This window comes from Kribbella sp. NPDC058693, assembly GCF_042715335.1.
In the GTDB taxonomy this organism is placed as follows: domain Bacteria; phylum Actinomycetota; class Actinomycetes; order Propionibacteriales; family Kribbellaceae; genus Kribbella; species Kribbella jiaozuonensis.
Genome location: NZ_JBHXSQ010000002.1, coordinates 401734 through 1307100, shown reverse-complemented (window position 1 = coordinate 1307100; position 905367 = coordinate 401734). Strand labels below are relative to the sequence as shown.

Sequence of the window (905367 nt, the reverse complement as noted above, 5' to 3'; positions counted from 1 at the left end):
CCGCGCTGGTTGCCACGGAACGGATCTCGAAGCCAGGGACGATCATCGTGGTCGAGCGCGGCAAGACGTTGCTCGGTGCGTTCTCCAAGAAGGCGCACAAGTACGCGCGCAAGCGGCTCACCGAACACGGCGCCGACCCGCGACTGGGGACGGGAGTCGCCGCGGTGCACGCGGACCGGGTCGAGCTCGACGACGGGTCGACGATCAGTACCCGGACGGTCATCTGGGGCGGCGGTGAGTCGGCCGCGTCCGTGGTGGGCAGCACGACCGGGCTGACCATCGGACGCGGCGGGCGGATCGACGTACAGCCGGATCTCGGCGTGGGCGGGCATCCGCACGTCTATGCGATCGGCGATGTCGCGAACATCCCGGGCAGGCACGGCACGATCCTGCCGCAGCTGGGATCGGTGGCGCAGCAGTCCGGCGTGTGGGCCGCCGACAACATCCTGCGTGAGCTGCACGGGGACAAAGGCAAACCGTTCCACTACAAGGACAAAGGCATCATGGCGATGATCGGTCGGAACGCGGCCGTCGCCGAGGTCGGACGGCACCGGCACCAGGTGGAGGGCCCGGTCGCGTTCGCGGCCTGGCTCGGCGTGCACGCGATGCTGCTGAGCGGTGCGCACAGCAAGACCGACGCCTTCGTGTCCTGGGCCTGGGACTACTTCGACCGCGACCACGCCGCGACCGTCGAATGGTCGGGCACACGGCGGCGGATCGCCTGGGGTGACGAGTCCGCCGACATCCCGCACATCATCGTGGATGAACTTGCTCAGTCTCCGATCCAGGGCATCCGCCAGCCGCCCAACCCGGCCGGCACCCGATCGGCGGCGGCCGGGCCCCAGGTCCCCGGTTCGTAGGTGTGGATCGGCGTCGGTGCGTCGAGCAACGGCTGCATCACCCGCCAGGTCTCCTCGACTGCATCCTGCCGCGTGAAGCGCGTGCTCTGGCCGGTCATCGCCGCGTGCAGCAGAACCTCGTACGGCGTGGGACCCTCGCCACCCTCTTCGCCGAACTCCATGTCGAGCTCGATCGGCATGATCCGGGCCGCGTCGGCACGATGCGCGTCCACCTGGATCCTGACTCCGGTGGACGGGTCGAGCCTGATCACCAACTGGTTCGGCTCGGCGATGTGGCCACTGGGACCGAAGCCCAGCCGTGGTGGCCGTTTGAACACCAGGCGCAGTTCGGTCTGCGTCACCGGCAGTCGTTTGCCGGTCCGGATGAAGAACGGCACACCGGCCCACCGCCAGTTCTCGATGTCGAGGCGGAGTGCGGCGTACGTCTCGGTGGTCGAGTTCTTCGCGACTCCGTCAATGCCGAGGTAGCCGTCGTACTGGCCACGGATGTAGTGCGCGGGGTCGGCTTCCTCCACGGCACGGAACAGCGTGGTGGTCGCATCCTTGAGGGTGGTGGGATCGCCGCGCGACGGTGGCTCCATCGCGGCAGCCGCGACGACCTGCATCAAATGGTTGACGACCACGTCGCGCAGCGCGCCGACCGGATCGTAGAAATGGCCGCGGTCCTCGACGCCGAAGTCCTCGGCCATCGTGATCTGGACACACTCGAGGTAGTTGCGGCTCCACAGCGGTTCGAGGACGGCGTTCGCGAACCGCAGGTACAAGATCTCCTCCAGCCCCATCTTCCCCAGGTAGTGGTCGATCCGGTAAAGCTGCGACTCGTCGATGTACTGGTGCAGCTGTTCGGCCAGGTCCCGGGCGGAACGCCGATCGTGGCCGAACGGCTTCTCGACGACGACCCGGGCACGGGTGGTCAGCCCGGCATCGGCCAGGCCCTGAACCACCCGACCGAACAGGAACGGCGGGATCTCGAGGTAGAACACCGGCGTCTCAGCGCCCCTGATCGCGTCGCCGACGCGTTCGTAGACGGAAGCCTCGGCGAGGTCGCCGCTGACATACGACAGCCGGGCCGCGAGGTTGTCGAAGACGGCCTTGTCGATGGTGATCCCCGTTCCCTCGATCGACGTCCTGGCCCGCTCGATCAGCTGGTCGAGGGTCCAGTCGTCCGCCGCCACTCCGACGATCGGGCAGCTGAGCAGACCGCGCGCCTCCAGCCGGTAGAGCGACCGGAACGTCATCACCTTGGCCAGGTCGCCTGTGATGCCGAAGATGACCAGTACGTCCGCGGTCCGCGGGTCCGTTGCCGCCGATGCCATACCTGTCCTCCCTCCGCGTCAGGCCGTCGGTCTTCGCCTGACGATCAGGTTTTGCCGACGGTGGTCGACGCGTCGCGCGGTACGACGGATCAAGGATCGGGTCAACGCCGTCAGTCGCGGCGATCCTCGCGGCGGTCTCGCCGGTCCTCGCGGCGGTCACCGCGATCGTCTCGCCGGTCCTCACGGCGGTCGCGGCGGCGGTGGATGCCATGTGCGACGACCACGGCACCTCCCACGGCTGCTATGGTCCTGCGCCTGCGTCGGGCTCCGAGCGGCATGGCTGATCCTCCTAGCTCTTCTTGGTCTCGTCGGCCTCTGCGGCGTCGGCCTCGATCGCGGCGAGTACGGCCTGGACCGGGATGCGTCCGCTTGCGGCCAGCTGGCCGCCGGCGTGGCGTACCGCCGTACCGAACGGCGCGGCCCAAAGGTTCTCCCAGACGAGTACGGCGGCCGAGCTGCCGGGCTCGATGGTCTCGGCGAGGTCCTCGACGTCCTGCTCACTGAGGAGCATTGCGATCCCGGTCTCGAACGCCCGCAGCTGCCCGATCTCGCTGTCTTCCAGATCGGTCGACTCGAACGCCTCGAAGCTGCCGTCCGCGTCCTTCATGAGGAACAGCAGGTCGAGGATCCGGATCAGGCCCCGGTCGACGTACTCGGCGAGGATCGGCGCGATCTCTCCGGTCAGCTTCGTACCCGGGAATTCGACGACGACCCAGTCGACCGGCCCCAGCTCATCGATAGTGGCACTCATGCTCTACCTCCAGCGGTCAGAGTTGTTCGATGGCTCCGATCCGGGAGCGCCCGGACCTGGGTACTGCACCGACGATCCGGCAGAACCCGGGGCACCGCATCACCCCTGCGGGACGATTGGCGTCGCGAACCGTGCGGCGGTGTGGGGGCACGACGGCAACCGAGAAACCGAATGTCCTGCTGATCGACTGGGGGTCAACGCCTCGGTAGCATCCGGACATGACGGACGACCAGGTCCACGCCGCTTTGGCCGAGCTCACCCGGATGGCGCAGGAGTCGGCTGAGGCGTACTTTGCTGGTGATCTCGACGCGTACGAAGGCGTGCTGCATCACGCGGATGACTTCACGTTGATGCCGCCGTTCGGTGGGCCGACCAGGTCGGGCTTCGTGTTGGACGACGAAGCGCGTCAGGCGACCAGGGCCACCTTCCGTGGTGGCGAGGTGGAGGTTGAGGTCGACGCATCGTACGTGACTGACGAGATGGCCGTGCTGGCGGTGGTGGAGCGACAGCGCGGCTTGGTGGGAGAACTGCCGGAGCAGGACTGGTCCCTGCGCGTCACGTTGGCGTTCCGACGCGACGGCGGACGATGGCGGCTCGTTCACCGGCATGCGGACGCGCTGGTCCACACCGTGGGCTGGAGCACGCTCTCGCAGCTCGCCCGCGGCGAACTGACGGACTGAAAGCCGGCCTGTCGAAGCGGCAGGGTTTGTTGCGCGGTGAGGTTATTGGCCGGACAGGGTGGCTACGGTTGGGGCGAGGGTTGCGGCGGAGTTGGCGCCGATGACGAAGTAGGTGAAGCCGATTTCTTCTCGGCGGCGGTGGATTTCTTCGGTGGCTGCGGAGGGGTCGCTTGGGAGGATGACGAGTGAGTCGGCGGCGCGGAGTGCTGCGGTGTCGAGGTTGGGGGCTGCCATGAACGGGGCGACGACGTCACCGACGGCGGCGACGTGTTGGGCTAGTTCGATGTCTTGGTGAGCGGCGAAGTCGCGTACCCGGTTGGTGGTTTCGGCCCGGTCGTCGTCGGTTTGGAGTACGAACGTGACTGCGTCGGCGACTTCGAGGGCCAGCGCCTGCGACTTCGGTCCGCTCACCGCCATGACGACCGGTGTGTGCAGATCGGGGCCGTCGTACTTGCGTAGGGCGGCCACGGTGTCGCGCATTCTGGTACGGCGCTCGGCTGGGGAGACGGCGGGCAGGCCCAGCTCGACTTCGATGCCGGGGCGGCCGGCGCCGATGCCCATTTCGAAGCGGCCGTCGGTGAGGACCGAGAGCGAATGAGCTTCCCATGCTGTGCTCCATGGTTCGCGCAGGGCGGCGGCGTACACCCACGAGCCGATCCGTAGGTCGGCGAGCGCGGCCGCGGTTGCCAGCGTGGGGCCGAGCGCTGGCTGCCAGGTGGGGACGTCGGGCATCAGCAAGGTCGAGTACCCGCTGTCGGCGATCCGTCGCACGCTGTCCCGCCACGTCGCCAGGTCAGACGTGATCGGCGCAACGACGCCGAATCGGAACGGTTTGGGTCCTCGCTTGGCCTGGTCGGGCATCGTGGTTCTCCTTCAGTCTGGGTCTTGTTCTGTCCCGTTGCCCTATCCACGAACCGGGCAGTCAGGATTCGACATCGCTGCACCAGAACCTTCGCGTCCGGGGCCGGCTGGGGTGGAGTATGTCGGCTTCGTGCACCTGCCAGATTTTCGGCGTCGTTCCGTGGTGGGGAAGGGCGGGCGGTCGTAGTGTCGAGATGACGTCGTCGCGCGTCGGGAGGGGAAGAACGATGGTTGATTCGGTCGCGCCGCACGGGCTTCACCATGTGACTGCTATCGCGGAGGATCCGCAGCGTAACGTCGACTTCTACACCACGGTGCTGGGGCTGCGCCTGGTCAAGCGGACCGTCAACTTCGACGCTCCGGATACCTATCACTTGTACTACGGAGATGCCTCGGGCCGGCCGTCGACGCTGTTGACGTTCTTTCCGTGGCCCGGAGCGCCGAACGGCAAGCAGGGCACCGGTCTCACGACGGCCACCGCGTTCAGCGTCCCGCCGGAGTCCCTTGGCTGGTGGCAGCAGCGGCTGGACGACCTCGGGGTCGACGCGGACGCGCCGGTCGCCGGCTCCGACCAGGAGGTCCTGCGGCTGCGCGATCCCGACGGACTGGTGATCGAACTGGTCGCGTCCGACGGTGACAGCCGATCCGGTTGGGACGGCGTCGCCGCCATACCGTTCGACAACGCGATCCGGGGCCTCTTCTCGGTGACGATGACCGAGCAGCAGCTCGACCCGACGGCGGAGATGCTCGCGGGCATGCTGGGGATGCGGCACGGCCAGGACACCAGCGACGGGTCGCGGTTCGTGATGTCCGGGGGAGCGGAGGGTACGGCGGTGGACGTCCGACCGAGCCAGGCCGCTCGCGGTGTCCAGGCCGCCGGAACCGTCCACCACATCGCGTTCCGGGCACCTGACGGCGAGACCCAGGCGAAATGGCGGATGGAGCTGATCGAGGCCGGCGTACAGGTCACCGAGATCCTCGACCGGCAGTACTTCACGTCGATCTACTTCCGTGAACCGGGCGGAGTCCTGCTCGAGATCGCGACCGACCAGCCGGGCTTCACAGTGGACGAGCCGCTGCTGGAACTCGGCCAGCACCTGAAGCTTCGCCCTGGCTCGAGCCGGACCGCGAGCAGATCCAGGCCTCGTTGCCCCAGCTGCGTGTACCACCGCAGCCGCACGAAGCCGGCTGATGAGCGAGGACCCGCTCCGGCGGCCGCACGTCTGGCTTCCGGGCTCGTCCGAGCCGCCGCTGCTGTTGCTGCATGGCACGGGTGGCGACGAGCACGATCTCCTCGTACTGCGGGAGCACCTGGCACCTGACGCGCCAGTACTGTCGCCACGGGGGACTGTGTCCGAGCAGGGGATGGCACGGTTCTTCCGCAGGCTCCGGGAGGGCGTGTTCGACGAGGACGACCTTCGGCTGCGCGCCGACGAACTCGCCGCGTTCCTGACCGCCGCCGAGCAGAAGTACGACGTGGCCGCTGGTTCGTGGATGGCGGTTGGCTTCTCGAACGGCGCCAATATGGCCTCCGCGCTGCTCCTACGCCACCCCGAGTCGCTCGCCGGCGCCGTACTGCTGGCGGCAATGGTGCCCTTCGCGGCGGATGAGCCGGAGGACCACGCGCTCGCCGGCAAGCGAGTGCTGATCGTCAACGGTGACAGAGACCCGATGGCGACGCCGCAACAGACCAGCAGGCTGGCCGAGCAACTCCGGCGCCGAGACGCCGATGTCGGACTGCTGCCGTTCGCCGGCGGCCACACCATCGACGCCGGCGTACTGCCCGACGTCAAGGCGTTCATCGAGGCGGGTCGCGCGAACTGAGAACCGCCCACACGCCTCGGACGGTCCACGGGTGATCGGCGGATACTCTCGGTCCGGTCGGCAGATGGAGGTCGGGGTATGGAGTTGCGCCAGCTGCGCCATTTCATCGCGCTTGCGGAGGAGCGCAGTGTGACCGGCGCGGCCCGTCGGGAGTTGATCGTGCAGTCGGGACTGTCGAACTCCCTGCAGTCGTTGGAGCGCGAGCTGGGCACGGAGCTCTACCTCCGCGGTACGCGGCCGGTGCGGCTCACCGCCACCGGAGAGGCCCTGGTGGCGCCCGCGCGCGAGGCGTTGCGTGCCGCAGAGACCGCTCGTCGCGCGGTGCAGCAGACCCGGGACGTGCTCGTCGGTCGGCTCCGCCTCGGGATCGCCCTCTCCGCGCAGTACCTCGTTCCGTTCGCCGGCTATCTCGGCGCGTTCCTGCGCGACCACCCCGGCGTCGACGTGCGGATGCGCGGAACCGCCGCACTGGACATGCTGGACATGGTGGAGAACGGCGAACTCGACTGCGCGATCGGACCGGCTCTGGAGCAACGCGGCCGGCTGCGCCTGACCTCGCTGGCCAGCGAGCCGCTGGCGTTGACCTGCCGCAGCGATCACGAGCTCGCAGCCCGAGACAGCGTGACGGTCGCCGACCTCGCCGGCGAGCGGTTCGTCGACGTACCGCCGGGCTGGACCGCGCGGCTGCTCTGCGATGCCCTGTTCGCCGGAGCCGGACTTACCCGGCGGATCGTCGCGGAGGTCGGTGACTGGGAGGTGCTGCTGGAGATGATTGCCGCCGGCGCCGGTATCGGGTTCACGCCGGTGGGCCTGCAGTACAAGGTTCTGACCGATCCCGACAGTCCGCTGCGTCACGTTCGAGTGGAAGGCGCGCAGCTGGATCGCCACCTCTACCTGATCCTGCCGCCGCGCGCCGAGACGAGTCCTGCGGCCGCCGCGTTCGCAGCCGGCATGTTGGCCCTGCACGGCGCCGATTGAGGGGTTCCGGCCTCGGGATCTCCGGGAGAGATGGAAGGCATCTCATCCAGGCCCACGAAGTCCGGCATCGGCCTTCGTGGGCAGGATGTTCTCACGAGTGGAAGCACCATTCGCTCGCGAGAGGTTGGAAATGAGTACAGCTACACGTTCGTCCCGCGTCGCAGTCGCTAGCACCGGCAGGCATCTGGCCGGTTTCTGGTTCGTGGGCGCCGCGTTCCTGACGTTGATGGCCTTCGGCACCGTTCCCACGCCACTGTGGCCGATCTACCAGGTCCGGGATCACTTCGGCCCGACGACGGTGACGATCGCCTTCGCCGTGCTGGTCATCGGCACCGGCGCCAGTTTCCGGCTGCTGGGCCACTTGTCCGATCGGCTGGGCCGCCGCCGGGTGATCGTCCCTGGACTCCTGGTCGCGATCCTTGCCGACGCGGTGCTGGCCTTCTGGCCCGACCTGCCCGGGCTGATTGTCGGACGGGTGTTGACCGGTGTGGCGATCGGCCTGATGGCATCGACCGCCACCGCCTATCTCAGCGATCTGTACCACCAGGCGCGGCCCGGGCGGGACGGATCACCCGTTCCCGCACTGGTCGCGACCGCCGTCAATCTGGGTGGTCTCGCACTCGGCCCGCTGGCAGCGGGAATCCTGGCCCAATGGGCACCGTCGCCCTTGCGTACGCCGTACATCATCTTCGGAGCGCTGATGGCCGGGCTGCTCGTACTCGTGCTGGCCAGCCCCGAGACCATCGACACCGAGGCCGCGGATCAGGACCGGCCGGTGCGGTTCGCTCTGCGTCCAGGACAGCGCGCGGCCTTCGGGGCGGCAGCAGCCGTCGGGTTCTTCGCATTCGCGGTGATGGGGCTGTTCTCCTCGCTCGGCGCGATCATCGTGCGCGGCGAGCTCGGCATCACGTCGTACTTCGTTGCCGGCCTGGCGCCGTTCGCCGCCTTCGCCGCATCAGCCGTCGCGCAGCTCGCCCTCGGCAAGCTCGCCCACTCGACCGTCCTCCTGATCGGCGGCCTGCTGTTCCCGATCGGCCTGGCGCTGACCGCCGTGTCGCTCTACCAGCCGACGCTCTGGCTGGCGCTCACGTCCGCGGCTCTGGCCGGCGCCGGCGCGGGGCTGCTCATCAAGAGCGGCGTGACCGAGGCCGCGATCGCCGCCGTACCGGCTTCACGCGCCGGCGTCCTCGCGATGTTCTTCATCATCGCGTACGTCGGCATGGGCCTGCCCTCGATCGCGTTCAGCCTGGTCATCCAGCACGTCGCCCTCAGACCGTCGATGATCGGATTCGCCACCGTACTGTCGGTCGGGGCCTTCATCTCCATCGTCATCGCCCGACGATCGACCGCCGCCTCCACCCACCTGAGTCCGCAACCCGCGAGGTAACGGCGTCAGACGCTGCGGAGGGACGTGGTGGTTCGGCCGGTCCGTTGGCGTAGGAGCGTGCGGAGGGTGTTGGGCTGTTCGTAGCCGACCCTGCGGGCGATCGTCTCCAGGGACTGGTCGGTGGTGCGTAGGAGATGGATGGCGCGTTCGATTCTCAGGTCCTGGATGAAGCGGACAGGGGAGGTGCCCATCGTCCGCTGGACGGTTCGCTGGAGGGTGCGCTCGCTGACTCCCAGGCGCCGCGCGGCTTCGGGGATGCTGATCGCCTCGCCGAGGTGGTCGCGGGCCCAGCGTTCGAACGCGGCCACGACGGGATCGAACTGAGCCAGCGCGCTGGGCATGATGTACGGCGCCTGCGACGGGCGCTCGTCGACGACGAGATACTGAGCGACGAGGTCGGCGACGGCGGGGCTGCCGGCGCGGACGAGGGCGAGCGCCAGGTCGAGATGGCCGAACGCGGCCCCAGCGGTGGTGACCTGGTCCTCGTGCACCACCATGCTGTTCTGATCGAGATGGATCTGCGGGTAGCGAGCGCGGAAGGCCGGCGCCAGCCACCAGGTGGTCGTCGCCCGCAGTCCGTCCAGGACGCCGGCCTCGGCGAGCAGGAAGGTACCGGCGCAGGCGGAGGCGATCGCGGCGCCGCGTCCATGGGTCTTGGCGATCAGCTCCCGTGCGGGCAACGATTTCTCGCCACTGACGAGTTCGACCAGGGCATCAGGCTGCCGCTCGTTGATGGCCGGTACGACGAGGAGATCCGCCGGATCGGCCCGGGTGACGGGCTCGCAATCCACGCTCAGCCCGGCCGACGTACGCACCTGGGACTCGAACCCGATGGTCGTGACGTTCCAGCGGGGAGCCTCGGCCAGTTGTTCCGCCATGGCGTTCGCGGTGTCCAGTACGTCGAGGATCGCCGTCAGACCGGAGTCGAACACGTCCTCGTTGACCAGAACCGCAATCTCCACGTCGGAAACCCTATCAATCGTGTCGTTTCCACCCCTGACGTGACGACGGACCACCGACGTACGTTGTGGCGAGCGCTGGAATGTCCCGGCGCTTTCCCGGAGGTCTGATGCGTCGCCAGCGTGAGGGCAGCGCTGCACTGTACGGCAGGCGCAGCGAGTGCGTGATCCTCGAAGATCTGGTCGCCGGCGCACGGGCGGGCCGGAGTCAGGTGCTGGTGCTGCGCGGCGCGGCCGGGATCGGCAAGACCTCGTTGCTGGACTACCTGGAGACGTACGCCACCGGGTTCCGGGTCGCACGGTCGGCCGGCGTCGAGGCCGAGATGGAGCTTCCGTACGCCGGACTCCATCAGCTCTGCGGTCCGTTCGCGAATCGACTCGACCGCCTACCCGATCCGCAACGCATCGCCCTCGGGACAGCCTTCGGCGTGACTGTCGGGGCGGCGCCGGACCGCTTCCTGGTCGGACTCGCGGCCCTGGATCTCCTGGCCGACCGGGCCGAGCAGCAACCGCTGCTCTGCCTCGTCGACGACGCGCAATGGCTCGATCACGTCTCCGCCCAGACGATCGCATTCGTCGCCCGTCGGCTCCTGGCCGAGCGCATCGTGCTGGTCATCGCGATCCGGGAGCCGAGCGACGGGCTCGACTTCGCCGGCCTCCCTGAGCTCACCGTCAACGGTCTTGCCGAGACGGACGCCGGACGGTTGCTGGACTCGGTGATCAAGGGGCCGATCGACCCGCGTGTCCGGGACCGGATCATCGCCGAGACCAGGGGGAACCCGCTCGCGTTGCTCGAGTTGCCACGCGCGTGGACAGCGGCGGAGCTCGCCGACGGGTTCGAGGAATCGGACCTGGTCCCGCCGTCGAGCCGCATCGACCAGATCTTTCTTCGTCGCATCGCTACGCTCCCGGACGACACCCGGCAGTTGCTCGTGACCGCGGCAGCTGAACCGCTCGGCGACGCAGAACTCCTGTGGCGGGCGGCGGGTGTGCTGGGGCTGAGCGCCAACGCGGGCCAGGCGGCCGAGACCGCGGGATTGATCAAGTTCGGTTCCCGGGTCGGCTTCCGGCATCCGTTGGTGCGTGCGGCGGCGTACCGGTCCGCGGCCCCCGAACAGCGTCAGGAGATCCACCGTGCGTTGGCCGAGGCCACCGACGCCGAGGTTGATCCCGACCGGCGGGCCTGGCACCGGGCGCAGGCAGCGCCGGCGCCGGACGAAGAGATCGCGGCCGAGCTGGAGCGCTCGGCCACCCGAGCGCAATCCCGCGGCGGCCTGCTTGCTGCCGCTGCTCTGCTGGAACGGGCGGCGCGCCTCACGCCGGACCCGGCCCGGCGTGCCCGACGCCAACTCGCGGCCGCCTGGCGCAAGCGCGATGGCGGCGCCCTCGACGCGGCTCTCACACTGCTGGCCGAGGTCGCCTCGGGCCCGGCCGATGCGTTCCGGGCCGCGGAGGTCACGCACCTGCGCGGGCAGATCGCGTTCGACCAGAGACGCTCGACCGAAGCCGCCCGACTGCTACTCGATGCCGCCCCGCACCTCGAGCCGCTCGACTGCCAGCTGGCCCGCGAGACGTACCTGGACGCGCTGGCCGCCGCGATCTGGGCGAGTGGGACAGACGAGCCCGATACGACGTACGTTGTTGCGACAGCCGCGCGTTGCTCGCCCACGGCCGACGAGGTGCCACGAGTCATCGACCGAGTCCTCGACGCTTTGGCCCGCAGATTCACCGACGGCCACGACGCGGCGGTGGCTCCGCTCGCTCGAGCTCTCGCGGCCGTGCAGGGCATCGACGGCATCGGCGGCATCGATGGTGGCGCCAAGGACGTCGGCCGGCTGCTGTGGTTGGGCGGCAACCGGGTCACGGCCATCCTGGCCACCGAACTGTGGGATTTCGGGGCCGGACGTGCGGTGGCCGAGCTCCAGGTCCAGCGAGCCCGGGGCGCCGGTGCGCTGGTCCAGTTGCAGTTCGCCCTGAACGTGCTCGCGGCGAACGAGTTGCTCGCCGGGCAGTTGACCCATGCCGCCGAGTTGGTCGAGGAGGACCGGATGATCGCCGGCATCACCGGCAACCGTCCGGTCGGCTACGCGGCGACGCTTCTGGCTGCGCTGCGCGGCCCCGACGACGCGGCGCCGCGGTTGATCACGACGGTCCGGGACGAAGCAGCGGCACTGGGTCAGGGCCGGATCGTCACCTTCTCCGACTACGCCAGTTCCGTGCTGAACAACGGGCTCGGGCGTCACGACCTCGCGGCGCCGGCTGCGCGCAGCGTCTTCGACCGCGATGTCGTGGGCGGGTATCAGATCATGGCGGTCTCCGAGTTGGCCGAGGCGGCCTCACGCACGGGCGACTCGAAGCTGATCGCGGTGGCACTCGAGCGGATGTCCGAGCGCGCCCGGGTCACACCGACCGATTGGGCGTTGGGGATCGAAGCCCGGCTGCGTGCGCTGCAAGGTGGCGAGCAGGCGGATGCGTCGTACCGGCTGTCGATCGAGCACCTGGATCGCGCGGGGCTTCGGCTGGAGCTGGCCCGCGGTCACCTCTTGTACGGCGAGTGGCTGCGACGCGAGGGTCTGCGGATCAAGGCCAAGGAGCACCTGCTCGCAGCGCACGGCATGCTGTCAGAGATGGGGGCCGCGGTGTTCGCCGAACGAGCCCGGGGAGAGCTCGTACCGCTCGGCGTCAAGGCGCCCAGGCGAAGTGTCGAGATCACCGAGGAGCTCACCACCCAGGAGTTCCACATCGCGCGGCTCGCCCGCGACGGCCTGTCGAACGCGGAGATCGGTACCCGGCTCTTCCTCAGTCCGCGCACCGTCGAATGGCATCTCGGCAAGGTCTTCAGCAAGCTCGGCGTCAATTCGCGCCGGGAACTGCGTACCGCCGTACCTGATTTCGCGCCTGAGTAGCGGTCCCCGTAGGTGACCCGGGCCGGACCGGGGTTCGCCCCGGGTGCGGGACAGCCTCCCGGCCCGGGACGGTGGGTGGAGAGGACACCCGAGACCGTGAGCGAAGGAGAACCGTGCCATGGACCGCAACGAGCAGAGCGGCGGATTCACCCCCGATCGACGTCAGTTCCTGGGCGTCGCCGGCGCCGCGACCCTGGCGGCCGTCGGCGCGTCACAGCTCGGAACCACGCCGAAGGCGGCGGCCACATCGCTCACCGGTACGTCGTTCGGCACGGTGCGGCAGATCGATGCCGGCGTACTGAACGTCGGATACGTCGAGGCCGGCCCGGCCGACGGTACGCCGGTGATCCTGATGCACGGATTCCCGTACGACATCCACAGCTACGTCGAGGTGGCGCCGTTACTCGCCGCGGCCGGCTATCGGGTAATCGTGCCGTACTTCCGCGGCTACGGGACGACGACGTTCCGGTCGCGAACCACGCGTCGGGATGTCGATCAGGCGGTGTTCGCGCTGGACGTCCTCGCGCTGATGGACGTGCTCAAGATCGAGAAGCCCATCCTGGCCGGCTACGACTGGGGTTCGCGAACCGGCGACATCATTGCCGCTCTCTGGCCGCACCGCTGTCGCGCCCTGGTCTCCACCAGCGGCTACCTGATCACGAACCTGGCGGCGAACAAGCTGCCGCTGCCGGCGAAGTCCGAGTGGGCCTGGTGGTACCAGTACTACTTCTCCACCGAGCGCGGTGAACTCGGCCTGACCCAGTACCGCCACGACCTCGGTGAGTTGATCTGGAAGTTCAACTCGCCGACCTGGAACTTCTCCGACGCGACGTACGACCGGACCGCGGCCGCCTTCGAGAACCCCGACTACGTCTCGATCGTGATCGGCAACTACCGCTGGCGGCTCGGTCTGGCGCCGGCCGAACCCCGGTACGCCGGGATCGAGAAGCGGCTCCAGAAGGGTCCCGTCATCGGCGTACCCACGATCACCATCGACGGGGCCGACGATCCGTTCACCGCGGCCGGTGACGGCTCCGCCTATCGGGCCAAGTTCACCGGCCCCTATGAACACCAGACCCTGCAAGTCGGTCACAACGTCCCCCAGGAAGCGCCGCAGGCATTCGCCGACGCGGTCATCCGGGTCGACGGCCTCAAGCAGCGCTAGCCGCTCGCGGCCCCATCCAAGTACCGGACAGGAGATTTCATGCCACGCATCACCGTCGGAACCGAGAACAGCGCTCCGATCGAGATTCACTACGAGGACCACGGGTCCGGGCAACCGGTGGTGTTGATCCACGGGTATCCGCTCAGCGGCGCGTCGTGGGAGAAGCAGGAGCGCGTGTTGCTGCAGGCCGGATACCGGGTCGTCACCTACGACCGGCGCGGGTTCGGGAAGTCCGGCCAGCCCACGATCGGCTACGACTACGACACGTTCGCCGCCGACCTCAATGCCCTGCTCGAGTACCTCGACCTGACCGAGGTCGCCCTGGTCGGCTTCTCGATGGGCACCGGCGAGGTGACCCGCTACCTCGGTACCTACGGCTCGGGACGGGTCACCAAGGCGGTGCTGATGGGAGCGATCCCGCCCTTCCTGCTGAAGACCGGCGACAACCCCGAAGGCGTCGACGGGGCGGTGTTCGACGAGATCAAGGCGGCCATCGTGAAGGACCGGCCGGCGTACCTCAAGGACTTCCTCGACAACTTCTACAACGTCGACGTGCTCGGCGGTACCCGGATCAGCGAGCAGGCGTGGCAGGACAGCTTCACGGTCGCCATCGGCGCCTCGGCGTACGCCGCGCATGCCTGCGTGGACACGTGGCTCACCGACTTCCGCGACGACCTGCCGAAGATCGACGTACCGACGCTGCTGATCCACGGCGACGCCGACCGCATCCTTCCGTACGCCGCCACCGCCGCGCGACTGCCCGGTCTGATCAAGGACCTCCAGTTCGTCACCGTCGAAGGCGGCCCGCACAACATCGCCTGGACCTTCCCCGAAGAGGTCAACCAAGCCCTCCTCACCTTCCTCAGCGCCACAGGAGAGGAGAAGTAATGCCGCTGCTCACCGCGTCGAAGATCCCTGCGGGGTTCGTCGAGAAGACCAGGCAGGTCAATGGAATCGCGGTCAACTATGCCGTCGGCGGCACCGGCCCCACGGTTGTTCTGATCCATGGATATCCGCAGACCTGGTACTCCTGGCGGAAGATCATGCCGGCGCTCGCTGAGCACTACACCGTGATCGCGCCCGACCTGCGCGGATCCGGCGGCTCGGACGCTCCCGAGAGCGGATACGACAAGGCCGCCCTTGCCGACGACGTACACGAGTTGCTGGTCGGGCTCGGGCTCGACGAACAGGTCAACGTCGTCGGACACGACATCGGGACGATGGTCGCCTACGCGTACGCAGCCGCACATCGCAGCTCGACACGACGCCTCGTACTGCTGGAGGCACCTCAGGTCGACGAGACGGCGTACGAGCTACCCGCGTGGACCAAGGCCGGGCCGGGCTTGTGGAACTTCGGCTTCTTCACCTTGGACAACGGTCTGCAGGAGAAGATCGTTGCCGGACGCGAAGACATCTGGGTCGACGGTTTCATCGGGTGGATGGAACAGGTCGAAGGCGGAGTGGACGATCAGGCTCTCGCCGAGTACGCGCAGTCGCTGCGGCGGCCTGGTTACCTGCGTGCGTCGTACGAGTACTTCAAGACGTTCCCTCAGGACGTCCTGGACACGATCCGGAACCGCAGTACGACGCTGACGATGCCAGTGCTGGCGGTAGGCGCCGGAGGCGCGCTCGGCGAACTTGTCCCGGAGCAGGCCCGGAAGTACGCCGACGATCTGACCGGCGCTGTGGTCCCGTGCGGCCACTGGATCGCGGAGGAGGCTCCCGAGCTTCTGCTCGGCCACCTGCTCCCGTTCCTCAACAAGTAGGAAAGGAATGTCAGTGAACATCAGTAGAAGGGGCGTGCTCGGCGGACTCGCTGCGGCCCCGGTCCTTTACGGCTTCGGCTCGGCCACCACCGCTGTCGCCACGACACCGCGGCCCGGTGCCGGCGCCGATCTGGAGCGGGGAGCAGAGAGGCGGTTCAACGCCCCGCTGCTCACCCCGGGAACCCGGCTGGTGCTACCGCCAGGCGTCAAGGCTGTGCCGATCTGGGATTACTACCGCCGTCCACGTCTCGCCTCGGCGGTGTCTGTCTGGCCGCGGATGACGGCAACCGACGGCACCACGGTCGACGCGTCGGTCGTGCCCGAGCGCGGCGCTCCCACCCGGATCGCGATGCTGAGCGGGTTCACGGAGGGCTGGTACGAGCTCGTCCATACGAGCGGACGGGCAGACCGCGTGACGTGGGACGCCGGCAAGCTTCCGTTCCTCTGGTTCTACGGCGAGTTCGGTGCCACCACGGTCGCGCCGTACCACGACGTGTTCTACACGGTCGCGTTGCAGCCGTTCTCCCGCATCCCATACCCACGCAACAGCTTGGCCGGCTAGGAGCCTCATGTCTCACCACTTCGATTACCCGACAGACGAAACACTCGACATCACCGACGCCTTCTGCTTCGCCGGCGCCGGCGACCTCATCGACGATGTCCTGGCCCCGCGCACGGTCTTCGGGATCAACACCTCGCCGCTCGAGGGCGAGCCCTGGAACCCGGACGGCTACTACGAGCTGAAGATCGACACCAATCACGACTACGTCGAGGACATCACGTTCCGGGCGACGTTCCCGATCGGCGCCGACGGCTCGCAGTACGTGCAGGTGGAGCAGCTCACCGGTCGCGCGGCGACCGACCGCACTGCCAGGGGCACGATCATCACGCCCCGCCACGCTCCCGTCGGGGAGGTCGTCGAGTGCCGCGGCGGTATCAAACTCTTCGCCGGAACACGCCTCGATCCGTTCTACAACTTCATCCCGTTCCCGGTCGCGACGGCGGAAGCGCTTGCCGCCGGCACCTTTCCGGACTTCGACGCGCTGCGGCCGGCCACCGACTCGTTCGCGAACTCGACCGTCAGGTCCTTCGTGCTCGAGGTGCCGGTCAAACTCACGGGCCGCCGTCCGGTGAACTTCTGGGGGACTACGGCGTACTTCGACGAGGGGCACCGGACCTGGGTCCAGCTCCAGCGCGCGGCCGCGCCCAACATGACGACGTTCTTCGACTTCGCCGGTGGCTCGGCAAAGGTTGCCAACTACAACAGCACAGCCCCGACGATCGACCTCGTGGGCCGGCCCCGGCACCCTGCGACCGACCCCGCCAAGGGAATCTGGGGTCAGGTGCGGGACAACATCGCAGCGGTCGTCGAGGCCGGTGGAACGTACGGCGATCCGCCGCACAAGTTCCCCACCGCGCTCGCCTACGGTGCCTGGGCGGCAGACAAGCTGCTCCCGAACGTGATCACGTTCACTCCTGGCACCGTCGCGCTCTGGGACCCCTGGTTCGACAGCGAGAACGGCAAGGGCATCGTCGAGGACATTGCGTCCAACGTCATCAAGATGATCGTGAACCAGGATTTCTCCTCGGGACTCAAACCCGCGCCGATCCTCGACTACTTCCCCTACCTCGCCACGCCGCCGGCCGGCTGATCTTGACGTCCACGCGATTCGGCCTCGACCGGCGCGACCGGCGCTCGCTCGGCGCGATGACCGTCTTCATCGTGCTTCTGCACGTGATCGGGTTCGGCGTTCTGTTCGGGTTCGTAATGCCGCAGCACTACCACCTCGGCGGCGACCGACCGGTGTTCACCATCGGCGTCGGACTGCTCGCGTACACGTTCGGACTCCGGCACGCCTTCGACGCCGACCACATCGCGGCAGTGGACAACACGACCCGCAAACTGCTTGCCGACAACGCCGACCGGCGGGCGTCCGGCGTACCGGAGGAGGAGATTCGCAAACCGCTCTCGGTCGGGTTCTGGTTCTCGCTCGGCCATTCGACCATCGTCTTCGCGCTGGCTCTCGTGCTGTCGCTCGGCGTGAAGGCGTTGGCCGGGCCGGTCGAGAACGGCAACTCGATGCTGCATTCGGTCACCGGAATCATCGGTGCGTCCGTCTCCGGCGTCTTTCTCTGGGTGCTCGGAATCCTCAACCTCGGTGTGCTCGTGGGCATCGTCAAGGTGTTCCGGCAGATGCGTACCGGCGTCTATAACGAGCAGCAGCTCGAGGAGCAACTGAACAAGCGCGGCTTCATGAATCGCGTCCTCGGCAGTCTGACGACATCTGTCCGCAAGGCCCGGCACATCTACCCGATCGGCGTCCTGTTCGGTCTCGGCTTCGACACCGCGACCGAAGTCGGTCTTCTCGTCCTTGCCGGGGGCGTCGCCGCGTTCCACCTGCCGTTCTACTCGATCCTCGTCCTGCCCGTCCTCTTCGCCGCAGGCATGTGTCTGATGGACAGCACCGATGGCGTGTTCATGAACGCCGCCTACAGCTGGGCCTTCGCAAAGCCGGTCCGGAAGGTGTTCTACAACATCACCATCACCGGAATCTCCGTCGCGGTCGCCCTGGCAATCGGCACGATCGAACTGATCGGCGTCGTCGCCGACCGGGCCCACCTCACCAGTGGGCCGTTGGCCGCGATCGCCCGCATCCCACTCGACTACGCCGGCTACGGCGTCGCCGGACTGTTCCTCGCGGCCTGGGTGGTAGCACTCGCGGTCTGGAAGTACGGCCACATCGAAGAGAAGTGGGCAACTGCCCTCAGGGACGGCTGAGGAGTCTGGTGAGGCCGTATTCGAAGCGGGTATCGAAGGAGTCGTCGAGGAGTAGGGCGGGGCCGACCTTGGCGAGGGCCGGGTAGGCGCCCGAGGACAGTAGGTCGTCCGCGTTCCCGTGCAGGTTGTCGGACGGCGTCTGCTCCTCCTGCGTCAGGCCGATCGTGAAGTAGACGATTGCCCAGCACAGCCGGGCCGCGTCGGCCTCGGTGTACCCGGCTTCGAGCAGGCTGCCGACGATGACTTCGGCGACCCGCAGCGTCTTGCCGGTGCCGGTGAACGTGCCGGCGACGAGCCGGCCGCCGTCGCGGTGCGCGAGCATTGCGGCCCGGTAGCGGCGTGCGACGACCGCAACGCGTTCGACCGGATCGGTCCCGAGGTCGTCGACCGCGACCTCTCCGACGATCGTGTCCGCCATCGTCTCGATCAGCGCGAACTTCGTCTTCACCTGCCAGCTCACCGAGTTGAGGTGCGCGTCGAGCCGGCGCGCGACTCCGCGGAGCGAGAGCCGCTCGAGGCCCTCCTCCTCCAGCACCGCGAACGCGGCCTCGATCACGTCGCCCTGGGTCAGCCGCATGACGCCATCGTACAAATCCGGGTCATGCGCCGAACGCCTCCTGCGACACGCCGTCCCACGCTTCCCACTCGGCGATCCGTCGCGCGTACTCCGCCTTGATCACCGGCAGCGGCCCGGGCCCGAAGAAGATCCGCAGCGGCGGCTCCTCCGCGTCGACGACCTGCAGGATCGCGGCCCGGGTCGCGGCCGGGTCGCCGCGCTTCCCGGCCGGTCGTGCCATCGCCGACCGGAAGGCGTCGTACTGCGGAAGGCGCTCGGCGTGGACGGCGGACGGCCCGGCCCAGTCGGTCGCGTATCCGGCCGGCTCGACCAGCGTGACCGAGATCCCGAAGCCCTTGACCTCCGCGGCCAGGCTGTCGGTGAACCCCTCCAGCCCGAACTTCGACGCGTGGTACAGCCCGAGCCCCGGCAGCGCGAACACACCGGCGATCGACGACACCTGAATCACATGACCGTTGCCCTGGGCCCGCATCTGCGGCAGGACCGCCTGGGTCACCCACAACGGCCCGAGCAGATTGACGTCGAGCTGCGCCCGCGCCTGCTCCTCGTCCACCTCTTCGACCATCCCGAACAACCCGTACCCGGCGTTGTTCACCACGACATCGATGCGCCCGAACCGATCGACCACCGCCCGTACGGCGTCCGCGACGGCGGCGCGGTCCGTGACGTCCAGCTTCAACGGCAGTACGGCGTCGCCGTACTTGTTCACTAGTTCGTCGAACACGCCTGTCGACCGGCTCGACACCGCGACGCGGTCACCGCGCTCCAGCGCCGCCTCGGCCCACTCGCGCCCGAACCCCTTGGACGCACCTGTGATGAACCAGATCTTCATCGCAAACACTCCCTCTCTTGTGCACTGACCAAGAAACTCTAACTTGGTCACTGCACAAGAATCAAGGAGGAGTTCAGGTCAGCGATGGTGGTTGAGGAAAGTGGTGAGTTCTGTGAGGTACTGCGGGCGGTTGTCGCGGTGGACTGAGTGGCCCGCGTTGGGGATGTGTACCGACCGGAAGTCGCCGGCCGCTGCTTCGGCGCAGCGCTTTGCGTAGGCGTCGGAGATCAGTGAGCCGCGTTCGGTGTCGCCGTGGATTAGGAGGACTGGGCAAGTGATCGCAGTCAGCAGGTCGGTCAGAGGGTTGGCCTTCAAGAAGGGGTGGTCGAACAGGTGCGGGTCGACCTGCGCCTTCGAGGTGGCCCACGGCTCGAGTTCGTCTTCCGGCCAGTCGGGGTTGTCGGCTCGGCCTCGTGCGATCCGTGAGGGGAGGTCGAGCGCACGGAGGTCCGCGAGCCAGGGCGGCATGGCCACCGGTTCGTCCGGTTCGGCGGCAGGTCCCCCTCCGGGCGGCGGGTCCTCGAGTACAACGGCACGGACCAGGTCCGGTCTCGCGGCGGCCAGATAGGCGGCGGTCATCGCGCCCATCGAGTGGCCGACGACGATCATCCCGCCCTCGCGGGGCTGGTCCGACAGGACGAGCGCGGCGTCGTCGCCGAGTTGGGGGTAGTTGACGGGGCCGGGTGGGAGGGCGGAGTTGCCGTGGCCGCGGGCGTCTATGGCTAGGGCTTGGATGTCGGGAAGGTTGGCGAGGAGGGGTTCCCAGCATCGGGCGGAGTCGGAGAAGCCGTGGAGGAAGGTGACGTCGGCGGGCGACTCGTTGGTGCGGTACCAGGCCAGATGGGCTGCTTTACCTCGCACGGTGAACATGGTTGGGGACATTAGCGCAGTGCGACGATGAGGTCATGAGTTTTGCCAGCCAGGGCAGTGTGACCACGCCTGTGCTCGAGATCGGGTACGAGGCGGCGGGGGAGCCGGGCGGTGACCCGGTGATTCTGCTGCACGGTTTTCCGTACGACGTGCGCGCGTACGACGAAGTCGCAGCTGAGCTCGCGGCGAGCGGGCGGTATGTGCTCGCGCCCTACCTGCGTGGCTACGGCCCGACGAGGTTTCGCGACGCGGGGACGCTGCGGTCCGGGCAGCAGGCGGCGATCGGTCAGGACCTGCTGGACTTCATGGACGCGCTCGGGATCGAGCGGGCCGTGGTTGCGGGGTACGACTGGGGTGGGCGAGCTGCGTGTATTGCCGCAGCGCTATGGCCGGAGCGGATCGCGGGGTTGGTTACCTGCGGGGGATACGCGATCCAGGACATCGCGAGGTCCGGTGAGCCCGCGGCGGCCGAGGACGAGGCGAAGTACTGGTATCAGTACTACTTCCACTCCGAACGTGGCCGGCGTGGCCTGACTCTGAACCGGGATGAGCTGTGCGCGCTGCTGTGGCGCGACTGGTCGCCGAAATGGGCCGACTCCGCGGCTGCTTATCCGGCCACGGCGCCTAGCCTGCACAACCCGGACTTCGTGGACGTGGTGATTCACTCCTACCGGCATCGTTACGGCCTGGTCGAAGGGGATCCGCGCTACGACGCGGTGGAGGAGGCGCTGGCCGCGCTGCCGAAGATTGCCGTGCCGACGGTGATTCTGGTGAGTGAGGCTGATGGTGTGACCGGGCCGGCCGGGCTCGACGACGGGCCGCATTTCAGCGGGCCTTGCAAGACTCGTTCGCTGCCGGATATCGGGCACAACGTGCCGCAGGAGGCGCCGGTTGCTTTCGCCGAGGCGGTTACAGCCCTCGGATGAGGCGGTCGCCCAGGTCGGAGCGGCGGTAGAGGACCGAGCGGCCGTGCCGGGCGGAGATCAGCAGACCGGCGGCGCGGAGGGCTCGTAAGTGCTGGTTGACGGCGGTTGGGGTGACGTTCAGGCGTACGGCGAGTTCGGTCGTCGAGGTTGGTGTTTCGAGCAGGGTCAGCAGGCCGGCCCGGACGCGGCCGACCAGGTCCGCGAGGGCGGTTGGTGGCGTAGCTGACGAGGTTTGCCAGAGGGTGCCCAGGCCACGGGCCGGGTAGATGAGGTGGGGTGGCTCGTCGGGGGAGATGGGGGTGGCGCCTCGGCGGCTGAAGAGAGATGGAGTGAGGGTGAGGCCGCGGCCGGCGGTTGAGGTTCGGTAGGAGAGGTCGCTGCGGAGGCGGATGCGCAGGACGGTGCCGTCGAGGCGGACGTGGGGGTCGACGTCGGCGAACATCGCGGCGAGACCGGCGTTTGCCATGACTCGACCGCGATAGACGATGTCGGCCTCGAGGACCGTTCGCATACGGGTCCAGTACGGCTCGAAGCAGGCGTCCCAATAGTCCTGCAGCACGGCCAATATGCGTCGGAGCACGGTGGCTGGGCGACCTCGAAGCGCCGTCGGCAACCCCAAAGGATGGACGGCGGCGAGGTCCGTCCGTACGACGGCGGCCGGCGTGCTGGTCAGTGCCGAGAGCTCGTCCTCGATACGACCGAGCGGACTGTAAGGGCGGGGAGTGAGGAAGTCCGGCGTCCACAACGCTTCGTTGGTCAGGGCGCGGAGCAGATCGAGGTCGAGGCCGGAACGCGCCGGCTCGATGGCGCGGAGCCAAGGGAGTTGCAGCGGGAACCGGCCAGGGTCGCGCAGGGTCCGTAGGGACAGGACCAGCTCGTGCAGCGGTGAGATCGCGAACCGCACCTCGCCGAGATCGTTGCCGGCGAGTTCGTACTCGATCATGAAGCAAAACACTACATCGTTGGTCCCCGGCAGCGTCCGGATGCGACAACTGTCGGGTGCTTCTCCGTGATCCCGTCGAACGCGCCCTCGCCTCCGCCGTGGCCGCCCTGTCGCTGTCCCGCGGCATGTTCTTCGCCGTCAGCGCGCTCTACTTCACCCGCGGGGTCGGCCTGTCGGCGGCGACCGTCGGGATCGGTCTCACCATTGCGGGAGCGGTCGGCGTGTTGGCCTCGTACGTCGGTGGTCGGCTGAGCGACCGGTACGGCGCAGACCGCCTGCAGCAATGGACGCTGGCCGCGAACGGAGCCTCCCTGCTCGCGTATGCCCTCGCCGACAACGTCGTCAGCTTCATCCTGATCGCGGCGTGCGTCTCGGCCACGCGGGGCCTGCAGAGCACAGCCCAGGTGACCTTGCTGGCCCGGTGGTACGTCGGCCCCGAGCGCGTCACAGTCCGCGCCAGGCTGCGCGTGGTGATGAACGTGTTCATCGGCGGCGGCAGTCTGCTCGCGGGACTCGCGCTGATGGTGGATACGACGTCGGCGTACCGGCTGACGGTGGTGCTCGTCGGGGCAGTCACGATGCTCGGCACAGCCCCGCTGATCGGTCTGCGCAAGCGGGTGGAGGGTCTGGCCGAGCGGATGGAAGCCGCCAACACGGCTGCGACCTCCGCCGATGGACGCTCCCCGCTGCGCGATCGGACGTACGTCGCGTCGACGGTCCTCAACGCCATCCTCGCGATCCAGTTCGGGCTGACCTCGGTCGCGATACCGCTCTGGGTCGCGGACCACACGGATGCCCCGACGGTCCTCGTGTCAGCGCTCCTGCTCGTCAACACCGCATACGTTGCTCTGTTTCAGGTCCGCGCGTCCCGCGGTGCTCAGACATTGCGCACCGCCGGGCAGTCGGTGCGGCGAGCGGGCCTCTTCCTGCTGATCGCGTGTCTGCTCTTCGCGACAGCGGGGTACCTCGGTGCCGTAGCGGCAACAGTCGTGCTGCTCCTAGCCGCGCTCGCAGCCTCCGCGGCCGAGACGCAGGGCGAGGCCGGCGGCTGGACGATGGCCTTCGAACTCGCAGACCCCGCCCGCGCCGGCGCCTACCAAGGCCTCAGCCAGACCGGCTACGCAGTCGCCCAGATGTTCAGCCCGGCCGTCGTCACCACCAGCGCGATCGACCACGGTACGCCGGGCTGGATCGCCCTCGGTCTGGTCTTCGCCACCACCGGCGCAGCCACCGCGCTGGTGGCGAACCGTGCGGCCGAGCGGTCATTCGAGCGTGTGTAGGACCGGGATGGTCTGCGGCAGGTCTGTCAGTTCGAGCGCGGCCCGGAGCGGGGAGTCCGGCGGGACGACGACGCGGAGCTCCTGTCGGCTCTGGGTGAGGCGTTCAGCGAGGCGGAAGAGCATCGCGATCCCTGAGCTGTCGAGATAGGCCGTCTCGGTCAGGTCGACGACGATGACGCCCGCGTCGACTGAGGCGACCTGGCTGATGGCATCCCGCACAACGACGGCGTTGGTGAGGTCCACTTCGCCAGAGACCCGCACAACCTGGACGCTATTGCTCATCCAGGCGTCCACTTCGGCGTACGCCGTCATGTCTCGCCCACGACGTTGCGGCGCATGAGGACCGTCGTACCTTCTGGATCGCTGTCGATGTCGACCGAGTCCGACAGCCCGTGGATCAGCGTGAGCCCCAAGCCGCCGCCACGGTCGGCCGGACGCCGCCACCGGCCGTGGTCGCGCACTGTCAGCTCGACGGAGCCGTCCACAAGGCGTGCCTCGATGTGCATGTCACCCGGCGAGGCGCCGTACGCGTGACGTACGACGTTGCTGCACGCCTCTCCGCAGGCGATCGCGATCTCGCCGGCGTCCCGCGCAGTGACACCTGACTCGCGGAGCCAGCGCCGTAACGCGTGCCGGACCTGGTAGAGCATGCGCGCGTCGGCAGGGACGTCGAGCGAGAGCGGCATACCGGCGAGCGCCAACGGCCGGAGCGCCACCAGGGCGATGTCGTCGGCAACCTTGCCGGGTTCCGGCAGGCTCGAGAGGAGATGGTCGCAGAGCGCATCGAGATCGGGCCATTCGGCGTCACCCGCTTCGGCGAGCAGTCGATCGAGGCCGTCCTGGATCGACAGCGTGCGCTTCTCGACCAGCCCGTCGGTGTACATCAGCAAAGTCGCTCCGGGCTGCAACCGCTGCGTCGCTTCGGCATAGTCCCAGTGCGCGAGTACGCCGAGCGGTGGAGCCAGCCCGCCGTCGAGGTACTGCGTGCTCTCATCGTCGATCAAGAGGGCCGGCGGATGTCCGGCGTTCGTGAACCGCACGGTGCCGGTGTCCGGGTCGTACAGGACGTAAAGCAGGGTCACCATCTCGGCCATCGGCAGCTCGCGGGCCAATCCGTGCAACCTGGTCATCACCGCTACCGGTGACGGATCGTGGATGGCGTAGGCCCGCACCGCCATCCTCAGCTGTGTCATGGCTGCCGCGGCCTGGAGTCCGTGGCCGGCAACATCACCGATGACGAGACCTATCAGGCCGTCGCGCAGCTCGATCACGTCGTACCAGTCACCGCCGACATGGAGGTCCGCGGTCGCCGGGACGTATCGGGCGGCCACGACGAGGCCGGGGATGTCGGGCATCCGGTCCGGGAGCAGGCTGCGTTGGAGCGTTTCCGCGATCTGGTGCTCGCGCCGGGTCCTGGCCTCCTCCCGGGTCAACTGCTGCTGGGTCTCCTGCCGCTGGTCGATCTCGCGACGCAGACGGTCGTTGGCTGCCTTCAGCTCCGCGGTACGGTCCCTGACGCGTACTTCGAGGTCGGCAGCCGCGGCCATCAGCGCGCGGGTGAACCCGATCCGCTCGGTCACGAGCGCGGCGAGGAAGAACGAGGTCAGCGCGACGGTGGCGTTGAAGGCCTGAAGGGTCAGCATCTGCGCCAGCAGCGACTTACCCGCGAACGGGCCGAGTCCGCGGGTCGCCGACCAGGTGGCGATCAGGGACGCGATCAGCGCGGCGGGCGCGGCGCCGCGCAACTGCAGACGCCATGAGGCCCAGCCCAACAACGGCAGCACCAGGAACAACAAGGCGACATCGGTGTGCGTCGTCCAGAACACGAGGACGATGGTCAGCGCGAGGATGACCCCGGCTTCGACCCATCGCGCGGCCGGCCACGGCTCGAGCTCGCGGAACAGCGGGATGCAGAGAAGGAACGGGGCGACGGCGAGAACGCCCATTGCGTCACCGGTCCACCACACCGCCCATGCGCCGGCCAGTCCACCGGTGCCCTTCGAGGTCGTGAGCGTGACGGCGCCGATGGTCGCGCTGATCGTCATGCTTGCCAGTGCACCCAGGAAGACGATTGCCAGCGCATCACGCAAGCGGTCCAGTTGGCGGTGGAACCCGATGCGCTCGAGCACGATCGCCGCGACCAGTGGTGCAAGCGTGTTGCCCATTGCGGTCAGCAGCGCGGGCACCGGACCGGTGCTGATCGGCAGATTCACGGCCAGAGCCGCAAGTGCGACGCCCGGCCAGATCCTCCTCCCCAGAATCAGGAAGGCTGCCAGTGCGATGCCGCTGGGCGGCCAGAGCGGCGTCACGTTCCGCTCGACCAGCGACAGGCTCAGGCCCAGACGCGCGCCGAGGTAGTAGGCCGCGCCGACCAGCGCAGCCGCTGCGGCGGTTCGGCCGAGGTCCGCCGGTACGCGCAGCCTGATCGCCCTCGAGGCCCAAGAAGCTCCCGTGCGCCCGCCCATGGCTCATGGGACGCTGCAGAACCGGAGTACGTCAAGCACTGTGCGGGGTCAGGTGCCGGGTCCGGAGGTCGTCCATCAGGGCCTCGATGTAGGCCGGCCCCTCGTCGCGCAGGAGTTGCTGGCGGGCGTAGAGGTCGTTCGTCGCGGGGCGCCAGGTGAGGGACCAGGTCCCCAGCGCGACGAGGATCGGGAGAGTCTGGATGCCCGCCTCGGTGAGGCTGTACTGGGCGCGTTGGCCGCGGGCAGCGGTGCCTCGGGTGAGGAGGCCCGCTTCGACCAGGCGGACGAGGCGGTCGGCGAGGATATTCGAGGCGATGCCTTCGGGGGAGGCGGTGAGCAGGGCGCGGAAGTAGCGGCGGTCGCTGAAGATGACGTCGCGCAGTACGAGCAGCGACCAGCGATCTCCCAGCACCTCGACCGCGGCGTTGATCGGACAGTCCGACCGTGGTTCCACGACTCCTCCTTGACAGCTCTCGGTGTCGCCATAATAGTGATTGCAGATTGCAAGCACTAGTCGGGAAGAGGGGGAAGATGGGTCAGTTCGTGTACGCGATGAACGTGTCCCTCGACCTGCGGATCGAGCAGGTCCCGGGCGACAACGGCGCGGGCGAGTGGCTGCGCATCGACGAGGAGCTGCACCGCGACGCCAACGCGCGGACGCGGGACCTCGCGATGATCGTCCACGGCCGCGTCATGTACGAGGTGATGGAGGAGTACTGGCCGCGGGCGCCCGGCGACGCGTCCCTGCCCGACTTCATGCGTGAGTACGGCGAGATCTGGCTCGCGAAGCCCAAGGTGCTGGTCTCGCGGACCCGCCGGAGCGCCGACTACAACACCCGCATCATCGGCGGAGACGATGCGATCGAGCAGCTCGCCGTACTCCGTGCCGAGACCGAAGGCACGATCGCGGTCGGCGGCGCCGCGCTCGCCACCCAGCTGCTGCGCGCAGGCCTGCTGGACGAGCTGCAGCTGACCACGCATCCCTCGATCCTCGGCTTCGGCCGGCCGTTGTTCGACGACTACGACCTGCCGATCGACCTCGAACTGCTCGACCAGCAGACGTTCAAGTCGGGCGTGACGCTGCACCGCTACGAGATCCGGAAGGAGGCCGACTGATGTTGAGGCAGGTTGCGGACGGCGTGCTGGTCCATCAGAGCGAGCTGCTGCAGAACAACACGGTCGTGGTGCGGGGCGATTCCGGCGTACTGCTCGTCGATCCCGGGTTGACCCGTGCCGAGATGGCCTGTCTCGCGAAGGATCTCGACGGGGAGCCTGTCGTGGCAGGCTTTGCGACGCACCCTGACTGGGATCATGTGCTCTGGTACGCCGACCTCGGATCGGCGCCGCGTTATGGCACGGAGCGGTGCGCGGCTGAGCTTCGAGAGCTGCGGTCGACTGCCGGCTGGGAGACGAGCATCGTCGAGTGGATGCCGCCCGAGATCGTCGACGACGTACCGCTGGACCTGCTCGGCCTCGTCACTGCTCTGCCCGCGGGAGCCACTCGTCTGGATTGGGACGGTCCGCAGGTCCGCGTCATCGAGCACCGGGCACATGCTGCGGGTCATGCGGCGCTGCTGATCGAGGAGCGCGGCGTTCTCGTCGCGGGCGACATGCTGTCGGACCTGTTCATTCCGATGCTCGACATCGGCGGCGAGGCAGATCCGATCGAGGAGTACTTCACAGCGCTGCAGCTGTTCGACGACGTGGCGGACGGTGTCGAGGTCGTCGTACCGGGCCATGGTTCTGCCGGTGGAGCGGACGAGCTGCGCACACGGATCGACCAGGATCGGGCTTATGTGGAGGCCTTGCGGGACGGCCGTGAGGTCGTCGACCCGCGGATCGGCCCGTCGGCCAAGACCGGCTGGGAATGGGTGAGCGACGTACACGCAGGCCAACTCCAACGCCTCGCCCAAAGAAGCTAGCTGGACGTACTGTCGGGAGAAGCGCGTCTCGGGGAGGGGATGAGCGATGGCCGAATCGGTTCCGGGGCGAAGCGCACACCCGCCGATCGCGGACTACGCCTTCCTGTCGGACTGTGAGTCGAACTGCCTGATCGCGCCGAGCGGTGCGGTCGAGTGGATGTGCCTGCCGCGACATGACTCGCCGAGTGTGTTCGGGGCGATTCTCGATCGCGCGGCGGGGAGCTTCCGGCTCGGTCCGTACGGCGTCCAGGTGCCGGCCGCCCGTCGGTACCTGCCGGGCAGCCTGATGCTCGAGACGACGTGGAAGACACCGACCGGCTGGCTGCTCGTCCGTGATTCGCTGGTCATGGGCCCGTGGCACAACATCTCCGAGCGCTCGTCGACGCACCGCCGTACTCCGACCGACTACGACGCCGAGCACTGTTTGCTGCGGACCGTGAAATGCGTGAGTGGCACGGTGGACGTCTCGATGGTCTGCGAGCCGATGTTCGAGTACGGCCGCTGGGCAGCGAGCTGGCAGTACGAGGGGCCTGCCTACGGCGAGGCGGTCGCGACCCGCGCGGACCTGGACGGCGACGTCACCCTGAAGCTCACCACCGATCTTCGCCTCGGTCTGGAAGGTCCGACGGCCCAGGCCCGGACGCGCATGTCGCACGGCGATACGGCGTTCGTGGCGCTCTCGTGGTCGCGCCTACCGGCGCCACGGAGTTGGGCGGAAGCGCTCGAAGCGACGGGCCGTACGGCGGAGTACTGGCGGCAATGGATCAATGTCGGCGTCTTCCCGGATCACCGGTGGAGTCACCACCTGGCGCGCAGCGCTCTCACGTTGAAAGGACTCACCTATGCTCCCACCGGAGCACTGCTCGCCGCGGCGACGACGTCCCTTCCCGAGACGCCGAGGGGTGAGCGGAACTGGGACTACCGCTATTCGTGGATCCGCGACTCCACGTTCGCGCTCTGGGGTCTCTACACGATCGGGCTCGATCGCGAGGCGAACGACTTCTTCTCGTTCCTGACCGAGCTGTGCGGCGGCGATCAGGACATCCAGATCATGTACGGGATCGGCGGCGAGCGTGAACTGCCCGAGCGGACGCTGGATCACCTGAGCGGCTACGAAGGCGCGAGACCGATCCGCGTCGGCAACGCGGCGTACCTCCAGGGTCAGCATGACGTGTGGGGAGCGATCCTCGATTCGCTGTACCTGCACGCCACCTCGCGCGACCAGGTGACCGAAAGCCTGTGGCCGTTCCTCAAGCGGCAGGTCGAGGCGGCGGCGAAGCATTGGCGCGAGCCCGACCAGGGGATGTGGGAATCGCGCGGTGAACCGCAGCACTTCACCTCGTCCAAGCTGATGTGCTGGGTGGCGATGAGTCGCGGCGCGAGGCTGGCCCGGCTGCACGACGAGCCCGGATTCGCCGAGGACTGGGAAGCGGTCGCCGACGAGATCCGCAACGACATCTGTGCCAACGGCGTCGACGACCGGGGAGTGTTCGTCCAGCGGTACGGCGCGACCACGCTCGACGCCTCGCTGTTGCTGCTGCCACTGCTCCGGTTCCTACCCGCTGACGATCCGCGGGTTCGTGCCACCGTGCGAGCGATCGCCGACGAACTGACGGAGGACGGTCTGGTACTGCGCTACCGCGTCTCGGAGACCGATGACGGTATGCACGGCCGTGAGGGGACGTTCGCGATCTGCTCGTTCTGGCTGGTGTCCGCGCTCGTCGAGATCGGGGAAATCGCCGAGGCCACCGCACTCTGCGAGAAGCTCCTGTCGTACGCGAGCCCACTCGGTCTGTACGCCGAGGAGATCGACCCGGTCAGCGGACGCCACCTCGGCAACTTCCCGCAAGCCTTCACCCACCTCGCGCTGATCAACGCGATCACGCACATCATTCGCGCGGAGGAAGCCGACGGCAGCAGAGCCTTTGGCGCAATGAGCGACCCGGGGTTCGGCTCGGTGGATCACTGAGGCGAGCCGTTGGCCCGTGGCATGACGGTTGCTGTGTGAGCCGAGACGCGGCTCCGGAACCGGACTGCCGGGTGGATGGAGAGTTTGATGAGCGACGCGTTCGACGGGCGGAAGCTGGTCGTTGTCGGGGGAAGCAGTGGGATGGGGCGGCAGACGGCCGCCGACGTCGTGGCCGGTGGCGGCAGCGCGGTGATCATCGGCCGCGACGAGAGCAAGGTCGACCGGACGGTGATGGAGCTGGCCGCGAATGGTCGGGCCTGGGGGATCACGGCCGATCTGGCCGACCGTGAGCAGGTCGCCGACGTACAGAAACAACTGGCGGCCGAGCACGCCGACGCGACGTTGCTGGTCAACGCGGCCGGGATCTTCAGCCCGAACCCGTTCCTCCAGCACGACGGCGCCTTCTACGACTCGTACCAGGAGATCAATCGCGCGATCTTCTTCCTGACCCAGACCGTCGTACGCGGCATGGTCGACGCCGGCCAGGGCGGCGCGATCGTGAACGTCGGCAGCATGTGGGCGCATCAAGCGCTCGCGGCCACTCCGGCGAGCGCGTACTCGATGGCCAAGGCCGGTCTGCATGCGTTGACCCACAACCTGGCGATCGAGCTGGCCGAGCACGGGATCCGGGTCAACGCGGTTGCCCCGGCGGTGGTCGCGACGCCGATCTTCGAAGCCTTCATCCCGCCGGAGAAGGTGGCCGAGACCCTCGAGAGCTTCGCCGGCCTGCACCCGCTCGGCCGGGTCGGGACGGCCGAGGATCTGGCGTCGGCGATCACGTTCCTGCTGTCCGGTGAGGCGAGCTGGATCACCGGCGCGATCCTGAACGTGGACGGCGGCGTCATGGCAGGTCGCAACTGATGCCTGCGCCGGCGTGGGACCGGGTGACGGCTGCCGAGGTGGAGCGCGCGCTCGCGGAGTACGACCGGCTCGGGGCCAAGGCCTTCTTCGCCGAGCACGGCTTCGCGCCGACGACGACGTACGAACTCGTCTGGGAGGAACGCACGTACCCGCCGAAGGCGGTGCTGGGGACGGCCTACGAGTTCGCGACCGGGCAGCGACTGGCCTCGGCCGATTTCGAGGGCGGCAGGTCGGGCGCCGTCAAGGTGCTCGGCGCACTGGGATTCACCGTCCGCCCGATCAGCAAAGGACAATGAACATGCCTCGAGCCGGCAACGGTGATTCGGTCGCTCGCGAGGACATCGCGGCGGCCGTCACCGCGGGTCGCCTGGAGTATGCCGACGGGGCGACGCAGGTCTTCGAACGTAACGGGGCCACCACCTACACCGAGAACGGCCAGGCAACGCGGGGCGAGTGGTACGTCGACGATCGCGGCCGGTTCTGCTCGTTCTGGCCGCCGTCGTACCGGGCGTGCTACCTCCTGCACTGGCTGGTCGCGGACGACCTGATCGTGGGGCTGACATTCGTGGACCCGAGCGGGCGATCACGGTTCGAAGGGCGCTACCGCTAGCCGCCGGCCACGTCGGGTGCCAGTTTGCGGAGCAGGGCGCGTCGGGACGAGATGCCGAACTTCTCGAAGACCTTGTGCAGGTGGTACTCGACGGTGCGCGGACTGAGGAACAGACGTTCGCCGATCTCCGGATTCGTCAGGCCCTGCCCGGCCAGCGCGGCGATGCTCGTCTCCTGCGGGGTGAGCTGGGCCCGGTGATCCACGATGCGACGCCGGGCCCGGTCGCCGGTGGCGAGGTACTCGCGGTGCGCCCGCTCGGTGAAGGCAGTGGCACCGGCGGCGGCGAGCCGATCGCGTGCGGCCTTGAGCTGGACCCTTGCGTCGACGCGTCGGCCCTCGCGCCGCAGCCATTCGCCGTACACGAGTTGGGTTCGGGCCAGGTGGACGACGACACGGGTCCGGGTCAGGTGATCGATGGCTTGCTGGTACAGGCGCTCTGCCTCGGGACCGTCGGTCAACAAGGCGCGGGAACGTGCTTCGAAACCGAGCGCCCAGTCGGTGCCGACCGCACGCGCTCGTTCGGCCAACGTCTCCAGCGCGGATTCCGCGGCCCTGGACTGCCCGCTCCGCGCGGCGGCCTCAATGAGCTCGGTCAGGCCCCAGCCGTACAGGACGAGCTCGTCCTCCGCCACCACGTCGCGCGCGGCCGCGAGCGCTACGTCGTACCGTCCCAAGCCGTTGGCCAGCACCGCGGCCGAGAGAGCGGCCGTGGTGAACACGATGCCTTCGCCTCGCTCCATCGCATCCTGGCGAGCAGCCTCGATCTGTGGGAGCGCGACCTCTTCGGCGCCACGCCATCCGGCCAGTAGGAGTGCGCCGCACGGGAAGCCGGGACCACGGCTCGACGTGGTCAGTGCGTCGATGCGATCGACCAGGTGCTGCGCGGTGTCGAAGTTGCCGAAGTGGATCTCAGCCAGGCAGCGGTTGGTCAGCGCGTACGGCAGTTTCATCAGCGAGCCGGTCTCCCGCGCGAGGTCCACCGTGCGCGAGGTCAGCTCGTCCCACAGGTCGTCGTCCCACAGATCCGCGGCGATCCGGGCGCCGATCCCGAGCCACCGCTTACTCGCGTGCTGGCTCGCAACGGCGCGTACCGCCGGTCTCAGCAGGTGATGGCTCGCCGCGAACCCGGTGGCGAGGCGGGCGGTGAGACCGACGAGAAGATCCCGGGTCGTTCCGTCGCACGTCCAGTCGGTGGGGGTCCTGCGAGCGAAGGCCGCTGTACCCGGCCCGAGCCGTCCCGCGTAGGTCGACGCGACCAGTGCCTCCAGAAATCCTTCACAGGCCAGCGGCTCGTTCGCCCGGCGCAGTTCCTCTGCGGCCCGCAGCATCTGCTCGACGGCCGGGCCGTTGCGCTTGTCGACGAACGCCAACCGGGCATGCTGCTGATCGAGACTGCGGCGGACCCGTCCGTCGAGCCGACCGAGTTCGGCGGCGGCAAGCAGCTGGACGGCGGCCGGAGCCGAGCCGATGTCGAACTTCGCCGCCGCAGCGGCCAGCAGTCGCGCCGAGCGTACGTCGGCATCGCCGGTCAGCAGGGCGGATCGCTCAAGGAACGCGGCCTCGCCGGCTCGGCCGCACCTCCGACGAGCGTCCGCCGCGCAGCGCTCGAGCTCTGTCGCCAGCTGGTCGTCCGGGCCTATCGTCGCCATGGCGAGGTGCCATGCGCGGCGATCGCGGGCGACGATCGCGTCCGTCGCGGTCGCCAGAGCACCGTGGACCTCGTCGCGCTCCGAGCTCGTGGCGAGGCAATACACCGCGGACCGGAGCGCAGGGTCCACGAACAGGACTCTCGTATCGCGCCGAAGCCAGCCCTGATCCTGAAGAATCCTGGGCACCTGACGGACGAGACCGAGGACGTCCGCAGCCCTCCACTGGAGTGCTGGGTCGCCGGTCAGGTCGGCTGCCGCCAGGATCAGCGCCAGGCGCTCGGCACGCGCGAGGTTCGCCATCCGCTCGTCGAGACCCCCGGTGTCCGCGCCGGCGCAGAAGACGCCGTAGCCGCCGGCGAAGTCCGGCGACATCACCCCGTCCACCGCCGCGATGATGTCGCGTGGGTTGCCGCGAGCTTCGGCGACGATCCGGCTGAGCACCGCCTCGTCGACACCGCCGTACGACGCCGTACACAGCAGGGCACGTCCGTCGGCATCGCTCAGCCCGGTCAGTCGCACGGTCGGGAACTGTGCGAAGTCGTCGTCCTCGGCAGGGGTCGCGAGGACGACCGCGATCGGGTGGGCGTCGATCCGTCGTAATGCGAAGGCGAGTGCCCGCGAGGTCGCGGCGTCGAGCCAGTGCGCGTCGTCGATCAGGACCAGCGCCGGACGCTCCTTCGCGACCGCGATCAGCAGTGCGAGTGTGGCAAGTCCGATGAGGTACGGGTCGGACCGTCCTTCGGCGACTCCGAAGGCGGCCTCGACGGCGGCACGCTGGGGGGAGTCGAGCGAGGTGAGGTCGGCGTGCAGCGTCGTACAGAGCTGTTGGAGACCGGCGAACGGCATGGCTCCCTCGGACTCCACACCACGGGTCCGGACGAGTTCCATTCCCCGAGCGCCGGCTGCGAGGTCGAGCACTGCGCTGCGGCCGATTCCTGGCTCACCACGCACGACCACGATCCGGCCCTGTCCGGACCGGGCGCTGCGGAATTCGTCCTCCAGGCGCCGCTGGACATCCGATCGTCCGATGAGTGATGGGCTCACCGTCGCAGCATGTCCTGAGCGGTCGGCACGCGGACCCGTGGTGGCCACGGGTTCCGCCACGGGACGCTAGCCGGACTGGCTGGTCCCGACCTGCACCTGGCTGGTCTGTGCCTTCAGCGAGGGCAACTCGTGCCTACAATTTCGGCGATCGCGGAGTACTGAGCGGGGTACTGAGTGGATGGCGGCGCGTTCTGGTGTTGCAGGGTCGGCGCGACGAGAGTGAGCTGCTCGGTCGTCTCATCGAGGCGATCCGGGCAGGTCAGGGCCGCAGCCTGGTGCTGACGGGCGAGCCGGGGGTGGGTAAGACCGCGCTGCTCGACCGCCTCGCCGCACGGGCGACGGACTGCCAGGTCGTGCGGATGACCGCGATCCAGTCCGAGATGGAGCTCGCGTTCGCGGGTCTGCATCAGTTGTGCAGCCCGATGCTGGGTCACCTCGACGCGCTCGCGGAGCCCCAGCGCAAGGCTCTCAGCACGATCTTCGGGCTGCGGTTCGGGGATCCGCCGGACCGGTTCCTGGTCGGACTGGCGACGCTCAACCTGCTGGCGGAGGTGGCGCGTGATCAGCCGCTGGTGTGCGTGATCGACGACGCGCACTGGCTCGACCACGCCTCGTTGCAGGCGCTGACCTTCGCCGCTCGACGCATGGTCGCCGAGCCGATCGCGGTCGTGTTCGCAGTACGGAAGGGACAGCTGACCGGCGACTTCGACGGCATCGCGACACTGCAGGTCGACGGGCTCGGGGACCACGATGCCCGCGTCCTGCTGAAGTCCGTGCTGCCGGGGCCGGTGGACGAGCGCGTCGTCGACCGGATCGTCGCCGAGGCCGGCGGCATCCCGCTCGCCCTGCTCGAGTTGCCGTCGGGACTGACGTCGGCACAGCTGGCATCGGGGTTCGGGCCGCAAGGCGGCGGGACGGCGCCGGCCACGATCGAGGACTCGTACGCCCGAAGCTTCGCCGAGCTGCCGGCGGACGCCCGGCGGCTGCTGGTGCTCGCGGCGGCGGAGCCGATCGGTGACCCGGTCCTGCTGTGGCGCGCGGCCTCAACTCTGGGGATCGACGTCATGGTGGCGAGGAGCGCTGAGGCTTCCGGCCTGGTGCAGTTCGGAACCAGGATTCAGTTCCGGCATCCGCTGGTGCGGTCCGCGATCTACCGGTCCGCGCCGGCCGAAGACCTCCGCGTCGTCCATGCCGCGCTGGCGGCGGCGACCGATCCGGCCGTCGATCCGGACCGCCGGGCCTGGCACCGATCCCAGGCCGTCTCGGGACCCGATGAGAAGGTCGCGATTGAGCTCGAGCGATCGGCCGAGCGTGCGCAGGCCCGCGGCGGTCTCGCTGCTGCGGCTGCGTTCCTGGACCGGGCTGTCGAGCTTTCCGCCGACGCCGATCAGCGCACCCAGCGTGCGATCGCTGCCGCTCGTGCCCACCACCAGGCGGGGGAGCCGGACCAGGCCATGCGATTGCTGTCGGCAGCCGAGACGGGACCGCTCGACGATGCCGAGGGCGCGCAACTGGACCTGCTCAGGGCTCAGATCGCGTTCACGCTACACCGGGACGGCGAAGCTCCCCGGCTGCTGCTGCGAGCGGCGCAGCGGTTGACGGCGACCGACGTCCGGCTGGCGCGGGAGACCTACTTGGACGCGATCCTGGCCGCGATGTTCGCCGGAGACTTCGCCGGCCGCGACTGCCTGCGAGACGCGGCCGAGGCGGCGAAGGGCGCGCCCGCGCCCGACGTTCCCGGGCTGCCGAACGACGTACTGCTCGATGCCTTGGCGATCCGTTTCACCGACGGATATGTGCCGGCTGTGCCGTTGCTGCGGCAGGCGCTGGCGGCGTACGGGGACACCGAGCTCACTCCGGAGTCGTTGCGCTGGTTCTGGCTGGCTCGCATCACGGCCGGGCATCTGTGGGACGAACAGACGATCGACAACGGCCGGCATCTGGAACTCGCTCGGGCACTCGGCGCAGTGGAGACATTGCCGCTGGCGTTGAGTGTCCGCATCGGCGGGTTGGTACTCAGCGGCGAGCTCGGCGACGCCGCGGATCTGGTCGACGAGCTGAAGATCGTACTGGCTGCGACCGGGCTGCCGGCGGCGCCGTACGGCGATCTGCTCCTGGCGGCCTGGCAAGGAGACGAGCAGCGCGCCCGGGAGCTGATCAAGCACGCCGAGGCGGAGGCGCGGTACCGCGGTGAGGGCTTCCTGCTGATCATCGCCGGGATGGCATCGGCCGTGCTCAACAACGGCCTCGGTCAGTACGCCGAGGCGTACGACGCGGCCGCCCGGGCCGCTGAGCAACCTCCGCTGATGGCCGTCGAACCCTGGGCGGTCCTGGCCGAACTCGTCGAGGCAGCGACCCGGATCGACGAGGACCAGGCTGCGGAGGCGGCGCTGGCCCGGCTGGCCGAGACGACCCAGGCCACCGGGTCGGCGTGGGGACTCGGCGTCGAAGCCCGGTGCCGGGCGCTGGTGTCGAAGGACGACACAGCGGACGAGCTGTATCGCGTTGCCATCGAGCGACTGGCCGCGACCAGGATCCGCGGTGAACTCGCGCGGGCCCATCTGTTGTACGGGGAGTGGTTGCGTCGGCAGGGCCGTCGCGGCGAGGCGCGCGATCAGCTGCGGACCGCCCACGATTTGTTCGTCGCGATGGGAATGCGTGCGTTCCTCAGCCGGGCCTCGGCCGAGCTGCGCGCGACGGGCGAGCTGGTGCGTACGGCGTACCCGGAGCCTCCGAGCGTTCTGACCCGCCAGGAGACGCAGATCGCGCGGCTGGTCGCGGAGGGTCTGTCCAACGCCGACATCGCGGCCCGCCTGTTCCTCAGCCCGCGGACGGTCGAATGGCATTTGAGCAAGGTGTTCGCCAAACTGCAGCTGACGTCGCGCCGTCAGTTGCGGACCGTGCAGCTGCCGACGCCTGACTGACCGGTCCGGGGGTGTGGCCCGTGGTCGGACCGGGGGTTCCTACTGAACCGGAGTACGCCGGACCGGCAGCAGACTGCAGCCATGGCAAGCAACGTGCGTGAATTCGATGTGATCGTGATTGGTTCGGGACCGATCGGGCAGACGCTCGCGGACAAGGTCCGCGCCGGCGGTCTGACCGTGGCGGTGGTGGAGCGCGAACTCGTCGGTGGCGAATGCTCCTACTGGGCCTGCATCCCGAGCAAGGCGATGCTCCGGCCGGTCGTCGCGGTCACCGAAGCGCAGCACGTCGACGGAGCTCGCGAAGCGGTGACCGGGCCGATCGACGCGGAGGCAGTTTTCGGCCGCCGGGACCGCTACGTGACGAGCCTCGACGACACCGGCCAGGCCAACTGGGTGAAGAGCATCGGGGCGACGCTGGTCCGGGGTCACGGCCGGCTCGAAGGACCACGTCGCGTCGCCGTGACCACCCCGGGCGACGAGGTGGTGGTGCTGACCGCGCGGCAGGCGGTGGCGATCTGCACCGGAAGTGTCGCCGCGATGCCGGACGTGCCGGGCATCGCCGAGGCTCGCCCGTGGACGAACCGTCGGGGGACCGACAGCAGTAAGGTGCCCGCCCGCTTGGCTGTTGTCGGCGGCGGCCCGGTCGGGGTCGAGCTGGCGACTGCGTGGAACGGACTTGGGTCGGCCGTGACTCTGTTCGACCGGGAGCAGCGACTGTTGCCGCGAATGGAGCCGTTCGCCGGTGAACTGGTCGCTGAAGGGCTGACAGAAGCGGGCGTGACGGTGCGGGCGGAGGTCACCCTGGAATCCCTGCGGCGTCCGGTCGCCGATGGTCCGGTGACGGTGACACTCGACGACGGCAGCAAGCACGAGGTCGACGAGGTGCTGTTCGCGATCGGCCGTACGCCGTTGACCGCCGACATCGGGCTGGAGACCGTGGACCTGGCGGCCGGGTCGTGGCTGGATGTGGACGACACCTGCCGGGTGCGGGGCGCCGACGGCTGGTTGTTCGCGCTCGGCGATGTCAATCACCGGGCGTTGCTGACGCACCAGGGCAAGTACCAGGCTCGCATCGCCGCACAGGTGATCCTTGACCAGGCAGCGGGTCGGTCCGTGGACGAGGCCACGGCGTGGGGAGTCCACGTGGCGAGCGCGGATCGATCAGCTGTCCCGCAGGTCGTCTTCACGTCGCCGGAGGCCGCGGCCGTCGGTAGGACTGCCGAGGAAGCAGAGGCCGAGGGGTTCCGGTTCAAGGTCGTCGATATCGACCTGGGCGTGACGGTGGCGGGCGCGAATCTCTATGCGGACGGCTATCGCGGCCGGGCCCGGATGGTCGTGGACGAGGACACCCGGTGCCTGCTCGGGGTGACGTTCGTCGGTCCGGGTGTCACCGAGCTCCTGCACTCGGCGACGATCGCGATCGTCGGTCAGGTCCCGATCGAGCGGCTGTGGCACGCCGTACCGTCGTTCCCGACGATCAGCGAGACCTGGCTCCGCCTGCTCGAGGCGTACCAGAACTGACGATCCGCCCTGGGGGTACGCATGGCGAGAGCAGCGATACCAGGGCGACTGACCTGGCAGCACGCCACCGTGGTGGAGACGACGTTCGAGACGCCGCAGGTGAAGAACATCGCGTTGACCGTGCCGGGGTGGACCGGACACCGGGCCGGCCAGCATGTCGACGTACGGCTGACCGGACCGGACGGATACCAGGCGGAGCGGTGCTACTCGATCGCGTCGTCTCCCGAAGACGGCTATGTGGTACTCAGCATCGAGCGACTCGACGACGGCGAGGTCTCGCCATTCCTGGTCGACGAGCTCCGGGTAGACGATCAGATCGAACTCCGCGGACCGGTCGGCGGGTACTTCGTCTGGGACGAGCCGCTCGGCGGACCGCTCTTCCTCGTGGCCGACGGCTCCGGGCTGGCTCCGCTCCGGGCGATGATGCGGCATCATCGCGCGACCCGCAGCGAGGTTCCGGTCCGGGCGTTGTGCTCGGCCGACTCGCTGGAGGCGCTGCTCTATCGCGACGAGCTGATGGAGCTTGCGGCATGCGACCCGTTCGACATCTCGATCACGCTGACCCGGGAACAACCGAGCGCCTGGCGTGGCTATCACCGCGGGATCGACAGCGACCTGCTGGCCGAGGTCGCGTGGCCGCCGGAGGATCGCTCGTTGGCGTACATCTGCGGACCGACCGCGTTCGTCGAGACCGCCGCGGCCGCGCTCGTCGCCCTGGGCCACGATCCGGCCCGGATCAGGACCGAACGCTTCGGCGGACCCCGGCAGGTACTGCTTCGGGAGACTTAGTCCGCCCGGGGTGAGGTGTGCCGACTAGTCCGGAGGGAGGGTACGGGTAGTCCGGGAGGAGGGGCCATGAAGGACTATCCGTTGATCGCGAACCACGGCCTGATCGGTGATCTGCAGACGGCGGCGCTCGTCAGTACGGACGGGTCGGTCGACTGGTTCTGTACGCCGCGGTTCGACTCGCCGAGTGTCTTCGGAGCGCTGCTGGACCACGAGCGAGGCGGTCACTTCCGGATCCGCCCGGCGGGCGGCACGGTCGACACCAAGCAGCTCTACTTCCCGGGTACGGCGATCCTCATCACCAGGTTCATGACCGAGGCGGGCGTCGGTGAGGTCATCGACTTCATGCCGACGACGAGCAGCACGACCGCGACCGACAATCATCGGATCGTGCGGCTGCTTCGCTGCGTCCGCGGCCGGGCGACGTTCGAGCTCGACATCGCGCCGCGGTTCGACTACGGCCGCAAGGCTCATCAGTGGCACATGACCGAACACGGCGGTGTCTGTACCAGCGACGGCTCGACGTTGACCTTCCACGTCGTACGGGAGCCGAACGACGTCCACCTGGTGCAGCCGCGAGTGGACGACGCCGGCGACGTACAGGTCTCGTTCACCCTCGAAGCCGGACAGTTGCGCGGTCTGATGCTCGAGACCGCGGCCGACGGACCGCCGCGCGAGGTTCGCGTCGCCGAGGCGCAGCAAATGCTCGACGAGACGGCCAAGTTCTGGCGGACCTGGCTGACTCAGTCGACGTACACAGGTCGCTGGCGCGAGATGCTCGAACGCTCCGCGATCACGCTGAAGCTGATGACCTACGCGCCGAGCGGCGGCCTGGTGGCGGCGCCTACGGCTGCGTTGCCGGAGCAGATCGGCGGCGAGCGGAACTGGGACTACCGCTACACCTGGATCCGCGACGCGTCGTTCTCCATCCATGCGCTGCTTCGGCTGGGATTCACCGAGGAGGCGACCGCGTTCGCAGGCTGGATGCGGGATCGCCTGCAGGAGAAGGCGGGCGGTGCCAGCGGTCCGCTGAACATCATGTACCGCGTGGACGGCTCCTCCGACCTCACCGAAGAGCAACTGGACCACTGGGAGGGCTACCGCGGCTCCCGGCCGGTGCACATCGGCAACGGTGCCGCCGGTCAACTCCAGCTCGACATCTACGGCGAAGCGCTCGACAGCCTGTACCTCGGCGACCAGCGCGGCCTCACCGTCGGCCACCCGGGCTGGGTCGCGGTCAGGGACCTGCTCGACTGGCTCATCGACAACTGGGACCAGCCGGAGGAAGGTATCTGGGAGACGAGGGGCGGCCGGAAGGACTTCACCTACGGCCGGGTGATGTGCTGGACCGCGTTCGACCGGGCGATCCGGCTCGCGACCAAGCGATCGCGGCCGGCACCGCTGGACCGCTGGGTCCAGGCTCGCGACGCGATCTACGACCAGGTGATGGCGCGCGGATGGGACCCGGAACGCGGTGCCTTCGTGCAGCAGTACGGCAGCAAGGTGCTCGACTCGTCCTTGTTGCGAATGCCGACCGTCGACTTCGTCGCGCCCGAAGATCCGCTCTGGCTCTCGACGCTACGGGCGATGGACTCGGAGCTCGTCACCGACAGCCTGGTCTACCGCTACAACCCCGAGGCGTCACCGGACGGCCTCCGCGGGTCCGAGGGCACCTTCTCGCTGTGCACGTTCATGTACGTCGACGCGCTCGCCAAGGCCGGCCGGATCGAAGAGGCCAGGCTCACCTTCGAGAAGATGCTCACCTACGCCAACCACCTGGGCCTGTACTCCGAGGAGATCGCCCTGAGCGGCGAGCAGATCGGCAACTTCCCGCAGGCCTTCACCCATCTCGCGCTGATCGACGCGGCGATGACCCTGGACGGCCAGCTCGACCGGCGGGGTTCATCCCTGCGGGGTGAGGCGCAGTTGCGCTGACGCGGGCCAGCATGCAGGCACGATCCGCCGCGGATTCCGGCGGCGGCCGGTGTGGGAGGAGATGTCACGATGGCTGCGAAGGCTCACGGGTCGACGATGGCCGGCTTCGTCGTGTTCGCTGGCACGATGCTGATGGTGATCGCCTTGATCAACATCTTCGAGGGACTGCTCGCCATCTTCTCCGACGAGGAGTTGGTGCTGACGCGGAACAACCTGATCGTCGTGGACGTGACCGGCTGGGGCTGGACGCTGGTGATCTCCGGGCTGATCCTGTTCGCCGTCGGCGCCGGCCTGCTGCTGATGCAGACCTGGGCCAGGATCGTGGGCATCGTGGTGGTCGGCCTCCACCTCGTCTCGCAGATCGCGTGGCTCGGTGCGTACCCGGTCTGGTCGCTGTTGATGATCGCGCTCGACGTCGCCGTACTGTTCGCGCTCACGGTCAAGTGGTCCGACGTACGCGGACGGATCGGCGGGGATCGAGGCACCACGGCCGACCGCGAGCGGGCCCGGGTGGCAGCAGCCGAGCAACGCATGCCACCCCTGGTGTGAAGTGCTGAACCGCACTTCAGACGAAGGCCCGCAGCCTGCGAGGTCCTACTCGCGCATCAGCATCAGCGCGGCTTCGCGTTCCAGGTCCAGATAGGGCTCGCCGCTGACGTCGACGGCGACGCGGTTGATCGTGCCGCCGGTGAAGTGGTGTGGTGACTCGCCCGGGTAGTCGTCGGTGATCGGTTCACCGTTCTGCCGGCCGATGTACAGGCTCGAACCGGCGATGGCGAAGGCTCCGAGCTGGGTCTTGATCTGGCCCTCGCCGACTTTCTCCTTGCCGTGGTAGAGCGAGAGCGTCCCGGTCGCACAGTCGGGATGCATGCCTTCCTTCTCGAACGACGCCGACAGGATCAGGTTCTCGCCCGTCGGGACGTCCTTCGAACCGACGACCTGCTGCTCCACCGCGCCGACGAAGCTGTTCACGTAGTGCAGCCGGTTGTCTTTCACGTACAGCGCGTGGCCGCCGAACCTGGCGCCCATCGCGAACAGCACGCCTTCGGCTCCCGGTGCCGGGATGTCGACGGCAGCGCCGATGGTGAAGGAGCGGTTGCGGGTGTTGACCGCCTGCCATTCCGGGACCGGGGCGGTGTCCGGGTAGTACGTGTACCGGTCCGTCGAAGCGCTCAGTTGAGGTCGTGGGGTGCCGAGGATCTCCAGCGGCGATCGATCGTCGAGCGGGAACGCGTCGTTCGCGCCGGCCTCCGCGAACCAGATGTTCACCAGCTCGCGAAGCTTGTCCGGCTGCTCGGCCGCGAGGTTGTGGACCTCGGAGCGGTCGACGTCGACGTGGTACAGCTCCCACTCGTCGGCGTTGAAATGCGCCCAGCCCGACACGGTCGGATGGGTGGTGACCGCCTTCCAGCCCTCGTGGTAGATCGACCGGGATCCGAGCATCGAATAGAACTGCGTACGGCGACCGGAGTCGGCGGACGCGTCGTCGACGCTGCCGCGCATGCTGATCCCGTCGAACGCGCTCTGCGTGTGGCCCTTGATCGTCTCGGGCGCCTCGACGCCGAGTACGTCGAGGATCGTCGGGACGATGTCGATCGCGTGGTGGTACTGGTGCCGGAGCTCGCCCCGAGCGCGAGCCCCTTTCGGCCACGAGATGATGCACGGGTCCGCCGTACCGCCGTTGAACTCGTAGCGCTTCCACATCTTGAACGGCGTGTTGAACGCCATCGCCCAGCCGTTGGGGTAGTGGTTGTACGTCCTCGTGCCGCCCAGCTCGTCGAGCTTGGCGAGGTTCTCCGCGAGGTCGTCCTCGATCCCGTTGGCGAACTTCATCTCGTTGACCGAGCCGTTCGGACCGCCTTCGCCGCTGGCGCCGTTGTCCGAGACGACCACGACCATGGTGTTGTCGAGCTGATCGGTTCGCTCCAGGTACGCGAGCAGCCGGCCGATGTTGTGGTCGGCGTGCGCGAGGAAGCCGGCGTACACCTCGGCCATCCGGGCGAACAGCCGCCGCTCGTCGGCGTTCAGCGTGTCCCACGGACGGGTCGAGTCCAGCGTCGGGAACGGCAGGTGGTCCGGGCCGGTGCGTGTCTCGGACGTGCCGATCGGGTTCACAGGGGGCAGCTCGGTGTCCTCCGGGACGAGCCCGAGCTTCTTCTGCCGCGCGAGCGTCTCCTCGCGCATCGCTTCGTACCCCTGGTCGAAGCGGCCGGCGAACTTGTCGATCCACTCCTTCGGCGCCTGGTGCGGCGCGTGGCAGGCGCCGGGCGCGTAGTACAGCAGGAACGGCTTGTCCGGAGCGATCGCCTTGGCGTCCTTGATGAACTCGATCGCCTTGTCGGTGATGTCGTCGGTCAGGTGGTAGCCGTCCGCGGGGGAGCGCGGCTGGTCGACCGGGTGGTTGTCGTAGACGAGGTCGGGGTACCACTGGTTCGTCTCGGCGCCGAGGAATCCGTACCAGCGCTGGAATCCTCTGCCCGTCGGCCAGTTGCGGCGGGTCGACGCGAGGTTCATCTCGTCGGTGGGGCACAGGTGCCACTTGCCGACCATGTACGTGTTCCAGCCGCGCTCGCCGAGGATCTCGGACAGCATCCCGTTCTCCGGCGGGATCGTGCCGCTCGCGTTCGGAAAGCCGATCGCGGCCTCGGTGATGCAGGCCATGCTGTTGCGGGTGTGGTTGCGGCCGGTCAGCAGCGCCGAGCGGGTCGGCGAGCACAACGCGGTCGTGTGCCACTGGGTGAAACGCACGCCGCGTCCGGCGATCGCGTCGATGGTGGGCGTCTCGATCGGGCCGCCGTAGCAGCTCATCGCCGAGAACCCGACGTCGTCGAGGACGATGTAGACGACGTTCGGCGCACCCTCGGGTGCCTTCGCGGGCTCGAACGGCGTCCAGTCCGGTTCGGAGTCGCGGATGTCGACGTTGATCTTCCCCCGGAACGGCACAGGCATGGTCTTCCCCTCCTCGTTGGTTCCTGTCAGCCTGGTCCGGCCCCGAACTCGAGTCGCCATCCGCGCGGGATGAACCGCGCAGATCATCCCGGCTGTGGGATGCCTCGCGGCCGGCGGCGATCCAGGATTGGCCGCATGAGGCGGGAGCAGCAGCCGGCGTCCGACTACGCGGGCGCGATCTACGGATCGCTGTTGGCGGCGTCGGTCGTCGCGGGCACCGGCCCCGGGCAAGAACCTCCACACCCCGCCCAGCTGACCATTCTGCTGCTCGCGACCGGAGTGGTGTTCTGGCTGTCCCATGTCTATGCCCATCTGGTCGGAGAGCGCTCGGCACGTGCGCTGGTTTCGGCGCACGCGTTCCGCGCCGCGGCCCGGCGGGACTGGCCGATCGTTCAGGCCGCCGTACCTCCCGCAGCGGCGGTCGCCATCGGTGCGGCCGTCGGGATGTCGGACTCGGGCGCGGCCTGGCTGGCGCTCGCCGTCGCCGTCGGGTCCCAGGTCGGATGGGCGTCGTACGTCGCCGCCGTCGGGGGAGCGACGAGGGGACGCCTGGTGATCGTCGCCGCCGTCAACCTCGTCCTCGGCCTGCTGATCGTGCTGCTCAAGGCGGCGTTGACGCACTGAGCCCCGTACGTCGTCCGCCAGGGGTGACGCGCCGCCGGTTCGAGCGGTCCTACTGTCGACGAACAGTCGACGACCGTCGAGGATCCAGCAGGAGGGGGACGCAGATGTCCCACAACCGCGGTGTCGAGCCCCAGGCCGAATCGGGCTGGGCGATGAGCGGAGTCGCCTTCGCCGCGACGATGCTGCTGATGATCGGCGCCTTCCAGGTGATCGCCGGTTTCGCCGCGATCCTGAACGACGACTACTTCGTGCTCGTCAGGGGCTATGCGTTCGATCTGGACATCACCACGTGGGGCTGGATCCACCTGGTCCTCGGCATCGCGCTCATCGTGGCCGGCATCGGCCTGTTCTCGAGAGCGGTGTGGGCGGGTGTGACGGCCCTCTTCCTCGCCGTCCTGAGCGCGATCGACAACTTCTTTTTCATCCCGTACCAGCCGTTCTGGGCGATCCTGCTGATCGCTCTCGACGTCTGGGTCATCTGGGCACTGACCCGGCCGCGCGCACTTCGTAGCTAGTGCCGGAACACGACACTCGACCGAGGGGTGTCAGGATGGCCGACCACACTGCCGGGCCCTGGTTCCGGCGGTTGGAGGAGACGTTCGTGGGCCGGTGTGCCGCCTCGTTCGTGGAACTGCGCGGCATCGACCGGGCGATGGTCATCGCCTCGCAGGCACTGACGGCGCTCGTGCCGCTGGTTCTCGTGGTCTCCACGCTCGCTCCGGCGGACCGTCGTGACGTCGTCGCCCAGGGATTCATCCGGCGGTTCGAGCTGAAGGGCAACGCCGCCGAGGCAGTCAGAGAGGTCTTCGCGCGGCCCGTCGGCGCGTCGAGTGTCGGGGTGCTGAGCCTGGTGATCCTGGTCTTCTCCGGGGTGTCACTGGCCCGCCGGCTGCAGCGGCTGTATCAGGACGCCTGGCGGCTCGGGCCTGTCGCCGGCGTACGCGGTGCGCTGACGACGTTTGCCGGTCTGGCCGCCGTGGTCCTGCAGATCGCATTGCTCGCCTTGGCCCGGTCTGCGCTGAGCGCGCTCCCGATGGACTGGCTGTTCAGCGTGATCGCCTCGATCCTGACCGGTGTCCTGCTCTGGGTCTGCGTGCCGTGGCTGTTGCTCGACGGCCGGTTGCCGTGGCGACGCCTGGTGCCGTCAGGAGTACTGGCGAGCGTCGGCGGCGCCGCGTACACCGCCGTGTCCACCATCTACATGCCCCGGATGATGGAGACCAACAGCGAGCGGTACGGCCTCTTCGGCGTCACGCTCGCCCTGGTCGGCTGGTTGCTGGCCGTCTCACTTCTCCTGGTCGTGGCGACCGTGGTCGGTGCCGAGTTCGATCGCAGCGACGGCTGGTTCGCCCGCCGGGTCCGTTCGTGGCTCGGAACGGATCCTGAGCCCCGGACAGGAGTTTTCCTCCACCAAGGATGAGGTGGTCGCAGGCTGCCGGACGGAGCATGGTCGCGTGGTTACTTCAGAGCAGTCCGATATCCCGTCGGACGCGCCGCCGCCGGATCCGGAAGCGATCCCGCTGTTCGATGCGGCCGTCGGCGCTTCCGTGCTGGCAGCGCTCGCCGCGCAGACGGTCGGGCGCCGGGTCGGCGGCGTTCTCAGTCCGGTCAGCCGGCGGGTCGGGGGAGTTCTCAGCCCGGTCGCCGTGGTGATCTTGCGGCCCCCGATGCTGGCGGAGCGGTACCAGGCAGCCACCTGGCTGGCAGGCCTCGCCCGGCACGGTGGCCGAGGACGTGCGGAGCTGGAGCGTCAGCTGTCCGTGGTGCTGGACCGGATGGTTCCCGCGGTGGCGGCAGAGGTGGTGAAGCGGCTCGATGTGGCCGGGATGGCCGAGGGGGTCATCGCCGAGGTCGATCTCGCCGAGATCATCCGGCAGTCCACCGGATCGGTTGCCTCCGACACCGTCCGCGGCGTACGCATGCAGGGCATCTCCGGCGATGAGGCCGTCGGCCGCGTCGTCGGCCGGTTGCGGGTCCGGCTGGGCCGGAAGGAGCCTGAGACGACTCCCGCGCAGCCGTGACAACGGACGAGCCCGTGTCGATCGTCCCGCGGGAGGCACAGCCGTACCAGGGGCGACGGGCGGGACTCATCACCCGGTCCGTTGCCGGAGTCATCGATGCGGTCGTGGTAGTGGTCGTTGTGCTGGCCGGCTATGTCGGCGTCAACGGGCTGATGTTCCTGCTCGATCCCCGCGGCTTCCAGTTCAGTGAGGCGTCGCCGGTGCCGGGTGTGGCGACCGCGTCGCTGGTCGCCATCGTCTACCTCTGCGTGGCGTGGTCGATGACAGGACGAACGTACGGCTGTCATGTCATGGGTCTGCGGGTGGTCGGCCGTCGTGGTGAACGGGTGCGGCCGCTCGTCGCGCTGCTGCGGGCGGTGTTCTACGTCGTGTTCCCGCTCGGACTGTTGTTGTGTGCCGGCGGCCGTCGGCACGCTTCGGTGCAGGACCTCGTGCTGCGTACGTCGGTGATCTACGACTGGTGACTAGGGCTCCGGGCGTGAGGGCAGCAGCCCGAGCTCCCAGGCACGCCGTACGGCCTCGTTCCGGCGGGATGCACTCAGCTTGCGCAGGATGCTCCGTACGTGGCTCCTGACGGTGTTGACGGAGACGTACATGGTGCTGGCGATCTCCTCGGTGGTGAGCAGCTCGGCGAGGTACTCCAGTACCTCGTGTTCCTTGCTGGTCAACGACGCGGTGACCAGCAGGTCCGGCGCCGGGACGCCCCACCGACCTGCGGCGCGGGTCCGACCGTCCGGTCCTGGTGCGCTGAGCCACGGGTGCTGCCGCATCACATCGCCGGCCGGCTGGAGCAGCTTGCGGAGTGCCGGGGGTGCCTCGGAGAACGGACGTCGTAGCCGCTCGGGGGCAGCCAGCCGGAGCGCACGCTCCAGGCAGCGCCCGCTGCGGCCGGTGTCGCCGGCGCTGATCGACTCCGCGGCCTGGACGAGCCAGTTGTCCACCTGGGTCTCGAGCGGGACGATGCGATCCGTGACCGGAGTCAGGCGGGTGACCGGGCGCTCGCCGGCTTCGGCAGCAGCTCGGTGCAGGACCAGCAGCGATCCGGCCTGGTCGCGACCCTCGGACTCCTCGATCACCGTCGCGGCCTGTTCCGGCCGGTGTTGTGCCAGCAGCAGCTTCGCTTCGTCGACGACGAGGGCCTGCCCGAGCCAGTCGTCCTGTGCGCCGTAGCTGTTGCTCGCGGCCCGGAGTTCTGCGGCGGCGAGGTCGATGTCGCCATCGGCACGCAACAGCCTGGCCCGAACCAGAGCGAGCGCGGCAACGACAACCCGTGAGTCGTGGGTGGGTGCTGCCTCCGCGGCACGCTGCACGAGGTCCTCGGCGCCGGGTCGGTCGCCCTGGTCGGTGTGTACCCAGGCCTGGGCGACGATCGCGGACTGGGGCAGGTACGGCGCCTCCCGGCCGGCCGCCGCGGTGGCCTCGGCAGCCACCTCAACAGCTCGGCGTAGATGCCCCCAGATTGCTTCCACGAGCGCGGCCATCCCGAGGAACTCGGCGAGAGCCTCATGGTCACCGGCATCCGCGGCGATGGCTGCGCCTTCGGTGAGCGTCGCCAGGGCCGCTGCGAAGTCCCCGCGCTGGAGTAGCACGCGTCCTTTGCAACCGGCGACCAGCAGTCTCGGACCCGGGTGCTCGGCGGCTGATTCCGGCGATCCCGCTCTCAGTTCCGCCTCCGCGCTGAGGACCGCGCTCAACGATGCCTCGACATCTTCGCCGAGGCTCGTGCAGATCGCTTGCAGTACGCCGACAGCAGACCCGACCGCGTGCCGTCCACCGGGAAGCTGCCGGACCAGCTGATCGCGGACCGCGCCGAGTTCCGCCGTACAGCGGCCGACATCGAACGCGACCAACGCACGGGCAGCTCTGACGACTGCGGCCTCGGGGCTGTCCACGTCGTCGGGGAGGCCGGCGAACAACGCCGACAGCTGCCTCCGCCGGCACCCGACGAGTAGTTCGGCGAAAGAGAGATCGCCCAGCAGATACTGGGCTGCCTGCGACCAGTCACCGGCCGCGATGGCATGGTGGATCGCTTCCAGCGGCAGGCCGTTCTGCGCGAACCACGCGGCCGCCGTACGGTGCAGGGCCGGGGCGACTGTGGGCCGCTCGAACAACAGTTGGGCGCGAAGGAATTCGCGGAACAGCGGCTGGTAGCCGTAGCCGTCCGCGGTACCTGGAACGGGCTGGATGAACGAGTTTCCCTGGGAAAGGAACTGCAGCGATCGAAGGTCGCAGACGCGCCCGGTCAGCGCCTCGGCCAGTGCGGGCCGGACCTCGTCGACGATGCAGGTCCGGAGCAGGAACTCACGCAGTTGTGCCGGCTGTGCGTCGAGAACCTCGGTCATCAGGTACGCCGCGACGTTGCCGGAGTCTCCGCGGAAGTCCCGGATGACCTGCTCGGGGTCGGTCTTGTCGGCCAGGTTCATGGCCGCGAACATCAACCCGGCGGGCCACCCGCCGGTGCGGTCCCGGAGTTCGGCGACCTGCGCCTCCGACAGTTCGAGGCTGTGCCGGCGCATCAGTGCCGCGGCCTCGTCCGTCGTGAAAGCCAGCTCGGCCGCGCGGATCTCGACCACGGACCCGGCCAACCGGTAGAGGTGCAGGGGGAGCGGCGGGTCGGACCGCGTCACCAGGACGATGTGGACGCGGCCGGCGTTGTCGCGGAGGAGGCGATGCAGGCTCTGTCCGAACTCGGGGGTGATCGTGACGTCACCGCAGTCGACCACGAGAACCAGTACTTCGTGGTCGCGGCCGTACACGCTGTCGGGCAGGGATCGCAGCACGGCCGATGGTTGCTGGCCGTCCGCATCCAGAGTGACGTGCCTGACCGCGGCCGAACCCGGGTAGAGCGCTGCCCACGAATCCAGCAGCATCGTCTTGCCGAAGCCTGCCGGCGCGCTGACCAAGGTCAGCGGCCGCTGGACCCCTCGGCTCACCCGCTCGACAAGACGCGGCCGACGGACCGTACCGGGCGGAACACCCGAGGTCCTTGCGATCGATCTGAGCGGGCCCTCGAATGGTGCGTCCGGTGAAATGCTGCGTTCGTTCCTCACCCCTGCGCTCGGCATGTCCCCTCCTCGCGACGTGCGACATCACGCAACGCTGGTGGGGCGGTGCGCGGCGAGTCGCACCATTCGACGGAATCACGGAATTTCCTTTAAAACCAGCGTTTTCCGTCCGATTGCCGAACTTTCCGAAACGGTGCGGTGTTGATTCGCGACCGCGCCGGACAGTTCACCCCGCAGGGATGAAGCCGCGGCGTCCGGCCTTTGCAAGCGTCGAATGCAGACGTTGGGGAACGAGGTGGGTTCGATGGGCGACGCGACGTACGAGATCCGCGTGGCGGGCGCCGTACCCGACCAGGATCTCCTTGATATGGGGGCGGTGCCGCTGGCGGTCGACCAGGTGAACACGGTCGTCTACAGCATCCCCGACCAGTCCGCGCTGTACGGACTGCTGGCCAGATTACGGGCCCTAGGCATCGAAGTGGTCGAGGTACGCCGGATCCTCGACTCGGTAGCGGAATCGGCATCGGCAGCGGAATCGGCAGAATGGATCGACGACGATCCGGGCAGGGGAGACGATGAACGCAGGTGAGCACCGGTACCCGTCGTACCAGGTCGTCGTTCAGGGGGAGTTGAGGTCGGCCGTGCTCGCCTTCTGCGCGGGTCCCGCGGCCAGGTGCACAACCTCCGGGACCTTCCGGCTGCGGGTCCACGACGACCGCGGCATCGCCGACCTCGTCGCCATGCTCGGCGCCGCCGGCCTGACGATCCTCAGTATTCGTCAGCTCACTGCCAGGGACGACATCGTCTCCTTGACCCTGGCCGTCTAGGCGGGTGCGCTGGGCGGGTCGCCGCCGGCCGTGACCGGCGGACGCCCGATGAACTCGATCAGGGCGACGACGAACAGGACCACTACGGCGGTGACGACCACGACGGTGACGGTCGGCCGGGACCACAGCGTCAGCACGAGCGCGCCGCCGACCACGCTGGCGATCAGCAGCAGACGCTTGTGGGCGAAGGTCCATCCGCCGACCCGCCCGGTGTTCAGCCCGGCGGCCTCGGCGCGGCCGCGCAGCGACCCGATGCCGCCGGCGAGCTTCGCACGCGCTTGTACTGCGGCGTTGGACGGACCGGTGAAATAGGCAGCGAGCGCAACGATGAGCGCGAGGACGCCGACCGCGCGCAGGCCGTACCGCAGGAACCGGACGATCGTGTCGAAGACGACGCCGCCGGCATCCCTCGACAGCACTTCGGACGGCAGGGCGTTCAGGTAGAAGACGCGCGCGAGGGTCAGCGCGACGCCCAGGACCAGCATCGCGCCGGCGAACCCGAGCGAGCCCTTCAGGAGCGCACGGCGACGGTCCCGGGCGACGAACACGCCGCTGACGAGCAGGACCAGGGCGATGACCGGCAGCCAGGTTCCGAGCGTGTTGAGCAGCCGGTAGAGACCTTGGGCCTTGGTCACCCCGTCGGACTGCACGAGCACGATCGACTTGTTCACCACCGGGATCTTGTCGGCGAGACCGAAACCGCCGGCCACCATTCGCTGTTTGACCTCCGCGATGATCGGCGCCAGGTTGAGCGTGACGGTGTCGTTCTGCGCGCTGAGCGCGCCACCCTGGTTGCCTTCGAGCAGGTTGACCAACGATGCGTGCGCGGTCTCGTTCGCCTGCCTCCAGACAGTTGCGAACTGCGGGCTGGCGACCAGTTTGTCGACCTGGCTGCGGACGAAGTTCTCGATTCCGTTGACCAGCGGTCCGCTGAGGGCATGGAGGTTGGCGGCGACCCGCGGCGGCACGCCCTGCTGCGCGACGGCATCCAGGGTCTCGGTCGCGATCGACTGGAAGTCGACCGCGTCGAGGATCGCGTTGCTGACCGCGTCGGAGATGGTCCGCTGAACCGCTGGATCGTCGGCCAGCGGCGCGACCGTCTCGAGGTACCGGTCGGTGTCGGAGACCTGTCTGCTCGCCCAGACGGCGGTGACAGACAACGGCGCGAGCAGGCAGGCGAACGTGATCAGGAGCGCAGACACCACAGCGCGCCAACTGAACCGTCGGCGCGCCAGCTCGCCGGTCACCTGTTGCCGGCGAGCGGCCAGTTCCGTCTCGAGCTCACTCACCCGCTCGCGCAGGCGCCGTATCTCGTCGGGCTCGGTCATCGCGGGTTCCTCCCCGTCGCGGTTACCGCTCAGACCGCCAGCGCCTTGGCCTTCAGAGTGTCGAACTCGGACTGCGAGATGGTGCCCTTCTCGAGCAGCGCGCTCGCCTGGGCGATCTGGTCGGTCGGAGTAGCCGACGACCCCGCGACCTGTTTGATGTAGTCGTCCTGCTGCCGCTGGACGGCGGCCCGGCCGGCCAGGTTCCGCTCGGCCATCCCCCTGCCGCGGACGATGACGTACACGAGCGCGGTGAGCACGGGGAAGAACACCAGCGCGATGAGCCAGACGGCCTTGGCCAGCCCCGAGGTTTCCGGGTCACGGAACAGGTCGGCCACGATCGAGAACAGCATCATCAGGTACGCGGTGAACGCGAACGCGATGATGATGAACCACACAACGTCCCAGAAACTCATTGCAGCGTCCTTTCTTCGAGCGCCAACCGCCTGTGACCAACGCTGGCCTCCGGCTAGCGCAGCGTCATCACCTCTACCGGATGATCTTCGGGAGGTCCGCGGGCGGGTTTAGAGTGAGTTCCTCGCTTGGATCTTGGGGCTGCCGATGGAAAGACCAGGTAGGCGGCGTTCCTTCAGTCGACCGCATCGCTCGGTGGAGATGCGGGACCGGCAGGCGGAGCGCCAGATGATGGCGGAGTTCCTGGGGTCGGTCCGTGCTGGCGACGGACGGGCGGTTGTCGTGCGTGGCGAGCCGGGGGTCGGCAAGTCGGCGCTCCTCGACTATCTGGTGGAGAGCGCGTCCGGGTGCCGATTGGCGCGCGCCGCGGGCGTCGAGTCCGAGATGGAGCTGGCGTACGCCGGTCTGCACCAGCTGCTGGCCTCGATGGTGCACCGCCTGGACGGGCTGCCCGGACCGCAGCGGGACGCGTTACAGACCGCGTTCGGGCTCAGCGACGGCCCGGCGCCGGACCGGTTCCTGGTCGGGCTGGCGACGCTGAGCCTGCTGGCCGAGGTCGCCGAGGACCATCCGCTGGTCTGCGTGGTGGACGACGAGCAGTGGCTGGATCGTGCCTCGTCCCAGGTGCTCGGGTTCGTCGCCCGACGACTCGTCGCCGAGCCGGTCGGCGTGGTGTTCGCGACCCGGGCTGCGACCGACGACCTGGCCGGGCTGCCGGAGGTCGTGATGGAAGGGCTGGAGGATGCCGATGCCCGCGACCTTCTCCAGGCCTCGCTCTCCGGGCCGCTCGATGCGCAGGTGGCCAATCGCCTGATCGCCGATGCTGCCGGCAACCCGCTGGCCCTGCTCGAGCTGCCGCGCGGGCTGACACCGGCGGAGCTGGCAGGCGGGTTCGCGCTGCCGAACGCGATGCCGCTGCCCAGCCGGATCGAGGCGAGCTTCCGGAGACGATTGGACGATCTGCCCGAGGAGACGCGGCGGCTGCTGCTCGTCGCCGCGGCTGAACCGATCGGGGACCCGGTCCTGGTCTGGCGGGCCGCCGAGCGTCTAGGGCTTCCCGCTGACGCCGCGGCGCCGGCGGCTGAAGCCGGTCTGCTCGAGGTCGGTGCGCACGTCTGGTTCAGGCACCCGCTGGTGCGATCGGCGGCGTACCGCTCGACCTCCGTCCAGAGTCGTCAGGAAGCGCATCGTGCGCTGGCCGACGTGACCGATCCGGTCGCCGATCCCGATCGTCGGGCCTGGCACCTTGCGCACGCGGCGAGCGGCCCGGACGAGAGCGTTGCTGCCGAGCTGGAGCGATCGGCGGACCGGGCGCGGGCTCGTGGAGGTATGGCGGCAGCCGCCGCGTTCCTCGATCGTGCGGTCAGGCTGACGAGCGATCCGACCCAGCGTGCGCAGCGGGCGCTGGCCGCGGCACAAGCGAACTTCCAGGCGGGCGCGTTCGACGCCGCACTGGGTCTGCTGACCGTTGCCGAGGCCGGCCGGCTCAACAACTTCGAGCGAGCCCGGGTCGAGTTGCTCCGCGGTCACATCGCGTTCGCCGCGGGCCGGTTCAGCGACGCCCCGGGCCTGTTGCTGGCGGCGGCCGAACAACTGGAGAACTACGATTTGCAGCTCGCACGCGAGACGTATCTCCACGCCTGGGCGGCCGCGGTCGGAGCCGGGCACCTGGCCGCGGACGGCATTCTGCTGTCCATCTGTCACGCCGTGCGGACCCTGCCGGCCGACTCCGATGCCGGCGATCCACAACCGCTCGTCGTTCTGCTCGAGGGTCTCGCGACGCTGATTGCCGAGGGCCGGGCGGCGTCCACGCCTGCACTGCTGCTGGCCGCGCGGATGTTCGCCAGCGGGGATCGGTCGGTCGAGGAGATGCTGCGGTGGGGCTGGCTGGCCGCGGCGGTGAGCATCGCGGTCTGGGACGACGACGGCCGGCTCGCGATCGCCGAGCAGACGGTCCGGACGGTCCGCGAGTCCGGCGCACTCGCGCAGCTTCCGGTCATCCTGACCGTCCTCGGGACGGCCGCGCTACTGAGCGGCGACTTCTCCCGCGCGGCCGCAGCGATTGCCGAGGGCGACACCATCGCGGCGGCCACCGGGAGCATGGTCGTGCCCCATGTCGCCCTGCGGTTGCTGGCTCTGCAGGGCAAGGAGGCCGAGGCGTCGGCGATGATCGCGGCCACGATCGAGCAGGCCGGCGAGCAGTCCATCACCGCCGCCAACGCGTACTGGGCTGCCGCGCTGCTGCACAACGGTTGCGGGCGGTACGCCGAAGCGGCGGCCGCTGCGCAGCAGGCGTCGTCCAACACGTTCGAACCGTGGATCTCGACCTGGGCGTTGCCGGACCTGGTCGAGGCAGCGGTCCGCGCCGGAGACATCGCCCTCGCGCAGGACGCATTCGAACGGCTCACCGAGACCACCCAGCCGAGCGGGACCGATTGGGCGCTCGGCATCGAGGCACGATCCCGGGCATTGCTGAGCGACGGCGCCGTGGCCGACAAGCTCTACCAGGAGTCAATCGAGCGTTTGAGCCGCACTGAGCTGCGACCCGAGCTCGCCCGAAGCCAGTTGGTGTACGGCGAATGGCTCCGCCGCGCGGGTCGACGTACCGATGCCCGCGACCAGCTCCGCTCCGCGCACGAGCTGTTCGAAGCGATCGGTATGGACGCGTTCGCCGAACGGGCCCGGCGGGAGCTGGCGGCGACCGGTGAACGTCTCGGCCGGCGCGATGAGACCACCTCCGGCGAGCTGACCGCGCAGGAAGCCCTGATCGCCCAGCTCGCCCGGGACGGGCTGTCCAATCCGGAGATCGGCGCGCGACTGTTCCTCAGCGCGCGGACCGTCAAGTACCACCTGGCCAAGGTGTTCACCAAGCTCGGCATCACCTCCCGCGCGCAGCTCGACCAGGTCCTGCCTGGCCCAGGCCAGTAGCGGTCCGCCCGGACGACTGTCCACTGGCCGATGCGAGCCGGTGGGCCACCCGGGCAGTGTGTTCATGGGTCCCAGGGAGGGGTGCCATGAACCATTCACATCCTTGGCGGACCGCGTTGTCCCGGTTCAGTCCGTTCGCGAGTGGCTCGAGCACAGTCGATCCGGACGAGCAGGACAGCGGCCCGCTGGCGGCGCTCGGGCTGGCCACGAGCTGGCTCAACTCGCCACCGCTGACGGCGGCTGCACTGCACGGTCGCGTCGTACTGGTCGATTTCTGGACCTACACCTGTGTCAACTGGCTCCGGACGCTGCCGTACCGCGAGGCGTGGGCGGAGAAGTACGGGCGGTACGGCCTGGCGCTCGTCGGCGTCCACACACCCGAGTTCGACTTCGAGCACGAGCTCGGGAACGTGCAGCGCGCCGTCGACGACCTCGCGATCGACCATCCGGTTGCGATCGACAACGACTACGCCATCTGGACGTCGTTCGACAACCACTACTGGCCGGCCCTGTACTTCGTCGATGCGCTCGGCAGCGTCCGGCACCACCATTTCGGTGAGGGTGAGTACGAGCAGTCGGAGGCGATGATCCAGGCGCTGCTGACCGAGGCCGGGGCGACCGGCTTCGACCGGGAGCCCGTGCGGGTCGACGCGATCGGGGTCGAGGCGGCGGCCGGATGGGCCGACCTGTGGTCGCCCGAGAACTACCTCGGCTACGAGCGAACCGAGAACTTCGCCTCACCCAACGGCGCCGTGCTCGGAACCGGGCACGACTATGTGGCGCCCGCGGAGCTGGCCCTCAACCACTGGGCCCTGGCGGGGGACTGGAACATCGACCGGGGTGCAGTCCTGCTCAACCGCGCGAACGGGACGATCAGCTACCGCTTCCACGCGCGCGATGTGAACCTCGTGCTCGCCCCGGGCGGCGGCCTCGTCCCCTTCCAGGTACGGATCGACGGCCGGCCGCCGGCCGGAGACCACGGTGCCGATGTAGATGCTGACGGCAACGGTCTGCTCGACCGGCCGCGGCTCTACCAGCTCGTCCGACAGACCGGCCGGATCACCGACCGGACCTTCGAGATCGTCTTTCAGCAGGCCGGCGTACTGGCCTACGCCTTCACGTTCGGCTGACCGGAGCGAGAGGACCAACGACATGACAACCGTGCAGGACGCCGACCGATGAGCGGCTTCGACTACGACGTACTGATCGTCGGTTCGGGGTTCGGTGGCAGCGTCTCGGCGCTGCGGGCCGCGGAGAAGGGCTACCGGGTGGCGGTCATGGAGGCCGGCAAGCGCTGGAACGACGCGGACATCCCGAAGAGCCAGTGGCATCTGCCGGGGTTCCTCTGGTTCCCGGCGGCGGAGCTTTATGGCATTCAGAGGGTCGAGTATCTGGACGACGTCCTGGTCCTGTGTGGCGCGGGTGTGGGTGGCGGGTCGCAGGTGTATGCGAACACGCTGTACGTGCCGCCGAAGCAGTTCTTCGAGGCGCGGGAGTGGGCGAGCATCACCGACTGGGCGGACGAGTTGGCGCCGTACTACGACCAGGCGACGCGGATGCTCGGCGCGGTGCGGTATCCGTATCTGCCGACCGATGTTGACCGGGTGATGCTGCAGGTGGCGACCGAGATGGGTCGGGGTGAGACGTTCAACAAGGCGCCGGTCGGCGTGTACTTCGGGAGTCCTGGCGTCGAGGCCGACGATCCGTATTTCGGTGGCGTCGGCCCCCGGCGTACCGGGTGTATCTCCTGCGGGAAGTGCAACATCGGGTGTGGTCACAATGCGAAGAACAAGCTGACGACCAACTACTTGTATCTGGCCGAGAAGGCCGGTGTGCATGTGTATGACTTGCATGAGGTGTACGACCTGCGGCCGCTCGACGGCGGCGGGTTCGAAGTACGCACGCGGCATCCTGGGTGGGCCCAGCGGGCGGCTCGGGTTCCGCATCGGACCTATACCGCCGAGCAGGTGATTGTTTCGGCGCATGCTTATGGGTCGGCGAAGTTGTTGCTGCACATGCAGCACGAGGGCCGGTTGCGGGGTGTGTCGACCGAGCTCGGCCGGCGGGCGCGGACGAACTCCGAGCAGTTGCTGGCGATCACCCGGACTCACAAGGAGTGGGAGGAGGATCCGGACAAGATCTGGCTGACGCCGGGGTCGGTGTCGATCACGTCGGGGGTCTGGCCGGATCCCGAGACCAGCATCGAGCCGGTGTACTGGGGTGTCGGCAACGATCTGTTCGCGTTCCTGGTGACCTACCACCAGCACGGCGCGCAGAAGCATCCGACGGCGGCCTGGTTGCAGCAGTTGCTGAAGCATCCGGGAGCAGTACTGAGCTTCGACGACGCCCGGAACTGGGCCGAGCGGACCGTTATCATGCTCTGCTCGCAGACGACCGACACCTCGATCGAGCTGTACTGGGGCGACGGCGTCCTGCGCAGTCGTCATACCGGTACGCCGCCGTCCGTCCACATTCCAATCGTCGAACAGTTCGTCGACCGGATGGCGACGCGGATGAACGGGCACGAAGGCGCGTTGCCGTTCGAGGTCATCAACCGGACGGCGTCGGCGCACTTCACCGGCGGTATCCCGATCGCTGACAGCGCTGCCAGCGGCGCGGTCGACCCGTACCAGCGGGTCTTCGGTCAGCCGGGGTTGCACGTGATCGACGGCAGCGTGATGCCGGCCAACACTGGCGTGAACCCGTCGCTGTCGATCACCGCGCTCGCCGAACGCGCGCTGTCGCTGTGGCCGAACAAGGGCGACGCCGATCCCCGGCCGCCATTGGGATCCGGTTACGAGCGGGTGGCTCCGGTCATGCCGCATCGTCCGATGGTTCCGGCCGGCGCTCCGGGGGAGTTGCGGCTGGACGCGAAGAAGTCCGACGTCATCCCCGACTACCCCTACTAGGAAGGACGCTCCGATGACCGAGCTCTCGATCCTCGGCGTCGTGCGGATGGACACGATTGCCGACGGCATGGTCGTCCCGCACTATGTTGCCGACCGCAAGCTTCGCATCGCGCTCGCGCGGGTAGACGGCAAGCTCTACGCGTTCGACGACCTCTGCACCTGCAGTGACGAGCGGTGCCCGCTCTCCAGCGGTCTGCTCGTTGGTCGCACCATCATGTGCCAGTGCCACGGCTCGCGGTTCGCCCTCGGCACCGGCGCCGTACTGCAAGGGTCGGCGGCGCCGCTGCGTGTCTACGAGGTGCGCGAGGCCGACGGAACTCTCCAAGTTCGTCTTCCTGAAGGAGGCCAATGATGGTCACGCCGCTGGGTGCTGTTGTGCGCGGACTGATCGCAGGCACGGTCGGAACGGTGGCGATGGACACGCTGCTGTACGCCGAATACCGCCGCGGAGGCGGCAAGAGCGGCGTCCGTCGGTGGGAGTTCTCCGAAGACATCAAGACCTGGGACGACGCCCCGGCCCCGGCGCAGGTAGGCAGGCGGTTGTTCGAGGGCATGTTCCGTCACGAGCTCCCCAACAGCCGGGCCGCCCTGGTCAACAACCTCACCCACTGGGCGTTCGGGATCCTGAACGGCGCGGCGTACGGCGTGGTGGTCGGCTCGGTGCCGAAGGCCCGCATCTGGTACGGCGTCCCGTTCGCCGCGACCGTCTGGGGCTCGGGGTACGTCGTACTGCCGGCAGCGGGTCTGTACAGCCCGATCTGGGACTACAGCATCAAGGTCCTGGCGAAGGACCTCACGGCTCATCTCGTGTACGGGCTGACGACTGCGACGGCGTACAAGGTTTTGGGGAGTCGTGATGACTGAGCACCTGTCGAGCCACCATCGCGCCGTACTGCGGAAGATCTTCCAGCATCCGGTGAGCCACAACATCGAGTGGCACGACGTGCTGTCGCTGCTCGAGGCCATCGGAACGGTCGAGCGCCGTCACGACGACAAGGTCGAGGTCACGGTCGGGTCGGAGACCGGGTTCTTCGACATACCCGCGCACAAGGACACCGAACTCGAGGCGGTCGTCGGCATCCGTCGGCTGCTCGAGGCAGCCGGCTACTCCGAAGCCGGCGCGCCGGATTGATCAGGAGGTCGAGCTCATGTCACCGACATGGCAAGCAGTGCTGGAGGGGCTGGTTGTCCTCCTCGCCATCTTCCTCGGGGTCCGGACCGGCGGGATCGGTCTCGGGCTGTGGGGCGCGACCGGTACGGCGGTCCTGATCTTCGTGTTCGGCGCCGACCCCGGCTCGCCGCCGATCGACGCGTTCTTCATCATCATCGCGGTGATCACGGCCTCGGCGGTGATGCAGGCCGCCGGCGGGATCGACTGGTTGGTGTCGATCGCGTCGCGGATCATCCGCCGCAATCCGCGCAGGATCACGCTGGTCGCTCCGCTGGTGGCGTTCGCGTTCACGCTGGGCGCCGGTACGTCGAACATCTTCTTCGCGCTGATCCCGGTGATCTACGAGACGTCGTACCGCAACGGGGTCCGGCCGGAGCGGCCGTTGGCGGCCTCGACGGTCACCTCGGCGCTCGGGATCACCGCAAGTCCGGTGTCGGCGGCGATGGCGGCGTATCTGACTCTGCTTCCCGACGACTTCACGCTGGCGGACATCCTCACGATCACGATTCCGGCTTCGATCGTGGCGTGCGTCGTGACGTCCCTTGTGCAGAACCGGATCGGTAAGAACCTGGACGACGACCAGGAGTACCAGGCCCGGCTCCGGGCCGGCCAGGTCCCGTCCCCGGCCGAGGTGGGCGCCGACCAGCATGCGGCGCTCCCGAAGACGGCGGCCCGCAGCGCCTATGTCTTCCTGGCGGCGGTCGTGGTGATCGTGGTCCTGGGCCTGTTCGATGAACTCCGGCCGACCGTGACCGTGGACAAGGTGTCCGGACCGCTCAGCATGACCATCGTGATCGAGGTGGTGATGTTCACGGCCGCACTCGTGAACCTGCTGTGGAACCGGGTGCCGCCGGGCGACGTGGTCAAGGAACCGCTGATGGAGTCCGGCCTGGTCGCGGCGATCGCGCTGTTCGGTATCGCGTGGATGGCGGATACGTACCTGGTGAACAACCAGGAGACCGTGGTCAACCCGCTCGCCGACATCGTCAAGGACCACTCGTGGTTCCTTGCGGTGGCGATCTTCCTGGTGGCGGGCCTGACGACCAGTCAGTCGGCCACAACCCGGACGATCATCCCGATCGCGCTGGCTTCGTTGTCGCCGGCAACGATCACGGCGATGTGGCCTTCGCTGGTCGGCGTCTGGCTGTTCCCCGCGAACGGATCCCAGATCGCCGCGGTGAACATCGACAAGACCGGTACGACGCGATTGTCGAAGGTACCGATCTGGCACTCGTTCACGATCCCGATGCTGGTGTCCTGGGTCTCGGTCGTGCTCGTCGGACTATTGATCGCAAGCCTTGCGTTCTAAGGAGAAACAGCTATGAACCGCGACGATGTGCGGAGCAAGGTCGCCGGGATGATGCCGGAACTGCTCGCCGACCTGGAGGGATTCACCAAGCTGGCGTCGATCGCGTTCCCCGGCTACCCGCCGGAACCGGTCCATGAGATGGCGGCGAAGACGGTCGAGGTCATGCGTGCGGCGGGCTTCCGCAATGCGGCGCTGCAGGAGGTGCCTGACGGGTATCCGCCGGTGTACGCGACGGTCGACGGTCCGGAGGGTTCGCCGACGGTGATGCTGTACGCGCATTACGACGTACAGCCTGCACCTCCCGAACAGAAGTGGTCGTCGGATCCGTGGACACCGACGCGGAAGGACGACGGTCGGCTGTACGGACGAGGGATCTCGGACGACAAGAGTGGGTTGGTGATCCACGCCGGCACGCTGAAGGCTTTTGACGGTACGCCGCCTTGTCACGTGAAGCTGATCGTGGAGGGAATGGAGGAGACGAACTCGAATCTGGAGGCGTTCGTCGCGGCGCACCCGGATCTGTTCCAGTGTGACGTCTTCGTTGTTGCCGACATGGGGAATCTGAAGGTGGGGGAGCCGACGCTGACGACGACGCTTCGTGGCGACGTGGCCTGCGTGGTGACGGTGCAGACGCTCGAGCATTCCCTTCATTCGGGGGTGTTCGGTGGGCCGGTGCCGGACGCAATGATGGCGCTGGCCCAGCTGTTGGCGACGTTGCATGATGCCGACGGCAACGTTGCGGTCGAGGGTGTGTCCGGGTTCGACTGGGACGGGCTCGACTTCTCGGAGGCGGATCTCCGGGCGGGGGCCGACCTCGTGGACGGCGTGGGCATGATCGGGACCGGCACGATCGGGTCCCGCTTGTGGTCGAGGCCGTCGATCAATGTGATCGGGCTCGACATGACATCGGTCGATGGCTCGTCCAACGTGCTGATTCCCGAAGTACGGGCGAAGTTGTCGATGCGGATCGTCCCCGGCTCGTCCCCTAAGTCGGAGCTCGACGCGCTGGTGCGGCACCTGGAGTCGCATGCGCCGTGGGGTGCCAAGGTCACGGTGGAACGCACCAAGGAGGCAGCGCCGTTCCGCGCCGCGACCGACGGACCCGGGTACGCCGCCGCCCGTCAAGCGCTGGCGGATGCCTACGGTTCGCCGGCGGGGGAGGCGGGATCCGGCGGCTCGATCCCGCTGCTCCAGACCCTCCAACAGGCCGCTCCGAACGCGGAGTTCATCCTCTGGGGCGCAGAAGACACAGCCCAGGCCCGCATCCACGCCTCCGACGAGAGCGTCGACCCGTCCGAGATCGAAGCGATGACACTCGCCCAGGTCTTCCTTCTCCAGGATTTGGCGGAAATGAAGCAAGGAGGTCAATCATGAACACAACGAAAGAGAGTCTGATCGGGGCAGTCTCCAAGACGCTCGTCTGGCGCGGGCTGCTGGCGATCGCGATCGGCGTCGTCTCGGTCGTCTGGCCGAACATCACCGTCGGCGCATTCGTGATCCTGTTCGCCGTGTACGCCTTCATCGCGGCGGGGATGGACGCCGTACGGGCGTTCACCAGCGGCCGGGCCGGGGCCGTCATCGGGAATCTTCTGCTCTCGCTGCTGTCCCTGGCGGCGGGCGTCGTCGCGCTGGTCTGGCCAGGGCCTACGGCAACGGTCCTGACGCTGATCGTCGGCTGGTGGGCGTTGTTCACCGGTCTGGTGGAGATCGCGATGGTGTTCACCAGCGGGCGCCGGGCCGGGGAGCGCGCGTGGCTGATCCTGAGCGGCCTGATCTCGATCGCGTTCGCGGTCGCGTTGTTCATCCGGCCTGATCTCGGTGCGCTGTCGCTGGCGACCGTCTTCGGCCTGTACAGCATCTTCTTCGGCATCAGCTCGCTCGTCGTGGCCCGCGAGGGGCACGAACTGCGGCACTCGACCGGGCGCCCCGCCGAAGCCGTTTCCTGAACATTTGAGAGAGGACCAGAATCATGAACTACACCGAGAAACTGGAAGAACTGGAGCAGCGCGTCGACGGTGCCGTCAAGGAGGTCCGGCAGGCCGCGACCGAGGACCACGAGCAGCTCGAGGCGCGTATCGACAAGCACCAGCAGAACGTGCAGTCGGCCGTCGACAAAGGACAGCAGCGGATGGGCCAGGCCGCCGACCAGCTCGACAGCAAGTGGACGCAGGTCAAGACCGATGCGTCCGCCAAGGTCGCCGACCTGAAGGCCAAAATGGCCCAACGCCGCCGCGAACACGACGCCGAAGCAGCCACCACCGACGCCGACTGGGCCGAATCCGACGCCGCAGCCGCCATCGACCTGGCCTCCTGGGCCACCGACAACGCCCGCCTGGCAATCCTCGACGCCCTGGACGCCCGAGCCTACGCCAACGACCTAACCGCCCGAGCCCACCAGTCCAACTAACAATCCCCGCACGCCCCCACTCGCTAGGCTGCCTGCCGTGACTGCGGGGTTCGACGGGTGGCCTACGGGTGCGTTCGAGGTGTTGTTGCGGCTGGAAGGGGAGCCTTCGGTTGACGTACGGCGGGGGTGCCGGCGGGAGCGGGAGGAGCTGGTTCGGCGGCCGATGGTTGGGTTGTTGAACGCCGTGGCGGATGCTGATTCGGCGTACGAGGACTTTGCGGTCTGGGGGTACGGCGACGTACTGCTGGATGCGTGGCAGCGGCAGCGAGCGATTGTGCGGCTGGGGCGGAGTGTCGAGTTGGGGGTTCGGCTCGATCTTGACGGGCTCGAGGTGGGGCTGGCTTGGTGGTACGCGCCGTCGGAGCAGATCGAGCGGTACCGGGGTGCGGTGGCGGATGACGGGTCGGGGCGGCGGGTGGTTGCCATCATCCGGCAGCTTGAGCGGGAGGGGTTTGTGGTTTCGGGGGAGCTGTTGAAGCGGCCGCTGCGGGGTTATCCGGTTGATCATCCGCGGGCGGAGTTGTTGCGGCGCAAGTCGGTTGTCGCGAGTCGGGGGCTCGGGTGTGAGGAGTGGATTCATACCTCGGCGGCTGCGGATCGGGTGCTCGCGGCCTTTCATCAGCTGCGTCCGATGGCGCGGTGGTTGGTGAAGAACGTCTTGTAGAGGCCGTCGTCTGGGACGACGGCCTCTGCGGTCGGACGGGTGTTGCGGCGGCTCAAGAGACCGCGTGGGCGAAGCGTTGGATGTTCTTCTCGACGCTGCGGCCTTCGCTGCGTACGACGAGTGCCGTGATGCCGTAGAAGATGCTGTAGAGGCCGAAGACGATGGCCAGCGAGACGGCGCCGAGGTCGGGGCGGATGAACAGCGCGACCGCGAAGACGACCGAGACCAGACCGCCCAGGATGAACCAGGCGCGTTGGCCGGCGCGCTGACCGCTCCTGAACGCCATCGCGATTTCGACCAGGCCGGTGAACAGCGCCCACCACCCGATGATCAGCGTCAGTACGAGGGCCGTCGGGCCTGGGTAGATCAGCGCGACCACACCGGCTGCCAGTGAGATCACCGACAGCAGCAGGTGGCCGACGACCGACCAGCCACCGTCACTGCTGAATGCGCGGGCTGCGTCAGCCACGGCGGCGACGAAGGCGTAGACGGCGAAGAGGATGACGAAGGCGCCGACCGTGATGTTCGGCCAGATGACGGCAACCGCTCCAACAGCAATCGCCAGCAAACCACGCCACAACAGACCGTTGGAGATCCTGGTCGTCACCTTCGAGTCGGTGCTTGTGGTGGTACTCATGATGCACTCCTTACTCTCGATTCTGGATGCGGTATCACTCGATCCCGCTACCTCGAGACTGGCAGCCCCCATCCCCCCATCGAGCCAGTGAAAATCCCTGGCCCCGTGCCTAGCGACGCCGCCGCAGACCCTGGGGGTAGGGTGCTCGGATGCCTGTTGTTCGTGCTCGTCGGCCCCGGCCGGCTGATATGGCGGTGCCCGTTGGGGCTCGGTCTGTGTTCACCGATGGGGCTTGTTCCGGGAACCCGGGGCCGGGCGGGTGGGCCTGGGCGTTGTCGACGACGGAGTACGCCGCTGGGCACGAGGCTGTCTCGACGAATCAGCGGATGGAGATTCGGGCGGCGCTCGAGGCCGTGCGGACGAATGACGGGCCGCTGCTGGTGGTGTCCGACTCGACGTACGTCGTGAACTGTTTCCGGGACCGGTGGTACGTGGGCTGGCTCGAGCGCGGGTGGCTCACCTCGGCGAAGAAGCCGGTCGCCAACCAGGATCTCTGGGAACCGCTGGTCGCCTTGGTGATGGAGCGCGGGGATGTCGCCTTCCGTTGGGTGAAAGGGCATTCCGGCCACGAGATGAACGACTTCGTGGACCGGTTGGCCGTCGCTGCCAGTCAGACCGCCGGGTAGACCTCGGCTTCGTAGAGGGAATACCCGTACTGCGTCGCTCGATGGACGCCCTGGAGACGGACATAGCGCGCGGTCGTGTCCAGCCAGAGTGTGTCGGTGCCGCCGTCGCCATCGGTCACCGTCGTGGCTGTGGTCCACGTGGTGGCGTCGTCGGAGACCTGGATCTCGTAGCCGGAGCCGTACGCCGCTTCCCAGCGCAGCACCAGCTTGCCGAGACGAGTGGGGGAGCCGAGGTCGAGCTGGAGCCAGGACGCGTCGTCGTACGCCGAGGCCCAGCGCGTGGCGGGATCGCCGTCCGCGGCCAGGTCCGCGGTGAAGCTCGTCCCAGACTCGATGCTTGAGGCAACAACCGGGCGGTGGAGGGCGACGTTGATCGACGAGGTAGGCGGTCGGACCGCGACGTGCAGGACGGTCGCGGCGGTGTCGAAGGACACGGGGATGTCGACGTCGGCCAACGGTGCACTAGCCGGTGGCGTCAGGCGGACGCTGACGGTCTGCGCGAGCCCACGCTTGAGCCTGATCGGCATGGCCGGCGCGCTCCAACCCGGCGGCACCGCGAGGCGCAGCGTGCCGGCGACATCGCGGCCGGCTTCGAGGGTGACGGCGAGGCTCGTGGAGACGCCGCGTACCACATCGACGCGATCAGCGCTGGTGCTCAGGGCAACCATTGGAGTGTCGGTCCAACGCGGCACGATCTCCGCGACGGCCGGACTGCCACCCGTCCACACCAACCGCACAGCATCCACCACGAGATCACCGACGCGAACTTCGGCATACGAGGACGACACGGACCCGACCCGCTTCCACATCCCGCCGACACTGACCTCGATGTCGGCTGAGCCCACCGACGACTGCAGGACCGTCAGCCGGGACAGCGAGCGCGGCGCCGAGAACGTGGCGACCAACGCATCACCGGCAGTCGGCGCGGTCGCAGGCACATAAGCCGTGTCCACCGAGCCGTCCACCGCCCGCTGGTACGACGACCCCGCCGCAGGTACCGGCGTACCACTCGCAGTCAGCGTCGTCACATTCCCACCGACCGTCTGGACCGAGAACTCCCGCACGACCAGCCAGAAGTCGCTCGCCGTCAACGACCGGTACCGGACGTAGCGCGCAACGGTCCCAGCCGGAGCGGTGAGCCGTACTTCGGCCGTAGTCGCGCGAGTGAGCTCGGTCCACTGCGTCCCGTCGACGGAGTACTCCAACGCACCCGAGTGGATGTAGTCGTCGGGGCTACCCGCCTTGCCCATCAGCAAGGCGATATCCCCGACCTGCACCGACGACCCGAGATCGACCCGCACCTCCGAACCCGGCCCCGGCGCACCGTTGCTCCAGAAGAACGTGCTCTCATCACCGTCGACCATCCGACCCGGCACGTTGTCCTGATACGTGCCCAGATTGGTCGTCGCCGTCTTACCAGGTGTCACACCCAACCAGCGGTCGTGCACCCGCCCGACCTCCGCGATGAACTCGTCGACAACCCGCTCACCGATCCGCGGATAGGTCCCGTCATGCGGCGCCCGGCTGTCCCGGATGGCCTTCGCCTCCGTGACGAGCGCACTCATCTGCTGCCGCGCGGTCCAGGCAGCCGCACCGTTCCCCGCCTCGAGCGCGGACAGCAGATCGAGTCCGCGGCTCATCGCCAGGCCCCAGAGTTCCGTTGCCTTGAGCCACGATTCCGCCTCAGCAGTGAAGGCCGGATCGGCCACCCCCGCCCGGATCGTCCCCGGCGCCGCGACGACCGCCGACACACGCGGCCTCAGCGAAGCAAGAGCCTGCGTACGCTCCCCACCACGCCACCGCTGCCAGAACGAGTCGACAGCCGCCCCGAAGACCGGCGCACTCTCCGGATGCAGGGTCCCGTCATACGTGTTGAGGTCGGCGAACACCCGCAACGCGTCCGCCGTACGTCGATCGCCGCCTGTCCGCTCCGCGATCGCCCGCAGCCAGACCGGCGTCGCGTCGTACCGCGCGGGGTTCCACCCGAACTCGGCGAACGAGTACAGCGTGAGCTTGCTCACCGCCGCCTGGTTCATCGGGTTCGAGATGACGCCTACGACGCTGGCGGCGATCCCCGGCTCGCGACCCGTGTACGGCGCCAGCAGCAGCCGCCCGGCCGCGTAGTCGTTGACCGGGTAGTTGTCCCAGATCAGGATGTCGTGGCCGAACACAGCCTTCGCCTGAGCCGCCTGCGCCGCGGTGATCGTCTGCGGCACCACCCCGACCCCGGTCCAGTGCACGACCACGGCTGGGTCGAGCTGCTCCCGCAGTACCTTCTTGTACGGCGTTTCGCTGACGTTGTAGTACTCCGTCGGCACCATCTGCAGCGGCGCGACGTCGGGCTTGGACTCGACCCACTCGCGCTGCACCCGGTTGAGCAGGTCGCTCTGCGCCCGGCCGGCCGCCTCGCCGCCGGTGCCGTACTTCGCGCGGTCCGCGTCGCAGTGCCAGGTGTTGTAGTCGATGTCGTCGAGCGCCACGTTGAACGAGCGCGCGCCGAGGTCGTACAAAGCCTCGAACTTCGCGATCAATGCCTGGAAGTCGGTCTCGGAGGTGTAGCAGATCGACAGACCGGGCGAGAGCGCGAAGGTGAAGTCGACCTTGTTCTGCCGCGCACGGGTCACCAGCTCACCGAGTTGCGCGAGCTTGTCCGCCGGATACGGATCACGCCATTGCTCGCGGTGGTACGGGTCGTCCTTCGGTGCGTACTCGTAGGTGTTCATCCGGTGTGCGCCGAGGTAGTCGAGGTGGTCCAGCCGCTCGGTCTGCGACCACGGCGTGCCGTAGAAGCCTTCGATCGAACCGCGGTACCGCATGGTCGGCCAGTCCCGGATCGCCACCCCGGGCATCGACTTCCGCTGCAGCAGCTGCGCGAGCGACTGCGCGGCGTAGAACGTGCCGTCGGCGTCGACCCCGTCGAGCACGATCTGACCGTGGTGCTTCCGATCGCGTCCAGCGGCCAGGACGTACCCCTCGGCGGGCAGCCCGGTGCTGTCCTGCACCTTGAGCGCCGACAGCACCGACGACGAACGGCCGAGCCAGATCGTCGTCGGTGTGCCGGGATCGCTGCCGTCCGTGGTGCGGACCGTCTTCACCCCCGCGCTGGCCAGCGCCTGCCGTACGACGCGTTCCGCGTCCGCGTCAGATCGCGACGTACGAACCAACCCGACCACCGGCGTGATCGGGAACCCGTCGCCACGTGGGACAAGCTGCTGCGGCGTGGGACTGACGCTCGGGGGAGCGGGCGATGCAGCGGTTGCGCTAGGCGCGGCCGCTACGAGCGGAGAGGTGAGGGCAAGCACGGCGGACAGGAGAAGGCGCATCGAGTCTCCTCAGGCGGGGCGGTTCCAGCTAGTTAGCCATTGCGCAGAACTGCTCGTCAAGGCGTGGAGCCGGGCATTTCCAGGCAGAACCGTCAGATGAACGCCGGGGGAGCGCCGTACAGGGAGCGGTGGGTGGCTTCGGGGTCGTTGAAGAAGTTGGGGAGTTGGGTCTCGGCGTTGTAGTAGCGGTGGAAGACCGGCGTGAGGGAGCCGGACATCGGCGGGACGATCCAGGTCCAGTCGGCCGGGCAGCGGCGGCCGGCTTTCTCTTCCCGTTCCAGGTGGATGAGGAACCTGCGCGATTCGGTGTGGTGGTCGGTGATCGTGACGCCGCTCTGGTTGTACGAGTGCAGTACGGCGCGGTTGATCTCCACCAACGCACGGTCCCGCCAGAGACTCGTCTCGTCGGTCGTGTCCAGGCCCATCCGTTCCGCGACCTCGGGGACCAACGCGTAGCGGTCGTTGTCGCCGAAGTTGCGGGCGCCGATCTCGGTGCCCATGTACCAGCCGTTGAAGGGCGCGGCGGGGTACGAGACGCCGCCGATGTCAAGGCGGTTGTTACTGATCACGGGTACGGCGTGCCAGCGCATCCCGAGGTCGGCGAACCATGCCAGCTCGGGGTGAGCCATGGGGACTTCATGTACGGCGTCGACCGGCAACTCGAACATCCGCGGTCCCTCGTCGACGGTCTCGACGACGAGCGGGAGTACGTCGAAGGCGCCGGTGCGATCGGGCTGCCGCCAGCCGCGCCGGATGAGTTCGCTGGTGAAGGCTCGGTAGCGAGGATCGCCGAGTACGCGTCCGTCCGGCTGCTCGTACCCGGCGTACCTGATGAGTTGTTCGTTCCAGATCCTGGGGGCCGGACGGGACGGCGCCTCGGGAGCGAACACGCTGATCATCGGGCGGATCTTGCCGCCGTTGTGGGCCGCGCGCAGATGGTCGAAGCAGTGCCCGGCGACGCCGCGGGCGTCGGAGACCGTCCGCAGGTCGCGGACCTGCAGGCTGCGCCAGTACAGCCGGCCGATGCAGCGGGCGTTGTTGCGCCAGGCGACCCGGGCGCCGAAGGCCAGCTCCTCGGGGGTGTGCCAGTAGGTCCCGGTGAGGTCGATCTCGCGCATGACCGCGGCGAGCCGCGGCCCCATCCAGCCGGTCTTGGGGTGCTCGGCGTGGAAGAGCTCGAGGAAGTCCCGGGCTGCGGCCCGGACCAGTTCGGTGTCAGTGACCTCCAGATTTCGCCCGGTATCGGGCCGGCCGATCGCGTGCGCGGCCCTCGCCCGGATCCGCCCGGGACCCGGTGATGCCCGCCGGCCGGTACGCGGAGCTTTCCCCCACGATCTCTCGGCGCTCATGGCGTGCCTGGACGGCGGGTCTGCCAGTCGCCCGAGTTGTCGAAGAAAGGATCGTGCTGGACCACCGGCTCGCCGGGGACAGACTTGTTCCCCAGTTGGTCGACCTCGGTCGCGAACGAGTCCACGATCGACTGCATGTGCGCCTGGGCGGTCTTGGCGTACGAACGGACCTGCTCGCCGGCCGTGTCCATGGCCTCCGCGACGATCCGGCGTTCGTGTGCGCGCGCCTGCCCGATCCTCTCCCGGGCGTCCCTGCTGACGTCCTGGACCATCTCCTCGACCACGAGCTGGGCCTGGCTGAACATCTGGACGACCTGCTCGTTCACGCGGTCGCCGGCCTGCTCGTACTGGTCCAGCTCGGCCTGGACGCGCTGCAGCTCGGCCTGCCCGCGCTGGAGCTCGATCTGGAGACGTTCGTTCTTGGCGCGGGTCTCGCCGAGTTCGCGTTCGGTTTTCTGGACCTGGTCAGCCAGCTGAGCGAGGTATCCGTAGACCATGTCGGCGTCGAGACCCCGCATCCGGCGCCGGAACCTCTCCTCCCGGATCAAGCGGGGTGTCTGATAACGCGGCGAGCCTTGGCGGTGGCTGTTGTGCGTCACGTGCTGTCTCCTGACCTGTCGGCGCTGGTGCCGCGGTGTGCTCGCCCGCGGCCGCGTAATAGAAGTGCTCGTACTTGATGTCCTCGGGCCGCATGCCCGCGCCGGCCAACTGCTCCAGCGTGTGCGCGACCATCTGCGGGCCGCCGCACACCATCGCCGTCCGTCCGTACAGGATCTGGCGGGCCGCGACCGTGCCGACCTTTCCGCGGGTGCCCGGATAGGACGCGTCGTCCGACACGACCTCCGTGTAGTCGAACCAGGCCCGGTCCTGGGCCAGCGCCCGCAGCCGCGGGCGGTCGTACAGGTGCCAGGGCAGGCGTACGCCGTGCAGCAGATGCACCAGCGGTCCGTTGCCCGAGCGCTTCCACTCGTTGTCGACCTGCTCGAGTACGGCGAGGAGCGGCGCGAGACCGGTGCCGCCCGCGACCATCAGCAGCTCGCGCTCGTCACCGTCCCGCCGGGTCAGCCGCTCACCGATCGGCGCTCCGAGCTTCACCGTGTCGCCGGCCTTGAGCGACCGGACCACGGCGGGGCTCACCTGGCCGCCGTCGATCTGCTGCACGTGCAGATCGATCGAGCCGTCCGCGCGCGGCGCGTTGGCCGGGCTGAAGTACCGCCACTGCCGGGGCCGCTGCGGGATCTCCATCGACACCGACTGGCCGGGGCGGAACCGGAACCCCTGCCGCGGCTGGACCTTCAGCAGGGTGAGGTCCATGGTCCGCCGTTCGACCGAGAGCACGTCCGCGTCCCACCAGTCCGGAGTGGACTCCTCCGATGTCTCGGCAGCCTCGACCATGATCCGCGCGACCACCTGGTACGCCGCTGTCCAGTGCGCGGCCAGGTCCTCGTCCCACACGGGCCCGAGGAAATGCTTCAGCGTCGCGCAGAGCGAGGCGCCGACCGCGTTGTAGTGCTCCGCGACGACGGCGTACTTGCGATGGTCACGGCCGAGGTGCTGCAGGAAGTTCGCATCGTTCTCGAGCTGGTCGGCATGACTGACGATCCGGCCGAGTGCGCTGACGAACTTGTCCCGCTGGTTCGACATCGAGAGCGGGAACATCGACCGTACCTCGGGGTGAGATACGAAGATGTGCGAGTAGAAGTACAGGGCTACCTGATCCCCGTACGCCGACACCTGGTCCCAGCTGCGTTGTAGGGCGTATGCATCCATGGGGCTGGTCTTATCCGGCTCGGAACGGCAGCTCCACGGACGAAACAGACATGTCCTCCCGGTCGTCGGCATAACGCGCCGACGGGTACTGCGTTGACAAGAGTGTCCTCCTACTGTGCGTCCCCGAGCCTGTCCACTTCCGTGATCTTCCCGATCTACCCCCGGGTTCGCGGCTTGAAACGGCGTGTCGGACTGGATCGTCTCGAAAATCTGGACCTGAGGTAGAGGGTCAATCGCTTGATCTACAAGGCGATCCGCCGGTCCTGCAAGTTGCTTAGGGCAACTAACTGTGGAAGACCGGCTCAGTTAATCGATTGACGGTCCCGGGCGCGCCCTGATCTGCTGGGAGTTCGTGCGCCGGACCGGCCGGTGCGGACCGGAAGGAGGAGAGCCGATGTCTGTTCTGTCCTGCAGCTTTGCTCTGAAAGGTTCAATGGTTTGGCTTTCGCACGTTCGTTCAGTTGTGAACACTGCGGCGTAGAGGTCTCCCTCGACGCCCCTGGCACCACCCATCGAAATCACTGCCCGAGTTGCCTGTGGTCGCGTCATCTCGACCGCAACGTGCCGGGCGACCGCAAGGCGGACTGCTCCGGCGGCATGGAGCCGATCGCGGTCACGGTCCGCGGCGAGGGCCGCTGGGTCCTCATCCACAGATGCACCAACTGCGGCCGCCTCCGCCTCAACAAGACCGCCGGTGACGACAACGTCCTGCTCCTGATGCGGCTGGCGGCCCTGCCGCTGACCATGCCGTTCATCCCGTTCGCGGCCGAGCCCGAAACCGAGCCCAACGGCAACGGCACCACCCGCAAGCCGAGGGCCCGGAAGGCGAAGGCGTAACCTCGGGCCGGGTCGTCGCGCAGGAAGGCGGCCCGGAGGGGATGAGAGTGCGGATCGGGTCACATGTCGCCGTCGCCGGCGGGCTGGTCAAGGTCGGGCTGGCAGAGGCGACGGAGGTCGGCGCCGAGATCATCCAACTGTTCGCGGGGAATCCGCGCAGTTGGGTGCCGGCGGCCGTCGATCCGGCGGCGGACGAGGCATTTCGTACGGCGTGCGCCGAGCGGGACCTGCCCGTCGTCGTCCACGCGCCGCACCTGATCAACCTCTGCTCGCCCTCGGACGCGGTGCTGACCCGCTCGACGGCCGCGCTCGAGCTCACCATGCAGCGTGCCACGTCGCTCGGCGCGACCACGGTCGTCGTCCACGCGGGGTCGTTGGTCGCGAAGGGTCGGCGCGCCGAAGTACTCCGCGGCCTGCACGATCTCGTCGTACCGATCGCCCACCGCTGGCCCGACGTACGACTGCTGATCGAGCCGACGGCCGGAGCCGGGGAGGCCGCGGCGTCGACCATCGAGAGCAGCATCGAGTACCTGGACGCTCTCAACGACCCGGAGATCGGCCTGTGCCTGGACACGTGTCACCTGCATGCGGCCGGCGAGGACCTGAGCGCCATCGTGCAGGTAGCTGACCGTGTTGGGCTGGTTCACGTGAACGACAGCCGCGATCCCGCCGGCTCACATCGTGATCGCCACGAGTCACTCGGGCGCGGCATGATCGGGCTGGCCGCGCTGGAAGACGTGCTCGCGTCTCTTCACGGCATTCCGATGCTGGTGGAGACGCCGACGCATGCCCGAGACGTCGGGTTGTTGAAGGGCTTGCGGGATCGGCTTGGTGTTGTCGTACCGTGAAGCATGCCGTGGTTCCCGGAGTTCTCCACTGCGATCGAGTTGGCACGTCGTGATGCCCGGGCGCGGGAGCAGGCGGATCCGGTCGCGCAGTACCTGAAGGCGCTGTACGACGGTGCGCCCGGGGCGCTGGAGAAGACCTGGCCGGGGGATGTGGTCGTGCATGATCCGCGGGCCGGCGAGATCCGCGGGCATCGTGACTTGCGGTCGTTCATCCACAGCAACCGGGAGTGGATGGCCGCGCACCACGCCCAGCTGAAGGTGGTCGGCTCGATCACGGTCGGCGGGCGCGCGGCGGTGGAGCTCCTGGTCCACGTCCTGCACGAGGGCGACGAGGTGGCCTGGCCGGTCGCGGTCGTCGCCGAGTCGCTGGACGAGCGGTCCGTCGAGTTCCGCACGTACTGCAGCCAGTGGCCGGTCGACGGCCTGCGCCACCTCCGCCCGCCGATCCTCGAGGCCGGTGCCGTCGAGACGCCGTACGCCGTCGCGCGCCATCTCGACGCGCTCGCGGGCGGCGATGCCGAGTCGGTCGTGAAGGGCTTCGATCCGGACGGCTACGTGCAGGAACCGATCGGCCCCGACAACATCCACCGCGGGGCTACCGGGCTCCGGGACTTCTACGCCAGGTTGCTCAGCGCCGGCGGGATCGACGTACAGCCGTGTGCGGGCACGGATGACGGCATCGGTTTCGCGCTGGAGTACAACCTGATCGGCCGGGGGAGCGAGCATCCTCAGGCCGGACTCGCGATCTTCGACCGCGGCACCGACGGCCACCTCGCGGCAGTCCGCCTGTACGACGACATCACTCGCTAGGGCGCTTGTTCCATCCGTGGAAGGCGCTGTGGTCGCCGTTCTCCCACGCTTCACGCAGGCCCGGCTTGCTGAGATCCCAGTCCGGACGTACTTCGGCGCTCGCCGCCCGCAGGTCCTGCCAGAGCTCGGAGATCGTCGGCCGCCCCCAGAACCAGTAGCCGTTGTAGATGCTGTGCACGACCAGGCCGGGCTTGAGCACCAGCGTGTACGGGATCATCGGGTCGTTGTCGGGATCGGTGTACTCCTGGATGTCGAGGTCCCGTTGCACGATCCGCCCCGGATCGGACAGGAACGGCCACTGCGCTCCGACCGACGCCCGGAACTCCTGCAGCGTGTGGTGCTCGTCGGTCGCGATCGTCACGATCTGGGTGTAGCTGACCGCGATCTTCGGGTAGAACGCCGCAAGCTCGAGATGCTGCTGATGCTCCTTGGGGCAGTAGTGCCCCCGCGCGAGCGTGAGGATCATCGGATCCTCACCCTGAAGATCACTCAGCTTCCGCGGTACATCTTCGTGGTCGGGAAGCTCGTAGTCGGGGAACACGGCGCCGGGCACGATGTCAGCTCGCATGATCGTCACTGTAGAGGTAGTACGACGGTGGCGTGCAGGCCGCCGCCGAGGCGGGGCATCAGGGTCAGGGTGCCGTTGTGGGCCTCGGTGATGCTCTTGACGATGGCCAGGCCGAGGCCAACGCCCGGCTGATGGGTGCGGGCGCCGCGCTGGAACGGCTCGGTCAGGATGGAGACCAGCTTCCGGCTGAGGAACTCGCCGGTGTTCTCGACGGTCAGTACGACGGTGTTGAAGCGCGTCGCGGTGGTGACGGAGATCGTGCCGTGCTCCGGGAGGTTGTGGACGATCGCGTTGTGGATGAGGTTCGTCGCGAGTTGGAGCAGGAGCGTGTGGGAGCCGGTGGTCGGCGTGAGCTCGCCGGTGGTCTCGATGGTGATGCCGCGCTTCTCCGCGAACGGGAGCAGAGTCTCCATCGCCTCTTCCACGATCAGCGAGAGGTCGACCCGCTCCCCGGTGAAGGAACGCTGATCGGCACGGCTCAGCAGGAGCAGCGCCTCGGTGAGGTTGATCGCCCGGGTGTTGATCGCGCGAAGGCGTTCGTCGAGGTCGCCGCTGTCCCGGTCCGGGTCGTTGATCGCGACGTCGAGGAGCGTTTGCGTGATCGCGAGCGGAGTACGCAGTTCGTGGGAGGCGTTGGCGGCGAATCGCTTCTGCTCGGCGACATGAGCTTCGAGTTGCGCGAGCATCCGGTCGAAGCCGTCGGCGAGTTCGCGGAACTCGTCGGTCGGACCTTTGAGCTCGATCCGGTGGGACAGCGAACCGTTCTCAGCCAGGCGGGCGGCGTTGGTGATACTGGTCAGCGGCGCGAGCATCCGGCCGGACAGGATCCATCCACCCAGCAGCCCGAACACCAGCAGCAAGAAGAACACCCCGGCCGCCCGCGGAGCGAACACGTCCAGCAGACGCGACCGGACCGGGAAGACGCTGCTGTCGCCGGTGCCGTTGGGGACGACCAGGACCGCGCGCTCCGGGACGTACCTCAGCAGGAACAGCCACACGGCCGCGAGCAGCAACGTGCCCGCGAGCATGAGGAACGCTGCGTAGCTGAGGGTGAGCTTGAGCCGGACGCTCATCCACCCGACGCTACCCGGCGGGGCATATCGTTCGCATATCCAAAACCGCATACGTTCCGACAACACCACGCTGTCTTCACTGGAAGGCCGGTACAGACGGAGGTAGCGCGATCATCAGAGGGTGGCACGGCTGGCTCGGCACGTTCACGGGCGTGGCCGTCATGACGGTGGTCGCACTGCCGGTCGCCGCGCTGGCGGTGTGCATTCTGGCCCGCCGCCGTTCCTGGCGTACGGCGCTGGCCGAGGTCGGCATCGTCTACGGGACCGTGCCGTGGGTGTGGATGACTCTCCTGCCGGGCAGCGGTGCCGGCGTCGCCCCGGCCCGGGTCAGTCTCGTGCCGCTGCACGATCTGCTGACGATGTCGGCCGACCAGATCGTCGGCAATCTGCTCATCTTCGCCGCGCTCGGGTTCTTCGTCCCGCTGCGGTTCGCGAGGCTGGCTTCCGTACCGCGGGTCCTCGCGCTGGCAGCGGGCTGCTCGATCCTGATCGAGGTCTCGCAGTACGTCTTCCAGTTGGACCGGGTGTCCTCCGTGGACGACGTACTGCTCAACACCGCCGGCGCCGGGTTGGCCGCCCTCGCGTCACGCCGTTGGAAGCTGCACCGTCCGGCCGGAGGCGATCGACTCCTCGATGGCGCAGATGAGCTCGGTGACGAGTACGCCGTGGTCGATGCCCGGCCCGAGGTCGCCGCCGTCGACGAGCCCGGCCGCGAAGTCCTGGACCATCCAGACCGCCGGCCCGACCTGTGACCGCCCGATCCTTCCCGCGACGGGCCACGTCGACCGGTACTTGTCACTGACAACGGTCAGCCCCTGATGCGACAGGTCCGCGGTCACCGACCCCTCGGTCCCGACCACCTGGAACCGGAAGTCGACGATCCCGTCACCGGCATCCGGCAGCGTCCACGCCGACGACAGCGTCGCGGTCGATCCGTCCTCGAAGCTGACCAGCGCATGTACGACGTCCCACGTGTCGATGCCGCGCTTGGCGAGTACGCCGCGGGATCCGACCGCGCTGACCGACACGGCCCGTCGACCGGTGAGGAAGAGGATGAGGTCGACGGTGTGCGGCATGAGGAACCACGCCGGTGACGACTTCGCGGCCCACGACAGCATCGTGGTCGGCACGAAGTACGAGTTGCTCAGGGTGGCCGAGGCCGTGATCGGATCGCCGACGGAGTCCATCGCCGCCTTGGCCTGCACCACGTGCGGATTCCATCGGTTCTCGAATCCGACCAGGCATCGGACCCCCGCGCGATGAACCGCCTCCGCGATCGCGTGCGCGTCGTCGAGGTTCGTGGCGACCGGCTTCTCGATCAGCAGGTGCTTGCCCGCTGTGGCCACGTCGACAGCGACCTCGCGATGGGCGAAGTCCGGGGTGGCCACGATGACGGCGTCCGGGTCGAGCTTCTCGAGCAACTCGACGTGTGACGAGACGACGGGCAGGCCGGTGGCCGCGCGTGCTTGCGAGGCCACCGTCTCCGACGGCTCGGCCAGACCGACGACAGTGACGTCCGGCTGGGTATGGAGTGCCTCGGCGAACAGCCTCCCGCGGAGACCGGCGCCGACGATGCCTATGGTGACCATCAGAACAGTGTGAAGCCGCCGTCGACCTTGACGATAGAGCCGGTCATGAAACTGGACGCCTCGCTCGCCAGGAAGATTGCCACCGGCCCCAACTCCGGCGGCAGCCCGTACCGCTTCATGGCCGCCGGGTCCACGCACCACTCCTTGAACTCCGGCTGGTCGACCGGCGACATCTCGGTCAGGAAGTACCCCGGCGCCATCGCGTTCACCCGGATCCCGTGCGGCGCCCACTCGGCCGCCAGCGCCTTGGTCAGCTGATGTACAGCGGCCTTCGACGACAGGTACGACGCCTGCCAGCGCGGCTGGTTCACGATCTCCGCCGACATCGAACCGACGTTCACGATCGTCCCGCCGCCGCGGCCGGCCATCCGCTTGGCGACCGCACGACTGCAGTACCAGAGGCCGTCGACGTTGACCGAGAACACCTCGTGCCACGCGGCATCAGGCGTCTCGAAAGCGCGACCGGCGACCCCGATGCCGGCGTTGTTCAGCAACACGTCGATCTCGCCGAACTCGCTGCTCACCTGCCCGACCGCGCGTTCGACATCCTCGACATCGGACACCTCGAGCTGCACGCCGTACGCGCGGATGCCGAGCGCGGTGAGCTCAGCGGCGGCAGCTTCGGCAGCAGCGAGGGTCCGCGCGGTGACCGCGACCGCGGCACCGGCGTCGCCGAGCGCCTCGGCCATCGCGCGTCCGAGGCCCCGGCTGCCACCGGTGACGAGAGCAACCTTGCCCTCGAGGGAGAACTTCTGCATCGCGTTCATGGTGACCCTTCTGTGGTGCCTCAAGTGGATGGCCAGAGCGGAGCCAGGCCGGAGGAGAGGAGGGCAAAGCCGAGGTTCGCGGCTTTCACTGCGGTGGGAAGAACTTTCGGGGCGGGAGTGCCGGACGCGCAGCGGTCGAAGTTCGACATCGCCAGGGTCCAGTGGACCGAGGTGATCTGGGCGGCGGCCAGGCGGGCGGTGAGTTCGGGAGTGCCGGCGGTCTCGTGCAGAGCTGAGGCGAGTTCCCTTTCGGAGGTCTCGTTGAACTGGAGCATCCGCGCCATCAGCGCCGGCGTACTGCGGAGAAGGCGGTAGAGGTCGACGACCTGCGGAAGGTCGGTGAGGCCGGTGAACGGGTCGTGAGCGCGGAGTCGCTCGATGAAGTGGGTGTGGAGTGCGACCAGCGGTGACTGGTCGGCGGGGCGAGCGCGGACGACACGGGCCGGCTCGTCTTCATGGTCGGCGAAGCGGTGGACGACGAGATCTTCCTTGGTCGGGAAGTACGCGAAGAGCGTACGCCGGGACACCTCCGCGGCCTCCGCGACCTGGGTGATCGACACCTGGTCGAACCCGTGCTCGATGAACAGCTCGATGGCCGCCGTCGAGATCGCCTCCCGGGTCAGCAGCTTCTTCCGTTCCCGCAACGCCATGGCGGGATCGTAGCACTGAGTGCTAATCTGCACTTAGTCTACTTTTGCACTGAGGGGAGTTTCCATGGACGTACTGATCGCGGGCGCCGGACCGACCGGGCTGATGCTGGCGTACGAGCTGGCGCTGGCCGGTGTCGACGTGACCGTCCTCGAACGGCTCGAGACGCGGATCGAACAGACGAAGGGCGGCGCGTTGCAGGCTCGCACCACCGAGGTGCTCGACCTGCGCGGGCTCCTCGGCCCGATCCAGGCGCGCGAGCTGCCGCGTGAGGCGGTCGGCGGCCACTTCGCCGGGCTTCCGGTGCCGCTCGACGCGTCGCCGTGGAACACCCGGCATCCGTATCCGATCTCGGTGCCGCAGTGGATCGTCGAGGAAGAGCTTGAGTACGCCTCTGTCGCGCGTGGAGCTGTGGTACGTCGCGGTGTCGAGGTCAGCGCCGTCTCACAGGACTCCGAGGGCGTGACTGTGACGGCCGGTTCTGACGTGTTGCGAGCGCGCTATCTGGTCGCGTGCGACGGCGCGCACAGTACGGTCCGCAAGCTGCTCGACGTACCTTTCCCCGGTCGGGCGGGGACGTTCCGCGCGGTGCTGACCGACGTACGGCTGTCGTCGGTGTCGGACGAGGTGCCGACGACGCTTGGTCACTTCAGCACGATGACGAAGCAGGCCGGCGAGTATTGGGGGATGCTCGTGCCGGTCGGCGACGGCAAGTATCGCTTCACGTTCGGCCGGGCGGGAGTCACCACGGCGGACGAGACCGAGGCTGCGCTCACGGCCTTGTACGGCGAGGAGACGCGGCTCGCGGAGGTGCTGAACTCGTCGGAGTTCGGTGACGCGACCCGGCAGCTCGAGTCGTATCGGTACGGGCGGATCCTCTTCGCTGGGGATGCCGCGCACATCCACCCGCCGTTCGGTGGGCAGGGGCTGAATCTCGGTATACAGGACGCGTTCAACCTGGGCTGGAAGCTCGCGGCCGCGGTGCGCGGTACGGCGGACCTCCTCGACACGTATCAGACCGAGCGGCATCCGATGGCGGCGCGCGTACTGCGTCATACCGCAGCGCAGCGGGTCTTCGCCCTCCCGAGGCCGAGCGAAGACGTCATCGAACTGCGGGAGATCTTCACCGACCTGATGCGCTTGCCCGACGCCAACCGCTACCTCGCCGGCATGATGTCGGGGCTCGACGCGCCAGACCGGATCCCCGACTTCGAACTGGTCACCGGTGACGGGCCGGTCTGGTTGTCGACGCTTCTGCACTCCGGCCGCGGTCTGCTGCTCGACTTCGGTGACCGGACCTGGCCGGATGGCTGGGCCGATCGCGTCGACGTACTGCGGGTGAAGCCGGACGGCGAGCATGAAGCGCTGCTGATCCGCCCGGACGGTCTGCTGTGCTGGTCAGGCGGCGCGGATGTCGCCGATGCGTTGACGCAGTGGTTCGGTGTCAGAGCGGGGTGAGCAGGCAGAACTCGTTGCCTTCGGGGTCGGCCAGGACCGCCCAGGCGACGTCGCCCTGGCCGATGTCGAGGTGCGTCGCACCCAGGGTCTCCAGTCGGGCAACCTCCGCGGCGTGGTCGTCACCCGGATACGGGCGGAGATCAAGGTGGAGGCGGTCCAGCCCGACCTTCGGGTCGGTCGAGCGGAGGAACTCGAGGTACGGGCCGACGCCCTTCGCCGAGCGCAGTGACACGAAGTCATCGGTCTCTTCGTGCACAGTCCAGTCCATAGCCTCGCCCCAGAACCGGGCCATGGCGCGCGGGTCCACGCAGTCGACGGCGACTGCGGCGATCGGGCCGGTGTCGCTGTAGATCGCGCGTGGCTCGAGTACGCAGAACTCGTTGCCCTCCGGGTCGGCGAGGACCGTGAACGGGACGTCGCCCTGGCCGACGTCGGCGGGGGTGGCGCCGAGGGTCTGGAGGCGCTCGACCAGCTCGGCCTGATGCGCCGCGGACGTCGTGGCGAGGTCGATGTGTACCCGGTTCTTCACCGTCTTCGGTTGCGCTCCCGGGATGAGGTCGACGACGACGGCGCTGGGGTCGGGGTACGTGACACCCTCAGGCTCGAGGTTCGTCTCCTCGGGTTTGTCGCCGGTGACGTTCCAACCGAGAGCATCCGCCCAGAAGCGCCCGAGCGCAGAGTTGTCCCGAGCCTTGATCACCACCTGCACAAGCCGCGTCGCCATGGCCCAGATCCTAAGGGGTCGGTGATGCGATCGGGGAGACCGACGGCGGCGCGAGCGGCGACATCGAGGGCGCGGGCGAGTGGTACTTGAGGATGCCGATCAACGCCAGACTGGCAACCAGGATCACGGCGAGCACCGTCGGCCGTACGTCGTTCACCGGGTCTTGGTCGCCAAGGCCAGCGACACCATCCGGTCGATCACCTCGGTGCGTGACAGGCCGGTGGCGTCCATCATCCGCGGATACCGGCTGTACGACGTCATCCCGGGCAGCGTGTTCACCTCGTTGAGTACGACGGTGCCGTCCGGCTTGAGGAACATGTCCACGCGGGACAGGCCACGGCATCCCAGCGCGCGGTAGATGGCCTTCGCGGTCTCCTGAACGAGTGCGCGCGACTCGGCCGGGATGTCCGCGGGCACGATGACCGTCGAGTTGTCGGACCCGGCTTCCGGCGTACTCTCCTGATGGATCTTGAAGAAGCCGTGTGACAGGGCAATCTGATCGACCTCGCCGGCGAACAGGTCGGGATCGTTGCCGAGGATCGCGCAGCCGATCTCGCTGCCGACGACCGCCTCCTCGATCAGCACCTTCGAGTCGAACTCCCGCGCGGCTTCGACCGCGGCCTGCAGCTCTTCTTTGCCGGCGACCTTGCTGACACCGAACGACGAGCCCGAGCGCGCCGGCTTCACGAAGATCGGGTAGGTGAACTGGTCGGGATCGATGGTCTGAGTCAGCGTGAACGTCCAGAAGTCCGGTGTCGCGATCCCGGCGCTCGCGGCGACCGTGTAGGCGAGGGACTTGTCCATGCAGACGACCGAGCTCTGGATGTCGCAGCCGACGTACGGAAGGCCGGAGAGTTCGAGCAGCCCCTGGATCGCGCCGTCCTCGCCTTGTTTACCGTGCAGGACCGGGAAGAGTACGTCCAGGCTGATCGTTTCGTACTTCCCGTCGTCCAGGACGAGCAGTCCGGGTGCGGTGCTGTCGGGCGAGAGCATTGCCGGGCGACAAGGGCCGCTCTCCCAATCTGTGGCGGGGCTGTCGCAGAGTTTCCAGGCGCCGTCCTCGGTGATCCGGACGTAGAACGGTTCGTACTTCGCTGTGTCGATGTTCTCCGCGACCTGTTGCGCGGATTTGACCGAGATGGGGTGCTCCTCGGAACGACCTCCGAAGATGATGCCGATCTTCATATCCACTGCTGCTTCCTGTTCTCGAATTTCCGGCAGTTGATGATCGAGTTCTCGACCGTGTCGCTGAGCGCGTGATCGGTGTAGTACGCGGTGTGCGGGCTGACGATCACGTTCGGCAGTTCCTGGAGCCGCAGCAGTTGTTTGCTTTCGATGAGTTCGTTGCTGCAATCGGCGTAGAAGATTCCTTCTTCACTCTCGATGACATCGAGCGCGGCGCCGCCGAGGCGTCCGTCCTCCAACGCTGTGAGCAGTGCCTCGGTGTCGAGGAGTGGGCCGCGGCCGGTGTTGACGACGAACGCGCCGGGCTTCAACTGCTCGATCCGTCGGCGGTCGAGGAGATGGCGGGTATCTGCGGTGAGCGGCGTGTGGAGTGTGACGAGGTCGCTCAGCCGGAGCAGTTCATCGAGCGGGACGTAGTCGGCCGAGGTCGCCGGACGGTTGTCATAGGCAACTGTGCGGCAGCCGAAGCCGCGCAGGCGGTCGATCACGGCCGCGCCGATGCGGCCCGTACCGACGACGCCGACGGTGAGATCGCGCAGTTCCTTCCCGCGTACGTCGTCCAGCCGGTAGTCGTGGATGTCGGTACGGCGGATCATGGATTTCGCGTTGCGTAGCGCCATCAACATCAGCATCAGCGTGTAGTCGGCGACGCTGTCGGGGGAGTAGGCAACGTTCTCGACGGTGATGCCGAGGCTGTCCGCGTAGTCCACGTCGAGGTGGTTGTAGCCGATGCTCCTGGTGGAGATGTACGCGACGCCGGCCCTCGCCAGGGCGAGGAGCGTTTGGTTGGTGATGCGGGTCTTGTGGCCGACGCTGATACATCTTTTGCCGAGGGCAAATTCAATGGTGGCCTCGGACACAGGCGCCTCGGTGATGGTCGGCACGACGCCGAGGCGCGGAGCCAGCTCCCGGAACAGAACGGCCTCGTCCGGGCCGCACCCGTAGATCGCCAGTGCGACGTCGGGAGGGGTCGCGGACGACAACCAGGACGCCAGCGATTTGTAGGTCATGGCTCCAGTGAAGGAAGAGCGGTGTTGCCGCCGCGTATGAGATTTTCGATACGCGGACGAAACACTGCGCTTCCTTTACTGGGGGAATGATTGCGCTCAGTCTCGATGAGATCGCTGTGGTCGTCGGCGGAACGGTGGCCGGCGACGGCGCGGTGAAGGTGACGGCGCCCGCCGTACTCGATGGTCGGGAGGCTGAGCCCGGGGGCCTGTTCGTGGCCTTCGCGGGCGAGCATGCCGACGGTCACAACTACGCCGGCCAGGCTGGGCGGGCCGGTGCGGTGGCGGCGCTCGGCTCACGGCCTACGGCACTTCCGACGGTCGTCGTGGAGGACGCGCAGGTGGCTCTGCAGCTCCTTGCCGCCCACGTCGGCGCGCACCTGCGCGGCGGCCTGACCGTCGTCGGCCTGACCGGCTCTCAGGGCAAGACCAGCACAAAGGACCTGCTGACTGGTGCGCTGTCCAAGGTTGGGCCTACGGTCGCGACGATTGGGTCGCTCAACAACGAGCTCGGGGTACCGCTGACGATTCTGCGTGCCGATGCGAGTACTCGGTTCCTCGTCATCGAGATGGGCGCTCGGCGGATGGGTGACATCGCTCATCTCGCCGGGCTCATCCCGCCGGACGTTTCGGTGGTGCTCAATGTGGGTCAGGCGCATCTTGGTGAGTTCGGATCGCGCGGGGCGATCGCGACGGCCAAGGGTGAGCTGGTGCAGGGGTTGGCTGCGGGTGGTACCGCCGTACTCAACGCCGACGATCCGCGGGTTGTCGCGATGCGTGCGCTCACGGACGGTCGAGTGCTGACCTTTGGTCGGGCGGAGCATGCTGACGTGCGGGTGCTCGACCTGACGCTCGATCGCCTCGGCCGCCCGTCGTTCACGCTACGGACGGTCGACTTCACGGCTTCCGTCGTACTGCCGCTCGTGGGTGCACACCAGGCATTCAACGCGGCAGCCGCTGCTGCGGCGGCCTTGGCGATCGGAGTACCCCTCGAGCTGACGGCGGCTGCGCTGACCACCGCGTCGATCTCGAAGTGGCGCATGGAGTTGTCCGAGCTCCCCGGTGGCATCACCCTCCTGAACGACTCCTTCAATGCCAACCCCGACTCAACCCGTGCCGCCCTCGACGCGCTCGCGATAATCGACGGCCGCCGCATCGCTGTATTAGGCGAGATGCTCGAACTAGGCGAGGAAAGCGAGTCCGAACACCACGCCGTTGGCGAGTACGCCGCCACCCGCGCGGACGTGGTCGTCGCGGTCGGCGAAGGCGCACGCGCAATCGCCCACGGTGCAGGCGCTCAGGCGGAGGCCTTGCCTGACAACACCACTGCAATCGACTGGCTCCGCCGCACACTGGCCCCTGGCGATGTGGTCCTGGTCAAAGCCTCCCGCGAATCCCACCTCGACGAGATCGCAGCCGCATTGTCACCCGAGTAGGGAGCGGAGGAAGCGGGTGGAGGTACTGGTCTGGTCGGCGTAGCCCTGCTGTTGATAGAAGGCGTGCGCGTCCTGCCGGTGATTCGCGCTGTTCAGGTCGATGCGCACGCAGCCGTGCGCGGTGGCGAAGGATTCTGCGGCCGACATGAGCCGGCTGGCGATCCCGCGCCGACGGGCGCGATCGGAGACGACGAGAGCGACGATGCGCGCCCACGAGCCGTCGCGTTCGAAGAACGGGGCGACGTGGACGGCGACGACGCCTAGTACCTCGCCGTCCGACTCCGCGACGTACGCCGCCAGCGTGGGATCGTCGGCCCAGGTCTGGATCCGGGCGGCGGTCGTTGCCTCGTCAGCTTGCGGGTAGCCCAGCTGACTCAATAGCTCGTTGACGGCACATGCATCGGCGCGGGTGGCAGGTCGGATGTTCATCGGCGCCGCCGCTTCATGTACAGGTCGAAGGCGCGATACACCATCGGCCGCAGCGGCAGGTCCCACTCGCCGACGTACCGGACCGCCTGCCCACCGGTGCCGACCTTGAACTGGATCAAGCCGACGTGCGGGTCCTCCACATCAAGCGTCGGCGTGATGCCGCGCAGGTCGTACACGTCGCACCCGGCCGCCAGCGAATCCCGGATCATCGCCCACTGGCACGCGTTCGACCCGCGGACCTCTCGCTTCGACGTGGACGAGGCGCCGTACAGGTACCACGCATGAGCACCCACTCTGACCAGGATCGTCGCGGCGACGAGCGTGCCCTGGTGGTGCGCGAGATACAACCGCGCTGAGCTCATCGCCGCGAAGAGGTTCTCGAAGTACTGCAGCGGCCGCGGGGTGAACCGATCGCGCTCAGCGGTGTGCACGTAGAGGTCATGGAACGCCTTCACATCCGACCCGACCGAGACCTCGACACCCTCCTTCAGGGCCTTCTTGATGTTCCGCCGCCACTGCTGATTCATCCCACGCAGTACGTCATCCTCGGTCAGCCCGGCCAGTGGAACCTCATAGATGTACTGCGGTTGCCCGTGGCCGAACCCGTCCGCCGGACTCTGCGGCAGCCACCCGGCCCCCTCGAGCCACCGCGTCACCCGATCCCCACCCCGCCCGACGAGCCGCTCAACCCCCGAATCCGCAATCCCCGCCTTGACCTCAGCGCCGCTCCACACGTCCGTACGCACCGGCGGCCCGAGCCGGATCGCGAACGCACCCTGCGCCTTCAGGTACTCCGCCAGCGGATCGATCCACTCCTCGAGCGACCCGGTCCAGTCGATCACCGGCCCCTGCGGCAGGTACGCCAGCGTGTACCGCTCCAGCCGCGGCACCGGCCGATGCAGCACGAGCCCCGCCCCGACGAGCCGCCGCCCGTCGTACCAACCGAGCGACTCGCTGCGCCACTCCGTCTTCACGGCGCCCCACTCCGGGATCTGCAAGAAGCTGACCGACCACTGTGCCTCCACAAACGCCAGATGTTCCACAACGCTTATCGGAGAGACGGTCAGCGTCACCGCTGCATCCTCGGATCGTGCGTCGGATCGGCGTACATCGGCCCGCACCCGTCCGGCCGGAGTTCGTAGTGCCACGGCTCGTTGCGATAGATCTGGCACAGCCCGTACGCCGCGCCGTGCTCGGCCAGCCATGCCTTCGCGTCGGAGTGCCCGATGTCGACCGCCGCACCGCGCACGTGCTGCGACGTCTCAGGCGTAGCGACCCACCGAGCCGCCTCCTCCTCCGAGCCGTACTTCACGACCGCGTCCCGCAGCAGCTCACTCTGGTACGCCGGAGAACGCCAGCCGCTGTTCACGTAGAACGTGACCCCGTCCTCCAATGCATCGGAAGCCGCCTTGCGCAGGGCCGTGAGCAGTGCCGGATCGAGGTTGGCGACGGCCGGGTAGTCGTCGTCGAACACCGTCACCCCGGCCGGGACGGCGCCGTCATCCTTGCTGGGCGCACCAATTGCTGCTCGAGTCATGCCGAACAGTCAAGGCAGCCGGGTGTTGTCGGTACGTATGGGGAATTCGATATACGGACGATACGGAGGACCTCGTAGCATCGGGAGTATGCGTGTGTTGCTGGTCGAGGACGAGCCGGAGATGGCGAGCGCGATCCGCGACGGCCTGCGCCTGGAGGCGATCGCGGCCGATATCGCCGGCGACGGCGACACCGCGCTCGAACTGCTCGGCATCAACGCCTACGACATCGCGGTCCTGGACCGCGACATTCCCGGCCCGTCGGGTGACGAGATCGCCAAGCGGATCGTTGCCTCCGGCAGCGGTATGCCGATCCTCATGCTGACCGCGGCCGACCGGCTCGACGACAAGGCGTCCGGGTTCGAGCTCGGCGCCGACGACTATCTCACCAAACCCTTCGCGCTCCAGGAGCTGGTACTGCGGCTGCGCGCGCTGGACCGTCGCCGCGGCCACAACCGGCCGCCGGTGCGAGAGATCGCGGGTCTGCGGGTGGACCCGTTCCGCCGCGAGGTGTACCGCGACGGCCGGTACGTGGCGCTGACCCGCAAGCAGTTCGCCGTACTCGAAGTTCTGGTCGGCGCGGAAGGTGGTGTGGTCAGCGCCGAGGAACTCCTGGAGCGGGCCTGGGACGAGAACGCTGACCCGTTCACCAACGCGGTACGCATCACTGTCTCCGCGTTGCGCAAACGCCTCGGCGAACCCTGGATCATCGCCACCGTGGCGGGTGTCGGCTACCGCATCGACGCCCCGGAGGAAGGCGACCGTGGGTAGGGAGCCGGGGATGAGCGTTCGCCTGAAACTCACCCTCAGCTATGCGGCGGTCATCATGCTCGCGGGAGGCGGGCTACTCGCGGTCGTCTGGGTGTTTCTGCTGCGCTATGTCCCCACCCGACTCGCTCCTCGCGCGCCGATGAGCGGGCCGGACCGCGCCGCCCTGCTGGACGCCTTCGCCCCGAAGGCCACCCTCATGCTGGCGCTGTTGCTGATCACCAGCCTCGTCGGCGGCTGGATCCTGGCCGGCAGCATGCTCGCGCCGCTGACCCGCATCACGAACGCCGCCCGCCTGGCGACGAGCGGATCGCTGTCGCACCGGATCCAGCTCGAAGGCCGCCAGGACGAGTTCCGCGAGCTCGCCGACGCGTTCGACACGATGCTCGAGCGGCTGGAAGCACACGACGCCGAGCAACAGCGGTTCGCCGCCAACGCCTCTCACGAACTGCGTACGCCGCTCGCGATCACGCAGACCCTGCTCGACGTGGCCCGCAAGGATCCGAACCGCGACCCCGCCGAGCTCGTCGACCGCCTCGACTTCGTCAACAGCCGGGCCATCGACCTCACCGAGGCCCTGCTCACGCTCAGCCGCGCCAACCAGCGGACCTTCACCCGCGGCGACGTCGACCTGTCGCTCGTCGCGGAAGAGGCGGTCGAGACTCTTCTTCCCCTCGCGGAAAAACGCGGTCTGACGGTCGAAATCTCCGGTGATGTGGCCCCGACCGTCGGCTCGCGCACCCTCCTGCTGCAGCTGACCACGAACCTCGTGCACAACGCGATCGTCCACAACCTCCCCGCCGACGGCGCCGTGTGGATCACCACCACCGTCCACCCCAAGACCGTGGTGCTCACGGTCGAGAACACCGGTGAGACCCTCCCCGCACCCGTGGTTTCTACGCTGACCGAGCCGTTCCAGCGCGGCGGCGGACGCGTCCGCACCGATCACGCCGGCGTTGGGCTCGGCCTCGCGATCGTCAACAGCATCACGCAGGCCCACGACGGAATTCTCATCCTCGCCGCCCGCCCGTCCGGCGGCCTCCGCGTCACGGTCCAGCTGCCCGCCGTACGCCGTCCTGCGTCCAGCTGATCCACTCCTGACTTGCCGCTCCGCCGGGGGACAGTGTTACCTTGTATCCGGAATGGTTTTCATTATCACTTGGTGATGAGAGACGGGTGCGCTGTGAGGCTGCGTAGTTCTATCGGGTTCCTGGCCGGTGCCGCGGCGGTGGCGCTGCTGGCCGCGTGCAGTTCGTCGGCGGCCGACGAGACTGCCACGTCGACGTCGACGACAGGGATCCAGGTCGTGGCGTCGACCAATGTGTACGGCGACATCGTGAAGCAGATCGCGGGGGACAAGGCCGAGGTGACGTCGATCATCTCCGACCCTGACCAGGACCCGCATTCGTACGAGGCGAACACGCAGACCCAGCTGTCGTTGTCGAAGGCAAAGGTCGTGATCGAGAACGGCGGCGGCTACGACGATTTCATGGACACGATGCTGAAATCGGCGGGCAACACGTCGGCGAAGGTGCTGAACGTGGTCGACATCTCCGGTCATCCGGCGCCCGCCGGCGGCGAGCTCAACGAGCACGTCTGGTACGACTTCCCGACCGTCGAGAAGCTCGCCGCCCAGCTGGCGACGACGCTGTCCGAGGTCGATTCCGCCAACAGTTCGACGTACGCCGCGAACGCTGCCGCCTTCACCGGCAAGGTGAAGGCGCTGGAGGCGACCGAGGCATCGATCAGGGCGGCCCACAACGGCGCCGGTGCGGCCATCACCGAACCGGTGCCGGTGTATCTGCTGACGGCCTGCGGGCTGGTCAACAAGACGCCGGGCGAGTTCAGCGAGGCGATCGAGGAGGGGACGGACGTTCCCGCGGCGGTGCTGCAGCAGACGCTGACGCTGTTCAGCGCCAAGCAGGTCAAGTTGCTGGCGTACAACGAGCAGACGTCGGGCCCGGAGACCGAGAAGGTGCTCGCGGCGGCCAAGGCGAACGGCGTCGCTGTCGTACCCGTGACTGAGACGCTGCCAGCCGGCAAGGACTATCTGGGCTGGATGACCGCCAACCTGGACGCGATCCGCTCGGCCCTGGCCTGATGAACGTCCTGCAATTCGACAAGGCGTCGTTCGGATACGGACGGCGGCGGTTGTGGGGCGGCCTGACGATGAGCCTGGAGGCAGGGGAGTTCCTGGCGATCCTCGGTGCCAACGGATCGGGGAAGACCAGCCTGCTGAAGGCCGTCCTCGGGCTGCACCCGCTGATGTCGGGGACTGTCCAGGTCGCCGGCGCGCCACCGCATCGCGGGAGCACGGAGATCGGGTACGTGCCGCAGCATCGGCGCATCGATACGCTCACGCCGCTCCGGGCCCGGGATGTGGTCGGTCAAGGCCTGGACGGCCACCGCTGGGGGATCGGCCGCCCCGACCCGAAGCGACGGAGGCGGATCGACGAGATGCTCGAGTCGGTCGGCGCGGGCGCCTTCGCGGATCGTCCGATCGGGCAGCTGTCCGGGGGAGAGCAGCAACGGGTCCGGATCGCGCAGGCACTGGTGTCCGACCCGAAGCTCCTGCTCTGCGACGAGCCGTTGCTGTCGCTGGATCTCAACAGCCAGCGCACGATCTCCGGTCTGGTCGATCGGCGACGCCGTACGCATGACACCGCGATCGTCTTCGTCACCCATGACATCAACCCCGTGCTGCCGTATGTGGACCGCGTGCTCTACCTGGCCAACGGACGCTTCCGGACCGGGACGGTCGACGAGGTGATGACGTCGACAACCCTGAGCGACCTGTACCGGTCGCCGGTCGAGGTGGTCCGCTCCGGTGGACGGGTCCTGGTCGCGGGGGTGCCCGAGGATACGCATCACACCTCGGTGCTGCGGGCCGGGTGAGGTCGATGCACACGGCAACCGTATGGCACGACGTCTTCAACTTCACCAATTACGGCGAGCTGCTGGCCCTGGTCCACAACTCGATCCTCGCCGGCGTGGCGCTCGGTATTGTCGGCGGTCTGATCGGCGTGTTCGTGATGATGCGCGACCTGCCGTTCGCCGTCCACGGCATCAGCGAGCTCTCGTTCGCAGGCGCGTCGGGTGCGTTGCTGCTGGGCGTGAACGTGGTCGCCGGCTCGCTGACCGGTTCGATCATCGCCGCGATGCTGATCGGCGTACTCGGGAGCCGGGCTCGTGATCGCAATTCGATCATCGGGGTGCTGATGCCGTTCGGGCTCGGGCTCGGCGTGCTGTTCCTTGCCTTGTACAAGGGTCGTGCGGCGAACAAGTTCGGTTTGCTGACCGGCCAGATCGTGGCTGTGGACACCCCGCAGTTGTCGTGGCTGATCGTCACCGGCGTCGTAGTACTGCTCGGGCTCCTGATCGTCTGGCGGCCGTTGATGTTCGCCAGCTCGGACCCGGAGCAGGCCGCCGCGCGGGGCGTGCCGGTTCGGGTCCTGTCGTTGGTGTTCATGCTGCTGCTCGGCCTGGCCGTCGCCATCTCGGTCCAGATCGTGGGCGCGCTGCTCGTGCTGAGCATCGTGGTCACGCCCGCAGCCGCCGCACTCCGAGTCGCTGCCTCCCCGTGGCTCGTCCCGGTGCTGAGCGTGGCCTTCGCGACCGTCTCCCTCGTCGGCGGCATCCTCCTCGCCCTGGGCGGCAGCCTGCCGATCAGTCCCTACGTGACCACGATCTCGTTCTTCATCTACCTGGTCTGCCGGATCAGCTCCGGCCGGCGAGTGGCGGTGGGCACGTAGGGGTTCGACGGCTGAACGATCCGGAACCGCATCCGGCAGACGACAGCGTTGGTACGTCGACGGAGCGCGTGCGCGAGGATCGCGCCCCGCTGATTCTGCAGGAGCCGCTGCCACAGGTGATCGGGCTCGACCTCGGGGATCAGCACGAAGACGGTGTCGAGCTCGCAGCGGTTCACATACTGCACGACCGGAGCGGTGAGCGTACGGCGTTGGTCGTACAGCGCGATCAGCGGAACACCGGGCTGCCAACGCTGCCAGTCGTCGAGGAGCCGGACGAACGCCTTGGTGTCCTCGGCATCAGCGGTGTTCACCGCGTGCACGGCGACGACGTCATGACCGAGTCCACGCGCGACCGACAAAGCCTCGGCGGTCAGCCTGCTCACGCCATGCACGGGTACGACGACGCGCGATCGCCGGGACGTCAACCGATCGGGGACCTGGCCGAGCCCGAGCCGCTGACCGATCCGCTGGTAGTTGCGGTTCACCGACTCCATCACGAGGACCAGCACGGGCAGCGCGATCGCGATCAGCCACGCGCCGTCGGTGAACTTCGACGCGGTCACCACGATCGCCGCAACGCCGGTCAGGAGCGCGCCGAACCCGTTCAGCGCGAGCTTGCCTTGCCAGTGCGGCGGACGGCGGTGCCACCAGTGCCGCACCATGCCGGCCTGGGACAGCGTGAAGCCGACGAAGACGCCGATCGCGAAGAGCGGTACGAGCGTGTTCATGTCACCGCGGGCCGCGATCAGCAGGACCGCTGACACCCCGGCGAGGAACAGGATGCCGTACCGGTAGACTTGGCGTTGCCCGCGCAGTTGGAACACGTGCGGCAGGTAGTTGTCCTTGGCAAGCAGTTGGCTGAGGACGGGCAGCCCGCCGAAGGACGTGTTCGCGGCCAGCGCCAGCAGCACCACAGTTGCGAACTGCACGACGTAGTACCCGAATCCGTGGCCGAGAGCGCCGTCGGTGAGTTGTGACAGCACGGTCACGCCGTCGACCGGCCGGATGTCGAACTTCTCGATCAGGATCGCGAGGCCGATCAGCATCACGCCGAGCAGCCCGCCGAGGGCCAGCTCCGCGCGCTGCGCCCGTACGACGCCAGGTTTCCGGAACGACGGTACGGCGTTCGCGATCGCCTCGACCCCGGTCAGGGCAGCGCAGCCGTTGGCGAACGCCTTCAGGATCAGCAGGATGCCGATCGCGTGAACCTGACCGGCCTGCTCCGCGTTCCCGGTGGCAACGGCCACCGGTCCTTCGCGGAACAGACCGGCCAGGATCACGGTCAGAATCGACAGTACGAAGATCGCGGTCGGGACGATGAACAGCCGCGCACTCGTCGCGACACCACGCAGATTCACCGCGGTGACGAGGAACAGTACGGCGAGTGCGAGCTCGACGCGATACCCGTACAACCCGGGCACGGCCGACGTCAGCGCTGCGACGCCGGCCGCGACCGAGACGGCCACATTCAGGATGTAGTCGATCACCAATGACGCCGCGGCGACGAGACTCGCTCGCCGGCCGAGGTGCGCCTTGGCAACGCCGTACGAACCGCCGCCGTCCGGGAAGGCGGCGATCACCTGCCGGTACGACAACACCAGTACGAGCAGCAGTACGGCGATCGCGATCGTGATCGGGAGCGTCAGCCCCAGCGCCGCCGACCCGCCCAGGGCGAGCACCAGCACGATCGCCTCCGGACCATAGGCAACGGAGGCCATCGCGTCCAGCGACAATGCCGCCAGACCTCCCACGACGCCGAGCCGATGCCTATCGTCCGAAGATGTGGTCACCGCACTACCTTCCGGTGCAGCAACCAGTCAGTCAGCTTTTCTCACAGAAGCCAAACGCAACTCTCATACGGATCACACAGAGGTGAGCTGCTCCTCCCGCTCGGGCTGCTCCGGCTCGCGCTGCGCGTCGGCGTGGCCCGGCCACCAGGCGCGGTGGCCGATGAGGGCCGTGAGCGCCGGGGTGAAGAACATCGCCATCACGAACGCCGCGATCGCGATTCCCGCCGAGATCGCGAACCCCATCTGCGAGAGGACGGCGTTACCCGCCAGCATCATCGAAGCGAATGTGCCGGCCAGGATCAGACCGGCAGCGGCAATGGTCGGGCCGGTGTGGTGCAGGGCCAGCGCCGCGGCCCGCTTCGGGTCGTGCCCCTCCCGTGCCTCTTCGCGCAATCGGGCCACCATCAGGATGTTGTAGTCGGTGCCGAGAGCAACCACGAACAGGTACATGATCACCGGCAGCGTGAAGATCAGCCCCGAGTTGTGCTGCAGATGCTGGAACACCAGCACCGATGCACCGAGCGTGGCCCCGAAGCCCAGGAACACCGAGGCCATCAGGTACCACGGCGCGACCAAGCTACGCAGCAGCAGGGCGAGCACGATCATGATCAGGATCGCCGCGACCGGGAACACGATCCGGTAGTCGTGGTTCATCGCGTCCTGGAAGTCGACGAACACCGAGGTCAGACCACCGACCACCGCGGTCGTCCCGGCCGGTGCGGCGGAGTGCGCTGCGTCGCGCAGCGGGCCTCGGACCGTCGCGATGGCCTGGTCGGATTCGGGCGCGGACTTCAGCGTGACCTTGAAGTCGGCGACCGTACTGTCCGGAGACAGCGCGGGCTGCGAGACATCGCCGACACCGTCGACCTTGGTCAACGCGGTGCGGTAGGTGTCGAGCTGGTCCTTGCTCAGCGGGTTCGAGGACTGCAGCAGGACGTCGGACGGCTGGGTGACACCCGCAGGCAGGCTCTTGAGCAGTTCCTTGCTGTAGACCGTCGACTCGGAGGTGTCGGACGTCGAGCCCGAGGTCAGATCGAACGTCGGGTTGAAGCTGATCGCGAATGCGCTCAGCACGATCAACAGTCCGCCGGCAGCGACCGCGAAGACCGCCGGACGCCGTCCGAGTCCTCGACCCAGGGCCGCGAACTTCGCGCCCTTCGGCTCGACCTTCCACGCCTTCGACGGCCAGAACACCTTGGTCCCGAGCAGCGAAACGATCGCCGGTACGAGCGTCAGTCCGGCCAGCAGCGCCACCGCGACCGAGATCGCGAGCGCGGGCCCCATCGCGCGGAACATGCCCAGCGTCGACAACGTCAGCGCCATGAAGGCGATGATCACGGCTCCGGCCGCGGAGGCGATCGCCTCGCCGACCCTGGTGACGGCGCTGACCATCGCGGTCTTGGCGTCCTCGCCGGCCCGCAGCCGCTCCCGGTACCGGAACATCAGGAACAGGATGTAGTCAGTGCCGACGCCGAAGAGCACCACCAGCAGGATCGACGTGATCGAGCTGTCGATCTTCAGATCGAACGCCTTGCTGACGATCGCGATCAGACCGTTGACCACCGTCGACACCGCGCCGATCACCACGATCGGCAGCAGCGCGATCACCGGACTGCGGAAGATCAGCAGCAGGAGCAACAGAATCAGACCGACCGTGGCGATTCCGATGATCGCCAGGCCCTTGCTCGAGGACTCCTGCGCGTCGAGCGCCTGCGCGGCCGAACCGGTGACGCCGGCCTTCAGCGACGTACCGTGCAGCTTGTCCTGCAGCGCCGTACGGAGTGCCTTCACGGCGTCGTTCTGTCTGGTGTCGCTCGGGTTGGTGATCTTGGTCAGCTCCACCGGGGCGATCTGGATCAGCCGGTTGCCCGTCGGCGGGACCGCCTGGATCCCGGTGACGTCCTTGAGCTTGGCCTGGTCGAGCTGCCCGGCGATCGTCCCGACCGTCGCGGCGTCGGCGGCGCTGATCGGAGCGCCGTCGGTGCGTTCGAACACCACGATGGCCGCGGGCGCGGTGGCGTTGGGGAAGGCCTTCTCCTGCAGTTGTGCTGCCTGGATCGACTCGTAGTGCGACGGCAGGAATGCGGATTGGTCCGTGGTCGCGGTCAGTTTCGGGGCCGTCGCGGCCACCGCGGCGATGATCAGCACCCAGGCGCCGATCGTCCACCACGGCCGCCGTACGACCAGCGACCCCAGTCGTGCGAACATGACAGGTCCTTTCAGAAAGTTTTCGTTGCCTAGACAGTCGCCGACCGGGCTGACACCGGGCTGACACGGCACCGTCACCAGCACCGTCACCAGCACCGTCACCAGCACCGTCACCAGCACCGTCACCAGCGCGTCAGCTAGCTGATCTTGCGGCGGTACAGCGCGTTCGCACCGGCGTACGCGAGGACGAGGAGGCCGACGCACCAGGCGAGCGCGACCCAGATGTCGTTGCCGATCGGCTGCTGGGCGAACAGGTCGCGGATCGTGTTGACGATCGACGTCACCGGCTGGTTCTCCGCGAAGACGCGGACCACCGTCGGCATGGTCTCGGTCGGCACGAACGCCGAGCTGAGGAACGGCAGGAAGATCAGCGGGTACGAGAACGCGCTCGCGCCGTCCACGGACTTCGCGCTCAGGCCGGCGATCACGGCGAGCCAGGTGACCGCGAGCGTGAACAGGATCAGCATCCCGGCGACCGCGAGCCAGGCGCCGAGACCCGCGCCGGTGCGGAAGCCCATGATGAATGCGACACCGACGACGATCACCAATGAGATCAGGTTGGCGACGAGCGACGTCAGCACGTGGCCCCACAGCACGCCGGAGCGCGCGATCGGCAGGGACTGGAAGCGCTCGAAGATCCCGCTCTTCAGATCCATGAACAGCCGGAACGACGTGTACGCGACGCCGGACGCGATCGTGATCAGCAGGATGCCGGGCAGCAGATAGTTCACGTACTTGACCGAGCCGGTGTCGATCGCGCCGCCGAACACGTAGACGAACAGCAGCATCATCGCGATCGGCATGATCGCGGTCGTGATGATCGTGTCCGGGCTGCGGAGGATGTGGCGCAGCGAGCGCCCGGTGAGGGTGGCGGTGTCGCCGAGAAGATGTGTGGCCATGATCGATCCCCTACTTGTCCGTGACGAGCGTCAGGAAGACGTCCTCGAGCGTGGGCTGCTTCTCGACGTACTCGACCTTGGCGGGCGGGAGCAGCCGCCGGAGCTCCTCGAGCGTGCCGTTGACGATGATCCGGCCTTCGTGCAGGATCGCGATCCGGTCGGCGAGCTTCTCGGCCTCGTCCAGGTACTGCGTGGTGAGCAGCACCGTCGTTCCGTGCTCGGCGAGTTCCTTGACGCTGTTCCAGACCTCGATCCGCGCCTGCGGGTCGAGGCCGGTCGTCGGCTCGTCGAGGAAGACGACCGGCGGACTCCCGATCAGGCTCATCGCGATGTCGAGCCGGCGCCGCATCCCTCCGGAGTACGTCGCCACCCGGCGGCCGCCCGCGTCCGTCAACGAGAACCGGGCGAGCAGGTCGTCCGCGACCTTGCCCGGGTCGTCGATGTGCCGCAACTTGGCGATCAGGACCAGGTTCTCGCGGCCGGTGAGGATCTCGTCGACGGCCGCGAACTGGCCGGTCAGGCTGATCGATTCGCGGACCTTCGCGGAGTCCTTGAAGACGTCGAAACCCTGCACGCTCGCCGTCCCGGCGTCGGCCTTCAGCAGCGTCGACAGGATGCGTATGACGGTGGTCTTGCCCGCACCGTTCGAGCCGAGCAGGGCGAAGATGCTGCCCCGCTCGACCTCGAAGTCCACGCCCCGCAGTACCTGCAGGTCCTTGTACGACTTCTGCAGACCCTGCACCTGTATGACTGTCATCCCTTGTCCCCTTCGCGGAGCTGTTCGAGGCGTTCTGCGAGGAAGCTCCAGGTCCCCCAGAATTCGGCCAGGTCCTCCCGGCCTCGAGCGTTGAGCGAGTACACCTTGCGCGGCGGTCCCTTCTCGGACGGGACCTTCTGCACGTCGACCAGGCCCCGCTTCTCGATCCGGACCAGCAGCGCGTAGACGGTGCCTTCGGCGATATCGGTGAAGCCCTGCTCCCGCAGCCACGCGGTGATCTCGTAGCCGTACGCGGACCGCCCGGACAGGATCGCGAGCACGATCCCCTCGAGCGTGCCCTTGAGCAGCTCGGTCAGGTGTTTGGTCACGAGACACCTCCCTAGCTATTCAGTGTCACTGAGTACCAGTAGATAGTAACACTGACTACCGGCCTGCCAAGCGACACTGTGGGGATCGAAAGGGGGCAGGGTGCCGATTCCCGGAGTTGAGACGCTGCGGCAGTACCAGCGGAGCTGGCTGCGGCCGGACCTCGTCGCGGGCCTGACGGTCGCGGCGTACTTCGTCCCGCAGGTGATGGCGTACGCCGAACTCGCCGGCCTGCCCGCCGTCGTCGGGCTGTGGGTCGCGCTCGGCCCGCTCGTGCTGTACTTCCTGCTCGGTACGTCGCGGTTGATGTCGCTCGGGCCGGAGTCGACGACCGCGCTGCTGACCGCGACCGCGATCGGTCCGTTGGCCGCCGGTGATCCGGCCCGCTACGCGACGCTGGCCGCAGTACTGGCGTTGCTGGTCGGTGTGATCTGCGTGGTCGGGTGGGCGGCGCGGCTGGGATTTCTGGCCGACCTGCTGTCGAAGCCGGTGCTGATCGGCTATTTGACCGGGATCGCGGTGATCATGATGACCGGGCAGTTAGGTCGGCTGACGGGTGCTCCGGTCGAGGGCGACTCACCGCCGGCCGAGGTGCTGTCCGCGATCCGGCTGATCGGTCAGTGGAAGATCGCACCGGTGCTGTTGTCGGTCGTCGCGCTAGTGCTGCTGTTCGCGCTGGCTCGGTGGACGCCGCGTCTTCCGGGGCCGCTGGTCGTGGTGGCGCTCGCGGCGTTCGTGACCTGGGCGGCGGACCTGGGCGACAGGGGAGTGGAGCTCGTCGGGGCTGTGCCGAGCGGCCTGCCGACACCGCACTTGCCGTCGATGTCCCTTCACGATGTCGGTCTACTCGCGTTGCCTGCGGTGGGGGTGGCGTTGGTCGGGTACACGGACACGGTTCTGACCGGCCGTGCCTTCGCGGGTCGCGGCGGTGGGCAGACCGAGCCGGGCCGGGAGCTGCTGGTGCTCGGGCTGGCCAACCTGTCCGCGGGTCTGGTGCGTGGCTTCCCGATCAGCAGCAGCGGCAGCCGGACCGCCCTGGCGGCGGCGTCCGGCGCGAAGAGCCAGGTGTACTCGCTGGTCGCCGCGGTGGCGATCGTCGCCACGCTGCTGTTCGCCGGCCCGCTCCTCGCCACCTTCCCGATCCCGGCGCTCGGCGCACTGGTCGTGTACGCCGCCATCCGGCTGATCGAACTCGGCGAGTTCCGCCGCATCGCCGCCTTCCGGCGCAGTGAGTTTTTGTTGGCCTTGGCAACAACAGTCGGCGTGATCGCCCTCGACGTCCTGTACGGCGTACTCCTGGCCGTTGCGTTGTCGGTCCTCGACGTACTGCGACGCGTCGCCCGGCCGCACGACGGCATCCTCGGATACGTACCGGGTATCGCCGGCATGCACGACATCGACGACTACCCGGACGCGCGGCCGGTCCCAGGGCTCGTTGTCTACCGGTACGACTCGCCGCTGTTCTTCGCGAACGCCGAGGACTTCCACCGTCGCGCGCTGGCCGCCGTCGACGACGCACCGACGCCGGCGCGCTGGCTCCTGCTCAACACCGAGGCGAACATCCAGATCGACGTCACCGCGATCGACGCGTTGGACGCGCTGCGCGAGGAGCTGGCGTCACGCGGCATCGTGCTGGCGCTGGCGAGAGTCAAGCAGGAGCTCCGGGACGACCTCGAGTCCGCCGGGTTCCTCGATCGTTTAGGACCTGGCCGTGTGTTCTACACCCTCCCGACCGCTGTCGAAGCCTTCCGTGCAGAACAACCCGGCTAGCCTGGTCCGTGGACGCCCGACCTGGGAGGCAGAGATGGCTGTCATGACGAAAGCTGAGGCCCTGGCGATCATTCGTCGCGCGTACGGTCCGGACGTTGCCGAATCCGTCGCGGACCGGTTGCCGGAGCAGATCGACCCTGATGACGATGCGGATGCGGAGCTGTTGGCGTCACTCGGGCTGACCCGCGACGGGCTGGCGAACGCGCTCGGCGGCGAACTCTAGAGCAGGTCGCCGCAGAACGCCTCGATGGCGCGGTTGACGACGACCGGGCGTTCCCACGGCATGAAATGACCGGCGCCCTTCACCCAGAACGGGCCGACGCCGGCCGGGAAGGCAAGCGCGCAGCGTTCCTCGGCGTGCTCGCCGACGGTGACCTGGTCCGCACCGATCAGCACCAGCGCGCGCTGCTGCACGGGACGGTCGATCAGCTCCGGGGCCGACAGCGGGCGGGTGCCCATCAGTACCTCGTAGTCGGCGAACGACGCGCGCAGGCGGGTGGCGTCGCCGTACGGCTCGGTCAGGAACGCCAGGTCGTCCTCGTCGAAGGCGTCGGGCGGACACCAGAGGCGGTGCCCGAAGAACTCGCCGATGTAGCGACGCCGTCGTTCCGGCGTATCGAGCTCGGCGACCAGCTCGTCCGCGTGCTGCCCCTGGCGGCGCTGGTAGTCGTAGACGGCAGGCTTGGGTCGACCGGGCGGGAGGCCGGCAGCCGCGAACGCCTCAGGCAGATCGGGCATCGAGTCGTCCAGGATCACCAGCCGGTCCACCCGCTCGGGATGCCGGTTGGCGAGGTCGATGGAGATCATCGCGCCCAGGTCGTGCCCGGCGACGACCGCTCGCTCCCAGCCGAGTACGTCGAACAGCCCGGTCAGGTCGGTGTTGAACGCGTTGAAGTCGTAGAAGCCGTCCGGCGCGAAATCGGAATCACCGTACCCGCGCAGATCGGGCGCGACGACATCGAACCCCGCTTCGGCCAGCGGGATCAGGTTGTGCGACCAGATCCGGCTCGTGCACGGGAACCCGTGGACCAGCAGCAGCGGCACGCCGCCCTCACCACGTCGCCGGACGGCGAGCCGGTGCCCCGGACGTACCTCGATCCGCTCGGGCGCGACGACTTCGGCAGGAAGAACCATGCGTTCGGTCTACACGATCACCCGGTCAGACGGACCTTGACCGCCGTTGGCTGCGGGCAGAGGCTGGCTGGTGGGTGGGTATCTGACTGGTGTGTCTTCGAGAGGGAGTGGCCTGATGGCGAAGGTACTGATTCTTACCGGTGACGCCGCGGAGGACCTGGAGGTGTTCTACCCCTATCAGCGGTTGCTGGAGGAGGGGTACGACGTCGACATCGCCGCGCCCGAGGTGAAGAAACTGCAGTTCGTGGTGCACGACTTCGTGGACGGTTTCGACACGTACACCGAGAAGCTCGGCCACACCTGGCAGGCGGATGTCGCATTCGCGAACGTGGATCCCGCTGACTACGTCGCGGTCGTGATCCCGGGCGGCCGCGCCCCGGAGTACATCCGGAACGACGCCGACGTGCAGCGGATCGTGAAGCACTTCTACGGCGAGTCGAAGCCTGTCGCGCAGCTGTGCCACGGACCGCTGATCCCGGCCGCCGCCGGTGTGCTGAACGGCCGGAAGACATCGGCGTACCCGGCGCTCGCACCGGACATCACCGCCGGGGGAGCCGAGTGGGTCGACGGTGACGCGGTCGTCGACGGCAACGTGGTCTCGGGTCGCGCGTGGCCGGACCACCCGACCTGGATGCGCGCGTTCATGGCGATCCTGAAGGAGCACGCGCCGGCGTAGCGCGGTTGCAGCCTTTCTGCAGCGTTCGGAGAGGCAGGCTGGACGGAGCCACCGGGAGGAGTGAGCATGCCGGTTGCACCGTTGAAGGAACTCGTCGACGAGGCCTTGGCCAAGGGGTACGCCGTTCCCGCGATCAACATCGTCGACGAGTTGAGCCTGCGAGCCGTCGTCGACGCGGCCGTGGAGCTGCACTCGCCGTTGATCGTGCAGACGTCGGTGAAGACCGTGAAATCGGTCGGGCGCGACGTACTGAAGGCGATGTTCGACGCGACCGTCGGGCCTGAGCCCGTGCCGGTCGCGTTGCACCTTGATCATTGTCCGGACCGCGAGGTGATCAGCTCCTGCCTCGCGGCCGGCTGGAACTCGGTCCTGTTCGACGCCTCCGCGCTCCCGGTCGAGGAGAACCAGCGGCAGACCGTCGAGGTGGTCGCCGAGGCCCGCAAGTACGGCGCGCATGTGGAAGGCGAGATCGAAGGCATCACGGGGGTCGAGGACGGAGTTGGGTCCGACACCGAGTCGGAACGTCAATCCTTGGCGGTTGCCACTCGCTTCGTGGAGACGACCGGGGTCGACGTGTTCGCCCCCGCGATCGGCAACGCGCACGGCATCTACCGGTCGACACCGGAGCTGGATTCGCAGCGGATCACCGACCTGGTGGCCGCGACCGGGATCCCGATGGCGCTGCACGGCGGATCCGGGCTGACGCCGGAGCAGTTCCGGGACCTGATCGGCCGCGGCTGCGCGAAGGTGAACATCTCGACGGCGCTCAAGGTCGCGTACATGCAGTCGTCGCTCGAGCATCTCGAGGAGGCGCGGGCGAAGGACAAGTGGGACCCGCCAACGTTGTTCCGGAACATCCACGCCGCGGTGAAGGCGATGGCCGTCGAGTACATCGAGATCTTCGGAAGCGGCGGTCACGCATGACCGCACTCATCTTCGACTGTGACGGTGTGCTCGGCGACACCGAACGCGACGGTCACCTGCCGGCGTTCAACGCGACGTTCGAGCATTTCGGTCTGCCGGTGCGCTGGTCGGTCGAGGACTACGGTCAGCTGCTGAAGATCGGTGGCGGCAAGGAACGTCTGGCCACGTTGCTCGACGATCCCGACGTGGTGAAAGCGGCCGGTTCGCCGTCGACGGACGAGGAACGTGCGCAGGTCATCGCGGCCTGGCATCAGTACAAGACCAAGACCTTCACGGACCTCATCGCCGCCGGAGTCGTTCCGCCGCGTCCCGGCGTACGGCGGATCATCACCGAGGCGCTGCGCGCGGGCTGGACGGTTGCCGTCGCGTCGACCTCGGCCGAGCCGTCGGTACGTGCCGTGCTGACCGGAGCGGTCGGGGCGGAGGTCGCGGCGCGGGTGCCGGTGTTCGCCGGGGACGTCGTACCGCGGAAGAAGCCGGACCCGGCGGTGTATGAGCTGGCCGTCCACCAGCTCGCCCTGGTGCCGGATCACACGCTCGTCATCGAGGACTCGAGCAACGGTCTGCTCGCGGCAAGCGGTGCCGGGCTGTCCACGGTCGTGACCGTGTCGGGCTACACCCGCGACGAGGACTTCACCGGAGCGGCACTGGTCGTCTCCAGCCTGGGCGATCCCGGCGGCGAGCAGCTCGAAGTACTGGCGGACCCCTGGAACATCGGCCCCGTCGGCGCGCTCACGCTGACCGAGCTCGCCGAACTGGCCGGTCGCAAAGGAGGGCATACATGAGTGACAGCTGGAGCGATGTCGACCTGGTGATGACCACGATCATCGAAACCTGCCTCGCCAACGAGAAGTACTTCGGTGACCTCGACTCGGTCGTCGGCGACGGCGACTTCGGGTACTCGCTGGCTCGCGGTTTCGAGAAACTCCAGGCCCAGTACGGCGAGCTGGACCGCACCGACATCGGAACGTTCTTCAAGAAGGTCGGGATGCTGGTGACGTCCCGGATCGGCGGCACGTCCGGACCGATCTGGGGCACGGGATTCCTGCGTGCCGGGATGACGGCCGGCGCGACCACGACCCTCGACGGTGCCGCCGTCGTCGCGATGCTGCGGGCGGCGATCGCCGGGATCATGGCCCGCGGCGGCGCGTCGCTCGGCGAGAAGACTCTGCTCGATGCGCTGGTCCCGATGACGGATGCCATCGAGGAGGCGCTCGCGGCCGGGGTGAGCAGCGACGAGGTCGTGGATCGGGCCGCCGTAGCGGCCCGGACGGCCGCCGACGCGACGGTCGACCTGGTCGCCAAGCGCGGCCGGGCCGCCTACACCGGTGAACGCAGCCGGGGCTCGGTCGACGCCGGGGCCACCGCCGTCGCCGTACTGATGGAGCAGATCGCACAGAACTGGAAGGGGAGGGAGTCCGGATGAAGAAGTTCGTCAACGATCCCAAGAACTACGTGCCGGAGATGCTGCAGGGCATCGCACTGGCGAATCCCGAGACCTTGAAGTACGTCCCGGAGTACAACCTGATCATGCGCACGGACGCGCCGCGGGACGACAAGGTCTCGATCATCCAGGGCTCCGGCTCCGGGCACGAGCCGGCGCACGTGATGACAGTGGGCAAGGGCATGCTCGACGCGGCCTGTCCCGGTGATGTGTTCGCCGCGCCGCCGATGGACTACGTGTACGAGACCACCAAGCTGCTCGCGTCGCAGAAGGGTGTGTTGCTCCTGGTGAACAACTACACCGGCGACCGGATGGCGTTCGACATGTCGCAGGAGCTCAGTGCCGCGGACGGGCTGAACGTGAAGACGCTGATCATCGACGACGACGTCGCGGTGAAGGACTCGACGTACACGGTCGGCCGGCGTGGTGTCGCGGGCAACTTCTTCGTCATGAAGGCGGTCGGTGCGGCCTCCGAGCAGGGCGCGGACCTGGACGAACTGGTCCGGATCGGCGAGAAGGTCAACTCGGTCACCCGCACGATGGGGATGGCGCTGACCGCGTGTACGCCGCCGGCCAAGGGCTCCCCGCTGTTCGACCTCGGGCCGGACGAGATGGAGATGGGTGTCGGTATCCACGGCGAGCCGGGCCGCAGCCGCGAGCCGCTCGCCTCGGCGAAGGACATCATCGACCAGATGCTCGAAGCGGTCCGCTCCGACCTTCCGTACGAGTCCGGTGACAACGTCGCGCTGATGATCAACGGGCTCGGCGGTACGCCGATCAGCGAGCTGTACCTGCTCTATGGCCGCGCGCACAAGGTGCTCACCGACCAGGGCATCAACGTACGGCGCAACTACGTCGGCGAGTACTGCACCTCGCTCGACATGGCCGGGGCGTCGGTCACGCTGGTCAAGCTCGACGACGAGATCGACGGCCTGTTGTCAGCGCCCGCGGAGATCGCGATTCGCGTGTTCTGAGAGCCCGTAGTCCGCGCGCAACCGGCGTACTTCGGACTGGGTCGACGGCCACAGCGGGGAGGTCGGCGAGAGCAGGGTCAGCTGGTGCTCCCAGGCGCTGAGGTCGTTCACACCGGCGTACGAGCGGGTCCACGCGACGACGAGATCGACGTCGTGGGTCCGCAGTACGTCGGCGCGCATGCGGTTCTCGAGCCGGTTCCGTACGGCGACGACTGCCGGTGCGTCGGACTGCGGGAGGAGCGGACCGGCGTAGCGACGGAGTGCCGCTGAGAGCAGGTGGGAGTCGAGGTCGTCGGCGGTCTCGAGCCAGTCGGCGGCGATGTCGCGTCGGAACCTGTAGGGCCGGGAGTCGAGGACGTCCGCGCCGAGGAGGGCGCGGAGGCGGGTCATCTCGCCGCGGAGCGAGGAGCGGTGGTCGGCTTCGCCGTACAGGGCGTCGGAGAGTTCTTCGGCGGTAAGTCCCTCGGGGTGCTCGGCCAGCAGTACGACGATGTCGCTGTGGCGGCGACTCAGGCGTAGGTCGCGGTCGTCGACGCGGATCTCGGCGTCCGGGCGGCCGAGCGCTGAGATGCGGACGCGGTGGCCGGTGTCACCTGTGAGTTTGCGGAGGATGGTGAGGCGGCCGAGCTCCGCCTCGGCCATCCGGGCGGCGGCCCGGACGAGGGCTAGTGATTGGGGTGAGCTGGCGTCGGCGCCGCCGGTGATGTCGACGACGCCGAGGACGCGCTGCGTGTCCGGGTCGTAGATCGGGGCCGCGGCGCAGGACCAGGGCTGGACGAGGACGGTGAAGTGTTCGGCGGATCGGATCTGGACGGGCGCGGTGACCTCGAGCGACGTACCGAGAGCGTTGGTTCCGACCTGTTGCTCCGCCCACCAGGCACCTTCGCTGAAGTGGATGCCGTCGGCGGCACGCAGTACGTCGGGTCGGCCGCAGACCCAGAGCAGGCGTCCGCCGCTGTCGCCGACCGCCATCACGCAGTCGCTGTCGACGGCTGCTCGGCCCAGGACGTCGTACAGCATCGGGAAGACTGCCGAGAGCGGGTGCTCGGCTCGGTAGGTGGCCAGTTCGTTGGCTTGGAAGGCAAACGGTGCGGCCGTGTCAGCGCGGAGGCCGGCGGCGACCGAGCGGTCCCAAGAGGCCGCGACGAGCCCGCGTACGGGCTGTTTCTCCCCATCTTCGACGAACTCTTCGTGTCGTCGGTGCAGCCATCGATCGATGGATTCCACCTTTCCTAGACAACTGCCCAGGGCGGCGAAAGTCCAGACCCGCAGCGACCGCGGTCCGACACGCGGTGTAACCGCGTGGGCCGGGGTTGGTTCCTAAACTGGGAACGCGTGGGTGACGGGTCGCCGGGGAGGTCGCGGATGGCGGGACTGCCGGGTGGCCGTTATGACCGCGCGGCCGCGGCTCGGGTGCTGGGAGCCGCGGGTTCTGCGGCGTTCTCACAGGTGAGTCTTGGTGGGGCTCGGCGGCTTTCGTGCGAGGTTGAGCTGCTTGACCGTCGGCTGACTGCGCCGCAGTCGGAGTATGTGGAGCGTCGGATGCGGCCGTGTCCGCCAGCGCTGGTGGCGACCGCTGCCTCGAAGGTGAGTTGGCGGGACAGTGGTGGGGTCGCGAATGTTGCTCATTGTGGTCCGCTCGGGGCTGTCGTGCCGGTGGTGGCGCGGGAGGCGACGCTGGTCATGTGGCGGGCGCTCGCTGCTCGGGATGGTGTGCCGCTGAGCGACGACGAGCGCGCGGTGATGGACGCGACGACGACGGACAAGGATCCGGTCGAGATCCTGCGGGTGGGGATCGATACGACGTCGCGGGCGTTGGTGCAGCACGCTTACCTTGCGGATCAGACGCCGTACCGGAGTGCGGGGGAGTTTGCGCGGGGGTTGCGGGACTCGGGGATCTTCTCGGTGGTGGCGAACACGTGGTTCTGGGGGCTGCAGTCGTCGACGTTCCGGCGCGGGTTGATCCCGGTGCGGCTGGTGACGGTCGGCGGCGGGACCGTGCGGTACGCGGCGGAGACGGTCGACGTACTGCGGGAGATGAAGCAGACCGCGATCGCGGACGCGCACGAGACGTTGCGCCGGGCAACGGTCGAGGAGGGGCTGACGGTCGAGGAGGCGTTGCGGAAGTACGACGTACTGCTGGGGGAGATCTCGCGGCAGTACGCGTTGTTGCCGGCGGGGGAGCAGCCGCGGTGCCTGGCCAACATGTCCGTGGACGGGGTCCGGTTGCTGCCGGGGGTGGTGGACACGTTCGTGGAGACGTTCGTTCAGTTGCTCGAGTTGGTGGAGATTGAGGAGACCGGTGTGAACGAGGTTTTCGAGGTTCCGGATATGACGTGCTCGCACTGTACGAACACGATCACCGGGGTGCTGGAGGCGCTCGGGGTTCGGGTCGCGGGGATCGACCTGGACACGAAGGAGGTCGTCGCGGCGTTCCCGTCGGAGGAGGTTCGCGCGCAGAGCTTCGAGGCGATCCGGGGGCGCGGGTACACCGTCGTACCGCGGTGAGGTCCTAGTCGGCGTCGGGTTCGGTGCCGAAGTCGCGGAGGCGGAGGCTGTTGTAGGTGACGAACAACGACGAGAGGCTCATCGCCGCGGCGGCGATCACCGGGTTGAGCAGTCCCGCGGCGGCGATCGGCACGGCGGCGACGTTGTAGCCGAACGCCCAGATCAGGTTGCGATGAATGGTCTGCCGGGTACGGCGCGCCAGGGCGATCGCATCCGGGATCACGCGAAGGTCCTCCCGCACGAGGATGATGTCCGCCGACTTGAGCGCGATATCAGTCCCACTGACAACCGCCAGCCCAAGATCGGCCGTCGCCAGCGCCGCAGCATCATTAATCCCATCCCCAACCATCGCCACCCGCCGCCCCTCACCCCGCAGCTGCTCGATCATCGCCGCCTTGTCGGCAGGCAGCACCCCCGCCCGAACATCCTCAATCCCCAACTCACCCGCCACCGCCCGAGCAACCACTTCACTGTCCCCGGTGAGAAGAACAGTCCAAAGCCCCTGCCCACGGAGCGCCTCAACCGCGGCCCCCGCCGTCGGCCGCAACCGATCCGCCACCCTGAACGACCCCGCCGCCCGCCCATCAATCCCCACATAAACAACCGACCCCGCCGCACCCGCGACGCTTGGGGTGGGTTCGGCTGGGGTGGTGATGCCCTCTGCTGCTAGGAAGGTCGTGTTTCCTACGACTACGCGGTGGCCGGCTACTACGCCGACTGCGCCTTGGCCGGGGTGGACTTCGAAGTTGGTTACTGGGTCGGGTTTGATGCCGTCGGCTTCGGCTCGGCGTTCTACGGCTCGGGCTATGGGGTGTTCGGAGTTTTGTTCGACCGAGACGACGTAGCGGAGGAGGTCGGGGTCGATGTCCTCGACCACGAGTTCGCCGGTGGTGAGGGTTCCGGTTTTGTCCAGGACGATGGTGTCGATGACGCCGCTGGCCTCGAGGGCGTCCTGGCCTTTGATGAGGATGCCGAGGGTGGCGCCGCGGCCGATGCCGACCATCAGGGCGGTTGGGGTTGCGAGCCCGAGGGCGCACGGGCAGGCGATGACAAGCACCGCGATCCCCGTCCCGATCGCCTGCTGGAACGGCGCTCCGGACACCATCCACCCGACCGTCACAGCGATCGCGAGAGCGATGACCGCCGGAACGAACCACACGATGATCCGGTCGACCGTGTGCTGAATACGAGCCTTCCGCTCCTGCGCCTGCTCAGCCACGGCCGCCATCTGCGCGAGCTGCGTATGCGCACCGACCGCCGTCGCAGTCACCACCAACCGGCCATCCGTGCTGATCGTCCCGCCGATCACCGAATCACCGACCCGAACGCTCCGCGGCAACGGCTCACCGGTAACAACGCTCGTATCAACAGCTGCCGCCCCCTCCAGCACAGTCCCATCCACCGGCACGATCTCACCGGCCTTGACGATGACGACCTCGCCCTTGACGACCTCCCCAGTCGGTACGTCGACCTCCGCGCCCTCCCGCAACACCCGAGCCGTCGGCGTAGCCAACCGACTCAGCGCACCGAACACATCTGCAGCCCGCCGCCGCGACCGCGTCTCGAAGTACCGTCCCGCGAGCTGGAACACAGTCATCCCCGCCGCGACATCGAGATACAGCGCCCCGGTATTCGATGCCCCACGCAACAACACCGATACCGCCGCCCACCCGAACGACACCGCAATCCCCAGCGACACCAGCGTGTCCATACTCACCGCACGATGCCGCAGGTTCCGGATCGTCGCCCGATGGAACGGGTACGCCGCCCACGTCACAACCGGCAGCGCAACGAGCAGCGAGACGATCTCCCACCCAGGGAACCGAATCGACGGCACGGCGGCCAGCACGATCGTCGCGTCCATCAGCGGAATCGCCAGCAGGATCGCCACGATCAACCGACGCCGCAGCGCCGTCACACGCTTGATCGTCAGCTGCTCCGCAAGCTCGTCCGCGGACTCGGGATCGCGCACGGTCGCGTCGTACCCGGCCTTGTCGACCGCACTGGCCGCACGATCGGCGAGATCCGGCCCGACCCCGGTGACGATCGCGCGCTCAGTCGCGTAGTTCACGCTCGCCGTGACCCCGTCGAGCTTGTTCAGCGCCCGCTCGACCCGGTTGGCGCAGGCCGCACACGTCATCCCGCCGACCAGCAGTTCGACGGAGTTCGTCTCGGTCGAGGTGAGCGTCACCGGCTCTCCTTCGTACGGTCGGCAAGGCGTTCGAGCATCGCATTGTAGGCGTCGTACGAATCGTCGAGTCCGCTGTCGAGATGGCGATCGATGCGCTTGGCAAGCTTTCCGTCCTGGACGGCCCACTGCAGCGCCAGTACGACGACAACGATCAGCAGCGGGATCTCGCCACCGGCCCACGCGATGCCGCCGGCGGTGTGCTGCGTTGCGGCGAGGTCGACCTTCCACGGCAGCTCGAGGTGCTGGTAGAACGAGTCGCCGATGATCGCGCCGTCGGACATCAGGATGACTCCGAAGAACGCATGGAACGGCATCGCCGCGAACAGGAACCCGAGCTTCGCCAGCGACGGGAGCTTCCGCGGTGTCTGGTCGACTCCGATCACGAGACCGAAGTACAGACAGCCCACCAGCAGGAAGTGGGCGTTCATCAGTTGGTGCGCCCAATGGAACTTCATCAGGGTGCCGAAGGCGTTGGTGAAGTACAGGCCGTAGTACGAGCCGATGTAGATGCCGAAGACAAGCAACGGATGATAGAGCGCCTTGAGCGGCCGGGAGTGCAGTACGGCGACGATCCACTCGTGCGGCCCGGGCTGTGCGTCCTTGGCCGCGGTGGGCAGGGCCTTGAGCGCGAGTGTGAGCGGTCCGCCGAGGACGAGTGGGATGGGGATCAGCATGCTCAGTGCCATGTGCATCGCCATGTGGACGGCGAAGCTCGGGCCGGAGTACTTCCCGAGGCCGGAGCTGGTCACCACGACGATCAGAACCCAGCCGACGGTCCAGGCGATCGTGCGACCGAGCGGCCACGGTTCGCGGCGGCGACGAAGCCTGATGACGCCGGCGAGATAGGTGGTGATGGCTGCGACGGCGGCGGTCACGAACAGGAGGTTGGGACGCCACTGGCCCACCAGCGTCGCGAACGCGGGCGGCTTGTTGAGGTCGAAGCCGAAGAAGATCTGGCTGATCGACGTCGGCACGAAGAACTGCGGCGGTGGAATCCGGGTCATCGCGATGCCGCAGGCAACGAAGGCGGCCGTACCGGTGGTGAGGAGGACCGCGCCGAGAGGCAGTTTGCTGCGGGCAACGGAGTACAGGCCGACGGCAACCAGTCCCAGCGCCGCCAACCGGATGAGCGTGAGCCGGCCGGTGGCCGAGTCGATCGGGGAGGAGCCGGCCATCTTGAACCAGAGCAGGACGACCTCGGTCCCGATGAGGACCGCGGCCCCGACGATCGCGATGCCCCGCCAGTGAGTGCGGTCCAGGACACGGTTTCGGCGGCCGGTCGCGAGCCTCAGGGTTTGGACGACGGCCAGGCCGAGGAGGAGTTGCGCGGCGACGGTCTGGTAGACGGCCGAGTCGCCGGCGAAGTCGTGGCGCGGACCGACCAGGACCTGGCCGACGACGACCGGGGCGAGTGAGCCGGCGAGGGCGGCCCAGAGTGCGATCAGGTACGCGACCCAGCGCACGGTCATCAGGCTCGTCACGAGCACCACGATCGCGGCCAGGCAGGTGATCATCCAGGCGCGCCCGAAATCACCGGAGAACATCGCGAACCAGAGCGCGTTCGGGCTGGCGATCTTGCCGAGCGACAAGCCGTTCGAGTCGGCCGAGTCGAACGCGATCAGCAGGCCGGAGCTGATCACCCAGACGGCGGCAGCCCGCCGTACGACAATCGGCTCGAACCACTCGGCGATCTCCAACTGCCGCCGCGAACCCGACTCCCGTACTGGCCGCGCCTTACCCGCGACGACCGCCGACGCGAGCGCACCGACGGTCACGAGCGAGGAGAGGTCGGCCACCGCGCGGACGAAGGTGGTGATGAGCCCGGTCGCCTGGCCGGGGTAGTCCCGCGCGATCGGCAGGTAGCTCGCCGAGCCCATGCGTGCGGTGGTGACCAGCGCTGCTGCGATCACGAGTACGCCCAGCAGGACGACGTGCCAGATCAGCCACCGCCGGTGGCGCGTCGTACCCACGTCACTCCTGATCGATTGGTTGCCACGACCCCCAACTGGTGAATACGAGCGAGTTGTGGGAACAGTTCCCAGGAGTGGAACTTCTTTGCGACGACTGGAGTTAGAGGGGCGTGGTGACTGGAGCCTGGACGATTGTCCTGACCGCGGTCTTCGCTGCGACAGGTCTGTACGGCGTTTGGCGGCTGAGCACGCGGCGCTGGCAGGGGATCGAGACCGTCGTCGACGTCAGCCATGCCCTGATGAGCCCGGCCATGCTGGTGATGCTGTGGTGGCCGATGGCCGCGACCGGCCAGTGGGCGCAGATGGCGGTCTTCAGCGGGCTGGCGGTCGTGTTCTTCTACCAGCTGTCCGGCTTGGACTCCATCGCCGAGCGGGCCGGCGCGATGGCTCACGCCGGCATGAATCTCGGCATGGTCTGGATGCTCGCGGCGATGCCTCGCCTCATGTCCGGCGACGCGTGGACGACGATGCTGAGCTGGTCAGCCGTTGGACTCCTGGTGATCACTGCCGGCTGGTGGCTCATCCACGCCGCCCGGACTCCCGGCCACCGAGCCCTCTGCGGCTGCCACGGCCTCTCCTGCGCCGGCATGGCGACCATGCTCGCCCTGATGACCCCGGCGCTCTGAGGTCCCTCACTCGTTGGCCAGCTCGCGGAGGGCTTGGAGCAGGGCTTCCGAGAAGGTGGGGAACGGCTGGATGACGTCGAGCAGGACGGGGATGGGGATCCGGGCGCGGATGGCGAGGGTTGCTTGCTGGAGCCATTCGCCGGCCTCGGGGCCGACCGCGTAGGCGCCGGTGATGACGGTTCCGTCGGAGACGAGGGTGAGGAAGCCGGGCTGGGTGTCGTACGAGCGCAGGTACGTCGCCGTGCGCGGTACGCCGGACAGCTGGATCGTCGCGGTGTACGGTCCGTCGGCGTCACCCACCGACGCGGCCTGCGGGTAGCTGTACACGACGCGCGGCACCGCCCGGTAGTCCGCAGTACGGGGCTTGCCGAGAATGTTGCTCGCGGCAACCCGGCCCTGGTACTCGCCGACGTGGGTCAGCTGCCACAGGCCCGTGACGTCGCCGATCGCCCACAGGTTCGGACCGGCCGACAGCTTGTCGTCGACCGCGATGCCGCGGGGATTCGCGATGATGCCGACGGTCTCCAGCCCGATGTTGTCGACCCGCGGCCGGCGGCCGGTCGCCACCAGGACGCGGTCGCCCACGACCTGGGTCCCGTCGCCGAGTTCGATCACGTACGTCGACCCGTCGAGGCGAACCCGCTCCGCGGACGTGCCCGTCCGTACGTCGACCTTGTCGGCCGTCAGCGCTACCGCGATCGCCTCACCGACCGCTCGCGGTTCACGAGGCATGAGGTGGTCGTCGCGCTCGATCAGCGTCACACTCGAGCCCATCCGCGCCAGCGCCTGACTCATCTCGACACCGGTCGCGCCGCCGCCGAGAACGAGCAGCCGGTCCGGTACGTCGACCAGCCCGGTCACGTCCCGGTTCGTCCAAATGCCGGGCAGCTCACGCAGTCCCGGAACGGGCGGAATCACCGGATCCGCGCCGCAGGCGATCACGATGTTCTCGGCGGTATGCGTCCGGTCGTCCACCGCGACGGTGTGCGGACCCGCGAGGCGGCCGTGACCCCGCAGCACCTCGAGGCCGACGCTCTTCGCCCACGACACCGCGCCGGCGTCGTCGTAGTTCGACACCATGAAGTCGCGCCAGCCCAGTGCCGCGCGGGTGTCGAGCGCACCGGTCACCGCCTCCCGCGCGCCGGGCGCGTCGAGAGCCTCGGCCAGCGCCTCGCCGGGTCGCAGCAGGGTCTTGGACGGGATGCAGGCCCAGTAGGAGCACTCGCCACCGAGCAGTTCGCGCTCGACGACGGCGACCTTCGCACCGCCCTTGGTCAGCGCCGCCGCACAGTGTTCACCCGGAGCACCGGCTCCGAGGACGATCACGTCGTACTCACTCATCAGCTTTCGGGCTCCCTTCGAACCGGCGGATCCAGAGTCGCGCTGCCCATGCGTCGCCCGGGCCAGGGAGTGTCCCTGGTCTCGCGCGACCAGGGACCACCACGGTGGCGCGACCCGGTCCGCCGGCCGGATCGTGGAGCAGACACGCCTGGGAGGTCGAATGAGTGAGCCTGCAGTGACCGGCGCGGGGCTGGTCGCGTTGCGGGGGAGGGCCGGCGCTCTGCTGGTCACCGCCACGGTGCTGGCGTCGATGGTCGGGTTCATCGACGCGTACATGATCAACGTCGCGATCCCGGCGATCGGCCGCGACCTGGAGATCGGTGTGAGCGAGCTCCAGTGGGTGCTGACCGGGTACCTCGTCACCGTCGCGTCGATGCTCCTGCTCGCCGGTGCGCTGGCCGACCACTTCGGCTGGCGTCGCATCCTCGTCGCCGGTCTGATCGTCATGCTGGTCGCATCGCTGTGCTGCGCCGCGGCCCCGAACGGCGGCGCGCTGATCGCGGCGCGGGTCGTCCAAGGAGCCGGCGGCGCACTCGTCGTACCGAGCAGTCTTGCTTTGCTCAACGGGACCCTGCAGTCGGCGGATCGGGCCAAGGGGATCGGTGTCTGGGCCGGCATCTCGACCCTCGGTACAACGCTCGGCCCGTACGGCGGCGGGTGGTTGATCGACCACGGCTCGTGGCGCTACGTGTTCCTCCTGAACGTCCCGCTGATCGCAGCCGCGTTGTGGGTCCTGCACGGCGTACCGGAGGTCGCGCGTGAGCGGCGTCCCCTGTCGGTCGACCTCGTGGGCGCGATTCTCGCCGTACTCGGGCTGGGCGGCGTGATCTACGCGCTGACCGCCGGATCCGCGTCCGGCTGGGCCAGCGCACCGGTCCTGGTGTCGGGTCTCGTCGGCGTGGTCTGCCTGGCCGCGCTGATCCCGGTCGAGCAGCGTCAGCCGGCGCCGATGCTGCGTACGGCGCTGTTCCGGATCCGCCAGTTCGTCGCGATCAACGCCGCGACCATCCTGTTCTATGGAGCGTTGTCGGCAGCCAGCTATCTGGTCGTGCTGCAGTGCCAGCTGCGGCTGGGATACAGCGCCACCGAGGCCGGCGCGGCGCTGATTCCGGAGTCGGCTGTGTTCCTGCTGGTCTCGCCGTTCGTCGGCGGTCTGGTTGTGCGGGTCGGCACACGCTGGCCGATGGCGATCGGCATCCTGATCGTGGCCGCTGGGTTCGCCTGGTTGTCCGCGGCGGAGCCCGGCCAGAGCTACGTGCAGGCGATCCTGCCTGGCGCGCTGTTGTGGGGTCTCGGCATCGGGTTGACGGTCGCGCCGCTGACGGCTGGCGTACTGGCTGCTGTCGACGATGCGGATCTCGGTGAGGCGTCGGCGATCAACGACGCCGCGTCGCGGGTCGGGGGCGTGGTGCTGATCGCGCTCGTGCCGTTGTTGCTGGGGGTCGGCGGTTCGAATGAGCTCGCCGGGCCATTGGCGAACAGGTATCAGACGGCGATGCTCGTGATGGCAGCTCTGAGTGTTGTCGCCGCGGTGATCACGCTGGTGTTCGTCGCATCGGGTCGCCCGGCGGCCACTCGGCTTCCGGCGACACCTCGCGTGCACGGTTGCGCCGTACCGGTATCGAGCTGAAGGAGGAGAGCAGATGACTGAGTCAACAACGAGTCTCGCCGGGCAGGTCGTGGTCGTGCTGGGCGGGAGTGCCGGGATCGGGCTGGAGACCGCGCGACTGGCACGCGCGGACGGCGCGCGGGTCGTCATCACCGGGCGGGATCGCGAGCGGCTCGAGAAGGCGGCGGTCGAGGTCGGCGCCGAGAGCGCGTTGACGGTGAACCTGGACGATTCTGCGGACGTCGAGCGCATGTTCGGTGAACTACCCGTGGAGCTCGACCACATCTTGGTGGGCGGGAGCGGTCCGTTCTACGCGCCGCTGGCAGACCTCGATCTGGAGCAGGCGGAACAGTTCATCAACCAGCATCTGGTCGGCTCGCTGCGGATCGCGCGGCTGTGCATCGGCCGAGTTCGTGCGGGCGGTTCGCTGACGTTCATCAGCGGTACGGGCGCACGGCGGCCGGGAGTCGGGCTGATGGTCGCCGCGATCGCGACGGCGGCTCAGTCGGCGATCGTCGCGAACGCGGCCGTCGAACTCGCCCCGATCCGGGTGAACACGGTCGCTGCCGGCTTCGTCGATACGCCGCTGTCCGCACGGCTGCTCGGGGATCAGCTCGAGGAGCGCCGCGCCGAGCTGCGTGCCACGTTGCCGATCGGGCGGGTCGTCGGGCCGGAGGACGTGGCGGCGCTGGTCGTCCACCTGATGACGAACACGGCGCTGACCGGGGCGACGTACGACGTGGATGGAGGGCAGCAGTTGGTGCGCTAGCCGGCCTCGGGGAGTGCGTCCCGGAGTTGGCGGCGGGAGCTGATCGAGAGCTTGTCGAAGATCTTCCGGAGGTGCCACTCGACGGTGCGCGGGCTGAGGAACAGGCGCGTGCCGACCTCGGGGTTGGAGAGGCCGTCGCGGACGAGGAGGGCGATCTGGCGTTCCTGCGGGGTGAGCTCGTCGCCGGCGGTCGTTGCGGTCGCGCGGCGGCGGACCGTTTCGCCGGTCGCCTGGAGTTCGCGGCGTGCCCGGTCGGCGAACGCGGTCATGCCGATCTCGGAGAACATTTCGTAGGCAGTGCGCAGCTCGGTCCGGGCGTCGCCGCGGCGGGTTTGGCGGCGCAGCCATTCGCCGTACAGGAGATGGGAGCGGGCCAGGTCGGGGCGGAGTCGGGTGCCGTTGAGCTGCTCGATCGCTTCGAGGAACGCCTTCTCCGCGGCGGCACCTTTGTGCACGAGGCCGCGGGCGCGTGCCTCGAGGCCGAGGCCCCAGGGTTCGTCGGTGCCGCGTGTCTTCTCTTGGAGGCGGGCGAGTGCTTCGGCTGCTACGTCGAGGTGGCCGCTGTGCGCGGCGGCTTCGATCTGCTCGCTCAGGGCCCAGGAGGAGACGAACAGTTCTGGTGTGTCCTCGGCGGCGAGAGTTGCCCAGGGCAACGCTTCGTCGTGGTGGCCGAGGCCGTTCAGTACGACGGACTTCGCCCAGCGCGCGTACTGCGCCGCCGTACCCTGACCCTCTGCCGTCGTCTTCGCGATGGTGTCGTCGATCAACGGGAACGCGTCGTCGGGGCGTCCTTGGAGCGCGGTCAGCACGAGCGCGCCGTACGGGCCGATGTGGGTGCCGGTCGCCTCTCGTACGGCGTCCGCCTCCGCGCGGAGCGAGGTTGCCTCGGCGAAGTCGCCCGCCATCGCGAACACCTGTCCAAGCACGTTGACTCCAACCGCGAGCACGGCGAGCGCCCCGGCACGTCTCGCCGTCTCCACTTGGCGGATCGAGGCGGCCAGACAAGCCTCAAAGTCCCACGCAGTCGCGGCCGCCGCGGTAGCCAGCCACCCCCAGCGCAGGATCTCCTCCGCCGAGACCTCGCCATCTCCAAAAGCCGTCGCAGCCTGCTTGAGCAACGGCACACCCCGCTCCCGCCCCTCCGCAAACAACAACGCAAACCCATCCAACATCACATCAGAACTTCGGACAGCTGTGTCGGGACGTGGTGCTGCTATCGCGGCTTGGGAGACCTCGCGGAGACCGGTGCCTGCTGCTAGCTGGCCGGCGAAGAGGGCGGCGCTCCAGGCGTCCAGGTAGGTGTCTCGGGCCAGGCGGGGGTCCAGGGGCTCGAGAGTTTGGGCGGCGCGGAGGAGGAGGCCGGGGGCGTCTCGGCCGCGTTGTTGGGCGAAGGCTGCTTCGGCTCGGAGCAGGTCGATGCGGGCGCGGCCGAGGTCGTCGAGTTGGCCCGCCTCGGCCGTCGCCAGCAGCTCCCACGCGGTTCGGAACGCACCCGCCTGCACGCTCGCCTGCGCCCCCGCGAGCGCGCGCTCAGTACGGCGTACCGGATCCCGCGTCAGCGCAACCGCCCGCTGCAGGAACGCCGCAGCCGCCGCGAACCCACCCCGCGCCTGCGCCCGATCCGCCGACCGCTCCAGCTCCACAGCAACAGCCTCATCCGGCCCGGTAGCGGCCGCCGCCAGATGCCAAGCCCGCCGATCAGGATCGATCGCCGAATCCGTCGCCCCAGCCAACGCCAGATGTACGGCGCGACGCTCCGTCGCAGACGCCGACCCGTACAGAGCCGACCGCACCAGCGGATGCCGGAACGTCACCCGCTCACCCAGGCTCAGCAGCCCGTCGATCTCCGCGAACGCGGCATCGATCCCGAGCTGATCGGCCGCCCGCCGTACCAGCACCGGATCACCCACCGGCTCGGCCGCAGCGACCAGCAGCAGCTGACGCGTCGGCGGCGGCAACGCATCCGCCTCCCGCAGGAAACTCTGCTCGATCCGCCCCGGCAACCCCTGCCCGCCCAGCAACCCGAACCCAGCCGCCAACTGCGTTGCCGTCAGCCCCCGCGGCAACTGCAGCAACGCCAGCGGATTCCCACCGGTCTCGGCCACAATCCGATCCCGGATCGGAGCGTCCAGCAGGAACTCGACCGCCGACCCCAGCAACGCCCGCGCCTCGTCATCCGGCAGCCCGTCGACCTCCAGCTCCGCGAGACCGTTCAGCTCCACGCCGACCTCGCGCGCCCCGAACAGCAGACCAACCGCCTCGTTCCCGATCCGGCGAGCGACGAACCCGAGCGTCTGCGCGGTCGCTGTGTCCAACCACTGCGCGTCATCGACGACCACCAGCACCGGCTGCTCAGCGGCGAGATCCGAGATGAGGCTGAGTACGGCGAGCCCGACCATGAACCGATCCGGCGCAGGCCCGGGAGCAAGTCCGAACACCGTCGCGAGCGCCCGCCGCTGCGGCTCGGGAATCCGCTTCATCCGGTCGAGCAGCGGCATACACAGCTGATGCAGAGCCGCGAAGACCAGCTCCATCTCCGACTGGACCCCGACCGCGCGCAGCAGCTGCAGATCATGCGCGGACTCGGTGGCGTAGTTCAGCAGCGCAGTCTTCCCGACGCCGGCCTCCCCGCGTACGACGAGCACCTGGCTGCCGCCGTTGCGGACATCGCCGAGTAGCTGGTCGAGTACGGCGCGTTCGGACCGGCGCCCGAGCAGCGCCGTGGAGTGTGTTCGTCCCGCCTCTGCTCCGCCTCCGTGCTCCACCGTCCTCCCGCCCCCTCCAGCGGTGAGACCACGGCGAACTTCCGGAACGCCGCAGTTGCCGAACCGATCCAGATTAAGACGATCCAGCCCCGCTGACCATCACACAGGCGTGCGGATGAGATCGCTCTCGTGCTGTTCCTGGACAAGTTGCCGGGCGAGCGAGCCGGGTCCCTCGAGTTGGAGCGTGTGCGGCATGTCGGGGAGGCGGAAGCCGAGGGTGGTGACGGTGTCGAGGCAGCGGGCCGGGCCGAGGATCGCCCAGCCGGAGCGGGTCTCGGGGGAGAGGTCGAGATCCTCGGCGAGGAGGAGGTCGTCGTCGAGCCACGCGCGGGTCGCCGTACGGAGCGTGCCGCCGACCTCGCCGTACCGTCCGAGGACCAGGGACTCGCGCAGTTGGGCGGTGCAGCCGCGCGCCAGGTGTGCCGTGGTCGTCCGGGTGACGTCGGCGCCGGCGGAGACGACGAACGGGTCGGCGTACCAGTGGAGGCTGGCGCCGTCGGTCAGGCGGATGTCGACGTCCCAGCGGGCGGCGCCGCCGCGCATCGCGTACGCGACCGTACCGGCGGTCTCGACGATCTCGACCCGCACAGGTCCTTCGGCAACGACCTCGATGCGTACTTCGTCACCGGCGAGCAGGAGCGCACCCGCGGCGACAAGCGCGACGCGCACGACGCCGGGCGAGCTGGGCAGCCGGCGGGGCGACAGGTGGTCGGTCGTCAGTAGGCAGCGGTCGCGGACCGGGTCGGCGGTGACGTCAATGCGTGTGGACATGGGTGATCACGGCGCCGTCGTCGCCGATGTGGGAGTGCGGAGCCATCGGACCGGGGTCGACGGGCGTGTGGTCGCCGGTGCGTACGACGGTCGTCATGCTCCGGACCCACTCTTTGAGGCGACCGATCGAGGCGGGATCTTTCCGGGAGAGCGCCAGTACCGGCTTCCCATCGCGGGCGGCCTCGGCGTCCTCCACCATCCGGTCGACGTCCACTTCGACGTACGGCGCGAGGTCGGTCTTGTTGACGACGAGCAGATCCGCCCGCGCGATCCCCGGTCCGCCCTTGCGCGCGACGTCCCCGCCGCCGGCGACGTCGAGGACGAAGATCTGCGAGTCGACGAGGGCGGGGGAGAAGGTGGCGGTCAGGTTGTCGCCGCCGGACTCGACGAGTACGACGTCCAGCGGGGCGAAGTCACGCTCGAGGTCCTCGACGGCGATCAGGTTCGGGGTGACGTCGTCGCGGATCGCGGTGTGCGGGCAGGCGCCGGTCTCGACGGCGCGGATCCTGGCTGGATCGAGTACGCCGGCCGACCGCAGCAGGCGGGCGTCCTCGTCGGTGTAGATGTCGTTGGTGATCACACCGAGGCGGAGTTCGTCGGCGAGTTCGCGGCAGATGGTCGCGATCAGTGAGCTCTTGCCGGTGCCGACCGGGCCGGCGACACCCAGCCGGAAGGAGCGGGTCTCAGGCGTGTCAGGCATGGAACAACCTCATTCTCTCGGTCGCGTGGTTCTGCGCGTGGATGTCGATGAGCGGAGCGGCGTTGGCGGGGATCTTGTCGACGTCGGTGAGCGGCGCAACGTCGGCGACGAGCTCCTCGATGTCGTCGTGCAGGGCGGCCAGCCAGGTGGCGGCGTCGGCCGGGTCCACCGGGAGCAGCTTCAACGAGGCGGAGACGACCGTTTGCACGTCGTCGTACGCAACAACCCGCGCAAGCTGCTCCGCGGTCAGTCCGGTTACCGCTGCCACCACACCGAGCACGATCGGCCGGGGGATCTCACAGTCCCGCGGCAGGTGCTGAAGCACGTCGGGCCAGACCCGCCCGGCCAGCCGCAGATACGCGCGCCCCTGCCGCCGCGAGACAGCCCGCAACACCTGACTACTGCTGCGAGCCGCCCAACTCCGCTCAACCAGCCGCAGCCCCGGTCTCAGCCGGCCCGCCTCGGCGGGCGGCGAGCCCACCCCGGACGACTCCGCTCGACTCGGCGCGCCGGTGGGCGACGGGGCGGCGAGGACGGCGTGCCGGGTGACGACTGCGACGGCGACTTCTACTCGGGTGACGGTGCGTAGGCGGTCTCGGGCGTAGGTGGCTACCTCGTGGAGTTGTTTGCCCTCGGCACCTAATCCGGCGCGGACGGCGGGCTCGAGGCCGGCCGACTGGGTGTGGCCGCCGGTCGGCAGGCGCCCGTCGGCGAGCATCAGCGCGACCAATTCCGCCGTACCCATCAGAACATCGCGTACAACTGGGCGAGCGGAAGCACCTCCGCCGGCGACGGCTCGACCAGGTCCCCGTCGACCTCGATCGCGAACGTTTCAGGGTCGATGTCGATGCTCGGCAGCGCACTGTTGTTCTTCATGTCCGCCTTGCCGATCTCACGCGTCGGCCGTACGCCGAGGAGCCGCCGCCGCAACCGCAGCCGGTCGGCCAGCCCGTCCTCCAGCGCCGCGGGGGAGACGAACGTGAACGAGAGGTCCGCCCCGATCGCATCCCCGAACGCCGGCCGCATCAGCACCGGCTGCGGCGTCGGGATCGACGCGTTCGGGTCGCCGAGTGCGGCCCAGGCGATCGCGCCGCCCTTGATCACCAGGCTCGGGCGGACACCGAAGTACCGCGGATCCCACAGCGTCAGGTCCGCCAGCTTGCCGGGCTCCACCGAGCCGACCTCGTGATCGATGCCGTGGGCAACCGCCGGGTTGATCGTGTACTTCGCGACGTAGCGCCGTACCCGCTCGTTGTCGGCCGGCAGGCTGCCGGTCACCGCGCCTCGGCGGTTCTTCATCACGTGCGCGACCTGCCAGGTCCGGGTGATGACCTCGCCGATCCGGCCCATCGCCTGCGCGTCGGACGAGGTGATCGAGAGTGCGCCGAGGTCGTGCAGGATGTCCTCGGCCGCGATCGTGGTGGCCCGGATCCGCGACTCCGCGAACGCGAGATCCTCCGGCACGTCCGGGCTCAGGTGATGGCAGACCATCAGCATGTCGAGGTGCTCGGCGACGGTGTTCACGGTGTGCGGCAGGGTCGGGTTCGTCGAGCCGGGGATCACGTGTGGGTACGCCGCGATCGAGAGGATGTCCGGGGCATGGCCACCGCCCGCACCTTCGACGTGGAACGCGTGGATCGACCGGCCGGCGATCGCGCCGAGCGTCGACTCGACGTACCCGGCCTCGTTCAGGCTGTCCGCGTGCAGCGCGACCTGGAGACCCCACTCGTCCGCGGCACGCAACGCGGCGTCGATCGCGGCGGGAGTCGACCCCCAGTCCTCGTGCACCTTGTAGCCGGCCGCACCCGCGAGCGCTTGCTCCGCGAGCGCTTCGGCGCTGACGGTGTTTCCCTTGCCGAGCAGGAGAATGTTGAGCGGTACGGCGTCCAGCGCGCGATGCATCTGCTCGAGGTGCCAGGCGCCGGGGGTGACCGTGGTCGCCTTGGAGCCCTCGCTCGGCCCTGTCCCGCCGCCGACGATCGTGGTGATCCCGGTCGCCAGGGCCTCGTGCAGTTGCGACGGGGACAGCAGGTGGACGTGTGAATCGATCGCACCGGCGGTGAGGATGCGACCCTCGCCGGCGATCACGTCGGTGGATGGGCCGATGCGGAGATCGGGGTGGACGCCGTCCGCGATATCCGGGTTCCCAGCCCGACCGAGCGCGACGATCCGCCCGTCCCGAATCCCGACGTCGGCCCGCACGATGCCCCACCAGTCCACCACCAGCACGTTGCTGATGACGGTGTCCGGTGCACTCTCGGCGCGCGTCGCCGTACCTTGCGCCATCGACTCACGGATGGATTTGCCGCCCCCGAACACGACCTCCTCACCCCCGACGGTGAGGTCCTCCTCCACCTCAACCCACAAGTCCGTATCAGCCAACCGCACCTGATCTCCAACGGTGGGTCCGTAGAGCGCGGCATACGCGGCCCGCGAAATCTCAACCACGATCCACCTCGGAGGACTGGCCGGCGTCGGCCGGCGGCCTTGGCTTCAGCTGGATCCCGGGGACCCGCCGATTTCCTCTCAACGCGACCAGGTCCACCTCGCGGGAGGCCCCGGGCTCGAACCTCTGCGAGGTCCCCGACGGGATGTCCAACCGGAAACCCTCCGCCGCCTTGCGGTCGAACGCCAGTGCCGAGTTCGCATCCGGCAGATGCAGATGCGACCCGATCTGGATCGGCCGGTCCCCGGTGTTCACGACCACCAGCCGCAACCGCTCGTCGTCCGACCGATCGGCGTTGAGGCGGATCGTGCCCGGTGCGACGCGAATTGCACCGGGGGCGACCGGGCGGGCAGCGTCCGCCCCCTGTCCTTCCGTGCTAAGTCTATCGGCGTCAGCCATGGAATCTGCCTTCAGATGATCGGGTTGTGGATAGTCACGAGCTTGCGGCCGTCCGGGAACGTCGCCTCGACCTGCACGTCGTGCAGCAACTCGGCGACGCCAGGCATCACCTGATCCCGAGTCAGCACCGTGCGACCGCTCTCCATCAGGTCGGCGACCCGGGCCCCCTCGCGCGCCCGTTCGATCACCCAGGTGCTGAGGAGTGCGACGGCTTCGGGGTGGTTGAGCAGCACCCCCCGCGCCAGCCGGTCGCGGGCGACCATGCCGGCGACGGAGAGCAGCAGCTTCTCAACGTCTGCGGGAGTGAAGTTCACGATGGCAACGGTAGAACGTGGTCGCTGACCTTGTCTGTGCTCAGGCACAGCGAGCAGACGGCCGCGTCGTGGGTCGCGCACGCGGTCATGTCGGGCCGTTCGTAGTCCTGCCGACAGACATGGCAGGTGAGTACGGCGCCCGACGGATTACCGTGCTCGTCGTACATCGGAAGATCCAGCCCGTCATCCGGCCTGCGCAAGTAGTACTTGCCCTGGGTGATGATGGCGAGGATGGGCGGCAGCACCAGCGCGAGACCGATCGCGACCAGCGGTGAGTACGGCTTGATCGCGCCGCCCAGTCCGCCGAAGAAGACCAGGATCGAGACGCCCGCGGCCGCGGCCATCGAGACGAAGCCGACCGGGTTGACGGCGTACAACATGCCGCGGCGGAATTCCGGTGCCTTGGGCGACAACTTCAGCAGGTACTTGTTGAAGACGATGTCGGAGGCAACGACCACGATCCACGCCATCCCGCAGTTCGCGTAGAAGCCGAGGATGGTGTTGAGGAAGTCGAACATGTTCGCCTCCATCAGCACCAGCGCGATCACCAGGTTGAACCCGAGGAACACCAGCCGGCCGGGGTAGTGCCGCGTCAGCCGCGTGTACGAGTTCGTCCAGGCGAGGGAGCCGGAGTACGCGTTGGTCACGTTGATCTTCACCTGGCTGATGACGACGAGTACGACGGCCAGCGTCATCGCCAGCCACCCGGGCAGGAACCCGCGGTAGATCTCCAGGAACTGGTGCACCGGCTGGTTCGCGATCGAGGTGCCGCTGTCGACCTGAGCGATGATGTACACCGCCAGGAACAGACCGATCACCTGCTTGATGGCACCGAAGATCACCCAGCCCGGTCCGGCCAGCAGTACCGCGGTCCACCAGCGGCGGGAGTTCTCCGGTGTCTTCGGCGGCATGAACCGCAGGTAGTCGATCTGCTCGGCGATCTGCGCGATCAACGACAGGCATACACCGGCGGCCAGCAGCATCGAGCCGAAGTCGGCGTCCGGACCGTAGTCGAAGAACGTCGACACCGACGACGGATGCGAGATGAGCAGGTAGCAGAACGGCAGCACCATCAGGATCAGCCACAGCGGCGTCGTCCACACCTGCAGCGTCGACAACACCTTCATCCCGTAGATCACCAGCGGGAAGATCACCAGTGTGGACACGGCGTACCCGAGCCAGAGCGGCACCTGCAGCCCGAGCTGCAGACCCTGCGCCATGATCGAGCCTTCGAGCGCGAAGAAGATGAACGTGAACGACGCGAAGATCACGTTGGTCACGACCGAGCCGTAGTACCCGAAGCCGCTGCCGCGGGTGATCAGGTCGAGGTCGATGTTGTACCGCGCGGCGTAGTACGCCAGCGGCAGCCCGGTCGCGAAGATGACCACCGCGAAGATCGCGATACCCCACAGCGCGTTGGTCGTTCCGTACGAGATGCCGATGTTCGCGCCGATCGCGAAGTCGGCCAGGTACGCGATGCCGCCGAGGGCCGAGACGGCGACCACGCCGGTGGACCACTTGCGGTAGCTGCGCGGCGCGAAGCGGAGGGTGTAGTCCTCCAAGGTCTCGCGCGTCGCGGTGTTCTGACTCGGGGGAGCGGTAGTGCGGTGATCGAGCGAGGGTTCAACAGTCATGGCGGAACTCCTGCGGCACCTTCGGGCGAGCGGTGCTCCGGCGTACCGGCGACGCTGCCGGCGGGGATGCACCCGAATGGAAGGAACCTAGGAACGCCGTGTTACCTGCGTGTTGCCGAACCGCTACGTTCGTGTATTTCCATCTGGAAGTAATCCGCGACGTCCGCCTCGAGTGTGTGCTGGGCGGTGCCGAGGCGGTCGGCGACGGTCGCGCCGACGGGGGAGAGGGCGGTGACGATCCGCCGCTTGTCGTCCGCGTGGACGCGGCGCAGCACGAGTCCGCGCTCGACCAGCTTGTCCACGTGCCGGGTCAGGCTGGCAGCCGGCAGTACGGCGGACTCCGCGAGCAGCGACATCGGCTGACCGGGCTCGTCGTGCAGCGCGGCCATGATCCGCCACTGCTCGATGGTCAGCCCGAACTCGTCGAGCAACGGCTGCAGACCGAGCTCGATCTCCCGCTCGACCCGCTTCAGCAGCAGGAGCAGGCTCGACGCCATCCGCACCCCTCCTCCGATCCGGCGCTGTTCAGGTGCTGGGAAATATAGCTGTTCGCTCGAAGTTGCGCCTCCGATTCGTCCACACTGGGTGGCGACCAGGAGGTGATCGTGCGGCGTTCCGACGTACTGCCGATCGCTTTCGTGGTGCCGCTGCAGGGGCCGACCGGGATCTACGGGCCGTCGTGTCTCGCCTGCGGTCAGCTGGCCGTCGAGCAGCTCAACGCGCGCAACGGCATCGCCGGACGACCGGTCGAGCTCGTGCAGGTCGACGCGGGGCGTCCACCCGAGGTGGTCGCCGAGGAGGTCGGGCGGCTGGTCGACGCCGGACGGGTCGAGGCGGTGGCGGGGTGGCACATCTCCGCGGTTCGCGTGGCGCTGACGCGGCGGATCGGCGGGCGGGTCGTGTACGCGTTCGCCGCGATGCACGAAGGCGGCGACGACACGCCCGGGGTGTTCATGCTCGGCGAGCGTCCGGTGAACCAGTTGCTTCCGGCCGCGCGCTGGCTCCGTGAACATCATGGCGCCCGCCGCTGGGTTGTCGTCGGCAACGACTACGTGTACCCGCGGGTGACGGGATCCGTTGCGGAGGAGGCGCTGGACATCGTCGAGTCGGCCTATGTTGCCCTCGGCACCTCCGACTTCAGCGAGGTGATCAACGGGCTCAAGGCAACCAAAGCCGACGGCGTGATCATGCTGCTGATGGGCCAGGACGCGGTGCACTTCAACCGCCAGTTCGCCCGCGCCGGACTCAGCGAAGACCTCCTCCGCCTCAGTACGGCGATCGAGGAGAACACCCTGCTCGGCGCCGGGCCGGGCGCGAACCACGGCGTCTACGCGGCCGCCGCGTACTTCGACGGCCTGTCGACCGTGGAGAGCAACGAGTTCGCCCAGCAGTACTACGCCCGCTTCGGCCCCTTCGCCCCGGCCCTGAACGCGGTCGGCGAATCGTGCTACGAGGCGATCCGCTTCCTGGCGCGCCTGGGCGAGATCACCGGATCCATCGCCACCACGGCCGCGCTCCCGACCGGCCACTTCTACGACAGCCCCCGCGGTCTGCTCCGCCTCGACGGCAACCTCGTCGACCAGGACGTCTACCTGGCGGCGGCCGACGGCCTCGAATTCCGTATCGAAGAACAGATCGCCCGCACGAACTGACTGTATTTCTGACGCCTGGAGGGACCTCTCTACATCGTGACGAGATCAGCGGTAGTGGTGGGCGGCGGGATTGTCGGCCTCGCGGTGGCGCGTGCCCTGCAGAAGCAGGACCCGGGTACGCCGGTCGTCGTGCTCGAGAAGGAGTCGTCGGTCGCCGCGCATCAGACCGGCAACAACTCAGGCGTCGTGCACTCCGGCCTGTACTACCGGCCCGGCTCGCTCAAGGCGCGGTTCGCCGTGGCCGGCGGGGCAGCGCTGAAGGAGTACTGCGAGGAGAAGGGCATCCCGCTCGATGTACCCGGCAAGCTGGTCGTGGCGACGACCGAGGCGGAGCTGCCGCAGCTCGATCGACTGTTCGGCATCGGCCAGGAGAACGGCGTACCGGTTCGTCGGCTGACCCTCGAAGAGGTCGCCGAGCGTGAACCGCACCTGCGCGTGAAGGGCGCTCTGGCCGTGGACTCGACCGGCCGCGTGGACTTCAAACTGGTCGCCGCAGCCCTGGCAGAGGACGTCAAGGCTGCCGGCGGCGAGATCCGTACCGGGGTCTCCGTGACCTCGGTCGAGAACGCAGGCTCTACGGTCCGGGTGCACACGACCGATGAGGTGATCGAGGCCGACCGCGTCGCCGTCTGCGCCGGTCTGCACAGCGACCGCCTCGCCCGCGCGTCCGGGCTGGAGCCCGGCGTGCGCATTCTCCCGTTCCGCGGCGAGTTCAGCGAGATCGTTCCCGAGCGCGACTTCCTGGTGAAGGGCCTGGTCTACCCGGTGCCCGACCCCGACCTGCCGTTCCTCGGCGTACACCTGACCCGCGGCATCGACGGCGGCGTCCACGTCGGCCCGAACGCCGTACCCGCACTGTCCCGCGAGGGCTACAAGTGGTCGAAGATCGCCCCGAAGGACGTATGGGAGGCCGCGACCTACCGCGGAACCTGGCGCCTGGCCCGCCGGTACGCGCGGACCGGTGCGAAGGAGATCGTCCGCTCGCTCACCGGCCGCGCCCTGGTCCGTGAGGCCCGCCGCATGCTCCCGGAGCTCGAGGTCAAGGACGTACGCCGCTCCGGCGCCGGCGTCCGCGCCCAGGCCGTCACCCGCGACGGCAAACTCGTCGACGACTTCCTGTTCCTCCGCGACGGCCGCGCCCTGCACGTCCTCAACGCCCCCTCACCCGCCGCGACCGCCTGCCTCGTCATCGGCAACCGCATCGCCGAGGAGCTCTCCGCCGACCGACCCTGAACGTCACAGCGAGGCAACGACGGGGCAATGTCCGTCGGTCACGCTGTGACCATGGATTCGTTGCGTACGACGCTCACCGGCGGTACAGCCTGTGACGTATGTGGGCGGCTGCCCCATCCCCGGCGGCTGCGATTGACCCTGGCGAAGCTCGTGGCGGTGGCACCCGTCGAGCTTGCGCTGCATGCGGCGGTGCTGGCCGCTCATCCGCCGTACCTCGTATCGGTAGCGGTGCTGGCGACTGTGACGACCGCGCTGGTGATCTGGGTGATCGAGCCGTCCGCGATGCGGCTGCTGCGGTCGTGGTTGCATGCACCGAAGGTCCGGCCGCGGCAGGGGATCGGCACGTTGTGGCGGATCCGGGTCACGCTCGACGATCGCGCGGGCTCGCTGGAAAACATCACCCGCCGCCTCGCCGACCTGGACGCCAACATCCTCGGCCTACACGTCCACCCGATCGACGACGGCGTACGGGACGAACTGGTCGTCTCGACACCGGACGACATCACCGCGCCCGACCTGGAGGCGGCGATCGAGGCAGGCGGCGGTCGCCATACCCACGTCTGGCCGACAACCGCGCTGGCTCTCGTCGACGGCCAAACGAAAGCACTGAGCCTCTCAGCCCGGGTCGTCGCCGATCCGGCGGAGCTCCCGCACGCGATCGCCGAGCTGCTCGGCGCACAGCTCGTGACCGACCGCGCAACGTTGGCGGGAGAGCTCCGAGGGGACGTCCTGAAGGTGCCGTCGCCGTGGACCGGTCTGTTCGCATTCACCAGGCCGGGCGAACCCTTCACACCGGCGGAGTCAGCCCGGGCGCATCGGCTGGCCGAACTGGCGGAAGCAGCCCAGACCATCGCGACGCCCTGCTGAGTCTCAGCGCACAACCAAGGTTGCCGTCAGCTGGTGGGTCAGTGTCCCGCTGGTGGCGGTGATCTTGAGGGTGGAGGTCCCGCGGGCTGTCCCGGAGGTGGTCCGGATCTTCAGCACCGCGTTGCCAGAGGTGGTCACCGGGTTACCCGTCCACGTCGGTGTGGCGTTCGACGGCTGTCCGGACACCTTGAGCGTCACAGATCCCGTGAACCCGCCCGCAGGCGAGACGTTCACTGTGTACGTCGCAGTCTGCCCACGAGTCACCGTGCTCGAGGCCGGGCTGACTGCGATTCCGAAGTCCGGCCGGTTGACGACCAGCGTCAGGGTGACCTGATGGCTGAGCGACCCGCTGGAACCCGAGACCGTGAAGGTATAGGTCCCGGCGGGAGCTGATGCTGACGTCACGACATTGACCTGCGCGCTGCCGCTGCCGTGCAGGACGACAGGACTGACAGCGACCGTGCCGACGGCGGACGACAGACCGGCGGCGGCCAGCGACACATCGCCGACGAAGCCGTTCGCCGGGCTGACCGCGATCGTGTACGCCGTCGACGCGCCTGCCGCAACAGTGCGGGTGAGCGGCGTCGAGGAGAGACCGAAGTCCGGCGGCGGCACGACAGTCAGCGTCGCGGTCGCGCTATGGCTGATCGCGCCGCTCGAACCCGTCACGACAAGCGCGGTCGAACCCGCGGTCGCAGGAGCGACCACGGTCAGCGTCGACGACCCCGCACCAGCCACCACCTGCGGATCGAAGCTCCCCGGCAGTCCACTGACCGACAGCGCGACATTGCCACTGAAGCCACCACTTGCGCCGACCGTCACGTTGTACGTCGCCGTCCCGCCCGGGAGCACATTGGCCGTGGCCGGCGACACGACCACCCCGAAGTCCGGCGTACTGCGGAGCCAGTTGTACGACGCCAGCACGTCGAGGCGACCGTAGCCGTAGTCGTTGTCGGCTCCGGGCGGTCCGAGATCCATCGCACCGACCTGCAGCGCGGACTGCTGCCGGTCGGCGGACAGACCCGGCGAGGCTTGCAGCAGCAAGGCGAGCGCACCGGCGACGTGCGGAGCGGCCAGCGAGGTCCCCGAGACGTCGAGGTAGCCGCCGTACAGATCCGTCGTTCGGATGTCTGTGCCTGGGGCAACCAGTTGCGGGTACGCCGACTGCGTGCAGGCCGACGGGCCGCGGCTGGAGTACGGATCGATCAGGCCGGAGCCGTCGACCGAACCGACCGCCATCGCCTCCGCGTTGTTCGCCGGACTGGCCGAGCTACCGGCCACCGGACCGTAGTTGCCAGCGGCAAAGACCGGCAGGATGCCGGCCGCGCGGAGGTTGCGTAGGTCGGGCTGGAACTCCAGGCTGCAAGTTCCGGCGCTCATCGTCCATGAGTTGTTCACCACGTTCGGCGCGTCCGCCGTCGCGGGGTTCCCGTCCGGATCGAGCAGCCACTGGTAGCCGAGATGGATCGCGGTCGACGACGCCTGTCCGCGATCGTTGAACATCTTGACGGCGATCCACCGCGCGTCCGGCGCGACGCCGATCGACGAGCCGCCGCCGTCACCGCCGACCATCACCCCCATCGTCTGCGTCCCGTGACCGGCCAGATCGACCGGTGCCGACGGGTGCTGACCGTTCGGGTCGTACCAACTGTTGGTCCCACCACGCCACCGGGAAGCCAACTCAGGGTGGCTGATATCCACCCCGGTGTCCATCGATGCGACGACCATGTCCTGGCCGCGATACCCGAGATCCCACATCGCCGGTGCGTTCACCTGGGCAACGTTCGGCTCGACAGCGCTCGCAACGTCCGTGGCCGGAGCCTGGATCGTCGTACTCGGCCGCACCTCGCGCACCTCGGGCCGCCGCGCCAGTTCCGCGGCGACACTCGAGCGGACCCGGGCGCCGATCGCGTTGGTGATCCACAGCGGCACCACAGAGGTCACGAGGCCCTGCTTCCGCCGTACGGCGAGCAGCTCGCGGGCACCGCGTTGTGTGGCATCGGCGTGGTCCCGCAACGCCTTCTCGAGCCGACCGGGTGTCGCGGCCGCAGGCGTCACCTGCGACTTCAGCACCACGATGACGTCGACGAAGGGATCGGCCGGGGGCGCGGCGACTGCCGATCCGGGCACCACGAGTGCAACAACCACGCCGAACGCTAAGGACCTCATCGTCGACCTCCCGGACCGCGAATCAACCACCACGCACCCACCCCGACACCCAGCTCCAACAGCAACAGCGCCGCCCCATCGACGTACGGCGCGAGCCTCCGCCCCGGCGCGACCGAAACAGCAGGCGAAGAGACATTCCAGTCAAGCGGTACGGCGTACTCGCGCCCGCCGCGATGCAGTACGGCGACCATCCGCACCGCGCCCGCCGACGCGGCCCGGTACGTCGCGAAGTACCGGGTGTCGGTCAGACGCTGCAGCGGGACGGTCTGGTCGCCGATCCGCAGGTCCACGCCGCCGAGTGGCGCAGGCGCAGGTCGCCGGCTGCTGTCGGCGATCACCGTCAACCAGTTCACCCCGGGCTGATTCGGTGTCGCCGACACAGTGACCACCAGGTCCACGACGAACCCGCTGCGTGCCAGGGCCGGAGGGACGTCGGCCTTGGCACCCGCCGGAGGAGACTGTCCGACAAGCGCAGCAACCGCGACCAGCAACAGTGCACCGACCGTCGCCTCGGCCGCGATGGTGTGACGAGGTACGGACCGCCGACGCAACCGCCACGCGTTGAGCAGACCCAGGAGGCCGATCACGCCAAGCAAGGCGGTCTTGAGCAGCAGCAGGCGTCCATAAGTGGAGGCAATGAGCCAGCGCGGGGTGGCGACCTGGAGACCCGCGCTGTAGAGCCCGGACACGAGGACAAGTAGCACGCTGCCGGCAGCCACGACCGAGAACGGCCGTCGCAGACTACGTGCCAGTTCGGTCCGCGGGCCGTGCCAGAACACCAACAACAGCGCCGGCACCGCACCGAGCCACAGCAGACCGGCGAACGCATGGACCGCATCGGCCAGGAGCGCGGCGAAGTGTCCCGATGACAGCGCGGCAGCATGACTTCCGGTTGCCTCCAGCCACATCAATCCGCCGATCGGCACCAGCAGTACGACAGACGCCACGCGCTCGGTCAGCACAAGCCCCACCAGCGCGCACAAGACCACCAGACACACCAGTCGAAGGCCGGTGTGATGTATGCCGATGGCAACGACCGCGGAGCACGCCGCGGCGATCAGCAATCGCTGCCGTGCAGCCAAGGCGATCGGGTCGGACGGCACGCGTAGAACGAAGACGACGAGCGCGAGGGGACCGACAATGCCCGCCAGTGCGAGCAACCAGACCCACCGCACCAGCACGCCACCCGAAGTACTCGGTCGATGGACAGACAAGGCCCCGGAGTGCCCGACCGAGAAGGTGACCGTCCCGCTCGTCGTGTGGCTGTCCCGAGCGGCGACTGCTTCCCACAACAATCCGTACGTCCCGTCAGCCAGCCGCGGAAGCTGTACTGCGATCACCCGCGGATCGCCCGACCCGGCCACCACGCCGGCCCCCAGAACCATGACACCGTGCTCGTCGACCAGTCGCGCCGTACTGCGCGAGGCGGTGATGTCACCGCTGAACCACAGCCGGGCGAGGCCGGGGGACTCCGCGAGGACTGCGCCGTCGGTCGGGTCCGCCCGGACCAGCTCGGTGTGGGCAACCGCGACCGACGGCAGCGCGCACAGCAGGAGCACGCCGGCCAGCAGGAGCAGACAGCGGTGCCGCACGGGCTCCCCCCTCCCGTCGACGCCGGGACACCGCGCCGACAGCTCGACGATAGGAACCGCCGCGGCGTACTGCTCGCTTCATGACACGACCGTCATCAGATGACCCGACCGTCATCTGCCACACCACGGCGGATGACCGCCGGATGACGCGGGGATGACAGAGCCGTCATGCACCGCGCCGGGACGCGTGGGTCGCCGGATGATCACTCACAGATGTCCAGGCACCAGGCGGCGGCCTGTTCAGGTCGTGCCGCCGGGGAGGGTGGGACCGATGTCTGCTGCAACGAGTTCGTTCCGGCTCGTCCGCCGTACCCGAGCGGCGGTTGCCCGGGTCGCCGTACTCGGACTGATCGCGGCGAGTCTCGCCGGGGTGGCGATGACCAGATCCGCGCCAGAGGCGCAGGCGGCCGCGGCCTGTCCGGCGGCGGGCTGCTCGGTCACCGTCGACGCGCGTGACTTCCCGACCGGGAACCCGCTGGCCGACTTCACCTACATCGTCAACCAGGACAACACCAAACTGCCGAACGATCCGAAGGCGCTCAGCACCGAGAGCAACAGCCCGATCGTCCGCGAAGGTGACCAGACCCGGAAGACCGTGACCCTGCCGGCCGGGCGGTACCTGATCTCGGTCCGCTCGCTCGATCACAAGATGTGGGGCAAGTACATCAACCTGCCCGCCGACGCCGCCGCGGACGGTTCGCTGACCGCGCGCGTCGACCTGACCGTGCAGAGCGCCGAGCATCCGCTGCCACTCGGGAAGATCCGCGTGTTCGTGTTCGAGGACAACGCCTGGGCGAACGGTGCGCCCGACACCGAGGAGGCCGGCTTGTCCGGTTTCCAGGTCGGGCTCGAGGAACAGACGCACAGTGCCGTGACGGTCGACTACAACAACCACCCGCTGTGCGGCGGTCTGTGTCTGACCAACGGGGACGGCTTCAACCAGATCGACAACCTCGGCCCGGCGACGTACCTCATCGACGTCCACCCGCCGGACCGGCCCTGCAACAGTGACCCCAACAGCCGCTGGTACCAGACAACCACGATCGACGGCGGACTGCAGTTGCTGGCGCCGACCGAAGAAGGTGCCGACGGCACCGGCGCGCCCGGCGAGCAGTTGTGGGAGCCGCCAACGGCCCGGACCGCGTACTGGTTCGGATTCGTCTGCGCCCCGCAGCCGTTCGCAGCCGCCGGAACCGGTGAGGTCACCGGTACGGCGCGCAACTGGCAGGGCTGGCCGCCGTTCGACCAGTTGACACTGGGCGAGCCGGTCGAGAACCCGTTCGTCGCATTGAGCGACAGCAGCACCGACCGGACCGTCTACATCGGCCAGGGCGATGCCAGCGGCAACTTCGACATCCAGAACGTCCCGGCGGGCAGCTACAACCTGTCGATCTGGGACGAGCAACTCAGCTACATCATGCGGATCCTGCCGGTCGATGTCGCCGCGGGCGGCACGGTCACGGTCGAGGACCCCGATCCGGTCCGCCCTGACGAGCACGGTGTGGGGGTGTCGCGCTGGTTCGGCTGGCTGGATGGTCACGTCTACAAGGACCTGAACGGCAATCAGCTCCGCGATCCCGGTGAGCCCGGTATCGGGAACACCGACATGGACCAGCGCTGGCGCGACGGCTCGATCAAGGAAGCGACCACCACCGACCCGACCGGGTACTACCAGTACCCGACGGCGGAAGGCGGGCCGCTCGGTCGCTGGATCGTCAACGAGCAGGGCTTCGCGCGCTTCGGCGTCAGCGGTGCGTCGCAGCACGACGAGTACGACCCGGGCGTCGTGACGCCGATCCCGACCGATCAGGGCGGCGCGCTGCTCACCAACCAGTTGCTGACCGAAGGCCACCGGGCCACGGTCGACTGGGGCAAGACCGACTACCCGGCCGGTACGCCGGGACAGATCGTCGGCATCACGTACTTCTCGACCACCCGCAACGAGTTCGACGCGCGCATGCAGGCGCACGAGGACTACGAGCCGGCCATCCCGGACGTGACGGTGTACCTGGAGACTCTCGGTCCCGACGGGCAGCCGAACACGGCCGACGACGTGATCGTGAACAAGTATGTGACCGATCACTGGGTCCAGCCCAGTGGAACCCCGCCCGCGGACCCGGCGAGGTACGCTCCGGGCTGTGCCGTCCGCGACGCGACCGGCGCGGACATCAGCTCGCAGCTCAACCCGGGCATCGGGCCGAACTGTCTCGAGGTCCCGATCACCGGTCAGCAGACCAAGGACGGCGCCTTCGACGGTGGCTACGCGTTCGCCGACTACTGCCCGAGCGGGTACGACCTGACAACCGACAACGGCACCTGCAGCGGTAACACGCAGCCGGTCGCACTCACCGCCGGCACCTACATCACTCACGTCGTGATGCCGACCGACAGCACCGACAGCCGCCTGTGCAACCCGGCAGATGCTTCCCAGCGGGTCAGCCACCCGAAGGGGACCACGATCCCGGGTGACGGCACCGGCTGTCTCTACCGCCCGGTTCGCGAGGAGGACGTGAACGTTGATCTAGGCAACAAGTTCACTCCGGCCATCCCGCCGCCGCCGTGCACCGGTGACGACCACCTGATCGACAAGTCGTCGCTGACTCCGCGCAGCAACTACTTCAACGTCGTCGGCGCCCATGCGCCGCTGTGCGACAAGCGGCTGGTGGTTCTGCAGAACAGCCAGAACGCCAACGCGGACTTCAACCTGATGACGAACTTCCGTACCGACCCGAACGGCGAGGACCCGGCCGACACGCGCACCGGTGACGTCGCCGAGCCGGGCCGCCTCGTCGGCCAGGTGTTCAACGACATCTACTTCGAGCGCGACCCGAACTCGCCCTGGTACGGCGAACCGCGCCCGATCGGCAATGTCCCGGTCGGCATCTACGCCCGCGTCGACACCGCCGGCCCCGGCGGCAACGTGAACCTGCCGTACGACGCGAACAACTGGCGCCTGCTGACGACCGTGACGACCAGCCCGGACGGCTCGTTCGAGGCCCTGGTCCCGTCGACCGAGACCCTGAACTGTCCCATCCCGCAGGGACCGTGCCCCGGCATGTACCTGGTGAAGGTCGACGACCCCGGCTCCAAGACGGCGCCGAACCCGACCTACAACCCGAATTTGCTGACGGCAACGACTCCGGCCGAAGCGTGGCCGGGCCTGACCACTCAGCTCGACCTGCCGCTGGACCCGATCTCGGGGACCGGCTGCGAGGATCCCGCCGTACCGGCGCGGCCCGAACTGCTGCAGGTCGACACCCCGGTTCGGACCGCCGGCCAGGTGATGACGATCCAGGCCGACTTCATCGGCGCACAGGGAACCGCCACCGGCGCGGCCGGCGTACGGGCAACCCTGACCGACGACCGCACCGGAACGAGCGTCACGCTCACCCGGGCCAACGGCGGGATCGTGAGCTGGACGCCCGGCACGTCCGGGACCACCGGCGTACCCGACCGGGTGCAGATCCGGATCCCCGCCTTCGGTACGACGTTCCGTCCCGGACCGAAGCAGCTGACGCTGATCACGTCCGACGCCAACGGGGGAGTGCCGACCGTGAACGGCATCACCGTCCAGGTCACCGGATCGTCCGGCGGCATCAACTACAACCCGAACGTCGTGAACGTCGCCGCTCCGACGCTCACCGGGCACCAGTTGCAGGCCGCGATCGACGCCGCTCCCGCACGCAGCCTGCTGGTGCTGAAGCCCGGCACGTACAACGAGAACGTGGTGGTCTGGAAGCCGCTGAAGATCCAGGGTGTCGGCCCGGGCGGCATCATCGGCGCCCATGAGGCCCAGGCCCGTGACCCGGAGGACCCGCGCTTCCACGTCCTCGGTTCGGTCATCGACGGCCGCTACTTCCAGCAGAACGCAACCGCGTACGACGCCACGATCGCCGCCCACGGCCCGTACGTCGACTCCGCCCATCCGGTACTGCGTGGCGCCGACGTCACCGTGGTCGCGCAGACGGCGGCGGCGTACGACCTGACCGGTACGACGACCGCGGTCAACCAGACGCAGTTCAACCGCTCCCGGGTCGACGGTGTCGCACTGATGACCGGCGGATCCGGTGAGGGCGCGGGCGGCATCCAGCTCCAGGCCTCGATCAACAACGAGCAAGTCACCAACAACGTGCTCGAGAACAACGCCGGCGTCGTCGCGGGCGGGATCGGCATCGGTCAGCCCTACGACCACGCCAGCCACAACTACACCGTGAAGGTCGCGAACAACCGGCTGCTCGGCAACGGCGGCCTCACGCAGGCGGGCGGGCTCGGGATCTTCTACGGCTCGAACGACTACGAGGTGACCGGCAACATCGCCTGCTCGAACTTCAGCGTCAACTACGGCGCCGGCATCTCCCACATCGGGCTCAGCCCGGGCGGGAACATCCACGACAACCAGATCTACTACAACGACTCGGTCGACTCCGGCGCGGGCGTCGCGATCGAGTCCGAGCTGCCGGTCGGTGGCGGGACGCTCGGTGACGGCACCGGTGCGGTCTCGCTGGACAAGAACCTGATCCAGAGCAACTACTCCGGTGACGACGGCGGCGGCCTGTTCGTGCTCGACGCACTGAACGCGGTGGTGAACATCCGCGACAACCAGATCGTCGACAACGGCTCGGCCGACATCGGCGGCGCGATGATGCTCGACGACTCGTCCAATGTGCGGATCGTCAACAACACCGTGGCCAACAACGTGTCCACCGCGTCGTCGGAGAACTCGGCGATCGGCGTACCGCACTCGGCCGGACTCGCTGCCGAGGGCAACGATCCGCTGTGGCAGAGCGATCCGCGCTACGTCGCCCAGTACCCGAACGCGGCGACCCGGCCGGACTTCGCCCGTCCGGTGGCGCAGTTCAACGACATCTTCTGGAACAACACGGCGTTCACGCTGGACAGCTTCGGCCCGGGTGCGGCGCTGGTGAACCAGGGCGTGATCGACTTCGAGGTGCACGGTACGACGAACAACGCCGACACGTTCATCCCGCGGTACTCCGATCTGAGCAACGGGCAGATCCTCGGTCCGAACGGCGTCCAGCACGCGGTACCGGCGGGCCAGGGCAACATCATCGGCTCCAATCCAGCGTTCGTCACGCCGTTCACGCTGGAGCTGACGGTGTCCGGGTCGCGGCTCGATCCGCAGACCGCGGCCGTGACGATCACCGGCGCCGATCCGCCGGTGGGGCTGACCGGGAACTATCACCTGCAGACGACGAGTCCGGTCGTGGACCGCGGGGTCCGCTGCTCGAACACGCCGGCGCCGATCCCGAACCTGGCCGCATGCTCTGCGGCCGCGGTCCCGGCCCCGACCGGAAGCCCGGCGGTGAACGGCGGTCTCGGCGACTACGACAGCCAGTTCCGTCCGCAGCTGCGCACGCTCCGGGTCCTCACGCCGTGGGACCTGGGTGCGGACGAGCTGCCCGGCATCCCGGTTCCGTTGCCATGAACATCTACCAGTCCAGTCAGGGGGACGCGATGAGCTCGCAGCCGGCCGGCGTCGGACGCCGGGACTTCCTCAAGGCCACCGGCCTGGGTGCCCTCGGCACCCTGGCACTCGGCGGTCTCGGCGCGGGCCTGGTCCGCGGGACCGGCGCCGCCGCGGCGGCCACGACCACGCTCGCCCTGGCCGCGACCGACGGATACATCACCGTGCCGGGGCGGGAGGACGACCCGTTGTACATCTTCGGGTTCATCCCGGTCAGCACGGCTGCGACGGTCGACCAGCTGGTTACGCAGTACAAGGGCCATGCCCGGACGAGCGCGCCGACGCTGGACGTGAAGCAGGGCGACGACGTGCGGATCACGCTGACCAACCTCGGTCTCGTCCAGCGTCCCGACCTGACCGACTCGCACACCGTCCACTGGCACGGTTTCGACATCCCGTCGCCGCTGAACGACGGCGTACCCGAAGTGTCGGTGGCCGTGCCGATCGGGAAGCAGCTGACGTACTTCTACCGCCCGCACCGTGAGGGCACGTACATGTACCACTGCCACTTCGAGGACGTGGAGCACGTCCAGATGGGGATGACCGGGATCGTCTTCGTCCGCCCCACCCAGGACGGTACGACGATCGCCGGCTTCTCGAGGTTCGCCTACAACGACGGTGACGGCACGACCGGCTACCACCGGCATTTCGCGATCCTGCTGAACGAGTACTGGCGCGAGTTCCACGACGGCGACCGGGACATCCAGGAGTCGATCGCGACCGACTACGACCCGGAATGGTTCGTGCTGAACGGGCGCTGCTACCCGCAGACCACGCTGCCGAACGACGACCCGTCGCTGGCGGCCCCGCTGCGGATCGCCACGCCGAACCCGAACTACGACGACGCACCCGACTACAGCCTGCCGAACTCGGCGCTGGTCCAGGTGAACCCTGGTGAGCGCGTTCTACTGCGGCTGGCGAACCTCGGCTATCAGCAGCACGCGATGCAGCTGCCCGGGATCCCGATGCACGTGATCGGGCAGGATGCGTCGCTGTTGCGCACCACGTCGTACTGGACGAACACGCTGTACATCGGTCCGGGCGAGGCCCGGGACGTGCTGTTCGACTCACCGGCGTACTCGGCGCTCAGGCCGTCTGGGAGCGACGGCCAGGGCAGCTACAACGTCTACTACTTCAAGAACCGGGACTGGCGGCGGTTGTCCAGCCTCGGCGCACCCGGCCCGAGCGGAATGATGACCGAGGTACGGGTGTACCAGAACCCGCTGCCCGCGCAGTCCGTCGTGAGCCAGACCTATGTCTGAGCAGGAGGCGACGATGACAAGCAACAGCTCGCGGATCCGCCGGTCGCTGGCCGGACTGGTGCTGGCCGCCGGTCTCCTCGTTCCGGTCGCCTCGCCCAGCGCCGACGCGCGGTCCGAGGCCGTCCCACCGATCGGCATGATCTGTACGGCGGGTACGTCGGCCGGCTCGACCCGGACGTTCGACCTGGTGGCGTCCGCGGGCACGATCGACACGCCGGACGGCAACAGCGTCTTCATGTGGAGCTACTCGCCGGCCGGCGGGCATTTCCAGAGTCCCGGCCCGGTGCTGTGTGCGAACCAGGGCGAGTCCGTGGTCGTGCACCTGCAGAACAACTTGCCTGAGGCAACATCTATCGTCTTCCCCGGTCAGGACGCGACGGTCGCGGCGACCGGTGGCGCACCCGGCCTGCTGACCACCGAGGCCGCCGCCGGGGGCAGCGTCACCTACTCGTTCACGGCCGGTCAGCCCGGCACCTACCTGTACGAGAGCGGGACGGACATCGCCAAGCAGATCGAGATGGGCCTCGCCGGTGCCCTGGTGGTCCGGCCGACGCTCGGCGCAGACTTCGCGTACGCCGACGCGAATACCCGGTTCGCGCCTGCCCGGGAGTACCTGCTGCTGCTCAGCGACATCGACTCCGACCTCCACCACGCCGTCGAGACCGGTGCGCCGTACGACCTGAACGCGCTGCGGAACCGGTACTTCTCCATCAACGGACGGGAGTTCCCGGACACGATCCAGGACAACGGCTCGGCCCTGCTGCCGAACCAGCCGTACGGCGGCCTGGTCCGCCTGCAGCCGAACTCGCCGACCGACAACCGGCCGGCGCTGATCCGGATGATCAACGTCGGCGCGGTGAACCACCCGTTCCACCCGCACGGCAACCACACCACGGAGATCGCGCAGGACGGCCGGTTGATCGCGTCCACCGAGCACTTCGGCGAGACGATCGGCTCCGGGCAGACCGAGGACTTCCTGCTTCGCTGGGACGACACGGACAACTGGAACCCCACCACGAACCCGCTGCCGGTGGCGCAGCCGAACTACCGCAACCTGTTCTTCAAGGACGGCAACACCTGGTACAGCGGGTCGCCGTACCTGGGTTACAAGGGCACGCTGCCGGTCGGCACGACCTCACAGAACGCCTGCGGCGAGTGGTACTTCCCGCTGCACAGCCACGCGCTGAACGAGTTCACCAACTACGACCAAGGCTTCGGCGGCATGGGCACGCTGCTCCGCGTCGACCCGGCAGGCGGTTGCTTCGGCTCCGCCACCTCGACCTCGATCCTCGGCGGCACGCTGAAGTCCGGCTCGGTCACCGCGCTCGGCCAGGCCGACGGCACGTACTACCAGGTCAACCCGAAGACCACCACGCGCCCGACCGCGACCACCGCCGCACAGACGTCAATCACAGTCGCCTCGGCCGCCGGATTCCCCATCACCGGCTCGTACTTCGTTCGCATCGACAACGAGGTCCTGCAGGTGACCGGCGGCCAGGGCACTACCACCTGGACGGTCTCCCGCGGCCAACTCGGGACAGCGGCCGCCAGCCACGTTAGTGGTTCGGTCGTCACGGGACTGGCGACGGACTGGTACGGCTCGTTCGGCGGCGTTCCTGCCGGCAGCTCGAACCTCAAGGTCGTCTACCAGGGCCGCAACTGCACCGGCACGACCGGGACCACCTGTGCGGCACTGACCACGAACCTGCCGCAGCAGACCGTCAAGATCTGCAACTGGACCGTGCCCGCCGGCTGCAGTACGGCGACATCTGCCGGCTGGACCACCTTGCCGGCCCCACCGACCCAGCCGCAGAACGTCGGCTCCACCGACATCAGCTCCAGCTGGACATTGCCCGGTCCGGCGAGCGCGTACGTCGGCACCGGCTCGTACGCCGGACAGGTCCGGATACTCGTCCACACCCAACGGTGGACAGCCTCCGCGCCGGCGGCGTTCTCGACCTGGGGCGACCTGATGAAGATCGTGTACGACGCGCCATGACCGAGTCGATCGAGTCGCAGAGGAGACCTGTGATGCGTACATCCGTTCACCGCGGGACGCGGGTCCTGCTGGTGCTCGCGCTGGCAGTGTTCGGCCTGACCTGCGTGGTCAGCTCCGCCACCGCGGCCACGGTATCGATCGAGCTGTGCGCCGTACCGGGGACCGCGCCGCTGCCGGGCGGTGGCCTGGTGCCGATCTGGGGGTTCGGCAAGCCGACGACGCCCGGCGATTGCGCCACGGCGAGCGTGGGTCTGCCTGGTCCACAGCTCGAGGCGGTGCAGGGGGACCTGGTCACGATCACCGTACGGAACGCCTTGCCTGCCGCGCATGTGGTGTCGTTCGAGATTCCCGGAGTGGCATTCGATCCCGGGCCGACCGACGCCGCACCGGGTGCGGCCGTATCCCGGTCGTTCACGGCACAGGCAGGCACCTACCTGTACCAGAGTGGCGGCGACGCCGGGCGCCAGGAAGCGATGGGACTGTCCGGCGCCCTGCTGGTGCGCTCACTCACCCCAAACCAGGCGTACGCGTCCGCGACCACGGCGTACGACATTGAATCAGTGCTGGTGCTGACAGCGGTGGACCCGGCGTTCAACGCCGCGCCGGAGACATACGACGTGCACAGCTACAAGGCGACGTACTGGCTGATCAATGGGAAATCGTACCCGGACGTGCCGGCGATCACTACGGCCGCGGGGCAACGGGTGCTGCTGCGGTACCTCAATGCCGGCTACGACAACACCTCGCTGACGTTGCTCGGCACGCACCAACAGGTCGTCGCTCGTGATGCCCGGCTGCTGACCAACCCGTTCAGCGCGAGCACGGAGACGATTCCGGCGGGTGCGACCGAGGACACGATCGTCGTCGTACCCGCGGGTGCACCGCCGAGCACACACGGGTTCCCGCTGTTCAACCGCCAACTCCACCTGACCAGCGGACCGCAGACCGGCACCTCGCCGATCGGCAACGGCATGCTGGTCTTCATCCAGCCATGAAGCTCAGGATTCTGGGCATCCTCACCGGGATGGCTCTGGTCGCTGCCGCATTGACGGCTTGGATCCTGATTCGTCAGGACCCGACCGCGGCTGCTCCGGCACCGGTCGCGCAGATCGCCTGGGGTCGAACGACGGTCGACGCCGACGGCCTCGCCGGGCGCAGCGGCGTACGCATCACCCAAGTCGCAGTCACCGGGGGAGGAGGTCTGCTCGACCTGCGGTTCCAGGTGCTCGATCCCAACCGGGCGAACAGCCTGCACGACGCCTCGACGCCGCCGGCCGTCATCGATGAGACTAGTGGACTCGTCGTTCGCGACCTGCTGATGAGCCATGCGCACACGGGCAAGTTCACCACCGGCGAGACGTACTACCTGGTCTTCGAGAATCCGGGCAACTGGATCCGGCGCGGGTCGAAGGTCACTGTGCTCCTGGGACAGGCACAGGTCGAGCACGTCGTCGTCCGCTGACGATCAGCTGCTCCGGGGAATCGTCAGCACGAACCGAGCGCCGCCCTCATCGCTGTGGGCCGCGACCAGCGTGCCGCCATGCGCCTCGGCAACGGCACGCGCCATCGACAGCCCGAGACCGCTGCCCATCGGTCCGTGCTCTGGCCGCCGGTGCCAGAACCGGTCGAACACGAACGGCAGGTCGTCGGGCTCGATCCCCGGCCCCGAGTCGTCGACGATGATCGCGATCCGGCCGGGCGACGCCGTACAGCCGATCCTTATCGTGTCGCCAGACGAGGTGAAGTGCACCGCGTTCTCGACCAGGGCGTCGAGCGCGAGCTCCATCCAGTCGTGGTCGATCCGCGCGCGGCCGGCCGGCCCGCAACCGATAAGCCAGACCCGATCGGTGTTCGCGGTCCAGTTGCGGCCGATCTCGGCGACCAGCGCGGCAACGTCGGTCGGCCGCCGGTCCAGCGCCTCACCCGCATCCAGCCGGGCCAGCGCGAGCAACCGGTCGGACAACGCGGACATCCGATCGAGCTGCCGCAACGCAACCTCGACGTGCGGGTGTACGGCGTGCAGCGCCGTCGCGTCACCTGCCAACTCGAGATGGCCACGTGCGATCGTGATCGGTGTGCGGATCGCATGTGAGGTGTCCCGGAAGAACCCGCGCTCACGCTCCAGGCTGGCGCGGCGCTCATCGGCCATCCGTTCGACCTGCTGCTGCGCGGCGGCCCGGCGGCGGGCGTGCCACATCATCGCGACGAACAGCGCGGGCATCAACGGCACCTCGGCGAGCTCGGCGTTGTCGATGACGCCGTCGACGACGCGGCCGAGCAGGACCGCACCGGTCGCACCGGTGACGGCCAGGGCCACGAGCAGCGTCGGCAGCAGCGGCCAGACCCGGAAGCCGTAGACGATGGTGAGGCTGAGGAACAGGAAGTGGTACGGAATCGTCTCCTCGCCGGGCAGTCGAATCATCAGCCCGAGCATCGCCAGCATGAACGCCGCGAGCAGGCTGTCGATGACCAGGCCCCGGTTCAGGCCCAGGCGGCGGACAGCCGGCTCGGTCCGGACGCCGGTCGCGCTCTCACGCGGTTTGTAGCTGATAACCGACATTGCGCACCGTCCGGATGACGTCGTTGCGGAGCTTGGACCGGAGTCGGCCGATACACACGTCGACGAGGTTGGTGCTCGGATCGAAGTCGTAACCCCACACCTCGGACAGGAGCTCCTGGCGGGAACAGACGGTGTCGGGGTTGCGCATCAGGTGCTGCAGCAACAGGAACTCGCGCTGCGGCAGCTCCGCGGTCCGTTCACCCACCTGGAGCCGGCGCGTCCGGGTGTCGAGGACGATCTCGCCGACCCGCAGTACCTCGGGCAGCCAGGCCGCGCCGGCCGGCGCGGGCGCCAGCAGCCGCGAGCGCACCCGGGCCAGCAGCTCCCGGACCACGAACGGCTTCGCCAGGAAGTCGACCGCGCCCTGCTCGAGGCAGGCGACCCGCACCTGCCGGTCCTCGGTCGCGGACAGCACCAGGATCCGGGTGGACCGGTCGTGCGTCAGCAGTGCGGTCAGCACCGCCTGGCCGTCCAGACCCGGCATCAACAGATCCAGGATCACCAGATCGGGCTTGGTGGTCAGGGCGAGCCGGAGTCCCTCGGTCCCGTCCGTGGCCGTGATCACGTGGAAGCCTTCGGCCTCCAGCGCGCTGCGGACGAAGCCGAGCAGGTCGGGTTCGTCGTCGACAACGAGAATCCTGGTCATCGAACCCCCTTCAGGCCTTGACGGCCTACCCCCGGGGCACGGGTGTCCGGCTGCTGCACCCCACAGCCTCCGGACCGGGACCCCACCGGCGCGCACCCCAACGACATTGTCGGACGACCGGGTGTCCGGCGGAAGAGGTGAGCGCTCTCCGCGGAACCCTCCCAGAGCGCTGATCAGATGACAGTCCTGTCATGTTCGCGGCATGCACGCCGAATGGCTCTGCCTAGCCGCGGACGACTTCCAGTGCCTCGCGGGCGATCTGCCATTCCTCGTTGGTGGGGATGACGAGGACGGCGACCGGGCTGTCGTCGGTGGAGGCGAAGGTTTCGGAGCCGGCGTTGCGGTCGGGGTCGAGGTGGATGCCGAGGGAGTCCAGGCCGTGGAGGGCGGCGGCGCGTACTTCGGCGGAGTGCTGGCCGACGCCAGCGGTGAAGACGATCGCGTCGACGGTTCCGAGGACGGCGTAGTACGCGCCGATGTACTTCTTGATCCGCTGGCAGTAGATGTCGAACGCCAGCTGCGCCCGCTCGTCGCCGGCCGCGCGCCGTCGCGAAACCTCGCGGAAGTCGTTGGCGCCGGTGATGCCCTTCAGGCCCGACTCCGAGTTCAACGTGCGGTCGGTCTCCTCGGCGGATCGTCCCGCGACCCGGGCGAGGAGCCCGTGGATGGCCGGATCGAGGTCGCCCGAGCGGGTTCCCATCACGAGACCTTCCAGTGGCGTGAGGCCCATCGACGTGTCGACCGACTCCCCGCCGCGGATCGCTGCGGCCGAGCAGCCGTTGCCCAGGTGCAGCACGATCATGTTCACCTCGCTCGGCGAGCGACCGAGCAGCCGGGCGGCCTCGGCCGAGACGAACGAGTGCGACGTACCGTGAAACCCGTACCGGCGGACGCCGTACTTCTCCTGCCATTCGTAAGGCACCGCGTAGGTGTAGGCGTACGGCGGCAGCGTCTGGTGGAACGCGGTGTCGAACACGGCGACATGCGGCAGATCCGGCAGCAGCCGCCGCGCCACCTCGATGCCCTCCAGGTTGGCCGGGTTGTGCAGCGGAGCGAGCGGCACCAGCTCCGTCACGGCCGCGATCAGCTCATCGTCAACCAGCGCCGGCGCCGCGAACCGATCGCCGCCGTGCACGACCCGATGCCCGACGGCGACGATGTCCACGTCGGCAAGCGCGGGCCCTTGCGTCTCAAATGCGTGTACGGCGGCCTCGAGCGCGGCCTCGTGGTTGGCGATCGGTTGATCGTCGTTCCAGTCGCCCTTCGGCCCGTGGTGCACGTGATGGCTCGTGTCCTCGCCGATCTGTTCGACGAGTCCGGTCGCCGCGGCCTCACCCGACGCGGCGTCGACGAGGCTGTACTTGAGCGAGGACGATCCCGCGTTGATGACCAACACATGCTCCGTCATCGCGCGCCGCCCTGCTGAGCCTGGATCGCGGTGATCGCGACCGTGTTGATGATGTCCCGCACCGTTGCCCCTCGCGACAGGTCGTTGACCGGTTTGCGCAGGCCCTGCAGGACCGGGCCGACCGCGACCGCGTTGGCCGAGCGCTGCACCGCTTTGTACGTGTTGTTGCCGGTGTTGAGGTCCGGGAAGATGAAGACCGTCGCGCGGCCGGCGACGGGGGAGTCCGGCAGCTTGGTCCGGGCCACGGCGCTGTCGATCGCGGCGTCGTACTGGATCGGTCCCTCGACCGGCAGTTGCGGCATCCGTTCGCGGACGAGGTTGGTTGCCTTTGACACCTTTTCGACGTCGGTCCCGGTGCCGGAGCTGCCGGTGGAATACGACAGCATGGCGACCCGCGCGTCGACCCCGAACGCGACGGCGGTCTCGGCGGACGAGATCGCGATGTCCGCGAGCTGCTCGGCGTTCGGATCCGGGTTCACCGCGCAGTCGCCGTACACGAGGACGCGGTCCTGCAGACACATGAAGAAGACCGACGAGACGACGGACATGTCCGGCACGGTCTTGACCACCTCGAGTGCCGGCCGGATCGTGTGTGCGGTGGTGTGGACGGCGCCCGACACCATCCCGTCCGCGAGGCCGAGCTGGACCATCATCGTGCCGAAGTACGAGACGTCCCGGACCAGTTCGCGGGCACGGTCGAGGTCGACGCCGCGATGCTGCCGCAGCCGGTGGTACTCCGCCGCGAACCGCTCGGTCAGGTCGCTGTGCTCCGGATGTACGACGGTCGCCGCGGACACGTCCACGCCGAGGGACGCGGCCTTCGCGCTGATCGTGGTCGGATCGCCGAGCAGGGTGAGGTCCGCGACCCCGCGTCGGAGGAGTACGTCGGCGGCTCGGAGGATCCGCTCCTCCTCGCCCTCCGGCAGCACGATGTGCCGACGGTCGGACACAGCCCGGTCGACCAGTTGGTGCTCGAACATCAGCGGCGTCACCGCACTGCTCCGTGCGAGGGCGAGCTGGTCGAGCAGCGCCGGCCCGTCGACGTACTGATCGAAGAGAGCCAGTGCTGTTTCGATCTTGCGCGGCGCGTCCTTGGTGAGGCGGCCGCGGACCGCGGTGAGCTTGGTCGAGACAGCCTGCGTACCGAGGTCGGTCTCGATGATCGGCAGGGTGACGCCGAGTCCCTCGATCAGTCGTTGCACCTGCGGCGGCAGCTCGAACCCGCCGTTGAGCACGATCGTCGAGATCTGCGGGAAGTTGCGGGACGCGTGCGCATTCAGTACGCCGAGAACCACCTCCGGCCGGTCGCCCGCCGTCACGACCGCGGCTCCTTCGAACAGCCGGTCCAGCACGTTCGGCATGGTCATGCCGGCGATCATCAGGCCGGTGACCTCGCGGTTCAGCAGTTGCGGGTCACCGCTCACCAGCCGGCCGTCGATCGGGGCCAGCAGGTCCGCGACCAACGGCTGGTTGAGCAGTGGCTCCTCCGGGATTGCGAACGCCGGAGCGCCGATGCCATCCAGCGCGGCGACGAGCGGTGCGCCGTCGCTGACCCGGTTGACGATCACGGCGAACAGCGAGCCGTGGTTGGCGGCGAGTTCGGCGGCGGCCAGGTCGGCGATCGCCCGTACGTCGTGCGGCGTACGGGCAAAGCCGTTCAGTACCAGCAGGACCGGCGCGCCGAGGTTGGCGGCGATCTTGGCGTTGAACGAGAACTCGGTCGGCGTGCCGACGTCCGTGTAGTCGCTGCCGACGACAACGACCGCATCGGCGTGCTCGGCGACCGCGTGGTACCGCTGCACGATCGTGTCCAGCGCGGCGTCCGGGTCGTTGTGCACCTCGTCGTACCTCACGCCGACGCCTTCCTCGTACGAGTGAGTGACCGCATCCTGCGAGATCAGCAGATCGAGCACGTAGTCCCGACCGCCGTGGGTCGCGGTGTCCGCACGAACGATCGGCCGGAACACCGCCACCCGCCCGACCCGCCGCGACAACTGATGAAGAACCCCGAGAGCGACTGTCGACTTCCCAGTAGTCCCCTCAACCGAGGCGACGTACACGCTGCTACCCATGGGGTGAACCCTACTAACGCGTCAATGCGTGCAGGTGCTCGATCATTGTGTCGACGGCGATCCGCAGCGGCGCGGGATCACGGCGTACCTGGCTGAGGAGCAGACCACCCTGTACGGCGGCGAGCATCGCGACGGCGAGGTCGGCCGGGTCCGCGGCTGCGGCCAGTTCCCCGCGCTCCTGCATCTGGACCAGGCCGTCGCGGATCAGCCCCTCCCACTGCTCGAAGGCGCCGGCGAGTTGAACCCGCGCGACCGGGTCGCTCTCGGACAGATCGCTGGCCAGCGAGCCGAGCGGGCAGCCGCCGGCGCACTGCATCTCGGTCAGGATGCCGACCATCAGATCCCGCCATTTCGTCAACGAGTCGATGGTGTCGAGGCTGCCCAGACCGGTGTGCTGGATCTCGAGCACCTGGGCGGTCTGCTGATCGATGACCGCCGACACCAGCGCGTCCTTGCCCGGGAAGTAGTGGTAAAGCTGCGACGGGCTCACGCCGGCGGCCGCCTGGATGTCCTCGATCGTGGTGCGGGCGACTCCCTGCTCGATCATCAACCGTGCCGCCGCCGCGACGATCCGGTCCCGGGTCGCCTGGCCCTTCCTGGTCAGTCGCTGAGTGGTCACGCCTCCACCGTAGCGATTTTGGAGTTGATACTCCAATTTCTTCGGCGAACTATTGGAGCAATCACTCCAACAAGTGGATGGGAAATCGATATGACGCAGGACTTCGCCGGCCGGACCGCTCTGGTGACCGGCGGCAACAGCGGGATCGGGCGGGCCGTGGCCGAGCAGCTCGCGCGGCGTGGCGCGCACGTCGTGATCAGCGGCCGGGACGCTGCGCGCGGGAACAAGGCGGTCGAGGAGATCCGGGCCGACGGCGGTACAGCGGACTTCGTGCAGGCCGAGCTGGGTGATCTGGAGGAGGTGCGCGCGCTGGCCAAGCAGGCGATCGAGCTCGGTGGCGGGCAGGTCGACGTACTCGTCAACAACGCGGGGATCTTCCCGTTCGGGCCGACGGCCGAGGTGGCCGGCAGTGACTTCGACGCGGTGTTCGCCGTGAACGTGCGGGCGCCGTTCTACCTCGTCGCCGAGCTGGCTCCGCTGATGGCGGCCCGCGGATCAGGCGCGATCGTCAACGTGACGACGATGGTCGCGTACTTCGGCATGAGTGGCATGGCGGCGTACGGGTCGAGCAAGGCAGCGGTCGAGCTGCTGACCAGGTCCTGGGCGGCCGAGTTCGGGCCGGCCGGGGTGCGGGTGAACGCGGTCAGCCCGGGGCCGACGCGGACCGAGGGTACGGCGGTGATGGGCGAAGGACTGGACGGCCTGGCCGGGACGACACCGCTGCAACGGGTCGGCCGCCCGGAAGAAGTTGCCGCCGGCATCGTCTTCCTTGCCTCCGACGAGGCCTCCCTGATCCACGGCGCCACCCTCCCGATCGACGGCGGCCGCCTGGCCGTCTGACACGCGTCACGATCGTCCCCTCGGGAGTTACGCCGTACGGGTAAGAGCCCTTGACCGCCCGCGACCGCCGGACCTGGCTTCTTTCGAGTTAACCAGCGGCCGGCGGGGTGAAGATGCCGAACTGGTTGCCGGACGGGTCGCGGAGGTAGGCGAAGGGTGGGGTGCCGGGGCCGGGGTCCACGTTCTTGTTGATCACCGTGCCGCCCAGTTTCTCGGCCTCGGCACAGGTCGCCTCGAGGTCGTTGACGAGGATGTAGAAGACAGCGTGGTTGGGCAGCTCGCCGTTCGTGCCGAAGATGCCGCCCATCGGCTGCTGCCCGCCGGAGGCGGTGATGTTGCGGTAGTCCAGGCCGCCCGAGGTGAGGCTGCCGGACGACTCGAACGTCCAGTCGAACAGGCTGCCGTAGAACTTCTGTGCACCCTCCGGATCGTCGCTCGCGACCTCGAACCAGGCCAGCGTGCCGGCGGCGGGAATCGTCATGGGATCTCTCCTTCATCGAATGAATCGGTAGAACCCACGGTTTCAGCGGTTGGCGACAGCCCTATGTCGGTGTTGGAAAAAGTTCCTCGGGACGCAGTGCGGCAGCCGGCAGCTTGGTCTCGAAGCCGTCGACGTGTACGTCGCCGGTCGCGGCCGGCCGGTGCGGCGCCGTCGGGGTGCGCTCGGCCTTCGTGATGCGGTCCATCCGGAAGACCCGCTCCTCCTGACGCAGCTGGCACCAGGCCGTCAGGTACGAGCCGTTCGGCCCGACGACGACGTGTTGCGGCTCGACCTCCCGGACGGTTTCGACGCCGTCGCCATTGGTGTAGAAGATCCGCAGTACATGGTTGTCGCGTACGCCGCGCCAGATCTGCTCGGCGACTTCGCCGTCCGGATCGGCCGTCGGCCGGACCAGCAACCGGACCTTCGCGGCCGCCGTCCGCGCCTCGTCGAGGGCCTGCTTCGGCATCGCGGCGACGATCTTCTGCAATGCGGTACGGGAGTCGCGGGAGAACAGCACGTGCTCGCTGCCGCTCAATGCGACCGCGACCGCCATCGCCTCGCGCGCGGTGAAGTTCAGCGGCGGCAGACTCATCGACCGGTCCACGCTGTAGCCGCCCGTGCGGCCCTGTTTCGTTGCCAGTGGCACCCCGGCCTGACCGAGCGCACTCAGATCGCGCTCGATCGTCCTGACACTGACCTCGAAACGGGCCGCCAACTGTCGCGCCGTACGTCCCCTCGGCCCTGCTGCCCGTAGTTCCTCGGCGAGGGCGTACAGCCGATCGATCCGGTTCATACGGGCAGGCTAGGTGTCTCCATGGACAGTTTCTGCGACTACTGCGGAAGCTCGGTCCCGGTGCGCTCGGCGACCATGTAGGCGGCGTACCAGGCCGGCCAGTTCGCGTCCGCCTCGCCGGTGCGCGCCTCGTGCTCACCGTGGGCCGCGGCCGCGCGCTTCAGCGCCTCCTCGAGGTCCTCGACCGACTTGTACGTCGAGTCGGTGACCCGCCCGGGCAGCCGCGTCGTGACCTCCTGCAGCAGCCAGGTGTTGCCGTCGGGGTCGCTGAACGTCGCGAACGAGCTGTAGCTGGACCGGTCGTCCGCCGTACCGTCCACGCGCCCGCTGGTGTCGCCGGCCTCGAACTGTGCGCCCGGCGCGGTCGGGTGGAAGACCTCGGTCACCTTCGCGCCGTGCGCGAGCAGCTCGGACCGGGCCGCCTCGACATCGGTGACGACCAGGTACAGCCCCTGCGCGCTGCCAGGCGTGGCCGACGTGATGTTCGTGCCGAACTGGACCGAGGCAAGGGAACCCGGCGGCGTGAACTGTACGACGCGGAACCCGTTGTCGAACGCGAAGTCCGCATCCAGCCGCCAGCCGAGCCCGTTGTAGAACTCCTTCGCCCGGTCGGCGTCTGCCACCGGAATGACGACCGCTTCGAACTTCAGGTCGGTGCTCATAACTTCCTCCAGGGATCAATTCGTTCTGTCGATGACCAATCTGCCGCCTGGAAGCGGCAATGACACCAGTGGGAGTCCCTGGTCCTCCCACTGGGCGCGATGAAAACGCTTTAAGGTCGTCGGGTGGATCATCAGTTCGTTCTGATTGCCGGTGTTGGGCTTGCGATCATGATTGCGGCGTCGGTGTTTGCGCGGCGGACGGGTGTCGCGGCGCCGCTGTTGCTGGTCGCGTTGGGGATCGGGGCGAGCTACCTGCCGGGTACGCCGGTGATCCACATCGAGCCGGAGATCATCCTCGCGGGCGTGCTGCCGCCGCTGCTGTACGCGTCGGCGGTCCAGTTGCCGGTTCTCGACGTACGGCGGAACTTCGGGCTGATCTCGTGGTTGTCGGTCGTGATGGTGATCGTGTCGGCGCTGGTGATCGGGGCGCTCGTGCACGCGCTGTTCCCGAGCATCTCGTTCGCGCTGGCGACCGCGCTCGGCGCCGTGGTGAGCCCGACCGACGCAGTCGCGGCAACCGCGATCGGCCACCGGGTCGGGCTGCCGCCACGGCTGATGACCGTGCTGGAGGGGGAGAGCCTCGTCAACGACGCGTCGGCGCTCGTCGTGCTGCGTACGGCGGTCGCCGCGCTCGCCGTCACCACCCACTTCAGCCTCGGCGACACCGTCCTCGACTTCGCCTGGGCCGTCGTCGGCGCGATCCTGATCGGGCTGGTCGTCGGCGTACTCACGGCGCGGCTCCGGCACCGCCTCGACGATCCGGTGCTGAACACCACGATCTCGTTCGCCGTACCGTTCCTCGCCTACTTCCCGGCCGAGGAGCTGCACGCGTCCGGCGTACTCGCGGTCGTCATCGCAGGCCTGCTCACCGGCGCACTCGGCAGCCGGAAGTTCAGCGCCCGCGACCGGCAGACCCAGGCCACCACCTGGACGACGATCAGCTTCATCCTGGAGAGCGGCGTCTTCCTCGCGATGGGCTACGAGCTGCCGCAGCTCGTCGACGACGCCCGCGCCGAGACGACCGCCGGCGAGATCGCGGGGCTCGTCCTGCTGGTGGTCGGCCTGCTGGTCGTACTGCGGTTCATCGGGCTCGCCTGGCCGGCGCTGATCGGGCGGATCGGCTCGAGTGAGCGCAGTGACCAGCTCCGGGCCAGGCTGAGCCAGATGGAGGAACATCTCGACTCGATGGAGCCGTCGGGGGAGCGCGAGGAGACCCGTCTCGCCTGGGCTCGGAAGCGGCTCGCGCGCAGTCAGGCGGACGTGGACTTCGAGGAGCGGGAGCCGATCACCGGCCGCGGTCTCGTGGTGCTGGCCTGGGCCGGGATGCGTGGTGTCGTCACGGTTGCGGCCGCCCAGACCATCCCGGCCGGTACGCCGCACCGCGCGACCGTCGTACTCGCCGCGTTCGTCGTCGCGCTGATCACGCTCGTGCTGTTCGGACTCTCGCTGCCCGCGGTGATCGCGCGGATGCGGTTCAGTTCGGAGAGCGCCGAGGACAAGCGCGACTCGGTCCAGGCGCTGATGCGCCAGATCGGCGAGGCGGCGATCGACGCCGTCGGCCCGCTCGATCAGCAGACCGTCGACGGCGAGGCACTCGATCCGGTCGTGGCCAGCACGCTGAAGGACCGGATCGTGCCCCGCCTGGTCTCCGGCAGCCGGCAACTCCTGGAAACCAAGCCGGACCACCGCGACCAGATGACGATCATCCAGAACCGCTACCTGGACGCGATGCGCGAAGCTCTCGGGACCGAGCGCAGCATCGGCGTCTACAGCTCCGACACCTACCGCGAGGTCGAAGGCTTCCTCGACGCCGTCGAACAGCGCTTCAGCTCGGCCTAGCGCTCAGCGGAGGTCGAGGCGCATCAGGATGCGGGGGTGGCCTGCCAAGGTCGAGGTGGTGTCGGCGGACTTGGTGAAGCCGGCCTGTTCGAAGTTCTTGCGGAGGCCGGCGTACGCCATCGTCAGGTCGACCTTGGTGTCGCCGCTGTCGAGGGGATAGGCCTCGACGACCGGGGCGTCGTTCGTACGGGCGAAGTCGACGGCGCCGGCGATCAGTGCGTGGGAGATGCCCTGACCGCGATGCCCGGGGCGAACCCGGATGCACCACAGGGACCACACCGGGAGATCGTCGACGTGCGGGATCTTCCGGTTGCGGGCGAAGCTCGTCGCTGCGCGCGGGGCGATCGCGGCCCAGCCGACGGGCGTGTCCCCGTCGTACGCGAGGACTCCGGGCGCGGGCTTCTCCTTGCAGAGCGTCTCGACGTACTCGCTGCGCTCCGGGCCGCGGAGGCTGTTGTTCAGCTTGGACGGGATGCGGTAGCTCAGGCAGAAGCAGACCGTGGAGGTGGGTTTCTTGGGCCCGATGACAGAGCGGACGTCCTCGAAGACAGTGGCCGGACGTACGTCGATCACTCGGCCTCCAGCAGCTGGTTGTGGATCATGAACGCAGTACGGAGTTCCTTGTAGCCGACGCGATCGAACAGGACGGTCATCGTCGTACCGTCGTAGTGCTCGACCAGTCCGCCGCCGAACGTCCGGTGCTTGACCCGGCTGCCGATCGGGAACGGCTCCTCCTCCGGTGGCGCCGCCGTACGGCCGGCCAGATCGTTGTCGCAGTTGCCGCACGGCCCCTCGTAGTGCTCGCCGAAGTAGCTCAGCAACCACTCGCGCCGGCACCCGCCGTACTCCGCGTACGTCGACATCATCTCGACCCGCGACCGAGCGACCTCACGCCGATCGTGCTCGACGGCCGACGCAGCAGCGACGGCCTTGTCGACGTCGACCCGCCGAGCCAGGTGGAACTGGTGGCCGATGGCAACGACCCGCGCGTCGGTCAGCCGGCCGAGGGCGCGCTCGACGCGCGCCGCGCTCAGGTTGGTCGCAGCGGTCAGGTCGGCGATGGTGGCCGGCCGGTGCTCGGCGATGGCGCTCGCGACGGCGAGGAGATCCTCGTCGGTGACACCGCCGGAGGCGAAGAAGCGGTTCAGGCCGAGGTCGGCGTGCCGGAAGAACAGCTCGATATCGGCCGGTTCGCCGTCGCGACCTGCGCGGCCGATCTCCTGGTAGTACGCGTCGATCGAGCCCGGCACCTCGGCATGACTGACCCAGCGGATGTCGGGCTTGTCGATCCCCATCCCGAACGCGATCGTCGCCACGACCACCCGGCAGTCGCCGGCCAGGAACGTGTCCTGGACCTCGCGGCGCTGCTTGGCCGACAGCCCGGCGTGGTAGGCCTGCGCGGATACGCCGGCGGTGTTGAGGTCCGACGCCAGATCCTCGGCGTGCCGGTGCGTGGCGACGTACACGATGCCCGGGCCGCGGGACGATCGGACGTGGCTGAGCAGCCGGCGGTTCTTGGTGTCGTCGTCGGCGAAGGGAAACACAGCGAGGTTGAGATTCGGCCGGTCGAAACCGCCGACGACAACAGCGGGGTCGTCCATCTCGAGCCGGTGCACGATCTGCTTGCGCACCGGCGGAGCAGCCGTCGCGGTCAGCGCGAGCACCGGCGGCCGGCCCATCGCCTGGATCGCCGTGGCCAGCCGGAGGTAATCGGGCCGGAAGTCCTCGCCCCACTCACTGACCAGATGTGCCTCGTCCACCGCAAGCAACCGCGGCCTGGACTTCGCCAACAGCTCGAGTACGTCGGCATGCGTCAACTGCTCGGGCGACATCAGCACGAACCCCGGCCGCCCGTCCATCAGCAGCTCACGAGCCGCCCGCCCGCCGGCCCGATCGGACGCATTCAGCTCGGCAACCTCCACACCGGCAGGATGCTTCGCCAACGCCCGCAGCTGATCCCGCTGCAATGCCACCAGCGGACTGACCACCACGGTCACCCCACCGAGAGCGAGGCCCGCGAGCTGATAGATCGCCGTCTTCCCGGTCCCGGTTGCGAGCACGGCCAACGTGTCCCGCCCGTCCAGCACCGCCCGGACGGCATCCTCCTGCCCCGGCCGCAGCGACTCGTACCCCAGCCACTCGCGAGCGAGCGCGACGATGTCCCTCACGGACACATCATGCCTCGCCCCGCTGGACCGCCCGCCAGCGCCAGAGGTACAGCCCCGCCAGCGTCCGCTGCGGCCGCCACACCTCGCCCAGCTTCTCGACGTCGGCCGGCTTCGGGATCTCGGGCAGCCCGTACGCCGTTTCGACGGTCCGCCGGATCTCGAGATCCCCGACCGCGAGCACGTCCGGCCGGAGCAGGTGGAAGATCAGGAAGATCTCCGCCGTCCACCGTCCGATCCCTTTGATCGCGGTCAGCTGGGCGACCACCTCGTCGTCCGGCAGATCCGGCAGCCGCTCCAGCTCGAGTTCACCCGAGATCACGTGCTCGGCCAGCGACCGAAGCGAAGCGGTCTTCGCGTGCGACAACCCCACCGCGGTCCGCAGCGCGTCAGGTTCGTCCGCGAGCAGCTCCTCCGGCGCCGGCGCGTGTCCGCCGTACCGCTCGACGATCCGTCCGTAGATGGCCCGAGCGGAGATGTTCGAGATGTTCTGCCCGACGATGGCCCGCACCAGCACGCCGTAATGCTCGGAGGGCAGATCGGGCACACCGGTATCCCGGCTCTCCGACAACGGCACGCCAACAGCCTGAACCACGTCGTCGATCACACCGGCGAGCACCGAATCAGCCCGCCGCAGGTAGTCCTCAGGCGTCCCCATGACGGAACCGTAGTACAGCGGTCAGTTGTTGACGTCGTATACGAGTTTCTGGATGCCGTTGGGGTAGGAGGCGCTGTCCTTGAGGGTCAGGGCCAGTTTGTCGCGGTCGGTGTCGCTGAACAGGCGCTTGCCGGCGCCGAGGAGGACCGGGAAGACGAGGAGGTTGTAGCGGTCTATGAGGCCGGCGTCGGAGAGGTTGCGGTTGAGGGTGGCGCTGCCGTGGACGATGATCGGGCCGCCCTCGGTCTCCTTCAGCGCGGCGACGTCGTCGAGTGACCGCAGGATCGTGGTCTCGCCCCAGTTCGTCACCAGGTCGCTGTCCTGCAGCGTGGACGACACGACGTACTTCGGCATCGCGTTGTAGCCGGCGAATTCCTCGACCATCCCCGGCCAGACCGGCGAGAACGCCTGGTAGCTGACCCGGCCGACCATCAGCGCGGTCGCCTCGGTCTGCTCGGTGCCCTTGAGCTCGTAGGCCGCTTCGTCGAACGGGATGCCCTTGAAGGTCCAGCCCGAGTTCCGGTAGCCCGGCTCGCCGCCCGGACCCTCGATGACACCATCGAGAGAGACGAACGCGGTGGTGATGAGGGTACGCATCTGATGCTCCTTGATCGGTTGGTTATGCCTCTGCGTCGAGCCGGGCAGCCGCGATGCGACACCTCATTATGTGACCCCCGTCACAATCCAGGCGGAGGACTCGAAGTGCACACCCGAGCCGGTCTGATGTGCGGCGAGCATCTCGCGAAGGGCGGTCTGGGCCCTCTCAGCGGCGGCCGCGTCGAGCTCCGCGAGGAGCGCTTGAGGCTCGCGAAGCCTGAGGACGTTGTCGTACGCCGTCTCCACGTCGGGACCGTAGTAGAGCAACTCATGCACAGCCGTGAACGTCGGATCAGCGAACCCTGCAGACGTCAGGATGTCCCGCGTCACGTCCTCCGAGCCGAGCGCGAACGCCGACTCGTCGCGGTACGCCCCGCCGATCACCTCCGGAATCACCCGCGCCCACTCGTTCTCCGCCCGCGGCTGCCAGACCAGCACCACCAGCCGACCGCCCGGCCGGAGCGCCCGCCGCAGGTTGGTGAACGCGCCGACCAGATCCTCGAAGAACATCACCCCGAACCGGCTGATGCACAGGTCGAACGACGGCTCGAAGGCGTACGTCGCGGCGTCGGCCAGCAGGTAGTCCACGTTCGGAAGCGGCTGCCGTCGGGCGTGCTCAAGCATCCGCTCGGAAACGTCGACACCGAGCACGTGCGCAGCATCAGCCGCCGCATCGCGCGTCGTCTGGCCGCCGCCACACCCGACGTCGAGCACCCGATCCCCGTCGCGGACGCCGCACGCCGCGCGGAACCGCGGGCGATAGAACCGCATCTCCGCGTCGTAGTCGAACATTGCCCAAGGCTAAGGGCGGACGTTCACCTGGCCTGCCTAGTCTGCCCGGCATGTCGATCAGAACCGTCGATGACCTGATGAACCTGCTCGCGGACTGCGAGGACGCGTGGGACATGCCCGACCGCAGCGGTGATCCGGTCGACATCCTCGACCACGACCGCCAGTGCGCCGAGTTGTTGCGCCGCGACTTCCCCGACGACGAGGAGCTCCAGGTCGCCGGGCTCGTGCACGACATCGGGCACCTGCTCCGGCCGGGTGACGATGCGGGTCATGGCCGGCACGGCGCGGACGCCGTACGAGATCTGCTGGGGGAGCGGGTCGCTCGGCTCGTCGAGCTCCATGTGGTCGCCAAGCGGTATCTGGTGGCGACGGACGCTGTGCATGCGGGGCAGCTGTCGGCATCGAGTCGCCGCACCCTCATCGCCCAGGGCGGAGCGATGTCGGAAGACGAGGTCCAGGTGTTCCGCGGCGATCCCGAGTTCGCCGCGGCAGTCGCGTTGCGACGGGCGGACGATGCCGGGAAGGTCGTCGGACTCGACGTCGGGCCGCTCGAGTCGTGGCGGCCGGTCGTCGAGCGGGTCGCGCGCGGTTAGGCGGCGGGCAGGAACACCACGCGGTTGCCGTCCGGGTCCTGGGTGTCGGCGCCGGGCTCCGCGGCGGTGAGGCCGAGGTGGTCGATCGAGGACGCGGCCTGCGGTACGAGCTTGACGGCGTCCGCGCCGATCCGGAACGTGTCGTCGGCGACGCGTTCCATGCCCAGATGCGTGCCGTAGAACTCGATCGCCGCGTCGAGATCCGGCGCGGCCAAGGCGACGTACGACAGACCGTGCACCGGCCCGGCCGTGATCGGCGGGACGCGGAACTCCTCCGAGCGCTGCAACAGCTCGACCCGCACGCCGTTCGGATCGGACAGGAACGCCAGCCGGCCCTGACCGCTGCCGGCGACCCGCGGCGACGAGATCTCGCCGTACCCGAGCGCCATCAGCCGGGCGTAGTCGCCGTCGAGGTCGTCGGTCATGAAGCCGACATGATTCAGCCCGTACGTCGCCTGCGGGTCTGACGCCTCGTGGTGGAGCAGCTCGACCAGACCCGTGGCGACCTGGAGATGCACGCGATGAACACGCGAACTGGTCATGAACAACCGATCGACCACCTCCGCACCGAGGCCGTCGTAGAACGACAGGCTCGCATCGAGATCCCGCACCCGGCCGCCGACGTGGTTCAGCTCGTAGATCACCCGAACACCCTAGCAAGCGCTTTCCGCTGATGCGTGGGCACGGGCGTGTGGTGAAGTGCCAGGACGGCATGCACTATGGGCCGATGGAATCGATGCTGTTCGAGAGCCGGGACCTCGCCAGGACGGAGGAGTTCCTCAACCGCGCCTACACGAAGATGCAGATCGGTGGCCGCGCGACGGACGTCCGGACCCGGATCTCCCGGGCGGCCGCGGACTCGATCAGCATCGACCGGATCGAGATCGGCTTCGAGATGAGCTACGACGCCGATCCGCTCGGGAAGATCTGTCTGTGCGAGGTGACCTCGGGCAGTATCACCGACCACGCCACGGACGGCTGGGAGGACGAGTTCCGGCCGGGTGACCTAGTCTCGTTCGCGCCCGCGGACCGCCCGTTCGCCGGGACGATCCGCCGGTCGACGTACACGATCACGATGTTCGATCCGGTGCTGCTGGCCCAGGTCACCGGAGCCGGCCGGAAGGACGACGCGACGGTCCGGCTGCTCTCGCACCGGCCGCATTCGCGCGCTGCGGCGTATCAGCTGTCCAAGACGATCGCGTACGTCGACCACGTGCTGCCGAACCCCGCCGTACGGACTTCGCCGCTGGTGCTCGCGTCCCTCTCGCAGTTGCTCGCCTCGAGCGTTCTCGCCGCGTTCCCGAACAGCGCGACGACCGACGGTGACGGTCCCGACGCCCGTCCGCCCACGGTCCGGCGGGCGATGGCATTCATGGAGTCGAATCTCGACCAGCCCATCACGATCGCCGACATCGCAGCCGCGGCCGGGGTGACCGTCCGGGCGGTGCAGACGGCCTTCCAGCGCCACCTCGGTACGACGCCGCTCGCCCAGCTGCGCCTCCTCCGGCTGGCCGAGGTGCATTCGGAGCTGCAGGCCGCCGACCCGACCAGACACACCGTCGCCGAGATCGCCGCGCGGTGGGGATTCCATCATCACGGCCGGATGGCAGCGGCGTACCTCGAGCTGTACGGCGAGCTGCCGAGCACCACGCTGGCGCGCTAGGGGAGCTTGCGGGTGTTGATGAGCTGTTCGGCGACGTCCCGCAGCTTGGTGTTCGTGTCCTGCGAGTAGCGCTTCAGTACGGCGAACGCCCGGTCGGCGTCGATGTCGAAGCGTTCCATCAGGATCCCCATCGCCTGACCGACGAGCTTCCGCGCATCGATCGCCTGCGCCATCGAGGCCTCGTGGCGGGCCGACGCGAGCGCCACCGACGCGTGCCGGGCCAGAATGTGCGCGACCGCCTCGTCATCAGCCGCGAACGCGTCCGGATCCGGGCTGTACAGGCCCATCACACCGACGCTGGGACTCCGTACGTGGCCGGTGGCCAGCGGTACGTCGAGAACGCTGCGGACCCCGAGCGTTGCGACCTTCGCCGCCCACTCCGGCCAGCGCTGATCGGTGGTCGTGTCGCGGATCAGTACCGGTTGACGCTCCCGCATCGCTGTCACCAGAGGTCCGCTCTGATTGCCGATCTGGAGCTCGTAGACCTCGGCGACGACCGGGTCGGTCACCGCCGCGATCTCCGGGCGTGAACCGCGTACGGACAGGGCGATGCCGGCGTACGTGCAGTTGAGAGCCTGCAGGGCGAACTGGACGACCGCGTCGACGGTCTCCTCGACCCCCGGAGCGTCGTGCAACTCGACGGCGAGACGGGCGAACGCCGTGGCAGCACTGTCTTTGCTCGGATCGAGCATCGTCATTCTGGTGACTCCCTGGTGCAACGGGCACGGGGTTCCGGGTGGTCCCCCTCCGGACCACCCGGCAGCCGTGCTCACATGATGCGGCGCGAAGGCGGGATTCGGCGCGTCTCCCAGCGCAGTTGTTGCAAAAGTTGCGTTGCGCGGACGGACCGGTTTCGTCGTACGGATAAGTTGGTCAGGTGCAGGTGGCGAAGCGCTGGTCATGGGTGGCGGTCGGGGTCCTCCTGGTCGGGGTGTGGGCCGCCTGCTCGGACAAGGACGCCAAGCCCACGTCGGCGCCGAAGACCCAACCGACAGTCACCAAGCCGAAGCCCGCGCCCACCCCGACGAGCACCAAGCCGTGGTACGACGACTACGACCCGGCCCGGTTCGCTCCCGAGGTACGCCGCTACGCCAAGCAAGCGGGGATCAACCCACAGTTGCTGATGGCAATCTTGTACAACGAGGACTACAAGCCGCACGACCCGAAGTTCGAACGGGAGTGGGCCGAGGTCGACTCCGATCCGGCGTTCGGGATCGCGAACATGCACCGGCCGGCGTTCGACGAGACCAAACGCGGCCGCGACTTCGCCAGGCGGAAGTGGGAGGAGCTGCCGGACAACCCCGCGCTCGCGATCGAGGCCGCCGCCTGGCACCTGCACGACCTCGCGAAACGACTGCCCAGCAAGCGCGCGGACCTGTACACCAAGGACGAATTGCTTGCCCTCGGCTACAACGCCGGCGGCGGCAACATGCGGATCTTCGCCCGCGGCCGCAAGGCCGGCTCGCAGGCGCAGTCGTACCTGGACCGCCTGCACAGCAACTGGGCCAAGTCCGCCGAAGCCCTCAAGAGCTAACGGGAGACATTGTGGAATTCGCATCGCCAGCACTGGCTGTCGCCGACTGGCGCCGGCGCGTGTTCGCGCTCTACCAATCCGTCCGCGCCGAATCCGATCCGGCGGCGGGGCACTCGCTGTGGAAGGCCGGGCGCGACGACCTGCTCAGGCATCATCCCGCCTCGCCGGTGCCGGTCGACGAACGGGCGGCGTACGGCGGTGCTCGGATCGGGGAGTACCGGCCGGAGTTGCGCTTCGACGCGGTGATCGACACCGACGTGAAACCGGATCGGTGGGAGTTCGAGTCGGCCACCGACGGCGTGATCCCGTTCTCGCTGATCGGCGTACTGCACCTGCCGGCCGTCGGGGACCTCGACGTGTGGTGGCTGGAGTCGTACGGCGGTGGCATCTTCGTCCCGCTGAAGGACGCGCTGGCCGGCAGATCGACGTACGGCGGCGGCCGCTACCTGATCGACACCGTCAAGGGTGCGGACCTCGGCAGCGACCTGCCGGCGGGCAGGCTCGTCGTCGATCTGAACTTCGCCTACAACCCGTCGTGCGCCTACAGCCCGGAATGGACCTGCCCGCTCGCACCGGCAACCAACAAGGTGGATGTCGAGTTGCCGGTGGGCGAGCTGTCAGGCTAGATCAGGCAGCAGCTTCCAAGGCCTGCGTGAGGAGGGCGGCCAGGGCCTCGAGCTGGAAGTCGGCCGAGGCGCCAACCTCCTCGTCGGAGCCGTCCAGGGCCTTGGCCGCGAGGCCGGCCTTGGCGTCGATGAGGTCGGCGATGCGGGTGTCGATCGTCTGCGCGGCGATGATCCGCCACGCGGTGACCGGCTCGTCCTGACCGATCCGGTGCACGCGGTCGATCGCCTGCGTCTGCTCGGCGTTCGTCCACGAGAGCTCGGCGAGCACGACGTTCGAGGCGACCTGCAGGTTCAGGCCGACACCTGCGGTCAGCAGCGAGCAGACCGCGATCGAGACGTCGGGATCGTTGACGAAGGCATCGATGTTCTTCTGCCGGGTCCGCGCCGTCTGGTCGCCGCGGATCGACGAGAACTGGATGCCGCGCTCGGCGAACAGCTCCTCGGCGGCGTCCATCACCTCGATGTGCCGGGCGAAGAACACCACCTTGCCGACGTTCTGCGCCAGCTGGGCCGCGTAGTCCGCAGCCAGGCCGGCCTTGGCCTGACCGATCCGGCGGAACAGGCTGAACACGTTCTCGCCGGTCTTCTTCGTCGCCATCTCGGCCCGCTCCCAGCCGGCCACCTGGCGGACCAGGTCGTGGTCGATACCGTCCACGACGATGCCGGAGCGGCGGGTCTCGAGCGCGGTGTTGTACCGCGCGACGAGGCGGTCGGCGAGCTCGCGCTCGGCGGCCCGGATCGAGCGGCCGACGGCGCCGTCCAGCTCGACCGGCAGGTCGGCGATCCGGCGGGCCGGGATGTCCGCGGCCACGTCGACCTTGCGGCGCCGGACGATGCCCATGTCGATGACGCTCGCCCGCGCGGCGGCGGAGAAGCCCGGGTCGGCCGGGGTCAGGTCGGTGTCGTCGAGCTTCTCCATCAGCTCGGCGCGGGGCGCCTTCTCGTCGACCCAGCCGAGGTACTCCCAGATCGCGGTGAAGTCCTCGATCGAGTTGATCAGCGGCGTCCCGGTCAGCGCCATCAGCAGCGGACGGACCGTGCGGTTGCGGATCCGGTTCGACAGGTCGAGCACGTTGCGTGACCGCTGGGACTTCTTGTTCTTGATGAAGTGCGCCTCGTCGACCACCATGCCGCGGAAACCGAGGTCGCCGAGCCAGCCGACGTGCCGGTCGAGGACCTCGTAGTTGACCACGACGATGTCGGCGAAGCCGTCGATCGTGTCGCCGTCACCGTGGATGACGGTCGGCGTACGGCGGGGGGTCCACAGGTTGGCCTCGCGCGCCCAGTTCGTCTTGACGACGTTCGGTACGACGGCGAGCAGCGGATAGGCCTCCGCCGCCTGGGCGGCGAGCAGGGCCTGGGCGGTCTTGCCGAGGCCGGGCTCGTCGGCGAGGAGGAAGGTCCGGTGCCCGGCGGCCGCGGCCGCGATCACGCCGGCCTGGTGCGGCATCAGCTCGAGACCGCGCAGGCGCAGCGAGTCGATCCCGCCGGCCAGCTGAAGGGAGGTCGGGTCGGGCAGCTTCATGCTCGCGGAGGCGCCGGCGTGCTCGAACGACCTCAGCAGCGGCCCGATCAGCTCCCAGCCGGCCAGGCGGCTGGCATGGACCGGGCGGGGCGGGGCGCTGGAGAAGTCCGGAGCGAGGAACGGGTTGGCGAGCTGCCGGGACACGACGGCCTGCGGCACCACGCGCCGGGTCTGGGTGTCCGGGGGAGCGACCGGCTGGACCGGCTCGGGCTCCTCGGGCAGCTCCATACCGGCGTCCTCGAGCATCTGCCGCTTGAGGGCGGCCGCGGCTTCGGAGATGACCGCGTCCTCGGCGAGCAGGCCGAGCAGGGTCGGGTCCAGCGCGGCGGTCTTCGCCAGGATCGTGGCGATGCCGTCGAGCCGCCGGAGCTGCTCGGTGCGGTACGCCTCGGTGGCCGACTCCGCGCCGTTCACCCGGGCCCGCTCCTCGCGGACCAGCAGCGCGACGACCTGGAACTTCGTCCGGGTCGACGGTTTGCTCGCGCCGCGGGTGACGGCACCCTCGACCTCGCGCACGGCCTGTGCGAGGACCTGGATCAGACCGTCTGACTCACCGTCGCGGACACGACGCCGTCGACGGGGAGCGGAACGGGTAGCGCCGGGCTGGCGCTGACCTCGTCGGGCCAACTGTTCCTCCTGTGTCATGCCACGACGGAGCCGTGGCGGAACGCCAGACCGCACAAGGACCGAACCGCCGACGAGACGCCACGCTGTGACATGCAGTGGGCCGTCCAGAGGGTCCCCCAGGAACACGGCTCAGAATTCACCGCTCCTGATTGCGCGATCGAGAACCCATCCTACCCTCTGTCAGCACCAACGACCGCTACCGGGACCCACCCCGGTCTCGTTACTCAGCGGAATGGTTCTTGCGGAGGCGGAGTTCGGGGAGGATCTCGGTGCGGTAGAGGTTCATCATGTCGACGGTGTGCGGCCCCATGTTGGCGACGTACACCTCGTCGAATCCCGCCTTCAGGTACGGCGTGAACGCGTCGACGTGGACGTCGGCCTCCGGGCCGCAGGCGACGGACTGCGCCGTGGCCTCCTTGGTCACCAGCTGGCTGGCCTGCTCGAAGTGCCGGGGTGAGGGCAGCACCTGGGCGAGCTCGCCGGGGAGGCCGGAGTTCGCCCAGATCCGGTGGGCCTGCTCGACGCCCTCGGCCTCGGTCGGCGCGTAGCTGACCTTGAAGCCGGCCTGGGCGGGCTTGTCGCTGCCGCCGTGGTCGCGGAACCGCTGGAGCAGCTCCCGGTCCGGCGAGGTGGTCAGATACCCATCCGCGATCCGCGCCGCGACGTCGGTCGCCTCGGGGCCGAACCCGGACATGTAGATCGGCAATGGCTCCTGCGGCCGGGTGTAGATCCGGGCCGTGTCGACGGTGTAGTGCTTGCCGTGGTGGCTGACGAAGTCGTCCTCGGTCCACAGTCGGCGCATGATCTCGACCGCTTCCTCGAGCATCTCCAGCCGTACGTCGACGGTCGGCCAGACCGAGCCGAGAACGTGCTCGTTCAGCGCCTCGCCGGTTCCGACGCCGAGCCGGAACCGGCCGTTCAGCAGTACGGCGCTGGTCGCGGCCGCCTGCGCGATCACGGCCGGATGGATCCGCACGGTCGGGCAGGTCACCGCCGTGGTCACCGGCAGCTCGCACACCTGGGAGATCGCGCCGATCGTGGACCAGACGAACGCGCTCTGGCCCTGCTCGTCGTTCCACGGATGGAAGTGGTCACTGATCCACAACCCGTCGAACCCGGCCTCCTCGGCCATCTGCGCGTGCTCGATCAGTTCGGCGGGCGTGTACTCCTCGCTGGAGAGGATGTATCCGATCTTCACGCAGACCTCCTAGCGCCGGCCGCGGGTCAAGAAGACGGTCGCGGCCGCGGCGGCGCCGGTGGCGAGTCCGGTGACCAGGCCGCGGTGGCGTGAGGCCCAGACCTGGTAGCTGCGGGCGGTGGAGCGGTCGTCGAAGGCGCCGTGGGAGCCGTAGTCACGGTTCTCGTCGGCCGGCTCCCAGAGGTTGGCCGCCTTCTCGGCGGGTTCGTCGGCCTGCTGGGATTTGTATCCGGTCCGGGCGAGGTAGCGGTCCAGCAGACCGGCGGCGAACTTGTTCGCGACGATGGTGGCGACGGTCGGCATACCGACCCAGTACTCGCGGCGGTGCGGGTGATCGGCGGCGTACACGACGGCGTCCGCGGCGACCTCCGGCTGGAAGATCGGCGGCACCGGTTGCGGATGCTTCGGGAGCCGGGACAGCACCCACGAGAACTGCGGGGTGTTGACCGCGGGCATCTGCACCATCGTGGCGTGCACGTTGGACTTGTCGTGGAGCAGTTCGCAGCGCAGCGAGTCGTGGAACCCCTGGATCGCGTGCTTCGCCCCGCAGTACGCCGATTGCAGCGGGATGCCGCGATAGGCCAGCGCCGACCCGACCTGGACGATCGTCCCGTGATCGCGTGGCTTCATCCGGTCGAGCGCGGCGCGGGTGCCGTACACGTACCCGAGGTACGTCACGTCCGTCGTCCGCCGGAACTCGCTCGGCTCGATCTCCAGGAACGGGGCGAACACCGAGCTGAAGGCGACGTTCACCCACACGTCGATCGGCCCGAGCTCCTTCTCGGCCGTCCCCGCCGCGGCCTCGACCTGCTCGTAGTCGGCGACGTCGACCTCGATCGGCAGCGCCGTACCGCCCGCTTCCTCGACGTCGCGGACGGCGGCCGCAAGACCGGACTCCCCCCGCGCGAGCAACGCCACCCGCGCCCCACGTCGCGCGAACGCCACCGCAGTCGCCCGCCCGATCCCACCACTGGCTCCGGTTACCACTACGACCTGTGCCACCTGTTCCTCCTTCGGCTCACCTTCCCGGTGACCGCTGCGGCGCGGCCGAAACCCGTTCAGCGTCGCCAGAAGCCCAGACGGATCGTGGCGTGGTTGAAGGTGGCGGGCATCGGTCCGGTGAGTTTCGCGCGGGTCGTCGGGTCGACGTCGAGGTCGTAGCGGTCCGCGACGTGGCTGACCGCGGTGCTGGTGGCCAGCAGTACGACGTTGCGGCCCGGGCACTCAGCGCGTCCAGTTCGTCGCGAACGACCTCGAGCATGCGGTGACCGTGCTGGTGTACCGGCTGATGACTGCCGAGCGCATGCTCGTTCAGCTCACGCCGGGGACCGTCGCCGTAGCTGCGGCGGAACTTGCGGACCAGCGAGGCTGTCGGCAGCTCAGCTGGCATGTGCTTCCGGTGTCCGCGCGCGGGACACCCAAACGCGCGTGAATGCGGGCAGCGGGGTCGGGTACCGGGCGGAAGGGTGAAGGGAGCAACGACATGCCTGCAGGATCGAGCCCGAAGCGGGAGCGGCAGTACGAGCACATCAAGTCCGGGCTGAAGAAGCGCGGCCGCAGCGAGGACGTCGCCGAGGAGATCGCGGCGCGGACGGTGAACAAGGAACGCGCGCGGTCGGGTGAGGCGAAGGAGAAGAGCCGCACGTCGACGCACGACATCTCGTCGGGCCGGCGCGGCGGGCTCCGTTCGCACACTGGCTCCAAGGGCCGCACCAAGGAGCAGCTCTACAATGAGGCGAAGCAGAAGAACGTCAAGGGTCGCTCGAAGATGACGAAGGCCGAGCTCGCGAAGGCGGTCGGCCGCTAGCTGGGGGAGCCAGCCGTGCAGCAGACCGACACCAGACCACTGACCGACGACGAGCTGCAGGGCATCGACGCCTACTGGCGGGCAGCGAACTACCTGTCCGTCGGGCAGATCTATCTCCTCGCCAATCCACTTCTCCGTGAGCCGCTGCGGCCGGAGCACATCAAGCCCCGGCTGCTCGGCCACTGGGGTACGACGCCCGGCCTCAACCTGATCTACGCGCACTTCAACCGCGTGATCAGACAACGCGACCGCGAGGTCCTGTTCGTCACCGGCCCCGGCCACGGCGGCCCGGCGCTCGTTGCGAACACCTGGCTCGAGGGCAGCTGGACGGCGGCGTACCCGAACACCACGCAGGACGAGGTCGGCATGGGCCGGCTGTTCAAGCAGTTCTCGTTCCCCGGCGGTGTACCGAGTCACGTGGCCGCCGACGTGCCAGGGTCGATCAACGAGGGCGGCGAGCTCGGCTACTCGCTCAGTCACGCGTACGGCGCCGCCGCGGACAACCCCGGGCTCGTCGTGGCGTGTGTCGTCGGCGACGGCGAGGCGGAGACTGGTCCGCTCGCGGCGTCCTGGCACTCGAACAAGTTCCTCGATCCGGTGCGGGACGGCGCCGTACTGCCGATCCTGCATCTGAACGGGTACAAGATCGCGAACCCGGGTGCTGGCGCGGATCGGCGACGAGGAGCTGTCCGCGCTACTGCAGGGGTACGGGTACGAGCCGTATCTCGTCGAGGGATCGGAGCCGGCCGAGGTACACCAGGCGCTGGCGGCCACGCTCGACCGCTGCATGGACCGGATCGACGAGATCCAGGTCGAGGCACGATCCGCGCCGGAGCCGCTGCCGCGACCGGCGTGGCCGATGATCGTGCTGCGTACGCCGAAGGGCTGGACGGGTCCGCAGGTTGTCGACGGTGAGCCGGTCGAGAACACGTGGCGCGCGCACCAGGTCCCGCTGTCCGGCGTACGGACGAACGAGGATCACCTGCGCCAGCTGGAATCGTGGATGCGCAGCTACCGGCCCGAGGAGCTGTTCGACGACTACGGCCGTCCGATCGCGGCGCTGGTCGAGCTCGCGCCGGGTCCGGACCTGCGGATGGGGTCGAACCCGCATGCCAACGGTGGCGCGCTGAGCCGTGATCTCGAGCTCCCGGCGGTCGACGAGTACGCCGTACCGGTGAAGATTCCCGGGGCCGAGGACGGGGAGCCGACCCGGGTCTTCGGCGAGTTCCTGCGCGATGCCTTCCGGCTGAACGCGGACAATCTGCGACTGTTCGGCCCGGACGAGACCGAGTCCAACCGGCTGACCGCGGTCTACGAGACGACCGGCAAGCAGTGGCAGGCCGACCTGCTCGACACCGACAACCACCTCGCCCGCGACGGCCGGGTGCTGGAGATCCTCAGCGAGCACACCTGCCAGGGCTGGCTCGAGGGGTACCTGCTGACCGGGCGGCACGGACTGTTCTCGTCGTACGAGGCGTTCGTCCACATCGTCGACTCGATGGTCAACCAGCACGCGAAATGGCTCAAGACGATCAACCGGCTGGAATGGCGTCGGCCGATCCCGTCGCTGAACTACCTGCTGACCTCGCACGTCTGGCGCCAGGACCACAACGGCTTCTCGCACCAGGACCCGGGCTTCATCGACCACGTGGTGAACAAGAAGGCCGAGGTCGTCCGCGTCTACCTGCCGCCGGACACCAACACGCTGCTGTCCACGATGGACCACTGCCTGCGGACCCGGAACTACATCAACGTCGTTGTCGCAGGCAAGCAACCGCAACCCAACTGGCTGGACTGGGAGGCGGCCGCGCTGCACTGCGCGCGGGGTGTCGGCGTCTGGGAGTTCGCCAGCAACGACGAGGGCGAGCCGGATGTGGTGATGGCGTGCGCCGGCGACGTACCGACGATGGAGACGCTGGCCGCGGTCGACCTGCTCCGCGAACACCTTCCCGACCTGCGGATCCGGGTCATCAACATCGTCGACCTGATGCGGCTGCAGTCCGAGGGCGAGCATCCGCACGGGCTGCCGGACGCCGAGTTCGACGCGCTGTTCACCACGGACAAGCCGGTGATCTTCGCGTACCACGGCTATCCGTGGCTGATCCATCGCCTCACCTACCGCCGGCACGGGCACGACAACCTGCACGTCCGCGGCTACCTCGAGGAGGGTACGACGACCACGCCGTTCGACATGGTCGTCCGCAACAACCTCGACCGGTACCACCTGGCGATGGACGTGATCGATCGCGTCCCGTCGCTCGGCAGCCGGGCGGTGTCGACGCGGCAGTACTTCGCCGACCAGCGCGCCCGTCACCACGCATACGTCACGACGTACGGCGAGGACCTGCCGGAGGTCCGGGACTGGCGATGGACGCCGCGCTAGTCGAGTAGCGCGACGGCGGCGCGGAGGTCGTCGACGAACAGACCGAGATCGCGAGTGAAGTCCTGCGAGCGGACCACGGCAGAGGGATGGACGGTCGCGATCGCGGTGCCGCCGTCGGGCAGCTCCACCTTCTCGCCGCGGTGCTGCGTCACCTTGAAACTCGGGCCGAGCAGTGAGCGTGCGGCGACGGCTCCCATGATCACGACCAGCGCGGGTTTCACGATCTCGAGTTCACGCGCCAGCCATGGGTGGCAGGCGGTGATCTGCCCGGCGGACGGCGTCTTGTGGATCCGCCGCTTGCCCTCGCGTTCGAACCGGAAGTGCTTGACCGCGTTGGTCAGGTAGATGTCCGACCGCTTGATGCCCGCCTCGTCCAGCGCCCGGTCGAGCAGCCGCCCGGCGGGACCGACGAAGACATGGCCTTCCTTGTCCTCGTGATCGCCGGGCGTCTCGCCGACGAACATCATCCGCGACCGAACCGGCCCTTCACCCGCGACGGCCTGCTCGGCGTCCTTCCACAGCTCACACCCGCGGCAGTCTCCGAGGGTCGCACGCACCTTGCGCATCCCACCGTCGTGCGGCACCCATTTCTCGGCCCCGGGTTCCTTGCTCATGGCGCCCCGGTACCCCTCGCGGCGCTAATTCATGATGCCGGCGGGATGAGCGCCTGCCGGATGATCACGAGGGCGAACAGGATCAGCGTGAGGCCGTGGACGACCGTGCACCACAGGCAGATCGCGTTGATCTGGAACAGCTCCGCCCAGATCAGGTAGCAGATGAACACGACGCCGATGAGTACGGCGGCCAGTCGCAGCCGGCCCGGCCACGGTGACGACGTACGCCACAGCGGAGGCACCGACAGCGCCGTCATGCCGACGAAGAAGCCGAGTCCGAGCAGTGCGACCGGGATCCCGAAGACCTTCGAGTACTGACTGCTGGTGACCTTCGCGCAGTTCACCACACCGGTGTCCGGGCAGGCGAGCGTCGTACCCGCCGTGAAGTGCTCATAGGTCAGGTACCCGGCCACTGCGAGGCCTGCGATCGACACCACCAAAGTGGCCCATGGGATCCAGCCCAGTGACGTCTGGGAGGACCGCTGTGCTGTGTCGCTCACGCTCAGCTGTTCCCGCCGCCGAGCTTCGACGCTGCCGCGGTGACGGCGGAGCTGGTGCACACGTTGGCCGGCTGGTTGTTGGTGATCTTGCAGATCGCGGCCGTGTAGACGTTGGCCGAGGCGATCACCGCCTTGGCGATGTCGTTCGACGGGTCCTTGAGCGCATCCGCGACCTGCGCCTGGGTCTTTCCGGCCAGCAACTGCGGGCTGTACGTCGCACCGGACGACACGAACTTGCCGCCGATGTCGATGAACGGGATCGACCCTTCACTCGAGACGTACGGCGGCTTGTTGTACGTCTCGAACGTCTTCTCGTCGTCCGCGGCCGGGGTGTCGAGCGGCTTGTACCCGTTGCCCTGCTGCTCGTTCGTCGTCGTCTCGACGCCGGTGAAGGCGAGGTACTGGCTCGTGAACGTCGCGCCGTGGAACGACAGCGTCGGCGTGTTCGGGAACTCGTCCGCGGACGCGGAGTGCGTCGTACCGAGGTTGCTGAAGGTCCCGAACCGGGACAGGGCGACCGTCACGGGCCAGCGCTCGGCGGCGCAGAACGGGCAGAACTCGGCGCCGATGTAGAGCACCTTCGGCTTGCCGTTCGCGGTCAGCGCCGGCGCGTCGATCGCGGACGGCGCCGCCTTCACACCCTCGGTGCCGACCGTCGAGAACGTCGACTCCGGGATCGAGGAGAGCGCGGTGATCAGAGCCGCGTCGGCAGCGCCGGTCGGACCGGTCGCCGTCTTCTTGCCGCCGCCCACCAGCCGGATCGCCACCAGCCCGCCGACGATCACGATGACCAGGACGACCGCACCGACCGCGAGCAGAAGGCGCCGCCGTCGCTCCGCCGCCTGCTGCGCGGCGAGCTGCGCTGCGATCCGCTCCCGGGCCGCAGCCTTCTGTTCGACACGCCTTGCCATGACTCTCCTCTGATCGTGCACGGGCTCCGGAAAGACAACTATCCATCGACCCCGGAAGTTCCTGTCCTTCTGTCACCGCGAGATTACAGATCGCTGAAATCCCGGCTGTCGGTGGTGCCGTTTAAGGTTCCCGCCATGGATTGGCAGCGATGGCATCAACGGTACGACGACCCCAAATCCGAGCTGTCCCGCCGGCTGGCGGCAGTGCAGGAGCATGTCCGCGCTGCGCTCGATCGGGCACCGGCCGGTCCGGTGCCGGTGGTGAGCCTGTGCGCCGGCCAAGGGAGGGATCTGCTCGAGGTGCTCGCGGATCATCCGCGTCGGGCGGACGTGCAGGCGAGACTCGTCGAGCTCGATCCGGTGCTGTCCGCATCCGCCCGCGAGCGCGCCGCGGAATTCGGTCAGGTGGAGGTCGTCACCGGCGACGCGTCCCTGACCGATCAGTATGTCGGCCTGGTCCCGGCGGAGCTCGTCCTGTTGTGCGGGATCTTCGGCAACATCTCCGAGGAGGACATCCGGCGGACCGTCGACGCGAGTCCGCAGTTGTGCCGTACCGGCGGGACGGTGATCTGGACCCGTCATCGGGAAGACCCGGACCTGGCGCCGTCGATCTGTGACTGGTTCGAGGCCCGCGGGTTCGAACGCATCTGGCTGTCGGACCGCGACGCCGGCTTCGGTGTCGGCGTGCACCGCTTCGCCGGCGTACCCGAGCCGTTGATCACCGGAGAGAGTCTGTTCAGCTTCGTCTGACGCCTCTTGCGTGCGGTTTAGACAGAGACTATGTTACATAGACGATGTCATATCGCGCGGGAGGTGTCGGATGAACGAGACCGCTCAACGGTTGCTCGGGTCGGCGGACCGGTTGTCCCGGGATCCGGAGACCGAGATCGACTGGGACGCGCCGATCGGTGACGGGTACGGGATGTCGCCGGAGTGGAGCACGCTCTACGGCACGCCGTACTGGGACGAGCTCACCGAGGCACAGCAGCGGGAGCTGACCCGGCACGAGTCCGCGTCGGTCGCGACCACCGGGATCTGGTTCGAGCTGATCCTGCAGCAGTTGGTACTGCGGGACGTGTACGACAAGCCGGCCCGGAGCGCCGAGTTCCAGTGGGCGCTGACGGAGATCGCCGACGAGTGCCGGCACTCGATCATGTTCGCCCGGGCGACCGAGCGGATGGTCGAGCCGACGTACCGGCCGCGATTGCTCGCACGCGAGCTCGGGCGGATGTTCAAGACGGTCGCCACGGGCGAGTCGGCGTACGCCGCGATCCTCGTGGCTGAAGAGGTCCTGGACGTGATGCAACGCGACTGGATGCGGGACCGGCGGGTCGAGCCGTTGGTGCGCACGGTCAACCACATCCATGTGGTCGAGGAGTCGCGGCACATGGTGTTCGCCCGCGAGGAGACCCGGGAGCGGCTGGCCGGCGCCGGTCGTGGACGGCGTTGGGTGAGTGCGCTGGTGATCGCGATCGCGGCGGACATGATCGTGTCGAGCATGGTCGGTCCGGCGGTCTATGCGAACGTCGGTCTGGACGTGGATCGGGCCGTCCGTGAGGCGCGGCGGAACGAGCATCACCGGTCGTTGCTGCGGACAAGCTGTGCGAACTTGATGGACTTCCTCGGGTCGCTCGGGCTGCTGACGCCGGCCGCGTCCCGGGTGTATCGGCGGACCGGGCTGCTGTGAGCTACGCGATCTCGGGGGAGTGCTGCTCGGACGCGAGTTGTGTCGCGGTGTGTCCGATGAACAGCATTCATCCGTCGCCGGGTGAGCCGGGGTTCGGGACCGGGGCAAGTCTGTTCATCGATCCGCGGACGTGTATCGACTGCGGGGCGTGTGCCGACATCTGTCCGGTCGACGCTGCTCAACCGGCCGATCAGGCTGCGGCTGAGGATGTCGAGCGGAACGCGGCGTACTTCGCCGAGCAGGAGCCGCTGGACGCGATGGACCTCGACAGTTGGGGCGAGCCGTCGTACCAGGTCTGGGGCGGTGGACCGCGACGAGTGCTGGTCGTCGGAGCGGGGCCGGCCGGGATGTACGCGACGCGGGAGTTGTTGCTGCGGACAACGGCCGAGGTGACGCTGGTCGATCGGCTGGAGCAGGTCGGCGGCTTGGTGCGGTACGGCGTTGCGCCGGATCACCCGAGCACGAAGCAGATCATCAGCAGCTTCGAACGGATTGTCCGGCATGAGCGAGTGCGCTGGCTGCCGGGGACCGATGCAGCTGAGCTGCCGGATCAGTTCGACGCGGTGATTCATGCTGTCGGCGCTCGCCGGAGTCGGCGGTTGGGGATCGACGGCGAGGACGCTGCCTGCACTGCCGAGGATTTTGTTGCCTGGTGCAACGGTCGGCCGGATGCGCAGTTGCTGGTCGAGCTGGTCGGGCCGCGGGCGGTCATCGTGGGCAACGGGAACGTCGCGCTGGATGTGGCGCGGATTCTGCTGAGTGATGCGGACCGGCTGGACGTGCCCGCGGACGTCAGGCGGACGCTTGCGGCGAGTGGGGTGAAGGAGGTTGTGTTGCTCGGGCGGCGTGGGCCGGAGGAGGCGGCGTACACGGAGTCGGCGTTGCGGGAGTTGATTGCCGCGGCGGGTGATCGGGTCGAGCTGCGGTATCACGCGCGGCCGACGTCGTGGACGTCCGAGGGGCTGAGGCTGGACGACGGTACGACGATTGCTGCGGGCAACCTGTTTACCGCGATCGGGTTCGAGGGGACGCCGGTCGACGGGCTGCCGTTCGACCCGGAGCGGGGGATCGTGCCGAACGTCCGCGGCGCCGTCGTCGGCCGGCCCGGGCACTACGTGGCGGGCTGGATCAAACGCGGCGCTCGCGGCGGCATCGGCGTGAACAAGGCCTGTGCGCAGGAGACCGTGATGACGCTGGTCAGTTCGTCCAGGGCCCTAGTTTCTCCGGGTTCCTGATCGCCCAGATGTTCGTGATGTGATCGTCGTCCACGTCGAAGGCGATCACGGTCTCGATCACACCCTCGAACTGGATCACCAGACCCGGCTGGCCGTTGACCGTGCGCTCGATGAGCTCACGTCCGAGCATGAACACCGGCAGGTTGGCGAAGTACTCCGCGACGTCGGTGCCACCGTGCACCGGTTCGAGTGCGGCCGTCACGATGCCACCGCCATCGGCGACCGCGGTGACATCGGGATCGAGCAGGCTGACGAGCTTCGCGATGTCGGTCGCCTCCCAGGCCTGCTTGAACTCGCGGATGAGCTCGGCCCGATGTGCCGACGGCGCGGCCGGGAGCTGTGCGTCGCGGATCCGCCGTCGCGCAGAGGAAGCGAGCTGCCGGCAGGCCGCCGGAGTACGCCCGACGATCTCGGCCACCTCGGGGAACGGGTACCGGAAGACGTCGTGCAGGATGAACGCGACCCGCTCGGCCGGCGTCATCGCGTCGAGTACGACGAGGAACGCCATGTTGACGGACTCGTCCAGCGTCACCCGGTCCGCCGGATCGGCGGTACCGCCGGGCTGACCGGTGTGCCACTCGGTGCTCTCCGGGAGCGGCTCCGGGATCCACTCACCGACGTACCGCTCGCGCCTGGACCGGGCGGAGCGCAGCAGATCGAGGCAGATCCGGCTGGCGACCTTGGTCAGCCACGCGGCCGGGTTGTCGATCGCCTGCTGCTCGGCCGGCGTCATCGCGTACCAGCGGGCGTACGTCTCCTGGACCACGTCCTCCGCGTCCGCCAGCGACCCGAGCAGCCGGTAGGCGAGGTTGATCAGCTGCCGCCGCTCGCTCATGATCGCGCTCAGGCCGGGCTCGCTCATGTCGGTCCTCTCCTCGTTCATACCCCGTACGACGGAACAGCCCGGCGAACTGTGAGGTCTGACAGTCCGCGCCGCTGTCTCGTCGTACCGATCATGACCACAGACAATGCAGTAGCCGAAGTGGATATCCGTGAGCGTATCGAGAGCCTGCTGAACGCTGTCCGGACCGGGGACCTGGAGACGCTGAGGACGATCTTCGCTCCGAACATCGTCTCGTTCGACATCGAGGCGCCGCTGCGGCACCTCGGCGCGGAGAAGAAGATGGCGAACTGGGACCAGGTCTTCACCGTTTTCCAGCTGCCGCTCGAGTACGAGACCCGGGACCTGACCGTGCTCGTCGACGGCAGCCTCGCGGTCGTCTACAGTCTCAACCACATGAACGCGAGCATGGGCAACGGCGGCAAGATCGACTACTGGCTGCGCTGGACCTCGGCGTGGCAGAAGCTCGACGGAGAGTGGAAGATCGTGCACGACCAGGTATCGGTGCCGATCTACTTCCCGGAGGGTCGTCCGGCGATGGACCTCATGCCCTGAGCCAGGCCGGCCACGGCCGGAGCTCACCGGCGGCATCGGCCAGTGCGGTGAGTGCACGCTGGGCCGTCGGATGCGGGTCAAGGAGGAAACGAAGGCCGTCGGGCAGCTCGCCACAGGCCTCGGCGAGCGTCCGGCCGAGGCTGTAGAGGTCCATCTCGGCGGACACCGGCTCGCACGCCTCCTGCGCGGGGGACGCGTACCCCTCAGTCCCGACCGGATGACCGGCCGGCTGCTCGCTCCCGATCCGACGGCTGCTGCCGAAGTCGATCAGCACCGGCCGACTATCCCGCAGTACGACGTTTTCCGGCTTCACATCCAGATGGGCCAGGTCGCGAGAGTGCAGAGCCATCAGGGCGGGGAGCAGTTGGGCTCCGAGATTCGCTGTCTCGGGGACGGTGAGGAGCCCGTTGTCCTCGAGCTCGTCGGCCAGCGTCGGGCCGTCGACGTACTCGACGAGGATGTGGGGGATCGGGTCGTCGGTGCCGTCGGCGAGTAGGCGTGGGAGGGCCGGGTGCAGGTTGCCGGCGAGCGCGGTCGTCTCGCGGCGGAGGGACTTGACCGCGCGGGGGTGATGGATCTGGTGTGGGCGTGCGGCCTTGAGTACGGCGGGCGCCCAGAGCCGGACCGACCAGACCAGCCAGGTCTCGCACCGGTGGCCGACGCCGAGGCGCTCGATGGCGAAGGTCCCGCCGGGCAGCTCGCAGCCTTCGGCCCAGTCCCAGACGGCCAGCCCGTCCACATCGTCAGTCGCGGTATCGACAAGCATGGTCGGTCTCCTATAAAAGAGGTGAAGCCTGCCGCCGGGATGCGCCCCGGCGGCAGGCTGGTGGGTCAGCCGCGCGAGCGGCTGCGGGAACGGCTGCGGCTGCGCGAACGGGACCGGCTACGGGACCGTCCGTGGTGCATGACGGGCTTGATACGCATGGGGTTCACCTCCTTCCGGCGAGGTCGTGGTCGAGAGTGACGACCCGGTCGGCGATCGCCGCCAGGTCGCGATCGTGGGTGACCATCAGCACCGTGCGGCGCGAGGGTCCGGTGGTCATGGCCCGGATGGCCTGGATCACGGTGGCGGCCGAGACCGGGTCGAGCGAGGCGGTCGGCTCGTCGAGCAGCACCATCGGCGCGGGCGAGACCGCGGCCCGGGCGAGCGCGACCCGGCGGCGCTGACCGCCGGAGAGCCGTACACCGCCTTCGCCGAGCGGAGTGTCGTAGCCGAACGGCAGCCGGCCGGCGAACTCGTCCACCAGGGCGGTCCGGCCGGCCGCGAAGACGCCGGCCCGGGTCGCGTTCTGGTTGCCAAAGGCAATGTTCTCGGCGACCGTTGCGTCCAGCAACCACGGGTCCTGCGGGACGAACGCGAACCGGTCGCGCAGGCTGCGCTGGTCGCAGTCGCGGAGATCCACGCCGTCGATCAGGATCCGCCCGGCGTCGACGTCGTACAGGCGGAGGAGCAGGTGGAGTGTGGTGCTCTTGCCGATTCCGCTCGGACCGAGCAGGCACACGGTCTCGCCGGCCGTGATGTCGAGGTCGAAGTGGTCGAGGACAGGTCGTCCGGGTTCGTAGCCGAACGACACCTGCTCGAAGCAGACGCCGGAGCGCAGCCGCGGGGCCGGGCGGGAGTCGTACCGATCCTCGACAGCCTCGTCGCAGTCGAGGACCTCGCGGACCCGGACCGCGCTGGCGCCTGCCTTGGCGAGTACGACGGACAGCCGGGTCAGGCCGCGGACGGGGGAGTAGAGGTCGCGGAGGTACGCCAGTACGACGAGGAGCTCGCCGACGGACAGGGCACCGGTCAGGACGTGGCGACCGCCGACGACCAGGACGAGGGCGGTACCGATCGCGAGGACGATGTCGGCCATCGGGGTCCAGCGGGCGTCGACGTCGATGGCGCGGAGTTCGACGTCGAGGACGGCGCGGTTCCGGGTGCCGAAGATCGCGGCGGCGCGGTCGATCCGGCCGAACGCCTGCACGGCCCGGACGTTGCGGAGCAGGTCGGTCGTTGCTCCGGCCAACCGTCCGGACTCGGTGCGGGCGGCGTGCTGCGCGGCACGGATCCTCCGGCGTTGGCGGATTGCGAGTACGGCGAGGACCGGGGCGACGGCGAGTCCGATCAGCGCGAGTTCGGGGTCGAAGGCAACGAGCAGGGCGAGTACGCCGGCCAGCATCACCGCATCGGGGAGGAAGGAGGTCGTCACCGCGACGACCGCATCGAGCAGGCGGCCGACGTCGGTGGTGAGGCGGGAGACAAGCTCGCCACTCCGCATCCGGTCGTGCCAGCGGAGCGAGCGCGTCATCGTGCGCTGGAACATGTCCGCTCGAAGCGAGGCTCCGATGCGCTCCGCCGCACCTTCGACCGTCCGCAGGCTGGCCATGTCGAGCAGCCCGACGACGGCCGACAGCAAGACGCTGGCGACAGCGGCCAGCACAAGCACCGCAACCGGGCTCGCCCAGCTGCTCGAGCCCACACCGGAGCCCGATGCGGTGGTCCGGAGGGCGTGGTCCACGGCCAGGGCGAGAGGCCACGGGCGGAGGAGAACCGCGCCGACCCGCAGGACGACCAGGCCGGACGCGGCGGCGAGAGCGGGTAGCTCTGGTCGTGCGGCGGGCCCGGCGACTGCGAGCGACAGCGGAAGTTTCATGCCGACAACGCTCGTCGTCGGCTGGTCGGCTTCGGTAGTGCACCTTGGTACTAGGACCGTTGTCGGGCTGCCGTCCGGCGGTTGGCGCACCATACGATCCCAGGCATGGGCAGACTCCGACGCGCGGACCGCGGACCAATCTCAACGGTTGGCCTTCTGGTGCGCTTCACAGCAGCCGGGTTGATCGTGCTGCTCTCGCTGGCTGCGCTGATCGCGTTCGTCGCGCGGCAGGCCGGCATCGAGCAGGCGACCGAATCCGCACGCCAGGTCACCTACGTGACCGCCCGCGGCGTGGTCGAGCCGCGCCTGGACGCAGCCGTCATCGCCGGCCAGCCCGCGGCACTCACAGCATTCGACCAAGCGATGCGCAAATACGTCCTGCAAGGCTCGCTCGTCCGCGTGAAGCTGTGGAACGCCGACGGCCGCATCGTGTACTCCGACGAGCCGCGCCTGATCGGTCAGCAATTCCCGCTCGGACCCGAGGAGCAGGAAGCACTCCAGCGCCAAGGCAGCAGCGCCTCCGAGGTCAGCGATCTGAGCCGCCCCGAGAACAAATTCGAGATCCCATACAAGAAGCTGCTCGAGGTGTACGTCGGCGTCCGCGGCACCAACGGCGAACCGATGCTGTTCGAGGCGTACTTCGAGTACCAGGCCGTCACCGAAGCGGGTCAGGCCGCTTGGCGCCGATTCGCGCCTCCGTCCCTCGGGGCGTTGCTCGTGCTGGAGCTGGTGCAGATCCCGTTCGCCTGGTCGCTGGCTCGACGGGTGCAACGGCAGCAGCGGGACCGCGAGCGGTTGCTGCAGCACGCGGTGGACGCGTCGGACGCGGAGCGCCGGCGGATCGCGGGGGAGTTGCACGACGGGGTCGTACAGGAGTTGACCGGGTTGAACTACGCGCTGGACGCGATGCGGCTCGGGCATCCGACGGAAGGCCAGCGGGCGGAGTTGATCGCGGACAGCGCGAGCCGGCTGCGGGGGAGTATCGGGTCGCTGCGGTCGTTGCTGGTCGACATCTACCCGCCGAACCTTGCCGAGGAGGGCCTGACGTCGGCATTGGCCGAGTTGGCGGCCGGGCTGGAGCGCGCGGGGATCGAAGTACGGCTGGAGACCGACGGTGCGGAGGAGTTGCCGCCGGCGGTTGCGGCGTTGTTGTTCCGTACGGCGCAAGAGGTCGTGCGGAACGTTGCCGCGCACAGTGGAGCCAGCGAAGTACTCATCAAGGCCGGGCGCAGTGACGGGCATGGCGTGCTGATCGTGGACGATGACGGGCGTGGATTCGACGAGTCGCGGCTCGGGGAGCGCAGCAGCAACGGGCACCTCGGGCTACGCTCGATCGGCGACCTGCTCGCGGAGTCGGGTGGCACGCTGACGGTCCGGGCCGCGCCCGGCCAGGGGACACGGGTGGAAGCCGAGGTGCCGATGTGATCCGGGTGTTGATTGCGGACGATCATGCGATCGTCCGCACGGGCCTGTCCCAGTTGCTGGGTACTGCGGATGACATCGAGCTCGTCGGCGCCGCGGGGGATGGTGCTGAGGCGGCGACGATGGCGGCGGAGTTGCGGCCGGACGTCGTACTGATGGATCTGTCGATGCCGGGCACCGACGGGATCTCGGCGACGGCGCGGATCGTGGCGGCGTCGCCGGAGGTGCATGTGCTGGTGCTGACGTCGTTCAGCGATCAGGCGCGCATCCTGGACGCGCTGCAGGCCGGCGCCGAGGGGTATCTGCTGAAGCACAGCGAGCCTGAGGTGATCCTGGCGGGGATCCGGGAGATCGTGTCGGGTGGTTCGCCGCTGGATCCGAAGGCGGCGCGGGTGCTGCTGACGAACCGGCGGTCGCCGGGTCCCGAGACCAAGCTGACCGACCGCGAGCAGGAGGTGCTCGACATGGTCGGCGCCGGCCTTCCGAACAAGACGATCGCGCGACGCCTCGGGATCAGCGAGCGGACGGTCAAGGCGCACCTCACCAACGTCTACCAGCGCCTGGGCGTCACCGACCGCACCCAGGCGGCCCTCTGGGCCCAGCGCCAGCAGCGCGACAACTAGGTACTAGTACCAACGTCCGATACCCCCGGGCCCGCCTGCGGCGACACGATAGATCCATGGACGACCAGGCGCGCGACGCGCAGACCACGGGTGGGGCTAGCGCCGATCACGTGGGCGACGTACGCCGGCGGCCTGTTGTGCTGCACACGGGACGCGCTGACGACGCGGCGCCGCGGCGGTCTGCTCGGTATCTCGCGTGGGCGGGAAGCGGGGTGCTCGGGCTCGTGGCCGCTGCGGGGCTGGTGGCCGGCGGTACGGCGGTGTGGTCGGCCTTCGACCCGGGGACGCCGGGGCGGTCGCCGGCTCCGTTGTGGTTTCCGCCGCCGGAGACGATCACGCCGCAGAGCGAGCGGATCACGCCGACGCCGACCGTGGACGACCACGGGGGCGACCGCACTCGTACGCCGACGTCGAGCAGCACGACCGAGCCCGGGGACGACAAGGGCGGGACTCGCAAGACCACCGGGAACACCACAACCGGGAACACCACAACCGGGAACACCACAACCGGGAAGACCACGACCGGGAAGACCACCTCGGGGAAGTCGACCACCGTGAAGCCGTCCTCCGGGAAGCAAGGCTCGGGTGGCTCCGGGAAGTCGGGTTCAGACGACGGGCCCAATCACAACTGACCGGGCTCGACCGAGGATGTGCGGTCGCGCCGGATTCGGCTGATCGGCCGGGAAGTCGAACCGGTCGAGCTCCTCGATCACGAACCCCGCCGCCTCGATCGCAGCCGCGGTATCGCGATGCACATGACACCCACCCGCGAACAGCGACCAAACAGTCGCATCCGCGATCTTCTGCACAGTCTCCAACCGCCCGCCATCCGCGGCGACATGCTCGTAGAACCTGAGCTCCCCACCCGGCCGCAGCACCCGCGCCGCCTCAGCGAGCGCCAGCTGCTGATCCGGCACCGAACACAGCACGAGCGACACCACAACCACATCAGCTGACGCATCAGCAGCCGGCAACCGATCCGCCGTACCCTCGACAACCTCAACCGGCACAGAGGCTGTCGCAGCGGACCGAGAAGCCTGAGCGCGCAGATAAGGCTCCGGCTCAACCGCGAGAACGCTCACGACCCCGGCCGGATAATGCGCGAAGTTGCCACCATCGCCCGCGCCGATCTCGATCACCCGGCCGGCCGCCCCGGCGAGCAGCCGCCGTCGGTGCTCGGCCGCGCCTTCGCGGTCCATCGCAGGGCGGACTCGCGCGTACATCCGGGCAAAGATCGGCCGCTTCATGGGCACACGATGTCAGAGTGTCGGATTGAGCATGACCCGGATCGTCATCAGGCTGAAGCTATCTACTGGAGGTGTACGGGTGAAGTACGTGCTGATGTTCATCGAGACCGAGGACTACCTCAAGGAGCTCGACGCGATGACGCCGGGCGAGCGCGAGCAGGCGTACCAGCGGGTGTACCAGTGGTTCGACGACCACCGCGACAAGATCAGCGACCGTGGAAACAAGCTGCAGGGGGCGGAGACCGCGACCACTGTCCGGCTGGACGGCGGGGTGGCGATGACCACAGACGGGCCGTTCATCGAGGGCAAGGAGGTCGTGTCCGGGTTCACCGAGATCGACGTCGCGGACCTGGACGAGGCGCTGCGGATGGTCAAGACGTGGCCGGCCTGTCCGGTCGTCGAGATCCGTCCGGTCGCCGAAATGTGAACGCAGATGTGAGTACCGAGGACGAGCTGGCTCGCGTGGTGCGTGACCACGCGGGCCAGCTGGCCGGTTCGCTGGTGTCGCTGCTCGGGGACTTCTCGGCGGCCGAGGACCTGGTGCAGGACGCGGTCGAGATCGCGCTCCGCCGCTGGCCAATCGAGGGGATCCCGGATCGGCCGGACGCCTGGCTGTTCACGGTCGCCAAGCGGCGTGGTCTCGACGTACTGCGTCGTCAGCAGAACTACCGCGCCAAGCTGGCCGAGCTCCAGCACCAGGACGAGCAACCAGTTGCGTCGGATGATCGACTGCGGCTGATCTTCACCTGCTGCCACCCGGCCCTCGCGCGCGAGGCGCAGGTTGCTCTCACGCTGCGGGTCGTGTGCGGCCTGACGACCGCACAGATCGCGGCGGCGTTGCTGGCCAAGGAGACCGCCGTCGCGCAACGCATCACGCGGGCGAAGCGCAAGATCACCGACGCCGGTATCCCGTACCGGATCCCGCGCGACGACGAGCTGCCCGAGCGCCTCACCGAAGTACTGACCGTCATCTACCTGCTCTTCAACGAGGGCTACCTCTCCAGTACGGCGGAACGCGCGCACTCCCGCGACCTGGTCGACGACGCCGAATGGCTGACCGCACTACTCCACGGGCTGCTGCCCAACGAGCCCGAGGCCGCCGGTCTGCTCGCTCTGATCCGCCTGCACCGAGCCCGTACGGCGGCCCGCTTCACGCCGGCCGGCGAACTCGTCCTGCTCGAGGACCAGGACCGCACGCTCTGGGATCAGGCTGCGATCGCCGAGGCCACGGCACTCCTCACAAGGACGGCCCACCGTCACCACGCCCCCGGCCCGTACCAGTTGCAGGCCGCCATCGCCGCCTGCCACAGCGAGGCGCCGACCTGGGCCGAGACCGACTGGCGGCAGATCCTCGTCCTGTACGACATGCTGCTCACTCTGCAGCCGAGTCCCGTGACCTGCCTGCACCGCTCGGTCGCGCTGTCGTTCGTCGAGGGGCCAGCGGTTGCTCTGGCGGAAGTCGACCGGCTCGCACTCGACACGTATCCGTTGTTCCACGCAACCCGCGCGCAGTTCCTCCGCGACCTCGGCCGCGACGCCGAAGCACACGTAGCCGACGAGCGTGCCGCGGAGCTGACCGCCAATCCGGCGCAACTCGACCTGTTGCGCGAGCGGCTGGCCCGCTGAACCAGCATCCTTGCTCCATGGGAGCTCAGGGGCGGGGCGAACGGTTGTGGTTTCTCGACTGGTTGCGGGTGCTGGCGGTTCTCGGGGTGTTCGTGTTTCACACCCTGCGGCCGTTCGACGACGGCGACTGGCATGTGAAGAACGCGGAGACCAGCGAGGGGATCTCGATCGCGATCGCCTTCCTCGGTCTGTGGGGGCTGGCGTTCTTCTTCATGATCTCCGGATCGGCTGCCTGGCTGGCGTTACGGTGGCGGACCGGGGTGCAGTTCCTGAAGGAGCGGTCGATCCGCTTGCTCATCCCGTTCGTGGTCGCGTACGTGCTGCTCTCACCGCTGCAGTACTTCATCGAGGAGCGCCACAAGGGCCGATCGACGCAGTCGTTCTGGACATTCTTCAGGGATCTCGGCGGCGATGCGCCGCTGTGGCTGCGCGACACCTACCACCTCTGGTTCCTCGTCTATCTCATCCAGTTCGCCGTCCTCGGGCTGCCGTTGTTCGTCCTGCTGCGCGGCCGGACGGACTGGATCGCGCGTCGATGTCAGCGGCGCGGTTCGATCCTGCTCCTCGCCGTACCGCTGGTGCCGGTGCATCTGCTGCTGCTCGCCGCGCCGGGGCCGGAGCACGGGTGGGGCGAGTTCGTGTTCTTCTTCGACTTCTTCGTCGTCGGGTATCTGGTGATGTCGGACGAGCGGCTGATGGCAGCAGTACGACGCGACGCCGTACCCGGGCTGGTTCTCGGCCTGGGCGCCTTCCTGATCGGCGTCTTCACCGGCATCATCGACTTCCTCGACGGCTGGTGGCCGGACCCCGGGTACTCCTGGCAGTACCTCTGGTACTCGCCACTGATCACGTTCGCCGTCTGGGGCTGGCTGGTCGCCGTCCTCGGCTTTGGCATGCGCGCGGCCGCCTTCCAGCGCGCGGTCCCGACCCCGCTCGCCCGGGCCGCGATGCCGTACTTCATCGTCCATCAGCCGGTCATCCTCGCGATCGCGTTCTTCGTGGTGCAGTGGGACGCCGCGATCTGGACGAAGTACGCCGTACTCCTGCCGTCCGCCTTCGTCGTCTCCGCCGCACTGGCCCTGCTCGTCTCGTCCCTGCCCGGAGTCCCGGTCCTGTTCGGCGTCAAGCGTGTCGAATCCACGGCCGCGCCGATCGTCAACAGGTCGGAAGCATCCGACTGACTAGGAGACTGGGGCAATGGGAACGATCGTCACGAAGATCGAGGTCGAGCGGAAGCCGGACGAGGTGTTCGCCTACGTCACCGATCCGAACCACTTCACCGAGTGGCAGGCCAACGTCACCGGCGGGCACCTCGAAGGCGGGGAGCCGGTCGTCGGCGCGAAATGTCTGACGCGTCGAAAGATCGGCGGCCGGCAGCGGGACGTGACGTCGCGGCTGACCGAGTTCGACCCGCCGCGGGCGTGGGCGGTGCACGGCGACGAGGGACCGATCCGTTCCACGGTCAGGGTGTCGGTCGAGCCGATCGCCGGCCGCGACGCGAGCACGGTGACGATCGACCTCGACTTCCAGGGGCACGGCATCGGCAAGCTGATCGTGCCGTTGATGGTGGTTCCGCAGTCGCGCAAGGAGATGGTGCAGAACATGGCCCGGTTGAAGACCAACCTGGAGCGCTAGACGCTGCGCAGTACCGACACGACGATGCCGAGGATCGAGGCGTTGTCGCCGTCGATGACCTCGTACGCCGGGTTGCGCGGCTCGAGGTACACGTGGCCGTTGCGGCGGCGGTAGACCTTGACCGTCGCCTCCTCGTCGATCATCGCGGCGACGATCTGGCCGGAGTGCGCCTCGGTCTGCTGGCGGACCACGACGATATCGCCGTCGCAGATCGCGGCGTCGATCATCGACTCGCCACGGACGCGCAGCCCGAACACGGTGCCGCGTCCGGTCAGCCCGCGGGGGAGTTGCATGACGTCGTCGACGTGCTCGATCGCGGAGATCGGCGTACCGGCCGCGATGTCGCCGACCACCGGCACCGGGACGTTGTCGTCACTCGTGGCCTGCGTGCCCGACTCCTGCAGGAACATCCGGACGTCGATCGGCCGCGACACCGACGGACTCCGGCGGAGGAAGCCCTTCTCCTCGAGGCTGGCCAGGTGCTTCGACACCGAGGACGACGAGCGCAGCCCGACCGCGTCGCCGAGCTGCCGGCTGCTCGGCGGGTACCCGTGCCGCGTCACCCAGTCGCCGATCACCACCAGGATCCGTTGCTGCCGCTCCGGAAGAGCCGCGGTGTCGAGGTCGCCGAAGAGGTCGAGATCAGTCACCGCAGAACCCTATAGCTCCCCGACCTAAAACCTGGTGAGCCCCGCGCGCTGTTCATGGCAGGGTGCGGGCATGGTTGGTCCTTCGGCTGAAGTCCTCGATGCGTTCGCGCTCACCGAGCCCGCGGTCCTGCTGCCGGGTGGGCAGGGGGAGACGTGGCGCTCCGGATCCGTTGTGCTGAAGCGCGCAGTGTCGGAGAGCGTGTGGCGGGCCGAGGTGCTGGCCAAGCTGCCGGAGTCCTCGCTGTTTCGCGTACCTCGGCCGGTGCAGAGTCGGACTGGCGAATGGGTCGCGTTCGGGTGGGAAGGCACCGAGCTGCTGGCCGGGGCGACGGATGTCCGGCGGCAAGATGAGGTGTTGCGGGCGGCCGAGGCTTTCCATGCGGCTGTCGCCGACCTGCCGCGGCCAGATTTGCTCGACGGGCGGAGCGATCCCTGGTCCGACGGCGATCGGGTCGCGTGGGGCGAGCAGTCGTACGACGGGAGTCCGGCGTACGTCGAGTTGGTCCGGCCGCTGGTCGATGCCTGGCGACCGGTCGAGCTGGTGGACCAGGTGGTGCACGGGGATCTGCCGGGGAACGTGATGTTCGCCGACGGGCTCCCGCCGGCGATCATCGACTGGCCGGTGTACTGGCGACCGCCGTCGTGGGCATCGGCGGTCGCCGTCGCGGACGCGTTGTGCTGGTACGGCGCTGAGCCGGGCCTCGCGGCGCGGTGGTCGCATCTCCCGGAATGGGGTCAGATGCTGATCCGCGCGCTGATCTACCGGATGGCGACCGACGACCTGGCCGGCGGCGCCGCGACCTGGACCGAGGCCCGCCGCTCGGGTTACGCGCCGGTGATCGAGCTCGCGCTCTCGTACGCCGGCTGATCCGCAGCCGACCGCCCGGCGCGCCCAGCCGCGCGGACCGCGAGCGGAATGGTGCCGAAGGCAAGTACTCCGAGTCCGGCGCCGATCCACCCGACCGACGAATACCCGGCGCCAGCGTCCAGCGCGAGCCCGCCGAGCCACGGACTGACCGTGATCCCGACGTTGAACGCGGAGATGTTGAACGCCGCGGCCAATGTCGGCGCGGAGCCGGCGACGCTGAACACCCGCGAGTTCACCGCCGGGTTGGTCGCGAACCCGAACGTGCCGACCGCGATGATCGCCGGTACGGCGAGCCACGGCGTACCCGTCGCGAGCGCGAGCACCACCGCCGCGACGATCACCCCGGTCAGGCTGAGGACCAGCGTGCTGAACGGTCGCCGGTCCGCGGTCCGTCCGCTGACCGTGATGCCGATCAGCGCGCCGACGCCGTACAGCGCCAGGATCGCGGGGACCCAGCCGTCCGACAGTCCAGTGGTCTCGGTGAGCAGGGGAGCGAGGTAGCTGAAGATCACCAGGATCGCGCCGGTCGACAATGCCGTCGTGCCGTACGCGAGCCACAGCTGCGGATTCGCCATGCTGCGTACCTCGTTCCGCAGCTCAGGAGTACGCTCCGCCCGGCCGCGCGGGATCGTCGCGACGATGCCGATGATGGAGAGCGCGGACAGTACGGCGACCGCCCAGAACGCGGATCGCCAGCCGAGGTGCTGGCCGAGCAGCGTTCCCGCGGGCAGGCCGACGATCGTGGCGACGGTGAGTCCGCCGGCCAGGATGCTCATCGCCTTGGCCCGCGCCTCCGGGCCGGCGAGTTCGATCGCGGTCACCGATGCGACCGCCCAGAACCCGGCGTACACGAACGCGCCGGCGACTCGGGTCGCGAGCAGCACGCCGTACGACGAGGTCAGCGCGCCGGCGACGTGGGTGAGCGCGAAGATCGCCAGGAACGCGAGCATCGCCGCGCGGCGGGACCAGCGCAGGGTGGTGACGGCCAGGATCGGCGCGCCGACGAGCATGCCGACGGCGAACGCCGAGATCAGCAGGCCGGCGGCCGGGATCGACACGCCCAGGTCGGTCGAGATCTCGGGAAGCAGGCCGGCCAGCATCAGCTCGGACGTGCCCTGGGCGAAGATCGCCAGGCCGAGCAGATAGACAGCGCGAGGCATGAGGTCCTCTCGTAGTGGATCGTTCAGTGCAAGAAGTGGGCAGAAATGATGCTCAGAAGCTGCGCAGGGTCGCTTCGACGACCGCCTGCTGCTCGGCGCGGTCGGCGCCACGCCGAGCGGCGACCCGCAGGCCGCCGAGAACGGTGAAGACGTACGTCGCGAGCCCGGTCGGGTCCTGCTCCGGGTCGAGCTCACCGCTCGCTTGCGCCGCACGGATCGCATCCGCCAGCGCAGTCAGCTTGGCCTCGTGGTCCCGGTCCAGCAGGCCGACGATCTCGGCGTCCTTCGGGCCGAGCTCCACGATCGTGTTGATGACGAAGCAACCCGCCGGGTCGTCGGGCTCCGGCTCGACGGCGGTCCACAGGATCCGCCGGACCCGTTCCCGGATCGGTACGGCGGCGTCCTCGATCACCTCGAGCTGGGCCGCGGTGAACTGGTCGACGTACCTCCGGAGCGCGCGGTCGAACAGATCGCGCTTGCTGCTGAACGTGTTGTAGATGCTGCTCCGGCCGAGGCCGGTCGCCTCGCACAGGTCCTGGGTCGAGGTCGCTTCGTAGCCGGCCGTCCAGAACACCCGCATCGCGGCGTCGACGGCGCGATCCTCGTCGAATGTCCTCGGTCTTGGCATGTCAGCCACCATAGCACGTTATGGACCGATCGATCCAAAATGGGGCGGCCAACGGGTGAACCACCTGCGCCGATAGCATCCGGGCATCGAGGCGAGTGCCGGATGCTCTTCGACAAGAGCGCAGGTGCTCGCTTTCACTTGGGGGCTCTGATCGTCGATCATCTGGGGAGCACTGTGAGGTTGTTCAGACCTGGGGGGCTGGCACTCGCCCTCGCCCTGGTGGCGGGTCTCACCGCTACCACTTCAGCTGTCGCGGACGGGACCAAGACCGTCTCGTACCGCGGCTACCAAGTAACTGTCCCGGCCAACTGGCCGGTGGTCGACCTGACCGCCGACCCGACCGCCTGCGTCCGGCTCGACCAGCCGGCCGTGTATCTCGGCCGCAGTACGTCGCAGGCCAACTGCCCGGCGCATCTCGTCGGCCGCAGCTCCGGCCTGATCCTGGAGCCGCTGACCACGAACACGCCGTCCAGCGACGGTCTGCTCCGGCGTGCGGTCGGTGACGCCGGTGTGCTCGCGACGGCGTACTACGCGCCTGGCGCGGAGAGCGCGGCGAGCGACGTACTCGCCACCGGTCGAGTAGTGACGAAAACACCGTCCGCCCGGGTCGCGACGCCCGCCGCGGTCACCCCATCGGTAGTTGCTACCGGCAACTTCGCGGGGGATGGCTTCGACGCCTGCACCGCGCCGCCGCAGTCCACGATGGACGCGTGGCGACCGAAGTACCAGGGGATCGGCATCTACATCAGCGGCGGTCTCCGTGCGTGTGCGCAGCCGAACCTGACTGCGGACTGGGTGGCAACGAACGCAAGTAAGGGCTGGCAGTTCCTGCTGATCGACGTCGGCTACCAGGCGCCGTGTACGAACTACAAGAGCCGGATGTCGTCGGTCGCCTCAACCGCTCTGATCCAGGGCCGCAACGCTGCGATCAACGCGGTGGCAGCAGCTCAGGCGCTCGGGTTCGCCCAGCGCAGCGCGATCTACACCGACCTCGAGCCGTACGAGTCGACCGCAGCATGCAAGGCGGCGGTGCTGTCGTACATCAGCGGTTGGACTCAGGAGCTGAACTCGCGTGGTTACGTCGGGGGCGCATACGTCAATGCCGCCCACGGAGGCGCCGACCTCGTGAGCGGCTACACCAGCACGGCGTACACGCGGCCGGACAACATCTGGATGGCGCAGTGGAACAAGGCGCCGGGCACGATGTCGATTCCTGCTGCCTACTGGAGCAATCACCAGCGCGTCCATCAGTACGACAGTCTGAGCGAGACCAACGGTGGCGTCACGATGTCGATCGACAAGAACTACCTGAACCTGACCGCACCGCCGCCGCCTGTCACCAGCTTCACCGTCAGCGGTGGTGTTGCTGCTGCCACTCTGCGCTGGACGAAGCCGGCGGGTGTGACGCTTGGTCAGATCATGGTTCGTAGTGCGGTCGGCTCGACCCCGCCGCCGCTGCCGACCTCCGGTACTGCGGTTTACAACGGCGCAGCGAGCCTGTTCACTCAGACCGGGCTGTCGAACTCGGCCAGCTACGCCTACCGCGTCTGGGTGAAGGACAGCAAGGGCAAGATCAGTCCGGGTGTCGACGTGAAGCTCGTCGGGTCGAAGGCCACGATCGGCGCCACTGCGGCCTCGATCATGTACACGCAGGCGGTGACGCTGTCGACGGCGGTGAGTCGGCTGGACGGCGTGAAGCTGGCCGGCGTACCGGCGGTGCTGTACTCGAAGGCGAGGAACGCCAGCAAGTGGACGACAGTCGGTACATTCACCACCGACTCCAACGGCATCGCCTCGACGTCGCAGAAGCCGGCCGTGTCGACGTACTACATGTGGGGCTACAACGGCGGCGGCGCAGTGCTCGGTACGCGGAGTACTGCTCCGCTGGTCCAGGTGCACCCGGCGCTGTCGGCGTACCTCACTCCGGGTGCGATCAAGCTCGGCGCGTCGACGCTGCTGTACGGGTACCTGAACCCGCCGCACGCCGGCACGACGGCGTACCTGCAGAAGCGGTCCGGTACGACATGGGCGGCGGTGACGACCGGGAAGCTGACCTCGAACGGGAAGTACGCGTTCAGCATCAAGCCGACCGCACGCGGCACCTACACGTACCGCGTGGTGTGGCTGGCCGACGCTGACCATCAGGGCACACAGACCGCGTCGAAGGTGCTGACCGTCAGCTGAAGGGGAGGTCGGCCGCCGCACTCCGCGCGAGCTCGATCGCGTGTGCCGCAAGCGGTGAGTGCGTGCGGCCGGCCCGCCACAGCAAGAAGATCTCCCGCGCCGGGAGCTCCGGCGTGAGCTCGTGCAGCGTCAGGCCCGGGTCGTCACGCAGTACGGCGAGACGCGGCGCGAGCGCTGCACCGAGGCCGGCGCGGACCATCGCGAGCAACGCCTCGTTGCCCTCGGTGCGGAACACGAACTGCGGGCGGATGTCGCGAGCACGCAGGAAGGCCTCGACCACCGCTTGATGGCAGATCGCCGGATGGGCGACCAACGGAAGACCGTCGAGCTTCTCGAGCGGGACCGGGCCGGCCGGGAAGTCTCCAGGGCGCGCGACCAGGACGTACGGGTCGTCCAGCAGCTTGAGGTCCTCGATCGTGTCGTCGGTCCGGCCGTCGAAGAACATCAGATCGAGCCCGGTGAGATCGGGATCGTCGGTCTCCTCCTCGAACAGCCGGATATCGCAGCCCGGATGCGCATCGCGCAGACCGCGAATGACCTGCGGCAGCAGCGTGTTCGACACGGTCTGGAACGTGCCGATATCGATCCGGCTGTCGCCGGCGCGAAAGCGTTCTATCCCGTCGCTCAGCTCGTCGGCGCGGCGCAACAGGTCGCGGGCGTGTTGCAGCAGAACGGCGCCGAGCGGCGTGATCCGCACCGGCTTCGGCCCGCCGGGGCGATCGAACAGCGGACCGCGGGCGGCCTTCTCGAGGACTGCGATCTGCTGGCTGACGCTCGACTGGGTGTAACCGAGCCTGCTCGCGGCGCGGCCGAACGATCCCTCGTCGGCCACGGCAGCCAGCGTCGCCAGATGACGCAACTCGTACATGGCGGCACTCTATCGCCAATGGCGATCGCCTTGATAAGAATCAATCGCTTTTCACGATCACTTGCTGCCTTCTACGGTCGTCCGTATGGAGAACTTCTACTCGGTCAACGGCATCGAAATCTGCGCGGAGACGTACGGCGATCCGGCCGACCCCGCCCTCCTGCTGATCCACGGCGCCACCGCCTCCATGCTGTGGTGGGACAGCCGGTTGTGCACCGAACTCGCAGCCCGCGGGCGGTTCGTGATCCGCTACGACCAGCGTGACACCGGGCGGTCGACCTCGTTCCCGGTCGGGGAGCCGGGTTATGCGATGAGCACGCTGGCCGCTGACGCCGTCGGCCTCCTTGATGCCTTGGGCATCGAGCGCGCGGATGTGGTTGCGCAGTCGATGTCCGGCGGTATTGCGCTGATCCTGGGCGTCGACTACGCGCCCCGAGTCGCTTCACTGACGTTCGTCTCGGCGAGTACCGGCGACGAGGGCCTGCCGCCACCGTCGATCACCTATGCGGATGCACCGGATCTCGGCGACCCGGTTGCCGTCGAGGAGTACGTCGTACGGTCGATCGAAGCCGAGGCAGCGGGACATTTCGATGAGGCTGCCGCCCGTGATTTGGTGCGTCGGGACATGGCTCGGGCTCGGAACTACGAGGCTTCGCTGACGAACCATTTCGCGATGACCTTCGACGGCCCGCGCAACGGCGGCTTCGGCGATCTGACCATGCCGGTGCTCGTCATGCACGGGGATGCCGATCCGTTGCTGCCGTTGCCGCACGGTGAGGCGGTGCGTGACGCGGTGCCGGGCGCTCGGCTCGTGGTGCTCGAGGGAATGGGGCACGGGCTGTCGGCGCCGTACTGGAAGACCTTCGTGGACGAGGTGGCGTCATGAAGTTCGCGATCTGGCTGCCGTTGTTCGACGAGTTGTCCGATCCGCGGGAGGTCGCTGGGCTGGCAGCGGCGGCCGAGGAGGCTGGGTGGGACGGATTCTTCCTGTGGGACCAGCTGTGGTGGCGGGAGCCGGTCCGGCTGGTGTCGGATCCGTGGATCGCGATGAGCGCGATGGCGATGACCACCGAACGGCTGCGGATCGGGCCGATGGTCTCACCGATCGCGCGCCGGCGGCCGACCAAATTGTTGCGCGAGACGACGACCTTGGACCGGCTCTCGGGTGGCCGGCTGACGCTCGGGGTCGGGTTGGGCAGCGACCGGTTCGCGCAGGAGTACTCGAAGACCGGCGAGGAGGTGAATGACCGGGTTCGGGCTGAGCGGATGGACGAGACGCTCGACATCCTCACGGCGGGTTGGACGGGGGAGCCGCTGGCGTATCGGGGCAAGCACCATTTGGTCGACGACGTGCAGTTCCTGCCGCGTCCGGTCGCCGGCGGGGTGCCGGTGTGGATCGCCGGCTTCCCGGGCAACGCCAAGCCGATCCGGCGAGCAGCGCGGTACGACGGCTTCTTCCCGGTCAACCTCACGTCGCCGGACCAGCTCGCCGAGCCGGCCGCCGTACTCCGGGATTTGCGCGGCAATCTGGACAATTACGACATCGCGGTAGCGCTGGAACCCGACGTCGATCCGCGCCCGTACGCCGACGCCGGCGCGACCTGGTGCCTGATGGACGTCGACCCCACGACGCTGCGCCTCGCCGACGTACGCACGGTGATCGCGGCCGGTCCGCCGCGGTAAGGGGTGTTCCTCCCGGGGCCATAGGTGTCTAATCGAACCGTGGCCAGCGTCAGCGGACAGGCTGGGATCACCGAGCGCACCGGAGCGACTGCTGTCGGACTACGACGGCGGCCCCTGGGCCAGGTGATCGGCAAACTCCTGTCGACGACCGATCACAAGGTGATCGGCCAGTTGTACCTGATCACGTCGTTCATCTTCTTCCTGATCGGCGGCGTGATGGCGCTGATCATGCGCGCCGAGCTCGCCGAGCCGGGCCTGCAGATCGTGAACGAGGAGACGTACAACCAGCTCTTCACGATGCACGGCACGATCATGCTGCTGCTGTTCGCGACGCCGCTGTTCGTCGGGTTCGCCAACGTGATCATGCCGGTGCAGATCGGTGCGCCGGACGTGGCGTTCCCGCGACTGAACATGTTCAGCTACTGGCTGTTCCTGTTCGGCGGGCTGATCACGGTCGGGGCGTTTGTCACCCCGGGCGGTGCGGCCGACTTCGGCTGGACGGCGTACTCGCCGTTGTCGAACGAGGTCCGCTCGCCGGGTATCGGCGGCGACCTGTGGATCATGGGCCTGTGGATGGCCGGTCTCGGCACGATCCTCGGTGGCGTCAACTTCGTCACCACGATCATCACGATGCGGGCGCCGGGGATGACGATGTTCCGGATGCCGATCTTCTGCTGGAACATCCTGGTCACGTCGATCCTGGTGCTGATCGCGTTCCCGATTCTCGCGGCGGCGCTGCTGGTGCTGGAGGCGGACAGATCGCTCGGGGCGCACGTCTTCGATGCGTCGAACGGTGGCGCGATCCTCTGGCAGCACCTGTTCTGGTTCTTCGGGCATCCCGAGGTCTACATCATCGCCTTGCCGTTCTTCGGCATCATCACCGAGATCCTGCCGGTGTTCAGCCGCAAGCCGGTCTTCGGGTACATCGGCCTGGTCGCGGCGACGATGGGCATCGGCGCGCTGTCGATCGCGGTGTGGGCGCACCACATGTTCGTGACCGGCGCGGTGAACCTGCCGTTCTTCTCGTTCATGACGTTCCTGATCGCGGTGCCGACCGGCGTGAAGTTCTTCAACTGGATCGGGACGATGTGGGGCGGATCGGTGTCGTTCGACACCCCGATGCTGTGGGCCGTCGGCTTCCTGACGACGTTCCTCTTCGGTGGTCTGACCGGGGTCATCCTGGCTTCGCCGGCGTTGGACTACCAGCTATCCGACACGTACTTCGTCGTGGCGCACTTCCACTACGTGGTCTTCGGGACCGTCGTGTTCGCGATGTTCGCCGGGTTCTACTACTGGTGGCCGAAGATGACCGGGCGGATGCTCGACGAGCGCTGGGGGAAGCTGCACTTCTGGCTGCTGTTCATCGGCTTCCACACGACGTTCCTGGTGCAGCACTGGCTGGGTGTCGAGGGCATGCCTCGTCGGTACGCCGATTACAAGTCATTCGAGGGCTTCACGACATTGCACCAGGTGTCGAGTGTCGGTGCGTTCATCCTCGGCATCTCGACGCTGCCGTTCTTCTGGAACGTGTACAAGTCGCGCCGGCACCCGCTCGTCGAGGTTGACGATCCGTGGGGCTGGGGACGGTCGCTGGAGTGGGCGACGAGCTGTCCGCCGCCGCGGCACAACTTCGACCAGCTGCCACGGATCCGTTCGGACTCGCCGGCCTTCGACATGCACCACCCGGACATCGCGCTCTCGGAGTACGACACGAACCGGACCGACTCCGACGGTCTGCTCGACGCGGGCGAGGACCAGGGCCGGATCGGACACCTCAAGTCGACCGACCCCGACGACTAGTGCATGCGCTCGAGCAAGCGGGTCAACTGCTCGTCGGTCTGTTGTGGTGACGGGCTGCTGGATGCGAGTAGGTCGAGGGCTTGCGTGTACGCCTCGACGTCGTCGCGCTTGTCGAGGTACAGCGCGCTGGTCAGATGCTCGAGGTAAACGATGTCGGGCAGATCGCGCTGCGGGAACCGGAGCAGCGAGAACGCCCCACCGGTCGCGGCATGACCGCTGCTGGCGAGCGGGATGATCTGAAGCGTCACGTTGGGCCGGGTGATCGCTTCGCGGAGCGAGTCCAGCTGGTTGCGCAGGACCTCGGCGCCGCCGATCGGGCGATGCAGCACCGACTCCTCGATCACCGCCCAGAGCTTGAGCGGCGGCTCGCGGTCCAGCACCCGTTGCCGGCGGGTGCGCAGCGCCACGATCCTCTCGATCTCGGCCTCGGTCGGCACCCCGGAGGGCGTCAGCCGGGCAACGGCGCGTGCGTACTCCGCGGTCTGCAGCAGGCCCGGGATGAATTGGATCTCGTAGGTGCGGATCAGGTCGGCGGCCGCCTCGAGCCCGAGATACGCGTCGAACCAGTCGGGCGTGACATCGCCGTACCGATGCCACCAGCCTGGGTCGTTGGCCTCGCGGGCGAGCTCCAGCAGACGGTCCCGCTCGCGCGCCTCGTTCACGCCGTACAGCGTGAGGAGGTCGGCGACGTCGCGCTCCTTGAACCCGACCCGGCCGAGCTCGAGCCGGCTGATCTTCGACTCCGACGACCGGATCGCCCAGCCGGCGTCCGTCCGGGAGACACCGGCGCGCTCACGCAGCTCCCGCAGATGACCGCCCAGCATCATCCGCAGAGCCGTCGGCCCCACTACGCCTCGCCCCGCCATACACCCAAGCCTACATCATTTTCGAACAGGTGTTCCCATGCAATCTCAACCCACCCGGGAGCGCTGTACGGCGTCGGCGTGTGGCGTCAGCTCGCCGGTGAGGTGATCGCAGTACGGCGTCCTGGCGGGCAGGTGTGGGATGCGGGAGCGCGCGTGGGTGGGCGTCGGCTAGTCGCGTAGGTATTCGGCTCGCCAGCGGAGGATTGTCGGGTCGCTCGGGCTGGGCGCCTGGTCCAGTTGGATCAGGTGGAGATCTGGGGCGGTGAAGGACTGGATGGCCGCGCGAGTGAGGGGCCAAGGCGGACCCTGGACCTCCTCGTCCGGTTGGGTGTCCGGGCGGGCGGCGGCTATGACCAGAAGGGTGCCGCCCGGGGCTACCAGTTCGGTGACCTGCTTGATGGCGGCCGGTTGTAGGCGGATCGGGAGTGCCTGGACGGTATAGATCTCGAGGACCAGGTCGAACGCGCGGTGCCAGTCCGCGGGCGGGGACAGGAGGTCGGCGACGATGTAGTGGGCCTTGGAGTCCGGGTGGTTGCGATGGGCTGTCTCGATCGCCGTGGGGGAGATGTCGAACGCCGTCGTGTCGTACCCGCGGTCCGCGATCAGCTCGGCGTCCCAACCCGTCCCCGCACCGACCACCACCGCAGTCTTCCCAGCACCATCGGGCTGCGACTCGTCGACCCAGTCGATCAGCTGCTGGTGGGCCGTCCCGCGGTCCCACGGCACCACAGCGGATCCTTCCGCGGCCGCCGCGTACAGGTGCTCGAACCAGCCCGTCGCGTCGTCGCGGTCGAGTGACTCGCGGGCGATCCGCCGAGAGGCGACGTCAGGATCCTCACTCATCACTTGCACCTTCTTCGGTGAGGCCGACATGGATCGCACGCACGGTCTGCACGGTATCAACGTCCGCAGGCCGCTTGTCCTCCCGATAACGAATCACCCGCGCGAACCGCAACGCCATCCCCGCCGGATACCGCGGTGACGTCTGCACCCCGTCGAACGCGATCTCCACCACTACCTCCGGGCGGAGGTAGACGGCCCAGTCGTCCCGCCGTACGGCGAGTTCCTGGAAGCGCTCGGTCTGCCACCGGAGCAGCTCGTCGGTCAGCCCCTTGAACGTCTTCCCGAGCATCACGAACTCGCCGGTCTCCTCGTCGCGCGCACCCAGATGCAGGTTCGACAACCAGCCCGTCCGCCGCCCATGACCCCACTCCGCCGCGAGCACGAGCAGATCGAGCGTATGCGTCTGCTTGACCTTCACCCACCCGGACCCGCGCCGCCCCGCCTCATAAGGCACGGTCAACGACTTCACCATCACACCCTCGTGCCCGCGCCGCACCGCATCCGCGAAGAACGCCTGCCCCGCCTCAGCATCATCGGTCACAAGCCGCGGCACCCGCCGCTCCTCCGGCACCAGCTTCGACAGCCACTCCTGCCGCGCGGCTCCGTCGAGCCCGAGCAGGTCCTGGCCGTCCTGGTGCAGGATGTCGAAGAAGTACGGCGTGAGCGGCACGGACTCCGGCCCAGTCGCCGCACGCGTCGCCGTCCGCGACCCGGTCACCTGGAACGGCTCCGGCCGCCCGTCCGGCCGTAGCGCGATCAGCTCACCATCCAGCACGACCTGCTCGGCGTCCAGCTCGAGTACTGCGCGAACCACCTCCGGCACGCGCGCCGTGATGTCGTCCAGTGTCCGCGTATAAACGACGACGTCCGACGCCTTCCGATGCACCTGGATCCGGATCCCGTCCAGCTTCCACTCGAGCGCCGCCGGCGTACCTGTCTTCGTCAACGCCTCCGCCACCGTCGTGGCCGACTGCGCCAACATCGGCTGCACCCCACGCCCGACCTCGAGCCCGAACTGCGCCAGCCCCGCCTCGCCCTCGGTCAGTACGGCGACAGCGACCGGAGCAGCCGCTCCGCGCAGCATCGCCGCGGCGCGGATCTTGTCCAGCGGAATCCCGGTCGCCCGCGCGACCGCATCCGCCATCACGCCGTCGAGGGCACCCTGCCGCAGCTCGCCGCCCACGAGTTGGCGCAGGAACCACTGCTCATCCGCCGTAGCCCGCGCGAACAGCCGGTCGACGGCCTCCCGCCGCCGGGCCTGCACGCCGGCGCCTGACATCTCAGCCAGCTCCGCGAACGCCTGGTCGACCTCCTCGACCGTGACCGACGGGTCGGCGGCCGGCTCGGGTGCATCTGCCAGCGTCCGCCAGCCGACCCCGGTCCGCCGCTGTCGCAGCTCGCCGGACAGGTACGTCACGACGATCTCGATCTCAGCAGGTTCTGTGGCCTTGGACAACAATCCGGCGATGAACTCCGCCTTCTTCAGCCGCGACCTGGTCCCGGCCAGCGCGGCCGACGTCGTGACCACCTCGGAGAGCAACATGAATCCAGTCTGGCCTATGGCACCGACAGGTTGGCTTTCACAACTTTCGAAGCGACCCCGGCATCGAGGAGATTGAGTGAAACTCAGTGCCTAAGGGGGAACGACTATGCGAAAGATGATTGCGGCAGCGGCAGGCCTGCTCCTGGCCGCGCCCGTCCTCACAACTGCCACCACGGCGGTGGCGGCGCCTACGGCCACCGCTTGCTCTATCCAGGCCGGCTCGGTGACCGCGGGCAAGGACCTCGTGGACAAGTACGTCAACGCGACCTCGCCGATCTCGGTCAAGCCGGTCGACACGATGGCGAAGCAGCCGTTCTCAGGAGCCGTCGCCCTGAGCAGCGAGTGGGTCTGGGACGACGACTTCGACGACAACACCTCGCTGACCGGCAACATCGTCACCGGCGGTGCGCTGTACGACGTCGGCCTGCTGACCCAGAAGGGCACCGACGGGAAGGTCGTCGACACCCAGTCGACCCGGATCGGCGGCGGCTGGAACGACTTCCGCACGTTGACCAAATCCTGGTCGGCGGACGGCGGCAGCAACGCGAGGACGTACGCCTTGCGCAACGACGGCGTGCTCTACCGATGGTTCGTCAGCGAGGTCAACGGCAAGCCCGTCTGGCGCTCCGCGGGTTCGTACGCCGGGTTCGCGTCGGTGAAGGCGGTCGCGCTGATCAGCCGGACGTCGACGTACGACACTCTGCTGGCGACGACGCGTGGTGGTGCGCTCTACACGATCCGCATCCCGCTGACCTCGCCGATGAAGCCCGTCGTCAAGGCGCTGCGGACCAGCACCTGGCAGGGCTTCGAGTCGCTGCTGACAACCCGCTGCGGTCAGTACGGCACGCTGCTGCTCGGCATCGACAAGGACACCGGTTCGGCGTACCTGTATGCCGTTGGCCACGCCAACGGAACTGCGACCATCATCAACAGCCTCGGCAAGGTGCCGGGGACGTTCGACGACCCGGTGAACTACAGCTGGGCGAGCTTCGTCGACCCGCCGCTGAACGGCGAGTGACCCTCAGGGCGCCGGCGGCAGGTCGTCGAGGAAGTCCGACGTCGGCGTGAAGAAGAGGCCACCCGTGACCGCGGTCGAGAAATCGAGCAGCCGGTCATGGGTGCCCTCGGGTACGCCGATGAACATCCGGCGGAGCATCAACTCCGTCACCGCCGGGGTCTTCGCGTAGCCGATGAAGTAGGTGCCGAACTCCTGCGCGCCGATCGTGCCGAACGGCATGTTGTCGCGCAGGATCTGCAACTGGTTGCCGTCCTCGTCCTCGATCACGTTCAGCACGATGTGCGCGTTGGCCGGCTTCTTCGCGTCGGGGAACTCGATGTCGTCGAGCTTGGTCCGGCCGACCGCGGCCTCCTGCTGCTCGACCGTCAACGCGTTCCACGCCTTCAGGTTGTGCAGGTACTTCTGCACGATGACATAGCTCCCGCCCCGGAAGTCCGGGTCCTCGTCACCGATGAGTACGGCGGCCTGTGCGTCGGAGCCGGTCGGGTTCTCGGTCCCGTCGACGAAGCCGAGCAGGTCGCGCATCTCGAAGTACTTGAAGCCGTGTACTTCGTCGACGACTGTGGCGGCGCCGTCGAGCAGGGTCATGATCTGGCCGGCCAGCTCGAAGCACTGGTCCTGGTGGGCGGCCCGGATGTGGAAGAGCAGGTCGCCGGGCGTGGCCGGAGCGTGGTGGGTCGCGCCCTTGAGCTCGACGAACGGGTGCAGCTCAGCGGGCCGCGGACCGCTGAAGAGGCGGTCCCAGACGTCCGATCCGATGCTGGTGACACAGGACAGGTTGCCGTTGGGCACGCGGAAGCCGACCGAGCGCACGAGACCGCTCAGCCGCTCCAGGAGGTCGCGGGTCCGGTCCTCGCCGCCTTCGTCGACCTGAACGACAAGGAAGATGGCCGAGCCGCTGAGCGGCATCAGCACGGACTGCGGCAGCGCATCCGTCGACCTGGATGTTTCCGGATCAGTAACCACCGTGTTTTTCCCTCCGTCTGCTTGGCCCGATCTTCTAGAGTCCAGTCATGGACCCGCAACAGCCCGGACCGCCACCTCAACAGCAACCGCAACCGGGCCCATACTCCCAGCCGGGGCAGTACCCACCGCCCCCGCCCCACGCCGCCCCGTACCCGGAGCAGTGGGGCGCGCCGCCGCCCCACCCTCAGCAGTGGGGTGCGCCGGCGCCGTACCCGGTCCAATATGCCTATCGCGAGCCCCGAATCATCCCCGCCCCGCCGGGTACGCCGTTCCACCGGCTCGCTCGTACTCCGAAGCACGCGTGGTGGCGCCCGATCGTCGGGACGCTGCTGCTCGGCGCCTTCGTCCTGTTCCTGACGACCGGCGTCGTCGTCGCCTGGACGATCGTGCACCGTGTCGTCGCCGGTCCGTTCCCGACGCCGAGCGGATCGGACATCTTCCCGAGCGACACCGAGAATCTCGCGGTCACGCTGGTGATGCTCGGCATCCTGACCCCGTGCGTCGGCCTGGCCGCGTGGGTCGTGCAACGCCGGCCGTTCTGGAGCGTCGCCTCGGTCCTGAACAAGATCCGCTGGCGCTGGTTGCTGCTGTGCTGCGTGCCGGCCCTCGGGTACCTCGCGCTGTCGTACGCGATGGGGCTGCTGGTCGACGCGATCTTCCCGCCCGATGATGCGATCGGGAACGACGGCGGGTCGTGGATCGGTTTCGGGGCGTTCGTCGTACCGGCGCTGGTGATCCTGTTCCTGGTGCCGTTCCAGTCGGCGGCCGAGGAGTTCATGTTCCGCGGCTGGCTGATCCAGGCTGTCGGCGCGTACGGCCCGGACAACCCGAACGGCAAGGCGCGCTGGCTGCGGACAGTCTTCCGGTCGCCGTGGCCCGGCATCGTGATCGGCGGTGCGGCGTTCGTGTCGGCGCACGGGTACACCGGGTGGGCGATGGCCGACGTGTTCCTGTTCGCGATCACGGTCGGTTGGTTGACGGTTCGGACCGGGGGACTGGAGGCGGGGATCGCGCTGCACGCGCTGAACAACCTGCTCGCGTTTATGTTGCCTGCAGCAACTGGTCAGCTGTCCGGCTGGGACGAGCAGGGCGGCGCACCGTGGACGTTGCTGGTCTCGGACATCCCGTGCCTCGCGTTCTACGCGTTCGCGATCACCTGGCTCGCTCGCCGGCAGCAGGTCGCTCGGGTGAGCTGAAAACCACGCGAGAACTGTCGGTCGGCTCTGGCAGGCTTTGCCGGGTGACGAACGCGAAGATCGAGGCCGTCCTGTTCGACTGGGGCGGCACACTGGCAACCTGGCACGACATCGACCTGCACGAGACCTGGCGAGCCGTCGCCACGGTGCTCGACGAGGCGCAAGCCGACGAGCTGGCGGCCCGGCTGGTGGCGGCCGAAGGGTCGATCTGGCGGCGCTCGCGGGACGAGCATCTGAGCAGCACGCTCGAAGAGGTGTGCAAGCTGGCCGACGTGGTGATGAGCCCGGCCGCCCAGGCGGAGTACGACCGGCAGTGGGACCCGCACACGGAGCTAGATCCGGATGCGATCGACACCCTGCGGGAGCTGAGGGCGCGTGGGCTGAAGATCGGCGTACTGTCCAACACGATCTGGCCACGCCTGCGGCACGAGGAGATCTTCGCCCGCGACGGCGTGCACGAGCTGCTCGACGGCGCGGTGTACACGAGCGAGATCCCGTACACGAAGCCGCACCCGGAGACGTTCCTGGCGGCGATGCGCGCGGTCGGGGTGTCGGAGCCGTCACACTGCCTGTTCGTCGGCGACCGGCTGTTCGACGACGTCTGGGGCGCGCAGAATGTCGGCATGCGGGCCGCTCACCTGCCACACAGCGCGATCCCGACCGAGCAGATCGGCCACACCGAAGGTACGCCGGACGCCACCATCCAGCGCCTCTCGGAGCTCCCCGCGCTGATCGATAGCTGGAACTGACGCCAGACATACCGAAGGACCCCCGAGCCGGATCGCGGCTCGGGGGTCCTGAGGGGTTTCGGAGTGGGTGTTACGCGGCCAGCGTCGGGTCTGCCATCAGGCGCAGGCGCCCCAGCGCCTCACGCTCGATCTGGCGGACTCGCTCCGCCGAGATGCCGTGCACTGCGCCGATGTCGGCCAGCTTGGCCTGGCGGCCGTCGTGCAGGCCGTACCGACGCCGGATCACGTCCGCCGACCGCGGGTCGAGCTGGTCGACCAGGCTGAACAGACCCGAACGGTCGGACGCGTCCGCGACCAGCTGGTCCGGACCCGGCGCGGTCTCGGCCGCGATCAGGTCACCCAGCGAGGTCTCGCCCTCGTCGTCGACCGGGCTGTTCAGGCTGATGTGGTCCCGGCCGATGCGGATCAGTTCAGTGACCCGCTCCTCGTCCAGTCCCAGCTCCGCCGCGATCTCGTCGATCTCCGGCTCGCGCCCGAGCTTGCGCTCCAGCGTGCGCCGCGCCGACCCGATCTGGTTCAGCTGCTCCACCACGTGCACCGGCAGCCGGACCACACGGGCCTGCTGCGCGATACCGCGGGTGATGGCCTGCCGCACCCACCAGGTCGCGTACGTCGAGAACTTGAAACCCTTCCGGTAGTCGAACTTCTCCACCGCGCGGATCAGTCCCGTGTTGCCCTCCTGGACCAGGTCCAGCAGCGGCATCTGGGACCGCCCGTAACGGCGGGCGATCGACACCACGAGCCGGAGGTTCGCGGTCACGAACCGTTGCTGCGCGCGCCGGCCTGCTTCGGCCAGCCACTCCAGCTCCTCCTCCGTGGCATATTTGGGCGCTCCGCCCTTCTTACGTCCAACCCGCCCCTCGGCCAGCAGTTGCTCCGCAAGGAGTCCTGCTTCGACCGTCTCAGCGAGCTCGACCTCTTCCTCAGCCGTCAGCAAAGGCGTACGCGCGATCTCTTCGAGATAGAGACCTACACTGTCCTTGCCGTCGATACCGTCGTCCGTCGACCGGACACGAGCCATGCGAGCCACCGAAACTCCCTTCGTCGTTACATGGAGAGCAACGCTCGAGTAGGGTTCAAGATTCCGGTACCAGTGTGTAAACACCCTGAAGGTTCCCTGAGAGTTCCCGGCAGTGATTCCGCCGTGGAAACCGGTGTCCCGCAGCCCCGCTGCGATATTCAGCCCGACACCCCGCGCCTAACCTGAGAATCCGTGCAGAAAACCGCCTCCGGATGTGTTGCACAACACACGTCCGGAGGCGGAAATTCCCTCTTTTCGGGTCGGTTCTCAGCTGAGGCCGAGCGTGTCCAGCTCCCAGGCCAGCGAGAACGCGACCTCACGCCAGGCGTCGTACCGCCCGCTGCGGCCGCCGTGACCGGCATCCATTTCGGTCTTCAGCAGTACGTCGGTGTCGCCGGTCGCGGTGGCGCGGAGTTTCGCCACCCACTTCGCCGGCTCGACGAAGAACACCCGGGTGTCGTTCAGGCTGGTGATCGCCAGGATGCGCGGATAGTGCTGCGCGGTGACGTTTTCGTACGGCGAGTAGGACTTCATGTACTCGTAGACGGCTTTGTCCTCGAGCGGATTACCCCATTCCTCCCACTCGATCACGGTCAGCGGCAGCGACGGGTCGAGGATCGTGGTCAGCGCGTCCACGAACGGGACCTCCGCGACGACTCCGCCGAATGCTTCCGGGGCCAGGTTCGCGATCGCGCCCATCAGCAGACCGCCGGCGCTGCCGCCCTGCGCGACGATCCGCGCCGGCCTTGTCCAGCCGGCCTGGACCAGGTGTTCCGCGGCCGCGATGAAGTCGGTGAACGTGTTCCGCTTGGTGAGCATCTTGCCGTCGTCGTACCAGTGCCGGCCGAGCTCGCCGCCGCCGCGCACGTGCGCGATCGCGAACACCACGCCGCGGTCGAGCAGCGACAGCCGCGGGATCGAGAACCACGGATCCATCGACGACTCGTACGACCCGTAGCCGTACAGCACGACCGGCGCGTTCCCGTCCTTCGCGACGTCCTTGCGCGCGACCATCGAGATCGGCACCTTCGTCCCGTCCGGCGCGGTCGCCCACTCGCGGTACTGCGTGTACGCGGTCAGGTCCACGCCGCCGAGCACGGGCTGCTGCTTCAGCGGTCGCCGCTCGCCGGTCGCGACATCCACGTCGTACGTCGAACCCGGCGTCACCAGCGACGTGTACCCGAAGCGGTACCGGGTGTCGTGCCACTCGTCGTTGCGCCCGGGGGACACCGTGTAGATCGGCTCGTCGAACTCCAGTACTTCGGGATCGCCGAAGCCGCCGTCCGACCGGCGCATGATCGCGAGCTCGGTCAGCGCGTCGCGGCGCCGGTAGAGGATCACGTGCTCGGCGAACGCGTCGGTGCCGAGCAGACGGCTGGTCTCGTCGCCCTCGATCAGCGTCGTCCAGTCGCCGGGGGAGTCGAGCGGCGCGGAGGCCAGCGAGAAGTTGGCGGCGTCCGCGTTGTGCGTGATCAGGAGCTGGTCGCCGGCGTGCTCGACGTCGTACTCGACACCCTCGCGGCGCGGCCGTACGACGACCGCTTCGCCCGTCGGGTCGCTTGCGTCGAGCAGCCAGACCTCGCTGGTGAGCTTGCTGCCGAGCGCGATCATGATCGCCTGCTCGTTGCGGGTCAGGTCGACGCCGACCCAGAACCGCTCGTCGGGCTCCTCCATGACCAGTACGTCGTCCGTGGCGCCGAGGGTGTGCCGCCAGACCTGGTAGGGGCGCCAGGCGTCGTCGACCTTCGTGTAGAAGATCGTCGAGCCGTCCGCGGACCAGGCCGAGCCGTAGTGCACCTCGGGCAGCTCGTCGGGCAGTAGCTCGCCGGTGCTCAGGTCCTTGATCCGCAGGGTGAACCGCTCGTCACCCTTGAGGTCGACGGAGTACGCGAGCAGGCGGCCGTCGGGGGAGACGTCGACGGTGCCGAGCGAGAAGAACTCGGAGTCGCCGGCCACCTCGTTCCCGTCCAGCATCACCTCTTCGCCGGCGATCTCGCCGTCGGTCGCGGGCGGCTCGTCGCCGTCCACCTTGACCCGGCAGTGCAGGGAGTACTGCTGGCCCTCGATCGTGCGCGAGTAGTACCAGTACCCGCCGCGCCGCGCCGGAACGCTCAGGTCGGTCTGCAGCGTCCGGTCCGAGATCTCCTTGAAGATTGCCTCACGCAACGATTCCAGATGCGCCGTCCGCGCCTCGGTGTACGCGTTCTCGGCACGCAGGTACCCCAGCACCTCGTCATCGGTCTTGTCCCGCAACCACTCGTACTCGTCGACGAACACATCGCCGTGATGCACCCGCTCGACCGGCTTGCGGGCAGCAACCGGCGGCGTAACAGAAGAAGTCTCGGACATGCCGCGAGACTACCCGCGCACGGAGATGCTTACTGCATCCAATACAGCCCTGACCGCACCCCGCGACTCCTCGGTGTGATCGAGTACGTCGAACCCGTGCCGGCCGTTCGGCGCCTCGATCACCTCGAGCCTCACCCCGGCCGCCCGCGCAGCGTCGATGAACGGCGGCTGGGTCGGCGCTACGTCGGCCAACTCACGCCCCACCACAGTCATCACCACCGGCAGTCCCCGCGCACCCTTGACTGCCTCGACCGGATGCACACCGCGCACCGTCACCAGCCCGGAGTCGCCCAGCACCGGGTAGGTGAACGCGACGCATCGGAGCCACTCCGGCGGACTCTGCAGGAACGAAGCCGCCAACGGTCCGCTGCCGGAGAAGAACCACAGCGCGACGCGCTCGCCGTTCACCCGCGGGTGCGCCCGGATGGCCTCGATCGCGCCCGCCAACGCGGCGTTGGAGCGGTCGTCGTCCGGACGCCCGTCGGGGCTGTGGTCGACCGCGGCAGCGACGCAGCCGCGGTAGGCGAGTTGGCTGGCGTAGCCCTGATAGATGTTCCACTTGCTGGGAAGCGGTCGGCCTTCAGCGGAGTACGGCACGCCGTGGATCAGCAGAACCGCGGGCGCCGGCTCGGTCGCACTCGGGAGGTAGAGCTCTTGGCCCTCGTGGCTTTCACGGGCGACCGCCGGGGTCGGCAGGACGAAGGCGGGATCTTCGGGCATGGCTCCCACCGTAGGTGCGGCAAGGGCTACACGTCGTACGTCGCGACGACGGGTGCGTGGTCGCTCCAGCGTTCGGCGTACGTCGGGGCGCGGTGGATGACGCAGCTGTTGGCCGCCGAGGCCAGCTCGGGGGAGGTGATCTGGTAGTCGATGCGCCAGCCGGCGTCGTTGTCGAAGGCCTTGCCGCGCCAGGACCACCATGAGTACGGGCCGGGTCCTTCGCCGCCGAAGCGGCGGCCGAGGTCGACCCAGCCGGCCTCGAACAGGCGGTCCATCCAGGCGCGTTCCTCGGGCAGGAAGCCGCTCTTCTTGCGGTTGGCCTTCCAGGCCTTCAGGTCTTCCTCGCGGTGGGCGATGTTCAGGTCGCCGCACATCAGCACGTGCCGGCCGTCGGCGCGCAGTTCAGTCAGCCGGGCGGTGATCGCGTCGAGGAACGCGTACTTCTCCTCCTGCCGCGGCGGCGTCTCGAACTCGCCGGTGAACACGTACGTGCTCACCGCGGTCAGCGTCGTACCGTCATCCAGTACGACGTCCGCCTCGACCCACCGCCCGCATCCGGCGAACCGCTCCGGACCGATCTCGCCGCGCTCGTCCTTGATCGGCCGCCGACTCGCGACCGCGACACCGGCGCGTCCCTTGTGCCCGTCGATCGCGGGTTCGGCATGCGCGATGTTCCAGTCGCCGCCGAGCAGCTCCCGCAGTACGTCGTCCGTCGCCCGCACTTCCTGCATCAGCAACAAGTCCGGATCCGTGTCGTCCAGCCACGGCTGCATCCCGCGCCGGAAGGCGGCCCTGATCCCGTTCACATTCACCGTGGCAACCGTCAGCACGCGGGAACCTTACCCTCTGTGGTGCCCCGGCTTGACGACCATGAGCACCAGCACGACCAGCCAGAGCAGCGCGAAGATCCCGGACGTCATCGACAGCAGCTTCGCCTTCGACAGCACGGCACTGCGCTCCTCGGCCGTCCCGCCCGCGGCCGCCAGCACCTTCGACTGCGCGGGCGCGACGAGGAAGGCGAGCACCAGCGCCGCGATGAGTGTCAGCACGATCGAGATGATCAGCCAGGCCTCGCCCATGACGTCCATGCTGCCCGCGAGCGCGAACCCGAAGACCGGCACAGCGAGACTGGCCCAGGCGTAGACGTTGGTGATCCGGTGCAGCACCTGCAGTCCGCCCACCTCCGGGGTCTCGGCCGTCAGCATGCGCTTGGCGGTCGACGGGAACATGCTGGTCGCGACGGTGACCGGGCCGACGCAGAGGATCGCGGCGAGGATGTGGACCGTCAGGAAGAACTTGTTCATCACGCTCACTCGGAAGTCGTCGTGAGGATCGCGTCCAGGGACTGCTCGCAGAGGTGTTCAAGCGCGTCCGGCGAAACGGTCGGGGAGTCGATCCACACCAGGAGGGTCTGTTCGACGTAACCCTGCCAGCCGTGGCAGGCGAGTTCGACGACGGGGGTGACCTCGATGCCGCGCTCCGCGACCGCGCTGATGACCCACTGGCTGAACACGCGGCGGAGATCGGAGTGCAGCGCGCGGATCTCCGGATCGCCGGCGGCCGACATCAGCAGCGTGGCGCGATAGAGCTGCGGTGCTTCGAGTACGGCGCGGACGAACGCGCGGATGCCTGATCGAAGCTGCTCGTCCGGCGGCAGTGACGGGTCCGGGGCCGTCCGCAGCATGACTTCCGCGGCGGCTTCCTCGATCACGGCGTACTGGAACTTCTTCTTCGAGCCGAAGTAGTGGAACAGGAGAGCGGGGGAGACGCCGGCCTCCGCGGCGACCAGCTCGACCGTCAGCTCGCGATGCGGATCGGCGAGCAGCACCCGCCGCGCCGCCGCGAGGATCTGCGCCCGCCGCTCATCTGGGCGCAGTCGCGAGGTCTGGGTCATACCCGCAGTCTATTGAGTAATCGGTCAACAAGCACTTACTGTTGAGTATCTGCTCAACAAGCTGGAGGTTCAGATGCGTCCGTTGGCCGGTCAAGTCGTCCTCATCACCGGCGCCTCGCGGGGGATCGGCGCCGCGGTGGCCCGGAAGTTGGCGAGCGAGGGTGCGAAACTCGCGCTGGTCGGCCTGGAACCGGACGAACTGAAGAAGGTCGCGGAGGACTGCGGCCCGGACGCCGGCTGGTGGGAGGCCGACGTCACCGACACCGACTCGCTGCGTACCGCGGTCGAGGGTGTCGTCGAGCGCTACGGCCGCATCGACGTCGTGATGGCGAACGCCGGTATCGCCGCGCCGGGCTTCAGCCGGAGCATGGACCCGAAGGCGTGGGAGCGGGTCGTCGACGTCGATCTGTACGGCGTCTGGCGCACGGTCCACCTCACGCTGCCGTACCTGCTCGAGAGCAAGGGCTACCTGCTGCTGGTCTCGTCCCTCGCCGCGATCGTGCACATCCCCGGACTCGCGTCGTACAACGTCTCGAAGGCCGGCGTCGAGGCGCTGGGGGACACGCTGCGGCCGGAGCTCAGGCATCTCGGCGTACGGGTCGGTGTCGCGCACATGACCTTCGTCGACACCGACATGGTGCGGGGAGCGGACGCGCATCCGGTGTTCGGCCGAGTGCGGACCGGGATGCCGCTCGCGAGTAAGACGTATCCCCTGGAGTTCGCGGTCGGCAAGTTCGTCGACGGCATCAAGAAGCGGTCGCGGACCGTCCACGTACCGGGCTGGATCGGCGCGCTGAAGGTTGTCCGCTGGGCGATCCCGCACTTCATCGAGCTCGGCTCGCGATTCAGCGTGCCGAGGGCGGACGCGGCCGCATTGGCTGACATCCAGGCGCGCGGGGCCGAGGCTTCGTCCAGGCCGACCGGCGCCGGCGGCCTGGCCGACTCGGAGAAGGCTGCGCACAAATGAGCCGCGAGTACGACGTCGTCCTGCTCGGCGCGAGCGGATTCACCGGCGCGCTCACTGCGGAGTACCTGGAGAAGAACGCACCGGACGGGCTCCGCTGGGCCGTTGCCGGACGCAACAAAGCGAAGCTGGAACGGTTCGGCAAGGACATCCTGCACGCGGACGTGACGGACGCCGAGTCGATGCGCGCGCTGGCCGAGTCGACGAGAGTGGTCGCGACGACAGTCGGGCCTTACATCCAGTACGGCGAACCGCTCGTGGCCGCCTGCGCCGAGGCGGGCACGGACTACCTCGACCTCACCGGCGAGCCCGAGTTCACCGACCGCATGTACGTCCTCTACCACCAGCGCGCGAAGCAGACCGGCGCCCGGATCATCCACGCCTGCGGCTTCGACTCGATCCCGTACGACCTCGGCGTGCAGTACACCGTCGAGCAACTGCCCGAGGGCGTGCCGATCCAGGTGGACGGTCTGCTGCGGGCCGGCGGTCGACCGTCCGGCGGGACGTTCCACACCGCGATCACCGCGTTCTCCCGTCCGAAGCAGAACCTCGAGGCACACCGGGCCCGTAGGCAGGCTGAGCCGCGGCCGGAAGGGCGACAGGCGCGGGCGGTGTCCGGGCGGATCCACCGCCAGCAGGGGTTCTGGGCGGTGCCGCTGCCGACCATCGATCCGCAGATCGTCGCGTACTCCGCGCGGCTGCTGGACCGCTACGGCCCCGACTTCCGCTACTCGCATTACGCTGCGATGGACCGTCTCCCGAAGGTTGCCGCGGGCATCGGTGGGGTCGGCTTGCTGATCGCCGGCGCGCAGATCCCGCCGGTGCGGAAGGCGATGCTGAACCGGCTGCAGCCCGGCGACGGGCCGAGCCCGGAGCGGCGGGCGCGGTCCTGGTTCAACGTGCGGTTCGTCGGCCGTGGCGGTGGCAAGCAGGTGATCACCGAGGTGGCCGGCCGCGATCCCGGGTACGACGAGACCGCGAAGATGCTCGGCGAGAGCGCGCTGTGTCTCGCACTCGACGACCTGCCGGAGACAGCCGGCCAGACCACGACGGCCGCTGCCATGGGACCCGCTCTGCGCGAGCGACTGGTGAAAGCGGGGATGACCTTTGCCACCCTCGAAGTCGACCACTACTAGCCGCGACGGCACCCGCATCGCCCTCTACGACTACGGCAACCCGGATGCGCCGACGCTGATCTGCGTCCACGGCTACCCGGACAACGCCTCGCTGTGGGAGCCGGTCGCCGAACGCCTCACCACCGACTTCCACGTCGTCACGTACGACGTCCGCGGCGCTGGCACCTCCGATCGCCCGACCGCCACGTCCGCCTACGCGCTTGACCGTCTGCAGGAGGACTTCGAAGCAGTCCTCCTGCACACCGCACCCAACCACCCTGTGCACGTCCTGGCCCACGACTGGGGCTCGATCCAAGCCTGGCATTTCATCACCGACCCCGAACTCCAGGCACAGATCGCGTCCTTCACGTCCATCTCAGGGCCGTCCCTGGATCACGCCGGCTACTTCCTCCGCCGCCGCAACCGCGCCGCGCTCCGCCAACTCCTGCACTCCTGGTACATCTTCTACTTCCACCTCCCATGGCTGCCGGAGCTCGCCTGGCGCAAGGGCTGGGCGCATCGGGCCTTCAACCGGCTCGAGCAGCAGGACGCCGAGGAGAACCGCTCGATCGGCGACTACGTGCACGGCATGAAGCTGTACCGCGCCAACGTCCTGCCACGGCTGATCCGCCCGGCGCAGCGGAGGACCGACGTACCTGTGCTGGCCGTGTCTCCCGACGCCGACCCGTTCGTCACGACCCCGCTGCAGACCGAGATCGCGCGGTGGGCGCCCAATCTGACGGTCAAGGTGGTCAGGGGCGGCCACTGGATGCCCCGGAACGATCCCGGACTTGTTGCCGAGTTGGTGCGGCAACACAGCCGTGAGGTGGCAGGCTTGGAAGCATGAAGACGCTTCTCAACCTGATCTGGCTGGTGCTGGCCGGATTCTGGCTGGCTGTCGGGTACGCGGTCGCCGGCATCATCTGCTGCGTGCTGATCGTGACGATCCCGTTCGGCATCGCGTCGTTCCGGATCGCCGGCTACACCCTGTGGCCGTTCGGCCGGACCGTGGTCGACAAGCCGAGCGCCGGCGCGGGCGCGCTGTTCGGCAACATCATCTGGATCATCTTCGCCGGCTGGTGGCTCGCGCTCGGCCACCTGACCACCGGGATCGCGCTCTGCCTGACGGTCATCGGCATCCCGCTCGGCATCGCGAACTTCAAGCTGATCCCGGTCTCGCTCCTGCCGCTGGGCAAGGAGATCGTGCCGAGCAACCAGCCCTTCGCCACCCGGTGAGGTCGCTGACTGTCCTCGGTTCCTGCGGCGCGTGGCCGGAAGCCGGGCGGGCGTGCGCCGGGTTCCTCGTCGAGTACGACGGGTTCCGGGTCGTGCTCGACCTCGGGTACGCCGCGTTGCCACGCCTGCTCGAGCATTGTCCTCACGGTGAGGTGGATGCGGTGGTGGTGACTCACCAGCACCCGGATCACTGCGTGGATGTGAGCGGTCTGGCTCGGGTGAGGTACTACGAGGCTCCAGACGCTCCGCCGATTCCGCTGCACTGCACGCCGGGGACTCTGGACGTACTGCGGGCGCTCGAGCCCGACCCCGACCCGGCCGAGGTCTTCGCGGTGCGCGATCTCGCGTCGACGAAGCAGATCGGGCCGTTCGAGGTGCTGACCGTGGAACTGCCGCACTACACGACGAATTTCGGAGTCCGGCTGAGCACGCCAGAAATGTCGGTCGCGTACACCGGTGACAGCGGCCCTTCAGCTGAGCTGACAAAGCTCGCCGAGGGGACAGACGTCTTCATCTCGGACGCGACCTACCAAGGTCAGTCGAACGACAGCTATCTGATGACAGCCGCCGAGGCCGCGAGGGGTGCACGCGGAGCCCGGCGGCTCGTGCTGACGCACTTCTGGCCGGGCTCCGACCGGTCGATCTCGGTGCGCGAGGCTCAGGCCGAGTTCGACGGTGAGGTCATGGCCGCCGAGGAAGGTCTTGTCCTCGGCCTTTGACGCCGGCTACTTCTTCGCGGCCTCGACGATCTTGCGGACGTTCGCGATGTCGCCGCAGCCGGAGTCGATCAGCCGGGCTCGCTCTTCGGCGAACGTGTCGCCGAGGTCGCGGCGTACCTTCTCGGAGACGTCGGTGCGGGCCGGGTTCAGCACGTCGCGCTCTTCTTCGTCGAGGTGATGGGTGAGAGCCTCGGACAGCTCGTGCAGCTTGGAACTGAACTCCTCGCTGCCGGTGTCGTCGACCTCCATCAGGTCGAGTAACGCCTCGTTGCCCTCGTCGTGCTCGTGCTCGGAGTGCTCGACCTCTTCGGCGTCGATCGCGTCCTTGCGCCGCAGCGTGGGGTAGACCTTCGACTCCTCCGCCTCGGCATGGGCGATCAGGACCGTGGCCAGATCGGCGAGCACTGCCTCGCGGTCGCTCGTGACGTCGCGCAGTTCGCGCAGCGCCTCTTCGAACCAGCGGTGATCGGCGAGGATGATCTCGACCACGTCGCCACCCGCCGCCGGAAGAATCTTCGGCATCCCGTTGTCTCCTTCGCTCGGATGCCTCCTGGTACCCGGATAACCTCCCGATATGCCGACAGCGCTCATCCGCCGCCCCAGCCCGCGTCTGGCCGAAGGCCTCGTCACCCACATCGAGCGCACCCCGGTCGACCTCGATCTGGCCGCAACGCAGTGGCAGACGTACGTCGTCGCCCTGCACCGCACCGGCTGGGAAACGGTCGAGGTGCCGTCGATCGACGAGTGCCCGGACAGCGTCTTCGTCGAGGACACGATGGTGGTGTACGGCGACCTCGCGGTGATCGCCCGCGCCGGCGCGAACGAGCGACGCCCCGAGGCCGCGGCCGCCGAGGAGACCGTTGCGAAACAGGGCTACCGGATCGCCCACATCACCGATCCCGGCACGCTCGACGGCGGCGACGTACTCAAGATCGGCTCGACGATCTATGTCGGACAAGGTGGACGGACGAATGCCGAGGGGATCGAGCAGCTGCGCGACGCGTTCGCCCCACTCGGCGCCGACGTACGCGCGGTGCCGGTGCGGAAGGTGCTGCATCTGAAGTCGGCTGTCACAGCACTGCCCGACGGGACGGTGATCGGGTACGAGTCGCTCGTCGACGATCCGTCGGCGTTCGACAGCTTCCGGCCTGTGCCCGAGGAGGCCGGCGCGCACGTCGTACTGGTGGGGGAGGACCGGCTGCTGATGGCTGCGTCGGCGCCCGAGTCTGCGGAGTTGTTCGCGGAGCTGGGCTACACGCCGGTCGTCGTGGACATCAGCGAGTTCGAGAAGCTCGAAGGATGCGTCACATGCTTGTCGGTGCGCCTTCGCCGGTGAGCACCCTCCGCGCCGCCGCGGCGAGTTGCACCTCGCGCTTCTTCCCGCGCCCTTCGGCGATCTCGCACGCCTCCGCCAGCGCCGCGCGATAGACCGCCGTGTCCGGATGCCCGGGCGTCGCGTCGCGCACCACCTGCGTCAGCGCTTCGAGCGCCTCCGAGATGTCGCCGCACGCAAGCAACGCCCGCCCCAACGCGGCCTGGTCGCGAACCACCTGCGGATCCCGGGCCAGCAGGCAGTCCTCGTCTGCGGCGACGATGTCCGCGAGCAGTTGAGCCTCCGACCGCGGCCCGCCGACCATCAGCCGCGCACCGGTCGTCGCCTCGGTCGCTGCCCGGGTCAGCTCGTGATGCGGCCCGAACACCTCCGTCAGCTGCGGCGTCAGCAGCTCGAACCACGCGATCGCGCGCCCGTAGTTCCTGGTGGCCAGCAACCCTTGCGCCACGCGCAGCCGGACCCGCAACGTCGCCGGGTCGTCGGCCGCCAGCACCTTCTCCCGCTCGGTCAGAGCCGATTGGTAGAACGGCAGCGCCCGGCCCGGCTCGTGGTCGTCCCAGTACGTCTCGGCCTGCTTGTACCCCGGGTCCGCGTCGAGCTCCGGATGACGGGCGATCGCCGACACCGGCTCCCGCCGTACGACGGTTTGCACCGGCAGCGTGACCACCTTCCGGCCGACGTACGTGCGCCCGCCGGTCGGGATGATCCGGAACTGGCCCACCTTCGACACCGGCAGCCACAGCACGGTGTTGTAGAGCGTCCGCACCGACGACCCGCAGTTCTCGCACACGTCGCGGTGGCCGTAGAACCGGCTCCCCATCGGCCCTGCTGTCTCGGCGGCCCAGGCCTCCGAGGACGCCGTACACGGTGCACAGAACGGGTAGCCCCCCCGCCGTTCCTCATTCATTCGACACATTCTGGTCGGTTTCGGGTTCGTCGTCTGCATCCGCACCGATGATCCGCACTTTTGTCAGCGCCGGATCGTCGATCGCGAAGGTTCGGACCGGACCCGGTGGCGTGTCGGCTGTCTCGAAGCGGACCGTGACGCGGCCGCGGCCCGATCCCCAGACCCAGCCCTGGCCGTAATCGGGGTGTGCGACGTCCTGGCCGGGGTGGAAGCCCAGTTGATCGCGCGGCCGGGCGGGCAACTCGACGATCTCGACCGGGGTCTCGGCGTGCTCGTCCTCGGTGAACAGGTCGTCCTGGATCCAGTCGGCCAGTGACGACACGCCTACGCCGAGCAACCGGATGCCACCGCCGACCTCGCTCTCCTCGAGCAGCCGCCGCGCGACCCGCGCGATCACCCGGGAGTCGTCGGTCGGCCCGGCCAGCGTCGACGAGCGGGTGTGGGTGGTGAAGTCGTGCATCCGCGTCTTCACGGTGACAGTGCGGCCGGACAGCTGCGCCTTCTGCAGCCGCTCCGCGACGCGGAGGGACATCCGGTCGGCGATCGCGACCAGCAGCGACCGGTCGATGATGTCGGTCTCGAAGGTGTCCTCGACGCTGACCGACTTGGTCTCGCGGTCGCTCACCACCGGCCGGTCGTCGGCCGCGACGGCGAGCCGGTGCAGGCTGCTGCCGTGGGCTGATCCGACCTGCCGGATCAGCTCGTCCTCGTCGAGCTGCTGCAGATCCGCGACCGTCCGCACGCCGGCCATGCTGAGCCGCTGCGCTGTCGCCGGACCGACGCCGGGGATCACGGTCACCTGCATCGGCGCCAGGAACTCCGCCTCGGTCCCGGCCGGCACGACGACCACGCCGTCGGGCTTGTCGAGGTCGCTGGCGATCTTCGCGATCAACTTCGACGTACCGGCGCCGACGGACGCGGTCAGGCCGCCGCTCACCTTCCGGATCGCTTCCTTCAGGTCCTGCGCGATCGCCTCGACGTCGTCGACGGTCAGCCCGCTGAGGCCGCTCGCCGTCAGATCGATGAACGCCTCGTCCAGCGACAACGGCTCGACCAGCGGCGACAGCGCCCGCATCTCCGCCATCACCGCGCGACTGCTCTGCCGGTACACCTCGAACCGCGGACCCAGGTACGCCGCGTGCGGGCAGCGCGATCGCGCTTCCGCGGTCGACATCGCCGACCGCACGCCGTACTTGCGGGCCTCGTACGACGCGGTGGACACGACTCCGCGGACGCCGACGCCGCCGACGACCACGGGCTTGCCCCGCAGTGACGGCTTGTCCCGCTGCTCGACGGCCGCGAAGAACGCGTCCAGATCGACATGCAGCACCGACGGATCCCCACGCACCTTCCCAGTGTCCCTGGTGTGACCGACAATTCCGATCATGACGTTTCCCGAGCAATGGGACGACGGCACCGATCCGTCCACTCCCGCCCACCAGATCCATTGGTACGACGACCGCACGGCGATCATCCGGCAAGCACTCCATACGAACTTCGAAGGCCCGTTCCTCTACCTGCTGCTCGGCGACGAACGAGCCCTCCTGCTCGATACCGGCACCGGTCACGCCCCGCTCCGTCCGTTGATCGACGAGCTGGCGGGGGATCGAGAGCTGGTCGTCGCGCACACCCACAGCCACGGTGACCACGTGGGCGGCGACGGCGAGTTCGATCAGGTCGTGGGCAAGACGGCCGACGACGTCGCGCAGTACTTCGGGTTCGCCGACTGGCCGAACGGCGTGGTGCAGTTCGACCTCGGCGGACGGGTGCTCGACATCGTCCCGATCCCGGGGCACCACGCCTCGCACATCGCGACGTACGACCGGAACACGCGGCTGCTGTTCAGCGGCGACTCGCTCTACCCGGGCCGGCTGTACGTCTTCGACTGGCCGGCGTTCCGGGCCAGCGTCGCGCGACTCGCGGAGTTTGTTGCTGACGGCAATCCGGTCGAGTGGATCCTGGGCGCGCACATCGAGCTGACGGACCAGCCGGGCAAGGACTTCGAGATGGGGTCCGACCAGCACCCCGGCGAGCACGAGCTGCAACTGCGTCCCGACGTACTGACGGAGCTGGCCGAGGTACTGGCCGAGGCGGGGGAGGAGCCGGTCCGGATCGAGCGGAAGGACTTCATCGTCTATCCGGTGTGATTCGGCGCGCCGTAGATGGGCACCTTCGGGCACACTGAGGCCATGCTGTAACCGGGGAGCCACCAGGGGAGGCGCTGATGGGTGAGGAAGTCGACCGGGTCGAGTTCACCCGGGCGGACCGGACCGCGTTCCGGGGTCAGGTCCATCGCAATCTGGACGCCTTCGCGCGAATGCTGCGCGAAGCCCGGTTCGCGCCCGACCGGCCGATGACCGGGATCGAGATCGAGCTGAACCTGGTCGACGAGAAGTGCGACCCGGCGTTCAAGAACACCGAGGTGCTGAGCGCGATCGAGGACGACGCGTTCCAGACCGAGCTCGGCCAGTTCAACATCGAGATCAACGTGCCGCCGGGGCAGATCGACGGACTCGGCCTGGACACGATGGAAGCGAGCATCCGGGACAGCCTGAACGCCGCCGAGGACAAGGCTGCCCGGACCGGCTCGTCGATGGTCGTGATCGGCATCCTGCCGACCCTGCTGACCGAGCACATCCGCCGTGACGCGCTCAGCACCAACCCGCGGTACGCGTTGCTCAACGACCAGATCTTCGCGGCCCGCGGCGAGGACGTGCACATCTCGATCGACGGCGTCGAGCGCCTGCAGGTCACCGCCGACAGCATCGTCCCGGAGGCGGCGTGTACGTCGACGCAGTTCCACCTCCAGGTGACGCCGGAGGCGTTCCCGCGGTACTGGAACGCCGCGCAGGCGATCTCCGGCGTACAGCTCGCCGTCGGTGCGAACTCGCCGTTCCTGTTCGGCAAGGAGCTGATGCGCGAGACGCGGATCGCGTTGTTCGAGCAGGCCGCCGACACGCGCACGCACGAACTGAAGACCCAGGGCGTCCGGCCGCGGGTCTGGTTCGGCGAACGATGGATCACCTCGATCTTCGACCTGTTCGAGGAGAACTCGCGCTACTACCCGGCCCTGCTGCCGGTCACCTCCGACGAGGATCCGATCGAAGTCCTCGACCGCGGCGACACTCCGGCGCTTTCGGAGTTGCGGCTGCACAACGGGACGATCTATCGCTGGAACCGCCCGGTGTACGACGTTGTCCGGGAGAAGCCGCATCTGCGCGTCGAGAATCGTGTCCTGCCGGCCGGCCCCACCGTCGTCGACACGATCGCCAACGGCGCGTTCTACTTCGGTCTGGTCCGCGCGCTCGCCGACGACGAACGGCCGATCTGGTCGCAGATGTCGTTCAGCGCGGCCGAGGAGAACTTCCACAACGCCGCCCGCAACGGGATCGAGGCCGAGGTCTTCTGGCCGGGCGTCGGTACGGCGCGTGCGACCGAGCTCGTGCTCAGACGCCTTCTGCCGTTGGCGGTTCGCGGTCTGGACGCCTGGGGGGTCGACGTGGCGGTGCGGGATCGATTACTCGGCATCATCGAGCAGCGCTGCCTCACCGGCCGCAACGGAGCGTCATGGCAGGCCGATGAGTTCCACCGCCTGTATACAAAGGGGTCGCACGGTCGCAAGGACGCGTTGCGCGGGATGCTCCGCCGGTACCGCGATCACATGCACGAGAACACCCCGGTGCACGAATGGCCGGTCGACTGAACCGGTTAGCCCCTGCGATCCACGCAGGACAACGTAGGACAAGGACGGACGGAACCTTGGTCCTTCTGGCGGAACCCTTCCGATCTTGCCCAGGGCAACGGGCTGGGCAGGTTCTTGGACGAGTTCGATAACGACCCGGACTACAGGGGTGGCGCGTTGGGTGACAGCCCTGCAAAGGTGTGGCCACCGGAAGGTTAGGCGGGCCCGCCGCGGGTAGTACTCGGGCACCGGCAGCCCTCCGTCACCGCCGCGACACAACAGGTGCAAATGCAGCGGATGCCGACCGCGGTCGGGAGCAGTATCGTTCGAGACGGGTCGACACACACCCGGAGGTGAGGCAGGGCGATGACGACCATCGTCGTGGGTTATGTGCCGAAGGCGGAAGGCCGTGCGGCTCTTCGGCGAGCAGCGGAGGAAGCGACGCTGCGCGACGCGAAGTTGGTAGTGGTGAACTCGCACCGGGGCGGACGCAGCTTCGACAGCGACGAGGCTGCGGCGAGTGATGCCGCTTTGACGGAAGTACGGGAGCAGCTCGACTCGACCGGCGTGCCCTACGAGGTGCGGCAACTGGTGCGTGGCCTGGACCCGGCGGAGGACCTGGTGGCCGTCGCCGAGCAGGTGCATGCGGAGTTCATCGTGATCGGGCTCCGGCGCCGCTCACCGGTCGGCAAGCTCATCCTCGGCAGCAACGCGCAGCGGGTGCTGCTCGATGCTCCGTGTCCGGTGCTCGCCGTCAAGGCCGAGGCTGAGTTGACCGAGGGAGGGGAGGACTGAGGTGACTTCGACACGCAGCAGGAAATTGTGCCTCGCACAGCAGCCCGACGCCGACGAGATGTTGAGCAGAGATCCGTTCGCCTTACTGGTCGGCATGTTGCTGGACCAGCAGATCCCGATGGAGCGCGCGTTCGCGGGCCCGGTCGCGATCTCGAAGCGGATGATGGGACCGTTCGATCCCGCCACGGTCGCGCACTACGACCCCGACGCCTTCGTCGAGGTGGTGGCCGGTCCGCCGGCCGTGCACCGGTTCCCGACCGCGATGGCGGCCCGGATCCAGACCCTGGCCAAACACCTGGACGAGCAGTACGGCGGTAACGCCTCGGCCCTCTGGTCCGATGTCAAGTCAGGGGACGACCTGCTGGCCAGGCTGTCGGCCCTGCCGGGCTTCGGCGCGCAGAAGGCGAAGATCTTCGTCGCGTTGCTCGGGAAGCAACTCAAGGTCCGCCCGCGCGGGTGGCGCGAGGCGTCCGAGCCGTACGGCGAGGACGGCGCGTTCAAGTCCATCGCGGATGTGATCGACGTTGCATCGCTGGTGCGGGTGCGACAGTTCAAGCAGGAGCAGCAGGTGGTCCGCCAGCGGGTGGTGGCGCGGCCGCTGCGGCAGACACGCAACGGGTGAACACAGACGTATAACGGTTCAGCAGAAGGACGACCGACGACGTACCCTTCGAGTACCGAGCAGATCAGGCCCTTGCCGGCGCGGGAACGCCCGCCCGGCAGGGGCCTGAGTGCACCGTTCCGGGGGGTCGTGCGACGCGTGGCCTTGGTTCGCGGATTACAATGGACTGTTGCCGCCGCCTGACCAGCGAGCAGCCGCACAACGTAGTACTCACAGACTCAGCAACACCCGTAGCTTCAACAGTCGTACCGCCGTACAAACCCTGCGTCAGACGAGAGGTAATTCGTGTCGTCCAGCTCGTCCGAGAATCTTCCCGCCGAGCCGGCCCGGGCCGTGGCCGCCACCGCCCGCAGCACGGCTCCGAGGACCAGCGCCCGAGTGACCGATCCCGCTGCCAAGAAGGCGGCCGTGAAGAAGGCGGCGGTGAAGCCCGCCGGCACCAAGGAGGACGGTATCCCCGCGAAGAAGGCCGCTGCCAAGAAGGCTCCGGCGAAGAAGGCAGTGTCCGAGGCGGGTCTGGCGATCGACCCGAAGACCGGCAAGCCGCGCGCGCTCGATGAGGTGGACGAGTCCGACTTCCAGCCCGAAGCGGTGAAGGGGCTGGAGAAGGAGCTCACCGAGGACCAGGGCTTCATCGTCTCCGAGGCCGACGAGACCGACGAGCCCGAGCAGCAGGTGATGGTCGCCGGTGCCACCGCGGACCCGGTCAAGGACTACCTGAAGCAGATCGGCAAGGTCCCGCTGCTGAACGCCGAGCAGGAGGTCGAGCTCGCGAAGCGGATCGAGGCCGGCCTGTTCGCCGAGGAGCAGACCGCCGACGAGGCCGCCAAGCTCAAGGAGAAGGTCCGCGACGAGTACGAGTGGATCTCCGAGGACGGCCGCCGGGCCAAGAACCACCTGCTCGAGGCCAACCTCCGCCTGGTGGTGTCGTTGGCCAAGCGCTACACCGGCCGCGGCATGCTGTTCCTGGACCTGATCCAGGAGGGCAACCTCGGTCTGATCCGCGCGGTGGAGAAGTTCGACTACACCAAGGGCTACAAGTTCTCGACGTACGCCACCTGGTGGATCCGGCAGGCGATCACCCGCGCGATGGCCGACCAGGCCCGGACGATCCGTATCCCGGTGCACATGGTCGAGGTCATCAACAAGCTGGCCCGCGTCCAGCGGCAGATGCTGCAGGACCTCGGCCGGGAGCCCACTCCGGAGGAGCTCGCCAAGGAGCTCGACATGACCCCGGAGAAGGTCATCGAGGTGCAGAAGTACGGCCGCGAGCCGATCTCCCTGCACACTCCGCTGGGTGAGGACGGCGACTCCGAGTTCGGCGACCTGATCGAGGACTCCGAGGCGATCGTGCCGGCCGAGGCGGTCTCGTTCACGCTGCTCCAGGAGCAGCTGCACGCCGTCCTCGACACGCTGTCCGAGCGCGAGGCCGGTGTGGTCTCGATGCGGTTCGGCCTCACCGACGGCCAGCCGAAGACGCTCGACGAGATCGGCAAGGTGTACGGCGTGACCCGTGAGCGGATCCGCCAGATCGAGTCGAAGACCATGTCGAAGCTGCGGCACCCGTCGCGTTCGCAGGTCCTCCGGGACTACCTGGACTGATGTCATGACGCAGTGGATCGCCGGCGTGCTCGCGCTGGTGATCCCTGTGCTCAGCACGCCCTCGCTGGCCGCCGCCGTGTTCACGGCGGCGGCCGTCGTGTTGCTGGCAGTCGTCGTCGCCTCTGCGCGACGCCCGCCTGCCTCGCCGATCCCGGCGCGCGTCAGCGCCACCCGGGCCAACGCCCGGCGTACCGCTTACCTCGCCCTCCGGGATCCCGACCTCGCCGGCCGGCCCCGACCACGAGCACCAGGGCAGTAGCGCTCCAGCTCGCTACCTGTTCCTACCCACTCGTGGAGTCTTGCTGTGCCTTCCTTCCTGGAGGCACCGGTCGCCGGTGCCTATCACTTGCTCACGTCCCTCGTCTCGACCCTCCAGCCGCTCACCGGCGCGTACGCCGCGGTGATCGCGATCGTGTTGTGCACCCTCGTCGTACGTCTGTGTCTTGTCCCGTTGAGCGTGCGCGCCCAGCGCGGGCTCAAGGCGCGGGCGGCGATCATGCCGCAGTTGAAGCAGTTGACCGAACGCCATCGCGGCAACCCCGAACGCCTGCAACGTGAAGTGGCGAAACTGCAGTCGGAGTCCGGTACGACGCTGTTCGCCGGGTTCCTGCCGACGCTCGCGCAGTTGCCGTTCTTCTGGCTGATGTACACGCTGTTCTCCCGCTCAGTGGTGGCGGGGGAGTCGAACCAGTTGATCAGCGGGAGCCTGCTCGGTGCTCCACTCGGCGTGCACTGGCCGATCTTCGCCGGTACGCCGGCGTTCGTCGTGATTGCTGTTCTGCTCGCGGTGGTCGCGTGGTTCTCGGCGCGCTACCAGCTGCGCCAACTGGACGCGTCGGCGACGACGTTGTCGCGGCGGCTTGCGCAACTGCTGCCGTACGGCACGATCCTGACCGTCGCCTTCGTGCCGCTCGCGGCCGGTCTCTACCTGCTGACGACGACCGCATGGGCGGTGGTCGAACGGATGATTCTGAACCGCTGACTTTCGTTGCCACCCTTCGGCCAATTCTGCTACCGTCTTTATTAAAGCCGGTTGCATAACAGGTTTGGGGCCGATGGACACTGTGCGAGGCGCGAACCAGGTCGCCTGTCTGCGTTTCCTGGCCGACGCCGACGATGCGCAGACGGTCGGCGTCATCAGCGCCGGGACGGGGCTGTCCCGCCCCACGGTGCACGCCGTACTCGACGATCTCCTCGAGGCCGGACTGGTCGAGCCGACCGAACCGTCGACCGCGGGACCAGGCCGCCCGGCGCGTGCCTTCCGGTTCGCCCGGGAGGCCGGTCTGGTGGCCGGCGTCGACCTCGGCCCGCGGGGGGTCCGTGCGATCATCTGCGACCTGTCCGGTCGTCGCGTCGCGTATACCGAGCTCAAACAGGAGCCGACGCCGGACCTGATCCAGCATGCTGTCCGGTTTGCGGCCGACGAGAGTGGCGTGGACGTCGGGCGCATTCGCGCGGTCGGCGTCGCGCTGCCCGGTGTGATCGAGCCCAATGGCTATCTGCGCGCCAGCCTCGCGCTGCCCGAGCTCGTCGGCCTGCAGATCGCGGACGTCGTCGGGCAGGACCTCGGCAAACCCGTTGCCGTAGACAACGACATCAAGCTCGCGGCGCTCGCCGAACAGCGCGTCGGCGCCGGCCGCGGGTACTCCGATGTCGTCTACCTGCAGATCGGTCAACGGCTGTCCGTCTCGATCGTTCTGAACGGGGTGATCCGGCAAGGACGGCACCGCCTCGCCGGTGAACTCGGCGCGCAGCGCGGCATGCGCTGGACCCGGAACGCCCAACGGGGACAGCTGATCTGGGCATCGCACCCGACCGGCGAGGAAGTGCTGACGGCTGCCGCTGAGGGCGATGCCGGCGCGCAGGCGGAGATCGAGGACTTCTGCGCGCAGATCGCGGCGCGCATCGCGACCGTGCTGCTGACCGTGGACCCCGAGGTTGTCGTCGTACGGGGCGGGCTCGCGCGGGACAGCGGCGTACTGCTTCGACCGCTGGTGGCGGCGGTCGAGAACGAACTGGTTTTCCCCGAGCGTCCGCCGTTCGTCGCCTCTGCGCTGGGGCGCGAGGCGGTGGTGCTCGGGGCGGTCGGCAACGCGTTCGACCGGTTCGGCTCGGACATCTACGGCGTCAAGGACTACCCGAGTCCTTGGCATCGCATTCCCCTGATCACTGAGAGGACCACCAAGTGAAGCTCGGAGTCAGCTCGTACTGCTTCCGCTCGCTCATGACGAGCGGCGAGATGGACCTGATCGGCGTCCTGGACTGGGTGGCGGCCTCGCCGGCCGGCCACATCGAGGTCGCTGCGATGGACGGCGAGTACTACCTGGAGAACCCGGATGTCGTGAACGACACGGCCAAGCACGCCGAGGAGGTCGGCGTACCGATCGTGAACTACCTCGTGAGCGGCGACCTGCGGACCGCGGACGAGAAGGAGATCGACCGGCTCCGTCGGCAGCTCGACGTCGCGCACCGGCTCGGTGCCCGGATCTTCCGGCACGACGTCGCGCCGTGGTCGTGGCGCGAGCAGGACCCGGGGGAGTTCGAGACAACGTTCGCCAAGGTCGTGGAGGGATGCCGGGCGGTCGCTGACCACGCCGCCGAGCTGGGCATCACGTCGACGATCGAGAACCACGGCTTCTTCATGAACGGAAGCGACCGGCTGGCGCGGCTCGTGCACGCCGTCGATCGCCCGAACTTCCGCGTCACGCTCGACCTCGGCAACGGTCTCTGCGTCGGCGAGGTCCCCGGCAAGACCGCGGCCGGCCTGATCGACCTCGCTGCGTCCATCGGCGTGAAGGACTTCCACATCCGCCGGTCGGCGGGCGACGGCTGGCTGAAGACGCTGGCCGGCGACTACCTGCTCGGCACGATCTCGGGACACGGTGACGTGGACCTGGCCGGTCTGCTCGCGCTCGTCAACACCAAGCCCGACGTACCGGTGAGCCTCGAGTTCGAGGGCCTGGAGCGGACGCCGGACGCCATCGAACGCTCCCTCAACAACATCCTCAGCCTGGCAGGAGCCGCCTGACATGACGACCCGTATCGCAGTGATCGGGGTTGGCGCGATCGCGACCCAGCACCTGATCTCGTACCAGAAGAACTCGCAGGCCGAGCTCGTGGCCGTGTGCGACATCGACCAGGCGCGGGCCAAGGCGCGCGCCGACGAGTTCGGCGTACCGCGGGCAACGGATGTCGTCGACGAGATCCTCAACGATCCCGGTGTCGACGCGGTCAGCATCTGCGTTCCGAACCTCCTGCACGCCAAGATCGCCGAGGCCGCGCTGCGGGCCGGCAAGCACGTGCTGGTCGAGAAGCCGATGTCGGTGACGGTCGCCGAAGCCGAGGCGCTGGTGAAGGCGACCGAGGAGACCGGCAAGGCCCTGCAGATCGGCTACGTACGGCGCTTTGCCCCGAACGCGCTGGTCACGAAGCGGTTCCTGGACGAGGGCGAGTTCGGCAACATCTACGCGGCGCGGGCGACGATCATCCGTGCGGCCGGGAACCCGGGTGGCTGGTTCGGTGACGTCAACGTCTCCGGCGGCGGTCCGCTGATCGACCTCGGCGTACACATCATCGACCTGTGCTGGTACTTGATGGGTATGCCGACCCCGGTCTCGGTGTCGGGCGCGACGTTCTCGCCGCTCGGGGCCCGCGACAACATCCAGCACCTGACCCGGTACCGCGCCGCGTCCGAGACCAAGGTGAACAACGTCGAGGACTACGCGACCGCGCAGATCCGGTTCGAGGGCGGGGCGGTCCTCGACGTGGACACGTCGTACTCGCTGCACGCCCGGAACTCGACGAGCGTGAAGATCCACGGCGACAAGGGCGGCGCCGAGATCGAGCCCGAGCTGCTGATGATCACCGAGCGGCACGACACCCTGCTGCACGTCCAGCCGCAGATCGACTCGCTGGGCTTCGACTTCCAGGTCGGATTCGCGAACCAGATCGACCACTTCCTGCAGATCTGCCGCGGCGAGATCCCGGCCGACGCGACCGCCGAACAGGGCCTGGAGATGGCCCGCATGCTGAGCGGAATCTACGAGTCCGCCCGGATCGGCGCCGAGGTGACGATCACCCGCTGAGCAGGCGCCGCGGCTGAGCCTGGTCAGGGGCGGTCAGGTTCAGCCGCGGTCAGCCTTCCGGTGCGGTTCGAGCGAGGAGCGCCGTCGTGATCGTTTCGGCGTTCTTCTCGAGCCAGGTCTGGCGGTGCCGGATCCTGTCGCCGACTCCTTCGCTCCACATCCGTTGCCAGCCGCCGCCGAGGGTCTCGGCGCGGTACTTCATCGTGTGCCAGGAGCGCTCGTCGCGACGGATCGCGAGGTCGATCAACCGGCTGCGGTCCGGATCCTCGAGGCCGTAGGCGTCGGCGAGGAGGCGGCAGCGCCGCGGTTGGTCGAGACCTCGGAACTGCGGATCGAGATCGGCGTCGTCGCCGAACGGCGCCCACCACAGCATCAGGTTCACGACCTCACCGGCCCGGCTCACCGGCCGGAGCATGTCGAAGTCGATCAAGGCGTACGCACGTCCGTTGCGGAAGACAACGTTCTCGGGGGTGACGTCCTGATGGCCGATCAGCTCCGGCGGGTCGTCGAGCTCGGGCAGGCCGGGTGGTTCGATCGGCGCCGGCAGGTTCTGCGGGATGCCGAATCCTTTGACGGCGTCGTGGTACGCGCGCAGCAGCCGCGCGAGCGACAGCGCCCGCTCCTCGTCGGCGATCCACGGCGGGCGCGGGCGACCGGCGACCTCGCCGTCTATGTACGTGAGTACTTCGCGGCGGGCGGAGTCGACGCCGAGGTACCGCGGTGCTCCGTCGAAGCCGACCTTCTCGAGGTGCAGCAGGACGTCGCGGACCAGTTCGTCCCGCTCGCCCGGCGGCCGCCGTACCGTGTCGCCGACGCGGACCAGGCCCTCGGTCACGTCGCCACCGACCAGCGGGATCTCTTCGCCGTCCTCGATCACTGCGATCCTCCAAGGTTGCCGATCTGGCAAAGATGTTTGCTTGCCGGGTTGGGGTCAACGCAGCATCTTCACATGACGACCGAGGAACTGTCCGAGGATTATTGGAATTCGTTCTACGCCGAGCGCGACCAGGTGTGGAGCGGCAAGCCGAACGTGGTCCTGGTGGACGAGGTAGCCGATCTGACACCGGGTCGAGCGCTCGACCTCGGCTGCGGCGAAGGTGCGGATGCGATCTGGCTCGCGCAGCAGGGCTGGACGGTGACCGGGGTTGACATCTCGTCGGTCGCGCTCGGACGCGCGGCACAGCATGCTCAAGATGCGGGGGTGTCGGATCGGATCGACTGGGAGCAGCACGAGCTCGGGCAGTCGTTCCCGTCGGGCTCGTTCGATCTGGTGTCGGTGCAGTTCCTGCATTCGAAGACCGAGCTGCCGCGGGACGCGATCCTGCGCAGTGCGGCGGGCGTGGTCGCGGCCGGCGGCGTACTGCTGATCGAGGGGCACATGGGGTTCCCGCCGGGGGAGCACAACCCGCACCCCGACATCCATTTCCCGACTCCGGACGAGGTGATCTCGGGCCTCGACCTGGTTGAGGGCGAGTGGGACACTCTGGTCAGCCGGGTGCACGACCGGGCGCAGGTGATGCGTGACGGTGAGCTCATCAATCGGCGCGACTGCACGGTCAAACTCCGCCGCCGGTGAGCTGTTCACCTGGCGGTCACCAAGGGAGCTGACGCTGGGAGCATGAACACCCCTGACCTGGTCCAAGAGCTTGGCTTCCGCGTCCTCGACGAGGAGGACGACGACCCGGTGCTGCTGCGTGCCGACGGTACGCCGGTGGACACCTGGCGCGAGGGTTATCCGTACGGCGAACGGCTGCCGCGGGAGATCTACGACCGGGACAAGCGACTGCTCCAGATCGAGCTGCTGAAGCTGCAGTACTGGGTGAAGCGCTCGAAGCAGCGGCTGGTGATCGTGTTCGAGGGCCGCGACGCGGCCGGCAAGGGCGGGACGATCAAGCGGTTCATGGAGCACCTGAACCCGCGCGGTGCGAGCATCGTCGCACTCGAGAAGCCGACCGACCGCGAGCAGACCCAGTGGTACTTCCAGCGGTACGTCGCGCACCTGCCGGCCGCCGGCGAGATGACGATGTTCGACCGGTCCTGGTACAACCGCGCGTGCGTCGAGCACGTGATGGGGTACTGCAACCAGGAGCAGTACGAGGAGTTCATGCGCCAGGCACCGGAGTTCGAGCGGATGCTGGTCCGGTCGGGGATCTTGCTCGTCAAGCTGTGGTTCTCGGTCTCGCAGGCGGAACAGCAGACCCGCTTCACAATCCGCCAGATCGACCCAGTCCGCCAGTGGAAACTGTCCCCGACCGACCTCGCATCGCTGGACAAGTGGGCGGCGTACACCGAGGCGAAGGAGGCGATGTTCCACTACACCGACACCGAACACGCCCCCTGGACCGTCGTGAAGAGCAACGACAAGAAACGCGCCCGCCTCGAGGCGATGCGGCACGTCCTCAGCCTCTACGACTACACCGACAAAGACGTAGAACTAGTGGGCCGCCCCGACCCCAAGATCCTCGGCCCTGCCGCCCAGGTCCTAGAGCACGGCGAGACCGCCAACCGAACCTTCCCGAAGCTGTAGCTCAGCTGGCGGGGTTGCCGAACCAGCGGGTGAGGTGGGTGTTCAGGTCCTGCTGGTTGTCGCCGAGCCAGGCGATGTGGCCGTCGGGGCGTAGGAGGATGCCGGGGGCAACTATCGGTGCTGCGGGATCGGCTAGGTAGTCGACTCGGTCTGACCAGCCGCCGACGGTGAGGTGTTCGGTGCGGTCGAGGAGCATGCCGCGGCCGTGGTGCAGTAGGCCGTAGAGGTCGCCTTGCTTGGTTTCGAGGTCGCGTTGGCGGCGGCCGAGCAGGTCGGGGCCTTCGCCGAAGTCGTAGCGGATGTCGATCGCGGTGATCTTCTCGATCAGGTAGCGGTTCACCTCGTCGAAGTTCATCAGCTCGGTGAGTAGTCGGCGTACGGCCTGTGCGCCGGGCTCGGAGGAGAGTAGTTCCATCTGGGCGCGGGTGTTGTCGAGCACGTCCTCGGCTACCGGGTGACGTTCGGACTCGTAGGTGTCCAGGAGTGTTTCCGGAGCCCAGCCGCGGACCTGTGCGGCCAGTTTCCAGCCGAGGTTGAATGCGTCCTGAATACCCAGATTCAGGCCCTGTCCACCCGTCGGCGGATGGATATGCGCCGCATCACCCGCCAGCAGCACGCGCCCCACCCGATAACGCTCTGCCAGCCGAGTGGCGTCTCCGAAGCGGGACAACCACCGCGCGGAGTGCGCGCCGAAGTCGGTGCCCGCGATGGCGTTCAGCTGTTGCTTGAAGTCGTCGAGACTGGGCGCCTCGGCGCTGACTCCCGCGACGGGGATGACGACGCGATAGATCCCGTCGGCGAACGGCGTAATGCTGAAGGTCTTGTAGGTCTCGCGAACCTCGGTCACCTTGGCGGCGAGCTCCTCCTGAGGCACGTCCAGCTTGAGCTCGCCCATCAGCGTCTCGTTCCGCGAGGGCTCGCCGGGGAAGCCGACTCCGAGCAGCTTGCGGACGGTACTGCGGGACCCGTCGCACCCGACGAGATACCGCGACCGCAGCCGCTGCCCGTCGTCCAGCTGGACCGTCACGCCGTCGTCGCCCTGCTCGAAACCGACTACCGCAGAACCCCGCCGTACTTCCGCGCCCAGGTGGATCGCGTGGTCCTCAAGCAGCTGCACGACGACCGGCTGCGGGATGCCCAGCAGATACGCGTGGGCGGAATCCAGACCCGCCGGCGCGGGCTTGTTGATGGCGGCGAAGAAACCACCGGCCGGACGTTTCCTGCCGCGCTCGAGCATGCGATCGAGCAGGCCGCGCATCGCCATCAATTCGAGGCTGCGAATGTGCAGACCGACGATTCGGACGAAGGACGTGGGCTCGGTTTCCTTGTCCAGAACCAGTACGCGAACGTCGTGCAGCCGCAGCTCAGCGGCCAGCATCGCGCCGGTCGGTCCGCATCCGGCGATGATGACGTCGAAGGTGTCCACAGGTGTTGCCTTTCAGGAGTGCCTGGTGGCGCTCCCGGCGACACCTACACCAATCGCCCAACCGTGACGGCAAGGGGGAGCACCCACATCGATACAGCATTCATGGGTCCCACCTCCTCAGGCCGAGTCACAGTCATCAGAAAGCTACATCACCCCGTCCACCACGGTCGAACGGCTCACCATCGGCCGATGGACAAGCTCAATGCGCTGACCGTGCCGCCACCGATGCAGCGATCCGCTAGCTGCACCGCGCTGGTCGCTCGGCTCGGCGCCGCGACGGCTGAGGGCTCGGTCAGCCGCTCGGGTCGGTTATCTACGGGCCATCAATCCGGAGCATCTGCCCAGGATTCAACTCGGGAGTCGCTGCGGGCGCGGACTGGAGCGTCGGCCCGGGAATCGGCTCGGGAGTCGGTGCGGGCGCGGACCGGGGCATCTGTCCAGGATTCGGCTCGGGAGTCGGTGCGGGTGCGGACCGGGGCATCGGCCCGGGAGTCGGCTTGGGAGTCGGTGCGGGTGCGGACCGGGGCATCGGCCCGGGAGTCGGCTTGGGAGTCGGTGCGGGTGCGGACCGGGCCATCGGCCCGGGAGTCGGCTTGGGAGTCGGTGCGGGTGCGGACCGGAGCTTCGGCCCAGGAATCGGCTCCGGGATCGGCCCAGGGATCAGCCGCGGGATTGGTCTGCGGATCGGCCCAGGGATCGGCGTCTGGAGCGGGTCGGGGATCGGCCCAGGGATCGGTGGGTGGAGTGGGTGGGGGATCGGGCCAGGGGTTGGGGTGGGGTGGGTGGTTCTGGGGGGCTGTGGGTGGTGTGGGGGTGGTGGGCTGGGGGTTGCCCCAGATGGCGAAGGTGGTTGTTTCGTGGAGGGATGAGGTCAGGTCTGGTGGTGTTTTCGCGTCGAGCGGTGTGGCGTGGTTGGGGCGGTCTGCCCAGGTGGGGCGGGAGACGGAGACCTTGCCGTGGGTGATGGTGATGGTCCAGTCGCCGGCGTGGAGGTCGATGTGGTGGCGGCGGCAGAGGAGCGCGAGGTTGGAGATCTTGGTCTCGCCGCCGTCGATCCAGGACACGAGGTGGTGCGCGTCGCACATGATCGGCGGGGCACCACAGACAACACAGCCCTTGTCGCGCGCGTTGAGGGCGCGGCGCATTGCGCGGGTGACGAGGCGTTCGGAGCGGCCGACGTCCAGTGGTTCGGAGTTCGATCCGAGGACGAGCGGGAGGATCCTCGCGTCGCAGGCGAGGCGCCGGATCGTCGCAGCGGACAGGCCGTCGCCGTACACGGTGTCGCCGATCGCGTGCGCCGCAGCAGACTTCAGATCCTCGAGATCGATGGTGACGGTGATGTTCGCCTTCGCTCCGAACCCTGGAACCGGACCGCCCGGCCCATCGGTCGGTCGCGCGGCGCAGTGGGTCGCGTCGCCTCCGGTCTGGCGAGATGGAATCGTCCCCGGCTGCGTCGCATCGGTGGGCACCGCTCCCATTGCCGGTGCATTGGTCGGTCGCGCGGCGCGGTCGGTGACGTTACCTCCGCTCTGGCGAGCTGGAGGCGTGCGCGGCTGCGTCGCATCGGTGGCCACCGCCCCCGGTGTCGGTGCATTGGTCGGTCGCGCGGGGCAGTGGGTGGTGTCGCCTTCGGTCTGGTGAGCTGGTGGCGTGGCCGGCTGCGTCGGATCGGGCGTTGGGGTGGAAGGGCTGGGCGTGGTGGTGTCCATTGTGGTGGCTGCGATGGTCAAGGCGGTGGTGAGGGCGTCGGCCTGGCGCTTGTCGCGGGGGCGGGGGTCGAGGTCGCCGTCGGTTGTTTTGTGTGGGCGGGCGCCGGCGTGGATCAGGCTACGGAGGAGTTCGGCGTTCTCGTTTGCGAGGTAGCCGCGGAACGTCACGCCGTTGGGCGCGGTGGAGAGGGTGAGGGCCTCACGCGCGTACGCCTTGTGTTCGTCGGGCTCGGGCCCGTCGGTGTCGAGGAGATCGCGGACGCGTTGCCCGGCCTTGCGGAGCTCGACCGGAGACAGGTGGCGAGCCAGGCCGACGAGCTCGCGTTCGGCGACGTCGATGTCCTCGATCGGCACGGTGTCCGGCACCCGCTCGAGCGCGGACACGATCGCGTCGGCCTGTGCCGGACGCAGGTACTCCGTCGCCTCATCTTGATCGACGTCAGGCAGTCCTGCGGACACGGCTTGGTACTTCGGGAGCGCCTTCGCCAGCCGGACATCGCGGCGAGCCTCGGAACGATCCAGTCGGTAGCGAAACGCCAGCAGTTGAACGGTGTCGTGCGCACCGATCTCTTCGGCGTACCCGACCGTGTCCAGACCGGCAATCACCTCGAGGCGCTGCGTTTGCAGGCGAGCGAGCAGCACGTCCAGCTGGTCGAGAGTGGACAGCATCTCGCTGCCACTCATCGACCAGACCGGTCGCTCACCCAACAACTCCATGCAGCAAACTCTAGACACGACCACCGACAGTTCTCAAACCCATAACCCCTTTAATCCAAGGGATTTCAGCTATCCACAGCCGCCGATCCTGTGGATGTTGCCTTCAGCAACATAGTGCCCAGGACGTCGGCGACGCCCGATCGGATCGCGTCCGCGAGGAGTACGCCGCCGAAGAGTCCGGTCAGCGTGGTGAACAGTCGGACGGGATACACGGCGGTGAGCCAGGTGGGCGGGTGCGGACGACGTTCGTCACCAGCAGCAGCACGCCGATCCGGGACCTCCGGCCAAGCAGTCGCCGCGAGCGGTGCGAGCAACATGTCGGCGGCAGCCGACCACGTCCGGCGATAGCCGGAGGAGCCCGGCGATAGCCGGGAGGGGATGTGCGGCGATGAGCCGGGGGTGGGTGGGGTGCGCGTGGAGCGGTCGTGCCGGGGAGCGTAGGGACGAGAGACGGCTGCGTAGCGTGCGGGGACGACTCGTGCGCGGGAGCTACTTCGTGTTGAGGGGTAGGTAGATGGTGAAGGTGGCGCCGTGGGGGACTGTGTTGGTGGTGGTTACTCGGCCGTTGTGGGCGGCTACCAGGGCGGCGACTATGGACAGACCCAGGCCGGAGCCGCCGGTGGTGCGGGTTCGGGCGGTGTCGGCTCGGTAGAAGCGTTCGAAGACTCGGGCTTTTTGTTCGTCGGAGAGGCCGGGGCCGGTGTCGGTGACCTCCAGGACGGCTTCGTTGCCGCGGGTGCCTACCGACACCGTGATCGGTGCGTCGACGGGGGTGTAGTTGAGGGCGTTGCTGACCAGGTTGCCCAGGACCTGGCGGAGACGGGCTTCGTCGCCTTCGACTACGGGAGCTTCCGAGTCGGGCAGGATCGTGAGTGACAAACGCCGGTCGGGCTGAATGGCCTGGGCGTTGTGGAGTGCGTCCGCGGCGATGGGAAGCAGGTCGACGGACTCCATCCGAAGCGGCCGCTGCTGATCCAGGCGCGCGAGCAACAGCAGGTCGTCGACGAGCAGGCCCATCCGCTTCGCCTCGTCCTCGATCCGGCGCATGGTGTCCGAGTCCGTCGTGTCGCCACGCTGCCGCGACAACTCCGCAAATCCGCGGATCGACGTCAACGGCGTACGCAACTCATGCGACGCGTCCGCCACGAACCGCCGCATCCGGTCCTCCGACTGCCGCGCAGCCTCCTCCGAACGTCGGGCCGTGTCCTCGGACCGCCGTGCCGCGAACTCCGACGCCGTCCGCTGCGCAAATGCAGTCTCGATCTGACCGAGCATCTGGTTCAGCGCCAAAGACAACCGCCCGACCTCGGTCCGCGGATCCCGTTGCGGTACGCGCCGACTCAGATCCCCGCCCGCGATCGCCACCGCGGTGTGCTCGACATCCTCCAGCCCGCGCAGACTTCGCCGTACGACGTAAGTCCCGACGCCGGCCAGCAACACCAGCAGGATGACCCCCGCAGCGACCTGGATCCCGACGAGCCGCTGGATCGTGTGGTCCATCTCCTTGAGGCTCTGCGCCACCATGACCGACCCCTGACCGTCATCGGTCGGCACAGCCAACACTCGCCACTTGGCGCCACCCGAAGCGGCGTCCACGTCGAACGACTTCCCGTTCAGCGCCCGGACCTGGTTCAGGTTGAGCGTCGGCAGCTTCGGCAACGGCTCCGTCTCGGCCAGCCGCGCCCCGACCGGGCCGTTGTCGCTGGCACCCTCCGAGTCGTTGAACTGCACCACGAACTGACTCGGCAGCTGCCGCCGCGCCGGCCCGCCACCAGGCGGCAGCGGGCGCCGATCGGGCTGGACATGTGACAGCGGCATGGCGGTCTGCTGCAGCTGCTCGTCGACGCGGTCGATCAGGTATCCGCGCATGATCGTCGTCGCCAGTACGCCGGACGCGCCCAGCGCGACGACCACCAGCGCCAGCAGAACGACGACGATGGTGACGCGCAACGGGTACCGGTCGGCGAACCGCCGGTGGGTCTGTTGCATCAGTTGGGGCCTCGCGGGGTGCGCAGGACGTAGCCGACCCCGCGGACGGTGTGGAGCAGCTTCTGGTCGCCGGTGTCGACCTTGCGGCGCAGATACGACATGTACGACTCGACCACGCCCGCGTCACCGGCGAAGTCATAGTTCCACACCGCGGACAGGATCTGTCCCTTCGACATCACCCGCTCGGCGTTCTCCAGCAGGCACCGCAGCAGCTTGAACTCGGTCAGCGACAGCTGGACCGCCTGGCCGCTCTTGAACACCTCGTAACTGTCCTCGTTCAGCTCCAGGTCCGCATACCGCAGTACGGCGGCCTCGGTCGTCGTCTGCTCGCGGTGACCGGACCGACGCAGCAGCGCACGTACCCGCGCGACCAGCTCGTCCAGGCTGAACGGCTTGGTCACGTAGTCGTCGCCGCCGGTCTGGAGGCCGAGCACCTTGTCCTCGACGGCATCACGCGCGGTGAGGAACAGCACCGGCACATGCCGGTCCTCACCACGGAGCCGGCGGACCACCTCGAACCCGTCCAGGCCGGGCATCATCACGTCGAGCACGACCAGGTCGGGCTCCACGTCCCGCGCCTTGCGCAGCGCCTCGGCGCCGTGGGTCGCCGTGGTCACGTCGTACCCGGCGAAACGCAGACTTGCGGACAGGAGCTCAACGATGTTCGGCTCGTCGTCGACCACCAGCAGATGCGGACTCATGCTCACAGTGTGCAGCCGGTTCCCATGTGAACCCTGGAAGATTCCTGGCAATCACCTGTGAGTCGTCCGCACCCACTCACCGCGGGCCGTGCTTGAAACCCCATTTCTGGCCGGCCGCGTCGCGCGCCGTACCGTCGTTGATGGTGGTCGCGGTCGCGGTGTTGTCCGCCACCACGGCACTCACACTGACCGTGCTGCCGGTCTTGATCGACGAGATGCCGTCCCGGGCCGAGTTCACCAGGGTCTCGGCGGCGACCTTGTACGTCCGGCTGTAGCCGTCCTCGCTCTTGACCGTGATCGAGTCCTTGCTGACCGCGGTCACCGATCCACGCTGCGTCGCGACGGTCTGATAGCCACCGCCGTCATTCGGTACGACGAACTCGCCGTGCAACGCGCCGCCGAAGCCGAACTCACCACGCGCGCCGAAGCCCTTCCCGGGCCGATCCGGCTTCTGCTGCTGACCGGGCGTGGACGGTGACGCCGAGGGCGACGGCGTCGGATCCGCGTTGGTCGCCGCCCAGGCAACCCCGCCGGCGGTAGTCGTTGCGGCAACCGCGGCCACGGTGCCGATGAGCCGCCATCGCTTCTGCGAAAGCTTCATCCTGCTGCGCCTTCCGTACTGCGTGCCGGGCCGTCACCTGGCACTGGGTCTTTCCACCCTGCATCACGGAGCTGTGACGAGCCTCCGGTGCGCCTAAGAATCAGCTGGCAGTTCAGACGACGAACAGAACAGCGACCAGCCAGAGCGCGGCAGCCAGCGACGTACCGATGAGCTCGATCAGCATCGACACACCGGTTTCCTTCAGTGCGTGCTTGGTGGAGGTCCACGCGGCGGCGTGCGTGCGCAGCCGCTGCAGCTCGGAGATGTAGACGCCGACCGGGAAGCCGATGAACATCCCGACCACCGGGATCACGAAGAACCCGACGATGCCGAGCAGAACCCCGACGATCATCGAGCGGCGCGGTACGCCGGCCTCGCGGAGCCGCCGCTCCGGTACGACGTACTTGACCACCTGACTGGCACCGATCAGGACCACGGTGATCGCGAACACGATCCACCCGGTCGCACTGTGCTCGAAGATCGCCCAGACCAGGATCGCCGCCAGGCTCAGGATCGCCCCGGGCAGGATCGGCACGACGATGCCCACGATCCCGACGAAGATCGCGATCCCGACCAGAACGGTCACACCAGTCTCCACACCCACACTCTGCCGCAAACCGGGGCCTTTAGGGTGGAGACATGTCCCCGCTCCACGAACTTGTCACCGCTCTCGCCGCTCCCTGGGTGGTTCTCTCACCTCGATCCGGTCAGCTCACCGGCACCGGCGCCGAGGGGGTGTACGCGCGGGACCGGCGAATCCTGTCCCGACTGAGCGTCACAGTCGACGGCCGGGAACCGATCCCGGTGCACGTCGACGAACGGGACGCGGCCACCCATCAGTACGTCGCGATGGTCGAGGGACTCGGCGACACCCGGCACGACCCGACCGTGATGCTGTACCGCACCCGCACGGTCGACAGCGACGGCATGACCGAGCAGATCACGCTGGTGAACCGTTCCCGCTCCACGATCGAGGGCCGGCTGGATGTTGCCCTGGGCACCGATCTGGCCGGCACCGCCGCGGTCCGCAGCGGCGCGGCCGCGAGCCTGCCGCAACTCGCGGCGCTCCCGGACGGTCCCGGCCGCACACGCTGGGAGAGCGACGACACCAGCGTCGTCGTCACCGCCGATGCCGGCATGACGGCGACGCCACGGCTGGAGCCGGGGGAGGAGTTCACCCTCACTCTGCGCGTCACAGCGGACTTCCCGAAGTCGACCACCGGTTTCTCGATCGAGCCGCCCGCCGAGCGCACGCCGTACGACGTCACTGTCCGCTGCGACGACAAGCGCGTGGACCGCTGGATCGACCGCTCGCTCGAAGACATCAGCGCGCTCCAGCTGGCCGCCGCCGACGACCGGTACCTCGGCGCCGGCCCGCCCTGGTACCTCACGCTCTTCGGCCGCGACTCGTTGATCTCGTCCGGCATGCTGATCCCGGTCGATCCGGCCCTTGCCGCCGGCACCCTCCGCGCGCTGGCTGCCTGGCAGGGTACGAAGGTCGACGCCGAGTCGGCCGAGCAGCCCGGCAAGATCCCGCACGAACTGCGTGCCGAGGTCGCCGACCACGGCGGCGGCCTGGTCCTCCCCGCGGCGTACTACGGCACCCACGACGCGACCCAGCTGTGGATCACGACCCTGCATAAGGCCTGGCGCTGGGGCATGCCGGCCGACGAGGTCCGCGACCTGCTGCCGAACCTGCAGCGCGCTCTCATCTGGATGAAGGAGTACGCCGATCCGGACGGCGACGGCTTCCTCGAGTACGTCGACGAGTCCGGCCACGGCCTGGCCAACCAGGGCTGGAAGGACTCCGCGGACGCAGTCCAATGGCCCGACGGCACGCTCGCCACTGCACCGATCGCGCTGTGCGAAGTCCAGGGCTACGCGTACGCCGCCGCGGTGAAGGGCGCGGAACTGCTTGAGGCCCACGGCGAGTCCGGTGACGAGTGGCGCGAATGGGCCGTGGCGCTGCAGGAACGGTTCCGCAAGACGTTCTGGGTCGACGGCTACCCGGCGATCGCACTCGACGGCGCGAAGAACCCGGTCGCCGGCCGGGCGTCGAACATGGGCCACCTGCTCGGCACCGGCCTGCTCGATGCCGACGAGGAGCAGGTCGTCGCCGACGTCCTGGCCGGTGCCGACCTGAACAGCGGCTTCGGCCTGCGAACGTTGTCGACGGCAATGACCCGCTTCAACCCGCTCGGCTACCACACCGGCAGCGTGTGGCCGCACGACACCGCGATGACGGTCCAGGGCCTGTTCGCGACTGGCCAGTCCGACGTGGCTTCGTCGTACGTCGAGGGCCTGATCCGCGCGGCGGAAGCATTCGGTTACCGACTCCCCGAGTTGTACGGCGGGCGCGGTACCGGCGATGAGAACACGCCGACGCCGTACCCGCTCTCGTGCCGTCCGCAGGCGTGGGCAGCCGCGTCCGCCGTCGCCGTGGTCGTCGCTGCCCTCGGCATCGAGCCGGATGTCCCAGGCGGCACCCTGGTGATCAACCCGGCGGAGTCGATGCCCTGGAACGCCCTTGAAATAAGGGGTTTGCAGGTCGGCGGCGAGACGTTGTCCGTGCGCCTCGACGGCGACGAGCTGACCGTGCTCGAAGCGCCTCAGAGTGCGGTGATCAGGGCGAACGCCGACAGCCCGAGGTAGATCGCCGCGACGACCAGGTTCCGCGCGCGTCCCGTCGTTCGGACCGAGCGGAAGCGTCGGCCGATCGCATCGGCGCCGACGGCGTACGAGAGGTCGAGGACGAGGCCGATGAGCATCGCGCCGACGCCGAGCAGCAGCATCTCGGTACGGAGCTGGTCGGGCCCGGCTCCGCGGGTGGTGAACTGCGGGAGGAACGCAAGGAAGAACAGCGCCGCCTTCGGGTTGAGCAGATTCACCACGACGCCGTCGCGGAACACCCTCCCCAGCGGTGCCGGTGCAATGCCGTTGAGCTCGGCGCTCGATGCCCTGAGCGTCTTGATGCCGAGGTAGGCGAGATAGAGCGCGCCGGTGACCGTGATCGCGGTGAACAACGCGGGCGAGGCCTTCACCAGCGCGGCGAGACCGAGCGCTGTGACGACGATGTACACGAGCGTCCCGGTCTCGATCGCGAGCGCGGAGACCACGCCGGCGCGGCGTCCCTGGGTGAGGCTGCGGAGCGAGATGTACAGGTTGTTCGGCCCCGGCATCCCGACCAGCACCACCGTCGCGCCGGCGAACCCCAGCACCTGACCGATTCCCATGCGGACTAGCCTGGCGGCGCGAGAAGCAGTCCACCCGAGCCAATTGGGGGAGAAGTGGACCGTTCTGGAGACCCCTTGGCCCTGGCTCACCTGATCGGCCATCGGCTGACAGGTCGCTCCGGAGGCCTGTACCGCCGGCTCGCCGACGAGATCGCTGCTCTGATCGGCTCGAGCGAGCTCCCGGTCGGCGCACGCCTCCCGGCAGAACGCCGGTTGGCCGAGTCGCTCGCGATCAGCCGCTCGACGGTCGTCGCGGCGTACGACGAACTCCGCGCCCGCGGCCTGGTCGAGAGCCGGCGCGGCAGCGGTTCGACGGTGGCACGCGCGGCCGGGCGTGGCCGTTCACGAGCGGACAAGCACATGCCCACCGGGTACGGCGAGTCGCTGTTCCACCGGATCACGGTCGGCCCCGGCGAGGTCATCTCGCTGACGTACGCCGTCGATCCCGGCCTGCCCGAACTCTCGTCGGAGCTCATCGACCTCGCGTCCACCGAGCTACCCGCACTGCTCGGGGACGTCGGCTACCACCCACGCGGTCTCCCGGTACTGCGGGACCGCATCGCCGACCACTTCACCGACGGTGGACTGCCGACCTCGCCGGACGAGATCGTCGTGACGACCGGAGCGCATCAGGCGATCGCGTTGGTGACGCAGATGTACCTGCGCAGCGGCGCCGCGGTCGCGATCGAGCAGCCCAGTTGGCCGGGCTGCTTCGACCTGTTCGGGGCGGCCGGCGGGCGAGTGGTCGGCGTACCACTGGATGATGCCGGGATCCGGCCTGATCTGCTGGAGGCGGCGTTCGCGGAGCATCAGCCCGCGATGTTGTTCGTGATGCCGACGTTCCACAATCCGACCGGCCGGTTGATGTCGGCGAACCGGCGACGGCAGGTCGCCCAGCTCGCCGCGAAGTACGGCGTCGTCGTTGTCGAGGACAACGCGTACTCGGCGTGGGATCCGTCCGGGCCGGCGATCCCGCCGCCGCTGGCTGCGTACGCGCCGGACGATGCGGAGGTGCTGACGATCGGGTCGGTGTCGAAGGCGGTGTGGGGCGGTCTGCGGATCGGCTGGATCCGCGCGTCGCGACCGTTGGCGGAGCGGCTGGCCCGGCACAAGGCGTTGGCCGATCTCGGCAGTCCGTTGATCGATCAGGCATTGACCGCGAGATTGCTGCCACGGCTGGCGGACCTCACCGCGACGCGGGCGCGGTTGGCGACGGCGCGGAAGAAGTTGATGGGGGAGTTGCTGACCGAACGTCTGCCCGAATGGGAATGGTCTACACCGGTCGGCGGGTCCGCGCTGTGGATCCGGCTGCCGGATACGGACGCGCGAGTCTTCGCCCAGGTCGCGTTGCGGCACGGTGTCGAGGTGGTGGCGGGCCTGGCGATGGATCCGTCCGGCTCGCACGACGACTACCTACGGGTGCCGTTCGCCTACTCCGAACAAGTGCTTGATGATGCGGTGACCCGGCTCGCGCGGGCCTGGCAGGAACTGCGGCGGCACGGCCCGGGTCCCGGAGTACCTGTCGTGTAAACGGAAGGATGGCGGTCACCCGTCGGGGTGAACCGCCATCGAAGCCTGTATGACTTTGGCGCCGCCGTTGGCGCGTTTGGAACAGCCTTGGGGGTTACCGCTCTTCTTCCGCGGCGACCGTCTGGGTGGCTTCGAGCCGACCGGTCTCGTCGTGGATCGTGATCGCGATGTCGCGCAGCTTCTCCGAGTGCTCGCGGCCGTGGTGGGCGCAGAAAAGTAGCTCCCCACCGCTGGTCAGGGTGACTCGGACGTAGGCCTGCGCACCGCAGCGGTCACAACGATCCGCGGCCGACAGGGCCGAACTCGGGGCGAGTGCTGTAGTCATTGAGGCCTCATCTCATCTAGTTCCGTACTCACCAGATAGCAACATCCTGACACGCGGATCGCTTCCCGGTGGGGACAACGTGTCCGTATGTGAGACGAACCACCTGTCCTCGTATGACGCTTGTTGACGGGGAATCGTTTCGTGAACGGCGGATTTTGTGGTGAGCCACGGAGGCTGGGTGCTTCTTCTCTCACTGTGCGCCATGATGTCGTCACCGTGTGCTGAGAATCGGAGTGTCGTACGCCACTTCGAATCGAGTCCGGATCGATACCTGTCGCATCACCCATCTCCTGTGCCCAGCTGCATGCTCGCACGGGCCCCGCCTGCCGCGTTTTGGGGGTGCGGCCGCATAGGCTGTCTGTGTCAGTGTGTGAACCAGTGAAGGAGCCCTGTGGCCGCCCCGACGCCTCGTAGTACCGAGATCGACCCGGCGTACAACGCCCGCCATCTGCTCGTCCTCGAGGGTCTCGAGGCCGTCCGGAAGCGGCCCGGTATGTACATCGGCTCGACCGACAGCCGCGGTCTGATGCACTGCCTGTGGGAGATCATCGACAACGCCGTCGACGAGGCCCTGGCCGGCTTCGGCGACCAGATCGACGTCGTGCTGCACAAGGACGGCTCGGTCGAGGTGAAGGACCGCGCCCGCGGCATCCCGGTCGACATCGAGCCGAAGACCAAGCTCAGCGGTGTCGAGGTGGTCTTCACCAAGCTGCACGCCGGCGGCAAGTTCGGCGGCGGTTCGTACAACGCGTCCGGTGGTCTGCACGGTGTCGGCGCCTCGGTGGTGAACGCGCTGTCCGCGCGGCTGGACGTCGAGGTGGACCGCGGCGGCACGATCTGGACGACGTCGTTCCGGCGTGGCGTCGCAGGCGAGTTCGAGGGCGAGGGTGCGAATGCCTCGTTCACCCCGGCGAAGGGGCTGCGGAAGGCCGGCCGGGCGAAGAAGGGTGTCACCGGCACCCGGATCCGGTACTGGGCGGACCGGCAGATCTTCACCAAGGACGCGGCGTTCAACTACGACGAGCTGGTGACCCGGGCGCGGCAGACGTCGTTCCTGGTGCCGGGGCTGCTGCTGGTGATCCGCGACGAGCGTGGCGACGAGGTCACCGAGGAGCACTTCAAGCACGACGGCGGGATCAGCGAGTTCACCGAGTTCCTCGCGACCGACCAGAAGGTGACCGACGTCGTCCGCCTGACCGGGACCGGCCACTTCACCGAGACCGTCCCGATGCTCGACGACGCCGGCCACATGACGCCGTCCGACGTCGAGCGCGATCTCGAGGTGGACATCGCGGTCCGCTGGGGCGACGGGTACGAGACCGAGCTGCGGTCGTTCGTGAACATCGTGGCCACGCCGAAGGGCGGTACCCACGTCAACGGTTTCGAGCGCGCACTCTCGAAGAGTTTCACGAATGCACTTGATGGCACCCGGCTGCTGAAGAGCGGCGAGGAGATCATCAAGGACGACGTGCTCGAAGGTATGACCGCGGTCGTGACGGTGCGGCTGGCCGAGCCGCAGTTCGACGGCCAGACCAAGGAAGTTCTCGGTACGCCGGCGGCGTCGCGGATCGTCGCCAAGGTCGTGCAGTCGGAGCTCGAGGCGTTCCTGACGTCGACGAAGCGTGAGCACAAGGCACAGGCGCGCGCCGTACTGGAGAAGGTCGTTGCCGCGTCACGGACGCGGGTGGCGGCTCGTCAGCACCGGGAGTTGCAGCGGCGCAAGACCGCGCTGGAGTCGTCGGCGCTGCCGGCCAAGCTGGCCGACTGCCGCAGCAACGACGTCGACCGGTCCGAGCTGTTCATCGTCGAGGGTGATTCGGCCCTCGGTACGGCGAAGCTCGCGCGCAGCTCGGAGTTCCAGGCCCTGCTGCCGATCCGCGGCAAGATCCTGAACGTGCAGAAGGCGTCCGTCGGCGACATGCTGAAGAACGTCGAGTGCGCGTCGATCATCCAGGTCGTCGGCGCCGGCTCGGGCCGCACGTTCGACCTGGAGCAGGCGCGGTACGGGAAGATCATCTTCATGGCGGACGCCGACTCCGACGGCGCCCACATCCGCTGCCTGCTCGCGACGCTGTTCTTCCGGTACATGCGACCGCTGGTCGAGGCGGGGCGGGTCTACACGGCCGTGCCGCCGCTGCACCGGTTCGAGCTGACGAACCCGAAGAAGGGCCAGGAGAAGTACCTGTACACCTACAGCGACGCCGAGTACCAGCGGAAGACGGCCGAGCTGATGAAGAAGGGCGTCCGCTGGAAGGAGCCCCCGCAGCGCTACAAGGGTCTCGGTGAGATGGACGCCGACCAGTTGGCGGAGACCACTATGGACCCGCGGCACCGCACCCTCCGCCGGATCACGGTCGACCACGCGGAGGAGGCGGCCAAGGTCTTCGACCTGCTGATGGGCAACGACGTCGCGCCCCGCAAGGAGTTCCTGGTCCAGGGCGCCTACGAGCTGGACGAGAACCGCATCGACGTCTGAGGCTTGGCAGTCTCACGTAGGGTTTTCGGCGTGATTGGACTGGCGAGCGGAGCGCCTCAGGACTCGGAGCTGCTGCGCGCCGCGAATGCGGGCGACGCGGGTGCTCTCGGGCTGCTGCTTGCCAGACATCGCGCGGGGATGCAGGCGGTCGCTGTTTCGGTCCTCGGCCACAGCCACGACGCGGAGGACGCCGTACAAGAGGCGGCGATGATCGCGTTGCGGCGGGTCGGCGATGTCCGGGATCCGGATGCTGTCGGTCCGTGGCTGAAGATGGTGGTGCGGAACGTTTGTCGCGCCCGCTTGCGGAAGATGTCGGCGGTCCCGGTGGCTGAGCCTGCGACGGTCGCGCCTGTGGATGTCGTGCCTGATCCCGCTGAGGTGCTCGACCGGCATGCGCTGCGTGACTGGGTCTGGACCGCGCTCGAGGACCTGACTCCGGGGCTGCGGTTGGTGACGTTGCTGCGGTACTTCACCGACGTGTCGTCGTACGACGAGATCGCGGCGCTCTGCAACCGGCCGGTCGGGACCGTACGCAGCCGGCTCCATCAAGCGCGGGCCAAGCTGACCGACGCGCTGCTGGCCGCGGCGGACGGGGTGTATGACGACGTCGCCGCCATGAACGCGCTGCACCGCGGGCTGGCCGACGAGTTCATGGAGTCCGGCCGACGCGGGCAGCTCGCGTCCACCATCGCCGACCGCTGGTCATCGGAGGCGCAGGTGCTGTGGCCGACCGGCAAGCGTACGGACAGCGCGTACCTGCCGGGTGCGTTCGACCGGGACGTCTCGGCCGGCGTGCGCCAGGAGGTGGTGAACGTCGTGGCCAGCCGCGAGGTCGTGATCTGGGAGGCGGCACTGATCAGCCCGCCGGAGGACCCGTCGCACTGTCCGCCGAGCGTCGTGTGGGTGCAGCACCTCGATCAGGACCGGGTCAGCAAGGTGCGTCTGTACCACCCGCGTGAACGCTGAGAAGAAGTTCGCGTCGCGATCGAACTTTCCCCGAACCTCACCGCATCCTGCGGGTATGAACGGAAAACACACTGTCGTCGTCGACGGCATCCGGCAGGTCTATGAAGCGGCAGGCACCGGACCGGTGTGCCTCGTGCACTCGGGCGGCCCCGGCGTACATCCGGGCTACCTCCGGATCCCGGAGCTGGAGAGCTCGCTGACGATGGTCTACCTGCACCCGGTCGGTTCCGGCGAGAGCGATCTGCTTCCGGACGGGGACTACTCGCTGTCCCGCTACGCGGACTTCGCGGCGGCCGTGCTCGATGATCTCGGCGCGGAGACCGGCTACTTCCTGGGGCACTCGCACGGCGGGTTCGTCGGGCTCCAGTTCGGCATCGATCACGCGGACCGGCTCCGCGGACTGATCCTGTACGACACCGCGGCCGTGTACGGGCCGGAACTGTTCGAGGTGGCGACCCAGGAGATGGCGGCGTTCGTGAAGCGCTGGCCGGATCGTCCGGAGGCCGGCGAGGCGGGGCGGTTGTGGGACGCGGCCACCGTGACGCAGACGCTCGAGATCACCGACGACGAGTCGCACCGGCAGTACCTGTCCGGGATCCTGCCCGCGTACTTCGCCGACTACCGGGCCACGATCGCGCGGGTCGGCGAGTTGACGCTGCAGACGAGGCACGACCCGAACCGGCTGCCGGTCGAATGGGACGTCCGCGACCAGCTCGGCACGATCGACGTGCCTGCGGTGGTGATCGTCGGCAGCTACGACTTCATCTGCGCGCCGCGATTCGCGTACGAGATCGACGCCGGGATGCCCGACGTACGGCTCTGCGAACTGCACGACAGCGGGCATTTCGGGCACCTCGAGCAGACGGACGAGTTCGCCGCCGCGGTGCTGGACTTCGTGAAGGAGACAGCATGACGGTTCCGATCGGTCTCGCCGAGCAGACCGAGATCGCGGCGTACGTCGACTTCGTGGCCGGTGCGCCGGAGCCGTTGCGGGAGAAGCTGGGGATCAGCTCGCGGCGCGTCGGCGACCTACAGGCGCTGGTACTCCGCGAGGACCCGAGCGGCTTCTTCAACCGGGCCGGCGGATTCGAGTCGGTGAGCGTGGAGACGCTGACCGAGGTGTGCGACTTCTTCCGCGCGGGAGGGCTGTCCGCGGGTGCGTTCGCGATCGCGCCGTCGCTGCTGCCTGCGGATTGGGCGACGACTGCTGCGCAGCTGAACCTCACCGAGAGCACCCGCTTCGCGAAGCTCGCCTGCACGCTCGACACCGTTCCTGCCGCTGTCGACTCCGATCTGCGGATCGCGCGGGTCGAGCCCGAGCAGGCGGAGCAGTTCGCGACAGTGATGATGAACACCTTCGGGTTCACCACGCCGGCGATGATCGACCTGACTGCGTCCTGTGTGGGGCGCGAGAACTGGCAGCAGTACGCCGCCTGGGACAACGACGAACTCGTTGCCGTCGGCAGCATCTTCGTCAACGGCGCCTGCGCCGACATGTTCGGCGGCGCAACCACCCCGGCCGCCCGGGGTCGAGGTGCCCAGTCGGCGCTCCTCGCAGCCCGCCTACGCGGTGCCCGCGAGGCCGGGTGTCGTTGGGTCGTCGCCGAAACGGGCGCAGAAGGTCCGGGCGAACACAACACCTCCCTCCACAACATGCTCCGAGCTGGCTTCACCCACCTGTACGACCGGGTCACTTGGAGGTGGACCGCTGTGTGAGGGTTGAGTCATGACGCCACGGCTGGTCTGTTTCGACCTCGACAACACGTTGATCGATCGGGACGGAGCGTTCCTGGCGTGGGCACGCTGGTGGGTCGACCGCGCCGGCCTCGATCCGGCCGCGGTCGACTGGCTCGTTGCCCATGACAACGGCGGCTTCACACCTCGGGCCGAACTGTTCGCCGCCTTCGAGGACAAGTTCGGGCCGGCGATCTCGGTCGACGACTACGACCGCGAGCATCCGTCGTTCACCTGGGTCGAGCCGACCGTGCTCGACGGCCTGCGGTCGTTGCGTACGGCGGGGTGGCGCCTGGCCGTGGTCACGAACGGTGGCGTCGTGCAGCAGAGCCGGAAGCTCGCGCACACCGGGATCGACCGGGCGGTGGACTACTGCTGCATCTCGGAGGCCGTCGGCGTGCGGAAGCCGGATGCCCGGATCTTCGCGATCGCGGCGGAGGGGGCCGGGGCGGGGCTCGAGGGCGGGTGGATGGTTGGCGATCATCCGGCGTACGACATCGCCGGGGGGATCAACGCCGGCCTGAAGACGATCCGCATCGGCAACCACCATGCGGTGGATTCGCCGACTGCGGATCATCACTTCGATTCTGTGCTCGAGGCCTTCGCGGTGTTGGCTAGTTGAGGGCGTCGGCAAGCGCTTTGCGGCCGCCGACCACCGGGATGTCGATCGAGCTGTGGGAGAGGTCGAGGGTCAGCTGGGTGCCGGGGGTGGGGCGGATGGTGAAGTCGCGGTCGCTCGACAGGACCATCAGGGCCAGGCGGTTGCCGGCCGGGACGACGGTGTCCTTGGGCTGTAGGTCGACGTTCAGGTTGTACATCTTGCCGGCCTTGACTGGTGCATCGTTCCAGTCGGACAACCGGTTGGCCGGGTCGATCCAGCCGCGCGTGAGGATTGTGCCGTTGCCGGTCGGTGGGTAGCTGACCAGGGCCGCGGTCACGTTCGCCTTTGATGCGCTGAAGGCGAGCTGCAGCGAGGCTGACGGCGTACCGCTGATGCGGATCGGCTTGGTGAGCGGCGGCGTTTGGTAGATCAGCCGGACTCCCGATGATGGCGCGTTCGCCGACGTGATGGCAGGGATTGATGCGTCGTCGGTGAGGGTCTCGGTGGCGGACTTGGTCGGCTTGAACGTCAGCTCGCCACGAGTCGGGGCTCCGGGCGTGAGGTGGAGTCCTGCCTGACCAGCAGCCGGGTCCGGCCACTCGGCGTACGGCGTCGGGTTGGCGTTGCTGCATTGCAGGCTGACGGTCGCGCCATCGGCCACCCTCTGACCGGCCGCGGTGGCGACGGGGGAAGCGAGGACCAGGTGAGTTGAGTCGGGGATCTTCGTGATCAGCCGGTTCGTGTTGCTGATCGTGCCGTCGGCGTTGGTCTGCGGCACGGTCAGCGAGAACCCGATCCGGAACGGTCGCGTATCCGCCACCCCGAGCGTCGCCGTGTTCGACTGCTCTCCGGCCAGCGTGGTCTGACGCGGCGGACACGAGGCGGCCTCGCGAACGACCCACGATCGCGGCAACCGCTCCACCCCGTTCTGCACGCCGTACAGGTACCGGGTGAACCAGTAGTTGACGAGTACGTCGGGTGGCGCGCCGCCGTGGCCGCCCTGGTGGAAGTAGAACATGTGCGGCACGTGCTGCTTCTTCAGCGCGGCGTAGAACTGGGCCGCGTTCTTCGTCATCACGTTGAAGTCGTTATTGCCATGGGCAAGCAAGGTCGCGGCGCGGACGTTGCGCACGTCCTTCATGTAGTCGCGCTCCTGCCAGAAGCTGTTGCGGTTCCCGGTGGCGCGGTCGATGTGCTGCTCGATGTCGTCGATCACCGGCTGGCAGATCGTCCGCGCACCGGTCTCGTTGAGCCGCGAGTACACCACGTCGGCCAACACATCCAGGTCCTCGCCCTGGAAGGCGTTATTGTTGCCGGACGGGTTCGACGACGAGTGCGGCGCCCGGACCATGCCGTTCGCGCGGTAGTAGTCGTACCAGTCCGAGATCGCCGAGATCGGCACGATCGCCTTCAGACCGGCCACCCCGGTCGTCGCGACAGCCTCCGGCAGAGTGCCGTTGTACGACGTACCGATCATGCCAACGTTCCCGGTCGTCCAGCCGGCCACGGCTCGGGTCGAGCCGTCCTTGGTCGTGTACGCACGGGCTCGACCGTTCAGCCAGTCGATCACCGCCTTCGCGGCCAACGTCTCGTTTCTGCCGCCCGACGTCGGGCAGCCGTCCGAGTGTCCGGTGCCCGGCGACTCCGCGTGTACGACGGCGAACCCGCGCGGCACCCAGGTCGACTCGTAGACGGTGCTGATCACCGGGCTGGTGTCGAACGCCGCCCAGAACGGCGCCCTCGGCCGCGTCGCCGGCGGCGCTCCCAGCTCGTGGTCGACACCCCAGTTGCTGTACTCGTCCGCCGTACCCGCGTAGTAGGGGCTGTCCTCGAAGACGACCGGCACCTTCAGCCCCTGGGTCAGGACCTCTGACGGCGCGGTGAAGTCGGCGTGGATCCGATCCGGCTTGCCGTCGTGATCGCTGTCGAACGGTGCCTGGACCCACACCTCACCGCTGTACCAGTCGGCGGGATTGGTCGAGAAGACCGCCTGGGCGAGACCGTCGACGAACGTCGGTACTGCGGAGGTCGCCTGCTGCGACGCCTGTGCGGGAGCGGCAACTGCAGCGGCGACGAGTGCGGTCGCGGCCGCAGCGCTCACCAGAAGTCGAATCCTCATGCGTGGGCCCCTCCCGGCATTCGACGGGCGGATCGAACCTCTGAATCATCCGGCGCTGCTGGCCGGACCGCAACCGCTGGCTGCGCGGCGTACTACGACGACCGTGCCGTCCGGCTCGGGCACCTGCGCCTGGCCGTCCACGAACACCTCGAAGCCGTCGGGGCTGATCAGGATGTCGATCGTGTGGCGCGAATAGCTGAGACCACGGAGCGTGAGGTTGCCTGCGGCAACAGGTTGTGGACGGATGTGGAGCGAGCCGTCCGGGTTGGGGTGGATGCCGGCCAGGCCGGTGAGGATGGCCTCGGCTCCGGTGAGGCCGGCGATGATGTTGATCCGGCGGCCGGAGGCAGGCGCACCGGGCTTGTCGGAGTAGTGGTCCTGCGGGAAGTACGGATAGTGCTCGCCCATCCAAAACAGCCGGCGCAGCACATCCCAGGCGAGCTCGGGATGGCCTTGCTGCCACAGCGTGAGCGCGAGTTGGGGTGCCTCACCGGTGTACGCACCGGCACCCGACCAGTCGATGTCGGCGGTCTCGTAGTGCAGGTCGTCCTCGGCGCTGACGCTGCTGACGCCGTACTCGCCGAGGAACGATCCGAGGTGACCGAGGAGCTTCGCCGCGACCGGCGGCGGGCAGGCGCCGGTGCGCAGTACGTCGAACGCCTGGATCGAGTAGGCCAGCTCGGTGTGGCCGTCGGGGTAGCGGCTGCGGAACCAGCCGGCGTCGTCCCAGAGCTGATCGACGATCTCGGCCCGGATCTGTTCTGCGGACTTCCGCAGCTCGGTCGCGGGTAGGGCGGCGCCTGTCAGGTCGGACAGTTCGGCGAGGGCATCGAGCGCCCAGGCCCGCTCGGCGTTGGGGCTGGCAACGACGTGCTCCCAGCCGGCGCTCCGCATCTCCAGGAGGTTGCTCTGGTCGCCGTAGTCCCGCAGTACGCCGGTCCGGTCGTCTGGCTGGAATCGCTTGTCGAGAGCTGTGAGTACGTCGTACAGCCGGGCGATCAGGGCTGGATCCAGCTGACGTTCGGCTGCGGCCGCTTGGGTGAGGGCGACGAGGGCTGAACCGCTGTAGGCGTAGGCAACGCCGAGGCCGGTGCCGTCGGGGGCGATGGCGTACCGGTCGGTGAGATCCGCGTCGAGGAACGACTGGATGACGTCGAGAACGCTGTCGCCGAGCATGAGGCTCAGGACGTGCGGCGCGTAGCCGCCGGTGTCCCACGCATAGGAGCAGAGGGCGCCGCCGTCGAGGCCGGATGTCGCGATGAACGGCTGCGTGACGAAGTCAGGGTGATCCCACCAGCAGACGAGCCCGCTGGCGAGCGAACGGCGGTAGTACTGCTCGAGCCCTGGAATGTCGGACGTGAGCGTCGGGAGCCGGCCGAGCGCCTGGGCGATGCGGGACTCCCACGCGCGACAGGCGTCGTCTGCTGTCGATGCCGTGCCGACGTGAACGCCGATGGTGAAAGCCACCTCGCCCTCAGCTTCAAGAGTTGCCGTGAGACCGCTGTGCGTCAGAGTGACCTGCTCGCCTCGACCGGCGGCAGGTGGGACCCAGCCCCACTCGGAGAGCGGGACCTGGTGGGCTTCGGTCGCGGCCAGTTCCGGGCAGACGGTGATCTGGTGGGTGTTACTCGAGCGATTCCGGATCTGCAGCGTGAGGGCGTAGCCAGGGGAGCCGTGGTACGGCGTGAGAGTGGACTCGACGGCCAGCGAGGTCAGGCTGTCGGCGTATTGGTGGTAGGTGCCGCGGCGGACGATCCGGTCCGGCCGCCAGGTGCCGCCGGCCGGGAGAAGTCCGCGATTGCCGGCGCCCGGGCGGGCCAGGTCGACGACCCGCTGCCCGTCGACCTCCAGCGAGATCGTCAGACGGCTGTCGGGTGCAGCCAGCGGGGGAGCGAACCAGCCGCCGACCCCGCACACGGTCCCGGCCAGTTGGCTGACGGTCCCGGTACCGCTGCCGACCCAGATCTCTGCTGGGGGTACGGCGCGGCGCAGGTCGAAGGCGAAGTCGTCGAGGGCGTACGGCGGCATGGGCGGCCTTCCTGGAATTGGTCCGACCGGACCGAGGCGTGTCGGACCGGTCCCGGCAGGTGATCCCGGCCTGCGTAGGACCGGTCCAACAGGTCCGACGATCGTGGCACGAAGACGACGCCGGGCGCAATGCTTCGTACTGAAACCGATTGCAGGCTGGGTGTTGACGACGTACCGGCGCACTGTTACGTTCCGGTGCAACCACCCGTTGGACCAGTCCAACGGACCGAAACCCGAAGGATGGCCGGATGGCGAAGCTGACGATCCGCGACATCGCCGCGCTGTCCGGGCTGTCGAAGTCCACCGTCTCGCTGGTGCTCAACAACAGCCCGAAGGTGGACCCGGCGACCAGGCGGCACGTCCTCGCGGTGATGCGCCGGCACCGGTACGTGCCGAGTTTCGCCGCGACCGCGCTGGCCAAGGGGAGCACCCGGCTGATCGGCATGGTCGTGCCCGGCCTGTCCTGGCACATGGTTGCCTCGATCAACATCGGGGTGGCCGCGGTGACCGAGCGGAGCGGGTTCGACATCATCCTCTACACGGCGACCAACGACCGCGACTACGGTTCGCTGATCGACCGGATCCTGACCTCGAGCATGGCGTCCGGCCTGCTCGTGGTCAGTCATGAACAGCCGCTCGACCCGCTGGTGCAGCTGCACGAGGAAGGCCTGCCGGTCGTCCTCGTGAACACCATCGACGCCGACGTCGCACTGCCGTCGGTCACCGCCGACAACTACGACGGCGCGTTGACGGCGATGGATCATCTGCTGCAGCTCGGGCACGAGCGGATCGCCTGTGTACAAGGGCGGATGACGTACCGCTGCTGCCAGGACCGCTACCGCGGCTACCTGGACGCGCTCCGGACGGCCGGCATCCAGCCGGATCCGGAGCTGACCAAGCCCGGCGACTTCCTGCCCGAGCAGATCCGCGCCCGGTCGCACGAGCTGTTCGCGCGGCCGGCCGACGAGCGTCCGACCGCAGTGTTCGCGCACTCCGACGTGACGGCGTACGCCGTGATGACCGCGGCCGCCGAAGCCGGGCTGCGGGTGCCGGAGGACGTGTCGGTGATCGGCTTCGACGACATCGAATCGGCGGCGCAGATCCGGCCGCCGTTGACCACCATCCAGCAACCGTTCATCGACATGGGCAAGCGCGCGGCGGAGATGCTGCTGTCCGCGATCGGCCCCGGCGACTCCGACGACGTGGAGCCGGGGGAGGAGGCGGCGGAGCTCGAACCGCCGGCCGCCGACCTGCCTCGTCTCGTGATGCCCACCAGTTTGATCGTCCGGGCGAGTTGCGGGCCGGTGCCCGTGACCCGATCCCCGCGCGGACGCTCGCAGACCACCCCGCACACCACAAAGGCCTGATCCCCGGATCGAGGTCCCGCCCGACCACTGACACCACCTACGGCAGCAGCCCAGGCGCCGCACGCTCGACGCCGCCGGGCGACGCTGGCGTGCGCCCTCTGGAAGGAATCCGGAGTGTTCAGAAAACTGGCCACCGGTGCGAGTCTCGCGCTCATCGCCGCGGTAGCGATCCAATCCCCAGCCCATGCCGACGCGACGCCGTACGAAGTCCTGCCGGCCGATGCCGTCGCCAACTTCACCGAGTTCAAGAGCCTCCCGACCGACGCGACCCAGCAGGTCGCGATCACCGGCAACCCCAACTTCAGCAAGGCGCTCGAGATCACCGTCCCGAACGGACCGCAGAGCCCCGGTCTCGACGGCGAGTACGAGATCACCCTCGGCGTACCCGCGGCCGCGACCGTCACCGAAGGCGACGCGCTGGTGGCGACCATTTGGGCTCGCGCCATCACACCGACCAGCGGCAACGCTCACCTGGTCTTCGAGACGGACGGCTCGCCGTTCAAGAAGTCGCTGAACGCCGCTCTGCAGTACGGCACCGAGTGGAAGAAGTTCGAGTTCCCGTTCCGCGCCGCGACGACGTACACCGCTGGGACCACGACCGCTGCGCACCTGAATCTCTGGCTCGGGTACGGCGCACAGAAGTTCCAGATCGCCGGCGCCTCCGTGCAGGACCTCGGTCCGGGCAACCCGGCCGGCTACCCGCAGGCGACGTACGACGGCCGCGACCCGAACGCAGCCTGGCGTACGGCGGCCAACGCCCGCATCGACCAGTACCGCAAGGGGAATCTGGCCGTGTCGGTCGTCGACACCGCCGGCAATCCCGTCAGCGGCGCGACGGTTTCCGCCGTACAGCAGACGAGTGCGTTCAAGTTCGGCGCTGCGTCGGACGGCGCGCGGCTGGTCGGGGATCCGTCCGGCGGGATCAGCGGGACCGACCTGGCGCAGTACCAGTCGAAGTACTCGACGCTGTTCAACCAAGGGGCCCTAGGCAACAACCTGAAGTGGAACCACTGGGAGAACCCGACCGAGCGGGAGACGATCACGCTGCCCGCTCTGCAATGGATGCGGGAGCACGGGCTGCGGATCCGCGGCCACAACCTGATCTGGCCCTCGTGGGGTCTGATGCAGCCCGACGTCGTGAACCTGCAGAACGACCCGGCCGCGTTGCGCGCCCGGATCAACACCCACATCACCGACGAGGCGTCGACGCTGGCCGGTCTCATCGACGAGTGGGACGTGGTCAACGAGCCGTACTCCGAACACAACGTCCAGGACATCCTCGGTCAGGACGAGATCGCGAACTGGTTCCGGCTCGCGCACGCCGCCGATCCGGACGCCAAGCTCGCCCTGAACGACTACGGCCTGGTGGAGAACAACGGCTGGGAGACGCGGCACCGCGATCACGTGTACGACCTCGTGCAGTCGTTGAAGTCGTCGGGTGCGCCGATCGACACGGTCGGGTTCGAGAGCCACTTCAACGGGATGCAGCTCACCTCGCCGGACGACCTGATCACGATCGTCGACCAGTTCGCCGGGCTCGGCGTGAAGGTCGCAGTCACCGAGTTCGACGTCGACACCGACGACCAGCAACTGCAGGCCGACTACACCCGCGACTTCATGACCGCGATGTTCTCGAACCCGAACGTCAACCAGATCAGCAACTTCGGCATCTGGTCGACGAACATCTACAACCCGCGCGTCGCGCTCTACAACGACGACTGGTCACCCAAGCCGAACGCCTTGGTCTGGCAGGACCTGATCCAGCATCAGTGGCACACCAGCGTCTCGGGTCAGTCGAGCGCCGCCGGGACGTTCGGTACACGCGGTTTCCTCGGCGACTACCTGGTGACGGTCACCGTGAACGGCATCTCGAAGCAGGTGAAGGTCGCGATGCCGACCACGGCCGGCGCCTCGGTCAAGGTCATCACCGACGGCATCGCCACGACGGTCCGCACCGACCAGCCGAACCCGATCGGCGACGGCGGCTTCGAGAGCGGCATCCGCGGCTGGACAACACTCGGCACCGGCCCGGCAACCGCTGCGAACGCCCACAGCGGCCACACAGCGCTCTCACTGAGCCCCGGCTCCGGCGTCACGCAGAACATCACCGGCCTCACCCCAGGCACGAGCTACCTCCTGTCCGGCTGGGGACGTCTCAACGGCGGCGGCACCCAGTGCTACGTCGGAGTGCGCGGTGGTGCCACCGCCGGTACCCCGACCTTCCAATACGAGCTCTCGTACGCCGACGAACGCGCGTACACGCAGAAGCTGGCTGCCTTCACCCCACAGACCGGGACGAAGTGGGTCCAAGTCTTCGCGTGGTCGAACCCCAGCGCGAGCTCGCCCGAATGCACTCTTGACGACCTCGCCATTACGCCGACCAACGGCACGCCGCCACCAGCACAGGGCGCGCCGACAGTCGCGCCGTCTCTGCCCACGCCGTCTGTGCTGGCGAACGGCTCGGTCGAGAACCAGTCGAACACCACTGGGTGGTACTGCCTCGGCACCTGCACGCTGAAGAACGCGTCAGCCACTCCGCACAACGGAGCCGGCGACCTGTCGGCGGTTGGGCGAGAGGCTGCGTGGGCCGGCCCAGCGCAGGGTGTGTCGGTGGTGAACGGCGGGCTCTACGACTCGTCGGCCTGGGTGCGGCTGGCGTCCGGATCGGACACGGCGATGGTCAGTCTGAAGCTGACCACGTCAACCGGCTCGACGACAGTCAGGCTCGGCTCGGCGCCGGTCACCTCGACCGGGTGGACGCAGATCTCAGCGCTGAACACTCCGGTCTCCTGGACCGGGACGCTGACGAAGGCCGAGTGGTGGATCAGCACCACGACGGGCGCCGGCGACCTGCTGGTGGACGACGCCTCGTTCGCTCCGATGGCGAAGACGGCTGCGCGGGGGACCGGCCCGGCGGAGACCGCGTTCAACCCGGTGCAGCCGACCGCGGCGTGCGTCGTACACAACGCTGACTCGTACACGGCCTACTTCGGCTACTCGAATGCCAACAACTACTACATCCCGGTCCCGGTCGGCAGCGACAACGCGTTCAGCCCGGGACCGTCCGATCGCGGCCAGACCGTCTCGTTCCTGCCCTTCCAGCGCCCGCGTCGCGTCGCGGTGACCTGGGACGGTAGTCCGCTCACCTGGCGGCTCGGCTCCCTGTCCCAGACCGCGTCGTGGGCCTCGCCGGCCTGCTAGGTCACTCTTACTGGAGGAATTCCTATGTCATCACCCATCTCACGGCGGTCGCTGCTGCGTGGTGCGGCCGCGCTGGCCGGCGCGGGCGCACTCGCCGGCTGCTCCTCGGGCAACGACGCCTCGGGATCGAAGGCCAAGACCACCATCACCTACTGGGACTGGTACGCCAGCCAGGCCGGCTGGGTCGACAACGAGATCAAGCTGTTCCAGCAGGCCCATCCGCAGATCGCGGTCAAGAAGACCACGCAGGTCAGTGACAAGTACGCCGACCTCGTGTCGCTGGCGTACCGGAGCAACAACCCGCCGGACATCCTGATGGTGCCGAAGAGTCCGCAGCTCAGCCAGCAGGTGTCACAGGACTGGCTGATGCCGGTCGACAAGTGGGCAACGACGTCGTGGCAGTCCCGCTTCCCATCCGACAGTTTCGTCGAGGGAGTGGACGTCTTCGGCGGCAAGGTCTACACCGCGCCGTTCGCTGCCCCGGCGCCGTCGCTGCAGCTCTACATCCACCACGGTGTCTTCAAGGACGCCGGTCTGACCAACGACGACGGCAGTGTGAAGCTGCCGAAGACCTGGGACGACGTGACGCACGCAGCCGACGCCATCGCGTCGAAGAGCGGTGGAAAGGTCGCGCCGTTCGGCTTCGGCAACTCGACGAACACGACCCTGGCCTGGTGGCTGGATCTGTTCGTCCGCGGCGCCGGCTCGCCGGGTGGTGCCGCGGTCGGCGGCATCGACGGGATGGACTACCGGGTCGGGCACTGGACGTTCGGCAGCGATCGCAACTTCCTCGACGTGATCAACCTGCTGATGGAGTGGAAGAACAAGAACTGGTTCTACCCGAACTCGATGAGCATCTCCGACGAGCAGGCGCGGGCGTTCTTCGAGCGCGGCCGGTTCGGGATGACGGTCGGGGGAGTGTGGAACCAGCCGGAGTGGACGCAGCACAAGTTCACCGACTACAGCCTCGTCACGTTGCCGAGTCCGAGCGAGGCTCCGAAGGCCTTGTTCTACGGGCCTCCTGGCGGACGGTTCGTGGCGGTCTCGTCGAAGACGCCGCATGCCGACGAGGCGTGGGCCTGGTTCGACTGGCTGTACAGCGCGGACGCGGGGAAGCGGTGGGTCGAGCAGGGCCAGGGGTTGTCGGTGTACGCGAAGAACAACGACCCGAAGAGCGTCACCTTCGCACCGTTCGCGCAGTACGTCGGTATGTCGGGCGCGGCCGTGGTCGGTCCGCAGCCGGCGATCCGCAACCCGAAGGTGTCGGCGGTCCAGCTGTCTGCAGTGAAGCCGGACATCAACGACGTACTCGCCGGGATCTACACAGGTCAGCTCAAGGATCCGCAGGGTGCGCTGACCGAGCTCGAGGGCAAGATGAACCAGGCACTCGGTGACGCGATCAAGAAGGCGCCCGGAGTCGCCGCGAAGGACTTCGCGTTCCCGGACTGGGATCTCACCAAGGCCTACACGACGAAGCCGGGCGCCTGATGGTGATGACCGCCGTACGGCAGGACGTGACCGCTACCGGGCCGCCACCAGCGGCGGCCCGGCGGCGGGCGCGCCGTCGTACCTATCTCTGGTCGTATGTGTATCTGGCGCCGATGATGGTGCTGCTGCTCGCGTTCGTGGTGTATCCGATCATCGCGTCGCTCGGCTACACGTTCTACAAGTGGGACGGGATCGGTGACCCGTCGGAGTTCGTCGGCCTGGCCAACTTCCGGCAGATCGTCCACGACAGCATCTTCTGGCGATCCCTCGGTCACACCTTCGTGTACGCCGCCTTCGTCGTACCGATCCAGCTTGTGCTGGCGTTGGCGCTCGCGCTGGTGCTGAACAACAAGCGGCTGCGATTCGCGTCGTTCTACCGGACGCTGTTCTTCCTGCCGGTGGTCACGTCGGCGGCGGTGATCGGTGTCGTGATCCAGCTGCTGGTGTCGAACTTCGGTGACTCGATCAACACCCTGCTGCTGAACCTGCATCTGATCCACCAGCACATCGACTGGCTGGGGGATCCGCACTTCGCGATGGCGATCATCATCCTGGTCGGGATCTGGCACACGTTCGGCTACAACCTGGTGTACTTCCTGGCCGGGCTGCAGACGATTCCGGACGAGCTCTACGAGGCCGCACGGCTCGACGGCGCCGGCCGGATCGCGACGTTCCGCTACATCACGATCCCGATGCTGCGCGCGGTCGGCGTGGTGATCGTGATCCTGGCGGTGATCGGGACCTTCCAGATCTTCGACCTGGTGCAGGTGCTGACCAGCGGTGGCCCGTTCTTCGCCACCGAGGTCGTGAACACGTACATCTACCACCTGGCCTTCGGCGGCAGTAACGCCAACGCGGTCCAGCCGGACATCGGCCTGGCCTCGGCGGCGTCGTTCATCTACGGTCTGCTGCTGATCGGCTTCTCCGTGGTCCAAGTCGTCGTACTGCGTTCACTCGCTCGTCGGAGAGGCGTCTCATCATGACCCGGCGGCGCATGGTGACCGTGATGACGCATGTGGCGTTGCTGGTCAGCGGACTGGCCTGGCTCTATCCGCTGTTCTGGGCGCTCGGGTCTTCACTGAAGAGCGATGACGACTTCTTCACCGACGGGCTGAACCCGATGCCCTCGCACTTCCTCTGGGCGAACTACCTGAACGCCTGGCAGGAGGCATCGTTCGGCCGGTACTTCATGAACACAATTCTGATCACCGTAGGCACGGTGGTGATCACTTTAGTAGTCACGTCCTGCGCGGGATATGTACTTGCCCGTACACGATTCCCGGGCCGCGGGTTCTGCCTCGGGCTGGTGTCGGCGACCCTGTTCCTGCCGCACGGGTACACGATCATCCCGGTCTTCGACCTGATGCAGCGGGTGCATCTGCTGAACAGCCTGTGGTCGGTGATCATCGTGCAGGCGTCCGGGGGAGTGGTGTTCGGGACGTTCCTGTTCATGGGGTATTTCATGGCCATCGACAAGGAGCTCGAGGACGCCGCGATGGTGGACGGCGCGAACTTCCACCAGACGTTCGCGCGGATCATGCTGCCGCTGTCCGGGCCGATGCTCGCCACGGTCGGTCTGTTCACCGCGATCACGGCGTGGAACAGCTTCTTCATCCCGCTGGTGTTCACGCTCGGCCGCCCCGAGCTGCGCACACTCGCGATCGGCATGTACGCGTTCATCGGCGAGAACTCGACCGAGTGGACGCTGCTCTGCGCCGGCACGGTCATCACACTCGCCCCGATCATCCTGCTCTTCGTGCTCCTGCAGCGCTTCTTCGTCAACGGCCTGGCCGGCGCGGTCAAGCAATAGGAGGTAGTCCATGCCAGTGCGGACGGCAATCGTCGGAACCGGTAACCGCGCACAACTCTTCACCGAAGGCCTGGCCAAGCGGGACGGGTACGACGTCGTCGCATTGTGCGACCCGAACTCGGTCCGAATGGCCTTCCACAACCGGATGCTGCTCGCGGCCGGTCGTCGTACTGCGCATCAATGGCCGCCCGGGCGGTTCGAGGAGATGTTGCGGGTCGAGCGGATCGAGCTGCTGATCGTGACGAGCGTCGACGCGACGCACAACCTCTACATCGAGGCGGCGCTGCGGGCCGGCGTACGCGTGATCAGCGAGAAACCGATGACGACCGATGCCGCGAAGGCGAGGAGCATCCTGGCTGCGGTCGAGGAGACCGGCGGGTCGTTGTCGGTCGCCTACAACTACCGCTTCAACCCCGTGCATCGGCGAGTCCGTTCGTTGCTGGCGGAGGGGGCGATCGGGGACATCCACTCCGTCCACTTCGAGTGGTTGCTCGACGTGTCCCATGGCGCGGACTACTTCCGCCGCTGGCATCGCGACAAGGCGAACTCCGGCGGCTTGATGGTCCACAAAGCCAGCCACCACTTCGATCTCGTCAACTGGTGGCTGGGTGCGGAGCCGCGGATCGTCTATGCACAAGGACAATTGGCGTTCTACGGCCCCGGCCGGCGGCACGGCTACGCGCGCCCGTATACCCGCGTGCACGGTTCCCCGGAGGCGCTCGACGACCCGTTCGCCCTGCACCTCGCCGACAACGCGACGCTGAGCGAGCTCTATCTGGAGGCTGAAGCCGAAGACGGCTACTACCGCGACCGCAACGTCTTCGCCCCCGGCGTGACGATCGAGGACGACATGGCCCTACTCGTCTCCTACAACACCGGCGCGACGATGACGTACCACCTGACCGCGTACTCACCCTCCGAGGGCTACCGCGTGATGTTCAACGGATCGCGTGGCCGACTGGAGCTCAATGTCGAAGAGTCGACATTTACCGCCCCAAATCTGCGGGTCGAATCAGCGAAGGGCTGGGTCCACGGCGACCTCGCCGCACCAACCGCGGGACGTACGTCGATCACACTCCGGCCGCTCTGGGAGCCACCCATCGACCAGACCGTCGACCACGACCACGCCGGCCACGGCGGCGCCGACGCCCGCGTCCTGGCGGCCCTCCTCGACGACGAACCAACCGAGGGAGCCGACCTAGCCGACGCCCGCCAAGCCGCCCTGGCCCTGGTCACCGGACTAGCAGCCAACCGCTCCTTCGAAACAGGGCTGCCCGTCCAGACCGCCGACATACTGGCGATCTGATGGACAGAATAGTGATCAGGCCGAGCGTGGTGATGATCAGTTTTCTGTACTAGCCGAGCGCTGCGCGGAGGATGGCGTGGGCGCCGGTGACGATGGACTCGCGGTTGGCTTCGTACGTGGGGTCGGTGATCGCGGTCTTGTTGGTCGGGTCGAAGGAGAGGACCGGGACGTGGAGGTGGCCGGCCGGCATCGACGGGTCGAGGAGGTCGCGTTGGAGGGTGTTGCGATAGGCGACCTCGTTGGAGAGGTAGCCGCCGCCGGTGCCCTCCGATGCGATCGCGCCGGGCGTAGGGCCGTCGGGTCGGCGTACCGGCTCGGTCTGGCCGGCCGGGATCTCCAGGACTGATGTGTTGACGCGGGTCCGGAACGGTGTGACGTCGGCGTACGACATGCGGGCCAGCGGAAGGCTCGAGGTGATGAACTCGGGGCCGGGCGGCATGCTGGGGGAGACGACCGGGGCGTTGATCGTGCCGCCGCCCCAGATGTTGTTGTTGTCGCCGATCGAGCTGACCGAGCGACGTCGGCCGTTGAAGACCTCGAGGTCGAAGATGCCGACGCGGCCCTGACTCGCGGTCATCACGAGATCGGCGTGCTGCGGACCCGGGCGGTAATGCGGTGCGAGAGCGTGCTCGACCATGCTCTCGTCGAAGTCGGTGTACCGGACGGGGAAGACAACGGTCTGGATCTCGTACGTCTTGCCGTTCACCGTCCAGCGCTGACCGTCGAGCGTGAGCGCGTTCGCGCCGGACGGGTTGCCGATACGGATATCCGCGTCCAGCGTGAACGGGTCGAATCCCGTGACGAGGATCTTCCGCACACCGGGTGTGAAGCGGGTGCTGGTGATGCCGCGGGAGGCGTACTCGAACGACTTGATCAGCGCGGCGCGTTCCGTCGTACCGAGGCCGAAGCGTGGTTGCCATTGGCGCAGGGCGAACGCCATCGAGATCCGAGCCCAGTACAGGCCGCGGTCGTCGGTAGCGGGGAGGGCGTCGACTCCGCGTACGGGGTGCTGAGCCCGGTGCGTCGCCGTACGCCAGAGGGTCTCGCCCTGGGTGCGGACGAGTGCTGCTGCGGCCTGGCGGTTGGGGACCCGGCACAGGAGGCCGGCGAACAGTTGGACCTGCCGGTCGAAGCCGGACCGCCGCAGGATCTCCGCCGGGACGGACGGCCCATCGGCCACGCCTCTGTCCAGACGCTGTTCCTCGACCGTGCCGACGATCGAGTGATCGAGGCAGCCGGTCGCCTGGTCGCCGCGGAGTGTCGGCGCGGCGTCGGGTATGGCGTGGGCGATCGGAGCACCGGACAGGACAGCTGTCAGCGCCAGAGCGCCGACGAACAGGGATCGGTGGAATGAGCTGGGGCGGAGTCTCATACGGGATGTCTATCAGATCTTCCGCCGTGGGCCGAGAGATTCGAAGATCCTGAGAGTACTGCAGACTGTATGCAATCTGCTACGGTCGATCCGACGGCACCGCCCCGGCCGTCCGTGTGTGAGGAGGACGTCGTTGAGCAAGCCGCCCGCTGTTCCGATGCCCTCACGCCGCCGCGTTCTCACCAGCGCGCTGGCTGCGGCCGCACAAGGCGCCGTCGCCACGGCAACCCTGGCCGGCTGCACACACGACCGGGTCGAGTCCGCCGGCAGCACGCGGGTTCCGAGTGCCTCGCCGCCGGCCACCTCACCTGTGGTTGCTAACGGCAACCAGGCGCTGGAGCGGCTGATGGTCGGTAACGCGCGGTTCGTGGCAGCTCAGGACCAGGACCTGGACGAGGGGATCGCGCGACGGGTGGCGGTGAGCAAAGGCCAGCATCCCTTCGCCACGGTCCTCGGCTGCGTCGACTCCCGCGTGCCGATCGAGCTGGTCTTCGACCAGGGCCTCGGCGATCTGGTCGTCGTACGAAGTGCCGGCGGCGCGCTCGACCAGTCGGTGACCGGCAGCATCGAATTCGGCATCGCCGAGCTCCACACCCCACTCCTGTTGGTCCTCGGCCACCAACGCTGCGGTGCGCTGGACGCCACCATCAAGGCCCTGGACGCCGGCCAACGGACCTCCCACACGAACAGCCTCGACTATCTCGTCGACGCCCTCGCCCCAGCCGTCCGCCAGGTCACCGGCAAACCCGGCGACCGCCTCACCAACGCCGTACAAGCCAACGTCGCCCTCGTCCTCACCAAGCTCCGCCAGTCACCCGTCATCGGCCCACTGGAGAAGTCAGGCAAGCTCAAGCTCGCCGGCGCGTACTACGAACTCGACACCGGCAAGGTCATCCTTCACTGAGCGAGAGTTGTCAGGACGTCGATGAGGTCAGGGCGAGACATCGGGCCTACATGGGGTGCAGGGATGTCGTGGACGTCGGTGGGGTTGTCGGGTGTGAGGCGGTCGGCCTCGGCGATGAAGCGGTCCTGGAGAGCGAGTGGGATCAGGCGGTCCTCGGTGAAGCGGACGTACGTGCGGGGGATCCGTCCCCAAGTGTCCGCCTGCCCGCGGGCGTCGGAGACCGGGATAGCGACCGGCTCGTCGGGCTGGAAATGGTTCAGCAGGTTGTGCATCGCCTCGTCGGTGAAATCGGCGGCGAGGCACTCCTTGATGCCGGCGATCAGGTCCGGATCGGCGGTCCGCCAGTTCACCCGCGCAACGCCTAGTACGGCGGGGTCGCCGGCAACTGCCTTGGTGACCTGATCGACCAGGCTCTCGCTGTTCTCGGGCGTGGCGAAGTAGTCCGCCATGCTCGGCAGCTCGACACAGCAGTACGCCGACACGTAGACGACGCGCTCGAGCAGCTCCGGTACGGCGTTGCCGACGCGGCTCAGCGTCACCCCGCCCTGGCTCGCGCCGACGAGGATCACGGGGCCGAGTTCACGCGCCCGGCGTACGACGCTGATCGTGTGGTCGACATAGTCGTCAATGGTGAGGCTTGCGAGTGGCGACGGCTCGGTGGCGAGGCCGCGGAGGTCCTGAGGTGCCTGGTAGGAGTGCGGGAAGAACCCGTTGGTGCCGTGGCCGGGCAGGTCGACGGTGACGCAGCGGTGGCCGCGCAGTATCAGTTCGTTGACGAGGTCGGTCCACGCTGCGGCAGACGAGTGCGTGCCGTGGACGAAAACGAAGATCGGACGGCTCATTGGTGGTCTCCTGTCGTTGGTGTGCTGGGTCGCCACATCGGCCACAGCGGTGGGCCGCCGGCGAGTTGGACTGGTGCGCCGCGGTCCTGGAAGCCGTGGCGCAGGTACAGGGCGCGACTGCGGGGCGAGCTGGCCTCCAAGTACGTCCCGAGGCCGAGCGAGTCCCCGTACTGCAGTCGGTGCCGGAGCATCGCCGACCCGAGTCCGGTACTGCGGTGGGCCGCTGCGACTCCCATGCAGGGCAGATACAGGTACGGCTGGTCGTGCGGATGCCGCTGAGCGAGCGCCTCACCTAGCTCCTGCAACCGAGGCGTCGGAGCGGGCTGGTCGCCGTACGGCGGTTGCCCGCTGGCGAGCCGGAGCCAGATGGCTGCGCCGGCGTCGGGCGCGATGAGATCGGCCTCGGCGGCCGGATGGGTGAGAAGCGGGCGGTAGTAGAGCGTCGCCTGGAGTTCGGCCCGCGATGCCGGGTCGGGGAAGAGCCAGGCAACGATCGGGTCGTCGGTGAATGCCTCCGTGAGGACCGCTATCAGAGCCTCGTGGTCGGCAGAGGTGGCGCGGTGGATCATGCGTACACCGTACTCAGAGGATGCTGATAACCTTTATAAATAAGGGCGCGAGTGTTAGGAGTGAACTAGTACACTGAGGTCATGTATCAACAGGTGGTGGCGGAGTTGCGCACGCTGATCCTGACCGGCGAGCTGGCGCCGGGGGAGCGGGTGCCGTCGGTCCGGGAGATCGCGCGTCGCTGGGGGATCGCGATCGCGACAGCGACGAAGGTGATGGCCGCGCTCCGCGACGCCGGCCTGGTCGAGACCAAGGTCGGCTCCGGCACGGTAGTTGCTCCACAACCTCGCCGGGCCAGGGATGGCGAGCAGCGCAGCGGCGGGCGCCCGGTGTTGACTCGAGGGCAGGTCATGCGGGCGGCAGTGCTGGTGGCGGACGGCGAGGGCATCGAGGCCGTCTCCATGCGACGCGTGGCAGTGGAGTTGGGCGTCGGGACGATGTCCCTGTATCGCCACGTGGCCAACAAGGACGAGTTGGTCACGGAGATGGTCGATGCCGTCTTCGGGGAGTACGAGCTTCCGGATCCGGGACCGGACGGCTGGCGGGCCAAGCTGGAACTGATCGCCCGCCGGCAATGGGAGCTCTGCCGCCGTCACCTCTGGCTACCGGCCGCCGTGTCCTTCACCCGCCCACTGCTCGTCCCGAACCTCACGGCCCAAACCGAATGGACCCTGCGAGCCCTCGACGGCCTAGGCCTCCCGACAGAGATCTGCATCCGTGAAGCGCTCACCCTCCACGGCCTCGTCATCACCGCTGCCCGCGCGATGGCGGACGAGGTCGAAGCCGAGCAGGAGACCGGCGTGACCCTGGACCGCTGGTGGATCGACAAACGGCGACGCGCAGAGGAGCTCCTCAGCAGCGGCCGATTCCCGCTGCTCGCAGCCGTTCCGGAGAACGCCGTCTCCGACCTCAACGAGCTGTTCGAGTACAGCCTCGCCCGTCACCTCGACGGGTTCGAGGTGCTGCTCAGTCGATCTGCGTGAGCCGGCCGTTGTCGACGTCGTACATGAAGCCGCCGACGAGGATGTCGTCGCCGATCAGCGGGTGTTCGCGGACCGCGGCCACATCGCGGCGCAGGGCCTCGAGCTGGTCGGGGATCACGGAGATCGGCAGGTACCCGGCCGGCTTGCCCGCGGCTTGTTCGACCTTCGCGCGTAGGTCGTCCTCGGACATCGCGGCCATCGCGCAGCGGGTGTGCGGGATGATCATGATCCGGCGTACGCCGAGCAGTTGTACGCCGAGCACCAGCCCGGTCAGCGTGATCTCGGTGACCCGCCCGCCGGCGGAGCGCAGTACCTTCGCGTCGCCCGGCTTGAGGCCGAGCATCTCCAGCGGCGGGATCCGGGAGTCCATGCAGGTGACCAGGCCGATCCCGGCGTGCGCGATCCCGTCGAATCCGCCGTAGTGGAAATCGGCCGCGTACTCCGCGTTCGCGGCGAGCAGATCGTCGAAGCCGCCGCTCATCGGACCGCACCTGACACTGGAGTTCCGGTTTGCAGGATCGACATCGCGAACGGTTCCTTTCCACACGAGTCCGGACGGGGAGGGTCAGCGAGCGCGCTGGTGACCGGGACGATCCACGACCGTCCGTCGAGGTGCTGGACGGTGACAGTGTCCGGTCCCTCGGCCACGACGTGCAACGCATCCAGGGAGAGCTCGCCGGTGAGCTCTCGTACGGCGACCTCGGCCGCCTGACCGCGCTTGCTCCAGGTGGACCGGCCGCGCAGCCCGGTCAGGATGGTCTCGCCACGATCGGCCGCGGCCAGCGCCTCGACCGCTGTCTCGACGGTGAGATGCCCGTGCATCGTGCCGGCCGGCAGGTACGTCGCGGTCGGCGCGAAGCGGTGTCCGCCGAGATGGTTGGCTTCCCACACGCGCCCCGGTGCCCGTTCGGCAAGCCCTGACACCAGCGGCCGACCGAGAATCGCACAACACCCGTCGCGCTTGCCGTTCGTACACACCAGCACGACGGGCTCGTCGACCGGCAGCAGCCCGGGCAGTGAGGCGATCACCGCAGCGCGATCACCACGCGCGACCGCATCGAGATCGAGGTCGCCCAGCTCGGACGGGTCGGCGACCCGCCCGCCGAGCAGCCAGCTCTGGCCCGGCGTGGTCGAGGCGACGAACACCTGGTGCGACCGCTCGACCGCGTCCGCGTGCCGCCCTGTCGACCGGATCAGCCCGAACCGGACATCAGCCTTCTTGCACTCGTCGTCGAACGCTCCGCCGAACGACGCGTCGAGATGACTCTGCGTCGGCGCCTTCGCGCCCCACGGCCCGGGCTGCTCGACGACGACCCAGCCCCTGGCCACGACCGCGGTGCCGGCCAGCGGCTCACGCAGTACCCGGCAGTACGTCGAACACAGGCCAGGCGGGCCGGTGGTTTCGGGCGCAGGGGTCACACCCTCACGGTACGCGAGGTGAGACAGCTGTCCCTCATGATGATCATCATGTGTGCGTTAGACCACGTCGACCGAGCAGGAGTACGGCGAGGACGGCGGCCAGGAACGCGCACACGGCAGCACCGGCGAAGATGGCGTGAACTTGTGAAACGGCCGCGTCGCGCAGCGCGTCGACGAACGGCCGGCAGTTGCCGGGGGAGGACGGGCACAGCTCGTTCGGCGATTTGATGCCGTTGGCAATGGCGTAGTACCGGCGGAGCCCGATCGCGGTCAGCGCGGAGACGCCGACGAGCATGCCGACCATCCGCGCGACCACCACCAGCGCGCTGACCAGGCCGTGGGAGTCGGCAGGTGTTGCGCCGAGCATGGCCGTGTTCAGCGGCGAGAGCGCAAGGCCGAAGCCGAAACCGCACAGCAGCAGTACGACGGTCGCCGGCCAGTGATCGAGCGCCGTACGACTCCAGAACGCCATCACCAAGAACATCGCGCCGGACAACCCCAGCCCGGCCCCTGCGATCAGTCCGAGCCCGTAGCGTCGCGTCAGCCACCCACCGGCAACCGCACCGACCGGCAGCGCGATCAGGAACCGTACGAGCACCAGTGCGGCCGCCAGCTGCCCACCGCCTTGGGTCGTGCGCGCAAAGACCGGTATGTCGACCAGCGCCGCGATCAGTGCACACCCGATGAGGAAGCTGACTACCAACGAGCCCCAGGCAGGACGGGCGCCCAGCAGACCACGAGGCACGATGGCCGCCGCCGTACGACGCTGCCAGAGCGCGAACGCAACTGAGAAGACAGCAGCCGCGACAAGCAGCCACGGACCGGCCGGCGACATCAACTGACGTTCGGGGTCCGCCGTTGCGAAGGCCAGCACGACACCCGCGAGCGCGAGCGCGAGCAGCAGTGCGCCAAGCAGATCGACCTGCGACAGCACGCTGCCGAGGCGGCCGCGCGCCTGCCACAACACCAACCCGAGCCAGATGACTGCCAGCACGAGAGTCGCGACACCAATGGGCGTCAGCAGCCGGGAGGTTCCGGTGAAGGGTACGAAGGGCAGGCCGAGCGTGACACCGGACGCGAGCCGGTCGGGCGCCGTGAGCGTAAGCCCGAGCGCGACACAGGCTAGTAAGCCGACGACCGCGGACAGCGGTGGCCGGCGAACACCGCGCAGCAGCAGCGCGAGGACCACCGCGACTGTCAGGTTGAGCCAGAAGATGTAGCGCCAGTCGGCGATGGCGAGTACGGCGGCGCCCAGCAGCGGACCGAGCACTGACCCGAGCTCCTGCACCGCGCCGACCACGCCGAGCGGCAGCCCACGCCGGTCGGCCGGCCAGAGATCAGCAACCAGCGCGAGCGTCGCCGGGACGAGCCCGCCACCGCCGACCCCTTGAAGAAACCGACCGGTTACCACCAGCGGCAGGTCATACGCCCCGGCGGTGATCAGCGAACCGACCGCAAAGAGCAACAAGGCGCCGACCAACACCGGCGTACGTCCGACGACATCCGCGATCCGGCCGATCAACGGCAGCACGGCGATGTACCCGAGCAGGAAGCCCGAGATGATCGGCGCCGCCCGCTGCAGCTCGTCCGCGGACAGCCCGACGCCGGCCATCATGTCCGGCAACGCCAGCACTACGACGTACGTGTCCGCCGCAGCGAACGCGACCGCGATGGACGCCAGCGTCAGTCGCGTCCTCGCCGAGCTGTCGCTCACGGCTTGGTGATCTCGACCTTCTCGCCGTATTTGTCGAGGGTGACGTCGTAGCTGCTGGTGGCGCCGGAGTAGAACGGCCCGGTGATCGTGGCCGAGACGAGTTGCTTGGCGTCCTTGTCGATCTTGAACGTGCTCGGGAAGTCCTGGTCAGCGGGCGCCTTCGGGAAGATGCCTTGCAGATCCTTGCCCTGGACCGAGCCGGTGACCTCGGTCAGCACCTTCGCGCCCTCGCGGGTCTCGCCCTTGATCTTGGGGTCCTTCATCGTCGGCAGGACCGCGGTCAGGCCCTTCGCCGGGTCGAGCAGGATCGCCGGGTCAGGAGCGCCGAGCGAGGCCAGCTGGGACGGCGGGAGCTCGATGTAGCTCGGCGTGAACGACAGCTTGGCGTACACCTTGCTGCCGACTGCCACCACCTGAGCGTCGATCGGCGCACCCGCGGACCGGACCGTCAGCTTGCCCTTGAACGCAGGCGCGTGCGTCGCGACGCCGTCACCGCTGGCCAACGTCTGCGCGTTGTCCGGCAGGTCGCGGCCGGTGAGCACGATGTGCACGCTGGCCGCGTCGTCGATCGTCTTCTTGACGTCGGTGAGCAGCGCGACCGCGTCCCCGTCGTTGGACTGCCCACCTCCGCCGGAGTCCTTCTTGTCGCTGCATCCGGCCAGCGCAAGTACCACGACCGCGCCGAGCGCGAGCAGTCTCTTCACGGGGTCAGCCTGCCAGATCAGCAGCGCACGCAGCGATCGGCTGCGCGACCGGTACGCCGGAACCGTCCCGGCGCGGGTCGATCGGCGGGAGATCCACCGGAGCACCGCTGCTCGCGCTGGCCTTCACCGGCGCCGCACCGATGAAGCCGAGCAGCAGTCCGTCCTCACCCTTCAGCAGCCGCTGGCAGCGCACACCGCCGGTCCCGCGGCCCTTGCCCGGGTACTCGCTGAACGGCGTCACCTTGACCGCGCCGACCTCCGTCCCCGGCAGCGCCGACGACGAGCCCGCGATCGTGACGACCTGCGCCTCCCGGCCGGCGTCGACGGCTCCGAAGAACACCACCTTTGCCTTCGCAGCAAGCCGGACACCGGCCATACCGCCCGCGGTCCGTCCCTGCGGCCGTACTGCGGACGCGGGGAAATGCAGCAGTTGCGCGTCGGAGGTGATGAAGCACAACTCCTCTTCACCCGTGGACAGCTCGACCGCGCCGATGACCTCGTCGCCGTCCTTGAGCCCGATGATCTCCCACGAGTCGCGGTTGCTCAGGTGGTCCGGAACGACCCGCTTCACCACGCCGCCCGTCGTACCAAGAGCAACACCGACCGAGTCGGGGTCCATCGTCGTCAGCGCCAGCGCCTTCTCGCCCGGCTCCAGCGACACGAACTCCGCGATCGGCGCGCCACCTTGCAGGTTCGGCGCGGCAGCGGTCGTCGGTACGGCGGGAAGGTCCAGCGACTCGAGCCGGATCAACCGGCCTGCGCTCGTGATCAGGCCGTACTGCCCACGCGCCGTGCTCTTCACCGCGGACACGATCGCGTCGTGCTTCGCGCGCGCCTCGCCACCGCCGAACGGCTCGACCCCGTTCGTCCGGGCGAGCAGCCCGGTCGAGCTCATCAGGATCCAGCACGGGTCGTCGCTGACCTCGAGCGGCACCGCGGCCGTCTTGGTCGCGCCGGACGACTCCAGCAGGACGGTCCGTCGCGGGGTGCCGTAGGTCTTCGCGATCTCGGCGAGCTCGTCGGACACCGTCTTCTGCAGCAGCTTCGGGTCGTCGATGATCGCGGTCAGCGCCTCGATCTCGCGCTCCAGCTCGCCCTTCTCGGTCTCCAGCTCGAGCTTGGAGTACTTCGTCAGCCGGCGCAGCGGCATGTCCAGGATGTAGTTCGCCTGGATCTCGGACAGGTCGTAGATCTCGATCAGCCGGGACCGCGCCGCGGCCGAGTCGTCGCTGCTGCGGATGATCTGGATGACCTCGTCGATGTCGAGGATCGCGATCAGCATGCCCTCGACGATGTGCAGCCGGTCCTGCGCCTTCTTCCGGCGGAACTCGCTGCGCCGGCGGACCACGTCGTACCGGTGGTCGAGGTAGACCTCGAGGAGCTGCTTCAGGCCGAGCGTCCGCGGCTGGCCCTCGACCAGGCAGACGTTGTTGACGTGGAACGCGTCCTCGAGCGGGGTCAGCTTGTACAGCTGCTCCAGCAGCGCCTCGGGGACGAACCCGTTCTTGACCTCGATCACCAGCTGGGTGCCGTGGGTCCGGTCGGTCAGGTCCTTGACGTCGGCGATGCCCTGCAGCTTCTTCGCCTGGACCAGCGTCTTGATCTTCTCGATCACCTTCTCCGGGCCGACGGCGTACGGCAGCTCGGTGACGACGATGCCCTTGCGGCGCGGGGTGACGTTCTCGATCCGGGCGGTGGCGCGCATCTTGAAGCTGCCGCGGCCGGTCGCGTACGCGTCCTTGATGCCTTCCAGGCCGACGATCTTGCCGCCGGTCGGCAGGTCCGGCCCGGGCACGAACCGCATCAGGTCGTCGATGTCGGCGCTCGGCGTCTTGATCAGGTGCCGGAGCGCCTGGATCACCTCGACCAGGTTGTGCGGGGCCATGTTGGTGGCCATCCCGACCGCGATCCCGGTGGCGCCGTTGACCAGCAGGTTCGGGAAGGCGGCCGGCAGCACGGACGGCTCGTTCTCCTGGCCGTCGTAGTTCGGTTTGAAGTCGACGACGTTCTCGTCCAGGCCGGCCGTCATCGCCATCGCCGGCGGCGCCATCCGGCACTCGGTGTACCGCATCGCGGCCGGGCCGTCGTCGAGCGAGCCGAAGTTGCCGTGCGGGTCGATCAGCGGGACCCGCATCGACCAGGACTGCCCGGTCCGGACCAGGGCGTCGTAGATCGCGCCGTCGCCGTGCGGGTGGTACTTACCCATGACCTCACCGACGACGCGGGCGCACTTCACGTGCGAGCGGTCGGGGCGGATGTTGTTCTCCGCCATCGAGAACAGGATCCGCCGCTGCACCGGTTTCAGGCCGTCCCGCGCGTCGGGCAGCGCGCGGGCGTAGATCACCGAGTAGGCGTACTCCAGGTAGCTGGTACGCATCTCGTCGGAGACGTCGATGTCGAGGATGCGCTCCTCGAAGTCTTCGGGTTCGGCGGTGCTGGTACGGCGTGCCATGCGGGTCTACGAGCTCCTCGATCAAACCGGTACGACGCCGCGACGGTCCGGCGCCGTACCCATTGTCCCTGGTCAACGGCTGTTTGCCCGGCCACGACCCACCCTTGCGCCGATCATCTCCGCCGTACCGGTCTATTCCATTACTGCGGAAGGCTGTGACCGGCGCAGGATGTACGTGGTCGGGGCCAGAGCGGACCCTACCGCCAGGATCAGACAAAGTCCGCCGATCCCCAGCAGCACGCCCCACGGAACCGTGAACGGTACGTCGGCCAGCCCCGCGTTCATCGCGTGCCGGATCAGGATCCCGACCGTCACGGTGATCGCCGTACCGAGACTCAGCGCGACCGCTCCGACCAGCGACGACTCCCACAGCACCATCCGCCGGATCTGCGCCGGCGTCGCGCCGAGCAGCCGCGAGGTGACGAACTCGTGCCGCCGCTGCAGGCTGCCCATCAGCAGCGTGTTGGCGATCGCGCTGTACAGCCCGGCCGGACCGAGCAGCAGGATCAGCCCGAACTGGTTCCCCTTGCGTACGCCGTCCGCCTGGTCGGCCTCCCAGTCCGCCGCCAGCTGCGCATTCGGCAACTGCTTCACCAGGCTCGCGGGATCGACGCCGTCGGCCGGCAGCACGAACTGCCGCTCGGGCTCGGCCTTCGGCGCGTGCTTGCGTGCCAGGTCGAGCGGGATCAGCAGCGACGCGTTCACACCGAACGCGTCCTTCACGATCGCCACCACCCGCAGCTTCACCGGCGTCCGGTCGACGAACACCAGCGGGATCTCGTCGCCGACCTTGTACCCCTCGAACCCGGACATTTCCTTGCCAATAGCAACCGTATTCCCGGTGAGCTGACGGACATCCCCGGACAGCGCGGTCAGATCTCGGGTCTGCGACGCGACCGCCGGATCGATCCCCTCGACATCCTCCAGCTCCGCATCATCCCGATCGATCCGCACCATTTGCAGCGGCAAGGCGGCATCCACCGCTTTCACTCCAGGCCCTGCAACTGGCGCACCTCCGGTGACAACGATCGGCGCGCGAACAGCATCCCGGATCGTCGCCCCAGCACTGTCCGCGGCAAAGCTCAGGCTGAGCACCATCGAGCCGGCTACGGCCGAGATCGCGAGGATGGGTGCGGCGAGCGACGCACTTCGGCGTGGCGCGGCGACCACGTTGCTACGGGCCAGCCGACCGGACACGCGCGTCCACGCGACCAACGGCAGCGCCCACAGTCGCCCGACCACCGGTACGACGAGCGGCGCGAGCAGCGTCAGCGCGATCACCATCACCATCGGCGTGAACATCGCCAGCGGTACGGCGCCGTCGCCGCTCGACGGCCGGATCAGCGACAGCATCGTGATCGCGCCGCCCATGAACAGCAGGCCGAAGATGATCCTGACCGCCCCGATCCGCGGCGGCTCGAGCGCAGCCTCCCGCAACGCATCGATCGGCCCGACCCGCCCAGCCCGCCTCGCCGCCGACCGCGCCCCGAGCATCGCGACCAACAGCCCGGCCGACACGGCGATCGCCAGCGGCAACCACGGCGACGCCGGCTCGAGCTTCACCGGCGCAAGCTCGGTGTACGACGCCTTCGCCAGCAGGAGCGGGGTCGCAAGCTGAGCCGCGACCGCGCCGGTCAATGACGCAGCCAAAGCGACGACGAGCGCCTCGCCGAGGACCATTCGGCGGATCTGTCGTGGAGTCGCGCCGATGAGTCGCAGCAAGCCGATCTCCTGCCGCCGCGATGCGACCGCGAAGGCGAAGGTGCTGGCGATGACGAAGATCGTGATGAATCCGCTGATCGCCCCGACCATGTTCAGGACGACCTGCAGCCCCGAGACGTCGGCGTCCGAGAACGGCACCCGGATCTGCCGAGGTGCTGCGTCGTCGCCGCCGAGCGTGGTGACTGTGATCGCGGACGCGGCCGGTCCGCGGTACGCGATGGTCGCTGCCGTTGCCGTCGCAGCCAGCCCGAGCAGGAAGACTCCGACGGCGAGCGCGACGAACGAACCGGCGTACAGCGACCGGTGGCGGCTGACGGTCTGTCGGCTGAGGTAGAACATCACTGCTCCAGGTCGCTCATGGCCGCGGCGATCTGGGTCGGCGTGGCGCGGTCGAGGTGTCCGGCGAGCAGTCCGTCGGACAGGAACAGCACGCGCTCGGCGTACGCCGCGGCTACTGGGTCGTGGGTGACCATGACGACGGTCTGCCCGGCGCGGTCAGTTGCTTCTCGCAACAGCGCGAGGACCTGCCGGCTGGTGCCGCTGTCCAGCGCACCGGTCGGCTCGTCGGCGAAGAACACCGACGGCTGGGTGATCAGCGCCCGTGCGATCGCGACCCGCTGCTGCTGACCACCCGACAGCTCGGCAGGCCGCCGCTTCGCTTTGCCGTCCAGTCCGACCTGGTCCAGCACCCGGTGTACGTCGTTGCGCGACGGCCGGCGTCCGGTCAGCCGGAGCGGCAGTGCGACGTTGTCGTACACAGTCAGCGACGGCAGCAGGTTGTAGGCCTGGAAGACGAAGCCCATCTCCGCCCGGCGCAGCTTGGTCAGCTCGACCTCGTTCAGCCCGTTCAGCGTCACTCCGTTGAGTACGACGCTGCCCGTGGTCGGCTGGTCGAGTCCGGCGGCGCACTGGAGCAGCGTCGACTTGCCGGAACCGGATGGGCCCATGACGGCCGTGAACGAGCCGCGGGCGAAGTGGTACGTCACTCCGCGCAGCGCGTCGACCGCGCCGGCCTTGGAGCGGTACGTCTTGGTGATGCCGTCGAGGAGCAGCGCAGGCGGCTCGACGGGCGAGACGGTCGGGTACGAAGGCGCGGTAGCGGTCATGGAACCAGGCAACCGCGGAAGCGCGCACGGAACCCTGGCTCATGGTGGAGACCTGGAGTAGCGCGCACGCTACCGCCCTCCGGGCTGGACCACATCTAGGCTTGAGAAGTGGAGAGACCAAAGACGGCGTGGGCAGCGCTAGCGTCGCCCCGCTACCTGATCTCGTCGTGGCCGTGGCGGAGCTACGCCTATCTCTTCACGTCCATCCCGGCCGGGGCGCTGGCGATCTGCGTGCTGGTGGGGCTGGCCGCGGTCAGCGCAGTACTCAGCCCGATCCTGATCGGCGTTCTGATGCTGACCGCGTTCCCGCTGATCGGTGCGGCGATCGGTTGGGCCGAGCGCTGGCGGGCCGGGCTGATGTTGGTAGACGGGATCAGCAGCCCGCACGCGAAGCTGCCGAGAGGACTCACCGTCCGGCAGCGGCTGACCTTCCGGCGACGGGAGCAGGCGTCGATGCGGGCGCTGGGTTACAGCTTCGTGCTCGGTGTCTTCCTCTGGCTCGTCGGCGGGGCCTTCGCTGCCATGAGTGCGACGATCCTGCTCACCACGCTGGCCGCGCCGATCATCGCCGACAACGACGAGATGGGGATGGGGCCGTGGACGCTGGACTCGGCCTGGGAAGGGCTCATCTTCCTGGTCCTGTTCGGGCCGGTGTTCTACGTGGTCAGCTCGTACCTGCTCGGCGTCATCGCCGGTGCCGAGGCCTCGCTCGCGAAGGCCATGCTCGGTCCGCGACAGGAGGAGCTGCAGCGCAATCTGGCCGAGCTACGGCGCTCGCGGCTCGATCTTGTCGACGCGTTCGAGACCGAGCGGGCGCGGATCGAGCGGCACCTGCACGACGGCGTACAGCAGCGGCTGGTCGGGCTGACGATGACGCTCGGGCTGGCCGAGCTGGATCTGCCGGACGGCGAGGGGCGACGGCTGGTGGTCAAGGCGCACTCCGAGGCGGAAGCCGCGTTGGCCGACCTGCGGGCCGCAGTACGAGGGATCCATCCGCGCGTCCTGGTCGATCACGGACTGGAGGCCGCCGTACGGGAGGTGGCGGACCGGATGCCGCTACCGGTGACGGTGCAGCTGTCCACCACCCGCTTGCCACCGCCGATCGAGGCCGCGGCGTACTTCGTCGTGTCCGAGGCGCTCGCCAATGTCGCGAAGCACGCGCAGGCGACGAAGTGCGACGTGTCCGGCTGGGTGGATCGTGACCGGCTCGTCATTGCGATCCAGGACGACGGTATCGGCGGCGCACGTCTCGGTGCGGGGACCGGACTCACCGGGCTGGTGACGCGACTGGACGCCTTGGGCGGCACACTCGACGTCGACAGCCCACCCGGTGGGCCGACCCGACTGAGAATGGAGTGCCCGTGCCGACTCGGCGACTGAGCATTGTGCTGGCTGAGGACTCGCTCCTGTTGCGGGAGGGTTTGGCCAGCATTCTGGATCGCGCCGGGCACGACGTACGGGACACGGTAGGGGATGCCGACACGCTGCTGGCCGTCGTACGCAAGGACCCGCCGGACGTCGTGATCACCGACGTGCGGATGCCGCCCGGACACTCCGACGAAGGCCTGCGCGCGGCTGCGGCGATCCGGGCGGAGCTGCCGGCGATCGGGATCCTGGTGCTCTCGCAGTACGTCGCCGACGCGTACCTGTCGACGTTGCTGGAGACAACGACCGGCGGGATCGGGTACCTGCTGAAGGACCGCGTCGGGCACGTCGCCGAGTTCCTCGAGTCGCTGGACCGGGTCGCGAACGGCGGGACCGTGGTCGACCCGGAGGTCGTACGTCAACTGCTCGCCCGACGACGCAACGACGGGCCGCTGGCCGCACTCACGCCGCGCGAACTCGAGGTGCTCGCGCTGATGGCGGAGGGCCGAGTGAACGCCTCGATCGCGGAACAGCTCGTGGTGAGCGAGGCCGCGGTCCGCAAGCACGTGGGAAACATTTTCGCCAAGCTGCGGTTGGAAGATGGGTTGGACCGGCGCGTATCCGCGGTGCTGACCTACTTGAGGGGCTGAACATGGACGAGGCGATCCGGAAGATCCTGGCCGACTGCGACACGTGGGCCGTGGTCGGGCTGTCGAACAACACGAGCCGCGCGGCGTACGGCGTGGCCCGGTTCCTGCAGAGTCACGGGAAGCGGATCGTGCCGGTGCACCCGTCCGCGGAGACCGTGCACGGCGAGCAGGGGTACGCGACGCTCGCCGACATCCCGTTCCCGGTCGACTGCGTGGACGTGTTCGTCAACTCCGACCTGGCCGGCGACATCGCGGACCAAGCGGTGGGAATCAACGCCAAGGCGGTCTGGTTCCAACTGGACGTAGTTGATCAGGACGCCTACGAGCGGACGACCGCGGCCGGACTCACGATGGTGATGAACCACTGCCCGGCGATCGAGTGGGGGCGTCTCGGACCATCGCTCTGAAAGGTTCTGATGTTCACGATTGACACCTCCACCGGCTTCGGCAAGCGGATCGCCCGGCAACTCGACGACGAGCGGATCGTCTGGCTGACCTCGGTCGCCAAGTCCGGTACACCGGCTCCGACGCCGGTCTGGTTCCTCTGGTACAACGACGAGATCCTGATCGGCAGCGAGCCGGACAAGGCCAAGCTGCGTAACATCGCCGCCCACCCGCAGGTCAGCGTGAACTTCAACGCGACGCACACCGGGGGAGACGTCGGCGTCATCACCGGTACGGCGGTGATCGAGAGCGCACCGATCAGCGGCGACGCCCTCACGGCGTACAACGCGAAGTACGCCGACGACATCGCTGGGCTGGGGATGACTCCGGATCAGTTCCATGCGTCGTACTCGGTCCTGATCCGGATCACCCCGGAGAAACTGAGAGGTTTCTAGTTCAGGTAGCCCTCGACGGTGTCGGCCGAACGGGCCTGCGCGTCGTCCGGGTTCTCGCCGAACTCACGCCGTGCCCGCCGCTGCCGGAGCAGGTCCCAGCACTGGTCCAACTCGACCTCGACAGCCTTCAGCCGCGCGTGCTCGTCGGCGTCGCTGATCTGCCCGGCGGCGTGCTTGGCGCGGAGGTCCTTCTCCTCCGCGACCAGGTCGTCGATCCGCCCGATGATGCTCTTGTCGTCGCTCATGAGCAAAATGTACGCCGCTACTTGAAGTCGGCCTCGTCGTAGGTGTTGCCGGCGCCGCTCTCGACCTTCGCGGCCTCGTCCGCGCGGAGCTCGACCCGCCGGATCTTGCCGGAGATCGTCTTCGGCAGGTCGGCGAACTCGAGGCGGCGGATCCGCTTGTACGGCGCGAGGTGCTCGCGGCAGAACGCCAGGATCTCCCCGGCCAGCTCCCGCGACGGCTCGTGCCCGGCCGCGAGGACGACGTACGCCTTGGGCACGGCGAGCCGGACCGGGTCCGGGGACGGTACGACGGCCGCCTCCGCGACCGCGGGGTGTTCGATCAGCACCGACTCGAGCTCGAACGGCGAGATCCGGTAGTCGCTGGCCTTGAAGACATCGTCCGAGCGGCCGACGTACGTGATGTACCCGTCCGCGTCCCGGCTCGCGACGTCGCCGGTGTGGTAGAACCCGTTCCGCATCACTTCGGCGGTCAGCTCGTCCGCGTCCCGGTAGCCGCGCATCAACGGGACCGGCGCAGGTGCCAGCTCGATGCAGATCTCGCCGTCGTCGCCGATCACGTCCGAGGCCGGATCGATCAGCGCGATGCTGTACCCGGGCAGCGGCCGCCCCATCGAGCCGAGCTTCACCGGCTGACCCGGTGTGTTGCCGATCTGCGCGGTCGTCTCGGTCTGGCCGTACCCGTCCCGGATGGTGATGTCCCAGGCGTTGCGGACCTGCTCGATCACCTCAGGGTTCAGCGGCTCACCGGCCGAGATGCACTCACGGATCTGTACGTCGACCGCTGACAGGTCGGCCTGGATCAGCATCCGCCACACGGTCGGCGGTGCGCAGAACGTGGTCACGCCGTACTCCTGCAGGATCTGGAGCATCCGCTCGGCGTTGAAGCGCGTGTAGTTGTAGAGGAAGACGGTCGCACCGGCGTTCCACGGCGCGAACACGTTGCTCCACGAGTGCTTGGCCCAGCCTGGTGACGACACGTTCAGGTGTACGTCGCCGGGCTGCAGGCCGATCCAGTACATCGTCGACAGGTGGCCCAGCGGGTAGCTGACCTGCGTGTGCTCGACCAGCTTCGGCTGACTCGTCGTACCGGAGGTGAAGTACAGCAGCAGCGAGTCGTCGGCGGCCGTGTCGACCTCGGGGACAGGACCTTCGTAGCTCTCGGTGTCGGCGTACCGCAGCCAGCCCTCGGCGTCCGCACCGACGGCGACCCGGATGCAGTGGTCCGCGATCCCGGCGTACCGGTCGGCGTCAGCGCCACTGGTCACGACTGCGCGGACGTTGCCGCGGGAGATGCGGTCGGCGAGGTCGGCGTCGGTGAGCAACGTGGTCGCGGGGATCATCACCGCGCCGGCGCGGATGCAGCCGAGCATCGTCTCCCAGAGCTCGACCTGGTTGCCGAGCACGATCAGCACCCGATCGCCCGGCTTGAGACCCGCTTCGGTGAGCCAGCCGGCGAGCTGGCGGGACCGCTCGGCCATCTCGGCGTACGTCCGGGAGGTGACCTGACCGTCCTCCTCGACGATCGTCAGCGCCGCCACCTCGGCCTGCTCGACCGCCAGCGCGTCGAACCAGTCCCGCGCCCAGTTGAACCGCTCGAACGCCGGCCAACTGAAGTCCCGGTACGCCGTCTCGTAGTCGTCCCGATGCGCCACGAGGAAGTCGCGCGCGTCACGGAACTCCCGGGTCACCGCCGAGGTGCTCTGCTCCGTCGCCATGTCGCGCACATTACCCATTCAGTGCCAAAACAGCTCCTGTCACGACAAGTGGCGTGAGGATGAGACCGCGCCACAGGAACGACCACCAGGAGATGTCCACCCGGGCAGCGTCGCACCGGGCGCGCCAGAGCAGGGTGGCGAGCGAACCCCACAGCGTCAGCAGGCATCCGCAGTTCACGCCGATCAGCAGCGCCATCATCCGGTGCGGGCTGCTGGACGCGACCGGCTCCATCGCGATGTACGCCGGGAGGTTGTCGAACAGGTTCGCTCCGACGGACGCTGTCGCGCTCAGCCGCAGCTCTGACGTGGTCCCCGCGACGCGCCGGAGCAGGTCCTCGAGCCCGTGGGCGCTGAGGAACCCGACCACCGTGAACAGCACGACGACCGTGATCACGAGCTTGTACGGGATCAGCGACCACCGCAGCACGTCGCGCCGCCGGACCGCGAACAACACGACCAGCACGATCGCCCCGATGCTCGCCGGGTAGGCGACCTCGACGCCCGACACGAACGCAGGCCCCAGCAGCACACACACGCCCGCTGAGCCCCAGAACAGCACCTTGTCCTCGACCGGCGGCGTCGGCGGTACGGCGTACTTCCGGCGCAGGTCCCGGTGGAAGAGGACCGCGAGTACGACGACCGTGATCAGGATCGACGCGATCGCGGGACGCCAACTGACCGAGATGAACGAGGTGTCCAACTGGCGGAACTGGTGGAGGGCGAGCAGGTTCGTGAGATTGGACACGGGCAGTAGCAAGGACGCCGTACCGGCCAGCCAGACCGTGGTGAACGCGAACAGCTTCGGCGGGATCTCCAGCTGGCGTGCCATCGACAGCACGACCGGTGTCAGCAGCACCGCGCAGGTGTCCAACGACAGCACGATTGTGAGCCCGGTGGCGAGCGCGACGACCAGCAGCCAGAGTCGCCAGACCCGGCCGCGGGCGAGGTGCGCGGCCTCCCGCGCCGCGACGTCGAACACCTTGGCCTGGTCGGCCAGCTCGGCGATGACGGTCACGGCGATCAGGAAGACCAGCACCGGCGCGATGCGCTCGACCAATATTCACGACCTCCGAGGTCACTGTTTGAGTACGCTTACGAGGTGCCGGACCAGTATGACCACGAGCTGCCGGACGGCTATCCGGCGGAGTACGAGGCCGATGTCGTCCTGCGGGACGGCGCGACCGCACATCTGCGTCCGATCACGCCCTCCGACGCGGACCTGCTGGTGGCGTTCTACGCCCGGGTGTCCGAGCAGTCGAAGTACTACCGCTTCTTTGCCCCGTACCCACAGCTATCCGATCGCGATGTGGCGAGGTTCACCACGGTCGACTACCACGACCGCCTCGCCCTGATCGTCACGGTCGGTGACGAGATGATCGGCGTCGGCCGGTACGAGCGGACCGGACGGCATACCGCGGAGGTCGCATTCCTGATCGAGGACGCGCACCAGGGCCGTGGCCTCGGACAGCTGTTCCTCGAGCACCTGGCCCAGGCGGCCCGCGAGAACGGCATCCACCGATTCGTCGCCGAAGTACTGCCGGACAACCGGAAGATGATCACGGTCTTCGCCGAGGCCGGGTACAAGGTCGCGCGGGAGTTCGAGGACGGCGTGATCGTGGTCGAGTTCGACATCGCGCCGACCGATACGTCATTCGGCGTGATGCAGGCCCGCGAGCAGCGCTCCGAGGCACTGTCGATCGCGCGACTGCTGACCCCGTCGTCGGTGGCCGTGATCGGCGCGAGCCGGCGCGAAGGCACGATCGGCAACGCATTGCTCCGCAACCTCCGCGACGGCGGCTTCCCGGGCCGGTTGTACGCCGTGAACACCGACACCAAAGCTGACGAGATCGAGGGCGTCCCGGCGTACCCGACGATCCGTGAGGTGAGTGACACGGTCGACCTGGCGGTGGTCGCGGTCAAGGCGGAGATGGTCGCGGACGTCGTGCTGGACTGCGCGGCGAAGGGCGTGCGCGGGCTGGTCGTGGTGTCCAGCGGGTTCGCCGAGATCGGGGACGAAGGCCGGAAGCGGCAGCGGTACCTGGTCGGGCTCGCGCGCTCGTACGGCATGCGCGTGATCGGCCCGAACGCGCTCGGCGTCATCAACACCGCGGCCGGGGTCTCGCTGAACGCCACGCTGTCGCCGCTGATGCCGAGCAAGGGCCGGGTCGCGTTCTTCTGCCAGTCCGGCGCGCTCGGCGTACCGATCCTGGCCGACATGGTCGGTCGTGGTCTCGGTCTGTCGAGCTTCGTCTCGGCCGGCAACCGGGCCGATGTGTCGGGCAACGACCTGATGCAGTTCTGGTACTCCGACGAGGCTACCGAGGTCGTCCTGCTGTATCTCGAGTCGCTCGGCAACCCGCGCAAGTTCAGCCGGGTCTCGCGCCGTCTCGCAGGGCGGAAGCCGGTGATCGCGTTGAAGTCCGGCCGGGCCACGCAGGGCGTGCCGGTGGGCCAGATGATCCGGCGCAGCAAGTTGCCTCCAGCAACCGTCGAGTCGTTGTTCCGGCAGAGCGGCCTGATCGGCGTGGACACCACCGGCGAGCTGTTCGACGTCGCCCAGCTGCTCGCGCACCAGCCATTGCCGAAGGGCCGCCGGGTCGCGATCGTCTCGAACTCCGATGCGTTGACACTGCTCGCGCTGGACACCATGGCGGGTTGCGGGCTCGACACGGCCGGCGAGCCGCGGAACCTGAGCGCGGACGCGACCGCATCGGACTTCGGTGTGGCCCTGTCCGAGGTGTTCGCCGACGACCGGGTGCATTCGGTCGTGGTCATCTACACGCCGCCGGTCCAGTCGAACGGCGCCGAGGTCGCGCAGGTGCTCGCCGCGGCGGCAGCCGACTCGGACAAGCCCGTGGTGTCGACGTTCCTCGCCTCCCGCAGCGTCCCCGCCGAACTGCAGGTGCCTGACGAGGACGGTGGTGCCGCGCGCGGATCGATCCCGTCGTTCCTCAACCCGCAGTACGCCGTCGGCGCGCTCGCGAAGGCAACGCAGTACGCCGAGTGGCGCCGGCGCTCAGACAGCCGGATCCCGGACCTGCCGGATGTGGACACCGCCGGGGGAGAGGACTTCGTCGCGGAGTTCCTGCAGCGGCATCCGGGCGGCGCTGATCTCGACGAGGCGGACCGGCAGCGGCTGCTGAGTTTCTACGGGATCAGTGTGCTGCCGGCGTTCCCGGTGCTGAGCGCGGACGAGGCGGTCGACCGGGCGGCGGATCTCGGGTTCGAGGTGATCCTGAAGGCGACCGCGGAGCAGTGGCGGATGCGGCCCGACCTGGCCGACATCTGGCGGCACATCCACGACGAGGACGACATGCGGGCGGCCTGGGCGGAGATGACCCAGATGTTCGGGGTCGCGTCGGATCCGGGGCGGGCGCAGTTCGTCGTACAGAAGATGGCGCCGCCCGGGGTGCCGGTGGTGATCTCGACGATCGAGGACGTGTCGTTCGGGCCGGTGGTGACGTTCGGGTTGTCCGGAGTAGCGACCGACCTGCTCGGCGACCGGTCGTACCGGATGCCGCCGCTGACCACGCGGGACGCGGCCGAGATGGTGCGCGAGGTCAAGGCGTCGCCCTTGTTGTACGGCTACCGCGGCTCGGACCCGGTTGACATCTCCGCGATCGAAGACCTGCTCCACCGGGTCTCCCGGCTGACCCTCGACCTCGAGGAGGTCGTCCGGCTCGACCTGCGCTCGGTCCTGGTCTCGGCCGAGGGCGCCTGCGTCCTCGACACCACCGTCCGCATCGCGCCGAACGAGAAGCCTCGCCAGGACACTCCCGCCCGTCGGCTCACCTGACACGCGCGGTCACCCCGTGCGCGTGTAGATGCCGTTCTCTCGCGTCAGCAACCTGGTGTCCACCAACTGCCGCCGCAGCGCGGCATGGTCGGGGTGCCAGCGGTTGAGGATCTCGTTGACCTCGGTCTCCGGGTAGCTGCGGCCGACCTCGAAGTTCTGCGCCAGGTACTCGAGCACGATCCGGAACTTGTCCGGGTACGTCGGGAAATGCGTCAGTCGCCCGTCGCGGATGAACGACTTCAGCACGTTGTCGCGCTCGGGATCCGGGTCCAGCGGCACGCGTTCGGGACGGCTCTCGCGGACGGCGTCCTTGAACGCCGCCTCGTCCGCGGTGAACCCGTCGCGGGTGGCCTCGATCAGCCCGCCCTTGGTCAGCCGCTGCAGTGCCTTCACCACGACCGGCGCGGCGAGTCCGGTGCTCCCGGCAACCTGCTCGGGGGTGGAGGCGCCGAGGACGATCGCGGAGTACGTCCGCAACCTCGACGGTTCGGCCAGCAGACCACAGAGCTGATCGGCGTTCATGCATTTCACGCTAACGTTCACCGCAACCGGATTATGATCCGCAGCATGCAACCTGGTCCGCACAATGCGATCACCGATGTCCCTGGAGTGCTTGTCGGTCAGGTGGAGCGCGTCGATGCGCCGTACCTCACCGGCACGACGGTCATCCACGTTCCGACCACCGCTGTCGCCGGTGTCGATGTCCGCGGTGGAGCGCCGGGCACGCGGGAGACGGACCTGCTCTCGCCGGTGAACTCGAACGGCGGCGTGAACGCGATCGTGCTGACCGGCGGAAGCGCGTTCGGACTGGACACCGCCGGCAGGGTGATGCGCTGGCTGGAGGAGCGCGGTGAGGGCGTCCGCGTCGGCCAGAGCGAGTACGACGTGGTGCCGATCGTGCCGGCCGCGGTGATCTTCGACCTCGCCCGCGGCGGCGACTTCAAGGCCCGGCCGGAGCCGTCCTGGGGAGCCGACGCGATCGCCGCCGCCACCGACGGACCTGTTGCCCTGGGCAACCACGGCGCCGGGGCCGGAGCCCGGGCGCGCTCACTGAAGGGTGGCGTCGGGTCAGCCAGCATCCGGCTCGACGACGGTACGACGGTTGGCGTACTGGTGATCGTCAACGCGGCCGGCTCGACCGTCGACGCCGACGGGAACCTGTACGGCGCGCGGTTCGGGATCGGTGACGAATTCAGCCACCTGCGTACTCCGGTCGAGCCGCCGCCACCGGCCGCGCCCGGTCGCAACCTGATCCCGGGGCCGTCGATGAACACGGTGATCGCCGTGTTGGCCACCGACGTACCGCTCGACAAGGCGGCGACGAAGCGGATGGCGATGGTCGCGCACGACGGACTGGCGCGGGCGATCGATCCGATCCACACGCTCGTCGACGGTGACAGCATCTTCGCGTTGTCGACCAGGTTGCCCGACGACGACCGACCCCGGCTGAGCGTCACCGACCCGATGGCGCTGGGGCAGCTGGAGACGCTCTACGCGGCCGGTGCGCGGACGCTGTCGCGGGCGATCGTGCACGCGATGCTCAACGCCGAGTCGGTGGAGACGCCGGGCGGCACGATCCCGAGCTATCGGGACGCGTTTCCGTCAGCGTTCCAGGCCTGACGTACGACTTCAGTCGTACGCCGGTGGGCCGAAAGGCATCGGAAGACGACGGTAAGACCGGTCTGCGGGCCGACGATCGCGGGCGGCGTACGCGGAAGGCTCTGGGCTATGAACTTCCAGAGTCCCCAGTCGCAGGTCGTGCTCTCCGGTCATGGCCTGGTCAAGCATTACGGCAGCGTCGTCGGCCTGGCCGGCGTGGACGTTGCCGTCCGGTCCGGCGAGGCGCTCGCGGTGATGGGCCCGAGCGGCAATGGCAAGACCACTCTCCTGCATGTGCTGGCCGGAATTCTCACGCCGGACCAGGGGGAGGTGTGGCTCGGCGGTGAACGCGTGGACCAGCTGAACGATGCCGCCCGGACCGTACTGCGTCGGCGTCGGCTCGGCTTCGTGTTCCAGGACAACCAACTGCTCGCCGAGCTGCCCGCCGACGAGAACGTAGCGCTCCCGCTGATGGTGGACGGTCTGAGCCGTCGGGACGCGATCGGCCGGGCACGGAACATGCTGGCGCAGGTGGGCCTCGCCGCTGAGGTTGGTCGGCGTCCTGGTGAGCTATCTGGTGGTCAGGCGCAACGAGTCGCGATTGCCCGTGCCCTGGTCGGCGAACCGCAGGTGGTGTTCGCCGACGAGCCAACCGGCGCTCTGGACGCAGCCACCGGCTCCCAGGTCATTGACCTGCTGGTCGGCGCCGCCACCTACCGCGGCGCCGCAGTAGTAGTCGTCACCCACGACAACGCCGTGGCAGCCCGCTGCCACCGAGCCCTCCACATCGTCGATGGCCGCGTGGGCGACGCACCGGGCGTCGGCCCGCTCCCCGGTGGTCCGCTCGGAAGCGGGGTCGTGCGATGAATCCGATGACTGATCTCGGTCTGCGCTTCGTCCGTCGGCCTGGGCCCGGTGGCCGGGCCGCCAACCTGGCAGCGCTCGGTGCGACGGCTGTCGTCGCACTTCTCGTCTCCTTCTTGATCGCCGGCTCACTCGGACTGTCGCACCGGTCGGAGCGCATCGGCTGGCGGAGTGCGGACAAGGCCGACCCGGCGACCGCGATCGGTGCCTTGAACCTCGACGACGACCAGCGCGTGGACGGTCACCGCCTGAGCGTCCTCGACCTCGCCACACTCAAGCCCAACGAACTCCCGCCACCACCCGGCCTCGACCACACCCCGAAGCCCGGTGAGGTCTTCGTATCGCCCGAGGTCGCCAAGCACTGGTCCAGCCTCAGCACCAAGTACGGCGTTGCGCAGCCGACCGGCGTGATCAGCGCGAAGGGGCTGTCGTCACCAGAGGAGTTCATCGTCATCCGCGGCGTCCGAACGATCCCGGCCGACGAGCACCCGCAGTACGTGAGCAGCTGGAACGAGAAGGTCTGGGACAGCCGTATGGTCGGCCTGCTGATCGCCGTCGCGTTCGGCATCACGCTGGTGCTGTTCCCGATCCTCAGCCTCGTCGGCCAAGCCGCAGGCGTCGCCGCCAAGCGCCGCGAACACAGACTGGCCGCACTGCGTCTCGCAGGCGCCACACGGACGCAGGTCCTTTGGCTGAGCGCTGTAGAGCAGGCCGTCCTAGCAATGGCCGGCGCAGTGGTCGGACTGGTCGGCTACACCGTTCTCAGTCCACTGATCGCCCGCATCCCGCTCGGCGGCGGACGCTGGTACGTCGGTGACATCACCGTCAACTGGTGGACGGTCCTCGTCGTCCTGGTCGCCGTACCCGTTCTGTCTGTAGTGAGCGCGCTGATCGGACTCGGCCGCGTCAGCATCACCCCGCTGGGCGTTGTCCGCGGCCAGACCCGCAAGGGCGTCAGCGTCCTGCGCATCGGCTTGCTGGTGATCGGTCCGGTGATCCTGGCGTACTACGGGATGCAGGCCGCTCTCCTGCCCTTGCTGATCGGTGTCGGGTTCGCTGCGCTCGCCGTACGCGTCATCGGCCCGTTCGCGGTGCAGGTGGTCGGCAAGACGATGGCGAACCTGGCAAACGGTCCCGTGACGTTGCTGGCCGGTCGCAGACTTGTGGACGACCCGAAAGGCGCCTTCCGTCCAGTGGCGGCGCTGGTGCTGTCCGGCTTCGTCACCGGCTTCATCTCGGTGTTCATGCCGCCCGGTGACGACGACCCGAGCTTCCACGACATGCGCATCGGTGTAGCGCTCCTGCTTTCGCTGGTGTTCCTGACCGTTGCAGCGTCCACGGCAGCCGGTGCGGTTGGTACGGCGCTGGACCAGGCGGCTCCGGCGCGAGCGCTGCGTCGGTCCGGCGTACCGCTGAAGGTGATCGAGCGGTCGGCGCGGGTCGCGGCCGTCGTACCGGTGATCGGGGTCGGGCTGCCGGTCGTCGGGTTCGGTGCGCTCTGCGGCCTGGCACTCAGCGGCGGCAAGGTCATCACGCAGGGCAACTCCGGCGTACTGCTGCTGATCGGGCAGGTGGTGGCCGGTCTGGTCCTCGTCGCGGTCGCCGGCGCCGCCGGTGCGCCGGTCCTGCGGAAGGCGAGCGCGAACTGAGCGTGGTTGTCCACAAGGGTCGAACGCTCGGGGTCGCGATCGTGCAAGGATGGGCTGCATGCGTGACCTGAATGCACCGGAGCTCGCGGACGCATCCGCGGACCTGCGCGAGGCGATAGATCGGTGCGGCTACTACCCCGACGTGGTGACCGATTCGCTCGAGGTGGCGATCGCCGGCGAGCCGATCCGGGCCTACGTGCTGCAGCACGAGCCGACGTTCGACCGTGACGAGGTCCGGCGGCACATCACGATCCTGGCGCTGACCCCGAGCCGGCTGATCGTCGGCCACACCGACGAACACGCCGCCGACGAACTCATCCGCGCACCGTACGCGTCGACCTCCACCGAGGCGATCCCGCTGCACCGGGTGAACGCCGTGGTCGTGAACCGCGTCGTCCCGAATCCGGCCGGCTACGCCTCCGGCAAGGCCGACCCGGCCGTGGCCGGCGCCGGCGAGGTCGTGCTGACGATCGGCTGGGGCATGGTCAACCGGATCGACCTCGAGCCGGCCGTCTGCGCCGACCCGAACTGCGAGGCCGACCACGGGTACACCGGCTCGGTCGCGGCCGACGACATCTCGCTGCGGATCAGCGCGGCGGCCGACGGCCCGGCCGGCATCCAGCAGGTCCTCGAGTTCGCCAAGGCACTGTCCTTCGCGACCACCAGGTAGTGCCGTGATCGTCCCGGTTTCCCCGCAGTACGGCGGCGGATCGCTCGCCGACGTACTGCCGTCGGTGGCCGGTGCGCTGTCGGTGCCGGGGGAGACGAACGTCCTCGGCCTGCCCGACGCACCGCGGTACGCCGTACTGCTGCTCGACGGCCTCGGGTGGAACCTGCTCCAGCGGTACGCCGAGGCCGCGCCGTACCTGTCGTCGCTGGCCGGCCGTAGCCTCACGGCCGGGGTGCCGTCGACGACCGCGGTGAGCCTGACCAGCCTCGGCACCGGGTTGCCGCCCGGCGCGCACGGGATCGTCGGCTATACCTCGATCGTCCCGGAGACCGGCGACCTGCTGAACGCGCTGGCCTGGGACGCCCCGGTCGACCCACGGCGCTGGCAGCCGCACGGCACGGTCTTCGATCGAGTAGCCGCCGCTGGTGTCGCGACTCGCAACGTGAGCAAGGCGCGCTTCGACTCGTCGGGGCTGACGGCCGCTGCGTTCCGGGGGAGTGCACACCGCGGCGCGGACACCGTCGAGGACCGGTTGGACGCGACCCGGTTCGCGAGCCGGGAGGGGACGTCGTCGCTGGTCTACGTGTACGACTCCCAGCTCGACTACATCGGCCACCAGCAGGGCTGCGACTCGTGGCAATGGCAGAAGGAGCTGGCTGCGGCCGACGACTTCGCCTTGCAGGTCCGCTCCGCGTTGCCACGTGACGCTGTACTGCTCGTCGTCGCCGACCACGGCATGATCGACATCGCGCCCGAGCAGCGCGTGGACATCGACCTCGAGCCGGCGCTGACCGACGGCGTACGCGTCGTCGGTGGTGAGTCCCGCTTCCGCCACCTGTACTGCGTTCCGGGCGCCGAGCTCGACGTGCTCGCGACCTACAGCGAACGGCTGGGCGACAAGGCGCTCGTGCTCTCGCGGGCGGATGCGATCGCCCGCGGGTGGTTCGGCCCGGTCGAAGATCGGGTTGCCCCGCGCCTCGGCGATGTCATCGTCGCGTCGTTGGGTCCGGTAGCGCTCGTCGCATCGCGTCGGCACGCCCAAGAGGCGAACCTGATCGGCCTGCACGGCTCGCTGACCGCCGACGAGATGGAGATCCCGCTCCTCGTCGACGCCGGGAGCTAGAAGCTCCAGACGTCCCAATAGAAGGTGGTCCGCGCGGTCTTGGCGTCGCCGTCGCGGGCGACGACGGTCACCTTGTAGCGGCCCGAGCCGGGAGTGAGTACGCCGGTGATCCAGCCGCGTTCGGTGTCGATGGACAGGCCGGGCGGAAGGCCGGCGGCCGAGTAGCTGATATCGCCCGAGCCGCCGGTGCCCTTCATCAGCAGCGGGACCGCGGGGATGCCGCCAACACCGATCTGCTCGGCGGGTTCGGTGATCGCGAGCGCGCCCTGTGGTTGTGCGCTCGCGGCGCCGACCGCCTCGGCGGCGTCGACGAGACCCTCGCCGTAGAAGGAGTTGTTGGCTGATGGACCGACGCATTCACCGGTCGCGCCGGGCGGGCAGGCGACGTCGTTGGCCTGCTGGGCAAGTCTGGCTCGCACCTCGGCGACGGACATCTTCGGATTGATGCTGCGCAGGAGGGCCGCGACACCGGCCACATGCGGCGACGCCATCGACGTACCCTCGAGGATCTTGTACCCGCCACCCGGCACGGTGGAGTACACGTCCTCGCCCGGCGCGGCCAGGTTGATCTTGTTCACCCCGTAGTTCGAGAACTGGGACTTGAGGCCGGTCGGGTCGACCGCCGCGACCACGATCACGCTCGGCAGCTCGGTCGGCAGGCTGAGGCAGTCGTTCGTGACGGTGCGGGGCGCGGGCGTGGAGTCGTCCGGGCTCGAGTCGTCACCGCTCTTGTTCGCCAGGTCGGTGTCCTCGTTGCCGGCCGCGGCGACGTTCACCACGCCCTTGCTGTCGGAGTACGCGACGGCCCGCCGGACCGCCTCGGCGATCGCGTCCTGGTCCTGGTCCGACGGACACAGGTAGAGCCACGGGTCGACGTAGTAGCTGTTGTTCGTCACCGAGACGCCCTTGTCGGCGGCGAACATGAACGCGCAGACCGTGTCCTCCGGGAAGAACAGCTCCTTGCCGGCCTCGGCAACCCGGATCGACGACACCTTCACCCCGGGCGCGACACCGACCATTCCGACGCCGTTCTTCGCAGCGGCGATCGTCCCGGCGACGTGCGTGCCGTGCTCGCCGACCGGTCGCCACGCGCCCGGCCGGGTATCGACCTTGCCGTACGCACAGGACGCCGACTTCGACGCGTCGAAGTTCGCCTTCAGATCCGGGTGCTGGTCGTCCACGCCGGTGTCGAGTACGGCGACAGTCACGCTCTTCGAGCCCTGGTTCTTCTGCCAGGCCCGGTCGGCGCCGATCTGGGTCATGTCCGAGCGATCCGTCTCCGGAGCGGCCGTCGCGGTCTCGGGGACCGCGGACGGGATCGCCGGGTTCCCGACATCGGCCGGGAGGTCCGTCGTACGGGTCGCTCCAGCTTTCTGGACACCGTCGACGCCGCGCATCTTGGTGGCGAAATCGGGAGCGGTCGAATGCGCCACGATCACGCCGATGGCGTCGTACGTTGCATAGACCGTGCCGCCGTTCTGGGTGACGGCTCCGGTGACCTTTCCGGTCTGGTTCGGCTGGGTGATCACGAAGTACGCACGGAGTCCTGCTTCGGCCCGGACCGGCGCCGCACCGGCCGGCAGGGTGGCGGTGGCGACCGTCAGACAGGTCGCGAGAAGGAGAAGCAGAGCTTTGCGCACGATCCATTCAAACCGCATGGAGGCTCAGAACCAAAGCCGCCCCGGATGACACACCCCGGCGTGCGGTGCGGGCCACTGACTTGGCAGGATGATCGCCCGTGGCTGAGCTCCTCTATTTCACCGGGACCATGGACTGCGGGAAGTCGACGCTGGCCCTCCAGATGGATCACAACCACAAGGCGCGAGGACGGCTCGGCCGGATCTTCACCAGCCACGACCGCGCGGGGGAGTCGGTGCTCTCGTCCCGGCTCGGACTCTCCGCGGACGCGGTCGAGGTACGGCCGGACTTCGACTTCTGGGACTACGTCGTCAACGAGCTCACCCAGGGCGGCCGGATCGACTACGCGGTGTGCGACGAGGCGCAGTTCTACAGCCCGCTGCAGATCGAGCAGCTGGCCCGGCTCGTCGACGAACTGCAGATCGACGTGTTCTGCTTCGGGATCCTCACCGACTTCCGGGCCACGTTGTTCCCGGGGTCCGCGCGGCTGGTCGAGCTTGCCGACCGGATGGAGCTGCTGCAGGTCGAGGCGTTGTGCTGGTGCGGTGAACGGGCCACGCACAACGCCCGTACGATCGGTGGGGAGATGGTGACCGAGGGCGAGCAGTTGGTGGTGGGTGACATGGTGACGCGGGATCTCGAGCCCGCGTACGAGGTCCTTTGCCGCCGGCATCACCGTCGCCGACTGACCCAGGCCCGCGCCCGGGCCACCCTGTCACCGGAAGTCCTGCCGTTCGGAGGAGCCGCTTCATGAGCCCGTTGATCACCGTTGACGTACTGCGCGCGCTGTCGCCCGTGCTCGTGGACGTGACGTGGAACCTGGCAGGTCCGCCCGGCAAGGAGGCGTACGACGCGGGTCACCTGCCCGGCGCGTACTTCGTAGACCTCGACACCGAGCTCGCCGGCCCGCCCGGCCCCGGCCGCCATCCGTTGCCCGACGCAACCACCGTCACCGCGACGTTCCACCGGCTCGGCATCACGTCGGCCGACACCCCGGTCGTCGTGTACGACGCGGCCAACTCGATGTCTGCTGCGCGCGCGTGGTGGATCTTCCGCTACTTCGGGCTGACCAACGTCCGCGTCCTCGACGGCGGCCTGGCCGCGTGGAAGGCCGCCGGGGGAGAGGTAACCACCGAAGCCCCCACCGAAGCCCCCACCGAAGCCCCCACCGAGGCCGCCGGCGCCGCGACCAGCGACGCGACCGGTGGCACGACCGGCGACAGCGCGACCGGCGGGGCCACCGCGTTTGCGGCCACGCCCGGCCATCTGCCCGTCCTCGACGCCGAGGGCGCGGCCGAGGTCGCCGCGAAGGGCATCCTGCTGGACGCCCGCGCTCCCGAACGCTTCGCCGGCGACGTAGAACCCATGGACCCGGTAGCCGGCCACATCCCCGGCGCCACCAACGCCCCGACGACCGCGAACGTCGACGGGTCCGGCCGCTTCCTCCCCGCCGCCGACCTCCGCACCCGCTTCGAGAACCTGGGCGTCGCACCGGACGGCGACACCGCCGTCTACTGCGGCTCCGGCGTGACCGCCACCCACGAAGCCCTCGCACTGGAAACAGCCGGCCTCCCAGCAACCGTCTACATCGGCAGCTGGTCCGACTGGATCACCGACCCCACCCGCCCGGTAGCTACGGGATCAGGGGACTAGCACGACGCGTTCGCCGGGGGCGGCCGGCTCGGCCCACGCCTTGCCGACCTCTGCCAGTGGGACCGGCCGCGCGTTCACCGCCAGCTCGCCTGACGTGATCAGCGCAGCCAACTCGGGCAGCTCGGCGAGGATGTCGCGGCCGGAGACCGAGCCCTGGCCGCTGCCTATGATCGTCAGCGCGGCCGCCCGCAGCAGGTACGAGGGCAGCGTCAGCTCGCGCGCGGCCATCGAGCCGATCTGGATCCAGGTCAGCGGACGCGCCCGGTCGGAGCGCGCGTGCAGGATCGCGGACATCGCCTGCCCCGTCGGCTCACCCCACAGATAATCGAGCACCACGTCGACGTCTGCAGCGACCGCGCCCACAGCATCGAGGCCGACCGTTTCATCTGCGCCCAGACTCGTGAGCAGCTTCAGCCGCTCAGGATCACGCCCCGCGCCGACCACCTTCGACGCGCCGAGGTGCTTGGCGATCTGTACCGCGAGCTGTCCCGCGTTCCCGGTCGCGCCGAGGACCAACACCGATCCGCCGTGGAAGTTCGCCCGCCGCCGGAGCGCGATCCACGACGACATCGCCGGATTCATCCCGGCCGCGACCGCCACCGGATCCGTGCCCTCAGACAGTACGACGGCTCGCCGGCGATCGACGGCCGCCCGCTCCGCCATCGTTCCGATCGCGTTGTCTTCGGCAACGAAGTACAACAACTCACCCTCGGCCGACCGGGCGACTCCGTCGATACCGGGGACCATCGGCAGGGAGCCTTCGGACGTGTAGTGCGTCCCGTTCGCCGCCGACCGGACCCGCGGATGCAGGCCCGCGGCAACGACCTCCACGACCTCGGAGCCGGTCGGCTCCGGGATTACGTCGTACGTCGGGGGTTCGTCGAACGACCGGACCACGGCTGCGTACATCAGGCACCTCACCAAGTAGTTTGTCTCGCGTACTACTGTGCGACGATAGTTTGTGCCACGTACCACGTCAACTAGACTCCGGGGCATGAACACCGTGGACGCCCTCGTGCAGCTGTCGTTCCAGGTCCAGCGCATCCTGGCCGCGGTCGGCGCCGAGCATGACCTGTCGATCATCCAGATCCGGCTGCTCGGGATCCTCCGCGACCGGCAGCCCGGCATGCTCGAGCTCGGCCAGCATCTCGGCCTCGACAAGTCCTCGATCACCGGCCTGGTCTCGCGTGCGGAGAAACGCGGCCTGGTCCGGCGGACGCCGTCGCCGCACGACGGTCGCGGCGTACTCGTCGCCCTCACTCCGGCCGGCCGGCGTCTCGCCGAGGACGGGGAAATGCAGATCACCCGCCGCATCACGGAACTGACCAAGGCCTTGAACGCGACCCAGCGGAAGCAGTTCACCCAGCTGGCGTCGGTGTTGGTCAACCCTTGACATAGACGCGCAGCTGCAGGAGAGTCAGAAATCGATTTCCCGCCCGCCCCTGGGAGGCATTCGATGATGAAGCGATCCACGTTCCTGCGCGGCGCGCTCGGCGCCGGCCTACTCGCCGCCGTACCGTCCAGAGCTCTCGCCGGCACCCAAGCTGTGCTGACGAACAAGGTGGCCGACCTGACCGGCCCGGGTCTGACCGAACGGTTCCGGATGGCGGCAACCGACCTCGGAATTCCAGCGCGTACGCCGGACGGGCGGCTGCTGTTCATGTTCGGGGACACGTTCGAGCAGCCGGCTGTCGGCGGGGGATGGTGGCGGTCGCCGGTCGCGTTGTGGTCGACGACGACGGATCTGAACAGCGGCGTGAAGTGGTCGGGCGCGGTCGGGGGAGACGCGGCGCAGCAGTTGTGGGACTACCCGCACGACAACCCGACGTTCTCGACCGTGCTGCCGTCGGACGTGATCACGATCGGCGGGTCGATGTACCTGCACGCGATGGTGAACAAGGGCCTCGGCAACGTCGTGTGGACGGAGATCTGGCGGTCGGACAACTCCGGCGCGAGCTGGTACCACACCGGCGCGAAGTTCGACCCGAACATCGACGGCGGGCTGTTCCAGTTGCTGACGTGGGGGCTTGGGAACGACGGGTACGTGTACGTCTACTCGACCGGTTTCCAGCGCGACAAGCCGATCATCCTCAAGCGCGTCCGCTCCGACCAGATCGCGAACCCGGCGGCGTACGAGCCGTGGGGCTACCGCGACGGGGTTTGGGCGTGGGGCAACCCGGCGACGCCGATCCTGACCGGGAGCTTCGGCGAGATGAGCCTGCGCCCGCTGGGCGGCAAATGGGTCCTGACCTGGTTCAACGCGGGCGACTACCGCATCGACGGCATCATCATGGATACGCCGACGTCGAACCTGTACACGGCGTACCGCCAGACCCTCATCTACGGCGGCAACTGGGGCTCCGAGGACGACAACCACGTCGCCCAGCTGTACGGCGGCTACGTCATCCCCGGATCCACCCTGTCCGACCTGCACCTCTCAGTCAGCCAATGGAACACCGCCAACGGCTGGCCCTACCACGTCATGCAGTTCCGCATCCGCGGCTTCGGCTAAGTCTCAAGCTAAGCCGGCCCGGCGAGCCCGATCAGGTTGCCCTCCGGGTCGGTGAACTGCCCGACGACAAGCTTCCCGGGCACGCCGTCCGGCCCGAACACGCGCCGCCCACCGAGCGCCTCAGCCTGCTCCAGGGCTCGCCCCACATCGTCTACGCCGACATAGAACAACACCTTCGCCTGCAGCGACGACCCACCACCGACTCCTCCGTTCAGCCCGGCGACGGATGACTCCACAAACCCGTACTCGCCGGCCTCCGACACCTGCTCGGAGACGGTGTCGCCGACCGCATAGCTCCAGCCGAAGAGCTCCGCGTAGTACTCCCGCAGACGCGAGGGGGCGGTACCGATGATCTCGAAGTGCACGATCTGGTTCGACATGTGTTCCTCCTTCGTCCTGGGTACGTCGGAGCGTCCGGTCACGCTTCGACATGTTGCGCAAGCGTTATCGCATGGAGGGCTGTCAAGGTCTTGAGTTAGTAACACGCTTGGTTTAACTTACTCGGGACCTGGCCGGTGTGTGGCTCAGAGCACATCGGCGGCATCCGGAAACCTGAGGAGTTCCGATGACGAGAATGAGCAGGTGGGGCCGGTATGGGACTGCCCTGGGTGTGGCTGGGCTGATGCTCGCCGCCGGTTGCGCGAAGGGCACGACGCCGTCGTCGTCCGGCGGCGCGGGCGGCGACATCGACCAGAGCGCGCCGGTGACCATCACGATCGGCGACCGCCCGACCCCTGACAAGCCGAACGACCTCAAGGCGTTCAACCAGAAGATCAAAGACTTCACCGCGAAGAACCCGAACATCACGGTGAAGTCGACCGAGACCAGCTGGCAGGCGCAGACCTTCCAGGCGCAGGTGGCCGGCGGCACGCTGCCGACGGTGATGAACATCAGCTTCACCGAGCCGGCCAACATGATCCCGAACAAGCAACTGCCGGACATCACCGACGAGCTGAAGCTGGTCGACCTGACCAAGGACCTGAACCCGAACGTCCTGAAGATCGTCCAGGACGCGAACGGCCGGATCTACGGCGTACCGATCGACGTGTTCTCGGTCGGCATCGCCTACAACCGCAAGCTGTTCACGCAGGCCGGACTGGACCCGGACAAGCCGCCGACGACCTGGGACGAGGTCCGTCAGTACGCCAAGCAGATCCACGACAAGACGGGCAAGGCCGGGTACTCGCAGCTCACCACCAACAACACCGGTGGCTGGATGCTGACCACGATGACCTACAGCATGGGCGGCACGGTCGAGAGCGCGGACGGCAAGAAGAGCACGTTCAACGACGCGCCGACCAAGAAGGCGCTGCAGCTGCTGAAGGACATGCGCTGGACCGACAACTCGATGGGCAGCCGCTTCCTGTACAACCAGGAGGAGGTCCGCCAGGACTTCGCGGCCGGCAAGATCGGCATGGTCCTGCAGGCGCCGGACGCCTACGACATGAGCGTGAAGCAGTTCGGCATGAAGCCCGCCGACTTCGGTGAGGGCGCCCTGCCGCAGGACGGCGGCCCGTACGGCACGCTGACCGGCGGCTCGCTGAAGATGATCAGCCCGAAGGCGACCAAGAACGAGATCGTCGCAGCGCTGAAGTGGATCAAGTTCGACCAGTTCGACAAGTACACGACCGAGTCGGTCGCGGTCCAGGACGCGAAGAATTCGATCGCCGACAAGGGCTTCGTCGGCCGCCCGGGTATCAGCCCGCTGAGCCAGGCGACGTACGACCAGTTCAACAAGTGGCGTGAGCCGTACGTGAACGTCCCGGTCAAGCAGTTCCAGGGCTACATCGACTCGACCACGTCGCTGAAGCTGCTGCCCGAGCCGTCGAACAAGGGCCAGGAGGTCTACTCGCTGCTCGACCCGGTCGTCCAGCAGGTGCTGACCAAGAAGGACGCGGACATCGACAAGCTACTCAGCGACACCGCCTCGAAGATCGACGCACGCCTCGCGCGGTAGCCACATGTTCCAGCAAAGAACCCAGAAGTCGAGCCGGAGCGTTGCCACCTGGTACCGCTCCGGCGGGCTCAGCAGCATCTTCTTCGCGCTGCCCCTGGTCCTGATCTTCCTGTACTTCTCCTGGGGCCCGATCATCCGCGGACTGGTGCTCAGCTTCCAGAAGAACAACCTGGTCACGCCGGCCGAATGGGTCGGCTGGTCGAACTTCAGCTACGTGCTGACCGATCCGCAGCTCCCGCAGGCGGCGCTCAACACGCTGTACTTCGCCTTCCTGGCGCTGATCTTCGGCTTCCCCGTGCCGTTGTTCCTGGCCGTGTTCATCAGCGAGCTGCGCAAGACCGGCTGGCTGTACAACGTGCTCTCGTACCTGCCGGCGGTCGTACCGCCGGTGGCCGCGATCCTGTTGTGGACGTTCTTCTACGACCCGAGCGGTGCGGGCGTCTTCAACTCGATCCTCGGCTGGTTCGGGATCGGCCCGTTCGCCTGGCTGAACTCGCAGACCCTGGCGATGCCGGCCATCGTGCTGGAGGCGACCTGGGCCGGCGCGGGTGCCACCTCGATCATCTACCTGGCGGCGCTGACCGGCGTACGCACGGAGTTGTACGAGGCGGCCGAGCTGGACGGGGCGGGGATCTGGAGCCGGGTCTGGCACGTCACGCTGCCGCAGATCCGCGGAATCATCCTGATCATGATGCTGCTGCAGCTGATCGGGACGTTCCAGGTGTTCACCGAGCCGTTCCTGTTCACCGGCGGCGGGCCGAACAACGCCACGATGACGGTCCTGCTGCTGATCTACCGGTACGCGTTCGTCAACGGAGACTTCGGCGCCGCGACCGCGCTCAGCGTCCTGCTCGCCGGGGTCCTGTGCGCACTGTCGGTCGTCTACCACTTCGTCACTCGCCGCTGGAGTACGACATGAGCACAACGGAACGCGGAATCATCTCCACAGCCGACCGGCAGCGCGGTGTGATCCGCTACGGCCTGCCGGCGATCCAGGTGCTGATCTTCATCGCGGTCGCGGTCGCCGGTGTCGGGCCGCTGCTCTGGCTGCTCAAGTCCGGTGTCTCGACCAGCCAGGACATCCTGAGCGGCCCGATGCAGATGTGGCCGTCAGGGATCCAGCTGAAGAACATCCCCGACGCCTGGAACCGGGTCCAGATCGGCGCGTACCTCGGCAACACCGCGTTCATCGCGATCGGCTCGATGATCTCGACGCTGTTCGTGTGTACGACGGGTGCCTTCGTGCTCAGCATCCTGCGGCCGAAATGGGGCCCGATCATCACCGGCGCCGTACTCGCGACGCTGTTCCTGCCCGGTGTCATCTCGCTGGTCCCGCTCTACATGACGGTCCTGAAGATGCCGCTGCTCGGGATCAGCCTGCAGAACACGTTCTGGGCGGTCTGGCTGCCGTCGGCGGCCGGCGCGTTCAACGTGCTGGTGATGAAGCGGTACTTCGACTCGATCCCGCGCGAGCTGATCGAGGCCGCCCGGATCGACGGCGCGAGCAATCTGCGGCTGTTCACCGCGCTGATCCTGCCGCTGTCGAAGCCGATCGTCGGAGTCGTCGCACTGCTCACGGTGATCGGGTCCTGGAAGGACTACCTCTGGCCGCTGCTCGTACTGCCGGACCCGACACTGCAGCCGATCTCGGTCGCCCTCCCGCGGGTACAGAAGACCACGGAGATCTCGCTGCAGATGAGCGCCCTGTTCCTCGCGGTTCTGATACCTGTGGTGTTGTTCTTGTTGTTCCAGAAACAGTTCCTGCGCGGCGTGGGGATGGCGGGAGGAATCAAAGAGTGAGGCCAGAGTGAATGAACTGAACGGCCGGCGCGTGCTGGTCACGGGGGCCGCCGGCCGGATCGGGATGGTCACGGTCGAGCACCTGAACGCACTGGGTGCGAAGGTGACCGCCCTGTCGAACGTCGAGCACCCGGACCTGAAGGCGGACCGGGTGCTGATCGGCGACACCCGCTCGGAGACCGACGTGGCCCGTGCGCTGGAGGGCGCGGAGTACGTCGTCCACCTGGCGGCGCTCGCCCACCCGTCGGCCGGTACGCCGTACGACGTGTACTCGATCAACGTGGTGTCGACGTTCAACGTGCTCGCGCAGGCCGGTGCCCTCGGCATCGACCGGGCGGTGATCGCGAGCAGCATCAACGCGACCGGCGTTCCGTTCAACCCGCACGAGATCCGCCAGCCGTACTTCCCCTGGGACGAGAAGGCGCCGACCGATGTCGGCGACTGGTACTCGCTGTCCAAGCAGAACGACGAGAACACCGCGCGGATGGCCTGGCGCCGGTGGGGGATCGACGTGGTCTCCTTCCGGTTCCCGCATGTGAACTCACCGGACGTACTCGAGCGGATGGCGGAGAATGCTCGGGTGAAGCCCGCCGGCGGACTACGGGAGGCGTGGAGCTACCTCGACACCCGGGACTCGGCGTACGCCGTGGAGCTCGGGCTGACCGCGTCGTTGTCCGGGGCGCACACGTTCTTCGTCGCCGCGGACACCACCATCGCGCCGTACGAGACCGAGGACCTGCTCGACGCGTTCGCGCCGGAGGTGCCGCGGTCGCGGCGGTTCATCGGCCGCGAGGTGCCGCTCGACCTGACCGCCATCCGGACCGTGCTCGGCTTCCGGGCCAAGCACGAACTCGACCTACCGACTCTCCCTCTGGAGCTCTGAATGCCCTCGAACTTCGACCAACCGTGGCCCGTCCGCGACGACATCCGGATCCGCGAGGTGAAGGCGATCGTCACGGCGCCGCAAGGCATCCCGCTGGTGGTCGTGAAGATCGACACCACCGAACCCGGCCTGTACGGGCTGGGCTGCGCCACGTTCACCCAGCGGTGGAAGGCGGTGCAGACGTTCGTCGACGAGCACCTGGCCCGGCTGCTCGTCGGCCGCTACCCAGGTGACATCGGCGACCTGACCCGACTGGCCGGGTACTCCGGTTACTGGCGCGGCGGACCCGTCACCAACAACGCGATCTCCGGTATCGACCAGGCGCTGTGGGACATCGCCGGCAAGCGCGCCGGGATGCCGGTGTACGAGCTGCTCGGCGGCAAGGTCCGCGCCGCGGCCGACACGTACATCCACGCCAGCGGCAAGACGATCGAGGAAACGATCGACCACGCCCAGAAGCTGATCGCGCAGGGCTGGCGCCACATCCGGCTGCAGATGTCCACACCGGGCGGCGGCGGGTACGGCGCTCCGCGCGTGCCCACGCTGTACCCGGACTCGCCGTACCACAACGGCTGGTCGGCGCGGGACTACCTGCGGACGACGCCGGAGCTGTTCGCCGAGGCTCGGCACGCGCTGCCGGACAACATCGAGCTACTGCACGACGTCCACTCGCGGCTGACTCCGAAGGAAGCGGTGCTGCTGGCTCGTGCGCTGGAGCCGCACCGGTTGTTCTTCCTCGAGGACGTGCTGGCGCCGGAGCTGTGGGACCGGCTGCCCGAGGTGCGGGCGGCGTCGCCGGTGCCGCTGGCCGTCGGTGAGCTGACGACGTCGTTCGGCGACGCAGTCCGGCTGATCCGGGACGGCGGAGTCGACTTCATTCGATCGCATGTTTCGGACATCGGCGGTCTGACCCCGGCCCGCAAGCTGGCGGATCTGGCCGAGATCTCCGGCGTACGGACGGCCTGGCACGGGCCGGGTGACACCTCGCCGATCGGGGCCGCGGCGAACGTCGCGCTCGACGTGAGTTCGGTTGCCTTCGGCATCCAAGAGGGCCACATCTACGACGACGCCGTGCACGAGGTGTTCCCCGGGACGCTGCGGATCGAGGACGGCTGGCTGCGCCCGAACGAGGCGCCGGGCTGGGGTATCGACGTCGATCTGGAGGCGGCGGCTCGTTATCCCGCGCAACTGTCCGGGCACGACGAGTGGGCAGCCGGCGTACGACGCATCGACGGAGCGCTCGAAGCACCGTAAAGACGGACAGTGGGCAGTACGATCGCGGCTACTCGAGGTGAGACGGGGAGGTGGAGATGAACGACCTGACGGAGCTGCGCCAGGCAGGCGCGAACCAGTACGACCTGGGCTCGTTCAACGAGGCCGTGATCATCGAGACGATCCGGCTGGCCGGCATCATCAGCCGGACCGAGATCTCCCGCCGGACCGGTCTCACCCAGCAGTCGGTGTCGCGGATCCTGCGCATCCTCCTCCAGCAAGGTCTGCTGGTGGAGGAGGCGCAGGAGCGCGCCGAACGGCTTGGGAAGCCGCGCACCCCGGTGCGGATGCGGTCGAACGCGGCTCATGCGGTGGGTATCCACATCGACCCGGAGTTGCTGACCGTCGCGGTTGTGGACCTGGACGGGACGATCGTGCGGCGCGAGACGGTCGATCTCGCCGACGGTCTCGAGGCGGGCAAGTTGATCGACCTGACCGCGGCGACGGTGACCGCGGCGTTGAGCATCAGCCAGGTCGATCCCGCCTCGATGCTCGGCGTCGGCGTCGCCGTACCCGGGCCGATCGACACGGACGGATCGCTGCTCGCGCTACCGCTGCAGCCGGCCTGGCGTGGGCTGCAGATCCGGAAGCTGCTGCAGGGGCGGCTGAACCATCCGGTGCTCGTGGAGAAGGACGGTACGGCGGCCGCGATCGGCGAGCGCTGGATCGGGCGGTCGGCGCGGGCGCGGGACTTCGCGTACCTGTACCTCGGTACGGGCGTCGGCAGCGGGTTGATCCTGAACGGGTCGATCTACCGCGGTGGTTCGGCGAACGCGGGCGAGTTCGGGCAGATCGCGGCGCTGCGGATGGGGGAGTGGGACCCGGTGGACGGGCCGCGGATGGTGCCCGAGTGCAACCCGACGGCGTCGTTGCCGGTGATTGCTGCGGAGTTCGGGTACGTCGAGACCGATCCGGGTGCGACCGATGAGGCGAAGCGGTACAAGGCGGTGTGCAAGGCGGCCGCGGATGGTGATGCGGCCGCGGTGAAGGCGGTCACGCAGGTGGCGCGGGTGGTCGGGCAGGGCGCTGTTGGGTTGGTGGATCTGCTCGACATCGATCTCGTGGTGCTGGGCGGACCGGCGTACATGAAGGAGATCTCGGAGATCTTCCTGACCGAGATCGGGCGTGCGGTGAACGCGCATCCGGTGGCTCGGGAGACGCGGCCGGTTGCCGTCGAGGAGTCGATGTTGCAGACCGACGCGGCTGCGGTCGGGGCGGCGTCGACGATCTTCCATGATGCGTTCACCCCTCGCGTGTCGGGCTCCAGCCAGGCACGTAGGCTGCCGAAGTGACTGAGGCCCGCTCGCTGACTTCCGACGTACAACTCCGGATTGCCACTCTCGACGACGCTGCCGCGTTGGCGGATGCGTACACCCGGTCGTGGGACCATTTGTCGCCGTGGGAGCCGGCGCGACCGGAGAGCTGGTTCACGGTTGCCGGTCAGCGGGAGCGGCTGACGAGCACGCTCGAGCGCTACAAGAACGGGCACGTCGTGCCGTGGGTCCTGGTCGAGGCTGACCGCGTCATCGGCGCCTTCACGCTGCAGGACGTCGTCGCCGGCCCGTTCCGCAGCGCAAGCCTCGGCTACTGGCTGGCCGGGGACGTTACTGGTCGCGGCCTCGCCACACTCGCTGTCGAGGCAGTCGCCGAGCTAGCCGACACCCACTACAAACTCCACCGAATCGAAGCCAGCACCCTCAAACACAACCTCGCCTCCCAACGCGTCCTCCAACGCGCCGGCTTCGAACAAATCGGCTTCGCCCCCACCTACCTCTACATCGCCGGCACCTGGCAAGACTGCAACCTCTACCAACGAACCCTCAACAACCGCGAGCCCGGCGCCTAGTCGCGACGCCGGGCTCGTCCTGGTCTCAGTTGGGTGGGAGGCCGATTCCTCGGGAGACGTCTACGTCGTCGTACTTGCCTTCGAGGACGTCTTCGAATTTTACGGGGCGTTGGAGGGTGGAGGCTATGTAGACCGCCCTCACCAGGGCCAGGGCGTTGATGCCGTCCTGGACGGTGATGGCGGGTGGGTTGCCTGCGGCGATTGCCGTCAGGATGTTGTCGTACTGCGCCTTGTGCTCACCCGGCTCGCCCACGTCGACCGAAGCCTCGTCCTTCGAGCCGTCGACGTTCAGCCGGCTCAGGCGATCATCTTCCACCTCAGCACCACCCTCGGTGCCGTGGACCGACACCCGCGTCCGCCCACCCGGGTACGCCGCGGTCGTCGCGTGCAGCGTGCCGACCGCGCCGTTCTCGAACGTGATCGTCGCGACCACCGTGTCCTCGACCTCGATCGCGTGGTGTGCCGCCCGCAGCGCCTGCGCCTGGATGTTGACCGGGCGGCCCATGAACCACAGCATCAGGTCGGCGGTGTGCACGCCCTGGTTCATCAGCGCGCCACCGCCGTCCTGCGCCCACGTCCCGCGCCAGCCGGCCGACGCGTAGTACTCGTCGCTCCGCCACCAGGCGACCGTCGCGACGCAGGACGTCAGCTGCCCGAACCGCCCGGCGTCGATCGCCTCCTTGATCACCGCGCTGCCGGCGTCGAACCGATGCTGACTGATCACCGACAGCTGCACACCCTGCCCAGCGGCTCGGGCAGCCGCCGCACCGAGGCGACGCGCCCGCCCGAGGTCGACGTCGATCGGCTTCTCGACGACAACGTGCTTCCGTTCCTTCAGCGCCTCCTCGGCCAGCTCCGCGTGCGTACCGCTCGGCGTACAGACCGCGACGAGCGAGATGTCCGACCCACTCAGCGCCGCGGTCAGGTCGTCGTACTGCTTCGGCTCCGGCTGACCGGCCGCGGTCAGCTGTGCCAGCACTGCCTCCCGGGCGGCGGCGTCCGGGTCGACAAGCGCGGTGACGATCGCGTCCGGCCGTTCCGCGATGGTCGCCGCGTGGCGCTTGCCGATGATGCCGCAGCCCACGATCGCGACTTGCTGCTGTGTGTCAGCCATCTCGCTCCTACTGGAAGTTCGCGGTCAGAACCTGGTCCGTGCTGACGGTGAAGGTGTACGACGGCGTTGTCGACACCACGGTCCCGTTCACGGTCCAACTCTGGAAAACGCTATCCGATGATGGCGTCGCAGTCACGGTCACCTGCGCGCCGACCTCGTACTTCCCGGGCTCGGACTCGTTCCCGGCGATCTTCACCGTGCCACTCCCGTTGGCCTGGACCGAGACGCTGCGCTGGACGACGTTGATCACCATCACGTTGTGCAAGGTCGCCGTACCGCTGAGCGTAGCGCCGTTGTAGCGGGCCAGGTTGGTCGCCTCGACGTCGCCGCTGACCACCTGGATCGTGTGGCCGTCGGCCCCGAGGTTGTCGGTGCCGAGGTTGAACGCGTCGACCTGGCCCGAGTTCACCACCAGCCCGTCGTGGAACCCGTACGCGAACACATCGAGCAGCGTCAGCCCCCGCGCGCCGTCCACGGTGACGATCTTGGCCGTCTTGCGCATGTACTTGTCGATGACGAGCTCGAAGATGCTGCCCTCGTTCATCCAGTACGGCACCTGGTACCCGACCCGGGTGACCGCGTTCCCGTTCGACAGCACGCCCTCGACCCGGCCGTTCTTACCCGCCCCGATCGAGATCGCGTGGTCGAAGAACGCGCCCGCGACCTTCCGTACGACGACGTTGTCGCCGCTGAGGTCGATCCCGTTCCACGCGTTCGGGAAGCCGGCGTTGATCACGTAGTTCCCGCCGGCCGTACCGCGGATCGCGTACGGATAGGGCACGACGCCCTCGGCCTTGCCCGGGTTGTTCTCCGGGTAGAAGACCCGCAGCCCGCGCACACCTGCCTTGCTCTTGAGCGTGATCAGCGCGGAATCGGTGTTCCGCTCGAACGCCTGCAGCACGGTCCCGCCGCTCGCACCACCCTGATCCCGGTTCGGTACGGCGGACGCGCCGCGCAGCTCGACCTTCGCCGGAACCGACAGGTGCGTGCTGATCCGGTACCACCCGGCCGGCAGATACACGATGCCGCCGCCGTCACGGCCGGCGCGATCGAGCACCTTCTGGACATCCCGCGTCGCGTCGGCCGCAGGAAGGTAGCCGACCCCGTGCGGCGCGTCCACGACGTATAGGTGCTGCACCGGCTTGGGCAGCGGCTTCTGGTCGTACGTCGGTGCCGTGCCGGACATCCGGTGGACGATCCCGGAGACCGCACCGCTGACCTCGGTACCGGTGATCTTCACGTAGCCGGCCGAGTTGTTGGTGATCCCGCCGTCGACGTGACCACCGGCCAGGGTCAGGCCCCACCGGTCGTCCATCACGTCGACGAGCAGCCCGGTCCCGGTCCGGCGTACGTCGGGCTGGAGGAAGCTGCCGGTGAACTGTGCCCGCTGACCCGCGACCACGTGGATCCCGACCAGGTAGTCGCTGACGCTGATCCGGTAGAACTGGTCCCACTCGAGGTCGCCGAGCACGAGACCGGTGCCGTGCGCCCGGGTCCAGGTGTCGAGCGCCTGCCGCGCCGGCGGGTTGAAGGTCTTGGGCGCCGATGCCCAGTACGAGTTGCTGAAGGCAACGTTCTCCCAGGTGCCGACGTCGGCGCCGTTATAGGCCCGGGCGCCCTCGAACAGCGCCGTACCGGTGACGTTGCGGATCGTCGTCGACTCGTGCACCTGGCCCGAGCTCGGTGCGTTGCCGTGGTCGTTCGGCATCGTGCTGACACCGATCCCGCGGTACGAGTTGAGCATGGTGACGTCGGAGACCGTCGACATCATGTAGTTCTCGTTACCGATCCAGGCGCCGCCGGGGATCTCGAACGTGTAGCCGTACGGGACCGGCTTGGTCGCGCTCTGGTTCGGGTAGTACGTCGTGACGCCGAGGACGCCCGCGCTGCCGCCGATCCGGAACAGGCTCGGGCCGTCGTCGCCGGACGGGAGGTCGGCGATTATCACGGTGCCCGTGCCGAGCTTCTGGCCGTGGTCACCGCGGAGGCTGCAGAACGCGTGCACCTCGATCGTGTCGGTCACCTTGTACTGACCGGCCGGCAGCCAGACCGTGCCGCCGCCCGCGTCCTGGCAGGCGTAGATCGCTTGCTGGATGGCCTTGGTCGAGTCACGCCGGCCGGTGCGGTCGGCGCCGTACTGCGTTGCGTCGAAGTCGGCGACGACGCCGTCCTCGGTCGGGTTGCTGGTCTGCACCAGCTTCGGCTTCGGGGTGACGACCGGCGTGAGCCGGAGCTGGAGTTCCTTGACGATGAACGAGTCGGCGCCGGTCATCGCGACGCGGACGTAGCGGGCGCTCGTGGTCGCGAACCGGGTCCGGCTGATCTGGTTGCCGCCCGGTGATCCGATCCGGCCGACGCTGGTGAACTTCTTGCCGTCGTTCGAGACCTGGACGGTGTAGTCGGGGGAGTAGGCCTCGGCCCATTCGACGCGTACGTCGTTCACCGGCCGCGGCTTGCCCAGATCGATTTGCAGCCACGAGTCGGCGCCGCCGGTCCAGGACGTGCTGTCGTCCCGGTCGTTGACGGTTGCGGCCGGTCCGTTGCTGGCCGTCGCCGTACCGCTCGGGGCGAAGTTGGTGTCGACGATCGACGCGGTGAAGGCGTCGAGCTTGGCCTGCAGAGTCGTGAGCGCGGCCTTCACCTGTACGTCGGTGACGCCCGGAGTGGATGCGACCGCCTGAGCGTCGTCGATCGCAGACTGCAGGGCGGCGCGGCTGCCGACCGGGTACTGGCCGTCGCGGGTACCTTCGCGGGCCGCCTTCTGGGCACGCGTCGCCTGACCGATCAGGTCGACGAGGCCTTCGGTGACGTCGAGCGTGGTCGCGACCTTGGCGACGCGGACCGCGGCGACCTTGAGGTCGACCGATCCGTCGCCGTTGTGGATGCGGAAGTCGCCGCCGTTCGAGCGGTTCGTCATCACCGCGTCGGGCAGCGCGAACGTGTACGTCTTCCAGGTCTTGGTGTCGCCGTAGCGGACGACCTCGGAGTTCTTGAACTTCTCCGGGATCGTTTCGCCGGGGGAGTCGTAGTGCAGCCCGAACTGGCCGTTGCCCTCGTCGAAGTAGTCGATGCTGACCAGCGCCAGGCTGTGGTTGTCGTACAGGTAGGTGTCGGCGACGTTCATGTAGAAGAAGTTCGTCCCCGGCGACGGCGCGGTGTGGTCGGTCTGCCAGTACGCGCGACCGTCCTGTACGCCGGTGATCAGGTGCGACGCGTCGTCGCCGGCGCGCGGGCTGATGCCGTTCTGCACGGGCGTCGCGCCGAGCTGGACCGATGCACCCGCCGTACTGATCCGCAGGCTCGCGATCGTGATGTCGGCGCCGGCTCCGAAGACGCGGACGTCGGCGTCGCCGAGGCGGTTCGTGAATCCGATGTCAGTGAGCGAGAAGACGCCGGTCTTCCAAGTGCCGGTGTTGGTCAGCTGGATATCCGTGGCGTCCTGCTGCGGGTTGGTCTTGGCGTCGTACTGCAGGTCGAGCGTGCCGGAGCCGCTGTCGAGATAGGTCACTGTCACCAGGACATCGTCGGTGCCGATCTCGTCCACGTAGTCGTGGTCGACGTCGAACTCGAGGTAGCCGGTGCCGGCCGCCTGGTTCGTCTGCCAGTAGGTGCGGCCCTGTTCGGTGCCGGTGCGGAGCCCGGCCGGGTCGTCGCCGGCGGCGGGCTGTACGCCGAGGGTGGTCGGGGTCGGACCGAGATCGGTGCCGACCCCGCTGGGATACATGGTGGCGGCGTGCGCTGTTGGTACGGCGATCACGCTCGCCAGCAGAACAGCAGGAAGTACCCGCGCAAGCAGGCGTCTGGGCATGTGGAAACCTCCAGGTGGCGGACCGGAGTACACAGGAGAGAGCAGCTGCGCGGATAAGTTAAACCAAGCGTGTTACTTATTCAAGAGCCCGGCGCCGGGGCAGGAAGAGTGCCGGTACGGCGGCGATCACGGTGAACCCGATGGCCCACGCGAAGCTGTGCGCGTACGCCGTCGACGCCGGGTGCCCGGAGAGCTGATTCTGCAGGACCACGGCCAGCGTCGCGGCACCGAAAGCGCCGCCGAGTTGCTGCATGATCCGCGTCGTACTGCTCGCGTGCGGGATCTGCGCCGGCTCGACGTCCCGGAACGCGCCGACCATCACGGCGAGCATGACCGCACTCAGCCCGGCGCCACGGACGACCAGGGCAATGGCCAACAGCCAGGACGCCGTACCGGTGAACCCGAACGGGATCGTCCCGAGCGTGGTGAGCACGATGCCGACGAGGATGACCGAGCGAGGGCCGTAGCGGTCGGTCAGTCCGCCCGCCGTACGGGCGATCAGGCTGCCGATGCCCTGGGGGACGAGAAGCAGTCCAGCGGCCGTGACGGTTTCGCCGCGTGCCTGCTGGTAGAAGAGCGGGAGGAGCAGCATCGCGCCGTACAGACCGAAGCCGGTGAGGAAGAGCAGCCCGCTGGATGCGGTGAAGGACTTGGTGCGGAACAGCGAGAGGTCGATGAGCGGATCCTTGGTCCGTCGGAGGACGAAGGCCGCAAGGAGCGCGATGCCGAGAACGAGCGGGACCAGGACGCTGGCGTTGGCGAAGCCGTGATCGCCAACCTGGCTGAGGCCGTAGATGATGCCCGCCAGTGCGGGCGAGATCAGGAGCAGTCCTGGTACGTCGAGAGCCGCGGCGGTGGGCTCGGGATCCGGTTTGAGCTCGCGGACGGCGAAGATGATCGCGGCGATGCAGATCGGGACGTTGACGTAGAAGATCCAGCGCCAGTCGAGGTGACCGACGAGAACGCCGCCGATCACCGGGCCGAGGATCGGGCCGATCAAGGCGGGCAGCGTGACGACGGCCATCAGGCGACCGATGCGATCGCGGCCGGCAGCGCGCAGCAGCAGAGTCTGCAGGATCGGCAGCATCAGCCCGCCGCCGATGCCCTGGACCACGCGGAACGCGATCAGCGAGCCGATGTTCCAAGCGATGCCGCAGAGCATCGAGCCGAGCAGGAACAGCGCGAGCGCGATGACCCACATCCGCTTGGCCCCGAACCGGTTCGCAGACCAGCCGGTGATCGGGACCGCCATCGCGAGCGCCAGCAGGTACGCCGTACTGACCCATTGGACCGTGGACACCGAGGTGTGCAGCTCGATGCCGAGGGTGTGGATCGCGACGGTGACGATCGTGCTGTCGAGCAGTGGGGCCAGAGCGCCGAGCACCAGCACGGCGGCGAGTTTGAGGACCGCCCGGTCGAGGCGGTCCGTGGTGGGTGCGGTTGTCATCCGAGAAACTCCTTAGAGACGGTGCGTCTCTTACTGCCTGTAGAGTAGGCTCGGCTACATAAGAGACGCAAGGTCTCTTTTCGAGGAGTTGGTGTCATGGAGCGTCGGAGAGGTGCGGAGCTCGAGGCCGTCCTGCTCGACGCGGCCTGGGACGAGCTGATGGAGTCCGGGTACGCGCGGCTGACGATGGAGGCCGTCGCCGCCAGGGCGCACACCGGGAAGCAGGTGCTGTACCGGCGGTGGCGCAACCGGGCCGAGCTGGTGGTCGCGGCGATGCGGCACCGCACCGGCTCGATCGTCGAGAACGTGCCGGACACCGGGAGCCTGCGCGACGACGTACTCGGCGTACTGCGACTGATGGCGGATCGGTTCGCGACGCTCGGGCCGGATGTCGTCCACGGCTTGCTGGCGGAGGCCCCGGACCTGGATCCGGAGGTTTACACCCGGATGTCGAGCGTGATGGCGACGATCGTGAAGCGTGCGGCGGAGCGCGGTGAGATCCCGACGGCGGACGTGCCCGACCGGGTGCTCACCGCTCCCACCAACCTGCTGCGTCACGAGATGCTGTTCGCCCGCGAACCGCTACCGCCGTCCGCGCTCACGTCGCTCGTCGACGACGTGTTCCTGCCGTTGGTCAGCGGAAGGCCTGGACGTTCCGACTGACCCAGTCGGCGAAGGTCCGCGGCGCCCTCCCGAGCACGGTGTGGACGTCAGGACTGACCTGCTGCTCACCCGCGGACGGCGAACCGAGGACGTCGAGAGTTGCCTCGACCACCGGCTCGGGCATGAAGTTCAGCATGCCCGCCCGCGCCTGGTCCCGGCTGAGTTCGGTGAACTGCACCGGCTCGCCGACAGCACTCGCGATCACCGCGGCCTGCTCGCGGGGAGAGATGGCGACCGGACCGGTGAGCGTGTAGATCGCCCCCGCGTGGCTCGCGTCGGTGAGTGCGGCCGCTGCGACCTCGGCGATGTCAGCCGGGTCGACGGTCGGTAGTGCGACGTCGGCGAACGGTGCCGCCATCGTGCGCTGGCTGCGCACGGACTCTGCCCACTGGAACGCGTTGCTGGCGAAATTACCCGGTCGCAGGATCGTCCACTCGAGACCGGACCCCGTGACGGCGTCCTCATGGATCGACGGATGGCGCTTGGTGCCGACGCCTTGGGAGGAGAGCAGGACGACGCGCGGGACGCCGGCCGCCTTGATCACGTCGACGACGTCCTGGAGGTTGCCGCCGGCAAGGAAGTCGGCGGAGGTGAGGAGGAAGACGGCCTTCGCGCCGTCGAGGGCGGGCTTCAGGGTTTCGGGTTCGGTCAGGTCGACCTGGTGGCCTTCGCCGCGCCGCGAGACGGGGACGACGTCCTCGCCGGCGGCGATCAGGGACTGGACGAGTGGGCGGCCTACGTTGCCGGTTGCTCCGGTGATCACGATCATGAGGAGGACGCTACTGGCCTCGGGATACTAGGTACCTAGAGGATAGTATTGGGTTTGTGAACGAGACCACAGCAGTTGAGCCGGTCCAGGCCTGTCCGATCGCACCGGTCGTGGACCTGGTCTTCAGCCGGTGGACGACCCCGATCCTGTGGACGCTGAACGAGTACGGCCGGCAGCGGTTCGTCGAGCTCGAGCGCCGGATCGGCGTCATCACGCCGAAGGTGCTGACCCAGCGGCTGCGACAGCTCGAGCGCGACGGGCTGGTGGTCCGCGAGTACCACGCCGAGGTCCCGCCTCGCGTCGAGTACGAGATCAGCCCCCTCGGCCGCAGCCTCGCGCCACTCTTCCACGCCCTCGCCGACTGGTCACCCAACCTCACCGAGGTCGAGAAGGCCCGGCAGGAGTTCGACACGACTCAACCCGCCCACCGCCGTCCCTGAGTCTCAGGCGACGCCGATCAGCTCGCGGTTGCGCAGGACGTCGACCAGAGCGAAAAGGTGCGGGAGGGCGTCGGCCAGACGGAGGGCGCCGGCCTCGTGGTGCTGCCAGCCGAACTCGAGTTCGCCGTCGATGACGTGCTCTTCGAGCGGTACGGCGTACTGGCTGAGCGTCACGCGGGCCGGGCCGGTCTGCGGGTGGTGGTCGCCGCAGCCGCATTCGGCCGGGATGGTGATCGTGGTCAGCGCGTCGGGGGAGTAGCTGCGCAGGCGGAGCGTCGTACCGCGGGCGGTGAACCGGGCGATCGTTGCGTCAGGCAACTGTACGAGCAGCTCGACCGGTACGGCGTACGAGCCGGGGAGCAGTCGGAGACCACGAGACGCGAGCAGATCGGCGAGAGCCGGGAGATTCATGCGAAGTTCCTGTGAGTGCTGTGTCGGCGGGCGGGCCACGGAAAGGGGCAGGGCCTCGTGCGCCGGACTCGGCGCGCGTCAGTGACAACAGTGACAACAGCAACAACACAGCATCTGCATGCGGATGATCATGGCAGTACCGCGGGTCCACCGGCAAACACCGTCCGCAATCTGGGACGACGGTCCGTGATGTGTCAGTCGGCTTTCTTGCCGAACATGATCTCGTCCCAGCTCGGCACGCTCGCGCGCTTGCCGCGACGGGCCGCCTTCTTCTTCGGCTCCGCCGGAGACTCTTCCGTGGCGGCAGGCTCGGTGGCGTCGGCGGCCGCGGGCTGCGGGGCTTCCACCACCGGGTCGGGCTCGACGTGTGGCGCCGGCGCGGCCTTGGCGGCATGCTCCGGGCGGCGGGCTTCGGCCGGGCGGGACGCCTCGGTGGTCGACTCGCTGGTGGGCTCGGAGCGGCGAGGGTCTGCGGGGCGAGGCTGCTGCGGGCGTGACTGACGAGCCTCGGCCGGGGTCTCCTCGGGTGCGGGGGAGGCGAACGCCGGTGGGTCGGCGGGACGCTCGACGGCGCGGACTGCCGGCCGCGGCGCCGGCGGCTGGTCGACCGGTACGTCGATCAGCGTCGGCTCCTCGTCCGGGTTCGGCACCGAGTGCACGCGCCGCGGACCACGCTCGGGGTCATGGGATCGACCGGTGTCGCGGGAAACCTCACGCGGGTAGTCGCGCGTGTCCCGGTTGAGCTCTCGTGCCTCGCGGACGAAGTCGCGCGTCTCGCGCGGGGGCTCTCCACCCTCGCGGGAAACCGGGTGGTTTCGGCGGCGCAGGCCGACCGTGTCCTCGAAGCCTGCCTCGTAACTGTCGGCGCCATGGTCTGGCGCGATCAGTGGGTCGATGTCCGCGACAGCAGCCAGCCGACGCTCACCCGGCTGCGGCTGGACCGGCGTCGGCATGACCTGCGCCTGCTCGCCGACCAGCCAGCGCGCCTCGTCGTCATCCGGTACCGCGTACCGCCCCGGAGCGTCGTACGCGAACATGGCGATCTTCTCGTCCTTCTTCTCCGCCTCGTCCTCGGACTCGACGAAGTACGAGACACGGACCGCCCAGCGGCCGTCCTCGCGCCGCCACGCGTCCCACTCGGCCGAGGCCGGGTCGACGTGACGGGTCCGCAGCCGGTCGGTCACCCACGCACCGAGATTCCGGGTCGGGGCGTCACCGCCGCCACGACGACGGACCGACGCACGCTGCGCGAGGCTGGCGATGTGATCCCGCTCGGCCAGGACCGGGCCGGCGAACGCCATCACGCGTTCCATCGGCATCTGGGCGATGGCGGCAACCGCCTCGGGACTTTCGCCGGCGCGGATACGAGCCTGGATGTCTCGTGGGCGCAGCGCGCTCTCCATTTGAATCTCCAGCTGGCCGAGTCGGGCACGGTCTCCGCGGAGGGCCGCACGCAACCGGTCGTCGACCGGTACGGCGAACTCCTCACCCGTCTCTGCCAGCGCCAGGATGAGTTGTGTTCCATCCTGGCTCAGACCGACGAGCCTCGCCTCGCGCATTGACCTTGTTCTCCTGTGCGGTTCTAGACAGTCTCTCCCGGACGCTGGGCCTGACCAAGACCGGCGCGCCGTGCCGCCCGGTCATTGTGGAGGTTACGTCACGAAATCACATCTTGCCTGGTCACCAGGGTCCTCCTGGTCACACCAGTCACATTAGTCACAACACGGTGTGACGGCTAACCACAGGTCAGTCGGCGAAGGCGGATCGCACCGCAAGCGCACGCTTCAGGTCGTCGGCGCTGTCGGCCACGGACCGCCGGATGCCGGCCGCGATCGACTCGTCGGCGATCAGGTCGGCGGCCCGCTCGACCACGCGCTGCTCGATCGTGTAGCGCGGGAACGCGAGCTTCGCGCTGGTCGCGACGACCCAGCCCGACCGCAGCTTCTCGGTGCCGGCGATCTCGGCGAAGTACCGGTCGACGTACGACGCGGTCAGCTCGGCCTGCGTCGGGTGCCAGAACCCTTCGGCCGCGGCGTACAGCTCGTAGTTCGGCAGGTCGGCGTCGGTGATGATCTGCGTCCAGGCCCGCTCCTTCGCGGCCGCGGTCGGCAGCGCGGCCCGGCAGCGGGTCGCGTGCACGACGCCCTCGGACGAGGGGTCGCGCTCGAGCTCGGCGTCGATCTCGGCCTCGCCGATCGCGCCGAGCCGGGCGAGCTGCAGCGTGACGATCCAGCGCAGGTCGGCGTCCATCGTCACGCCGTCCGGTACGCCGTCACCTGCCAGCCAGCCGGTGAGCCGGTCGACGTCGTCGGTGAAACGCGCGAACCCGCGGGCCACCGACAGCTGCACGCTGCTTCCGGCTTCGACGGTCTCGAGCCGCGCGCGCAGTACGTCGGCCAGCCGGCTGCGGTACGGCTCGTACGGCAGGTAGACGCCGAGGACCAGCCCGTTCGCCCAGTTGAGCATCGTGCCGACCGCGATGTCGCTGGTCTCGGTCGGCAGCAGACCGAGGACGACGTCGAACCCGACCTTCGGGTCGAGCTCCGCGTCGGCGACCGCGTCCCGGATGCTGTTGAGTACGACGGCCCGCGTCACGCCGTTCTCGATCTTCGGCAGCACCGCCGCCAGGTTCGCCAGGCTGTCGGCGTCGAGCCGGATCTTCGCCCAGCTGTCGTCACCCGCGTCCGGGATGACGACCGCGGTCGACGGGTCGAGGTCGACGTCCACCTCGTCGCCGTCGATCAGGACGTCGACCGTCGTACGGCGGCCGTCGGCGTCGTACCCGCCGACGGTCAGCTTGTGCGGTCGTGAAGCCGGGTACGCCTCCGGCGCCTTGCGCCGCAGCTTGATACCGGTCTCGGTCCGCGTCGCGGTGATCGTGTCGACGCCAGGCGTCCGCAGCCAGGCCTGCGCCCAGTCGTCGAGGCCGACCGCGCCGGCCTCGGTCCACTTCCCGAGCAGGTCGGCGAAGGTCGCGTTGCTGAACTCGTGCGCTGCGATGTGCGCGTTGACGCCGGCCAGGAACACGTCGTCACCGAGGTACGCCGCGAGCTGCTTGAGGACCGCGGCGCCCTTCGCGTACGAGATGCCGTCGAAGTCGTCGAGCGAGGCGAGCGCGTCCTTGACCGCGTCGGCGGCGACCGGGTGCGTCGAGGACCGCTGGTCGGCCTGCAGGCCCCACCACTTGCGGATGTAGGCGAAGTCGATCCAGTTGTCGGTGTACCGGGTGGCCGCGGTCGAGACCCGGTGCGCCATGTACTCGGCGAACGACTCGTTCAGCCAGAGGTCGTTCCACCACTTCATCGTCACGGTGTCGCCGAACCACTGGTGCGCCATCTCGTGCACGATGGTCCGGGCGCGCTGGCTGCGCTCGCCGTCGGTGACCGCGGACCGGAACACCATCGAGTCGCGGAAGGTCACGCAGCCCGGGTTCTCCATCGCGCCGGCGTTGAACTCCGGCACGAACGCCTGGTGGTACTCGCCGAACGGGTACCGGTAGCCGAACATCCGGTGGTACTCGTCGAAGGACTGCTTGGTGACCTCGAAGATGTCCGCGGCCTCACGGTCCAGCGCGTCCTTCAGCGACTGCCGCGAGACCACGCTGAGGTTGATGCCGTCGTGCTCGTCGGTGAGCTGGTGGTACGGCCCGGCCACGACGGTGACGAAGTACGTCGAGAGCGGCTTGGTCTCGGCGAGCTCCCAGCGACCGGGGGACACCTGGGTCGCGGCGCCGTTGCCGAGCACGAGCCACTCCTCGGGGGCCGTGACCTTGAGACGGTACGGCGCCTTCAGGTCGGGCTGGTCGAAGCACGCGAAGATCCGCGGCGCCGCGTCGAGGAACGACATCGCGTACGTGTAGGCGAGACCGTCGGCGGCGTCGACCGCGCGATGCAGACCCTCGCCGTCGTGCGAGTAGAGCATCGAGGCGACGACGACCAGTTCGTTGTCCGGCCGCAGGTCGGTCAGGTCGAGCCGTCCGTCGTTGAGACCGGCCACGTCGACGGCCGTGCCGTTGAGCGTGACCGAGGTCAGCCCGTCCGGTTTCACGTCCAGCCAGGTCGACGGGCTCGTCGCCTTGAACCTGATCGTGGTGGTGGACCCGAACGTCCGATCGCCCTGGGTCAGGTCGAGATCGACGTCGTACGACTGGACGGAAAGCGCGGCGGCCCGAGTGCGGGCGCCGTCGACGGTGAGACTCGGCATGAGGGCCACTGTATGCCGAGATTAGGCTGAGCACATGAGCGATATGGAGTACCGGCAGCTCGGTGACTCGGGTCTGACTGTGAGCGTCGTTGGACTGGGGTGCAACAACTTCGGCAGGCGGCTGGATGCCGGCCGTACCGACGCGGTGGTGAACGCCGCGGTCGACGCGGGGATCACGTTGTTCGACACCGCGGACATCTACCGCGGCGAGCACGGGTTCAGCGAGGAGCTGCTCGGGAAGGCGCTCGGTGCGCGCCGCGACGAGGTCGTGATCGCGACCAAGTTCGGCGGTGACCTGGGCGGCGTGAACGGCCCGGACTGGGGTGTCCGCGGTTCCCGCCGGTACATCCGCAAGGCGGTCGAGTCGAGCCTGCAGCGGCTCGGCACCGACTGGATCGATCTCTACCAGCTGCACTTCCCGGACCCGGTCACGCCGATCGAGGAGACCTTGGCGGCGCTGTCCGAGTTGGTTGCCGAGGGCAAGGTCCGGTACATCGGCAGCTCGCAGTTCGCCGGCTGGCAGGTGATCGACGCCGACTGGACCGCGCGGTCGAACGGGCTCGAGCACTTCATCAGCGCCCAGAACCAGTACTCGCTGCTCGACCGGGACGTCGAGGACGAATTGGTGCCGGCCTGCGAGCACGTCGGGGTCGGCATCCTGCCGTTCTTCCCGCTCGCCTCCGGTCTGCTCACCGGCAAGTACAAGCGGGGCGCAACCGCGCCGGACGGCAGTCGCCTCGCGACCCAGCCCGAGCGGCTGGCGCGGGCCGACTTCGACAAGATCGAGGCGCTGGAGACGTTCGCAGCCGAGCGCGACCTGACGATGATCGACGTCGCGATCGGCGGTCTGGCCGCCCAGCCCGCGGTCGCCTCGGTCATTGCCGGCGCCACCAAGCCCGAGCAGATCGCGCAGAACGTCGCCGCCGGCACCTGGGACCCGACCGCCGAGGACCTGGCCGCGTTGGACGAGCTGACGTGACGCTGATCCTCCTGCCGCCGTCCGAAGGTAAGACCGGACGGTCGCGCGGCCGTGCCGTCGACCTCGGCACGCTGTCGTTCCCGGAGCTCAACCCGGTCCGCGAGCAGGTGCTCGAGACACTGGCGAAGGTGTCGGCGTCGACGGACGCGTTCGACGTACTGGATGTCGGCGCCTCGCTGCAGCACGAGGTCGACCGCAACACCCGCTGGCGCACCGAGCCGTCCGTGCCTGTCGCCGAGCTGTACTCCGGTGTCCTGTACGACGCCCTCGGCTACTCGACCATGTCCGCGGGCACCAAGCGCCGCGCGGCCAATCGGCTGCTCGTCATCTCAGCTGCCTGGGGCGCGCTACGCCCCGCCGACCGCGTCCCGCCGTACCGGCTCTCGATGGGTACGACGCTGCCGGGCCACGGACCGCTCGCGTCGGTTTGGCGCGATCCGCTCAGTGTCGCGCTGGCCGACATCGACGGCGTGATCGTGGACTGCCGCTCGTCGACGTACGTCGCGGCGTGGCGCCCGACCGGCGACCAGGCGGATAAGTGGGTGTCGGTGAACGTCGTCCGCGAGCGCGACGGCGTACGCACGGTCGTCTCCCACATGGCCAAGCACACCCGCGGTCTGGTCGCCCGGCACCTGCTCGAGTCCGGCAAGGACCCCGGTACGCCGAGGTCGCTGCACAAGCTGATCGCCGAACGCTGGAACGCCGAGCTGGATCGCGCATCGTCGGGATGGACGCTGACCGTCGTCGAACACGACTGACGTTCACTGGACTGTAACTGGTGAGTGGTTTCCTACAGCGCGTGATCGGGGAAGGCTGAGGGCAGCAACGTCAGGGGGGATCCGCCCTAACCCTCGGAGGCCTGACCGATGCGACGTTCGATCACTGCTGCCGTCACAGCATTAGCTGCGACCGCCGCCTTTACCCTCAGCGCCGGTCCAGCGCTGGCGTCACCGCCGACCCCGCCGTCGGCGAGCACTGCGGCCACCGAGTTGGCCGGCCTGACCGTGAAGACGGAAGGTTCGACGACCGGCTACAGCCGCGACAAGTTCCCGCACTGGATCACGCAGTCGGGCAGCTGTGACACCCGCGAAGAGGTCCTGAAGCGCGACGGGACCGGTGTGAAGGTCGACAGCAGCTGCCAGCCGACCGCCGGCAGCTGGTACAGCGTTTATGACAAGACGACGTTCACCGACTCGTCGGACGTCGACATCGACCACATCGTGCCGCTGGCCGAGGCGTGGAAGTCGGGTGCCAGCGGCTGGACGCAGGCCAAGCGTCAGGAGTTCGCGAACAACCTGACGATCTCCCAGCTGATCGCGGTGTCCGCGTCGAGCAACCGCTCGAAGGGCGACCGGGACCCGTCCGAGTGGCAGCCGACGAACACCGCGGTGCACTGCATCTACGCGCGGTACTGGATCTGGGTGAAGTACACCTACAACCTGTCGCTGCAGTCGGCCGAGAAGACCGCTCTCCAGCAGATGCTCGGTACTTGCTAGTCCTCCAGTAGATGGCGGCGCTGGGCGTGGATACCGGCCTGGAACCGGGTCCGCGCGCCCAGCGTCTCCATCAGCTCGGCGACGCGCCGTCCAACGGTCCGGCTGCTCAGCGCGAGCTGCCGCGCGATCGCGTCGTCCTTGAACCCGGCCGCCAGCAGCGTCATCAGCCGGGCATCGGTCGGATCGGCCTTCGCTGACGGGACGACCGGCACGGCCTGGTCCCACAGCAGCCAGAACATCTCGATCAACGCGTCGAGCAACGCACACGGATGTACGACGAGCGCGCTGTCGACCAACTGGTCCACAGCCAGCGGCAGCAGCGCGATCTTCCCGTCGAACACGGCCAGCTTCATCGGCACCTGCGGATGCACCCGGGACGTCTCGCCCGCGTCGGCCGCGCTGAAGGCCTCGTCGACGCCACCCGGGATGTCCAGCGAGTCGGGGGAGTAGATGCCGTGGACAACGACTCCGTCGCCGAGCAGTCCGCGCACCTTCGGATCGGAGTCGCCGGGCTGCGAGGCGTACGGCGGCCGGTCGAGGACGAGGAGCTGGTTCCCGGTTCCGTTCAGCAGCTGGGAGAACCGGGCCGCGATCGCTTCCTGACCGACGATCACCTCGACCAGGTTCTCCGGGCGGTGCTGCTCCTGCGCGCGTAGCTCGGTCATCATGACGCGGGCCTCGGCACGGACCCGGTCGAGCTCGGCCCGTCGTACGGCGACCAACGCGTCGACCGCTACATCGGGACGCGTCGGCAGCAGGCGGACCGGGTCGTCGGAGGTGGTGGTCAGCAGGCCGAGCTTCTCGAGCCGGCCGACGGTCTCGGTGAGCTCGTGCTCGTCGCGGCCGAGTTGTTGGGCCAGCTCGCGGACATCGCAGCCGGGCGCCGACAGCAGCGCCCGATAGGCCTCCTCATCAGGCGGTTCCACCCCGACCGTCTCCAGCATCCGATCAGGCTATCTCGTCCACTGGACCAGCTCGACCGGTTTGGCGACTTCGCGACATGTCCGGGATACGTCAGGCCCCGGCCGGGTGCGGATACCCCCGCGGTGGGGTATGTCTGACGTGCTGGGCGCGCGCGGATCGGACAGGGGACGTCTGGTCAAGCCTCAACGCGCGCGCCCGCCCTTCTCAGTTGCCTCTCAGCTGCGATCATGGAACTTCCTGACGCACTGATGTGAGGGAGGCACGATGAGTGAGAAAGCTGCCGCCGCCGCACCGGGTACAGGGGAGCGCCCGGAGCTGAAGCGGGTGATGGGACCGGGGCTGCTACTGCTGTTCGTCGTCGGGGACATTCTCGGCACCGGCGTCTATGCACTGACCGGCAAGGTGGCCGGCGAGGTCGGCGGAGCGGTCTGGCTGCCGTTCCTGTGCGCGTTCATCGTCGCGATGCTGACCGCGACGAGTTACCTCGAGCTGGTCACGAAGTACCCGAAGGCCGGCGGTGCTGCGGTCTATACGCACAAGGCGTTCGGGATCCACTTCCTGACGTTCCTGCTGACGTTCGCGGTGATGTGCTCCGGCCTGACCTCGGCGTCGAGCGCGTCGAAGGCGTTCGCGGCGAACTTCTTCTCCGCCGCGCACATCGACCCGGACCGCGGGTCGGTGCTGATGATCACCGCGCTCGCCTTCATGACGCTGATCGCGCTGGTCAACCTGCGCGGCGTCGGCGAGAGCGTGAAGGCGAACGTCGTACTGACCTGCGTCGAGCTGAGCGGTCTGCTGATCGTGATCGGGATCGGCGCCTGGGCACTGATCGGCGGCGACGGCGACACGTCCCGGCTGACCGACTTCCACGTGCCGGAGGGCGAGTCGCCGTTCAGTGCGGTGACCGCGGCGACCGCGCTGGCGTTCTTCGCGATGGTCGGGTTCGAGGACTCGGTGAACATGGCCGAGGAGACCAAGGACCCGGTCAAGATCTTCCCGAAGATCATGCTGATCGGCCTGTCCATCACCGGCGTCATCTACGTACTGGTCGCGATCTCCGCGGTCGCGCTGGTCTCGCCGGACGAGCTGAACAAGGGCGCGACGCCGCTGCTGAAGGTCGTGCAGGCCGGTGCGCCCGGGTTCCCGCTCGAGCTGTTCGCCTGGATCACGATGTTCGCGGTCGCCAACTCCGCGCTGATCAACATGCTGATGGCGAGCCGCCTGCTGTACGGGATGTCGCACGAGCAGGTGCTGCCCGGGCCGCTCGGCCGGGTCCTGCGCAAGCGGCGTACGCCGTACATCGCGATCCTGTTCACCACGCTGCTCGCGTTCGTCCTGATCGGGTACGCCGACCTGGCGGCGCTCGGCGGTACGACGGCGTTCCTGCTGCTGTGCGTGTTCGCGATCGTGAACGTCGCGGTGCTGGTGTTGCGGCGGGACACGGTCGAGCACAAACACTTCCACGCGCCGACCGCGCTGCCGGTGCTCGGCGTGGTGCTGTGCGTGTACCTCGCGAGCCCGTTGTCCGGGCGGGCGTCGGCCGACTACAAGATCGCCGGGTGGCTGATGCTCGTCGGGGTCGGGCTGTGGGCGCTCACGTGGCTGCTGAACAAGTACGTGTTCAAGCGGCACGCGGATTTCGATCCGTCGCATCTCGATCCGCAAGGTCCGGTGAACTGACGGGAAGAAAGGCCGCGAGCAGGACTGTCGCGAGGGCCGTGAGCCCGGTGGCGACGGCGATCCAGCCGAGTGCGGGGTAGCCCGCACCGGCGTCGATCGCCACGCCGCCGAGCCACGGCCCGACGGTGATGCCGACGTTGAAGGCGGAGAAGTTCGTCGCGGTGGCGAGCGTCGGTGCGTTGCCGGCCAGGCTGAACACGCGGGCGTTCAGGGCGGGGTTGGCGGCGAAGCCGAAGCCGCCCAGCAGCGCGATGACTGCGATGGCCAGCGCCGGGTTGGACGCCGTGATGGCCAGTAGACCTGACAGGACTACCAGCCCGGTGATGCTGATGAACAAGGTATGGAACGGCAGCGCGTCGGCGAATCGGCCGCCGACCGTGATCCCGATGAACGACCCAAGACCGTAGAGAGCGAGTACGCCGGGCAGCACGCTCGCGGGGAGGCCGGTGGTCTGGGTGAGGAGCGGTGCCAGGTAGCTGAAGACCGCCAAGATGGTCGCGGTGACCAGTGCGGTGGTGCCGAACGCGAGCCATAGGCGTGCGTTGATCAGCACTCGCAGCTCGTCGGCCAGGCGCGGTGCGGTCGCGGGATCCGGCCGGTCGCCGGGCACGGTGGCGAGTACGCCTGCCATCGCGAGTACACACAGCCCGGCGACGGTCCAGAACGCGGAGCGCCAGCCGAGATGCTGGCCCAGGACCGTTCCCAGTGGCAGTCCGACGATGGTGGCGATGGTCAGCCCACCGGTGACCACGCTCATCGCCCGGGCTCGCATGGTGGACGGCACCAGCGCGACGACGGTCACGGCGGCAACCGACCAGAACCCGGCGTACACGAACGCGCCGACGACCCGGGTGATGAGGAGGACGGTGTAGTTCGGGGTGAGGGCGCCGGCGACGTGCGTCAGCGCGAAGGCGGCCAGGAAGAGGAGCAACGCCGTACGCCGGGACCAGGTGAGCGTGACGACAGCGAGGACCGGTGCGCCGACCAGCATGCCGAGCGCGAACGCGGAGATCAGCAGTCCGGCCTGGGGGATCGAGACCTGCAGGCCGGTGGCGAGCTCGGGGAGCAGTCCGGCGAGCATCAGCTCGGACGTACCTTGCGCGAAGATGCTCAGGCCAAGGACATAGACAGCTATCGGCATCGTTCCCCCTCACTCGACGAGTGCCACTCGGAGTATCTCAGAGATCACTGTCCGCTGTCGCCGCGCCTGTCACGGGCTGAGACTTGAGGGAATACGGCATGGTTGAGACATGAGCTCGCAGACTCCGGCGAAACGCTCCGGACGGAGCGTGGACACTGCCAAGATCGGTGGCGGGCTGAAGCTGCTCGCCCTGCTGGTGGGGCTGATGTGGCTCAGCGAGGTCATCGACACCGCGACCCACGGGTCGCTCGATCAGTACGGGATCATCTCCCGCGAACCGCGCGGTCTGATCGGCATCCTGACCGCGCCGTTCCTGCACCTCGGCTTCGGCCACCTGATCTCGAACACGCTGCCGCTGGTCACGCTCGGCGCGATCATCGCGATCAGCGGCGCGGCCCGGTTGTTCGCCGTGACCGCGATCGTGGTGGTGATCGGCGGCTTCGGGACTTGGCTGATCTCACCGCCGAACACGATCACGATCGGCGCGAGCGGGCTGGTGTTCGGCTATGCGTCGTACCTGATCCTGCGCGGGCTGTTCAACCGGCGGCTCGGTCAGGTGCTGATCGGGATCGTGGTGATCATGGTGTGGGGCAGTGCGCTGTTCGGCGGTCTGCTGCCGCAGGACGGGATCTCGTGGCAGGGGCATCTGTTCGGCGGTATTGCCGGCGTGATTGCCGCCTGGGTGCTGTCGGACGACAAGCAGCGCGCTAAATAAGGGTGCTCGGGTCTGTGTTCGAGCCGCAGACCACGACGACGACCCGCTCGCCGGCAGCTGGTTTGTAGGCGCTGGAGAGCAGGGCCGCGTACGCCGTTGCGCCGCCGTGCTCGGTGGCCAGGTGGTAGTCCTGCCAGAGCTGCTTGCGCGCGGCCGCGATCGCTTCGTCTTCGACGAGGACGGACTGCACGTGATGGCCCTGGACTGCGGTGAAGGCTAGGTCTCCCAGTCGGCGGGCACCGAGGGAGTCGGCTGCAACGCCGGCGACCGGCCCGTCGGTGGGTTGGCCGGCTCGGAGGGCGCGGTGCATGGCGGAGGCGAGGACGGGCTCTACGCCGACTACCTGGGCGTTGTCTCCGATCGCGGTGGCGATGCCGGCGATCAGGCCGCCTCCGCCGACGGCGACGAGGACGGTGTCGAACATCCCTGCCTGTTCGAGGAGCTCGAGGCCGACCGTGCCTTGGCCTACGACCACCTCCGGCTGGTCGTAGGCGTGGACGAGCAGCGCACCCGACTCGGCCTGTGCAGCGAGCGCCGCCTGGTACGCCTCGGCGTACTCGCTCCCGACCTGTACTACGTCCGCGTCGAGCGTCCGCAGTTTGTTGAGCTTCGCCGCAGGGGTCGTCTCCGGGACGAAGATCCGCGCCGGTACGCCGAGCTCCCGGGCCGCGTACGCCGCTGCGAGACCGTGGTTGCCGCCCGACGCGGCGACGATGCCCTGGCCGGTCAGTTCGCCGCTGTCCTTGGCGCTGAGCAGCCGGTTGAACGCGCCGCGCGGCTTGAACGAGCCGGTGTGCTGGAGCAGTTCGAGCTTGAACGTGAGGCCGGGGGCGACCTCGATCACCGGAGTACGGCGTACCCGTTCCGCGATCCGCTCTGCCGCCTGCTGCACGTCCTCGAGGCTTACCGTCATGGCTCAACCCTGCCACGATGGAGAACAGCCGACCGACGGAGGCCATCCACATGGGCGCGTACGACGAGAGCTACCGGCGGAGCCTGGACGACCCGCACGGGTTCTGGCTTGAGGCAGCCGAGGCGATCTCCTGGACGCGTCCACCGACCCGGGCCATCGACGCGACCGACGCCCCGATCTACCGCTGGTATCCCGAGGGCGTGCTGAACACGTCGTACAACGCCCTGGACCGACACGTAGAAGCAGGCGACGGCGATCGCATCGCGCTGATCTACGACTCCCCGGTCACCGGCACCGGTCGCACGTACACCTACACGCAGCTCCGGGACGAGGTAGCCACCTTCGCGGGTGCTTTGCGCTCGCTCGGGGTCGAGAAGGGCGACCGGGTCATCGTCTACATGCCGATGGTCCCGGAAGCAGTAGTCGCGATGCTCGCCTGCGCCCGCCTCGGCGCGATCCACTCGGTGGTCTTCGGCGGCTTCGCCCCGCGCGAGCTGGCCGCCCGCATCGACGACGCCGAGCCGAAGGTGATCGTGGCGGCGTCCTGCGGGATCGAGCCGACCCGGATCGTCGAGTACAAGCCGATCATCGACGAGGCGCTGACAATCGCGCAGCACCAGCCCGAGCACACGATCGTCCTCCAACGCCCGCAGGCCCTCGCCCACCTCGGGGACCACGATCTCGACTGGACCGAGCTGACAGCGAAGGCCGACCCGGCCGACCCGGTCCAGGTAGCCGCGACCGATCCGCTCTACATCCTCTACACCTCCGGTACGACAGGGAAGCCGAAGGGAGTCGTCCGCGACAACGGAGGCCATGCCGTCGCACTCGCCTGGACCATGCGCAACGTGTACGACATCGGCCCGGGCGACGTCTGGTGGACCGCCTCCGACGTCGGTTGGGTCGTCGGCCACTCGTACATCGTCTACGCCCCACTCCTCGTCGGCGCGACCACCGTGCTGTACGAAGGCAAGCCGGTCGGTACGCCGGATGCGGGCGCGTTCTGGCGGGTGATCTCCGAGCACGGCGTCAAGGCGCTCTTCACCGCCCCGACCGCAATCCGCGCGATCAAGAAGGTCGATCCGGAGGCGACCGAGCTGGCGAAGTACTCGCTGGGCACGTTCCGGACGTTGTTCCTGGCGGGGGAGCGGCTCGACCCGGAGACGTATCACTGGGCGCACGAGCACCTCGGCGTACCGGTGGTGGACCACTGGTGGCAGACCGAGACCGGCTGGGCGATCGCGGCCAATCCGCGCGGACTCGAGCCGCTGCCGACCAAGCCGGGGTCGGCGACCGTACCGATGCCGGGGTGGAACGTGCAGATCCTCGACGCGTACGGCAAGGAACTGCTGCCGCAGCAGGAAGGCGCGATCACGATCAAGCTGCCGTTGCCGCCGGGCGCGTTGCCGACGCTGTGGGGTGACGACCAGCGCTACGTCGACAGCTACCTGAAGGAGTACGACGGGTACTACCTGACCGGCGACGGCGGGTTCATCGACGAGGACGGGTACATCTTCGTGATGGGCCGCACCGACGATGTGATCAACGTGGCCGGACACCGGTTGTCGACCGGCTCGATCGAGGCCGTCGTCGCGGCGAATCCCGCCGTCGCGGAGTGTGCGGTGATCGGCGTACACGATCCGTTGAAGGGGCAGTTGCCGCGGGCGCTCGTCGTACTGAAGGCCGGTTCGACGGTGAGCGAGGAGACGCTGCGGGACGAACTGGTGGCCGCGGTACGGCGGGAGATCGGGCCGGTGGCGGCGTTCCGGGATGTTTCGATCGTGGACGCGCTGCCGAAGACCCGGTCGGGCAAGATCCTGCGGCGGACGATGCGCGGGATCGCGGACGGGCGGGACGAGCCGGTGCCGTCGACGATCGAGGATCCCGCCGTACTGGACGCTCTACGCCCGGTCCTGCGTGCGCAGGAAGGATAGGACAGCAGGACTGGCCACTGACCGGAACTCGTGGAAGTAGGCGTGCCGAGCGCCCGCGATCAGCTCGGCACGCGCTCCGGGGATGCGGTCGGCCAGCAGTTGCGCGTTGGCGGCCGGGCTGAAGATGTCATCCGATCCGTGCAGGATCAGGGTCGGCGCCGTGATCCTCGGGAGACCGTCCCAGGCGTCGTGCTTGTTGCTGGCAACCAGATGCCTGCCCTTGGCGTACGACGGCATGCTCGTATCGCCGAGCACGTAGTACGGACCGGGGTTCTGGGCGAGCCACGCCGGGGTGTACATCAACTCGAGCAGCACCTGATCGGTCCGCGCTGGATCAGCCAGCGCCTTGCGGATCTCCTGACTGCGCTCGTAACCATGTGCCGCGCCGGGCGAGGTGCAGCCGAGGACCAAGGCGTTGACGCGCTCGGGATGGTTGATCGCCAGCCACTGCGCGACCCGTCCGCCCATCGACGTCCCGTAGACATGTGCGCTGTCGAGGCCTAGGTCATCGAGCACCGCGACCACATCGTCGGCGAACCCACGCGTGCTGTAGACCTCGTCCGGCTTGTCGCTCTCGCCCGTCCCTCGCCAGTCGAGGGTGATCAGCCGGTGCGCCTCGAAGTCGGAGAGGATCGGATCCCACCACGTGTGGTTGTTCGACTGCCCCGCGAGCAGCACAAGTGGTTGCCCCTCGCCCCGAACTTGGTAGGCGATCCGGGTCCCGTCAATGGTTGATGCGTGTGGCACAGAGATAGTCTGCGGGTATGCGAGTCGTCATTGCGGGTGGACACGGACAGATCGCGCTGCGGCTGACGAAGCTGCTGAGCGGTGACGGTCACGAGGTGGTCGGGCTGGTCCGCAACCCGGACCACGAGGCCGATATCGCGGCCGCCGGCGGGCAGGCCGCCGTACTCGACCTCGAGCAGGCCGACGCGGGTGCCGTCGCCAAGGTACTGGCCGGCGCGGACGTCGCGATCTTCTCGGCGGGCGCCGGTCCGGGCAGCGGGAACGCGCGTAAGGACACGGTCGACCGCGGTGCGGCCGCCCTGTTCGCGGAGGCGGCCCAGCAGGCCGGCGTACGGCGTCATATCCAGGTCGGCTCGATGGGCGCGGACCGGGCCGACTCGCTGACCGACGACGAGACCTTCACGATCTACCTGAAGGCCAAGTGGGCGGCCGAGGAGGACCTGCGGTCCCGGGACCTGGACTGGACGATCCTGCGGCCGGGCGGTCTGACCAACGACCCCGGCACCGGGCTGGTCTATCTCGCCGACAAGACCGGGAACGGCCGGGTCACCCGCGACGATGTCGCGCTGGTACTGGCCGGCCTCTGTGACACCCCGGCCGCGATCGGCCGGACCCTGGAGCTCATCGCCGGAGAGACCCCGGTGAGTGAGGCACTCAACTCCCTCTGAAGTTGCCACAAGCAACAGAATGTGACGGATATGGCAGACACACTGCGCCAGGTGACCTTCGAGCGCGTCGCGAACAGCAGCTACGAGGTGCGTAACGCCCGGGGCGGCACGATCCGGGTCGGCTCCGGCGGCGCGGAAACCGACTTCACCCCGGTGGAGCTCCTGCTGGCCGCGATCGGGACCTGCTCGGCGATCGACGTCGACGTCGTCGTCAGCCGCCGCGCGGAGCCGACCGAGTTCAGCGCGGTCGTGCGCGGGGACAAGGTCCGGGACCCCGAGGAGGGCAACCGGATGGAGAACCTCGCGGTCGAGTTCGTCGTGCACTTCCCCGACGGCGAGGACGGTGACAAGGCGCGTGAGGCGCTGCCGCGCGCGGTGAAGATGTCACACGATCGGCTCTGCACGGTCAGCCGCACGGTCGAGCTCGGTTCGCCGATCACCACGACCGTGAACGACTGAGGAGCTGGCGTAACGCCTGGTCAGATACATCTGTCGAGATGTATCTGAGTTGATGTAGGTTCCTGGCCGTGAACGGTGTGGAGCTCTTCCTGCTCGGGCGGGCGCTGATGAAGATCGGCGAGGACGCGTTGCCGGAGCCGACGGACGGTGCCGCGAAGTACGCCGGGAGCGCGCGGATGGTGCTTATCGTCGCGAGCGATATCGCCGGGCATCCGGAGAGCGCGGTGGGGGAGATCGCTGCGCGTACCGGTCTGCCGCAGAGCCAGGTGTCGACGGCGATCGCGCGGCTGAAGGAGGCAGGGTCGGTCATCACCACGACCGACCCTGCCGACCGTCGGCGCGCCTTGGTGAGTCAGGCACCCGATGCCTCGGACCGGCTGGCTCAGGTCCGCGCCACCACGATCGAGCCCGCACTCGCCTCAGCCCTCGGCACGGACGATCCGGCGCGCGTCGCCGAGGTCTCGCAGGCTCTGGAGCAACTCGCGCGCGACCTGCTACCCAACCGCTCAAACAGCCAGCCCTCGGCTGGCCCCGCTGACGGCCAGTCCTCGGCCGGCCCTCGCTGACGGCCGGTCGCCGGCCGAGCGGTCAGGCGGTTAGGAACTCGCTGGCTGGGCGGATGCGGGTCGTGAGCACGGCCTGGGTCTGGCGGCTGTCCAGCTGGATCTCCGACGGTTCACCGGGGATCGACGGGAGCGCCTCCGGGTTGAGGCCGTCGCGGATCGCGATGAGCTGACCGAGTTCGAGCCGGCTGAGTGCCTCTGGACCGGCGACATGCGTGATGCCGTTGACGTCGGACATCAGCAGCTCGAGTAGCGCCGACGCGAGGTCGGCGACATGGATCGGGCAGCGGATGTTGCCGGTGTAGAACGCACCAGGCTCGCCGGCGGTCAGCCGTCGTACCCGCTGCTCCTCTTCGGACCGGCCGTCCGAGCCGACGATGATCGACGTACGCGCGATGACCGCACCCGGCTTGATCGCGCTGATCGCCGTCTCCGCGGCCGCCTTCGCCGCGCCGTACGGCGTGATCGGGCACGGCCGCTCGTGCTCGTGGTACGCCGTTTTGCGCGGACCGAAGACCGCATCGCTCGACACGAACACGAGGCGCGCCCCATCCGCAGCCAGCGCGACGTTGACCGCGCCGATCGCCGTCGTCGCCCAGTCGTCTTGCCGGTAGGCGGTGTGGATGATCCCGTCCGGGCGGACGCTGCGGATCACGTCCCGCACCTGGTCCCGCCGCCGTACGTCGAGCTGTACTCCGCCCGGCACCCGCTCCGAGTGGTACGCCGGCACGACGTCATGCTCGGCAGAGCGCAGGAGTTGTCGCCCCAGGAGACCAGTGGCCCCAGTGACGAGCAACCTCACCCCACAACTCTATGCCGCTCCAGCCGCCACCCGGCAGTCCGCGTCGCGCGTTTAACCTCCCCGACAGACCGGATCTTCCTCGGCGTCATCCACGACTGCGACGGCTTGTGCAACATCCACCCGTCGCCGATGGTCAGCGCCGCGTGCTGGACCCGCAACGCCGTGTCGCGCCAGACGAACACCGTGCCGGGTACGTCGTCGCGCCCGCCACGCTCGGTGTGATTCGCAAGCCAGTCCTCGAACGGCTCGCGCAGCATCCACACGTCCTCCGCGCCCTCAACTCCACAGGCCGCCATCACCGTCCCGAAGCAGTTCGGCCCGCTCCCACCCGGAAACGTGCCCGCCAACTCCCGCACCCGCTCAAACTGCCGCGGCCAGGTGCGGACCTCCGCATGCCGACTCGGTCCAAGGTCCTCACTCACGATCTCCGGGAGAACCGCCTTCGGATCGGTGAGCAGCGACTTCCACCAGACGAAACGGTGCCCGTCAGCCTGCTGCTTGAGCTCCGGCCCGAGGATCGGCGACCACCGCCGCACGCTGGGGACTGCGCCTCGCCCGTAGGTGAACTGCGCACGCACCAGCCGCGCACGATCCGCCCGAGGCAACTCCTGGAACTGCCCGGCGCCCAACCAGGCGGTTCGAGCCGCCTGGCGGTCGACGTTGTAGATCAGGTAGGTGTCACGGTCCTGCGGCGTCGGCTCGCGATCGTCGGGCTCGAGCTTCCACGCGGTCGCCTGCTTCTTCGTGACGAAGAACGGCTGCTCGTCGGGTGCGAGCCAGTCGACCCATCGCTCCAGCAGGTCGGGGGAGACGTCGATGCCCAGGACGGTCAGCACCGGGCAACGCTCTCATTCGCGGAGGGCCTCGGTCACCGGCTTTTCCGGTCCGCGGTACCGCTGCGTCTGCGAGTAGACCAGGTTGGTCGTCGTACTCCCGAAGTCGGTCAGCTCGTTGACGAGCTCCTCCAGATGCGGCATCGAGGCCGCCGCGACCTTCAACGTGTAGCAGTCGTCGCCGGTCGTGCGCAGGCACTCGAGGACCTCGCGCCGCTCGGCCAGCAGCCGGTGCAGCGGCTCGTGCTTGTTGCCCGGGTACTTCAGCCGGACGACGGCCAGCACCGGGTAGCCGACCTTGGTCAGGTCGACCTCGGCGCGGTAGCCGGTGATGACACCGATCGACTCCAGGCGGCGTACCCGCTCGGTGGTCGCCGATGCGCTCAGACTGACGCGCCGGCCGAGCTCGGTCAGCGAGATCCTCGCGTCCTCCTGCAGTTCGCTGAGGATCGCCCAGTCGGTCGAATCGAGAGTCTCGGTCACACGCCAAATCTACCGGCGATTCCCCGGCGCAAGGCGTCGTACGCCGGGAGGAATCTCTTCAGAACCGACCAGCTGCCTGGATAGCCTGAGGGCGTGGAACTTGGAGTGAACGTGCCGAACTTCGGCACGGGGACGAATCCGGCGCGCTTGCGGGACTGGGCGCGCGTGGTCGAAGGGCTCGGGTACGACCTGCTGATGGTGTCCGACCATGTGGTGATCACGCCGGATGTGGCGGAGCAGTACCCGGCGCCGTTCTACGAGCCGTTCACCACGCTGAGCTGGCTGGCCGGCATCACCGAGCGAGTCCGGCTCGGCACGACCGTGCTGATCGCGCCGTACCGGCATCCGTTGCTGGTGGCAAGGATGGCGGCGAACCTCAACGAGTTCAGCGGCGGCAGGCTCGTGCTCGGCGTCGGGGCCGGCTGGGCGCGGCAGGAGTTCGAAGCTCTCGGCGCTGAGCATGGCCGGCGTGGACGGGACACGGACGAGCTGCTGGCCGAGCTCCGCCGCGTGTGGGCCGACACGGACGACTACGGCGTCGGCAACATCCCGATCTGGATCGGCGGCGCGAGTCCCGCAGCCCTCCGCCGTACCATACGGTTTGGTACGGCGTGGCATCCGCTGCGGCAACGGATCGATCAGATGCGCGACGGGCTGGACCGGCTGCGGACCATGGCGGCGTCGCTCGACCAGCCGGTTCCCGGGTTCGCGCCGCGGATCCTGCTCCGGCTCACCGACGAGCCGTTGCCCGACGACAAGCGGGTCGCGGGTGAAGGATCGGTGCAGCAGGTGATGAATGATCTCGACGTGCTGCGGGAGCTCGGCGCGCAGAGCGTCGTACTCGATCCGTTCGAAGGTGACCCGGCCGAGACGGCCTGGCAGGCGCTGGCGACAACTACAGAGTCTTGGAGACGACGTGACACCTGAAGCAGAAGGATTCCTGCGCCGCGCGATCGCATTGGCCGCGGCCGCGCGCGAGGGCGGCGACCCGCCGTTCGGCTCGCTGCTCGTCGGGGCGGACGGGAGCGTGCTGGCCGAGGACCACAACACGACGATCAGCGAAGGCAACATCAGCTTCCACCCGGAGCTGAAGCTCGCGGTCTGGGCCGCGCAGCACCTGTCGCCCGAGGACGCGGCCGGCACGACCATGTATACCAGCTGCCAGCCGTGCGGGATGTGTGCTGGTGCGCTCGCCCGCTCCGGGCTCGGCCGGGTGGTCTACGCGCTGTCCGGCGAGCAGCTCGACGGGCTGAAGTCCACCGGCAGCTTCCCCGCCGTACCGCAGGAAGGACCTGCGCTGTACGACGAGGCGCGCGTGCCGGTGGACGGGTACTACGTCTGAGCGACTACTTCACCGGGGTGAGGCAGAGCGTGTACTTCGTCGAGCCCTGCTCGTAGACGTACGACGCCTCGGCGCCCTCGAACTGGTCGCACTGGCTGTCGTCGGTCGAGTCGTCGATCTTGCCGACGATCTTGTACTCGGCGTCGGACGACGTGCAGTCGACGACCTTCACGTCCGGGCTGCTCGAGGTGCCGTTGTTGACCACGCACGCGCCGACATTGGCCTTCGCCTCCGTCGAGTTCAGGTTCGCGAACACGATCAGCCCGATCACTACGACCGGCACCAGCAGCATCAGGATCGCCGGACGCTGGAACAGCGGCTTGCCCGGGTCCATCGGCCGGCCCGGGCCCGGCTGCGGCTCCGGCAGGCTCTTGAACTTCTGCATCGGGCCGATGTTCAGCAGCATCGTGATCGGGTTGATGATCGACGAGCCGACACCCCACCAGCCCTGCCACAGGCTCTTCGAGGTCATGTCGCGGACCGACGCGATCCCGCAGGTCCGGCAGAACGGGCCTTGCAGCTTCAGGAACCGCATCAGGATGATCAGGCCCTGGTGACCGCGCACGGTCGCCTCGACCGCCGGGTAGCCGCCACAGAACCGGCAGGTCATCTGGCCCTGCGGCGCGAACGACTGCTGAGCGCCCTGCTGCGGGAACGACTGGCCGAACTGCGGCTGCTGCTGGCCCGGGTACTGGCCCTGCGGGTACTGCCCCGGCTGCGGCGCCTGCTGGTAGGGCTGGCCGTGGAACTGCTGCTGCTGCTGACCTGGGTACTGCTGCTGGCCCGGGTACTGACCAGGCTGCTGGGGCTGCTGCTGGTCGGGCTGCGTGTATTGCGGGAACTGCTGCGGCGGCGGACCGTAGCCGGCCGGCTGACCTGGGTACGGGTTCTGCGGCGGCTGGGGAGGGGATGTGGTCACGAATCGTTCCTGAGGCTTGGTCGGGACACGCTGAACCATGGCACCTTACTCACACCGATGGTCCATCCAGCCGTTCATATGCCACTATGCGCCGCATGCTCACCATCGGCCCGCTGACCTCTACCGACCGTGACACCTGGCAGGAACTGTTCGCCGGCTACAACGAGTTCTACGGGCGAACCATGCCGGACGAATTCTTCGATCAGGCGTGGACCAGATTCCAGCAGGACACCGAGATCCACGCGCTCGGCGCCCGGCTGGACGGACAGCTCGTCGGGATCACGCACTTCCTCACGCACGCGAGTACGACGGCACCGGACTCGTGCTACCTGCAAGACCTGTTCACCGCCCCCGAGGCACGCGGCAAGGGCGCGGCGCGGGCGCTGATCGCGGCAGTCACGGACTGGGCCCGCGAGCAAGGCTGCGGCCGGGTCTACTGGTCGACGCACGAGAGCAACGCGACCGCACGTCGGCTCTACGACCAGGTCGCCGAGAACCGCGGCTTCATCCTCTACCTGATCCCGCTGTAGCGGTCGGTCAGCTCGCGCCCGAGCCGCGCCAGTTCGGCCTGCACTGACGGCGGGTCGAGTACGTCGATCGACCCGCCCCAGCCGGCCAGCTCCTGGGCGATCATCAGGGGAGTGGGTGCCGTGATCTTCAATCGGACCCGCTCGCCGTCCGTCCCGTCGACCGTGCAGTTGCGTCCGAGGCGGTCCTGCATCACCCAGACGTGCCGCTGGTCCATCAGAACGGTTGCCGTCAGCCCCGATCGCCGTTCCTCCATCCGCTCGACGATGTCGCCCCAGGCGGTCGACAGGTCGAAGCCGTCCGGTCGTTCGAACGTCTCGTCCGTCGTCTGGGCCGCCACCACGCGATCGATCCGGAACGTGCGCTGGCCCCGATCGGTCCAGGCGATCAGGTACCAGACGTCGTCCTTGTCGACGAGCCCGAGCGGATCGACGATGCGCTCGGACGGCTCGTGCCCGCGGCCCGAGTAGACGAGTCGCACCCGGTTCCGGCGTACGACGGCATCTTGGAGGCTGCTGACCAACTCCGGGCGCTCCTTCACGTGCGCGCCCCAGCGGGCCGGGTCGATCACGACTGCCGCGGCCGCGGCCTGGGCGTGCTCGCGGAAGGTGTCGGGCAGCGCGCGTACCAGCTTGCGCAGCGCCGCCTTCGCCTCCGGCGCGATCGACGCCGCAGGACCGACGAGCAGGAACAGCGCTTGTGCTTCCGCAGCCGTCAGTCCGCTCAGATCGGTCCGGGCACCGCCGACCAGTTGCCAGCCGCCGTTGCGGCCGGGCTGTGGATAAACCGGGATGCCGGCCGTCGACAACGCTTCGAGATCGCGTCGCGCGGTCGCGACCGAGATCTCCAGCTCCTGCGCGACGTCGGCCGCCGTCACGCGGCCGCGGGCCTGCATGAGCAACAACACCGCCACCAACCGATCTGCCCGCACAGTTCGATCGTCGCAGACAAACTGCTCATCTCGTGAGCACTACTGTCTTTTTGTCGGCGGCGCCCGCTAGCCTCAGTTCCGGACGGACACCTTCCGGAATGGTGAGCGATGGCGTACGACGTGAGCCCGACAGCCCGGACCCTGATGGTCCTGGAGCTGATCCAGAACAGCCCCGGCATCACCGCCGACCAGCTCGGCGACAAGCTCGGCGTCTCCGAACGAGCCGCCCGCCGGTACGTCGCGATCCTGCGCGAGGCCGACATCCCGATCGAGTCCGTCCGCGGCCCGTACGGCGGTTACCGCGTCGGCCGCGGACTGCGCCTGCCCCCGCTGATGTTCAGCACGACCGAGGCGCTCGGCCTGGTGATGGCGGTGCTGGAAGGACCCCGCGGCACCGCGGACCCGGTCGAGAACGCGCTCGGCAAGATCATCCGCGTGCTCCCGGAGCAGATCGCCCGCTCGACGGACGCCGTCCGCCGTGTCAGCGCCCGCGGTCCCGATCCAGGCGTCCGTACGCCGGAGCCCGAGATCACGGCCGCGCTCGTGTCGTACAGCACGGAATGCCGCCAGGTCCGGATCCACTACCGCCGTCACCACGACGAATGGCCGATGGAGGTCGATCCCTGGGCAGTCGTCGTACGCCGAGGCCGCTGGTACCTGCTGTGCTGGTCGCACGCCAAGGACTCCCAACGCGTCCTCCGCGTGGACAAGGTCACCAAGGTCGAGCCGCTGACCCAGGACTTCACGCCACCGCCCGACCTGGACCCGCTGGCCGCCGTCGAGGAACACCTGGCGATGGGCTGGAAGTACCCCATCGAGGTCCTGATCGACGCCCCTCGCGCCGACGCCGCCTGCTGGATCCCACGCTCGATGGGCCGCCTGGAGCCGATCGACGACACCCACACCCGCCTCCTGGCCAGCACCGACGAGCCTGACTGGTACGCCGCCCACCTCACCGCGATCCAAGCCCCGTACCGCATCCTCGGCAGCCCCGAAATCCAGGCCGCCTCCCAAGCCCTGGGTCAACGTCTGCTCGCCGCGAGCACCCTGGAGGCTTGATGACCGAGGTCGAGTTCGCCGGGGAGATCTGGTACTGGCGGGGGCCGGCGCCGTGGTACTTCATCACGGTGCCGGACGAGGAGTGTGCGTGCTTCGAGGCGGAGTCGAGCTTCGTCAGTTACGGGTGGGGGATGATCCCGGTCGTCGCGGAGATCGGCGCGACGGCGTGGGACACGTCGATGTTTCCGAAGGACGGGCGGTACCTGCTGCCGGTGAAGGCGTCGGTGCGGCGGGCCGAGGATCTCGACGACGGCGACGTGCCGACGGTGCGGTTGCGGTTGCGGACCTGAAACTGTCGGCGGGTGGGTCTAGCGTTTCGCCGTACATCCACGATGGGGAGGTAGGGCGCATGTCAACGCTGGCTGATCGGCCGAACACGGCCTTGTTGGTGGTCGACGTACAGAACGGTGTCGTCGCCGAGGCACACGAGCGCGACCAGGTCGTCGCGAACATCAACACGCTCGTCGGCAAGGCCCGCGCGGGCGGGGTGCCGGTCGTGTGGGTCCAGCACTCGAGCGACAACCTCGTCAAGGACAGCGATCAGTGGCAGTTCGTCCCGGAGCTGTCCCGTGACGGCTCGGAGGCTCTTGTCCACAAGACGTTCCCCGACTCCTTCGAGGCCACCGACCTCGAAGACGTCCTGGCGCGCGCCGGCATCGGCCACCTGATCGTGAGCGGCGCCCAGACCGACGAGTGCATCCGCTCCACCATCCACGGCGCCATCACCCGCGGCTACGACGTCACCCTGGTCGGCGACGCCCACACCACCGAGAACCTCTCCGAGTACGGCGCTCCGACCCCTGACAAGGTCATCGCCCACACCAACCTCTACTGGCAGTACCACCGAGCCCCCGGCCGCACCGCCGCCGTACAGAACACCGACGAGGTCAGCTTCTGAGGTTGCTCAGTCGGTGATCGCGTCGAGGGTGGTGAGGTCTTCGGGGGAGAGGGTGAGGTCGGCTGCCAGCAGGTTCTCCTCGAGGTGTTGGCGACTTGAGGTGCCGGGGATGGTGAGGACGTGATGGCCTCGGCTGAGGGTCCAGGCCAGGCGGATCTGTGCGGGCGTCGCGCCGTGGCGCGTCGCGACCTCCTGCACGGCCGCGGACTCGGGCACCCCACCGGCCTCGCGTGACTCCGCCGTCAGGGTGAAGAACGGTACGAACGCGATCCCCAGCTCGCCGCACACCCCCAGGATCTCGTCATTCACCCGCCCGAATCCGACGCTGTACCTGTTCTGCACCGCAACCACCGGCGCAATCCCACGCGCCTCATGAAGCTGCTCCACCCGCACATTCGACACACCCAGCTGCCGAATCATCCCCTTCGCCTGCAGTTCAGCGAGTACGCCGAAATGCTCGGCGATCGACTTCACCCCGTGCAGCCGCAGATTGACGAGATCCAGCGTGTCCACCCCGAGCGCGCGCAGATCGCGCTCCACCAGCGCCGGCAACTCGTCCGGCCGCGCCAACCTGTCCTTCGTGGGTCCGACCTTCGTCGCGAGCACGAACTCCTCCGGGTACGGCACGAGCGCCCGCCGGATCACGTCGTTCGCCCAGTCCAGGCTCTCGAACGACGTCTGCCCCACACCGCCGTGGCTCGGATAGAACGCCGCGGTGTCGACGTGGTTCACGCCGAGCTCGACCGCATGCCGCAGCAACGCGACGGCTCGCTCCCGGACATCCGCTCCATCCCGGCCAGGCCCGGCGAGCCGCTTCGCGCCGAACCCGATCCGCCGTACCGCAACATCCCCGAGCTGCCAGAATTCGGCGGACTTGCTTTCCGCAATTCCTGATGATACGTTTAATGGTAGAGACGTATTTACCTGTGAATTCTGCATTCGGCCAGGATAAATCCTCGAAGGACATTCGTCCACTATTCTCAGCACTTTTCTGCGTTATTCTGCGCGCGTGGGACTCACGGACAGACAACAAGTTCTGCTCGACACCTGGCTGCCGTCGGCCGAGCTGGTCAAGGACCACAGCTGGGGCCTGATCGGCACCCTCGTGCTCGAGCTCACGCTGAACGGCGAGCGCTACATCGCGAAGGCCGGCGACGTGGCCGACCATCATCTCGTGCGCGAGATACGGGCCCACCGCAACTGGTTGACGCCGTGGACCTCGCGGGGGAGGGCGCCCCAGCTCGTCAACGCCGACGACGACTCCAAGCTTCTCTTGACGCGGTTCCTGCCGGGGGAGTTGGTCGAGGGCTCGCCTGCCGAATGGGCGCCTGCGACGTACCGCGAGGCCGGTGAATTGCTGGCGCAGTTCCACCAGCAATCCGCCGTACCGGACGACACTTACGAATCGCGTGAGAACCAGCGGACGCTCACGTACCTCGGCAAGCCGCATCGGATCGCGCCCGATCTGACCGAGCGTCTGCGAGCCGAGATCGCCGGTTGGCCGACGCCGCCGGCGATCCTCGTGCCGACGCACGGCGACTGGCAGCCGCGCAACTGGCTCACCGACAACGGCACCATCCGCGTCATCGACTTCGGCCGGGCCGACCTACGCCCGGCGTACACGGACCTCGCCCGGCTCGCCGCGCAGCAGTTCCGCTCGAACCCGGAGCTGGAGACTGCCTTCCTGAACGGCTACGGCGAGGACCCGCGCGAGCCGGACGTCTGGCACCGCGCCCAGCTCCGCGAGGCCGTCAACACCTGCGTCTGGGCCTACCAGGTCGGCGACGAGCCGTTCGAGCAACAGGGCCACCGCATGATCGCGGAAGCCATCGGCTAGCCGACGTTTGTGATCCACTCGTCGATGGACACGACGTCGGCCTGCCGCGGGAACACCTTCTCGGTGAGCACGCGGTGGACCTCGGGGTCAGAGTCGCCACAACCGTCTTCGAGAACGGTCAGCCGGAAGTCCAGGTCGGCGGCCTGGCGCAGCGTGGACAGTACGACGCCGCTGGTGGCCAACCCGGTCAGGACGAGACTGTCGATATCGCCGGACCTGAGCACGACGTCCAGATCGCTGCCCGTGAAGGCACTGACCCGCTTCTTCGTGACCACGATGTCGCCGGCCAGCGGGGCGACGTCCGGGTGGATCGCGACGTTCGGATCGTCCTGCGCCATCCCGAGGCCGCTGGAGATCGCGCTGAACGACCTGTTGCGGGCGCTGATCTCCGGATGGCCGGCCCGGAAACCGACGACCACATAGATCACCGGGATCTGAGCTGCGTGCGCGGCGTCGATCGCCCGACGGAGACCGACCAGGTAGTCGGTCCCGTCGGCGATGCGATCCACGATCACCTGCTGTACGTCCATCACGAGAAGAGCTGTGTTCGCCATATTTTGCAGTCCCTTTCAGGCTTTGTGGTGGCGGCCGCGCAATGCCGAGGCCGTGGCGGCGACGAGGGTCATTACCGTGGCTGCGGCGAAGACGGTGACGAGCCCGTGGTGAAACGGCCCGGACACCAGTTCAGGGAAGAAGCGCGTCCCGGTCAGGACCTGCACGTTGTGAGCCGGCAGTACGTCGAGTACGCCGCTCGGCCCGAGCAGGTGGCTGATCGGGTTCTTGCCGAGGAACGTCGCGAACAGCGTGCTCACCGGCGGCAGGCCCGCGACCTGCGCGGCGATGCCCTCGGGTACGCCTTGGGCTCGCAGTCCGCTGCTCAGTGCGTCCGGGAGCGATCCGGCCAGGCCGGAGATCATCAGCGAGAAGAACAGCCCGATCGACAGCGCCGTACCGGAGTTCTGGAACGTCGAGCGCATGCCGGAGGCGACGCCGCGCTGGTCGGGCGGCACGCTGCCCATGATCGACGACGTGTTCGGGGCGGAGAACATGCCCTGACCGAGCCCGCTGACCAGCAGCAGCGCGGCGAAGGCGGGGTACGAGAAGTTGACCGGCAATGCCAGCAGTCCGACGAACGTGCCGGCGACCAAGACCAGCCCGGTTGTCGAGAACAGTCGGGCGCCGAAGCGGTCGGACAGGTAGCCGGAGGTCGGGCCGCCGATCAGGAAGCCGACGGTCAGCGGCAGCATGAAGATGCCGGCCCACAGCGGCGTACGTTCGAAGTCGTAGCCGTGCAGGGGCAGCCAGATCCCCTGCAGCCAGATGATGAGCATGAATTGCAGGCCGCCGCGGGAGATCGCGGTCAGCAGCGAGGCGAGATTCCCGGCGGCGAATGCGCGGATCCGGAACAGGCGGAGTTGGAACATCGGCTCAGCCACCCGGGTCTCGGCAATGCAGAACGCGACGAACAGCAGTACTCCGCCGCCGAGTCCGCCGAGGACCCACGGATTGGTCCAGCCGGTCGAATGTCCGCCGTACGGCTGGATTCCGTAGGTGATCGCGGCGAGGAGGGCACCGGCGCCGGCGCTGAACGTGAGGTTGCCGATCCAGTCGATGCGGCCGGGTCGGCGGGCGCCGATCTCGCGCAGACTCCGGTACGACCAGATCGTGCCGGCCACACCGATCGGGACGCTGACCCAGAACACCGCCCGCCAGTCGATCGTGGCGAGTACTCCGCCGGCGAGCAGGCCGAGGAACTGGCCGGCCAGCGCGCAGATCTGGTTGATGCCGAGTGCCATCCCGCGTTGCCCGGCCGGGAATGCGTCGGTGAGGATCGCCGCCGAGTTCGCGGTCAGCATCGAGCCGCCGACGGCTTGGACGACGCGGAAGCCGATCAGCCACAGCGCTCCGGCGCCGCCTGCGAGCGGATCGAGTGAGAGGGCGAGCGAGGCACACGCGAAGATCGCGAAGCCGAGGTTGTACATCCGGACCCGGCCGAACATGTCGCCGAGCCGGCCGAGCGCGACGACCAGTACGGCGGAGACGAGGATGTAGCCGAGCATCATCCAGAGCAGGTAGCCGATGTTGCCGGGGGCAAGCGGGTCGAGACCGATGCCGCGGAAGATCGCCGGCAGCGAGATGATCACGATCGACGCGTCCATCGTCGCGATCAGGACGCCCATCGTGGTGTTCGAGAGCGCGACCCATTTGTAGCGGGTGTCCGTGCTGATGTCCTGCTGGGTGGTCACAGCCGCTCCGAGAGCCGGTCGAGCAGCGTCAGCAACTGGTGCAGCTCGCGGCGTTCGGCTTGGTTGAACTCTTCTTCGATGGCCGTCGCCAGGCGTTGGCCGGAGACGGAACGGCGGTCCGCGGCCATCTTGCGTCCCGCCGCCGTCATCGCGATCACCGCGCGTCGGCGGTCTTCCGCGTGCGGCTCGCGGCTCACCAGTCCGCGTTCCTCGAGGGCGGCGAGGGTGACTGCCATGGCCTGCGGGCGCACACCTTCCTGCTCGGCGAGTGCCGTGGGGGAGGCGGGACCGTCGCTCTCGAGCCGGGCCAGCACAGAGGACTCGGAAAGGGCCAGGTCGCCTACGACGTTCTTCGCGGCGCGGAGCTTGCGGGCGATACGGCCCACGATCAGCCGGAGCGCGGCTGCGTCCTCAGCCGGTGTGGTCACAGATGCTAACGGTACATTAATTAATTCTGCGTAACTACCTGGGTCGAAACTCCGTTGTCGAGGGTGCGGGTCGATGGCATCGTCGCCCCCATGCCGTCAGCACTCGAAGCGCTTGTGGTCGACCGCTATCCGCGCTCGAGCACCTATGACCCGCAGTGGATCGTCGACAACCTCATGGGCCCGCATCCGCTGTGGAGTGCGGAGGGCCTGATGCAGGCGATGACGCTGGAGCCCGGGATGCGAGTGCTCGACCTCGGCTGCGGTACGGCGTTGACGTCGATCTTCTTCGCCCGCGAGTACGACGTGGAGGTCTGGGCGACCGACCTCTGGGTCGACCCGACCGAGAACTGGCACCGGATCCAGCAGGCCGGCGCCGCGGACCGCGTCCACCCGATCCAGTCCGACGCGCACAAACTCCCGTTCGCCCACGACTTCTTCGACGCGATCGTCAGCATCGGCGCCTTCAACTACTTCGGCACCGGCGCCGACTACCTCGCCTACCTCACCCAGTTCCTCCACCCCGGCGGCACAGTGGGCGTCATCGCCCCCGGCATCCGCACCTCGCCTGCCGGCCGGCTCCCGCCGTACCTCGAATCCCGCTGGGGCCCCGACCTGTGCACCTGGCTCCCACCCGACTGGTGGCACCAACTCTGGCACCGCACGAACCTGGTCACCATCCAAACCGCCGACTTCCTCCCGAACGGCTGGTCCGACTGGCTCCTCTGGCTGAAAACCTGCGCCAAGGTAGGCCGCGGCTACAAACCCGACGAACAAATGCTAGAAACCGACCAGGGAAACCTACTAGGCCTGACCCGACTGGTTGCCCAGCTCAATTAACCGGCTTTGTAGATCTGCCGGATAAATGTCATCCAGGTCTCGTGGATCGACCCAGCGCAATTCGAAATGATTGGTCGGACAATGCTCGACTGCCTCATCGCCAGAAAGCCGCGGTACACCGCTCACCTCGGCCGCGAGGAAGTAGTACGCCGGCCGACCGTTGTGCGTGCCCGTCCACAGCAACCGATCGACGGTCGCGGTGAGCGTCGTCTCCTCCTCGAGCTCGCGAATGGCAGCAGCTGCGGCAGACTCACCCGGCTCCACGTGACCACCCGGCAGCACGGCGTACCGATGGCCGTCATACTGCGGCCCGGGAGCGTCGGCGTACTCGCACATCACGCACTCGGCGGAGCTCTCGAGGCGCAGGTAGCGCTTCACAACCAGGACCTTGCCGCCCTCAAGAACGACCGCTGCACCTCGTGGGATCTTCATGGAGTAGCAGTGTGGTCGCCGCCACCGACAGATTGAAGGATCTTGCATGCCAAGCGCCATGATCGAAGTACGTCGCCACTACTCCGAGGCGGAGGAGGTTGCGCTGATCGACGCCGTGCATGACGCGGTGGTCACTGGCTTCCAGATTCCGCCGCAGGACAAGGATGTGCGCCTCGTCGTCCACGCCCCGCACCGTTTTGCCTGCTCGCCGCGCTTGAGCCAGCCGGAGTACTTCACCCTCATCACCATCGACTGCTTCGCCGGCCGCTCGATCGACGCCAAGCGCACTCTCTACACCCAAACCATCACCAACCTGAAGCCGTTCAACATCCCCGCCGACCACATAACAATCCTCATCCGAGACCACCCCACCCAAAACTGGGGCCTCCGCGGCGGCCACCCAGCCTCCGACCTGGACCTAGGCTTCAACATCAACGTCTGAAACCCCGATGATCACCTTGCAATTCCACCCGAATTGGCCGCATGGGGAGCGGATGGTTATTGAGTCGATGGTGGCGGACGGGTTTTATCGGTCGCAGTTTGTTACTGGGATTTCTAGCGGGGGATTGACGGCATTTGCTGGTGGGGATCGGTGGCGGTGGGAGAGTCGGCTGTTCGCGGGAAAGTACGACGAGCAACCGCCGACGGCGCGGCCGGTTTATGGTGTGTGGAATCGGCGGGAGGATCCGTACGGCGGTGGGATTCGGTTCGGGTCGTCGTATTTTCGCTTGAAGTCTGAGGCGGTGGAGAGGGCGACCTTCTGTTTCCCGGACTCGGCGCGAGAGCCTGAGCACTTCGGCGACTCGAGTCTGCTGGAGCAGTTGTGCCGGTTGGCGGACGAAGCCGGGTTCGATGATCTTGATGAGTACGTCGAGGCGCACGTCCATGGCGAGGTGCGTTTTGACGCCGACGTGGATGCAGTGGTCCTCGACCCGTCGTTCGTCGGGACGCGGGTCGAGGAGGCGGCATACCTGCTTGGTTGCGGCGTCGAGTATCACCCGGGTTTTCGCGCCACGGCAGATGACTTCGACCCGGCGTACCGTGGCGCGGGCATCGTCGAGTTGGCGCGTTCGCTGGGGGCTGAGTTGACGCCGGAGTTGCTAGGGCCTGCCGTCCGCACGCATCCCGCGCAAGCAATCAAACGGCTCTGGCATTGTCTAGCTCGGTTCGGGCGGGTCGGTGGCTAGCTGGTCTCGGCGGCGGGTCAGGTAGGCGGTTTCGGCGGTGTTGCCGGCTAGTTCGATTGCCTTGGTGTACGCCGCGCGCGCCTGTTGGCTCTGGCCTGTACGCCGGAGCAGGTCCGCCCGCGTCGCGTGGAAGGCGTGATAGCCGTCCAGCTTCTCGGTCAGCTTGTCGATCGTGGCTAGCGCGACCTCCGGGCCGTCGAGTTCGGCCACCGCGATCGCCCGGTTCAGCTCGACGATCGGGGATGGGTCGATGCGGATCAGCTGGCCGTACAGAGCCACCACCTGCGACCAGTCGGTGTCGCGCACATCCCGTGCAGACGTGTGTACGGCGTTGATCGCCGCGAGGATCTGATACCGCCCGGGCGCGACCCCGGCTGCCAACCGTTCGCGGACCAGCCGATGCCCCTCAGCCACCATCGTCGCGTCCCACGAACCACGATCCTGCTCGTCCAACGACACCAGCTCGCCACTCGCCGACACCCGCGCCGTACGACGGGCCTCGGTCAGCAGCATCAACGCGAGCAACCCGGCCACCTCACCGTCATCAGGCATCAGCGCACGAATGAGCCGCGTCAGCCGGATCGCCTCCGAGGTCAGCTCGTGCCGCACCGGATCCGTATCAGCACTGGTCGCCAGATAACCCTCGTTGAACACGATGAACAACACCGTGAGTACGCCGGACACCCGCCGGGGGAGATCCTCCGCATCGGGCACCCGGTAGGGGATCCGTGCCGCTTTGATCTTGGCCTTCGCGCGGGTGATCCGCTGCCCCATCGCGGTCTCCTGCACCAGGAACGCGCGCGCGATCTCGGGCACGGTCAACCCGCCGACCATGCGCAGCGTCAGCGCGACCCGGGTCTCCATCGAGAGCGCCGGGTGGCAGCAGGTGAAGATCAGCCGGAGCCGTTCGTCGTCGATGACACCGAGAGGCTCGGGCGGTTCGTCGTACACCATCTGAGCCTCCTTGTGTTTGTCGTCGCGTTTGTTCTCGCGACGGAGCCGGTCGATGGCCTTGCGGTTGGCGGTGGTGGTCAGCCACGCGCCGGGGTTCGGGGGTACGCCGTCGTCCGGCCACCGCTCGACGGCGGTCGCGAACGCCTCGGCGGCGGCCTCCTCGGCGACGTCCAGGTCGCCGAAACGTTTGGTCAGGGACGCGACCACCCGCGCCCACTCCTCGTGGTGGACCCGCGTGATCGCTTCCTGGACGTCGCTCACAGGAACGGCCGCACCTCGAGCCTGCGGTTGCACGCCTTCGACGCCTCGGTCACGAGCTCGCGGGCCGCGTCGAGGTCGGCAGCTTCCATGATCCAGAGGCCGGCGATGTACTCCTTCGACTCCAGGTACGGCCCGTCGGTGAAGATGGCCTCGGCGCCGCGGTTGTCGACGACGGTGGCCGCGCTGGGGGCCGCGAGCCCGCCGGCGAAGACCCAGTTGCCGTCGGCGATGATCCGTTCGTTGAACGCCGTGATGGCGGTCATCTCGTCGTCGGTGGCCGAATTGGTCTTGTCGTCGAGCACAGAAACCAGGAACTGCATCACGCATCATCTCCCGTGGTGAATTCTTCGGAAACCGTATCCGGTCCGCGATTCATTCGTCGGCGAACGGCCGTACTTCGAGTTTGCGGTTGCAGACCAGCGACGCTTCCGCGGCGAGTTTGAGCACGACGTCGAGGTCCTGGGCCTCGATGATCCAGAGTCCGCCGAGATGCTCCTTCGACTCCAGATAAGGTCCGTCGGTGAAGATCGCCGCGTCGCCGCGGTTGTCGACAACGGTGGCGGTCGCGGGGGAGTCGAGGCCACCGACGAACACCAGGTACCCCTCGGCCCCGATCCGCTCGTTGAAGGCCTCGACGGCACCAGAACCGTCCTCGTCGTACCCAGTGCTCTCGTCATCGATGACAGACATCAGATACTTCATTCAGAACCATCTCCTTCACTGTGGCGGCGCTCACCAGATCCACGAACGCCCGCCCACCGATCCGACAACCCTGTCCGAAGAAACTTTCGGGCGACCGGGGGAGAGCCACACCCTTGGTACGTTGCCCGCCATGCCCGACCCCATCAAGACCGAGCGTCTCGTACTGCGTGAACCCGAGGCCCGGGACCGTACGCCGGTCATCGAACTGTTCACGTCGCCGGAGGTCGGCACGTACATCGGCGGCCCGCGCCCGCGTGACGAACTCGAGGCCGCCATCCCTGATGCTCCGAAGCGACGCCCTGGATTGTTCGTGGTGGAGCTCGACGGCGCGATGATCGGTTTCGTCACGCTCGACCAGCGCGACGCAGAACGCCCACACGGCGGACAAGCTGAGCTCGGCTACATGTTCCTGCCGGATTCCTGGGGTTACGGGTATGCCGCTGAAGCATGTGCTGCAGCACTCGGCTGGTTCGCCGACGTGCGTCCTGGCGAATCCGTCGTACTGACGACGCAAACCGCGAACGCGCGTTCGATGCGCGTCGCTCAGAAACTGGGCTTCACCGAGCTCGACCGCTTCGAGGAGTACGGCGCCGAACAGTGGCTAGGGAAGTGGTCTCCAGCCACTAGTTGACATAATGTCCATTATCGGCGCTTAAAGCACGGGGGCGGAACTGAGCTGGCCTATCCCGCCGTACCTGAGGTCTTCGGCGGAACGAAGACGCAGAACTCGTTTCCTTCTGGGTCAGCGAGAACGACCCAACGGAAGCCGTGTTCAGTGAGTTCGTTGGAGAGCCGCCGCGCGCCCAGCTGCTCCAGTTTTTCTAGCTCGGCCGGCAAGTCTTCCACCCGGAGGTCGAGGTGCATTCGATTCTTGCCATGTTTGACCTCCGGGACTGCCTGCAGCAGCAGGGTCGGTGCTGAGCTGGGCGTGGTCAGACTGAGATACGGCGGTGCGTCGAAGGCTCGTCGATACCCTAGTGGTCTAAGCACGTCCAGCCAGAATCCTGCTTGAGCTTCGGTGTCGATGCAGTCGAGTGTCACGACGATTTCCATCTCGGAACCGTACGCCCGATGCCTGAGTACACACGGTTTGTGGCCGCACATCTCGACGGGTACTTCGACTCTGCACCAACGATGGCCGTCGTTCCCCGCGGACCCGGCCCGTGCTACGAGAGTGCTGAAGTGGCGACTGGGTCTGGAGCGGCGATCGGGGCGCGGCGCACTCAGCTACTCCCGGCTCATAAACTCCCGTTCCTGCCAGTTACGGAAGGGCTACCTGTCTGAGGCAAGTAGCCCTTCCGTCGCGTTATCTGAGGCCGAAGGCCCGGATGATCGTCTGGCTGATGCCGCCGCCGTTGCGTTGCTTGGCGGTGACTCGCACCGAGACCTGCCCGGCGTGCGGTGGCGCCTGCAGGCGCGTCTCCCAGTTGCCGTTGTTCTCCTTCAGTTGCAGCCGTTGCCAGGTCGCGCCGTCGTCGTACGAGACTTCCAGACCGACCGAGACCACCGCGTCCTGCCGGGCACTGCTGCCCAGCACGACCGGCTTGACGGTGAAGACCGAGTTCCGCTTCGCCCGGCCGGCCGCGTCGACGTCCACGCCGTAGTCGAGCTGGGCCAGCGGCAGCGGCTGGTTCTCCGCCTCCCCGGACGTGAAGCTCCACTCGGTGTGCGTGCTCGTCGAGTACGGCGTCAGCTCGGCGTTCCCGACGGTGTCGGCCACCAGCCGGTACGGCCGCTTCTCCGGCGCCAGGTCGCCGACGCCGAAGTCGGGCCGAGGGCCGTTCCCGACCAGCTTCTCGTCGCCCTGGTACAGCGCGAAGCTGCGCGTCATCAGCGAGTCGCCGCTGTGCGCGGACCCGCCGTCACCGAAGCCGGCGATCATGCCGCCCATCGCGTTGCCGACCCGGTGCGGGAGCTCGAACTCGAGCATCCGCGGCCGCACGATCGGGCCGAACCAGCGCTGGCTCTGCACACTGTGCGGCTGGTAGCTCGTGATGTCGGTGAACGTCGCCCAGCCGTTGATCGCGGCGTACTGCTGCCACTTGACGCCCGCCGACACCCAGTCCGTCCGGTGTCCCACCGCGGGCTTCGCCGGGAACCGCGGTACCCGGATCGACCCGAAGACGGCGTACGGGAAAGCGGCCGGAAAGTACTCGTACGCCGGGCTGTCCTCGCGGCTCTCCAGGACCTGCTGCCCGTTCGTGGGAGCGAAGTCGTTCTCGATCCGGGCGAGTCTGCTGGGGTCCGTGGCCGCGGACGGGTCGTCCGGGACCTTGCCCTGGTGGTAGTCGACCAGGTCGTAGAGGTACGACGGCACCGGGTTCGCCGCGACGGTCAACTCGGTCCGACGCGTGGTGAGCTTCTTGATCAGAGCCTCGCCGTCGTCGAGGGTGAGCGACGCCGTCGGGATCGGGCCGAGGGACTGGCCGTCCTCTCCCCCGTACCAGTCGTTGTAACGGCCGATACCGTCGTTGACCACGAGCAGCATGGCCGCGCCGGCTGCATGCGCCGCCGCGACCCGGTCCGCGGGCGGTACGTCGATGCTGTTGCGTACGACGACCGCCTTGCCGCGCGCGTCCAGACCGGCGTACTCGGCGGGCGTGCCGGTGCCGGCGAAGACGGCCGTGGCGCGCGTCGTGCCGGCGCGGAACGCCGGTGAGCCGGGCTGGACGAGCAGCGAGTCGTCGAGGCTGCGGCCGTCGTAGGTGATCGTCAGCGGCGTCTGCTCGGCCCGGAACCGGGTGGTGAACACGAAACTGCCGGTGCGGACCTTGCTCTTCGTGGGCAGCGCCCAGAAGCTGTCGTAGTCCGGCGGCGGCATGAAGATCTCGTGCAGCGCCGACCTGTCGTCCGGGGTCGGCTGCGCCGAGGTGAACGACCGGACGAGGTCGAACCTGCTCGTGGTGACGCTCGTCGGCTTGGGCGTGTCGACCTTGATCGGACGGCTCCGCGACGCGTCCAGGACGACGGTCCGGTCCGCTGTCAGGTCGACCTCGGGCGCGGTCAGGAACGCCAGGCCGAGCGAGTGCGGGCCGTTGCTGCCGGGCACGTCCAGGGTCGAGACGATCGTGTACGAGCCGGGCGCCCAGCGGCTGGTGAGCTTGCCGTCGGTTGCCCACAGCACGGTGGATTTCCCGTCCGCGCCGGTGACCTCGACCTCACCGCTGACCGGCTTGCCGTCCTGGTCTTTCAGCTGGACGTTGAGGTTGTACTTCTTCGGCTCGACGGCCAGCCCGACGGCCGTGTGCACGGTGCCGGTCGACGAACTCGCGATGATCTGGGCGGCGTACTGGCCGGGAGCCAGTCCGTTCGGGTCCGCCGTGAAACCGACCGTGGCGACGCTGAGCGCAGGCACTGTCACCTGCGTTGCTGCGAGGTGGAAGATCCCGGTGTGGTCGGTGGACAGCTGCAAGGTGATCGGCTGCTCCGTGGTGTTGCGGTAGCTGATCTGCCGCTTGACCGGCGTCCGGGCCGGCTTCGGCGACCACGGGACGAGCCCGGCGTCGACCGATCCGGTGGCGATGACCTGGCCGTGCAGCGAGGCCGCCGCGACGTCGACGCGTCCGGTCCCCGCCTGGTACGGCGTGTACGCGGGCGTCAGCTTGCTGGTACTCATCAGCGCGTCCTTGAGCTGCTGCCCGGTCCAGTCCGGGTGCTGCGAGGCGAGCAGAACGGCCGCGCCGGCGACGTGCGGAGCCGCCATCGACGTACCGCTGTCGGTCCGGTAGTAGCCCTCGCCGCCGTCGTTGATGTACTGCGACCGCGCGGCCAGCACGTCGACGCCGGGTGCGGTCAGGTCGGGCTTGAGGCCGTCGTCCATCAGCCGCGGGCCGACGCTGGAGAAGTCGGCCAGCTGGTCCGAACCGTCAACAGCCCCGACGGTCAGGGCGGCGTCCGCGGTCCCCGGTGAGCTGACGCTGTACGGGTTGCTCCCCGAGTTGCCCGCGGCAATCACGAACAGGGCACCGGTCTCGGCGCTCAGCTCGTTCACGGCCTGACTCAGCGGATCGTCCTGGGTGTGCCAGGCCGCCGTTCCCAGGCTCATGTTGATCACCTTGGCGTGCTCGGTCCGTGCCGCCCACTCCATCCCGGCGATGATGCCGGAGATCGGGCCGGAGCCGCTGTCGCCGAGGACCTTGCCCACGATCAGGTCGGCGGCCGGTGCGACGCCACGCTCCTTGCCGTCCGAGGCTGCGCCGGTACCGGCGACCGTCGACGCGGTGTGCGTGCCGTGACCGTTGCGGTCAACGACATCCTGACCGGCCACGAAGCTCTTGGTCGCCACGATCCGCGGTGCCAGGTCCGGGTGCCCCAGGTCGACACCGGAGTCCAGCACCGCGACCCGCACGCCCTTGCCGGTCACGCCCGCCGCCCACGCCGCGGGTGCGCCGATCTGAGTGGTGGTGTCCGCGAGCATCGTCTGCGCCTTGGTGTCGAGCCAGACCTTGCCGATCCCCGCCGCGAACGAGGGCGCCGCGGTGGTCGTCGCCTGCGCCCGTAGGCCGCTCTGCCCGGTCAGCGTCGACCAGAGCGTGGCCGCTTGCGTCTTCTCGGCCTTGACGGCCGCGCCGTTGACCGACGGCAGGTCGAGCGTGGTGGTCGTGCCCGGCAGCGCCGAGCGGCGCGCGGACTTGGCGGCCACGCTGGGCGAGCCGGTGACGACCAGCGGGAGGTTCTTGCTGCGGGCGTTGTCGTACCCCTGGGCCACCAGTTCGCTGACGTTGAACAGTTGCTTGTCGAGCTGCCCGGTCGCCAGGTACGGCATCGCGGCGCCGGGGTAGACGAATGTGTCGCCGTTCTCGACGCTGACCCGTACCGGTCCGGTCGAGCGCGGGGCGCGTTCGACGGCCTGCACCGACACGGCGCGGCCGGGACCGGGCGCGACGGTGACCTTGTCGCCGGTGATCAGCGTGAGGTCGAGGGGTGTCTCCCCTGCCGCTGCGGCGCCGCCGGCGGTCGGGAGAGGTGGTGGAGGTTCGGCGCCGGCCGCCGTCGGAGTGGCAAGACCGGCGACCAGGAGAAGCGCAGCAGCCGGCACGAGCAGCCGACGGGCAGAAGAGAGCATGTGTCCTCCGGTGGTCTGGGTGACCGAAATCTGATCAGCACCGGAGACAGGTGTAAACGAATTGCCCGTTTTCGCCAGCACCACCACGATTTGGCAAGAATGGGCACACACTCAGGTCTGCTACACCGGCCGCTCCTTCTGCAGAAGCTGACTAGCTCATGAGCTGCTGGAGGCGGTCGGCGCTGGTGGTGTCTGCTGGGAGGAAGGTTTCGATTGCGAGGCTGGCGGCGGTTACTTCCAGTGGGGCGCCGATGGTGGCGATCAGGGTGAAGAGGCGGACCGGGCCGAGGCGGGTTTTGAGGTCGAGGGTGACCATTGGCTGCTGGGCCGCGGCCGTGGGCGGGGCGTCAGGTAGGTACGGCTCGACCTCGTCCAGGAGCTCGGCCAGTGCGTCGTCGGCGGTGTCGCGGCTCCGGCGTTTCAGTTGGTGGATGAGCGGGAGACTGCACGCGGCCGTCATCGACGAGATGCTCGGCAGGCCGCCGGGATGCACCGACAGACGCAGCATGTTCATCGGCGGCTTCAGCAAGTCAGGCGCCACGCCGGCCCACAGCAGCGACGCCGCCGCGTTCGCGTCGATCAGGTTCCACAGGCCGTCGACGATCAGCGCCGGGTTGGGCAGGTGAGCGTCCAGCAGCCGACGGAGCGATTCCCGCAATGGCAACATCGCCTCGGAGTTGTACGGCTGATCGAGATAGAGCGGCGCGAACCCGCCCGCCAGCAGCAGCCGGTTACGTTCACCGATCGGCAGGTCGAGATGGTTCGAAAGATGAACCAGCAGCTGACGACTCGGCTGCGCACGACCGGTCTCCACGAAGCTCAGATGCTTCGTCGAAACCTCGGCCTCGAGCGCCAACTCCAGCTGACTGAGTCGCCGAAGGACGCGCCAGAACCGCAGCAGTTCACCAACGGTCTGCGGCTCATCCAGGACTGTCATAACAACCTCAGGGTACGGCGCGAGGTGGCAACCAGCCATTAACAAGGAGGTAATTGAACCTCTCCCCCGGCGCCCCGGATCGTTGACGACATGAACCCCACATACACAGCAGTAGCAACCTCATCCGGCCGCGAGTCCCGCGCCGTCACCGCCGACGGGCAGCTCGACGTACACCTCGCCTTCCCCAAGGAAATGGGCGGAACCGGCGACGGTCTCAACCCCGAACAGCTCTTCGCCGCCGGCTGGGCGGCCTGTTTCTCCACGACGCTCGGCCTCATCGCCAAGGACCGCGGCCTGGACGCCAAGGACGTCGCCGTCACCGCGGAGGTGAGTCTCGTCCCGGCGCCCGGAAGATTCGACCTGGCCGCCGTACTGCGGGTCGAGCTACCGGATCATCTGCACGGTGAACCCGGCAAGAAGTTGCTTGAGGCAACGCATGCCACCTGCCCCTACTCGCGGGCCGTCCAAGGGAACATCTCGGTGGAGGTTATCGCCGAGTGACTCCGTGACCGGTCAGGATCTCGTGCAGGAGGTCGTGGCCCTGGGTGAAGTCCCACAGCTCGGCGTGGAGGCCGGCGGTACGGGCGCCGGTGATGTTCCGGGAGGTGTCATCGATGAACAGGATCGTCGACGGGTCGGCGCCGATGCGTTCCGCGGCTCGGGTGAAGAAGGCCGGGTCCGGCTTGGCCACGCCGAGGTCGTACGAGTAGCAGCTGACGTCGAACAGAGCGTCGTACCCGAGGACCGTCCGCATGTGCTCGCCCCGGTAGCACTCCTGGTTGGTGCCGAGATGTACGCCATACCCGCTGCTCTTCAACGCTCGTACGATCTCCAGCGACTCCTCGATCAGCACGATGTTCTTCCACACCGCGTCGTACACCTCGGTCGCCGGCGTGCTCACGCCGTACCGCACCAACGACGCCTCGAGCACCGGCAGGTAGTCACCCTCCCCCGCCAGCATCGGCAGCTCGTCGGACCACGTCTCGTGCAGGAAGTCCCGCGCCCGTTCCCCGACGTACGGCTCCATCGCCGCATACCAACCACCCGGCAGATCCTGCAGCACCCCATCCGCGTCGAACAACACATGCCGCACCACGGATTCAGCCATGCGAGCGATTCTGCACGAGTTTCACCTGGTGAGCATCGGGGTCTCGCAACCACGCGAACCGCAGCCGATTGTCCGTGGAGTCAACAGGCGGTACGACGGACGTACCGCCGGCTGCCACCGCGTGGTCGTAGAAGGTGTCGACGTTGTCGCACCAGAAGACGATCTCGGTGGACGGCGTGCCGGATGGGGCGACACCGAGGTTGACGAGATCGTTGGCGACCTCGGCCGAGGTGAGGCCGATGCGGATGCCGGCGGCCTCGACCTCGACGTGCTGGATCGGGCCGGATGCCGGTGCCCAGAACGCTTCGGTCAGACCGAGGCGCTCGTAGAACGCCAAGCAGGCATCCACATCGGCGCAGAACAGATTGACCTGGACCTGAGCGATCATGCGGACGAGCTTAGGCCGGGACCAGCTCTGCTTCCTCTGTCGGCTGAGGTGCTTCCTCCACCGGGGCACCCGCTTCGGAAGCGGCGTCCTGTTGCTCGGGGTCGCCGTAGATGGCGGTGAGGTAGATCCTCGGCATCAGGCACATGGTGATCAGGACGGGTCCTGCAGGATGCCGAGGATGTTGCCGTCGGGGTCGGTCAGCGTGGCGACCAGGCGCCCACCGCCGACGTCCTTCGGGGCGTCCTTCAGGGTGCCGCCGGCGGCGGTGATCTCGGCGATCTTCGCCTCGATGTCGGTGACGTGCCAGTACGCCGTCGGCGAGGTCATGTCGCTGTTCGGGACCAGGCCGATCTGCTGACCCTCGGCCTCGAACCCGACGTAGTACGGCGAGTCGGCCATCGGCTCGAGACCGAGCAGCGCGGCGTACACCGGCTTGGCCTTCTCGAGGTCGGTGACCGGGTGCAGGATCGTCTTGACGCCTTGCGTGGAAGTCATTTCAGCATCTCCAAACTCGGGTTTCGCTTACTGACTGTCACGTTAGTCGGGCCGACTCGCCGGTGCTTCTCGATTCCTGACCGGTTAGCTCACGTACTCCGCGAGATGCTTCCCGGTCAGCGTCTTCGGCTTCTTGATCAGCTCCGCCGGAGTGCCTTCGAAGACGATCTTGCCGCCGTCGTGGCCGGCACCCGGGCCGAGGTCGATGATCCAGTCGGCGTGCGCCATGACGGCCTGGTGGTGCTCGATGACGATGACCGATTTGCCGCCGTCGACGAGGCGATCCAGCAGCCCGAGCAGCTGCTCGACGTCCGCGAGGTGGAGACCGGTGGTCGGCTCGTCGAGGACGTAGATCCCGCCCTTCTCCCCCATGTGCGTCGCCAGCTTCAGCCGCTGCCGCTCACCGCCGGACAGTGTCGTCAACGGCTGGCCCAGCGAGACGTACCCGAGTCCGACGTCCGCCAGCCGCGCCAGGATCGCCGAAGCGGCCGGAGTCCGAGCGTCACCCTCCGTGAAGAACGGCAACGCTTCCGCCACCGGCATCGCGAGCACCTCCGCGATGTTCTTCCCGCCGAACGTGTACTCCAGCACGGCGGCCTGGAACCGCTTCCCCTCGCACTCCTCGCACGGCGACTCGACCGTCGCCATCACACCGAGCTCGGTGTAGATCACGCCCGCGCCCTTGCACGCCGGACACGCGCCCTCGGAGTTCGCGCTGAACAGCGCCGGCTTCACCCCGTTCGCCTTCGCGAACGCCTTCCGGATCGGGTCGAGCAGCCCGGTGTACGTAGCCGGGTTGCTCCGCCGGGACCCACGAATCGCACCCTGATCGATCGCGACCACACCTTCACGATCAGCGATCGACCCGCGGATCAGCGAACTCTTTCCCGACCCCGCCACGCCGGTCACCACAACCAGCACACCGAGCGGTACGTCGACATCCACGTCCTGCAGGTTGTTCGTCGAAGCCCCACGCACCTCAAGCGCGCCGGCCGCCGACCTGAACGACTCCTTCAGCGACGCCCGGTCGTCCAGGTGCCGACCAGTCAGCGTCCCGCTGGCACGAAGCTTGTCGAGCGTCCCCTCGAACACGACCTCACCACCACCGGAACCAGCGCCCGGCCCGAGGTCGATGACGTGGTCGGCGATCGCGATCGTCTCCGGCTTGTGCTCCACGACCAGCACCGTGTTGCCCTTGTCCCGCAACTGCAGCAGCAGGTCGTTCATCCGCTGGATGTCGTGCGGGTGCAGACCGATCGTCGGCTCGTCGAAGACGTACGTCACGTCGGTCAGCGACGACCCGAGGTGGCGGATCATCTTGGTCCGCTGAGCCTCACCGCCGGAGAGCGTGCCCGCGGGCCGCTCCAGCGACAGGTATCCGAGCCCGATGTTCACGAACGAGTCGAGCGCCTCGCCGAGCGCCTTCAGCAACGGCGCGACCGACGGCTCCTTCACGTCCCGGATCCACGCGGCCAGGTCGGTGATCTGCATCGCGCACAGGTCCGCGATGTTCTTGCCCTTGATCTTCGAGGACCGCGCCTCGGCGCCGAGCCTGGTCCCGTTGCAGTCGGGGCAGGTCGTGAACGTCACGGCACGCTCGACGAACGCGCGGATATGCGGCTGCATCGCGTCGACGTCCTTGGACAGGAACGACCGCTGGATCGCCGGGATGATCCCGTTGTAGGTGAGGTTGATGCCCTCGACCTTGATCTTGGTCGGCTCCCGATGGAGCAGGTCGTGCAGTTCCTTCTTGGTGTACTTCTTGATCGGCTTGTCCATGTTGAAGAAACCAGAGCCGCGGAAGATCCGCCCGTACCAGCCGTCCATGCTGTAGCCCGGGATCGTCAGCGCACCCTCGGCCAGCGATTTGTTCTCGTCGTACAGCGCGGTCAGGTCGAAGTCGGTGACCGAGCCCATGCCCTCACACCGCGGGCACATGCCGCCGGCGTACACCTGCTCGCGGACGACCTTCTTCTCGCCTGCGCCCTTGTCCGCGGTCATCGAACCGGTCGCGGTCCGCTTCGGCACGTTGAACGAGTACGCCGTCGGCGGGCCGACATGCGGTTTCGCGATCCGGCTGAACAGGATCCGGAGCATCGCGTTCGCGTCGGTCGCCGTACCGACCGTGGAGCGCGGGTTGGCGCCCATCCGCTCCTGGTCGACGAGGATCGCGGTGGTCAGACCGTCGAGTACGTCGACCTCGGGGCGGCCCAGCGTCGGCATGAAGCCCTGCACGAACGCGCTGTAGGTCTCGTTGATCAGCCGCTGCGACTCGGCCGCGATCGTGCCGAACACCAGCGAGCTCTTACCCGACCCGGACACGCCGGTGAACGCGGTCAGCCGGCGCTTCGGGATCTCGACGCTGACGTCCTTCAGGTTGTTCACCCGTGCGCCGGTGACCCGGATCATGTCGTGGCTGTCGGCAACGTGTTCGTCGCGGCTCATGGCTGTTCTCCCCAGGGTCGGTTCAGGAGGCTTGGTTGATACGGACGTGGTTCCCGGCCGGGTCCCGGAACGCGCAGTCGCGGACGCCGTACGGCTGGTCCATCGGCTCCTGGATGACCTCGGCGTCGGTGGCCTGCAACCGCTCGAACAGACCGTCGAGGTCGTCGGACTGCAGCACCACGGTGGCGTACGTGCCCTTCGCCATCATCTCGGCGATGGTACGGCGCTCGTCCTCGGTGAGCCCGGGATCGACGGCCGGCGGCGTGAGCACGATCGAGGTGTCCGGCTGCCCGGGCGGTCCAACCGTGATCCAGCGCATGCCCTCGTACCCGACGTCCAGCCGGACCTCGAAGCCGAGCAGGTCACGGTAGAAGCGGACGGACGCCTCGGGATCGGTGTGCGGCAGGAAGCTGGCGTGAATCTTGATCTCCATGGCGTCAAACTACGTGCCGGACGTGGGAGATGCTTCTCGATTCCTGATCGGTCGGGTCACCTGTTTCGCGACACACGACGGGATGCCGAGGGTGGCGTCGCCCGCGCGGTCCTTGTAGACGCTCGGCGGCATACCGACCAGCTCGGCGAAGCGGGTGCTGAACGTGCCCAGCGACTGGCAGCCGACCGCGAAGCAGACGTCGGTGACGCTCATCCCGCCGCGCCGCAGCAGCATCATCGCCCGCTCGATCCGCCGCGTCATCAGATACCCGTACGGCGACTCTCCGTAAGCACGCTTGAACTCGCGGCTCAGATGCCCCGAGGACATGTGGGCACCACGGGCCAGCGCGTCGACATCCAGCGGCTGCGCGTAATCCCGGTCGATCCGGTCCTTGACACGCCGCAGCCGCGCCAGATCCGCGAGGCGCTGCTCATCCGTCGTACCACTACTCACGGTGTAGATCCTGCCAGGTCAGGCAACCGAAGTCACCCGCCGCGCTACCGCGTCATCGGCGCGGCGCCGGTCTCCTTCACCGCAGAAGCAGCCGCAGCCGCGCCACCGCTCGCCGCCCGGGCGCCCGCGCCGTCGGTCCGCTCGCCCGCCGCCGCCACCCGCGGCGCAGCCTGAGCCCCGAGGGCTTGCTCGACAGTCCGCGCGAGCTCCTTGTCCGGGCGTGCCGCGATGCCCGCGTTCACCGCTTTCACACCGGCGTCGGCCGTCGCGTAGCCGAGGCGGTAGGCGAAGTTCTCGTCGGCGACGGCTTCGCTGCCGGCTACCTGGCCATCGGCGTACCGACCGTCGAGCAGTTGCCGGCTCATCGCGTTGCGTACGTCGCTGACCAGGTCGGGGTCGGGGTGATGCCAGCGTTCGCCGTGCTCACCAGGATCGGCGGAGGTGACGATCGAGGTGGCCGCTGTCTCGAGCGTCCGGTCGATGTCCCCGCGCGCCATGTGCATCCGGACGTTCGGTAGGAACTCGGTGTTGTCGATGTGATAGCCCATCCGGCCGTTCTCGATGTACTCCTCGGCGAGCCGCTGGGCGAACCCGTCGGAGAGGTTGCCGAGCGGGCCTGACGGCAGGTTGGCCCAGCGCTCGTTGTTGTTCCCGCGCAATCCCATCGCCGCCGCGGCACTGGCGTTCATCACGGCATCGGACCAGTTGACCTCGCGACCGTCCTGCTCGAAGGCACGAAGCTGCATCGTGGCTCCGGTGGCATCGAGGGCCCGGCGCCACCAGGCGTCGTCGGACGGATTGCGGTACGAGCCTGGCTCGACGTACTGCTGTGACATCGGCGTCCTTCACGTAGTTCCAGATCGGCGACGACAAGATGTCACAGCAGTGGGTCAGCGGCCGGTCGTCCCGTCCACCTGTTCGCGGATGATGTCGGCATGGCCCGCGTGACGGGCGGTTTCGTTGATGACGGCGAGGACGGCCCAGCGGAGATTGTGGGTCTTCCCGTTGCGCGTAACCGGGATCTCGGGGTCGCCGAGTTTGGCGATGATCTCGTTGGAGGTGGCGCAGGCGGCCTTGTAGTCGGCGCGGAGCGTCTTGAGCGACACCTCGGGATCGACCTGCATGGAGCGCTTGCCGCGCGATGCCTTACCGCCGGCGGCGATCTCCTCGATCCACAGCGACTCGACGAACGTCAGGTGCTGGATCAGCCCGGCCACGTTGGTCCCGGAGTCGACCGTACTGCGGCGCGCGTCCGCCTCGCTCAGGCCGGCCAGCTTCTTGAGTACGCCGGCCCGCAGCCCGTCGAGGGTCTCCACCAACTGTTCGAGTTCAGTCATGTCCTACATGGTCCGATCGTCGCGACCAGACCATGATGATCCGACATCGGCACCTTGAACCAGCCCGTGTCGTCCGAGCACCAGCCGGGCTTCACGAACAGGTGGTCGATCCGGACGAACAGCGCCGCCCACCGGCCGATCTGCGACGGCCGGCCCCACCCGTTCAGCATCGCGTCCGTCATCGGGTCGGCCAGCGCGCGGTAGTCGCGACCGCGGTCGGTCGTGTTCATGTCGCCAGAGATCACCACGGGGTGGTCGTCGCGCGTCGCGCGCAGGGCGATCTGCTCGATCAGCCGGTGATGATTCGCGACCGTCGTCTCGTACGGAACCGTGTCTGCGGGCGCGTCCCACGACGAACCGCCGGACGTGTACCAAGGCTTCGGCACATGGACGGCGATCAGATCGAAGTCACCCGACGGTGCATGGACCCGGAGCATGTACCCCGGCAGATCCGGCCCGGGCTGCTCGAGCACCGTCAACGGCCACCGGCTGAAAACACCGACTGCCGGACCGTTCCAGTACGCCACGTGCTCCGGGTACGCCTCGGACAACCGCTCGGTCAGCGGCTGCCCGATCTCCGAGATCACGAGTACGTCGGCCTTCTGCGCGATCAGATTGTCCGCGCCTTCGAGCTCCCCGGCGCCGATGTTCGCCGCGGCGAACCGCACACCGCGGCTCGGGTCGACCGTCCCCGAACCGTGCGGGACCCAGGGACCGACCGTACCGACGATCCCCACCAGCAGCGTCGACACGGCGAAAGCCACAGCGGCTCGGCGCCGACGTCCGAGCACACCGACCACCAGCGCTACGACCAGCGCGAGCATCGGCAGCAGGATCGCCAGCACATCGGTCACCACGCCGAGCCGGTCCCGGAGCAAGAACCATGCCCAAGGCAACAACCCGGCGATGACAATTCCGGTATAGCGCCCCATCCGAGACGGAGCACTCCCCACCCCTACCTCAGTCCCCTCCACCTCATCAGGCTATGTCACCGCACCTGAGAATCAGCTGGCCCAGTTCAGGTAGGCGACATTCGCAAGGAGCCAGCCGAAGCCGATGGCCTGCTGGCCGTCGCGTTCCGGAGTCGGCTGGTAGCGGTTGTACAGGGCGAGGCACTGGGCGTGGACCTGCGGGTCCCACGCGTTCGCCTGCATCCAGCGCGGCGCCTGCTGCGCGACCGACGGCGCGCCGACCGTGGTCCCGGCAACGGTGGTGTGGATGACGGGGAGCCCGTCGGCGTCCGTGGTCACCACGTTCTGGGTGAACGTCCGGGCGATCCGCGCCATGTCCTGCGCTGCGAACGCGAGCCGCGCCCGGTACGCCCGTACGGCGAACTCGACGTCGATCGCCCCGTGACTGATGTCCTCGAACTGGCGGGCCGGCCCACCGGACGGCGTGAAGATCGAGACATCGGTCTCGGGATCGCCGGTCTTCACGAACCCGTCGTAGATGTGACCGCCTGTCGGCCAGTAGTGCCAGAGGTACGCATCACCTGCGTCGACCGTGACCTGACCGGCCAGCATCCGGCCCATCGCGGCGACCTTCTTCCGGTACTCGCGGTCGCGTGTGGCCAGAGCGAGCTCGACCAGCGTCTGACCGAGACCGACCGATTGGTTGATCGGCTGCTCGCACCCGTCGTACGCGAGCGGCTGGCTCTTGGGCCAGATCAGGTACCCGCCGTCGCGGTACTCCCAGTCGTGGACCGCGACCGCCTCGCGGCAGGCGACGAGGTACTCGAGTGCCTTCCGCAGATACCGCCGGCGCAGGACCGGCGAGCCCAGCACGATCCGCGCGAAGCTCGCGATCGGGTACGTAATCATGCCGGTGTGGACGGCGAAGATCACCGGCTCGCAGTGCATCGTGTACGAACCGGGCTGGGGCACGTCGCCTGCTCGCGGAACTGCTCGCCGGTCGATGGCGGTCAGCTGCAGCGGTCCGGGAGCGGTCGCGTAGATCCGGCTGACCGCGTAGTCGGGGCTGGCCGGGTCGAGGGACAGGTCGGTGTGCGTGACTGTGCGGTTGTTGAAGGTGTTGACCAGCTGGACCGAGAACGTGTCCGGACGCGCCCCGGTGGTGACGGTGATCGTGGTGTCCTCGGCGTACGACAGGGCTTCGCGCAGATCGAGCAGCGGCTGACCGTTGCCGTCGGCAAGGGTTGCGTAGCCGGTGGTGTACGGGTGGTCCGCGCGCCAGGCGGGTAGCGACAGGCCGCGGTAGTCCTTGACGCCGCGCTTGTTGTCGCGGACCGCGAGGACCTGATCGGCGTTGTCGATCAGCCGGTCGAGGTAGTGCGTGTCGCGGTACTTCTCGTACATCCGGACCAGCCCGAGCAGCACGTACGACTGGCTCCAGGCGAGCATCCCCGAGCGGCCGTCGCGGTTGCTGTTGTCGTTCGGCTGGTCCGGCTGGCCGGGGCCGCCCTGCTGGAAGAGCCGATCCCAGTCGTCGAAGGTCTTCCGGGCGGTGTAGTCGATCTCATCGGCGTACGCCGGGATCGCGGTGAGCCCGGAGGCGGCGACAGCACTGGCTGCTGTCAGGCGGAGAACGGCACGACGGGACGGGCGGATGTCGGGCATGGCGGGCGGCCTCCAGCTGATGATGGGCGGTCAGCAGGGGACCTACATTCTCCCGCAGGGAATCGATTTACGGCAGGTCGAGTGCGAGTGGTAAATCGTTGAGGAACTCGACCGCGTCGAACATCGCACCGGCCGACGCGACCCCTGCCGATCGCGTGTCACCCGCAAGAATCCGCCGTACGGCGTTGACCGCCAGCGGCGCCGAGATCGCGTAGATGTCCTGCCCGCGCGCTGTCGCCCGACGCTCCTCGCCGCCGGTCCGGACCCGGACGTCCACGACGAACGTCTGGTCCGATCGGCCCGTGTCGTCGACCGCAACCGGCGCCGGAGTATTCGCGTCCATCAGATCGCCGGCCGCCTCGACCGTCATGTAGGTGCGAACCTCGGGTACGGCGAGGTGGCTCGGGATCGTGACGACATCGGCCATCGTGAACTCCGGGATCACCCGACGCCGGCCGAGCGGCTCCGGGAAGATCCATTCCTCCCGGACCGGCTTGTCGTCGTGGTACTGCAAGGCGCCGTCGGTGAACCGGAGCCTGCGGCCGTTGCGCCGATCGTGCGAGACCTGGCCGGCGGCGCGGGTACCGGGCGTCGGGTGCCAGCTGGTCAGTCCGTAGGCGACGTGCACCTCGTCGGCGCTCGTCCGCTCCCCCAGCGCCGCGGTCGTCAGCAAGTCGCCGAGGCCGCCGTAGAACGCCATCGCCGGCACGACCGGGGTATCGCTGTGCCTGGCGTACGTCGACACGTTGGCCTCGATCTCGGCCGCCACATCGACGTACGGGATCCCCGCGCGGATGGCTGCGTCGATCACCGGATCCGCGGTGGCGGCGAACGGACCGGCGCAATTGATCACCGCGGCGGCGTTCTTCAGCGCCTGATCGAGGGCTTGCGGATCGTCGACCGAGGCCGGGCGGATCTCCAGGTCCCAGAGCGCTTCGAGCGCGCTGGAATTCCGGCCGGAGGCGATGACCGGCAGACCTTGGCGTAGCAGTTCCTCGACGACGAATCGGCCGGTGTGACCGGTTGCTCCATAGACAACGACAGCGTTCATATGTCGAGTCTCGCCGGACCGGAGCGGCCATCGTGAGAGTCCGGAACGACACTGTTCGTACACTTTCGGACATGCACACTGTCGCGCTGGCCACCGCCGGCCACCTGCTGCACTTCGAGCTCGGCATCGCGTACGAGATCTTCGGCAACCCGCCACTCGGCGCCGACGAGTGGTACGACGTACGCCTGTGCGGCCCGGGATCGGTCCGCGTCGGCCCGTTCACCGTCGAACCTGACGACGGCCTGGACTACCTCGCCCACGCAGACACCGTGATCGTCCCGGCCCTCGCGGACGTCGACGAGCCGCTATCACCCGAGCTGGTCGCCGCCGTCCTGGCGGCCTACGAGTCCGGGGCAAGAATCGCGTCGCTCTGCACGGGCGCATTCGTCCTCGGCGCGGCCGGTCTGCTGGACGGCCGGCGAGCGACGACCCACTGGGGGCATGCGGACGCCCTCGCCGCCCGATATCCACAGGCGACGGTCGACCCCGACGTCCTCTACACCGACAACGGCAACATCCTCACCGCGGCCGGCAAAGCGGCCGCGGTCGACCTGTGCCTCCATCTCGTCCACCTCGACCACGGCGCGACGGTCGCGAACACGGTCGCCCGGCGTCTCGTCGTACCGCCGCATCGCGCCGGTGGACAGGCTCAGTTCGTGTCGACGCCGGTCCCGGTCAGCGGCGCTCACACCCTCGCGGAGCTGCTCGCCTGGGTGCAGGAGCGGCTGGACCAGCCGTTGACGGTCACCGACCTGGCCCGGCGCGCGAACACCAGCCCTCGCCACCTCGGCCGGCAGTTCCGTGCGGTGACCGGGCAGACGCCGCTGCAATGGCTCCTCACCCAACGAGTCCGCCGCGCCCAGCAGTTGCTCGAGGCCACTAACCACAGCATCGAATCGGTCGCCACAGCGACCGGCCTGGGCACCGCCACCACGCTTCGCCGCCAGTTCAAACGCGTGGTCGGCATCCCGCCCAACACCTACAGGAGCTCTTTCCGCAGCCCGTAAGGTGATCGCCATGGACGGGAACCGGCAGCTCGCGGAGCTGCGGGAGCTGATCGTCGGTGCGGTCGGGCACGAGAGCGCGATCGACGGGTTGTTGCTGTCGGTTGTCGAGGCGCCCACGCCGCCGACGGCCGGGCTCGCGTCGCCGACGTTCGCACTGGTCGCGCAGGGGCGGAAGCGGCTGGCGCTCGGGGAGCAGGTGTTTGAGTACGGCGCCGGCGACTACGTGATCGTCTCCGTGGACCTGCCGGTGACAGGACACTTCGTCGAGGCCTCGAAGGACGCCCCGTGCCTCGGCGTCGGGCTTGAGCTGCGACCGGAGCAGATCGCCTCGCTGCTCCTCGACGCGACCGAGAAGCCCGGTGCGGCCGTCCGCGGACTCACCATCGACCATGCGCCGGCCGAGCTGGTCGACGCGATGATCCGCCTGCTCCGACTGGTCCACCAGCCCGACGACGCGCCCGTACTCGCGCCGCTCGTCCAACGCGAGATCCTCTGGCGGTTGCTGCGCAGCCCACAAGGCGCGGCTGTCCGCGAGATCGGGCTCGCCGACAGCAGCCTGTCGCACGTCGCCCGGGTCATCGGCTGGATCCGCAAGCACTACACCGAGCCGTTCCGGATCGAGGATCTGGCGTCGATGGCCGGCATGAGTACGTCGGCGTTCCACCGGCACTTCCGTACCGTCACCGAGCTGACCCCGATCCAGTTCCAGAAGAAGATCCGGCTGCACGAGGCGCGGCTGCGAGTGGTCGGGCTCGGCGAGGACGTGACGAGCGCCGGGTACGCCGTGGGCTACGACAGCCCGTCCCAGTTCAGCCGCGAGTACCGCCGCGAGTTCGGTACGCCGCCGTCTCGCGATCGAGCAGGATCGTGCAAGCCGGCGGGACAATTGGTCTAACGGCATCGCCGTCCCAGCACGTCTACTGGAGTCGTACCTGTTACTGACCTGGTAGGAGTTGTGCACGATTATGCAAGTAGCTGTGATCACCGGCGGAAGTTCCGGCATCGGCCAGGGCGCGGCCTTCGAGATCGCCAAACGCGGTACGGCCGTCGTCGTCACCTACCACGGCAGCCGCGAACGCGGTCTCGACACGGTCGAGCGGATCGAGAAGGACGGCGGTACGGCGGTTGCGCTGCCGCTGGACGTGTCGCTGCCGGAGACGTTCGCGGAGTTCCGGGCCGCGCTGACCGGCGTACTGAAGGAATGGGACCGGACGACGTTCGACTTCCTCGTCAGCAACGCCGGGGTCGGGCAGCCTCCGGTGATGTTCGAGGAGACGACCGAGGAGCTCTTCGACCAGATGGTCAATGTCCATCTCAAGGGCCCGTACTTCCTCACCCAGACGCTCCTCCCACTGATCGCCGACAACGGTTCGATCGTCTATACGACCAGCTCGTCCGCTCTCCAATCGTCGCGGCCCTCACCCGGGTATTCGGTCTACGCGAGCGTGAAGGGCGCGCAGATCGTGCTCACCCGGTACCTCGCGAAGGAGCTGAGCGTCCGCGGGATCCGGGTCAACGCCGTCGCTCCTGGCGTCACCCGGACCCGCCTCGGCGGCGACGCGTTCTCCGAGCATCCCGAGTGGATTCCCCCGATCGCGGAGCGGACGGCGCTCGGCCGGATCGGTGAATCCGAGGATCTCGGCAAAGTCATCGCGTTCCTCGGTTCGCCCGACTCGGGCTGGATCACCGCGCAGACCGTCGAGGCCTCGGGCGGCTACGAGCTCTGAGTCCAGGCGTCTCCCCAGCTCGTGCTGCGGGCGGCACGGTATGAGTCGGAAGACTTCGGCACGACCAGTTGCTGGGCGGCGCCGGCCGACGTACAGAGCTCCAGTACGACCTGTCCTTTCGGTCTGCCCGGTCTGCGGATCACCCGCGCCGGCGCAGGCCGGACCGGGGCGCGTGTTGCGACGAGGTAGCTGAATCGCTCTTCCTCGTAGTTGCGGGTGCCGTCCTTCAGCATGCGGTGCAGCTCGGTACGGGGTAGGCGGGCGGCGAAGTGGCACCAATCCGTTGGGCACTCGCCTTGATGCGGGCACGGAGCCGCGATCGTGAAGCCGTGGTCGATCAACTGATCACGAGCTTGCAGCGTACGGCGGTGGCCGTGCGGCGTGCCTGGTTCGACGATGACGAGCGTGACCGCCGATGCTGCTGCGGACTCGACCAAGGCGTGACGGGCGTCGTCGGTCAGCTCGTTCAGCACATAGCCGATGGTGATGAGATCGGCGGACCCGCTCCAGTGGCGGAGGTCGGCGGAGGTCCACCGCCAGCTGTTGCCTGTGGCAAGTTGTTTGCCGAGAGCGATGGCGGCCGGATGGCGTTCGACGATCTCGGTGGCGATGGTCGGCCAGAGGGACGTGGCGGCCCAGGCGGCGGCGCCGGTTCCGCCGCCGAGGTCGAGGTGGGTGGTGAACGATGCGTCGACGTGACGCTCGGCCGCCGACAGTGCGGCGCACAGCGCGCGGAAGGTCGCCGGCATGCGGATGACGGCGTACGCGAGCGCATCGAGGTGATCGCGCATCCCGGGAGCAGTGTCGTCGACCTGCTCGGCGCGGTAGCGGTGTGAGAGCGCGGCGATTCGGCGGCGTAGTTCGTGGTGCGGTACGCCGTCGACTGCGCGTGCGAGGGCAGCATGAAGTTGTGTGTCCATGGCGGACATGCGGAAGCTCCGGTTCGGTCGGCACGGAGTACGCGCTGAGCCAACTCAGCGCACACGTGATCCGCGGCCAGACGCCGCGACGCACCAACCGGTCCGGAGAAGAAGAGCTGTCAGAAGGCAGCAGAGGAGGGGATGGCGCGGAACCGGATAACCTTGCAAGCCATCATGCACCTCCTCGGATTGACGCCGACGGTAGCAGAGCTGGCCTCAGTCCGCGGCCTATTTATCGGCCGTCCGAAGTACACAGACACACCTTGTTGCCCTGCGGGTCCGCGAGCACGATGAACGCCGGCGCCTCGTCGTCGTACGCGACTGTGCCGCCGGCGGCGAGGCCGGCCTTGATGCGATCCGGGACGACCTCGGCCGGCAGCCAAAGATCCAGGTGGAACCGTTGCCGTGGTGTCGCGTGCGGAGAGGTCCCCTGGAACCAGACATTCGGGATCCGGCCGGTCGGGTCGAGGATGTCGTTGCCCTGGAACGAGTCTGCCGTGCCGGTCAGCACCGCGGCCCAGAACGGACCGATCTCGGGGAGATCCGCGGTGTCCAGCGCGATCTCCAGCTGCGCCACGGCCGTCGGGTCGGCCGTCAGTCCGTGCTCGGCCGCGATCGCGCTGATCTGCTGCGCGACCGCTTCGTCCCGGCTGGACACGTCCACGAACGTCGCGCCGAGCCGCAACTCCGGCACCACCTCGGCCGACGAGCACGCCTCGCCGACGGCTTGCACGAACCGCGCTCCTTCGGCCAACGAGGAAGTCACGAACCTCGCCTGCTGCGCTTGAACCATCTTCCGCCAGTCCGCAAGAACCATGTTGTTCACCCACGCAGTATGGCGAGATCGCGCTCGGCGTACATCCGGTGATGCCACTCCTCACCCAGAATGCAGCCGAGGCACCGGCTGACCTCGAAGCTCTCGGACTCCGGATAGCCCGGCTCGATCACCGGCACGGTCATCTCGCTCAGCCGCTCATCGGTCAAACCGGCGAACACCTCCCGCACGGTCCCCATCCGATCGGCCCGCAACGCAAGCACCTCGTCGAGCGACGGCCGTACGGCGCGATCGCGCGGAACCCCCGGTACGTCGGACATCTCGTCGTGCGGCAGATCCAGCGGGTCCCAGGGAGCCGGATCGCCCAGCACAGCACGCCGCACCCAGGCATCCGTTGCGAAGACCAGGTGCCGCTGCGTCTCGATGAACGACCACTCGCCGTCGACGGACTCGTGCAGCAGCTCCTCCGGCATCGCCCGGGCCCGCTCGACGGTCTCGGCCCACAACCGCTCGAGCAGCTCCCACGCCTCGCGGTACCCGTCCGCGTCTTTCGGGCTCATCTTCGCCCGATCCGGGTACCGGCGGTTGAGCTCGGCATCGATCAGCGGTACGACGTCCACGCCCCACACCCGCAGGTTGTCGATATCCCCGTCGATCGACACATCCACCACCCGGGCCGCGCGGATCGTCACCCCGGTCAGGTCGACCTTGTCGAACACCGCGTCGCGAAGCCGCACGTCCTCGAACCGCGCCCCGCTCAGATCCTGCTCCTTGAACTCAGCCACCCGCCCACCTTCCCGCGAGCGCGGCACGGACGACAAGACGTCCGATGTGACCAGGTCCGTGATAGACCTGCTGGCGATCACCGCCTTCTGATCGGAACGGAGCGGCATGTACCGCAGGCTCGTGCTCAAGTTGTCCGGGCAGGCGATTGCCGGCCCCGACGAGTTCGGATTCAACAGCGATCGGCTCACGCATCTCGCGAACGAGGTGATCGCGTTGCGTGCCACCGGCGTACAAGTCGCGGTGGTGGTCGGCGGCGGGAACGTGTTCCGCGGGAACCGGGCCGACGACTGGGGTATCGACCGGGTCGAGGCGGACAACATCGGCATGCTCGGCACCGTGATCAACGCGGTCCTGCTGCGCGGGCGACTGGCTGCGCTCGGGGCACACGGCGTACGGCTGATGACGGCGATCCCAATCGACAACCTCGCCGAGCCGTACATCCGGCTCCGCGCACTCCGGCACCTGGAGAAGGGCTCGATCGTCCTGCTTGCGTGCGGCAACGGGCAGCCGTTCACCACCACCGACTACCCCTCCGTCCAGCGGGCCGTGGAACTGGAAGCCGACGCGCTCCTCGTCGCGAAGAACGGCACGGACGGCGTGTACGACGCCGACCCGAACAAGAACCCCGACGCGAAGCGCTTCGACCACCTCACCTACACCGAGGTCATCGACCGCGGCCTAGGGGTGATGGACCAGTCCGCCTTCATCCTCGCCCGCGACCACCACCTCCCCCTCCACGTCTTCGACATCGACCGCACCGGCGCCGCTTCCGCCATCGTCAACGGCACCCCGGTCGGTACGACCATCATCTGACGGAGGTTGTAGCAGCGCGCTAAATGGTTTGTCGCGGTCCGGCCTGAGTTGGTGTACTCGAACGCGTACGAGCAGGTGCCTAGTAAGGAGTCCGTCATGCGACCTCGCTTCATGTCTGTTGCTGATCGGACTGTCACCTGTTCAAAGGACATGAAGCTGCGTGGAAGTACTGAATCTTGGGATCCTGGCGCATGTTGACGCCGGAAAGACCAGCCTGACCGAGCGGCTGCTGTACACCGCCGGAGTCATCGACGAGGTCGGAAGCGTCGACGACGGCAACACCCAGACCGACTCACTCGCGCTCGAACGGCAGCGCGGGATCACGATCAAATCCGCGGTCGTCTCGTTCGCGATCGGCGACGTGACGGTCAACCTGATCGACACCCCGGGCCACCCGGACTTCATCGCCGAGGTGGAGCGCGCGCTGAGCGTGCTCGACGGCGCGGTCCTGGTGATCTCGGCCGTCGAGGGCGTCCAGGCGCAGACCCGCGTCCTGATGCGGACGCTCCAGCGGCTGCGCATCCCGACGCTGATCTTCGTCAACAAGCTCGACCGACCGGGTGCGCAGTACGACGGCGTGCTGCGTCAGATCGCGACGAAGCTGACGCCGGCGATCGTCCCGATGGGCGAGGCGACCCACCTCGGCACCCCCGAGGCGGCGTTCAAGCCGATCGTGCAGGAGGACGCCCTCCTCGAGGTCCTCACCGAGCAGGACGACGACCTGTTGGAGCGGTACGTCGACGGCGAGCCGCTCGCGCTGCACGAGGCGTTCACGGCCCAGACCCACCAGGCGCGCGTGCACCCGGTGTACTTCGGGTCCGCGATCACTGGCGCCGGTACGGAAGCCCTCACCGACGGCATCCGCGACCTACTCCCCCGCGCCCGCACTGACGGCAGCCAGCTCGACGGCTCCGTCTTCAAGGTCGAGCGCGGACCGGCCGGCGAGAAGATCGCGTATGTCCGGATGTTCTCGGGTACGGCGCACGTCCGCGACCGGATCCGCTTCGGCGAGAGCGACGCGAAGATCACCGCATTGCACGTCATCGGTGAAGGCCAGGCGAACGCCGTACCGGCAGGTCGGATCGGCAAGTTCTGGGGCCTGGCCGACGTCCAGATCGGTGACCGCATCACCGCGACCGACGACCCCGAGCCGCGGACGACCACGGCCTTCTTCGCGCCGCCGACCCTCGAGACCGTGATCTCGGCGCGGAAGCCGTCCGACAAGGGCAATCTGCGCGTCGCGCTGACCCAGCTCGCCGAGCAGGACCCGCTGATCAACCTGCGCCAGGACGACCTGCGCCAGGAGACCTATGTGTCGCTGTACGGCGAGGTGCAGAAGGAGGTCATCGAGACGACGCTGGCGACCGAGTTCGGGCTCGAGGTCGACTTCCGCGAGACGACCACGATCTGCATCGAGCGGGTCGTCGGCACCGGCGCGGCGGTCGAGTTCAACAAGAAGGACGCGAACCCGTTCCTGGCCACGATCGGCCTGCGCGTCGAACCGGCACCGGTCAACGCCGGCGTCAGTTTCGAACTCGAGGTCGAGCTCGGCTCGATGCCGTACGCGTTCATCAAGGCCGTCGAGGAGACGGTCCGCGAGACGCTGCACCAAGGCGTCCACGGCTGGCAGATCCCCGACGCGCACGTCGTGATGACGCACTCGGGGTACTCCGCCCGCCAGAGCCACGCGCACGCGGTGTTCGACAAGAGCATGTCCAGCACGGCCGGCGACTTCCGCAACCTCACCCCGCTGGTCCTGATGACGGCCCTTCAGGAAGCACGTACGACGGTGCACGAGCCGATGCACCATTTCCAGCTGGAGCTCCCGACCGACACCACGCGTGCCGTCCTCGCGGCTCTCGCTCGTCTGCGGGCGATCCCGCAGGTCCCGGCGCTCGCCGCGGAAACCTCAACCCTGGAAGGAGAAATCCCCGCGGCCGCCGTGTACGAGCTCGAGCAACAACTTCCTGCCCTCACCCGCGGCGAAGGCGTCCTGGAGTCGGCGTTCGAGCGATACCACCCCGTCACCGGCCCGATCCCGGAACGCCCGCGCACCGACCACGACCCGCTCCACCGCCGCGAGTACCTGCTGCACATTCAGCGCCGGGTATAGGTGCCGTGCACAACGGTCGCGCCGAGATCGTCGTCCTCGACGATCTCGGCGTCCAGACCGTGCTCGACCATCACGTCCAGCGCGACCGGCGCCTGGCGTTCACTCGTCTCGACGAAGAAGTGACCGCCCGGCGCCAGCCAATCCGTCGCCTCAGCTGCCACCCTCCGGAAGACCGCGAGCCCGTCCGACCCGCCGTCCAACGTGACGTGCGGTTCATACAACCGCGCTTCGGGCGGCAGCAGCCGAATCTCATCCGTCGGCACGTACGGAACATTCGACAGCAGTACGTCGACCCGCCCGCGCAACCGCTCCGGCAACGCGGCGTACAGGTCGCCCTGATACACCGTCCCGCCGAACGGCAGCAGGTTGCGCCGCGCGCACTCGATCGCAGCCGTCTCGATGTCCGCGGCGTACAACGTCACCTCACGCTGAGCCGCGACCGCCGCGCCGACAGCGCCCGTGCCACAGGCCAGATCCACCACGACCGCTCCCGCAGCCGTGACCCGCAACGCCTCCGCGACCAAGAACTCCGTACGGCGGCGCGGGATGAACACCCCGTTGTCGACCGCGATCCGCAACCCGCAGAACGACGCCCAGCCGACGACGTACTCCAACGGCAGCCCGGCGACCCGCTGGTCGACCATGGCCGCGAGCTCGGCCTCGTCCCGGGCGGACTCGGCGATCAGCGCCGCCTCGTCCTCGGCGAACACAGATCCCGACGCACGCAGTCGCTCAACAACAGTGGTCACAGCACAGTTCTATCCGAAAGCGTTCACGCCCGTGAGCTCAGCCGAGACCGTCCACAGCCGCGCCGCCGATGCCGGGTCGATCGCATACGGCCGTACGCCGGGAGCGTCGTCGGTCGACACCTCCGCGATCTCGCAGTCCTCGCAGAACACGCCGCCCAGCCCGTCGAGCTGCGGCGAGGTCGCGGCCCAGACCTGTGTCGCGGCACCCTGCGCCGGGCTCTTGAACGCCGTGCTGAGCGGATTGCCGTCCTCGTCGATCCAGCCGAAGTCGACCATCTCTTGCTTCTCGAGGTGCCGCTGCAACGGCGTCAGGATCCCGCCCGGGTGCAGCGCGAACGCCCGCACGCCGGAATCCTTGCCGAGGGCATCGAGCTGGACCGCGAACAGCACGTTGGCCGTCTTCGCCTGCCCGTACGCCTGCCACTTGTCGTACCCCTGCCGGAACTCCAGGTCGTCCCAGCGAATGTCCGACCGACGGTGCCCGGTCGACGAGACCGATACGACCCGCGCGCCGCCGTCGGCCACGAGCGACGGCCACAACCGGTTCACCAGCGCGAAGTGCCCCAGGTGGTTGGTCGCGAACTGCGCCTCCCAGCCCGGACCGACCCGCGTCTCCGGAGCAGCCATGATCGCCGCGTTGTCGATCATGATGTCCACCGACCGCCCCGACGCGAGGAACCGGTCCGCGAACGCCTGCACGCTGTCCAGGTCGCCAAGATCCAGCTCGTCGATCTCGACATCATCGACTCCGGCCAGCGCTTCCCGCGCCGCATCCGGACGACGGGCCGGTACGACGACATGTGCGCCGGCCTTGGTCAGCGCCTTGGTGGTCTCCAGACCGAGACCGGAGTATCCGCCGGTGACGATCGCCAGCTTGCCGGTCAGGTCGATCCCGGCGAGGACCTCGTCCGCGGTGCTGTCGTGCCCGAAACCCGAGCCGATCTTGTGTTGTCCACTCATGGTGAGCAGCCTATGAATTAGAGTGCGCTCAAAGTCAAGCCCCGAGGTGCGGATCCTGCCGCAACGACTCCGCCAACCGCTGCAGCGCCGGGTTCGGATTGTCCGGACTCCAGCACGCGTGCAGCGTCACCGAGTGCGCATCGGCCGCATCCAGTTCGCGGTACCGGACGCCCTCGACGCCCATCGCCATGATCGACCGCGGGATCAAGGCACATCCCAGACCGGCCCGCACGAGTGCGAGCATCGTCGGCACCTGCGAGGCGAGCTGGCTCACGGCGTACCGGTCCATCCCGATCATCGCCGCACAGATGTCATGCAAGTACTGCGAGCCCTCCGGGCTGTAGCCGATGTAGTCGTCGGTCGCATCGACCAGCGCGACCGGCCCGTCCCCGTCGGCCAGCGGATGCTTTGCCGGTACGGCGAGGACCAGGTCCTCGGAATGCACCAGCATCGACTCGAACTGCGCCGGGATCGGCGGCCGGACGAGCCCGAGATCGATCTCCAGGTTCGCCAGCGCCTCGAACTGCGCCGGGCTGACGAGCTCGGTCAGCTCGGCGGTCACCCCGGGCGTGCGCTTGCCGACCATGGTCAGGAAGTCGGCGAGTACGGCGTACGCCCCGATCGCGGTGAACGCGAGCCGCAGCGTCCCGGTCGTCCCGTCGGCCGCGCGGCGGGTTGCCTCCGGAGCGACGTCGAGCAGCGCGAGGACGCGGCGGGCGTGCTCGAGGAACACGTCGCCGGCCGCGGTCAGCCGAACCCCGCGGCCGGTGCGGTCGAACAGCCGGACGTCGAGCGTTCGTTCGAGGCCCTGGATCTGGCGCGTCAGCGGCGGCTGGGTCAGGTTGAGCCGCTGGGCAGCCCGGCCGTAGTGCAGTTCCTCGGCGACCGCGACGAATCCGCGGAGTTGCTGGAGCGACATGTCCATGCGTGCACGGTATCGGTTCATGCGCAATCGGGCTTGGACCTGCATAACGGAATGCGCTTACCGTCATGCCATGCCGAAACTCGCCGCACTCTTCTCACCCGAACGTGCCGCCGATGTCGTCGACGCGAACACTCGACAGCTGCTCGAGGACCGTTTCGAGGTGGTCTGGGCAACGCCCGAGCACACCGCCGGCCCCGGATCCGCGGCGAAACCGCCGGCCCTCGACCCGGCCGCCGTACCCGAGCTGGCCGCCGGCGCCGACGTCCTGCTCACCAGCTGGGGTACGCCGCATCTCGGCAAGGAGCTGTGGTCCGGCGGCAACGGTCCGAAGGTGGTCGCGCACGCGGCCGGTACGGTCAAGAACCTGATCGACCCTGTCATCCTCGACCAGGGCGTCGCGGTCTTCTCGGCAGGTCCCCGGATCGCCTGGTCGGTCGGCGAGTACTGCCTCGCGTCGATGCTCACGCTGGCGCGGCGGCTGCCCCGGTTCGACGGCGCGGTCCGCGCGGGCGGGTGGAAGCAGACGGAGTACCGAGGTCATGAACTGGCCGGCGCGAAGGTCGGCATCATCGGCGCGAGCAGCACCGCGCGGGCGTTGATCACGCTGCTGAAGCCGTTCGGCTGCGACCTGGCCGTCTACGACCCGTACCTGACGGCCGAGCGCGCCGGCGAACTCGGCGTACGAACGACGACGCTCGAGGACGCGGCCAGCGGGCCGTTCCTCAGCATCCACGTCCCGAACGTGCCGGAGACGAAGGGCATGATCACCCGCGCCCTGATCGAGAACCTGCCGAACGGCGCGGTCGTGGTGAACTCGTCGCGCGGACCGGCGATCGACCAACGAGCGCTGCTCGAGCACGCGCTCGACGGGCGGATCTACGCGGCGCTCGACGTCTACGACCCCGAACCACCGCAGTTCGACGCGAAGACGCTCGCGGCCTCGAATCTCCTACTGACTCCGCACGTCGCCGGTGACACCGCCGAGGGCCACCTCGCGCTCGCGGGCTACGTGCTCAAGGACGCACTGCAGTGGCTCGACAACGGCACCCGCGGTCCGAGCTTCGTCGATCCCGCGTCGTGGTCGATCGCCGCGTGAGAGGAACGGCCATGTCACGTATTACCCAGGTTGAGGTCTTCCCGGTCGCGGTACCGTTCGCGCGCCGGTTCGTACTCGGCAGCGGCGCGGTCGGCTCGCCCGATGCAGCACCCGACCAGGCCGGCGCGGTGATCTTCGTGAAGCTGACCACCGAGGACGGCGTTGTCGGCTGGGGTGAGCAGCGCGCACTGCCGAGCTGGAGCTACGAGACGGCCGAGACGATGGCGGTCGTGATCCGGCGGCATCTCACGCCGATCCTGCTCGAGCTCACGCCGTTCGATGTCGAGCTGTTTCATCAGCGCGCGGCCAAGCGGCTCAGCCCGGCGGTGTCGAACGGGTTCCCGTTCGCCCGGGCTGCGATCGATGTCGCGATGCACGACGCGGCGGGCAAGCTGGCCGGCGTACCTGTGCATGCGCTGCTCGGTGGGAAGATCCACGACGAGATCCCGCTCTGCTCGGCGATCGGGGTCGGGGACCAGGATGCCGTACGCGAGCATGCGATCCAGTCGTCGGACTATGCGGCGTACAAGGTCAAGATCGGCGGCGATCTGGATGCGGACACCGCCGCGATCGAGACCGTCGCAGAGGTTGCCGACGGCAAGCCACTCTGGCTCGACGCGAACCAGTCGTATCGACCGAGCGCTCTGAGGCAGCTGCGTAACCGGACCGCGGGCATCCGTACGATTCATTGCATCGAGCAACCGGTGCCCAGTACCGACACGCTGGCCATGGCCCGGCTGCGGGAGCTGATCGACCTGCCGATCGCGATCGACGAAGGCAGCTTCTCCGCGCAGGACCTGGCGCGCGCGATCCAGCTCAACGCCGCCGACCTGGTCGTCGTCAAGGTCTGCAAGTCCGGCGGACTGCGCAACGCACTGAAGACCGCCCAGACCGCGCTCGCCGGCGGTCTCGAGATTCTCGCCAGCGGCCTGACCGACTGCGGAGTCGCGTTCGCCGCCGCACTGCACGTGTTCAGTCAGCTCGAGCTCGCCCTGCCCGCCGAGCTCAACGGGCCGGAGCTGCTGACCGAGCTCTACGTCGAGGGGCTGAGCATCACCAAGGCCGTCGCAACGGTCCCCACCGCCCCTGGATTGGGCGTCGAGGTCGACGAGGAACGCATCCGCGCGGAGTCGATCGACCTGCTCTATCGGTGAGGAGAACCATGCAAACAAAGCTGTCCCGCCGCGGCTTCCTGGGGATGACCGGCTTCGCCGGACTCGGGATCGCCGCGGCCGGAACCCTGGCCGGGTGTTCGTCCGGGCCGCCGTCCGGTGCCGCCACCTGGTCGATGTGGTCCAGCAGCGCCGCCGAGAAGAAGGTCTGGGACGACTTCGGCAAGTACGTCGAGCAGCAGCTCAAGGTCAAGTCCGTCGCCAGCCTCACGCCGTCCCCCAGCTACCCGACCAAGCTCGACCTCCAACTCGTCAGCGGTACGGCGAGCCTGGTGACCGCGCTCAACGGCACGCTGATCCCGACGTACGCCGCCCGTGGCGCGCACCGGCCACTCGACGACCTGATCGCCAACGACCCGGACTTCACGCTGGACGACTTCTACCAGACCAGCAGAAGCATCAGCAGCTTCAACGGCAAGACCTACGCGATCGGCTTCGACGTCGCGCCGACGGTCATGTACTACAACAAGGACCTGCTGAAGAAGCAGGGCATCCCGTTGCCGTCGCCGACCGAGCCGATGTCTTGGGCAACGTTCCGGGGCCTCTGCAAGCAGCTGACCAAACCCGGCCAGCAGTACGGCTTCACCTGCGCGCCCGCCATCGACGACCTGGTGTCCTGGATCTACTGCGCGGGCGGCAACGTGATGAGCGACGACGGCAGCCGCAGCACGCTGGGTGATCCGGAAGCGATGGAGGCACTGCAGTACGTCATCGACCTCTTCGTCAAGGACAAGGTCACTCCGCCGATCAAGAACCTCGTCACCGAGAGCTCGCTGTCGAACTTCATGCAGGGCAACGTCGCGTTCATGCAGAACGGTCCCTGGCAGGTCGTCAACGCTCGCAAGGCCAAGTTCGACTGGGACATCATCCCGTTCCCGGCCGGGGCTGCCGGGAGCAAGCCGCGGGTCTCGGGATCCAGCTTCGCGATTCCATCGGGGGTGCGCGATGGTGCCGAGCTCGACCTCGCGTGGAAGCTGATGAAGACCCTGACCAGCACCGGCGCACTCGACATCTACGCCAAGGCCGGCCGCAACAACCCGGCCAGGCTCAGCGCCGGCAGCGCGTTCCAGCCGCCGCCGGACAACCTCGGCATCGTCCAGCAGATCCTGGCCGGCAAGCTCGCCGGCGGTCACGCCTTCGACGTCACCACGAACTGGAACCAGGTCAAGCAGTTGCTCGGTCAGGATCTGCCCCGGACCTTCCTCGGCCAGGTCAGCGTCCCGGACGCGATCAACGGGCTCACCCCGCGCCTCGACATCCTGATGCGCCAGCACCTCGACACCGTCCGCCAAGCCACCGCCAGGAAGGGGTGAACCCGATGGCCGTCGATCTAGCACCAGCCGTAACCACCCCCACACCAACCCGACCGACCTCGAAACCGACCCCACGTTGGCGCAGCCGCGAGGCTCTCACCGCCTGGCTGTTCATCCTGCCCAGCCTGATCGGCTTCCTGATCTTCACCGCCGGACCGGTCGTTGCCGCAGGCGTCATCTCGCTGCTGAACTGGAACCTGTTCAGCGCACCGACCTGGGCCGGCCTGCACAACTTCGCCCGCCTCGGCCCCGACCCGACGTTCTGGTCCGCGCTCGGCAACACGGCGTACTTCACCTTGGTCAGCGTGCCACTGACGATCGTCGTCAGCCTCGCCCTCGCGCTTCTGCTCAACCAGGGCGTACGCCGGGTCGCCGTCTTCCGGTCGCTGCTGCTGTTGCCATACGCAACCATCACGGTCGCGGTGGCGTTCGTCTGGATCTGGCTCTATATCCCGCACGACGGCCTGGTGAACGCCGTGCTCGGCTGGTTCGGCATCAACGGACCGGCGTGGCTGATCTCGGACAACTGGGCGATGCCCGCACTGATCCTGATGAGCGTCTGGAAGAGCTTCGGCTTCGGCATGGTCGTCTTCCTCGCCGGCCTCCAGGCGATCCCGCAACAGCTGTACGAAGCCGGTCGGGTGGACGGTACGTCGCCGTGGAACAGCTTCCGCCACATCACACTGCCAATGCTCTCCCCCGCCTTGTTCTTCGTCATCGTCACGTCGGTGATCGGATCGTTCCAGGTCTTCGACCAGGCACTGATCATGACGAACGGCGGACCGGGCACCCGCACCACCACGCTGGTCATGTACATCTACCGGACCGGCTTCGAGAACTACGACCAGGGGTACGCCGCGGCGCAGTCGCTGGTGCTGTTCGCGTTCATTGTGGTCATCACCACCGGCCAGTTCCTCTTCCAGCGCAAGTTGGTGCACTATGACAACTGATGCCCGCCGCAAGCTGATCGTCTTCGCGTGCTTCCTGGTCACCGCGCTCACGCTGATCCCGGTCGTGATGATGGTGCTGGTCGCGTTCCAGTCCGACGCCGAGTCGATGGCGGCCAAGCCGTCGTTCTGGCCGAGCAGCTGGCACCCCGAGAACCTGACCCGCGCCTTCGACCTCGTCCCCCTCGGCAAGTACCTGCTCAACACGATCTACTTCGCCGGCGGTACGACGATCCTCGAAACGGTCACCGCTGCGCTCGCGGCGTACGCGTTCGCACGGCTGAACTTCCCCGGCCGGAGCTGGCTGTTCGGGATCTACTTGGCCACGCTGATGATCCCGTCACAAGTGACGCTGATCCCGCAGTTCGTGCTGGTCGCGAAGCTGCACGGCATCGACACCTGGCCCGGGATGATCCTGCCGCACGCGTTCACCGCGATCGGGGTGTTCCTGCTGCGGCAGTTCTTCCTCGGCATCCCACGTGACTACGAGGAGGCAGCCCGGCTGGACGGTGCGAACCGTTGGCAGGCATTCGTCCGGGTGATCGTGCCGCTCGCAGTGCCAGCGATCGCGACGCTGGCCGTGTTCAAGTTCATCGGCCAGTGGAACAACCTGCTCTGGCCGCTCGTCATCTCCAACAGCGACGCGACCCGCACGGCGGCAGTCGGCCTGCAGGTCTTCCAGGACACCAACGGCACCCAGTGGAACTTGTTGCTGATGGCAGCGACCGTCACCACGATCCCGCTGATCGTGCTGTTCTTCCTCACCCAACGCTGGTTCGTCCGAGGTATCACCATGAGTGGTCTAGGAGGTCGCTGAACAATGACCTATCTGTGGTCCGTCTTCACCAAGCCCTGGTCCGGCCTTCCCGGCGACGAGCTCGGCCGGCTCGTCGCCGGCATCGGGTTCGGCGGCGCCGAGATCCCGGTCCGCGACACGGCGTACGTCACGCCGGCGAACGCCGGTGCCGAGCTGCCGAAGTTCACCGCGCAATTGCGGGCCGAGGGCATCGAACCGATCAGCGTCGCGAGCGACCTGTCCGAGCAGGTGTTCGCCGCCTGCGCCGAGGCCTGTGCGCCGATGATCCGGATCATGGCCGAGCTCGGCCCCGACGGATACTCCGCTTCCGTGCAGCGCAACCGCGCTCTCCTTGAGCAGGCGGTCCCACTGACCGAGCGGTACGACGTGCAGGTCGGCGTACAGCCGCATCACGGAAGGTTCGTGTCATCGACGCTCGGCGTACTGCAACTGCTCGAAGGACTGCCCGATCGGTACAAGCTCGTGTGGGACGCGGCGCACGACGCGCTGGCCGGCGACCACCCCGCGGTGACGCTCGAGCTCGGCGCGGACCGGCTCGGGATCGTGAACCTGAAGAACGTGCACTACCTGCGGACGGACACCGGCTGGAAGACGAACTTCGTCGAGGCCGAGGACGGTCTCGCCGACTGGCCGGCCGTCTTCGCCGCACTGGAGAAGGTCGGGTACGCGGGCCCGATCTGCCTGACAGGTCAGTACTCCGATCCCGCCGTACCCGTCGAAGAACGGCTCAGGAAAGATCTCCGCTTCGCTGTCACATCGGCCGCGCAGCATCCGTCAAGGGAGTGAATGGCAACTAAACCACGAACCCTGATGGAGAACCTCCCATGCAAGCACGGATGACGAACCCCGCGGAGATCCTGCCGGACGCCACCAAGGGCATTCAGAACATCTACAAGGCGATCGGCCAGTCCGGTACGGACGGCAAGATCCTGGAGCTCGTGCACCTGCGGGCCAGCCAGATCAACGGTTGCTCGCCCTGTGTGTTCGGCGGGATCAAGTCGGCGCTGAAGAACGGCGAGACCGACGAGCGGCTGCACCAGGTCGCCGCCTGGCGCGAGTCCGACCTCTTCACCGACGCCGAGCGGGCCGCACTCGAGATGGCGGAGGCCGCGACCCGGCTGGCCGACAACCCGACCGCGGTCAGTGACGAGATCTGGGCCGAGGCGGAAAGGCACTTCGGCGAGAAGGAACTGTCGGCGATCGTGCTGATGATCGCGCTCACCAACATGTTCAACCGGATCAACACCACCGTGCGTCAGCCCGCCGGCGCCACCTGGTAGTTCGATAGCGTGAGCCCCGGATGTCGAGAAGGCGTCCGGGGCTCCGACGTACCGGGTGAATGGAGGCACGCGATGAAATACATGCTGCTGATCTACGGAAACGAAGAAACCTGGGACACCCTGCACGCCGAGGGAATCGAGCAAGTGCTTGACCAGCACCGCGCCCTCTCCGAGGAGCTCGAGGCAAAAGGCGAGCTCGTCGACGGAATGGGCCTCACCACCGCGAACGCCCGCGTGATCAGGGTCCACGACGGCGTCCCCGCCGTCACCGACGGCCCCTTCACCGAAGCCAAGGAAGTCCTGGCCGGCTACTACATCCTCAACTGCACCCTCGACCGCGCCACCGAGATCGCCGCCCGCCTGCCCGAGGCGCCGTACTCCCCGATCGAGATCCGCGAGTTCTCGGATCCGATGGAATCGTAGGGACTTGCCGGCCTCAGCTGGGCGTCGACACCTGAGACCGGCGAGTCACTGACTCAGACCGTTGACGTCCGGACAAGCTCGCGCGAAGCGAGGATGACCCCACCTGAGGCAGGCTGGTCACCCATGCCCCGGCCACCTTGGACGAAAACAGTGCTACCAGGCGCAGGCAGCGTGACACCCTCGCCAAGTCGCAGCGTGGTCGTCATTCCATTGCTCAACCTGAGCATCGCCACGCGTCGCGGACGCACCGGGCTGATCGACGAGCTCACCTCGTGGATGCCGGTACAAACCGCCGGTTGGATCGCAGCTCGTCCGAGCCCCGCATTGCCGTGACTCCTCACATCACGGCACTGCTCGGCGAGCCTTCTCATCGCTGACACACTTCCCCCTTCTCATCGTGAACTGCCCCCGAGTGGCGGTGGACGCGGTCGCACGACCGCACACTCCCCGTCCTTCCCGCACCCGGAAACGACGCGGAAGTGATCAAGCAACCCTTGCTGAGAGTGACGACGTTTTCAAGGGATCGTGATCGGAATCCCGAGTTCCGGAACTGCTGTCCACGAAAACCTACTGACAACTACTGACCACCGAAGCCGGTGGTCGCAATCCCCTTGATGATCTGGCGCTGGAAGAACAGGAAGACGACAACCAGCGGCAGCGCGGCGAGAATCGCGGAGGCCATGTTCTGCGCGTATTGCAGCCCATAAGCACTCTTCACCGTCTGCAGTCCCACCGGCAACGTCATCAGGTGCGCGTCGGTCGTCACGATGAACGGCCACAAGAAGTTGTTCCACGCACCGATGAACACGAAGATCGCTACCGCGGCAAGGATCGGCCGCGACAACGGCAACACGATCGACCAGAACACCCGCAGCCGGCCGGCGCCGTCGACCCGGGCCGCCTCTTCCAGCTCGACCGGGATCTGGTCGAAGAAACGCTTGAGAATCAGCACCATCGCAGGCGCGAACGACTGCGGCAGGATGATGCCCCAGTACGTGTCGACCAGGTTGAACGCGAGCATCTGCCGGAACAACGGCACGATCAGCAACTGCGGCGGAATGATGATCGCCGCGATGATCGCGGCGTACAACCAACGTTTGCCCTTGAAGTTCACCCGCGAGAACGCATACCCGGCCAGCGCGGACGTGGCAACCGTGATCAACGTGATCGCCACCGACGTGAGCAGGCTGTTCCAGGCCCAGGCCGGGATGTCACCGGCTGACAACACCTTGCGGTAGGCATCGAAGCTGAACCCGTCCGGCGGGTTCAGCGTGATCCCTGCGGCGCCGGCGTCGGATTCGCTCTTCAGCGACGTCAGGACAGACCACGCGAACGGCACCAGCCAGGTTGCGGCCAGGACCGCAAGTACCAGCAGCGCGACCATTCTGGACACGCTCCACGGGTTCTCACCCGGCTTGTGCGTTTGTTTGATCCCGCGGCTCAACGTGTACGTGCTCATGCGGCGCTCCTGCGGTTGATCAGTTTGTACTGCGCCAGGGCCACCAGGACGATCAGCACGAAGAACAGGTACGAGATGGCCGACGAGTAGCCGAACCGGTAGCCGGTGAAGCCCGACTCGTAGATGTACTGCACGATCGACCGCGTCTTCCCGGCCGGACCGCCGTTCGTCAGCATGTAGATCTGGTCGAAGACCTTCAGCGACGCGAGGACCTGCAGCGTCGCGATCAGCGCCGTCGTCGGCGTCAGTTGCGGGATCACGATCGAGAACAGCTGCCGCCACTTGCCGGCGCCGTCGATCGCGGCCGCCTCGAACTGCTGCTCGGGAATGTTCTGCAACGCCGCCAGGTAGAGCAGGAAGTTGAACCCGATCGTCCACCACAGCGTGGTGATCACGACCGAGATCATCGCCACCTTCGGATCCTGCAGCCACGCCACGGGCGCCGCACCGAACTTCGCCAGTACGCCGTTGATCAGCCCGAGCGTCGGGTTGTACATCCAGCTCCAGAACATCACCACGACGGTCGATGCGAGCAGGTACGGCAGGAAGAACGACAGGCGCCACAACCAGCGGCCCGGGAGGCCGAGGTTCACGAGCAGCGCGAGGGCGAGCGACAGGACGACGAGCGGGATCGTGCTGAGCAGTGTGAACCACAGCGTGTTGCCCAGCGACTTCCACATGTCCGGGTCGCGCAACGCGTCGGCATAGTTGGCGAAACCAACCAGCCCGCTGCCCGCGCCGGTCAACGTCTCGCCGGTGAAACTCAGGTACAGGCCGTACAAGGCCGGCACGACGAGGAACAGCCCGAACAGTACGGCGAACGGCGCCGCGAACGCCCAACCGGTGAGGGTCTCCCCACGCTTCGCCCGCGCCTTGCCCTGTGCGCTGACCTCCTGGGCCGCAGCTTCGGCCGGAGTGTCGATGGCAGTTGTCATCAGTCTGTCTCCTCTCACACCGGCTGCGGACGGTCGAGCAGCTTGTTCAGCCGGGCGACGAACCCGTCGAACCCGGCCGCCGGGTCACCACTGCCGAGGAACACGTTCTGCACGTTCTCGGCGAAGTAGTTCTGGAAGTCGCTGCCCGCGCCGGTGAACCACGCGTCCGGGTCGTAGTTCACGTACGCCGGGATGCCCGCGTAGTTCGACTGCGGCTTCAGCGCCTGGTACTCCGCACTCTTCGCCACCGGCTGGTACGCCGGGATATGGCCGCCGCCGGCCCACTTCACCGAGCGCTTCAGGATCTCCGCGACCATCGTGTACACGTGCTTACGGCGCTCCGGCGACACCTTTGACTGCCGCGGCAGCACGAACGTGTGCGAGTCCGCGTATGCCGCCTGGGTCCCGAACAACGTTGGAATGGGGAGCGCGTCGACGGGCATCTTGGCGTCCTTGAGCACCGGCAGCTCCCACACGCCGCCGAAGAACATCCCGCTCTCGCCGTGCAGGAACTCGCTCGTCGCCGTACCGCCGTCACCGCTGCGCGAGGCGATCGTGTCGTTGAGCAACGATTGGATGAAGGTCAGCGTCTTGACCGCGGCGTCCTTGTCGACCTGCGCCGGCCGGCCCGGTACGAGCTTCATGTCCGCGCCGGTCTGCCGGTAGAACGTGTAGAACAGCCGCCACATCTGCGAGCCGTCGCCGAGGTAGCCGTAGGACAGACCGTGCTTGCCGGTCACCTTCTGCAGCTTGGTCGCGACCTCGGTGAACTCCTCCGGGCTCTTCATGCTCCGCAGGGCGTCCGTGACACCGGCCTTCTCGGCGTGCTCGGTGTTGTAGTAGAGCACGAACGGGTGGGTGTCGAGGGCGATCGCGTACAGCTTCCCGTCGTACTGACACTTCTCCCAGACGCGGGCCGGGAAGTCGCTCTCGTGCAGGCCGACCTCGGCCAGCAGGTCGAGGTCCCACGGCTCGAGCAGTCCGCCGGGGGCGTAGCCGGCAATCCGGGACGCGTGCATGACCGCGACATCCGGAGCCCGGCCGCCGGCCGAAGCCATCGCCAGTTTCGTGTAGTACGGCGCTCCCCAGGCGAGCACCGTCTGGGTTGCGTGGAAGCCGAGGTTCGCGGCATTGACGGCGTCCACCAGGCCCGCCATCACAGTGCCGTCACCGCCGGTCAGAAGGTGCCAGTAGCTCAGGTCGGTCGTCTTCCGCGACGCTCCGGGCGCGCAGCCGACGAGCAACCCGCCACCGGCGAGCGCGGCCGCTGCTTTGAGCACGCCGCGCCTGGATAGGTCAGTCATTCGGTCTCCTTCGAGAGGCGAACCGAAAATTACATCGTTAGAATGCGCGAGACAAGACTCCGATGTGGGATTTTGTGGAAACGTATCCGTTAGCGTTCGGTACTGGCGCGCTCGACGATGCGGTGCGGGATCATCACCCTGCGTGGCGGCGCGTCCTTGTCCGCCATCCGCTCGGCGAGCAGATCCAGCGCGGCCGCGACGAACTCCCGGCGGTCGAAATCGATCGTGGTCAGCGGCGGGATCATGAACTGACTCTCGAGGATGTTGTCGAACCCGGCGACCAGCGTCTGCTGCGGTACGGCGATGCCCGCGCCCCACAGCGCGGCCAGTGCGCCCGCGGCCAGCGAGTCGGTGAAGCAGAAGAACGCGTCGGGCAGCTCGTGGTCGGCGAGGTACTTGCCGACGACGGTCGCCGCGCCTTCGGGGCGCCAGCGGTCGAGGGCGATCTCGAGCGACGGATCGATCGGTACGCCGGCCTCCTCGAGCGCCTGGTGGTAGCCGGTGGTCCGGAGCCGCGAGGCCGCCGTACCGGGACCTTCGGCGGAGCCCGCGAGTACGCCGGCACCGCTCGAGCCGCGCGGGATTTCCGGCGTACCGACGACTGCGATCCGGCGGCAGCCGCGGGACAGGAGGTGTTTGGTCATGTCGCGCGCGGCGGCGACGTTGTCGATCGCGACCTGGCTGACGACGTCCTGGTCGACGTCACCGATCAGGACGACCGGCGGCAGCGGTCCGGCCGAGGTCACGGCGCTGTCGTCGAGGTTCACCGGGTTCAGGATCAGGCCGTCGACGAGGTACGCGCGAGCCTTCGAGAGCAGCTCGAACTCACGCTTTGGCTCGGCCGCGGTCTGCTCGATCTGCACGCCCCAGCCGCGCTCGTGGGCGAGCTCGACGACCAGGTGGACGATCTCGGCGGAGTACGGCCGGAGCAGGTCGGGCAGGGCCAGCGCGATCATGCCGGAGCGGCCGTTGCGGAGCCCGCGGGCGCTCATGTTCGGCACGTAGTCGAGCTCGGCCAGGGCGCTCTCCACCCGGGCGCGGGTCTCGGGGCGCACGAAGACGATTCCGTTGATCACGTTCGACACCGTCTTCGGCGACACCCCGGCCAGCTTGGCGACATCTTTGACGGTGGGACGCATGTCGCCCATTGTCACACCTGGCCCACGTTGTCACGTGTCAGCGTGTAATCAAGGCTCCACCGTTGACGTGCAGGACCTGGGCGGTGAGGTGGCGGGCGGCGGGTGAGGCGAGGAAATGGATCGTGCCGGCGATGTCGCCGACCTGGCCCTCGCGCTTGGTCAACGTTGCCTGGAGCAACGTCTCGCGGCGCTGGTCGGTGAGTCGGCCCTGGAAGAACTCGGTCTCCGCGGTGAAGCCGGGGGCGACGACGTTCGAGGTGATTCCGCGCGGGCCGAGTTCGGCGGCGATGTCGGCGTTCCACATCGCGAGGGCGGCCTTGGAGGCGCCGTACGAACCTGGTCCGCGGGCGCCGGCGATCGAGCCGAGGTGGATGACTGCGGTGGTGAGTCGTGAGGCGAGGGCGGTTGTGGTGAGGACGGCGCTGATCAGGTTGGCCTCGAGGTTGGCGAGCCAGTTGGCCTTGAGTTGCTCGAGATCCCCGTCCGGGCGGCCGAAGTCGGTGTTGCCGCCGGCGTTGTTGACGAGCACGTCGACCTGGTCCGGCAGCGTCTCAACCAGTTGCTCGATCTGCTTGGGGTCGGTGGCGTCGCAGACCACTCCCCTGGCTCCTAGGTCGGCCGCTGTCTTGGCGAGTACGTCGGGGCGGCGGCCGGTGATCACGACCTCGTCGCCGTCCGCGCGGAACAGCTCGGCGGTCGCTCGCCCGATCCCGGTCGCGCCGCCGGTCACCACGATCGTCCTCATGTCGCACCTCACGTTTAGGTCTAAATGTTTAGACCTAAACGTACCATGGTCGTCGTGGCCGACAATTACCCGCTCGATTCCCCGAGTCCGTATCCCGCGGCGGAGATCGCCCGCGCCTGGCAACGCGAACGCCCCGGCACGCCGACCGACTCGATCGAGATCGTCACTCCGCTGTGGCGCCTGGCCAAACTCTTCGCCGACGACCGCCGCCGGGTGCTCGCCGCCGCCGGCGTGGACCCCGCGACGCTGGATCTGCTGAGCGTGCTGCGGCGCGCGGGTTCGCCGTACGAACTCACCACTCGCGAACTGTCCCGCCGCACCCTCGTCACCGCCGGCGCAATCTCCCAACGCATCACCCGCGCCGAATCCAGCGGCCTGGTCACCCGCCGCGCCGCAGACGACGGCACCCGCGCCGTCCTCGTCGCCCTGACCCCCGCCGGCCACGCCCTCATCGAACGCACCGTAGACCAGGTCCTCACCCGAGAATCCGAACTGGTCGCCTCCCTCTCCCCCACAGCCCGCACCCGACTAGCCCACCAACTACAAACCCTCCTCAACGAGGTAACCAAGGCAACCAGCTAGCCCGCGCTACGCGGCCGCTTCGCCCCGTGTCAGCTGGACAGGTCTGCGGCCAGGGCTTCTATGTGGTCGTGCCACGCGGACTGGTGGTCGGAGCCGGGGGTGGATTGGGAGAGGTGTAGGCGGGCGCCGCCGTTGCCGTCTCGGAGGGTCCAGGTTATGGGGCCGGTGGTGGAGGTGTAGGTGAGGTGGGTGGGGGGTTCGAGGGTGGTGATCGGACCGGGGTCGATGCCCTTGGCAACGAAGCCTGCGGGGGGTGGGGTGCCCTTGGTGGGGGTTTGGGGGCCGGTCAGGTGGGTCCAGACTGCTTCTTTTGGCTGGACCAGCTGGCGTTCGAAGTGGAGGGTGCCGTCCTCGGTGACCGTGCCTTGGTCGAGGCCGAAGGCTTTGATGAAGTGTTCGTGGAGTTCTCGGTAGTCGCGTTCTGGAACGGTGTTGCCCAGGATCCGGTCGAGGGCGTCGAGGCAGAGGGTCCAGCCGCCGGCGAAGCTGGCGGAGCCGGGGCGGTCGTCGTAGGTGGCGGTCAGGTGCAGGGTGCAACCGTCGGCGGTCGGCTGCAGCTCCCAGCGGAGGACCTCTTCGCCCCACGTGTACTCGATGAGGTGGGGCGGTTCGTACGCGCGGATCACCCCGCTGCTCTGCTCGTCGACCGGAGCGCCGGGGTCCTGTTCGAAGGTGAACTTGACCGGGCCGTCCAGCCGGAGGTCCAGCTCGACCGCAGCGGGGAACCACCCGGCCAGCTGGCTCGGCTCGGTGATTGCTCGCCAGACCTTCTCCGCCGGATGCCGCAGGTCTCGCCGCATCCGCAGTACGGTCCGGCCGTTCTCAGAACTCAGCGTCTCGGTCATGGATCTATATATACCGTCTCCGGCATATACGATCAATCAGCGAAGCGGGCCAGGTCCGTCAGTTCGGCGGACAGGTCGGGGCCGCCGTCAAACAGCTCCACCGACAAGTCGGCGTGCGTCCACGAGCCGATTGCGCGGCCGGCCTCGATGACGGCCGGGCGGAGCATGCCGCCGCCGGGGAAGATCGCGGCGGGCAGTTCCTGGAATCGGTTCTGATAGCCGAGGAGATACGCGTCGAACTCCCCCAGCATTCGCAGATCTCGACAGCCAGGCAGATCCTCAACTGCAACGACGGAAACCCCGTCCACCTCGAAGGACTCCGTCGCGACCGCCTCGACGGCCCGGCGAGCAGTGGGGACAGACAGGCCGGACCAGGTGGCAAAGTCGCGAGCGGTCGCAGGACCGTAGGCGTTCAGGTACCGGCGGGCCAGATCTTCCACGTCGCCCGCGAGGTCCAACGGTTTGCCAAGCCAGGAGCTGACGGCGACCCAGGTCTCCCCCGGCCCGTAGCAAACGCGGCCGAGCAACCCGGCATACCGGATCAGCGCATAGACCGCCTGCCCCTTCGGCTCGGCAATCAGCCCAGCCGCAACCAGTACGGCGGCGAGCTGAGCCCGGTCGGCCGGCCCGTGCGCCAGCAAATGCTCCTCGAGTACGTCGGCCGCCCGAGCGCGCACATCCGCAGGCAGATCCAGCTCGCCGAACCGACGCTCGGAGTCCTTGATCAACTTCGGCCCGAGCAGCCCCAACAGCGGACCGGCATCCTCCACCGCGACCAGCTGCAGCGTGCCGCGCATGAACCACCCACGGACCACCGAGCGGTCAACCGACTGGGCATGCGCAACGTCAGCCAACACAGTCGAAGTAGAGCGAGCGCGCACGGCGTACGCGGCGCCGCGCCAGGTCTGCGCCTGCAGGCCCCCCGTCCGGCGCACGACGTCGGCCACCCCTCCGGGGCCGGCCTCGTTCACCGGACGCGCCAAACAGTTCGCCTGCATCCTGGCCGCCAGTAACCAGTCCACAGACCTCCGCGCCACCCCAGCATGACACCACGATCCGGGCGTGTCCGCATCCCGAAATACGAAACCGCCCCGGCTCGCACCGGGGCGGCACCGCAAAAAGGCCGTTACAGCGCCGGCTGGACCAGGTCGGCGAAGGCCGCCTGACCGGTGACATTCGGGTGGTACGACTCGCTGACCGGGTTCGACAGTCCGTTGATCCACTCCGGGCTGCCGCACACGGAGTGACCGATGAACTTCGTCGTCGGGTTCACGAATGTGAACCCGGCCGCGCTCGCCGAGGCCGCGATCTTGGAGTTGAGCAGGTCGGCGGTCGCGTTCAGCCGGGTCATCTCGTCGGGGCTGAAGAACGTGCCGGCGTTGCAGTCGGTGCCGTTGAACAGTCGCGGGTACCCGACGACCACGACCGTCGCCGACGCGGCGCGGCTCCGGATCGACGAGTAGAGCGTGTTCAGCCGGCCGGGCAGGGTGTTGTTGATGATCGTCTGGGCGCCGGCCACCGCGCCGGTGCAGTCGCCGAGCCACGACGGCTTCGCGCACTCGGTGATGACCGACGAGAAGCCGGCGTCGTTGCCGCCGACCTGGACCGAGACGATGTTGGTCGAACTCGTCACCGACGGCAACTGGTTCGCAGTGACGTCGGCGACCTTCGCGCCGGAGCAGGCGACGAACGTCAGGTTCGCACCGATCCGGGCCGCATCGATGTACGAGTACGCCTTGGTGGACCGCTGGCAGGACCCGCTACCGGAGATATAGGTGCGGGTCCCGACACCGGAGGCGTACGAGTCACCGAGTGCGACGTAGTTCGGGGCCGCGGCGTGCGCGACGCCCGGGCTGAGGAGCATCGCGGCGCCGAGGGCCGCAGCGGACAGCAGACTGGCGATGGACTTCATGGGCGGACCGCCTTTGTAAGCGAGGGGTGGCGACTGAAGTACTCAACGTCACCTTCGCTGACTGGCGAGTAACACACAAGGTCCTAGTAACAAATTAACCGTGGATTCCCGGTGCCAGTCATCAACTAGCCGTTCCAGGACGACAACCCCGGCCCCGGCGGCAGCGGATAGCAGCCGTCGACGAGCTCGACCCTCCCGTCTTCAGGCAGCAGACCGCTCTCCACATAGATCGTGTTCGGCAACGCCGCGAGCACGTGGATATGCGCTCCCCCGCCGTGCGACGCGTACGGCACCCCGAACCCGGCCGCCATCAACCCGATCTCCAGACAGTCGGTCAACCCACCGGCCCGCCGCAGATCAGGTTGTACGACGCCGACGCCACCCCGCGCGATCAAGTCCCGGAAGGCAGCCTGCCCGTACCGGTTCTCCCCCGTTGCGATCGGGATGTCCAGCTTCTCGGCCAGCCGCACATGAGCATCGGTGTCCGCGGCCGGCAGCGGCTCCTCGAACCACCGGCAGTCGAGCTCCTCGTACACCCGGCCTCGCCGCAGTGCCTCGGAGTACCCGAAGGCCTGGTTCGCGTCGACCATCAGCGGCGCGTCCGGCCCGATGATGTTGCGGACCGCCTTGATCCGCTGCACGTCCTCGCTGAGCGGACCGCCGCCGACCTTCATCTTCACGCCGCGGAAGCCCTGCTCCATCGCCTTGGCCGACACGCTCTCCAGACCCGCGACGTCCAGCTCGAGCCAGCCGACCATCGCGTACGTCGGGATCGCCGTCCGCTGCGCCCCGAGCAGCTTCCACACCGGGACGTCGAGCGACTTGCCGAGCAGGTCCCACAACGCCAGGTCGATCGCCGAGATGCCGTACGACGACAACCCGGCGGTCCCCTGGTAATCGGTCAGCGTCTGGAGCCGTTGCCGGATCCCGCGGATCAGCGCCGGATCCTCGCCGATGATCGCCGGCGCCAGCTGGTCGGTGATCAGGTGGGCGAGCACTGCGGGCGAGCTCTCGACGCGACCGAAGTACGTCGTACTGACGCCGCTCACGCCCTCGTCGGTGTCGATCTGCACGCGGGTGTGCCCGTTGCGGTCGAGCAACTGGATCGCGTCGCGGACCGCGTGCGCTTTCGGTTCGGAGGTGACTTCGACGCTGATATCGGTGATCTTCATCCGGTCATCCCTTGCCTGCGAGTACGTCTTCGACCTTCTGCTTGACGCTACCCAGCGCCGCTTCGGCGGTCTTCTTACCGCTCCAGACGTCGTCGAGCACCGGCCGGTAGATGGTCCGGGCACGTTCGATGTAGCGGCTGAAGTTCTCGTTCACCGCGTTGTCGAGCGCCTGCGTCACCAGCGCAAGGTTCGACGGCGACTTGTCGTCCGGGACGAACAGCGCCGACGAGCTCTTCGCGACCGGCATGAAGCCGCGGGACTGCGCGAGCAGCTTCGCCGCGTCCGCGCCGGCGCAGTACTTCAGGAAGTCCCAGGCGGCGTCCGGGTCCTTCGAGGCCTTCGGTACCGCGAGGACGGTCAGCGTGTTGACGGTCGTCCGCCGTACCTTCATCGGCGTCGGGAAGATGTCCCACTTCACCTTGGCGTTGGTGCGCAGGTACGGGATGCCGCTGGTCAGCGAGAGTAGCATCGCGGCCTTGCCGGTGCCGAGCTGAGCCAGCGCCCAGTTCGGGGTCTGACGGCCGGCGGTGACGGTCGCGAAGTCCGGGTGCACCTTGTGGACGAGCGACAGGTCGGCGACCCACTGGATCGCCTCCGCGCCCTGCGGTTCGGCCAGTGTGAACCGGGTCGCGTCCTTGGAGTAGATGCCGTCGCCGCCGTTGCTGACCGGGAAGACGGTCTCGAGCGAGGTGTCGGGGAAGACCAGCGCGCCCCAGCGCTCGCCGTTCGGCTTGGTCAGCTTCTTGGCCGCGTCGACGAAGTCGTCCCAGGTCCAGCCGCTCTTCGCCCAGTCCTTCGGGGGCAGCTCGACGCCGGCCTCGGCGAACGCATCGGTGTTGCAGTACAGGACGCCGGGGTTGGTCATGATCGGCCAGGCGGCGTGCGCGCCGTCGGGCTGCTTGGCGAAGTTGTAGGCGACCGGGAAGTAGTCGTCCGGCTTGATCCCGTCCTTCTCCAGGTACGGGCGCAGGTCGAGCAGCGAACCCTCCGCGTAGTACCCGCGGACGTAGTCGTCGTTGATCCGGATCGCGGTCGGCGCGGCGCCCGACGACAGCACCGTACGGAGCTTGGTGTCGTAGTCGTCGCCGGGGATCGACTGGATGTCGAGGGTCTTGCCGGCCTGCTTGGCCCAGTTCTGGGCCACGGTGTACATCGGGCTTCCACTCTCGGTGTCCCAGGTCATCCAGGAGGCGTTACCGCCACCTCCTCCGCCACCGCTGCCGTTGCTGCCGCAGGCGGCGAGTGGGATTCCGGCGGCGAGTGCGCCGCCGCCGATGCCGAGGGCCCGGAGGATGGACCGACGGGAGATCTCTGATGCGGGCATGGTCGTTCCTGTTCTCTGAAGTTAATTGGTCCGCAGTTTGGCGACCGCGTCGTCGTCCAGCTCGATGCCCAGACCGGGCAGGTCCCACGGCGTGATCTCGCCGTTCACCGGGACGAGCGGGTTCTTCCAGATCGGTACGTCGTCGAGGATCGGGTTGTGCTCGATGTTGTACTCCTGCGGGTAGACGCAGGACGGCGTACTGACCCACAGATGCGCGTGTGCCGACGTACCGATCGTCTGTTGCGTGTTGTGCACCGTGATCGGCTTGGTGAACGTGTCGGCGAGCACCGCGATCTTCTTGAACTCGGTGATCCCGCCGCACTTGATGACATCGGGCTGCAGGATGTCGACCTTGCCGTCGAGGATCAGGTCGCGGAACTGCCAGGTGGTGTACTCCTGCTCCCCCGCCGCGATCGGGATGTCGACCGCATCGGCCAGCCGTCCGTACGCCGCGTAGTCGTGGGCGGCGAGCGGTTCCTCGAAGTGCCACACGCCGAGGTCCTCCAGCGCGTGGGCCAGCTTGATCGCGGTGTGTTCGTAGTACGCGTTGTTGACGTCGACCAGGATCGGGAAGTCGTCCCCGACCAGCTTGCGTACCGCCGTCACAGTGGCGATGGTCTGGTCGAAGCCGTCGTCGTGCATCCACGGCGTCGACGAGTGGATCTTGTAACCGTGGAAGCCCTTCTCCTGGAAGGACTGCGCGCGCTCGGCCTCCTGCTCCGGTGTCATGCTGCGCGACATCGAGCTGGCGTAGACCTTCGCGCTCTGCCGGTACTTGCCGCCGAGGAGCTGGTACGTCGGCAACCCGGCCGCCTTGCCGAGCAGATCCCACAACGCGATGTCGATACCCGCGATCGCGTTCAGCTGCGCGCCGCCGGGACCGAGCTTGTACGGCTTGGTGTAGAGCCGGCGCCAGAGCCGCTCGATGTCGGTCGCCTCCTCGCCGATGAGCAGCGGCGCCAGCGCCTGTTCCACGACGCTGTGCGAGACGTGGGCGTTCATCGGGCTGACCTCGCCGACACCGACCAGGCCCTCGTCGGTGTGCACCTTCACGATGTGCAGCTTGTCGAGCAGGATGATCGACTCGATGTTCGTGATCCGCATACTTATCCTTTCAGGCCGGACATCGTGATGCCCTGGACGAAGTACTTCTGGGCCAGCAGGAACAGCAGCAGCGGCGGCAAGATCGTCAGCGTCGCGGCGGCCATCATGAGGTTGGTCTGGGTGAAGTACTCACCCTTGAACAGCGCGAGCGCGATCGGCATGGTCTGCAACCGCGTCGAGTTGAGGAAGATCAGCGGGCCGAAGAGGTCGTTCCACGAGCCCATGAAGGTCAGCGCGCCGACCGCGGCGAGAGCCGGTTTCACCTGCGGCAGCATGATCCGCCAGAACGTCCCGAAGATCGACGCGCCGTCGAGCTTGGCGGCCTCCTCCAGCTCGATCGGTACGCCGCGGAACGCCTGCCGGAGCAGGAACGTGCCGAACACCGGCGTCAGCACGTTCGGGACCCAGAGCGGGTAGTGGGTGTCGATCCACCCCATCTGCCGGAACAGCATGTACTGCGGAACCAGGTAGACGATGCCCGGGATCATTGCCGTCGACAACAACAGGGCGAAGGCGAGGTTCTTGAAGGCGAAGTTCAGCCGGGCGAAGCCGTAGCCGGCCAGCGACGCGAACAGCAACAGGAAACCGACGTTCAGTGCGGCGAGCTTGCAGCTGTTCAGGAAGAACGGCAGCAGGCCGTGGCCGGCTTGCGAGTAGTTGCCCCACTGGAACTCCGACGGGATGAACGTCGGCGGTGTCTGCAGTACTTCGTTCTCCGGCTTCAGCGACGCGCTGATCATCCAGAGCAGCGGCATCGCGAACACCACGGCGAAGAACAGCAGGACGACTATCAGGACGACGCGGCGCGGGATGTGCCGGGGCGGCCGGTTGAAGACTCTGATGGCCTCAGTTGTCATAGTGCACCCACCGTTTCTCCATCCGCCACTGGATCGCGGTGACGACGCCGACGATGACGAACAGCACCCAGCCCATCGCGGAGGCATAGCCCAGCCGGCCGTGCCCGAAGGCCGCCTCGTAGATCTGGAAGATGAACACCGAGGTGGCGTTGTTCGGCCCGCCGGACGTCATCACGTAGATGATCCCGAACACCTGGAACGAGGTGATGAACTGCGTGATCGTGAGGAAGAACAGGCTCGGCGTCAGCAGCGGGAAGACGACCGACCAGAAGCGTCGCCAGGCCGACGCGCCGTCCACCGTCGCCGCTTCGATCAGCGACTGGTCGATGCTCTGCAACCCGGCCAGCAGGATCACCATCGGGTAGCCGACGCCCTGCCAGAGCGCGACGATCATCACCGCGATCAAGGCGGTCTTCGTGTCGGACAGCCACGCCGGTCCGTGGATGCCGAACGTCTTCAGCGTCGAGTTGAACAGGCCGCTGTCCGGGTTGTACAGCCAGAACCAGACGAAGCCGATCGCGACGACGTTGGTGACCGCGGGCGAGTAGTACAGCGTCCGGAAGAATCCGATGCCCTTGATCTTCTGGTTGCACAGGACGGCGAGTCCGAGCCCGATGAAGATCGTCAGGACGACGACGACCACGGTGAAGATCACGGTGTTCTTCAGCGACGGCCAGAACGTGTCGTCGGCGGTGAACAGCTCCTTGTAGTTGCCCAGGCCAAGGAACTTCGGCGAGTTCAGCCCGGTCCAGTTGGTCAGCGACACCACCAGAGAAGCCGCGACCGGCGCGAGCTGGAAGAACAGCACCCCGAAGATCACCGGGCCGACGAACAGCCAGCCGGCCAGGTTCTGCCGCTTCGGTTTGACCTTCGCCCGCTTGCGGGCCGGTGGCCCACCCTCGACGTCCGGTGGTTTCAGGAGGACTGCGTTGGCCATCGGTCACACCTCGATTCCGATGTACTTCTCCTCGAGGAACTCGAGGATCCCCTCGGAGCTGCCCTCGCGGCCGAGCCCGGACTGCTTGGTCCCGCCGAACGGCGCCGCCGGGTCGCTCAGCACGCCGCGGTTGACCGCGACCATCCCGGAGTCGATCCGTTGCGCGACGGCGAGCGCCTGCGCGGGATCGCCGTACACGTAGGAGATCAGGCCGTAGATCGTGTCGTTGGCCATCTCGACGGCTTCGTCGACGTCGCTGAACCCGACGATCGCGGTGACCGGTCCGAAGATCTCGGTCTGGTTGATCTCGCTGCCGTGCTTCACGTCGGTGAGGACCGTCGGCGGGTAGAACGCACCACCTTCCGCGGCATCGCCGCCCAGGGTCAGATTGGCGCCTTCGGCAACGGCCCGGTCGACGAGGCCGGCGACCTTGTCACGCTCCTCCGGTGAGACCAACGCGCCGAGCTCGTTCGAGTGGTCGGCGCCCGGGCCCATCGTGATCGCCTTCATCGCCGCGGTCATCCGGGTGCTGAACTCGTCCAGCAGCGAGTCGTGGACGTAGAACCGGTTGGCCGCAGTACAGGCTGAGCCGCCGTTGCGCATCTTCGCGACCATCGCGCCTTCGACCGCAGCGTCGACATCGGCGCCGGGCAGGACCACGAACGGCGCGTTCCCGCCGAGCTCCATCGACGAGCTCACGACCTGGTCGGCGGCCTCGTGCAGCAGGACCCGTCCGACCTCCGTCGAGCCGGTGAAGGACAGCTTGCGTACGGCGGGATGGTGCAGCATCGCGCTCACCGCCGGGCCGGCCGGGACCGGCGTCACCAGGTTGACGACACCTGCAGGTACGCCGACCCGTCGCAGTACGTCGACGACGTACGCCGCGGTGAGCGGGGTCTGGCTGGCCGGCTTCAGTACGACGGAGCAACCGGCCGCCAGCGCGGGTGCGATCTTGCGGGTGGCCATCGCGGCCGGGAAGTTCCACGGCGTGACCAGGATCGAGACGCCGATCGGATCGCGGCGTACGACGATGGTCTTGTCACCGGACGGCGAGAGCCGGAAGTCGCCGCCGATCCGGACCGCCTCCTCGGCGAACCAGCGGAAGAACTCGGTCGCGTACGTCGCCTCGCCGATCGCGTCGGCGTACGCCTTGCCGTTCTCGGCGGTGATGAGCGCGGCGAGTTGCTCGCGTTCCTCGGTCAGTACTTCGAAGGTCGCGCGGAGCAGCTCGGAGCGCTGCCTCGGCGGGGTCGCGGACCAGCCGGCGAGCGCGTCGGCCGCCGCGTCGACGGCCGCGAGGCAGTCCGCCTCGGTGGCCGCGGCGAACTGGGCCAGCTCGGACCCGTCGGCGGGGTCGTGGACGGCGAAGCGCCGGCCGTCGGAGGCAGGGCGCCACTGTCCGTCGATGAACAGATCGTGCGGAGAAGTCATCAGGTGGCTCCGGGGGGTCAGAACGGGTCGGTTCGGTCGCCGGCGTACGCGGCGCGAGTGATCTCGAGCAGCGCGTCGACATCGAGCGGGCGGGGGTTGTTGTCAATCAGCCGGGCCGACTGCAGGCCCTTTTCGGCGACGTACTCGAGCTGGTCCTCGGCGAGGCCGAGCTCCTTCAAGGTCGGCGGGATGCCGATCCGGTCCAGCAGCGCGTCCACGGCCTCGATCCCGGCCAGTGCTTGCTGCTGGGTGTTACCTGCTGTCGGTACGCCGAAGAGCTTGGCGATCTCGGCGAACTCCTGGACGCGAGCGGGAGCGTTGTAGCGCATGACGTACGGCAGGAGTACGCCGACACCGACGCCGTGCGGGCTATGGGTCAAGGCTCCGAGCGGGTACTGCAGCGCGTGCGCGGCCGCGGTGCCGGCGACGCCGAGCGCGTACCCGCCGGCGTTCGCGGCGAGCATGACCGCGGAGCGCGCGTCCTGGTCGTCCGGGTGCTCGAACGCGATCGGGAGTGCGGTCGCGAGGAGCCCTAGACCCCAGCGGGCGTAGGAGTCGCTGATGACGTTCTTGCCGATGAAAACGCGTCCCTCGGCGAGTGCCGACGGCGGGCGCTGGATGGCGGTGAACGACTCGACCAGGTGCGAGACCGCGTCGGCCCCGGCGCTCGCGGTCAGGCTGGGCGGGCAGGAGTACGTCAGCTCCGGGTCGCAGATCGCCACCGACGGGACCAGGTACGGCGACGAGATGCCGGCCTTGAGCTCGCGACGGCTGTCGCTCAGTACGCAGACCGGCGTGACTTCGGAGCCGGTGCCGCCGGTGGTCGGTACGGCGATGATCGGGAGGACCGGTGCGGGTACGGCGTTCTCCCCGTAGTACTGATCGATCGGGCCGCCGTGGGTGAGCATCAGCGCGACGGCCTTCGCCAGGTCGAGGCAGCTGCCGCCGCCGATCCCGATGACCACGTCGATACCGGCGTACTCCATCGCGTCGAAGCAGGCGTCGATGTCGGACATCGGCAGCTCCGGCGAGGTGTCGCTCCAGACGTGAACCTCGAGACCGTTGTCCTCGAGATCGGTGAGCAGCTGCGCGAACTCGGGCGATGCGGCGAGCCGCTGGTCGGTGCAGACGAGGGCTGAGCTGCCGTACTCCGCGGCGTGGCGACCGAGCAGAGCGCGCTGGCCGGCGCCGAAGACAACCGTGCGGGGTGCCCGTTGCACGCCGAAGGCAGGGGCGGTGATCGTCATATCGTTGTCCTTGTCTGGTCGTTAGGGGCGGGATCAGTCGGCCAGAACGGCTTCGCGCCGGGCTGCGTCCGGGCGAGCTGCGTCCAGCCGGGTCAGCTCGCGCCACAGGTCGTCGGCGATCTCGATGCCATCGGCAACCGATTCCTGGTACCGGGCGCGGGCGCCGTCACCAGGCACGGAGACCGGCGTCGCCGGGTCGGCGCGGCGGCTGTGGCGTACCTGATCGAGGTACTCCGTCGCCGAGTGGCGGCCGCCGCTCAGCAGGATGAACAGGTCGCCCTTGTTGCTCAGGTGGTCGTCGTCGAGCGTGCCGCCGACGGCCGTGCCGTACGCCGCGCCGGTGAGGAAGGTGACCATCGCGCCCAGACCGAGCCCGAGGCCGTACCCCTTCGCTCCCCCGAACGGCGCGATCGATCCGTCCTTGGCCGCCACCGGGTCGACAGTCTCGTTGCCGCCGGCATCCAAGGCCCAGCCCGGCTCCAGCGGTACGCCGCGCAGTGCGTGGTCGTGCACCTTGCCCATCGAGATCTGCGAGGTGGCCATGTCCAGCACGAGCGGCGGCCTGGCCGGGACCGCGAGCGCCAGCGGGTTCGTACCGAGCATTGCCTCGGTGCCGCCCCACGGGTGGACCAGCGCCTCGCTGGTCGTGATGCCGAGGCAGACCAGGCCGCGGTCGGCCATCCGGCCGGCGTAGTACCCGAGCATGCCGAGGTGGTTGTTGTTCGTGATCGAGCAGACCGCGACGCCGTACTGCTCGGCTGCCGGGACGATTGCTTCCAGTGCGCGGACCGCGACCACGGGGCCGAGACCTTGCTGACCGTCGACAGACAGGTAGCAGGGGCTCATCCACGTGTGGCAGCCGGAACTGGTCGGGCTCGCGGTTCCGTTCGCCAACCGCCGCAGCAGTCGCGGCAGCCGGAGCAGGCCGTGTGACGGCATCCCCTTCGCCTCGGCGACCACCAGGAGCTCGGCCTGCTGTGCCGCCGCAAGAGCCGGCACACCGGCGGTGATCAGGAGTCGTTCGGCCAGTGCTTGGGCCGTGAGCAGATCTGTGTGCACGTCGACCATCCCAGGGTGGAGTCGCTGCATTCGTATTCATCGCCCGATGTCTTGGGAGGCTAGATCAGATCGGATACGATTCGCAATGGTCTGTGAATACGAATCCATGTTTTCTGCCGACGGACGGACAACAGATGAGCCAACGCACCGCAGTGACTACCGGGCGTTCCGGACGGCCCCGGATGAGTGACGTCGTCTACGAGCGACTGCAGGAGTTCCTGCTGGACGGCCAGATCCAGCCGGGTGAGCGGATCCGGGTCGACGAGCTCAGCCGCCGGCTCGGGGTCTCCCAGACCCCGGTCCGGGAGTCGCTGAACCGGCTCGAGGCCGAGGACCTCGTCACCAAAACGCATCTGATCGGATATTCCGCGACGCCTAAGCTGACGCCGCAGCGGTTCGAGGATCTCTTTGAGGCCCGGTTCCTGATCGAGCCCTACTGCTCGGGCCTCGCGGCCGGCCGGCACCGCGGCGACGAGGTCGAGCAACTCGCGCAGATCGCTGCCGAGATGCGCGCCCGCTACCAGGCCGGCACGATGTCGTACGGCGCCTTCGCCCGCGCGGACGCCGAGTTCCACGAGGCCGTGATCGGCGCGACCGGGAACAGCTACTTCGGCGAGATCTTCGCCAAGCTCCACTGCCACCTGCAGCTGTTCCGCCTGCTGCGCGACTCTCGCGTCACCGAGGACGCGCTGGACGAGCACGATCTGATCGTCACGGCCATCCGCGAGCGCGACACCCAGTCAGCCGATCGAGCGATGCACGCCCACCTGACCGCCTCCCGCACCCGTCTTCGGACGGCCTTCGAGGCCGCCCCGGCCGATCAGCGTTCGGGACCGGAGACCGAGAGCGGGTCGAAGCCGTAGGGCAGCTCCAGGCGATGGGCCTGCATCAGGTCGGCGTCGCCGAGGAGGTCGCGGGTCTTGCCGTCCGCGACGATGCGGCCGCCGTCCATCAGCAGACTGCGCTCGCACAGCTGCAGCGCGTACGGCAGGTCGTGCGTGATCATCAGCAGCGTGACGTCCAGCCCGGCCAGAATGTCCGCCAGCTCGCGGCGGGCGGCCGGGTCGAGGTTGCTCGACGGCTCGTCGAGCACCAGGACCTCAGGCCGCATCGCCAGCACCGTGGCCACGGCCACTCGACGGCGTTGGCCGAAGGACAAGTGATGCGGGGCGAGGTCCGCATGGTCCTGCATCCCGACCTGGACCAGTGCCTCGTGCACGCGGTCGTCTAGCTCGGAGCCGCGCAGGCCGAGGTTCGCGGGGCCGAAGGCGACGTCGTCGCGGACCGTCGGCATGAACAGCTGGTCGTCCGGGTCCTGGAAGACCAGACCGACCTTTCGCCGGATCTCGCCGAGGTGCTCACGGTGCAGACCCGTCCCGCCGATCTGGATGCGACCGCTTCCGGTGCCGCCGGCAACCGAGCCGAGAATGCCGTTCAGGTGCAGGACGAGCGTCGTCTTACCGGCGCCGTTCGGCCCGAGCAACGCGACCCGCTCGCCGCGTTCGACCGCGAAGTCGACACCGAACAGGGCCTGCCGCCCGTCCGGGTAGGCGAACACCAACCGCTCGACCTGAATCGCAGGACCACTCACAAGCCGACCACCCTCGCCGCCACGGCAACCACTACCGCTATCACTGAGATCGTCAGCCCTTCCATCCACTGTCCGCGCGACGCACCCTGCGTACTCAGCAACGGCATCCGTCCGGTATATCCACGCGACCGCATCGCCAGATGCACCCGCTCCCCACGCTCGAAGCTCCGCACGAACAACGCCCCCACTCCCCCGGCCACCGCCTTCAGATGACCGACCCGGCCGCCCATGTACCCACGGGATTCCCTCGCGACCCGCATCCGGTGCAGATCGTCCGACACCACGCTCAGGTAGCGGACCATGAACGACAAGATCGCGACGAGCGTCGCAGGCAACCGCAGCCGCTCCAACCCGGCCAGCAGTTCCCGCGGCGCTGTCGTTGCCGACAGCAAGATCGCCGCGATCACCCCGAGCGTGCCCTTCGCCAACACGTTCCACGCGCCGAGCACACCCGACTGGGACAACTGCAGACCAAGCACGGAGACCTGTGGACCGGTCGCCACGAACGGCAGCAGCAAGGCGAACACGATGAACGGCGTCTCCACCGCGAGTCTGCGCGACACCACCGGCGCCGGCAACTTCGCCGCGACGACAGCTGCCACCAGCATCGCGGCGTACACACCGAAGGCCCAGAAAATGGCGGCCGGTGTCGACACGACCGCGAGCACGAAGACGAACAGCGCGACCAGCTTCACCTGCGCCGGAATGCGGTGGACCGGACTGTCCACCGCAACGAGAAGACCGTCGCCACTCACGATGCCTTGTTCGCCCGCAGGGAGGCGAGCTTCGCGATGGCCAGGCCGACCACGATCGTCACCAGTACGCCGATGATCCCTGCCAGTGCGCCGGACACCTGCGCGTTGCCGATCCCGTGGACGCCGTAGTCGGCGAGCGGGCTACTCGCCACAGCCGAGTCCTTCGCCGCGCCGTCGAACCCGAGCTTGGCGCCGACGAACTCCAGCCCGTCCGGATGCGCACTCGCGAACAGGCTCAGCCCACCGGCGACCACGAGCGTGACCGCGACGCCGATCCCGAGCGACCGCCCGGCTGGCTTGGCCGCGATCGGCCTGTCCGGTGACACCGTCGAAGTGTTGCCATCGGCATCGACCAGGACGAGGTCCTGCTGCAGATGGCGAGCGGCGTACACGAGGTCAGGTCGCGTCGCGACGACCGCGCTCAGCACGGCCGCGGTGATCACGGCCTCACCGATCCCGACCAGGATGTGCCAGCCGACCATCGCCGTTGCGAGCTTCGCGAGCGGGATGTCGACCGCGCCACCGATCGCGTACAGCCCCGTGAACGCCAGCGCGGCGACCGGAACCGACACAAGCGCACCAACAGTCGCAGCAGGTACGACACTCCCCGCCCGCCGCGGCAGGACCTTCAACAGCGCCCGGGTCAGGAAGTACCCGACCAGGACCGTGATCAGCCCCATCAGCGTGATGTTCGTACCCAACGCCGTCAGACCGCCGTCGGCGAACAGCAGCCCCTGGACCAGCAGCACCGTGGCCATCACCAGTACGGCGGTCCACGGCCCGACCAGCGCGGCCGCGAGCGCGCCGCCGAGCAGGTGACCGCTCGTCCCGGCCCCGACCGGGAAGTTCACCATCTGCACCGCGAACACGAACGCCGCGGTCAGACCGGCCAGCGCGGGGCCGGTCTCGCGGAGCTCCCGGTTCGCCCGCTGCAGGCTGAAGCCGACCGCCCCGGCCGCGATCAGGCCGGTGGCGACGGAGGTCGGCGCGTCGAAGAAGCCATCAGGAACATGCACAGCAACATTCTTGATCTACTTGCGACTGATTCGCAACAAGCGATCTCACAAAGCTTTGAGTGCTTCCCCGATCGCACGGTGGAACGTCGGGTATGCGTAGATCATCTGTCGCAGCGAGTGAACGGGTACGGCGGCGTGCACCGCGACCGCGAGCGCGCTGAGCACCTCGCCACCGGTCGGTCCCGCACTGGTCGCGCCGACGAGCACGCCACGGTCGGCGTCCTCGATCACCTTGATGAAGCCCTCGTTACCGGCCTTGTGGATCCACCCGCGCGTCGAGGCCGGGATCGGGGTCGAGCCGGTCCGCACGTTCAGCCCGGCGTCGCGAGCCTGCTTCTCGGTCATCCCGACCGCGCCGATCTCCGGGTCGGTGAACGTCACCCGCGGCATCGCGTGGTAGCTCGCGGTCGGCGCGTCCGGCTCCTGCAGGATGTCGCGGACCGCGATGTCGGCCTGGTACATGGCGTTGTGCGTGAACACGCCGACGCCGGTGACATCGCCGATCGCCCAGACCCTGTCGGCGGCGCGGACGTGCTCGTCGACCTCGATCCGGCGGGCCGTCGGGTCGAGACCGAGCTTCTCCAGCCCGAGGTCGGCCGTGGCGATCCGGCGACCCGTTGCCACCAGCAACTTCTCGCCGCTGGCCGACGACCCGTTCTCGAGCCGGACGGTGAACGTGTCCCCGGCGTACTCGACCTGCTTGGCGTGGGCGCCGAGCTTGAACGTCACGCCGTCGCGCTCCAGCGCCTCACGCGCGAGCACCCCGGACTCGGGCTCCTCCATCGCCAGCACCTCGTCGGCGCCCTCGATCACGGTCACCTTCACCCCGAAGCGGGCGAACACCTGCGCGAGCTCCATCCCGATCGCGCCGCCGCCGAGGACCAGCAGCGACGCGGGCAGCACCTCGACCTCGATCGCCTCGCGGTTCGTCCAGTACGGCGTACCGGCCAGGCCCTCGATCGGCGGGACGGACGGGATCGTGCCGGTCGCGATCACGATGCCGCGGGTTGCCTCGAACTCGCGGTCACCGGCCTTGACCGTGTTCGGTCCGGTGATCGTCGCGCGGTCCTTGATCACGGTGGCGCCCTTGTTCACCAGCCGGTCGACCGCGACCTGGTCGTTCCAGGTGTCGGTGGCCTCCTCGCGGATGCGCTTGGCGACCGGGGTCCAGTCCGGCTGCACCGTCGACGTACCGGCCATGCCTTCGACCCGCCTTGTCTCGGCGATGAGGTTCGCGGCGCGGATCATCATCTTGCTCGGGATGCACCCGTAGTACGGGCATTCGCCGCCCACCAGCCGCGACTCGATCCCGACCACCCTCAGCCCGGCCTGCGCCAACCGCCCGGCGGTCTCCTCGCCGCCGACTCCGAGCCCCACCACGACGACATCAACCTGTTCACCCATGCGGACAATCTTCCAGAGCGACCCGACCCGGCCAAGTCTCCCCCCGGCGCGTCATCACTCCGTAAGCGGCCGTTCACCGCCGGGCACTAGCGTCCTGTACTCGCAGAAGTGAGGACAAGGTTGTTCGATTTCTCTGGTTTCGGCAGCATCAACATCGAGACGGTCATCGCCCTCGTCACCCTGATCGGTACTGCGATCGTGTGGCTGCTCGACCGGTACGTCTGGCGCCGCAAGCGGCTCGTCTACCGGGTCCAGGTGGACGCGCAGATCGGGGTCCATCCCCGGCAGAACCGCGCCAAGGAAATGGTCGACATCGAGGTCGTCCACCAGGGCAAGGCGGTGCACGACCCGAGCATCGTGCTGCTGCGGGTGGACAACACCGGCACCGACATCGAGGCGAAGGACATGCAGGGCGCGGTGAAGTTCACCTTCCCGGGCCGCAAGATCGTCCGGATGAAGGTGGTCGAGTCACACCCGCCGGACATCGGTGACCTGCTCGAGGCGGACATGAAGCCGGCCGACTATGTCGACACCGACGCGATCACGGTGCCGAAGCTCGCGATCAACCGCGGTGACCACTTCAAGTTCCTGCTCGTGCTGTCGGGCAAGGGCAAGGACGTCACGCACTCCGGCTACCTGGCCGGCGGGGCGAACGGCGGCGTGTACCACGAACCGCGGCCGCGCGGCCCGGGCCGGCGTACGTTGATCTTCGGCGCGACGACGCTCGTGCTGGTCGGCGCTCTGGTCGCGTTCTTCCTCGTCGACGTGCTGCAGCCGCCGCGCAACTGCGCGTCGGGTGAGCTGCGAGTGATCGGATCCACGGCGGTCGAGCCGACGATGACCGAGCTGCGCAGCGCGTACATCGCCGAGTGCTCGAACGCGGACATCACGATCGCCGCCAACGGCAGCCGCAGCGGTGTCAGCGACCTGAGCGCATTGGGAGCGAAGGACGGCAGCGCGGCGAGCAAGGTGATCGCGATGTCGGACGGACCGGCCGTTGACGCGCCCGGTCTCAGCGGCGAGGCGGTCGCCGTCGTCGTGTTCGCGGTCGTCGTCAACCGGGCCGCGGACGTCACCGGCCTGACCACTGCCCAGCTGCGCGACATCTACAACGGCAAGATCACCAACTGGTCGCAGGTCGGCGGCCGCAATCTACCGATTCGGATGGTCAGCCGGGTCGGCCCGGCGTCCGGCTCGCGGCTGGTGTTCCGTGAGAAGGTGCTCGGCGGCGACCAGGAACTCGGCATCACCTCGGACGACTGCCGCCGCGACGACGACGCCGCGACAACGAAGTACCACCGCTGTGAGGTCGGTACGACGGAGGAGCTGCTGACGCGGGTCAACGAGATCGACGGCGCGATCGGGTACGCCGAGCTCGGCGGCGCCCGCAAGTATCCGCAGCTCACGCCGGTGACGATCGACAGCGTGGTGCCGGACACGTCGAAGGTGGCCGACCGCTCGTACAAGTTCTGGGAGGTCGAGCACGCGTACACGTACAAGGCACCGGCGGCGAAGTCGCTGACCGCGGCCTTCCTCGACTACGTGCGGTCGACGCAGGCCCGTCCGATCCTCGATCGTGGCGACCTGGTTCCGTGCAGCGATCTGCCCGCGGGGTTCTGTGGATAATGCCAGCGGGCTTCGGCGATTCTCCGGATAATTCCGGTTATGTATGTGATCGCGCACCTCAGTGATCCCCATCTCGACGGCTCCGACGAGGCTCGGAACAGGCTGCGGAAGCTCACGTCGTACCTGCGCGAGTTCCGGCGACCGGTCGACGTCGTGCTGGTCAGCGGCGACCTCGCAGACCACGGTCTCGAGTCCGAGTACGCCGAGCTCGCCGCCGAGCTGAAGCTCGATGTGCCCGTGCTGGTGTTGCCGGGCAACCACGACGTCAGTGCGCCCTTGGGTGCCGGGCTCGCGGACTTCGTCGACTCGGCCGGTGAGGGACATCCGGTGCACCAGGTGCAGGACGTCGGTGGCGCGCGGTTCGTGCTGCTCGACACCTCGGTCCCGGGTGAGGACCACGGGCTGCTGTCCGCGGAGTCGCTCGCGTGGCTCGACGGCGTACTGGCCGAACCGGTCGACGGGCCGTTGTTCGTGGCCTTCCACCACCCGCCGTTCGAGCTGAACCACCCCGTCCTCGACCAGTGGCTGCTCCGCTCCGGCCCGGAGCTCGAGGCCGTGCTGAGGGGCAAGCCGATCACGGCCATCCTCGCCGGGCACGTACACAACGGGCTGGCGACCACCTTCGCCGGACTGCCGTTCCTGGTCGCGCCAGGCGTCCGCTCGACTCCGCCGCTCCCCTTCGAGCCTCCCGCTCCCGGCGGCGGCCTCGTCGACGACACCACCGCCCACCCGGGTCTGGCGCTTCACATCTACACGCCAGGAGCCCCGCTCCAGACCCTCTTCCGGCACCCGGCCTGACCAGTACTGTGCTGACATGTACGTGATCGCGCACCTCAGTGACCCGCATCTCGACGGCTCGGAGGAGGCGCGATCACGGCTCCGGAAGATCACGTCGTACGTCCGGGCGTCGTCGGTGGACGTCGTACTCGTCACCGGGGACCTCGCCGATCACGGGCTCGAGACGGAGTACGCCGAGCTCGCCGGCGAGCTGTCCTTGGACGTGCCGGTGCTGGTGCTGCCGGGCAACCACGACCTCAGCTCGCCGCTCCGGGCCGGGCTGAAGTCGTTCGTGGACTCACCCGGCGACGGTCATCCCGTGCATCAGGTCCGCGACGTGGGTGCGGCGCGCTTCGTCCTCGTCGACAGCACCGTGCCGGAGCACAACCACGGCCTGCTCTCCGACGAGTCGCTCGCCTGGCTGGACGGCGTACTGCGCGAGCCGTTCGACGGACCGGTCTTCGTCGCGATGCATCACCCACCGCTCGCGCTGCACCACCCGGTGATGGACCAGTGGATGCTGGAGGAGCAGGACGCGTTGGCCGGCGTACTCACCGGCAAGCCCGTCACGGCGATCCTCACCGGACACGTGCACAACGCGATCGTCACGTCGTTCGCCGGCCACCCGGTCCTCGGTGCGCCCGGGATCCGTTCGACCATCCCACTCCCGTTCGAGCCTCCAACCGACGACGGAGCCGTCGTCGACCCGTCCGCCCACCCCGGCCTGGCATTCCACATCCACACCCCCGGCGAGCCGATGCAGACCATCTACAGGTACCCGCGGTGACCGCCGACGAGCAATCCCCGATCCCGGACCGCGACGACCAGGTGCGGGAGCCGATGCAGCTGCATCCGGTGGGCCGGGTCGAGTCGAGTCTGCGCGAGCTCGCTGACGCTCCCCGTCAGGGCGACGAAGGCGCTCCCGACGCCTGGGTCGTTTTCGACGAGTCCGTGCATGCTGCGGTTGCCGATGTCGCGGTCGGCGACGAGCTCATCCTCATCACCTGGTTCGATCGGGCCGACCGCTCCGTACAGAAGGTCCATCCGCGCAGCGACCTGAGCCGCCCGCCGACGGGCGTTTTCAGCACCCGCTCCCCCGACCGCCCGAACCCTCTCGGCCTCCACCGCGTCACCGTCCTCGCCGTCGACGACCTCCGCCTGCACGTCAACAACCTCGAAGCCCTCGACGGCACCCCGATCGTCGACGTCAAACCGGTCATCGGCGACATCTCCGACAGGTGACGGTCTACCGCCAGAAGTTCCAGCCCTCGGGAGCCTGAGGAAACGTGGGCGGCGGAGTCCACCCCCGCGGCGGCCGCCATCCCAGCTCGACGGCCGGCCAGTTGGGCGGAGGCTGGAAGCGATAGCGCCGATCCCGCGCCTGCCAGAACAACGACCACCCCGCGGCAACCACAGCCGCGACGAGGAACCCCACGCCGACCGCCCCGAACGTCGTGGGTTCGGGCCCGCACCCGACCCCGTCCGGGGCGCACGGATCGGACGGCGCGCCCATCATGAACAGGCCCAGAAATCCGAGCAGCACGAACCCGCCCGACAGGCACCACCCGACCGTCACGAGGATCGAGTGGGACGGCGCGTCGGAGTACCCGTGAAACACACGCGGGTCCGGGGGCGCTGACCAACTCACGTGGTCATTACAGCCGCGCGCTCCCGGACCCGGATGAGGTTGTGCCGCGTTGGCACCCAACCGTGACCTTGATCGAACCTGATCTCAGAAGTTGATCATGTGCCCTTCGAGGCCGTGGAAGGCCTCCTGCAACGCCTCGCTCAGTGTCGGGTGGGCGTGAACGTTGCGCGCCAGTTCCTTGGTGGTGAGGTCCCACTTCTGGGCCAGCGTCAGTTCCGGCAGGAGTTCGGTGACCTCGGGGCCGATCAGGTGCGCGCCGAGCAGTTCGCCGTACTTCGCGTCGCTGATCACCTTGACGAAACCGGTCGGGTCGCCGAGGCCGTGGGCCTTGCCGTTCGCGGTGAACGGGAACTTGGCGACCTTGACGTCGAAGCCCTCCAGCCGGGCCTCTTCCTCGGTCCACCCGAAGCTGGCGATCTGCGGCTGGCAGAACGTCGCCCGCGGGATCATCTTGTAGTCGAGCTCCATCGTCTCGTGCCCGGCGATGGTCTCGGCCGCGATCACACCCATCGCCTCGGCGGCGTGCGCGAGCATCAGTTTCGCGGTCACGTCGCCGATCGCGAAGATGTTCGGCACGTTGGTCCGGCAGAACCCGTCGATGCCGATCGCGCCGCGCTCGGTCAGCTGGACGCCGATCTTGTCCAGGCCGTAGCCGTCGACCCGCGGCTGGAAGCCGATCGCCTGCAGGACCTTGTCGGCCTCCAGCGTCTTCTGGGCGCCGTCCTTGCCCGTGACGGTGACCTTCACCTTGTCGCCGGAGTCGTCGATCGAGTCGACCCGGGTGCCGGTGAGTACGTCGACGCCGAGCTTCTTGTACGCCTTCGCGAGCTCCTTGGAGACCTCGATGTCCTCCAGCGGGACGATCCGGTCGAGGAACTCGACGATCGTCACCTTCACGCCGTAGTTCGCCAGCACGTAGGCGAACTCGACACCGATCGCGCCGGCGCCGGCGATCACGATCGAGCCCGGCAGCTCCTCGGTGAGGATCTGCTCCTCGTACGTCACCACGCGCTCGCTCAGCTGGGTGCCCGGCAGCAGCTTGGTGGTCGCGCCGGTGGCCAGGATGCAGTTGTCGAACGTGACGGTCTCCGACGAGCCGTCGTTCAGCGTCACGTCCAGGGTGTTGGCGTCGGTGAACGAGCCCCAGCCGTCGAACTCGGTGATGTTGTTCTTCTTCATCAGGAAGTGGACGCCCTTGACCCGGCCGTCCGCGACCTTGCGGCTGCGCTGCACCGCGGTCGGGAAGTCGAAGGTCACCTCGCCGCTGATACCGAAGGTCTTCGCCTCCGTCCGGAAGATGTGCGACAGCTCGGCGTTCCGCAGCAGCGCCTTGGACGGGATACAGCCCACGTTCAGGCAGACACCGCCCCAGTACTTCTTCTCGATGATTGCGGTCTTGAGGCCGAGCTGGGCTGCGCGGATCGCCGCGACGTACCCACCCGGACCCGCGCCGAGGACAACAACGTCAAAGTGCGAGGCCATGTACTGAACTTTAATAGGTCACCCCAGCACGGTCCGTCTCCCGGGGTAGGCTGGGTGGGCGCGTGAGGCGAAATTCATGGGGGACCGATGGATCTGGGGAGACGTCGGGGGCTGCGACTGGCAGCTTTCGGCACGCTGCTGGCAGTCGTCGCACTGCCTGCGTACGCCGACGACCCCACGCCCCCGCCACCCGCCTCCGTGACCGATGTCAACCGGTCCCTCGAGCAGCTCCAGGCCGAGGCCGCCGCCGTCCAGGCCGATTTCGCCAAGGCGACGATCGCCTACACCAAGGCACTCAAGGACGCGCAGACCGCCGAGGCCGCCGCGAAGAAGGCGGAAGCCACGGCGACGGTCTCCAAGGGCAAGGCCGACGAGGAGCGCCGCCAGCTCGGCCTGCTGACCGCTCAGGCCTATCAGCTGGGCATCCCGACCGTGATGGGCACCGAGTCGATGCTCTGGTCGCTCGCCCCGATCGCGGAGAACCTCCAGGAGATCGCCGACCGGCAGACCGCGATCACGCAGCTCGGCAGCACGCAGGTCTCGCAGTACCGGATGGCGATGGAGGCCGAGAACGAGTCGAACCGGCTCAAGTCCGAGGCGACGACGAAGCGGCAGGCCGCGAACGACGCCGCTGCCAAGGCGCAGGACCTCAGTAAGCAGGTGCAGCAGAAGGCCGCCGACGCCTCCGCGGCCATGGCCGACCAGACCGCCGACCTCGACGTCGCCTCCGCTCTGTCCAAGCAGCTGCAGCTCGTCCGCAACCAGCAGGCGCTCGCGCGCTGGCAGACGTACCTGACCGAGCTGACATCCGCCAAGATCACTCCCCCGGCAGCCGCCGTACTCAAGAACCCTGCCAAGCTCCCCACCGGGCTGGCGCCACTGACCCGCCGCGGTACGCCGGTCCCGGGTGTCGCGTCTGTCGCAGTCGCCGGCCGCACCGTGCGCGTGATGTCCGCCGAGACGATCCGTGCGGTCAACCAAGCCTTCAGCCTCGTCGGCAAGCCGTATGGCGTCGCCGCGACCGGACCGGACAAGTACGGATGCCTCGGCGCGGCCCGCGTCGCGTGGCAGCCGTACACCACCCTCCCGAACCTGGTCAGCAAGGTGTACCCGGACTACCAGGCAGTCCCGAACGCCTGGATCCAGCCGGGCGACCTGCTCGTGATGGGCAGCAAGTCACTCGGCCTCGTCCACATCGGCATCGCGCTGGACAACGGCGAGATGATCGCCGCCGACGAGGCGAAGGGCTCGGTCGTCGTCACCACCGTCCCCGACAACCTGTACGCCGCCCTCCGCCCGACCCTGGGCGCGCCGGCCAAACCGCAGGTCGCCCCGGTCGGGACGTCCGACGCGTACGCGTTCCGCTGCGGCAACACCGCAACGTCGTACAACGTCGGCTCCGGCGCCTGGACCTGGCCGCTGCCGGATGGGACCTACGAGATCGGTACTCCGTTCGGTCAGTCCGGGTCGATGTGGGAGACCGGATTCCACACCGGCCAGGACTTCCCCGCCCCCGTCGGTACGACGGTCCGCGCGGTGACGTCGGGCGTCGTCCGGGTGGAGCATCCGGCGTGGGCCGGCAACCTGGTCCGCATCGACCACGGCAACGGGCTGGAAACGCTCTACGCGCACCTGAGCCGCATCGACGTGACTGACGGGCAGCAGGTGAAGGCAGGTCAGCAGATCGGTGCTGTCGGCACCGAAGGCAACTCCACCGGTCCGCACCTGCACTTCGAGGTCCGTCTCGGCGGCGATCCGGTCAACCCGATGCCGTTCCTGGCGACCGGTTCGGCCAGCACCGGCTGGGGTGGTTACACCAACGGCATGATCCCGGCCAGCAAGCTCTGCGGGATCGGCGGCGGGCACATGCTCCGCTGCGACGCGGCCGCGGCGTACCTGCAGCTCTCGAGCGCCTACCGGGCGCAGTTCGGCAAGTCGCTGTGCATCACCGACTCGTACCGCTCGTACGCCTCCCAGGTGGACCTGTACGCGCGCAAGCCGTCGCTGGCTGCCCTTCCGGGCACGTCCAACCACGGCTGGGGCGTGGCCGTCGACCTCTGCGGCGGGATCGACAGGTACAACACCACCCAATACCAGTGGATGGAGTCGCACGCCCCGACGTACGGCTGGGTCCACCCGGCCTGGGCCGAGCAGGGCGGCAGCCGCGAGGAACCGTGGCACTGGGAGTTCGGTAACCCGGCCAGTTCGTAGCTGCCCGGTAGGCTGACGTTGTGGCCGAGCATGAGAGTCCCGACCGCACCGATCACAACATCACGTTGGATGCTGCGGACGACCGGTGGGAGTGGCGGCGGCGGATTCGCGAGAATCCGCGCAAGCTGCTGTTCTACCGGATCGGCGTGGGCGTCCTCGGCGGCCTGCTGATCATCGCCGCACCACTCACCGGCTGGCTGCCGGGCCCTGGCGGGATCCCGCTGTTCATCGCCGGTCTGGCCGTGCTGGCCAGCGAGTTCGAGTGGGCCCAGCGGCTGCTGTACCGGGTCAAGGACTGGGTGAAGGCACTCACCACCTGGACCGGCAAGCAGCCCGCCTGGCTGAAGGCACTCGGCACCCTCGCGCTGTTCCTCTGCGTGCTCGTCGCGATCTGGCTCTACATGGCCGTGCTCGGAGTCCCGGGCTGGTTCCCTGACTCGTGGGAGTCATTCCTGCACGAACTTCCCCTCCTTCACTGAGTAGTCGGGCAGCTCGATCAGTTCGCTCATCTTCTGCGCCATCTTGATCATCTGGTTGTTGAAGAACGGGATGTCCAGGATCCGGTTCCGCGCCGTCAGGCCGAACCGGGTGGCCGGCGCCAGGAACGACCCCGCGCGACTCCCGTCCTGGGTCGTCGACACCGCCTTCCGCAGCAGCGCCTCGTACCGGTCGAACGCCACCCTGAAGCTCTCGGCGCGCGCCAACTCCCCCGCCAGGACATAGGCACCGACGACCGCCGTACCCGTCCCGAGCGCTCCGAACGTGGCGCCGTACCCCGCGTCGCCGAGCAGCACGATCCGGTTGGTGGACCAACGATCAACGCTCACCCGGCTGATCGAGTCGAAGTACAACTCTGTTGCCGCCGGCAACCCTTTCAGCAGCTCCGGCACGTGCCAACCGAGACCGTCGAAGTGCGCGCGCAGGATCGCCTTCTGCTGGTCGAGATCGCGCCGGTTGTAGGCCAGCTCCTCCGACTTGAACACGAACAGCGTCTGCGCCAGCGCCGGGTCGCGACGGTCCGCGCTGACGCTCGCCAGCTTGCCCGGCACGTTGTACATCAGCGAGTCGCCGCTGATCCCCAGCGTGTTCGGGACCTCCCAGCCGCCCACGTAGTAGTTCAGGTGGCGCTCGACCACCCGCTCCTTCGGCCAGGCCAGCCGCCGTACGACGGAATGCATGCCGTCCGCGCCGATGACCAGGTCGTAGGTGTCCTCCAGCCCGCTCTCGAACCGCACATCCACATGGTCCGCGTGCTCGGTCAGACTCGCGATCGAGTCCCCGAAGCGGTACGTCGCCTGCTCGTGACTGTGCTCGTACAGCACCCGCGACAGGTCTGCCCGCAGTACCTCGAGGTCCCCACCGGCGAACTCGGCCGGCAGCCGCATCAGCTGACGACCCGACACGTCGACGAACCGCATCGCGTTGCCGCCGGTCTGCAGCGACCGCAGGTCCGACAGCACGCCCATCCGGTCCAGAACCGTCGTGAACACCTCGCCGCGGAAGTCCACCGCGTACCCGCCCTGCCGCAGCGCCGGGGCGATCTCGACCACCGTCACGTCGTGCCCCGCCCGACCGAGCCAGAGCGCCACCGACGGCCCCGCCACGCTGGCACCCGATACCAGAACCTTCATCGTCATCCTCCTCAGAAGTAATTGTGTCTGCCGGACACAGTAAAGTGTATGGTAGACACAGTTCAAGTCGGTTTCAGTTCGAAAAGGATCGAAGGATGTCTGACCTGCTCTGGAGCAAGCCCTCGCTGCCGAGCCGCGGCCCGAAGCCGGCGGTGACGCTGACCGGGATCGCCGAGGCGGGCATCCGGATCGCCGACGCGGAGGGCCTCGACGCGGTCTCGATGCAGCGGATCGCCGGCGAGCTGCCGGTGACGAAGATGGCGCTCTACCGGTACGTGCCCGGCAAGACCGAGCTGGTCGCGGTGATGAGCGACCTGGCGATGGGCGCCCCGCCGGACCGCCCCGACCTACCGTGGCGCGAGGCGCTCCACACCTGGTCCATGGACCTGTACGACGGATTCACGCGCCACCCGTGGCTGCTCCTGTCGACCGTCGGCCGCCGCCTGCTCGGGCCGAACGAGCTCATGTGGATGGAGCGCGGCATCGCGGCGCTGACCGACACCGGGCTGACCGGCGGCGAGCAGATGGACTCGATCCTGGTCATCACCAGCCACGTCCGGAACATCGCCCAGCAGTCCACGACATTCCCGGGCCACACCACCGGCCTGTCCGAAGAGGACATGCAGGAGTCGCTCACCCAGATCCTCAGCACCGAAGCCGAGCGGTTCCCCCACCTGACCACCGCGATGCGTACCGCGGCCGGCAGCGAGAACCAGGGCCTGGAGTTCGGGCTGCAGCGGATCCTGGACGGTCTCGAGCTGCTGATCAGCGGTAGGAAAGTGTCGACTTCACGGCATTGAAACGTTGCCGATAGGCCGAGGCGGACAGCCCGTAGTGCGACTTGAACCGGCGGGCGAAGTAGTTCTGGTCCGGCCAGCCGACGGACTCCCCGATCCGGCTGATCGGCAGGTCCGTGTGCAGCAGCCGGTCGGCCGCGAGCTCGACGCGATGACGCGACAGGTACGCCATCGGCGGCAGCCCGGTCACCGACTTGAACAACCGGACCAGATACCCCGGCGCGAGGTGCAACTCGCCGGCCAGGTCGGTCAACGTCCAGTGCCGCGCCGGGTCGGCCTCCATCAACCGCATCGCGTCGAGTACGGCGGGATGCGTGTGCTCCCGTCGATCGTCGCGATCGGCCACGGTCCGGGCGACACAACTCAGGTACAACGACAGCCAGCCGATGATCTCGCCGCGATTGCGGCTGAGCGGCTGGTCGCGCAGCTGGCGCAAGCCGTCGAGGTGCCCGACCGCCTCCTTCATCGTGTCCGGATCGAGGTGCGTCGCAAGCATGCCCCGGCGCTGCGCGGAGAACGGCCCGGTCCACAACAGGTAACCCAGTAAGGGATCCTCGCGCGCCCAGGCCAGCTCGCGGCGGACCAGATCGGCCGAGAAGCAGCAGTTGTAGACCTCGAGCGCGGTGCAGTCGACGTACTCGTGCCAGACGCCCGGACGCAGCAGGATCGCGTCGCCGGCCTGGAGTTTCTGCCGGCCGGCGAGGCTGTGGTGGATGCCTTCACCGCCGGTGACGAGCAGCAGTTCGAAGAAGCTGTGCGTATGCAGCGGGTGGGACTTTTCATGCAGGTGTGGGCCGGCGTGCACGACCGTCCCTTCGACGAAGTGCAGCACCGTCCCGCGGGTCCTCACCGGCTCGTCGGCCATACGTCACGATATGGCCCGAGGTGCAGATCGTGCTAGACCGAGTGCACTTCGGGCTACTCGCCGGCGACTGCCGGGCACAGGATCGGGGAACAGGCGAAACGTCCCCCGAATGACACCGCCGCCAATCAACCGAGATCACGACGTTTTGTCAGCGCACCCAATGAATCGTTTCACTCGCTGAGTTGGAGCCTCATGTCGAACCTCGCCGCACCCACCGCCCTTCGCTTCGAGCATCGACCCGCGCCCGCTGCCGGGATCGGCACTGCGACGCCCCGGATCTCCTGGCAGGTCCCGGCCGCTGACGCCGGCTACGCGCAGACGGCGTACGAGCTCGAGATCACGACCGGCACGACCCAGGCGTTCACGGTCCAGTCGCCCGACCAGGTCCTGGTGCCCTGGCCGGCTGACCCGCTCGGCTCCCGGGAGACCGCGCAGGTCCGGGTCCGGGTGCGCGGCAACGACGACTGGAGCGAGTGGAGTCAGCCCGCGACCGTCGAGGCCGGCCTGCTCGCGTCCGACGACTGGACCGCGCGGTTCGTCAGCCCGCGGGAGAACCCGCACGGCTCCCCCGCTCCCCTGATCGCGGGCGTCGCGAATCTCCCGGACGGCATCGTCAAGGCTCGGCTCTACGCGACGGCGTACGGGATCTACATCCCCGAGCTCAACGGGCAGCGCGTCGGCACCGAGGAGCTCGCGCCCGGCTGGACGGCGTACCAGTACCGGCTGCGCTACCAGACGTACGACGTGACCGAGCTTGTCCAACCTGGTGAGAACAAGCTCGAGTTCCTCGTCGGCAACGCCTGGTACCGCGGCCGGATCGGCTTCCAGGACCAGAAGCAGCTGTACGGCGAACGCCTCGCCGTACTCGCGCAGCTCGAGGTCACCACCGAGGACGGCCAGGTCCACACGTTCGGCAGCGACGGCACCTGGACCTCCCGCGAGAGCAACGTCCTGGCCGACGACCTGTACGACGGCCAGACCACCGACCTCCGCAAGCAGCCCGGCGAGCCCACGCCGGTCGACGTACTCGACGCCGACCTGAATCTGCTCGTCGCCCCCGACGGCCCGCCGGTCCGGATCACCGACGTCCTTCCCGCGCTCGAGATCACCACCTCGCCGTCCGGCAAGACGCTCGTCGACTTCGGGCAGAACCTCGTCGGTCGCATCCGGCTCAAGGTCCGCGGCGGCGCCGAGGGCGACGAGATCGTCGTACGCCATGCCGAGGTCCTCGAGAACGGCGAGCTCGGCGTTCGTCCGCTCCGCACCGCCAAGGCAACCGACACCTACTTCCTCGCCGGACCCGACGAGGTCGTGCTCGACTCCCCGCTCACCTTCCACGGCTTCCGGTACGCCGAGGTCACCGGCGTGGACGCGCTCGCGAAGCAGGACCTCGAAGCCATCGTCATCGGGTCCGACCTGCAGCGCACCGGTTGGTTCGAGTCGTCGAACGAGCTGCTCAACCAGTTCCACCAGAACGTGGTGTGGGGCATGCGCGGCAACTTCGTCGACGTACCGACCGACTGCCCGCAGCGCGACGAGCGGCTCGGGTGGACCGGCGACATCCAGGTCTTCTCCCCCAGCGCGAGCTTCCTGTTCGACACGGCCGGCTTCCTGACCAACTGGCTCGCCGACCTTTCGGCCGAGCAGCAGAAGGACGGCTCGGTGCCGTACGTCGTACCGGACGTACTGCGGAACGAGAGCCCGGCCACCGCCGCATGGGGTGACGCGGCAACGATCGTCCCCTGGGTGATCTACGAGCGCAGCGGCGATGCCGGACTGCTCGCCCGACAGCTGCCGAGCATGCGGGCCTGGGTCGACAAGATGGCCGACCTGGCCGGCAGCGACCTGCTCTGGTCCGGCGGCTTCCAGTTCGGTGACTGGCTCGACCCGACCGCACCCCCGGAGAACGCTTTCGCCGCCAAGGCGGACCCCGACGTGGTCGCGACCGCGCACCTGGCGCGCTCGGCCGAGGTGGTCGGGAAGGCCGCGGAGATCCTCGGCCGCGCCGATCTGGCCCAGGAGTACACCGACCTGGCGGCGCGCGTCCGGCAGGCGTTCGCGACCGAGTACGCGACCGACGGCGGCCGGGTATTGAGCGACGCGGCAACTACTTACGCGCTCGCGCTGCAGTGGGCGCTGCTGCCGACCGAGACCCAGCGGCAGCGGGCCGGCGAACGGCTCGCCGACCTGGTCCGTACGGCGGGCTTCCGGATCAGTACCGGATTCGTCGGGACGCCGCTGATGGCCGACGCACTGGCCGATTCCGGACATCCTGACCTGGCCTACCGCCTTCTGCTACAGACAGGCTGCCCCTCTTGGCTGTACGCAGTGACGATGGGAGCCACGACGGTCTGGGAACGCTGGGACAGCATGCTGCCCGACGGCAGCATCAACCCCGGCCAGATGACGTCGTTCAACCACTACGCCCTCGGTGCGGTCGCCGACTGGATGCACCGCCGGGTCGCCGGCCTCGCGGCGGCCGAGCCCGGGTACCGCACGATCGACGTACGGCCGCTCCTCACCGGGCAGCTGACGAAGGCATCCGCCAAGCACCTCACGCCGTACGGCGAGGCGTCGGTCGCGTGGACCCGCGCCGACGGGCAGGTCACGCTGTCGGTGACCGTGCCGGTCGGGTCCCGCGCCAAGGTCGATGTACCCGGACAGGGCGTCGTCGAGGTCGGGCACGGCACGCACGAATGGACCGTCGACGACCCGTACGCCGAGCTCCCCGAGCTGGCCGCGGACGCGACGATCCGGCAGCTGATGGACCACGAACCCACCTGGACCGAACTCGCGACCGCGGCCGCCGAGAGCGGGGTCGTCACCGACGACGCCGAGCTCGCCGCCCGCCTCGAGCGGTACCTCGACCAGCCGGCCGCCGGACTGGTCGACGCGATCAGCCCGCGTGGATTCACCCCGAGCGCCGAGGCCCTGAAGGCCAAGCTCGAAGCCCTGCTCAACCACTGAGTTCAACCACTGATTCCAACCACTGATCCCATTCCCCGACACCGCCCCGCTGCTTTGAACAACATCCTTTGGAGGTCAAGATGAGGTTCCGCCCAGGAGCTAGCGGACTGGCGCTTCTCGCCGTCAGTTCGCTGGTGCTCACCGCGTGCAGCGCGGGCAGTCTCGGGTCCAGCAGTGACTCCGGCAGCAACTCGGTCGAGATCACGTACCTGATCGGCAACCAGGATCAGGACGTGAAGGAGGCCAACCAGCTGATCAAGGACTTCACCGCGAAGAACCCCGGGATCACGATCAAGACGGAGACCCGCCCGGCCGGTACGGAGGGCGACAACATCGTCAAGACCCGGCTGTCCACCGGCGACATGCCCGATGTCTTCGGCTACAACACCGGGTCGCTGTTCCAGGCGATCGCCCCGCAGAAGAACCTGGTGTCGATCAGCGACCAGCCGTACATCGGCAACCTGGACGACAACTTCAAGAAGACCGTGACCGCCGACGGCCAGGTGTACGGCGTACCCGTCGGCGGCTTCATGGGCGGCGCGGTGCTGTACAGCATCCCGGTCTACACCAAGCTCGGTCTGAAGATCCCGAAGACCTGGGCCGAGTTCATGGCCAACAACGCCAAGATCAAGGCGCAGGACCCCGGCGTCGCCCCGGTGATCCAGACGTACGGCGAGACCTGGACGTCGCAGCTGTTCGTCCTCGGCGACTTCCACAACGTCGCCTCGTCCGAGCCGACGTTCGCCGACGACTACACCGCGAACAAGGCGAAGTACGCCACCTCGCCGGCCGCGCTCAAGGGGTTCGAGCACACCGAGGCGGTCCACGACGCCGGCTACGAGAACAAGGACTTCGCCTCGGCGAAGCTGCCGGACGGCCTGAAGATGCTTGCCACCGGCAAGGGTGCGCACTACCCGATCCTGTCCGGCGTGGTCGCGAACATGGTCGCCACCTACCCGGACGCCGCCAAGACCGTCGGCCTGTTCGCGTTGCCTGGTGACGACGCGAGCAAGAACGGTCTGACGCTGTGGACGCCGGGTGGTCTGTACATCCCGAAGACCACGACCGGCGACAAGCTGGACGCGGCGAAGAAGTTCCTCGCCTTCGTCGCCAGCCCGGACGGCTGTGCCTCGCAGAACACCGCCGGCGCACCGACCGGTCCGTACGCCGTCAAGGGCTGCACGCTCGGCGACGACGTACCGCAGGCGATCAAGGACATGCAGCCGTACCTCGACAAGCCCGACGGATCGAGCCTGGCGCTGGAGTTCCTCTCGCCGGTCAAGGGCCCGTCGCTCGAGCAGATCACGGTCGAGGTCGGCTCCGGTATCCGCAAGGCGAAGGACGGCGCCGCGCGGTACGACGAAGACGTGAAGAAGCAGGCCCAGCAGCTCGGCCTGGCAGGTTGGTGAGGTCCGTGGCGATCACCTCGGTGAAACCACGTGAGCGTAGTAAGACGCGACCGGCCGCTTCGGCGGCCGGGAGCAAGGTCTACCGTCCGTACTCGAACTGGTTCTACCTGCCGACCGCCATCATCTACGGCGTGCTGTTCCTGGTCCCGACGTTCGCCTCGCTCTATTTCAGCCTGACCCGGTGGAGTCTGTTCGAGTCGAAGTTCATCGGGCTGGACAACTTCAAGCTGTTCTTCCAGGAGCCCGCGCTGGTCAAGGGCTTCACCAACACGCTGATCTACGCCGTCGTCACGTCCGGGTCGAAGGTGGTCCTCGGGCTGCTGCTCGCGGTTCTGCTGACGTCGCAGATCGTTGCCCGCGGCTACCTTCGGTCGGTGGTGTTCTTCCCGGTGCTGGTCTCCACGATCGGCGTCGGCCTGACGTTCACCGTGCTGATGAACCCGGAGAAGGGCCTGATCAACGAGTCGCTCGGACTGCTCGGGATCAACGGTCCCGGCTGGCTGACCGATCCGAAATGGGCGCTGCTCTCGGTCGCCGCGGTCGACGTGTGGAAGGGCGTCGGTCTCGCGACGCTGATCTACATCGCGGGGATCGTCTCGATCCCCCGTGAGTACATCGAGGCCGCGCGGGTCGACGGCGCCGGCTCGTGGCAGCAGTTCCGGCGGATCGTGCTGCCGCTGTCCCGGCCGGCCACCGTCACCGTCATCATCCTGTCGCTGATCGGCGGACTGCGGTCCTTCGACCTGATCTGGGCGATGACCCGCGGCGGGCCCGGGTTCACCTCGGACGTGATCGCGTCGGTGATCTACAAGCAGTACCAGGCCGGGTTCTACGGCCTGTCGACCGCGGGCAACGTCGTACTGTTCATCACCGTCACCGCGATCATCCTGCCGTTGTCCTGGTTCCTGAACCGCAAGGAGGTGGACCTGTGAGTACGGCGGAACTCGTCAACCACCGTCCCGGCCGGAAGTGGGTCCTGAGCGCGGTCGCGATCTTCGTGTCGATCGTGGTGTTCGTGATCCCGTTCGCGTTCATCGTGCTGACCGCGGTGAAGGACCGGACCCAGTCGGCCGACCTGAGCTTCTCCTGGCCGCACCAGTTCCGCTTCGTGCAGAACTTCATCGAAGTGGTCGAGGCCCGCGACTACATGCTGGTGATCGCGTTCATCAACAGCACGATCCTGACCGTGGCCAGCGTCACCGGGATGGTGGTGCTCGCGGCCATGGCCGGGTTCGTGCTGCAGCGCCGGAAGAGCCGGTGGAACGGGTTCATCAACTTCCTGGTGCTGGCCGGGCTGATCATCCCGCCGGCCGTCGTACCGACGATCTGGGTGCTGCAGAAGCTCGGCATGTTCAAGACGATGCCCGGGCTGATACTGATCGAGATCGCCTACGGGTTGTCGTTCTGCATCCTGTTGTTCCGCGCGTTCGTGGCGACGATCCCACGGGAGCTCGACGAGGCCGCGATCATCGACGGCGCCGGGCCGTTGCGGCTGTTCTTCCAGGTCGTGTTCCCGTTGCTCAGATCGGTGATCGTCACCGTTGTGGTGGTGCAGTCGGTCAATGTATTCAACGACTTCGTGAACCCGTTGTACTTCCTGCCCGGTGACCAGAACGCGACCGTGCAGCTGACCTTGTACAACTTCTCCAGTCAGTTCACGACGCAGTACAACCTGCTGTTCATGGACATCCTGCTGATCACGATCCCGCCGCTGATCATGTTCCTGTTCTTCAACCGCCAGATCGTCGCCGGCCTGACGTCCGGAGCGATCAAGGGGTAGCGGGCTTGCGGACCAGGTGCGCCGCCTGCGCCTTGTCCTTCTCGCCGGGTATCGCCGCGCGCGTCAGGGTCGCCACCTCGGCGAACCCGGCGCCGGCGAGCAGCCCGGCGACGTCCGCGGGGTCGTAGCTGTAGACCTCGAGGTCGAGGTCGTGACCGTAGGCGTTGCTCAGATGCCGGCTGCCGCCACCGACCTTGAAACCGTGCACGAGGTAGCCACCCGGCCGCAGGACGCGGTACAGCTCGGCGAACACCGCCGGCAGGTCCTCGCGCGGGGTGTGGACGAGCGAGTACCACGCGAGCGCTCCGGCGAGCTCGCCGTCCTTCAGGTCCAGGTCGAACAGCGACCCGACGTCGAACCGCAACTCGGGATACTCCCGGCGCGCCACCTCGATCATCCCCGGCGTCAGGTCGATCCCGAACACGTCCAGACCACGACCGGCCAGGTATGACGTGATCCGCCCGGTCCCGCAGCCGAGGTCGCCGACAGGCCCGTCCGTGACCAGCGCGGCGAAGTAGTCCAACGCGCCGATCTCGAACGGATCCTGGCGGTGATAGTCCTTCAGGATCGCGTGGTAGTCGGCGGCGGCGATGTTGTAAGACCCTTGGATGTCGTTCACCCGAGGACTGTACGAAGCCCCTCCGACAGTTTCTGATACTCCGCCAGCGAGTTGTACGCGTGCGCCGACAACCGGATGAACTTGCGCTCCTCGAACCCGGTGAACGTGATCTCGGCCTTCAGCTCGCGCGAGATCCGCATCTTCAGCGCATCGCCGCCGGACAGGTCCACCGAGGACGGCAGCTCGACGAGCCGCATCGTCGTCGGCGGGTGCACGACCTCGGCGACGCCGGTGCCCAGCGACTTGGCCAGGATCCGCGCGCCCTCCTCGACGAGCGCGGTCAGCTGCGGGCGTCGGGTCGGCCAGTCCAGGTCGGCCAGGACCTTCAGCGACTCGGGCGCGGCGATCCACGGGACGTAGTCGTACGTGCCCTGCATGTCGAAGCGCTCCGGCATCCGCTCGTCGTACTCCGACCAGGAGACGATCAGCGGCATCGTTGCCGTGCGCCACTGTTCCGCGACCACCAGCCCGGCGGTCGCCCGCGGCGCGGCCGGCCACTTGTGGAAGTTCCCGGTCCAGAAGTCGGCGCCTGCGGGCGCCGGGGCGTCGATCAGCGCCGGGGCGTGCGCGCCGTCGATCACGATCGGTACGCCGTGCGCGTGCGCGGCCTCGACCAGGGCTTCGACGGGCAGGACCTTCGCCGTACCGGAGGTGATCTGGTCGACGATCAGCACGGAGGCGTTGTCGAGCCGCTCCGAGATCAGCGAGACCACGGTCTCGTCGTCCGCCTCGAGCGGGATGTGCACGATCGCGATCTCGGCCTGGTGTGCCCTGGCGAACCGCTCGGCGGCGTACCGGACCGCGCCGTACGTGTGGTCGGTCAGCACGATCCGGCTGCCCGCGGGGATCGGCAGCGTGGCGAGCGCGACGGTGACGCCGGCGCTCGCGTTCGGGACCAGGGCGAAGCCGGCCGGGTCTGTTTCCAGGTACGACGCCAGCGCGAGGCGGCTGGCGGTCAGCCGGTCGGCGACGGTCCGGAACCAGACCATCGGGTTGGCGTCCATCTCGGTGCGGAGCCCGGCCATCACCTCCTGGGTGCGGCGCGGCACGGCGCCGTACGAGCCGTGGTTGAGGTGGAGGACGCCTGGGTCGAGGGTCCACAGGTCGGGGCGGGGGCTGAGTACCGTCACCACCCAAACGGTACATACTTCCTGTCGTGTACCCCTACCTCGACCACGACGGGCCGATCGCGATGGCTCATCGAGGCGGCGCGAAACACCCCGACAACATCGGCTACGAGAACTCGCTGCACGCGTTCCAGCACGCGGTCGACCTCGGCTACACCTACCTCGAGACCGACCTGCACGCGACCAGCGACGGCGTCGTGATCGCGTTCCACGACGACAAGCTCGACCGGGTCACCGACCGGACCGGCGTGATCGCCGAGCTGCCGTGGTCCGAGGTCAGCAAGGCCAGGATCAACGGTCACGAGCCGATCCCCCGGCTCGACGAGCTGCTCGAGCACTTCCCGGACATCCGGTTCAACCTGGACATCAAGGCCGAGGGCGGTCTCGAGCCGGCCGCGGCGGTGCTGAAGGCCGCGAACGCGATCGACCGGATCTGTGTCTCGTCGTTCTCCCAGTCCCGCGTACGCCGGATCCGCGAACTGCTCGGTCCGCGACTGTGCACGGGGTACGGCGAGTTCGAGATCGTGCTGATCCGGTTCCTGCCGTTCGCGCTGCCGTCGGCCGGGGCGTGTCTGCAGATCCCGCAGGCGTACGGGCCGCTGAAGGTGCTGACGCCGGGGCTGATCAAACGAGCGCATGCCAGGGGCAAGCAAGTGCATATCTGGACGATCGACGATCCCGCGCAGATGCGGGAGCTGCTCGACGCCGGGGTCGACGGCATCATCACCGACCGGACCGACCTTCTCCGTGACGTACTGATCGAGCGCGGCCAGTGGAGTTGAGTTGTTATCCGGAGGTACGCCGCATCGTCCCCGGAACCTGACACACTTCCGCGCATGGGACTTCTCTCCGCCCCGGCCGGTGTGGACAAGCGTGAGTACTGGGGGTTCAGCCTCTACGACTGGGCGAACTCCGGCTACGTCACCACGGTCGGCACCGTCCTGTTCGCGCCGTACCTGACATCGGTCGCGGAGCAGGCCGCGTGCGGGTACTCCGGGACGACCGACCACCCGTGCCGCACCAACCTCGACGTACTCGGGCTCGGCATCTCCCCCGGGTCGCTGGCGTTCTACGTCGTGACCGTGGCGACGCTGGTATCGGCGCTGTTCCTGCCGGTGGTCGGCGCGATCGCGGACCGGATGGCGCGGAAGAAGTTGCTGATGTGCGCGTTCGCCTGGGCCGGCGCGCTGGCGGCCTGCTGCATGGTGTTCGTCGGCGGGGGCCGCTGGGCGCTCGGTGCACTGCTGCTGTTCATAGGCAACCTGTGTCTGGGGTCGTCGCTCGTCGTCTACGACTCGATCCTGATCGACATCGCGCCACCGGATCAGCGCGACGCGGTCTCGTCCCGCGCGTGGGCCTTCGGGTACGCCGGTGGTTTCATCCTGCTGCTGATCAACCTGGCCGTCGTCACCGCGCACGACGCGCTGGGGATGAGTCAGGGCACGGCAGTTCGACTCAGTCTGTTGAGCGCCGGCTTGTGGTGGGGGATCTTCACGTTCTTCCCGTTCCTCCGGCTGCGGGACCGGCCGCCGACGAGCGTCGTACCGGTCCGGAGCGGCAACCTGGTGCGGCAGAGCTTCGGTCAGCTGGGTGCGACGCTCAGGCACCTGCGCAGCTACCCGATGACGATGCTGTTCCTGATCGCGTACCTGTTCTTCAACGACGGCATCCAGACGGTCATCTCGGTGTCGTCGACGTACGGCGAGAAGCAGCTCGGGTTCGAGACGCAGGTGCTGATCGCGACGATCCTGATGGTGCAGTTCGTCGCGTTCTTCGGAGCGATCGTGTTCGGCCGGGTGGCCGCGCGGTACGGCGCTCATCGCACGATCACCGGCGGGCTGGTGATCTGGATGCTGATCGTGATCGCCGGGTTCCTGCTGCCGGCCCACCAGATCGTGCCGTTCCTCGCGATGGGCGCGGCGATCGGGATCGTCCTCGGCGGTACGCAGGCGCTGTCGCGGTCCGCGTTCAGCCAGCTGATCCCGAAGGGGCGCGAGGCGGAGTACTTCTCGCTGTATCAGGCAGGTGAGCGCGGTACGTCGTGGCTGGGCACGCTGGTGTTCGGGCTGGTGCACCAGATCACGGGGTCGTACCGCCCGGCGATCGTGGCGCTCGGGCTGTTCTTCGTTGTCGGGCTGGTGCTGCTGGTCCGCGTCGACATGCGGCGCGGCATCGAGGAAGCCGGCAACGCCCAGCCGAGCATCGTCTAGACGACGGAGGCGACGAAGGCGCGTACTTCGTCGGGGGTGGGGCGGACGCCGGTGCGGTCGGCGAACAGCAGGTGGGTGGAGCCGATCAAGGTCAGGCCGAGCGTGTTCAGGTCTGCGTCCGCGGGGATGCGGCCGTAGGTCTGTTCCGCCTTCAGGTAGTCCATGACCACCCGGCCGGCCTCGCTCAGGATGGGTACACCGGTCGGCACAGCCTCCCGCAGTCGGGCGCGAAGTCCGTCCCGCGAGATCGTCAGGCTGACGATCGCAACCGCCACCGAACCGAACAGGTCGGTGAGCATGGTCGTCAGGTTGTCGACAACGGACCCCTGCCCAGCGGCCTTCAACAAGACCTCCGCCTGGTCGTCGAGCCGCCGGATCCGGTCCATCACCAGCTCAGCCAGAAACCCGTCGAAGTCCGTGAAGTGCTTGTGCAGCACACCCTTCGCACACCCGGCCTCGGTCGTCACCGCCCGGCTGGTCAACGCCTCAGGCCCGTCCCGCAGCAACACCCGCTCCGCCGCATCGAACAGCTGCTCCCGAGCATCCCGCATCGCCACCCCGGTCGGCACAAACCCTCCTTGACAAAAATGGGCACCCGCCCACTACCGTGGGCACATGCCCACTCTACCGCCAGGACCCCCCAACCCACGCGACCCCGCGCAGACGCTGGCCCGTGGGACCACTCCCGCGCAGACCGCTCCCGGCGGGAGCGGTGCCGGCGAGCCGCATCGGCGGCGGGACATGGCCGAGTCGTTCGGTGCGGACGCCGAGCTGTACGACCGGGCGCGCCCCCGCTACCCCACCGACCTGATCGAGGCGATCGCCGCCTCTGCCCCCGCCGGGCCAACGCGGCTCAGCGGGGGCCCAGCGTCCGGAGCGGCGGCCGGTCCGGTGGTGCTTGATGTCGGTTGTGGGACTGGGATCGTGGCGCGCCAGTTCCAGGCTGCTAGGTGTCGGGTGCTTGGCGTGGAGGTGGATGGGCGGATGGCGGCGTTCGCTCGTAGTACCGGGGTGGAGGTCGAGGTGTCGCCGTTCGAGTCCTGGGACGCGGTGGGGCGGACTTTTGACGTGCTTGTCGCCGGGATGACGTGGCACTGGATCGACCCGAGCGTCGGCGCGGCGAAGGCTGCCGAGGTGCTCGGGCCGGGCGGGCGGATTGCTGTGTTTTGGTATGTGTTGCAGCCGCCGCCCAACCTGGGCGCCGCGTTCGCAGCGGTCCATCGGGAGGTCCTCCCCGACAGCCCGGTCAACTCCCAGGTCGCCGCCTCACCGCTCGGCGCCTACGAGCACTTCCTCGACCGGGCCGCCGAGAGCCTCACCGCGACCGGGGCGTTCACCGACCTCGAGCGCCCGACGTACCCCTGGACCTGCCACTACACCCGCGACGAATGGCTCGACCAGCTCCGCACCAGCGGCCTGGCCAAACCCCTCGCAGACGCGGGCAAACTCGACAAGATGCTCGAGCTGACCGGAGCCGCCATCGACGCGGCCGGCGGCAGCTTCACCCTCGACTCGACAGCCGTCGCCCTCACCGCCACCCGCACCTGACAGACGGACGTGCGCCCGGCCGGGGTGCTGGCCGGGCGCACGGTCTGATCAGCGCGACGAAGGCGTCGCGCTCGGGTTCCGGAACCCACCACCCCCGAGCCCACCCTGACGAACGGTCTGCGCGGTCACAGTCCCGTTCGCACTCTGACCGGTGACCACCACCTGCTCGCCCGACTTCAGGTCGGAGGCGGTCCCCTTCGCGGTGATCTCGTACGTCGTGTCGCCGGTCAGCTTCACCGTCACGTTGCCGGACTGCGTCTTCACGACCAACTCAGAGCTGTTCGCCGACACAACCGTGCCGATCGTCCCACCCCCACCCGGGAACTGCCGCTGACCCTGCCCGTTCTGACCCGTCGCTCCCCCGCCGTTCTGCCCACGGAACCCGCCGTACCCACCGGCGCCCCGCCCGGCCTGCGGCTGGTTCGACGTACTGTCGGAAGCGAACGCCGCATGCAGCCCGGCCCCACCGGCAAGCCCGACGGCGAGTACGACGACCCCGGCCAGGATCGCCGTCGCGAGCGGCAGGTTGAGAGTCTTCTTCGGCTTGAGCGCCGCGTCGACCTCGTCGTCGGACCCGATCTGCGCGAACTCGTCGGGCGTCTGGTTGCTCATTTGAAGTGCCTCTCACTCATGTCGTAGTGCATCGATGGGACGGAGTCCGGCGGCTCGGTGCGCCGGCATGCTGCCGAAGAACAGGCCGACCGCCGCGGACACGCCGAGCGCGAGTCCGATCGACGACGGCACCAGCGCCGGCGTCACGCCGGCCAACTGGAAGCGGGTGACGATCAACGCGACCCCGACACCGACCGCGCCGCCGATCAGGCTGAGCAGCGTCGCCTCGATCAGGAACTGCCCGAGGATCGTCCGCCGCCGCGCCCCGAGCGCCTTGCGGATGCCGATCTCGCGGGTCCGCTCGGTGACCGTGACCAGCATGATGTTGGTGACGCCGATCCCGCCGACCACCAGGCTGATCGCGGCGACCGTGGCCAGCAGGGCGGTGAACGTCGCGGCCGTGTCCTGACTCGTCTGCAGGATCTGCGCCGAGTTCGTGATCCGGAACGGAGACGTCTGATCCGCCGGCACCTGGTGGCGAGCGGTCAGCAACTGCGTGACCTCGGCCTGCGCGGTGTCGACCCGGTCGGTGGCCTTGGCCTGTACGACGATCTGGCTGAGTGCGCCGTACCCGGCCTGCGTCGCCCGGAGCGTGCTGATGGGCACGATCGCGGTCGCGTTCGGGTCGTTGAACCCGGTGCTGTCCTTACTGGCCAGCACTCCGCGGACGACGAAGTCCACCGCACCGAGCTTGATCGTCTGGCCGACCGCGCTCGCGGGCCGGGTGAACAACTCGGTCGCGGTCGTCTGCCCGAGCAGGATGACCCGCTGCGAGGTGTCGACGTCCTCCTGGGTGAACGACGTCCCGGTCCCGACCGGCGTGTTCGTGGCCGGCATGTACTGCGGCGTCGTACCGATCACCTGGTTCACGGTGTAGCTGGTGTCGCCGTTGGTCGCTGTCGCACCGCTGCTCGTCATCACCGGTGCGACGGAGGAGACGTCGGGCGCGAGTCGCGCGTCGGCCAACGCGGCCGCATCGTCGAGGGTCAGGCTGTACTGCTGCGAGGCCGGTCCGGCCTGGCCGCGTTGGAAGCCGCCACCGCCGCCGGTCGTGGAGACCGTCAGCAGGTTCGTACCCATCGCCTCCAGCCGGGCCTGCACGGCCTTGCCGGAGCCGTTGCCGACAGCAACCAGGACGATGACCGCACCGACCCCGATCGATACGCCGAGGACGGTGAGCAGGGATCTGAGTTTGTTCGCCGTGAGGCCGCGGAGTGCGGCGCCCATCAGGTCGCGTGGTGACATCAGCGCGTCACCTCGTCGGACACAATCCGGCCGTCGGCGACCTGCACCAGCCGGCGAGCGCGAGCCGCGACGTCGTGCTCGTGGGTGATCACGATGATCGTCCGCCCGTCGTCGTGCAGGCCGTCGAACATGCCCAGCACCTCTTCGGTCGAATGCGCGTCGAGGTTGCCGGTCGGTTCGTCGGCGAGCAGGATCCGCGGACCGGTCGCGAGCGCACGGGCGATCGCGACCCGCTGCTGCTGGCCGCCGGACAGTTGGTTCGGGCGGTGGCCGGTGCGGTCCGCGAGACCGACGAGCTCCAGCGCACGGTTCGCCCGGCGGCGGCGCTCGGCCCGGCGCAGGTGTGCGTAGGTCAGCGGCAGTTCGACGTTCGCGAGCGCGGTGGTCCGCGGGATCAGGTTGAACGATTGGAAGATGAACCCGATCTTGCGTCCGCGGACGAGCGCCTGCTGGTCCTCGCTCAGCCGGGCCACATTGCTGCCGTCCAGCCAGTACTCGCCGCGCGACGGTACGTCGAGACAGCCGAGGATGTTCATCAGCGTGGACTTGCCGGATCCGGACGAGCCCATCACCGCGACGTACTCCCCGGCGTCGACCCGCAACGACACACCCTGAAGAGCGTGTACCGCGGTCTCGCCGTGGCCGTACGTCTTGGTGACGTCCCGGATGTCGATCAGGGCGTCAGCGGCCACGGAAGCCACCGCCACCAGCGCCGCCGGCCCCAGCACCAGCACCAGCGCCGGCACCGCCGCCGCCGAAGCCGGCCGGGAACTGACCGGTGCCGCCCTGTCCCTGCCGGCCTGTGCCGTTCTGGGTACCCGTGCTGCCGATCGCGCCCTGCAGCAGCTCGATCTGGTCGCCCTCGTTCAGGCCGGACGTGACCTGCGTGAAGCTGCCACCCCGTACGCCGACCTTCACCTCCCGCGTCCCACTCCCGTCAGCCATCGTCACGGTGGACGTCGTACCGCTCGTGGCGATCGCCGTACTCGGGACGTAGAGCGCGTTGGCGGCCTTCGCGGTCTGGACCGTGACGTTCGCGGTCTGGCCCATCCGGGCGTTCGCGGGGAGCTTGGCGAGGCTGAAGGTCGCCGAGTACGAAACGACGCCGTTGGTCGTGGTCGGGGTCGGCGAGACGGATGCCAGCGACGCGGTGAGCGTCGTACCGGGCTCGGCGTTCAGGGTCACGGTCGCGGACTGGCCGGCCTTGATCTTGATCGCATCCGCCTCGGCGAACGCGGCCACCACCTGCAGCGACTTGAGGTCCGCCATGTCGACGAATCCGGTGCCGGAGGTGGACGACGTACTCGAGCTTGAAGTTGAACCTTGACCTGAGGTTGAGCCTTGTCCGCCGGTGCTGCCGGAGCCACTGCCTGAACCTGAGCTGGATCCCCCGGCCACCGAGCCGATGGCGCCGTTGATGGCTGTGATGGTGCCGGCGATCGGCGCCTTCAGCGTGGTCGCGTCGACCGTGGCCTGGGCCGCCTCGACGTTCTGGTCGGCCTGTTCCTTGTCCGCCTTGGCCTTCGCCAGGCTTGCCTCGGCGTTGCTGACGGCAACTTGCGGACTCTGACCCTGACTCTGACCTTGAGACTGGGACTGCTGCTCCTGCTGTTGACCGTTCGTGCCGGTCGGGGTCGGCGACGGGGAGGCGGAAGCCTCCTCGGCAGCCTCAAGGGCGTCCTGGGCGTCGCTCAGCGTCTCGTCGGCCGCGCTCACCGAGTTCTCCGCGGCGATCTGGTTCTGCTGGGCGATCACGAGCTGACGGTTGGCGTCGGACGGGTCGATCTTCGCGATCGCCGCACCCTTGGCCACCACCTGGCCGACCTTCACCAGGACCTGCGTCACCGTGCCCGAAGTCTCGAACTGCGGAGACGCCGTCTGCGAGCTCTGCAGGGTGCCACTGGAGCTGACGCTGGCGGTCACGTCACCGCGCTGGACCGCCACCGTCGGCCGGGTCGCGCTCGCGGCCGGCGGATCCTTCTTGAAGAACAGGAAGTAGGCCGTGAGGGCGATGACGAGCACGATGGCGACCAGCGCCACGTTCACGAAACTGAGGCCACGGATCTTGTGGCGGGGTAGCACCATGGAAGCAGACGGTAGGGAGAGATGCTGAGGAGGAGATCCTCGATTCCTGGCAACAGCCTGTGAACCGCATATCGATTTGGTGCGTCGTACGTTGGGCGGTTCGCGACACACCGTGATCTGTGAACACCCGACGACACCCGGTCACGACAGCGTCAACCCGGGCCGTCAGGTGCGTACATATGGCTCGGACATGCCAAAATGGGAATGATCCGGGCCGGCCGACCGTTGGCACGGATGACGATCTCGGAGGTTTGACATGTCTAATCGCGTACTGCGTGGTTCGGGGCTGGGTGGGGTCAGCTTCGAGGATGACCGTGGTGTTGAGTTCGCTCCCCGCCAGATGATCACGTACGACTGCCCCCGCGGCCACGTGGTCGAGGTCACCATGGCGCACGACGCCGAGGTGCCCGCGGTCTGGGAGTGCCCCCACTGCGGCAGCGAGGCCGCCCGGTCCACCGGTGAGAAGCCGGAGCCGAAGCAGGAGAAGCCGGCCCGTACGCACTGGGACATGCTGCGCGAGCGCCGGAGCATCTCGGAACTCGAGGAGCTGCTGGCCGAGCGGGTCGAGTTGCTCCGCAAGGGCGAGATCGGCCCGGCGCACCTGCACCGGACCAAGCGCACGGCCTGACCCCATGTGAGAACCCTCACCGCAACGGCGCGGTGGGGGTTTCTTTCTGCCCCGATTTGCCTAAAGGCTTTAGGTAATTCCATAATGAGTTATGGCAAGAGCGGGGTTGACCGGCGAGCGGCTGGCACAGGCGGGCGCCGAGCTCGCCGACGAGGTCGGCTTCGAGCAGGTCACCGTGTCCGCGCTGGCGCGGCAGTTCGGCGTACAGGTCGCCAGCCTGTACTCGCACGTCCGCAGCTCGGCCGACCTCAAGACACGGATCGCGACGCTGGCCCTCGCGGAGCTCGCGGACCAGGCCGCCGCCGCACTGGCGGGTCGCGCCGGACGCAACGCCCTGCTCGCCCTGGCTGACGTCTACCGTTCGTACGCCCGCCAGCACCCTGGCCGCTACACCGCCACCCGATTCCTGCCAGGGACCGCCACTCCTGAGCTTGTCGAAGCCGGCCGAAGGCACTCGGAGCTCGTACGAGCGGTCCTCCGCGGATACGAGCTCGACGAGCCCGCCCAGACGGACGCCGTACGCCTGATCGGCAGCACGATCCACGGCTACATCGCGCTCGAGTCCGCCGGTTCCTTCGCCTTCAGCGAGCACAGCTCCGACGACAGCTGGCCGCGCATCATCAACGCCCTCGATACCCTCCTCCGCAGCTGGAGCTGACATGATCACCACCCCCATCACCATCGACCTGCTCCGCGGCGCGCTCGAACTCGAGCCCACCGAGCGTGGCGTCATGCCCCACCGCCTGCCCGCCTGGGCGCGCGCGCAGTACGACGACGCCCAGACGTCGATGGTCGAGTCCCAACCGTCCGGGGTTCGCCTCGTCTTCTCGACCCGAGCCACCGTCATCGAGCTCGACACGCTCCCGACCAAGCGCGACTACACCGGCGCTCCCCCGCGCCCGGACGGCGTGTACGACGTACTCGTCGCCGGCGAGCTGTTCACCCAGCTGACCGCGCCGGCCGGCAACGTCATCACCATCGACCTGATGACCGGCGCCGGCGAGACCCGCCAAGGCGAGCCGCAGACCCTGCAGATCACCGGGCTGCCGGTCGCCACCAAGACCGTCGAGATCTGGCTGCCGCACGACGAGACCACCGAACTCGTTGCCCTGCGCACCGATGCCCCGGTCGAACCGGTACCGACCTCGCGTCGCGTCTGGATCCACCACGGCAGCTCGATCAGCCACGGCTCGAACGCGACCCATCCCACCGGCACCTGGCCGGCGCTCGCCGCGGCGCAGGCCGGGGTCGAGTTGGTCAACCTGGGCTTCGGCGGCAGCGCGTACCTGCAGCCGTTCTTCGCCCGGACGATCCGCGACACGCCCGCCGACCTGATCAGCGTCAAGCTCGGCATCAACGTCGTGAACTCGGACGGTCTGCGGCTGCCCTCGTTCACACCCGCCGTCCACGGCTTCCTCGAAACGATCCGCGACGGCCACCCCGACACACCGCTTCTGGTCGTCTCCCCCATCCTCTGCCCGATCCACGAGGACACGCCCGGGCCCACCGGGTGGGATCTGTCCGCCCTGGCCGCCGGCGAACTCCGCTTCGTTGCCACCGGCAACCCTGACGAGATCCCAGCCGGCAAACTCACGCTGTCCGTGATCCGCGCCGAACTCGCCCGCATCGTCGCCCAGCGCGCCGCGTCCGACCCCAACCTGCACTACCTCGACGGCCGCGAGTTGTACGGCGAGGCCGACAACGCGACCCATCCGCTTCTCGACGACCTGCACCCCGGACCGGAGAGCCACGAGGTGATGGCCGCGCGGTTCACCGAGGAGGTCTTCAAGGGCGTCTTCAGCGGCTGAGGGCGGCTAGGACCTCGTGACCTGGGCGATCGCCTGGATCGCGCGGACGCGGCCGTCTGTCAGTGCTTCGGTCAGGTGCTTGACCCGCTCGCGGAACGTCGGGACGAAGGCATGCAGTCCGAGTGGGCTCGGTGGTTGAGACTGGATCGTCCGCATCATGGCACCGACCTGGTCGGTCAGATCCGCCCAGTGCGTGACGGTGAAGCCGGCAGCCTCGATCTCGGTCCGGATGACACTCGGCGGGGCGAGGTAGCTGTCCTCGGGGCCGTCCGCCCACGGCAGCGGGTAGTCGAGCTCACGGCCGTCGCCGGCCATGATGTCCCAGAGCGCGAGCCGCCCGCCGTCCCGTAGTACCCGCCTGGCCTCTTGGTAGAGACGGTCCTTCCGCGCGACATTCATCTGCACGTGCTGGCTGAACACGACGTCGACCGACGCGTCATCCAGCGGTAGCGAGGTCACGTCTCCCTGCCGTACGACGATCTTGTCGTCCAGCCCGACGAGCCCGTTGAGCCAGTGCGCGGTCTCGCAGTACTCATCGGACAGATCCACGGCAGTCACCGCACACCCGAACCGGTCGGCGAGGTATCGCGCCGTACCACCGATCCCCGAACCGTCGTCGAGCACCTCCATCTCCGGCGTCAGCTCAAGCAGATCGACGAGCTGCACCGTCGCCAACCGCCCACCGGTGTGATAGTCCTCGACCAACGCGAGATCCGCCGGCTTCAACCCGTCCAAATCCTTGCCCGCAGCAACAAGAGCCGCAGTGATCCCGTCCCGCACCCTCCCGGTCACATACTGCGCGGGAACGCTTGACTCGCTCATACCAATGCCTCCTTGACACCGTGGCGGGTGGCGACACGGGTGATTGCGTTCGCCAACAGAGCCGGTTGTTCGGTCGTGGTCAGGTGGCCGCCTGGGAAGGTGATGATGTCGGCCTCGGGGACGCGGTTGCGGGTGGCGTCGACCTGGCGGTGTTCGTAGGGGTCCTCAGTGCTGCCGCCGACGGTGAGGGCGACGGAGCCGTTCAGTTCGCGGGCGATGGCAGCCAGATCCCAGCGGCCCGCGTTGCGGCGGTGTTCCTTCACGAAGCCGGCGCCCTCGTGGAGGAACTTGGCGCCGTCTCGGCGCGCCAGCGCAGACCACGTCTCGGCGATCTCGGCATCACTCGGCTCGTTGCCGTGCGAGTACATCCGCGCCTGCTTGAACCCCTGCGCAAACACGACCGGCGACTTCTGCGCCCCCTTCGCCACCAGCACCCCGAGCGGCGACCTCAGCAACGGCGTCCCTCGCCACGGATGCGAGTGCGAGTCCGCGAACAAGCCGCCGTTCACCATCAACGCCGCAGTGATCACAGGCCCACCTGGCCGCTCCAACTGCCGGCGCAACAACTCGAGCAACGCCAGCGAGGTGTAGTCGAACGTGACCACGACGGTACGACGTACGCCGTGGTGCCGCCACCACGCACCGATCAGATCGGCACGCTCCACTGTCGAGTACTCATACCCCTTCGGCTTGTCCGAGTCGCCTTGCCCGACCGGTTCGACGTACAACCGCGGCCCGAGACCGGCGGGCAGCAGCCGATCGACCTGCGCCCAGCCGTACGAGCCCTCAGGGAATCCCGGCAGCATCGTCAGCCACACCGCGTCCGGACTCGCCACACCGGTCGTCCGGCCGAAGACCTTGATCAGCCCGGCCCTCGTCTCCCCTTCCTCGTCAGACAAAAGCCGAGCCGACGCCGGGTCGTACCAGCGACGCTTGCCGCCCCCGAACCACTCCTCCGCCGTCACCAATGCCCTGTCCTGTTGTGGTTTCACGACTGTCTTCCCGTCCATCGGACGCCTCCCTGATTTAGTGGACACTGTCCACATTAGCTCTCTTGGTGGACAGTGTCCACATTGCTATCCTGAGCCGGTGACCACAGCCGATCCAGCACCGGAAGCTCCGCCCCGACGACGTCGCCCCCGCGGCGACGTCCGCGCCGGCCTGGTCGCGGCCGGGGTAGAGCTGGCCCGCGCCGGTGGCCCCGATGCCGTCGTACTCCGAGAGGCGACGCGCGCGGTCGGCGTCGTACCGAATGCTGCGTACCGGCATTTCGCCGACCGCGACGAGCTACTCGCCGAGGTCTGCTCGGCCGCCATGCTCGAGCTGGCCGACCGGATGACCGCCGAGATCGCCAAGGTCCGTGGCAAGCGCGGCAACCCGACGGCGGCGCAGCGGCGCCTGGGCGCGATCGGCACCGCCTACATGCGCTTCGCCCACGAGGAGCCCGGCCTGTTCGCGGCGGCGTACGCCCTTCCGCAGCAGCACGCGTACGGCGCCGCTGACGGGCCGGACCGTACTCCGCTGGGCCTCCTCCGCGCCGCCCTGGACGAGCTGGTTGAAGCCGGCGTTCTGACTCCGGAACGACGCGAGGGCATCGAGTACCCGATCTGGTCGACGGTCCACGGCACGGCGACCCTCACGACTCACGGACCTCTCCGCGATCTGACCGAGTCGCAGCTCCGTCAGGTCGAGGCCCGGACCCTGGCGTTCATCAGCAACAGCCTCACGCAGTAGCAGTAACCGTCTCGTCGGCTGCGGTCGTAAGCCCCGGCTGGAGGCGGCGTACGACCTCCAGGTGGTCGGCGGTCCAGAGCATGCGGATCGCGGTCGGCGTCGCGCGACCGTCGGCGTCGTACAGGTCGCGGCGAACCGCCTCGACCAAGCGGTGCTTGGTCTCGTGGTCATAAGCCAGCGGCTCGGGGATCCGGTCTTGTACTTCGAGGGCCGCGGCCAGGGTCGTGTACCACTCGAGCAGTCGGTCCGCCAACGCGAACAGGGCCGATTGCGCGGCGGCCCGGTCGTCTGTCGGAGGCTGGCCGTCGGCGTACCGGTCCCACAGCTCGAGTACGGCGTCCCCGGCCAGGCGGACCGCCACGACGCCGGACACGAGCGCTGTCATCTCGCTGAGCGGGATCGGCTTCGGACCGCGCTCGGCGAGGTACGTGCGGAACGCGTCGTCGAGCCGGCGGGCTGCGGCGGCGGCGCGACGGCTGTCCTGTGGCGTGGTGGGACGGGAGCCCGGTACGCAGCAGGAGACGGCGTACCCGACGGCGCCGACGAGGTAGTTCGCGCTGTCGACGTACGCCTCGGCGAGGGCCTTGCCGACTGCCGCGGACGCGCCTCGTGGCCAGAACAACAGTCCGACGAGGACGCTGACGGCACAGCCGAGCGCGATGTCCTCGATGCGGAACAGGATCAGCGACCAACCCTCCGGCGCGGCGATGTTGAACAGGATCACCAGCGTCACGGTGAACGCCGCCTGCCCGGCTGCGAACGAGACCGCGGCCGGGACGATGCCGGCGAACAGCACCGCGATCGGCAGCAGGATCCACAACGCGATCCTGTTTTCGCCGATCAGGGCGAGGAGGCCGGCGCCGAGGACCGAGCCGACGACTGTGCCGCCGATCGCGCGGTAGGCGTTCTGACCGGTGTTGAGGGCGTTCGATCGGAGTACGGACAAGGCGCCGAGGATGACCCAGAAGCCGTGCGCGACTCCGGTGAAGTTGGCGACGCCGACCGCGATCGCGAGGCCGACGGCGCCGCGGATGCTGTTGTGGAGCCACACCGAATGTGGCTCGAGGTGTGCGGCGGCGCGTTCGGCGGCGCTGGCGAAGGGGGCGGTGAGTGACTTCGGCTCGCGGCCGAGCAGACGATCGGTCCAGCCGCGTTGGTCGGCGACGCGGGCGGTCTCGACGTTCTGCCCGATCAGCAGTACGCCGAACGCGAGCTCCTGCGCCCGGAACGACACGTTGAGCGCAGTGAAGAAGCTCGCCATCGGCGTACTCGCAGTCGCCGGCAGTCGAGCGACAGCGCCCTTTTCGAGCGCGGTGACGGCCTCCCTGAGCTCTGCCGCCGCGGCGGACAGTTTGTCCGGGGCGAGGGTCGGGTCCTCCAGCAGCTCGGCGCTGAGCTCGAGTACGGTCGCGGCGGCGAAGTGGACTGCTGAGGAGTCCGGGTCGTCGGCAGCTCCTCGGGCTGCGACCGGGCCGGATTCATTGAGGATCGTGGTCAGCCAGGTGAGTTCATCGACGAGACGGACGAGTGCTCTGGAGCCGGTGGAGAGACCGGTTGGGCGGTACGGCGTCGCGGTGAAGGTACGGCGGAGTTCCTGGATGAGGGTTGCCGTCTGCTCGGTCCGCATCGTGCAGACCTCGACGGTGTCGCTGGCTTCCGCACGAAGCTGCATCGCGGCCGCTCGGCATACGCGCGCTGTCGGTGCGCCGAGGGGGTCGACCGCGGCTCGCGGCCAGAGGAGCGAGACGGCGAGGACGCTCGCCAAGCCTGCGATCGCGACGCCGGCGAGTCGGTCCGGCAGCATCGACACCGGCGTTGGTGTGGCAACCGACAGGATGAAAGCCAGCAGCAACGAAGTACTCGCGCCCGCCAGCACCGAGCTGACGACACCGAGGAACAGTACGGCGAAACCGACAACGACCGTGCCGACGATCGCGGACCAGACCGACTGCCCCGCCAGCGTGCCGAGCGAGACAAGCACGAGCCACGCGATCGCAAGCTGAACCTGCGCACGCAGACGCTGAATGGTGCTGCCAGTGAAGTCGACGAGCAACAACATCGCAAACGCCCCGAACGCCGCAAACGTCGCGACCACCGGCGCACGAAGCACCTCCGCACAAAACGCAAACAACGTAGGCATAACCAACGCCGTCCGCCCCGCCCGCCGAGTAGCAGCCAGCCCCCCATCCCGCCGGCGCAACCACCCCACCACCCGCCCACCGACCCTCGTCACCCCGACAGTGTGCTCCAGGCCAGCGCCCGGGGTCACGCTGGGATCCACATCTGCGATGACGGCTCCGGCTACGCTCACAGCCATGGCGCTGTGCCGTCGTAGCTTCGAGGGAGGCATGCCGTGACCGCTGACATGGTCGTCCCGGCGTGGATGCACGCACAGATCTCGGCCGAGCAGTACGAGTCGTGGTCCGCCGAGCAGTGTGCTGGTATCGAGATCGTGGACGGCATGGTCGTCGCGACCCCGAGTGCCTCCAAGCGTCCCAACCGACTCGCGCGCATCCTCGCGAACGCGCTGGGCCTTGCGGCGGGTCCGGAGTGGAATGCCGACACGGGTTTCGATGTCCGGCTGCAAGACGTGCCACTGACGAATCGCCGGCCCGACGTCGTGGTCTACCGAGCAGACACGATCGACCTCTCCCCCACGCGCCCCGAGCATGTGCTTCTCATTGTCGAGGTCGTGTCTCCCGGTTCGGAGACGACCGACCGAGTAGTGAAGGTGGACCAGTACGCGAAGTCCGGGATCGCGTTCTACTGGCGGGTCGAACAGGCGGCCACCGGGATCCCGCTCGTGTACACCTACGTGCTGGACCCGGCGACCCGTGCCTACCGCGACACAGAGGTCTTCACCGGCGAGGTCAGGGCCACCGCGCCCTTCCCGGTCACGGTGGATCTCGGCGCGCTCTGACCGTCTGCCCCTCGCACCTCCACCCGCGTGTCACAGCCGCAACACCCGGCGATAGCCGGAAAGGAACGCAATGTGCTCGGCCTGGGGTGACTGGGAGCGCGCGGAGCAGGCGCGCTGAGGAGCGCAGCGACGAAGAGAGCGCCGGCGTGACCCGCGGGGTGCTTTCACCCGCGAGCAGCGCGAGCGCACCCGGGCGGCAGCCCGCAACTCCCGGCGATAGCCGGCACGTCCGGCGACAGCCGGAAACCCCCGGCGAAAGCCGGCACGGTCCGGCGGTAGCCGGAAGGGGATGCACGGCGATGAGCCGGGGGTGGGTGGGAGCGCGCGGAGCAGATGCGCTGAGGAGCGGAGCGACGAAGGAAGCGGCTGCGTAGCCCGCGGGGGACTACTTCTTGTCCGGGTCGATGACCTCGCCCTGGATGACGTCGTCGGAGGACGACGGTCGAGGTGGGGTGGGGCCGCCGCCCGCGCCTGGGATGAAGCCGCCGAGGCCGGCGCCGCCGAGTTGGGTGGTGATTCGGCGGTTGAAGAAGGACGACATCGCTCGCCGGGCCAGCGGTCGCGTGAACGGGAGTACGAAGAAGAAGCCGAAGATGTCGGTGACGAACCCAGGCGTCAGCAGCAGCGTGCCGCCCACCAGGATTAGGGCGGCGTCGGACAGCTCCCGCCCGGGCATCTTCCCGGTCTGGAAGGCCGACTGCAGAGCGTTCCACGCCCGCCGCCCCTCACGCTTGATGATCCACGCACCAAGCGCGCTCTCGACCAGCAGCAGCGCGACTGTCGGCCAGCCGCCGATGACCTGGCCGATCTGGATGATCACGTAGATCTCCAGGATCGGCACCACCAACAGTGCCAGCGCGATGAACCAAGGCATGTCTCAACCCTCCGAGCGACTCACCCCAGTGTTACAGGTCAGGCCGGGACCTTCTCGCGAGTCCGGGTCGAATCAGGGGCGGGTGGGGGTTCCTGGTCGTCGCCACGGCGGCGGCGACGGTTCACCAGCGCCAGAACCAGCCCGATCAGACCCAGGCCGGTGATGATCCACTGCGGCCAGCCGCCGAGCGTCGTCGCCAGCGTCTGACCGTCCCGAATCGGCACAGTCGCGACGTACACGTCCGACACGAACTGCCCCGACTTGTGCTCGACTGTCCCGTCCGGCCGGATCACGCCGGAGATGCCGCTCGTCGACGCGATCAACACGGTCCGGCCGGTCTCGATCGCACGCATCCGAGTGATCGCGAACTGCTGCTCGGGCTGACCCGTCCCGCCGTACGTCGCGTTGTTGGTCTGCACGATCAGGACCTGCGCGCCGCCCTTCACCACATCCTGGATCACGTTGTCGTACGCGAGCTCGAAGCAGATCACGTCGCCGTACGTGACCCCGTTGATCGGCATCACCCCGGGCCCGACGCCCGGCACGGTCTGCGCGCCGATCATCTCGAGCCGCTTGATGTACGGCAGCAGCTGGTTGCGGAACGGGATGTACTCACCGAACGGCACCGGGTGCCGCTTCGCGTACCGCTGCCCCGGCCCGGTGACCGGATCCCACACGATGCCCGTCGTCTGTCGCTCGTTAGGCCCGGGCCCCTCGGTGACGGCGCCCACCAGGATCGGTACGCCGACCGCGTGCACGGCCTCCTCGATGTCGGCCCGGGTCTCGTCGTCCTTGTACGGGTCGATGTCGGTCGAGTTCTCCGGCCAGATCACCAGATCCGGCTTCATCTCCGTACCGGCCTGGACCCGCTTCTCCAGGTCGAGCGTCGCGTTCATGTGGTTCTTCGTGACCGTACGAGCGCGCCCCAGGAACTCCAGCCCCTTGCCGGGCACGTTCCCCTGCACCATCGCGGCTTTCACGGTCTTGCCGTCGCCCTCGATCGACAGGTGGATCAGCGAGCTCCCGAACACGATCGCCAGCCCGGCGACCAGCGCCACGGCCCGCAACCGCAGCCCGCTGGCACGACGGAGTACGGCGTACACGAGGACGCCGACGAATGCGACGACGAAGCTCAGCCCCGGGATGCCGACGTACGCCGCGAGCTTGCCCAGCGACGCGTCGGAGAAGGCCCACGCCAGCCGCCCCCACGGGAACCCACCGAACGGCACCGACGCGGTCGCGAACTCGGTCGCCACCCACAGACACGGGATCCACAACATCCACAGCCGAAGCTTCAGCACCTGCGTCGCGAACAACCCGAAGACCGCATAGAACAGCCCCTCGAGCACGGCGAGCGCGATCGCCGCATCGCCGCCGATCACGCTCAGCCACGGAACCAGGACCAGGTAGTACGTGATGCCGAACCCGGCGCCGACGAGGAAGCCGGCCTTCATCGAGATGCCGTCCAGCGCGGCCAGCAGCAGCGGTACGGCGACGATCGTCAGCCAAGGGTGATCATGCGGTTCGAACGCGAAGCCGAGCAGTGCGCCGGCGGCGACCGCCACCACCACTCTCGGCAGGACCCGCCCCAGAGCCTTCAATCGGTCCACGCCGTACCCCTTTGTCCTCACATCCCGGCCGATACCGGTCGCACGACCGTACAACGTTCGGGGCACGCGAATGTATCCGGTCAGTAGCCATTGGGCACCGAATGCGGAAAGTGAAGGGGTGTCAGCAGAGCGCGACAACCTGAAAAAGCCTCGGGTTCACGGTCGGTAAATAGAGGAAAGAGGCCCAGCGTGCCTTCGGACCAACCGACGATGCGCTGGCTGCGAACCGTCCGGCTGTTGTCTACTGGCCGCCGAGCCTCTTCCACCTCTGCCCCGCGGGGGGCTAACCACCGGCAATCTCAGCCCCCGTCGACTCAAGCCTGGCTCTGACCTGGTCAGCGTCGCGGGATCATCGGTGGCCGAACTTCTTGTGACCGTTGAACAAACGGGATATGACGACTCCCAAAACGATGCTCGCTGGCGGCGACGGTGTCAACCTCTCCCCCGGCTCCTTGAGCCCGTTGTAACACTATCGCCTGTCCTGCAAGGGAAAACGAGGAACCTTCATCCGGGTCACGTTACAGAGCGGTCTCGGCACTCCACGTGATCGTTACCCTGGGCAACCAATCGTCACCCAACCGGTACGACGACGGTCCCCTTTGCGCGTGTGATCACAAGCGGTTCGGCCAGTACCTCGGCGGCCGATTCGGACTTGTCCGGCCGGCCGCGGCAGACGACGTACGCGCTGAACTCGAGGTCGCGGCTGCGGTTCCCGACCCGGGTGATCGTTGCCTTCACCTCCACAACGTCGCCGGCCCGCAGCGGCTGCAGAAACTGCACGTCGGAGTACGACGCGAACAGGCCCTCGTCCCCGTCGGACTGGATGCATACCTCGGTCGCGACGTCACCGAACAGCGCCAGCACGTACGCGCCGTCGACCAGGTTCCCGGCGTAGTGGGCGTGGCTGTAGGGAACATACCGACGATGCGTGGCGGTCAGGCCGATGGTTGCCTTCGACACCTATGCGCTCCTCTTCGCTGGAACCTTCTTCGTCACCAGGGCATCGACCAGGTAGCTGGCCACCTCGCCCGGCGTCGTACCGCGGCCAAACACCCGGTCGACCCCGAGCTCGCCGGCCATCTGCTCGGTGAAACGGGGGCCGCCAGCAACTAATACCGGCCGCGCGTCCTCGGCATACGCCTCCCGGAAGGCGGCGGACATCTCCTTGGTATTGAGCACGTGCGCCTCGCGCTGCGTCACCACCTGGGAGACGAGGATCGCGTCGGCCTTGTCGGCCTTCGCGCGGCGTACCAGCTCGGGTACGGCGACCTGCGCGCCGAGGTTCACGACCTTCAGCTCGCGGTAGTACTCCAGGCCCTTCTCGCCGGCGAACCCCTTGATGTTCAGGATCGCGTCGATACCGACCGTGTGCGCGTCGGTACCGATACAGGCGCCGACCACTGTCAGCCGGCGGCGCAGGCCCTTGCGGATCGCGAGGTTGACCTCCTTCGGCGACAGCAGCGGGTAGTCGCGCTCGATCACCTCGACCTTCGAGGTGTCGACCAGGTGGTTCACCTGGCCGTAGACCACGAAGAAGGTGAAGTCCGGGCCGATCGGCTTCGAGTGCACGACCAGGGCGGGATCCATGCCCATCTTGTTGGCCAGCTGGACCGCGGCACCCTCGGCCCGCTTGTCGTGCGGGACCGGGAGTGTGAACGACAGCTGCACCATCCCGTCACCGGTGGTGTCGCCGTACGGCCGGATGATGCTCATCGGGAGCCCTCCTCGAGCAGCTCGATCGCCGGGTTGTAGTACTCCGCCGACTTCTTCGCGACCCCGTCCAGACCGCGACCGGCATCCTGAGGACGCTTCATCAACCCGAAGGTGCCGTCGCCGATCGCGTTCAGCAGACCGTCGTCGACGATCTCCTCCAGCAGCTCCACCGACTCCCCCAGCACCTGCCGCGCGCGCTGGGCGATGAACCCGTTGGGCTCCGGCCGGAAGTCCTCGTGAAGGTTGCCCGCGGCACCCAACACGTACCGGACGTTCTGCAGCGCCAGGTCCCGGTCGGAGATCCACGGCGTCACGACCGCCTCGGTCATCATCCCGACCAGCAGGATCCCCTGCCCGGTCATCGCGCCGACCAGGTTGAAGAACCCGTCCAGCAGGTACCCGCGGAACACGTCGCCGGTCATGTGCCGGGTCGGCGGCATCCACTTCAGCGGCGCGTTCGGGAACAGCTGCCGAGCCAGCATCGCATGCGCCAGCTCCATCCGGAACGAGTCCGGCAGGTCCGGGTTGATCTCGAACGCGTGCCCGAGACCCAGCTGCCAGTCCTCCAGGCCCGCTTCCTTCGCGAAGTACTCGTTCAGCAGCTGCGAGACCGTCACCGTGTGTGCGGCCTCGACCGCATCGGCCGTGGTCAGGTAGTTGTCCTCGCCGGTGTTGATGATGATCCCGGCGCGGGCGTGGATCTGCCGGCTGAACCGCTGGTCGACGAAGGTCCGGATCGGGTTGATATCGCGGAAGAGGATCCCGTACATCGAGTCGTTCAGCATCATGTCGAGCCGCTCGAGCCCGGCCAGCGTCGCGATCTCCGGCATGCACAGTCCGGACGCGTAGTTGGTCAGCCGGACGTACCGGCCCAACTCACGCGAAGACTCGTCCAGCGCGGCCCGCATCAGCCGGAAGTTCTCTTGGGTGGCATACGTGCCGGCGAAGCCCTCGCGGGTCGCGCCCTCGGGCACGTAGTCGAGCAGCGACTGCCCAGTCGACCGGATCACCGCGATGATGTCCGCGCCCTCCCGCGCGGCCGCCTGCGCCTGCGGGATGTCTTCGTAAATGTCGCCGGTGGCAACGATCAGGTAGATCCACGGCCGCTGCTCCGGGTCGCCGTGCCGCTTGATCAGCCGGTCCCGCTCCCGCCGCCGACCGTCGATCCGCTTCATCCCCGCGGCAGCCGCCTTCCTCGCGGCGGTCCGAGCGCGTACGGCGTCGCGTCCCTCGGGCATCCGGAACGTCACCGAGCCCGACGCTGCCTTCTGCGCCAGCACGGCCAGGTCCTCGGCCTGGCCTCGGATCAGCGCATCCCACACCGGCAGCGCGAGCCCGTGCTCGAGCCCGACGTCGGCACGGACGGTGTCGGCGAGGCGGTTGACCCACGGGATGCCTTCGGTGTCGGCACCGGTCAGCCCGGCAAGCCGCAGTACCGCTCGCTCCACCGAGACCGTGGTGTGCTGCTGGGCGAGGTTGACGATCGGCTTGCCGGCCTTGCGGGCCAGACTGCGCGCCTTCCGGACGGTGACCGGATCAAGGTCGAGCTTCTTCACTGTGACGACCATCCCTCGGCTTCGTAGATCACGCGGCCGCCGACAGCGGTCCGCAAGCAGCTCGGCGTACCTTCACTCAGATCCGGCAGCACCGGCACTCCCGCGCGCGGATCCGTCGACCAGGCGGCGACCCGCTCGTCCGGGGTCTGTACGACGAGGTTCGCGTCCGTCTCCCAGATCGCGTACGTCGCTGCCGTGCTCGGCGCGAGTACGCCGGCATCGTCGATACCCGCGGCCCGCCAACCGCCCCGCGTGTGGGCCTGGAACGCTGCGCGCACGGTGATCCGCTCGGACCTCTCGTGGTGGAACGCGGCCGCACGGACCGACTCCCAGCCGCCCAGCTCCGTCACCGGCGCATCCGATCCGAACGCCAGTACGACGCCTGCGCGGGCCAGCGAGCCGAACGGGTTCATGCCCTGCCAGCGGTCGCCGACGCGCTCGGCGTACATGCCGTCCGGGCCGCCCCACAGTCCGTCGAACATGGGCTGCACGCTGGCTACGACGCCGCAGCGGGCGAGCGTGGCGATCGTTGCCTCGTCGACCATTTCGACGTGCTCAAGCCGGTGCCGCGCCGCGACGAGCGCCTGGATGCCGACCTTCTCCGCCGCGAGCTCGAAGCCGCGGGCGATGTTGTCGAGCGCCTGGTCGCCGATGCAGTGGAAGCCGGCCTGGACGTTGCGCTCGGTGCACGCGATGACGTGCTCGGCGATCTGGTCAGCCGTCAGGTACGCGTGACCGCGGTGGTCGGTGCGATCGGCGTACGGCGTCTTCAACGCGGCCGTCCGCGATCCGAGCGCGCCGTCCGCGTTGAGGTCACCGGCCAGGCCGGCCAGCCCGTACGTGCCGATGTGCTCGAAGACGCCGGGCTCACCCCAGTAGAGGGTTGCCGAGAGCCCCAATTCCTCAGCAACCTCCCGCACCAGCGGCAGCTCCCAGAGCGGACCGATGTGCGGGGCGGCCATCTCGTGGAACGCGCCGATGCCCTTGCTCGCCATGTGCGTCAAGGCGGCCCGGATGTCCAGCCGACGCTGGTCCGGCCCGATCAGCGCGCTCAACGCGTCCCGCACCGCGTGGTGAGCGTCTCGCTCCACTCGCCCGGTGCTGTCAAAACCGGAACCCGTCGCGACCGAGAACAGGGCCGATGAGATCACTCCGGAGTGACCGTCCACGCGGGACAGGTAGATGCGCCGTCCGCCACCTGCGCGGTCGAGCTCCTCAGCCGTCGGCGGCCGACCCTCCGGCCACTTGGTCTCGTCCCAGCCGGCGCCGTCGATCACCGCATCCGCAGGCAGGTCGGCGGCGAAGGCAGCCAGTCGGTCCAGCGCCTCGGTCAACGACGTCGTACCGGCGAGATCGAGGCCGGTGAGCAGGGCACCGGTCTGCGCGGTGTGGACGTGAGCGTCGACGAACGCGGGTGTGACCAGCTTGCCGCCGAGGTCGATGACCTCGTCCGCGCCATCGGCGTACGAGCTCGCGCCGGTGTCGTCACCCAGCCAGGTCACCACCCCGTCGTCGAAGGCGATCGCGGTGGCGTGGGGGTCGGCGGGCGAGTAGACGGAGCCGTTCGTCAGAAGTGTGCGCACGAACTAATCCTCCGCCAGCCTGCTCTCGAACAGACCACGGACACCCGGCTCGGCACGCAACAGCTCCAACGCGAAGTCCGCGTGGCCCGGCACGTACCCGTTCCCGACCAGCATCGTCACATCCGCAGCCAGCCCCTCCGCGCCGAGCGCAGCGGCCGAGAACGACGTCGCCATCGAGAAGAAGATCACCGTGCCGCCGGCAGCGGTCGACAGAACGGCGCCGTGCTCGCAGCCCGGTACGTCGACGCAGACGACGGTGATGTCCGCCGGTCCCCCGGCCTCCTCGACAGCCTTGCTGAGCGCCACCGGATCGCGGGCGTCGGCCAGCGCGACAACATCGGCGATCCCGGCCTCGGTCAGCTTGTCCTGCTCGGCCTGGAACGGCACGATCCCGATCGTCCGGGCGGCTCCGGCCGAGCGCGCCGCGGCCAGCGACAGCGACCCCGATTTACCTGCGCCGCCAATAACTGACACGACAGGCTTTATGCCTTTGTCGACATACGAACGGACCACGCGAGCGGTCAGCGCGGGTGCGCCGCAGACGTCCATGACGGCCAGGGACAGCTCCGGCTTCAGGTCGTCGGGCAGCTTCGCGACGATCGAGCGAGCGAACAGAATCGCGTGACCCTGCGCCGGGACCTGCTCGCTCTTCCCGTCCCAGTCCTTCAGCTCGTCGGTGATCTGCAACGGGGTCAGCGTCAGCGAGACCAGGGTCGCGACCCGGTCACCCTTCTGTACGCCGAGCGGCGAGTCCGGGCCGGCCTCGTCGACCACGCCGACGAGCATCCCGCCGGAGCCGGTGACCGGGTTCTGCACCTTGCCGCGGGCCTTGACGATGTCCAGGACCGCCCGGCGGATCGCCGTACCGTCACCGTCGTGCGCCTCGGCCAGCTGGCGGTACGACGCGGCGTCCAGATTGAGCCGCTCGACCGCGATCCGGACCTCGTCGGGCCAGATCTCAGCACGTGCGTCGAGTCTCTCCGCCGCCTGCGGCAACACGCCCGACGGCGCGAGTACACGGTGCAGTCCTACCGGGCTCGATGACACAGGTCCTCCTCGTAGCGGTCAGGCAAAATACTACTCAGATCACGCCTTGACGAGAATTCTTGCGGCGTACTGTTGGATCTGAGGGAAGTTCTATCGCTATCCTCACATGAGACCGCATTACCTGACCCGCCGCGGAGGCACCCGTGACCGATCTGATCACCCCGGAGCTGGCTCGTCCGGAGCCCGGCGACGGCCAGCCGTACGCGTACCGGCGGGCCGAGCTGGTGGAGCCGGACTGGACCCGGCTGCCCGGCTGGAAGGACGTCACGGCCGAGGAGTGGCGCTCGGTGCAGTGGCAGCGGTCGCACTGTGTGAAGAACGTGAAGCAGTTGCGCGACGTGATGGGCGACCTGCTCGAGGACCGGTTCTACGACGACCTGACCCGGGACCAGGCCGAGCGCGCGACGATGTCGATGCTGCTCCCGCCGCAGATGCTCAACACGATCGTGCCTTCCGGAGCGCCCGACTACACGGAGGCCTTCTACGCGGACCCGGTCCGCCGCTACATGCTGCCGGTGTTCAGCGACCGTCGCGCCGACTGGCCGTCGCACCCGCACGCAACCCGGGACTCGTTGCACGAGCACGAGATGTGGGCCACGGAGGGGTTGACCCACCGGTACCCGACCAAGGTCCTTGCGGAGATCCTGCCGACGTGCCCGCAGTACTGCGGTCACTGCACCCGCATGGACCTGGTCGGGAACTCGACGCCGGTGATCGACAAGCTCAAGTTCGTCGCGAAGCCGCAGACCCGGCTCGACAACATGCTCGACTACCTGCGCCGTACGCCGGGCGTCCGCGACGTCGTCGTGTCCGGTGGCGATGTGGCGAACATGCCGTGGCCGCGGCTCGAGGCGTTCCTGATGAGCCTGCTGGAGATCGAGAACATCCGCGACATCCGGCTCGCGACCAAGGCGCTGATGGGCATGCCGCAGCACTGGCTGTCGTCCGACGTTCTGGCCGGCGTAGAACGCGTTGCGTCGGTGGCGCGCAACCGAGGCGTGATGATCGCGATGCACACGCACGTGAACGCGGCGCAGTCCGTGACGCCGCTGGTTGCCGAGGCGTCGAAGGCGATGCTCGAGGCCGGTCTGCGCGACGTACGCAACCAGGGCGTGCTGATGCGCGGTGTCAACGACTCGGTGCACCAGCTGCTCGACCTCTGCTTCGCGCTGCTCGACGGCGCGAACATCACGCCGTACTACTTCTACATGTGCGACATGATCCCGTTCTCGGAGCACTGGCGGGTGTCGGTGCGCGACGCACAGCACCTGCAGCACGGCATCCTCGGGTACCTCCCCGGCTTCGCCACCCCGCGCATCGTGTGCGACGTCCCGTACGTCGGCAAGCGGTGGGTGCACCAGTTGTCGGAGTACGACGAGGTCCGCGGCATCTCGTACTGGAAGAAGAACTACCGCACCGGCATCGAGCAGCAGGATCCGGAGGCGCTGAACCGCACCTACGAGTACTACGACCCGATCGACACGCTGCCTGCCGAGGGCCAGCAGTGGTGGAACCAGCACGCCGGCACCACGCTCGCCGAGGCCGAGCAGCGGGCCGCGGAGTCACGCGCGGCCGCCGAGGCGCAGAAGTTCCTCGACCTCACCTGATCCCGTCTTCGGTGCCACCAATGCAGGGGGTGGCACCGGAGACGTCTACTGCGGGATAGCCAACCCGGCGAGCTCCGCGAAGGACTTGATCGTCGGTCCCGGCCAATGGGGTGCGCTGTTGGCGTGCTCGAGGGTGCGGATGGCGTGCATCCCAAGGGAGGCGGCGGCCGGGAGTTCGTTGTCGTTGCCGTCGCCAACATAGATGCACTCGGTCGGATCGACGCCCAGCGCGTTGCAGGCCGTGACGTAGATGGCCGGCTCGGGCTTGGCGGCGCCGACCTCGGCGGAGAAGGCGGTTGCGTCGAAGTACGGTGCGAGTGGGCCGGCCGGCCATTGGAGCTGGGTTTCGGCGGTGATGTTGCTGACCAGACCGATCCGCCAGCCGGCCGCCTTGAATTTGGCCAGCGTGCCCAGCGTTGTCGCAGGCGCAGCATTGAGCAGGCGCTGGGCGAGGGCGCGGCGGAGACTCGTTGCCTCCTGCACCTGTTCGTCGGTCGGGTTGCCGCCGCAGCGTTCGGCGATCACCCGGAGCGTGTTCGGCAGATCGCCGTACGCGCCGATGAAGCGTTCGTACGACGCCGCGTCGAACTCCTGCTGGAAAGCGAGCGCGTCGACGCCGAGCGCTGCGCCCATCCGTTCGTTGACCAGGGCCCGCTCCGCCTCACCGCCGGGGATCAGGGTGCTGAACAGGTCCGACAGCAGCGCCCTCACAGGGCGGGCGGCCGGCGCTCGTACGGCGTGCTCAGGACGATGGTTGTCGTGGTGGAGACGTTGGCCCGCGCACGGATCACGGCCAGCAGGTTCTCCAGCGCGCCCGGCGAGGCGACGCGGACGACGAGGATGTAGCTGGAGTCGCCGGCGACCGAGTAGCAGGACTCGATCTCGCGGACCTCTCGGAGCCGCTCGGGCGAGTCGTCCGGCTGGGAGGGATCGATCGGCCGGATCGAGATCAGCGCGGTCAACGGCAGGTCGAGCGCGGTGTGGTCGACGGTCGCGGCGTACCCCTGGATGATGCCGCGCTGCTCGAGGCGCTTCACCCGCTGATGCACCGCCGACGTGGACAGGCCGGTCGCCTTGCCCAGGTCGGTGAAACTCATCCTGCCGTCGGACGCGAGCAGCCCGACGATCTTGCGGTCCAGGTCCTCCATCCTGGAGACCCTACTGCCGCGACGCCCCGGCATGAAAGCATCGCCCTATGGCTGAGACACCCCAGCGCTTGATGCTGCTCGACACCGCGTCGCTCTACTTCCGTGCGTTCTTCGGCGTGCCGGACACGATGAAGGCCGCCGACGGTACGCCGACGAACGCGATCCGCGGGCTGCTCGACTTCATCGCCCGACTCGCCGAGAACCACCGGCCGACCCATCTGGTCGCGTGCTGGGACGACAACTGGCGGCCGTCCTGGCGGGTCGCGCTGATTCCGTCGTACAAGGCGCAGCGGGTCGAGTTCGTGACCCCGAAGGGCGAGCAGGTCGAGGACGTGCCGGACCGGCTCGAGGTCCAGGTGCCGTACATCCGCGAGTGCCTCGAGGCCATCGGCATCGCGATCGTCGGCGCGCCCGACCACGAGGCCGACGACGTGATCGGCACGCTGTCGCACCAGGCGACGATGCCCGTCGACGTGGTGACCGGCGACCGTGACCTGTTCCAGCTCATCGATGACAGCCGCGGCATCCGGATCGTCTACACGGCGGCGCGGGGTGTCGGCCGGGCCGAGGTGTACGACGAGAAGGCGCTGCTGGCGAAGTACGAGATCCCCGCTCAGCGGTACGCCGACTTCGCCACGCTGCGCGGGGACGCGTCCGATGGTCTGCCCGGTGTGAAGGGGATCGGCGAGAAGACGGCCGCCGCGCTGGTGACGGCGTACGGCGATCTGGACGCGATCCGCGCCGCTGCGGCCGACCCGAGTACGCCGATGGCGCCTGGGGTGAAGAAGAAGATCCTCGCGGACAGCGACTATCTGGACGTCGCGCCGAAGGTGGTCGCGGTCGCGAAGGACGCACCGGTCGGGACGTACGACGCGCGGATCCCGCAGGAGATCAAGGATCCGGAGCGGTGGCTCGATCTCGTCGAGCTGCTCGAGCTCGGCGGCAGCGCGCAACGGGTCATGTCGGCGCTCGACCTGGGACCGAAGGCATGAGCCGAACGCGTGAGCTTGCCGAGGGTTTCCGGGACGAGATCGTTGCGCTGCGGCGCGCGTTGCATCAGGTGCCGGAGTTCGACCTCGAGCTGCCGAAGTCGCAGCAGCTGATCCTGGACGCGCTGGCCGGGTTGCCGTTGGAGATCACGCTCGGCAAGGAGCTGTCGTCGGTGACCGCCGTACTGCGGGGCGGTGGCGGGCCTGGTCCGGTCGTGCTGTTGCGCGGGGACATGGATGCGTTGCCGGTGACCGAGCGGACCGACGTGCCGTACGTCTCCCAGCATCCCGGGATGATGCATGCCTGTGGCCACGACCTGCATGTCGCGGGGCTGGTGGGTGCCGCGAAGGTGCTGTCTGCTCTGCAGGCCGAGCTGCCGGGCGATGTGGTGTTCATGTTCCAGCCCGGTGAGGAGACGTCGGGCGGGGCGCCGATCATGATCCGCGAAGGGGTGCTCAACGCGGCGGGCCGGCGGGCGGACGCGGCGTACGGGCTGCACGTCGGGTCGGCGTCGCAGCCGTTGGGGATGTGGAGCAGCAAGCCGGGGTCGTTCATGGCCGCGGCGGATCAGTTGCACGTGCGGGTGGTCGGTGCGGGTACGCACGGGTCGACGCCGTACCGCGGGAAGGACCCGATCCCGGTGCTGTGCGAGATCGTCGGGGCGCTGCAGACGATGATCACGCGGCAGTTCGACGTGTTCGACCCGGTCGTGCTGACGGTCGGGCGGATCGCGGGCGGGACGAAGGAGAACATCATCCCGGACGACGCGTTCTTCGACGCGACGGTCCGGACGTTCTCCGCCGAGAGCCGCGCCAAGGTGCAACTGGTGTCGGCGCAACTGGTCGAGTCGATGGCGGCGGCGCACGGGTTGAAGGCCGAGGTCGAGTACGTCGTCGGCTATCCGGTGACGGTCAACAACGCCGCGGAGTACGAGTTCGCCCGCGACACGATCGTCGACCTCTTCGGCGCCGACCGCTTCCGCGAACGCGCCAACCCACGCTGCGGCGCGGAGGACTTCTCCTACATCCTCGAAGAGATCCCCGGCGTGTACCTCAACCTCAGCGCCTGCCGCTCCGCCAACCCGGACGCCGCCGCCGACAACCACTCCCCCTTGGCCGATTTCGACGACTCCATCCTCCCCGACGGCGCCGCTCTGCTGGCCGAGCTCGCCGTACGACGGCTGAATCGCGTGGGGTAGGGAGAATTCCCGATATGCGGGCGGTCCGCGATTCAGCAGACTGCCCGCATGTCCTTCGTGAACGTCCCCGACGGTTACCTGTACTTCGAGCAGCACGGTGAGGGTCCCGACGTCGTACTGCTGAACGGCGGACTCGCCGACGTCCGCATGTGGTCCTCGACGATCGAGTGGCTCGCCGAGACCCACCGCGTAACGACGTGGGACTACCGCGACAACGGCCTGTCGTCGACGACGGATGCGGCGTACGACGAGATCGCCGACCTGGCCGCGGTGATGGATGCGGCCGACGTACGACGGGCCGTCCTGATCGGCGTCTCCGACGGCGGCCGCCGCGCACTCGGCTTCGCGCACCGCCACCCGGACCGGGTCTCGCGGGTAGTCGTCGCGGGCGGATCCTTCGGCGAGTTCCCCGACCCGACGCCGGAGGAGGAAGCAGCCCGGGTCGTGATGCGCGCCCACTTCGCCGAGCTGGCCGAGATCCTCGAGTCCGACGGCGTTCCAGCAGCCGCCGAGCACGACATCCGCGGCTGGTGCCCAGCCGTGCCCGAAGACGCCCACCGGCTACTGGTCGGCCTCGTCATGGCCAACTCCCGCGTCCTCACCATGCCCGTCCACCACGGCGTCGAACTCGATCCCCCGGTGAAGCACCGCTTCCCCGAACTCACGATCCCGATCACGGTCCTCATCGGCGCCCAAGACTTCAAAGGCACCCAACTCTGGGGCCACCGCCTCGCCGCCCAAGCCCCCAACACCACCCTGACCGCCCTACCCGACGCCGACCACATGCCAATGTTCTCGGCCCCCAAGGCGTTCCGGCAAGCCATCACCGACGCGCTTGGCGGTTAGCTCAAGGCGTTGTCCAGCCAGGACATGAAGGCGGCGTAGTCGGCGGACACCGACATCACGATTTCCGTCCCGTCATCGCTACGGCTCATTCGCGCGATCGGGTCGAGCCCAACACGCTCACGCACGAACCGCACGCCGGGCCAAAGCATCGCCGCAGCCAACGTCAACGCGTCGTGCTGCATCGTGCCCGGGTACTTCGCCATCCAGCGATCGCAGTGTTCCCGGAGCACCCGCTCGAACGGACGCGCATCCGGCTGAGCCCATCGCTTGTAGAGCGGCGAATCCTTGGTGATCTCCATCGCCGGATTGAACGTCACGTCGGACACCACGAACGTCGGCAACCACGGCTCGAGGACCGGCACCATCCGGATCGCCGCCTCCGGATCCACCCGGAAGTTGTGCTCCGCTCGCGACGGATCCCGGTAGTTGATCGCCCCACCCATCTGCGTGACAACCAGGTGCGACACCAGTTCAGGCCGCTCTGCCTGAAGCGTGGCGAGGTTGGACAACGGCCCGATTCCCACCCACCGGATCCGCCCGTCCGTCGCCTCACAAAGCTCACTCACCGCCCCCACCACGTCAGTCCCCTGCCGCGGGATCTCCTCCGGACACAGCCCGTCAACCACCCACATCCGGCTGTTCCCCAGATCGGATCCCGCCACCACCCGAACATCCGTCCGCCCCACAAGATCCAGCAGATACCTCGCAAACCGAGCCCGCTCCCCGCCGTACTCGTCACTCGTGATCACGAGCCGCAGCTCCGGCACCAAGCGCGCAGCAACAACCAGCGCCACGGTGTCATCAGGATCCCCACCGATATCGCTGTCGATGATCATCGGAGCCCGAGCAATCGCGGGTACCCCGGCGGCCGGCGGCGGCCCACCCTGGACCAGCGGACCAGCAAGCTCCTCGAACTCCTCAAAGCTCACGCTCGTCCCGGCGATCGCCGTCCACTCGTCCTCGGGCTCCACGTCCCCGCCACCCATCGCCACCTCCGCTGATCCGCATGGAATTGAACACATTCTCCACGAACACCCGTTTGTCGCCGTCGCTCCCGCACCGCTCGTACGCAGCCCAGATCGCCTCCCGGTCCCGCTCCGGCACCTGTCCGCGATCCAGCGTCTTCTGCAGCGCGTCAGCCTGCTGCTTGTCGCCCCGGTGCACGAACGAGTCGAGGAACTCCGCGAGCCGAGGATCCGGCGACCGGTCGCCGATCCAGGCGCGGACCTCGCTCCGAAACCGGGTGGCCCAATCGTCCAGCCACGACCGATAGTTGCCCCCGGCATCACGCAGTACGGCGACATCCCGGGCCAGGTCCGCCACCGCCATCAGATTCACCACCTTGACGCCCTCGCGGACCCGCAGATCCCGCAACCGCGGCGACACCCGTCCTCTACTCAAACCCTCCAGGAGTATCGGATGGTGACGCGCTGACCGGACTGCTCAGGCCGGCGACCACCGATCCGCACCGGACTCGACATCGGCCCGTCGAGCATCTCCTCGATACTGTTCAACGCAAGCTGATGTGCGAACGTCTTCGACTCATCGGCCGGCAACTCGTAGAACGGCCGTCCCTGCCGAGTCTCCGAGGCGGAGAGGTGAACCTCGTATCCCTTCTTGCTCCCGGGATGCGGGTCGTACGGCGATTCGCCGAGGAACGCGTACCGCCCGCTGAAGGTCGTCTCCGGGTAGACCGCCGAAAGCAACTCCTGCACCGTGCCCTTGAAGCTCGTGTCGAACACAGTCACTCGACTGTCCGGCCGGCCGACAGGGACGCGGTTCGCCTGTAGGTAATCGGTCAACAGGCGAAACCCACCGACCGTGTCAGCAGGATCCACGCGGGGCGCCACCCGGCGGAAGCCGTCAACCTGCGGAAACCGGAGCCCCTGATGATGCTCCAGGTCCTGCAACGCGTTCTCGACGAGCGCGCGTGACAGCACCAGATTCGACGCGTGCCGGCGGAAGAACTGCCCGTCCAGCCGCGCCATCGCCAGCGCAAGGTGATGTCCGTCGCGACCGAGGGCGACGATCCGGTCAGCACGACGCTCCGCGACGTCAGCGCGAAGGTCGGCAAGCATGTCGTCGGCGACTCTGACCATCAGCGGCGCTGGAAACTCGTACGCGACGAGATAGGCGTCTCGCAGCGTCATCTTGTCTGCGGCCTCAGAGATCTTCAGCTTTGTCGCGACTCGTACCGCAGCTCGGGTGCTGCGTTCTCGGGCGTGGTCGGCGCTCGTGGGCATGACTCAAGTACCGCATAGTTCGCGGTTGCGCCGCGGAAGTTATCCACAGGGCTGAACGCAGGACGGGGACGCCGGTTGGCGTCCCCGTCCTGTTGGTGGGTTAGCGGGCCATCGGGCGGCCTGCCGGGGCCGCGGCCGGGGCGGCCAGGGCTGCGGCCTCTTCGTCGATGTCTACTACGGCGCCGCTGAACTGGGCGTTGTAGAGGCGGGCGTAGGCGCCGTCGAGGGCGAGGAGTTCGTTGTGGTTGCCCTGTTCGACGATTGCGCCGTTCTCCATGACCAGGATCAGGTCGGCGTCGCGGATGGTGGAGAGGCGGTGGGCGATGACGAAGCTGGTTCGGTCGGAGCGCAGGGCGGCCATGGCGCGTTGGACCAGGACCTCCGTGCGGGTGTCGACCGAGCTGGTGGCCTCGTCGAGGATGAGCAACTGCGGGTCGGCCAGGAACGCTCGGGCGATGGTGAGCAGCTGCTTCTCACCGGCGCTGACGTTGCTGCCTTCCTCGTCGATCACCGTGTCGTACCCGTCCGGCAGACTGTGCACGAACCGGTCGACGTACGTCGCCTTCGCAGCCGCGAGCATGTCCTCCTCGGTCGCGTCCAGGTTGCCGTACAGGAGGTTGTCGCGGATCGTGCCGCCGAACAGCCAGGTGTCCTGCAGCACCATGCCGATCCGCGAGCGCAGATCGTGCCTGGTCAGCTCGGTGATGTCGACACCGTCGAGCGTGATCTTGCCGCCGTTCAGCTCGTAGAACCGCATGATCAGGTTGACCAGCGTGGTCTTGCCGGCGCCGGTCGGGCCGACGATCGCGACCGTCTGCCCGGGCTCCGCGACCAGGCTCAGGTCAGTGATCAGCGGCTTGTCCGGGTCGTACGAGAACGACACGTGCTCGAACTCGACCCGTCCACGCGAATCGGTGACCTTCTCCGGCGTCGCGTCGTCCGGGATCTGCTCCTGCGCGTCCAGTACTTCGAACACCCGCTCCGCGGACGCCACACCCGACTGCAACAGGTTCGCCATCGAGGCGACCTGGGTCAGCGGCTGGGTGAACTGCCGCGAGTACTGGATGAACGCCTGTACGTCGCCCAGCGACATCGTGCCGGACGCGACCCGCAGACCGCCGAGGACCGCGATCACCACGTAGTTCAGGTTCCCGATGAACATCATCACCGGCATGATCAGCCCGGAGATGAACTGCGCCCCGAACGCCGCCTGGTACAGCTCGTCGTTCTTCTTCGCGAACTCGGTCTCGATCTCCTTCTGCCGGCCGAAGACCTTGACCAGCTCGTGCCCGGTGAAGGCCTCCTCGATCTGCCCGTTCAGCGCACCGGTGTGACGCCACTGGGCGATGAACCGGACCTGGGAGCGCTTCGCGATCGCCGCGGTCAGGACCATCGTGATCGGGATCGTCACGAGCGCGATCAACGCCAGCACCGGAGAGATCACGAACATCAGCGTGATCACGCCGATCACCGTCAACAGCGAGGTGAGCAGCTGGCTCAGCGTCTGCTGCAGGCTCGTGGAGATGTTGTCGATGTCGTTCGTCACCCGGCTGAGCAACTCACCGCGCGGCGCACCGTCGAAGTAGCTCAGCGGCAGCCTGTTCAACTTGTCCTCGACGTCCTTGCGCAGCGACAGGATCGTCCGCTGGACGACGCCGTTCAGGATGTAGCCCTGGGCCCAGGAGAGGAAGAACGCGCCGGCGTACAGCGCCAGGACCAGCAGCAGTACGTTGCGCAGGGCATCGAAGTCGATGCCGACACCCGGGACCAGGTCGATCCCCTGCAGCAGGTCCGCGAGCCGGCCGTTGCCGGAGGCCCGGGTCTGCTCGATCACCTGCGCCTTGGTCAGACCGCTCGGCAACTGCTTGCCGATGGCACCGGCGAAGATGATGTCGGTCGCGCGGCCGAGGATCTTCGGGCCGAGCACCGACAGACCCACGCTGCAGATCGCCAGCAGGATCACACCGGACACCTGCATCCGGTGCGGGCGCAGCCGCCCGAGCAACCGCTTCGCCGACGGCAGGAAGTTCATGGACTTGTCGCCCGGAATACCTCCGGGCGGACCGAACCCGCGACCGGTCGTCGGCCGTTCGGTCGCCTTGACAGCCTTCGGCGCCTGCCCGTTCGGCGACTGCCCCTCGGGCGCCTGCCCGTTCGGGGACTGGCCCTCGGGACCTTGTCCGTTTGGGGACGGCTTCTGTTCCTCGCTCATGCCGCCTCCTCCGCGGAACGCTGGGACTCGACGATCTCGACGTACGTCGGACACGTCTCGAGCAACTCGTTATGCGTACCCCGGCCGACGATCGCGCCGTCCTCGATCACCACGATCTGGTCGGCGTCGATGATCGTCGAGACGCGCTGCGCGACGACCACCACACAGGCATCTCGGGTGACCGGCCGTAGCGCCGCCCGCAATCGGGCGTCGGTCGACAGGTCAAGCGCCGAGAACGAGTCGTCGAACAGGTAGATCTCCGGCTTGCGGACCAGCGCCCGCGCGATCGCGAGCCGTTGCCGCTGACCGCCGGACACGTTCGTGCCACCCTGCGCGATCGGCGCTTCCAGCCCTTCGGCCATCGCCTCGACGAAGTCCTTGCCCTGGGCAATCTCCAGCGCCTCCCAGAGCTCCTCGTCGGTCGCGTCCGGGTTGCCGTACCGCAGGTTGCTGGCGACCGTCCCGGAGAACAGGTACGGACGCTGCGGCACCAGGCCGATCCGCTCCCACAGCGCCTCCGGCTCGATCTCCCGTACGTCGATGCCGTCGACGAGCACGCGCCCCTCGGTCGCGTCGAACAACCGCGGCACCAGCGAGAGCAGCGTCGTCTTGCCGGCGCCCGTACTGCCGATGATCGCTGTCGTCTGCCCCGGTGAGGCGACGAGGTTGATGTCGTGCAGCACCGGCGCGGCCGCACCCGGGTACTTGAAGGACGCGTGCTCGAACACGAGCTGCCCGCGACCCGTGAAGGACCTGATCGGCGTGACCGGCGGCCGCACCGACGAGTCCGTCTCGAGTACCTCCTGGATCCGGTCCGCGCAGACCGATGCGCGCGGCACCATGATCATCACGAAGACGCCCATCATCACCGAGAACAGGATCTGGATCAGATAGCTCAGGAACGCGGTCAGCGCGCCGACCTGCATCGTCCCGTCCTCGATCCGGGATGCGCCGAACCACAGCACCGCCACGCTCGACAGGTTCAGGATCAGCATCACGGTCGGGAAGATCAGCGCCATCAGCCGGCCGGCCTTGATCGCGGTGTCGGTCAGGTTCTGGTTGGCCTCGCCGAAGCGCTCGACCTCGTGCGGTTCGCGGACGAACGCCCGGACCACCCGGATGCCGGTGATCTGCTCGCGCAGTACCCGGTTCACCCCGTCGATGTTCTTCTGCATCTTGCGGAACTGCGGGACCATCCGGCTCGCGATGAACCCGACGCAGGCGGCCAGCAGCGGTACGGCGACAGCCACCAGCCAGGACAGGCCGACGTCCTGGCGGACCGCCATGATCACGCCGCCGATCATCGTGATCGGCGCCGCGACCAGCATCGTCGTGGTCATCACGACCAGCATCTGGATCTGCTGTACGTCGTTGGTGCTCCGCGAGATCAGCGTCGGCGCGCCGAACTGGTTCACCTCGCGGGCAGAGAACTCGCCGACCCGGTGGAAGACGGCCGCCCGTACGTCGCGACCGAACAGGGCGGCCGTTTTCGCGCCGAAGTACACCGCCGTGATCGTGCAGAGGATCTGCACCAGGCTGACCGCGAGCATCCAGCCGCCGGTGCTCATGATGTAGCCGGTGTCGCCCTTCGCCACGCCGTTGTCGATGATGTCGGCGTTGAGAGTGGGCAGGTAGAGGGAGGCGATCGTCCCGACCAACTGCAGGACCACCACCAAGGACAGGTTCCCCGCGTACGGACGCAGGTGCGTACGCAAGACGCGAATCAGCATCAAATATCCCCAGAGTCGTGATGGTTGGCGCCGCCGAGCGCGTACTCGACGATGCCGTCCGCGGCCGGCGGCTGATCTGTCCCGCGCTTGCGGAGACCGTCGAAGGCGAAGTCGACGATCTCTTCGGCGGTCAGCACGTGGCCGGCGGAAATCATTGGGTGGGTGGCGGAGAAGGTCAGCAGCCCGATCATCCGGACCACCTCTTCGGGTGGGACCCGCAACTGGTCCGCGTCCGGCCGGAGCAGGTCCGCGAAGGCCTCGTTGGCCAGGTCGGACAGCCGCTGCCGCCGGGCCTCGTCCATCGGCGTGGCGTGTTTGAACTCCGGTGGCCGGCGGATCCGCAGCGCGAACAGCAGTTTGAAGACGCCGCGCAACCGCTTCTGGCCGATCTCGACCGCCGCGATGGTGCGCTCCCGCAGCGGCAGTGAACGGTCGACCTGCTCGAGTGCCCGGACCATGTCGGACGTGTCGAACACGGTCGCCATCGCGGCCTCGATCAGCGCGTCCTTGCTGCCGAACGCCCGGAAGATCGTCCCCTCGGCGATCCCGGCCGCCTCGGCGATCTGCTTGGTGCTGACCTCGGCCCCGAATTCCTCCAGCAGCGGCAGCGCAGCCTTGACGATGGCCGCGCGTCGCTCCTCGGGTGGCAGTGGCGTCGCTCGTGGTGTCACGGAACCAAGGTAACTGAGTGAGTACTCACTCACAACCACATTTATCCGGCGGGTTCGGCGTAGGCCGTTGACCTCGACCTTTGTCGAGGTTCTAGCGTCGGGTTTTGTCGGTGGAGCAAGGCATCATCGACGGTCCCTGATCGATCGAACCTGCGGAGCTCGCTGTGAGTATGGAAATGACCGCGTGGAACTCGCTGTACCACGCGATGCACGCGCAGGACGAGAAACGTCCCTTCTCCAAGGCGACCCTGCGGCGGATCCTCGCGTTCGCGCAGCCGCACCGCACCCAGCTGATCTGGTTCCTCGTGATGAGCGTCGGATCGGCGGTGCTCGCGGTCGCGACTCCGGTGCTGGCCGGCGAGGTGGTCAACGCGATCGTCGGCGGGAAGGCGTTCAGCGTCGTACTGCGGTTCGCGGTCTTGATCGCGGTGATCGCGATCGCGGAGGCCGGGCTGAGCATGCTGACGCGATGGTTGTCGGCACAGATCGGCGAGGGACTGATCCTCGATCTGCGGACGGCGGTGTTCGACCACATCCAGCGGATGCCGATCGCGTTCTTCACCCGGACCAGGACGGGCGCGCTGGTCTCCCGGCTGAACAACGACGTGATCGGGGCGCAGCGTGCGTTCAGCGACACGTTGTCCGGCGTGGTCGGCAACCTCGTGATGCTCGTGCTCACACTTGTCGTGATGCTCCGCGAGTCGTGGCAGATCACTCTGCTCGCGCTGGTGATCCTGCCGGTCTTCGTCATCCCGGCGCGGCGGGTCGGGCATCGGCTGGCGTCACTCGAGCGCGAGGCGGCGAACTACAACGCGACGATGAGCACGCAGATGACCGAGCGGTTCTCGGCGCCGGGTGCGACGTTGGTGAAGCTGTTCGGGCGGCCAGCGCGGGAGTCGCTGGAGTTCGCGATCCGGGCGCGGCGCGTGCGGGACATCGGCGTACGGACGGCGATGGTGCAGTGGATCTTCGTGACGGCGTTGACGTTGGTGTCTGCTCTTGCGCTGGCTGTTGTTTATGGGCTGGGTGGGTTCTACGCGCTGCGGGATCAGCTCGATGCGGGTGCGGTTGTATCGATGGCGCTGCTGCTGACGCGGTTGTACGCGCCGTTGACCGCGCTGGCGAGTGCGCGGCTCGAGGTGATGACGGCGCTGGTGAGCTTCGAGCGGGTCTTCGAAGTACTGGATCTCGAACCGCTGATCAAGGACAAGCCGGACGCCGGCCGGGTTCCTGAGGGGCCGGTGGCGGTGGAGTTCGCGGGGGTGAGCTTCGCGTATCCGTCGGCGGACAAGGTCTCGTTGGCTTCGCTCGAGGAGGTCGCGAAGCTCGATACGCGGGGTGGGGTCGAGGTGTTGCATGACGTCTCGTTCCGGGCTGAGCCGGGGCAGATGGTGGCGCTGGTCGGGTCGTCCGGTGCGGGGAAGTCGACGATCGCGCAGTTGATTCCGCGGTTGTACGACGTGGATTCGGGTTCGGTGAAGCTTGCCGGGGCCGACGTACGGGATGTGTCGGCGGAGTCGTTGCGGGCGACGCTCGGGATGGTGACGCAGGACGGTCATCTCTTCCACGAGTCGATCCGGGAGAACCTGCTGCTCGCGCGGCCCGAGGCGTCGGAGCAGGACCTGTGGGATTCGCTGGAGCGGGCTCGGTTGGGTGAGCTGATCCGGTCGTTGCCTGATCAGCTCGACACGGTTGTCGGTGAGCGTGGGTATCGGTTGTCGGGCGGCGAGCGGCAGCGGTTGACGATCGCGCGGTTGCTGCTCGCACAGCCACGGGTCGTGATCCTCGACGAGGCGACCGCGGCGTTGGACTCGACGAACGAGGCGGCCGTGCAGGCGGCGCTGACGGAGGCGCTGGCTGGTCGTACGGCGGTGGTGATCGCGCACCGGCTGTCGACGATCCGGGCGGCGGACCAGATCCTCGTGATCGAGTCCGGGCGGATCGTGGAGCGCGGTCGGCACGCCGAGCTGCTGGCGGCCGGCGGGCGGTACGAGGAGCTGTACCGCACGCAGTTTGAACAGCCAGGAGAGACTGTCCCGGTCTGATCTGTTGGATGACGTCGCTAGGAGGTTGTCGGTTTGCTGGACACGGGGCAAGAGCTGGCCGGATACGCGGTGGTCTTCCAACCAGCAGATCCCCCACGCACAAGCCGAATAGCCTTCTGGAACCCTACCGGAGGTGAACTCCCCCTAGGCATCGGTGACCAGGTCGACCTGCAGCTGCTCCTCGCCGACCCCGACGCGCAGCCAGCCGACGGCGAGGCGACAGCGCCGCCGGACGACGGCGCCGGGCTGCGGGTGGGGGCAAGCGCCGAGCTGCCGGCAGATACGAGCACCGAGCTGCCGGCGGGGGCTAGCGCCGAGCTGCGGTCGGTGCGGGCGATCGAGTTGTCGGTTGCGGATGCGGTTCCTGTGCTCGGGCGGATGCGGCGGGCGGCGGGGGCTCATCCGTCGGCGGTGTTCTGGGGCGCGGCGTCGCTGGTCGCGCTCCAGCTGGTTGCCCGCGGCAAGCTCCTCCCAGGCGTCTCCCCAACCGGCCACGACGCCTGGCGAGTCGGCCCACTCGACACCGCCGACGTCACCCGAATCCTCACCCTCGCCGAGTCGATGCCACCCTCAGCCCGAGCCCTCCCCCTCTCAACCACCTCCCCCTCGGCCGAGCCGGCAGCCACGTCCGGCTCGGCCGGGCTGCGTGAGACGTCCGCGGCGCCGCTCGCGGACCGGGCTGGGGAACTCGCGAGCGCATCGGGCTCGCCTCCACCAGAAGGCTCACCTGCTCCCTCGCTCTCCGCTGGTGGGGTGCGGTTGCCGGTGGCTGAGGAGTTGGTGCGGGAGTTTCTTGATGCGGTTGCTGATGGGATGCCTCGGTCGCCGGCTGCTGGTAAGGCGCATCAGACGAACCTGTTTGCCGCCTCGGCGCCGCAGCGGGTGGATCGGTTGCGGGGTTGGGCGGATGAGGTTTCTGCGGGGCTCGACAGCGGGGTGCGGATCTCGTTGCGGATCGAGTTGGCGGACTCGCTTGCGTTCAGCGCGGTCGTTCAGCTGCACAGCTTGAAGGATCCGACGTTGGTGCGGGATGCGGACGACGTCTGGGCCGAGGACGTCGCCGGCTTCGGTCCGCGGGCACGGATTGACGCGACGCTTGCGATCCGCCGGGCCGCGCGGGTCTGGCCGGCCCTCCAGCGGCTGTTGGACTCCGCCATACCAAACCGTATGGAACTGTCGGACGAAGAAGTGGCAGAGCTGCTCGCTGGCTCGGCGCAGCGGTTGACGGCGGCCGGGGTGGATCTGCACTGGCCGCGGAGTCTAGGGCGCCAACTCACGGCCCGGGCCGCGATCACGTCCGCGGACGGACCGCCCAGTGATCTCCCCGGATTCTTCGGCGGCGACAAGACGCTCGACTTCAGCTGGCAGGTTGCGGTCGGAGACGACCCGCTGACCGAGGCCGAGCTCGACCAGCTCGCCGAAGCCACCCGTCCGGTGGTTCGCCTGCGCGACCAGTGGATGCTGATCGATCCCGAGCTCGCCCGCAAAGCCCGCGAACGCATCCTCAAACCAGTCACCCCGATCGACGCCCTCGGTGTCGCGCTCACCGGTACCGCCGAGATCGACGGCCGCCAGATCGCCGTCACCTCGACCAAGTGGCTGGAGGACCTCCGCGCCCGCATCGCCGACCCCGACCGCGCCGACGAGCCCATCGAGGCACCGGCCGGACTCCAAGCCACACTGCGCGACTACCAACTGCGCGGCCTGCGCTGGCTAGCAAGGATGACCTCGCTCGGCCTCGGCGGGTGCCTCGCCGACGACATGGGCCTCGGCAAGACCATCACGCTCATCTCGCTCCACCTCCACCGCCAGCAGTCCGCCGACACAGCCGGCCCGACCCTCGTCGTCTGCCCGGCATCACTCCTCGGCAACTGGGAGCGGGAGGTCCAGCGGTTCGCCCCCGGCGCTCCGGTACGCCGATTCCACGGCACCTCACGTTCCCTCGACGACGCCCGGGACGGCTTCGTCCTGACGACGTACGGCACACTCCGCCGCGACGCGGCACGACTCGCCGACCACCGCTGGGGCCTCGTCGTCGCCGACGAAGCACAGCACGTGAAGAACCCCTCATCCGGCGCGGCGAAGGCGCTGCGCACCGTGCCCGGACAAGCGCGAGTCGCCCTGACCGGCACGCCCGTCGAGAACAACCTGTCCGAGCTATGGGCAATCCTCGACTGGACCACGCCCGGCCTGCTCGGACGACTCGGCACCTTCCGCAACCAATGGGCAGCCCCGATCGAGGCCGACAAGGACGAGGAGGTCGCCGCCCGGCTCGCGAAGCTGGTCCGGCCGTTCCTGCTGAGACGCAAGAAATCGGACCCGGGCATCGCGCCCGAGCTTCCACCGAAGACCGAGACCGACCAGCCGGTCTCGCTCACCCGCGAGCAGGTTGTGTTGTACGAGGCAACTGTCCGCGAGCTGATGGCCGAGGTCCGCGCCAGCAACCAGATGGCGCGCCGCGGTCTGATCGTGAAACTGCTGACCGGCCTGAAGCAGATCTGCAACCACCCGGCGCAGTACCTGAAGGAGAGCGACTCCGCCCGACTCAGCGGCCGCTCCGGCAAGCTCGAGCTCCTCGACGAGCTGCTCGAGACCATCGTCGCCGAGGACGGCGCAGTCCTCGTCTTCACGCAGTACGTCGCCATGGCGCGTCTGCTCGAGCGACACCTCGACGAACGTGGCATCCAGACCCAACTCCTGCACGGCGGTACGCCGGTCGCGCAGCGCGAGGCGATGGTGGATCGATTCCAGGCGGGTGAGGTCACGGTCTTCCTGCTCTCGCTGAAGGCCGCCGGCACCGGTCTCAACCTGACCCGCGCCGATCATGTCGTCCACTACGACCGTTGGTGGAATCCGGCCGTCGAGGATCAGGCGACCGACCGGGCGTACCGGATCGGGCAGACCCGGCCGGTGCAGGTGCACCGATTGATTGCCGAAGGCACCATCGAGGACCGGATCGCCGCGATGCTCGCGGCGAAACGCGAGCTGGCCGAAGCGGTCCTCAATGGCGGTGAGGCCGCGTTGACCGAGCTGTCCGATGCGGAGCTTGCCGACCTCGTCGAGCTGCGGGGAGGCCTGCGATGAACGACGTACAAGGGTTCCCGGCGTTCGCGCGACAGCGGCGGAGTACGCGCGGGCGGTCGTGGTGGGCGCAGGCGTGGGTGCAGGCGATGGAGGACACGTCGCTCGACGCCGGTCAGCTGCGCAAGGGTCGCCAGTACGCGAACTCGGGGCAGGTCGGGACCATCACGATCAGCCCGGGCCGGATCGCGGCGACGGTGTACTCCCCCGAGGACACCTACGAGTCCGTCGTGCACGTCGACGAGTTGAGCGCGGGCGACTGGCGCCGGTTCAGTGAGCAGGTCGCGGCTCGGTCCGGCCACATCGCCGCGTTGCTGGACGGCGAGATGCCGCACGATCTGGTTGAGGCCGCGTCGGATGCGGGAGTCACGCTGTTGCCCGGCATCGGCGACCTCGACCCGAGTTGTACGTGCGACGCGTGGGAGCTGCCGTGCCAGCACGCGGCGGCTCTCTGCTACCAGGTCGCGTGGCTGCTCGACGCCGACCCATTCGTTCTCTTGCTCCTCCGCGGCCGCACCCGTGAGTCCGTCCTCGCCGAGCTCCACCTGTCGACCGCGAGGCCAACCGGAGCTGGGGCCAGCGGCGCCTCCGGCGGTGGGGCCGGCGCTGCGGCCGGGCACGGTGCTGGGGCCGGGCATCGGGCTGGTGCTGGTGCTGGGGCTGGTGCTAGTGCTGGGGCTGGTGCTGGGCATGGGGCTGGTGCTGGGGCTGAGGCTGGTGCTGGCGTCCTCGTGGCAGACGTCTTCGGTGCCGCGCCTGGCGAGCTGCCCGAGCCTCCGGATCTGCCGGACAAGATCAGCCTCGACGACCTGGCGGTGACAGGGATCGAGCCACCCGACGGTCTGGGACCGGCCGTCCTCCCACTCCTGGTCCTCGACGCGGCCCGCCGGGCGCGAGCGCTTCTGAGCGCACTCCTCCACGGACGCCCGAGCCCGGCAACCTTGGACGAATGGCAGGACACCATCCGCCTGGCGGCCGACTTCCCGGAGCTCATCACACCGTTGACCGAGGCAACGACCAGAGACCTTGCCCTCGGCATCCAAGCCTGGCGGTACGGCGGAGCGCCCGGCCTCGACGTGCTCGAACACACCTGGACGCCCAACCCCGCCGACCTCAACCGGGCGCGGGCCGAGCTACTCGCCGCCGACGACGAGCTCACCATCACCGCCACGGGCAACCAACTCACCCTCGGCCCCGACGCCCAGCTCCGCCTCGACCGCGCCGGCCGGTGGCATCCGTACCGGCTGGTCGACGGCAGCTGGACCCCGGTCGCGCCGCCGTCGAAGGATCCGCTCCTCGCCGAGTGGTAAGAACCGAGAGGTAAATGCTCAGTGGTAAATCCGGTGCGATCCAGCCGGCCTTCCGGCTAGGGTGACCGCGACTTCGAAGGAGGTGGGGTTGATGACCGCGCGATTCCGGGTTGCCGCGCGCCCGGTCACTCAACCACACCCAAAATCCTTCGAAAGGGACCACCGTTGTCCATCACCTGGAACACCCGCGTCGAGACACCGTCCGACCTGGAACTGATCCGCGACATCACCCGGCTGGCGTTCGGCCGCCACTACGAGGTCGACTTCCTCGACGCCCATCGCGCCGACCCGGTCGCCTGGATTCCCGGGTTCATGATCGTCGCGACCACGACCGACGACGAGCCGGTCGCCTACGCCTTGCTCACCCGCTGCCGCATCGGCGACAAGCCGGTCCTCTCGCTCGGACCGGTCGCCGTGCTTCCGCAGTACCAGAAGCAAGGCGCCGGCGGGGCGGCCGTGCGGGCCGCGCTGGCCACGGCGCGTGATCGCGGCGAGGAGACCGTCGTCGTTCTCGGTCACGAGACGTACTACCCGCGGTTCGGATTCCGGCAGGCGACCGAGTTCGGCGTCCATCACCCGCAGTACGACGGACCGAACCTGATGGCACTCGCACTGGGCGGCCACGCCGTACCCGCCGGGGACCTCACGTACCCCGTCACCGTCTGAAATCGGGTCGCCGGAGGCCGCGCTCCAGCCTCCGGCGACCCCTGCGGTCGTCGGCGTTGAACGTTCCACTGCGAGTACGGCGAGCGGTCGTAAAAGGTTCAGTCAAACTCGCCGAATCACTTGCGCACCCACCTTGTATACATGAAACAGTCGACGGAACCGCCTACTCAGGAGCCCGCGATGACTCGTCGACTTCCGCTCTCGCTGAACCGTTTCACCTTGAGTAACCGCCGCCGGAAAGTGGCCGGGATCGGCGCTGCCGTCATCGCGCTGGCCCTGGTCGGCACGGCCTGCTCCCCGGTCGAACCCGCCGGCAACAGCAGCAGCGACAGCAGCGGCACCCAGGCGCCGGCCGGGCAGGACGTCTTCGGTGAGCCGGCCGACGCCGCGCAGGTCAAGCAGGGCGGGACACTGACCGTTGCCCTGTCCGCCGACCCGGACAAGCTCGACCCGACGCTGTCCCGCAGCCTCTACTCGCGGTACGTCTTCCACACGATGTGCGAGAAGCTGTACGACCTCGGCTCGGACGCGAAGATCGTGCCGCAGCTCGCCACCGCGCTCCCGACGATCTCGTCCGACGGCCTCAGCCTGACGATCCCGTTGAAGCAGGGCGTCAAGTTCGCCGACGGCGGCACGCTCGACTCGAACGCGGTGAAGATCTCGCTGAACCGCGACCTCACGCTCGCCGGATCCGCGCGCAAGAGTGAGCTCGGCCCGATCACTTCGATCGAGACGCCGGACCCGAAGACCGTCGTCATCAAGCTGTCGAAGCCGTTCGCCCCGCTGACGGCCGCGCTCGCCGACCGGGCCGGCATGGTCCTCAGCCCTGCAGCCGTCGCGAAGCTCGGTGCGAACTTCTCCAACGCGCCGGTCTGCGTCGGCCCGTTCAAGTTCGCCAGCCGCGTCGCGCAGAACTCGATCAAGGTCGTGAAGGACCCGCAGTACTACGACGCCGCGAAGGTCCACCTCGACGCGATCGAGTACCGGATCATCACCGACTCCAGCATCCGCTCGGCGAACCTGAAGTCCGGCGACGCTCAGGTCGCGGACTCGCTGTCCACGCAGGACACCCCGTCGCTGCAGAAGGACGACACCGTGAGCGTGCTGCAGTCACAGTCGCTCGGCTACCAGGGCCTGACGATCAACATCGGCAACTCGAGCGGCGTCGGCAATCCGCTCAAGTCGCTCGGCACTCCGCTCGCCAAGGACCCCCGGGTCCGGCAGGCGCTGGCATTGTCGATCGACCGCGAAGCGTTGGTGAAGTCGCTGTTCGGCGGTCTGAACACGGTTGCCTGCTCGCCGATCTCGCCCAAGAGCGAGTTCACGTCGGACACGGCGCAGGTCTGCCCGGCACACGATCCGGCCAAGGCGAAGCAGTTGCTGGCCGACGCGGGCGTCAAGACGCCGTACAAGGTCGAGATGGTGACGTCGAACAACCCGGACAGCCTGCGGCTCGCGCAGGCATTGCAGGGCATGGTGAAGGAGGGCGGATTCGACCTGGTGATCAAGCCGGTCGAGTACGCCGCACTGCTGGACCAGCAGGACCGTGGTGACTTCGAGCTGCTGCAGCTCGGATGGTCCGGCCGGGTCGACCCCGACGCGAACATCTTCAACTTCGTCGGCACCACCGGCAGCCAGAACGTCTCCGGCTACAGCAGCCCGGACCTCGACAAGCTCCTCACCGACGCCCGTCAGTCCACCGACCAGGCCCAGCGCGTCAAGCTGTACGGCGACGTCGTCACCAAGCTCCAGCAGGACGACCCGATCATCTACATGTACCGCCAGCGCAACCTCACCGGTGTCTCCAAGAAGCTGCTCGGCATCCAGGTCTACCCGGACGGCGTGATCCGCACAGCCTTCGCGGGGTTCGCCAAGTGAGGCGGTACCTCCTCAACCGGCTGTGGCAGAGCGTGGTGACGCTCGTACTCGCGACGATCGTGGTGTTCGTCGGAGTACGGGCGTTGCCGGGCGATCCGGCGCTGGCCCTGGCCGGCGAGGATCGGGACCCGGAGTCGTTGCGGGCGATCCGGCAGCAGTACGGGCTCGATCAGTCGTGGCTGGTGCAATTCTGGCAGTTCGTCAGTCACGCGGCGCGCGGCGATCTCGGCGAGTCGATCCGGACGGGCGCACCGGTGCGGTCGATGATCTTCAGTGCGTTGCCGGTGACCATCGAGTTGTCGGTGCTCGCGATCCTGATTGCCGGCGTCATCGGCGTCGGCGCGGGCGTCGTGGCCGCCGTACGACGCGGCGGGCCTGCCGAGTGGGCCGCGAACGGCCTTGCGTTGCTGGGCTTGTCGGTGCCGCACTTCTGGCTGGGGCTGATGGCGATCCTGTACCTGTCCGTTGCCCTCGGCCTCTTTCCCGCCTCCGGCTTCGTCCCGTTCTTCACCAACCCGATCGACAACCTGCATCACCTGATCCTGCCGGCGGTGATCCTCGGCACCGGCCTGGCCGCGGTCATCATGCGCCAGACCAGATCATCGATGCTCGACGCGCTGAGCGCCGATTACATCCGTACCGCGGAAGCCAAGGGTCTCCCGCCCAAGGCAGTGATCGGAAAGCATGCCCTGCGCAACAGCCTGATCGTCGTCGTCACGATCGTCGGCCTCCAACTCGGCGCGCTGATCTCCGGCGCCGTCGTGACCGAGCGGATCTTCGCGCTCCCCGGGTTCGGCAAACTCACCGTCGACGCCGTCTTCCAGCGCGACTACCCGGTCATCCAAGCGGTCGTCCTCGTCACCGCGACCGCGTACATCGTGATCAACCTGCTCGTCGATCTCCTGTACTCCGTCATCGATCCGCGGATCCGTGTGCGAGGTGAAGCGTGATGGCCGTCGCCGAAGCAATCGCTCCGCCGCGCAGCAACAGCCGCCGCGTGGTACGCCGGGTCTTCCGCAACCCGCTCGCGCTGACCGGCCTCGCAGTACTCGCGATCGGAGTCGTCCTCGCGGTGTTCGCGAACGTGCTCGCCCCGCACGACCCCACCCAGACGCACCTGAGCAACGCGTTCGCCCCGCCGGGGACGGCCGGGTATCTGCTCGGCACCGACGACCTCGGCCGGGACGTGCTCTCGCGGATCATGTTCGGCCTGCGGGCGTCGTTGCACGTCGGGATCCTCGCGGTCGCGTTCTCACTGGTGATCGGCGTACCGCTCGGGCTGATCGCGGGCTACTTCCGCGCGGTCGACGCACTCATCTCGCGGCTCACGGATCTCGTGCTGGCGTTCCCGTTCCTGATCCTCGCGGTCGGGCTGGCCGCGATCCGCGGGGCGAGCCTCGGCAACGCTGCCATCGCGATCGGTATCGCGCAGATCCCCGGCATGATCCGGATCGTCCGCTCGGAGACGCTGCGGCTGAAGTCGCTCGACTTCGTCGCCGCGGCGATCGTCGAGGGCGCCAGTGACGCGTGGGTGCTCGGCCGGCACATCCTGCCGAACGCGGGCTCGGCCGTCATCGTCCAGGCGACCGTCGGCATCCCGGCCGCGATCCTCGGCGAGGCCGTGCTGTCGTTCCTCGGCCTCGGCATCCAGCCGCCGGCACCGAGCCTCGGCACGATGCTGGCCGACGCGCAACAGTTCGCATCCCGGGCGCCCTGGGCCGCGGTGATGCCCGGCGTCGCGATCATGCTGCTGACGCTGGCGTTCAACATCGTCGGCGACAGCCTCCGCGACGCCCTCGACCCGAAGGCGAGCCGCCGATGACACCTGTCCTCGCAGTCAAAGATCTCTCGGTCACGTTCCGGACCGAGGACGGCCGGCTGTCCGCAGTGGACAACGTCAGCTTCGAGGTCGGCGACGGTGAAGTCCTCGCCGTGGTCGGTGAATCCGGCTGCGGCAAGAGCGTCACCGCGATGAGCATCGCCGGTCTGCTCCCCCGCACCGCGACCGTCAACGGCTCGGTCAAGCTCGACGGCACCGAGCTGATCGGCGCCGACAAGCGCACGCTCCGCTCGATCCGCGGCCGCGAGGTCGCATACATCTTCCAGGAGCCGATGACCTCGCTGAACCCGGTCTTCACCGTCGGCCACCAGATCAGCGAAGTACTGCGTACCCATGTCGGCGTCACCCGCCAAGCCGCCCAGGCCCGCGCCATCGAGCTGCTCAAGCTCGTCGGCATCCCGTCCGCGGAACGCCGGATCAGCGACTACCCGCACCAACTCTCCGGCGGCATGCGCCAACGGGTGATGATCGCGATGGCGGTCGCCTGCGATCCGAAGGTCCTGATCGCCGACGAGCCCACGACCGCGCTCGACGTCACCATCCAGGCCGGCATCCTCGACGTACTGCGGGGACTGCGCGAACGCCTCGGTACCAGCATCGTCCTCATCACGCACGACCTCGGCGTCGTCGCGGACCTCGCCGACCGGGTCGCGGTGATGTACGCCGGACGCGTGGTCGAGACGGCGGAGGTGCACGAGATCTTCGCTAGGCCGCAGCACCCGTACACGGTCGGTTTGCTCGGTGCGTCGCCCGCCGCCGGACGTCATGCCGAGACGCATCGGCTCAGCGAGATCCCCGGTCTGGTGCCGGTCCTGTCCGAGCAGCCCGACGCCTGTACGTTCGCCGACCGCTGTCCCCGGGCCGACGATTCCTGTACGGCGTCACAGCCTGAGCTCACCGCCGGCGTACATCGGGTCGCGTGCTGGCACCCGGTCCGAGAAGCCGTGGAGGTCTGATGGACGCGCTCGAAGTAGAAGACCTCGTCATGCACTTCGGACCGGTCCGTGCGGTCGACGGAGTCACACTGCGGATCCCCCAAGGCTCTGTCGTTGCATTGGTCGGTGAGAGCGGCTCAGGTAAGTCGACAGTCGGCCGGTGCATTGTCAGACTCCTCGAACCGACCGGTGGGACGGTCAGGCTTGCGGGCGCCGACATCACACACCTGTCCCGCCGTCAGCTCCGACCGCATCGCCGGGACGTCTCGATCGTCTTCCAGGACCCGGCCGGCTCGCTCGACCCTCGGTTCACCGTCGGCGACATCGTGGGTGAGCCGCTGCGGCTGATGCGTCGCAAGGAGATCCCGGCCAAGGTTCACGAGGCTCTGCGCCGCGTCGGACTGCGGCCTGAGGTCGCCCAGCGCGCACCGCACGAGTTGTCGGGTGGTCAGCGGCAGCGGGTCAGCATCGCCCGCGCACTGATCTCCGAGCCGCGACTACTGGTCGCCGACGAGCCGACGAGCGCGTTGGACGTGTCGGTGCAGGCCGCAGTACTGAATCTGCTGGCCGATCTGCAGCGTGACCTCGGCTTCGCCTGTCTCTTCATCACCCACGACCTGTCCGCGGTCGAGTACCTCGCGGACGAGGTCGCGGTGATGTACCTAGGCCAGCTCGTCGAACAAGGGCCGCGCGCTCGGATCTTCGGCAAGCCGTCCCACCCGTACACGCAGGCGCTGCTGTCCGCGGCGCCCGTACCCGATCCAGCCGAGCAGCGGGCCCGACGGCCGGTCCTGCTCGGCGACGACCTGCCGTCGGCGATCGACCCGCCGCCCGGGTGCCGCTTCCACACCAGATGCCCCGTCGCCGTGGACAAATGCCGGACAGTCGTGCCGGAGACACGCACGATCGGAGAAGGTGGACATCAAGTGGCCTGTCACCTCGTCAACGACGACGGCACCGGACCCGACGTACGACCAACAGAAGGAGTGACCCGATGACGTTCACCACCCGGCCCACGCTGCGCGGCACGTTCGGGATGGTTTCGTCCACGCACTGGCTGGCGTCGCAGTCGGCCATGCGGATCCTCGAGCTCGGCGGGAACGCGTTCGACGCGGGTGCCGCGGCCGGGTTCGTGTTGCACGTGGTCGAGCCGCACCTCAACGGGCCCGGTGGTGAGGTGCCGGCGATCATCGCGACCGCCGACGACCCCGCCCCGCGCGTGCTGTGCGGCCAAGGTGTCGCCCCGGCCGGCGCGACGATCGAGCACTACCGCTCGCTCGGCCTCGCGCTGGTTCCCGGCTCAGGTCCGCTGGCGGCCACGGTCCCCGGTGCGGTCGACGCCTGGCTGCTCCTCCTGCGTGATCACGGCACCCTGCCGCTGCGCGTCGTGCTGGAGTCGGCGATCGAGTACGCGCGCAACGGTCATCCGCTGGTGCCGCGGGTCGCCGACACGATCAGCACCGTGCAGGAGTTGTTCGAGAACCACTGGCAGACGTCGGCCGCGCTCTGGCTCAAGGACGGTCGGCCGGTGACCGGACGGTTCAGCAACGAGGGGTACGCCGCGACGCTCGAGAAGCTCGTCGTCGAAGGCGAGGCGGCCGGCGCGGACCGGCAGACGCAGATCGAGCTGGCCCGGAAGGCGTGGCGGGAAGGATTCGTCGCGGAGGCGATCGACAAGTTCTCCCGGCTGCCGCACCGCGACTCGAGCGGCGAGGACCACGCCGGGCTGATCACGGGCGATGACCTGGCCGCGTTCGAGGCGACGTGGGAGGACCCGGCGACGTACGACTGGAACGGGTACACGGTCGCGAAGACCGGTCCGTGGGGCCAGGGGCCCGGCCTGTTGCAGTCCCTGGCCGTGCTCTCGGCCCTCGGCGAGGTCGACCTGGACAGCGCCGAGGGTGTGCACACGACGGTCGAGGTGATGAAGCTGTCGTACGCGGACCGCGAGGCCTGGTACGGCGACGGCGCCGACGTACCGCTCGACACACTCCTGTCGCCTGAGTACGCCGCTGAGCGGGCGAAGCTGATCGGGTCCGACGCGTCGCTCGACCTTCGGCCCGGACGTCCGGACGGCCGCGAGCCGCGACTGCCATCGTTTGCCGTGGGCAACGAAACTGGTGACGCGACCACCGGAGAGCCGACGGTGTCGTCCGGTGGCGTGACACGCGGTGACACCTGCCACGTCGACGTGATCGACAAGTGGGGCAACATGATCTCCGCGACGCCGAGCGGTGGCTGGCTGCAGTCCTCGCCGACGATCCCGGAGCTCGGGTTCTGCCTCGGCAGCCGGGCGCAGATGTTCTGGCTGGAGGAGGGCCTGCCGGCCTCCCTCGCACCGGGCAAGCGGCCGCGCACCACGCTTACGCCGACCCTCGTACTCCGCGACGGCGACCCGCTGATGGCCTGTGGATCACCGGGTGGTGACCAGCAGGACCAGTGGCAGTTGCTGTTCCTGCTCCGGCACCTCGGCGCCGGGATCGATCTGCAGGAGGCGATCGACGCGCCCGCATGGCACACCACCGGCTTCCCGTCGTCGTTCTACCCGCGCGCGACCGAGCCGGGCGGCCTGGTGATGGAGACGCGGGTCGGCAAGGACATCCGTGACGAGCTGGTACGGCGTGGGCACGTCGTCACCGACTCGGATGCGTGGAGCCTCGGCCGGCTCTGCGCCGTACGGAAGGAAGCCGACGGGGTGCTCGCCGCAGCGGCGAACCCGCGCGGGATGCAGGGTTACGCCGTCGGACGCTGACCGAACGCTGCCTTCGCGGCCGCCTCCACGTGCAGGCGGGCGGCCGTGGTGGCGGCTTCCGCATCGCCGGCCTCGATGGCGTCGACCAGCCGGACGTGCTCCTCGGACGAGTGCGGTGCGCGCTGGGCGGCGCCGACGCGGAACACCCAGTGGACGTGGTAGTACATCGCGGACGAGATCGAGTGCAGCCAGCGGTTCTCGCTGACCTCGATCACGGCCCGGTGGAACGCGCTGTTGAGCTCGGCGACCCGGTCGAAGTCCTCGGCCTCGGTCGCCTTGCTCGCGTCGTCGATCAGCCGGCGCAACGTGGCGATCCCCTCGGCCGTCGCCCGTTCTGCCGCGAGGCCTGCGGCGAGCGTTTCGAGCTGCTCGCGGACGGCGAACAGATCGCGGACCGCGGTCTCGTCGAGGGTCGCGACGACGGCGCCGCGGCGCGGCAAGATGTGGACGAACCCCTCGGCCTCGACCACTCGGAGCGCCTCACGCACCGGATTCCGCGACACACCGAAGTCGTCCGCGAGGCGGGTTTCGGTCAGCCGCTCCCCCTGTCTGTAGTCGCCGTCGATGATCCGGCGGCGCAGTTCCGCCAGCACTTGCTCGCGCAGAGCAATGTGATCGGCACCGATCGTGCGTACGACGTTGTCTCGCCCGGCCTCGCCGTCCAGTTGCTCCACCCGTGGGCTCCTCTCCCCGTTCGCCTCTCCCCGTTCAGCCTGCGCGCCACGGTAGCCGATCAACTGACCGGCGGCACGTGATCCCGGCAGCGGGTTAGGTTGGCGACTTGAGCATTCGATTGATTGCCCTGACGGATCCCGACTACCGGCCGACCAGCCGCCGGATCGCGTGGCTGGCTGCGGAGGACGACGGTACGCCGGTCGGTTCGGCGTTCCTCCGCCTCGACAGCCGGAACAACTACTCGCAGCTGGGTGAGCTCGAGCTGACCGTGCATCCGGCCGAGCGCCGCCGCGGGATCGGGTCGCAGCTGCTCGACGCGGTCGTCGCCGGGGCGCGTGACCACGACGTACGGACGCTGCTCGTCGATGTGAACGTCGGGTCCGTCGGTGATCAGTTCCTCCAGCATCACGGCTTCGAGATCGGGCTGACGCTGATCTATACGCGGCTCGACCTGTCCGAGCCGATTCCCGACGTACCGGCGGTTCCCGGGTACCGGTTGATCTCCTGGGAGGGCGTCGTACCGGATGACCTGGTGCAGACGTTCACCGACGCGCGCACCGGGATGGACGATGCGCCCACCGGGTCGATCTCGGTCGGCGCGGATGTGTGGGACGTCGAGCGGACGCGGCACGCCGCGCAGGTGATCGCCCAACGCGGCGACCATCTCTCGGTCCTCGCAGCACTCGACGAGACCGGACAGATCGTCGGCTTCACCGAGCTCGTCGTACCGGGCGACGGGAAGGGCGACGGGCAGCACTACGGCACCGCAGTACTCCCAGCCCACCGCGGCCGCGGCCTCGCCCTGTGGATGAAGGCCGCGCAGATCCACGAGACCCGGCACGACTTCCCCGACCTCGACGGCCTGCTCACCGACACCGTCGACACCAACACACCCATGCGCCGAACCAACACCCACCTCGGCTATCGACCCGGCTACGAGGTCAATCGCCGCAAGCTGGACCTCTGACTACTGGCCCAGGATTCTCTGGACGGCAGCGGTTGTGATCGGGTGGTAACCCGGACGGGCCTTCGCAAAGACTTCAGCGGCGAACGCCCGGTCGGTGCCGGCCAGGGCTTGGTAGACCGGGAGAACGAGCTTCATGCGGCCGACCTTGGTGAGGAACTCAGCCATCTCCGCGTACGCCGCCTCGTAGCTGCTGGCGGCGACGATCTGGTACCAGCGACGCGCGATCTCGCCGTTCGCCGTACCCGTCAGACCGAACGCACGATCCAGCTGCTGCAACAGCAGCGGGCTCAGCACGTCGGGCGCCGCGTCGAGGAAGCGCAGCCACTCCTGCGTCGTCCACTGCCCGGCGCCGTGCGGCAGCTCGCCCGTCTTCAGCCACAGGTCACGCGCCTCGTCCACCACCTGGAACCGCGGCGACACCGCGCGCGCCGCGAACGCCGGGATGCCCGGCTCGTACAGCCAGGCCGCGAGCTCGTCGTCCGTCACCACGTCCGGGTGCTCGGACAGCAGGTGCTCCCGCAGGTGCTCGACGAAGTTGTCGGTGTTGATGCTCCGGAACGCGAACCGGTCGAAGTACCCGCGCAGGAACGGATCGAACACCTCGCGCGAGAACCGCTCCTCCAGCCAGGACAAGAACCACGAGCCCTTGAGCGGCCCGGTCGACGTCTTCCCGTGGTACTCCGAGCGGTGGTGCAGACCCGGCAGCTCGACAGCGAGCTCGGCCGGCGTCAGCGGGTCCAGCTTCACCACGGTCGCGTGCTGCTTGATCGCGGTCTCCATCAACGCGAACTCGGTCCCGTAGACAGCCTCGACGATCCGGTTCTCGACGTACGACGTGAAGCCCTCGTTGAGCCAGATGTCGTCCCAGCTGTCCTGCGTGACCAGGTTGCCCGACCAGCTGTGCGCGAGCTCGTGTGCGATCACGCTGACCAGCGACTTGTCCCCGATCACGACGGTCGGCGTCGCGAACGTCATCCGCGGGTTCTCCATGCCGCCGTACGGGAACGAGGGCGGCAGCACGAGCAGGTCGTACCGGCCCCAGCGGTACGGACCGAACAGCTCCTCGGTGACCCGCATCATCTCTTCGGTGTCGGAGAACTCGGTCGCCGCCTGCCGCACCGTGGCCGGCTCCGCCCACACCCCGGACCGCTCGCCGAGTGGCTCGAACACCAGGTCGCCCGCCGCGATCGCCAGCAGGTACGACGGGATCGGCTCGGGCATCACCACGTCGTACGAGCCGGTCCGGCGCGACGTCGTACCGTTGTCGGCACTCATCAGCACCATCAGCTCCGGCGGCGCGGTCACGTGCGCCGCGTAGCTGAACCGCACGCTCGGGGTGTCCTGCACCGGCACCCAGCTGCGGGCGTGGATCGCCTGCGACTGGCTGAACATGAACGGCATGACGCCGCCGGCCGTCATCGCCGGCTCGAGCCACTGCAGTCCGGTCGCGGTCGGCGCGGTCCGGTAGCTCACCTTGACCCGCGGATGTTTCGACGTCCGAATCGTCAGCGCGGCGCCGAGCTCCTTGTCGGGGACGGCGAGGCTGTACTCGAGCGGCTCCCAGCCGTCGGCCGTCTGCCCCTCGACCCCAAGGACGGTGAGGTCGCGGGTGTCCAGGACGAGGCGGTCCCCGCTGTGCGACTCTGTGTCGGTCCAGGCGAGAGTGTGCGTGGCCGAACCGGCCAGCACCTTCTCGTCGAAGTCGAGCGCGAGGTCGAGCTCGAGATGGGTGGTCCGAACCAGGGCAGGCTCGGCGTAGGAGTGGCGATCGTGCGTCACGGAAGCTCCCCGAGTGAGGCGTCCGGGGAACAGTACCCAGGTCCCGGCCCGATCGGTCGTCCGATCTGAGCCAGCCGCACCAACGTGCCAAAACCATGGTTCGGTCCTGACACCAGTTGCAAGAATGGGGGTGCCACCTAGCAGACTGTGACCATGATGACCCAGGGAAGTCCGGATCTGGTGCTGAAAAGGCGCCCGTTCGGATCCTGGCTGCTCGGTCCGGCCGACCAGAGCACGCGGCGGCTGCGGGTCCGCCTGCAGATCCTGATGACCACGTTCTCGATCGGCACGAACCTGATCGGCGCACTGGTCGTCTTCGTCCTCGCCGTCTATGTACTGCCCGGCCCGTCGCTGATCGATCGGCTCCAGCTCGCCGACGCGATCATCATCCCGGCGTACTTCGTGCTCGCGATCGCGGTCGGATGCGTCTGGAGCATGCGGCTGACCCGTCGGGTGACCCGCTGGGTGGAGCTCGAGCGACCGGCCACGCGCCGGGAGCAGATCGCCACGTTGCAGCTGCCGCTGCGGCTCACGCTCATCGAGGTGCTGCTCTGGCTGGTCGCCGCGGTGATCTTCACCGTGATGACGGTGGTCATGCAGCCGGAGAATGCGCTCCGCGTCGCCCTCACGGTCATCGACGGTGCGATCATCACCTGCTCGGTGTCGTACCTGCTGACCGAGTTCGCGCTCCGCCCGGTCGCGGCGCGAGCGCTGGCCGACTCATCGCCGCCGCGACGGCTGCTGGCGGCAGGGCTGAAGGCGCGGACGGTGTTCTTCTGGGCGGTCGGCTCCGCCGTACCGGTGGCTGGGCTGATGCTGGCCGCCGTACTCGCGCTGATCGAGGGTGATGTCACCTCGACCCGGTTGTCGGTCGTGATCCTTGCCTTGGGCATCGTGGCGCTCGGCAACGGCTGGCTGCTGACGATGCTGTCGGCGAAGTCGGTCGTGGCCCCGGTCCGGTCGGTGCGGGACGCGCTGAGTCTGATCGGCGAGGGGCGGCTCGATGTGAGCATCCCGGTCTTCGACGGCACCGAGCTGGGTTCGTTGCAGGCCGGCTTCAACCGGATGGCCGAAGGCCTGCGGGATCGCGAGCGGATCCGCGACGTCTTCGGCCGGTACGTCGGCCCGGGCGTCGTGCAGGAGGCGCTGAGCAGCGATCGCCTGGGCGGCGAGGAGCGGTACGTCGCGGTGCTGTTCGTCGACCTGGTCGGGTCGACCGAGCTGGCGATGAACCGCGCGCCGACCGAGGTCGTGCAGCTGCTCAACCGGTTCTTCGCGATCGTGGTCGACGAGGTGGATCGGCAGGGCGGGTTCGTGAACAAGTTCGCCGGCGATGCGGCGCTGGCGGTCTTCGGCGCGCCTGCCGAGCTGGCGGATCCGGCCGGGAGCGCGTTGTGCGCCGGGCGCGAGCTGGCCCGCCGGCTCGACGAGGAGTTGCCGGAGGCAATCGCCGGGATCGGCGTGACGGCCGGGATCGTGGTGGCCGGCACGGTCGGCGACGTACGGCGGCACGAGTACACCGTGATCGGCGATCCGGTGAACGAGGCAGCGCGATTGAGCGAGCTGGCGAAGGCTGCGCCGGGCCGGTTGATCGCCTCGATGGCCGCGGTCGAGCAGTCAGCGCCGGCGGAGGCTGATCAGTGGCGGACCACCGAGCAGATCACGGTGCGGGGACGGTCGGCGCCGACTCGGCTGGCTGTCCCTGATTGATCAGTTGATGCAGCAGCGCAGTGCCGTACAGCATCGCCTTGGTTTGGCGGTCGTGAGCTGCGCGGCGCTCGGCGATCGCGGTCCGCAGGGCGTCGGTGCTGCCGGTCCTTCGCAGGCCGTCGAGGACCGGCTTGATCTGCTCGAAGTAGTACCGGCCCTGGCGAAGCATGTGGATGATCCGTGCATCGCGAACCTGCTCGGGGCCGTATCTGCGGTACTTGGTGCCAGGCTCTCGCGCGGGCGCCAGCAGACCGGCCGCCTCCCAGACCCGGAGCGCCGAGGTGCGGATGCCGAGGCGGTGCGCGAGCTCTCCTACCAGCAGGGACGGGCCGGTGAGTTCGTCGACGTTCTCGGCAGCCAGCGCGGCGAGGGCCTCACTGGCGGCGTCGGTCGCGAGTCGCTGCTCGTGGAGCGCGGCGTGGGCCGCGTCGACCAACCTGTACGCAAGCGGTTCGTCGCCGTCGTGGACTGCGCGCATGATCTCAGTCGCGGTCTCGGCGCCGAAGCCGGGTGCAAGCGCGCGATACGTGAGCAGCGCCGACACATGCTCCGGTCCGTACTGCCGGTACCCGGTGTCGGACCGCGGCGCCGGTGGAAGGATCCCGGCCGCCTCGTAGTTGCGGACGAGCTGCGTCGACACCCCGGCACGGCGCGCCAGGTCAACCGGCCGCAGCCCCATGGCTCACCGGCCGCCGGAGACGTCGACCGTCGTGCCGGTCATGTACGACGAGCGCTCCGAGGCGAGGAACGCGATCACCTCCGCGACCTCCGCCGCCTTGCCGGGACGGGCCAGCGGAGGCGTCGCACCGAGTCGATCCAACCGCCCCGCCTCATGGATGTCGGTCTCGATCAGGCCGGGACGCACGCCCAGCACGCGAATGCTTTCCTTCGCGACCTCGTTGCCCAGGCCGGTCGTCAGAGCGTCGACCGCGGCCTTGCTGGCGGCGTAGTCGACGTACTCGCCGGCCGATCCGAGCACCGCCGCGCGGGACGAGACGTTGACGATCACTCCCCCAGCGCCGCCGTACGCCGTGGACATCCGACGAACCGCCGCGCCCGCGACCAGGAACGCGCTGATCGAGTTGATCCGGAACACCCGGTCGAGGCGCTCGGCGTCGTACTCCGCGACGCGCCCGCCGGGCGAGACGACACCGGCGTTGTTGATCGCCGCACCGAGCGGACCGAGCTCGGCTGTCACGGTGTCGAAGAGTCGCTCGATCTGATCCGCCTCGACGACGTCGGCCTGTACGGCGATCGCGCGCCGGCCGAGCTCCTCGCACGCCTTCACGACCCGGGCAGCCTCGTCGGCCTGCGTCCGGTAGTTGACGCCGACGTCCCAGCCGTCGGCCGCGAGGGCAACTGACGCGGCCGCGCCGATCCCGCGACTCCCACCGGTGACCAGCACGACTCCACGTCCGTCAGTCATGCGTCCTACTCTGTCACGGAGCCGGCATCTGTCACGGAGCGGCCGCTGTCACGCAGGCGGCCGGGCGAACTGGAGCTGGGTCTCGGTGTCCTCGAATCCGACCGAGCGATAGATACGGACCGCGAGGTAGTCCGGGTCCGCGACCATCACCAGCGTCCGCGCACCGGCCTCGGTCAGCCCGTACGTCGACGCGTGGTGGACGAGCGTTCCGGCCAGACCACGACCGCGGTCCTCGGGCGACGTCTGCACGGTCTGGAACCGCGCAACGCCCTTGCCGTCGAACATCAACCCCATCGAGCTCTGCAGCCGATCACCCTCGAACGCACCGAACCACTTCCCGTGGCCGGCAGCGACCAGCTCGCGCTGCGTCGCCTGCTTGCGCCGGGTGAAGTCCTCGTACGCGGCGTCGACCGTCATGTCCGCGGTGGCGAGGCTCAGGTTGAACAGCTGCGCCCAGTCGTCGTCGCTGTCCAGGAACCGGTACGTCGACTCGGTGTTCGGCCGCGGCGGCGGGACGACCCGGTCGGCGGTCATCACCACGCTCCGGTCGATCGTGAGACCGGCGGCCTTCACCTCGTCCTCGGCGCCGATCTCGCCGTCCACGCTGTCGATGCCGAGGGCAACATGTTCCGCGTCCGGGAACTCACGGCGGAAGTCGTCGACGCGGATCTTGGCGTCGTCCGGCGCGAACGGCGTGCGGTACAGCAGGAAGTTCCCCCACCAGAAGCCGGGATTGGCCGGCGTCCGCACGACGACGTACTCGCCGGTGTCGCGGAAGATGCTGCCGCCCAGCTCGAGCAGCAAGAGGTCGGTGCGGTAGCCGAGGCTCGTGATGTCCACCCGTCCATCCTCACTGCTGCGTCAATCGAGTTCCCTTGACATGCAGCCATTCGGCTGCCTATCTTTGTCATGCAGCCACACGGCTGCATGATCGACCGGGAGGCGTGATGGACGACGAGGTGTTCCGTGCGCTGGCCGATCCGAGCCGGCGGCAGCTGCTCGACATGCTCAACGCCCGTAACGGCCAGACCCTGCGCGACCTCTGCGCCGGGCTGGAGATGGCGCGGCAGTCGGTCAGCAAGCACCTCGCGATCCTGGAGACCGCGAACCTCGTCACCACGATGTGGCGCGGGCGCGAGAAGCTCCACTACCTCAACGCCGAGCCGATCAACGCGATCGCCGACCGCTGGATCACCCAGTACGACCGACGGCGGGCGCAGCTGTTCGCCGATCTCAAGACGGCTTTGGAGGCCGAACCCATGAGCGACAACGACTTCGTCTACACGACCTACATCAAGACCACGCCGGAGCGGCTCTGGCAGGCACTGACCGAGCCGAAGTTCACCGCGCAGTACTGGAACCTGTCCCACGAGACCGACTGGAAGCCCGGCTCCGAGATGGTCTGGCACATGGGCGACGTCTCGATGACCGGCCCGGGGCAGGTCGTGCTCGAGCACACGCCGTACACGCGGTTGTCGTATGCCTGGCACCACATCACGCCGGAGTTCGCGAAGGCGGTCGAACTGCCGGCCGACGTGTACGAGCAGATCAGCCGCGAGCCGCTGTCGACCGCGACGTTCGAGCTGGAGCCGGTGGACGACAAGGTGAAGCTGACCGTCATCCACAGCGGCTTCGAGCCGGACAGCGTGCTGCGAACGATGATTCAGGACGGCTGGCCGGCGGTCATCTCCGACCTGAAGTCCTTCTTGGAACTCGCCCCCGTCCGTTGATCAAGGGCGTTTGTGGATGACGAGAGGCAACACTGCGGCCGCGCCGGCCTCTCGGAGTTTGGCTGCGGCCACGGTGACCGGCCACTGGGATGAGGTGGAGTCGACCAGGAGGAGGACCGTCCGGGCTGTGATGGCTTGAGCGGTGGCCTGGTCGACCTGGAGACCGTCGCGCCAGACTCTGGCTTCCTCGGCCGACGACAGGTCGTCGGTGTAGCCGGTCCGGTCGATCGTCAGCTCGGCCCGGCCCAGCCGGCCGACGCCGGCCACATGATCGGCGATCGCGGACGTGAGCTCGCCATAACCTCCAGCGGCCACCGGCACAACGACATCCGGGCGCGCCGACCACGACCCGCGCCAGCGTGACAGCGCCGCGACCGCACCGGACTTCAGCGTCTCCACCGCGTCAGGCAACGGCGATCCGCCGAATGCACCCTGAACCACTTCACGCCACTCCGGTGCGTCGGCGTACACGATGATGCGGCCGGGCTCTGCCGACAGCGCGGGCGGGATCTTCCCGCGGGCTCCGAACGCACCGCCCGGCCACATCTTCCGTGGCTCCAGCACGTGGACCTCGCCGCGCAGCAACCGGACGATCGTCGCCACGGTCTCCGGATCGGGCCGCGACTCCAGCGGTGGCGGCAACTCCCCCAGGCACACCGAGCACCGCCCGCACGGCTCCGCCGACGGGTCGTCCAGCGACTCCTGCAGAAGTTGCATCAAGCAACGATCGCCGCGCGTGTAGGCGCGCATGATGTCGGCCTCGCGGCGCCGTACGGACACGATCCCGTCGTAGTGCTCGGCGTCGAAGCTCCAGTCCGCACCGGTCCGGACCCAGCCTCGCTCGACCCGGTCGACCGCTCCCTCCACAGCCAGCTGCTTCAGCATCAACTCGACGCGAGTACGCCGCAGACCGGTCTCCGCCTCCAACGCAGGCGCCGTCGCCGGCTCGTCCGGACCGTACCCCTCCAACGCCCGGAGCAGCCGCTGCACGTTCTCCGGCACGGGAATCGTCGCCGTCGCGAAGTAGTCCCACACGCCCGAGTCAGCATCGGACGGCAGCAACGCCACCACCGCATGGTCGATCCCGCGCCCGGCACGACCGACCTGCTGGTAGTACGACACCGGCGAAGGCGGCGAACCCACATGCACCACGAACCCGAGGTCCGGCTTGTCGTACCCCATCCCCAACGCCGACGTCGCGATCAACGCCTTCAGCTGGTTGGCCCGCAACGCATCCTCGAGGCTCTCCCGCTCCCCGGCCTCCAGCTGACCCGTGTACGCCGCGACCGGCACATCCCGACCGTGCACCTCTTGAACCACCGATGCCAGCCGCTGCGCATCCGCGACGGTCAACGCGTACACGATCCCGGACCCCGGCAACTTCGGCAGCTGATCCACGACCCAGGCAAACCGATCGAGCGGAGACAGCTTGTCCACCACCGCGAGCTGAAGACTCGCCCGGGCCAGCGGCCCACGCAGTACAAGGGTCGACTCCCCCAGCTGCTTCGCCACGTCGTCAGTCACCCGCGAGTTGGCCGTGGCTGTCGTCGCAAGCACGGGAGTCTTCGGGTTGAGCTGCTGCAGTACGTCGGACACCCGCCGATAGTCCGGCCGGAAGTCGTGTCCCCAGTCCGACACCGCGTGCGCCTCGTCGATCACCAGCAGGCCGACCTGCCCAGCCAGCCCATCGAGCACCCGCCGCCCGAACCCCGGGTTGGCCAGCCGCTCCGGCGACACCAGCAGCACGTCGATCGCGCCCGACCGCAGGTCCTGCTCGATGCCTGACCATGCGTCGATGTTGTTCGAGTTCAGCGTCGCCGCGCGCAACCCGGCCCGGCTCGCGGCCGCGACCTGATCGCGCATCAACGACAGCAGCGGCGAGACCACCAGCGTCGGACCGGCGCCCTCCGACCGTCTGATCGCGGTCGCCGCCCAGTACACGGCTGACTTGCCCCATCCGGTCGCCTGCACGACGAGCACCCGCGCAGCCGGCTCGCACAGCGCCGCGACCGCGGTCTCCTGATCCGCGCGCAGCCGAGCGTCATCACCGGCGATCGCACGAATCACATCGCCGGCGACCTTCGCGCGGTCGTCGGTCAGAGCAAACGGTCCATCGGTCTCAGCCATGCTCGAACCCTAGACGCCCGCACCCCCAGCCCGCTGAGCCCGACCCCGGAGCTGTGGATAACCTCAGGCGCACTTCCCCGGATGACACGGCTCGCCCTCGTTGTCCATCAGCCGGCGCGGTCCCGGACCCTTCGCGGCCAGGGCGTCGTACGGGTTGGCCAAGGCGCAGCGATCGAGGGACAGGCAGCCGCAGCCGACACAGTCCTTGAAGTCGTCCCGCAGCTGCTCGAGATGCAGGATCCGGCGGTCGAGCTCGGCCTGCCAGCACTCCGAGATGCGCTCCCAGTCGGCCCGCGTCGGCGTCCGGTTCTCCGGCAGCAGCTTGAGGATTGCGGCGACCTCCGCGAGCGGTACGCCGACTCGCTGCGCGATCCGGACCAGCGCCACCCGGCGCAACGTGTCCCGCTTGTACCGGCGCTGGTTCCCCGACGTACGGCGGCTCAGGATCAAGCCCTGGCGCTCGTAGAAGTGCAGCGCAGAGATCGCAACGCCGCTGCGTTCCGACAACTGCCCGACCGTCAGCTCACCAGGCTCGATGTCCATCGCCCATCCCTCCAACCTCAACTTAAATCGAGGCTAGCGGACAGGGTCACGCAGTAACGAGTCGCCGTCCGATGCTCGCTGACATCAGCGCGGCCCCGGCGCACAGTCCGCCGGCCAGGTACCAGGCGAGGTTGTAGCTGCCCTGCGCGTCCCGGATCCAACCGGCACCGGTCGCCGCCAGCGCAGCCCCGACCTGGTGCGACGCGAACACCCAGCCGAACACGATCGGCCCGTCCTGTCCGAACCACTCCCGGCACAGCGCCACGGTCGGCGGCACCGTCGCCACCCAGTCCAGTCCGTAGAAGATGATGAAGACCCAGGTGCTCGGCGCGGCGGTCGGCCCGAGCAGCGACGGCAGTACCAGCAGCGACAGTCCACGCAGCGAGTAGTAGGCGATCAGCAGGAACCGCGGGTCCCACCGGTCGGTCAGATAGCCCGAGAAGATCGTCCCGCCGACGTCGAACAAGCCCACCAGTGCCAGCAACGACGCAGCGGTCGTGGCAGGCATGCCATGGTCGTGCGCAGCCGTGACGAAGTGCGTGCCGACGAGCCCGTTCGTCGACGCTCCACAGATGGCGAACCCTCCGGCGAGCAGCCAGAACGCGGGCCGCCGTACAGCCATCCCCAGTGCACGCACAGCCCGCACCGCGCTGCTACCGGTCGTCTCGACCCGCTGTCCGGCGGTGCTGCCCTCTGGAGCGCCGTACGCCCTGAGCCCGACGTCGCTCGGGTAGTCGCGCAGGAACAGCAGCACCAGCGGTACGACGGCCAACGCAGCACCAGCTGCTACCAGTGCCGGAACCCGCCAGCCGTGGCGCGCTGCCAGGGTCGCGATCAGTGGCAGGAAGATGAGCTGACCGGTCGCACCGGCGGCCGTGAGGATCCCGGTGACCAGACCGCGGCGGTGAACGAACCAGCGCCCGGTGATCGTCGCTACGAACGTCATCGACATCGATCCGGTGCCTACGCCGACCAGGAGACCCCAGCAGAGCAGCAGCTGCCACGACGACGTCATGAAGACAGTCAGACCGCTGCCCAGCGCGATCAGCACCAGCGCGCCGCTGACGACCTTGCGCAGACCCAGTCGATCCATCAGGGCGGCGGCGAACGGCGAGATGCCGCCGTACAGCAGCAGGTTGATCGACACCGCCGAGGAGATGGTCGCGTGCGACCACCCGAACTCCTCGTGCAGCGGATCGAGCAGCACGCTGGGCACCGAACGAAACCCGGCCGCACCGATCAAGGTCACGAACCCAACCACGGCGACTGCCCAGGCAAGATGCACCCGCGGCGTCTTCTTCGTCTCGAGAATCTGCGTCACCCGATCAAGGGTGCAGGTTCGACCGCCATCGAACTAGTGGCCAGATGGACAACATGTGTCAAGATACGGCCATGAGTCCTCGTCACCTGACCTCGGTAGGTCCGCACGTGGTCGCCGTCCTCGCCCTGGAGCCGGTGGTCGGGTTCGACCTGACCATCCCGCCGACAGTCCTGGGCGCGGCGACCAAGGCCGACGGCACCCAGTTGTACGACGTCCGCATCTGCGGCCTCGGCGGCCCCGTCCGCGCCGGAGCCGGGTTCAACCTCGTCCCGGACCACGGACCCGAGGCGCTGGCCGAAGCGGACACGGTGATCGTCCCCGGCACCTACATCCACCAGCCGCGGTACGACGGCACCCTGCCCGACGACCTGGCCGCCGCGCTGGCGACGATCCGCCCGGGCACCCGGATCGCCTCGATCTGCACGGGCGCCTTCGTGCTCGGCGCGGCGGGCTACCTGGACGGCCGGCCCGCGACGACGCACTGGGAGCGGGCCGAGTTGTTCCGCAGCGTCTACCCGCGGGTGCAGCTCGACGAGGACAAGCTGTTCATCGACGACGGCGACATCCTCACCTCGGCCGGACTCGCCGCGGGCGTGGACCTCTGCCTGCACCTCATCCGCCGCGACTTCGGCAGCGAGGTCGCGAACCGAGCCGCCCGGCACTGCGTCGTTCCGCCGTGGCGGGACGGCGGGCAGTCGCAGTTCATCGAGCACGCCATCCCGGCAGAAGGCACCGAAGGTACGTCGCCGACGCGAGCGTGGGCGCTCGCACGACTCAGCGAGGACATCAGCCTGGGGGCGATGGCAGCCAACGCGCAGATGAGCGTGCGTACGTTCAGCCGACGCTTCAAGGCCGAGACCGGCCAGTCACCCGGCACCTGGCTGCTGCAGCAACGCGTGCGGCACGCCTGCAACCTGCTGGAGACGACCGATCTGTCCGTCGACCGCGTCGCCCACGAGGCAGGTCTCGGGACCGCCGCGTCGCTGCGCCACCACCTGCGCTCCGAGCTGGGTGTTTCGCCGCTGGCCTACCGCAAGACCTTCCGGGCAGGCTGAACCTCAGACCACCACGAGGTCGTGCGGCTGGTTGTTCATCGACTCGCCGCCGTCCGCGGTGACCACGACGATGTCCTCGATCCGTGCACCCCACCGGCCCGGCTGGTAGATGCCCGGCTCGACGCTGAACGCCATCCCGGCCTCGAGCTGCAGGTCGTTGCCCGCCACGATGTACGGCTCCTCGTGCACATCCAGCCCGATCCCGTGCCCGGTCCGGTGGATGAAGTACTCACCGAATCCGGCAGCAGCGATCACGTCCCGCGCCGCCGCATCGATCGACTCCGCTGTCGCACCCGGCCGAACCGCATCGACCGCGGCCTGCTGAGCCTCCTGCAGTACGGCGTACGTCGCGGCGACATCGGCGTCCCGCGGCGTGCCGACGGCGTACGTGCGGGTCGAGTCCGAGTTGTAGCCCTCGGCAACGGGTCCACCGATGTCGACGACCACCACGTCGCCGGCCTCGATGACTCGCTCGGACAGCGCGTGGTGCGGGCTGGCGCCGTTCGGTCCGCTGGCGACGATCACGAAGTCCGCCTCGGTGTGGCCCTCCTCGACGATCGCGGCGGCGATATCGGCGCCGACCTCCGCCTCGGTCCGCCCAGCACGCAACCACTCGCCCACTCGGGCGTGCACGCGATCGATCGCCGCGCCCGCCTTCCGCAGGGCCTCGATCTCGGCCGCGTCCTTGCGCATCCGAAGCTCCCGGACGATCGGCCCGGCCAGCACCTGCTCGGCCTTCGGCAACGCGTCGCGGATCGCCAGCACATGCAGCGCCGGCGTGAAGTCGCTGACCGCAACCCGCTCCGGGGCACCCATGCGCTCGGCGGCGAGGTTGTACGGATCAACTCCGTCCACCCACGTGATGACGTCGACTCCGAGGTCCTCCAGGCCGACGAACCCGGGTGCTTCGAGCTTCGGTACGACGAGTGCCGGAGTGCCGTCCGCGGGGATCAGCAGCGCGGTGAGCCGCTCGAACGAGCCGCCCGGCTGACCGATCAGGTAGCGCAGATCCGAGCCCGGCGCGATCACCAGGCCGGTGCCGGCCGCCGCCTCGCGGGCACGGTCGAGGCGGGAACGGAGTACGGCGAAGTCGGGAATCGGAGGCAGTGCTGAGCGACGGGCCATGGGGCGACTCTAGAACTGTCGGCGGTGATTGCTAAAACCTCTTTCATGACTCTGCACCATGTGGCCTTCGGCGACGGCGTTCCGGTTCTGGCGTTGCACGGCTGGACTCCGGACCACCGGCTGATGACCGGCTGCCTCGAACCGATCTTCAGTCAACTGACCGGGTACCGCCGGATCTATCCCGACCTGCCCGCGATGGGACAGAGCCCGGCCGGTGACATCGACAGCTCCGACGGGATCATGGCGGCGGTGCGGGAGTTCATCGACGAGCAGATCGGCGACGAGCCGTTCCTGCTGATGGGCGAGTCGTACGGCGGGTACCTCTCCCGCGGGCTCGTCGCCGAACGCCCCGAGCAGATCCTGGGCATGGGCCTGATCTGTCCGACCGGCACGCTCTGGCACAAGGACCGCAAGGTGCCCGAGCACGTCGTCCTGCGAACCGAGCCGGGCGTGCTCGAATCGCTGACCGACGGCGAAGACTTCACCGAGCTCGCGGTCGTGCAGACCGCCGCCGCGCTGGCTGCCTATCGCGCCGACGTCGCGCCCGGTCTCGCGGTTGCGGACCTGGCCGCGATGGATCGGATCCAGGAGAACTGGGCGCTGTCGACGGCTCCGGAGAGCGGTCCGATCTATACGCGACCGACCTTGGTGTTGTGCGGGCGGCAGGACGCGGTCACCGGGTACGAGGACTGGTACGAACTGCTCCCCCACTACCCGCGCGCGACGTTCGCCGTGCTCGACATTGCCGGGCACAACCTGCAGATTGAGCAGCCGGAGTTGCTCGGCGTGCTGGTCAGGGACTGGTTGCAAAGAGTCAGCTAGGGGCTCCCGCGCGTGACTACCAGCGGGTAATGTCGGCGTCATGACTGGGAAGCGACCGTTCGGCTGGCCGTTGCTTGTTGCGCTGACCAACGGGCGCACGCGGATCTCGGACGAGCGGTTGACCGCGGCCGTGCGGGACAAGGTGATCCTGGTGACCGGTTCGTCGTACGGGATCGGCGAGGCGACTGCGCGCCGGTTGGCGGCGGCCGGGGCGACGGTGTTGCTGGTGGCGCGGACCGAGGAGCAGCTGCAGGTTGTCGCGGGCGAGATCCGGGCGGGTGGCGGGTCGGCGTACGTGTATCCGGCGAACCTTGCCGATCCGGGCGCAGTCGAGGAGCTTGTGCGGACCGTGCTGGCCGAGCACGGGCGGGTCGACGTATTGGTGAGCAACGCAGGCAAGTCGATCCGGCGGTCGGTTGCCGACACGTACCAGCGGTTCCACGACATCGAGCGGACCAACGCGATCAACTACCTCGGCCCGGCGAAACTCGTGCTCGAGCTGCTTCCGTCGATGCGCGAGCGACGGTCCGGGCACATCGTGAACGTGTCGACGGCCGGTGTACGGACGCCGCCGATGGCGCGGTGGTCGGCGTACCTGGCGTCGAAGAGTGCGTTTGATGTGTGGCTGCGGTGTGTAGCGCAGGAGGTTCGTGGGGACGGGGTGACTACGTCGACCGTCTACATGGGGCTGGTGCATACGCGGATGAGTGAACCGACGCCGCTGCTGAACAAGATGCCGGGGCTGACGCCGGAGCAGGCTGCCGATCAGGTGTGTACGGCGGTGGCCGAGAGGCCGCACAACATCACGCCGCCGTTCGTGCGGCCGGCTGATGCCGTGGGCAACTTGTTGCGGGTGCCGACGGACCGGTTGTTCGAGCAGTATTTCCGGCGTACCGGAGGCGGGAAGAAGCGATGAGGACGATCCGGCCGATCGGTCCGATCCGGCCGCCCGAGTGGTTGATGCAGGGTGCGGCCGAGGTCGGCGAGGTGTCTCTGGCGCTCGTCAGGTCGGGCGTGTGGCGGTCGGCGGGGCCGGCGCAGTTGGTGCGGATCGAGCGTGCGCTGCGGACGTGGGGTCAGTCGATGGCGGCGCTAGGGGTGATCGCGGCGATCCGGTGGCCGGATCGTGCGGCGGTGATCTCGGGCGACAGTCAGCTGACGTACGCCGAGCTGGATCGTCGCTGCGAGCGGATCGCCGCGGGGATGCACGCGCAGTACGACATCGTTGCCGGTAGCAAGGTCGCGGTGCTCTGCCGGAACCACATCGGCTTCCTGGAAGCGACGCTGGCGGCGTCCCGGATCGGTGCGGACGTCCTGTTCGTGAATACGGAGTTCGCTGCGCCTCAGCTGGAGGCGGTCCTGGAGCGGCACCGACCAGACCTGCTGGTCCACGACGAAGAGTTCACGCCGCCGGCCGGCGTCACCGCGATCCTCTCGACCTCGGGCGGGAGTGGGGTGGCGACGCTGGGCGAGCTGGCTGACAGCCGGGCGGTAGGCGCGCCCGCGCCTTCAACTGCTGGGCACATCACCATCCTCACGTCAGGGACTACCGGGGCGCCCAAGGCGGCGCCTCGGGTGCCTACTGCGGTGGGGTTGGCTGGGTTGACGGCCAGTGCGCTGAGTCGGTTCGGGGTGCGGTCGGGTGAGCCTGTGATCATCGGGCCGCCGTTGTTCCATGGGCTCGGGTTGCTGACGTCGATGCTGGCGTTGTTCCTCGGGGCGCCGTTGGTGTTGCGGCCGCGGTTCGACGCGGCGACCGTACTGGCGGATGTCGAGAAGACGCGGGCCGGCGCGGTGGTCGCCGTACCGGTGATGTTGCGGCGGTTGCTGGAGCTCGGGCCGACGGCGATCGCGGAGTACGACCTGCGTTCTTTGCGGGCGGTGATCTCCGGGGCGTCGCAGCTTGGTGTGCCACTGGCTGAGCGGTTCATCGAGCGGTTCGGGCCGGTGTTGTGTGACGCGTACGGGTCGAGCGAGGTCGGTATCGCCACGATCGCGAACTCCGCCGATCTGCTCGAAGCGCCGGGGACGGTCGGTCGTCCGTGTCTTGGCAGCTCGATCCGGATCCTCGACGACCAGGACCAGCTTGTGCCGACCGGCACGACCGGGCGGATCTTCGCGGGCGGTGGGCTGGTATTCGGCGGCTACTCCGACGGTTCGAGCAAGACGGTCGTCGACGGGCGGATGAGCACCGGTGATCTCGGTCATCTCGACAGCGCCGGCCGGCTGTTCGTCGACGGGCGTGAGGACGACATGATCGTCTCCGGCGGCGAGAACGTGTACCCGGTCGAGGTCGAGGAGTGCCTCGCGGCGCATCCCGCGGTCGCCGAGGCAGTCGTCACCGGCGTACCCGACGACGACTTCGGCCAACGCCTGGTCGCCTACGTCGTACTGCGGGAGCCTGCGACCGAGGACGAGCTGATCGCGCACGTGAAGGCGAGCCTGGCACGCTACAAGACCCCGCGCCAGATCGTCATCCTCGACGAGTTCCCGCGCAACGCGACCGGCAAGGTCCTCCGCGGCAAACTCAGCCCGCCGTGAACAGACCGTAGAACCGCGTCATCCGCTCGAGCGCGTCCCGCTCGTCCCCGAACGACACCGCGACCGTCTCGGCACCGGCTTCGACAAGCTCATGAGCCATCGCGACGACAGGTCCCGGATCGCCACCGGACCAGTCGAGCCGAGTGCCGACCTTCACCTTCCGCTCGCCGAAGGACCGCAGCCGCGCGACCGCCGCACTGAACCCAGCGCCGTCCAGCCCGAGCCCCTGCCACTCATCGCCGAACCGGGCCGCCCGCCGCAGCGCCGGCGTCGTCGTACCGCCGACCATGATCGGCAACGGCTTCCGCAGCTTCGGCTCGAACACGCCGCCACGATCGCGCCCCTCGAACAGGTCGCGGATGATTTCGAGCGACGAGTCCGTACGCCGGCCACGCTCCTCGAACGGGACGCCGACCGCGGCAAACTCCTCGCGAGCCCAACCGGCACCGAGCCCGAGTACGACGCGTTCGCCCGACAACCGGTGCAGCGTCGCGGCCTGCTTGGCGACTACGAAGGCGCTCCGCATCGGCAGCACCAGCACGGAGGTACCGAACCGGATCCGGGTCGTGCGCGCCGCGAGGTACCCGATCGTGACGAGCGGCTCGTACACACCGCCGTACGTCGAGCCGAACTCGCCCGGCGGAAGCAGGTGATCGGGCAACCACGCCGTACCGTAGCCGAGCTCCTCGGCGGCCACGGCCAGCTCGACGAGTCGCTCGGGTGGCATCGCTGCCGACTCGTCCGGGAGGACCACCTGCAGTTCAACCATGCGCTTGACCCTAACCGCCTGACCTTCGGCAACGGCGATTGATGGGAGAGTGGGTGCCGTGAAGATTCTCGTCGGATACGTACCATCGCCCGAAGGTGAGGCGGCGCTGACCGCCGCGGCGACCGAGGCCGAGCTGCGCGGCGCGTCGGTCCTGCTCCTGAACACCAGCCGCGGCGACTCCTACATCGACGCCCGCTACGCCAACGCCGACGAGTTGGCCGCCGCCGAGGCGAAGCTGCGCGCGCACGGTGTCGATGTGACGATCCAGCAGGCCGTCACCGAAGGCGACGTGGCCGGCGCGCTGCTGAAGGCGGCCGCCGCTGAGGACGTCGGGCTGATCGTGCTCGGTCTGCGGCGCCGCTCCCCCGTCGGCAAGCTGATCCTCGGCAGCACCGCTCAGCGGGTGCTGCTCGAGTCGCCGGTTCCGGTTCTCGCGGTCAAGGTGCCTCCGCCGCACGACTGACCGCAAGGTTCCGGTCCCCGCTCCGACCCACGGGTGAACGGGCGCCTTCGGGGTGCCCTGGAGCGGAAGGAACCGTGGATGTCATATCCGGAGGTTGGCGTCGGGCTGCCGGTGGTCGGGCTGCGCGGGCCGGACGCCGTGGTCGAGATTGCGACGGCCGCCGATGAGCTGGGATTCGCGGCGGTGTCGGTGTTCGAGCGGCTGTTGGTGCCGGCGGCGCCGGATTGGGTGAACCACGCTGGATTGCCGCGGGAGTCGGCGTACGACGCGTTGGAGACGCTGACGTACGTCGCGGCGCGGACGGAGCGGGCGCGGTTGCATACCGCCGTACTGGTGCCGTTGTTCCAGCAGCCGGTGGTGCTGGCGCGGCGGGTGGCGACGATCGATCAGCTCTCCGGCGGGCGGATGGATCTGGGGATCGCACTTGGCTGGTTGTCTGAGGAGTTCGTCGCTGCGGGCGTGCCGGAGCGTGGGCGGGTGGCGGCGTTCGAGGAGTCGGTCGCCGTACTGCGGGCTTGTTGGGGGCCGGATCCGGTCTCGTTCAGCGGTGCGCACTACACCGTGCCGATGGCGACGCTCGGGCCTAAGCCGGTGGCGCCGTTGACGCTGTACGGCGGTGGTGTGGCGCGGCCGGCGATCGAACGGGCTGCTCGGATCACGGATGGGCTGACGCTGGCGCATCGCGACTGGGAGTCCACGTGCGCGGCGATCCGGTGGTACCACGAGGCGGGTGGTTCCGGGCCGATCATCCTCCGCGCCGGCCCGATGAAACCGCATCCGATGCTGCAGGGTCCGGTCGGTTTCACCCCCGACACAATCCTCGGCGACCTGCATCGAGCCGCCGCCGAAGGCATCACCCGAGTGGACTGGGACCTCAACCTCATCAACACCCCGATCCCCGACCAGATAGCAGCCCTCAAGACCCTCGCAACCCACCTCCCGTAATCCGGATGAGGCGCTGGGGCCGGCCGCCTAAACTGGACTGGTTATGCCTGATGCCCGGACCGAGTCCCCGAGTCCATCCCCAGCCCCCTCCGACCCCCAGCCCAACCGCCGCCGCCGACGCGGCGCCCAGGGCCGGAGAGGCCCCATCCCCGGCGCGACTCCTGGGTCGCCGTCCGGCACCGCCCCGTCCGGCGCAGACGCCTCCGCCCGCCGCCGCAGCGGCGGCGCATCCAGCGCCCCCTCCACCGAAGACGGGGTGAGTTTGGCGGAGGTTGTTGCGCGGCTGGATGACCTCACGGCTTACGACCGCGAGCATCTTGGGAAGCGGTTGGAGCGGGTTCGGACCACGAAGGAAGCCCGGAAGCGGGAGCAGGCGCTGCAGGGTGTGATCGGCGCGATCGAGCAGGCCGAGCGCAGGGTCGAGGTGCGGCGGAATGCCGTGCCGGAGATTACCTACCCGGAAGAGTTGCCGGTCAGTCAGCTGAAGGACGAGATTGCGGCGGCGATCCGGGACAACCAGGTCGTGGTGGTCGCGGGTGAGACCGGGTCGGGGAAGACGACCCAGATCCCGAAGATCTGTCTCGAGCTCGGACGCGGGATCCACGGCATGATCGGCCACACCCAGCCCCGCCGGCTCGCGGCGCGCACAGTTGCCGAGCGGATCGCCGAGGAGCTCGGCACCGAGCTCGGTGAGACCATCGGTTTCGCCGTACGGTTCACCGACAAGGTCAGCGAGCGCTCGCTGGTCAAGCTGATGACCGACGGCATCCTGCTCAACGAACTCCAGCGCGACCGCGACCTCACCCGCTACGACACCCTCATCATCGACGAGGCGCACGAGCGCAGCCTGAACATCGACTTCATCCTCGGCTACCTCAAGCGGCTCCTCCCCCGCCGTCCCGACCTCAAGGTCATCATCACGTCGGCGACCATCGACCCGGAGCGCTTCGCCGCGCACTTCGCCGACGCGCAGGGCAACCCGGCGCCGATCGTCGAGGTGTCCGGCCGGACCTACCCGGTCGAGGTGCGGTACCGCCCGGTCAACGACCCCGAGGACCCGAGCACGATCGACCGCGACCAGACCCAGGCGATCCTCGACGCCGTCGACGAGCTCGAGTACGAGGCGGACGGCGACATCCTGGTCTTCCTCAGCGGCGAGCGCGAGATCCGCGATACCGCCGACGCGCTCAACGACAAGTTTCGCGGCGAACGGCGTACGACGGAGATCCTGCCGCTCTACGCCAGGCTCTCGAACGCCGAGCAGCATCGCGTCTTCCAGTCCCACTCGAACCGCCGGATCGTGCTCGCGACCAACGTCGCGGAAACCTCGCTGACCGTCCCCGGCATCAAGTACGTCATCGACCCCGGTACGGCGCGCATCTCGCGCTACAGCCACCGCACCAAGGTCCAGCACCTGCCGATCGAACCGGTCTCGCAGGCGAGCGCCAACCAGCGCAAGGGCCGCAGCGGCCGCACCAGCGACGGCATCGCCATCCGCCTGTACTCCGAAGAGGACTTCACCAACCGCCCGGAGTTCACCGACCCGGAGATCCTCCGCACCAACCTCGCGTCCGTCATCCTGCAGATGACCGCGATCGGCCTCGGTGACATCGCCGCGTTCCCGTTCATCGACGAGCCGGACAAGCGCAGCATCACCGACGGCCTGCAGCTCCTCACCGAGCTCGGCGCGATCGACACCCCGAAGGGCGGCCGGCTCACCCCGATCGGCCGCCAGCTCGCGCAGATCCCGCTCGACCCGCGGCTGGCCCGGATGATCGTCGAGGCCGACAAACACGCCTGCGTCCGCGAGGTGATGGTCATCGCGGCCGCGCTCTCGATCCAGGACCCGCGCGAACGCCCGACCGACGCCGAGGCGCAGGCCACCCAGTCCCACGCCCGGTTCCGCGACCCGAACAGCGACTTCCTCGGGTACCTGAACCTCTGGGGCTACCTGAAGAAGCAGCAGAAGGAGCTGTCCGGCAACCAGTTCCGCCGGATGTGCCGCAGCGAGTACCTGAACTATCTCCGCGTCCGCGAGTGGCAGGACATCTACGCGCAGCTCCGCCAGGTCGCGTCCCAGATCGGCGTCAAGCTCAACAGCGGCGAGCCGGCCGACCCGCAGAGCGTGCACATCTCGCTGATGTCCGGCCTGCTCAGCCACCTCGGCATGAAGGACCCGGCCAACCAGCACCAGTACCTCGGTGCCCGCGGCACCAAGTTCGCGATCTTCCCCGGCTCCGGCCTGTTCAAGAAGCCACCGCAGTTCGTGATGGCCGCCGAGCTGGTCGAGACCTCACGACTCTGGGCGCGCGTGAACGCCAAGATCGAGCCCGAGTGGGCCGAGGACCTCGCCCCGCACCTGATCAAACGGTCGTACTCCGAGCCGCACTGGGAACGCAAAGCCGGCGCGGTCATGGCGTACGAGAAGGTCACGCTGTACGGCGTACCGATCGTCGCGCGCCGGAAGGTGAACTACGGCAAGGTCGACCCGGAGGTATCGCGCGAGCTGTTCATCCGGCACGCGCTGGTCGAGGGCGACTGGGACACGCACCACAAGTTCTTCCACGAGAACCGCAAACTCATCGAGGAAGTCGAGGAGCTCGAGGAGCGGACCCGGCGGCGCGACCTGCTGGTCGACGACGAGACGCTGTTCGCGTTCTACGACGAGCGCATCGGCCCGGAAGTTGTCACCGGGCGGCACTTCGACACCTGGTGGAAGACCGCGCGGCAACGCGACCACGACCTGCTGGACTTCGAGCGGTCGCTCGTCGTTCGCGAGGGCGCCGAGGTCCGGGAGGAAGAGTTCCCGCTGCACTGGATGCAGAACGGGATGACCTTCGATCTGACCTACGCCTTCGAGCCGGGTACCGACGCCGATGGTGTGACCGTCCACATCCCGCTGCTCGTGCTGAACCAGGTCACCGCGGACGGGTTCGAGTGGAGCGTTCCGGGCTTCCGCGAGGAACTGGTCACGACGCTGATCAAGTCCTTACCGAAGGCGATCCGGCGCAACATCGTGCCGGCACCGGACCACGCCCGGCAGATCCTCCCCGAGCTCGACCCGGCGTCCGGACCGCTGACCGATGCGATGGCTCGCGCGCTGCGGGAGCTGCGCGGTGTCGTGATCGAGCCGAGCGACTGGGACTGGAGCCGGGTGCCGGAGCACCTGCGGATGACGTTCCGGGTCGAGGACGACAAGCGCAAGACCGTTGCTGAGAGCAAGGACCTTGCCAAGCTGAAGGAGAAGCTGAAGCCGAAGACCACGGCCGCGATCTCGCAGGTCGCGTCGAAGGCGGTCAGCGGTCTGGAGAAGTCCGGGCTGACGGACTGGACCTTCGGCGACCTGCCGCGCAGCTTCTCCGAACGCCGCAACGGCCTGACCGTCGCCGGCTACCTTACCCTCGTCGACGAGGGTAAGACTGTCGCGATTCGCCTGCAGGAGACCGAGCGTGATCAGGCCGCGGCGATGTGGGCCGGCACCCGTCGGCTCTTGCTGCTGACGATGCCGTCGGTGATCGACGTCGTACAGCGGCACCTGAGCAATCAGCAGAAGATGACGCTGATGGCGGGTCCGCATCGCAACGTCGGCGAGTTGCTCGACGATGCGATCGGCGCGGCGGTCGATCAGCTGATGACGGCCGCGGGCGGTCCGGCGTGGAACCTCACGGCGTTCGCGATCCTGCGTGACGCCGTACGGTCGGACCTCGCGGACACCGTGCTGACGATCCTGCAACAAGTCGAGCAGGTGCTCGGGCATGCGCGGACCGTGGACAAGCAGATCTCCCGGGCGTCGAGCCCGGCGCTGATCGTGGCGTTGTCGGACGTCCGTGGTCAGCTCGAACGGCTGGTCCACCCCGGCTTCATCACCGAGACCGGGGCCAAGCGGCTGCCGGACCTGGTGCGGTACCTGCGCGGCATGGAGCAGCGCCTGGACAAGCTCAGCGCCAACGCTGCGCGCGACCGCTCCGGGATGGCCATCGTCCAGACGCTCACCGACGAGTACGAGAAGCGCCTGCGCGCCGTGCCGACCGGCAAGTACCCGAGCCCGGAGCTGCTCGAGGTGCGGTGGATGCTCGAGGAACTGCGGATCAGCCTGTTCGCGCAGACGCTCGGTACGCCGTACCCCATCTCGGAGAAGCGCATCCGGAAGGCGCTGGCGGACTCGTGACGAACACCTACGCTGGGCAGTCCGGGCAGGCTCCTTGCCCGAGATCGTCGCGGATCCAGCGATGGATTGCTTGAGCACATGCGTCGTGGTCCGCGAGCACGACGGGCTTATAGATGTGGCCGACAAGGTCCGTCGGCATGGCCGGCACACTTGTGTCCCGCAGAATCGCACACCTGCGTCCCGACATCAGCATGCCGCCGATCTCGATCAGCACATTGGAATTCAGCGCCTCGCCGGGCTTGTCGAGGAGAACAATCGCGTACTTCGAGGCCCACATGTAGGTGACGACGTTCGCCCAAAGAGTGTCTTCCCTCATCGCGTCGCTGGCCACAAGGAGACGGAGATCATGGCCGGCGGTGACCTTCTGGAGAACCGGGATCAGTCCAGCGACAGCATCGTCGAGGGTCTTGGGGAAGCGTGTGATCAGCATGATGTTCTGCTCAAACGGCGAGTCCTCCAGGAGGTGCGCAAGTCCACCAACCGGCCCCATCGGTCCGAGGAACGGGGGGATCAAGGCATGGCGCCGGTCGCCCAGCTCGGACCCCGCGTACTGTCCGGCAGCGAGATCGAGCAGATGCGACGGGATCCGCAACCCCTCGGCGCTCAGCTTCTCCTCTCCGGCCGGCGTCAGGGCCCACGTGTCGGCCGTCGGGCGCATCAGTAATCCCTGAGCACGCAGCCGGCCGAGACTCGAACTCGGGTTGGTGACGGCCGGCAGCCGAAGCTCCACAAACAGGTCCGCAACCTGACGCGTGGTAAAGATGCCCGCCTCCGACCGCGTGGCCGCAAGCCCGCTCACAGACAGAACCTGGAGCGGCCCACGGAGCGCCTGGAGGCGTAGCCGTACACCGCCGCCAGCGGCATCATCACTGCGTCCGCCGGTCACGAGTCACCGCTGGTCAAACTCTTGATCAGCTCAGCGACCTTCTCCAAGCCCGACCTGGTGATCTTCAATTCTCGTCCCTGCCCTCGACCGCGCAGGACCGCCACGGTGTCCAACTGCTGGATCGCCGAGGCAAAGTTGGCGCTGTCGAGCCGGCCGTAGTCCTGCACGATCGGGCGGAGGACGTTGGCTGAGGTCCACTCCTCAATGCCGGCGATTTGGCGAGCGGCCGCGACCAACTGGGTCAGCTGCCGGGCGCCTTCTGCCTTCCCGGAAGCGACCTTCTTCGACGAGATGACCAAGGCAGGTTCGCCATCTTGAACGTCATACACCAGCTCCAGTGTCTCTCGGTCCAGCCCAAACACCGAGCTCATCTTGTCGAGAACGTCCGCCTCGCCCGCCACCGCAGGCGGACCAGTCATTCGATCGCGCGCGGCCGGCGCATGCAACGAGGCTGCCGAAACTGCCGCAGGAGCGTGCATTGATAGCCTGGCTTGAAGCACGGCTTTGAGGATGATCCGCCTGTCATCACCCGACGCCTCCAGGGCGTTCACATCCTCCAGAGCAGCTCTGGCGGCCTGGCGGATTTCATCGCCTGCATCATCCGCGGAATCTGACATGGTGATCTTCTCCCTTCCATGTTCCTTGAACGACTTCAGCGTACTCCGATCCGGCAGTCGGTCAAATCCCTATTGCGACATGCTTTGGAATCTGCACTGTCATCCGCACAACTTCGGGGCTTTGCTACCTCTGGTTGCCACCGGACCCGGATAGCGTATCAATTGACATGTCCGCATAGTTGTCGACCATATGCTCGCATCTAAATTCCATCTTCCGAAATAGCCCTCTGAGCTGCGGTTATAGCGGACATATAGGGCTTGCCATATCTATCACATGCTACTGAGTGTCCTCGCCACGGCGGCGAGCTTGCTAGGCCGCATCCTCGGGGCGAGACACTCGCCGTTCCGATCTCAAATCCAGCGCTCGTGATGTCCGTCGGCCGAACTAGCGAGGCGTTGGGAGCTCCCTGACCGACGCCTTCACACATTCTTGGTCGCCGTACCCGATCTCGGAGAAGCGGATCCGGAAGGCGTTGGCGGACAGCTAGGAGTCGAGCAGCCTGCGGGCGTGGCGGTGGACGGCCGCGCGGAGTTCGGGTGGGTCGAGGATCTCGAACGGCCAGTAGAGGCGGATGACCCCGGAGACGAGGGGTCCTAGCTCGTTGGCCGCGAAGCGGACCTCGCAGGTGGTCGCGTCGATCGGATCGACCACGCCCTGGCTCGGCGGAATCATCCGGGCGACCGTGGCGGCATCGGCGTGGACGCGGACCCGGCCGACGATGTCCCACGGCGCGACTCCGGTGCCTTCGGCAACTAGTGCGACCGGGTCCGGCGGGTCCTCGAACCGATAGCGGGAGCCGGTCAGGACGGGTTCGGTGATGCGGTCGACGCGGAAGGTGCGCCAGGCCTGGCGATCGCGGTCGCGGGCGACGAGGTACCAGCGGCGGCCGGTGTGCACGATCTGCAGCGGCTCGACACTGCGCTCGGACTCGCTGCCGTCGTGAGTGCGGTAGCGGAACCGGATCCCTTCGACATGACGGCAACCGGCAGCCAGGGTGACCAGCACCTCGCCGTCGACCTGCGGCAGCTCGCCCTGTGGCAGCTGGGTCGTATGCGCGCCGATGGCCGCGACTCGCTCCTGGAGCCGAGCGGGCAGGACCTGATGGAGTTTGGCCAGCGCCGAGATCGCCGCCTCCTCGACACCCGACACGGTGGTGGTCGTCGCGACGCGCAGGCCGACCGCGATCGCGACGGCCTCCTCGTCCTCGAGCAGCAGCGGTGGCAGCCGGCCACCCGGCCCGAGGCGGTAGCCGCCGCCGATTCCAGCCTCGGCCTCGACCGGGTACCCGAGCGAGCGCAGCCGCGTGACATCGCGCCGTACGGTCCGAGGCGTGACGGCGAGCCTGTCCGCGAGCTCGGCGCCGTCCCATTGCGGACGCGACTGGAGCAAGGACAGCAGGCGGAGTAGCCGGGCTGCGGTATCCATCAATTTCTATTCTTACCCGACCTGCGGACCGATCCTGTCCGCAGGTCGTCCTACGGTGGCCATATGACGACGCTTTCGCAAGATCTTCTGGACCTGTCCGACTTCGCCTGGCAGCGGCTGCGGGACCGGGTGGAGGGCCTGACCGACGACGAATACCTCTGGGAGCCGTTCGAGGGGTGCTGGTCGATCCGGAAGACCGAGACGGGGTACATCGCCGACGGCAGCCCGTTCGCTCCGGAGCCGGCCCCGTTCACGACGCTGGCGTGGCGGATCACCCACATCGTCGACATCCTCCAGGAGGACCGCACCGCCACCTGGTTCGGGCACCAGCCCCTTGCCGAGGACGGCCAGCCGCCTGTACCGGCATCCGCGGCTGACGCTCTGGCCGCTCTGGACCACGCGTACGCCGTCTGGCGTGGACGCCTCGCCGCACTCAGCCCCGAGGACCTCGCCCGGCCGATGGGCGAGGTTGCGGGACCGTACGCCGAGCACGCGGGCAGCTCGTTCGCCCTGCACATCCTCGATGAGCTCATCCACCACGGCGCCGAGGTCGGCACGGTCCGCGACTTCTATCGCGGAGTACGTGCCGAGGACCCGTTCGCGGCCGCCCTCGCCGGCGAGATCACGCCGGCCGAGCGTCCGGCGCTGCTCGCCGAGGCAGCGGCGGCGCGGCGGTGGGAGGTCGTGCCTCAGTTAGCCGGCCTGGGCTTTGGCATCAGCGAGCGAACCAAGAGCGGGGCCACTGCCGCGCATGTGGCGGCCGGGACCGGCGAGCTGGATTCGCTGCGATTCCTCGTCGAGCACGGCGCGGATCTGACGTTGACCGATCCGCGGTTCGGTGCCGACGTACTCGGCTGGGCGAACTGGGGCCAGCAGGCGGACGTCGTCGCGTACCTGGAATCGCTCTAGGGCACGAACGCGCGCTGCGAGCGGCGGCGGAAGTCGCGGGGCGGGAGGTCGTGCGCCGCGGTGAACGTGCGGGTGAAGTACGACTGGCTGGTGAAGCCGCAGCGGGTGGCGATCGCGGCGATGGAGGTATTGGTTGCCGCTAGCAAGGATGCGGCGTGTTCGAGGCGGAGGTCGGTGACGAAGGCGGTCGGCGTCACGCCGTACGACGTGCGCATCGAGCGGGACAGGTGGGCAGGGCTGACGCCGGCGAGTTCGAGCAAGCGGGGTACGCCGCCGCGGAGGTTCTGCTCGGCGCGCATCGCAGTACATGCTCGCGCCAGCCAGTCCGGCACGCTGGGGGCCGCGGTGTCGACCGGTGCGAGCAGCTCCATCAGGTCGATCCAGAAGCGCATTAAGTCGTAGGAGCTCGGGTTGTCCTGGAAGCGGGTCAAAGCCTGTTCGAAGACGGCGATTGCGGCCGGTTGGTGAAAGGTGATCGGGCCGCGGGACGACCAGGTCGCGGTGCGGGTCAGGTCGAGGAAGCCTTGCCAGATCGAGCTCGGGAAGGCGACGTTGACGAACTCCAGTCCGTCAGGCGTCGAGCCGCGAACCGCGTGCTGGTCGCTCGGCCGGACCAGGACCACGTCACCCGGGCGGAGCTGCTCGACGCCGGTGGTCAGCAGGTGTTCGCCGCTGCCCGACACGACGCCCATGAACTCGTGGAAGTCCGCATGGGTGTGCAGTTCGGTGTCGCGGGAGCGGGCCAGGATCCGCACCCGCGCCGCGTGGTACGGCCGGCCGAACGCGTGCGCCTCGAACCGCAGTACCTGACTCACGTCAACACAGTACAAATTCTCGTCAGACCATTGCTAGTACGCCGGTTCGCCCGGACCGCACGCTGGAGACATGTTCGAAACAGACGGCTACGTCATCTTCCGCGACGTCATCGATCAAGAGCTGATCAAGGAAGTGAACGATCATGTCGAATGGCTGCAGGCCCGGCATCCCGACGTACGGCCCGAGCAGCTCGGGCATGTGTATCTGCGCGACGACCCGTTCTGGGTGCGGCTGGTGAGCGACGACCGGCTCGTCGACATCGCCCAGCGGTTCGTCGGGCCGGACATCGCGCTGTTCGCCTCGCACTACATCTCCAAGCCGCCGTACTCCGGTCAGCCCGTGCTGTGGCATCAGGACGCGGCATTCTGGCCGCTGGACCCGATGGAGGTCGTGACGCTGTGGCTGGCCGTCGACCACTCGACGCCGGAGAACGGATGCGTGCGGGTCATCCCGGGGAGCCACCTGTCCGGGGTGGAGGGGATGCGCGACAACACCGACGTCGAGAGTGTGCTCGGCAAGGAGATCGCGGTCGAGGTCGACGAGGCCCAGGCGGTCGACATGGTGCTGGCGCCGGGCGACGTCGAGGTCCATCACCCGAACATCGTCCACGGCAGCAACGCGAACACGTCGCCGAACCGGCGCTGCGGGCTGACGATCCGCTACATCCCGACGTCGACGCGGATCACGGACGCGGAGACGCCGTACCCGAGCGCCTTCCATCTGCGCGGCGAGCCGGGGGTGAACAGCTACCAGCCACGGCCGAAGTACGACGAGGGGCGGCACTTCCCGTTCACGGGGAGCAGCGCCTGGTCCTGAACATGCGAAGGCCCGCCCCGGCTGGGGCGGGCCTTCGACGGGTTATTCGAGGCAGATCCGGAACGGGTGGCCCGCCGGGTCGGCGTAGATCCGCCAGCCACGCGCGTTCTCCGCGGGCGGCGGATCCAGGGGGTCGAGCGGCTCGGCGCCGAGGGCGACCACGGTCGCGTGACCGCTCGAGAGGTCCTCGACGATGAGGTCGAGATGGAGATCTTGCGCGTCGGCGCCGGGCCAGGTGGCCGGCACGTACTGCTCCGAGCGCCGGAAGGCCAGCGTCGAGAACCCGAGCGACGAGCCGGGGCCGGTCAGGCTCCGCCAGTCGTCGTCACCGTTCTCGTCGATGTCCAGCCCCAGCAGCGCCGAGTAGAACTGGGCGAGCTCGAGCGGGTCCGGGCAATCCAGCACCACCGAGCCGAGCCGCCCGGCAGTACTGCCCGGCTGCTCTGCCACCTGCGTCATCTGTCCTCCACAATCTGTTGCGTCAGCCTGCTTCCCGGTACGGGGCAGGCCCGGCCAGGTCCCTCTGGTCGGAAGGCCCGGCCGCCTACGATGACAGGTCGAGGGGACAATTCGCACCTTTCGACACGCGTTCTCGACCAGTGAGCCGATCGCTGACAGTGAAGGTTCGCTCTCGCTACCACTAAGACTGCAGTACGGCGGTAGCGCGACGGCGCTCGCCCAGCTTGCGGATCTTCGCCCGCGTCCCGCAGTCCTCCATCGCGCACCAGCGGCGGGAACCGTTCCGGCTGCGGTCCAGGAACAGCCAGCCGCAGCCGCCGTCGTCGACCGGACAGGCGCGCAACTGCCGCAGCTCGACCGTCCGCACCAGCTCGACCGCCGCGACCACCAGGCGGTCCGGGATGAGCTGCGCCGGCGACGTACCGACGACCAGCTCCGCGACGCCGCGCTCCCGGTCCGCGCCGGGGATCAGCATCGAGCGGGCAGCGGCCGCGGACCAGCGCAACATCAAGCGCTCGAAGGCGGATCCCTGGCTGCGCTTGACTCCGTCTATCGCGATGACGGCACCAGCTGCACGCGGCGCGAGCACGTCGTACGTCGCCTCGCGGATCTCCAACGTCGCACCGAGTGCCTTCGCGGCCAGCTCCGGGGCCGAGCGCCAGGTGCCTTCGATCGCGCTGTGATCGCGCAGGTCGATCAGCCCGATCCGGCGGCTCCAGTCGAGCAGTTCGGCCGGCGAGGTGAGGTAATCGTGCTCCACAGCGCCGCCTCGCAGGCGCGGGGTGACCGTGTTCACCAGATCGAGGGCAGGATGCCCGCCCACGATGCGAAATTCCGCATGAGAACTGTCGATCATGGATGAGATGCTACCAGCATCACACCTTTTACCGGGATCAGGTGACCTCATGCCCCTCTCGTCCCGCCGAGCCACCGCCGCGCTGGTGTTCCTCGGCGTCTCGACGTTCTCCTTCGTCACCATCGAGGTGCTGCCGATCGGGCTGCTGACCGTGATGGCCGACGATCTCGGCCGGTCGCGCTCCCAGATCGGTCTCCTCGTCACCGGGTACGCCGCCGTCGTCGTGCTCGCCTCCATCCCACTGGCCCGGCTGACCACCCATCTCCCCCGCCGGCTGGTGCTCGGCGGCACGCTCGCCGTCCTCACTGTTGCGACCGCGCTCTCGGCCGCGGCCCCGACGTACGAGGTGCTGTTCGGTGGGCGGCTGGTGATCGCGATCTCGCAGGCGCTGTTCTGGTCGATCGCGCCGCCGATCGCGACCAGCCTGTTCCCGCCGGAGCTCCGCGGCCGGGTGGTCGCGCGACTCGCGATCGGGACGGCGTTGGCGCCGATCCTCGGGATCCCGTTCGGCACGTGGCTCGGCGAGCAGGCCGGCTGGCGGGTCCCGTTCGTCGTGATGGCAGTGCTCGGCGCGGTTGCCTGCATCGGGATCGTGACGCTGCTGCCGCGCACCGAGGTCCAGGACAGTCCGTCGCGTCGCGGCAGCGCCCCGGACCTCCGCGGGTACGTCATACTGCTCGTCGCCGCCTCGATCGGAGTCACCGGCTTCCTGACGTTCAACACCTACGTCACGCCGTTCCTGCTGGACATCACCGGCTTCTCGACCGACGCGCTCGGTCCGATGCTGCTGGCCAGCGGTGCGGGCGGGTTCGCCGGCACGCTCATCGCCGGCCGCGTGCTCGATCGGTATCCGTGGGGTACGGTCGTCGTCCCGTACGGGGTCCTGACCGTCGGGTTGATCGGGGTGTTCGCTCTCGGAGAGCTGAAGGTGGCGACGGTCGCGCTGATCGCGCTGATCGGGCTGTCGTTCAGCGGGCTCGCGGTCGCGGTGCAGAGCCGGACGCTGCAGATCGCTCCCGGCAGCACCGACATCGCGTCGGCCGGAGCCAGCTCGGCGTTCAACGTCGGCATCGCCGCCGGCGCGTTCGTCGGCGGCGCGCTGATCGACCACACGACGGTCCGCAGTGTCGCGCTCGCCGGTGGGCTGCTGACCGCCATCGCAGCGCTCGTGATGCTGTGCGAGCCGTGGCTGGCCCGCCGCCGGCCGTTGATGGAAGAGTCCGACCATGACCGCAGGGTTTGTGAAGAGCTGGCCTGACGCGCCACCAGACTTCTTCGCCGTCGAAGCAGCAGGTCTGCGCTGGCTCGCCGTGCCGGAGGGTGCCCGAGTAGCCGAGCCGCTTGACGTCTCCCCCACCCAGCTGACGACGACGATGCTGCAGCCCACCCCGCCGACCGATGCCTTGGCCGAGGACTTCGGTCGGCGGCTGGTCGTCACCCACGACGCCGGAGCGCGGCACTACGGCGTACCGCCGGATGGGTGGGACGGCGACGGCTACATCGGCACGATCGCGTTGCCGCACGCAGCCGAGCCGGTGAAGTCGTGGGGCGAGTTCTACGCCAACCTGCGGCTGCGGCCGTATCTGCGGGCTGCGGGCATCCACCTGGAGGTCTTCGAGCGGCTCTGCGGTCGGCTGGAGGCAGGCGTGTACGACGATGCGTCCGACGTACCGTCGCGGATCCACGGCGACCTGTGGTCGGGCAATGTGCTGTGGACGGCGGACGGAGTACATCTGATCGACCCGGCCGCGCATGGCGGACACCGGGAGACCGACCTCGCGATGCTTGGCCTCTTCGGGTTGCCGAAGCTCGAGCGGGTGCTGCGGGCGTACGACGAGGTCCATCCCCTCGCGGACGGCTGGCGGGATCGGATCGGGCTGCATCAGCTGCACCCGTTGCTGGTCCACGTGGTGCTGTTCGGCGGGGGCTATCTGGCGCAGGCGACGGCTCTTGCCAAGAAGTTTTGAAGGGACTTGACGAATAATGTGGGGACGCCAACACTTTCGATCATGATTCCGCAGCCCACGGCCCAGCAGGCGCTGGCCGATGAGACGTTCCTGCTGGCGGCCGACGCCACGATCGGCCTCGACGATTCCTCTGCCCAGCTGACCGCTGACCGGTTCGCGGCGCAGCTCCGGCGCTCCACCGGATACGACCTGCCGGTGCAGGACGGGGCCGGCACGATCACGCTGTCCGTCAACGGCCCGGAGTCGTTGGGTGCCGAAGGCTACGAACTCCGCGCCTACGCGTCCGGCGTCACGATCACTGCAGCCACCGCCGAGGGCCTGTTCCGCGGCGTCACCACGCTCCGCCAACTCCTGCCCGCCAAGGCCGAGGCCGACAGCCAGCAGGACGGCCCGTGGGAGATCGCCGGTACGACGATCTCCGACTCCCCGCGGTACGAGTACCGCGGGATGATGCTTGACGTCTCCCGGCACTTCTTCACCGTCGACCAGGTCAAGCGCGTCATCGACCTGCTCTCGCTCTACAAGATCAACCGGCTGCACCTGCACCTGTCCGACGACCAGGGTTGGCGGATCCAGGTGGACTCCTGGCCGAACCTCACCGCGCACGGGGGCAGCCTGCAGGTCGGCGGCGGCGAAGGCGGCTCGTACAGCGAGGCGGAGTACGCCGACCTCGTCCAATACGCCGCTGAGCACTACATGACCGTCGTCCCGGAGATCGACACACCCGGCCACACGAACGCCGCGCTGGCGTCGTACGCCGAACTGAACAAGGGCGACCAGGCGCCGGAGCTCTACACCGAGACCGAGGTGGGCTTCAGCTCGTTCGCGATCGACAAGGACGTCACGTACGCGTTCCTGGACGACGTGTTCCGCGAGGTGGCCGAGCAGACACCCGGCGAGCTCCTGCACCTCGGCGGCGACGAGGCGCACTCGACCGAGCACACCGACTACCTGACGTTCGTGGCCAAGGCGACCGAGCTGGTCGTCAAGAACGGCAAGCGGGTGATGGGGTGGCACGAGATCGCCGACGGGCCGCTGCCGGCCGACACCGTCGTGCAGTACTGGGGCACCGAGGACCCCAAGGCCCAGGTGCTCGCGCAGAAGGCGGTCGAGCAGGGCGCGACGCTGGTGCTCTCCCCCGCCAACCGGGCATACCTCGACATGAAGTACGACGCTCAGACGCCGGTCGGCCTCGACTGGGCCGGACTGGTCAGCGTGGAGCAGTCGTACAGCTGGAACCCGGCCACGCTGGTCCCAGGTGTGCCGGCGAGCGCGATCATCGGCGTCGAGGCGCCGCTGTGGACAGAGACCGTCGACGACGTGAGCAAGATCGAGTACCTGGTGTTCCCGCGGTTGCCGGGCATCGCCGAGCTCGGCTGGTCGCAGGAGTCCGCGCTCGACTGGACGGCGTACCGCGACCGGCTGGCCGAGCAGGGTCCGCGCTGGGAGGTGCTCGGGGTCAACTTCTACCGGGCGCCGGAGATCGACTGGCGCTAGCTGCTGAGGATCCGGTCGAGCAGCCAAGCAGTGGTGGCGTCCACGTCCTGCTCGGCCACGGTGTGCTGCGTGGCGTCCTCGTCCTGGGCGTCACGCACCGCCAGCCGGTACACGTACCGGTCCGGCTGCGGCCGGCCGGAGCCGAGGTCCTTGGCGCCGAGCGCGCGGACCGCGTCCTCGAGCTCGGCGGCGTCGGGTTCACCGCTGGTGTCCAACTCGCCGTGCTTGGTCAGCCCGGCGAAGCCCCCGCTCCGGGTCACTGTCACGATCACGGTCGCCTCCTCCTCGCAGTACTGCACATGCCCGCGCGACACGCCGGGACGAACGATCAGAAAAATGCGCCCGCTACCCGGCGTGCCGGGCAATTGTCCTTCGTTGCCATCGTCCCGCACCCGTCGCCCGCTGCGAACCAGCAGGTCGGCGCGGGATTTCGGGTTCTGGAGCGGCTCCGGGAACCCCGCACAGGACCGACCACGTAGCGTAACGGCCCCTGACAATCAGCGACACGTGTTTGTGGTCACCCCTACCATCAGGCCGCAGAACGGCTACAGTTATGCCGTTGCAGTTTTGGACTCCCTGACTTTGCTGTGCTGCATGGCCGGTCTGTCGTCTGGGGCCTTTCGGCGACGCGTGATCCATGAGGTGTGGTTCACGGATTGTTATAAGCCATCGAGGAGATAGACAAATGGCTGTCGGTACTGTCAAGTGGTTCAACGCTGACAAGGGCTTCGGCTTCATCACCCCGGATGACGGTGGCGCGGACGTGTTCGCGCACTACTCGGCCATCCAGATGTCGGGCTTCCGCTCGCTGGACGAGAACCAGCGGGTCGAGTTCGAGATCACCCAGGGCCAGAAGGGGCTGCAGGCGGAGAACATCCGCGCGATCTGAGCAGTCGGATCACCCTTTCTTGAACCAGTAGAAGGGCCGTACACCGAATGGTGTGCGGCCCTTCCGCCTTTCCCGGTCTAATAGGACTGTGACCGACAGCCCGCCGTACAGCCGACCGGACGAGGACCCCGGTGAACGGCTCGACCGGCAATGGAACGAACTGCTCCAGGAACTCCGCCTGGCTCAGACCGGAACGCAGATCCTGTTCGCGTTCCTGCTCAGCATCGCCTTCCAGAACCGTTTCCAGGACGCCGACAGCTTCACCCACGACGTGTACGCCGTCACGCTGATCGCGTCCGCGCTGGCCGTCGGCCTGTTCCTCGCGCCGGTCTCGTTCCACCGCATCATCTACCGGCAGAAGCTCCGCGACCGGATGCTCCCGATCGCCAACCGGATGACCATCGCCGGCATGCTCTTCCTGGTCGTGGCCATCGCCGGCGGCGTCCTGCTCGCCGCGGACGTCGTCCTCTCCCGCCCGGTCGCGATCATTGTGGACGCCGTCGTGCTGCTGCTGTTCGCCGTCTTCTGGTACGTCGTTCCCGCGTGGGTCCGCCGGACTAACGCAGACGAGGAATGACCTCGGTCGCGATCTGCTCGAGCACGTCCTCGGAGCCTTCGTAGACGCCCTCTGCCCGCGGCCAGTGGGTGATGAGGTCGGTGAAGCCGAGAGCGGCTGCTCGGGTCGCGATCTCCTCGAAGGCGGCCGGGCTGGAGACGGCGTACTGCGCGCTGTCCATCGACAGGTAGCGGTCGAGGTGGCGGCCTTCGAGGTGGTCGTCGAGGCGGTGGCTGAGGTCGGCGAGGGAGGCGAACCAGGTGTCGAGGCTCGTTCTGTCGCCGCCGGTCGTCATCCAGCCGTCGCCGTGCTGGGCGGCGAAGCGGACCGAGCGCGGGCCGTTGCCGGCCAGGACGAACGGGACCCGCGGTTGCTGGATGCAGCCCGGCAGCGTGCGGCCGTTGCGCGTCTCGTAGTACTCGCCCTTGAAGTCGACGCCGTCGGTCGTCAGCAGGGTGTCCAGCAGCTTCACGAACTCCTCGTACCGGTCCTGCCGCTGCCGCGGACTGAGGTCCGGGCCGCCCTGGATGGTCGCGTCCAGGCTGCCGCCGGCGCCGATCCCGCAGACGAAGCGGCCGTCGGAGACGTCGTCGATCGCGAGGATGTCGCGGGTCAGCGCCAACGGATGCCGGAAGTTCGGCGACGTCACGAACGTCCCGAGCTTCATCGTCGAGGTGACCGTCGCGGCCGCCGTCAGGGTCGGCGTCGTCCCGTACCACGGTGAGTCCTGGAGACCGCTCCAGGTCAGGTGGTCGTAGATCCACGCGTGGTCGAACCCGTACTCTTCCGCCTGCCGCCACCGCCGTGCGGCGTCCTGCCAGCGGTACTCCGGCAGGATCGCAATCCCGAAACGCATGACCGCCACACTAAGGCGTCGGGAACGTGGCCAGCGAGCTGGTGCCGATGCTGCCGAGCCAGACCTTCCCGTCGCGCTCGCGGACCCCGGTCGGCATGTGGAAGCCGGGGTGCTTCGCGCGCAGGTCGTGGACCAGCGCGCCGGTCTCGTCGTACGCCTGGATCTCGATGATGTCCGCGGCCTTCGGCTTCAACGCGTCCGGGAGCGCCCAGACGATCTTGCGCAGCACCGGCGGCTTCGGCAACAGGAAGTCGAGTACGGCGTTGCGCGGCGAACCGACCGCGACCCAGATCAGCCCGTCCGACCCGCGTGCGATGTTGTCCGGCAGGCCCGGGATCGCCGCGATCTGCACGGGCTCGGCGCCCTCGGTCGTCAGGTCCAGCTTGTACAGGCCGTACGTCGCCGTCTCGGCCCAGAAGAGACTCTGGCGATCGCTGCTGAGCGCCACGCCGTTCGGGAAGGCGCGGCCGGTCGCCAGGCGGGTCAGCTCGCCGTCCGGCGTACGGCGGTACACGCTGCCGGTCGAGGAATGCTCCAGCAGATCGGCCATCCACTCGTCGATGCCGAACCGGGTCGAGGAGTCGGTGAAGTAGATCGTGCCGTCCTCGGTGACGTCCGCGTTGTTGCAGAACCGCATCGGGCGGCCGTCGATCTCGGCCAGCAGGGTCGCGATCCGGTTGTCCTTGTCGAGCGTCAGCAGGCCGCGGTTCGCGTCGCAGATCAGCACCTTGCCGTCGGGCAGCCATTCGAGGCCGAGCGGCCGGCCGCCGGTGTCGGCGAGGGTGCTGATGGTCTTGCCGTCCGCGCTGACGCGCAGGATGCGGCCGTCGTACAGGCCGGTGAGGACGCTGCCGTCGTCGTCGATCAGCGTGTCCTCGGGACCGGCGCCGGGCAGCGCGACCACGTCCACGTCGACGTTCTTCGGGTGCCGCACCGGCGGAGCGGGCGGCGGGGTCCAGCGCAGCGGCGCGATCGACGTCATGCCGCAGACCTTAGCGCGGTGCATCGATCCACTCACACAACGCCACAGCCCGGACCGATGCGTCGGTCCGGGCTGAACGCAGTACGTCTTAGAAGATGACCTCGCCGCGAGCACGACGGGCGCGCAGCTTCTCGAGCGCCTCGTCCAGGATCTCCTGGGCCTCCTGCTCGGAGCGGCGCTCCTTCACATAGGCCAGGTGCGTCTTGTAGGGCTCGATCTTCGGCGGCGGGGGCGGGTTGTTCACATCGGTGCTGGTCGGAAGACCGCACCGCGGACAGTCCCACTCCTCCGGGATCGACGCCTCGACCGCGAACCAGGTCGCGGTCTCGTGCCCGTTCGCACAGAAGAAGACGATGCGCTGCCGGGGCGCGGTGTCGCCGCGCTCCGCCTCGCCCATCGGCCCGGCACCGACCCGGCTGCCACGAATCGCACTGCCACCACCAGCCACGGGAACCGACCCCTCAGCCGAGCTTGTAGAGCAGGCCGACCGCGACGATGCTGGCGAACCAGATCAGACCGACACCGATCGTGATCCGGTCCAGGTTCCGCTCCGCGACCGACGAGCCGCCCAGGCTGGACGACACACCGCCACCGAACAGGTCCGAGAGGCCGCCACCGCGGCCTTTGTGCAGCAGTACGAGCAGCGTGAGGAACAGGCTGCAGACGATCACAACGATCGAGAAAGCGAGAATCACGAGGAGTAGCCTAACTGAAGGTCCAGGTAACGGCAGATGCCGGCGAACTCGTCCACCTGAAGGCTCGCACCTCCGACCAGGCAGCCGTCGACATCCGGTTGGGCCATGATGCCACCTGCACTGGCCATCTTCACCGATCCACCGTAAAGAATCCGTACCGAGTCGGCGACCGAGGGTGAGATCGACTCCTCCAGCCGGCCACGGATCGCGGCGATGACCTCCTGCGCGTCCTCCGGCGTCGCCACCTCGCCGGTGCCGATCGCCCAGACCGGCTCGTACGCGATGACGAGCTTGCGGACGTCGTCCTGCTTCAGACCGGCGAGTGCGGCGTCGACCTGACCGAGGCAGTGGTCGACGTGCCCGTCGGCCTTGCGGACCTCCAGGCCCTCGCCGACACACACGATCGGGATCAGCCCGGCCTCGAGCGCCTTGGCGGTCTTCGCGTTGACCAACTCGTCGGACTCGTTGTGGTACTGCCGGCGCTCGGAGTGGCCGGTCAGCACGTACGTGCAACCCAGCTTGCTCAGCATCGCCGCGGAGATCTCGCCGGTGTACGCGCCGGCGTCGTGCGTCGACACGTCCTGGGCGCCGTACTTGATCTTCATCCGGTCGCCGTCGACCAGCGTCTGCACGCTGCGGATGTCGGTGAACGGCGGCAGCACGGCCACCTCGACCCGCTCGAAGTCGTGCTTCTTGTCCTGCAGCGTCCACGACAGCTTCTGCAGCAGGTGCACGGCCTCGACGTGGTTGAGGTTCATCTTCCAGTTGCCCGCCATCAACGGCGTCCGGGCAGCTGTGGTGTCAGCCATGTGGGTCAGTCCTCTTCCAGTACGGCGAGCCCCGGGAGCTCCTTGCCCTCCAGGTATTCGAGCGACGCCCCACCACCGGTGGAGATGTGCCCGAACTGCTCGTCGGCGAAGCCTAGCTGCCGTACGGCGGCCGCGGAGTCACCGCCACCGACGACGCTCAGCCCGTCCACCTCGGTCAACGCCTGCGCGACGGCCTTCGTTCCGCCGGCGAACGGCGCCATCTCGAAGACACCCATCGGGCCGTTCCAGAACACTGTCTTCGCGCCGGCGATCTCGGCGGCGAACGCCTTACCGGAGTCCGGGCCGATGTCGAGGCCGAGCTGGTCGGCCGGGATCGCGTCGGCCGCGACCACGGTGGCCGGCGAGTCGGCCTTGAACTCGGGCGCGACCACGATGTCGGTCGGCAGCACGATCTTGTCGCCGGCCTCCTTCAGGTACCCGCGGACGACGTCCAGCTGGTCTTCCTCGAGCAGGCTCTTGCCGACCTCGTGGCCCTGCGCCTTCAGGAACGTGAAGACCATGCCGCCGCCGATCAGCAGCTTGTCGGCCTTCGCCAGCAGGTTGTCGATCACCGCGAGCTTGTCCGACACCTTCGCGCCGCCGAGCACGACGACGTACGGACGGGCCGGGTCCTCGGTCAGCTTCTTCAGCACCTCGACCTCGGCGAGCACGAGCCTGCCGGCCGCGTGCGGGAGCTTGCGGGCGACGTCGTACACGCTGGCCTGCTTGCGGTGCACGACGCCGAAGCCGTCGCTGACGAAAACGTCGGCCAGGGCTGCGAGCTCATCGGCCAGCTCGCCGCGCTGGGCCTCGTCCTTGCTCTCCTCGCGCGGGTCGTACCGCACGTTCTCGAGCAGCAGGACCTCGCCCTCGTCCAGCTCCTGGACGGCCTCCTGCGCGCTCTCGCCGGTGACGTCGGTCGCGAAGTGCACGGTGATGCCCTCGGGCTGCATGAGCTCCTCGAGCCGCTTGGCCACCGGGGCCAGCGTGTACGCCGGGTTCGGCTCGCCCTTCGGACGGCCGAGGTGCGCGGTGACGATCACCTTCGCGCCGGCCTTGGCCAGCTTGATCAGCGTCGGCAGCGAGGCGCGGATGCGGCCGTCGTCGCCGATCACCTCGTCCTTGATCGGCACGTTCAGGTCCGACCGGACCAGCACCCGCTGGCCCGCCAGGTCGCCCAGGTCTTCGATGGTCTTCACAGGTTCATCCCTCAAGTGAACGAGCCTGCGTCCGAAGAGGTCTCCGGACGCAGGCAAGTGGGCAGACGTCAGAGCGAGGCGCCGACGTGCTTGACCAGGTCGACGAGGCGGTTGGAGTAGCCCCACTCGTTGTCGTACCAGCCGACGACCTTGACCTGGTTGCCGATCACCTTGGTCAGGCCGGCGTCGAAGATGCAGGAGGCCGGGTCGGTGACGATGTCGGTGGAGACGATCTCGTCCTCGGTGTAGGTCAGGTACCCCTTCAGCGAGCCCTCGGCCGCGGCGGCCTTGTAGGCCTCCTTGACCTCGTCGACGGTGACCTCACGGCCGACGGTGACGGTCAGGTCGGTGGCCGAGCCGGTCGGCACCGGGACGCGCAGCGCGTAGCCGTCCAGCTTGCCCTTGAGCTCCGGCAGCACCAGGCCGATCGCCTTCGCGGCGCCGGTCGAGGTCGGCACGATGTTCAGCGCGGCGGCGCGGGCGCGGCGCAGGTCCTTGTGCGGGCCGTCCTGCAGGTTCTGGTCCTGGGTGTACGCGTGGATCGTGGTCATCAGACCCTTCTCGATCGTGAACGCGTCGTTCAGAACCTTGGCCAGCGGGGCGATGCAGTTCGTGGTGCAGGACGCGTTCGAGATCACGGTGTGCTTCTCGGCGTCGTACAGCTCGTGGTTCACGCCCATCACGACGGTCAGGTCCTCGTTCTTCGCCGGAGCGGAGATGATGACCTTCTTGGCGCCGTTGTCGGCGTGGGTCTTGGCCTTGGTGGCGTCGGTGAAGAAGCCGGTCGACTCGATCACCACGTCGGCGCCGACGTCGGACCACTTCAGGTTGGCCGGGTCGCGCTCGGCGAACGCCTTGAAGCTCTTGCCGCTGACGGTGATGTCGTCGTCGGTCGCGGAGACCTCGCCGGGGAAGCGGCCCAGGATCGAGTCGTACTTCAGCAGGTGAGCGAGGGTCTGGTTGTCGGTCAAGTCGTTGACGGCGACGACCTCGATGTCGGCACCGGACGCCTGCACGGCGCGGAAGAAGTTACGGCCGATCCGGCCGAAGCCGTTGATACCTACGCGTACGGTCACGGGACTGCGTCTCCTCAGATCTGGCGTTCGAGCACTGCCCTACAGCCCGAACATTAGCCCAACAGCCCACCTGGCCAACTGGTAGCGTCCACATCAGACCACCATGACCCGCGGGTAGCCTCCCGAGCAGACCACCCTGACGCACAACTGCCCCGGAAACCTTCCGGGGCAGTGTGTTGAATACCAGTTGACCAGCTGGTGACGTAAAGATCAGGCCGGGTCGAGCATCTCCGGGGTCAGGTTGGCCTCGGTGTTGGGGACGCCCAGGTCGGCGGCGCGCTTGTCGGCCATCGCGAGCAGGCGGCGGATGCGGCCGGCCACGGCGTCCTTGGTGAGGGCCGGCTCGTGCAGCTGGCCGAGCTCTTCGAGGCTGGCCTGCTTGTGCTCGAGGCGGAGCTTGCCCGCGACCTGCAGATGGTCCGGTACGTCGTCGCCGAGGATCTCCAGCGCGCGCTCGACCCGCGCGCCCGCCGCCACCGCAGCGCGGGCGGACCGGCGCAGGTTGGCGTCGTCGAAGTTCGCCAGCCGGTTCGCGGTCGCGCGGACCTCGCGCCGCATCCGGCGCTCCTCCCACGCGAGCACGGACTCGTGCGCGCCGAGCCGGGTCAGCAGTGCGCCGATCGCGTCACCGTCGCGGATCACCACGCGGTCGACGTTCCGCACCTCGCGGGCCTTCGAACCGATGCCGAGCCGTCGGGCCGCACCGACCAGCGCCAGCGCCGCCTCCGGGCCGGGGCAGGTCACCTCGAGCGACGACGAACGGCCGGGCTCGGTCAGCGAGCCGTGCGCGAGGAACGCACCGCGCCAAGCCGCAACGGCGTCACACGAAGCACCCGACACGACCGCCGGCGGAAGACCGCGCACCGGCCGGCCACGGTTGTCGACCAGCCCGGTCTGCCGCGCCAGCGCGTCACCGTCGCGGACCACGCGGACGACGTACTTCGTCTGCTTGCGGATGCCGGACGGGGAGATCACCACCACGTCCGACGGGTGCCCGAAGATCTCGGCGATGTCCTTGCGCAGCCGCCGGGCCGCGGCGCCGCTGTCCAGCTCGGCCTCCACGACGATCCGTCCGGACACCAGGTGCAGCCCGCCCGCGAACCGCAGGATCGACGAGACCTCGGCCTTGCGGCAACACGGTTTCGTCACCTGAATACTGGTCAGCTCGGACTTCACCTGTGCTGTCATCGCCATGAAGGCCATCCTCCCACCCATGTCAAAGACCCTTGGACCACCAACGCCTGTCGGCCCGCGCGGTTACGGCCGCTGCAACCTTCCGACTGCCTGATCGCGTTACCTCGGCGACATTGTGAGAGGAGGCGCATGAAGGCATCGGATGAAGCCGAGTTCACCGAGTTCGCCGCAGCGATGATCCGGCGGCTGCGACGTACGGCGTACCTGATGTGCGGCGACTGGCACCGCGCCGAGGACGCCGCGCAGGACGCACTGGTCAAGGTCTATCGCCGCTGGAACCGGATCGACCGCACGCAGGGCCTCAACAGCTACGCCCATCAGTGTCTGGTCACCTCGGTGTTCGACCAGTCCCGCAAACCGTGGCGACGCGAGCGGTTCGTCGACACCGACGAGGACCTCACCGACGTACTCGCCGATCCGGTGCGCACCGTCGACGACCGGATGCTCGTCGTCGAGGCCCTGGCCGCACTCCCGCCGAGCCAGCGGGCCTGCGTCGTACTGCGGCATTACGGCGACCTCAGCCTCGAACAGACCGCCGCCGTCCTCGGTATCGGCGTCGGCGGCGTGAAGAGCCAGACCTCCCGTGCCCTCACCCGCCTCCGCGAGCTTCTCGACCAGACCGAAAGGAGCGCCCGGTGAACAACGACATCGAACACCTATTGGCGACCGCCGCCGACGACACCGACCGGCCGCTGCACACCGACGTCGACGACCTGCTGGTCCGCGCCCGGCGGTCGGTCCGCCGAACCCGGATCGCGACGGCGGCTACCGCGGTCCTCACCACGGCCGCGATCATCGGCGGTATCGCCACCTGGTCCGCGACCCGCCCGATGAGCCAGGGACCGGCCGGTACGCCGCCGGGCCAGACCATCACGGTCGACGTGAAGACCGGCCGCATCGTCGACAACGAGACCGGCAGGACGGTCGTACCGGCACCGCCGGTCAGCCCGTTGTCCGATGCCGAGGTACTGACCCGTTGCGGGCGGTACGACCAGGCCTTCGCACGCCGTGCCCAGGCCGAGCACCGGACCGCCGACGCGGCAGGTCCGATCAACGACCGATGGACGGTCCTCGTCAAGAGCGGCGATCAGTCCGTGCTGAACACCCTGCTTCTCTCGCCGGACCGATCGATCGTGTCGACGTGCACCATGACCAGTCCGACCAGGCCGGACAGCATCTCGCGCACCAGCCCGGCGAACTTCGCGGCCCGGAACCAGTACCGGAATCCCTTGACCCCGCAGGACGGATTCCGCGTTCCGGTGCCTGGCGTGGCCCGCGTGCTGCTGGACATCGCCGGGGAGAGCAGTCCTCGCGAGGCCCTGGTCGGAGCGGACGGCTACGCGACGCTCGGGCATCCAGGCAAGCACAGCAAGCTCATCATCCTGAACCGGATCCGGGGCTTCGACGCCAACGGCAAGAAGGTGTACGACCAGACGCCCAAGCCGTTCACGGCTCCGGCGCGGACGGTCGATCCGTCGGTGACGGTGGAGACCGCAACGCCGATCACGCCGGTCGTCGTACTCACCAAGGACCCGGAGACCGGGAAGCCGCTCGCTCCCCCGCCGCCGGTCAGTCCGCTGACCGACGACCAGATCACCACGCGGTGCCGCGGCGTCGACGACATCTACTTCAAGGACCTGGGTCAGGGCGGGGTGAACACCGACGACGGCGTGATCAAGGCAGCCGGCCCCGTGACGAAGGACTGGCAGGTCGCGCTGAAGACCGGGACCGGGAACAAGCTCACGGCCGTCCTGGTGTCGCCGGACAAACGGGTCTACGCGTGGTGTCACATGCTGACGGCAACAGCCAAGGGCCCGTACGACTACTCCCGGGCGGCGGTGCAGGCCGACGGGAAGTTCGCGGACAAAGGTGTGTTCGGGATGGTGCCGGAGGGCGTCGCCCAGCTCGTCGTCGACCTGCCGACCGGCCCGACCCGCGCGCTGATCTCGAACGGCTACTACATCTGGGGCCTGACCGGCGGGAACTCGGGCATCAAGACCGTCCTGATCCGGGGGTACGACGCGCAGGGCAAGCAGGTCTACGCCCAGAAGAAGTCCATCGACGCCGATTTCGACTGAAGCTACGCGAAGATCTCCCGGTAGACCTTCGCCAGCTTGTCCGGAGCGTGGTGAAGATCCCGTACGTCGTCGGCGATATCGGCGATCACCAGCTCGGCCCCGAGGGATTCCGCAGTACGGCGGAGTGACTCGGGGTCGGGCACGTGACCGGTATCGGCGAGGACGACGTCGATGCGCAGGTCCGGGGCGTGTGCGGCCAGGACCTCGAGGTGCGTCTCGGGTGAGAAGCCGTCGGTCTCGCCCTTCTGCTCCCCCAGGTTCAGTGTGAGCAGTCGGCGAGCGCCGGTCTGCTCGAGGGCGCGGGACAGCTCGGGGACCAGCAGGTTCGGGATGACGGACGTGAACCACGAGCCCGGGCCGACCACGACCCAGTCAGCCTCGGCGATAGCGACGAGCGCCTCGGGGCAGGCAGGCGGGTCGGCCGGATCGAGCGCGACGTCGACCACGTGTCCCTCGGTCGTCGCCACCTCGGCCTGACCACGGATCTCGGTGATCGCCTCGGGATGCGCAGGATCGAGCCCGAGCACCCGCGCGGTGATGTCCAGCGGTACGGCGGACATCGGCAGCACCCGACCTTGTGCACCGAGCAACCGCGCGACCCAGTCGAGCCCGTCGACCGCTTCGCCGAGCAGCTCCCACAACGCGACGATCAACAGGTTGCCGACGGCATGGTCGTGCAGCTCACCGTTGCTGCGGAAGCGGTGCTGCAGTACGTCGGCCCACGTGCGGCCCCACTCGTCGTCGCGGCACAACGCGGCCAGCGCCATCCGCAGATCACCCGGAGGCAGTACGCCGAGCTCCTGGCGCAACCGCCCGGACGAGCCGCCGTTGTCGGCAACAGTTACGACCGCGGTCAACTGGTCGGTGACGTGGCGAAGTGCGGAAAGAGAGGCGGCCAAGCCGTGTCCCCCACCCAGTGCTACGACCTTAGGAGATCGCGTCACTCACGCCCCAGATCCCGATGGACGACCAACGTCGGTGACCCCTTCTCACGCAGCCTGCGGGCGATCTCCTCGGCCATTGCGACGCTGCGGTGCTTTCCCCCGGTGCAGCCGATCGCGACGGTGACGAAGCGCTTGCCCTCGTTCAGGTAGCCGGTCCGCAGGGTGTCCAGCACGTCCACGTAGTTCTGCAGGAACTGCTGGGCCAGCGGATGGCCGAGCACGAAGTCTGACACAGGCTTGTCCTGCCCGGTCATCGGGCGCAGATCCGGCTGCCAGTACGGGTTCGGGATGAAGCGCATGTCGGCGACCACGTCCGCGTCCACCGGGATGCCGTACTTGAACCCGAACGACACCACGGTCGCCCGGAGCTCGGCGTTCTCCTCGTCGCCGAACGCGTTCACGATCTTCGCGGCGAGCTGGTGGATGTTCAGGCTCGAGGTGTCGATGACCAGATCCGCGCCGGCCCGGATGTCGCCGAGCAGCTCGCGCTCGCGCTGGATGCCGTCCAGCAGCCTGCCCTCGCCCTGCAGCGGATGCGGCCTGCGGACGCTCTCCTGCCGGCGCACGATCACGTCGTCGGAGGCCTCCAGGAACAGCGTCAGCGGGCGGTACCCCTTCAGCCGCAGGTCGTGGATGGCCGAACTCAGTTCCTCGAAGAACAGGCCGGTCCGGACGTCGACCACGACCGCGAGCCGCGGCGCCGCACCGGTGCCGATGACCTGCTCGACGAGCGTGGTGAGGAACATCGGCGGGAGGTTGTCCACGACGAACCAGCCGAGGTCTTCCAGTACGTCGGCGACGGAGCTTCGTCCCGCGCCGGACATGCCGGACACGATGATGAGGTTGCCGCCCGTGTCGTCCATCAGTTCTCAGTTCTCCCTGGGTCCCCGTCAGGCGCCCCGGCCGGCGCCGGGATGTCGTCGCCCAGTATCTCGCCCGTGGCCGTGTTGACCGACGGTGCCCGGCCGGTTTCCGCCTTCGTTGCGGCAGCGTTAACCGCCAGTACGACGGACTCGGCGAGCCGCGGCCCGAAACCGGGGAGATCCGCGACCTCGTCGATCGTCGCCGCGCGCAACTTCTTCAGCGACCCGAAGTGCCGGAGCAAGGTCTTCCGCCGCACCTCGCCCAGCCCCGGGACCTCGTCGAGCGTGCTCTCGACCATCGACTTCGACCGGCGGCTGCGGTGGTGCGTGATCGCGAACCGGTGCGCCTCGTCGCGCAGGCGCTGCAGCAGGTAGAGGCCTTCCGACGTACGGGAGAAGATGACCGGGTCCTCTTCGTCGGGGAGCCAGACCTCCTCGAGCCGCTTGGCCAGACCGCAGATGGGGATATCGCCCAGGCCGAGCTCGTCCAGCGCCTGGCGGGCTGCCGCGACCTGGGGCGGACCGCCGTCGACCACGACGAGCCCCGGCGCGTAGGAGAACTTCTTCGCCCGGCCGGTCTCGGGATCGATGAGGGCCGCCGACGGGTCGTCGTCCTCTGCCAGGGCCGCGCGCTCGTCGAGGAGGCGCTTGAAGCGGCGGGTGAGGACCTCGGCGATCGAGGCGACGTCGTTCTGCCCGTCGACGCCCTTGATCACGAACCGGCGGTACTCGCTCTTGCGGGGCAGGCCGTCCTCGAAGACGACCATCGAGGCGACCACCTCGGTGCCCTGCAGGTTCGAGACGTCGTAGCACTCCAGTCGCAGCGGCGCCTCGGGCAGGTCGAGCCCGGCCTGGATCTCCTCGAGCGCCTGGTTGCGGGTGGTCAGATCGCTGGCCCGCTTGGTCTTGTGCATGGTCAGCGTCTGCAGCGCGTTCCGCTCGACGGTCTCCATCAGCGCCTTCTTGTCGCCGCGCTGCGGGACACGGATCGACACCCGCGCAGCGCGGATCCCCTCGAGCCACTCGGTCAGCGCGTCGGCGTCCTCGGGCATCGTCGGGACCAGGATCTCCCGCGGGATCGCGTCGACCGAGTCGTCGGCGTACATCTGCTGGATGAATCGCGAGACGAGATCGCCGGTCGTCGCCGTCCCGTCCGCCTTGTCGGCGATCCAGCCGCGCTCACCGCGGATCCGGCCGCCGCGGACGTAGAAGATCTGCACGGCGACCTCGAGCGGATCCTCGCTCAACGCGATCACGTCGGTGTCGGTGCCGTCGCCTAGAACCACCGCGTTCTTGGCCAGCGCCTTCTCCAGCGCGGCCAGGTCGTCGCGGATCTTCGCGGCCCGCTCGTACTCCAGCTCGGCCGCCGCGGCCTTCATCTCCTTCTCCAGCCGGCGCACGTACGTCGCGGTCTGACCGGAAAGGAACGCGGCGAAGTCGTCGACGATCTGGCGGTGCTCCTCCTGCGTCACCTGGCCGGTGCAGGGTGCGGAGCACTTGCCGATGTACCCGAGCAGGCAGGGCCGGCCGATCTGGCGGTGCCGGTTGAAGACGCCCTTGCTGCACGAACGCATCGGGAACACCCGGAGCAGCAGGTCGACGGTCTCGCGGATCGCCCAGGCGTGGCTGTACGGACCGAAGTACTTCACGCCCTTCTTCTTCTGGCCGCGGCCGACCATCACCCGCGGGTAGTCCTCGTTGAGGGTGATGGCGAGCCACGGGTACGACTTGTCGTCGCGGTACTTCACGTTGAAACGCGGGTCGTACTCCTTGATCCAGGAGTACTCCAGCTGCAGCGATTCGACCTCGCTGGCGACCACGGTCCACTCGACCTTCGAGGCCGTCGTCACCATCGCCTGCGTCCGCGGGTGCAGGTTGACCAGGTCCTGGAAGTACGACGACAACCGGGCCCGCAGGTTCTTCGCCTTGCCGACGTAGATGACCCGCCCGGCGGAGTCGCTGAAACGGTAGACGCCGGGTGAGTCGGGGATCGATCCCGGAGCGGGACGGTACGAGGACGGATCAGCCACCCAACCACCCTAGTTCGGTACGCCGACAAATCCGGAATTCCGGCGAAGTCTCTATTGCTACTTCAATGACAGACTTGAAGGTATGACGATCGAAGAACTGGATCGGACGATCCGCGCGTACGACGGTGTCCGGGTGCTCGAGGCCCAGGACGATCTGTTCTACCTCTACGACCCGGCTGCCGACCTCCCACCGGAGCGGCAGCAGCCCTTCGCCACCATTGTCACCGGCGACCACTACGAGAAGGTGTCCCGGCTCGACGAGCCCGGCGCGTGGCGGCTGAACATCGGGCTGACGAAGACGACGTACACCTCGCTCTTCGGACCCGTGCCGACGGAACGCGACGCCGATTGGGTGCTCGACTCCGGCCACGACTACACAGCCCGGAACACCCTCATGCCGCACCCGTTCTACGCCGCCCAGTACTGGGCGGCGATCGTGAACCCGGTCGACCTCGAACCCCTGATCCCATTGCTCGACGAGGCCTACGAGTTCGCGGCCCGTAAGTACGCCAACCATCAGGCGCGGCAAACGCAGTGAACGTTGCGGTCGTGTTGCGGGTTCACCCATAAGGCCGGTTTGACCCCCGGTTGGGATGAGCGTCGTCTCTAGCGTGTGACCCAGGGTAGATGTGCAGGACCTTTGCGTGAGGCAACAAGGCCTTGCGCTGACTCGAGGGAGTTCCGCCCATGTCCCCATCCCTGAGCAGGCCGCGCGCCGTCCTCGGCGCGATCGCGGCTTCAGCGCTCGCGGTCACCGGCATCGTCGCCACGGCAGCCGGCAGCAACGCATCCCAGCAGGCACCGGTGACGATCCGCGGCGCCGGCAGTTCGAATGCCATCCCCGGCAGCTACATCGTCGTACTGAACGGTCAGCGGTCGCAGGCCCAGACCCGGGTCACCACACAGAGCCTGGCGACGAGCTACGACGTCAAGGTCAAGGACCAGTACGACGCCTCGATCAAGGGCTTCTCCGCGAGTATGAGTGAGGACCAGGCGAAGAAGCTCGCCGGTGACTCGCGGGTCGCGTTCGTCCAGCAGAACCAGAAGATCACGGTCAGCCAGGACGATCCGCCGTGGGGTCTGGACCGGGCCGACCAGCGTGATCTGCCGCTGGACAAGAAGTACGACGCGTCGACCACCGCCGACAACGTGAACGTCTATGTGATCGACACCGGGATCTACGCCAAGCACAAGGACTTCGGCGACCGTGCGTCGGTCGGCACCGACACCGTGGGCGACGGCCAGAACGGTGTCGACTGTATGGGTCACGGCAGCCACGTGGCCGGCACCATCGCCGGTACGACGTACGGCCTGGCCAAGGGCGCGAAGGTGATCGCGGTCCGGGTGCTCGACTGCAAGGGGTCCGGCTCGACCGAGTCCGTGGTCGCCGGGATCGACTGGGTAACCAAGAACGCCAAGAAGCCCGCGGTGGCGAACATGAGCCTGGGCGGCGGCGCGGACGAGGCGCTGGACGCGGCGGTGAAGGCCTCGGTCGGTGCCGGTATCACCTATGCAGTTGCTGCTGGCAACGACAGCGCGGACGCCTGCCAGAGCTCGCCGGCCCGGGAGCCCTCGGCGATCACGGTCGGCGCGACCGACGACCAGGACCAGCGCGCGTCGTTCTCGAACTTCGGCAAGTGCGTGGACCTGTTCGCGCCGGGGGTCGACATCACCTCGGTCGGCATCACCGACCCGGACGCGACCGCGAAGATGAGCGGTACGTCGATGGCCACGCCACACGTCGCCGGTGGAATCGCGCTCTACCTGGCCGACCACCCGGAAGCCACCCCGGCCGACGTCGCGACGGCGCTGGTCGGCAACTCGACGCCGGACAAGGTCGGCGACCCGGGCGACGCCTCCCCCAACAAGCTGCTGTACGTCGGGAAGGTCGACCCGGCCCAGTCCTGAGTTGACGCGGAGGGCCCGGCCGCACGGCCGGGCCCTTTCGCGTGTCAGGCGGACTGAACGATGTTGCTGCCCTCGACGGCGACGTTCACCGCGGGCAGCGGCGACTGCGCCGGCCCGCTGGCCACGCTGCCGTCAGTGATCTTGAAGTGGCTGTTGTGGAACGGGCAGACGATCTGCCCGCCCTCGACCGAGCCGACGATGTTGCCCTGGTGCGTGCAGACCGCGGAGAAGCCCTTGTACTGACCCGCGGTCGGCTGGGTCACCACGACCTTGGCGTCGGTGAACACCTTCCCGCCGCCGACCGGTACGTCGGAGACCGGCCCGAGGACTGTCCCGCCGCTGGCCGGAGCGCTGGACGACGGCGCACTCGATGACGGCGCACTCGAGCTAGGGGCGGGCGCGGAGCTGGAACCGGTGGCCGACGGCGTCGAGGCGCCGCTGCCGGACGTGTCGTCGCTGCTGCCGCAGGCCGCGAGGATCGGGGCGCTGGCACCCACCAGCGCGGCCATCGCCGCGCAGCGGAGCACCGTCCTCCGGTCGCGCAGACCGTCCGCCGGTGCGTTGGGCACGGGTCCGGTCTGCTGCGGGGTGGTTGGTGCCATCGTGTCATCGCTCATGAATCTGGACCTCCAAGAGCCTGCTGGTCGAAGTAGTTGAACGCTATATACCGGGTCAAACGACCGGATGAGCCGAACGGTTCAACGAGTCCAGGATTGAACTGCAGTTTGAAGGTTTGCTGTGAATCGGCTGCCAATCCGATGGGCGCCGCCACCCGCCCGGGCACGAGTCGACCGGGTGCCTGACAGACTTTGGGCGTGGGGAAGGCCATGGGATGACAGGAACGACGAACGACTCGACCGTGCTGAGGGCGATCGCGGACCTCGCACCGATGTGGATGCCGGGCTGCGTCGTCGACACCGCCGAGCGCACGGTCGAGGTCGGCTGGGGCCGCGGTGCCCTGCAGATGTCCGCGGTGGTCGGGCTGAGCGAGATCATCGATCGGTGCAATCAGCTGCCCCAGCATCGCTGGGCCGAGCAGATCGAGGCGTGGCTGCGGGCCGTCGTCGCCGAGGGTGAGCTCGCCACCGAGGAGCACCGGTTCGGCGACGTCGCGGAACGCCAGCGGGCGTTGCTCGTCCAGCGCGGGTGGTCCGCCCGTACGGCGGGGCCGGTGGCCGACGCGCTGATCCCGTTCGGGGACCACTTCGAGGTGGTCGTCTTCATCGGCACCGGCACGGAGCTGCGGCGGCTGACCGTCGTACGGCGATCGATGCTCGGCCTCGGTGATCCGGCCGTGCCGTCGCCGGTGCAGCTCACGCTGGAGCAGATCTCCGACCTGCGGCCGGTCGAGCACAACGGGTTCTCGGTGCTCAGCCGGGAGAACGATCCGCTCGTGTCGATGGCGGTCGTCGACCGGGAGAATCTGCTGCCGCAGTCGTCTCTCGGCCTGGGGGTACTGCTCGGCGTACCGCGGTTGAGCACGGTCGCGTTCTGCCCCGCGGATGCCGGCCAGGAGACGGCGGACGACCTGGCGAGGTTCGTCGCGGACACCTATCGCGACGCGCCCGACCAGTGCAGTCCGGACGTGTTCTGGCTGCAGGGCGACCGGATGGTCCAGGTGCCGGTCACGCTGGCCGAGCCGCCGACAGTCATGCTGCCGGCGGCGCTACTGCCGTCCCCGCGCCGTACCTGGGTCCGGCACCTCGTCCAGCAACTGTTCCGCCGCTGACGAGCTAGCCGGCGACGCGCTTCCTGGCCGCCGTCTTCTTGGCCGGCGCGGCCTTCTTCACCGCTGCCTTCTTGGCCACCGTCTTCTTCGCGGTGGCCTTCTTCACCGCGACCGTCTTCTCGGGCTGCTTCCGCGCGCTCGGCTTCGCCGCTCGGCCCTCGAGGATCTCGGCCAGGAACTGCCCGGTGTACGACGCCGGGTTCGCCGCGACCTCCTCCGGCGTACCTTCCGCGATCAGCGTGCCGCCGCGGCGACCACCGTCCGGACCGAGGTCGATCAGCCAGTCGGCGGTCTTGATCACGTCGAGGTTGTGCTCGATGACCAGCACCGAGTTGCCCTTGTCCACCAGGCCGCTCAGTACGCCGAGCAGCTTGCGGATGTCCTCAAAGTGCAGACCGGTCGTCGGCTCGTCCAGCACGTACACCGTCCGGCCGGTCGAACGCCGCTGCAGCTCGGACGCCAGCTTCACCCGCTGCGCCTCACCGCCGGACAGCGTCGGCGCCGGCTGACCGAGTCGCACATACCCGAGGCCGACCTCGACCAGCGTCTTCAGGTGCCGGGAGATCGCCGGGATCGCGGCGAAGAACTCCGCCGCCTCCTCGATCGGCATGTCCAGCACGTCCGCGACCGTCTTGCTCTTGTAGTGCACCTCGAGCGTCTCGCGGTTGTACCGCGCACCGTGGCACACCTCGCACGGGACATACACGTCCGGCAGGAAGTTCATCTCGATCTTCAGCGTGCCGTCACCCGAGCAGGCCTCGCACCGGCCGCCCTTGACGTTGAACGAGAACCGGCCCTGCTGGTACCCGCGGACCTTCGCCTCCGGCGTCTCCGCGAACAGCTTGCGGATGTGGTCCCACACTCCGGTGTACGTCGCCGGGTTTGATCGCGGCGTCCGGCCGATCGGCGACTGGTCGACGTGGATGACCTTGTCGACCAGCTCCATCCCGGAGATCTTCGTGTGCCGGCCCGGCACCGCGCGAGCGCCGTAGATCTGCCGCGCCAGTGACGTGTACAGGATGTCGTTGACCAGCGTCGACTTGCCCGACCCCGACACACCTGTGACCGCGACGAACACCCCGAGCGGGATCGTGACGTCGATGTCCTTCAGGTTGTTCTGCCGGGCGCCGTACACCGTCAGCTCACGGCCCTCGGTCAGCGGCCGCCGCACGGCGGGGATCGGGATCTCCCGCCGACCGGACACGTACGCACCGGTGATCGAGTCCGGGTGGTTGCGCAGGTCCTCGACCGTGCCGGACACGACGACCTGACCGCCGTGCTCACCGGCGCCCGGACCGATGTCGACGACCCAGTCGGCGTGGTCGATGGTGTCCTCGTCGTGCTCGACGACGATCAGCGTGTTGCCCAGCTCCTTCAGCCGGACGAGCGTCTCGATCAACCGCCGGTTGTCCCGCTGGTGCAGACCGATCGACGGCTCGTCGAGCACGTACAGCACGCCGACCAGACCCGAACCGATCTGCGTCGCCAACCTGATCCGCTGCGCCTCGCCACCGGACAGCGAACCCGCCGGCCGGCTCAGCGCGAGGTAGTCCAGACCGACGTCGAGCAGGAACCGCAGCCGCTCGCCGATCTCCTTGACCACCCGCTCGGCGATCTGCTTCTCCCGCGGCGACAGCTCCATCTGCGCCAGGAAGCCGTGCACCTCGTCGATCGACATCGCGCTGATCTCGGCGATGTTCTTCCCGCCGAGCGTAACCGCCAGCGAGATCGGCTTCAGCCGCGCGCCGTTGCAGGCCAGACACGGCACCTCGCGCATGTACTCCTCGAAGCGCTCCCGGCCGGTGTCGCTGGACGCCTCCGCGTGCCGGCGCTCGACGTACGGGATCACGCCTTCGAAGCTCGTGTAGTACGACCGCTCGCGGCCGTAGCGGTTCTGGTACGAGACGTGGACCTGCTTGTCGTGGCCGGTCAGCAGCGCCTTCTTCGCCTTCGCCGGCAGCTCTCCGAACGGCGTGCTGGTCTTGAACTTCAGGTCCTTCGCCAGCGCGTCGAGCAACCGCTCGAAGTACTGCGAGACGTTCTGCCCGGCCCACGGCTGGATCGCGCCCTCGTCCAGCGACTTGGACGGATCCGGCACCAGCAGCTCCGGGTCGACCTCCATCCGCGTGCCCAGCCCGGTGCAGACCGGGCAGGCGCCGTACGGCGAGTTGAACGAGAACGACCGCGGCTCGAGCTCGTCGATCGCGAGCGGGTGATCGTTCGGGCAGGCGAGCTTCTCGGAGAAGCGGCGCTCGCGGTGCGGGTCGTCCTCCGGCAGGTCGACGAAGTCGAGCACCAGCAGGCCGCTGGCCAGCCCGAGCGCGGTCTCGACCGAGTCGGTGAGACGCTGCTTGGCCGACTTCTTCACCGCGAGCCGGTCGACGACCACGTCGATGTCGTGCTTCTTCTGCTTGTCGAGCTTCGGCGGATCGGTGAGCTGGATCGTCTCACCGTCCACCCGCGCCCGGGACAGCCCCTGACCGCTCAGCTGGCGGAAGAGATCGAGGTACTCGCCCTTGCGGCCGCGGACGACCGGGGCCAGCACCTGGAACCGGGTGCCCTCGTCGAGCTCGAGCACCCGGTCGACGATCTGCTGCGGCGTCTGCCGCGCGATCGGCTCGCCACACTCCGGGCAGTGCGGCCGCCCGGCGCGGGCGAACAGCAGCCGGAGATAGTCGTAGACCTCGGTGATCGTGCCGACGGTCGAGCGCGGGTTGCGCGAGGTGGACTTCTGGTCGATCGAGACGGCCGGCGACAGCCCCTCGATGAAGTCGACGTCGGGTTTGTCCATCTGCCCCAGGAACTGGCGCGCGTACGCCGAGAGGGACTCGACGTAGCGTCGCTGGCCCTCGGCGAAGATCGTGTCGAAGGCCAGGCTGGACTTGCCGGACCCGGACAGTCCGGTGAAGACGATCATGGCGTCCCGCGGCAGGTCGACCGAGACGTCCTTCAGGTTGTGCTCACGCGCTCCGCGCACGATCAGACGGTCAGACACAAGCTCACTCTCAGCCGTTCTCGAGGGTATCCGGGGCATGCCCCGTCATGCTAACGAGGCCCACCGACAAAAACTTCCGCCGCCGGATGCAGTGGTCCGTTCGCGGGGCGTTTCGAAAGTATATTCGATCGCCGAGGGTGGTTCGCGCACCCGGTCGCGAACAGTGCAAGGATCGCTCTATCACCGACATCCAGGGAGAAGTCGCATGCCCGAGTACCACGGGAACGCCAAGGTCGGCGGACCGGCCCAGACCCACGAGCTGGCCCAGTTGATGATCACCAAGGTCGCGGTCGGGCCGATGGACAACAACGCCTACCTGCTGCGTTGCCGCCAGACCGACGAGCAGGTCCTGATCGACGCCGCGAACGAGGCGGACACGCTGCTCCAGCTGATCGGCGACGGCGGCCTTGCGCGCGTGATCACCACGCATCAGCACAAGGACCACTGGGAGGCGCTGGCCGAGGTCGTAGCCCGCACCGGCGCCACCACAGTCGCCGGCCGGTACGACGCCGAGGGCATCCCGGTCCCGACCGACCAGCTCGTCGACGACGGCGACCACATCGCCGTCGGCCAGTGCACGCTCCGCGTGATCCACCTCGTCGGGCACACGCCTGGCTCGATCGCCCTGGTGTACGACGACCCGGACGGCGCGCCGCACCTGTTCACCGGCGACTCGCTGTTCCCCGGAGGCGTCGGGAACACCCAGGGCGACGCGGAGCGGTTCACCTCGCTGATCAACGACGTCGAGACCAAGCTGTTCAACGAGCTCCCCGACGAGACCTGGGTCTACCCCGGCCACGGCTCCGACACCACCCTCGGGACCGAGCGCCCGCACCTCGCAGAGTGGCGCGAGCGCGGCTGGTGAGTGGATTCGCCGAATACGAGCCGGGTGTCGCCCGGCAGACCGTCGACGTACAGGTGCGTCCAGGAGAGCTGCGTGACCTGGACGCGTGTGCGGAGCTGATCGTGTCGCGGACCCACGGGTCCGCGACCGAGCGGCGCGAACGGCTGGTGGCCGACCTCGCCGACCCGGAGAAGTACATCGCCGTCGCGGTCGTCGGCGACGAGGTCGTCGGGTACGGCGGGGTGATCCGCCATGAGCTCAAACCCGACGACCCGCCGACGACTGCTCCGACCGGGTACTACCTGATCGGCCTGATCGTCTCCCCCGACTGGCGACGGCACGGCATCGGCGAGCTGCTGATGCGAGATCGCATCCGCTGGACCGCGGAGCGCGCCGACGCCGTCTACTCGTTCGTCAACCAGGCGAACGGCGCGATCCTCGACCTGAACAAGAGGTTCAGGTTCACCGAGGTCACCCGGGACTTCATCTTCCCGGGCGCCCCGTTGAAACCCGGCACCTGCGTACTCCTCCGGGCCGACCTCACCGATCAGTGAGCTCGGCCGGGTAGGCGATCACGTCGACCAGCGCGTTGTTGCGGATCGCGGTGATCTCCGTACGACGGGCGATCGCGTCCTCGAACAGTTGCCGCTGCAGCGACTGAGCATCCCGGAGCGGTACTCCGTTCACCGCCAGCACCAGGTCTCCCTGGCGGAGGCCCGCGGCGGCGGCCGGGCTCGCCGGGATAACCTCGACGACCCGGAGCGCCGCCCGCTGGTCGAACCGTTCCGCCAACGAGGGGCGTAGCGGTGCGGGCGTCGTCACCAGGCCGAGGTACGCGCGGCGTACGCGACCGTCGTGCAGTAGCGAGTAGATGATCCGGCGGGTCGTCGGGTTGATCGGGACGGCCAGGCCGAGGCCGATCCCGGCGACCGCGGTGTTGATGCCGATCACTCGGCCGTTGCCGTCGGCCAACGCTCCCCCGGAGTTGCCCGGGTTCAGGGCGGCGTCGGTCTGGATGACGTCCTCGATGATCCGCTGCGCCGAGCCGCTGCTGACTGGCAACGACCGGCCGAGCGCGCTCACCACGCCGGCGGTCACGCTCCCGGCCAGGCCGAGCGGGTTGCCCACGGCAACCACCAGGTTCCCGACCTTCAGATGGTCCGCGTCGCCGTACTCCGGCGGGTCGGGGATCTCGCGGTCGGCGCGCAGCACGGCGAGGTCGGACAGCCGGTCGACGCCGACGACGCGGGCCTGGGCCGTCGTACCGTCGGCGAACTCCGCGGAAGCCTCCGAGCCGTCGCCGACCACGTGCGCGTTCGTGAGCAGGTGACCGTCGCCGGTCAGCACCACCCCGGAGCCGGACGAGTCGCCGCGCCGGCTGTGGATCCGCAGGCTCGCGACCCGCGGGATCAGGTGTTCGGCCACCCCCGAGACCACTCGGGAGTAGGCGTCCAGGACATCGTCCCCAGCAATCTCTTCAGCCATCGTCACGCCTCCTGGATTACAGGATTACACCGCAATCAAATCCGGACCAGCGCGTGAACCGGACCACAAACCTGACCGATCGGTTGAAAACTGGCCGATCGGTCAGGCAAGATGCTGACATGGCAGTCACCACCCCGGCGCGGGAGCGGACCAGGCGCGAGATCGTCCGGCAGGCGATGCACCTGTTCCAGGCCCGCGGCTACAACGCGACGTCGTTGCAGGACATCGCGACCGCGGCCGGCTGCTCGAAGGCGACGGTGCTGTACCACTTCAGCGGCAAGCCGGCTGTGTTGGCGGCCGTCCTCGAGCCCGCGGCCGCCGACGTGGCCGAGCTCGTGAAGGCCGCGGCCGAGCTGTCCCGGGCCGACGCCCAGGAGCTCGCCATCCAGAGCTTCATCGATCTCGCCGTCACCCACCGCGGGGTCGTCGACGTGTTGCAGGACATCCTCCCGGTGATCGAGGAGATGCCCGAGGTCGGGCAACTGGTCACCGACGGCATGCAGCTGACCGAGTACATGGCCGGGTCCGACGACCCGATCGAGCACGACCTGGCGAAGTTCGCGATCAACGGTCTGCTCGGCGAGTGCCGGCACTCCGTCGAGCGCACCGACGACGACCTCCGACGACTCTGCGACATCGCCCTGCGGAGACTCCTCCGCCGCGCCTGAGACCTGAACCCGCCGCCCTCCGCCCTCCGGGCGGACCATCACCCCTGCCCGTACGCCGTACCGACCCGAACGGATGCTGTTCCCGATGGCCAATCTGCTGTACCGGCTCGGCCGGTTCTCCTACCAGCGCAGGCGGCTCGTGGCCGCCGTGTGGGCGCTGTTCCTCGTCCTGCTGGGTGTCGGCGCGCTGACGCTGGGCGGCAAGACCGCGAACACGTTCTCGATCCCGGGCACCGAGTCGCAGCGCGCGCTCGATGCACTCAAGCAGGAGCTGCCGGCCGCGAGCGGCGCGTCGTCCACGGTCGTGGTGAAGGCTCCGGACGGCAAGACGCTGGCCGACCCGACCGTGAAGGCCGCGGTCGGCGTGACGGTTGCCAAGGTCGCCAAGGTGCCCGAGGTGATCGGTGCGGTCGACCCGTTCACCAGCAAGGCGATCAGCCCGGACGGTACGACGGGGTTGATCAGCGTCCAGTTCGACAAGCCGGCCGACGAGCTGTCGAAGGAGAGCGTCGACGGGTACGACGGGCTGAGCGGACTGAGTTCGGGTGATCTCAAGGTAGTCCCGGGCGGTCAGATCAAGGCCGGGGTACCGGAGATCGGCGCGACCGAGGTGATCGGCGTCGCGGTTGCGGCCGTCGTACTCGTCGTCACGTTCGGGTCGTTGGTTGCCGCGGGTATGACACTGGCGACGGCGCTGCTCGGCGTACTGGCCGGGATGGCCGGGCTGTTCATCGTGACGGCGTTCACGGATGTGTCGTCAACGGCGCCGATCCTGGCGTTGATGCTCGGGCTCGCGGTGGGGATCGACTACTCATTGTTCATCAGCTCCCGGCATCGGTCGCAGCTGGCTGAAGGGATGGATCCCGAGGAGTCCGTTGCGCGGGCGACCGCGACGGCCGGGTCCGCGGTGTTGTTCGCCGGTGCGACCGTAGTGATCGCGCTGGCCGGGCTGTCGGTGGTCGGGGTTCCGTTCCTGACTGCCATGGGTCTTGCCGCTGCGGCGACGGTGCTCACCGCAGTACTGGTCGCGTTGACTTTGCTGCCGGCGTTGCTCGGCTTCGTGGGGAACCGGGTGCTGCCGCGGAAGCTGCGGAAGTCGCCGACCGCGGCTGTGCACAAGGAGGGGTTCGGTTTCCGCTGGGGCCGGCTGGTGACGCGGCTGCGGGTGCCGATCGTTGCTGTCGGCATCATCGGGCTCGGCTTCCTGGCGATCCCGGTGAAGGACATGCAGCTCGCGCTGCCGGACGGCGCGTCGGCGGCGGCCGGGACGAACCAGCGGGTCGCGTACGACATGACCGCTGCCGCGTTCGGACCGGGCGCGAACGGGCCGCTGGTGGTCGTTGTGCAGAGCAACGACCCGGCGACCTCGAATGCGCTGGCACAGCAGGTGTTGGGCAAGGCGCAGGGCCTTCCCGACGTCGTCGCTGCCCAGCCGGCCGCGGCGAGCCAGGACGGTACGACGCGGTTGCTGCAGGTGATCCCGAAGAGCGGACCGGCCAGCGAGCAGACCGCCGACCTGGTGAAGAACCTGCGCTCGGCAATCAAGCCGCTCGCCACCGGTGGCGCCGATATCTCCGTGACCGGGAACACCGCGGTCGGGGTCGATGTGTCGAACAAGCTGTCCGACGCGCTACCGACGTACCTGTTCGTGGTGATCGGGTTGTCGTTCCTGCTGTTGCTGCTGGCGTTCCGGTCGATCCTGGTGCCGTTGAAGGCGACGCTCGGGTTCGTGCTGACGATCGGGGCGACGTTCGGGATCACGGTCGCGGTGTTCCAGCAGGGGCACCTGGCGAAGCTGGTCGGGATCGACTCCCCCGGTCCGCTGGTGAGCTTCCTGCCGATCATCATGATGGGCATCCTGTTCGGGCTCGCGATGGACTACGAGGTGTTCATCGTGTCCCGGGTCCGGGAGGAGTTCGTCCACGGCAGGCACGCGAACGACGCCACGATCCAGGGCCTCGGCCACGGCGCCCGGGTCGTCACCGCCGCCGCCCTGATCATGGCCTCGGTCTTCGCCGGGTTCATCCTGGTCGAGGACCCGATCATCAAGGCGATCGGCTTCGGCCTCACCATCGGCGTACTGATCGACGCCTTCGTGGTCCGGATGACGCTGGTCCCCGCGATCCTCAGCCTGCTCGGCGACCGCGCCTGGTGGTTCCCGAAGTGGCTCGACCGGATCACCCCGAGGGTCGACATCGAGGGCGAGTCGCTGAACGTGCCCGGCAAGCCCGAGGAGAAGGAACTCGCAGAGGTCCGCTGACGCCAAGAAGGGCACCGACAATGTCGGTGCCCTTCTTCGTTGTCGGGCTGACAGGACTTGAACCTGCGACCCCCGGTCCCCCAGACCGGTGCGCTACCAAACTGCGCCACAGCCCGATACTCGCCGTTGAGGTGAGCGGGCTTTACCTTACAGCATTCGCCGCCCTGGTCCTGACCAGGGCGGGTCAGCGCTTCTTGTTCTTCTGGCGGGCCCGGATCTGCACGTGCACCGGGCTGCCGACGAAGCCGAAGTCCTCGCGCAGGCGGCGTTCGATGAAGCGCTGGTAGGACGCCTCGATCTGGCCGGAGGTGAAGATCGCGAACGTCGGCGGCATGGTCGTGGCCTGCGTACCGAACAGGATCTTCGGCTGCTTCCCGGAGCGGACCGGGTGCGGGTGGGCGGCAACCATCCGGCCAAGGAACGCGTTCAGCTGGCCGGTCGGGACGCGGGTCTGCCAGCCCTCGAGCGCGGCCTCGATCGCCGGTACGAGCTTCTCCATGTGCCAGCCGGTGAGCGCGCTGATGTTCACCCGCGGCGCCCAGCGGAACTGCACCAGGTCGCGGTCGATCTCGCGCTCCAGGTAGTAACGGCGCTCCTCGTCCATCAGGTCCCACTTGTTGTAGGCGATCACCAGCGCCTTGCCGGCTTCCTCGACCGCGTTCATGATCCGCAGGTCCTGCTCGGTGATCGACTGCGAGGCGTCGATGACGACCACGACCACCTCGGCCCGCTCGATCGCGGCGTTGGTCCGCAGCGAGGCGTAGTACTCGTGGCCCTGGGAGTTCTTCACCTTGCGCCGGATGCCGGCGGTGTCGATGAACCGCCACTCCTTGCCGCCGAGCGTGATCAGCTCGTCCACCGGGTCGACCGTCGTCCCGGCGACGTCGCTGACGACGACCCGGTCCTCCTTGGCGACCTTGTTCAGCAGGGAGGACTTGCCGACGTTCGGCTTGCCGACGATCGCGACCCGTCGCGGCCCGGCCAGCTCACCGTCACGCTCGGGCGGCGCCTCGGGCAGAGCCGCGAGTACGGCGTCCAGCATGTCGCCCGTGCCGCGGCCGTGCATCGCGGAGACCGGGAACGGCTCGCCGATACCCAGGCTCCACAGGTTCATCGCCTCGGACTCGACGCGCTGGTCGTCGACCTTGTTCGCGGCGAGGACGACCGGCTTGCCGGACTTCCGCAGTACCCGGACGACTGCCTCGTCCGCGTCGGTGATACCGACGACCGCGTCGACCACGAACAGCACCGCGTCGGCGGCGTTGATCGCGACCTCGGCCTGGGCCGCGACCAGCGCGGCCATGCCGACCGCGTCCGGGTCCCAGCCGCCGGTGTCGACGACCGTGAACTCACGGCCGGCCCAGTTGGCGTCGTACGACACGCGGTCGCGGGTCACGCCCGGGGTGTCCTCGACGACCGCCTCGCGGCGGCCGATGATGCGGTTGACCAGCGTGGACTTGCCCACGTTCGGCCGCCCGACGATCGCAAGCACCGGGAGTGGCCCCGTGTCCTCACGGTCGTGCGTCGGTACTTCGGTGGGCAGGTCAGTCATCAGGGTCCTTCTCGTCTCGCCAGCCCGGAAGAGGGTGGCCGGTTTCTTCGACGGCCGCCTTCACATGGGCGCGCAGCACGTCGCCGATGTGGTCGGCAACCGCCTGTACGTCGGAATGTCTCCTAGGAAAGGGTACGCGCTCAATCGTGAACGGCTCGCCGTACACGACATCGACCCGGCTCCCGGCCGGTGGGTGACCCTCCACGCTACCCAACGGCAGCCGCGTCCCCATCAGCGCCACCGGCAGGATCGGGGCGCCGGTGACCATCGCCAGATACGCCACGCCGACCTTGATCCGGCTGAAATCGCCCGGTCCGCGGGTGCCTTCGGGGTAGATGTTCAGTACCCGGCCGTCCCGCAGTACCTGGATCGACTTCCGGACCGCGAGCATGTCGTACGACGACCTGTCGACCGGGATCTGGCCGATCCGGCGCAGGAACGCGCCCTGGAGACCCCCGAACACCTCGATCTTGCCGAGCTGGTGCAGCATCCGCGGCGCGACCGCTCCGAGCAGCGGCGCGTCCAGCAGACTCAGGTGGTTCGGCGCCATCAGCAACGGGCCGGTGAGCGGGAACCGGTTCTCGTGGTGGATGGTCAAGTTGTACTTGCGCAGGAAGTACGGCTTCGCGATCTTCCGCATCGGCAACGCCAAGCGGTACGGCAACGGCGGCAGATCATCGGTGCGGGGCAGGTCCTTGTGCCCGGTGACTTCCGCCGTCATCTGTCCTGGCCTTGAGGGACAGTCTCCTTTGCCAGTCGGCTGATCACGTCGATGACCTCCTCGAGGGTCATGTACGTCGAATCGATGGTGACGGCGCCGTCCGAGGCGACCTGGAACTCCGACACGGTCGAGTCGTCGGCGTCGCGCCGGATGATCTGGTCCCGCAGCTGCTCCGCGGTCAACGAGCTGACCTCGGCGCCGCGGCGGGCCATCCGGGCCTCCTGGTCGGCGGTCAGCAGCACCTTCAGCTCGGCGTCGGTGGCGACCACGGTGGCGATGTCGCGGCCCTCGACCACGATCCCGCCGCTCGGCTGGGCGTTGTCGATGATCGCCCGCTGCCGCCGGATCAGCTCCTTGCGAACGTCGAGGTTGGTGGCGATCTTCGAGACCACCTCGCTGATCCGCGGCTCCCGGATCGCGGCCGTGACGTCGGTCCCGTCGGCGATGACGAACTGGTGGCCCGGGTCGGTGCTGATCTCCAGCCGCAGGTCCCGGGCGCGCTGCGCCACCGCGGCGATGTCGTCCAGATTCAGCCCGTGCTCGACCGCCGACCAGGTCACCGCCCGGTACGTCGCCCCGGTGTCGAGGAACCGCAGTCCGAGCCGGGTGGCCACTCCGCGGGCGGTGCTCGATTTACCGGAGCCGCTCGGGCCGTCCACAGCGATGATCATGCCCCGAAGATTACCTTCGGACGGGGACAGAACTAGCGGTGGACCACCCAGCCGCGGTCGGTCAGGACGTCGACCAGCTGGTCGACGGAGGCGGGTTTGACGGCGAGCTCGACCTCACCGACCGGGCGGCCGGGGCTGTGGTCGATGCGCAGGTCCTCGACGTTGGCGCCGGACTCGGCCGCATCGGCGAACAACTTGGCCAGCTGACCGGGGCGGTCGGGGATCGTGACCAGGACCGTGACCAGGTCGATGTGCGGCGTACCGTGCTTGCCCGGTACGCGGACCGCGCCGGAGACGCCCTGGCCGAGGATCGCGGTCAGCTCGTCGCCGGCCTCTTCCTTGCCTAGGGCAACGAGGAGGCGGTCGAGCTCGCCGCGGATCTGCTCCAGCAGGCCGGTCAGCGCACCCGAGTTCGCGGACACGATCTGGGTCCACAGCGTCGGGTCGCCGGCCGCGATCCGGGTGACGTCCCGGACGCCCTGACCGGACAGCTCGAGGTGGGACGACGGTGCGTCGGCCAGCGTGCCGGCAGCGAGCGCCGACATCAGGTGCGGCAGGTGGGACACGCGAGCGACGCCGAGGTCGTGGTCCTCGACGGACATCTCGACGGTACGGGCGCCGGCGGCCTCGGCCAGACGGCGTACGAGGTCTACCGCATCCGGCGAGCTGGTCTCGTGTGGCGTGATCGCCCAGGTGGCGCCGTCGAACAGGTCAGCACGCCCGGCGAGCGGGCCGTTGCGCTCGGAGCCGGCCATCGGGTGGCTGCCGACGTACCGGCTGAGGTCGCCGGTCAGCCTGCGGGCGTCGGCGAGTGGCTTGGACTTCACGCTGGCCGCGTCCGTCACCACCGCGTCGGTCTGCTGAAGCTGCTCGGCGACCACCGCGCCGACATGGTCAGGCGGTACGGCGACCACGACCAGCTGCGGCTCGATCTGCACCAGCCGCGAGCCGGCCCCGATCCGCTCGGCCATCAGCGCGTTGTCCGGGTTCCCGTCGACGAGCTCCACGACGACACCCAGCCGGGCAAGCGCGAGGCCGATCGACGTACCGATCAACCCGGTGCCGACGATGCGAACAGGACCCCGTAGTTCGGTCACTGGGCGCCGGTCAGGTCTGGGCGGAGCGCGACGGCGCCGTGGAGGTAGACGTGCTGGATCTTGTCGCGGGAGCGTGAGGTCTCGGTGTGCACCATCAGCCGGACCACCCGCGGCAGCGCGTGCGGCACCGGGATCTCCTGCATGCACATCAGCGGTACGTCGGTCAGCCCGATCTGCCGCCCCGCGACCGCCGGGAACTCCGAACGCAGGTCCGACGTGACGGTGAACAGGATGCTGATCAGATCCTCGTTCTCCAGATCGTTCGCCTCCAGGACCGCCTTCACCAGCTCCGCGGACCGCTCGAGCAGGTGCTCGCGCTCGTCCACGTCCAGCTGGGTGGCACCCCGGATCGCCCGTACCGCCACGTGCTTGCCTCCTCGATGTTTGTCTCCCCAACCCTAGGCCAGAGTAATCAAGGAGTGGACAGCCGTCTCGGATCGTGCACGTGGTCAGCCGTTCCGGGCGGCCTCGAGGAGCCGGCGGGCGATCGGTAGCAGCCCCGCCTCGCGTACCGGGGCGAGTGGATCGGACAGCTGGCGACGGCGGCGGAAGCTGCCCGGCGGGTCGCCGTACGCGAGGGCGAAGCGACGCGAGAAGTGGTACGGGTTGCTGTAGCCGCAGTCGGACGCGATCTCCCCGATCGTGGCGTTGGTGCGTTGGAGAGCGGTCGCGGCGCGGGCCAGCCGGATCAGATCGAGCGCGTACGCCGGTCCGCATCCGTAGCGCTCCCGGAACAGCCGGTGCAGGTGTCCGGCGGACAGGTTCGCCGCGGCGGCCAGCTCCGGGACGGAGACGATCCGGGGACCAGTCGCCCACACCGCGGCGACATGGTCGACGACGCGCTGCACGGCATCCGGCAGCTCCGCACGTTGCCGGCCGTCCGGAGCGCTGACGAAGACCTCCAGCATGCTTGCAACCAGTCGATCGCTGTGGCCCCGCTCAGCCGTGCTGTCCAGCAAGTAGCTGCACAGCTCGCCGAGCAGGCCCGGATCGGACATCGAACGCACCCAAGGCCACCTCGACGGATCGCCGAGGTCGCCGAAGTCGTCGATCTGGAAGTGCACGTACGCGTGCCGCGAGTGGTGATCACAGTCCCAGATATAGGCGTCCCGATTCCCACGCCTCGCAAGCGCGACCGTCCCCGGGCGCAACTCGTGCTCGACCGTCGCCTGCAGGACGCCGGCGTCGTACACATCGGTCCGCCAGATGGCCGACCCGTGGAGGATCCAGAGCAGCTCGAAGTTCGGCAGCCGGCGCGGTCCGTACGTCGCCCCTGGCGCGTAGTCCGCGATCTGCACCAGGGAATTCACGCTGACCGCCGGTGCTCGCGATGTCACGAACAGATAGTAAAGCGCTTGCCGGCGACATTGGCCGGCTCGGCGTCCTCTGTCACGGTGGCTAGATGCATTTCACCGAGGTCAGCGACGAGTTGGTCGAGTCCTTCCGGCGAGACGGTTTCGTCGTACTCGACCAGGCCCTGCCTGCCGAACAAGTCAGCGAGCTCCACGTCGCCGCCGAGCAACTGTGCCGGGGCGAGCTCGGCGCCGTCGAAGGCGCTCCGGCTCCGGAGTCCACCGACGATGTCCTGCGCCGGTTCCTCTGCATCCACCACCCACACAAGGTGTCCGACGCTGCCCTTGCGGCGCTGCACGCGCCGCGGGTGGTCGAGACGCTCACGGCCGTCATCGGGCCCAACGTCAAGGCGATGCAGTCGATGCTGTTCATCAAGCCCGAAGGCAAGCCTGGGCAGGCGTGGCATCAGGACGAGTTCTTCATCCCGACCAGGGACCGCTCGCTGACCGCGGCCTGGATCGCACTCGACGACGCCACCGTCGAGAACGGCTGCCTGTGGGTGCTGCCGGGCTCGCACCGGCGCGGCGTGCTTTATCCGGATCGCGAGCAGGACGACCTCCGCTTCGACTGCACGGTCGAGGCGTTCGACTTCCCGTACTCCGACGACGACGCGATCCCGGTCGAGGTATCGGCGGGCTCGGCGGTGATCTTCAACGGGTACCTGCTGCACCGGTCCCTGCCGAACACCGGCCGGCACGGACTCCGGCGAGCACTCGCGAACCACTACATGAGCGCCGAGTCGCTGCTCCCCTGGCAGACCGTGCCGGACGGCGTACATGTCGGCAAGCACGACTACCGCGACATCGTGATGGTCGCCGGGACCGATCCGTACGCCTACAAGGGCATCGACGACCTGGCCCGGCCGCACTCGCGGCCGGACAAGGACGGCGGCTGCGACCGCTAGCCGACTGCTATCCGAGCTGTGCCTCGGCGGCGTCGACCGTCTGCTCGAGCAGCAGCGCGATCGTCATCGGCCCGACGCCGCCCGGGACCGGGGTGATCAGGCGAGCCACCTCGGCCGCCTCCTCGAAATGCACGTCCCCGACGTTGCCCTCGTTGTACCCGGCGTCGACCACGACCGCGCCCGGCTTCAGCCAGTCGCCGCGGACGAAGTTCGCCTTACCGACCGCGGCGATCACGACGTCCGCGGTCCGGACCAGCTCGGGCAGGTCCCGGGTCCGCGAGTGCGCGTAGGTCACCGTCGCGTTCGATGCCAGCAGCAACATCCCGGCCGGCTTGCCGAGGATCGGGCTGCGGCCGATCACCACGGCGTGCGCGCCCTCGAGCGGTACGTCGTACGCCGCGAGCAGCCGCATGATCCCGCCGGGCGTGGCCGAGCGGAACCCGGGATCGCCGAACGCCATCGCCGCGAACGACAGCATCGTCACGCCGTCGACATCCTTGCCCGGGTCGATCGCCTCGAACGCGGCCCGCTCGTCGATCTGCGCCGGCACCGGATGCTGGAGCAGGATCCCGTGCACCTCCGGGTCCTCGGACAGCTTCCGGATCTCCGCGACCAGTTCCTCGGTCGTGGTCTCGGCCGGCAGTACGACGCTCCGCGAGGCGATCCCGGCCTTCTTCGACCGGTTCTGCTTCATCCGCACGTACGTCGCCGACGCCGGGTCGTCGCCGACGAGCACGGTCGCCAGGCAGGGCTGCACGCCGTACTTCTCCTGCACGGCAGCGGCCCGCTCTGCCGCCTTGGCCACCATCTCGGCGGCGAGGTCGGTCCCGATCATCAACTCAGCTGTCATCTGGCGCACTCCTCTGACGTCGAAGGTGCCCAGGCGCGCGGCGAAGCCGGATGGCAGACCGTTCCCCGGTGGTGGTCCACCTCAGCGCCAGTCGCGGTCCGTCCTCAGGATACCGACCCCGTCGCCTGGGCTACGAATGCGTCGGCCACCCCGTCGCCGATCCGGAGCGGGACCTTGCTGTGCGGAAGGCGGACATCGCGGATCTCGTTCGCCTGCGTGATCAGGTGCTCGATCTCGTCCCGGGCAGTCGCGACGTCCGACTCGTTGCCCTCCGCCTGCGCCTCGAACACGCGCAGCGCCTGCCGCAGCGCCCCACCCCAGTAGAACGACGCGTCCAGCCACGAGTCGGTCTCGGCCTCGAACTCCGGGTCGATCACGCCGCTGCGGATCTGAGCGGACGCGTTCTCGATCGCCTCCAAGTACGGCTCGAGCTCGGCGATCGCCCCGGCCAGGTCGCCGCCGTCCCAGGTCGCTTTGAAGGCCGCCAGCTTCGCGGCCAGCACCGGCGCATTGGTCAGGTGCAGCTTCCCGTCGTACGTCGTCAGGTCCGCGAACACCTCCAGCGCCGCGATCGTGGCCGCGTCTCCCCCGGCGCGCTCGGCGATCGCGCGATGCCAGGACGCGTCGGCGTCGTACGTCGCGGGCTTCCAGCCGAACTCGGCGAACGAGTACAGCGCGAGCTTGCTGGCCGCGGCCTGGTTCATCGGGTTCGAGATGACGCCGACGACGTGCTCGGCGAGGCCGGGCTCGCGACCTGTGTACGGCGCCAGCAGGATCCGGCCGTGCGCGTAGTCGTTGACCGGGTAGTTGTCCCAGATCAGGATGTCGTGCCCGAACACCGCCTTCGCCGCGGCCGCTTGTGCGCTCGTGATCTGCTCCGGAACGACCGCAGTACCCGTCCAGTGCACAATCACGGCGGGATCGAGTTGCTCGCGCAGGGCCTGCTTGTACGGCGTCTCCTCGACGTCGTAGTACTCGGTCGGGACCATCTGCAGCGGAGCCACGTCCGGCTTGGTCGCGATCCACTCCCGCTGGACGCGGTTGCACAGGTCGGCCTGCGCCGCACCGGCCGCACCACCACCTGAGCCGTACTTCGTGGCGTCCTCGTCGGAGTGCCATTTCTCGTACTCGATGTCGTCCAGCGGCACGTTGAACACCCGTACGCCGAGCGCGTACAGCGCCTCGAACTTCGCGATCAACGCCTGGAAGTCCTCGTCGGAGGTGTAGGCAATCGACAGGCCGGGCGACAGCGCGAAGGTGAAGTCGACCTTGTTGCGCTGCGCCCGCTCGATCAGCTCGCCGAGCTCGGCCAGCTTGTCGGCCGGGTACGGGTCACGCCACTGCTCGCGGTGGTACACGTCGTCCTTCGGCGCGTACTGGTAAGTGTTCAGCTTGTGCGCGCCGAGGTAGTCCAGGTGGTCGAGGCGGTCGGCGTGCGACCACGGGGTGCCGTAGAAGCCCTCGATCGAGCCGCGGTACGGCAGCGTCGGCCAGTCACGGATCTCGACGCCGTCGACGTGGTTGCCCTCGACAAGCTGGTCGAGGGTCAGGGCCGCGTAGTACGTGCCTCGGATGTCGACGCCGTCGAGGACGATCTGGTGGTCACCGACGGCAACGACGTACCCCTCGGTCGGCAGACCGGCGGCCGGTTCGACGTCGAGGCCGGTGCCGCCGAGATGGACGGTCACTGCGGCCTCGCCGTCGATGATCGTGGTCACGCCGGCGCGGGTCAGGGTGTCGCGGACGATCCGCTCGGCGTCGGGATCGGTGGTCGGTCCGTGTACCAGACCGACCGTGCTACCGAGGTCGAATCCGTCCGGACGCGTGCTGGTCTGCTGAGGGTCAGGGGTCACAGCCCTATCCACTCAGCGCGCGGACCTGCCCGTCAAGACACCCGGGTCAGCTTGAGGACCGGGATCGTGCGAATGCCCGCCGTACGGACCTCGTACTCCGCGAACCCCGGGTAGCGCCGCGCCTGCTCGGCGTAGATGCGGTCGCGGTCGGCGCCGGTCACGTCGTCGACGGACACCTTGTAGGTCTCGGTGCCGACCTCGACGACGCCCTCGCCGGCGGAGACCAGGTTGCGGTACCAGTCCGGGTTCGTCGGCGCGCCGCCCTTGCTGGCGAACACGTAGATGACGGCCGGGTCGGTCTCGTCGGCCAGGTACATCGTCGGGGCGATGAACTCCTGTCCGCTCCGGCGACCGATGTGGTGCAGCAGCACCATCGGGGCGCCTTCGAAGTTGCCGCCGACCTTGCCTTCGTTCTCCCGGAACTCAGTGATGACGTTCGTGTTCCAGTCGCTCATATCGTTTCCTCCGCAGATTTTCTAAAGCAAGCCTGCGTGGTCCAACGCGAGATAGGCGGCATCAATTCCGGTCATCGCACCCGGAGTGCGCAGCTCGGCACGGAACGCGTCCACGGTCAGCTCGACCGGGACGCAATCCTCGGCCTCGTCGAGCTGTTGTTTGCCGTCCGGGCGGCAGCCGCGCGCGATCGCGACGTACTTGCGGAAGGTCGAGGACGCCGCGGACCACTGCCAGCCGACGACGTCGAGCGTCTCGCAGGTGTAGCCGGTCTCCTCCTCGAGCTCCCGCGCGCCGGCGACGGCAACGTCTTCGCCGGGCTCCACCAGGCCGCCCGGCAGGTTCGTCACCACGGCGTCCGGGCCGGCGCGGAACATCCGGATCGTGACGATCCGGCCCTCCGGCGTCAGCGGCAGCACGGTGATCCCGGACGCGATCCCGGCCTCGGGGCCGAGGACGTCCCACTCGACCTCACGGCCGTCGGGCATCCGGTACCGCCGCAGCCGCACGGTCAGGAAGCGCTGGAAACCCGGCTCCTCCTCCAGCAGCTCCCACGGAACGGGATCGGCGGGCCGAGACGACTCAGCCGCCACGTTGTCGGTGACGGCTGAGGTCTCGTGCTGGTCCGTCACAGGGGACGGTTGTCGTCGGGATCTTCCGGCGGAGCGATCGGTGCGTCATCCGCCGGCGGGGCGACCGCGGAGTCGTCGGCCGACGCAGTCGTCTCCGCGCTGTCGTCCTTATCGGCGGCGTCGGTGTCGGCCGGCGCGGTGGGCTCCTCCGCAGGACGCGACTCGGACAGGATCCGGGCCAGCGTCTCCTCGGAGATCCGCTTGAACTTGCGCACCTGCGTCCGGGTCCGGTCCAGGACCGCGACCTCGAGCTGGTCCGGCGTCAGCTGCCGGACCTCGGTGCCGTCGTGGCCGAGCGCGTCGACCGCGAGCCGGAGCGCGCCCGCGAGCGAGATGCCCTCGGAGTAGTGCTCGCCGATGTAGTCCGCGACCTGGTCGGCCGGGCCGCCCATCACGGCGTACCCCTGCACGTCGGCGATGGAGCCGTCGTACGTGAGCCGGTAGACCTGGTCGTCGGACGGAGCGGCGCCGATCTCGGCGACCAGGATCTCGACCTCGAGCGGCTTCTCACCGCCGGAGGAGAAGATCGCGCCGAGCGTCTGCGCGTACGCGTTGGCCAGCGCCCGGCCGGTGACGTCGCGCCGGTCGTAGGAGTACCCGCGCATGTCGGCCAGCCGCACGCCGGCGATCCGCAGGTTCTCGAACTCGTTGTACCGGCCGACGGCGGCGAACGCCATCCGGTCGTAGATCTCGGCCACCTTGTGCAGCGCGGGCGAGCGGTTCTCGGCCACGAACAGGATGCCGTCGGCATATTGCAGCGCGATCGCGCTGCGGCCCTTGGCGATGCCCTTCCGGGCGAAGTCGGCCCGGTCCCGCATCAGCTGCTCGGGCGAGACGTAGAACGGAACGCTCATCGAAGGTGTCGTCCTCTTATCAGTCGAAGGGCGGGGGTCAGGTCAGGGACGTCGCGGCCGGGCCGTCGGGGCGCCGGTGCCGTTGGCTCCAGGCCGCGTCGACGAGCGCCGCCACCTCGTCCTCGGGCAGCCGCCGGTAACCGTCCGCGGTGACCACGCCGACCACCGGGAAGATCCGCCGGAGCATGTCCGGGCCGCCGGTCGCCGAGTCGTCGTCGGCCGCGTCGATCAGCGACTGGATCATCACCGTCACGCAGTCGGTCTCGGACAGGTCCTCGCGGTACAGCTTCTTCAGCGCGCCGCGGGCGAACAACGAGCCCGAGCCGACGCTGTAGAAGTGGGTCTCCTCGTACCGCCCGCCGGTCGGGTCGTAGGAGAAGATCCGGCCGCCCTTGATGTCCTGGTCGTACCCCGCGAACAGCGGCACCACGGTCAGGCCCTGCATCGCCATCGGCAGGTTGCCCCGGATCAGCGCGCTGAGCCGGTTGGCCTTGCCGTCGAGGCTGAGCGTCGCGCCCTCGAGCTTCTCGTAGTGCTCCAGCTCGACCTGGAACAACCGGACCATCTCGATCCCGAACCCGGCCGAGCCGGCGAACGCGACCGCCGAGTACTCGTCGGCCGGGAACACCTTCTCGATGTCACGCTGGGCGATGATGTTGCCCATCGTGGCCCGCCGGTCGCCGGCCATGATCACGCCACCGGGGAAGGTGGCCGCGACGATCGTCGTACCGTGCGGGACCTCACTGGACAGGTCACCCGAACCCAGGGCCCGTCGTCCCGGCAACAGGTCGGGCGCGTGCCCGGCCAGGAAGTCCATGAACGACGAGCCACCTGGGGTCAGGAAGGCTTCCGGCAACCGGCCGGAGGCATCAGAAGTCATCGAGCGGTTCACTCCCCACCCTTTTGCACGAATCCGCGGACGAACTCCTCGGCGTTCTCCTCGAGGACCTCGTCGATCTCGTCCAGGATCGAGTCGACGTCCTCGTCGAGTCGCTCTTTGCGCTCCTGGACGTCCTCCGACGCCTCGACCTCCTCGACCTCTTCCTCGGTCGACGAACGCTTGGGCTGCTTGTGCTGCTGCCCGCCGTCTTTCGCCATGGCACACACCTCCTAGAACCGCTGGAAAGGTCGCCCAACCGACCCTTCTATAGCGACCCTACCCGGCGGCGCCCCCAGTAATGGTGCGAACCAGGTCACTGGCGGTGTCGCATTGGTCAAGAAGTGCGCCGACATGCGCTTTCGTACCCCGCAGCGGGTCCAGCGTCGGGATCCGTTGCAGTGACTCCTTACCCGGCAGATCGAAGATCACCGAGTCCCAGGAGGCGGCCGCGACCTGCGGCGCGTACTGCTGCATGCAGCGGCCGCGGAAGTACGCGCGGGTGTCGGTCGGCGGGTGCGCCACCGCCATCCGGATCTCCTCGTCGGTGACGATGCGCTGCATCCGGTTGGATTTCACCAACCTGTAATACAGGCCCTTGTCCGGGCGGAGATCGGCGTACTGCAGGTCGATCAGGTGCAGCTTCGGGTCGTCCCACTCGAGACCGTCGCGATCGCGGTACTGCTGGAGCAGTTTGTACTTCGCGACCCAGTCGAGCTGGTCGGACAGCTTCATCGGGTCGATCGCGAGCTGGTCGAGGATCTGCTCCCACCGGTGCAGGATGTCCTTGGTCTGCCGGTCCGCGTCGTCGCCGTACTTGTCCTCGACGTACTTGCGGGCCTGCTCCAGGTACTCCGCCTGCAGCTGGACGGCGGTGATCTTGCGGCCGTCCTTCAGCGTCAGCAGGTGCGTGCAGGACGGGTCGTGGCTGACCTCGTGCAGCGCGGAGACCGGCCGGTCGACGCCGAGGTCGTCGGTCAGCCAGCCGTCCTCGATCATCGCGAGCACGAGCGACGTCGTACCGACCTTCAGGTACGTCGAGATCTCGGACAGGTTCGCGTCGCCGATGATCACGTGCAGCCGACGGTACCGGTCCGGATTCGCGTGCGGCTCGTCGCGGGTGTTGATGATCGGGCGCTTCAACGTCGTCTCCAGGCCGACCTCGACCTCGAAGTAGTCGGCCCGCTGGCTGATCTGGAACCCGTGCGCCGCGCCGTCCTGGCCGATGCCGACCCGGCCGGCGCCGGTGACCACCTGACGGCTGACGAAGAACGGCGTCAGGTGCCGCACGATCGACGCGAACGGCGTGGACCGGCGCATCAGGTAGTTCTCGTGCGAGCCGTACGACGCGCCCTTGTTGTCGGTGTTGTTCTTGTAGAGGTTCAGCTGCGGGGCGCCTGGGATCAGCCGGGCCTGCCGCGCGCCCTCCATGATCACCAGCTCGCCGGCCTTGTCCCAGACCACCGCGTCCCGCGGGTTGGTGGTCTCCGGAGCGGAGTACTCCGGATGGGCGTGGTCGACGTACAGCCGGGCGCCGTTGGTGAGGATCACGTTCGCCAGGCCGGTCTCCTCGTCGGTGAGCTGGCTGGAGTCCGCCACCTCCCGGCTCAGGTCGAATCCTCGCGCGTCGCGTAACGGGTGCTCCTCGTCGAAGTCCCACCGCGTCTTGCGCGCGAGCGGCTGCGTCTGCGCGTAGCCGTTCACCACCTGGCTCGAGGTCAGCATCGGGTTGGCCCCGGGCTGGCCCGGCACCGAGATCCCGAACTCGGTCTCGGTACCCATGATCCGCCGAACACTCATGCGAACGAGCCTACGCGGTACCGGCGACTAAAGGGGTTGCTGTGTCCACAGGGTTACATGTGAGACTGCGCCCGTGGACGAATTGGTGGCGATCCTGGACCGGGACAACCATGTCACCGGTTCCGCGCCACGGTCGGTGATGCGGCGCGACAACCTGCGCCATTCCGCCACCGGAGTAGTCGTCCGGAATACGGCCGGTGACATCTACGTGCACCGTCGTACACCGATCAAGGACCTGTACCCGAGCCGGTACGACTTCACTGCCGGCGGGGTCGTCGCGGCCGGTGAGGACCCGTTCCACGCCGTCGTACGGGAGCTGGAGGAGGAGCTCGGGATCTCGGGCGTCGAGCTGACGCGGTTGCCGGAGGGTGACTACGCCGACGACCACACGCAGTACCACGCCTACCTGTACACGTGCGTCTGGGACGGCCCGGTGCGGCACCAGCCGGAAGAGGTCGAGTGGGGCGCCTGGATGTCCCCCGCCGAGCTCGTCGCCAAGCTGGACGACCCGTCGTGGTCTTTTATGCCAGACGCGGTGGGCCTGCTCGGAGACTTCGTCCGGAGTCTGGCGACCATCGACCAGGGCTGGGACAGCGACGCCTGGATCGAAGGTCCGTGGATCAACCGCTCCCCACGGCGGCCCGAGGTGCGCCCCCGGCTGCTCGCTGAAGCCACGCTCCTCCCCTGGCTCGCCCCGCAGCTGCCCCTGCCCGTCCCGGTGCCCGAGCTGAGGGACAACGGCGTACGGCACCTGATGCTGCCCGGCTCACCTTTCACCGACGGCGGCACGGCGACGGGCCGCGAACTGGGCGCCTTCCTCAGGGCCCTGCACGCTGTGGATCCGGTCGAGGCGGTCGCGCGTGGTGCGCTGGACGCGGCCACGGCCGATGCCGAGAAGGCGGTGTTCCTGAAGGAGTGCAAGACCCAGATCGTGCCGCTACTGCCATCTGAAGCACGCGGTCGCGCCATCGACTTGCTCGACCGCGTGGCAAACGTCCGGACATCCTTGATCCATTGCGATCTCGGCCCGGACCACATCCTCATGGCCGACGGTCAGATCACCGGCATCATCGACTGGACGGACGCCGTCATCGGCGACCCCGCACTGGACCTCTGCTGGCCCCTCAACGGCGCTCCAGCAGCACTCAGGACCGGTCTGATCGAGGTGTACGAACCCACCCCTGACCAGGTCGAACGCGCCGCGGACTGGGCTCGCCTCTCCCCCTGGTACGGCGTCCACCGCGGCCTGCTCCTCGACCTGCCGGACGACGTGACGAATGGCCTGCAGGACATCCTGAACCGGCTCTGATGCAACCATCCGCCGGCTGTCCGGTCATTAGAGGGTGTGAAGACCACCCTGACTGACGATACGGAGCTCTGGGAGCGATTGCGCGTCGGGGACCATTTCGCGCTCGGCGAGCTGTTCGACCGATACGCGGACGACGTACGGGCGTTCGCGTTCCGGCGTACCGCGTCCTGGAGCACCGCCGACGATGTGGTCCAGTCGACGTTCCTCAGCACCTGGCGACGCTTCCAGCGCAACCCACCCGGTCCGCTGACCGCGTCGAGCGCCCGCGGTTGGCTGCTCGTCGTGGCGGGCAACGAATGCCGGGCGCTGGCTCGTACGGCGGCCAGACTGCACAACCTGCTCACCCGCCTGCCTGACCCTGCACCCGACGACGACCATGCACCCGACGTCGTCCGCCGTCTGGACGACGAACGCCAGATGTCGGCGATCCGGCGCGCGGTGGCCGAACTCCCCCGGCACGAACGCGAGACCCTCGAGCTCGTCGTCTGGTCCGGACTCACCACAGCCGAGGCCGCGGACGCGCTCGGCGTACCGGTCGGGACCGTCAAGGCCCGACTCCACCGCACCCGCCGCCGCTTCCCCGACCTGTTGACCCGGGTCGCCCTTAACGAGGAGCTCTCATGAACACCCAACTCGAACCACCGCGGGTTCCGCCGTTGAGCGCGGCGGAGCGGTCCCGGCTCCGCAATCAGGTGATGGACAGGACCCGGCCCGGCGATCACCGCCCCGGCCGGCGGTGGATCGCCCCGGCGGTCGCCGTCGGAGCCGTCGCCGCCGTCGTGGCCGGAACGCTGGTCGTCGCTCAGAAGTCACCCGACGACACCGGAGCGGCCGGTACGTCGACCGCGTCGCCCGAGGCCAAGGTGGGCGTCGATCTCGGCCCGGTGCCGAAGGCCGACGTGGCCAAGATCGTCGCCGACTGCCAGTTCCCGAACGAGCCGGGGCCGGCCCAGCTCGTCTGGAGCCGCCACGTCCGGGGTATCACCAAGGACAGCACCGCGCTGGTGGCAGTGGCCCTGGACACGAAGAAGTCGACTACGCAGCCCCCGGTGATCAACGGCCGTCGCAAGCCGGGGGGCGGAGGAGCGCCGTCCACCGCCAAGCTCGGGTACCGGTACTGCATGACGCGGACGCCGCCGAGCGGCAAGCTCGGCGCGATCGGAGCGGTCGGGCGGGTCGACGACAAAGCCTGGCGAACCCAACCCACGGCGCAGCGCGCGTTGGTGGCGCTCGGCACCACGGACGGCGACTTCACGAACGACCTCACCACGCTGCAATCGTGGCGGCTCTACCGGGCCCACCCGGATGTCGCCAAGGTCGAGGCGCGGTACGTATTGAACGGCAAGACCGGTCCGTGGACCAGCGGTGTCGTGAGCGACGGCTTCGCCTACATCGAGGTCCAGGCGAACGGGAAGTTCACCGTCGGCCAGAAGCTCAAGACCGAGGTCCTTGCCTTCGACGCGCAGGGGCACCAGCTGCCGATCGGCTAGCGCATGCGGCGGGACATCGTCCGGGCGAAGTTGATGCTGACCAGTCCGATCCAGGCGATCAGTACGCCGAAGGGCCCGATCATTCCGGCCGCGATCGCGGTGATCGGGATGGCCGCGACGATCGATACGATCGCCAGCGCCAGGCCGCCGGGGTCGGTCTCGCGGCCGGGATGCCGTCGCGGGGCCGGCTCGGGCAGCGAACCGACGCGTCGCTGGACATCCCTGGCATCGAGCTTCTCCAGGAAGCTGTCGATGATCTCGTTCTCGTACTCCGGCCCCAGTTCCTGCCGTGCCGCGACCGCGGCCCGCAGGTCCTTCCGCACCTCATCCGTCGCCATAACAGCAAGCTAAGGCCGCGCGACCGCCGTACCAATCAGGGAAACCCCCCGATCGCACCGGGTGTTATACCTACCCCTCACGACAAACGAACCGCCCCTGGACCCGTTGGTCCAGGGGCGGTTCGCGGTGTCCTACAGGTTGTCTTACAGGTACTGACCGGTGTTGGTCGCCGTGTCGATCGACCGTCCGGGCTCGGTGCCCTGCTTGCCGGAGATGAGCGTACGGATGTAGACGATCCGCTCGCCCTTCTTGCCGGAGATGCGGGCCCAGTCGTCCGGGTTGGTGGTGTTCGGCAGGTCCTCGTTCTCCTTGAACTCGTCCACGCAGGCCTGCAGCAGGTGCTGCACCCGCAGGCCCTTCTGGTTCTCGTCGAGGAATGCCTTGATCGCCATCTTCTTCGCCCGGTCGACGATGTTCTGGATCATCGCGCCCGAGTTGAAGTCCTTGAAGTACAGGACCTCCTTGTCACCGTTGGCGTAGGTGACCTCGAGGAAGCGGTTCTCGTCGGCCTCGGTGTACATCCGCTCGACCGTGCGCTGGATCATGCCGTCCACGCACGCCTGCCGGTCGCCGCCGAACTCGCCGAGGTCGTCGACGTGCAACGGCAGCCCACTGGTCAGGTACTTCGAGAAGATGTCCCGCGCCGCCTCCGCGTCGGGGCGCTCGATCTTGATCTTCACGTCCAGCCGGCCGGGCCGCAGGATCGCGGGGTCGATCATGTCCTCGCGGTTGGAGGCACCGATGACCAGGACGTTCTCCAGGCCCTCGACACCGTCGATCTCGCTCAGCAGCTGCGGAACGATGGTGTTCTCCACGTCGGACGAAACCCCGGATCCGCGGGTGCGGAACAGCGAGTCCATCTCGTCGAAGAACACGATCACCGGCATACCCTCGGAGGCCTTCTCCCGGGCCCGCTGGAAGACCAGGCGGATGTGCCGCTCGGTCTCACCGACGTACTTGTTCAGCAGCTCGGGACCCTTGATGTTCAGGAAGAACGACTTCTGTCCTTCCGTCCCGGTCCGCTCGGCGACCTTCTTGGCCAGCGAGTTCGCCACCGCCTTGGCGATCAGCGTCTTGCCGCAACCGGGCGGGCCGTAGAGCAGCACGCCCTTCGGCGGCTTGAGCTCGTGCTCGAGGAACAGGTCCTTGTGCAGGTACGGCAGCTCGACCGCGTCCCGGATCTGCTCGATCTGGCCGGTCAGGCCGCCGATCTGGGTGTAGTCGATGTCCGGGACCTCTTCGAGGATCAGCTCCTCGACCTCGGACTTCGGGATCTTCTCGTACACATACCCGGAGCGCGCCTCGAGCAGCAGCGAGTCGCCGGCCCGCAGCGGCACGTCGAGCAGCGGCGACGCGAGCCGCACCACCCGCTCCTCGTCCGCCTGCGCGATGACCAGCGCCCGCTCGCCGTCGGCGAGCAGCTCCTTCAGCATCACCACGTCGCCGACGACCTCGAACTCGCAGGCCTCGACCACGTTGAGTGCTTCGTTCAGCATCAGTTCCTGGCCGAGCCGGAGCGCGTCCAGGTCCACCGACGGGCTCGCCGCGACCCGGAGTTTCCGGCCACCGGTGAACACGTCCAGCGTGTCGTCTTCATTGCGTCCGAGGAAGGTGCCGAATCCGGACGGCGGTTGCGCCAGCCGGTCGACCTCCTCCTTCAGGGCGATGATCTTCTCTCGCGCCTCCCGCAGCGTGTCGGCCAGCCGCTCGTTCTGAGCGGTGACACTCGCCAAGGAGGCCTGTGTTTCGGACAGCCTGCTCTCGAGCGACCGGCTGTCTGCCGGGTGCTCGAGCAGCCGCCGTCGCAACGCCGCGACTTCGGCTTCCAGGTACCGGACCTGGTTACGCAGTTCTGCCGCGGTAGGACTCTCGTCTCCAGCCACGATCATCACCTCACCATGTGGGGCTCGACCCTATGGACCTTACCCAGAAAACCTCGCCGGGCAAGCTGAATCCCATCACGTGTCGGTTGCGGATGAACCAGTTGCCTTCGGCATGTCGTCGGTTGATTCCGCCCGGGCCTCTTCGCGACGAGGCCCGAGGTAATCGTCGCCGTACGCGCCAGGCGCGGGGCGTCGCTTCTTCCGGGGTGCCTGCACCCCGTGCGCCATCCTTCGTGCTGTGACCAGGAAGGCGGTGTGACCTTGCATCCGGTGGCCCGGTCGAACGGCAAGGCCTTCTACATGCCAGTCTCGCACGAGTGACTCCCACGCGCGCGGCTCAGTGAACTCGCCGTGTGCCCTCAGCGTCTCCACAAAGCGGCTCAGCTGCGTCGTGGTGGCCACATAGGCACAGAACACCCCACCGGGTGAAAGCGCCTCAGCGACGGCGTCAACGCATTCCCACGGCGCCAGCATGTCGAGCACGACGCGGTCCACGTCCTGCTCGTTGAGCTTCTCGACCAGGTCGCCGACCTCGAGCCGCCACGCCGGGTGCTCGCCGCCGAAGAAGCCGGTGACGTTCTTCCGCGCGACCTCGGCGAAGTCCTCCCGGCGCTCGAACGAGATCACCTGTCCGTGGATCCCGACCGCCCGCAGCAGCGCCGTGGTCAGCGCGCCGGAGCCGGCGCCCGCCTCGACCACCTTCGCGCCCGGGAAGATGTCGGCCATCGTCACGATCTGCGCGGTGTCCTTCGGGTAGATCACCGCCGCGCCGCGCGGCATCGACACCGAGTAGTCGGCCATCAGCGGGCGCAGCGCGAGGTACTCGACGCCGCCCTTGGACCTGATCACGACCGCGTCCGGGCCGTCGATCAGCTCGTCGTGAGCGATCCCGCCCTTGGTCGTGTGGAAGATCTTCCCGCGCTCCAGGTTGACCGAGTGCCGGCGGCCCTTCGAGTCCTGCAGAGTGATCCACTCGCCCTCCTGCAGCGGTCCGTGATGGACCCCGGAGAACGCCTGGTCGGGAAAGTCACGCAAGTCAGCCATAAGGCGCTCACCTTAACTTTCGGTCACGACAACCGAGTAATCAGCGCGAACGGAAGGCGCGTTCCACGTCCGCGGTCGCGAGTACGCCGTACACCGCGCCGCTCGCGTCGAGGACGAGGTACTCCGAGGCCGGGTGCTCGCGCAATGTGGCCAGGATCTCCTCGCCGGTGTCGTTGACGCCGATGATGTGGCCCGCGCCGATGGCGGTCGAAACCTCGCTCACCGTGGTCCACGGCCGCTGGTTCGGGGCGACGGCGGCGACCGCGTTCTCCGACACCAGCGCGTGCGGTTTGCCCTCGCCGTCGATCACCACGACCGCGCCGGCCTGGGTCTGACCCGCGAGCCGGACCGCTTCGGAGATCGGCGTACCGGAATGTACGGCGACGGCGCGGCGGGCCAGTGTGCGGACCTGGAGGCTGGGCAGCTTGCGCCGGAGCCGAGCCTGCATCAAGGACGCGGTCGAGCCGGTCCAGAGGAAGAAGCCGACGAGCAGCGCGATGATGAAATCGATCATCGACGGCTGCCAGCCCCAGATCTCCTCGAGCAGCACCGGCACGGCCAGCACCGAGATCGCGAGCAGCCGGCCGGCCCACGCGGCGACGATCGTGCCGGTGTGCATGTTGCCGGTGAACTTCCAGACGATCGCCCGCAGTACCCAGCCGCCGTCCAGCGGCAGGCCGGGCAGCAGGTTGGTGACGCCGACGATCAGGTTGGCGATGCCCAGTTCCCACAGCGCGACGTACCCGACACCCTCGTCGAACGCCCGGGACCCGAGGTACGCGAGCCCGCCGACGACCAGCGATGCGATCGGGCCGACCACCGAAACGGCGAACTCCTCGAGCGGCGACTTCCGCTCGCCCTCGATATGCGTGCCGGCGGCGAAGAAGCCGAGGTTGATCTCGGAGACGCCGATGCCGAACCGCAGTGCCATCAGCGCGTGCGCCAGCTCGTGGACCAGGATCGACAGCGTGAACGCGACCACGAACGCGAACGCCGCCGCGTACCGCCAGCCGCCCAGTTCGGGGAACTGCTGACCGATGATCGCGGCGAACCCGACCGCGAGCAGCATCGCGACCGGCAGCCACGTGAATCGCATCGTCAGCCGGATCCCGCGGATACGACCGAGCACCCAGGTGCCGGGCGGTGGTGGACCGGCCTGCTGGGCGGGGTTCTGGGGATCACGCGAGTCTGGCATCAAGCCAAACCTACTTTGCCGTCGGTAACTCCGTGCTACACACCCACCGTGAGAGTCGCGATGTACCCCTGATCGACATCTCCCGTCACCGCCGCCAGCTGATGTACGCCGTCGTCGTCGCCGAACACGTTGTCGTCCTCCAGCGACGTCCGGCTCAGATTCTGCGCGCTTCCGTCGTACCCGTCGGTGTCGTAGACCGTGCTGCAGACATCCTTCGGGAGCGCGAGCTGCGAGGTGCGCGTGATCCGGCCGGCCTTGGTCGCGTCGTCGAGGCTCGAGTAGACCTCGAAGTGGATGTGCGGCCAGCGGCCTTGGTACGCGGCGGGGAAGATCGTGGTGAACGTGACCTTGCCGGTGGCATCGGCGGCGTGGACGCCGCGGAGGTAGTTCTCGTCGGTCGCGCCGTCGGAGTACAGCGAGTAGCGGCCTTGGGCGTCGCAGTGCCAGAGGTAGATCGCGGCGCCTTCGAGCGGGCTGTCCTTGCCGGCGTCGAGGACGGTGAGCTCGACGGAGAGCGGTACGCCGTTCGCCTGACCGGAGGCTGTGCCGAAGGACTTGGTGATGTCGCTTCGGACGATGCCGGACTGGTTGAGCACGTTCGGCCCGTTGGAGCCGTCGCCGGGGAACGGACCGCCGGTCTCCTGCGGAATCTCATCGACGCCGGTCGAGGTAGTCGAAGGTGACGAGCACCCCGCGACGGCGATCAGGCCGGCGCCCGCGACCAGCCCCAGGAAGCGGCGGCGGTGGAGGGTGGCGAGGTCGTACGACAGGCCGCGATCGTGGTTCGGCGGTGGGTGGCGGTTCATATGTCCAGGGTCGCGCGTCCGGCCGATGGTCCGCCGAAAGGCGGCTGGGAGTTTGCTGGGTTTTCCACAGGGCGGAGTGGGGTGCGCGCGAAGTGTCGGTGGTTGTGCCTAGGGTTTCGGTATGAGCGTTGCAGCTGCAGTCGATCCACATGTGCATCCGCGCGGGGCGTTGTCGCCGTCCCGGGCCGCGGACTTCATGAGCTGCCCGCTGAAGTACCGGTTCCGCGTCGTCGACCGGTTGCCGGAGAAGCCGTCGGCCGCCGCGGTGCGCGGCACCGTCGTGCATGCGGTTCTTGAGCGACTGTTCGACCTGCCGCGCGGGCAGCGGACGTTGGAGCAGGCTGCGGAGCTGCTCGAGCCCCAGTGGCAACGCATCCTCGAGGAAGAGCCGGAGGTCGCCGAGCTGTTCGCCGAGGACGCGGACGGCGAAGAGCTGGCGAAGTGGCTGGCCGAGGCGCACCAACTGCTCGGGAAGTACTTCACACTCGAAGACCCCAACGCCCTGGAGCCCGCCGAGCGCGAGCTGTACGTCGAGACAGCGCTGGACTCAGGTCTGGTACTGCGCGGGTACGTCGACCGCCTCGACGTCGCGCCGACCGGTGAGATCCGGGTCGTCGACTACAAGACCGGTCGCTCGCCGTCGGAGTTCTTCGAGGCCAAGGCCCTGTTCCAGATGAAGTTCTACGCGCTCGTGCTGTGGAAGCTGCGCGGCGTCGTCCCGGCCATGCTCCAACTGGTCTACCTGGGCAACGGCGAGATCGTCCGCTACATCCCCGACGAGGCCGACCTCCGCGCCTGCGAGCGCAAGGTCTCGGCGCTCTGGATCGCGATCACCCGCGCCCTCGACTCCGGCGACTGGCGCCCGAGCCCGGGCCCGCTCTGCGACTGGTGCGACCACAAAGCGATCTGCCCCGCCTGGGGCGGCACACCCCCGCCTCTCCCGACTCGCTCCGTCGAAGAGGTGGCCGCCGAGTCGGCCGGCATCGACCTGATCACGGTCGACGGCTGATCCCCACCTCTGCCCAGGCGGAGGAACCCTCGGTCGATACGGTTCGTCGCATGAGCGTGGCTGATGCGGCGGTGCGGGCGGTCGGGGTGTGGAAGGTGTACGGCGGGGGCCAGACGCGGGTGGACGCGCTGGCCGACGTGAGTGCGGACTTCGGGAAGGGCCGGTTCACCGCGATCATGGGGCCGTCCGGCTCCGGGAAGTCGACGCTGCTGCACTGTCTCGCCGGGCTGGACCAGCCGTCGGACGGCAAGGTGTTCCTCGGTGAGGTCGACCTGACCGCGCTGCCCGAGAAGCAGCTGACCCACCTTCGCCGGGACCGGATCGGCTTCGTGTTCCAGGCGTTCAACCTGGTGCCGACCCTGACCGCGCTGGAGAACATCACGCTCCCGCTCGACCTGGCCGGACGGAAGCCCGACCAGGAGTGGTTGACCACGGTCATCGACGCGATCGGCCTCACCGACCGGCTGAGCCACAAGCCGTCCGAGCTGTCCGGCGGCCAGCAGCAGCGGGTCGCCTGCGCCCGCGCGCTCGTCTCCCGCCCGGATGTGGTCTTCGCGGACGAGCCGACCGGCAACCTCGACTCCCGCTCCTCCGCGGACGTTCTCGACTTCCTCCATCGCTCCGTCCGCGACTTCGGTCAGACCGTTGTCATGGTCACGCACGACCCGAGCGCCGCGTCGTACGCCGATCGTGTGCTGTTCCTGGCCGACGGCACCTTGCAGTCCGAGCTGCTCGACCCGACCGCAGAGTCCGTGCTCGACACCATGAAGAAGCTCGAAACGACCCTGCCTGCCGAACACGTGGCGGGCTGATGTTCAAGCTCGGCCTCCGCTCGGTCCTCGCGCACCGGCTCCGGTTCGTCCTGTGCACCCTCGCCGTCACGCTCGGCGTCGCCTTCGCCGGCGGCGCGATGGTCTTCACCGACACGCTCTCGCACGCCCTGAAGAAGAACTTCGCGGTGAGTACGGCGGACATCACCGTCACGCCGTCGTCCCCGATCGAGACCGGCACCGACCGCCCCGCGACGTTCCAGTCCGAGGTCGCGGACCGCGTCGCCGCCGTACCCGGGGTGGCGAGCGCGATCCCGCAACTGATGGTCAGCGATGTCGAGATCCTCGGCCCGGACGGCAAGAAGATCGAGAACTACGGACTGACCAGCTTCGGAGCAGCGTGGCCGCGGGACGCCGGGACCGCGCCGTTCAAGCTGGTCGACGGCACCCCACCCTTCGGTGGCAATCAGCTCGCGCTCGACGAGTCGACCGCGAGTCGCGCAGGCTACGGGATCGGCGACCAGGTCAGGATCGTCACGCCCACCCAGGCCCTCAGCGCGACCCTCACCGGGACGACCACTCCAGCTGTCGCGGGCGCCGCGGCCGGTGCGCCGCTGATGACTTTCGATGGTGCGACGGCCCAGCGTCTGCTACTCGGCAAGGCCGGATGGACGTCGATCACCGTCGCACTCAAGCCAGGCTCGGACGCCGACACAGTCAGCAAGGCGATCTCCACGACCATCGGCGACTCCGTAAAGGTCCGGACCGCGAAGCAGGTCTCGGCCGACGGCCAGCACGATCTCGACACCACGTTCGGCGGCTTCAGCACCGTCCTCGTGCTGTTCGCCTGCCTCGCGTTGTTCGTCGGCACGTTCCTGATCGTCAACACGTTCGCGATGGTCGTCGCGCAACGGTCCCGCGAGCTCGCGATGCTGCGGGCGATCGGCGCGTCCCGCGGGCAGGTCACCAGCTCGATCGTGGTCGAGAGCGCCGTCATCGGCTTCCTCGGCTCCACGCTGGGCCTCTTGATCGGTATCGGCGTGGCCGTCGCGATCCGCTTCACGTACGAGACCCTCGACCTCCGCATCCCGACCGCGTCGCTCCAGGTCACCCCCACCACGATCATCGCCTGCTACATCATCGGCATCGGCGTCACGGTCGCCGCGGCGGCGCCGGCCGCGCGCCGGGCCGGGAAACTCCCGCCGATCGCCGCGATGCGCGACGACGTCACCGTCGCGGAACGCTCGCTCCTCGTACGCATCCTGATCGGCGCCTTCGTGCTGCTGATGGCCGTCCTGCTGTACGCGATCGGCCTGAACGCCGGCGGCCTGCCGGGCGTCGTACTCATCGTGCTCGGCGCCGGCACCGCCGTCATCGGCATCGTGATGCTCAGCCCGCTCCTCAGCCGGTACGTCGTCCGCGGACTGATGTACCCGTTCGGCCACAAGGCGCCGGTCACCCTCGGCCGCCGCAACGCCGAGCGGAACCCACGCCGTACGTCGGCCACCGCCTCCGCGCTGATGATCTCGGTCTCGCTGATCTGCGGCCTGATGGTGATCGCCGCCTCGGCGAAAGCCTCGATCAACCAGAACATCGCCGACGCACTCGGCACCTCCCAGATCCTCATCACCACCGACGGCACGCCCGCGTTCAGCACCCAGGTCGGCGACCGGACGGAGAAGGTCACCGGCGTCCGGTCCGTGCACCGGGTCCGGACGGAGACCGGCAAGGTCGGGAAGACGAACGTCCAGGTCACCGGGATCAGCGACGGCACGCTCGACGGCCCGATCACCACCACGTTCGACTCCGGCTCCGCGGCCGCGCTCGGCTCCGGCCAGGCCCTCCTCCCCCGGAACCTCGCGACAACGCTCGGCGTCACCGTCGGCAAGGCCATCGAGCTGGCCACGGCGACCGGCAGCCACAAGCTCACCGTCGGTGGGATCCTCGCGCCGAACCGGCAGCTCAACGCGGTGATCGTCTCGCTGCCGACGTACCAGACCATCGGCGGCACGACCAGCGACAACCTCCTGTACGTCGAAGTTGCTGACGGCAACCAAGTCGGTCAGGTCCGGGCCGATATCCTCGGCAATCTGGCCAAGGACTACCCGTCGATCCAGGTCCGCGACCAGCAGGCGTACGCCGCCGCCGCGCGCGAGCCGGTGAACGGCGTACTCGCGGCGGTCGGATTCCTGCTTGTGCTCGCCGTATTGATCGCGCTGCTCGGCATTGTGAACACGCTCGGCCTCGGCGTGGTCGAGCGCACCCGCGAGATCGGCCTGCTCCGGGCGGTCGGGATGGACGCGCCGCAGCTCAGCCGGATGCTGCGGGTCGAGTCGATCGCGATCACGATGCTCGGATCGCTGCTGGGACTGGCGCTCGGAGTCGGCGTCGCGGCCGCGATCCAGTCCGCGATGGTCGACAACGGCCTCAATGTCCGCGATATCCCGGTGCTGCAGCTGGTGGCAGCGGTGGCGGCGGCGATGCTGTTCGGCGTACTCGCTGCTGTTTGGCCGTCACGCCGTGCTGCACGTCTGAATGTGTTGCGAGCAATCGCTTCAGAGTGAGTACTGCAGTGAACTCCTGAGGTGAAGCCATACCAGTGATTCACAGGTAATCTGCCGTTGTGCCGGGGACTGTGCAGTCGATCGAGCGGGCCGCGGCGGTGCTGCGACTCCTCGCCGCCGCGCCTGACGGGCTCGGGGTCGCCGACCTGGGCAACGCACTCGGGCTGGCGAAGACGACCGTGCACGGGATCCTCCGCACCCTGCACCAGGTCGGCTTCGTCGAGCAGGACCACAGCGGCGCGCACTATCACCTGAGCGACGCCTTCGGCCGGCTCGGCGAGAGCTACCTCGACCCGAACGAGCTCCGCAGCCGCGCTATCAACTGGGCCGACTCACTCGCGTCCCGCAGCGGCGAGGTCGTTCGCGTCGGCCGCCTGGTCGAGGGCAAGGTCGTGGTCGTTCACCACGTCTTCCGGCCCGACGACAGCGACCAGGACCTGGACGTCGGTACGACGCTGCCGCCGCATGCGACCGCACTGGGCAAAGCGGTTCTCGCGTACGACGCCAGCGGTGCCTCCCGGCCGCGGAAACTCGAGGCGTTCACGACCCGGACCATCACCGATCCGGCGCGGCTGGCCGAGGAACTCGCGGCGGTCCGCGCGCGGGGCTGGGCCAGCGAGTTCGAGGAATACACCGTCGAGCTGGCGAGTATCGCCGCGCCGATCCGCGGACTCGGCGGCCTGGTCGTCGGCGCGGTCGGCCTGGCCGGCCGGGTGGAACGCATCTGCGACAGCCGTCTGCGGCACCGCCCTGACCTGGTCACGATGGTCCGCGCCACCGCGGAGGCCATCGCCCGCGACCTACGGGCGGAAGCATGAGCATGATCGGGGGGTGGATTGATGGCTGAGCAGTATGTGGCTGCGGTGGATCAGGGGACGAACTCGACCCGGTGCATCCTGTTCGATCGGCGCGGGCGGTTGGTGTCGGTGGCGCAGCGTGAGCACCATCAGCTCTTCCCCCGGCCGGGTTGGGTCGAGCACGACGCCGGCGAGATCTGGAACAACGTCACCCGGGTGGTGCCCGCTGCGATCAAGCAGATCGGCGCCTCGCCGTCCCAGGTCGTTGCCATCGGCATCGCCAACCAGCGCGAGACCAGCCTGTTGTGGGACCGTTTGACCGGCCAGCCGATCGGCCACGCGGTGACCTGGCAGGACACCCGGACGGACCGGCTCGTCACCGAGCTCGCCGGCACCGAAGGCGCGGACCGGTTCGCGGAGCTGTGCGGTCTCCCGCTGACGACGTACTTCTCCGCGCCGCGGATCAAGTGGATGCTCGACCACACGCCCGGGCTGCGGCAGCGCGCCGAGCGCGGCGAGATCCGCTTCGGGACGATGGAGAGCTGGCTGATCTGGAACTTCACCGGCGGCGCGAACGGCGGACTGCACGCCACCGATGTGACCAACGCGAGCCGCACGATGCTGATGAACATCGAGACGCTCGAATGGGACGACCGGCTGCTCGAGGCGTTCGACGTACCGCGCGCGATCCTGCCGGAGATCCGGCCGTCGTCCGGAGTGTTCGCGACGGCGACCGAAGTGCTGCCCGGAGTCCGGATCGGCGCGGCACTCGGTGATCAGCAGGCTGCACTGTTCGGGCAGACCTGCTTCAGCGCCGGTGAGGCGAAGTGCACGTACGGCACGGGATCGTTCCTGTTGCTGCACACCGGGCAGGAGATCGTCCGGTCGAAGCACGGGATGCTGACCACGGTCGCGTACCAGATCGGTGACCACCCGGCGTCGTACGCGCTGGAAGGCTCGATGGCGGTGACCGGGTCGCTGGTGCAGTGGTTCCGGGACGGGCTCGGGATGATCCACACCGCGGCCGAGATCGAGACTCTCGCGCGGACGGTCGAGGACAACGGCGGCGCGTACATCGTGCCAGCGTTCTCCGGCCTGTTCGCACCGCATTGGCGGAGTGAGGCGCGCGGGGTGATCGCCGGGTTGACCGGCTACATCACGAAGGGGCATCTTGCGCGGGCGGTCCTCGAGGCGACCGGTTTCCAGACGCTCGAGGTCGTCGATGCGATGAACGCCGACTCCGGTATCGCGCTGACCGCGCTGAAGGTCGACGGCGGGATGACGGCGAACAACCTGCTGATGCAGTTCCTCGCCGATCTGCTCGACGTGCGCGTCGTACGCCCGATGGTGACCGAGACGGTTTCACTCGGCGCCGCGTACGCCGCGGGGCTGGCCGTCGGGTACTGGCCGGACCTGGAAGGCCTCCGCAGCAACTGGCACCGCGCCGGTCAGTGGATGCCGCACATGGATCCGGCCCGCCGCAAGACGGAGTACGCGAACTGGCAGGCCGCCGTCCAGCGCACCTTCAACTGGATCCGCCCCGAGGATCAGGAGCTCTAGTCCCCGGGGCGGTCCGTCAGGCCGGCGAGACGATGTCGGGAGCCTCGAGGCGGACCTTGTCGGCGGACTCGTCGTCGGGCTGGTCCTGGGAGTCGCGTTCGGACTGGACGCGCTTGGTGTAGAACGAGACCTCGCGCTCGATCGTCGCCTCGTCCCAGCCGAGGATCGGCGCGACCAGCCGGGCGGCTGCCTCGGCGGCGCCGACGCCACGGTCCCAGGCCTCGATCGAGATCCGGGTCCGCCGGGCCAGGATGTCGTCGAGGTGACGAGCACCCTCGGCCTTCGCGCCGTACACGATCTCGGCCTTCAGGTAGTCCTGCGTGCCGGGCAACTGCTCGCCCAGCGACGGGTCCTCCTCGACCAGCTTGAGCACTTCGTCGACCAGCGCGCCGTACCGGTTCAGCAGGTGCTCGATGCGAGCCACGTGCAGGCCGGAGCGCTGCGCGATCAGGTGCCGCTGGTTCCACAGCGCGTGGTACCCGTCGGCGCCGACCAGCGGGATGTTCTTGGTGACGCTCTTCGGCACCCGTCCGTCGAGCGCGGCCGCGGCCGCGTCGATCGCGTCCTTGGCCATCACCCGGTACGTCGTGTACTTGCCCCCGGCAACAACTACCAGGCCGGGCGCGGCGTGCGCGACCACGTGTTCACGGGACAGCTTCGACGTACTCTCCGACTCACCGGCGAGCAGCGGCCGCAGCCCGGCGTACACACCCTCGACGTCCTCACGGGTCAGCGGCGTCGTCAGTACGGCGTTCACGTGGTCGAGCAGGTACTCGATGTCCTTGCTCGTCGCGGCCGGATGCGCCTTGTCGAGATGCCAGTCCGTGTCCGTTGTCCCGATCAGCCAGTGCCGGCCCCACGGGATGATGAACAGCACGGACTTCTCGGTCCGCAGGATCATCCCGGTGCTGGACTGGATCCGGTCCTTCGGTACGACCAGGTGGATACCCTTCGACGCGCGGACGTGGTACTGCCCGCGCTCCCCCACCATCGCCTGCGTGTCATCGGTCCAGACGCCGGTCGCGTTCACGACCTGCTTCGCCCGGACCTCGAACTCGCGCCCGCTCTCCAGATCCTTCGCCTGCACGCCGGTGACCCGCTCGCCCTGGCGCAGGAAACCGGTCACCTTCACCCGGTTCGCCACGTGCGCGCCGTACGACGCTGCCGTGCGCGCGAGCTCCATCGTGTGACGGGCGTCGTCGACCTGGGCGTCGTAGTACTGCAACGCGCCGATCAACGCGGACTTCTTCAGCGACGGGACCAACCGCATCGCGCCACGGCGGGTCAGGTGCCGGTGGATCGGCAGGCCGGCGCCGTACCCCGAGCTGACCGCCATACCGTCGTACAGCGCGACGCCGGAGCCGGCGTAGAACCGCTCCCACCAGCGGTGCTGGAGCGGGTACAGGAACGGCACCGGCTTGACCAGGTGCGGCGCCAGGCGTTGCAGGAGCAGCCCGCGCTCCTGCAACGCCTCGTGCACCAGTCGGAAGTCGAGCATCTCCAGGTAGCGCAGGCCACCGTGGATCAGCTTGCTGGACCGGCTGGAGGTGCCGCTCGCGAAGTCGCGCGCCTCCAGCAGTCCGGTGGTCAGGCCCCGGGTCGCGGCGTCGAGCGCCGACCCGGTGCCGACCACCCCGCCACCGATCACCAGGACGTCCAGTTCGCGTCCGTCGGCCATCGCGTCGATCGCGTCGGCCCTTGCTTGCGGTGACAGAGCCACTACGCCCACTGTGCTGTTCCTTCCGATTGCAGTTACTCGTGCTCGATCAGTCGACGTCGACCCAGTCGAGGGTCCGCTGGACCGCCTTCTGCCAGCCCGCGTACCCCTTGGCACGCTGGTCGTCGTCCCACTGCGGCGTCCACCGCTTGTCCTCGTTCCAGTTCTGGACGAGCTCTTCCTTGGTCTTCCAGAACCCGACCGCGAGACCGGCCGCGTACGCCGCACCGAGCGCCGTGGTCTCCGCGACGACCGGCTTGCTCACCGGTACGCCGAGGATGTCGGCCTGCATCTGCATCGCCAGCTCGTTGGCCGTCACACCGCCGTCGACCTTCAGTACGTCGAGCGTCACACCCGAGTCCTTCTCCATCGCGTCGGTGACGTCCTTGCTCTGGTAGCAGATCGCCTCCAGTGTTGCGCGCGCCAGGTGAGCGTTGGTGTTGAACCGCGACAGCCCGACGATCGCCCCGCGTGCGTCGGACCGCCAGTACGGCGCGAACAGGCCCGAGAACGCGGGCACGAAGTACACGCCGCCGTTGTCCTCGACGGTCCGGGCCAGCGTCTCGATCTCGCTGGCGCCGGAGATGATGCCGAGCTGGTCGCGCAGCCACTGCACGGCCGACCCGGTCACGGCGATGGAACCCTCCAACGCGTAGACCGGCGCCTCGTCGCCGAACTTGTAGCACATCGTGCTGAGCAGGCCGGCCTTCGACCGGACCAGCTCGGTCCCGGTGTTCAGCAGCATGAAGTTACCGGTGCCGTAGGTGTTCTTCGCCTCGCCCGGGTTGAAGCAGACCTGACCGACGGTCGCCGCCTGCTGGTCGCCGAGGTCGCCGGTCAGCGCCACGACGCCGCCCACCGGGCCGTTCGCGAGCGTCTCGCCGTACATGTTCGGGTCCGACGACGGACGGATCTCCGGCAGCATCTGCCGCGGGATGTTGAAGAAGCTGATCAGCTCGTCGTCCCAGTCGAGCGTCTCGAGGTTCATCAGCATCGTCCGGCTGGCGTTCGTCACATCGGTGATGTGGACGCCGCCCTCGGTGCCGCCGGTGAGGTTCCACAGCAGGTAGGTGTCGGTGTTGCCGAACACGGCGTCACCGGCCTCGGCGGCCTCGCGGACACCGTCGACGTTCTCCAGGATCCACTGCACCTTGCCGGCCGAGAAGTACGTCGCCGGCGGCAGACCGGCCTTCTGCCGGATCACGTCACCCTTGCCCTCGCGCTCCAGCGCGGAGGCGATCCGGTCGGTCCGGGTGTCCTGCCAGACGATCGCGTTGTAGTACGGACGACCGGTCTTGCGGTTCCACACCACCGCGGTCTCGCGCTGGTTGGTGATGCCGAGCGCGGCCAGGTCGCTCGCGTGCAGGTTGTTGGCGTTGAGCGCGGTCCGGATCACCGAGCTGGTCCGCTCCCAGATCTCCAGCGGGTTGTGCTCCACCCACCCCGCCTGCGGCAGGATCTGCTCGTGCTCCAGCTGGTGGATACCCACCGCGTTGCCGGAGTGGTCGAAGATCATGAATCGGGTGCTCGTGGTGCCCTGGTCGACGGCACCGACGAAGTCAGCCATGGAAAGTCCTCTCCTCACACAGGGGTGGTGTCATGCGCTCGTGTTCTCCTCCGGGATGCGGCCCGGTTCCTCGTCCTCGTCCGCGATCGGCAGGTTCCGTCCGACCAGCAGGTCGTACAGGAACGCGCCGAGCAGCGCGCCGAGGATCGGCGCCACGATCGGCACCCAGAAATACAGATCCCCGAACTGATCCTTCAACGCTCCGCCGTACCCCGTGATCAACGACGCCACCCGCGGCCCGAAGTCACGGGCGGGGTTGATCGCGTACCCCGCGTTGGTGCCCCAGGCCATGCCGATACCGACCACCAGCAGGCCGACGATGAATGGCGCCAGGTTGGCCGCCGGGGCGGTGTTGCGCAGATCGGTGATCGCCAGGATCACCATCATCAGGATCGCCGTACCGATGATCTGGTCGCGGAAGCCGCCCCACATGTGGACGCCGAGGTCCAGGCTGCCGTTGCCGGGGAGCGTGGAGAACACGCCCTGGGTCTTGATGGTCAGACCGGGGTCGACCTTGTGCAGTGCCTCGGTGTAGTTCCAGCGGACCACCAGAGCCGCCACGAACGCCCCGAGGAACTGCGACAGCGCGTACGGCAGTACCTTCCGCCAGCTGAAGCCGCGGAACGCCGCGAGGGCGACCGTCACCGCCGGGTTCAGATGCGCGCCGGTCATCCGGCCCGCAACGTAGATGCCCAGTGTCACGCCGATACCCCAGGCCCAGGCGATCGAGTCGTGGTCACCGATCCCGCCGGCCACCACCTGCGCCACCACCCCGACGCCGAACAGGATCAGGATGAACGTGCCCGCGAATTCCGCGGAACACTCCCCCAGAAGGGTTTTCGCTTTGACCGCTTCGGTCGTAGCCATACCGAACCTCCCTTCCCCGCCGTGACGACCACGGCTGGCTGGAATCTAGGAGCGATAACCAGACGTGACAACGCCCGCCGTTCGACATTGTCGAACGACGATCCCCGGCTCATGAGCTGCGACACACGGTAATCCGATGATCACCCAACGGAACATGCCAACCGGGCGCCGGTGCTCGGCGTCTCGCCTGTGGATCGGCTCTGGTTCTGGAGGGGTTGGATGAGTGTTTCGCTGCTTGGGGGATGGTTTCCGGCGGGGCTGGAAGTGGTTGCGGCGGGGGTGTTGGTGGCGGCTGTGGGGTGGCGGGATCGGCGGTGGCGGGGGCGCGTGGTGCCGTTGGTGGGGGTTGGGGCGGGGTTGCTGACGCTGGTGGCGGCGTACCCGGGGGCCAAGTTGGCGGGGGTGACGGATCCGTTGCCGTTCTCGGTGTGGTTGTGGTTCGGGGTGGGGCTGGCAGGGGTGATCGTGCTCGCGGTCGGGTGGCGGACTGCGGGGTGGTGGCGGCGGGGTACGGCGGTGGTTGCAGTGGCGCTCGCGGGCTTGGTGTGTGCGAACCAGATCAACCGGTTCGTCGGGTATTACCCGACGATCGACTCGGCGGTGAACGACTGGACCGACACGCCGCTGCCGGGGCAGGTGTCGATGTCAGGCCTCGCCCACACGGCTGGTACGACGAAGCTGCCGCCGGCGGGGCGGTTGGTCGCGGTGAACATCCCCGCGACGTACAGCCATTTCAAGCACCGGCAGGAGCTGGTTTACCTGCCGCCGATCTGGTTCCACGGTGAGCACCGCCCGGCGCTGCCCGTCGTCGAGCTGATCGGCGGTGAGCGGGGCGGGCCGGGTGACTGGGTGCGGCTCGGGAACGCCGTACAGGTGTCTGACGCTTACGCGCACCGGCACCACGGATACGCCCCGATCCTGGTCTTCGCGGACGCGACCTCGCGGTTCGACAACGACACCGAATGCGTGAACGGGCCGCGCGGCAACTCGGCCGACCACCTCGACCAGGACATCCCGCATTTCGTCGAGAAGATGTTCGGCGCCTCGCACGACCCGCGGCAGTGGGCCGTCGCCGGGTTCTCGATGGGCGGCACGTGCTCCCTCGACCTCGTCGTCGAGCACCCGGACGTCTTCGACCACTTCATCGACATCTCCGGCGACCTCGCGCCGTACACCAGCACGCCGGCCGCCAGCCTGCACGACCTGTACGGCGGCAACGTGGCGCTCGAGAAGGCCAACGAGGCGCTGCTCGTGATGCGTGCCCATGGCAAGTACACGAACGTCAACGGCCTCTTCCTGACCAGCACCGAGGAGCTGCGGCACCAGCACGAGTCGGAAGAGCTGTCCACCGCCGCGGCGAAGGTCGGTATCTGGTCCCGGGTCGAGATCTCGCCCGGCACGCACGTGTGGCAGTTCGCCGCTCCGGCGTTCGCGACGGCCTATCCTTGGCTCGCGAACCAACTCGCGCTCCCGGCGGGCCCGCATCACGAAACGAGGCACACGAAACCGGCGTGATCCAGACACTCCGACGACTCGCGATCGGTCTGGTCGTTCTCCTGATCGTCACCGCGATCAGCAGCGCCGACACGATCAGCGAGGTCCTCCGGCGGCAGCCGCAGGCTGCCGGTCAGGTCCGGGTCGTCGCGCTCGGCGACTCGGTCACGTCCGGCCACAACTGCAACTGCGCCGCGTTCCCCCAGATGTACGGCGACCTGCTCCACGACCGTTCCGACGTACCCGTCCTCGTCAACAACCTTGGCGTCGCCGGCCTCGACTCGAACGGACTGCTGCAGCTGCTCAACCAGCACAACTCCCCCGCCGAGCAGGCCACCGCCGCGGCGAACGTCGTACTGATCACGATCGGGGCGAACGACTTCGGCGACCACCATGACGATGTCACGAGCGGCCAGTGCACGGGCGACTGCGTGTCCGACGAGTTCGAGCAGCTCCAGGGCAACCTCGGCAAGATCCTCGACCGGATCCACGTACTGCGCGCCAACCTGCCGACCACGATCCTGATGACCGGGTACTGGAACGTCTTCAAGGACGGCGACGTCGCAAAACGCCAGTACACCCCGAGCGGCCGGATCGCCAGCGACCAGCTCACCGTCCGTACCAACGCCGCGATCGCCGCCGCGGCCCAGGCGGACGACGCGACGTACGTCGACATCTACACCCCGTTCGAGGACAGCACCGACATCACCAGCCTGCTCGCCTCCGACGGCGACCATCCGAACGCGGCCGGTCACACCCTGATCGCCCGAACCCTCCTCGCCGCAACACCCAACCCTTTGACGGCGTCCCCACGTCAGGGAGGGTAGATCGACCCGAGGGGAACCAGATGAGCTTCGCCGACTTCGCGACCAGCCGGCACGGCGCGCTCTATCGGTACGCCTACCTGCTGGCCGGAGACCGCGGCCTGGCCGAGGATCTCGTCCAGGAGGCCCTGGTCAAGACGTACGTCGGCTGGCACCGCCTCCGCGACCCGAACAACGCCGAGGCCTACACCCGCCGCGTCATCACCACGACCGCGATCGGCTGGTGGCGCCGTAAGTCCTGGCGGGCCGAGCTCCCCAACGACGACGTACCTGACCGGCCGACCGACCCCGATGACGTGACCGCCCGCGTCTGGCTGTGGCACGAAATACAGAAGCTCCCGCCCCGGCAACGAGCGGCGCTGGTACTGCGGTACTACGAGGACCTCACCGAGACCCAGACCGCCGAGGTGCTCGGCTGCAGCGTCGGGACCGTCAAGAGCCAGGTTTCCGATGCACTGAAGAAACTCCGGTCCGACGTGGTGTTGAAGGCAGGAATGACGGAATGACGAACCTACTCCGAGACACCCTCACCGAGCGCGCCGACAACCTCGAACCACCGCCGCTGGACCTGGACGGCATTGTTGCGGCAGGCAATCGTCAGATCTCCCGCCGCCGCGCCCTGACCGTTCTCGGCGGCGCCGTCGCCACCGCGGCGGTTGCCGTCGGCGGCGCAACCCTGATCCGCTCCCGGCGCCCCCAACCGGTCCGGCCGGCTCCGTACGTCGAGCGCCGGGCGGCAACATTTGCGGTCGGCAACAAGATCCACTACGGCGCCGACGTGATCACCACGCAGTCCACCCGGATCAACGCCTTCGTCCAGACCGACGCCGGCTTCGTCTTCCTTGACGAAGGCAACAACATCCACATCGCCGACCGCGCGACCGGCAAGGGCGCGTGGAGCCTGACGGCGGACCACCGCGGCAACCTGGTCGCCTGGGTCGAAGGTTTCAACGACCACGCCGAGTCGGTGGTGTACGACGTCGCCGAGAAGCGCGAGCTCGTGCGGACCCCGATCGGCAACGCGATCCCGCCCAACGTCAGCCTCGCGTTCAGCCCGACGATCGTCGCGCTCGACGGCGACACCGCGTACTTCGGTACGCTCAAAGGCCTCTACCGCTGGAACCTCGGGACCAACACGGGCGACTTGATCGCCAACGTAGCCCCGAACGCGGTCCGGACCGTGACTGCGGGCCAACTCGTCTACCAGCAACCGCTCGTGCAACCGGTCATGGGCCACACGCTGAGGGTCGGCCCGACCCTCACCAGTGGAACCAGGACCACCTTCACCGGCCAGCAGGCGTTCCTGTCACCCGACGCGAAATACCTCGTGAGCCAGCCCGCCGACGCCCGGATGGGCGATCAGCCCGTCTGGTCCGACCTCCAACTGTTCGGTGTGACCACCCGGACCGTCGGCCGGTTGCCCGGCACGTATGCGAAGTTCCTGTTCGGTCAGTGGCTCGACAACACGACCTTCACCGCCGCCGGAGTGCGCTCGGATGTGGTGGACCTGCTCACGATCAACGCCGAGACCGGCGCGCACACAGTCGTGGCGCCGGAGTTCTCGACGTACACCTTCAGCACGACGGCACCGCGGATTCTGCCGTTCGCGATGCCGACCGGTGCGTCGATCTACGACGTCTACTGATCGACCTGCGCGGCAGGCTTGTCCGTGGGCTGGTTCTCCGGGAAGTGGCACGCGGTCTGGTGGCCGGGGGCCAGCTCGACCAGCGGCGGCTCGACGGACTTGCAGATGTCCTGGGCCTTCCAGCAGCGGGTGTGGAACCGGCAGGCCGGCGGCGGATTGATCGGCGAAGGTACGTCGCCCTGCAGCCGGATCCGCTCCTGCTTGGCCTTCCGCTTGGTGTCCGGCACCGGGACCGCCGAGAGCAGCGCGACCGTGTACGGGTGCATCGGCTTCTCGTACAGGTCGACCCGGTCGGCGAGCTCGACGATCTTGCCGAGGTACATGACCGCGACCCGGTCCGACACATGCCGTACGACGGACAGGTCGTGCGCGATCATCACGTACGTCAGATCGAACTCTTCCTGCAGGTCCTCGAGCAGGTTCACCACCTGGGCCTGGATCGACACGTCCAGCGCCGACACCGGCTCGTCCGCGACGATCAGCTTCGGCCGCAGCGCGAGCGTCCGGGCGATGCCGATGCGCTGGCGCTGACCGCCGGAGAACTCGTGCGGGTACCGGTTGTAGTGCTCCGGGCTCAGACCGACCAGCTCGAGCAGCTCCTGCACGGCCTTCTTCACGCCGTGCTCGGTCTTCACATTCTGCAGCTTGAACGGCGCGCCGACGATCTTGCCGACCGTGTGCCGCGGGTTCAGCGAACCGTACGGGTCCTGGAAGATCATCTGGACGTCGCGGCGCAGCGGGCGCATCTGCCCCTCGCGCAGGTGGCTGATGTCGCGGCCCTCGAAGATGATCTCGCCGGACGTCGGCTCGAGCAGCCGGGTCAGCAGCCGGCCGGTGGTGGTCTTGCCACAGCCGGACTCGCCCACCAGCGACAACGTCTCGCCGCGGGTCACGCTGAAGGTCAGACCGTCGACCGCCTGGACCGCCCCGACCTGGCGCTGCAGGACGCCCTTGCGGATCGGGAAGTGCTTGACGAGGCTGGTGACCGAGAGGATCTCCTCGCCGATCTTCGGTACGGCTGGAGTGGATTCGGCGTCAGTAGTGGTCACAGTCGTCCCGTTCACAGCTTCGGCTTGATGTCGGTCTCCCACGCCTGCTGGCGGTTCTGCGGGGAGAGGTGGCAGGCGACCATGTGGCCGTTGCCGGTGTCGAGCAGCTCCGGCCGGTCGGTCTCGCTGGCGCCGCCGTTCAGGTGCGCGTAGTTGCAGCGCGGGTTGAACGCACAGCCCGTCGGGACGTTGATCAGGCTCGGCGGCGTGCCCTTGATCGGGATCAGCCGCTCGCTGCGCTCCCGGTCGATCCGCGGCATCGAGCCGAGCAGACCCCAGGTGTACGGGTGCTGCGGCTCGTCGAAGATCTCCTCGGCCGTGCCGTACTCGGCCGCGCGACCGGCGTACATCACCTGGATGTCGTCGGCCAGCTCCGCGACCACGCCGAGGTCGTGGGTGATGATGATGACGGCCGAGTTGAACTCGCGCTGCAGGTCCCGGATCAGGTCCAGGATCTGCGCCTGCACGGTGACGTCGAGGGCCGTCGTCGGCTCGTCGGCGATCAGCAGGTCCGGGTCGCACGACAGCGCCATCGCGATCATCGCGCGCTGCCGCATACCGCCGGAGAACTGGTGCGGGTACGCGTCGACGCGCCGGTCGGGCTGCGGGATGCCGACCCGGTCGAGCATCTCGATCGCGTGCTTCCGCGCGACCTGCTTGCTGACCTGGTTGTGCACCCGGTAGGCCTCGACGATCTGGTGGCCGACCGTGTAGAAGGGGTGCATCGCCGACAGCGGGTCCTGGAAGATCATCGCCATCCGCTTGCCGCGCAGCAACCGGACCTCTTCGCGGCTGGCCGAGACCAGGTCCTGTCCGTCCAGGAAGATCTGACCGCTGATCCTGGCCACACCCGGCGGGTGCAGGCCCATGATCGACAGGCTCGTCACGCTCTTGCCGGAGCCGGACTCCCCCACGATGCCGAGGGTCTTGCCGCGCTCCAGCTTGAACGAGATCCCGTCCACCGACTTGACCAAACCGTCGTCGGTCGGGAAGTGCACCTTGAGGTCGCGTACGTCGAGGAACGCCTCGCCGCGCTCCACCCGCTGGACCGAGTCTTGTACCGCGTCTTGTACCGCTTCGTTCGGCTCGGTCACGAGATCCGCACCCTCGGGTCGACTACGGCGTACAGGAGGTCAACGACCAGGTTCGCGACCACGATGAAGAACGCCGCGATCAGTGTCACGCCGAGCACCTTCGGCAGGTCGTTGGCCTGCAGAGCGATGACGGCGTACTGGCCGAGGCCGGGGAGCGAGAACGTGGTCTCGGTCAGGATCGCGCCGCCGAGCAACAGGCCCAGGTCCAGACCGAAGATCGTCAGGATCGGCGTCAGCGCGGACCGCAGGCCGTGCTTGATCACCACGTCCCGCTCGGTCAGGCCCTTGGCCCGGGCGGTCCGGACGAAGTCCTCGTTCATCGTCTCGAGCATGCCGGCCCGGGTGAGTCGCGCGTACGCCGCGGCGTACAGGAACGCGAGCGTGACCCACGGGAGGATCAGGTCGTACGCCCACCACAGTGGATTGGTCTCGTCCATCGGGTTGGTACCGCCCTGGACGGTCCAGCCGAGGCCGTAACTGAAGATCGACAGCGACAGCAGGCCGGTGAAGAAGATCGGCAGTGACACACCGGCGAGCGCCACCGTCATCAGTGATCGGTCCAGGACCGACCCACGTCTCAGTGCCGAGATGATGCCGGTGCCGACCCCGGTGATCAGCCAGATGAACGCCGCACCACCCGCCAGCGAGGCGGTGACCGGTATTCGCGCGACCAGGTCCGGCCAGACCGGTGTCTGGGTCAGGAACGAGTAGCCGAAGCACGGCGCCGGGCAGTGCTCGGTGGCCGGACCGTAGTTGTAGTCAGACCCGACGACCAGGCCTTTGACGAACCGGCCGTACTGCACGTAGAGCGGATCGGTGAAGCCGAGCCGCACCGCGGTCTCGTGGATCTGCTCCTTGCCGACGCTCTTGCCGACGTAACGCGAGGCCAGGTCGTCGGCGGTCGCGCCGCCGAGCTTCGGAACCAGGAAGAAGATCGAGAACGTGACGGCCGTGACGATGAAGAGCAGGACCACTGCCCCGATCACCCGGCGGATCAGATATGCGAGCACCGTGCGCGGCGTGGTGGCCGGTGATCATCGCTGATCACCGGCCACCATCAGCCTTCACCTACCTCTGCTGGCGAAATGATGGTTGGTCAGAGCAACTACTTCTGCGCGACCCCGATCGCGGCGTAGTCGTACATGTTCTGACCGTCGTTGGTGAAGACGTTGGACACCGTGTCCGGGCGGTACAGCAGGCCCTTGGCCCAAATGCCCGGCAGCGCCGCCGCCTGCTCCATGACCTTCTTGTCGACGTCGACCCACAACTTGTTACGGGCGGTCTCGTCGGTGGTGGACATCGCCTGGTCGATCAGCTTGTCGACCTCGGGGATGCGGATACCCAGGTTGGTGTTACCACCGGTGTCCCGGATGACCCGGCTGTCGACGATCTGGCTCAGGAAGCCGAAGCCGTCGTTCCAGTCCGCGCCCCAGCTGTAGACGATCAGGCCGAGCTTGTTCGCCTTCGCGAAGTCCGGCTTGCCGGCGTACAGCTTGGTGTAGTCACCGGTCGGGTACGGCTTGGTGGTCAGGTTGATGCCGACCCGCTTCAGCGACTGCTGCAGCGTCTCGGCGACCGCCTTCTCCTTGGCCCGGTCGGCGCGGTACGCGATGTTCATCGCGAAGCCGTTCGGCTGGCCACACGCCTGCAGGGCCTGCTTGGCCTTGTCGACGTTGCCGTTCTTGTCGGTCTCGAAGCCGTAGTCGTCGAACTTCTCGGACCCGGTGACGCCCGGCGGCATCAGGTTCGTCGCGATGTCGCCACCGATCGGACCACCGTACGCACGCTGGTAGCCCTCGTGGTCGGCGGCGTACAGAACGGCCTTGCGGCAGTTCACGTTGTCCAGCGGAGCGACCTGGCTGTTCAGAACGGTGAAGTTCAGCCGCGGCGCCGGCACGTTGTCGGCGTGCGCCTTCAGGTTCGGGTCGGCCAGGATCTTCGCCTGGGTCTCCGGCTGCACGCCGGTACCGGCGATGTCGACGTCGAGGTCGCCGGCCAGCAGCCGGTTGTCGATGTCGGTGCCCTCGACGTTGAACGCGACGGTGATCTTGTCCGGCAGCGCCTTACGGCCCGAGTCGGGGTCGGTCGACGCGTCGTACTGGTCGTTGCGGATCAGGCTCAGGCCGGTGTTCGCGTTGTAGCTCTCGAACTTGTACGGGCCGGTCGAGACCGGGTGCTCCTTGTACTTCGCACCGGTGTCCTTCGCCTTCGGCACCGGGGCCGTCGACGGCAGCTGCGCGAAGTAGTCGAAGCTCGAGAACGGCTTGTTCAGGTGGAACACGATCGTGTTCGGGTCGGGCGTCGTGATCGCCTTCGCCACCCCGGACAGGCTCGGGTCCTTGTAGACGCTGTAGCCCTTGGGGATGTCCAGCAGGAAGTCGTTGAAGTACGTCGGGCCGTTCGGCAGCGTGGTCTTGTCCAGCGACCGGGCGACGGCGTACTTGACGTCGGCCGAGGTGACCTCGGTGCCGTCCTCGAACTTCACGCCCTTGCGGATCTTGTAGGTCCAGGTCTTCGCGCCGTCGCTCGGCACGCCCGCGGCCTCGGCGAGGTCGGGCACCGGCTTGGCACCCTCGGCGCCCGGCTTCGCCGCGAACGTCATCAGCGGCCGGACATAGTTGCGAACCAGGTTCCAGGACAGGCCGTAGTAGGTGTCACCCGGGTCGGTCGAGTCCCAGTTCTGGGTGATCGCCATCCGCAGCGTGCCACCCTTCTTGTCGCTCGGGTTGTACACCTTGCCGACGGCCGCGTTGAACTCCGGCTTGGCCGAGGCCCCAGCGCTCCCGGACCCTCCGGGCGTGGCCTTGGGTCCCCCACAAGCCACCAGGCTCAAGGCGACGGCCGCACTGACGGCGGTCGCCGTCGTGATGCGATTCCATCTCATCTCTTGTTGCACCCCTTTTTTCGTGAGAGCCCAGGCTCCCTGGTTGGAGAGAAGTCCTATCGCGACCGCGGGTCCAACGCGTCACGCAGTCCGTCGCCGAACAGGTTGAAGGCCAGCACCGTGATGAAGATCGACAGGCCGGGCGGAACCATGTACATCGGGTCGACCTGGTACCACTTCGCGGCGATCGAGAGCATGTCGCCCCAGCTGGCCGTCGGCGGGCGGACACCCACACCCAGGTACGACAGGCCGGCCTCGAAGAGGACGTTGGTCGGGATCAGCAGCGTGGCGTAGACCAGGATCGGGGCGATCAGGTTCGGCAGCAGTTCGGTGAACAGGATGTACGGGCGGCGCGCGCCGAGGCTGCGGGCCGCGTCGACGAACTCCCGCTCCCGCAGCGACAGCGTCTGCCCGCGGATGATCCGGCCGATGTAGGGCCAGCTGAAGAAGCCGATGATGAAGACGATCAGCGCGACCCGCAGCGGATCACCCGTCAGCCCGAGGACCGAGTCCGGGATGGCGCCGACCAGCGCCAGCGCGAACAGCACCAGCGGGAAGGCCAGGAAGATGTCCATCAAGCGGCTGATCAGCGTGTCGACCCAGCCGCCGAAGTACCCGGCGATGATGCCCATCACGACACCGATGACCACTGACAGCAGGGTCGCCAGGAACGCGATCAGCAGCGAGATCCGGGCGCCGTAGACGATCCGGGCGAAGATGTCGCGGCCGTTCACCGGCTCGACCCCGAACGGGTGGTCCCAGCTGATCCCGCCGAGCTTGCCGATCGGGGTCTGCAGGGAGGCGTCGACGAGGTCCTGGTGGAAGTCGTTCGGGGTGACCCCGACCAGCTTGCACAGCAGCGGCGCGAAGATCGCGACCAGCATCAGGAAGACCACGAAGATGCCGCCGGCGATCGCGATCTTGTCGCGCTTCAGCCGCATCCAGGAGATCTGCCAGAGCGACCGGCCCTCGATCTTGCCGACGCCCTCGAGGATGGCGTCCGGCTGGGCCGACGATGCTCCGGGCTCGACCTCGAGTGGCGCGCTCACGCGATGGGTACCCCTGCCTGGTTCGGTTTGAACAGGAACGAAATCCCGTATGGCTGCGGCCTTAACCTGCCGCCATTACAGCGCGGAGTCAAACGCGGAAAGTGCTGCGTTGCCCGATCGTGATCGTCAGGAAATCGTCCCGTATCGTGGACGTTCCGCAGTAAACCACGGTGTCGCACCCTCGGTCGCCGGGACCTCGCCAACCGTTACTGCCATGGCATTTTTGTGTCAGTGCCGTGATCAGGGCGGTATTCGGCGGTTTTCAGCGCCGTAATCCGGACAGGTAGAGGAACGACAGCGGGTCGATGGCCGGCTGGACGTTCTCGAGGTCGTTGCGGGCCACCACGGCGACCCGGCCCCGCCAGCTCGGGATCACCGGCACCTCTCGCGCGATCACGGTCTGTAGCTGACCGATCAGTTCGTCGCGCTTCAGCCCGTTCTGCTCGGTCCGTTGCTGCTGCAGCAGCTTCGTGGCCGCGGCCGAGCGGTACCCGTTCTGGAACGGTACGTCGGTGACGAACGGCGCGAGGTAGTCGTCGGCGTCCGGGTACTCCGGGATCCATCCGAACTGGTACAGGTCGTACGCCCCGGCCTTCGCCGCCTGCTGGAACTGCGGCCACTCCGCGCTCCGCAGCGTCACCCGGAACAACCCCGACGCCTCCAGCTGACGCTTGAGCTCGAGTACTTCGGCCTTCGCGCCGGTGCCGAACTGCGTCGGCGTCCAGCCGACCGTCAGCGGGACCGGCGCGGCGATGTTCGCGGCCTTGAGGATCGCCGCGGCCGCCGTCTTGTTCGGCTGCTTGTACTCGGTCTTGAACGCGTCGGTCTGACCGCCGAACCCGGGCGGTACGACGGAGTACAGCGGCGACACGTGGTCGCCGTACGCCTTCTTCGCGATCGACGGGCGGTCGATCAGCTGGGCGACCGCTTGCCGGATCGCCGGCTTGCGGGCCAGCAGCGACTTCATCTGGAAGGCGAAGAACCGGATCTCGGCGGAGTTGGCCTCGACCACCTGCACCTGGTCGGACTTGCGCAACTTGTCCAGCAGACTCGGACCGAACCCGTGGTACGCCACGTCCGCCTTGCCGTTCGTGACGGCCTGGTAGAGCGCGGTCGAGTCCTTCATCACGCTGATCGTCACGCCGTCGTTCTGCGCCGCCCGCGGACCCTTGTACGCCGCGAACTTGGCGAGCGTGACCTCAGCACCCGGCTTGTACGCCGCCAGCTGGTACGGCCCGCTGCCGATCGCCTTCGTGTCGAGCAGCTGGTTCGCCGGGTACGACTGCTCGTCGACGATCGACGCAGCGGTCATCGTCAGCAGGTACGGCAGGCGGGCATCGGGAGTGGTCAGGTTGAACACCGCGGTCAGGTCGTCCGGAGTACTCACGGACTTCACCGACGAGAACAGGTGCGCCGCTCCCCCGGGCGTCTTCAGCCGGATCATCCGGTCGAAGCTGAACTTCACGTCCGACGAGGTCAACTCGTGCCCGTTCGGGAAGGTCAGGTGCTCTTTCAGGCTGCACGTGTACGTCGTCGGCGAGTCGAACTGACAATCCGCCGCGTCCGGCACCGGCGTCGGCTTGTCGGGCAGGATCGTCAGCAGCGTCTGGTACAGGTTCGCCTGGACGGTACGCGAGCCGACGTCGTACGGCCCGGCCGGGTCGAGCGACGAGATCGGGTCGGTGGTCGCCACCTTCAGCAGCATCAGCTTCGGCGACGACTCCCCCGGGTGCGGCGCATTGTCGTCCGGCTGACCGCAGGCAGCCAGGGACACCCCCAGGGCGCCCACTGCCACGGCCGCCGACATGCGGCGCACCCACTTGCTCACCGTCTCACTCTCCCCAGCCATTACCCGAACAACGCCCCCGAGGGCACCAAGTGACGGTAGCCGGTCAATGGAGCAGAGCGCGCAGGGACTCCGGGGTGAGCGGTTCGAGCGACTTGACCACCAGCCGGCGGGACGCTTCGGGGATCGTGATCCACTGCGGTACGGCGACGACGTACGCGCCGGCCGCCGTACCGGCCTGGGTGCCGGTCATCGAGTCCTCGATCACCACGCAGTTGGCCGGGTCGACGCCGAGCTTGGCCGCGGCGGTCAGGTACGGCTCCGGGTTCGGCTTGCCCAGCGTCACCTCGTCGCCGGCGACGATCACGTCGAACGGGTCCGGCGGCAGGTGCAGGAGTACGGCGTCGATCATCTGCCGGTACGACGCCGAGACCAGCGCGCACGGCACGTCTTCCTTGCGCAACGCCTGCAGCAGCTCGAGCGCTCCGGGCTGGAACGTGACGTCCTTGCGGAGCGCCTCGATCACCTCGGAGAACATCCGGTCGGCCAGCTCCTCGGCGGTGATCACACCGGCCGGGATGCGCGCCATCCAGACCTGGACGGCGTCGCGCAGGTCGCTGCCGATCAGCGACATGCAGTCCTCGATCGTCCAGGTCGCGCCGAGCTCGGCGAGCAGCTCCAGCTGCACCTCCGCCCAGACCTTCTCGGAGTCGACCAACGTCCCGTCCATGTCCCACAGCACCGCTTGCAGGGCCGGCAACTACCGCTCCTCACACGTCGTCGATGGCCGTCTCCACCGATCAGCTCGGGTCCATTCTCCCTGGTCACGCCAGGTCCGGACATTTCGGGTCTCACCGACACGTTCCGCTGCGCGTGAAACCGGGCACACGCCCGGGCCGGAACACGTAGGCTGGCAGTCCGGTTTCCCGCCGGATTGCCTACAGAGACGACAGGGGGCCTGCGAGTGGTTGACCTCGCGAACCTGAGGGACCCGGTCGTGATCGCCGCGTTCGAGGGCTGGAACGACGCGGCCGAGGCGGCCACCGGAGCGGTCGACCATCTCGTGGACGAGTGGGACGCGGAGCTCGTCACGGCGATCGACCCCGAGGACTACTACGACTTCCAGGTGAACCGTCCCCAGGTCGGCCTCGACGAGGACGGCGTACGGCGGCTGACCTGGCCGACGACCCGGATCTACCTGGCCCGGCCCGACGACACCGGCCGCGACGTGCTGCTGATCCGCGGGATCGAGCCGAACATGCGCTGGCGGGCGTTCTCGCGCGAGCTGCTGGAGATCGTCGACGAGTCGAACGCGCAGATCGTCGTCGTGCTCGGCGCGCTGCTCGCGGACTCGCCGCACACCCGGCCGATCCCGGTCTCGGCAACGTCGTCCGACCCGGAGCTGACGGCGTCGTGGAGCCTCGAGGCGTCGACGTACGAAGGTCCGACCGGCATCACCGGTGTGTTCGCCGATCTCTGCACGACGCTCGGCGTCCCGTCGGTCTCGATCTGGTCCGCGATCCCGCACTACATCGCCGGCACGCCGTGCCCGAAGGCCTCACTCGCCCTGCTCGGCAAGATCGAGGCGCTGCTCGACCTGGCCATCCCTGAAGGCGAGCTGCCGGAGCTGGCCCGCGCCTGGCAGCGCGGAGCGGACGAGCTCAGCGAAGAGGACCCCGAGGTCGCGGAGTACGTGCAGTCGCTCGAGGAGCAGCGCGACACCGCCGACCTGCCGGAAGCCACCGGCGAGGCGATCGCGGCGGAGTTCGAGCGGTACCTCAGGCGGCGCAACAAGAACCACCCGAGCGATTAGGCAGGCATCTCCCGCGTTGCGGTGGTGATGACGTCGTCAAGGACGGCGCGGGAGGTCGTGAGGTCCGCGATCATCTGGTCGATGCGGTCCCGTTCGGCGGTTAACTCCGTGACGAGTTCGGGTGTGGCCCGCTCGTTCGGGCCGCCGTCCGGGTCGCGCATACAGGGCAGCAGCTCGGCGATCTTCTTGCTGTGCAGGCCGGCCGCGAACAGCTCCTGGATCAAGATGACGCGGTCGACGGCGCGTTCGGCGTACTCACGCTGGCCGCCGGCGGTTCGCTCCGACACGAGCAGGCCCTGCGCTTCGTAGTACCGCAGGGACCGCACACTGACCCCGGCGCGCTCCGCCAGCTCCCCGATCCGCACGCTGCCTCCAGGACTTGAACCTGACACTGATGTCAGACTTTACCGTCCCGGTATGACGCTCTACGACTACAGCCCGATCACCGAACGACCCGCCCTCGAATGGCCCGACGGCAAGCGCGTGGCCTTCTACGTCGGGCTCAACATCGAACACTTCCTGCCCGACGAACCCTCCACCAGCATCTGGCCGCTCGACGTCAAACCCGACGCGCTGAACCAGGGCTGGCGCGAGTACGGCTCCCGCGTGGGCATCTGGCGCACCATCGACATCCTCGACCGGCACGGCGTCCGCGCGAGCGCTCTGGTCAACTCGATGGTTGCCGAGCACAACCCGCAGATCATCAAGGCCGGCGTCGAACGCGACTGGGCCTGGCTCGCCCACGGGCAGACCAACTCGATCCTGCACACCGGGTACGAGCCCGACGAGGAACGCCGCATCCTCACCGACATCACGACGACGATCGAGACCGCCACCGGCAAGCGTCCGAAGGGCTGGATGGGACCGGCGCTGACCGAGACCCACAACACCCCGGAACTGCTCGGCGAGCTCGGCTACCAGTACGTCCTCGACTGGACCAACGACGACCAGCCCTACCGCTTGAACGTCCCCGGCATGCTCAGCGTCCCGTACACGCTCGAGCTCAACGACCTCGGCCTGTTCCTCCGCGGCCTGTCCGGCCCCGACTTCCTGCAGATGGTGAAGGACCAGTACGACGTGCTGCGCGAAGAGGGCGGCCGGGTGATGGCACTCGCGCTGCATCCGTTCGTGATCGGGCAGCCGTTCCGGGCGAAGTACCTGAACCTCGCGCTGGAGTACATTGCCGCGCAGAGCGACGTCTGGTTGACGACGAGTGACGAGATCGCAGCGCACTACCTGACCACGTAACCCGGGTGGGCATGGCGCGTTGTTACTAATGGGTTTATTCTCGTCCGGATAACTGGGGGGTGACGGCGTGCCGTCACCGGGAGCACGGGGAGTAACGAGATGCGCAACGAGCGGGGCGGTACTTCGATCCCTGCCCTTGCCGTGCTCCTGCTGCTCGGCGTCGTCGCCGCGGTCGGCATCTTCGGCAACAAGACGAAGCACGTCACCGTCGATCTCACCACACTGACGGCGTCGACGACCGCCACCACGATCGCTACCGCACCGCTCGACACGCAGCCGTTCACCGGGACCAGCGGGCTCGTCGTCCACCCCCGCGCCGAGGCCGCGCTGTTCACGGCACCGGACGCCGACGCGTTCGGCAAGGTCGGCCCGACCCAGTTCGGTCCGACCTGGCTGCCGGTGGTCGAGCAGACCGACGGCTGGGTCCGGGTGCTGCTCCCCTCCAAGCCGAACCGGTCGACGGGCTGGCTACAGGACGAGGACCTCGACCGGGCCTCCTCGTCGTACCTGATCCGTGTGCACACCAGCTCGCGGACGATCGAGCTGTTCGACAAGAACAAGAGCCTGGGCACCTGGAAGGCCGGGGTCGGCGCGAAGAAGACGCCGACGCCGCCCGGCCGGACGTTCCTGCTCGGCTCGATCATCGACCACAAGCGGTCGGCGTCGCCGATCGTGCTCCCGTTGGGTGCGCACAGTCCCACCTTGGACACGTTCGGTGGCGGGCCTGGTACGGTCGCGATCCACGGCTGGCCGAATCCCCACGTGTTCGGGGCGGCGATCAGTGCCGGCTGCGTCCGGGTGCCGAAGACCGCCCTCGCCGATCTGCAGAAGGTTCCGCTCGGGACGCTCGTCCTGATCGACAGCAAATAAGGAGATTCCGATGCGACGACAGTTGACTCCGACGATCCTCACGGCCGCGGCCGTGGCAGGCGTCGTGACGTTCAGCCTGGTCGCCAGTGCGCCGGCCGGCAACGCCGCGGCCCGCCCGTCGTCGGCGTACGCCGTGAGCGCGGAGGGCCAGGTGCCGATCGCGAAGACGCCGTACGCCGAATCGCTCGACGGCAAGCGGCAGACGACCTCCGCGCTGGAGCTCCCGAAGAACCCGCTGATCTCGGTCCGGGCCGGTACGGCGACCGCGGGCAACGACTCGGCGTCGGTCGAGCTGTTCGACATCGTGGTCGGTCCGGACATCCTCAGCCAGGTGCAGATCCCGCCGGAGCTGAAGCAGCAGTGTGCGAGCCTGCCGAAGACCGGCGCGGACGACCTGCCGCTGCCGGATATCGCGCTGCCCGACCTGGGTCTGCCGCTGCCGCAGCTGAGCACGAAGGACCTGCCGGTCAAGAACCTCCCCGACCTGTGCAACCTGCTGCTCAACCCGCCGAGTTCGCTGCTGGCGATCGACTCGCTGAACGTCTACTGCTCGGGTGACTCCGGCGGGGTCGACCTGGGCGCGGTGACGCTGCTCGGTCAGACCTTGAAGCTCCCCAGCACCAAGCAGGGCGCGTCGCTGCCGTCGAACCCGCTGGCGGCCATCAGCGTCAACAGCCAGGGCAAGCACTCGGACGGCTCGTTCACGATCACCGGCCTGAGCATCAACCTCGGCGGCGGCGCCGAGGTCATCAACCTGGCCTCGGCCACCTGCGCCAAGCCGGCCACGAAGCCGAAGCCCAAGCCGACCCCCAAGCCGGCGAACCCGGCCCCGCCGCAGCTCGACACCCCGCCGGCCGCGCCGGTTCCGACCCCGGTGAAGACCCACCAGGCCGTCACCGGCTGACGGCCTGTTCTTCTACAGCTTCACGCCCAGTAAGGCATCCACTGCCTGGGCGATGAGAGCAGGCGCCTCGTGATCGTCGCCCTCGCTCTCCGCCCAGGCGTCCACCGCGGCCAGTGCGGCCACGGTGTCCAGGTCGTTCGTCAGTGCCGCCCGTAGAGCGTCGACCGCGGCAGCACCGTCCGGCCCGGAACCGCGACCGATCGCACCGCGCCAGACATCCAGTCGGGCCTGCGCGTCGGTCAGGTCCGACGCCATCCAGAACCAGTCCGTGCGGTAGTGGTGGGTGAGCAGCGCCAGCCGGATCGCCATCGGATCCGCGCCCGCCAGCCGCTCCTTCGACACCAGCACCAGGTTGCCCTTGGACTTCGACATCTTCTCGCCGTCGAGCCCGACCATCGCCTGGTGCACGTACGCCCGGGCGAACGGGTGCTCGCCGGTCGCGACCTGCGCACCGCTGGCCGACATCTCGTGGTGCGGGAAGATCAGGTCGGTCCCGCCGCCCTGGACGTCGAACGTCATCCCGAGGTACTTCAGCGCGATCGCCGAGCACTCCACGTGCCACCCCGGCCGGCCGCGTCCGAGGGCCGAGTCCCACGCGGGCTCCCCCGGCCGCTCGTGCCGCCACAGCAGGCTGTCCAGCGGGTCCTGCTTGCCCTCGCGGTCCGGGTCGCCGCCACGCTCCGCGAACAGCTCGGTCATCGTCTCGCGGTCGTAGTTCGACACACCGCCGAACAGCGGGTCGGTCTTCACCGCGAAGTACAGGTCGCCGTCGACGGAGTACACGGCGCCGGCCCGGCGCAGGTCCTCGACCGCGTCCGAGACCAGATCGATCGACTCGACCACGCCGATGTAGTTCTGCGGCGGGATGACCCGCAGCGCGGTCATGTCGTCGCGGAACAGTTGGATCTCCTGCGCCGCCAGGTCGGTCCACTCGACCCCGGTCGCGGTCGCCCGCTCGAGCAGCGGATCGTCGACGTCGGTGATGTTCTGCGTGTAGTGGACGTCGTACCCGCTGTCCCGCCACAGGCGGTTGATCAGGTCGAACGTGACGTACGTCGCCGCGTGGCCCATATGCGTCGCGTCGTACGGCGTGATGCCGCACACGTACATCCGCGCGGTGGCGCTGTCGGTCGGGGGCACCTCGACCAGGCCGCGGGAAGCGGTGTCGTAGAGGCGCAGCCGCCGGGCCGGCCCGGGTACGACCGGGATGTCTGGTTTCGTCCACGCCTGCATGTGTCGGAGCTTATGCCAGTCCGATTTTCAATGACGCGACACGGTTCCAATCCGTGGTCCGTCCATCGGCTGGCCCCCTGGTCCCGCTAGCGTCGCCAGCGATGAGCGCTGACTTCAGTTCCGACTTCCAGGCGTACGGCCGCTGGATCGCCGCGGCCGCGATCCAGCAACAGGACCTCTTCAACGAGGTGGTCGGCCCTGGCTCGTTGCACGCCGACCTCGACGCGCGGACGCTCACCGGCGACCGGACCGCGCTCGGCGGCGTCTCGTTGCTCGGCAGCTTCTCGCACCAGGACAACACCTGGCTGTGGGGCTGGGCGAACCCGGGCTTCGGCCCGGACGCGCCGGCAGTCGCGCCGACCGAGGCGATCCGGCAGTTCGGCGGCAGGCACGGGATCGACGAGTTCACCACCGGCAGCCTGGACCTGAGCGGGTTCCCGCAACCGGCGCAGGCCGCGATCACGCTCGCGATCACCGCAGGCGCCGTACTCGGTGGTCGTGGCGTCTGGTCGACCGCGATCAACGAGGGTCTCGGGCACGTGTACCTGCATGTCGCGGACGAGCAGCTACCGCTGGCCGGGTTCGATGCGATCGCCGCACCGCGGCTGCTGATGACGGCTGTCAGCGTGTTCCCGTCCGACCACCGGCAGGTCGTCCGCGGGTACTTCCAGCACTTCGGCCTGCAGTACGACGAAGGCCCGGACGCGATCCGCGGTACGGCGCCGAACGGCAGCGTCGTCCTCGCGTCCTTCGACGACCTCGGCCGGATCGGCAACGTGAGCGTCGAGCCGACGGTCTAGAACGCGGGCCAGGGAATCGCGGGCCAGTCGTCGCTCGGGTACGGGAAAGTGCCGGTCTTGAGCAGCGTCGCGCAGCGCTCGCGGGTCGCGGTCAGCTCGACCGCGGTGATCAGCTCGCACAATTGTTGCCCGAAGCCACCAGCGAGCTGATCGGCCAACCGGCGTACGTCGTCCAGCAGGTCGGCCGGGATCGAATCGCCGGCCCAGCCCCACAGCACCGTGCGGAGCTTGTCGTCGGCGTTGAACGCGACGCCGTGGTCCACGCCGTACACCCGGCCGTCGCCCGGGTTCAGCACGTGGCCGCCCTTGCGGTCGGCATTGTTGACCACGGCATCGAAGACGGCCATGCGCTTCAGCGCCTCGTTGTCCGCGTGGACGAGCGTGACCGGGTTGTGGCGGCCGTCGAGCGCTTCGAGTACGCCGACCCAGCCCTTCGGCACGCGACCTTGCGGCACGATGTCGACCAGCTCGGTCTCCCCCGGCCCGAGCTCGGCCTCATCGATCCAGAGCTGGACCATGCCCACGCCGAGTGGTCCGTCCCGCAACAAGGTCGGCGGCACGACGGACCAGCCCAGCGCCTCGGAGACGACGTACGCCGCGAACTCGCGCTGGGCCAGCGTGCCGTCGGGGAAGTCCCACAGCGGCCGCTCGCCCTCGACCGGTTTGTAGACCACGGTTGCAGTCTCGCCGTTGAGGCTGACCGAGCCCTGGTACGTGCCGTTCGACGCCGCGACGAGGCGACCGTGCAACGACAGTTCGCCGAGAGCGAGCAGCTCCGGATCGATTGTCATTCCGGCAGATGCCTGCGGTAGCCGTTGGCCCGGGGGCAGATGTGGCCGTCGGCGTCGATCGGCCGGCCGCAGAACGGGCAGCTCGGGCGACCGGACGCGACCAGCGCGACAGCTCGCCGGGCGAAGGCCCTGGCCTGCTCCTCCGTGATCCGGACGATGAACACCTCGGCGTCGTCGGACTCCATCGCGGCGGTGACCGGGTCGGTCTCCTCGAGGTCGGCCTGCTCACCGGTGACGACCGCGAACACCTCGATCACCACACGCTCGGCGTCGGCCTCCCAGGCCAGCGTCATCGTGCCGGCCCGGAACTCCTCCTCGATCGGCTGCTCGAGCGGCGCGGTGTCGTCCGCCGAGGTCAGCGTCACCGGGTCGCGGTCGAACCGCCGCGCGACCTCGTCGAGCATCACGTCGAGCCGCTCCGCGAGCGCCATCACCTGTTCCTTCTCGCACGCGACCGACGTCAGCCGTTGCCCGGCCCTGGCCTGCAGGAAGAACGTCCTCGCACCGGGCTCCCCCACGGTGCCGGCGACGAACCGCTCGGGGTCGTCGTAGGTATGTACTACTCGCGCCATATCTAGACCCTATTACCGTCCGCCGACGACCGCGTCCGAGGACTGCTTCTTGGGCTTGCCTTTCGCTGTCGGCTTAGGAACCAGGGACGCCAGCTCGCTGCCGGAGTCGTTCAGGCGGACCAGGAACGGGCGGGTCGCGGTGTAGGTGATGACCGTGGTCGAGGCGGTGTCGACGACGATCCGCTGGAACGTGTCCAGGTGCTGGCCGAGGGCGTCCGCCACGATCGCCTTGATCACGTCGCCGTGCGAGACCGCGACCCAGATCGCGTTGTTGCCATGACTGTTCGCGAGCGCCGCGTCGTGCGCCCGGATCGCGTCGACCGCGCGCTGCTGCATCGCCCGCATCGACTCGCCGTTCGGGAACGTGACCGCGGACGGGTGCTGCTGGACGACGGCCCAGAGCGGGTCCTTCGCGAGGGTCGCGATCTTCTTGCCGGTCCAGTCGCCGTACCCGCACTCCGTCAGTCGGCGGTCGGTTGCCGGACGCAACGCGGGGTGCTGGTCGGGGTGGTGTTCGGCGTACTGCTTGGCGATCGCGGCCGCGGTCTGCTTGCAGCGCTCGAGGGGTGAGGTGACGATCGCGGCCAGCGGCAGGTCTGCCAGTCGCTGCGCGACCGCCTCGGCCTGTTTGACGCCGGTCTCGTCCAGCTTCACACCGGGAGTACGACCAGCCAGCGTGCCGGACGTGTTCGCAGCGCTACGACCGTGGCGGACCAGAATCACCGTGGGCATGGTGTGCACGTTATCCGGTCCGACAAGTCGTGGTGCCATGATGGGTGGTGTGATCGTCGACTGCGGGGTGTACGCCGAGGGGGAACGGCGGGATCTGCCCAAGGACCCCGAGACCGTTGCCCAGGCCATCGACGACGACCACGAATCGTTCGGGTGGATCGGGTTGCACGACCCGTCGGACGCCGAGATGGAGCGGGTGCAACGGCTGTTCGACCTGCACGATCTGGCCGTCGAGGACGCGCTGCAGATCCACCAGCGGCCTAAGGTCGAGCGGTTCGGCGACATGATCCTCGTCGTACTGCGGACGCTCTGGTACGTCGACGAGGGCGACGCGGTCGAGACCGGGCAGGTGACCGCGTTCATCGGGCAGCAGTACGTCGTGACGGTGCGGCACGGGGAAGGCGGCGAGCTCGCCACCACGCGGCACGAACTCGAGGAGCGCGCCCAGATGCTCGGGCACGGTCCGGCCGCCGTACTCTGGGCGATCTGCGACGCGATCGTGGACCAGTACGAGACCGTCGCCGAACAGGTCGAGATCGACGTCGACGAGATCGAGAGCTCGGTGTTCTCCCCCGAGCGGACGAGCGACGCGGAGCGGATCTACCGGCTCAAGCGCGAGGTGCTCGAGATGCGGCGGGCGATCGATCCGCTGCGGGAGCCGATGGAGGAGTTCGCACACGGAGTCGCCGGGCTGGGGCCGAAGGCGAGCCCGTTCTTCCGCGACGTCGCCGACCATCTCAGCCGGGTGTCCGAGCAGACCGAGTCGATCGACACCCTGCTCCAGTCGGCGCTGAACGCACACCTCGCCCGGGTCTCCGTCCAGCAGAACGACGACATGCGCAAGATCTCCGCGTGGGTCGCCATCGCCGCGGTCCCCACGATGCTGGCGGGCATCTACGGCATGAACTTCGACAACATGCCAGAACTCCGCTGGCACTTCGGCTACTACGGCGTCCTCCTCCTGATGGCCGTCGTCTGCTCCACCATGTACCGCTTCTTCCGCAAGGTCGGCTGGTTGTAATACCCCCGCGTGCTCCGCGGCCGCCTCTCGTCGCTCCGCTCCTCGGCGCGCCCGCTCCGCGCGCCACCCACCCACCCCCGGGCTTATCGCCCGGAGCATCCATTCCGGCTATCGCCGGTTCTTCCGGCTGCCGCCGGCGTTTGCCAGCTGCCGCTCGCGTTCTCGCGCTGCCGCGCGGTGCGACCGCCCCGTCGCGCCGCCGACTGCTGCTCGTGAGCCACCCGCGCCGTGGCGTGCATCCGCAGCCGAGCCGACCCGCGACGTGGACAGCTCGCGTGGCGGAGCGGGCCTCCGGTTGCTCGTGTCGCAGGGCCGGATCGGGCGTCGGAGGGCGGGCAGATGCGAGGGCCGGCGACACCCCGTCGGGTGTCGCCGGCCCGGCGAGCGTTCGTAGTACCGCCTAGGTTGCCGTGATGGTGCTGGTGGCTAGGAGGATTACTAGGACTATGCCTAATAGGACCCGGTAGAAGGCGAAGACCTCGATGGTGTGTTTGGCTACGAAGCGGAGGAGCCAGGCGATTGAGGCGTAGGCGACGATGAAGCTGACGACTGTGCCGACCAGGAGTGGGACCGCGCCTACGTTGCCGTGGAGGGCGTCTTTTAGTTCGTAGACGCCGGCGCCTACCAACGCGGGGATGCCTAGTAGGAAAGAGATTCTGGTCGCGGCTACTCGGTCCAGGCCGCGGAAGAGGCCGGCGGAGATGGTGGCGCCGGAGCGGGAGATGCCGGGGATCAGTGCGAGGCATTGGACCAGGCCCATGACTAGCGCGTCCACGAACGTGATGCGGGTCAGCGGGCGTTCCTTTGTGCCGAGGCGTTCGGCGGCGACCATCACGATGGACCAACCGATGAGAGCCGCGGCCACCCACCACAGGCTGCGGAGCGGACCGGAGATCAGGTCGCGGGCGAGGAAGCCGACGATCACGATCGGGACCGAGCCGACGATGACGTACCAGCCCATCCGGTGGTCGAACTCGCCGCGGTGTTCGGGCTTCGCCAGCCCACGCACCCACGCGACCGCGATCCGGGAGATGTCCTTCCAGAAGTAGAGGACGACCGCGGCGATCGCGCCGACCTGGATCACCGCGGTGAAGCCGGTGATCGACGGGTCGTCGATCTTCAGGCCGAGCATCTTCGACACGATGGTCAGGTGCCCGGTGCTGGAGACCGGGAGGAATTCGGTCAGGCCCTCGACGATGCCGAGGATGATGGAGTCCCAGATCGTCATCAGCCAGCGACCCCGGCCAGCTCCAGCGCCTCCGCGGCGGTGTGCAGGTCGGCGATGCGTTGCTCGACCGTCGACGCGAACGGCGTCAGCGCGACAGTCGTCGCCCCGGCCTCGGCGTACGCCGTGAGCTTGTCCGCCATCCGCTCCTTCGAACCGAGCAGCGAGATCGAGTCCAGGAACCCGAACGGTACGGCGGCCATCGCCTCGCGGTGCTTCCTGTCCAGGTACAGGTCCTGGATCTGCTTGGCCTCCTCGGCGTACCCCATCCGGACCGCGAGCGCGTTGTAGAAGTTCTTCTCCCGGCTGCCCATACCGCCGATGTACAGCGCGGCGTACCCACGGACCGGGTCGGCCGCGGCCTGGATGTCGTCACCCGTCATCAGCGGGGTCGTGACCACGACGTCGAAGCCGTCGAGGTCCTGCTGACGGGGCTCTGCCGAACTCCTTCGGCGGCCCGCCTTGATGTGCGTCAACTGCTCTCCCAGATAGGCAGGATCGTTCAGGATGCCGAGCCAGCCGTCGGCGATCTCGCCGGCCAGCTCGAGGTTCTTCGGACCGACCGCCGCCAGGTACACCGGCACATGGTCGCGGATCGGCCGCACCGTCAGTTTCAGCGCCTTGCCCGGTCCGTCGGGCAGCGGCAACGTGAAGTACTTCCCCTCGTACGCGACGGTCTCCCGCCGGAGAGCCGCGTTCACGATGTCAACGTACTCACGCGTCCTGAGCAGAGGCTGAGAGAACCGGACGCCGTGCCAGCCCTCCGAAACCTGCGGTCCGGACACGCCGAGACCCAGCCGGAACCGGCCGTTCGACAGCCGGTCCAGGGTGGCCGCGGTCATCGCCGTCATCGCCGGCGTCCGGGCCGGGATCTGGAAGACGGCCGCGCCGACGTCGATCGTGGTGGTCTGGGCGGCGATCCAGCTGAGCAGGGTCGCCGCGTCCGAGCCGTACGCCTCCGCGGCCCAGGTGACCGCGAAACCGAGTGCCTCGGCCTCCTTCACCAGCCTCAGGTGGTCCAGGTGATCGTCGCCGCCGTACACGAAGCCGATGTTGAGTCCGAGTCGCATGACTGGCGAGCCTAGCGAGAGGTTGTCGGTGGCCCGCAATAGGCTCGGGTCATGCAGCAGCGCTATCTCGGTCACAGTGGACTGGCGGTGAGCAGGCTAGGCCTGGGCACGATGTCGTGGGGCCGGGACACCGACGAGCATGAGGCGCGCGAGCAGCTGGCGGCGTTCGTCTCCGCGGGCGGGACGCTGATCGACACGGCCGCGGCGTACGGCGATGGTGACAGCGAGCTGCTGATCGGGTCGCTGCTCGGCGACGTGGTCGACCGTGACGACCTGGTGATCGCGACCAAGGCCGGGTTCAGCGTCCGCCGGGGTGAGCGGATCACCGACACCTCCCGCGGCGCCCTGCTGCGCGACCTGGAGGGCTCGCTGCGCCGGATGAACGTCGACCACATCGATCTCTGGCAGCTGCACACCTGGTCCGACGACGTCCCGCTGGAGGAAACGCTCTCCGCGCTCGATCACGCGGTCAGCTCCGGCAAGGTGCGGTATGTCGGGATCTCGAACTACGCGGGCTGGAAGTCCGCCCGGGCCGTCACCTGGCAGCAGGCGTGGCCGGGCCGCGCGGTCCCGGTGTCGAACCAGGTGGAGTACTCGCTGCTCGCCCGGGACGCCGAGGTGGACGCGCTCCGCGCCGCCGCCGGGCTCGGGATCGGCGTACTCGCGTGGTCCCCGCTCGGCCGGGGCGTGTTGACCGGGAAGTACCGCACGGGCATCCCGGCGGACTCCCGGGCCGCGTCTCAGCATCTGTCCAGATTCGTCGACCCCTACCTCGACGCGCGGTCTTCGGGCATCGTGGAAGCGGTTGCCCGGGCAGCGGACGGGCTCGGCTGGACCCCGCTCGAGGTCGCGCTGACCTGGGTGCGGGACCGGCCCGGCGTGTCGGCGGCCATCGTCGGAGCCCGGACTGCGTTGCAATTGAAGTCGGTGCTGGGAGTAGAGGAGCTCACCCTGCCGCCCGCGATTTCGGCGGCGTTGGAGGATGTTTCTTGAGGTTGTTGTTGTTCAGGCTGCATTGTTGAATGTGGCAGGAGGTGCGGATGGCCGAATACGAGCTGCAGCAGTTCGAGGTGTCCAGGACGGAGTCCCGCGGTGCGGTGCGCAGGTTGCTCACCGAGCACGCGGAGTACGGCGGGTGGGAGCTGGCCCGTCTGCGCCGCTATCCCGACGGCACCCGCCGCGTCTGGCTCCGCCGCCGCATCATCCGCGTGATGCGGACCCTCTGAGCAACGCACTCACCAGTTCCCGTCGGCTCCCGACGCCGACCTTGTCGAACGACGCCCGCACGTGCTCCTGCACGGTGTGGGGTGACAGACACAACCGCTCGACGATCTGCCGCGTGGAGTAGCCGCGCAACAGCAACTCGGTAACCCGCTGCTGAGCCGGCGTGAGTCCGTGCAGATCGAGCAGCAAGGACCCCAGCTGAGCCGGTGTCACCGGCTCCATCACCACCACGATCTGCCCGTCGTCCCCCAGCCGCGACGCCTGCAGCGCCAGCCACTCCCCAGTCCGCGTCCTCACCTTCAGCCGCGCAGTCACGCCCCCGAGCTCCATCCGAGCAGCCACCGACAACACAGCCACCGGCAACTGCTCCACCGCCCCCAGCTCCCCAAGCCAGTACTCGCCCTCCGCTGTCGTCGACTGCATCCGCAGCACTCGGTCAAGCACCACCACCCCGGGACCGACTGCGGTAGATCCAGCAGCAGGTGCTCGGAGCCCGAGGCGGAGGCCCTCGCCGAGGTGGGGTGCGAGGCGGCGTACCAGTTGGATCTCTTGGTCGGCGAAGCCGGTGTCTGCGGTTTCGCGGTGGAGGCAGAGGACGCCCCAGCAGCGGCCGTTCGACATCAGGGCCGCGCGGAGTTCGTCGCCGAGACCGAGGGGGCGCATCACCTCGGCGTACCGCGGGCTGCTCCCCCAGTCGCCCTTCGTCGCCTGGCCCAGCGACCGGACCGGATCCCGGCCGCCGGCCAGTACGGCGAACTTGTTCACGTCGTCCTGCCCGAACTCGTTCGCGATGAACTGCTCCGTGACCGCCCCGAGCGGCTCGTCGACCATCGCCGACGTGAACAACACCGTCGCCGGATCAACCGTCGCGAAGAACGTCGCGTCGACTGACAGCACACCACGCAGCCGCCCGAGCACCTCGGACCGCAACTCATCGGCACCCAGCCCCGCATAACAACGCTGGATCAGCACCTCAAGGCGATCCCCCGCCCCCATAATCAGGATGCTACGCCGAGTTGCCGCAGGAACCCGAGGTCATCGAGCAGCCCCCAGCGTTCGACGATCAGCCCGTCCCGCAGCCGCCAGATGTTGATCCCCGGCAGGCTGACCGCCTTCCCGCTCGGCGGCACCCCCAGCACCTCACCCCGCTGCGTCCCGCCGGCCGTGAACCGCTCGACGACAACATCCCCCTCCGCGATCAGCGCGTGCGTATCGCTGTGCCAGTCCGGGAACGCGGCCCGCATCAGCTTCCCCGCGTCCCGCATCCCCTCCCGGTGCGGCGTGACCCCGAACGGCGGGTCGTGGTTGATGAAGTCTTCGGCCAGGTGCGTGTCCACGGCGCCGAGGTCCCCTTTGGTGAACAGTCCGTCGATGAAGTCCTTGACGACGGTTTTGTTGCTCTCTGTTGTGCTCATGCCTCGATCGTGCGCGGGCCAGGTCCGGCCAGGTACCCCGACTAGTTGGGGTTCTCCCGATGAAATATCTCTGCGACAGAGGTATTCTCGGAACCGTGACCGAGACTCTCGCCGAGGACCTGCTCGCCGCGATCGGATTGGTGCGCCGCCGCCTCCGCCGATCCGCGGGCCGCCCCTTGGCGCTGAGCACGCTGACCGGCTCGCAGGCAGAGCTGATCCGGCTCGTACGGCGCAACCCGGGCATCTCTGTCGCCGAAGCGGCCGCCGAGCTCGGCCTCGTCCCGAACACCGTGTCGACCCTGGTCGGTCAGCTCACCGAGCGCGGCATGCTGCTGCGTACGTCGGACGAGAGCGACCGCCGGATCGCCCGCCTGACCCTGACCGAGCCGGCCCGCGAGCAGGTCGAGGCCTGGCGCGACCGCCGCGCCGCGCTCGTCAACGAGGCCCTCGACGGACTCGGTCCCGCCGACCGCGACGCGTTGCGGGCCGCTTTACCGGTTCTCGGCGTACTCGCCGAACGGCTCACCCCATCCGAGCAGGACGTGAAGGAGCGCGTATGAGTGCGGATACCGCAGCACAGCCGGCGCCGGCCGCCGAGATCATCGGGCTGAGTCACAAGTTCGGCGACCATCTCGCGGTCGACAGCCTCGACCTGACCGTCTCCCCCGGTGAGTGCTTCGGCTTGCTCGGGCCGAACGGCGCCGGCAAGACGACGACCCTCCGGGTGCTCAACACGCTCTATCCCCCGCAGTCCGGCACAGTCCGCGTCTTCGGCCTCGACGTCCGCACCGACGCGATGTCGGTACGCCGCCTGCTCGGCTACGTCCCGCAGCAGTTGTCGATCGAGGGCGCGCTGTCCGGTCGCGAGAACGTGTCCTGGTTCGCGCGCTTGTTCGACGTACCGCGGCGTGAACGGGCGGCTCGCGTGGCCGAAGTACTCGAGATCGTTGATCTGACGGATGCAGCGGATCGGCTTGCATCGACGTACTCCGGCGGCATGGTACGGCGGCTCGAGCTCGCGCAGGCGCTGGTCAACCGGCCCGCGCTGCTCGTGCTCGACGAGCCGACGGTCGGGCTGGACCCGGTCGCGCGCGACTCGGTGTGGGCGCGGGTGCAGGACATGCAGGACAAGTACGGGATGACCGTGCTGCTGACCACGCACTACATGGAAGAGGCCGACATCCTCTGCGACCGGGTGGCGCTGATGCATCTCGGCCGGCTGCGCGCCGTCGGCACACCCACCGATCTCAAGGCCGAGCTTGGTCCCGAGGCGAGCCTCGAGGACGTGTTCCGGCACCACACCGGCGAAAGCCTCGCGGCTTCGGAGAAGGGAGGCCTGCGCGATGTCCGTGGCACCCGTCGCACCGCCCAGCGCATGGGTTGAGTCGAGGCCGCGAGCGGCGCTCCGGCTGCTATCGCGGATCGGCACGTTCTGCCTGGTCGAGCTGCAGAAGCTGCGGCACGACCGGACCGAGCTGATCACCCGCGCGATCCAGCCGATCCTCTGGCTCGTGATCTTCGGCCAGACGTTCAGCCGGATCCGCGCGATCCCGACCGGCAACGTCCCGTACCTCGACTACCTCGCGCCGGGCATCATCGCCCAGTCCGCGCTGTTCGTCGCGATCTTCTACGGCATCCAGATCATCTGGGAACGCGACGCCGGCATCCTGACCAAGCTCCTCGTCACGCCCAGCCCGCGCTCCGCTCTCGTTGCAGGCAAGGCGTTCGCGGCCGGCGTCCGTACCATCTCGCAAGCGATCGTCGTGATCATCGTCGCCGCCCTGCTCGGCGTCAGCCTGACCTGGAACCCGCTGAAGCTGCTGGCCGTTCTCGTGGTCGTCGTACTGGGTGCGGCGTTCTTCTCGTGCCTCTCGATGACGATCGCCGGTCTGGTACTGCGCCGCGATCGCCTGATGGGCATCGGGCAAGCGATCACGATGCCGCTGTTCTTCGCGTCGAGCGCGCTGTATCCGATCGCGATCATGCCGGGCTGGCTGAAGGTGCTGAGCCATGCCAATCCGCTGACCTACGAGGTGAGCGCACTCCGCGGTCTCCTCATCGGCCAGCCGACCAACTACTGGCTCGACTTCGGCGTCCTCATCGTCGCCGCCATCGCCGGAATCTGCGCCGCCTCGGCTCTCCTCAGCCGCCTCGCGCGTTAGAGGTCGTGCTGGACCCAGACGTTCGGCTCGACGTACACGGCGTGGTTGTGGCGGACATCCACGTGGACGGGGACGAGAGCCTTGGGTACGACGACGTCGCCGGTGGTGTCGAACGGGAGGCCGGTCCAGTCGCGCCACTCGTCGAGTGTTCCGGTGATGACCATCGACCGTGGTGCGACCTGGATGATCTTGCCGCCGGCTTTGACGTGGACGCGCAGCCAGGGATCAACCGGTAGACCGTCCGGCCGCAGTTGCTCGATGTACTCCGTCATCGGCTGGTGCGGGTCGGCCTTGCCGTTCGGGCGGACCGGGGCGTAGAGGGTGGTATGGCCCTTAGCTTTTGCGGCTTGGCGCATCGCGTCGAGCATCGCGTGGGACAGGCCGCGGCCCTGATGCGACGGGCGGATCAGGATCTCGAGGGCGCTCGACACGTTCGGCTCGCGGCCGTTGCGCTTGTCGGCGAAACCCCATTGCAGGACCCGGTCCCAGCCGTCGGCGGGGACCTTGGTGCGGTTCTCGTCCGGATAGACGAACGGGATGCTCCGGCCGTGCGCGACCGGCTCGCCGTCCTCGGTCGCGACCAGGCACTGGTCGGGGAAGTTCGCCGCGACCTGGCCCATCAGCGCATTGCCGATCGGGTCGTTGAACATGAACTTCGGCCAGGTGTCCGCGAACTCGTACATCCGCTCGAGGTACTCAGGCCGCTCGGCCAACGTGGTGATCGCGATCCCTGGCATGTAATGCAGTCTGACACCGCAGCAGCACGAGTCCAGCGATTAACGCCAGGAGCGTTCCAGCACCGACGAGCGTCAGCTGCGCGCCGACCGTCGCGATGATCGGTCCGCCGATCAACAGCCCCGCCGAACTGCTCGCGCTGACCACCACAGCCTGCCCGCTCAGCAACGTACGTCGCTCTGCCCCGGCCGACGACCTGGTGATGATGATCGAGATGGCCGCGATGCCGACCACAACGGTCACGCCGGAGAAGGCTCCCGCGACGGCGACGATCGCCGGGGTCGACCACAAACCCATCGCGATCCAGCACAGTCCGCTCCAGGACCAGGCGACCGCGGCGCAGGCGACCGGCGGGATCCGGCGTACGACGGCCAGCGAGATCGCGGTCCCGATCAGCGAGCCCACGCCGTACCCGGTCATACCGGCGGCGAGGTAGATGCCGGGCCGCCCGCGTTGCTCTCCCAGCACCGACAAACCCAACGTGAACGCAAACCAGGTCACGCACCCGGTCCCACGGATGAGCCAGCCGTACATCACCTCTGGACGACCCTTGAGGCTGCCTCGAATGGAGGGGACCTCAACCGTTCTGACAACCACTCGCTGGGCGGGCACTGTGCAGGCGAGCAGGCCGGCGCCGACGACTGCCACCGCCTCGATCCACAGCAGCCGGTTCGTGAACCCGGCCGACACCGCCAGCGCACCGACCGTCGGTCCGATCAGCATGCCGACCCGGCGGAGACCGTCCTGCCAGGTGAGCAACAGGACCGCGCGATCCGGACCCCAACGATCCCCCGTGTCGGCCAGCAATGCAGACCGGCCCGGATCCGCCAGCGCAGTACCGCAGCCCAGCAGCAAACCGCTGAACACCAACAACTCCGGCGTCAGCAGTCCAAGTCCGGCCGCCGCCGGGACCGACGCCAACGCGATCGCGGTCACCAGCGCGACCACCGCCAGCCGCGGCCCCGAGTCCACCCATTGCCGTGCCTTCCGTGCCCACCATGGCGACAACAGCACAGGTATGCCGGACGCACCGCCGACCAGCCCCGTCGCCGCAACGGATCCGGTCTCCCGCAGGATCACCAACGGCAACGCGACCTGCGTGATCCGCATCGCGAAGTCCGCCGTACCGCTGCCGGCCAGCAACGCCAACGCCTCGAATCTCGCCTTCACACCTTTGATTCTTGGCTTTCCAGCACTCCGCAGGTAGCCGTCGAACGTTGACTGCTTGCCATAGGCTGAACCTATGGCCTCATTACCCTCGGTCGAGGACCTACGGCTGGTCCAGGCCGTCACCCGCACCGGCGCAGTCGGCACCGCGGCCCGCGAGCTCCGCATCTCGCAGCCCTCGGCATCACAACGCCTGGCCCGCCTCGAACGCCTCTGCGGCGCCAAGCTCTTCGAGCGCGACACCCGAGGCGCCCGCCCCACCCCCGCCGGCGCCGAGCTCAGCCGCCGCGCCGACCACATCCTCCGCCACCTGGAGGAGGTGTACGACGCAACCCGCGCGGCCGCCGTCGGCCAGCAGCTCGTCATCGGCACCTTCGCGAGCCTCGCCCCGATCCTGTTCCCGGTCCTCGACTCGGACCTGCCCGATCTCGAGATCCAGCAGCAGGTCGACCACGGCCAGTTCCTGGTCGAACGCGTCGCCGAAGGCACAATGGAGGCCGCCTTCATCGCAATCGCCGAGCAGATGACCCTCCCCCGCGGCGCCGTCGCCCGCCGCGTCGGCCGCGACGACCTCGTCCTGTTCATCCCACCGGGCGCCCGTCCACCGGGTCGCGGCCGTCAGCCGCTGAAGGACCGCCCGATCGTGTTCTCCACCTACGATCGCGGCACCGAGGAGATCCACGCCCGCCTCGCCGCCCTCGGCGCAATCCCCCGCCGCGGCGTCACGCTCAGCACGACCGTCGCCATCGCCCGCCGCCGCTCTCACCTGGCCCTGGTCCCCCGCAGCGCCCTCGCCACCGAACTCCGCCCTGGCGAACACCTCGCCGCCTCCCCCTTCACCTACCGCCTCACCCTCTCCGTCGTCACCACGCCAACCCCGCCGCGCGCCCTGATCAAACACCTTCCACAGCTGCGCGCGACATTGAACTTGTCGTGAACACCGGCGAGTCGCCGGCCAGGAGCAGGCAGACTCGGACGCATGAACCTGGGGCGGTTGGCGCGCGGGCGACGAGTGTTGGCGGGGTTCTGGGGTGCGACGGTCGTGCAGGTCGCGGCTGTTGCCTTCGACGTCAACATCCTCGAACAGGCCAGCAAGGCGACGCTGATGCCGTTGCTGTGGCAGTGGTCGCGCACGCAGGACGCGCCGCCGCTGATCCAGGCGGCGCTGCTCGCGTCGGCCGCCGGTGATCTGCTGCTGGAGACCGATGCGCAACTCGCGGGGATGGCGGCGTTCGCGGCAGCGCATGCGTGCTACCTCGCGGTGTTCCTCGCCAATCCGGCGCAGCGGTCGTGGCGGGTGCTCGCGGCGTACGCGGCGTTGTGGGCTGCCTTGATCGCGGTGCTGTCCCCTGGGCTCGGCAGCCAGCGGGTGCCGGTGGCGGCGTACGCGTTGTTGCTCACGGCAACTGCGGTCGCGTCCCGCTGGCACAACTCGCGGAGCGGTCTCGGCGGGGCGTTGTTCCTGGTCTCGGATGCATTGATCGCGCTGCGGATGTCCGGGCGGGACTTCCCGGGACGCGGCGCGCTCACGATGTCGACGTACGCCGTCGGGCAGTACCTGCTGACGTCGGGCGTGAGCAAATCTGACCGGTAGTGGTCATCGTCGTTGACCGCGGGTCGCCTCCGCTGTGGGGTGAAGGGTATGGCGACCGTCGACGACGTACGACGACAGTTCCGGAACCCGCCGCCCGAGGGGCGGCCGATGATGCGCTGGTGGTGGTTCGGTCCGTCGGTCACGCGGGACGAGCTGGACCGGGAGCTGCACGCGATGGCAGCGGCCGGACTCGGCGGGGTCGAGGTCGCGTTCGTCTATCCGATGGGGCCGGTGACCGCGCCGTTCGGATCGCCCGAGCTGCTCGAGCTGGTCGGCCATGCGGCTCGGACAGCGCATTCGTTAGGACTGCGGTTCGATGTGACGCTCGGCAGCGGCTGGTCGTACGGCGGCGGGCATATCGGGCCCGAGCACGCCGCGCGGCAGCTGCGCTGGGATCGGCGCGGGATCGGCGGCGCGGCGTACGACGTACCTGTGGTCGAGGCCTGGCCGGGAGATGAGTTCGTCGCAGCCTTCGTGGGCGACGGGTCGTCGTACGTCGAGGTGCCGGTGCGCGACGGGATCATCCACGTCCCGGCCGGTGGTCAGCCGCGTGAGGTGCTGATCGCCACGTCGCGGGTCACCGGGCAGCAGGTGAAGCGGACGGCTGCGGGCGCCGAGGGGCACACGCTCGACCACTACTCGGCGGCCGCGGCGTCGGAGCACATCCGCCGCGTCGCGGAGCCATTGCTGAAGGCGGCGACTCCTGAGCTGCTCGGGTCGGTGTTCTGCGACAGCCTCGAGGTGTACGGCGCGGACTGGACGCCGGGGATCTTCGACGAGTTCGCCAAGCGCCGGGGATACGAGCTGCGGCCGCGGCTGTACGAGCTGCTCGTCGACACCGGTGAGTCGCGGCAACTGCGGATCGACTTCGGGCGGACGTTGTCGGAGCTGTACGAGGACAACTTCCTGAAGGTGTTCCAGCAGTGGGCGGCCGGGTACGGCGTACCGTTCCGCATCCAGAGCTACGGTGAGCCGCCGGCGACGATGAGCAGCTACCGGTTCGCGGACATCTTCGAAGGCGAGGGCTGGGGTTGGACGCGGATCCCGGAGACCCGGTGGGCGTCGTCGGCCGCCAACATCTACGGCCGGTCGGTGGTGTCGGCGGAGGTGTGGACCTGGGTGCACTCGCCGTCGTTTCGCGCGACGCCGCTCGATCTCCAGGGTGAGGCGCACGAACATTTCCTGTCCGGCGTCAACCAGCTCATCGGCCACGGCTGGCCGTACTCCCCGTCGAACGGCCGCGGCCTCGGCTGGATCTTCTACGCGGCCGGTGCCCTCGACGACCGCAACCCATGGTGGCCGGTGGCAACGGATCTGTTCGCATCCCTCCACCGCCTGTCCTGGCTCCTCCAGCAAGGTACGCCGGTGCGCCCGGTCAAGATCTACATCCCGGCCTCCGACGCGTACGCCGAGACGGGCCTGAGCGAGCCGAACAACCTGTACCGCGTCGTACGCCGACTGATCCCGGAAAGCATCCCCCGCACGATCCGCGAGGCGGGACTCGACTACGACCTGATCGACGACGACGCCATCTCGGTCGTCGATCCAGCCGACGTACCGCTGGTCGTCGTACCGGACGGGACCACCACGCCCCCGGAGACCACGCGCTGGCTCGACGCGGTCCGCGCGGCAGGCGGCACGGTCGTCACCGACATCTCCACGCTCGCCGAGCACCTCCCGCCGGCGCCATTCACCCCACAGCAGGACGTCGGCGTGGTCCACCGCCGCCTCGACGACGGCGACATCTACTTCGTCGCCAACACCGGCCCCGAAGCCCGAACCCTCACCTTCGACCAGCCGATGGAACGCTGGACCTCGAACGACGTCACCCGCACCCTCACCCTGCACCCCTACGAGTCAGCCGTCCTCACCAGAACGACCACCCCTGCAACGGCGGAGTCGTCCGACGTTGTCGAAGCAGCTCTGGGCGAATGGTCGGTTGCCTTCGACAACGAAATTCGCCCGGTCACCATCCCCCACCGCTGGGAAGACACCCCGGAACTCGCGACCTACTCCGGCTCCGCGACCTACCAGACCGACCTTCACCTCCCCGAAACCGAAGGCCGACTCTTCCTCGACCTCGGCCCCGGTACGCCAGTCGATGCCGGCAGCGAGCCCTACCTCCCGCCCAACTCGTACCGCGCGCTCATCACCCCACCGGTAGGCGTCGCCGCCGAGATCTACCTCAACGACATCCGCTGCGGCACGCTCTGGGCCCCGCCGTACCGCGTCGACATCACCGACGCCGCACGATCGGGTGCCAACGATCTACGCATCGTCGTACACAACACCGCTGCCAACGCGCTGTCCGCCGACCAGCACCTTCTCCAGGCAGCGGAAGACGTCACCGCGGAGTTCGGTCACCGCTTCGACCTCCAGCACATCGAGCACGCGGCCGACTACCTCAACTCCGGGCTGCTCGCCGTACCGACGATCATCCGGACCAGCTAGTCCGCGGCGCGCGTCTCGGCGAGGCGTTCGTGGTGGTGGATGACCTCGGCGATGACGAAGGCGAGGAACTTCTCGGCGAAGACCGGGTCGAGTCCGGACTCGGCGGCGAGCGCGCGGAGCCGGGCCACCTGAGCCTGTTCGCGGGACTTGTCGGCCGGCGGCATTCCGGTGCTGGCCTTGAGGGCACCGACCTGTTGGGTGCACTTGAAGCGCTCGGCCAGCAGGTGGATCAGCGCGGCGTCGATGTTGTCGATGCTGCTGCGGAGCCGGGCGAGCTCGTCGGTGGCGTTGTCTGCGATCACGTTCCTAGCTTCTCAGGCCGCCGGCGCCAGCTCAGGCCTGGTCCAGGAAGCGGTCCAGCACCCGCGAGCCGAACTCGAGCGCCGACGTCGGCACCCGCTCGTCGATGCCGTGGAACATGCCCATGAAGTCCAGGTCCGGCGGCAGCTGCAGCGGTACGAATCCGAAGCACCGTACGCCGAGCCGGCTCCACGACTTCGCGTCCGTACCACCCGACATCAGCAGCGGCGCGGTCCGGCTCTGCGGGTCCTCGGCCGCCAGGCACGCCTTCATCGCCTCGACCAGCCCGCCGCTGAACTCGGTCTCCAGCGCGATGTCCTGTACGACGGTCTCGCGCTGCACCTTGTCGCCGAGCAGCTCGTCGATCGTCGCGAAGAACTCGTCCTCGTACCCGGGCAGGAACCGCCCGTCGATGTGCGCCTCGGCGTCGCCGGGGATCACGTTCACCTTGTAACCGGCGTTCAGCATCGTCGGGTTCGAGGTGTTGCGGATCGTCGCACCGAACATCCGGCTGAAGCTGCCCAGCTTCGCCAGCGTCGCCGTCATGTCATCGGGGTCCAGCTCGGTCCCGAGCACGTCCTCGAGCGTCTTCAGGAACTCGCGAACCGTCGGCGTCACCCGCAGCGGCCACTCGTGCCCGCCGATCCGGGTCACCGCCTCGACCAGGTTGGTGACGGCGTTGTCGTTGTTCACCATCGACCCGTGCCCCGCCGTACCGCGGGCCTTGAGCCGCATCCAGTTCATGCCCTTCTCGGCTGTCTCGATCAGGTACAGCCGGAGGTCGTCCTTGACCGTGATCGAGAAGCCACCGACCTCGCCGATGCCCTCGGTGCAGTCGGCGACGGTGTCCGGGTGGTTGTTGATCAGCCACTGCGCGCCGTACACACCGCCGGCCTCTTCGTCGGCGGTGAACACGAGCCGGACCGGCCGCCGCGGCTTCACGCCCGCGCGCTGACGAGCCCGGACGACCGACAGCACCATCGCGTCGAAGTCCTTCATGTCGACCGCGCCACGACCCCATACGCACCCGTCGAAGATCTCCCCGGAGAACGGGTCGACCTTCCAGTCCTTCGGGTCCGCCGGTACGACATCCAGGTGCCCGTGCACGAGCAGCGGGTCCGCATTCTGGTCCTCGCCGTCCCAGTGGGCGACCAGTGTCGCGCGCCCCGGCTCCGACTCGTAGATCGTCGACTCGATGCCGACCTCGTCCAGCTTCGCGGCGACGTACTCGGCCGCGACCCGCTCGCCGTTGCTCTTGCCGTTCCCGTAGTTCGTGGTGTCGATCCGGATCAGCTCACTGCAGAGCTCCACCACCTCGGCATCGGGCGTGTACGACGTACGGTCGCTGGAGGTCGTCATGCCGACCATCCTCTCTCACCGCCTCGGTGATGGCATCCCGAGGTCGGTCAGACCAGCGTGATCGAGTCCCCGGAAACGGTGATCTGTTTCGGCGGCAGCGGTCGCGGCGCAGGCCCGGCGACGACCGAGCCGTCCTTCACGGAGTACTTGCTGCCGTGGCAGGGACAGTCGATGGTGCCGTTGGCAACAGTCGTGACCTGGCAGCCCTGGTGCGTGCAGGTCGAGCTGAACGCCTTGAACGTGCCCTTGACCGGTTGCGTGACGACGACCTGGTTCTGGTCGAAGATCTTCCCCTCGCCGACCGGGATCTCGTCGGTCTTCCCGAGTACGGCGTTCGCGGGTGCCGTCTGCGATGGTGGGTTCTTCGGTTCGCCGTACTTCGAGCAGCCGGCGGCGGTCGCTCCGATCGCGACGGCCAGGACCGTCCGGCGGCCAGGTTGCTGTGTCATCGGATCACTCCGAACGTTGTGAAGAACCAGAGCGACGAGGTCAGCCACAGACCGACCAGCGCGGTGAACACGGCTCCGCCGACGACGGGCAGGAGCCATTTGGGGGCGTCGGTCCGGCTGAGGGTCAGCATCTTCGCGACAAAGGCGCCGTAGAAGAAACAGCCCAGGAGCGAGTGGATCAGGATGCGCGGTTCGCCGTACTCGAAGCCGAGTGCGTAGAGACAGTGCGCGACCACCGGGAGGGTGAACGCCACGGCGATGCGGCCGGACCAGCGGTGCAGCGGCGCGACCCACGGGCGGGTGGGCAGGCGGCCGTAGAGCGACATGGCCGAGATCAGCTGCACGATCCCGAAGAGGAGAGCGACGGTCGCGAGCCAGGTCTTCACCGATTGGAAGCTCGAGAAGCCGGCCAGATTGATCGCAACGCCGGCGGGGTCGTGGAGGCGGCCGTAGACACCGAGCGCGACCGCGACGGCAGTGCCGACCGCGAGCGGTACCGCGATCCTGGTCGCGTGTTGGACCTGTGCGGTGCTCATCAGAACGCCTCATCTCCGCTGACTGCTTGGGCTGTCACGGGTACGCCGTTCACCGTCGCGGCGCGGGTGGTGGTGTCGAGCGGCGGGGCGGGGGCCGGCGTACCGTCGTTGTCGACACCGACCTGCTTGCCGTCGGGCAGGACGATCCAGCCGATGGTGCTGGTGGAGTTCCGCGCGCGGTACAGGCCGGCGGGTGGGCCGGCTTTCGCGATCGCGAACCGCAGCGTGCGACCACTCAGCGTGAAAGTGCCGGTGGCGGTGTTGCCGGCAACGGCGGCGGTCAGGCGCTCGCCGGTCTTGGAACGCAGTACGAGCTGGCCGTTGCGGTAGGTGCCGGTCAGCCAGGCTTCGAGGCTGCGGCCGTCACAGACGTACGCCGCGGCGCGCTCGCCCTTCGTCGCGATCGCCAATGAGGCCTCGCGTTCGTTGGTCCGACCTGCGTAGACCGCGGGTGGTTTGGCCGGCGCTGTCGTGGCGGGCTTGCTCGGCGTCAGCGGGGTCGCGGATGGGGTGACTGTTCCAACCGGCGTCGCTGTTGGTGCCGGGTTGCTCGCCTGGGTTGGATTGCCGGTCTGGGTGCTGTTGACCACCATGAACGCGACCAACCCGACGGCCGTCGCCGCCAACGTCACCAACGGACTTCGCTGCCCCATCGCCGCCCCACCACCCCGAGACCCAGCCCGACGCCGGTCTCACCCCGAGACGAGGATCCCGCCGACCCATCGCCTGGTCAACGGCTCAGCGGCTCAGTCGGTTCAGCCGGTTCAGAGGACCTTCAGCCCGTACATCTCCCCGAGCGGATCCGAGATCAGTTCGATCCGCGCGCCGTCGGGGTCGCGGAAGTAGATCGAGGTACCGCTCTCCTCCTGGAACTCGACGCCGTGCGCGGTCAGGCTCTCCTTGAGTTGCCCCCACCGCTCCGGCTCGACCGAGATCGCCATGTGGTGCAGCCCGCCCAGCACCTCGGCGTACGGCCCGAGATCCAGTCCCGGGAAGTCGAAGAACGCCAGCAGGTTCCCGTTTCCGATGTCGAAGAAGAAGTGCGTCGAGCCCTCGTAGTCCCGGTTCCCGACCATCTCGGTCAGCGGGAACCCGAGCACGTCCTGGTAGAACTTCACCGTTCGCTCGACATCCGCACACAACAACGCGGTGTGATGCAACCCACGCGCCGAACTGACCCCACCCGGCCTCAGATAAGCACTCCGGATCCGGTCCCGCTCAGCCTCGATCGCACCCAGCTCGATCTCCGTCATCCCACCCCACCCTTCTCCTTGAACCCGAAACTACCCCGCCCCCAACACTCCGTCACCACCCCCACCCGCCCGATGTGAATTCCACCCCTGGAGTTTGCTACTGTTCTCCGGTCAGCACCGCACCCCGGTGCAGACCACTCGTCCGGGTGGCGGAATAGGCAGACGCGCTAGCTTGAGGTGCTAGTGCCCTTTACGGGGCGTGGGGGTTCAAGTCCCCCCTCGGACACTGAAACACTCGCTTCACCCCAACCAAGCGGCACTCCGGTGCCGCTTTTGTGGTTCTGGGACAGGTTGCCTGCAACAACCAAATTGCTGCCGACTACCCGCACACGGAATCAGTTGGCGGCGGAGAGTGCGGCTGCCTCGCGGAGGCGCTCGTCGAGGTCGGCGAAAGCGTCGACCATTTTGTCGAGGGCGACCGTGCCTCCCGTGGCAAGCAGGAGCGGTACGGCGCAGGGAGCGAAGTCGCCGAGCACCCTCAAGCGCGGTTCCTGGAAGTCCGGATCAGTGACGGCAGCAAGCAACTGGGCAAGAGCCTCTTCGCACTCGTCGCTGTGAGCCATCTGGATGGCCCAGCCCGTGAGGCCCTTGAGTGAGCTGTCGGCGGTTTCGAGCAAGGTGCGCTCAAGCACAGTTGTCGGACTCGCGGCCGCAGATCGTGCGCTCTCGATTTCCTCGAGCGCACTCCCGGAGTCTGTGAGGTCGGCCGCCAGCGTTTCGGCTACGTCCCAGCGGCCGGCGTCGGAAAGGACATCGACGACCTTCTCACGCTCTGGCTCATCCATCACCGAGGGCGGCCACGAAGCAAGATCGGCACTCGCCGAAGCTGATCCGGCGAGGCCACGCCACACCGCGAGTGCGGCATCTCGGCGTACGTCCGGTCTCGTCTGTGCGTGGGCTACCTCGATGAGTGCGCGGGCATACTCGTGGGCCCGCGGATGCTCCGCCTTCGCGAGCGCCGCCACCGCTTCCGCGGCTGACTGCGCAAGGTCCGGCAGCTCGGACGACGAGCCGCCCGTCAAGTCACGGAGCAACTGCACGAACTGCTGAATCCCCTTCGACGATTCGTCGGATCGCTCAGCCGTCTCCGGCAGTACGGCGATCAGTTGCCAGATCTCTTCCGCCGCTGCCGTGGAGTCGAATCTGGCAAGCGAGGCAGCCCAGGCCGCCCTGGCCACGAACGTCGCCTTGTGATCGTCGGCGTCCTCCGTCACAAGGGCGCCAACGGCTCTTACGCGTTCCTCCGCCTGCGGTGACGGCAGCCGCTCGAGCGCCCTGAGGTACCCGGGGACCGCCCTGGGCGTCGCGGCGACTCGTTCGGCCGCCAGGTCAAGAACGCGCTCCCCCTCGGTCTGGTCCAACGCCGACCATGTGACGCCAACGGACGCCAAGTCGGCGGCATCGGCTGTCACCGGAAGAGCGATCTCGGCAGCACGGCACAACTCTCGAGCTGCGTCTGGCGCCTTCTCCGACAGCAGGTTCGCGCACCTCACCGCGGCGCTGACCGTCGTCTCGACGTATATAACCAGTCCCCACCAAGACACACGAACAGATGTGATCGACGCTGGTCCAGTCGGGGTTCACTGCCCGGCCGTGACGCGCTCAGAGCGGGCACGGCCGGGCGGCTGCGTCAGAGGATGGGCTGATAGATGTGGAGGGCGAGGTCCTCGCCGACGGGTCGGGTGTTGATCAGGCGTAGATCCGTGGCGTCGCTGGTGTCGGTGAAGAGTCGCGAGCCGGTGCCGACCACGACCGGGTAGGTCATCAGCCGCAGCTCGTTCACCAGGTTGTGCTCCCACAGCGTGTGCACGAGTCGACCGCTGCCGTACAGGACGATGTCGCCGTCGATCTGTTCCTTCAACTTCGCGACCTCCGCCGGTACGTCGCCCTTCAGGACGGTCACGTTGCCCCAATCCGGACCTTCGAGGGCTGACGACGACACGACGTACTTCGGCAGGGTCCGCAACCTGTCGGCCCACGCACCGGCACGCGACGTCGCCCAGCCACGCGCCAGAAACCACTCGTAACTGCGGCGCCCCATCAGCAGGGCCTCAGCTCCGAGCGCCTCGTTCAGCTCGACTTCGGCCCATACACCGCGGGTCGTGTCTCCGATCCGCGCAAACCAGTTGCCACGCCCGCCGTCGTCCTCGCCGGTCGGATCCTCGATCACCCCGTCGATCGAGATGTTCTCGCTGACGATCAGCTTTCCCATGGCAGTGCTCCTTCTGTCAGTGTTGTCGACTACCACTGGGACTGACGCCACGACGTACACAAAGGAGGCGCTCCTCAACCGCCCCTTTCGGCCTTCGGCCGACGTCTACACAGGTGAAAGGAAGGTGGAGTTGATGGGAGCTGACCTGATCAGCCGAGCGCGGGCCGGAGACGCCGAGGCGTTCCGGGCGCTGTCCGAGCCGCACCGCCGCGAATTACAGGTGCACTGCTACCGGATGCTCGGATCGTTCCACGACGCCGAGGACGCACTTCAGGACGCCATGCTGTCCGCCTGGCGCGGCCTCGGAGGGTACGACGGCCGCGCGTCGATCCGCACCTGGCTGTACCGAATTGCCACGAACAGATGCCTCAGTACGCTGCGCTCAGCCGGCCGCCGGCCAGCGAAGGCCTGGGACATTCCCGGCGTCGAGCCGCCCGAACCCACCCGGCTCGGCGAAGTCGTCTGGCTCGAGCCGTTCCCCGACGTACTCCTCGAAGACGCGATGCACGTACCGCTCGGACCCGAGGCCCGCTACGAACAGACCGAATCGATCTCACTCGCCTTCGTCACCGCGCTGCAGCTCCTCCCGCCTCGCCAGATCGCCGTACTGATCCTGCGCGACGTCCTCGGCTTTCACGCGAGCGAAGTCGCCGAGATGCTCGACACCACCGTCGAATCGGTCAAGAGCGCCCTCAAACGAGCACGCGCCGGCGTACAGAGCCGACGAGCCGACCAGGAACCCCCTCCAGCCGCAGACTCACCCGCCGAGAACGCCCTCGTCACGAGCTTCGTCCAGGCCTGGGAGACCGCCGACATCGACGCCCTCGTCGCGCTCCTCACCGACGACGTCTTCATGTCCATGCCGCCTCTCCCCTTCGAGTACCAAGGCCGCGAAGTCGTCCGCCAGTTCTGCGCCACCCTCTTCGGCGCCGGCCGCAGATTCGACCTGATCCCAACCCGCGCCAACGGCCAACCGGCCTTCGGCGCCTACCTCCAGGCCCCGAACGGCACCCGCCACGGAACTGGCCTCTACGTCCTCACCCTCAACCGCGACCACATCACGGCCATGACCCGCTTCGAGAACGACACCCTCCAACCTTTCGGCCTCCCCCGTTCCCTTCCGGGCCGATAGCACGGCAAATACGTCTCCGGCGTCCCTGTGCAACTCTCCCGACGGCATCGAGATCGAGCTGTTCAGTCCTTCGACGTGATCGCCTCGACGATTGTCGCGGCGTACTGGTCCGGGGCTTCCTCCCAGATGAAGTGGCCGGAGTCGACCGCCACTAGGCGGCTGTTGGGGAGGCGGGCATCGAGGAACTCCGCGTTGGACAGCGGTACGACGCGGTCGTGGCGGCCGTTGATCAGCGTGACCGGCGTGGTGATACGGGCTCGTCAGCAGCACCGTCGTCCGGTGCGGTCCGCCGCTGTCGGCGTACCTGGTCCGAACTCCGTCGACGGCGCGGTGCTGAGTGTTGGGGATGGTCATGGCCGACGTCCTTCCGGGTACGGCATACGGGATGTGCGCTGAATCCACACTCGCCCAGATGGTCCGAGGCCGCCTTCAGCCCGGCCTCAGCTTCGGCCAGCCGGTTCGCACGATCGCCCTCGGCCTGCGCGTGCATCACCTCGGCGAAGTCGGACACCCCGAACGAGCGCATCAGCAGAGTCGCGCTCGACATCAGGCTCCGCAGCTCATGAAACTCCGCGACCAGCATCTTGGCGGCCACATCGTGGGAAGGCCGGTGACAGCGACGGCGCAAAATCCCGGATCGGCATGTCCTCGAACTCGGGCCGAGCCTCACTCACGACCTGAGACACCTTGTCCGCATCCGGTGAGGAAAGCATCGACATCGTGAGCGAATTCCGAGTGCGGCTGGAACAGGAATCCCGGGGCGGCGTCGGGTTACAGCTTCAGGCGGGCCTGCCGCGCGACTTGACCTTGACGCGGCGTCAGCCCTGCATCCTTTGTGGCAGGCCGCTTCTCCCAGCTGACGGGAACGGCTCCACAAAGGAGACAGGTGATGACGACGTTGATCGAGAAGAGCCGGCAGAGCTTCGGTCCGGCGATCCGGGTGCGGGGCTTGGAGAAGTCGTACGGGAAGCTGGAGGTTCTGCGTGGCGTGGACTTCGAAGTGTCGCGTGGCAGCATCTTCGCGTTGCTCGGGTCCAACGGCGCGGGCAAGACCACCACTATCAAGATCCTCGCCACACTCCTGAAAGCCGACGCGGGGTCCGCGATGGTCAACGACTTCGACATCGCCACGCAGGCCGCGCAGGTGCGCGGTTCAATCAGCCTGACCGGACAGTTCGCCGCTGTCGACGAGATCCTCAGCGGCCGGGAGAACCTCGTGCTTGTGGCCAAGCTGCGGCACCTCGACGACCCGGTCGTGATCGCGGACGGCCTGCTGGATCGTTTCTCGCTGACCGAGGCGGCCACGCGCAGGGTGTCGACGTACTCCGGTGGCATGCGCCGCCGCTTGGACATCGCGATGAGCCTGATCGGGGATTCGCCGGTGGTCTTCCTGGACGAGCCGACCGCCGGGCTCGACCCGGAGGCTCGCATCGAGGTGTGGCAGACAGTCAAGGAGCTCGCCGGCTCCGGTACGACGGTGCTGCTCACCACGCAGTACCTCGACGAGGCCGAGCAACTGGCCGACCAGATCGCGGTCCTGCACCAGGGCCGGATCATCGCCAACGGCACGCTCGCCGAGCTCAAACAGCTCTTCCCACCCGCGCAGGTCGAGTACGTCGAGAAGCAGCCGACGCTCGAGGAGATCTTCCTGGCCATCATCGGAGACAAGCGATGACGACCTACTTCTTCAGTGACACCCTCGCCCTGACGGTTCGGACGTTGCGGCACATCACCCGCAGCCTGGACACCATCATCACGACCGTCCTCACGCCCGTCGCCTTGATGCTGATGTTCGTCTACGTGTTCGGCGGCGCTATCTCCACCGGATCGAAGTACATCAACTTCATGCTGCCCGGCATTCTGCTGATCACGATCGCGTCCGGCATCTCCTACACCGCGTTCCGGCTCTTCATGGACCTGAAGAGCGGGATCCTCGAGCGCTTCCAGTCCATGCCGATCGCCCGGTCCGGCCTACTGTGGGCCCACGTCGTCACCTCCATGGTCGCCAACCTGATCGCGCTGGTGATCGTCGTCGGCGTCGCTCTGCTCATGGGCTTCCGCTCGAGCGCCGGCGTACAGGCTTGGCTCGCGGTAACCGGCATCCTGCTCCTGTCGACACTGGCGTTGACCTGGCTCGCCGTGATCCCCGGGCTCACCGCGGGATCGGTCGAGAGCGCGGGCGCGTTCGCCTACCCGCTCATCTTTCTGCCGTTCGTGAGCTCGGCGTTCGTGCCCACGCAGACCATGCCCGGCCCGGTGCGGTGGTTCGCCGAGCACCAGCCGGTCACATCGATCGTCAACACGATCCGCGCACTGTTCGCTCAGCAACCGGTCGGCAACGACATCTGGACTGCGCTGGCCTGGTGCGTCGGCGTACTTGTCGCGGCGTACCTGCTGGCGATGGTCGCCTATCGCCGGAAGTCCGCCTGAGGCAGGCTTGGGCCCATGCTCACCATCAGCCAGCTGGCGACGTACGCCGGTGTGACGGTGCGGGCCGTGCGGCACTATCACCAGATCGGGCTGCTGCCGGAGCCTGCGCGCGACCGGTCCGGGTACCGGTCGTACGACTCGGGTGCCGTCGTACGGCTGATCCGGATCCACACCCTGGCCGACGCCGGCGTGCCGCTGGCCCGGGTACAGGAACTCCTCGATGCCGCGCCTCAGGAGTTCGCGGACGGCGTACACGAGATCGACAGGGAGCTGCGTGCGGAGATCCGCCGATTGCAGGCCAGCCGCCGCCGGCTCGCCAGGCTGGCGGTCGGCGAGCAGCTGGCACTCCCGCAGAGCGTCGTGGATTACCTGGACCGGCTGCGCGGTCACGGCGTCAGCGAGCGCTACCTCGAGATGGAGCGCGACGCGTGGATCATGATCGCCGCGCAGGTGCCCGATGTGATCGATGCCATGATCGCCGCCAAGCACCAGCAGCTGGAGGATCCCGATGCGCAGAAGCTCTACAGCCTGGTGAGCGAAGCCGTCGACAACCAGGGTGACGATGCCTTGCTCGTCGAGATCGCCGACATCCTCGAACGCCTGTACCTCCGCGCCGCCGAGGCCGGTCAGCTGGGCGACGAACCGTTCGACGATCAACTCATCGAGCTCTTGGATGCGGTCATGCTCGAGTCCGCGCCCGAAGCAGCGCGGCTACTCGCGATCATGGAGGAACGGGGCTGGAAGGGCTGGACCCGCATCGAGCGCGTGCCGCCGAGAGTCCCTATCCCCAGCCCGGACCCTCACCACGGGAGCGAGCCTGACTGATGGCGCCGAAACGTGTAGCTAGCGATCATGCTCACCTGCAGCGTCATATTCGCGAAGTCGTGATGTCCATCAGCTTGCCGAGATACTTGATATCTAACGGATCCTGCTTGTTGCCTTGCCGAATGATAGTTGTCTGAAGCAACTTATTTTCGCGTAGCATCAGAACGAGGTTGCCTCCGATGACCCTAGCGGCGACCCGACCCCGCGGAGCTTCCCAGGCTGCCAGATGCCCGCCCCGGATACACCAACGGCACCTATGTCCACTATTCGCGCTCTGCGACGACTGCAGCAGTGCAACGAAGCGAACGTCTCCTTCAGGCGAGTGCGTTCGGATCGCCCGGCATTGAGGCACTCGATGGACCAGGTCTAGTTCGGAGAAATCGTCAGATTATTCAACTGACTTGGAGCCCGGCCCGTATAGCCACCCCGACGATGTAGCCCTCCAAGTCAGTGCCGCAGACCACGGCCCCAAGGCCCGCGCCGGGCGAAGACCATCGCGCCATACAGCACCGCGGCTACTACAGCGGCCGCGGCCGGCAGCACGAATAGACGCGGGATACCCAGGCTGTCACCCGCAATGCCTGTGTAGAGACCGCCGAGCGCTCCGGAGACCATCACCGAACTGCTGAACGTGTTCGTCGCGGTGGCGAGCCGTTCGGGCACGAGGTCTTGAGCGATCGCAACGCCCAACGCGCCCGTCGCCGCGACGGCGACCGACATGAACACCTGGCCGATCGCGATCGCGACGAGGTTCTGCGCGACGGCGTAGGACAGGTAGGCCCCGAACGCTGCCACGATGCCGAGCGCGAACACCCTCAGCGCGCCGAACCGCCCGGCGAGCCGGGCCAACGTGGCCATGAAGACGACCTCCAGCAGCGGCTGCAACGAGATGACCGCGCCACGGGCGAACGCGCTCACGCGCAGGGTCTCGGCCATGTAGATCGACAGGAACGACAGTTTGATCGACTCACCTGACATCACCAGCACACCGACCGCCGTGAACATCGCCAACAACGCGAACCGGCCTGGCGGCACGGCCGGCTCGGCTTCTCGAGCTGCCACAGCAGTCGCATCCGAGCGCGGCTTCGTACGCTCCGAGGGCAGGTGCCGACCGGCCAGGACCACAGGAACCACCCCGACGGCCGCCAACGCGGCCGTGGCCAACAGCGTCTCCTGCAGCCCGGCCACTGTGGCGAGCCACGCACCGAGCGCCGGCCCGGTGATCCAGCCGACCGCCTGGCTGATCCGCAACAGCGCGAGAACACCGTACCGCGACGGTGTCGGATGCCGTTCCAGATAGCGACGGGCCACGGTGAACAGCAGTCCACCAGAGGTCCCGGCCAGGCTGAGGACCACGACGTTCACCACGTACGGCACCCACGGCTGCTCCCACATCGCAATCACGGTCCAGCCCGCGGCAGCAAGCAGCGAACCTCCCACGGCGAGCGAGATCGGCTTGTCGAATCGATCCGAGAGCGCGCCGACGAGGAACCCGGCGACCGGGGCAGCCAGGTTCGTCACGTAGTACATCCCGGCGGCCCGCACCGACAGATGCAGCTCCTGAGTCAGGAAGAGGCCCATCTGCGGCCAGCTCAACGACAGGGCAAAGCCCGACATCAACATGGCCACGAAAAGCCATCGCAGCACGACATGCCCGATCAAGTAACGCCAGGCAGGCTCCGTAGCCACCTCGACTTGCGGTGATCGCATCGATGCGCTGTCTCCTGGTCAAGGTGCACGGTGTGCCACGCGCTGCGGAAATCCCCCGAAGAGGCGGACACGCCGGGCACACACATTTTCTCAGACCCCCTGACCACCCACGTCAACCGGCCCCCGCCTCTGCGAGTGGGCCAGCGCCCGGACCGGCCGACACTGGTCGCGGCGGCTACACGGCCCCGCTCACGCCCCTCGAACCCCCATGCTCAACGGAAGTCCGATGGGCGACCGACTGGTCCCCGCACCCGATCGCTGGATGATCCCGAGCCCTAGAGATCGTCGCGCCATCCAGTATTGCTGTTGAGCCGCACGACCTCGACGCCATCGCGGCCGAGATCGCCAACGAGACCTTCGCGGAGTTCGGCGCCGGTCTCACGATCGAGTCCGTTGCGACGTACCTCGAGGTCCTCGACGCGGCGACCGAGGCCGGGATTCTCGAGCCCAAGCTCCACCAGCTCGCGGTCAACGCCCTGGTCAACCACTTGACCGATGACGATCCCCGCTGGTCGCTGCTCGACTACGTGAACCAGGCAGCATGACCGCAGAACCGCTGCCGGGGAGGGATGAACGTACCGGCTGCCTCCTCGGCTCGGATGATGTGGGTGATGGCGTTGATCATGGCCAGATGGGTGAACGCCTGCGGGAAGTTCCCGAGCTGGCGTCCAGTGAGCGGATCGATCTCCTCGGCGTACAGACCGAGCGGGCTCGCATACGACAGCAGCTTCTCGCACAGCGCCGTAGCCTCGCCCAGGTCGCCGATCTCGACCAGCGCGGACACCAGCCAGAACGAGCAGATCGTGAACGTACCCTCCGCGCCGCTCATCCCGTCGACGACATCGAGCGGCGTGTCGTCATGGATACGTCGTACTGACCATCCAAGCCGCCGATCGCAACTGGACAGACCGAGACTCATGATGTGCCGAATGGCATCGAATGCCGCCGGCCGGGCATCGGCCGGGATCGTCGCCTCCCGAAGCCCCACAGAATCGCGCAGGGGTAGGCCTCGTTCATCGTCGCGGTCATCTGCATCGCGAGGCCCGCGAACCGCTGCGGGTCCTCGGCCGGGATCAATCTGTTGTCACGGTGTCCGATACGCCTCACCAGAGCCGAGTTCGAGGCGTGTGGTTAAGGTGCGTGTCCGGCCTCGGACACACAACTCATCCACGCGGTCGGCCAGAGGTCGACCTCTACGTCGACAATGTGCTCGATGTGGTCGTGACTGCCTGCTGAGGATGTGCCCGTCGCGTCTGCGGCGGGCACATGCTCGGGTTCGTATCAGGCTGTGGCGCGGCGTGGTAGCACCCAGTTGGGGCGTACGAAGTGGCACGTGTAGCCGGCCGGGTAATTCAGAAGGTAGTCCTGGTGCTCCGGCTCGGCCTCCCAGAACGGGCCCGCGGGCTCGATCGTGGTGACGGCCTTGCCTGGCCACAGGCCTGACGCGTCGACGTCGGCGATGGTGTCGCGCGCGACCTGCTCCTGCTCCGGGGTGAGCGGGAAGATCGCCGACCGGTAGCTCGTGCCGATGTCGTTGCCCTGACGGTCAAGGGTCGACGGGTCGTGGATCTGGAAGAAGAACGACAAGACATCGCGGTACGTCGTCTGCGTCGGGTCGAAGACGATCTCGACGGCTTCCGCGTGCCCGGGGTGGTTGCGGTACGTCGCGTGGTCGTTCTGACCGCCGGTGTATCCGACACGCGTCTCGAGGACACCTGGCTGCCGCCGGATCAGATCCTCCACACCCCAGAAGCACCCGCCGGCGAGGACCGCCGTCTCGGTGCCGGGATGGCGGGTGACCTGCCCGGTGTCATGGATTCCACTGGTCATGATGCGTTCTCCTCTGCGGCCGTGGTGTCACTGGACGTGTCGAACAATGCCCGGTACTCGCCGTACCCCTCACGCTCCAGATCCGCTACCGGGATGAAGCGTAGGGCGGCGGAGTTCATGCAGTATCGCTGGCCGCCCGCTTCCGTGGGGCCGTCGCCGAAGACGTGACCGAGGTGACTGTCGGCGCCCGATGACCGCACCTCGGTTCGGGTCATCCACAGCGTCCTGTCGCTCTTCGTGCGAACTGCGTCCACCTCAATCGGCTTGGTGAAGCTCGGCCACCCGGTGCCGCTGTCGTACTTGTCGATCGACGAGAACAGCGGCTGCCCGGACACCACGTCCACATAGATCCCGGCCTCGTGGTTGTCCCAGTACTGGTTTCGGAACGCGGGCTCCGTCCCGTCCTTCTGCGTCACCCGGAACTGACTGTCGGTGAGGCGACTGACCGCCTCCGGCGTCTTCCGGTAGTCGTGCGACACGATTTCTCCCTTCCCGACGTCGCTGGCTGCGCCGTCACTGCATATAACAACGCGAGTGCCCGATTTGGTCCCGAACCCGCCTTCGTTACGGCCGGGCAGCGCGTCCTCGGGTTGGTGCGCGGCGAGGCGGACGATGCACTCGGTGCCCAAGGCCGGCCAGAGGGGGTCGCGGGGGGTTGTCCGTCCGAAGCATGTGTACGGCGAGCGCGTCGATGGGTTCGACGTCGAGCCAGCGTCCTGGTGGCACCGAGGTGAACGTCATGCGGTCAATCCAGCGGACGGTGCTCGTGGAGGGACATCTGTCTCCTGTTGCGGAGCAGGCACGGCTGAGGTCAGCGACAGGATGAGGGGCGTGCGACTGGTACTGCCGGACAGTTGCAGCTTCACCTCGGACTGGACGACCGGGGTGACCGCGTCGAGAGAGTGCGCGATGAAGTAGCCATCCGGCGCCTGAGCGACGATGCGCGACAGTGGGCCAGCGAAGCTGATACCCCGCTCGTCGTCGTGCAGCTCGGTGAAGAGAATGCGCCTGCGAGAAGGTGCCCCGCAGGAAGCTCAGCCCGTGACCGCTCACGACGGCTGTGAACACGACGGTTGTGAGCACGACGTTCGCCGAGTTGGACACCCGCGGACACTGATCCGCCAGGCTGGCAGTGGGTCTGGGAGCTCAAGCTCGTATACCGATGACCCAGCTCGTCCGATTCAGCCTGATCGAGTGCCTGCGACATATCGCCGGGTTGGTCTACCTAGGACTCCAGTTCCTGATGGCTCAGACCGACCTCGCTCGGCGCCACCTGAAGCGCCGCCTCGGCAACACATTCTCCGCAGACGCCGCGTTGTACTGCTCACGCAACTCGACCGGATCCCAGCCCTCATCATGTGCCGTCGCGACCTGTCCATCGCGACCTCCGCCGCGGCGACCCGATCTCGGAGCTGTCCCACCTGCTCGAGCGTCGATCGGCGCTGTCGTCAGCGTCGAGCAGCGCGCTAATCAGATCGGGATGCGCCAGCTCAGTCGCGAGCCGGGCAGCAGAGTCGTGATCCAGGACGAACGCCGTACTTGCCAACGGCACCGATGTCACCCGGACCACAGCAAATCAACGGACGCTCGCTGCCGCGCACCAGGCGGCCCATGAGGGCGTAGGGCGCCGGCGGGCCGCGGGCGCCATACCGTCAGCCTGATCCTCCGGCGAGACGACGAACCGCTCCAGCGGTCCGTCCGGCTTACTGGCGATCCGGCTGCTCAGCCCGGGCACAGTAGTGCGGCAGAGATGTTGCCCACGTGAGCCGTTCGGGCACGACTGCGCAACTTTCATCGGCTCAGCCGCATCAAGCTGGGTGACGATCTGCTGCTGGCATGTTAAGGCGCGCGGTTCCCTCGGACATGCAACTTATCCACACGGTCGCCAATCGGATTGACCTGCGCGCTTTTCGACCAGAGCAGCGTTGTCCGCTCGCGAAGATCCACGGGACCCAGTCGGCATCCAATTGCCTGCCGCAACCTCTTCATGACGGTATCGGCCGCGGCGATCTTGTCGCGCTGGGCGGTGTCGCACGCGAGGTCGGCATACTGCGGATGGCCGGGTGACAACACCGGCGTGGTCGGCGAGAACCTGAAAGTCCTGGCGTACGACGATCTCCACGCCTGCGGCAACTCCGTCTTTCCTGCATCCCTGAGAACGGCCGCACCTGCTCTGCGGCTGGGCGAGCATCTCGCCGGTCCTGAGCCGCCTTCGAGGACGCCAGAAAGCGCTAAATGTCAGTCGTCCATGCGGAGATACTCCGCCTCCCCCACCTGTTCAAGATTGTTCAGGAGCAAGTTGCTCGCCGTCATGGCCACAGCACCGGCGACAGCGCCCAAGACGGCGACGACGACCTGGTCGACGTCGTTGACCTCCCGCAATGAGGCGTACGCGCCGAGCACAGCGCCGAGCATTGCGGCCCGCGGTCCGAGCGGGCCTGGCGTGCGCGGCGTCTGCTGGACGATGTCGGCGATGGCGAACGCCAGCGGGCTCGCGCCGGCGCGCTCCATGATCCTGGCCGCCTGGGCGCTCACGTCGGAGTCCTCGAATGCCAGGCGGGCGAGTTCGCCGAGGTCCTTGAGGTCCTCTTGTGTGACGCCGACGACAGTGAGGCGAAGCAGGTGATAGCGGAGCCTACGCTGCATGACGTCTTCCAGGGCCATGTCAGCGGCGAAGCGGACCTGGCTGCCGGCCAGGTGAGCGATGTCATCCCGTTGAGCCATCGTGGTTCCCCCTTCGTTGTCCGACGCGCCCAGCCGGGCTCTCAGAACCAGTTGAATTCGATCGGCAGCGGATAGCCTGGATCCGCGCGGTCGGCGGCCCAGTCGTAGCGTGCGTAGTTCCCGCCCTTGAACAGGTACAGCTTTCCCTCAAAGGCTCCCTGGCCATTGATCGCAGCCTGGATGCCAGAGGTGAAGTCCGGCGGTAAGCCGGGCCACATAGCCGCGATCGATTTCGGATAGCCGGGGTCGGTCTGGTCGGTCGCCCAGTCGTACCTCACATACTGATCGCCCTTGAAGAAGTAGGCCTTACCCGCGAAGGGTCCCTTGCCGGTCACAGCCGAGTCGAGGCCCGAGGTGAACTCGGCCGGCAATCCATGCCACTCGGCGGCGATCGACAGCGGATAGCCGGGGTCCGTCGTGTCCTTGGCCCAGTTGTACCGGACGTACTGGTCGCCCCGGAACAGGTACAACTTGCCGGCGAACGCGTCCTGGCCGTTCAGCGCGGCGTCGAACCCACGCGGAAAGCCCCAGCCGTCCGGCAGGTCCCGCCACAGCGGAACGATGTGCAGCGGGTAGCCGGCATCCGGCAGATCGTCGGCGAAGTCGTAGCGCAGGTAGCGGAAACCGTAGAAGAAGTACCCCTTGCCGTGGAAAGGTCCTTCACCCTCGACAGCCGCGTCGAAGTCGCTGAAGACATTCCGCTCGCGCGTCCCGTAGAGCGAGCGGATCCCGGCGACGTCGTCGTCGGTCAGCGTACGGCGGCCCCCACCGTAGAAGGGATACATCACCGCACTGGCCACTGCCGAATGGTCGAGACCGAGTGTGTGGCCGGCCTCGTGGAGGGCGACAGTGTCGAGGTCGATTCCCGTCGGCGGCAGGTCACGCGTCCACGTCTCGTCGTCGTCGAAGTGCAGGTCTCCGTCGATGGCGCTGCCGGTTCCCGAGGGTGGAGAGAAGCCATGTGCCAGTACGTTTCCCGGCCCGTCGAACGCATTGTTTGCTCCGTCGCCGTGATCACCGGTTGCGAATCTGACCTCGATGTCCGCGCCGGACGACACGCGGCGGGCCGCGATCTGCGCGACGAGGCACCAGCTCCGGTAGGCGAACTGAAGCGCGTTCTCTACGCTTGCGTTGGAAAGATCGGCAGTGCCACTGTTCAAGTGATAGCCCGGTCGGAGGTTCTGCCACTTCGTCCCCAAGGCGGCGAACTCTGCCGGCCCGGCGTGGCGCCCAGGAGGCTTGTCGGGGACACCGCATCGGGGCCGGCGCATCAGGGCAACGGTCTCTGGGTTCAGGTCGCCCGTCACCGGCAGACCATAGAAACGTTGAAACTCGGTGACGGCGGCCTCGGTGCCTTCGTCGAAACGACCAGGCTCCACCTCGGGCAACACGTCGTGGTCTGCCACGACCCGCTCTTGCCCCGGCACCCGGAGCCAGCCGAATCGGCCCAGGTACGCGTGCAGCGCACTCACGACCGGTGTCGTCGCTCCACGCCGGAGATTGACCGCATCCACTGAGAAGAGCCCATCTTCGTTCATCAGAAATCCCCTATCTCGAGCTGCGTGGTCAGACGATGCCGACCGCGGCGAAAGCCCCGTCGACCGCCGCAACCTTGCGATCGCGCTCGTCCGGAGGCAGCAGGCGGAACAGGCTTCGTGCGCTGGAGACCGTGAAGCGCCGACTGTCTGCAAATTGGGAGGTGCGCGACAGTCGCTGCGTCAACGCGAGGTAGAAGACTGCGGCCACCTCATCCGGAGCAAGGACCAGATTGCCGGCGTTGTCTTCCGCGGTGAACATGTTGAAGGCAGCCTTGTTGTGGATTCCGCTGTTGACGTGCACGCCGCCCCAATCGCCTTTCCTGGTGTCGGGCAGGACCTTGAAGTCCCGCATGTGATCCGGCTGCCCGAAGCGCGGCGGATCTGAAAGATCCCGGAACGGCTCGTCGCCAGGCAGGAGGTTCTCACCCAGTTCCCAGCCCCAATGCCGCGGATCGGGATTGCCCAGGTTCGAGACATACACGCCGAAGATGTCGGACATCGACTCATTCAGCGCCCCCGGCTGGAAGGCGTACTCCAGTCGGGCTGTGTGGTCGGTGATGCCGTGGAACATCTCGTGGGCAACCACATCGACGTTGGCCGACAGCGACCGGAGCCCGTTGCCGCGCAACACCTGGCCGTACACCATCTGCTCGCCGTTCCAGAACGCGTTGACCCACTGCTCGGGGCCTGGGCTGTCCTCCAGGACCACACAACTGATGGTCGACCTCATGGTCCCGCCATGGCCGTCGATGTTGTCCCGTCGCAGCACCATGCGGAGGAATTCCGACACCGCGATCGCGTTGACGTGCGCACTCACACCGGCCGGCGTCCACGCCGGCGGATCGCTGATCAAACGGCCCGGCAACGTATCGACCGTCGGGTCCTGGAACGCGAAGTCGTAGGTCTCGACCTTGTGCTCCGGGTCGACCATCACCAACTGGCCGGCCTGAGGCGACACCAGGAACGTCTGCTTGACGCCGAAGGAGTCGACTGCCGTCTGCTCCACCGGCGCAATGCTCGGCGTCCGCGGCAGGATCGTGACAACCTCACCGTCATGTGCGTCCACCACATAGTCGACGAAGTGCGGCGGCTCCAGTGCAGTGTCGCTATCCCCCGATGCCTCAACACTCCGATCCAAACTCACCGGCACATCCTCGAGGATGTAGACGAGCCGCCAACGGGTGTTCTTGACGTCGTAGTAGTAGTTCAACCGCGGAACGACGCTGGTGAGCGTGGGCCGATATCCGTCCGGCGCATCCGCAGCAGCTTCGACGGCAGCAGCCGGCGACACGCTCGCCACCGGGTCGACGCCTTGCGGCTCGCCGAGCGCAGCGTCGATGCCGATCAGACTGTTCGCATCGTCGAGCTCGACCGTCACGAGCGATCCGTAGATCGGGATGTCGTCGAGCACCTGCCGAAACTTCACTGTCCGGGTTCCGGTGAGCGGGACCGTCTCGGTGCCGATCGTCCTGAACTGGCGGTCCCGGTTGCCCGACGGCGCCGTGAATGCCGGGACATCAGCGCTGGCAACAGCCTGGTCCAGGAATCGACGCGCCGCGGTCTCCGGATCGACCTCGCTCGCCGAGTCGGCGCCCTCCGGACGCAAACCTGGCCGCGCGGCCTGTTCTTGCTCCAATTCCTGGATCACTCCGGTCCAGGACTCGTCCGAACCATGCAAGGAAACGGAATTCAGTCCGTTCCCGAGTTCTGTCGGCATTGCGGGCATGGCGGTCTTTCCTTCCGGTCAAAGCTGCGGAGGTACGGCGAAATCGGCCGCGACCATATGAAGCGCGTGCAGCGGGTGCGGGGAGACGCCGAATCCGACGGACTCCGCCGTACGTCGCTCCCTCAAGTCCTCACCGACGAAAATGCACCTGCTGGCAGGTAGCGCCATCCGATCGCGGGCGCGCTCGAACATCTCGGGCTGTGTTTTGTTCACACCCTCGACAGAGCTGAAGAGGCACAATTCGGCGTCGACGAGAGCAAGCAACCCGGCAGCACCCAGCACCTTGTTCATCGTGACTGCGGTTTCGCTGCCGGTGTTCGAAATGAGACCGACCGCTGCCGGAGGCGCGACATCTCCGGCCCGTAGCCTGGCCAGAACCTCAGGCACGAACGGATAGACGTCGAGGCGAGACAGGTGCGTCCCCTCCATCACCGCGCTCGCCAACGTGTCCCCGATATCGAAGAAAACCGCCAGCGTCCGACTCATCAGACCCTCCCCAACCTGCCGCACCCGAAGGCGGCACCAGCTCAAAGGTCGGACGAGGCCCGCGCGATACCTCAAGCGCCGCCAGCACGCCTCCCCCAGCGGCCGACGACGTTCCCCCTGGCTCAAACCGAGCCGAATGATGCCCCCGCGACGCAATGCGTCAATTTGAGCGTCCCACTCGTCACGAAAACACGCAAGACCGTGTGCAAAATACAGACAATCGATTGATAAGCGGACATGATTCACCTGTCCAGCGAGTGGAATGGATTTTGCCGGGCCCGCGAGACGGTCTGTTATCAGCGCGGCCGGAGAGTCGAACATTTGCGACCTTGACGGTGGTCAGGACTCAGAGGAGGGTAGAAATCTGAGTGCGGCCACTTAACCTGGGGCGGGTCCGGCCGGCGTACTTGTTGGGGGGTGGGCGAGGTGCGCCCAGAGAAGGTGGAAATCAAGGTCACACTGGCCGATGCGCCTGATCCGGCAGCCCCGGCACGGCACGTCGAGGAGGCCGTCGAACGCCTCGGACTCACGGGCGCTGATCCGTGGACGGTTGTGTTCTGTGAGGACGTCACCGACGCCGCGGCGTCGACGGCGTTGCTCGACATCGGCGTCGTACTGCGGGTGCGTGGGAAGACCGCGACGACCGGCGACTCGACGATCAAGCTCCGGCCCAGTCGCTGGTCCCAACTCGATCCGGAGTACTTCGAGAACGTCGATGCCGACGAAGACAACCTCGAGGACCTGAAGATCGAGGCGGACTGGGCGGGCGAGAAGCGGTCGCTTGCGGCGTCGATGACCGTGAAGTGGTCGGACTCGCGGCTGGCCGATGGCCGACAGGTCGCCGAACTGTTCAGCAAGAAACAACTCGACTTCCTGGCCACCAGCAGCGTCGGCCGCGTAAATCTCGCCGCCGTCAGCATGCTGCCACCGATCACAGCCACCCGCTTCGGGGAAATCACCGTCGACGGCCTGACGTCAAAGGTGCGAGGCGAACGCTGGCGCGTCGACGAACTCGATTTTCTGGAGCTGTCGATCCTCGTCAAGCCGAAGAATGCCGTGGCCGCACAGGCCGCGCTGACTGCGTTCATGCAGCAGAAGCAATTGCCGGTCGACGACAGCCAGGTCAGCAAGACCCGACGGGTCCTCGAGCACTTGATCGCCACATCCACGATCTGATCTGGACGCGGACACATGAACGAGAACGAGCAGGACCCCGGTCCGGTTCTCCAGGCCTTCACCGTCAAGACGACCGGTCGCGCCGCGCAGCAGAAAGTGGATCGTGCGATCCACGACGTACTCGGCGAGGGCTGGCAGGCCACGAACTACGGAGACCGCAAGAACCAGTTCGAGGTGACTTCCTCCGAAAGTGCACTGAGACCACGCGATGCATGGGATCGGACCTACCAACTTCGTGCGCACAAAGGCATCGCGAGCGCCGAGCCGTTGTTCAAGGCCTGGGTCACCGACCGTCCGGAATGGGGCTTCGACGGCGACGAGGAAGCGACCGCCGCCTTCGGTCTGCCGAGCTTCGGCTGTGGCAGTGGTCAGGACTTCGCCGCGGCCAGGGATCACGAATGGAGTATCGACATGGCCAGCGTTCCGCTGGCCTGGCAGAACCACTTCGCCGGCGCCCAGCCGGGCGAAGGAGTCGTCATCGGCCACCCGGATACCGGCTACCGACGCCACCCGGAGATTGCGGCCAACCTGCAGACCGGTAGCGGCCGCGACCTGGTCGACAACGACGACGATCCGGAGGACGAACTGAAGAAGACCTTCCCGTGGCAGAACGGCGGGCACGGCACGGGTACCGCGAGCGTCATCGTCAGTCCGCGAGGCGCCGCCGACGGGAATCCGGAGAACGCGGTCAGCGGTACGGCGCCGCACGCCACGCTGATCCCGTTCCGGGTATCCGACAGCGTCGTCATCCTCGACACCCTCAACCTCGCCCGGGCGATCGAGCTGGCGACAGACCGGGACGTCCACGTCATCTCCATCAGCATGGGCGGCCTCAGCAGCGACCGTCTGCACGACGCCGTGGTCTATGCGACCAGCCGAGGTGTCATCGTGCTGGCCGCCGCCGGCAACTGTGTGCGCTTCGTGGTGTTCCCTGCGGCGTACGACGAAGTCGTGGCGGTCGCCGCGTGTGATGCCGAGCTCGGCACCTGGAAGGGTTCATCACGTGGACGTGCGGTAGACATCACCGCCCCCGGCGACCGGGTGTGGCACGCAGCCGCGAACGCCGACGATTCCCTCGACAACGTGAGCCAGGGGTCAGGTACGTCGTACGCCGTGGCCACCGTCGCGGGGATCGCCGCCCTGTGGCTCGCCAAGCACGGCCGGAACAAGATCATCAACGCATGCGGCGGCAAGGAGCGGATCGCGTCGACGTTCTCGCAACTGCTGCGAGACACCGCGACCCCGGTCCCGGGCTGGCCGTCCGGTCAGTTCGGCGGCGGGCTCGTCAATGCCGACAAACTGCTGTCTGCACAGCTGCCGAACGGCCGGACGGTACCGACGCTCGCACCGACCGCGACCCAACACGTGCCGTTGGCACGCGGCGGCCTCACCACGTTCGGTCATCTCTTCGAGGGCACTGTTCGCGGTGCCCAACCATCTCTCGCCGCTGCGGCCGACGAACCGAATCCCCTCGACGACGGACTGGCGGAGCTCCTGGGGACGTCTGCCGACAAGGTGCCGGCCGACCTCGGCCAGGTCGGTCAGGAGCTCGCGTTCTACTTGGCGACCGACCCCAAGCTCTACCGCCGCTTCGAAGACGCCGTCTCCGCCGGGCACGACGACGGCGCCGTCAACGACGTCCGCGACCAACTCCTCAAGAGCGGTGTCTCGGAGGCCCTGGAGATCAAGCTGCGGCGCTAGTCCGCTGCGTACAGCGGGCCGATCAATGCTCAGCACCGACCTTGAGGAATTGTTCGAGCGACCTCATCTCGGAGTCTGTCAACGTCGTTGGGTGCCCACCGACTGTGCCGCCGGCTGTGGATGCGAGCTCCGTCGTCAGCAGTGTCATCGTTTGGAGCCTCGTCGACCGCGCCCGCTCGTAGCTCCTCATCTGGGCGTGGCACGAGGGGCATGGCGGACCGGATGACGAAGTGCTAGCCGTCAGATCGTCGAACAATCCCTCGAACAAGGCTCGACCCGCGAGTGCGCCGATGACGCCTCCCACCAGCCCCCCTCCGATGCCGAGTACGAGTGAGCAGACCGGTGCGCCTGGGCCGCAGACGAGTCCCGCCGCCGCCCCCGCGAGTGCACCCCCAGCGAGGCCGCCCCCAAATCCGCCGGCAACACCGATGGCGGTACGAACCTTCTGACCCTTGGGAGCAGCCCATACCTCGTAGCCACCGGCAACGATGCCGATGACCACGAACACACGACCGCCCCATTTGATGTATCGCAACGCAGTCGGCATTCGGCCTGCCACGGCCGGTCCGATTGCGCCCGGCGGCCGGCTGAGATGAGTCGCGCCGGACTCGGCCTCGCCCATCAGCTGGTACAGCTTTCCCTGGCTCGCTGTACCTCGAGCAAGACCGGGAGGCGTCTTGCTCGTGGGAATGTCGATGATCGAGCCCGTTCCCAGTTCCCCGACCGGACCGCCAAGATGCCCTTCGACTGTTTCGATCGCGTACATGACACAGTTCTGGTTCGTGCACATTGAGGCAGGCTGACCCTTGCTGGCAAAGATGTTCGGCCTGCCGGTCCACGAGGTCGGGGATCCGCCCGTCCCGCCCGGACCGGTGGGATGTTCGGCCAAGATCTGTGCCGCTGATCTTGGGTCGATCGGATACTCGATTGTCCGCGCGCTGGTCGACTTGAACATCGAGATGTCGTTGTCTACCAAGCCAGGAACGGCCGCCAATCCCTCACTGGCGGCGTCAGGGCGCAGCATGAAACTTGCCGTCATCTTCGGACCGAAGCCACGCGCCCAGACGATCCTGCCGTTCTGCCGGACGTAGACCGCCGTGTGCCCCAGCCGGTCCAGCGGACGCGCAAGGTCGATCACAGCAGGCGTCCGAATCTGCGGCAGAGCGATCACGCCGATCGAGTTGGGTCCTGCGGCGGCAAAGCCCTGAGACATGAGCACGCTGTTGGCGCCCGTCAGGGCACCAGCTGACCCCGTGCCCGCGACTTCAAGCGCTTTCGGCCACTCAGCACGCACCTCGGCGACCGGCTGCAGACCTTGGCCAGGAACCAGTTGCATCAGCACGCCATCGGGCATGGCGTCGAGCAAGGCCTGCGGACCGCCTTCAACGGGAACCAACTGGAAGGCACCATCGACTGGGAGAGCCGGCGGGCGTGGCAGCTCGGTCGGCGCCAGCATCGCAGGGACACCGCTCGATGCCGGCCGCGGCGAGGCAGGCTGCCGGTGCACCGCCTGGTGGCCCGCCCGCCCCGTCACGTCGGAGTCACGGCCGAAGGTAAGGCTGTCGGCCAACTCGTGTGCCTCTCGCTCCAGCGGGTCCGCCATGTCAAGCACCGGGGTCTCGCCCGCCACCGAGGGTCCGGTGGCATGCCGTTGCTGGATCACATGGACAAGTTCGTGCGCCAGCGTCTGTTCTCCCGCTCGGCTCCCAGGCTCGTACCCGGCGCCCAGAACGATATGGTTGCCGACGGTATATGCAGCCGCACCTACGGCGTGTGCAGATCCGGCGGCCTCGACACCCGTGTGCAACCGGACGTCGGCGAAGTCGTGACCGAAGAGCGCCTCCATTCTGGTGCGCGCCGACAGGTCCAGCGACCTGCTCTCCGAGTGCACCACACGGTCTACGACAGGCGGCGCGACGCCGCGCTCGTATGCTTCGTCGCATCCGGAGGGCGAGCATGGGTGCGTGCCACAGCGCTGCAGCACAGGGGTCGGCATCCGCGACACCTGGACAGCATCGATCAGCCCAACTGTCGCACGGTTGCCCATGTCGCGTTGCAGACGCAATAGCGCCGCATGCGAACCAGGGGCTGACTGCGTGAGGTGCCGCGCCGGCGCCACCGGCTGCCGTGCTCCCACGCGGCTCGCCGAAACCGAAGCAATCCGCGCCCCCTGACCGGTCACGATTTCACGCTGCCGACGTGAGCCAGCGATCTGGAACCGACAGTCGCCTCGATCTCCCAATCGCTACTGCCAAACCATTGCATAGTGTTCCCCGATCCGATGGATCGCCGGCGAACAACGCCGTCCCCCCAATCAGTCTACGTACTGTCGCGGCGGTGTCGACGGGTCTTGAAGGGCGCCATATTTCGCGATGCGCCGTACGATCTGAAAGAGGATCTGCGGCTGGACGGTGACGTCGGCAGGCGGGTGTGGCAGGGGAGGGTAAGACCGGGCCATGGCAGTTACCCCAGTGGAGGTGGCCGCTTCGGCGAGGTCGGCGAAGCGGGCGGGAGGCCGGCAGGCGCCGTCACGCCGCGGGCAACAGAGCCGCCACCCTGAGGTGCTGAATCTGCAGCGGCGCGCCGGAAATCATGCGGTTGCTCGGCAGTTGGCACCTGCCCCGGACGCTGCAAGCGGGGAACTTTCCGCCGAAGACATGGGCTATGTGACGGACGACAGCGGCCAGATCTGGGACGTCAACGAGGACGGCCGGATCAGCGTGTGGTCGGAGGAACGCCAGCAGTGGCTGCCGATGGGCACTCCAGAGACGGCGATCCGCCTCACTCCGCGCACCGTCACCCGGGCCGAACTGCGGGAGAAGGAGCGCGCCGCGGCGCAACAGACGGTTCAGCCCGATCAGGAGCGAGCAGCGATGGCGACCCTGGCCGGCACCGGGTCGCTGTACCGGGACATCGTCCGGCTCGAGCACACGCCGCGCGGTTCGGGAAAGCTGGCCGGTGAGTTCGCCGCCATCCGGTACGAGCGGCAGGCGGCTGTGGACAAAGGTCTTGCGGCGGCTCATCTGCAGTCGATCGACGAGTTCGACGATGCCGTACGGGCGCTGCGGGTAGTGGTCGCCCGACGCTCGAGGGTGATCGCCCTGGACACCTTGAACGTCAGCGAGCAAATTCTGCGTGAGGCCCTCGGGCGTTACCCGAGCGTGGCCGAGTGCAATCGGCTGGCCACCTTGCTGCGCCCGTTCCGCCAGGGCCGCCCGCCCGATCCCCAGCAGTTCCTGCGGATCCTCGACGCGCACCGGATCCTGATGAGCCCGGTAGCTCTGCACGCGGCCGTCGCGGTCGAGATTCCGGATCTTCTGCGCGACGTCCTGCTGCAGAACGCCGAGGCCCAACTCGGCAACGTCACGAAGACTCGCGAGCGGCTCGCCGAGGATCCGGATCTCGTCCTCGAGTTCGACGAGGTCGTCGGACAGGCCCTCGAGCAGATGGGCGCGGGAGCTGATTCCGTACAGGCCCAGGTCATCCGCGACGGGCGTACCAAGCCTGGAAAGTCGTGGAAGCGCGAGCTTCTCGACGGCATCCTGCTGGTCCTCAGCTTCGCGCTCGGCCCCATCGGCTGGGCCGCTCGCGCCGCGCAACTGGTCGTCACGGTGCACGACTCGGCGGCCAACGCTGCTCATCTGGACGACCTGCGCGCCGCGTCGCACGCCGGCGTACCGCTGGCGACGGCTCCGCCCCAAGGCAGCGGGAGCTTCCTGGAAGCGGCCGGGATCATTGGCGGTATCGCCGGTGTCCTCCATGTGCCCGCCGGTCCGGCGACACAGCTCGAGGGGGACGTCGCAGCCACCCTCGACCGGGCGCCGCCGGTGCCGCTCGGTCCGCGGCGCGCCGTGCTCAAGGACGGCACCGAGGTGTTCGATCCGCCTCGGGTTACCGGCGCGTCCGCCGCCACTCCCCGAGCCGCCCGGCCGCCGATCGACCTCGCCCCGGACCCCGCAACCGGCCACTGGTCGGCATCCACACCAGCCCAGAAGCCACTACCCACCCCAACGCCCAGGCGCGTCCCCGCAGTCACCCCGGCACCGAGGTCGCTGCCGGCCACTCCGACCGCAACACGCTTGCCCACGGCAACCACCGCACCGAAGCCGCTGCCAGCCGCCGTCCCCGCACCGAAGGCGCTACCAGGCGGGCCGCCACCCAAGCTCCTATCGGCACCCGCCGCCACACCGGAGCCCGTGTCGGCCGCCACCGCCGCTCCGAAGGCGCTACCTGTTGCGTCGACACCGAAGCTTCTACCAGCGCCAACCCCGACACCGGAACCTCTCCCTGCCGCGACGCCCACGCCGGAGCCCTTGCCGGCCGCCGGTACGCCGCATCCGGCTCAGGCGTCCGTTGCGCCCGGTGCGTTGCCTGAGTCGCAGCTGCTGTCGCCGCCACGTCCGTTGCCTTCGACAACGGCTGCGATGCTGAGCGCCGGTGACCGCACCGCCGAGGTACAGAAGGCACTCGCGCGAGCGCAGACCGAGGCAGACTCCGCGTCCGACGCCCTCCGGCAGGCGCACGAGAATCTCGCCACCGCCAAGGGCTGGCAGGTAGAGACGCCCGGTGCGGATGCCAAGGCTCTCGTCGACGCAGCTCAGACAGCACTGGCAACTGCTCGCAGCGAGGCCGCCCGACTCGAGCGCGGCCTCGCTCTCGCCCGCGGCGAGGCCGCCGAGGTGTCGCGGGCCACGGAGTCGATCGCCGAACTGGAGAGGGTTCTCGTCGACATCCGCGCCCGTCTCCGGGCCCAGGCCGAGACGACAACGTTGCCTTCGCCAACCAAGGCGTTCGGTCAACGCGCCCGATTCTCCGACCCACGCCCCGGCGATCAAGGCTTCGAGAACTTCCGCGACATCAGCCTGGCACTCGAGCGGACAACCACCGAGCTCGCCGCCGAAGTACAGAACCTGAACCGCAGTATCCAGGAACAGCTCAGGCGAGCTGCGCCCGGCGAGTACGGCAAGGACCTGGCGATGACCAACCTTCGGGAGCTGGCGAAGGATCATCCTGTGCTTGCGCCGGTGAACGACCTGGCGGTCGATGTGACCACTGGCGGACCCATGTCCCGCGAGACCTGGCAGGCCGACCACATCATGTCGCGATCGGAGATCGGCAGAGATCCGCGCTTCAGCCGGCTCACACCGTTACAGCGCGACGAGATCCTCAACGAAGTACCGCAGAACTACCTGCCACTGCGCGACTTCGTCAACGAGCACGTGAAGCGGGGCCTCACCGTCGAGCAGTTCATCCAGCAGCATCAACCTCCGTTCCCAGCGGACGTCGCCGCCGCACTCCGTGCTGCGGACCAGCGTGCTCGCGCGGCGATCGAAGCGAAGTTCCGGCAGTTCCTCGGCGAGTAGACCTCCGGTCAGTCTCCGCCGGGGAACCGGCCGGCCAGCATGGCCTCGTGCTCGGGGTTCAGGATCACCGGTGCCGCACCCTCGCCGAACAGGTCCGGGTGCAGGTACCGCCCACGGGCATCGTCGGGTTTGGGTTCCTCGACCTGGATCCGGTGTGCCTGCGCCCACGCGTCCTGGCGTACGCCGAAGACGAGCCAGCACACCTGCGCGCCGGGCAGGTCCGTGTGCAGGCTGAATCTGTTGCCCTGCAGCGGTTGCGTCACGCCGACGGGGCTCGCGCCGCCAAGCACTGTCAGGTGATAGCTCACGTCTGCGTTCAGCGCCTCGACGTACGCCGGCAACTCGACGGTGGCGTTACCGTCCAGGTCCGTCGTCACCGTCCCGCGGTAGACGTTGAGCATCTCCGGAGACTCCACGAAGGAGTGTGAGAGGTAGGCGTTCGCGGGGTCGAGCGGATGATCGATCCGGAAGCCCCCTCCGCCCTTGTGCAGCGTGCCCGTCACGCTGACGTCGCCGAAGAACTGTCCCGCGGTGGGTCCAGCTGCGACCAGGCCGAACGAGTTTCCGGAGGTCCAGACTCCGGTGTTGCGGCCCTGGGCAAACACACCCGTCATACCGATGGCCTGGACGGCGGACCTGAACAGTCCATCCTGCGAGTTCGTGGCCGAGATCGCGACACCTGTCGACTCGACCCCGAGCTGCCCACCGGGACTGGTGGTACCGATGCCGACCGAGTCCCCACCGTTGAAGGACACGACCGTCCCGCCGGACTGGATTGCCAGGACTCCGCCGCCGACGTCGAAGATCCGCGAGCCGAACAGCGAGAGCGTCGCCGGCGCGTCGGGACGGCCGAACTCCACCTCGCCGTTCAGTCCCGGGGTCACGGTGAGCAGATCTTGCCGGGACCAGAGCTTGGCGCTTCCGCCGTTGGCGTACCACACCCACCGCTGCCCTGCGGCCGGAAACTCGACGAAGCTGCCGACGGCCCGGTCCGCGAACGAGAACCCGCCGACCGGGCCGCCGCTGTGCACCTCGCTGCCCTCCACGTGGACGATGCGCTGCGGCTCCCCCGCGACGTTGATCGCCAACTGTCCGCCGGCCGGCAGGGTGAGCCGCTTGTTGGTCACGTCGATGGTCAGTACGTCGGTACCGGACCACAGCCGTGCCGCGCCGGCCGACGCGTACCACTCCCAGCGCTCCCCCGCTGCCGGAACGTCGACATAGGAGCCGACCGCCCGGTCGGCGAATGAGAACCCGCCGCCCGTGCCGCCGCTGTGCACCGGCTCTCCCTCGACGTGCAGCGTCGTACGCGCAGGTCCGGGCACAGCGACCGACACGCGTCCCCCTCCGGACAGGAGCGACAGCGAAGCAAGGGCGGCGTCCACAGAGAGTAGGGGGACGTCCGATCCGCCGGAGCGTGCACTGAGCAGGAGGCCGCCATTCGCGGGGATGGCGAGCGCAGCGCCTTCTTGCTGCGACACACCAGGTGCTGGACCGCCCGTGGCGATCGGAGTGCGCAGCTCGAGCCTGCCCGCCGGCAGGCCGGCCAGGTGACGCCGACCCGCATCCAGTGCGGTCACCGCCCCGCCGGGCCCCAGAGTCACGGTCGCCAGGACGAGGATGCGTCCGTCGTCCGGTACGTCGTCAGGCCCCATCAACCGCAGCCACGGCGTATGAACCAGCACCGGCGCGTTGAAGAGCAGCCCTTGATCCTGCACCTCGCGGAAAGCGACCGTCAGCAGCAGAGGACCCGGTCCGGCCGAGTCGGTCGGCACGATCAGACCGCTGTCACCGACGGACACCGTCGGCACGTTGACCATCTGGCCCGGATCAACCGCCGGATCCACGATGGCCTCACCTCCCGCCGCCAGCGCGACGATCCGGCCCAGGGAGTCCAGAGCAGCGCCGGGTGCCACGGTGAGACCCGCCGTATCCAGCACCGCCGACACGGCCAGGCCATCCGCGACACCCCAGGAGTGCAGGCTCGACTCAGTCGCCCTGGATATGGGCAGAAGCCCGCTCTCCACGTCCGTGAAGCTCTCGCCGTGATTCGTCGAGCCGCTGCGAATCGTGTCGGTGGACAGGTTCCAGTACTGCGTACGGACGATCGGGGTGACGCTCACGGCATGACCTTTCGTTGTGGGCCTCGGCTGCAGGTCAGACCGCGGCGAGCCTGGTCTGGCCGGGATTGGACACGGACCACGTGCTGTTCGTCGGCGGGACGGCATTCGGCACCGGCGTGGTAGTCGTGCCCTGCGCGGAGCTCAGCAGCACGGGCACCTTTCCGACCGTCAACTTGGTGGCCGTCCCCGACGAGGCGGACTGGGTGATGCAGGGAGCAGGCAACGGAACCTGACTCGTCGTCACATGTGCACACTGCGGTGGTACGGGGGCTGTTGGCGGTGCAGCGGGCAGGAATGCCAGGCCCGCCTCCTGTCCCAGCAGGAGCACGCCCTTACCGCCGACCGTGAGGCGCGTTGAAACCGTGGCCACGCTGATCGTCCCAGCGTGGCCACAACCAACAGTTCCGCTCACGACGACGACCGGCTCGGCCATCAACCGACCTTCAGAACGGAGCCGCCGTCGTTTGTCGAAGCCATGGCGGGTGCCGGTTCGTCGCTCGGTCGCCCGGTCAGTTCTTCGAGGACCTGAATTGCCCCGCTGATCCGCAGCAGGGTCTCGCGAAGCGTCACCTCCTGGGCCATGACCTCTTGGAGGCGTCGTTGTCCCACTTCGTACTCGCGCTGCAGTTCCGACAGCCGTGACTGCGCCTGCTCCCGCGTTGTCGTATCCGCCATGATCGTTCGCTCCGCTCCGGTTCTCTCAGCCGACCAGCGTGCGGCCGGACTTCTCGGTCTCGACGGCCAGCGGTTCGACGTCCGCCCGCACAGCCTTGACCTCCCAGCAGAAGCGCTGAGAGGGATTGCGCCCGTCCGCCGCCCGCACCGTGAACCTGCCGCGGCGCACCGGTGAGGCGGCCAGGACGGCGACCTGCTCATCGTCGTCGCAGACGGCCGTGAGCATGACTGTGCGCTCTTCGGGGCGGACCAGCGCCTCGAAGTACTCCGGAAGAACCACCTCGGCCCGGCCGTCGACGAGCCGACCGGATCCGCGGTAGAAGACCGCCGCCTCCGGACCCTCGATACAGACGTGGTGCAGCGACCGGTTCTCCTGGTCGAGCGGGTGGTCGATGACGAAATGCTTCGTACCGTCGCTGTAGAAGGCACACCGGGGATTGGCGACGTCATCGCCTACGTAGACGCCACCAGTCGCGAACATGTCGAAGGTCGTAACTCCGCCGCCGGACCAGTCCGGCTTTCCCGGCGCGCCCCTGGTGCGTAGATTCCCGTCGACCACACCGTCGCCGTGCACCGCGAAGGTTGCCGCTGCAGCCCCGCCGACATGGACACTGCGGCCCGTCGACCAGTTGAGGAAGAGGTCGTCCGCGCCGTCGCTGCCCACCGCCTTGCCGTTGACGTGCCGGGCGGTCAGTACGCCGTTGCCGCCCGCGCCGACGTACACGTCGCCTGTCACACGCAGGTCGGCGCGGCCGCCGGCACCGACGTCGAGTGGCCCCGTGGCCGAGACCCGGCCGTTCGCTACATCCATGACGAGAGCAAAGCCTGCGCCACGGCCCCAGAACCCGGCATGTCCGTCGTCGGCCATTCCCACGAAACCGGCGTCCCCGGATCCGTTCTGGTGCAGCCAGATCCCCGCCGAGGCGCTACTTCCTTGACGTACCCGCATCCGGCGCGCGACATCGAGGCCACCACCTTCACCGGGCGCTCCGACGGTGAGCTGGTCGGTCCCCGACCACAATCTGGCGGTGCCACCCGCGGCGTACCAGACCCAGCGCTGTCCCGCGGCCGGGCTTTCGACAAAGGCGCCGACCTGGCGGTCCGCGAACGAGAACCCTCCGCCCGCCCCGCCGCTGTGCACCTCGGATCCCTCGACGTGCAGAGTACGTGACGGTGAGGCGGAACCGAGCCCTATCGCCACGTCCCCGGACGGCTCGATGACCAGGCGGTCGACAGCGCGTTCGACGTCCGTGAAGCGCCATCGGCCGTCCGCATCCACGAAGGTGCCGAACGTATGAGTAGACCCGCCGGCACGGTTGGCGAGCTGCAGTTCCGCACCGCCCACGGCGAGGTTGCCCGCGACGTTCAGGTCGTCCGCCACGAGGACCGCACCGCTCGGTCCGTCCACGGTGAGGCCGGCGGTGACCGTGCCGTCGCGGGCGGTCCGCTCCAGCTCGAGCCCGCCGTCGGCGCGCGACCTCGGGCGACTCCCGGTGGCCTGGCCCACGATCAGCGCCGCCGCTCCGCGGGAGGAGGTCGGGTGACGGGTCACAGTGTCGGTGACCGCGAGCGCGAGACGACGGCGATCGGCAACCAGCGCGGTGACCGCGCCGTTCGCGTCCAGCATTACCGTCGCGAGCGCGACACTGTGCTCGTTCTCGGTCCACGCGGCGACGGGCTCCAAGTGGAGCCACGGCGCGTGGTCGATCTCGGGTACCTGCCCCAGGTTCGCGGTCACCCAGACCTCACGGGGGACTATCGAAAGCACAAACTCGCCGCTGCTGCCGTCTGTCGGAACCGCGACCCCGTCAACGGGGACGTCCACCATGGGCACGTTCGTCTGTTGATCGGCCGGCAGAGTCTGGTCGATGACGGCAGTGCCGTCGACGACGAGGGCGGCGACCCGGCCCAGACCGTCGACGGCCACTCCCGGCGCGATCGTCAGCCCGGGCTGCCCCTGCACCGCACTCACCTGCAGTCCGTCCGCGACGCCTGGCTCGAACAGCGCACCGAGCGTGGTCCGCTCCATCGGCAGCAGGTATCCGTCGACGTCGGTCAGACTCTCACCGCGTTGGGTACTGCCGCCGCGGACGGGTCCCGTGTCGAGTACCCCGTAATACGTTCGACGCAGTCTCATGCTGGTTCCTTTCCGTCCGAAGTGCTGTGCCTGCTTGGCCGAGGTCCTCAGTTCGCGGTGATCCGGCCCCATTCGGTGTGAGCGGGACGGTTGTCCTCGACGACACTGCTGACGATCGCCAGTACCTGGCTCTCGGTCGCGGCCCGCTCGTCCTGGTCGATCGGCAGCCCACTCTCAAGAAAGTGGACGACGACGTCGAACCGGTACGGGCGCAGCCGCGGCCAGATCGGGGTGACCCCGGGCGCCTCCGGCTGGCCGGGGTCGCAGATGACGAGCCGGTCGTCAGCGGCAACCATCCCGGTCGGGAAGACCATGTGCCCTGCCACGCTGACCCGCACCGCTTGCGGCGTCGCTGCCTCTGGATCTACCTGATAGACAGCCGCGCTGTCGCACACCGCCCGGACGAACGCGTCCTGGTCGAGCTGCCGGAACGGCTTGATCCCGACATCCAGGACATGCAGAGCGCCGCCCCGGGTCTGGGTCACCGCGGTGGGCGCGACCAGAGGATTGGCCGTCGGCAGCAGCAGTGACTCCGTCCAGGCCGCAGCGTTCGTCCGGTCGACGACGACAAGGTTGCCGTTGAGCAGTCCGGGGCCGAGACCCTCCTGCTCGCGCCCGTCCCCGATCACCAGTGTCGCGTCGGGACGGACCAGCAGAGACAGCGGTTCAAGCACTGTCGTCAGCGCATGTCGGGTGACAGACAGCGGGCTCGGCGTGACGGTGACGATCTTCGGTGGGTTGGGTGTGCCAGGGCCGTCCCCACGGTCGAGCACGAGCAGGTCGCCGTTGACGTCGACCGCCATTGCCACCGGTGCGAACAGATTGTTGCCGACAGCCAGCGCGGTGACCGGTGTCGCGGTGGGAGCGTCGTACGGCGCGGCAACGGCGGTGAGTGTTCCACGCGCGTCGAGGATGTGGAGCGTCTCCGGCTGCCCGCCGCGTGGCGGTCTCACCGCGACACCGATCACCTGCCGGAACTGGGTGTCCGGGGCGACAGGCCGCGGCTTCGGCGGGGCACCGGCGTACGTGTAGTCGCCGGACGGAGTGAGCCGCCACACCCGGGGCCTCAGTGGCAACGGAACCGCCGTCGGCAGACCGACGTCGCCCACGAACAAGTCTCCCGCGCTGCCGCGGGCGATGCACCACGGACGTACCAGTCCTTCGGTCACGACGGTCGAACCACGCAGTACAGGGCCCTGGCTGACCATCACGCTGACCGGCGCGAGCAGGTCCGGTCGTGGCCTGGTGACGAGCACTCGGCTCCCGTCATCGATGGCCACTCGGGGCCTGGCCGGTCCCAGCGTGTGCAGAGCCAGATGGTCCAGCAATCCGCCCTTGAGCCCCCGGCGGCGATAGACGGCGGCGATCGAGGCCGTGACCCGTCTGCGCTGGTACTCGTCCCACAGCGGCTCGCCGCGCAGGGTCGGCAGGTCCAGGCCAACCCACGAGGCGAGGTACGGCAAGAACTTCTCCGGCGTCTTCCAGGCATCGAACAGGCGGTCGGTGCCGGCGACCACCTCGGCCACGGCCTCGTGAACATGGTCTCCGTGATCGAGCCGGACGTCGTCGTCGATCCCGGTGAGCACCTTCTCGACGATGCGCAGCCACTCGCCCAGGCTGATGCCGTCCGGCGGGTCCGCGTCCCGCCACAGCACCGGCGGCAGGTAACGAAGGTAAGAGCTCTGCTCCATGTCGTCTCCTCGCGCCGCGCTCAGCTGTCCGAAATCTGGGGCTGAACGTCGTGCTTGCCCGTAGCAGCGCAGACCAGCTCGTAGTCGGCGAGGCGGACCGAGGCCCCGAACCCGGACAGCGCAAACGGCCGCTCCAACGTCGGGTTGTAGTTGCCGTCCGTCCCGGTCGGGTTCAGTGGCGGATAGTGGTACGCCGGAGTGTCCGGCTTCACCTGCAGCGCCGAGATGTAGCCGAGGTCCCGGGCCGGCATGATCGCCTGGAAGAGGTCGGAGGTGTACACGTTCTGACCGACCCGCCACCCGGTGCCGTCGGGACCGCCGCGGGTCGGATGCAGGAAGGCGGCAATGCGGTCGAGGGTGTCGGCCCTGACGTCGTCCGTCTTCGCCCCCGCGGCCGCCGCTTCCTTCCAGATGACGACCTGAGCCTGCACGATGATCGGCAGGTACCGCGGACCGGTGACCTGCAGCTGGACGCCGATGTCGCGGCGCTGGTCGAGGTAATCACGCACCTGGTCGACGAGCTCCGGAGTCGGAGTCGGCCTCGGGACCGATTCGCCCTGGTCGGGAACGATGACGACAGTGACGTTCCCCGGCGCGCGCACCACCCCGGCGAACGTCCACGGATCACCGGCCTTCCAGGCCGGCAACTGGTCGAGCAGCTGCATCCGTGGCAGCAGGCATGCCGCGATGCTGACGCTCTTGTTGGGCTCCCCGGCGAGTATCGCGTAATCCTCCGCCGTCACAGCTCGGTCGCGGGTCTTCAGCTCGCGTGGCGCCCGGCGCAGCGTGTCGGCAACGGCTTCCTCGTCGGAGCCGTCGGCGGCCGGAGCCAGGTTCGTCACCGACCTCACCGCGGACAGCTTCTCGCCGGCCAGCGTCGTCCCCGGCTGTACCACTTGGCCGGCCGCGACGTTCCCGGCTCCACCGGAAGCGACGTAGCGGTAGGTGGCCCGGATCCGGTTGCCCGCCGCAGGGATGGAGCCACTCCCCTGCCGCGTCTGCGGATCGTAGTTGCCGAACGAGACCTCACCGACAACGGGATCAACCCGGTACGCCTCACCCGGACCCGCCGCGAGGTCCTCGACGGCGTTCCAGGCTTGCCACACCGGCGGCGTACCCGCGCCGACCTCCACGACGAGATGCCCGTACGGCGCGCGCGGATCCGGCGCCCGGTACAGCGGCCGGTAGCGCAGTGGGAAGGTCTGGAACGGCGTACCGGCACTCACGCCGAGGTCCTCGGGCACCCGGAGAGTCAATGCGGTGGAGGCGTGGGCGGCGTTGAACAGGACTCGGTCGATGCCGACGGCGGACTGGGCTGTGCCGCTGTTGACAAGGCGAAGTCCCAGCCAGAAACGCGGGCCGGTGTTGGCATCCGCAGGAGTCGCGGCGCTCACCGCACTCCAGGACGGCGTCGGCGTACCGTCAGATGCCGGCGCGGCGCGCTGCGCCGACCAGCTCGAGGGTGGTGTCAGGACCACGGTCCCGTCCTGACCCAGTGCCTGCGCCGGACCGCCGCCGGGCGGCAGGAACAGGGTTCCGTCCGTGAGCTCGGCGGCGGTGGTCTGCGTCCAAGCGATCGGCTCCACGGCCGCCGTCGAGTACACCCACGTGACGGCCACCCCTGGCGGCAGCGGCCGATACAGCCGAATGCCCAGCCTGGCGGCCTCTGCGGGCTTCGCGTCCAAGCCGAAGCAGAGCTGTACGGTCTTGCCTGCCGGGAGTGTGACGAGCGTCTTGGCCGCCGGCGACCCGATCAGCGCCGTGGTCACATCGCCGTAGGTCGCTGTTGCGGCCCCGTTGTCGAAGGGACCGACCTGCAGGGCGGTGTCGAGTTGCACGGGCACGACCCGTACCGGCTCGTCGGTCTCGAAGACGATGCCGGGCCGGCCCTCGGTCGCCGCGGTCTCAGCCTGAGCTCCGGCCGCGATGTCCACCGGTACGGCATCGCTGGTGAACGTGAGATACGTGTGAGCCGGTGTCGGCGGGTCGCGGGTGATCCCAAGAAGGTTGAGGAAGGCAACGTAGTTCTTCTCGGGCACCTGGTTCAGCCGGTACAGGACGCTTTCGGTCAGCCAGGCGAAGAGCTCGATGAGCGTGATACCGAGGTCGCTCGGGTTGTGGTCGGTCCAGGTCGGCGCGTACTTCGGGATCAGTGCCCGCATCTGGTCGACGAGGTCCTGCCAGGTCCGGTCGTCGAGGTCCGGCGGCTCGATACGTCCACGCTGAGCGTCGAACGTCATGATGTCGGCTCCAGGTAGAAGGGGTAGACGAGGTTGTGCACGTCCTGGTTGGTACGCAGCCGATAGGTGATCGTGATGAGCAGTTGGGCCGCGCGGTTGTCGTTCTCGACGACGACGTCGATCACCTCGATCCGCGGCTCCCACCGGGCCAGCCCCTCCGCGACGTAGTAGCGCGCGAGACCGGCGGTGGCGGCGTTGTTCGGTGCGAAGGCGAGCGTGCTCAGGTTGCAGCCGAACGTGGGCCGCATGACCCGTTCCCCGTAGTACGTGCCGAGGATGATCCGGATCGACTCCTCGACCTTGGGCGATCCGGCGGACTCGCTGAGTCCGGCCACGCCCAGCCGGAAGGGATGGCTGAGCCCGCGCCCGTACACCGCCTCGTTCATCGCCGCCCCCTCGTCCGCGCGCTCACGTGACATCCACCGAGGCCGCCGTCATCGCGATCTTTGTCGAGCCGGCGGCGGCTTCGAGATGGAGCTCCTGCTTGGCCGACAAGGTCAGGTTGCCATCGCCGGAGATCGAGATGTTGCCTTTGGCACTGATCGTGAGGCTGCCCGCCGACGCGATCGTGACAGCGCCGGTCTGCGAGTTCAGCACCACCTTGCTGCCCTGGGTGTCCTGGATCGTCACCGACCGCGACTGGTCCGAATCGTCGAAGGTGACGGTGTGTCCGGCAGGAGTCTTGATGACGCGCTTGCTGGGATTCCGCTCCGGCGGCAACTGCTTCGCGTTCCACAGGCCGCCGAGGACGTAGGGCTGCGAGAGGTCGCCGCCCTTGAAGGCGACGAGCACCTGATCACCGGAGGCAGGCAGCCAGTAGTGCCCGCTGCCGGAGCCGGCGCCGGGCTGGACGCAGGGCGCCCATCCTGTCTCCGTCTCGTCCGACAACTCGGTCAGCCGCAACCTCACCCGGCCCAGGGGCGTCACGGGCGGGATGGCCGTCAGCTCCTTGTTGTCGATGACCTCGGCAACCATGACGCCGTAGAACTTCTCGGCGTGCTCTGGCCCGGGCACGTCGACGGCCCTCTTCCGCAGCAGGCCGAGCAGACTCGACTGGCCGCGCTGGGAGATCGAGAAGCTGGTGCGGAATCCTCCCGAGTCGATCGTGTGCGTGACCTTGCGCGCCCGGTAGGTGCCGGAGAACCGCTTGCCGACACCCTGGATCTCGACGTACTTGCCGGCAGTCAGGTCCGGCAATCCGACGCACGACCCGTTTCCCTCGTACATCCCCTCCAGCAGGTCGGCGAGCACCGACCGCGCGATCTCCACTGCACTGAACGAGCTCGCGATGGTGTGGTCCCGGATCCCCTCACGAACCAGGGAGGTGACCAGGTCCATGGCCGAGCTGCCCAGCCGTTCGAGGAGGTTGTCGGTGTTGAGGTCCGTCGCGAGTGCAGCGGCGTAGATGCTCTGCGCCAGTTCCTGGTTGTATCCGCGGATCACCTGTAGGCCGGCCACGCCCGCGCCGGAGATGCGGGCGGTGAAGCTGGACAGGTTCTTGCCCCACTGGAGAACCTCGGCGGCCAGCTGGGGCCGGGGGAACTGGAAGTGCAGTCTGTCCCATTCCACGTAGACGTCGAAGTAGTGCCGCTTGGCAAGCGACTTCAGCAGGGTGAAGTCACTGTCGGTCTGCGAGAGGGGTTCGAGTAGCGGCGGCGTGGGGTCGACCAACGGAATGAGGCCGTTCTCGACGGCGATCCGGGCCGCGATGACGCTGGGACTGGTGATGCCGTACGTCGTCGGTTTCGGCTGATTGCGCCGGAGCTTGTGCGACTTGTCGTAGCCGGTCACCTGGATCGTGGGCGGGCCGTCCTGCGGGAAGCTCGGCGCGACCGAGGTCACCTCACCGAGGAAGGCCGGCTGCAGGTCGTTGCCGTACCCGAGGTGGATCTCGACCGTCTTGCCGATGTCCAGGAGGGCGGAGTCGAGCAGCGTGTTGTCCGGGTTCCGCAGTACGAGCGAGAAGGTACCTGCCATGTCCAGGTCGGTTTCGACGGTCAGGCTGACGATCTGCTCGGTGAGGTCCGAGGCCAGGGTCACGCCGGACAGCACGATCTCGAAGCGTGGTGCGTAGAACGGCTGGGTCATGGCACCCGCCTCTCGGTGCCGGTACCGGCCGCGCGTCCCCGGGGCGGGATCATCAGCGTCGTTCCCGGCGGTACGCCGAGCGGATCGTCGATCTTGTTCGCGCGGGCGATCTCGCGCCACAACGCGGGATCTCCGAGATAGGCCGCCGCCAGACCGGCGAGGGTGTCGCTGACGCTCATGACGTGCAGCGCGGTGGTGACGCCGGTCATCGCGCCCACGGCGTTCGCAGCCGCTGACACGGTCGGCGAGCCGAAGAACACGCCCTGATGGATGTCGACCTCGAGGCGCACGTACTCCTGGAAGCGGACGGACAGGCTGCTACGCACCGGCGTACCGTCGGGCAGGAACATCGTGTAGCGCTGGCCGGCGTCCACCAGGACGCACTGGAACTGCAACCGTCCCAACGAGAACAGCAGAATCGGTGGCGCCTGCTCGTTCGGATCCTTGTCGAGCAGCTGGACGACGGGGGCGGTGAAGGTACGGACGTCCTCGCCCGTCTCGTACGTGTCGAAGAACAGCTCCATCGACAGGATCCTGGCCTTGCCCCGGACGTACTGCACGGGTGGGGTGCTCAGGCCCGGGATGCCCACCTCTGCGAAGGTGTTGCCCTGCTCGAGCTTCACTTCCTCGGGGTTGTACATCACCGAATGGGTCTCGTGCGTGAAGGTGTTGATGATCGTCGCCTTGGCCAGGGCGCGGGTCGGCGAGGCGACTGCGGCCAGCCGGCCGGTGAGAATGTTCGGCTCGCTCACGTCAGCCACCTCGCTCGTACTCGCTCATGATCTGACGCATCACGTCCGCCACCACGCCCCGGCGCAACGATTCGAGATCGACGGCCGGCGGCCCGTCCAGGTCTCGATCGGTCGCCGCACGTGCGGCTTGCGGTGCCGTGGCGTGCACGGCCGCCCCCGGCATGGCGGCTGATTGCCTCGGTGCGCCCGGCCCTGCTGCTGCGATGCTCACTGGCGCGGTACCAGTGGCAGCGCCCGCCCGGTAGGCACCGCCGGCCGGCTGCGTTCCTGAGTCCGTGCGTCTGGCGTCATCGCGACGCGCACGTCCAGAACCCGGGCGAGTCGGCTCGTCCGCCGAACCGCCGAGGACGTGACGTTCATGGTCCCGGGCCAGTCGCTCCTCGGCATCTGTGCCGACGGCGCGCCTCCAGCCGCTGCCGGGGTCAAGCAGGGCAGCTACGTGGGTGGCCTCGTGCGTGAGGAGCGCGATACCGTCCTCCCGTTGTGGCGCATACCGGTCCTGGCGGACATGGACATCGCGGCCGATCGTCACGGCGTCCGCGTCAGCCGCACGCGCGACCGCGTCGGCGTCGGGGCCGACGTGTACCTCCATGGCGTCAGCGGCCGGGCCTACGAGTCCTCGCAACCGAGACCGCACCGAGGACGGGACTTCGCGTACTTCGCTCTCCTCCTGCCGCCCCTCGCCGTACTCCGGAGCGCGCTCAACTGGACGGGCCACCCGGCCGGCAGGCTGCTGCGTCGCGCCGACCGAAGACCACCGGTCGCGCGCGGCGATGTCCGTGTGCGGGCGTTGCTCGACGCGCTCGAACCGCTCGCCCGACAGCTCGGCGAGCTGTTCGACCCGCCTCGCGAGGACAGCGAACGGCCTCGCCCAGGCCAGGCCGGGCACGTAGCCGGCGATCCGCGCGCGAGCCTGGGCATCCAGTTGCCGACCGAGCGTCGGCCGCGGCGACGCATCGGACGTACGTCGCTCCTCCTCGGGCGATCCGTCGTCCATTGCGATCCTCCTCTCCGTTTCGGCTCCGGCGTCGCTCCGCGATCCGGCTCAGCCCTCGCCCGCCAGCTGCGCGCTGACCTCACCGACCCAGCGCAGCCGCTGCGCGTGGTCGAGGCCGAGCAGCTCCTCGAGGGTCCAGTGGACGTGACGTCCGAGGAAGGCGACCTCGTGGTGAACCCGGTCCACGGGGTAGCCGGTCATCCCCCCAACGGCACCACCTCGACGACGTGCTCGGCGCCGCACTGCGGGCAGGTCACTGCCATCTGGGTCGAAGTGAGCCCGTTAAGCCGGTTGTAGAGGTCCTGCAGATACGCCAGATCCTCGGAGAACAGCCCTTCGACCACGCCGGCGTGCACCTCCGGCAGGCTGCCCAGCTTGGTCACCACCCGGGAAAGGACCAGGACGATGAGGTACGCCGGCCAGTTGCGAACCCGGGGGTCCTTGAGCGGGTAGATCTCGTCCGCGGCGGTCGCCAGGCGCATCACACCCGTCCGGTGCACGGTGCCGGTCGCGTCGACGTACCCTTTCGGCAGCTCGAACTCGACCTCGGTGACGAGGGCCGTCACGCTCGCGTCAGCCCTTCGTGCGCGAGCGTCAGCGTCTCGATCGCGACCTCGTTGCCCTTGGCCGAGAACGACGGCAGCTCGCACTTCGTCGGCCAGGCGCGGATGAAGTTCCACCGGGCCCGCTCGGTGCTCGCGTCGAAGTCGAAGAGGATCAGCGTGCCGTGCTTACGCACCACCTGACCGTCGATGATCTGCTGCCGCCAGTTCCACAGGTCGAGGTTGTCGGTGATCCCCCACTTGAGCGTAATGTCGCCGTACGCCGTCTTGCCGGGCAACTTGTGCACCGTCGTGTTGTCGCCGCCCTCGCGGTACTCGACGACCTCCGTCGTCGACGACAGACCGCTGCACTCGCTGAAGCCGGCCTGCGTGATCCCGTCGATCTGCACCAGGAAGTTGAAGTTCCGGTACGGGTCTACGAGCTGTCCTGTCTGTGCCATCGCCATCTCCTCCGGTCCCGCTAGTTTTCGGTGGACCGGGAACCGTCGTCCCAGAGCCCGATCCGGATGACGACGAACTCGGCCGGCCGGGTCGGAGCCACCCCGATCTCGATGACCACCTGTCCGGCGGCACGCAGCGCCGCGGGGTTGAGTTCCTCATCGATCCGCACGTAGAAGGCTTCCTTCGCCGTCCGGCCGAACAACGCGCCGGACTGCCACACACGCGTCAGGAACTCGGTCACGGTCAGATCGAGGCTCTTCCACAGACCGGTGGTGTTGGGTTCGAAGACTGCCCAGCGCAACCCGTCCAGCAGAGACGCCTCCAGGAAGGCAACCAGCCGCCGCACGTTCACGTACCGCCAGGCCGTCCCGTCTGTGAGGGTGCGCGCGCCCCAGAGCAGTGGGGGCCGGCCGGGGAACACCCTGACGGCGTTGATGTTCGCGTGGTTCAGCGCACCCTGTTCGGTGTCGTTCAACAGGTACGAGACGTCGCGGGCGCCTCGAACCACCTGGTTCGCCGGTGCCTTGTGGACACCGACGGTGGCGTCGCAACGGGCCATGATTCCCGCCACGTGGCCCGACGGCGGCACGAGCGTCGTGGTCGACGGTGTCGGCGCCGGATCGTCGACCACGATCCAAGGCCAGTACAGGCCACCCCAACCGCCCTGGGACAGCAAGGCACCGCGCTGGGTCTGCAGTGGCCCTCCTGCCTTGAGCGGGGCAGTGTCGTTGGCGCCGTCGAGGATCGCGAAGCGGTTGGCCATCGCCTCGCAGTGCGCGAGGATCGCGCCCTGGATGCCGGAGTCGACTGCGCCCGGTGCGCACACGAGGCTCGCATCCCGCACCCTGGTCAGACTGTCGAGCGCCGCCGTCATCCCGGCGGAGTCCTTGATGTCCTTGACCGGGACGATGTAGGCCGTCGTACCGCCGTTGTCGAAGAATCCGCGGACCGCGTACGGCAGCGGCTGCCCGGTCTTGAAACCACCGAACTGGTCGACGTACCCGGTCCAGCTGGTGATCGGCACGGGTATACCGAGGTTCGCGGCCGGCACGCTGCCGACCGCTGTGCCGATCAGTACGGCGGTACTTGTTCCGACACCTGTGATCGGCCCGGCGGCCGGTTCCTCCTCGATGTAGACGCCTGGCGCCTTGGTCTCGTAGTCGACCATGCTTTCTCTCCTCGGCGATGCCGGGTCAGGGCCCGGTCAGGATGACGTCGTGTACCTGCGCGCCGGCCGCGTAGTCGACGTGCCTTGTGGTGTCGGGGTTACCGGCTGTCTGGACGGTGAGGGTGTAGGCGCCGTAAGGGACGTCGGTGAAACTGAAGCCGCCCAGCGCATCGACACCGGTGCTCCGTCCGGCCTCCATCAGCTGGACGGTGGCTGCCGGGACTGCGTCTAGTGCACTGGTCAGCACTCGGCCGCGCAGCACAGGGTCCCCGACCAGCCCGCCACGCAGCTGCACGGAAGTGACCTGCGGGTCGGTGCGGGTCTCCGGGAACGGGACCGTTGCCAGCGTCACGGTCAGGGACAACGCAGGCCGCGGTGCGATCCCCAGAGCCGACCAGAACTCGCTGATGGACTGCCCCTCACGCCGCTGGGCAACATTGATCGTGACGGGGTACGGCTGAGGCGGGGACTGCAGAAGCCCGTGAAGATGGCCGGCGTCCAGCACCGGGAACCTGCAGAGCCACTGCAGCGTCAGGCCGAGAATCTGGTGCTCCTCGGCGGACTGCAGCCCACCGCTCTTCGTGGACCATGCCGTGACGAGGTAGGTGCAATCGACCCTGACAGCAGGCCGTCGAGTCAGATACCCCTGGGCAACGCGTTCCGTCACGGGTGTGTCGTCACGCAGCGCGCGGTTCTCCTCCACTTCATACAGGAAGAGATTGAGCGTCGCCTGGGCCGGAGCGAAGCTCTTGTCCGGCACGGCGAAACTCACGTCCGCGCTACGTACCGGCGCCGGAGCTGCCGGGTCGTCCAGCATCGCGGCCAGGCTGGCGTCGAGATCGTCGAACATCTCCCCCACCCCCTCAGCTCGTGCATCCTCGACCGATCGCGTGCGCGTCGATGTGTTTCGGTCAGGGGGAGGGACCGGTTGCGACCTTGCCTATCTTTTCGTGCTCGCGCCGCGTCGCCGCGAGCAGTTGGTCCATGCCGATCGGCGTACCCTGGGCGGCCGCGAGGAACGCGGCGGCGAGCACGATGTTCTTGATGTTGCCGCCGGACAGCCGGTGCCGTGCCAGCAGGTCGATGTCCAGGTCCGCCGCCAGCGGCGCCCCCGGCGGCAGGCACGCCTGCCAGATACGACGGCGCTCGGGGACGTCCGGGAAGGGGAACTCCACGACCACCTGCAACCGCCGGACGAACGCCTCGTCCAAGTGGTGCCTCAGGTTCGTCGCGAGGATGGCGAGTCCGTCATAGCGCTCCATCCGCTGCAGCAGATAGGCGATCTCCATGTTGGCGTAGCGGTCGTGGGAGTCCCGGACCTCCGAACGCTTCCCGAACAGCGCGTCCGCCTCGTCGAAGAAGAGGATGGCGTCGGTATCGGCAGCGGCGGTGAACACCCGCTCGAGATTCTTCTCCGTCTCCCCGATGTACTTACTCACCACGCTGGACAGATCGATCGTAAAGAGGTCGAGACCGAGCTCGGCGGCGATCACCTCGGCGGCCAGGGTCTTGCCGGTTCCAGGCGGTCCGGCGAACAAGGCGGCGTTGCCTTTGCCGGTGGCCAGCTTCGCGTCGAATCCCCAGTTCTCCATCACCTCGTCGCGGTACTCGATCCTGGCGGCCAACTCACGCAACTGACCGATGGCCTGGTCGGGCAGAACGAGGTCGGCCCAGGCACGTGTGGGCACGATCCGCCGGGCGAACGACTCCAGGGCCCGGCCGCCTGCTCGCCGCCCTGCGGCATACAGATCCGGCGCGCCAAGCCAGGTTTCATCGCCGGCAGCGCGGGGGCCGTGCCCGCACGCCCGCAGGACAGCGCCGGTCGCGGCGGTAAGGGCTGCGTCTTCGATCTGCCCGGCCGACAGACGGAAGCGCTGTGCGACCGCGGCCACGTCACAGTCATGTGCACGTACTCCGGCAGCACGCAGGGCGTCACCCCACAGGCGCCTGCGGCGAGCTGCCCCGGGCAGCCGGAACGGTACGTCGAGCACCCCGAGCGGAGCGTCCGCCGCTGTCGGTACCCAGCGGTCTCTCGTCGCCAACACGACCGTTCCCTGAAAGAGTGCCAGGGCTGCAGCCAGCTGTGCAGTCTCTGCCTGCAGCATGTCGACGTTCTCGAGATACACCAGTGAGCCGCGCATCGCCGCCTCGCGAAAGACCAGCCGAAGCCGATCAGGCACCTCGGCGGATTCGCTGACCAACGCCTGCAGATCGACGACGAGCAACGGAAGCCCGAGTCGCGTCGCGACGAGCTTCGCTGTCCCCAGGCGACCGCTGCCCGGCGGTCCGCTGAAGGACAGCCGCAGTGGGCGCCGATTCAGCGTCCCAGCCACCAGAGCGGCAAGCGGTGTGACCAGCTGCTCGGCATCCGACGGGCCCAGCTCGGGCATCGCCGGCACCGTGCGGCAGAACGACGCCAGTCGCGGGTCGAGGCCGTCCTGCCCGATCAAGGCCGACACGATCTGCGGGTCCACGGCGATCCGCTGCGCGATCAGCGGACCCTCCGCGGACCGCTCGTCGGCGCTGATCCCGAGCAGCCCGTTCGCGATCAGCGGTGCCTCGGGACCGAACAGCCCGAGTGCAGCGATCCGCTGCTGCGGCGAGACCGTCAGCAGATCGAGCGCAAGATTGACGGTCGGACGGCGCGCCGACACGTCGTCCTGGAGGTAGCCGTACAACCGCTCGTACCGCAGATCGACGTCCGGTCCCAGGGCGAGCAACACGACATCGAGCTCGAGGTCCGTCAGTCCGTACGTGTCCCGGACCCAGCCCCAGCGAGGGCAGTCCCTGGCCACATCGAGCCACGACGGCGCGTCGGCATCGGTGAGGCCGACCATCCCGACGAACGGCTCGCCCGGCGGACGGGCCAAGGACATCTCCACCTGCTCAGCCGTGAGATACAGACCACGGTAGTCGTCGGAGGCGGCGCCCGGTCCGTACCGCTGACGCGCCGCGGTCACAGCACAGGACAGCAAGAGGTCGAGGCGACGGAAGGCGAGGAATCCAGCAAGCGGCGTCGGTGGCTCCGAGTCAGCTGACGTCACGCCTTCCCGGCTGAACTCCGCCGCGGCGCCGAGCATGCCGTCTCCTTTCAGCGGAGTGTCGAAGGATCCAGTCCGCGAACGCGGTGCACTACATGCTGAATCCCCGAGCCAACTCCGCGGCCCGTCACGCCCGCGTCACCGGCCCGAGCACCTCGTCGAGCAGCCGGTGACCAAGTCCACCACCCAGCCGTCACGTCGGCGTCAAAGTCCTCTTGCGCTCGGGCAGCAGCTTCGCCAACCGCGATGACGGTTCGAGGTCGAGCTCGCGTCGGAGTAGTGCGCGGAACATCCCGTATTGATGTATCGCGTCCGAGACATTGCCCTCGGCGAGATAGACCGACATCAGGACCGCGTTCGCAGTTTCACGCAGTGGCTCGGTTCGGACGGCTTCCAAGGCGAGACGCAACGCCAGATCAAGCCGTTGCTTCTCGATGAACCGCTGCGCAGCGACCTCGAGCGCATGCAGCCGCAACTGATTGAGTCGCTCGCGCTCGAAGACCACCCAATCGTCGTACCAGCCGGAAAGAAGCTCTGGCTGACAGAGGATCCCCGCAACTGACTCGTCGACCGGCTTCGAGTCAAGCACCACACCGACGGCTTGCTCCAGAGCAGCGCTGTCCACCCAGGTGGTCGACGACAGATGCATCCCGTCGCCTTCCACCCTCAGCAGCCCAGGCGCCAAACGTTTCGTCCGCCAAACGGCCGTGCGCAGACTGGCCAACGCCTGCTGTTCAGGAACCTCAGGCCACAAGGAACCCGCGATCAAGCACCTGTGCGACGGTCCGCGTAACCCCAGGAACGCAAGCAATCGCTGCATGCCGAACGGCGTTTCGAGCGGTCTGCCGTGCCGCTCGCACGAGAAGCGGCCAAGCAGCGACAGCCGTGACCCATCCATTGCACGCCCCCTGCCCCCAAAGCGTCCAAGACGCCCTGCTCCACTCTGGCACGCTCACACACCCCGACGCCATGCCCGACGCTTCGCCGCGAGAACCCTCAAACGTTTGACCGCCTGGCTCCGGAGCGCTGCTTGTGTACGACATGTCCCGGATTCATGACGTCCCCGAGGAACGATCCGATCCAGACATGATCGAAATGCTTGAATTACTGGTGCCGCCGATCTCCTGCCGTTGACATCAGCAATTCTCCTTCGCATACTGCGCATTAGGGGGTTGGGTTCGCGATAATTCATCGCGAGGTTCTGTTGTGCGTTGGCATTGCCGGTGGCCGGCGATGCTGTCCGATGCGTCCTTCGTGTCCGAAGGCGTTATCGACCGACTGCTGGTGCATCTCGTCCGGCCCTCGCCTGACGACGGAATGAGCGATCATGGTAGACGAGGTAATCTCCGTTTCCGCCGCAAGCCTCCTCGGACGTGCGAATCGAAATCTCCAGGACGCTCTCGAAGATCTCGACGGGATTCTCCAGACCGTCGGCTCGAGCCTCGCAGGACCTGAGATCGACGGGCCACCAGGTCAGCGGCCGGCGTCCTTTCGAGAAGCTCTCGAGAGCACCCAGTTGGATCTGATCAAATTGCTCGGGAGGCTGCGCAGCACCTCGGACATCCTTCAAGTGCTCACTCCGACCAAGCAGGCATCTACCACGCCACGGCTATCCGCCGACCAACCGGGGGACGCACAAGAATCATCGCGCACGGTTCCCCTTGCCGGGGTGTCAGTGACAACCCTGCACCGGATGACTGAGATCCAGGACTCTCTGAAGCTCACCGAGCAGGAAGCCTTCGAGCGATGCGTCGCAACCCAGGCCTACGTCGACGATCGCTTACGCGGCGGGTGGCGGTTCTTCGTGACCCGCGGCCGCGAACGTCGTTCGGTGTCGTTCCCAGGTCAACAGGCTGTATAGATGGGAAGGATCTGAGATGGCGGCAACAAAGTGGGATCCCGTCGATGCTGCGGCGGAGCGCGAATCATCGCGCCGCATCATCTCCGTACTGGTCTTCGGCACCTTTGCCTTGACGATCGTCGCGGCCTTTCTGACCGTCTGGTTGATCGACGACGGCGATCTCGCCAGTCGCGCGGACGTCGCGTTGCGCATCGGTTCGCCGGTCGTCGCTATCGTCGGCACCGTCCTCGGATTCTATTTCGGGCGCGAATCCACGACCTGACAGCAGCGCCGACACAGGGCGTTCAAAACGTCCTGTACTGCGGGGGAATCACAGTGACCGAGACAATTCATGACGTCCTGCGGCCTTGGTACCAGTGTCCGGGTGGTGCGTCATGACGACAATCGTGACGCCGCCCGGCGCGATCCCTGCCGACGCCGCCGCCGACCTCGACCGCATCAAGGCAGCGCTGAAGCTGGTGATCCCCGAGAAGACGATCGACAACCTGCTGATCGGGAGCTGGAACATCCGTGCCTTCGGCGGCCTCGCCCCCCGATGGAACTCGGTCGAAGGAGACAGTCCTCGACGCGACTGGCACGCCCTGGCCTGCATCGCCGCGGTCATCGACCGGTTCGATGTGACCGCGGTCCAGGAGACGCGCCGCGACACGACAGCCTTGATTGCTGTCCTTTCGCTGCTCGGCCCGCACTACCATGTCATCGCATCGGACGTCACCGCGGGCGATCCCGGTGGCGACGAACGTCTTGCCTACATCTACGACAGCAGACGACTCCAGCCTTCCGGCCTTGTCGGCGAGATCGTGCTACCGGCTGGAGCGAATGGTCCGATCAAGCAGTTCGCCCGCACGCCGTACGCTGCCGGATTCGTCCGCGGCAACACCGACTTCATCCTGACCACCGTGCACGTCGTCTGGGGCGATGGCCCGCGGGACCGGATCGACGAAGTGACCGCCTTCGCTACCTGGATGCGTAGCTGGGCCAACCGCCCGAAGGACTGGAACCACAACCTCCTTGTCCTCGGTGACTTCAACCTGGATCGACTCGGCAACCCGTTGTTCGAAGCGTTCGTCTCGACCGGGCTTTGGCCGCCGTCCGAGCTCGACATGGTCCCGCGCACCATCTTCGACAACCCCCACAGCCATCACTTCTACGACCAGGTCGCCTGGTTCAACGACCCCACCAAACCGGGGCTACCATCTCTCCTCGACGGCCTGACCTACACCCACCGAGCCGGCAACTTCGACTTCGTGCCACACATACTCACCGATCTCGACAAGACCCGGCTGTCCTGGCGCATCTCCGACCACTACCCACTCTGGCTCGAATTCGCCGTCTCCTGAGGCACATTCTCGGTCACACGAGCCTCAGCCGGCTCCTCAACCATCTTGCCGATGTCCGCCAGCGACGACATCACGGGAGTCTTGGGCAATTGAACTGTTCTTCCAACGGAACAGTCACGCAGTACTCACCTGATTCACGACCATCAAGGACACCTGGGCCGACCTCGAACTCGGCTGCTCGTGCGGCTGTCATCCGCACCGATCCGAGGCGCGCGACGAGCTGCGCCGACTCGTCCGCGTTCGCTCGGTACAAACCGACAGGCACTTGTTGCCCCGGCTTGAATCCAAGAATAAGCAGACGTGTCCGGCTCTCCGGGAGTCCATCGATGCCAACACGCTCGGGCATCGTTGGTGTCGCAACCTCCTGCTGATTCTTTGCCCGTTTGCCAGCCTGCACAGCCGTCAGCGAAAGCCTCTCGCCACGCGCAAACTGTTCCCTCGCCTCCGGGATCGTCACGAACATCCACATCTCGCTGATCATGAGGTCGACCCCGGCGGGATAGACCGGCAACTCGCGATCGCTGAACAGGGTCCGGGGATCCATGTACGCATCGAGATTCGGCTCTCCGGACAGTGGTACGACGCTCGTACTGACTGTCACACTGCCAGCCCGCACCCGCACATCAATCGCCCGGCCCGGGTCGAAACCGTGTAGGCACAGGGCCGAGTGGACGCCGTACTCGAGCGGCATCTCCGAGTGGTACGCCCGGCTGATCCAGATGGACGGAGATTCGGCAAACGATGCCGGCAGATGCTCGAGATCTGCGGCGCAATCGCTGGCCGCGCCGTTGCCCGCCGCGAGGAGATCGATCTGCTCGGCAAGGGCCAGTTCCTCGGCTCCGCCCGAGCCTGTCGTCCTGCCGGTGGTTGGGCGCGTGGCCGGGGGCGCAGTGGTGCGAGATGACTTGGTCGTCTCCTGGCCGGGGCCTGACTCGCCCGGAGCCGTACCTGTCGCAGTAGCTGAGGTGCTCGCGCCGGGCGGTGACGTTCCTGCGGTCAGAACTGGATTCGACTGCTCGCGCGGGCGATCTCCATGACACGCCCCCGAAAGCATGGCTACGCAGCACCACACGGCCACCAGACCGATTCCCGAACTCCTCCTGAACATTTCGCTCCTAACGAGTGCTCGCCGTCGAACGATTGCATTCCTTCTGAGCAAGGGATCGATCTCGCGCGAAGGCCCGTTCCCATTGCTCCAATTCCGACTGCGGAGTCCGTCCGAGGCGCACCGACTCGCGTCGCTGGGATTGCGACATCGCCTGTGATTCAATGGCCTGCTCGACCCGGCATCTGGCCAACTGCCATGCACTCTTGAGGCCGAGCCAGAGCGCTTGCCGTTCGAAACGAGAATCGAGCGCAAGGGCCTGATCCAGCTGCTCGATTGCTTCGTCGACCAACTCAGGGCTTCCCTGGCTGACGGAGAGAGTTCTGAGCCGAAGAGCCTCATCGGACAGGGCAAGTGCCTTGATCTGCTTGCGCAACTCCTGCTCCGGTCCAGCGGCAGGCACCGCCTCGGCCAGCAGGATCGCTCGAGCCTCGTCTGCGGGCCGATACGGAGCCGAGCCGGCAAGCTGACTACACCGGTCGACTTGGACGAGATTCACGCGTGCCTTCAGTCGCAGCAGATCCGACGAGGAAGGCTTCTGGACCAGCTCATTGAGGGTGCCGACAGCTTGCCGCAGCCGGTCGAGGTCCACAACTCCCGCTCTGCATCCCTGACGCGATGCGGTGTAGAAGTCGTTGCCGGCGAGACTCAGCTTGGCACGTGCCCCCAGCGTCGGGGAATGTTGCAACTCCAGATACCGCGCTCGGGCGGTGGCCAACAATGCAGCACTCTTCTTCGGACCGGCCGTCTGCACGGCGACCGCTTCGTCAACGTGACCGCTGAACAGCAGTGCCAGTTCATGCAAGGCGGATCCACTGTTCGACGACAGGTGCGCGAGCAACGCGGAGAAGCCTGCGGCTGCCTTGTCGAGCAGACCTGAGTGCCAGGCATCGAGAGCAGTGATGAAACCGGAGACGTCGCCGACCTGAGCCGCGACGCGATCGAGGACATCGGCCTGGGTCGAAGCCGACCTGAGATCCCGATCGAAGCGCACCTCGTCGAGTCCGTACCAACCAGCCAGCTCGGAGGCGTCGGTGATCAGCACCGGCGAGATAAAGATGGCCAGGGCCAGAGTGACCTGCCCCGATAGCTCGCGCCGGGCTTGACCTGCAATCAGGATCTCGGCCCCCATCTGACCGACGAATTCGGTTGCCCACTTGTCGAACCGCCGCAGCGACGACGGATCTCCAGGATCCGGCCACCGCAGGTCGTCGGTATCCGGATAGGAGCGCGCCGTCTGCTCGCCGGACGAGTCGAGTCGCCGCGCCAGGTTGGACGCCAGATCGTCGTACGCCCTCTGTTCCCCCTTGGTCGGCGCAGCCAGCCCGACGATCGCAACATCACCCGGTCCCGGCAGTCGTTCGACCGGCGCGACCGTCCGGGTCAGTGTTCCAACCACCACGAGGGCTACAACGGATGCCGCAGTCCCGCCGATGTACAGGCGCCGGGTCCGCTTCGACGCGCGACGGAGTTGCTCCTTCAAAAGCGTCCGTATCGACGACGCAAACGCGCCCACGAGCAACGCGACAGTCACCAGATTGAACACCAGGCCGCTACCAGCACCGACAACATTTAGCAAACCAATTGCTAATGTACCGGCGACAGACAGGACGACGCCAATTGTGGCTACTTGGTTTCCCCGTCCCCGCTGCGCGGAGCCACTACCCTGCCCAGCAGAACTATCGGGCGTCTTGGCATCCACGCCGGTATCCAATCCCCGCATGCCACATTCCGCTTTTGCTCAACTCAAGTCAAGAGCAGATTGCCGGTCGCTGGTGTCTCTGGATTTCAAGCGAACACTTGCGTAGCTGAGAAGAACGTCACCTCATTGGAGTCGAACCCGGGACCCCAATAATGACAAATATGTCGAAATAGAGCGCATGTCGGAATGTTTCGGACGACTCCGCCCACATGGTACGCGGGGCGCATAGATGGAGGCGCGCCGGCCCGTTCTTTGACGTACTCAAGGAGAGGTCTGCGATCTTGATCCCCGATATCGCATCCGACGGCGTGCCGCGTCAGCGAACGCCTCGGTCGCGACCGAGCCACAGGTCTCCAATGCATAGTCCCGCTCCGCTCGTCAGTACGCCGCGCGGGCGCCGACGAACCTCTACAGCAGCCGAGGGCACGGCGTCGAGTTGCATGCCAGCAGGCCTCAGCGCGCCGCGCACCGGCAGTTCGACACGAGACTTCACTCAGCCGAAAGCACAGCAAAGGAATCCGGTCAGCAGCGCGAGGCAAGCATCTCCCGACCGCCACTTGCGGTGGGAAGATATTGACACCACGACGCGACCAAATATTGATCACTGGACGGTTCCCTCAAGTCCGGAGACCTGCGTATAGTCCTCGTCGCGGCGGGGGCATATCGCACGTCGCGAGTACAAGCCGGACCCGGGGGGGTATGGCATGGGGGGCTTTGTCACTGGTGCTGCGCGCACCGGTTTTGTGCCGTGCGCGGAAACGGACGCGGCGGTAGTTGCTGACGTCCAGGCGCTGCGCCGCGCCGGCAGCGCCTTGTCCGAACGTTGCCCTGCGCTGGGCAATCTCGCCGTCTCGCTCTACTCGCGATATCGATGCGAAGGCGACGTGCGGGACCTGGACTCGGCCGTCGGGCACCTGCAGACCGTACTGCGACTGCTCCCGCCGGCCCATCCCGAATACGCCACTGTGCAAGGCAATCTGGGCATGATGGTGGCGGCGAGGCAGACCGGGGAGAGCACCCGGGAGGCCATCGCGCTGTGGCGTGCAGCCCTGGCCCGGACACCGGCCGGTGATCCCGGCCGGGCGTTCCTCACCGGCCAACTCGGCCAGGGTTCGTACGAACTGTTCCAGTACGAAGGTGACCCCGCACTGCTCGACAAGTCGATCGTGAACCTGTCCGAGGCAGTGCGGTCGTTGCCCGAGAGCGAGTCCGCCGTACTGCGGGTGAATCTCGCCGTCACCCTGCTGACCCGGCATAACCTGGTGCGCCCCGACCGCGCCGAACTCGACCGGGCGATCGACATTCTCGAATCATTGCTCGCGGCAAGCTTTGAATCCTCCGCACCCGATTTGCCGGGCACTGCCCGAATATATTTGACCCAGGCGCTCTCCGCTCGTTTCACGGATTATCGCGACCCGGCGGATCTCGCCCGGATCAGGCAGCTCCAGCGCGCCGCCAAACCTGATCCCGCAAGCAGCCCGGCACCGAATCGGATGTCGTTCATCGACCATGACGTCCGCGCCACCGAGGCGTTGTACGGCTATCTCGGCGATGCGCGGCAGAGCGATGTCGACCGGGCCGTCGAGGAACAAGAGGCCGCTCTCGCGAGCTCCGACAAGGCGGCGATCCACCGGGTCCCGCTGATCCTGAACCTGGCCGCCACGCTATCCGTGCGTCACCACGCACGGCGGATCGATCTCACATCGTTCGACAGCTCGGCCGATCTCGTCCGGGCCATCGACCTGGTCGAAGAGGCGTTGACCGGCGAGGTCCCGGCGATCTGGCGCGGCGTCGCCTTGGCCCAACTGGGCGCCTTGCTGCTCGAACGGCACCTGGCCGATCCCGCTGCCAGATCGGCCGACCTGCCGGCCGCGACGAAGGCCCTGCACTCCGCGCTCACCGACGGACTGCTCGACCGCCAGTCCCGGATCGGAGCACAGTCAAGGCTGTCGTACTGCGAACTCGCGGCCGCCCGGACCACGGGTGATCCGGCGCTGTTCGACCGGGCTGTGTCGGGATTCCGCGAAGTCGTCGCTGTCGTCCCGGACTCCTCGCCACTGCGCGCCGGAGTCCAAGGCACTCTCGCCGATGCGCTCTTCGCCCGCGCAGAGTCGACACGACGTCCGGACCACCTGGGCGAGGCGATCGACATCGCGCGCGAGGTGCTTGCCGCCGAGCAAACCGACCGCGCCGCAGTCTTCCTTGCCGCCCGTTCCTGGGGTGAGTCCGCCTGGCGGCGCGGAGCCTTCTCGGAAGCGGCCGAGGCCTACGGCGCGGCGGTGGCGCAACTGCATGACATCTCGGCGCTCCAGACCGAGCGCGATCACAAGGCGCTGCCGCTGCGACAGGCGGAAGGCTTGGCGGCCAGAGCGGCATACGCCTATGTGGTGACCAACGACCCGGCATCGGCTGCCGTCGTCCTGGAGACCGGCCGGGCCTTGATGCTGTCCGAGGTCCTGCAGCGCGAGCACCCGGACCTCGCGCGTCTACAGCAGAGCGAGCACCGCGCGACAGCGACCCGCTTCCGCGAATTGGCCGACGCTGTTGCGGCCGCCGAGCGCGCCTTGCTGTTCGCGACCGCGGGCGGTCAACCCGCGGAGCGCGAGGGCTATCGGAACACTCTGGATCAGCTCCGCCAGGCAACCCTTGACGTCCGCGGCATCCCCGGCTTCGAGCATTTCCTGACCCAGCCACGCTTTGCCGACCTGACCCAGACAGCGACGCGCTGCGGCAGTCCGTTGGTGTACCTGGCGGCAACCGACCGCGGAGGTCTGGGGCTGATCGTCCATCCAGCGGCAGCCGATGAATCGGTGGACATCGTGCCCTTGCCCACGCTCACATCCGAGTTCGAGCGCGAAGCCATCGAGCTGCTGCGCAAAGGAACAGCAGAGACGGACGACCTCGACGTCGTCGAGGCCCTGATGGAAGAGCTGTCCCTGCAGTTGTGGGACTCGGTAATGGCACCTGTTGTACAGCTGATGACCGCCGCGAAAGCCGTCCTGATCCCAACTGGACGGACGGGGCTGCTGCCACTGCACGCCGCAGGTCGGCCCGACCCGGCGGCCGCCACCGGCATCCGCTACGTCGCCGACGACCTCGTCACCGTCTACGCCCCGAGCGCCCGGGCCTTGACGCTGGTCGCCGGGCGGCCGGACGCTGAAGACGGAGCGATCCGCAAGCTGCTCGCGGTCCACGAACTGCAAGCGGCCGATCCGGCCGACAGACTCGAAGCAACCGCGACCGAGATCGCTTTGGTCAGCGCGACCGTGGGTTCGCCACGAATCACCGAGATCAGAGGCAGCGAAGCATCGAGGGCTGAGCTCCTCCGCGCGCTCCCGCAGTACGACGTGTGTCATTTCGCGTGTCACGCCGGGATGTTCCTGAGCGACCCGCTCAGCGGCGGCCTCGTGCTCTCTGACGATGAGGTGCTGAGCGTGCGGGACCTGCTCTCGTTACCACCGTTCAGCGCCCGGCTCGCCGTCCTGTCGGCCTGTGACACGGCGCGGATCGACGAGCACCTGCCCGACGAGGTGGTCAGCCTGGCCACCGGCTTCTACCAGGTCGGCTTCGCCGCGGTGATCGCGACCTCCTGGCCGGCCGAGGACGGACCGGCCGCGGCCCAGATGGCCCTCACGTACCGCTTCTGGCTGACCGACGGAAATCCGTTGCCTACGGCACTCACTTTGGCGGCGCGCTGGTTGCGTGACAGCACCAACGGCGAGAAACAGCTGCTCTTCCCGGATCTGTTCGCTCCGCCGACCGCTGCCGAGTCCGATCCGGACTGGGCCGCCCAGAGAGACCACGGCAGCCCCCTGGTCTGGGCCGCCTTCACCCACACAGGTCTTTGAGAGGGCCGATGGACTCGCTCGACGCGTTGCTGGCCGCCCTGCTCGGCGTGGTACCAGGTGCCATCTACACCTGGGAACTCGAGAAGCAGGTCGGCTCCTGGGGGCTGGACATGGTCGACCGGGTGCTCAGATTCCTCGGCATGTCCGTACTGTTCCACCTGCTCCTGGCACCGTTGACGTGGTGGATCTACCAGCAGGTCCGTGGTGACGGCCTGGTCGGTGGATCGATGCCGTGGTTGCTCTGGCCCGCGGTGGCCACATACGCCCTACTGCCCGCGCTGGCCGGAATCCTCGTCGGCCGGGCGGCCAAGCAGCGTCGTACCTGGTCCCGCCTGCTGACCGGCCCGGCGCCGGCTCCTCGCGCATGGGACAACGTCTTCTCCCACCAGGGACGAGCCTGGCTGCGGCTCAAGCTCAAGGACCCCAACGGCGGCGACGGCGGCTGGGTGGCCGGCGTCTTCGCTCCGTCCGAGAACGGCCCGAACTCGTACGCCGCGGGTTTCCCGCACGATCAAGACCTCTATCTGGCCGACACGGTCGACGTCGATCCGGCCTCGGGACGGATCCAACTGGTGAACGGGCAGCCGGCCTTTCGCGGCGTCGGCGTGCTCGTGCGCTGGGAAGAAGTGAACTACGCGGAGGTGTCGTGGACATGACAGAGCAAGGGATCGACGACGAGCCGGCCCGACCAGCCGGATCGGACCGGCCGCCCCGGCGACAGCGGCGGCCGGTGCGGAGACGAGGCTACGAAGCGAGCCTCCGACCCGGCGAGTCGGGACCGCAAGCCGGGCCGCCGGCCGCGATGGCAGTGGACGTCACTCCCCCGGACCAGCCCGGCCGCGCCGCGACGAGCGCGATGGAGTCAGACTCATGACGTCGATGAGCACCCTCGACGGGTACGGCGGACCGAACTCCGCTGCCCAGGCCGATCCGGATCAGGAGCGCCGGGTTCCTGCATGGTTACGGGAAACCAGCACCTGTCTGCTGACGAACCCGCAACTGCTGCTCTACGGCAACATCCGGGACAGCTATCTCGTCCCCGACGGTGACGACTGGCGCACTCCCGACATCAGGGAGGCCGTTTGGTGGTTGATCAACCCACTCGGCTATCGATTGCTCCTCGTGGCTGACCCGGTCGACGGTCTCACGGTGCTTCCGGCCGGGGACGAGACGGAGAGGCTGGCGTCCGAGGTGGCCGGATGCCCGGTCGGCAAGGGCAGGCCGGTCAGCCTGGAGACCCTGCTGGGAGTACTCCGCAACGTCGCCGGCAACACCGAGCATCGCGTCGCGGTGATGATCGACTACGCCTCCAGACTGTGCCGGGACACCCAGCAACTCAGCCCGGAGGAGCATTACTTCTTCACAGCGGTCGAGAAGCTGTCCAACAACACCAAGGTGCTCAGGCTGCCGGACAAGAACGACCCGACCCCGCGGTACAACCCGATTCTCTGGGTGACCAACAATCACCGGGACCTACCGTCCTGGCTCGCCGCGGGCAACGCAACAATCCGGCCGATCGCCGTACCGCTGCCCGATCTCGGCGACCGCAAGGCCGCCGCGAAGATCCTCGCGGGCCGCCTGATCGCGCAGTCACCGAACGAGGATCCGGACGAGTTGGCCGACCGGTTCGCCGAACAGACGCGCTCGCTGACGCTGCGCAGCATGATGGAGATCGTCCGGCTGGCCCAGTTGCAGACGTCCGGGCCGGGCACCATCGAGGACGCGACCAGGTGCTACCGGGTCGGGGTCCAGGACAACCCCTGGAACAAGCCGTACCTGCGCGGCAGGCTGGCCAATGCGCCAGAACGATTGCGGCACCGGGTCCGGGGCCAGGAGGAGGCCATCGGCCGGTCGGTCGACATCCTGGTGCGCTCCGTGATGGGCCTGTCCGGAGCACAGACCTCGTCCAACTCGTCCCGCCCGCGCGGTGCCCTCTTCTTCGCGGGCCCGACCGGCGTCGGCAAGACCGAACTCGCCAAAGCCCTGACCCAGTTGATCTTCGGGGACGAGAGCGCCTATATCCGCTTCGACATGAGCGAGTTCGCCGCCGAGCACTCGGCCGAACGACTGATCGGCGCTCCGCCCGGCTACGTCGGTCACGACGCGGGCGGCGAGTTGACCAACGCGGTCCGCGAACGCCCGTTCAGCGTGATCTTGTTCGATGAGATCGAGAAGGCGCACGACCGGGTGATGGACAAGTTCCTGCAGATCCTCGACGAGGGGAGGCTGACCGACGGCACCGGCTCGACCGTCTACTTCTCCGAGGCGGTGCTGATCTTCACCTCCAACCTGGGCATCACCAGGCTCGACGAGCGCGGCGACACCGTCACGGTCGGCCCCGACACGCCACGCGACCAACTGGTCGAGTCCGTCACCGCGGGTGTCCGGGAGCACATCAGCGAGAAGCTCAACCGACCCGAGTTGCTCAACCGCCTCGGCGACAACATCGTCGTCTTCAACTTCATCAGTCAGGCCATCGCCACCGAGATCTTCGACCTGCAGGTCGACCGGATCACCGGGCTGATCGAGCGGGAGTTGCATCTCGAGGTGGACCTGGACCCCGCAGTCCAGAAGGCCTTCCTGGCCGAGGCAACCACGGACCTGACCATGGGCGGCCGGGGCATCGGGTCCCGGCTGGAAACGATGCTGGTCAATCCGCTCGCTCGCGCCCTGTTCGCCCAGCCCCCCGACCGGGCGCCGCGGCAGACCGTGACCAGTGCGAGCAAGGACGAAGCGGGCTGGCAGATCGTTCTGCAGCCGGCGGATTCCGTGCCCATTTCAGAGCCTGGGCCGGAGTTGCTGTCATGACCGAGAACGACGAGGCCTGGGCCACCCGGAAGGAAGCGCCTGCCGTCCGCCCGGCCGAACCGGCCGGTCACCACACCAGACGCGAGGACCCCCTAGGTACCCGGCGTGAGGACGCCGACGAACTGCTCACGCAGTTGCCCCGGGAGCTGGCGGCCAGATACACGATCGAGGGAGAACTCGAGTCCTTCGGCGGCGAGGCCAATCTGCTGCTGGTCCGCGATCAACGGGGCGTCCGCCGGGTGATCAAGCTCTATCGTCGCCGCGGCGATCAGGCCGCCCGAGACGTGTGGGAGCGCCTGGAGCACCTCAGCACCGGTCACGTGATCCGGATCGTCGAAACGGGCCAGACGGGCAGCGGCCATGACTTCGAGGTGATGGAGTACGTCGCCGGCGGCAGCCTGGCCGAACTGGTCCGCCGCGTCGGAGGTCCGGCCGCGCCCGCTCTGGTCCGGAACGTCGTCCGCCAGGTCGCCTCTGCCCTGAAACAACTGCACGACCAGCACATCGTCCATCAGGACCTGAAACCCGAGAACGTGCTGGTCCGCTCGGAGACGCCGCTGGATCTCGCGGTGACCGACTTCGGTATCAGCCGCGTGCTCGACCAGACCCGGGTGGCCGCGGGCGCCTCCGGCACCCTTGCATATCTCGCGCCCGAACTCCGCCTCGCGTCCGGTGGGAGGACCTCGCCCGCGCGCGACTGGTGGGCGTTGGGCATGATCGCGCGTGAACTGCTGATCGGGCAACGGCCGTTCCAGGACATGATGGAATCCGCCATCGACGCCTCGCTGCTGTTGCGGAACATCGACCTGCCCGGCATCGACGATCCGCAGTTGCGCCGGCTCTGTCGCGGTCTGCTGACCAAGGATCCCGACGCGCGGTGGGATTGGACCGAGGTCGAGCAATGGCTGGACGGTGGCTCGCCGCCGGTCTCTGACGAGCCGACCGTCCAGGAGTCGCAGATCACCGCGACGCGGACCGGCCAGGCCGTCGGTACGAATCGTCAGCCGCTGATCTTCCGGCAGAAGTCCTACGTCGACCGGAAGGAGCTCGTCCGGGCCCTGGCGGAGCCGGATGCGTGGGCGACGGCCTGCGAGCGCTACTTCACGACGATGGGCACAACCGACCATCCCTCCGAAGGCTGGCGCCGGCTCCGCGTCTGGCTGACCCGCTTCGACGCCGCAGATCAGGACGAGGAGCTACAGCGGCTGGTCGACCTGGAACTCACCGACGAGACGGCCGGCCCGGACGCAAAGCTGATCCGGTTGATCCGCTGGCTCGACCCCGAGGCCCCGGCGATGTGCCGTGGCCGGCTGGTCGATCCCGCGAACCTGGCCGCCGCAGCCGACGACGCCCGGGCCGCACAGGCCCTGGACGACGAACGCCTGCTGTTCATCGACGCGTTGTGGAGTCAACGTCTCCTCCAGGAGCTGGCCCTGCAGCCCACGGGATCGAGTCTGGACGAGGTGGATCACGCGTGGCGGGCAGCCGAGCATCGCTACCGTGCGGCGCAGGCCCGGATCCGCGGCGCGATGACACCGGACTTCCGCGAACCGCCACCACCAGTCGGAACTCGCGATGTCCTGGCGCCGTTGCTGAGTCTGGTGCTGGAACCCGAAGAGGAAACCGCGTCGCTCCAGCAGCGCATGGCCGAAGTCGCGGCACGGACGAACAAGGTCAGTTGGTACACGAGCGCGCGGCAGGCAGCCGGCGACGAGCCTGCCGCAGTACTGGCAACTCTGTTCCTGGCTCCGGGCGCACTGGCAGACGCGGACTACCTGGACCGGCAGGCGGCTGCCAACCAGGAGGAGAAGCAGCGACGGTCCGAGCAATGGCAGACGATGGAGAGTCGCCGTCGATCGTCTTCGGCCCTGGCCGCCGCCCGACTCAGCGCGATCGTGCCGTTCGCCATCTATGCGGTCGTCATCTGCCTGGTCGCGGTGGTCGGGCTGAAGATCGATCCGAATGCCAAGAACTCGGTCGTCCCGATGCTCGTCATCGGGCTGCTGCTCGCGGTCGGGCAACTCGTCGCGGAGATGGTTCTCGCGACCGAGATCGGTTCGCAGTACCGGCAGGGATATGGCCTGTTCAGCAGATCTGGCCCGGCGTTACAGGCGGCCGGTCGCGGCGTGCGCGGTCCGGCGCGTGGTTGCGGCGTGATCGTTCTCGCCCTGATCGTGGTGCCTTTCCTGCTCGCGGTTCCCATACTGCTGTACGTCGTACTCGCGATCCTTCATGTGCGTTCGATCGTGAACCGGCGACGCGACTGGCGATCCCGGTATCGCGCCGAAGAGATCCGAGTCAGAGGTTCCGAATGAGCAGCGGTTCGGTGACCGGCGTCGTCGTTCCTCTAGCCGTCACGGCCGTGCTCGGTATGGCGGCCGGAGCGGCAGTGTCGGTCGCGCTGAGCAGTAGCTTGGGAGCGATCGGTGGTTCGATCGATCGACGCCACCGCAGGTGGGAGCAGGACCAATGCGCGGAAGCCACCTGGGAACAGGCAGCTGTCCAGGTGATCGCCCGGAATGCGTTGATCGCGGTCAATCGCAAGGCAGTGAAGGACGCCCTCGCTGACCCTGGCGGTCCACCGCGTCCGGCACCGGCGCCGCTTCCGGAGCCACTGGCGCTGCGCAGGCAATCGCTCGCCGACCTCCAGAACTGGTGCACGCAAGCGGATGTAGCGCTGGCCGCGTCAGAGACCTTTCTTCAAGCGGCGACTACTCGGCGGGCGGCTTCCCTGCTGACTCGCTCCGCCAGCGGCCGGCGCGCCGAGGCGGCAATCCAGGCCTGGGCAAAGAACGAGAGCGCGCGCACCGAGTCGCTCCAGCCCGCTGTCAACGCGGCTGAGGCCGCCGCGCCCCGGCTGGATATCCAACGGGAGATCGCTGCGGCCGGACGCGTGATGGACCGGGTTCCAGCGGCTGCCCGTACGTCGGAACGGGCGGATATCGCAGCGGCGGCAGCACGAGTTGTCGAGGCCACCTCCGTCGTCGAGGCACGCAACCGCCTCGACGATCTGCGGACACGCGCGGAACTGCTGGCAGGCATGTGCGAGCTGCGGATGGCCGACGCCCGGGAGGCCTCTGCGTACCTTCAGCCGCTCGCTCACCTCGACGACGCCGAAGCACTGCTGGTCAGGCAAGCCCTGGAGGCGGTGGCAAGCGGGGCGCGACAGCTCGACGATGCACTGCGGGCGGAGGCCTTGCAGTGGGCCGAAACAGTTCGTGCCGCGGCGGAGCGTCAGTATCTGCGCGAGGTCGTGGTGGGTGCTCTGGAAGACCTCGAGTACGACGTAGTGGAGGAATTCTCCACTCTCACACCTGAACAGGGACGGCTGGCCGTCTCGCGCTCCGGCTGGCGACAGCACCAGGTCTTGGTGGTGCTCGACCACGACACCAACGAGATGCGGGCGATGGTGGTACGCAATGCGGGAGGCGAAGGACTGGATGCGAGTCGACAAGACCTGGAGCGGGAAGAGGAGTGGTGCGACTCGCTCGATGCGCTCAGCGAGGCACTCGGCCAGAACGGGGTCGACCTCACCGTAGTGTCCCGGACGAAGCCAGGTTCACGTCCGCTCCCGCGAGTTGCACGGCAGGAGCAGGTGGATCATCGCCGTCGGGATCGCCAGGAGCGCAGCCGATCATGACGACCATCGCGGTCAACCGGCTACACCACCCGGTCACGGTGCTCGGTCACGGCGTACGGGCCGGCATCTGGGTGCAGGGCTGCAGTCTTGGTTGCCACGGATGCATGTCGCGTGACACCTGGGTGGAGCGACCGGAGTCCGCCGTCGAGGTATCGGAGGTCGTCGCCTGGGTGCTTCAGCTACCCGGTCGGCTGGACGGCGTCACAATATCCGGGGGCGAACCCTTCGAGCAGCCACAAGCGCTGGCGGCCTTGCTTGGCGGGCTTCGCGAGGCAACAGCCGGGAGCGACGAGCCTGTGGACCTGTTGGTGTACTCGGGCTACGCATGGTCCCGACTGGCTCGCACGGCTGCGTTCCGATCTGCCTTGGGTCATTGCGATGCGGTGGTCGCGGGTCCGTACGTCGAGCGGCGTAACACGGCGGTGCCGTTGCGCGGCTCGGACAACCAGGTCGTCGTACCGCTGACCGAACTCGGCCATGAGCGGTACGGGGAGCAGGCCCTCGAGCGCTACCAGCAGCGCCGTCTCCAAGCAAGTGTTGTCGACGGCAGGCTATGGCTAGTGGGCATCCCCCGGCGTGAGGCGCTACGTCAGTGGGAGCAATCGCTGGAGAGTGCGGGAGTGATCTGGGAAGGATCATCGTGGAACGCTTGATCTGTGCCCGCTGCGAAGCACCTCTGGGCAGCGACGAGCTGACGTGTCCGCGCTGCCAGAAGGTGATCGGCGGCCCCGCCGACACGCGCGTCGTCGAGTGGACTCCGGACGAGGCCGCACCGGTCGCAGTACAGGACGCGGCAGACCAGCCGGCCGACCTGGTCCCGTCTCCACCTGCACCGGAAACGCTCTGTCCACGCTGTGGTCGAGCCACCGCCACTGACGGCTATTGCCTCTCCTGTTTGTTCTCCTGGGAACCAGCACCTCTTGCCCGGCCGCCACAGCCAGCACTGATGACCTCCCGCGAGCCGACGCTGCCGTTGTTGCGACTCTCCTTCGACACAGGAGATGTCCACGTCTCCCCTGGTCAGGAGGTTGTCCTCGGCAGGGACCCCGAACTGTCCACCGCCCCGCTGTTCCGGGACACCGACAACGTCTCGCGACGACACGCCACAGTCGGGCTCTCGGACGACGGCAGACCCTGGATCCGCGACGACCGGTCGATGAACGGCACGTACGTCGACCGCGAGAAACTGCCTGCCCGCGAGCGCCGCCCGTTACATGACGGGGACGAACTCCGGCTCGCCTCCAACGTCTTCGCCGAGGTCAGGTTCGTCGCTTCGCGGGACGTTCCGTAGCCGGGGCCGCCGCGCCGAACCGCTCGACTTGAACCGCCCGGTTATGGGGTTCGGCCGGCCGCAGCGTCATCGGGGGCAACGTCGAGGTGTGTGGTTAAGGTGCCTGTCCCGCCTCGGACACACTTTTCTAACCCCACGCGGAGTTGGACTGATGGAAACATCAGCCACCCACGTTTTGTGGTTTTAGGACACTTCGCAGGACTGAGACGCTCGCCAGACTCCAGCCATCAAGTCCCGCCATCGGTGGCCCGCGCGCCACTCGACACGCGGGTGTCGTCGGGTTGTAGGAGCTTAAGCGGCGGGTGAGGTGAGACGGTCTGTTGTATGGCCTCGCATCTTCTTTCCGTCCTCGGTAGCCACGAGCTCGTCGAGCTCGACGCCGATCTTGCCAGGGCCGCGGTGAGCGTGCTCGCGGTGACCGCTGTCGATCCTGGTGGCGTGCCTCGGGCGAAGTTCGTGCCGCGCGAGAAGGTCGCGGAGGCGCACCGGTCCGGGCTGGGGGCGGCGCCGAGTTGGCATGTCTTCTGCATTGACAACGGCATCGCGTTCACGCCTGAGCTGGGTGTGGTCGGTGACCAACGGCTGCGTCCCGACCTGCGCGCGCTGCGTGTCCTCGGCGGCGGGCTGGCCTGGGCGCCGGCGGAGTTCCATGAACAGTCCGGCTCGCCCTCGCCGCTTTGCACACGCGGGCGGCTGCGGGAGACCGTGGGCGAGTTGGCGTCGCTCGGCATAACCGCGACCGTCGGTTGCGAGGTCGAGTTCGTACTCACCGCCGCCGACGGCGCGGCGCTGACCGCACGCCCATGGAACTGCTACGGCCTGACCGCAGGGCTGGACCGTGAGGACTTCCTCCTGCGACTGCTCGACGACTGCCGAACCGCCGGGCTCGACGTCGTGCAGTGTCATGCCGAGTACGGCGACAACCAGTACGAAATCTCCTTCTCCCCCGCCGATCCTGTCGCCGCGGCCGACATGGTCGTACTGGCACGCATCGTGATCGGCCGCGCGGCGCGGCGCGCAGGGCTGGCCGCGTCGTTCTCGCCGGTGCCGTTCGCAGGTGGCAGCGGCAACGGGGCTCACGTCCATGTCTCGCTCGATCGCGACGGTACGCCGGTACTGTCCGGTGGGCCTGGACCGCACGGGCTGACCGTGGAGGGTGAGTCGGCGATCGGCGGCATCCTCGCCGGGCTCCCCGGCGTGGTCGGCGTACTCGCCGGGTCCGTGTTGTCGGGTCAGCGGCTGCTTCCCGGGCACTGGGCGGGCGCGTTTGCCTGCTGGGGTCTGGAGAACCGCGAGGCCGCAGTACGCCTGTGCGCGGTCGAGGCAGGCAGTGCCAACATCGAGGTCAAATGCATCGACCCGTCCGCCAACCCGTACCTCGCGACCGCGGTCGTGCTCGGCCTGACCGTGGACGGACTGCGGCGCAGGACCCCGCTGCCGGCCGAGGTCACCACCCATCCGGCCGATGCGCAGCACCAGACACTGCCGACCGATCAGGCCGCGGCGCTGGACGCGCTCCAGGGTTCGGCCCAGGCCAAACACATACTCGGCGCAGACCTGCTGTCCGCGCTTCTCGCCGTACGGCGGCACGAGGTGACCGCCTTCGAAGGACAGGATCCGTCCGCAGTGGCCGACCGGTTGCGGTTCGCGTGGTCCGCATGACCGATCGAGGAGCGATCCCGGAGGCCCTGCGGCGGGCTGGTGAAGGTGTCGCCGAGCTGGCCTTCCAGCTGCCGCTGATCGACCACCACTGCCACGGCGTACAGACCGGCACTGCGACCGATGCGGAGGTGGAGTTGCTGGCCACCGAATCGGATTGGCCTGCCCCACCCGGCACGTCGGTGTTCGACAACCCGTTCGGAATCACGGTGCGCTCGGTGTGCGCGCCGTTGCTCGATCTGCCGCGGCATTGCACCGCGGAGGAGTATCTTCGGCGCCGCGGCGAGCTGGGCGGCGCGGAGGTCAGCGCGCGGCTGCTGGCTTCGAGCGGAACCGAGCGATACCTGCTCGACACCGGTTTCCGGGCTTCGACGATCACGACACCAGACGAGATGGCGACGCTGACCGGCGCGGCTACCGACGAGATCGTGCGCCTGGAAACGCTCGCCGAGTCGATCGCGCCGGGCTGTACTGCCGCCGGCTTCGCCAGCGCCTTCGACGACGCGCTCGAGGCGGCCGCCGCAAACGCTGTCGGCGTCAAATCGATCATCGCCTACCGGTACGGTCTCGACTTCGACCCCGCCCCTCCGGAACCTGCTCAGGTCACCGCGGCCGCGGGCCGCTGGCTGACGGACATCGAGGCAGGCTCACCGACGCGTCTCGCGGACCCGGTGCTGCTGCGGCACCTGTTGTGGCAGGCGGTGGAACTCCGCAAGCCGATCCAGTTGCACGTCGGGTACGGCGACCCGGACATCGTGCTGCACCGCTGCGATCCCTCCCACCTCACCGGATTCGCGCACGCGACACGTACGACGGGAGCTCAGCTGATGCTGCTGCACTGCTACCCGTACATCCGTCAGGCCGGGATTCTCGCGCAGCTCTTCCCGCACGTTTGGCTCGACACCAGTTGCGCAGTCAGCCACGCCGGGCCGTCCAGCGAAACGCTCGTGCGGGAGTCGCTGGAGATGGCACCGATGCACAAGGTGCTCTACGCCTCGGACGCGTTCGGCCTGCCCGAGCTGTACGCGTGCGGATCCTGGCTGTGGCGCCGGGCCGTCGGCCGGATCCTCGACGAGTGGCTGGCCGACGACCTGATCGGCGCGGCCGACGCGCGACGCTACGTCGAAATGCTTGCTCGCGGCAACGCCATTCGAGCTTACGGTCTGGAATAGGGAGCTAGCGCGAGGAGCCCCAGTCGATGAGGGATGGTCGGAATGCCGACGGTGTCAGGATCGCCTTTCGATGGCTTCCGTCGGGGTGCATGCGGTAGAGGCCGAACAGGCCGCCGATCTCTAACCTGAAGACGATCCATTGGCCGTCGGGCGAATACGATCCGAAGTATGCATTCGTCTGGCCGTCGTGGAAATGAGTGACTTCTCGAAGGGTCGAGCCATCCGGGCGCATCGTCACGATGTTTGCTGAGTCTTCGGGATGGAAGTGGTTCGCGTTCTCGGTCGCCGCGATCCGACGACCGCTCGGGGCCCAGTCGGCTTTGATCGTCTCATCGGCCGTAAATGGACGAATCTGCCTGATATGGCGACCGTTGGCATCGGCCGTGAACAGGCCTTGGGCCGGCTCCAGGTTGGGCGGCGGACCTGTCACCGAACCGTCGAAGCCCTGGAAACTGAGGGTCTTGCCATCCGGCGACACGTTCGGATCGGTCACGAAACCGTTGGGGAACGGGCCGAGCACCCGGCGCTGATGACTGCCGTCGCTCGACATGCGCCAGATCGCGTCGTCGTTGGTCGCGGCGGTGAACCGCTCGAAGTAGATGGTGCGTCCATCGGGCGAGAACGACGGCTGGTCGTCGAAGACGCCCGCGGGCTGTGGCAGCACACGGAGCCGAGTTCCGTCCGGTCGGGCGACGGCAATCCGGACCGAGTCTTCGCCGCCGATGGAGAAGACGATGCGGCCGCCGTCCGGCGCCCAGTCGACGTTGACGGCGTCACCGTCCACATGCGTGATCTGCCGAAGCCCGGTGCCGTCGGGGCGCACGGTGAACAGTTGGCTGCCGGCGTCTGTGCCTGCCGTGAACGCGATCAACCCGTTCCGGCCAGGAAAAGTAGCTTGGGCTGATGTCGGAACTGCGACTGCCACCAACATCACTGCGAGAAAAATCGCTACCTTCGACCAACGAGTCGACATGGTCCCACCCCCGTCCCGACGGCGCACGAGGACTGATTCCCCGTACCTCCGATCGGGATCACCTCATCAAATCCCTGCAGCCCACAAAGGACAAGACGGTGGACAAACCCACCGGCGTTACAGCGTTTGATTGAGGACGGATCGACGCACTCGTTCGACCCGGGTTAGCTGCGTCGTACGGCATGATCTCCAGTAACTCACGCAACCGATACCGACTGAACGCCGTCATCGCCCGCCGCCCATCAGGCTCCGCAGCGTCGATCCCCTCAATGATCGCCTGACGAGTTCCCAGTCGGTCAGCGGCGAAGACCGGCACCTGGCTGGTCCGCGCTGCCGCGGGACGGGAATCGATGGTGCAAGCAGCGTCCTCGGATGCGAAGTCGATCTGAAGCCGTTGCGTGAGACCGTCCTCGCGACCTGATGGGGAGCAGCGACGCAACTGGACGGCGAGGGGGTGCATGACTGAACTGTCGAGCGAGGGCGACGAGCCCCGGGCCACAATTCGCCAAGTCATCGGGGTCGCAGAGTTTCGTGCAGTGTGGCTCGCCCACGCGCAGTCGCGCTTCGGCGATCAGTTGGCCAGGGTCGCGGTGGCCGTGCTCGTGTTCGAACGAACGTCGTCCCCGCTCCTCACGGCGCTCGCCTACGCGATGACGCTCATACCACCGCTCGTCAGCGCACCGTTGCTGTGCGGCCTTGCAGATCGGCATTCCAGGCGGCGCATCATGGTGGTGACGGATCTTGTCAGGGCGGGACTGGTCGCGGGGATGGCGGTACCTCGCCTGCCCCTGGTCGTCGTCGTTGCCCTCCTGGTTTGTGTAGTCACACTGCAGCCGTTGTACAGCGCTGCTCGCAATGCCGTGCTGCCGAACGTTCTCGCCGGCGACCGGTACATCGTCGGCATGGGCCTGACCGGTACCACGGACAACATCGTGCAGGTCGTCGGGTTCGCGACCGGTGGACTGTTGATGGGGCTGACCGGCGCCAGCGGTGCCCTGACGCTGGATGCGTTGACTTTCGTCGTCGCGGCGGCCCTGATTCGCTTCGGAACGTCACCTCATCTACCACCACCCAGAAAGGTCGCCGCGCCCGGCGATCAACGTTCGCGGTCCTCGATGCGGCGGAGTTTCTCACTGACCTGGAACGATCGTCGCCTTCGCTTTCTGCTCGCGTTGGTCTACGTGTACGGCTTCTACATTGCTCCGGAGGGTCTAGCTGCTCCCTACGCCGGTGAAATTGGTCTCCGGCGTTCCGCTGGTGTTGAGCGCCATTCACCCCCGATTGGTCCCAGCGCTGATCCTGTGGGGTCTGGTCGGCGTTCTGTCGTCGTACACGATGCTCGCGTACGCGTTCTTCGTCAGGACGGTTCCAGACGCCCAACGCGGCCAAACGACTGGGCCGGCGGCCGGCGGCCTCCAAACGGCCGCGGCTGGAATCGAGCCCGGGCTGCAGTTGATGCGCAGAGTGCATGAACTACGTGAATTGTTCTCATTGAAAGCTCCCAACGGGGTCCTGCTGCACGTGAATCCTGATCGACTGCGATTTCTTACAATCGTTGGATCGACACCGCGAATGACGGATGTGGCATGACAGTGGAATTCGGCTTGCTGGGACCGTTCGAGGTCCGCGCGAACGGCTCTGCCGTCCAGCTCGGGTCTCCGAAGCTACGCATCCTGCTAGCTGCCCTCCTGCTGCACGCTGGTCGGCCGGTCCCGGTCGAGGAGCTGGCGGATGCCGTCTGGGGCCAGGAACAGCCCGGAAATCCACGCCGCGCGATCCAGCTCTACGTCACGCGGCTGCGCAGACTGTCTGCGGAGCTGGACATCACCACCCGGACGGACGCATACCAAATCAACGTGCAGCCCGAGTACGTCGACCTCGGCCGCTTCCACCGGGACCTCGAACGGGCAGCCCGCGCCGCGAAGCACGGCGATCTCGACGGCGAGTTCGACGCGCTCACCGCAGCCGTCGCCCACTGGCGCGGGAAACCCCTGGCAGGCGTGCCGTCGGACCGATTGCAGCGAGACTTCGCCCCGCGGCTGCACGAACAGCATTTGCGGGCGATCGAACGGCGCTTCGACATCGAGCTCGATCGCGGCCGCGGTGAGGAGCTGCTGGACGAGCTCGTCGTGCTCGCCAAGCAAAATCCGTTGCGCGAAAGGCTGTGGGCACAGCTGATGCGCGCTCTCGACGGCCAAGGCCGGCGGACCGATGCCCTGAACGCCTACAACACAGTCCGCACACGGCTGACCGAAGAGCTCGGAATCGATCCCGACGACGAACTCCAGACCCTGTACGCGCGGATGCTCGCCGGGAGCCCCCGGACCGAGGTCACCGTTCCCAGGCAAGTACCGCCGGACGTGCCAGCGTTCGTGGGCCGAGCGGATGCGTTGGCCCAGCTCACCGCTCCGCTCGGAGCGCCCGATCGGCCCGCGCCGGTCGCCATCGCGCTGGTCTCCGGGATGGCCGGGATCGGCAAGTCCGCCCTCGCTGCGTACTGGGCTCGCCGGGCCGCCGACCGCTTCCCCGACGGGCAACTCTGGCTCAACCTGCAGGCGTTCGGACCCAGGCCCGCCGTGAGTTCCGATCAAGCCTTGACGCGATTTCTGCGGACGCTCGGTGTCTCCGATGCGAAGATCCCGCTCGACCTCGATGAGAAGACCGCGATGTTCCGGTCGCTGCTGGACGGGCGGCGGATGCTCGTCGTACTGGACAACGCGGCCGACGCCGCGCAGGTCCGCCCCCTTCTCCCGAGCTCCCCCGGCGCGATGGTGCTGGTGACGAGCCGAAACCAGCTGTCCGACCTGGTCGCCGTTGAGGGTGCACGCTCGATCCAGCTTGACCTGCTGAGCCGCGACGAGAGCCGTCAGCTCCTGGCTGGGCGGCTGAGCGCGGACCGGATCAACGCAGCACGACCTGCTGCCGACGAGCTTGTCGATCTGTGCGCCCGGCTGCCGCTCGCGCTGGCGGTGGTGGCAGCCCGAGCGGCCGAGCGCCCAGGCTTCGGGCTCGAGGCGTTCGTGGCGGACCTGCGCGCCGGGCAAGGGCGGCTCGAAGCCTTCAGCGAGATGAGTCCCGCGACCGAGATGCGCCGGGTCTTCTCCTGGTCGTACCGGGAGCTGGGCCTGCCCGCGGCCCGGCTGTTCCGGCTGCTCGGACAGCATCCCGGGCCCGACTTCGATCTGGGTGCAGCCGCCAGCCTGGCCGGCGAGCCACGGTTCGACGTACGGCGTCTGCTGGCCGAACTCCGGCAAGCGCACCTCCTCGACGAACCGCGGCCCGGCCGGTACGCCCTGCACGATCTACTGAACGTGTACGCCGGCGAACTGATGCTCAGGTACGACGCCGACCTCGACCGTCTCCAGGTCCGCCGGCGCCTGCTCGACCACTACCTGTTCACCAGCCAGGCGGCCGCTTCGACCTTGTACCCGTGCGATCCGCGCCCCTCGGCGTTCGAGCCGCAGGACGGTGTCGTCGTCCGGAGCTTCGAGGATCATCGTGCAGCGCTGGCCTGGTTCGCAGACGAGATTCCTGCGCTGCTGGCCGTCCTCGACCAGGCCGGCGACGAGTTCCCCGATCGAGCGACCGCGTTGATATTTACGCTGGCCGATCCGCTGACTCGCGTCGGGCGCCTGCACGATCTCGTCGCGGCGCTGCAAGCGGTCCTGGCTGCGGATGCCGACATCGCCGTACAGACTCGCGCGCACCGCGAGCTCGCACTCGCGTACACGCGCCTGAACCGGCCGGGTGACGCCGACCTGCACAGCCGGTTGGCGCTCGAGGCCTCACGCACCCTTGGTATCGAGACGGAGATCGCTCGCTCGCACCGGATCTGCGGTCTCGTTCGGGAAGCACAAGGACGTCAGCACGAGGCTTTGGAACACGACCGGCAGGCACTCCACCACTTCGAGGCCGCCGACGATGACGCCAAGCGGGCAAGGGCAATCTGTGTCATCGCGTGGGACCTGGCGCGGTTGGGCGACTATCAGGGGGCGCTGTCGACCGGTCAGGAGGCGCTCGCGCTGCTCGGCAAGCTCGGCGACCGACCTGGCGAGGCCTTCGCCTGGGACACCATCGGTTACAGCCATCACCACCTGTCCCGCTACCGGCCGGCCATCGAAGCCTACGAGTCGGCGCTCGAAACCTTCCAGGACTTCGGCGACCGCTACAACGAAGCAGACGTGCTCGTACACCTCGGCGAGACTCACTACGTCCAAGGCGACATCACCGCGGCCGGCGAAGTCTGGAGCCGGGCTCACTCCATCCTTGCCGACCTCGGTGACAGCGCCGCCGTACCGCTCGCCGAGAAACTCGAGCAACTCACGCTCCGACCGACCGCCGGCTAGCCCAGCCCTCGTGCGGTGCTGCTCGTGCTCCGCACCGCCGTCCAAGGCTCTCTGGGAGCGTCTGTTGCTGGATTTGATGGGAGTAGCTGACCAGCGTGGGGCCGCCGATCAAGGTTCACGAATTGAGAGCTCGCTCGTAGGTCAGGATGGCGAGCCCGGTCCTGGTGGTCGTGCTGCTGATCAGGTCCAGGTCCTGCTGCGGCGCTAGCCCTGGTGGGAACAGACGCTTGCCGGCACCAAGGACGACCGGGTGGAACCACAGGTGGTACGTGTCGACCAGTTTGCGATCGATGAGGTCGGACGCGAGCGCCGCGCTGCCTGCGATCAGAATGTCGCCGCCCGGCTGGGCCTTCAGTTCCGCGACCCGCTCGGGGATCCGGTCCGGCCACACCGTCGTACCCGGCCACGTCGCCGCGGTGAGCGTGGTCGAGGCGACGTACTTCGGCCTGCCGTTGAGCGCAGCCGCGATCAGGTCGTCCGGATCCGTGATCGTCGACCAGTGCGGCAACCACAGATCGTACGTACGACGACCGAAGACAAACGCACCCGCGGCCTGGTAGAGCGGACTCCCCCACTCCCGGTGGTCGGCCATGTGCGGACCGGTCCACCCGCCCAGGTCGAAGCCGCCGTCCTCGTCCTCGGCTGCGTGACCGGGTCCTTGGACCACGCCGTCGAGGGACAGGTATTCGATGACGACGAGTTTCCTCATCCCAATACTCTCGATCACCCGGCGAAGAACGCACTGAGCGCGGGCGCCAGGACCGCGGCCTCGACGTTGTGCTGCTGACCATCGAGCGTCTGCCGTACGGCGCCGGGTGTCATCTTCGCGAGCGCATCGGCCGTCTCCGACAACCACGGCGTCGTGTTCCCGTCCAGAATCAGGACAGGACACGACACCTTCGCCTGCTGAGCCGAATCGATGCCGAAGTCCCCCGCAAGCTGAGCGTCGTACACCAACGCCGGACTCGCAGCATCGGCAAGGAAACTCCAGTACGGCCCCGCCTTCAGACCGGCGACGAACTCGGCCGGCATCCCAACCGCGGTCCCCAAGAACAGCTCCGCCATCGCACCGCTGTCACCTGCCGTGGCGAGCGCCGCCTGCTGCTCAGCGTAGTCATCCGGAACGGGCGGCCTACTACCCGGAACGATGTACGGCGCCTCCCACACCGCGATCCGATCCACCCGCATCCCACCCGCCACCGCCCGAAAGGCCAGGAATGCCCCACCGGAGTCCCCGAACAACGACACTGGCGCACCCGCTGCATCCACAACGGCCTGCAAATCCTCGATCTCCTTCTCCACGGCATACGGCGCGGTATCACCACTCCCGCCACGCCCCCGCCGGTCGTAGTTGATCACCGTGCATGATCCCGCAAGCAATCCCGCAAGCTCCGCATTGGAAGTGCGGTCCGTCGGCCCGGAGCCGATGAAGACGACAACTGGCCCGGCCCCGCTGAGCTCGTACTCGATGCCGGTCCCGTCGGTGGACGTAACAGTAGGCATGGCGACAGTCCTTTCGTACGTGTGGTTTCTTGCTGATGGACTGGCGCGGCGAGACCCGCCCGGGCTCGCCGCGCCAGAGATCTCATCGATCGCGGATGCCGACTACCCTTCGCGGGTCGACGACAGCGACGCGACTGGCAACTTGTTCGACATGCAAGCCCCCTCAGCTCGTTAACGCCCTCTCACTACAAGCCGCAAAGTAGACCCGCCCGGCTTCAGATCGGTGTCAGGACGCCGGCGGCTCGACTCCGACGAAAGCGAACGCCCTCAGCCAGCAATCTGGCCGCTACCGAGCCGGTCGAGCCCCTGTCGGCAGCGGACCCCGACCGCTCTTCGACCGGTTCTATCGTGCGGTCGAAGTACGCGCCGAGCCCGGAGCGGGTTTACGCAGAAGCAGTGGAAGGGTCGCTGTGATGGTGCCGAAGACGGCGGCGATGGTGAGGCCGGCGAGGAGGTGGAAGGTGCCGGCGCCCCAGAAGTCTTGGATGACGAAGGCGTGGAGGTCGGTCATCCCGCTGCGGGCGAAGTCGTCGTACGTGCCTTCTGCACGCCAGACCCGGTCTGTTGCCGGGCTTGTTCTGAATGCGTAGTAGCTCAGGAGCACTACCGGATACCAGGTGAGGTACTCGAAGACCATCGCGTAGACGGCGGCCGTGATGCCGGCTCGCAGCGAGCGTTCGCGGAGCGAGGCCACGGTCGACGCGAGTACGGCGGCGGCGACCAGTCCGATCACGATGATCCAGCCGATGACGACGCTCGCATCGGTCACCGTTGGGCTGAGGTACTCCGCGACCACCTCCGCGCCGTACATGCCTCCGGCAACCAATCCGATCCCGACTCCGATCCGGATCGCCGCTGAGCGGTTCGAGAACGGGCCGTACCGGACCAGGAGCACGCACAAGGTCTGGGCCAGCGCGACTCCGATGAGGGCGAACGCGCCACTCCCCCGCAATGCCGCCCGATCAGTCAGCGAACCTGCCGCGGCCAGAATCACCTCTACCACAGCGATAACGACGACCAGGCGCCGCAGCGTCATGCGAGGATCTGCCGGCGTGATCCGGCTCGGCGGAGGTGGCTGCCGAGTACGGCGAGGCCGGCTCCGGCGAAGCCGAGGAACGTCGACAGGAGTACGCCGGCCAGGAGCAGGCTGAGATTGATGTAGGTCCGCATCGAGGTGAAGCCGCTAGCGGCCAGGCCGTCGATCTTCGGTTGCTGGCGGCTGATGACGTCGAGGAAGACGTTGTCGATCACGGCGTACGTGCCGATCGTCAGCACGCCGACGAGCGCGCCTGCGCACCCTCCGGCCAGCGCGACGATCCACCAGTGTCCGGCGAGCCGGCCGGTCAGTACACCGACTGCCGTGAGCGCAACGAAAACGGCCAGATAGCTGATCAGTACCGATGCGCCGTCGTTGTCGCCGGTCGGGAAGACCACGTTCGACAGCACGATCTCGATGCTCAACGCGGCCCAGACGATCGACGCGACGAGGACCGCCCGCCGCAGTACGGCGCCGACAGCTGGGAGCGCCCTGAAATGGGCATCAGTAGCGCCGCGCACCAGGTCGACCATCACGCTGATCCGCCGCGACAGGCTCAGCGGGCCGAGGTCTTCGAGCACCTGCGCCAGCTCATCGCCGTACTCATGCCGCCAGCTCGCCGGATACAGCCGCAGGAGGCGCTTCATGCCCACGCCTGCAGTCGCTTGAGCCCGACCCTGCTGATCTGACGGGCCTGCTGCAAGTACTCCCGGAGCGCCTCCGCACCCGCAGCGGTGATCCGGTACGGCCGGCGCCGGTCCTCGGTCGGCAAGGCCTCGATCAGTCCGCGCTCCTGCAGCCGACTCAGCGCGGCGTACAGCGTGCCCGGCCCGACGACCGTGTCGGCGAGCTCCTCAATGTCCTTGATCAGGGCGTAGCCGTGCTTCTCCCCACCCGCAAGGCTCGTCAGGATCAAGACACTCGGCTCGGCGAATCTACCCAGAGCTTCCATGCGCTCCCCCACTATTACGCGACACGCTATATCGTCCGGCGATATAACGCACCTGTCAACCGGCGGCTCGTAGTACCGCGGTACTACTCGTCGTCGGAAGATCAGGCCGCGGTACCACGGATCCCGGGCGGGCGATTCCTAGGTTGGGTGACGAGGCCGGGAGGTCCGGTCCAGGGAGTCGAGGGCGACGGGATGATCGAGGCAAGACAGCTCACCAAACGGTACGGCGAGACGACGGCGGTCGACGGGCTGGAGTTCACCGTCCGGCCCGGTTCCGTCACGGGGTTCCTCGGGCCGAACGGTGCGGGCAAGTCGACGACGATGCGGATGATCATCGGGCTGGACGCGCCGACGAGCGGCTCGGTCACGGTCAACGGGAAGCAGTACCGCGAGCACACCGCCCCGCTGCAGGAGGTCGGTGCCCTGCTGGAGGCGAAGTCCATCCACCCGGGCCGGTCGGCGTACAACCATCTGCTGGCCCAGGCGCAGACTCACGGCATTCCCCGGCGCCGCGTCGACGAGGTGATCGAGTTGACCGGCCTGCAGTCCGTGGCGAAGAAGCGCGCCGGCCAGTTCTCGCTCGGTATGGGGCAACGGCTCGGAATCGCTGCCGCGCTGCTCGGCGACCCGGCGACCGTGATGCTCGACGAACCGGTGAACGGGCTGGATCCGGAGGGCGTGCTGTGGATCCGCAACCTGCTGATCGGCCTCGCCGCGGAGGGCCGGACCGTGTTCGTCTCGTCCCACCTGATGAGTGAGATGGCCCTGGTCGCGGACCGATTGATCATCGTCGGCCGCGGCCGGCTGCTCGCCGACACGACCGTCGAAGATCTGGTACGACAAGCGGGTGGTGACGCTGTCCGAGTAGCAACTGCGGATCCGGCCGGACTGCGTGACGCTCTGGCCGGGCCAGGCGTGGAGGTTGTCGGTGCGGCCGGCTCCGAGGAGCTGGAGGTCACCGGCCTGTCGGCGCGATCGATCGGGACCACGGCCGCCGCGCACGGCATCGCGCTGTACGAACTGACGACGATCCAGGTTTCGCTGGAGGCCGCGTTCATGGACCTGACCCGCGACGATGTCGTCTACCACGGCACCACCGAACTCGGGGAGCGTGCAGCATGACCGTCATCACCGAACCTCGCCCCGCGAGCGGCGGATCAGCAGCCGCGCCGAAACCGCAGTACCGCGTCACCGGCCGTCGGGTGCTCCGGTCCGAATCCACCAAGCTGTGGTCGCTGAGGTCGACCTGGATCACGCTGGGTCTCGGCCTGCTGTTCTTGGTTGCCTTTGGCATCATCGCGGCGCTCCGCTACCGCTCCAGCGTCAACTCCGGCCGGCAGCTCGACCCGGACTTCGCCGACGCCACGACGCTGAGCCTGTCGCTCTTCGGGGTCGCCCTGTCGCAGTTGGCCCTGGGCGTGTTGGGAGTGCTCGTCAGTGCGGGCGAGTACTCGACGGGACAGATCCGCTCGACGCTTGCCGCCGTACCGCGCCGGCTCCCGGTGTTGTGGTCGAAGGCGTCCGTGTACGGCGTCGTCGCGCTGGCGATCGCCCTGGTCGGGGCTTTCGTCACGTTCCTGATCGACAGCGGGATCCTCAGCAGCACTCCCGCCGCGCTGACGATCTCCAGTACCGGCGTGGTTCGGAGTCTGCTCGGCGCGACGGTGTACCTCGGTCTCGTCGGCGTGATCGGCGTGGCTCTCGGTGCGATGCTGCGATCCGTCGCCGGAGCCATCTCGGCCCTGGTCGGGGCGCTGATGCTCCTGCCCGGACTGGTCTCGTTGCTGCCGGTCTCCTGGCGCCACGCCATCCAGCAGTTCCTGCCCAGCGAAGCGGGTCAGTCCATGTACTCGTTGCACCAGGCACCACACACCCTCTCGCCCGGGATCGGCTTTCTGGTCTTCGCCGGATGGACGGCGCTCGCCCTCGCCGGCGCGGCCTGGCGCCTGTCTCGCAGCGACGCCTGATCCACGGTCGCGATCGGCGGTAACAATGGACAGATGGGAACGGTGACTGAGGACGGCGCGGCGCGCCCCGAAGGTCCGCAGACCGCCGCCGATCCGGATCCGCTGTGGCAGCACCCGTTGGTGCTCCGTCTCGGCCGGATCGGAGGGCGGCTGCGCCGGGCAGACCGCGCCCGACCGTGGGCGGTCGACACCCTGGTTGTCGTCGGCGCCTTCTTGTTGTTCTGCCTGCCGGATCTGCTGCGCGACGACGGCCCACGCGAACTCGCCGGGGTGTTCAACCAGGTATCTGTCGGGACGATGCTGGCCCTGCAGGCGGGACTGATACTCCCGCTCTTCTTCCGCCGCCGCGCACCGATGACGGCGTTTGTTCTCACGGCGGCAGTCTTCACTGTGCAGTGGTCGTTGCTGGTATTTCTTCGCGCAGATGTCGCGTTGTTGATCGCGCTCTACAGCCTCACGCTCCACAGCTCGCTCCGTCGTCTGCTGTGGGCGTGCGCGATCATGGTCGGCGTACTGACGCTGGCCGTCGTACGGATCTCCGCCGTCGTGTCCGTTGCGGAGGTGGCGTTCTTCCTGGTCTGCGCCAGCACGGCTGCGGTCGCGCTGGGTTTGGTCGTCCGGATCAGGCGCTCGCAACTCACCGCCTTGCGCGATCGCGCCGCGCAACTGGAGATCGAGCGCGACCAGCGGAGCATGCTGGCGGTCGCGGGCGAGCGCGCTCGGGTCGCGCGCGAGATGCACGACATCCTCGGGCACAACCTCTCGGTGATGATCCGACTCGCGGACGGCGGCGCGTACGCCGTACGCGTCAATCCCGATCGCTCCGCCCAGGCGCTCACGCTCATCGGCGAGACGGGGCGGGAGGCGCTCAACGATCTGCGGCGTACGCTCGGCGCGCTCCGAGACGACGCCGCGGTGCCGGATCTCAGCCCACAGCCGGGGATCGCCGACATCGACGGGCTGTGCGACCGGATCCGAGCAGCCGGTCCCAGCGTGAGTTACCGAACCGCGGGCGACCTCCCAGCCGATCGAGGTCTGCAGCTCGCGACGTACCGGATTATTCAGGAGGCGCTGACCAATGCGCTCAAACACGCCGGGCCCGAGACCGACGCGCGGGTGTCGGTCGAGGTAGTACACCAGCGGCTGCGGATCCAGGTCGAAGACACCGGACCATCAGGCGGCTTCGAACCGGCATCTGTTTCTGGAGACGGCCAAGGCCTCATCGGAATGCGCGAACGCGCAGCCCTGTACGGCGGCACGGTGCGGACCGGGCGTACCCGTAACGGCGGCTGGACCGTGCAGACCGAACTCGAGCTCGCCCCCGAGAGGACACCATGACCACCGTGCTGATCGTCGACGACCAGCCACTGCACCGGCTCGGTCTCCGGATCCTGCTCGAGTCCGTGCCGGAGACGCAGGTCGCGGGCGAGGCGGGCAGCGGCTCCGAGGCCGTACGCCGGACTGCCGAGCTGCACCCCGATGTCGTGCTGATGGACATCCGGATGCCCGGCATGGACGGAATCGAGGCCACCCGCCGGATCGTGGCCAGCGGCAACCGATCGCGGGTCCTCGTACTGACCACGTTCGACCTCGACGAGTACGCCCACGCGGCACTCCGCGCCGGGGCGAGCGGGTTCCTGCTGAAGGACGCACGGCCGGAGGAACTGCTCGGCGGCATTCGCGCAGTCGCGGCCGGCGACGCGATCATCTCACCCGGCCTGACCCGCAGGCTCCTCGACGCCTACGCACAGCATCTCCCCCGCGCCACACGCGAGGACGGCGACGCGAAGCTCGAGACCCTGACCGAACGCGAACGCGAGATCCTCGTCGCCATCGCCCACGGCTGGACCAACCCGGAGATCGCCGAGCGCCTCCACCTGTCGGAATCCACGGTGAAAACCCACGTCGGCCGCGTACTCGCCAAGGTCGGCGCCCGCGACCGCGTCCAGGCTGTCATCTTCGCCTACGACATCGGCCTCACCTACCCCAATCCGGCCTGAGCCGGCAGGTTGAGAGTTCCACAACGGCCCGGTCGCCCCCAGGGCGGCCGGGCCGTTGATTTTGTTGCGTCAGAGGGTGATCGCGGCGACGACCTTGGCCGGGTCGCGCAGGAAAGGAGCGACGGCCTTCAGTACGTCGGCCTTCGGGATGCCGACCTCGGTCGAGCCCATGTAGACGCCACCTTCGGCCTTCAGCCCGAGCAGGTTGCCGACGACGGCGGCGTGCCGGGCCTCGACACCGAAGATGCCGGCTGCGGCCTGCAGGATCATCTTGTCCTTCACGAACCCGGCCGCACCCAGATACGCGCCCACGCCCTTGTTCTCGAAGATGTGCGACGTGGTCAGGTAGCTCTTCCGGCTCTCGAACGCGCCGCCGAAGTCGACCGCGGGCGCGCCGACCGGCGTACCGCCGAGCTTCTGGATCGTCGCGGTAACGGTCGCGACGTGCGACGCCTCGTCGGCGCCGATCTGCATCAGGTACTTCTTCTCGGTGCCCTTCAGCAGTCCTGCCGAGTTGCCCTGACGGTAGAACTCGGCCTCCAGGTACTCGAGTGTCAGTGCGTAGTTCAAGACCTCGACGTCGCTATTGAAGTCCTTCGCACTGGCCAGCTCGAACCCGTGGCTCAGGGCGCCGAGTGCGGCACCGGGCGCCACCATAGAGGCGTTGCCGTGGATCAGATCACGAACGGTGTCAGTCATCAGCTCTCCTCCTGTTACGCGATGAACGGCATGGCGGCCTTGAGCACCGGCGCCATCCCGAGATGGGCCTCGATCGGCGCCGGGAACGGGTTCCCGCCGGAGATCTGGGCAATGATCGCCGCATGCCGGGACTCGACCCCGGCGATCGACGCCGCAGCGGCCAGGATGTGACCGTCCTTCACCAGCGGCACCTGACCGTGATACGCCTTCACGCCGAGCTCCTCGAACGTGCCCGCGGTCTTCAGGAACGCGGCCCGGCTGGAGAACGTGCCGGCCGGGAACTTCACCTTCGGCGCCGCCACCGGCTTGCCGCCCAGGTCCTGGATCGTGGTCTTCACCGCCGTGACGTGGTTGGCCTCGTGCTGCTGGATCGGATCCACCAACTCGAGCTCGCGGCCCTTCAACAGCTTCGCCTTCAGACCCATCGTGTAGAACGCCGACTCCAGATATTCCAGCGTCAACGCGTAGTTCAGGATGTCGAGGTCACTCTTGGCGGCCTCGGTCCCGAAGCCGCGATCAGCGTTGCCGAAGGCAACCGGATCGCCGGGACGGGTGGCGACGTACGTCAGACCGACGCCGACCAGCGCCGCGTTGCGCAGAAAGCTCCGCCGGCTGTGCTCGTCGGCGAACTCGAGGACCGGACGGCCCCCGAAAATCTTACTGAAACCCATGACTCTCCTCCTCAAGCAGCCGTCGCCTGAACGACGATGCGTTGGTAGTGCGCGGTGATGGGGTTACAGGCGAACAAGGTGATGTCCTTCTCGCCTGGTCTGGTGGGCTGCTTCAGCACGAACTTCACGTACTGCGCCTGCGGCACGATCACGACCTTGGCGACCTTGTACGTCGTCCGCGTGGCGCCGACCGTCGCGATGATCGGATCGCCGGGGCGCAGCCGGTCCAGGTACAGGAACGGCTTCTCGTGCGTACTGCGATGCCCGCTGATCACGCTGTTGCCCGGACTGCCCGGCAACGGGGTCCCCGGCCAATGACCCACGCCTTGCACCAGCGCGGCCTCGTCGACGCCGTTGTTCAACGGCTGGTCGACCTTCAACCGCGGGATCTCCAACCGCCCCAGCCGCAACTGCTCCCCCGGCCTGGCCTTGATCGCCTCGATCGGCACACCCGCCGCGGGGTTGTCCCCGGCCGCGAACTGTGGCTCGACGGGTTTCCCGGCCCGGAGCTGATCGAGCATTCGGTTGACCAAGGCATCATCATCGGTCGGCGCCGCCGATGGCTGGGTCGGCTTTGCCGTCTTCGTCGGCGGTGCGGCGGCGGTTTGTCCGCTGCCGTTCGGGCCGAACACAACGACCGCGACCGCCACGAGGACGGCGAAAACGACACTTGCGGTGAGCCAGCGCCAGATCGGTTTCCAGCCCTGCATCAGGCCTCACCGACAGAGGCGACCGTTGGCTGCGTGAGATCTTCGAATTCCGGCACTGCGGACCATCTCCTCGCGAGGATTCAATGACCGGTATTCGGAGCGCTCCACGCCGCGGATGGGTCCGATCCCGAAAGAGCAGCCGGTGATCCGTGCCCGGCGATGTTCGCGGGTTTGGCACGTCGGTGTGGCTGGTACTGGTGGCGCATGGACAGGCCGAGGATTGTCATCGTGGGTGCCGGGTTCGCGGGATTTCATGCCGCGCGCCGGCTGCGCAGACTCGCCAAGGACCGCGCCGAGATCATCCTGGTGAATCCGACCGACTACTTCCTCTACGTTCCACTGCTGCCGGAGGTCGCCACCGGAATCATCGAACCCCGCCGGATCACCGTGTCGCTCGCCGAAACGCTGCCCGGCGTGCGGCTCGTGCTCGGTGAAGTCGACGGGCTAAACCTCGACACACGGACCGTCCGGTACGCCGAACCGACCGGCGCGCGCGGCGAGCTGTCGTACGACCGGCTGGTCATCGCCGCCGGCAGCGTCAACAAACTCCTCCCCGTGCCGGGAATCGCCGAGCACGCGCACGGATTCCGCGGGATACCCGAGGCGATCTTCCTCCGCGACCACCTGACCGAACAGCTCGAGCTGGCCGACGCGACCGACGACCAGTCGGCCCGCGACGCCCTGTGTACGTTCGTCGTCGTCGGCGCCGGATACACCGGCACGGAGGTCGCCGCGCATGCCGTCCTCTACACCGAACTGCTGCGCAAGCGTCACCCGCGCCTGCGTGATCAGCGCATCCGCTGGATGCTCCTCGACGTCGCCGACCGGGTTCTGCCGGAGCTCGACGAACGCCTCTCGCGTACGGCGGACAAGGTACTGCGCGAGCGCGGTGTCGACGTACGGATGGGTGTCTCGATCGAGGAGGCGGTCGAGGACGGCGTACGGCTGACCGACAAGAGCTTCGTCCCGACGCAGTCACTGATCTGGTGCGTCGGCGTACGGCCCGATCCGGTGGTGGACGGGCTCGGCTTGAAGACCGACAAGGGTCGGCTGGTCGTGGATGAGTACCTCCAGGTGCCCGGGCATCCTGAGGTGTTCGCGTGCGGTGACGCGGCCGCCGTACCGGACCTGACCCGGCCCGGTGAGGTCACGCCGATGACCGCCCAGCACGCCCAACGGCAAGGCAAACAGGCCGCCGACAACATCGCGGCAAGCTTCGGGACCGGAATCCTGCAGCCTTACCGCCACGAAGACCTCGGCTTGGTCGTCGACCTCGGCGGCACCCAGGCAGCGGCCAACCCGCTGCACGTACCGTTGGCCGGCCTGCCCGCGAAGGTCGTCACCCGCGGGTACCACCTGCTGTCGATGCCCGGCAACCGCGTCCGCACCGCCACCGACTGGTTCTTCGACGCCGTCCTGCCACGCCAGACCACCCAACTCGGCGTCATCCCAGCCGACCAAGTACCACTAGAGACCGCCTCACCAGAAGGAGTCGGCGGGGTGTAAGGATGCTTGCATGACCTTGCCGGTGTTGCCTGAGGAGTCCTTTGAGCGGGTGTTGTGTGTTGTCGCGCACCCGGACGATATGGAGTACGGCAGTTCTGCTGCTGTTGCTCGGTGGACTGCGCGTGGGATCGAGGTTGGGTATCTGCTGCTTACGCGCGGCGAGGCGGGGATGCCGAATCCGCCGGAGGAGACGGCTCGGTTGCGGCTTGCGGAGCAGCAGGCTGCGTGTGACGTCGTGGGTGTCACGCACCTGACGGTTCTCGAGCATCCGGATGGTGTGCTCGTCTACGGGCTCGATCTGCGTCGCGACATCTGCCGGGAGATCCGACGGTTCAAGCCCGATGTTGTGCTGGGTGTCGGCTACGACGTCGAGACGCCGATGGGGTTCGACCAAGCCGATCACCGGGCCGCCGGGCTGGCGACGCTCGACGCGATCCGGGACGCAGGTAACCGCTGGGTGTTCCCGGAGCAGATCGACGACGAGCAGCTCGAGCCGCACTCGCCTCGCTGGTACCTCACACCCGGCCTCGCCGGCGCCGCGACCCACGGCGTCGACGTGACCGGTGAACCACTCCGTAAGGGCGTCGCGTCGCTCGAGGCACACGCGGCGTACTTGGCCGCGCTCCCCTGGCACCCGGCCCCGGCCGAATTCATCCCGATGTTTGCGGCGATGAGCGGTAAGGCCATGGGCGTCGAGCATGCTGTCCTGTTCCGCGCCCACGATCTGCAGGCGCCTCCAAGCTTCCCGACCGACGATTGACCGCGACGCAGACTGTGCCCGCGAGCCGGGCACAGTCTGCGATCAGCTCAAAGGATCACTTCTCGGCGGCGCGTCCGGCGTACCGCTGGTTGAAGTCTGCGGACTCCTTCGCGGTGATGACGACGTCGTAGTAGCCGTCCACGGTGGGCCAGGTGATGACGCTGTGCTTGCCGGCGGGGACCTGGATGGTCGTCTTCTTCCCGGCGAAGTCGTTCGCGGTCAGCGTGTAGGTCACTGACTTGCGGCCGACCGCGGACAGGGTGAACTCGACCGTCGCGGCCGACCGCCCGCGCGCCTTGACCAGCCGGACGTCGACCCGCGGCTGGGCCGAGGTCTGGTCGGAGGCGGGCACGACGGTGCCGGCGAAGGACCGGATGAAGTGGTCGGGACCGTAGAACGAGAACGCGTACTTGCCGTTCGTCGCCTTGGTGTCCCAGGTGTACGACTTCGGCGCGTGGTTGCCGGCCGTCAGGGGCAGCGCGTCCTGACCGATGCCGAGCGGCTCGGCGCCGACGAGGGCGGGCACGTACTTGTCGGCCAGTCCGACCAGGCTGACCGCCTTGCCGTTCGGGCCGCCTTCGACGGTGAAGGTCGCGGTCGCGGTCCCGGTCGCGGGGTTCTCGACGACGACACCGTTGGGCTGGAACGACAGCGGGCTCCGCTTCGCCTTGCCGGTGATCGGCTGGGTCGGCAGGACCTGCGCACCGACGGCCGGCTGCGGCACGGGCGGCAGGCTCGCGTCGACAACCACCGACTTCAGCAGGTCGGCCGGCTTCGGCAGCTTCGGGAACGACGTGTCGAAGTTGCCGAAGTCGATCGCCGAGAGCAGGTTGCCCGAGACGCCACGCCGCCAGGCGTTGATGTTCTCGCAGACGGCCGGCCGACCGAGGCTCTTGGTCCACTCCTCGATCAGCTGGATCGTCGAGGTGTGGTCGAAGACCTCGGAGTTCACGAAGCCGCCACGGGTCCACGGCGAGACCAGTACGAACGGCACCCGGCCGCCGAAGCCGGGCTTGATCCCAGGAGCGCGCTCGCCGGTGGTGCCGACCTCGGGGATCGGCGGTACGACGTGGTCGAAGAAGCCGCCTTCACCGATCCGGTTCGCGTGGTCGGGCTCGTCGTAGTTCAGGATGATCAGCGTCGACTCCCACAGCTCGGGGTTCTCGTGCACCGCCTGGATCACCCGGTCGGTGTAGACCGCGCCGTTGTTCGGGGCGTACGTCGGGTGCTCGGTCCACGCCGCGGGCGCGACGATCCAGGACACCTCGGGGATGTCGCCTGACGCGCAGTCGGCGATGAAGTCCCGCAGTACGTAGTCGACGTTCGAGGTGTCGTTCTTGATGCCGGCGGGCTGCGTGGTGTGGGCGTACACAACGTTGCCGCGGGCAAGCAGGCCCTTGCGGGGCAGGGTGTTCTCCGGGGTCGCGTTCTTCGGGTCGAACGCCGTGAACGAACGCACGGTGTTGTCCGTGTAGTCGCCCAGGAAGTCGTCGTCGGTGTCGTTGTTGACGTAGATCTGCCAGCTGACACCGGCGTCCTGCAGCGTCTCCGGGTACGTCTTGAACTTGTAGGCGTAGCCGTAGTCGCCGTTGTTGTTGATGACCGGACCGCCCTGCGTACCGGCCGCGTCGTTGGTGCCGGCCCACATCATGATGCGGTTCGGGCTGGTGCTGGTGTCCAGCGAGCAGAAGTAGTGGTCACCGATGGTGTAGGCCTTGGCGATCGCGTGGTGCCACGGCACGTCGGCTTCCATGAAGTACCGGTTGCGCGCGCTGGTGTTCTGCGCGTTGTACTTCAGGCTGTCTGCGTGGTACGGCAGCAGGTAGCCCTCGGCGCGGCTGTTCGGGTCGTAGTAGATCGTCTGGCCGTTCTGCCAGGTCAGCACCTGCTTGTCACCGAAGCCGCGGGCGCCGGCCAGGTCGAGGGTGCCGAAGTAGTGGTCGAACGACCGGTTCTCCTGCATCACGATCACGACGTGCTTCAGGTCCTTGATCGTGCCGGTGCGACGCGAGTGCTGCGCCGGCTTCGAGCCGGTCGTGCTGTCGGCCGTCGCGGCCGCGTTCGGCGCGGCCTGGGCCGGAACGCTCGACAGCCCCCCGGCGGCGACTGCGGCGCCGGCGGCGCCCGCGGTCTGCATCAGCCGGCGCCGGCTGATCCGGTTGCGCTCCGGGGTCGCCTTGGTGCCGTCCGCGGGTGCCGAATCGTTGTCAGACATGGGTTTGCTACCTAGCCTCTCGTGGCGGGGATACCCACAAAGTCAACGTCGAAAGGTCCGGACCTCGCGAGCATCGTGTCGTGAACATTCCCTGAAGACTCAGGGAGTCCGTGAGGTCGCCATGCCCGGCAGGTCACCCGCTGTTCACCGGCGCGTCGTGGGCAGCATCGGATCCGTTCACAACCGCCGCCCAGCGTGGGCCGGGTGAGCAGCAGCACGGCCTCGGCGGCCGCACGATCGTTGCCGTCGATCCGGCCGCAGCCCATAGTTCTGGTCGTTGGGTCGCCCTACGGCATCGACGACTGGCTCGGCGGACCGGCCGGCCGCTACGACTTCGTGTTCGTCAACAACGAGGGCGCCGGCGCGGAGGTCTACCTGGAGGATCCCGTGACCGAGCGGATCTACCTCGAGGTCGAGCACTTCGGCCGCGGCGTCAGCCGTGCGGTGACGGCATCGGTCCCGCCCGGAACGTACCGCTGGGTCTGCATCACCGACTACACGATCAAGTACAGCCGGCCGGTCGTCGTCACCGGTGATCCGTTGCCGTACGACGTACACGGGATCATCCCCGTGACCGGGCTCGACCTGCGGGTACCGATCAACTCGTACCTCGCCTGGATCACCGGGCAGCTGCCCATGCTCACCGACCAGGTCGAACAGCTCCGCTACGCCTTGCGAGCCGGCGATGCGGCGAAGGCCCGGCGCGACTGGCTGGCCGCCCACCTCACGTACGAGACGCTCGGCGGCGCCTACCGCGCGTACGACGAGACCGGTGACGACATCAACGCCGACCCGCCGCGCGGCGTTGCCCCCGACCGGCTCACGGACGCGGACTTCGCCGGCTTCCGCAAGATCGAGGCGATGCTGTGGCACGACCGCCCGACGGCGACGATCGTGCCGTACGTCGACGCGCTGGTCGAGGCGATCGAGCGCTTCACCGATGAGCTGGCGCTGCCGAACGCGATCACGCCGATCGACATGGGCCGGCGGGCTCACGAGATCCTCGAGGACGCACTGCAGTGGGACCTGAACGGGATCGGTGACGCCGGCAGCCAGACCGAGTTGGCGACCGTGGACGCGAACCTCACCGGGGTCTGGCAGGCGCTGGACCCGCTGCGGCCGATCCTGCGCAAGCAGAACCCGTACCTGGACCAGACCGACGAGCAACTCCGGCTCACCCAGCAGCTGATCCGCAGCCACCACCACGACGACGGCTGGGTCGGCCTGGCGGCGCTTTCGGTCCGGCAGCGCGCCACGATCAACGCGGCGGTACAGCACAGCGTCGAGCTCCTCTCCCACGCCGCGGCCATCGTCGACCCCCGCAACGCCACCACCGACCGAGGCCCCATCACCCATGACTAACCACACCCCGGCCGGCCCGGCCGTGCCCGATGTCTCCGCTGCACCGATCGGTCGGGCGTTTGAGGGCGTGCATCAAGCCGGCATTCTCGAGCCTGCGCAGCAGGCGGCGATTGTTGTCGCGTTTCTCGTGACCGCGGCCGACCGACCCGCGCTGCGGCGGATGTTCCAGACGCTGACCTCAACCATCCGGTATCTGACGGGCGGCGACGCACCGACCGGGCGCGGCAGCGACGACGGTCTCGTGTCGACGCCGTACGAGAACGGCGTACTCGGCCCGGGCACCGTGTCCGACGGTCTCACCGTCACGGTCAGCGTCGGCGCGAGCTTGTTCGACGACAGCTACGGGCTCGCCGGCGTCAAACCGGCCCGGCTGCGCGCGATGGACGAGTTCCCGAACGACGCGCTCGACCCCGACCGCTGCGACGGTGACCTGCTGCTGCAGATCTGCGCCGACCACCGCGACACCGTGCTGCACGCACTACGCATCCTGATGCGCGCCACCCGCGCCGACCTGCAGGTGCTCTGGCAGCAGGAGGGCTTCACCAGCCCACCACGCCCGACCGGCACACCCCGCAACCTGTTCGGCTTCAAGGACGGTACGGCGAACCTGGAGTTCCTCGACCGCCCCGACCTGCTCGACCGGCTGGTGTGGACCAAGCCCGGCGGCGATGAACCGGACTGGGTGACCGGCGGTTCGTACCACGTGGTCCGGCTGATCCGGATGTTCGTGGAGTTCTGGGACCGGATCTCGATCAACGAGCAGCAACGGATCTTCGGCCGCGACCGCGACACCGGCGCACCGCTGTCCGGCCGCCCGGGCGAACGAGTAGTCGGCCAGGAGGAACTCCAACTCCCCAGCTACTACCGGGACGCGCACGGCAACACCGTCCCGCTGACCGCTCACACCCGCCTCGCCAACCCCCACGACGGCACCGCCGACGACCGGCGGATGCTGCGCCGCGGCTTCAACTACAGCGCCGGCGTCGAGCCCAACGGCCAGCTCGACCTGGGCATGATCTTCATCTGCTTCAACGCCGACCTCGACCACCAGTTCGTCGCCGTACAGACACTCCTCATCGACGAACCCCTGGTCGACTACATCTCCCCGTTCGGCGGCGGCTACTTCTTCGCCCTCCCCGGCGTACAGCACGCCGACGACTGGCTGGGCCGCACCATGTTCGACTGAAGGTCCGGCAACGAGGCGCGCCACCAACCGGCGCGCCTCGTCGCTGGGTCAGGTCAGCCCTTTGCGACCTTCTTTGCGTTGACGATGCCGTCGCCGTAGAAGCCGTTGTTCGCCGTCGTGCCTTCGCACAGGTGGTTGGTTGTCACGGTCAGGAAGGTCCCGTCGGCCTGCAGGACCTGACGGGTGTAGGTGAACAGCGGAGGGGTCGGGCAGGCGAGGTCGGTCGCCGTTCCGCGCAGTAACTGCTCGACGGCCGCCGGCGAAGCCTTCTTGCCGCCGTTGACGTGGTCCTTGACGCCCAGCCGGCCGACTGCCAGCACAGCGACGCCGGCCGCGTGCGGTGACGCCATCGACGTGCCCTGCAGGTACTGGTAATAGCCGCAGACGCCCTTGTTGCAGCTCTGAACGACGCTGGGTGTGTTCGGTGTCCCGTCGGGATTGAGCTGACCGCGCTCTACGGCGAGGTGCTTCGGGTACGCCGCGAGGATTGCCTTCGTGATGTCGCGCTTCTGGTCCGCGGTGTCGTACACGTCCCCGCCGGGCGCGGACAGGTCGGCGTACCCGTTGCCGTAGTCGGAGTAGTAGGCCTTGCGCGTGGAGATTCCGGTGCTGGTCACCGAGAGCACATGGTTACCCTCGGACGGCATCGAGATGCACGAAGTCGGGATCGTCCGCGTGTACGGCGCCTCACCGGGCACGCTGGGGAAGTCCGGGCTCGACGAGTCCACGATCGTCTTGGTGTAGTCGGTCGCGCCGTTGCCCGCCGCTGCGACCAGCGTGACGCCATGGGCATAGGCGTAGTCGAGCGCCCGCTGCATCGCCTGGATGACAGTTGCCTGCTCGGCCTGGAACTCAGGCGGGTCAGCCGGATTGTTGGTGCAGTTGAACAGCCACGGGTCGACGTAGAAGCTCATGTTCACGACGTCGATGCCGTGATCGCCCGCGTAGGTCAGCGCGTCGACCGTGGGCTGCAGGAAGAAGAAGCCCGCATCCTGGCCGGCCCGCAGGTTGACGATCGTCGCCTTGGGCGCGACGCCCGCGATCCCGAGCTTGTTGACCGGCGACGCGATCTCGGAAGCGACGTGCGTACCGTGACCGTTGTCGTCCTCGTCGACAGGATCGACACAGCTCGGGTGCTCGCACGGTCCGTCGACCGTCGTGCCGTTGGCGTCGACCGGGATGTCGGTCGTGAAATTCCGGCTCAGGGCCCTGTCGAAGTTGGCCGCGATGTCGGGATGGCTGCCGTCGACGCCGGTGTCGATGATGCCGACGCGCACGCCCTTGCCCTGCTCATAGCGCTGTGAACCGTCGGCGGTCGCGCCGATCTGCTGCATGTCCCATTGCAGCCCGGCCAGCGGCTCCTGCTTCTTCTTGTTCTTGTCGGCGGACGTCTGGCGACCCGCGGCCGCACCCAGCAGGTCGGCCTGCGCAACGTCGCGCTTGAAGCTCGCCTTGCCATTGGCCAGACGGTCGTCCGGCGCGTGGCCGATGACCGTACTTCGTGCCACCCCCACGATCGCGGACGAGCCACGGGCCGCGGCCGGGAAAGCGTCGCTCTTGGTGGTGACGGTGGCGACTCCGATCGCCGTGTTCTCGTCGAGTACCTTGCCGCCGGCAGCCGCGATCGCGGCGTGCGCGGCCGCGGCCGATCCGCCCTGGGCGTAGAGAACGACGTACTGCCGCTCTTGACCGCCGGTCGCGGTACCCGTTCCGGCTGCGACCCATAGCAACCCGGTGACGCTCGCTGCCGCGATGGCGGCACGCGTGACGTACTTGCGCATTGAACCCCTCCCTCGAAGATCGAACTACAGCTGAAGAAACGTGCTGTCGTGTCGTTCGAGCCCGCCCCCCAGCAACCCCATCTGTTAATAGACGGGATCGAACCGTCCGAGCGCAAGGCTTCAGAGCGTCGGCTTGCCCGGCTGGTAGAGCCAGGTGTGGAAGAACGCGCCGAGGTCGCGGTGGGTCAATCGCTCGACGTACCGGATGAAGGTCTGCGTCGAGACGTTGCCGTACCGGTGCGTCGTCGGCCACTGCCGCAGCACCTGGAAGAAGGCGCGGTCGCCGATCTTCAGGCGTAGTGCTTGCAATGTCATCGCCCCGCGGTTGTAGACGAGGTCGTCGAAGATGTGATCCCGCCCGGGGTCGGCGACCTTGCCGCTCCAGTCCTTCTCGTCGGCGTAGGTCTCCGTGAAGCTCTGCTGCACCGGGATCCTGTTGAACTTCTCCTGGTAGAGCCACTCCGAGTAGGTGGCGAAGCCCTCGTTCAGCCAGATGTCCGACCAGTGCACCGGAGTGAGGCTGTCACCGAACCACTGGTGGCCGAGTTCGTGGGCGAGCAGGTCACCGTCGACTTCGCTGGTCCGCTGGTCGTACACCGGTCGGCTCTGGGTCTCGAGGGCATAGTCGACGCCGACATCGGCGATGATGCCGCCGGTCGAGCTGAACGGGTAGCGCCCGTACATCGACGACTCCCACTGGACGATCTGCGCCGTGGTCCGGTTGAACACTCTGCCCTGGCCGGGCTTGGTATCGACCGACCTGCCGATGGCGGTGATGTTCGGGAGGCCGGTGGCCGTCACGGCGCGAGTGACGTTGTACTTCCCGATCGCGATCATCGCCAGCTCGCTGGCCATCGGCTGGCTCATGTGCCAGCGGAACGTGGTGTAGCCGCCGTGCTTGGTGGTGGGTCCGGGCTCACCGTTGGCCAGCACGGTCAGCCCGGTCGGCACCGTGATGGTCTGACTGTACGTCGCCTTGTCGTCGGTGGTGTCGTTCACCGGGTAGTACGTCGCGGCACCGATCGGCTGGTTGAGCGCGACCGCGCCGTCCTTGGTGGCGACCCAGCCGGAGAGGCCCAGCGCCGGGTCGTCGATCTTCTGCGGGACGCCGGCGTACGTCACGGAGACAACGAACGTGCTTCCTCGCCACAGACCTTGTCGCGGCGTGATCACCAACTCCTGAGCACCGCGGCGGGTGAAGGACGCACCCCGTCCGTTGACCGAGAGCTTGGTGATCTTCAGCGGTCCCTGGAAGTCCAGGTCGAAGCGGGACAGATTCTGCGTGGCCTTCGCGAGAATCGTCGTCGTCGCGCTGATCGCCTTGGTCTTGGGGTTGAACGCCAGCCTGATGTCGTAGTGGCTGACGTCGTAGCCGCCATTACCCATGTCCGGGAAGTAAGGATCCCCCGCCCCCGATGCGCCGGGCGAGAACGACATCCGTCCTGGCGCAGCATTCGCCGTCATGCCCGTCGACAACCCAAGCACCAACGCACAAACCATCAACAGGTAACCGCGGCGACGACCGACACGTCCCACAATTCCTCCTCGCATTCCGCTTATGCAGACTCGGCTGGTGGTTGGGAAAGAGTCAGGTGCGCCTTGATTTGGTAGCGGTCGCCGCGGTAGGCGGCGCGGGTGAATTCGAATCTGCGGCCGTGCTGGTCGCGGGTGGTTCGCTCCAGGATGAGGATCGGAGCTTCCAGGGCGAGGCCGAGCAGGGCCGACTCGGTGGCGTCGGCGGCTGCTGCGCCTTGGGTTTGTTCGGCGTCGGTCGGGATCACGCCGTACTGGTCCTCGAGCATTGCGTAGAACGAGTTCTGCTCGATCGCTCGTACGTCGAACTCAGGGACGAGCTCCTGCAGTACGTGGATGGTCTCCAGGCAGATCGGGTCGCCGTTGACGAAGCGTTGCCTGGCGATCCGCAGTACGGCGGTGGTCGGGGTGACGCGGAGTCTGCTGCCGATCAACGTGCCGGCTTGGATCGTGCCGTGGCTGAGGACCCTGCTGGTCCAGTTGCCGGATCCGGTCGGGTACGTCGCTCCGTGGGTGCCGCTGATCTGTTGGGCGACCTTGGGGCTGCCGACGAACATGCCGCGGCCGTGCTCGCGGACCAGCCAGCCATCGCGAACCAAGTCGTCGACCACTGCTCGAAGGGTGGGTCGGGAGATCTCGAGTTCGGCAGACAGCTGGCGCTCGGAGGGAATCGGCTGGCCGACCGCTCGCGTCTCGACCAGCCCGAGCAGGTGCTCACGCGCCCGATCTCGTTTCCGCAGGCTGCCTGCCACGAGGACCCATCCTTGGTATGCCGGAGGGTCCATATGTTACGCCGGAGCTCAGTGTTCCGGCGGTTGGTAGTTCTCGCAGCTCCCGGTGTTGCTCAACGAGTCCTGGTAGGTGGTGTCGTGCTTGCGGTACTTCTCCACGCGGGCGTCGGCCTGCGCGGGCGAGACGGTCTCGTTCTTGGCGTAGTAGGCCCAATCGACCTGCTCGCGGTACTCACTCGTCGCCGTGCCCTGGTGCCCGTCCAGATCGATGAACCACAGGTTCCAGTTCATGCTCATGTCCTGACGCGGCAGCACGGTGTTGCCGTCCTGGTCGACCGTGTGGTCGGCAGTCAGCTTGCCGTCGATGTAGTACCTGGCGTGTCCGTTGCCGACCTGCGTGACGTAGGTGTGCCAGCCGTTCAGCGACCTGTCCTGACGGCTCTCCGCGGTCCGCGCGTCCCACGGGTCCTCTCGGAACGTGTGCCAGCTGGTCTGGAAGTTGACCGGGCCGACCTCTCCCCAGCCTCCGTTCGGCAGGTACTCGGTGAAGTCGAGCTCGCTGTAGATCGGGTCGTAGTCGAATTTCGTCGGGCCGATGGCGAACGCGGTCTCGTTGATGTGGTCGCCGTCCGTCCCCGTGGCCGGGGTGTCGGCGTACCGGACGCGGGTGGCGTAGGTGCCGTTCCGCAGATTCATGGTGGTCCGGCGGAGTTCGGCGTTGGTCGTGCCGGCGACCGTGCCGTCCGTCGTTGCCCGGAGCTGAGCTGCCTTCTGGCCGCCGGTGGTGACGAAGGAGACGTTGCTCGCCGGCCACGCGGTACCCGGCACGCCCGGGCCACCCATTTCATTCCGCGCGTTCCAGCCGTGGTCAGCGAGAGCTGGGTCGGTGGCGGACGTGTATTGGAAGTCGTCGAACAGTACGCCGCACTTACCTGACCCGCGGTCGGCCCGATCGGTCGATCCGACGGCAGCAGAGGCGCCGCTCACCATCGAGGCGATCGTCGCGGCGGTGGCGAGGAAGATGGTCGTTCGCTGACGTGACATGTCTTCGGTCTCCTTCGCGGCAAGGATGGGGCGGAAGCCGGATCCTGGTCGAGCATGAATGCCGCGGGAGTGAACTGCAAGAGCTCCACCAAACTTTTCGAATTGACCCGACATAAACCAATTCAGGCGGTGATCACTGGTAAATACCGGGAATCGACGACAGCGCCACCAGTCGCCTGGCCCGCTGCCGCGCGGGTCGCGTGATGGTATTTACCACTGGCCCATGAATTCAATCTCGGCCCGGCCGGTTCACTGGGGTGGCCTGACGGCTGATGACCAGGGAGTCTCCCTGGTGCCATGCGTACGGCTTCGTCGGATCGTGGAAGACATGGACGAGTCAATGGCATACCCCCGGAGCGGCGTCAGCGATCGGGATCAGGAACACACGCTGTTCGCGCAGACCATGCAGTACGTCGCGATGACCACCGGACTGTTCGCCCTTGGGGCGTACCTGGGCCGCGACCTGCACGGCGGCATCGGCATCATCGCGTTCATCGCCGCCTTCGGAGTACTGATCGGCATGCAGTTCGCCGTCCGGAAGTCGACCGGCCGGGCCGTCGGACTGCTCGCCGCGTTCGGCCTGCTGATGGGCCTCGCGACCGCACCGACACTCGCGTACTACGCCAGCGTCGACCCGAGTGCGCTCTGGCAAGCCGGTGGAGCGACGGCCCTGTTCATCGTCGGCTTCGGCGCGGCCGGCTACGCCACCCGCCGTGACCTGTCGGGCATCGCGCGTGCCGGCTCGTGGGCTCTGATCGGACTGATCCTCTTCGGCATCGTGCTGATCTTCGTCCAGATCCCAGGCGGAGCGCTCATCTACTCGATCGTCGGCCTGGTCATCTTCGCCGGCCTGACCGCCTTCGACTTCCAGCGCCTCCGCCGGTCCACCGACCTCGCCTCGGCACCCCTGCTGGCCGCCTCGATCTTCCTCGACATCCTCAACGTCTTCCTGTTCTTCCTCCAGCTCTTCAGCCGCAACGACCAGTCATAGGCTCTTACTTCTGGAGCGCGCCGACAGGTTCGAGGTAAGGCGTCACGTTGCGCAGCGCCCGGTCGACGTACTCGTCCTTCTCGCCGACGGGCGCGACATAGTGCATGGCGTCCTTGGCGGCTTCGAGGCTGTGGAGCCGGGCGATTGTCCAGGTGGCGAGGTACGTCGAGGCCAGGCACCCGCCGGCCGTGGCGAGATTGCCGCGCGCAAAGAACGGCTGATCGAGTACGTCGACACCCGCCGCGACGACCCAGGGCTTGGTCACCAGATCGGTGCAGGCCGGTACGTCGCGCAGATGCCCGAGCTTGGCCAGGACCAACGCGCCGGAACACTGCGCAGCCAGTAGCTGACGGGTCGGGTCGAGCCGGGCCAAGGTCGCCATGATGGCGGGGTTCTCGACCACCTCTCTGGTCTTCTTGCCACTGCCGACGATGACCGCGTCGGCATCGCAGGCCTCCTCGAGATCGATCATGGCGTCGATGACGACGCCGTTCATCGACCGCAGTCGCGGCGTCGGGCCTGCGATCGACACCCGCCAGCCAGGTGCGCTGACGCGGTTGAGGATTCCGAGGGCGATGAGGCTGTCGAGTTCGTTGTAGCCGTCGAACGTGAGGATCGCTGTGTGCATACTCGCACCCTAGGGCGGCCGGTCCATGACAGTGGAAGAATTGTCCTGCATACAATGCTGCGATGCGGATCCCGAAGTACAAGGCCGTGGTCGACTCGCTGGCTGCGCAGATCCGGAGCGGACGATGGCCGGCCGGTCACCGGCTACCCACGCATCGCCGGCTCGCAGCCGACGAGGGAATCGCCATCGTCACCGCCTCACGCGTGTACGCCGAACTCGAAGCGATGGGCCTCGTCAGCTCCGAGCAGGGCCGAGGTACGTTCGTCCGCGATCTCGCGGCCGCGTCCGGCGAGGAGATCGATCAACGGGCCGTGGCCGTCGACGCCATCGATCTGAGCTTCAACTCGCCGTCGGTTCCCGGCCAGGCCGATCTGCTCCGCCAGGCGTTGCGGGACCTCGCCGGAGCAGGCGACCTCGATGCGCTCCTGCGCTATCAACCACATCGCGGGCGGGCGCAGGACCGCGACGCGGTCGCCCGCCACCTGCGCCACCGGGGACTCGAGGTCGGCCGCGAACGGGTCCTGATCGTCAACGGCGCCCAACAGGGTCTCGCGGTCACGGCGATGGCCCTGTTCGAACCGGGCGATGTGATCGCGGTCGACGCCCTCACCTATCCGGGCTTCATCGTGCTCGCACGGACGCTGAGACTGGAGTTGGCACCACTGCCGGCCACCGCAGCCGGGCCGGATCTCGACGCGCTCGAAGAGCTGTGCCGGCGCCGCCGGGTCCGCGCCGTCTACACGATGCCGACCCTGCACAACCCGCTCGGCTGGGTGTACGACGAAACCCAGCGCGCGCAGCTCGTCTCGATCGCGAGCCGGTACGGCGTTTCGATCATCGAGGACGCGTCGTACGCGTACCTGGTCGAGGACGCGCCACCGCCGCTGGCGATGCTTGCTCCCGACATCACCGTCTACGTGTCAGGCCTGTCGAAGAGCGTCGCAACCGGCTTGCGGATCGGCTTCATCGCCGCGCCCGCGATGCTCGTGCCGACGCTGGAGCGTGTCATCCGGGCAACAACGTGGAACACCCCGGCGCTGACGGCAACGATCGCCGGCAAGTGGCTGGATGACGGCACCGTCGACCGTCTCGAAGTGGAGAAGCGCAACGACGCCCGCCGGCGGCAATCCGTCGCCGCGGAGATCCTCGCCGGGCTGCCGTACGTCGGGCATCCCTCGTCGTACTTCCTTTGGTTGCCTCTGGCCCCCGACGCACGCCCGGACCGGATCGTCGCAGCTCTGGCCGCACGCCGAGTCGCGGTCTCCACCGCCGAGCCGTTCGCAACCACGCCGACCGTGCCGCACGCCCTACGTCTGGCGCTGGGTTCGGTCAGCATCGCCGACCTCCGCCAGGCCCTGCACGCCGTCCGAGCTGAAGCCGACCGCGATCCCTTCGCCTGACCAACACCATTGGCCTACAGCGTGAAACTGAAGCGGGCAACGATGCGGCCCCAGCGCTGATAGGGCTCGAGTTGAGTCAGCTGGGTGGCGGGCAGGCAGGCGGCCAGCGAGCGGTGCATGTTCGCCCAGACCGCCGAGTCGATCCGCTCCGGATCGTTCGGCAGATCGAGATCCGACGGGACGAGTCGCCCTGCCGAGCTCGACGCGGTCGACGGCGCAAGTGCGGCAACGAAGTCCGGCCAGAGGTGGATGCCGTGCTTGCCTGCGTCGTCCTGCAGAGCCACCAGCACACGGTCGACCATCGTCGGGTATCCGGCCGCAACGGCAAGCAGAGTCAGGACAACCTGGTACTCCCCCGGCTGCCGATTGACTCCGAGAAACCGCGAGCGTGAGCCCACGTGCTGGGTGGCCCTGATCAGCCGGTATGTGTTGATCAATCGTTTCGCTGCTCGTGGGCTGTCCACCAGCGGGCCGAGCTGCTGAGCGAATGTGACCTCACCCGGCGTCAGGTCGATCTGCTGGCCGTGCAAACCTGCTGCCGCCGATCCGGGCTGGACGTCCAACGGAGCACGGGTCGGCGCGCGATCGCCGCCGGGAGACTCGCCGGACGTGGCACGTCGGGTCGTTCCGAGTTGTGCGTCGCCGGGAGATGTCAGCGTCGGAACTGCCGTCGTCGGTGCGAGGCTGGCGATGAGCCGCGCGTACCCCGTGGGCTCCATGGCCGGCAGGGTCAGCGGTATCTGGAAGATCTTCTCGAGGTACTCGATCGGCATCGCCCGCAAGTACGGATCGGTGCCGGGCTCGCCCGTCGTGACGAGCTCTCGGTACTGGTGACGCAGGCTGCGCTCCAGCCAGCGCGGGTCGACGCCGACCACCACGACGAACAGTTCGAGTGCAAGGAGCAGGTGAACGGCTTCGAGGACCTCCAGCACCTTGCTCGGTGCGCACCGGTCGAGGTCGTCGATGTAGAGGACCACCCGGTCGGCAGCCGGCCAGCCCGGCGTCTGCGTCGCCTGCGTCCGGTACGCGAGCAACTGAGCGTCCAACAGCCGGAAGTCGCGGTGCAGCATGCCGACCACACCTTGGTGCTTCTGATAACCGGCGGCACGATCGGCGAGAAAGTCGTACAGCCTGCGGCCGACGGTCAGCGCCTCCGCCGCGGCTTCGCTGGCAGCGATCTTCTCGTCGAGGGCGGCGATCGCCTGGGTCGCTTGCGCGATCTCGTGATCCTTCGCGGTCAGGGTCACGTCGAGGATCCGCTCCTCGCGCTCGCGCCGAGACCGGAGCTTCGCCTCCACCTCAGCGCTGGCGTGAATAGCTGACTCGATCACCTTCAAGGCGCGGTTCACCTGCCGGGCCGCGGGCCGGATCCAGCCGACCACGGCAACGACGATCGCGGCGACGGAACCGATCCCGGTCACGAGCGATCCCAGCCACGACACGCTTGGCCGGACTATCAACGCAGCCGTGGCGAGGGCAAGAACGAAGAACGTCGCCGCCAGCGCCACGGTCCAGGTCTTGTGCCGGACCAGTCGCCAGACCGTCGGCAGGTACCCGGTTGTGGTCCGGAGCTCGGCTGCGAGACCTTGCAGTTCGCTGACCGCCGGCTTGACCTTGAGTTCCGTCGCGACTCGGTCGAGGGCGCGGCGTACTGTCGTGTCCTCCGCCAGCGCGCCCGCGACGTCGGTGAACCTTGCCTTCTGGACGCTCTGCATCCGCTGCTGGGTCGCTTGGTCGCGGCGCCTGGCCAGCGCCGCGCGCTCGGTGGTCAGGTGTACGCGCTCGGCGTCGAGCGCGGCCTTCGCCCCACGATAGGTCTCGAGCTGGGACAGCAGATCCCTGCGCTCGGTCTGCATCGGATCACCCTTGCGCAGCAGCCAGTCAGCGCGCTGCGACTCGTCGATCGGTTCGGGGTCCACGAGACGCTCGAAGATCTCGATGGCCAAACTCGACCAGAGACTCGAGTCCGAGTAGTGCCAGGCGTTGAACCTGATCTGGATCACGTTGAGCGGTTTGGGGTCCTGGCTGCCGGTAGTCGACGGCGTGGTGAGTTCCGCGACCCGCTGCCGCATCTTGTCCATGAAGAAGCTCTTGCCACTGCCCCATTCGCCGAACAGACCGACGGCGAGCGGCGGCTTCACGACGGGATCGGTAATCACCGCGCAGACCGCATTCACCTCACCCTGGATGCCGAGTTGGTCGTCCCCGCTCGCCTGGTCGTTCCGGTACCCGTACCCGAACTGGATCTCGCGCAGCACCGACGACAACGCCGAGCCGACCGGAGCCGCCACCTCGTCGATCTCGAGCAGGAGTGGTGTCCACACGCCGGCTGCCGCCATGGCCTGATGCAACGTGGGATCGGCAAGCGCGAGTCCGATCAGGAACAGCCGACCGTCGAGTACGCCGTGCGCGGACTGCGCCAGCGCTCCGCGATCGTAGCCATTGGCAACGTTCTCTGCCCACTCCGGCCAAGTGAGTTGGATCGCGTCGGGCACGGGGGTGAAGACTGCGGCGCCGAGGCGATGATCGGCGTACTCCGGGTGCCGCTGCGCGATCGCCCGGACGATGATGAACGAGGACACGGCGTCCGGCGTGGACGACAACTCTCTCGCAACCGCCTGCAGCGACTCGGACAACGGAGGCCGCTCGGCCCGGCTCTCGCTCGTACTCGGAGGAAAGCGGTCGATGTCCGCAAGGACGATCGCGTAGTCGAGCTCCTTCAGCCGCTCCGGCAAGAGCCCGCCGGGCTGGTCGCGGCCGTCGCGGATGATCGCGGTGGCAATGTCCTGCAGATCGATCGGGGGCTGAGGCGGACGATCGGCCAGATACCTCCGCATCGCCCGCTCGAACTCGTCATGAAGGCCTGCCGGCCCGGACGCCGTGCTTTCCGGAACGCTCGTCAGTGACAGCGCCTTGAACAGTTCCGACTGCCGTACTCCGCCGGCCTCCAGAGCAGCGTTGATCTTCGGATCGAGGAGCATGAGCACCAACAGGGCCGTCGACCGCGTGACGAGCGTCGTGTTGCTGACCCCGCTGTCATGCCGAACCCGCTGTACGGCGACCGCAAGCCCCGCGAACTCACCGATCCGATGATCCTCCGAGTGACCGGACTCCGTGATGAGTTCCTGCAGCGTTTCTGTGCGCTCGGCGGCCATGGACACCGTCAACCACTCGTTGCCGTGGCCCGCTGCCATTCGTGGCGGGCGGCCGCGCCGAGGGCGATAGCGATGACGCCGAGGACGGCGACTATCACCCATTCCAGGATTCCGCTGCCGTTGTCGGGGTCCCAGCCGGTGAGGAGTTCGATCCACTCGCGGCTGATCACCGTCACGAGGGCGAGCACCAGGGCTGCAACGGAGAAACCGGCCTGCCACCAGAACCGGGGTCGGACCGCCGGACGCGATTGCTTCATCACAATCCCCTCTCCTTCAAAGGCATCTCAGGACCGACCTGGGTCGCCAGCTCCCACACGCCGCGGCTGCGAGTTCCGACCCGAAGCAGCTGCTCACCTTCGTGGAAGACAAGGTCGACCGCGAGACAGTTCGGCAGCCCTGTCCCGTACACCGACCAACTGCCGCCGGCGTCACGCGACTCGAACACTCCGACATCGCAGGCGACCCACACGCGATCGTTCTCCGTCGGATGGCAGACGACAGCGTTCACCGGAATGGCGGGCAGATCCGCGGTCACGTCCGTCCACGTGGCGCCTGCGTCGTCGGAGCGGAACACCGCGCCCGGGTTCGAGAACGTCGCCCAGTACCGGTTCGCGTTCTGCGGATCGACCAACAGGTCGCTGATCCAGCCGCGCCTCGGACGGAGGAGCATGTCGGCCTCGCTCCATTTCGCGTTGTCGAACTGGATGCGGAACACGTCCCCCTGGATCGTGGCGACCAGAACCGTGTCCTGATCCGGGATCGCGAGCGCCGAGGCGATGGATCGCTGACCGCCGGCCAGATCGACGTCCGACCAGGTGTCGCCCGCGTCCCTCGACAGATGAACGGTGTGCCCGGCCTTGACCACGACCGAACCGTTCACCTCCACTGGCGGATAGAACAGCTGCAGCGGCGTATCGGCATCGGGGGGCGTCACGTTCTCCCAGCTGTCCGCATCCCCGCGATGCCGCGAGCGCTCCAGGTACATGTGGAAGTACGAGTGATAGCAGACGTCGGGCGCCGACAGGTCGGTAGCGCAGTCCCCGCCATCGCCCAGGCCCACCTGCGACCACTCGTCGGGTCCCTCCCGGCGGATCGTCCCGTTGTCCTGCAGTCCGGCCAGCAACCAGGTGGCGTCGTCCGGGCGCTGGGCAAGGTACTCGACCTCGCTGATCGCGAGACCCGCGTTCAGCGACTTCCACGACGTACCACGATCCGGGCTGCGGAAGAGCCCGCCGTCGCAGCCGGCGTAGATCACGTCCGGATCCGCGGGGTCGAAGGCCATCGTGTGCTGGTCCGGGTGGATCGAGTCTCCGTGACCGATCCGGGTGGAGATGTCACTCCACTTCCACTCGTCGTTGGTGCGTACCCCCTTCACGAGCTCCTTCGCGCCCAGGTAGACGGTGTCGGCCTCCGCGATCGCGAGGTACCAGTCGTAGAAGGCCTGATCCACGCTGAGGACGTTGTCCACAAGCTGCCCGAGCCGGAACGAGGGAAGATCGATGCTGTCCCACGGCGCGTTCCGGCCCTGCCGATGCCATAGCCGGGCGCGACCGTGCGTCGCGGCGAACACGAACGCCTGTCCGGGATCCGATGGCACGTGCGCGACGGCCATCCGTTCCGAGCGCGTGTCGAGTGCAGGGAGGCCCGGTAGATCCACCTTGTTGAAGGCGCCGCCGTTCTTCGCGGCGAAGAGACCGTCCGGAGCTGCGAGCAGAATCTCCTCCACTCCCGAATGGTGCTTCGCGAGCGAGATATCCCAGGTCATTCCCCGGTGCAGCAACGACCAGGTCGCACCGCCGTCCGGCGACTCGGCCGCGCCGCCGGTAGTCGCGACGAGCAACCGCCCACCGCCCGCCGGGTCCACGACGATCCGGTAGAAGCCGACCTCGGCGAACACCTGCTCGGCGATCTGCGCCCAGCTCGAGCCGCCGTCGTGCGACACCAGAATCCCCTGGCCGAGATGGAAGTACTCCGAGTTCCCCTCACCGGTTCCCGCGTAGACCGTGGATGCGTCGGACGGGTCGAAGGCCAGCGCACCGATCGACAGCGTCGGCTGGTCGTCAGTACGTGGCGTCCAGTTCGCGCCGCCGTCACGCGACTGCCAGATACCGCCCGCGGCGCTACCTATCAGAAGCCGGCGCGAGTCATTCGGATCGACAGCGATCGCCGATATCCGTCCAGCTACTGTGACGGCGCTTCCGGGACCTGTGCCGTACGTCTGCCCGTTCGGGATCCCACTTGGCCCCAACGGACGCCACACCAGGTCGGGCGACGGCGGTGCTGCCGCAAGGAGCGTTGCACGCTCGCGCATCGCGTGACCGTACGACTGAGCTGTCGTCCGCTCTTCGGCGATCGCGAGTGGTTTCGCCTCGCGGCTCAGTCCCCGTGCGTCGAGAAACGCCGCCTCCCGGAGGAAGATCTTCCGCTGAACAGGCTGCTCACCGTTGGCTCCCTCCTTTGCCGCCTTCCCCGCCCCACGCTCCTGAAGCTCGATCGGACCCTTCATCTGGACGCCCCCTACAAATACCTACTGCTGATCGTCCGCCTCGCACTCGGCGGGTGAAGACACCTCGTCCGGATCGAGCTCATCGTCGTCCGACTCATCCGCCGCCTCGTCAGCGGAAGACTCGTCAGCTGCAGGCTCGTCGTCGAGCGGGAGCTCGCGGCTGCCGTCCAACCCGCGCGAGTCCTCGAACTGCCGACGCCGGTCTTCCGCCCGCCCACCCGGCTCGTGATGTCTGTTCCCCATGCGATCCCCCTGGTGCCGCCCGCAGTACGGCCGGCACCGATTTCCCCCCGGTGCAGTCCGCTCCCGCCGTCGACGGCGTACAACTCAGCCTGGCACCGCCCACCACACCGCGCAAGCCTCCGGCTACACACGTCCACGAGCGCGCTGGTAGTGGTCATGGGGCCAGTGCGACGATGTCGATTTCGACGACCGAGCCGTACGGCAGCTCGGCCACCTCGACCACGGTCCGCGCCGGGCGGGGCTCGGACCACACCTCGCAGAACTGCGCGTTGGCCTCGTCCCGCAAGGTGATGTCGGTCAGGTAGTACGTCGCCTTGACGACGTCCTCGAGCCGGGCATTCACGGTCGCGAGCCGGCGCCGTACCGTCTCCATTGCCTCCGCCAGCGCCTCGGCCCGGCCGCCGACCACGACGCCGTCGGGTCGCAATGGCAGCGAGCCCGACACGAACACCAATCCGCCCGCGACCACCGCATCGCTGTAGGGGTGTGCCTCGATGCCGCTCATGACTCGAGCACCGATGCAAGCAGCTTCGGATCGATCGATCCCCCGGACACGATCGCAGCGGCGCCAGGTCCGACAGGCACCTTGTCGTTCAGCCACGCGGCCACCGCCGCGGCACCGGCCGGTTCGGCGACAAGCCGGCCCTCGATCGCCAGATACCGTACGGCGGCGAGGATCTGCTCGTCGGTGACGGTGACGATCTCGTCCACGTAGCGGCGGATGTGTTCCCAGGGATGAACGCCGAGCACATTCGTACGCAGACCGTCGGCCACCGTGCGATAGGTACGGCGAGGCTCCCACGTGATCCGCTGCCCGAGCCACAGGCTCTGCGCCGCGTCCGCAGCCAGCTCAGGCTCGACTCCGATCACCCGGACCTCGGGGCGCAACGCCTTGATCGCCGTTGCGATTCCAGCGACCAGACCACCCCCGGAGACCGGAACCACGATGCTCTCGAGCTCAGGCACCTGTTCGAGGAGCTCCAGCCCGACCGTCCCCTGCCCTGCGATAACACGTGGATCGTCGTACGGCGGAACGTGGACGTATCCCTTCGCAGCGAGCTCCAGCGGCCGGGTGTCACGTTCGGCCGGCGGCACCAACTCAACCTCGACGCCGAGCGCCCGGACCGCGGCGACCTTGTGGGCGGGTGCCGCGTCCGGCATCACGATCACCGCGCGCAGATCGAATCGGCGGGCCAGCCAGGCGACTGCCCGCGCGTGGTTGCCCGAGGACTGCGCGACAATACCGTTGGTACGCGCGCGATCCATGACCTGGGCGATCATGTTGTAGGCGCCGCGGAGCTTGAACGCTCCGGTCGGCTGCAGCGATTCGGCCTTGCAGCGCAGTACGAGTTTCGGCTCCTCCGGATGCGGGAGGTCGACGATCGGCGTACGGACGGCAACACCGGCGATCCGGTCCGCGGCCGCGCGGATCTCGTTGAGCCCTACCAGTTCCGCGGTCATCGGGCACCTCGCACAACAGCCCGGCCGGGAAGCGCGGTGGTGACCACGTTGCCGTCGCGAACGACCGCTCGGCCGGCCACTAATACGTGGTCGAAGCCGGTCGAGCTGGTCTGCGATGCGGCGTACGTCGATCGATCGCTCACCAACCCGGGATCGAACACCACGAGGTCGGCGTCGGCGCCGACCTGCACCCGGCCCTTGCGTGCCATCGCGGGGACAACCTCTGTCAAGATGTTTGCCGGAAGCAATGAACACCGCCGGAGCGCCTCCGCGAGCGAGAGCGCGCCGCTCTCGCGCACCGTCGTGCGGAGGAAGCGGGCGAACGTTCCGGTGGTGCGCGGATGGGACGATGCATCCGGCGGTAACGCCCGATCGCCTTCGACCACCAGTCCGGCCGGTGTCGTGAACGGAATCGCGTCGGACGCGACGGCGGTGTCGCGCATCAGCAGTGCGCGGCGGATCAGAGACACGTCCTCCTCCTTGTCTTCGTCGAGGTAGTGGATGATCACGAGCGCGCCCGGCGATTCCTGCCGGATCTGCAGCAGCCGGGCCGCGTCCTTGGGCCGCTCCCCCGTCGCGACGATGCTCAGGTTCGACGGCTCGATCCCCAGCCGCGGGAGCCGGTCCGGGTGCAGGAACGGCACCCCGACGGCCGTCATCCCCGCGCCGTAGGGATAGGCCTCGGTCGTGACGTCCAGCCCACGCTGCCGGGCGCCGTCGATCAACTCGGCGACCTCGTCGATGGCCCGCAGCGATGTCGAGTTCACATGGCACAAGTGCATGTGCGCGCCAGTTCCGGCGGCCGCGGCAACCACCTCGGCCACACCTTCGAGCGCCGACTCGGGATCCTCGGGATTCTTGAACCGGGCATGCGTGTACGTCGGTACGCCGTACCGCGCGGCGAGCGACGCCACCCGGAGGTACTCGTTGCGCCCGGTCTGGGGTGCGTACCCGACGAGCACACCGATGCCGAGGGCACCCACGGACAGCTGCTCTTCCAGCCGGCCGACGATCTTGTCCAGCTCAGAGGCTTCGGCCGGCTTCTGCCAGTTGGCGCCGGCCAGGCCGTTGGTGAAGTCGAGGAAGCCGCCGTCCGGACTCGATCCGTCCAGGACGTCCATGCGCGCCTGAGCCCACGATGCGGAGTACCCGTAGTTGATCGGGCGGCCCTCGTCGCCCGCGCGGGCCAGCGATCGGGCGACATCACCGGCGCCGGACTCCAGTTCCAGCGCCGTGGTGACGCCGTCGAGTGCCTGCAACCGGAGCGACGGGATGTTCTGCGCGTGGCTGTGCAGATCGATGAATCCCGCGGTCACGACGCGCCCGCCCACATCGACGGTCACGTCGGCGCGAGGTGAGGAACCACCGACCGCGACGATCGTGCCGCCGGTGATTGCGACGTCGGCGATCTCGTCGCGTCCGGTCTCGGGGTCGATCACCCGCCCTCCGGTCAGCAGCAGATCGCATTCGGCAACCGCAGCGGGTCGCGACTCCATGGAACCGTCCTCTCCGGCCGGCCGACGTTCGGTCCGGCAGTCTCATTGGCACCGCAAGTATCCGGAAGTAAGCTCCCGGACATGGAAAGTCGCCGTATTGGGACACAAGGCATTGATCGATCGCAGGATTCCGACACCGGGTCGGCATCGCTGCTGTCCGAGGCGGACCTCGGGCTGATCGACGCCCTGCAGATCAGCCCCAGGGCCAGCTGGGCACAGCTCGGCGACGTGCTCGGCGTCGACCCGGTCACGGTCGCGCGGCGCTGGGCCCGGCTGAACTCCGCCGGCGAGGCGTGGTCGACGGTCGCGCTCGGCCAGCGGCAACTGCACACGATGACCATGGCGTTCCTCGAGCTCGACTGTGAGGCGGGCGCGACCCTCGAGGTGGCCGACGCACTCGGGCAAGCCGGCCACCTGATCACGCTCCAGCACATCGCGGGCAGCTACGACCTCTGGGTGATCGCCGTATCGGCGTCCCTGCCACCATTGGCCGACTACCTGCTCGCAGACCTTCCGCGGCTGCCCGGCGTACGCAAGATCCGGACGCACATGGCCACCCGGGTCTTCGACGCGTCCCGCCGCTGGCGCCTCCGCGTGCTACCCCGGTCCGCGGTGTCGGCCCTGACACCGGCCACCGGCCCGGCCGAGTCGACCAGGCCGATGGACGACATCGACCGACGGCTCTTCTCGGCGTTGTCGGTCGACGGGCGCGCGACGTACCCCGAACTGGGCGAGCTGGTCGGCGCATCCTCACGCACGGTCCAACGCCGGCTGGCCAGGCTGGTCGCGACCGGCGACGTCGACTTCCGGTGCGACCTCGCCCGGCCGCTGGCCGGCTGGCACGCGGCGGCCGTGCTCTGGCTGGAGATGCCGGATCACCTACTCGAGAAGACCGGCCGCGCGTTGGTCGACTGGGCCGAGACCCGTACCTGTGCGGCGGTCGCGGGACCGGCCAACATGCTGCTCACGGTCGGGCTGCACTCCGCGTCCGATCTCCATCCGCTGGTCTCCCGGCTGACCAGCGAGTTCCCGCACATCCGGGTGGTCGACCGGCAGATGGTGCTCCGGCAGGCCAAGTTGTACGGGCGCGTCCTGGACGCCACGGGCCGCTGGGTCCGAGCGACTCCGGTCGACCCATGGGCCCTCGAGCTTCGCTGATCAGGGCAGGAAGACCGATTGTCCAGGACCGGGCGGCAGGCCGAGGAAGTAGAACAGGGCGAGGATCGCGATCCAGACGACTGCGAACGCGGGAGCGAACGGCACCAGCCTCGCCACCAGCGTCCCGAGCTTCAGGTTCGGCTCGTAGCGCCGCGCCATCGTGAGCACGAGGTACAAGAAGATGTGCATCGGCGAGATCGCCTGCGTCACCGAGTCGCCGATCCGGTGCGCGGCCTGGATCATCGCCGGTGACAACCCGAGCAGCATCAACGCAGGCACCATCACCGTCGACTCCAGCGACCAGAGCCCGCTGCCGGAGGTGATGACCAGGTTCAGCAGCGACGACAGCACGACCAGGAAGACCAGCACGCCGAAACCACGCAGTCCGACGCTCTGCGCGGAATCGGCCAGCTTGACGGCCATCAGCACGCCGAGGTTCGAGTAGGCCAGCACCGCGAGGGTCTGCGACACGATGAAGATCAGCACGATGAAGCCGGCCATCTCACGGATCGCCTGTTCCATCAGCTTGCCGACCTGGCGCTTGTCCCGCTGGACCGGCAGCACCCGCGCGTACACCAGCCCGAAGATCAGGAACGACAGCGAGATCGCGATCACGAGATTCGACAGCAGCGGCGACGGGACGAGCGTGCCGCCCTCACCCTGCAACGGCGAACCGGGCACCAACCACGCGACCGTGAGCAGTACTCCGAAGACCGCCACCGCACCGGCAGCGATCAGAACGGCGCGCTTCTCCTCGCGGCTCACCCGCACGCCTTCGGTCTCCGCCTGCGTGCCCTGCCAAGGACCGAGCTTCGGCTCCAGCACCTTGTCGATCAGCAGGCCGCCGACGATCGGCAGGATCAGGCCGGCGGCGACCCCGAAGTAGTAGTTCATCGCGATGTTGCCATGGAAGTCGTGTCCGGCCGGGAGCAGCGAGGCAGCCTTCTGCGTGATGCCGGCCAGCGACGCGTCGAGCGTCCCCATCAGCAGCCCGCCGCCGTACCCCGTCGCCGTACAGGCGTAGGCACCGATCAGGCCGGCGAGTGGATGCCGCCCGACGGCCATGAAGACGAGTGCGGCGAGCGGCGGGATGACCAGGAACGAAGCGTCGGACATCACATGTCCCTGGCAGGCGACCAGCGCCACGACGTACGGCACCGCACTGCGCGGCACCCGCGCGAACACCAGCCGTACGGCGGCTTCGAGCGCGCCGGTGCCCTGTGCGACACCGACGCCGAGGACCACGACCAGCACCGGACCCAACGCGGGGAACGACACGAAGTTGTCGATCACGCCCTGCATCAGCGCAACCAGGCCGTCCGGTGAGAGCGCGGCCCGGATCGGCACGACGTCCTTCACTCCCGGGACGCTGACTGTCACATGGAACGCTGCGACGACCGTCGACGCCACCGCGATCAACAGCAGTAGGCCGACGAAGAGCAGGAACGGGTTGGGCAGCTTGTTGCCGAGGCGCTCGATGAGGCCCAGTACGCCGCCCAGCCGACCGGGCTCGCGTTCGTCGATCGCGAGCTGTTCAGTTGTGTCGTGTTTGTTCGTCGTCATCGGATGCCTCACAGGATCGCGCGGTTTCGTGTCCGCCAGTGTGTCGGTATCAAACTCAGCCGACTGGCCAGATGCAGGAATGAGACAGATGACGGCTCATGCGCGCCGGAAACAGGACACGGGCGTTCACGTGCGATCGATCCCGGGCATGGTCGTCAGCTGGCCGGGTGATTAATCGCTGCGATGAATCCGGTGGATCACATTTCCCTGTTGGAATAATCGCCGGAGTCGACCACACAGTTGGGGTCATGAGTTTGCGCACCGTGCCGTTCGGCACGACGGGAATGGACATCACCCGGGTCGGCTTCGGCGCCTGGGCGATCGGCGGCGGCGAGTGGGCGTACGGGTGGGGCACGCAGGACGACCGTGCTTCGATCGACGCGATCCGGCGCGCGATCGAAGCCGGGGTGAACTGGATCGACACGGCGGCTGTGTACGGGCTCGGGCACTCCGAGGAACTCGTGGCCCGCGCCGTCAAGCCGTACGGCGAGGCCGACCGGCCGTACGTCTTCACCAAGTGCGGCCTGGTCTGGGACCGGGCCGACCGCGGCGTCGAACCGCGTCGCAGCGGTCACGCGGCCTCGATCCGGCGCGAGGTGGAGGGCTCGCTGCGCCGGCTGCGCACCGAGCGGATCGATCTCTACCAGATGCATTGGCCTGCGCCCGAACCGATCGAGGAGTACTGGGAGGTCCTGGCGCAGCTGAAGGCCGCGGGGAAGGTTCGCGCGATCGGGCTGTCCAACCACGACACCAAGCAGCTCGAGAGGGCCGAGAGGATCGCACCGGTCGATGCGCTGCAGCCGCCGTACTCGCTGATCAATCGCGACGCCGCAGCCGAGCTTGACTGGTGTCACTCGAACGGCACCGGCGTGATCGTCTACAGCCCGATGCAGTCGGGGCTGCTCTCCGGCGCGTTCACGGCCGAACGCGCCGCGACTCTGCCGTTCGACGACTGGCGGTCCGGATCGGCCGACTTCCTCGGGCGGAACCTGATGCGCAACCTCGCGTTGGTGGACGCGCTCCGTCCGATCGCGGACCGCCATCGGACCAGCGTCGCGAGCATCGCCATCGCGTGGTGCCTGTCGCGCCCGGGTGTCACCGCGGCGATCGTCGGCGCCCGGCATCCACGCCAGGTCGACGGCTGGATCTCGGCGCCGGACGTGGACCTGGATGCGACCGACCTCATCGAGATCGCCGACGCGTTGCGACGGACGGGCGCCGGCCACGGAGAGATCCGGCCATGAAGCCGAGCGCCGCATATCTGTCCGCGATCGGAGGGCTTACGAAGGGGTGACCACCGCGTAGATGCGGTGGAATCCGATGACGTCGAGTTTGCCGTGGAGGAAGTTCTGTTCGTTGAGGCTGCCGACGGTTGCGTAGCCGGGCTCGTAGTAGAGGAGGTCCGCGCCGACGCGGCCGATCAGCAGGATGTAGTGGTGTGGGATCCAGTCGCCGATCAGCACGGGTACGGGATGACCGTTGCCTGCGGCATCGGCTGCGTCCGCGAGTGCCGAACGGTTGGCCAGTCGTGGCCGGTAGTGGGTTCCGAGTGCGTCGGCGTACCGATTCAGCTCGTTGCTCATTCCGAGCGGTGTCGAGCCGAGGCGCTGCGGCCAGAAGCGGTTGGTCTCGGCGTGGATGCGGTGTTCCTCGGCGGTCAGGCGCGCCTGGAACTGTCCCGCGGCCGCGTCGGCGCGGATCGTGCTGTCGCCGGTCGTCAGGTACAGCGCGTACAGCGGGTCGGCCATCGCGCGCGCCATCAGGATGGTCATCGGCCCACAGCTCGTGTCATCGGGCTGTTGCACGGGAGCAGATCGGTAGTCGACCCAACCGGATCCGTCGGGATCGAGGAGGTCCAGGTGGGTGTGCAGCCAATGAGGCTTCTTGCCACGGATCAGCTGCGCGAACGACGCAACCTCGCCGGCATTGTGCCCAGCCGCCACCACCTTGACGACGTACGGCCGTTCGTCGGCATCGGCGGCCGCCATCGTCGCCTCCACCCGGTCGCGGTCAGCGGGTGACATCGCGTCGAGCCGCTCCCCCGCACGCTCCGCGGGTGATTCGGCAGGCGCCGGATCGTGGTGTGTGACCGCGGCCACGTGGGTGATCCCCCACTGCGGTCCGATCGCGTGTCCCAGCAGGGAGAGCAGCACTGCCGTTGCCCTCAGCATCGATCCGAACCTCACGACCAGCACCTCTCCATGACTCCGCGGTTTTCTGCCACCTCCCACGGTGCCGATGCAGCGACCGGATTTCGTCACAGCGAGCGGCAATCCGCCGTACCGGCCAGCCGGAAGATCGGAGCCGCCCAGGCTTCCAGCTAGCCGGATTGTTGGGCGCTCGGCGGTTCGGCATCCTGGAGCCATGGAGTTGCGCTGCTTGATCGTCGATGACAGCCCTCATTTCCTGTCGGCTGCACGCGGTCTACTGGAGCGCGAGGGCATGCACGTGGTGGCCGTGGCCTCGAACGGCGACGAGGCGGTCCGCCTCGCCCGGGAGCTCGGGCCCGATGTCACCCTGGTCGACATCGACCTCGGCAAGGAGAGCGGCTTCGACGTCGTACGCCGGTTGACCGGCGAGACCAAGCTGGCACCGGCCACGGTGATCCTGGTCTCCACGCACGCCGAGGAGGACTACGCGGACCGCATCTCGGCCAGTCCGGTGGCGGGTTTCCTGCCCAAGACCAGGCTGTCCGTTCCGGCGATCCGCACCGTGCTCGGCCTCACGGCCTGACCCGCGCTCAGCGGGCCTCGAGGTACGCGACCACGGCGAGCACCCGCCGGTGGTCGTCGTCGGTCGCGGGCAGGCTCAACTTCGCCATGATGTGCCGGACGTGCTTCTCCACCGTGCCCTCGGTCACCCACAGCCGCCGGGCGATCCCGGCGTTCGACCGGCCCTCAGCCATCAACGCGAGGACTTCCTGCTCGCGCTCGCTCAGTCCCCCGAGCGGATCGTTGCGGCGTCGCGTACTGACGAGCTCCTGCACCAGCGCAGGGTCGATCACCGAACCGCCCCTGACGATCCGCTCCAGCGTCTGGATGAACTCGTCGACATCCGTGATCCGCGTCTTCAGCAGGTACCCGACCCGTTCACCGGTCGCCAGCAGCTCCATCGCGTGCTCGACCTCGGTATGGGCCGACAGCACCAGAATGGCGATACCAGGGAACTCGGTGCGGATCTGGCGCGCTGCGTCCAGGCCCTCGTTGGTGCTGGTCGGAGGCATCCGGATGTCCAGTACGACCAGATCCGGCTGCTCGTCACGCACCAGCGGAAGGATCCACGCGCTGTCACCGGTCTGCCCGACCACCTCGAAGCCGGCCTGTTGCAGTAGCCGGGCGAGCCCTTCACGCAGGAGTACGTCGTCCTCGGCCAGCAGCACACGTGTGCGAGCGGCGTCATCGTCGCTCTGCTGTGGTGACGGCCGGGTCGCCATGGCACAGAGTATGTCGGATGGAGCCGTCACGGGCTACGAGTCCAGGGTGCGCTGGATGAGGCGAGCCGACGGGCCGTGAGGCAGACCGTTGCGAGCAGCACGGTGGCAACCAGGAGTGGCACCGCGTGCCAACCCGCTCGCAGCATCAGCGCTCCGACGAGGCCGCCGACGAGCATGGCTGCCGCGGACAGCAGGCGTCGACCGGCCCTCGACCCGGGGCCACCCGCCGCGCGGCTATCAGCCGCAATACCTGTGACGGTCAGGGTGAGCACGGTAGTGGTGAGATCAGGTACCGCCAGCCACCGCGCCACGGCGTTCTGTACGCCCAACCCGAGCCCGAGCAGCACGAGCAGCGGATAGCGGGTGCTGCCGGCTCCGAGCACCGCGACCACGACGAACGCCGCGCCGACGAGAAGGACCTCCACACCGACGGCGCGGTACAGCACGCCGGCCCGATGCGCCTCGCCGCGACGAATCACGCGCCCGCAGAGCAGCGCTCCCCCGGCGAACGCCACCAGCGCGACAACCGTGGCCAGCAGGGAGAACCCAGGCACGCCGGCGATCGCGAAGCCGCCGAACACGATGTTCCCGGTCATGTTCGCCACGAAAACATGCCCGAGCGACAGATAACTGAAGGCGTCGACCAAGCCGGTGACCACCGTGAGCACGAGCATCAACGGCTGCAGCGGACCGTGCCGATCGCCGTCCTCCGGTACGGCGGTGTGCCAGGCCTCGCGCAGAATCCCGATCACGACGCACGTTCCAGGTCCGCCCGCAGAGCCCGTCGGCCGCGGTGGATCCGTGACATCACGGTTCCCCTCGGAATCCCGACCATGTCGGCGATCTCCTGGTAGCTGAAACCCTCGACGTCGAAGAGCAGGACGACGCGCCGGTAGCGGTCCGGGAGCGACGCCAGCGCCGTTTGCAGGCCATGGTCCGGGATCGCGTCGATCACGGTGGCTTCGGCAGAGGCGGCGACGCTGTGCAGGACGCGGCCGGACGTCTCGTACCACTCGTCGGAGACGGTGATCGGCTCGTTCCGGCGCTTGCGGTAGCTGGTGATGAAGACGTTGCGCAGGATCTGGAACAGCCAACCCCGCAGGTTGGTTCCGGGCTCGAATCCCGCGAAGCCTCGGTACGCGCGCAGATACGTCTCCTGCAGCAGGTCCTCGGCGTCGGCGCGGTTTCCAGTCAGCCGCAGCGCGGCGACGTACAGGCGGGGGCGTAGCGGGACCGCCTCCGTCTCGAAACGCTCCTTGAGCTCCTGGGTACTACGCAGTGATCGCACCCTTGGAGCATCGCGCGGCGCGGGTGGTGCTGTCGTCGCGGTGAGCACCCAACTGGTGAGCAGGGTGGTGGGAATCGTCGCGTTCCCGCTAGCAGGAACTCAACTGCTGATCGGGAGCTCGCAGACTGCTTTCGTGCCGGCGCCGGGCGGGCTGTCGACGGTGAACGAGCCGCCGAGGGCGTCGAGGCGGTCCTTGAGTCCCACGAGCCCTGAGCCGCGCGCCGGATCGGCGCCGCCGATGCCGTCATCCTGTACGACGAGGAGGAGCCGGCCGTCCGAGATCTCGGCCCCCACGCGGACAACCCTCGCCTGCGCGTGCTTGGCGGCATTGGCGAGCATCTCCGAGACGACGTAGTACGCCGCCACCTCAACCGGCTCGGGAAGCCGGCCCTCGATCCGGGCCTCGAGCTTCACCTCGACGACCGACCTCCGGGCCAGCGCCCGGAGCGCCGGGCCCAGTCCCGACTCGGACAGGAGCGCCGGGTGGATGCCGCGGGAGAGCTCCCGCAGTTCGTCGATCACCTCGACGAGCTCCCTCGCGATCTGCTCGATCTCGGCTCGGGTCTCCTCCGGCCCGGTGAAGCCGGTCGCCGCCGACCGCAGACCGAGGGCCAGCGACACCAACCGCTGCTGGGCGCCGTCGTGCAGGTTCCGCTCGATCCGGCGGCGGGCCTCGTCCGACGCCGTCACCAGCCGCGCCCTCGAGGTCATCACGTCCGCGCGGCTCTGCGCGTTCGCCACCGCCATCGCGACCAGGTTGGTGAAGTCCGTCAACCGGTCCTCGGCGCCGGCCGGTAAAGGCCCATGCCTCGACCCGAGAGCGATCAGCCCCCACACCCGCCCGTCGACGTGGACCGGCATCGCCACCGCCGCGCGCAGGCCTTCGCGCAGATACGGCTCGCCGCCCGGGACCGAGGCGTAGTCGTCGACCCGAGCGGCCTGTCCGGTGCGCTGTACCGTCGCGGTCAGGCCGGTCGGCGGATAACCCTCCCACGGGGCACCGATTCGGACATGCGGCCCGGTCGTCCCGTCGCTGGCGACCAAGGTCGCCGTACCGTCGGGCTCGAAGCGGATCATCCGGGCCGTGTCGCCGCCGAAGTGCCGCGCCGCCTCCTGCGTGACGGCCCCGAACACGGTTGCGGGCGGCTCGCCGGCGGCGACGAGCAGAGCCAGCCGGCGCAGCGCAGCCTGGGTGTCGGCGAGATCGCCACGAGCCCTCTCGGCCTCGACCGAGCGCCGGCCCGCCTCGGCGGTCACCGCGGCGACGATCACCGACATCACCAGGAACAGCACCAGCAGCAGGACGGTGGCCGCGTCCAGCGTGCGCAACGGCGGCAGCAGGTACCAGTCGAAGGCCAGGATCACGGCGACGCCGACCGGGAGCGCGTACGTGATCCCGCCGAGCCGCGCGATGGCGAAGACAACGACCAGCAGCAGTACGCCGATGATCACCGCGGGCACGTGGTCCCGGGCTGCTGTACACACGACAGCGGCCAGCCAGAAAGCAAGAGCTCCGGCTGCCAACGCGGCCACGCACTGCAGCAGCAATGACCCGCGGAGCCGGACCCATCCGAGGCTCAACACCTGTCGAGCGTCCCATCGCCGCCCCGACCGCACAACCGATGTTCCTGCTACCAGGGGGACAGAAGGACGGCTGGCAAGGACGTCTCGCCCTGCTCCGGTTGGCGATGCTGGGGACAGCAGGCAGTCGAGGGGAAGAGTGGAGACGATGAAAGACGCGGGTATCAAGGCCGTTTCGCTGGGTGACACCGGGATGGAGATCAGCCGGATCGGGTTCGGAGCCTGGGCGATCGGCGGCGGAGGCTGGGAGTTCGGCTGGGGTCCGCAGGCCGACGACGACTCGATCGCCGCGATCCATCGGGCGCTCGAGGGCGGGGTGAACTGGATCGACACTGCCGCGGCGTACGGCTTCGGACGCTCGGAAGAGGTCGTCGGGCGCGCGATCGCCGGGCTGCCCGAGCACGAACGCCCGTACGTGTTCACGAAAGCATCGCTGCTCGAAGGCCGGTACCGGACCGTCGTCCACAGCCTGAAACGCGATTCGATCCTGCGCGAGGCGGAAGGGAGTCTGAAACGGCTCGGGGTGGACGCGATCGACCTGTACCAGATCCACTGGCCGATCCCGGAGCACGACCTGGAAGAAGGTTGGTCGGCCATGCTCGAGCTGAAGGACGCGGGCGTCGTACGCCACATCGGCGTCTCGAACTTCGACATCCCGCAACTGCAGCAGATCCAGGACATCGCGCCGGTCGAGACGCTGCAACCGCCGTACTCGCTGATCGACCGCGAGATCGAGGCCGAGCTGCCGTACGCCGACGAGCACGGCATCGGCGTGATCGCTTACTCGCCGATGGCATCCGGCCTGCTCACCGGCGCCATGACCCGCGAGCGGATCGCGCAGCTGCCCAGCGATGACTGGCGCCGCAACGACGAACAGTTCCGCGAACCGCGGCTGTCGGAGAACCTGGAACTGGTCGAGCGGCTGAAGACCGTTGCCGCCCGCCACGACGTGACGCCAGGCGCTGTCGCCGTGGCCTGGACGCTGCGCAATCCGGCCGTCGACGGCGCCATCGTCGGCGCGCGCCGACCGGAGCAGGTCGACGGCGTTCTCGCCGCGGCCGGACTGGAGCTCGACGCCGCCGATCTGACCGCGATCGGAGCGGACCGATGAGTACGGCGAGCGACCGTCCCGTGATCGGGTTCGTCGGCCTCGGCCACATGGGCGGCGCGATGGCAACGCGTCTGCTCGGGGCCGGCTACGAGGTCCACGGCACGAGCCGGACCCGTGCGCGGGCCGACGGACTGATCGCGGCCGGACTGCGATGGGTCGACGGCGCCGATCAGCTCGCGAAGACCGCGGATGTCCTGATCACCTCCATCCCGGACGATGCGGCCCTACAGCTCGTTGCCGACAGCATCACTCCCGCGCTGTCCGGCGGCCAGGTCTGGATCGACATGAGCACCGTCAGCCCGCAGGCCAGTCGCGAGGTGGCGGACCGCGTCCTCGCGGCCGGCGCCGAGTTCCTGGACGCGCCGGTGTCGGGGAGTGTCCCGCAGGTACAGGCCGGCACGCTCACGATCATGGTCGGCGGCGACGAGACGGCGTACCGGCAGGTCGAGTCGGTCCTGGGCCAGCTCGGCAAGCCGACGTACATCGGCGGCAACGGTCAGGGGCTGGCGCTGAAGCTCGGGATCAACATCAGCCTCGCGGTGCAGGTCCTCGCGATGGCCGAAGGGCTGCTGCTGGCCGAGCGATCGGGGGTCGACCGTGAACTCGCCCTCCGGGTGATGACCGCCAGCCCGATCGGCTCCCCGATGCTGCAGGCCCGCGAACCGTTACTGCTCGAGCTTCCCGACGAGGCCTGGTTCGACATCCGGCTGATGCAGAAGGACCTCGTCCTCGCGCTCGAGACCGGCCGCACCCTCGCCGTACCGTTGCCGACAGCAACCAGCGCCGACGAGATCCTGACCCTCGCCCGAGCCCTCGGCTACGAACGCCGCGACATCGCCGGCGTCTTCGAGGTCCTCCAACGCCTCAGTCGCCACTGACCTCGTCAACGCCACCACGGCGGCGCGCAGGCGACGACGGCGTCGACGAGGTCCTGCTTGCTCAGTTTTCCGTCGCTCAGCCAGGCCTTGATCGCGCCGGCGAAGCCGTGCGAGACGAACTGGGCCATCAGCTCACGGTCGCCGGCCGGTGGATCCGGAGTCACCGCCATGAAGGCCAGGCTGTACTCGGTGAAGTGCCGGACCAGGGCCTCATAGACCCCACGATCCGCCGGGTCCGCGAGCGTCTGCCGGTAGACATCCGCGAAGCGGGAGACATGATCGACGATCTCGCCGGTCGCTCGACGGAGCGCCTCGTCAGCCGTCAGTCGCTCAGCAGCCCGCCACTTCTCTTCGCGCTCGTAGACCTCGGCGAGGTCCGCGTCGAGCACGGTCAGCAGGAGCTCGAGCGGGCTTCGGTACCGGTTGTAGAAGGTCGGCCGGGTGACACCGGCCGCCTCGGTCAGCTCCGCGACGCTGATCCGCGACACCGCCCGCTGCCCCGCAAGCCGCAGTACGGCGTCCGCCAGCGCGCGATCGGTCCGCACCATCCGCGGATCCGGTCGGTCGGTCATCGGCCTCCTCCAGCCCTTGTCCGGCTCAGCCTAGCGATCTATTTTACAGCTGTAAATTAGTTCAGCCGAGGAGAAGTCATGAGTTCCCACGCCACACTCTCGCCCGAAGAAGCAGCCGACCGCCTCGCGATCCGTGAGCTCTTCGATGCGTACGCGCACTGCGCGGATCGCCGGGACGCGCAGGGCCAGATGGCCTTGTTCACCGAGGACACCCGCTTCGTGGTCTACATGGATGCCAGCTCCGCGGAGCCGACGCAGGAGTTGCACGGGCGGGCGTCGCTCGCGCCGGTGTTCGACAACCTCAACCAGTACGCCGCAACCACACATTTCAACGGCCAGAGCACTGTTGTTGTCAGCGGCAACAAAGCGCGCGGCGAGAGCTACACCATCGCCCACCACGTCACGATCGGCGACGACGGCCACCGAACCCTGATGGTGGCCTCCATCCGCTACCTCGACGAGTTCGTGAAGCTCGACGGCAGCTGGTACTTCGCCGAACGCAAACTCCTCGTCGACTGGACCGAAACCCGTCCCATGGGCGACTGACGGCCGGCCGCGTGAATCACCGGAATCCGGCGATGCCGGAGGAGGTAGCCGGTGGTGAGACTTGCGGTGGTTCATGGGTGAAGGGAGATCGTCGGTGACTACCGAGCAACGCTCGACCCTGGACGCCATCCTGCGACAGGGCGCATTCCCGGCCGACATCGGGCTGGAGGAACAGCGCGCCCAACTCAAGGCACTGCTGTCGGCACAGCCGCTGCCTGCCGACCTGACCGTCACAGCCGGCGAACTCGGCGGGGTGCCGACGGCCGACGTCACCGTCGACGGGATCGAGCCCCGGCACACGGTCCTGTACTTCCACGGCGGCGTGTACGTGATGGGCGACGCCGCGCTCTCCGCGGACCTCGCCTCGCAGATCGGCCGTCGAATCGAGGCGTCGGCGATCTCCGTCGACTACCGCCTCGCCCCCGAACACCCCTATCCGGCAGCAGTCGACGACGCGTTGGCGGCGTACCAGGGTCTTCTCGAGCGCGGGATCGCGCCGGCCGACATCGTCCTCGCCGGCGAATCCGCGGGCGGCGGGCTGGTGATCGCCACGCTCGTCAACGCCCGCGACCACGCGCTCCCGCTGCCGGCCGCGGCGTACGTGATGTCGCCGTACGTCGACCTCACGCTGGCCGGCGCGACCATGAAGACCAAACGCGATGCCGACCCGCTGATGAGCTTCGACGCGCTCCAGGCCCGGATCCCCGACTACACCGCCGGACAGGATCCCGCGCTCGGTCTGATCAGCCCGATCTTCGCCGACCTCACCGGCCTGCCGCCGATCGTCATCCAAGCCGGCTCCCACGAAGTCCTCCTCGAGGACGCCGTCCGCCTTGCCCGCGAAGCAGCGGCTGCCGACGTCGAGGTCACGCTCGACATCACCCCCGGCGTACCGCACGTTTTCCAGGCCTACCACGCCATCCTCGACGAAGGCGCCACGGCATTGGACCGGGCCGGCCGCCTGCTCGCGGCGTACCTCACCTAAGCGGCAGGAGTGCCACATGAGCGACTGGAACAATCAGACCATCACCGAGTTCCGCGCCAACGAGGGCCGGGTCGGCGGCCCGTTCGAGGGTGCGCCGATGCTTCTGCTGCACCACCGCGGCCGCAAGAGCGGGCGCGAGTACGTCACCCCGACGATGTACCTGGCGAACGAGGACGACCCGGACAGCATCTACATCTTCGCGACCAAGGGCGGGGCGCCGACCAACCCCGACTGGTACGTCAATCTCGTTGCTGCCGGCAACGCCACGATCGAGCGCGGCACCGAGACGTACGACGTCACCGTCCGCGAGATCACCGGCCCCGACCACGACCGCATCTACGCCGTCCAGGCCCACCGCTACCCCGGCTTCGCCGAGTACGAACGCCAGACCGCCGGCATCCGCACCATCCCCGTCCTCGAACTCAAACGCGGGTAACCTGCGCATTGATCGACTGACGCCACCGCCGGCCGTTGTGGAACGCTCGTCGATCAGTTCGTCGGCGTACCGACGCCGTCGGTCTGGTGCAGGGCAGCGCGTGATTCGGCCAGGTAGGCCAGGCGGCGCAGTGTCTCGGTGTTGCGCCAGTGGAGGACGGGGTCGATCGCGGCGCCCGGCAGGACGTTCGCCGGGCCTTCGACGGCCTGCTCGCGCATCACCAGCAGGCAGCCGTCGGGGCGGGCGGTGGCAACGAACTCCACCCGGCCGGCGCCGGCCGGCCAGGCCCGCACCTTGATCACCAACCGGTGGTCCGGCTCGAACTCCTCGACCGTCGTCACGTCGTTCAGCAGAAACGGCCAGACACCGACCGAGTGGTGAAGACTCGTCCCGACCGCCGGGAAACCGTCATCCACCGACCGGACGCGCGCCGCGCCGACCACCCACCCCGCGTACGACGATCCGTCACCGAGCACCGCGAACACATCCGCGGCCGAAGCCCGCACAACCCACACGTTCTCGCTCATGTTCAACCTGTACCCGCGGGCATCCTCCGACGCCGAAAGGGTACCGGGCGAGCCTGGACGAGAGGCGGTAGTGCTGTGAGCGATGCGGTTGTCGTCGGAGCCGGTCCGAACGGGCTGGTTGCCGCGAACCTGCTGGTCGACGCCGGGTGGGACGTCGTCCTGCTGGAGGCCAACGACGCCATCGGCGGGGCGGTCCGCAGTTCGACGGAGGTCGATGCCTCGTTCGTGCACGACACCTTCAGCTCGTTCTACCCGCTCGCGGCGGTCTCCCCCACCATCCGGAACCTGAATCTCGGCGCCTACGGTCTGGAGTGGTCCAACGCGCCGTCTCCGGTCGGCAATCCGTTGCGCGCCGGCGGTTGGGCGCTTGTCCACCCCGATCCCCCCGACACCGCCGCCGCCCTCGACGCGCACGCGGCAGGAGACGGACAGGCCTGGCTCGACCTGTACGCCGACTGGGAGCGCGTCGGCCCGGCCGTCACCGACGCGTTGCTCACGCCGTTCCCGCCTGTGCGCGCCGGTATCGACCTGCTCCGCCATCTTCTGGGCCCGCGCGGACTGAAACGGCTACAGCTTCTGCTCCGCCCGGTTCGCTCCGTCGCCGACCAGCGGTTCACGGGCGAGGCCGCGAAGTTGCTGTTGGCAACCAACTCGCAGCACGCGGACATTGCTCCCACCGCAACGGGCTCGGGGCTGATGGGCTGGCTGCTGGTCATGATCGCGCAGCAGTACGGATACCCCGTACCCCGCGGCGGCGCCGGACGGCTGTCCCAGGCACTGGCCGACCGCTTCACCGACCGCGGCGGCACGATCGTCTGCAAGGCTCCGGTCGACCGGATCGTCATCAAGGATCGGCGAGCGGTCGGAGTACGGACCGTCGACGGCACGCAGTACGACGCCGGCCGGGCTGTACTCGCGGACGTGTCGGCACCCGCTCTGTACTGTCACCTGATTCCTCGGCAGGACCTGCCGTACCACGTGCTGCAGCGGCTGCGGTTCTTCAAGTGGGACCCTGCCACCGTCAAGGTCGACTGGGCCCTCAGCTCACCGATCCCCTGGCGGGATACGCCGGCCCTGGCTCCTGGCACCGCGCACCTCGCCGACTCGGTCGACGATCTGCGCCGATGGTCCGATCAGCTGGCCGCCGGACTGGTCCCGGACCGGCCGTTCCTGTTGATGGGACAGATGACCACCGCCGACCCGAGCCGTTCCCCAGCCGGAACGGAGGCCGCCTGGGCCTACACCCACGTCCCGCAGCGAATCCGGGACGACGCCGGCGGCGAGCTCACCGGGCGATGGGATGCGGCCGACGCCGAGGCGATGGCCGACCGGATCCAGGCACGGGTCGAGGAGTACGCCCCTGGCTTCACCGACACGATCACCGCACGACGAATCCTGACCCCACTGGAACTCGAACGACGCGACGCCAATCTCGTCGGCGGCGCCGTCAACGGCGGCACGTCCGGCCTGCGACAAGAACTCGTACTCCGCCCGATGCCCGGCCTCGGCCGCGCCGGGACCGCCATCAAATCGCTGTACCTCGCCTCCGCGTCCGCCCACCCCGGCGGCGGCGTCCACGGCGCCTGCGGCTCCAACGCGGCCCGCGCCGCCCTCTCCCACTGACCGCACGAGGCTGTGGGGTTCAGCACGGGCACAGGGTCGGTACGGGTACCTGATCGCGCGCGACCAGGCAGTCGAGGTTCCGGTGTTCAGACCAGTAGCACCGGAACCGCACCCGTCGCACGGAACACCACGAACAGCAGGAGTACCGACGGCACACCATGAGGCATGTCAGGACGCGAGGTCCCAGCCCGGCGTTGCCGGGCGGGCGTGGCGGCGCCGACGTCAGAGCGTCGAGCTGCTGGAGCAGCAGATCGCGCCCTGACGCCGGGATCTCGGTCGGTTTCTCGGCATCCAGTCCCGGAACGTCCGGTCGCCGTACGCCGTTCGTCAGCTCGAGGAACCGGCCTGCCGGACGTTGTCCGCCGAATCCTTCGCACCTTCGGCCACCTGCTGCGCCGCCGATCGACCCTCGTCCGCCACATCCGTGGCAGCCTCGGACGCGGACTGCTTGACGTTCTCGACCGCCTCTTGCGCCGGCTCCTGGAGGTTGTCCTTCAGCGCCTGGGCCACCTGCGCGGCCTGCTCCTTCACCGGGCCAGCGGCCTCCATCGCCTTGTCCTTGGTGTCGTGGGCGAGCTCGCGCTCCCGCGTCGACGCAGGCAGCGCCGCAGCGACCACCCAGCCGGCCGCGAAGGCGATCAGACCCGCAGCCAGGGGCGTACCGCGCGTCCGTGACCGAGCCATGTCCGGTGCTGAACCGACGGCGTCACCGACCTTGCTGCCCGCGTCCTGCACGGTCGACACAGCCGAACCCGCCGTATCGCCCACCGACTCAGCCGAACCCATCACGTGTTCCTTCAACCGATGGACGCCGCCGCGGGCCCGGTCGACCCGCCGGCCGACCACGCGACCCGGGCTGACCTTCTCCGTCAAGGCATCGACATCGCGGCCCACCTCACGCCGGGTCTGCTCGATGCTGCGCTTCAGCTCTTCCGGGTCTTCAGCCATTTCGCGTCCTCCTTGAGTGATTCGACCGTCTGGTCGGGTTTCGGGTTGACCTCCTGCAGCTCCTTACGTCCCGACATCGCGAGGACGACGGCCACGACCGCCCAGGCCACCGCGACGATCAGCGCTGCCCAGATCAGATCCATGGCCTCGTCGAGAGCCCACATCACCGTCAACGAGACGAACAGGGCGACCATCCAGCCCGCGAACGCCGCGCCGCCGAGCATCCCGGCGCCCTTGCCGGCCTTCTTCGCCTCCGCCTGGAGCTCGGCCTTGGCCAGCGCGAGCTCCTGGCGCGTGAGTTGGCCCAGATCCGTGGTCAGCTGGGAGACCAGCTGACCGACCGACTCGTCCATCGACAGCCGCTGCGGACTGCTACCGGGCGGTGACCCGTCCACAGTCATCTCACCACTCCGTTCCCGGCTCACGCGGGGGCGTGACCGGCGTACCCATCGGCGCCGCGGGCGGCGGGACCAGGTACTCGTCGGAGGCTGGCTCTGACATTCCGTTGCCACCCAGCGATCCGTTGTACGGCGATCCGTTGCTACTCGGGGTACCGCTGGTGCCGCCTGCTGCCAACGCACGGGTGAGGCGTCCGGCGACGATACCGGCCGCGGCCGCGATCAGCAGGAACGTGCCCGGCTTGCGGCGCGCGTACCCGCGGACCTCGTCCAGCAGGTCGGCAGGCTCATGCTGCTGCAGGAAATCCGCGGCCTGATCGGTCAAGTCGGCACCCTGCCGTGCGAGTTGAGCACCCAGACCTGATTGCCCGTGCTCGGCCATACCGCGCAGCTCGTCACTCACCGAACGAAGGCCGGTGGCGGCACGGTCCTTCTGCTGACTCGCTTGCCCGGCAAGTTCCTGGCGAGTCTGGCTCGCCAGCCGCCGGGTCTCGGAACGGACGTCCGACGTCACATCCGACACCTTCTCCTTGACCGTTCCCGCGACCTCGCGAGCAGCGTCGGCCGACGTCTCCTTCAGCTGCCCGGCCTGGTCCCGGGCGGTCTCGGCCACACCATCCGCCGGTGGGCTCTCTGCACTCAAGTGTTGATTCGTCGTATGCGACATGTGACGGCTCCTTCCAGGAGCAATTGACTGACGTCACGAGACGCCGCGCCTCAACCGCCGTACGACAACGACGGCACCAAAGGTGGGGGGATGGCCTGGTCAAGGCCGGCGGGCGCAGCATTTCTGCCTCGCAACAAGGACTTACCGAAATGGCACACTGCCGTACCACCAAGGAGATCAGCCGACCGGTACCCCTCGGCCAAACACGCGAATCTCTGTCGTAGCAGTGCATGCGAGTCGGGTACCAGCAGGGCACCACACAGTGCGAGAGGACGATGAGATGCCCGGCGACGTTGTAGATCTGATCATGCAGGACCACCGCGAGGTCGAGCGGCTGTTCGCCGAACTCCAGGAGAATCCGGAGAAGCGACCGAACCTGCTCCCGGTGCTGACGACCCTGCTGACCGCCCACAGCCGGGCCGAGGAAGCCGAGGTCTATCCGGTCGCCGCCGCCGAAGCCGGCGAGAAGGAAGAGGTCTCGCACAGCCAGCAGGAGCACATCGAGGCCGACCAACTGCTCGCGAAGCTCGCCGAGACAGATCCGACCTCGGCCGCGTTCGACAAGGCGCTGCAGAACCTGATCGACGCGGTGTCACACCACGTCGAGGAGGAAGAGACGAAGGTCCTGCCCGGTATGCGGTCGAACTTGTCGGACGAACGCCGTACCGAACTGGGCGAAGCCTTCGTTGCGAGCCGCAAGCAACACCTCGGCGAGCAGCCCGGCGACATCACCCGCGACCAACTCGCGCAGCAGGCGAGTAACGCCGACATCAAGGGGACGTCCGGCCTGCCCAAGGACAAACTCCAGCAGAAGGTGCAGAAGCAAGCAGAACTCTGACAATCACACGGCGGTACACAGGACCGCCGCGGTAAAGCGCGCTTCGGTGACACAACTCGCCCGTTCGAGCCGTCGACGACGGCTCGAACGGGCGAGCAGGCTTGTGGTTCAGCGGCGCGCGGTCGTGTTCCGTCCGGTCACTGTGGATGCGATGACGACCAGGATGGCTGAGATCACGATGGCCACGAGCCAGCGCACCCAGTCGACGCCGGCGCTGCCGTTACCCCCGAACGCGGTGTAGACGAACCATCCGATGATTACCCCGCCGATTCCGCACAGGATGGTCAGCCAGATCGGGATGTTGTCCTTGTTGCCCGGAGCGACGAACTTTCCGAGTAGGCCGATGATGATGCCGGCCACGATGACTCCGATGATTTCCATGGTTCCGTTCCTCTTGTAGCCCCGAATCGCTGAGGTGATGTACCGCAGCGACCCCACCTGTGCCCAAGCCACAAACCGGTTCATCAGCCCTCGATGCCGGTCCCCGCGACTCGTTCAGCGACTCGCCCTGTGGCGGTGGCGCTCGCGCGAAGGTAACGAGGCGATGCTGCCCATTCGGTCAGCAGGTGTTCGGCGAAGAGGTTGTCGACGACGAGTGCGCAGCGGGCGCCGAACAGGACGTCGCCGATCGCGTCGGGATGCTGCTGCACGTAGCTGCCGCAGAGGTCGTGGGCCGCGATCTGCTCATGCACGGCGTCCGCCTCGACGTGCTCGGTGAAGTACTGCGCCTGTTCGTCCGAGGCGCCGAGTCGGGCGGCACCGGCGGCGTACTGGCGGTTGGGCAGCGTGGACGTCATCTCGAGCGCGGCCAGGTGACCGATGAGGGCGGCGGTCCAGCGGCGGTGGATTGCGAACAGCGACATCACGTTCGACACGGCCAGCGTGACGGCCGGCACCTCCGCGACGTAGCGGCCGTAAGTGTCGTCGAGGCCGAGCCAGCGCATCGTCGTACGGAACAGCTCGGAATGCATCCGCTCCGGGCGACCGCCGCCGTACTCGTCGGACTCGATCTCGACCAATGCCGCCTTCGCAGCGCCGTCCAGACGTGGGATGCCGAAGCTGTGCGGGTCGGCCTCCTTGAGCTGGTAGACCGACCGGTGCAGAACGAACTCGCGAAACTGCTCTCGCGTGGCGTGCCGACGCAGGTACGGCGCCAGCCGCGGCCCGTCGTCGGCCTCGATCATCGCCCGGAGCTGAGCTGCGACCGGCTCGTCGGTCGGACGAACCCGGCAGTTGGCCTCGAGCCAGTTGATCCACGGACGCTCCCAGTGGGTGCGGGCCGCAATGATCACCGGGTCCCACTGCGCGTCGGGTTCGACATCGTCGAAGCCGCGGTACTGCAGCTCGTACGCGATCCAGAGCGCAAGCTGCAGATCCTCGTCCGCGAACGGCTGACGGGATCGCGAGATCTCGATCGGCCGCTGTACACCCCTGAGCTGGTTGTTCAGCCAGGTACTGAGCGGCCCACGCGGTGGTGGTAGTTGCATGTGTCTCTCCTCGGCATTGACCGCGACCCGGTACCCGAGCAAGAAACCGTTGCAGGACTGGGTACCGGCGGTCCATGACCATGGATGACGACAGCGCGGCACAGCTCCGCTTCTACCCGGACGGCCCGATCCTGGTGCGCGGAGACTTCGAGCTGCTGGACGAGAACGGCAAGGCGATGGCGGCGGCACGCCGTACCATCGCGCTCTGCCGCTGCGGACGCACCGCCATCCCTCCGTTCTGCGACGGCACCCACGCCATCCCGCAACGCACCCGAGCGAGCTGACTGCGACCAGCGAGCAGTTGCCCATTGCACCGATCGCTGGTTTCCGACGGCTGTCTGCTGGCTACCGGGGTGGCTCGAGAATCTGGAACGGAGATGGCAGATGGCAACGTTGCGGGCGTTGGTGCTGGGATGTTCGTTGAGGAAGTCACCGGCGAAGTCGAGTTCGGAGCTGATCGGGCGTGAGTTGCTCACCGCCCTGGCCGACCATGACGTCGACGGCGAGCTGGTCCGGGTTGCCGATCATGACGTCCGGTTCGGGGTCAGTGCCGACGAGGGCGACGGCGACGAATGGCCGGCGCTGCGGGCGAAGATGCTTGCCGCGGACATCTTGATCATCGCGACCCCGATCTGGATGGGACAGCCGGCGAGCGTATGCAAGATGGTCCTGGAGCGGTTGGATGCCGAGCTGTCCGAGAAGGACGAGCAGGGCCGGCCGTTGGTGTACGGGAAGGTCGCCGTGGTCGGTGTCGTGGGCAACGAAGACGGCGCTCATCACGTCACCGCCGAGGTGTTGCAGGCGTTGAACGACGTCGGCTTCACGATCCCGGCCGCCGGAGCGACGTACTGGGTGGGAGAGGCGATGGGCTCGCTCGACTACAACGACGCCGGCCCGAAGCCCGACACCACCGGCCTCACCACAAAAACCGCCGCCGCGAACGCGGCTCACCTGGCCCGCCTCCTCCGCAACCAGCAATACCCACCAATCGAGGGCGACTGACTGCACAACTCGCTGCCACCCCAGCCGCAGCCCGAAGGCGTCCGCGTCATCCGCGATCCCCACGGCCACCTCGTGTGCCTCTTCCTGCCCGGCTACTAGCCTGGACTAGTTCAACGAACGCAAGAACGACGCGCCCGGCTGGGTCCTAGGTCAGCGCGAGGCGGACGAGGGCTGTGGTGGCGACGCCTGCGGCGGCTGCGGGCAGCATTGGGATGCGGGTGAGGTTGAGGGCGCCGGCGACGGCGACGCCGATCAGTTGGGTCCAGTCGAGGGTGCGGCCGCCGAGGTCGGTGACGATCAGGCCGGCGAGTAACGCCGGCGCGGTCAGCTGGGTGACCCGGACCACGGTCGGCGGGAGGTCGCGCTTCCCGAGTACCAATGGACCTGCGGCCTTCATGAACCAGTTAGCGACGCTGACCATCAGTACGCACAGATACAGCTTCATGATGCTCCTTTCGTCGTAGTCCGATCAGAGTTGCCGCAGCTGCGCCGAGCAGCGCGTAGCTGGGACCGGTGACGAACAGCAGTCCGGCGGAGATCATCCCGCCGAGCAGACACGCGACGAGGGCGCGGCGGGATCGGCGTACCTCGTCGATCAGCAGGATGACGAAGAACGCCGGGAACGCCACGTCGAGCCCGAGCTCGTGCATCAGATCCGGCGACGGGGCGGCCTGCGCGCCGACGGCGGTGCCTGCGGTCCAGCAGATCCATTGCGGCACGCTGACCCCGATCATCCGCCAGACGTCGTACCGGCCGTCCTCCTCGTGCGCGGCCAGGAACGACGCGTCGACGATGGCCTGAGCCTGGAGCATGCGCGCCCATCGGCTTCCACGCAGACTCGGCGCGATCGCCACGCTCATCACCAGGTATCGCACGTTGATCACCATCGCCGCGACCACCGCCGCCAACACCGTTGCCCCCGACAACGAACTGAGCAACGTGAACTGCGCCGAGCCGCTGAACGCGAACGCGGAGAACGCCACCGGTACGGCGGTCCCCCAGCCTCGCGCCCGCGCCTCCGCGCCGAAGTTCAGCGCCAGTACGGCGGTCGCGAGCCCCGGCCCGATGCCGAGGCGAAGCCCGCGCGTGAACGACTGCCGAGCAGGCGGCCTCATGCGGTTGTCCCGTCCCGGGCGCGCTGGTAATGCCGTCGCGCGCGGGCCCGGTTGCCGCAGTCGGCCGAGCTGCACCACCGGCGCGAACCGTTCTTGCTCCGGTCCAGGAACAGCCAGCCGCAACCGTCATCCCCGCACTGACGCAACCGACCGAGATCCTCGTCCTCGAACAGCCGCCACACCGCCAGCCGTACGGTGTCTCCCGGCTCATCCGCTCGCCATCGGAACGGACTCATCTCGACGGATGCCACCCGCACGACTCCGGCGATGAGGTCGTGCAGCGCGTCGATCGCGGCAGGGTCGGGCCGGTCTCCGACGGCGAGGGGCGCGAGTACGCCGTACGCGACGTCTCGCGCGGCCACCAGGTCGTCGCGCAGCCGCCGGGTCACCACCGCAGGATCCGCGCTCACGCCCGCAGCAAGCAGCCAGCGCTCCACGTTCGACAGATCGTCGAACCGATCAACCGTCCGCTCGGGATCGAGCCGCCACGCCACGGTGTTCACGAGATCAACCGCCAGCTGCCCACCGATCAACTCGGGCCGGTACACCACCCGGAACCACCTCCGGGTCTCACTCTAACAGCCATTAACCCCTTTTGCCTGTTAGAGCATCCGACTATAAGCCGGTTTCAGCGTCCAGGCGGCCGCTCTTGATGGCGGCCAGGAACGCCTGGTAGTCGCGTTCGTTCTGGTCGGCGTACGCCTCGGCGTACTCGACCATCGCCTCGGGGAACGCGTCATCGCTGTTGAGGTACGTCGTCAGCGCGATGCGGTCGCCGGACCGGGCATGCGCCCTGGCCAGGGTCCAGCCGCACAGCTGGCCGTACATCGTCATGCCGGACGGGTCCAGCTTCTCCACCGCGGCCGAACCCTTCATGTCCCGCAACTGCCGGACGTAGAAGTCGCGGGTCTGTCCGTCGATACCGTCGACCCGCTGCCAGCCGAGGAAGATGTCACTGCCCGCCTGCATCAGCCGTTGCCCAACCACCACGCGCTCCCCCTCGTTGCGGGGTGCCGATCGATGCCGGAACGCAGCCGGGACCTTCGTCTTCAGGACCGACGGACCGGCCTCCTTGAGTTGCAGGAAGAGCGGATCGCCGTCGTCGCGGCCGCGCAGCAGCACGATCCAGCAGCGCGTGCCGACGCTGCCGACTCCGACCACCTTGCGGGCCAGGTCGACCACCTCGAACTGGTCGAGCAACGTCCGCAGCTCGTGCGGCAGCGACCTGCGGTACTGGTCCAGCAGGGCTTTGATCCCGGTCTCGAGCTCTTGCCGGCCCGCCTCGGGCAGCAGATCGGCGATCGGGACGACCAACGGCGGTTCGGCCTTGATCCGGACGCCGTCGTCGGTCATCTCGCAGAGCTTGGTGAAGGCTTTGAGGCTTCCGCTGCCGCGTGCCTTGAGCAACGCCTGGTCGATGTTCTTGCGGCGGCTCGAGGTCAGCTTGTTACGCATGGTCTGCTCGACCTCGTCGATGTCCGCGCGGGCGTACCAGACGTCCAGGGCTCGCATGGTCCCGAACTCGGCGCTGGCGTCGCGATAGCGCCGTACCGTCTCGAGGACGCACCTGCGCCGCTCCTTGCGCGAGAAGCCGTTGTCCCGGCCCGCGACCGCGATGCTCGCCGCGAGGCGTTTGACGTCCCATTCCCACGGCCCGGCGATCGTCTCGTCGAAGTCGTTGATGTCGAACAGCAGCCGTCGTTCGGGCGATCCGAAGACTCCGAAGTTCGAGAGGTGGGCGTCCCCGCACAGTTGCACCCGGAGGCCGGAGACGGGCGCCGCGGCAAGGTCGGTCGCCATCCCGAGGGCGTTGCCCCGGAAGAACGCGAAGGGCGACACCATCATCCGGCCGTGCCGCACCGGGACGAGCTCGGGAATGCGCGACCGGGCCTGCTCCTCGAACAGTGCGACCGGATCCGGACGGTCCGGGGGCAGCACCAACTCCGCCTGCTCGCGCGGCGGCAGCACCACGCGCGCGGCAAGTCCCAGTCGGGCCCGGTCGGCCGGAGCGAGACGGCGCACGGTGGACACAGATCCAGTGCCGGCGCGAGCTGATCTCGTGGCGGGTGCGGCTCGTAACGGTGTGGGTGAAGCCGCCGTCGCGTTCCGTGCACTCATGCTCCCCACCCCTCCGGTCGTGATCGAGTCACGTGATCTGGCTCTGGTCCGCCAGAGTTCCACCCAACCTTGCGGCGAACAGGTCGGCATCACCCCCGCCGGATGAACCAGCGGCGCCGTTTCGGGGCTTGACTGGAACTGTGAAAGCCGCCGACGTCGACTACCACCAGCTCCCCAAGCGGACCCGGCGCCGCCTTGCCACGATGTCGCTGCTGCGTTCCCTGGGCGTGTCCGTGGTGATCGTCGCCGGCTACTTCGTCCTGCCCATGCGTATCGACGGCACCTTCGCCGTCGTCGCCCTGGTCGGCGGGCTTGCCGTCGTGGGGCTGCTGCTGGCCCGGCAGATCCTCGACATCTCCCGGTCCCCCTACCCGCGGATCAAGGCGATCGGTGCGTTGGCGACGTCAGTGCCCTTGTTCCTCGCGATCTTCAGTACGACGTACGTCCTGATGGCGCGTGCGCAACCGGCGAACTTCTCCGAGCCGTTGAGCCGGCTCGATGCGGCGTACTACACCGTGACCGTCTTCGCGACCGTCGGCTTCGGCGACATCACGGCCGTGTCGGCGGCGGCGCGCGCGGTCGTCACCGTGCAGATGCTCGGTGATCTCGTCATGGTCGGCCTGGTCGCGCGGACCCTCATCGGCGCCGTCCAGCACAATCTCAGTCAGCGGGGGGAATGACGGGCGGGTCCTCCAGGCGCACCATCCGGAAGGAGTTCACCAACCCGGCCAGAGCGGCGAGGATCGGGATGCCGAGGGCCACTTGCAGGGCGAGTGGTCTGGCGTCGGTGTTGATCCGGATGATCTCGTCGCGAACGTCCTGCGGTTGCTTGGCGAGCTGTTCCTCGAGCCCGGTGTTGGTCATCACTTCCGCATCGTGTTCCAGCGCCGTGGCGACCTGTTCCTGCTGGGCCGGCTGCAGGACGGTGCTCGCCTCCGCCTTGTTGGTGAAGGTGAAGGACAACGTCGCCAGCATGATCGCGCCGGCGAAGGCCAGTCCGAAGGACAGGCCGAACGAGCCCGCCGCCGAGTTCACGCCGGCCGCCTCGCTGACACGTTCCTCGGAGATCGGTCCCAGGGTGTAGTTGTTCAGCTGCGATACCAGGAGGCCGAGCCCGGTTCCCACGACGATCAGCGGCGCGACCAGGGCCCAGCCGGAGTCGGCCCGGGGCACGATCGGGATCAGGATCACCAGGCCCGCGGTCACGAGCGCGAAACCCCACCTGACGATCTTGCCCGGGCGTCGTCCACCGGCCTTCTTCTCGGCGATGATCGCCGCACCGAACATGCTGAGCGAGAGCGGCGCCAGGCTGAGGCCTGCCTCCATCGAGTTGTACTCGAGCACCATCTGCAGGTAGATCGGCAGGGCGATCATGCTGCCGCCCAGCGCGATCTGCTGGAGCATCTGCTGGGAGATGCCGAGCCGGTAGACGGCGGAGCTGAACAGAGCGGGATCGATGAGCGTCGGCTCACCCCGGCGCTTGCGTCGCACCAGCCAGTAGATGAACGAGCCGAGTGCGACCAGGCCGATGGCCAGGATCAGGCCGACGTACTCGCCGCCTTCCTGCCAGACCAGGATGCTCAAGACGATGCCACCCATGCCGAGCACGGACAGGATCGCACCGACGACGTCCACCCGCCGCGAGCCCGTGTACGGCACGTCGTGGACGAGTCCTTGGCCGGAGACAACGACCACGATCACCGCGACCTCGAGCAGGAACCCCACCCGCCAGGACAGGTAGGTGGTGATGAAACCTCCGAGCAGCGGACCGACCGCGGCAGCCATCGCAGCCGAGGCCCCCACCAAGGCGTACGCCTTCGTCTGCTCCGCTCCTTCGAAGTTGCCATGGATCAGCGACTGCATCGCAGGCAGCAGTAGCGACGCTCCGATGCCACCCACCAAGGCCCAGAAGATGATGATCGCGGTCAGGCTCTGGGCCAGTGCCATCGCGCTGGCCCCGATCGCGTAGCCGAGCAGTCCCAGCAGGTAGGCGCGCTTGCGCCCGATCAGATCGCCGACCTTGCTCCCGATCAGGATGAACGCCGCCGAGACCAGGGCCTCGAGCGCGATCGCGGACTGGACGCCGCTCACCGTCGTGTCGAGATCGCGGACCACCGAGGAGATCGAGACGTTCATCAGCGACGTGTCGACGACCAGCACGAACATCGCCATCGCGAGCAGCAGGGCGAGCCGTGGGTTGGCCTTCGTACCGGCGGGGACCCCGCTCGCCTCGTCGCTCATGGCGTCCCTCAGCCTGCGAGGATCTTGGCTTTCTGTGCCTCGAACTCGGCATCGGTGAGAACCCCCGACTGCTTCAGTTCGCCCAGCGTCTTGAGCTGGTCCAACCGGTCGGAGGTGGCCGACGGCGGCGGCGCAACCGGCGCCGCGGCTACCGGCGCGGGCGGCGGCGCGGTTTGCTCCGCATAGGCCTCGTCGCGTGTGGCCGCGGTCTCGGCGTCGCGCTGGGCGAACTTGGCGTCCTGCCTGCGCTGGATCCGGCCGTGGACGGCGGTCGCGGTGCCCGCGACGGCGGCGGTCCTCACTATTCCTCGCAACAGTCCTGGCATCTCAGGCTCCTTAGGTCGTCGCTTCCAGGGATTCCAGGGCGTCGAGCACTTCCATCACGTCCTGGGCGGGGATGCGCCCGCCACCGATCAGCGTGCCGCCGGACTCGAGGGCCGCGGCAACGAACGGGATCGCCCAGGTGTTCTCGTAGAGGATCAGCGCTGCGAGTGTTCCCGGCTGCATCGCGTCGGCCACCTCGAGCAGGTCGTCCTCGGCCAGGATCCCGGAGCGGGCACCGGCGAGATCCGCGAAGCCGCCGGCCTGACCGGTGCCTTCGGCGAGGTCCACCCAGTAGACGGAGCCGTTGGCGTCCTTGCCGACCACCATCACGTCGTAGACCTGAACGATGCCGCGTTCGACCAGGTTCACGAGCTCCTCCGCGGCCCGGCCCGTGAGCCGGTTGCCGGTGAACTCGATGAGTATGTAGTCGATGGGTCCGTGAACCTCTGCCTCCGGCATGTCTCTCCACCCTCCCACGTCGTTTCCCGTTCGTCGCCACGATGCCGCGACCGCCCGGCGGCGTCATCACCCCGGCGGGATGAGCTCAACCGGCACGCTCGCCTCCGGCCGCCGCACGGTCGGGGTGTGCGACGCGATAGTCGGCGATCGGGCGGTACCGGTCGTAGAGCGTCGCGAGAATGCTGAACAGGAAGATGAAGAAGAGCGCGTCCACGAGGTGCAGTTGCCCCGGTCCCCTCGACAGCAGCACGTCGGCGACCACCACCAGTACGACGTTCACCGCGAAGACGATCCCGAACGAGACTGCCGCGGAGTTCCACGAGTAGCCACGCCTGGCCGCCCACAGCCCGATCGCGGCGTTGATCACCACGAAGACCGCGATGCCGAGGAACATCTGGACGCCGCTGGCGTCGACGCCAGGCAGCACCTGGCCGTAGATCACGCTGATCAGGCCGATCAGGAAGATCTTCTCCAACGTCGTCAGATCGAAGACCTTCCGGTGCGCGGCCTGGTACGCGGCGCGCTCGGACGCCTCGTCGATACCCGCCGGCAACGGATCGGCACGGAACCTCCACGACCAGTCGGCCGGACTCAGCCGCGGACGCACGAAGAAGTACAGCACCGCGAGCAGCACGAGGATCGCGACGACGAGGGTCGGCAGGAACCATGGGACGTCCCGGATCGTGTCGGTCAGGTCGAGCTTGGCGATGTGGATCCAGTACTCCTGCGGCAGTTTGACGAAGATCCAGATCGCAGCGGCGACGATCACCCAGAACTTGAAGGTGTACCGCAGCGGATTCCGCCGGGTCCGCACCGATTCGTACGCGATGAAGAAGTACTCGAACGTGTTCGGGAACAGCAAGAGCAGCAGCCGGATACCGGTGGCCTCGAACGCGACGACGCCGATCTGCCGGAAGAAGAACAGGAAGCGGCTGATCTTGACCGCCCCCGGATGGGTCCAGTTCCGCAGGCTCGCCAGGTAGGCGATGGACAGGTAGAAGACGTCCATCGCCTTGTCGTAGCTCTGGTAGAACGGCGGGTCGAATCCGAACGTCTGGAAGATCGTCTGGTCGACACCGTCGAGCAGCAGGCAGGCGATGATGGCCGGCAACGGGAACATCGGGATCAGCAGCGGCAGCGCGAAGCGCGCGAGGACCACACTCCAGAACACGACCTCGACACTCATGTCAGAACTCCCCACGCCGACGCATCCCGCGAGGCCTGCCGTCGGGGTCGTAGACGAGCCGGTACAACGGTTCCGCCCAGAAAGCCTGGAAACGGCTGATCGGTTGCGTGTGGTGCGGACGGATCTGCCCCGGTGGCCGCTCACCTGTTCGGCCCGCGGCGTACCAGGCATCCAGGTCCGCCGCGGTCTGTTGCCACAGCCCGAAGCCCGTCTCGAGGTCGAGCTTGGCCAGGCGGTCACGCGGCATACCGAGGTGCTCCGACCACACCTCCAGCCGGAGCTCCCGGGCCAGCCGACGGGTGCCCTCGGCAACCAGATCGCGGTCTTCGAGGGTCCCGTCCAGAACGGCGCAGGTGAGTTCGCTGTCGCAGGTCCATGACCGCCGGTTGAAGTTGTCCGAGCCGCAGGTGAACCACACGTCGTCGACGATGCAGATCTTCGCGTGCACGTAGATCGGAGCGCCCGCGCCGTTCTCCAGGTTGTAGATCGCGACCCGCTCGGGCGCCGTGCGCCGCAACATCCGTACGGCGCGCAGCTGGCCGAAGCGGGCCGGCGGACCACTCAGTGCCCCGTCGGCATCGGGGTACCGCGGTACGACGATGATCACGTGCAACCCGGGCCACCGCTCGAGGGCGTCGTGGATCCCCTCCGCGATCAGCTCCGACCACAGGTACTGGTCCTCCAGATAGATCAGCTTCCGCGCATTGCCGAACGCCTTCAGGTACGCGCGGGCGATGCTCCGCTCCCCCAGCGGCGCGAACGGATAGCCAGGACGTTTGTGGGCATACGTTCGCAACACCTGTACGGCGTGCGGCCCGGCCGGCGGCGGATCGGGGAACGACTCCGGCAGCGACTTCGGATGGCGCGGCATCCGGGCCAGCCGTTGCACGACCATCCGGTACGGCGTCCGGCGGTCGAGCGGGTGGCCGTCGTCCCAGCGCTCGACGACGGTCCGGAGCAGATCGCCGACGACCGGTCCGCGGATCTCGAGCGCCGCATCGTGCCAGGGGGTCTGGTCGCCGTACCTGCGGTCCATCGGTGCCTGCTGAGGATCACCGAGATGCTCGCCGTCGTCACGGCGCTGGTGGGACAGGTCGATACCGCCGACGAACGCGACGTCCAGCTCCGGCCGGCCCTTGCGCCGGATCACGAACAGCTTCTGGTGATGCGACGCCAGCCGCCGGACGCGCTGGTCGAGCAGTACCTCGGCGCCCGCCTCGTTGAGCTTCGTCCCCAGGCGCCGGTTCTCCCGCGCATTGAACTGCAGATGGTCCGAATGGGATCGCCACAGCAGTGCCCTGATCTCGATCCCCGACCGGGCCAGATCGGCCAGCACAGTGCCGATCGTCGGACCTTCGGGCAGCAGCTTCTCGTCCGCGTCACCACGCCAGTCGGTGAAATAGACCCGGTCGCCGGCGTGCAGTGCGCACAGTTCCTCGTACAGCCGGCGGAAGTACGTCGCGCCGTGGATCAGCGGCCGGACCAGGTTGCCGTCGACCCAGGATCCGTCCACGTCCCCGACCCGGTCGATGTCCGTACCGGGATTGCCGCGCTCGTCCGGTCGCAGGAACCATTTCCCGGCTGTGTGGTCGGTCATCGTGACACCCCTCGGTCGAGTGTTGCGTCCTGACCTCCCGGGTTGCTCATCCTCCGCGGGTGAGTCCCGCTGCGTTGTCCGTGCTGTTCGAGATAGCCGACGAGCACGCGATGGAGCTCGTCCGCGCCACGGATCGGCTGGTCCGGGATCACCAGGTCGGGCGGGGCGAGGAGCAACGCCCGGCCCTGCCACCCGCCCAGTCCCCCGTGGCTGCCGACCAGTCCCTCGAACGCGGAGACCTCGCCGGTGTCGTGGTCGACCGAGCTGTTGACGTACAGGTCAGGTGCCTCAGGCATCGACACCGCTCTCAGCAGGTCCGCCGGGATCAACGGCCCGAAGGGGGCCAGCGGGTCATCCCCTGTCACCTTCGAGTCGGCCAGCCGGTGGACCCCCGAAGGTCCGACGACCAGCGGTCCGTGCTCCTCGCTCATCACTGCGACAAAGGTGACCCCGTCGTGGTTCACCAAGCCCGGGATCAGGGCCGGCCAGCGACCGGTGAGCTCCTCCAGCGTCAGCCGCTGCTCCTCGGCGGCGTACACCAGGCCGAGGTTCCCCGACCCCAGGACGACCAGGTCCGAATTGCTGGTGACTGTCGGCGGTGCGGACCGGCGCTGCACCCGGCCGGCGGCGTTGTGGGCGACCCGTCCCGTCCCGCTATCACCGCCGGCGAGGTCGGCGAGCAGACCGTTCAGGCGCCCCCAGCCCTCGACGGGCTGCTCGACCGCTTCGACGCGTGCCGCGGTCAGCTGCGAGCAGACGGCAGCGAGATCGACGCCGAACCGGTCGGCGAAGATCGCGCCCTGGGACTGGCCATGGTCGGACAGAACGACCAGCCGGTACGGGCGCGGTGCGGCCTCGGCAACTGCCTCCAGGCAGGCGAGCACGTGATCGAGCCGGTCGAGCGCGGCCAGCGACTCCGGCCGCAGTGCACCGGCATGATGAGCCACCTCGTCGTAGTCGACATAGTCGACGTACACGGACCGGGTGCCGCGGATCATCTCCTCGGCCACCAAGGCAGTGTTGAGATCCCGCAGTACGACGTTCGTCACCGCCCGCATGCCGGCGAAGAGCCAGCCGCGGTGTCCCCGCGGACGTACGTCGCGCCGTCGTTGCCGCCGGGCCTCGAACCGCTCCCGGCCGATCTCTGCGATCGCCCCGAACAGACTGCCCGCGAACCCGTCCGGCCTGGCCAGATACCAGGCGACCCGACGACGGGTGTCGGCCGAGCCACGGCTGATCTCGAGCTTGCTCATCGTCAGCACCGATCTCTCGGCGTCACCGCTGAAGAGGTTCGAGATACTCACACCGCCGTCGGCCAGGAGACCTCGACCGTCCGACGCGCGGCGCTCGATCTCGGCGGCGTCGGCGGCCCGGTTCGCCACCAGCACCCGCCCGAGCGCCCGGTCGTACCAACGGAAAGCAGGCACGCCGTCGATCCGGCCGTGCAGGATCCCCAACTGACTGGCGGGCGTGGTTGGGGGCAGCACCGGCGTCCACTCCACCAGGCGGTAGCCGCCGTCACGGATCCAGCGCCCCACAGTGGGCAGAGTTGCGGCCAGCAATTGCCAGCGCAGTACGGGGAACGGCACGCCGTCCAGCTGAACGAAGATCACGCCAGGAACCTCGGGATCGTCGACAGTTATCCGCCGCCGCCTGGTTCGACGGACAAGAGCCGCGGTAAAGGCTTCCGGCGTACCGGAGGTGCAGAGCCACGCCACGATCGTCGTCGCGGCCGCAGCGATCCACGCCGCGATCAGCACCACCCAGAACGAGTCCGCCTCGACGCCCGGGATCAGCGACAGCGCCGCTGCAAGGATCACGGCCTGGCCGACTATTGCCAGCAGCAGTACCGCGAGCCATCCGATCGCCGCACTCGCGACGACGAGCAGCGGGCGCACCAGCGCGCCGACCAGCAATGCGGCCGCTGCCGCGGCGAGCAGTTGCGGGAACGACGAGAACCGCAGGCCCGGTAGCACGGCCGCGGCGAGCGCCAGGGCCAGGACCGAGGTGACGTAGGTGGCCGCGATCCGGCCGAGATCGCCGGTACGGACCAGCGGCGTGGACACGGCTAGCCGGCCGTCACTGGCGGATCGAATCGAGCGCGCGATGGTCGGTCATCTGTGGTCACCCTCTTGCTCGTTCCCCGACGGACGTCGAGTGCGCGTCGACAGTAGGGCCGCACGGACCGGCTGCGCGTCACCCTTGGCGGACGACGTCGAGGATCATCCCGGGCGGGTGATGCCCGCCAGGCCGATCTGAGCGACTTTCGAAGCCACGATGGGTCGGGAGGGAGGGTGCGACGATGTCCGCAGACTCCACGCAGCCCCCCGACGTCCCGTCGCCATCAGCCCTGCCGCGCGGAGTCGTCGTACTCCTCGGCACGGCAGCCGCCATCCTGACGGCCGCCGGCCTGCGCGGCTTCGCGGGCATCGCCGGACCCGTCTTCCTCGCGCTCATCCTGACGATCGCCGTGAGTCCTCTGCGCCGGCTGCTGGTCAGGCAAGGAATGAAGGTCTGGATCGCCTCGCTGATCGCGCTCGTGGTGGTGAACGCCTTCCTGCTGGGTATGGCGGCCGCGCTGGCCCTCTCCGTCGCCAAGCTGGCGACGCTGCTCCCGACGTACCAGGAGAGGTTCACCGCTCTGGTCGACGATGTCCGTGGCTGGCTCGCGGACCGTGGAATCGGCACCGAGCAGATCCAGGCGGCCCTGCAGAAGATCGACCTCGGGAAGTTCTTCGACGTCCTGCAAGGCTGGCTGTCCGGACTCCTCGGGGTCGTCTCGAACCTCGGTTTCATCATCGTCGTGCTGTTCTTCATGGGCCTCGACGCGAGCGCCTTCTCGGAGCGCCTGCGGGAGGCGGCCCGGGTCAGGCCGGACATCAGCTCCGCCCTGACCGGCTTCGCCCGCGGTACGACGCGCTACCTGGTCGTGTCCACGGTCTTCGGACTGATCGTCGCCATCTTCGACGTCGGCGTCCTGTACCTGCTGGACATCCCGCTGCCCTGGCTGTGGGGGCTGCTGGCCTTCATCACCAACTACATCCCGAACGTCGGGTTCTTCATCGGCGTCATCCCGCCCGCGCTGCTCGGGCTGCTCGACCACGGCTGGGCCACGCTGCTGTGGGTGATCATCGCCTACAGCGTCATCAACTTCATCATCCAGTCGATCATCCAGCCGAAGGTCGTCGGCGAGGCGGTCGGGCTGTCGACGACGCTGACGTTCCTGTCCCTGGTCTTCTGGGCCTGGATCCTCGGCCCGCTGGGCGCCGTACTGGCGATCCCGCTCTCGCTCCTGGTCAAGGCGCTACTGCTGGACGCCGACCCCTCCACCCGCTGGCTCGGCGGCCTCATCTCCGGCGACCAGCTCCCCGAGGACGCCCCGCCCGTCGAAGAAGAGGAAGAAGCAGCAGACCTCCCACCCACCGAGGTCGCCACCGAGCAGGTCGGATAAGTCGGATACGGAGGCCGCCCGGGGTTCAGGTACGGCGTTCTGCGCGGCCCTGGGTCACGGCCCAGATGACCCACACGCAGAGCGCGATCACCACGATCGACCACACCGGCTGGTACGGGATGAAGAAGAAGTAGTCGAGCGCGGTCAACCCGGCGACGACGATCGCGACCACGCCGGCCCAGCCCTTGTTCATGAAGAGGCCGAATCCGACCACCACGACCGCGAGGCCCAGCACCAGGTGGATCCATCCCCACGCGACGGTGTCGAGGTCGAACGCGTAGCGCCGGGAGACGACCAGGTAGTCGTCGTCGAGGATCGCGGCCATGCCCGCGACCATCGAGAACGCACCGACCATGACCATGATGCTCGCGGCGAACGCGATCCCGCCCACCGCACCGCTCGACACGTCGTGCCGCTCGTCCATATCGCCGTACGTCATCGTGCTCGGCCTCCCTCGTCGTTGCTCACCACGATGCCCGCGGATCCCGGCCGCCACATCGTCCGACCGGGGTGAGATATCGGCGCGGATTCGGACCTAGGCTCGCAGCCGATCCCGGGTGAGGAGACCCCGGACGCGGAGGGAGACGGCGTGAGTGGTCATCGCGTGAGCGCTCGTCCGGTACTGCGGTGGCTGCGGTCGGTCCGGCCGGAGCGACGGAGTCTGCGGGCCGACGTGATCGCGGGTCTACCGGGCGCGATCAGCAGTGTCCCCAACGGGATGGCGTCGGCGGCTTTGATCGGGGTGAACCCGATCCACGGGCTGTACGCGAGCTTCGCCGGTCCGGTCGCCGGCGGGCTCGCGACGAGCAGTCAGCTGATGGTGGTCACGACGACCACGGCCGGGGCCCTCGCCGCCGGATCGGCCCTGGAGGGCGTCGATGCGGCGGACCGGCCGCAAGCCCTGCTGCTGTTGACGATCATCGCCGGCCTGGTGATGATCCTGGCCGGGATCGCACGACTCGGGCGCTACACCCGCTTCGTCTCGCACTCGGTCATGACCGGCTTCCTCACCGGGATCTCGGTGAACATCGTCCTCAGCCAGCTGCCCGGACTGACCGGCGCCGAGGCCTCCGGGCAGATCGCCCTCGCCAAGGCGGTGGACGTCGCCATCCATCCCACCCGGATCGATATCCCCTCCCTGCTCGCGGGGCTGGGTGCGCTCGGAATCCTCATCGGCCTGTCCCGGACCCGGCTCTCGGCGGTGAGCGCCTTGGTTGCGTTGGTCATCCCAACGGTTGGCCTGGCGGTCGCCGGCGCCGGCGACGTGGCGCTCGTCAAGGACACCGGCCAGATCCCCCGCGGTATTCCGCTGCCGCAGCTGCCCGACTTCGGCGAGCTGTCGTTTCCCCTGGTCACCGGAGCGTTGGCCGTCGCGGCGATCGTCCTCGTGCAGGGCAGCGGTGTCGCCGATGCCGCGCCGAACCTGGACGGGACCGCCTCGAAGGCGAACCGCGACTTCGTTGCCCAGGGCATCGGGAACCTCGCGGCCGGATTCTTCCGCGGTCAACCGGTGGGCGGGTCGGTCGGTCAGACCGCCCTGAACCGGACCGTCGGCGGCCGCACCAGGTGGGCGGCGATCCTTTCCGGGCTGTGGATGGTGGTGATCCTGGTGGCCTGCGCGGGCGTGATCGGACTCGTCGCCATGCCCACGCTGGCCGCCATCCTCATTTACGCGGCGGTGAAGTCGCTGAAGCCGCGCGAGGTGGCAACGATTCTGCGTACCGGACCGACCTCTCAGATCGCGGTGATCACGACGTTCTGCGCGACCCTGTTCCTGCCGGTCTCGGCCGCGGTAGGTATCGGCGTGTCACTCTCGCTACTGTTGCAGCTCAACCAGGAAGCCATGGACCTGAAGGTCGTGCTGCTGAGGTCCGCCGGCGACGGCCGGTGGACCGAGCACCCGGCTCCTTCGAACCTGCCCAGCCATCAGGCGACCGTCCTCGACGTCTACGGGAGCCTGCTGTACGCCGGCGCACGCACGCTGCGGGTCAAGCTGCCCGACCCGGGCGGCGCCGAGGCACCGGCCGTCGTACTGCGGCTGCGCGGCCGGACCGCCGTCGGCGCGACGTTCGTCAAGGTCGTGGACGACTACGCCGTCGCGGTGGAGGCCGTCGGCGGCCGGTTGTACCTCAGCGGCGTCGACTCCACCCTCGCCGAACTCCTTCGTCGTAGCGACCGGCTGGACGGGTCCGATCCGGTCGGCATCTTCGAGGCCACCGAGCTGGTCGGGGAATCGACCGAGCGGGCATTGCGGGCGGCCGAGGCCTGGGCGCTCCAGCACCGACCAGAAAGCACCGATCAATAGCGGGCCTGCGGGTAACCCGGACCGGTACGGCGGGTCCGCGTCGCCGACCGCGCCGCACCGCTCACCAGCGTGCCGATCGCGATCCCGACCGCGAGGTTGATCACCGCGGTCGCAACCTTCGACGACGTCGAGCCGTTGGTGACGAACGGCGCGAAGGCCGCCGCGAGCGTCGCCAGAGCGATGATCCACCCGAAGAACCTGAGCGGCCGGGGCGTGGAGATCACCAACAGGTGCATGAGCCCGGTGGCCAGCAACGCCGCGAGCGCGCACCACAGCGCGTACTTCGGTGTGTCCGCGTCTCCCCAGGTGCCCTCGCCTTCGGGTGCGAGGACAGGTACGTCGAAGACGCCGCGGGCGACCAGGATGCCGACCACCGCGATCAAGCCGGCAACGACGGCAGTAGCCGCGCCTCCGGCCCACAACCGACCGGCGTCCACCGCGTGCGCACCGCCTTGCGTGGGTTGAACTGTCATGACGTGCGCTCCTTGTGTTCCGTCTCAAGGGCCAGCCGGCCTGCCAATCGCCCGATGAGCGCTCCGACCGTCGCCCCGACCACGACGTCACTCGGGTAGTGCACGCCCGTATAGATCCGCGAGAACGCGACGACCGACGCTGCGACCCGCAGGATCGGTCTAAGCGCGGGCAGGACCTCTCCGACCGCAACGGCGAAGGCAGCAGCGGATGCCGAGTGCCCGGACGGAAAGGACCCCGAGGTGGGCATCCGCACCCACCGCTGCACGGGTACGCCGAGGCGTACGCGGTTGGGCCGACGACGTACACCTGCCGTCTTCTTCATCGGCTGGTTCACCACCAGGGACGCGGCCCCGATCGCCGCGACCCCTGCGGCCGCAGCCCGCCGACCCCGTGGGCCGCCGACCAGGGTGAGTACACCGGCAATCAGGAACCATGGCTTGGAGAAATCGGCGAAGTCCGACACCCGCCGCAGCGGCTCGTCCAGGACCGGCGTGGACAGCTGCGCCACCGACCGGTACAGCGCACGGTCGTAACGAGCCAGACGACGCGGCGAGGCGGTCACCCAGCGGTCCCCGTCACCACGTGTTCGCGGTCCCGGCCGAGGACGATGCGCACCAGCTGGACGAGCCCGGCGCGCAGCCCCTCGGGAACGGTCGCCGACGGCGATGAACCCGGGTGCTGGTGGGCGATCCGGACGCGAAGAACTCCCGGCCGGATCGCGAACCGCAGCGGCGCGTCGAGGACGAGTGCCTCTCCGTCGACGCCGGCCGGCAGCGGGCGATCGGCCTCCACCTCGAACGTCGGAGCGGTCCACTCTCGCCACGGGCGCTGAAGGCGGCGTTGATCGCCGTCCGCAGGCGCCCCCAGGACGGTGATGCCGAGCAGACCGTCATCGATGCGTGGACGGGTACCGGATCCGATCGCGCGACCGAGCCGGTAGCGGTTGTTGGACACGAGTACGGCGGCACCGCCGCGATGATCGTGACCGCCCGGGCCGGTCCAGCGCATGTCGAGATCGCTGCCACTCTCGCCCAGCGCGTCGGGCACCGTGTCGAGGATGGTCCGCATCTTGGCATCGCGATAGCCGCTGCGTTGGACCGCTTCGGCGTACAGGCCGAGTGACACGTTGTTCACGAACACGCGGCCGTTGACCTCGGCGAGGTCGACCAATCGCTCACCGCCGTCGACGAAGGCGTCCAGCGCACCGACCACGTCGTCCCGGTCGACCCCGAGATCGAGCGCGAAGTGGTTGCGGGTGCCGGCCGGAACGCAGGCGTACGGCAGCGAGAGTTCAGCGGCGACCGAGGCAACGATCGCCTGCGAGCCGTCCCCGCCGGCCATCGCGAGCCCGTCGGCGCCGCGCGCGACCGCTCCCCGGACGAGGGTTTCGAGATCGTCACCGAGCTTCAGCTCGATCGGCTCGATACCGCGGTCGCGCGCTTCCTTGGCCAAGGCGAACCGTTCCGCCTTTCCGCCACCGGATTTCGGGTTGTAGAACAGCACCGCATGCTGCGGTGCCGTTGCAGGCGGCAGATCCACATGAGACGTAAAGGCGGCGCGAGTCGCGGCCAGAGTGACCAGGAGCCCCACCAGGACCAGCAGGTCCACGCCGAACTTCCCACCCACAACGATGAAGATCACCACGCCGGCGAGCGCGACACCGGCCACGTACAAACCGGCCAGGCGCGCTATCCCCCGTCGCAACGCGCCGTACCAGGCCGCCACCGCAGCGATCACCACACAGGCCAACACACCGAGCCCACGCGGGAACTGATTCACAGAATTCACCACGCCGAGCACGAGCGTCGCCGCCCCTACCACCAGCGCCACAACCGCCGCAACCCGCCGCCTCATGGAACCCATCCTGTGCGGCTGCCACCGCCACTACATCCCACAGCCGGGATGAGGTGCTCCCCCGAACGCGATGTCACGGTGCAGGCAGTCCGATACACGACGGAGGCGGCGCGGTGACCGAAGCCACGTTCGCAGTGCTCGCGCTGCTGGTCCTGGCCTGGGCGGTGACCTCGGACCTCCTGGCCCGGGCGAACATCACCGGTCCGCTGGTTTTCACCGCTGCCGGCTTCGTGCTGGGCAACCCGGACTGGGGACCCCTCAAGGTGCACGTCGAGGCCCCATCGGTCCACCTGCTGGCCGAGCTGACCCTTGCGATGCTGTTGTTCTCGGACGCCTCCAGAGTCAACCTCTCCGGACTGAAACGGGACATCAACCTGCCCGTGCGTCTGCTCGGCATCGGACTTCCGCTCTCGGTGATCGTCGGCTCACTCTTAGCGGCCTGGCTCTTCGACGACTTCACCTGGGCACTCGCAGGCTTCGTCGGCGCCACACTGGCTCCGACCGACGCGGCTCTCAGTGCCCAGGTCGTCAACGACCAACGGATACCCATGCGGCTGCGTCGCGCACTGAACGTGGAGAGCGGACTCAACGACGGCATCGTGACACCGATCGTCACGTTCACGCTCGCGGTTGCCGCGGGACAACTCGGCACAGCGCACGAGGGCGACGCCTCCACAGACGGGAGCGGGGCGCTACTCGAGCTCGCGATCGGCCTCGGCGTCGGCGTAGTGGTCGGGCTCGGAAGCGGCAGGCTCCTGACCTACGGATCCCGCCGCGACTGGGTCAGCACCGGCGCGGGACGGCTCGGCACGTTCGCCGGCGCGCTCAGCAGCTTCGCCCTGGCCGTCGCCTTGAGCGGCAACGGCTTCATCGCGGCGTTCGTGGCCGGGATCGCCTTCCGGGCGGGACTCGACGAGGACGTCATCGACGCGGACAACGTCATCGAGCTGCCGGAACTCGTCGGCGAGATCCTGGCGTTCGCGGTCTGGTTCCTGTTCGGCGCCGCGCTGGTGCCGTTCCTCGTCCACAACTTCGACCTGCCGCTCCTCGCGTACGCCGTACTGAGCCTGACCGCGGTCCGCATGGTCCCGGTCGCCCTGGCGCTGCTGGGGAAGGGTTTGGACAGCCAGACCGTCCTCTTCGTCGGATGGTTCGGGCCTCGTGGTCTCGCGTCCGTGGTCTTCGCGTTGCTGGCGATCGAAGAACTCGGCGAGAACGAGGTGGTGGAACGCGCCGTCGCCGCCGTCGCTCTCACCGTGCTGCTGAGCGTCGTACTGCACGGAATCTCGGCCGGGCCGCTCGGACGTCGTTACGTCAGGCTCGAACAAGCAGAGGACAGTCCGGGTCCCGGACCTCGGTCACGACGCTCCCCACATCACCACCTCAATAGCGACCTGCGCTGATCCGGATCAGTGCGGAGGCCTGCGCCGATCGGCGGTGGTGAGCTGAGCTTCCTCGTCTCTGGTCCATGGTGCTTCGTCGATCCCTCCGAGCTGGTCGCGTACGTCGGACCACCGGGCAGTCAGGGCGTACAGCACAACGACGTCCAGCACGATCATCAGCACCGACCAGACCGGGTAGGCGCCGAGCCAGAGGATCTGTACGACGGCATGCAGGCTGACGAGCAGGATCGCCGTGATCCTGGCCCACGTCCGCGCCGCGATCAGACCGGCGCCGACGGGCATCAACAGCAGTCCGAAGATCAGCAGGATCCATCCCCAGCCGGTCACGTCCACGAGGACGAGCTTGCTCGGCGTGACCACCAAACGCTCGTCGGAGAACAGCGCGACAAGCCCCTCGAAGACGTTGACCAGTCCGATCACCATCAGCACCGCACCGGCGAACACCACGACGCCGGTCATGGCCGCCCCGACCTTTTTCGCAGCCATCTCTGTATCTCCTCTCGCTGCGTCGGCCGACCGCCGGAGTCGGCGACGGCTCGCACCTGGATGCTGACTCCCGCCACCCGGCAGGCACCTCACCCCGGGAGGATGAGTCCCGGCTACTCGCTGTCGCCGTACGTCCCGATCGGTCGGTTCATCCGCCGGGGGTGAGGTTCCGTGCGCCGGCGGCAGCGACGATCGAGCCTGGCCGACAGGCGAGGAGGCGCAGATGAACCTCGTCTGGGCTGCTCTGGTCAGCGTCCTCGCGACCGCCGTCACCGTCACGGCGATGCTCCTCGTGCGCAGGCGGGCGCCGCAGGGAGGCCACTTCAGCGATGGTGACCGTGCCTCCGGAGTCTTCGGTGTGCTCGCCACCGGATTCTCCGTGCTGCTCGGTTTCATCATCTTCCTGTCGTTCAGCTCGTACGACCAGTCACGAACCGGCGCCGAGACCGAGGCGACGATCGTGGCGCAACAGGTCCAAACGGCCCAGTTCCTTCCGGCCAGGACCGAGCTCACCGGCGAGCTGATCTGCTACGCGCGGTCCGTCGCCGGGGTCGAGTGGGATGCCCTGGACACCGGCACGCTCGGGAACTCCGTCAATCCGTGGGGCGTCGAGATGTACCGGACGATCTCGGCCGTCGCCCCGCGGACGCCGGTCGAGCAGTCGGCGTACGACCGCTGGATGGACCAGACCGCCGCCCGGGAACAGGCCCGCATCGACCGCGTGCACGGGGCGGAGGGGATCATCCCGGCGCCGGTGTGGCTGGTCCTGTCGGTCATCTCCGTGGTGATCTTCGGGTACCTGCTGTTCTTCGCCGACCCGGCCGAGGGCGCGGTGACGCAGGGCCTGCTGATGGGCAGCGTGACGATGGTCATCACGCTCTTACTGTTCCTGCTCGTCTTCTTCGACCATCCGCACGGCGAAGGGGTGGGCAGGCTGCAGCCGACCGCCATGGTGCGAACCATCAGCCAGATCGATGCCTCGCTCAAGCTGGTCGGGCTCCACGTCACCCCTCCGTGTGACGAGCACGGCAGCCGACGCTGAAGAAGGCCCGGTGATCGTTCAGCAGGGATGATGCGGCAGTCAGGGTGCTGGTGAATCGTCGGCTGAGTACACGCAACCCAGGGGTGGGAAGAGAAGGGCGGCCGATCATGTCGACGACAGTTGAACATCTGACTCTGGACGAGCGGAGCGCACGCGGCGTGCAGGCTCGCACCCGCGCGATGCCGGACAGTCATGCCGGGTGGAAGCCCGCCTCGGACCGGCCGGACCCGGTAGCACTCATCGAGGAGCAGAATCTCCGGCGGGACGCGGACCTGGTTCCGGTCCGGCACGGCCGGATGATGGCCTCGCCGTTCACGTTCTATCGCGGTGCCGCCAGGATCATGGCCGCCGACCTGGCCGACACGCCCACCTCCGGTCTCCAGGTCCAGCTGTGCGGGGACGCCCACCTGTCGAACTTCGGCGCGTTCGCCTCGCCGGAGCGAAATCTGGTGTTCGACATCAACGACTTCGACGAGACCCTTCCGGGCCCGTTCGAGTACGACGTCAAGCGGCTGGCCGCGAGTCTCATGGTCGCGGCCCAGAACAACGGCTGCTCGGAGTCGGACGCACGTGCGATCACGAAGGCCTGTGTCACCTCCTACCGGGAGTCGATGGCCGAGTTCGCCGGCCTCAAGACTCTCGACGTGTGGTACGCCCACCTTGCCGAGGACCAGATCAAGCAGTCGATGGCCGCGTTCCTGTCCGGGGCCGACAGCAACGGCAAGGGATCCAAGAAGGGCAAGCGCAAGGGCAATCGCGAGGAGGACGGCATCAGCGGGCTGACGCCGAAGCAGGCGAAACAGGCCCAGAAGCGGTTCGAGAAGAACGCACTGAAGACGCACTCCCGGACCAGTGACCAGGCGCTGTCCAAGCTCGGCGAAGAGGTCGACGGCCGCTACCGGATCGTCAGTGTCCCGCCGGTGATCGTCCCCGTGCGCGACCTGCACACGACGTACGGCGTTGAGCCGGGAGAACTCGAGCAAACCGTCTTCGGTCTGTTCCGGGACTACCGTTCCACCCTCCGGCTCGACCTCCGGCAGCTGCTGCAGCGCTTCGAGGTCGTCGACTGGGCCCGGAAGGTCGTCGGCGTCGGCAGTGTCGGAACGCGCGCGTTCATCGTCCTCCTGCAGGGCCGTGACGCCGGCGATCCGCTGTTCCTCCAGGTGAAGGAAGCCACCAGGTCGGTGCTCGAAGGAACCTTGCGCAAGAGCGCGTTCAAGCAATCGGGCGAGCGGGTGGTCCAGGGCCAGCGAATGATGCAGGCCAACAGCGACATCTTCCTGGGCTGGTCCAAAGGGGTTCAGGCCGACCGCTACTTCTACTGGCGCCAACTGCGCGACATGAAAGGCTCGGCACTCGTGGAGCTGATGGCACCCGCGGCGCTGGCCTGGTACGGCCGCACGTGCGGGTGGACGCTGGCCCGTGCACACGCACGAACCGGCGACCCGGTGTCGATCTCGGCGTACCTCGGCGACGACGACGGCTTCGACAAGTCGATCACCGACTTCTCCGAACGCTATGCGGCCCAGAACGACCAGGACTTCGCCGATTTCGCCAAGGCCATCGCCTCGAACCGGATCGAGGCCATCCCGGACGTCTGACCACCCGGGTCGACAGCTCGGCCGGCGTGCGGATCCCGGAGCACGTCCGGTCGAGCTGGGGCTTCCCGGGTCAGCCCGGACTACTTGGCCGCGTTCTTGACCTCGGTCGCACTGTCCGCGTCGACCTCGTGCTTGGTCACCTTCTCCGCGTGCGACAGCGCCTTGTCGACGTCGGTGACCCAGGTTTCCTCGAACAGCGCCACGATGCCCGAGCTGTTCGCCGGCAAGGAGTCCTCGACGTCGGCCTTGATCGCCGCCTTCTCCCGGTGGGACTTGAGACCACCGATGCCGAGACCCGCTCCCGCACCGACCGCCGCACCGGCCAGCAGGCTCGGTGGGAAGATCAGGCCGATGACCGCACCGCCGACTGCACCCCAGGCAGCGCCCTTCCGGGCCGTGTGGAAGTCGTCGTCGACCTTGATCTTGCCGTCGGCGCCGCGGCTGATGAGGACCAGCCCGTCGACCTTGATCAGATCGTCCGAAGCGGCTTGCTTGATCGTGTCCCAATCGACGCGCGCCGCCGCCGCATCGGTGTACGCGGCGATGTACAGGGCGACGGGAGCCTTCATGTCAGATCCCACGGGTCTCTCCTTTGATCACGCGACCGCGGCCGCACCCGAGTCCTAGGCTCCTCACGATGCCTCCGGCGCCGAGGTGCGGCGTCACCCCGGGCGGACTAGTCGGCCTTCAGGGCGTCGCTGACCCCTGATCAGGTGCTGATCTTGAACTTCGGCGACATCGCCAGCTCGGCCAGTTGGCGGGTGCTGAAGACCGGTTGCGTCAGCGGCGATCGGCCCTCGCGGTCGGTCTTCCTGGATTGGGCGAGGACCACGACGGTGCCGTCGTCGTAGCGGTAGGCGGCCCACTGGTCGTAGCTGTGGTGGCCCTTGGCGGTCACCACGCCGACCTTCTTGCCGCCGATGTCCATCACAGTGCAGGTACCGGACCCACCCCAGAACTCCCCCGCCAGCTTGCACGGAGTCGTCGCCGGTTTCCCGGTGGGTGTGGTCGCCTGCACCAGCAACTGGCCGAGCCGGTTGTCGTTCTGGACCGGGATGATGGCCTGGTACTCCCAGTAGTCCTGCTCCCCGTCATTCGACGCGTACTGCGCCTGCGGCCATCTCATCGCGCGGCCGTCCGGGTACTTCACATCCGGCGTGCTGAAGCCCGTCGGCACGGACGAGCTGAGGTCCTGCATCAACGTCACGGCCCGATCGGCGCGCGGACCCGCGCTCGCCGTCCGGTCCACCTGGCCCTCCGGCCACGGGTCACCGGACTTCCGCGCCGTCGGCACCTTCGGCAGCACGGTGGAGGTCGCACGCGGCGTCGGCACTGACGGCGACGCACTGGGGACGCCGGCCACCATCTGGCCCGTCGACCGGCCACCCGTGTGGTGCGCGACCAGTACGGGACCGGCCCCGATGCCAACCACCAGCGTGGCGACGGCGGCCGCGGCCAATACCGCCGCACGCCGCTTGCGCGCCCGGCGGGCCTGATCGAGAGCACGCGCAGGATCCATCGACGGCGGCGGGCTGCTCCGCACCATCACGTCGTGCAGCGCCTCGCTGAGATCGTCTTCGTTCATCGCACCTTCTCCTCTTCCAGCAGACCGCGCAGCGTCGCCAGCCCGCGCGCGGCCTGGCTCTTGACATTTCCTGCCGAGCAATCGAGCAATGCCGCCGTCTGCTCGACGGACTGGTCCTCCCAGTACCGCAGGACGAGGACGGCGCGTTGCCTCGGCGGCACCTTCGCGAGCGCCTCCAGCAGCACGAGCCGTTCGTCGGCAAGGCCGGAGGACGGCGACGCCCGATCGGTCTCCGCGGACCCGACCGACTCGTGCCGGAACCACCCCCGGCGCCGCTCGGACAGGAACGTGCGTACGAGCGTCTGCCTGGTGTAGCTGTCCATTGCCTCGTGCCGCTGGATCCGGCGCCAGACCAGGTAGATCTTCGTGAACGTCTGCTGGACCAGGTCCTCCGCTCGATGCCAGTCGCCGCACAGCAGGTACGCCGTGCCTCGCATGGCGTCCGACCGTGCAACGAAGTACGCCTCGAATGCGGCGTCCCTGTCACTCATCTGTCCTCCCCGTCCTCGGTACCGGGTTAGACACGCCTATGGGTGCAAAGTTGGTTGCATCGCCTCGACAAGGATGTGGTGAGGATGACGGCTTCGAACGGTTGGCCGGTCGTGCTGCTTCACGGGTGGCCGGTCACAGAGAGGCACTGGGACAGTCTGCTGCCGCTCCTGAGTGGGAGTGGTTTCGCGCCGGTTCCGGTCGCGCTGCCGGGGCTCGGTACGCCGGTGGGGAGCGCGACCGGCTTCCGGAAGAGCGACCTCGCCGACCACCTCATCGACGAGCTCAGCAACCGCGGGCTGACCCGCTTCTCCCTGGTCGGCCACGACTGGGGCGGCACGGTCGCCCTTCTCCTGGCCGCTGCCATGCCCCAGGCGGTGAACGCGCTCGTGATCGAGGAGGAGATCCTCCCCGGGATCGACGTCGACATCCCGGCACCTGGCGCCGACTATTACCCGACCTGGCACGGACCGTTCAACCGCACCCCCGGCCTCGCCGAGCAGCTCGTCCCGGGACGAGAGGACGCGTACTACGGAACCTTCCTCCGCCAGAGCGCCGGCCCGGCCGGACTGGACCCGGACACGCTCCGCTCCTACATCGACGCCTACACGACGGCCGACGCGCTGGAGGCCGGGCTCGGCTACTACCGAGCCCGGGCCGACGACATCACCGACGTCCGACGACTCCAGGCGAAGCCGATCCACACACCCGTGCTCGCGCTCGGAGGCCGCTACGCGATGGGCACCGCCGTCGCGGACGGCCTCCGAACGCTGTCGACACAGGTCACGGGCCTCGTCCTGGAACAATCCGGCCACTACCCCGCCGAACAAGAACCCGAACCCGCGGCCGAAGCCATCGTCGACTTCTTGAGTCAGATCGGCAGCGGGTCGTAGTTGGCGCCGAACGGCGCGTCGGGCCGAGCGAACTCGCCCATCAGGGCACGCCGCAGCGGTGTGGTGCGCTCGAGGAACTCGGGGTCGTTGCTGAGGCGGTCGGCCGGGCGGACCCACGGCGGGCTGTAGACGTAGTGGGTGGTGAACCGGTCGTAGTCGCCGTCGTGGCGGAAGGTCCGGTGCCAGACGCCGTTGTGGAAGACCAAGGCGGAGCCCGCCTCGGCGCAGATGACGTGGCCGATCGCGATGTCGCCCTTGTTCTTCCGGATGGAGTCAGGCAGCGGGACCCGCGAGCGATGGCTGCCGGGGATCAGTTCCATGTTGCCCATGCCGGGCACGGTCTGATCGGTGAGCAGGTACGACACGCGCAGCTGGATCAACGGAACCGGGTAGCCCAGGTCCTTGAAGTCGAACGCGGACGAGCCGTCCTGGTGCCAACCGCCGTTCCCCGCGTGCGCCGGTTGCATGGTGTTCCAGCCTGCCTGCAGGACGAATCGGTCGCCGAGCAGGCCTTGGACCTTCGGAAGTACGTCGGGATGATCGATGAGCCGCTCGAGCACCGGCTCGCTCTCGTACGTCCGGCCGATCTGCCCGAACTCGCGGTCGCGGCTCTCGTGCAGACGCTGCGACACGTCGTACGCCTCCGCGGCCTCGTCCTTGGTCAAGACGTTGGGGATCAGGAAGTAACCCCACGACTCGAAGATGAAGCGGTCGGTCTCGGTCAGCTGCCCTTTGTCTACGACGGGATCAAGCATCACTCAGCCCTCTTCGTCAGGTTGTCACCGCGGATGGTTGCGGACGCCATCCAATTCTGGCCCACTCGTATACCGATAAACATCCGATGCCCGGATGCGGTCAGCGGCCGAGACGGGCGGCTAGGACCAGCGCGGTGGGCGGATCAGCCGGTCCGGGAGCGTCGTGCCGGCGTCGCCGCGGGTCGCGTTGACCTGCATCTGGGTCAGGAAGATGCTCCGCGCGAGGTGTGCGCCGCGTACGTCGGTGTCCCGCAGGTCGGCGCCGATGAGATCAGCGGAGGTGAGGTCGGCGCGCCGCAGGTCGGCGCCGATCAGGTAGGAGCTGCGCAGGTCAGCGCCCCGCAGATCGGCGCCGACCAGGTCCGCACCCATGAGATCCGCGCCGCGTCGGTTCAGCGGGGTGGCCGATACGCCGGCCCGGACGAGCTCGCTGGTCCGGAGCAGCAGGTCGTTGATCCGTGAACGGTGGGCGAGGACGTCGAGCGCCGTCAGCGACTCCGGGCTGCCGAGAGCCAGCTGTTCGGTGTCGTCGGTCGCATGCCTGAGCGGACCGTGAAGCGAAGGTGCCAGCTCGAGGGCCTCGGTCAGGTACCAGAGCAGCTCGTGCAGCAGCCGCACTACCGAGAACACCTCGAACATCTGCGCGCCGGAGTCCGCCGCCTGCCGCCAGTCACGGCCGCCGAAGGTGATCTGCGTGACCTTCTGACCGGCGCCGAAGCAGTCGTACACGGTGCAGCCCGGGAAGCCGCCGTCGCGCAGCCGCGCGTGGATACCGCAGCGGAAGTCGTGTTTCAGGTTCGGGCACGGTTGGCCGGCCGGCTTGTCGATGGCGAAGTCGGCGGACGCGGTCATCGCGAGCGCCACGCAGCACAGGCCGACACACTGCGTGCAGTCGGCACGCAGGTCAGGGCGTCGTACGGGCCGGTCGGGCATATCCCTGTCGAGGCTAGAGCGTGCCGCCGCAAATCGCATCAGCCGCGCCGCTGCGTCATCGCCTCTCGTGCACAGGCGGCGGCCAAGGGATGCCCGGAGTCGATGGCGAGCTGGTACGCCGACTCGGCACCGTCGAGATCGCCCCGATCCTGACGAAGCACGCCGAGATTGAACGCGGCCTTCGGCGCCATGTCAGCGTGCCCGGACTCGATCACCAACAGGAAGGCCGACTCCGCGCCGGCAAAGTCCGCCCGACCGTGACGCAGCACCCCGAGATTCACCGCCGCCTGCGGAGCCTGGTCGGCATGCCCGGAGTCGATCACCACTTGATACGCCAGCTCCGCGCCGTCGAAATCGCCCCGGCCTTCGCGCAGTACGCCGAGATTGACCGCCGCCTTCGGTGCGAGGTCGGCGTGGCCGGAGTCGATCGCGACCAGGTACGCCAGCTCCGCGCCGGCGAGATCACCCCTTCCCTCGCAGAGCACCGCGAGGTTGATCGCTGCCATCGGCGCCATGTCAGCGTGTCCGGACTCGATCGCCAGCCGATAGGCGCGCTCCGCGCCAACGCAGTCGCCCCGGCGCACGCGGAGTACGCCGAGGTTGACCGCGGCTCTCGGGGCCTGGTCGACATGGCCGGAGTCGATCGCCACCTGGTAGGCGCGCTCCGCGCCGTCGGGATCGTCACGCAGTACGCCGAGGTTGACGGCGGCCATCGGGGCCAGGTCCGCGTGGCCGGAGTCGATCGCCACCTGCAGCGCCTGCTCGGCGCCGGCGAAATCGCCCCGGCCCTCGCGGAGTACCCCGAGGTTCACCGCCGCCATCGGGGCGTGGTCCGCGTGCCCTGAGTCGATCGCGAGCTGATACGCCCGCTCCGCCCCGACGAAATCGTCCCGATCCTCACACAGGACCCCGAGATTGAACGCAGCCTTCGGCCCGAGGTCGGCGTGCCCGATCTCAACCGTCGTCATCACCACACCCCCCGACTACCTCGAATCATTCTTCACCTGATGTGTGCGGAGCTCCAGAGATACGTGTCGTATCCGGAGGTGCCACCACCGGGCGCCAGCGTCGTCGCGTCAGAGTCGAACGCCACGTGCTGTCCGTCGTCGGAGATCGCCGGGCCGTGGCTGCCGTTGCGGCCGTTCACCTGCGTCTGATCCTGGCCGGAGGTGATCCAGAGGAGCGACCTGGTCCTCCGGTCGAGCCGGAACACGTCGCTGATCTCCCCTTCGTCGGTGCGAGTCAGGCGAGCTGTCGACCCGTAGGTCACATACCGCCCGTCTGCAGAGATATCGGTCCGGAAGCCGGCGCCGATCGCCAGTGCCGGCTGGCCCAGGTGGTCGACGGAAACCAGCTCGAGTCGATCGGTGCGGAGGTCGCGAAGCCAGACGTTCGGAACCGGATCCATTCCCGGCAGCCACCCGATGACGGTGAAGACCACGAACCGTCCGTCGTTCGAAATCGACGGCTTCCCGGCCTCGAGAGAATCCGACCGCGGGTCGACCGTGACACCGCGCGAAACCACGCGAGTCCTGTTCGTATCGCGGTCCCGTACGGCGACCTCGGTATTGGAAGCGAAGGCGACGAAGCGGCCGTTCGCCGAGATCGCGGGATCACTCGACGAATGGGTCGACTGCAGCCCGCCGGCGGTCAGCGAAACGCGTTCGGTCCGAGCGCGGTCGAGGTCCCGTACGAAGACATCTGCGGTCTGGTTCGTATCGCCGGCGACCAGGTTCGTCGATGCCGACGTGAACACCACATGCAGACCATCGGCCGAGATCTCCGGCTGGTGCGCGCCTTGGTCCGCCTGGCCGCTGCGCCCGACGGAGACCAGCGTCGTACGTCCGGTCCGCAGATCGCGAACGAAGACATCCGGGCTGTTGTTGGTGTCACCGGGCAGCAGGTTCGAAGCGTCGGAGTTGAAGGCGACGAACCGCCCGTCAGCCGAGATCGAACCTTGGCTGCTCTCCTGGTTTCCCTGGATCCCGCCGACCCCGACCGATGCAAGCGTCGTACGGCCGGTCTTGGTGTCGCGGACGAAGACATCCCGTTGACCGTTGGTGTCGTTGGGGACGAGATCGGTCGCGTACGACGAGAAGACGACGTACCGCCCGTCACCCGACACTCCCACGCCCTTCTCCGTCCCAGGGAACAAGCCGGCGTTGCCACCACCTCCAGCAGCTCCGACCGACACGAGGCCGATCGTGCCCTGATGCCGATCACCGTCGGCCGCCGCCGGCACAGCGACCGCGCCCACCGGTACTGCGGCTACTGCAAGCACTGCAAGAGCAGTACGAATCGGTCGACGGTCTTTGATGGTGTGAAGAAGTGTCACGATGTCCCCCCTTTGGACACCTGCTAGATGCCGCCGGAGCGCAGTAAGTTGCAGACCCGGCCACAGTCGGTCCCGACGTTAGAGTGGCCGGATGGTGTTGCGGCTGGTGTTCGCGGATGACAACTTCTTGGTGCGTGAAGGGATATCTGCCCTTCTCGCCGAGGCCGCTGAGATCGATCTGGTCGAGACAGTTGGGGATCCTGCCGCTCTGCTCAGGGCGGTTGCCGAGCACCGGCCCGATGCCGTCCTCACCGACATCCGGATGCCGCCGACGTTCACCACCGAAGGAATCGACGCAGCGAAACGGATCCGGGCCGAGCAGCCGTCCACCGGAGTTGTCGTGCTGTCGCAGTACGTCGAGGAGGACTACGCCTTCGACCTGTTGTCGGACGGTGTCGCGGGACTCGGATACCTGTTGAAGGAGCGAGTGTCCCAGCTCGACGACCTGGTCCGGGCCCTGTACGACGTGGCGCGGGGTGGCTCGGTGCTCGACCCCACGGTCGTCGAGGGACTGCTCGCGCGGAAGATCAAGGACGAACAGTCGCCGCTCCTCCGGCTCACCGGGCGAGAACGAGAGGTGCTCCAGGAGATGGCGGCCGGCCGCAGTAACGCGGCCACCTCGAAGGCGCTGTTCATGAGCGAGCGCGCCGTCGAGAAACACGTCAGCGCGGTCTTCCAGAAGCTCGGTCTGGCGGACGAGGCCGACGTGAACCGCCGCGTGATGGCCGTCCTGGCGTTCCTCGAAGCCACCAGATAGTGCGGGCAACCGCACCACAGCCGAGCGGTCAGCCCCATGCCGCGCCGGCACCTCGATGCCTCACCCTGGCCGCAAGGAGGCAGGTCTGTGGTCGCTGTACGTGTCCTGGTCGTTGACGACCAAGAACCCTTTCGCCGGGCCATCGCAGCCGTCGTGTCGGAGACCGACGGCTTCGTCGTCGTCGCGGCGAGCGCATCGGGTGAGGAGTCGCTGCGAGCCATCGGCCGGCTCCGCCCGGACCTGGTGCTGATGGACGTACGCCTGCCGGGCATCGACGGGATCGAGGCCTGCCGGCGGATCACCGTCGCCGCGGACGCGCCGGTCGTCGTACTGCTCTCGACCTCTCCCCCGGACGAGTTCGAGCTGTCCGGCTGCGGGGCGGCCACCTACCTCGCCAAGGCCACCTTCGGCCCCGAGCAACTCGTCGCCACCTGGACCGCGGCTAGACCGGGATGCTGACCGACACCAGCAACGGATCATCGAGGTACGGCGTTCCGCCGACCGCCTCGATCCGATCGACGATGGCCTGTACGTCGATCTCCCCGCGGGCTACTCCATGCACTCGGACGACGAGCTCCTCCGCCACGACCGCCAGATCGATCCGGGCCCCGGTGGATGCCGACCGCAGCGCTTCAACACAACAGAAATAGGCCGCTGCTTCGACCCCGGCTGGGAACCGCCGATCCGCCGACGGCTCGACCCGCAGTACGGCGACAGCGCCGGTCCGGGCCAGGTGTGACCGCAGCGCGCGGGACAGACCGGACCGCGACAGCTGACCGGGAAAGACGCCATGGGTCAGCTCACGCAAGGATTCGAGCGCGGTGTTCGTCGAGGTGACGAGCCGCTCGAGCTCGACCGACGCTGCGACGCTCGATCCGGCTACACGGAGGCTGCTGAGGCGCTCCGGCATCGGCGCGAGATGGGACAGTACGTCGCGAGCGATCGCGGACTCCAACCGCTGTCGGGTGGCATCGTCCGCGGCAACCAGTCGTCTCCGTGACTCGGCGAGCGCACCGGTGGTGACATCCAGAGCGGCCACGTGTGCAGCCAGCTCGAACTCCATCGCAGCATTGCGAAACGCCACCGCGGTTTGGTCCGCCAGATCGCGGAGCAGCTGTTCGTCCGTGGGTCGGAGCGGACGTCCCTTCGGCATGATGACGCCGATGCTGCCGAGAGTCTCGCCGCCGTACCGGACCGGCACCTCCCACTCCGGGGGTTCTTCGGACTCAGCGGGCCAGGACTTGGAGATCCAGTCCGCTCCGGGCACCTGGAGGACGACGGTCGAGGATCGCGCGGACACCGCACGCCCGGCTGCTTCCGCGACCGCGGGCAACAGCGAGGTCGGCGAAGGGGTCTCGGCCAGGCGACGACTGAAGTCGGACAGCGCTTCGTACGGCTGCGCCCGTACTCCGTAGGCGAGCCGATTGGCCAGCCGGACCACCCACCCGCGGAGCGGCTGGAACGCGAGCGCGACCAGCGCGGTCGCCAGCAGGGACACCCAGAATCCGCTCGTCCGCAGGTTCACCAGGCCCGAGACGGCCAGCACCAGGCCGGCGTACCCGATCCCGGCGAAAATGGTGCCCAAGGCAAGGACTACGGCGCGGTTGATGATCAGGTCGAGGTCGAAGAGGCGGTACCGCAGTACGGCGACGGCGAGCAGCAGTGGCAGGCACGGATAGGAGATGTACAGCGGAAGAGTCGCGAGCCAGGTCTGGTGACCGCCGTTGATCGACTGCACGACGATCAGGTAGACGAAGCTCAAGGCGATGAGCGCTGCCGACACGGCAATCAACCGCACCTGCTGCCGCTGCTCCCCCTGGCTGCGGCGCAGGCGCAGGACCGTTGACACCATCGCGGCGATCAGGCCACCGGAGATGAACGGCAGACCGACCACGGACAACAGACTGCCGACCGGACCGAGGTTGTGATCGTCGATGTCGTACTCCGCCGGCGACAGCGTGAGCAGCATCCCGGCGTACGCGCCGTATCCGAGCAGGACGACGACCGCCGCCGCGCGCCAACGACGGGACAGGAAATGGCCGTCCGGCGCAACGAGGAACACAACGCCCAACGCGGCCAGCGACAGCTGCCCACCGAGCAGGGAGGCAACCCAACCGGCAACTCCGCCCAGGCTCCGCGACCCCGGCCCGTCCGCAGTGACCACCCAGACGCTGTAGGCCTCGGCCAGCAATGAGATCGACGACGAGAAGCCGATCAGGCACAGCAACCAGCCGATCGGATGCCGCGCCCAGCGAGCGACGATCAGGGCACCCATCGTCGCGCAGCCGATGACCGCGATGCTGACGAACGGGACGCCGTGCACGGCCACCGCTTCCTCGGACAGCAACGGCCGGTACCGGGAGGTCACCCAGATATCTGCCCCGGCCAACAGCGCGGTGATCGCCACCAGTACCCACGCCACCCGCGCGTACATGTCAGTCCCCGGGCCGGAGCGGGCCCGGCAGGCTCGCGGCGACCAGCGTGCCGTGCGACGGCGTGGTCGCGATCGTCAGGGTTCCGCCGGCCGACTCGACCCGATCACGCATGTTGACCAGGCCCGCGCCCGCACCTGTTGCCTCGGGATCGAACCCGGAACCGTCGTCCTGGACGGTCACCTCGAGAAGGCGAGGGCCGCCGGTCAGGCAGAGCTGAATCGCCTTCGCTGCCGAGTGTTTCGCGGCGTTCTGCAAGGCCTCCAGCGCACAGAAGTACGCCGCGGCCTCGACGCCGGCCGGGTAGCGGCCGAGGTCGGCCACGACGAACTCCACCGGGAGTGGGCTGTCGGCGATCGCCGTACGGAGCGCTGCCTCCAAACCTTCGTCGACGAGCAGGTTCGGGTAGATGCCGCGGGACAGATTCGCGATCGTCTCGATGGTGACGGTCGCCGCTCGACATTGCGCCTGGACGAGTCGGTCCGCCCGTTCAGGGGCCCGGCCCGCGAGGGTACGCGCGAGGCTCAGGTTCACCGCGAGGGCGACCAGATGCTGTTGCGCGCCGTCGTGGATGTCCCGCTCGAGCCGGCGACGTTCGGCGTTCTGTGCATCGACAACTCGTTGCCGGGACCTTCGCAGTTCGGCCGCCAAGGTGGACAACTCCGCGATCCGGTGCACGAGTTCGGCCCGCAGCCGAGTGCCTCGCAACACCAGCCCGGCCTGGTCCGCGAGGCCGGCGAACAGCCGCTCCTCGACCGGAGTGAGCGGCACGTTCTCGTGTTCCTGTACGGCGAGCACGCCAAGCAGCTCACCCGCCTGCCGTACCGCGAGCTCACGTCGGCCACCCACGCCGACCGAGCTGTCAGGCGGCCACGTCGCAGCGAGCCTCAACGTCCCGTCGACCATCAGCCACACCTGCGCCGACTGCGCACCCGTGCCATCGGCGAGGATCTCGGCCATCCGCACCGGCAGGTCGTCCCGGCTACCGGTCACAGCCGGCGAGAACCGCTTCAGCACCTCGTACGGCGACTGCCGTCCCCCGTGCACCAGCCGCGACATCACGCTCTCGAGGCGTGACTGCACGCGCCCGAACGCCAGCGCCACCACAGCCGTGGCGAGCACCGAGAGCCCGATGTGGGGCGAGGACGTGCGGCCGATCAGAACCCCGCCGCCGAGCACGATGACGACGTACACCAGCACCACGAACACCACGAGCCCGCCGAGCACCAGCAGGCCGACGAAGCGTTCACGGCCCGTCAGCCATCGCCCCCTCACCCTCACCTCTGCAGTCTGCCCCTGCAGCTGCCGGGATGGGAGTACCCGAACCCTCTGGGGTGGGTTACCCGCACGATCGCCCGCTGCACCGCTGCGGTCAGCCCCCGGCCGACGTGCGCCCAGCGCGGTGGGAGCGAGCAGCTGAAACGCCTTTGCTGGTAGCACGGCCGCTCGTTCCGGGGAGGCCACTCCAGCACAGGGGGTCTCACCTATGTCTGCCACCACAATCGCTCCGACCACATCCGCGGCCCGCGCGGAAGGCGTCAGTAAGTTCTACGGATCCGGAGACGCGACCGTCACCGCTCTCAAAGACGTTCACGTTGCCCTGCAGGCCGGTCAGTTCACCGCGATCATGGGCCCGTCCGGGTCAGGCAAGTCGACGCTGCTGCACATGCTCGCGGGCCTCGACCGGCCGACGTCGGGTGAGGTGTTCCTCGGCGACACCCGGATCAGCTCGCTCAACGACAAGGCGCTCACCCTGCTGCGTCGCGATCAGATCGGGTTCATCTTCCAGTCGTTCAACCTGCTGCCGACGATGACCGCGGCCGAGAACATCGTGCTGCCGATCCGCATCGCGGGCCGCAAGCCCGACGACGCCTGGGTGCAGTCGATCGTCGACAAGCTCGGGCTGGCTGACAGGTTGTCGCACCGCCCGACTGAACTGTCCGGTGGGCAACAGCAGCGGGTGGCCGCGGCCCGTGCCCTGGCTTCGCGTCCGCAGATCGTCTTCGCCGACGAGCCCACCGGCGCCTTGGATTCAGCCGCCGGCACCGAGTTACTCACCTTCCTGCGCACAGCAGTCCAGGAACTCGGCCAGACGGTCGTCATGGTCACCCACGACCCGACCGCGGCCAGCTACGCCGACCGGGTGCTGTTCCTGGCCGACGGCCACGTCGTCGACGAGATGTTCGAGCCGACCGCTGACGCCGTACTGGACTTCATGAAGCACCTGGGAGCGTGACCCATGTTCACCGCAACTCTGCGAGGGATGCTCGCACACAAGGTCCGGCTCGTCCTGACGATCGCGTCGATCGCGTTGGGCGTCGCGTTCCTGGCCGGCACGCTCGTGCTGACCGACACGATGCACGTGGCGTTCGACCAGCTCTTCGGCAAGGTCTCCGCCGGTACGTCGGCAGTCGTCCGGACCGAGGCCGCCTACAGCCAGTCGGAAGGCATCAGCACCAGCAGGGCGCCGATCCCGGCCGCTGTCGTCAACGGCGTACGCACGGTTGACGGCGTACGTGCCGCTGAAGGTGCCGTCAGCGGCTACGCGCTGCTGACCGACAACGCCGGCCGGGCCGTGCTGACCAACGGCGGTGCGCCGACGATGGGCTACAGCCTGGCCGCCGACCCCGCGCTGCGCGGTGACGTCAAGCTCCTGAGCGGCACCGCGCCGACCGGACCACGTCAGGTCGCGATCGACGCCACGAGCGCCGAGGAGCACCACATCGCGATTGGTTCCACCATCAAGGTGCTGTTCCAGGGTCCGGCGCAGGACTTCACCGTGGTCGGGACCGTCGGTTTCGGCAAGGAGAAGGACCTCGGCGGGACCACCGGCGCGTACTTCGACTCCGCCACCGCGCAGCGGGTTCTCGGCGTACCCGGGTTCTTCGACGCGATCAACGTGAGCGCGGACAACGGCGTACAGCCCACCGAGCTCGTGCAACGGATCAACGCCGTCCTGCCGAACGGCGCCGAGGCCGTCACCGGCGCGACCGTGGTGAAGGAATCCGCGGACGCGGTGAACAAGGACCTCAGGTTCGTCGGAATCCTGTTCCTGGTCTTCGCCGGGATCGCGTTGTTCGTCGGCGCCTTCATCATCTGGAACACGTTCACGATGACGATCACCCAGCGGTCCCGCGAGATCGCGTTGCTGCGGGCGATCGGCGCCACCCGGCGGCAGGTGAACCAGAGCCTGATCGTCGAGGCGTTCCTGCTGGGCCTGCTGGCCTCCGCGGTCGGAATCGCTCTCGGCCTGTTGGTTGCCAAGGGCCTCAATCTGCTCATGGACGCGGTCGGCTTCTCGCTGCCGAGTACGTCGATGCAGGTCCAGCCGCGCACGATCGTGGTCTCCCTGCTGGTGGGCACCCTGGTGACCGTCGTCGCCGCGCTCGTACCGGCGTACCGGGCGACGAAGGTCCTGCCGGTCGAGGCACTGCGCGAGGCCGTTCCGGGATCCGGCAACCCGTCGGGCAAGCGTGTCATCGCCGGCATCGTCGTCACCGGACTCGGCCTGGCCGGCCTGTTCACGACCCTGTACGGCGATCTCAGCATGAAGCTGTTCGGCCCCAGCCTGCTGGCCATCATCACCGGTGTCCTGATGCTGCTGCCGGCCGCGGCCCGGCCGCTCGCGTCGCTGATCGGCGTACCGCTGCGACTGCGGGGCCTGCCCGGCGAGCTGGCCAGGCAGAACGCGATGCGCAATCCACGCCGTACGTCGTCCACCGCGGCCGCACTGATGGTCGGCCTGACGCTGGTCGTCAGCATGGGCGTGTTCGCGTCGTCGCTGAAGGCGTCGTTCACGGACATCGTCGGAGACTCGACGAACGCCGAGCTGTTCGTGACGCCCTCGAGCAAGCAGGCCCCGGGCTTCAGCCCCGAGGTGATCAAGGTCGTCCAGGGCGTCTCCGGGGTCAACGCGGTCTCGGCCAGCGGCTTCGGCCAGGCCCGCTTCAACGGCACGGACTCCAGCTACTCGGCCGTCGACCCGGCGACCGCGGCAGTGGGTCTGAACCTGCGGTTGTCGTCCGGTTCGGTCTCCGCGCTCGGCACGGACGGCGTGGTGGTGGCCAAGACCACCGCCACGACCCACGGATGGAAGCTCGGCACCGTCATTCCCAGCGAGTTCGCGCAGACGGGCAAACGGAACTTCCACGTCGTCGGCATCTACGACAGCAAGGGCTGGATCAGCGACGACTACGTCATCAGCATCGCCGCACAGACCGCGGCGGCCGGCCGGCAGCTGACCGCTTCCGGGCTGGTCACGCTCGCGGACGGAGCCGACAAGGGAACCGTGCAGCATGCCATCACGGACGCGCTGACCGGCCACCCCGACGCCAAGGTGCTGGACCGCAAGGGGTTCGAGAAGGAGGCGAGTGGGTTCATCGACCAGTTGCTCACCTTCGTCACCGTGATGCTGTTGCTGGCGGTCGTGATCGCGCTGCTGGGCATCGTCAACACACTGGTGCTGTCGGTGTACGAGCGCACCCGCGAGCTCGGCCTGCTCCGCGCCGTCGGGATGACGCGGGCTCAGGTACGGGCGATGGTCCGCTGGGAGTCTGTGGTCATCTCGCTGATCGGCGCACTGGCCGGAGCCACCCTCGGTATCGGCCTGGGCCTCGGGCTCTCGCAGGCGCTCGCCGACGAGGGCATCAAGTCGATCTCGGTGCCCGGCCTGCAGGTCACGTTGTACGTCGTCCTCGCGGCCGTCGCCGGCGTACTCGCCGCCATCGGCCCGGCCCGGTCCGCCGCGAAGGTCGACGTACTGAAGGCGGTGATCGCCGACTGAAACCGCCCGTCCCACAGGTCCCCACTCGTTGAAAGGTTGCCCAGCATGACCGGATTGGTACCACCCACCACGACCACCGAACCGAACTACTCACACTCGGCCCTCGCCCGGCTGGCCGGCCCGCTCGCGGTGGCCGCCGGCCTCCTGATGGTCGTCGTCGAACTGGCGATCCTGCCCATCGTCGATGTCGACGATCACGTCGGAACCTCGACCAACCTCGTCTACCGGATCAGCGGCGTCGTGTACTTCGTCGCCTTCTGCCTGCTCGTGCTCGTCGCGGTCGCGGCGTACGCACGCCAGGCACACAGGGCCGGCCGCCTCGGCCTGATCGGCATGATCGCGGCCGTCGTAGGCACCATGTGGCTCGGCGGCGACCTGTGGTTCGAGTCGTTCTACGTCACCTACATCGCCGATCACGCCCCCCAGGTCCTCGAACTCGATCCGGGCGGCATGATCGTCATCGGCGCCATCTCCAGCTACCTGTTGTTCGCCATCGGCTGGGCCCTCTTCGGCATCGCGAGCCTGCGCGCCGGGGTCTTCCCCCGCGTCATCAGCGCAGCCATCATCATCGGCGGCCTCCTCGGCTTCCAGGCCCTCCTCCCGCCCTGGGGCATCGCCCTCGGCCTGGCCATGGTCTGGCTCGGCGTATGGCTGATCCGGACACCCGCACAGGTCGAGGCGACCTGACTCACCCGTCCGATCGTGTCGTTGTGCGATCGGAGGGTTTCTGAGAGTGATGGTCGGTTGTTTACCTTGCGCACATGTGGGGTGCTCGCAGTGTTGGGGTCGGCGCGGTTGGCGGATCTCACGATTGGTCAGGCTCTGGCGGTGGCGTCAGGGTCGGCCAATCCTGTGAGGAGGAATCGTGATACGGAAACGCATCGCGGCTGCGGTTGTGGCGGCGGCGGCCGTCGTCGCCTCGGTGGTGGTCGTGAACGGCCACTCGTCGCCCGCGCAAGCGGCGGCGAGTGTGCCGGTGTTCGACCACATCGTGCTGGTGATGTTCGAGAACCACGCGTACTCGCAGATCAGCGGGAGCTCCGGCGCCCCGACGTTCAACAGCCTGGCGGGCCAGGGTGCGAAGTTCACCCAGGCGTACGGCGTCACCCACCCCAGCCAACCCAACTATGCAGCGATCTTCTCCGGGTCGACGCAAGGCCTGACCAGCGACAGCTGCCCGCACACGTACAGCGGCAGCAACCTGGGCAAGCAGCTGATCGACGCCGGCAAGACCTTCAAGGGCTACTCCGAGAGCATGCCGTCGGTCGGCTACACCGGCTGCTCGAGCGGCCAGTACCAGCGCAAGCACAACAGCTGGGTCAACTTCAGCAACGTGCCGTCGGCGAACAACCTGCGGTACGCCGACTTCCCGAGCTCGGCGAACTACGCGAGCCTGCCGACCGTCTCGTTCGTGACGCCGAACATGTGCAGCGACATGCACGACTGCTCGGTCGGCACGGGTGACACCTGGCTGAAGAACAACCTGACGGCGTACGCGACGTGGGCGAAGACCCACAACAGCCTGCTCGTCATCACCTTCGACGAGGACAACGGCGGCTCGTCGAACCACATCTTCACCGCGTTCGTCGGCGCGCACACGCAGGTCGGCACCTTCTCCAACCAGATCAACCACTACAACGTCCTGAGCACCATCGAGAGTGCCTACGGGCTGACGCACCTGAACTCGGCCGCAGCGATCACCAACGTGTGGAACTAAGTCGTCCCGGCCCGCGGCCACGCTTCGGTGTGGCCGCGAGTCCGCGCCCCGGAGGTGACTCTCGTGTACCTGTCCTCGATCGACCGTCCGCACGCCGCGACGACCTCGCGCCGTCGCGCCCTCTTCCTCGTCAGCGGCAACGTCTTCGCACTCGGCGCCGTCAGCCTGATCACCGACATCTCCTCGGAGATGGTGACCGCTGTGCTGCCGGTGTACCTGATGATCGGCCTCCACCTCAGCCCCACCGTGTACGGCGTGGTCGACGGCACCTACACCGGCGCGACCGCGCTGTTGCGGCTCGTCGGCGGGTACGTCGCCGACCGGGCCAGCCGACGCAAGTTCATCGCCGGCCTCGGCTACGGGCTGTCGGCCGTGGCCAAACTCGGACTGCTTGCCGCAGGCAACGCCGTCGGTGCGATCGGAGCGGTGATCGCCCTCGACCGAACCGGCAAGGGCCTGCGCACGGCGCCGCGCGACGCACTGATCACGCTGTCCACACCGCCACGGCTGTACGGCCGTGCCTTCGGCGTACACCGGATGATGGACACCATCGGAGCGTTCGCCGGGCCACTCGTGGCGCTCGCCATCCTGGCCGGCACCGCGCAGGCGTACGACGCAGTGTTCGTCGCCAGCTTCTGTATCGCCGCGTTCGGCGTACTCGTGCTCGTCCTGTTCGTGCGGGATCACCGCGATGAACAGCCGCCGAAAACCACGGTCGCACCCTCGGCGTTGCGCGGCCTGCTGCGGATCGCGCCGGTACGTCGGCTGGTGCTGGCCGCATGCCTCGCCGGGATGGTGACCATCGGCGACGGCTTCGTCTATCTGCTGCTGCAACGGCGCGAGGAGCTGAGCATCGGCTGGTTCCCGTTGCTTGCCGTGGGCACCAACCTGTCCTATCTGGTGCTGGCCACGCCGCTGGGCGTGCTCGCCGACAAGATCGGCCGGCAGAAGGTGGTGATCGGCGGCTACCTCGCGCTGATGCTCGTGTATCTGCTGCTGTTCGGACCGCTCGGCGGCTGGCCACTGCTGATCGTCGTACTTGCTTTATATGGCCTGTTCTATGCATCGACGGACGGAGTGCTGATCGCGCTGGCTGGGCCGGTGCTGCCGAGCGGCGTCCGTACGACTGGGATCTCGCTGATCCAGACGGGACAGGCCTTGTCCTACCTCGTCTCCTCGGTGCTCTTCGGGCTCGCCTGGACGACCTGGGGACCAACCGGCGCGATCCGGACCGCGGCTGCGCTCGCCGCGGTCGCCGTCATCGTGGTTGCCTTACTCCTGCGCAAGATCCCAGCCGACGCGGAGCAGCCGGCATGAGGCGGCAGATCGTCCTCGCGCTGGTCGGGGCACTCGTGCTGGCGACCGTGGCGATCGGGTACGGCGTGTACGCCGTCGCGCGCCAGCCGACGCCGGTCGCAGCTGCCGACGCGCTGAGCCTTGCCGGCCCGCGGATCATGTTCCGCAGTACCGCACCGGACAGCAAGGGACACCTGGCGTTTGTTGCCAAAGACAACCCGGGCGGGCCGCGCTCGGTGTCCGCGCTGAGCTGCCTGCGGGTCTATGCAGCGGGCGGCACCGGCACATGCCTGCGGCAGGACGGCGCACTGGCGACTTTCCAGATCGCCATCCTCGACAAGAACCTCAATGTGCAGAAGGCGATTCCGCTGGTCGGCGTACCGAACCGGACCCGGGTCTCCGGCGACGGTCGCCTGGTGGCGTGGACGGTGTTCGTTGCGGGCGATTCGTACAACCACGGGCGATTCTCGACCCGCTCCGGGCTGATCGACCTCGGCACCGAGGACATGATCGACTCGCTGGAATTCCTGTCCGTCACCGTCGACGGACATCCCTACACCGCCCCCGACCTCAACTTCTGGGGAATCACGTTCGCCGCCGACGACAACCACTTCTACGCCACGATGTCCACCGCCGGGCACCGCTATCTGGTCGAAGGCGACATCGCGGCCAAGTCGGTGCGCACGATCGCCCGCAACGTGGAATGCCCGTCCCTGTCCCCCGACGGCAAGCGCATCGCCTTCAAATCCGCGATCGACGACAACCCGGCAAAGGGCTGGCGACTGACCGTCCTCGACCTCGCCTCAGGCACCAGAACCCCACTGGCCGAAACCCGCAGCATCGACGATCAACCAGCCTGGCTGGACCCCAACACCATCGGGTACGCCGTCCCACACGGACCCGCCGACTCCGAAATCTGGTCCGTCGCCGCGGACGGCTCGGGCACGCCCCATCTCCTCATCCCCCACGCCGAATCCCCGGCCGCGCTCAGCTGAGCTGGTCGTGGAGAAAGGTTGTTACGAGATCCATCAGTTGGGTGGTTGTCCAGGGGGCGGGGTCGTCGGAGAGGTCTCCGTGGCCTGCGCCGGTGACTATGTAGCGGGTGGATGGGACGCCGGCTGCGCGTAGGGCCTGGTGGAGGTGGGCGGTCTGCGCGGGCGGGATGATGCGGTCGTCGTCGCCGTGGAAGATGAGGAAAGGTGGTGTGGTCGGGGTCACCCGGGATGTCGGGTCGGCCTCGTGCATCTCGCCGACGGCGAGTCCGCCGGGGCCCACGACGTACGCCGTGATCGGGGAATCGGGGCCGGTTGTCGCCGCGACGATGTCGCCCTCGAAGCCGTCGGCGATCGCGGCCAGGTTCGAGGCGCCGAAGAAGTCGACGACGGCGTCGATCCGGTTGTCCGGGGCGGTGCCGGCCATCGACGCCAGGTAGCCGCCGGCCGACTCGCCCCAGACCGCGACATGGTCCGGGTCGATCGCGTACTCCGCCGCGTGATCGCGCAGGAACGCCAACGCAGCAGCGATATCGGCCAAGCCGTCGCGGTAGGTCGCGCCGACGGTCGTCGTACGGTAGTCGATGCTCGCCACCACGAAGCCGGCCGCGGCCACGTACCGGCGCTGCTTGCCGGCCATCATCCGGCGGGCCGACACGAACCCGCCACCGGGCAGGTACAGCACCAGCGGAAACGGACCGCTCCCCTGCGGTACCAGGACGTCCATCCGGAGATCACCGGAGTACGCGATGCCCTTGTCCGACCGGAGGTTCCGAACCCGGCCGATCTGCGGACCCGGTCCGATGTCGAGCGCCACGCTGTCGGGGTCCTTGTCCGGAGCCGCGACAGTCGAGAATCGAATCGGGTGCCCTTGCAGCGCGGCGAGCGCCATGATGATCCGCATCGAAAGCTTCACGCCGACATCCTGCCACGGCACCAAGCACGCCGACCGCTGACGTCAAAGTCGCTCAGCGGGTTCTCAGCGGGCGACCTCGACACTGGATCACATGCGGGACGAACACGGGCAGGTACTGACCACGCGGGCTGTGGTCGGGCTTCTCCTCGTGGTGCTCGGGGTAAGCGGGTTCGCGTGGCTCGCCGACGCGGCTGCGGAGGGCGACCACCTCGCGGCGTTCGATCCTCGGCTGACGACGGATTTCGTTGCCCACCGCACCGCCGACCTGACCCGTGTTGCCCAGGGCATCTCCTTCGTCGGCAATGTGCCGGTCTTGTTGTTGCTGACAGCAATTGCCGCCGGCATCCTGTGGCTCCGCACGAGACGATGGCAGCCGGTGCTCCTGCTCGTTGTCGGTATGGGCGGTGCCGGAGCGCTCACCTACGGACTCAAACTGCTCATCGGACGGCACCGGCCGGGCGCCGCCTTCGTGCTGGGGCCGATCGACACCGGGTTCTCGTTCCCTTCCGGTCACACGTTGAGCTCGACCGTGTTCTTCTTCCTGCTCGCAGGACTTGTGTGGTGCACGGAGGTACGTCGGGCAACCAAGCTCGCCGCCGTGGCCGTGGCGACCGTGCTGAGCCTCGCGATGGGGCTGAGTCGGGTTTACCTCGGATATCACTGGGCAACCGACGTCCTCGCCGGATGGCTGATCGCGCTCACCTGGCTCTGTCTCATCGCGACCGCACTGAATTATGGCCAGGGTCGCCGTCTGTGAGGACGACCGCGCGCTGCGCGGCGTCCTGAAGCGAGCCCTGGAAGGCGACGGTCACTCGATAGTTGCCGCCGCCAACGGCTCCGACCTGTTGGCCAGGCTCGATCCCGCGCCTCAGCTCGTCATCCTCGACCTAGGCCTCCCGGACGCCGACGGCCGCGACGTCTGCCTGGCATTACGTGCGCACGGCCTCGACGCCCCGGTCCTCATGCTCACCGCGCTGGGTGGGATGCACCACAAGGTCAGCGGCTTCGAGGCGGGCGCCGACGACTATCTCACCAAGCCGTTCGACATCCCCGAACTCCTGGTCCGGGTCCGCGCGCTCCTCCGCCGTACGACGGTCGCCGTCACCGTGGACGAGGTCGTACTCGACCCGACCAGCCATCAGGTACGCCGGGGCGCGGCCGGCGAGGCACTCACGCCGACCGAGTTTCGTCTGCTCGGCCGACTCATCTCGGTCCCCGGCGAGGTGGTACGCCGCCATGCCCTCGTCGCCGCCGGCTGGCCGCACGGGGCGTACGTCAGCGAGAACACACTGGACTCCTACCTGCGACGACTCCGCGTGAAACTCGATCGGCTCGGCATCGCCGGCCGGGTCGCGACCGTCCGCGGCGTCGGGTACCGATGGGACTGACCGGCTTCCGCGCCCGGATCGTCTCGCTCGCGGTGCTGACCGCGACGCTGGTGGTCGCCGTACTCGTCATCCTCAGCCACGTCCTGGCGACCCGCGCGTCCGAAGCGGACACCCGCATGCTGGCCCGAACCCGGGCCGAGGCCGTCGCCGGCACCGTCGAGGTCGTGGCCGGGAAGGTCCGCCTGGTCGAGGGCACCGGCGATGCCTTCGACACCCTCGCCTGGGTGTACGCCGACGGACGCCTCGTCGACGGCGTACTCCACCCTGCGATCGCCGACGAGGTCGAGCAGCTCAGCAAGCCCGACCGAAGCCGATTCCTGACGACCGGCCACTACCTCCTGTACGCCGAACCGCTGCCGGTGCAGGCGCATCAGGTCGCCGTCGTCGTGATGGTGGACCTCGCGCCGTACGAGAGGTCCGAACAGCGCAGCCTGACGATGTCGCTGATCCTCGGCGCGCTCGTCGTCGCGCTCGCCGGCATCATCGCGTACGTCGGCGTCAGCCGTGCCCTGCGTGTCGTCCAGCAGATGTCGGCGCTGGCCGACGAATGGGGCGACCACGACCCGGACCGCCGGTTCGGGCTCGGGCACGGCCGCGACGAGTTCGGCAAGCTGGCGCACACGTTCGACCGGCTCCTCGATCGCGTCGCAGACAGCATCGCCGACGAACGACGGCTCACCGACGAGATCGCCCACGAACTCCGTACGCCGATGTCCGTACTCCGCGGCGAGGCACAGCTCGCGGAGCTCGCCGGAACCGACGTCGACCCGCAGCTCGTACTCACCGAAACGGACCGGCTCAGCACGGCCGTCACCACGATCCTGGACGCCGCCCGCTCACGGCCCCACCGCGAGGCGAGCTGCCGACTGACGACAGCTCTGCGCAAGGTCTCCGAGGGCCGCGACGTCCAGATCCACGCTCCATCCTTTGTCGACCTCGCCGTCCCCGCCGACGTGGTGACGTCCGTCCTCGCGCCGCTGCTGGACAACGCCGCCCGCCACGCGAGAACCAGCGTCTGGCTGGTGGCCAAGACCGCTGGTGACAACGTCCTCGTTCACGTCCTCGACGACGGACCCGGTTTCCAGCCCGACGAGCTCGACAGCATCTTCGCCCCCGGTCGAAGCACTGCGGGCGGCCACGGGCTCGGATTGGCCGTCGTACGCCGGATCGCCGCCGCAACCGGTCTCGGCGTACGGGCGATCGCGGACGGCCGTGGACACGTCGAGGTCCGGTTCCCGCGGGCCTGATCGCAGCAGTCAGGTTGCGTGCAGGTCGCGCGCGCAAGGGTGGCCGGCATGACAACCACTACCGCGTCCCGTCCAGCTGCAGCTCGGGTGCTGCTGAACAAGGTGCCCGAGGTCACCATCTGGTTCTGGCTGATCAAAATCCTCTGCACCACGGTCGGCGAGAGTTTCGCCGACTGGATCAACATGCAACTCGGCGTCGGACTCGTCGCCACCGCGATCATCTTCACCGTCGTCTTCGCAGCAGTCCTGATCTGGCAGATCAGCACGTCCAGGTACCGGCCGGCGGCGTACTGGCTCACCGTCGTCGTGGTGAGCGTCACCGGCACCCTCTACACCGACATCCTCACCGACCAACTCGGCGTACCGCTGTGGATCAGTACGTCGGTCTTCACCGTTGCGCTCGCCGTCGTGTTCGGCATCTGGTGGGCCCGCGAGCGCACGCTCTCGATCCACAGCATCGTCACCCGTCCGCGGGAGGGCTTCTACTGGCTCGCCGTCCTCGTCACCTTCGCGCTCGGTACGGCGGCCGGCGACTGGACCCTCGAGCTGACCGGCTGGAGCCCGGGCGTGTCCGTCCTGCTCCCGCTGGCCCTGATCGCGATCATCGTCACCTGCTGGCGGATGGGCGCGAACCCGGTCCTGGCGTTCTGGCTGGCCTACATCCTGACCCGCCCGCTCGGCGCGAACCTGGGCGACTGGCTCGCCTCCCCGAAGACGCCTGACCAGGGTCTCGGCCTCGGCACCCTCGTCACCAGCCTGATCTTCCTGGCCGCGATCCTCGCGACCGTCGTCTACCTCACGATCACCCGCGCGGACGTCATCGAAGGCCACTGGGACCGCACACCGAAGTACCACCGGCCCCGCCGCGAATGGCCGCTCCTCGGCGTCATGGTCGCTGCGACCGTCGCCGCCGGCATCCTGCTGAACTGGGCATCCGCCCAACCGCACGCGAACGCTGCCGCTGAGGGTGAAGGTCCGAACCCGGCCGAGAAGAACGTTCACATGACCGCCGCGGAGGCAACAGCACACTTCCCGAAGACCGATGTCGCACAGTTCCGCACCCTGGTCACGAGCATGAACACGGACCTCACCAAGGGTGACCAGGCCGGCCTGAACACCGCCGTCGACGCCTACGAGAAGGCGTGGGACGACGACGAGAGCAAGCTCAAACCCCTCGACGGCAAGGCCTGGGACTACATCGACAGCCAGAACGACGCGCTGTTCACGTCGGTCCGCGAAACCAAGAATCCGGCCGCCGAGAAGCAGGCCGTCCAGGCGCTGCTGACGACCCTGGGCTGAGCCGCCTCAGCACCCCACCGATTGACACCCACGGTGCCGCGTAACTATCGTTACGTGCAGCATATGTTTCATCTACCTGAGGGAAGTGAGAGATGGACGCGGCAACGTGGGGTCTGATCATCGCGACGTTCGTCGCGTGTTTCGTGGAGATGGTGGAAGCCACCACGATCGTGATGGCGATGGGCTACACCCGGAGCTGGCGCTCGGCGCTGGTCGGCACCTTCGCGGCGCTCGGTGCGCTCGCGGTGGTCACGCTGGCCGCCGGCTACGCGCTGGCGAACTGGCTGCCGGAGTCGGCACTGCAACTCGCCATCGGCGGGCTGTTGCTGATCTTCGGCCTGCAATGGCTGCGCAAGGCGATCCTGCGATCGTCCGGGCGCAAAGCGGTGCACGACGAGGACGCGATCTACCGCGAGGAGGTCGAGGCGGCCAAGGCGGCCGGTGAGGCGAAGCAGGGTCTGGATCTGTTCGCGTTCATGGTCTCGTTCAAGGGCGTGTTCCTGGAGGGTATGGAGGTCGTGTTCATCGTGCTGACCTTCGGTCTGAACGCGAACAACATCCCGGCGGCCAGCCTCGGCGCTGCTGCCGCGGTGGTCATCGTGCTCGGTATCGCCGTCGCGCTGCGCCGGCCGCTGTCGATGATCAACGAGAACCTGCTCAAGTACGGCGTCGGCCTGCTGCTCGCGTCCTTCGGGACGTACTGGGCGATCGAAGGTATCGGCATCTTCCGCGACGGCCGCGAGAGCCTGAACTGGCCGGGTCACGACCTGATGATCCTGGTCCTGCTGGCTGCCTGGCTGCTGCTCAGCCGGATCTTCGTGACCGCGCTGCGCAAGCCGGCCGCACCCACCCCGGCCGTGGCCGGCGACATCGCCGTGGAGGTGAAGAAGTGAAGTTCCTCAAGTCTTTCGGCCAGTTCTGGTACGACTTCATCATCGGTGACGACTGGAAGATCGCGGTCGCGGTCGTCATCACCCTGGCCGTCATGGTGGCCGCCATGCTGAGCGGCGCCCTGAGCGACACCGCGCTGACGCTGATCGGCGGAGCGCTGGTCCTGGTGGCATTCAGCATCAGCCTCGCGATCGACGTCCGGCAGAAGAGCCGGTAACCCCTCCCCGGCACGATGGCCCCGCACTCCGGTGCGGGGCCATCGCGCGTGCTAGGCGAAGTACAGGCCGATGCCGACCATCGAGGCCCAGGTGAGACCGGCGACCAGGAGGACCGGGTCGCGGAAGAGTTCGTGCTCGGGCTGCTCGCCCCGGCCGGTGGAGACGAGCAGGGCGTAGCGGAGCAGGCCGGTGAAGAACGGGAGGAACGAGACGGCGAGGAGTTCGCGGTAGACGTCGTGGCCGAGGTACTGGAAGGCCCACATGCCGTACGACAGCGCCGTACCGAGCAGAGCCACCGTCATGACCTGGTCCAGCCACGAGGTGGGGTACGCCGCCAGCACCGGCCGGCTGACCGCGTTGCCTGCCGACGCGTGCTCGGCTTTGCGTTTGCCGGTGACCAGGAACATCGCGCCGAACAGCGAGACCAGTAAGAACCAGTGCGAGACGGGTAGCCCGGTAGCGGTCCCGCCGGCGGCGGCACGCAGGACGAAGCCGAGGGCGACGATGATGAGGTCGATCACGGCGACGTGTTTGAGGCCGAGGACGTACATGACCTGAGCGATGAGGTAGGCCATGGCGAGTGCGAAGGTCGCGATGCCGAGGCTGCTGGCGATCGCCAGACCGGACAGCGCAGCGACCACGCCGAACGCGGCGGCGAGCCTGGGGCTGAGGGTGCCGGATGCGATCGGGCGGAGGTGTTTGCGCGGATGGCGGCGGTCGTCCGGTGCGTCGCGGATGTCGTTGAAGGCGTAGATCGCGACCGCCAGGAGGATGAATCCGAGCGCGGCGACAGCGGCTCGGAGTACGACGAGGGGCGATTCGAGCGCTCCTGCCGCCGCCGGGGCCGCGAAGAGCATCACCGCCTTGTGCCACTGCTGCGGCCGGCTCAACCGCAGCAGCGCCCGCGCCGGCGCCTCCCGGACGGTGACAGTCGTCAGGCCGGTCATTTGGCGGTCACGTAGAAGAAGTCGCGCTGGTCGTCGACCAGGTAGCGGTTCGTCGGCGAGTTCATCGAGTTGAGCAGCCGTTCGCCGCTGACAGCGCCGTTCGGCCCGGGCCGCTCGATCTCGAAGCTCACCATCGCGGCGTGGATGTCGAGCTCCATGCCCTGCACGATGCCGGCTTGGTGCATCGCGTCGGCCAGGGTTGCCAGCGTCAGCTTGTTGCCTGCGACATAGATCAAGTTGCCGTGGGCATCCGTTCCGAGGCCGGACCGCCAGGTGTACTGGAACTGGCTGCGGACGGTCCCCCAGCGGCCGTTCGCGTTGGTGGTCAGCCCGTTGACGATCCGGCCGTCGACGATGACCTGGTCGAGGTTCTGCCGGACCGCGACGACGTCGTGCGACATCCGCACCGTGCGGTTCCAGCTGCCGATCAGCGCGGATCCATCACGGAGGATGACGACCGATGCGCGCCCGTCGACCAGTGGCACGGCTGCAGATGCCGTGGTCCACCAGCCGCCGTGCGAGTCGTTCATCTTGAAGCCCGCGTTGAAGGTCGCGACCAGCGCCGAGCGGTTCGCAGCGGGGACGGAGTACCCGTCGTGGGAGGCCATGCCGACCACCGGCTCGCGGGTTCCCGGCATCAGGTTGAGGTGGTAGGAGCCCCGTGGCAGCAACGCGGCCGCGGCCGATACCGGTAGATGACCGGGATCGGCTCGGAACCAGGTTGTCCACAGCAACGGTCTGCCGGTGCTCGACTGGCGTGCGACGGCCCACGTTCCTTCCAGCGGCAGCCGCTTCGTACGAGGCAGCAACTGAACGGTCGGCAACTCAGTGGCTGTCGGTCGTCCGATGGTCGGCCTCGGTGCAACACCACGGGGCGTGGTGTCGGCCGGTGCTCCGGTCGCGGGTGGTTGCTGACGCGAGTATCTCCACGTCTCGACGGCGTCGATCAGCTTTCCGCCGCCGTGGTCGCGGAACCATTCGACCGTTCGGACCGCGAAGGTCGCGTTGCCCGGGTACAGCAAGGCCCGGACGTACGACACCGCCGGCACGACCAGCACCAGGCAGCAGGCCAACGCGATCCACCGCTTACGTATCCGGCGCCGGCGCCTCATCGCCAAGCCTCCGGGAGAAGCCTGCGCGGGACCAGGTTGAGCACGCGCACCACCAGACCCATCACGCCCGGCACCCACACAATCGACTTCCGCGCCTCCACCGCAGCGGCCACGCGCCGGCCGACCCGGTCCGGGCTCGTCGCGAACGGAGGCTTCTTCAGGTCCGCTGTCATCCGCGTCTGCACGAATCCCGGACGTACGACGAGCACCCGTACGCCGGTGCCCGCCGCCTGCCGCGAAAGCAGAACCGCGGTCGAGTCGGCCAATTGCTTCCCCAGCGAGTACGCCGCGATCGACTGGCGCGGACGTACCGCGGCCGCCGACGACAACAGCACGATCTGTTCAGGCTTGCGTTGAACCAAGGCACGCAACAGCAGCGAGACTCCGAACCCGTTGACCACGACCCCGTCGGCGAACGATGTCGACGACATCGATCCGACCGCCACGATCGCGAGCTCCAGCGGATGCTCGGCGCAGGCGTGCTCGAGCATCTCGTCGATCTGCTCGACGTTCAGCCCCGCGTCGTACTGCGTGGTTGACACCGAGTACCCCGCATCGCGGAGCCGCTCGGCGTTCCACCACAGCTCACCGCTCGGCCGGCCGGCGAGGATCACCTGCCGGGGAGCCGGTCCGAGCAGCGGGAGCAGCACCGCCATACCGATCTCGGACGATCCGCCGACGAGCAGCGCAGTACCGGGACTCATGACAGCAGGTCCAATCGTTCGGCCAGTCCGGACGTCCAGCGTCTGGCTGGATCCAGCCGGCGCTGCGTGAGCCGCCACGTCGGCAGCCGCGGATACATCACCTGGATCAGCTCCGGATCGGTGACGGCGTCCTTCGCGAGATAGATCCGGCCGCCGGCGCCGGCGACCATCTTGTCGACCGGCCGCAAGGTGTCCGGTCGATGCAGCCACCGTCCGGGGAGGTCGACAGCGAGCGTCCATCCAGGGATCGGGAACGACAGTGGCCCGGCAGTCCCGAACCCGAAGTTCTTCAACGTGGTAAGGGCAGGGGTCATACCGCGGGTTCCCAGGAACGCAAGCACTCCCCGCACTGCACCGAGCTCGTCAGGTGGTACGGCGAACTGGTACTGAACCAGTCCCCCGCGCCCGAACGCGGCCGGCCACGCGTCCGCCCGGTCCAGCGGGCAGAGCGCCGTACGCAGCGGCACCAGATGCGAATTGCTGGATCGGCTCAGGTGCCAGCGGGCGGCCGACGCCGCGGCGATCGTTGCCCTCGACATCAGACCTGGCCCCGGCAAGGACTGCCGCGTACGCGTTGCGACCACCCGCGCCTCGGGGAACGGAGCAACCGAGCCTGGGAGATCAAGAGTCGAGGCGGTGTAGAACTCGTCGATGATTCCGCGCCCGAGCCCGCCGCCCTGCGCATGCACGTCCAGCCAGGCGATCGCGTGCCGATCCGGATCCAGCTCCTGGCGTGCCGCCAACGCCTGCATCGCTTCCAGGGTCTCGTCGAGCGAGTTGGTCCGCAGCCGGTTCCGGATCACCCAACCGGTGTCGACGCGCTGCAGCTGGATCGCCGCTCTCAGGACGACCCCGGTCAGCCCCATCCCACCGATCGTCGCCCAGAACCCGTCCGGATCCTGCCCGGCCGACAGCTGGACGATCGTGCCGTCCGACCGCAGCAACGCCAGCCACAGCACATGCTGGCCGAAGGATCCGGCGCCCGGATGGTTCTTCCCGTGTACGTCGCTCGCGATCGCACCGCCGACCGTGATGCGTTCCGTGCCGGGCACCACCGGGAGCTTCCAGCCCAACGGGAGGGTCTGGTCGATCAGGTCCCTCAGCACTGCGCCGGCCTCGACCACGATGACGCCGTTGCCCTGGTCGAAGGAGATGATCCGATCGAGCGAGGTCGTGTCGAGAACGATCCCGTCGCCCGGCAGCGCCGCGTCGCCGTAGCTCTTGCCGGCTCCACGCACCGTGATCCTCGGCTCCGCCAGCACCGCGTCGACCAGACCGCCATCGAGTGTCGGTCGCCGTACCCGGGAGGCGCGGTGAACCGTCCGGCCCCATCCGGACAGCGAATGAGTGCTGGGTTCGTCAAGGGTCATGATGTCGACGCTAGGTACTTCGCACTGAGAGCGTGCTGAGCCCGGTACGCGGCAAGATGCTGCGCGAGCACGTGCTCCCAGGTCATTGCCGGCTCCGTGCCCCGGTTGAAGTCCTGGATCCGAGACCTCAGCGCATGGTCGGTCAGCAGATCCGCCACAGTCGTCACCATTTCGGCGTCGCTGCTCACCAGGAATCCCTCCACACCCGGTCGGATGAACTCTCCGACACCACCGGAGGCCATCGCCACGACAGGCAGTCCGGCGCAGCGTGCCTCGAGGGCCGCAACGCCGAACGACTCCAGCTCCGCGGGCGCGAGATAGACGTCCGCAGACGCGTACAGCTGCTGGATCTCGAACCGGGTAAGGCGTCCCGCCAGGTCGACCCAAGGGCCGGCGCGCCGCGCCGCAGCAGCCACTGCACCTGCTTGGGGTCCGTCTCCGACAATGACCGCACGCAGCCGGATAGCGGACGGAACCGCCGCGCGGATGTCCTCGAGGATGCGGAGAAACGCCATCGGGCGCTTACGACGCGTCAGCCGCATCGTGCTCACGATCGTCAGCGGATGATCCTCGCGAGTCCCTGGACGCCACAACACCGGATCGATCCCGTTGTGCAGTACGCCGATCTGCCGGGCCGGCAGGAGCTTCCGGAGTACGGCCGCAACCGCTTCGCTCACAGCGGTCCATTGCGCGTCGCCGACGTACCGGGCTATGCGTTCGACCGGCCAGGGCGTCGATGGGCTCGGCAACGAATGCAGTGTGACGAGTGCGTTGTTGACGAGTCGTGCGGCTCGCCAGGCCAATGGTGACACCAACGATGAGTGGCAATGGACGACATCGAAGGTCGCCAGCGCAGATCGCAGCCGGTCGATCGCCGACGGGAACGGTGCGCCGGCCATCGCGGGCAGACGCACGACCGGAACGTCCCCCGCGGACGACGGACCGTCGGTGATCGTGAAGACCGTCACCTCGTGCCCTGCCCGCAGCAGCTGTACGGCGAGATCGTGGACCTGGAGCTCGATACCGCCGAGTCGTGGCAGGTAGCAATCACTGACGAGCGCGATCCTCACCCGGCCACCGCTCCCAGCCGCGGATCCGATGAGGTCCGCCGATGCAACCAGGACCAGACGGCAAGCAGTACGCCGCCGACCGGGATCTCCATCAGATAGGTGAATCCGCGGAACAGCAGCAGACCGGCCGCGGCGCCGGCCGGGTCGGTGCCGAGCGCGACCAGCGCAGCCGTCGTACCGACCTCGACGACACCCGCGCTGCCGGGCGTGATCGGCACCATGGTCAACAGGCGCTCCACCGCCAGAACGGTGAACAGCACCGGCAGGCCGACCTGGACCTGCAGGACCTGGAAGCACAGCCAGAGCAGTGCCAGTTGAAGGGCGAGGTAGGCGATCATCCCGGCCGTCATCGGCCGCCATCCGGTCCGCATCACGTTCAGGACCAGGCGTCGGAGCCCGGGGAGCTGCTCCCGCAGTCGCGTCGGCCGGAGCTTGCCGATGACCTTGTCGAGTGCGTTGCCGACGGCAACAGCCACCCGCTCGTCGGCGAGGATGCCGATACCTGCGGCCACTGCGACCGGAACGGGCAAGAGGAACAGACTCGCCGAGCCGAATGCCGAGGCACTGTGCAGGATCGGCACCAGTCCAAGGGCTAAGGCGATCACGCCGAGCTTGGAGACGACGTTGAGCAGGGTGGTGACCGCGAGGAAGCTGCCGAAGCGGCCCGAGCTGAACCCCCAGCGCCGAACCATGGCGAAGTTCAGCGCGGTGCCTGCGGCGCCGCCCAGTGGGAGAACGTTCGCCACCGCGCTGCCGGTGAGACTGAGTGTGAGGCCGCGGCGTTTCGTCAGGCCGGGCAGCGATGCCGCCAGGACGAAGGAATGTGCCCACAGGCCTGCGATCCACACGACCGTCAGCAGCACCAACGATGCGGGCGAGACCTGGACGAGGAGTGCCCCGACCTCGCTCCAGGTCGCACCGACAGCGCGCGGGAGGAACACCACGAGCGCTGCCGTCAACGAAACGCTCAGGATGGAGGTCACCAGCCTGGATCTACTCGTTCTCACCAGAGCAAGCCTGGATTCCCGGCACTGAGAGGGTGCTGAGAGCAATTAGCCCGCAAGCGATCCGCGTGCGATGCTCGGTCAATGGCCCGGCGCCTCACCCTCGTGGCTTTTCATGCGCACCCGGACGACGAGGCTCTGCTGATGGGTGGCACGTTGGCGCGGCTCGCCGCCGAAGGGCATCGCGTCGTGCTCGCGGTCGCCACCGACGGTGAGGCCGGCGCGGCGGCTTCGTCGTACCGGAGTGCCGGGCGGCTGGCGGCGTACCGACGGGACGAGCTGGATCGATCCGCGGCGGCGCTGGGGTGTGCGCGGGTGGTGCGGTTCGGGTTCAAGGACTCGGGCTGGCCAGCGGCCGCCCATGGTTTCAGCACACTGGCGGTCGAGGACGCGGCGGTGCCGCTGATCGAGCTGCTGCGGGAGGAACGGGCCGATGCGTTGACGATCTACGATCCGGCGGGTGGGTACGGACACCCGGATCACCGGCAGGTGCACACGGTCGGGACGTACGCCGCGGCCCGGGCCGGCACGCCGTTGGTGCTTGAGGCAACAATCGACCGGCGCCTGATCCGCCGGCTGATCCGGATCGTGACAGCCATCCCCGGCGTACTCCCGGCCGTCAGCGCGGCGGACTACGACCACGCCTACTCCCCCGGCACGGCGATCACGCACCGGGTCGACGTACGCGCGTATGCCGCCCAGAAACGGCACTCGTTCGAAGCACATGCCAGTCAGGCCAGCTCCGACGACGGCGCGCGTACGCTCTCGTTGCTGCTCAAACTCCCGCGGTGGCTGTTTCGTCTGATGCTCGGCCACGAGTGGTACGTCGAACACGGCCGCACGGCTGGCACCCCGCTCGACGACGTGTTCGCCAGCCTCCGGTAGCTGCTGCCTGGCACGATGGTCGGGAAGGAGGGTTCGACTTGTCCCCGATACGCAACGCCATCTCACGACTGCGCCGCGCCAGCGTGCGGAGCAGGTCGACGGCTGCCGCGGTGGTCGTCGTGGCGATCGCGATGGCGTTGGGCGCCGCCGTCCTCCTCCTTCTGCTGCAGCGGGCGCTGATCACGACGGTGTCCGATGCGGCGGACGGGCGGGCCGCGGACGTTTCCAGTCAGGTCGCAGAAGAGGGCGTCACCGCACTCAGTACGGACCTGGCCAAAACCACGCGGGCGACCCAGATCATCCAGGTCCTGGATTCCTCCGGGCGAATCGTCGCGGCATCGTCGGCGCGGGCGGAGACGACGGCGCTGACCCAGCTGCGGCCCGCCGCTGACACGATCCAGCGCGCCGAGGTCGGCGAGATGCCGCTGCTCGACGACGATCACGACTATCTGGTCGTTGCACGCGGCGTCGAGTACGGCGGCCAGACATACACCGTCGTCGTCGCGTCGTCGATCCAGACCCAGCGCGACACGGTGGCCACGGTGACGAAGTACCTCGCGGTCGGCTTCCCCGTGCTCCTGTTGGTGGTCGGTGCGGCGAGCTGGATGCTGACCGGACGGGCCCTCGGACCGGTCGAGCGGATCCGCAGGCGGGTGCAGGGCATCGAGTCGAGCGATCTGACCGAGCGGGTCCCGGTCCCGCCGACCGACGACGAGATCGCCCGGCTGGCCGCCACCATGAACGAGATGCTCGACCGTCTGCAGGCGGGCCAGGCCACTCAGCGGCGGTTCGTCGCGGATGCGAGTCACGAGCTCAGGTCCCCGCTGTCGACGGTCGCCGCGGGTCTGGACGTGATCGCGCCGTCCGCGCGCGGCCAGGCGTGGGAGGACCTGCATCGGTTGATGCGTGGCGAGGCCGAGCGGATGCGGCGACTGGTGGAGAACCTGCTACTCCTCGCCAAGGCCGACGATGCAGCCCTGCCGATGCAGCGGGCCGAGGTCGATCTGGACGACCTGGTCGACACCGAAGTACTGCGACTGCGCAGCAACGACCGACTCAAGGTGCTGGCCGACGTCCATCCGGTCCGCGTCCACGGCGACCCGCTCCGGCTCAGCCAGCTGATCCGCAACCTGGTCGAGAACGCCGCTCTCGCCGCGCACACGACTGTGCGGCTCAGCACCACCGAGCAGGACGGTCGGGCAGTGCTCACGATCGAGGACGACGGCGACGGCATCCCGGAGGCCGACCGCCGCCGCGTGTTCGAGCGCTTCGTCCGCCTCGATGCCAGCCGGGCCCGCTCCAGCGGCGGCTCCGGCCTCGGCCTGTCCATCGTCGAGGAGATCATCAAGGCACACGACGGCACGGTCACCCTGACCGCGGCGCCCGCCGGCGGCACCACCGCGACCGTCACGCTTCCGTTGCCGTGAGTGTCGTCTCAGGTTGCTCTCAGCCAGAGGATCGGACACTGGGAACATGCGGGTACTGATTGTCGAGGACGAGATCCCCCTGGCCGAGACCGTGCGTCACGGTCTGACCGAGGACGGCTTCGTCGTCGAGGTGGTCCACAACGGCGAGGACGCGGTCTGGGCCGCGACCGAGCACGCGTACGACGTGATCGTGCTCGACATCATGTTGCCCAAGCTCAACGGCTACAAAGTCCTCGAGCAGATCCGCGAACGCGGTGTCTGGACCCCTGTCCTGATGCTGACCGCGAAGGACGGCGAGTACGACCAGACCGACGCGTTCGACCTCGGTGCCGACGACTACCTCACCAAGCCCTTCAGCTTCTTGATCCTCGTCGCCCGCCTCCGCGCGCTGATCCGCCGCGGCGCCCCCGAACGCCCGGTCGTCCTGACCGCCGGCGACCTCACCCTCGACCCTGTCCGCCGCCGGGTCGAACGCATGGGCCAGGAAGTCACCCTCACCCGCCGCGAGTACGGCCTCCTCGCCTACCTGATGCGCCACCGCGGCGAGACCGTCAGCAAGACCGAGATCCTCGAGAACGTCTGGGATCCGGCCTTCGACGGTGACCCCAACGTCGTCGAGGTCTACATCCGGTATCTACGCCTCAAGCTCGACGCCCCGTTCGACCGCCACGCCATCGAGACCGTCCGCGGCCTCGGCTACCGCATCGACTCCGACGGCGGCTGAACCCGGTCCTGAAGTACACGTGATCAGGCCGTCAGGCGGCGCGACGGCGGTGCTTGAGTAGTTCGATTCCGATCGGGATCAGTGAGATCACGACGATCAGCGCGATGATCGGGAGCAGGTACTTGTCGATGTTCGGGATCCTGCTGCCGAGGGCTTGACCGGCCAGCACGAGACCGATCGTCCAGACGACGGCGCCGACGATCTGCCAGCGGGTGAAGACCTTCGCGTCGACCCGCAGCGCGCCGGCCAGCGGGTTCATCACGGTCCGCACGGCGGGGATGAACCGGGCAAGGACCACCGCGCGGCCCACGCCGTACTTCTCGAGCTGATGCCGAGCCCGGGCAGCGGCCTGGGACAGCCGCGGCCGGTCCGGGCGATCCACGAGCGACGGCCCGGCCCGCCGCCCGATCAGGTACCCGACCTGCGCTCCGGCCAAGGCGCCGATCGGCGCCAGGACGAGTGTCCACGTCAGCGACAGGTGTACGGCGGTGGTCGTGAGCAGGCCGGCGGTGAACAGCAGCGAGTCTCCGGGCAGCACGATGCCGATCAGCAGACCGGTCTCGGCGAACGTCACCAGCAACACGGCGAGTGGACCGAGATGGGTCAGGAGGCTGTTCGGGTCCAACGGATTCATCGGTACGGCTCCGGATCCAAAGTAGGGATGTCGTTCGACCCTAGGAATCAGCTGCTGAGAGGCAGCTGAGCAGACTCAGTCGACGACCGGCGGATCCAGGCGGTACCCATGGCCGCGGAGTGTCACGACGCTCGGAACACGCTCCGGTGGTGTGCCGGTGCGGGTCGCGGCCGCCTCGAGTTGGCGGCGGAGTGAGGCGATCGTCACGTCGAGCGTCTTCGTCGATCCGAACCAGTTCTCGTCCCAGACGGTGGCCATCAGGTCTTCGCGCGACACCGCCGTACCCGCGTTGAGGGCAAGGGTTTCCAGCAGCTCGTACTCCTTCGGCCGGAGTACGAGCTCGCCCGTTCCGAGCCTGCACCGTCGCGCTGCGGTGTCGACGGTGAGGTCGGCGATCACCACTGGACCGTCGTGCTGAGGAGCCGGCCGGCTGCGCAGGTGCGCCCGCAGCCGAGCCAGCAGCACGGTGAGGCTGAACGGTTTGACGAGGTAGTCGTCGGCCCCGGCGTCGAGGCCGGACACGATGTCGATCTCCTCGCCCCTCGCCGTCAGCATCACCAGCAACAGGCTCGGCAGGTCCGACCGAAGGCGCCGGGCGAGATCGACGCCGTCGGCGTCGGGCAGGCCGAGGTCCAGGAGGACAACCTCGGCCTGCTCCCGGCGCGCGAGTGCCAGGCCGGCCCGCCCGGTGCGCGACCAGAACGTCTGATAGCCGTTGCTGGTGAGCGCGCGGTCGAGCAGCCGGCCGATGGCCTCGTCGTCCTCGACCACAACCACGGTTCGCCCGGCCTTCACGCCTGCGACGGTAGGCGCGCCCAACTGAGAGCCGGCTGAGTCACAACTGCCGCAACTCCTCGACAGCCGGTCGGGTCGAACCTTGTGCGCTGGCAAGGGCTCCGACTGCGATGGCGGCGACGGCAACGATCAAGGTTGCTGCCAGGTAGGACCAAGGCACCGCCGCCGTGGACGGCGGTGGATCGAACACGCCGGTCAGCACCTTGATCAGCATCGCTCCCAGCGCCCACGCCACGACCGCACCGCCGATCACCCCGCCAAGTGTGACCGCCAGCGCCTCGCTCAGCACCAGCCCGCGCAGTTGCCCACGCCGGGCCCCGAGTACCGCGGCGATCGCAAAGGTACGGCGACGTTCGGCGAGGCCGAGCGCCAGCACCAGACCGCCGGCGCCGGCTGCGATCAGTACGGCGAAGGCGAGCTCGAACCGGGTCAGGCCGGCCAGGTCGACCGAGGTCAGGCTTGATCCGACCTGCGACCTGCTCTGGGTCAGATCAGTGACCTTCGCGGAATCCCCCAGCTGCTTCCGGACCGCAGCTGCGACGGCCGGCTGGTTCCTGCCGCCGGTGTCCAGCAGGAATGCACCGATCGCATCGCTGCCGGTCGCCTTGGTGACGTAGTCCGCGTTCGCGACGAAGAAGCTGTCGCGTGGTGCCGTCGGAAACTCCTTCACGATGCCCGCGTAGTGGAACGGGACCGTCCGGAAGGTCTTCGTCCGGCTGTCCTGGAGCCGCAGGCGAATCAGATCACCGGGCGCGAGCTGGAAGTCCTTCACGGTTTCGTCGCTGACGAGGATCGAGTCAGGCTGACTCGCCAGCTTCGCCATCAGGCCGTGCGCCGTACCGCCGACGAAGTACGCGTCCTGCAACGCGGTGGCGTCGGCGATCGTGCCGGGCCGCACGCCGTAGAAGTCCTGCAGGTCGGAGCCGACGTACGCCAGACGGTGTTGCAACGGCTCGACCCGCCGAACGCCCGGTACGGCGGCCAGCGCACCGCCCGCAGCCGGGCCGACGATCACGCCGGGCGACTCCGTCACGGTCACATCCGCACCGTTGGACAACAACGCATCCACCTCGGCCTGCTGCCGGTACGTCGCGTTGAACGTCGCCGTGGACGCCGCGAACGAGATCGCCAGCGCAAGCAGTACGACGGAACGCACCAGCGGCGTACGCTGCCGCGACATGCTCGCCGCCGTGGTCCGCGCCAACCGGCCGGTCATTGGCCGGACCAACACCGTGAGTACGCCGCGTCCGTGTGCCAACGCCAGCGCGGTGAGCCGCCAGAGCAACAATGCCCCGCCGATCCACAGCAGCGCCGGGCCGAAGAACGCCCAGTACGACACCGAGATCGTCGGCACGCCCTCGGGCGCCAGCACCAACGAGTAGTTGTTGCTACTCGACGCACGGAACACCAGCAGCGAAACAGCCAGGCAGATCACATCGAGCCCGAGCCGCATCCACAACGGGCTCCGCACCCGCTCCACCTGCCGCCGTGCCGCGACAACGCTGCTGCTCCGCAGATCCCGCACCGCCGGCAGCAGCACCGTCAGCCCAGCGATCACGAGTCCGACGACGAACGCGATCCCGAACCAGATCAGCGTCCCCCGGGTCCCGCCGCCGAACGAAGCGTTCCCGAACGCGGCCCGCCCGACGATGCCCGCGGCAACCACTCCAAGCACACCGCCCAAGACACCGACCAGCGCCGCCTCCAGCGCGGTCAGTCCGACCACCCGCCGGATCCCGAATCCCCGCACGCGCAACAGCGCCTGCTCGCGCCGACGCCGTACGGCGCCCGATCCCGCGACCGCGGCCGTCAGCAACGCAGCAAGCACCGCCCCCGGCAGCCCCAGGCACAGGAACAGGATCTGCGCGTACGCCGCATCGCTCCGGGCCGCGTCGAGCGCGGCCGCAAGGTTGTTCCCGACCACGGCCGACCCGGCCGACGCCGCCTCCAGATTGTGGGCCGCACCAACAACCGCCGCGTACGCCGAGGCCGGGTCGGGCGGCAGGATCGCGTTGCGTTTCGCGTGGATCTGCGTGGTGAGGGCCTGCGGATCGACGTTGGCGATCGGTCCCATCAGTTGGCTGAACCGATCGGCGGGAAGCAGCAGCACGTTGTCCGGCGGAGCGGACGGCTGCGACTGCGGTGGCGCGCCGACCTTCTGGAACAGCGAATCGGCTTGCGGCAGGTCGATCACCCCGTCGACCTTGACCTGCACGGGCGGCAGACCGGGCCGACCGACCGAGATGGTGTCCCCCGGCGAGGCGTGCAGGTTCGCAGCGGTCTGTTGAGCGAGCAGTACACCCTCCGACTGCCCGGTCAGCTGCCGGACCTCGCCCGGGAACGACGAGCGATAGTTCGTTGGAATCCCCAGTACGACGCCCGGCCCGGTGGTCTGCGTCGATCCCGCGATCGTCGCCGTGAACCCCGTCGTACGACCGAACTCGACAGGTACCGCGGTCGCGATCCCCGGCGTCTGCTGGGCGGCAGTCAGCGCGGCGCCCGGATCGCCTCCCGGCTGCACCCCGATCTGCCAGTCGACGGCGACCGTTGCCACGGCACGGCTGGTCATACTCGCCTTCGACGCGGTGAGAAACGCGCCGATCGCGGCGATCAGCGCCACGGACAGTCCGACCCCCGCAGCCGTGGCCAGCAGCCGCCAGGCCCGCCATCGGATCAAGCCACGCAACCACAGTGCCATCAGGCGACACCTTCCCGAGTCGGTACGACGAGACGTCCGTCGTTCATCTGCCAGTGCTCGCCGAGCCGCCGGGCAACCGCCGCATCGTGCGTCGTCACGACCAGGGCCGCGCCGGTCTCTTCCGCCGCAGCGATCAGCACGTCGAGAACGTGCCCACCGGTCTCGGCATCGAGCTGACCGGTCGGCTCGTCGGCGAGCAGCAGCCGCGGCCGCAGAGCCAATGCCCGAGCGATCGCCACTCGTTGCGACTGCCCGCCGGACAGCGTGTCCGCAAGCTGATCAGCCAACGCAGCGACGCCGACGGACTCCATCGCGACGACCGCGCGCTCGCCGGCCTCGGCCTCGTCGGTCCCGGTCAGTACGGCGGCGAGCGCGACGTTCTCCGCCACGGTCAGCGCCGGGAGCAGACTTGGGCCCTGGAACACGACGGCGATGTCACGCGAGCGCTCGACCGGACTGTCACCGAGATCCGGCCAGGTAACAGCTCCCCCGGTCGGCAGCTCGAGCCCCGCCATCAGGTGCAGCAGCGTCGACTTGCCCGACCCTGACGACCCGGTGACCGCCACCCGCGCCCCGTCCTCGACCTCGCAGGTGCACCCGTGGACCGCCACGACCGCCTGGTCGCCTCGTCCGAATGTCCGCGACGCATTCGCGCATCGAACCAGCGTCATGCGGCGATCCTCCCGTCGGACAACGCGATCACGCGATCGGCGATCTCGGTCACCGCGGCGCTGTGTGTGACGAGCAGTACGCCGCGTCCGTCGTACGCCCGAGCGCGGATCAGGTCCAGCACGAGCTGCTCGGTCTGACCGTCGAGCTCGCCGGTCGGCTCGTCCGCCAGCAGGATGTCCGGATTGTTGCTCAGGGCCACCGCAAGACCGGCGCGGGCGAGCTCGCCGCCGGACAGCTCCCGCGGCAGGGCCGATGCCCGAGCGCGTAGACCGACCTGATCGAGCAACTGATCGGGTGTCAGCAGCTCTGCACCCTTCTGAACCAGTCGGATGTTGGCGCTCACGGACAGGTGGGTGATCAGGTTCCCGGACTGCAGGACCACGCCGAGTCGCCGGCTCCGGATCCTCGCCCGCTCCGCCTCGGGTCGATGGCTGATGCGTTCCCCGGACAGCGTCACGGCACCACCGTCGGGCTCGTCCAGACCCGCCAAACAGGCCAGCAGCGTCGACTTGCCCGAGCCGGACGGACCGACCACGGCCACGACCTCGCCGCGGGCGACGCTCAGGCTGACCCCGCGCAGCGCCAGCGTCTCTTCGTCACCGGATCGATAGAAGCGGTACAGGTCGCGGCACCACAGCACGTCGTCGGCCATCAGAGCCACCGGACGGAGTCGGAGACGATCTTCCACGGGTCGACGTTGTCCGCGTTCACCGGACCGACCAGCGTCAGCGCCAGCTGCTTGCCGCCTTGGGAGAACAGATAGCGCTCGAAGGCGTCCCGGATCACCTTGCCGGTGACCGGATCCTGGGCCGAGTCGCCCTGATAGGTGATCAGCACGACCTTGCCCGCCGGCCGGGTGATCTCGCTGATCTTGCCCAGGGCGAACCGCGGGACGGTACTGCGGAGCGTCGGGACCACCGTGGTCGTCGCGGATTGCGCCGTCGGTGCGGCGGCCGCGGTCGACGGCATCACCTCGATCCGGTTCAGCTTGTCGGTGAACGAGGTCGTCGTACCGGACACGCTGCGCGCCCAGCCCTCCGGAACCTTCACGGTGAAGGTCGATCCCCGGAAGGTGAAGAACGCCTGGTTGTCGGGGATGTCGCCCGGCGGGTTCGACTCCGTCTCGACCGGCTTGGGCGGCTGGGTCGTCGCCGGCTTCGACGAGGGCGCAGAGGTCGCGGTGGCGGACGGCGCGTCAGAGGTCTCTGTCGGACTCGCAGCCGAGCCGGACGAGCCGCCTCCGCTACAGGCCGAGAGCAGGGCCACGGTGGTCAGGGCGATGGTGAGTACGGGCCAGTTCTTCATTGAGTCGACGCTAGGAACGGCCGGGTAAGCGGCCGGCCCGGCGGAGGTTAGAGGACGGCAAAACCTTCGCGCAGCACACCTGATCTGCCGTCATGATGGCTCTATGCGGCGTCGTGTCAGCAGGGTCGCCCTTGCGGCGGCACTTGTCTCACTGATCCTCGTGGCCGTGCCGTTGGCGATCGGCATCCGCATCTCGTTTTTCTCCGACGAACGCACCGAGCTCGAACGCGCAGCGTTGGCCGCCGCCATCCAGGTCGGGCCGGACTTCACCGGCAACGACCCGGTCGAGCTTCCGGCCCCGAGCACCGACGGGCAGCTGGCCGTCTACGACAGTTCGCTCAGGTTGCGCGCAGGCACCGGTCCCCAGGTGGCCGACGATCCGACACGGGCCGGGCTGGCCGGGAAGGTGGTCCAGGCCGAGTCGGGTAGCTCCTTGGTCGTCGCCGTACCGGTCGCATCGTCGGAACGGGTCATCGGCGTGGTCCGGGCCTCGTCACCGATCAACGCCGTCTGGGCCAGGGTGCTACTCGCCTGGCTGGCCGTACTCGGGGGTGCGCTCGTGGCCCTCGCGATCGGCGTCGCCGTCGCGACCTGGCAGGCGAAGCGTTTGAGTGCCCCGCTCGAGTCGTTGGCCCGGACCGCGGACCGGGTCGCGGCGGGCGACCTGTCCGCGCGGGCCGAGCCGAGCGGGATCGCGGAGGTCGACGCGCTGGCCAACGCACAGAACACCATGGTCGAACGCCTCTCTCACGTGCTGGATCACGCCCGGAACTTCGCGGCGGACGCCGCGCATCAACTCCGTACGCCGCTGGCGGGCCTGCGTCTGACCTTGGAGGCAGCGCAGACCGACCCAGCCGCTGATCCTCGGGTCGCCGTCGACGAAGCGTTTCTGCAGACCGGCGAGCTGCAGCGCACCGTCCAGGACGTCCTCGACCTGTCCCGGCTGCCGGCCGAAGGACCCCGCGGCCCGCTCGGCACGCTGGACGCGCTCTTCGCCGAGATCGAACACCGCTGGCACGGCATGCTCGCCGAGCGAGGTCGACGGATCGTATTCAGCGTGGAGGATCCGGTCGGTCGCCGGTTCCTCCCCCTCGCCAACTGCCGCCAGATCCTCGACGTCCTCCTCGACAACGCCCGGACCCACGGCCGCGGCACTGTCCGGGTCACCGCCCACGACGTACTCGACACAACCGCAATCGACGTCGAAGACGAAGGCACGATGCCCGCCGACCCCGCGGACATCTTCGCCCGCGGCACCCGCGGGCCGACCGATCGCGGAGCCGGCATCGGTCTTGCTCTGGCCCGCAACCTTGCCGAAGCCTGCGGGAGCCGTCTCGTCCTCGCGTCCTCCTCCCCCACGGCATTCCGCGTGCTGATCCCGGATGAGTGAAGACGCACGCCTGACCGCGTCAGCCCGGCAGGCTGCCGAGGACCCGGCTGGGTGGGGCGACGAAGCGCTCGACGGGCAACCCCTGCAAGGCCTCGCGCATGGCGGACTCCCATAGCGGTCCCGCCGTACCGGAGCCCGTCGGGTCGGCGATGTCCTGGCCGTTCAGTTGGTGGCCGAACATCAGGTTCGTGTACGGCGGGGTCGCGTCGGCGACCACGGCCGCCGCGGCGAGGTTCGGGGTGTAACCGGAGAACCAGACGGCGAGGTTGTTGTTGATGGTGCCGGTCTTGCCGGCCAGGTCCCAGTTGCCGAAGGACAGGTTGCCGCCGGTGCCGCCCGGCTGCATGACCGCGCTCAGCACCCGGTTCACACCATCGGCGACCCACGGTTGGAGAACCTGCTTGCAGGACTCGGCCGGCGTCGCGATCGCCTTTCCGGCCTGATCGGTGATGGACGTGACCAGCAGCGGCTGGCAGTAGACACCGCGGGCGGCGAAGGTCGCGTACGCATCGGAGAGCATCAGTGGAGTCACGTAGCCGACTCCGAGCGTGAACGACACCACCTGGTCCAGCGGCTTCAGCGTCTGCGCGTTGTACATCCCGAGCTTGGCTGCGATCGTCGCGGGTGCGCACAGTCCGGTCTTCTCGGACAGTTGCAGGAAGTACGTGTTCACCGAGTATCGGGCCGCGTCGACCATGGTGAAGTCGCCGCTCCTGGTCGAGTTCTGCGGCTGGTAGTTGAGATCCCGGGTGGAGCCGTCGCAGGTCCGGAAGCGGACGCCGCTCAGGTCGATCTGCTGGGGCGAATTGATCTTGTAGTCGATCGGGATGCCCTGCTGGATCGCGGCGGCGATCGTGAACGCCTTCATCGTCGAGCCGTTCTGGAACCCGCCGTACCCGCCGGCGTAGGACTTCTCGACGTTGTAGTTGTACGCCGTCTCGTCCCGGCCCTCGCCGTACGGCTTGCTCTGCACCATCGCCTCGACCAGCCCGGTCCCGGGCTGCACCACGGTGATCGCGGCGATCGTGTTGTCGGTCGGCTTGGTGTGCTCGTCGACCGAACGCTGCGCGGCCGCCTGGATCCGCGGGTCCAGCGAGGTCCGGATCGTCAGGCCGCCGGTCTTCAGGTCGCGGTCGCGCTCCTGGACGGTGTCGCCGAGCGCCGGATTCTGCAGCAGCTTGGAGACGACGTACTCGCAGTAGAAGGGGTACGGCGAGTTGGCGCAGCCGTTCGGCACCGTGCGGACCTTGGACAGGTCGACCACCGGTGTCCGCATCGCCGTGTTTGCCTCGGCGACCGAGATCACGCCGAGCTGGAGCATCCGCGCGATCACGGTGTCGCGACGGTCCTTGGCCTGCACCGGATCGGTCACTGGGTCGTAGCCGGTCGGGTTCTTCACGATGCCGGCCAGCATCGCCGCCTCGGGCAGGGTGAGTTGGGAGGCGTTGACGCCGAAGTAGTGCTGGGCGGCCGACTGGACGCCGTACGTGCCGTCACCGAAGTTCGCCAGATTCAGGTATTTGTCGAGGATCTCGTCCTTGGAGAATTGCTGCTCTACCGCGATCGCGTACCGGAGCTCGGTCAGCTTGCGCTGGTACGTCGGCGCGGTCGCGGCGCGCTGCTCGGCCGGCGTACGGGCGTTCTCCAGCAGGGTGAGCTTCACGTACTGCTGGGTGATGCTCGAGCCGCCCTGTTGCGTGCCGTCGGCGTGGTTGCGGATCATCGCCCGCAGCGTGCCCTGCAGGTCGAGCGCGCCGTGCTGGTAGAACCGTGAGTCCTCGATCGCGACGATCGCCTGCCGCATGCTCGGCGCGATCTTGTCCAATCCGACCGGAACCCGGTTCTCGTCGTACAGGGTCGCGATCAGACTGCCGTCGTCGGCCAGGATCCGCGTCCGCACATCCGGCGGCTGTGCAGTCAGCTGCTGCGGCAACCCGCGCAGCGAGTCCACCACTTCCTCGCTGCCGAACCCTGTCAACCCTGCTAGCGGTACCACCAGCCCGGCGACCAGCGCACCAGCCATCGCACTGACGCCGAACAACCTCGCCAGCAACCGGAATCCACCCCGACCGGTGCGCACTCCCCCAAGCTAGCTCGCGATCCCAGCCCACACACGGCTCTCTCAGCGCGGTCTCATCGAGCGCCAGACTGTTGCTGTCAGCAACGGAGTACTACGAGGGCGCGGCGCTCGGCAGGCGGACGGTCAAGGTCGAGGTTCCGGCGATCGTGACAGTGCCGCGGTGGCGTCGGACGATTTCGGTGACGATGGCCAGGCCGAGACCGACTCCACCGGTTTCGCGACCGCGAGCGCCGTCCAGGCGGACGAACCGGTCGAACACCCGGTCCCGCTCGGACAGCGGGATGCCCGGTCCGTCGTCGGCGACCGTGAGTACGACGGTATCGCCGGCCTCGGCCAGGCCCAGCCTGATCTCGGACCGGGCGTGGCGGGCCGCGTTGCCGGTGAGGTTGCGGATCATCCGGGTCAGCGCCGACTCGTCACCGAGGACCTGGCCGCCCGACACGCCGGACGTCACCACCGCGAGTCCGGTCGCCGAGCGCAATCGACGAGCCTCGGTGATGAGCAGGTCGTCCAGATCGACCGGTGTGTGCGGCAGAACAGCGGGCTGCTCGCCTGAGCTCGCCAGCAGAAGCAGGTCGTCGACGAGCTGCTGCATACGCACGTCTTCGGCCAGAACCGTTTCCGCGAGCTCCGCCGACGTTGTTCGCTCGGGATGCGCTGCCGCGACCTCGGCGTGCTGGCGGATCGTGGCGATCGGCGACCGCAGCTCGTGCGCCGCGTCGGAGACGAAGCGCTGCTGGGCCTCGTGGGTGGTCTGGAGCCGGTCGAGCATCCGGTTCATGGTGGCGCCGAGCCGGCCGATCTCGTCCCGGCGAGTGGCCGGGACGCGACGATGCAGCTCCGTCGCGGAGATCTCGTCGACCTCGCGCCGGATCGCCGTCACGGGCGCGAGCATGCGACCGGTCACGACCCAGGTCACGGCGCCGACGACCAACATCATCAGCGGTACGCCGATCACCAGCACGCGGCGGACGAACCGGGTCGAGTCGAGCACGTCCACCAGCGGACGGCCAACCACGACCTCGTCGCCGCTCGAGGCCTTCGCCGCCGCGAACACGAAGTCTTCGCCGTGGCCGGGCGGCTCGACGGAGACACACTGCGAACCCGGCGACGCCAGAGGTGTGCCGCCGCCCACGAGGCGGCCGGACCGATCTGTCACCTGGACGATCTCGCGGGTGGATGACGACGAGCCTCCACCGGCCACGGCCAGTTGAGCCGCGCGGTCGCGGGCGTCTTGGCAGACCTGATCTGTGAGCACAGAACCGAGCAACGCGACGAGTATCAAGGCACCCCCGACCAGGGCCAGACCGACCACGAGGACCGCGGCCACTGTCACCCGCGCACGCACGGCTGCTCCTCGAGGCGGTATCCCGATCCTCGCAGGGTGGTGATGGAGCCGTCGCCGAGCTTCCGGCGCAGGCGGCGGACGTACACCTCGACGATGTTCGGGTCGCCGTCGAAGTCGTCGTCCCAGAGCTCGGCGAGGATCGTCCGCTTCGACACCACCTGCCCACGTCGGCGGATCAGGAACTCCAGCAACGACAACTCGCGCGCGGTCAGCGCCAGTACGTCGGCACCGAGCCAGGCCGTCCTCGCCGCGGGATCCAGCCGCAGCTCTCCCGCCTCGAGGACACACGGCCGTTCGGCGGCGCCGCGTCGTACCAAGGCTCGCAGCCGGGCGATCAGTACGGCGTACGAGAACGGTTTGGTCAGGTAGTCGTCGGCACCGTTGTCGAGGGCACGGACCTGGTCGGTGTCCGCGTTCCTTGCCGTCAGCATCAAGATCGGCGTCCAGACCTGCTCGGCGCGGAGCGTCCGGCAGATCGTCAGCCCGTCGATCCCGGGCAGCATCAGGTCCAGCAGCACGACACCGTACGGATGCTCGCGGGCGAGCCACAGCCCGTCCGTGCCGGTCAGCGCGACGTCGACCGCGTACCCCTCGGCCTCCAGGCCGCTGCGCAACCCGGCCGCCAGCCGCGGTTCGTCCTCGACTACGAGTGCCCGCATCACCCACCTCCAGGCGATCCTCCTTCATTCTGGCTGAATCCCGGCTGAATGCAGCGGTTCAGCGAGGGTTCAGCCTCGCGGACCTACGGTCGGTGCATGGCTGCCATCGAGGCGATCGACCTCACCAAGCGGTACGGCGCACGCATCGCCGTCGATGCGCTCGCCTTCAGCGCCGAGCCGGGCGAGGTGATCGGCCTGCTCGGGCCGAACGGCGCCGGGAAGACGACCACGATCCGCCTGCTGACGACGATCCTCGAGCCCAGCTCGGGCACCTTCACGGTCGCCGGCGAATCAGGCGATCGGCCGGATCGGATCCGGCAACGGATCGGCGTACTGCCGGAGAGCGCCGGCTATCCCGCTCGTCAGACCGGTTCGGAGTACCTGCAGTACGCCGCGCGACTCTTCGGCCGGAACCGCGCCGATGCACGCACGGTGGCAGAGCGATTGCTGGGCGAGGTCGGTCTCGCGGACCGCGGCAACAGCCGGATCTCGACGTACAGCCGTGGGATGCGCCAACGGCTGGGGATCGCCAGGGCCTTGGTCAACGATCCGGTCGTCGTGTTCCTCGACGAACCGACACTCGGCCTGGATCCGGCCGGTCAACGGGAGATCCTCGCGACGATCAGTGATATCGCGGGCAGGCGCGGGGCGACTGTGGTGCTGTCGACGCACACGCTGACCGAGGTCGAGGAAGTCTGTAGCGCCGTGATCATCCTCGACCACGGACAGCTCCGCGCCAGCGGTCCGATCGACGAGGTCGTCGCCGGAACGGGCAGTCTGAGTACGACGTTCCTCGCGCTGACCGAGGACCACGGGGGCCAGTCATGACGGCCTGGCACGTGGTCGCCGAACGCGAGAGCCGGGACCTCTGGATCGGGGGACGCGGTCCGGTCCTGGCGTTCGGGTTCAGCGTGCTGCTCAGCGCGATGACGTACCTGGCCGCGACCAACCGGGCGATGAACTTCCTCGAACGGCGGGAGGCGGTGAACCTCACGGTCCAGGTCGCCCTGGCCGTCGGGGTCCTGCTCACCGTCGTGGTCAACGCCGACGCGATCAGCGGCGAACGCGAACGCGGAACCCTGGAAAGCCTCCTCCTGACCCCGGCCTCCCGGCGGGCGATCGTGCTCGGCAAACTTATCGCCGCGTCGACCATGTGGCTCGCCTGCCTGATCGTCACAGTCCCCTACCTGTGGGTCCTCGGCGGCGCCGGGTCGGCCACCGTTCTCGCCCTCACCGTCGGCACACTGGTCGCGATCGGACTCGGCGGTATCGGCCTGCTCTTCAGCGCCTGGTCCAACTCGAACAAGGCCAGCCTCGCCGGCGGCCTCCTCCTGCTCCTCGTGCTGTTCGCCCCGACCCAGCTCCCGGCGTTGCCGAAGACCGGCTTCGGCCAGGCACTGACCCGGATCAACCCGATCGGATCCGCTCTGCACTACATGTCGCCGATCATCGTCAACCGCCGCAGCTGGACGCACGATCTCAGCTACCTCGTCGCGCCGACGGTGATCGCCATTGTCGTGCTCGCCGCTCTGATCGGCTTCGCCCCACGACTCGTCCGACTGACAGCAGGCTCGCGATGAACATCCTCAATCTGCTCGCGACAGTCCTGCTCGCGAACCCCACCGTGACCATGAACCACGACGAACTCACCGCACAGCTCGGCCAAACCCTCACCGTCGAATCTGTCGTCAACAGCCCCGGCGCGGCCATCGCGCACCTCAACGTCGTCAGCCTCGACGGCGTGTACGTCGACCTCGAGGACTGGACCCAGGACGTCACCCAATCCGTGCCGGCCGGCGGCGAGACCCAGCTCGACTGGGAGTTCCAGGCCGTCAACCCGGGCCACTTCGCGGTCTACGTCGTACTCATCCCCCGGAACGGCGCCCTCGTCGCCGGCCCGGCGGTACACGTCACCGTCGCCCCACGCCAGAACCTCGACACCAGCGGCGCGCTGGCGGTAGCCATCGCCGTACCGCTCCTCCTCGGCGCCGCGGCCCTGGTCAGCCACCGGAGAATCCGATGAACACCCGCGGACTGTCCGTCGATCAGTTGCCGATGGCGTTCTTCAGCTGGGTGGCGAAGAACCGCTCGACGGTCGGGAGGATCCTGCGGCCGGAGTGAGCGACGCCGTCGACGAGGTCGAACGTGATGTCGAGGCCGTGGGAGCGGTAGTTCTGCTCCAAGGTGCGGAGACGTTCGATCCGGGTGGTGCCGGTGAGTTCGGCGCCGTCCATCCAGTTGGACTCGCCGCGGTTCATGATCTCCCAGGTCTCGACGTCCTCGGAGCCGACGACGAGCTGGATCGGGACCCGGCGGAGCGCGTCGAAGTCGATCGACTGACCGAACCGCTCCTCGAAACCCTTCGTACCGAGCCACCACGGCAGGCTGTCGTCGAGTTGGGTGATCCGGCCAGGTGCGCCGATCGAAGCAGCGGCCAGGCGGTCCGGATGCAGGTAGAGGAACCGGTGGGCGAACTGCCCGCCGCCGGAGAAGCCGTGCAGGTAGAACCGCTCGGCCGCGACCGGGAACCGCTCCGCCACCTCGTCCACGATCGCCAGCAGCATCCGGTCGAAGCGGATCCCCTGGTACTCGATGAACTTGAAGTTGTGCAGGTCGGCCGGATCGACCAGCCCGGCCGGGAAGATCGGCGTCAGTACGACGACGCCGTGCTCCTCGGCGAAGTCCGCCGACTGGTCGCGGTAGTTGGTCGCGGACCGCGCCGTACCGTGCTGGATCACGACCAGCGGCACACGCTCGTCGCCGGTCAGCCGGCGCGGTACGTAGAGGCAGTAGTGCAGCCGCGGATCGATCCGGGACGCGAAGATCGGGGTCTTGCCGCGCTGGTAGACGGTCGCGGTGTCAGTCATGGGAGTCCTCGATTCACCGACCTGTCCGGTCGGCCTGCTCGCTGATCTGGTTGGTTCGGTCCCGGCCGGCTTCGGTCGCGGCCATCACGGCGCCGCGGACCCCGGCCTTCTCGAGTTCGCGGATGGCGGTGATGGTGGTGCCGCCCGGACTGCTCACGGCCGCGCGAAGGTGCACCGGGTCGTCGCCCGAGTCGCGGAGCATGGCGGCGGCACCGACTGCCGTCTGGATCACCATCTCCTCGGACAACGCGCGGGGCAGTCCGAGGAGTACGCCGGCGTCGATCAGCGCCTCGGCGAAGTAGAAGAAGAACGCCGGGCCGCTGCCGGAGAAGGCTGTGATTGCGTTCAGCTGCGTTTCGGGGACGCGGACGACCTTGCCGACTGCTCGGAGGAGGGATTCGGCGCGGTCCAAGTGTGTGTCCTCGGCGTATGCGCCTGCGCTGATCGCGGTGATGGCTTGGCCGACCGAGGCGGCCGTGTTCGGCATCGCCCGTACGACGGGTGTCTTCGGCAGGTCGCTCTCGACGCGCCCCGTGCTGACGCCGCCGATGACGGAGATGACGAGGTGGTCGGGCGTCAGGTGCTCGGCGAGCCGGGGCAGCAGGTCCTCGATGTGGTACGGCTTCACCATCAGGACCACGGTGTCCGACGCTCGAACGGCCTCGGCCAGCCCGGAGGTCGAGACGCCGAAGCGCTCGCGCAGGTACGCCGCTCTGTCGGGCAACTGCTCGACGACGGCGATCTGGTCCTGATTGACGAGCGGAGTGTCGCCGTCGAGCAACCCGGAGAGCAGAGCGGCACAGATGTTGCCGCCGCCAACGATCGCGAGGCCCTTCATCGCAGCACGAACCCGGTGCCGAGCGGATCGTGGGGATCCAGCGTGAAGGTGGCACGGCCGGTCTCGTACGCCATACCGGCCACCTCGGTGATCACCGCGTCATGCCCGTCCGCCTGGACCTGTTCGAGCACCCGGCCCAGGAACGTCGTACCGACGATCGACTCGTGCCGCAGCGTTCGCCCGATCGGCAGCCGGCCGTCCGCGGCCAGCAGGGCGATCCGCGCGGACGTACCCGATCCGCAGGGCGAGCGATCGAGCTCGCCGTCCGCGAAGATCGTGACGTTGCGCTGGTGCGGGCCGTCCGCGTCGTCGCCGAGATCGTCGTACAAGATCGTGCCGTAGATGCCGTCGAGGCGGCTGTCGCTGGGATGGCGGGCCCACTCGGTGTCGTTCAAGGCCCACTTGATCTCGCGTCCGATGCTGATCAGGTCGGCGGTGTGCTCGGGTGCCACGGCAAGGCCGAGCGATCGCGCCGGGACGAACGCGTACAGGGCGCCGCCGTAGCTGATGTCGACGCGCACCTCGCCCCGGCTGGTCGTCACCTCGACGTCGCGCGCCACGACGTACGACGGGATGTTCTGGAACGCCACCTGCTGCACCTCGCCGCCCGCACAGGTGACCCGTGCGACGACCCGGCCGGAAGGTACGTCGATGACGACGTCCGTGTCGCCGTCCGCCGCGGCCTCCACCTGTCCGGTACGCACCGCCCAGGCGCCGAGCGCGATCGTGCCGTGCCCGCAAGCCGTCGAGTAGCCGTCCTTGTGCCAGAACAGGACCCCGAGGTCGGCGCCGTCGTCATCGGCCGGCACCAGGAATCCGCCGTACATGTCGGCATGGCCACGCGGCTCGTTGACCAGCAACTGCCGTACGGCGTCGACCTCGGCCGACTGCTGCGCGTACGACCGCCGATCCAGCACGCTCACGCCAGGAATCTCGGGCACTCCCGCCGTCACGATCCGGAACGGCTCGCCCGCGGTGTGATAGTCGGTCACGCTGATCAGGTCCATCGGTCTCTCGCTTTCTGGAACGCCGCAATGAAGTACTCGACCTCGGTAGCAGACCAGATCAGCGGCGGCCGGATCTTCAGCACTCCCCCACCCGGTCCGGTCGTGCCGACGAGTACGCCGTACTCCCGCAACCGCTCGGCGAAGTCCGGAGCATTCGGCAACTCCACGCCCACGATCAGTCCCTGCCCGCGCGCCGGAGTACCCAGCTCGGCCAGCCCGGCGCGCAGTAGGTCGCCGATCTCGCCTGACCGCGCAACCAAGCCCTGCTCCTCGATCACATCGAGCACCGTGAGCGCCGCGACGCATGACACCGGATTGCCGGCGAACGTGCTGAAGAACTCGTCGACCGCCGCGAACCGCTCCGCGATCTCCCGGCGCGTGATCAGCGCCGCGACCGGATGCCCGTTGCCCATCGGCTTGCCCAGCGTGACGAAGTCCGGCGTGAGCCCGAAGTCGAGGAACCGCCACAGATTCCGGCCACCACGCCCGAACCCGGCCTGCACCTCGTCCGCCAGGAACAACCCGCCGGCTTCTCGCACTTCGGCCTGCAACCCGCGCATGAAGTCGTCGCCGGGCGTCAGGATCCCCGCGCTGCTGAACACGCTGTCGACCGCGAGCAACGCGACCTCATGCCCGGCCCGGCGCAGCTCGTCGTACCCGGCGCGCACCCGCTCGCGAGCATCCGCGCCGGTTGGCTGCTCACCGTCCGCGGACAGCCGCGGTGCCTCGAAGATCCCCACGTGCGCAGGTCGCGCTGACGGTGGGTAGGTGTTCGTCGACCAGGCAGCCGTGGCCTCGCTGACCCCGTGGTACGCGAGGTCTGCGACGAGCACTCCCGACCGGCCGGCCGCGATGCGAGCCATCCGCCAGGCGAGGTCATTGGCCTCACTGCCCGAGTTGACGAACACGCAGGTGTCCAGCCCGTCCGGCATGGTCGCGACGAGTCGCTCGGCCAGCTCGACCGCATGCGGATGCAGGTAGCGCGAGTTCAGATTGAGTACGGCGGCCTGCCGTGAGATCGCTTGTACGACAGCCGGATGCGCGTGCCCGACGACCGGAACGTTGTTGTAGGCATCGAGATACCGTCGCCCGTCGGCCGTGGACACCCAGGCCCCGGCCGCCCGCACGACCTGCAGAGGTTCGCGGTAGAACAGCGGCGAGAGATCACCACCGAGGGCTGCGCGCCGTCGCGGCAGGAGCGTGGGGTCGGCCACGGTCGTGACGCGCGACGTGCCACAGAGGTGGTGGAACCGGTCGGCGAGGTCGGTCAGCGCGGCCCACTCGTCCAGGATGCGCCAACTGCCGGCCACGAGGCTGGTCAGGTACTCCTCGTTGTCCGGGTACAGCGGCGCCCGCCAGGCCGAGATCAGAATGCTCGCGGCCGAGCGGGCCAGCACCAACTCGCCGATCAGCTCGACCTCCGCGGGGTCGAGCGGCAGGACGCGCTGGTAGGCGTCGAGGAACTGCCGTGCGTCACCCCAGAGATCGGCGGACTCCCGCAGCAACGACGTCAGGCTGATCGCGAGGTCGCAGACCCTGGCGGTGTGGTGCATGTCCCCGAAGTCGATCACGCCGGTGATCCGTCCGTCCCCGATCAGGACGTTGCTCAGCGTCAGGTCCCCGTGCAACACCGATGCCGGCAACCCACGGGTCGCGTCATCGAGCCCGGCGAACCGTTCCAGCAGGTCACGCAACTGCGTCCGACGGCTTTCGCCCGGCACGCTCTCCACGTATCCGGCCAGATCGACGACCAGCCGGGGATCCCAGTCGAGCTTGCGGTACGCCGCCGGGTGGCCGAACCCCTGGAGCGCGCGAGCGAACTCCGCACAGACCGTCCCGAACTCAGCCGCGAACCACGACGGAAGTGCGGTCAGGTCCGCGTCCGCGCCGGGCAGGACCGTGATGACGCGAACCTGATGGATGCGCCCGTCAGCGGCCTCGAGGGTGGCGATCGGTTCGCCGGCGGTCGTGGGCAGGAGCCGGGGTATCGGGAGGTCCGGAGCGACTGCCTCCACGTGCTGCATCGCGGCGCACTCCATCGCGATCTGGCCGGCATCGTCGCCCGAGTTGGAGACCTTCACCACCAGGTCCGTACCGGCGAGGAAGTTCCGGTCGCGTTCACTCCGCAGCTCGGTCAGGCGCGCGGCCACGCCGTACGTCTCGAGCAGCAACTGTGAAACCGTCGGGGTGTCGACAGCCGGCGGATCGGCGACCATGCTCGGGGTCCGTTCCGGCGTCACGTCCACGGCAACTCCTTCGTCCGCGCAGGTGGAACAGCAGCGCCCCGCGGTTTGAGCACGACGCGGGGCACTGCTGGATCAGGGGAGGACGAGCGGCCCGGCCTCGACCAACAGCGACGGCACCACAACGCTCTCCATGAACGTCTGGTCGCAGCGCTCGCGGGTCGATCCGATGCCGATGATCGCGTTCATCACGTCGTCCATCCGGAAGGTGAACCGCAGCTGCGGATGCCAGCCGACCAGCTCGCCGTCCTCGGCCCAGTACGTCGCGTCTCGCGTCGTACCGGTGACGAGCGTCTCCTTCGGATGCAGCACCCGCAGGTAGTCGAGCCGGTTCACCACCAGGCCGCTGCCGGTCTCGGCCAGCAGTTCGTCCTCACTCGACGTACCCGCGTCGAGCAGTAGGTGCGACGGGACGGGATCACCACCGAACCGCCATCCGTCCGGTACGGCGTGACCGGTCGGCACTCCGCCCGTGACGCCGGCCCGGCGACGGTCCGAGACGAGCCCGACGAGCACTCCCTTGTCGAGCAGCGGTGTCCGCCGCCGAACGTTGCCTTCAGCATCGAATCCGCTGGGCAGCCCGTCCGGGTCGCAGCCGTCGTCGACGAGGGAGACCAGGTCACTGGCGACCTTCTCGCCGAGCCGACCGGACACGACCGACCGTCCGGTCGCATACGCGTTCGCGCCGAGGACCGCGTAGCCGTAGGTGGCGATCAGCGCGTTGGCGGCTTGTGGCTTGAGCAGCACCCGGCAGGTGCCGTGCCGGGCATCGATCGTCGGCAGCGGCCGAAGGGCAGCGCGCAGCCGGTCGGGAATCTCTTCGATCGGGAGCTGGTCGGCGTCGCGATGCATCAGCCTGACGCTCACGGACCGGCCGTCCTGTTTGGCGATCGCCTGGATCGATGCCTTGGTCAACGTCTCGGCGCGGAACAGGCCGGTGGCATCGGCAACGACCCGATCGAGGACGTCGTACCGGATGGCGCCGCCGAGCGTGGCCGACGAGTCCAGCCCGTCGCGCACGGTCGTGAACCAGCGATGCCTCACCGCCGGATCCGATTCGAGCACCGACGGAGCTGCCGGGATGACAGGCGTCGCCACCTCGTGGTCCCCGCCGTGCGCGGTGTCGGCGGCGTCTGGGCTTGCCTCGGATGGGATGGGTGGGAGGTCGGAGATAGCTGCGTTCAGGCGGTCGGCGAGGGAGCGGACCGCGTCGGGGTCCAGCGTCTCGAGCGATCCGGCGACCGATCGGCCGTTCCGGTCGACGCGGACGCGGACCCGGAGCCGGCGTTCGCTGTGCTGAGCGGTGATCGCGGACTCGGCGTACCGCAGGAGATCTGCATGCTCGCCGAGGATGTCGAGCCGCGCGCCGTCGCCGAGAATCTCCAGCGCCCGACGGACGTCCGCTTCTTTTACCCCCGCCGAGCGAAGCGAGCCGGCGTCTGTCTCCTTTGTCCTGTTTTTCATCGTCCCACCTGCACATTCTGGAAACGGCCCGGCACGGTGCCGTGGCCCACGTGGGCGACCTGCAGCGGCTCACCCTTGTTGCACGACGGGACGCCGTGCACCCTCCACTCGTCCGGTCCGCCGAGGGCGTCGAGACTGCCCCAGAAGGTCGGGGTATCGCTCTGGTACGTACAGTTCTTCAGCATCCGCCCGACCTTGCCGTCGCGGATCTCCCAGCCGATCTCCGTCTGGAAGCGGAAGTTCATCCGCTGGTCGTCGATCGAGAAGCCGCGGTTGGTGTCGACCAAGATGCCGCGCTTGGTACCGGCGATCATCTCGTCGAGCGACGACTCCCCCGGCTCGAGGCAGATGTTCGTCATCCGCACCAGCGGCAGTCGCTGCCACCCGTCCGCGCGCGCCTGCCCGGTCGACTGGCCGCCGAGTGCGCCGGCGTACTCGCGGCTGGACATGTAACCGGTGAAGATCCCGTCCTTGACCAGCTGAGTCCGCTGCGCCGGCGTTCCCTCGTCGTCGTACTTGAACGAGCCGAGCGCGCCGGGGATCGTCGCGTCCGCGTACGCCGAGACGATCGGCGTACCCCACCGGAAGTTGCCGCGTCGCTCGGGCGTCGCGTAGGTGCCACCGGCCAGACTCGCCTCGGTCCCGAGCGCGCGGTCCGCCTCCATCGGGTGGCCCGCACACTCGTGCAGCACCATCGCAAGTTGGTTGCTGCCAGCAACCAACGTGGTGATCTCGTCCGGACACTGCGGCGCGGACAGCAGTGCGACCGCCTCGGACGCGACGCGGGCCGCGTTCTCCGGCAGGCCGAGCGACAGCACGTGCTCGAAGCCGGCCGTCGCGAAGTCGCCGCGCTGACCGCGGATCTGCCGTGGCACCCCTTGCGGGAACGATCGGCGTTGTACGTCGTTCCCGTCGCCGGCGTTGACCATCAGGCCGCCGCCGCTCTCGGTCAGCGTCTGCTCGATCATCGCGCCCTCGGTGTTCGCGAACACCTTCTCGTCGCGGTAGAAGTCCACGGAGGCTTCGATCTGCTGGACCAGCGGCCCGGCCGTCGACGCCTCCTTCACCGTCGCCGACAGCAGGTCGAGCTTGGTCGACAGCGGAACCGTGAACGGGTCGACGACCATCGGCGACGACCAGGTGTCCCGCGTCGTCACCGGTTCGCCCAGCACGACCCGGCCGCCACCGGCGGCCCGCGCCTGGCCGACCGCCTGGCCGACAACGGCGTCGAGACCCTGCGGGTCGAGCCGGTGCGTGGCGGCGAACCCCCACTGACCGCCGATCAGGACCCGCAGTCCGAGTCCGAGCGAGTCGTCGTAGTTCACCTCACCGGGACCGTCGAGCTCCACCAGGACCTGCTCGTGCGTACGCCGGACTACCCGGATGTCGCCGAACTGAACGTCGGCAGGCAGAAGACCGAGCACCACCTCGGCAAGCTCACGGTAACCAGTCACGAGTCGGACCTCCGATGCACAAGGTTGGGTTGATACCGACACTGTAGCAGACACTACAGGATTTCATCAGTCTGTTGTTTTCACTACAGACGCCAGCGTCGCCGCGGAGATGTTCGCGCCGCACGACACCACCGCGACGCGCTTGCCCGCCAATTCGGTCCGTCGTTCCCGCGCGGCCGCGAACGCCAACGCCGCCGACCCCTCGATCAACTGATGCTCGGTATCGATGACCATCGCGAGCGCGCTCCCGATCGCGTCCTCCCCGACGACCACCCAGTCGTCGACGAGCTGCCGGCACAGGTCGAACGTGATGCTGCCCGGCTCGACGCTGCCCGCCGTACCGTCCGAGAGCGTCTCCGCGGCATCGACCTGGACGATCTCGCCCGCCCGCACAGACGCCGACATCGCATCGTCGAGCGCGGGCTGAGCGCCGTACACACGGATGCCGGGCAGGTGTTTCTTCAACACCGACGCAACGCCGCTGATCAGTCCCCCGCCGCCGACGGCGACCACGACCGCGTCGAGTGTCGCCCCGTCGAGCTGCTCGAGAATCTCCACCGCGACCGTGCCCTGCCCGGCAATGACATCCGGGTCGTTGTACGGCGGAACGTAGACCAGGTCGTGCTCGGCGGCGTACGCCCGCGCCTTGGGTTCGAGTACGCCGGAATCGTTGCCTTCAGCCCGTATTTCGAGACCGATCCGGCGGAGCGCGGCGACCTTGCTCGGCGACGCGTTCTCCGGCAGGTAGACGATGCCGTGCCCGCCCAGGGTCGCCAGCGCGTTGCCGACCCCGAGACCGTGATTACCGGTCGAGGCGGTCACCACGTCCGCGTGCCGCTGGGCATCGGTGAGCGTGAGGATCTTCGCCATCGAACCGCGGGCCTTGAACGAGCCGGTGCGTTGGAGATGCTCGCACTTCACCAGCACCTCCGCACCCAGCTCGTCGCTGAACGCACCGAACCGGACGAAGGGTGTCGGCGGCAGATGTGCACGCAGCTTCGGCGCGACAAGCTCGGACCGTTCGGCAACCTCCGCCGGGCTCAACGTCGGGCTCATCCGGTTGCCACTGACAACTTGGCGCGGAGGCCGGCGCGCAGCGGGATACACATCGGCTTGCCGCTGACGGGATGCGGGACGACCTTCGACTCCACCCCGAACACGTCGCGGATGATCTCGCAGGTGAACACGTCCTCCGGCGTACCTTCGGTGATCAGCGTGCCGGACTTCATCACGAAGACGTGGTCGGCGTACTCGGCCGCCATGTTGAAGTCGTGCAGCACCATGGCGACGGTCTTGCCCTGCTCCTGGTTGAGCTTGTGGAGCAGGTCGAGGACCTCGAGCTGGTACGCGACATCCAGGTAGGTGGTCGGCTCGTCCAGCAGGATCAGGTCGGTGCCTTGGGCAAGGCACAGCGCGATCCACACCCGCTGCCGCTGACCACCCGAGAGCTGATCGACGTGCTGATGGCGCAGCTCGGCGGTCGAGGTCACCTCCATGGCCCACTCGACGGCTTCCTTGTCCACCGAGCTCGGGGTCTTCAGCGACGTACGGTGCGGATGGCGGCCGAACCAGACCAGGTCCTCGACCGAGATCGACTCCGGGGTGACGAGGACCTGCGGCAGGATCGCGAGCAGTCTCGCGACCTCCTTGGTCGGGGTGTCCTGGATCGACTTGCCGTCCAGGATCACGCTCCCCTTGGCCGGTGGAAGCAGCCGGGCCAGGGCCCGCAATGCCGTGCTCTTGCCGGAGCCGTTCGGGCCGATCAGCACCGAGACCTTCCCGTCCGGGATGGTCAGGGTCAGATCCTGAGCGACGACGCGCTGGTCGTAGGCGAGCTGGACGCCTTGTGCCTGCAGACGCATGAGGAGGTCCTACTTTCCGGTCTTCACGAGCAGGTAGAGGAAGTACGGTCCGCCGACGACCGCGGTGATCAGGCCGGCCGGGACTTCCAGTGGGGGCGCGATACCGCGGCCGAGCATGTCCGCGAACAGCATCAGCAGCACGCCGAACAGGCCGGCCGCCGGAAGCAGCGCGAGGTGCCGGCCGCCGAAGACCCGGCGGGCCATGTGCGGGGCGATCAGCCCGACGAATCCGATCGTGCCGGACACCGCGACCGCCGCCGAGGCCAGCGCGACCGCGAACAGCAGCAGGGTCCGCCGCGTCCGTTCAACCGGTTCGCCCAGCCCCGCGGCGAGGTCGTCGCCGAGGCCGAGCACGTCGAGTTTGCGAGCCCAGACGATGATCAGTGGAACGAGTACGGCGACCCAGGGCAGGATCTCCAGGACGGAGCTCATCGTCCGGCCGAACAGGCTGCCGGTCAGCCAGATCAGCGCCGCACTCACGTCCAGCGGATTGCGGACGAGCAGGAACCGGATGCCGGCCTCGAACGCCGCCGATACCGCGATGCCGACCAGCGCGATCCGCACCGGAGTAGCACCCCGCCGGTACGCCAGGAGGTACACCAACGCCGCCGCGATGAGGCCGCCGACGAACGCCGCCGGTACTACGGCCACCACGGGGATGCTGGGGATCGCCAGCAGCAGGAGCATCCCGGCGAAACCCGCGCCCTTGGTAACACCGACAACATCCGGAGCCGCGAGCGGGTTGCGGATGACGCCCTGCATCACCCCACCGGACACCGCCAGCGCGATACCGACCAGCCACGCCAGCAACACCCGGGGCAGCTGGAACTGCACCACAATCTGCGCGGCCTGGTCGCTGGTGTCACCAACGATCGCCTTGAAGACATCGCCGATCGAGACATCGGTCGCGCCGACGCTCAGGCTGTAGAACGACAGGACGACGGCCAGGACGCCCAGCGAGCCCATCAACACGCCCGGATGGCGCTGGGCCAGCGTCGTACGTCGGACGCCCTGCGCAATGATCGCTGTGCTGGTCATGAGGTCACCTTCTGCCTGCGGGCCAGGTACACGAAGATCGGTGCACCGATGAGTGCCGTCACCACGCCGGCGGGGACTTCGTACGGCGGTTTGACGTAGCGCGACACGATGTCGGCGTACAGCACGAGGACGGCGCCGCCCACCGCACACAGCGGCAGCAGGACCGTGTAGCTGGAGCCGACCACGCGTCGCATGATGTGCGGCACGATCAACCCGATGAACGCCACCGGACCGGCCACCGACACGGCAGCGCCACACAGGACGATGACCAGCGTCGACCCGAGCAGCCGGGTCCGTTCGATGTTCTGGCCGAGCCCGCGGGCCATGTCGTCGCCCAGCGCCAGCAGGTTCAGCGGCCGCGCCATCGCGAACGCACCCAGCAGCCCGAGGACCAGCCAGGGAAGCAGGTTGCGGACATCGGGCCAGCCCGCGAAGTTCACGCCGCCGACCAGCCAGAACAGAACGCTGTCGGCGGAGTTCTCGTTGAAGATGATCAACACCTGCGTCAGCGAGATCAGCAGGCTGCTCGCGGTCACACCGGCCAGGGCGAGCCGGATCGGACTGACCCGCCCCCGCCCCGAACCGGCCAGCAGCATCACCGACACTCCGGCCGCGGCGGCTCCGCCGAACGACAGCAGGATCGTCGGTGCGCCGGACAACGACGGCAGGACGGTGATCGCCAGCACGACCACGAAGGCTGCGCCGGCGTTCACCCCCATGATCTCCGGCGCGGCCAACGGGTTCGCAGCCACGGCCTGCATCAGCGCACCGGCCACCGCCAGGGCGGCGCCGACGCAGAGCGCCAGCACCACCCGCGGCAACCGGATCGACTGGATGATCAGCTGGTCCGGCGTATCCGCCCGGAAGATCGCACCAGGCACCCGCGACAACGGGATGTGCTGACTTCCGATCGACAAGCTCCACAGCACGCCGGTCAAGACCAGCACGAGCAGTACCAGCGTCGCCCAGAAGACCCGCTGCTTGCTCGTGACGATCTTCGGACGCTTGTGAGCGGCGTCCTCGAGAGGTTGTTTGGGCACAGTGCCCACGGACAGCGCCATGTCACTTCCCGTAGAGGAGTTTGACGGCTTCCTTGGCGACCACTTCGGAGGCGATCAGGCCACGCGACCGCGACCACTCGTTCGGGTCGACGTCGTACGTCGCGTTGTTCTTCACCGCCGGCAACTGCTTCCACAGCTGGCTCTTCGCCCAGGTGTCGCGCAGGGTCGGTCCGTCGTTCGGAGCGATGAACATGATGTCCGGCTTGGTGCCGACGAGCGTCTCCAGCGTGAGCGACACCGACGCGTCGGTACCACTGTCCGGCAACGCCGACGGAATGCCGATCGCGGACAGCACGCCCGGCGTGTAGGCCTTCGGCGGGAACCCGGTGAAGCCCTTCTCGGACGCCCGGACGAACAGCGCCTTGCGGCTCTCGTTCGCGGTCGCCTCGGCCTTCAGGTCCGACATCGTCTTGGCGTGCTCGGTCAGCCGCTGCTTCATCTGGTCGCACTTGTTCAGCGCGATCGCGGTCGACATCTCACTGTCCAGCACCTGCTGGTAGTTGCCGTTCAGGCTGGCGTAGGCGATCGTCGGCGCGATCTTCGACAGCTGCGCGTAGATCGCCTTGTGCCGGCCGCTGTCGGCGATGATCAGGTCCGGCTTCAGTGCGGTGATCACCTGGATGTTCGGCGTCGCCCGCAGGCCGACCGACTTGTAGGCGCTGACCTTCTCCCGCAGCGCGGGGATGATCCGCTTCGGTTCGTTGTCATCGGCAACACCGATCGGCGACATCCCGACCGCGACCAGGGCGTCGACGAAGGAGTACTCCAGCGCCACCACCTTGGTCGGGTTTCCGGTGATCGTGGTGGTGCCGAGATCGTGCTTGATGGTGCGGGTCGCTTTGCCGCACTCGTCCAGGTTCACACCGGGGCCGACGCCGGGCGCGGCGGCGGCACGGTCAGCATTCGGCGCCGCCCCCGCGGCCGGTGACACTGACGAGGAGGAGTTGCCGCAGGCAGCCAAGGCACCTGCGGCGACGGTCAGGGCGAGTACGGCGACAGCACGCCGTACCCGGGTGGCGGAGTAAGACATGGCACTTGCTCCTTGAGACTAAGGATGCGTGGCGGGGTCATCGCTGCCCGGCGAGGGCGTGGGCCGGGCCGGGTACGTCGGGACGGTCGTCGGGACCGGGACCGTCGTACAGGTTCCAGGGCGCCTGCTGGTAGCTGTTCGCACAGGGCAGGCCCGGGGTGAGCCGGTAGCTACCGGTGGTCAGGTCGACCAGGCTGGAGGCGATGGTGGCGTAGCGGTCGAGCTCGTGCCGGCGCGGGTCGACGTGCTGGCAGACGGCATCGGGGTGTCCGAAGTGGTCGCTCATCGTGGTGCGCACGATGGTGCTGACCGCTTCGTCGGTGCTGCCGTCGCGGCGGAGCCGGTGCAGGCCCGTCTCGACGCGCGGCACACGGTAGAGCGAGTCGACCGAGAACGGGCGGTAGGTGTTCTCGATCTGCGGCGGGACGAACGCCTGGAAGTGGTTGCCGTGAACCAGCAACCCGTCTGTCGGGTACATCCAGCCGTGCCGGCCGGGGGTGGTCTCGACGTCGATGGCGAAACCGTCCCGGTGGGTGAGCAACAGATTGCTGGACAGGCTCTGGCGGGCCTCGAAGACCGCCTTGAGCGCGTCGTGGAAGTCCCAGCTCTCCAGGACCTTGCGGCGGACGAGAGCACCCGGGACACCGGGCCCGCCGCCGAAGCCGGCGCCGAGTCCGTTCGCGTTCAGGGCGATCCCGGCCGAGTTGGCGCCGTGCCGGCCGACCTGGCCGGCCTCGACGTGGCAGATGATCGTGGGCTTGCCGGGCTGCGCGATCCGCAGGACCACGAGGGTTTCGGCGACGCCGTCCCACAGGTCCCAGTTCTGTCCGGCCCAGGTGTGGCCGAGCGCGTTGGCCTGCGGCAGTACGGCGAACGACGTACAGCCCTCGTCGTCGTCCTTGGACTCGAACGGGTTGCCGCGGGTCAGTTCGCCGCGGCTGTTCAGCGCGACGATCTCCGCGAAGCTCCGGCCCGACCCGTCGGCGATCCCGCGCAGTTCGGGCACGATGTCCGGGAGGTAGCCCGCCATGATCGGCACCCAGACGGCGGCGCGGTCGAGTACGTCGGACCACGCGAGTCCGGTCTTGTGGGCGATCGACTCGGCGTAGAAAGCCACCGAGGCGGCGATCTGCTCACGTGCTGCTTCGCCGTACTGACGGCCACGTTCACGCGGATCCGCCGCCGAAAGGTCGATAGTGTCGATCACGGAGAGCTCCCTGCACTGGGCCGTTGTGTCCACTACGAATATTCACCTGACGGTAGTGATTGCTACAATCGCTGTCAACGGATTCGCTGATGAAAAGATCTGCCGGGAGCGAATCGGACGGGAGGGATGTCATGACCACAGCGGAGGCCAAGCCACCGACCCTGCAGGAGCGCGTCGCGACGCGACTGGGGGATCTGACCGCGACCGAACGCAGGGTCGCCGAGTACCTGTCCGCGCATCCGCAGGAGGCCGCGTTCTCCTCGGCCGAGGAGCTCGGCCGGGCGACGGGCACCAGCGACGCCAGCATCGTCCGCACCGCCAAGGCCCTCGGGTACGACGGTCTGCCCGGGCTGAAGCGTTCGCTACAGGGCCACCTGCAGACGCTGCTCTCGCCGGCCAACCGGCTCAGCGCGAGCCTCGAGACCCTCGGCGACGGTCCGGAGACCGTCCTGCGCGCAACCCTCCGCGATCACATCGAGCACCTGATGATGGCCGAGCAGACCATCGACACGGCGGCGTTCCGGCGCGCCGTGGAGCTCGTTGACGCCGCCCACGAGACCGTCGTCTGCGGGTTCGCGGGCCTGGACGGCGTGTCGGAGTACATCGCCACCCATCTGACCCGGATCGGGCACCGGGCTCGTACGGCGACCGAGACCGGCTACCGGCTCGCCGACCGGATCCTGCTGCTCGGGCCGGACGACGTCGTGATCGTGATGGCGCACAACCGGGTGAACCGCGAGACGCGCACGATCATCGATCACTGCGCGGGGGCCGGCGTACCGGTGATCCTGCTGACCGACACGCTCGGCGAAGCTCTTCGCGACGAGGTCGAGGTCGTCCTGTCCGCGCGGATGAGCCGGCCGGGAGCGTTCACCAGCCAGGCAGTCGTGCTGATCCTGCTCGAGGCGCTGACGATCGCGGTCGCGGCGCGCGACCGTGGCCGGGCGCTCGAGAACACCGAGCGGATGAACCAGCTCCGCGAGGAACTCAACGGCTACCCGCTGGCGGACGAGACCGTCCTCGGCCACCAGCGCACCAAGGGCGGAGCAAAGCCGAAGTCCCGCGGCCGCTGATTCAGACGGTGCCTTCGGTGCGTTCGTAGACGTCTGCTTCGAACTCCTCGAGCAGGCGTTCGCAGTCCGCGACCTTGGACCGGGCAAGGTCCTTGCCGTCGGCATCCATCCAGTCCCGGTCCTCGACCTTGGTCAGCCAGCGGCGGAGCTTCTCCAGGTCCTGGCGGATCTCCTCGGCCTCCTCGAACGTGTAGTTCTCCCGGAACCGCTCGAACTCGATCTCCTTGACGAACTTGGTCTCGCACTCCTCGACGATCTCGGCGTACTCCTTGGCCGACTGGGTCCGGAAGCCCTCGACGAACTGCTCGCGGGCGTCGTCGTCGACCTCGGTCAGGGTCAGGAACACGCTCGAGCCGCCCAGCTCGGTGACCCGCTCGCGCACCTTCTCCATACCGGTCCGCAGGTCGTCGCGGTCCGGCAGCACGCACACGGCCTGCTGCACGTAGAACCCGCCGAGTCGCTTCAGCTCCCGCCACACCGCCACCCGGGCCCGCGAGGACTCGCTGGGAACCTTGTAGATGAGCAGCAGCCAGCTCTCGGGGCTCTTGGCCTTGGTACGTCGGGTCGCCATGCCGGACAGGTTATCCGCTGACACGACTTCGCAGCCCGTCGACGAGGAACGGCATCACCTCCTGCCAGTCCGCGACCAGGCCGACATCGCAATGCGCGAAGACCTCGGCGGCCGGATCGGTGTTGATCGCCAGTACGGTCCCGGCGCGGCTCGCACCGGCCAGGTGATTCAGGTTCCCGGACAGACCGACCGCGACATACATTCGGGGTGCGACGCTGCGGCCGGTGATGCCGATCTGACGACCGTGCGGGAGCCAGCCCTCGTCGGTGACCTTCCGGGTGGCACCGAGCTCGGCTCCGAGCAGGAGACGCATCGCCTCGAGCTCGTTGTACTTCTCCGGCGGAACTCCGCGGCCGACTCCGATCACAACCTCGGCGCGATCCAGAGCGTCGCCGTCGTCGCCGGTACGACGTTCGGCGCGGGCGATGGCGGGATCCGTCGCGACGGCCAGGACGTGCTCGGTGAGCTGCCGGCCGGCGCGCGGCGTACGGAGTGGCAGGAGTCCCGTCCGCAGCGTCGCGATCTGGGGTGTGCCGTGACTGACGATCTCCGCCAGCGTGCCGCCACCGGACGGCTTCAGACCGGCCAAGCGACCGTCCTTCGCCGTCAGGCTCACCAAGTCGGACATCAGCCCGGCGCCGAACACGACCGCCAGCCGGGCAAGTACTTCGCGATCCCACGGCAGGGCCGCGCCGAGCACGGCCCACGGCTCCCACTCGCGGATCCACCGTGCCAATGCGTGTGCCACGGGTCGCGGTTCGTCGCCGCTCAACGTGACGACCTCGTCGGCGCCCCACTGCGCGAGGTCGGCACTGCTCTGTTCTGTACGCACAGCGACGACGGCGCCGCCTGCCTCCGCGGCGAGCGCGGCGGCCGTTCCGAGCAGCGCCCGCGTCCCGGCTGCGGGGCCTGGGCCGACCAGTGCGACAACGTCCGGGCCGTGCCGTTGCGGGGTCGGCACGGGTTCGGCCGACTGGGCGACGGGAGCGTCGAAGCAGCCCCGGGCGATCAGCTCGGTGATGGCCCGGCTCACCTGCGTTTCGGGGCGGCCCCGGAAGATCACCGGGTCCCGGGTCAGTGGGGCCGGGTGGACCTGGGCGACCTTGGTCGGGCTGCCGGGCAGACCCCAGGCGCCGGCGGCGAGGTCGGTGGTGCTGACCCGGCGAACCGTGTCGGCCGACGGCCAGGACTCCGCCGGGACCTTGGCCGGCGGGCAGGACCGTTCGGCTACGGCGACCACGGCCGGGAGATCAATAAGAACAGACTCGGTGCCAGAGTCGTACTGGACTGTGGTGCGCAGCCGCCCGCCCTCAGCCTCCAGGGTGAGGACGGGACCGGTGAAGGGGAGGCCGAGCAGCTCGGCAAGCATCGCGCCGACAGCTCCGGTGCTGCCGTCGACCGAACTCGCGCCGACCAGGATCACATCAGGCGGCTCGTCCAGTACGGCGATCGTCGAGGCGAGCGCACGTGCGGTCACCAGGCAGTCCGACCCGGCCAGCGCAGGATCCGACAGATGCACTGCGTCGTCGACGCCCCACCCCAGCGCTTCCCGCAGTACGTCGACGGCGGCCGGCGGACCCATGGTGATCGCCGTACTGCGACCACCCGTCTCCCCCGCCAGCCGGACCGCCTGGGCCACTGCCCGACGGCACCACGGGTTCATCTCGGTGATCGCACCGGCCCGCTCGAGCCGTCCATCGGCGTCGAGGCGTCCGCTGTGGTCGCCCTTGGGCACCTGCTTCACCAGGGCCGTGACGAGGAGGTTCATGACAATCCTGTGCCGACGGCCAGGCCGATCGCGAAGGTGACCGCGGCCGACAGCCCACCGAGCAGCAGTTGGCGGCCGCCGCCGTACCAGAACGGGCGGCCGGTGATCTTGCCGACGATGCCGCCGGTGATGACGAGGCCGAGTGCGCTCAGCAGGAGCGCGGGCAGCACGCTGCCTGCGCCGAAGAGGAACGGGACGAGCGGGATCAGCGCGCCGACCGCGAAGGCCGCGAACGACGAACCCGCCGCCACCCAGGGCGAGGGCAGGTCGTTGGGGTCGACGCCGAGCTCCTCGCGGACGTGGACGTCGAGCGCGACCGCGGGGTTGACGGTCAACTCACGGGCGACCTCGGCGGCGAGCTCGGGGCGCAGGCCCTTGGCTTCGTACATCAGCGCGAGCTCGCGCTCCTCTTCTACCGGGTGGATCTCGAGCTCGCGTTTCTCGACCGCGATCTCGGCCTGCATCAGCTCGGTCTGGGACGAGACCGAGGTGAACTCGCCGGAGGCCATCGAGCAGGCGCCGGCGACCAGGCCGGCCAGTCCGGTCATGATCACGACCTTGCCGGTCGCACCGCCGCCGACCACACCGGCGACGAGGGCGAAGTTCGAGACCAGACCGTCCATCACACCGAACGTCGCGGGCCGCAGCCAGCCGCCGGTGACATCGCGATGGGAGTGGTGGATCTCAGGGGTTTCCGCAACTTCTGCGGTCATTTCGAGGATGTCCTTCCGCAGTGAGGTGAGCCTTCCCGAACTGAGGATTGCGTAACCTCAGTTAATCTGCATCACCTGTTACATAAGTCTATTCGTTACGATCCAGTGGCCGCAACGGCTCCGCGGTCGGAGGCCGAGAGATGTGCCACAGTCACCCCGGTGGCGGTCATCGTGCGGGTCACCTCACGACCGCCGTACACCCAGTAGATGGTCAGCTCACCGTCGCCGCGGTTGATGAACTGATGCGGTACGCCGGCCGGCACCCAGGTCGCGTCGCCCGCCTCCAGGTCGACCCGTTCGCCGTCGATCACCGCGGTCGCCTGGCCGGAGAAGACCAGCACCGACTCCTCCACGTTGTGCGAGTGCATCGGGATCTCGGTGCCGACGGCAAAGATCGTCGTACCGGTGGTGATCTTGTTCGAGGCACTGTTCCACGCGCCGACGTACGGCACCGTCCGTACGCCGCTGCCGCGGTCGAACACCTCGACCTCGTCGGGCCGGATGACCAGGCGGGGAGCGGGATCCGCGGACCACACGGTCTTCACGTTCATGAACTCGCGCATCCCGTCCGCGCCGAGCTCGCGGCCGTACCCGGACTGCTTGATCCCGCCGAACGGCAACCGCGGATCCGACGCGACGATCGCGTTGACGAACACCGCACCGGCGTCGATCCGCCCGACCAGCTCGGCGGCCCGCTCCTGCGCCGTCCACAACGACGAGCCCAGACCGAACTCGGTCCGGTTGGCCAGCTCGATGGCCTCGTCGGCGTCGCGGGCACGGACGATCGCCGCGACCGGACCGAAGGTCTCCTCGTCGAACGCCGCCATGCCCGGCTCGACGTGATCCAGCACGGTCGGCCGATAGTAGAAGCCAGGTTCCACGGCTTCCCCACCACGCAGGAGACTCGCTCCGGCTTTGACGGTACGACGTACCTGATCGTCGAGCGCGTCGCGCAGACCGTCGCGCGCCATCGGTCCCAGCGACGTCGCGCGATCGAGCGGATCACCCATCACGAGTCGATCGAGTGCTGCACAGAACAGCGTGACGAACCGATCGGCGACCGACGCCTCGACGATCATCCGCTTGGCGTTGACGCAGCTCTGCCCGGCGTTGATGAACCGGCTCGTGACGGCCGCGGTGGCAGCCGCTTCGAGGTCGGCGTCGGCGAGCACGATGAACGGGTCGGATCCGCCGAGCTCGAGGACCTGCTTCTTCAAGGCCTGACCGGCTTGTGCGGCGATGATCCGGCCGACCTCGGTCGAGCCGGTGAAGGTCACGGCTGCGATCCGGTCGTCCGCGATCAGGCCGGCGACCTGTTCGGTCTCGACCAGTACGACGCCGATCAGTCCGGCCGGCATGCCGGCGTCCGCGAGCACCGACTCGATGGCCAGCGCGCAGCGCGGCACGGTGTTCGCGTGTTTGAGGATCGCGCCGTTCCCGGCCGCGAGGGCTGGAGCTGCGAAGCGGAAGAACTGCCAGAACGGGAAGTTCCACGGCATCACGGCGAGGACGACGCCGAGCGGCTCGTACTCGATCCGGCCTTCCCTGGTGACCGCCTGCGCGGCGAGGAAGCCTTCCGCGTGGGTGGCGTAGTACTCGCAGGTGACCGCACACTTCTCGATCTCTGCCATCGCTTCGGTCAGCGGTTTGCCCATCTCGGTGGTGATCAGGGCGGCGAGCTCGGACTTGCGGGCGCGCAGCGTGCTCGCGATCGTCCGGAGCAGTTCGGCGCGTTCGCCGACCTCGGTGTGCTGCCAGTTGCTCTGGGCAACCGCTGCGGCGCCGAGCAGCCGGTCGACCCGGTCGGAGTCGTAGGGTTCGTAGCCGGCGAGCTGCTCGCCGGTGGCTGGATTGATCGAGGCGATCACTGGGGTTGCCCTTCGCTGAGGCGATGCAGGACGTACGGCAGGACGCCGCCGTGGCGGTAGTAGTCGTGTTCGCGCGGCGTGTCCAGGCGGACCCGCAGGCGGTAGGTCCGGCCCGCGGACCGGGCGGTGGCCAGGCCGTCGTCGTGGAGTTCGATGTCGATGGGTTCCTCGCCGGTGAGATCGTCGCCCTCCCCGGGCAGGAACTCCAGCGGGAGAATGCCGAGCCCGACCAGGTTGGAGCGGTGGATCCGCTCGAAGGACTGCGCGAGGACCGCGCGTACTCCGAGCAGTGCCGGGCCTTTCGCAGCCCAGTCGCGGGACGAGCCGGTGCCGTACTCCTTGCCGGCGACAACGACCAGCGGTACGCCGGCCGCGCGGTAGGCCATCGCGGCGTCGTAGATCGGGGCCGGCTCGCCGTCCGGGCCTCGGGTGACCGGTCCCTCGGCGTCGACGAGCTGGTTGCGGAGCCGGAGGTTGCCGAAGGCACCACGGACCATCACCTGGTGGTTGCCACGACGGGACGCGTAGGTGTTCAGCTCGGTCACCCCGAGACCGGTCAGGTATCGGCCGGCCACGCTGTCCCACGGGATCGCGCCGGCCGGTGAGATGTGGTCCGTCGTGACGGAGTCACCGAGCCGTAGGAGTGCGCGGGCACCGGTCAGATCGGTTGGCTGGACATCGAAGTAGTTGGGTTGCTGCAGGTACGTCGAGTCGCCCCACTTGAAGGTCTCCCCCGCCGGCGCGTCCAGCGTCTGCCAGCGGTCGTCGCCGGCGAACAGGTCGTCGTACGCGTGGTCGAAGAGCTCGGGTTTGAGCACCTGCTCGAGGACCGCCTCGATCTCGGCCGGCTGTGGCCAGATGTCTTTGAGGTAGACATCCCCGTCGAGGGGCTCGGTGAGGAGGTCGATGTCCATCCGGCCGGCGATCGCGTACGCGACCACGAGCGGCGGCGAGGCGAGGTAGTTCAGCCGTACGTCGGGCTGGATCCGGCCCTCGAAGTTCCGGTTCCCGGAGAGCACCGCGGCCACCGTCAGGTCCTTGGCGTCGACGGCCAGCTCGCCGGAGGCGCCGATGCACGTCATACAACCGAACCCGGTCAGGTGGAACCCCAGCTTCTCCAGGTGCGGCGTGAGCCCGGCCGCGCCGAGGTAGTCCATCACCACGCGCGATCCGGGCGACAGGGTCGTCTTCACCCAGGGCTTGCTCACCAGCCCTCGCTCGACCGCGTTCTTCGCCACCAGCCCGGCCGCGACCATGACCGCCGGGTTGGACGTGTTGGTGCAGGACGTGATCGCGGCAACGACGACCGCGCCGTGCCCCGGGGTGTCGGTCGTGCGTGGTCCGGGTGGGAGTTCGCCTTCGACGGCCTGCTTCGCGGTCGAGAGCGGGACGCGCTGGTTGGGGCGGCGGGGGCCGGCGATCGTCGGGACGACGGCGGACAGGTCGATGTCGACGTACTCGTCATATAAGAGGTCGGCCGACGGGTCGTGCCAGAGGCCTTGTTCGCGGGCGTACGACTCGACCAGGGCGACCTTCTCCGCTGGGCGATTGGTGAAGCGGAGGTAGTCGAGGGTGCGGTCGTCGATCGGGAAGTACGCCGCGGTGGAGCCGAACTCCGGGCTCATATTGGCGATCGTCGCGCGGTCCGGCACCGCGAGGCCCGCCAGCGCGGGACCGGTGAACTCGACCAGCTTGCCGACGACGCCGTGCGCACGCAGCGTCTCGGTGATCGTGAGGACCAGATCTGTCGCAGTCGTGCCTGCCTCGAGAGCGCCGCTGAGCCGTACGCCGACGACCGGCGGCAGGATCATCGACACCGACTGGCCGAGCATCGCGGCCTCGGCCTCGATACCGCCGATCCCCCAGCCGAGCACACCGAGACCGTTGACCATCGTGGTGTGCGAATCCGTGCCCAGGCAGAGATCCGGGAACACCCATCCGTCCTGCTCCTCGACCACCCGGGCCAGGTGTTCGAGGTTGATCTGATGCATGATCCCCGACCCCGGCGGTACGACGTTGAGCCGCTCGAACGTCTGCTGGCCCCAGCGCAGGAAGCGGTAGCGCTCGGCGTTCCGCTCGTACTCGCGGTCGACGTTCACGCGCAGTGCGTCCGGCCGGCCGTACACGTCCGCGATCACCGAGTGGTCCACGACCAGCTCGGCCGGGATCACCGGATCGACCAGCCGCGGGTCCTTGCCACGGGCAACCATGGCGTCCCGCATCGCGGCCAGGTCGACGAGCACGGGTACGCCGTTCGTGTCGTGCAGGAACACCCGCGACGGGTACACCTCCAGCTCGCCGGTCGCGCCGGGCTTCCACTCCCGCAAGGCGTCGGCAGCCGTCCCGTGCCGGAGTGCGTTCTCCAGCAAGATGCGTAGCGTCCTGGGGAGGTGATCCGGCGCAATGCCCGTCAAGGGCTGCAGCTTCATGCCAGGCCCTTGATCACGGCGGCGGTGAACTCCGTCGTACTCGCGGTGCCGCCGAGGTCCGCCGTACGGATGCCCTGGGCAACCGTCTCGCGCAGGCCGAGGTCGATGCGCTCGGCGACCTCCGGGAGGCCGAGCCAGTCGAGGAGCATCGCGCCGGAGGCGATCATCGCGGTCGGGTTGGCGAGACCGCGCCCGGCGATGTCCGGCGCGGACCCGTGCGCAGCCTGGGCCATCGCCCGCTCGTGCGACGCGTTGATGGACGGCGCGATCCCGAGCGAGCCGGCCAGTTCTCCGGTCAGGTCGGACAGGATGTCGCCGAACATGTTCTCGGTGACCAGCACATCGAAGTCCGCGCCGCGCCGGACCAGGTGCACCGTCATCGCGTCGATGTGGAAGTCGTCTACCTCGAGCTGCGGGTAGTCGGCAGCGATCTCGCGGCAGATCTCCAGGAAGAACCCGGTGGTGGTCCGCAGCACGTTCGCCTTGTGCACGATCGTCAGGTGCCGGCGCCGGCGGAGGGCAAGCTCACAGGCCTGCCGCGCGATCCGCTCGATCGCCGGCCGGGTGAAGATCCCCATCGCGATCGCCACGTCCGCGGTCGGCATGAACTCGCCGGTGCCGCGGTAGGTACTGCGATCGGTGTAGAAGCCTTCGGTGTTCTCCCGGGTCACGACCAGATCCATCCCGGGCACGAGCGCCGGCGTACCGTCGAACGCCTTCGCCGGCCTGATGTTCGCGAACAGGTCGAAATGCTTGCGCAGATAGCCGCTCGGGTTGAGCTTCCGCCGATGTTCCTCCGGGTACGCGGCGCTGTCGTGCGGACCGAGGAGCCAGCCGTCGAGCCCGCGGAGCGTCTCGACCGTCACCTCCGGAAGCGCGTCGCCGTGGGACTCGATCGCGGCCGCGCCGACCGGCAGCGGCACCCACTCGACCGCTGCGGCACTTGTGGTGTCCAGGGCTGCGTCGATCACCTCGACGGCGGCGGGCACGATCTCCGGCCCGATGCCGTCACCGGTCAGTACTCCGAGGCGGAAGGTTCTCATGGTGAGGAGTGTCAGTCGTTATAACGACTCGCGTCAAGACCGCGCCTCCAATCGTCTCAAGGCTTGATCTCAAGGTATTCTCGACCAATCGGTTGCTATAACTTCTCGAAGGAGACCGCGTTGACGAAGGCCGAAGTGGCCTACGAGCTGGTGCGGGAGCGGGTGCTCCGGGGTGACCTCACGCCGGGCGCCGTCATCCCCCAGGCCTCGCTGGCCCACGAGCTCGGGATCAGCACGACGCCGTTGCGTGAAGCGCTCCGGCGGCTGATGACCGAGGGACTGGTCGAGCTGGACGCCCACCGGGACGCACGCGTCACGAGGCTGACCGTCGAGGAGGCGCGGGACCTGATCGAGATCCGCCGGTCCCTCGACCCGTTGGCGGCCGGGCTGGCGGCAGAACGCCGTACCCGCGATGACCTCGCGCTGATCCGGGAGACGGCCCACGAGCTGCTGCCGTTGCGGACCGATCCCGGTACGGCGGAACTGCTGACGCACCGCCGGTTCCATGTCGCGATCTTCTCGGCCTCGCACAACCAGGTACTGGTCCAAACGCTCGACTCGCTCTGGGACAAGGCCGACCGCTACCGCAGGCTCGCCCTCGAGACCGGCCGGACCGAGGCGGATCTGGACCGCACCCACACCGAGCACCTCGAGCTGGTCGACGCGATCGCGGCCGGCGACTCCGGCACCGCGACCTCGGTGATGCTCGCCCACGTCGAGGCCAGCCTCGGTGCACGCGCCGTCGCCCGCCTCTCGTCCGATGCCGCTCAGCCCGCCGCCCGGTCGTTGCGGGGCATCCGGGGAGCGCGCGTATGACCTGGACCGGCTTCCGGCACCACGAGCTCGACGCGGACGATTGGACGACGTTCTGGCGGCTCGACCCGCGCGGTCAGGACTTCCGGCTGACGGAGTGGACCGGTCGCCCGCATCGCCAGGGTGATCACCTGTGGGCACGCGCCGCCACCCCGGCAGGCGTCCGCGGAGCCTGGCGTACGGCGGCAACCTCGGTGCAGCTGGACATCCGGGCGGCCCTCGGGATCTACAACCGGATCGCGCCCGTCGACGTACTGCTCAACGGCGTACTGCACCGGCGCTGCGAGATCGGCGACGGCGAGCAGCGGCTGACCGTCGATCTCCCCGGCCGCGAGGCAGAGGTGGAGATCTGGCTTCCGCAGGCCGGCGCGATCGCGATCCGGGAGGCTCGCTTCGACGGCGCAGCCGAGGAACTCGCGCCGACCGGACCGCGATGGATCACGTACGGCAGTTCCATCACCCAATGCAGCGGTGCGTACGGGCCGTCGGAGACGTGGCCCGCCGTCGTCGCCCGGCGCCACGGCTGGGACGGCGTCAATCTCGGTTTCGGTGGTGAGTGTCACCTCGATCCGGTCGCGGCCCGTACGATCCGCGATCTCCCGGCCGACCTCATCTCGTTGTGCCTCGGGATCAACATCCACGGCGGCGAGACCTTCAACGGGCGCACCTTGCCCGGCCAGGTCGAGGCCTTCGTTGCAACCGTCCGCCAGGGGCACCCGGAGACGCCGCTCGCCGTAATCACTCCGCTCCCGGCCCCCAACCGCGAAGGCACACCGAACGCGGTCGGCCTGACGCTGGACGACGTACGCAGGCTCGTCGAGCTGGGCGCCCGCAACGACCCGGCCGTCGAGGTCATCGACGGCCGCGACCTCCTCACCGCGGATGAGGCCCGCGCCCTGTACGCCGACGACGTCCACCCCGGTCCCGAGGGCTATCTCCTGATCGCCGACCGCCTTGCTCCGCTACTCCTGCGGGTAGCGACGTAGCACCCAGGTCGCGAGGCGGTCGGCGAGGGACTCGAGCTCGGCGGCCGCGACGGTGCGGGAGTCCCAGCCGGCGACGAGGTTGATGCTCAGGACGCCGGTGCCAGTGCCAGTGCCGGTGCTGATCGCGAGAGGGACGAGGTCGAAGCGGGCGTCGTCGGAGACCACGGCGACACCGCGACCGGCTGCGGCCAAGGCCTGTGCGATGGTGCCGTTCGCAGCTTCGGTGAAGTGTGCGATCCCGGCACCGGCGGCAGCCACCGCAGAGTCGAGGGCTTCTCGCGCCGTGTACGTCGGCGGCAGGCCGATCACGTGCCGCTCGAGCACCTCGGCCAGCTCCACCCGCCCACGCGACGACCACGGATCGTCCGCCGGGACGTACGCCCAGACCGGGAGCACCGCGAGCGGTCGCGACGCGTACGGCGCCTGCGCGCGCTGGATCCCGATCGCCAGATCAGCGCCGGACCGCAGCATCTCGGTCGTCGTCGACCCATCGGCGGGACGGACGTCGAGGAGCGGATCGTCAGGAGCCATCGTCGCAACGAACGGGGAGACGACATCGGTGAGCGTCACGGTCGGCGCCGCCACGGTGATCCGGTCCAGGCGGCCTTGCGCGTGGAACGCCGCGGCGGCCTTGAGGTCGTCGGCCGCGGCGAGCAGGTCCTTCGCGGTCGGCAGCAGCGCACGCCCGGTCCGGTTGAGCGTGAGCCGTCCGGCGCCGCGGTCGAACAGCGCGACGCCGAGGTCGTGCTCCAGCTGCCGCAGCTGCCGGGACAGGGCGGGCTGCGCGACGTGGACCGCGAGCGCGGCCGCGCTCACACTGCCGGCTTCCGCGGTCGCCACGAAGTAGCGGACATGCCGGAGCTGCATATGCCTCCTAGGCATGGATTCTGCCGATAACGAGTATTGGACAGCATAGCTACGGCGTCTCACACTGGCGATGGTCGAGCCGAGGAGGACCCATGACCATCGCCGAGACTGCCGCAGGTGTCGAGCAACGACGACGACTGGTGACCGCGATCCCCGGGCCCGCGTCGCAGGCGCTGATGGACCGGAAGGCAGCGGCTGTCGCGAGTGGCGTCGGGACCACCCTGCCGGTGTTCGCGGTCCGGGCCGGCGGGGGCATCGTGGTCGATGCCGATGGCAACCACTTGATCGACCTAGGCTCGGGGATCGCGGTGACGACCGTCGGGAACAGCGCGCCGCGGGTGGTCGCCGCCGTACAGGCTCAGGTCGCCGCCTTCACCCACACCTGCTTCATGATCACGCCGTACGAGTCGTACGTCGCGGTCGCGGAGGCGCTCAATCGGCTGACCCCGGGCGATCACGCCAAGCGCACCGCGCTGTTCAACTCCGGCGCCGAGGCGGTCGAGAACGCGGTCAAGATCGCGCGCTCGTTCACCGGGCGACCGGCCGTCGTGGTGTTCGACCACGCTTACCACGGCCGGACGAACCTGACGATGGCGATGACCGCGAAGAACATGCCGTACAAGAACGGCTTCGGACCGTTCGCGCCCGAGGTCTATCGCGCTCCGTTGTCGTATCCGTTCCGCGACGGCGGACTCGACGGCGCGGACGCCGCGCGCCGGGCGATCGAGCTCATCTCGGTACAGGTTGGTGCGACGAACCTCGCGGCGATGGTGATCGAGCCGATCCAGGGTGAGGGCGGATTCGTCGAGCCGGCACCCGGGTTCCTGAGCACGCTGGCCGCCTGGTGCCGCGAGTCCGGCGTGGTCTTCGTGGCCGACGAAGTACAGACCGGCTTCGCTCGCACCGGCGACCTGTTCGCCTGCGAGCACGAAGGCGTCGTACCGGATCTGATCGCGACGGCGAAGGGGATTGCCGGCGGTCTGCCGCTCTCGGCGGTGACCGGGCGGGCGGAGATCATGGACGCGCCGCACGTGGGCGGTCTCGGCGGGACGTACGGCGGCAACCCGCTCGCCTGCGTCGCCGCGCTGGCCGCCATCGAGACGATCGAGGCCGACGGGCTGGTCGAGCGGGCCCGGCAGATCGAGCAACGAATGAAGAGCCGGCTGGAGGACCTGGCCAGGAGCGACCCCAGGATCGGGGACGTCCGGGGCCGCGGGGCGATGCTCGCCGTCGAACTCGTTGTCCCGGGCACCACGCAACCGGATGCCGCACTGACCCGGGCCGTCGCCGCCGCAGCGCACCGCGCCGGAGTGATCGTCCTGACCTGCGGGACCGACGGGAACGTACTGCGTTTCCTCCCGCCGCTGAGCATCTCCGACGAACTGATCGACGATGCGCTGGACGTCCTCGCCGAGACATTTCGCACCACGACCGTAACGTCCTGATCACCGCAAGGCGGCCGGGCTCGTACCATCCATTACATGGATGAGCCCCGCGATGCTTCCACGAACGCCGTCACCGCCGCGACCAAGGACGACGTGATCACCGAACTGCGGACGCGGATCCGGGAGCGCTGGGAGGGTTTCTCGCCGGCTGCCCGCGCCGTCAGCCGGTCGCTGGCCGAGCGGACGCCCGAGGAGCTGCTGTTCCTGTCGGCGGCCGACCTCGGCGCCGAGACCAAGACCAGCAACGCGACGGTCATCCGTACCGTCCAGGCGCTCGGGTACTCGGGCCTGGCCGAACTGAAGGCCAAGATCGCGGCGCCGTTCACGCAGGCGAACCGGCCGGTGGTGCGCGCCCGCAAGCGGGTCGAGTCGACCGGCGGGGATCTGGAGAGCGTCTGGCAGCAGGTGCTGGCGGAGTCACTCGAGCGGCTCGAGCTGATGCAGCCGACGTTCGAGCTCGACACGTATCAGCACGCCGTACACCTGCTGCTCGATGCGAAGCACACGCTGACCTACGGCTTCGGTGCGTCGTTCGTGGCCGCGGATCATCTGGCCCTGGTCCTGCGGCGGGTCGGGCTCCGGGTGACTCCGCTGCACGCCGGGGGCTTCCGGCTCGCCGACGATCTGCTCGCGATCGGGCCCGGTGACGTCGTCGTCCTGTTCGCGCCGGGCCGCTCGGTCATCGAGGTCGAGGTCCTGGTCGATCGCGCGCGCGACGTCGGAGCCGCGACCATCCTGGTGACCGAGGACCCGGACAGCAAGCTCTCCCGCGCGGTGACGGTCACGCTCCACTCGCCGACGACCCCCACCGGCCTGACCGGCGAACCGCTGACCTCGATCGTCGTCGGCGACGTGCTCGCCCAGGGCGTCGCGACCCTGGCGGCCGAGCGCTCGGTGGACGCCTCCGAACGACTCACGGGGCTACGCCGGAGGCTAGGTTTCTGAGCGTCGATCAGGATTGCTCACCAATTACGTAGCTGCTAGATTGGTCACCAATCTTCGGAAGGTGGCTATGCGTGGGCGACCTCGACCTGGCGGGCCGGGCTGCGGTGGTGACCGGGGTCGGCGGACCGCGTGGCATCGGCTTCGCGGTGGCCAGAGCGCTGAGCGCCCGGGGTGCTTCACTCGTCATCTCTGCGGCCGGAGACCGGGTCCACCAACGCGCGGCCGAGCTGCCGGCCGGCACCCTTGCCATCCCGGGTGATCTGACCCAGGCAGGCACCACCGTGGAACTGGCCCGAGCCGCCAAGTCGCGGTTCGGCCGGCTCGACATCGCCGTCAACTGTGCGGGGATGACGTCGACCACCCGTCCGGAGCCGGAATCGGGGGCGGTCGGGCAGCTGTCGTTGGAGACCTGGCGAGCGAGCCTGTCCCGCAACCTGGACGCGGCCTTCCTGTTCGCGCGCGCCGTCATGCCGGCGCTCGAGGAGTCCGGCGCCGGCCGCCTGGTGATGGTCGCCAGCCTCACCGGACCGGTGATGAGCATGCGCGGCGAGATCGCATACTCCGCTGCGAAGGCCGGCGTGGTCGGGCTGGTCCGCGGACTCGCGCTCGACTCCGCGGCCGCCGGGGTGACGGTGAACGCCGTAGCTCCGGGGTGGATCGCCACCGACTCGCAGACGCCGGACGAGCACCGGCAGGGGTTGCGGACGCCGGTCGGCCGGAGCGGTACGCCGGAAGAGGTCGCCGGCCTCATCGCCTATCTGTGTTCGCCGTCCTCGTCCTATCTCACCGGCCAGTGCCTCGTCGTCGACGGCGGCAACTCGATCGCGGAGGAACGCGCATGACCCAGACCTTCAACTTCTTCGAACAAGCAGCCCTCCCCGCGCCCGAGATCACCGTGGCGCATGCGGCGGAGTACGTGCGGGCGACGTACGGCATCGAGGGCGAGGTCACCGAGCTCGGCAGCCAGCAGGATGCGAACTTCCTCGTCTCCGCGGCCGATGCGCAGTACGTCCTCAAGGTGTCCAACGCCGCGTTCACCCGCGAGGACCTGGCAGCACAGGACCTCGCGGCCGCTGAGGTCGCCCGGCAGGAGCCTGACATCCAAGTGCCCGTGGCGGTGCCGGGGCCGGACGGCTCGACCGTGCAGCCGATCGCGTTCGGCGGCGGGCCGACGTACGCGCGGCTGGTGACGTTCGTGGCCGGCGATGTGCTGAGCGACAGCGCGTACCTCGCGCCCGAGATCGTTGCCGCCCTGGGCGATCTCGCCGCTCGTACGTCGCGTGCGCTGGCCGGACTCGGCGGCGAGGTCCCGGCCCGCTCGCTCCAGTGGGATCTGCGGAACGCGGCCGAAGTGGTGACCCGGCTCGCCGATTTCGTGACCGTGCCCGGCGGACCCGACGCCGCCCGAGCCGCGGCCTCGACCGCCGCCAAGGCGCTCGCGCCGTACGCCGGGAACCTGCCGCTCCAGGTGATCCACGGCGACCTGACCGACGACAACGTGATCGCCGCCGTCGACGCCGACGGTCGCCGCCGGCCGGTCGGGGTGATCGACTTCGGCGACCTGACCGAGAGCTGGTCGATCGCCGAGCTCGCCGTGACGTGTACGTCGCTGCTGTACCACTCCCCCGATCTCTCGACGATGCTGCCGGCGATCGTCGCGTACGACCGGATCCGGCCGATCTCCGACGACGAACTCGCAGCGCTCGGGCCCCTCGTCGTACTGCGCGCCGCCGCGCTGATGGTGAGTGGTCAGCAGCAGACGCAGGTCGACCGCGACAACCGGTACGCGTCGGAGAACCTCGCGCGCGAGTGGGCCATCTTCGAGCAGGCGACGTCGGTTCCACTCGAGGTCCTGACCGAGCTGATCCGCGCGTCGATACGGCCCCGGAAGGAGCGTCGGACGGTCGACGGCTCGCCTCTACTGTGGATCGGCGACCAACCCGTGGTTCCGGGACAGCTGGACCTGTCGACGACGAGCGTCGACCTGCACGACGGTCGCTTCCTGCTGGACGAGGCGGAGGCAGTCGCGGCCGCGGGGGCGATCACGCGGGACGGATCGGTCGCCGTGGCTGTTCCGTTCCTGCAGCCGCGGCTGACGCGCACTCGCCTGAACTCGTTCGAGGCGCCGGCATCTGTCGGTCTCGGTGTCGAGGTGTTTGCCGTGCAAGAGCTGGAGCTGCGTGCGCCCTGGGCCGGGGTCATCCAGCGGCACGATGATGCCGTCGCACTCAAAGGTCGGGATGGGGTGACCCTGTGGCTCAGCGGTGCGTCCGTTGATGCTGAAGGTACCGTCGAGACCGGTGACGTACTCGGGCAACTCACACCTGGAGCGGCGCTGCGGGTGCAACTGACTGACCTCGAGACCCGGCCACCGTTCTTCATTCAGGCCAGTCTGGCTGACGCCTGGGCCGGGTCGTGTCCGGACCCGACCGGCCTCATCGATGCGGTCGCTACTCCCCCGACCGTCGATCACCTGCTGGAACGCCGTGAGTCTGCGTTCGCGCCGGTCCAGGAGCACTACTTCCGGGAGCCGCCGCAGATCGAGCGTGGCTGGAGGAACCACCTGTTCGACACCGAGGGCCGCTCGTACCTCGACATGGTCAACAACGTCTCGATCCTCGGCCACGGGCACCCGCGCCTCGCCGCCGCGGTCGAGCAGCAGTGGCGGCTGCTCAACACCAACTCGCGTTTCCACTACCGCGCGGTCGTCGAGTTCTCCGAGCGTCTGGCCGATCTCCTGCCCGAACCGCTCGACACGGTGTTCCTGGTCAACAGCGGCACCGAGGCCGACGACCTCGCCCTCCGGCTCGCCTGGGCGAACACCGGACGGCGTGACGTCATCGCCGTACGGGAGGCCTATCACGGCTGGTCCGACGCCACCGACGCGATCTCGACGTCGGTCGCCGACAACCCCAACGCGCTGGACTCCCGGCCCTCCTGGGTCCACACGGTCGCCGCGCCGAACGCCTACCGAGGGCAGTACCGCGGACCCGACGCCTACCGGTACGCCGCAGATGCCGTTGCCTACATCAACAAACTGAGCACGCCGCCGGCCGCGTTCCTGTCCGAGTCGTTCTACGGCAACGCCGGCGGCATGGCTCTCCCCGACGGTTACCTGCAGGCCGTCTATGCCGCAGTACGGCGGGCCGGCGGGCTGTGCATCGCCGATGAGGTCCAGGTCGGGTACGGCCGACTCGGCAACCACTTCTGGGGCTTTGAGCAACAAGGCGTCGTACCGGATATCGTCACGGTGGCGAAGGCGATGGGCAACGGGCATCCGCTCGGCGCGGTGATCACGACGGCCGCGATCGCCGCGGGCTACCGCAGCCAGGGGTACTTCTTCTCGTCGGCCGGCGGCAGTCCGGTCAGTTGCGTGGCCGGTACGACGGTTCTCGACGTACTCCGCGACGAACAACTGCAGGAGAACGCGCGCGTGGTCGGCGACCATCTGCGGATGCGGCTGCTCGAGCTCGCCGACCGCCATCCGATCATCGGCGCCGTCCACGGGATGGGGCTGTACGTCGGCGTCGAGCTCGTCCGCGATCGCATCACGCTGGAGCCCGCGGCGGCGGAGACCGCCGCGATCTGCGAGCGGATGCGCGAGCTCGGCGTGATCATGCAGCCGACGTCGGATCGCCTGTGTGTACTGAAGATCAAGCCGCCGCTGGGCGTCACGATCACCGATGCCGATTTCTTCGCGGACGCACTCGACCGCGTACTGACCGAAGGGTGGTAAAGCTGTGACGACCGTCCAGAACTTCATCAACGGAGAGCTCGTCGACTCCGTCCACGGCGAGACGATGCCGATCATCGACCCGTCGACCGGCGAGCGGTACGGCACAGCGCCGAACTCGACCGAGGCAGACGTCGAAACGGCGTACGGCGCCGCATCGTCCGCATTCGCCGACTGGCGACGCAGTACGCCGTCGGCCCGTCAGAAGGCACTGCTCGACTTCGCCGACGAGGTCGAACGGTCCGCCGACGACCTGATCGCGGCGGAGGGCCGCAACACCGGCAAACCCGGTCACATCACCAAGGCCGAAGAGATCCCGCCGATGGTCGACCAGATCCGCTTCTTCGCCGGCGCCGCGCGTCTGCTCGAAGGCCGCTCGGCCGGCGAGTACATGGAAGGTCATACCTCGTGGCTGCGGCGTGAGCCGATCGGCGTGGTCGGTCAGGTCACGCCGTGGAACTACCCGATGATGATGGCGATCTGGAAGTTCGTGCCCGCGGTCGCGGCCGGGAACACCGTCGTACTCAAGCCCAGCGACACCACGCCCGTCACCACGGTGATGCTGGCCGAGCTCGCTGCGAAGCATCTGCCGCCGGGCGTGTTCAACGTGGTCACCGGCGATCGGGACACCGGCGCCGCGCTGGTCGCGCACCCGGCCCCGCAGATGGTGTCGGTGACCGGATCGGTCGCCGCCGGACGGGCCGTCGCCGCCAGCGCGGGCGAGCGTCTCAAGCGCACACACCTCGAGCTCGGCGGCAAGGCGCCGGTGATCGTCTTCGCCGACGCCGACCTCGAGGCCGCAGCCGAATGCATCGCGATGGCCGGCTACTTCAACGCCGGCCAGGACTGCACCGCGGCCACCCGGGTGCTGGTGCAGGCACCGGCGGCGGCCGACTTCATCGCCGCACTGGCGGCCTGCACCGGGCAGGCTACAACGACTGCGGGCCGCTCCCCTGACGACCAGGACGCCTGGGTGCCGCCGGTCAACAACGCGGTCCAGTTGGAGCGCGTGCTCGACGCCATCTCCCGCGTCCCGGCGCACGGCTCGGTGGTGACCGGCGGCGAGCGTCAGGGCGACACCGGGTACTACGTGGCTCCGACGGTCATCGGCGGTCTGCGCCAGGACGACTGGCTGTCGCAGCACGAGATCTTCGGTCCGGTCATCACCGTGCAGACGTTCGAGGACGAGGACGAGGCGCTGCGGTCCGCGAACGGCGTCGAGTACGGCCTCGCATCCTCGGTGTGGACCAAGGACGTGGGCCGCGCACTCCGTCTGTCGGCGGCGCTCGACTTCGGCTGTGTCTGGATCAACACCCACATCCCGCTGGTGGCCGAGATGCCCCACGGCGGCTTCAAGTCCTCTGGCCACGGCAAGGACCTGTCCGTGTACGGCCTCGAGGACTACACCCGCATCAAGCACGTGATGGCCGCCCTGACCTGATGGTCAGGGCGGCCCCGCCGGCTCACCAGTCCCGGGTCAGCAGTTCGTCCAGAACCTCGGTGAACAGTTCGGCGTCGGCCGGCGTGAACGCGAGCGGCGGCTTGATCTTCAGCACGTTCTCGGCCACGCCGGTCGGATAGACCAGCATTCCCTCGTCCTTCATCAGCTCGCTGATCAGCAGCGCCTCCTGCGGCGCAGGTTCCTTGCTGGCCCGATCACGGACGAGCTCGATACCGAGGTACATCCCGTGGGCGCGCACGTCGCCGATCAGTGCGTGCCGGCCGGCGAGCTCGTCGAGCCGGTCCTTGAGCACCCGCCCGGTCGCGGCCGCGTGCGCCTGCAGGCCTTGCTCGGCGATCTCGTCGAGTACGGCGGTACCGATCGCGCAGGAGACCGGATTGCCGCCGAAGGTGTTGAAGTACCGCATGCCGGTGTCGAAGGCGTCGGCAATCTCCCGGGTGGTGACCACCGCCGCCATCGGATGCCCGTTGCCGATCGGCTTGCCCATCGTGACGATGTCCGGGACAACGCCCTGGCCCTCGAATCCCCAGAACACGTCACCGAAGCGGCCGAAGCCGACCTGGACCTCGTCGGCAATGCAGAGCGCGCCGGCGGCCCGCGCGGAGGCGTGCGCCTGTGCGAGATAGCCGTCGGGGTAGAAGATGCTGCCCGCCGTGCCCATCGCCGATTCCGCGATGAAGGCGGCCGGCGGCGTACCTCGTTGGCTGAGTCGATCGACTTGCCGCTGGACGTCGGCGGCGTACTTGCTGCCTGCGTCCGGATCGTCGTACCCGAAGGGGCCGCGGTAGCGGTTGGGTTGCTGGACCTCGTGGGTGGTCGGATCGGGGCCGGTGCCACCGGGGCCTTTGTAGCGGTTCGGGCTGAGGCCGGTGAGGACGGAGGTGTTGCCGTGGTAGGCGCCGTCGACCACGAGTACGTCGGAGCGTCCGGTGACGGTGCGTGCGATCCGGACCGCCAGGTCGTTGGCCTCGCTGCCGCTGCAGACGAGGAAGACGACCTCCAGGGGATCGGGCAGGAGCGCGGTCAGGCGTTCGGCGTACTCGGCGATGCCTCGGTAGAGGAAACGGCTGTTCGTGTTGAGCTGCCGCAGTTGTGCGGTCGCGGCCTCGACGACGCGGGGATTCGTGTGGCCGACGTGGCTGACGTTGTTCATCACGTCGAGGTAGCCGCGGCCGAATTCGTCGTACAGCCAGGCGCCGCGGCCGCCGACGAGCTGCATCGGCCGGTCGTAGTACGAGCGTTGTGACCGGGCGAACCGGACGTTTCTTGTTGCGAGGACCTTGTCGGCGGTCCAGTCGGTGGCGTTGGGCGGGGCGTCCAGCCCGAGGAACTCGGACGGGTCGGGTGAGACGATCGCCCACGCGGCGGCCTCGGAGGGTGGGATCGACTGCCTGCCCGCGCGCGCTGTCTCGAGGGAACGGAAGACCGCCACGCGGAGGGTGGACTGTGCGACACCGATCGGGTCACCTGCGTCCACCGGGTCGCCCATCGACAGTGATGAGTCGAGCCCGGTCCAGCGGGACCAGATGGTCTCCGGGCCCTCGTGCCGCAGGATGAGGTACGCCGTACTGCGCTCCTCGACCACGGCCGCCCGCGGGGCGACGACCTCGAACGGCTTCGGCGACGCAATCTCCACGCCGAGCCTGAGCGTTGCCGTCTCACCGGACTGCGTGGTTCGCCGCGCGACGGTGCCCGCATCGGCCTGCAGGTGATGGCCCAGTCGGGCGTGGTGATCGCCGGTGGCATCTTCATGCGCGGGCTCGAACGGCGCGAGATCGAGACCGGGCACCGCCAGGCGGGCACCTGCGGCTGGTATCGGCCGCGCCGGTTCGATCGCGGCACCGGCGGCCTCGCGGACCACGAGTTCGCCGACTTCCGGCGGGGTTGTCGCGAGGAGGGCGATCGCCGGCCAGGTGTACTTCATCCGCTCGTGGCCGTACGACGTACCGGTCTCTGCGCATCGCTTGGTCCAGGTGACGGCGTTGACGCACAGCCTGGCGGCGGCGAGCGGGTACAGCACGGCGAGCTCGTCCTCGGTGAGGTCCAGCTCGACGGCGTACCCGCGGATCACTGCCGCTGCGGCGGTGAGCGGATTCGGCTTGCGCAGCATGGAGTAGGCGACTGCCACGGCCAGTTCGCCGATCCGCGCGGTGTGCAGCGCGTCGGCGAAGTCCAGTACGGCGTACACGTGGTGGCGGCCGTTCGCGTCCGGCCGGGCGAGGACGTTGAAGTCGTTGAGGTCCTGGTGGACGACGGACCTCGGAAGCCCGGCGGCGTGGCTGTCGATCGCCTGGTCGAACCAGCCGACGATCCGTCGTACCTGCGCCTGCCGGGTCGGGTCGTCGATCGCGTCGATGCCTTCGGCAATCGCCTGCGCAGATCGCAGAATGTCCCAGAAGTGGGTTGTTGCCCCGGGCAACGCCGGTGCCGGCGCTAGCGCCTGGACCATCCGGGCGGCGGTCCGGCCGAGTTCGCCGAGGAGTTGGGGGGAATGACTGTTCAGCTCGGACAAGGTCCGGCCGGGCAGCCATCGCTGGACCGTGACGATCCGGCGCGATCCGTCGCGGTCGACCGGGACGGCGGTGTCTCCGTTGCGCGCGGCGATCGCGGTCGTGACTTCCACCGGTTCCAGGGCGCGGGCGGCGAGCGCCTGCAGTGAATGCCGCCAGCGGATCTCGTCGGCATCGGCTCCGGGCGACGAGATCTTGACGACGACACGGGATCCGTCGGAGAGATCGACGGCCACGTTCTGATCGACTTCGCCGCCCAACGGGGACTGTGTGACTGCCCGGAGACCGAACTCCTGGGCGAGGATTTCGGCGATGCTCGTCTGGTTCCACTGCTCCACAGGCGAACTGGACTCGAGAATGCTCATTACACCCCACAGGATTGGTGAACAATGCACCAATGCTACCATGGTCGCAGAGCGCGATAGAGTGCGCTGGGAGCTTCACGCAGGGTGAGAGAGGGGGCCGCATGCCGGTCGAGGGACGGGTCTCGGCACTGAATCGCGGGACGACGGCCGAGGAAGTCGCGACGCTGCTGCGCGAGACGATCATGGACGGCCGGCTGAAGCCGGGCGAGCAACTGCGGGAGGAAGGGCTGTCGGCCCAGTTCGACGTCTCCCGCCGTACGATCCGGGACGCGCTCGGCATCCTCGCGCGGGAGCGGATCGTGCGGCACTACCGGCACAAGGGCTCCCGGGTCGTGTTGTTCACCGAGGAGGACATCCGCGACCTGTACCGCGTCCGGACGACGCTGGAGGGCAGCGCCGCCGCGCGGGCGGCCACGCTGACGGACGCGCAGCTGCGGCAGCTGAGCGAGGCCTTCGACCGGCTCGCCGAGGCAACCGACTCGGGCCAGGCCCAGGCGATCGTGCAGCGGGATCTGGAGTTCCACCAGGCCGTCGTCGGCCTGATCGGCAGCACCCGCGTCGACGACTTCTTCGCCGGCATCGCGGTCGAGATGCGCTTCGCACTGTCGATCCTGGAGACCACCTACCAGGAGTCCACCCACCGCCCCGCCGAGGCCCTCGCCGAACACCGCGCCATCCTCGAGGCCTTCCTACACCGCGACACCCCCGAAGCCGCCCGCCTCGTCCAAGAACACGCCGACTCCAACGAACGCCTCCTGGTAGAAGTAGTCGCCTCCACCGACATAACAGCCCTCGCCCGCTAGCCGCCCCGACACAGCACCAACGCTGGTCCGCGCCGGCGTGCCGACCGGGGCACCACCGCCCTCCCGCGCAGCTCTCGCGCGCGGCACGGGCGCGGAGCGGGAGCTTGGGGCCGCTCTCCCGCTCCTCCCGCTCCACCTCGCCGGCTTTAGTTGGCGGGGTGGACCTGGCGGCCGCCCAGGTACGTGCGCTCGACGCGGGCGCGGAGTAGGAGTTCTGGGGGGCCGGTGTGGATGTTTTCGGTGAGGATTATGAAGTCGGCTAGTTTGCCGGGGGTGATGGTGCCCTTTACGTCCTCCTCGTGGGAGGAGTAGGCGGGGTTGGCGGTGTAGGCGAGGAGGGCCTCGTCGATGGTGATTGCCTGGTCGGGGTGGAACGGCTCGCCGTCCGCCGCATCGCAGGCGGTGCGGGTGATGGCGGCGTACATGTTGCGGAGCGGATCGATCTCGGCGACGTGGGACTTGTTGAATGCGCCGGGCAGGTCCGAGACCAGGTTGACGGTGATGTCGCTGTCGATCATCCGGCGCCAGGCGAACGCGTTCGCGGAGCGGGCGGCGCCGAGCGCCTGGTCGAGGTTCGTGGAGTAGATCAGGAGCTGGTCCGACGTCACGTCGGCGACCAGCCCCAGCTTGCCGGCGCGGGCGAAGTCGCCGGCCGCCAGGTGCCACGCATGAATGAGCCGATGCCGCCGATCCCGCGGTCCGTTCAACAGCGCCGCCCGCTCGAACGCGTCGATCGCGATCCGGCACCCACGATCACCCTGCACATGTACGCCGATGTCGAATCCAGCCGCATCCCCCGCCAGCACCAGCTCGGCCAACCGTTCCTCCCCGACGAAGCGGTACGACCAGCCGTCGGTCAGCCCGGTGCCCGGCGCATCAGCGGGATCGAACGGCGGCAACATCGCACCGCTGTCGACGAAGATCTTGAGCGCCCCGAACCGCAGCCAATCGTCCCCCGTCTTCGGTGTAACGCCGTGACCAGCCAACCGATCATGCGTGTCGAGCGGGAGGAACGCATAAACCCGCACCGACAGCTCGCCGCGGTCCGCAAGCGTCTGGAAGATCTGCGCGTTCGAGAAACTCCGCTCGAGAAACACCGGCGGGATCGTCTCCTCGGTCACCGACGGCAGCCGCGCGATGTCATGGATCGAGGTGATCCCGACCGCGTTCAATCGCGCCATCACCCCACGAGCACCAATCAGCTTCTGCTCGAGCGACATCGGCGTAACCAGTCGGTGCACGAACTCGCCGGCCTGCCCGTACAGCATCCCGGTGAGCTCTCCCCCGGCATCCCGCCCGAAGCTGCCGCCACGCGGATCCGGCGTACTGCGGTCAATGTTCGCGACGCCGAGCGCCCTGGAGTTGGCGAAGTACTGGTGATCAGCCCGGCGGATCAGCAGCGGATTGTCCGGCGTCAGCGCATCAATCGCGGCCAGATCCGGCTCGAGCAGCGTGACCTCGTCCTCGCGAGTGGACGCGAAGTCCCCCAGGTCTCCCCCGGTGATCCACACCCCAGGCGTCAGTCGCGCGGCCGTGGCCGCGACACGTTCCTCGAGCCGGGCCTGGTCGTTGACGTCGGTCAGCGCGACCTGGAAGTGCCAGTCGACGGCGTTCTCGAAATGCGTATGCGCATCGTTGAACCCCGGGCACACCATCCGCCCGGCCAGGTCGAGCACCTCGGTCCCCTCGCCCGCCAGCGCCAGGATCTCAGCATCGTCTCCGACTTGGACGATCCTGTCCCCCGCGACGGCGAAGGCCGACGCGAGCGGCCGATTCGGATCGGCTGTCCAGACGGTTCCGCCGTACACGATCAGGTCCAGCGATGGGGTGGTCATCGGGTGGGCTCCTCACCTGGATTGCAGGTCGGTTGTCCGTAAGGTCTGGACAGACCGTAATAGTCGTTACAGTATTGCGTCAATGTTCCCTTCCTGACCAAGACTGTTCACCCGAGGAGAGCGTGTGCCGAGTCTCCGAGTCATCGAGATAGCCAGCCCGTCGGCCCTGGAACGTGGCCGGCAGTACGGGAGTGCCGCGGCGGATCTGATCGCCGACGCGATCGCCTACTACCGGGAGGCCTTCGCGTACCAGGCCCGTCTGACCTGGGACCAGGCGCTCGATCACACCCGTCCGTGGCAGCGTCTCGTCGAGCGGGACCACCCCGAGTTGCTGGCCGAGATGGCCGGGATCGCCGAGGGCGCCGGTGTCACGCTGCCGGAGGTCCTCGCCCTGAACTGCCGCGGCGAGATCATCTACGACAACTGGTTCCCGGACTCCCCCGCCGACGGCTGTACGTCGTTCTCCCTGCTCGACGGCGCGGCCGGCGACGGCCACGTGTACGCCGGCCAGAACTGGGACTGGCGCGAAGCCGTCCGTGGAACCGTCGTGATCCTCCGGATCGTGCAGCCGCCGAAGCCGACACTGATCATGCAGGTCGAGGCCGGCCAGATCGGCCGCCACGGCGCGAACTCCGCCGGCCTCGCGCTCAACGCGAACGGGCTGGGCGGGCGGTTCGACGACTCGGCCGGGATGCCGCAGACGTTCATCCGTCGCGCGGTACTCGACGCGGCGAACCTCGCCGACGCGGTCAAGATCCTCACCTCGACCACCGCCCACATCCCCAGCAACGCGCTCCTCACCCACCGCGACGGCTTCTCGATCGACATCGAGACCACGCCGGGCGGTCACGGCTGGGAGTACGGCGAGAACGGACTGCTTGTGCACGGCAACCATTACCAGGTGCTCAGCCCGCGGGAGGTCGGCAGCTCCGGCCGGCTGATCTCACCCGACTCGCTGATCCGCGTACCGCGCGCCCGCCGCGGGCTGGTGAAGGCCGCCGACGCGACCACGTCCGACGACGTCCGGAACACCATCCACACAGCGATGTCGGACCACCTCGGCTACCCGGACTCGCTCTGCGCGCACCCGGACGAGCGTCTTCCCGCCGTCGAGCAGTGGTCCACAACCTTGTCCAGCTGCGTCGACCTCACCACCGGCGAGTACTACGTGGCTGCGGGACCGCCGTGCGAGAACAAGTACGAACTCGTCCCGTTCAACCTGTACGACGAGGTGCGCCCATGATCGCGCGGACCTCCGCCCACTTCGCGCGGGGCAAGACGCCGATCTTCGCCTCGCAGTACGACCAGCGCCTCGGCTACTGCCTCTACGTGCCGGAGAACCTGCGCACCGACCGCGCCCCGCTGCTCGTCATGCAGCACGGCACCGAGCGCAACGCGTCGCTGTACCGCGACCACATGGCCGAGTTCGCCGACGAGCACCAGATCGTCGTACTCGCGCCGCTCTTCCCGGCCGGGATCATCGATCCGGAGGATCTGCACAACTTCAAGTTCATCGAGTATCAGGGCATCCGGTACGACCAGGCGCTACTCGCCATGGTCGACGAGGTCAGCCGCCGGTACCCGGTCGACCCGGATGTCTTCTACCTGCACGGATTCTCCGGCGGCGGCCAGTTCGCCCACCGCTTCCTCTATCTTCATCCCGATCGGTTGGCCGGAGTCTCGATCGGCGCTCCCGGCCGGATTACCCAGCTCGACGACAGCCTGCCGTGGTGGCTCGGTACGAAGGATCTCGAGCAGCGCTTCGGCCGTGCCGTCGACCTAGAGTCCCTGCGCCGGGTGCCGATCCTGATGGTTGTCGGCGACAACGACGTCGAGACCTGGGAGATCGACAACCCCGGCGAGGCCAACTGGATGGACGGCGTCGAGAAGACCGGCAGCACCCGGATCGAACGCCTGCGCACACTCGAGCGCGACTTCCTTGCTCAGGGCATCGATGTCCGGTTCGAGCTGGTCCCCGGAGTCGCCCACCGCGGCTCACTGATCCTCCCGGCCGTCCGGGACTTCTTTGCCGGACTGCTGCGGTCCCGGCCCGAGATTCACCGCCCCACCCCTGCAACGCATCTTCGACACCAGGAGTGATTGCCATGTCCAACACCGCTTCGAGGCTGCGGCGGTCGATCGCCCTCCTCACCTTGACCGTCGCGGCGGTCGGCCTGGCCGGGTGCAACACGTCCGGGTCGCCGGCCACCGGCGGCGCACCGAACGCCAACCGGGCCGCGGCCGCACAGGGGATCAGTTCGGACGTCAATCTCGAGCAATGCGGTAAGACGACCAGGACGATCAAGCACGACCTCGGTACGACGACTGTCACCGGCGACCCGAAGCGGGTCGTCGCGCTCGAGTTCTCGTTCGTCGACGCACTGGTCGCGGTCGGGATGGCACCGGTCGGGGTCGCCGACGACGACAAGCCGGAACGGATCATCCCCGGTCTGAAGGAGAAGGTCGGCAACTACAAGTCGGTCGGTCTGCGCGCGACCCCGAACATCCAGGTGCTGACCGCGCTCAAACCGGACCTGATCCTGGCCGACAGCGGCCGGCACAAGGCGATCTACGCCCAGCTGTCGAAGATCGCTCCGACCGTGGCCTACGCCAGCCTGAACGGCAACTACCAGCAGGTGCTCGACAGCGAGATGTCGACCGCGATCGCCTTGAACAAGTGCGACCAGATGAAGACCCGGCTGGCCGAGCACGACAAGATCCTGACCGATCTGAAGGCCAAGGCGAAGTCCGGTGAGACGCGCAAGGCGTTGTTCGCGGTGTCGTCCGACAAGGAGTTCACCGGGTTCCCGCCGAAGGCCTACACCCCCGGCGTACTGGCCCTGCTCGGGATCAAGTCCCCGCTGGCCGACGACAGCGGCGACGCGACGGTCTCGCTCACGCTGGAGACCGTGGTCAGCACCAAGCCCGACATCATGTTCATCGCCGGTCAGAACGGCGACACCCTGGCCGACACGTGGGAGAAAAGTCCACTCTGGAAGCAGATTCCGGCGGTCAAGGACAACGCGACGTACAAGGTCGACCAGAACGTCTGGTCCCGCTCGCGCGGTCTGGTCGCCTCGGAGATGATCGCCCAGGAAGCGGTCAAGAACCTCTACGGGAGCTGACATGGTCCAGACAGAGGTCGCGCCTCTACCCACCGACCACCGGCGCCCGAAGATCGTCACCAGCAAGCAACGGGTCACCTGGGTGGCCCTGGTCCTGCTGGCCCTGCTGGTGATCGGCGTCGTCTGGGGTCTGTCCATCGGTAGTCAGCACATCTCGTTGTCACGGTTGCCTGGGGCAATCTTCAAGGCTGACGATTCGGACGAGTTGATTCTGCAGTCGATCCGGATGCCGCGAGTCGTGCTGGGCTTGCTGGTCGGTGCCGCACTGGCGGTCGCGGGCGCGCTGATGCAGGCGGTTGCCGCCAACCCGCTGGCGGCGCCGGAGATCATGGGCGTCAACGCAGGTGCCGTGTTCGTGGTTGTGCTCGCGGTGACCGTCGTACCGTCGCTGTCCGGCGCGCCTACGATTCTCCTGGCGTTCGGCGGCGCCGCCGTGGCAGGCGTGTCGGTGATGCTACTGGCAGGGTCAGGGCGCGGGCGGGTGAGTCCGGTCCGGTTGGCCCTGGCCGGCGTCACGGCGAGCAGTCTGCTGATCTCGCTCACCCAGGTGCTGATCATCTTCGACGAGAACTCCGCGGACAGCGTGCTGTTCTGGCTCGTCGGCGGCGTGAACTTCGCCGGCTGGGGCGACATCCGCAACCTGCTCCCGTGGCTCGCCATCGGGCTGGTCGGCGCGTTCTCGATGTCCCGCTCGCTCAACCTGCTCGCCCTCGGCGACGACATGGCGCGCGGCCTCGGTCAGAACGTCGAACGGACCCGCCTGCTCGGCTCGGCGTTCGTCGTGGTGCTGTGCGGTTCGGCCGTCTCCGTTGCCGGTCCGGTCGCGTTCATCGGCCTGATCGTGCCGCACATCATCCGACGGCTGGCCGGCTCCAACTACACCGTGCTCCTCCCCCTGTGCGCGGCCGCCGGGAGCGTCCTCGTCCTGTACGCCGACATCCTGTCCCGCTACGTCAAACCGCCGTACGAAGTGCCGGCCGGCGTGGTGACCGCACTCATCGGTGCACCGATCTTCGTGTACCTGGCCCGTCGACAGAAGGTGACTTCATCGTGAGTACTGCGATCGTCGCGCAGCACGTCCGGCGGACGACGCTGGCCCAGCGGTATCCGCATGTCCTGATGGGATCGCTCGGCGTGCTGGCCGTCGTGCTCAGCTTCTACAGCCTCAGCGTCGGCGCCACCGACGTGTCGATGCACGACGTGTTCAACGCCCTCACCGGCAACACCAGCGATCAGGCCGCGCAGATCGTGGTCGATTTCCAGTTGCCGCGAGTGATTCTCGCCTGGCTGGTCGGCATCGCTCTCGCCGTATCGGGCGGCGTGATGCAAGGCGTCATCCGCAACCCGTTGGCCGCACCCGATGTCGTTGGGGTGACCAAGGGTGCCGGATTCGCGGGCATGCTGTTGCTGCTCGCGATCCCGGGCGTTCCGGTGCTGGCCGTCGTACCGGCGGCGTTCGTCGGTGGACTGCTCGCCGCGGCGCTGGTGTACCTGCTGGCGTACCGGCGTGGCGCGACGCCGGTGCGGATAGCGCTTGTCGGTGTCGCGGTGAGCGCGGCGTTCGAGGCGGGCATCCGGTTCCTGCTGGTTCGGAATCCGCTCGATGTCAGTGCGGCGCTGATCTGGCTGACCGGCAGTCTGTTCGGCCGGTCGATGAGCTCGGTGTACGAGATTCTCCCGTGGGTCGTGGTGCTGGTGCCGTTGGTGCTGATCTGGGCCCGCAAGCTCGACGTACTCGGACTCGGCGACGACCTGGCGGCCGGGCTCGGCGAACCGGTCGAGAAGACCCGGCGGCTCCTGCTGCTGTTCGCGGTGGCTCTCGCCTCGTCGGCTGTGGCGGTGTCGGGCACGATCGGATTCATCGGGTTGATCGCCCCGCACATGGCCCGCCGCGTCTTCGGCGGCCGGCACCTCGCGTCGCTGCCGTCGGCCGCGCTGTTCGGCGTACTGCTGATGCTGTTCGCCGACATGCTCGGCCGCGGCCTCGCGCCGCCACTCGAGATCCCGGCCGGCCTGGTGACCGCGGTCATCGGCGGCCCGTACTTCCTGTACCTGCTCGTGAAGACCGGAAAGTAGGAGACCCATCATGCGACTGCAGGCACAGGGCGTCCAGCTCGCCTATGACCAGCACGTCATCGCCAAGGATCTGACGCTGACCATTCCCGACGGGAAGGTCAGCGTGCTGATCGGGCCGAACGGTTCGGGCAAGAGTACGGCGCTGCGGGCGCTGGCCCGGCTGCTCCCGCCGTCCAAGGGAAGCGTGATCCTGGACGGCAAGTCGATCCAGGACACGTCGACCAAGGAGGTGGCCCGGCTGCTGGCGATCCTGCCGCAGGTCCTGGTCGCGCCCGAGTCGATCTCGGTCGAGGACCTGGTCTGGTTCGGACGGCACCCACACCGGGTCTCGCTCAAGGTGCCCAGTGCGGCCGACAAGGAAGCCGTCGAGTGGGCGATGGCGGTGACTCGTACGGCGGAGCTGCGGCACCAGCACGTGGATCAGCTCTCGGGTGGTCAGCGGCAGCGGGTCTGGATTGCGCTCTGCCTCGCGCAGGGTACGGATCTGATCCTGCTCGACGAGCCCACGACGTACCTGGATGTGGCGTACCAGCTCGAAGTACTCGATCTGCTGCACCAGCTGAACCAGGAGCAGGGCAAGACGGTGGCGATGGTGCTGCACGACTTCAACATGGCTGCCGAGTACGCCGATCACGTGTTCGTGATGAAGTCCGGCAAACTCGTCACCGAGGGCACGCCGGAGGATGTGTTCACCTGCGAGATCATCCGCGACGTGTTCGGGGTCGAGTCTAAGGTCGTCCCGCACCCGGTCAGCGGCAAGCCGATGTGTATCCCGCTCCGGGCCGGTCTGCGGACCCAGCCCCAGGTGGCGGTGGTGAACTGCTGACGCGGTGAGAGTATGGCCGCATGGCGGAGGGGATTCTGGAGCTGGCCCAGGAGTTGGCCGAGATCAGTCGACTGGTCGAGGACGACGATGTCAGTACGACGCTGTCCCGGTTCGTCCGGCGGATGGTGCAGACCGTTCCGGACTGTGACGAGTCGTCGCTCACAGTCCTCGCGAATGGTCAGCCGGAGATCGTGGCGAGGTATCACCGGACCACGGACCCGATCTCGGAACCGCCTCGGGCGGCGCTGGACGCCGAGCTGACCACGAAGAGCGGTCCGGTCTACGACACGCTGATGTACGGCGAGCCGCGCCGGATCGCCGACCTGGCCGTGGACTACCGCTGGCCGGAGTTCGCGGCGGCCGGGATCAACGCCGGGTATCGCAGCTGCCTGTTCCTGCCGCTGCCGGCGGCGAACGACGATGTCGCGACGTTCAGCCTGTTCTCCGGCAAGCCGAACGCGTTCGGCGGCACGTCGTACGACCTCGTCCTGCTGCTCGCGCTGCACGCCGGTGCCGCCTTCGACAACGTGCAGCTGTACAACGACAGCACGCAGCTCGTGTCCCAGCTGCAGTCGGCGCTCGCCAACCGGACCGTGATCGGGCAAGCGCAAGGGATCCTCATGCATCGCTACGATCTCTCCCCCGACACCGCCTTCACCGTGCTCAAACGCGGCTCCCAGGACGGCAACCTGAAGCTCCGCGCCCTGGCCCTCGAACTCGTCGAAGCCCAGAGCAACGGCACTCTCACCCAGACCCTGACCAACCGCGGCCTGATCTCCGGCTGAATCCGCCGCTCAGGAGCCGAGCAGGCCGATCGCGAACGAGACGACCAGGATCGACACCATCAGCGCCGAGACCGATTCGACGGCCATCAACAGCTTGGCCCGAACGGACAGCGGCATGGTGTCGGTAGGGCTGAAGGCCGAGGAGTTGGTGACGGAGACGTACAGGTAGTCGATGAACCCGGGAGCCCAGCCGGACTTGGCCGACGACCGCTGCGCCACTTCGCTGATCGCGTCATGGTCCTCGTCCTGCGGGAAGCGGAAATCGGCATCGGGCAGTCCCGGTCGCTCCACCCGGAAGCGGGTGACCGGTCCGCCCCGATCGAGTTCCCAATAGGCAAGCGCGAAGACGAGAACGTTCGTCAGCCAGACCTGTCCCGCGGCTGCCAGCAACTGGGCGCCCGCGGTCGCCTGGCCCGTCACCAGCGAGCGGATCAGCAGCACCAACGCGGTCGTGTTGGACAACGCGATCAGCAGCACGAGGCCGATCGACAACCGCCGCAGCAATCGGTTCTCCTTGCTCATCCGGCGCGGGTTGGCCAGGACCAGCGGGATGAACAACAGCAGCTCCAGCGCCGGAATCACGAACCGCGGGCCGATCTGCAGCGTGCTGGGCAGCACGGCGTACAGCCCGATGGCCACGATCACTCCGATTGCGGCCGGCAGCCGCGGCTCGCCCGAATGGGATTGCTTGGCTTCGTCAGGCACGCGAGACACCCTGCCACAGCCCTTCACAACTTTCCGGCACCCGTTGGTATCGAGGTAGGCAGAAGGCTTACTTCGTACGGCGACCTGAGGGGCTGGCCATGTACGGTCGATTGAGTGCTGCGGCAGCGACTGCACTTCTGCTGACAGGGATCGCTCCAGGAGTCGCGGACGCGGGGACGACGGGTGCCGACGCGGGAGCCTGCCAACTGTTGGTCGGCTCTGTCACGCCGGGCGGTGACCACCCGTCCCTACGCGTGACCGCCACCTCGCCGCCGACGGTGCTGCTGATGCGTAGCTACCCGGACATCTACCCCGACGGGCAGGTGCGGCTGAGCGGGACCTTTGCGAACGATCCGGACATCACCGGCACCGGCGGGTTGTACTGGGGCAATGTGGTGATCGGCTCGACGATGTACGCCAGCGCGTACTACCTGACCGAGAACAACGAGGTCGACCGGTCCCGGGTCTACCTCAGCAGGGTCGGCGGCGGCTGGGGTGACGCGACCTTCACCGACACGACGAGGTACTGGAACTATCCCGATCCGCCCGCGTTCACCACGCAGTACTCGCTGCGCAGCAACGGCACGATCACGCGGTGGGACGGGAACTGGGGCAACAAGCAGACGGCGACCGGTTTCGCGGCGGTGAAGACGATGGCGCTGATCAGCCAGACCGCGACGTACGACACCTTCCTCGCGAACACCCGCGGCGGCGCGCTCTACACGATCCGGATCCCCCGGACCTCGCCGCTGAAGCCGATCGTGAAGAAGGTCCGCGACTCGACCTGGCAGGGCTTCGAGGCGCTGATCATCAGCAAGTGCGGCGTGTACGGAACCCTGCTGCTCGGCATCGACAAGGACACCCATTCCGGCTACCTGTACGCCGTTGGTCACGCCAACGGCACCGCTACCGTCATCAAAGGACTCGGCAGGGTGCCGTCGACGTTCGCCGACCCCGTCTACTTCCGGCATGTCCTCCGCCCGGGCGACGACCAGATGCTCTTCGGCGAGTGACTCAGGACGGCCAGGTCGCCTCGGTTACCTCGCCCCCGATGACTTCGACGCTGAGGCGGGCCGGACCGTCCGGGATGACGTGCAGGTTGTAGCGACCTTCCGGTACATCGAAGAAGACCGCGGAGTAGTTCGTCGTACCGTCAGGTGTCGCACGCGGAACGACCGCTATGTGAGGAAAGTGCGTGTGCCCGGGGTGGTGCTCGCCGGCCGGGCGGCGTTCGATCTCGGCGTCCTCGAGGTCGGCGGGCAGCATCAGAACGATCGCGCCGACCCCGTCGCCGATGTCCAGCAGCACCGAGGAACCCTTGCCGGCGTGCGGGTTCTCCTCGGCGTTGGTCAGCGGCCTGGTCATGAGACCGCGGGCATGCCGGGCTTGGAGGAGTACCCTCCGGCCGGGGTGCCGAGGTAGGGGAACCACTTGAGGTAGTCGGAGTTGGTGTTCGACGTACCGTCCTTGATCGCACCGGCGGCGTCGTCCGGCTTGAAGGCAGGGTCGACGAGCGGGATCGTGAGACCGGCCACGGCGCGCAGTTCGACCGTGACGACGTCGTCGAAGACCCGCCGTCCGTTCGGGAACCCGGCCGCGTCGCCCGCGACCAGTCCGAGCGGGTTCGGCGACTTGGCCGGCGGTACGGCGACGTTCAGCCGCAGCATGTCCGCCTGCACCGGCCCGGTGTAGTTCTGGAACCCGGGCACCACGCCCTTCGGAATGCCGGTCAGCAGGATCGCAGCCAGATCCGCACGCGGTTTCTTGTACGCCGCCAGCCGCGGGAACACCCCGGGGTACAGCACCGGAAGCAGCCCGGCGAGCTCCGGCTTGGTCACGTACCCGGCGAACCGCTTGTCCCCGGACGGGGGCAGGCTGTTCCACTTGTCCTTCTCGGCCATCGGCACGATGACCTCGTTGAACAGCGGGTTGCCCAGCCGCGACACCTGCTTGTACGGACCGTGCCAGACCGGGACGCCGCCGTCCAGGATCTTCGACTGCTGCCGGCTCGCGCTCGCATAGACACCGATCACGGACTTCGCGTCCAGGACGTCCTTGGGCCTCCGGCCGTCGCGGGTCAGATCGCTGATCGGGACCTGGAGCGCGATCGTGTGGACGTTCGAGCCCTGCAGCCCGTTCACGCCCATTGCCGCGGCCGACGGGATCAGGTGCGCCATCTGGAACGGGCGCAGCGTGCCGAGGTCGAAGATGCTGCCGAGGTCGGCGAAGAACCCGTCGGCGCGCTGGCCGGCGAACACCTTGCGGTTGGTCCCGATCGTGTGGATCGCCTGACCGGCGAGCTTGGCGTAGTTCGGTGTACTGCGGATGCCGACGTTCACCGGCGGCGCCGCCAGATTGCGGGCCAGGATCCGTGCGCGGCCGTGGTCGACGCGCGTGACCGAGTAGAACTGAGGGCGGTTCCAGTTCGGGTCCGTGATCGAGGAGATCGGACCGGTGTTGTACAGGAACGTCTTCTTGTTCCGGATCTCGGCGTGGAAACGGAACTGGTAGCTGATGTCGGCCTGACCGGTTCCGCTGTTCGAGATGTGCAGCTGGTACAGCACGTCGTCGCCGAACTCGTAGAAGTTCGGCCCGCCGTACGGGTTCTGGAACGGGATGAAGTTGGCGATGATCGTGACGGTGTCCGGCTTGTCCGGCGACACGAACGCGTAGACATCGGTGTTGTCCGCGACCGGGTCCTTCGAGATCTCCGGCGCTTCACGATGCGAAGACATGACTCTCCCCTTCTCAGGCCGTCGTCACGCCGGCGAGGCGCGCGGCGAGTTCACGATCGGTGACCAGGACCTCGCGCTCGCCGACCATGATCGCCAGCCGGCCGCTCTTCACGTCCTTGACATGCACCACGAACGAATCGGCGCCGGTCAGATCCTCAGCCGCCAGCTGCGACCCTGCGTCCCCTGCCTGCCCGGCTTCGTCGCTGAAGATCTTCGGTACTGCGACGGCCCCGACGGCCGCCGCCGTACCCGCCCCCGCGAAAACCAGAAATCCGCGACGTGTTGCGTCACTCATGACTGCCCCTTCCCTGTCCGTACGGCGTTGAGCACAACCGCAGTCGAACGGTCTTCGGGGCTGTATGCCATGCGGATGGGTGGCAGCGAGAACTTCCGTCCGAGAGCCATCCGGACGGGGTGCAGGAACGAAGTGCTGATGTCTTGTCAATCACCGAGCATTGGAGCGTTCCCGATGATCACACTGGCCTTCATCGGCTTGGTCGGCGGCCTGATCACCGGGGTCTCCCCCTGCGTGCTGCCGATGCTTCCGATCATCTTCTTCGCCGGCACCGCCGGTAAGACCGAGCCGGCAAGCAAGACCGCGTCTGCGGGCGGCGGTGTCCTCCTGGACGAGCCCGCAGTGAAGAAGGCCCGAGACTTCCGGCCGCTGAAGATCATCGCGGGCATCGTGGTGAGCTTCAGCCTGTTCACGCTGACCGGATCGGTGATCCTGTCGGCGCTCGGACTGCCGGACGACTTCCTCCGCTGGGGCGGACTCACGATCCTGACCCTGGTCGGGCTCGGCCTGATCTTCCCCGCGCTCGGTCACTGGATCGAGAAGCCGTTCTACCGGCTGCCGAAGATCAACCGGAACAACAACGGCGCGTTCGTGCTCGGCCTCGGTCTCGGCACGTTGTACGTCCCGTGCGCCGGTCCGGTTCTCGCCGCGATCACCGTCGCCGGCGCGACCGGCAACGTCGGCTGGCGGACCGTCGTACTGACCGTCTCCTTCGCGTTGGGTGCAGCGCTGCCGTTGTTGATCTTCGCGTCGGCGGGGTCGCGGATCTCGCAACGGGTGAAGGCGTACCGCGACCACGCTCGCGGCTTCCGGATCGGTGGCGGGGTCGTGATGATCCTGCTCGCGATCGCACTCGCGTTCAACATCACCGACGTCATCCAGCGCTCACTGCCGAGCTACACCAGCGGCCTGGAGAAGAAGGTTGCCGAGAACAAGACGGTACAAGGTGTCCTCGCCCCGGCGCTCGGGCAGGGCGGGCAGGATCTGGCCAAGTGCACGCCGGGTGCCGCGGAGCTTGCCTCCTGCGGAGCGGCGCCGGAGTTCACCGGGACGCAGAAGTGGTTCAACACCCCGGGCGGCAAGCCGGCGAGCATCGGCGGGCTCAAGGGCAAGGTCGTCCTGGTCGACTTCTGGGCGTACTCGTGCATCAACTGCCAGCGCGCCACTCCCCACCTGCTCGCCTGGGACAAGGCCTATCGCTCCCTCGGTCTGGAGATCGTCGGCATCCACTCGCCTGAGTTCGCGTTCGAGAAGAGCGCCGGGAACCTGGAGTCCGCGATCCGCAAGGAGGGCATCGCGTACCCCGTTGGCCAGGACAACAATCTGGCGACGTGGACGCAGTACCGCAACCAGTACTGGCCGGCGAAGTACCTGGTCGATGCCGGCGGCACCGTTCGCTCGATCAAGTTCGGCGAGGGCGGATACGGGCAGACCGAGGACCAGATCCGGCAGCTGCTCAAGGACGCGAATCCCGAAGTACAACTGCCGGCTCCGGTCGACGGCACGGTGAAAGCGCCCTCGATCGGCGGTGCAGGAACCACGCCGGAGACGTACCTCGCCTACTCGCGCTCGGCCAACCTGCGCGGCACCGGCAAGCTGACCCCTGGCAAGACGGTTGCCTTCGGCCTCAATTCCGCACAGCCCGACGACACCTACAGCCTCGGCGGCAACTGGAAGGTCGGCACGCAGAGTGTCGCCTCCACCACCGGGTCCACGGCACGCCTGAACTACAACGCCGCGAAGGTCTACCACGTGCTGTCCGGCGAGGGCACCGTCACGGTCTCCATCCCCGGCGAGCCCGACAAGACCATCAAGGTCTCGGGCACACCGAATGCCTACCAGTTGGTCGACAAGCCCGCTCAGGAACGCAAGACCATGACCCTCACCTACAGCCCCGGCATCTCCGCCTTCACCTTCAGCTTCGGCTGATCCACCATCGGAGGAAACGTCATGCACAACGTCACCGACAGCGAGTTCGGCACGATGATCATGGACAGCGACAAACCGGTCGTCGTCGACTTCTGGGCCGAGTGGTGTGGTCCCTGCCGGCAGGTCACTCCCGTCCTCGAGGCCCTGGCCGCCGAGCACGGCGACAAGCTGACCTTCGTCAAGCTGAACATCGACGAGAACCCCACCACACCGGCGTTCTACGGCGTGATCAGCATCCCGACCATCAACGTCTACGTGAACGGCGAACTCGCCAAGTCCATCGTCGGAGCCCACCCCAAGGCCGCCCTGCTCAGAGAACTCCAGCCGTACGTCGACCTCAACGATTCCTGAGAGGGAATTGAGGGTGGGAGGTGACGAGGACAGTGTTGAGCCGTGCAAACGATGAAGAGTTATCACATCCAGTACGGCGGCGGCCTCGAGAGCCTGCGGCTGCGTGAACACCCGGTGCCGGAGCCTGGTCCGACCGAGGTGCTGATCCGGATCCGGGCGAACTCGCTCAGCGCTCGCGAGCTGAACATCCTGCGCGGCCGCTACCCCCTCCCGGTCGCCGACGACATCATTGCCGCGTCCGACGGAGCCGGCGAGGTGGTCGCGGTGGGTGCCGAGGTCGACCGGTTCCAGGTCGGGGACCGGGTGATGGGGGTCGTGTTCCCGCGCTGGTTCGACGGGCGGTTCGACCTCGCTCGCGCGGATCAGCTCGGGGGTTCGCTGGACGGTCTGCTGACGGAGTACGCCGTACTCGATCAGGACGGGGTGTTGCCGATTCCCGGGGACCTCACGTTCGAGGAGGCGGCGACGCTGCCGTGTGTCGCGGTGACTGCGTGGAATGCATTGGTGGGCGGTCAGGGGTTGGTACCTGGCGAATCCGTCCTGACGTTGGGGTCGGGCGGCGTGTCGCTGTTCGCCTTGCAGCTCGGCAAGTTGCTCGGGGCGCGGGTGATCGCGACGGCCGGCAGCGACGAGAAGGCTGCCCGGCTCACCGAGCTCGGCGCGGACGCGGTCATCAATCACACTGACACGCCAGATTGGTCCAAGCAGGTGCGTGAGCTGACCGACGGGCGCGGCGTCGATCACGTCGTCGACGTGGCCGGGACCTTGAACGAGTCGCTGCGCGCCACGGCCACCGGAGGCGAAATTGCCTTCGTCGGATCACTGGGCGGCGCCGATCCCGTCGACGCCCGCCTCCTGTTCACCTCGTCGGTCACGCTTCGGCCGATCGCGCTCGGACACCGGGCGCACTTCGAGGCGATGAACAAGGCCATCGCCGCGTCCGGCCTGCGCCCGGTCATCGACCGGATCTTCCCGTTCGAGGAGACCCCGGACGCCTTCCGCTACTACGTCGACGGCGGCGGCTTCGGCAAGATCGTCATCACCCATCCGGCCTGACCACTAGGCGAGGCGCGGGATCACCTCGTCGGCGAGGCGAGTGGCGAACTCGACCGGGTTGCGGTCCGGCATGAACTGCAACTCGGTGATGCCGAGCTGCGCGTACTGTTCGGCGGCCGCGAGGAAGGCGTCCGGGTCCTCGAGCGCGCGATCCGTGTACACGGCGGTCTTGGTGATGCCGTCGTAGTCGCGGCCCTCGGCGTCGCAGTGCGCACGCAGTACGTCGAGCTTGTGCGCCACATCCTCGGGGCTGACGGCGAACAGGTTGCACGCGTCGGCGTACCGCGCGACCAGCAGCAGCGTCTTCTTCTCGCCTCCGCCGCCGACCATGATCTGCGGTCGCGGAGACGAGATCGGCGCAGGCACGCACAACGTCTCCGCCAGCTGGTAGTGGCGGCCGTCGAACGGCCCGTTGTTGTCGCTCCACATCTGCTGACAGATCTGCAGGCTCTCCTCGAGCCGCTCGAAACGCTCGCCCATCGGCACCACCGGTACGCCGAGCGCGCGCTGCTCCCGCTCGTACCAGGACGCGCCGATGCCGAGGAACGCACGCCCGCCGGACAGTACGTCGAGCGTGGTCACGATCTTCGCGAGCAGACCGGGATAGCGGTACATCACACCGGTGACCAGCAGACCCAGCTGTAGCCGCTCGGTCCGAGCGGCTACATAGCCGAGCGTGGTATACCCCTCCAGCATGGGCTCCTCGGCGTCGCCGCGATGCTCCATCTGGAAGTAGTGGTCCATCACGGTGAACCGGTGGAACCCGGCGTCCTCGGCGATCCGGGCCGTCTCGGCCAGGGTCGGCGCGATACCAGCCGTATCGGCCGGATCGGAGTACGTCCAGTAGTGCAGCCCGAGCTTCACCGAGACCTCCGCTGGTGTCTTCCCGACAACTGAGAACACACCAGAGCCTAGACCTAGCTCTTGCCGAGGAAGATCGGGTTGGTCAACGCCGCCATCGCGCCGAAGGTGAGACCCGGGTCCATCGACGTATGACCGGCCGTCCCGTCCGCAAGCGGGTGACGAACCTCCACGCGGACGAACGCGGCCGACAGCGGCGTGGTCAGCCAGGTCACCGTGCCGGCTCCGGTGCTGTCGAGGCTGCTCTGCAGCATCTGCCCTTCATCGGTCAGGATCCGCACAGTGCCGTTCGGTACGCCGCTGACCCGCGCGCTGACCGTGATCTGCTCGTTGGGTTGCGCCGACAGCCGCTCACCGATCCCAGCCTTCCGCCCGTACGCCGAGGTCGCCGTGAACTCGAGCTCGACCTGCGCGGACTCGGCGATCCACGACCGTCCCGCCCGGATACCCGCCAGGATCGCGTCCTTGGTCAGATCATCGGCGAGTACGACGTTGTGCGGCAGGCCGATCACGTTGCCAGGGTTGTGCGCGTCGCTGTTGCCCATCGCGGGCAGCCAGCGCTTCTTCTCCCGTACCGCGGCGGCCAGCAGGTTCGCCCACGTGGACACAGCGGCGTCGTCGTCCCAGCCCCACGGGCCGGTCCACACCTCGGTGGCGTCGAGGCCCTCGAACCCGAACTTCCACTCGCTGGCGATCCACGGGCAGTACATATGCGCCGAGACGCACAGCCCGCCGACCCGATGAACCTGCTGCTGGATCCGGTCGAAGACGCCGTCACGAGCCCGGAACCGCCAGTCCACCCACTGGCCCGGACGGGTACCGAGAGCGAGCCAATGGCCGTTGCGGGTCGTGACCTCCTCCCCCGTGACGATCAGCAGGTCATCGCCGGCGTACGGCCCCCATGAACCGTGCGAGGCATTGGTGTTGTGATCGGTCGACACGATGAAGTCAAGGCCGGCCGCGCGGGCGCCAGCGGCGACGTCGGCGGGCAGGTTGCGGCCGTCGGAGTACACGGTGTGCAGGTGGCAGTCACCGCGGTACCAGTCCCGGCCGCGTCCCTTCGCCCGGGTCGGCGGGTACGCCGGGACGTAGCGCGGCCCGGGCTCGCCGTACGTGAGCGTGATCTCGACGTGGTAGTCCAGACCCTGCGGAGCCACCTGGTACGGGCCGAGGACGATGTGCCACGTCCCCGGCATCACGTCGCCGGGCAGGTATCCGGGGGTCGCTTCGGTGCGGCTGATGCTGAACTCGGTGCGGAAACCACCGGACCAGCCGCGGAAGCCGGACCCGTCGAAGTCGAAACCGCGCGCGTCGAAGATCCCGATGTCGCAGGAGTTGCCCGGCGTACCCGCGGGAACCGCCGGCTTGGAGTAGCTGTAGCTCACCGAGATCTGCTGCACACCTCGCGGGACGTTGACCGGCAGGTACACGAAGTCGGTCGGCCCGGGTGCGATATGCCCTTCCACCACCTGGGTCTTGGTTCCGGTCGCGGCGGCGGCGAAGCTCACCGGGGCCAGCGCGACGATCGTGCCGGTGCCGGCTGCGGCCAGCAGGCCCCTCCTGGTGATGGCGGTCATTGCGGCGTCAGTCATGTCGGAAACCAAACACTCCACGGCATCCGCCAGGCAACGCCGAAATGACCGCCACGCGAACCACCGATGATCCGGTGCCCGTCAGGGATGGATCTGGGAGCCCACTCCGAGGTCGAGGCGGACAGATTCGAGGATCAGGAACGTCGTGGTCGCCGTGTAGACGTCGGCCGCGGCGAGGACCCCGAGGTACTTCTTGATCACCGGGTCGGAGGCGTACTTCACCTGCGCGGCCTGGTACTCCTTCACCGCCGCCCAGGCGTTGTTCCCGTACTTCGCGAAGTACGGCGTCGGGTCGACGTTGACCAGCGCCAGCTTCACGTTCGCGACGATGTCGTCGATGTACTGGCGGTACACGACCATGTCCTGCCGGGTCCCGAGCCGGCCCATGTGACCGCCGATGTAGTGCTTCCACGTATACGAGAGCGCCTTGCCGGGCGCGGCCATCGAGCCGGGCACGTCCTCGTTGATGTTGAAGAAGTCGAACGGCACCCACCCGGGCAGGTTGACGTCGACCAGCATCAGCGTGTCGTGATCCGGGAAGTGGATGTAGATGTTGTCCGGCGTGTGGTTGGTCCCGTGGTACGCCAGCTCGATCCGCTCGCCGCCGACCCGCAGCGTCTTGCGACTCTCGAAGGTGACGTCCGGCACCGGCCGCGTCGGGTCGTTGTCCCGGGCAAGCAATCGCTTGTTCTCGGTGTGCCCGATCCGGGTCACGTGCTTGCCGAACAGCGACGACGCACCGAGGTGGTCGGCGTGATGGTGCGAGTAGACGATGTGCGTCACCTTGTTCGGTACGCCGTTCGCCGCGGCGATCTCGTTGATCGCCCGCTGCAGGTTCTGACCGATCGACGGCGGCGCGTCGAACAGGACCACCCCGTCCTTCGTGGTCAGGAACGCCGCTTGGTACGTGCTGTCCGTGACCCAGTACAGATTCTTCTGCACCCGGCCGACGAAGTAGCCCTGCGCGTTCACCGCCGGGCCGAGCGCGGACGGCGGGATCGGTGCGTAGTCCGGCAGCGTGTCGGCGCTGGCAGGCAGCTCGCCGAGCATCGGGAGCGCGGCCAGCGCGGCCCCACCGGCGAGGAAGGTACGACGATTCGTCATGACAGTCCTTTCACAAACTCAGGCGCCGTACGTCGGCACGATCGCGCCGCTCACGACCGCGGCGGCATCACTGACCAGGAACGCGATGACCTCGGCCACGGCCGCAGGTTTCACCGCATGGGCAAGTACTTCCGGCGGCAGGTACGGCCGGGTCTTGTCCGTGTCGAGCAGCGCCGGCGCGACCGCGTTCACGCGAATCCCCAGCGGCCGCAGCTCGAGATCGAGCACGCGGACCAGCTGGACCAGAGCCGCCTTGCTCACGGCGTACGTCGTCATCCCCGCGGCCGGCTCGAGACCAGGTCGGGCCGCGACGTGCACGATCGACCCTCCCCCGCGCTCGCGCAGATACGGCACGACTGCCTGCGTGAGCCAGAGCGCGGCGCCCGCGTTGACGTCCAGCATCAGCTGAAGGTCGTCCGGCGTTGCGGCCAGCGCGTCACCCAGGTGGTAGGTGCCGAGCGTGTTCACGAGCACCTCGGGCGGGCCGACCTCGGTTGCGATCTGGTCGACGATGCTCTTCGCCGCAGCGGGATCGGTCGTGTCGGCGGCCCGCGACTCGATGCCGTCCGGCAACTCCTTCAGTGCCTCGGCGTTCCGGTCGACACTAACGACGGTGAAGCCCGCCCCGGCCAGCTTCGCGGCCGTCTCCCGGCCGAGCTCCCCGCCTGCTCCGACGACGATCGCCACCCGCGCGCTCATGGGTGCACCTGCGATCCGCCGCCGAGATCGAGCCGGATCGACTGCAGGATCGAGAACGTCGTGCTGGTCGTCAGCACGGCCACGTCGGCAGCCCCGAGCACGCCGGTGTACTTCGCGATGACGGGCGCCGCGGCCGCATCGGTGACGGCGTCGAGGTACCCGGCGACACCGGCCCACGCGTTCGCGCCGTACCTGGCGAAGTACGGCGTCGGATCGACCGAGCCGAGGGCGGCGTGTGAGCTGTCCACGATGTCGGCGATGTAGCGCTGGTGCAGTGCGACGTCGTCACGGGTGCCGAGCCGGCCGAGGTGACCGCCGATGTAGTTCGTCCACGAGTACTCCTGCGCGCGGTCGGGAGCCTCCAGGTATCCTGGCACGTCCTCGCTGAGGTTCAGGTTGTAGATCGGTACCCAGCCGACGTTCACGACGTCGATCAGCATCATCGTGTCGTGGTCCGGGAAGTGGATGTAGATGTTGTCCGGCGAGTGGTTCGGCCCGTGGTACGCGAGCTCGGCCCGCGAGCCGCCGACCTCGAGCGTGTAGTTCTCCTCGAACGTCACCTCCGGCGCCGGCCGGGCCCGGTCGTTGTCCCGCTGCAGCAGCCGCCGGGTCTCCGCGTGACCGATCCGGACCACATCCCCGAACAGGTACGACGCTCCCGCGTGGTCGGCGTGGTGGTGCGAGTACACCAGGTGGGTCACCGTGCTCGGCAGGTTCTCGGATGCGGTGATCTCGTCGACGGCCCGGCGGAGGTTGTTTCCGATCGTCGGCGGTGCGTCGAAAAGCACCACCCCGTCGGGTGTCGCGAGGAACGCGGACTGATAGGTGCCGTCGGTGACCCAGAACAGGTTGTCCTGCACGCGTCCGACGTAATAACCGTCCGCGTTCAGCTCTGGACCGAGTGCCGCCTCGGGCACCGGAACGTACTCCGGGAACGCCGGCGCGGTGTCGGGGATGGACATTGCTGATCTCCCTCCGGGCTTGGTCGTTCCAGCCTCGCGAGCGGACCGCGTAGCGGCGTCGCCAGGATCCGGTGATTTCCAGGGGTTACGCTGACCGGGTGCCCGGACGAACTGGCGCAGCTCCACAAGGTCTGATCCACCGCCACGACCTGATCGCCGCGCTCGATCGCGCCACGAAGAAGCAGGTCACGATCGTGTCCGCGCCGGCCGGCAGCGGGAAGACCTCGCTGCTCCGGAGCTGGTCCGAGCACAGCGGCCGACCGACGGCGTACCTGTCGATCCGTCCCGACCAGTACGACGCGCAGCTGTTCTGGCTCGCCTTGCTCGACGCCGTTCGCCGCGCGACCGGGAGTTCGGAGCCGCCGCCGACCGCACCCGGCTTCAACGGACCGGAGGCCGTCAAGGCCGAGCTGGCTAGCGTCGACGGCGAGTTCGTGCTGATCATCGACGATCTGCACGAGCTCAGCTCGCCCGAGGCGATCGGTCAGCTGACGACACTGCTGAGGACGCTGCCGACGGGTGTCCACGCGATCGTGGCCACCCGCGGTCTGTCGACGTTGCGGCTGCAACGACTGCGACTGCTCGATGAGCTGGCCGAGATCCGTGGCACCGACCTGCCGTTCACCGCGGCGGAGACCCGCGAGCTGCTCGCGACCGCCGGGATCACGCTGACGGACCAGTCTCTCGCCGTACTGCGGGAGCGGACCGAGGGCTGGGCTGCCGGCCTGCGATTGGCGATCCTGTCGCTGGCCGGGCATCCGGATCCTGAGCGGTTCGTCGCGGAGTTCTCCGGCACCGACCGGACCGTCGCGGAGTACCTGCTGGCGGAGATGCTGGACAATCAGCCGGCCGAGGTACAGCGTCTGCTGCTCCGCACCTCGGTGCTGGACCGGGTCAACGGCGAGCTGGCCGAGCTGCTGACCGGCACCCGAGGCTCCGAGCGGATCCTGCTCGCGCTCGAGGACGCCAACGCGTTCGTCGTGTCGCTCGATCATGAGCGGACCTGGTTCCGGTATCACAACCTGTTCCGGGACCTGCTGCGGCTGGAGTTGCGGCGTACGGACGACGTACATCAGCTGCATCGCGTTGCGGCCGGCTGGTTCGAGGAACACGGTGATGTCGCGGAGTCGACCCGGCATCTGCAGGCGGCCGGGGACTGGACCGAAGCGGCCCAGCTGCTCACCGATCATGCGCTCGGCCTGACGCTCGACGGCCAGGCCGCGACCGTCGCCGCGCTGCTGCGCTCGTTCCCGAGCGGCGCGGGCGTCCGCGGTCTGGCGCTTGCGCACGCGGTCGCCGAGCTCAACCGCGGCCGTCCGGACGAGGCCGTCGCTCATCTCGCGGTCGCGCGCGCAGACCTGGTGAAGGCTCCCGAGGATCGCCGGCATCGCGTCCGTACGACGATCGCTGCGCTCGACCTGCTGGCGGCCCGGCTGCGCGGCAACTTCGACGGCGTCATCGAGCGGGTCGAGGCGTTGCCGTCAGCAACCAGTATGTCGACCGCGGACGTTGTGCTGAGCAACGACGCCCGCGCTACTGCACTACTCAACCTCGGCGTCTCCGCGGCCTGGTCGCTACGGCTGGCCGAGAGCGAGAAGTATCTGCTGGAAGGCGCCGAGGCAGCCCGTGAGATCGGGCGTCCGTACCTCGAGGTCGCCTGCCTCGCACACCTAGGCTTCGCCGCGACCCGGGACTCGCTGATCAGGGTCCGCCAGTACTGCACAGACGCTGTTGAGCTGGCGACCCGGCACGGCTGGGCGTCGGAGCCGGTGATCGCGCCCGCGTACATCACCCTGGCCGGGACGCTCAGCTGGACCGGCGAGTTCGACCAGGCTGCGGAATGGCTCGCCCGGGCGCGGGACGCCGTACCCGCAGGTGGTGAGCCAGGCACCCAGTTGCTGCTGCACCTGGCCGCGGCGACGTTGTCCGCGGGCCGGGGTCAGTATGAGGAGGCGTTGGCCGCGCTGATGGCTGCGACCGAGGTGCGCATGACAGGCCGGCATGCGCTGACGGCTCGGGTCCTCGGTTGGATGATCGAGCTGCGCGTCCGCCTCGACCAGCTCGACAAGGCCCGGGCGACGCTCGCCGCCGTCGACGAGCGACTCGTTGCGACCGCGGAGATCCGCAACGCCATCGCCGTACTGCGTCTCGCTGAAGATCAGCCGGACCTCGCCCGAGCCGAGCTCCGTCCTGTGCTGGACGGCTCAGCATCTCGCAATCCGCGCCTGAGTTTGATCGAGGCCTATCTGCTCGACGCGCATGCAAGCCGGGCGCTTGGCGACGACGAGGCAGCCCGCGCCTCGACCGAGCGCGCCCTCCATCAGGCCGAGCCCGATCGCATCATCCTCCCGTTCCTGATGACCGGCTCCGCATCGCTGCTCACCGGCCTCCCGTCGCACAGTGCGACGCACGCCGCGCTGATGACCGAGATCATCGACGCAACCTCGGCCGATCCGGTCGGGCTGGTCGACACCCTCAGCCGGACAGAGCTGCGCGTACTGCGTTACCTGCCGACCAACCTCACCCGCCCGGAGATCGCCGGCAAGCTGTCGGTCTCGCTGAACACGGTGAACACGCACATCCGGCACATCTACACCAAGCTCGGCGTGACCGACCGTTCGACCGCCGTGCAGCGCGCCCGCGACCTTCGACTGTTGTCGACCGGCCGCAACTAGAGCGAGTACACGCGCTCGGCGTTCCCGCCGTACACCAGCTCCCGCTCGGCCGAGCTGAGATCGGGCAGCGCAGCCTCCAGACCGGCGAGCACTTCGGCGTACGAGCCGGCCAAGAGGCAGACCGGCCAGTCCGACCCGAACAGCACGCGCTCCGTGCCGAACCACTCGATGACGCGCTCCACGAACGGACGCAGATCGTCCGCCGTCCACCGGCTCCAGTCGGCCTCGGTCACCATGCCCGACAGCTTCACAGCCACATTCGGTGCCGCGGCCAGGCCGGGCATCAACTCGCTCCACGCGGCATCGACGCCATCCACGATCCGCGGCTTCGCGATGTGATCGAGCACGAACTGCAGGTCCGGCAACGCGTGCGCGGTGGCAATCGCAGCAGGCAGCTCCCGCGCGCGGACGAGCACGTCGTACGCCAGTCCGCGATCCTGCACAGCGGTCAGACCACGTCGTACGTCGTCCCGCAGCAACCAGTCGGCATCCGGCTCGTCGTGGACCTGGTGCCGGATCCCGATCAGCCGCCCGGGACCGGCGAGCAGCTCGTCCAGCTCGTCGCCGACCTTCGGTGAGGTCAGGTCGACCCACCCGACGACACCGGCCACGAAGTCCGCGTCCAGCCGCAGGAACTCCCGCGTCTCGTCGAGGTCGGACAATGTCTGGACGAGCACTGTGCGATCGATGCCAGCAGCAACCAGCACGTCGCGCAGGTCGTCGGGAGTGAACGCCCGCCGGACCGGATCCATCACGTCGCCGACCATCCACGGGTAGCTGTACCGCGCGGGATCCCAGAAATGGTGATGTGCGTCGACTCGCATGTTCGCTCCCTCAGTCGATCAGGCCGGCGTTCCGTAGGTCGGTCCACAACGCGCGCGGGATCTCGACGTCGAGCAGCGTCAGGTCGGCGTCGAGTTCGTTGACGGTCCGCGCACCGATGAGCACGGTGCTGACCCGCGGATGTGCGAGCGGGAACTGCAGCGCGGCCGCGGCCAGCGGTACGTCGTACTTCCGGCAGAGGTCCCGGATCGCGACCGCCTTCGCGACGACCTCGTCGCGCGCCGGGACATAGTCGAACGATGCCCCGGGCAACGGATCGACCAGGATGCCGCTGTTGAACACGCCGCCGATCACGACCGAGACCTCACGCTCCTCGCAGGCCGGCATCAGGTCGGCTAGCGACGACTGGTCGAGCAGTGTGTACCGGCCGGCGAGCAGGACCACGTCGAGGTCGCACGCGCGAACCAGCGCGGCGAGCGGCGCCGAGTGGTTCATGCCCGCACCGATCGCACGCACCAGCCCGGCCGCACGCAGATCGCGCAGCGCGGCGTACCCGGTCGTGGCCGCCTCGCTGAGGTGATCGTCGGGGTCGTGCATGAGCAGTACGTCGAACCGATCGAGCCCGGTCCGCTCCAGACTCTCCTCGACCGAACGCCGGATGCCGTCGTAGCTGTAGTCCCACACCGGGCCGACCGGCGGTACGTCGAGGTAGAACGGCACGCCGTCGTGGTACTGCGTCTCGTCGCGCGGCGCGTCCGCGCGGAGCAGCCGACCGACCTTGGTCGAGATCACCAGCCGGTCCCGGTCGACCTTCGCCACCGCGCGACCGACCCGCTGCTCGGCGAGGCCGTGCCCGTACAGCGGAGCCGTGTCCAGGTAGCGGATCCGGCTGTCGAGCGCGCGATCCACCACCGTGATCGCGTCAGAGTCGCTGATCGCCTGCTGAAAGTTGCCCAGGGCAGCGGTTCCGAGTCCGATCCGCGGCACGAACAGGTCCGTACGGCCGACCTGTACCTCAGTCATCGGAGGTCCTGCCGCCGACACCGCGCAACTGCCATTTCTCCCGCGCCTCCTTGCGTACCGCGGTCGACGCACCCGGCGTCTGCGGCCGCTCGGCGAACCCGTCGTTCACCACACTGCGCGACTCGAACACGTCCTGCGTCCACGGAATGAACTCCAGCAACGGCGGACTCTCACTCAGTACGACGCCGGCGAGATGCTGATGCACCTGCATCATGTCGCCGGCATGCGGGACCAGCCGCAGCCCACGTGCTCCCGCATGCTGAGCGACTTGCAACCACTCGGTCACGCCGGCCAGCCGGGTCACGTCAGGCTGGACCACGCGGACGGCGTCGGCCTCGATCAGGCCGGTGAACGCGTGGTACGAGTACAGGCTCTCCCCCGCGGCGACGTCGACCGTCCCGACGGCCTGCAGACGGCGATGAGCGCTGAGGTCGTCGGCATGCACCGGTTCCTCGATCCAGTCCATCCCCGCCTCGGCGAGCACCGGGAGCATCCGCTGCGCGGTGGCGAGATCCCAACGCTGGTTGGCGTCTGCCATCACGGTGATATCGGATCCGACCGCCTTCCGTACGGCGCGGACCCGGGACGCGTCCTCGCGCCAGTCCGGCGTACCGACCTTGATCTTCACCCTGCGCCAGCCGCGGTCAATCAGCGAACCGAGGTCGCGCACGACCTCGGCGACACTCAGGTTCAGCCAACCGCCGTCGGTGTTGTACGTCTCGATCGGGTCGGCGGAACCGCCGAGCAGCCGCCACAACGGCACCCCGGCACGCTGCGCGGCCAGGTCCCAGAGCGCGATATCGACCATCGACAGCGCCATGTGCACGACGCCGGCGCGGCCGATCCAGTGCGTCGGCAACCAGTACAGGCGTTTCCAGGTCCCGAGGATGTCCTCCGACGATGCGCCGACGAGCGCGGGTGCGTAGTACCGGTCGACGACGTGGCACAACATCTCCGAACCGGTGTGGACCCCGGAGATGCCGGTGCCGACGCGACCGTCGGCGGTCCGGATCTCGACCACCGGGACGGTCCACGACGTGAGCGCCGCGGTCGAGTCGGCCAGCGGTTGTGCGAGCGGTACGGCGAGCGCGTACGTCTCGACCGAGACGATCACATTGCCCTCGTCGCCCGGTCGAAGATCGTGCCGCGCCGGCGACAACAGCCCCAGCGCCTCCTGCGGCATCTCGAGTTCCACTCGCGGGCCCTTCCGTTCCAGGCTGATTCGGCCCTGCCATTCAGGCACGCCGGACCGGCCCGGAACAACGACGATGTACGAATACACACCTTTCGTACGACGAATACCGATCGCCGCGGACCCGCGGCGGCCGACTGGTAGCGTCCGGAGAAAAGCGGCCGAGCTGCGGAAGGAGGCAGCCGCGATGGACGTCGAATTGTCCTGGCTCCGGACCTGGATCGAGGTCGTCGACTCCGGCGGATTCGCCCGCGCGGCGGCCCGGATGCATCTGTCCCAGCCGCGGGTCTCGGCCCGCGTGGCCAGTCTCGAGCGGGCGCTGGACTGCGTGCTGATCGAGCGCCGGATGCGGCCGCTGACCCTGACCGACGACGGGCAACGGCTGCTCCCCCGGGCCCGGCTGATCGTCACCGCGATGGACGACACCGTCTCCGACATGCGCTCGACGGCGGGCTCGTTCACCGGCAAGTTGGCCGTCGCCAGTTTCGCCAGCGCCAGCTCGGAGTTCCTGCCGGACCTGCTGATGCAGTTGCGTACGGCGAACCCGCTGCTGGAGATCGCCGTACTCGACGGGGACGTCCAGGTGATCGACGACTGGTTGTCGGACCGCCGCGCCGCCGTCGCACTGCGTCCGCTCCGTCCTGAGCCCGCCGACCATGCCCTGATCCACCGCGGTATCTGGCGCGAACCGTTTGTCGTCCTGGCGCCACCCGGGCATCCCGTCCTGGACCACGACTCGATCGGCCTCGACGATGTCGCGGCGCATCCGGTGATCACGATCGGCGATCCGCTCGGCGATCCCAGCCTCGGCTACGAGGCCTGGTCCGCCATGCAGGCCAGCCGGATCGTGCCCGCCGCGGGGATCGTCTCGCACCAGCCGACGACGCTCGCGGCGATGGTGCGGGCCGGTCACGGCATCGGGCTGGTCAACAGTCTCGCGGCCGCGATGGTGCGTACCGACGGGCTCGAGGTCCGCGAGGTGAGCAGCCATCACCTGTACCGCGACGTCGGCCTGTGGTGGCACGCGGAACGGCCGCTGAGCCGCGCCACGCAGGCGTTCGTCGACCTCGTACTGGCGGCGGACCGGCCGGCCGGCACGCTGCCGATCCCGGACTAGGGTCCTATTCGCCGGACGAATACTTCCGATCCGGGATGCGTCGTTGCACCTCCGCGGGCCGCCATGACTGAATGTCGGCAAGGTTAATTCCGCGAGTCGCGCCGCATTCGCAGGTGATCATTCCGAACCGCGACTCGCCGCATTTGTTCCGCGAAGGAGCCCATTGTGGTGACAGTCGCCGCCGGCGCACGCCTGCGCGCACAACGAGCCGCCGGACCGGCCCATCGGTCCGACTGGAAACTCGCCCTCGTGCTCATTCTCCCGGCCGCCGCCGGTTTCATCACGTTTGCCGCCGTACCGGTATTACGTGGCATTTACCTGAGCTTCACGAGATTCCGCATCCTGACGCCGCCGACCTGGACCGGTCTGGACAATTACCGGCGATTGCTGACCGACGCCGTGTTCTGGAAGTCGCTCGCAGTCACCGCGGAGTACGTCGTACTGTCCGTCGTCATCGGTCTCGCCGTGTCGCTGGCGACCGCGGTGATCATGCACCGGCTGACCCGCTCGGCGGTGATCCGCGGTCTCGTGCTGCTGCCGTTCCTGGTGTCCGGCGTCGTCGCCGCGCTGATCTGGCAGTGGATGCTCGATCCCGGGCTCGGCATCGTCAACGTCGTGGTCAAGGCGATCACCGGTCACGAGATCCTGTTCCTCGGATCGCAGGGCTGGGTGATCCCGACGCTGGCGTTCATCGGCGTCTGGAAATCGATGGGCTACAACGCGATCCTGATCTTCGCCGGGCTGCAGACGATCGCGCCGCAGATCTACGAGGCCGGCCGGATCGACGGCGCCAGTGAGCCGCGGATGTTCCGGTACCTGACGCTGCCGCTGCTGCGGCCGATCATGGCGATGGTCGCCGTACTGACCGTGATCAGCTCGTTCCAGGTCTTCGACCTCGTGGCCGTCACCACGAAAGGCGGGCCGGCCGACGCGTCGAAGGTGCTGCCGCTCTACATCTACGCCAAGGGGTTCAGCGAGTTCGACTTCGGCTACGCGCTGACCATGTCGATGGCGCTGTTCGTCCTGCTGCTGGCGATCACCTTCGTGCAGTTGCGGCTGCTGCGCGCCAACGAGTCCGACACGAACTGAGGCGCCCACCGTGAAGCTATCCCTCGGCCGGACCGTTGCCTGGATCTACCTGGTTCTGTTCCTGCTCGTCACGCTCTTCCCCTTCTACTGGATCGTCCGTACGGCGCTGTCCAACAACTTCGCGCTGCTCGACCACCCGTCGTCACTGCTGCCGGTCGACGTCACGCTCGGCCCGTTCGAGCGGGTGCTCGGACTCGCCAGCCGTGAGCAGGCGGTCGCCGAGGGCGGATCCGGCGCCACCATCCAACTCGGCCTGTACCTGCGGAACTCGGTCATCTACGCCACGGCACTCACCGTCCTGGTGGTGTTCTGCTCCCTGCTCGCGGCGTACGCGTTCTCGCGGTTGCGCTGGCGGGGCCGGGACGTGGTCTTCGGCGTCTTCCTCAGCGCGCTGATGATCCCCGGCATCATGACCCTGCTGCCGAACTTCGTGCTGATCCACGACCTCGGCCTGACCAACACCTTCGCCGGTCTGATCCTGCCCGGCGCGCTGTTCTCCGCGTTCAGCATCTTCTTCCTGCGCCAGTTCATGCTCGGGCTGCCGACCGAGATCGAGGACGCCGCGCTGATCGACGGCCTCGGCCGGTTCCGGTTGCTGTTCCGGATCACGGTCCCGATGAGCCAGGGGCCGATCACCACCCTCGCCCTGCTGACCTTCATCAACGCCTGGAACGACTACTTCTGGCCGCTGATGATCGCCGGCAACTCCGACGTCCGGCCGCTGACCGTTGCCCTCGGCGTCTTCCAGCAGGCCTCACCGCAGACCCAGCCGGACTTCGCCGGCCTGATGGCGGCCACCCTCGTCGCCGCGTTCCCGATGCTCGCACTCTTCACGCTCTTCGGCCGGCGCATCGTCGACTCGATCGGCTTCACCGGACTCCGGTAGCCGGCCTCATCACCTTCCGAAAGGGGAAACGGTGAAAACCTCACGCCTCACCAAGGTCATCACGCTCACCGCCGCCGTACTCACCGCCGTCGCCGGCTGCTCGAACGGCGGCGACTCCGGCGACGCGAGCGGCAGCACCACCGTCAACTGGTGGACCTGGTCGCCCGACCAGGCGATCGCCTACCAGCAATGCGTCCCGGCGTTCGAGAAGGCCAACCCGGACATCAAGGTGAAGATCACCAACTACAACGTCAGCGACTACTTCACCAAGCTGACCTCCGGCTTCGTCTCCGGCGACGCGCCGGACGCGTTCATGAACAGCGTGACGTTCCTGCAGTCGTACGCCGGGCAGGGGCAACTGCTCGCGCTCGACGACTACCTCAAGAAGGACAACGTCGACCTCGGGAAGTACGCGATCGGGACCGAGGGCTGGAAGTACAAGGACGGCAAGCAGTACGCGCTGCCGATGGACTGGGCCACCGGGGCTTTGTACTACAACAAGGACCTGCTCGCGAAGGCCGGCTACACCGACAAGGACGTTGCCGCCCTCAACTGGACCTCCGGCGACGGCGGCACGTTCTGGAAGATGATCAAGCACCTGACGGTCGATGCCGCCGGTAAGCGTGGTGACCAGGCGGGCTTCAACCCGGCGACCGTCAAGACCTACGGCCTCGGCAACCTCGAGTCCACCGGCGACCCGTTCGGCCAGAACGCGTGGGGCTGGCTGCTGCCGAACGACGGCATCAACATCCCGGACAAGTCGCAGTGGGCGACGGTCTTCAACTACAACGACCCGAAGGTCGTGCAGTCGGTCAAGCTCGTCCGCACGCTCGCCAACGACGGCTTCACGCCGAAGCTCAACCAGTTCACCACCGCGAACAGCCAGCAGGTCGGGTCCGGGAAGGTCGCGATGGTCGTCGGCGGCACCTGGGAGGCCGCGACGTACGCCGGGCTGAAGGGCACCAAGGTCGGTACGGCGCCACTGCCGGCCGGCGCCGACGGCAAGCGGGCGCTGATGACCAATGCCAACGGCAACAACCTCTGGGCCGGCTCGAAGCACCCGGATCAGACCTGGAAGTGGGTCTCGTACCAGGAGAGCGAGGAGTGCCAGACCACGGCGTCGAAGTACAACGCGTCGTTCTTCCCGTCGATCGCGGCGTCGATGAAGGCCCTCACCGACCAGCAGACCGCGAAGGGCACGGACTTCTCGGTGTTCAACAACTACCTGGCCAGCGGCGAGCTCGTCCCGTGCCCGGTCTACAACAACGGCGCTGCCCTGACCAACGCGATGACGCCGCAGTTCGAGGCATACTTCACCAACAAGGCAGATGAGAGCATCTTCCCAAAGATGCAGGACCAGAGCCGCACGATGCTCGCGGAAGGCAAGTAGACAACCCATGCTGATCGCATCACCCGCGGCCGGGCCGCGTTCCCAGGTCGTCCCCGCCGGCACGCTGTGGTACGACCGGCCCGGCGAGCGCTGGTTCGAGGCACTACCCGTCGGCAACGGCCGCCTCGGCGGCATGGTGTACGGCGGGGCACCGGCCGAGCGGATCGACCTGTCCGAGTCGACGGTGTGGTCCGGCGGACCCTCGCCGTGGACGGCGGACCTGAGCCCGACCGCCCGGGAGCAACTGCCGAACGTCCGGAAGTTGCTCTTCGCGGGTGAGTACGCCCAGGCCCAGCAGTTGGCAGGCGAGCACCTGCTGGGCACCCGGGCCTCCTTCGGCACGAACCTGCCGCTTCCCTACTTGTCCCTGACCTTCGACCACGGGTGGTTGACCAACTACCGGCGAGCGCTCGACCTCGACACGGGGTTGGCGTCGGTCAGCTACGAGGTCGACGAGGTCCGTTTCACCCGGGAGGTCCTCGCGTCGCATCCGCACGGCGTCATCGCCGTACAGCTGACGGCGAGCCGGCCCGGAGCGATCAGCTTCACGGCGGGGCTCGACGGATCGGTGTTCCCGGGGACGACCGGCACCGGGATCGCGTTCAGCGGCAAGGCCGTCGAGTCGTTGCACAGCGACGGCTCGACGGGAGCTCTGGTCGAGGTCCGCGGGCACGTCGAGGCGAGCGGCGGGACGACGACGCTCACCGAGGGCAGGTGTGAGGTCGTCGGCGCGGACTCCGCCGTACTGTTCGTTGCCGTTGGCACCGACTGGGACGGCGCCGATCCCGTGCGGCAGGTGTCGGAGCTGTTGGTTGCGGCGGTCGAGGATGGGTACGACGAGGTCCGCGCCGCGCATGTGGACGACCACTCGGGTCTGATGCGGCGGGTGTCGCTGGACCTGGGCGGCGAGCGGGACGACGTACCGACGGATCGGCGGCGGGAAGGGCTGGCTGCGGGAGAGCGGGACGACGGGCTGCTGGCGCTGTACTTCCAGTACGGCCGCTATCTCACCGTGGCCGGGTCGCGCGCCGACTCGCCGCTTCCGCTGGCACTGCAGGGCTTGTGGAACGACGGTCTGGCGAGCAGCGCCTCGTGGAGCAACGACTTCCACCTCGACATCAACACCCAGCAGAACTACTGGGCCGCCGAATCCACCAACCTCGCCGAGTGCCACACTCCCCTCTTCAGCTTCGTCGAGCGACTCGCTGCCAGCGGCCGTTCGACCGCGACGCAGATGTACGACACCCCCGGCTGGGTCGCGCACACGGTCACCGACGCCTGGGGCTACTCCGCACCGGGCACCGCGCTGGGCTGGGGCCTCAACGTCACCGGCGGCGCCTGGCTCGCCACCCACCTCTGGGAACACTACGAGTACGGCGGCGACGTCGCCTTCCTGCGGGACGTCGCCTATCCCGTACTGCGGGACGCCGCGCTCTTCCAGCTCGCGTACTTCACCGAGGACCCGGCCACCGGCAACCTCGTCGGCGGCCCCTCCGAATCACCTGAGAACTGGTACGTCGCCCCCGACGGATCCCGCTGCTCGGTTGCCATGGGCAACACTGTGGACACCGTCTTCGCCACTGCGATTCTGCGCGACTGCAGTGCCGCCGCGGAGGTGCTGGGCGTCGACGCCGAGCTGCAGCAGCGGATCACGGCGGCTCTCGCGCGGATGTCGCCGTACCGCGTCGGCCGCCACGGCCAGCTGATGGAGTGGCTGCACGACTTCGAGGAGGCTGATCCGGCTCATCGGCATACCTCGCACCTGTGCGCGCTGTACCCCGAACGGCAGATCACGCCGCGCAGTACTCCGGAGCTCGCCCGCGCCGCCGAGGTCACGATCGAGCGCCGGCAGAGCGCGGACGGCTGGGAGCAGACCGAATGGGTCGAGGCCAACTTCGCCCTGTTCTACGCCCGCCTCCTGCAAGGCGACCAGGCGCTCGTCCACCTCATCAGCCTGGTGGCCGACGCCAGCGAGGCCAACCTGCTGAGCTACTCGGTCGGCGGCGTCGCCGGAGCCGCCCAGAACATCTACTCGTTCGACGGCAACGCAGGCGGCACCGCCGCGGTGGCCGAGCTCCTCGTCCAATCCGATCCCACCGAACTCGAGCTACTCCCGGCCCTCCCGACCAGCTGGCCGAACGGCTCTGTCCACGGCCTCCGGGCCCGCGCCGGCCTCACCGTCGACATCACCTGGACAGACGGCCGCCTCGCCCACGCCACCATCCACCCGGCGCAGTCCGGCCCGCACAGTGTCCAGTACGGCAATCACATCCTCGACCTCGATCTCACCGGCGGGGAGCCGATCACGATCACGGTCCAGGACTAAGCGGATTCGAGGCGGCTCAAGGGTAGGTGGCCCAGTTGTTTGCGGGACGTGATGTCGAGCTTCAGGTAGATCTTCCGCAGGTGCCAGTCGACGGTGTGGCGGCTGATGTAGAGCTCGGCTCCGATTTCGGGGTTGGAGAGGCCGTCCCGGGCGAGCCGGGCGATCTGGGATTCCTGGCTGGTGAGTAGGCGGCTGTGCTCGGTGCGGCTGCGGGCCGAGCCACCGGCGGCGAGCACCTCCCGGCGGGCGCGTTCGGCGTACGCCTCGGCTCCGATCTGGGTGAAGAGGTCGTGTGCGGCCTGGAGCTGCAGGCGAGCGTCCTTGCGTCGGGCGTCGCGGCGCAACCATTCGCCGTACAGGAGGCGTGCGCGTCCTAGGTGGACGGTGATGCGAGTCTGCTCGAGGCGCTCGATCGCCTCCCGGTAGAGGGCTTCGGGGTCGTCGCTCAGGAGTGCGCGCGACCAGGCCTGCACGCCGAGCGCCCAGTTGGTCCCGGCGGCGGTGGTTCGTTCCCGGACCTGTCGCACGGCAGCGGCAGCCTCCTCCCGCGCGCCGCTTCGCCAGGCGGCCTCGACCAGTTCGACCTGGGCGAAGCCGCAGAGGCCCAGGTCGTCGAACTCGCAGGCCTTCCGGGCCGCCGACAGCGCGACGTCGTACCGCCCGAGAGCGTTGTGCAGGATGGCGCTCACGTAGCCCATGCCACCGATCCATCGGGCCTCGCCGCGCTCGGTCGTGTCCTCGACATCAGCACGGAAGCGGTCGGCAAACTCCAGCGGAGCAACGCCGCGCCATGCGGCCAGCAACATCGGCGGGTAGTTCACGGCCGCGCCACCCGTCGCCGTGGAGATCGCGTTGCCCTCCTCCATCAATGCCGACGCCGCCGCGAACTCGCCGCTGTGCAGATGGACGACTGCGCGGTAACCAAGTGCGAGCGGGAGCAGCGAAAGCGCACCGGACTCGCGGCACAACCGGACCGCCTGCGAGGCCAGGTCGTGCCATTTCCGGTCGTCCCACAGATCGCCCGCAACCAGCCAGGGCAGCCAGAACCACCGCAGTACGACGTTCTCGTCGGCGCCGGCGAAGGCATCCAGGGCCTGCCGCAGCGGCGCGACGCCGGCCACATAGCCGTCCGTGAACCGGGTCGCCAGCCCGTCGAGAAGAAGATCAGTCGGACGTAAGTCGGTCCCGGCCGACAGAGCGGTCCGCGCAGCAACGGCTACCTCACGCGAGCCGACCGGGCCGTGCAGGCGACCGGCGTAGATCGTGGCGCCTAGCGCCTCCAGGTAGGTGTCGCGCGCCGTCTCGACGTCGAGCGGAGCGAGCAGGTCGGCCGCGGCGAGCAACGGGGCCGGCGCACTGGCGCCACGATTGAGCACGAACACGATCTGCGCCTGGAGTCGAGCGACCATCGCGCGACCGAGATCGTCCATCGGGCAACCCGCTGCCAAAGCCAGCAGCGCGGTCGCGGCGTCGAGCGCACCTGACTCGAACTTCGCCCGCGCGGCGGCAAGAGTTCGCCGGCCACGACGGCGCGGGTCCGGGGTCAGCTCGGCAGCTCGCTCGAGAAACGCAGCAGCAGCGGCGATGCCGCCACGAGCCTCGGCCCGTACGGCGGACTGCTCGAGCTGATCGGCCACGGACTCGTCCGGCCACAACGTCGCCTGGCCGCGATGCCACGCGTGCCGATCGGGTTCGAGTACGGCGTCGATCGCGCTGGCCAGCGCGTTGTGCACAGCAAGCCGGTCCGTTGCGGACGCGGACCGGTAGATCGCTGAGCGCACCAACGGATGACGGAACCGGACATGGGCGCGGAGATCGATCAGTCCCTCCTGCTGCGCAGCCGCGGCGGCATCGGATCCGAGGCCCAGCAGAGTCGCCGACCGCCACAGCAGTGCGACGTCTCCCATCGGCTCGGCCGCCGCCGTGAGCACAAGCTGTCGGGTGTCGGCCGGAAGGGCCTCGAACTGTCGCAGGAAGCTCTGCTCGATCTGCGTCGCGAGCGGCGCCGCGTCCGCGAGTTGATAGCCGCCCGCAAGCTCTGCCGGATTCAGGACCCGAGGAAGCTCGAGGATCGCGAGCGGATTGCCGCGCGACTCGGCGATGACCCGATCCCGGACCTGCTCGTCGAGGCGTCCGGGCCAGGCCGCGTCGAGGAGCGCGCGGGCGTCGTTGTGCCTGAGTCCGCCGAGCACCAGCTCGGGCAGCCCGGCCAGCTCCCGCACCTGACTCGGCTGACGTACGGCGAAGACCAGCCCGACCGACTCCGCCAGCAACCGGCGCGCAACGAACGCGATCGTCACCAGCGATTCCGTGTCCAGCCACTGAGCGTCGTCGATCACGCACAGCAGCGGCTGTTCTTCCGCGGCCTCGGCGAGGAGAGCGAGTACGGCGAGCCCGACGACGAAGCGGTCCGCCGGTCCGTGCGCGCTCAGCCCGAAGGCCGCGTCGAGTGCATCCCGTTGGGGCTCGGGCAGTCGCGCCTTCAACGGAAGCATGGGCGCACAGAGCTGATGCAGACCCGCATAGGCGAGCTCTGTCTCGTACTCCACGCCGGCCGCTCGGGCCAGCCGGAAACCCGACGCGGTGCGGAGCGCGTACCCCAGCAACGCCGACTTTCCGATGCCGGGCTCGCCGCGCACGACCAGGACCTGACTCTGACCGGATCGCAGGTTGTTCAGCAGCTGATCCACCTGCCGGCACTCTGCGTGCCGCCCCAGTAACCCATACCTGGGATGTTCGGTGGACATAGCTCGGACGTTACCTCAGCCCGGGCGAGGAAGAATACGAATATGACGACGACTGAGACATCCCCGGACGGCGCGGTGACAAAGACGGCCGCAGGCTCCGTGGCTGAGGTGGCGGCGCGATTCCGGGGGCTTCTCGATGCCAAGGGTGTGATGGTGTTCGCGATCATCGATCAGGCGGCCGCAGCTCAGACCGCCGGACTGTCACTCCGCGACACCGTGCTGATCATCTTCGGTAACCCGGCGGCCGGTACTCCGGTGATGGCGGCCGCACCGCTGGCCGGTCTGGACCTTCCGCTGAAGGTCCTGATCTGGGACGACGCGGGAGTGACCCGGGTCAGCTACTACTCCCCCGAGAGCATCGCCGACCGCCACAACCTCAGCCCTGCGACCGCAGCCGGGCTGTCCGCCATCGATGCACTGACCGACGCCCTCATCAAGGCCTGACAGGTCAGTCGCGACGTTTCTGGACCAGCCAGCCGGCGCCGACGCCGAGGATCAGCAGGATGAGCATGGTGAGCCACAAAGGCGACCTGATGTTCCAGAAGAACAGGGTGATGTTGGTTTCGTCCTGGTTCTGCAGGGCGAAGACCACTGCCAGCACCATGACGACGGCGGCGCCGATCTGTTTGGGTGAGGGCCGCCAGCCCCGCTTCTTCTCACCCTCGGCCTGAGTGTCGCTCATGGTTCCATAGCAGCACGCGCACCTTCGATGTCAAGGCAGACATGCCTGGCTGCAACAGTCTTGTAGTGCTCAGGCCAGGATCGGCAGAAGACCGAGGATCGGCGCCCCGAGGGCTCCGAGGAACTGCGCGAGGATGCGGATCGGCGCGACGAGCGCCGAGCCGGCCGAGGCCAGTGAGCCCGCGGCGAGGAGGATGCGGGTCAGACGCTCGAGCCGTGGTGCGATCCGGGCGCGGTCCGGCTCCGGCTGGCGCAGTCCGGACTCGACGTCGCCGAGTTCCTTCTCCGCCGCAACGGACGTTGCCGGGTCGAGCCGGGTCGCCCGGACGCCGGCCCGCAGTTCGGCGTACGCCTGCCAGGCCTGCTCCGGCGTGACCACCATGCCGGTCTGCCCGCCGGTGATGTGCTGATCGCGGCCGACGTTGTTGATGTTGGCGGCGTTCTGGTTACCGATGTTGAAAGTCATCGCGATTCATCTCATCAGCTGGGGTGGCGGTAGGTCCCGATCGACCCGGCGGCGACGGGCGGTGGCGACAATGTGCAGCACGATCCCGGCGATGATCAGCAGTACGCCGACCAGGTTCACCAGACCGCCGACCGCGAAGACCAGGAAGCCGCTGAAGTCGTCCATCGTGGGCATCGAGGCGGACGAGAAGTTCATGATCTGACCGAAGTACTTGTACCAACCGACGACGGCGATGCCGAGTCCGACCACGAACACCAGCACCCCGACCCAGATCAGCCCGCGGGCCTTCGTCCTGGTCGCAGCGATCTCACGGAAGAAGTTCTCCCGCTGCTGGATGACGTGCTGGACGTACTGGTCCCGCCCGACGTTGTTGATCGTTTGTGCCCGCTGATCGCCGATGTCGTACCGGACCGCGGTCGGCGCTGCCTCGCCTGCGCTGTAGCGAAGTTGCAGGTCGGCCAGTCTGACCCGGTCGCCCGGGTACAGCCGGCGCGGCATCGTGACGGCCTCCCCGTTCACGAAGGTGCCGCCGGCCGAGCCGAGATCCTCGACGTAGTCCGCACCGGCCCGCTGCCACAGTGCCGCGTGCGTGCGGCTCAGGTACGGGTCCTCGAACTGCACGTCGCAGTCCGGCAGCCGGCCGACCGTCAGGCGCGCACCGGTGAGGTCGATCCGTTGCCCCTCGTGCGATCCGGTCTCGACCACGAGGTACGGCGTACTCGATTGGACCATCGCGATCAGCTGCGTTCGTGGACGACTGCGACCGGGGTGGTTGCGTGGTGGAGTACGCCGCGCGCGACGGAGCCGAGCATCAACGTGGACGCCCGGTGGTGGTGGCCGCCGATGACGAGGAGTTGGGCGGCGGGCGACTCGGCGGCGTCGAGCAGGGCCTCGACGGGGTGCCCTTCGACCAGTCTCCGTTCCACGTGGATGTCGGGGTGCTTGGCCTGCCTCTCGTCGACGAGACCGTCCATCGTTTCGCCGGCATGGACCATCCGCAACGGCGCGTGGTGCAGCTCCGCCATCTCGAACGCGAAGTCCAGCGCGGCGTCGTTCTGCTCGTGTGCGTCCACGCCCACGACAATCGGAGCCTGCGCGCGTGCTTGCCACCCGGCCGGTACGACGATTACCGGCCCCTGACCGTGGTACGCGACGTACTCGGATGTCGTCCCGATCAACAACCGTGCGAACTTGCCCGCGCCGCGCCGGCCGACCACCGTCAGCTCAACCTCTCCACTCAGCTCGGCCAAGCGCCGACTCGGAGTGCCCACAAGCACGTCGGTCCCCAGATCCAGCTCGGGATCGGCCGCCGCGACGTACGACGAGAGCTCATCGAGGACCCGCTGGTCGACCCCAGGGACCGGGTCCGGGATGATCACCTGCCCGTCGATCGTCACCGGCGCCACATCCGCATGTCGCCGTCTCTCGTCCACGAGATGCACCGCCCGCAGCGGCATCCGCCGCAGCACCGCCTCCTGCAGCGCCCAGTCGACCGCCCCGGCCCGCCGCCACGCGGCATCCGCCCCCACGACAATCTCGTTCGTGACCACGCTCAACTCCACGGCTCGTCCCGAATCCCCACCTCCCAGGACACCCCATCAACCGGACTCGTTCCAGAGCCCGAGCTCAAACGGACGCAGAACGTCCGCAATAGCTCCTACGCTGGCCGCATCCGTAGCTCACGAAGGGACGGACGAACCCATGGCTGCCTACCGCGTGACTCATCTGGACGCGATCGAAGAATTCGACGACGCCGGCTGCCACTACCGGCCGATCCGGCACCAGCTGGGCGTCTCGGCGTTCGGTGTGACCGCCTGGACCGGGCATGCCGCGGGCGACCCGGTCATCAACGAGCACGACGAGGGCGATCCGACCGCTGACCAGGAGCTCTTCCTCGTCCTGCAGGGCCACGCCGAGTTCGAGATCGACGGCGACCAGGTTGACGCACCGACCGGAACCCTCGTTTTCGCGCCTCCCCGGACCAAGCGCAAGGCCACCGCCAAGCAGGCAGGTACGACGATCATCGCGCTGGAAGGCACACCGGGCCAGGCCTACGACGCCCGCGGCTGGGAGCTCTGGGCACCGCTCTTCCCGCTCTACGAAGCAGGCAGGTACGACGAGGTCGCCGACCGGCTCCGTACAGTGGTCGAGGACTCCCCGCAGTACCCGATGCTGTTCTTCAACCTCGCCTGCTGCGAGAGTCAGAGCGGCCGCACCGACGACGCGCTCGCCCATCTCCGCCAGGCTGTCACGATGTCGGAGGAGTTCCGCACCACCGCAACAACCGACCCCGATCTCGACCCGATCCGCGATGATCCCGCATTCCTACAGCTGATCAAAGGAGTGGGTGGTCAAGGTTGAGCGGGCGTTGACGGAGTCGATGGCGGCGAGGGAAACGCGGTACCAGTGGGTGCTGTGTTGGAAGATGGACTGGAAGAGGTTGCTGATGACCGAGAAGCGGAAGTCCCACTCGCACAGGTCCCTGCTGTAGTCGTCGATCGCCAGGGCCTCCCAGTAGCGGCGGAGCAGGGCGAGGCGATCGGCTGCGGGGATCACGGCCAGGCTGTAGGCGAGGTCGTGGGGGCCGAGGCCTGGCTTGAGTTCGGACCAGTCGATCACCTTCGGGCGCGGATCCGCTCCGGTGAAGAACACGTTGCCGAGGAAGTGGAAGTCGCCGTGGATCAGGGTGAGCGCGCGGCCGTCGCCGACCCTCCGAAGGAACTGGCTCTCCCAACCGTCGACGATCTCAACGAGGGTTGAGCGATCCCCGAGTTCGGGTGCCGCATCGAAGAACAGCTTCGCCTCCGCGCGGACGGCCGCCGCGCTCCGCGTGATCACCTCGGGCGGCCAGGCCTGCGCCGTACTGGTGACCGACGGCTCGAGCTCGACAGTCGGCACGTCGTCCCAGAACTCACGATGGAAGGCGGCCAGTACGTCGATCGCGCCGTGCAGCTGGGCTTCGGACACGTCCGTGCCGACGACGTGATAGCCCGAGGCGTCCAGGTCCTCGGTCAGCAGGAGGATCGAGTCGCCGTCGTCCGTGGCACCGAGCAGGCGCGGCGCCGGGTGATTCCAGCGCGGCGCAAGCTGCTCGTAGAACCGGATCTCGCGCCGAGCGGCCGCAAGCCCGTCACCTGTCGCATGTTTCGCGATGACGGTCGCGGAGCCGTCCGAAGTACGCACCCCCACCCGGGCGACCTCGGCCGCCGAAGCAGCGAAGGTGTCGAGCACGCGGACGTCGCTCAGCGGCACGCCCAAGGCTGCGCTGATCGCGTCGCGGGAGAACGGTGCGCCGGCCATCAGCCTCAGAGGATATAGAAGCCGGTGACGACGGTCGGCAGGAGGCCGACGATCAGCCAGACGGATTTCAGCGAGCGCTGGAAGATGGCGAGGATGCCGGCCGCGGTGAGGACTCCGATCACGCCGGACATCAGCCACAGACCGACGCCTCGTCCGTACTCCTTCTCGGCGACACCGATGCTGTAGACGGCCAGTGTGATCGCGGGGACGCTGCCGACGTGGAACAGGATGACCGAGGCGACCCAACGCTGAACGGTCTCGATCTTCATGGGTTTCGGTGTTCTGCGGCGCTTCACGTCTACCATCGTACACGAACGATTAGTGCACAAACTATGTGGCGTTGGCCTCTTTCGCGGCCGCGATCACCTTGGTCAACTCCTGGTGGAGATGCTGGAGCTCGGACACCTCCATGCCCAGCCGGCTGACGATCGCCGCGGGGATCTTCTCGGCCTCGTTGCGCAGCCGCCAGCCCGCCGGCGTCAGCGTGACCGCGAGCGACCGCTCGTCGGTGCGTGCGCGCGGTCGCTCGACGTACCCGCTCGCCTCCAGCCGCTTGAGCAGCGGGGACAGGGTCGCAGGCTCCAACTGCAGCAGCTTGCTGAGCTCCTTGACCGACAGCGGAGCGTGCTGCCACAACGCCAGCATCACCAGGTACTGCGGGTGCGTCAGCCCCATCGGCTCGAGCAGCGGCCGGTACACCGCGATCACCGTGCGCGAGGCCACGGCCAGCGCGAAGCACACCTGGTTCTCCAGCTCCAGCGGATCGATATCGCCGAAGTCTTTCAACGAGACCTCCATCAGAACGTCGTTCCGCCCAGGCTAGCGCATCACCACTAACCATTAGTGCGATAACTGTCCTAGACGAGCTCCGCGGCGAGATCGGCGAGTTCGCGGTCGAAGCGGGGTTGGGCCTCGACGAACGGGACGTGGCCGATGCCGTCGTACCAGGACGGCCTGGCGGTCTTGCAGACGTCGAGGACGTGTTCGGCCATCGAGGGCAGCACGATGGTGTCCGAGCGGCCGTGGGTCACCAGCACCGGGACCGACAGCCTCGTCAGGACGTCGTCGCTGTCGATCTCGCGCGAGATCAACGCGCCCCGGACCTCGGGCGGAACGACCATGTTCCAGGCCAGGGCCGCGGTCCAGTCGTCGGGATCGAGTGGTTCGGCCGTGCAGACGTCGAGGAAGTGCCGGATGGCGGCGATGTTCGTGGCGAGGTCGGGCTGGCTGGCCTGCGGCGCGTTCCCGAGGAAGCCGGGTCCGATGTTGTCGAACGTCGGCGGCTTCATCATCACGGCCGCACCGACCAGGTTGATGGCGCCGATCCGGTCCTCGCCGTACGCACGGATGTAGTCGGAGACGATGAACCCGCCGTACGACCAGGCCACGAGCACCGGCCGGTCGAGGCCCAACTGATCGATGACGGCTGCCAGGTCGTCGGCCCACAACTGCGGGTCGCGATAGCTGTCGGCGCCCAACGGCTTCTCCGACATGCCGTGCCCGCGATTGTCGAACGCCACCAGCCGAAAGTCGTCGGCGAGCCGGCCGCCGAGCTGGCGCCCCCAGCAGACGTGGCTGGCCGACCAGCCGTGAATGAACAGAACCGGACGTCCTGCGCGGTTGCCCCACTCGCCGGCGTGCAGCCGGACACCTCCCCCGCCGCGTACGTCGTACGTCGCTGTCGGCTCCGCGAGAACCGGCTTGTCCGAAATGACCATGTGCTCCATCGCATGCCTCCTGAGAACTGTGCCTATTTCGTGAAGGTAGGCGGCAGGAGGAGTTGCCGGCATCGGAGCCAGCACGCATTGCAGAGCAGGCTTTCTGGCGGTCAACACGCAGCGATCAGGAACGCCGCACCTCGGAGTATCTGGCCGCCGCGGCCGCGCGTCCCGCCTTGCCGGACACGTTCAGCTTGGCGTACGTGTTCGTCAGATGACGCTCCACGGTGCGGACGCTGAGGCTCAGCCGCTCGGCGATCGCCTCGTTCGTCAGTCCGGCCGAGACGAGCTCGAGGACGTCCAGCTCCCGCGGGCTGAGCTCCTCGATTCCGGGCCGGGCGGTCACGTTCTTCGTGTCCAGGAAGGCGCGCAGCTCGGAGACGAACTTGGTCCACGCGGGCTCGTCCGACAGCAGGATGTGGTTCGCCGAGTCCAGCTGGACCAGCCGCGCATCGGGTATCAGGGTGGCGAGCAACCGCCCCTCGTCCAGCGGCACGACTCGGTCGCCGGCGGCGTGTACGACGAGTGTCTTCGTCTTCACCTGCGCCGCGAGGTCGACCACGTTGAGCGGACCGCGCGCGTTGTACAGGCGGACCGCGGTCGCCGCCGACGTCGTGTGACGCTGCAGGTCGTCGTACCAGCCCATCTGCTCGGGCGTGCCCGCCGGGAGGAACAGCATGCTGAACAGGTGCCGGAACGTGGGGTCGGGGTTGGTCCAGCCGGCAGCGATCGCGGCGACCAGCGCGTCCTGCAGTCTGCGTTCCTCCGCGCCGCGCAGGTTCCGGCCGCGGGCGTACCCGCCGTACAGGACGAGATGGGTGAGCCGCTCGGGATGACGCGCCGCGTACGCGACCGCGACCGCCACCCCGGTCGAGATCCCGAGCAGCGCGAACCGGTCGACACCCGAGGCCTCGACCACGGTCTCGAGGTCCGCGACCCAGGCCTCGAGCGAGATCTCGTCGACCTCATGATCCGAGAGCCCGCAGCCGCGTTCGTCGTACCGGATGAGGGTGTGACCGTCCCCGAGCGCATCGAGCCAGTGCCGCCAGACCGGGCTCTCCCAGTCGAACTCCAGATGGCTCATCCAGGTGATGACTCTGACGATCGGCGGCCCGCTCCCATGGACCGCATACGCCAGCCGCACCGCATCCGGCGCTACGCAGTACCCGACCCGCTGCCCCACCTTCCGAGGGTAGCGAGAACTTGCTCGGCCGGCAGCGTGCAAAGATGTTCGATGTCTGACGAACATTGAGAGGATCGCAGCATGGATGCCCTGACCTTCGAACAGCCGGCTCCCGACACCAGCTCCACCCGCGTCACCGAGGTCGCCGCGCCGGCGCCTGGACCGGGCGAGCTGACCATCGACGTGAAGGCCGCCGGGATCAACTTCATCGACGTGATGGCACGTCGCGGCGATCCGGCGTACGCGAGCTCCTGGCCGTTCGTCCCGGGCCTGGAGGCAGCCGGCACGGTGCGAGAGCTCGGCGCCGGCGTCGCGGGACCAGCCGTCGGTACGCCGGTTGCCGCGTTCACCCGGTCCGGCGGGCTGGCCGACGTCGTCCGGGTCCGTGCCGAGCTGGCGGTCCCGATCCCCGACGGTGTGTCGTTCGAGCAGGCAGCCGTTGCCCCCGGCACCTTTACGACCGCGGCGCTACTGGTCCAGCAGTCCGGGCGGCTGCGCGCCGGTGACACGCTCCTCATGCAGTCCGCAGCGGGTGGCGTCGGGCAGGCGGTCGCGGCCTGGGCCCGACGCGGCGGCGCGAAGACGCTGATCGGAATCGTCGGTAGTCCCACGCGCGTGGCCGCGGCGGAGAAGAGCGGGTACGACGTCGTACTGACCCGCGGGACTGATCTGGCCGGGCGCGTCCGCGACCTCACGGGCGGCCGCGGCGTCGACGTGATCCTCGATTCCCAGGGCACAGAGCAGGTGGAGTCCGACCTCGACATGCTCGCCGCGGGTGGTCGAGTCGTCCTCTTCGGGAACGCGGGCGGCGCACCGCTGGAGAACCTGCCACCCGGACGGCTGTTCGCGGGCAATGCATCGATCGGCGGGTTCAGCATGAGCGCCATGTCGATCCGTGCACCCGAGATCATCGGCAACGCGTTGCGCGAGGTACTCGAGCTCGTCGCCGACGGACAGCTCACGCTCGAATTCACCACGATCAACGGACTCGCAGCGGCAGCCGACGCGCAACAAGCCCTGGCCGAAGGCCGAGGTGCCGGGAAGTACGTCGTACGCCTCTAGCTCACAAGCCGGCGGCGCTTGGCGAAGGAGTGTTCGACGGCGGTGCGCTCGACGGGGTGTTGGACGGCGTCGGCGAGGACGAGGTTGACGGCGTACTCCGGCTGGGAGCGCTCGGCGTCGGCGTGCTCGACGGCGGCGATTGGGAAGGTGTCGGGCTGGTCGAGGGCGTGGTGGTCGGGGTCGCGCTCGGTGTGGGGGTCGGTGACGGCGACGTGGACGGAGTCGGCGTGGACTGGGTCGGCTGACTCGACGCGGATTGGCTCGGGGCAGTCGTCGACGACGAGGTGGTCGGCTGCGACGTCGGCGTACTGCTGGTCGCGCCCGGTTGTGGACCGACGTCGGTCGTCGGGGGTGGCGTCGTCCCGTTGTTGTTGAGCAGGACCACGGCAAGTACGGCGCCGGCTGTCGCGAGGAGGGCGATCCCGGCCGCTATCCAGGTCATCCGCCGATCCCGCTGGGCCTGTGTCGTCGGCGGGCGGGTGTTCACGGGCTCGGTGACAGGGAGCGGTACGGCGGCAGTGGCCGGGATCGGGGCGGTGGCCGCGACCGGCGTACTGGCACTCAGGGCGCCGGCCTCGATCTCGGCCGCGGTCGGACGGTCGGCCGGATCCTTGGCGAGCATCTGCAGTAGAACTGCCTCGAACGCGCCTGCGAGCTCGGGCCGTTCGAGGCTCGGCGGAGCCGGATCGGCGTCGACATGCTGGTAGAGGATCGAGGTCGGATGTTCGCCCGTGAACGGCGGGCGGCCGGTGACGAGTTGGTACAGCACACAACCCAGCGCGTAGACATCGGCCGGTTTGCCGGCCTGCCCGCCCTGCGCTCGCTCGGGCGCGAGGTACTGCGCGCTGCCGATGATCTGGCCGGTCCCGGTCAGCGTGCTCGCACCCTCTCCCGGAAGGTGGGCGATGCCGAAGTCGGCGACCTTGATCGTCCCGTCGGTCGAGATCAGCAGGTTGCTCGGCTTCACGTCCCGGTGGACGACGTCTTCCCGATGCGCGGCGGCCAGACCCGCGGCGCTCTGCTCGATGATCTCGATCGCGCGGTCCTTCGGCAGCGGACCGTGCTCCTCGAGCTCGTCGGCGACCGATCCGCCCTCGACCAGCTCCATCACCAGGAAGAACCCGTCGTCGTGCTGACCGAAGTCGTACACGGCGACGACATGGGCGTCGTTCAGGCGCGCGGCAGCACGCGCCTCGCGGTGGAACCGTTCGGCGGCGCGTGGATCGCGGTCGGACCGCAGCAGCAACTTGACGGCGACCTCGCGCCGCAGCTGCTCATCCGTACCGCGAAAAACCTCTCCCATGCCGCCTCGGCCGAGAGAGGAACCCAATCTGTACCGCTTCGCAACAAACACCCTGACCCCCGTACCCGCGACCCAAACACGGTAACCGGTGGACCAAGGGCCTCGTCGTGACAAATGACCGAGCACAGGGTGACAAACGACTCAGGTACGGCGGCCCCGAAACGTTAAGTTTCCGGTGTGACCACTGATACCGCGGCTCGTAACCCGCTCGCAGCGCTCGCTTTCGGACCACGCCGGCCCCTGCTGACGGCGGCCGTGTTCCTCGTGACACTCGGGTGCGGGATCGCGCAACTGGCGCATCGGCCGCTGTACGACGCTGTCGTCCGTGATCCGACGCACATCGACAACGGCCAGTGGTACCGCCTGCTCACGGGCATGTTCTTCCAGGACGGCTGGGCGTCCGGCCTGGTCTCGAACCTGATCCTGCTCGCGGTGTTCGGCACCATCGCCGAGCGCGTGTTCGGTCGCTGGCGGTGGGCGATCCTGTACTTCGTCTGCGGCTGGTTCGGGCAGCTGATGAGCTACCTCTGGCTCAACCCGGTCGGCGCCGGCAACTCGATGTGCGTCGCCGGCCTGATCGGCGGCCTGGCCATCCTGATCCTGATGGCTCCCAGCAGGTACGGCGTCACGCCGCCGCTACAGCTGCGCATCGCGGCGTACGCCGTCCCCGTCCTGGCCGTGGTCGACACCGCCGTCAGCGACAACCACGGCCTCCCCTGCCTCCTCGGGATGCTCCTGGGCTACTTCCTCCTACCCAAGCCCGAGCTCAAGGCGTAACAGCGCCGAGGTGCGTCGCCGCCTCGATGACCTCGCCGAGGAGCTCGAGCCATTCGTCCACGTCGGAAGCCTGCAAGCCTTCGTCGAGGCCGAGGCCCTGGCCGCCGGCGAGATAGACCTGAGTCGCACCGGCCTCGCGGGCGGCGAGCAGGTCCTCGGCGATCTGCTTCGGGGATCCGCCGAGGAACGGGCGGCCGTCGCCGATCGGGTCGCGGGTGATCGGGGTCGGCCAGGGCGCCTGGTTGACCACCATGAGGTCCGCGGGATCACGACCCGCCTCCCGGGCGGCGGCGTGGAGCGTGGACACGATGCCCCGCAGTTCCTGCGCCGACGAGGTGATCGGGATCAGTCCGTCCGCGATCCGCCCGGCGCGTTTGACGGCGGCCGGCGCGTTCGCGGCCAGCAGTACCGGGATGCGCGCCTGGATCGGCTTCGGGTTCACCTGCGACGGCGCGATCCGGTAGAACTCGCCTTCGTGCTCGACCGGGTCCGGTCCCCACGCGGCGCGCATGGCCGTGATGAGTTCTTCCGTACGGGTGCCTCTGCGGCTGCTCGACACGTTCGCAGTCTCGAATTCGTTCTCCTGCCAGCCCTGTCCCAGACCGGCGATGACCCGCCCGCCGCTGAACCTGTCCAGCGTGGCGAACCGGCGGGCCAGCATCACCGGCACGTGCAGCGGCGCGACCATGATCGCCGTACCGAGCTTGATCCGCTCGGTCACGGCGGCGACGTAGCTCAGGGTCTCGAGCGGTTCGTACGTCGAGCCGTAGAACTCCGGCAGCATTTGGGGCTCACCACCCGTCCACAGCACGACCTTGTCGAGTGGCCGAAGCAGGCGTTCGAACGTCCACAAAGCGTTGTAGCCAAGGCGTTCCGCCTCCTTCGCGACCTTGACGATCGTCTCGGGCGAGGTCTGCGGCCCGGCAGTGGGCAGCGCGAGACCGAGGTCCATTGAATCCTCCAGCTACTGGATGTCGAGTGGGTTCACGGTGATCCGATCGGCCAGACCGGACCGGATGGCGCGCGCGGCGGAGCTGTTGAGCTTCCGGTCGGCCTGGGCCTGGAAGCAGGCGAGGAACTCGTCGGTGAGCCCGAGCCTCGGGAAGTCCCGGAGTACTTCGGCGCGGAAGGCGGGACTCACGTCGTCGACGTCCTTACCGACGATGTCCAGCGCGGCCGCCCGCGAGATCAGATGACCTTCGGGATCGACGGTCACGTCCGTGTCGGGCACCATGTGCTGGACGATGACCTCGCCGAGGCGTTCGCGGCGCTCACCCGGCCAGCCGGCTCCGGCGGCGAAGACCCGGGCGACATGGCCGCCGGCCTCCTCGAACGAAACGGTGTGGCTGTCGAACTCCGGTGCCAGCGCGATGTCGTGGAACATAGCGGCGGCGAACAACAGCTCAGCGTCGTACTGAATGCCTTCCTGCTCGCCGAAAGCGGCCGCCCAGAGGTAAACGCGTCGCGAGTGGCTCAGCAAGGCGGGGGTCAGGTAGCTCGAGGCCACCTCCAACGCCGCCGACGAGGCAGCCGTGGCCGGAATCGCGAGGTCAGACGTAGTGATCATGCTTCGACGGTATGGCGGAAAAGGCCCCCATCGTTGGTCCAATCCGACATGATGAACGTGGGCCACCGACCACACCGGAGAGGACCATCCATGCGTGCCATCACAGCCGGGGACCGCGCGGCCGGAGTCGGCGGACTGTCGCTGACCGAGCTGCCGTACCCGCACGCCTCCGAGAACGACGTCATCGTGCAGGTGCACGCGGCCGGCTTCACCCGCGGCGAGCTGGACTGGCCGGGGACGTGGACCGACCGTGCGGGACGCGACCGCACGCCGACGGTTCCCGGCCACGAACTCTCGGGCGTGGTCGCCGAGCTCGGCTACGGCACGACCGGGATCACGGTCGGCCAACGGGTCTTCGGGCTGGCGGATTGGACCCGCAACGGCACGCTCGCCGAGTACGTCGCTGTCGAGGCTCGCAACCTCGCCCCATTGCCGACCGATGTCGACGACGTCGCGGCAGCCGCGCTACCGATCTCCGGGCTGACGGCTTGGCAGGGCCTGTTCGACCACGCGCATCTGCAGACGGGCCAATCCATCCTCGTCCACGGAGTCGCCGGCGCCGTCGGTTCCATCGTCGCGCAGCTAGCTCGCGAGACCGGCGCCCACATCATCGGCACGGGCCGAGCCGCCGACCGCGCGGCAGCCGCCCAGGTGGGCGTGCACGAGTTCCTCGACCTGGACAGCGAGCGCCTGGAGGATGCCGGCGAGGTCGACGTCGTCTTCGACGTGATCGGCGGTGAGATCCGCGATCGCTCCACCGCGCTGGTACGCGCCGGCGGCACGCTCGTCACCATCCCCGATCCGCCGACCGTCCACCCCACCGGCGGCCGCGCGATCTTCTTCGTCGTGGAGCCCGACCGCGAACAACTCACCCAACTCGCCGCCCGCCTTCGCGAAGGCCGGCTGGTCCCCGTCGTCACCACCGTCCGCCCACTCGCCGAAGCCCCCGAGGCCTTCACCGAACGCGGCAGAACGATCATCACCATCACCTGAAGTCCGGGTGCTGTGAACTGCGCCGGTGAGGGCACCGGCACACTGGGACCGTGCCGTCGAAGGACAAGACCCGGACCCGGCCGGCCTGGTACCGCCGGTTGTGGTCCGCGGTGTCGTTGGTCATCCTGTTCGCCGTCGTCGAGTACGTCGTACTCCCGAAGCTCGCCCTCGCTCGTGAGTCGCTGCACCGCGTCTCGGAGCTCAACCCAGCGTGGCTCGTCCTCGCCGTGGTGCTCGAAGCGTCCAGCCTGGTCTGCTACTCGCTCTTCAGCCGCGCCCTCCTCGGCAAGGACCACCTCCCGTTCTTCTGGATCCTGCGATCCGACCTCACCGGGTACGGCGTGAGCCACGTCGTACCCGGCGGTGCCGCAACGGCGACCGCGCTGCGCTTCCGGCTGCTCGTCATGGGCGGTGCGCAGCCCACGAACGTGACGGCGACCGTCACCGCGGAGGCGATCGGTTCCCCGCTCGCACTGGTCCTGCTTGCGTGGCTGACGTCGATCCCGGCGGTGTTCCTGCGCGAGGCGAGCACGGCGTACCTGATCATGTTCCTGGTCGGGTTGGGCGTGCTGGTCTGCGCCTTCCTCGCCGACCGCGGGGCTTCCAGCATCGAACACCTCGCCGCACGGCTGCTGCGGGCCATCCTCGGCCGACTCCCCCAGCGGGTCCGGCCGTGGATCTCGACGGTCGCGCGCCGGCTGCGCGATGTCGTCGCGGATCCCGAAGTACGCAAGGCGTTCCTCAGCTGGGCAACGCTGAACTGGCTCCTCGACGCCGCCGTCCTCTGGACCTTCCTCGCCGCCTACGGTGAGCGGGTCCACCCGATCGCGGTGCTGATCGCGTACTGCGCCGCGAACCTGGCCGCCGTCGTACCGCTGACCCCCGGCGGCATCGGCGTCGTCGAGGGCATCGCGGTCTCGTCACTCATCGGCTTCGGCGTCGACGGCCAGGCCGCGCTCCTCGCCGTACTCTCCTGGCGACTCCTCCAGTTCTGGGCACCGGTCCCGCTCGCCGGCCTCTGCTACTTGAGCCTGCGGGCGCAAGGCGCATTGACGCCGGCGAAGCAGACCTAGCGCTACTTCGCCGCGCCTCGAACAGTTGCCTGCTGCTGGGCCTTCAGGGCCAGGCGCATGGTCTCGAACGTGTGCTCCTGCGGCGCGGCCGAGGTGGTCCGCTCCTGCACGTCGCGCACGAGATCGGCGTAGTACGTCGTCTGGACCTTCGAGCAGTCGATGTACTGCGTACCCTCCTGGTTGACCAGGAACAGGTGATCGCCGCCGTCGCGGCCCGCGATGTCGACGTACTTGCGGAGCTCGATGTAGCCGTCGGTGCCGAGGATCATCAGGCGGCCGTCGCCCCATGTCCCCAGACCGGCCGGCGTGTACCAGTCGACCCGGATGTACCCCTGGGCGTTCTCGCTGCGGAGCAGGATCTCGCCGAAGTCCTGCAGGCCCGGCTCGTCCGGGTTGGCGAAGTTCCCGACCGTGCTCGCGACGACCTCGGCCGTCCGCGCGCCGGTGAACCAGAGGAACTGGTCGATCTGGTGCGAGGCGATATCGGTCAGGATTCCGCCGTACCGGTTCTTGTCGTAGAACCAGTCCGGCCGACCGGCGCCGCCGCCGAGGTGGCCGCGGTCGCCGATCCGGTGCGGCCCGATGCCGATGGTCTGTACCACGGTCCCGATCTTGCCCTCGCGGACCAGCTCGCCCGCCTTCATCACGCTCGGCACCTCGAACCGCTCGGAGAACGTCACCGACCAGAATCGTCCGCTCTGGTCGACCGCCTTCTTGATCTCCTCCAGCTCCTCGAGACTCACGCAGCCGGGCTTGTCGGTGACGACGTCCTTACCGGCCCGCAACGCGGTGATGGCGATCGATGCCCGTCGATCCGGTACGGCGGCGGTCACGATCAGGTCGATCCCGTCCCGCCCGAGCAGCTCCTCCGGACTCTCGGCCACCGGAACGTCCGGGTACTGCTCGCGGAGCCGGGTCGCGATCGCGGCGGACGGATCGTCGGTCGCCATCCCGGCGAACTCCGCGCCGGCCCGGATCAGGCCCGCGACCTGACCGAAGATGTGCGCATGGTCGAGCCCAACGGCGGCGAACCTGACAGCGTGCGTGGAAGTCACCCGTACTCCTCGATACTCGGCAGCTGTTCAACTCCCACTCACCCTATGCCAACCTGGCAAGCGCTTGCCAACCCCTGGCGAGCCGCATGTTGTCGCTACCCCGATCGAGTGTCGCCCCGGTACGCGGCTCCCCCGGTCGCGGCGGCCGCCCTACGGTGAGGCCAGATCGGAACGGCGGAGAGGGGTCCGGCGATGGCCAGATCACACGACCTCGAGTACGAAGCTGAGTACGAGGACGAATTCGAGTACGAGGCGCCCACGCCGCGGCTGCGGATCCGCGTTGTGCACGGCCGGTCCTGGGGTGCGGACCGCGAGTTCGAGGACGAGGGCGACTTCTTCGATCCGGTCCCGCCGCCGGCCGGCGCGCGGCTGCTGACCCGGTTCGCCTTCGGCGGCGCCTCCTTGACCGCCGCGCACCGGCGGGTGATCGTGCAGCTCGCCAAGGATCTGCTCCGCGACGGACCGATGGGGAATCTCGACTGCCTGAACGTCACGATCGTCGGGCACGAGGACGAACTCGGTGAGCCGGCCCGCTTCGGCGCTCTCGGGCAGCGGCGCGCGGAGGCCGTCACCAAGGCACTCGCCGACGAGATGCAGCGCCAGGTCGCGCGGATCCCGGCTGCGTCCCGGCCACGCGGACAGTTCGTCATCACGGTCCAGACCCTCGGGCCGACCAGGCCGATGCGATCGAACCTGACGGCGGACGGCCGGGCGCTCAACCGCCGGGTCGAGGTAACCGTCGGCCGCCCGAGCCTGTGCCCGGATGTGGTCTGACCGGCAGTAGTCGATGAGCCAGTCGGAGTACGACGGACGCCGGCGGCCGCCAGACCTCGCGGTCGTCGAGCGCCCACGCATAGGTCAAGGCGCCGTCGGTGATGCAGTCGAGGAGACCCGGTTCCGCCAGCTCGTGCGCGGACCATTCGTAGAGCTGTTGCAGGCGCGGGACGATCACGCCGTAGTCCAGCAGCCGGCCGAGTCCCAGCTCCTCACCGACGTAGAAGCGCACGTCGTCCCGAAGGGGGTATTCGTCCGGGAGCACGCGGGACAGCTGGAAGAAGATCCCGGTCATCCCGAGCCTCGGGTCGCCGAGCAGTGGTCCGAGTGGGCGAAGCCAGCCGAGTGCGAGTCGCGGTGCCGCGACGAGGGCGTGGGCGTAGAGGACGCGGCACAGTACGACGTTCATGAAGAAGCGTTCCGCGGCTGTTTCCGCCTCGGCCAGCTGGCGATGTTCGACGTACCCGGCGATCACGCTGCCGTTGTGCGCCCGCCACCAGGCCCGAGCGGTCGGGTACTCCGCGAACGACAGCCAGAAGCCGACCGTCCGCGACGAAGGCGTTCCGGGCATGTCTCCGCTCAGCGCGACGGCCTCGCAGCCGTCCCGGAGTACCCGCTCGTTGACCGCACGCCACCACGGGCTGCCGGGCCGGTCGCTCGTCGGCGGCTGCAGCACACCGCGGCTCAATTCCCATCGCATCGCGGCCGCCGCGGCTCGCCGGTAGGGCAGGTGCTGCGGTGCCTTGCCGTACGGGCCGTAGTAGCACCGCTGCATCAGGGCGAGCCGGCCGGACGGGTCGTCGCGGACCGCCGCGACCTGCTGCGCGGCCCAGTCTGCAGCCGTCGTCTGAGGACTCACCGACACAGAGTCCCACCTGCTCCGCCCCTTCATCGAGGAGCGGAGCAGGTGGTGAACGCCGTTACGGGTTGTTGGCGACGCCTTCGTCGATCTTGGGTCCGCGTGCCGCGGTGATCCCGGCGTAGCTGATGCCCGCGATTGCCGCGCCGACGATCGGCGCGACGATGAACAGCCAGACCTGGGCGAGTGCGTCGCTGCCCGCGAACCAGGCCACGCCGAGCGAGCGCGCCGGGTTGACCGAGGTGTTCGTGACCGGGATGCCGACCAGGTGGATCAGCGTCAGCGAGAGTCCGATCGCGATCGGGGCGAATCCCTTCGGCGCTCGGTCGTCGGTGGCGCCGAGGATCACGTACAGGAAGAAAGCCGTCAGCACGATCTCGACAATCGCGCAGGCCAGCAGCGAGTAACCGCCCGGCGAACGATCACCGTAGCCGTTGCTCGCGAATCCGCTGTCGTGCGCACTGAAACCATCCTTGCCGCTGGCAACTGCCAGCAGAATGGCGCCGGCCGCGCTGGCGGCGACAATCTGGGTGACGATGTACGTCGGCACCCATTTCCACTCGATCCGCTTCGCGACCGCGAGGCCGATCGTGACTGCCGGGTTGAAATGACCGCCGGAGACATGGCCGACGGCGTACGCCATGGTCAGCACGGTCAGGCCGAAGGCCAACGCCACGCCGAGATAGCCGATACCGACAGAAACCTTGTCCGGGTTGAGCACGACACCGGCCAGCACGGCGGCACCGCAGCCGCCGAACACCAGCCAGAATGTCCCGAGAAATTCCGCACCGATCCGAGCCGCAGGACTGGGTGATTCCACGACTGCCTCCTTGTGACCCCCGTTGAGTTGATGCCCTGGCTGTCACAGTAAGGCATCAACTCGTCACATTTGGTTAACCTGCAGTCGTGGTCAATGCGGTGGTCATCCGGCGGCGGGATTCGTAGTAGTGCTCTGGGTCGAGCACCGGGCGGTCGAACCGCAGCGTGCGATCGGGGTCGATCACGTCCAGCGCCGCCGTACCGCCGTGGGCCGCGCGGATCGCCTGCAGCGCGCGGTGGTCCCACATCGCCTGCGCGAAGACGCGGTGGCGGATCGACGGCCACGGCGTACCGTCCGGGCCTGGGTAGACCGCGAAAGCGTCACCGGACGGGAAGGCGCCGCCGGCCGAGGTGTCCGCGAACGGGTCGACCCGCCGGATCGCGTGCCAGGTGTACCAGAAGTTGAATCCCCAGTGCAGGAAGCCGTCCACACCGGACGCGAACAGCTGGTGTCCGAGCGCACGGTTGCGCGCCGAGGGCATCCCGATGAACCGGTTGGCGACGTCGCGATCCTGCGAGACGCAGTAGTAGACCCACAGGCGCTCCGGCCGCTCGGCGAGGAACGGCTCGACATGGTCGGTCGCGACGACGGGCACCGCGACGGCCCCAGAGGTGTAGAACGAGTGCTCGCTCAGGGCGTCCACGACCGTCCAGCCCTTCAGCAGATCGGCGACGACGGCCTTCGCGGCGAGGTACGTCGCGAGCCCGTCTTCGCCCGACGGCTCGTCCGAGATGTGGAAGACGACGTGGTCGCGGTCCCACTCGTCGTCGAGCACGGCCTGCAGCGCCGGCAGGAGCGCTTCCATCAGCGTCCGGTACCGGGCGTCGGTCGCGGGAACGTCCCAGCCGAAGGCGCGCTCCTGGTTCACGATGATGCCCGGTGTGGCCTTTGCTCCCCATTGGGTGAAGAGATGTGCGACCTCGACGCCGGTGATCCCCGTACGCCGGCAGAGCTCGAGCCACCGTCGCAGCCGGTCGAAGCCGAACTCGTACCCGTCGCCGGTCTCCGTGATGTCGACGAGCTGCACCACTGTCCGGTACGAACCGACCGCCGTGTCGAGCGGCGGCGTCCACACCGGCGCGAGCAGCGATGTCGCGCCCATCTCGGCCGCGGATGCCATGAACCGCTCGACGACGTTCCAATGCTCCTCGCTGAACACCTCGAGGCCGTAGTGATCCGCGAGGGCGTCGAGGTGCATCCAGTGGCTCGACACGATGTCGAGCGGCGGCAGCGCGATCGGGGTGAGCTCGACACTGACCGACACGCGATGCAGCTCGCGGCCGTCGGACGACGACATCACGATCGTGAGTTCGTGTACGCCGGTCCGCGCCGGATCGGTCGTGGTGACGTCGAACCACAACGCACCCCAGGCGCCGAACCGGACCGGAGCTTCGCCGTTCGGGATCGGGCGGAGCAGGTCCGGATACAGGCCGGGCTCGTCGAACTCGTAGCCGTCGTCGTGTCCGGGGAGAGCGACGAACGAGCAGGGCACGAGATCCACGCACGACACCGCGACCAGGTCAGCCGCCGTACCTTCGACCCGCACCTGGAGCGGGCTGGGGTCGCGGAACGTCGGCTCGAGCGGCGGCCGGTACGCAAGCTGGAACGACGCCGGCTCGCCGAGGAACGCCTGGAACCTCGTCCCCTCGCCCACGGGACGTGGGTCCCGCACCGCGTGCACCTTCACGAGCGCGTCGCAGACAACAAACTCCCACGTCCCGGCCACAGCAGACCACCATCCCGTTCCTCTGCGCAATAGTGGCTCCTATGATGCAGATCCGCGCATCAATGCACAATGCCGCTGGTGGCGAGGCCGGCCGTACCGGCTGTCGTCGCGCCGGCGATGTCCTGCTGCTTGGTCAGCGTGCCGTCGTGGTGGACGGCGTACGACGCGACCGAGCCGTTCGACAGGCGCACGTACAGGTACTTGCCGTCGGGGCTGAGGGCGGCGTCGGATCCCCCGGCGCTGGTCGGAGCCGCTACCGACGCCAGCAGGTGCAGCCGTCCGTCGGAGCTGATGCGGTACGACGAGATCGACGCGCTCGCCGCGTTGACCGTGAAGGCGTAGTCGCGGGTGACGACGAGCCAGCACGCCGCGGCCTGCTGGTCAGCGACCGAAGCGCGGATCGTCCGCACCTGGTTGCCGTGCACGGCGTACGACGAGACCGCTGACGGGCCGGCCTCGGAGACGATCGCATCGCCACGTCGGTCGAAGTCGAATCCGTAGGGCGTGACGCCGGCGGAGTGATGCGGCGTGGCCGACCCGGCGTACCCGTTGTGCACGGCGAACGTGTCGATCGTCTGGTCACCCTTGTGCGTGACGACCAGGCTCCGGCCGTCGGGAGTGAACGAGACCTGTGCGGCCGCCGTCGGGGTCGCGCCGGACTTGCTGAGCGACCTGGTGGAGTGCGGCAACGGCTGCAGGCGCCCGTCGTGGCTGACCCGGAGGCCGCTGATGGTTTCGCTGTTCTGGTTCAGGACGTACACGACCCCGTGGCGGACGGTGACGCTGACCGGCAGGTCGCCGCCGCTGGGTGCGACATCGCGGCGTACGAGACCTCGGTCGGTGATGGCGAGTGTCGACACCGTGTCGTCACCGCCGTTCACTGCGAACAGCAGGTTGCCGTCGCGCACCAGTCCGTACTGCGAAGCAAGCGACGCACCGAGCCCGCGACCGCCGGTCGCGACCGTGGCACCGACGCGCAACCGGCCGTCACGCAGCCGATCGAAGACCTGGACGGCGTTGCCGGCGGCCGCGTTCGTCGTCTCGTACACGTGGCCGACGACCACGTCTCCACCGGACCGTCCGTCCACTGCGGCGTTCGCGGGCGCGGCGGCCAGCAATGACGCCACCGCAACGGCGGCGAAAGCAGGCGCCAGCAACCGGGCAGAATGAATGGGCATGGAAATTCTCCTCACGCAGGGAATCACTGTAACGCCTTTGACAGTAGGACTTTCCGCGATCCCCGAGAGGATTTTCCGAGCACGGTAAGGATGCCGTTATCACCGCTATTTCGTTCGCAAAACTTAAGGCGACTGTTCCTGGCGGGCGCGGGAACGGTTGCGTCTCAGCGTGCGGCGTTCGAGTTCGTCGAGGCCGCCCCAGATGCCGGCGTCCTGGCCGGTGCGCAGCGCCCAGTCGAGGCAGGTGTCGGCTACCTCGCATCGGCGGCAGACCTGCTTCGCGGACTCGATCTGCTGCACAGCCGGTCCCGTCGTACCGAGTGGGAAGAACAGCTCGGGATCCTCGGCAGTGCAGGCGCCTCGCTGCTGCCAGCGGTGGGTGGGCTTCATCTCGACCTCCTCGGTCGACGCGACGAGGTCGGCTAGGACTGGCGGCCGGTCCAGCGGGGTGCGACTCGGCGCCATTCGCGGGCCCACTCGTAGGCGCGGTGGCGGTCGAGTGGGCGGCGGGCGAGGCGGAACGCGGCGAAGATGGCAGGCCAGGCGAGCAGTGGGAAGGTCAACGCGATCGCGGTCCCGAGGGCTGCGCTGTCGCTGGAGGTGGGTGGGGCGCCCGTCATCGCGCCCGCCTGGTCGATCCAGATCAGCACGTCGGCGTTCACCGCAGTACCGAGCAGGACGTCTGTCTTTCCTTCGTGAGACGTACCTACTGAGTCCTGCCACTTGACCCGAACCGACGTGGTGCTGAGGCCCAAGGTGGACGGTACGGCGTTGGCCGTGCTCTCGAGCGTTCGCGCGTGGACCTGGTGGACGCTCGCACGTTCCTCGGCCGCGGACTCCGCGGCGTGATCGTGCAGCGTCGTACCGAGGGCTGCTGCCGCGGGGATCACCAGCAGGGCGACCACGACCGCGACCAGCAGGAACGCTGCCTCGATCCGGTCGACCCTTCGGCGCAGCGGATCGTGGCCGAAGCTCAGTCGCCGCAGCTGCATCATGACGAACAGCTCGGCACGGTGTTGCGGCGTGGAACTCATCGCGCTCCCCTATCTGCTTCACAACCTATGACCGCAGAAGTGCGACCGGTGTGACGTGATGTCACGAACTGCGCCGCTACCCGGACTTCGAAGCAGGCGACCCGTTGGCGCCCAGACACCGGAAGGACGCATCTCCATGAGCAAGCATTTCCTCGAGCCGGCGGCCCAGGAGTTCGCAGACGCGACGGCGAAGCCGCCGTTCCTGTACGAGCTCGGACCGGCCGGCGCCCGCAAGGTCCTCGACGACGTCCAGGCGGCCCCGATCGCCAAACTCGACGTCAGCGAGAAGTGGATCACCGTCCCGGCCGAGGTCGGCGACGTCCAGGTCCGGATCGTCAAACCCGTCGACGCGACCGGCTCGCTGCCGACCGTGCTGTACATGCACGGCGGCGGCTGGGTGCTGGGCAATGCCGGCACCCATGACCGGCTCGTTCGCGAACTCGCGGTCGGCGCGAACGCGGCCGTCGTCTTCGTGGAGTACGACCGGTCGCCCGAGGCGCAGTACCCGGTCGCGATCGAGCAGGGCTACGCGACCGCGCAGTGGATCACGCAACACGGAGCGACCGAGGGCCTGGATGCATCACGGCTTGCAGTCGCGGGCGACTCGGTCGGCGGCAACATGACGACCGTGCTGACGCTGATGGCCAAGGAACGGGGCGACGTCACGTTCGTCCACCAGTCCATGTACTACCCGGTCACCGATGCCGGGCAGGACACGGACAGCTACCTCGAGTTCGCCGACGGCCCGTTCCTCAGCGCCAAGGGAATGGCGTGGTTCTGGGACTGCTACCTGCCGGACGAGTCCAAGCGCTCGGAGATCACCGCGTCTCCGCTGCGGGCGACGACCGAGCAACTGTCGGGCCTGCCGGAGGCATTCCTGATCGTCGACGAGAACGACGTACTCCGTGACGAGGGCGAGGCGTACGGTCGCAAGCTGCTCGAGGCCGGCGTACGGACGACCTTCGTCCGCTACAACGGCATCCTGCACGACTTCATGATGGTGAACCCGCTGCGTGAAACCGCCGCCACCACCGGCGCCGTCGAGCAGGCGATCCACATCCTCCGCAAAGCGCTCGGCACCAACTGAACCGACCCTTCGATGCCGCGTCACCGTCCCGGGTGACGCGGCATCTGCACGTTGCAGAGGGCAACCACGTGGTCGGCCCCCACGCATACGTGGTGGCCGCGACTACGTAGCTGCCCACGTCCTTCAGCGGCGCGACCGCGGCGCCTACGGCCGGATCGTGGATCCAAGCGCACGACGAGCCGGAGAGGAGCCGGAACCGTGAACGCCACACTGTCGGAGCAGCGGTATGACGGAGACAGCGGCGACCTGGACGAGGCGGTCGCAACCTTCCTGGAAGTCCGTCCGCGACTGCTGGCGATCGCGTACCGCTTCCTCTCCAGCGCGAGCGACGCCGAGGACCTGGTGCAGGAGACCTGGCTGCGCTGGCAGCGGACGGACCGTACGGTCGTCGAGAATCCGCAGGCACTCCTGGCGACGATGACCACACGGCTCGCGATCAACGTCTGCCAGTCCGCGCGGCGTCGCCACGAGACCCCGATGACGTCGGCGGCCGCCGAGCGCATCGACGACGGCGAGGACCCGGCGACCACAGCCGAGCAGAGCGACGCCGTCGAACACGCAGTACTCCTGGTCCTTCAGAGCCTGTCCCCCAGGGAACGTGCCGCCTTCGTACTCCGCGAGGCTTTCGACTACTCGTACGGACAGGTCGCGGAGTTCCTCCACCTCGGTACGGCGAACAGCAGGCAGCTGGTCTGCCGGGCGCGGCGACGGATCGCGACCGACAAGCCGACGATCGTCAGCACAGAGTCACACCAGCACTTCGTGCACGCGTTCCTCGACGCCGCCCGAGCCGGCGACCTGACCGGATTCGAAGAGCTCCTGACCGCCGATCTGGTCGCTTGATTGCACCTGCTCATCGAGCGCGGATAGGCTCACTGACTGGGCAGTGGAAGGTCGGGTGACCGCGGTGCTTGTGGATCCGCGCCAGGTCCTTTACGGCCGGCGGAGTGAATGTTCGGAGCTGGATCAGCAGATCGCAGCCCTGCGCGCCGGACGAAGCGCCGTCCTGGTTCTTCGCGGCGATGCCGGTATCGGCAAGACCGCGCTGCTGGACTACGTGGCGTCGCATGCGATCGACTGCCGGATCGTACGAGCCGCGGGCGTCGAGTCCGAGATGGAGCTGGCGTTCGGCGGGCTGCATCAGCTCTGCTCGCCGTTCCTGGATCGTGCCGATGAGCTTCCGGAACCACAGCGCGACGCGCTGCGGACGGCCTTCGGCCTCAGCTCCGGTACGCCGCCGGACCGCTTCCTCGTCGGCCTCGCCGTGCTCAGCCTGCTCGCCGCCGTCGCCGAGGAGAAGCCGCTGCTCTGCCTCGTCGATGACGCGCAATGGCTGGATCGAGCATCCGCACAGACCATTGCCTTCGTCGCCCGGCGTCTGCTCGCGGAACAGGTCGGGCTGTTCTTCGGTACCCGCGGAACGGACGAGAACGACCTCTCCGGACTGCGCGAGCTCCCGATCCTCGGACTGAACGACCGCGACGCGCGAGCCCTGCTGGATTCGGTCACGCCGGGACGCGTCGACGAGCAGGTCCGCGACCAGATCGTCGCGGAGACGCACGGCAATCCGCTGGCCATCCTGGAGTTGCCGCGCGGTCTCACCACCGGCGAGATCCCGGCCGGCTTCGGCGACCAGGACCGCGGGTCGCTCGCGAGCCAGCTCGAGGAAGGCTTCCTGCGCCGGCTCGAGTCGCTCCCCGAAATGACTCAGCGCCTGCTCCTCATCGCCGCCGCCGAGCCCGTCGGCGACGTGATGTTGCTGTGGCGTGCGGCCGAGGGATCGGGCATCGGTCTCCTCGCGGCCGCGTCGCCCGCTGAGGCGGCCGGGCTGATCACCATCGGCGCCCGCGTCCGGTTCCGCCATCCGCTGGTCCGGTCGGCCGTGTACTACCGCGCTCCGCTGACGAACCGCCGGAAGGCACACCAAGCACTGGCCGACGCGACCGACCCACGTTCCGATCCCGACCGCCGCGCCTGGCATCTCGCGCATGCGGCGGTCGGTCCCGATGAGGACGTCGCCGCGGAGTTGGAGCAGTCCGCCGACCGGGCCCAGGCCCGTGGTGGGATCGCGGCTGCGGCAGCCTTCCTGGCACGGGCCGCCGAGCTGACTCCGGATCCGGATCGCCGCGGTGCAAGAGCGTTCGCGGCAGCGCAAGCGAAGTACCAAGCCGGTGCGTTCGACACCGCGCTCGAGTTGCTGGACGCGGCCGAACGCAGCCGTCTCGGTGAGCTCGAGCTGGCACATTCCGAGCTGCTGCGCGGACGGATCTCGTTCGCCTCCAGGAGTCCCAGCGCGGCGCTGCCGCTGCTGCTCGACGCGGCGAAACGTCTCGAGCCGGTCGACGTGAGGGTTGCCCACGAGACCTATCGCGACGCGATGTACGCGGCGCTGACCGCCGGCCGGATAGAGAGCGGCGGGGTCGAAGACATCGCCGAGGCGGTACTCATCACGCCACCCTCGCCGGCTCCAGGGCGTACCGACCTGCTGTTGAACGGTGTGGCGGCGGTGGTCGCCCGCGGGTACTCCGCCGGCGTACCGCTGTTGAAGCAGGCACTGGTCGCCTTCGAAAACGAGAGCATCAGCCCGCGGGAAGGGCTGGGCTGGTTGCCCCTCGCCTCCCGGATGGCGCACGACGCCTGGGAGTTCGACAGCTGGAGCGTTCTGTCGGCCCGCTTGGTCGACTTCGCCCGCGAGGCCGGAGCGCTCTCGGTGCTTCCGTCGGCGCTGCTCCTGCGGCTGTCGAACCGCGTGTTCGCGGGCGACATCGCCGGCGCAGACTCGCTGGCCGCCGAAACGATGACGATCGGCGCGGCGACGGGCAGCCGGTTCCTTGCGCAGTACGGCGCTCTCGTCATCGAGCCCTGGCGTGGTCGGGAGGCGGCGACCCGGGGCGCGATCGAGGCCGTCACCCAGGCGAGAGCTCTGCGCGGCGAAGGCAAAGTGCTGACGGCAACCCAATGGGCGGCCGCCGTTCTGTACAACAGCCTGGGTCGCTTCGAGGAGGCGTACGCCGCGGCCGAGAAGGGCTGTGCGCATCCGCAGGAGCTAGGGCTGTCGACCTGGTCGTTGCTCGAGCTGATCGAGGCCGCCGTACGCACCGACCGCCGAGCTAATGCGACCGACGCGATTCAGCGGCTGATCGAGTTGACCCAGCCCAGCGGTACGGCGTGGGCGCTGGGCACGTTGGCTTGTATGCGTGCCCAGGTGACGGACGGGGTCGCCGCCGAACCGTCGTACCAGGAGGCGATCGAGCGCCTCGACCAGACCGAGGTCCGGGTGATGCGCGCACGCGCCCGGCTCTTGTACGGCGAATGGCTGTCCGGCCGCAACCGGCCCGCCGATGCGCGGGTGCAACTGAGCGCCGCCCACGAGCTGTTCAACCGGATGGGAGCCGAGGCCTTCGCGCAACGGGCCGGCCTCGCGTTAGACGGCGTCGGCGGGCGGGTCCGGGCGACCCGCGTCGAATCGCTGCCGGCGCTGACCCCACAAGAAGCGCAGATCGCCCAGCTGGCCGCCGCCGGGATGACGAATCCGGAGATCGGCGCCGAGCTCTTCCTCAGCCCACACACGATCGACTGGCATCTGCGCAAGGTGTTCCAGAAGCTCGGTATCAACTCCCGCCGCGAGATCCGCGCGGCGTTGCCACCGGGTGCTGCGAACTCGGCCTAGCCGATCCGGCCGCGAGCCTTGCTCAGCTCGATCGCTTCCTGCAGGGCAGCGAGGATGTAGCCGGGGACCTTCATCCCCTGGTGCTGTGCCCAGAGCAGCTCCCGCTCGACCAGGCTCACCTGCCGTACGACGTCCAGGAGGTCGCGGTCGAAGTGGAGTGCCCGCGCGACGTCACCGAAGGCTGCGCGCTGGCGGCGATTGTTGACGCCGACAAGCTCGAACGACCGCCGGCGCAGGATCCGCGCCAGGTGAAGCTGCCAGTCGCTGAGTCCTTCATCCCGGACCAGCGACTCGGCCGACATGCGGTAGAACGCGAAGTGGCCCGGCTCCTGCCGCCTGATCGGTGCGACCACCGTCGACGCGATCGCGTGCTCCCCCATCGTCCGCAGACCGTCCACCAGCCGCGAGTACGCGATCACCGCGGACCGCTCGGTGGCCGCGCCGGTCAGGTAGTAGAGCAGGCGGATCACGCCGAGCATGCCGGGCAGATGAGAGAGCAGCCCGGCCAGCCGGATCGGGACGCCGACCCGCGACAGCTCGGTCGGCGCCGGCGTCATCCCGATCCGGTGCTGTACGGCGTCGAGCAGTACGCCGTGCTGCAGCTCCTGCGGCGACCAGACGTCCTCGTAGAAGAACTTGTCGGTTTCCGTTGCGTCAGGCATCAATGCCCGTAGCTCCAGCACGTTCCGCTCGACCTCGAACTCGACCCGGGTCAGGTAGTTGAACACGGCGCCGAAGCGACGCCGTACGCCAGTGGGGTCCTTGATCGTCAGGTCGGCCGAATCCAGCAGCAACGGCGGATGTTCGGCGGCGAACGCCTCGACGAACTGGCGGAGCCCGATCCGCGACGAGCGTCTGCGGATCGGGCTCCGGGTCGACTCGGCAGTCAACTTGGTCACAGTTCTCACCTAGCGGGCGGCCTGCTCGATGACGCGGGTGGTCGTCTTGGGGTCGCTCATCAGGCCGAGGTGGCCTTCGTCGAACTCCGTGACCTTCGAGCCGGCCCGCTTGGCCATCGCCCGCTGGACGCTCGGCGGGATGATCTTGTCGCCGGTGCCGATCAGGTACCAGGACGGGATCGTCTTCCAGGCCGGCGTACCGGACTTGTCGGCCAGGCCGCCGAACGCACCCGGTCGCTGGGTCGCGTAGACCATCGCCTTCTCCTCGGCGTTCAAGCCGGTCGCGAACGACGTGAACACGGTCGACCGCTTCAGGTAGAGGTCGGTGGTCGGCGTCGGCGGACCGGCCGGTACGAAGTCGAACACCTGCGTCGGATCCGGGTTCGACAGCGCGGAGTCGGCTCCTGCGGCCTGGAGCGCCGTCTCGCCCTCGTCGAGCGCGAACGCGTTGACGTAGACGAGCGCCTTGATGTTCGGGAGGCCGGTGGCCGCGTTGGTGATGACGGCACCGCCGTACGAGTGACCGACGAGGACGACCGGGCCTGACAACGTCTGGAGGAACGCCCGCACCGAGGCGGCGTCGCCCGGGAGCGAACGCAACGGGTTCGGGATCGCCCGCACTGTGTACCCGTCGTCCTGCAGCCGGTCGATGACGCTCGCCCAGCTCGACGCGTCCGCCCACGCACCGTGCACCAGCACGATGGTCGGCTTCGGCGCGTGCCCGCTCTGCGCCGCGTCGGCGCTCAGCGAGGGAGTCAGGCTCGCGATGACGACCGGTATCGCGAGCATCGCCACGAGCCGCGTTCGGGCCCGTGAGGCCGCACTGGAGATGAGACTGCTCATGAATCTGTCCTGTTCCGTACGAAGGACGACTCCGATGTCGCCCCACTCGCCTCTAGGTCCGGACACCGCTCTCGGCTGTGACATCGCTCATCGCCTCGTAGAACGGGCTCTCCGCGAGGAGGTCGTTGCTGTGCCGGGCGTTGTGACGGTGCGCCACCCGGCGATGACCTTCGAGGATCGCGGCGATACCGACGACGCTCCAGACGCCGAGTACGACGGCATGCTGCGCCGCGCCGTGCCCGTCGAAGTACGCCGCACTGCGGAGCAGATTCGCACCGGCGCCCGGCGGCATCAGCTGTCCCAACTGGCCGACCACGGACGGCATCAGCTCGGGCGCCGAAGTCACTCCGGCGAACGGATTTCCGACGAAGATCATCAGGATGGCGCCGACCGCGACACCACCCGGTCCGAGCAGCGCGGCCATACCGGCGACGAAGCTGCTGATCGCGAACAGCATCAGGGACAGCGAAGCCCAGGTCCCGATCCGGTTCCCCGGTAGGGCCCCGATGTAGTCCTGCGCCACCAGATGCACACTCGCGCCGGCCAGGCACGAGACCACCGCCAGAGCGACGATCTCTCTGAGCGCAGGCCTGAAGCCGACCAGGACGGCGACCATCACGGCGAGGATGACTCCGCCGAGAACCAGCGGCGTCATCGCGGCGGCGAAGGTCGAGCCGCGCGGATCCTCGCTCGACGTCGGAACCACGTCCTGAACCACCGAAGCCGTCGGGCGGCTGGTCGACGACAGCTGCCCGGCCATCGCCCCCGCGGCCGAGGTCAGCAACTGAGCGACGGCCGGGCTGGCCGCGCTCGCGGTCAGAAAGGTGATGTGACGGCTGCTCACCTCGAAAGCGCCGTAGACCTCGCGGTGCGCGATGGCCGACCGCGCCTCGGCGTCGCTGGCATACAGATGCAGATCGAAGGCACCCGGCCGGGCGCTGGTCAGGCCTTCGGCCGCCTTCTGTGCGGCCACTCCGGTGCCCACCACACCGACCGGCAGGCTGCGGGCCTCGGTCCGGGACGCCGGCCAGGTGAAGGCCAGCACCGCGAGCCCGACGATCAGCGGGGCGACCACCGACAGGATCAGCAGCTGGCGCCACGGCGGGTGGTGAACGAGCGGATTCTTGGGCACTTCTGCGCCTTTCGGATTGTGTTAGATGCTCTCACTAAACGACAACGACCGTTCTCTTTCGACTATACTCTGCTCATGCCGAGGACTTCCGAGAGGTATCGCGACGCCAGGCGGGAGTACATCCTCGACGCCGCCCGCCGCGCCTTCGCGCGCAACGGGTTCCACGCCACGTCGATGCAGGACCTGTTCGCCGAGGCGGGCCTGTCCTCCGGTGCGGTCTACCGGTACTTCGCCGGCAAGGACGAGGTGGTGGTCGCGATCGTCGAGGACAACACGCGGCAGATCGGCGCGATGCTCCGCGCCGTCACGGAAGAACGCGCCGACGGATCGTTCGGCGCTGCGCTCGCGGCGGCGGTCGAAACCATCCAGGAGAAGCACCGTGAGAACGGGCTGGCCGGTATCGGCGTACAGGCCTGGACCGAGGCGCTGCGCGATCCCCGGATCGGGGCGGCGTTCGAGGACTTGCTCACCGGGCTGCGGTCCGAGCTGGCTCAGGTCGTTGCGCAGTACCAGCGGACGGAGGCGTTGCCGGCCGGTCCGTCCGCGGAATCATTGGCGACGGTTACGATCGCGATTCTGGTCGGCTACATCCAGCAGCTCGCGCTGCTCGGCCCCGAGGCCGTGGCGGATACCCCGGACGCGCTCAGAGCGCTGTGGCCGGCTTCAGCCGGATAGGACGCAGTCGCCGCAGAGGGCGCCCTGATGATCGGGGGCGGCTCGGTAGATGAGGCAGCAGCTGCGGCGGCGGAAGGTGCCGTTCGTGGTGTGGGTGTCGCGCAGGGATGGGTGCGCGAGGAGGTGGGCGGCCGTTTCTTTGGCTCGGACTGCCAGCTCGGGTGCCGCGTTGGTGAGGGCGACGAGGGTGCCGTTGATAGCTGAGGCCGCGTTGCCCCGGAGGATGTGGTCAGACACGGCGAACGGTTGGGTCGCCTGATGGAGAGCTGCGATTGGGCCTTCGAAGAGCTCGATCGTCAGGTCGCGTGAGGTGCTCGGCGGAGCTAGTGACAGCGGGAAGGCTCCACCCAGGACCGGTTGCCAGTGGATGCTTTCGAGGTCGAGGGGCGGGACCCCGTCGCCCAGGACCGACGTGGCGAAGGCTGGTGAGATGAGGCGCGCGACCATGCCCAGGTGGGTGATCGACGCGGCGACCCGGACCTCGACGGCTTCAGGGTCCTGACCGCCCGCGGCGGCGAGATAGGCGCGGGTGGTCAGCACCCGGTCCTCGAGTACGGCGGGGTCGTCGAGCAGCTCCGACATGGTCCGCCAGGGTGCGACTGCCGCCGTACCCGAGGGGTGTTGCTCGTGCGCGAAGAACGGGCCGAGGGCAACGACCTGCTCGTACGTCATGCGTTGCGGACCGGCTCCGCCTGCTCGGTGCGGGCCTTGCGCGGCTGGAGCAGGCGCTCCGCGAGCGGACCGAAGATCAGGCCGATGGCTCCCCACAGCAGCACCTGGGCGGCGACGGAGTACAGCCGGAACCTGTACAGCGTGTCCGCGTCGAAGCCCGGGAAAACGATGTTGCCCTTGTCATCGGTCAGCGGCAACGGTGTCTCGGTCGCGTGCCGGCCGTACTCCTCGACGTTCGCCGCCAGCTGTCCCACCGACGGCAGCACCGCCATCAGTACGCCGATGATGACGACGTACGCCGCGATCGCGAGCAGTGTCGCGTTCCAGTTGCCGAAGCGTGGTTGCAGGCGCTTGCCGAGCAGGACGGCTCCGATCAGCAGCACGATCGAGCAGGCCACCATCGCGAGGTACAGATTGCTGCGGTCGAGGATCGTGTCCTCGTGCCCGATCGCCGGCGGGTTGGCCGGGTACTTCAGGAACGGCACGAGGTAGACCCCGAGGAACCCGCCGAGCGCGACCAGCATCGCCAGGTTGCGCGGGCGCAGCTTGCCGACCCGGCCGAGGCAGATCGCGTACGCGACCGCGAACAGCGCACCCATCGCGATACCGAACAGGATGACGCCGACACCGATGCCGATGTTGGCCTGCAGGGTCCGGCTGAAGATGTCGTGGCCGCCGTGTTCGACCGGCAGCCCGGCGGCCTCGTCCAGCGCGTGCTGGGCAGCGTCGCGGCCGCTCTCGTAGTCGATGGCGGCCTGGATCTGGGGCTCGGCGAAGATCCGCGCGAAGACGAACGCGATCAGCCCGGCCGCTGCGCCGGCGAGAGCGCCGCGCAGGATGAGTTTTCTTTCCATGTCAGTGAGTAGTCAGAGCTCAGTGACAGGGGAAGCCGAGGAAGTGGCGCGCGTCGTGCACGAACTCGTGGATGTGCGTGTCCTTGCCGAAGATCGAGTACGCGCCCTGGTCGACACCGACGAAGTAGTAGATCGCGAACGCGACGATCGCCGTACCGACCAGCCACATCACAGCCCGCGAGACCGGTACGACGACCGGCGTGGACACCGAGGTGGGAGCAGACAGATTGCTCACGAGTAGAGCCTCCTTCTAGGGGATCGTGCGTCCCTCATCCAATGGAGCGTCGTGACGGTGAAGTATCTGACTCACCGCTCGCACGAGGCGAGCGGCTCACAGTGGCGCGACCGTGCCGAAGTCTCATCGGCTTCCTTGCGCCGTCACTACGGTTGTGAGGGTACGGACGCCTTCGAGGCGCGTCAATCGCGGGTTGTCCACATCACGTACGCGATCCGTCAGGTCCGAGTGGGAACGACCACCGTCATCAAGCACTGGACCGCGAGGTCCGGGAAGCGACGGTCAGTAGGTGTCCGGCACCTGACACAGCGCCGGAGGTGCCCGCACCGGCGACTTCTCGTACTACGACCACGTCCTCGACACCACCGTGATGCTCGGCGCCATCCCCGAGCGCCACCGGGCCGACGGTCTCGACGGGTACTTCGCGATGGCCCGCGGCACGCAGGACGTCGCGCCGCTCGAGATGACCAAGACCTGACCCATCGCACGGGTGGCCGGAGAAAATGATTCCGGCCACTCGTCGTCGGGCCGTTAAGCTCGGAGGCCGGTGCACCCCGAGGAGGCCCCGTGTTCCAACCGCTGCACGCTTCTGCGACTAGAGCAGTTGAGAAACTCCGCGACATCGGTGAACCACTACCCGACGACGTTGCCGGCCAGTTGGCCAAGCTGGCCGAAGGTTCGCAGTCCTCGACCGCGGTCGAGGACCTGCTCCGTCCGTATGTCCTGGTCGATGTCCGCATCGACGAGCAAGGCCTGCCGATGAGTACGCCGGGCGCCGCGCCGCCGCGTCTGGTCCAGCACGGCTGGCGCAGCTTCCTGGTCCGGATCGAGAACCCGCATCGGCTGGTCGGCGAGCTCGCCGCGCAGTCGAACCACGTGCTCGGCAACATCGACTACCACAGCCACGCCGCGCGGATCGCGATGCCGGACACGTTGACGATCGTCCCGCGGATCGAGCGTAGCCGGCTCGAGGTGAAGCTGGCCGGGCCGACCGATGTGTCCGGCGTTGACGTCGAGTACAAGGTGATCAGCCTGTACAGCCGCGACGGCGGCACCCACAAGGGCGAGCTGGCATTCGTCCTGGCCGTCGAGGAGGCCGAGCACAGCTACACCAGGCCGCCGATGGCGATGGCGTGGCGGCGGATGGGATCGGAGATTCGGCAGTACGAGGCGTCGTACGAGTTCGACTGCCTGCCGGCGCGCGACATCCGGTTCGACATCCGCGAGCCCGACGGGAGCAGCTGCGTGGCGGCGCTCACCGTTCGCGATTCGCAGCGGCGGTCATACCCGTCGAAGGGGATGCGGCTCGCGCCGGACATGTTCTTCCATGAGCACGTGTACCGCGCGACCGGCGAGGTGATCACGCTCCCGGCCGGTCAGTACGAGATCTCCGCACGCCGCGGCCCGGAGTACCGCGAGGTGAAGGTCGAGGTGGATCTCACGGCCGACGACGATGCGGTGACGATCGAGCTCGATCGCTGGGCCGATCCGGCGCGTCACGGCTACTACTCGGGCGACCCGCACATCCACGCCGGCGGCTGTTCGCACTACAGCGTGCCGTCCGAGGGCGTCACGCCGGAGACGATGATCCGGCATGTCCGCGGCGAAGGCCTGTGGATGGGCAGCGTGCTCACCTGGGGACCGTGCTACTACCACCAGAAGCAGTTCTTCAGCGGCCTGTCGATCAGCCCACGCGCGGAGCTGGAGTGGCCGGCCATGCAGCAGGCCCAGGGGATGAACTGGGATCCGCAGGACACCGATCATGACGGACAGAGCCTGCTGCGGTACGACCTCGAGGTGTCGGGCTTCCCGTCCAGCCACTCGGGTCACGTGATCCTGCTCGGGCTCACCGACCAGGACTATCCCGGGACGAAGATCATCGAGGACTGGCCGTCGTACAACCTGCCGGTGATGCGCTGGGGTCACGCGCAGAACGCGATGGTCGGATACGCGCACTGCGGGCTCGGCCTGTCGGTCGGCACGAACGAGCTACCGAACTACGTGATTCCGGGATTCCAGTCGATCGGGTCGAACGAGATCATCGTCGACGTACCGCTCGGTGCGGCCGACTTCCAATGCGGCGCGGAGTTCGATCCGGCCGCGGAGCTGAACATCTGGTACCACCTGCTGAACGTCGGCTACCGCACGCTGATGCTCGGCGAGACGGATTATCCCTGCATCTACGACGACGGTCCCGGCGTCGGGCGCACGTACGTCCAGCTGCCCGAGCCGCCGCAAGGCCCGCAGGCGTTGGAATCGTGGCTCGGTGGCTTGAAGGACCGGGCGTCGTACTTCGGTGACGGCCGCAGCCACGTCTACGACTTCGCGATCGACGGCGACACCAGCCGCGAGCAGACGGCGGATGCCCCCGGACCGGTCCGGGTCAGCGCAACCGTCGCGGCCTGGTTGCCCGAGGAAGCGCCTGCCTTGCCCGCGGCGGGTCAACCGGCGTACAGCGCTCCGGTCGGCTGGCATCTCGAACGCTCGCGGATCGGCCGGACCCGCAACGTGCTGGTCGAGGTACTGGTCAACGGTGTGCCGGTCGCGTCGCAGGAGTTGGTTGCTGACGGCAACGAGCAGGCGGTCGAGTTCGACGTACCGCTGGAGCGTTCGTCCTGGGTGGCGTTGCGGATCCTGCGCAGCGTGCACACCCAGCCGATCTTCGTCGAGCTCGCGGGACAGCCGATCCGTGCCTCGCGGCGGAGCGCGCAGTGGCTCCACGACTCGGTCGACGCACTCTGGAAGGCCAAGTCCGGTTTCATCCGCGAGACCGAGCGGGCCGAGGCACGCGAGGCGTACGACGCCGCGCAGGCCGTCTACCTGACCCGCCGCGACGAATCCGAGGTGGACTGATGTACGGCGAACCCGCCGGCTGCTGCGGCCCGGTCGACACCAAGGCCCCGATCTCCGTCACGATCAACCCGGAGGCGCGCGTCAACGTCGCCCGGACCGCGACCCGGGTCGCGCCCGTCGCTCCGGGGCACTGGCACCCGATCGACGTCACGATCGTCAACGACGGCTACGTCACCGGGCAGCTCGTCATCGAGAGCGACCCGGTGCCCGGCGTCGAGCTGGACCTACCACCGCACGACCTCACCGGCGAACCACGCCAGGAGGGCGCGATCCGGGTCCGCTTCGACTCCCCCGCCGTCGTCGACGTCACGCTCAACTTCCGAGCGCTGGGTGCCCTCGGAGGTCTTGCCAACCACAGTGCGCTGCATCTGCTGCTGCGTAGTCAGTAGGTCTTGTAGTAGATGAGTTCGCCGGACTCGCCGGCCGCCGCGCCTTCGCTGGGGATGAACAGCGTCACCACGAAGGCCGGCTGGCCGTTCGGCGCTTTCAGGTTGGTGATCGTGGGGTTGGCGAACGCAGTACTGCCGCCGTTGGTCTGGATCGTCGTGCGGTCGGCGTTTCCGGTCTGGTAGTCGTAGACGAACGTGCGCCACGAGCCGAAGTCACCCTTGGTGTACTGGCCTTCGATCAGCCCGAAGCTGTAACCCTGGAACGTGGTGTTGTCGCGGTCACCGATGTTGCCGTTGACACCCCAGTACAGCAAGGCGTTGTCGAAGTTCGGCTGGGCGGAGGTGGACCAGGAGTTGAAGTTGGTGAGCGTGCCGCGCTGCTGCCGGTCGCGGTCGCAGTTCCACCAGTAGTGGCCGCCGAGATCGATCGTCGAGTGATCGATGTCGGGCGACAACGTGACGCTGTAGATGTTCGGGGTGCCTTCCGCGCAGGACGAGAGCCGGCGTGGTGCGTCGTACGAGCGGCTGACGTTGCCGGCCAGGAGATCCGCGCGATTGGCGAAGTACCGGAAGGCGAGGTGGTTGTTGCCGCCGCCGGGCTGTTCCTGCTCCCACGCGAGCACGAACCCGCCGTTCGAGGCCTGGATGATCGTGGGCTGCGATGCGGGGCCGGTGTTGCTGCCGGCGAGCTCGCGAACCCAATGCCAGTTGAGCAGATCCGTCGAGGTCGCGAGGTTCACCCGGAAGTGGCCGTCGCCCGCCAGGTGGTGCGAGACCGCGAGATAGCCGCCGGTCGCGTCCTGGATGATCTTCACGGTGTCCATGACATGACCGGCGTCGTCCTTCACGCCGTACCGCTTGCCGGTCGCGCCGGCGACGTTCTCGACGATGCCGCGGAGCTCGGCCCGCGCGGGATCGGAGGCGGCGGTCGTCGACGCCTCCGCCGGCACAACGGCCGCGGTCAGCATCGTGGCAGCGAGCAGTACAGGAAGAATTCTCAGCATGGGCGGTGTCCCTCGTGATGGGATTGCTGCGGATCCGTCACGAGGGACGTTACGCCCCCATTGACCTACTGGGTGGGGATTCGGGCGTGTTCAGCTCGCCTTGGCCGGGGCATAGCGCTTGGCGAAGTCGAGGGCGGTCTGGGCGACCTCCTGCCAGCCGTGGTCGATGGTCAGCGCGTGCCCGCGGTTCGGCATCTTCTTGATCTCGGTGACACTCTGGTTCCGCTTCTGCCGCTTGTACGACGCGTTGGCGATCGCCCACGGAACGGTGTGGTCCTTCTCGCCGTCGAGGATCAGCAACGGACCGCGGTCAGGGTTCATCGTGTCGACCCGTGCCTCGGTCCGCGGGTTGATGTTGGCGCTACCCATCTGCGCCAGCGCCATCCCGGACGCCGCCACGTGGTACGTGTCGTAGAGCTGGTGTGCCTCGTCCTCGTCGAGGGCGTTCGCCCAGGCGTACTTGAACTGGTCGAAGCTGAGCGTGATGCTCCGGCCGCGCCACTTCGGGTTGACCAGGAACGGCCCGCTCGACTTGAGCACGGACGGTGGCAGCGGCAGCACGCCGCGGAATACTCCCGGGTCGATGGCGACCGTCGCCGCCGCGAGCCCACGGCCGGCAATCATCTGCGCCACGAGCCCGCCGGTCGAGTGCCCCATGACGACGGGCTTCTGGTCGAGCTTTCGGATCACTTCGGCGGTGTGGTCGGCGACCTGCTTCAGGGTCTTCTTCGCGAAGATCTCCGGATCGGTCCGCGCCTGTTCGACCGTTGCCGGATCGTCCGGCCAGTCCGGTGTCAGCGGTGCATACCCGGCGCGCTTGAACAACTCCGCCCAGTTGTCCCAGCTGCTCGGCAGCAGCCAGAGTCCGTGCACGAACACGACCGGCGTGGTGCCGGAGGCGTTCGCGGCCTCGATCTCCAGACTCTCCCGCTGCGAGATGCCGGATCCGCCCCGGCGATCAGTGGTGCTCATCCCCGCCTCCTCAGTATTCTCGAGTCCTGCAGTCTGTTCTGGGAACTCCTCTGGAAACGTTGACAGGGCAGACCTCCGGTTTGTGACTCCACGTCGAGGCTCGAGGCGACATGACCGAACTCCAGCAGCAATGCGAGCTACTGCGCTCGCTCCATCGCCCGGGCAATCCGTTGCTCCTACCGAACGCCTGGGATGCGGCCACGGCGCGAGCTGTGGTCGCCGCCGGCTATCCGGTCGTCGCGACCACCAGCGGCGGAGTTGCTGCGTCCCTCGGGTACGAGGACCACGAGGGTGCGCCGGGCGACGAGATGCTCGCCGCGGCGGCGCGGATCGTGCGAGCTGTCGACGTACCGGTGTCAGTGGATGCCGAGGGCGGCTACCGGATGGAGCCGGCCGAGATTGTCGAGGCGCTGCTGGCGGTCGGTGCTGCCGGCTGCAATCTCGAGGACACCGATCATCGCGACGGTGGGCTGCGCGATCCCGGCGTACACGCTGAGTGGCTGATCGCGATTCGTGAGGCCGCGGCGGCGCGCGACTACCCGCTCGTCATCAACGCCCGGATCGACGTGTTCATCGCACCGTTCATGGCCGGCGCCGGACCGGAGGCGTACGCAGAGCTGGTGCCGGAAGCGACCGGGCGCGCGAAGGCCTACTTCGACGCGGGCGTCGATTGCGTCTACCCCATCGGTCCGTGGGAGTCGGACGGTCTCGCTGCGTTCGTTTCGGAGGTCCAGGGCCCGGTGAACATCACGTGCTGGCCGCAAGGGCAGTCGCCGGCCGAGCTGGCTTCGCTGGGAGTTGCGCGGGTGAGTTGGGCGACGTTCCTGCATGTCGATGCGATGACCCGGTTCGAGGCCCAGCTGGGCACACTCCAGGACTAGGCTGACTCGAGGCGGCTGATCGGCAGGTGCCCGAGCTGGTTGCGTGAGCTGATCTCGAGCTTCGCGTACACCTTCCGCAGGTGCCATTCCACGGTGTGCCGGCTGAGGTAGAGCTCGGCGCCGATCTCCGGGTTGGACAAGCCGTCCCGCGCGAGCCGCGCGATCTGCGACTCCTGCCGGGTGAGCACGCCATGCGGTTCCTCGCCGCGTTTGCGTGCCGTCTCGCCCGACGCGGACAGCTCTCGGCGGGCGCGCTCGGAGAACGCCTGCGCCCCGATCCGGCTGAAGATGTCGTACGCCGCGCGCAGCTGCTCACGTGCGTCGACACGGCGCCCCTCCCGACGCAGCCACTCGCCGTACGACAGGCGTGCCCGGGCGAGGTAGACGACGACGCGGGTCCGCTCGAGTCGCGCGATCGCCTCCTGGTAGCGAGCGTCGGCGGTCTCGCCGTCACTGAGCATCGCCTGCGACCAGGCCTGTACGCCGAGCGCCCAGTCGGTGCCGGCCGCCGCCGTCCGTTCCGTCAGGCGGCGCAGGGCGTCCGCGGCTTCGTCGTACGCGCCGGTGCGGGTGCCCGCTTCGATCAGCTCGATCAGAGCGAGACCGTAGATGCCGATGTCGTTGTACTGGCAGGCCACCCGCGCCTCGGCCAGCGCGGCATCGTAGTGACCGGTGGCGTTGTTCAGTACGGCGGTCGCATACCCCTTGCCGCTGATCCCCCGGCCCTCGCCTCGCTCGGTCACATCCGCGAGCTCGTTGTCGAAGGTGGCCAGGACCGCGTCCGGATCGCCGCCGCGCCAGGCCTCGAGCATCAGCGCCGGATAGCGCACGGCAGCACCGCCGGTCGCCGCGGTGATCCCATCGCCTTCCGCGAGCAGGGTGGATGCCGCCGCGAACTCGCCGGAGTTCAGATGCACGAACGCCCGATACCCGAGTGCCAGCGGCAGAGCGGTGAGCGCACCGGCCTCGCGGCACAACCGCACCGCCTTGGTGGACAGATCGTGCCATTTCGCGTCGTCCCATAGGTCGCCCGCAACGAGCCAGGGCAGCCAGAACCACCGCAGTACGTCGTTCTCGTCGTCACCAGTCGCCTGCAGGAATGCTTCGATCGCCTGTCGAAGGGGCTTGATCCCGGCCAGGTAGCCGTCCAGGTACAGCGTTGCCAGACCGTCGAGGAGAAGGTCCGCCGGCCTGTCCGCGCGTTGGGCGGGAGGAGCCTTCCGAACAGCGGCGGCGACCTCTCGTGGGCCGACCTCGGGATAGATCCGGCCCACGTAGACCGTGGCTCCGAGCGCATCGAGGTAGGTCTCGCGCGCCGCCACCACGTCGT

The 905367-nt window shown here is 68.2% G+C and carries 855 protein-coding genes, 2 tRNA genes, 3 pseudogenes and 2 riboswitches (2 of these 862 cut by a window edge); of the genes and pseudogenes, 394 read left to right on the top strand and 466 right to left on the bottom strand.

Annotation, left to right across the window (positions count from 1 at the left end; genetic code table 11):
• Window positions 1-860: the 3' portion of an NAD(P)/FAD-dependent oxidoreductase gene (locus ACFWUU_RS15855; protein ID WP_380176260.1), read on the top strand. The gene continues 535 nt to the left of window position 1, outside the view; 860 of the gene's 1395 nt are visible here — the last part of the coding sequence; its start codon lies off the left edge, out of view; the stop codon is at window positions 858-860.
• Here ACFWUU_RS15855 and zwf read toward each other — a convergent pair.
• Entirely contained in the window at window positions 773-2176 is a 1404-nt protein-coding gene (gene zwf / locus ACFWUU_RS15850) for a glucose-6-phosphate dehydrogenase (protein ID WP_380176258.1), read from the bottom strand. The genes ACFWUU_RS15855 and zwf overlap by 88 nt on opposite strands.
• A gap of 289 nt (window positions 2177-2465) precedes the next feature.
• Window positions 2466-2927, bottom strand: coding sequence for a DUF6325 family protein (locus ACFWUU_RS15845; RefSeq protein WP_380176256.1), 462 nt, complete (start codon window positions 2925-2927; stop codon window positions 2466-2468).
• Window positions 2928-3145: 218 nt separating this feature from the next.
• Between ACFWUU_RS15845 and ACFWUU_RS15840 the strand changes: the two genes are divergently transcribed.
• The gene (locus ACFWUU_RS15840) at window positions 3146-3607 is read left to right on the top strand and encodes a YybH family protein (protein ID WP_380176254.1); all 462 of its coding nucleotides are present in this window, start codon (window positions 3146-3148) and stop codon (window positions 3605-3607) included.
• Window positions 3608-3649: 42 nt separating this feature from the next.
• Here the strand turns inward: ACFWUU_RS15840 and ACFWUU_RS15835 are convergent, their stop codons facing one another.
• Window positions 3650-4468, bottom strand: a complete 819-nt coding sequence (locus tag ACFWUU_RS15835; protein ID WP_380176252.1) for an LLM class flavin-dependent oxidoreductase — start codon at window positions 4466-4468, stop codon at window positions 3650-3652.
• A gap of 227 nt (window positions 4469-4695) precedes the next feature.
• Here ACFWUU_RS15835 and ACFWUU_RS15830 point away from each other — a divergent pair, with 227 nt between their 5' ends.
• The 4 genes from ACFWUU_RS15830 to ACFWUU_RS15815 all read left to right on the top strand — a co-directional run bounded on the left by ACFWUU_RS15830 (window position 4696) and on the right by ACFWUU_RS15815 (window position 8657).
• Window positions 4696-5790 carry a VOC family protein gene (locus ACFWUU_RS15830; protein WP_380176250.1) on the top strand — a complete coding sequence of 365 codons (1095 nt, stop codon included), beginning with the start codon at window positions 4696-4698 and terminating at the stop codon, window positions 5788-5790.
• Window positions 5720-6292: an alpha/beta hydrolase gene (locus ACFWUU_RS15825; protein WP_380176857.1), complete on the top strand. Its 573-nt coding sequence runs from the start codon at window positions 5720-5722 to the stop codon at window positions 6290-6292. Before ACFWUU_RS15830 ends, ACFWUU_RS15825 begins: the two co-directional genes overlap by 71 nt.
• 78 nt (window positions 6293-6370) lie before the next feature.
• Complete coding sequence (locus ACFWUU_RS15820; RefSeq protein ID WP_380176248.1) at window positions 6371-7270, top strand: LysR family transcriptional regulator; 900 nt, start codon at window positions 6371-6373, stop codon at window positions 7268-7270.
• A gap of 130 nt (window positions 7271-7400) precedes the next feature.
• Window positions 7401-8657 carry an MFS transporter gene (locus tag ACFWUU_RS15815; protein WP_380176246.1) on the top strand — a complete coding sequence of 419 codons (1257 nt, stop codon included), beginning with the start codon at window positions 7401-7403 and terminating at the stop codon, window positions 8655-8657.
• A 5-nt stretch (window positions 8658-8662) separates the two neighbouring features.
• On the opposite strand, the gene ACFWUU_RS15810 is transcribed toward ACFWUU_RS15815, so the two are convergent.
• Window positions 8663-9619 (bottom strand): GlxA family transcriptional regulator, encoded by a 957-nt coding sequence (locus ACFWUU_RS15810; protein ID WP_380176244.1) that lies wholly within the window; start codon window positions 9617-9619, stop codon window positions 8663-8665.
• A 107-nt stretch (window positions 9620-9726) separates the two neighbouring features.
• Between ACFWUU_RS15810 and ACFWUU_RS15805 the strand changes: the two genes are divergently transcribed.
• The 7 genes from ACFWUU_RS15805 to ACFWUU_RS15775 all read left to right on the top strand — a co-directional run bounded on the left by ACFWUU_RS15805 (window position 9727) and on the right by ACFWUU_RS15775 (window position 18232).
• On the top strand, window positions 9727-12522 hold the full coding sequence (locus ACFWUU_RS15805; RefSeq protein ID WP_380176242.1) for an AAA family ATPase: 2796 nt from the start codon (window positions 9727-9729) through the stop codon (window positions 12520-12522).
• Window positions 12523-12640: 118 nt separating this feature from the next.
• Entirely contained in the window at window positions 12641-13687 is a 1047-nt protein-coding gene (locus ACFWUU_RS15800; RefSeq protein WP_380176240.1) for an alpha/beta fold hydrolase, read from the top strand.
• Between the two features lie 39 nt (window positions 13688-13726).
• Window positions 13727-14575: an alpha/beta fold hydrolase gene (locus tag ACFWUU_RS15795; protein WP_380176238.1), complete on the top strand. Its 849-nt coding sequence runs from the start codon at window positions 13727-13729 to the stop codon at window positions 14573-14575.
• A complete protein-coding gene (locus tag ACFWUU_RS15790; RefSeq protein ID WP_380176236.1) occupies window positions 14575-15453 on the top strand; it encodes an alpha/beta fold hydrolase in 879 nt (292 codons plus the stop codon). Before ACFWUU_RS15795 ends, ACFWUU_RS15790 begins: the two co-directional genes overlap by 1 nt.
• Window positions 15454-15466: 13 nt before the next feature.
• Window positions 15467-16015, top strand: coding sequence for a hypothetical protein (locus ACFWUU_RS15785; RefSeq protein ID WP_380176234.1), 549 nt, complete (start codon window positions 15467-15469; stop codon window positions 16013-16015).
• 7 nt (window positions 16016-16022) lie between these two features.
• Window positions 16023-17105 carry a hypothetical protein gene (locus ACFWUU_RS15780; RefSeq protein WP_380176232.1) on the top strand — a complete coding sequence of 361 codons (1083 nt, stop codon included), beginning with the start codon at window positions 16023-16025 and terminating at the stop codon, window positions 17103-17105.
• A 56-nt stretch (window positions 17106-17161) separates the two neighbouring features.
• A complete protein-coding gene (locus tag ACFWUU_RS15775; RefSeq protein WP_380176230.1) occupies window positions 17162-18232 on the top strand; it encodes a HoxN/HupN/NixA family nickel/cobalt transporter in 1071 nt (356 codons plus the stop codon).
• On the opposite strand, the gene ACFWUU_RS15770 is transcribed toward ACFWUU_RS15775, so the two are convergent.
• The 3 genes from ACFWUU_RS15770 to ACFWUU_RS15760 form a co-directional block, all read right to left on the bottom strand.
• Window positions 18219-18809 (bottom strand): TetR/AcrR family transcriptional regulator, encoded by a 591-nt coding sequence (locus ACFWUU_RS15770; RefSeq protein ID WP_380176228.1) that lies wholly within the window; start codon window positions 18807-18809, stop codon window positions 18219-18221. The genes ACFWUU_RS15775 and ACFWUU_RS15770 overlap by 14 nt on opposite strands.
• A 22-nt stretch (window positions 18810-18831) precedes the next feature.
• Window positions 18832-19641, bottom strand: a complete 810-nt coding sequence (locus tag ACFWUU_RS15765) for an SDR family NAD(P)-dependent oxidoreductase (RefSeq protein ID WP_380176226.1) — start codon at window positions 19639-19641, stop codon at window positions 18832-18834.
• A gap of 78 nt (window positions 19642-19719) precedes the next feature.
• A complete protein-coding gene (locus ACFWUU_RS15760) occupies window positions 19720-20511 on the bottom strand; it encodes an alpha/beta fold hydrolase (protein ID WP_380176224.1) in 792 nt (263 codons plus the stop codon).
• A 35-nt stretch (window positions 20512-20546) separates the two neighbouring features.
• Between ACFWUU_RS15760 and ACFWUU_RS15755 the strand changes: the two genes are divergently transcribed.
• On the top strand, window positions 20547-21437 hold the full coding sequence (locus ACFWUU_RS15755; RefSeq protein WP_380176222.1) for an alpha/beta fold hydrolase: 891 nt from the start codon (window positions 20547-20549) through the stop codon (window positions 21435-21437).
• Here the strand turns inward: ACFWUU_RS15755 and ACFWUU_RS15750 are convergent.
• Complete coding sequence (locus ACFWUU_RS15750; protein ID WP_380176220.1) at window positions 21421-22380, bottom strand: DUF5937 family protein; 960 nt, start codon at window positions 22378-22380, stop codon at window positions 21421-21423. The two genes, ACFWUU_RS15755 and ACFWUU_RS15750, sit on opposite strands and share 17 nt — an antisense overlap.
• A gap of 56 nt (window positions 22381-22436) precedes the next feature.
• Here ACFWUU_RS15750 and ACFWUU_RS15745 point away from each other — a divergent pair, with 56 nt between their 5' ends.
• Window positions 22437-23660 carry an MFS transporter gene (locus tag ACFWUU_RS15745; protein ID WP_380176218.1) on the top strand — a complete coding sequence of 408 codons (1224 nt, stop codon included), beginning with the start codon at window positions 22437-22439 and terminating at the stop codon, window positions 23658-23660.
• Here the strand turns inward: ACFWUU_RS15745 and ACFWUU_RS15740 are convergent.
• From ACFWUU_RS15740 to ACFWUU_RS15730, 3 genes are read right to left on the bottom strand one after another with little or no spacing between them, the layout of a single operon-like run.
• Window positions 23643-23921, bottom strand: coding sequence for an STAS domain-containing protein (locus ACFWUU_RS15740; RefSeq protein WP_380176216.1), 279 nt, complete (start codon window positions 23919-23921; stop codon window positions 23643-23645). The genes ACFWUU_RS15745 and ACFWUU_RS15740 overlap by 18 nt on opposite strands.
• A 47-nt stretch (window positions 23922-23968) precedes the next feature.
• On the bottom strand, window positions 23969-26125 hold the full coding sequence (locus tag ACFWUU_RS15735) for a SpoIIE family protein phosphatase (RefSeq protein WP_380176214.1): 2157 nt from the start codon (window positions 26123-26125) through the stop codon (window positions 23969-23971).
• Between the two features lie 31 nt (window positions 26126-26156).
• Window positions 26157-26579 (bottom strand): winged helix-turn-helix transcriptional regulator, encoded by a 423-nt coding sequence (locus ACFWUU_RS15730; RefSeq protein WP_380176212.1) that lies wholly within the window; start codon window positions 26577-26579, stop codon window positions 26157-26159.
• A 77-nt stretch (window positions 26580-26656) separates the two neighbouring features.
• Here ACFWUU_RS15730 and ACFWUU_RS15725 point away from each other — a divergent pair, with 77 nt between their 5' ends.
• The 6 genes from ACFWUU_RS15725 (at window position 26657) to ACFWUU_RS15700 (ending at window position 31487) form a co-directional block, all read left to right on the top strand.
• Window positions 26657-27241: a dihydrofolate reductase family protein gene (locus ACFWUU_RS15725; RefSeq protein WP_380176210.1), complete on the top strand. Its 585-nt coding sequence runs from the start codon at window positions 26657-26659 to the stop codon at window positions 27239-27241.
• On the top strand, window positions 27241-28047 hold the full coding sequence (locus ACFWUU_RS15720) for an MBL fold metallo-hydrolase (protein ID WP_380176208.1): 807 nt from the start codon (window positions 27241-27243) through the stop codon (window positions 28045-28047). Before ACFWUU_RS15725 ends, ACFWUU_RS15720 begins: the two co-directional genes overlap by 1 nt.
• 46 nt (window positions 28048-28093) lie before the next feature.
• A complete protein-coding gene (locus tag ACFWUU_RS15715; RefSeq protein ID WP_380176206.1) occupies window positions 28094-30016 on the top strand; it encodes a glycoside hydrolase family 15 protein in 1923 nt (640 codons plus the stop codon).
• An 87-nt stretch (window positions 30017-30103) separates the two neighbouring features.
• Window positions 30104-30877 carry an SDR family NAD(P)-dependent oxidoreductase gene (locus ACFWUU_RS15710; RefSeq protein ID WP_380176204.1) on the top strand — a complete coding sequence of 258 codons (774 nt, stop codon included), beginning with the start codon at window positions 30104-30106 and terminating at the stop codon, window positions 30875-30877.
• Window positions 30877-31173 (top strand): hypothetical protein, encoded by a 297-nt coding sequence (locus tag ACFWUU_RS15705; RefSeq protein WP_137255101.1) that lies wholly within the window; start codon window positions 30877-30879, stop codon window positions 31171-31173. Before ACFWUU_RS15710 ends, ACFWUU_RS15705 begins: the two co-directional genes overlap by 1 nt.
• Window positions 31174-31175: 2 nt before the next feature.
• On the top strand, window positions 31176-31487 hold the full coding sequence (locus tag ACFWUU_RS15700; RefSeq protein ID WP_380176203.1) for a hypothetical protein: 312 nt from the start codon (window positions 31176-31178) through the stop codon (window positions 31485-31487).
• On the opposite strand, the gene ACFWUU_RS15695 is transcribed toward ACFWUU_RS15700, so the two are convergent.
• Window positions 31484-34180 (bottom strand): AAA family ATPase, encoded by a 2697-nt coding sequence (locus ACFWUU_RS15695; protein WP_380176201.1) that lies wholly within the window; start codon window positions 34178-34180, stop codon window positions 31484-31486. The two genes, ACFWUU_RS15700 and ACFWUU_RS15695, sit on opposite strands and share 4 nt — an antisense overlap.
• 194 nt (window positions 34181-34374) lie before the next feature.
• On the opposite strand from ACFWUU_RS15695, the gene ACFWUU_RS15690 reads away from it, so the two are divergent.
• The 5 genes from ACFWUU_RS15690 (at window position 34375) to ACFWUU_RS15670 (ending at window position 41895) form a co-directional block, all read left to right on the top strand.
• Window positions 34375-37104, top strand: a complete 2730-nt coding sequence (locus ACFWUU_RS15690) for an ATP-binding protein (protein WP_380176199.1) — start codon at window positions 34375-34377, stop codon at window positions 37102-37104.
• 81 nt (window positions 37105-37185) lie between these two features.
• On the top strand, window positions 37186-38625 hold the full coding sequence (locus ACFWUU_RS15685) for a dihydrolipoyl dehydrogenase family protein (protein ID WP_380176197.1): 1440 nt from the start codon (window positions 37186-37188) through the stop codon (window positions 38623-38625).
• 21 nt (window positions 38626-38646) lie between these two features.
• Window positions 38647-39414 carry a ferredoxin reductase gene (locus ACFWUU_RS15680; RefSeq protein WP_380176195.1) on the top strand — a complete coding sequence of 256 codons (768 nt, stop codon included), beginning with the start codon at window positions 38647-38649 and terminating at the stop codon, window positions 39412-39414.
• A 66-nt stretch (window positions 39415-39480) separates the two neighbouring features.
• The gene (locus ACFWUU_RS15675) at window positions 39481-41346 is read left to right on the top strand and encodes a glycoside hydrolase family 15 protein (RefSeq protein ID WP_380176193.1); all 1866 of its coding nucleotides are present in this window, start codon (window positions 39481-39483) and stop codon (window positions 41344-41346) included.
• A 69-nt stretch (window positions 41347-41415) separates the two neighbouring features.
• Entirely contained in the window at window positions 41416-41895 is a 480-nt protein-coding gene (locus ACFWUU_RS15670; protein ID WP_380176191.1) for a hypothetical protein, read from the top strand.
• 45 nt (window positions 41896-41940) lie between these two features.
• On the opposite strand, the gene ACFWUU_RS15665 is transcribed toward ACFWUU_RS15670, so the two are convergent.
• Window positions 41941-44295, bottom strand: a complete 2355-nt coding sequence (locus ACFWUU_RS15665) for an arylsulfatase (protein ID WP_380176189.1) — start codon at window positions 44293-44295, stop codon at window positions 41941-41943.
• 135 nt (window positions 44296-44430) lie between these two features.
• Between ACFWUU_RS15665 and ACFWUU_RS15660 the strand changes: the two genes are divergently transcribed.
• The 5 genes from ACFWUU_RS15660 to ACFWUU_RS15640 all read left to right on the top strand — a co-directional run bounded on the left by ACFWUU_RS15660 (window position 44431) and on the right by ACFWUU_RS15640 (window position 47404).
• Window positions 44431-44919 carry a hypothetical protein gene (locus tag ACFWUU_RS15660; protein ID WP_380176187.1) on the top strand — a complete coding sequence of 163 codons (489 nt, stop codon included), beginning with the start codon at window positions 44431-44433 and terminating at the stop codon, window positions 44917-44919.
• A gap of 104 nt (window positions 44920-45023) precedes the next feature.
• Window positions 45024-45434 (top strand): hypothetical protein, encoded by a 411-nt coding sequence (locus ACFWUU_RS15655; protein ID WP_137255111.1) that lies wholly within the window; start codon window positions 45024-45026, stop codon window positions 45432-45434.
• A gap of 35 nt (window positions 45435-45469) precedes the next feature.
• The gene (locus ACFWUU_RS15650) at window positions 45470-46339 is read left to right on the top strand and encodes a YhjD/YihY/BrkB family envelope integrity protein (protein ID WP_137255112.1); all 870 of its coding nucleotides are present in this window, start codon (window positions 45470-45472) and stop codon (window positions 46337-46339) included.
• A 34-nt stretch (window positions 46340-46373) separates the two neighbouring features.
• Window positions 46374-46940 carry a hypothetical protein gene (locus ACFWUU_RS15645; RefSeq protein WP_137255113.1) on the top strand — a complete coding sequence of 189 codons (567 nt, stop codon included), beginning with the start codon at window positions 46374-46376 and terminating at the stop codon, window positions 46938-46940.
• Window positions 46941-46954: 14 nt separating this feature from the next.
• Entirely contained in the window at window positions 46955-47404 is a 450-nt protein-coding gene (locus tag ACFWUU_RS15640) for an RDD family protein (RefSeq protein ID WP_380176185.1), read from the top strand.
• Here the strand turns inward: ACFWUU_RS15640 and ACFWUU_RS15635 are convergent, their stop codons facing one another.
• On the bottom strand, window positions 47405-49873 hold the full coding sequence (locus ACFWUU_RS15635; RefSeq protein WP_380176183.1) for a LuxR C-terminal-related transcriptional regulator: 2469 nt from the start codon (window positions 49871-49873) through the stop codon (window positions 47405-47407). It abuts the gene before it with no gap.
• A gap of 376 nt (window positions 49874-50249) precedes the next feature.
• On the opposite strand from ACFWUU_RS15635, the gene ACFWUU_RS15630 reads away from it, so the two are divergent.
• Together ACFWUU_RS15630 and ACFWUU_RS15625 are read left to right on the top strand one after the other, a co-directional pair.
• Window positions 50250-50534, top strand: coding sequence for a hypothetical protein (locus tag ACFWUU_RS15630; RefSeq protein WP_380176181.1), 285 nt, complete (start codon window positions 50250-50252; stop codon window positions 50532-50534).
• A complete protein-coding gene (locus ACFWUU_RS15625) occupies window positions 50521-50772 on the top strand; it encodes a hypothetical protein (RefSeq protein WP_380176179.1) in 252 nt (83 codons plus the stop codon). The genes ACFWUU_RS15630 and ACFWUU_RS15625 overlap by 14 nt, the downstream gene beginning before the upstream one ends.
• On the opposite strand, the gene ACFWUU_RS15620 is transcribed toward ACFWUU_RS15625, so the two are convergent.
• Together ACFWUU_RS15620 and ACFWUU_RS15615 are read right to left on the bottom strand one after the other, a co-directional pair.
• A complete protein-coding gene (locus tag ACFWUU_RS15620; RefSeq protein WP_380176178.1) occupies window positions 50769-52100 on the bottom strand; it encodes a hypothetical protein in 1332 nt (443 codons plus the stop codon). The genes ACFWUU_RS15625 and ACFWUU_RS15620 overlap by 4 nt on opposite strands.
• 29 nt (window positions 52101-52129) lie before the next feature.
• Window positions 52130-52513: an SHOCT domain-containing protein gene (locus tag ACFWUU_RS15615; protein WP_137255118.1), complete on the bottom strand. Its 384-nt coding sequence runs from the start codon at window positions 52511-52513 to the stop codon at window positions 52130-52132.
• Between the two features lie 199 nt (window positions 52514-52712).
• Here ACFWUU_RS15615 and ACFWUU_RS15610 point away from each other — a divergent pair, with 199 nt between their 5' ends.
• From ACFWUU_RS15610 to ACFWUU_RS15560, 11 genes are all read left to right on the top strand, one after another.
• Window positions 52713-55439 carry an ATP-binding protein gene (locus tag ACFWUU_RS15610; RefSeq protein ID WP_380176176.1) on the top strand — a complete coding sequence of 909 codons (2727 nt, stop codon included), beginning with the start codon at window positions 52713-52715 and terminating at the stop codon, window positions 55437-55439.
• Between the two features lie 86 nt (window positions 55440-55525).
• Window positions 55526-56569 carry a hypothetical protein gene (locus tag ACFWUU_RS15605; RefSeq protein WP_380176174.1) on the top strand — a complete coding sequence of 348 codons (1044 nt, stop codon included), beginning with the start codon at window positions 55526-55528 and terminating at the stop codon, window positions 56567-56569.
• A gap of 48 nt (window positions 56570-56617) precedes the next feature.
• The gene (locus ACFWUU_RS15600) at window positions 56618-58348 is read left to right on the top strand and encodes a GMC oxidoreductase (protein ID WP_380176172.1); all 1731 of its coding nucleotides are present in this window, start codon (window positions 56618-56620) and stop codon (window positions 58346-58348) included.
• 13 nt (window positions 58349-58361) lie between these two features.
• On the top strand, window positions 58362-58700 hold the full coding sequence (locus tag ACFWUU_RS15595; RefSeq protein ID WP_380176170.1) for a Rieske (2Fe-2S) protein: 339 nt from the start codon (window positions 58362-58364) through the stop codon (window positions 58698-58700).
• Window positions 58700-59212: a DUF1440 domain-containing protein gene (locus tag ACFWUU_RS15590; RefSeq protein ID WP_380176168.1), complete on the top strand. Its 513-nt coding sequence runs from the start codon at window positions 58700-58702 to the stop codon at window positions 59210-59212. Before ACFWUU_RS15595 ends, ACFWUU_RS15590 begins: the two co-directional genes overlap by 1 nt.
• On the top strand, window positions 59205-59480 hold the full coding sequence (locus ACFWUU_RS15585) for a hypothetical protein (RefSeq protein ID WP_380176166.1): 276 nt from the start codon (window positions 59205-59207) through the stop codon (window positions 59478-59480). The genes ACFWUU_RS15590 and ACFWUU_RS15585 overlap by 8 nt, the downstream gene beginning before the upstream one ends.
• Before the next feature lie 16 nt (window positions 59481-59496).
• A complete protein-coding gene (locus ACFWUU_RS15580) occupies window positions 59497-60828 on the top strand; it encodes an anaerobic C4-dicarboxylate transporter family protein (RefSeq protein WP_380176164.1) in 1332 nt (443 codons plus the stop codon).
• Window positions 60829-60840: 12 nt separating this feature from the next.
• Window positions 60841-62202, top strand: coding sequence for a M20/M25/M40 family metallo-hydrolase (locus ACFWUU_RS15575; RefSeq protein WP_380176162.1), 1362 nt, complete (start codon window positions 60841-60843; stop codon window positions 62200-62202).
• Window positions 62199-62774 carry an HdeD family acid-resistance protein gene (locus tag ACFWUU_RS15570; RefSeq protein WP_380176160.1) on the top strand — a complete coding sequence of 192 codons (576 nt, stop codon included), beginning with the start codon at window positions 62199-62201 and terminating at the stop codon, window positions 62772-62774. The genes ACFWUU_RS15575 and ACFWUU_RS15570 overlap by 4 nt, the downstream gene beginning before the upstream one ends.
• Before the next feature lie 23 nt (window positions 62775-62797).
• On the top strand, window positions 62798-63235 hold the full coding sequence (locus tag ACFWUU_RS15565) for a hypothetical protein (RefSeq protein WP_137255127.1): 438 nt from the start codon (window positions 62798-62800) through the stop codon (window positions 63233-63235).
• Window positions 63236-63272: 37 nt separating this feature from the next.
• On the top strand, window positions 63273-63899 hold the full coding sequence (locus ACFWUU_RS15560; RefSeq protein ID WP_380176158.1) for a DUF2461 family protein: 627 nt from the start codon (window positions 63273-63275) through the stop codon (window positions 63897-63899).
• Window positions 63900-63951: 52 nt separating this feature from the next.
• Here the strand turns inward: ACFWUU_RS15560 and ACFWUU_RS15555 are convergent, their stop codons facing one another.
• Entirely contained in the window at window positions 63952-64536 is a 585-nt protein-coding gene (locus ACFWUU_RS15555; RefSeq protein ID WP_137255129.1) for an HdeD family acid-resistance protein, read from the bottom strand.
• A gap of 149 nt (window positions 64537-64685) precedes the next feature.
• Between ACFWUU_RS15555 and ACFWUU_RS15550 the strand changes: the two genes are divergently transcribed.
• Window positions 64686-65162, top strand: coding sequence for a ribonuclease H (locus ACFWUU_RS15550; RefSeq protein WP_380176156.1), 477 nt, complete (start codon window positions 64686-64688; stop codon window positions 65160-65162).
• Here ACFWUU_RS15550 and ACFWUU_RS15545 read toward each other — a convergent pair.
• The 4 genes from ACFWUU_RS15545 to ACFWUU_RS15530 form a co-directional block, all read right to left on the bottom strand.
• Complete coding sequence (locus tag ACFWUU_RS15545) at window positions 65147-68485, bottom strand: beta-N-acetylglucosaminidase domain-containing protein (protein ID WP_380176154.1); 3339 nt, start codon at window positions 68483-68485, stop codon at window positions 65147-65149. The genes ACFWUU_RS15550 and ACFWUU_RS15545 overlap by 16 nt on opposite strands.
• 92 nt (window positions 68486-68577) lie before the next feature.
• Window positions 68578-69834, bottom strand: coding sequence for a nitric oxide synthase oxygenase (locus tag ACFWUU_RS15540; protein WP_380176152.1), 1257 nt, complete (start codon window positions 69832-69834; stop codon window positions 68578-68580).
• Window positions 69831-70352 carry a DivIVA domain-containing protein gene (locus ACFWUU_RS15535; protein ID WP_137255132.1) on the bottom strand — a complete coding sequence of 174 codons (522 nt, stop codon included), beginning with the start codon at window positions 70350-70352 and terminating at the stop codon, window positions 69831-69833. Before ACFWUU_RS15535 ends, ACFWUU_RS15540 begins: the two co-directional genes overlap by 4 nt.
• Window positions 70300-71604: a globin domain-containing protein gene (locus ACFWUU_RS15530; protein WP_380176149.1), complete on the bottom strand. Its 1305-nt coding sequence runs from the start codon at window positions 71602-71604 to the stop codon at window positions 70300-70302. Before ACFWUU_RS15530 ends, ACFWUU_RS15535 begins: the two co-directional genes overlap by 53 nt.
• A 438-nt stretch (window positions 71605-72042) precedes the next feature.
• On the opposite strand from ACFWUU_RS15530, the gene ACFWUU_RS15525 reads away from it, so the two are divergent.
• Genes ACFWUU_RS15525 through ACFWUU_RS15515 form a run of 3 tightly spaced genes read left to right on the top strand, consistent with a single transcriptional unit; the run spans window position 72043 to window position 74099 of the window.
• Window positions 72043-72441, top strand: coding sequence for an RNHCP domain-containing protein (locus ACFWUU_RS15525; protein ID WP_380176146.1), 399 nt, complete (start codon window positions 72043-72045; stop codon window positions 72439-72441).
• Between the two features lie 41 nt (window positions 72442-72482).
• Window positions 72483-73289, top strand: coding sequence for a deoxyribonuclease IV (locus ACFWUU_RS15520; RefSeq protein WP_380176144.1), 807 nt, complete (start codon window positions 72483-72485; stop codon window positions 73287-73289).
• A gap of 3 nt (window positions 73290-73292) precedes the next feature.
• Window positions 73293-74099, top strand: coding sequence for a nuclear transport factor 2 family protein (locus tag ACFWUU_RS15515; protein WP_380176142.1), 807 nt, complete (start codon window positions 73293-73295; stop codon window positions 74097-74099).
• On the opposite strand, the gene ACFWUU_RS15510 is transcribed toward ACFWUU_RS15515, so the two are convergent.
• Together ACFWUU_RS15510 and ACFWUU_RS15505 are read right to left on the bottom strand one after the other, a co-directional pair.
• Window positions 74089-74667, bottom strand: coding sequence for a redoxin domain-containing protein (locus tag ACFWUU_RS15510; RefSeq protein WP_380176140.1), 579 nt, complete (start codon window positions 74665-74667; stop codon window positions 74089-74091). The genes ACFWUU_RS15515 and ACFWUU_RS15510 overlap by 11 nt on opposite strands.
• Before the next feature lie 5 nt (window positions 74668-74672).
• Window positions 74673-75740 carry a sensor histidine kinase gene (locus ACFWUU_RS15505; RefSeq protein ID WP_380176138.1) on the bottom strand — a complete coding sequence of 356 codons (1068 nt, stop codon included), beginning with the start codon at window positions 75738-75740 and terminating at the stop codon, window positions 74673-74675.
• A gap of 161 nt (window positions 75741-75901) precedes the next feature.
• On the opposite strand from ACFWUU_RS15505, the pseudogene ACFWUU_RS15500 reads away from it, so the two are divergent.
• Window positions 75902-76315 (top strand): annotated as a pseudogene (locus ACFWUU_RS15500) (VanZ family protein); the annotation flags it as partial.
• Window positions 76316-76324: 9 nt separating this feature from the next.
• On the opposite strand, the gene ACFWUU_RS15495 reads toward ACFWUU_RS15500, so the two are convergent.
• The 3 genes from ACFWUU_RS15495 to ACFWUU_RS15485 are packed head-to-tail and all read right to left on the bottom strand — an operon-like array spanning window position 76325 to window position 78746.
• Window positions 76325-77329, bottom strand: coding sequence for a Gfo/Idh/MocA family protein (locus tag ACFWUU_RS15495; RefSeq protein ID WP_380176136.1), 1005 nt, complete (start codon window positions 77327-77329; stop codon window positions 76325-76327).
• Entirely contained in the window at window positions 77329-78087 is a 759-nt protein-coding gene (locus ACFWUU_RS15490) for an SDR family NAD(P)-dependent oxidoreductase (RefSeq protein WP_380176134.1), read from the bottom strand. Before ACFWUU_RS15490 ends, ACFWUU_RS15495 begins: the two co-directional genes overlap by 1 nt.
• 29 nt (window positions 78088-78116) lie before the next feature.
• Window positions 78117-78746, bottom strand: a complete 630-nt coding sequence (locus ACFWUU_RS15485; RefSeq protein WP_380176132.1) for a TetR/AcrR family transcriptional regulator — start codon at window positions 78744-78746, stop codon at window positions 78117-78119.
• 64 nt (window positions 78747-78810) lie between these two features.
• On the opposite strand from ACFWUU_RS15485, the gene ACFWUU_RS15480 reads away from it, so the two are divergent.
• Window positions 78811-80202 carry an FAD-dependent monooxygenase gene (locus ACFWUU_RS15480; RefSeq protein WP_380176130.1) on the top strand — a complete coding sequence of 464 codons (1392 nt, stop codon included), beginning with the start codon at window positions 78811-78813 and terminating at the stop codon, window positions 80200-80202.
• Here the strand turns inward: ACFWUU_RS15480 and ACFWUU_RS15475 are convergent.
• From ACFWUU_RS15475 to ACFWUU_RS15460, 4 genes are read right to left on the bottom strand one after another with little or no spacing between them, the layout of a single operon-like run.
• On the bottom strand, window positions 80189-80926 hold the full coding sequence (locus tag ACFWUU_RS15475) for a VOC family protein (protein WP_380176128.1): 738 nt from the start codon (window positions 80924-80926) through the stop codon (window positions 80189-80191). The genes ACFWUU_RS15480 and ACFWUU_RS15475 overlap by 14 nt on opposite strands.
• 10 nt (window positions 80927-80936) lie before the next feature.
• Complete coding sequence (locus tag ACFWUU_RS15470; protein WP_380176126.1) at window positions 80937-81083, bottom strand: hypothetical protein; 147 nt, start codon at window positions 81081-81083, stop codon at window positions 80937-80939.
• Window positions 81080-82111 (bottom strand): D-alanine--(R)-lactate ligase, encoded by a 1032-nt coding sequence (gene vanA / locus ACFWUU_RS15465; RefSeq protein WP_380176123.1) that lies wholly within the window; start codon window positions 82109-82111, stop codon window positions 81080-81082. Before vanA ends, ACFWUU_RS15470 begins: the two co-directional genes overlap by 4 nt.
• Complete coding sequence (locus ACFWUU_RS15460) at window positions 82108-83121, bottom strand: D-isomer specific 2-hydroxyacid dehydrogenase family protein (protein ID WP_380176120.1); 1014 nt, start codon at window positions 83119-83121, stop codon at window positions 82108-82110. Before ACFWUU_RS15460 ends, vanA begins: the two co-directional genes overlap by 4 nt.
• Before the next feature lie 86 nt (window positions 83122-83207).
• Between ACFWUU_RS15460 and murF the strand changes: the two genes are divergently transcribed.
• Entirely contained in the window at window positions 83208-84554 is a 1347-nt protein-coding gene (gene murF, locus ACFWUU_RS15455) for a UDP-N-acetylmuramoyl-tripeptide--D-alanyl-D-alanine ligase (RefSeq protein WP_380176118.1), read from the top strand.
• On the opposite strand, the gene ACFWUU_RS15450 is transcribed toward murF, so the two are convergent.
• The 3 genes from ACFWUU_RS15450 to ACFWUU_RS15440 are packed head-to-tail and all read right to left on the bottom strand — an operon-like array spanning window position 84543 to window position 86520.
• Entirely contained in the window at window positions 84543-84983 is a 441-nt protein-coding gene (locus ACFWUU_RS15450) for a GNAT family N-acetyltransferase (protein ID WP_380176116.1), read from the bottom strand. The two genes, murF and ACFWUU_RS15450, sit on opposite strands and share 12 nt — an antisense overlap.
• A complete protein-coding gene (locus ACFWUU_RS15445; protein WP_380176114.1) occupies window positions 84980-86056 on the bottom strand; it encodes a lipid II:glycine glycyltransferase FemX in 1077 nt (358 codons plus the stop codon). Before ACFWUU_RS15445 ends, ACFWUU_RS15450 begins: the two co-directional genes overlap by 4 nt.
• A complete protein-coding gene (locus tag ACFWUU_RS15440; protein ID WP_380176112.1) occupies window positions 86053-86520 on the bottom strand; it encodes a M15 family metallopeptidase in 468 nt (155 codons plus the stop codon). The genes ACFWUU_RS15445 and ACFWUU_RS15440 overlap by 4 nt, the downstream gene beginning before the upstream one ends.
• An 88-nt stretch (window positions 86521-86608) precedes the next feature.
• Between ACFWUU_RS15440 and ACFWUU_RS15435 the strand changes: the two genes are divergently transcribed.
• The 5 genes from ACFWUU_RS15435 to ACFWUU_RS15415 all read left to right on the top strand — a co-directional run bounded on the left by ACFWUU_RS15435 (window position 86609) and on the right by ACFWUU_RS15415 (window position 91038).
• Window positions 86609-87289 carry a response regulator transcription factor gene (locus ACFWUU_RS15435; protein WP_380176110.1) on the top strand — a complete coding sequence of 227 codons (681 nt, stop codon included), beginning with the start codon at window positions 86609-86611 and terminating at the stop codon, window positions 87287-87289.
• A gap of 10 nt (window positions 87290-87299) precedes the next feature.
• Window positions 87300-88376 (top strand): sensor histidine kinase, encoded by a 1077-nt coding sequence (locus ACFWUU_RS15430; protein ID WP_380176108.1) that lies wholly within the window; start codon window positions 87300-87302, stop codon window positions 88374-88376.
• Between the two features lie 93 nt (window positions 88377-88469).
• Complete coding sequence (locus tag ACFWUU_RS15425; RefSeq protein WP_380176106.1) at window positions 88470-89387, top strand: metal ABC transporter solute-binding protein, Zn/Mn family; 918 nt, start codon at window positions 88470-88472, stop codon at window positions 89385-89387.
• Window positions 89387-90181 carry a metal ABC transporter ATP-binding protein gene (locus tag ACFWUU_RS15420; protein ID WP_380176103.1) on the top strand — a complete coding sequence of 265 codons (795 nt, stop codon included), beginning with the start codon at window positions 89387-89389 and terminating at the stop codon, window positions 90179-90181. Before ACFWUU_RS15425 ends, ACFWUU_RS15420 begins: the two co-directional genes overlap by 1 nt.
• A gap of 5 nt (window positions 90182-90186) precedes the next feature.
• Window positions 90187-91038, top strand: coding sequence for a metal ABC transporter permease (locus ACFWUU_RS15415; protein WP_380176101.1), 852 nt, complete (start codon window positions 90187-90189; stop codon window positions 91036-91038).
• On the opposite strand, the gene ACFWUU_RS15410 is transcribed toward ACFWUU_RS15415, so the two are convergent.
• From ACFWUU_RS15410 to ACFWUU_RS15390, 5 genes are all read right to left on the bottom strand, one after another.
• On the bottom strand, window positions 90987-92828 hold the full coding sequence (locus ACFWUU_RS15410) for an APC family permease (RefSeq protein WP_380176099.1): 1842 nt from the start codon (window positions 92826-92828) through the stop codon (window positions 90987-90989). The two genes, ACFWUU_RS15415 and ACFWUU_RS15410, sit on opposite strands and share 52 nt — an antisense overlap.
• A 72-nt stretch (window positions 92829-92900) precedes the next feature.
• Window positions 92901-95162 (bottom strand): MMPL family transporter, encoded by a 2262-nt coding sequence (locus ACFWUU_RS15405; RefSeq protein ID WP_380176097.1) that lies wholly within the window; start codon window positions 95160-95162, stop codon window positions 92901-92903.
• An 11-nt stretch (window positions 95163-95173) separates the two neighbouring features.
• A complete protein-coding gene (locus ACFWUU_RS15400; protein WP_380176095.1) occupies window positions 95174-95935 on the bottom strand; it encodes an ABC transporter permease in 762 nt (253 codons plus the stop codon).
• Between the two features lie 10 nt (window positions 95936-95945).
• Window positions 95946-96692, bottom strand: coding sequence for an ABC transporter ATP-binding protein (locus ACFWUU_RS15395; RefSeq protein WP_380176093.1), 747 nt, complete (start codon window positions 96690-96692; stop codon window positions 95946-95948).
• Window positions 96689-97021: a PadR family transcriptional regulator gene (locus tag ACFWUU_RS15390; RefSeq protein WP_380176091.1), complete on the bottom strand. Its 333-nt coding sequence runs from the start codon at window positions 97019-97021 to the stop codon at window positions 96689-96691. Before ACFWUU_RS15390 ends, ACFWUU_RS15395 begins: the two co-directional genes overlap by 4 nt.
• Before the next feature lie 100 nt (window positions 97022-97121).
• On the opposite strand from ACFWUU_RS15390, the gene ACFWUU_RS15385 reads away from it, so the two are divergent.
• Complete coding sequence (locus ACFWUU_RS15385; protein WP_380176089.1) at window positions 97122-98789, top strand: SulP family inorganic anion transporter; 1668 nt, start codon at window positions 97122-97124, stop codon at window positions 98787-98789.
• A 43-nt stretch (window positions 98790-98832) separates the two neighbouring features.
• Window positions 98833-99012 (top strand): hypothetical protein, encoded by a 180-nt coding sequence (locus ACFWUU_RS15380; RefSeq protein WP_137255160.1) that lies wholly within the window; start codon window positions 98833-98835, stop codon window positions 99010-99012.
• On the opposite strand, the gene ACFWUU_RS15375 is transcribed toward ACFWUU_RS15380, so the two are convergent.
• On the bottom strand, window positions 99009-99923 hold the full coding sequence (locus tag ACFWUU_RS15375) for an alpha/beta fold hydrolase (RefSeq protein ID WP_380176087.1): 915 nt from the start codon (window positions 99921-99923) through the stop codon (window positions 99009-99011). The two genes, ACFWUU_RS15380 and ACFWUU_RS15375, sit on opposite strands and share 4 nt — an antisense overlap.
• 115 nt (window positions 99924-100038) lie before the next feature.
• Here ACFWUU_RS15375 and ACFWUU_RS15370 point away from each other — a divergent pair, with 115 nt between their 5' ends.
• The 5 genes from ACFWUU_RS15370 to dhaK all read left to right on the top strand — a co-directional run bounded on the left by ACFWUU_RS15370 (window position 100039) and on the right by dhaK (window position 103941).
• Window positions 100039-100599: a DJ-1/PfpI family protein gene (locus tag ACFWUU_RS15370; RefSeq protein WP_137255162.1), complete on the top strand. Its 561-nt coding sequence runs from the start codon at window positions 100039-100041 to the stop codon at window positions 100597-100599.
• 66 nt (window positions 100600-100665) lie between these two features.
• Window positions 100666-101523, top strand: a complete 858-nt coding sequence (locus tag ACFWUU_RS15365) for a ketose-bisphosphate aldolase (protein ID WP_380176084.1) — start codon at window positions 100666-100668, stop codon at window positions 101521-101523.
• Window positions 101520-102308, top strand: a complete 789-nt coding sequence (locus ACFWUU_RS15360) for an HAD-IA family hydrolase (RefSeq protein WP_380176082.1) — start codon at window positions 101520-101522, stop codon at window positions 102306-102308. The genes ACFWUU_RS15365 and ACFWUU_RS15360 overlap by 4 nt, the downstream gene beginning before the upstream one ends.
• The gene (gene dhaL, locus ACFWUU_RS15355) at window positions 102305-102949 is read left to right on the top strand and encodes a dihydroxyacetone kinase subunit DhaL (protein ID WP_137255165.1); all 645 of its coding nucleotides are present in this window, start codon (window positions 102305-102307) and stop codon (window positions 102947-102949) included. The genes ACFWUU_RS15360 and dhaL overlap by 4 nt, the downstream gene beginning before the upstream one ends.
• Window positions 102946-103941: a dihydroxyacetone kinase subunit DhaK gene (gene dhaK / locus ACFWUU_RS15350; protein ID WP_380176080.1), complete on the top strand. Its 996-nt coding sequence runs from the start codon at window positions 102946-102948 to the stop codon at window positions 103939-103941. Before dhaL ends, dhaK begins: the two co-directional genes overlap by 4 nt.
• On the opposite strand, the gene ACFWUU_RS15345 is transcribed toward dhaK, so the two are convergent.
• Window positions 103906-105168, bottom strand: coding sequence for a GAF domain-containing protein (locus tag ACFWUU_RS15345; protein ID WP_380176078.1), 1263 nt, complete (start codon window positions 105166-105168; stop codon window positions 103906-103908). The two genes, dhaK and ACFWUU_RS15345, sit on opposite strands and share 36 nt — an antisense overlap.
• 315 nt (window positions 105169-105483) lie before the next feature.
• Here ACFWUU_RS15345 and ACFWUU_RS15340 point away from each other — a divergent pair, with 315 nt between their 5' ends.
• Window positions 105484-106449 carry a heavy-metal-associated domain-containing protein gene (locus tag ACFWUU_RS15340; protein WP_380176076.1) on the top strand — a complete coding sequence of 322 codons (966 nt, stop codon included), beginning with the start codon at window positions 105484-105486 and terminating at the stop codon, window positions 106447-106449.
• A 4-nt stretch (window positions 106450-106453) separates the two neighbouring features.
• On the opposite strand, the gene ACFWUU_RS15335 is transcribed toward ACFWUU_RS15340, so the two are convergent.
• On the bottom strand, window positions 106454-108589 hold the full coding sequence (locus tag ACFWUU_RS15335; RefSeq protein ID WP_380176855.1) for a heavy metal translocating P-type ATPase: 2136 nt from the start codon (window positions 108587-108589) through the stop codon (window positions 106454-106456).
• Between the two features lie 47 nt (window positions 108590-108636).
• Window positions 108637-110610 carry a cytochrome c oxidase assembly protein gene (locus tag ACFWUU_RS15330; RefSeq protein WP_380176074.1) on the bottom strand — a complete coding sequence of 658 codons (1974 nt, stop codon included), beginning with the start codon at window positions 110608-110610 and terminating at the stop codon, window positions 108637-108639.
• A gap of 113 nt (window positions 110611-110723) precedes the next feature.
• Here ACFWUU_RS15330 and ACFWUU_RS15325 point away from each other — a divergent pair, with 113 nt between their 5' ends.
• The gene (locus tag ACFWUU_RS15325; protein ID WP_137255169.1) at window positions 110724-111236 is read left to right on the top strand and encodes a DUF5134 domain-containing protein; all 513 of its coding nucleotides are present in this window, start codon (window positions 110724-110726) and stop codon (window positions 111234-111236) included.
• 6 nt (window positions 111237-111242) lie between these two features.
• Here ACFWUU_RS15325 and ACFWUU_RS15320 read toward each other — a convergent pair whose 3' ends face one another.
• Entirely contained in the window at window positions 111243-112577 is a 1335-nt protein-coding gene (locus ACFWUU_RS15320; RefSeq protein ID WP_380176072.1) for a dihydrolipoyl dehydrogenase family protein, read from the bottom strand.
• Window positions 112578-112737: 160 nt separating this feature from the next.
• Between ACFWUU_RS15320 and ACFWUU_RS15315 the strand changes: the two genes are divergently transcribed.
• Both ACFWUU_RS15315 and ACFWUU_RS15310 read left to right on the top strand, forming a co-directional pair.
• The gene (locus ACFWUU_RS15315; RefSeq protein WP_380176070.1) at window positions 112738-114207 is read left to right on the top strand and encodes an MFS transporter; all 1470 of its coding nucleotides are present in this window, start codon (window positions 112738-112740) and stop codon (window positions 114205-114207) included.
• Between the two features lie 13 nt (window positions 114208-114220).
• A complete protein-coding gene (locus tag ACFWUU_RS15310; protein WP_137255172.1) occupies window positions 114221-114955 on the top strand; it encodes an SDR family oxidoreductase in 735 nt (244 codons plus the stop codon).
• Here ACFWUU_RS15310 and ACFWUU_RS15305 read toward each other — a convergent pair.
• The 9 genes from ACFWUU_RS15305 to ACFWUU_RS15265 all read right to left on the bottom strand — a co-directional run bounded on the left by ACFWUU_RS15305 (window position 114952) and on the right by ACFWUU_RS15265 (window position 124481).
• Entirely contained in the window at window positions 114952-117720 is a 2769-nt protein-coding gene (locus ACFWUU_RS15305; protein WP_380176068.1) for an ATP-binding protein, read from the bottom strand. The two genes, ACFWUU_RS15310 and ACFWUU_RS15305, sit on opposite strands and share 4 nt — an antisense overlap.
• 99 nt (window positions 117721-117819) lie before the next feature.
• Window positions 117820-118491 carry an urease accessory protein UreD gene (locus tag ACFWUU_RS15300; RefSeq protein WP_380176066.1) on the bottom strand — a complete coding sequence of 224 codons (672 nt, stop codon included), beginning with the start codon at window positions 118489-118491 and terminating at the stop codon, window positions 117820-117822.
• Window positions 118475-119191 carry an urease accessory protein UreG gene (ureG, locus tag ACFWUU_RS15295; protein WP_380176064.1) on the bottom strand — a complete coding sequence of 239 codons (717 nt, stop codon included), beginning with the start codon at window positions 119189-119191 and terminating at the stop codon, window positions 118475-118477. Before ureG ends, ACFWUU_RS15300 begins: the two co-directional genes overlap by 17 nt.
• Window positions 119184-119936 (bottom strand): urease accessory protein UreF, encoded by a 753-nt coding sequence (locus ACFWUU_RS15290; protein WP_380176062.1) that lies wholly within the window; start codon window positions 119934-119936, stop codon window positions 119184-119186. Before ACFWUU_RS15290 ends, ureG begins: the two co-directional genes overlap by 8 nt.
• Entirely contained in the window at window positions 119936-121639 is a 1704-nt protein-coding gene (locus tag ACFWUU_RS15285) for an urease subunit alpha (RefSeq protein WP_380176060.1), read from the bottom strand. The genes ACFWUU_RS15290 and ACFWUU_RS15285 overlap by 1 nt, the downstream gene beginning before the upstream one ends.
• The gene (gene ureB / locus ACFWUU_RS15280; protein ID WP_380176058.1) at window positions 121632-122036 is read right to left on the bottom strand and encodes an urease subunit beta; all 405 of its coding nucleotides are present in this window, start codon (window positions 122034-122036) and stop codon (window positions 121632-121634) included. Before ureB ends, ACFWUU_RS15285 begins: the two co-directional genes overlap by 8 nt.
• Window positions 122037-122047: 11 nt before the next feature.
• Window positions 122048-122350, bottom strand: a complete 303-nt coding sequence (locus ACFWUU_RS15275; protein WP_380176056.1) for an urease subunit gamma — start codon at window positions 122348-122350, stop codon at window positions 122048-122050.
• Window positions 122347-123984: a purine-cytosine permease family protein gene (locus ACFWUU_RS15270; RefSeq protein WP_380176055.1), complete on the bottom strand. Its 1638-nt coding sequence runs from the start codon at window positions 123982-123984 to the stop codon at window positions 122347-122349. Before ACFWUU_RS15270 ends, ACFWUU_RS15275 begins: the two co-directional genes overlap by 4 nt.
• 101 nt (window positions 123985-124085) lie before the next feature.
• Window positions 124086-124481: a MarR family winged helix-turn-helix transcriptional regulator gene (locus tag ACFWUU_RS15265; protein WP_380176053.1), complete on the bottom strand. Its 396-nt coding sequence runs from the start codon at window positions 124479-124481 to the stop codon at window positions 124086-124088.
• 108 nt (window positions 124482-124589) lie between these two features.
• On the opposite strand from ACFWUU_RS15265, the gene ACFWUU_RS15260 reads away from it, so the two are divergent.
• The 3 genes from ACFWUU_RS15260 to ACFWUU_RS15250 are packed head-to-tail and all read left to right on the top strand — an operon-like array spanning window position 124590 to window position 127736.
• Window positions 124590-125636: a substrate-binding domain-containing protein gene (locus tag ACFWUU_RS15260; RefSeq protein ID WP_380176051.1), complete on the top strand. Its 1047-nt coding sequence runs from the start codon at window positions 124590-124592 to the stop codon at window positions 125634-125636.
• Window positions 125637-125672: 36 nt separating this feature from the next.
• Window positions 125673-126869 (top strand): L-2-hydroxyglutarate oxidase, encoded by a 1197-nt coding sequence (gene lhgO, locus ACFWUU_RS15255; RefSeq protein ID WP_380176049.1) that lies wholly within the window; start codon window positions 125673-125675, stop codon window positions 126867-126869.
• A gap of 51 nt (window positions 126870-126920) precedes the next feature.
• Complete coding sequence (locus ACFWUU_RS15250; protein WP_380176047.1) at window positions 126921-127736, top strand: ACT domain-containing protein; 816 nt, start codon at window positions 126921-126923, stop codon at window positions 127734-127736.
• 3 nt (window positions 127737-127739) lie between these two features.
• Here ACFWUU_RS15250 and ACFWUU_RS15245 read toward each other — a convergent pair whose 3' ends face one another.
• Both ACFWUU_RS15245 and ACFWUU_RS15240 read right to left on the bottom strand, forming a co-directional pair.
• Window positions 127740-129905 carry a S8 family serine peptidase gene (locus tag ACFWUU_RS15245; protein WP_380176045.1) on the bottom strand — a complete coding sequence of 722 codons (2166 nt, stop codon included), beginning with the start codon at window positions 129903-129905 and terminating at the stop codon, window positions 127740-127742.
• Complete coding sequence (locus ACFWUU_RS15240; RefSeq protein WP_380176043.1) at window positions 129902-131497, bottom strand: copper resistance protein CopC; 1596 nt, start codon at window positions 131495-131497, stop codon at window positions 129902-129904. The genes ACFWUU_RS15245 and ACFWUU_RS15240 overlap by 4 nt, the downstream gene beginning before the upstream one ends.
• A 271-nt stretch (window positions 131498-131768) precedes the next feature.
• On the opposite strand from ACFWUU_RS15240, the gene ACFWUU_RS15235 reads away from it, so the two are divergent.
• The 5 genes from ACFWUU_RS15235 to ACFWUU_RS15215 are packed head-to-tail and all read left to right on the top strand — an operon-like array spanning window position 131769 to window position 141705.
• Complete coding sequence (locus tag ACFWUU_RS15235; protein WP_380176041.1) at window positions 131769-136943, top strand: hypothetical protein; 5175 nt, start codon at window positions 131769-131771, stop codon at window positions 136941-136943.
• On the top strand, window positions 136940-138244 hold the full coding sequence (locus ACFWUU_RS15230) for a multicopper oxidase domain-containing protein (protein ID WP_380176039.1): 1305 nt from the start codon (window positions 136940-136942) through the stop codon (window positions 138242-138244). The genes ACFWUU_RS15235 and ACFWUU_RS15230 overlap by 4 nt, the downstream gene beginning before the upstream one ends.
• 13 nt (window positions 138245-138257) lie before the next feature.
• Complete coding sequence (locus ACFWUU_RS15225) at window positions 138258-140243, top strand: multicopper oxidase domain-containing protein (protein WP_380176037.1); 1986 nt, start codon at window positions 138258-138260, stop codon at window positions 140241-140243.
• A gap of 32 nt (window positions 140244-140275) precedes the next feature.
• A complete protein-coding gene (locus ACFWUU_RS15220; protein WP_380176035.1) occupies window positions 140276-141238 on the top strand; it encodes a multicopper oxidase domain-containing protein in 963 nt (320 codons plus the stop codon).
• Complete coding sequence (locus ACFWUU_RS15215) at window positions 141235-141705, top strand: hypothetical protein (protein WP_380176033.1); 471 nt, start codon at window positions 141235-141237, stop codon at window positions 141703-141705. Before ACFWUU_RS15220 ends, ACFWUU_RS15215 begins: the two co-directional genes overlap by 4 nt.
• Before the next feature lie 3 nt (window positions 141706-141708).
• On the opposite strand, the gene ACFWUU_RS15210 is transcribed toward ACFWUU_RS15215, so the two are convergent.
• The 5 genes from ACFWUU_RS15210 to ACFWUU_RS15190 form a co-directional block, all read right to left on the bottom strand.
• Window positions 141709-142803, bottom strand: a complete 1095-nt coding sequence (locus ACFWUU_RS15210) for a sensor histidine kinase (protein WP_380176031.1) — start codon at window positions 142801-142803, stop codon at window positions 141709-141711.
• Window positions 142775-143449 carry a response regulator transcription factor gene (locus ACFWUU_RS15205; RefSeq protein ID WP_137255193.1) on the bottom strand — a complete coding sequence of 225 codons (675 nt, stop codon included), beginning with the start codon at window positions 143447-143449 and terminating at the stop codon, window positions 142775-142777. The genes ACFWUU_RS15210 and ACFWUU_RS15205 overlap by 29 nt, the downstream gene beginning before the upstream one ends.
• Window positions 143450-143672: 223 nt before the next feature.
• A complete protein-coding gene (locus tag ACFWUU_RS15200) occupies window positions 143673-144857 on the bottom strand; it encodes an acetate/propionate family kinase (protein WP_380176029.1) in 1185 nt (394 codons plus the stop codon).
• Window positions 144854-146929 carry a phosphate acetyltransferase gene (pta, locus tag ACFWUU_RS15195; protein ID WP_380176027.1) on the bottom strand — a complete coding sequence of 692 codons (2076 nt, stop codon included), beginning with the start codon at window positions 146927-146929 and terminating at the stop codon, window positions 144854-144856. The genes ACFWUU_RS15200 and pta overlap by 4 nt, the downstream gene beginning before the upstream one ends.
• 13 nt (window positions 146930-146942) lie before the next feature.
• The gene (locus tag ACFWUU_RS15190; protein ID WP_380176025.1) at window positions 146943-147548 is read right to left on the bottom strand and encodes a TetR/AcrR family transcriptional regulator; all 606 of its coding nucleotides are present in this window, start codon (window positions 147546-147548) and stop codon (window positions 146943-146945) included.
• 90 nt (window positions 147549-147638) lie between these two features.
• Here ACFWUU_RS15190 and ACFWUU_RS15185 point away from each other — a divergent pair, with 90 nt between their 5' ends.
• Complete coding sequence (locus ACFWUU_RS15185; RefSeq protein WP_380176023.1) at window positions 147639-148388, top strand: SDR family NAD(P)-dependent oxidoreductase; 750 nt, start codon at window positions 147639-147641, stop codon at window positions 148386-148388.
• An 88-nt stretch (window positions 148389-148476) separates the two neighbouring features.
• On the opposite strand, the gene ACFWUU_RS15180 is transcribed toward ACFWUU_RS15185, so the two are convergent.
• The 3 genes from ACFWUU_RS15180 to ACFWUU_RS15170 form a co-directional block, all read right to left on the bottom strand.
• The gene (locus tag ACFWUU_RS15180) at window positions 148477-148869 is read right to left on the bottom strand and encodes a VOC family protein (RefSeq protein ID WP_380176021.1); all 393 of its coding nucleotides are present in this window, start codon (window positions 148867-148869) and stop codon (window positions 148477-148479) included.
• Window positions 148870-148930: 61 nt separating this feature from the next.
• A complete protein-coding gene (locus ACFWUU_RS15175; protein ID WP_380176019.1) occupies window positions 148931-149665 on the bottom strand; it encodes a helix-turn-helix transcriptional regulator in 735 nt (244 codons plus the stop codon).
• A 38-nt stretch (window positions 149666-149703) separates the two neighbouring features.
• Window positions 149704-150327 carry a VOC family protein gene (locus tag ACFWUU_RS15170; protein WP_137255199.1) on the bottom strand — a complete coding sequence of 208 codons (624 nt, stop codon included), beginning with the start codon at window positions 150325-150327 and terminating at the stop codon, window positions 149704-149706.
• Window positions 150328-150450: 123 nt separating this feature from the next.
• Between ACFWUU_RS15170 and ACFWUU_RS15165 the strand changes: the two genes are divergently transcribed.
• Window positions 150451-152166, top strand: coding sequence for a cation:proton antiporter (locus ACFWUU_RS15165; RefSeq protein ID WP_380176017.1), 1716 nt, complete (start codon window positions 150451-150453; stop codon window positions 152164-152166).
• 3 nt (window positions 152167-152169) lie between these two features.
• Here ACFWUU_RS15165 and ACFWUU_RS15160 read toward each other — a convergent pair whose 3' ends face one another.
• The 5 genes from ACFWUU_RS15160 to ACFWUU_RS15140 all read right to left on the bottom strand — a co-directional run bounded on the left by ACFWUU_RS15160 (window position 152170) and on the right by ACFWUU_RS15140 (window position 156378).
• Entirely contained in the window at window positions 152170-152739 is a 570-nt protein-coding gene (locus ACFWUU_RS15160) for a GNAT family N-acetyltransferase (RefSeq protein ID WP_380176015.1), read from the bottom strand.
• Window positions 152736-154334 (bottom strand): RecQ family ATP-dependent DNA helicase, encoded by a 1599-nt coding sequence (locus tag ACFWUU_RS15155; RefSeq protein ID WP_380176012.1) that lies wholly within the window; start codon window positions 154332-154334, stop codon window positions 152736-152738. Before ACFWUU_RS15155 ends, ACFWUU_RS15160 begins: the two co-directional genes overlap by 4 nt.
• Before the next feature lie 7 nt (window positions 154335-154341).
• Window positions 154342-154989 carry a DNA-3-methyladenine glycosylase family protein gene (locus ACFWUU_RS15150; RefSeq protein WP_380176009.1) on the bottom strand — a complete coding sequence of 216 codons (648 nt, stop codon included), beginning with the start codon at window positions 154987-154989 and terminating at the stop codon, window positions 154342-154344.
• Window positions 154990-155010: 21 nt separating this feature from the next.
• Window positions 155011-155586, bottom strand: coding sequence for a dihydrofolate reductase family protein (locus ACFWUU_RS15145; RefSeq protein WP_137255204.1), 576 nt, complete (start codon window positions 155584-155586; stop codon window positions 155011-155013).
• A gap of 66 nt (window positions 155587-155652) precedes the next feature.
• Window positions 155653-156378 carry a class I SAM-dependent methyltransferase gene (locus ACFWUU_RS15140; RefSeq protein WP_380176007.1) on the bottom strand — a complete coding sequence of 242 codons (726 nt, stop codon included), beginning with the start codon at window positions 156376-156378 and terminating at the stop codon, window positions 155653-155655.
• 50 nt (window positions 156379-156428) lie between these two features.
• Between ACFWUU_RS15140 and ACFWUU_RS15135 the strand changes: the two genes are divergently transcribed.
• The gene (locus ACFWUU_RS15135; protein ID WP_380176005.1) at window positions 156429-156971 is read left to right on the top strand and encodes an HD domain-containing protein; all 543 of its coding nucleotides are present in this window, start codon (window positions 156429-156431) and stop codon (window positions 156969-156971) included.
• Here ACFWUU_RS15135 and ACFWUU_RS15130 read toward each other — a convergent pair.
• On the bottom strand, window positions 156968-157615 hold the full coding sequence (locus ACFWUU_RS15130) for a VOC family protein (RefSeq protein WP_380176003.1): 648 nt from the start codon (window positions 157613-157615) through the stop codon (window positions 156968-156970). The genes ACFWUU_RS15135 and ACFWUU_RS15130 overlap by 4 nt on opposite strands.
• Before the next feature lie 83 nt (window positions 157616-157698).
• Here ACFWUU_RS15130 and ACFWUU_RS15125 point away from each other — a divergent pair, with 83 nt between their 5' ends.
• On the top strand, window positions 157699-158634 hold the full coding sequence (locus ACFWUU_RS15125; protein WP_380176001.1) for a helix-turn-helix domain-containing protein: 936 nt from the start codon (window positions 157699-157701) through the stop codon (window positions 158632-158634).
• Here the strand turns inward: ACFWUU_RS15125 and ACFWUU_RS15120 are convergent.
• Window positions 158631-159332 carry a GAF and ANTAR domain-containing protein gene (locus ACFWUU_RS15120; protein WP_137255209.1) on the bottom strand — a complete coding sequence of 234 codons (702 nt, stop codon included), beginning with the start codon at window positions 159330-159332 and terminating at the stop codon, window positions 158631-158633. The two genes, ACFWUU_RS15125 and ACFWUU_RS15120, sit on opposite strands and share 4 nt — an antisense overlap.
• A gap of 179 nt (window positions 159333-159511) precedes the next feature.
• Between ACFWUU_RS15120 and ACFWUU_RS15115 the strand changes: the two genes are divergently transcribed.
• Both ACFWUU_RS15115 and ACFWUU_RS15110 read left to right on the top strand, forming a co-directional pair.
• The gene (locus tag ACFWUU_RS15115) at window positions 159512-160168 is read left to right on the top strand and encodes a transglycosylase SLT domain-containing protein (protein ID WP_380175999.1); all 657 of its coding nucleotides are present in this window, start codon (window positions 159512-159514) and stop codon (window positions 160166-160168) included.
• Window positions 160169-160179: 11 nt separating this feature from the next.
• The gene (locus ACFWUU_RS15110; RefSeq protein ID WP_380175997.1) at window positions 160180-160794 is read left to right on the top strand and encodes a DUF1684 domain-containing protein; all 615 of its coding nucleotides are present in this window, start codon (window positions 160180-160182) and stop codon (window positions 160792-160794) included.
• Between the two features lies 1 nt (window position 160795).
• Here ACFWUU_RS15110 and ACFWUU_RS15105 read toward each other — a convergent pair whose 3' ends face one another.
• The 3 genes from ACFWUU_RS15105 to ACFWUU_RS15095 form a co-directional block, all read right to left on the bottom strand.
• Complete coding sequence (locus ACFWUU_RS15105) at window positions 160796-162964, bottom strand: DEAD/DEAH box helicase (protein ID WP_380175995.1); 2169 nt, start codon at window positions 162962-162964, stop codon at window positions 160796-160798.
• 202 nt (window positions 162965-163166) lie between these two features.
• The gene (locus ACFWUU_RS15100; RefSeq protein WP_380175993.1) at window positions 163167-164144 is read right to left on the bottom strand and encodes a TIGR03557 family F420-dependent LLM class oxidoreductase; all 978 of its coding nucleotides are present in this window, start codon (window positions 164142-164144) and stop codon (window positions 163167-163169) included.
• Window positions 164145-164153: 9 nt separating this feature from the next.
• Window positions 164154-165146, bottom strand: coding sequence for an SDR family oxidoreductase (locus ACFWUU_RS15095; protein ID WP_380175991.1), 993 nt, complete (start codon window positions 165144-165146; stop codon window positions 164154-164156).
• A gap of 89 nt (window positions 165147-165235) precedes the next feature.
• Here ACFWUU_RS15095 and ACFWUU_RS15090 point away from each other — a divergent pair, with 89 nt between their 5' ends.
• The 3 genes and pseudogenes from ACFWUU_RS15090 to ACFWUU_RS15080 all read left to right on the top strand — a co-directional run bounded on the left by ACFWUU_RS15090 (window position 165236) and on the right by ACFWUU_RS15080 (window position 168334).
• Window positions 165236-165412, top strand: coding sequence for a hypothetical protein (locus tag ACFWUU_RS15090; RefSeq protein ID WP_380175987.1), 177 nt, complete (start codon window positions 165236-165238; stop codon window positions 165410-165412).
• A 215-nt stretch (window positions 165413-165627) separates the two neighbouring features.
• The gene (locus ACFWUU_RS15085) at window positions 165628-165951 is read left to right on the top strand and encodes a plasmid stabilization protein (RefSeq protein ID WP_380175986.1); all 324 of its coding nucleotides are present in this window, start codon (window positions 165628-165630) and stop codon (window positions 165949-165951) included.
• Between the two features lie 15 nt (window positions 165952-165966).
• A pseudogene (locus ACFWUU_RS15080) lies at window positions 165967-168334 on the top strand (phosphoketolase).
• On the opposite strand, the gene ACFWUU_RS15075 reads toward ACFWUU_RS15080, so the two are convergent.
• Genes ACFWUU_RS15075 through ACFWUU_RS15065 form a run of 3 tightly spaced genes read right to left on the bottom strand, consistent with a single transcriptional unit; the run spans window position 168331 to window position 170359 of the window.
• Entirely contained in the window at window positions 168331-168948 is a 618-nt protein-coding gene (locus ACFWUU_RS15075; RefSeq protein ID WP_380175984.1) for a UdgX family uracil-DNA binding protein, read from the bottom strand. The pseudogene ACFWUU_RS15080 and the gene ACFWUU_RS15075 overlap by 4 nt on opposite strands.
• A 29-nt stretch (window positions 168949-168977) precedes the next feature.
• Window positions 168978-169448 (bottom strand): vitamin K epoxide reductase family protein, encoded by a 471-nt coding sequence (locus tag ACFWUU_RS15070; RefSeq protein WP_233714779.1) that lies wholly within the window; start codon window positions 169446-169448, stop codon window positions 168978-168980.
• A 2-nt stretch (window positions 169449-169450) separates the two neighbouring features.
• On the bottom strand, window positions 169451-170359 hold the full coding sequence (locus tag ACFWUU_RS15065) for a DUF929 family protein (RefSeq protein WP_380175982.1): 909 nt from the start codon (window positions 170357-170359) through the stop codon (window positions 169451-169453).
• A 135-nt stretch (window positions 170360-170494) separates the two neighbouring features.
• On the opposite strand from ACFWUU_RS15065, the gene ACFWUU_RS15060 reads away from it, so the two are divergent.
• The 3 genes from ACFWUU_RS15060 to ACFWUU_RS15050 all read left to right on the top strand — a co-directional run bounded on the left by ACFWUU_RS15060 (window position 170495) and on the right by ACFWUU_RS15050 (window position 173281).
• On the top strand, window positions 170495-171109 hold the full coding sequence (locus tag ACFWUU_RS15060) for an SAM-dependent methyltransferase (protein WP_380175980.1): 615 nt from the start codon (window positions 170495-170497) through the stop codon (window positions 171107-171109).
• Window positions 171110-171179: 70 nt separating this feature from the next.
• Window positions 171180-172046, top strand: a complete 867-nt coding sequence (locus ACFWUU_RS15055) for a diiron oxygenase (protein WP_380175978.1) — start codon at window positions 171180-171182, stop codon at window positions 172044-172046.
• Window positions 172043-173281 carry an FAD-dependent oxidoreductase gene (locus tag ACFWUU_RS15050; RefSeq protein ID WP_380175976.1) on the top strand — a complete coding sequence of 413 codons (1239 nt, stop codon included), beginning with the start codon at window positions 172043-172045 and terminating at the stop codon, window positions 173279-173281. Before ACFWUU_RS15055 ends, ACFWUU_RS15050 begins: the two co-directional genes overlap by 4 nt.
• Here ACFWUU_RS15050 and sigJ read toward each other — a convergent pair.
• On the bottom strand, window positions 173244-174143 hold the full coding sequence (sigJ, locus tag ACFWUU_RS15045; RefSeq protein ID WP_137255218.1) for an RNA polymerase sigma factor SigJ: 900 nt from the start codon (window positions 174141-174143) through the stop codon (window positions 173244-173246). The two genes, ACFWUU_RS15050 and sigJ, sit on opposite strands and share 38 nt — an antisense overlap.
• Before the next feature lie 93 nt (window positions 174144-174236).
• On the opposite strand from sigJ, the gene ACFWUU_RS15040 reads away from it, so the two are divergent.
• Window positions 174237-174677 carry a YybH family protein gene (locus ACFWUU_RS15040; protein WP_380175974.1) on the top strand — a complete coding sequence of 147 codons (441 nt, stop codon included), beginning with the start codon at window positions 174237-174239 and terminating at the stop codon, window positions 174675-174677.
• On the opposite strand, the gene ACFWUU_RS15035 is transcribed toward ACFWUU_RS15040, so the two are convergent.
• The gene (locus ACFWUU_RS15035) at window positions 174667-175443 is read right to left on the bottom strand and encodes a serine/threonine-protein kinase (RefSeq protein WP_380175972.1); all 777 of its coding nucleotides are present in this window, start codon (window positions 175441-175443) and stop codon (window positions 174667-174669) included. The two genes, ACFWUU_RS15040 and ACFWUU_RS15035, sit on opposite strands and share 11 nt — an antisense overlap.
• 163 nt (window positions 175444-175606) lie before the next feature.
• Window positions 175607-177316, bottom strand: a complete 1710-nt coding sequence (locus ACFWUU_RS15030) for an ABC transporter ATP-binding protein (RefSeq protein WP_380175969.1) — start codon at window positions 177314-177316, stop codon at window positions 175607-175609.
• Between the two features lie 159 nt (window positions 177317-177475).
• Between ACFWUU_RS15030 and ACFWUU_RS15025 the strand changes: the two genes are divergently transcribed.
• From ACFWUU_RS15025 to ACFWUU_RS15015, 3 genes are read left to right on the top strand one after another with little or no spacing between them, the layout of a single operon-like run.
• Window positions 177476-178741 (top strand): sensor histidine kinase, encoded by a 1266-nt coding sequence (locus ACFWUU_RS15025; protein WP_170989780.1) that lies wholly within the window; start codon window positions 177476-177478, stop codon window positions 178739-178741.
• Window positions 178738-179361, top strand: a complete 624-nt coding sequence (locus ACFWUU_RS15020; protein WP_380175967.1) for a response regulator — start codon at window positions 178738-178740, stop codon at window positions 179359-179361. Before ACFWUU_RS15025 ends, ACFWUU_RS15020 begins: the two co-directional genes overlap by 4 nt.
• Before the next feature lie 56 nt (window positions 179362-179417).
• Window positions 179418-179993, top strand: a complete 576-nt coding sequence (locus tag ACFWUU_RS15015) for a hypothetical protein (protein ID WP_380175965.1) — start codon at window positions 179418-179420, stop codon at window positions 179991-179993.
• Here the strand turns inward: ACFWUU_RS15015 and ACFWUU_RS15010 are convergent.
• Complete coding sequence (locus ACFWUU_RS15010; protein WP_380175963.1) at window positions 179967-180608, bottom strand: class I SAM-dependent methyltransferase; 642 nt, start codon at window positions 180606-180608, stop codon at window positions 179967-179969. The genes ACFWUU_RS15015 and ACFWUU_RS15010 overlap by 27 nt on opposite strands.
• A 79-nt stretch (window positions 180609-180687) precedes the next feature.
• Here ACFWUU_RS15010 and ACFWUU_RS15005 point away from each other — a divergent pair, with 79 nt between their 5' ends.
• From ACFWUU_RS15005 to ACFWUU_RS14990, 4 genes are read left to right on the top strand one after another with little or no spacing between them, the layout of a single operon-like run.
• Window positions 180688-181035 (top strand): YciI family protein, encoded by a 348-nt coding sequence (locus tag ACFWUU_RS15005; protein ID WP_380175961.1) that lies wholly within the window; start codon window positions 180688-180690, stop codon window positions 181033-181035.
• Between the two features lie 8 nt (window positions 181036-181043).
• Window positions 181044-182234: an RNA polymerase sigma factor gene (locus tag ACFWUU_RS15000; RefSeq protein ID WP_380175959.1), complete on the top strand. Its 1191-nt coding sequence runs from the start codon at window positions 181044-181046 to the stop codon at window positions 182232-182234.
• Window positions 182235-182251: 17 nt separating this feature from the next.
• Window positions 182252-183415 carry an acyltransferase family protein gene (locus ACFWUU_RS14995; RefSeq protein WP_380175957.1) on the top strand — a complete coding sequence of 388 codons (1164 nt, stop codon included), beginning with the start codon at window positions 182252-182254 and terminating at the stop codon, window positions 183413-183415.
• 16 nt (window positions 183416-183431) lie between these two features.
• Window positions 183432-183869 (top strand): SRPBCC family protein, encoded by a 438-nt coding sequence (locus tag ACFWUU_RS14990; protein WP_380175955.1) that lies wholly within the window; start codon window positions 183432-183434, stop codon window positions 183867-183869.
• Here the strand turns inward: ACFWUU_RS14990 and lexA are convergent.
• Window positions 183866-184519 carry a transcriptional repressor LexA gene (lexA, locus tag ACFWUU_RS14985; protein WP_380175953.1) on the bottom strand — a complete coding sequence of 218 codons (654 nt, stop codon included), beginning with the start codon at window positions 184517-184519 and terminating at the stop codon, window positions 183866-183868. The two genes, ACFWUU_RS14990 and lexA, sit on opposite strands and share 4 nt — an antisense overlap.
• A gap of 70 nt (window positions 184520-184589) precedes the next feature.
• Here lexA and ACFWUU_RS14980 point away from each other — a divergent pair, with 70 nt between their 5' ends.
• Complete coding sequence (locus tag ACFWUU_RS14980; protein WP_380175951.1) at window positions 184590-185387, top strand: TIGR02569 family protein; 798 nt, start codon at window positions 184590-184592, stop codon at window positions 185385-185387.
• Here the strand turns inward: ACFWUU_RS14980 and ACFWUU_RS14975 are convergent.
• Both ACFWUU_RS14975 and ACFWUU_RS14970 read right to left on the bottom strand, forming a co-directional pair.
• Window positions 185345-186547 carry a Cmx/CmrA family chloramphenicol efflux MFS transporter gene (locus ACFWUU_RS14975; RefSeq protein WP_380175949.1) on the bottom strand — a complete coding sequence of 401 codons (1203 nt, stop codon included), beginning with the start codon at window positions 186545-186547 and terminating at the stop codon, window positions 185345-185347. The genes ACFWUU_RS14980 and ACFWUU_RS14975 overlap by 43 nt on opposite strands.
• 52 nt (window positions 186548-186599) lie before the next feature.
• Window positions 186600-187175, bottom strand: a complete 576-nt coding sequence (locus ACFWUU_RS14970) for a TetR/AcrR family transcriptional regulator (RefSeq protein WP_380175947.1) — start codon at window positions 187173-187175, stop codon at window positions 186600-186602.
• A gap of 174 nt (window positions 187176-187349) precedes the next feature.
• On the opposite strand from ACFWUU_RS14970, the gene ACFWUU_RS14965 reads away from it, so the two are divergent.
• A complete protein-coding gene (locus ACFWUU_RS14965; protein ID WP_380175946.1) occupies window positions 187350-189359 on the top strand; it encodes a glycoside hydrolase domain-containing protein in 2010 nt (669 codons plus the stop codon).
• On the opposite strand, the gene ACFWUU_RS14960 is transcribed toward ACFWUU_RS14965, so the two are convergent.
• Window positions 189352-190227 (bottom strand): LysR family transcriptional regulator, encoded by an 876-nt coding sequence (locus tag ACFWUU_RS14960; protein WP_380175943.1) that lies wholly within the window; start codon window positions 190225-190227, stop codon window positions 189352-189354. The genes ACFWUU_RS14965 and ACFWUU_RS14960 overlap by 8 nt on opposite strands.
• Window positions 190228-190312: 85 nt before the next feature.
• Here ACFWUU_RS14960 and ACFWUU_RS14955 point away from each other — a divergent pair, with 85 nt between their 5' ends.
• The 3 genes from ACFWUU_RS14955 (at window position 190313) to ctaD (ending at window position 193710) form a co-directional block, all read left to right on the top strand.
• Window positions 190313-191113 (top strand): alpha/beta fold hydrolase, encoded by an 801-nt coding sequence (locus tag ACFWUU_RS14955; RefSeq protein WP_380175941.1) that lies wholly within the window; start codon window positions 190313-190315, stop codon window positions 191111-191113.
• Window positions 191110-191910 (top strand): LLM class flavin-dependent oxidoreductase, encoded by an 801-nt coding sequence (locus ACFWUU_RS14950; protein ID WP_380175940.1) that lies wholly within the window; start codon window positions 191110-191112, stop codon window positions 191908-191910. The genes ACFWUU_RS14955 and ACFWUU_RS14950 overlap by 4 nt, the downstream gene beginning before the upstream one ends.
• Before the next feature lie 123 nt (window positions 191911-192033).
• Window positions 192034-193710 carry a cytochrome c oxidase subunit I gene (gene ctaD / locus ACFWUU_RS14945; protein ID WP_380176853.1) on the top strand — a complete coding sequence of 559 codons (1677 nt, stop codon included), beginning with the start codon at window positions 192034-192036 and terminating at the stop codon, window positions 193708-193710.
• Here the strand turns inward: ctaD and ACFWUU_RS14940 are convergent.
• From ACFWUU_RS14940 to ACFWUU_RS14930, 3 genes are all read right to left on the bottom strand, one after another.
• Window positions 193707-194576 (bottom strand): helix-turn-helix domain-containing protein, encoded by an 870-nt coding sequence (locus tag ACFWUU_RS14940; RefSeq protein WP_380175938.1) that lies wholly within the window; start codon window positions 194574-194576, stop codon window positions 193707-193709. The two genes, ctaD and ACFWUU_RS14940, sit on opposite strands and share 4 nt — an antisense overlap.
• A gap of 168 nt (window positions 194577-194744) precedes the next feature.
• A complete protein-coding gene (locus ACFWUU_RS14935) occupies window positions 194745-195419 on the bottom strand; it encodes a class I SAM-dependent methyltransferase (RefSeq protein WP_380175936.1) in 675 nt (224 codons plus the stop codon).
• The gene (locus ACFWUU_RS14930) at window positions 195412-196962 is read right to left on the bottom strand and encodes an ATP-dependent DNA ligase (protein ID WP_380175935.1); all 1551 of its coding nucleotides are present in this window, start codon (window positions 196960-196962) and stop codon (window positions 195412-195414) included. Before ACFWUU_RS14930 ends, ACFWUU_RS14935 begins: the two co-directional genes overlap by 8 nt.
• A 106-nt stretch (window positions 196963-197068) precedes the next feature.
• Between ACFWUU_RS14930 and ACFWUU_RS14925 the strand changes: the two genes are divergently transcribed.
• The gene (locus ACFWUU_RS14925) at window positions 197069-197980 is read left to right on the top strand and encodes a hypothetical protein (RefSeq protein ID WP_380175933.1); all 912 of its coding nucleotides are present in this window, start codon (window positions 197069-197071) and stop codon (window positions 197978-197980) included.
• Between the two features lie 3 nt (window positions 197981-197983).
• On the opposite strand, the gene ACFWUU_RS14920 is transcribed toward ACFWUU_RS14925, so the two are convergent.
• Entirely contained in the window at window positions 197984-198946 is a 963-nt protein-coding gene (locus ACFWUU_RS14920; RefSeq protein WP_380175931.1) for a Dyp-type peroxidase, read from the bottom strand.
• Window positions 198947-198993: 47 nt separating this feature from the next.
• On the opposite strand from ACFWUU_RS14920, the gene ACFWUU_RS14915 reads away from it, so the two are divergent.
• A complete protein-coding gene (locus ACFWUU_RS14915) occupies window positions 198994-200142 on the top strand; it encodes a CPBP family intramembrane glutamic endopeptidase (RefSeq protein WP_380175929.1) in 1149 nt (382 codons plus the stop codon).
• 44 nt (window positions 200143-200186) lie between these two features.
• Window positions 200187-200891, top strand: coding sequence for an HAD family hydrolase (locus ACFWUU_RS14910; protein WP_380175927.1), 705 nt, complete (start codon window positions 200187-200189; stop codon window positions 200889-200891).
• Window positions 200892-200961: 70 nt separating this feature from the next.
• Here the strand turns inward: ACFWUU_RS14910 and ACFWUU_RS14905 are convergent, their stop codons facing one another.
• The 6 genes from ACFWUU_RS14905 to ACFWUU_RS14880 form a co-directional block, all read right to left on the bottom strand.
• On the bottom strand, window positions 200962-201921 hold the full coding sequence (locus tag ACFWUU_RS14905) for an RNA polymerase sigma factor RpoD/SigA (protein WP_137255243.1): 960 nt from the start codon (window positions 201919-201921) through the stop codon (window positions 200962-200964).
• Between the two features lie 258 nt (window positions 201922-202179).
• Entirely contained in the window at window positions 202180-204261 is a 2082-nt protein-coding gene (locus ACFWUU_RS14900; RefSeq protein WP_380175925.1) for a S9 family peptidase, read from the bottom strand.
• 9 nt (window positions 204262-204270) lie between these two features.
• Window positions 204271-204981 carry an alpha/beta hydrolase family protein gene (locus ACFWUU_RS14895; protein WP_380175923.1) on the bottom strand — a complete coding sequence of 237 codons (711 nt, stop codon included), beginning with the start codon at window positions 204979-204981 and terminating at the stop codon, window positions 204271-204273.
• Between the two features lie 26 nt (window positions 204982-205007).
• Window positions 205008-205811, bottom strand: coding sequence for an exodeoxyribonuclease III (locus tag ACFWUU_RS14890; protein WP_380175921.1), 804 nt, complete (start codon window positions 205809-205811; stop codon window positions 205008-205010).
• Between the two features lie 9 nt (window positions 205812-205820).
• Window positions 205821-206285: a DUF2269 family protein gene (locus ACFWUU_RS14885; protein ID WP_380175919.1), complete on the bottom strand. Its 465-nt coding sequence runs from the start codon at window positions 206283-206285 to the stop codon at window positions 205821-205823.
• A 5-nt stretch (window positions 206286-206290) separates the two neighbouring features.
• Complete coding sequence (locus ACFWUU_RS14880) at window positions 206291-206875, bottom strand: TetR/AcrR family transcriptional regulator (RefSeq protein WP_137255246.1); 585 nt, start codon at window positions 206873-206875, stop codon at window positions 206291-206293.
• A gap of 73 nt (window positions 206876-206948) precedes the next feature.
• Between ACFWUU_RS14880 and ACFWUU_RS14875 the strand changes: the two genes are divergently transcribed.
• The 5 genes from ACFWUU_RS14875 to ACFWUU_RS14855 are packed head-to-tail and all read left to right on the top strand — an operon-like array spanning window position 206949 to window position 210909.
• Window positions 206949-207842, top strand: a complete 894-nt coding sequence (locus ACFWUU_RS14875; RefSeq protein WP_380175917.1) for an SDR family oxidoreductase — start codon at window positions 206949-206951, stop codon at window positions 207840-207842.
• On the top strand, window positions 207839-208975 hold the full coding sequence (locus ACFWUU_RS14870; RefSeq protein WP_380175915.1) for a saccharopine dehydrogenase family protein: 1137 nt from the start codon (window positions 207839-207841) through the stop codon (window positions 208973-208975). The genes ACFWUU_RS14875 and ACFWUU_RS14870 overlap by 4 nt, the downstream gene beginning before the upstream one ends.
• On the top strand, window positions 208947-209801 hold the full coding sequence (locus ACFWUU_RS14865; protein ID WP_380175913.1) for an alpha/beta fold hydrolase: 855 nt from the start codon (window positions 208947-208949) through the stop codon (window positions 209799-209801). The genes ACFWUU_RS14870 and ACFWUU_RS14865 overlap by 29 nt, the downstream gene beginning before the upstream one ends.
• Complete coding sequence (locus ACFWUU_RS14860) at window positions 209798-210190, top strand: YccF domain-containing protein (protein ID WP_380175911.1); 393 nt, start codon at window positions 209798-209800, stop codon at window positions 210188-210190. The genes ACFWUU_RS14865 and ACFWUU_RS14860 overlap by 4 nt, the downstream gene beginning before the upstream one ends.
• The gene (locus tag ACFWUU_RS14855; RefSeq protein WP_380175910.1) at window positions 210187-210909 is read left to right on the top strand and encodes an MBL fold metallo-hydrolase; all 723 of its coding nucleotides are present in this window, start codon (window positions 210187-210189) and stop codon (window positions 210907-210909) included. The genes ACFWUU_RS14860 and ACFWUU_RS14855 overlap by 4 nt, the downstream gene beginning before the upstream one ends.
• Before the next feature lie 6 nt (window positions 210910-210915).
• Here ACFWUU_RS14855 and ACFWUU_RS14850 read toward each other — a convergent pair whose 3' ends face one another.
• On the bottom strand, window positions 210916-211431 hold the full coding sequence (locus ACFWUU_RS14850; protein ID WP_137255252.1) for a hemerythrin domain-containing protein: 516 nt from the start codon (window positions 211429-211431) through the stop codon (window positions 210916-210918).
• 52 nt (window positions 211432-211483) lie between these two features.
• On the opposite strand from ACFWUU_RS14850, the gene ddaH reads away from it, so the two are divergent.
• Window positions 211484-212245 (top strand): dimethylargininase, encoded by a 762-nt coding sequence (gene ddaH / locus ACFWUU_RS14845; RefSeq protein ID WP_380175908.1) that lies wholly within the window; start codon window positions 211484-211486, stop codon window positions 212243-212245.
• Here ddaH and ACFWUU_RS14840 read toward each other — a convergent pair.
• A complete protein-coding gene (locus tag ACFWUU_RS14840; RefSeq protein ID WP_380175906.1) occupies window positions 212214-213149 on the bottom strand; it encodes a hypothetical protein in 936 nt (311 codons plus the stop codon). The genes ddaH and ACFWUU_RS14840 overlap by 32 nt on opposite strands.
• On the bottom strand, window positions 213142-214497 hold the full coding sequence (locus ACFWUU_RS14835) for a DNA polymerase IV (RefSeq protein ID WP_380175904.1): 1356 nt from the start codon (window positions 214495-214497) through the stop codon (window positions 213142-213144). The genes ACFWUU_RS14840 and ACFWUU_RS14835 overlap by 8 nt, the downstream gene beginning before the upstream one ends.
• A gap of 37 nt (window positions 214498-214534) precedes the next feature.
• Here ACFWUU_RS14835 and ACFWUU_RS14830 point away from each other — a divergent pair, with 37 nt between their 5' ends.
• The 10 genes from ACFWUU_RS14830 (at window position 214535) to ACFWUU_RS14785 (ending at window position 223935) form a co-directional block, all read left to right on the top strand.
• On the top strand, window positions 214535-215296 hold the full coding sequence (locus ACFWUU_RS14830; RefSeq protein ID WP_380175902.1) for an MBL fold metallo-hydrolase: 762 nt from the start codon (window positions 214535-214537) through the stop codon (window positions 215294-215296).
• Between the two features lie 77 nt (window positions 215297-215373).
• Window positions 215374-216852 (top strand): glutamate--cysteine ligase, encoded by a 1479-nt coding sequence (locus tag ACFWUU_RS14825; RefSeq protein ID WP_137255257.1) that lies wholly within the window; start codon window positions 215374-215376, stop codon window positions 216850-216852.
• Between the two features lie 345 nt (window positions 216853-217197).
• Entirely contained in the window at window positions 217198-217626 is a 429-nt protein-coding gene (locus ACFWUU_RS14820; RefSeq protein WP_137255258.1) for a universal stress protein, read from the top strand.
• Between the two features lies 1 nt (window position 217627).
• Window positions 217628-218248 (top strand): HhH-GPD-type base excision DNA repair protein, encoded by a 621-nt coding sequence (locus tag ACFWUU_RS14815; RefSeq protein ID WP_380175900.1) that lies wholly within the window; start codon window positions 217628-217630, stop codon window positions 218246-218248.
• A gap of 285 nt (window positions 218249-218533) precedes the next feature.
• The gene (locus tag ACFWUU_RS14810; RefSeq protein ID WP_134116434.1) at window positions 218534-219850 is read left to right on the top strand and encodes an RNA polymerase sigma factor; all 1317 of its coding nucleotides are present in this window, start codon (window positions 218534-218536) and stop codon (window positions 219848-219850) included.
• Between the two features lie 4 nt (window positions 219851-219854).
• Complete coding sequence (locus tag ACFWUU_RS14805) at window positions 219855-220109, top strand: DUF6412 domain-containing protein (protein WP_137255260.1); 255 nt, start codon at window positions 219855-219857, stop codon at window positions 220107-220109.
• A 45-nt stretch (window positions 220110-220154) separates the two neighbouring features.
• On the top strand, window positions 220155-220832 hold the full coding sequence (locus ACFWUU_RS14800; protein ID WP_380175898.1) for a YidC/Oxa1 family membrane protein insertase: 678 nt from the start codon (window positions 220155-220157) through the stop codon (window positions 220830-220832).
• A 73-nt stretch (window positions 220833-220905) separates the two neighbouring features.
• Window positions 220906-222039: an ROK family protein gene (locus tag ACFWUU_RS14795; RefSeq protein ID WP_380175896.1), complete on the top strand. Its 1134-nt coding sequence runs from the start codon at window positions 220906-220908 to the stop codon at window positions 222037-222039.
• The gene (locus ACFWUU_RS14790; protein ID WP_380175894.1) at window positions 222036-222878 is read left to right on the top strand and encodes a sugar phosphate isomerase/epimerase family protein; all 843 of its coding nucleotides are present in this window, start codon (window positions 222036-222038) and stop codon (window positions 222876-222878) included. The genes ACFWUU_RS14795 and ACFWUU_RS14790 overlap by 4 nt, the downstream gene beginning before the upstream one ends.
• Window position 222879: 1 nt before the next feature.
• Window positions 222880-223935 (top strand): Gfo/Idh/MocA family protein, encoded by a 1056-nt coding sequence (locus ACFWUU_RS14785; protein WP_380175892.1) that lies wholly within the window; start codon window positions 222880-222882, stop codon window positions 223933-223935.
• Window positions 223936-223984: 49 nt separating this feature from the next.
• On the opposite strand, the gene ACFWUU_RS14780 is transcribed toward ACFWUU_RS14785, so the two are convergent.
• Window positions 223985-224812 (bottom strand): phosphotransferase, encoded by an 828-nt coding sequence (locus ACFWUU_RS14780; RefSeq protein ID WP_380175890.1) that lies wholly within the window; start codon window positions 224810-224812, stop codon window positions 223985-223987.
• A gap of 72 nt (window positions 224813-224884) precedes the next feature.
• Here ACFWUU_RS14780 and ACFWUU_RS14775 point away from each other — a divergent pair, with 72 nt between their 5' ends.
• Complete coding sequence (locus tag ACFWUU_RS14775) at window positions 224885-225511, top strand: SAM-dependent methyltransferase (protein WP_380175888.1); 627 nt, start codon at window positions 224885-224887, stop codon at window positions 225509-225511.
• Between the two features lie 42 nt (window positions 225512-225553).
• A complete protein-coding gene (gene ppk2, locus ACFWUU_RS14770; protein WP_380175886.1) occupies window positions 225554-226462 on the top strand; it encodes a polyphosphate kinase 2 in 909 nt (302 codons plus the stop codon).
• A gap of 1 nt (window position 226463) precedes the next feature.
• On the opposite strand, the gene rox is transcribed toward ppk2, so the two are convergent.
• From rox to ACFWUU_RS14735, 7 genes are all read right to left on the bottom strand, one after another.
• Window positions 226464-227888, bottom strand: coding sequence for a rifampin monooxygenase (gene rox, locus ACFWUU_RS14765; RefSeq protein WP_380175884.1), 1425 nt, complete (start codon window positions 227886-227888; stop codon window positions 226464-226466).
• 323 nt (window positions 227889-228211) lie between these two features.
• Window positions 228212-230314 (bottom strand): DUF222 domain-containing protein, encoded by a 2103-nt coding sequence (locus tag ACFWUU_RS14760; protein WP_380175882.1) that lies wholly within the window; start codon window positions 230312-230314, stop codon window positions 228212-228214.
• Window positions 230315-230379: 65 nt separating this feature from the next.
• Window positions 230380-230631, bottom strand: a complete 252-nt coding sequence (locus tag ACFWUU_RS14755) for a hypothetical protein (RefSeq protein ID WP_380175880.1) — start codon at window positions 230629-230631, stop codon at window positions 230380-230382.
• A 172-nt stretch (window positions 230632-230803) separates the two neighbouring features.
• Window positions 230804-232303 (bottom strand): sensor histidine kinase, encoded by a 1500-nt coding sequence (locus ACFWUU_RS14750; protein ID WP_380175879.1) that lies wholly within the window; start codon window positions 232301-232303, stop codon window positions 230804-230806.
• Window positions 232303-233004, bottom strand: coding sequence for a response regulator transcription factor (locus tag ACFWUU_RS14745; protein WP_130385800.1), 702 nt, complete (start codon window positions 233002-233004; stop codon window positions 232303-232305). Before ACFWUU_RS14745 ends, ACFWUU_RS14750 begins: the two co-directional genes overlap by 1 nt.
• A gap of 76 nt (window positions 233005-233080) precedes the next feature.
• Window positions 233081-233605, bottom strand: coding sequence for a hypothetical protein (locus tag ACFWUU_RS14740; RefSeq protein WP_380175877.1), 525 nt, complete (start codon window positions 233603-233605; stop codon window positions 233081-233083).
• A gap of 112 nt (window positions 233606-233717) precedes the next feature.
• On the bottom strand, window positions 233718-234203 hold the full coding sequence (locus ACFWUU_RS14735; protein WP_137255272.1) for a DUF456 domain-containing protein: 486 nt from the start codon (window positions 234201-234203) through the stop codon (window positions 233718-233720).
• 41 nt (window positions 234204-234244) lie between these two features.
• Here ACFWUU_RS14735 and ACFWUU_RS14730 point away from each other — a divergent pair, with 41 nt between their 5' ends.
• Window positions 234245-236257, top strand: a complete 2013-nt coding sequence (locus ACFWUU_RS14730; RefSeq protein WP_380175875.1) for a glycogen debranching N-terminal domain-containing protein — start codon at window positions 234245-234247, stop codon at window positions 236255-236257.
• Here ACFWUU_RS14730 and ACFWUU_RS14725 read toward each other — a convergent pair.
• The gene (locus ACFWUU_RS14725; protein WP_380175873.1) at window positions 236215-236838 is read right to left on the bottom strand and encodes a LysE family translocator; all 624 of its coding nucleotides are present in this window, start codon (window positions 236836-236838) and stop codon (window positions 236215-236217) included. The genes ACFWUU_RS14730 and ACFWUU_RS14725 overlap by 43 nt on opposite strands.
• Window positions 236839-236913: 75 nt before the next feature.
• Here ACFWUU_RS14725 and ACFWUU_RS14720 point away from each other — a divergent pair, with 75 nt between their 5' ends.
• Complete coding sequence (locus ACFWUU_RS14720) at window positions 236914-238368, top strand: PLP-dependent aminotransferase family protein (RefSeq protein ID WP_380175871.1); 1455 nt, start codon at window positions 236914-236916, stop codon at window positions 238366-238368.
• 94 nt (window positions 238369-238462) lie between these two features.
• Here ACFWUU_RS14720 and ACFWUU_RS14715 read toward each other — a convergent pair whose 3' ends face one another.
• The gene (locus tag ACFWUU_RS14715) at window positions 238463-238693 is read right to left on the bottom strand and encodes a hypothetical protein (protein ID WP_134100067.1); all 231 of its coding nucleotides are present in this window, start codon (window positions 238691-238693) and stop codon (window positions 238463-238465) included.
• Window positions 238694-239084: 391 nt separating this feature from the next.
• On the opposite strand from ACFWUU_RS14715, the gene ACFWUU_RS14710 reads away from it, so the two are divergent.
• The 5 genes from ACFWUU_RS14710 to ACFWUU_RS14690 are packed head-to-tail and all read left to right on the top strand — an operon-like array spanning window position 239085 to window position 244491.
• Window positions 239085-241169: a type IIA DNA topoisomerase subunit B gene (locus tag ACFWUU_RS14710; protein ID WP_137255276.1), complete on the top strand. Its 2085-nt coding sequence runs from the start codon at window positions 239085-239087 to the stop codon at window positions 241167-241169.
• 30 nt (window positions 241170-241199) lie between these two features.
• Window positions 241200-242135 (top strand): RNA polymerase sigma factor, encoded by a 936-nt coding sequence (locus tag ACFWUU_RS14705; protein WP_380175869.1) that lies wholly within the window; start codon window positions 241200-241202, stop codon window positions 242133-242135.
• Between the two features lie 55 nt (window positions 242136-242190).
• The gene (locus ACFWUU_RS14700) at window positions 242191-243048 is read left to right on the top strand and encodes an alpha/beta fold hydrolase (protein ID WP_380175867.1); all 858 of its coding nucleotides are present in this window, start codon (window positions 242191-242193) and stop codon (window positions 243046-243048) included.
• A complete protein-coding gene (locus ACFWUU_RS14695) occupies window positions 243045-243851 on the top strand; it encodes a GNAT family N-acetyltransferase (protein WP_380175866.1) in 807 nt (268 codons plus the stop codon). Before ACFWUU_RS14700 ends, ACFWUU_RS14695 begins: the two co-directional genes overlap by 4 nt.
• A gap of 10 nt (window positions 243852-243861) precedes the next feature.
• Window positions 243862-244491 (top strand): HAD family hydrolase, encoded by a 630-nt coding sequence (locus ACFWUU_RS14690; RefSeq protein ID WP_380175864.1) that lies wholly within the window; start codon window positions 243862-243864, stop codon window positions 244489-244491.
• On the opposite strand, the gene ACFWUU_RS14685 is transcribed toward ACFWUU_RS14690, so the two are convergent.
• Both ACFWUU_RS14685 and ACFWUU_RS14680 read right to left on the bottom strand, forming a co-directional pair.
• Window positions 244484-246589 (bottom strand): Xaa-Pro dipeptidyl-peptidase, encoded by a 2106-nt coding sequence (locus tag ACFWUU_RS14685; protein ID WP_380175862.1) that lies wholly within the window; start codon window positions 246587-246589, stop codon window positions 244484-244486. The two genes, ACFWUU_RS14690 and ACFWUU_RS14685, sit on opposite strands and share 8 nt — an antisense overlap.
• Before the next feature lie 45 nt (window positions 246590-246634).
• Window positions 246635-248617: a hypothetical protein gene (locus tag ACFWUU_RS14680; protein WP_380175860.1), complete on the bottom strand. Its 1983-nt coding sequence runs from the start codon at window positions 248615-248617 to the stop codon at window positions 246635-246637.
• Between the two features lie 248 nt (window positions 248618-248865).
• On the opposite strand from ACFWUU_RS14680, the gene ACFWUU_RS14675 reads away from it, so the two are divergent.
• The 6 genes from ACFWUU_RS14675 (at window position 248866) to ACFWUU_RS14650 (ending at window position 257789) form a co-directional block, all read left to right on the top strand.
• Window positions 248866-249984 (top strand): LacI family DNA-binding transcriptional regulator, encoded by a 1119-nt coding sequence (locus ACFWUU_RS14675; RefSeq protein WP_380175858.1) that lies wholly within the window; start codon window positions 248866-248868, stop codon window positions 249982-249984.
• Between the two features lie 114 nt (window positions 249985-250098).
• Complete coding sequence (locus ACFWUU_RS14670; protein ID WP_380175856.1) at window positions 250099-253185, top strand: endo-1,4-beta-xylanase; 3087 nt, start codon at window positions 250099-250101, stop codon at window positions 253183-253185.
• 24 nt (window positions 253186-253209) lie between these two features.
• Window positions 253210-254673, top strand: coding sequence for an ABC transporter substrate-binding protein (locus ACFWUU_RS14665; protein ID WP_380175854.1), 1464 nt, complete (start codon window positions 253210-253212; stop codon window positions 254671-254673).
• Between the two features lie 5 nt (window positions 254674-254678).
• Entirely contained in the window at window positions 254679-255656 is a 978-nt protein-coding gene (locus ACFWUU_RS14660; protein WP_380175852.1) for a carbohydrate ABC transporter permease, read from the top strand.
• Window positions 255653-256483 carry a carbohydrate ABC transporter permease gene (locus ACFWUU_RS14655; RefSeq protein ID WP_137255284.1) on the top strand — a complete coding sequence of 277 codons (831 nt, stop codon included), beginning with the start codon at window positions 255653-255655 and terminating at the stop codon, window positions 256481-256483. Before ACFWUU_RS14660 ends, ACFWUU_RS14655 begins: the two co-directional genes overlap by 4 nt.
• A gap of 10 nt (window positions 256484-256493) precedes the next feature.
• Window positions 256494-257789 (top strand): Gfo/Idh/MocA family oxidoreductase, encoded by a 1296-nt coding sequence (locus ACFWUU_RS14650; protein WP_380175850.1) that lies wholly within the window; start codon window positions 256494-256496, stop codon window positions 257787-257789.
• 49 nt (window positions 257790-257838) lie between these two features.
• Here the strand turns inward: ACFWUU_RS14650 and ACFWUU_RS14645 are convergent, their stop codons facing one another.
• Window positions 257839-259161, bottom strand: a complete 1323-nt coding sequence (locus tag ACFWUU_RS14645) for a hypothetical protein (protein WP_380175848.1) — start codon at window positions 259159-259161, stop codon at window positions 257839-257841.
• A 133-nt stretch (window positions 259162-259294) separates the two neighbouring features.
• Here ACFWUU_RS14645 and ACFWUU_RS14640 point away from each other — a divergent pair, with 133 nt between their 5' ends.
• Window positions 259295-260065 (top strand): carbonic anhydrase, encoded by a 771-nt coding sequence (locus ACFWUU_RS14640; RefSeq protein WP_380175846.1) that lies wholly within the window; start codon window positions 259295-259297, stop codon window positions 260063-260065.
• Here ACFWUU_RS14640 and ACFWUU_RS14635 read toward each other — a convergent pair.
• Both ACFWUU_RS14635 and ACFWUU_RS14630 read right to left on the bottom strand, forming a co-directional pair.
• Entirely contained in the window at window positions 260059-260907 is an 849-nt protein-coding gene (locus ACFWUU_RS14635; protein WP_380175844.1) for an alpha/beta fold hydrolase, read from the bottom strand. The two genes, ACFWUU_RS14640 and ACFWUU_RS14635, sit on opposite strands and share 7 nt — an antisense overlap.
• Window positions 260904-261476: a GNAT family N-acetyltransferase gene (locus ACFWUU_RS14630; protein ID WP_380175842.1), complete on the bottom strand. Its 573-nt coding sequence runs from the start codon at window positions 261474-261476 to the stop codon at window positions 260904-260906. The genes ACFWUU_RS14635 and ACFWUU_RS14630 overlap by 4 nt, the downstream gene beginning before the upstream one ends.
• A gap of 81 nt (window positions 261477-261557) precedes the next feature.
• Between ACFWUU_RS14630 and ACFWUU_RS14625 the strand changes: the two genes are divergently transcribed.
• On the top strand, window positions 261558-262457 hold the full coding sequence (locus ACFWUU_RS14625) for a TetR/AcrR family transcriptional regulator C-terminal domain-containing protein (RefSeq protein WP_380175840.1): 900 nt from the start codon (window positions 261558-261560) through the stop codon (window positions 262455-262457).
• Here the strand turns inward: ACFWUU_RS14625 and ACFWUU_RS14620 are convergent.
• The 7 genes from ACFWUU_RS14620 to ACFWUU_RS14590 all read right to left on the bottom strand — a co-directional run bounded on the left by ACFWUU_RS14620 (window position 262441) and on the right by ACFWUU_RS14590 (window position 271574).
• The gene (locus ACFWUU_RS14620; protein WP_137255290.1) at window positions 262441-262938 is read right to left on the bottom strand and encodes a carbonic anhydrase; all 498 of its coding nucleotides are present in this window, start codon (window positions 262936-262938) and stop codon (window positions 262441-262443) included. The genes ACFWUU_RS14625 and ACFWUU_RS14620 overlap by 17 nt on opposite strands.
• Window positions 262935-263876 carry a sucrase ferredoxin gene (locus ACFWUU_RS14615; RefSeq protein ID WP_380175838.1) on the bottom strand — a complete coding sequence of 314 codons (942 nt, stop codon included), beginning with the start codon at window positions 263874-263876 and terminating at the stop codon, window positions 262935-262937. The genes ACFWUU_RS14620 and ACFWUU_RS14615 overlap by 4 nt, the downstream gene beginning before the upstream one ends.
• A gap of 46 nt (window positions 263877-263922) precedes the next feature.
• Window positions 263923-265590 (bottom strand): MFS transporter, encoded by a 1668-nt coding sequence (locus ACFWUU_RS14610; protein ID WP_380175836.1) that lies wholly within the window; start codon window positions 265588-265590, stop codon window positions 263923-263925.
• Window positions 265587-266294 (bottom strand): LppX_LprAFG lipoprotein, encoded by a 708-nt coding sequence (locus tag ACFWUU_RS14605; protein ID WP_380175834.1) that lies wholly within the window; start codon window positions 266292-266294, stop codon window positions 265587-265589. The genes ACFWUU_RS14610 and ACFWUU_RS14605 overlap by 4 nt, the downstream gene beginning before the upstream one ends.
• A 4-nt stretch (window positions 266295-266298) precedes the next feature.
• On the bottom strand, window positions 266299-268746 hold the full coding sequence (locus ACFWUU_RS14600; protein ID WP_380175832.1) for a DNA topoisomerase (ATP-hydrolyzing) subunit A: 2448 nt from the start codon (window positions 268744-268746) through the stop codon (window positions 266299-266301).
• 132 nt (window positions 268747-268878) lie between these two features.
• Window positions 268879-270807, bottom strand: coding sequence for an FtsX-like permease family protein (locus tag ACFWUU_RS14595; RefSeq protein ID WP_380175829.1), 1929 nt, complete (start codon window positions 270805-270807; stop codon window positions 268879-268881).
• Window positions 270807-271574, bottom strand: a complete 768-nt coding sequence (locus ACFWUU_RS14590) for an ABC transporter ATP-binding protein (protein WP_380175827.1) — start codon at window positions 271572-271574, stop codon at window positions 270807-270809. Before ACFWUU_RS14590 ends, ACFWUU_RS14595 begins: the two co-directional genes overlap by 1 nt.
• A 108-nt stretch (window positions 271575-271682) precedes the next feature.
• Between ACFWUU_RS14590 and ACFWUU_RS14585 the strand changes: the two genes are divergently transcribed.
• From ACFWUU_RS14585 to ACFWUU_RS14570, 4 genes are read left to right on the top strand one after another with little or no spacing between them, the layout of a single operon-like run.
• Window positions 271683-272954, top strand: a complete 1272-nt coding sequence (locus ACFWUU_RS14585) for a sensor histidine kinase (protein ID WP_380175825.1) — start codon at window positions 271683-271685, stop codon at window positions 272952-272954.
• Window positions 272936-273589 carry a response regulator transcription factor gene (locus ACFWUU_RS14580; protein WP_137255298.1) on the top strand — a complete coding sequence of 218 codons (654 nt, stop codon included), beginning with the start codon at window positions 272936-272938 and terminating at the stop codon, window positions 273587-273589. Before ACFWUU_RS14585 ends, ACFWUU_RS14580 begins: the two co-directional genes overlap by 19 nt.
• Window positions 273590-273591: 2 nt before the next feature.
• The gene (locus ACFWUU_RS14575) at window positions 273592-273996 is read left to right on the top strand and encodes a CoA-binding protein (RefSeq protein WP_170989784.1); all 405 of its coding nucleotides are present in this window, start codon (window positions 273592-273594) and stop codon (window positions 273994-273996) included.
• Window positions 273997-274005: 9 nt separating this feature from the next.
• On the top strand, window positions 274006-274428 hold the full coding sequence (locus ACFWUU_RS14570; RefSeq protein ID WP_380175823.1) for a TIGR03667 family PPOX class F420-dependent oxidoreductase: 423 nt from the start codon (window positions 274006-274008) through the stop codon (window positions 274426-274428).
• Here ACFWUU_RS14570 and ACFWUU_RS14565 read toward each other — a convergent pair.
• From ACFWUU_RS14565 to ACFWUU_RS14555, 3 genes are read right to left on the bottom strand one after another with little or no spacing between them, the layout of a single operon-like run.
• Window positions 274425-274673 (bottom strand): DUF2630 family protein, encoded by a 249-nt coding sequence (locus ACFWUU_RS14565; protein WP_380175821.1) that lies wholly within the window; start codon window positions 274671-274673, stop codon window positions 274425-274427. The genes ACFWUU_RS14570 and ACFWUU_RS14565 overlap by 4 nt on opposite strands.
• A gap of 17 nt (window positions 274674-274690) precedes the next feature.
• Window positions 274691-276388 (bottom strand): AMP-binding protein, encoded by a 1698-nt coding sequence (locus tag ACFWUU_RS14560; protein ID WP_380175819.1) that lies wholly within the window; start codon window positions 276386-276388, stop codon window positions 274691-274693.
• Window positions 276389-276398: 10 nt separating this feature from the next.
• Window positions 276399-277445 (bottom strand): SLC13 family permease, encoded by a 1047-nt coding sequence (locus tag ACFWUU_RS14555; protein ID WP_233714787.1) that lies wholly within the window; start codon window positions 277443-277445, stop codon window positions 276399-276401.
• A gap of 42 nt (window positions 277446-277487) precedes the next feature.
• Here ACFWUU_RS14555 and ACFWUU_RS14550 point away from each other — a divergent pair, with 42 nt between their 5' ends.
• Entirely contained in the window at window positions 277488-280184 is a 2697-nt protein-coding gene (locus ACFWUU_RS14550; protein WP_380175817.1) for a GNAT family N-acetyltransferase, read from the top strand.
• Between the two features lie 9 nt (window positions 280185-280193).
• Here ACFWUU_RS14550 and ACFWUU_RS14545 read toward each other — a convergent pair whose 3' ends face one another.
• Complete coding sequence (locus ACFWUU_RS14545) at window positions 280194-280706, bottom strand: DUF2087 domain-containing protein (protein ID WP_380175815.1); 513 nt, start codon at window positions 280704-280706, stop codon at window positions 280194-280196.
• A gap of 45 nt (window positions 280707-280751) precedes the next feature.
• Between ACFWUU_RS14545 and ACFWUU_RS14540 the strand changes: the two genes are divergently transcribed.
• The 5 genes from ACFWUU_RS14540 (at window position 280752) to ACFWUU_RS14520 (ending at window position 286089) form a co-directional block, all read left to right on the top strand.
• On the top strand, window positions 280752-281804 hold the full coding sequence (locus ACFWUU_RS14540) for a P1 family peptidase (protein WP_380175813.1): 1053 nt from the start codon (window positions 280752-280754) through the stop codon (window positions 281802-281804).
• 108 nt (window positions 281805-281912) lie between these two features.
• Window positions 281913-282650, top strand: a complete 738-nt coding sequence (locus ACFWUU_RS14535; protein WP_380175811.1) for an ABC transporter ATP-binding protein — start codon at window positions 281913-281915, stop codon at window positions 282648-282650.
• A 5-nt stretch (window positions 282651-282655) separates the two neighbouring features.
• Complete coding sequence (locus tag ACFWUU_RS14530; RefSeq protein WP_380175809.1) at window positions 282656-284296, top strand: FtsX-like permease family protein; 1641 nt, start codon at window positions 282656-282658, stop codon at window positions 284294-284296.
• 58 nt (window positions 284297-284354) lie between these two features.
• Window positions 284355-284966, top strand: a complete 612-nt coding sequence (locus ACFWUU_RS14525) for a DUF5998 family protein (protein ID WP_137255308.1) — start codon at window positions 284355-284357, stop codon at window positions 284964-284966.
• Window positions 284967-284970: 4 nt separating this feature from the next.
• Complete coding sequence (locus ACFWUU_RS14520) at window positions 284971-286089, top strand: alkaline phosphatase family protein (protein ID WP_380175807.1); 1119 nt, start codon at window positions 284971-284973, stop codon at window positions 286087-286089.
• Here the strand turns inward: ACFWUU_RS14520 and ACFWUU_RS14515 are convergent.
• Window positions 286086-287747, bottom strand: a complete 1662-nt coding sequence (locus ACFWUU_RS14515) for a S8 family serine peptidase (RefSeq protein ID WP_137255310.1) — start codon at window positions 287745-287747, stop codon at window positions 286086-286088. The two genes, ACFWUU_RS14520 and ACFWUU_RS14515, sit on opposite strands and share 4 nt — an antisense overlap.
• A gap of 80 nt (window positions 287748-287827) precedes the next feature.
• On the opposite strand from ACFWUU_RS14515, the gene ACFWUU_RS14510 reads away from it, so the two are divergent.
• A complete protein-coding gene (locus ACFWUU_RS14510) occupies window positions 287828-288481 on the top strand; it encodes a thymidine kinase (protein WP_137255311.1) in 654 nt (217 codons plus the stop codon).
• Complete coding sequence (locus ACFWUU_RS14505) at window positions 288478-289380, top strand: sulfurtransferase (protein WP_380175805.1); 903 nt, start codon at window positions 288478-288480, stop codon at window positions 289378-289380. The genes ACFWUU_RS14510 and ACFWUU_RS14505 overlap by 4 nt, the downstream gene beginning before the upstream one ends.
• Here the strand turns inward: ACFWUU_RS14505 and ACFWUU_RS14500 are convergent.
• On the bottom strand, window positions 289369-290289 hold the full coding sequence (locus tag ACFWUU_RS14500) for a zinc-binding dehydrogenase (RefSeq protein ID WP_380175803.1): 921 nt from the start codon (window positions 290287-290289) through the stop codon (window positions 289369-289371). The two genes, ACFWUU_RS14505 and ACFWUU_RS14500, sit on opposite strands and share 12 nt — an antisense overlap.
• A gap of 85 nt (window positions 290290-290374) precedes the next feature.
• Here ACFWUU_RS14500 and ACFWUU_RS14495 point away from each other — a divergent pair, with 85 nt between their 5' ends.
• Window positions 290375-290773: a MarR family winged helix-turn-helix transcriptional regulator gene (locus tag ACFWUU_RS14495; protein ID WP_137255314.1), complete on the top strand. Its 399-nt coding sequence runs from the start codon at window positions 290375-290377 to the stop codon at window positions 290771-290773.
• Between the two features lie 63 nt (window positions 290774-290836).
• Window positions 290837-291892, top strand: a complete 1056-nt coding sequence (locus ACFWUU_RS14490) for a DUF4185 domain-containing protein (protein WP_380175801.1) — start codon at window positions 290837-290839, stop codon at window positions 291890-291892.
• 8 nt (window positions 291893-291900) lie between these two features.
• Here ACFWUU_RS14490 and ACFWUU_RS14485 read toward each other — a convergent pair whose 3' ends face one another.
• The gene (locus tag ACFWUU_RS14485; protein ID WP_380175799.1) at window positions 291901-292272 is read right to left on the bottom strand and encodes a VOC family protein; all 372 of its coding nucleotides are present in this window, start codon (window positions 292270-292272) and stop codon (window positions 291901-291903) included.
• A 185-nt stretch (window positions 292273-292457) separates the two neighbouring features.
• On the opposite strand from ACFWUU_RS14485, the gene ACFWUU_RS14480 reads away from it, so the two are divergent.
• From ACFWUU_RS14480 to ACFWUU_RS14450, 7 genes are read left to right on the top strand one after another with little or no spacing between them, the layout of a single operon-like run.
• Window positions 292458-293849, top strand: coding sequence for an ABC transporter substrate-binding protein (locus ACFWUU_RS14480; RefSeq protein ID WP_233714788.1), 1392 nt, complete (start codon window positions 292458-292460; stop codon window positions 293847-293849).
• 4 nt (window positions 293850-293853) lie between these two features.
• Window positions 293854-294768: a carbohydrate ABC transporter permease gene (locus ACFWUU_RS14475; RefSeq protein ID WP_137255315.1), complete on the top strand. Its 915-nt coding sequence runs from the start codon at window positions 293854-293856 to the stop codon at window positions 294766-294768.
• Window positions 294765-295649 carry a carbohydrate ABC transporter permease gene (locus tag ACFWUU_RS14470; RefSeq protein WP_137255316.1) on the top strand — a complete coding sequence of 295 codons (885 nt, stop codon included), beginning with the start codon at window positions 294765-294767 and terminating at the stop codon, window positions 295647-295649. Before ACFWUU_RS14475 ends, ACFWUU_RS14470 begins: the two co-directional genes overlap by 4 nt.
• A 7-nt stretch (window positions 295650-295656) precedes the next feature.
• Window positions 295657-296532, top strand: coding sequence for an NAD-dependent epimerase/dehydratase family protein (locus ACFWUU_RS14465; RefSeq protein ID WP_380175797.1), 876 nt, complete (start codon window positions 295657-295659; stop codon window positions 296530-296532).
• The gene (locus ACFWUU_RS14460; RefSeq protein ID WP_137255317.1) at window positions 296533-297786 is read left to right on the top strand and encodes an enolase C-terminal domain-like protein; all 1254 of its coding nucleotides are present in this window, start codon (window positions 296533-296535) and stop codon (window positions 297784-297786) included.
• 56 nt (window positions 297787-297842) lie between these two features.
• Window positions 297843-299096 carry an ROK family transcriptional regulator gene (locus tag ACFWUU_RS14455; protein ID WP_380175795.1) on the top strand — a complete coding sequence of 418 codons (1254 nt, stop codon included), beginning with the start codon at window positions 297843-297845 and terminating at the stop codon, window positions 299094-299096.
• On the top strand, window positions 299093-299650 hold the full coding sequence (locus tag ACFWUU_RS14450; protein ID WP_380175793.1) for a GNAT family N-acetyltransferase: 558 nt from the start codon (window positions 299093-299095) through the stop codon (window positions 299648-299650). Before ACFWUU_RS14455 ends, ACFWUU_RS14450 begins: the two co-directional genes overlap by 4 nt.
• A gap of 25 nt (window positions 299651-299675) precedes the next feature.
• On the opposite strand, the gene ACFWUU_RS14445 is transcribed toward ACFWUU_RS14450, so the two are convergent.
• The 3 genes from ACFWUU_RS14445 to ACFWUU_RS14435 all read right to left on the bottom strand — a co-directional run bounded on the left by ACFWUU_RS14445 (window position 299676) and on the right by ACFWUU_RS14435 (window position 306019).
• Window positions 299676-300764 carry a Gfo/Idh/MocA family protein gene (locus ACFWUU_RS14445; protein ID WP_380175791.1) on the bottom strand — a complete coding sequence of 363 codons (1089 nt, stop codon included), beginning with the start codon at window positions 300762-300764 and terminating at the stop codon, window positions 299676-299678.
• A gap of 7 nt (window positions 300765-300771) precedes the next feature.
• Window positions 300772-304572 carry a discoidin domain-containing protein gene (locus ACFWUU_RS14440; protein ID WP_380175789.1) on the bottom strand — a complete coding sequence of 1267 codons (3801 nt, stop codon included), beginning with the start codon at window positions 304570-304572 and terminating at the stop codon, window positions 300772-300774.
• A gap of 76 nt (window positions 304573-304648) precedes the next feature.
• A complete protein-coding gene (locus ACFWUU_RS14435) occupies window positions 304649-306019 on the bottom strand; it encodes an MDR family MFS transporter (RefSeq protein WP_380175787.1) in 1371 nt (456 codons plus the stop codon).
• A 96-nt stretch (window positions 306020-306115) separates the two neighbouring features.
• On the opposite strand from ACFWUU_RS14435, the gene ACFWUU_RS14430 reads away from it, so the two are divergent.
• Window positions 306116-306682 carry a TetR/AcrR family transcriptional regulator gene (locus tag ACFWUU_RS14430; RefSeq protein WP_137255323.1) on the top strand — a complete coding sequence of 189 codons (567 nt, stop codon included), beginning with the start codon at window positions 306116-306118 and terminating at the stop codon, window positions 306680-306682.
• Here ACFWUU_RS14430 and ACFWUU_RS14425 read toward each other — a convergent pair.
• The gene (locus tag ACFWUU_RS14425; protein ID WP_380175785.1) at window positions 306654-307451 is read right to left on the bottom strand and encodes an NAD(P)H-binding protein; all 798 of its coding nucleotides are present in this window, start codon (window positions 307449-307451) and stop codon (window positions 306654-306656) included. The two genes, ACFWUU_RS14430 and ACFWUU_RS14425, sit on opposite strands and share 29 nt — an antisense overlap.
• A gap of 56 nt (window positions 307452-307507) precedes the next feature.
• On the opposite strand from ACFWUU_RS14425, the gene ACFWUU_RS14420 reads away from it, so the two are divergent.
• Window positions 307508-307891: a helix-turn-helix domain-containing protein gene (locus tag ACFWUU_RS14420; RefSeq protein ID WP_137255325.1), complete on the top strand. Its 384-nt coding sequence runs from the start codon at window positions 307508-307510 to the stop codon at window positions 307889-307891.
• A gap of 3 nt (window positions 307892-307894) precedes the next feature.
• On the opposite strand, the gene ACFWUU_RS14415 is transcribed toward ACFWUU_RS14420, so the two are convergent.
• The 3 genes from ACFWUU_RS14415 to pepN form a co-directional block, all read right to left on the bottom strand.
• Entirely contained in the window at window positions 307895-308302 is a 408-nt protein-coding gene (locus ACFWUU_RS14415) for a hypothetical protein (protein ID WP_380175783.1), read from the bottom strand.
• 194 nt (window positions 308303-308496) lie between these two features.
• Window positions 308497-309861, bottom strand: coding sequence for a septation protein SepH (gene sepH / locus ACFWUU_RS14410; RefSeq protein ID WP_380175781.1), 1365 nt, complete (start codon window positions 309859-309861; stop codon window positions 308497-308499).
• 187 nt (window positions 309862-310048) lie between these two features.
• Window positions 310049-312505 (bottom strand): aminopeptidase N, encoded by a 2457-nt coding sequence (gene pepN / locus ACFWUU_RS14405; RefSeq protein WP_380175779.1) that lies wholly within the window; start codon window positions 312503-312505, stop codon window positions 310049-310051.
• A 34-nt stretch (window positions 312506-312539) separates the two neighbouring features.
• Between pepN and ACFWUU_RS14400 the strand changes: the two genes are divergently transcribed.
• The 3 genes from ACFWUU_RS14400 (at window position 312540) to ACFWUU_RS14390 (ending at window position 314980) form a co-directional block, all read left to right on the top strand.
• Window positions 312540-313484 carry an aldo/keto reductase gene (locus tag ACFWUU_RS14400; RefSeq protein ID WP_202877723.1) on the top strand — a complete coding sequence of 315 codons (945 nt, stop codon included), beginning with the start codon at window positions 312540-312542 and terminating at the stop codon, window positions 313482-313484.
• On the top strand, window positions 313481-314242 hold the full coding sequence (locus ACFWUU_RS14395) for a YaaA family protein (RefSeq protein WP_380175777.1): 762 nt from the start codon (window positions 313481-313483) through the stop codon (window positions 314240-314242). Before ACFWUU_RS14400 ends, ACFWUU_RS14395 begins: the two co-directional genes overlap by 4 nt.
• 108 nt (window positions 314243-314350) lie before the next feature.
• Window positions 314351-314980, top strand: coding sequence for an HNH endonuclease family protein (locus ACFWUU_RS14390; RefSeq protein ID WP_137255330.1), 630 nt, complete (start codon window positions 314351-314353; stop codon window positions 314978-314980).
• Here the strand turns inward: ACFWUU_RS14390 and ACFWUU_RS14385 are convergent.
• Entirely contained in the window at window positions 314977-315924 is a 948-nt protein-coding gene (locus tag ACFWUU_RS14385) for a LuxR C-terminal-related transcriptional regulator (protein WP_137255331.1), read from the bottom strand. The two genes, ACFWUU_RS14390 and ACFWUU_RS14385, sit on opposite strands and share 4 nt — an antisense overlap.
• A gap of 244 nt (window positions 315925-316168) precedes the next feature.
• Here ACFWUU_RS14385 and ACFWUU_RS14380 point away from each other — a divergent pair, with 244 nt between their 5' ends.
• Complete coding sequence (locus tag ACFWUU_RS14380; protein ID WP_380175775.1) at window positions 316169-317584, top strand: APC family permease; 1416 nt, start codon at window positions 316169-316171, stop codon at window positions 317582-317584.
• Here the strand turns inward: ACFWUU_RS14380 and ACFWUU_RS14375 are convergent.
• The gene (locus ACFWUU_RS14375) at window positions 317526-318725 is read right to left on the bottom strand and encodes a Cmx/CmrA family chloramphenicol efflux MFS transporter (protein WP_380175773.1); all 1200 of its coding nucleotides are present in this window, start codon (window positions 318723-318725) and stop codon (window positions 317526-317528) included. The genes ACFWUU_RS14380 and ACFWUU_RS14375 overlap by 59 nt on opposite strands.
• A gap of 109 nt (window positions 318726-318834) precedes the next feature.
• Here ACFWUU_RS14375 and ACFWUU_RS14370 point away from each other — a divergent pair, with 109 nt between their 5' ends.
• On the top strand, window positions 318835-319440 hold the full coding sequence (locus ACFWUU_RS14370; protein WP_380175771.1) for a rhomboid family intramembrane serine protease: 606 nt from the start codon (window positions 318835-318837) through the stop codon (window positions 319438-319440).
• On the opposite strand, the gene ACFWUU_RS14365 is transcribed toward ACFWUU_RS14370, so the two are convergent.
• On the bottom strand, window positions 319433-320353 hold the full coding sequence (locus ACFWUU_RS14365) for a threonine/serine dehydratase (RefSeq protein WP_380175769.1): 921 nt from the start codon (window positions 320351-320353) through the stop codon (window positions 319433-319435). The two genes, ACFWUU_RS14370 and ACFWUU_RS14365, sit on opposite strands and share 8 nt — an antisense overlap.
• A 17-nt stretch (window positions 320354-320370) precedes the next feature.
• On the opposite strand from ACFWUU_RS14365, the gene ACFWUU_RS14360 reads away from it, so the two are divergent.
• Window positions 320371-322287, top strand: coding sequence for a propionyl-CoA synthetase (locus ACFWUU_RS14360; protein ID WP_380175766.1), 1917 nt, complete (start codon window positions 320371-320373; stop codon window positions 322285-322287).
• Here the strand turns inward: ACFWUU_RS14360 and ACFWUU_RS14355 are convergent.
• Entirely contained in the window at window positions 322255-323034 is a 780-nt protein-coding gene (locus ACFWUU_RS14355; RefSeq protein WP_380175764.1) for an alpha/beta fold hydrolase, read from the bottom strand. The two genes, ACFWUU_RS14360 and ACFWUU_RS14355, sit on opposite strands and share 33 nt — an antisense overlap.
• 17 nt (window positions 323035-323051) lie before the next feature.
• Here ACFWUU_RS14355 and ACFWUU_RS14350 point away from each other — a divergent pair, with 17 nt between their 5' ends.
• From ACFWUU_RS14350 to ACFWUU_RS14340, 3 genes are all read left to right on the top strand, one after another.
• Window positions 323052-323702: an SDR family oxidoreductase gene (locus ACFWUU_RS14350; protein WP_380175762.1), complete on the top strand. Its 651-nt coding sequence runs from the start codon at window positions 323052-323054 to the stop codon at window positions 323700-323702.
• A 30-nt stretch (window positions 323703-323732) separates the two neighbouring features.
• Complete coding sequence (locus tag ACFWUU_RS14345; protein WP_380175760.1) at window positions 323733-324161, top strand: OsmC family protein; 429 nt, start codon at window positions 323733-323735, stop codon at window positions 324159-324161.
• A gap of 68 nt (window positions 324162-324229) precedes the next feature.
• Window positions 324230-324727 (top strand): MarR family transcriptional regulator, encoded by a 498-nt coding sequence (locus ACFWUU_RS14340; RefSeq protein WP_380175759.1) that lies wholly within the window; start codon window positions 324230-324232, stop codon window positions 324725-324727.
• A gap of 22 nt (window positions 324728-324749) precedes the next feature.
• On the opposite strand, the gene ACFWUU_RS14335 is transcribed toward ACFWUU_RS14340, so the two are convergent.
• Genes ACFWUU_RS14335 through ACFWUU_RS14325 form a run of 3 tightly spaced genes read right to left on the bottom strand, consistent with a single transcriptional unit; the run spans window position 324750 to window position 326842 of the window.
• Window positions 324750-325526 (bottom strand): SDR family oxidoreductase, encoded by a 777-nt coding sequence (locus tag ACFWUU_RS14335; protein ID WP_380175757.1) that lies wholly within the window; start codon window positions 325524-325526, stop codon window positions 324750-324752.
• Window positions 325523-326362 carry a hypothetical protein gene (locus ACFWUU_RS14330; RefSeq protein WP_380175755.1) on the bottom strand — a complete coding sequence of 280 codons (840 nt, stop codon included), beginning with the start codon at window positions 326360-326362 and terminating at the stop codon, window positions 325523-325525. The genes ACFWUU_RS14335 and ACFWUU_RS14330 overlap by 4 nt, the downstream gene beginning before the upstream one ends.
• A 12-nt stretch (window positions 326363-326374) precedes the next feature.
• Window positions 326375-326842 (bottom strand): Lrp/AsnC family transcriptional regulator, encoded by a 468-nt coding sequence (locus ACFWUU_RS14325; protein WP_380175753.1) that lies wholly within the window; start codon window positions 326840-326842, stop codon window positions 326375-326377.
• A 93-nt stretch (window positions 326843-326935) separates the two neighbouring features.
• Between ACFWUU_RS14325 and ACFWUU_RS14320 the strand changes: the two genes are divergently transcribed.
• Both ACFWUU_RS14320 and ACFWUU_RS14315 read left to right on the top strand, forming a co-directional pair.
• Window positions 326936-327769 carry an LLM class flavin-dependent oxidoreductase gene (locus ACFWUU_RS14320; RefSeq protein WP_380175751.1) on the top strand — a complete coding sequence of 278 codons (834 nt, stop codon included), beginning with the start codon at window positions 326936-326938 and terminating at the stop codon, window positions 327767-327769.
• Complete coding sequence (locus ACFWUU_RS14315) at window positions 327759-328184, top strand: nucleoside deaminase (protein WP_380175749.1); 426 nt, start codon at window positions 327759-327761, stop codon at window positions 328182-328184. The genes ACFWUU_RS14320 and ACFWUU_RS14315 overlap by 11 nt, the downstream gene beginning before the upstream one ends.
• 4 nt (window positions 328185-328188) lie before the next feature.
• Here the strand turns inward: ACFWUU_RS14315 and ACFWUU_RS14310 are convergent, their stop codons facing one another.
• Window positions 328189-329103, bottom strand: coding sequence for a toxin-antitoxin system, toxin component (locus ACFWUU_RS14310; protein WP_380175747.1), 915 nt, complete (start codon window positions 329101-329103; stop codon window positions 328189-328191).
• A 95-nt stretch (window positions 329104-329198) separates the two neighbouring features.
• Here ACFWUU_RS14310 and ACFWUU_RS14305 point away from each other — a divergent pair, with 95 nt between their 5' ends.
• A complete protein-coding gene (locus ACFWUU_RS14305) occupies window positions 329199-329633 on the top strand; it encodes a GNAT family N-acetyltransferase (protein ID WP_137255346.1) in 435 nt (144 codons plus the stop codon).
• Here ACFWUU_RS14305 and ACFWUU_RS14300 read toward each other — a convergent pair.
• On the bottom strand, window positions 329615-330562 hold the full coding sequence (locus tag ACFWUU_RS14300; RefSeq protein WP_380175745.1) for a helix-turn-helix transcriptional regulator: 948 nt from the start codon (window positions 330560-330562) through the stop codon (window positions 329615-329617). The genes ACFWUU_RS14305 and ACFWUU_RS14300 overlap by 19 nt on opposite strands.
• A gap of 108 nt (window positions 330563-330670) precedes the next feature.
• Between ACFWUU_RS14300 and ACFWUU_RS14295 the strand changes: the two genes are divergently transcribed.
• From ACFWUU_RS14295 to ACFWUU_RS14285, 3 genes are read left to right on the top strand one after another with little or no spacing between them, the layout of a single operon-like run.
• Window positions 330671-331621, top strand: a complete 951-nt coding sequence (locus ACFWUU_RS14295; RefSeq protein ID WP_380175743.1) for a helix-turn-helix transcriptional regulator — start codon at window positions 330671-330673, stop codon at window positions 331619-331621.
• Window positions 331621-331911, top strand: coding sequence for a DUF1905 domain-containing protein (locus ACFWUU_RS14290; RefSeq protein WP_380175741.1), 291 nt, complete (start codon window positions 331621-331623; stop codon window positions 331909-331911). Before ACFWUU_RS14295 ends, ACFWUU_RS14290 begins: the two co-directional genes overlap by 1 nt.
• Before the next feature lie 59 nt (window positions 331912-331970).
• On the top strand, window positions 331971-332519 hold the full coding sequence (locus ACFWUU_RS14285; protein ID WP_137255350.1) for an isochorismatase family protein: 549 nt from the start codon (window positions 331971-331973) through the stop codon (window positions 332517-332519).
• A gap of 6 nt (window positions 332520-332525) precedes the next feature.
• Here the strand turns inward: ACFWUU_RS14285 and ACFWUU_RS14280 are convergent, their stop codons facing one another.
• Window positions 332526-333458 (bottom strand): aldo/keto reductase, encoded by a 933-nt coding sequence (locus tag ACFWUU_RS14280; RefSeq protein WP_380175739.1) that lies wholly within the window; start codon window positions 333456-333458, stop codon window positions 332526-332528.
• Window positions 333459-333528: 70 nt separating this feature from the next.
• Between ACFWUU_RS14280 and ACFWUU_RS14275 the strand changes: the two genes are divergently transcribed.
• Complete coding sequence (locus tag ACFWUU_RS14275) at window positions 333529-334356, top strand: phosphotransferase (protein WP_380175737.1); 828 nt, start codon at window positions 333529-333531, stop codon at window positions 334354-334356.
• On the opposite strand, the gene ACFWUU_RS14270 is transcribed toward ACFWUU_RS14275, so the two are convergent.
• From ACFWUU_RS14270 to ACFWUU_RS14260, 3 genes are read right to left on the bottom strand one after another with little or no spacing between them, the layout of a single operon-like run.
• Window positions 334353-334910, bottom strand: coding sequence for a cysteine hydrolase family protein (locus tag ACFWUU_RS14270; RefSeq protein WP_380175735.1), 558 nt, complete (start codon window positions 334908-334910; stop codon window positions 334353-334355). The two genes, ACFWUU_RS14275 and ACFWUU_RS14270, sit on opposite strands and share 4 nt — an antisense overlap.
• Window positions 334911-334925: 15 nt before the next feature.
• Window positions 334926-336602 carry an MFS transporter gene (locus ACFWUU_RS14265; RefSeq protein ID WP_380175733.1) on the bottom strand — a complete coding sequence of 559 codons (1677 nt, stop codon included), beginning with the start codon at window positions 336600-336602 and terminating at the stop codon, window positions 334926-334928.
• Window positions 336599-337030 carry a MarR family winged helix-turn-helix transcriptional regulator gene (locus tag ACFWUU_RS14260; protein ID WP_380175731.1) on the bottom strand — a complete coding sequence of 144 codons (432 nt, stop codon included), beginning with the start codon at window positions 337028-337030 and terminating at the stop codon, window positions 336599-336601. The genes ACFWUU_RS14265 and ACFWUU_RS14260 overlap by 4 nt, the downstream gene beginning before the upstream one ends.
• A 90-nt stretch (window positions 337031-337120) precedes the next feature.
• On the opposite strand from ACFWUU_RS14260, the gene ACFWUU_RS14255 reads away from it, so the two are divergent.
• Window positions 337121-337867 (top strand): SAM-dependent methyltransferase, encoded by a 747-nt coding sequence (locus ACFWUU_RS14255; RefSeq protein WP_380175729.1) that lies wholly within the window; start codon window positions 337121-337123, stop codon window positions 337865-337867.
• Here the strand turns inward: ACFWUU_RS14255 and ACFWUU_RS14250 are convergent.
• Window positions 337832-338299, bottom strand: a complete 468-nt coding sequence (locus tag ACFWUU_RS14250) for an NUDIX domain-containing protein (protein WP_380175727.1) — start codon at window positions 338297-338299, stop codon at window positions 337832-337834. The genes ACFWUU_RS14255 and ACFWUU_RS14250 overlap by 36 nt on opposite strands.
• A gap of 46 nt (window positions 338300-338345) precedes the next feature.
• Between ACFWUU_RS14250 and ACFWUU_RS14245 the strand changes: the two genes are divergently transcribed.
• Both ACFWUU_RS14245 and ACFWUU_RS14240 read left to right on the top strand, forming a co-directional pair.
• Complete coding sequence (locus ACFWUU_RS14245) at window positions 338346-338741, top strand: tautomerase family protein (protein ID WP_380175725.1); 396 nt, start codon at window positions 338346-338348, stop codon at window positions 338739-338741.
• A 7-nt stretch (window positions 338742-338748) separates the two neighbouring features.
• Window positions 338749-339486 (top strand): DUF3626 domain-containing protein, encoded by a 738-nt coding sequence (locus ACFWUU_RS14240; RefSeq protein WP_380175723.1) that lies wholly within the window; start codon window positions 338749-338751, stop codon window positions 339484-339486.
• Here the strand turns inward: ACFWUU_RS14240 and ACFWUU_RS14235 are convergent.
• From ACFWUU_RS14235 to ACFWUU_RS14225, 3 genes are read right to left on the bottom strand one after another with little or no spacing between them, the layout of a single operon-like run.
• Entirely contained in the window at window positions 339457-340701 is a 1245-nt protein-coding gene (locus ACFWUU_RS14235) for an RNA polymerase sigma factor (protein WP_380175721.1), read from the bottom strand. The two genes, ACFWUU_RS14240 and ACFWUU_RS14235, sit on opposite strands and share 30 nt — an antisense overlap.
• Window positions 340698-341021 carry a YciI family protein gene (locus ACFWUU_RS14230; protein ID WP_137255359.1) on the bottom strand — a complete coding sequence of 108 codons (324 nt, stop codon included), beginning with the start codon at window positions 341019-341021 and terminating at the stop codon, window positions 340698-340700. Before ACFWUU_RS14230 ends, ACFWUU_RS14235 begins: the two co-directional genes overlap by 4 nt.
• A 52-nt stretch (window positions 341022-341073) precedes the next feature.
• Window positions 341074-341403: a YciI family protein gene (locus tag ACFWUU_RS14225; RefSeq protein WP_380175719.1), complete on the bottom strand. Its 330-nt coding sequence runs from the start codon at window positions 341401-341403 to the stop codon at window positions 341074-341076.
• Window positions 341404-341533: 130 nt separating this feature from the next.
• On the opposite strand from ACFWUU_RS14225, the gene ACFWUU_RS14220 reads away from it, so the two are divergent.
• On the top strand, window positions 341534-342034 hold the full coding sequence (locus ACFWUU_RS14220) for a GNAT family N-acetyltransferase (RefSeq protein WP_380175717.1): 501 nt from the start codon (window positions 341534-341536) through the stop codon (window positions 342032-342034).
• Between the two features lie 50 nt (window positions 342035-342084).
• Here ACFWUU_RS14220 and ACFWUU_RS14215 read toward each other — a convergent pair whose 3' ends face one another.
• The 3 genes from ACFWUU_RS14215 to ACFWUU_RS14205 form a co-directional block, all read right to left on the bottom strand.
• On the bottom strand, window positions 342085-342456 hold the full coding sequence (locus ACFWUU_RS14215) for a VOC family protein (protein WP_380175715.1): 372 nt from the start codon (window positions 342454-342456) through the stop codon (window positions 342085-342087).
• Window positions 342457-342709: 253 nt separating this feature from the next.
• On the bottom strand, window positions 342710-346468 hold the full coding sequence (locus ACFWUU_RS14210; protein ID WP_380175713.1) for a S8 family serine peptidase: 3759 nt from the start codon (window positions 346466-346468) through the stop codon (window positions 342710-342712).
• 151 nt (window positions 346469-346619) lie between these two features.
• The gene (locus ACFWUU_RS14205; protein ID WP_380175711.1) at window positions 346620-347405 is read right to left on the bottom strand and encodes a helix-turn-helix domain-containing protein; all 786 of its coding nucleotides are present in this window, start codon (window positions 347403-347405) and stop codon (window positions 346620-346622) included.
• Between the two features lie 90 nt (window positions 347406-347495).
• Between ACFWUU_RS14205 and ACFWUU_RS14200 the strand changes: the two genes are divergently transcribed.
• Window positions 347496-347906: an Ohr family peroxiredoxin gene (locus ACFWUU_RS14200; protein ID WP_380175709.1), complete on the top strand. Its 411-nt coding sequence runs from the start codon at window positions 347496-347498 to the stop codon at window positions 347904-347906.
• Here ACFWUU_RS14200 and ACFWUU_RS14195 read toward each other — a convergent pair.
• The 12 genes from ACFWUU_RS14195 to ACFWUU_RS14140 all read right to left on the bottom strand — a co-directional run bounded on the left by ACFWUU_RS14195 (window position 347893) and on the right by ACFWUU_RS14140 (window position 357691).
• On the bottom strand, window positions 347893-348513 hold the full coding sequence (locus ACFWUU_RS14195; RefSeq protein ID WP_380175707.1) for an HAD family hydrolase: 621 nt from the start codon (window positions 348511-348513) through the stop codon (window positions 347893-347895). The genes ACFWUU_RS14200 and ACFWUU_RS14195 overlap by 14 nt on opposite strands.
• On the bottom strand, window positions 348506-348901 hold the full coding sequence (locus ACFWUU_RS14190) for a VOC family protein (protein ID WP_380175705.1): 396 nt from the start codon (window positions 348899-348901) through the stop codon (window positions 348506-348508). Before ACFWUU_RS14190 ends, ACFWUU_RS14195 begins: the two co-directional genes overlap by 8 nt.
• 10 nt (window positions 348902-348911) lie before the next feature.
• Window positions 348912-349037, bottom strand: a complete 126-nt coding sequence (locus ACFWUU_RS14185; protein ID WP_267901755.1) for a hypothetical protein — start codon at window positions 349035-349037, stop codon at window positions 348912-348914.
• Window positions 349038-349051: 14 nt separating this feature from the next.
• Window positions 349052-349396 carry a VOC family protein gene (locus ACFWUU_RS14180; RefSeq protein ID WP_328999780.1) on the bottom strand — a complete coding sequence of 115 codons (345 nt, stop codon included), beginning with the start codon at window positions 349394-349396 and terminating at the stop codon, window positions 349052-349054.
• Window positions 349397-349480: 84 nt separating this feature from the next.
• Window positions 349481-351841 (bottom strand): ATP-binding cassette domain-containing protein, encoded by a 2361-nt coding sequence (locus tag ACFWUU_RS14175; protein ID WP_380175703.1) that lies wholly within the window; start codon window positions 351839-351841, stop codon window positions 349481-349483.
• A 22-nt stretch (window positions 351842-351863) separates the two neighbouring features.
• Complete coding sequence (locus ACFWUU_RS14170) at window positions 351864-352274, bottom strand: VOC family protein (protein WP_137255369.1); 411 nt, start codon at window positions 352272-352274, stop codon at window positions 351864-351866.
• A gap of 9 nt (window positions 352275-352283) precedes the next feature.
• Window positions 352284-352727, bottom strand: a complete 444-nt coding sequence (locus tag ACFWUU_RS14165) for a helix-turn-helix transcriptional regulator (RefSeq protein ID WP_380175701.1) — start codon at window positions 352725-352727, stop codon at window positions 352284-352286.
• Between the two features lie 44 nt (window positions 352728-352771).
• Window positions 352772-353563: a hypothetical protein gene (locus ACFWUU_RS14160; protein WP_380175699.1), complete on the bottom strand. Its 792-nt coding sequence runs from the start codon at window positions 353561-353563 to the stop codon at window positions 352772-352774.
• Window positions 353564-353617: 54 nt separating this feature from the next.
• Window positions 353618-354064, bottom strand: a complete 447-nt coding sequence (locus ACFWUU_RS14155; protein WP_380175697.1) for a DinB family protein — start codon at window positions 354062-354064, stop codon at window positions 353618-353620.
• Window positions 354061-354996 carry an endonuclease/exonuclease/phosphatase family protein gene (locus ACFWUU_RS14150; RefSeq protein ID WP_380175695.1) on the bottom strand — a complete coding sequence of 312 codons (936 nt, stop codon included), beginning with the start codon at window positions 354994-354996 and terminating at the stop codon, window positions 354061-354063. Before ACFWUU_RS14150 ends, ACFWUU_RS14155 begins: the two co-directional genes overlap by 4 nt.
• A gap of 72 nt (window positions 354997-355068) precedes the next feature.
• Window positions 355069-356640 (bottom strand): hypothetical protein, encoded by a 1572-nt coding sequence (locus ACFWUU_RS14145; RefSeq protein ID WP_380175693.1) that lies wholly within the window; start codon window positions 356638-356640, stop codon window positions 355069-355071.
• Window positions 356641-356707: 67 nt separating this feature from the next.
• Window positions 356708-357691 carry a saccharopine dehydrogenase family protein gene (locus ACFWUU_RS14140; RefSeq protein WP_380175691.1) on the bottom strand — a complete coding sequence of 328 codons (984 nt, stop codon included), beginning with the start codon at window positions 357689-357691 and terminating at the stop codon, window positions 356708-356710.
• A gap of 71 nt (window positions 357692-357762) precedes the next feature.
• Here ACFWUU_RS14140 and ACFWUU_RS14135 point away from each other — a divergent pair, with 71 nt between their 5' ends.
• The 3 genes from ACFWUU_RS14135 to ACFWUU_RS14125 all read left to right on the top strand — a co-directional run bounded on the left by ACFWUU_RS14135 (window position 357763) and on the right by ACFWUU_RS14125 (window position 360425).
• Window positions 357763-358698, top strand: a complete 936-nt coding sequence (locus tag ACFWUU_RS14135) for a helix-turn-helix domain-containing protein (RefSeq protein WP_380175689.1) — start codon at window positions 357763-357765, stop codon at window positions 358696-358698.
• Window positions 358699-358708: 10 nt separating this feature from the next.
• Window positions 358709-359593, top strand: coding sequence for an AraC family transcriptional regulator N-terminal domain-containing protein (locus ACFWUU_RS14130; RefSeq protein ID WP_380175687.1), 885 nt, complete (start codon window positions 358709-358711; stop codon window positions 359591-359593).
• A 70-nt stretch (window positions 359594-359663) separates the two neighbouring features.
• Window positions 359664-360425, top strand: a complete 762-nt coding sequence (locus ACFWUU_RS14125; RefSeq protein ID WP_380175685.1) for an SDR family NAD(P)-dependent oxidoreductase — start codon at window positions 359664-359666, stop codon at window positions 360423-360425.
• Here the strand turns inward: ACFWUU_RS14125 and ACFWUU_RS14120 are convergent.
• The 3 genes from ACFWUU_RS14120 to ACFWUU_RS14110 all read right to left on the bottom strand — a co-directional run bounded on the left by ACFWUU_RS14120 (window position 360413) and on the right by ACFWUU_RS14110 (window position 362905).
• Window positions 360413-361345 (bottom strand): small ribosomal subunit Rsm22 family protein, encoded by a 933-nt coding sequence (locus ACFWUU_RS14120; RefSeq protein ID WP_380175684.1) that lies wholly within the window; start codon window positions 361343-361345, stop codon window positions 360413-360415. The genes ACFWUU_RS14125 and ACFWUU_RS14120 overlap by 13 nt on opposite strands.
• A gap of 232 nt (window positions 361346-361577) precedes the next feature.
• On the bottom strand, window positions 361578-362162 hold the full coding sequence (locus ACFWUU_RS14115) for a VOC family protein (RefSeq protein WP_380176851.1): 585 nt from the start codon (window positions 362160-362162) through the stop codon (window positions 361578-361580).
• A 5-nt stretch (window positions 362163-362167) separates the two neighbouring features.
• The gene (locus ACFWUU_RS14110) at window positions 362168-362905 is read right to left on the bottom strand and encodes a DinB family protein (protein WP_380175682.1); all 738 of its coding nucleotides are present in this window, start codon (window positions 362903-362905) and stop codon (window positions 362168-362170) included.
• A 106-nt stretch (window positions 362906-363011) separates the two neighbouring features.
• Between ACFWUU_RS14110 and pyrH the strand changes: the two genes are divergently transcribed.
• Both pyrH and ACFWUU_RS14100 read left to right on the top strand, forming a co-directional pair.
• Window positions 363012-363719 carry a UMP kinase gene (gene pyrH / locus ACFWUU_RS14105; protein WP_137255381.1) on the top strand — a complete coding sequence of 236 codons (708 nt, stop codon included), beginning with the start codon at window positions 363012-363014 and terminating at the stop codon, window positions 363717-363719.
• Between the two features lie 160 nt (window positions 363720-363879).
• Complete coding sequence (locus ACFWUU_RS14100; protein ID WP_380175680.1) at window positions 363880-365832, top strand: GTP-binding protein; 1953 nt, start codon at window positions 363880-363882, stop codon at window positions 365830-365832.
• On the opposite strand, the gene ACFWUU_RS14095 is transcribed toward ACFWUU_RS14100, so the two are convergent.
• Genes ACFWUU_RS14095 through ACFWUU_RS14085 form a run of 3 tightly spaced genes read right to left on the bottom strand, consistent with a single transcriptional unit; the run spans window position 365817 to window position 368466 of the window.
• Window positions 365817-366581, bottom strand: a complete 765-nt coding sequence (locus ACFWUU_RS14095; protein ID WP_380175678.1) for a putative protein N(5)-glutamine methyltransferase — start codon at window positions 366579-366581, stop codon at window positions 365817-365819. The two genes, ACFWUU_RS14100 and ACFWUU_RS14095, sit on opposite strands and share 16 nt — an antisense overlap.
• A 9-nt stretch (window positions 366582-366590) precedes the next feature.
• Window positions 366591-367541: an SDR family NAD(P)-dependent oxidoreductase gene (locus tag ACFWUU_RS14090; RefSeq protein WP_380175676.1), complete on the bottom strand. Its 951-nt coding sequence runs from the start codon at window positions 367539-367541 to the stop codon at window positions 366591-366593.
• A gap of 34 nt (window positions 367542-367575) precedes the next feature.
• A complete protein-coding gene (locus tag ACFWUU_RS14085) occupies window positions 367576-368466 on the bottom strand; it encodes a LysR family transcriptional regulator (protein WP_380175674.1) in 891 nt (296 codons plus the stop codon).
• 70 nt (window positions 368467-368536) lie between these two features.
• On the opposite strand from ACFWUU_RS14085, the gene ACFWUU_RS14080 reads away from it, so the two are divergent.
• The 8 genes from ACFWUU_RS14080 (at window position 368537) to ACFWUU_RS14045 (ending at window position 375514) form a co-directional block, all read left to right on the top strand.
• Window positions 368537-369562 (top strand): hydroxyacid dehydrogenase, encoded by a 1026-nt coding sequence (locus ACFWUU_RS14080; protein WP_380175671.1) that lies wholly within the window; start codon window positions 368537-368539, stop codon window positions 369560-369562.
• An 11-nt stretch (window positions 369563-369573) separates the two neighbouring features.
• Window positions 369574-370716 carry a mandelate racemase/muconate lactonizing enzyme family protein gene (locus ACFWUU_RS14075; RefSeq protein ID WP_380175669.1) on the top strand — a complete coding sequence of 381 codons (1143 nt, stop codon included), beginning with the start codon at window positions 369574-369576 and terminating at the stop codon, window positions 370714-370716.
• Between the two features lie 8 nt (window positions 370717-370724).
• Window positions 370725-372047, top strand: coding sequence for an ABC transporter substrate-binding protein (locus tag ACFWUU_RS14070; RefSeq protein WP_380175668.1), 1323 nt, complete (start codon window positions 370725-370727; stop codon window positions 372045-372047).
• Between the two features lie 5 nt (window positions 372048-372052).
• Window positions 372053-372997: a carbohydrate ABC transporter permease gene (locus tag ACFWUU_RS14065; RefSeq protein ID WP_380175666.1), complete on the top strand. Its 945-nt coding sequence runs from the start codon at window positions 372053-372055 to the stop codon at window positions 372995-372997.
• Window positions 372987-373811: a carbohydrate ABC transporter permease gene (locus tag ACFWUU_RS14060; protein ID WP_137255390.1), complete on the top strand. Its 825-nt coding sequence runs from the start codon at window positions 372987-372989 to the stop codon at window positions 373809-373811. Before ACFWUU_RS14065 ends, ACFWUU_RS14060 begins: the two co-directional genes overlap by 11 nt.
• 3 nt (window positions 373812-373814) lie before the next feature.
• Window positions 373815-374597, top strand: a complete 783-nt coding sequence (locus ACFWUU_RS14055; protein ID WP_380175664.1) for a sugar phosphate isomerase/epimerase family protein — start codon at window positions 373815-373817, stop codon at window positions 374595-374597.
• A 38-nt stretch (window positions 374598-374635) separates the two neighbouring features.
• Complete coding sequence (locus tag ACFWUU_RS14050) at window positions 374636-375091, top strand: carboxymuconolactone decarboxylase family protein (protein ID WP_380175662.1); 456 nt, start codon at window positions 374636-374638, stop codon at window positions 375089-375091.
• A 72-nt stretch (window positions 375092-375163) separates the two neighbouring features.
• The gene (locus ACFWUU_RS14045) at window positions 375164-375514 is read left to right on the top strand and encodes a YciI family protein (RefSeq protein WP_137255393.1); all 351 of its coding nucleotides are present in this window, start codon (window positions 375164-375166) and stop codon (window positions 375512-375514) included.
• 577 nt (window positions 375515-376091) lie between these two features.
• On the opposite strand, the gene ACFWUU_RS14040 is transcribed toward ACFWUU_RS14045, so the two are convergent.
• The 5 genes from ACFWUU_RS14040 to ACFWUU_RS14020 all read right to left on the bottom strand — a co-directional run bounded on the left by ACFWUU_RS14040 (window position 376092) and on the right by ACFWUU_RS14020 (window position 381096).
• Window positions 376092-376973 carry a carbohydrate ABC transporter permease gene (locus ACFWUU_RS14040; RefSeq protein ID WP_380175660.1) on the bottom strand — a complete coding sequence of 294 codons (882 nt, stop codon included), beginning with the start codon at window positions 376971-376973 and terminating at the stop codon, window positions 376092-376094.
• Entirely contained in the window at window positions 376970-377908 is a 939-nt protein-coding gene (locus tag ACFWUU_RS14035) for a carbohydrate ABC transporter permease (RefSeq protein WP_380175658.1), read from the bottom strand. The genes ACFWUU_RS14040 and ACFWUU_RS14035 overlap by 4 nt, the downstream gene beginning before the upstream one ends.
• Window positions 377909-377922: 14 nt before the next feature.
• Window positions 377923-379212, bottom strand: coding sequence for an extracellular solute-binding protein (locus ACFWUU_RS14030; RefSeq protein ID WP_380175656.1), 1290 nt, complete (start codon window positions 379210-379212; stop codon window positions 377923-377925).
• 89 nt (window positions 379213-379301) lie between these two features.
• The gene (locus ACFWUU_RS14025; RefSeq protein WP_380175654.1) at window positions 379302-380351 is read right to left on the bottom strand and encodes a LacI family DNA-binding transcriptional regulator; all 1050 of its coding nucleotides are present in this window, start codon (window positions 380349-380351) and stop codon (window positions 379302-379304) included.
• Between the two features lie 37 nt (window positions 380352-380388).
• Window positions 380389-381096 (bottom strand): SDR family NAD(P)-dependent oxidoreductase, encoded by a 708-nt coding sequence (locus tag ACFWUU_RS14020; protein ID WP_380175653.1) that lies wholly within the window; start codon window positions 381094-381096, stop codon window positions 380389-380391.
• 54 nt (window positions 381097-381150) lie between these two features.
• On the opposite strand from ACFWUU_RS14020, the gene ACFWUU_RS14015 reads away from it, so the two are divergent.
• Complete coding sequence (locus tag ACFWUU_RS14015) at window positions 381151-381678, top strand: MarR family winged helix-turn-helix transcriptional regulator (RefSeq protein ID WP_380175651.1); 528 nt, start codon at window positions 381151-381153, stop codon at window positions 381676-381678.
• A gap of 29 nt (window positions 381679-381707) precedes the next feature.
• On the opposite strand, the gene ACFWUU_RS14010 is transcribed toward ACFWUU_RS14015, so the two are convergent.
• The 11 genes from ACFWUU_RS14010 to ACFWUU_RS13960 all read right to left on the bottom strand — a co-directional run bounded on the left by ACFWUU_RS14010 (window position 381708) and on the right by ACFWUU_RS13960 (window position 393596).
• Window positions 381708-382523, bottom strand: coding sequence for an SRPBCC family protein (locus ACFWUU_RS14010; protein ID WP_380175649.1), 816 nt, complete (start codon window positions 382521-382523; stop codon window positions 381708-381710).
• Between the two features lie 32 nt (window positions 382524-382555).
• Window positions 382556-383545 (bottom strand): DNA glycosylase AlkZ-like family protein, encoded by a 990-nt coding sequence (locus tag ACFWUU_RS14005; protein WP_380175647.1) that lies wholly within the window; start codon window positions 383543-383545, stop codon window positions 382556-382558.
• A gap of 104 nt (window positions 383546-383649) precedes the next feature.
• Complete coding sequence (locus tag ACFWUU_RS14000) at window positions 383650-384435, bottom strand: SGNH/GDSL hydrolase family protein (RefSeq protein ID WP_380175645.1); 786 nt, start codon at window positions 384433-384435, stop codon at window positions 383650-383652.
• Between the two features lie 125 nt (window positions 384436-384560).
• The gene (locus ACFWUU_RS13995) at window positions 384561-385607 is read right to left on the bottom strand and encodes a mandelate racemase/muconate lactonizing enzyme family protein (protein WP_380175643.1); all 1047 of its coding nucleotides are present in this window, start codon (window positions 385605-385607) and stop codon (window positions 384561-384563) included.
• Between the two features lie 4 nt (window positions 385608-385611).
• Entirely contained in the window at window positions 385612-386931 is a 1320-nt protein-coding gene (locus tag ACFWUU_RS13990) for a sugar ABC transporter substrate-binding protein (RefSeq protein ID WP_137255404.1), read from the bottom strand.
• A 21-nt stretch (window positions 386932-386952) separates the two neighbouring features.
• Entirely contained in the window at window positions 386953-388035 is a 1083-nt protein-coding gene (locus ACFWUU_RS13985) for a mandelate racemase/muconate lactonizing enzyme family protein (RefSeq protein ID WP_137255405.1), read from the bottom strand.
• Window positions 388036-388037: 2 nt separating this feature from the next.
• Window positions 388038-388892, bottom strand: coding sequence for a carbohydrate ABC transporter permease (locus ACFWUU_RS13980; protein ID WP_137255406.1), 855 nt, complete (start codon window positions 388890-388892; stop codon window positions 388038-388040).
• A complete protein-coding gene (locus ACFWUU_RS13975; protein ID WP_380175641.1) occupies window positions 388882-389829 on the bottom strand; it encodes a carbohydrate ABC transporter permease in 948 nt (315 codons plus the stop codon). The genes ACFWUU_RS13980 and ACFWUU_RS13975 overlap by 11 nt, the downstream gene beginning before the upstream one ends.
• 3 nt (window positions 389830-389832) lie before the next feature.
• A complete protein-coding gene (locus tag ACFWUU_RS13970; RefSeq protein WP_380175639.1) occupies window positions 389833-391260 on the bottom strand; it encodes an NAD-dependent succinate-semialdehyde dehydrogenase in 1428 nt (475 codons plus the stop codon).
• A gap of 17 nt (window positions 391261-391277) precedes the next feature.
• Window positions 391278-392507 (bottom strand): iron-containing alcohol dehydrogenase, encoded by a 1230-nt coding sequence (locus ACFWUU_RS13965; RefSeq protein WP_380175636.1) that lies wholly within the window; start codon window positions 392505-392507, stop codon window positions 391278-391280.
• Window positions 392508-392540: 33 nt separating this feature from the next.
• On the bottom strand, window positions 392541-393596 hold the full coding sequence (locus ACFWUU_RS13960) for an Ldh family oxidoreductase (RefSeq protein WP_380175634.1): 1056 nt from the start codon (window positions 393594-393596) through the stop codon (window positions 392541-392543).
• Window positions 393597-393748: 152 nt separating this feature from the next.
• Here ACFWUU_RS13960 and ACFWUU_RS13955 point away from each other — a divergent pair, with 152 nt between their 5' ends.
• The gene (locus ACFWUU_RS13955) at window positions 393749-394429 is read left to right on the top strand and encodes a GntR family transcriptional regulator (protein WP_170989791.1); all 681 of its coding nucleotides are present in this window, start codon (window positions 393749-393751) and stop codon (window positions 394427-394429) included.
• On the opposite strand, the gene ACFWUU_RS13950 is transcribed toward ACFWUU_RS13955, so the two are convergent.
• The 4 genes from ACFWUU_RS13950 to ACFWUU_RS13935 are packed head-to-tail and all read right to left on the bottom strand — an operon-like array spanning window position 394387 to window position 398332.
• Window positions 394387-395157, bottom strand: a complete 771-nt coding sequence (locus ACFWUU_RS13950; protein WP_380175632.1) for an energy-coupling factor ABC transporter ATP-binding protein — start codon at window positions 395155-395157, stop codon at window positions 394387-394389. The two genes, ACFWUU_RS13955 and ACFWUU_RS13950, sit on opposite strands and share 43 nt — an antisense overlap.
• The gene (cbiQ, locus tag ACFWUU_RS13945; protein ID WP_380175630.1) at window positions 395154-395885 is read right to left on the bottom strand and encodes a cobalt ECF transporter T component CbiQ; all 732 of its coding nucleotides are present in this window, start codon (window positions 395883-395885) and stop codon (window positions 395154-395156) included. Before cbiQ ends, ACFWUU_RS13950 begins: the two co-directional genes overlap by 4 nt.
• 23 nt (window positions 395886-395908) lie before the next feature.
• Window positions 395909-396928 carry an energy-coupling factor ABC transporter permease gene (locus ACFWUU_RS13940; RefSeq protein WP_380175628.1) on the bottom strand — a complete coding sequence of 340 codons (1020 nt, stop codon included), beginning with the start codon at window positions 396926-396928 and terminating at the stop codon, window positions 395909-395911.
• A gap of 45 nt (window positions 396929-396973) precedes the next feature.
• Window positions 396974-398332 (bottom strand): dihydrolipoyl dehydrogenase family protein, encoded by a 1359-nt coding sequence (locus ACFWUU_RS13935; protein WP_380175626.1) that lies wholly within the window; start codon window positions 398330-398332, stop codon window positions 396974-396976.
• A gap of 120 nt (window positions 398333-398452) precedes the next feature.
• Here ACFWUU_RS13935 and ACFWUU_RS13930 point away from each other — a divergent pair, with 120 nt between their 5' ends.
• Genes ACFWUU_RS13930 through tsaA form a run of 4 tightly spaced genes read left to right on the top strand, consistent with a single transcriptional unit; the run spans window position 398453 to window position 401977 of the window.
• Window positions 398453-399958, top strand: coding sequence for a PstS family phosphate ABC transporter substrate-binding protein (locus tag ACFWUU_RS13930; RefSeq protein ID WP_380175624.1), 1506 nt, complete (start codon window positions 398453-398455; stop codon window positions 399956-399958).
• 39 nt (window positions 399959-399997) lie between these two features.
• On the top strand, window positions 399998-400756 hold the full coding sequence (locus tag ACFWUU_RS13925) for a metallophosphoesterase (RefSeq protein ID WP_380175622.1): 759 nt from the start codon (window positions 399998-400000) through the stop codon (window positions 400754-400756).
• A 16-nt stretch (window positions 400757-400772) separates the two neighbouring features.
• Window positions 400773-401522, top strand: coding sequence for a metallophosphoesterase (locus tag ACFWUU_RS13920; RefSeq protein ID WP_380175620.1), 750 nt, complete (start codon window positions 400773-400775; stop codon window positions 401520-401522).
• A complete protein-coding gene (gene tsaA / locus ACFWUU_RS13915; RefSeq protein ID WP_380175618.1) occupies window positions 401519-401977 on the top strand; it encodes a tRNA (N6-threonylcarbamoyladenosine(37)-N6)-methyltransferase TrmO in 459 nt (152 codons plus the stop codon). Before ACFWUU_RS13920 ends, tsaA begins: the two co-directional genes overlap by 4 nt.
• A 4-nt stretch (window positions 401978-401981) precedes the next feature.
• On the opposite strand, the gene ACFWUU_RS13910 is transcribed toward tsaA, so the two are convergent.
• Window positions 401982-402383: a hypothetical protein gene (locus ACFWUU_RS13910; protein ID WP_380175616.1), complete on the bottom strand. Its 402-nt coding sequence runs from the start codon at window positions 402381-402383 to the stop codon at window positions 401982-401984.
• Window positions 402384-402467: 84 nt separating this feature from the next.
• On the bottom strand, window positions 402468-403865 hold the full coding sequence (lpdA, locus tag ACFWUU_RS13905) for a dihydrolipoyl dehydrogenase (protein WP_380175614.1): 1398 nt from the start codon (window positions 403863-403865) through the stop codon (window positions 402468-402470).
• 87 nt (window positions 403866-403952) lie between these two features.
• On the opposite strand from lpdA, the gene ACFWUU_RS13900 reads away from it, so the two are divergent.
• Together ACFWUU_RS13900 and ACFWUU_RS13895 are read left to right on the top strand one after the other, a co-directional pair.
• Window positions 403953-406076 carry a peptidoglycan DD-metalloendopeptidase family protein gene (locus ACFWUU_RS13900; RefSeq protein ID WP_380175612.1) on the top strand — a complete coding sequence of 708 codons (2124 nt, stop codon included), beginning with the start codon at window positions 403953-403955 and terminating at the stop codon, window positions 406074-406076.
• Window positions 406077-406096: 20 nt separating this feature from the next.
• On the top strand, window positions 406097-406555 hold the full coding sequence (locus ACFWUU_RS13895; protein WP_137255420.1) for a PGPGW domain-containing protein: 459 nt from the start codon (window positions 406097-406099) through the stop codon (window positions 406553-406555).
• Here ACFWUU_RS13895 and ACFWUU_RS13890 read toward each other — a convergent pair.
• Window positions 406523-407707: an FAD-dependent monooxygenase gene (locus ACFWUU_RS13890; RefSeq protein WP_380175610.1), complete on the bottom strand. Its 1185-nt coding sequence runs from the start codon at window positions 407705-407707 to the stop codon at window positions 406523-406525. The two genes, ACFWUU_RS13895 and ACFWUU_RS13890, sit on opposite strands and share 33 nt — an antisense overlap.
• A 95-nt stretch (window positions 407708-407802) precedes the next feature.
• Here ACFWUU_RS13890 and ACFWUU_RS13885 point away from each other — a divergent pair, with 95 nt between their 5' ends.
• Window positions 407803-408507 carry a TetR/AcrR family transcriptional regulator gene (locus tag ACFWUU_RS13885; protein ID WP_380175608.1) on the top strand — a complete coding sequence of 235 codons (705 nt, stop codon included), beginning with the start codon at window positions 407803-407805 and terminating at the stop codon, window positions 408505-408507.
• On the opposite strand, the gene ACFWUU_RS13880 is transcribed toward ACFWUU_RS13885, so the two are convergent.
• Window positions 408473-409369, bottom strand: coding sequence for an AraC family transcriptional regulator (locus tag ACFWUU_RS13880; RefSeq protein ID WP_137255423.1), 897 nt, complete (start codon window positions 409367-409369; stop codon window positions 408473-408475). The genes ACFWUU_RS13885 and ACFWUU_RS13880 overlap by 35 nt on opposite strands.
• Window positions 409370-409561: 192 nt before the next feature.
• Here ACFWUU_RS13880 and ACFWUU_RS13875 point away from each other — a divergent pair, with 192 nt between their 5' ends.
• From ACFWUU_RS13875 to ACFWUU_RS13860, 4 genes are all read left to right on the top strand, one after another.
• On the top strand, window positions 409562-412336 hold the full coding sequence (locus ACFWUU_RS13875) for a family 78 glycoside hydrolase catalytic domain (protein ID WP_380175606.1): 2775 nt from the start codon (window positions 409562-409564) through the stop codon (window positions 412334-412336).
• 80 nt (window positions 412337-412416) lie between these two features.
• Window positions 412417-413745, top strand: a complete 1329-nt coding sequence (locus tag ACFWUU_RS13870) for an ABC transporter substrate-binding protein (protein ID WP_380175604.1) — start codon at window positions 412417-412419, stop codon at window positions 413743-413745.
• Between the two features lie 5 nt (window positions 413746-413750).
• On the top strand, window positions 413751-414677 hold the full coding sequence (locus tag ACFWUU_RS13865) for a carbohydrate ABC transporter permease (RefSeq protein ID WP_233714793.1): 927 nt from the start codon (window positions 413751-413753) through the stop codon (window positions 414675-414677).
• Window positions 414674-415525: a carbohydrate ABC transporter permease gene (locus tag ACFWUU_RS13860; protein WP_380175602.1), complete on the top strand. Its 852-nt coding sequence runs from the start codon at window positions 414674-414676 to the stop codon at window positions 415523-415525. The genes ACFWUU_RS13865 and ACFWUU_RS13860 overlap by 4 nt, the downstream gene beginning before the upstream one ends.
• On the opposite strand, the gene ACFWUU_RS13855 is transcribed toward ACFWUU_RS13860, so the two are convergent.
• Together ACFWUU_RS13855 and ACFWUU_RS13850 are read right to left on the bottom strand one after the other, a co-directional pair.
• Complete coding sequence (locus ACFWUU_RS13855) at window positions 415515-416144, bottom strand: methyltransferase domain-containing protein (protein WP_380175600.1); 630 nt, start codon at window positions 416142-416144, stop codon at window positions 415515-415517. The two genes, ACFWUU_RS13860 and ACFWUU_RS13855, sit on opposite strands and share 11 nt — an antisense overlap.
• Window positions 416141-417274, bottom strand: coding sequence for an aminotransferase class V-fold PLP-dependent enzyme (locus tag ACFWUU_RS13850; RefSeq protein ID WP_380175599.1), 1134 nt, complete (start codon window positions 417272-417274; stop codon window positions 416141-416143). The genes ACFWUU_RS13855 and ACFWUU_RS13850 overlap by 4 nt, the downstream gene beginning before the upstream one ends.
• 26 nt (window positions 417275-417300) lie before the next feature.
• On the opposite strand from ACFWUU_RS13850, the gene ACFWUU_RS13845 reads away from it, so the two are divergent.
• Both ACFWUU_RS13845 and ACFWUU_RS13840 read left to right on the top strand, forming a co-directional pair.
• Window positions 417301-418053 carry a glycerophosphodiester phosphodiesterase gene (locus tag ACFWUU_RS13845; RefSeq protein WP_380175597.1) on the top strand — a complete coding sequence of 251 codons (753 nt, stop codon included), beginning with the start codon at window positions 417301-417303 and terminating at the stop codon, window positions 418051-418053.
• A 54-nt stretch (window positions 418054-418107) separates the two neighbouring features.
• Window positions 418108-419481, top strand: a complete 1374-nt coding sequence (locus ACFWUU_RS13840; RefSeq protein ID WP_380175595.1) for an MFS transporter — start codon at window positions 418108-418110, stop codon at window positions 419479-419481.
• Here the strand turns inward: ACFWUU_RS13840 and ACFWUU_RS13835 are convergent.
• The gene (locus ACFWUU_RS13835) at window positions 419478-420050 is read right to left on the bottom strand and encodes a TetR/AcrR family transcriptional regulator (RefSeq protein WP_380175593.1); all 573 of its coding nucleotides are present in this window, start codon (window positions 420048-420050) and stop codon (window positions 419478-419480) included. The genes ACFWUU_RS13840 and ACFWUU_RS13835 overlap by 4 nt on opposite strands.
• Before the next feature lie 46 nt (window positions 420051-420096).
• Here ACFWUU_RS13835 and ACFWUU_RS13830 point away from each other — a divergent pair, with 46 nt between their 5' ends.
• Window positions 420097-421029 carry a class I SAM-dependent methyltransferase gene (locus tag ACFWUU_RS13830; protein ID WP_380175591.1) on the top strand — a complete coding sequence of 311 codons (933 nt, stop codon included), beginning with the start codon at window positions 420097-420099 and terminating at the stop codon, window positions 421027-421029.
• Window positions 421030-421077: 48 nt separating this feature from the next.
• Here ACFWUU_RS13830 and ACFWUU_RS13825 read toward each other — a convergent pair whose 3' ends face one another.
• The 4 genes from ACFWUU_RS13825 to ACFWUU_RS13810 are packed head-to-tail and all read right to left on the bottom strand — an operon-like array spanning window position 421078 to window position 424971.
• Window positions 421078-421641, bottom strand: a complete 564-nt coding sequence (locus ACFWUU_RS13825) for a hypothetical protein (protein WP_380175589.1) — start codon at window positions 421639-421641, stop codon at window positions 421078-421080.
• Between the two features lie 12 nt (window positions 421642-421653).
• Window positions 421654-422886, bottom strand: a complete 1233-nt coding sequence (locus ACFWUU_RS13820; RefSeq protein ID WP_380175587.1) for an ABC transporter permease — start codon at window positions 422884-422886, stop codon at window positions 421654-421656.
• Window positions 422886-423578: an ABC transporter ATP-binding protein gene (locus ACFWUU_RS13815; protein WP_137255434.1), complete on the bottom strand. Its 693-nt coding sequence runs from the start codon at window positions 423576-423578 to the stop codon at window positions 422886-422888. Before ACFWUU_RS13815 ends, ACFWUU_RS13820 begins: the two co-directional genes overlap by 1 nt.
• A complete protein-coding gene (locus ACFWUU_RS13810) occupies window positions 423568-424971 on the bottom strand; it encodes an efflux RND transporter periplasmic adaptor subunit (RefSeq protein ID WP_380175585.1) in 1404 nt (467 codons plus the stop codon). Before ACFWUU_RS13810 ends, ACFWUU_RS13815 begins: the two co-directional genes overlap by 11 nt.
• 256 nt (window positions 424972-425227) lie before the next feature.
• Between ACFWUU_RS13810 and ACFWUU_RS13805 the strand changes: the two genes are divergently transcribed.
• From ACFWUU_RS13805 to ACFWUU_RS13795, 3 genes are all read left to right on the top strand, one after another.
• The gene (locus tag ACFWUU_RS13805; RefSeq protein WP_130448290.1) at window positions 425228-425599 is read left to right on the top strand and encodes an RNA polymerase-binding protein RbpA; all 372 of its coding nucleotides are present in this window, start codon (window positions 425228-425230) and stop codon (window positions 425597-425599) included.
• A gap of 91 nt (window positions 425600-425690) precedes the next feature.
• Entirely contained in the window at window positions 425691-426257 is a 567-nt protein-coding gene (locus tag ACFWUU_RS13800; RefSeq protein WP_380175583.1) for a TetR/AcrR family transcriptional regulator, read from the top strand.
• Between the two features lies 1 nt (window position 426258).
• On the top strand, window positions 426259-427407 hold the full coding sequence (locus ACFWUU_RS13795) for a GDSL-type esterase/lipase family protein (RefSeq protein WP_380175581.1): 1149 nt from the start codon (window positions 426259-426261) through the stop codon (window positions 427405-427407).
• A gap of 6 nt (window positions 427408-427413) precedes the next feature.
• Here ACFWUU_RS13795 and ACFWUU_RS13790 read toward each other — a convergent pair whose 3' ends face one another.
• Entirely contained in the window at window positions 427414-428229 is an 816-nt protein-coding gene (locus ACFWUU_RS13790; protein WP_380175579.1) for a class I SAM-dependent methyltransferase, read from the bottom strand.
• Window positions 428226-429239 (bottom strand): alpha/beta fold hydrolase, encoded by a 1014-nt coding sequence (locus ACFWUU_RS13785; protein WP_380175577.1) that lies wholly within the window; start codon window positions 429237-429239, stop codon window positions 428226-428228. The genes ACFWUU_RS13790 and ACFWUU_RS13785 overlap by 4 nt, the downstream gene beginning before the upstream one ends.
• A gap of 79 nt (window positions 429240-429318) precedes the next feature.
• Between ACFWUU_RS13785 and ACFWUU_RS13780 the strand changes: the two genes are divergently transcribed.
• Window positions 429319-429963: a TetR/AcrR family transcriptional regulator gene (locus tag ACFWUU_RS13780; RefSeq protein ID WP_137255440.1), complete on the top strand. Its 645-nt coding sequence runs from the start codon at window positions 429319-429321 to the stop codon at window positions 429961-429963.
• Here ACFWUU_RS13780 and ACFWUU_RS13775 read toward each other — a convergent pair.
• On the bottom strand, window positions 429953-432103 hold the full coding sequence (locus ACFWUU_RS13775) for an FUSC family protein (RefSeq protein WP_380175575.1): 2151 nt from the start codon (window positions 432101-432103) through the stop codon (window positions 429953-429955). The genes ACFWUU_RS13780 and ACFWUU_RS13775 overlap by 11 nt on opposite strands.
• A 213-nt stretch (window positions 432104-432316) precedes the next feature.
• Between ACFWUU_RS13775 and ACFWUU_RS13770 the strand changes: the two genes are divergently transcribed.
• Window positions 432317-432883, top strand: coding sequence for a Uma2 family endonuclease (locus tag ACFWUU_RS13770; protein ID WP_380175574.1), 567 nt, complete (start codon window positions 432317-432319; stop codon window positions 432881-432883).
• 385 nt (window positions 432884-433268) lie between these two features.
• Here the strand turns inward: ACFWUU_RS13770 and ACFWUU_RS13765 are convergent, their stop codons facing one another.
• The 7 genes from ACFWUU_RS13765 to ACFWUU_RS13735 all read right to left on the bottom strand — a co-directional run bounded on the left by ACFWUU_RS13765 (window position 433269) and on the right by ACFWUU_RS13735 (window position 441266).
• Entirely contained in the window at window positions 433269-433757 is a 489-nt protein-coding gene (locus ACFWUU_RS13765) for an FxsA family protein (RefSeq protein ID WP_137256785.1), read from the bottom strand.
• A 38-nt stretch (window positions 433758-433795) separates the two neighbouring features.
• Entirely contained in the window at window positions 433796-435367 is a 1572-nt protein-coding gene (gene lnt / locus ACFWUU_RS13760; protein ID WP_380175572.1) for an apolipoprotein N-acyltransferase, read from the bottom strand.
• A 570-nt stretch (window positions 435368-435937) separates the two neighbouring features.
• The gene (locus tag ACFWUU_RS13755) at window positions 435938-436327 is read right to left on the bottom strand and encodes a hotdog domain-containing protein (RefSeq protein ID WP_137256787.1); all 390 of its coding nucleotides are present in this window, start codon (window positions 436325-436327) and stop codon (window positions 435938-435940) included.
• Entirely contained in the window at window positions 436328-437080 is a 753-nt protein-coding gene (locus tag ACFWUU_RS13750; RefSeq protein ID WP_380175570.1) for an OAM dimerization domain-containing protein, read from the bottom strand.
• Window positions 437077-438648 (bottom strand): lysine 5,6-aminomutase subunit alpha, encoded by a 1572-nt coding sequence (locus ACFWUU_RS13745; protein ID WP_380175568.1) that lies wholly within the window; start codon window positions 438646-438648, stop codon window positions 437077-437079. The genes ACFWUU_RS13750 and ACFWUU_RS13745 overlap by 4 nt, the downstream gene beginning before the upstream one ends.
• Window positions 438633-440219 (bottom strand): amidohydrolase, encoded by a 1587-nt coding sequence (locus tag ACFWUU_RS13740; protein ID WP_380175566.1) that lies wholly within the window; start codon window positions 440217-440219, stop codon window positions 438633-438635. The genes ACFWUU_RS13745 and ACFWUU_RS13740 overlap by 16 nt, the downstream gene beginning before the upstream one ends.
• Window positions 440220-440222: 3 nt before the next feature.
• On the bottom strand, window positions 440223-441266 hold the full coding sequence (locus ACFWUU_RS13735) for an L-erythro-3,5-diaminohexanoate dehydrogenase (protein WP_380175565.1): 1044 nt from the start codon (window positions 441264-441266) through the stop codon (window positions 440223-440225).
• A 143-nt stretch (window positions 441267-441409) separates the two neighbouring features.
• On the opposite strand from ACFWUU_RS13735, the gene ACFWUU_RS13730 reads away from it, so the two are divergent.
• A complete protein-coding gene (locus ACFWUU_RS13730; RefSeq protein ID WP_380175563.1) occupies window positions 441410-442873 on the top strand; it encodes a KamA family radical SAM protein in 1464 nt (487 codons plus the stop codon).
• Window positions 442874-442918: 45 nt separating this feature from the next.
• Here ACFWUU_RS13730 and ACFWUU_RS13725 read toward each other — a convergent pair whose 3' ends face one another.
• Both ACFWUU_RS13725 and ACFWUU_RS13720 read right to left on the bottom strand, forming a co-directional pair.
• Window positions 442919-443584: an HAD family hydrolase gene (locus ACFWUU_RS13725; RefSeq protein ID WP_380175561.1), complete on the bottom strand. Its 666-nt coding sequence runs from the start codon at window positions 443582-443584 to the stop codon at window positions 442919-442921.
• Window positions 443581-444021, bottom strand: a complete 441-nt coding sequence (locus ACFWUU_RS13720) for an Lrp/AsnC family transcriptional regulator (protein WP_137256794.1) — start codon at window positions 444019-444021, stop codon at window positions 443581-443583. Before ACFWUU_RS13720 ends, ACFWUU_RS13725 begins: the two co-directional genes overlap by 4 nt.
• Before the next feature lie 71 nt (window positions 444022-444092).
• Here ACFWUU_RS13720 and ACFWUU_RS13715 point away from each other — a divergent pair, with 71 nt between their 5' ends.
• Genes ACFWUU_RS13715 through ACFWUU_RS13705 form a run of 3 tightly spaced genes read left to right on the top strand, consistent with a single transcriptional unit; the run spans window position 444093 to window position 447055 of the window.
• Window positions 444093-445013 carry a 5'-3' exonuclease H3TH domain-containing protein gene (locus ACFWUU_RS13715; RefSeq protein WP_380176849.1) on the top strand — a complete coding sequence of 307 codons (921 nt, stop codon included), beginning with the start codon at window positions 444093-444095 and terminating at the stop codon, window positions 445011-445013.
• Window positions 445010-446209, top strand: a complete 1200-nt coding sequence (locus tag ACFWUU_RS13710; RefSeq protein ID WP_380175559.1) for a M20 family metallopeptidase — start codon at window positions 445010-445012, stop codon at window positions 446207-446209. Before ACFWUU_RS13715 ends, ACFWUU_RS13710 begins: the two co-directional genes overlap by 4 nt.
• A gap of 48 nt (window positions 446210-446257) precedes the next feature.
• Window positions 446258-447055 carry an alpha/beta fold hydrolase gene (locus tag ACFWUU_RS13705; RefSeq protein ID WP_380175557.1) on the top strand — a complete coding sequence of 266 codons (798 nt, stop codon included), beginning with the start codon at window positions 446258-446260 and terminating at the stop codon, window positions 447053-447055.
• Here ACFWUU_RS13705 and ACFWUU_RS13700 read toward each other — a convergent pair.
• The 6 genes from ACFWUU_RS13700 to ACFWUU_RS13675 all read right to left on the bottom strand — a co-directional run bounded on the left by ACFWUU_RS13700 (window position 447052) and on the right by ACFWUU_RS13675 (window position 453911).
• Window positions 447052-448041 carry a nucleoside hydrolase gene (locus tag ACFWUU_RS13700; RefSeq protein ID WP_380175555.1) on the bottom strand — a complete coding sequence of 330 codons (990 nt, stop codon included), beginning with the start codon at window positions 448039-448041 and terminating at the stop codon, window positions 447052-447054. The two genes, ACFWUU_RS13705 and ACFWUU_RS13700, sit on opposite strands and share 4 nt — an antisense overlap.
• On the bottom strand, window positions 447974-448456 hold the full coding sequence (locus tag ACFWUU_RS13695; RefSeq protein ID WP_380175553.1) for a hypothetical protein: 483 nt from the start codon (window positions 448454-448456) through the stop codon (window positions 447974-447976). Before ACFWUU_RS13695 ends, ACFWUU_RS13700 begins: the two co-directional genes overlap by 68 nt.
• Complete coding sequence (locus tag ACFWUU_RS13690) at window positions 448453-449298, bottom strand: hypothetical protein (RefSeq protein WP_380175551.1); 846 nt, start codon at window positions 449296-449298, stop codon at window positions 448453-448455. Before ACFWUU_RS13690 ends, ACFWUU_RS13695 begins: the two co-directional genes overlap by 4 nt.
• A 100-nt stretch (window positions 449299-449398) precedes the next feature.
• Complete coding sequence (locus tag ACFWUU_RS13685; RefSeq protein ID WP_380175549.1) at window positions 449399-451510, bottom strand: ABC transporter ATP-binding protein; 2112 nt, start codon at window positions 451508-451510, stop codon at window positions 449399-449401.
• Complete coding sequence (locus ACFWUU_RS13680; protein ID WP_380175547.1) at window positions 451507-453240, bottom strand: ABC transporter ATP-binding protein; 1734 nt, start codon at window positions 453238-453240, stop codon at window positions 451507-451509. The genes ACFWUU_RS13685 and ACFWUU_RS13680 overlap by 4 nt, the downstream gene beginning before the upstream one ends.
• Window positions 453240-453911, bottom strand: coding sequence for a TetR/AcrR family transcriptional regulator (locus ACFWUU_RS13675; RefSeq protein WP_233714947.1), 672 nt, complete (start codon window positions 453909-453911; stop codon window positions 453240-453242). Before ACFWUU_RS13675 ends, ACFWUU_RS13680 begins: the two co-directional genes overlap by 1 nt.
• Window positions 453912-454087: 176 nt before the next feature.
• On the opposite strand from ACFWUU_RS13675, the gene ACFWUU_RS13670 reads away from it, so the two are divergent.
• From ACFWUU_RS13670 to ACFWUU_RS13625, 10 genes are all read left to right on the top strand, one after another.
• Window positions 454088-455956 carry an ABC transporter ATP-binding protein gene (locus ACFWUU_RS13670; protein ID WP_202877918.1) on the top strand — a complete coding sequence of 623 codons (1869 nt, stop codon included), beginning with the start codon at window positions 454088-454090 and terminating at the stop codon, window positions 455954-455956.
• A 33-nt stretch (window positions 455957-455989) separates the two neighbouring features.
• The gene (locus tag ACFWUU_RS13665; RefSeq protein ID WP_380175546.1) at window positions 455990-459040 is read left to right on the top strand and encodes an SNF2-related protein; all 3051 of its coding nucleotides are present in this window, start codon (window positions 455990-455992) and stop codon (window positions 459038-459040) included.
• Entirely contained in the window at window positions 459037-460347 is a 1311-nt protein-coding gene (locus tag ACFWUU_RS13660; RefSeq protein WP_380175544.1) for an SWIM zinc finger family protein, read from the top strand. Before ACFWUU_RS13665 ends, ACFWUU_RS13660 begins: the two co-directional genes overlap by 4 nt.
• 165 nt (window positions 460348-460512) lie before the next feature.
• On the top strand, window positions 460513-461013 hold the full coding sequence (locus ACFWUU_RS13655) for a GNAT family N-acetyltransferase (RefSeq protein ID WP_380175542.1): 501 nt from the start codon (window positions 460513-460515) through the stop codon (window positions 461011-461013).
• Between the two features lie 180 nt (window positions 461014-461193).
• Window positions 461194-462891, top strand: a complete 1698-nt coding sequence (locus tag ACFWUU_RS13650; RefSeq protein WP_380175540.1) for an ABC transporter substrate-binding protein — start codon at window positions 461194-461196, stop codon at window positions 462889-462891.
• Complete coding sequence (locus ACFWUU_RS13645) at window positions 462888-463841, top strand: ABC transporter permease (protein ID WP_380175538.1); 954 nt, start codon at window positions 462888-462890, stop codon at window positions 463839-463841. Before ACFWUU_RS13650 ends, ACFWUU_RS13645 begins: the two co-directional genes overlap by 4 nt.
• Window positions 463841-464713, top strand: coding sequence for an ABC transporter permease (locus tag ACFWUU_RS13640; RefSeq protein WP_380175536.1), 873 nt, complete (start codon window positions 463841-463843; stop codon window positions 464711-464713). The genes ACFWUU_RS13645 and ACFWUU_RS13640 overlap by 1 nt, the downstream gene beginning before the upstream one ends.
• Entirely contained in the window at window positions 464710-465687 is a 978-nt protein-coding gene (locus ACFWUU_RS13635) for an ABC transporter ATP-binding protein (protein ID WP_380175534.1), read from the top strand. Before ACFWUU_RS13640 ends, ACFWUU_RS13635 begins: the two co-directional genes overlap by 4 nt.
• On the top strand, window positions 465687-466664 hold the full coding sequence (locus ACFWUU_RS13630) for an ABC transporter ATP-binding protein (RefSeq protein ID WP_380175532.1): 978 nt from the start codon (window positions 465687-465689) through the stop codon (window positions 466662-466664). Before ACFWUU_RS13635 ends, ACFWUU_RS13630 begins: the two co-directional genes overlap by 1 nt.
• Window positions 466661-468418, top strand: coding sequence for a gamma-glutamyltransferase family protein (locus ACFWUU_RS13625; RefSeq protein WP_380175530.1), 1758 nt, complete (start codon window positions 466661-466663; stop codon window positions 468416-468418). Before ACFWUU_RS13630 ends, ACFWUU_RS13625 begins: the two co-directional genes overlap by 4 nt.
• Here the strand turns inward: ACFWUU_RS13625 and ACFWUU_RS13620 are convergent.
• Window positions 468400-469092: a GntR family transcriptional regulator gene (locus tag ACFWUU_RS13620; protein WP_380175528.1), complete on the bottom strand. Its 693-nt coding sequence runs from the start codon at window positions 469090-469092 to the stop codon at window positions 468400-468402. The genes ACFWUU_RS13625 and ACFWUU_RS13620 overlap by 19 nt on opposite strands.
• A gap of 107 nt (window positions 469093-469199) precedes the next feature.
• Here ACFWUU_RS13620 and ACFWUU_RS13615 point away from each other — a divergent pair, with 107 nt between their 5' ends.
• Window positions 469200-470060 (top strand): GNAT family N-acetyltransferase, encoded by an 861-nt coding sequence (locus ACFWUU_RS13615; RefSeq protein ID WP_380175526.1) that lies wholly within the window; start codon window positions 469200-469202, stop codon window positions 470058-470060.
• Here the strand turns inward: ACFWUU_RS13615 and ACFWUU_RS13610 are convergent, their stop codons facing one another.
• Complete coding sequence (locus tag ACFWUU_RS13610) at window positions 470061-471839, bottom strand: M1 family metallopeptidase (RefSeq protein WP_380175524.1); 1779 nt, start codon at window positions 471837-471839, stop codon at window positions 470061-470063. It abuts the gene before it with no gap.
• A 153-nt stretch (window positions 471840-471992) separates the two neighbouring features.
• Between ACFWUU_RS13610 and ACFWUU_RS13605 the strand changes: the two genes are divergently transcribed.
• Window positions 471993-473549 (top strand): adenylate/guanylate cyclase domain-containing protein, encoded by a 1557-nt coding sequence (locus ACFWUU_RS13605; RefSeq protein WP_380175522.1) that lies wholly within the window; start codon window positions 471993-471995, stop codon window positions 473547-473549.
• On the opposite strand, the gene ACFWUU_RS13600 is transcribed toward ACFWUU_RS13605, so the two are convergent.
• Genes ACFWUU_RS13600 through ACFWUU_RS13590 form a run of 3 tightly spaced genes read right to left on the bottom strand, consistent with a single transcriptional unit; the run spans window position 473500 to window position 475815 of the window.
• A complete protein-coding gene (locus ACFWUU_RS13600) occupies window positions 473500-474228 on the bottom strand; it encodes a TioE family transcriptional regulator (protein WP_380175519.1) in 729 nt (242 codons plus the stop codon). The two genes, ACFWUU_RS13605 and ACFWUU_RS13600, sit on opposite strands and share 50 nt — an antisense overlap.
• A 3-nt stretch (window positions 474229-474231) precedes the next feature.
• Window positions 474232-474975, bottom strand: coding sequence for an SDR family oxidoreductase (locus ACFWUU_RS13595; RefSeq protein WP_380175516.1), 744 nt, complete (start codon window positions 474973-474975; stop codon window positions 474232-474234).
• A gap of 48 nt (window positions 474976-475023) precedes the next feature.
• A complete protein-coding gene (locus ACFWUU_RS13590) occupies window positions 475024-475815 on the bottom strand; it encodes a GNAT family N-acetyltransferase (protein ID WP_380175514.1) in 792 nt (263 codons plus the stop codon).
• Between the two features lie 107 nt (window positions 475816-475922).
• Between ACFWUU_RS13590 and ACFWUU_RS13585 the strand changes: the two genes are divergently transcribed.
• The gene (locus tag ACFWUU_RS13585; protein ID WP_380175512.1) at window positions 475923-476705 is read left to right on the top strand and encodes an ArsR/SmtB family transcription factor; all 783 of its coding nucleotides are present in this window, start codon (window positions 475923-475925) and stop codon (window positions 476703-476705) included.
• Here ACFWUU_RS13585 and ACFWUU_RS13580 read toward each other — a convergent pair whose 3' ends face one another.
• The 3 genes from ACFWUU_RS13580 to ACFWUU_RS13570 all read right to left on the bottom strand — a co-directional run bounded on the left by ACFWUU_RS13580 (window position 476706) and on the right by ACFWUU_RS13570 (window position 480696).
• Window positions 476706-478832 carry a RecQ family ATP-dependent DNA helicase gene (locus tag ACFWUU_RS13580; RefSeq protein ID WP_380175510.1) on the bottom strand — a complete coding sequence of 709 codons (2127 nt, stop codon included), beginning with the start codon at window positions 478830-478832 and terminating at the stop codon, window positions 476706-476708.
• Window positions 478833-478895: 63 nt separating this feature from the next.
• Window positions 478896-479375: a redox-sensitive transcriptional activator SoxR gene (gene soxR / locus ACFWUU_RS13575; RefSeq protein WP_137256818.1), complete on the bottom strand. Its 480-nt coding sequence runs from the start codon at window positions 479373-479375 to the stop codon at window positions 478896-478898.
• 46 nt (window positions 479376-479421) lie between these two features.
• Entirely contained in the window at window positions 479422-480696 is a 1275-nt protein-coding gene (locus ACFWUU_RS13570) for an MFS transporter (RefSeq protein ID WP_380175508.1), read from the bottom strand.
• Window positions 480697-480767: 71 nt separating this feature from the next.
• Here ACFWUU_RS13570 and ACFWUU_RS13565 point away from each other — a divergent pair, with 71 nt between their 5' ends.
• Complete coding sequence (locus ACFWUU_RS13565) at window positions 480768-481751, top strand: GlxA family transcriptional regulator (protein WP_380175506.1); 984 nt, start codon at window positions 480768-480770, stop codon at window positions 481749-481751.
• Window positions 481752-481754: 3 nt separating this feature from the next.
• Here ACFWUU_RS13565 and ACFWUU_RS13560 read toward each other — a convergent pair whose 3' ends face one another.
• Entirely contained in the window at window positions 481755-482876 is a 1122-nt protein-coding gene (locus tag ACFWUU_RS13560) for a M24 family metallopeptidase (protein WP_380175504.1), read from the bottom strand.
• Window positions 482877-482921: 45 nt separating this feature from the next.
• Here ACFWUU_RS13560 and ACFWUU_RS13555 point away from each other — a divergent pair, with 45 nt between their 5' ends.
• The 3 genes from ACFWUU_RS13555 to ACFWUU_RS13545 are packed head-to-tail and all read left to right on the top strand — an operon-like array spanning window position 482922 to window position 486239.
• Window positions 482922-483698, top strand: coding sequence for an alpha/beta fold hydrolase (locus tag ACFWUU_RS13555; RefSeq protein WP_380175502.1), 777 nt, complete (start codon window positions 482922-482924; stop codon window positions 483696-483698).
• A gap of 40 nt (window positions 483699-483738) precedes the next feature.
• Window positions 483739-484614 (top strand): SDR family NAD(P)-dependent oxidoreductase, encoded by an 876-nt coding sequence (locus ACFWUU_RS13550; protein WP_380175499.1) that lies wholly within the window; start codon window positions 483739-483741, stop codon window positions 484612-484614.
• Window positions 484611-486239: an AMP-binding protein gene (locus ACFWUU_RS13545; RefSeq protein ID WP_380175497.1), complete on the top strand. Its 1629-nt coding sequence runs from the start codon at window positions 484611-484613 to the stop codon at window positions 486237-486239. The genes ACFWUU_RS13550 and ACFWUU_RS13545 overlap by 4 nt, the downstream gene beginning before the upstream one ends.
• Here the strand turns inward: ACFWUU_RS13545 and ACFWUU_RS13540 are convergent.
• Window positions 486226-487008, bottom strand: a complete 783-nt coding sequence (locus ACFWUU_RS13540; protein WP_380175495.1) for an LLM class flavin-dependent oxidoreductase — start codon at window positions 487006-487008, stop codon at window positions 486226-486228. The genes ACFWUU_RS13545 and ACFWUU_RS13540 overlap by 14 nt on opposite strands.
• 58 nt (window positions 487009-487066) lie before the next feature.
• On the opposite strand from ACFWUU_RS13540, the gene ACFWUU_RS13535 reads away from it, so the two are divergent.
• From ACFWUU_RS13535 to hrpA, 3 genes are all read left to right on the top strand, one after another.
• Complete coding sequence (locus ACFWUU_RS13535) at window positions 487067-487471, top strand: universal stress protein (RefSeq protein ID WP_380175493.1); 405 nt, start codon at window positions 487067-487069, stop codon at window positions 487469-487471.
• A 78-nt stretch (window positions 487472-487549) separates the two neighbouring features.
• Window positions 487550-488416 (top strand): TIGR03619 family F420-dependent LLM class oxidoreductase, encoded by an 867-nt coding sequence (locus ACFWUU_RS13530; RefSeq protein WP_380175491.1) that lies wholly within the window; start codon window positions 487550-487552, stop codon window positions 488414-488416.
• A 256-nt stretch (window positions 488417-488672) separates the two neighbouring features.
• The gene (hrpA, locus tag ACFWUU_RS13525; RefSeq protein ID WP_380175489.1) at window positions 488673-492584 is read left to right on the top strand and encodes an ATP-dependent RNA helicase HrpA; all 3912 of its coding nucleotides are present in this window, start codon (window positions 488673-488675) and stop codon (window positions 492582-492584) included.
• A 7-nt stretch (window positions 492585-492591) separates the two neighbouring features.
• Here hrpA and ACFWUU_RS13520 read toward each other — a convergent pair whose 3' ends face one another.
• The 3 genes from ACFWUU_RS13520 to ACFWUU_RS13510 form a co-directional block, all read right to left on the bottom strand.
• A complete protein-coding gene (locus ACFWUU_RS13520) occupies window positions 492592-493383 on the bottom strand; it encodes a hypothetical protein (RefSeq protein ID WP_380175487.1) in 792 nt (263 codons plus the stop codon).
• 83 nt (window positions 493384-493466) lie between these two features.
• Complete coding sequence (locus tag ACFWUU_RS13515; protein ID WP_380175485.1) at window positions 493467-494087, bottom strand: hypothetical protein; 621 nt, start codon at window positions 494085-494087, stop codon at window positions 493467-493469.
• 484 nt (window positions 494088-494571) lie between these two features.
• Window positions 494572-495513 (bottom strand): helix-turn-helix transcriptional regulator, encoded by a 942-nt coding sequence (locus ACFWUU_RS13510; protein ID WP_380175483.1) that lies wholly within the window; start codon window positions 495511-495513, stop codon window positions 494572-494574.
• Between the two features lie 63 nt (window positions 495514-495576).
• Here ACFWUU_RS13510 and ACFWUU_RS13505 point away from each other — a divergent pair, with 63 nt between their 5' ends.
• A complete protein-coding gene (locus ACFWUU_RS13505) occupies window positions 495577-496422 on the top strand; it encodes a DinB family protein (protein ID WP_380175481.1) in 846 nt (281 codons plus the stop codon).
• Here ACFWUU_RS13505 and ACFWUU_RS13500 read toward each other — a convergent pair.
• Window positions 496419-497237: an AraC family transcriptional regulator gene (locus tag ACFWUU_RS13500; RefSeq protein WP_380175479.1), complete on the bottom strand. Its 819-nt coding sequence runs from the start codon at window positions 497235-497237 to the stop codon at window positions 496419-496421. The two genes, ACFWUU_RS13505 and ACFWUU_RS13500, sit on opposite strands and share 4 nt — an antisense overlap.
• Before the next feature lie 70 nt (window positions 497238-497307).
• Here ACFWUU_RS13500 and ACFWUU_RS13495 point away from each other — a divergent pair, with 70 nt between their 5' ends.
• Window positions 497308-498054 (top strand): phytanoyl-CoA dioxygenase family protein, encoded by a 747-nt coding sequence (locus ACFWUU_RS13495; protein ID WP_380175477.1) that lies wholly within the window; start codon window positions 497308-497310, stop codon window positions 498052-498054.
• A gap of 42 nt (window positions 498055-498096) precedes the next feature.
• Here ACFWUU_RS13495 and ACFWUU_RS13490 read toward each other — a convergent pair whose 3' ends face one another.
• Both ACFWUU_RS13490 and ACFWUU_RS13485 read right to left on the bottom strand, forming a co-directional pair.
• Window positions 498097-498513 (bottom strand): VOC family protein, encoded by a 417-nt coding sequence (locus ACFWUU_RS13490; protein WP_380175475.1) that lies wholly within the window; start codon window positions 498511-498513, stop codon window positions 498097-498099.
• A gap of 181 nt (window positions 498514-498694) precedes the next feature.
• On the bottom strand, window positions 498695-499369 hold the full coding sequence (locus ACFWUU_RS13485; protein ID WP_380175474.1) for a CGNR zinc finger domain-containing protein: 675 nt from the start codon (window positions 499367-499369) through the stop codon (window positions 498695-498697).
• A gap of 49 nt (window positions 499370-499418) precedes the next feature.
• Between ACFWUU_RS13485 and ACFWUU_RS13480 the strand changes: the two genes are divergently transcribed.
• Genes ACFWUU_RS13480 through ACFWUU_RS13470 form a run of 3 tightly spaced genes read left to right on the top strand, consistent with a single transcriptional unit; the run spans window position 499419 to window position 502833 of the window.
• The gene (locus ACFWUU_RS13480; protein ID WP_380175472.1) at window positions 499419-500627 is read left to right on the top strand and encodes an MFS transporter; all 1209 of its coding nucleotides are present in this window, start codon (window positions 499419-499421) and stop codon (window positions 500625-500627) included.
• Entirely contained in the window at window positions 500596-501336 is a 741-nt protein-coding gene (locus tag ACFWUU_RS13475) for a fructosamine kinase family protein (protein WP_380175470.1), read from the top strand. Before ACFWUU_RS13480 ends, ACFWUU_RS13475 begins: the two co-directional genes overlap by 32 nt.
• 42 nt (window positions 501337-501378) lie before the next feature.
• Entirely contained in the window at window positions 501379-502833 is a 1455-nt protein-coding gene (locus ACFWUU_RS13470; RefSeq protein ID WP_380175468.1) for a beta-N-acetylhexosaminidase, read from the top strand.
• Here the strand turns inward: ACFWUU_RS13470 and ACFWUU_RS13465 are convergent.
• On the bottom strand, window positions 502830-503105 hold the full coding sequence (locus ACFWUU_RS13465) for a protealysin inhibitor emfourin (protein ID WP_380175466.1): 276 nt from the start codon (window positions 503103-503105) through the stop codon (window positions 502830-502832). The genes ACFWUU_RS13470 and ACFWUU_RS13465 overlap by 4 nt on opposite strands.
• A 413-nt stretch (window positions 503106-503518) precedes the next feature.
• Between ACFWUU_RS13465 and ACFWUU_RS13460 the strand changes: the two genes are divergently transcribed.
• Together ACFWUU_RS13460 and ACFWUU_RS13455 are read left to right on the top strand one after the other, a co-directional pair.
• Entirely contained in the window at window positions 503519-503722 is a 204-nt protein-coding gene (locus tag ACFWUU_RS13460; RefSeq protein WP_134100749.1) for a cold-shock protein, read from the top strand.
• A gap of 88 nt (window positions 503723-503810) precedes the next feature.
• Window positions 503811-504299, top strand: a complete 489-nt coding sequence (locus ACFWUU_RS13455; protein WP_137256837.1) for a DUF6328 family protein — start codon at window positions 503811-503813, stop codon at window positions 504297-504299.
• On the opposite strand, the gene ACFWUU_RS13450 is transcribed toward ACFWUU_RS13455, so the two are convergent.
• The 8 genes from ACFWUU_RS13450 to whiA all read right to left on the bottom strand — a co-directional run bounded on the left by ACFWUU_RS13450 (window position 504280) and on the right by whiA (window position 511089).
• The gene (locus ACFWUU_RS13450; RefSeq protein WP_380175464.1) at window positions 504280-505134 is read right to left on the bottom strand and encodes an LLM class flavin-dependent oxidoreductase; all 855 of its coding nucleotides are present in this window, start codon (window positions 505132-505134) and stop codon (window positions 504280-504282) included. The genes ACFWUU_RS13455 and ACFWUU_RS13450 overlap by 20 nt on opposite strands.
• Window positions 505135-505144: 10 nt before the next feature.
• Entirely contained in the window at window positions 505145-506116 is a 972-nt protein-coding gene (locus ACFWUU_RS13445) for an SMP-30/gluconolactonase/LRE family protein (protein ID WP_380175462.1), read from the bottom strand.
• A gap of 88 nt (window positions 506117-506204) precedes the next feature.
• Window positions 506205-506564: an RNA polymerase-binding protein RbpA gene (locus ACFWUU_RS13440; protein ID WP_130385522.1), complete on the bottom strand. Its 360-nt coding sequence runs from the start codon at window positions 506562-506564 to the stop codon at window positions 506205-506207.
• A 13-nt stretch (window positions 506565-506577) separates the two neighbouring features.
• A complete protein-coding gene (secG, locus tag ACFWUU_RS13435; protein WP_130448352.1) occupies window positions 506578-506811 on the bottom strand; it encodes a preprotein translocase subunit SecG in 234 nt (77 codons plus the stop codon).
• The gene (gene tpiA / locus ACFWUU_RS13430) at window positions 506808-507620 is read right to left on the bottom strand and encodes a triose-phosphate isomerase (RefSeq protein WP_380175460.1); all 813 of its coding nucleotides are present in this window, start codon (window positions 507618-507620) and stop codon (window positions 506808-506810) included. Before tpiA ends, secG begins: the two co-directional genes overlap by 4 nt.
• A gap of 5 nt (window positions 507621-507625) precedes the next feature.
• On the bottom strand, window positions 507626-508819 hold the full coding sequence (locus ACFWUU_RS13425) for a phosphoglycerate kinase (protein ID WP_380175458.1): 1194 nt from the start codon (window positions 508817-508819) through the stop codon (window positions 507626-507628).
• 68 nt (window positions 508820-508887) lie between these two features.
• Entirely contained in the window at window positions 508888-509895 is a 1008-nt protein-coding gene (gene gap, locus ACFWUU_RS13420) for a type I glyceraldehyde-3-phosphate dehydrogenase (RefSeq protein WP_137256842.1), read from the bottom strand.
• Window positions 509896-510105: 210 nt separating this feature from the next.
• Window positions 510106-511089: a DNA-binding protein WhiA gene (gene whiA / locus ACFWUU_RS13415; protein WP_137256843.1), complete on the bottom strand. Its 984-nt coding sequence runs from the start codon at window positions 511087-511089 to the stop codon at window positions 510106-510108.
• Between the two features lie 129 nt (window positions 511090-511218).
• Here whiA and ACFWUU_RS13410 point away from each other — a divergent pair, with 129 nt between their 5' ends.
• The gene (locus tag ACFWUU_RS13410; protein WP_137256844.1) at window positions 511219-511728 is read left to right on the top strand and encodes a SigE family RNA polymerase sigma factor; all 510 of its coding nucleotides are present in this window, start codon (window positions 511219-511221) and stop codon (window positions 511726-511728) included.
• Window positions 511725-513167: a hypothetical protein gene (locus tag ACFWUU_RS13405; RefSeq protein WP_380175456.1), complete on the top strand. Its 1443-nt coding sequence runs from the start codon at window positions 511725-511727 to the stop codon at window positions 513165-513167. Before ACFWUU_RS13410 ends, ACFWUU_RS13405 begins: the two co-directional genes overlap by 4 nt.
• A gap of 2 nt (window positions 513168-513169) precedes the next feature.
• Here ACFWUU_RS13405 and yvcK read toward each other — a convergent pair whose 3' ends face one another.
• The 3 genes from yvcK to uvrC are packed head-to-tail and all read right to left on the bottom strand — an operon-like array spanning window position 513170 to window position 517004.
• The gene (gene yvcK / locus ACFWUU_RS13400; protein WP_137256846.1) at window positions 513170-514111 is read right to left on the bottom strand and encodes a uridine diphosphate-N-acetylglucosamine-binding protein YvcK; all 942 of its coding nucleotides are present in this window, start codon (window positions 514109-514111) and stop codon (window positions 513170-513172) included.
• Window positions 514108-514974: an RNase adapter RapZ gene (gene rapZ, locus ACFWUU_RS13395; RefSeq protein WP_134115870.1), complete on the bottom strand. Its 867-nt coding sequence runs from the start codon at window positions 514972-514974 to the stop codon at window positions 514108-514110. The genes yvcK and rapZ overlap by 4 nt, the downstream gene beginning before the upstream one ends.
• Complete coding sequence (gene uvrC, locus ACFWUU_RS13390) at window positions 514974-517004, bottom strand: excinuclease ABC subunit UvrC (protein WP_380175454.1); 2031 nt, start codon at window positions 517002-517004, stop codon at window positions 514974-514976. Before uvrC ends, rapZ begins: the two co-directional genes overlap by 1 nt.
• A gap of 82 nt (window positions 517005-517086) precedes the next feature.
• Here uvrC and ACFWUU_RS13385 point away from each other — a divergent pair, with 82 nt between their 5' ends.
• Together ACFWUU_RS13385 and ACFWUU_RS13380 are read left to right on the top strand one after the other, a co-directional pair.
• Window positions 517087-517542, top strand: a complete 456-nt coding sequence (locus tag ACFWUU_RS13385) for a DUF6194 family protein (RefSeq protein WP_380175452.1) — start codon at window positions 517087-517089, stop codon at window positions 517540-517542.
• Window positions 517543-517691: 149 nt separating this feature from the next.
• Window positions 517692-518912 (top strand): S8 family peptidase, encoded by a 1221-nt coding sequence (locus ACFWUU_RS13380; RefSeq protein WP_380175450.1) that lies wholly within the window; start codon window positions 517692-517694, stop codon window positions 518910-518912.
• A gap of 44 nt (window positions 518913-518956) precedes the next feature.
• Here the strand turns inward: ACFWUU_RS13380 and ACFWUU_RS13375 are convergent, their stop codons facing one another.
• The gene (locus ACFWUU_RS13375; protein ID WP_233714952.1) at window positions 518957-519529 is read right to left on the bottom strand and encodes a Rieske (2Fe-2S) protein; all 573 of its coding nucleotides are present in this window, start codon (window positions 519527-519529) and stop codon (window positions 518957-518959) included.
• A gap of 215 nt (window positions 519530-519744) precedes the next feature.
• Here ACFWUU_RS13375 and ACFWUU_RS13370 point away from each other — a divergent pair, with 215 nt between their 5' ends.
• Window positions 519745-520641: a hypothetical protein gene (locus ACFWUU_RS13370; protein WP_380175448.1), complete on the top strand. Its 897-nt coding sequence runs from the start codon at window positions 519745-519747 to the stop codon at window positions 520639-520641.
• 4 nt (window positions 520642-520645) lie between these two features.
• On the opposite strand, the gene uvrA is transcribed toward ACFWUU_RS13370, so the two are convergent.
• A complete protein-coding gene (gene uvrA, locus ACFWUU_RS13365) occupies window positions 520646-523636 on the bottom strand; it encodes an excinuclease ABC subunit UvrA (RefSeq protein ID WP_380175446.1) in 2991 nt (996 codons plus the stop codon).
• A gap of 205 nt (window positions 523637-523841) precedes the next feature.
• On the opposite strand from uvrA, the gene ACFWUU_RS13360 reads away from it, so the two are divergent.
• Complete coding sequence (locus ACFWUU_RS13360; RefSeq protein ID WP_380175444.1) at window positions 523842-524501, top strand: MBL fold metallo-hydrolase; 660 nt, start codon at window positions 523842-523844, stop codon at window positions 524499-524501.
• Window positions 524498-525034, top strand: a complete 537-nt coding sequence (locus ACFWUU_RS13355) for a GNAT family N-acetyltransferase (RefSeq protein WP_380175442.1) — start codon at window positions 524498-524500, stop codon at window positions 525032-525034. Before ACFWUU_RS13360 ends, ACFWUU_RS13355 begins: the two co-directional genes overlap by 4 nt.
• Here ACFWUU_RS13355 and ACFWUU_RS13350 read toward each other — a convergent pair.
• On the bottom strand, window positions 525021-525965 hold the full coding sequence (locus ACFWUU_RS13350; protein WP_137256854.1) for a S1C family serine protease: 945 nt from the start codon (window positions 525963-525965) through the stop codon (window positions 525021-525023). The two genes, ACFWUU_RS13355 and ACFWUU_RS13350, sit on opposite strands and share 14 nt — an antisense overlap.
• A gap of 119 nt (window positions 525966-526084) precedes the next feature.
• Here ACFWUU_RS13350 and ACFWUU_RS13345 point away from each other — a divergent pair, with 119 nt between their 5' ends.
• Together ACFWUU_RS13345 and ACFWUU_RS13340 are read left to right on the top strand one after the other, a co-directional pair.
• The gene (locus ACFWUU_RS13345) at window positions 526085-526633 is read left to right on the top strand and encodes a TetR/AcrR family transcriptional regulator (RefSeq protein ID WP_137256855.1); all 549 of its coding nucleotides are present in this window, start codon (window positions 526085-526087) and stop codon (window positions 526631-526633) included.
• An 85-nt stretch (window positions 526634-526718) separates the two neighbouring features.
• Window positions 526719-528893 (top strand): MMPL family transporter, encoded by a 2175-nt coding sequence (locus tag ACFWUU_RS13340; protein ID WP_380175440.1) that lies wholly within the window; start codon window positions 526719-526721, stop codon window positions 528891-528893.
• Between the two features lie 42 nt (window positions 528894-528935).
• Here ACFWUU_RS13340 and ACFWUU_RS13335 read toward each other — a convergent pair.
• The 7 genes from ACFWUU_RS13335 to ACFWUU_RS13305 form a co-directional block, all read right to left on the bottom strand.
• Window positions 528936-529009, bottom strand: a tRNA-Pro gene (locus ACFWUU_RS13335).
• Between the two features lie 68 nt (window positions 529010-529077).
• Window positions 529078-530445, bottom strand: a complete 1368-nt coding sequence (gene der / locus ACFWUU_RS13330; RefSeq protein ID WP_137256857.1) for a ribosome biogenesis GTPase Der — start codon at window positions 530443-530445, stop codon at window positions 529078-529080.
• On the bottom strand, window positions 530438-531166 hold the full coding sequence (locus ACFWUU_RS13325; RefSeq protein WP_380175438.1) for a lysophospholipid acyltransferase family protein: 729 nt from the start codon (window positions 531164-531166) through the stop codon (window positions 530438-530440). The genes der and ACFWUU_RS13325 overlap by 8 nt, the downstream gene beginning before the upstream one ends.
• Entirely contained in the window at window positions 531163-531837 is a 675-nt protein-coding gene (cmk, locus tag ACFWUU_RS13320) for a (d)CMP kinase (protein ID WP_380175436.1), read from the bottom strand. Before cmk ends, ACFWUU_RS13325 begins: the two co-directional genes overlap by 4 nt.
• Window positions 531838-531869: 32 nt before the next feature.
• Entirely contained in the window at window positions 531870-532934 is a 1065-nt protein-coding gene (locus ACFWUU_RS13315) for a prephenate dehydrogenase (protein WP_134100820.1), read from the bottom strand.
• Entirely contained in the window at window positions 532931-533299 is a 369-nt protein-coding gene (aroH, locus tag ACFWUU_RS13310; protein WP_134100823.1) for a chorismate mutase, read from the bottom strand. The genes ACFWUU_RS13315 and aroH overlap by 4 nt, the downstream gene beginning before the upstream one ends.
• Window positions 533300-533383: 84 nt before the next feature.
• Entirely contained in the window at window positions 533384-534271 is an 888-nt protein-coding gene (locus ACFWUU_RS13305; protein WP_380175434.1) for a helix-turn-helix domain-containing protein, read from the bottom strand.
• A 65-nt stretch (window positions 534272-534336) separates the two neighbouring features.
• Here ACFWUU_RS13305 and ACFWUU_RS13300 point away from each other — a divergent pair, with 65 nt between their 5' ends.
• Window positions 534337-535191 (top strand): phytanoyl-CoA dioxygenase family protein, encoded by an 855-nt coding sequence (locus ACFWUU_RS13300; RefSeq protein ID WP_380175432.1) that lies wholly within the window; start codon window positions 534337-534339, stop codon window positions 535189-535191.
• A 7-nt stretch (window positions 535192-535198) separates the two neighbouring features.
• On the opposite strand, the gene ACFWUU_RS13295 is transcribed toward ACFWUU_RS13300, so the two are convergent.
• The 8 genes from ACFWUU_RS13295 to dop all read right to left on the bottom strand — a co-directional run bounded on the left by ACFWUU_RS13295 (window position 535199) and on the right by dop (window position 542510).
• Complete coding sequence (locus tag ACFWUU_RS13295) at window positions 535199-536041, bottom strand: bifunctional 5,10-methylenetetrahydrofolate dehydrogenase/5,10-methenyltetrahydrofolate cyclohydrolase (protein ID WP_380175430.1); 843 nt, start codon at window positions 536039-536041, stop codon at window positions 535199-535201.
• A gap of 20 nt (window positions 536042-536061) precedes the next feature.
• A riboswitch (ZMP/ZTP riboswitch) is annotated at window positions 536062-536146 on the bottom strand.
• Window positions 536146-537894: a beta-N-acetylglucosaminidase domain-containing protein gene (locus ACFWUU_RS13290; protein WP_380175428.1), complete on the bottom strand. Its 1749-nt coding sequence runs from the start codon at window positions 537892-537894 to the stop codon at window positions 536146-536148. Its footprint overlaps the riboswitch before it by 1 nt.
• A 32-nt stretch (window positions 537895-537926) precedes the next feature.
• A complete protein-coding gene (locus tag ACFWUU_RS13285; protein WP_137256865.1) occupies window positions 537927-538349 on the bottom strand; it encodes a nitroreductase family deazaflavin-dependent oxidoreductase in 423 nt (140 codons plus the stop codon).
• Window positions 538350-538370: 21 nt separating this feature from the next.
• On the bottom strand, window positions 538371-538979 hold the full coding sequence (locus tag ACFWUU_RS13280) for an NUDIX hydrolase (RefSeq protein WP_380175426.1): 609 nt from the start codon (window positions 538977-538979) through the stop codon (window positions 538371-538373).
• Window positions 538976-539833, bottom strand: coding sequence for a proteasome subunit alpha (gene prcA, locus ACFWUU_RS13275; RefSeq protein ID WP_380175424.1), 858 nt, complete (start codon window positions 539831-539833; stop codon window positions 538976-538978). Before prcA ends, ACFWUU_RS13280 begins: the two co-directional genes overlap by 4 nt.
• 37 nt (window positions 539834-539870) lie before the next feature.
• The gene (gene prcB, locus ACFWUU_RS13270) at window positions 539871-540713 is read right to left on the bottom strand and encodes a proteasome subunit beta (protein ID WP_137256868.1); all 843 of its coding nucleotides are present in this window, start codon (window positions 540711-540713) and stop codon (window positions 539871-539873) included.
• Between the two features lie 8 nt (window positions 540714-540721).
• On the bottom strand, window positions 540722-540931 hold the full coding sequence (locus ACFWUU_RS13265; protein ID WP_380175422.1) for a ubiquitin-like protein Pup: 210 nt from the start codon (window positions 540929-540931) through the stop codon (window positions 540722-540724).
• A 58-nt stretch (window positions 540932-540989) separates the two neighbouring features.
• Window positions 540990-542510, bottom strand: coding sequence for a depupylase/deamidase Dop (gene dop / locus ACFWUU_RS13260; RefSeq protein WP_137256869.1), 1521 nt, complete (start codon window positions 542508-542510; stop codon window positions 540990-540992).
• Between the two features lie 73 nt (window positions 542511-542583).
• Between dop and ACFWUU_RS13255 the strand changes: the two genes are divergently transcribed.
• From ACFWUU_RS13255 to ACFWUU_RS13245, 3 genes are read left to right on the top strand one after another with little or no spacing between them, the layout of a single operon-like run.
• The gene (locus ACFWUU_RS13255) at window positions 542584-543819 is read left to right on the top strand and encodes a phosphotransferase (RefSeq protein ID WP_380175421.1); all 1236 of its coding nucleotides are present in this window, start codon (window positions 542584-542586) and stop codon (window positions 543817-543819) included.
• A 36-nt stretch (window positions 543820-543855) separates the two neighbouring features.
• Window positions 543856-544443 carry an RNA polymerase sigma factor gene (locus ACFWUU_RS13250; protein ID WP_380175419.1) on the top strand — a complete coding sequence of 196 codons (588 nt, stop codon included), beginning with the start codon at window positions 543856-543858 and terminating at the stop codon, window positions 544441-544443.
• A complete protein-coding gene (locus tag ACFWUU_RS13245; protein ID WP_380175417.1) occupies window positions 544440-545309 on the top strand; it encodes a hypothetical protein in 870 nt (289 codons plus the stop codon). Before ACFWUU_RS13250 ends, ACFWUU_RS13245 begins: the two co-directional genes overlap by 4 nt.
• Here the strand turns inward: ACFWUU_RS13245 and ACFWUU_RS13240 are convergent.
• From ACFWUU_RS13240 to ACFWUU_RS13220, 5 genes are all read right to left on the bottom strand, one after another.
• Complete coding sequence (locus ACFWUU_RS13240) at window positions 545306-545647, bottom strand: hypothetical protein (protein WP_380175415.1); 342 nt, start codon at window positions 545645-545647, stop codon at window positions 545306-545308. The two genes, ACFWUU_RS13245 and ACFWUU_RS13240, sit on opposite strands and share 4 nt — an antisense overlap.
• Before the next feature lie 144 nt (window positions 545648-545791).
• Window positions 545792-547537, bottom strand: coding sequence for a proteasome ATPase (gene arc / locus ACFWUU_RS13235; RefSeq protein WP_137256873.1), 1746 nt, complete (start codon window positions 547535-547537; stop codon window positions 545792-545794).
• Between the two features lie 69 nt (window positions 547538-547606).
• The gene (locus ACFWUU_RS13230; protein ID WP_380175413.1) at window positions 547607-548575 is read right to left on the bottom strand and encodes a tRNA (adenine-N1)-methyltransferase; all 969 of its coding nucleotides are present in this window, start codon (window positions 548573-548575) and stop codon (window positions 547607-547609) included.
• Window positions 548576-548615: 40 nt separating this feature from the next.
• Window positions 548616-549770 (bottom strand): M50 family metallopeptidase, encoded by a 1155-nt coding sequence (locus ACFWUU_RS13225; protein ID WP_233714954.1) that lies wholly within the window; start codon window positions 549768-549770, stop codon window positions 548616-548618.
• Between the two features lie 35 nt (window positions 549771-549805).
• Window positions 549806-550576, bottom strand: a complete 771-nt coding sequence (locus ACFWUU_RS13220; protein ID WP_380175411.1) for an intradiol ring-cleavage dioxygenase — start codon at window positions 550574-550576, stop codon at window positions 549806-549808.
• A 121-nt stretch (window positions 550577-550697) separates the two neighbouring features.
• Here ACFWUU_RS13220 and ACFWUU_RS13215 point away from each other — a divergent pair, with 121 nt between their 5' ends.
• Genes ACFWUU_RS13215 through glpK (ACFWUU_RS13195) form a run of 5 tightly spaced genes read left to right on the top strand, consistent with a single transcriptional unit; the run spans window position 550698 to window position 557276 of the window.
• Window positions 550698-551585, top strand: a complete 888-nt coding sequence (locus ACFWUU_RS13215) for a RecB family exonuclease (protein ID WP_380175409.1) — start codon at window positions 550698-550700, stop codon at window positions 551583-551585.
• A 50-nt stretch (window positions 551586-551635) separates the two neighbouring features.
• Window positions 551636-552397, top strand: coding sequence for an ABC transporter ATP-binding protein (locus ACFWUU_RS13210; protein ID WP_380175408.1), 762 nt, complete (start codon window positions 551636-551638; stop codon window positions 552395-552397).
• Window positions 552397-554919, top strand: coding sequence for an ABC transporter permease (locus tag ACFWUU_RS13205; RefSeq protein WP_380175406.1), 2523 nt, complete (start codon window positions 552397-552399; stop codon window positions 554917-554919). Before ACFWUU_RS13210 ends, ACFWUU_RS13205 begins: the two co-directional genes overlap by 1 nt.
• Window positions 554920-554978: 59 nt before the next feature.
• Complete coding sequence (locus ACFWUU_RS13200) at window positions 554979-555737, top strand: IclR family transcriptional regulator (RefSeq protein WP_380175404.1); 759 nt, start codon at window positions 554979-554981, stop codon at window positions 555735-555737.
• A gap of 21 nt (window positions 555738-555758) precedes the next feature.
• Window positions 555759-557276: a glycerol kinase GlpK gene (gene glpK / locus ACFWUU_RS13195; protein ID WP_380175402.1), complete on the top strand. Its 1518-nt coding sequence runs from the start codon at window positions 555759-555761 to the stop codon at window positions 557274-557276.
• Window positions 557277-557292: 16 nt separating this feature from the next.
• On the opposite strand, the gene ACFWUU_RS13190 is transcribed toward glpK (ACFWUU_RS13195), so the two are convergent.
• Genes ACFWUU_RS13190 through ACFWUU_RS13180 form a run of 3 tightly spaced genes read right to left on the bottom strand, consistent with a single transcriptional unit; the run spans window position 557293 to window position 561427 of the window.
• On the bottom strand, window positions 557293-559005 hold the full coding sequence (locus ACFWUU_RS13190; protein WP_233714955.1) for a glycerol-3-phosphate dehydrogenase/oxidase: 1713 nt from the start codon (window positions 559003-559005) through the stop codon (window positions 557293-557295).
• A gap of 37 nt (window positions 559006-559042) precedes the next feature.
• Window positions 559043-560560, bottom strand: coding sequence for a glycerol kinase GlpK (glpK, locus tag ACFWUU_RS13185; RefSeq protein WP_137256882.1), 1518 nt, complete (start codon window positions 560558-560560; stop codon window positions 559043-559045).
• 30 nt (window positions 560561-560590) lie between these two features.
• Window positions 560591-561427 (bottom strand): MIP/aquaporin family protein, encoded by an 837-nt coding sequence (locus ACFWUU_RS13180; protein WP_137256883.1) that lies wholly within the window; start codon window positions 561425-561427, stop codon window positions 560591-560593.
• Window positions 561428-561766: 339 nt separating this feature from the next.
• Here ACFWUU_RS13180 and ACFWUU_RS13175 point away from each other — a divergent pair, with 339 nt between their 5' ends.
• Genes ACFWUU_RS13175 through ACFWUU_RS13160 form a run of 4 tightly spaced genes read left to right on the top strand, consistent with a single transcriptional unit; the run spans window position 561767 to window position 565390 of the window.
• Window positions 561767-562942, top strand: a complete 1176-nt coding sequence (locus tag ACFWUU_RS13175) for an alpha/beta hydrolase (RefSeq protein ID WP_380175400.1) — start codon at window positions 561767-561769, stop codon at window positions 562940-562942.
• Window positions 562939-563748, top strand: coding sequence for an SGNH/GDSL hydrolase family protein (locus ACFWUU_RS13170; protein ID WP_380175398.1), 810 nt, complete (start codon window positions 562939-562941; stop codon window positions 563746-563748). Before ACFWUU_RS13175 ends, ACFWUU_RS13170 begins: the two co-directional genes overlap by 4 nt.
• 20 nt (window positions 563749-563768) lie before the next feature.
• A complete protein-coding gene (locus tag ACFWUU_RS13165) occupies window positions 563769-564251 on the top strand; it encodes a SigE family RNA polymerase sigma factor (RefSeq protein WP_137256886.1) in 483 nt (160 codons plus the stop codon).
• Window positions 564248-565390: a hypothetical protein gene (locus tag ACFWUU_RS13160; RefSeq protein ID WP_380175396.1), complete on the top strand. Its 1143-nt coding sequence runs from the start codon at window positions 564248-564250 to the stop codon at window positions 565388-565390. Before ACFWUU_RS13165 ends, ACFWUU_RS13160 begins: the two co-directional genes overlap by 4 nt.
• Here ACFWUU_RS13160 and ACFWUU_RS13155 read toward each other — a convergent pair.
• From ACFWUU_RS13155 to ACFWUU_RS13125, 7 genes are all read right to left on the bottom strand, one after another.
• Window positions 565384-566439 carry an ABC transporter ATP-binding protein gene (locus tag ACFWUU_RS13155; protein WP_137256888.1) on the bottom strand — a complete coding sequence of 352 codons (1056 nt, stop codon included), beginning with the start codon at window positions 566437-566439 and terminating at the stop codon, window positions 565384-565386. The genes ACFWUU_RS13160 and ACFWUU_RS13155 overlap by 7 nt on opposite strands.
• Before the next feature lie 11 nt (window positions 566440-566450).
• Window positions 566451-567479, bottom strand: coding sequence for an ABC transporter ATP-binding protein (locus ACFWUU_RS13150; protein ID WP_380176847.1), 1029 nt, complete (start codon window positions 567477-567479; stop codon window positions 566451-566453).
• Between the two features lie 50 nt (window positions 567480-567529).
• The gene (locus ACFWUU_RS13145; protein WP_137256890.1) at window positions 567530-568543 is read right to left on the bottom strand and encodes an ABC transporter permease; all 1014 of its coding nucleotides are present in this window, start codon (window positions 568541-568543) and stop codon (window positions 567530-567532) included.
• Between the two features lie 95 nt (window positions 568544-568638).
• Window positions 568639-570417, bottom strand: coding sequence for an ABC transporter substrate-binding protein (locus tag ACFWUU_RS13140; protein WP_137256891.1), 1779 nt, complete (start codon window positions 570415-570417; stop codon window positions 568639-568641).
• A gap of 56 nt (window positions 570418-570473) precedes the next feature.
• A complete protein-coding gene (locus ACFWUU_RS13135) occupies window positions 570474-571466 on the bottom strand; it encodes an ABC transporter permease (protein WP_137256892.1) in 993 nt (330 codons plus the stop codon).
• Window positions 571467-571728: 262 nt separating this feature from the next.
• Window positions 571729-573294: an ABC transporter substrate-binding protein gene (locus tag ACFWUU_RS13130; RefSeq protein ID WP_380175394.1), complete on the bottom strand. Its 1566-nt coding sequence runs from the start codon at window positions 573292-573294 to the stop codon at window positions 571729-571731.
• A 64-nt stretch (window positions 573295-573358) separates the two neighbouring features.
• On the bottom strand, window positions 573359-574012 hold the full coding sequence (locus ACFWUU_RS13125; RefSeq protein WP_233714957.1) for an HAD family phosphatase: 654 nt from the start codon (window positions 574010-574012) through the stop codon (window positions 573359-573361).
• 204 nt (window positions 574013-574216) lie between these two features.
• On the opposite strand from ACFWUU_RS13125, the gene ACFWUU_RS13120 reads away from it, so the two are divergent.
• Entirely contained in the window at window positions 574217-575065 is an 849-nt protein-coding gene (locus ACFWUU_RS13120) for a PAC2 family protein (RefSeq protein WP_137256893.1), read from the top strand.
• Here ACFWUU_RS13120 and ACFWUU_RS13115 read toward each other — a convergent pair.
• Window positions 575062-575430, bottom strand: a complete 369-nt coding sequence (locus ACFWUU_RS13115; RefSeq protein ID WP_380175392.1) for a MerR family transcriptional regulator — start codon at window positions 575428-575430, stop codon at window positions 575062-575064. The two genes, ACFWUU_RS13120 and ACFWUU_RS13115, sit on opposite strands and share 4 nt — an antisense overlap.
• Before the next feature lie 52 nt (window positions 575431-575482).
• On the opposite strand from ACFWUU_RS13115, the gene ACFWUU_RS13110 reads away from it, so the two are divergent.
• The 3 genes from ACFWUU_RS13110 to ACFWUU_RS13100 all read left to right on the top strand — a co-directional run bounded on the left by ACFWUU_RS13110 (window position 575483) and on the right by ACFWUU_RS13100 (window position 578087).
• The gene (locus ACFWUU_RS13110; protein ID WP_137256894.1) at window positions 575483-576313 is read left to right on the top strand and encodes a polysaccharide deacetylase family protein; all 831 of its coding nucleotides are present in this window, start codon (window positions 575483-575485) and stop codon (window positions 576311-576313) included.
• 99 nt (window positions 576314-576412) lie between these two features.
• Window positions 576413-577183, top strand: coding sequence for a L,D-transpeptidase (locus ACFWUU_RS13105; protein WP_380175390.1), 771 nt, complete (start codon window positions 576413-576415; stop codon window positions 577181-577183).
• Between the two features lie 10 nt (window positions 577184-577193).
• Entirely contained in the window at window positions 577194-578087 is an 894-nt protein-coding gene (locus tag ACFWUU_RS13100; RefSeq protein ID WP_380175388.1) for a hypothetical protein, read from the top strand.
• Window positions 578088-578099: 12 nt separating this feature from the next.
• On the opposite strand, the gene mshC is transcribed toward ACFWUU_RS13100, so the two are convergent.
• The gene (mshC, locus tag ACFWUU_RS13095; protein ID WP_137256897.1) at window positions 578100-579320 is read right to left on the bottom strand and encodes a cysteine--1-D-myo-inosityl 2-amino-2-deoxy-alpha-D-glucopyranoside ligase; all 1221 of its coding nucleotides are present in this window, start codon (window positions 579318-579320) and stop codon (window positions 578100-578102) included.
• A gap of 101 nt (window positions 579321-579421) precedes the next feature.
• On the opposite strand from mshC, the gene ACFWUU_RS13090 reads away from it, so the two are divergent.
• On the top strand, window positions 579422-580120 hold the full coding sequence (locus ACFWUU_RS13090; RefSeq protein ID WP_380175386.1) for a DUF6882 domain-containing protein: 699 nt from the start codon (window positions 579422-579424) through the stop codon (window positions 580118-580120).
• Here the strand turns inward: ACFWUU_RS13090 and ACFWUU_RS13085 are convergent.
• Genes ACFWUU_RS13085 through ACFWUU_RS13075 form a run of 3 tightly spaced genes read right to left on the bottom strand, consistent with a single transcriptional unit; the run spans window position 580117 to window position 582215 of the window.
• Window positions 580117-580911, bottom strand: coding sequence for an SCO1664 family protein (locus ACFWUU_RS13085; protein WP_380175384.1), 795 nt, complete (start codon window positions 580909-580911; stop codon window positions 580117-580119). The genes ACFWUU_RS13090 and ACFWUU_RS13085 overlap by 4 nt on opposite strands.
• Window positions 580908-581483, bottom strand: coding sequence for a DUF3090 family protein (locus tag ACFWUU_RS13080; RefSeq protein ID WP_380175381.1), 576 nt, complete (start codon window positions 581481-581483; stop codon window positions 580908-580910). Before ACFWUU_RS13080 ends, ACFWUU_RS13085 begins: the two co-directional genes overlap by 4 nt.
• A 12-nt stretch (window positions 581484-581495) precedes the next feature.
• Window positions 581496-582215 carry a histidine phosphatase family protein gene (locus tag ACFWUU_RS13075; RefSeq protein WP_380175378.1) on the bottom strand — a complete coding sequence of 240 codons (720 nt, stop codon included), beginning with the start codon at window positions 582213-582215 and terminating at the stop codon, window positions 581496-581498.
• Between the two features lie 40 nt (window positions 582216-582255).
• Here ACFWUU_RS13075 and corA point away from each other — a divergent pair, with 40 nt between their 5' ends.
• On the top strand, window positions 582256-583236 hold the full coding sequence (gene corA / locus ACFWUU_RS13070; RefSeq protein ID WP_380175376.1) for a magnesium/cobalt transporter CorA: 981 nt from the start codon (window positions 582256-582258) through the stop codon (window positions 583234-583236).
• 400 nt (window positions 583237-583636) lie between these two features.
• Here the strand turns inward: corA and ACFWUU_RS13065 are convergent, their stop codons facing one another.
• Together ACFWUU_RS13065 and ACFWUU_RS13060 are read right to left on the bottom strand one after the other, a co-directional pair.
• Window positions 583637-584464, bottom strand: coding sequence for an undecaprenyl-diphosphate phosphatase (locus ACFWUU_RS13065; protein WP_137256903.1), 828 nt, complete (start codon window positions 584462-584464; stop codon window positions 583637-583639).
• A complete protein-coding gene (locus ACFWUU_RS13060; RefSeq protein ID WP_137256904.1) occupies window positions 584464-585531 on the bottom strand; it encodes an LLM class F420-dependent oxidoreductase in 1068 nt (355 codons plus the stop codon). The genes ACFWUU_RS13065 and ACFWUU_RS13060 overlap by 1 nt, the downstream gene beginning before the upstream one ends.
• Before the next feature lie 51 nt (window positions 585532-585582).
• Here ACFWUU_RS13060 and ACFWUU_RS13055 point away from each other — a divergent pair, with 51 nt between their 5' ends.
• The gene (locus ACFWUU_RS13055) at window positions 585583-586524 is read left to right on the top strand and encodes an aldo/keto reductase (RefSeq protein ID WP_137256905.1); all 942 of its coding nucleotides are present in this window, start codon (window positions 585583-585585) and stop codon (window positions 586522-586524) included.
• A gap of 47 nt (window positions 586525-586571) precedes the next feature.
• Window positions 586572-586757, top strand: coding sequence for a DUF5703 family protein (locus tag ACFWUU_RS13050; protein ID WP_130448421.1), 186 nt, complete (start codon window positions 586572-586574; stop codon window positions 586755-586757).
• Here the strand turns inward: ACFWUU_RS13050 and ACFWUU_RS13045 are convergent.
• Window positions 586732-587751, bottom strand: coding sequence for a LuxR C-terminal-related transcriptional regulator (locus tag ACFWUU_RS13045; protein ID WP_380175372.1), 1020 nt, complete (start codon window positions 587749-587751; stop codon window positions 586732-586734). The genes ACFWUU_RS13050 and ACFWUU_RS13045 overlap by 26 nt on opposite strands.
• Before the next feature lie 2 nt (window positions 587752-587753).
• Window positions 587754-588170 carry an ester cyclase gene (locus ACFWUU_RS13040; RefSeq protein ID WP_380175370.1) on the bottom strand — a complete coding sequence of 139 codons (417 nt, stop codon included), beginning with the start codon at window positions 588168-588170 and terminating at the stop codon, window positions 587754-587756.
• A 95-nt stretch (window positions 588171-588265) separates the two neighbouring features.
• On the opposite strand from ACFWUU_RS13040, the gene ACFWUU_RS13035 reads away from it, so the two are divergent.
• Genes ACFWUU_RS13035 through ACFWUU_RS13025 form a run of 3 tightly spaced genes read left to right on the top strand, consistent with a single transcriptional unit; the run spans window position 588266 to window position 590332 of the window.
• Complete coding sequence (locus ACFWUU_RS13035) at window positions 588266-588730, top strand: MarR family winged helix-turn-helix transcriptional regulator (RefSeq protein ID WP_380175368.1); 465 nt, start codon at window positions 588266-588268, stop codon at window positions 588728-588730.
• Window positions 588727-589554 carry an ABC transporter ATP-binding protein gene (locus ACFWUU_RS13030; RefSeq protein WP_380175366.1) on the top strand — a complete coding sequence of 276 codons (828 nt, stop codon included), beginning with the start codon at window positions 588727-588729 and terminating at the stop codon, window positions 589552-589554. Before ACFWUU_RS13035 ends, ACFWUU_RS13030 begins: the two co-directional genes overlap by 4 nt.
• Window positions 589514-590332 carry an ABC transporter permease gene (locus ACFWUU_RS13025; RefSeq protein ID WP_137256910.1) on the top strand — a complete coding sequence of 273 codons (819 nt, stop codon included), beginning with the start codon at window positions 589514-589516 and terminating at the stop codon, window positions 590330-590332. Before ACFWUU_RS13030 ends, ACFWUU_RS13025 begins: the two co-directional genes overlap by 41 nt.
• Here the strand turns inward: ACFWUU_RS13025 and ACFWUU_RS13020 are convergent.
• On the bottom strand, window positions 590329-591069 hold the full coding sequence (locus ACFWUU_RS13020) for a GNAT family N-acetyltransferase (RefSeq protein ID WP_380175364.1): 741 nt from the start codon (window positions 591067-591069) through the stop codon (window positions 590329-590331). The two genes, ACFWUU_RS13025 and ACFWUU_RS13020, sit on opposite strands and share 4 nt — an antisense overlap.
• Window positions 591029-592237: an MFS transporter gene (locus ACFWUU_RS13015; protein ID WP_380175362.1), complete on the bottom strand. Its 1209-nt coding sequence runs from the start codon at window positions 592235-592237 to the stop codon at window positions 591029-591031. Before ACFWUU_RS13015 ends, ACFWUU_RS13020 begins: the two co-directional genes overlap by 41 nt.
• A 73-nt stretch (window positions 592238-592310) precedes the next feature.
• Between ACFWUU_RS13015 and ACFWUU_RS13010 the strand changes: the two genes are divergently transcribed.
• Genes ACFWUU_RS13010 through ACFWUU_RS13000 form a run of 3 tightly spaced genes read left to right on the top strand, consistent with a single transcriptional unit; the run spans window position 592311 to window position 596279 of the window.
• Window positions 592311-593171, top strand: a complete 861-nt coding sequence (locus ACFWUU_RS13010; RefSeq protein ID WP_380175360.1) for a LysR family transcriptional regulator — start codon at window positions 592311-592313, stop codon at window positions 593169-593171.
• A gap of 42 nt (window positions 593172-593213) precedes the next feature.
• Window positions 593214-593828: a lysoplasmalogenase gene (locus ACFWUU_RS13005; RefSeq protein WP_380175359.1), complete on the top strand. Its 615-nt coding sequence runs from the start codon at window positions 593214-593216 to the stop codon at window positions 593826-593828.
• A gap of 48 nt (window positions 593829-593876) precedes the next feature.
• Window positions 593877-596279, top strand: coding sequence for a glycosyl hydrolase (locus tag ACFWUU_RS13000; protein WP_380175357.1), 2403 nt, complete (start codon window positions 593877-593879; stop codon window positions 596277-596279).
• Here ACFWUU_RS13000 and ACFWUU_RS12995 read toward each other — a convergent pair.
• The 6 genes from ACFWUU_RS12995 to ACFWUU_RS12970 all read right to left on the bottom strand — a co-directional run bounded on the left by ACFWUU_RS12995 (window position 596276) and on the right by ACFWUU_RS12970 (window position 600176).
• Window positions 596276-596581 carry a chorismate mutase gene (locus tag ACFWUU_RS12995; RefSeq protein WP_380175355.1) on the bottom strand — a complete coding sequence of 102 codons (306 nt, stop codon included), beginning with the start codon at window positions 596579-596581 and terminating at the stop codon, window positions 596276-596278. The two genes, ACFWUU_RS13000 and ACFWUU_RS12995, sit on opposite strands and share 4 nt — an antisense overlap.
• Before the next feature lie 31 nt (window positions 596582-596612).
• Window positions 596613-597938 (bottom strand): M20/M25/M40 family metallo-hydrolase, encoded by a 1326-nt coding sequence (locus ACFWUU_RS12990; RefSeq protein ID WP_380175353.1) that lies wholly within the window; start codon window positions 597936-597938, stop codon window positions 596613-596615.
• Between the two features lie 47 nt (window positions 597939-597985).
• Window positions 597986-598387: a Rieske (2Fe-2S) protein gene (locus tag ACFWUU_RS12985; RefSeq protein ID WP_137256918.1), complete on the bottom strand. Its 402-nt coding sequence runs from the start codon at window positions 598385-598387 to the stop codon at window positions 597986-597988.
• Complete coding sequence (locus ACFWUU_RS12980) at window positions 598384-598923, bottom strand: DUF6529 family protein (protein ID WP_137256919.1); 540 nt, start codon at window positions 598921-598923, stop codon at window positions 598384-598386. Before ACFWUU_RS12980 ends, ACFWUU_RS12985 begins: the two co-directional genes overlap by 4 nt.
• Complete coding sequence (locus ACFWUU_RS12975) at window positions 598923-599576, bottom strand: hypothetical protein (protein WP_380175352.1); 654 nt, start codon at window positions 599574-599576, stop codon at window positions 598923-598925. The genes ACFWUU_RS12980 and ACFWUU_RS12975 overlap by 1 nt, the downstream gene beginning before the upstream one ends.
• A 111-nt stretch (window positions 599577-599687) precedes the next feature.
• Complete coding sequence (locus tag ACFWUU_RS12970) at window positions 599688-600176, bottom strand: VOC family protein (RefSeq protein ID WP_380175350.1); 489 nt, start codon at window positions 600174-600176, stop codon at window positions 599688-599690.
• A 140-nt stretch (window positions 600177-600316) separates the two neighbouring features.
• On the opposite strand from ACFWUU_RS12970, the gene ACFWUU_RS12965 reads away from it, so the two are divergent.
• A tRNA-Leu gene (locus tag ACFWUU_RS12965) sits at window positions 600317-600402 on the top strand.
• Window positions 600403-600511: 109 nt separating this feature from the next.
• On the opposite strand, the gene ACFWUU_RS12960 is transcribed toward ACFWUU_RS12965, so the two are convergent.
• Together ACFWUU_RS12960 and ACFWUU_RS12955 are read right to left on the bottom strand one after the other, a co-directional pair.
• Window positions 600512-601588, bottom strand: a complete 1077-nt coding sequence (locus ACFWUU_RS12960) for a hypothetical protein (protein WP_380175348.1) — start codon at window positions 601586-601588, stop codon at window positions 600512-600514.
• 218 nt (window positions 601589-601806) lie between these two features.
• On the bottom strand, window positions 601807-602388 hold the full coding sequence (locus tag ACFWUU_RS12955) for a dihydrofolate reductase family protein (RefSeq protein ID WP_380175346.1): 582 nt from the start codon (window positions 602386-602388) through the stop codon (window positions 601807-601809).
• A gap of 133 nt (window positions 602389-602521) precedes the next feature.
• On the opposite strand from ACFWUU_RS12955, the gene ACFWUU_RS12950 reads away from it, so the two are divergent.
• Complete coding sequence (locus ACFWUU_RS12950) at window positions 602522-603520, top strand: sigma-70 family RNA polymerase sigma factor (protein ID WP_380175345.1); 999 nt, start codon at window positions 602522-602524, stop codon at window positions 603518-603520.
• A gap of 229 nt (window positions 603521-603749) precedes the next feature.
• On the opposite strand, the gene ACFWUU_RS12945 is transcribed toward ACFWUU_RS12950, so the two are convergent.
• On the bottom strand, window positions 603750-604067 hold the full coding sequence (locus ACFWUU_RS12945) for a hypothetical protein (protein WP_380175343.1): 318 nt from the start codon (window positions 604065-604067) through the stop codon (window positions 603750-603752).
• Between the two features lie 342 nt (window positions 604068-604409).
• Here ACFWUU_RS12945 and ACFWUU_RS12940 point away from each other — a divergent pair, with 342 nt between their 5' ends.
• Genes ACFWUU_RS12940 through ACFWUU_RS12930 form a run of 3 tightly spaced genes read left to right on the top strand, consistent with a single transcriptional unit; the run spans window position 604410 to window position 606775 of the window.
• Window positions 604410-605195, top strand: coding sequence for an ABC transporter ATP-binding protein (locus tag ACFWUU_RS12940; protein WP_380175341.1), 786 nt, complete (start codon window positions 604410-604412; stop codon window positions 605193-605195).
• Window positions 605192-605950, top strand: coding sequence for an ABC transporter permease (locus tag ACFWUU_RS12935; protein ID WP_380175339.1), 759 nt, complete (start codon window positions 605192-605194; stop codon window positions 605948-605950). Before ACFWUU_RS12940 ends, ACFWUU_RS12935 begins: the two co-directional genes overlap by 4 nt.
• A gap of 15 nt (window positions 605951-605965) precedes the next feature.
• A complete protein-coding gene (locus ACFWUU_RS12930) occupies window positions 605966-606775 on the top strand; it encodes a MerR family transcriptional regulator (RefSeq protein ID WP_380175337.1) in 810 nt (269 codons plus the stop codon).
• Window positions 606776-607222: 447 nt separating this feature from the next.
• Here ACFWUU_RS12930 and ACFWUU_RS12925 read toward each other — a convergent pair whose 3' ends face one another.
• From ACFWUU_RS12925 to ACFWUU_RS12885, 9 genes are all read right to left on the bottom strand, one after another.
• Window positions 607223-608485: an MFS transporter gene (locus tag ACFWUU_RS12925; RefSeq protein WP_380175335.1), complete on the bottom strand. Its 1263-nt coding sequence runs from the start codon at window positions 608483-608485 to the stop codon at window positions 607223-607225.
• Between the two features lie 275 nt (window positions 608486-608760).
• Window positions 608761-608973, bottom strand: coding sequence for a hypothetical protein (locus tag ACFWUU_RS12920; RefSeq protein WP_380175333.1), 213 nt, complete (start codon window positions 608971-608973; stop codon window positions 608761-608763).
• A 35-nt stretch (window positions 608974-609008) separates the two neighbouring features.
• Complete coding sequence (locus ACFWUU_RS12915) at window positions 609009-609404, bottom strand: glycoside hydrolase family 15 protein (RefSeq protein ID WP_380175331.1); 396 nt, start codon at window positions 609402-609404, stop codon at window positions 609009-609011.
• 362 nt (window positions 609405-609766) lie between these two features.
• Window positions 609767-610315: a peptide-methionine (S)-S-oxide reductase MsrA gene (gene msrA / locus ACFWUU_RS12910; protein WP_380175329.1), complete on the bottom strand. Its 549-nt coding sequence runs from the start codon at window positions 610313-610315 to the stop codon at window positions 609767-609769.
• The gene (msrB, locus tag ACFWUU_RS12905) at window positions 610312-610794 is read right to left on the bottom strand and encodes a peptide-methionine (R)-S-oxide reductase MsrB (RefSeq protein WP_380175327.1); all 483 of its coding nucleotides are present in this window, start codon (window positions 610792-610794) and stop codon (window positions 610312-610314) included. Before msrB ends, msrA begins: the two co-directional genes overlap by 4 nt.
• Before the next feature lie 1759 nt (window positions 610795-612553).
• Window positions 612554-613039, bottom strand: a complete 486-nt coding sequence (locus ACFWUU_RS12900; protein ID WP_380175325.1) for a hypothetical protein — start codon at window positions 613037-613039, stop codon at window positions 612554-612556.
• Between the two features lie 41 nt (window positions 613040-613080).
• Window positions 613081-614577 carry a matrixin family metalloprotease gene (locus tag ACFWUU_RS12895; protein WP_380175323.1) on the bottom strand — a complete coding sequence of 499 codons (1497 nt, stop codon included), beginning with the start codon at window positions 614575-614577 and terminating at the stop codon, window positions 613081-613083.
• 28 nt (window positions 614578-614605) lie between these two features.
• Entirely contained in the window at window positions 614606-616225 is a 1620-nt protein-coding gene (locus ACFWUU_RS12890) for a M4 family metallopeptidase (protein ID WP_380175321.1), read from the bottom strand.
• Window positions 616226-616321: 96 nt separating this feature from the next.
• Entirely contained in the window at window positions 616322-617110 is a 789-nt protein-coding gene (locus ACFWUU_RS12885; protein ID WP_380175319.1) for an HAD family hydrolase, read from the bottom strand.
• A gap of 105 nt (window positions 617111-617215) precedes the next feature.
• On the opposite strand from ACFWUU_RS12885, the gene ACFWUU_RS12880 reads away from it, so the two are divergent.
• A complete protein-coding gene (locus ACFWUU_RS12880; protein ID WP_380175317.1) occupies window positions 617216-617965 on the top strand; it encodes a hypothetical protein in 750 nt (249 codons plus the stop codon).
• 15 nt (window positions 617966-617980) lie between these two features.
• Complete coding sequence (locus ACFWUU_RS12875; protein ID WP_380175315.1) at window positions 617981-619666, top strand: S8 family serine peptidase; 1686 nt, start codon at window positions 617981-617983, stop codon at window positions 619664-619666.
• A gap of 22 nt (window positions 619667-619688) precedes the next feature.
• On the opposite strand, the gene ACFWUU_RS12870 is transcribed toward ACFWUU_RS12875, so the two are convergent.
• The gene (locus tag ACFWUU_RS12870; RefSeq protein ID WP_380175313.1) at window positions 619689-621662 is read right to left on the bottom strand and encodes a DUF4157 domain-containing protein; all 1974 of its coding nucleotides are present in this window, start codon (window positions 621660-621662) and stop codon (window positions 619689-619691) included.
• A 661-nt stretch (window positions 621663-622323) separates the two neighbouring features.
• Between ACFWUU_RS12870 and ACFWUU_RS12865 the strand changes: the two genes are divergently transcribed.
• Window positions 622324-625029 carry a hypothetical protein gene (locus tag ACFWUU_RS12865; protein WP_380175312.1) on the top strand — a complete coding sequence of 902 codons (2706 nt, stop codon included), beginning with the start codon at window positions 622324-622326 and terminating at the stop codon, window positions 625027-625029.
• 8 nt (window positions 625030-625037) lie between these two features.
• Here the strand turns inward: ACFWUU_RS12865 and ACFWUU_RS12860 are convergent, their stop codons facing one another.
• The 17 genes from ACFWUU_RS12860 to ACFWUU_RS12780 all read right to left on the bottom strand — a co-directional run bounded on the left by ACFWUU_RS12860 (window position 625038) and on the right by ACFWUU_RS12780 (window position 643843).
• Window positions 625038-627152, bottom strand: coding sequence for a hypothetical protein (locus ACFWUU_RS12860; RefSeq protein ID WP_380175310.1), 2115 nt, complete (start codon window positions 627150-627152; stop codon window positions 625038-625040).
• A 34-nt stretch (window positions 627153-627186) separates the two neighbouring features.
• The gene (locus ACFWUU_RS12855) at window positions 627187-627396 is read right to left on the bottom strand and encodes a hypothetical protein (protein WP_380175308.1); all 210 of its coding nucleotides are present in this window, start codon (window positions 627394-627396) and stop codon (window positions 627187-627189) included.
• A gap of 188 nt (window positions 627397-627584) precedes the next feature.
• Window positions 627585-627827, bottom strand: a complete 243-nt coding sequence (locus tag ACFWUU_RS12850) for a hypothetical protein (RefSeq protein ID WP_380175306.1) — start codon at window positions 627825-627827, stop codon at window positions 627585-627587.
• Between the two features lie 25 nt (window positions 627828-627852).
• Complete coding sequence (locus ACFWUU_RS12845; protein ID WP_380175305.1) at window positions 627853-629964, bottom strand: hypothetical protein; 2112 nt, start codon at window positions 629962-629964, stop codon at window positions 627853-627855.
• A 47-nt stretch (window positions 629965-630011) separates the two neighbouring features.
• On the bottom strand, window positions 630012-631655 hold the full coding sequence (locus tag ACFWUU_RS12840; protein ID WP_380175303.1) for a phage tail protein: 1644 nt from the start codon (window positions 631653-631655) through the stop codon (window positions 630012-630014).
• 20 nt (window positions 631656-631675) lie between these two features.
• A complete protein-coding gene (locus tag ACFWUU_RS12835; RefSeq protein ID WP_380175302.1) occupies window positions 631676-633895 on the bottom strand; it encodes a putative baseplate assembly protein in 2220 nt (739 codons plus the stop codon).
• Window positions 633892-634281, bottom strand: a complete 390-nt coding sequence (locus ACFWUU_RS12830) for a GPW/gp25 family protein (RefSeq protein ID WP_380175300.1) — start codon at window positions 634279-634281, stop codon at window positions 633892-633894. The genes ACFWUU_RS12835 and ACFWUU_RS12830 overlap by 4 nt, the downstream gene beginning before the upstream one ends.
• A gap of 22 nt (window positions 634282-634303) precedes the next feature.
• On the bottom strand, window positions 634304-635983 hold the full coding sequence (locus ACFWUU_RS12825; protein ID WP_380175298.1) for a phage baseplate assembly protein V: 1680 nt from the start codon (window positions 635981-635983) through the stop codon (window positions 634304-634306).
• A complete protein-coding gene (locus ACFWUU_RS12820; protein ID WP_380175296.1) occupies window positions 635980-636735 on the bottom strand; it encodes a hypothetical protein in 756 nt (251 codons plus the stop codon). The genes ACFWUU_RS12825 and ACFWUU_RS12820 overlap by 4 nt, the downstream gene beginning before the upstream one ends.
• A 1-nt stretch (window position 636736) precedes the next feature.
• Window positions 636737-637732: a DUF4157 domain-containing protein gene (locus ACFWUU_RS12815; RefSeq protein ID WP_380175294.1), complete on the bottom strand. Its 996-nt coding sequence runs from the start codon at window positions 637730-637732 to the stop codon at window positions 636737-636739.
• A gap of 48 nt (window positions 637733-637780) precedes the next feature.
• Window positions 637781-637933, bottom strand: coding sequence for a DUF6760 family protein (locus tag ACFWUU_RS12810; protein ID WP_380175292.1), 153 nt, complete (start codon window positions 637931-637933; stop codon window positions 637781-637783).
• The gene (locus tag ACFWUU_RS12805; RefSeq protein ID WP_380175291.1) at window positions 637930-638298 is read right to left on the bottom strand and encodes a hypothetical protein; all 369 of its coding nucleotides are present in this window, start codon (window positions 638296-638298) and stop codon (window positions 637930-637932) included. The genes ACFWUU_RS12810 and ACFWUU_RS12805 overlap by 4 nt, the downstream gene beginning before the upstream one ends.
• A complete protein-coding gene (locus tag ACFWUU_RS12800; protein ID WP_380175289.1) occupies window positions 638295-638735 on the bottom strand; it encodes a phage tail protein in 441 nt (146 codons plus the stop codon). Before ACFWUU_RS12800 ends, ACFWUU_RS12805 begins: the two co-directional genes overlap by 4 nt.
• A gap of 20 nt (window positions 638736-638755) precedes the next feature.
• Window positions 638756-639904, bottom strand: coding sequence for a phage tail sheath family protein (locus tag ACFWUU_RS12795; RefSeq protein ID WP_380175287.1), 1149 nt, complete (start codon window positions 639902-639904; stop codon window positions 638756-638758).
• A 25-nt stretch (window positions 639905-639929) separates the two neighbouring features.
• On the bottom strand, window positions 639930-640754 hold the full coding sequence (locus ACFWUU_RS12790) for a Pvc16 family protein (RefSeq protein WP_380175285.1): 825 nt from the start codon (window positions 640752-640754) through the stop codon (window positions 639930-639932).
• Window positions 640755-640815: 61 nt separating this feature from the next.
• Complete coding sequence (locus ACFWUU_RS12785; protein ID WP_380175283.1) at window positions 640816-642984, bottom strand: AAA family ATPase; 2169 nt, start codon at window positions 642982-642984, stop codon at window positions 640816-640818.
• Between the two features lie 154 nt (window positions 642985-643138).
• The gene (locus ACFWUU_RS12780; protein WP_380175281.1) at window positions 643139-643843 is read right to left on the bottom strand and encodes a BTAD domain-containing putative transcriptional regulator; all 705 of its coding nucleotides are present in this window, start codon (window positions 643841-643843) and stop codon (window positions 643139-643141) included.
• A 429-nt stretch (window positions 643844-644272) separates the two neighbouring features.
• Between ACFWUU_RS12780 and ACFWUU_RS12775 the strand changes: the two genes are divergently transcribed.
• From ACFWUU_RS12775 to ACFWUU_RS12765, 3 genes are all read left to right on the top strand, one after another.
• The gene (locus ACFWUU_RS12775) at window positions 644273-644806 is read left to right on the top strand and encodes a hypothetical protein (protein ID WP_380175279.1); all 534 of its coding nucleotides are present in this window, start codon (window positions 644273-644275) and stop codon (window positions 644804-644806) included.
• A 16-nt stretch (window positions 644807-644822) separates the two neighbouring features.
• Entirely contained in the window at window positions 644823-645068 is a 246-nt protein-coding gene (locus tag ACFWUU_RS12770) for a hypothetical protein (RefSeq protein ID WP_380175277.1), read from the top strand.
• Between the two features lie 112 nt (window positions 645069-645180).
• A complete protein-coding gene (locus ACFWUU_RS12765; protein ID WP_380175275.1) occupies window positions 645181-646146 on the top strand; it encodes an endonuclease/exonuclease/phosphatase family protein in 966 nt (321 codons plus the stop codon).
• A gap of 70 nt (window positions 646147-646216) precedes the next feature.
• Here ACFWUU_RS12765 and ACFWUU_RS12760 read toward each other — a convergent pair whose 3' ends face one another.
• Both ACFWUU_RS12760 and ACFWUU_RS12755 read right to left on the bottom strand, forming a co-directional pair.
• Entirely contained in the window at window positions 646217-647254 is a 1038-nt protein-coding gene (locus ACFWUU_RS12760; RefSeq protein ID WP_380175273.1) for a hypothetical protein, read from the bottom strand.
• A gap of 7 nt (window positions 647255-647261) precedes the next feature.
• Window positions 647262-648797, bottom strand: coding sequence for a hypothetical protein (locus ACFWUU_RS12755; protein ID WP_380175271.1), 1536 nt, complete (start codon window positions 648795-648797; stop codon window positions 647262-647264).
• 1040 nt (window positions 648798-649837) lie between these two features.
• Here ACFWUU_RS12755 and ACFWUU_RS12750 point away from each other — a divergent pair.
• From ACFWUU_RS12750 to ACFWUU_RS12710, 9 genes are all read left to right on the top strand, one after another.
• Window positions 649838-652801 carry a CHAT domain-containing protein gene (locus ACFWUU_RS12750; RefSeq protein WP_380175269.1) on the top strand — a complete coding sequence of 988 codons (2964 nt, stop codon included), beginning with the start codon at window positions 649838-649840 and terminating at the stop codon, window positions 652799-652801.
• Between the two features lie 8 nt (window positions 652802-652809).
• A complete protein-coding gene (locus ACFWUU_RS12745; RefSeq protein WP_380175267.1) occupies window positions 652810-653457 on the top strand; it encodes a DUF6338 family protein in 648 nt (215 codons plus the stop codon).
• A 214-nt stretch (window positions 653458-653671) separates the two neighbouring features.
• Window positions 653672-655609 (top strand): AAA family ATPase, encoded by a 1938-nt coding sequence (locus tag ACFWUU_RS12740; RefSeq protein ID WP_380175265.1) that lies wholly within the window; start codon window positions 653672-653674, stop codon window positions 655607-655609.
• Window positions 655606-657924: a serine/threonine-protein kinase gene (locus ACFWUU_RS12735; protein WP_380175263.1), complete on the top strand. Its 2319-nt coding sequence runs from the start codon at window positions 655606-655608 to the stop codon at window positions 657922-657924. The genes ACFWUU_RS12740 and ACFWUU_RS12735 overlap by 4 nt, the downstream gene beginning before the upstream one ends.
• Window positions 657921-659249: a hypothetical protein gene (locus ACFWUU_RS12730; RefSeq protein WP_380175261.1), complete on the top strand. Its 1329-nt coding sequence runs from the start codon at window positions 657921-657923 to the stop codon at window positions 659247-659249. Before ACFWUU_RS12735 ends, ACFWUU_RS12730 begins: the two co-directional genes overlap by 4 nt.
• Window positions 659246-659902 carry a 4Fe-4S single cluster domain-containing protein gene (locus ACFWUU_RS12725; RefSeq protein WP_380175258.1) on the top strand — a complete coding sequence of 219 codons (657 nt, stop codon included), beginning with the start codon at window positions 659246-659248 and terminating at the stop codon, window positions 659900-659902. The genes ACFWUU_RS12730 and ACFWUU_RS12725 overlap by 4 nt, the downstream gene beginning before the upstream one ends.
• 293 nt (window positions 659903-660195) lie before the next feature.
• Window positions 660196-660540 carry an FHA domain-containing protein gene (locus ACFWUU_RS12720; protein WP_380175255.1) on the top strand — a complete coding sequence of 115 codons (345 nt, stop codon included), beginning with the start codon at window positions 660196-660198 and terminating at the stop codon, window positions 660538-660540.
• 324 nt (window positions 660541-660864) lie between these two features.
• The gene (locus tag ACFWUU_RS12715) at window positions 660865-662202 is read left to right on the top strand and encodes a hypothetical protein (RefSeq protein WP_380175253.1); all 1338 of its coding nucleotides are present in this window, start codon (window positions 660865-660867) and stop codon (window positions 662200-662202) included.
• Window positions 662199-663371: an amidohydrolase family protein gene (locus ACFWUU_RS12710; RefSeq protein ID WP_380175251.1), complete on the top strand. Its 1173-nt coding sequence runs from the start codon at window positions 662199-662201 to the stop codon at window positions 663369-663371. The genes ACFWUU_RS12715 and ACFWUU_RS12710 overlap by 4 nt, the downstream gene beginning before the upstream one ends.
• A 4-nt stretch (window positions 663372-663375) precedes the next feature.
• Here the strand turns inward: ACFWUU_RS12710 and ACFWUU_RS12705 are convergent, their stop codons facing one another.
• Window positions 663376-664344: a TolB family protein gene (locus ACFWUU_RS12705; protein WP_380175250.1), complete on the bottom strand. Its 969-nt coding sequence runs from the start codon at window positions 664342-664344 to the stop codon at window positions 663376-663378.
• A gap of 458 nt (window positions 664345-664802) precedes the next feature.
• Between ACFWUU_RS12705 and ACFWUU_RS12700 the strand changes: the two genes are divergently transcribed.
• Window positions 664803-665816 carry an MFS transporter gene (locus ACFWUU_RS12700; protein WP_380175248.1) on the top strand — a complete coding sequence of 338 codons (1014 nt, stop codon included), beginning with the start codon at window positions 664803-664805 and terminating at the stop codon, window positions 665814-665816.
• A 114-nt stretch (window positions 665817-665930) separates the two neighbouring features.
• Window positions 665931-668690, top strand: a complete 2760-nt coding sequence (locus ACFWUU_RS12695; RefSeq protein WP_380175246.1) for a BTAD domain-containing putative transcriptional regulator — start codon at window positions 665931-665933, stop codon at window positions 668688-668690.
• A gap of 115 nt (window positions 668691-668805) precedes the next feature.
• Here ACFWUU_RS12695 and ACFWUU_RS12690 read toward each other — a convergent pair whose 3' ends face one another.
• From ACFWUU_RS12690 to ACFWUU_RS12670, 5 genes are all read right to left on the bottom strand, one after another.
• Entirely contained in the window at window positions 668806-669399 is a 594-nt protein-coding gene (locus ACFWUU_RS12690) for a dihydrofolate reductase family protein (RefSeq protein ID WP_380175244.1), read from the bottom strand.
• A gap of 14 nt (window positions 669400-669413) precedes the next feature.
• Window positions 669414-670193 (bottom strand): alpha/beta fold hydrolase, encoded by a 780-nt coding sequence (locus tag ACFWUU_RS12685; protein ID WP_380175242.1) that lies wholly within the window; start codon window positions 670191-670193, stop codon window positions 669414-669416.
• A gap of 343 nt (window positions 670194-670536) precedes the next feature.
• Window positions 670537-671229, bottom strand: a complete 693-nt coding sequence (locus ACFWUU_RS12680; RefSeq protein ID WP_380175240.1) for a hypothetical protein — start codon at window positions 671227-671229, stop codon at window positions 670537-670539.
• Window positions 671226-671876 carry a hypothetical protein gene (locus tag ACFWUU_RS12675; protein WP_380175238.1) on the bottom strand — a complete coding sequence of 217 codons (651 nt, stop codon included), beginning with the start codon at window positions 671874-671876 and terminating at the stop codon, window positions 671226-671228. Before ACFWUU_RS12675 ends, ACFWUU_RS12680 begins: the two co-directional genes overlap by 4 nt.
• Window positions 671873-672181: a PadR family transcriptional regulator gene (locus ACFWUU_RS12670; protein WP_380175237.1), complete on the bottom strand. Its 309-nt coding sequence runs from the start codon at window positions 672179-672181 to the stop codon at window positions 671873-671875. Before ACFWUU_RS12670 ends, ACFWUU_RS12675 begins: the two co-directional genes overlap by 4 nt.
• Window positions 672182-672373: 192 nt before the next feature.
• Between ACFWUU_RS12670 and ACFWUU_RS12665 the strand changes: the two genes are divergently transcribed.
• From ACFWUU_RS12665 to ACFWUU_RS12650, 4 genes are read left to right on the top strand one after another with little or no spacing between them, the layout of a single operon-like run.
• Window positions 672374-673303 (top strand): ABC transporter ATP-binding protein, encoded by a 930-nt coding sequence (locus ACFWUU_RS12665; RefSeq protein ID WP_380175235.1) that lies wholly within the window; start codon window positions 672374-672376, stop codon window positions 673301-673303.
• A complete protein-coding gene (locus ACFWUU_RS12660) occupies window positions 673300-674148 on the top strand; it encodes a hypothetical protein (protein WP_380175233.1) in 849 nt (282 codons plus the stop codon). The genes ACFWUU_RS12665 and ACFWUU_RS12660 overlap by 4 nt, the downstream gene beginning before the upstream one ends.
• A 33-nt stretch (window positions 674149-674181) precedes the next feature.
• Window positions 674182-675486 (top strand): sensor histidine kinase, encoded by a 1305-nt coding sequence (locus ACFWUU_RS12655; protein WP_380175231.1) that lies wholly within the window; start codon window positions 674182-674184, stop codon window positions 675484-675486.
• A complete protein-coding gene (locus ACFWUU_RS12650; RefSeq protein WP_380175229.1) occupies window positions 675483-676148 on the top strand; it encodes a response regulator in 666 nt (221 codons plus the stop codon). The genes ACFWUU_RS12655 and ACFWUU_RS12650 overlap by 4 nt, the downstream gene beginning before the upstream one ends.
• A gap of 69 nt (window positions 676149-676217) precedes the next feature.
• Here ACFWUU_RS12650 and ACFWUU_RS12645 read toward each other — a convergent pair whose 3' ends face one another.
• The 3 genes from ACFWUU_RS12645 to ACFWUU_RS12635 are packed head-to-tail and all read right to left on the bottom strand — an operon-like array spanning window position 676218 to window position 678228.
• On the bottom strand, window positions 676218-676847 hold the full coding sequence (locus ACFWUU_RS12645; protein ID WP_380175227.1) for a ferritin-like domain-containing protein: 630 nt from the start codon (window positions 676845-676847) through the stop codon (window positions 676218-676220).
• A 14-nt stretch (window positions 676848-676861) separates the two neighbouring features.
• A complete protein-coding gene (locus ACFWUU_RS12640; RefSeq protein ID WP_380175224.1) occupies window positions 676862-677518 on the bottom strand; it encodes a ferritin-like domain-containing protein in 657 nt (218 codons plus the stop codon).
• 11 nt (window positions 677519-677529) lie between these two features.
• Window positions 677530-678228, bottom strand: coding sequence for a class E sortase (locus ACFWUU_RS12635; RefSeq protein ID WP_380175222.1), 699 nt, complete (start codon window positions 678226-678228; stop codon window positions 677530-677532).
• Between the two features lie 228 nt (window positions 678229-678456).
• Between ACFWUU_RS12635 and ACFWUU_RS12630 the strand changes: the two genes are divergently transcribed.
• Together ACFWUU_RS12630 and ACFWUU_RS12625 are read left to right on the top strand one after the other, a co-directional pair.
• Window positions 678457-679734, top strand: a complete 1278-nt coding sequence (locus ACFWUU_RS12630) for an NAD(P)/FAD-dependent oxidoreductase (protein WP_380175220.1) — start codon at window positions 678457-678459, stop codon at window positions 679732-679734.
• 10 nt (window positions 679735-679744) lie between these two features.
• A complete protein-coding gene (locus ACFWUU_RS12625) occupies window positions 679745-680494 on the top strand; it encodes a PIG-L deacetylase family protein (RefSeq protein ID WP_137256991.1) in 750 nt (249 codons plus the stop codon).
• 55 nt (window positions 680495-680549) lie between these two features.
• Here the strand turns inward: ACFWUU_RS12625 and ACFWUU_RS12620 are convergent, their stop codons facing one another.
• Entirely contained in the window at window positions 680550-682709 is a 2160-nt protein-coding gene (locus tag ACFWUU_RS12620) for an alkaline phosphatase family protein (RefSeq protein ID WP_380175218.1), read from the bottom strand.
• 204 nt (window positions 682710-682913) lie between these two features.
• Between ACFWUU_RS12620 and ACFWUU_RS12615 the strand changes: the two genes are divergently transcribed.
• Together ACFWUU_RS12615 and ACFWUU_RS12610 are read left to right on the top strand one after the other, a co-directional pair.
• Window positions 682914-684071 carry an EfeM/EfeO family lipoprotein gene (locus ACFWUU_RS12615; RefSeq protein ID WP_380175216.1) on the top strand — a complete coding sequence of 386 codons (1158 nt, stop codon included), beginning with the start codon at window positions 682914-682916 and terminating at the stop codon, window positions 684069-684071.
• Window positions 684064-685257: a Dyp-type peroxidase gene (locus ACFWUU_RS12610; RefSeq protein WP_380175214.1), complete on the top strand. Its 1194-nt coding sequence runs from the start codon at window positions 684064-684066 to the stop codon at window positions 685255-685257. Before ACFWUU_RS12615 ends, ACFWUU_RS12610 begins: the two co-directional genes overlap by 8 nt.
• Window positions 685258-685310: 53 nt before the next feature.
• Here the strand turns inward: ACFWUU_RS12610 and ACFWUU_RS12605 are convergent, their stop codons facing one another.
• The 4 genes from ACFWUU_RS12605 to ACFWUU_RS12590 form a co-directional block, all read right to left on the bottom strand.
• Window positions 685311-687038, bottom strand: a complete 1728-nt coding sequence (locus ACFWUU_RS12605) for a S8 family serine peptidase (RefSeq protein ID WP_380175212.1) — start codon at window positions 687036-687038, stop codon at window positions 685311-685313.
• A 120-nt stretch (window positions 687039-687158) separates the two neighbouring features.
• Window positions 687159-688574 (bottom strand): M1 family metallopeptidase, encoded by a 1416-nt coding sequence (locus ACFWUU_RS12600; RefSeq protein WP_380175210.1) that lies wholly within the window; start codon window positions 688572-688574, stop codon window positions 687159-687161.
• Window positions 688575-688594: 20 nt separating this feature from the next.
• Complete coding sequence (locus tag ACFWUU_RS12595) at window positions 688595-689323, bottom strand: GntR family transcriptional regulator (RefSeq protein WP_380175208.1); 729 nt, start codon at window positions 689321-689323, stop codon at window positions 688595-688597.
• A gap of 48 nt (window positions 689324-689371) precedes the next feature.
• Entirely contained in the window at window positions 689372-690346 is a 975-nt protein-coding gene (locus ACFWUU_RS12590; protein WP_380175206.1) for a glycoside hydrolase family 16 protein, read from the bottom strand.
• A gap of 340 nt (window positions 690347-690686) precedes the next feature.
• Here ACFWUU_RS12590 and ACFWUU_RS12585 point away from each other — a divergent pair, with 340 nt between their 5' ends.
• Window positions 690687-691337 (top strand): Bax inhibitor-1 family protein, encoded by a 651-nt coding sequence (locus ACFWUU_RS12585; RefSeq protein ID WP_380175205.1) that lies wholly within the window; start codon window positions 690687-690689, stop codon window positions 691335-691337.
• A 4-nt stretch (window positions 691338-691341) separates the two neighbouring features.
• On the opposite strand, the gene ACFWUU_RS12580 is transcribed toward ACFWUU_RS12585, so the two are convergent.
• The gene (locus ACFWUU_RS12580) at window positions 691342-691965 is read right to left on the bottom strand and encodes a DJ-1/PfpI family protein (RefSeq protein ID WP_380175203.1); all 624 of its coding nucleotides are present in this window, start codon (window positions 691963-691965) and stop codon (window positions 691342-691344) included.
• Window positions 691966-692027: 62 nt separating this feature from the next.
• Here ACFWUU_RS12580 and ACFWUU_RS12575 point away from each other — a divergent pair, with 62 nt between their 5' ends.
• On the top strand, window positions 692028-693365 hold the full coding sequence (locus ACFWUU_RS12575) for a PLP-dependent aminotransferase family protein (protein WP_380175201.1): 1338 nt from the start codon (window positions 692028-692030) through the stop codon (window positions 693363-693365).
• 14 nt (window positions 693366-693379) lie between these two features.
• On the opposite strand, the gene ACFWUU_RS12570 is transcribed toward ACFWUU_RS12575, so the two are convergent.
• The 7 genes from ACFWUU_RS12570 to ACFWUU_RS12540 all read right to left on the bottom strand — a co-directional run bounded on the left by ACFWUU_RS12570 (window position 693380) and on the right by ACFWUU_RS12540 (window position 702226).
• Window positions 693380-696520, bottom strand: coding sequence for a P-loop NTPase fold protein (locus tag ACFWUU_RS12570; RefSeq protein ID WP_380175199.1), 3141 nt, complete (start codon window positions 696518-696520; stop codon window positions 693380-693382).
• Between the two features lie 8 nt (window positions 696521-696528).
• A complete protein-coding gene (locus ACFWUU_RS12565; protein ID WP_380175197.1) occupies window positions 696529-696777 on the bottom strand; it encodes a hypothetical protein in 249 nt (82 codons plus the stop codon).
• Window positions 696777-699026 (bottom strand): WD40/YVTN/BNR-like repeat-containing protein, encoded by a 2250-nt coding sequence (locus ACFWUU_RS12560; RefSeq protein ID WP_380175195.1) that lies wholly within the window; start codon window positions 699024-699026, stop codon window positions 696777-696779. Before ACFWUU_RS12560 ends, ACFWUU_RS12565 begins: the two co-directional genes overlap by 1 nt.
• Before the next feature lie 21 nt (window positions 699027-699047).
• Window positions 699048-699269 (bottom strand): hypothetical protein, encoded by a 222-nt coding sequence (locus ACFWUU_RS12555; RefSeq protein ID WP_380175193.1) that lies wholly within the window; start codon window positions 699267-699269, stop codon window positions 699048-699050.
• 154 nt (window positions 699270-699423) lie between these two features.
• The gene (locus ACFWUU_RS12550) at window positions 699424-699774 is read right to left on the bottom strand and encodes a RidA family protein (RefSeq protein ID WP_380175191.1); all 351 of its coding nucleotides are present in this window, start codon (window positions 699772-699774) and stop codon (window positions 699424-699426) included.
• On the bottom strand, window positions 699771-700730 hold the full coding sequence (locus tag ACFWUU_RS12545) for a threonine/serine dehydratase (protein ID WP_380175190.1): 960 nt from the start codon (window positions 700728-700730) through the stop codon (window positions 699771-699773). Before ACFWUU_RS12545 ends, ACFWUU_RS12550 begins: the two co-directional genes overlap by 4 nt.
• Window positions 700727-702226 (bottom strand): amidohydrolase family protein, encoded by a 1500-nt coding sequence (locus ACFWUU_RS12540; protein ID WP_380175188.1) that lies wholly within the window; start codon window positions 702224-702226, stop codon window positions 700727-700729. The genes ACFWUU_RS12545 and ACFWUU_RS12540 overlap by 4 nt, the downstream gene beginning before the upstream one ends.
• An 81-nt stretch (window positions 702227-702307) precedes the next feature.
• Here ACFWUU_RS12540 and ACFWUU_RS12535 point away from each other — a divergent pair, with 81 nt between their 5' ends.
• A complete protein-coding gene (locus ACFWUU_RS12535; protein WP_380175186.1) occupies window positions 702308-703384 on the top strand; it encodes an Lrp/AsnC family transcriptional regulator in 1077 nt (358 codons plus the stop codon).
• Here the strand turns inward: ACFWUU_RS12535 and ACFWUU_RS12530 are convergent, their stop codons facing one another.
• On the bottom strand, window positions 703385-704947 hold the full coding sequence (locus ACFWUU_RS12530; RefSeq protein ID WP_380175184.1) for an AbgT family transporter: 1563 nt from the start codon (window positions 704945-704947) through the stop codon (window positions 703385-703387).
• A 248-nt stretch (window positions 704948-705195) separates the two neighbouring features.
• Between ACFWUU_RS12530 and ACFWUU_RS12525 the strand changes: the two genes are divergently transcribed.
• Window positions 705196-706191, top strand: coding sequence for an aldo/keto reductase (locus tag ACFWUU_RS12525; protein WP_380175182.1), 996 nt, complete (start codon window positions 705196-705198; stop codon window positions 706189-706191).
• Between the two features lie 36 nt (window positions 706192-706227).
• On the opposite strand, the gene ACFWUU_RS12520 is transcribed toward ACFWUU_RS12525, so the two are convergent.
• Entirely contained in the window at window positions 706228-707133 is a 906-nt protein-coding gene (locus ACFWUU_RS12520) for a hypothetical protein (RefSeq protein WP_380175181.1), read from the bottom strand.
• 178 nt (window positions 707134-707311) lie between these two features.
• Here ACFWUU_RS12520 and ACFWUU_RS12515 point away from each other — a divergent pair, with 178 nt between their 5' ends.
• Entirely contained in the window at window positions 707312-707680 is a 369-nt protein-coding gene (locus ACFWUU_RS12515; RefSeq protein ID WP_380175179.1) for a response regulator transcription factor, read from the top strand.
• A 7-nt stretch (window positions 707681-707687) separates the two neighbouring features.
• Here the strand turns inward: ACFWUU_RS12515 and ACFWUU_RS12510 are convergent, their stop codons facing one another.
• The 4 genes from ACFWUU_RS12510 to ACFWUU_RS12495 all read right to left on the bottom strand — a co-directional run bounded on the left by ACFWUU_RS12510 (window position 707688) and on the right by ACFWUU_RS12495 (window position 711252).
• Window positions 707688-708380 carry a response regulator transcription factor gene (locus ACFWUU_RS12510; RefSeq protein WP_137257011.1) on the bottom strand — a complete coding sequence of 231 codons (693 nt, stop codon included), beginning with the start codon at window positions 708378-708380 and terminating at the stop codon, window positions 707688-707690.
• Window positions 708381-708406: 26 nt separating this feature from the next.
• A complete protein-coding gene (locus ACFWUU_RS12505) occupies window positions 708407-709132 on the bottom strand; it encodes a YoaK family protein (protein ID WP_380175177.1) in 726 nt (241 codons plus the stop codon).
• On the bottom strand, window positions 709129-709668 hold the full coding sequence (locus ACFWUU_RS12500; RefSeq protein WP_380175175.1) for a sigma-70 family RNA polymerase sigma factor: 540 nt from the start codon (window positions 709666-709668) through the stop codon (window positions 709129-709131). Before ACFWUU_RS12500 ends, ACFWUU_RS12505 begins: the two co-directional genes overlap by 4 nt.
• A gap of 99 nt (window positions 709669-709767) precedes the next feature.
• Entirely contained in the window at window positions 709768-711252 is a 1485-nt protein-coding gene (locus ACFWUU_RS12495; protein ID WP_380175173.1) for a GAF domain-containing protein, read from the bottom strand.
• A gap of 145 nt (window positions 711253-711397) precedes the next feature.
• On the opposite strand from ACFWUU_RS12495, the gene ACFWUU_RS12490 reads away from it, so the two are divergent.
• Both ACFWUU_RS12490 and ACFWUU_RS12485 read left to right on the top strand, forming a co-directional pair.
• Window positions 711398-712360, top strand: a complete 963-nt coding sequence (locus ACFWUU_RS12490) for an aldo/keto reductase (RefSeq protein WP_380175171.1) — start codon at window positions 711398-711400, stop codon at window positions 712358-712360.
• The gene (locus ACFWUU_RS12485) at window positions 712357-713238 is read left to right on the top strand and encodes an NAD(P)-dependent oxidoreductase (RefSeq protein ID WP_380175169.1); all 882 of its coding nucleotides are present in this window, start codon (window positions 712357-712359) and stop codon (window positions 713236-713238) included. The genes ACFWUU_RS12490 and ACFWUU_RS12485 overlap by 4 nt, the downstream gene beginning before the upstream one ends.
• A gap of 5 nt (window positions 713239-713243) precedes the next feature.
• Here the strand turns inward: ACFWUU_RS12485 and ACFWUU_RS12480 are convergent, their stop codons facing one another.
• On the bottom strand, window positions 713244-713810 hold the full coding sequence (locus tag ACFWUU_RS12480) for a TetR/AcrR family transcriptional regulator (RefSeq protein WP_380175167.1): 567 nt from the start codon (window positions 713808-713810) through the stop codon (window positions 713244-713246).
• Between the two features lie 78 nt (window positions 713811-713888).
• Between ACFWUU_RS12480 and ACFWUU_RS12475 the strand changes: the two genes are divergently transcribed.
• From ACFWUU_RS12475 to ACFWUU_RS12465, 3 genes are all read left to right on the top strand, one after another.
• Window positions 713889-714356, top strand: a complete 468-nt coding sequence (locus ACFWUU_RS12475) for a nuclear transport factor 2 family protein (RefSeq protein ID WP_380175165.1) — start codon at window positions 713889-713891, stop codon at window positions 714354-714356.
• A gap of 94 nt (window positions 714357-714450) precedes the next feature.
• Window positions 714451-715341, top strand: a complete 891-nt coding sequence (locus ACFWUU_RS12470; protein ID WP_380175163.1) for an alpha/beta hydrolase — start codon at window positions 714451-714453, stop codon at window positions 715339-715341.
• A gap of 16 nt (window positions 715342-715357) precedes the next feature.
• The gene (locus ACFWUU_RS12465) at window positions 715358-715777 is read left to right on the top strand and encodes a nitroreductase family deazaflavin-dependent oxidoreductase (protein WP_380175161.1); all 420 of its coding nucleotides are present in this window, start codon (window positions 715358-715360) and stop codon (window positions 715775-715777) included.
• Window positions 715778-715830: 53 nt separating this feature from the next.
• On the opposite strand, the gene ACFWUU_RS12460 is transcribed toward ACFWUU_RS12465, so the two are convergent.
• Entirely contained in the window at window positions 715831-716304 is a 474-nt protein-coding gene (locus tag ACFWUU_RS12460) for an SRPBCC family protein (RefSeq protein WP_380175159.1), read from the bottom strand.
• A gap of 75 nt (window positions 716305-716379) precedes the next feature.
• Between ACFWUU_RS12460 and ACFWUU_RS12455 the strand changes: the two genes are divergently transcribed.
• Window positions 716380-717927, top strand: a complete 1548-nt coding sequence (locus ACFWUU_RS12455) for a phytoene desaturase family protein (protein WP_380175158.1) — start codon at window positions 716380-716382, stop codon at window positions 717925-717927.
• Between the two features lie 327 nt (window positions 717928-718254).
• Here ACFWUU_RS12455 and ACFWUU_RS12450 read toward each other — a convergent pair whose 3' ends face one another.
• The 3 genes from ACFWUU_RS12450 to ACFWUU_RS12440 are packed head-to-tail and all read right to left on the bottom strand — an operon-like array spanning window position 718255 to window position 719940.
• The gene (locus ACFWUU_RS12450; protein WP_380175156.1) at window positions 718255-718875 is read right to left on the bottom strand and encodes a DUF3618 domain-containing protein; all 621 of its coding nucleotides are present in this window, start codon (window positions 718873-718875) and stop codon (window positions 718255-718257) included.
• A complete protein-coding gene (locus tag ACFWUU_RS12445) occupies window positions 718851-719276 on the bottom strand; it encodes a phage holin family protein (RefSeq protein ID WP_380175154.1) in 426 nt (141 codons plus the stop codon). Before ACFWUU_RS12445 ends, ACFWUU_RS12450 begins: the two co-directional genes overlap by 25 nt.
• A gap of 1 nt (window position 719277) precedes the next feature.
• Window positions 719278-719940, bottom strand: a complete 663-nt coding sequence (locus ACFWUU_RS12440) for a hypothetical protein (RefSeq protein ID WP_380175152.1) — start codon at window positions 719938-719940, stop codon at window positions 719278-719280.
• A gap of 280 nt (window positions 719941-720220) precedes the next feature.
• Between ACFWUU_RS12440 and ACFWUU_RS12435 the strand changes: the two genes are divergently transcribed.
• A complete protein-coding gene (locus ACFWUU_RS12435; RefSeq protein WP_380175150.1) occupies window positions 720221-720778 on the top strand; it encodes a hemerythrin domain-containing protein in 558 nt (185 codons plus the stop codon).
• 108 nt (window positions 720779-720886) lie between these two features.
• On the opposite strand, the gene ACFWUU_RS12430 is transcribed toward ACFWUU_RS12435, so the two are convergent.
• Together ACFWUU_RS12430 and ACFWUU_RS12425 are read right to left on the bottom strand one after the other, a co-directional pair.
• Window positions 720887-721159, bottom strand: a complete 273-nt coding sequence (locus tag ACFWUU_RS12430; RefSeq protein WP_380175148.1) for a GlsB/YeaQ/YmgE family stress response membrane protein — start codon at window positions 721157-721159, stop codon at window positions 720887-720889.
• Window positions 721160-721242: 83 nt separating this feature from the next.
• Window positions 721243-722265: an iron-containing redox enzyme family protein gene (locus tag ACFWUU_RS12425; protein WP_380175146.1), complete on the bottom strand. Its 1023-nt coding sequence runs from the start codon at window positions 722263-722265 to the stop codon at window positions 721243-721245.
• A gap of 74 nt (window positions 722266-722339) precedes the next feature.
• Here ACFWUU_RS12425 and ACFWUU_RS12420 point away from each other — a divergent pair, with 74 nt between their 5' ends.
• Together ACFWUU_RS12420 and ACFWUU_RS12415 are read left to right on the top strand one after the other, a co-directional pair.
• The gene (locus tag ACFWUU_RS12420; RefSeq protein WP_380175145.1) at window positions 722340-722549 is read left to right on the top strand and encodes a CDGSH iron-sulfur domain-containing protein; all 210 of its coding nucleotides are present in this window, start codon (window positions 722340-722342) and stop codon (window positions 722547-722549) included.
• 100 nt (window positions 722550-722649) lie between these two features.
• Entirely contained in the window at window positions 722650-723267 is a 618-nt protein-coding gene (locus ACFWUU_RS12415; RefSeq protein ID WP_380175143.1) for a flavodoxin family protein, read from the top strand.
• 145 nt (window positions 723268-723412) lie between these two features.
• Here ACFWUU_RS12415 and ACFWUU_RS12410 read toward each other — a convergent pair whose 3' ends face one another.
• The 4 genes from ACFWUU_RS12410 to ACFWUU_RS12395 form a co-directional block, all read right to left on the bottom strand.
• Window positions 723413-723712, bottom strand: a complete 300-nt coding sequence (locus tag ACFWUU_RS12410) for an AzlD domain-containing protein (RefSeq protein WP_137257062.1) — start codon at window positions 723710-723712, stop codon at window positions 723413-723415.
• Window positions 723672-724382, bottom strand: coding sequence for an AzlC family ABC transporter permease (locus ACFWUU_RS12405; RefSeq protein ID WP_380175141.1), 711 nt, complete (start codon window positions 724380-724382; stop codon window positions 723672-723674). The genes ACFWUU_RS12410 and ACFWUU_RS12405 overlap by 41 nt, the downstream gene beginning before the upstream one ends.
• Window positions 724379-724933, bottom strand: a complete 555-nt coding sequence (locus ACFWUU_RS12400; protein WP_380175139.1) for a CGNR zinc finger domain-containing protein — start codon at window positions 724931-724933, stop codon at window positions 724379-724381. The genes ACFWUU_RS12405 and ACFWUU_RS12400 overlap by 4 nt, the downstream gene beginning before the upstream one ends.
• A gap of 64 nt (window positions 724934-724997) precedes the next feature.
• Window positions 724998-726413, bottom strand: coding sequence for a DUF2252 domain-containing protein (locus tag ACFWUU_RS12395; RefSeq protein WP_380175137.1), 1416 nt, complete (start codon window positions 726411-726413; stop codon window positions 724998-725000).
• Window positions 726414-726640: 227 nt separating this feature from the next.
• On the opposite strand from ACFWUU_RS12395, the gene ACFWUU_RS12390 reads away from it, so the two are divergent.
• Window positions 726641-727180 carry an ion channel gene (locus ACFWUU_RS12390; RefSeq protein ID WP_380175135.1) on the top strand — a complete coding sequence of 180 codons (540 nt, stop codon included), beginning with the start codon at window positions 726641-726643 and terminating at the stop codon, window positions 727178-727180.
• Here ACFWUU_RS12390 and ACFWUU_RS12385 read toward each other — a convergent pair.
• From ACFWUU_RS12385 to ACFWUU_RS12360, 6 genes are all read right to left on the bottom strand, one after another.
• A complete protein-coding gene (locus ACFWUU_RS12385; protein ID WP_137257066.1) occupies window positions 727161-728741 on the bottom strand; it encodes an MFS transporter in 1581 nt (526 codons plus the stop codon). The genes ACFWUU_RS12390 and ACFWUU_RS12385 overlap by 20 nt on opposite strands.
• An 8-nt stretch (window positions 728742-728749) precedes the next feature.
• The gene (locus ACFWUU_RS12380) at window positions 728750-729067 is read right to left on the bottom strand and encodes an SHOCT domain-containing protein (RefSeq protein WP_380175133.1); all 318 of its coding nucleotides are present in this window, start codon (window positions 729065-729067) and stop codon (window positions 728750-728752) included.
• Between the two features lie 10 nt (window positions 729068-729077).
• The gene (locus ACFWUU_RS12375) at window positions 729078-729524 is read right to left on the bottom strand and encodes a DUF6325 family protein (protein WP_380175132.1); all 447 of its coding nucleotides are present in this window, start codon (window positions 729522-729524) and stop codon (window positions 729078-729080) included.
• An 85-nt stretch (window positions 729525-729609) separates the two neighbouring features.
• Window positions 729610-730710 (bottom strand): hypothetical protein, encoded by a 1101-nt coding sequence (locus ACFWUU_RS12370; RefSeq protein ID WP_380175130.1) that lies wholly within the window; start codon window positions 730708-730710, stop codon window positions 729610-729612.
• A gap of 1 nt (window position 730711) precedes the next feature.
• Complete coding sequence (locus ACFWUU_RS12365) at window positions 730712-732307, bottom strand: phospholipase D family protein (protein ID WP_380175128.1); 1596 nt, start codon at window positions 732305-732307, stop codon at window positions 730712-730714.
• Window positions 732304-734373: a phage holin family protein gene (locus ACFWUU_RS12360; protein WP_380175126.1), complete on the bottom strand. Its 2070-nt coding sequence runs from the start codon at window positions 734371-734373 to the stop codon at window positions 732304-732306. The genes ACFWUU_RS12365 and ACFWUU_RS12360 overlap by 4 nt, the downstream gene beginning before the upstream one ends.
• A 236-nt stretch (window positions 734374-734609) precedes the next feature.
• Here ACFWUU_RS12360 and ACFWUU_RS12355 point away from each other — a divergent pair, with 236 nt between their 5' ends.
• Window positions 734610-735758, top strand: a complete 1149-nt coding sequence (locus ACFWUU_RS12355) for an AI-2E family transporter (protein WP_380175125.1) — start codon at window positions 734610-734612, stop codon at window positions 735756-735758.
• 25 nt (window positions 735759-735783) lie between these two features.
• On the opposite strand, the gene ACFWUU_RS12350 is transcribed toward ACFWUU_RS12355, so the two are convergent.
• Window positions 735784-736197 (bottom strand): hypothetical protein, encoded by a 414-nt coding sequence (locus ACFWUU_RS12350; protein WP_202877858.1) that lies wholly within the window; start codon window positions 736195-736197, stop codon window positions 735784-735786.
• Window positions 736198-736362: 165 nt separating this feature from the next.
• Between ACFWUU_RS12350 and ACFWUU_RS12345 the strand changes: the two genes are divergently transcribed.
• Window positions 736363-738063 (top strand): SulP family inorganic anion transporter, encoded by a 1701-nt coding sequence (locus tag ACFWUU_RS12345; protein ID WP_380175123.1) that lies wholly within the window; start codon window positions 736363-736365, stop codon window positions 738061-738063.
• On the opposite strand, the gene ACFWUU_RS12340 is transcribed toward ACFWUU_RS12345, so the two are convergent.
• Genes ACFWUU_RS12340 through ACFWUU_RS12330 form a run of 3 tightly spaced genes read right to left on the bottom strand, consistent with a single transcriptional unit; the run spans window position 738057 to window position 740391 of the window.
• Complete coding sequence (locus ACFWUU_RS12340; protein WP_380175121.1) at window positions 738057-738536, bottom strand: DUF6069 family protein; 480 nt, start codon at window positions 738534-738536, stop codon at window positions 738057-738059. The genes ACFWUU_RS12345 and ACFWUU_RS12340 overlap by 7 nt on opposite strands.
• Window positions 738533-739099 carry a phosphatase PAP2 family protein gene (locus ACFWUU_RS12335; protein WP_380175119.1) on the bottom strand — a complete coding sequence of 189 codons (567 nt, stop codon included), beginning with the start codon at window positions 739097-739099 and terminating at the stop codon, window positions 738533-738535. The genes ACFWUU_RS12340 and ACFWUU_RS12335 overlap by 4 nt, the downstream gene beginning before the upstream one ends.
• The gene (locus tag ACFWUU_RS12330) at window positions 739096-740391 is read right to left on the bottom strand and encodes a diacylglycerol/lipid kinase family protein (RefSeq protein ID WP_380175117.1); all 1296 of its coding nucleotides are present in this window, start codon (window positions 740389-740391) and stop codon (window positions 739096-739098) included. Before ACFWUU_RS12330 ends, ACFWUU_RS12335 begins: the two co-directional genes overlap by 4 nt.
• Window positions 740392-740504: 113 nt before the next feature.
• Here ACFWUU_RS12330 and ACFWUU_RS12325 point away from each other — a divergent pair, with 113 nt between their 5' ends.
• Entirely contained in the window at window positions 740505-741794 is a 1290-nt protein-coding gene (locus ACFWUU_RS12325) for a cation:proton antiporter (RefSeq protein WP_380175115.1), read from the top strand.
• A gap of 6 nt (window positions 741795-741800) precedes the next feature.
• Here the strand turns inward: ACFWUU_RS12325 and ACFWUU_RS12320 are convergent, their stop codons facing one another.
• Complete coding sequence (locus ACFWUU_RS12320) at window positions 741801-742280, bottom strand: hypothetical protein (RefSeq protein ID WP_137257077.1); 480 nt, start codon at window positions 742278-742280, stop codon at window positions 741801-741803.
• Window positions 742281-742503: 223 nt separating this feature from the next.
• Between ACFWUU_RS12320 and ACFWUU_RS12315 the strand changes: the two genes are divergently transcribed.
• Window positions 742504-743322: a hypothetical protein gene (locus ACFWUU_RS12315; RefSeq protein ID WP_380175112.1), complete on the top strand. Its 819-nt coding sequence runs from the start codon at window positions 742504-742506 to the stop codon at window positions 743320-743322.
• Between the two features lie 107 nt (window positions 743323-743429).
• Window positions 743430-744923: a DUF2252 domain-containing protein gene (locus tag ACFWUU_RS12310; protein WP_380175110.1), complete on the top strand. Its 1494-nt coding sequence runs from the start codon at window positions 743430-743432 to the stop codon at window positions 744921-744923.
• Between the two features lie 80 nt (window positions 744924-745003).
• Here the strand turns inward: ACFWUU_RS12310 and ACFWUU_RS12305 are convergent, their stop codons facing one another.
• The 3 genes from ACFWUU_RS12305 to ACFWUU_RS12295 form a co-directional block, all read right to left on the bottom strand.
• A complete protein-coding gene (locus ACFWUU_RS12305) occupies window positions 745004-745504 on the bottom strand; it encodes a DUF1269 domain-containing protein (RefSeq protein WP_380175108.1) in 501 nt (166 codons plus the stop codon).
• Window positions 745505-745632: 128 nt separating this feature from the next.
• The gene (locus tag ACFWUU_RS12300) at window positions 745633-746508 is read right to left on the bottom strand and encodes a hypothetical protein (protein WP_380175106.1); all 876 of its coding nucleotides are present in this window, start codon (window positions 746506-746508) and stop codon (window positions 745633-745635) included.
• On the bottom strand, window positions 746505-746999 hold the full coding sequence (locus ACFWUU_RS12295; protein ID WP_380175104.1) for a SigE family RNA polymerase sigma factor: 495 nt from the start codon (window positions 746997-746999) through the stop codon (window positions 746505-746507). The genes ACFWUU_RS12300 and ACFWUU_RS12295 overlap by 4 nt, the downstream gene beginning before the upstream one ends.
• Before the next feature lie 84 nt (window positions 747000-747083).
• On the opposite strand from ACFWUU_RS12295, the gene ACFWUU_RS12290 reads away from it, so the two are divergent.
• The gene (locus ACFWUU_RS12290; protein WP_380175102.1) at window positions 747084-747890 is read left to right on the top strand and encodes an alpha/beta fold hydrolase; all 807 of its coding nucleotides are present in this window, start codon (window positions 747084-747086) and stop codon (window positions 747888-747890) included.
• Here the strand turns inward: ACFWUU_RS12290 and ACFWUU_RS12285 are convergent.
• From ACFWUU_RS12285 to ACFWUU_RS12270, 4 genes are all read right to left on the bottom strand, one after another.
• Window positions 747869-748645: a phytanoyl-CoA dioxygenase family protein gene (locus ACFWUU_RS12285; protein WP_380176845.1), complete on the bottom strand. Its 777-nt coding sequence runs from the start codon at window positions 748643-748645 to the stop codon at window positions 747869-747871. The two genes, ACFWUU_RS12290 and ACFWUU_RS12285, sit on opposite strands and share 22 nt — an antisense overlap.
• A 120-nt stretch (window positions 748646-748765) precedes the next feature.
• A complete protein-coding gene (locus ACFWUU_RS12280; protein WP_380175100.1) occupies window positions 748766-749578 on the bottom strand; it encodes a pentapeptide repeat-containing protein in 813 nt (270 codons plus the stop codon).
• A gap of 38 nt (window positions 749579-749616) precedes the next feature.
• Entirely contained in the window at window positions 749617-750546 is a 930-nt protein-coding gene (locus tag ACFWUU_RS12275; protein WP_380175098.1) for a tetratricopeptide repeat protein, read from the bottom strand.
• Window positions 750547-750578: 32 nt separating this feature from the next.
• Window positions 750579-751913 carry a TolB family protein gene (locus ACFWUU_RS12270; RefSeq protein ID WP_380175096.1) on the bottom strand — a complete coding sequence of 445 codons (1335 nt, stop codon included), beginning with the start codon at window positions 751911-751913 and terminating at the stop codon, window positions 750579-750581.
• 91 nt (window positions 751914-752004) lie between these two features.
• Between ACFWUU_RS12270 and ACFWUU_RS12265 the strand changes: the two genes are divergently transcribed.
• Together ACFWUU_RS12265 and ACFWUU_RS12260 are read left to right on the top strand one after the other, a co-directional pair.
• Window positions 752005-752670: a response regulator gene (locus ACFWUU_RS12265; protein ID WP_380175094.1), complete on the top strand. Its 666-nt coding sequence runs from the start codon at window positions 752005-752007 to the stop codon at window positions 752668-752670.
• An 87-nt stretch (window positions 752671-752757) separates the two neighbouring features.
• On the top strand, window positions 752758-753129 hold the full coding sequence (locus ACFWUU_RS12260) for a response regulator transcription factor (RefSeq protein WP_380175092.1): 372 nt from the start codon (window positions 752758-752760) through the stop codon (window positions 753127-753129).
• Here ACFWUU_RS12260 and ACFWUU_RS12255 read toward each other — a convergent pair.
• Window positions 753113-755104 carry a hypothetical protein gene (locus ACFWUU_RS12255; RefSeq protein WP_380175091.1) on the bottom strand — a complete coding sequence of 664 codons (1992 nt, stop codon included), beginning with the start codon at window positions 755102-755104 and terminating at the stop codon, window positions 753113-753115. The two genes, ACFWUU_RS12260 and ACFWUU_RS12255, sit on opposite strands and share 17 nt — an antisense overlap.
• Window position 755105: 1 nt before the next feature.
• A complete protein-coding gene (locus ACFWUU_RS12250) occupies window positions 755106-756383 on the bottom strand; it encodes a sensor histidine kinase (RefSeq protein ID WP_380175089.1) in 1278 nt (425 codons plus the stop codon).
• 205 nt (window positions 756384-756588) lie between these two features.
• Here ACFWUU_RS12250 and ACFWUU_RS12245 point away from each other — a divergent pair, with 205 nt between their 5' ends.
• From ACFWUU_RS12245 to ACFWUU_RS12220, 6 genes are all read left to right on the top strand, one after another.
• Window positions 756589-757338 (top strand): ABC transporter ATP-binding protein, encoded by a 750-nt coding sequence (locus ACFWUU_RS12245; protein ID WP_137257091.1) that lies wholly within the window; start codon window positions 756589-756591, stop codon window positions 757336-757338.
• Window positions 757339-757341: 3 nt separating this feature from the next.
• Window positions 757342-759885 carry an ABC transporter permease gene (locus tag ACFWUU_RS12240; protein ID WP_380175088.1) on the top strand — a complete coding sequence of 848 codons (2544 nt, stop codon included), beginning with the start codon at window positions 757342-757344 and terminating at the stop codon, window positions 759883-759885.
• Between the two features lie 45 nt (window positions 759886-759930).
• On the top strand, window positions 759931-760572 hold the full coding sequence (locus ACFWUU_RS12235) for a hypothetical protein (protein ID WP_380175086.1): 642 nt from the start codon (window positions 759931-759933) through the stop codon (window positions 760570-760572).
• 178 nt (window positions 760573-760750) lie between these two features.
• Complete coding sequence (locus tag ACFWUU_RS12230) at window positions 760751-761602, top strand: alkaline phosphatase family protein (protein ID WP_380175084.1); 852 nt, start codon at window positions 760751-760753, stop codon at window positions 761600-761602.
• A gap of 63 nt (window positions 761603-761665) precedes the next feature.
• A complete protein-coding gene (locus tag ACFWUU_RS12225; protein ID WP_380175082.1) occupies window positions 761666-762919 on the top strand; it encodes an MFS transporter in 1254 nt (417 codons plus the stop codon).
• Entirely contained in the window at window positions 762916-763893 is a 978-nt protein-coding gene (locus tag ACFWUU_RS12220; protein ID WP_380175080.1) for a TolB family protein, read from the top strand. The genes ACFWUU_RS12225 and ACFWUU_RS12220 overlap by 4 nt, the downstream gene beginning before the upstream one ends.
• Here ACFWUU_RS12220 and ACFWUU_RS12215 read toward each other — a convergent pair.
• A complete protein-coding gene (locus tag ACFWUU_RS12215) occupies window positions 763886-764806 on the bottom strand; it encodes a prolyl oligopeptidase family serine peptidase (RefSeq protein WP_380175078.1) in 921 nt (306 codons plus the stop codon). The two genes, ACFWUU_RS12220 and ACFWUU_RS12215, sit on opposite strands and share 8 nt — an antisense overlap.
• 91 nt (window positions 764807-764897) lie before the next feature.
• Between ACFWUU_RS12215 and ACFWUU_RS12210 the strand changes: the two genes are divergently transcribed.
• The 6 genes from ACFWUU_RS12210 to ACFWUU_RS12185 all read left to right on the top strand — a co-directional run bounded on the left by ACFWUU_RS12210 (window position 764898) and on the right by ACFWUU_RS12185 (window position 769848).
• The gene (locus ACFWUU_RS12210; protein ID WP_380175077.1) at window positions 764898-765563 is read left to right on the top strand and encodes a phosphatase PAP2 family protein; all 666 of its coding nucleotides are present in this window, start codon (window positions 764898-764900) and stop codon (window positions 765561-765563) included.
• Complete coding sequence (locus ACFWUU_RS12205) at window positions 765541-766194, top strand: response regulator transcription factor (RefSeq protein ID WP_380175075.1); 654 nt, start codon at window positions 765541-765543, stop codon at window positions 766192-766194. Before ACFWUU_RS12210 ends, ACFWUU_RS12205 begins: the two co-directional genes overlap by 23 nt.
• Window positions 766185-767441, top strand: coding sequence for an ATP-binding protein (locus ACFWUU_RS12200; RefSeq protein WP_380175073.1), 1257 nt, complete (start codon window positions 766185-766187; stop codon window positions 767439-767441). The genes ACFWUU_RS12205 and ACFWUU_RS12200 overlap by 10 nt, the downstream gene beginning before the upstream one ends.
• Window positions 767442-767489: 48 nt before the next feature.
• Window positions 767490-768740: a hypothetical protein gene (locus ACFWUU_RS12195; protein WP_380175071.1), complete on the top strand. Its 1251-nt coding sequence runs from the start codon at window positions 767490-767492 to the stop codon at window positions 768738-768740.
• 92 nt (window positions 768741-768832) lie between these two features.
• A complete protein-coding gene (locus ACFWUU_RS12190) occupies window positions 768833-769633 on the top strand; it encodes a COG4280 domain-containing protein (RefSeq protein WP_380175069.1) in 801 nt (266 codons plus the stop codon).
• Complete coding sequence (locus ACFWUU_RS12185; protein ID WP_137257103.1) at window positions 769630-769848, top strand: hypothetical protein; 219 nt, start codon at window positions 769630-769632, stop codon at window positions 769846-769848. The genes ACFWUU_RS12190 and ACFWUU_RS12185 overlap by 4 nt, the downstream gene beginning before the upstream one ends.
• A gap of 51 nt (window positions 769849-769899) precedes the next feature.
• Here the strand turns inward: ACFWUU_RS12185 and ACFWUU_RS12180 are convergent, their stop codons facing one another.
• The 6 genes from ACFWUU_RS12180 to ACFWUU_RS12155 are packed head-to-tail and all read right to left on the bottom strand — an operon-like array spanning window position 769900 to window position 776059.
• Window positions 769900-770796 carry a decaprenyl-phosphate phosphoribosyltransferase gene (locus tag ACFWUU_RS12180; RefSeq protein WP_380175067.1) on the bottom strand — a complete coding sequence of 299 codons (897 nt, stop codon included), beginning with the start codon at window positions 770794-770796 and terminating at the stop codon, window positions 769900-769902.
• A complete protein-coding gene (locus ACFWUU_RS12175; protein WP_380175065.1) occupies window positions 770793-771908 on the bottom strand; it encodes a hypothetical protein in 1116 nt (371 codons plus the stop codon). The genes ACFWUU_RS12180 and ACFWUU_RS12175 overlap by 4 nt, the downstream gene beginning before the upstream one ends.
• Entirely contained in the window at window positions 771905-772612 is a 708-nt protein-coding gene (locus ACFWUU_RS12170) for an SDR family NAD(P)-dependent oxidoreductase (protein WP_380175063.1), read from the bottom strand. The genes ACFWUU_RS12175 and ACFWUU_RS12170 overlap by 4 nt, the downstream gene beginning before the upstream one ends.
• Window positions 772609-773982 (bottom strand): FAD-dependent oxidoreductase, encoded by a 1374-nt coding sequence (locus ACFWUU_RS12165; RefSeq protein WP_380175062.1) that lies wholly within the window; start codon window positions 773980-773982, stop codon window positions 772609-772611. The genes ACFWUU_RS12170 and ACFWUU_RS12165 overlap by 4 nt, the downstream gene beginning before the upstream one ends.
• Window positions 773979-775052 (bottom strand): glycosyltransferase family 4 protein, encoded by a 1074-nt coding sequence (locus tag ACFWUU_RS12160; RefSeq protein ID WP_380175060.1) that lies wholly within the window; start codon window positions 775050-775052, stop codon window positions 773979-773981. Before ACFWUU_RS12160 ends, ACFWUU_RS12165 begins: the two co-directional genes overlap by 4 nt.
• A complete protein-coding gene (locus ACFWUU_RS12155; protein ID WP_380175058.1) occupies window positions 775049-776059 on the bottom strand; it encodes a YbhN family protein in 1011 nt (336 codons plus the stop codon). The genes ACFWUU_RS12160 and ACFWUU_RS12155 overlap by 4 nt, the downstream gene beginning before the upstream one ends.
• 81 nt (window positions 776060-776140) lie before the next feature.
• Between ACFWUU_RS12155 and ACFWUU_RS12150 the strand changes: the two genes are divergently transcribed.
• Genes ACFWUU_RS12150 through ACFWUU_RS12140 form a run of 3 tightly spaced genes read left to right on the top strand, consistent with a single transcriptional unit; the run spans window position 776141 to window position 779092 of the window.
• On the top strand, window positions 776141-776941 hold the full coding sequence (locus ACFWUU_RS12150; protein WP_380175056.1) for a PIG-L deacetylase family protein: 801 nt from the start codon (window positions 776141-776143) through the stop codon (window positions 776939-776941).
• A 38-nt stretch (window positions 776942-776979) separates the two neighbouring features.
• A complete protein-coding gene (locus ACFWUU_RS12145; RefSeq protein ID WP_380175054.1) occupies window positions 776980-778368 on the top strand; it encodes an ATP-binding protein in 1389 nt (462 codons plus the stop codon).
• Window positions 778369-778414: 46 nt separating this feature from the next.
• Complete coding sequence (locus tag ACFWUU_RS12140; protein ID WP_137257112.1) at window positions 778415-779092, top strand: response regulator transcription factor; 678 nt, start codon at window positions 778415-778417, stop codon at window positions 779090-779092.
• Window positions 779093-779123: 31 nt separating this feature from the next.
• Here the strand turns inward: ACFWUU_RS12140 and ACFWUU_RS12135 are convergent, their stop codons facing one another.
• From ACFWUU_RS12135 to ACFWUU_RS12110, 6 genes are all read right to left on the bottom strand, one after another.
• Window positions 779124-779726, bottom strand: coding sequence for a DedA family protein (locus ACFWUU_RS12135; RefSeq protein ID WP_380175052.1), 603 nt, complete (start codon window positions 779724-779726; stop codon window positions 779124-779126).
• A gap of 75 nt (window positions 779727-779801) precedes the next feature.
• Window positions 779802-780521 (bottom strand): response regulator transcription factor, encoded by a 720-nt coding sequence (locus tag ACFWUU_RS12130; RefSeq protein WP_380175049.1) that lies wholly within the window; start codon window positions 780519-780521, stop codon window positions 779802-779804.
• A gap of 40 nt (window positions 780522-780561) precedes the next feature.
• Entirely contained in the window at window positions 780562-783219 is a 2658-nt protein-coding gene (locus ACFWUU_RS12125; RefSeq protein ID WP_380175046.1) for an ABC transporter permease, read from the bottom strand.
• A complete protein-coding gene (locus ACFWUU_RS12120) occupies window positions 783219-783890 on the bottom strand; it encodes an ABC transporter ATP-binding protein (protein ID WP_380175044.1) in 672 nt (223 codons plus the stop codon). The genes ACFWUU_RS12125 and ACFWUU_RS12120 overlap by 1 nt, the downstream gene beginning before the upstream one ends.
• On the bottom strand, window positions 783887-784579 hold the full coding sequence (locus ACFWUU_RS12115; protein ID WP_380175042.1) for an ABC transporter ATP-binding protein: 693 nt from the start codon (window positions 784577-784579) through the stop codon (window positions 783887-783889). The genes ACFWUU_RS12120 and ACFWUU_RS12115 overlap by 4 nt, the downstream gene beginning before the upstream one ends.
• A complete protein-coding gene (locus ACFWUU_RS12110) occupies window positions 784543-785196 on the bottom strand; it encodes a hypothetical protein (protein WP_380175040.1) in 654 nt (217 codons plus the stop codon). Before ACFWUU_RS12110 ends, ACFWUU_RS12115 begins: the two co-directional genes overlap by 37 nt.
• Before the next feature lie 103 nt (window positions 785197-785299).
• On the opposite strand from ACFWUU_RS12110, the gene ACFWUU_RS12105 reads away from it, so the two are divergent.
• Window positions 785300-786586, top strand: coding sequence for a histidine kinase dimerization/phospho-acceptor domain-containing protein (locus tag ACFWUU_RS12105; RefSeq protein WP_380175038.1), 1287 nt, complete (start codon window positions 785300-785302; stop codon window positions 786584-786586).
• 19 nt (window positions 786587-786605) lie between these two features.
• Here ACFWUU_RS12105 and ACFWUU_RS12100 read toward each other — a convergent pair whose 3' ends face one another.
• The 3 genes from ACFWUU_RS12100 to ACFWUU_RS12090 form a co-directional block, all read right to left on the bottom strand.
• A complete protein-coding gene (locus ACFWUU_RS12100) occupies window positions 786606-788666 on the bottom strand; it encodes a transglycosylase domain-containing protein (RefSeq protein ID WP_380175036.1) in 2061 nt (686 codons plus the stop codon).
• Window positions 788667-788757: 91 nt separating this feature from the next.
• A complete protein-coding gene (locus ACFWUU_RS12095) occupies window positions 788758-790014 on the bottom strand; it encodes a sensor histidine kinase (RefSeq protein WP_380175034.1) in 1257 nt (418 codons plus the stop codon).
• Window positions 789999-790673 carry a response regulator transcription factor gene (locus ACFWUU_RS12090; protein ID WP_380175033.1) on the bottom strand — a complete coding sequence of 225 codons (675 nt, stop codon included), beginning with the start codon at window positions 790671-790673 and terminating at the stop codon, window positions 789999-790001. Before ACFWUU_RS12090 ends, ACFWUU_RS12095 begins: the two co-directional genes overlap by 16 nt.
• 96 nt (window positions 790674-790769) lie before the next feature.
• On the opposite strand from ACFWUU_RS12090, the gene ACFWUU_RS12085 reads away from it, so the two are divergent.
• The 3 genes from ACFWUU_RS12085 to ACFWUU_RS12075 are packed head-to-tail and all read left to right on the top strand — an operon-like array spanning window position 790770 to window position 792696.
• Entirely contained in the window at window positions 790770-791501 is a 732-nt protein-coding gene (locus ACFWUU_RS12085) for an ABC transporter ATP-binding protein (protein ID WP_380175032.1), read from the top strand.
• Window positions 791498-792253: an ABC transporter permease gene (locus ACFWUU_RS12080; protein ID WP_380175031.1), complete on the top strand. Its 756-nt coding sequence runs from the start codon at window positions 791498-791500 to the stop codon at window positions 792251-792253. The genes ACFWUU_RS12085 and ACFWUU_RS12080 overlap by 4 nt, the downstream gene beginning before the upstream one ends.
• Entirely contained in the window at window positions 792250-792696 is a 447-nt protein-coding gene (locus tag ACFWUU_RS12075; RefSeq protein ID WP_380175029.1) for a hypothetical protein, read from the top strand. Before ACFWUU_RS12080 ends, ACFWUU_RS12075 begins: the two co-directional genes overlap by 4 nt.
• Before the next feature lie 22 nt (window positions 792697-792718).
• Here ACFWUU_RS12075 and ACFWUU_RS12070 read toward each other — a convergent pair whose 3' ends face one another.
• The 12 genes from ACFWUU_RS12070 to ACFWUU_RS12015 form a co-directional block, all read right to left on the bottom strand.
• Window positions 792719-793540, bottom strand: coding sequence for an alpha/beta hydrolase (locus tag ACFWUU_RS12070; protein ID WP_380175027.1), 822 nt, complete (start codon window positions 793538-793540; stop codon window positions 792719-792721).
• A 13-nt stretch (window positions 793541-793553) separates the two neighbouring features.
• Window positions 793554-794378: a pyrroline-5-carboxylate reductase gene (gene proC, locus ACFWUU_RS12065; RefSeq protein ID WP_380175025.1), complete on the bottom strand. Its 825-nt coding sequence runs from the start codon at window positions 794376-794378 to the stop codon at window positions 793554-793556.
• Window positions 794375-795385, bottom strand: coding sequence for a proline racemase family protein (locus tag ACFWUU_RS12060; protein WP_380175023.1), 1011 nt, complete (start codon window positions 795383-795385; stop codon window positions 794375-794377). The genes proC and ACFWUU_RS12060 overlap by 4 nt, the downstream gene beginning before the upstream one ends.
• On the bottom strand, window positions 795376-797631 hold the full coding sequence (locus ACFWUU_RS12055) for an aminotransferase class III-fold pyridoxal phosphate-dependent enzyme (RefSeq protein WP_380175021.1): 2256 nt from the start codon (window positions 797629-797631) through the stop codon (window positions 795376-795378). The genes ACFWUU_RS12060 and ACFWUU_RS12055 overlap by 10 nt, the downstream gene beginning before the upstream one ends.
• Window positions 797632-797703: 72 nt before the next feature.
• A complete protein-coding gene (locus ACFWUU_RS12050; RefSeq protein ID WP_380175019.1) occupies window positions 797704-799092 on the bottom strand; it encodes a metallopeptidase TldD-related protein in 1389 nt (462 codons plus the stop codon).
• Complete coding sequence (locus ACFWUU_RS12045) at window positions 799089-800546, bottom strand: TldD/PmbA family protein (RefSeq protein ID WP_170989898.1); 1458 nt, start codon at window positions 800544-800546, stop codon at window positions 799089-799091. The genes ACFWUU_RS12050 and ACFWUU_RS12045 overlap by 4 nt, the downstream gene beginning before the upstream one ends.
• A 66-nt stretch (window positions 800547-800612) precedes the next feature.
• Complete coding sequence (locus tag ACFWUU_RS12040; protein WP_380175017.1) at window positions 800613-801602, bottom strand: pyridoxal-phosphate dependent enzyme; 990 nt, start codon at window positions 801600-801602, stop codon at window positions 800613-800615.
• Entirely contained in the window at window positions 801599-802408 is an 810-nt protein-coding gene (locus ACFWUU_RS12035; protein ID WP_137257131.1) for an ABC transporter ATP-binding protein, read from the bottom strand. Before ACFWUU_RS12035 ends, ACFWUU_RS12040 begins: the two co-directional genes overlap by 4 nt.
• A gap of 9 nt (window positions 802409-802417) precedes the next feature.
• Window positions 802418-803446 carry a FecCD family ABC transporter permease gene (locus tag ACFWUU_RS12030; protein ID WP_380175015.1) on the bottom strand — a complete coding sequence of 343 codons (1029 nt, stop codon included), beginning with the start codon at window positions 803444-803446 and terminating at the stop codon, window positions 802418-802420.
• Entirely contained in the window at window positions 803443-804507 is a 1065-nt protein-coding gene (locus ACFWUU_RS12025) for a FecCD family ABC transporter permease (RefSeq protein WP_380175013.1), read from the bottom strand. Before ACFWUU_RS12025 ends, ACFWUU_RS12030 begins: the two co-directional genes overlap by 4 nt.
• Window position 804508: 1 nt before the next feature.
• A complete protein-coding gene (locus ACFWUU_RS12020) occupies window positions 804509-805537 on the bottom strand; it encodes a Fe(3+) dicitrate ABC transporter substrate-binding protein (RefSeq protein ID WP_380175011.1) in 1029 nt (342 codons plus the stop codon).
• 37 nt (window positions 805538-805574) lie between these two features.
• Window positions 805575-806744, bottom strand: a complete 1170-nt coding sequence (locus tag ACFWUU_RS12015) for a C45 family autoproteolytic acyltransferase/hydolase (RefSeq protein ID WP_380175009.1) — start codon at window positions 806742-806744, stop codon at window positions 805575-805577.
• A 131-nt stretch (window positions 806745-806875) separates the two neighbouring features.
• On the opposite strand from ACFWUU_RS12015, the gene ACFWUU_RS12010 reads away from it, so the two are divergent.
• Window positions 806876-807817 (top strand): MurR/RpiR family transcriptional regulator, encoded by a 942-nt coding sequence (locus ACFWUU_RS12010; protein ID WP_170989899.1) that lies wholly within the window; start codon window positions 806876-806878, stop codon window positions 807815-807817.
• A 1-nt stretch (window position 807818) separates the two neighbouring features.
• On the opposite strand, the gene ACFWUU_RS12005 is transcribed toward ACFWUU_RS12010, so the two are convergent.
• The 6 genes from ACFWUU_RS12005 to ACFWUU_RS11980 all read right to left on the bottom strand — a co-directional run bounded on the left by ACFWUU_RS12005 (window position 807819) and on the right by ACFWUU_RS11980 (window position 816209).
• The gene (locus ACFWUU_RS12005) at window positions 807819-808388 is read right to left on the bottom strand and encodes a Chromate resistance protein ChrB (protein ID WP_137257137.1); all 570 of its coding nucleotides are present in this window, start codon (window positions 808386-808388) and stop codon (window positions 807819-807821) included.
• A 10-nt stretch (window positions 808389-808398) separates the two neighbouring features.
• On the bottom strand, window positions 808399-810156 hold the full coding sequence (locus ACFWUU_RS12000) for an FAD-binding protein (protein WP_380175007.1): 1758 nt from the start codon (window positions 810154-810156) through the stop codon (window positions 808399-808401).
• A complete protein-coding gene (locus ACFWUU_RS11995) occupies window positions 810153-810869 on the bottom strand; it encodes a VIT1/CCC1 transporter family protein (protein WP_137257139.1) in 717 nt (238 codons plus the stop codon). The genes ACFWUU_RS12000 and ACFWUU_RS11995 overlap by 4 nt, the downstream gene beginning before the upstream one ends.
• 95 nt (window positions 810870-810964) lie before the next feature.
• The gene (locus ACFWUU_RS11990; RefSeq protein WP_380175005.1) at window positions 810965-812737 is read right to left on the bottom strand and encodes an aldehyde dehydrogenase family protein; all 1773 of its coding nucleotides are present in this window, start codon (window positions 812735-812737) and stop codon (window positions 810965-810967) included.
• Window positions 812734-815166 carry an aconitate hydratase AcnA gene (acnA, locus tag ACFWUU_RS11985; RefSeq protein WP_380175003.1) on the bottom strand — a complete coding sequence of 811 codons (2433 nt, stop codon included), beginning with the start codon at window positions 815164-815166 and terminating at the stop codon, window positions 812734-812736. Before acnA ends, ACFWUU_RS11990 begins: the two co-directional genes overlap by 4 nt.
• The gene (locus tag ACFWUU_RS11980) at window positions 815163-816209 is read right to left on the bottom strand and encodes an isocitrate/isopropylmalate dehydrogenase family protein (protein WP_380175001.1); all 1047 of its coding nucleotides are present in this window, start codon (window positions 816207-816209) and stop codon (window positions 815163-815165) included. Before ACFWUU_RS11980 ends, acnA begins: the two co-directional genes overlap by 4 nt.
• A 120-nt stretch (window positions 816210-816329) precedes the next feature.
• Between ACFWUU_RS11980 and ACFWUU_RS11975 the strand changes: the two genes are divergently transcribed.
• Window positions 816330-817025, top strand: coding sequence for a GntR family transcriptional regulator (locus tag ACFWUU_RS11975; protein ID WP_380174999.1), 696 nt, complete (start codon window positions 816330-816332; stop codon window positions 817023-817025).
• On the top strand, window positions 817022-818008 hold the full coding sequence (locus ACFWUU_RS11970; protein ID WP_380174997.1) for a GDSL-type esterase/lipase family protein: 987 nt from the start codon (window positions 817022-817024) through the stop codon (window positions 818006-818008). Before ACFWUU_RS11975 ends, ACFWUU_RS11970 begins: the two co-directional genes overlap by 4 nt.
• Here ACFWUU_RS11970 and ACFWUU_RS11965 read toward each other — a convergent pair.
• Window positions 817985-818875: a LysR family transcriptional regulator gene (locus tag ACFWUU_RS11965; protein WP_380174995.1), complete on the bottom strand. Its 891-nt coding sequence runs from the start codon at window positions 818873-818875 to the stop codon at window positions 817985-817987. The two genes, ACFWUU_RS11970 and ACFWUU_RS11965, sit on opposite strands and share 24 nt — an antisense overlap.
• A 92-nt stretch (window positions 818876-818967) precedes the next feature.
• On the opposite strand from ACFWUU_RS11965, the gene gabT reads away from it, so the two are divergent.
• The 5 genes from gabT (at window position 818968) to ACFWUU_RS11940 (ending at window position 826439) form a co-directional block, all read left to right on the top strand.
• Window positions 818968-820320, top strand: a complete 1353-nt coding sequence (gene gabT / locus ACFWUU_RS11960; protein ID WP_380174993.1) for a 4-aminobutyrate--2-oxoglutarate transaminase — start codon at window positions 818968-818970, stop codon at window positions 820318-820320.
• A 36-nt stretch (window positions 820321-820356) separates the two neighbouring features.
• Complete coding sequence (locus ACFWUU_RS11955; RefSeq protein WP_380174991.1) at window positions 820357-821265, top strand: MurR/RpiR family transcriptional regulator; 909 nt, start codon at window positions 820357-820359, stop codon at window positions 821263-821265.
• A gap of 71 nt (window positions 821266-821336) precedes the next feature.
• Window positions 821337-822107 carry an SDR family NAD(P)-dependent oxidoreductase gene (locus ACFWUU_RS11950; RefSeq protein WP_380174989.1) on the top strand — a complete coding sequence of 257 codons (771 nt, stop codon included), beginning with the start codon at window positions 821337-821339 and terminating at the stop codon, window positions 822105-822107.
• Entirely contained in the window at window positions 822104-825001 is a 2898-nt protein-coding gene (locus ACFWUU_RS11945) for an aminotransferase (RefSeq protein ID WP_380174987.1), read from the top strand. Before ACFWUU_RS11950 ends, ACFWUU_RS11945 begins: the two co-directional genes overlap by 4 nt.
• Window positions 825002-825005: 4 nt before the next feature.
• Entirely contained in the window at window positions 825006-826439 is a 1434-nt protein-coding gene (locus ACFWUU_RS11940) for an aminobutyraldehyde dehydrogenase (RefSeq protein ID WP_380174985.1), read from the top strand.
• A 22-nt stretch (window positions 826440-826461) separates the two neighbouring features.
• Here the strand turns inward: ACFWUU_RS11940 and ACFWUU_RS11935 are convergent, their stop codons facing one another.
• Complete coding sequence (locus tag ACFWUU_RS11935) at window positions 826462-829335, bottom strand: aminotransferase class III-fold pyridoxal phosphate-dependent enzyme (protein ID WP_380174983.1); 2874 nt, start codon at window positions 829333-829335, stop codon at window positions 826462-826464.
• 101 nt (window positions 829336-829436) lie between these two features.
• Here ACFWUU_RS11935 and ACFWUU_RS11930 point away from each other — a divergent pair, with 101 nt between their 5' ends.
• Window positions 829437-830138 (top strand): GntR family transcriptional regulator, encoded by a 702-nt coding sequence (locus ACFWUU_RS11930; RefSeq protein WP_170989901.1) that lies wholly within the window; start codon window positions 829437-829439, stop codon window positions 830136-830138.
• A 146-nt stretch (window positions 830139-830284) separates the two neighbouring features.
• Here ACFWUU_RS11930 and ACFWUU_RS11925 read toward each other — a convergent pair whose 3' ends face one another.
• Complete coding sequence (locus ACFWUU_RS11925) at window positions 830285-831973, bottom strand: amidohydrolase (protein ID WP_380174981.1); 1689 nt, start codon at window positions 831971-831973, stop codon at window positions 830285-830287.
• 124 nt (window positions 831974-832097) lie between these two features.
• On the opposite strand from ACFWUU_RS11925, the gene ACFWUU_RS11920 reads away from it, so the two are divergent.
• The 7 genes from ACFWUU_RS11920 to ACFWUU_RS11890 are packed head-to-tail and all read left to right on the top strand — an operon-like array spanning window position 832098 to window position 838785.
• Window positions 832098-833216 carry a C45 family autoproteolytic acyltransferase/hydolase gene (locus ACFWUU_RS11920; protein WP_380174979.1) on the top strand — a complete coding sequence of 373 codons (1119 nt, stop codon included), beginning with the start codon at window positions 832098-832100 and terminating at the stop codon, window positions 833214-833216.
• On the top strand, window positions 833213-834073 hold the full coding sequence (locus ACFWUU_RS11915; RefSeq protein WP_380174977.1) for an alpha/beta hydrolase: 861 nt from the start codon (window positions 833213-833215) through the stop codon (window positions 834071-834073). Before ACFWUU_RS11920 ends, ACFWUU_RS11915 begins: the two co-directional genes overlap by 4 nt.
• Window positions 834074-834078: 5 nt before the next feature.
• Window positions 834079-835098 carry a Fe(3+) dicitrate ABC transporter substrate-binding protein gene (locus ACFWUU_RS11910; protein WP_137257155.1) on the top strand — a complete coding sequence of 340 codons (1020 nt, stop codon included), beginning with the start codon at window positions 834079-834081 and terminating at the stop codon, window positions 835096-835098.
• Between the two features lies 1 nt (window position 835099).
• Complete coding sequence (locus ACFWUU_RS11905; RefSeq protein WP_137257156.1) at window positions 835100-836152, top strand: iron ABC transporter permease; 1053 nt, start codon at window positions 835100-835102, stop codon at window positions 836150-836152.
• A complete protein-coding gene (locus ACFWUU_RS11900) occupies window positions 836149-837174 on the top strand; it encodes a FecCD family ABC transporter permease (RefSeq protein WP_380174975.1) in 1026 nt (341 codons plus the stop codon). Before ACFWUU_RS11905 ends, ACFWUU_RS11900 begins: the two co-directional genes overlap by 4 nt.
• 10 nt (window positions 837175-837184) lie before the next feature.
• Complete coding sequence (locus ACFWUU_RS11895; protein ID WP_137257157.1) at window positions 837185-838000, top strand: ABC transporter ATP-binding protein; 816 nt, start codon at window positions 837185-837187, stop codon at window positions 837998-838000.
• Between the two features lie 20 nt (window positions 838001-838020).
• Window positions 838021-838785 carry a GAF and ANTAR domain-containing protein gene (locus ACFWUU_RS11890; protein WP_380174973.1) on the top strand — a complete coding sequence of 255 codons (765 nt, stop codon included), beginning with the start codon at window positions 838021-838023 and terminating at the stop codon, window positions 838783-838785.
• Between the two features lie 9 nt (window positions 838786-838794).
• Here ACFWUU_RS11890 and ACFWUU_RS11885 read toward each other — a convergent pair whose 3' ends face one another.
• Window positions 838795-839490: a hypothetical protein gene (locus ACFWUU_RS11885; protein WP_137257159.1), complete on the bottom strand. Its 696-nt coding sequence runs from the start codon at window positions 839488-839490 to the stop codon at window positions 838795-838797.
• 98 nt (window positions 839491-839588) lie between these two features.
• Here ACFWUU_RS11885 and ACFWUU_RS11880 point away from each other — a divergent pair, with 98 nt between their 5' ends.
• Window positions 839589-840503 (top strand): hypothetical protein, encoded by a 915-nt coding sequence (locus tag ACFWUU_RS11880; protein WP_380174971.1) that lies wholly within the window; start codon window positions 839589-839591, stop codon window positions 840501-840503.
• A 1-nt stretch (window position 840504) separates the two neighbouring features.
• Here the strand turns inward: ACFWUU_RS11880 and ACFWUU_RS11875 are convergent, their stop codons facing one another.
• The 3 genes from ACFWUU_RS11875 to ACFWUU_RS11865 are packed head-to-tail and all read right to left on the bottom strand — an operon-like array spanning window position 840505 to window position 842520.
• Window positions 840505-840855: a hypothetical protein gene (locus tag ACFWUU_RS11875; protein WP_380174969.1), complete on the bottom strand. Its 351-nt coding sequence runs from the start codon at window positions 840853-840855 to the stop codon at window positions 840505-840507.
• Complete coding sequence (locus ACFWUU_RS11870; RefSeq protein WP_380174967.1) at window positions 840852-842225, bottom strand: DUF4331 domain-containing protein; 1374 nt, start codon at window positions 842223-842225, stop codon at window positions 840852-840854. The genes ACFWUU_RS11875 and ACFWUU_RS11870 overlap by 4 nt, the downstream gene beginning before the upstream one ends.
• A 13-nt stretch (window positions 842226-842238) precedes the next feature.
• Window positions 842239-842520 (bottom strand): twin-arginine translocation signal domain-containing protein, encoded by a 282-nt coding sequence (locus ACFWUU_RS11865; RefSeq protein WP_380174965.1) that lies wholly within the window; start codon window positions 842518-842520, stop codon window positions 842239-842241.
• Window positions 842521-842694: 174 nt separating this feature from the next.
• Here ACFWUU_RS11865 and ACFWUU_RS11860 point away from each other — a divergent pair, with 174 nt between their 5' ends.
• From ACFWUU_RS11860 to ACFWUU_RS11850, 3 genes are read left to right on the top strand one after another with little or no spacing between them, the layout of a single operon-like run.
• Window positions 842695-844449 (top strand): cytochrome c biogenesis protein CcdA, encoded by a 1755-nt coding sequence (locus ACFWUU_RS11860; RefSeq protein ID WP_380174963.1) that lies wholly within the window; start codon window positions 842695-842697, stop codon window positions 844447-844449.
• A 21-nt stretch (window positions 844450-844470) separates the two neighbouring features.
• Entirely contained in the window at window positions 844471-844800 is a 330-nt protein-coding gene (gene trxA / locus ACFWUU_RS11855; RefSeq protein ID WP_380174961.1) for a thioredoxin, read from the top strand.
• Between the two features lie 51 nt (window positions 844801-844851).
• A complete protein-coding gene (locus tag ACFWUU_RS11850; RefSeq protein WP_380174959.1) occupies window positions 844852-845856 on the top strand; it encodes an NAD(P)-dependent alcohol dehydrogenase in 1005 nt (334 codons plus the stop codon).
• 3 nt (window positions 845857-845859) lie between these two features.
• On the opposite strand, the gene ACFWUU_RS11845 is transcribed toward ACFWUU_RS11850, so the two are convergent.
• The 5 genes from ACFWUU_RS11845 to ACFWUU_RS11825 all read right to left on the bottom strand — a co-directional run bounded on the left by ACFWUU_RS11845 (window position 845860) and on the right by ACFWUU_RS11825 (window position 851074).
• On the bottom strand, window positions 845860-846720 hold the full coding sequence (locus ACFWUU_RS11845; protein ID WP_380174957.1) for an LLM class F420-dependent oxidoreductase: 861 nt from the start codon (window positions 846718-846720) through the stop codon (window positions 845860-845862).
• Between the two features lie 53 nt (window positions 846721-846773).
• Window positions 846774-848309 carry a CehA/McbA family metallohydrolase gene (locus ACFWUU_RS11840; RefSeq protein ID WP_380174955.1) on the bottom strand — a complete coding sequence of 512 codons (1536 nt, stop codon included), beginning with the start codon at window positions 848307-848309 and terminating at the stop codon, window positions 846774-846776.
• A gap of 81 nt (window positions 848310-848390) precedes the next feature.
• A complete protein-coding gene (locus ACFWUU_RS11835) occupies window positions 848391-849413 on the bottom strand; it encodes an MBL fold metallo-hydrolase (protein WP_380174953.1) in 1023 nt (340 codons plus the stop codon).
• 18 nt (window positions 849414-849431) lie between these two features.
• Complete coding sequence (locus ACFWUU_RS11830) at window positions 849432-850112, bottom strand: SDR family NAD(P)-dependent oxidoreductase (protein WP_380174951.1); 681 nt, start codon at window positions 850110-850112, stop codon at window positions 849432-849434.
• On the bottom strand, window positions 850109-851074 hold the full coding sequence (locus tag ACFWUU_RS11825) for an MBL fold metallo-hydrolase (RefSeq protein WP_380174949.1): 966 nt from the start codon (window positions 851072-851074) through the stop codon (window positions 850109-850111). Before ACFWUU_RS11825 ends, ACFWUU_RS11830 begins: the two co-directional genes overlap by 4 nt.
• A 98-nt stretch (window positions 851075-851172) precedes the next feature.
• Here ACFWUU_RS11825 and ACFWUU_RS11820 point away from each other — a divergent pair, with 98 nt between their 5' ends.
• On the top strand, window positions 851173-853749 hold the full coding sequence (locus tag ACFWUU_RS11820; protein WP_380174947.1) for a LuxR C-terminal-related transcriptional regulator: 2577 nt from the start codon (window positions 851173-851175) through the stop codon (window positions 853747-853749).
• Here the strand turns inward: ACFWUU_RS11820 and ACFWUU_RS11815 are convergent.
• The 3 genes from ACFWUU_RS11815 to ACFWUU_RS11805 are packed head-to-tail and all read right to left on the bottom strand — an operon-like array spanning window position 853746 to window position 856750.
• Window positions 853746-854573 carry an amidohydrolase family protein gene (locus tag ACFWUU_RS11815; RefSeq protein ID WP_380174945.1) on the bottom strand — a complete coding sequence of 276 codons (828 nt, stop codon included), beginning with the start codon at window positions 854571-854573 and terminating at the stop codon, window positions 853746-853748. The two genes, ACFWUU_RS11820 and ACFWUU_RS11815, sit on opposite strands and share 4 nt — an antisense overlap.
• Window positions 854574-854583: 10 nt before the next feature.
• Window positions 854584-855555 carry an aldo/keto reductase gene (locus ACFWUU_RS11810; RefSeq protein ID WP_380174943.1) on the bottom strand — a complete coding sequence of 324 codons (972 nt, stop codon included), beginning with the start codon at window positions 855553-855555 and terminating at the stop codon, window positions 854584-854586.
• On the bottom strand, window positions 855548-856750 hold the full coding sequence (locus ACFWUU_RS11805) for a mandelate racemase/muconate lactonizing enzyme family protein (RefSeq protein WP_380174941.1): 1203 nt from the start codon (window positions 856748-856750) through the stop codon (window positions 855548-855550). The genes ACFWUU_RS11810 and ACFWUU_RS11805 overlap by 8 nt, the downstream gene beginning before the upstream one ends.
• Window positions 856751-856934: 184 nt before the next feature.
• On the opposite strand from ACFWUU_RS11805, the gene ACFWUU_RS11800 reads away from it, so the two are divergent.
• The 5 genes from ACFWUU_RS11800 (at window position 856935) to ACFWUU_RS11780 (ending at window position 863555) form a co-directional block, all read left to right on the top strand.
• Entirely contained in the window at window positions 856935-857864 is a 930-nt protein-coding gene (locus ACFWUU_RS11800) for a LysR family transcriptional regulator (protein ID WP_137257173.1), read from the top strand.
• 165 nt (window positions 857865-858029) lie between these two features.
• Complete coding sequence (locus ACFWUU_RS11795) at window positions 858030-858953, top strand: carbohydrate ABC transporter permease (protein ID WP_233714969.1); 924 nt, start codon at window positions 858030-858032, stop codon at window positions 858951-858953.
• Window positions 858954-858963: 10 nt separating this feature from the next.
• Entirely contained in the window at window positions 858964-859839 is an 876-nt protein-coding gene (locus tag ACFWUU_RS11790; protein WP_380174939.1) for a carbohydrate ABC transporter permease, read from the top strand.
• A 31-nt stretch (window positions 859840-859870) separates the two neighbouring features.
• Window positions 859871-861229, top strand: a complete 1359-nt coding sequence (locus tag ACFWUU_RS11785) for an ABC transporter substrate-binding protein (RefSeq protein WP_380174937.1) — start codon at window positions 859871-859873, stop codon at window positions 861227-861229.
• 7 nt (window positions 861230-861236) lie between these two features.
• Window positions 861237-863555, top strand: a complete 2319-nt coding sequence (locus ACFWUU_RS11780) for a glycoside hydrolase N-terminal domain-containing protein (protein WP_380174935.1) — start codon at window positions 861237-861239, stop codon at window positions 863553-863555.
• On the opposite strand, the gene ACFWUU_RS11775 is transcribed toward ACFWUU_RS11780, so the two are convergent.
• Window positions 863552-866302, bottom strand: a complete 2751-nt coding sequence (locus tag ACFWUU_RS11775) for an AAA family ATPase (protein ID WP_380174934.1) — start codon at window positions 866300-866302, stop codon at window positions 863552-863554. The two genes, ACFWUU_RS11780 and ACFWUU_RS11775, sit on opposite strands and share 4 nt — an antisense overlap.
• 42 nt (window positions 866303-866344) lie before the next feature.
• Between ACFWUU_RS11775 and ACFWUU_RS11770 the strand changes: the two genes are divergently transcribed.
• Window positions 866345-866746 (top strand): DUF302 domain-containing protein, encoded by a 402-nt coding sequence (locus ACFWUU_RS11770; RefSeq protein WP_380174932.1) that lies wholly within the window; start codon window positions 866345-866347, stop codon window positions 866744-866746.
• A gap of 4 nt (window positions 866747-866750) precedes the next feature.
• Here ACFWUU_RS11770 and ACFWUU_RS11765 read toward each other — a convergent pair whose 3' ends face one another.
• From ACFWUU_RS11765 to ACFWUU_RS11750, 4 genes are all read right to left on the bottom strand, one after another.
• Complete coding sequence (locus tag ACFWUU_RS11765) at window positions 866751-866984, bottom strand: LapA family protein (RefSeq protein WP_137257178.1); 234 nt, start codon at window positions 866982-866984, stop codon at window positions 866751-866753.
• A 69-nt stretch (window positions 866985-867053) separates the two neighbouring features.
• On the bottom strand, window positions 867054-867449 hold the full coding sequence (locus ACFWUU_RS11760) for a hypothetical protein (RefSeq protein WP_380174930.1): 396 nt from the start codon (window positions 867447-867449) through the stop codon (window positions 867054-867056).
• 6 nt (window positions 867450-867455) lie between these two features.
• A complete protein-coding gene (locus tag ACFWUU_RS11755) occupies window positions 867456-868181 on the bottom strand; it encodes an FHA domain-containing protein (RefSeq protein WP_380174929.1) in 726 nt (241 codons plus the stop codon).
• A gap of 5 nt (window positions 868182-868186) precedes the next feature.
• Complete coding sequence (locus ACFWUU_RS11750) at window positions 868187-868999, bottom strand: universal stress protein (RefSeq protein ID WP_380174927.1); 813 nt, start codon at window positions 868997-868999, stop codon at window positions 868187-868189.
• A gap of 151 nt (window positions 869000-869150) precedes the next feature.
• On the opposite strand from ACFWUU_RS11750, the gene ACFWUU_RS11745 reads away from it, so the two are divergent.
• The gene (locus ACFWUU_RS11745) at window positions 869151-869810 is read left to right on the top strand and encodes a TPR end-of-group domain-containing protein (RefSeq protein WP_380174925.1); all 660 of its coding nucleotides are present in this window, start codon (window positions 869151-869153) and stop codon (window positions 869808-869810) included.
• Here the strand turns inward: ACFWUU_RS11745 and ACFWUU_RS11740 are convergent.
• The 5 genes from ACFWUU_RS11740 to ACFWUU_RS11720 form a co-directional block, all read right to left on the bottom strand.
• Complete coding sequence (locus tag ACFWUU_RS11740) at window positions 869775-870749, bottom strand: aminoglycoside phosphotransferase family protein (protein ID WP_380174924.1); 975 nt, start codon at window positions 870747-870749, stop codon at window positions 869775-869777. The genes ACFWUU_RS11745 and ACFWUU_RS11740 overlap by 36 nt on opposite strands.
• Before the next feature lie 5 nt (window positions 870750-870754).
• The gene (locus ACFWUU_RS11735) at window positions 870755-871045 is read right to left on the bottom strand and encodes a hypothetical protein (RefSeq protein WP_380174922.1); all 291 of its coding nucleotides are present in this window, start codon (window positions 871043-871045) and stop codon (window positions 870755-870757) included.
• 34 nt (window positions 871046-871079) lie between these two features.
• Window positions 871080-871547 carry a MarR family winged helix-turn-helix transcriptional regulator gene (locus ACFWUU_RS11730; RefSeq protein WP_137257185.1) on the bottom strand — a complete coding sequence of 156 codons (468 nt, stop codon included), beginning with the start codon at window positions 871545-871547 and terminating at the stop codon, window positions 871080-871082.
• Between the two features lie 59 nt (window positions 871548-871606).
• The gene (locus ACFWUU_RS11725) at window positions 871607-872476 is read right to left on the bottom strand and encodes an alpha/beta fold hydrolase (protein WP_202877871.1); all 870 of its coding nucleotides are present in this window, start codon (window positions 872474-872476) and stop codon (window positions 871607-871609) included.
• 115 nt (window positions 872477-872591) lie between these two features.
• Window positions 872592-873650, bottom strand: a complete 1059-nt coding sequence (locus ACFWUU_RS11720; RefSeq protein WP_380174920.1) for an alpha/beta fold hydrolase — start codon at window positions 873648-873650, stop codon at window positions 872592-872594.
• 81 nt (window positions 873651-873731) lie between these two features.
• On the opposite strand from ACFWUU_RS11720, the gene ACFWUU_RS11715 reads away from it, so the two are divergent.
• Window positions 873732-874712, top strand: coding sequence for a zinc-binding alcohol dehydrogenase family protein (locus tag ACFWUU_RS11715; protein ID WP_380174918.1), 981 nt, complete (start codon window positions 873732-873734; stop codon window positions 874710-874712).
• Between the two features lies 1 nt (window position 874713).
• Here the strand turns inward: ACFWUU_RS11715 and ACFWUU_RS11710 are convergent, their stop codons facing one another.
• Window positions 874714-876066, bottom strand: coding sequence for a serine/threonine-protein kinase (locus ACFWUU_RS11710; RefSeq protein ID WP_380174916.1), 1353 nt, complete (start codon window positions 876064-876066; stop codon window positions 874714-874716).
• Window positions 876067-876192: 126 nt separating this feature from the next.
• Here ACFWUU_RS11710 and ACFWUU_RS11705 point away from each other — a divergent pair, with 126 nt between their 5' ends.
• Window positions 876193-876792 (top strand): rhomboid family intramembrane serine protease, encoded by a 600-nt coding sequence (locus ACFWUU_RS11705; RefSeq protein ID WP_380174914.1) that lies wholly within the window; start codon window positions 876193-876195, stop codon window positions 876790-876792.
• On the opposite strand, the gene ACFWUU_RS11700 is transcribed toward ACFWUU_RS11705, so the two are convergent.
• Window positions 876782-877744, bottom strand: a complete 963-nt coding sequence (locus tag ACFWUU_RS11700) for a TIGR03619 family F420-dependent LLM class oxidoreductase (RefSeq protein WP_380174912.1) — start codon at window positions 877742-877744, stop codon at window positions 876782-876784. The genes ACFWUU_RS11705 and ACFWUU_RS11700 overlap by 11 nt on opposite strands.
• A 12-nt stretch (window positions 877745-877756) precedes the next feature.
• Complete coding sequence (locus tag ACFWUU_RS11695; protein ID WP_380174911.1) at window positions 877757-878359, bottom strand: HD domain-containing protein; 603 nt, start codon at window positions 878357-878359, stop codon at window positions 877757-877759.
• A 90-nt stretch (window positions 878360-878449) separates the two neighbouring features.
• On the opposite strand from ACFWUU_RS11695, the gene ACFWUU_RS11690 reads away from it, so the two are divergent.
• Window positions 878450-879352 carry an NADP-dependent oxidoreductase gene (locus ACFWUU_RS11690; protein WP_380174909.1) on the top strand — a complete coding sequence of 301 codons (903 nt, stop codon included), beginning with the start codon at window positions 878450-878452 and terminating at the stop codon, window positions 879350-879352.
• A gap of 50 nt (window positions 879353-879402) precedes the next feature.
• Window positions 879403-880425, top strand: coding sequence for a YbhN family protein (locus tag ACFWUU_RS11685; protein ID WP_137257192.1), 1023 nt, complete (start codon window positions 879403-879405; stop codon window positions 880423-880425).
• A gap of 2 nt (window positions 880426-880427) precedes the next feature.
• Here the strand turns inward: ACFWUU_RS11685 and ACFWUU_RS11680 are convergent, their stop codons facing one another.
• The gene (locus tag ACFWUU_RS11680; protein WP_380174907.1) at window positions 880428-881480 is read right to left on the bottom strand and encodes a Gfo/Idh/MocA family protein; all 1053 of its coding nucleotides are present in this window, start codon (window positions 881478-881480) and stop codon (window positions 880428-880430) included.
• Between the two features lie 192 nt (window positions 881481-881672).
• Between ACFWUU_RS11680 and ACFWUU_RS11675 the strand changes: the two genes are divergently transcribed.
• The gene (locus ACFWUU_RS11675) at window positions 881673-882254 is read left to right on the top strand and encodes an OmpA family protein (protein WP_380174906.1); all 582 of its coding nucleotides are present in this window, start codon (window positions 881673-881675) and stop codon (window positions 882252-882254) included.
• On the opposite strand, the gene ACFWUU_RS11670 is transcribed toward ACFWUU_RS11675, so the two are convergent.
• The 6 genes from ACFWUU_RS11670 to ACFWUU_RS11645 all read right to left on the bottom strand — a co-directional run bounded on the left by ACFWUU_RS11670 (window position 882196) and on the right by ACFWUU_RS11645 (window position 887871).
• The gene (locus ACFWUU_RS11670) at window positions 882196-883113 is read right to left on the bottom strand and encodes a hypothetical protein (RefSeq protein ID WP_380174904.1); all 918 of its coding nucleotides are present in this window, start codon (window positions 883111-883113) and stop codon (window positions 882196-882198) included. The genes ACFWUU_RS11675 and ACFWUU_RS11670 overlap by 59 nt on opposite strands.
• A 61-nt stretch (window positions 883114-883174) precedes the next feature.
• Complete coding sequence (gene aqpZ / locus ACFWUU_RS11665; RefSeq protein ID WP_380174902.1) at window positions 883175-883933, bottom strand: aquaporin Z; 759 nt, start codon at window positions 883931-883933, stop codon at window positions 883175-883177.
• 73 nt (window positions 883934-884006) lie between these two features.
• The gene (locus ACFWUU_RS11660) at window positions 884007-885659 is read right to left on the bottom strand and encodes a DUF4091 domain-containing protein (protein ID WP_380174899.1); all 1653 of its coding nucleotides are present in this window, start codon (window positions 885657-885659) and stop codon (window positions 884007-884009) included.
• Between the two features lie 59 nt (window positions 885660-885718).
• Entirely contained in the window at window positions 885719-886837 is a 1119-nt protein-coding gene (locus tag ACFWUU_RS11655) for a lactonase family protein (protein WP_380174896.1), read from the bottom strand.
• A 123-nt stretch (window positions 886838-886960) separates the two neighbouring features.
• Window positions 886961-887227 carry a WhiB family transcriptional regulator gene (locus tag ACFWUU_RS11650; protein ID WP_380174894.1) on the bottom strand — a complete coding sequence of 89 codons (267 nt, stop codon included), beginning with the start codon at window positions 887225-887227 and terminating at the stop codon, window positions 886961-886963.
• 32 nt (window positions 887228-887259) lie between these two features.
• Entirely contained in the window at window positions 887260-887871 is a 612-nt protein-coding gene (locus ACFWUU_RS11645; RefSeq protein WP_380174892.1) for a hypothetical protein, read from the bottom strand.
• Window positions 887872-888007: 136 nt separating this feature from the next.
• Between ACFWUU_RS11645 and ACFWUU_RS11640 the strand changes: the two genes are divergently transcribed.
• From ACFWUU_RS11640 to ACFWUU_RS11630, 3 genes are all read left to right on the top strand, one after another.
• Window positions 888008-888958 (top strand): alpha/beta hydrolase, encoded by a 951-nt coding sequence (locus ACFWUU_RS11640; RefSeq protein ID WP_380174890.1) that lies wholly within the window; start codon window positions 888008-888010, stop codon window positions 888956-888958.
• Between the two features lie 198 nt (window positions 888959-889156).
• Window positions 889157-889801 (top strand): sigma-70 family RNA polymerase sigma factor, encoded by a 645-nt coding sequence (locus ACFWUU_RS11635; RefSeq protein WP_380174888.1) that lies wholly within the window; start codon window positions 889157-889159, stop codon window positions 889799-889801.
• A gap of 55 nt (window positions 889802-889856) precedes the next feature.
• The gene (locus ACFWUU_RS11630; protein WP_380174886.1) at window positions 889857-892628 is read left to right on the top strand and encodes an AAA family ATPase; all 2772 of its coding nucleotides are present in this window, start codon (window positions 889857-889859) and stop codon (window positions 892626-892628) included.
• Here the strand turns inward: ACFWUU_RS11630 and ACFWUU_RS11625 are convergent.
• Genes ACFWUU_RS11625 through ACFWUU_RS11615 form a run of 3 tightly spaced genes read right to left on the bottom strand, consistent with a single transcriptional unit; the run spans window position 892625 to window position 895502 of the window.
• Window positions 892625-893527 (bottom strand): GTP-binding protein LepA, encoded by a 903-nt coding sequence (locus ACFWUU_RS11625; RefSeq protein ID WP_380174885.1) that lies wholly within the window; start codon window positions 893525-893527, stop codon window positions 892625-892627. The genes ACFWUU_RS11630 and ACFWUU_RS11625 overlap by 4 nt on opposite strands.
• Window positions 893528-893536: 9 nt before the next feature.
• Window positions 893537-894370: an alpha/beta fold hydrolase gene (locus ACFWUU_RS11620; protein ID WP_380174883.1), complete on the bottom strand. Its 834-nt coding sequence runs from the start codon at window positions 894368-894370 to the stop codon at window positions 893537-893539.
• A gap of 52 nt (window positions 894371-894422) precedes the next feature.
• Window positions 894423-895502, bottom strand: coding sequence for an ABC transporter permease (locus ACFWUU_RS11615; protein ID WP_380174881.1), 1080 nt, complete (start codon window positions 895500-895502; stop codon window positions 894423-894425).
• Window positions 895503-895577: 75 nt separating this feature from the next.
• Here ACFWUU_RS11615 and ACFWUU_RS11610 point away from each other — a divergent pair, with 75 nt between their 5' ends.
• Entirely contained in the window at window positions 895578-896177 is a 600-nt protein-coding gene (locus tag ACFWUU_RS11610) for a TetR/AcrR family transcriptional regulator (RefSeq protein WP_380174879.1), read from the top strand.
• Here the strand turns inward: ACFWUU_RS11610 and ACFWUU_RS11605 are convergent.
• The 3 genes from ACFWUU_RS11605 to ACFWUU_RS11595 are packed head-to-tail and all read right to left on the bottom strand — an operon-like array spanning window position 896166 to window position 897938.
• On the bottom strand, window positions 896166-896849 hold the full coding sequence (locus tag ACFWUU_RS11605) for a (2Fe-2S)-binding protein (RefSeq protein WP_380174877.1): 684 nt from the start codon (window positions 896847-896849) through the stop codon (window positions 896166-896168). The genes ACFWUU_RS11610 and ACFWUU_RS11605 overlap by 12 nt on opposite strands.
• Window positions 896846-897703, bottom strand: coding sequence for a CbtA family protein (locus ACFWUU_RS11600; RefSeq protein WP_380174876.1), 858 nt, complete (start codon window positions 897701-897703; stop codon window positions 896846-896848). Before ACFWUU_RS11600 ends, ACFWUU_RS11605 begins: the two co-directional genes overlap by 4 nt.
• Window positions 897704-897722: 19 nt before the next feature.
• Window positions 897723-897938 carry a CbtB-domain containing protein gene (locus ACFWUU_RS11595; protein ID WP_233714974.1) on the bottom strand — a complete coding sequence of 72 codons (216 nt, stop codon included), beginning with the start codon at window positions 897936-897938 and terminating at the stop codon, window positions 897723-897725.
• A 60-nt stretch (window positions 897939-897998) separates the two neighbouring features.
• Window positions 897999-898075: riboswitch (cobalamin riboswitch) on the bottom strand.
• Between the two features lie 200 nt (window positions 898076-898275).
• Between ACFWUU_RS11595 and ACFWUU_RS11590 the strand changes: the two are divergent.
• From ACFWUU_RS11590 to ACFWUU_RS11580, 3 genes and pseudogenes are all read left to right on the top strand, one after another.
• Window positions 898276-898416, top strand: a pseudogene (locus ACFWUU_RS11590) (methonine synthase); the annotation flags it as partial.
• An 89-nt stretch (window positions 898417-898505) separates the two neighbouring features.
• A complete protein-coding gene (locus ACFWUU_RS11585; protein ID WP_380174874.1) occupies window positions 898506-900791 on the top strand; it encodes a CehA/McbA family metallohydrolase in 2286 nt (761 codons plus the stop codon).
• Window positions 900791-901180 (top strand): hypothetical protein, encoded by a 390-nt coding sequence (locus ACFWUU_RS11580; protein ID WP_380174872.1) that lies wholly within the window; start codon window positions 900791-900793, stop codon window positions 901178-901180. The genes ACFWUU_RS11585 and ACFWUU_RS11580 overlap by 1 nt, the downstream gene beginning before the upstream one ends.
• Here ACFWUU_RS11580 and ACFWUU_RS11575 read toward each other — a convergent pair.
• Entirely contained in the window at window positions 901174-902184 is a 1011-nt protein-coding gene (locus tag ACFWUU_RS11575; RefSeq protein ID WP_380174870.1) for a hypothetical protein, read from the bottom strand. The genes ACFWUU_RS11580 and ACFWUU_RS11575 overlap by 7 nt on opposite strands.
• Before the next feature lie 90 nt (window positions 902185-902274).
• Entirely contained in the window at window positions 902275-903156 is an 882-nt protein-coding gene (locus ACFWUU_RS11570) for an alpha/beta hydrolase (RefSeq protein WP_380174868.1), read from the bottom strand.
• Window positions 903157-903266: 110 nt separating this feature from the next.
• Between ACFWUU_RS11570 and ACFWUU_RS11565 the strand changes: the two genes are divergently transcribed.
• Window positions 903267-904037: an isocitrate lyase/phosphoenolpyruvate mutase family protein gene (locus tag ACFWUU_RS11565; RefSeq protein ID WP_380174866.1), complete on the top strand. Its 771-nt coding sequence runs from the start codon at window positions 903267-903269 to the stop codon at window positions 904035-904037.
• Here ACFWUU_RS11565 and ACFWUU_RS11560 read toward each other — a convergent pair.
• Window positions 904034-905367, bottom strand: the end of a protein-coding gene (locus ACFWUU_RS11560; protein ID WP_380174864.1) for an AAA family ATPase. 1435 nt of this gene lie beyond the right edge of the window; 1334 of the gene's 2769 nt are visible here — the last part of the coding sequence; its start codon lies beyond the right edge, outside the window; its stop codon occupies window positions 904034-904036. The genes ACFWUU_RS11565 and ACFWUU_RS11560 overlap by 4 nt on opposite strands.

What these genes read in the sequence shown, in the direction of transcription:
- ACFWUU_RS15270 (WP_380176055.1), bottom strand. Translation starts at nt 123,984, where the DNA reads ATGACTGTTGAACCCTCGCTCGATCACCGCACTACCGCTCCCCCGAGT.
- ACFWUU_RS12085 (WP_380175032.1), top strand. Translation starts at nt 790,770, where the DNA reads ATGGCTGCCATCGAGGCGATCGACCTCACCAAGCGGTACGGCGCACGC.
- ACFWUU_RS15310 (WP_137255172.1), top strand. Translation starts at nt 114,221, where the DNA reads ATGACTGAGTCAACAACGAGTCTCGCCGGGCAGGTCGTGGTCGTGCTG.
- ACFWUU_RS13380 (WP_380175450.1), top strand. Translation starts at nt 517,692, where the DNA reads ATGTCCCCATCCCTGAGCAGGCCGCGCGCCGTCCTCGGCGCGATCGCG.
- ACFWUU_RS11580 (WP_380174872.1), top strand. Translation starts at nt 900,791, where the DNA reads ATGTACGGCGAACCCGCCGGCTGCTGCGGCCCGGTCGACACCAAGGCC.
- ACFWUU_RS15205 (WP_137255193.1), bottom strand. Translation starts at nt 143,449, where the DNA reads ATGACCAGGATTCTCGTTGTCGACGACGAACCCGACCTGCTCGGCTTC.
- ACFWUU_RS12780 (WP_380175281.1), bottom strand. Translation starts at nt 643,843, where the DNA reads ATGGATGGGTCACGGCTGTCGCTGCTTGGCCGCTTCTCGTGCGAGCGG.
- ACFWUU_RS15170 (WP_137255199.1), bottom strand. Translation starts at nt 150,327, where the DNA reads ATGAGCACCGACCTGAAGTTCGAAGCGGTCGTCATTCCGGTGGCAGAC.
- ACFWUU_RS13820 (WP_380175587.1), bottom strand. Translation starts at nt 422,886, where the DNA reads ATGTCACCACGCGACCTGATGGGCGCCGCACTCCGCGGCCTCACGGCG.
- soxR (WP_137256818.1), bottom strand. Translation starts at nt 479,375, where the DNA reads ATGGACATCGAGCCTGGTGAGCTGACGGTCGGGCAGTTGTCGGAACGC.
- ACFWUU_RS15545 (WP_380176154.1), bottom strand. Translation starts at nt 68,485, where the DNA reads ATGCGCCTTCTCCTGTCCGCCGTGCTTGCCCTCACCTCTCCGCTCGTA.
- ACFWUU_RS11895 (WP_137257157.1), top strand. Translation starts at nt 837,185, where the DNA reads ATGCGACTGCAGGCACAGGGCGTCCAGCTCGCCTATGACCAGCACGTC.
- ACFWUU_RS15055 (WP_380175978.1), top strand. Translation starts at nt 171,180, where the DNA reads ATGAACGAGACCGCTCAACGGTTGCTCGGGTCGGCGGACCGGTTGTCC.
- ACFWUU_RS14345 (WP_380175760.1), top strand. Translation starts at nt 323,733, where the DNA reads ATGGCAGACACACTGCGCCAGGTGACCTTCGAGCGCGTCGCGAACAGC.
- ACFWUU_RS14660 (WP_380175852.1), top strand. Translation starts at nt 254,679, where the DNA reads ATGACCGCCGTACGGCAGGACGTGACCGCTACCGGGCCGCCACCAGCG.
- ACFWUU_RS13975 (WP_380175641.1), bottom strand. Translation starts at nt 389,829, where the DNA reads ATGGCCAACGCAGTCCTCCTGAAACCACCGGACGTCGAGGGTGGGCCA.
- ACFWUU_RS11945 (WP_380174987.1), top strand. Translation starts at nt 822,104, where the DNA reads ATGACCCAGACCTTCAACTTCTTCGAACAAGCAGCCCTCCCCGCGCCC.
- ACFWUU_RS14500 (WP_380175803.1), bottom strand. Translation starts at nt 290,289, where the DNA reads ATGTACGCAGCCGTGGTCCGGTCGTTCGACGAACCCCCGACGTACGAC.
- ACFWUU_RS15670 (WP_380176191.1), top strand. Translation starts at nt 41,416, where the DNA reads ATGGCTGCGAAGGCTCACGGGTCGACGATGGCCGGCTTCGTCGTGTTC.
- ACFWUU_RS13375 (WP_233714952.1), bottom strand. Translation starts at nt 519,529, where the DNA reads ATGAGCGATGACACGATGGCACCAACCACCCCGCAGCAGACCGGACCC.
- ACFWUU_RS14840 (WP_380175906.1), bottom strand. Translation starts at nt 213,149, where the DNA reads ATGAATGAGGAACGGCGGGGGGGCTACCCGTTCTGTGCACCGTGTACG.
- ACFWUU_RS14990 (WP_380175955.1), top strand. Translation starts at nt 183,432, where the DNA reads ATGGGAACGATCGTCACGAAGATCGAGGTCGAGCGGAAGCCGGACGAG.
- ACFWUU_RS11880 (WP_380174971.1), top strand. Translation starts at nt 839,589, where the DNA reads ATGTACGGTCGATTGAGTGCTGCGGCAGCGACTGCACTTCTGCTGACA.
- ACFWUU_RS13090 (WP_380175386.1), top strand. Translation starts at nt 579,422, where the DNA reads ATGAGCGCTGACTTCAGTTCCGACTTCCAGGCGTACGGCCGCTGGATC.
- der (WP_137256857.1), bottom strand. Translation starts at nt 530,445, where the DNA reads ATGACTGACCTGCCCACCGAAGTACCGACGCACGACCGTGAGGACACG.
- ACFWUU_RS15680 (WP_380176195.1), top strand. Translation starts at nt 38,647, where the DNA reads ATGGCGAGAGCAGCGATACCAGGGCGACTGACCTGGCAGCACGCCACC.
- ACFWUU_RS14220 (WP_380175717.1), top strand. Translation starts at nt 341,534, where the DNA reads ATGCCCGACCCCATCAAGACCGAGCGTCTCGTACTGCGTGAACCCGAG.
- ACFWUU_RS15840 (WP_380176254.1), top strand. Translation starts at nt 3,146, where the DNA reads ATGACGGACGACCAGGTCCACGCCGCTTTGGCCGAGCTCACCCGGATG.
- ACFWUU_RS12645 (WP_380175227.1), bottom strand. Translation starts at nt 676,847, where the DNA reads ATGACTGACACCGTTCGTGATCTGATCCACGGCAACGCCTCTATGGTG.
- ACFWUU_RS14070 (WP_380175668.1), top strand. Translation starts at nt 370,725, where the DNA reads ATGCAAACAAAGCTGTCCCGCCGCGGCTTCCTGGGGATGACCGGCTTC.
- ACFWUU_RS14655 (WP_137255284.1), top strand. Translation starts at nt 255,653, where the DNA reads ATGACCCGGCGGCGCATGGTGACCGTGATGACGCATGTGGCGTTGCTG.
- ACFWUU_RS12290 (WP_380175102.1), top strand. Translation starts at nt 747,084, where the DNA reads ATGACGGCTTCGAACGGTTGGCCGGTCGTGCTGCTTCACGGGTGGCCG.
- ACFWUU_RS12165 (WP_380175062.1), bottom strand. Translation starts at nt 773,982, where the DNA reads ATGACCCTTGACGAACCCAGCACTCATTCGCTGTCCGGATGGGGCCGG.
- ACFWUU_RS11695 (WP_380174911.1), bottom strand. Translation starts at nt 878,359, where the DNA reads ATGATCACTACGTCTGACCTCGCGATTCCGGCCACGGCTGCCTCGTCG.
- ACFWUU_RS12620 (WP_380175218.1), bottom strand. Translation starts at nt 682,709, where the DNA reads ATGTCTGACAACGATTCGGCACCCGCGGACGGCACCAAGGCGACCCCG.
- ACFWUU_RS12240 (WP_380175088.1), top strand. Translation starts at nt 757,342, where the DNA reads ATGTTCACCGCAACTCTGCGAGGGATGCTCGCACACAAGGTCCGGCTC.
- ACFWUU_RS11995 (WP_137257139.1), bottom strand. Translation starts at nt 810,869, where the DNA reads ATGACCGCAGAAGTTGCGGAAACCCCTGAGATCCACCACTCCCATCGC.
- ACFWUU_RS15725 (WP_380176210.1), top strand. Translation starts at nt 26,657, where the DNA reads ATGGGTCAGTTCGTGTACGCGATGAACGTGTCCCTCGACCTGCGGATC.
- ACFWUU_RS11600 (WP_380174876.1), bottom strand. Translation starts at nt 897,703, where the DNA reads ATGGAAAGAAAACTCATCCTGCGCGGCGCTCTCGCCGGCGCAGCGGCC.
- ACFWUU_RS14600 (WP_380175832.1), bottom strand. Translation starts at nt 268,746, where the DNA reads ATGGCACGCCGTACCAGCACCGCCGAACCCGAAGACTTCGAGGAGCGC.
- ACFWUU_RS13505 (WP_380175481.1), top strand. Translation starts at nt 495,577, where the DNA reads ATGACGACGCTTTCGCAAGATCTTCTGGACCTGTCCGACTTCGCCTGG.
- ACFWUU_RS12695 (WP_380175246.1), top strand. Translation starts at nt 665,931, where the DNA reads ATGACAGTGGAATTCGGCTTGCTGGGACCGTTCGAGGTCCGCGCGAAC.
- ACFWUU_RS14155 (WP_380175697.1), bottom strand. Translation starts at nt 354,064, where the DNA reads ATGACTGAACTCGAACAGTTGGTGGAGACCCTCGACGGGCTGCGGGCC.
- ACFWUU_RS12840 (WP_380175303.1), bottom strand. Translation starts at nt 631,655, where the DNA reads ATGGAGCAGAGCTCTTACCTTCGTTACCTGCCGCCGGTGCTGTGGCGG.
- ACFWUU_RS13650 (WP_380175540.1), top strand. Translation starts at nt 461,194, where the DNA reads ATGACTCGTCGACTTCCGCTCTCGCTGAACCGTTTCACCTTGAGTAAC.
- ACFWUU_RS12415 (WP_380175143.1), top strand. Translation starts at nt 722,650, where the DNA reads ATGGCAACGTTGCGGGCGTTGGTGCTGGGATGTTCGTTGAGGAAGTCA.
- ACFWUU_RS12660 (WP_380175233.1), top strand. Translation starts at nt 673,300, where the DNA reads ATGACCGTCATCACCGAACCTCGCCCCGCGAGCGGCGGATCAGCAGCC.
- ACFWUU_RS15555 (WP_137255129.1), bottom strand. Translation starts at nt 64,536, where the DNA reads ATGAGTACCACCACAAGCACCGACTCGAAGGTGACGACCAGGATCTCC.
- ACFWUU_RS12785 (WP_380175283.1), bottom strand. Translation starts at nt 642,984, where the DNA reads ATGCTCGGCGCCGCGGCGGAGTTCAGCCGGGAAGGCGTGACGTCAGCT.
- ACFWUU_RS14290 (WP_380175741.1), top strand. Translation starts at nt 331,621, where the DNA reads ATGACCGAGGTCGAGTTCGCCGGGGAGATCTGGTACTGGCGGGGGCCG.
- ACFWUU_RS12570 (WP_380175199.1), bottom strand. Translation starts at nt 696,520, where the DNA reads ATGGCCGCCGAGCGCACAGAAACGCTGCAGGAACTCATCACGGAGTCC.
- ACFWUU_RS14255 (WP_380175729.1), top strand. Translation starts at nt 337,121, where the DNA reads ATGCCGTCAGCACTCGAAGCGCTTGTGGTCGACCGCTATCCGCGCTCG.
- ACFWUU_RS12810 (WP_380175292.1), bottom strand. Translation starts at nt 637,933, where the DNA reads ATGACCGGCTACCCCGTGGACCGGGTTCACCACGAGGTCGCCTTCCTC.
- ACFWUU_RS13705 (WP_380175557.1), top strand. Translation starts at nt 446,258, where the DNA reads ATGTCCTTCGTGAACGTCCCCGACGGTTACCTGTACTTCGAGCAGCAC.
- ACFWUU_RS13825 (WP_380175589.1), bottom strand. Translation starts at nt 421,641, where the DNA reads ATGAGCAACCAGACGCCCGACGAGTTCGCGCAGATCGGGTCCGACGAC.
- ACFWUU_RS14560 (WP_380175819.1), bottom strand. Translation starts at nt 276,388, where the DNA reads ATGGCGACGGAGCAGAGCACCTCGGCGGTGACCCGGGAGTTCCGTGAC.
- ACFWUU_RS13285 (WP_137256865.1), bottom strand. Translation starts at nt 538,349, where the DNA reads ATGAGCGACTGGAACACGAACGTCATCACTGAGTTCCGGGAGAACGAA.
- ACFWUU_RS14825 (WP_137255257.1), top strand. Translation starts at nt 215,374, where the DNA reads ATGGGTGAGGAAGTCGACCGGGTCGAGTTCACCCGGGCGGACCGGACC.
- ACFWUU_RS15290 (WP_380176062.1), bottom strand. Translation starts at nt 119,936, where the DNA reads ATGGGTACGGCGGAATTGGTCGCGCTGATGCTCGCCGACGGGCGCCTG.
- arc (WP_137256873.1), bottom strand. Translation starts at nt 547,537, where the DNA reads ATGATCGTGGCTGGAGACGAGAGTCCTACCGCGGCAGAACTGCGTAAC.
- ACFWUU_RS15625 (WP_380176179.1), top strand. Translation starts at nt 50,521, where the DNA reads ATGAACGCAGGTGAGCACCGGTACCCGTCGTACCAGGTCGTCGTTCAG.
- ACFWUU_RS11825 (WP_380174949.1), bottom strand. Translation starts at nt 851,074, where the DNA reads ATGTCCATCCCCGACACCGCGCCGGCGTTCCCGGAGTACGTTCCGGTG.
- ACFWUU_RS14805 (WP_137255260.1), top strand. Translation starts at nt 219,855, where the DNA reads ATGACGCAGTGGATCGCCGGCGTGCTCGCGCTGGTGATCCCTGTGCTC.
- ACFWUU_RS11955 (WP_380174991.1), top strand. Translation starts at nt 820,357, where the DNA reads ATGGATGAGCCCCGCGATGCTTCCACGAACGCCGTCACCGCCGCGACC.
- ACFWUU_RS13265 (WP_380175422.1), bottom strand. Translation starts at nt 540,931, where the DNA reads ATGGCGAAAGACGGCGGGCAGCAGCACAAGCAGCCCAAGCGTTCGTCG.
- ACFWUU_RS12405 (WP_380175141.1), bottom strand. Translation starts at nt 724,382, where the DNA reads ATGAGGCCGCCTGCTCGGCAGTCGTTCACGCGCGGGCTTCGCCTCGGC.
- ACFWUU_RS13515 (WP_380175485.1), bottom strand. Translation starts at nt 494,087, where the DNA reads ATGTCAGATTCCGCGGATGATGCAGGCGATGAAATCCGCCAGGCCGCC.
- ACFWUU_RS13495 (WP_380175477.1), top strand. Translation starts at nt 497,308, where the DNA reads ATGTTCGAAACAGACGGCTACGTCATCTTCCGCGACGTCATCGATCAA.
- ACFWUU_RS12200 (WP_380175073.1), top strand. Translation starts at nt 766,185, where the DNA reads ATGGGACTGACCGGCTTCCGCGCCCGGATCGTCTCGCTCGCGGTGCTG.
- ACFWUU_RS12300 (WP_380175106.1), bottom strand. Translation starts at nt 746,508, where the DNA reads ATGAACGAAGACGATCTCAGCGAGGCGCTGCACGACGTGATGGTGCGG.
- ACFWUU_RS13350 (WP_137256854.1), bottom strand. Translation starts at nt 525,965, where the DNA reads ATGGCTGAAGAGATTGCTGGGGACGATGTCCTGGACGCCTACTCCCGA.
- ACFWUU_RS12120 (WP_380175044.1), bottom strand. Translation starts at nt 783,890, where the DNA reads ATGACGCTGGTTCGATGCGCGAATGCGTCGCGGACATTCGGACGAGGC.
- ACFWUU_RS13785 (WP_380175577.1), bottom strand. Translation starts at nt 429,239, where the DNA reads ATGGACGGGAAGACAGTCGTGAAACCACAACAGGACAGGGCATTGGTG.
- ACFWUU_RS14150 (WP_380175695.1), bottom strand. Translation starts at nt 354,996, where the DNA reads ATGGGGCGCTATACCGGAATTGTCATCGCCGGGTTGTTGCCTTGGGCA.
- ACFWUU_RS11775 (WP_380174934.1), bottom strand. Translation starts at nt 866,302, where the DNA reads ATGTCCACCGAACATCCCAGGTATGGGTTACTGGGGCGGCACGCAGAG.
- ACFWUU_RS12475 (WP_380175165.1), top strand. Translation starts at nt 713,889, where the DNA reads ATGAGTTCCCACGCCACACTCTCGCCCGAAGAAGCAGCCGACCGCCTC.
- ACFWUU_RS14950 (WP_380175940.1), top strand. Translation starts at nt 191,110, where the DNA reads ATGAAGTTCGCGATCTGGCTGCCGTTGTTCGACGAGTTGTCCGATCCG.
- ACFWUU_RS12680 (WP_380175240.1), bottom strand. Translation starts at nt 671,229, where the DNA reads ATGACGCTGCGGCGCCTGGTCGTCGTTATCGCTGTGGTAGAGGTGATT.
- ACFWUU_RS12740 (WP_380175265.1), top strand. Translation starts at nt 653,672, where the DNA reads ATGACGTCGATGAGCACCCTCGACGGGTACGGCGGACCGAACTCCGCT.
- ACFWUU_RS12090 (WP_380175033.1), bottom strand. Translation starts at nt 790,673, where the DNA reads ATGCGGGCACTCGTAGTCGAGGACGAACCGCGGCTGGCGGCCGGGTTG.
- ACFWUU_RS14685 (WP_380175862.1), bottom strand. Translation starts at nt 246,589, where the DNA reads ATGAGGATTCGACTTCTGGTGAGCGCTGCGGCCGCGACCGCACTCGTC.
- ACFWUU_RS13545 (WP_380175497.1), top strand. Translation starts at nt 484,611, where the DNA reads ATGAGGACGATCCGGCCGATCGGTCCGATCCGGCCGCCCGAGTGGTTG.
- ACFWUU_RS14350 (WP_380175762.1), top strand. Translation starts at nt 323,052, where the DNA reads ATGCGAGTCGTCATTGCGGGTGGACACGGACAGATCGCGCTGCGGCTG.
- ACFWUU_RS12420 (WP_380175145.1), top strand. Translation starts at nt 722,340, where the DNA reads ATGACCATGGATGACGACAGCGCGGCACAGCTCCGCTTCTACCCGGAC.
- ACFWUU_RS13110 (WP_137256894.1), top strand. Translation starts at nt 575,483, where the DNA reads ATGACGCTCTACGACTACAGCCCGATCACCGAACGACCCGCCCTCGAA.
- ACFWUU_RS15595 (WP_380176170.1), top strand. Translation starts at nt 58,362, where the DNA reads ATGACCGAGCTCTCGATCCTCGGCGTCGTGCGGATGGACACGATTGCC.
- ACFWUU_RS15120 (WP_137255209.1), bottom strand. Translation starts at nt 159,332, where the DNA reads ATGACGATGCTCGATCCGAGCAAAGACAGTGCTGCCACGGCGTTCGCC.
- ACFWUU_RS12725 (WP_380175258.1), top strand. Translation starts at nt 659,246, where the DNA reads ATGACGACCATCGCGGTCAACCGGCTACACCACCCGGTCACGGTGCTC.
- ACFWUU_RS14995 (WP_380175957.1), top strand. Translation starts at nt 182,252, where the DNA reads ATGGGAGCTCAGGGGCGGGGCGAACGGTTGTGGTTTCTCGACTGGTTG.
- ACFWUU_RS11730 (WP_137257185.1), bottom strand. Translation starts at nt 871,547, where the DNA reads ATGGAGGTCTCGTTGAAAGACTTCGGCGATATCGATCCGCTGGAGCTG.
- ACFWUU_RS14635 (WP_380175844.1), bottom strand. Translation starts at nt 260,907, where the DNA reads ATGAGCCGTCCGATCTTCGTTTTCGTCCACGGCACGCACTCGTCTGCC.
- ACFWUU_RS14430 (WP_137255323.1), top strand. Translation starts at nt 306,116, where the DNA reads ATGGAGCGTCGGAGAGGTGCGGAGCTCGAGGCCGTCCTGCTCGACGCG.
- ACFWUU_RS14025 (WP_380175654.1), bottom strand. Translation starts at nt 380,351, where the DNA reads ATGCGTCCCACCGTCAAAGATGTCGCCAAGCTGGCCGGGGTGTCGCCG.
- ACFWUU_RS13165 (WP_137256886.1), top strand. Translation starts at nt 563,769, where the DNA reads ATGAGCTTCGCCGACTTCGCGACCAGCCGGCACGGCGCGCTCTATCGG.
- ACFWUU_RS12190 (WP_380175069.1), top strand. Translation starts at nt 768,833, where the DNA reads ATGGACGCGGCAACGTGGGGTCTGATCATCGCGACGTTCGTCGCGTGT.
- ACFWUU_RS11870 (WP_380174967.1), bottom strand. Translation starts at nt 842,225, where the DNA reads ATGTCTTCGCATCGTGAAGCGCCGGAGATCTCGAAGGACCCGGTCGCG.
- ACFWUU_RS14010 (WP_380175649.1), bottom strand. Translation starts at nt 382,523, where the DNA reads ATGACCGAGACGCTGAGTTCTGAGAACGGCCGGACCGTACTGCGGATG.
- ACFWUU_RS14880 (WP_137255246.1), bottom strand. Translation starts at nt 206,875, where the DNA reads ATGACCCAGACCTCGCGACTGCGCCCAGATGAGCGGCGGGCGCAGATC.
- ACFWUU_RS14305 (WP_137255346.1), top strand. Translation starts at nt 329,199, where the DNA reads ATGCTCACCATCGGCCCGCTGACCTCTACCGACCGTGACACCTGGCAG.
- ACFWUU_RS12835 (WP_380175302.1), bottom strand. Translation starts at nt 633,895, where the DNA reads ATGACGTTCGACGCTCAGCGTGGACGTATCGAGCCGCCGGACCTCGAC.
- ACFWUU_RS15085 (WP_380175986.1), top strand. Translation starts at nt 165,628, where the DNA reads ATGCCTGCAGGATCGAGCCCGAAGCGGGAGCGGCAGTACGAGCACATC.
- ACFWUU_RS11740 (WP_380174924.1), bottom strand. Translation starts at nt 870,749, where the DNA reads ATGGCCGGCGCACCGTTCTCCCGCGACGCGATCAGCGCAGCCTTGGGC.
- ACFWUU_RS13970 (WP_380175639.1), bottom strand. Translation starts at nt 391,260, where the DNA reads ATGACTTCTCCGCACGATCTGTTCATCGACGGACAGTGGCGCCCTGCC.
- ACFWUU_RS13805 (WP_130448290.1), top strand. Translation starts at nt 425,228, where the DNA reads ATGTCTAATCGCGTACTGCGTGGTTCGGGGCTGGGTGGGGTCAGCTTC.
- ACFWUU_RS14115 (WP_380176851.1), bottom strand. Translation starts at nt 362,162, where the DNA reads ATGGTTCTTGCGGACTGGCGGAAGATGGTTCAAGCGCAGCAGGCGAGG.
- ACFWUU_RS13810 (WP_380175585.1), bottom strand. Translation starts at nt 424,971, where the DNA reads ATGGTGCTACCCCGCCACAAGATCCGTGGCCTCAGTTTCGTGAACGTG.
- ACFWUU_RS12205 (WP_380175075.1), top strand. Translation starts at nt 765,541, where the DNA reads ATGGCCAGGGTCGCCGTCTGTGAGGACGACCGCGCGCTGCGCGGCGTC.
- ACFWUU_RS13475 (WP_380175470.1), top strand. Translation starts at nt 500,596, where the DNA reads ATGACCGCAGGGTTTGTGAAGAGCTGGCCTGACGCGCCACCAGACTTC.
- ACFWUU_RS13030 (WP_380175366.1), top strand. Translation starts at nt 588,727, where the DNA reads ATGAGTGCGGATACCGCAGCACAGCCGGCGCCGGCCGCCGAGATCATC.
- ACFWUU_RS12760 (WP_380175273.1), bottom strand. Translation starts at nt 647,254, where the DNA reads ATGTTCAGGAGGAGTTCGGGAATCGGTCTGGTGGCCGTGTGGTGCTGC.
- ACFWUU_RS13385 (WP_380175452.1), top strand. Translation starts at nt 517,087, where the DNA reads ATGACGATCGAAGAACTGGATCGGACGATCCGCGCGTACGACGGTGTC.
- ACFWUU_RS13480 (WP_380175472.1), top strand. Translation starts at nt 499,419, where the DNA reads ATGCCCCTCTCGTCCCGCCGAGCCACCGCCGCGCTGGTGTTCCTCGGC.
- ACFWUU_RS12465 (WP_380175161.1), top strand. Translation starts at nt 715,358, where the DNA reads ATGAGCGACTGGAACAATCAGACCATCACCGAGTTCCGCGCCAACGAG.
- ACFWUU_RS14730 (WP_380175875.1), top strand. Translation starts at nt 234,245, where the DNA reads ATGTCCCCGCTCCACGAACTTGTCACCGCTCTCGCCGCTCCCTGGGTG.
- ACFWUU_RS13565 (WP_380175506.1), top strand. Translation starts at nt 480,768, where the DNA reads ATGAGTCCTCGTCACCTGACCTCGGTAGGTCCGCACGTGGTCGCCGTC.
- ACFWUU_RS14480 (WP_233714788.1), top strand. Translation starts at nt 292,458, where the DNA reads ATGACGAGAATGAGCAGGTGGGGCCGGTATGGGACTGCCCTGGGTGTG.
- ACFWUU_RS14285 (WP_137255350.1), top strand. Translation starts at nt 331,971, where the DNA reads ATGTCAACGCTGGCTGATCGGCCGAACACGGCCTTGTTGGTGGTCGAC.
- ACFWUU_RS12480 (WP_380175167.1), bottom strand. Translation starts at nt 713,810, where the DNA reads ATGACCGACCGACCGGATCCGCGGATGGTGCGGACCGATCGCGCGCTG.
- ACFWUU_RS12310 (WP_380175110.1), top strand. Translation starts at nt 743,430, where the DNA reads ATGTCGACGACAGTTGAACATCTGACTCTGGACGAGCGGAGCGCACGC.
- msrA (WP_380175329.1), bottom strand. Translation starts at nt 610,315, where the DNA reads ATGACCAGTGGAATCCATGACACCGGGCAGGTCACCCGCCATCCCGGC.
- ACFWUU_RS11675 (WP_380174906.1), top strand. Translation starts at nt 881,673, where the DNA reads ATGGCCAGATCACACGACCTCGAGTACGAAGCTGAGTACGAGGACGAA.
- ACFWUU_RS12280 (WP_380175100.1), bottom strand. Translation starts at nt 749,578, where the DNA reads ATGCCCGACCGGCCCGTACGACGCCCTGACCTGCGTGCCGACTGCACG.
- ureG (WP_380176064.1), bottom strand. Translation starts at nt 119,191, where the DNA reads ATGCCTGACACGCCTGAGACCCGCTCCTTCCGGCTGGGTGTCGCCGGC.
- ACFWUU_RS12235 (WP_380175086.1), top strand. Translation starts at nt 759,931, where the DNA reads ATGACCGGATTGGTACCACCCACCACGACCACCGAACCGAACTACTCA.
- ACFWUU_RS15140 (WP_380176007.1), bottom strand. Translation starts at nt 156,378, where the DNA reads ATGTTCGACTACGACGCGGAGATGCGGTTCTATCGCCCGCGGTTCCGC.
- ACFWUU_RS12790 (WP_380175285.1), bottom strand. Translation starts at nt 640,754, where the DNA reads ATGTTCGACGATCTCGACGCCAGCCTGGCCGCGATGCTGGACGACCCG.
- ACFWUU_RS13800 (WP_380175583.1), top strand. Translation starts at nt 425,691, where the DNA reads ATGGCAAGAGCGGGGTTGACCGGCGAGCGGCTGGCACAGGCGGGCGCC.
- ACFWUU_RS11690 (WP_380174909.1), top strand. Translation starts at nt 878,450, where the DNA reads ATGCGTGCCATCACAGCCGGGGACCGCGCGGCCGGAGTCGGCGGACTG.
- ACFWUU_RS14205 (WP_380175711.1), bottom strand. Translation starts at nt 347,405, where the DNA reads ATGACAGTCCTGGATGAGCCGCAGACCGTTGGTGAACTGCTGCGGTTC.
- ACFWUU_RS13625 (WP_380175530.1), top strand. Translation starts at nt 466,661, where the DNA reads ATGACGTTCACCACCCGGCCCACGCTGCGCGGCACGTTCGGGATGGTT.
- ACFWUU_RS13885 (WP_380175608.1), top strand. Translation starts at nt 407,803, where the DNA reads ATGTCTGACCTGCTCTGGAGCAAGCCCTCGCTGCCGAGCCGCGGCCCG.
- ACFWUU_RS14385 (WP_137255331.1), bottom strand. Translation starts at nt 315,924, where the DNA reads ATGCTGGAGACGGTCGGGGTGGAACCGCCTGATGAGGAGGCCTATCGG.
- ACFWUU_RS12035 (WP_137257131.1), bottom strand. Translation starts at nt 802,408, where the DNA reads ATGCGTCTGCAGGCACAAGGCGTCCAGCTCGCCTACGACCAGCGCGTC.
- ACFWUU_RS14675 (WP_380175858.1), top strand. Translation starts at nt 248,866, where the DNA reads ATGGCGAAGCTGACGATCCGCGACATCGCCGCGCTGTCCGGGCTGTCG.
- ACFWUU_RS13560 (WP_380175504.1), bottom strand. Translation starts at nt 482,876, where the DNA reads ATGGCCCGTCGCTCAGCACTGCCTCCGATTCCCGACTTCGCCGTACTC.
- ACFWUU_RS14970 (WP_380175947.1), bottom strand. Translation starts at nt 187,175, where the DNA reads ATGCCAAGACCGAGGACATTCGACGAGGATCGCGCCGTCGACGCCGCG.
- ACFWUU_RS12210 (WP_380175077.1), top strand. Translation starts at nt 764,898, where the DNA reads ATGCGGGACGAACACGGGCAGGTACTGACCACGCGGGCTGTGGTCGGG.
- ACFWUU_RS15230 (WP_380176039.1), top strand. Translation starts at nt 136,940, where the DNA reads ATGAACATCTACCAGTCCAGTCAGGGGGACGCGATGAGCTCGCAGCCG.
- ACFWUU_RS12650 (WP_380175229.1), top strand. Translation starts at nt 675,483, where the DNA reads ATGACCACCGTGCTGATCGTCGACGACCAGCCACTGCACCGGCTCGGT.
- ACFWUU_RS12380 (WP_380175133.1), bottom strand. Translation starts at nt 729,067, where the DNA reads ATGCCAGGACTGTTGCGAGGAATAGTGAGGACCGCCGCCGTCGCGGGC.
- ACFWUU_RS14215 (WP_380175715.1), bottom strand. Translation starts at nt 342,456, where the DNA reads ATGGAAATCGTCGTGACACTCGACTGCATCGACACCGAAGCTCAAGCA.
- ACFWUU_RS14170 (WP_137255369.1), bottom strand. Translation starts at nt 352,274, where the DNA reads ATGGAGATCAAGATTCACGCCAGCTTCCTGCCGCACACCGATCCCGAG.
- ACFWUU_RS13010 (WP_380175360.1), top strand. Translation starts at nt 592,311, where the DNA reads ATGGCCTCATTACCCTCGGTCGAGGACCTACGGCTGGTCCAGGCCGTC.
- ACFWUU_RS15035 (WP_380175972.1), bottom strand. Translation starts at nt 175,443, where the DNA reads ATGCTTGTCGATACCGCGACTGACGATGTGGACGGGCTGGCCGTCTGG.
- ACFWUU_RS15540 (WP_380176152.1), bottom strand. Translation starts at nt 69,834, where the DNA reads ATGAGCGCCGAGAGATCGTGGGGGAAAGCTCCGCGTACCGGCCGGCGG.
- ACFWUU_RS12030 (WP_380175015.1), bottom strand. Translation starts at nt 803,446, where the DNA reads ATGACCAGCACAGCGATCATTGCGCAGGGCGTCCGACGTACGACGCTG.
- ACFWUU_RS12355 (WP_380175125.1), top strand. Translation starts at nt 734,610, where the DNA reads ATGTCCGCAGACTCCACGCAGCCCCCCGACGTCCCGTCGCCATCAGCC.
- ACFWUU_RS14940 (WP_380175938.1), bottom strand. Translation starts at nt 194,576, where the DNA reads ATGGCGGGGCGAGGCGTAGTGGGGCCGACGGCTCTGCGGATGATGCTG.
- sepH (WP_380175781.1), bottom strand. Translation starts at nt 309,861, where the DNA reads ATGCGCGAGGCGAGGCTCGTCGGTCTGAGCCAGGATGGAACACAACTC.
- ACFWUU_RS15535 (WP_137255132.1), bottom strand. Translation starts at nt 70,352, where the DNA reads ATGCGGGGTCTCGACGCCGACATGGTCTACGGATACCTCGCTCAGCTG.
- ACFWUU_RS15775 (WP_380176230.1), top strand. Translation starts at nt 17,162, where the DNA reads ATGACCGTCTTCATCGTGCTTCTGCACGTGATCGGGTTCGGCGTTCTG.
- ACFWUU_RS15490 (WP_380176134.1), bottom strand. Translation starts at nt 78,087, where the DNA reads ATGCAGAAGTTCTCCCTCGAGGGCAAGGTTGCTCTCGTCACCGGTGGC.
- ACFWUU_RS13490 (WP_380175475.1), bottom strand. Translation starts at nt 498,513, where the DNA reads ATGACGCAGGTGGCAGAGCAGCCGGGCAGTACTGCCGGGCGGCTCGGC.
- ACFWUU_RS11640 (WP_380174890.1), top strand. Translation starts at nt 888,008, where the DNA reads ATGAGCAAGCATTTCCTCGAGCCGGCGGCCCAGGAGTTCGCAGACGCG.
- ACFWUU_RS11840 (WP_380174955.1), bottom strand. Translation starts at nt 848,309, where the DNA reads ATGACTGACGCCGCAATGACCGCCATCACCAGGAGGGGCCTGCTGGCC.
- ACFWUU_RS12285 (WP_380176845.1), bottom strand. Translation starts at nt 748,645, where the DNA reads ATGCTTGATCCCGTCGTAGACAAAGGGCAGCTGACCGAGACCGACCGC.
- ACFWUU_RS12060 (WP_380175023.1), bottom strand. Translation starts at nt 795,385, where the DNA reads ATGGACCTGATCAGCGTGACCGACTATCACACCGCGGGCGAGCCGTTC.
- ACFWUU_RS11830 (WP_380174951.1), bottom strand. Translation starts at nt 850,112, where the DNA reads ATGAGCGCGCGGGTGGCGATCGTCGTCGGAGCAGGCGGGGAGCTCGGC.
- ACFWUU_RS13750 (WP_380175570.1), bottom strand. Translation starts at nt 437,080, where the DNA reads ATGAGCATCATCCGGCCGTACGGCGACACCACCGGTGACGGGATGGTG.
- ACFWUU_RS15585 (WP_380176166.1), top strand. Translation starts at nt 59,205, where the DNA reads ATGACTGAGCACCTGTCGAGCCACCATCGCGCCGTACTGCGGAAGATC.
- ACFWUU_RS15795 (WP_380176238.1), top strand. Translation starts at nt 13,727, where the DNA reads ATGCCACGCATCACCGTCGGAACCGAGAACAGCGCTCCGATCGAGATT.
- ACFWUU_RS14040 (WP_380175660.1), bottom strand. Translation starts at nt 376,973, where the DNA reads ATGAGCACGTACACGTTGAGCCGCGGGATCAAACAAACGCACAAGCCG.
- ACFWUU_RS14445 (WP_380175791.1), bottom strand. Translation starts at nt 300,764, where the DNA reads ATGGCTGACACACAGCAGCAAGTCGCGATCGTGGGCTGCGGCATCATC.
- ACFWUU_RS13005 (WP_380175359.1), top strand. Translation starts at nt 593,214, where the DNA reads ATGAACCTGGGGCGGTTGGCGCGCGGGCGACGAGTGTTGGCGGGGTTC.
- ACFWUU_RS13000 (WP_380175357.1), top strand. Translation starts at nt 593,877, where the DNA reads ATGGCGACCGTCGACGACGTACGACGACAGTTCCGGAACCCGCCGCCC.
- ACFWUU_RS14820 (WP_137255258.1), top strand. Translation starts at nt 217,198, where the DNA reads ATGACGACCATCGTCGTGGGTTATGTGCCGAAGGCGGAAGGCCGTGCG.
- ACFWUU_RS12675 (WP_380175238.1), bottom strand. Translation starts at nt 671,876, where the DNA reads ATGAAGCGCCTCCTGCGGCTGTATCCGGCGAGCTGGCGGCATGAGTAC.
- ACFWUU_RS12170 (WP_380175063.1), bottom strand. Translation starts at nt 772,612, where the DNA reads ATGAGTCCCGGTACTGCGCTGCTCGTCGGCGGATCGTCCGAGATCGGT.
- ACFWUU_RS13595 (WP_380175516.1), bottom strand. Translation starts at nt 474,975, where the DNA reads ATGACTGACGGACGTGGAGTCGTGCTGGTCACCGGTGGGAGTCGCGGG.
- ACFWUU_RS15380 (WP_137255160.1), top strand. Translation starts at nt 98,833, where the DNA reads ATGACGAAAGCTGAGGCCCTGGCGATCATTCGTCGCGCGTACGGTCCG.
- ACFWUU_RS13580 (WP_380175510.1), bottom strand. Translation starts at nt 478,832, where the DNA reads ATGGCTGAGACCGATGGACCGTTTGCTCTGACCGACGACCGCGCGAAG.
- ACFWUU_RS14280 (WP_380175739.1), bottom strand. Translation starts at nt 333,458, where the DNA reads ATGCAGAATTCACAGGTAAATACGTCTCTACCATTAAACGTATCATCA.
- ACFWUU_RS14900 (WP_380175925.1), bottom strand. Translation starts at nt 204,261, where the DNA reads ATGTCCGAGACTTCTTCTGTTACGCCGCCGGTTGCTGCCCGCAAGCCG.
- ACFWUU_RS11780 (WP_380174935.1), top strand. Translation starts at nt 861,237, where the DNA reads ATGCTGATCGCATCACCCGCGGCCGGGCCGCGTTCCCAGGTCGTCCCC.
- ACFWUU_RS15185 (WP_380176023.1), top strand. Translation starts at nt 147,639, where the DNA reads ATGACGCAGGACTTCGCCGGCCGGACCGCTCTGGTGACCGGCGGCAAC.
- ACFWUU_RS11565 (WP_380174866.1), top strand. Translation starts at nt 903,267, where the DNA reads ATGACCGAACTCCAGCAGCAATGCGAGCTACTGCGCTCGCTCCATCGC.
- prcB (WP_137256868.1), bottom strand. Translation starts at nt 540,713, where the DNA reads ATGACTTCTGATGCCTCCGGCCGGTTGCCGGAAGCCTTCCTGACCCCA.
- ACFWUU_RS12125 (WP_380175046.1), bottom strand. Translation starts at nt 783,219, where the DNA reads ATGGCACTGTGGTTGCGTGGCTTGATCCGATGGCGGGCCTGGCGGCTG.
- ACFWUU_RS15650 (WP_137255112.1), top strand. Translation starts at nt 45,470, where the DNA reads ATGGCCGACCACACTGCCGGGCCCTGGTTCCGGCGGTTGGAGGAGACG.
- ACFWUU_RS13685 (WP_380175549.1), bottom strand. Translation starts at nt 451,510, where the DNA reads ATGAGCGAGGAACAGAAGCCGTCCCCAAACGGACAAGGTCCCGAGGGC.
- ACFWUU_RS14830 (WP_380175902.1), top strand. Translation starts at nt 214,535, where the DNA reads ATGACGTTTCCCGAGCAATGGGACGACGGCACCGATCCGTCCACTCCC.
- mshC (WP_137256897.1), bottom strand. Translation starts at nt 579,320, where the DNA reads ATGCAGGCGTGGACGAAACCAGACATCCCGGTCGTACCCGGGCCGGCC.
- ACFWUU_RS12110 (WP_380175040.1), bottom strand. Translation starts at nt 785,196, where the DNA reads ATGAAGAACTGGCCCGTACTCACCATCGCCCTGACCACCGTGGCCCTG.
- ACFWUU_RS12765 (WP_380175275.1), top strand. Translation starts at nt 645,181, where the DNA reads ATGACGACAATCGTGACGCCGCCCGGCGCGATCCCTGCCGACGCCGCC.
- ACFWUU_RS14460 (WP_137255317.1), top strand. Translation starts at nt 296,533, where the DNA reads ATGCCCTCGAACTTCGACCAACCGTGGCCCGTCCGCGACGACATCCGG.
- ACFWUU_RS11765 (WP_137257178.1), bottom strand. Translation starts at nt 866,984, where the DNA reads ATGAGCGACACTCAGGCCGAGGGTGAGAAGAAGCGGGGCTGGCGGCCC.
- ACFWUU_RS12640 (WP_380175224.1), bottom strand. Translation starts at nt 677,518, where the DNA reads ATGGGTTTCAGTAAGATTTTCGGGGGCCGTCCGGTCCTCGAGTTCGCC.
- ACFWUU_RS11935 (WP_380174983.1), bottom strand. Translation starts at nt 829,335, where the DNA reads ATGAGCATTCTCGAGTCCAGTTCGCCTGTGGAGCAGTGGAACCAGACG.
- ACFWUU_RS13540 (WP_380175495.1), bottom strand. Translation starts at nt 487,008, where the DNA reads ATGGTTGAACTGCAGGTGGTCCTCCCGGACGAGTCGGCAGCGATGCCA.
- ACFWUU_RS15150 (WP_380176009.1), bottom strand. Translation starts at nt 154,989, where the DNA reads ATGGGGACGCCTGAGGACTACCTGCGGCGGGCTGATTCGGTGCTCGCC.
- ACFWUU_RS12315 (WP_380175112.1), top strand. Translation starts at nt 742,504, where the DNA reads ATGAACCTCGTCTGGGCTGCTCTGGTCAGCGTCCTCGCGACCGCCGTC.
- ACFWUU_RS14140 (WP_380175691.1), bottom strand. Translation starts at nt 357,691, where the DNA reads ATGAACGCTGTCGTTGTCTATGGAGCAACCGGTCACACCGGCCGATTC.
- ACFWUU_RS13210 (WP_380175408.1), top strand. Translation starts at nt 551,636, where the DNA reads ATGAGCGTGGCTGATGCGGCGGTGCGGGCGGTCGGGGTGTGGAAGGTG.
- ACFWUU_RS14565 (WP_380175821.1), bottom strand. Translation starts at nt 274,673, where the DNA reads ATGAGCGACGACAAGAGCATCATCGGGCGGATCGACGACCTGGTCGCG.
- pyrH (WP_137255381.1), top strand. Translation starts at nt 363,012, where the DNA reads ATGTACCGCAGGCTCGTGCTCAAGTTGTCCGGGCAGGCGATTGCCGGC.
- ACFWUU_RS13040 (WP_380175370.1), bottom strand. Translation starts at nt 588,170, where the DNA reads ATGAGCACAACAGAGAGCAACAAAACCGTCGTCAAGGACTTCATCGAC.
- ACFWUU_RS15495 (WP_380176136.1), bottom strand. Translation starts at nt 77,329, where the DNA reads ATGGTCACCATAGGCATCGTCGGCGCCGGTCTCCGCGGGAGGCTGTTC.
- ACFWUU_RS13630 (WP_380175532.1), top strand. Translation starts at nt 465,687, where the DNA reads ATGGACGCGCTCGAAGTAGAAGACCTCGTCATGCACTTCGGACCGGTC.
- ACFWUU_RS14370 (WP_380175771.1), top strand. Translation starts at nt 318,835, where the DNA reads ATGAGCTCGCAGACTCCGGCGAAACGCTCCGGACGGAGCGTGGACACT.
- ACFWUU_RS11925 (WP_380174981.1), bottom strand. Translation starts at nt 831,973, where the DNA reads ATGACCACCCCATCGCTGGACCTGATCGTGTACGGCGGAACCGTCTGG.
- ACFWUU_RS14135 (WP_380175689.1), top strand. Translation starts at nt 357,763, where the DNA reads ATGCACACTGTCGCGCTGGCCACCGCCGGCCACCTGCTGCACTTCGAG.
- ACFWUU_RS12430 (WP_380175148.1), bottom strand. Translation starts at nt 721,159, where the DNA reads ATGGAAATCATCGGAGTCATCGTGGCCGGCATCATCATCGGCCTACTC.
- ACFWUU_RS13745 (WP_380175568.1), bottom strand. Translation starts at nt 438,648, where the DNA reads ATGGTCGTCACAGTGAAGAAGCTCGACCTTGATCCGGTCACCGTCCGG.
- ACFWUU_RS13710 (WP_380175559.1), top strand. Translation starts at nt 445,010, where the DNA reads ATGAGCCGAACGCGTGAGCTTGCCGAGGGTTTCCGGGACGAGATCGTT.
- ACFWUU_RS12000 (WP_380175007.1), bottom strand. Translation starts at nt 810,156, where the DNA reads ATGAACCTCCTCGTCACGGCCCTGGTGAAGCAGGTGCCCAAGGGCGAC.
- ACFWUU_RS14400 (WP_202877723.1), top strand. Translation starts at nt 312,540, where the DNA reads ATGAGCGATATGGAGTACCGGCAGCTCGGTGACTCGGGTCTGACTGTG.
- ACFWUU_RS15415 (WP_380176101.1), top strand. Translation starts at nt 90,187, where the DNA reads ATGCACACGGCAACCGTATGGCACGACGTCTTCAACTTCACCAATTAC.
- ACFWUU_RS12870 (WP_380175313.1), bottom strand. Translation starts at nt 621,662, where the DNA reads ATGCCGACCCCTGTGCTGCAGCGCTGTGGCACGCACCCATGCTCGCCC.
- ACFWUU_RS15265 (WP_380176053.1), bottom strand. Translation starts at nt 124,481, where the DNA reads ATGGCGTCGAGCCTGCTCCTGCTGCTGAAGCGGGTCGAGCGGGAGATC.
- ACFWUU_RS12410 (WP_137257062.1), bottom strand. Translation starts at nt 723,712, where the DNA reads ATGAAGCTGTATCTGTGCGTACTGATGGTCAGCGTCGCTAACTGGTTC.
- ACFWUU_RS14505 (WP_380175805.1), top strand. Translation starts at nt 288,478, where the DNA reads ATGAGCCCGTTGATCACCGTTGACGTACTGCGCGCGCTGTCGCCCGTG.
- ACFWUU_RS14870 (WP_380175915.1), top strand. Translation starts at nt 207,839, where the DNA reads ATGAGCCGCGAGTACGACGTCGTCCTGCTCGGCGCGAGCGGATTCACC.
- ACFWUU_RS15335 (WP_380176855.1), bottom strand. Translation starts at nt 108,589, where the DNA reads ATGACGTGTGCGGCCTGCGCCAACCGGGTCGAGCGGGCGCTGAACAAG.
- ACFWUU_RS12935 (WP_380175339.1), top strand. Translation starts at nt 605,192, where the DNA reads ATGACGACCTACTTCTTCAGTGACACCCTCGCCCTGACGGTTCGGACG.
- ACFWUU_RS14060 (WP_137255390.1), top strand. Translation starts at nt 372,987, where the DNA reads ATGACAACTGATGCCCGCCGCAAGCTGATCGTCTTCGCGTGCTTCCTG.
- ACFWUU_RS12745 (WP_380175267.1), top strand. Translation starts at nt 652,810, where the DNA reads ATGGACTCGCTCGACGCGTTGCTGGCCGCCCTGCTCGGCGTGGTACCA.
- ACFWUU_RS11610 (WP_380174879.1), top strand. Translation starts at nt 895,578, where the DNA reads ATGCCGAGGACTTCCGAGAGGTATCGCGACGCCAGGCGGGAGTACATC.
- ACFWUU_RS14625 (WP_380175840.1), top strand. Translation starts at nt 261,558, where the DNA reads ATGTATCAACAGGTGGTGGCGGAGTTGCGCACGCTGATCCTGACCGGC.
- ACFWUU_RS12670 (WP_380175237.1), bottom strand. Translation starts at nt 672,181, where the DNA reads ATGGAAGCTCTGGGTAGATTCGCCGAGCCGAGTGTCTTGATCCTGACG.
- ACFWUU_RS15530 (WP_380176149.1), bottom strand. Translation starts at nt 71,604, where the DNA reads ATGGATGCATACGCCCTACAACGCAGCTGGGACCAGGTGTCGGCGTAC.
- ACFWUU_RS15485 (WP_380176132.1), bottom strand. Translation starts at nt 78,746, where the DNA reads ATGGCGTTGCGGGAACGGAAGAAGCTGCTGACCCGGGAGGCGATCTCG.
- ACFWUU_RS13100 (WP_380175388.1), top strand. Translation starts at nt 577,194, where the DNA reads ATGCGACGACAGTTGACTCCGACGATCCTCACGGCCGCGGCCGTGGCA.
- glpK (WP_137256882.1), bottom strand. Translation starts at nt 560,560, where the DNA reads ATGGCTGACTTCGTCGGTGCCGTCGACCAGGGCACCACGAGCACCCGA.
- ACFWUU_RS12050 (WP_380175019.1), bottom strand. Translation starts at nt 799,092, where the DNA reads ATGAAAAACAGGACAAAGGAGACAGACGCCGGCTCGCTTCGCTCGGCG.
- ACFWUU_RS14440 (WP_380175789.1), bottom strand. Translation starts at nt 304,572, where the DNA reads ATGCCCAGACGCCTGCTTGCGCGGGTACTTCCTGCTGTTCTGCTGGCG.
- ACFWUU_RS15015 (WP_380175965.1), top strand. Translation starts at nt 179,418, where the DNA reads ATGGACGACCAGGCGCGCGACGCGCAGACCACGGGTGGGGCTAGCGCC.
- ACFWUU_RS12485 (WP_380175169.1), top strand. Translation starts at nt 712,357, where the DNA reads ATGAGTACGGCGAGCGACCGTCCCGTGATCGGGTTCGTCGGCCTCGGC.
- ACFWUU_RS12610 (WP_380175214.1), top strand. Translation starts at nt 684,064, where the DNA reads ATGACTAACCACACCCCGGCCGGCCCGGCCGTGCCCGATGTCTCCGCT.
- ACFWUU_RS14630 (WP_380175842.1), bottom strand. Translation starts at nt 261,476, where the DNA reads ATGATCCACCGCGCCACCTCTGCCGACCACGAGGCTCTGATAGCGGTC.
- ACFWUU_RS15735 (WP_380176214.1), bottom strand. Translation starts at nt 26,125, where the DNA reads ATGGGCGGGCGCACGGGAGCTTCTTGGGCCTCGAGGGCGATCAGGCTG.
- ACFWUU_RS12825 (WP_380175298.1), bottom strand. Translation starts at nt 635,983, where the DNA reads ATGACCCAGCCGTTCTACGCACCACGCTTCGAGATCGTGCTGTCCGGC.
- ACFWUU_RS15820 (WP_380176248.1), top strand. Translation starts at nt 6,371, where the DNA reads ATGGAGTTGCGCCAGCTGCGCCATTTCATCGCGCTTGCGGAGGAGCGC.
- ACFWUU_RS13085 (WP_380175384.1), bottom strand. Translation starts at nt 580,911, where the DNA reads ATGACAATCGATCCGGAGCTGCTCGCTCTCGGCGAACTGTCGTTGCAC.
- ACFWUU_RS12020 (WP_380175011.1), bottom strand. Translation starts at nt 805,537, where the DNA reads ATGTCTTACTCCGCCACCCGGGTACGGCGTGCTGTCGCCGTACTCGCC.
- ACFWUU_RS15620 (WP_380176178.1), bottom strand. Translation starts at nt 52,100, where the DNA reads ATGACCGAGCCCGACGAGATACGGCGCCTGCGCGAGCGGGTGAGTGAG.
- ACFWUU_RS15615 (WP_137255118.1), bottom strand. Translation starts at nt 52,513, where the DNA reads ATGAGTTTCTGGGACGTTGTGTGGTTCATCATCATCGCGTTCGCGTTC.
- ACFWUU_RS13935 (WP_380175626.1), bottom strand. Translation starts at nt 398,332, where the DNA reads ATGGGTGAACAGGTTGATGTCGTCGTGGTGGGGCTCGGAGTCGGCGGC.
- ACFWUU_RS12875 (WP_380175315.1), top strand. Translation starts at nt 617,981, where the DNA reads ATGAACGAGAACGAGCAGGACCCCGGTCCGGTTCTCCAGGCCTTCACC.
- ACFWUU_RS12815 (WP_380175294.1), bottom strand. Translation starts at nt 637,732, where the DNA reads ATGGACGACGGATCGCCCGAGGAGGAGCGACGTACGTCCGATGCGTCG.
- ACFWUU_RS14755 (WP_380175880.1), bottom strand. Translation starts at nt 230,631, where the DNA reads ATGTTGCTCGCACCGCTCGCGGCGACTGCTTGGCCGGAGGTCCCGGAT.
- trxA (WP_380174961.1), top strand. Translation starts at nt 844,471, where the DNA reads ATGCACAACGTCACCGACAGCGAGTTCGGCACGATGATCATGGACAGC.
- ACFWUU_RS14000 (WP_380175645.1), bottom strand. Translation starts at nt 384,435, where the DNA reads ATGAAGTCCATCGCCAGTCTGCTGTCCGCTGCGGCCCTCGGCGCCGCG.
- ACFWUU_RS12375 (WP_380175132.1), bottom strand. Translation starts at nt 729,524, where the DNA reads ATGCCGGAGGCAGAGGTTCACGGACCCATCGACTACATACTCATCGAG.
- ACFWUU_RS14125 (WP_380175685.1), top strand. Translation starts at nt 359,664, where the DNA reads ATGCAAGTAGCTGTGATCACCGGCGGAAGTTCCGGCATCGGCCAGGGC.
- dhaL (WP_137255165.1), top strand. Translation starts at nt 102,305, where the DNA reads ATGAGTGACAGCTGGAGCGATGTCGACCTGGTGATGACCACGATCATC.
- ACFWUU_RS13635 (WP_380175534.1), top strand. Translation starts at nt 464,710, where the DNA reads ATGACACCTGTCCTCGCAGTCAAAGATCTCTCGGTCACGTTCCGGACC.
- ACFWUU_RS13690 (WP_380175551.1), bottom strand. Translation starts at nt 449,298, where the DNA reads ATGCCCACGAGCGCCGACCACGCCCGAGAACGCAGCACCCGAGCTGCG.
- ACFWUU_RS13140 (WP_137256891.1), bottom strand. Translation starts at nt 570,417, where the DNA reads ATGAGATGGAATCGCATCACGACGGCGACCGCCGTCAGTGCGGCCGTC.
- ACFWUU_RS13065 (WP_137256903.1), bottom strand. Translation starts at nt 584,464, where the DNA reads ATGACGATCTGGGACTCCATCATCCTCGGCATCGTCGAGGGCCTGACC.
- ACFWUU_RS14785 (WP_380175892.1), top strand. Translation starts at nt 222,880, where the DNA reads ATGACGACCCGTATCGCAGTGATCGGGGTTGGCGCGATCGCGACCCAG.
- ACFWUU_RS11865 (WP_380174965.1), bottom strand. Translation starts at nt 842,520, where the DNA reads ATGAGTGACGCAACACGTCGCGGATTTCTGGTTTTCGCGGGGGCGGGT.
- ACFWUU_RS15400 (WP_380176095.1), bottom strand. Translation starts at nt 95,935, where the DNA reads ATGGCCACACATCTTCTCGGCGACACCGCCACCCTCACCGGGCGCTCG.
- ACFWUU_RS12720 (WP_380175255.1), top strand. Translation starts at nt 660,196, where the DNA reads ATGACCTCCCGCGAGCCGACGCTGCCGTTGTTGCGACTCTCCTTCGAC.
- tpiA (WP_380175460.1), bottom strand. Translation starts at nt 507,620, where the DNA reads ATGGCTGACACCACAGCTGCCCGGACGCCGTTGATGGCGGGCAACTGG.
- ACFWUU_RS12985 (WP_137256918.1), bottom strand. Translation starts at nt 598,387, where the DNA reads ATGACACAGCAACCTGGCCGCCGGACGGTCCTGGCCGTCGCGATCGGA.
- ACFWUU_RS11650 (WP_380174894.1), bottom strand. Translation starts at nt 887,227, where the DNA reads ATGAAGCCCACCCACCGCTGGCAGCAGCGAGGCGCCTGCACTGCCGAG.
- ACFWUU_RS14470 (WP_137255316.1), top strand. Translation starts at nt 294,765, where the DNA reads ATGAGCACAACGGAACGCGGAATCATCTCCACAGCCGACCGGCAGCGC.
- ACFWUU_RS14250 (WP_380175727.1), bottom strand. Translation starts at nt 338,299, where the DNA reads ATGAAGATCCCACGAGGTGCAGCGGTCGTTCTTGAGGGCGGCAAGGTC.
- ACFWUU_RS15395 (WP_380176093.1), bottom strand. Translation starts at nt 96,692, where the DNA reads ATGACAGTCATACAGGTGCAGGGTCTGCAGAAGTCGTACAAGGACCTG.
- ACFWUU_RS12685 (WP_380175242.1), bottom strand. Translation starts at nt 670,193, where the DNA reads ATGCCTACTGTTACGTCCACCGACGGGACCGGCATCGAGTACGAGCTC.
- ACFWUU_RS12980 (WP_137256919.1), bottom strand. Translation starts at nt 598,923, where the DNA reads ATGAGCACCGCACAGGTCCAACACGCGACCAGGATCGCGGTACCGCTC.
- ACFWUU_RS13840 (WP_380175595.1), top strand. Translation starts at nt 418,108, where the DNA reads ATGGGACTTCTCTCCGCCCCGGCCGGTGTGGACAAGCGTGAGTACTGG.
- ACFWUU_RS15565 (WP_137255127.1), top strand. Translation starts at nt 62,798, where the DNA reads ATGAACTACACCGAGAAACTGGAAGAACTGGAGCAGCGCGTCGACGGT.
- ACFWUU_RS13980 (WP_137255406.1), bottom strand. Translation starts at nt 388,892, where the DNA reads ATGACAACTGAGGCCATCAGAGTCTTCAACCGGCCGCCCCGGCACATC.
- ACFWUU_RS13640 (WP_380175536.1), top strand. Translation starts at nt 463,841, where the DNA reads ATGGCCGTCGCCGAAGCAATCGCTCCGCCGCGCAGCAACAGCCGCCGC.
- ACFWUU_RS12080 (WP_380175031.1), top strand. Translation starts at nt 791,498, where the DNA reads ATGACGGCCTGGCACGTGGTCGCCGAACGCGAGAGCCGGGACCTCTGG.
- gabT (WP_380174993.1), top strand. Translation starts at nt 818,968, where the DNA reads ATGACCATCGCCGAGACTGCCGCAGGTGTCGAGCAACGACGACGACTG.
- ACFWUU_RS12265 (WP_380175094.1), top strand. Translation starts at nt 752,005, where the DNA reads ATGGTGTTGCGGCTGGTGTTCGCGGATGACAACTTCTTGGTGCGTGAA.
- ACFWUU_RS13450 (WP_380175464.1), bottom strand. Translation starts at nt 505,134, where the DNA reads ATGCGTTTCGGGATTGCGATCCTGCCGGAGTACCGCTGGCAGGACGCC.
- ACFWUU_RS11930 (WP_170989901.1), top strand. Translation starts at nt 829,437, where the DNA reads ATGCCGGTCGAGGGACGGGTCTCGGCACTGAATCGCGGGACGACGGCC.
- glpK (WP_380175402.1), top strand. Translation starts at nt 555,759, where the DNA reads ATGGCTGAGCAGTATGTGGCTGCGGTGGATCAGGGGACGAACTCGACC.
- ACFWUU_RS11570 (WP_380174868.1), bottom strand. Translation starts at nt 903,156, where the DNA reads ATGAGCACCACTGATCGCCGGGGCGGATCCGGCATCTCGCAGCGGGAG.
- ACFWUU_RS14200 (WP_380175709.1), top strand. Translation starts at nt 347,496, where the DNA reads ATGAACCCCACATACACAGCAGTAGCAACCTCATCCGGCCGCGAGTCC.
- ACFWUU_RS15220 (WP_380176035.1), top strand. Translation starts at nt 140,276, where the DNA reads ATGCGTACATCCGTTCACCGCGGGACGCGGGTCCTGCTGGTGCTCGCG.
- ACFWUU_RS13790 (WP_380175579.1), bottom strand. Translation starts at nt 428,229, where the DNA reads ATGAGCGAGTCAAGCGTTCCCGCGCAGTATGTGACCGGGAGGGTGCGG.
- ACFWUU_RS14270 (WP_380175735.1), bottom strand. Translation starts at nt 334,910, where the DNA reads ATGGCGAACACAGCTCTTCTCGTGATGGACGTACAGCAGGTGATCGTG.
- ACFWUU_RS12340 (WP_380175121.1), bottom strand. Translation starts at nt 738,536, where the DNA reads ATGACAGTTCAACCCACGCAAGGCGGTGCGCACGCGGTGGACGCCGGT.
- ACFWUU_RS12915 (WP_380175331.1), bottom strand. Translation starts at nt 609,404, where the DNA reads ATGAGTCTCGGTCTGTCCAGTTGCGATCGGCGGCTTGGATGGTCAGTA.
- ACFWUU_RS13880 (WP_137255423.1), bottom strand. Translation starts at nt 409,369, where the DNA reads ATGGCCGACGAGCCGGTGAGGACCCGCGGGACGGTGCTGCACTTCGTC.
- ACFWUU_RS11980 (WP_380175001.1), bottom strand. Translation starts at nt 816,209, where the DNA reads ATGAGAACCTTCCGCCTCGGAGTACTGACCGGTGACGGCATCGGGCCG.
- ACFWUU_RS12460 (WP_380175159.1), bottom strand. Translation starts at nt 716,304, where the DNA reads ATGAGCGAGAACGTGTGGGTTGTGCGGGCTTCGGCCGCGGATGTGTTC.
- ACFWUU_RS15805 (WP_380176242.1), top strand. Translation starts at nt 9,727, where the DNA reads ATGCGTCGCCAGCGTGAGGGCAGCGCTGCACTGTACGGCAGGCGCAGC.
- ACFWUU_RS14360 (WP_380175766.1), top strand. Translation starts at nt 320,371, where the DNA reads ATGGAGAACAGCCGACCGACGGAGGCCATCCACATGGGCGCGTACGAC.
- ddaH (WP_380175908.1), top strand. Translation starts at nt 211,484, where the DNA reads ATGCCGACAGCGCTCATCCGCCGCCCCAGCCCGCGTCTGGCCGAAGGC.
- ppk2 (WP_380175886.1), top strand. Translation starts at nt 225,554, where the DNA reads ATGAACACCCCTGACCTGGTCCAAGAGCTTGGCTTCCGCGTCCTCGAC.
- ACFWUU_RS13055 (WP_137256905.1), top strand. Translation starts at nt 585,583, where the DNA reads ATGCAGCAGCGCTATCTCGGTCACAGTGGACTGGCGGTGAGCAGGCTA.
- ACFWUU_RS13510 (WP_380175483.1), bottom strand. Translation starts at nt 495,513, where the DNA reads ATGGATACCGCAGCCCGGCTACTCCGCCTGCTGTCCTTGCTCCAGTCG.
- ACFWUU_RS14375 (WP_380175773.1), bottom strand. Translation starts at nt 318,725, where the DNA reads ATGCCGATAGCTGTCTATGTCCTTGGCCTGAGCATCTTCGCGCAAGGT.
- ACFWUU_RS11810 (WP_380174943.1), bottom strand. Translation starts at nt 855,555, where the DNA reads ATGACTGAGGTACAGGTCGGCCGTACGGACCTGTTCGTGCCGCGGATC.
- ACFWUU_RS12450 (WP_380175156.1), bottom strand. Translation starts at nt 718,875, where the DNA reads ATGGCTGAAGACCCGGAAGAGCTGAAGCGCAGCATCGAGCAGACCCGG.
- ACFWUU_RS13020 (WP_380175364.1), bottom strand. Translation starts at nt 591,069, where the DNA reads ATGCCAGGGATCGCGATCACCACGTTGGCCGAGCGGCCTGAGTACCTC.
- ACFWUU_RS14885 (WP_380175919.1), bottom strand. Translation starts at nt 206,285, where the DNA reads ATGAACAAGTTCTTCCTGACGGTCCACATCCTCGCCGCGATCCTCTGC.
- ACFWUU_RS12975 (WP_380175352.1), bottom strand. Translation starts at nt 599,576, where the DNA reads ATGGGGCAGCGAAGTCCGTTGGTGACGTTGGCGGCGACGGCCGTCGGG.
- ACFWUU_RS15580 (WP_380176164.1), top strand. Translation starts at nt 59,497, where the DNA reads ATGTCACCGACATGGCAAGCAGTGCTGGAGGGGCTGGTTGTCCTCCTC.
- ACFWUU_RS14680 (WP_380175860.1), bottom strand. Translation starts at nt 248,617, where the DNA reads ATGCCGCCGTACGCCCTCGACGACTTCGCCTTCGACCTGCGCCGCGCC.
- ACFWUU_RS13080 (WP_380175381.1), bottom strand. Translation starts at nt 581,483, where the DNA reads ATGGCGCGAGTAGTACATACCTACGACGACCCCGAGCGGTTCGTCGCC.
- ACFWUU_RS14085 (WP_380175674.1), bottom strand. Translation starts at nt 368,466, where the DNA reads ATGGACATGTCGCTCCAGCAACTCCGCGGATTCGTCGCGGTCGCCGAG.
- ACFWUU_RS15815 (WP_380176246.1), top strand. Translation starts at nt 7,401, where the DNA reads ATGAGTACAGCTACACGTTCGTCCCGCGTCGCAGTCGCTAGCACCGGC.
- ACFWUU_RS14895 (WP_380175923.1), bottom strand. Translation starts at nt 204,981, where the DNA reads ATGCCCGAAGATCCCGCCTTCGTCCTGCCGACCCCGGCGGTCGCCCGT.
- ACFWUU_RS12710 (WP_380175251.1), top strand. Translation starts at nt 662,199, where the DNA reads ATGACCGATCGAGGAGCGATCCCGGAGGCCCTGCGGCGGGCTGGTGAA.
- ACFWUU_RS14180 (WP_328999780.1), bottom strand. Translation starts at nt 349,396, where the DNA reads ATGACTTCCACGCAAGGCGTCAAGACGATCCTGCACCCGGTCACCGAC.
- ACFWUU_RS12550 (WP_380175191.1), bottom strand. Translation starts at nt 699,774, where the DNA reads ATGAGCGGCATCGAGGCACACCCCTACAGCGATGCGGTGGTCGCGGGC.
- ACFWUU_RS14225 (WP_380175719.1), bottom strand. Translation starts at nt 341,403, where the DNA reads ATGAAGTATCTGATGTCTGTCATCGATGACGAGAGCACTGGGTACGAC.
- ACFWUU_RS13925 (WP_380175622.1), top strand. Translation starts at nt 399,998, where the DNA reads ATGTATGTGATCGCGCACCTCAGTGATCCCCATCTCGACGGCTCCGAC.
- ACFWUU_RS15135 (WP_380176005.1), top strand. Translation starts at nt 156,429, where the DNA reads ATGTCGATCAGAACCGTCGATGACCTGATGAACCTGCTCGCGGACTGC.
- ACFWUU_RS15750 (WP_380176220.1), bottom strand. Translation starts at nt 22,380, where the DNA reads ATGATCGAGTACGAACTCGCCGGCAACGATCTCGGCGAGGTGCGGTTC.
- ACFWUU_RS13830 (WP_380175591.1), top strand. Translation starts at nt 420,097, where the DNA reads ATGCCCACTCTACCGCCAGGACCCCCCAACCCACGCGACCCCGCGCAG.
- dhaK (WP_380176080.1), top strand. Translation starts at nt 102,946, where the DNA reads ATGAAGAAGTTCGTCAACGATCCCAAGAACTACGTGCCGGAGATGCTG.
- ACFWUU_RS12735 (WP_380175263.1), top strand. Translation starts at nt 655,606, where the DNA reads ATGACCGAGAACGACGAGGCCTGGGCCACCCGGAAGGAAGCGCCTGCC.
- acnA (WP_380175003.1), bottom strand. Translation starts at nt 815,166, where the DNA reads ATGAAGCTGCAGCCCTTGACGGGCATTGCGCCGGATCACCTCCCCAGG.
- ACFWUU_RS13345 (WP_137256855.1), top strand. Translation starts at nt 526,085, where the DNA reads ATGGCAGTCACCACCCCGGCGCGGGAGCGGACCAGGCGCGAGATCGTC.
- ACFWUU_RS15830 (WP_380176250.1), top strand. Translation starts at nt 4,696, where the DNA reads ATGGTTGATTCGGTCGCGCCGCACGGGCTTCACCATGTGACTGCTATC.
- ACFWUU_RS14390 (WP_137255330.1), top strand. Translation starts at nt 314,351, where the DNA reads ATGCGACGTTCGATCACTGCTGCCGTCACAGCATTAGCTGCGACCGCC.
- murF (WP_380176118.1), top strand. Translation starts at nt 83,208, where the DNA reads ATGATTGCGCTCAGTCTCGATGAGATCGCTGTGGTCGTCGGCGGAACG.
- ACFWUU_RS14750 (WP_380175879.1), bottom strand. Translation starts at nt 232,303, where the DNA reads ATGCAACAGACCCACCGGCGGTTCGCCGACCGGTACCCGTTGCGCGTC.
- ACFWUU_RS14740 (WP_380175877.1), bottom strand. Translation starts at nt 233,605, where the DNA reads ATGAAGCTTTCGCAGAAGCGATGGCGGCTCATCGGCACCGTGGCCGCG.
- ACFWUU_RS15665 (WP_380176189.1), bottom strand. Translation starts at nt 44,295, where the DNA reads ATGCCTGTGCCGTTCCGGGGGAAGATCAACGTCGACATCCGCGACTCC.
- ACFWUU_RS14055 (WP_380175664.1), top strand. Translation starts at nt 373,815, where the DNA reads ATGACCTATCTGTGGTCCGTCTTCACCAAGCCCTGGTCCGGCCTTCCC.
- ACFWUU_RS12900 (WP_380175325.1), bottom strand. Translation starts at nt 613,039, where the DNA reads ATGGCTCAACGGGATGACATCGCTCACCTGGCCGGCAGCCAGGTCCGC.
- ACFWUU_RS15720 (WP_380176208.1), top strand. Translation starts at nt 27,241, where the DNA reads ATGTTGAGGCAGGTTGCGGACGGCGTGCTGGTCCATCAGAGCGAGCTG.
- ACFWUU_RS15105 (WP_380175995.1), bottom strand. Translation starts at nt 162,964, where the DNA reads ATGACACAGGAGGAACAGTTGGCCCGACGAGGTCAGCGCCAGCCCGGC.
- ACFWUU_RS12775 (WP_380175279.1), top strand. Translation starts at nt 644,273, where the DNA reads ATGGTAGACGAGGTAATCTCCGTTTCCGCCGCAAGCCTCCTCGGACGT.
- ACFWUU_RS11770 (WP_380174932.1), top strand. Translation starts at nt 866,345, where the DNA reads ATGACGACGACTGAGACATCCCCGGACGGCGCGGTGACAAAGACGGCC.
- ACFWUU_RS14120 (WP_380175684.1), bottom strand. Translation starts at nt 361,345, where the DNA reads ATGGACACACAACTTCATGCTGCCCTCGCACGCGCAGTCGACGGCGTA.
- ACFWUU_RS15175 (WP_380176019.1), bottom strand. Translation starts at nt 149,665, where the DNA reads ATGAACCGGATCGATCGGCTGTACGCCCTCGCCGAGGAACTACGGGCA.
- ACFWUU_RS15245 (WP_380176045.1), bottom strand. Translation starts at nt 129,905, where the DNA reads ATGAGGTCCTTAGCGTTCGGCGTGGTTGTTGCACTCGTGGTGCCCGGA.
- ACFWUU_RS13890 (WP_380175610.1), bottom strand. Translation starts at nt 407,707, where the DNA reads ATGAAGGTTCTGGTATCGGGTGCCAGCGTGGCGGGGCCGTCGGTGGCG.
- ACFWUU_RS13295 (WP_380175430.1), bottom strand. Translation starts at nt 536,041, where the DNA reads ATGACAGCTGAGTTGATGATCGGGACCGACCTCGCCGCCGAGATGGTG.
- ACFWUU_RS15370 (WP_137255162.1), top strand. Translation starts at nt 100,039, where the DNA reads ATGGCGAAGGTACTGATTCTTACCGGTGACGCCGCGGAGGACCTGGAG.
- ACFWUU_RS14525 (WP_137255308.1), top strand. Translation starts at nt 284,355, where the DNA reads ATGCGTGACCTGAATGCACCGGAGCTCGCGGACGCATCCGCGGACCTG.
- ACFWUU_RS15435 (WP_380176110.1), top strand. Translation starts at nt 86,609, where the DNA reads ATGCGTGTGTTGCTGGTCGAGGACGAGCCGGAGATGGCGAGCGCGATC.
- ACFWUU_RS11620 (WP_380174883.1), bottom strand. Translation starts at nt 894,370, where the DNA reads ATGAGCAGTCTCATCTCCAGTGCGGCCTCACGGGCCCGAACGCGGCTC.
- ACFWUU_RS14620 (WP_137255290.1), bottom strand. Translation starts at nt 262,938, where the DNA reads ATGAGCGGCGGCTTCGACGATCTGCTCGCCGCGAACGCGGAGTACGCG.
- ACFWUU_RS14535 (WP_380175811.1), top strand. Translation starts at nt 281,913, where the DNA reads ATGAACTTCCAGAGTCCCCAGTCGCAGGTCGTGCTCTCCGGTCATGGC.
- ACFWUU_RS12700 (WP_380175248.1), top strand. Translation starts at nt 664,803, where the DNA reads ATGACTGAACTGTCGAGCGAGGGCGACGAGCCCCGGGCCACAATTCGC.
- ACFWUU_RS14645 (WP_380175848.1), bottom strand. Translation starts at nt 259,161, where the DNA reads ATGAGACTCCGCCCCAGCTCATTCCACCGATCCCTGTTCGTCGGCGCT.
- sigJ (WP_137255218.1), bottom strand. Translation starts at nt 174,143, where the DNA reads ATGAGCGAGCCCGGCCTGAGCGCGATCATGAGCGAGCGGCGGCAGCTG.
- ACFWUU_RS15675 (WP_380176193.1), top strand. Translation starts at nt 39,481, where the DNA reads ATGAAGGACTATCCGTTGATCGCGAACCACGGCCTGATCGGTGATCTG.
- ACFWUU_RS12025 (WP_380175013.1), bottom strand. Translation starts at nt 804,507, where the DNA reads ATGGCGCTGTCCGTGGGCACTGTGCCCAAACAACCTCTCGAGGACGCC.
- ACFWUU_RS12895 (WP_380175323.1), bottom strand. Translation starts at nt 614,577, where the DNA reads ATGAACGAAGATGGGCTCTTCTCAGTGGATGCGGTCAATCTCCGGCGT.
- ACFWUU_RS14860 (WP_380175911.1), top strand. Translation starts at nt 209,798, where the DNA reads ATGAAGACGCTTCTCAACCTGATCTGGCTGGTGCTGGCCGGATTCTGG.
- ACFWUU_RS12385 (WP_137257066.1), bottom strand. Translation starts at nt 728,741, where the DNA reads ATGAGCGACGAGGCGAGCGGGGTCCCCGCCGGTACGAAGGCCAACCCA.
- ACFWUU_RS14850 (WP_137255252.1), bottom strand. Translation starts at nt 211,431, where the DNA reads ATGCCGAAGATTCTTCCGGCGGCGGGTGGCGACGTGGTCGAGATCATC.
- ACFWUU_RS13225 (WP_233714954.1), bottom strand. Translation starts at nt 549,770, where the DNA reads ATGCCAGACTCGCGTGATCCCCAGAACCCCGCCCAGCAGGCCGGTCCA.
- ACFWUU_RS14415 (WP_380175783.1), bottom strand. Translation starts at nt 308,302, where the DNA reads ATGAATCTCCCGGCTCTCGCCGATCTGCTCGCGTCTCGTGGTCTCCGA.
- ACFWUU_RS13230 (WP_380175413.1), bottom strand. Translation starts at nt 548,575, where the DNA reads ATGGCTGACTTGCGTGACTTTCCCGACCAGGCGTTCTCCGGGGTCCAT.
- ACFWUU_RS14695 (WP_380175866.1), top strand. Translation starts at nt 243,045, where the DNA reads ATGACGGTTCCGATCGGTCTCGCCGAGCAGACCGAGATCGCGGCGTAC.
- ACFWUU_RS12330 (WP_380175117.1), bottom strand. Translation starts at nt 740,391, where the DNA reads ATGAGGCGGCGGGTTGCGGCGGTTGTGGCGCTGGTGGTAGGGGCGGCG.
- zwf (WP_380176258.1), bottom strand. Translation starts at nt 2,176, where the DNA reads ATGGCATCGGCGGCAACGGACCCGCGGACCGCGGACGTACTGGTCATC.
- ACFWUU_RS13050 (WP_130448421.1), top strand. Translation starts at nt 586,572, where the DNA reads ATGGCCGAATACGAGCTGCAGCAGTTCGAGGTGTCCAGGACGGAGTCC.
- ACFWUU_RS13240 (WP_380175415.1), bottom strand. Translation starts at nt 545,647, where the DNA reads ATGGCGACGGATGAGGTGCGGAAGGACCTGCGGGCCGCGGTCGCGGCA.
- ACFWUU_RS11850 (WP_380174959.1), top strand. Translation starts at nt 844,852, where the DNA reads ATGAAGAGTTATCACATCCAGTACGGCGGCGGCCTCGAGAGCCTGCGG.
- ACFWUU_RS12730 (WP_380175261.1), top strand. Translation starts at nt 657,921, where the DNA reads ATGAGCAGCGGTTCGGTGACCGGCGTCGTCGTTCCTCTAGCCGTCACG.
- ACFWUU_RS14065 (WP_380175666.1), top strand. Translation starts at nt 372,053, where the DNA reads ATGGCCGTCGATCTAGCACCAGCCGTAACCACCCCCACACCAACCCGA.
- ACFWUU_RS14930 (WP_380175935.1), bottom strand. Translation starts at nt 196,962, where the DNA reads ATGTTGCTCTCCGAGGTGGTCACGACGTCGGCCGCGCTGGCCGGGACC.
- ACFWUU_RS12530 (WP_380175184.1), bottom strand. Translation starts at nt 704,947, where the DNA reads ATGACGACGAACAAACACGACACAACTGAACAGCTCGCGATCGACGAA.
- ACFWUU_RS12605 (WP_380175212.1), bottom strand. Translation starts at nt 687,038, where the DNA reads ATGCGCAAGTACGTCACGCGTGCCGCCATCGCGGCAGCGAGCGTCACC.
- ACFWUU_RS13965 (WP_380175636.1), bottom strand. Translation starts at nt 392,507, where the DNA reads ATGACGATCACCGCCCCTGCCTTCGGCGTGCAACGGGCACCCCGCACG.
- ACFWUU_RS14665 (WP_380175854.1), top strand. Translation starts at nt 253,210, where the DNA reads ATGTCATCACCCATCTCACGGCGGTCGCTGCTGCGTGGTGCGGCCGCG.
- ACFWUU_RS15520 (WP_380176144.1), top strand. Translation starts at nt 72,483, where the DNA reads ATGAGAGTGCGGATCGGGTCACATGTCGCCGTCGCCGGCGGGCTGGTC.
- cmk (WP_380175436.1), bottom strand. Translation starts at nt 531,837, where the DNA reads ATGATCATCGCTGTGGACGGCCCGAGCGGCTCCGGTAAATCGAGCACC.
- ACFWUU_RS15845 (WP_380176256.1), bottom strand. Translation starts at nt 2,927, where the DNA reads ATGAGTGCCACTATCGATGAGCTGGGGCCGGTCGACTGGGTCGTCGTC.
- ACFWUU_RS13605 (WP_380175522.1), top strand. Translation starts at nt 471,993, where the DNA reads ATGATGACCCAGGGAAGTCCGGATCTGGTGCTGAAAAGGCGCCCGTTC.
- ACFWUU_RS11910 (WP_137257155.1), top strand. Translation starts at nt 834,079, where the DNA reads ATGTCCAACACCGCTTCGAGGCTGCGGCGGTCGATCGCCCTCCTCACC.
- ACFWUU_RS12625 (WP_137256991.1), top strand. Translation starts at nt 679,745, where the DNA reads ATGACCTTGCCGGTGTTGCCTGAGGAGTCCTTTGAGCGGGTGTTGTGT.
- ACFWUU_RS12635 (WP_380175222.1), bottom strand. Translation starts at nt 678,228, where the DNA reads ATGCAGGGCTGGAAACCGATCTGGCGCTGGCTCACCGCAAGTGTCGTT.
- ACFWUU_RS11715 (WP_380174918.1), top strand. Translation starts at nt 873,732, where the DNA reads ATGGATGCCCTGACCTTCGAACAGCCGGCTCCCGACACCAGCTCCACC.
- ACFWUU_RS11605 (WP_380174877.1), bottom strand. Translation starts at nt 896,849, where the DNA reads ATGACGTACGAGCAGGTCGTTGCCCTCGGCCCGTTCTTCGCGCACGAG.
- ACFWUU_RS13795 (WP_380175581.1), top strand. Translation starts at nt 426,259, where the DNA reads ATGATCACCACCCCCATCACCATCGACCTGCTCCGCGGCGCGCTCGAA.
- ACFWUU_RS13045 (WP_380175372.1), bottom strand. Translation starts at nt 587,751, where the DNA reads ATGGGGGCGGGGGATCGCCTTGAGGTGCTGATCCAGCGTTGTTATGCG.
- ACFWUU_RS15655 (WP_137255111.1), top strand. Translation starts at nt 45,024, where the DNA reads ATGTCCCACAACCGCGGTGTCGAGCCCCAGGCCGAATCGGGCTGGGCG.
- ACFWUU_RS12665 (WP_380175235.1), top strand. Translation starts at nt 672,374, where the DNA reads ATGATCGAGGCAAGACAGCTCACCAAACGGTACGGCGAGACGACGGCG.
- ACFWUU_RS12040 (WP_380175017.1), bottom strand. Translation starts at nt 801,602, where the DNA reads ATGAGCCCGACGTTGAGCCCGGCGGAGGTTGCCGAACGGTCCGAGCTT.
- ACFWUU_RS12255 (WP_380175091.1), bottom strand. Translation starts at nt 755,104, where the DNA reads ATGTACGCGCGGGTGGCGTGGGTACTGGTGGCGATCACCGCGCTGTTG.
- ACFWUU_RS13955 (WP_170989791.1), top strand. Translation starts at nt 393,749, where the DNA reads ATGAGTGACGTCGTCTACGAGCGACTGCAGGAGTTCCTGCTGGACGGC.
- ACFWUU_RS13220 (WP_380175411.1), bottom strand. Translation starts at nt 550,576, where the DNA reads ATGAACCGCCACCCACCGCCGAACCACGATCGCGGCCTGTCGTACGAC.
- prcA (WP_380175424.1), bottom strand. Translation starts at nt 539,833, where the DNA reads ATGAGCGTTCCGTTCTACGTCTCGCCCGAGCAGCTGATGCGGGACCGG.
- ACFWUU_RS14190 (WP_380175705.1), bottom strand. Translation starts at nt 348,901, where the DNA reads ATGATCGCTCAGGTCCAGGTCAATCTGTTCTGCGCCGATGTGGATGCC.
- ACFWUU_RS15040 (WP_380175974.1), top strand. Translation starts at nt 174,237, where the DNA reads ATGACCACAGACAATGCAGTAGCCGAAGTGGATATCCGTGAGCGTATC.
- ACFWUU_RS12135 (WP_380175052.1), bottom strand. Translation starts at nt 779,726, where the DNA reads ATGAATCCGTTGGACCCGAACAGCCTCCTGACCCATCTCGGTCCACTC.
- ACFWUU_RS13680 (WP_380175547.1), bottom strand. Translation starts at nt 453,240, where the DNA reads ATGCTGATTCGCGTCTTGCGTACGCACCTGCGTCCGTACGCGGGGAAC.
- ACFWUU_RS12525 (WP_380175182.1), top strand. Translation starts at nt 705,196, where the DNA reads ATGAGTTTGCGCACCGTGCCGTTCGGCACGACGGGAATGGACATCACC.
- pepN (WP_380175779.1), bottom strand. Translation starts at nt 312,505, where the DNA reads ATGCCGAGTCTCACCGTCGACGGCGCCCGCACTCGGGCCGCCGCGCTT.
- ACFWUU_RS11700 (WP_380174912.1), bottom strand. Translation starts at nt 877,744, where the DNA reads ATGGACCTCGGTCTCGCGCTGCCCACTGCCGGGCCGCAGACCTCGCCC.
- ACFWUU_RS15755 (WP_380176222.1), top strand. Translation starts at nt 20,547, where the DNA reads ATGAGTTTTGCCAGCCAGGGCAGTGTGACCACGCCTGTGCTCGAGATC.
- ACFWUU_RS11655 (WP_380174896.1), bottom strand. Translation starts at nt 886,837, where the DNA reads ATGCCCATTCATTCTGCCCGGTTGCTGGCGCCTGCTTTCGCCGCCGTT.
- ACFWUU_RS14495 (WP_137255314.1), top strand. Translation starts at nt 290,375, where the DNA reads ATGAACACCGTGGACGCCCTCGTGCAGCTGTCGTTCCAGGTCCAGCGC.
- ACFWUU_RS15630 (WP_380176181.1), top strand. Translation starts at nt 50,250, where the DNA reads ATGGGCGACGCGACGTACGAGATCCGCGTGGCGGGCGCCGTACCCGAC.
- ACFWUU_RS15475 (WP_380176128.1), bottom strand. Translation starts at nt 80,926, where the DNA reads ATGGCGACGCGGCTTGTGCAGGTGGTGATCAAGGCTCGGGACAACTCT.
- ACFWUU_RS12510 (WP_137257011.1), bottom strand. Translation starts at nt 708,380, where the DNA reads ATGGCGACCCGGCCGTCACCACAGCAGAGCGACGATGACGCCGCTCGC.
- ACFWUU_RS14030 (WP_380175656.1), bottom strand. Translation starts at nt 379,212, where the DNA reads ATGACTGACCTATCCAGGCGCGGCGTGCTCAAAGCAGCGGCCGCGCTC.
- ACFWUU_RS15590 (WP_380176168.1), top strand. Translation starts at nt 58,700, where the DNA reads ATGGTCACGCCGCTGGGTGCTGTTGTGCGCGGACTGATCGCAGGCACG.
- ACFWUU_RS14020 (WP_380175653.1), bottom strand. Translation starts at nt 381,096, where the DNA reads ATGAGGACGATCGTGGTGACCGGCGGCGCGACCGGGATCGGGCGAGCG.
- ACFWUU_RS12590 (WP_380175206.1), bottom strand. Translation starts at nt 690,346, where the DNA reads ATGTCACGTCAGCGAACGACCATCTTCCTCGCCACCGCCGCGACGATC.
- ACFWUU_RS15570 (WP_380176160.1), top strand. Translation starts at nt 62,199, where the DNA reads ATGAACACAACGAAAGAGAGTCTGATCGGGGCAGTCTCCAAGACGCTC.
- dop (WP_137256869.1), bottom strand. Translation starts at nt 542,510, where the DNA reads ATGAGTGTTCGGCGGATCATGGGTACCGAGACCGAGTTCGGGATCTCG.
- ACFWUU_RS14210 (WP_380175713.1), bottom strand. Translation starts at nt 346,468, where the DNA reads ATGCTCTCTTCTGCCCGTCGGCTGCTCGTGCCGGCTGCTGCGCTTCTC.
- ACFWUU_RS13105 (WP_380175390.1), top strand. Translation starts at nt 576,413, where the DNA reads ATGCGCAACGAGCGGGGCGGTACTTCGATCCCTGCCCTTGCCGTGCTC.
- ACFWUU_RS12955 (WP_380175346.1), bottom strand. Translation starts at nt 602,388, where the DNA reads ATGGGAAAGCTGATCGTCAGCGAGAACATCTCGATCGACGGGGTGATC.
- ACFWUU_RS12865 (WP_380175312.1), top strand. Translation starts at nt 622,324, where the DNA reads ATGGGCTATGTGACGGACGACAGCGGCCAGATCTGGGACGTCAACGAG.
- ACFWUU_RS12275 (WP_380175098.1), bottom strand. Translation starts at nt 750,546, where the DNA reads ATGACGACGGTTGAGATCGGGCACGCCGACCTCGGGCCGAAGGCTGCG.
- ACFWUU_RS15480 (WP_380176130.1), top strand. Translation starts at nt 78,811, where the DNA reads ATGGACGTACTGATCGCGGGCGCCGGACCGACCGGGCTGATGCTGGCG.
- ACFWUU_RS15510 (WP_380176140.1), bottom strand. Translation starts at nt 74,667, where the DNA reads ATGCGAGCTGACATCGTGCCCGGCGCCGTGTTCCCCGACTACGAGCTT.
- ACFWUU_RS12795 (WP_380175287.1), bottom strand. Translation starts at nt 639,904, where the DNA reads ATGGTCGACTACGAGACCAAGGCGCCAGGCGTCTACATCGAGGAGGAA.
- ACFWUU_RS14545 (WP_380175815.1), bottom strand. Translation starts at nt 280,706, where the DNA reads ATGAACGCCGATCAGCTCTGTGGTCTGCTGGCCGAACCGTCGAGGTTG.
- ACFWUU_RS12220 (WP_380175080.1), top strand. Translation starts at nt 762,916, where the DNA reads ATGAGGCGGCAGATCGTCCTCGCGCTGGTCGGGGCACTCGTGCTGGCG.
- ACFWUU_RS12350 (WP_202877858.1), bottom strand. Translation starts at nt 736,197, where the DNA reads ATGACGTACGGCGATATGGACGAGCGGCACGACGTGTCGAGCGGTGCG.
- ACFWUU_RS12140 (WP_137257112.1), top strand. Translation starts at nt 778,415, where the DNA reads ATGCGGGTACTGATTGTCGAGGACGAGATCCCCCTGGCCGAGACCGTG.
- ACFWUU_RS15575 (WP_380176162.1), top strand. Translation starts at nt 60,841, where the DNA reads ATGAACCGCGACGATGTGCGGAGCAAGGTCGCCGGGATGATGCCGGAA.
- ACFWUU_RS15835 (WP_380176252.1), bottom strand. Translation starts at nt 4,468, where the DNA reads ATGCCCGACCAGGCCAAGCGAGGACCCAAACCGTTCCGATTCGGCGTC.
- ACFWUU_RS13920 (WP_380175620.1), top strand. Translation starts at nt 400,773, where the DNA reads ATGTACGTGATCGCGCACCTCAGTGACCCGCATCTCGACGGCTCGGAG.
- ACFWUU_RS15550 (WP_380176156.1), top strand. Translation starts at nt 64,686, where the DNA reads ATGCCTGTTGTTCGTGCTCGTCGGCCCCGGCCGGCTGATATGGCGGTG.
- ACFWUU_RS11875 (WP_380174969.1), bottom strand. Translation starts at nt 840,855, where the DNA reads ATGACCAGGCCGCTGACCAACGCCGAGGAGAACCCGCACGCCGGCAAG.
- ACFWUU_RS15065 (WP_380175982.1), bottom strand. Translation starts at nt 170,359, where the DNA reads ATGGCAAGGCGTGTCGAACAGAAGGCTGCGGCCCGGGAGCGGATCGCA.
- ACFWUU_RS14295 (WP_380175743.1), top strand. Translation starts at nt 330,671, where the DNA reads ATGGCGTACGACGTGAGCCCGACAGCCCGGACCCTGATGGTCCTGGAG.
- ACFWUU_RS11890 (WP_380174973.1), top strand. Translation starts at nt 838,021, where the DNA reads ATGGCGGAGGGGATTCTGGAGCTGGCCCAGGAGTTGGCCGAGATCAGT.
- ACFWUU_RS15800 (WP_380176240.1), top strand. Translation starts at nt 12,641, where the DNA reads ATGGACCGCAACGAGCAGAGCGGCGGATTCACCCCCGATCGACGTCAG.
- ACFWUU_RS14485 (WP_380175799.1), bottom strand. Translation starts at nt 292,272, where the DNA reads ATGTCGAACCAGATCGTGCACTTCGAGATCATCGGTACCGCCCCCTCG.
- ACFWUU_RS13555 (WP_380175502.1), top strand. Translation starts at nt 482,922, where the DNA reads ATGACTCTGCACCATGTGGCCTTCGGCGACGGCGTTCCGGTTCTGGCG.
- ACFWUU_RS14145 (WP_380175693.1), bottom strand. Translation starts at nt 356,640, where the DNA reads ATGCCCGACATCCGCCCGTCCCGTCGTGCCGTTCTCCGCCTGACAGCA.
- ACFWUU_RS14590 (WP_380175827.1), bottom strand. Translation starts at nt 271,574, where the DNA reads ATGACCGCTACCGCGCCTTCGTACCCGACCGTCTCGCCCGTCGAGCCG.
- ACFWUU_RS12150 (WP_380175056.1), top strand. Translation starts at nt 776,141, where the DNA reads ATGGCCCGGCGCCTCACCCTCGTGGCTTTTCATGCGCACCCGGACGAC.
- ACFWUU_RS14925 (WP_380175933.1), top strand. Translation starts at nt 197,069, where the DNA reads ATGCGAAAGATGATTGCGGCAGCGGCAGGCCTGCTCCTGGCCGCGCCC.
- ACFWUU_RS15225 (WP_380176037.1), top strand. Translation starts at nt 138,258, where the DNA reads ATGACAAGCAACAGCTCGCGGATCCGCCGGTCGCTGGCCGGACTGGTG.
- ACFWUU_RS15125 (WP_380176001.1), top strand. Translation starts at nt 157,699, where the DNA reads ATGGAATCGATGCTGTTCGAGAGCCGGGACCTCGCCAGGACGGAGGAG.
- ACFWUU_RS12425 (WP_380175146.1), bottom strand. Translation starts at nt 722,265, where the DNA reads ATGCAACTACCACCACCGCGTGGGCCGCTCAGTACCTGGCTGAACAAC.
- ACFWUU_RS15315 (WP_380176070.1), top strand. Translation starts at nt 112,738, where the DNA reads ATGAGTGAGCCTGCAGTGACCGGCGCGGGGCTGGTCGCGTTGCGGGGG.
- ACFWUU_RS13990 (WP_137255404.1), bottom strand. Translation starts at nt 386,931, where the DNA reads ATGCCCGCATCAGAGATCTCCCGTCGGTCCATCCTCCGGGCCCTCGGC.
- ACFWUU_RS14575 (WP_170989784.1), top strand. Translation starts at nt 273,592, where the DNA reads ATGGACGAGGCGATCCGGAAGATCCTGGCCGACTGCGACACGTGGGCC.
- ACFWUU_RS15765 (WP_380176226.1), bottom strand. Translation starts at nt 19,641, where the DNA reads ATGAAGATCTGGTTCATCACAGGTGCGTCCAAGGGGTTCGGGCGCGAG.
- ACFWUU_RS13660 (WP_380175544.1), top strand. Translation starts at nt 459,037, where the DNA reads ATGAACGACGTACAAGGGTTCCCGGCGTTCGCGCGACAGCGGCGGAGT.
- ACFWUU_RS13550 (WP_380175499.1), top strand. Translation starts at nt 483,739, where the DNA reads ATGACTGGGAAGCGACCGTTCGGCTGGCCGTTGCTTGTTGCGCTGACC.
- ACFWUU_RS14795 (WP_380175896.1), top strand. Translation starts at nt 220,906, where the DNA reads ATGGACACTGTGCGAGGCGCGAACCAGGTCGCCTGTCTGCGTTTCCTG.
- vanA (WP_380176123.1), bottom strand. Translation starts at nt 82,111, where the DNA reads ATGAAGATCGGCATCATCTTCGGAGGTCGTTCCGAGGAGCACCCCATC.
- ACFWUU_RS11815 (WP_380174945.1), bottom strand. Translation starts at nt 854,573, where the DNA reads ATGCGAGTCGACGCACATCACCATTTCTGGGATCCCGCGCGGTACAGC.
- ACFWUU_RS15505 (WP_380176138.1), bottom strand. Translation starts at nt 75,740, where the DNA reads ATGAGCGTCCGGCTCAAGCTCACCCTCAGCTACGCAGCGTTCCTCATG.
- ACFWUU_RS15515 (WP_380176142.1), top strand. Translation starts at nt 73,293, where the DNA reads ATGCCGTGGTTCCCGGAGTTCTCCACTGCGATCGAGTTGGCACGTCGT.
- ACFWUU_RS13870 (WP_380175604.1), top strand. Translation starts at nt 412,417, where the DNA reads ATGAGGTTCCGCCCAGGAGCTAGCGGACTGGCGCTTCTCGCCGTCAGT.
- ACFWUU_RS12940 (WP_380175341.1), top strand. Translation starts at nt 604,410, where the DNA reads ATGACGACGTTGATCGAGAAGAGCCGGCAGAGCTTCGGTCCGGCGATC.
- ACFWUU_RS15610 (WP_380176176.1), top strand. Translation starts at nt 52,713, where the DNA reads ATGCGGGACCGGCAGGCGGAGCGCCAGATGATGGCGGAGTTCCTGGGG.
- ACFWUU_RS12365 (WP_380175128.1), bottom strand. Translation starts at nt 732,307, where the DNA reads ATGACCGACCACACAGCCGGGAAATGGTTCCTGCGACCGGACGAGCGC.
- ACFWUU_RS13075 (WP_380175378.1), bottom strand. Translation starts at nt 582,215, where the DNA reads ATGCCCACGGTGATTCTGGTCCGCCACGGTCGTAGCGCTGCGAACACG.
- ACFWUU_RS15010 (WP_380175963.1), bottom strand. Translation starts at nt 180,608, where the DNA reads ATGAAGCGGCCGATCTTTGCCCGGATGTACGCGCGAGTCCGCCCTGCG.
- ACFWUU_RS14435 (WP_380175787.1), bottom strand. Translation starts at nt 306,019, where the DNA reads ATGACAACCGCACCCACCACGGACCGCCTCGACCGGGCGGTCCTCAAA.
- ACFWUU_RS11800 (WP_137257173.1), top strand. Translation starts at nt 856,935, where the DNA reads ATGGACGTCGAATTGTCCTGGCTCCGGACCTGGATCGAGGTCGTCGAC.
- corA (WP_380175376.1), top strand. Translation starts at nt 582,256, where the DNA reads ATGGGTGGTGTGATCGTCGACTGCGGGGTGTACGCCGAGGGGGAACGG.
- pta (WP_380176027.1), bottom strand. Translation starts at nt 146,929, where the DNA reads ATGGGTAGCAGCGTGTACGTCGCCTCGGTTGAGGGGACTACTGGGAAG.
- ACFWUU_RS12970 (WP_380175350.1), bottom strand. Translation starts at nt 600,176, where the DNA reads ATGACGGAGATCGAGCTGGGTGCGATCGAGGCTGAGCGGGACCGGATC.
- ACFWUU_RS12180 (WP_380175067.1), bottom strand. Translation starts at nt 770,796, where the DNA reads ATGACCGGCCTGACGACTGTCACCGTCCGGGAGGCGCCGGCGCGGGCG.
- ACFWUU_RS11905 (WP_137257156.1), top strand. Translation starts at nt 835,100, where the DNA reads ATGGTCCAGACAGAGGTCGCGCCTCTACCCACCGACCACCGGCGCCCG.
- ACFWUU_RS14960 (WP_380175943.1), bottom strand. Translation starts at nt 190,227, where the DNA reads ATGTACGAGTTGCGTCATCTGGCGACGCTGGCTGCCGTGGCCGACGAG.
- ACFWUU_RS11575 (WP_380174870.1), bottom strand. Translation starts at nt 902,184, where the DNA reads ATGCTGAGAATTCTTCCTGTACTGCTCGCTGCCACGATGCTGACCGCG.
- ACFWUU_RS14080 (WP_380175671.1), top strand. Translation starts at nt 368,537, where the DNA reads ATGCCGAAACTCGCCGCACTCTTCTCACCCGAACGTGCCGCCGATGTC.
- ACFWUU_RS15770 (WP_380176228.1), bottom strand. Translation starts at nt 18,809, where the DNA reads ATGCGGCTGACCCAGGGCGACGTGATCGAGGCCGCGTTCGCGGTGCTG.
- ACFWUU_RS13985 (WP_137255405.1), bottom strand. Translation starts at nt 388,035, where the DNA reads ATGCGGATCACGAACATCGAGTCGATCATCCTGCTCGACAAGCTGCAC.
- ACFWUU_RS13530 (WP_380175491.1), top strand. Translation starts at nt 487,550, where the DNA reads ATGTCATATCCGGAGGTTGGCGTCGGGCTGCCGGTGGTCGGGCTGCGC.
- ACFWUU_RS15210 (WP_380176031.1), bottom strand. Translation starts at nt 142,803, where the DNA reads ATGTCGGTTATCAGCTACAAACCGCGTGAGAGCGCGACCGGCGTCCGG.
- ACFWUU_RS12770 (WP_380175277.1), top strand. Translation starts at nt 644,823, where the DNA reads ATGGCGGCAACAAAGTGGGATCCCGTCGATGCTGCGGCGGAGCGCGAA.
- ACFWUU_RS13325 (WP_380175438.1), bottom strand. Translation starts at nt 531,166, where the DNA reads ATGACGGCGGAAGTCACCGGGCACAAGGACCTGCCCCGCACCGATGAT.
- ACFWUU_RS11970 (WP_380174997.1), top strand. Translation starts at nt 817,022, where the DNA reads ATGACCTGGACCGGCTTCCGGCACCACGAGCTCGACGCGGACGATTGG.
- ACFWUU_RS13160 (WP_380175396.1), top strand. Translation starts at nt 564,248, where the DNA reads ATGACGAACCTACTCCGAGACACCCTCACCGAGCGCGCCGACAACCTC.
- ACFWUU_RS13205 (WP_380175406.1), top strand. Translation starts at nt 552,397, where the DNA reads ATGTTCAAGCTCGGCCTCCGCTCGGTCCTCGCGCACCGGCTCCGGTTC.
- ACFWUU_RS15685 (WP_380176197.1), top strand. Translation starts at nt 37,186, where the DNA reads ATGGCAAGCAACGTGCGTGAATTCGATGTGATCGTGATTGGTTCGGGA.
- ACFWUU_RS14475 (WP_137255315.1), top strand. Translation starts at nt 293,854, where the DNA reads ATGTTCCAGCAAAGAACCCAGAAGTCGAGCCGGAGCGTTGCCACCTGG.
- ACFWUU_RS13775 (WP_380175575.1), bottom strand. Translation starts at nt 432,103, where the DNA reads ATGCCTACGTTGTTTGCGTTTTGTGCGGAGGTGCTTCGTGCGCCGGTG.
- ACFWUU_RS12070 (WP_380175027.1), bottom strand. Translation starts at nt 793,540, where the DNA reads ATGACTGACACCGCGACCGTCTACCAGCGCGGCAAGACCCCGATCTTC.
- ACFWUU_RS12925 (WP_380175335.1), bottom strand. Translation starts at nt 608,485, where the DNA reads ATGCGATCACCGCAAGTCGAGGTGGCTACGGAGCCTGCCTGGCGTTAC.
- ACFWUU_RS12885 (WP_380175319.1), bottom strand. Translation starts at nt 617,110, where the DNA reads ATGTTCGACTCTCCGGCCGCGCTGATAACAGACCGTCTCGCGGGCCCG.
- ACFWUU_RS12585 (WP_380175205.1), top strand. Translation starts at nt 690,687, where the DNA reads ATGGCATACCCCCGGAGCGGCGTCAGCGATCGGGATCAGGAACACACG.
- ACFWUU_RS12555 (WP_380175193.1), bottom strand. Translation starts at nt 699,269, where the DNA reads ATGGGGAACAGACATCACGAGCCGGGTGGGCGGGCGGAAGACCGGCGT.
- ACFWUU_RS15200 (WP_380176029.1), bottom strand. Translation starts at nt 144,857, where the DNA reads ATGACGGAGCATGTGTTGGTCATCAACGCGGGATCGTCCTCGCTCAAG.
- ACFWUU_RS12435 (WP_380175150.1), top strand. Translation starts at nt 720,221, where the DNA reads ATGCCCGGCGACGTTGTAGATCTGATCATGCAGGACCACCGCGAGGTC.
- ACFWUU_RS12540 (WP_380175188.1), bottom strand. Translation starts at nt 702,226, where the DNA reads ATGGAGTCGCGACCCGCTGCGGTTGCCGAATGCGATCTGCTGCTGACC.
- ACFWUU_RS12930 (WP_380175337.1), top strand. Translation starts at nt 605,966, where the DNA reads ATGCTCACCATCAGCCAGCTGGCGACGTACGCCGGTGTGACGGTGCGG.
- ACFWUU_RS13360 (WP_380175444.1), top strand. Translation starts at nt 523,842, where the DNA reads ATGCCCGAGTACCACGGGAACGCCAAGGTCGGCGGACCGGCCCAGACC.
- ACFWUU_RS15705 (WP_137255101.1), top strand. Translation starts at nt 30,877, where the DNA reads ATGCCTGCGCCGGCGTGGGACCGGGTGACGGCTGCCGAGGTGGAGCGC.
- ACFWUU_RS11965 (WP_380174995.1), bottom strand. Translation starts at nt 818,875, where the DNA reads ATGCAGCTCCGGCATGTCCGCTACTTCGTGGCGACCGCGGAAGCCGGC.
- ACFWUU_RS14050 (WP_380175662.1), top strand. Translation starts at nt 374,636, where the DNA reads ATGCAAGCACGGATGACGAACCCCGCGGAGATCCTGCCGGACGCCACC.
- ACFWUU_RS15250 (WP_380176047.1), top strand. Translation starts at nt 126,921, where the DNA reads ATGGATTCGTTGCGTACGACGCTCACCGGCGGTACAGCCTGTGACGTA.
- ACFWUU_RS15700 (WP_380176203.1), top strand. Translation starts at nt 31,176, where the DNA reads ATGCCTCGAGCCGGCAACGGTGATTCGGTCGCTCGCGAGGACATCGCG.
- ACFWUU_RS14160 (WP_380175699.1), bottom strand. Translation starts at nt 353,563, where the DNA reads ATGTCACAGCAGTACGTCGAGCCAGGCTCGTACCGCAATCCGTCCGAC.
- ACFWUU_RS12075 (WP_380175029.1), top strand. Translation starts at nt 792,250, where the DNA reads ATGAACATCCTCAATCTGCTCGCGACAGTCCTGCTCGCGAACCCCACC.
- ACFWUU_RS13585 (WP_380175512.1), top strand. Translation starts at nt 475,923, where the DNA reads ATGGACGACGAGGTGTTCCGTGCGCTGGCCGATCCGAGCCGGCGGCAG.
- ACFWUU_RS12800 (WP_380175289.1), bottom strand. Translation starts at nt 638,735, where the DNA reads ATGGCACAGACAGGACAGCTCGTAGACCCGTACCGGAACTTCAACTTC.
- ACFWUU_RS13485 (WP_380175474.1), bottom strand. Translation starts at nt 499,369, where the DNA reads ATGATCGACAGTTCTCATGCGGAATTTCGCATCGTGGGCGGGCATCCT.
- ACFWUU_RS13900 (WP_380175612.1), top strand. Translation starts at nt 403,953, where the DNA reads ATGGATCTGGGGAGACGTCGGGGGCTGCGACTGGCAGCTTTCGGCACG.
- ACFWUU_RS14045 (WP_137255393.1), top strand. Translation starts at nt 375,164, where the DNA reads ATGAAATACATGCTGCTGATCTACGGAAACGAAGAAACCTGGGACACC.
- ACFWUU_RS15365 (WP_380176084.1), top strand. Translation starts at nt 100,666, where the DNA reads ATGCCGGTTGCACCGTTGAAGGAACTCGTCGACGAGGCCTTGGCCAAG.
- ACFWUU_RS12580 (WP_380175203.1), bottom strand. Translation starts at nt 691,965, where the DNA reads ATGCACACAGCGATCCTCACGTTCGACGGCTACAACGAACTCGACAGC.
- ACFWUU_RS11725 (WP_202877871.1), bottom strand. Translation starts at nt 872,476, where the DNA reads ATGGAGCACATGGTCATTTCGGACAAGCCGGTTCTCGCGGAGCCGACA.
- lpdA (WP_380175614.1), bottom strand. Translation starts at nt 403,865, where the DNA reads ATGGCCTCGCACTTTGACGTTGTTGTCCTCGGCGCGGGTCCGGGTGGG.
- ACFWUU_RS14935 (WP_380175936.1), bottom strand. Translation starts at nt 195,419, where the DNA reads ATGAGTGAGGATCCTGACGTCGCCTCTCGGCGGATCGCCCGCGAGTCA.
- ACFWUU_RS14760 (WP_380175882.1), bottom strand. Translation starts at nt 230,314, where the DNA reads ATGGAGTTGTTGGGTGAGCGACCGGTCTGGTCGATGAGTGGCAGCGAG.
- ACFWUU_RS15760 (WP_380176224.1), bottom strand. Translation starts at nt 20,511, where the DNA reads ATGTTCACCGTGCGAGGTAAAGCAGCCCATCTGGCCTGGTACCGCACC.
- ACFWUU_RS12705 (WP_380175250.1), bottom strand. Translation starts at nt 664,344, where the DNA reads ATGTCGACTCGTTGGTCGAAGGTAGCGATTTTTCTCGCAGTGATGTTG.
- ACFWUU_RS15440 (WP_380176112.1), bottom strand. Translation starts at nt 86,520, where the DNA reads ATGACTCGAGCAGCAATTGGTGCGCCCAGCAAGGATGACGGCGCCGTC.
- ACFWUU_RS14875 (WP_380175917.1), top strand. Translation starts at nt 206,949, where the DNA reads ATGCGTCCGTTGGCCGGTCAAGTCGTCCTCATCACCGGCGCCTCGCGG.
- ACFWUU_RS14650 (WP_380175850.1), top strand. Translation starts at nt 256,494, where the DNA reads ATGCCAGTGCGGACGGCAATCGTCGGAACCGGTAACCGCGCACAACTC.
- ACFWUU_RS12320 (WP_137257077.1), bottom strand. Translation starts at nt 742,280, where the DNA reads ATGGCTGCGAAAAAGGTCGGGGCGGCCATGACCGGCGTCGTGGTGTTC.
- ACFWUU_RS14185 (WP_267901755.1), bottom strand. Translation starts at nt 349,037, where the DNA reads ATGCCGAGGATCTACCTCACCGCCATCTACGGCGACCCCGAGCAACAG.
- ACFWUU_RS14725 (WP_380175873.1), bottom strand. Translation starts at nt 236,838, where the DNA reads ATGGGAATCGGTCAGGTGCTGGGGTTCGCCGGCGCGACGGTGGTGCTG.
- ACFWUU_RS11915 (WP_380174977.1), top strand. Translation starts at nt 833,213, where the DNA reads ATGATCGCGCGGACCTCCGCCCACTTCGCGCGGGGCAAGACGCCGATC.
- ACFWUU_RS12195 (WP_380175071.1), top strand. Translation starts at nt 767,490, where the DNA reads ATGACAACCACTACCGCGTCCCGTCCAGCTGCAGCTCGGGTGCTGCTG.
- ACFWUU_RS14090 (WP_380175676.1), bottom strand. Translation starts at nt 367,541, where the DNA reads ATGAGTGGACAACACAAGATCGGCTCGGGTTTCGGGCACGACAGCACC.
- ACFWUU_RS14240 (WP_380175723.1), top strand. Translation starts at nt 338,749, where the DNA reads ATGATCACCTTGCAATTCCACCCGAATTGGCCGCATGGGGAGCGGATG.
- ACFWUU_RS12945 (WP_380175343.1), bottom strand. Translation starts at nt 604,067, where the DNA reads ATGTCGAGCGCGACTCTGCTGATGCGCTCGTTCGGGGTGTCCGACTTC.
- ACFWUU_RS12560 (WP_380175195.1), bottom strand. Translation starts at nt 699,026, where the DNA reads ATGAAGGGTCCGATCGAGCTTCAGGAGCGTGGGGCGGGGAAGGCGGCA.
- ACFWUU_RS11760 (WP_380174930.1), bottom strand. Translation starts at nt 867,449, where the DNA reads ATGACTTTCAACATCGGTAACCAGAACGCCGCCAACATCAACAACGTC.
- ACFWUU_RS14515 (WP_137255310.1), bottom strand. Translation starts at nt 287,747, where the DNA reads ATGCGGTTTGAATGGATCGTGCGCAAAGCTCTGCTTCTCCTTCTCGCG.
- ACFWUU_RS15460 (WP_380176120.1), bottom strand. Translation starts at nt 83,121, where the DNA reads ATGACCTACAAATCGCTGGCGTCCTGGTTGTCGTCCGCGACCCCTCCC.
- ACFWUU_RS13765 (WP_137256785.1), bottom strand. Translation starts at nt 433,757, where the DNA reads ATGCCTTGGTTCATCGCGCTGGCACTGTTGGTGGTGCCGATCCTGGAG.
- rapZ (WP_134115870.1), bottom strand. Translation starts at nt 514,974, where the DNA reads ATGGACGACACGGGCGGCAACCTCATCATCGTGTCCGGCATGTCCGGC.
- ACFWUU_RS15360 (WP_380176082.1), top strand. Translation starts at nt 101,520, where the DNA reads ATGACCGCACTCATCTTCGACTGTGACGGTGTGCTCGGCGACACCGAA.
- ACFWUU_RS12545 (WP_380175190.1), bottom strand. Translation starts at nt 700,730, where the DNA reads ATGACCGCGGAACTGGTAGGGCTCAACGAGATCCGCGCGGCCGCGGAC.
- ACFWUU_RS13060 (WP_137256904.1), bottom strand. Translation starts at nt 585,531, where the DNA reads ATGCGACTCGGACTCAACATCGGCTTCGTGTACGGCGGCGACGATCAC.
- ACFWUU_RS13245 (WP_380175417.1), top strand. Translation starts at nt 544,440, where the DNA reads ATGAACACCCAACTCGAACCACCGCGGGTTCCGCCGTTGAGCGCGGCG.
- ACFWUU_RS12175 (WP_380175065.1), bottom strand. Translation starts at nt 771,908, where the DNA reads ATGAGGCGCCGGCGCCGGATACGTAAGCGGTGGATCGCGTTGGCCTGC.
- ACFWUU_RS13215 (WP_380175409.1), top strand. Translation starts at nt 550,698, where the DNA reads ATGAGCGTTGCAGCTGCAGTCGATCCACATGTGCATCCGCGCGGGGCG.
- ureB (WP_380176058.1), bottom strand. Translation starts at nt 122,036, where the DNA reads ATGGCTGACGCCGATAGACTTAGCACGGAAGGACAGGGGGCGGACGCT.
- ACFWUU_RS14380 (WP_380175775.1), top strand. Translation starts at nt 316,169, where the DNA reads ATGAGTGAGAAAGCTGCCGCCGCCGCACCGGGTACAGGGGAGCGCCCG.
- ACFWUU_RS13410 (WP_137256844.1), top strand. Translation starts at nt 511,219, where the DNA reads ATGAAGGCATCGGATGAAGCCGAGTTCACCGAGTTCGCCGCAGCGATG.
- ACFWUU_RS15340 (WP_380176076.1), top strand. Translation starts at nt 105,484, where the DNA reads ATGCGGCCGTGTCCGCCAGCGCTGGTGGCGACCGCTGCCTCGAAGGTG.
- ACFWUU_RS14035 (WP_380175658.1), bottom strand. Translation starts at nt 377,908, where the DNA reads ATGACAACTGCCATCGACACTCCGGCCGAAGCTGCGGCCCAGGAGGTC.
- ACFWUU_RS12655 (WP_380175231.1), top strand. Translation starts at nt 674,182, where the DNA reads ATGGGAACGGTGACTGAGGACGGCGCGGCGCGCCCCGAAGGTCCGCAG.
- ACFWUU_RS15790 (WP_380176236.1), top strand. Translation starts at nt 14,575, where the DNA reads ATGCCGCTGCTCACCGCGTCGAAGATCCCTGCGGGGTTCGTCGAGAAG.
- ACFWUU_RS12445 (WP_380175154.1), bottom strand. Translation starts at nt 719,276, where the DNA reads ATGACTGTGGACGGGTCACCGCCCGGTAGCAGTCCGCAGCGGCTGTCG.
- ACFWUU_RS15030 (WP_380175969.1), bottom strand. Translation starts at nt 177,316, where the DNA reads ATGAAACTTCCGCTGTCGCTCGCAGTCGCCGGGCCCGCCGCACGACCA.
- ACFWUU_RS15600 (WP_380176172.1), top strand. Translation starts at nt 56,618, where the DNA reads ATGAGCGGCTTCGACTACGACGTACTGATCGTCGGTTCGGGGTTCGGT.
- ACFWUU_RS14745 (WP_130385800.1), bottom strand. Translation starts at nt 233,004, where the DNA reads ATGAGTCCGCATCTGCTGGTGGTCGACGACGAGCCGAACATCGTTGAG.
- ACFWUU_RS15375 (WP_380176087.1), bottom strand. Translation starts at nt 99,923, where the DNA reads ATGGTTCTTCCTGCCGAAGTCGTCGCGCCCGAGCGGATCGAGGTACGT.
- ACFWUU_RS14075 (WP_380175669.1), top strand. Translation starts at nt 369,574, where the DNA reads ATGTCACGTATTACCCAGGTTGAGGTCTTCCCGGTCGCGGTACCGTTC.
- ACFWUU_RS15605 (WP_380176174.1), top strand. Translation starts at nt 55,526, where the DNA reads ATGAACCATTCACATCCTTGGCGGACCGCGTTGTCCCGGTTCAGTCCG.
- whiA (WP_137256843.1), bottom strand. Translation starts at nt 511,089, where the DNA reads ATGGCGATGACAGCACAGGTGAAGTCCGAGCTGACCAGTATTCAGGTG.
- ACFWUU_RS11835 (WP_380174953.1), bottom strand. Translation starts at nt 849,413, where the DNA reads ATGACGAATCGTCGTACCTTCCTCGCCGGTGGGGCCGCGCTGGCCGCG.
- ACFWUU_RS14690 (WP_380175864.1), top strand. Translation starts at nt 243,862, where the DNA reads ATGACGCCACGGCTGGTCTGTTTCGACCTCGACAACACGTTGATCGAT.
- ACFWUU_RS13340 (WP_380175440.1), top strand. Translation starts at nt 526,719, where the DNA reads ATGGCCAATCTGCTGTACCGGCTCGGCCGGTTCTCCTACCAGCGCAGG.
- ACFWUU_RS13600 (WP_380175519.1), bottom strand. Translation starts at nt 474,228, where the DNA reads ATGGGGCTGCGGCCGGTTGACCTGGCGCGCCGTGCCGGGGTGTCGACG.
- ACFWUU_RS15780 (WP_380176232.1), top strand. Translation starts at nt 16,023, where the DNA reads ATGTCTCACCACTTCGATTACCCGACAGACGAAACACTCGACATCACC.
- ACFWUU_RS14425 (WP_380175785.1), bottom strand. Translation starts at nt 307,451, where the DNA reads ATGATCGTGATCACCGGAGCAACCGGCAACGTAGGCCGCCCACTCGTC.
- ACFWUU_RS14975 (WP_380175949.1), bottom strand. Translation starts at nt 186,547, where the DNA reads ATGCCTCGCGCTGTCTATCTGCTCGGCCTGGCGATCTTCGCCCAGGGC.
- ACFWUU_RS15710 (WP_380176204.1), top strand. Translation starts at nt 30,104, where the DNA reads ATGAGCGACGCGTTCGACGGGCGGAAGCTGGTCGTTGTCGGGGGAAGC.
- ACFWUU_RS15180 (WP_380176021.1), bottom strand. Translation starts at nt 148,869, where the DNA reads ATGACGATTCCCGCCGCCGGCACGCTGGCCTGGTTCGAGGTCGCGAGC.
- ACFWUU_RS14715 (WP_134100067.1), bottom strand. Translation starts at nt 238,693, where the DNA reads ATGACTACAGCACTCGCCCCGAGTTCGGCCCTGTCGGCCGCGGATCGT.
- ACFWUU_RS15450 (WP_380176116.1), bottom strand. Translation starts at nt 84,983, where the DNA reads ATGAACATCCGACCTGCCACCCGCGCCGATGCATGTGCCGTCAACGAG.
- ACFWUU_RS12490 (WP_380175171.1), top strand. Translation starts at nt 711,398, where the DNA reads ATGAAAGACGCGGGTATCAAGGCCGTTTCGCTGGGTGACACCGGGATG.
- ACFWUU_RS12245 (WP_137257091.1), top strand. Translation starts at nt 756,589, where the DNA reads ATGTCTGCCACCACAATCGCTCCGACCACATCCGCGGCCCGCGCGGAA.
- ACFWUU_RS14595 (WP_380175829.1), bottom strand. Translation starts at nt 270,807, where the DNA reads ATGTTCTACCTCAGCCGACAGACCGTCAGCCGCCACCGGTCGCTGTAC.
- ACFWUU_RS12565 (WP_380175197.1), bottom strand. Translation starts at nt 696,777, where the DNA reads ATGAAGCAATCGCGTCCGGCGGTCCGACCCCGGTTCTGGTGGCAGGCC.
- ACFWUU_RS13470 (WP_380175468.1), top strand. Translation starts at nt 501,379, where the DNA reads ATGATTCCGCAGCCCACGGCCCAGCAGGCGCTGGCCGATGAGACGTTC.
- ACFWUU_RS14700 (WP_380175867.1), top strand. Translation starts at nt 242,191, where the DNA reads ATGAACGGAAAACACACTGTCGTCGTCGACGGCATCCGGCAGGTCTAT.
- ACFWUU_RS13715 (WP_380176849.1), top strand. Translation starts at nt 444,093, where the DNA reads ATGCTGCTCGACACCGCGTCGCTCTACTTCCGTGCGTTCTTCGGCGTG.
- ACFWUU_RS12845 (WP_380175305.1), bottom strand. Translation starts at nt 629,964, where the DNA reads ATGAGACTGCGTCGAACGTATTACGGGGTACTCGACACGGGACCCGTC.
- ACFWUU_RS14130 (WP_380175687.1), top strand. Translation starts at nt 358,709, where the DNA reads ATGGACGGGAACCGGCAGCTCGCGGAGCTGCGGGAGCTGATCGTCGGT.
- ACFWUU_RS14775 (WP_380175888.1), top strand. Translation starts at nt 224,885, where the DNA reads ATGACGACCGAGGAACTGTCCGAGGATTATTGGAATTCGTTCTACGCC.
- ACFWUU_RS13670 (WP_202877918.1), top strand. Translation starts at nt 454,088, where the DNA reads ATGACCGCGTGGAACTCGCTGTACCACGCGATGCACGCGCAGGACGAG.
- ACFWUU_RS13460 (WP_134100749.1), top strand. Translation starts at nt 503,519, where the DNA reads ATGGCTGTCGGTACTGTCAAGTGGTTCAACGCTGACAAGGGCTTCGGC.
- ACFWUU_RS14570 (WP_380175823.1), top strand. Translation starts at nt 274,006, where the DNA reads ATGTTCACGATTGACACCTCCACCGGCTTCGGCAAGCGGATCGCCCGG.
- ACFWUU_RS12715 (WP_380175253.1), top strand. Translation starts at nt 660,865, where the DNA reads ATGGCCTCGCATCTTCTTTCCGTCCTCGGTAGCCACGAGCTCGTCGAG.
- ACFWUU_RS15145 (WP_137255204.1), bottom strand. Translation starts at nt 155,586, where the DNA reads ATGCGTACCCTCATCACCACCGCGTTCGTCTCTCTCGATGGTGTCATC.
- ACFWUU_RS11645 (WP_380174892.1), bottom strand. Translation starts at nt 887,871, where the DNA reads ATGAGTTCCACGCCGCAACACCGTGCCGAGCTGTTCGTCATGATGCAG.
- ACFWUU_RS14490 (WP_380175801.1), top strand. Translation starts at nt 290,837, where the DNA reads ATGATGAAGCGATCCACGTTCCTGCGCGGCGCGCTCGGCGCCGGCCTA.
- ACFWUU_RS14230 (WP_137255359.1), bottom strand. Translation starts at nt 341,021, where the DNA reads ATGCAGTTCCTGGTTTCTGTGCTCGACGACAAGACCAATTCGGCCACC.
- ACFWUU_RS12990 (WP_380175353.1), bottom strand. Translation starts at nt 597,938, where the DNA reads ATGACGACCTCCAGCGACCGTACGTCGTACACGCCCGATGCCGAGGTG.
- ACFWUU_RS14245 (WP_380175725.1), top strand. Translation starts at nt 338,346, where the DNA reads ATGCCAAGCGCCATGATCGAAGTACGTCGCCACTACTCCGAGGCGGAG.
- ACFWUU_RS12440 (WP_380175152.1), bottom strand. Translation starts at nt 719,940, where the DNA reads ATGTCGCATACGACGAATCAACACTTGAGTGCAGAGAGCCCACCGGCG.
- ACFWUU_RS13720 (WP_137256794.1), bottom strand. Translation starts at nt 444,021, where the DNA reads ATGGAGGACCTGGACCGCAAGATCGTCGGGCTGCTCGCGTCCGACGGC.
- ACFWUU_RS12850 (WP_380175306.1), bottom strand. Translation starts at nt 627,827, where the DNA reads ATGGCGGATACGACAACGCGGGAGCAGGCGCAGTCACGGCTGTCGGAA.
- ACFWUU_RS11745 (WP_380174925.1), top strand. Translation starts at nt 869,151, where the DNA reads ATGGCTGCCTACCGCGTGACTCATCTGGACGCGATCGAAGAATTCGAC.
- ACFWUU_RS14540 (WP_380175813.1), top strand. Translation starts at nt 280,752, where the DNA reads ATGCAACCTGGTCCGCACAATGCGATCACCGATGTCCCTGGAGTGCTT.
- ACFWUU_RS13445 (WP_380175462.1), bottom strand. Translation starts at nt 506,116, where the DNA reads ATGACGTCGATCGCGCCGCTGCGCTGGACCCCGCCGCCCGCTCCGCCG.
- ACFWUU_RS14455 (WP_380175795.1), top strand. Translation starts at nt 297,843, where the DNA reads ATGAACGACCTGACGGAGCTGCGCCAGGCAGGCGCGAACCAGTACGAC.
- ACFWUU_RS12950 (WP_380175345.1), top strand. Translation starts at nt 602,522, where the DNA reads ATGGGAGCTGACCTGATCAGCCGAGCGCGGGCCGGAGACGCCGAGGCG.
- ACFWUU_RS11755 (WP_380174929.1), bottom strand. Translation starts at nt 868,181, where the DNA reads ATGGTCCAATCGAGTACGCCGTACCTCGTGGTCGAGACCGGATCGCAC.
- ACFWUU_RS15300 (WP_380176066.1), bottom strand. Translation starts at nt 118,491, where the DNA reads ATGTCCACACGCATTGACGTCACCGCCGACCCGGTCCGCGACCGCTGC.
- ACFWUU_RS12295 (WP_380175104.1), bottom strand. Translation starts at nt 746,999, where the DNA reads ATGAGTGACAGGGACGCCGCATTCGAGGCGTACTTCGTTGCACGGTCG.
- ACFWUU_RS12005 (WP_137257137.1), bottom strand. Translation starts at nt 808,388, where the DNA reads ATGGCGACCCGACGTACCAAGGCCAAGAGCCCCGAGAGCTGGCTGCTG.
- ACFWUU_RS12690 (WP_380175244.1), bottom strand. Translation starts at nt 669,399, where the DNA reads ATGAGGAAACTCGTCGTCATCGAATACCTGTCCCTCGACGGCGTGGTC.
- ACFWUU_RS11860 (WP_380174963.1), top strand. Translation starts at nt 842,695, where the DNA reads ATGATCACACTGGCCTTCATCGGCTTGGTCGGCGGCCTGATCACCGGG.
- ACFWUU_RS14955 (WP_380175941.1), top strand. Translation starts at nt 190,313, where the DNA reads ATGGAGAACTTCTACTCGGTCAACGGCATCGAAATCTGCGCGGAGACG.
- ACFWUU_RS15060 (WP_380175980.1), top strand. Translation starts at nt 170,495, where the DNA reads ATGGATTGGCAGCGATGGCATCAACGGTACGACGACCCCAAATCCGAG.
- ACFWUU_RS15235 (WP_380176041.1), top strand. Translation starts at nt 131,769, where the DNA reads ATGTCTGCTGCAACGAGTTCGTTCCGGCTCGTCCGCCGTACCCGAGCG.
- ACFWUU_RS13700 (WP_380175555.1), bottom strand. Translation starts at nt 448,041, where the DNA reads ATGGGTGGCGGGGACGTGGAGCCCGAGGACGAGTGGACGGCGATCGCC.
- ACFWUU_RS12575 (WP_380175201.1), top strand. Translation starts at nt 692,028, where the DNA reads ATGCGGATCCCGAAGTACAAGGCCGTGGTCGACTCGCTGGCTGCGCAG.
- ACFWUU_RS13995 (WP_380175643.1), bottom strand. Translation starts at nt 385,607, where the DNA reads ATGAAGATCACCGATATCAGCGTCGAAGTCACCTCCGAACCGAAAGCG.
- ACFWUU_RS15215 (WP_380176033.1), top strand. Translation starts at nt 141,235, where the DNA reads ATGAAGCTCAGGATTCTGGGCATCCTCACCGGGATGGCTCTGGTCGCT.
- ACFWUU_RS15430 (WP_380176108.1), top strand. Translation starts at nt 87,300, where the DNA reads ATGAGCGTTCGCCTGAAACTCACCCTCAGCTATGCGGCGGTCATCATG.
- ACFWUU_RS15420 (WP_380176103.1), top strand. Translation starts at nt 89,387, where the DNA reads ATGAACGTCCTGCAATTCGACAAGGCGTCGTTCGGATACGGACGGCGG.
- ACFWUU_RS14195 (WP_380175707.1), bottom strand. Translation starts at nt 348,513, where the DNA reads ATGGCTGAATCCGTGGTGCGGCATGTGTTGTTCGACGCGGATGGGGTG.
- ACFWUU_RS15320 (WP_380176072.1), bottom strand. Translation starts at nt 112,577, where the DNA reads ATGAGTGAGTACGACGTGATCGTCCTCGGAGCCGGTGCTCCGGGTGAA.
- ACFWUU_RS13025 (WP_137256910.1), top strand. Translation starts at nt 589,514, where the DNA reads ATGTCCGTGGCACCCGTCGCACCGCCCAGCGCATGGGTTGAGTCGAGG.
- ACFWUU_RS14980 (WP_380175951.1), top strand. Translation starts at nt 184,590, where the DNA reads ATGGTTGGTCCTTCGGCTGAAGTCCTCGATGCGTTCGCGCTCACCGAG.
- proC (WP_380175025.1), bottom strand. Translation starts at nt 794,378, where the DNA reads ATGAAGGGCCTCGCGATCGTTGGCGGCGGCAACATCTGTGCCGCTCTG.
- ACFWUU_RS15660 (WP_380176187.1), top strand. Translation starts at nt 44,431, where the DNA reads ATGAGGCGGGAGCAGCAGCCGGCGTCCGACTACGCGGGCGCGATCTAC.
- ACFWUU_RS13960 (WP_380175634.1), bottom strand. Translation starts at nt 393,596, where the DNA reads ATGCAGCGACTCCACCCTGGGATGGTCGACGTGCACACAGATCTGCTC.
- ACFWUU_RS12830 (WP_380175300.1), bottom strand. Translation starts at nt 634,281, where the DNA reads ATGAACGAGGCGGTGTACGGGCGCGGGCTCAGCCATCCCTTCCGGCTG.
- ACFWUU_RS14175 (WP_380175703.1), bottom strand. Translation starts at nt 351,841, where the DNA reads ATGAGCCGCGACGAACACGTTGCCGACAGCCACGACATGATCCGGGTC.
- ACFWUU_RS15715 (WP_380176206.1), top strand. Translation starts at nt 28,094, where the DNA reads ATGGCCGAATCGGTTCCGGGGCGAAGCGCACACCCGCCGATCGCGGAC.
- ACFWUU_RS12105 (WP_380175038.1), top strand. Translation starts at nt 785,300, where the DNA reads ATGCGGCGTCGTGTCAGCAGGGTCGCCCTTGCGGCGGCACTTGTCTCA.
- ACFWUU_RS12515 (WP_380175179.1), top strand. Translation starts at nt 707,312, where the DNA reads ATGGAGTTGCGCTGCTTGATCGTCGATGACAGCCCTCATTTCCTGTCG.
- ACFWUU_RS13875 (WP_380175606.1), top strand. Translation starts at nt 409,562, where the DNA reads ATGTCGAACCTCGCCGCACCCACCGCCCTTCGCTTCGAGCATCGACCC.
- ACFWUU_RS13370 (WP_380175448.1), top strand. Translation starts at nt 519,745, where the DNA reads ATGACAGGAACGACGAACGACTCGACCGTGCTGAGGGCGATCGCGGAC.
- ACFWUU_RS12535 (WP_380175186.1), top strand. Translation starts at nt 702,308, where the DNA reads ATGGAAAGTCGCCGTATTGGGACACAAGGCATTGATCGATCGCAGGAT.
- ACFWUU_RS13300 (WP_380175432.1), top strand. Translation starts at nt 534,337, where the DNA reads ATGCATTTCACCGAGGTCAGCGACGAGTTGGTCGAGTCCTTCCGGCGA.
- ACFWUU_RS14365 (WP_380175769.1), bottom strand. Translation starts at nt 320,353, where the DNA reads ATGACGGTAAGCCTCGAGGACGTGCAGCAGGCGGCAGAGCGGATCGCG.
- ACFWUU_RS12370 (WP_380175130.1), bottom strand. Translation starts at nt 730,710, where the DNA reads ATGAGTGTCGAGGTCGTGTTCTGGAGTGTGGTCCTCGCGCGCTTCGCG.
- ACFWUU_RS14915 (WP_380175929.1), top strand. Translation starts at nt 198,994, where the DNA reads ATGGACCCGCAACAGCCCGGACCGCCACCTCAACAGCAACCGCAACCG.
- ACFWUU_RS13180 (WP_137256883.1), bottom strand. Translation starts at nt 561,427, where the DNA reads ATGGCTACGACCGAAGCGGTCAAAGCGAAAACCCTTCTGGGGGAGTGT.
- ACFWUU_RS15075 (WP_380175984.1), bottom strand. Translation starts at nt 168,948, where the DNA reads ATGAGCAAGGAACCCGGGGCCGAGAAATGGGTGCCGCACGACGGTGGG.
- ACFWUU_RS14530 (WP_380175809.1), top strand. Translation starts at nt 282,656, where the DNA reads ATGACTGATCTCGGTCTGCGCTTCGTCCGTCGGCCTGGGCCCGGTGGC.
- ACFWUU_RS12010 (WP_170989899.1), top strand. Translation starts at nt 806,876, where the DNA reads ATGACCACAGCGGAGGCCAAGCCACCGACCCTGCAGGAGCGCGTCGCG.